This is a genomic window from Janibacter sp. A1S7 (genome assembly GCF_037198315.1).
Taxonomy (GTDB): Bacteria; Actinomycetota; Actinomycetes; order Actinomycetales; family Dermatophilaceae; genus Janibacter; species Janibacter alittae.
Map to the genome: position 1 here is coordinate 1,935,668 of NZ_CP144913.1, position 908,282 is coordinate 2,843,949.

The 908,282-nt window shown below is 70.0% G+C and carries 870 protein-coding genes, 19 tRNA genes, 6 rRNA genes, 3 other RNA genes, 6 pseudogenes and 5 riboswitches (1 of these 909 cut by a window edge); of the genes and pseudogenes, 343 read left to right on the forward strand and 561 right to left on the reverse strand.

The window, feature by feature from the left end; all coding sequences use genetic code 11:
• Positions 1 to 194: 194 nt before the first annotated feature.
• Positions 195 to 1,166 (reverse strand): helix-turn-helix transcriptional regulator, encoded by a 972-nt coding sequence (locus V1351_RS09215; protein ID WP_338747863.1) that lies wholly within the window; start codon positions 1,164 to 1,166, stop codon positions 195 to 197.
• A gap of 133 nt (positions 1,167 to 1,299) precedes the next feature.
• Here V1351_RS09215 and V1351_RS09220 point away from each other — a divergent pair, with 133 nt between their 5' ends.
• Both V1351_RS09220 and V1351_RS09225 read left to right on the forward strand, forming a co-directional pair.
• Positions 1,300 to 1,695: a RidA family protein gene (locus tag V1351_RS09220; protein WP_338752501.1), complete on the forward strand. Its 396-nt coding sequence runs from the start codon at positions 1,300 to 1,302 to the stop codon at positions 1,693 to 1,695.
• A gap of 118 nt (positions 1,696 to 1,813) precedes the next feature.
• Positions 1,814 to 1,972: pseudogene (locus tag V1351_RS09225) on the forward strand (IS630 family transposase); the annotation flags it as partial.
• Here V1351_RS09225 and V1351_RS09230 read toward each other — a convergent pair.
• From V1351_RS09230 to V1351_RS09240, 3 genes are all read right to left on the reverse strand, one after another.
• Entirely contained in the window at positions 1,952 to 2,353 is a 402-nt protein-coding gene (locus tag V1351_RS09230) for a transposase (RefSeq protein ID WP_338752503.1), read from the reverse strand. The pseudogene V1351_RS09225 and the gene V1351_RS09230 sit on opposite strands and share 21 nt — an antisense overlap.
• A 433-nt stretch (positions 2,354 to 2,786) precedes the next feature.
• Entirely contained in the window at positions 2,787 to 3,731 is a 945-nt protein-coding gene (locus V1351_RS09235; protein ID WP_338747864.1) for a hypothetical protein, read from the reverse strand.
• A gap of 183 nt (positions 3,732 to 3,914) precedes the next feature.
• Positions 3,915 to 4,256 carry an NAD(P)H-dependent oxidoreductase gene (locus V1351_RS09240; RefSeq protein WP_338747865.1) on the reverse strand — a complete coding sequence of 114 codons (342 nt, stop codon included), beginning with the start codon at positions 4,254 to 4,256 and terminating at the stop codon, positions 3,915 to 3,917.
• A 253-nt stretch (positions 4,257 to 4,509) separates the two neighbouring features.
• Between V1351_RS09240 and V1351_RS09245 the strand changes: the two genes are divergently transcribed.
• The 7 genes from V1351_RS09245 (at position 4,510) to V1351_RS09275 (ending at position 8,506) form a co-directional block, all read left to right on the forward strand.
• Positions 4,510 to 4,755 carry a hypothetical protein gene (locus tag V1351_RS09245; RefSeq protein WP_338747866.1) on the forward strand — a complete coding sequence of 82 codons (246 nt, stop codon included), beginning with the start codon at positions 4,510 to 4,512 and terminating at the stop codon, positions 4,753 to 4,755.
• On the forward strand, positions 4,752 to 5,081 hold the full coding sequence (locus V1351_RS09250) for a type II toxin-antitoxin system RelE/ParE family toxin (protein WP_338747867.1): 330 nt from the start codon (positions 4,752 to 4,754) through the stop codon (positions 5,079 to 5,081). The genes V1351_RS09245 and V1351_RS09250 overlap by 4 nt, the downstream gene beginning before the upstream one ends.
• Positions 5,082 to 5,434: 353 nt before the next feature.
• Complete coding sequence (locus tag V1351_RS09255; RefSeq protein WP_338747868.1) at positions 5,435 to 6,016, forward strand: hypothetical protein; 582 nt, start codon at positions 5,435 to 5,437, stop codon at positions 6,014 to 6,016.
• Between the two features lie 4 nt (positions 6,017 to 6,020).
• Positions 6,021 to 6,416 (forward strand): hypothetical protein, encoded by a 396-nt coding sequence (locus tag V1351_RS09260; protein ID WP_338747869.1) that lies wholly within the window; start codon positions 6,021 to 6,023, stop codon positions 6,414 to 6,416.
• A 65-nt stretch (positions 6,417 to 6,481) separates the two neighbouring features.
• Positions 6,482 to 7,573, forward strand: a complete 1,092-nt coding sequence (locus tag V1351_RS09265) for an IS630 family transposase (RefSeq protein ID WP_338747870.1) — start codon at positions 6,482 to 6,484, stop codon at positions 7,571 to 7,573.
• Positions 7,574 to 7,747: 174 nt separating this feature from the next.
• Positions 7,748 to 8,104 (forward strand): hypothetical protein, encoded by a 357-nt coding sequence (locus V1351_RS09270; protein WP_338747871.1) that lies wholly within the window; start codon positions 7,748 to 7,750, stop codon positions 8,102 to 8,104.
• A gap of 147 nt (positions 8,105 to 8,251) precedes the next feature.
• Positions 8,252 to 8,506 carry a hypothetical protein gene (locus tag V1351_RS09275; protein ID WP_338747872.1) on the forward strand — a complete coding sequence of 85 codons (255 nt, stop codon included), beginning with the start codon at positions 8,252 to 8,254 and terminating at the stop codon, positions 8,504 to 8,506.
• Here V1351_RS09275 and V1351_RS09280 read toward each other — a convergent pair.
• Positions 8,473 to 9,447, reverse strand: coding sequence for an IS481 family transposase (locus V1351_RS09280; RefSeq protein ID WP_338747873.1), 975 nt, complete (start codon positions 9,445 to 9,447; stop codon positions 8,473 to 8,475). The two genes, V1351_RS09275 and V1351_RS09280, sit on opposite strands and share 34 nt — an antisense overlap.
• A 466-nt stretch (positions 9,448 to 9,913) precedes the next feature.
• Here V1351_RS09280 and V1351_RS09285 point away from each other — a divergent pair, with 466 nt between their 5' ends.
• The 3 genes from V1351_RS09285 to V1351_RS09295 all read left to right on the forward strand — a co-directional run bounded on the left by V1351_RS09285 (position 9,914) and on the right by V1351_RS09295 (position 11,428).
• Positions 9,914 to 10,594 carry a GNAT family N-acetyltransferase gene (locus V1351_RS09285; RefSeq protein ID WP_338747874.1) on the forward strand — a complete coding sequence of 227 codons (681 nt, stop codon included), beginning with the start codon at positions 9,914 to 9,916 and terminating at the stop codon, positions 10,592 to 10,594.
• Between the two features lie 142 nt (positions 10,595 to 10,736).
• Positions 10,737 to 11,216 carry a DUF2975 domain-containing protein gene (locus tag V1351_RS09290; RefSeq protein ID WP_338747875.1) on the forward strand — a complete coding sequence of 160 codons (480 nt, stop codon included), beginning with the start codon at positions 10,737 to 10,739 and terminating at the stop codon, positions 11,214 to 11,216.
• Entirely contained in the window at positions 11,216 to 11,428 is a 213-nt protein-coding gene (locus V1351_RS09295; RefSeq protein ID WP_338747876.1) for a helix-turn-helix domain-containing protein, read from the forward strand. The genes V1351_RS09290 and V1351_RS09295 overlap by 1 nt, the downstream gene beginning before the upstream one ends.
• Positions 11,429 to 12,227: 799 nt before the next feature.
• Here the strand turns inward: V1351_RS09295 and V1351_RS09300 are convergent.
• The 6 genes and pseudogenes from V1351_RS09300 to V1351_RS16310 all read right to left on the reverse strand — a co-directional run bounded on the left by V1351_RS09300 (position 12,228) and on the right by V1351_RS16310 (position 18,342).
• Positions 12,228 to 13,271, reverse strand: coding sequence for a hypothetical protein (locus V1351_RS09300; protein WP_338747877.1), 1,044 nt, complete (start codon positions 13,269 to 13,271; stop codon positions 12,228 to 12,230).
• Positions 13,272 to 13,820: 549 nt separating this feature from the next.
• Positions 13,821 to 14,072 (reverse strand): annotated as a pseudogene (locus V1351_RS09305) (transposase); the annotation flags it as partial.
• Between the two features lie 15 nt (positions 14,073 to 14,087).
• A pseudogene (locus V1351_RS09310) lies at positions 14,088 to 15,121 on the reverse strand (IS1634 family transposase); the annotation flags it as partial.
• Between the two features lie 114 nt (positions 15,122 to 15,235).
• Positions 15,236 to 16,810: a group II intron reverse transcriptase/maturase gene (ltrA, locus tag V1351_RS09315; RefSeq protein WP_338747878.1), complete on the reverse strand. Its 1,575-nt coding sequence runs from the start codon at positions 16,808 to 16,810 to the stop codon at positions 15,236 to 15,238.
• Positions 16,811 to 17,295: 485 nt separating this feature from the next.
• Positions 17,296 to 17,829 (reverse strand): annotated as a pseudogene (locus tag V1351_RS09320) (IS1634 family transposase); the annotation flags it as partial.
• 177 nt (positions 17,830 to 18,006) lie between these two features.
• A complete protein-coding gene (locus V1351_RS16310) occupies positions 18,007 to 18,342 on the reverse strand; it encodes a transposase (RefSeq protein ID WP_422388962.1) in 336 nt (111 codons plus the stop codon).
• 60 nt (positions 18,343 to 18,402) lie between these two features.
• On the opposite strand from V1351_RS16310, the gene V1351_RS09325 reads away from it, so the two are divergent.
• From V1351_RS09325 to V1351_RS09345, 5 genes are all read left to right on the forward strand, one after another.
• Positions 18,403 to 18,912, forward strand: a complete 510-nt coding sequence (locus V1351_RS09325; RefSeq protein ID WP_338747880.1) for a GNAT family N-acetyltransferase — start codon at positions 18,403 to 18,405, stop codon at positions 18,910 to 18,912.
• Between the two features lie 168 nt (positions 18,913 to 19,080).
• On the forward strand, positions 19,081 to 19,626 hold the full coding sequence (locus V1351_RS09330) for a DUF6414 family protein (RefSeq protein WP_422388963.1): 546 nt from the start codon (positions 19,081 to 19,083) through the stop codon (positions 19,624 to 19,626).
• 9 nt (positions 19,627 to 19,635) lie between these two features.
• A complete protein-coding gene (locus V1351_RS09335) occupies positions 19,636 to 20,208 on the forward strand; it encodes a hypothetical protein (RefSeq protein WP_338747882.1) in 573 nt (190 codons plus the stop codon).
• Positions 20,209 to 20,451: 243 nt separating this feature from the next.
• On the forward strand, positions 20,452 to 20,685 hold the full coding sequence (locus tag V1351_RS09340; protein WP_338747883.1) for a ribbon-helix-helix protein, CopG family: 234 nt from the start codon (positions 20,452 to 20,454) through the stop codon (positions 20,683 to 20,685).
• Positions 20,682 to 20,924: a toxin gene (locus V1351_RS09345; protein ID WP_338747884.1), complete on the forward strand. Its 243-nt coding sequence runs from the start codon at positions 20,682 to 20,684 to the stop codon at positions 20,922 to 20,924. The genes V1351_RS09340 and V1351_RS09345 overlap by 4 nt, the downstream gene beginning before the upstream one ends.
• A 160-nt stretch (positions 20,925 to 21,084) precedes the next feature.
• On the opposite strand, the gene V1351_RS09350 is transcribed toward V1351_RS09345, so the two are convergent.
• The 3 genes from V1351_RS09350 to V1351_RS09360 all read right to left on the reverse strand — a co-directional run bounded on the left by V1351_RS09350 (position 21,085) and on the right by V1351_RS09360 (position 22,487).
• Positions 21,085 to 21,699, reverse strand: coding sequence for a recombinase family protein (locus V1351_RS09350; protein ID WP_338747885.1), 615 nt, complete (start codon positions 21,697 to 21,699; stop codon positions 21,085 to 21,087).
• Between the two features lie 159 nt (positions 21,700 to 21,858).
• Positions 21,859 to 22,170, reverse strand: coding sequence for a DUF86 domain-containing protein (locus tag V1351_RS09355; RefSeq protein ID WP_338747886.1), 312 nt, complete (start codon positions 22,168 to 22,170; stop codon positions 21,859 to 21,861).
• Entirely contained in the window at positions 22,167 to 22,487 is a 321-nt protein-coding gene (locus tag V1351_RS09360; RefSeq protein ID WP_338747887.1) for a nucleotidyltransferase family protein, read from the reverse strand. The genes V1351_RS09355 and V1351_RS09360 overlap by 4 nt, the downstream gene beginning before the upstream one ends.
• Before the next feature lie 260 nt (positions 22,488 to 22,747).
• Here V1351_RS09360 and V1351_RS09365 point away from each other — a divergent pair, with 260 nt between their 5' ends.
• The gene (locus V1351_RS09365; protein WP_338747888.1) at positions 22,748 to 23,350 is read left to right on the forward strand and encodes a GNAT family N-acetyltransferase; all 603 of its coding nucleotides are present in this window, start codon (positions 22,748 to 22,750) and stop codon (positions 23,348 to 23,350) included.
• Between the two features lie 41 nt (positions 23,351 to 23,391).
• A complete protein-coding gene (locus tag V1351_RS09370; protein WP_338747889.1) occupies positions 23,392 to 24,099 on the forward strand; it encodes a 4a-hydroxytetrahydrobiopterin dehydratase in 708 nt (235 codons plus the stop codon).
• Between the two features lie 155 nt (positions 24,100 to 24,254).
• On the opposite strand, the gene V1351_RS09375 is transcribed toward V1351_RS09370, so the two are convergent.
• The 16 genes from V1351_RS09375 to tyrS form a co-directional block, all read right to left on the reverse strand.
• Positions 24,255 to 24,650, reverse strand: coding sequence for a VOC family protein (locus V1351_RS09375; protein ID WP_338747890.1), 396 nt, complete (start codon positions 24,648 to 24,650; stop codon positions 24,255 to 24,257).
• Positions 24,651 to 24,812: 162 nt separating this feature from the next.
• Entirely contained in the window at positions 24,813 to 25,859 is a 1,047-nt protein-coding gene (locus tag V1351_RS09380; RefSeq protein ID WP_338747891.1) for a RelA/SpoT domain-containing protein, read from the reverse strand.
• Positions 25,860 to 26,348: 489 nt separating this feature from the next.
• A complete protein-coding gene (locus tag V1351_RS09385) occupies positions 26,349 to 26,993 on the reverse strand; it encodes an HAD family hydrolase (RefSeq protein WP_338747892.1) in 645 nt (214 codons plus the stop codon).
• On the reverse strand, positions 26,993 to 28,825 hold the full coding sequence (gene aspS, locus V1351_RS09390) for an aspartate--tRNA ligase (RefSeq protein WP_338747893.1): 1,833 nt from the start codon (positions 28,823 to 28,825) through the stop codon (positions 26,993 to 26,995). Before aspS ends, V1351_RS09385 begins: the two co-directional genes overlap by 1 nt.
• A 66-nt stretch (positions 28,826 to 28,891) precedes the next feature.
• Positions 28,892 to 29,536, reverse strand: coding sequence for an NUDIX hydrolase (locus tag V1351_RS09395; RefSeq protein WP_338747894.1), 645 nt, complete (start codon positions 29,534 to 29,536; stop codon positions 28,892 to 28,894).
• A gap of 1 nt (position 29,537) precedes the next feature.
• Positions 29,538 to 31,253 carry a CTP synthase gene (locus tag V1351_RS09400; protein ID WP_338747895.1) on the reverse strand — a complete coding sequence of 572 codons (1,716 nt, stop codon included), beginning with the start codon at positions 31,251 to 31,253 and terminating at the stop codon, positions 29,538 to 29,540.
• A gap of 79 nt (positions 31,254 to 31,332) precedes the next feature.
• Positions 31,333 to 33,081, reverse strand: a complete 1,749-nt coding sequence (gene recN / locus V1351_RS09405; protein WP_338747896.1) for a DNA repair protein RecN — start codon at positions 33,079 to 33,081, stop codon at positions 31,333 to 31,335.
• A gap of 3 nt (positions 33,082 to 33,084) precedes the next feature.
• The gene (locus tag V1351_RS09410; RefSeq protein ID WP_338747897.1) at positions 33,085 to 34,002 is read right to left on the reverse strand and encodes an NAD kinase; all 918 of its coding nucleotides are present in this window, start codon (positions 34,000 to 34,002) and stop codon (positions 33,085 to 33,087) included.
• Entirely contained in the window at positions 33,999 to 34,805 is an 807-nt protein-coding gene (locus V1351_RS09415) for a TlyA family RNA methyltransferase (RefSeq protein WP_338747898.1), read from the reverse strand. The genes V1351_RS09410 and V1351_RS09415 overlap by 4 nt, the downstream gene beginning before the upstream one ends.
• Positions 34,806 to 34,994 (reverse strand): hypothetical protein, encoded by a 189-nt coding sequence (locus tag V1351_RS09420; RefSeq protein WP_338747899.1) that lies wholly within the window; start codon positions 34,992 to 34,994, stop codon positions 34,806 to 34,808. It lies immediately after the preceding gene.
• Between the two features lie 718 nt (positions 34,995 to 35,712).
• The gene (locus tag V1351_RS09430) at positions 35,713 to 36,690 is read right to left on the reverse strand and encodes an HAD-IIA family hydrolase (protein WP_338747901.1); all 978 of its coding nucleotides are present in this window, start codon (positions 36,688 to 36,690) and stop codon (positions 35,713 to 35,715) included.
• Positions 36,687 to 37,313 (reverse strand): tetratricopeptide repeat protein, encoded by a 627-nt coding sequence (locus V1351_RS09435; RefSeq protein ID WP_338747902.1) that lies wholly within the window; start codon positions 37,311 to 37,313, stop codon positions 36,687 to 36,689. Before V1351_RS09435 ends, V1351_RS09430 begins: the two co-directional genes overlap by 4 nt.
• A gap of 479 nt (positions 37,314 to 37,792) precedes the next feature.
• Positions 37,793 to 37,909: ribosomal RNA gene (rrf, locus tag V1351_RS09440) — 5S ribosomal RNA — on the reverse strand.
• Between the two features lie 153 nt (positions 37,910 to 38,062).
• Positions 38,063 to 41,177 (reverse strand): 23S ribosomal RNA (locus V1351_RS09445).
• A gap of 428 nt (positions 41,178 to 41,605) precedes the next feature.
• A 16S ribosomal RNA gene (locus V1351_RS09450) occupies positions 41,606 to 43,132 on the reverse strand.
• The 16S, 23S and 5S rRNA genes sit together here, the layout of an rRNA operon.
• Positions 43,133 to 43,752: 620 nt before the next feature.
• Positions 43,753 to 45,012: a tyrosine--tRNA ligase gene (tyrS, locus tag V1351_RS09455; protein WP_338747903.1), complete on the reverse strand. Its 1,260-nt coding sequence runs from the start codon at positions 45,010 to 45,012 to the stop codon at positions 43,753 to 43,755.
• Between the two features lie 180 nt (positions 45,013 to 45,192).
• Between tyrS and V1351_RS09460 the strand changes: the two genes are divergently transcribed.
• Together V1351_RS09460 and bfr are read left to right on the forward strand one after the other, a co-directional pair.
• Entirely contained in the window at positions 45,193 to 45,414 is a 222-nt protein-coding gene (locus tag V1351_RS09460; protein ID WP_338747904.1) for a (2Fe-2S)-binding protein, read from the forward strand.
• The gene (bfr, locus tag V1351_RS09465) at positions 45,401 to 45,889 is read left to right on the forward strand and encodes a bacterioferritin (protein WP_338747905.1); all 489 of its coding nucleotides are present in this window, start codon (positions 45,401 to 45,403) and stop codon (positions 45,887 to 45,889) included. Before V1351_RS09460 ends, bfr begins: the two co-directional genes overlap by 14 nt.
• Before the next feature lies 1 nt (position 45,890).
• On the opposite strand, the gene V1351_RS09470 is transcribed toward bfr, so the two are convergent.
• From V1351_RS09470 to V1351_RS09525, 12 genes are read right to left on the reverse strand one after another with little or no spacing between them, the layout of a single operon-like run.
• Positions 45,891 to 46,565: a DNA-3-methyladenine glycosylase gene (locus V1351_RS09470; RefSeq protein ID WP_338752505.1), complete on the reverse strand. Its 675-nt coding sequence runs from the start codon at positions 46,563 to 46,565 to the stop codon at positions 45,891 to 45,893.
• Positions 46,535 to 48,010 (reverse strand): argininosuccinate lyase, encoded by a 1,476-nt coding sequence (gene argH / locus V1351_RS09475; RefSeq protein ID WP_422388965.1) that lies wholly within the window; start codon positions 48,008 to 48,010, stop codon positions 46,535 to 46,537. Before argH ends, V1351_RS09470 begins: the two co-directional genes overlap by 31 nt.
• Positions 48,007 to 48,522 carry an arginine repressor gene (locus V1351_RS09480; RefSeq protein ID WP_338747906.1) on the reverse strand — a complete coding sequence of 172 codons (516 nt, stop codon included), beginning with the start codon at positions 48,520 to 48,522 and terminating at the stop codon, positions 48,007 to 48,009. The genes argH and V1351_RS09480 overlap by 4 nt, the downstream gene beginning before the upstream one ends.
• Positions 48,519 to 49,457, reverse strand: a complete 939-nt coding sequence (gene argF / locus V1351_RS09485) for an ornithine carbamoyltransferase (protein ID WP_338747907.1) — start codon at positions 49,455 to 49,457, stop codon at positions 48,519 to 48,521. Before argF ends, V1351_RS09480 begins: the two co-directional genes overlap by 4 nt.
• A complete protein-coding gene (locus tag V1351_RS09490; RefSeq protein ID WP_338747908.1) occupies positions 49,454 to 50,671 on the reverse strand; it encodes an acetylornithine transaminase in 1,218 nt (405 codons plus the stop codon). Before V1351_RS09490 ends, argF begins: the two co-directional genes overlap by 4 nt.
• Positions 50,668 to 51,642, reverse strand: a complete 975-nt coding sequence (gene argB, locus V1351_RS09495; protein WP_338747909.1) for an acetylglutamate kinase — start codon at positions 51,640 to 51,642, stop codon at positions 50,668 to 50,670. Before argB ends, V1351_RS09490 begins: the two co-directional genes overlap by 4 nt.
• Positions 51,643 to 51,676: 34 nt before the next feature.
• On the reverse strand, positions 51,677 to 52,828 hold the full coding sequence (argJ, locus tag V1351_RS09500; protein ID WP_338747910.1) for a bifunctional glutamate N-acetyltransferase/amino-acid acetyltransferase ArgJ: 1,152 nt from the start codon (positions 52,826 to 52,828) through the stop codon (positions 51,677 to 51,679).
• On the reverse strand, positions 52,825 to 53,868 hold the full coding sequence (argC, locus tag V1351_RS09505) for an N-acetyl-gamma-glutamyl-phosphate reductase (RefSeq protein ID WP_338747911.1): 1,044 nt from the start codon (positions 53,866 to 53,868) through the stop codon (positions 52,825 to 52,827). Before argC ends, argJ begins: the two co-directional genes overlap by 4 nt.
• Positions 53,869 to 53,905: 37 nt before the next feature.
• On the reverse strand, positions 53,906 to 54,637 hold the full coding sequence (locus V1351_RS09510) for an SDR family oxidoreductase (protein ID WP_338747912.1): 732 nt from the start codon (positions 54,635 to 54,637) through the stop codon (positions 53,906 to 53,908).
• Positions 54,634 to 57,168, reverse strand: a complete 2,535-nt coding sequence (gene pheT / locus V1351_RS09515; RefSeq protein WP_338747913.1) for a phenylalanine--tRNA ligase subunit beta — start codon at positions 57,166 to 57,168, stop codon at positions 54,634 to 54,636. The genes V1351_RS09510 and pheT overlap by 4 nt, the downstream gene beginning before the upstream one ends.
• Complete coding sequence (gene pheS, locus V1351_RS09520; RefSeq protein WP_338747914.1) at positions 57,168 to 58,262, reverse strand: phenylalanine--tRNA ligase subunit alpha; 1,095 nt, start codon at positions 58,260 to 58,262, stop codon at positions 57,168 to 57,170. Before pheS ends, pheT begins: the two co-directional genes overlap by 1 nt.
• A gap of 11 nt (positions 58,263 to 58,273) precedes the next feature.
• The gene (locus tag V1351_RS09525; RefSeq protein ID WP_338747915.1) at positions 58,274 to 59,179 is read right to left on the reverse strand and encodes a hypothetical protein; all 906 of its coding nucleotides are present in this window, start codon (positions 59,177 to 59,179) and stop codon (positions 58,274 to 58,276) included.
• Between the two features lie 94 nt (positions 59,180 to 59,273).
• Between V1351_RS09525 and V1351_RS09530 the strand changes: the two genes are divergently transcribed.
• Both V1351_RS09530 and V1351_RS09535 read left to right on the forward strand, forming a co-directional pair.
• The gene (locus V1351_RS09530; RefSeq protein ID WP_338747916.1) at positions 59,274 to 59,720 is read left to right on the forward strand and encodes a Fur family transcriptional regulator; all 447 of its coding nucleotides are present in this window, start codon (positions 59,274 to 59,276) and stop codon (positions 59,718 to 59,720) included.
• 41 nt (positions 59,721 to 59,761) lie between these two features.
• Positions 59,762 to 61,306 (forward strand): catalase, encoded by a 1,545-nt coding sequence (locus tag V1351_RS09535; protein WP_338747917.1) that lies wholly within the window; start codon positions 59,762 to 59,764, stop codon positions 61,304 to 61,306.
• A 49-nt stretch (positions 61,307 to 61,355) separates the two neighbouring features.
• On the opposite strand, the gene V1351_RS09540 is transcribed toward V1351_RS09535, so the two are convergent.
• From V1351_RS09540 to V1351_RS09610, 15 genes are all read right to left on the reverse strand, one after another.
• The gene (locus V1351_RS09540; RefSeq protein WP_338747918.1) at positions 61,356 to 62,534 is read right to left on the reverse strand and encodes a low temperature requirement protein A; all 1,179 of its coding nucleotides are present in this window, start codon (positions 62,532 to 62,534) and stop codon (positions 61,356 to 61,358) included.
• 74 nt (positions 62,535 to 62,608) lie between these two features.
• Positions 62,609 to 63,376, reverse strand: coding sequence for a TrmH family RNA methyltransferase (locus V1351_RS09545; RefSeq protein WP_338747919.1), 768 nt, complete (start codon positions 63,374 to 63,376; stop codon positions 62,609 to 62,611).
• Between the two features lie 56 nt (positions 63,377 to 63,432).
• Positions 63,433 to 63,813 (reverse strand): 50S ribosomal protein L20, encoded by a 381-nt coding sequence (rplT, locus tag V1351_RS09550; RefSeq protein ID WP_338747920.1) that lies wholly within the window; start codon positions 63,811 to 63,813, stop codon positions 63,433 to 63,435.
• Between the two features lie 43 nt (positions 63,814 to 63,856).
• A complete protein-coding gene (gene rpmI, locus V1351_RS09555) occupies positions 63,857 to 64,051 on the reverse strand; it encodes a 50S ribosomal protein L35 (RefSeq protein WP_338747921.1) in 195 nt (64 codons plus the stop codon).
• A gap of 47 nt (positions 64,052 to 64,098) precedes the next feature.
• The gene (gene infC / locus V1351_RS09560; protein ID WP_422388966.1) at positions 64,099 to 64,662 is read right to left on the reverse strand and encodes a translation initiation factor IF-3; all 564 of its coding nucleotides are present in this window, start codon (positions 64,660 to 64,662) and stop codon (positions 64,099 to 64,101) included.
• Positions 64,663 to 64,962: 300 nt separating this feature from the next.
• Entirely contained in the window at positions 64,963 to 65,688 is a 726-nt protein-coding gene (locus V1351_RS09565) for an SseB family protein (protein ID WP_338747922.1), read from the reverse strand.
• Entirely contained in the window at positions 65,685 to 66,428 is a 744-nt protein-coding gene (gene priA, locus V1351_RS09570) for a bifunctional 1-(5-phosphoribosyl)-5-((5-phosphoribosylamino)methylideneamino)imidazole-4-carboxamide isomerase/phosphoribosylanthranilate isomerase PriA (protein WP_338747923.1), read from the reverse strand. Before priA ends, V1351_RS09565 begins: the two co-directional genes overlap by 4 nt.
• The gene (gene hisH, locus V1351_RS09575; protein WP_338747924.1) at positions 66,425 to 67,075 is read right to left on the reverse strand and encodes an imidazole glycerol phosphate synthase subunit HisH; all 651 of its coding nucleotides are present in this window, start codon (positions 67,073 to 67,075) and stop codon (positions 66,425 to 66,427) included. Before hisH ends, priA begins: the two co-directional genes overlap by 4 nt.
• Entirely contained in the window at positions 67,072 to 67,665 is a 594-nt protein-coding gene (locus tag V1351_RS09580; RefSeq protein ID WP_338747925.1) for a hypothetical protein, read from the reverse strand. The genes hisH and V1351_RS09580 overlap by 4 nt, the downstream gene beginning before the upstream one ends.
• Before the next feature lie 12 nt (positions 67,666 to 67,677).
• A complete protein-coding gene (hisB, locus tag V1351_RS09585) occupies positions 67,678 to 68,286 on the reverse strand; it encodes an imidazoleglycerol-phosphate dehydratase HisB (RefSeq protein ID WP_338747926.1) in 609 nt (202 codons plus the stop codon).
• Positions 68,283 to 69,401 carry a histidinol-phosphate transaminase gene (locus V1351_RS09590; RefSeq protein WP_338747927.1) on the reverse strand — a complete coding sequence of 373 codons (1,119 nt, stop codon included), beginning with the start codon at positions 69,399 to 69,401 and terminating at the stop codon, positions 68,283 to 68,285. The genes hisB and V1351_RS09590 overlap by 4 nt, the downstream gene beginning before the upstream one ends.
• Positions 69,398 to 70,741: a histidinol dehydrogenase gene (gene hisD / locus V1351_RS09595; protein ID WP_338747928.1), complete on the reverse strand. Its 1,344-nt coding sequence runs from the start codon at positions 70,739 to 70,741 to the stop codon at positions 69,398 to 69,400. The genes V1351_RS09590 and hisD overlap by 4 nt, the downstream gene beginning before the upstream one ends.
• Before the next feature lie 73 nt (positions 70,742 to 70,814).
• Positions 70,815 to 73,787 carry a bifunctional [glutamine synthetase] adenylyltransferase/[glutamine synthetase]-adenylyl-L-tyrosine phosphorylase gene (locus V1351_RS09600; RefSeq protein ID WP_338747929.1) on the reverse strand — a complete coding sequence of 991 codons (2,973 nt, stop codon included), beginning with the start codon at positions 73,785 to 73,787 and terminating at the stop codon, positions 70,815 to 70,817.
• Positions 73,788 to 73,794: 7 nt separating this feature from the next.
• The gene (gene glnA, locus V1351_RS09605; protein WP_338747930.1) at positions 73,795 to 75,132 is read right to left on the reverse strand and encodes a type I glutamate--ammonia ligase; all 1,338 of its coding nucleotides are present in this window, start codon (positions 75,130 to 75,132) and stop codon (positions 73,795 to 73,797) included.
• Positions 75,133 to 75,211: 79 nt separating this feature from the next.
• Positions 75,212 to 77,617, reverse strand: coding sequence for an immune inhibitor A domain-containing protein (locus V1351_RS09610; protein ID WP_338747931.1), 2,406 nt, complete (start codon positions 77,615 to 77,617; stop codon positions 75,212 to 75,214).
• Positions 77,618 to 77,814: 197 nt separating this feature from the next.
• Between V1351_RS09610 and panB the strand changes: the two genes are divergently transcribed.
• Positions 77,815 to 78,702 (forward strand): 3-methyl-2-oxobutanoate hydroxymethyltransferase, encoded by an 888-nt coding sequence (panB, locus tag V1351_RS09615; RefSeq protein WP_338747932.1) that lies wholly within the window; start codon positions 77,815 to 77,817, stop codon positions 78,700 to 78,702.
• A 23-nt stretch (positions 78,703 to 78,725) separates the two neighbouring features.
• On the opposite strand, the gene V1351_RS09620 is transcribed toward panB, so the two are convergent.
• Complete coding sequence (locus V1351_RS09620) at positions 78,726 to 78,917, reverse strand: methionine aminopeptidase (RefSeq protein WP_338747933.1); 192 nt, start codon at positions 78,915 to 78,917, stop codon at positions 78,726 to 78,728.
• A gap of 62 nt (positions 78,918 to 78,979) precedes the next feature.
• Here V1351_RS09620 and map point away from each other — a divergent pair, with 62 nt between their 5' ends.
• From map to rnpB, 4 genes are all read left to right on the forward strand, one after another.
• The gene (gene map, locus V1351_RS09625) at positions 78,980 to 79,873 is read left to right on the forward strand and encodes a type I methionyl aminopeptidase (RefSeq protein WP_422388967.1); all 894 of its coding nucleotides are present in this window, start codon (positions 78,980 to 78,982) and stop codon (positions 79,871 to 79,873) included.
• Positions 79,874 to 79,875: 2 nt separating this feature from the next.
• Positions 79,876 to 80,628: a polyphosphate--glucose phosphotransferase gene (gene ppgK, locus V1351_RS09630; protein WP_338747935.1), complete on the forward strand. Its 753-nt coding sequence runs from the start codon at positions 79,876 to 79,878 to the stop codon at positions 80,626 to 80,628.
• A 71-nt stretch (positions 80,629 to 80,699) separates the two neighbouring features.
• On the forward strand, positions 80,700 to 81,971 hold the full coding sequence (locus tag V1351_RS09635; protein ID WP_338747936.1) for an APC family permease: 1,272 nt from the start codon (positions 80,700 to 80,702) through the stop codon (positions 81,969 to 81,971).
• 12 nt (positions 81,972 to 81,983) lie between these two features.
• Positions 81,984 to 82,364, forward strand: an RNA gene (gene rnpB, locus V1351_RS09640) — RNase P RNA component class A.
• A 13-nt stretch (positions 82,365 to 82,377) separates the two neighbouring features.
• Here rnpB and ctaD read toward each other — a convergent pair.
• Positions 82,378 to 84,105, reverse strand: coding sequence for a cytochrome c oxidase subunit I (ctaD, locus tag V1351_RS09645; protein ID WP_422388968.1), 1,728 nt, complete (start codon positions 84,103 to 84,105; stop codon positions 82,378 to 82,380).
• Between the two features lie 74 nt (positions 84,106 to 84,179).
• Positions 84,180 to 84,761, reverse strand: a complete 582-nt coding sequence (locus tag V1351_RS09650; protein ID WP_338747938.1) for a TMEM165/GDT1 family protein — start codon at positions 84,759 to 84,761, stop codon at positions 84,180 to 84,182.
• A 156-nt stretch (positions 84,762 to 84,917) separates the two neighbouring features.
• On the opposite strand from V1351_RS09650, the gene V1351_RS09655 reads away from it, so the two are divergent.
• Entirely contained in the window at positions 84,918 to 85,664 is a 747-nt protein-coding gene (locus V1351_RS09655; protein WP_338747939.1) for a YaaA family protein, read from the forward strand.
• Positions 85,665 to 85,667: 3 nt separating this feature from the next.
• Here the strand turns inward: V1351_RS09655 and V1351_RS09660 are convergent, their stop codons facing one another.
• The 12 genes from V1351_RS09660 to V1351_RS09715 form a co-directional block, all read right to left on the reverse strand.
• On the reverse strand, positions 85,668 to 86,894 hold the full coding sequence (locus V1351_RS09660) for an O-succinylhomoserine sulfhydrylase (protein WP_422388969.1): 1,227 nt from the start codon (positions 86,892 to 86,894) through the stop codon (positions 85,668 to 85,670).
• Positions 86,891 to 87,301 (reverse strand): rhodanese-like domain-containing protein, encoded by a 411-nt coding sequence (locus tag V1351_RS09665; RefSeq protein ID WP_338747940.1) that lies wholly within the window; start codon positions 87,299 to 87,301, stop codon positions 86,891 to 86,893. Before V1351_RS09665 ends, V1351_RS09660 begins: the two co-directional genes overlap by 4 nt.
• Before the next feature lie 58 nt (positions 87,302 to 87,359).
• On the reverse strand, positions 87,360 to 87,872 hold the full coding sequence (locus tag V1351_RS09670; RefSeq protein ID WP_338747941.1) for a hypothetical protein: 513 nt from the start codon (positions 87,870 to 87,872) through the stop codon (positions 87,360 to 87,362).
• Positions 87,873 to 87,904: 32 nt separating this feature from the next.
• Positions 87,905 to 88,813 carry a reverse transcriptase-like protein gene (locus tag V1351_RS09675; RefSeq protein WP_338747942.1) on the reverse strand — a complete coding sequence of 303 codons (909 nt, stop codon included), beginning with the start codon at positions 88,811 to 88,813 and terminating at the stop codon, positions 87,905 to 87,907.
• Positions 88,813 to 89,556, reverse strand: a complete 744-nt coding sequence (locus V1351_RS09680; protein ID WP_338747943.1) for a zinc ribbon domain-containing protein — start codon at positions 89,554 to 89,556, stop codon at positions 88,813 to 88,815. The genes V1351_RS09675 and V1351_RS09680 overlap by 1 nt, the downstream gene beginning before the upstream one ends.
• Positions 89,553 to 90,413 (reverse strand): Nif3-like dinuclear metal center hexameric protein, encoded by an 861-nt coding sequence (locus V1351_RS09685; protein WP_338747944.1) that lies wholly within the window; start codon positions 90,411 to 90,413, stop codon positions 89,553 to 89,555. Before V1351_RS09685 ends, V1351_RS09680 begins: the two co-directional genes overlap by 4 nt.
• A 1-nt stretch (position 90,414) precedes the next feature.
• Positions 90,415 to 90,487: transfer RNA gene (locus V1351_RS09690), tRNA-Val, on the reverse strand.
• Positions 90,488 to 90,539: 52 nt separating this feature from the next.
• A complete protein-coding gene (locus V1351_RS09695) occupies positions 90,540 to 91,511 on the reverse strand; it encodes an isopenicillin N synthase family dioxygenase (protein WP_338747945.1) in 972 nt (323 codons plus the stop codon).
• An 11-nt stretch (positions 91,512 to 91,522) separates the two neighbouring features.
• A complete protein-coding gene (locus V1351_RS09700; protein ID WP_338747946.1) occupies positions 91,523 to 92,020 on the reverse strand; it encodes a peroxiredoxin in 498 nt (165 codons plus the stop codon).
• Between the two features lie 22 nt (positions 92,021 to 92,042).
• Entirely contained in the window at positions 92,043 to 92,513 is a 471-nt protein-coding gene (locus tag V1351_RS09705; RefSeq protein WP_338747947.1) for a DUF3052 domain-containing protein, read from the reverse strand.
• On the reverse strand, positions 92,513 to 94,036 hold the full coding sequence (locus V1351_RS09710; protein ID WP_338747948.1) for a PH domain-containing protein: 1,524 nt from the start codon (positions 94,034 to 94,036) through the stop codon (positions 92,513 to 92,515). Before V1351_RS09710 ends, V1351_RS09705 begins: the two co-directional genes overlap by 1 nt.
• Positions 94,036 to 94,560: a PH domain-containing protein gene (locus V1351_RS09715; protein ID WP_338747949.1), complete on the reverse strand. Its 525-nt coding sequence runs from the start codon at positions 94,558 to 94,560 to the stop codon at positions 94,036 to 94,038. Before V1351_RS09715 ends, V1351_RS09710 begins: the two co-directional genes overlap by 1 nt.
• Before the next feature lie 65 nt (positions 94,561 to 94,625).
• On the opposite strand from V1351_RS09715, the gene fdhD reads away from it, so the two are divergent.
• Both fdhD and aceE read left to right on the forward strand, forming a co-directional pair.
• The gene (fdhD, locus tag V1351_RS09720; RefSeq protein ID WP_338747950.1) at positions 94,626 to 95,504 is read left to right on the forward strand and encodes a formate dehydrogenase accessory sulfurtransferase FdhD; all 879 of its coding nucleotides are present in this window, start codon (positions 94,626 to 94,628) and stop codon (positions 95,502 to 95,504) included.
• A 120-nt stretch (positions 95,505 to 95,624) separates the two neighbouring features.
• Entirely contained in the window at positions 95,625 to 98,417 is a 2,793-nt protein-coding gene (aceE, locus tag V1351_RS09725; RefSeq protein WP_338747951.1) for a pyruvate dehydrogenase (acetyl-transferring), homodimeric type, read from the forward strand.
• 307 nt (positions 98,418 to 98,724) lie between these two features.
• Here aceE and V1351_RS09735 read toward each other — a convergent pair whose 3' ends face one another.
• Positions 98,725 to 99,798 (reverse strand): glycerophosphodiester phosphodiesterase family protein, encoded by a 1,074-nt coding sequence (locus tag V1351_RS09735; protein ID WP_338747952.1) that lies wholly within the window; start codon positions 99,796 to 99,798, stop codon positions 98,725 to 98,727.
• Positions 99,799 to 99,819: 21 nt separating this feature from the next.
• Here V1351_RS09735 and argG point away from each other — a divergent pair, with 21 nt between their 5' ends.
• From argG to V1351_RS09775, 8 genes are all read left to right on the forward strand, one after another.
• A complete protein-coding gene (gene argG, locus V1351_RS09740) occupies positions 99,820 to 101,247 on the forward strand; it encodes an argininosuccinate synthase (protein WP_338747953.1) in 1,428 nt (475 codons plus the stop codon).
• Between the two features lie 50 nt (positions 101,248 to 101,297).
• Positions 101,298 to 102,476 carry a PucR family transcriptional regulator gene (locus V1351_RS09745; RefSeq protein ID WP_338747954.1) on the forward strand — a complete coding sequence of 393 codons (1,179 nt, stop codon included), beginning with the start codon at positions 101,298 to 101,300 and terminating at the stop codon, positions 102,474 to 102,476.
• Between the two features lie 55 nt (positions 102,477 to 102,531).
• Entirely contained in the window at positions 102,532 to 103,713 is a 1,182-nt protein-coding gene (locus V1351_RS09750; protein ID WP_338747955.1) for an acyltransferase domain-containing protein, read from the forward strand.
• Positions 103,710 to 104,708: a beta-ketoacyl-ACP synthase III gene (locus V1351_RS09755; RefSeq protein WP_338747956.1), complete on the forward strand. Its 999-nt coding sequence runs from the start codon at positions 103,710 to 103,712 to the stop codon at positions 104,706 to 104,708. Before V1351_RS09750 ends, V1351_RS09755 begins: the two co-directional genes overlap by 4 nt.
• A gap of 70 nt (positions 104,709 to 104,778) precedes the next feature.
• Positions 104,779 to 105,030, forward strand: a complete 252-nt coding sequence (locus V1351_RS09760) for an acyl carrier protein (protein ID WP_185992152.1) — start codon at positions 104,779 to 104,781, stop codon at positions 105,028 to 105,030.
• A 78-nt stretch (positions 105,031 to 105,108) separates the two neighbouring features.
• Complete coding sequence (gene fabF, locus V1351_RS09765; RefSeq protein WP_338747957.1) at positions 105,109 to 106,356, forward strand: beta-ketoacyl-ACP synthase II; 1,248 nt, start codon at positions 105,109 to 105,111, stop codon at positions 106,354 to 106,356.
• Positions 106,356 to 107,795: an acyl-CoA carboxylase subunit beta gene (locus V1351_RS09770; RefSeq protein ID WP_338747958.1), complete on the forward strand. Its 1,440-nt coding sequence runs from the start codon at positions 106,356 to 106,358 to the stop codon at positions 107,793 to 107,795. Before fabF ends, V1351_RS09770 begins: the two co-directional genes overlap by 1 nt.
• Before the next feature lie 57 nt (positions 107,796 to 107,852).
• Positions 107,853 to 108,278, forward strand: a complete 426-nt coding sequence (locus tag V1351_RS09775) for a pyridoxamine 5'-phosphate oxidase family protein (RefSeq protein ID WP_338747959.1) — start codon at positions 107,853 to 107,855, stop codon at positions 108,276 to 108,278.
• Between the two features lie 71 nt (positions 108,279 to 108,349).
• Here the strand turns inward: V1351_RS09775 and V1351_RS09780 are convergent, their stop codons facing one another.
• Positions 108,350 to 108,862, reverse strand: coding sequence for a DUF3145 domain-containing protein (locus V1351_RS09780; RefSeq protein ID WP_338747960.1), 513 nt, complete (start codon positions 108,860 to 108,862; stop codon positions 108,350 to 108,352).
• Between the two features lie 275 nt (positions 108,863 to 109,137).
• Here V1351_RS09780 and V1351_RS09785 point away from each other — a divergent pair, with 275 nt between their 5' ends.
• From V1351_RS09785 to V1351_RS09795, 3 genes are all read left to right on the forward strand, one after another.
• The gene (locus tag V1351_RS09785; protein WP_338747961.1) at positions 109,138 to 110,037 is read left to right on the forward strand and encodes a sulfurtransferase; all 900 of its coding nucleotides are present in this window, start codon (positions 109,138 to 109,140) and stop codon (positions 110,035 to 110,037) included.
• Positions 110,034 to 110,525: a SufE family protein gene (locus tag V1351_RS09790; protein WP_338747962.1), complete on the forward strand. Its 492-nt coding sequence runs from the start codon at positions 110,034 to 110,036 to the stop codon at positions 110,523 to 110,525. The genes V1351_RS09785 and V1351_RS09790 overlap by 4 nt, the downstream gene beginning before the upstream one ends.
• 60 nt (positions 110,526 to 110,585) lie before the next feature.
• Positions 110,586 to 110,659: transfer RNA gene (locus tag V1351_RS09795), tRNA-Ile, on the forward strand.
• Positions 110,660 to 110,673: 14 nt separating this feature from the next.
• On the opposite strand, the gene V1351_RS09800 is transcribed toward V1351_RS09795, so the two are convergent.
• From V1351_RS09800 to V1351_RS09835, 8 genes are all read right to left on the reverse strand, one after another.
• The gene (locus V1351_RS09800) at positions 110,674 to 112,269 is read right to left on the reverse strand and encodes an asparagine synthetase B family protein (RefSeq protein WP_338747963.1); all 1,596 of its coding nucleotides are present in this window, start codon (positions 112,267 to 112,269) and stop codon (positions 110,674 to 110,676) included.
• 3 nt (positions 112,270 to 112,272) lie between these two features.
• Positions 112,273 to 113,169, reverse strand: coding sequence for a DUF5715 family protein (locus V1351_RS09805; protein WP_338747964.1), 897 nt, complete (start codon positions 113,167 to 113,169; stop codon positions 112,273 to 112,275).
• Between the two features lie 36 nt (positions 113,170 to 113,205).
• Positions 113,206 to 113,751 carry a hypothetical protein gene (locus tag V1351_RS09810; RefSeq protein ID WP_338747965.1) on the reverse strand — a complete coding sequence of 182 codons (546 nt, stop codon included), beginning with the start codon at positions 113,749 to 113,751 and terminating at the stop codon, positions 113,206 to 113,208.
• A 185-nt stretch (positions 113,752 to 113,936) separates the two neighbouring features.
• Entirely contained in the window at positions 113,937 to 114,974 is a 1,038-nt protein-coding gene (locus V1351_RS09815; RefSeq protein WP_338747966.1) for a phosphatase PAP2 family protein, read from the reverse strand.
• Positions 114,975 to 115,215: 241 nt separating this feature from the next.
• Positions 115,216 to 115,288 (reverse strand) — tRNA-Asn (locus V1351_RS09820).
• Positions 115,289 to 115,345: 57 nt separating this feature from the next.
• Positions 115,346 to 115,852, reverse strand: a complete 507-nt coding sequence (locus V1351_RS09825) for a hypothetical protein (RefSeq protein WP_338747967.1) — start codon at positions 115,850 to 115,852, stop codon at positions 115,346 to 115,348.
• Positions 115,852 to 117,774, reverse strand: a complete 1,923-nt coding sequence (gene dnaG / locus V1351_RS09830; protein ID WP_338752510.1) for a DNA primase — start codon at positions 117,772 to 117,774, stop codon at positions 115,852 to 115,854. Before dnaG ends, V1351_RS09825 begins: the two co-directional genes overlap by 1 nt.
• 94 nt (positions 117,775 to 117,868) lie before the next feature.
• Complete coding sequence (locus tag V1351_RS09835; RefSeq protein WP_338747968.1) at positions 117,869 to 119,107, reverse strand: deoxyguanosinetriphosphate triphosphohydrolase; 1,239 nt, start codon at positions 119,105 to 119,107, stop codon at positions 117,869 to 117,871.
• 131 nt (positions 119,108 to 119,238) lie between these two features.
• On the opposite strand from V1351_RS09835, the gene V1351_RS09840 reads away from it, so the two are divergent.
• The gene (locus tag V1351_RS09840; RefSeq protein ID WP_338747969.1) at positions 119,239 to 122,613 is read left to right on the forward strand and encodes a pyruvate carboxylase; all 3,375 of its coding nucleotides are present in this window, start codon (positions 119,239 to 119,241) and stop codon (positions 122,611 to 122,613) included.
• A gap of 6 nt (positions 122,614 to 122,619) precedes the next feature.
• On the opposite strand, the gene V1351_RS09845 is transcribed toward V1351_RS09840, so the two are convergent.
• Together V1351_RS09845 and dusB are read right to left on the reverse strand one after the other, a co-directional pair.
• Positions 122,620 to 122,916 carry an antitoxin gene (locus V1351_RS09845; RefSeq protein ID WP_338747970.1) on the reverse strand — a complete coding sequence of 99 codons (297 nt, stop codon included), beginning with the start codon at positions 122,914 to 122,916 and terminating at the stop codon, positions 122,620 to 122,622.
• 67 nt (positions 122,917 to 122,983) lie between these two features.
• A complete protein-coding gene (gene dusB, locus V1351_RS09850; RefSeq protein ID WP_338747971.1) occupies positions 122,984 to 124,231 on the reverse strand; it encodes a tRNA dihydrouridine synthase DusB in 1,248 nt (415 codons plus the stop codon).
• 49 nt (positions 124,232 to 124,280) lie between these two features.
• Here dusB and V1351_RS09855 point away from each other — a divergent pair, with 49 nt between their 5' ends.
• Genes V1351_RS09855 through V1351_RS09865 form a run of 3 tightly spaced genes read left to right on the forward strand, consistent with a single transcriptional unit; the run spans position 124,281 to position 126,750 of the window.
• Entirely contained in the window at positions 124,281 to 124,955 is a 675-nt protein-coding gene (locus V1351_RS09855; protein WP_338747972.1) for a DUF1648 domain-containing protein, read from the forward strand.
• A complete protein-coding gene (locus tag V1351_RS09860) occupies positions 124,952 to 125,920 on the forward strand; it encodes a cation diffusion facilitator family transporter (protein WP_338747973.1) in 969 nt (322 codons plus the stop codon). The genes V1351_RS09855 and V1351_RS09860 overlap by 4 nt, the downstream gene beginning before the upstream one ends.
• Positions 125,917 to 126,750 carry a sulfurtransferase gene (locus V1351_RS09865; RefSeq protein ID WP_338747974.1) on the forward strand — a complete coding sequence of 278 codons (834 nt, stop codon included), beginning with the start codon at positions 125,917 to 125,919 and terminating at the stop codon, positions 126,748 to 126,750. Before V1351_RS09860 ends, V1351_RS09865 begins: the two co-directional genes overlap by 4 nt.
• Positions 126,751 to 126,838: 88 nt before the next feature.
• On the opposite strand, the gene V1351_RS09870 is transcribed toward V1351_RS09865, so the two are convergent.
• The gene (locus V1351_RS09870) at positions 126,839 to 127,585 is read right to left on the reverse strand and encodes an alpha/beta fold hydrolase (RefSeq protein ID WP_338747975.1); all 747 of its coding nucleotides are present in this window, start codon (positions 127,583 to 127,585) and stop codon (positions 126,839 to 126,841) included.
• Between the two features lie 5 nt (positions 127,586 to 127,590).
• On the reverse strand, positions 127,591 to 129,006 hold the full coding sequence (locus tag V1351_RS09875) for a glycine--tRNA ligase (RefSeq protein ID WP_338747976.1): 1,416 nt from the start codon (positions 129,004 to 129,006) through the stop codon (positions 127,591 to 127,593).
• A 60-nt stretch (positions 129,007 to 129,066) separates the two neighbouring features.
• On the opposite strand from V1351_RS09875, the gene V1351_RS09880 reads away from it, so the two are divergent.
• The 5 genes from V1351_RS09880 (at position 129,067) to V1351_RS09900 (ending at position 132,560) form a co-directional block, all read left to right on the forward strand.
• Positions 129,067 to 129,375, forward strand: a complete 309-nt coding sequence (locus tag V1351_RS09880; RefSeq protein ID WP_338747977.1) for a DUF6703 family protein — start codon at positions 129,067 to 129,069, stop codon at positions 129,373 to 129,375.
• Positions 129,376 to 129,443: 68 nt separating this feature from the next.
• Complete coding sequence (locus V1351_RS09885) at positions 129,444 to 130,370, forward strand: metal ABC transporter substrate-binding protein (protein ID WP_338747978.1); 927 nt, start codon at positions 129,444 to 129,446, stop codon at positions 130,368 to 130,370.
• Entirely contained in the window at positions 130,367 to 131,161 is a 795-nt protein-coding gene (locus tag V1351_RS09890) for a metal ABC transporter ATP-binding protein (RefSeq protein WP_338747979.1), read from the forward strand. Before V1351_RS09885 ends, V1351_RS09890 begins: the two co-directional genes overlap by 4 nt.
• On the forward strand, positions 131,158 to 132,165 hold the full coding sequence (locus tag V1351_RS09895; protein WP_338747980.1) for a metal ABC transporter permease: 1,008 nt from the start codon (positions 131,158 to 131,160) through the stop codon (positions 132,163 to 132,165). Before V1351_RS09890 ends, V1351_RS09895 begins: the two co-directional genes overlap by 4 nt.
• Complete coding sequence (locus V1351_RS09900) at positions 132,162 to 132,560, forward strand: Fur family transcriptional regulator (RefSeq protein ID WP_338747981.1); 399 nt, start codon at positions 132,162 to 132,164, stop codon at positions 132,558 to 132,560. The genes V1351_RS09895 and V1351_RS09900 overlap by 4 nt, the downstream gene beginning before the upstream one ends.
• Before the next feature lie 10 nt (positions 132,561 to 132,570).
• Here V1351_RS09900 and V1351_RS09905 read toward each other — a convergent pair whose 3' ends face one another.
• Both V1351_RS09905 and recO read right to left on the reverse strand, forming a co-directional pair.
• A complete protein-coding gene (locus V1351_RS09905; RefSeq protein ID WP_338747982.1) occupies positions 132,571 to 133,353 on the reverse strand; it encodes an isoprenyl transferase in 783 nt (260 codons plus the stop codon).
• Positions 133,350 to 134,123, reverse strand: coding sequence for a DNA repair protein RecO (gene recO / locus V1351_RS09910; protein ID WP_338747983.1), 774 nt, complete (start codon positions 134,121 to 134,123; stop codon positions 133,350 to 133,352). Before recO ends, V1351_RS09905 begins: the two co-directional genes overlap by 4 nt.
• A gap of 94 nt (positions 134,124 to 134,217) precedes the next feature.
• Here recO and V1351_RS09915 point away from each other — a divergent pair, with 94 nt between their 5' ends.
• Complete coding sequence (locus V1351_RS09915; RefSeq protein WP_338747984.1) at positions 134,218 to 134,841, forward strand: alpha-ketoglutarate-dependent dioxygenase AlkB; 624 nt, start codon at positions 134,218 to 134,220, stop codon at positions 134,839 to 134,841.
• Positions 134,842 to 134,989: 148 nt separating this feature from the next.
• On the opposite strand, the gene leuA is transcribed toward V1351_RS09915, so the two are convergent.
• From leuA to hrcA, 12 genes are all read right to left on the reverse strand, one after another.
• Positions 134,990 to 136,741, reverse strand: coding sequence for a 2-isopropylmalate synthase (leuA, locus tag V1351_RS09920; RefSeq protein ID WP_338747985.1), 1,752 nt, complete (start codon positions 136,739 to 136,741; stop codon positions 134,990 to 134,992).
• A 129-nt stretch (positions 136,742 to 136,870) separates the two neighbouring features.
• Entirely contained in the window at positions 136,871 to 137,176 is a 306-nt protein-coding gene (locus V1351_RS09925; RefSeq protein ID WP_338752511.1) for an HNH endonuclease signature motif containing protein, read from the reverse strand.
• 927 nt (positions 137,177 to 138,103) lie between these two features.
• Positions 138,104 to 139,141 (reverse strand): aspartate-semialdehyde dehydrogenase, encoded by a 1,038-nt coding sequence (locus V1351_RS09930; protein ID WP_338747986.1) that lies wholly within the window; start codon positions 139,139 to 139,141, stop codon positions 138,104 to 138,106.
• 69 nt (positions 139,142 to 139,210) lie between these two features.
• Positions 139,211 to 140,908 carry a BCCT family transporter gene (locus V1351_RS09935; protein WP_338747987.1) on the reverse strand — a complete coding sequence of 566 codons (1,698 nt, stop codon included), beginning with the start codon at positions 140,906 to 140,908 and terminating at the stop codon, positions 139,211 to 139,213.
• A gap of 198 nt (positions 140,909 to 141,106) precedes the next feature.
• Positions 141,107 to 142,039, reverse strand: a complete 933-nt coding sequence (era, locus tag V1351_RS09940; RefSeq protein ID WP_338747988.1) for a GTPase Era — start codon at positions 142,037 to 142,039, stop codon at positions 141,107 to 141,109.
• Positions 142,036 to 143,322 (reverse strand): hemolysin family protein, encoded by a 1,287-nt coding sequence (locus V1351_RS09945; RefSeq protein ID WP_338747989.1) that lies wholly within the window; start codon positions 143,320 to 143,322, stop codon positions 142,036 to 142,038. The genes era and V1351_RS09945 overlap by 4 nt, the downstream gene beginning before the upstream one ends.
• Entirely contained in the window at positions 143,319 to 143,789 is a 471-nt protein-coding gene (gene ybeY / locus V1351_RS09950; protein ID WP_338747990.1) for an rRNA maturation RNase YbeY, read from the reverse strand. Before ybeY ends, V1351_RS09945 begins: the two co-directional genes overlap by 4 nt.
• Entirely contained in the window at positions 143,786 to 144,835 is a 1,050-nt protein-coding gene (locus V1351_RS09955) for a PhoH family protein (protein ID WP_338747991.1), read from the reverse strand. Before V1351_RS09955 ends, ybeY begins: the two co-directional genes overlap by 4 nt.
• 63 nt (positions 144,836 to 144,898) lie before the next feature.
• Positions 144,899 to 145,687: a hypothetical protein gene (locus V1351_RS09960; RefSeq protein ID WP_338747992.1), complete on the reverse strand. Its 789-nt coding sequence runs from the start codon at positions 145,685 to 145,687 to the stop codon at positions 144,899 to 144,901.
• Positions 145,688 to 145,751: 64 nt separating this feature from the next.
• Entirely contained in the window at positions 145,752 to 146,516 is a 765-nt protein-coding gene (locus V1351_RS09965) for a 16S rRNA (uracil(1498)-N(3))-methyltransferase (RefSeq protein WP_338747993.1), read from the reverse strand.
• 12 nt (positions 146,517 to 146,528) lie between these two features.
• Entirely contained in the window at positions 146,529 to 147,647 is a 1,119-nt protein-coding gene (gene dnaJ / locus V1351_RS09970) for a molecular chaperone DnaJ (protein WP_338747994.1), read from the reverse strand.
• A gap of 54 nt (positions 147,648 to 147,701) precedes the next feature.
• Positions 147,702 to 148,736 carry a heat-inducible transcriptional repressor HrcA gene (gene hrcA / locus V1351_RS09975; protein ID WP_338747995.1) on the reverse strand — a complete coding sequence of 345 codons (1,035 nt, stop codon included), beginning with the start codon at positions 148,734 to 148,736 and terminating at the stop codon, positions 147,702 to 147,704.
• A gap of 143 nt (positions 148,737 to 148,879) precedes the next feature.
• Here hrcA and V1351_RS09980 point away from each other — a divergent pair, with 143 nt between their 5' ends.
• Positions 148,880 to 149,755: a DUF3097 domain-containing protein gene (locus V1351_RS09980; protein WP_338747996.1), complete on the forward strand. Its 876-nt coding sequence runs from the start codon at positions 148,880 to 148,882 to the stop codon at positions 149,753 to 149,755.
• Between the two features lie 35 nt (positions 149,756 to 149,790).
• On the opposite strand, the gene fabG is transcribed toward V1351_RS09980, so the two are convergent.
• The 3 genes from fabG to hemW all read right to left on the reverse strand — a co-directional run bounded on the left by fabG (position 149,791) and on the right by hemW (position 152,537).
• A complete protein-coding gene (gene fabG / locus V1351_RS09985) occupies positions 149,791 to 150,546 on the reverse strand; it encodes a 3-oxoacyl-ACP reductase FabG (protein WP_338747997.1) in 756 nt (251 codons plus the stop codon).
• A gap of 85 nt (positions 150,547 to 150,631) precedes the next feature.
• Positions 150,632 to 151,282 carry a trimeric intracellular cation channel family protein gene (locus V1351_RS09990; protein WP_338747998.1) on the reverse strand — a complete coding sequence of 217 codons (651 nt, stop codon included), beginning with the start codon at positions 151,280 to 151,282 and terminating at the stop codon, positions 150,632 to 150,634.
• Positions 151,275 to 152,537 carry a radical SAM family heme chaperone HemW gene (hemW, locus tag V1351_RS09995; RefSeq protein ID WP_338747999.1) on the reverse strand — a complete coding sequence of 421 codons (1,263 nt, stop codon included), beginning with the start codon at positions 152,535 to 152,537 and terminating at the stop codon, positions 151,275 to 151,277. The genes V1351_RS09990 and hemW overlap by 8 nt, the downstream gene beginning before the upstream one ends.
• 82 nt (positions 152,538 to 152,619) lie before the next feature.
• Here hemW and V1351_RS10000 point away from each other — a divergent pair, with 82 nt between their 5' ends.
• Entirely contained in the window at positions 152,620 to 153,405 is a 786-nt protein-coding gene (locus V1351_RS10000; RefSeq protein WP_338748000.1) for a tyrosine-protein phosphatase, read from the forward strand.
• A 1-nt stretch (position 153,406) separates the two neighbouring features.
• Here V1351_RS10000 and V1351_RS10005 read toward each other — a convergent pair whose 3' ends face one another.
• From V1351_RS10005 to lepA, 6 genes are read right to left on the reverse strand one after another with little or no spacing between them, the layout of a single operon-like run.
• Positions 153,407 to 153,883, reverse strand: a complete 477-nt coding sequence (locus V1351_RS10005; protein WP_338748001.1) for a hotdog fold domain-containing protein — start codon at positions 153,881 to 153,883, stop codon at positions 153,407 to 153,409.
• A gap of 33 nt (positions 153,884 to 153,916) precedes the next feature.
• A complete protein-coding gene (locus tag V1351_RS10010) occupies positions 153,917 to 154,435 on the reverse strand; it encodes an SRPBCC family protein (RefSeq protein ID WP_338748002.1) in 519 nt (172 codons plus the stop codon).
• On the reverse strand, positions 154,432 to 155,160 hold the full coding sequence (locus V1351_RS10015; protein ID WP_338748003.1) for a hypothetical protein: 729 nt from the start codon (positions 155,158 to 155,160) through the stop codon (positions 154,432 to 154,434). The genes V1351_RS10010 and V1351_RS10015 overlap by 4 nt, the downstream gene beginning before the upstream one ends.
• Before the next feature lie 58 nt (positions 155,161 to 155,218).
• Positions 155,219 to 155,617, reverse strand: coding sequence for a VOC family protein (locus tag V1351_RS10020; protein ID WP_338748004.1), 399 nt, complete (start codon positions 155,615 to 155,617; stop codon positions 155,219 to 155,221).
• 4 nt (positions 155,618 to 155,621) lie between these two features.
• On the reverse strand, positions 155,622 to 156,440 hold the full coding sequence (locus V1351_RS10025) for an AraC family transcriptional regulator (RefSeq protein ID WP_338748005.1): 819 nt from the start codon (positions 156,438 to 156,440) through the stop codon (positions 155,622 to 155,624).
• Positions 156,441 to 156,464: 24 nt separating this feature from the next.
• The gene (gene lepA, locus V1351_RS10030) at positions 156,465 to 158,336 is read right to left on the reverse strand and encodes a translation elongation factor 4 (protein WP_338748006.1); all 1,872 of its coding nucleotides are present in this window, start codon (positions 158,334 to 158,336) and stop codon (positions 156,465 to 156,467) included.
• Between the two features lie 96 nt (positions 158,337 to 158,432).
• Between lepA and V1351_RS10035 the strand changes: the two genes are divergently transcribed.
• Positions 158,433 to 158,873: a type II toxin-antitoxin system PemK/MazF family toxin gene (locus V1351_RS10035; RefSeq protein ID WP_338748007.1), complete on the forward strand. Its 441-nt coding sequence runs from the start codon at positions 158,433 to 158,435 to the stop codon at positions 158,871 to 158,873.
• A 65-nt stretch (positions 158,874 to 158,938) separates the two neighbouring features.
• Here the strand turns inward: V1351_RS10035 and rpsT are convergent, their stop codons facing one another.
• The 6 genes from rpsT to V1351_RS10065 form a co-directional block, all read right to left on the reverse strand.
• Entirely contained in the window at positions 158,939 to 159,199 is a 261-nt protein-coding gene (rpsT, locus tag V1351_RS10040) for a 30S ribosomal protein S20 (RefSeq protein WP_338748008.1), read from the reverse strand.
• A 176-nt stretch (positions 159,200 to 159,375) separates the two neighbouring features.
• Positions 159,376 to 160,338 (reverse strand): DNA polymerase III subunit delta, encoded by a 963-nt coding sequence (gene holA, locus V1351_RS10045; protein ID WP_338748009.1) that lies wholly within the window; start codon positions 160,336 to 160,338, stop codon positions 159,376 to 159,378.
• Positions 160,335 to 161,309: an aldo/keto reductase gene (locus V1351_RS10050; protein WP_338748010.1), complete on the reverse strand. Its 975-nt coding sequence runs from the start codon at positions 161,307 to 161,309 to the stop codon at positions 160,335 to 160,337. Before V1351_RS10050 ends, holA begins: the two co-directional genes overlap by 4 nt.
• Positions 161,310 to 161,319: 10 nt before the next feature.
• Positions 161,320 to 163,548 (reverse strand): ATP-dependent DNA helicase, encoded by a 2,229-nt coding sequence (locus V1351_RS10055; RefSeq protein ID WP_338748011.1) that lies wholly within the window; start codon positions 163,546 to 163,548, stop codon positions 161,320 to 161,322.
• A 67-nt stretch (positions 163,549 to 163,615) separates the two neighbouring features.
• Complete coding sequence (locus V1351_RS10060; protein WP_338748012.1) at positions 163,616 to 163,915, reverse strand: thioredoxin family protein; 300 nt, start codon at positions 163,913 to 163,915, stop codon at positions 163,616 to 163,618.
• A gap of 123 nt (positions 163,916 to 164,038) precedes the next feature.
• Positions 164,039 to 164,743 carry a haloacid dehalogenase type II gene (locus V1351_RS10065; protein ID WP_338748013.1) on the reverse strand — a complete coding sequence of 235 codons (705 nt, stop codon included), beginning with the start codon at positions 164,741 to 164,743 and terminating at the stop codon, positions 164,039 to 164,041.
• 148 nt (positions 164,744 to 164,891) lie between these two features.
• On the opposite strand from V1351_RS10065, the gene V1351_RS10070 reads away from it, so the two are divergent.
• From V1351_RS10070 to V1351_RS10080, 3 genes are read left to right on the forward strand one after another with little or no spacing between them, the layout of a single operon-like run.
• A complete protein-coding gene (locus V1351_RS10070; protein ID WP_338748014.1) occupies positions 164,892 to 166,979 on the forward strand; it encodes an MMPL family transporter in 2,088 nt (695 codons plus the stop codon).
• A complete protein-coding gene (locus V1351_RS10075; RefSeq protein WP_338748015.1) occupies positions 166,976 to 168,268 on the forward strand; it encodes a sensor histidine kinase in 1,293 nt (430 codons plus the stop codon). Before V1351_RS10070 ends, V1351_RS10075 begins: the two co-directional genes overlap by 4 nt.
• The gene (locus V1351_RS10080) at positions 168,265 to 168,888 is read left to right on the forward strand and encodes a response regulator transcription factor (RefSeq protein WP_338748016.1); all 624 of its coding nucleotides are present in this window, start codon (positions 168,265 to 168,267) and stop codon (positions 168,886 to 168,888) included. The genes V1351_RS10075 and V1351_RS10080 overlap by 4 nt, the downstream gene beginning before the upstream one ends.
• A gap of 35 nt (positions 168,889 to 168,923) precedes the next feature.
• Here V1351_RS10080 and V1351_RS10085 read toward each other — a convergent pair whose 3' ends face one another.
• Positions 168,924 to 169,463, reverse strand: a complete 540-nt coding sequence (locus V1351_RS10085; RefSeq protein WP_338748017.1) for a hypothetical protein — start codon at positions 169,461 to 169,463, stop codon at positions 168,924 to 168,926.
• A complete protein-coding gene (locus tag V1351_RS10090) occupies positions 169,460 to 170,473 on the reverse strand; it encodes a GNAT family N-acetyltransferase (RefSeq protein WP_338748018.1) in 1,014 nt (337 codons plus the stop codon). Before V1351_RS10090 ends, V1351_RS10085 begins: the two co-directional genes overlap by 4 nt.
• 47 nt (positions 170,474 to 170,520) lie before the next feature.
• Here V1351_RS10090 and V1351_RS10095 point away from each other — a divergent pair, with 47 nt between their 5' ends.
• Both V1351_RS10095 and V1351_RS10100 read left to right on the forward strand, forming a co-directional pair.
• Positions 170,521 to 173,127 (forward strand): DEAD/DEAH box helicase, encoded by a 2,607-nt coding sequence (locus V1351_RS10095; RefSeq protein ID WP_338748019.1) that lies wholly within the window; start codon positions 170,521 to 170,523, stop codon positions 173,125 to 173,127.
• Positions 173,124 to 173,408, forward strand: coding sequence for a DUF4031 domain-containing protein (locus V1351_RS10100; protein ID WP_338748020.1), 285 nt, complete (start codon positions 173,124 to 173,126; stop codon positions 173,406 to 173,408). Before V1351_RS10095 ends, V1351_RS10100 begins: the two co-directional genes overlap by 4 nt.
• Here V1351_RS10100 and V1351_RS10105 read toward each other — a convergent pair.
• From V1351_RS10105 to V1351_RS10115, 3 genes are read right to left on the reverse strand one after another with little or no spacing between them, the layout of a single operon-like run.
• The gene (locus V1351_RS10105) at positions 173,365 to 174,024 is read right to left on the reverse strand and encodes a hypothetical protein (protein ID WP_338748021.1); all 660 of its coding nucleotides are present in this window, start codon (positions 174,022 to 174,024) and stop codon (positions 173,365 to 173,367) included. The genes V1351_RS10100 and V1351_RS10105 overlap by 44 nt on opposite strands.
• 12 nt (positions 174,025 to 174,036) lie before the next feature.
• The gene (locus V1351_RS10110) at positions 174,037 to 174,456 is read right to left on the reverse strand and encodes a VOC family protein (RefSeq protein ID WP_338748022.1); all 420 of its coding nucleotides are present in this window, start codon (positions 174,454 to 174,456) and stop codon (positions 174,037 to 174,039) included.
• A 54-nt stretch (positions 174,457 to 174,510) separates the two neighbouring features.
• Positions 174,511 to 175,422 (reverse strand): LysR family transcriptional regulator ArgP, encoded by a 912-nt coding sequence (locus V1351_RS10115; RefSeq protein WP_338748023.1) that lies wholly within the window; start codon positions 175,420 to 175,422, stop codon positions 174,511 to 174,513.
• A gap of 69 nt (positions 175,423 to 175,491) precedes the next feature.
• On the opposite strand from V1351_RS10115, the gene V1351_RS10120 reads away from it, so the two are divergent.
• A complete protein-coding gene (locus V1351_RS10120) occupies positions 175,492 to 176,088 on the forward strand; it encodes a LysE/ArgO family amino acid transporter (protein WP_338748024.1) in 597 nt (198 codons plus the stop codon).
• A 2-nt stretch (positions 176,089 to 176,090) separates the two neighbouring features.
• On the opposite strand, the gene hflX is transcribed toward V1351_RS10120, so the two are convergent.
• The 3 genes from hflX to V1351_RS10135 form a co-directional block, all read right to left on the reverse strand.
• A complete protein-coding gene (gene hflX, locus V1351_RS10125; protein WP_338748025.1) occupies positions 176,091 to 177,614 on the reverse strand; it encodes a GTPase HflX in 1,524 nt (507 codons plus the stop codon).
• Positions 177,615 to 177,784: 170 nt separating this feature from the next.
• On the reverse strand, positions 177,785 to 177,976 hold the full coding sequence (locus tag V1351_RS10130; protein ID WP_338748026.1) for a pyridoxine 5'-phosphate oxidase C-terminal domain-containing protein: 192 nt from the start codon (positions 177,974 to 177,976) through the stop codon (positions 177,785 to 177,787).
• A gap of 186 nt (positions 177,977 to 178,162) precedes the next feature.
• The gene (locus V1351_RS10135) at positions 178,163 to 179,869 is read right to left on the reverse strand and encodes a glycerol-3-phosphate dehydrogenase/oxidase (RefSeq protein WP_338748027.1); all 1,707 of its coding nucleotides are present in this window, start codon (positions 179,867 to 179,869) and stop codon (positions 178,163 to 178,165) included.
• A 101-nt stretch (positions 179,870 to 179,970) separates the two neighbouring features.
• Between V1351_RS10135 and glpK the strand changes: the two genes are divergently transcribed.
• On the forward strand, positions 179,971 to 181,503 hold the full coding sequence (gene glpK, locus V1351_RS10140; RefSeq protein WP_338748028.1) for a glycerol kinase GlpK: 1,533 nt from the start codon (positions 179,971 to 179,973) through the stop codon (positions 181,501 to 181,503).
• A 25-nt stretch (positions 181,504 to 181,528) separates the two neighbouring features.
• Here the strand turns inward: glpK and V1351_RS10145 are convergent, their stop codons facing one another.
• Positions 181,529 to 182,098: a dienelactone hydrolase family protein gene (locus V1351_RS10145; RefSeq protein WP_338748029.1), complete on the reverse strand. Its 570-nt coding sequence runs from the start codon at positions 182,096 to 182,098 to the stop codon at positions 181,529 to 181,531.
• Positions 182,059 to 182,553, reverse strand: coding sequence for a hypothetical protein (locus V1351_RS10150; RefSeq protein ID WP_338748030.1), 495 nt, complete (start codon positions 182,551 to 182,553; stop codon positions 182,059 to 182,061). The genes V1351_RS10145 and V1351_RS10150 overlap by 40 nt, the downstream gene beginning before the upstream one ends.
• Positions 182,554 to 182,651: 98 nt before the next feature.
• On the opposite strand from V1351_RS10150, the gene V1351_RS10155 reads away from it, so the two are divergent.
• Positions 182,652 to 183,272 carry a class I SAM-dependent methyltransferase gene (locus V1351_RS10155; protein WP_338748031.1) on the forward strand — a complete coding sequence of 207 codons (621 nt, stop codon included), beginning with the start codon at positions 182,652 to 182,654 and terminating at the stop codon, positions 183,270 to 183,272.
• Here V1351_RS10155 and V1351_RS10160 read toward each other — a convergent pair.
• From V1351_RS10160 to miaB, 6 genes are all read right to left on the reverse strand, one after another.
• Positions 183,250 to 184,134: a hypothetical protein gene (locus tag V1351_RS10160; protein WP_338748032.1), complete on the reverse strand. Its 885-nt coding sequence runs from the start codon at positions 184,132 to 184,134 to the stop codon at positions 183,250 to 183,252. The two genes, V1351_RS10155 and V1351_RS10160, sit on opposite strands and share 23 nt — an antisense overlap.
• 1 nt (position 184,135) lies before the next feature.
• Positions 184,136 to 185,005, reverse strand: a complete 870-nt coding sequence (gene dapF / locus V1351_RS10165) for a diaminopimelate epimerase (RefSeq protein ID WP_338748033.1) — start codon at positions 185,003 to 185,005, stop codon at positions 184,136 to 184,138.
• A complete protein-coding gene (gene miaA / locus V1351_RS10170; protein ID WP_338748034.1) occupies positions 185,002 to 185,940 on the reverse strand; it encodes a tRNA (adenosine(37)-N6)-dimethylallyltransferase MiaA in 939 nt (312 codons plus the stop codon). Before miaA ends, dapF begins: the two co-directional genes overlap by 4 nt.
• Complete coding sequence (def, locus tag V1351_RS10175) at positions 185,937 to 186,533, reverse strand: peptide deformylase (protein ID WP_338748035.1); 597 nt, start codon at positions 186,531 to 186,533, stop codon at positions 185,937 to 185,939. Before def ends, miaA begins: the two co-directional genes overlap by 4 nt.
• 88 nt (positions 186,534 to 186,621) lie before the next feature.
• A complete protein-coding gene (locus V1351_RS10180; RefSeq protein ID WP_338748036.1) occupies positions 186,622 to 187,182 on the reverse strand; it encodes a YceI family protein in 561 nt (186 codons plus the stop codon).
• 205 nt (positions 187,183 to 187,387) lie between these two features.
• On the reverse strand, positions 187,388 to 188,926 hold the full coding sequence (miaB, locus tag V1351_RS10185) for a tRNA (N6-isopentenyl adenosine(37)-C2)-methylthiotransferase MiaB (RefSeq protein WP_338748037.1): 1,539 nt from the start codon (positions 188,924 to 188,926) through the stop codon (positions 187,388 to 187,390).
• Between the two features lie 157 nt (positions 188,927 to 189,083).
• On the opposite strand from miaB, the gene V1351_RS10190 reads away from it, so the two are divergent.
• From V1351_RS10190 to V1351_RS10205, 4 genes are all read left to right on the forward strand, one after another.
• Positions 189,084 to 189,836 (forward strand): amino acid ABC transporter ATP-binding protein, encoded by a 753-nt coding sequence (locus V1351_RS10190; RefSeq protein ID WP_338752513.1) that lies wholly within the window; start codon positions 189,084 to 189,086, stop codon positions 189,834 to 189,836.
• A 62-nt stretch (positions 189,837 to 189,898) separates the two neighbouring features.
• Complete coding sequence (locus V1351_RS10195; RefSeq protein ID WP_338748038.1) at positions 189,899 to 190,777, forward strand: glutamate ABC transporter substrate-binding protein; 879 nt, start codon at positions 189,899 to 189,901, stop codon at positions 190,775 to 190,777.
• Positions 190,778 to 190,862: 85 nt separating this feature from the next.
• The gene (locus V1351_RS10200; protein WP_338748039.1) at positions 190,863 to 191,516 is read left to right on the forward strand and encodes an amino acid ABC transporter permease; all 654 of its coding nucleotides are present in this window, start codon (positions 190,863 to 190,865) and stop codon (positions 191,514 to 191,516) included.
• Positions 191,513 to 192,343 carry an amino acid ABC transporter permease gene (locus V1351_RS10205; protein ID WP_338748040.1) on the forward strand — a complete coding sequence of 277 codons (831 nt, stop codon included), beginning with the start codon at positions 191,513 to 191,515 and terminating at the stop codon, positions 192,341 to 192,343. Before V1351_RS10200 ends, V1351_RS10205 begins: the two co-directional genes overlap by 4 nt.
• A 32-nt stretch (positions 192,344 to 192,375) precedes the next feature.
• Here V1351_RS10205 and V1351_RS10210 read toward each other — a convergent pair whose 3' ends face one another.
• The 10 genes from V1351_RS10210 to V1351_RS10255 form a co-directional block, all read right to left on the reverse strand.
• Positions 192,376 to 193,224, reverse strand: coding sequence for a transglutaminase family protein (locus tag V1351_RS10210; RefSeq protein ID WP_338748041.1), 849 nt, complete (start codon positions 193,222 to 193,224; stop codon positions 192,376 to 192,378).
• A complete protein-coding gene (locus tag V1351_RS10215; RefSeq protein WP_422388970.1) occupies positions 193,221 to 194,144 on the reverse strand; it encodes an alpha-E domain-containing protein in 924 nt (307 codons plus the stop codon). Before V1351_RS10215 ends, V1351_RS10210 begins: the two co-directional genes overlap by 4 nt.
• Entirely contained in the window at positions 194,141 to 195,634 is a 1,494-nt protein-coding gene (locus tag V1351_RS10220; protein ID WP_338752516.1) for a circularly permuted type 2 ATP-grasp protein, read from the reverse strand. The genes V1351_RS10215 and V1351_RS10220 overlap by 4 nt, the downstream gene beginning before the upstream one ends.
• Before the next feature lie 93 nt (positions 195,635 to 195,727).
• Positions 195,728 to 196,369 (reverse strand): regulatory protein RecX, encoded by a 642-nt coding sequence (locus V1351_RS10225; protein ID WP_338748042.1) that lies wholly within the window; start codon positions 196,367 to 196,369, stop codon positions 195,728 to 195,730.
• Between the two features lie 7 nt (positions 196,370 to 196,376).
• A complete protein-coding gene (gene recA, locus V1351_RS10230; RefSeq protein ID WP_338748043.1) occupies positions 196,377 to 197,450 on the reverse strand; it encodes a recombinase RecA in 1,074 nt (357 codons plus the stop codon).
• Between the two features lie 242 nt (positions 197,451 to 197,692).
• Complete coding sequence (gene thpR / locus V1351_RS10235; RefSeq protein ID WP_338748044.1) at positions 197,693 to 198,250, reverse strand: RNA 2',3'-cyclic phosphodiesterase; 558 nt, start codon at positions 198,248 to 198,250, stop codon at positions 197,693 to 197,695.
• 31 nt (positions 198,251 to 198,281) lie between these two features.
• Positions 198,282 to 199,079 (reverse strand): ABC transporter permease, encoded by a 798-nt coding sequence (locus V1351_RS10240; protein ID WP_338748045.1) that lies wholly within the window; start codon positions 199,077 to 199,079, stop codon positions 198,282 to 198,284.
• A complete protein-coding gene (locus V1351_RS10245; protein WP_338748046.1) occupies positions 199,076 to 199,915 on the reverse strand; it encodes an ABC transporter permease in 840 nt (279 codons plus the stop codon). The genes V1351_RS10240 and V1351_RS10245 overlap by 4 nt, the downstream gene beginning before the upstream one ends.
• Positions 199,915 to 200,850 carry an ABC transporter ATP-binding protein gene (locus V1351_RS10250; protein ID WP_338748047.1) on the reverse strand — a complete coding sequence of 312 codons (936 nt, stop codon included), beginning with the start codon at positions 200,848 to 200,850 and terminating at the stop codon, positions 199,915 to 199,917. Before V1351_RS10250 ends, V1351_RS10245 begins: the two co-directional genes overlap by 1 nt.
• Positions 200,851 to 200,866: 16 nt before the next feature.
• Positions 200,867 to 201,121 carry a DUF3046 domain-containing protein gene (locus V1351_RS10255; protein ID WP_338748048.1) on the reverse strand — a complete coding sequence of 85 codons (255 nt, stop codon included), beginning with the start codon at positions 201,119 to 201,121 and terminating at the stop codon, positions 200,867 to 200,869.
• Between the two features lie 91 nt (positions 201,122 to 201,212).
• On the opposite strand from V1351_RS10255, the gene V1351_RS10260 reads away from it, so the two are divergent.
• The 8 genes from V1351_RS10260 to V1351_RS10295 are packed head-to-tail and all read left to right on the forward strand — an operon-like array spanning position 201,213 to position 210,841.
• Complete coding sequence (locus tag V1351_RS10260; protein WP_338748049.1) at positions 201,213 to 202,262, forward strand: agmatine deiminase family protein; 1,050 nt, start codon at positions 201,213 to 201,215, stop codon at positions 202,260 to 202,262.
• Positions 202,259 to 202,942, forward strand: coding sequence for a lysoplasmalogenase family protein (locus V1351_RS10265; RefSeq protein ID WP_338748050.1), 684 nt, complete (start codon positions 202,259 to 202,261; stop codon positions 202,940 to 202,942). The genes V1351_RS10260 and V1351_RS10265 overlap by 4 nt, the downstream gene beginning before the upstream one ends.
• 38 nt (positions 202,943 to 202,980) lie before the next feature.
• Positions 202,981 to 203,835 carry an SDR family NAD(P)-dependent oxidoreductase gene (locus V1351_RS10270; protein WP_338748051.1) on the forward strand — a complete coding sequence of 285 codons (855 nt, stop codon included), beginning with the start codon at positions 202,981 to 202,983 and terminating at the stop codon, positions 203,833 to 203,835.
• Entirely contained in the window at positions 203,832 to 204,368 is a 537-nt protein-coding gene (locus V1351_RS10275) for a carboxymuconolactone decarboxylase family protein (RefSeq protein WP_338748052.1), read from the forward strand. Before V1351_RS10270 ends, V1351_RS10275 begins: the two co-directional genes overlap by 4 nt.
• A gap of 52 nt (positions 204,369 to 204,420) precedes the next feature.
• Complete coding sequence (locus V1351_RS10280) at positions 204,421 to 204,837, forward strand: MarR family winged helix-turn-helix transcriptional regulator (RefSeq protein ID WP_338748053.1); 417 nt, start codon at positions 204,421 to 204,423, stop codon at positions 204,835 to 204,837.
• On the forward strand, positions 204,834 to 205,307 hold the full coding sequence (locus tag V1351_RS10285) for a DUF2306 domain-containing protein (protein ID WP_338748054.1): 474 nt from the start codon (positions 204,834 to 204,836) through the stop codon (positions 205,305 to 205,307). The genes V1351_RS10280 and V1351_RS10285 overlap by 4 nt, the downstream gene beginning before the upstream one ends.
• Before the next feature lie 36 nt (positions 205,308 to 205,343).
• Positions 205,344 to 209,987: an ATP-dependent helicase gene (locus V1351_RS10290; protein ID WP_338748055.1), complete on the forward strand. Its 4,644-nt coding sequence runs from the start codon at positions 205,344 to 205,346 to the stop codon at positions 209,985 to 209,987.
• A 2-nt stretch (positions 209,988 to 209,989) separates the two neighbouring features.
• A complete protein-coding gene (locus V1351_RS10295) occupies positions 209,990 to 210,841 on the forward strand; it encodes an Fpg/Nei family DNA glycosylase (protein WP_338748056.1) in 852 nt (283 codons plus the stop codon).
• Positions 210,842 to 210,869: 28 nt separating this feature from the next.
• Here the strand turns inward: V1351_RS10295 and V1351_RS10300 are convergent, their stop codons facing one another.
• From V1351_RS10300 to V1351_RS10320, 5 genes are read right to left on the reverse strand one after another with little or no spacing between them, the layout of a single operon-like run.
• Complete coding sequence (locus V1351_RS10300; RefSeq protein WP_338748057.1) at positions 210,870 to 211,169, reverse strand: helix-turn-helix domain-containing protein; 300 nt, start codon at positions 211,167 to 211,169, stop codon at positions 210,870 to 210,872.
• A gap of 25 nt (positions 211,170 to 211,194) precedes the next feature.
• Complete coding sequence (locus V1351_RS10305; protein WP_338748058.1) at positions 211,195 to 211,707, reverse strand: CinA family protein; 513 nt, start codon at positions 211,705 to 211,707, stop codon at positions 211,195 to 211,197.
• A complete protein-coding gene (gene pgsA, locus V1351_RS10310; RefSeq protein ID WP_338748059.1) occupies positions 211,697 to 212,353 on the reverse strand; it encodes a CDP-diacylglycerol--glycerol-3-phosphate 3-phosphatidyltransferase in 657 nt (218 codons plus the stop codon). The genes V1351_RS10305 and pgsA overlap by 11 nt, the downstream gene beginning before the upstream one ends.
• A complete protein-coding gene (gene rimO / locus V1351_RS10315) occupies positions 212,350 to 213,756 on the reverse strand; it encodes a 30S ribosomal protein S12 methylthiotransferase RimO (RefSeq protein WP_338748060.1) in 1,407 nt (468 codons plus the stop codon). The genes pgsA and rimO overlap by 4 nt, the downstream gene beginning before the upstream one ends.
• 49 nt (positions 213,757 to 213,805) lie before the next feature.
• Positions 213,806 to 214,513, reverse strand: a complete 708-nt coding sequence (locus V1351_RS10320) for a potassium channel family protein (RefSeq protein ID WP_338748061.1) — start codon at positions 214,511 to 214,513, stop codon at positions 213,806 to 213,808.
• A 42-nt stretch (positions 214,514 to 214,555) separates the two neighbouring features.
• Between V1351_RS10320 and V1351_RS10325 the strand changes: the two genes are divergently transcribed.
• The gene (locus tag V1351_RS10325) at positions 214,556 to 215,563 is read left to right on the forward strand and encodes a TlpA family protein disulfide reductase (RefSeq protein ID WP_338748062.1); all 1,008 of its coding nucleotides are present in this window, start codon (positions 214,556 to 214,558) and stop codon (positions 215,561 to 215,563) included.
• Here V1351_RS10325 and V1351_RS10330 read toward each other — a convergent pair whose 3' ends face one another.
• Entirely contained in the window at positions 215,564 to 218,341 is a 2,778-nt protein-coding gene (locus V1351_RS10330; RefSeq protein WP_338748063.1) for a DNA translocase FtsK, read from the reverse strand. It lies immediately after the preceding gene.
• Between the two features lie 69 nt (positions 218,342 to 218,410).
• Here V1351_RS10330 and V1351_RS10335 point away from each other — a divergent pair, with 69 nt between their 5' ends.
• Together V1351_RS10335 and V1351_RS10340 are read left to right on the forward strand one after the other, a co-directional pair.
• Positions 218,411 to 219,055, forward strand: coding sequence for an A24 family peptidase (locus V1351_RS10335; protein ID WP_338748064.1), 645 nt, complete (start codon positions 218,411 to 218,413; stop codon positions 219,053 to 219,055).
• 74 nt (positions 219,056 to 219,129) lie between these two features.
• Positions 219,130 to 219,245: riboswitch (SAM riboswitch) on the forward strand.
• Positions 219,246 to 219,285: 40 nt separating this feature from the next.
• Positions 219,286 to 220,509 carry an aminotransferase class V-fold PLP-dependent enzyme gene (locus V1351_RS10340; RefSeq protein ID WP_338748065.1) on the forward strand — a complete coding sequence of 408 codons (1,224 nt, stop codon included), beginning with the start codon at positions 219,286 to 219,288 and terminating at the stop codon, positions 220,507 to 220,509.
• A 158-nt stretch (positions 220,510 to 220,667) separates the two neighbouring features.
• Here V1351_RS10340 and V1351_RS10345 read toward each other — a convergent pair whose 3' ends face one another.
• Both V1351_RS10345 and dapA read right to left on the reverse strand, forming a co-directional pair.
• Positions 220,668 to 222,353 carry a ribonuclease J gene (locus V1351_RS10345; protein ID WP_338748066.1) on the reverse strand — a complete coding sequence of 562 codons (1,686 nt, stop codon included), beginning with the start codon at positions 222,351 to 222,353 and terminating at the stop codon, positions 220,668 to 220,670.
• On the reverse strand, positions 222,350 to 223,246 hold the full coding sequence (dapA, locus tag V1351_RS10350; RefSeq protein WP_338748067.1) for a 4-hydroxy-tetrahydrodipicolinate synthase: 897 nt from the start codon (positions 223,244 to 223,246) through the stop codon (positions 222,350 to 222,352). The genes V1351_RS10345 and dapA overlap by 4 nt, the downstream gene beginning before the upstream one ends.
• 42 nt (positions 223,247 to 223,288) lie before the next feature.
• Between dapA and V1351_RS10355 the strand changes: the two genes are divergently transcribed.
• From V1351_RS10355 to V1351_RS10370, 4 genes are read left to right on the forward strand one after another with little or no spacing between them, the layout of a single operon-like run.
• The gene (locus V1351_RS10355; RefSeq protein WP_338748068.1) at positions 223,289 to 224,098 is read left to right on the forward strand and encodes a thymidylate synthase; all 810 of its coding nucleotides are present in this window, start codon (positions 223,289 to 223,291) and stop codon (positions 224,096 to 224,098) included.
• On the forward strand, positions 224,095 to 225,060 hold the full coding sequence (locus tag V1351_RS10360) for a dihydrofolate reductase (RefSeq protein ID WP_338748069.1): 966 nt from the start codon (positions 224,095 to 224,097) through the stop codon (positions 225,058 to 225,060). Before V1351_RS10355 ends, V1351_RS10360 begins: the two co-directional genes overlap by 4 nt.
• Positions 225,061 to 225,114: 54 nt before the next feature.
• Positions 225,115 to 225,744: a SatD family protein gene (locus V1351_RS10365; protein ID WP_338748070.1), complete on the forward strand. Its 630-nt coding sequence runs from the start codon at positions 225,115 to 225,117 to the stop codon at positions 225,742 to 225,744.
• Positions 225,741 to 226,526, forward strand: a complete 786-nt coding sequence (locus V1351_RS10370; protein ID WP_338748071.1) for a hypothetical protein — start codon at positions 225,741 to 225,743, stop codon at positions 226,524 to 226,526. The genes V1351_RS10365 and V1351_RS10370 overlap by 4 nt, the downstream gene beginning before the upstream one ends.
• An 11-nt stretch (positions 226,527 to 226,537) precedes the next feature.
• Here the strand turns inward: V1351_RS10370 and V1351_RS10375 are convergent, their stop codons facing one another.
• Positions 226,538 to 227,563 carry an SMP-30/gluconolactonase/LRE family protein gene (locus V1351_RS10375; protein WP_338748072.1) on the reverse strand — a complete coding sequence of 342 codons (1,026 nt, stop codon included), beginning with the start codon at positions 227,561 to 227,563 and terminating at the stop codon, positions 226,538 to 226,540.
• Between the two features lie 29 nt (positions 227,564 to 227,592).
• Between V1351_RS10375 and V1351_RS10380 the strand changes: the two genes are divergently transcribed.
• From V1351_RS10380 to V1351_RS10395, 4 genes are read left to right on the forward strand one after another with little or no spacing between them, the layout of a single operon-like run.
• The gene (locus V1351_RS10380) at positions 227,593 to 228,315 is read left to right on the forward strand and encodes an enoyl-CoA hydratase-related protein (protein WP_338748073.1); all 723 of its coding nucleotides are present in this window, start codon (positions 227,593 to 227,595) and stop codon (positions 228,313 to 228,315) included.
• Positions 228,315 to 228,878, forward strand: a complete 564-nt coding sequence (locus V1351_RS10385) for a GNAT family N-acetyltransferase (RefSeq protein WP_338748074.1) — start codon at positions 228,315 to 228,317, stop codon at positions 228,876 to 228,878. Before V1351_RS10380 ends, V1351_RS10385 begins: the two co-directional genes overlap by 1 nt.
• Positions 228,875 to 229,594, forward strand: coding sequence for an AzlC family ABC transporter permease (locus tag V1351_RS10390; protein ID WP_338748075.1), 720 nt, complete (start codon positions 228,875 to 228,877; stop codon positions 229,592 to 229,594). Before V1351_RS10385 ends, V1351_RS10390 begins: the two co-directional genes overlap by 4 nt.
• Positions 229,591 to 229,911 (forward strand): AzlD domain-containing protein, encoded by a 321-nt coding sequence (locus V1351_RS10395; RefSeq protein WP_338748076.1) that lies wholly within the window; start codon positions 229,591 to 229,593, stop codon positions 229,909 to 229,911. The genes V1351_RS10390 and V1351_RS10395 overlap by 4 nt, the downstream gene beginning before the upstream one ends.
• Here V1351_RS10395 and V1351_RS10400 read toward each other — a convergent pair.
• Positions 229,908 to 230,810, reverse strand: coding sequence for a LysR family transcriptional regulator (locus V1351_RS10400; protein WP_338748077.1), 903 nt, complete (start codon positions 230,808 to 230,810; stop codon positions 229,908 to 229,910). The two genes, V1351_RS10395 and V1351_RS10400, sit on opposite strands and share 4 nt — an antisense overlap.
• Positions 230,811 to 230,927: 117 nt before the next feature.
• Here V1351_RS10400 and V1351_RS10405 point away from each other — a divergent pair, with 117 nt between their 5' ends.
• Entirely contained in the window at positions 230,928 to 231,785 is an 858-nt protein-coding gene (locus V1351_RS10405) for a phytanoyl-CoA dioxygenase family protein (RefSeq protein WP_338748078.1), read from the forward strand.
• A 13-nt stretch (positions 231,786 to 231,798) separates the two neighbouring features.
• Here the strand turns inward: V1351_RS10405 and dapB are convergent, their stop codons facing one another.
• From dapB to V1351_RS10420, 3 genes are all read right to left on the reverse strand, one after another.
• Complete coding sequence (gene dapB / locus V1351_RS10410) at positions 231,799 to 232,539, reverse strand: 4-hydroxy-tetrahydrodipicolinate reductase (protein ID WP_338748079.1); 741 nt, start codon at positions 232,537 to 232,539, stop codon at positions 231,799 to 231,801.
• Between the two features lie 328 nt (positions 232,540 to 232,867).
• Positions 232,868 to 234,715: an AMP-binding protein gene (locus tag V1351_RS10415; RefSeq protein WP_338748080.1), complete on the reverse strand. Its 1,848-nt coding sequence runs from the start codon at positions 234,713 to 234,715 to the stop codon at positions 232,868 to 232,870.
• Entirely contained in the window at positions 234,708 to 235,478 is a 771-nt protein-coding gene (locus V1351_RS10420) for an IclR family transcriptional regulator (RefSeq protein WP_338748081.1), read from the reverse strand. Before V1351_RS10420 ends, V1351_RS10415 begins: the two co-directional genes overlap by 8 nt.
• Before the next feature lie 151 nt (positions 235,479 to 235,629).
• Here V1351_RS10420 and V1351_RS10425 point away from each other — a divergent pair, with 151 nt between their 5' ends.
• The 7 genes from V1351_RS10425 to V1351_RS10455 all read left to right on the forward strand — a co-directional run bounded on the left by V1351_RS10425 (position 235,630) and on the right by V1351_RS10455 (position 243,892).
• On the forward strand, positions 235,630 to 236,511 hold the full coding sequence (locus V1351_RS10425) for an ABC transporter ATP-binding protein (RefSeq protein WP_338748082.1): 882 nt from the start codon (positions 235,630 to 235,632) through the stop codon (positions 236,509 to 236,511).
• Positions 236,504 to 238,531 (forward strand): AMP-binding protein, encoded by a 2,028-nt coding sequence (locus V1351_RS10430; protein ID WP_338748083.1) that lies wholly within the window; start codon positions 236,504 to 236,506, stop codon positions 238,529 to 238,531. The genes V1351_RS10425 and V1351_RS10430 overlap by 8 nt, the downstream gene beginning before the upstream one ends.
• A 70-nt stretch (positions 238,532 to 238,601) precedes the next feature.
• A complete protein-coding gene (locus V1351_RS10435; protein WP_338748084.1) occupies positions 238,602 to 239,474 on the forward strand; it encodes a branched-chain amino acid ABC transporter permease in 873 nt (290 codons plus the stop codon).
• A 7-nt stretch (positions 239,475 to 239,481) separates the two neighbouring features.
• Positions 239,482 to 240,546 carry a branched-chain amino acid ABC transporter permease gene (locus V1351_RS10440; protein ID WP_338748085.1) on the forward strand — a complete coding sequence of 355 codons (1,065 nt, stop codon included), beginning with the start codon at positions 239,482 to 239,484 and terminating at the stop codon, positions 240,544 to 240,546.
• 39 nt (positions 240,547 to 240,585) lie between these two features.
• The gene (locus V1351_RS10445) at positions 240,586 to 241,788 is read left to right on the forward strand and encodes an ABC transporter substrate-binding protein (RefSeq protein ID WP_338748086.1); all 1,203 of its coding nucleotides are present in this window, start codon (positions 240,586 to 240,588) and stop codon (positions 241,786 to 241,788) included.
• Between the two features lie 5 nt (positions 241,789 to 241,793).
• Positions 241,794 to 242,627 carry an ABC transporter ATP-binding protein gene (locus V1351_RS10450; RefSeq protein WP_422388971.1) on the forward strand — a complete coding sequence of 278 codons (834 nt, stop codon included), beginning with the start codon at positions 241,794 to 241,796 and terminating at the stop codon, positions 242,625 to 242,627.
• Positions 242,628 to 242,668: 41 nt separating this feature from the next.
• Entirely contained in the window at positions 242,669 to 243,892 is a 1,224-nt protein-coding gene (locus V1351_RS10455) for a phenylacetate--CoA ligase family protein (RefSeq protein ID WP_338748087.1), read from the forward strand.
• 83 nt (positions 243,893 to 243,975) lie between these two features.
• On the opposite strand, the gene V1351_RS10460 is transcribed toward V1351_RS10455, so the two are convergent.
• Together V1351_RS10460 and rpsO are read right to left on the reverse strand one after the other, a co-directional pair.
• Positions 243,976 to 246,321: a polyribonucleotide nucleotidyltransferase gene (locus V1351_RS10460; RefSeq protein ID WP_338748088.1), complete on the reverse strand. Its 2,346-nt coding sequence runs from the start codon at positions 246,319 to 246,321 to the stop codon at positions 243,976 to 243,978.
• Between the two features lie 145 nt (positions 246,322 to 246,466).
• A complete protein-coding gene (gene rpsO, locus V1351_RS10465) occupies positions 246,467 to 246,736 on the reverse strand; it encodes a 30S ribosomal protein S15 (protein WP_338748089.1) in 270 nt (89 codons plus the stop codon).
• Between the two features lie 176 nt (positions 246,737 to 246,912).
• Here rpsO and V1351_RS10470 point away from each other — a divergent pair, with 176 nt between their 5' ends.
• Positions 246,913 to 248,322, forward strand: a complete 1,410-nt coding sequence (locus V1351_RS10470) for a sugar porter family MFS transporter (protein WP_338748090.1) — start codon at positions 246,913 to 246,915, stop codon at positions 248,320 to 248,322.
• A 3-nt stretch (positions 248,323 to 248,325) separates the two neighbouring features.
• On the opposite strand, the gene lpdA is transcribed toward V1351_RS10470, so the two are convergent.
• From lpdA to V1351_RS10520, 10 genes are all read right to left on the reverse strand, one after another.
• The gene (gene lpdA, locus V1351_RS10475) at positions 248,326 to 249,723 is read right to left on the reverse strand and encodes a dihydrolipoyl dehydrogenase (RefSeq protein WP_338748091.1); all 1,398 of its coding nucleotides are present in this window, start codon (positions 249,721 to 249,723) and stop codon (positions 248,326 to 248,328) included.
• A gap of 69 nt (positions 249,724 to 249,792) precedes the next feature.
• The gene (mrdA, locus tag V1351_RS10480) at positions 249,793 to 251,799 is read right to left on the reverse strand and encodes a penicillin-binding protein 2 (protein ID WP_338748092.1); all 2,007 of its coding nucleotides are present in this window, start codon (positions 251,797 to 251,799) and stop codon (positions 249,793 to 249,795) included.
• Positions 251,796 to 252,284 (reverse strand): hypothetical protein, encoded by a 489-nt coding sequence (locus V1351_RS10485; RefSeq protein WP_338748093.1) that lies wholly within the window; start codon positions 252,282 to 252,284, stop codon positions 251,796 to 251,798. Before V1351_RS10485 ends, mrdA begins: the two co-directional genes overlap by 4 nt.
• Positions 252,281 to 253,042 carry a rod shape-determining protein MreC gene (gene mreC, locus V1351_RS10490; RefSeq protein ID WP_338748094.1) on the reverse strand — a complete coding sequence of 254 codons (762 nt, stop codon included), beginning with the start codon at positions 253,040 to 253,042 and terminating at the stop codon, positions 252,281 to 252,283. The genes V1351_RS10485 and mreC overlap by 4 nt, the downstream gene beginning before the upstream one ends.
• A complete protein-coding gene (locus V1351_RS10495; RefSeq protein ID WP_338748095.1) occupies positions 253,042 to 254,091 on the reverse strand; it encodes a rod shape-determining protein in 1,050 nt (349 codons plus the stop codon). Before V1351_RS10495 ends, mreC begins: the two co-directional genes overlap by 1 nt.
• 1 nt (position 254,092) lies before the next feature.
• Positions 254,093 to 254,527, reverse strand: coding sequence for a nucleoside-diphosphate kinase (gene ndk / locus V1351_RS10500; RefSeq protein WP_338748096.1), 435 nt, complete (start codon positions 254,525 to 254,527; stop codon positions 254,093 to 254,095).
• A gap of 14 nt (positions 254,528 to 254,541) precedes the next feature.
• On the reverse strand, positions 254,542 to 255,372 hold the full coding sequence (locus V1351_RS10505) for an undecaprenyl-diphosphate phosphatase (RefSeq protein ID WP_338748097.1): 831 nt from the start codon (positions 255,370 to 255,372) through the stop codon (positions 254,542 to 254,544).
• Positions 255,372 to 255,791, reverse strand: coding sequence for a DUF4233 domain-containing protein (locus V1351_RS10510; protein WP_338748098.1), 420 nt, complete (start codon positions 255,789 to 255,791; stop codon positions 255,372 to 255,374). The genes V1351_RS10505 and V1351_RS10510 overlap by 1 nt, the downstream gene beginning before the upstream one ends.
• A 41-nt stretch (positions 255,792 to 255,832) precedes the next feature.
• Complete coding sequence (locus V1351_RS10515) at positions 255,833 to 257,275, reverse strand: bifunctional folylpolyglutamate synthase/dihydrofolate synthase (RefSeq protein ID WP_338748099.1); 1,443 nt, start codon at positions 257,273 to 257,275, stop codon at positions 255,833 to 255,835.
• 31 nt (positions 257,276 to 257,306) lie between these two features.
• Positions 257,307 to 257,642 (reverse strand): cupin domain-containing protein, encoded by a 336-nt coding sequence (locus tag V1351_RS10520; protein WP_338748100.1) that lies wholly within the window; start codon positions 257,640 to 257,642, stop codon positions 257,307 to 257,309.
• Positions 257,643 to 257,697: 55 nt separating this feature from the next.
• Between V1351_RS10520 and V1351_RS10525 the strand changes: the two genes are divergently transcribed.
• A complete protein-coding gene (locus tag V1351_RS10525) occupies positions 257,698 to 258,030 on the forward strand; it encodes an ArsR/SmtB family transcription factor (RefSeq protein ID WP_338748101.1) in 333 nt (110 codons plus the stop codon).
• Complete coding sequence (locus tag V1351_RS10530; protein WP_338748102.1) at positions 258,027 to 258,509, forward strand: SRPBCC domain-containing protein; 483 nt, start codon at positions 258,027 to 258,029, stop codon at positions 258,507 to 258,509. The genes V1351_RS10525 and V1351_RS10530 overlap by 4 nt, the downstream gene beginning before the upstream one ends.
• Before the next feature lie 50 nt (positions 258,510 to 258,559).
• Here V1351_RS10530 and V1351_RS10535 read toward each other — a convergent pair whose 3' ends face one another.
• The 3 genes from V1351_RS10535 to ileS are packed head-to-tail and all read right to left on the reverse strand — an operon-like array spanning position 258,560 to position 262,981.
• Positions 258,560 to 259,264, reverse strand: coding sequence for an LrgB family protein (locus V1351_RS10535; RefSeq protein WP_338748103.1), 705 nt, complete (start codon positions 259,262 to 259,264; stop codon positions 258,560 to 258,562).
• Positions 259,261 to 259,638, reverse strand: coding sequence for a CidA/LrgA family protein (locus V1351_RS10540; RefSeq protein ID WP_338748104.1), 378 nt, complete (start codon positions 259,636 to 259,638; stop codon positions 259,261 to 259,263). The genes V1351_RS10535 and V1351_RS10540 overlap by 4 nt, the downstream gene beginning before the upstream one ends.
• 31 nt (positions 259,639 to 259,669) lie before the next feature.
• Positions 259,670 to 262,981 carry an isoleucine--tRNA ligase gene (gene ileS, locus V1351_RS10545; RefSeq protein ID WP_338748105.1) on the reverse strand — a complete coding sequence of 1,104 codons (3,312 nt, stop codon included), beginning with the start codon at positions 262,979 to 262,981 and terminating at the stop codon, positions 259,670 to 259,672.
• A gap of 266 nt (positions 262,982 to 263,247) precedes the next feature.
• A riboswitch (cobalamin riboswitch) is annotated at positions 263,248 to 263,382 on the forward strand.
• 86 nt (positions 263,383 to 263,468) lie between these two features.
• Here ileS and V1351_RS10550 point away from each other — a divergent pair.
• Genes V1351_RS10550 through V1351_RS10575 form a run of 6 tightly spaced genes read left to right on the forward strand, consistent with a single transcriptional unit; the run spans position 263,469 to position 269,887 of the window.
• Entirely contained in the window at positions 263,469 to 264,797 is a 1,329-nt protein-coding gene (locus V1351_RS10550) for a hypothetical protein (RefSeq protein ID WP_338748106.1), read from the forward strand.
• Positions 264,797 to 265,756, forward strand: a complete 960-nt coding sequence (locus V1351_RS10555) for a hypothetical protein (RefSeq protein WP_338748107.1) — start codon at positions 264,797 to 264,799, stop codon at positions 265,754 to 265,756. The genes V1351_RS10550 and V1351_RS10555 overlap by 1 nt, the downstream gene beginning before the upstream one ends.
• 9 nt (positions 265,757 to 265,765) lie before the next feature.
• Complete coding sequence (locus tag V1351_RS10560; RefSeq protein WP_338748108.1) at positions 265,766 to 266,914, forward strand: energy-coupling factor transporter transmembrane component T; 1,149 nt, start codon at positions 265,766 to 265,768, stop codon at positions 266,912 to 266,914.
• Positions 266,911 to 268,551, forward strand: coding sequence for an ABC transporter ATP-binding protein (locus V1351_RS10565; protein WP_338748109.1), 1,641 nt, complete (start codon positions 266,911 to 266,913; stop codon positions 268,549 to 268,551). Before V1351_RS10560 ends, V1351_RS10565 begins: the two co-directional genes overlap by 4 nt.
• The gene (locus V1351_RS10570) at positions 268,548 to 269,324 is read left to right on the forward strand and encodes an ECF transporter S component (protein ID WP_338748110.1); all 777 of its coding nucleotides are present in this window, start codon (positions 268,548 to 268,550) and stop codon (positions 269,322 to 269,324) included. The genes V1351_RS10565 and V1351_RS10570 overlap by 4 nt, the downstream gene beginning before the upstream one ends.
• Positions 269,325 to 269,347: 23 nt before the next feature.
• Entirely contained in the window at positions 269,348 to 269,887 is a 540-nt protein-coding gene (locus V1351_RS10575; protein ID WP_338748111.1) for an NUDIX hydrolase family protein, read from the forward strand.
• Positions 269,888 to 269,992: 105 nt separating this feature from the next.
• Here V1351_RS10575 and V1351_RS10580 read toward each other — a convergent pair whose 3' ends face one another.
• Positions 269,993 to 271,375 (reverse strand): NAD-dependent succinate-semialdehyde dehydrogenase, encoded by a 1,383-nt coding sequence (locus V1351_RS10580; RefSeq protein WP_338748112.1) that lies wholly within the window; start codon positions 271,373 to 271,375, stop codon positions 269,993 to 269,995.
• Between the two features lie 234 nt (positions 271,376 to 271,609).
• On the opposite strand from V1351_RS10580, the gene V1351_RS10585 reads away from it, so the two are divergent.
• Positions 271,610 to 272,077, forward strand: coding sequence for a MarR family winged helix-turn-helix transcriptional regulator (locus tag V1351_RS10585; protein ID WP_338748113.1), 468 nt, complete (start codon positions 271,610 to 271,612; stop codon positions 272,075 to 272,077).
• 65 nt (positions 272,078 to 272,142) lie between these two features.
• Here V1351_RS10585 and V1351_RS10590 read toward each other — a convergent pair whose 3' ends face one another.
• Positions 272,143 to 272,904, reverse strand: coding sequence for a lysophospholipid acyltransferase family protein (locus V1351_RS10590; protein ID WP_338748114.1), 762 nt, complete (start codon positions 272,902 to 272,904; stop codon positions 272,143 to 272,145).
• Between the two features lie 79 nt (positions 272,905 to 272,983).
• Here V1351_RS10590 and valS point away from each other — a divergent pair, with 79 nt between their 5' ends.
• The gene (valS, locus tag V1351_RS10595) at positions 272,984 to 275,623 is read left to right on the forward strand and encodes a valine--tRNA ligase (protein ID WP_338748115.1); all 2,640 of its coding nucleotides are present in this window, start codon (positions 272,984 to 272,986) and stop codon (positions 275,621 to 275,623) included.
• Here the strand turns inward: valS and V1351_RS10600 are convergent.
• From V1351_RS10600 to V1351_RS10645, 10 genes are all read right to left on the reverse strand, one after another.
• Positions 275,604 to 276,353, reverse strand: a complete 750-nt coding sequence (locus tag V1351_RS10600; RefSeq protein ID WP_338748116.1) for a hypothetical protein — start codon at positions 276,351 to 276,353, stop codon at positions 275,604 to 275,606. The genes valS and V1351_RS10600 overlap by 20 nt on opposite strands.
• A 21-nt stretch (positions 276,354 to 276,374) precedes the next feature.
• Positions 276,375 to 277,652: an ATP-dependent Clp protease ATP-binding subunit ClpX gene (clpX, locus tag V1351_RS10605; protein WP_338748117.1), complete on the reverse strand. Its 1,278-nt coding sequence runs from the start codon at positions 277,650 to 277,652 to the stop codon at positions 276,375 to 276,377.
• Between the two features lie 201 nt (positions 277,653 to 277,853).
• Positions 277,854 to 278,528: an ATP-dependent Clp protease proteolytic subunit gene (locus V1351_RS10610; protein ID WP_338748118.1), complete on the reverse strand. Its 675-nt coding sequence runs from the start codon at positions 278,526 to 278,528 to the stop codon at positions 277,854 to 277,856.
• 31 nt (positions 278,529 to 278,559) lie between these two features.
• Positions 278,560 to 279,141 (reverse strand): ATP-dependent Clp protease proteolytic subunit, encoded by a 582-nt coding sequence (locus tag V1351_RS10615; protein WP_185992615.1) that lies wholly within the window; start codon positions 279,139 to 279,141, stop codon positions 278,560 to 278,562.
• A 224-nt stretch (positions 279,142 to 279,365) separates the two neighbouring features.
• Positions 279,366 to 281,606 (reverse strand): maltose alpha-D-glucosyltransferase, encoded by a 2,241-nt coding sequence (gene treS, locus V1351_RS10620; RefSeq protein ID WP_338748119.1) that lies wholly within the window; start codon positions 281,604 to 281,606, stop codon positions 279,366 to 279,368.
• 9 nt (positions 281,607 to 281,615) lie between these two features.
• Positions 281,616 to 282,332: a PaaI family thioesterase gene (locus V1351_RS10625; protein WP_338748120.1), complete on the reverse strand. Its 717-nt coding sequence runs from the start codon at positions 282,330 to 282,332 to the stop codon at positions 281,616 to 281,618.
• Between the two features lie 67 nt (positions 282,333 to 282,399).
• Complete coding sequence (locus V1351_RS10630) at positions 282,400 to 283,551, reverse strand: MFS transporter (protein WP_338748121.1); 1,152 nt, start codon at positions 283,549 to 283,551, stop codon at positions 282,400 to 282,402.
• A 77-nt stretch (positions 283,552 to 283,628) separates the two neighbouring features.
• On the reverse strand, positions 283,629 to 285,002 hold the full coding sequence (gene tig / locus V1351_RS10635; RefSeq protein ID WP_422388972.1) for a trigger factor: 1,374 nt from the start codon (positions 285,000 to 285,002) through the stop codon (positions 283,629 to 283,631).
• A gap of 145 nt (positions 285,003 to 285,147) precedes the next feature.
• Positions 285,148 to 286,971, reverse strand: coding sequence for a cation:proton antiporter (locus V1351_RS10640; RefSeq protein ID WP_338748122.1), 1,824 nt, complete (start codon positions 286,969 to 286,971; stop codon positions 285,148 to 285,150).
• A 53-nt stretch (positions 286,972 to 287,024) separates the two neighbouring features.
• A tRNA-Pro gene (locus tag V1351_RS10645) sits at positions 287,025 to 287,101 on the reverse strand.
• A gap of 91 nt (positions 287,102 to 287,192) precedes the next feature.
• Here V1351_RS10645 and V1351_RS10650 point away from each other — a divergent pair.
• The 5 genes from V1351_RS10650 (at position 287,193) to V1351_RS10670 (ending at position 291,361) form a co-directional block, all read left to right on the forward strand.
• Positions 287,193 to 287,266: transfer RNA gene (locus V1351_RS10650), tRNA-Gly, on the forward strand.
• A gap of 65 nt (positions 287,267 to 287,331) precedes the next feature.
• A complete protein-coding gene (efeU, locus tag V1351_RS10655; protein WP_338748124.1) occupies positions 287,332 to 288,189 on the forward strand; it encodes an iron uptake transporter permease EfeU in 858 nt (285 codons plus the stop codon).
• Between the two features lie 16 nt (positions 288,190 to 288,205).
• Complete coding sequence (efeO, locus tag V1351_RS10660; protein WP_338748125.1) at positions 288,206 to 289,375, forward strand: iron uptake system protein EfeO; 1,170 nt, start codon at positions 288,206 to 288,208, stop codon at positions 289,373 to 289,375.
• Positions 289,372 to 290,682, forward strand: coding sequence for an iron uptake transporter deferrochelatase/peroxidase subunit (gene efeB, locus V1351_RS10665; RefSeq protein WP_338748126.1), 1,311 nt, complete (start codon positions 289,372 to 289,374; stop codon positions 290,680 to 290,682). Before efeO ends, efeB begins: the two co-directional genes overlap by 4 nt.
• A 109-nt stretch (positions 290,683 to 290,791) precedes the next feature.
• The gene (locus tag V1351_RS10670; RefSeq protein ID WP_338748127.1) at positions 290,792 to 291,361 is read left to right on the forward strand and encodes an AMIN-like domain-containing (lipo)protein; all 570 of its coding nucleotides are present in this window, start codon (positions 290,792 to 290,794) and stop codon (positions 291,359 to 291,361) included.
• 39 nt (positions 291,362 to 291,400) lie between these two features.
• Here the strand turns inward: V1351_RS10670 and V1351_RS10675 are convergent, their stop codons facing one another.
• From V1351_RS10675 to V1351_RS10705, 7 genes are all read right to left on the reverse strand, one after another.
• Entirely contained in the window at positions 291,401 to 291,631 is a 231-nt protein-coding gene (locus tag V1351_RS10675; RefSeq protein ID WP_338748128.1) for a hypothetical protein, read from the reverse strand.
• Positions 291,632 to 291,842: 211 nt separating this feature from the next.
• Positions 291,843 to 292,352, reverse strand: coding sequence for an HAD family hydrolase (locus V1351_RS10680; RefSeq protein WP_338748130.1), 510 nt, complete (start codon positions 292,350 to 292,352; stop codon positions 291,843 to 291,845).
• Positions 292,345 to 293,283, reverse strand: coding sequence for a formylglycine-generating enzyme family protein (locus tag V1351_RS10685; protein WP_338748131.1), 939 nt, complete (start codon positions 293,281 to 293,283; stop codon positions 292,345 to 292,347). The genes V1351_RS10680 and V1351_RS10685 overlap by 8 nt, the downstream gene beginning before the upstream one ends.
• A gap of 4 nt (positions 293,284 to 293,287) precedes the next feature.
• Positions 293,288 to 294,787 (reverse strand): arylsulfatase, encoded by a 1,500-nt coding sequence (locus V1351_RS10690; RefSeq protein WP_338748132.1) that lies wholly within the window; start codon positions 294,785 to 294,787, stop codon positions 293,288 to 293,290.
• Positions 294,788 to 294,849: 62 nt separating this feature from the next.
• Entirely contained in the window at positions 294,850 to 295,656 is an 807-nt protein-coding gene (locus tag V1351_RS10695; RefSeq protein WP_338748133.1) for a hypothetical protein, read from the reverse strand.
• Between the two features lie 30 nt (positions 295,657 to 295,686).
• A complete protein-coding gene (locus V1351_RS10700) occupies positions 295,687 to 295,785 on the reverse strand; it encodes an SHOCT domain-containing protein (protein ID WP_338752520.1) in 99 nt (32 codons plus the stop codon).
• A 70-nt stretch (positions 295,786 to 295,855) separates the two neighbouring features.
• Positions 295,856 to 296,473: a DUF6325 family protein gene (locus V1351_RS10705; RefSeq protein WP_338748134.1), complete on the reverse strand. Its 618-nt coding sequence runs from the start codon at positions 296,471 to 296,473 to the stop codon at positions 295,856 to 295,858.
• Positions 296,474 to 296,854: 381 nt separating this feature from the next.
• On the opposite strand from V1351_RS10705, the gene V1351_RS10710 reads away from it, so the two are divergent.
• A complete protein-coding gene (locus V1351_RS10710) occupies positions 296,855 to 297,907 on the forward strand; it encodes an AI-2E family transporter (RefSeq protein WP_338748135.1) in 1,053 nt (350 codons plus the stop codon).
• 77 nt (positions 297,908 to 297,984) lie between these two features.
• On the forward strand, positions 297,985 to 298,293 hold the full coding sequence (locus tag V1351_RS10715; RefSeq protein WP_338748136.1) for a carboxymuconolactone decarboxylase family protein: 309 nt from the start codon (positions 297,985 to 297,987) through the stop codon (positions 298,291 to 298,293).
• 11 nt (positions 298,294 to 298,304) lie between these two features.
• On the opposite strand, the gene V1351_RS10720 is transcribed toward V1351_RS10715, so the two are convergent.
• The 6 genes from V1351_RS10720 to V1351_RS10745 all read right to left on the reverse strand — a co-directional run bounded on the left by V1351_RS10720 (position 298,305) and on the right by V1351_RS10745 (position 305,317).
• Complete coding sequence (locus V1351_RS10720) at positions 298,305 to 300,509, reverse strand: helix-turn-helix transcriptional regulator (RefSeq protein WP_338748138.1); 2,205 nt, start codon at positions 300,507 to 300,509, stop codon at positions 298,305 to 298,307.
• A gap of 114 nt (positions 300,510 to 300,623) precedes the next feature.
• On the reverse strand, positions 300,624 to 302,087 hold the full coding sequence (cls, locus tag V1351_RS10725; RefSeq protein ID WP_338748139.1) for a cardiolipin synthase: 1,464 nt from the start codon (positions 302,085 to 302,087) through the stop codon (positions 300,624 to 300,626).
• Positions 302,088 to 302,242: 155 nt separating this feature from the next.
• Positions 302,243 to 302,962 carry a tRNA (guanosine(46)-N7)-methyltransferase TrmB gene (trmB, locus tag V1351_RS10730; protein ID WP_338748140.1) on the reverse strand — a complete coding sequence of 240 codons (720 nt, stop codon included), beginning with the start codon at positions 302,960 to 302,962 and terminating at the stop codon, positions 302,243 to 302,245.
• Positions 302,963 to 302,984: 22 nt separating this feature from the next.
• A complete protein-coding gene (locus tag V1351_RS10735; RefSeq protein WP_338748141.1) occupies positions 302,985 to 304,070 on the reverse strand; it encodes a PP2C family protein-serine/threonine phosphatase in 1,086 nt (361 codons plus the stop codon).
• A 139-nt stretch (positions 304,071 to 304,209) separates the two neighbouring features.
• Positions 304,210 to 304,677 (reverse strand): ribose-5-phosphate isomerase, encoded by a 468-nt coding sequence (locus V1351_RS10740; protein WP_338748143.1) that lies wholly within the window; start codon positions 304,675 to 304,677, stop codon positions 304,210 to 304,212.
• 34 nt (positions 304,678 to 304,711) lie between these two features.
• Positions 304,712 to 305,317, reverse strand: coding sequence for a DsbA family protein (locus V1351_RS10745; protein ID WP_338748144.1), 606 nt, complete (start codon positions 305,315 to 305,317; stop codon positions 304,712 to 304,714).
• Between the two features lie 91 nt (positions 305,318 to 305,408).
• On the opposite strand from V1351_RS10745, the gene pepN reads away from it, so the two are divergent.
• Genes pepN through V1351_RS10775 form a run of 6 tightly spaced genes read left to right on the forward strand, consistent with a single transcriptional unit; the run spans position 305,409 to position 312,415 of the window.
• Positions 305,409 to 307,964 (forward strand): aminopeptidase N, encoded by a 2,556-nt coding sequence (gene pepN, locus V1351_RS10750; protein ID WP_338748145.1) that lies wholly within the window; start codon positions 305,409 to 305,411, stop codon positions 307,962 to 307,964.
• Complete coding sequence (locus V1351_RS10755; RefSeq protein ID WP_338748146.1) at positions 307,964 to 308,911, forward strand: mechanosensitive ion channel family protein; 948 nt, start codon at positions 307,964 to 307,966, stop codon at positions 308,909 to 308,911. The genes pepN and V1351_RS10755 overlap by 1 nt, the downstream gene beginning before the upstream one ends.
• 15 nt (positions 308,912 to 308,926) lie before the next feature.
• Positions 308,927 to 309,331: a globin gene (locus V1351_RS10760; protein ID WP_338748147.1), complete on the forward strand. Its 405-nt coding sequence runs from the start codon at positions 308,927 to 308,929 to the stop codon at positions 309,329 to 309,331.
• Complete coding sequence (locus V1351_RS10765; protein WP_422388973.1) at positions 309,328 to 311,031, forward strand: glycoside hydrolase family 13 protein; 1,704 nt, start codon at positions 309,328 to 309,330, stop codon at positions 311,029 to 311,031. Before V1351_RS10760 ends, V1351_RS10765 begins: the two co-directional genes overlap by 4 nt.
• 17 nt (positions 311,032 to 311,048) lie before the next feature.
• Entirely contained in the window at positions 311,049 to 311,615 is a 567-nt protein-coding gene (locus tag V1351_RS10770) for a dienelactone hydrolase family protein (RefSeq protein WP_338748148.1), read from the forward strand.
• A complete protein-coding gene (locus tag V1351_RS10775; RefSeq protein WP_338748150.1) occupies positions 311,612 to 312,415 on the forward strand; it encodes a glycerophosphodiester phosphodiesterase in 804 nt (267 codons plus the stop codon). Before V1351_RS10770 ends, V1351_RS10775 begins: the two co-directional genes overlap by 4 nt.
• A 2-nt stretch (positions 312,416 to 312,417) precedes the next feature.
• On the opposite strand, the gene V1351_RS10780 is transcribed toward V1351_RS10775, so the two are convergent.
• Genes V1351_RS10780 through V1351_RS10790 form a run of 3 tightly spaced genes read right to left on the reverse strand, consistent with a single transcriptional unit; the run spans position 312,418 to position 314,321 of the window.
• Positions 312,418 to 313,209 (reverse strand): inositol monophosphatase family protein, encoded by a 792-nt coding sequence (locus V1351_RS10780; protein ID WP_338748151.1) that lies wholly within the window; start codon positions 313,207 to 313,209, stop codon positions 312,418 to 312,420.
• 21 nt (positions 313,210 to 313,230) lie between these two features.
• The gene (locus V1351_RS10785) at positions 313,231 to 313,857 is read right to left on the reverse strand and encodes a hypothetical protein (RefSeq protein WP_338748152.1); all 627 of its coding nucleotides are present in this window, start codon (positions 313,855 to 313,857) and stop codon (positions 313,231 to 313,233) included.
• Entirely contained in the window at positions 313,854 to 314,321 is a 468-nt protein-coding gene (locus V1351_RS10790; RefSeq protein ID WP_338748153.1) for an acyl-CoA thioesterase, read from the reverse strand. The genes V1351_RS10785 and V1351_RS10790 overlap by 4 nt, the downstream gene beginning before the upstream one ends.
• Before the next feature lie 86 nt (positions 314,322 to 314,407).
• Between V1351_RS10790 and V1351_RS10795 the strand changes: the two genes are divergently transcribed.
• From V1351_RS10795 to V1351_RS10855, 13 genes are all read left to right on the forward strand, one after another.
• Positions 314,408 to 316,528, forward strand: coding sequence for a RecQ family ATP-dependent DNA helicase (locus V1351_RS10795; RefSeq protein ID WP_338748154.1), 2,121 nt, complete (start codon positions 314,408 to 314,410; stop codon positions 316,526 to 316,528).
• Between the two features lie 53 nt (positions 316,529 to 316,581).
• Positions 316,582 to 317,529 (forward strand): acyl-CoA thioesterase, encoded by a 948-nt coding sequence (locus V1351_RS10800; RefSeq protein WP_338748156.1) that lies wholly within the window; start codon positions 316,582 to 316,584, stop codon positions 317,527 to 317,529.
• Between the two features lie 205 nt (positions 317,530 to 317,734).
• A complete protein-coding gene (locus V1351_RS10805; RefSeq protein WP_338748157.1) occupies positions 317,735 to 318,502 on the forward strand; it encodes a helix-turn-helix transcriptional regulator in 768 nt (255 codons plus the stop codon).
• Entirely contained in the window at positions 318,499 to 322,230 is a 3,732-nt protein-coding gene (locus V1351_RS10810; protein WP_338748159.1) for a nitrate reductase subunit alpha, read from the forward strand. Before V1351_RS10805 ends, V1351_RS10810 begins: the two co-directional genes overlap by 4 nt.
• A 25-nt stretch (positions 322,231 to 322,255) precedes the next feature.
• Positions 322,256 to 323,938: a nitrate reductase subunit beta gene (narH, locus tag V1351_RS10815; RefSeq protein WP_338748160.1), complete on the forward strand. Its 1,683-nt coding sequence runs from the start codon at positions 322,256 to 322,258 to the stop codon at positions 323,936 to 323,938.
• On the forward strand, positions 323,935 to 324,684 hold the full coding sequence (narJ, locus tag V1351_RS10820; protein ID WP_338748162.1) for a nitrate reductase molybdenum cofactor assembly chaperone: 750 nt from the start codon (positions 323,935 to 323,937) through the stop codon (positions 324,682 to 324,684). Before narH ends, narJ begins: the two co-directional genes overlap by 4 nt.
• Positions 324,681 to 325,433, forward strand: a complete 753-nt coding sequence (gene narI, locus V1351_RS10825; protein WP_338748164.1) for a respiratory nitrate reductase subunit gamma — start codon at positions 324,681 to 324,683, stop codon at positions 325,431 to 325,433. Before narJ ends, narI begins: the two co-directional genes overlap by 4 nt.
• 14 nt (positions 325,434 to 325,447) lie before the next feature.
• Positions 325,448 to 326,620, forward strand: coding sequence for a ThiF family adenylyltransferase (locus tag V1351_RS10830; protein ID WP_338748165.1), 1,173 nt, complete (start codon positions 325,448 to 325,450; stop codon positions 326,618 to 326,620).
• Positions 326,617 to 327,849: a gephyrin-like molybdotransferase Glp gene (gene glp / locus V1351_RS10835; RefSeq protein WP_338748166.1), complete on the forward strand. Its 1,233-nt coding sequence runs from the start codon at positions 326,617 to 326,619 to the stop codon at positions 327,847 to 327,849. The genes V1351_RS10830 and glp overlap by 4 nt, the downstream gene beginning before the upstream one ends.
• A complete protein-coding gene (gene moaC, locus V1351_RS10840; protein WP_338748167.1) occupies positions 327,850 to 328,329 on the forward strand; it encodes a cyclic pyranopterin monophosphate synthase MoaC in 480 nt (159 codons plus the stop codon).
• Positions 328,326 to 328,946, forward strand: coding sequence for a molybdenum cofactor guanylyltransferase (gene mobA / locus V1351_RS10845; protein ID WP_338748168.1), 621 nt, complete (start codon positions 328,326 to 328,328; stop codon positions 328,944 to 328,946). Before moaC ends, mobA begins: the two co-directional genes overlap by 4 nt.
• A complete protein-coding gene (locus V1351_RS10850; RefSeq protein ID WP_338748169.1) occupies positions 328,943 to 329,227 on the forward strand; it encodes a DUF6457 domain-containing protein in 285 nt (94 codons plus the stop codon). Before mobA ends, V1351_RS10850 begins: the two co-directional genes overlap by 4 nt.
• Positions 329,224 to 329,466 carry a MoaD/ThiS family protein gene (locus V1351_RS10855; protein ID WP_338748170.1) on the forward strand — a complete coding sequence of 81 codons (243 nt, stop codon included), beginning with the start codon at positions 329,224 to 329,226 and terminating at the stop codon, positions 329,464 to 329,466. Before V1351_RS10850 ends, V1351_RS10855 begins: the two co-directional genes overlap by 4 nt.
• Positions 329,467 to 329,490: 24 nt before the next feature.
• On the opposite strand, the gene moaA is transcribed toward V1351_RS10855, so the two are convergent.
• From moaA to V1351_RS10875, 4 genes are all read right to left on the reverse strand, one after another.
• Positions 329,491 to 330,489, reverse strand: coding sequence for a GTP 3',8-cyclase MoaA (gene moaA, locus V1351_RS10860; protein WP_338748171.1), 999 nt, complete (start codon positions 330,487 to 330,489; stop codon positions 329,491 to 329,493).
• The gene (locus tag V1351_RS10865; protein ID WP_338748172.1) at positions 330,489 to 330,923 is read right to left on the reverse strand and encodes a molybdenum cofactor biosynthesis protein MoaE; all 435 of its coding nucleotides are present in this window, start codon (positions 330,921 to 330,923) and stop codon (positions 330,489 to 330,491) included. Before V1351_RS10865 ends, moaA begins: the two co-directional genes overlap by 1 nt.
• Complete coding sequence (locus V1351_RS10870) at positions 330,923 to 331,414, reverse strand: MogA/MoaB family molybdenum cofactor biosynthesis protein (RefSeq protein ID WP_338748173.1); 492 nt, start codon at positions 331,412 to 331,414, stop codon at positions 330,923 to 330,925. The genes V1351_RS10865 and V1351_RS10870 overlap by 1 nt, the downstream gene beginning before the upstream one ends.
• A 98-nt stretch (positions 331,415 to 331,512) precedes the next feature.
• Entirely contained in the window at positions 331,513 to 332,667 is a 1,155-nt protein-coding gene (locus V1351_RS10875; RefSeq protein WP_338748174.1) for an acyl-CoA dehydrogenase family protein, read from the reverse strand.
• 83 nt (positions 332,668 to 332,750) lie between these two features.
• Here V1351_RS10875 and V1351_RS10880 point away from each other — a divergent pair, with 83 nt between their 5' ends.
• On the forward strand, positions 332,751 to 333,350 hold the full coding sequence (locus V1351_RS10880) for a TetR/AcrR family transcriptional regulator (RefSeq protein ID WP_338748175.1): 600 nt from the start codon (positions 332,751 to 332,753) through the stop codon (positions 333,348 to 333,350).
• Positions 333,350 to 334,288 carry a DUF1731 domain-containing protein gene (locus V1351_RS10885; protein ID WP_338752522.1) on the forward strand — a complete coding sequence of 313 codons (939 nt, stop codon included), beginning with the start codon at positions 333,350 to 333,352 and terminating at the stop codon, positions 334,286 to 334,288. Before V1351_RS10880 ends, V1351_RS10885 begins: the two co-directional genes overlap by 1 nt.
• Positions 334,289 to 334,300: 12 nt before the next feature.
• Here V1351_RS10885 and V1351_RS10890 read toward each other — a convergent pair whose 3' ends face one another.
• The 5 genes from V1351_RS10890 to V1351_RS10910 form a co-directional block, all read right to left on the reverse strand.
• The gene (locus V1351_RS10890; protein WP_338748176.1) at positions 334,301 to 334,906 is read right to left on the reverse strand and encodes a pentapeptide repeat-containing protein; all 606 of its coding nucleotides are present in this window, start codon (positions 334,904 to 334,906) and stop codon (positions 334,301 to 334,303) included.
• 6 nt (positions 334,907 to 334,912) lie between these two features.
• Positions 334,913 to 336,595 carry an energy-dependent translational throttle protein EttA gene (gene ettA / locus V1351_RS10895; RefSeq protein WP_338748177.1) on the reverse strand — a complete coding sequence of 561 codons (1,683 nt, stop codon included), beginning with the start codon at positions 336,593 to 336,595 and terminating at the stop codon, positions 334,913 to 334,915.
• Between the two features lie 48 nt (positions 336,596 to 336,643).
• The gene (locus V1351_RS10900; RefSeq protein ID WP_338752523.1) at positions 336,644 to 337,207 is read right to left on the reverse strand and encodes a single-stranded DNA-binding protein; all 564 of its coding nucleotides are present in this window, start codon (positions 337,205 to 337,207) and stop codon (positions 336,644 to 336,646) included.
• A 132-nt stretch (positions 337,208 to 337,339) separates the two neighbouring features.
• On the reverse strand, positions 337,340 to 338,995 hold the full coding sequence (locus V1351_RS10905) for a GTPase family protein (protein WP_338748178.1): 1,656 nt from the start codon (positions 338,993 to 338,995) through the stop codon (positions 337,340 to 337,342).
• A complete protein-coding gene (locus V1351_RS10910; RefSeq protein WP_338748179.1) occupies positions 338,992 to 340,710 on the reverse strand; it encodes an ABC transporter in 1,719 nt (572 codons plus the stop codon). The genes V1351_RS10905 and V1351_RS10910 overlap by 4 nt, the downstream gene beginning before the upstream one ends.
• A gap of 94 nt (positions 340,711 to 340,804) precedes the next feature.
• Between V1351_RS10910 and V1351_RS10915 the strand changes: the two genes are divergently transcribed.
• The 4 genes from V1351_RS10915 (at position 340,805) to V1351_RS10930 (ending at position 344,244) form a co-directional block, all read left to right on the forward strand.
• Positions 340,805 to 341,872: an NAD(P)/FAD-dependent oxidoreductase gene (locus V1351_RS10915; protein WP_338748180.1), complete on the forward strand. Its 1,068-nt coding sequence runs from the start codon at positions 340,805 to 340,807 to the stop codon at positions 341,870 to 341,872.
• Positions 341,873 to 341,942: 70 nt separating this feature from the next.
• Complete coding sequence (locus V1351_RS10920; RefSeq protein ID WP_338748181.1) at positions 341,943 to 342,506, forward strand: RNA polymerase sigma factor; 564 nt, start codon at positions 341,943 to 341,945, stop codon at positions 342,504 to 342,506.
• A complete protein-coding gene (locus tag V1351_RS10925) occupies positions 342,503 to 342,781 on the forward strand; it encodes a zf-HC2 domain-containing protein (RefSeq protein ID WP_338748182.1) in 279 nt (92 codons plus the stop codon). Before V1351_RS10920 ends, V1351_RS10925 begins: the two co-directional genes overlap by 4 nt.
• On the forward strand, positions 342,778 to 344,244 hold the full coding sequence (locus V1351_RS10930; RefSeq protein ID WP_338748183.1) for a dihydrolipoyl dehydrogenase family protein: 1,467 nt from the start codon (positions 342,778 to 342,780) through the stop codon (positions 344,242 to 344,244). The genes V1351_RS10925 and V1351_RS10930 overlap by 4 nt, the downstream gene beginning before the upstream one ends.
• Positions 344,245 to 344,275: 31 nt before the next feature.
• Here V1351_RS10930 and V1351_RS10935 read toward each other — a convergent pair whose 3' ends face one another.
• Together V1351_RS10935 and V1351_RS10940 are read right to left on the reverse strand one after the other, a co-directional pair.
• Positions 344,276 to 344,917, reverse strand: a complete 642-nt coding sequence (locus tag V1351_RS10935) for a CDP-alcohol phosphatidyltransferase family protein (protein WP_338748184.1) — start codon at positions 344,915 to 344,917, stop codon at positions 344,276 to 344,278.
• Positions 344,910 to 345,572, reverse strand: coding sequence for a TVP38/TMEM64 family protein (locus tag V1351_RS10940; protein WP_338748185.1), 663 nt, complete (start codon positions 345,570 to 345,572; stop codon positions 344,910 to 344,912). The genes V1351_RS10935 and V1351_RS10940 overlap by 8 nt, the downstream gene beginning before the upstream one ends.
• 100 nt (positions 345,573 to 345,672) lie before the next feature.
• On the opposite strand from V1351_RS10940, the gene V1351_RS10945 reads away from it, so the two are divergent.
• Genes V1351_RS10945 through V1351_RS10960 form a run of 4 tightly spaced genes read left to right on the forward strand, consistent with a single transcriptional unit; the run spans position 345,673 to position 349,689 of the window.
• On the forward strand, positions 345,673 to 346,914 hold the full coding sequence (locus V1351_RS10945) for an ABC transporter substrate-binding protein (protein ID WP_338748186.1): 1,242 nt from the start codon (positions 345,673 to 345,675) through the stop codon (positions 346,912 to 346,914).
• Positions 346,911 to 347,750, forward strand: a complete 840-nt coding sequence (locus V1351_RS10950; protein ID WP_338748187.1) for an ABC transporter permease subunit — start codon at positions 346,911 to 346,913, stop codon at positions 347,748 to 347,750. Before V1351_RS10945 ends, V1351_RS10950 begins: the two co-directional genes overlap by 4 nt.
• Complete coding sequence (locus tag V1351_RS10955) at positions 347,747 to 348,562, forward strand: ABC transporter permease (protein ID WP_338748188.1); 816 nt, start codon at positions 347,747 to 347,749, stop codon at positions 348,560 to 348,562. The genes V1351_RS10950 and V1351_RS10955 overlap by 4 nt, the downstream gene beginning before the upstream one ends.
• Complete coding sequence (locus V1351_RS10960; protein ID WP_338748189.1) at positions 348,559 to 349,689, forward strand: ABC transporter ATP-binding protein; 1,131 nt, start codon at positions 348,559 to 348,561, stop codon at positions 349,687 to 349,689. Before V1351_RS10955 ends, V1351_RS10960 begins: the two co-directional genes overlap by 4 nt.
• 31 nt (positions 349,690 to 349,720) lie before the next feature.
• Here V1351_RS10960 and V1351_RS10965 read toward each other — a convergent pair.
• Positions 349,721 to 349,794, reverse strand: a tRNA-Arg gene (locus V1351_RS10965).
• A gap of 78 nt (positions 349,795 to 349,872) precedes the next feature.
• Between V1351_RS10965 and V1351_RS10970 the strand changes: the two genes are divergently transcribed.
• Entirely contained in the window at positions 349,873 to 350,550 is a 678-nt protein-coding gene (locus V1351_RS10970) for a 4'-phosphopantetheinyl transferase family protein (RefSeq protein WP_338748190.1), read from the forward strand.
• Here the strand turns inward: V1351_RS10970 and V1351_RS10975 are convergent, their stop codons facing one another.
• Positions 350,551 to 351,771 carry a PrsW family intramembrane metalloprotease gene (locus V1351_RS10975; RefSeq protein ID WP_338748191.1) on the reverse strand — a complete coding sequence of 407 codons (1,221 nt, stop codon included), beginning with the start codon at positions 351,769 to 351,771 and terminating at the stop codon, positions 350,551 to 350,553. It abuts the gene before it with no gap.
• 83 nt (positions 351,772 to 351,854) lie between these two features.
• Between V1351_RS10975 and orn the strand changes: the two genes are divergently transcribed.
• Positions 351,855 to 352,481: an oligoribonuclease gene (orn, locus tag V1351_RS10980; protein ID WP_338748192.1), complete on the forward strand. Its 627-nt coding sequence runs from the start codon at positions 351,855 to 351,857 to the stop codon at positions 352,479 to 352,481.
• A 52-nt stretch (positions 352,482 to 352,533) separates the two neighbouring features.
• On the opposite strand, the gene V1351_RS10985 is transcribed toward orn, so the two are convergent.
• Positions 352,534 to 352,609, reverse strand: a tRNA-His gene (locus V1351_RS10985).
• A gap of 107 nt (positions 352,610 to 352,716) precedes the next feature.
• Here V1351_RS10985 and V1351_RS10990 point away from each other — a divergent pair.
• Complete coding sequence (locus V1351_RS10990; protein ID WP_338748193.1) at positions 352,717 to 353,475, forward strand: copper resistance CopC family protein; 759 nt, start codon at positions 352,717 to 352,719, stop codon at positions 353,473 to 353,475.
• 50 nt (positions 353,476 to 353,525) lie between these two features.
• On the opposite strand, the gene V1351_RS10995 is transcribed toward V1351_RS10990, so the two are convergent.
• The 3 genes from V1351_RS10995 to bcp form a co-directional block, all read right to left on the reverse strand.
• A tRNA-Lys gene (locus V1351_RS10995) sits at positions 353,526 to 353,601 on the reverse strand.
• A gap of 123 nt (positions 353,602 to 353,724) precedes the next feature.
• On the reverse strand, positions 353,725 to 354,027 hold the full coding sequence (locus V1351_RS11000) for a DUF3618 domain-containing protein (RefSeq protein ID WP_338748194.1): 303 nt from the start codon (positions 354,025 to 354,027) through the stop codon (positions 353,725 to 353,727).
• Between the two features lie 14 nt (positions 354,028 to 354,041).
• Positions 354,042 to 354,512, reverse strand: coding sequence for a thioredoxin-dependent thiol peroxidase (gene bcp, locus V1351_RS11005; protein WP_338748195.1), 471 nt, complete (start codon positions 354,510 to 354,512; stop codon positions 354,042 to 354,044).
• Positions 354,513 to 354,666: 154 nt separating this feature from the next.
• Between bcp and V1351_RS11010 the strand changes: the two genes are divergently transcribed.
• From V1351_RS11010 to V1351_RS11025, 4 genes are read left to right on the forward strand one after another with little or no spacing between them, the layout of a single operon-like run.
• Positions 354,667 to 355,356 carry an energy-coupling factor ABC transporter permease gene (locus tag V1351_RS11010; protein ID WP_338748196.1) on the forward strand — a complete coding sequence of 230 codons (690 nt, stop codon included), beginning with the start codon at positions 354,667 to 354,669 and terminating at the stop codon, positions 355,354 to 355,356.
• Entirely contained in the window at positions 355,353 to 355,673 is a 321-nt protein-coding gene (locus V1351_RS11015) for a PDGLE domain-containing protein (protein ID WP_338748197.1), read from the forward strand. The genes V1351_RS11010 and V1351_RS11015 overlap by 4 nt, the downstream gene beginning before the upstream one ends.
• Positions 355,674 to 356,447 (forward strand): cobalt ECF transporter T component CbiQ, encoded by a 774-nt coding sequence (gene cbiQ / locus V1351_RS11020; protein ID WP_338748198.1) that lies wholly within the window; start codon positions 355,674 to 355,676, stop codon positions 356,445 to 356,447.
• Positions 356,444 to 357,202, forward strand: coding sequence for an energy-coupling factor ABC transporter ATP-binding protein (locus V1351_RS11025; RefSeq protein ID WP_338748199.1), 759 nt, complete (start codon positions 356,444 to 356,446; stop codon positions 357,200 to 357,202). Before cbiQ ends, V1351_RS11025 begins: the two co-directional genes overlap by 4 nt.
• A 308-nt stretch (positions 357,203 to 357,510) precedes the next feature.
• Here the strand turns inward: V1351_RS11025 and V1351_RS11030 are convergent, their stop codons facing one another.
• Positions 357,511 to 357,969: an OsmC family protein gene (locus V1351_RS11030; protein WP_338748200.1), complete on the reverse strand. Its 459-nt coding sequence runs from the start codon at positions 357,967 to 357,969 to the stop codon at positions 357,511 to 357,513.
• A gap of 21 nt (positions 357,970 to 357,990) precedes the next feature.
• On the opposite strand from V1351_RS11030, the gene V1351_RS11035 reads away from it, so the two are divergent.
• Positions 357,991 to 358,073: transfer RNA gene (locus tag V1351_RS11035), tRNA-Leu, on the forward strand.
• A 1-nt stretch (position 358,074) separates the two neighbouring features.
• Here V1351_RS11035 and rdgB read toward each other — a convergent pair.
• Positions 358,075 to 358,710, reverse strand: a complete 636-nt coding sequence (gene rdgB / locus V1351_RS11040; protein ID WP_338748201.1) for an RdgB/HAM1 family non-canonical purine NTP pyrophosphatase — start codon at positions 358,708 to 358,710, stop codon at positions 358,075 to 358,077.
• Complete coding sequence (gene rph / locus V1351_RS11045; protein WP_338748202.1) at positions 358,707 to 359,465, reverse strand: ribonuclease PH; 759 nt, start codon at positions 359,463 to 359,465, stop codon at positions 358,707 to 358,709. The genes rdgB and rph overlap by 4 nt, the downstream gene beginning before the upstream one ends.
• Positions 359,466 to 359,506: 41 nt before the next feature.
• Between rph and V1351_RS11050 the strand changes: the two genes are divergently transcribed.
• Positions 359,507 to 360,367: an alpha/beta fold hydrolase gene (locus V1351_RS11050; RefSeq protein WP_338748203.1), complete on the forward strand. Its 861-nt coding sequence runs from the start codon at positions 359,507 to 359,509 to the stop codon at positions 360,365 to 360,367.
• Here the strand turns inward: V1351_RS11050 and V1351_RS11055 are convergent.
• Positions 360,345 to 361,373: a S66 family peptidase gene (locus tag V1351_RS11055; RefSeq protein WP_338748204.1), complete on the reverse strand. Its 1,029-nt coding sequence runs from the start codon at positions 361,371 to 361,373 to the stop codon at positions 360,345 to 360,347. The two genes, V1351_RS11050 and V1351_RS11055, sit on opposite strands and share 23 nt — an antisense overlap.
• Positions 361,374 to 361,651: 278 nt before the next feature.
• Between V1351_RS11055 and V1351_RS11060 the strand changes: the two genes are divergently transcribed.
• The 5 genes from V1351_RS11060 to V1351_RS11080 are packed head-to-tail and all read left to right on the forward strand — an operon-like array spanning position 361,652 to position 366,013.
• Positions 361,652 to 362,503: an ABC transporter substrate-binding protein gene (locus tag V1351_RS11060; RefSeq protein WP_338748205.1), complete on the forward strand. Its 852-nt coding sequence runs from the start codon at positions 361,652 to 361,654 to the stop codon at positions 362,501 to 362,503.
• Entirely contained in the window at positions 362,500 to 363,543 is a 1,044-nt protein-coding gene (locus V1351_RS11065) for a FecCD family ABC transporter permease (RefSeq protein ID WP_338748206.1), read from the forward strand. Before V1351_RS11060 ends, V1351_RS11065 begins: the two co-directional genes overlap by 4 nt.
• A complete protein-coding gene (locus tag V1351_RS11070; protein WP_338748207.1) occupies positions 363,540 to 364,541 on the forward strand; it encodes a FecCD family ABC transporter permease in 1,002 nt (333 codons plus the stop codon). Before V1351_RS11065 ends, V1351_RS11070 begins: the two co-directional genes overlap by 4 nt.
• Complete coding sequence (locus V1351_RS11075) at positions 364,538 to 365,344, forward strand: ABC transporter ATP-binding protein (RefSeq protein ID WP_338748208.1); 807 nt, start codon at positions 364,538 to 364,540, stop codon at positions 365,342 to 365,344. Before V1351_RS11070 ends, V1351_RS11075 begins: the two co-directional genes overlap by 4 nt.
• Before the next feature lie 36 nt (positions 365,345 to 365,380).
• On the forward strand, positions 365,381 to 366,013 hold the full coding sequence (locus V1351_RS11080; protein WP_338748209.1) for an HAD family hydrolase: 633 nt from the start codon (positions 365,381 to 365,383) through the stop codon (positions 366,011 to 366,013).
• 23 nt (positions 366,014 to 366,036) lie between these two features.
• On the opposite strand, the gene V1351_RS11085 is transcribed toward V1351_RS11080, so the two are convergent.
• The 4 genes from V1351_RS11085 to clpS are packed head-to-tail and all read right to left on the reverse strand — an operon-like array spanning position 366,037 to position 368,565.
• Positions 366,037 to 366,804 carry an MBL fold metallo-hydrolase gene (locus V1351_RS11085; protein WP_338748210.1) on the reverse strand — a complete coding sequence of 256 codons (768 nt, stop codon included), beginning with the start codon at positions 366,802 to 366,804 and terminating at the stop codon, positions 366,037 to 366,039.
• Entirely contained in the window at positions 366,801 to 367,628 is an 828-nt protein-coding gene (gene murI / locus V1351_RS11090; protein ID WP_338748211.1) for a glutamate racemase, read from the reverse strand. The genes V1351_RS11085 and murI overlap by 4 nt, the downstream gene beginning before the upstream one ends.
• The gene (locus V1351_RS11095) at positions 367,625 to 368,275 is read right to left on the reverse strand and encodes a DUF2017 domain-containing protein (RefSeq protein ID WP_338748212.1); all 651 of its coding nucleotides are present in this window, start codon (positions 368,273 to 368,275) and stop codon (positions 367,625 to 367,627) included. The genes murI and V1351_RS11095 overlap by 4 nt, the downstream gene beginning before the upstream one ends.
• The gene (gene clpS, locus V1351_RS11100) at positions 368,275 to 368,565 is read right to left on the reverse strand and encodes an ATP-dependent Clp protease adapter ClpS (protein WP_338748213.1); all 291 of its coding nucleotides are present in this window, start codon (positions 368,563 to 368,565) and stop codon (positions 368,275 to 368,277) included. Before clpS ends, V1351_RS11095 begins: the two co-directional genes overlap by 1 nt.
• A 15-nt stretch (positions 368,566 to 368,580) precedes the next feature.
• On the opposite strand from clpS, the gene V1351_RS11105 reads away from it, so the two are divergent.
• Genes V1351_RS11105 through V1351_RS11120 form a run of 4 tightly spaced genes read left to right on the forward strand, consistent with a single transcriptional unit; the run spans position 368,581 to position 372,398 of the window.
• Positions 368,581 to 369,903 (forward strand): nicotinate phosphoribosyltransferase, encoded by a 1,323-nt coding sequence (locus V1351_RS11105; RefSeq protein ID WP_338748214.1) that lies wholly within the window; start codon positions 368,581 to 368,583, stop codon positions 369,901 to 369,903.
• Positions 369,900 to 371,000 (forward strand): serine hydrolase domain-containing protein, encoded by a 1,101-nt coding sequence (locus V1351_RS11110; protein WP_338748215.1) that lies wholly within the window; start codon positions 369,900 to 369,902, stop codon positions 370,998 to 371,000. Before V1351_RS11105 ends, V1351_RS11110 begins: the two co-directional genes overlap by 4 nt.
• 19 nt (positions 371,001 to 371,019) lie before the next feature.
• Entirely contained in the window at positions 371,020 to 371,622 is a 603-nt protein-coding gene (locus tag V1351_RS11115) for an isochorismatase family protein (protein WP_338748217.1), read from the forward strand.
• Positions 371,619 to 372,398: a hypothetical protein gene (locus V1351_RS11120; protein WP_338748218.1), complete on the forward strand. Its 780-nt coding sequence runs from the start codon at positions 371,619 to 371,621 to the stop codon at positions 372,396 to 372,398. The genes V1351_RS11115 and V1351_RS11120 overlap by 4 nt, the downstream gene beginning before the upstream one ends.
• Positions 372,399 to 372,473: 75 nt before the next feature.
• On the opposite strand, the gene V1351_RS11125 is transcribed toward V1351_RS11120, so the two are convergent.
• The 4 genes from V1351_RS11125 to hppD all read right to left on the reverse strand — a co-directional run bounded on the left by V1351_RS11125 (position 372,474) and on the right by hppD (position 375,828).
• Positions 372,474 to 373,328 carry an RDD family protein gene (locus V1351_RS11125; RefSeq protein ID WP_338748219.1) on the reverse strand — a complete coding sequence of 285 codons (855 nt, stop codon included), beginning with the start codon at positions 373,326 to 373,328 and terminating at the stop codon, positions 372,474 to 372,476.
• Positions 373,329 to 373,332: 4 nt separating this feature from the next.
• A complete protein-coding gene (locus V1351_RS11130; protein WP_338748220.1) occupies positions 373,333 to 373,860 on the reverse strand; it encodes a DedA family protein in 528 nt (175 codons plus the stop codon).
• Positions 373,857 to 374,534, reverse strand: coding sequence for a heme oxygenase (biliverdin-producing) (locus V1351_RS11135; protein ID WP_338748221.1), 678 nt, complete (start codon positions 374,532 to 374,534; stop codon positions 373,857 to 373,859). Before V1351_RS11135 ends, V1351_RS11130 begins: the two co-directional genes overlap by 4 nt.
• A 73-nt stretch (positions 374,535 to 374,607) precedes the next feature.
• Positions 374,608 to 375,828 (reverse strand): 4-hydroxyphenylpyruvate dioxygenase, encoded by a 1,221-nt coding sequence (gene hppD, locus V1351_RS11140; RefSeq protein ID WP_338748222.1) that lies wholly within the window; start codon positions 375,826 to 375,828, stop codon positions 374,608 to 374,610.
• A gap of 107 nt (positions 375,829 to 375,935) precedes the next feature.
• On the opposite strand from hppD, the gene V1351_RS11145 reads away from it, so the two are divergent.
• Positions 375,936 to 376,436, forward strand: a complete 501-nt coding sequence (locus tag V1351_RS11145; RefSeq protein ID WP_338748223.1) for an Lrp/AsnC family transcriptional regulator — start codon at positions 375,936 to 375,938, stop codon at positions 376,434 to 376,436.
• Here V1351_RS11145 and V1351_RS11150 read toward each other — a convergent pair whose 3' ends face one another.
• From V1351_RS11150 to V1351_RS11180, 7 genes are all read right to left on the reverse strand, one after another.
• Positions 376,437 to 376,844 (reverse strand): hypothetical protein, encoded by a 408-nt coding sequence (locus V1351_RS11150; protein ID WP_338748224.1) that lies wholly within the window; start codon positions 376,842 to 376,844, stop codon positions 376,437 to 376,439. It lies immediately after the preceding gene.
• Positions 376,845 to 376,898: 54 nt separating this feature from the next.
• A complete protein-coding gene (locus V1351_RS11155; protein WP_338748226.1) occupies positions 376,899 to 378,659 on the reverse strand; it encodes a DEAD/DEAH box helicase in 1,761 nt (586 codons plus the stop codon).
• Between the two features lie 60 nt (positions 378,660 to 378,719).
• A complete protein-coding gene (locus tag V1351_RS11160; protein WP_338748228.1) occupies positions 378,720 to 379,517 on the reverse strand; it encodes a thioesterase family protein in 798 nt (265 codons plus the stop codon).
• 8 nt (positions 379,518 to 379,525) lie between these two features.
• On the reverse strand, positions 379,526 to 379,831 hold the full coding sequence (locus V1351_RS11165; protein WP_338748230.1) for a DUF3039 domain-containing protein: 306 nt from the start codon (positions 379,829 to 379,831) through the stop codon (positions 379,526 to 379,528).
• 49 nt (positions 379,832 to 379,880) lie between these two features.
• The gene (locus V1351_RS11170; RefSeq protein WP_338748232.1) at positions 379,881 to 380,438 is read right to left on the reverse strand and encodes a YqgE/AlgH family protein; all 558 of its coding nucleotides are present in this window, start codon (positions 380,436 to 380,438) and stop codon (positions 379,881 to 379,883) included.
• 9 nt (positions 380,439 to 380,447) lie between these two features.
• The gene (locus V1351_RS11175) at positions 380,448 to 382,235 is read right to left on the reverse strand and encodes a DEAD/DEAH box helicase (protein ID WP_338748233.1); all 1,788 of its coding nucleotides are present in this window, start codon (positions 382,233 to 382,235) and stop codon (positions 380,448 to 380,450) included.
• A gap of 86 nt (positions 382,236 to 382,321) precedes the next feature.
• Complete coding sequence (locus V1351_RS11180) at positions 382,322 to 382,693, reverse strand: VanZ family protein (RefSeq protein ID WP_338748234.1); 372 nt, start codon at positions 382,691 to 382,693, stop codon at positions 382,322 to 382,324.
• 61 nt (positions 382,694 to 382,754) lie between these two features.
• On the opposite strand from V1351_RS11180, the gene trxA reads away from it, so the two are divergent.
• Both trxA and V1351_RS11190 read left to right on the forward strand, forming a co-directional pair.
• Positions 382,755 to 383,129, forward strand: a complete 375-nt coding sequence (gene trxA, locus V1351_RS11185; protein ID WP_338748235.1) for a thioredoxin — start codon at positions 382,755 to 382,757, stop codon at positions 383,127 to 383,129.
• Positions 383,130 to 383,199: 70 nt separating this feature from the next.
• On the forward strand, positions 383,200 to 383,373 hold the full coding sequence (locus V1351_RS11190; protein WP_338748236.1) for a CsbD family protein: 174 nt from the start codon (positions 383,200 to 383,202) through the stop codon (positions 383,371 to 383,373).
• Positions 383,374 to 383,447: 74 nt separating this feature from the next.
• Here V1351_RS11190 and ssrA read toward each other — a convergent pair.
• From ssrA to V1351_RS11260, 14 genes are all read right to left on the reverse strand, one after another.
• Positions 383,448 to 383,813, reverse strand: a transfer-messenger RNA (tmRNA) gene (gene ssrA, locus V1351_RS11195).
• An 80-nt stretch (positions 383,814 to 383,893) separates the two neighbouring features.
• On the reverse strand, positions 383,894 to 384,379 hold the full coding sequence (smpB, locus tag V1351_RS11200; protein WP_338748237.1) for an SsrA-binding protein SmpB: 486 nt from the start codon (positions 384,377 to 384,379) through the stop codon (positions 383,894 to 383,896).
• Between the two features lie 90 nt (positions 384,380 to 384,469).
• The gene (locus V1351_RS11205; protein ID WP_338748238.1) at positions 384,470 to 385,828 is read right to left on the reverse strand and encodes a peptidoglycan DD-metalloendopeptidase family protein; all 1,359 of its coding nucleotides are present in this window, start codon (positions 385,826 to 385,828) and stop codon (positions 384,470 to 384,472) included.
• A gap of 148 nt (positions 385,829 to 385,976) precedes the next feature.
• Complete coding sequence (ftsX, locus tag V1351_RS11210) at positions 385,977 to 386,882, reverse strand: permease-like cell division protein FtsX (protein ID WP_338748239.1); 906 nt, start codon at positions 386,880 to 386,882, stop codon at positions 385,977 to 385,979.
• On the reverse strand, positions 386,879 to 387,709 hold the full coding sequence (gene ftsE, locus V1351_RS11215; protein WP_338748240.1) for a cell division ATP-binding protein FtsE: 831 nt from the start codon (positions 387,707 to 387,709) through the stop codon (positions 386,879 to 386,881). Before ftsE ends, ftsX begins: the two co-directional genes overlap by 4 nt.
• Positions 387,710 to 387,843: 134 nt before the next feature.
• Positions 387,844 to 388,956 (reverse strand): peptide chain release factor 2, encoded by a 1,113-nt coding sequence (gene prfB / locus V1351_RS11220; protein ID WP_338748241.1) that lies wholly within the window; start codon positions 388,954 to 388,956, stop codon positions 387,844 to 387,846.
• 33 nt (positions 388,957 to 388,989) lie between these two features.
• Positions 388,990 to 390,264, reverse strand: coding sequence for an AI-2E family transporter (locus V1351_RS11225; RefSeq protein WP_338748242.1), 1,275 nt, complete (start codon positions 390,262 to 390,264; stop codon positions 388,990 to 388,992).
• 70 nt (positions 390,265 to 390,334) lie between these two features.
• On the reverse strand, positions 390,335 to 390,850 hold the full coding sequence (locus V1351_RS11230; protein WP_338748243.1) for a pilus assembly protein TadG-related protein: 516 nt from the start codon (positions 390,848 to 390,850) through the stop codon (positions 390,335 to 390,337).
• Positions 390,847 to 391,290, reverse strand: a complete 444-nt coding sequence (locus V1351_RS11235) for a pilus assembly protein (protein ID WP_338748244.1) — start codon at positions 391,288 to 391,290, stop codon at positions 390,847 to 390,849. Before V1351_RS11235 ends, V1351_RS11230 begins: the two co-directional genes overlap by 4 nt.
• Positions 391,287 to 391,682 (reverse strand): TadE family protein, encoded by a 396-nt coding sequence (locus V1351_RS11240; RefSeq protein ID WP_338748245.1) that lies wholly within the window; start codon positions 391,680 to 391,682, stop codon positions 391,287 to 391,289. The genes V1351_RS11235 and V1351_RS11240 overlap by 4 nt, the downstream gene beginning before the upstream one ends.
• Positions 391,679 to 391,891, reverse strand: a complete 213-nt coding sequence (locus V1351_RS11245) for a hypothetical protein (RefSeq protein ID WP_338748246.1) — start codon at positions 391,889 to 391,891, stop codon at positions 391,679 to 391,681. Before V1351_RS11245 ends, V1351_RS11240 begins: the two co-directional genes overlap by 4 nt.
• A 33-nt stretch (positions 391,892 to 391,924) precedes the next feature.
• Positions 391,925 to 392,878 carry a type II secretion system F family protein gene (locus V1351_RS11250; protein ID WP_338748247.1) on the reverse strand — a complete coding sequence of 318 codons (954 nt, stop codon included), beginning with the start codon at positions 392,876 to 392,878 and terminating at the stop codon, positions 391,925 to 391,927.
• Positions 392,875 to 393,744 carry a type II secretion system F family protein gene (locus V1351_RS11255; RefSeq protein WP_338748248.1) on the reverse strand — a complete coding sequence of 290 codons (870 nt, stop codon included), beginning with the start codon at positions 393,742 to 393,744 and terminating at the stop codon, positions 392,875 to 392,877. The genes V1351_RS11250 and V1351_RS11255 overlap by 4 nt, the downstream gene beginning before the upstream one ends.
• On the reverse strand, positions 393,741 to 394,970 hold the full coding sequence (locus V1351_RS11260) for a CpaF family protein (RefSeq protein WP_338748249.1): 1,230 nt from the start codon (positions 394,968 to 394,970) through the stop codon (positions 393,741 to 393,743). Before V1351_RS11260 ends, V1351_RS11255 begins: the two co-directional genes overlap by 4 nt.
• 179 nt (positions 394,971 to 395,149) lie before the next feature.
• Here V1351_RS11260 and V1351_RS11265 point away from each other — a divergent pair, with 179 nt between their 5' ends.
• Entirely contained in the window at positions 395,150 to 399,337 is a 4,188-nt protein-coding gene (locus V1351_RS11265; RefSeq protein WP_338748250.1) for an FtsK/SpoIIIE domain-containing protein, read from the forward strand.
• A gap of 141 nt (positions 399,338 to 399,478) precedes the next feature.
• On the opposite strand, the gene V1351_RS11270 is transcribed toward V1351_RS11265, so the two are convergent.
• Both V1351_RS11270 and V1351_RS11275 read right to left on the reverse strand, forming a co-directional pair.
• The gene (locus V1351_RS11270; protein ID WP_338748251.1) at positions 399,479 to 401,188 is read right to left on the reverse strand and encodes an amidase; all 1,710 of its coding nucleotides are present in this window, start codon (positions 401,186 to 401,188) and stop codon (positions 399,479 to 399,481) included.
• Positions 401,185 to 401,583, reverse strand: coding sequence for a hypothetical protein (locus V1351_RS11275; protein WP_338748252.1), 399 nt, complete (start codon positions 401,581 to 401,583; stop codon positions 401,185 to 401,187). The genes V1351_RS11270 and V1351_RS11275 overlap by 4 nt, the downstream gene beginning before the upstream one ends.
• A 198-nt stretch (positions 401,584 to 401,781) precedes the next feature.
• Between V1351_RS11275 and V1351_RS11280 the strand changes: the two genes are divergently transcribed.
• On the forward strand, positions 401,782 to 402,030 hold the full coding sequence (locus tag V1351_RS11280; RefSeq protein WP_338748253.1) for a WhiB family transcriptional regulator: 249 nt from the start codon (positions 401,782 to 401,784) through the stop codon (positions 402,028 to 402,030).
• A 67-nt stretch (positions 402,031 to 402,097) separates the two neighbouring features.
• Here the strand turns inward: V1351_RS11280 and V1351_RS11285 are convergent, their stop codons facing one another.
• Complete coding sequence (locus V1351_RS11285) at positions 402,098 to 403,561, reverse strand: sensor histidine kinase (protein WP_338748254.1); 1,464 nt, start codon at positions 403,559 to 403,561, stop codon at positions 402,098 to 402,100.
• A 30-nt stretch (positions 403,562 to 403,591) separates the two neighbouring features.
• On the reverse strand, positions 403,592 to 408,415 hold the full coding sequence (locus tag V1351_RS11290; RefSeq protein WP_338748255.1) for an NAD-glutamate dehydrogenase: 4,824 nt from the start codon (positions 408,413 to 408,415) through the stop codon (positions 403,592 to 403,594).
• A 177-nt stretch (positions 408,416 to 408,592) separates the two neighbouring features.
• On the opposite strand from V1351_RS11290, the gene V1351_RS11295 reads away from it, so the two are divergent.
• Genes V1351_RS11295 through V1351_RS11305 form a run of 3 tightly spaced genes read left to right on the forward strand, consistent with a single transcriptional unit; the run spans position 408,593 to position 409,918 of the window.
• Complete coding sequence (locus tag V1351_RS11295) at positions 408,593 to 408,877, forward strand: hypothetical protein (protein ID WP_338748256.1); 285 nt, start codon at positions 408,593 to 408,595, stop codon at positions 408,875 to 408,877.
• Positions 408,874 to 409,395, forward strand: a complete 522-nt coding sequence (locus V1351_RS11300) for a hypothetical protein (RefSeq protein ID WP_338748257.1) — start codon at positions 408,874 to 408,876, stop codon at positions 409,393 to 409,395. Before V1351_RS11295 ends, V1351_RS11300 begins: the two co-directional genes overlap by 4 nt.
• Before the next feature lie 34 nt (positions 409,396 to 409,429).
• Positions 409,430 to 409,918 carry a DUF2505 domain-containing protein gene (locus tag V1351_RS11305; protein ID WP_338748258.1) on the forward strand — a complete coding sequence of 163 codons (489 nt, stop codon included), beginning with the start codon at positions 409,430 to 409,432 and terminating at the stop codon, positions 409,916 to 409,918.
• On the opposite strand, the gene V1351_RS11310 is transcribed toward V1351_RS11305, so the two are convergent.
• The 4 genes from V1351_RS11310 to V1351_RS11325 are packed head-to-tail and all read right to left on the reverse strand — an operon-like array spanning position 409,899 to position 413,772.
• A complete protein-coding gene (locus tag V1351_RS11310) occupies positions 409,899 to 410,294 on the reverse strand; it encodes a DUF6912 family protein (protein WP_338748259.1) in 396 nt (131 codons plus the stop codon). The genes V1351_RS11305 and V1351_RS11310 overlap by 20 nt on opposite strands.
• A complete protein-coding gene (locus V1351_RS11315) occupies positions 410,294 to 411,724 on the reverse strand; it encodes a WS/DGAT/MGAT family O-acyltransferase (protein ID WP_338748260.1) in 1,431 nt (476 codons plus the stop codon). Before V1351_RS11315 ends, V1351_RS11310 begins: the two co-directional genes overlap by 1 nt.
• A gap of 27 nt (positions 411,725 to 411,751) precedes the next feature.
• Positions 411,752 to 413,107, reverse strand: coding sequence for an AAA family ATPase (locus V1351_RS11320; protein ID WP_338748261.1), 1,356 nt, complete (start codon positions 413,105 to 413,107; stop codon positions 411,752 to 411,754).
• Positions 413,104 to 413,772 (reverse strand): hypothetical protein, encoded by a 669-nt coding sequence (locus tag V1351_RS11325; protein ID WP_338748262.1) that lies wholly within the window; start codon positions 413,770 to 413,772, stop codon positions 413,104 to 413,106. Before V1351_RS11325 ends, V1351_RS11320 begins: the two co-directional genes overlap by 4 nt.
• A 132-nt stretch (positions 413,773 to 413,904) precedes the next feature.
• On the opposite strand from V1351_RS11325, the gene V1351_RS11330 reads away from it, so the two are divergent.
• Positions 413,905 to 414,120 (forward strand): helix-turn-helix domain-containing protein, encoded by a 216-nt coding sequence (locus tag V1351_RS11330; protein WP_185991881.1) that lies wholly within the window; start codon positions 413,905 to 413,907, stop codon positions 414,118 to 414,120.
• Positions 414,121 to 414,128: 8 nt separating this feature from the next.
• Here V1351_RS11330 and V1351_RS11335 read toward each other — a convergent pair whose 3' ends face one another.
• A complete protein-coding gene (locus V1351_RS11335) occupies positions 414,129 to 414,668 on the reverse strand; it encodes a hypothetical protein (protein WP_338748263.1) in 540 nt (179 codons plus the stop codon).
• Between the two features lie 169 nt (positions 414,669 to 414,837).
• Between V1351_RS11335 and V1351_RS11340 the strand changes: the two genes are divergently transcribed.
• Positions 414,838 to 415,560: a LysM peptidoglycan-binding domain-containing protein gene (locus V1351_RS11340; RefSeq protein ID WP_338748264.1), complete on the forward strand. Its 723-nt coding sequence runs from the start codon at positions 414,838 to 414,840 to the stop codon at positions 415,558 to 415,560.
• 33 nt (positions 415,561 to 415,593) lie between these two features.
• Positions 415,594 to 416,139, forward strand: coding sequence for an Rv3235 family protein (locus tag V1351_RS11345; protein ID WP_338748265.1), 546 nt, complete (start codon positions 415,594 to 415,596; stop codon positions 416,137 to 416,139).
• A 55-nt stretch (positions 416,140 to 416,194) separates the two neighbouring features.
• On the opposite strand, the gene secA is transcribed toward V1351_RS11345, so the two are convergent.
• Complete coding sequence (secA, locus tag V1351_RS11350) at positions 416,195 to 418,975, reverse strand: preprotein translocase subunit SecA (protein WP_338748266.1); 2,781 nt, start codon at positions 418,973 to 418,975, stop codon at positions 416,195 to 416,197.
• A 115-nt stretch (positions 418,976 to 419,090) separates the two neighbouring features.
• Here secA and V1351_RS11355 point away from each other — a divergent pair, with 115 nt between their 5' ends.
• Both V1351_RS11355 and V1351_RS11360 read left to right on the forward strand, forming a co-directional pair.
• A complete protein-coding gene (locus V1351_RS11355) occupies positions 419,091 to 419,729 on the forward strand; it encodes a GNAT family N-acetyltransferase (RefSeq protein WP_338748267.1) in 639 nt (212 codons plus the stop codon).
• Positions 419,683 to 420,252: a GNAT family N-acetyltransferase gene (locus V1351_RS11360; protein ID WP_338748268.1), complete on the forward strand. Its 570-nt coding sequence runs from the start codon at positions 419,683 to 419,685 to the stop codon at positions 420,250 to 420,252. The genes V1351_RS11355 and V1351_RS11360 overlap by 47 nt, the downstream gene beginning before the upstream one ends.
• Here the strand turns inward: V1351_RS11360 and V1351_RS11365 are convergent, their stop codons facing one another.
• From V1351_RS11365 to mtrA, 6 genes are all read right to left on the reverse strand, one after another.
• Positions 420,253 to 421,452, reverse strand: coding sequence for a winged helix-turn-helix domain-containing protein (locus V1351_RS11365; protein WP_338748269.1), 1,200 nt, complete (start codon positions 421,450 to 421,452; stop codon positions 420,253 to 420,255).
• A gap of 127 nt (positions 421,453 to 421,579) precedes the next feature.
• Positions 421,580 to 422,254, reverse strand: a complete 675-nt coding sequence (hpf, locus tag V1351_RS11370; RefSeq protein ID WP_338748270.1) for a ribosome hibernation-promoting factor, HPF/YfiA family — start codon at positions 422,252 to 422,254, stop codon at positions 421,580 to 421,582.
• 169 nt (positions 422,255 to 422,423) lie between these two features.
• The gene (locus V1351_RS11375; protein ID WP_338748271.1) at positions 422,424 to 423,158 is read right to left on the reverse strand and encodes a ComF family protein; all 735 of its coding nucleotides are present in this window, start codon (positions 423,156 to 423,158) and stop codon (positions 422,424 to 422,426) included.
• Positions 423,159 to 423,260: 102 nt separating this feature from the next.
• Positions 423,261 to 425,030: a GerMN domain-containing protein gene (locus tag V1351_RS11380; RefSeq protein ID WP_338748273.1), complete on the reverse strand. Its 1,770-nt coding sequence runs from the start codon at positions 425,028 to 425,030 to the stop codon at positions 423,261 to 423,263.
• A complete protein-coding gene (gene mtrB / locus V1351_RS11385) occupies positions 425,027 to 426,742 on the reverse strand; it encodes an MtrAB system histidine kinase MtrB (RefSeq protein WP_338748274.1) in 1,716 nt (571 codons plus the stop codon). The genes V1351_RS11380 and mtrB overlap by 4 nt, the downstream gene beginning before the upstream one ends.
• A 2-nt stretch (positions 426,743 to 426,744) precedes the next feature.
• Entirely contained in the window at positions 426,745 to 427,422 is a 678-nt protein-coding gene (gene mtrA / locus V1351_RS11390; RefSeq protein ID WP_338748275.1) for an MtrAB system response regulator MtrA, read from the reverse strand.
• A gap of 91 nt (positions 427,423 to 427,513) precedes the next feature.
• Positions 427,514 to 427,579: riboswitch (guanidine-III (ykkC-III) riboswitch) on the forward strand.
• 10 nt (positions 427,580 to 427,589) lie between these two features.
• On the opposite strand from mtrA, the gene V1351_RS11395 reads away from it, so the two are divergent.
• Together V1351_RS11395 and V1351_RS11400 are read left to right on the forward strand one after the other, a co-directional pair.
• Positions 427,590 to 427,904 carry a DMT family transporter gene (locus V1351_RS11395; RefSeq protein ID WP_338748276.1) on the forward strand — a complete coding sequence of 105 codons (315 nt, stop codon included), beginning with the start codon at positions 427,590 to 427,592 and terminating at the stop codon, positions 427,902 to 427,904.
• Between the two features lies 1 nt (position 427,905).
• Positions 427,906 to 428,283, forward strand: coding sequence for a DMT family transporter (locus V1351_RS11400; protein ID WP_338748277.1), 378 nt, complete (start codon positions 427,906 to 427,908; stop codon positions 428,281 to 428,283).
• Positions 428,284 to 428,289: 6 nt separating this feature from the next.
• Here V1351_RS11400 and ahcY read toward each other — a convergent pair whose 3' ends face one another.
• From ahcY to V1351_RS11435, 7 genes are all read right to left on the reverse strand, one after another.
• Complete coding sequence (gene ahcY / locus V1351_RS11405) at positions 428,290 to 429,741, reverse strand: adenosylhomocysteinase (protein WP_338748278.1); 1,452 nt, start codon at positions 429,739 to 429,741, stop codon at positions 428,290 to 428,292.
• A 137-nt stretch (positions 429,742 to 429,878) separates the two neighbouring features.
• The gene (locus tag V1351_RS11410; RefSeq protein WP_338748279.1) at positions 429,879 to 430,856 is read right to left on the reverse strand and encodes a DUF808 domain-containing protein; all 978 of its coding nucleotides are present in this window, start codon (positions 430,854 to 430,856) and stop codon (positions 429,879 to 429,881) included.
• A 92-nt stretch (positions 430,857 to 430,948) separates the two neighbouring features.
• A complete protein-coding gene (locus tag V1351_RS11415; protein ID WP_338748280.1) occupies positions 430,949 to 432,376 on the reverse strand; it encodes a mycothione reductase in 1,428 nt (475 codons plus the stop codon).
• Between the two features lie 3 nt (positions 432,377 to 432,379).
• Complete coding sequence (locus tag V1351_RS11420) at positions 432,380 to 433,555, reverse strand: SIS domain-containing protein (RefSeq protein WP_338748281.1); 1,176 nt, start codon at positions 433,553 to 433,555, stop codon at positions 432,380 to 432,382.
• 5 nt (positions 433,556 to 433,560) lie between these two features.
• Positions 433,561 to 433,752 carry a Trm112 family protein gene (locus tag V1351_RS11425; protein WP_338748282.1) on the reverse strand — a complete coding sequence of 64 codons (192 nt, stop codon included), beginning with the start codon at positions 433,750 to 433,752 and terminating at the stop codon, positions 433,561 to 433,563.
• Positions 433,749 to 435,176, reverse strand: coding sequence for a phosphomannomutase/phosphoglucomutase (locus tag V1351_RS11430; RefSeq protein WP_338748283.1), 1,428 nt, complete (start codon positions 435,174 to 435,176; stop codon positions 433,749 to 433,751). The genes V1351_RS11425 and V1351_RS11430 overlap by 4 nt, the downstream gene beginning before the upstream one ends.
• 88 nt (positions 435,177 to 435,264) lie before the next feature.
• On the reverse strand, positions 435,265 to 435,648 hold the full coding sequence (locus V1351_RS11435) for a DUF3499 domain-containing protein (RefSeq protein ID WP_338748284.1): 384 nt from the start codon (positions 435,646 to 435,648) through the stop codon (positions 435,265 to 435,267).
• 70 nt (positions 435,649 to 435,718) lie between these two features.
• On the opposite strand from V1351_RS11435, the gene V1351_RS11440 reads away from it, so the two are divergent.
• On the forward strand, positions 435,719 to 436,117 hold the full coding sequence (locus V1351_RS11440) for a metallopeptidase family protein (RefSeq protein WP_338748285.1): 399 nt from the start codon (positions 435,719 to 435,721) through the stop codon (positions 436,115 to 436,117).
• 10 nt (positions 436,118 to 436,127) lie between these two features.
• Here the strand turns inward: V1351_RS11440 and V1351_RS11445 are convergent, their stop codons facing one another.
• Genes V1351_RS11445 through V1351_RS11455 form a run of 3 tightly spaced genes read right to left on the reverse strand, consistent with a single transcriptional unit; the run spans position 436,128 to position 440,946 of the window.
• On the reverse strand, positions 436,128 to 437,582 hold the full coding sequence (locus V1351_RS11445; protein ID WP_338748287.1) for a DUF5719 family protein: 1,455 nt from the start codon (positions 437,580 to 437,582) through the stop codon (positions 436,128 to 436,130).
• Positions 437,579 to 440,650 carry a glycosyltransferase gene (locus tag V1351_RS11450; protein ID WP_338748288.1) on the reverse strand — a complete coding sequence of 1,024 codons (3,072 nt, stop codon included), beginning with the start codon at positions 440,648 to 440,650 and terminating at the stop codon, positions 437,579 to 437,581. Before V1351_RS11450 ends, V1351_RS11445 begins: the two co-directional genes overlap by 4 nt.
• Before the next feature lie 14 nt (positions 440,651 to 440,664).
• Positions 440,665 to 440,946, reverse strand: coding sequence for a WhiB family transcriptional regulator (locus tag V1351_RS11455; protein ID WP_422388975.1), 282 nt, complete (start codon positions 440,944 to 440,946; stop codon positions 440,665 to 440,667).
• A gap of 177 nt (positions 440,947 to 441,123) precedes the next feature.
• Here V1351_RS11455 and V1351_RS11460 point away from each other — a divergent pair, with 177 nt between their 5' ends.
• Positions 441,124 to 442,074, forward strand: coding sequence for a 2-phospho-L-lactate transferase CofD family protein (locus V1351_RS11460; protein WP_338748289.1), 951 nt, complete (start codon positions 441,124 to 441,126; stop codon positions 442,072 to 442,074).
• Positions 442,075 to 442,083: 9 nt separating this feature from the next.
• Here the strand turns inward: V1351_RS11460 and V1351_RS11465 are convergent, their stop codons facing one another.
• A complete protein-coding gene (locus V1351_RS11465; RefSeq protein ID WP_338748290.1) occupies positions 442,084 to 442,989 on the reverse strand; it encodes a DNA-3-methyladenine glycosylase family protein in 906 nt (301 codons plus the stop codon).
• 29 nt (positions 442,990 to 443,018) lie between these two features.
• Here V1351_RS11465 and V1351_RS11470 point away from each other — a divergent pair, with 29 nt between their 5' ends.
• On the forward strand, positions 443,019 to 443,819 hold the full coding sequence (locus V1351_RS11470) for an aminoglycoside phosphotransferase (RefSeq protein WP_338748291.1): 801 nt from the start codon (positions 443,019 to 443,021) through the stop codon (positions 443,817 to 443,819).
• A gap of 17 nt (positions 443,820 to 443,836) precedes the next feature.
• Here V1351_RS11470 and V1351_RS11475 read toward each other — a convergent pair whose 3' ends face one another.
• Complete coding sequence (locus V1351_RS11475) at positions 443,837 to 444,802, reverse strand: lysylphosphatidylglycerol synthase domain-containing protein (RefSeq protein ID WP_338748293.1); 966 nt, start codon at positions 444,800 to 444,802, stop codon at positions 443,837 to 443,839.
• A gap of 68 nt (positions 444,803 to 444,870) precedes the next feature.
• On the opposite strand from V1351_RS11475, the gene V1351_RS11480 reads away from it, so the two are divergent.
• Entirely contained in the window at positions 444,871 to 445,587 is a 717-nt protein-coding gene (locus V1351_RS11480; protein ID WP_338748294.1) for a TIGR03089 family protein, read from the forward strand.
• 49 nt (positions 445,588 to 445,636) lie between these two features.
• Here the strand turns inward: V1351_RS11480 and V1351_RS11485 are convergent, their stop codons facing one another.
• Positions 445,637 to 448,453 carry a peptidoglycan-binding domain-containing protein gene (locus tag V1351_RS11485; RefSeq protein ID WP_338748296.1) on the reverse strand — a complete coding sequence of 939 codons (2,817 nt, stop codon included), beginning with the start codon at positions 448,451 to 448,453 and terminating at the stop codon, positions 445,637 to 445,639.
• A 272-nt stretch (positions 448,454 to 448,725) separates the two neighbouring features.
• Between V1351_RS11485 and V1351_RS11490 the strand changes: the two genes are divergently transcribed.
• Together V1351_RS11490 and V1351_RS11495 are read left to right on the forward strand one after the other, a co-directional pair.
• Positions 448,726 to 449,535 carry a CoA transferase subunit A gene (locus V1351_RS11490; protein WP_338748297.1) on the forward strand — a complete coding sequence of 270 codons (810 nt, stop codon included), beginning with the start codon at positions 448,726 to 448,728 and terminating at the stop codon, positions 449,533 to 449,535.
• A 1-nt stretch (position 449,536) separates the two neighbouring features.
• Positions 449,537 to 450,175, forward strand: a complete 639-nt coding sequence (locus tag V1351_RS11495) for a CoA transferase subunit B (protein WP_338748298.1) — start codon at positions 449,537 to 449,539, stop codon at positions 450,173 to 450,175.
• 265 nt (positions 450,176 to 450,440) lie between these two features.
• Here the strand turns inward: V1351_RS11495 and V1351_RS11500 are convergent, their stop codons facing one another.
• Positions 450,441 to 451,403, reverse strand: coding sequence for a glycosyltransferase family 2 protein (locus V1351_RS11500; protein WP_422389028.1), 963 nt, complete (start codon positions 451,401 to 451,403; stop codon positions 450,441 to 450,443).
• Between the two features lie 531 nt (positions 451,404 to 451,934).
• On the opposite strand from V1351_RS11500, the gene V1351_RS11505 reads away from it, so the two are divergent.
• Both V1351_RS11505 and V1351_RS11510 read left to right on the forward strand, forming a co-directional pair.
• Positions 451,935 to 452,846: an LCP family protein gene (locus V1351_RS11505; RefSeq protein ID WP_338748300.1), complete on the forward strand. Its 912-nt coding sequence runs from the start codon at positions 451,935 to 451,937 to the stop codon at positions 452,844 to 452,846.
• Positions 452,847 to 452,897: 51 nt separating this feature from the next.
• Complete coding sequence (locus V1351_RS11510) at positions 452,898 to 453,758, forward strand: 3-hydroxybutyryl-CoA dehydrogenase (protein ID WP_338748301.1); 861 nt, start codon at positions 452,898 to 452,900, stop codon at positions 453,756 to 453,758.
• Between the two features lie 50 nt (positions 453,759 to 453,808).
• Here V1351_RS11510 and V1351_RS11515 read toward each other — a convergent pair whose 3' ends face one another.
• Genes V1351_RS11515 through V1351_RS11550 form a run of 8 tightly spaced genes read right to left on the reverse strand, consistent with a single transcriptional unit; the run spans position 453,809 to position 461,963 of the window.
• The gene (locus V1351_RS11515) at positions 453,809 to 455,227 is read right to left on the reverse strand and encodes an NADH-quinone oxidoreductase subunit N (protein WP_338748302.1); all 1,419 of its coding nucleotides are present in this window, start codon (positions 455,225 to 455,227) and stop codon (positions 453,809 to 453,811) included.
• A gap of 2 nt (positions 455,228 to 455,229) precedes the next feature.
• The gene (locus V1351_RS11520) at positions 455,230 to 456,720 is read right to left on the reverse strand and encodes a complex I subunit 4 family protein (RefSeq protein ID WP_338748303.1); all 1,491 of its coding nucleotides are present in this window, start codon (positions 456,718 to 456,720) and stop codon (positions 455,230 to 455,232) included.
• Positions 456,721 to 456,722: 2 nt separating this feature from the next.
• Entirely contained in the window at positions 456,723 to 458,654 is a 1,932-nt protein-coding gene (locus tag V1351_RS11525) for an NADH-quinone oxidoreductase subunit L (protein WP_338748304.1), read from the reverse strand.
• Positions 458,651 to 458,953, reverse strand: coding sequence for an NADH-quinone oxidoreductase subunit NuoK (locus V1351_RS11530; protein WP_338748305.1), 303 nt, complete (start codon positions 458,951 to 458,953; stop codon positions 458,651 to 458,653). Before V1351_RS11530 ends, V1351_RS11525 begins: the two co-directional genes overlap by 4 nt.
• Positions 458,950 to 459,510, reverse strand: coding sequence for an NADH-quinone oxidoreductase subunit J (locus tag V1351_RS11535; RefSeq protein WP_338748306.1), 561 nt, complete (start codon positions 459,508 to 459,510; stop codon positions 458,950 to 458,952). Before V1351_RS11535 ends, V1351_RS11530 begins: the two co-directional genes overlap by 4 nt.
• The gene (locus V1351_RS11540; RefSeq protein WP_338748307.1) at positions 459,510 to 460,451 is read right to left on the reverse strand and encodes an NADH-quinone oxidoreductase subunit H; all 942 of its coding nucleotides are present in this window, start codon (positions 460,449 to 460,451) and stop codon (positions 459,510 to 459,512) included. Before V1351_RS11540 ends, V1351_RS11535 begins: the two co-directional genes overlap by 1 nt.
• Positions 460,444 to 461,628: a hypothetical protein gene (locus V1351_RS11545; RefSeq protein WP_338748308.1), complete on the reverse strand. Its 1,185-nt coding sequence runs from the start codon at positions 461,626 to 461,628 to the stop codon at positions 460,444 to 460,446. Before V1351_RS11545 ends, V1351_RS11540 begins: the two co-directional genes overlap by 8 nt.
• Positions 461,619 to 461,963 carry an NADH-quinone oxidoreductase subunit A gene (locus tag V1351_RS11550; RefSeq protein ID WP_338748309.1) on the reverse strand — a complete coding sequence of 115 codons (345 nt, stop codon included), beginning with the start codon at positions 461,961 to 461,963 and terminating at the stop codon, positions 461,619 to 461,621. Before V1351_RS11550 ends, V1351_RS11545 begins: the two co-directional genes overlap by 10 nt.
• Positions 461,964 to 462,045: 82 nt before the next feature.
• Here V1351_RS11550 and V1351_RS11555 point away from each other — a divergent pair, with 82 nt between their 5' ends.
• A complete protein-coding gene (locus tag V1351_RS11555) occupies positions 462,046 to 462,423 on the forward strand; it encodes an ArsR/SmtB family transcription factor (RefSeq protein ID WP_338748310.1) in 378 nt (125 codons plus the stop codon).
• Positions 462,424 to 462,497: 74 nt separating this feature from the next.
• Positions 462,498 to 463,070: a DUF411 domain-containing protein gene (locus V1351_RS11560; RefSeq protein WP_338748311.1), complete on the forward strand. Its 573-nt coding sequence runs from the start codon at positions 462,498 to 462,500 to the stop codon at positions 463,068 to 463,070.
• A 24-nt stretch (positions 463,071 to 463,094) separates the two neighbouring features.
• On the opposite strand, the gene V1351_RS11565 is transcribed toward V1351_RS11560, so the two are convergent.
• From V1351_RS11565 to V1351_RS11575, 3 genes are all read right to left on the reverse strand, one after another.
• Positions 463,095 to 464,630: a multicopper oxidase family protein gene (locus V1351_RS11565; protein ID WP_338748312.1), complete on the reverse strand. Its 1,536-nt coding sequence runs from the start codon at positions 464,628 to 464,630 to the stop codon at positions 463,095 to 463,097.
• A 298-nt stretch (positions 464,631 to 464,928) separates the two neighbouring features.
• Positions 464,929 to 466,401, reverse strand: a complete 1,473-nt coding sequence (locus V1351_RS11570) for a multicopper oxidase family protein (RefSeq protein ID WP_338748313.1) — start codon at positions 466,399 to 466,401, stop codon at positions 464,929 to 464,931.
• On the reverse strand, positions 466,398 to 466,664 hold the full coding sequence (locus tag V1351_RS11575; protein ID WP_338748314.1) for an SHOCT domain-containing protein: 267 nt from the start codon (positions 466,662 to 466,664) through the stop codon (positions 466,398 to 466,400). The genes V1351_RS11570 and V1351_RS11575 overlap by 4 nt, the downstream gene beginning before the upstream one ends.
• 162 nt (positions 466,665 to 466,826) lie before the next feature.
• Between V1351_RS11575 and V1351_RS11580 the strand changes: the two genes are divergently transcribed.
• Together V1351_RS11580 and V1351_RS11585 are read left to right on the forward strand one after the other, a co-directional pair.
• Complete coding sequence (locus tag V1351_RS11580) at positions 466,827 to 467,534, forward strand: response regulator transcription factor (protein WP_338748315.1); 708 nt, start codon at positions 466,827 to 466,829, stop codon at positions 467,532 to 467,534.
• Positions 467,531 to 468,649: a sensor histidine kinase gene (locus V1351_RS11585; RefSeq protein ID WP_338748316.1), complete on the forward strand. Its 1,119-nt coding sequence runs from the start codon at positions 467,531 to 467,533 to the stop codon at positions 468,647 to 468,649. The genes V1351_RS11580 and V1351_RS11585 overlap by 4 nt, the downstream gene beginning before the upstream one ends.
• Positions 468,650 to 468,682: 33 nt before the next feature.
• On the opposite strand, the gene V1351_RS11590 is transcribed toward V1351_RS11585, so the two are convergent.
• Both V1351_RS11590 and V1351_RS11595 read right to left on the reverse strand, forming a co-directional pair.
• Positions 468,683 to 469,861, reverse strand: a complete 1,179-nt coding sequence (locus tag V1351_RS11590; RefSeq protein ID WP_338748318.1) for an acyl-CoA dehydrogenase family protein — start codon at positions 469,859 to 469,861, stop codon at positions 468,683 to 468,685.
• Between the two features lie 33 nt (positions 469,862 to 469,894).
• Positions 469,895 to 471,070 (reverse strand): nucleotide sugar dehydrogenase, encoded by a 1,176-nt coding sequence (locus V1351_RS11595; protein ID WP_338748320.1) that lies wholly within the window; start codon positions 471,068 to 471,070, stop codon positions 469,895 to 469,897.
• A 127-nt stretch (positions 471,071 to 471,197) separates the two neighbouring features.
• Here V1351_RS11595 and V1351_RS11600 point away from each other — a divergent pair, with 127 nt between their 5' ends.
• Positions 471,198 to 471,659, forward strand: coding sequence for a CoA-binding protein (locus tag V1351_RS11600; protein WP_338748322.1), 462 nt, complete (start codon positions 471,198 to 471,200; stop codon positions 471,657 to 471,659).
• A gap of 1 nt (position 471,660) precedes the next feature.
• On the opposite strand, the gene purE is transcribed toward V1351_RS11600, so the two are convergent.
• Together purE and V1351_RS11610 are read right to left on the reverse strand one after the other, a co-directional pair.
• Positions 471,661 to 472,182 carry a 5-(carboxyamino)imidazole ribonucleotide mutase gene (gene purE / locus V1351_RS11605; protein WP_338748323.1) on the reverse strand — a complete coding sequence of 174 codons (522 nt, stop codon included), beginning with the start codon at positions 472,180 to 472,182 and terminating at the stop codon, positions 471,661 to 471,663.
• Positions 472,183 to 472,204: 22 nt separating this feature from the next.
• Positions 472,205 to 473,377 (reverse strand): 5-(carboxyamino)imidazole ribonucleotide synthase, encoded by a 1,173-nt coding sequence (locus V1351_RS11610; RefSeq protein ID WP_338748324.1) that lies wholly within the window; start codon positions 473,375 to 473,377, stop codon positions 472,205 to 472,207.
• Between the two features lie 54 nt (positions 473,378 to 473,431).
• Here V1351_RS11610 and V1351_RS11615 point away from each other — a divergent pair, with 54 nt between their 5' ends.
• Entirely contained in the window at positions 473,432 to 473,992 is a 561-nt protein-coding gene (locus V1351_RS11615) for a GtrA family protein (RefSeq protein ID WP_338748325.1), read from the forward strand.
• 7 nt (positions 473,993 to 473,999) lie between these two features.
• Here V1351_RS11615 and V1351_RS11620 read toward each other — a convergent pair whose 3' ends face one another.
• Genes V1351_RS11620 through V1351_RS11635 form a run of 4 tightly spaced genes read right to left on the reverse strand, consistent with a single transcriptional unit; the run spans position 474,000 to position 477,559 of the window.
• Complete coding sequence (locus V1351_RS11620) at positions 474,000 to 474,998, reverse strand: sensor histidine kinase (RefSeq protein WP_338748326.1); 999 nt, start codon at positions 474,996 to 474,998, stop codon at positions 474,000 to 474,002.
• Positions 474,995 to 475,663, reverse strand: coding sequence for a response regulator transcription factor (locus tag V1351_RS11625; protein WP_338748327.1), 669 nt, complete (start codon positions 475,661 to 475,663; stop codon positions 474,995 to 474,997). Before V1351_RS11625 ends, V1351_RS11620 begins: the two co-directional genes overlap by 4 nt.
• A gap of 23 nt (positions 475,664 to 475,686) precedes the next feature.
• Positions 475,687 to 476,754 (reverse strand): adenylate/guanylate cyclase domain-containing protein, encoded by a 1,068-nt coding sequence (locus tag V1351_RS11630; protein ID WP_338748328.1) that lies wholly within the window; start codon positions 476,752 to 476,754, stop codon positions 475,687 to 475,689.
• A 22-nt stretch (positions 476,755 to 476,776) separates the two neighbouring features.
• Positions 476,777 to 477,559 carry a biotin--[acetyl-CoA-carboxylase] ligase gene (locus tag V1351_RS11635; protein ID WP_338748329.1) on the reverse strand — a complete coding sequence of 261 codons (783 nt, stop codon included), beginning with the start codon at positions 477,557 to 477,559 and terminating at the stop codon, positions 476,777 to 476,779.
• Between the two features lie 24 nt (positions 477,560 to 477,583).
• On the opposite strand from V1351_RS11635, the gene V1351_RS11640 reads away from it, so the two are divergent.
• The 4 genes from V1351_RS11640 (at position 477,584) to V1351_RS11655 (ending at position 480,600) form a co-directional block, all read left to right on the forward strand.
• A complete protein-coding gene (locus V1351_RS11640; RefSeq protein WP_338748330.1) occupies positions 477,584 to 479,224 on the forward strand; it encodes an acyl-CoA carboxylase subunit beta in 1,641 nt (546 codons plus the stop codon).
• Between the two features lie 80 nt (positions 479,225 to 479,304).
• Positions 479,305 to 479,529, forward strand: a complete 225-nt coding sequence (locus V1351_RS11645) for an acyl-CoA carboxylase epsilon subunit (protein WP_338748332.1) — start codon at positions 479,305 to 479,307, stop codon at positions 479,527 to 479,529.
• A gap of 90 nt (positions 479,530 to 479,619) precedes the next feature.
• A complete protein-coding gene (locus tag V1351_RS11650; RefSeq protein WP_338748333.1) occupies positions 479,620 to 480,288 on the forward strand; it encodes an MOSC domain-containing protein in 669 nt (222 codons plus the stop codon).
• Between the two features lie 45 nt (positions 480,289 to 480,333).
• On the forward strand, positions 480,334 to 480,600 hold the full coding sequence (locus tag V1351_RS11655) for a hypothetical protein (RefSeq protein WP_338748334.1): 267 nt from the start codon (positions 480,334 to 480,336) through the stop codon (positions 480,598 to 480,600).
• A 74-nt stretch (positions 480,601 to 480,674) separates the two neighbouring features.
• On the opposite strand, the gene V1351_RS11660 is transcribed toward V1351_RS11655, so the two are convergent.
• Positions 480,675 to 481,214: a ribonuclease H family protein gene (locus V1351_RS11660; protein ID WP_338748335.1), complete on the reverse strand. Its 540-nt coding sequence runs from the start codon at positions 481,212 to 481,214 to the stop codon at positions 480,675 to 480,677.
• A 47-nt stretch (positions 481,215 to 481,261) separates the two neighbouring features.
• The gene (locus tag V1351_RS11665; protein WP_338748336.1) at positions 481,262 to 482,053 is read right to left on the reverse strand and encodes a methyltransferase domain-containing protein; all 792 of its coding nucleotides are present in this window, start codon (positions 482,051 to 482,053) and stop codon (positions 481,262 to 481,264) included.
• On the opposite strand from V1351_RS11665, the gene V1351_RS11670 reads away from it, so the two are divergent.
• Entirely contained in the window at positions 482,052 to 483,788 is a 1,737-nt protein-coding gene (locus V1351_RS11670; protein WP_338748337.1) for a DUF885 domain-containing protein, read from the forward strand. The two genes, V1351_RS11665 and V1351_RS11670, sit on opposite strands and share 2 nt — an antisense overlap.
• A gap of 57 nt (positions 483,789 to 483,845) precedes the next feature.
• Here V1351_RS11670 and V1351_RS11675 read toward each other — a convergent pair whose 3' ends face one another.
• Positions 483,846 to 485,117 (reverse strand): lipase family protein, encoded by a 1,272-nt coding sequence (locus tag V1351_RS11675; protein ID WP_338748338.1) that lies wholly within the window; start codon positions 485,115 to 485,117, stop codon positions 483,846 to 483,848.
• 135 nt (positions 485,118 to 485,252) lie between these two features.
• Here V1351_RS11675 and V1351_RS11680 point away from each other — a divergent pair, with 135 nt between their 5' ends.
• Positions 485,253 to 485,873, forward strand: coding sequence for a Maf family protein (locus V1351_RS11680; protein WP_338748339.1), 621 nt, complete (start codon positions 485,253 to 485,255; stop codon positions 485,871 to 485,873).
• A gap of 61 nt (positions 485,874 to 485,934) precedes the next feature.
• Here the strand turns inward: V1351_RS11680 and V1351_RS11685 are convergent, their stop codons facing one another.
• From V1351_RS11685 to V1351_RS11695, 3 genes are all read right to left on the reverse strand, one after another.
• Complete coding sequence (locus tag V1351_RS11685; RefSeq protein WP_338748340.1) at positions 485,935 to 487,017, reverse strand: S8 family serine peptidase; 1,083 nt, start codon at positions 487,015 to 487,017, stop codon at positions 485,935 to 485,937.
• Between the two features lie 120 nt (positions 487,018 to 487,137).
• Positions 487,138 to 488,703, reverse strand: a complete 1,566-nt coding sequence (locus V1351_RS11690; protein ID WP_338748342.1) for an acyl-CoA carboxylase subunit beta — start codon at positions 488,701 to 488,703, stop codon at positions 487,138 to 487,140.
• Positions 488,704 to 488,717: 14 nt separating this feature from the next.
• A complete protein-coding gene (locus V1351_RS11695) occupies positions 488,718 to 489,914 on the reverse strand; it encodes an acyl-CoA dehydrogenase family protein (RefSeq protein WP_338748343.1) in 1,197 nt (398 codons plus the stop codon).
• Between the two features lie 86 nt (positions 489,915 to 490,000).
• Here V1351_RS11695 and V1351_RS11700 point away from each other — a divergent pair, with 86 nt between their 5' ends.
• Positions 490,001 to 490,441, forward strand: a complete 441-nt coding sequence (locus V1351_RS11700; RefSeq protein WP_338748344.1) for a MerR family transcriptional regulator — start codon at positions 490,001 to 490,003, stop codon at positions 490,439 to 490,441.
• Positions 490,442 to 490,548: 107 nt separating this feature from the next.
• On the opposite strand, the gene V1351_RS11705 is transcribed toward V1351_RS11700, so the two are convergent.
• Genes V1351_RS11705 through V1351_RS11715 form a run of 3 tightly spaced genes read right to left on the reverse strand, consistent with a single transcriptional unit; the run spans position 490,549 to position 493,657 of the window.
• On the reverse strand, positions 490,549 to 491,391 hold the full coding sequence (locus V1351_RS11705; protein ID WP_338748345.1) for an SDR family oxidoreductase: 843 nt from the start codon (positions 491,389 to 491,391) through the stop codon (positions 490,549 to 490,551).
• The gene (locus V1351_RS11710) at positions 491,388 to 492,557 is read right to left on the reverse strand and encodes a hypothetical protein (RefSeq protein WP_338748346.1); all 1,170 of its coding nucleotides are present in this window, start codon (positions 492,555 to 492,557) and stop codon (positions 491,388 to 491,390) included. The genes V1351_RS11705 and V1351_RS11710 overlap by 4 nt, the downstream gene beginning before the upstream one ends.
• 47 nt (positions 492,558 to 492,604) lie before the next feature.
• Positions 492,605 to 493,657 carry an AraC family transcriptional regulator gene (locus V1351_RS11715; protein WP_338748347.1) on the reverse strand — a complete coding sequence of 351 codons (1,053 nt, stop codon included), beginning with the start codon at positions 493,655 to 493,657 and terminating at the stop codon, positions 492,605 to 492,607.
• Positions 493,658 to 493,768: 111 nt separating this feature from the next.
• Here V1351_RS11715 and V1351_RS11720 point away from each other — a divergent pair, with 111 nt between their 5' ends.
• The 6 genes from V1351_RS11720 (at position 493,769) to V1351_RS11745 (ending at position 503,477) form a co-directional block, all read left to right on the forward strand.
• Positions 493,769 to 494,677 carry an AAA family ATPase gene (locus V1351_RS11720; protein ID WP_338748348.1) on the forward strand — a complete coding sequence of 303 codons (909 nt, stop codon included), beginning with the start codon at positions 493,769 to 493,771 and terminating at the stop codon, positions 494,675 to 494,677.
• The gene (locus tag V1351_RS11725) at positions 494,664 to 496,136 is read left to right on the forward strand and encodes a VWA domain-containing protein (protein ID WP_338748349.1); all 1,473 of its coding nucleotides are present in this window, start codon (positions 494,664 to 494,666) and stop codon (positions 496,134 to 496,136) included. The genes V1351_RS11720 and V1351_RS11725 overlap by 14 nt, the downstream gene beginning before the upstream one ends.
• Positions 496,137 to 496,356: 220 nt before the next feature.
• Positions 496,357 to 497,049, forward strand: a complete 693-nt coding sequence (locus V1351_RS11730) for a response regulator transcription factor (RefSeq protein WP_338748350.1) — start codon at positions 496,357 to 496,359, stop codon at positions 497,047 to 497,049.
• Positions 497,046 to 499,619: a DUF4153 domain-containing protein gene (locus V1351_RS11735; protein WP_338748351.1), complete on the forward strand. Its 2,574-nt coding sequence runs from the start codon at positions 497,046 to 497,048 to the stop codon at positions 499,617 to 499,619. Before V1351_RS11730 ends, V1351_RS11735 begins: the two co-directional genes overlap by 4 nt.
• Before the next feature lie 76 nt (positions 499,620 to 499,695).
• Positions 499,696 to 501,459 (forward strand): acetyl/propionyl/methylcrotonyl-CoA carboxylase subunit alpha, encoded by a 1,764-nt coding sequence (locus V1351_RS11740; RefSeq protein WP_338748352.1) that lies wholly within the window; start codon positions 499,696 to 499,698, stop codon positions 501,457 to 501,459.
• 80 nt (positions 501,460 to 501,539) lie between these two features.
• The gene (locus V1351_RS11745; protein WP_338748354.1) at positions 501,540 to 503,477 is read left to right on the forward strand and encodes an MFS transporter; all 1,938 of its coding nucleotides are present in this window, start codon (positions 501,540 to 501,542) and stop codon (positions 503,475 to 503,477) included.
• On the opposite strand, the gene V1351_RS11750 is transcribed toward V1351_RS11745, so the two are convergent.
• On the reverse strand, positions 503,428 to 504,822 hold the full coding sequence (locus V1351_RS11750) for an NAD(P)H-quinone dehydrogenase (RefSeq protein WP_338748355.1): 1,395 nt from the start codon (positions 504,820 to 504,822) through the stop codon (positions 503,428 to 503,430). The two genes, V1351_RS11745 and V1351_RS11750, sit on opposite strands and share 50 nt — an antisense overlap.
• A 33-nt stretch (positions 504,823 to 504,855) precedes the next feature.
• On the opposite strand from V1351_RS11750, the gene V1351_RS11755 reads away from it, so the two are divergent.
• The 5 genes from V1351_RS11755 to deoC are packed head-to-tail and all read left to right on the forward strand — an operon-like array spanning position 504,856 to position 509,463.
• A complete protein-coding gene (locus V1351_RS11755; RefSeq protein ID WP_338748356.1) occupies positions 504,856 to 505,674 on the forward strand; it encodes a purine-nucleoside phosphorylase in 819 nt (272 codons plus the stop codon).
• A gap of 8 nt (positions 505,675 to 505,682) precedes the next feature.
• Positions 505,683 to 507,383, forward strand: a complete 1,701-nt coding sequence (locus V1351_RS11760) for a phospho-sugar mutase (protein ID WP_338748357.1) — start codon at positions 505,683 to 505,685, stop codon at positions 507,381 to 507,383.
• A gap of 21 nt (positions 507,384 to 507,404) precedes the next feature.
• Positions 507,405 to 508,022: a uridine kinase family protein gene (locus tag V1351_RS11765; RefSeq protein WP_338748358.1), complete on the forward strand. Its 618-nt coding sequence runs from the start codon at positions 507,405 to 507,407 to the stop codon at positions 508,020 to 508,022.
• A 10-nt stretch (positions 508,023 to 508,032) separates the two neighbouring features.
• On the forward strand, positions 508,033 to 508,677 hold the full coding sequence (locus V1351_RS11770) for a YigZ family protein (RefSeq protein WP_338748359.1): 645 nt from the start codon (positions 508,033 to 508,035) through the stop codon (positions 508,675 to 508,677).
• Between the two features lie 9 nt (positions 508,678 to 508,686).
• A complete protein-coding gene (gene deoC, locus V1351_RS11775; RefSeq protein WP_338748360.1) occupies positions 508,687 to 509,463 on the forward strand; it encodes a deoxyribose-phosphate aldolase in 777 nt (258 codons plus the stop codon).
• A gap of 97 nt (positions 509,464 to 509,560) precedes the next feature.
• Here deoC and V1351_RS11780 read toward each other — a convergent pair whose 3' ends face one another.
• The 17 genes from V1351_RS11780 to V1351_RS11860 all read right to left on the reverse strand — a co-directional run bounded on the left by V1351_RS11780 (position 509,561) and on the right by V1351_RS11860 (position 526,804).
• Positions 509,561 to 510,694 carry a radical SAM protein gene (locus tag V1351_RS11780; protein ID WP_338748361.1) on the reverse strand — a complete coding sequence of 378 codons (1,134 nt, stop codon included), beginning with the start codon at positions 510,692 to 510,694 and terminating at the stop codon, positions 509,561 to 509,563.
• A gap of 13 nt (positions 510,695 to 510,707) precedes the next feature.
• On the reverse strand, positions 510,708 to 511,067 hold the full coding sequence (locus V1351_RS11785; RefSeq protein ID WP_338748363.1) for a DsrE family protein: 360 nt from the start codon (positions 511,065 to 511,067) through the stop codon (positions 510,708 to 510,710).
• Positions 511,068 to 511,371: 304 nt separating this feature from the next.
• Positions 511,372 to 512,283 (reverse strand): Rv1678 family membrane protein, encoded by a 912-nt coding sequence (locus V1351_RS11790; RefSeq protein WP_338748364.1) that lies wholly within the window; start codon positions 512,281 to 512,283, stop codon positions 511,372 to 511,374.
• Between the two features lie 246 nt (positions 512,284 to 512,529).
• Positions 512,530 to 513,678 carry an adenosine deaminase gene (locus V1351_RS11795; RefSeq protein ID WP_338748365.1) on the reverse strand — a complete coding sequence of 383 codons (1,149 nt, stop codon included), beginning with the start codon at positions 513,676 to 513,678 and terminating at the stop codon, positions 512,530 to 512,532.
• Positions 513,675 to 514,040 carry a cupin domain-containing protein gene (locus V1351_RS11800; RefSeq protein WP_338748367.1) on the reverse strand — a complete coding sequence of 122 codons (366 nt, stop codon included), beginning with the start codon at positions 514,038 to 514,040 and terminating at the stop codon, positions 513,675 to 513,677. Before V1351_RS11800 ends, V1351_RS11795 begins: the two co-directional genes overlap by 4 nt.
• Positions 514,037 to 515,344 (reverse strand): thymidine phosphorylase, encoded by a 1,308-nt coding sequence (locus tag V1351_RS11805; protein ID WP_338748369.1) that lies wholly within the window; start codon positions 515,342 to 515,344, stop codon positions 514,037 to 514,039. The genes V1351_RS11800 and V1351_RS11805 overlap by 4 nt, the downstream gene beginning before the upstream one ends.
• Positions 515,341 to 515,742 carry a cytidine deaminase gene (locus V1351_RS11810; protein WP_338752525.1) on the reverse strand — a complete coding sequence of 134 codons (402 nt, stop codon included), beginning with the start codon at positions 515,740 to 515,742 and terminating at the stop codon, positions 515,341 to 515,343. The genes V1351_RS11805 and V1351_RS11810 overlap by 4 nt, the downstream gene beginning before the upstream one ends.
• 10 nt (positions 515,743 to 515,752) lie before the next feature.
• On the reverse strand, positions 515,753 to 517,018 hold the full coding sequence (locus V1351_RS11815) for an ABC transporter permease (RefSeq protein WP_338748370.1): 1,266 nt from the start codon (positions 517,016 to 517,018) through the stop codon (positions 515,753 to 515,755).
• A complete protein-coding gene (locus V1351_RS11820; protein WP_338752526.1) occupies positions 517,015 to 518,115 on the reverse strand; it encodes an ABC transporter permease in 1,101 nt (366 codons plus the stop codon). Before V1351_RS11820 ends, V1351_RS11815 begins: the two co-directional genes overlap by 4 nt.
• Positions 518,115 to 519,668, reverse strand: a complete 1,554-nt coding sequence (locus V1351_RS11825) for an ABC transporter ATP-binding protein (RefSeq protein WP_338748371.1) — start codon at positions 519,666 to 519,668, stop codon at positions 518,115 to 518,117. The genes V1351_RS11820 and V1351_RS11825 overlap by 1 nt, the downstream gene beginning before the upstream one ends.
• Before the next feature lie 118 nt (positions 519,669 to 519,786).
• Positions 519,787 to 520,794, reverse strand: a complete 1,008-nt coding sequence (locus tag V1351_RS11830; protein ID WP_338748372.1) for a BMP family lipoprotein — start codon at positions 520,792 to 520,794, stop codon at positions 519,787 to 519,789.
• A gap of 212 nt (positions 520,795 to 521,006) precedes the next feature.
• Positions 521,007 to 522,206: an amidohydrolase gene (locus V1351_RS11835; RefSeq protein ID WP_338748373.1), complete on the reverse strand. Its 1,200-nt coding sequence runs from the start codon at positions 522,204 to 522,206 to the stop codon at positions 521,007 to 521,009.
• Between the two features lie 66 nt (positions 522,207 to 522,272).
• The gene (locus V1351_RS11840) at positions 522,273 to 523,364 is read right to left on the reverse strand and encodes a mannose-1-phosphate guanylyltransferase (protein ID WP_338748374.1); all 1,092 of its coding nucleotides are present in this window, start codon (positions 523,362 to 523,364) and stop codon (positions 522,273 to 522,275) included.
• Positions 523,365 to 523,403: 39 nt separating this feature from the next.
• The gene (locus V1351_RS11845) at positions 523,404 to 523,937 is read right to left on the reverse strand and encodes a 2'-5' RNA ligase family protein (protein ID WP_338748375.1); all 534 of its coding nucleotides are present in this window, start codon (positions 523,935 to 523,937) and stop codon (positions 523,404 to 523,406) included.
• A gap of 2 nt (positions 523,938 to 523,939) precedes the next feature.
• A complete protein-coding gene (trpS, locus tag V1351_RS11850) occupies positions 523,940 to 524,977 on the reverse strand; it encodes a tryptophan--tRNA ligase (RefSeq protein ID WP_422388976.1) in 1,038 nt (345 codons plus the stop codon).
• A 53-nt stretch (positions 524,978 to 525,030) separates the two neighbouring features.
• Positions 525,031 to 526,518 (reverse strand): sugar transferase, encoded by a 1,488-nt coding sequence (locus V1351_RS11855; protein ID WP_338748377.1) that lies wholly within the window; start codon positions 526,516 to 526,518, stop codon positions 525,031 to 525,033.
• A 70-nt stretch (positions 526,519 to 526,588) separates the two neighbouring features.
• A complete protein-coding gene (locus tag V1351_RS11860; RefSeq protein ID WP_338748378.1) occupies positions 526,589 to 526,804 on the reverse strand; it encodes a hypothetical protein in 216 nt (71 codons plus the stop codon).
• Between the two features lie 221 nt (positions 526,805 to 527,025).
• On the opposite strand from V1351_RS11860, the gene V1351_RS11865 reads away from it, so the two are divergent.
• From V1351_RS11865 to V1351_RS11895, 7 genes are all read left to right on the forward strand, one after another.
• Positions 527,026 to 529,245 carry an NADP-dependent isocitrate dehydrogenase gene (locus V1351_RS11865; protein WP_338748379.1) on the forward strand — a complete coding sequence of 740 codons (2,220 nt, stop codon included), beginning with the start codon at positions 527,026 to 527,028 and terminating at the stop codon, positions 529,243 to 529,245.
• A gap of 169 nt (positions 529,246 to 529,414) precedes the next feature.
• Positions 529,415 to 530,164, forward strand: a complete 750-nt coding sequence (gene aqpZ, locus V1351_RS11870) for an aquaporin Z (RefSeq protein ID WP_338748381.1) — start codon at positions 529,415 to 529,417, stop codon at positions 530,162 to 530,164.
• 36 nt (positions 530,165 to 530,200) lie between these two features.
• Positions 530,201 to 531,721, forward strand: a complete 1,521-nt coding sequence (locus V1351_RS11875; RefSeq protein ID WP_338748382.1) for a molybdopterin-dependent oxidoreductase — start codon at positions 530,201 to 530,203, stop codon at positions 531,719 to 531,721.
• A 68-nt stretch (positions 531,722 to 531,789) separates the two neighbouring features.
• Entirely contained in the window at positions 531,790 to 532,434 is a 645-nt protein-coding gene (locus V1351_RS11880) for a fasciclin domain-containing protein (protein ID WP_338748384.1), read from the forward strand.
• A gap of 13 nt (positions 532,435 to 532,447) precedes the next feature.
• Positions 532,448 to 533,086, forward strand: coding sequence for an ECF RNA polymerase sigma factor SigK (sigK, locus tag V1351_RS11885; protein WP_422389029.1), 639 nt, complete (start codon positions 532,448 to 532,450; stop codon positions 533,084 to 533,086).
• Positions 533,083 to 533,820 (forward strand): anti-sigma factor, encoded by a 738-nt coding sequence (locus tag V1351_RS11890; RefSeq protein ID WP_338748387.1) that lies wholly within the window; start codon positions 533,083 to 533,085, stop codon positions 533,818 to 533,820. The genes sigK and V1351_RS11890 overlap by 4 nt, the downstream gene beginning before the upstream one ends.
• A gap of 88 nt (positions 533,821 to 533,908) precedes the next feature.
• On the forward strand, positions 533,909 to 534,904 hold the full coding sequence (locus tag V1351_RS11895; RefSeq protein WP_338748388.1) for a malate dehydrogenase: 996 nt from the start codon (positions 533,909 to 533,911) through the stop codon (positions 534,902 to 534,904).
• Between the two features lie 173 nt (positions 534,905 to 535,077).
• On the opposite strand, the gene V1351_RS11900 is transcribed toward V1351_RS11895, so the two are convergent.
• The 5 genes from V1351_RS11900 to V1351_RS11920 all read right to left on the reverse strand — a co-directional run bounded on the left by V1351_RS11900 (position 535,078) and on the right by V1351_RS11920 (position 539,909).
• Positions 535,078 to 535,425, reverse strand: coding sequence for a DUF3017 domain-containing protein (locus tag V1351_RS11900; protein WP_338748390.1), 348 nt, complete (start codon positions 535,423 to 535,425; stop codon positions 535,078 to 535,080).
• Positions 535,418 to 536,269, reverse strand: coding sequence for a bifunctional methylenetetrahydrofolate dehydrogenase/methenyltetrahydrofolate cyclohydrolase (locus V1351_RS11905; protein ID WP_338748391.1), 852 nt, complete (start codon positions 536,267 to 536,269; stop codon positions 535,418 to 535,420). Before V1351_RS11905 ends, V1351_RS11900 begins: the two co-directional genes overlap by 8 nt.
• Positions 536,270 to 536,298: 29 nt before the next feature.
• Positions 536,299 to 537,909 carry a bifunctional phosphoribosylaminoimidazolecarboxamide formyltransferase/IMP cyclohydrolase gene (gene purH / locus V1351_RS11910; protein ID WP_338748392.1) on the reverse strand — a complete coding sequence of 537 codons (1,611 nt, stop codon included), beginning with the start codon at positions 537,907 to 537,909 and terminating at the stop codon, positions 536,299 to 536,301.
• A 28-nt stretch (positions 537,910 to 537,937) separates the two neighbouring features.
• Positions 537,938 to 538,016: riboswitch (ZMP/ZTP riboswitch) on the reverse strand.
• A 60-nt stretch (positions 538,017 to 538,076) separates the two neighbouring features.
• The gene (gene purN, locus V1351_RS11915; RefSeq protein ID WP_338748393.1) at positions 538,077 to 538,682 is read right to left on the reverse strand and encodes a phosphoribosylglycinamide formyltransferase; all 606 of its coding nucleotides are present in this window, start codon (positions 538,680 to 538,682) and stop codon (positions 538,077 to 538,079) included.
• 69 nt (positions 538,683 to 538,751) lie between these two features.
• Positions 538,752 to 539,909 (reverse strand): DUF6350 family protein, encoded by a 1,158-nt coding sequence (locus V1351_RS11920; RefSeq protein WP_338748394.1) that lies wholly within the window; start codon positions 539,907 to 539,909, stop codon positions 538,752 to 538,754.
• Between the two features lie 113 nt (positions 539,910 to 540,022).
• On the opposite strand from V1351_RS11920, the gene V1351_RS11925 reads away from it, so the two are divergent.
• Both V1351_RS11925 and V1351_RS11930 read left to right on the forward strand, forming a co-directional pair.
• On the forward strand, positions 540,023 to 540,544 hold the full coding sequence (locus V1351_RS11925) for an RNA polymerase sigma factor (protein WP_338748396.1): 522 nt from the start codon (positions 540,023 to 540,025) through the stop codon (positions 540,542 to 540,544).
• Positions 540,531 to 542,006, forward strand: coding sequence for a hypothetical protein (locus V1351_RS11930; protein ID WP_338748397.1), 1,476 nt, complete (start codon positions 540,531 to 540,533; stop codon positions 542,004 to 542,006). The genes V1351_RS11925 and V1351_RS11930 overlap by 14 nt, the downstream gene beginning before the upstream one ends.
• Before the next feature lie 131 nt (positions 542,007 to 542,137).
• Here the strand turns inward: V1351_RS11930 and ribH are convergent, their stop codons facing one another.
• The 6 genes from ribH to sucC form a co-directional block, all read right to left on the reverse strand.
• On the reverse strand, positions 542,138 to 542,599 hold the full coding sequence (gene ribH, locus V1351_RS11935) for a 6,7-dimethyl-8-ribityllumazine synthase (RefSeq protein WP_338748398.1): 462 nt from the start codon (positions 542,597 to 542,599) through the stop codon (positions 542,138 to 542,140).
• Positions 542,596 to 543,843: a bifunctional 3,4-dihydroxy-2-butanone-4-phosphate synthase/GTP cyclohydrolase II gene (locus V1351_RS11940; RefSeq protein WP_338748399.1), complete on the reverse strand. Its 1,248-nt coding sequence runs from the start codon at positions 543,841 to 543,843 to the stop codon at positions 542,596 to 542,598. The genes ribH and V1351_RS11940 overlap by 4 nt, the downstream gene beginning before the upstream one ends.
• Positions 543,840 to 544,451, reverse strand: coding sequence for a riboflavin synthase (locus tag V1351_RS11945; RefSeq protein WP_338748400.1), 612 nt, complete (start codon positions 544,449 to 544,451; stop codon positions 543,840 to 543,842). Before V1351_RS11945 ends, V1351_RS11940 begins: the two co-directional genes overlap by 4 nt.
• Entirely contained in the window at positions 544,451 to 545,554 is a 1,104-nt protein-coding gene (ribD, locus tag V1351_RS11950; protein WP_338748401.1) for a bifunctional diaminohydroxyphosphoribosylaminopyrimidine deaminase/5-amino-6-(5-phosphoribosylamino)uracil reductase RibD, read from the reverse strand. Before ribD ends, V1351_RS11945 begins: the two co-directional genes overlap by 1 nt.
• Before the next feature lie 133 nt (positions 545,555 to 545,687).
• Positions 545,688 to 545,820, reverse strand: a riboswitch (FMN riboswitch).
• 194 nt (positions 545,821 to 546,014) lie between these two features.
• Positions 546,015 to 546,905: a succinate--CoA ligase subunit alpha gene (gene sucD, locus V1351_RS11955; RefSeq protein WP_338748403.1), complete on the reverse strand. Its 891-nt coding sequence runs from the start codon at positions 546,903 to 546,905 to the stop codon at positions 546,015 to 546,017.
• An 18-nt stretch (positions 546,906 to 546,923) separates the two neighbouring features.
• A complete protein-coding gene (gene sucC / locus V1351_RS11960; RefSeq protein WP_338748405.1) occupies positions 546,924 to 548,105 on the reverse strand; it encodes an ADP-forming succinate--CoA ligase subunit beta in 1,182 nt (393 codons plus the stop codon).
• 165 nt (positions 548,106 to 548,270) lie between these two features.
• Here sucC and V1351_RS11965 point away from each other — a divergent pair, with 165 nt between their 5' ends.
• Together V1351_RS11965 and V1351_RS11970 are read left to right on the forward strand one after the other, a co-directional pair.
• A complete protein-coding gene (locus V1351_RS11965; protein ID WP_338748406.1) occupies positions 548,271 to 549,188 on the forward strand; it encodes an esterase/lipase family protein in 918 nt (305 codons plus the stop codon).
• 126 nt (positions 549,189 to 549,314) lie between these two features.
• Positions 549,315 to 550,139: a M23 family metallopeptidase gene (locus V1351_RS11970; RefSeq protein WP_338748408.1), complete on the forward strand. Its 825-nt coding sequence runs from the start codon at positions 549,315 to 549,317 to the stop codon at positions 550,137 to 550,139.
• A gap of 50 nt (positions 550,140 to 550,189) precedes the next feature.
• On the opposite strand, the gene pcrA is transcribed toward V1351_RS11970, so the two are convergent.
• Both pcrA and V1351_RS11980 read right to left on the reverse strand, forming a co-directional pair.
• A complete protein-coding gene (gene pcrA / locus V1351_RS11975; RefSeq protein WP_338748410.1) occupies positions 550,190 to 552,667 on the reverse strand; it encodes a DNA helicase PcrA in 2,478 nt (825 codons plus the stop codon).
• A gap of 54 nt (positions 552,668 to 552,721) precedes the next feature.
• On the reverse strand, positions 552,722 to 553,357 hold the full coding sequence (locus V1351_RS11980; protein WP_338748412.1) for a class I SAM-dependent methyltransferase: 636 nt from the start codon (positions 553,355 to 553,357) through the stop codon (positions 552,722 to 552,724).
• 43 nt (positions 553,358 to 553,400) lie between these two features.
• Here V1351_RS11980 and V1351_RS11985 point away from each other — a divergent pair, with 43 nt between their 5' ends.
• Genes V1351_RS11985 through V1351_RS11995 form a run of 3 tightly spaced genes read left to right on the forward strand, consistent with a single transcriptional unit; the run spans position 553,401 to position 555,470 of the window.
• Entirely contained in the window at positions 553,401 to 553,991 is a 591-nt protein-coding gene (locus tag V1351_RS11985) for a GNAT family N-acetyltransferase (RefSeq protein WP_338748413.1), read from the forward strand.
• 18 nt (positions 553,992 to 554,009) lie between these two features.
• Positions 554,010 to 554,981 (forward strand): non-homologous end-joining DNA ligase, encoded by a 972-nt coding sequence (gene ligD / locus V1351_RS11990; RefSeq protein ID WP_338748414.1) that lies wholly within the window; start codon positions 554,010 to 554,012, stop codon positions 554,979 to 554,981.
• A gap of 9 nt (positions 554,982 to 554,990) precedes the next feature.
• The gene (locus tag V1351_RS11995; RefSeq protein ID WP_338748415.1) at positions 554,991 to 555,470 is read left to right on the forward strand and encodes a YbaK/EbsC family protein; all 480 of its coding nucleotides are present in this window, start codon (positions 554,991 to 554,993) and stop codon (positions 555,468 to 555,470) included.
• A gap of 7 nt (positions 555,471 to 555,477) precedes the next feature.
• Here V1351_RS11995 and V1351_RS12000 read toward each other — a convergent pair whose 3' ends face one another.
• Positions 555,478 to 555,804 (reverse strand): TfoX/Sxy family protein, encoded by a 327-nt coding sequence (locus V1351_RS12000; protein ID WP_338748416.1) that lies wholly within the window; start codon positions 555,802 to 555,804, stop codon positions 555,478 to 555,480.
• A gap of 9 nt (positions 555,805 to 555,813) precedes the next feature.
• Between V1351_RS12000 and V1351_RS12005 the strand changes: the two genes are divergently transcribed.
• Entirely contained in the window at positions 555,814 to 556,668 is an 855-nt protein-coding gene (locus tag V1351_RS12005; protein ID WP_422388977.1) for a uracil-DNA glycosylase, read from the forward strand.
• A 21-nt stretch (positions 556,669 to 556,689) separates the two neighbouring features.
• Positions 556,690 to 557,679 (forward strand): quinone oxidoreductase family protein, encoded by a 990-nt coding sequence (locus V1351_RS12010; RefSeq protein WP_338748418.1) that lies wholly within the window; start codon positions 556,690 to 556,692, stop codon positions 557,677 to 557,679.
• 148 nt (positions 557,680 to 557,827) lie between these two features.
• Here the strand turns inward: V1351_RS12010 and V1351_RS12015 are convergent, their stop codons facing one another.
• From V1351_RS12015 to V1351_RS12025, 3 genes are read right to left on the reverse strand one after another with little or no spacing between them, the layout of a single operon-like run.
• Positions 557,828 to 558,163 (reverse strand): hypothetical protein, encoded by a 336-nt coding sequence (locus tag V1351_RS12015; protein WP_338748419.1) that lies wholly within the window; start codon positions 558,161 to 558,163, stop codon positions 557,828 to 557,830.
• A 9-nt stretch (positions 558,164 to 558,172) separates the two neighbouring features.
• Positions 558,173 to 558,841, reverse strand: coding sequence for an NUDIX hydrolase (locus V1351_RS12020; protein WP_338748420.1), 669 nt, complete (start codon positions 558,839 to 558,841; stop codon positions 558,173 to 558,175).
• A complete protein-coding gene (locus tag V1351_RS12025) occupies positions 558,838 to 559,944 on the reverse strand; it encodes a glycosyltransferase family 4 protein (protein ID WP_338748421.1) in 1,107 nt (368 codons plus the stop codon). The genes V1351_RS12020 and V1351_RS12025 overlap by 4 nt, the downstream gene beginning before the upstream one ends.
• 42 nt (positions 559,945 to 559,986) lie before the next feature.
• On the opposite strand from V1351_RS12025, the gene V1351_RS12030 reads away from it, so the two are divergent.
• Together V1351_RS12030 and V1351_RS12035 are read left to right on the forward strand one after the other, a co-directional pair.
• The gene (locus tag V1351_RS12030; protein ID WP_338748422.1) at positions 559,987 to 560,838 is read left to right on the forward strand and encodes a PIG-L deacetylase family protein; all 852 of its coding nucleotides are present in this window, start codon (positions 559,987 to 559,989) and stop codon (positions 560,836 to 560,838) included.
• The gene (locus V1351_RS12035) at positions 560,835 to 561,893 is read left to right on the forward strand and encodes a lysylphosphatidylglycerol synthase transmembrane domain-containing protein (protein WP_338748423.1); all 1,059 of its coding nucleotides are present in this window, start codon (positions 560,835 to 560,837) and stop codon (positions 561,891 to 561,893) included. The genes V1351_RS12030 and V1351_RS12035 overlap by 4 nt, the downstream gene beginning before the upstream one ends.
• A gap of 3 nt (positions 561,894 to 561,896) precedes the next feature.
• Here the strand turns inward: V1351_RS12035 and V1351_RS12040 are convergent, their stop codons facing one another.
• The 9 genes from V1351_RS12040 to V1351_RS12080 all read right to left on the reverse strand — a co-directional run bounded on the left by V1351_RS12040 (position 561,897) and on the right by V1351_RS12080 (position 572,221).
• Positions 561,897 to 562,694, reverse strand: a complete 798-nt coding sequence (locus tag V1351_RS12040; RefSeq protein WP_338748425.1) for a type 1 glutamine amidotransferase — start codon at positions 562,692 to 562,694, stop codon at positions 561,897 to 561,899.
• Entirely contained in the window at positions 562,691 to 564,034 is a 1,344-nt protein-coding gene (locus V1351_RS12045) for a Mur ligase family protein (RefSeq protein ID WP_338748427.1), read from the reverse strand. Before V1351_RS12045 ends, V1351_RS12040 begins: the two co-directional genes overlap by 4 nt.
• A 4-nt stretch (positions 564,035 to 564,038) precedes the next feature.
• Positions 564,039 to 564,752, reverse strand: coding sequence for a lysophospholipid acyltransferase family protein (locus tag V1351_RS12050; protein ID WP_338748428.1), 714 nt, complete (start codon positions 564,750 to 564,752; stop codon positions 564,039 to 564,041).
• 51 nt (positions 564,753 to 564,803) lie between these two features.
• On the reverse strand, positions 564,804 to 566,378 hold the full coding sequence (gene guaA / locus V1351_RS12055; protein ID WP_338748429.1) for a glutamine-hydrolyzing GMP synthase: 1,575 nt from the start codon (positions 566,376 to 566,378) through the stop codon (positions 564,804 to 564,806).
• Positions 566,379 to 566,491: 113 nt separating this feature from the next.
• Positions 566,492 to 566,839, reverse strand: a complete 348-nt coding sequence (locus V1351_RS12060) for a DUF3817 domain-containing protein (RefSeq protein WP_338748430.1) — start codon at positions 566,837 to 566,839, stop codon at positions 566,492 to 566,494.
• The gene (locus V1351_RS12065; protein WP_338748431.1) at positions 566,836 to 567,588 is read right to left on the reverse strand and encodes an SURF1 family protein; all 753 of its coding nucleotides are present in this window, start codon (positions 567,586 to 567,588) and stop codon (positions 566,836 to 566,838) included. Before V1351_RS12065 ends, V1351_RS12060 begins: the two co-directional genes overlap by 4 nt.
• A gap of 76 nt (positions 567,589 to 567,664) precedes the next feature.
• Entirely contained in the window at positions 567,665 to 569,452 is a 1,788-nt protein-coding gene (locus V1351_RS12070) for a GMC family oxidoreductase (RefSeq protein WP_338748432.1), read from the reverse strand.
• Complete coding sequence (locus V1351_RS12075; protein WP_338748433.1) at positions 569,449 to 571,041, reverse strand: succinic semialdehyde dehydrogenase; 1,593 nt, start codon at positions 571,039 to 571,041, stop codon at positions 569,449 to 569,451. Before V1351_RS12075 ends, V1351_RS12070 begins: the two co-directional genes overlap by 4 nt.
• A gap of 58 nt (positions 571,042 to 571,099) precedes the next feature.
• Positions 571,100 to 572,221, reverse strand: a complete 1,122-nt coding sequence (locus V1351_RS12080; protein ID WP_338748434.1) for a GuaB3 family IMP dehydrogenase-related protein — start codon at positions 572,219 to 572,221, stop codon at positions 571,100 to 571,102.
• Positions 572,222 to 572,397: 176 nt separating this feature from the next.
• Between V1351_RS12080 and V1351_RS12085 the strand changes: the two genes are divergently transcribed.
• Positions 572,398 to 572,667 (forward strand): antitoxin, encoded by a 270-nt coding sequence (locus tag V1351_RS12085; RefSeq protein ID WP_338748435.1) that lies wholly within the window; start codon positions 572,398 to 572,400, stop codon positions 572,665 to 572,667.
• Between the two features lie 10 nt (positions 572,668 to 572,677).
• On the opposite strand, the gene V1351_RS12090 is transcribed toward V1351_RS12085, so the two are convergent.
• On the reverse strand, positions 572,678 to 573,700 hold the full coding sequence (locus V1351_RS12090) for a dipeptidase (RefSeq protein WP_338748436.1): 1,023 nt from the start codon (positions 573,698 to 573,700) through the stop codon (positions 572,678 to 572,680).
• Between the two features lie 82 nt (positions 573,701 to 573,782).
• Between V1351_RS12090 and V1351_RS12095 the strand changes: the two genes are divergently transcribed.
• Entirely contained in the window at positions 573,783 to 574,751 is a 969-nt protein-coding gene (locus tag V1351_RS12095) for an NAD-binding protein (RefSeq protein ID WP_338748438.1), read from the forward strand.
• Between the two features lie 78 nt (positions 574,752 to 574,829).
• Entirely contained in the window at positions 574,830 to 575,855 is a 1,026-nt protein-coding gene (locus V1351_RS12100; RefSeq protein WP_338748439.1) for a P1 family peptidase, read from the forward strand.
• 42 nt (positions 575,856 to 575,897) lie between these two features.
• On the opposite strand, the gene guaB is transcribed toward V1351_RS12100, so the two are convergent.
• Positions 575,898 to 577,436, reverse strand: a complete 1,539-nt coding sequence (guaB, locus tag V1351_RS12105; protein WP_338748440.1) for an IMP dehydrogenase — start codon at positions 577,434 to 577,436, stop codon at positions 575,898 to 575,900.
• 193 nt (positions 577,437 to 577,629) lie between these two features.
• Here guaB and V1351_RS12110 point away from each other — a divergent pair, with 193 nt between their 5' ends.
• Together V1351_RS12110 and V1351_RS12115 are read left to right on the forward strand one after the other, a co-directional pair.
• Positions 577,630 to 577,932 (forward strand): WhiB family transcriptional regulator, encoded by a 303-nt coding sequence (locus V1351_RS12110; RefSeq protein ID WP_338748441.1) that lies wholly within the window; start codon positions 577,630 to 577,632, stop codon positions 577,930 to 577,932.
• Between the two features lie 22 nt (positions 577,933 to 577,954).
• Positions 577,955 to 578,200, forward strand: coding sequence for an RNA-binding S4 domain-containing protein (locus V1351_RS12115; protein WP_338748442.1), 246 nt, complete (start codon positions 577,955 to 577,957; stop codon positions 578,198 to 578,200).
• A gap of 94 nt (positions 578,201 to 578,294) precedes the next feature.
• Here the strand turns inward: V1351_RS12115 and V1351_RS12120 are convergent, their stop codons facing one another.
• Complete coding sequence (locus tag V1351_RS12120) at positions 578,295 to 578,990, reverse strand: aspartate/glutamate racemase family protein (protein WP_338748443.1); 696 nt, start codon at positions 578,988 to 578,990, stop codon at positions 578,295 to 578,297.
• A gap of 98 nt (positions 578,991 to 579,088) precedes the next feature.
• Between V1351_RS12120 and serA the strand changes: the two genes are divergently transcribed.
• A complete protein-coding gene (serA, locus tag V1351_RS12125; RefSeq protein WP_338748444.1) occupies positions 579,089 to 580,291 on the forward strand; it encodes a phosphoglycerate dehydrogenase in 1,203 nt (400 codons plus the stop codon).
• A 102-nt stretch (positions 580,292 to 580,393) separates the two neighbouring features.
• On the opposite strand, the gene groL is transcribed toward serA, so the two are convergent.
• Both groL and groES read right to left on the reverse strand, forming a co-directional pair.
• Entirely contained in the window at positions 580,394 to 582,001 is a 1,608-nt protein-coding gene (gene groL / locus V1351_RS12130) for a chaperonin GroEL (RefSeq protein ID WP_338748445.1), read from the reverse strand.
• A 123-nt stretch (positions 582,002 to 582,124) separates the two neighbouring features.
• Positions 582,125 to 582,421 (reverse strand): co-chaperone GroES, encoded by a 297-nt coding sequence (gene groES, locus V1351_RS12135; protein WP_185991716.1) that lies wholly within the window; start codon positions 582,419 to 582,421, stop codon positions 582,125 to 582,127.
• A 240-nt stretch (positions 582,422 to 582,661) separates the two neighbouring features.
• On the opposite strand from groES, the gene V1351_RS12140 reads away from it, so the two are divergent.
• Both V1351_RS12140 and V1351_RS12145 read left to right on the forward strand, forming a co-directional pair.
• Positions 582,662 to 583,903, forward strand: coding sequence for a class I SAM-dependent methyltransferase (locus tag V1351_RS12140; RefSeq protein ID WP_338748446.1), 1,242 nt, complete (start codon positions 582,662 to 582,664; stop codon positions 583,901 to 583,903).
• A gap of 22 nt (positions 583,904 to 583,925) precedes the next feature.
• Entirely contained in the window at positions 583,926 to 585,182 is a 1,257-nt protein-coding gene (locus V1351_RS12145; protein ID WP_338748447.1) for a glycoside hydrolase family 3 N-terminal domain-containing protein, read from the forward strand.
• A gap of 69 nt (positions 585,183 to 585,251) precedes the next feature.
• Here V1351_RS12145 and V1351_RS12150 read toward each other — a convergent pair whose 3' ends face one another.
• The 9 genes from V1351_RS12150 to alr form a co-directional block, all read right to left on the reverse strand.
• The gene (locus V1351_RS12150; RefSeq protein WP_338748448.1) at positions 585,252 to 586,175 is read right to left on the reverse strand and encodes a glycine betaine ABC transporter substrate-binding protein; all 924 of its coding nucleotides are present in this window, start codon (positions 586,173 to 586,175) and stop codon (positions 585,252 to 585,254) included.
• Between the two features lie 72 nt (positions 586,176 to 586,247).
• Positions 586,248 to 587,138 carry an ABC transporter permease gene (locus tag V1351_RS12155; protein WP_338748449.1) on the reverse strand — a complete coding sequence of 297 codons (891 nt, stop codon included), beginning with the start codon at positions 587,136 to 587,138 and terminating at the stop codon, positions 586,248 to 586,250.
• Positions 587,138 to 588,367 carry a quaternary amine ABC transporter ATP-binding protein gene (locus V1351_RS12160; RefSeq protein WP_338748451.1) on the reverse strand — a complete coding sequence of 410 codons (1,230 nt, stop codon included), beginning with the start codon at positions 588,365 to 588,367 and terminating at the stop codon, positions 587,138 to 587,140. The genes V1351_RS12155 and V1351_RS12160 overlap by 1 nt, the downstream gene beginning before the upstream one ends.
• Positions 588,368 to 588,506: 139 nt before the next feature.
• The gene (gene tsaD, locus V1351_RS12165; protein ID WP_338748452.1) at positions 588,507 to 589,592 is read right to left on the reverse strand and encodes a tRNA (adenosine(37)-N6)-threonylcarbamoyltransferase complex transferase subunit TsaD; all 1,086 of its coding nucleotides are present in this window, start codon (positions 589,590 to 589,592) and stop codon (positions 588,507 to 588,509) included.
• Positions 589,589 to 590,059, reverse strand: a complete 471-nt coding sequence (rimI, locus tag V1351_RS12170) for a ribosomal protein S18-alanine N-acetyltransferase (protein WP_338748454.1) — start codon at positions 590,057 to 590,059, stop codon at positions 589,589 to 589,591. The genes tsaD and rimI overlap by 4 nt, the downstream gene beginning before the upstream one ends.
• Positions 590,056 to 590,787 (reverse strand): tRNA (adenosine(37)-N6)-threonylcarbamoyltransferase complex dimerization subunit type 1 TsaB, encoded by a 732-nt coding sequence (tsaB, locus tag V1351_RS12175; RefSeq protein ID WP_338748455.1) that lies wholly within the window; start codon positions 590,785 to 590,787, stop codon positions 590,056 to 590,058. Before tsaB ends, rimI begins: the two co-directional genes overlap by 4 nt.
• The gene (tsaE, locus tag V1351_RS12180; protein ID WP_422388978.1) at positions 590,784 to 591,269 is read right to left on the reverse strand and encodes a tRNA (adenosine(37)-N6)-threonylcarbamoyltransferase complex ATPase subunit type 1 TsaE; all 486 of its coding nucleotides are present in this window, start codon (positions 591,267 to 591,269) and stop codon (positions 590,784 to 590,786) included. The genes tsaB and tsaE overlap by 4 nt, the downstream gene beginning before the upstream one ends.
• Entirely contained in the window at positions 591,266 to 592,435 is a 1,170-nt protein-coding gene (locus V1351_RS12185) for an alpha/beta fold hydrolase (protein WP_338748456.1), read from the reverse strand. Before V1351_RS12185 ends, tsaE begins: the two co-directional genes overlap by 4 nt.
• Positions 592,435 to 593,643, reverse strand: a complete 1,209-nt coding sequence (gene alr / locus V1351_RS12190; RefSeq protein WP_338748457.1) for an alanine racemase — start codon at positions 593,641 to 593,643, stop codon at positions 592,435 to 592,437. Before alr ends, V1351_RS12185 begins: the two co-directional genes overlap by 1 nt.
• Positions 593,644 to 593,690: 47 nt before the next feature.
• On the opposite strand from alr, the gene mgrA reads away from it, so the two are divergent.
• Both mgrA and V1351_RS12200 read left to right on the forward strand, forming a co-directional pair.
• Positions 593,691 to 594,734 (forward strand): L-glyceraldehyde 3-phosphate reductase, encoded by a 1,044-nt coding sequence (mgrA, locus tag V1351_RS12195; protein ID WP_338748458.1) that lies wholly within the window; start codon positions 593,691 to 593,693, stop codon positions 594,732 to 594,734.
• A gap of 112 nt (positions 594,735 to 594,846) precedes the next feature.
• The gene (locus V1351_RS12200) at positions 594,847 to 595,404 is read left to right on the forward strand and encodes a glycine cleavage system protein R (protein WP_338748459.1); all 558 of its coding nucleotides are present in this window, start codon (positions 594,847 to 594,849) and stop codon (positions 595,402 to 595,404) included.
• A gap of 93 nt (positions 595,405 to 595,497) precedes the next feature.
• Here the strand turns inward: V1351_RS12200 and V1351_RS12205 are convergent, their stop codons facing one another.
• The 3 genes from V1351_RS12205 to glmS form a co-directional block, all read right to left on the reverse strand.
• The gene (locus V1351_RS12205) at positions 595,498 to 596,979 is read right to left on the reverse strand and encodes a bifunctional ADP-dependent NAD(P)H-hydrate dehydratase/NAD(P)H-hydrate epimerase (RefSeq protein ID WP_338748461.1); all 1,482 of its coding nucleotides are present in this window, start codon (positions 596,977 to 596,979) and stop codon (positions 595,498 to 595,500) included.
• Positions 596,980 to 597,099: 120 nt separating this feature from the next.
• Complete coding sequence (locus V1351_RS12210; RefSeq protein ID WP_338748463.1) at positions 597,100 to 597,462, reverse strand: holo-ACP synthase; 363 nt, start codon at positions 597,460 to 597,462, stop codon at positions 597,100 to 597,102.
• A 16-nt stretch (positions 597,463 to 597,478) separates the two neighbouring features.
• Complete coding sequence (glmS, locus tag V1351_RS12215) at positions 597,479 to 599,338, reverse strand: glutamine--fructose-6-phosphate transaminase (isomerizing) (protein ID WP_338748464.1); 1,860 nt, start codon at positions 599,336 to 599,338, stop codon at positions 597,479 to 597,481.
• A gap of 58 nt (positions 599,339 to 599,396) precedes the next feature.
• Between glmS and coaA the strand changes: the two genes are divergently transcribed.
• The gene (gene coaA, locus V1351_RS12220) at positions 599,397 to 600,353 is read left to right on the forward strand and encodes a type I pantothenate kinase (RefSeq protein WP_338748465.1); all 957 of its coding nucleotides are present in this window, start codon (positions 599,397 to 599,399) and stop codon (positions 600,351 to 600,353) included.
• 57 nt (positions 600,354 to 600,410) lie between these two features.
• On the opposite strand, the gene V1351_RS12225 is transcribed toward coaA, so the two are convergent.
• The 3 genes from V1351_RS12225 to V1351_RS12235 form a co-directional block, all read right to left on the reverse strand.
• The gene (locus tag V1351_RS12225) at positions 600,411 to 601,208 is read right to left on the reverse strand and encodes a hypothetical protein (RefSeq protein WP_338748466.1); all 798 of its coding nucleotides are present in this window, start codon (positions 601,206 to 601,208) and stop codon (positions 600,411 to 600,413) included.
• Positions 601,209 to 601,404: 196 nt separating this feature from the next.
• The gene (locus V1351_RS12230; RefSeq protein ID WP_422389030.1) at positions 601,405 to 602,799 is read right to left on the reverse strand and encodes a PhoH family protein; all 1,395 of its coding nucleotides are present in this window, start codon (positions 602,797 to 602,799) and stop codon (positions 601,405 to 601,407) included.
• 382 nt (positions 602,800 to 603,181) lie between these two features.
• Entirely contained in the window at positions 603,182 to 603,937 is a 756-nt protein-coding gene (locus V1351_RS12235) for an isoprenyl transferase (RefSeq protein WP_338748468.1), read from the reverse strand.
• A gap of 126 nt (positions 603,938 to 604,063) precedes the next feature.
• On the opposite strand from V1351_RS12235, the gene trhA reads away from it, so the two are divergent.
• A complete protein-coding gene (gene trhA / locus V1351_RS12240) occupies positions 604,064 to 604,810 on the forward strand; it encodes a PAQR family membrane homeostasis protein TrhA (protein WP_338748469.1) in 747 nt (248 codons plus the stop codon).
• Here the strand turns inward: trhA and V1351_RS12245 are convergent.
• Together V1351_RS12245 and mca are read right to left on the reverse strand one after the other, a co-directional pair.
• The gene (locus tag V1351_RS12245) at positions 604,757 to 605,035 is read right to left on the reverse strand and encodes a hypothetical protein (RefSeq protein WP_338748470.1); all 279 of its coding nucleotides are present in this window, start codon (positions 605,033 to 605,035) and stop codon (positions 604,757 to 604,759) included. The two genes, trhA and V1351_RS12245, sit on opposite strands and share 54 nt — an antisense overlap.
• A complete protein-coding gene (gene mca, locus V1351_RS12250) occupies positions 605,032 to 605,964 on the reverse strand; it encodes a mycothiol conjugate amidase Mca (protein WP_338752530.1) in 933 nt (310 codons plus the stop codon). The genes V1351_RS12245 and mca overlap by 4 nt, the downstream gene beginning before the upstream one ends.
• 164 nt (positions 605,965 to 606,128) lie before the next feature.
• Between mca and V1351_RS12255 the strand changes: the two genes are divergently transcribed.
• The 3 genes from V1351_RS12255 (at position 606,129) to msrA (ending at position 608,066) form a co-directional block, all read left to right on the forward strand.
• Positions 606,129 to 606,551: a DUF4307 domain-containing protein gene (locus V1351_RS12255; RefSeq protein ID WP_338748471.1), complete on the forward strand. Its 423-nt coding sequence runs from the start codon at positions 606,129 to 606,131 to the stop codon at positions 606,549 to 606,551.
• A gap of 166 nt (positions 606,552 to 606,717) precedes the next feature.
• Entirely contained in the window at positions 606,718 to 607,215 is a 498-nt protein-coding gene (greA, locus tag V1351_RS12260; protein WP_338748472.1) for a transcription elongation factor GreA, read from the forward strand.
• Between the two features lie 152 nt (positions 607,216 to 607,367).
• On the forward strand, positions 607,368 to 608,066 hold the full coding sequence (gene msrA, locus V1351_RS12265; RefSeq protein ID WP_338748473.1) for a peptide-methionine (S)-S-oxide reductase MsrA: 699 nt from the start codon (positions 607,368 to 607,370) through the stop codon (positions 608,064 to 608,066).
• Positions 608,067 to 608,069: 3 nt separating this feature from the next.
• Here the strand turns inward: msrA and V1351_RS12270 are convergent, their stop codons facing one another.
• Together V1351_RS12270 and V1351_RS12275 are read right to left on the reverse strand one after the other, a co-directional pair.
• Positions 608,070 to 608,555 (reverse strand): DUF1992 domain-containing protein, encoded by a 486-nt coding sequence (locus V1351_RS12270; RefSeq protein WP_338748474.1) that lies wholly within the window; start codon positions 608,553 to 608,555, stop codon positions 608,070 to 608,072.
• 30 nt (positions 608,556 to 608,585) lie between these two features.
• Positions 608,586 to 610,598: an NADPH-dependent 2,4-dienoyl-CoA reductase gene (locus V1351_RS12275; protein ID WP_338748475.1), complete on the reverse strand. Its 2,013-nt coding sequence runs from the start codon at positions 610,596 to 610,598 to the stop codon at positions 608,586 to 608,588.
• A gap of 136 nt (positions 610,599 to 610,734) precedes the next feature.
• Between V1351_RS12275 and V1351_RS12280 the strand changes: the two genes are divergently transcribed.
• The gene (locus tag V1351_RS12280; protein ID WP_338748476.1) at positions 610,735 to 611,730 is read left to right on the forward strand and encodes an SGNH/GDSL hydrolase family protein; all 996 of its coding nucleotides are present in this window, start codon (positions 610,735 to 610,737) and stop codon (positions 611,728 to 611,730) included.
• Between the two features lie 66 nt (positions 611,731 to 611,796).
• On the opposite strand, the gene V1351_RS12285 is transcribed toward V1351_RS12280, so the two are convergent.
• The 9 genes from V1351_RS12285 to V1351_RS12325 form a co-directional block, all read right to left on the reverse strand.
• Entirely contained in the window at positions 611,797 to 613,581 is a 1,785-nt protein-coding gene (locus V1351_RS12285; protein WP_338748477.1) for an S-layer homology domain-containing protein, read from the reverse strand.
• Positions 613,582 to 613,713: 132 nt separating this feature from the next.
• Positions 613,714 to 613,974, reverse strand: a complete 261-nt coding sequence (locus tag V1351_RS12290) for a hypothetical protein (protein WP_338748478.1) — start codon at positions 613,972 to 613,974, stop codon at positions 613,714 to 613,716.
• Positions 613,975 to 613,980: 6 nt separating this feature from the next.
• A complete protein-coding gene (locus V1351_RS12295; protein ID WP_338748479.1) occupies positions 613,981 to 614,883 on the reverse strand; it encodes a Bax inhibitor-1/YccA family protein in 903 nt (300 codons plus the stop codon).
• A 102-nt stretch (positions 614,884 to 614,985) separates the two neighbouring features.
• Positions 614,986 to 616,170, reverse strand: coding sequence for a cystathionine gamma-synthase (locus V1351_RS12300; protein ID WP_338748481.1), 1,185 nt, complete (start codon positions 616,168 to 616,170; stop codon positions 614,986 to 614,988).
• Between the two features lie 2 nt (positions 616,171 to 616,172).
• Positions 616,173 to 617,552, reverse strand: coding sequence for a cystathionine beta-synthase (locus V1351_RS12305; RefSeq protein ID WP_338748482.1), 1,380 nt, complete (start codon positions 617,550 to 617,552; stop codon positions 616,173 to 616,175).
• 73 nt (positions 617,553 to 617,625) lie between these two features.
• Positions 617,626 to 619,344: an ABC transporter ATP-binding protein gene (locus V1351_RS12310; RefSeq protein ID WP_338748484.1), complete on the reverse strand. Its 1,719-nt coding sequence runs from the start codon at positions 619,342 to 619,344 to the stop codon at positions 617,626 to 617,628.
• Positions 619,341 to 620,324: an ABC transporter permease gene (locus V1351_RS12315; protein WP_338748486.1), complete on the reverse strand. Its 984-nt coding sequence runs from the start codon at positions 620,322 to 620,324 to the stop codon at positions 619,341 to 619,343. The genes V1351_RS12310 and V1351_RS12315 overlap by 4 nt, the downstream gene beginning before the upstream one ends.
• Positions 620,325 to 620,326: 2 nt before the next feature.
• A complete protein-coding gene (locus tag V1351_RS12320; RefSeq protein WP_338748487.1) occupies positions 620,327 to 621,427 on the reverse strand; it encodes an ABC transporter permease in 1,101 nt (366 codons plus the stop codon).
• A gap of 125 nt (positions 621,428 to 621,552) precedes the next feature.
• Positions 621,553 to 623,184 carry an ABC transporter substrate-binding protein gene (locus V1351_RS12325; RefSeq protein WP_338748488.1) on the reverse strand — a complete coding sequence of 544 codons (1,632 nt, stop codon included), beginning with the start codon at positions 623,182 to 623,184 and terminating at the stop codon, positions 621,553 to 621,555.
• Between the two features lie 539 nt (positions 623,185 to 623,723).
• Here V1351_RS12325 and V1351_RS12330 point away from each other — a divergent pair.
• A tRNA-Leu gene (locus V1351_RS12330) sits at positions 623,724 to 623,803 on the forward strand.
• Between the two features lie 93 nt (positions 623,804 to 623,896).
• Here V1351_RS12330 and V1351_RS12335 read toward each other — a convergent pair.
• The 12 genes from V1351_RS12335 to V1351_RS12390 form a co-directional block, all read right to left on the reverse strand.
• The gene (locus tag V1351_RS12335; RefSeq protein ID WP_338748490.1) at positions 623,897 to 624,889 is read right to left on the reverse strand and encodes a Ppx/GppA phosphatase family protein; all 993 of its coding nucleotides are present in this window, start codon (positions 624,887 to 624,889) and stop codon (positions 623,897 to 623,899) included.
• Positions 624,889 to 625,422: a DUF501 domain-containing protein gene (locus V1351_RS12340; protein WP_338748491.1), complete on the reverse strand. Its 534-nt coding sequence runs from the start codon at positions 625,420 to 625,422 to the stop codon at positions 624,889 to 624,891. Before V1351_RS12340 ends, V1351_RS12335 begins: the two co-directional genes overlap by 1 nt.
• Complete coding sequence (locus tag V1351_RS12345; protein ID WP_338748492.1) at positions 625,419 to 625,802, reverse strand: FtsB family cell division protein; 384 nt, start codon at positions 625,800 to 625,802, stop codon at positions 625,419 to 625,421. Before V1351_RS12345 ends, V1351_RS12340 begins: the two co-directional genes overlap by 4 nt.
• Positions 625,803 to 625,972: 170 nt before the next feature.
• Complete coding sequence (gene eno, locus V1351_RS12350; protein ID WP_338748493.1) at positions 625,973 to 627,253, reverse strand: phosphopyruvate hydratase; 1,281 nt, start codon at positions 627,251 to 627,253, stop codon at positions 625,973 to 625,975.
• A 114-nt stretch (positions 627,254 to 627,367) separates the two neighbouring features.
• Positions 627,368 to 628,993, reverse strand: a complete 1,626-nt coding sequence (locus V1351_RS12355) for a polysaccharide pyruvyl transferase family protein (RefSeq protein ID WP_338748494.1) — start codon at positions 628,991 to 628,993, stop codon at positions 627,368 to 627,370.
• A 46-nt stretch (positions 628,994 to 629,039) separates the two neighbouring features.
• Complete coding sequence (locus V1351_RS12360; protein ID WP_338748495.1) at positions 629,040 to 629,765, reverse strand: GNAT family N-acetyltransferase; 726 nt, start codon at positions 629,763 to 629,765, stop codon at positions 629,040 to 629,042.
• Between the two features lie 157 nt (positions 629,766 to 629,922).
• Positions 629,923 to 630,687 carry a MazG nucleotide pyrophosphohydrolase domain-containing protein gene (locus V1351_RS12365; RefSeq protein WP_338748497.1) on the reverse strand — a complete coding sequence of 255 codons (765 nt, stop codon included), beginning with the start codon at positions 630,685 to 630,687 and terminating at the stop codon, positions 629,923 to 629,925.
• A 2-nt stretch (positions 630,688 to 630,689) separates the two neighbouring features.
• Entirely contained in the window at positions 630,690 to 631,241 is a 552-nt protein-coding gene (locus V1351_RS12370; RefSeq protein ID WP_338748499.1) for a hypothetical protein, read from the reverse strand.
• Between the two features lie 22 nt (positions 631,242 to 631,263).
• Positions 631,264 to 634,905: a transcription-repair coupling factor gene (gene mfd, locus V1351_RS12375; protein ID WP_338748502.1), complete on the reverse strand. Its 3,642-nt coding sequence runs from the start codon at positions 634,903 to 634,905 to the stop codon at positions 631,264 to 631,266.
• 103 nt (positions 634,906 to 635,008) lie between these two features.
• Entirely contained in the window at positions 635,009 to 635,599 is a 591-nt protein-coding gene (gene pth, locus V1351_RS12380) for an aminoacyl-tRNA hydrolase (RefSeq protein WP_338748504.1), read from the reverse strand.
• Positions 635,600 to 635,674: 75 nt separating this feature from the next.
• Entirely contained in the window at positions 635,675 to 636,364 is a 690-nt protein-coding gene (locus tag V1351_RS12385) for a 50S ribosomal protein L25/general stress protein Ctc (protein ID WP_338748506.1), read from the reverse strand.
• Between the two features lie 183 nt (positions 636,365 to 636,547).
• Positions 636,548 to 637,621 carry an EamA family transporter gene (locus V1351_RS12390; RefSeq protein WP_338748508.1) on the reverse strand — a complete coding sequence of 358 codons (1,074 nt, stop codon included), beginning with the start codon at positions 637,619 to 637,621 and terminating at the stop codon, positions 636,548 to 636,550.
• Between the two features lie 55 nt (positions 637,622 to 637,676).
• On the opposite strand from V1351_RS12390, the gene V1351_RS12395 reads away from it, so the two are divergent.
• Positions 637,677 to 638,219, forward strand: a complete 543-nt coding sequence (locus V1351_RS12395; RefSeq protein ID WP_338748509.1) for a CGNR zinc finger domain-containing protein — start codon at positions 637,677 to 637,679, stop codon at positions 638,217 to 638,219.
• Between the two features lie 32 nt (positions 638,220 to 638,251).
• Here the strand turns inward: V1351_RS12395 and V1351_RS12400 are convergent, their stop codons facing one another.
• Complete coding sequence (locus tag V1351_RS12400) at positions 638,252 to 639,223, reverse strand: ribose-phosphate diphosphokinase (RefSeq protein ID WP_338748510.1); 972 nt, start codon at positions 639,221 to 639,223, stop codon at positions 638,252 to 638,254.
• Positions 639,220 to 640,704 (reverse strand): bifunctional UDP-N-acetylglucosamine diphosphorylase/glucosamine-1-phosphate N-acetyltransferase GlmU, encoded by a 1,485-nt coding sequence (gene glmU / locus V1351_RS12405; protein ID WP_338748511.1) that lies wholly within the window; start codon positions 640,702 to 640,704, stop codon positions 639,220 to 639,222. The genes V1351_RS12400 and glmU overlap by 4 nt, the downstream gene beginning before the upstream one ends.
• A gap of 112 nt (positions 640,705 to 640,816) precedes the next feature.
• Here glmU and nagA point away from each other — a divergent pair, with 112 nt between their 5' ends.
• On the forward strand, positions 640,817 to 641,938 hold the full coding sequence (gene nagA / locus V1351_RS12410; protein WP_338748512.1) for an N-acetylglucosamine-6-phosphate deacetylase: 1,122 nt from the start codon (positions 640,817 to 640,819) through the stop codon (positions 641,936 to 641,938).
• Positions 641,939 to 641,954: 16 nt separating this feature from the next.
• Here nagA and V1351_RS12415 read toward each other — a convergent pair whose 3' ends face one another.
• Positions 641,955 to 642,515, reverse strand: coding sequence for a TOPRIM nucleotidyl transferase/hydrolase domain-containing protein (locus V1351_RS12415; protein ID WP_338748513.1), 561 nt, complete (start codon positions 642,513 to 642,515; stop codon positions 641,955 to 641,957).
• A gap of 91 nt (positions 642,516 to 642,606) precedes the next feature.
• Positions 642,607 to 642,688: transfer RNA gene (locus V1351_RS12420), tRNA-Gln, on the reverse strand.
• A 112-nt stretch (positions 642,689 to 642,800) separates the two neighbouring features.
• Between V1351_RS12420 and V1351_RS12425 the strand changes: the two genes are divergently transcribed.
• Positions 642,801 to 643,400, forward strand: coding sequence for a TetR/AcrR family transcriptional regulator (locus V1351_RS12425; RefSeq protein ID WP_338752532.1), 600 nt, complete (start codon positions 642,801 to 642,803; stop codon positions 643,398 to 643,400).
• 1 nt (position 643,401) lies between these two features.
• On the opposite strand, the gene V1351_RS12430 is transcribed toward V1351_RS12425, so the two are convergent.
• Both V1351_RS12430 and V1351_RS12435 read right to left on the reverse strand, forming a co-directional pair.
• Positions 643,402 to 643,761: a glyoxalase gene (locus V1351_RS12430; RefSeq protein ID WP_338748515.1), complete on the reverse strand. Its 360-nt coding sequence runs from the start codon at positions 643,759 to 643,761 to the stop codon at positions 643,402 to 643,404.
• Positions 643,758 to 644,558, reverse strand: a complete 801-nt coding sequence (locus V1351_RS12435; RefSeq protein WP_338748516.1) for a methyltransferase domain-containing protein — start codon at positions 644,556 to 644,558, stop codon at positions 643,758 to 643,760. The genes V1351_RS12430 and V1351_RS12435 overlap by 4 nt, the downstream gene beginning before the upstream one ends.
• Before the next feature lie 113 nt (positions 644,559 to 644,671).
• Between V1351_RS12435 and V1351_RS12440 the strand changes: the two genes are divergently transcribed.
• Positions 644,672 to 645,178 (forward strand): MarR family winged helix-turn-helix transcriptional regulator, encoded by a 507-nt coding sequence (locus tag V1351_RS12440; protein ID WP_338748517.1) that lies wholly within the window; start codon positions 644,672 to 644,674, stop codon positions 645,176 to 645,178.
• A 1-nt stretch (position 645,179) separates the two neighbouring features.
• Here V1351_RS12440 and V1351_RS12445 read toward each other — a convergent pair whose 3' ends face one another.
• The 7 genes from V1351_RS12445 to V1351_RS12475 all read right to left on the reverse strand — a co-directional run bounded on the left by V1351_RS12445 (position 645,180) and on the right by V1351_RS12475 (position 653,664).
• A complete protein-coding gene (locus V1351_RS12445) occupies positions 645,180 to 646,988 on the reverse strand; it encodes an ABC-F family ATP-binding cassette domain-containing protein (RefSeq protein WP_338748519.1) in 1,809 nt (602 codons plus the stop codon).
• Positions 646,988 to 647,923: a 4-(cytidine 5'-diphospho)-2-C-methyl-D-erythritol kinase gene (locus tag V1351_RS12450; protein ID WP_338748520.1), complete on the reverse strand. Its 936-nt coding sequence runs from the start codon at positions 647,921 to 647,923 to the stop codon at positions 646,988 to 646,990. Before V1351_RS12450 ends, V1351_RS12445 begins: the two co-directional genes overlap by 1 nt.
• Positions 647,920 to 648,810 (reverse strand): 16S rRNA (adenine(1518)-N(6)/adenine(1519)-N(6))-dimethyltransferase RsmA, encoded by an 891-nt coding sequence (gene rsmA, locus V1351_RS12455; RefSeq protein ID WP_338748522.1) that lies wholly within the window; start codon positions 648,808 to 648,810, stop codon positions 647,920 to 647,922. Before rsmA ends, V1351_RS12450 begins: the two co-directional genes overlap by 4 nt.
• A gap of 110 nt (positions 648,811 to 648,920) precedes the next feature.
• Complete coding sequence (locus V1351_RS12460; protein WP_338748523.1) at positions 648,921 to 650,135, reverse strand: ubiquitin-like domain-containing protein; 1,215 nt, start codon at positions 650,133 to 650,135, stop codon at positions 648,921 to 648,923.
• Positions 650,136 to 650,307: 172 nt separating this feature from the next.
• The gene (locus V1351_RS12465; protein ID WP_422388979.1) at positions 650,308 to 651,183 is read right to left on the reverse strand and encodes a TatD family hydrolase; all 876 of its coding nucleotides are present in this window, start codon (positions 651,181 to 651,183) and stop codon (positions 650,308 to 650,310) included.
• Entirely contained in the window at positions 651,183 to 652,982 is a 1,800-nt protein-coding gene (metG, locus tag V1351_RS12470) for a methionine--tRNA ligase (protein WP_338748526.1), read from the reverse strand. The genes V1351_RS12465 and metG overlap by 1 nt, the downstream gene beginning before the upstream one ends.
• A 91-nt stretch (positions 652,983 to 653,073) precedes the next feature.
• On the reverse strand, positions 653,074 to 653,664 hold the full coding sequence (locus tag V1351_RS12475; protein ID WP_338748527.1) for a TetR/AcrR family transcriptional regulator: 591 nt from the start codon (positions 653,662 to 653,664) through the stop codon (positions 653,074 to 653,076).
• 123 nt (positions 653,665 to 653,787) lie between these two features.
• On the opposite strand from V1351_RS12475, the gene V1351_RS12480 reads away from it, so the two are divergent.
• Both V1351_RS12480 and V1351_RS12485 read left to right on the forward strand, forming a co-directional pair.
• Positions 653,788 to 653,973, forward strand: a complete 186-nt coding sequence (locus V1351_RS12480) for a hypothetical protein (RefSeq protein WP_338748528.1) — start codon at positions 653,788 to 653,790, stop codon at positions 653,971 to 653,973.
• A gap of 77 nt (positions 653,974 to 654,050) precedes the next feature.
• Positions 654,051 to 654,848, forward strand: coding sequence for a CPBP family intramembrane glutamic endopeptidase (locus tag V1351_RS12485; protein ID WP_338748529.1), 798 nt, complete (start codon positions 654,051 to 654,053; stop codon positions 654,846 to 654,848).
• 75 nt (positions 654,849 to 654,923) lie between these two features.
• Here the strand turns inward: V1351_RS12485 and V1351_RS12490 are convergent, their stop codons facing one another.
• From V1351_RS12490 to V1351_RS12500, 3 genes are read right to left on the reverse strand one after another with little or no spacing between them, the layout of a single operon-like run.
• Positions 654,924 to 655,667: a succinate dehydrogenase/fumarate reductase iron-sulfur subunit gene (locus V1351_RS12490; RefSeq protein WP_338748530.1), complete on the reverse strand. Its 744-nt coding sequence runs from the start codon at positions 655,665 to 655,667 to the stop codon at positions 654,924 to 654,926.
• A 5-nt stretch (positions 655,668 to 655,672) separates the two neighbouring features.
• Positions 655,673 to 657,652 (reverse strand): fumarate reductase/succinate dehydrogenase flavoprotein subunit, encoded by a 1,980-nt coding sequence (locus V1351_RS12495; protein ID WP_338748531.1) that lies wholly within the window; start codon positions 657,650 to 657,652, stop codon positions 655,673 to 655,675.
• Between the two features lie 19 nt (positions 657,653 to 657,671).
• On the reverse strand, positions 657,672 to 658,388 hold the full coding sequence (locus V1351_RS12500) for a succinate dehydrogenase cytochrome b subunit (protein ID WP_338748533.1): 717 nt from the start codon (positions 658,386 to 658,388) through the stop codon (positions 657,672 to 657,674).
• A gap of 135 nt (positions 658,389 to 658,523) precedes the next feature.
• On the opposite strand from V1351_RS12500, the gene V1351_RS12505 reads away from it, so the two are divergent.
• Positions 658,524 to 659,201 carry a spermidine synthase gene (locus V1351_RS12505; protein WP_338748534.1) on the forward strand — a complete coding sequence of 226 codons (678 nt, stop codon included), beginning with the start codon at positions 658,524 to 658,526 and terminating at the stop codon, positions 659,199 to 659,201.
• Positions 659,202 to 659,316: 115 nt separating this feature from the next.
• Here V1351_RS12505 and hemL read toward each other — a convergent pair whose 3' ends face one another.
• The 13 genes from hemL to V1351_RS12570 form a co-directional block, all read right to left on the reverse strand.
• Positions 659,317 to 660,648: a glutamate-1-semialdehyde 2,1-aminomutase gene (hemL, locus tag V1351_RS12510; protein WP_338748535.1), complete on the reverse strand. Its 1,332-nt coding sequence runs from the start codon at positions 660,646 to 660,648 to the stop codon at positions 659,317 to 659,319.
• Between the two features lie 46 nt (positions 660,649 to 660,694).
• Positions 660,695 to 661,174 (reverse strand): MarR family winged helix-turn-helix transcriptional regulator, encoded by a 480-nt coding sequence (locus tag V1351_RS12515; protein ID WP_338748536.1) that lies wholly within the window; start codon positions 661,172 to 661,174, stop codon positions 660,695 to 660,697.
• Complete coding sequence (gene hemB / locus V1351_RS12520; RefSeq protein WP_338748537.1) at positions 661,171 to 662,175, reverse strand: porphobilinogen synthase; 1,005 nt, start codon at positions 662,173 to 662,175, stop codon at positions 661,171 to 661,173. The genes V1351_RS12515 and hemB overlap by 4 nt, the downstream gene beginning before the upstream one ends.
• Entirely contained in the window at positions 662,172 to 663,815 is a 1,644-nt protein-coding gene (locus V1351_RS12525; RefSeq protein ID WP_338748538.1) for a uroporphyrinogen-III synthase, read from the reverse strand. Before V1351_RS12525 ends, hemB begins: the two co-directional genes overlap by 4 nt.
• Entirely contained in the window at positions 663,812 to 664,771 is a 960-nt protein-coding gene (hemC, locus tag V1351_RS12530) for a hydroxymethylbilane synthase (protein WP_338748539.1), read from the reverse strand. The genes V1351_RS12525 and hemC overlap by 4 nt, the downstream gene beginning before the upstream one ends.
• Complete coding sequence (locus V1351_RS12535) at positions 664,768 to 666,042, reverse strand: glutamyl-tRNA reductase (RefSeq protein ID WP_338748540.1); 1,275 nt, start codon at positions 666,040 to 666,042, stop codon at positions 664,768 to 664,770. Before V1351_RS12535 ends, hemC begins: the two co-directional genes overlap by 4 nt.
• The gene (locus V1351_RS12540) at positions 666,039 to 666,722 is read right to left on the reverse strand and encodes a redox-sensing transcriptional repressor Rex (RefSeq protein ID WP_338748541.1); all 684 of its coding nucleotides are present in this window, start codon (positions 666,720 to 666,722) and stop codon (positions 666,039 to 666,041) included. The genes V1351_RS12535 and V1351_RS12540 overlap by 4 nt, the downstream gene beginning before the upstream one ends.
• A 131-nt stretch (positions 666,723 to 666,853) precedes the next feature.
• The gene (locus tag V1351_RS12545) at positions 666,854 to 667,099 is read right to left on the reverse strand and encodes a glutaredoxin family protein (protein ID WP_338748542.1); all 246 of its coding nucleotides are present in this window, start codon (positions 667,097 to 667,099) and stop codon (positions 666,854 to 666,856) included.
• A gap of 8 nt (positions 667,100 to 667,107) precedes the next feature.
• Complete coding sequence (locus tag V1351_RS12550) at positions 667,108 to 668,586, reverse strand: lysophospholipid acyltransferase family protein (RefSeq protein WP_338748543.1); 1,479 nt, start codon at positions 668,584 to 668,586, stop codon at positions 667,108 to 667,110.
• A complete protein-coding gene (locus V1351_RS12555; RefSeq protein ID WP_338748544.1) occupies positions 668,586 to 669,638 on the reverse strand; it encodes an NAD-dependent epimerase/dehydratase family protein in 1,053 nt (350 codons plus the stop codon). Before V1351_RS12555 ends, V1351_RS12550 begins: the two co-directional genes overlap by 1 nt.
• A 171-nt stretch (positions 669,639 to 669,809) precedes the next feature.
• Entirely contained in the window at positions 669,810 to 669,908 is a 99-nt protein-coding gene (locus tag V1351_RS12560) for a 30S ribosomal protein bS22 (protein ID WP_003792170.1), read from the reverse strand.
• A 199-nt stretch (positions 669,909 to 670,107) separates the two neighbouring features.
• A complete protein-coding gene (locus V1351_RS12565) occupies positions 670,108 to 670,305 on the reverse strand; it encodes a helix-turn-helix domain-containing protein (RefSeq protein WP_338748545.1) in 198 nt (65 codons plus the stop codon).
• Between the two features lie 166 nt (positions 670,306 to 670,471).
• The gene (locus tag V1351_RS12570; RefSeq protein WP_338748547.1) at positions 670,472 to 671,662 is read right to left on the reverse strand and encodes an acetoin utilization protein AcuC; all 1,191 of its coding nucleotides are present in this window, start codon (positions 671,660 to 671,662) and stop codon (positions 670,472 to 670,474) included.
• Positions 671,663 to 671,737: 75 nt separating this feature from the next.
• Here V1351_RS12570 and V1351_RS12575 point away from each other — a divergent pair, with 75 nt between their 5' ends.
• The gene (locus tag V1351_RS12575) at positions 671,738 to 672,406 is read left to right on the forward strand and encodes a potassium channel family protein (RefSeq protein ID WP_338752534.1); all 669 of its coding nucleotides are present in this window, start codon (positions 671,738 to 671,740) and stop codon (positions 672,404 to 672,406) included.
• A gap of 103 nt (positions 672,407 to 672,509) precedes the next feature.
• Here V1351_RS12575 and V1351_RS12580 read toward each other — a convergent pair whose 3' ends face one another.
• The 10 genes from V1351_RS12580 to V1351_RS12625 form a co-directional block, all read right to left on the reverse strand.
• Complete coding sequence (locus V1351_RS12580) at positions 672,510 to 673,028, reverse strand: GNAT family N-acetyltransferase (RefSeq protein WP_338748548.1); 519 nt, start codon at positions 673,026 to 673,028, stop codon at positions 672,510 to 672,512.
• Positions 673,029 to 673,091: 63 nt separating this feature from the next.
• On the reverse strand, positions 673,092 to 673,592 hold the full coding sequence (locus V1351_RS12585; protein ID WP_338748550.1) for a GNAT family N-acetyltransferase: 501 nt from the start codon (positions 673,590 to 673,592) through the stop codon (positions 673,092 to 673,094).
• Positions 673,589 to 674,383 (reverse strand): pyrroline-5-carboxylate reductase, encoded by a 795-nt coding sequence (gene proC, locus V1351_RS12590; RefSeq protein ID WP_338748551.1) that lies wholly within the window; start codon positions 674,381 to 674,383, stop codon positions 673,589 to 673,591. The genes V1351_RS12585 and proC overlap by 4 nt, the downstream gene beginning before the upstream one ends.
• A 41-nt stretch (positions 674,384 to 674,424) precedes the next feature.
• Entirely contained in the window at positions 674,425 to 675,369 is a 945-nt protein-coding gene (locus V1351_RS12595) for a hypothetical protein (protein WP_338748552.1), read from the reverse strand.
• Between the two features lie 5 nt (positions 675,370 to 675,374).
• Positions 675,375 to 676,280, reverse strand: coding sequence for a diacylglycerol/lipid kinase family protein (locus V1351_RS12600; protein WP_338748553.1), 906 nt, complete (start codon positions 676,278 to 676,280; stop codon positions 675,375 to 675,377).
• Between the two features lie 21 nt (positions 676,281 to 676,301).
• Positions 676,302 to 677,036, reverse strand: coding sequence for an ABC transporter permease (locus V1351_RS12605; protein ID WP_338748554.1), 735 nt, complete (start codon positions 677,034 to 677,036; stop codon positions 676,302 to 676,304).
• The gene (locus V1351_RS12610) at positions 677,033 to 677,755 is read right to left on the reverse strand and encodes an ABC transporter ATP-binding protein (protein ID WP_338748555.1); all 723 of its coding nucleotides are present in this window, start codon (positions 677,753 to 677,755) and stop codon (positions 677,033 to 677,035) included. Before V1351_RS12610 ends, V1351_RS12605 begins: the two co-directional genes overlap by 4 nt.
• 50 nt (positions 677,756 to 677,805) lie before the next feature.
• Positions 677,806 to 678,390 carry a TetR family transcriptional regulator gene (locus tag V1351_RS12615; protein WP_338748556.1) on the reverse strand — a complete coding sequence of 195 codons (585 nt, stop codon included), beginning with the start codon at positions 678,388 to 678,390 and terminating at the stop codon, positions 677,806 to 677,808.
• Complete coding sequence (locus V1351_RS12620; RefSeq protein ID WP_338748557.1) at positions 678,387 to 679,205, reverse strand: sugar phosphate isomerase/epimerase family protein; 819 nt, start codon at positions 679,203 to 679,205, stop codon at positions 678,387 to 678,389. Before V1351_RS12620 ends, V1351_RS12615 begins: the two co-directional genes overlap by 4 nt.
• 48 nt (positions 679,206 to 679,253) lie before the next feature.
• The gene (locus V1351_RS12625) at positions 679,254 to 680,180 is read right to left on the reverse strand and encodes a Ppx/GppA phosphatase family protein (protein ID WP_338748558.1); all 927 of its coding nucleotides are present in this window, start codon (positions 680,178 to 680,180) and stop codon (positions 679,254 to 679,256) included.
• A 68-nt stretch (positions 680,181 to 680,248) separates the two neighbouring features.
• Between V1351_RS12625 and V1351_RS12630 the strand changes: the two genes are divergently transcribed.
• The 6 genes from V1351_RS12630 (at position 680,249) to V1351_RS12655 (ending at position 687,247) form a co-directional block, all read left to right on the forward strand.
• Entirely contained in the window at positions 680,249 to 681,088 is an 840-nt protein-coding gene (locus tag V1351_RS12630; RefSeq protein WP_338748559.1) for a hypothetical protein, read from the forward strand.
• Positions 681,088 to 682,506, forward strand: a complete 1,419-nt coding sequence (locus V1351_RS12635; protein ID WP_338748560.1) for an FAD-binding oxidoreductase — start codon at positions 681,088 to 681,090, stop codon at positions 682,504 to 682,506. Before V1351_RS12630 ends, V1351_RS12635 begins: the two co-directional genes overlap by 1 nt.
• Before the next feature lie 102 nt (positions 682,507 to 682,608).
• Positions 682,609 to 683,994 (forward strand): DNA repair protein RadA, encoded by a 1,386-nt coding sequence (gene radA / locus V1351_RS12640; protein ID WP_338748561.1) that lies wholly within the window; start codon positions 682,609 to 682,611, stop codon positions 683,992 to 683,994.
• Between the two features lie 17 nt (positions 683,995 to 684,011).
• Positions 684,012 to 685,088 (forward strand): DNA integrity scanning diadenylate cyclase DisA, encoded by a 1,077-nt coding sequence (disA, locus tag V1351_RS12645; protein WP_338748562.1) that lies wholly within the window; start codon positions 684,012 to 684,014, stop codon positions 685,086 to 685,088.
• Positions 685,089 to 686,363, forward strand: a complete 1,275-nt coding sequence (locus tag V1351_RS12650; RefSeq protein WP_338748563.1) for a DUF4185 domain-containing protein — start codon at positions 685,089 to 685,091, stop codon at positions 686,361 to 686,363.
• A complete protein-coding gene (locus V1351_RS12655; protein WP_338748564.1) occupies positions 686,360 to 687,247 on the forward strand; it encodes an A/G-specific adenine glycosylase in 888 nt (295 codons plus the stop codon). The genes V1351_RS12650 and V1351_RS12655 overlap by 4 nt, the downstream gene beginning before the upstream one ends.
• Here V1351_RS12655 and V1351_RS12660 read toward each other — a convergent pair.
• From V1351_RS12660 to V1351_RS12680, 5 genes are all read right to left on the reverse strand, one after another.
• Positions 687,229 to 687,747: an amino-acid N-acetyltransferase gene (locus V1351_RS12660; protein WP_338748565.1), complete on the reverse strand. Its 519-nt coding sequence runs from the start codon at positions 687,745 to 687,747 to the stop codon at positions 687,229 to 687,231. The genes V1351_RS12655 and V1351_RS12660 overlap by 19 nt on opposite strands.
• Before the next feature lie 136 nt (positions 687,748 to 687,883).
• Positions 687,884 to 688,795 carry an endonuclease domain-containing protein gene (locus V1351_RS12665; RefSeq protein WP_338748566.1) on the reverse strand — a complete coding sequence of 304 codons (912 nt, stop codon included), beginning with the start codon at positions 688,793 to 688,795 and terminating at the stop codon, positions 687,884 to 687,886.
• Between the two features lie 250 nt (positions 688,796 to 689,045).
• Complete coding sequence (locus V1351_RS12670; RefSeq protein WP_338748567.1) at positions 689,046 to 691,571, reverse strand: ATP-dependent Clp protease ATP-binding subunit; 2,526 nt, start codon at positions 691,569 to 691,571, stop codon at positions 689,046 to 689,048.
• A 158-nt stretch (positions 691,572 to 691,729) separates the two neighbouring features.
• Positions 691,730 to 692,044 (reverse strand): antibiotic biosynthesis monooxygenase family protein, encoded by a 315-nt coding sequence (locus V1351_RS12675; protein ID WP_338748568.1) that lies wholly within the window; start codon positions 692,042 to 692,044, stop codon positions 691,730 to 691,732.
• Between the two features lie 63 nt (positions 692,045 to 692,107).
• The gene (locus V1351_RS12680) at positions 692,108 to 693,619 is read right to left on the reverse strand and encodes an MFS transporter (protein ID WP_338748569.1); all 1,512 of its coding nucleotides are present in this window, start codon (positions 693,617 to 693,619) and stop codon (positions 692,108 to 692,110) included.
• Positions 693,620 to 693,661: 42 nt separating this feature from the next.
• Between V1351_RS12680 and V1351_RS12685 the strand changes: the two genes are divergently transcribed.
• Positions 693,662 to 694,249 carry a flavin reductase family protein gene (locus V1351_RS12685; protein ID WP_338748570.1) on the forward strand — a complete coding sequence of 196 codons (588 nt, stop codon included), beginning with the start codon at positions 693,662 to 693,664 and terminating at the stop codon, positions 694,247 to 694,249.
• On the opposite strand, the gene V1351_RS12690 is transcribed toward V1351_RS12685, so the two are convergent.
• The 3 genes from V1351_RS12690 to V1351_RS16315 are packed head-to-tail and all read right to left on the reverse strand — an operon-like array spanning position 694,250 to position 696,270.
• Positions 694,250 to 695,074, reverse strand: coding sequence for an Fpg/Nei family DNA glycosylase (locus V1351_RS12690; protein ID WP_338748571.1), 825 nt, complete (start codon positions 695,072 to 695,074; stop codon positions 694,250 to 694,252). It lies immediately after the preceding gene.
• Positions 695,075 to 695,084: 10 nt separating this feature from the next.
• Positions 695,085 to 696,047 carry a Ku protein gene (locus tag V1351_RS12695; RefSeq protein ID WP_338748572.1) on the reverse strand — a complete coding sequence of 321 codons (963 nt, stop codon included), beginning with the start codon at positions 696,045 to 696,047 and terminating at the stop codon, positions 695,085 to 695,087.
• A 31-nt stretch (positions 696,048 to 696,078) separates the two neighbouring features.
• Positions 696,079 to 696,270 (reverse strand): hypothetical protein, encoded by a 192-nt coding sequence (locus tag V1351_RS16315; protein WP_422388980.1) that lies wholly within the window; start codon positions 696,268 to 696,270, stop codon positions 696,079 to 696,081.
• Positions 696,271 to 696,570: 300 nt separating this feature from the next.
• Between V1351_RS16315 and ligD (V1351_RS12705) the strand changes: the two genes are divergently transcribed.
• From ligD (V1351_RS12705) to V1351_RS12715, 3 genes are read left to right on the forward strand one after another with little or no spacing between them, the layout of a single operon-like run.
• Complete coding sequence (gene ligD, locus V1351_RS12705; RefSeq protein ID WP_338748573.1) at positions 696,571 to 697,503, forward strand: non-homologous end-joining DNA ligase; 933 nt, start codon at positions 696,571 to 696,573, stop codon at positions 697,501 to 697,503.
• On the forward strand, positions 697,496 to 698,389 hold the full coding sequence (gene ligD, locus V1351_RS12710; RefSeq protein WP_338748574.1) for a non-homologous end-joining DNA ligase: 894 nt from the start codon (positions 697,496 to 697,498) through the stop codon (positions 698,387 to 698,389). Before ligD (V1351_RS12705) ends, ligD (V1351_RS12710) begins: the two co-directional genes overlap by 8 nt.
• Positions 698,390 to 698,441: 52 nt before the next feature.
• The gene (locus V1351_RS12715; RefSeq protein WP_338748575.1) at positions 698,442 to 698,816 is read left to right on the forward strand and encodes a VOC family protein; all 375 of its coding nucleotides are present in this window, start codon (positions 698,442 to 698,444) and stop codon (positions 698,814 to 698,816) included.
• 72 nt (positions 698,817 to 698,888) lie between these two features.
• Here the strand turns inward: V1351_RS12715 and V1351_RS12720 are convergent, their stop codons facing one another.
• From V1351_RS12720 to V1351_RS12760, 9 genes are all read right to left on the reverse strand, one after another.
• Positions 698,889 to 699,599, reverse strand: coding sequence for a (2Fe-2S)-binding protein (locus V1351_RS12720; RefSeq protein ID WP_338748576.1), 711 nt, complete (start codon positions 699,597 to 699,599; stop codon positions 698,889 to 698,891).
• Positions 699,512 to 699,838 (reverse strand): histone-like nucleoid-structuring protein Lsr2, encoded by a 327-nt coding sequence (locus V1351_RS12725; RefSeq protein ID WP_338748577.1) that lies wholly within the window; start codon positions 699,836 to 699,838, stop codon positions 699,512 to 699,514. The genes V1351_RS12720 and V1351_RS12725 overlap by 88 nt, the downstream gene beginning before the upstream one ends.
• Before the next feature lie 74 nt (positions 699,839 to 699,912).
• On the reverse strand, positions 699,913 to 700,125 hold the full coding sequence (locus V1351_RS12730) for a lysyl-tRNA synthetase (RefSeq protein ID WP_338748578.1): 213 nt from the start codon (positions 700,123 to 700,125) through the stop codon (positions 699,913 to 699,915).
• A 2-nt stretch (positions 700,126 to 700,127) separates the two neighbouring features.
• Complete coding sequence (gene lysS, locus V1351_RS12735) at positions 700,128 to 701,585, reverse strand: lysine--tRNA ligase (RefSeq protein ID WP_338752536.1); 1,458 nt, start codon at positions 701,583 to 701,585, stop codon at positions 700,128 to 700,130.
• Positions 701,586 to 701,799: 214 nt separating this feature from the next.
• Positions 701,800 to 702,684, reverse strand: coding sequence for a carboxylating nicotinate-nucleotide diphosphorylase (nadC, locus tag V1351_RS12740; RefSeq protein ID WP_338748579.1), 885 nt, complete (start codon positions 702,682 to 702,684; stop codon positions 701,800 to 701,802).
• Positions 702,681 to 704,420, reverse strand: a complete 1,740-nt coding sequence (locus tag V1351_RS12745) for an L-aspartate oxidase (protein WP_338748580.1) — start codon at positions 704,418 to 704,420, stop codon at positions 702,681 to 702,683. Before V1351_RS12745 ends, nadC begins: the two co-directional genes overlap by 4 nt.
• Positions 704,413 to 704,859, reverse strand: coding sequence for an aspartate 1-decarboxylase (gene panD, locus V1351_RS12750; RefSeq protein ID WP_338748581.1), 447 nt, complete (start codon positions 704,857 to 704,859; stop codon positions 704,413 to 704,415). The genes V1351_RS12745 and panD overlap by 8 nt, the downstream gene beginning before the upstream one ends.
• A 164-nt stretch (positions 704,860 to 705,023) precedes the next feature.
• Positions 705,024 to 705,932, reverse strand: a complete 909-nt coding sequence (gene panC / locus V1351_RS12755) for a pantoate--beta-alanine ligase (protein WP_338748582.1) — start codon at positions 705,930 to 705,932, stop codon at positions 705,024 to 705,026.
• The gene (locus V1351_RS12760) at positions 705,929 to 706,861 is read right to left on the reverse strand and encodes a Rossmann-like and DUF2520 domain-containing protein (RefSeq protein ID WP_422388981.1); all 933 of its coding nucleotides are present in this window, start codon (positions 706,859 to 706,861) and stop codon (positions 705,929 to 705,931) included. Before V1351_RS12760 ends, panC begins: the two co-directional genes overlap by 4 nt.
• 63 nt (positions 706,862 to 706,924) lie before the next feature.
• Here V1351_RS12760 and V1351_RS12765 point away from each other — a divergent pair, with 63 nt between their 5' ends.
• Complete coding sequence (locus tag V1351_RS12765) at positions 706,925 to 707,947, forward strand: SAM-dependent methyltransferase (protein ID WP_338748584.1); 1,023 nt, start codon at positions 706,925 to 706,927, stop codon at positions 707,945 to 707,947.
• Here V1351_RS12765 and V1351_RS12770 read toward each other — a convergent pair.
• Positions 707,871 to 709,133 (reverse strand): SGNH/GDSL hydrolase family protein, encoded by a 1,263-nt coding sequence (locus tag V1351_RS12770; RefSeq protein ID WP_338748585.1) that lies wholly within the window; start codon positions 709,131 to 709,133, stop codon positions 707,871 to 707,873. The two genes, V1351_RS12765 and V1351_RS12770, sit on opposite strands and share 77 nt — an antisense overlap.
• A gap of 32 nt (positions 709,134 to 709,165) precedes the next feature.
• Between V1351_RS12770 and V1351_RS12775 the strand changes: the two genes are divergently transcribed.
• The 4 genes from V1351_RS12775 (at position 709,166) to V1351_RS12790 (ending at position 713,431) form a co-directional block, all read left to right on the forward strand.
• On the forward strand, positions 709,166 to 710,356 hold the full coding sequence (locus tag V1351_RS12775) for an NADH-quinone oxidoreductase subunit D (protein ID WP_338748586.1): 1,191 nt from the start codon (positions 709,166 to 709,168) through the stop codon (positions 710,354 to 710,356).
• A gap of 150 nt (positions 710,357 to 710,506) precedes the next feature.
• Positions 710,507 to 711,439, forward strand: coding sequence for a DUF6801 domain-containing protein (locus tag V1351_RS12780; RefSeq protein ID WP_338748587.1), 933 nt, complete (start codon positions 710,507 to 710,509; stop codon positions 711,437 to 711,439).
• Between the two features lie 246 nt (positions 711,440 to 711,685).
• Positions 711,686 to 712,522: a hypothetical protein gene (locus V1351_RS12785; protein WP_338748588.1), complete on the forward strand. Its 837-nt coding sequence runs from the start codon at positions 711,686 to 711,688 to the stop codon at positions 712,520 to 712,522.
• 141 nt (positions 712,523 to 712,663) lie between these two features.
• Positions 712,664 to 713,431, forward strand: coding sequence for a class F sortase (locus tag V1351_RS12790; protein WP_338748589.1), 768 nt, complete (start codon positions 712,664 to 712,666; stop codon positions 713,429 to 713,431).
• 160 nt (positions 713,432 to 713,591) lie between these two features.
• Here V1351_RS12790 and V1351_RS12795 read toward each other — a convergent pair whose 3' ends face one another.
• The 11 genes from V1351_RS12795 to dacB form a co-directional block, all read right to left on the reverse strand.
• Entirely contained in the window at positions 713,592 to 714,563 is a 972-nt protein-coding gene (locus tag V1351_RS12795) for an RNA polymerase subunit sigma-70 (RefSeq protein WP_338748590.1), read from the reverse strand.
• Between the two features lie 10 nt (positions 714,564 to 714,573).
• Positions 714,574 to 715,035, reverse strand: coding sequence for a VOC family protein (locus tag V1351_RS12800; protein ID WP_338748591.1), 462 nt, complete (start codon positions 715,033 to 715,035; stop codon positions 714,574 to 714,576).
• A 606-nt stretch (positions 715,036 to 715,641) separates the two neighbouring features.
• Complete coding sequence (locus tag V1351_RS12805) at positions 715,642 to 716,112, reverse strand: DUF3180 domain-containing protein (RefSeq protein WP_338748592.1); 471 nt, start codon at positions 716,110 to 716,112, stop codon at positions 715,642 to 715,644.
• Entirely contained in the window at positions 716,106 to 716,975 is an 870-nt protein-coding gene (gene folK, locus V1351_RS12810) for a 2-amino-4-hydroxy-6-hydroxymethyldihydropteridine diphosphokinase (protein ID WP_338748593.1), read from the reverse strand. Before folK ends, V1351_RS12805 begins: the two co-directional genes overlap by 7 nt.
• On the reverse strand, positions 716,968 to 717,831 hold the full coding sequence (gene folP / locus V1351_RS12815; RefSeq protein WP_338752538.1) for a dihydropteroate synthase: 864 nt from the start codon (positions 717,829 to 717,831) through the stop codon (positions 716,968 to 716,970). The genes folK and folP overlap by 8 nt, the downstream gene beginning before the upstream one ends.
• A 56-nt stretch (positions 717,832 to 717,887) precedes the next feature.
• Positions 717,888 to 718,466: a GTP cyclohydrolase I FolE gene (gene folE / locus V1351_RS12820; RefSeq protein ID WP_338748594.1), complete on the reverse strand. Its 579-nt coding sequence runs from the start codon at positions 718,464 to 718,466 to the stop codon at positions 717,888 to 717,890.
• Between the two features lie 3 nt (positions 718,467 to 718,469).
• On the reverse strand, positions 718,470 to 720,596 hold the full coding sequence (gene ftsH / locus V1351_RS12825; protein ID WP_338748595.1) for an ATP-dependent zinc metalloprotease FtsH: 2,127 nt from the start codon (positions 720,594 to 720,596) through the stop codon (positions 718,470 to 718,472).
• A gap of 205 nt (positions 720,597 to 720,801) precedes the next feature.
• Positions 720,802 to 721,353: a hypoxanthine phosphoribosyltransferase gene (gene hpt, locus V1351_RS12830; RefSeq protein ID WP_338748596.1), complete on the reverse strand. Its 552-nt coding sequence runs from the start codon at positions 721,351 to 721,353 to the stop codon at positions 720,802 to 720,804.
• 24 nt (positions 721,354 to 721,377) lie between these two features.
• A complete protein-coding gene (gene tilS, locus V1351_RS12835; RefSeq protein ID WP_338748597.1) occupies positions 721,378 to 722,394 on the reverse strand; it encodes a tRNA lysidine(34) synthetase TilS in 1,017 nt (338 codons plus the stop codon).
• A complete protein-coding gene (locus tag V1351_RS12840) occupies positions 722,394 to 723,437 on the reverse strand; it encodes a zinc-dependent metalloprotease (protein WP_338748598.1) in 1,044 nt (347 codons plus the stop codon). Before V1351_RS12840 ends, tilS begins: the two co-directional genes overlap by 1 nt.
• Positions 723,438 to 723,535: 98 nt before the next feature.
• Positions 723,536 to 724,933 carry a D-alanyl-D-alanine carboxypeptidase/D-alanyl-D-alanine endopeptidase gene (gene dacB, locus V1351_RS12845; RefSeq protein ID WP_338748599.1) on the reverse strand — a complete coding sequence of 466 codons (1,398 nt, stop codon included), beginning with the start codon at positions 724,931 to 724,933 and terminating at the stop codon, positions 723,536 to 723,538.
• A gap of 100 nt (positions 724,934 to 725,033) precedes the next feature.
• On the opposite strand from dacB, the gene V1351_RS12850 reads away from it, so the two are divergent.
• Entirely contained in the window at positions 725,034 to 725,666 is a 633-nt protein-coding gene (locus tag V1351_RS12850) for an inorganic diphosphatase (RefSeq protein WP_338748600.1), read from the forward strand.
• Here V1351_RS12850 and V1351_RS12855 read toward each other — a convergent pair.
• Positions 725,650 to 726,093 (reverse strand): SRPBCC family protein, encoded by a 444-nt coding sequence (locus V1351_RS12855; protein ID WP_338748601.1) that lies wholly within the window; start codon positions 726,091 to 726,093, stop codon positions 725,650 to 725,652. The two genes, V1351_RS12850 and V1351_RS12855, sit on opposite strands and share 17 nt — an antisense overlap.
• Before the next feature lie 98 nt (positions 726,094 to 726,191).
• Here V1351_RS12855 and V1351_RS12860 point away from each other — a divergent pair, with 98 nt between their 5' ends.
• Positions 726,192 to 727,088: an alpha/beta fold hydrolase gene (locus V1351_RS12860; protein WP_338748602.1), complete on the forward strand. Its 897-nt coding sequence runs from the start codon at positions 726,192 to 726,194 to the stop codon at positions 727,086 to 727,088.
• 45 nt (positions 727,089 to 727,133) lie between these two features.
• Here the strand turns inward: V1351_RS12860 and V1351_RS12865 are convergent, their stop codons facing one another.
• Genes V1351_RS12865 through V1351_RS12875 form a run of 3 tightly spaced genes read right to left on the reverse strand, consistent with a single transcriptional unit; the run spans position 727,134 to position 728,242 of the window.
• Positions 727,134 to 727,520 carry a hypothetical protein gene (locus V1351_RS12865; protein WP_338748603.1) on the reverse strand — a complete coding sequence of 129 codons (387 nt, stop codon included), beginning with the start codon at positions 727,518 to 727,520 and terminating at the stop codon, positions 727,134 to 727,136.
• 19 nt (positions 727,521 to 727,539) lie between these two features.
• Positions 727,540 to 727,980 (reverse strand): hypothetical protein, encoded by a 441-nt coding sequence (locus tag V1351_RS12870; protein ID WP_338748604.1) that lies wholly within the window; start codon positions 727,978 to 727,980, stop codon positions 727,540 to 727,542.
• Positions 727,967 to 728,242, reverse strand: coding sequence for a hypothetical protein (locus tag V1351_RS12875; RefSeq protein ID WP_338748605.1), 276 nt, complete (start codon positions 728,240 to 728,242; stop codon positions 727,967 to 727,969). Before V1351_RS12875 ends, V1351_RS12870 begins: the two co-directional genes overlap by 14 nt.
• A gap of 573 nt (positions 728,243 to 728,815) precedes the next feature.
• On the opposite strand from V1351_RS12875, the gene V1351_RS12880 reads away from it, so the two are divergent.
• The 3 genes from V1351_RS12880 (at position 728,816) to V1351_RS12890 (ending at position 732,434) form a co-directional block, all read left to right on the forward strand.
• On the forward strand, positions 728,816 to 730,369 hold the full coding sequence (locus tag V1351_RS12880) for a hypothetical protein (RefSeq protein WP_338748606.1): 1,554 nt from the start codon (positions 728,816 to 728,818) through the stop codon (positions 730,367 to 730,369).
• A 37-nt stretch (positions 730,370 to 730,406) separates the two neighbouring features.
• Positions 730,407 to 730,796: a hypothetical protein gene (locus V1351_RS12885; protein WP_338748607.1), complete on the forward strand. Its 390-nt coding sequence runs from the start codon at positions 730,407 to 730,409 to the stop codon at positions 730,794 to 730,796.
• Between the two features lie 147 nt (positions 730,797 to 730,943).
• Positions 730,944 to 732,434, forward strand: a complete 1,491-nt coding sequence (locus tag V1351_RS12890) for an LCP family protein (RefSeq protein WP_338748608.1) — start codon at positions 730,944 to 730,946, stop codon at positions 732,432 to 732,434.
• Between the two features lie 145 nt (positions 732,435 to 732,579).
• On the opposite strand, the gene V1351_RS12895 is transcribed toward V1351_RS12890, so the two are convergent.
• The gene (locus tag V1351_RS12895) at positions 732,580 to 733,503 is read right to left on the reverse strand and encodes a ketopantoate reductase family protein (protein ID WP_338748609.1); all 924 of its coding nucleotides are present in this window, start codon (positions 733,501 to 733,503) and stop codon (positions 732,580 to 732,582) included.
• Positions 733,504 to 733,712: 209 nt separating this feature from the next.
• Between V1351_RS12895 and V1351_RS12900 the strand changes: the two genes are divergently transcribed.
• On the forward strand, positions 733,713 to 734,030 hold the full coding sequence (locus tag V1351_RS12900) for a 2TM domain-containing protein (RefSeq protein WP_338748610.1): 318 nt from the start codon (positions 733,713 to 733,715) through the stop codon (positions 734,028 to 734,030).
• Positions 734,031 to 734,184: 154 nt separating this feature from the next.
• Here the strand turns inward: V1351_RS12900 and V1351_RS12905 are convergent, their stop codons facing one another.
• Entirely contained in the window at positions 734,185 to 735,054 is an 870-nt protein-coding gene (locus V1351_RS12905) for an alpha/beta fold hydrolase (protein WP_338748611.1), read from the reverse strand.
• Positions 735,055 to 736,777: 1,723 nt separating this feature from the next.
• Here V1351_RS12905 and V1351_RS12910 point away from each other — a divergent pair.
• A pseudogene (locus tag V1351_RS12910) lies at positions 736,778 to 737,119 on the forward strand (integrase core domain-containing protein); the annotation flags it as partial.
• A gap of 124 nt (positions 737,120 to 737,243) precedes the next feature.
• Here V1351_RS12910 and V1351_RS12915 read toward each other — a convergent pair.
• Positions 737,244 to 738,911, reverse strand: a pseudogene (locus V1351_RS12915) (Na+/H+ antiporter NhaA); the annotation flags it as partial.
• Between the two features lie 99 nt (positions 738,912 to 739,010).
• On the opposite strand from V1351_RS12915, the gene V1351_RS12920 reads away from it, so the two are divergent.
• A complete protein-coding gene (locus V1351_RS12920) occupies positions 739,011 to 739,985 on the forward strand; it encodes an IS481 family transposase (RefSeq protein ID WP_338748613.1) in 975 nt (324 codons plus the stop codon).
• Here V1351_RS12920 and V1351_RS12925 read toward each other — a convergent pair.
• From V1351_RS12925 to V1351_RS12955, 7 genes are all read right to left on the reverse strand, one after another.
• Complete coding sequence (locus V1351_RS12925; protein WP_338748614.1) at positions 739,952 to 740,188, reverse strand: Na+/H+ antiporter NhaA; 237 nt, start codon at positions 740,186 to 740,188, stop codon at positions 739,952 to 739,954. The two genes, V1351_RS12920 and V1351_RS12925, sit on opposite strands and share 34 nt — an antisense overlap.
• 262 nt (positions 740,189 to 740,450) lie before the next feature.
• A complete protein-coding gene (locus V1351_RS12930; RefSeq protein ID WP_338748615.1) occupies positions 740,451 to 740,705 on the reverse strand; it encodes a hypothetical protein in 255 nt (84 codons plus the stop codon).
• Between the two features lie 28 nt (positions 740,706 to 740,733).
• Entirely contained in the window at positions 740,734 to 741,720 is a 987-nt protein-coding gene (locus V1351_RS12935) for an IS481 family transposase (protein ID WP_338747709.1), read from the reverse strand.
• Between the two features lie 197 nt (positions 741,721 to 741,917).
• Positions 741,918 to 742,226 carry a putative quinol monooxygenase gene (locus V1351_RS12940; protein ID WP_338748616.1) on the reverse strand — a complete coding sequence of 103 codons (309 nt, stop codon included), beginning with the start codon at positions 742,224 to 742,226 and terminating at the stop codon, positions 741,918 to 741,920.
• 40 nt (positions 742,227 to 742,266) lie between these two features.
• Entirely contained in the window at positions 742,267 to 742,680 is a 414-nt protein-coding gene (locus tag V1351_RS12945) for a GlcG/HbpS family heme-binding protein (RefSeq protein ID WP_338748617.1), read from the reverse strand.
• A gap of 133 nt (positions 742,681 to 742,813) precedes the next feature.
• Positions 742,814 to 743,362, reverse strand: a complete 549-nt coding sequence (locus tag V1351_RS12950) for a type 1 glutamine amidotransferase domain-containing protein (protein WP_338748618.1) — start codon at positions 743,360 to 743,362, stop codon at positions 742,814 to 742,816.
• Between the two features lie 88 nt (positions 743,363 to 743,450).
• Positions 743,451 to 744,614 (reverse strand): glutathione-independent formaldehyde dehydrogenase, encoded by a 1,164-nt coding sequence (locus V1351_RS12955; protein ID WP_338748619.1) that lies wholly within the window; start codon positions 744,612 to 744,614, stop codon positions 743,451 to 743,453.
• 173 nt (positions 744,615 to 744,787) lie between these two features.
• Between V1351_RS12955 and V1351_RS12960 the strand changes: the two genes are divergently transcribed.
• The 4 genes from V1351_RS12960 to V1351_RS12975 all read left to right on the forward strand — a co-directional run bounded on the left by V1351_RS12960 (position 744,788) and on the right by V1351_RS12975 (position 750,094).
• Positions 744,788 to 745,678: a LysR family transcriptional regulator gene (locus V1351_RS12960; RefSeq protein ID WP_338748620.1), complete on the forward strand. Its 891-nt coding sequence runs from the start codon at positions 744,788 to 744,790 to the stop codon at positions 745,676 to 745,678.
• A 151-nt stretch (positions 745,679 to 745,829) separates the two neighbouring features.
• Positions 745,830 to 746,939 (forward strand): NAD(P)/FAD-dependent oxidoreductase, encoded by a 1,110-nt coding sequence (locus V1351_RS12965; RefSeq protein WP_338748621.1) that lies wholly within the window; start codon positions 745,830 to 745,832, stop codon positions 746,937 to 746,939.
• 506 nt (positions 746,940 to 747,445) lie between these two features.
• Positions 747,446 to 748,996, forward strand: coding sequence for a replication initiator (locus V1351_RS12970; protein ID WP_338748622.1), 1,551 nt, complete (start codon positions 747,446 to 747,448; stop codon positions 748,994 to 748,996).
• A gap of 24 nt (positions 748,997 to 749,020) precedes the next feature.
• Positions 749,021 to 750,094 (forward strand): tyrosine-type recombinase/integrase, encoded by a 1,074-nt coding sequence (locus V1351_RS12975; RefSeq protein WP_338748623.1) that lies wholly within the window; start codon positions 749,021 to 749,023, stop codon positions 750,092 to 750,094.
• Between the two features lie 159 nt (positions 750,095 to 750,253).
• On the opposite strand, the gene V1351_RS12980 is transcribed toward V1351_RS12975, so the two are convergent.
• From V1351_RS12980 to tmk, 4 genes are all read right to left on the reverse strand, one after another.
• Positions 750,254 to 750,327 (reverse strand) — tRNA-Thr (locus V1351_RS12980).
• Positions 750,328 to 750,431: 104 nt separating this feature from the next.
• Positions 750,432 to 751,967 carry an alpha/beta hydrolase gene (locus V1351_RS12985; RefSeq protein WP_338748624.1) on the reverse strand — a complete coding sequence of 512 codons (1,536 nt, stop codon included), beginning with the start codon at positions 751,965 to 751,967 and terminating at the stop codon, positions 750,432 to 750,434.
• Between the two features lie 10 nt (positions 751,968 to 751,977).
• Positions 751,978 to 753,138 carry a DNA polymerase III subunit delta' gene (locus V1351_RS12990; protein WP_338748625.1) on the reverse strand — a complete coding sequence of 387 codons (1,161 nt, stop codon included), beginning with the start codon at positions 753,136 to 753,138 and terminating at the stop codon, positions 751,978 to 751,980.
• Positions 753,135 to 753,755 (reverse strand): dTMP kinase, encoded by a 621-nt coding sequence (gene tmk, locus V1351_RS12995; RefSeq protein ID WP_338748626.1) that lies wholly within the window; start codon positions 753,753 to 753,755, stop codon positions 753,135 to 753,137. Before tmk ends, V1351_RS12990 begins: the two co-directional genes overlap by 4 nt.
• A 162-nt stretch (positions 753,756 to 753,917) precedes the next feature.
• On the opposite strand from tmk, the gene V1351_RS13000 reads away from it, so the two are divergent.
• The 5 genes from V1351_RS13000 to V1351_RS13020 are packed head-to-tail and all read left to right on the forward strand — an operon-like array spanning position 753,918 to position 758,925.
• A complete protein-coding gene (locus V1351_RS13000; RefSeq protein ID WP_338748627.1) occupies positions 753,918 to 754,559 on the forward strand; it encodes an ABC transporter permease in 642 nt (213 codons plus the stop codon).
• On the forward strand, positions 754,559 to 755,749 hold the full coding sequence (locus tag V1351_RS13005; protein ID WP_338748628.1) for an ABC transporter ATP-binding protein: 1,191 nt from the start codon (positions 754,559 to 754,561) through the stop codon (positions 755,747 to 755,749). Before V1351_RS13000 ends, V1351_RS13005 begins: the two co-directional genes overlap by 1 nt.
• Positions 755,746 to 756,537 carry an ABC transporter permease gene (locus V1351_RS13010; RefSeq protein WP_338748629.1) on the forward strand — a complete coding sequence of 264 codons (792 nt, stop codon included), beginning with the start codon at positions 755,746 to 755,748 and terminating at the stop codon, positions 756,535 to 756,537. The genes V1351_RS13005 and V1351_RS13010 overlap by 4 nt, the downstream gene beginning before the upstream one ends.
• Entirely contained in the window at positions 756,534 to 757,538 is a 1,005-nt protein-coding gene (locus tag V1351_RS13015) for a glycine betaine ABC transporter substrate-binding protein (protein WP_338748630.1), read from the forward strand. The genes V1351_RS13010 and V1351_RS13015 overlap by 4 nt, the downstream gene beginning before the upstream one ends.
• A gap of 46 nt (positions 757,539 to 757,584) precedes the next feature.
• The gene (locus tag V1351_RS13020; protein WP_338748631.1) at positions 757,585 to 758,925 is read left to right on the forward strand and encodes a serine hydrolase domain-containing protein; all 1,341 of its coding nucleotides are present in this window, start codon (positions 757,585 to 757,587) and stop codon (positions 758,923 to 758,925) included.
• Positions 758,926 to 758,931: 6 nt separating this feature from the next.
• Here V1351_RS13020 and V1351_RS13025 read toward each other — a convergent pair whose 3' ends face one another.
• From V1351_RS13025 to V1351_RS13035, 3 genes are all read right to left on the reverse strand, one after another.
• Positions 758,932 to 759,366 carry a pyrimidine dimer DNA glycosylase/endonuclease V gene (locus V1351_RS13025; RefSeq protein WP_338748632.1) on the reverse strand — a complete coding sequence of 145 codons (435 nt, stop codon included), beginning with the start codon at positions 759,364 to 759,366 and terminating at the stop codon, positions 758,932 to 758,934.
• A 102-nt stretch (positions 759,367 to 759,468) separates the two neighbouring features.
• Positions 759,469 to 761,046: an AMP-binding protein gene (locus tag V1351_RS13030; protein WP_338748633.1), complete on the reverse strand. Its 1,578-nt coding sequence runs from the start codon at positions 761,044 to 761,046 to the stop codon at positions 759,469 to 759,471.
• Between the two features lies 1 nt (position 761,047).
• Entirely contained in the window at positions 761,048 to 761,500 is a 453-nt protein-coding gene (locus V1351_RS13035) for an SCP2 sterol-binding domain-containing protein (protein ID WP_338748634.1), read from the reverse strand.
• A gap of 126 nt (positions 761,501 to 761,626) precedes the next feature.
• On the opposite strand from V1351_RS13035, the gene V1351_RS13040 reads away from it, so the two are divergent.
• Complete coding sequence (locus tag V1351_RS13040) at positions 761,627 to 762,385, forward strand: SDR family oxidoreductase (RefSeq protein WP_338748635.1); 759 nt, start codon at positions 761,627 to 761,629, stop codon at positions 762,383 to 762,385.
• Here V1351_RS13040 and topA read toward each other — a convergent pair.
• A complete protein-coding gene (gene topA, locus V1351_RS13045; RefSeq protein ID WP_338748636.1) occupies positions 762,382 to 765,219 on the reverse strand; it encodes a type I DNA topoisomerase in 2,838 nt (945 codons plus the stop codon). The two genes, V1351_RS13040 and topA, sit on opposite strands and share 4 nt — an antisense overlap.
• 215 nt (positions 765,220 to 765,434) lie before the next feature.
• Between topA and V1351_RS13050 the strand changes: the two genes are divergently transcribed.
• Positions 765,435 to 765,854, forward strand: coding sequence for a DUF4878 domain-containing protein (locus V1351_RS13050; RefSeq protein WP_338748637.1), 420 nt, complete (start codon positions 765,435 to 765,437; stop codon positions 765,852 to 765,854).
• Here the strand turns inward: V1351_RS13050 and V1351_RS13055 are convergent.
• The 3 genes from V1351_RS13055 to V1351_RS13065 form a co-directional block, all read right to left on the reverse strand.
• Positions 765,833 to 767,371, reverse strand: a complete 1,539-nt coding sequence (locus V1351_RS13055) for a class I SAM-dependent methyltransferase (protein WP_338748638.1) — start codon at positions 767,369 to 767,371, stop codon at positions 765,833 to 765,835. The genes V1351_RS13050 and V1351_RS13055 overlap by 22 nt on opposite strands.
• Positions 767,372 to 767,453: 82 nt before the next feature.
• Positions 767,454 to 769,781, reverse strand: a complete 2,328-nt coding sequence (locus V1351_RS13060) for a sodium-translocating pyrophosphatase (RefSeq protein WP_422389031.1) — start codon at positions 769,779 to 769,781, stop codon at positions 767,454 to 767,456.
• 174 nt (positions 769,782 to 769,955) lie between these two features.
• Positions 769,956 to 770,309, reverse strand: a complete 354-nt coding sequence (locus tag V1351_RS13065; protein WP_338748640.1) for an STAS domain-containing protein — start codon at positions 770,307 to 770,309, stop codon at positions 769,956 to 769,958.
• 18 nt (positions 770,310 to 770,327) lie between these two features.
• On the opposite strand from V1351_RS13065, the gene V1351_RS13070 reads away from it, so the two are divergent.
• Together V1351_RS13070 and V1351_RS13075 are read left to right on the forward strand one after the other, a co-directional pair.
• Positions 770,328 to 772,682 (forward strand): DEAD/DEAH box helicase, encoded by a 2,355-nt coding sequence (locus V1351_RS13070; RefSeq protein WP_338748641.1) that lies wholly within the window; start codon positions 770,328 to 770,330, stop codon positions 772,680 to 772,682.
• Entirely contained in the window at positions 772,682 to 773,230 is a 549-nt protein-coding gene (locus V1351_RS13075) for a hypothetical protein (RefSeq protein ID WP_338748642.1), read from the forward strand. Before V1351_RS13070 ends, V1351_RS13075 begins: the two co-directional genes overlap by 1 nt.
• Before the next feature lie 98 nt (positions 773,231 to 773,328).
• Here V1351_RS13075 and V1351_RS13080 read toward each other — a convergent pair whose 3' ends face one another.
• Genes V1351_RS13080 through V1351_RS13090 form a run of 3 tightly spaced genes read right to left on the reverse strand, consistent with a single transcriptional unit; the run spans position 773,329 to position 774,266 of the window.
• Positions 773,329 to 773,736, reverse strand: coding sequence for an Rv3654c family TadE-like protein (locus V1351_RS13080; RefSeq protein WP_338748643.1), 408 nt, complete (start codon positions 773,734 to 773,736; stop codon positions 773,329 to 773,331).
• Entirely contained in the window at positions 773,723 to 774,055 is a 333-nt protein-coding gene (locus tag V1351_RS13085; protein WP_338748644.1) for a TadE family type IV pilus minor pilin, read from the reverse strand. The genes V1351_RS13080 and V1351_RS13085 overlap by 14 nt, the downstream gene beginning before the upstream one ends.
• Positions 774,056 to 774,074: 19 nt before the next feature.
• A complete protein-coding gene (locus V1351_RS13090) occupies positions 774,075 to 774,266 on the reverse strand; it encodes a DUF4244 domain-containing protein (RefSeq protein WP_338748645.1) in 192 nt (63 codons plus the stop codon).
• 177 nt (positions 774,267 to 774,443) lie between these two features.
• Between V1351_RS13090 and V1351_RS13095 the strand changes: the two genes are divergently transcribed.
• Positions 774,444 to 775,895 carry an alanine/glycine:cation symporter family protein gene (locus V1351_RS13095; RefSeq protein WP_338748646.1) on the forward strand — a complete coding sequence of 484 codons (1,452 nt, stop codon included), beginning with the start codon at positions 774,444 to 774,446 and terminating at the stop codon, positions 775,893 to 775,895.
• Between the two features lie 24 nt (positions 775,896 to 775,919).
• Here the strand turns inward: V1351_RS13095 and V1351_RS13100 are convergent, their stop codons facing one another.
• The 5 genes from V1351_RS13100 to V1351_RS13120 all read right to left on the reverse strand — a co-directional run bounded on the left by V1351_RS13100 (position 775,920) and on the right by V1351_RS13120 (position 780,099).
• Positions 775,920 to 776,471, reverse strand: a complete 552-nt coding sequence (locus tag V1351_RS13100; RefSeq protein ID WP_338748647.1) for a type II secretion system F family protein — start codon at positions 776,469 to 776,471, stop codon at positions 775,920 to 775,922.
• Positions 776,468 to 777,145 carry a type II secretion system F family protein gene (locus V1351_RS13105; RefSeq protein ID WP_338748648.1) on the reverse strand — a complete coding sequence of 226 codons (678 nt, stop codon included), beginning with the start codon at positions 777,143 to 777,145 and terminating at the stop codon, positions 776,468 to 776,470. Before V1351_RS13105 ends, V1351_RS13100 begins: the two co-directional genes overlap by 4 nt.
• Positions 777,142 to 778,182, reverse strand: a complete 1,041-nt coding sequence (locus tag V1351_RS13110; protein WP_338748649.1) for a TadA family conjugal transfer-associated ATPase — start codon at positions 778,180 to 778,182, stop codon at positions 777,142 to 777,144. The genes V1351_RS13105 and V1351_RS13110 overlap by 4 nt, the downstream gene beginning before the upstream one ends.
• The gene (locus tag V1351_RS13115; RefSeq protein WP_338748650.1) at positions 778,179 to 778,904 is read right to left on the reverse strand and encodes a hypothetical protein; all 726 of its coding nucleotides are present in this window, start codon (positions 778,902 to 778,904) and stop codon (positions 778,179 to 778,181) included. Before V1351_RS13115 ends, V1351_RS13110 begins: the two co-directional genes overlap by 4 nt.
• A 340-nt stretch (positions 778,905 to 779,244) precedes the next feature.
• A complete protein-coding gene (locus V1351_RS13120) occupies positions 779,245 to 780,099 on the reverse strand; it encodes a Fic family protein (RefSeq protein WP_338748651.1) in 855 nt (284 codons plus the stop codon).
• Between the two features lie 32 nt (positions 780,100 to 780,131).
• On the opposite strand from V1351_RS13120, the gene V1351_RS13125 reads away from it, so the two are divergent.
• From V1351_RS13125 to V1351_RS13160, 8 genes are all read left to right on the forward strand, one after another.
• Entirely contained in the window at positions 780,132 to 781,331 is a 1,200-nt protein-coding gene (locus V1351_RS13125) for a sensor histidine kinase (protein WP_338748652.1), read from the forward strand.
• A 10-nt stretch (positions 781,332 to 781,341) separates the two neighbouring features.
• On the forward strand, positions 781,342 to 782,103 hold the full coding sequence (locus V1351_RS13130; protein WP_338748653.1) for a LytR/AlgR family response regulator transcription factor: 762 nt from the start codon (positions 781,342 to 781,344) through the stop codon (positions 782,101 to 782,103).
• Entirely contained in the window at positions 782,100 to 782,471 is a 372-nt protein-coding gene (locus V1351_RS13135) for a hypothetical protein (protein ID WP_338748654.1), read from the forward strand. Before V1351_RS13130 ends, V1351_RS13135 begins: the two co-directional genes overlap by 4 nt.
• Positions 782,468 to 783,991 carry a cation acetate symporter gene (locus V1351_RS13140; RefSeq protein WP_338748655.1) on the forward strand — a complete coding sequence of 508 codons (1,524 nt, stop codon included), beginning with the start codon at positions 782,468 to 782,470 and terminating at the stop codon, positions 783,989 to 783,991. Before V1351_RS13135 ends, V1351_RS13140 begins: the two co-directional genes overlap by 4 nt.
• A 174-nt stretch (positions 783,992 to 784,165) precedes the next feature.
• A complete protein-coding gene (locus V1351_RS13145; protein ID WP_338748656.1) occupies positions 784,166 to 784,513 on the forward strand; it encodes a DUF485 domain-containing protein in 348 nt (115 codons plus the stop codon).
• Complete coding sequence (locus V1351_RS13150; RefSeq protein ID WP_338748657.1) at positions 784,513 to 786,129, forward strand: solute symporter family protein; 1,617 nt, start codon at positions 784,513 to 784,515, stop codon at positions 786,127 to 786,129. Before V1351_RS13145 ends, V1351_RS13150 begins: the two co-directional genes overlap by 1 nt.
• 167 nt (positions 786,130 to 786,296) lie before the next feature.
• Positions 786,297 to 787,352: an FUSC family protein gene (locus V1351_RS13155; protein ID WP_338748658.1), complete on the forward strand. Its 1,056-nt coding sequence runs from the start codon at positions 786,297 to 786,299 to the stop codon at positions 787,350 to 787,352.
• 225 nt (positions 787,353 to 787,577) lie between these two features.
• Complete coding sequence (locus V1351_RS13160) at positions 787,578 to 788,153, forward strand: TetR/AcrR family transcriptional regulator C-terminal domain-containing protein (RefSeq protein ID WP_338748659.1); 576 nt, start codon at positions 787,578 to 787,580, stop codon at positions 788,151 to 788,153.
• Positions 788,154 to 788,165: 12 nt separating this feature from the next.
• Here the strand turns inward: V1351_RS13160 and V1351_RS13165 are convergent, their stop codons facing one another.
• Positions 788,166 to 789,089, reverse strand: a complete 924-nt coding sequence (locus V1351_RS13165; protein WP_338748660.1) for a phenylalanine 4-monooxygenase — start codon at positions 789,087 to 789,089, stop codon at positions 788,166 to 788,168.
• 261 nt (positions 789,090 to 789,350) lie between these two features.
• Here V1351_RS13165 and acs point away from each other — a divergent pair, with 261 nt between their 5' ends.
• A complete protein-coding gene (gene acs, locus V1351_RS13170) occupies positions 789,351 to 791,294 on the forward strand; it encodes an acetate--CoA ligase (protein WP_338748661.1) in 1,944 nt (647 codons plus the stop codon).
• 203 nt (positions 791,295 to 791,497) lie between these two features.
• Here the strand turns inward: acs and rrf (V1351_RS13175) are convergent.
• The 3 genes from rrf (V1351_RS13175) to V1351_RS13185 all read right to left on the reverse strand — a co-directional run bounded on the left by rrf (V1351_RS13175) (position 791,498) and on the right by V1351_RS13185 (position 796,837).
• Positions 791,498 to 791,614: ribosomal RNA gene (gene rrf, locus V1351_RS13175) — 5S ribosomal RNA — on the reverse strand.
• Positions 791,615 to 791,767: 153 nt separating this feature from the next.
• Positions 791,768 to 794,882, reverse strand: a 23S ribosomal RNA gene (locus V1351_RS13180).
• A 428-nt stretch (positions 794,883 to 795,310) separates the two neighbouring features.
• Positions 795,311 to 796,837 (reverse strand): 16S ribosomal RNA (locus V1351_RS13185).
• Positions 796,838 to 797,759: 922 nt separating this feature from the next.
• Between V1351_RS13185 and V1351_RS13190 the strand changes: the two genes are divergently transcribed.
• On the forward strand, positions 797,760 to 798,218 hold the full coding sequence (locus tag V1351_RS13190; RefSeq protein WP_338748662.1) for a phage holin family protein: 459 nt from the start codon (positions 797,760 to 797,762) through the stop codon (positions 798,216 to 798,218).
• Positions 798,219 to 798,347: 129 nt separating this feature from the next.
• On the opposite strand, the gene V1351_RS13195 is transcribed toward V1351_RS13190, so the two are convergent.
• Positions 798,348 to 799,037, reverse strand: a complete 690-nt coding sequence (locus tag V1351_RS13195; protein ID WP_338748663.1) for an NUDIX hydrolase — start codon at positions 799,035 to 799,037, stop codon at positions 798,348 to 798,350.
• The gene (gene nth, locus V1351_RS13200) at positions 799,034 to 799,711 is read right to left on the reverse strand and encodes an endonuclease III (protein WP_338752541.1); all 678 of its coding nucleotides are present in this window, start codon (positions 799,709 to 799,711) and stop codon (positions 799,034 to 799,036) included. Before nth ends, V1351_RS13195 begins: the two co-directional genes overlap by 4 nt.
• Positions 799,712 to 799,815: 104 nt before the next feature.
• Between nth and V1351_RS13205 the strand changes: the two genes are divergently transcribed.
• Complete coding sequence (locus V1351_RS13205) at positions 799,816 to 800,493, forward strand: Crp/Fnr family transcriptional regulator (protein WP_338748664.1); 678 nt, start codon at positions 799,816 to 799,818, stop codon at positions 800,491 to 800,493.
• Between the two features lie 73 nt (positions 800,494 to 800,566).
• Here the strand turns inward: V1351_RS13205 and V1351_RS13210 are convergent, their stop codons facing one another.
• The 4 genes from V1351_RS13210 to V1351_RS13225 are packed head-to-tail and all read right to left on the reverse strand — an operon-like array spanning position 800,567 to position 802,828.
• A complete protein-coding gene (locus tag V1351_RS13210; RefSeq protein ID WP_338748665.1) occupies positions 800,567 to 801,376 on the reverse strand; it encodes an MBL fold metallo-hydrolase in 810 nt (269 codons plus the stop codon).
• Positions 801,373 to 802,206 (reverse strand): NUDIX hydrolase, encoded by an 834-nt coding sequence (locus tag V1351_RS13215; protein ID WP_338748666.1) that lies wholly within the window; start codon positions 802,204 to 802,206, stop codon positions 801,373 to 801,375. The genes V1351_RS13210 and V1351_RS13215 overlap by 4 nt, the downstream gene beginning before the upstream one ends.
• Entirely contained in the window at positions 802,206 to 802,670 is a 465-nt protein-coding gene (locus V1351_RS13220; protein WP_338748667.1) for a RidA family protein, read from the reverse strand. The genes V1351_RS13215 and V1351_RS13220 overlap by 1 nt, the downstream gene beginning before the upstream one ends.
• Positions 802,670 to 802,828 (reverse strand): DUF4177 domain-containing protein, encoded by a 159-nt coding sequence (locus V1351_RS13225; RefSeq protein WP_338748668.1) that lies wholly within the window; start codon positions 802,826 to 802,828, stop codon positions 802,670 to 802,672. The genes V1351_RS13220 and V1351_RS13225 overlap by 1 nt, the downstream gene beginning before the upstream one ends.
• A gap of 29 nt (positions 802,829 to 802,857) precedes the next feature.
• Between V1351_RS13225 and V1351_RS13230 the strand changes: the two genes are divergently transcribed.
• The 3 genes from V1351_RS13230 (at position 802,858) to V1351_RS13240 (ending at position 807,594) form a co-directional block, all read left to right on the forward strand.
• Positions 802,858 to 803,853 carry an ArsA-related P-loop ATPase gene (locus V1351_RS13230; RefSeq protein WP_338748669.1) on the forward strand — a complete coding sequence of 332 codons (996 nt, stop codon included), beginning with the start codon at positions 802,858 to 802,860 and terminating at the stop codon, positions 803,851 to 803,853.
• Positions 803,853 to 805,010: an ArsA family ATPase gene (locus V1351_RS13235; protein ID WP_338748670.1), complete on the forward strand. Its 1,158-nt coding sequence runs from the start codon at positions 803,853 to 803,855 to the stop codon at positions 805,008 to 805,010. Before V1351_RS13230 ends, V1351_RS13235 begins: the two co-directional genes overlap by 1 nt.
• Positions 805,011 to 805,074: 64 nt before the next feature.
• Positions 805,075 to 807,594 carry a penicillin-binding protein gene (locus V1351_RS13240; protein ID WP_338748671.1) on the forward strand — a complete coding sequence of 840 codons (2,520 nt, stop codon included), beginning with the start codon at positions 805,075 to 805,077 and terminating at the stop codon, positions 807,592 to 807,594.
• A 61-nt stretch (positions 807,595 to 807,655) separates the two neighbouring features.
• On the opposite strand, the gene V1351_RS13245 is transcribed toward V1351_RS13240, so the two are convergent.
• On the reverse strand, positions 807,656 to 808,114 hold the full coding sequence (locus tag V1351_RS13245; RefSeq protein ID WP_338748672.1) for a GatB/YqeY domain-containing protein: 459 nt from the start codon (positions 808,112 to 808,114) through the stop codon (positions 807,656 to 807,658).
• Between the two features lie 57 nt (positions 808,115 to 808,171).
• Here V1351_RS13245 and V1351_RS13250 point away from each other — a divergent pair, with 57 nt between their 5' ends.
• The 6 genes from V1351_RS13250 to V1351_RS13275 all read left to right on the forward strand — a co-directional run bounded on the left by V1351_RS13250 (position 808,172) and on the right by V1351_RS13275 (position 811,740).
• Positions 808,172 to 809,113 (forward strand): metallophosphoesterase, encoded by a 942-nt coding sequence (locus V1351_RS13250; protein WP_338748673.1) that lies wholly within the window; start codon positions 808,172 to 808,174, stop codon positions 809,111 to 809,113.
• 87 nt (positions 809,114 to 809,200) lie between these two features.
• Positions 809,201 to 809,277, forward strand: a tRNA-Pro gene (locus tag V1351_RS13255).
• A gap of 119 nt (positions 809,278 to 809,396) precedes the next feature.
• Complete coding sequence (locus V1351_RS13260) at positions 809,397 to 809,822, forward strand: VOC family protein (RefSeq protein ID WP_338748674.1); 426 nt, start codon at positions 809,397 to 809,399, stop codon at positions 809,820 to 809,822.
• A 39-nt stretch (positions 809,823 to 809,861) separates the two neighbouring features.
• Positions 809,862 to 810,626, forward strand: coding sequence for a YoaK family protein (locus V1351_RS13265; RefSeq protein ID WP_338748675.1), 765 nt, complete (start codon positions 809,862 to 809,864; stop codon positions 810,624 to 810,626).
• A gap of 14 nt (positions 810,627 to 810,640) precedes the next feature.
• The gene (locus V1351_RS13270; protein WP_338748676.1) at positions 810,641 to 811,003 is read left to right on the forward strand and encodes a YchJ family protein; all 363 of its coding nucleotides are present in this window, start codon (positions 810,641 to 810,643) and stop codon (positions 811,001 to 811,003) included.
• Positions 811,003 to 811,740: an enoyl-CoA hydratase-related protein gene (locus V1351_RS13275; RefSeq protein ID WP_338748677.1), complete on the forward strand. Its 738-nt coding sequence runs from the start codon at positions 811,003 to 811,005 to the stop codon at positions 811,738 to 811,740. Before V1351_RS13270 ends, V1351_RS13275 begins: the two co-directional genes overlap by 1 nt.
• An 11-nt stretch (positions 811,741 to 811,751) precedes the next feature.
• On the opposite strand, the gene V1351_RS13280 is transcribed toward V1351_RS13275, so the two are convergent.
• The 11 genes from V1351_RS13280 to V1351_RS13330 form a co-directional block, all read right to left on the reverse strand.
• Entirely contained in the window at positions 811,752 to 812,951 is a 1,200-nt protein-coding gene (locus V1351_RS13280) for a pyrophosphate--fructose-6-phosphate 1-phosphotransferase (protein ID WP_338748678.1), read from the reverse strand.
• Positions 812,948 to 813,871, reverse strand: a complete 924-nt coding sequence (locus V1351_RS13285) for a LytR C-terminal domain-containing protein (protein WP_338748679.1) — start codon at positions 813,869 to 813,871, stop codon at positions 812,948 to 812,950. The genes V1351_RS13280 and V1351_RS13285 overlap by 4 nt, the downstream gene beginning before the upstream one ends.
• Before the next feature lie 183 nt (positions 813,872 to 814,054).
• A complete protein-coding gene (locus tag V1351_RS13290) occupies positions 814,055 to 815,146 on the reverse strand; it encodes an aspartate-semialdehyde dehydrogenase (protein ID WP_338748680.1) in 1,092 nt (363 codons plus the stop codon).
• Positions 815,143 to 816,417, reverse strand: a complete 1,275-nt coding sequence (locus V1351_RS13295) for an aspartate kinase (protein WP_338748681.1) — start codon at positions 816,415 to 816,417, stop codon at positions 815,143 to 815,145. Before V1351_RS13295 ends, V1351_RS13290 begins: the two co-directional genes overlap by 4 nt.
• Positions 816,418 to 816,618: 201 nt before the next feature.
• On the reverse strand, positions 816,619 to 817,173 hold the full coding sequence (locus V1351_RS13300) for a DUF5063 domain-containing protein (RefSeq protein ID WP_338748682.1): 555 nt from the start codon (positions 817,171 to 817,173) through the stop codon (positions 816,619 to 816,621).
• Positions 817,166 to 817,765, reverse strand: a complete 600-nt coding sequence (recR, locus tag V1351_RS13305) for a recombination mediator RecR (protein ID WP_338748683.1) — start codon at positions 817,763 to 817,765, stop codon at positions 817,166 to 817,168. The genes V1351_RS13300 and recR overlap by 8 nt, the downstream gene beginning before the upstream one ends.
• A 59-nt stretch (positions 817,766 to 817,824) precedes the next feature.
• A complete protein-coding gene (locus V1351_RS13310; protein ID WP_338748684.1) occupies positions 817,825 to 820,071 on the reverse strand; it encodes a DNA polymerase III subunit gamma and tau in 2,247 nt (748 codons plus the stop codon).
• A gap of 68 nt (positions 820,072 to 820,139) precedes the next feature.
• Positions 820,140 to 820,712, reverse strand: a complete 573-nt coding sequence (locus V1351_RS13315) for an NADPH-dependent FMN reductase (protein ID WP_338748685.1) — start codon at positions 820,710 to 820,712, stop codon at positions 820,140 to 820,142.
• A 74-nt stretch (positions 820,713 to 820,786) separates the two neighbouring features.
• Complete coding sequence (locus tag V1351_RS13320) at positions 820,787 to 821,815, reverse strand: hypothetical protein (RefSeq protein ID WP_338748686.1); 1,029 nt, start codon at positions 821,813 to 821,815, stop codon at positions 820,787 to 820,789.
• Between the two features lie 130 nt (positions 821,816 to 821,945).
• An RNA gene (ffs, locus tag V1351_RS13325) (signal recognition particle sRNA small type) lies at positions 821,946 to 822,042 on the reverse strand.
• Positions 822,043 to 822,180: 138 nt separating this feature from the next.
• Positions 822,181 to 822,268 (reverse strand) — tRNA-Ser (locus tag V1351_RS13330).
• Between the two features lie 83 nt (positions 822,269 to 822,351).
• On the opposite strand from V1351_RS13330, the gene V1351_RS13335 reads away from it, so the two are divergent.
• Complete coding sequence (locus tag V1351_RS13335) at positions 822,352 to 822,816, forward strand: DUF3817 domain-containing protein (protein WP_338748687.1); 465 nt, start codon at positions 822,352 to 822,354, stop codon at positions 822,814 to 822,816.
• Positions 822,817 to 822,971: 155 nt separating this feature from the next.
• A complete protein-coding gene (locus V1351_RS13340) occupies positions 822,972 to 823,472 on the forward strand; it encodes a LytR C-terminal domain-containing protein (protein ID WP_338748688.1) in 501 nt (166 codons plus the stop codon).
• 175 nt (positions 823,473 to 823,647) lie between these two features.
• Here V1351_RS13340 and V1351_RS13345 read toward each other — a convergent pair.
• From V1351_RS13345 to V1351_RS13360, 4 genes are all read right to left on the reverse strand, one after another.
• Positions 823,648 to 823,737: transfer RNA gene (locus tag V1351_RS13345), tRNA-Ser, on the reverse strand.
• Positions 823,738 to 823,793: 56 nt separating this feature from the next.
• A complete protein-coding gene (locus tag V1351_RS13350; RefSeq protein ID WP_338748689.1) occupies positions 823,794 to 826,169 on the reverse strand; it encodes an arylsulfatase in 2,376 nt (791 codons plus the stop codon).
• Between the two features lie 134 nt (positions 826,170 to 826,303).
• Entirely contained in the window at positions 826,304 to 827,218 is a 915-nt protein-coding gene (locus tag V1351_RS13355) for a formylglycine-generating enzyme family protein (protein ID WP_338752543.1), read from the reverse strand.
• Between the two features lie 126 nt (positions 827,219 to 827,344).
• A complete protein-coding gene (locus V1351_RS13360) occupies positions 827,345 to 827,785 on the reverse strand; it encodes a nucleoside deaminase (RefSeq protein WP_338752545.1) in 441 nt (146 codons plus the stop codon).
• An 81-nt stretch (positions 827,786 to 827,866) separates the two neighbouring features.
• Between V1351_RS13360 and upp the strand changes: the two genes are divergently transcribed.
• The 3 genes from upp (at position 827,867) to V1351_RS13375 (ending at position 829,550) form a co-directional block, all read left to right on the forward strand.
• The gene (gene upp / locus V1351_RS13365; RefSeq protein ID WP_338748690.1) at positions 827,867 to 828,505 is read left to right on the forward strand and encodes a uracil phosphoribosyltransferase; all 639 of its coding nucleotides are present in this window, start codon (positions 827,867 to 827,869) and stop codon (positions 828,503 to 828,505) included.
• A 180-nt stretch (positions 828,506 to 828,685) separates the two neighbouring features.
• Positions 828,686 to 828,859, forward strand: coding sequence for a hypothetical protein (locus V1351_RS13370; RefSeq protein ID WP_338748691.1), 174 nt, complete (start codon positions 828,686 to 828,688; stop codon positions 828,857 to 828,859).
• A 4-nt stretch (positions 828,860 to 828,863) separates the two neighbouring features.
• Positions 828,864 to 829,550 carry a PH domain-containing protein gene (locus V1351_RS13375; RefSeq protein ID WP_338748692.1) on the forward strand — a complete coding sequence of 229 codons (687 nt, stop codon included), beginning with the start codon at positions 828,864 to 828,866 and terminating at the stop codon, positions 829,548 to 829,550.
• Positions 829,551 to 829,749: 199 nt separating this feature from the next.
• Here V1351_RS13375 and pntB read toward each other — a convergent pair whose 3' ends face one another.
• The 3 genes from pntB to V1351_RS13390 all read right to left on the reverse strand — a co-directional run bounded on the left by pntB (position 829,750) and on the right by V1351_RS13390 (position 833,124).
• Positions 829,750 to 831,201 (reverse strand): Re/Si-specific NAD(P)(+) transhydrogenase subunit beta, encoded by a 1,452-nt coding sequence (gene pntB, locus V1351_RS13380; RefSeq protein ID WP_338748693.1) that lies wholly within the window; start codon positions 831,199 to 831,201, stop codon positions 829,750 to 829,752.
• A 3-nt stretch (positions 831,202 to 831,204) separates the two neighbouring features.
• A complete protein-coding gene (locus V1351_RS13385) occupies positions 831,205 to 832,737 on the reverse strand; it encodes a Re/Si-specific NAD(P)(+) transhydrogenase subunit alpha (protein WP_338748694.1) in 1,533 nt (510 codons plus the stop codon).
• Between the two features lie 165 nt (positions 832,738 to 832,902).
• Positions 832,903 to 833,124 carry a hypothetical protein gene (locus V1351_RS13390; RefSeq protein WP_338748695.1) on the reverse strand — a complete coding sequence of 74 codons (222 nt, stop codon included), beginning with the start codon at positions 833,122 to 833,124 and terminating at the stop codon, positions 832,903 to 832,905.
• 231 nt (positions 833,125 to 833,355) lie between these two features.
• Between V1351_RS13390 and V1351_RS13395 the strand changes: the two genes are divergently transcribed.
• On the forward strand, positions 833,356 to 833,883 hold the full coding sequence (locus V1351_RS13395; RefSeq protein ID WP_338748696.1) for a DUF421 domain-containing protein: 528 nt from the start codon (positions 833,356 to 833,358) through the stop codon (positions 833,881 to 833,883).
• A gap of 65 nt (positions 833,884 to 833,948) precedes the next feature.
• On the opposite strand, the gene V1351_RS13400 is transcribed toward V1351_RS13395, so the two are convergent.
• Positions 833,949 to 835,403, reverse strand: a complete 1,455-nt coding sequence (locus V1351_RS13400; protein WP_338748697.1) for a pyridoxal phosphate-dependent decarboxylase family protein — start codon at positions 835,401 to 835,403, stop codon at positions 833,949 to 833,951.
• Positions 835,400 to 836,740, reverse strand: coding sequence for an MFS transporter (locus V1351_RS13405; RefSeq protein ID WP_338748698.1), 1,341 nt, complete (start codon positions 836,738 to 836,740; stop codon positions 835,400 to 835,402). The genes V1351_RS13400 and V1351_RS13405 overlap by 4 nt, the downstream gene beginning before the upstream one ends.
• 79 nt (positions 836,741 to 836,819) lie before the next feature.
• Between V1351_RS13405 and V1351_RS13410 the strand changes: the two genes are divergently transcribed.
• Genes V1351_RS13410 through V1351_RS13420 form a run of 3 tightly spaced genes read left to right on the forward strand, consistent with a single transcriptional unit; the run spans position 836,820 to position 838,815 of the window.
• Entirely contained in the window at positions 836,820 to 838,037 is a 1,218-nt protein-coding gene (locus V1351_RS13410) for a pyridoxal phosphate-dependent aminotransferase (protein ID WP_338752547.1), read from the forward strand.
• Positions 838,034 to 838,462, forward strand: a complete 429-nt coding sequence (locus tag V1351_RS13415; RefSeq protein ID WP_338748699.1) for a fluoride efflux transporter FluC — start codon at positions 838,034 to 838,036, stop codon at positions 838,460 to 838,462. Before V1351_RS13410 ends, V1351_RS13415 begins: the two co-directional genes overlap by 4 nt.
• Complete coding sequence (locus V1351_RS13420; protein WP_338748700.1) at positions 838,459 to 838,815, forward strand: fluoride efflux transporter FluC; 357 nt, start codon at positions 838,459 to 838,461, stop codon at positions 838,813 to 838,815. Before V1351_RS13415 ends, V1351_RS13420 begins: the two co-directional genes overlap by 4 nt.
• Positions 838,816 to 838,855: 40 nt before the next feature.
• On the opposite strand, the gene V1351_RS13425 is transcribed toward V1351_RS13420, so the two are convergent.
• From V1351_RS13425 to gabT, 3 genes are read right to left on the reverse strand one after another with little or no spacing between them, the layout of a single operon-like run.
• Entirely contained in the window at positions 838,856 to 839,980 is a 1,125-nt protein-coding gene (locus tag V1351_RS13425) for a CaiB/BaiF CoA transferase family protein (protein WP_338748701.1), read from the reverse strand.
• A gap of 2 nt (positions 839,981 to 839,982) precedes the next feature.
• Positions 839,983 to 841,392, reverse strand: coding sequence for an APC family permease (locus V1351_RS13430; protein WP_338748702.1), 1,410 nt, complete (start codon positions 841,390 to 841,392; stop codon positions 839,983 to 839,985).
• A gap of 35 nt (positions 841,393 to 841,427) precedes the next feature.
• Positions 841,428 to 842,759, reverse strand: a complete 1,332-nt coding sequence (gene gabT, locus V1351_RS13435; RefSeq protein ID WP_338748703.1) for a 4-aminobutyrate--2-oxoglutarate transaminase — start codon at positions 842,757 to 842,759, stop codon at positions 841,428 to 841,430.
• An 83-nt stretch (positions 842,760 to 842,842) separates the two neighbouring features.
• On the opposite strand from gabT, the gene V1351_RS13440 reads away from it, so the two are divergent.
• From V1351_RS13440 to V1351_RS13470, 7 genes are all read left to right on the forward strand, one after another.
• Positions 842,843 to 844,333, forward strand: a complete 1,491-nt coding sequence (locus V1351_RS13440; protein WP_338748704.1) for a PucR family transcriptional regulator — start codon at positions 842,843 to 842,845, stop codon at positions 844,331 to 844,333.
• A gap of 60 nt (positions 844,334 to 844,393) precedes the next feature.
• Complete coding sequence (locus V1351_RS13445) at positions 844,394 to 845,827, forward strand: aldehyde dehydrogenase family protein (protein WP_338748705.1); 1,434 nt, start codon at positions 844,394 to 844,396, stop codon at positions 845,825 to 845,827.
• Between the two features lie 54 nt (positions 845,828 to 845,881).
• Positions 845,882 to 846,442: a MarR family winged helix-turn-helix transcriptional regulator gene (locus tag V1351_RS13450; RefSeq protein WP_338748706.1), complete on the forward strand. Its 561-nt coding sequence runs from the start codon at positions 845,882 to 845,884 to the stop codon at positions 846,440 to 846,442.
• 118 nt (positions 846,443 to 846,560) lie between these two features.
• Positions 846,561 to 849,830, forward strand: coding sequence for a fused isobutyryl-CoA mutase/GTPase IcmF (gene icmF / locus V1351_RS13455; RefSeq protein ID WP_338748707.1), 3,270 nt, complete (start codon positions 846,561 to 846,563; stop codon positions 849,828 to 849,830).
• A gap of 34 nt (positions 849,831 to 849,864) precedes the next feature.
• Entirely contained in the window at positions 849,865 to 850,230 is a 366-nt protein-coding gene (locus V1351_RS13460) for a YidH family protein (protein ID WP_338748708.1), read from the forward strand.
• A 16-nt stretch (positions 850,231 to 850,246) separates the two neighbouring features.
• Positions 850,247 to 850,573: a DUF202 domain-containing protein gene (locus tag V1351_RS13465; RefSeq protein WP_338748709.1), complete on the forward strand. Its 327-nt coding sequence runs from the start codon at positions 850,247 to 850,249 to the stop codon at positions 850,571 to 850,573.
• Position 850,574: 1 nt separating this feature from the next.
• Positions 850,575 to 851,333, forward strand: a complete 759-nt coding sequence (locus V1351_RS13470; RefSeq protein ID WP_338748710.1) for a helical backbone metal receptor — start codon at positions 850,575 to 850,577, stop codon at positions 851,331 to 851,333.
• Between the two features lie 67 nt (positions 851,334 to 851,400).
• Here V1351_RS13470 and V1351_RS13475 read toward each other — a convergent pair whose 3' ends face one another.
• The 3 genes from V1351_RS13475 to V1351_RS13485 form a co-directional block, all read right to left on the reverse strand.
• A complete protein-coding gene (locus tag V1351_RS13475) occupies positions 851,401 to 853,164 on the reverse strand; it encodes a S8 family serine peptidase (protein ID WP_338748711.1) in 1,764 nt (587 codons plus the stop codon).
• A 176-nt stretch (positions 853,165 to 853,340) separates the two neighbouring features.
• Complete coding sequence (locus tag V1351_RS13480) at positions 853,341 to 854,606, reverse strand: acyl-CoA dehydrogenase family protein (protein WP_338748712.1); 1,266 nt, start codon at positions 854,604 to 854,606, stop codon at positions 853,341 to 853,343.
• Positions 854,607 to 854,698: 92 nt separating this feature from the next.
• Positions 854,699 to 856,024 carry an acyl-CoA dehydrogenase family protein gene (locus V1351_RS13485; protein ID WP_338748713.1) on the reverse strand — a complete coding sequence of 442 codons (1,326 nt, stop codon included), beginning with the start codon at positions 856,022 to 856,024 and terminating at the stop codon, positions 854,699 to 854,701.
• 268 nt (positions 856,025 to 856,292) lie between these two features.
• Between V1351_RS13485 and V1351_RS13490 the strand changes: the two genes are divergently transcribed.
• The gene (locus V1351_RS13490) at positions 856,293 to 858,131 is read left to right on the forward strand and encodes a phosphoenolpyruvate carboxykinase (GTP) (protein WP_338748714.1); all 1,839 of its coding nucleotides are present in this window, start codon (positions 856,293 to 856,295) and stop codon (positions 858,129 to 858,131) included.
• A gap of 160 nt (positions 858,132 to 858,291) precedes the next feature.
• On the opposite strand, the gene V1351_RS13495 is transcribed toward V1351_RS13490, so the two are convergent.
• Positions 858,292 to 859,005, reverse strand: coding sequence for a TetR/AcrR family transcriptional regulator C-terminal domain-containing protein (locus tag V1351_RS13495; RefSeq protein WP_338748715.1), 714 nt, complete (start codon positions 859,003 to 859,005; stop codon positions 858,292 to 858,294).
• Between the two features lie 138 nt (positions 859,006 to 859,143).
• Here V1351_RS13495 and V1351_RS13500 point away from each other — a divergent pair, with 138 nt between their 5' ends.
• Positions 859,144 to 859,317, forward strand: a complete 174-nt coding sequence (locus V1351_RS13500) for a hypothetical protein (protein WP_338748716.1) — start codon at positions 859,144 to 859,146, stop codon at positions 859,315 to 859,317.
• Between the two features lie 120 nt (positions 859,318 to 859,437).
• Here V1351_RS13500 and V1351_RS13505 read toward each other — a convergent pair whose 3' ends face one another.
• Positions 859,438 to 859,710 (reverse strand): DUF4235 domain-containing protein, encoded by a 273-nt coding sequence (locus tag V1351_RS13505; protein WP_338748717.1) that lies wholly within the window; start codon positions 859,708 to 859,710, stop codon positions 859,438 to 859,440.
• Between the two features lie 167 nt (positions 859,711 to 859,877).
• Between V1351_RS13505 and V1351_RS13510 the strand changes: the two genes are divergently transcribed.
• From V1351_RS13510 to V1351_RS13525, 4 genes are read left to right on the forward strand one after another with little or no spacing between them, the layout of a single operon-like run.
• Positions 859,878 to 860,219 carry a hypothetical protein gene (locus V1351_RS13510; protein WP_338748718.1) on the forward strand — a complete coding sequence of 114 codons (342 nt, stop codon included), beginning with the start codon at positions 859,878 to 859,880 and terminating at the stop codon, positions 860,217 to 860,219.
• Positions 860,220 to 860,247: 28 nt separating this feature from the next.
• Positions 860,248 to 860,661, forward strand: coding sequence for a phage holin family protein (locus tag V1351_RS13515; protein ID WP_338748719.1), 414 nt, complete (start codon positions 860,248 to 860,250; stop codon positions 860,659 to 860,661).
• A complete protein-coding gene (locus tag V1351_RS13520) occupies positions 860,648 to 861,028 on the forward strand; it encodes a DUF3618 domain-containing protein (protein ID WP_338748720.1) in 381 nt (126 codons plus the stop codon). The genes V1351_RS13515 and V1351_RS13520 overlap by 14 nt, the downstream gene beginning before the upstream one ends.
• Positions 861,025 to 862,092, forward strand: a complete 1,068-nt coding sequence (locus V1351_RS13525; protein ID WP_338748721.1) for a YihY/virulence factor BrkB family protein — start codon at positions 861,025 to 861,027, stop codon at positions 862,090 to 862,092. Before V1351_RS13520 ends, V1351_RS13525 begins: the two co-directional genes overlap by 4 nt.
• Positions 862,093 to 862,316: 224 nt before the next feature.
• On the opposite strand, the gene V1351_RS13530 is transcribed toward V1351_RS13525, so the two are convergent.
• Positions 862,317 to 862,389 (reverse strand) — tRNA-Arg (locus V1351_RS13530).
• Positions 862,390 to 862,490: 101 nt separating this feature from the next.
• Here V1351_RS13530 and V1351_RS13535 point away from each other — a divergent pair.
• On the forward strand, positions 862,491 to 863,336 hold the full coding sequence (locus V1351_RS13535; RefSeq protein WP_338748722.1) for a class I SAM-dependent methyltransferase: 846 nt from the start codon (positions 862,491 to 862,493) through the stop codon (positions 863,334 to 863,336).
• Between the two features lie 84 nt (positions 863,337 to 863,420).
• On the opposite strand, the gene V1351_RS13540 is transcribed toward V1351_RS13535, so the two are convergent.
• The 7 genes from V1351_RS13540 to cysK form a co-directional block, all read right to left on the reverse strand.
• Positions 863,421 to 863,506 (reverse strand) — tRNA-Ser (locus tag V1351_RS13540).
• 62 nt (positions 863,507 to 863,568) lie between these two features.
• Entirely contained in the window at positions 863,569 to 865,035 is a 1,467-nt protein-coding gene (locus V1351_RS13545; protein ID WP_338748723.1) for an LCP family protein, read from the reverse strand.
• 109 nt (positions 865,036 to 865,144) lie between these two features.
• Positions 865,145 to 865,348, reverse strand: coding sequence for a cold-shock protein (locus V1351_RS13550; RefSeq protein WP_185991445.1), 204 nt, complete (start codon positions 865,346 to 865,348; stop codon positions 865,145 to 865,147).
• A gap of 201 nt (positions 865,349 to 865,549) precedes the next feature.
• Positions 865,550 to 865,981 carry a type II 3-dehydroquinate dehydratase gene (gene aroQ, locus V1351_RS13555; RefSeq protein ID WP_338752549.1) on the reverse strand — a complete coding sequence of 144 codons (432 nt, stop codon included), beginning with the start codon at positions 865,979 to 865,981 and terminating at the stop codon, positions 865,550 to 865,552.
• 41 nt (positions 865,982 to 866,022) lie between these two features.
• Positions 866,023 to 866,109 (reverse strand) — tRNA-Ser (locus V1351_RS13560).
• A 138-nt stretch (positions 866,110 to 866,247) separates the two neighbouring features.
• Positions 866,248 to 866,847 (reverse strand): serine O-acetyltransferase, encoded by a 600-nt coding sequence (gene cysE, locus V1351_RS13565; protein ID WP_338748724.1) that lies wholly within the window; start codon positions 866,845 to 866,847, stop codon positions 866,248 to 866,250.
• A 1-nt stretch (position 866,848) separates the two neighbouring features.
• Entirely contained in the window at positions 866,849 to 867,775 is a 927-nt protein-coding gene (cysK, locus tag V1351_RS13570) for a cysteine synthase A (RefSeq protein WP_338748725.1), read from the reverse strand.
• A 236-nt stretch (positions 867,776 to 868,011) separates the two neighbouring features.
• Here cysK and V1351_RS13575 point away from each other — a divergent pair, with 236 nt between their 5' ends.
• From V1351_RS13575 to V1351_RS13590, 4 genes are all read left to right on the forward strand, one after another.
• Entirely contained in the window at positions 868,012 to 871,800 is a 3,789-nt protein-coding gene (locus V1351_RS13575) for a heterodisulfide reductase-related iron-sulfur binding cluster (protein WP_338748726.1), read from the forward strand.
• 93 nt (positions 871,801 to 871,893) lie between these two features.
• Positions 871,894 to 872,466 carry a GNAT family N-acetyltransferase gene (locus tag V1351_RS13580; RefSeq protein WP_338748727.1) on the forward strand — a complete coding sequence of 191 codons (573 nt, stop codon included), beginning with the start codon at positions 871,894 to 871,896 and terminating at the stop codon, positions 872,464 to 872,466.
• 188 nt (positions 872,467 to 872,654) lie between these two features.
• Positions 872,655 to 873,017, forward strand: a complete 363-nt coding sequence (locus tag V1351_RS13585) for an SPW repeat protein (protein WP_338748728.1) — start codon at positions 872,655 to 872,657, stop codon at positions 873,015 to 873,017.
• Positions 873,018 to 873,025: 8 nt separating this feature from the next.
• Positions 873,026 to 873,595 (forward strand): TetR/AcrR family transcriptional regulator, encoded by a 570-nt coding sequence (locus V1351_RS13590; protein WP_338748729.1) that lies wholly within the window; start codon positions 873,026 to 873,028, stop codon positions 873,593 to 873,595.
• 18 nt (positions 873,596 to 873,613) lie between these two features.
• Here the strand turns inward: V1351_RS13590 and V1351_RS13595 are convergent, their stop codons facing one another.
• The 10 genes from V1351_RS13595 to V1351_RS13640 form a co-directional block, all read right to left on the reverse strand.
• The gene (locus V1351_RS13595; protein ID WP_338748730.1) at positions 873,614 to 874,543 is read right to left on the reverse strand and encodes an ABC transporter substrate-binding protein; all 930 of its coding nucleotides are present in this window, start codon (positions 874,541 to 874,543) and stop codon (positions 873,614 to 873,616) included.
• Entirely contained in the window at positions 874,540 to 875,301 is a 762-nt protein-coding gene (locus V1351_RS13600) for an ABC transporter permease (protein ID WP_338748731.1), read from the reverse strand. The genes V1351_RS13595 and V1351_RS13600 overlap by 4 nt, the downstream gene beginning before the upstream one ends.
• Positions 875,268 to 875,918: an ABC transporter permease gene (locus V1351_RS13605; protein WP_338748732.1), complete on the reverse strand. Its 651-nt coding sequence runs from the start codon at positions 875,916 to 875,918 to the stop codon at positions 875,268 to 875,270. Before V1351_RS13605 ends, V1351_RS13600 begins: the two co-directional genes overlap by 34 nt.
• Positions 875,918 to 877,033: an ABC transporter ATP-binding protein gene (locus V1351_RS13610; protein ID WP_338748733.1), complete on the reverse strand. Its 1,116-nt coding sequence runs from the start codon at positions 877,031 to 877,033 to the stop codon at positions 875,918 to 875,920. The genes V1351_RS13605 and V1351_RS13610 overlap by 1 nt, the downstream gene beginning before the upstream one ends.
• 32 nt (positions 877,034 to 877,065) lie before the next feature.
• Positions 877,066 to 878,118 carry an enoyl-CoA hydratase/isomerase family protein gene (locus V1351_RS13615; RefSeq protein WP_338748734.1) on the reverse strand — a complete coding sequence of 351 codons (1,053 nt, stop codon included), beginning with the start codon at positions 878,116 to 878,118 and terminating at the stop codon, positions 877,066 to 877,068.
• Positions 878,119 to 878,156: 38 nt separating this feature from the next.
• Positions 878,157 to 879,632 carry an amidase gene (locus V1351_RS13620; RefSeq protein ID WP_338748735.1) on the reverse strand — a complete coding sequence of 492 codons (1,476 nt, stop codon included), beginning with the start codon at positions 879,630 to 879,632 and terminating at the stop codon, positions 878,157 to 878,159.
• A 55-nt stretch (positions 879,633 to 879,687) separates the two neighbouring features.
• On the reverse strand, positions 879,688 to 881,325 hold the full coding sequence (locus V1351_RS13625; protein ID WP_338748736.1) for an SLC13 family permease: 1,638 nt from the start codon (positions 881,323 to 881,325) through the stop codon (positions 879,688 to 879,690).
• Positions 881,326 to 881,357: 32 nt separating this feature from the next.
• A complete protein-coding gene (locus V1351_RS13630) occupies positions 881,358 to 882,560 on the reverse strand; it encodes an MFS transporter (RefSeq protein ID WP_338748737.1) in 1,203 nt (400 codons plus the stop codon).
• A gap of 42 nt (positions 882,561 to 882,602) precedes the next feature.
• Positions 882,603 to 883,178: a dCTP deaminase gene (dcd, locus tag V1351_RS13635; RefSeq protein ID WP_338748738.1), complete on the reverse strand. Its 576-nt coding sequence runs from the start codon at positions 883,176 to 883,178 to the stop codon at positions 882,603 to 882,605.
• A gap of 116 nt (positions 883,179 to 883,294) precedes the next feature.
• Complete coding sequence (locus V1351_RS13640) at positions 883,295 to 884,761, reverse strand: peptide MFS transporter (RefSeq protein ID WP_338748739.1); 1,467 nt, start codon at positions 884,759 to 884,761, stop codon at positions 883,295 to 883,297.
• Positions 884,762 to 884,851: 90 nt separating this feature from the next.
• Between V1351_RS13640 and cls (V1351_RS13645) the strand changes: the two genes are divergently transcribed.
• The gene (cls, locus tag V1351_RS13645; protein ID WP_338748740.1) at positions 884,852 to 886,333 is read left to right on the forward strand and encodes a cardiolipin synthase; all 1,482 of its coding nucleotides are present in this window, start codon (positions 884,852 to 884,854) and stop codon (positions 886,331 to 886,333) included.
• Positions 886,334 to 886,421: 88 nt separating this feature from the next.
• On the opposite strand, the gene V1351_RS13650 is transcribed toward cls (V1351_RS13645), so the two are convergent.
• Positions 886,422 to 887,789, reverse strand: coding sequence for a polysaccharide deacetylase family protein (locus V1351_RS13650; protein ID WP_338748741.1), 1,368 nt, complete (start codon positions 887,787 to 887,789; stop codon positions 886,422 to 886,424).
• A gap of 334 nt (positions 887,790 to 888,123) precedes the next feature.
• Here V1351_RS13650 and V1351_RS13655 point away from each other — a divergent pair, with 334 nt between their 5' ends.
• Positions 888,124 to 888,711, forward strand: coding sequence for a hypothetical protein (locus tag V1351_RS13655; protein WP_338748742.1), 588 nt, complete (start codon positions 888,124 to 888,126; stop codon positions 888,709 to 888,711).
• 99 nt (positions 888,712 to 888,810) lie between these two features.
• Here V1351_RS13655 and V1351_RS13660 read toward each other — a convergent pair.
• Positions 888,811 to 888,881, reverse strand: a tRNA-Gly gene (locus tag V1351_RS13660).
• A gap of 312 nt (positions 888,882 to 889,193) precedes the next feature.
• Here V1351_RS13660 and V1351_RS13665 point away from each other — a divergent pair.
• Positions 889,194 to 891,065 carry an acyl-CoA dehydrogenase gene (locus tag V1351_RS13665; RefSeq protein WP_338748743.1) on the forward strand — a complete coding sequence of 624 codons (1,872 nt, stop codon included), beginning with the start codon at positions 889,194 to 889,196 and terminating at the stop codon, positions 891,063 to 891,065.
• Between the two features lie 69 nt (positions 891,066 to 891,134).
• On the opposite strand, the gene V1351_RS13670 is transcribed toward V1351_RS13665, so the two are convergent.
• Complete coding sequence (locus V1351_RS13670) at positions 891,135 to 891,332, reverse strand: DUF6458 family protein (RefSeq protein ID WP_338748744.1); 198 nt, start codon at positions 891,330 to 891,332, stop codon at positions 891,135 to 891,137.
• A gap of 130 nt (positions 891,333 to 891,462) precedes the next feature.
• A complete protein-coding gene (locus tag V1351_RS13675; RefSeq protein WP_338748745.1) occupies positions 891,463 to 893,490 on the reverse strand; it encodes a cytochrome c oxidase assembly protein in 2,028 nt (675 codons plus the stop codon).
• A gap of 83 nt (positions 893,491 to 893,573) precedes the next feature.
• Between V1351_RS13675 and V1351_RS13680 the strand changes: the two genes are divergently transcribed.
• Complete coding sequence (locus tag V1351_RS13680; protein WP_338748746.1) at positions 893,574 to 894,017, forward strand: MarR family winged helix-turn-helix transcriptional regulator; 444 nt, start codon at positions 893,574 to 893,576, stop codon at positions 894,015 to 894,017.
• A gap of 141 nt (positions 894,018 to 894,158) precedes the next feature.
• Here the strand turns inward: V1351_RS13680 and V1351_RS13685 are convergent, their stop codons facing one another.
• From V1351_RS13685 to V1351_RS13705, 5 genes are all read right to left on the reverse strand, one after another.
• A complete protein-coding gene (locus tag V1351_RS13685; protein ID WP_338748747.1) occupies positions 894,159 to 895,589 on the reverse strand; it encodes a dihydrolipoamide acetyltransferase family protein in 1,431 nt (476 codons plus the stop codon).
• A 14-nt stretch (positions 895,590 to 895,603) separates the two neighbouring features.
• A complete protein-coding gene (locus V1351_RS13690; protein ID WP_338748748.1) occupies positions 895,604 to 896,593 on the reverse strand; it encodes an alpha-ketoacid dehydrogenase subunit beta in 990 nt (329 codons plus the stop codon).
• Positions 896,590 to 897,825: a pyruvate dehydrogenase (acetyl-transferring) E1 component subunit alpha gene (gene pdhA / locus V1351_RS13695; RefSeq protein ID WP_338748749.1), complete on the reverse strand. Its 1,236-nt coding sequence runs from the start codon at positions 897,823 to 897,825 to the stop codon at positions 896,590 to 896,592. The genes V1351_RS13690 and pdhA overlap by 4 nt, the downstream gene beginning before the upstream one ends.
• Positions 897,826 to 898,042: 217 nt before the next feature.
• Positions 898,043 to 899,116 (reverse strand): histidinol-phosphate transaminase, encoded by a 1,074-nt coding sequence (hisC, locus tag V1351_RS13700; RefSeq protein ID WP_338748750.1) that lies wholly within the window; start codon positions 899,114 to 899,116, stop codon positions 898,043 to 898,045.
• A 110-nt stretch (positions 899,117 to 899,226) separates the two neighbouring features.
• Positions 899,227 to 899,619, reverse strand: coding sequence for a phage holin family protein (locus tag V1351_RS13705; RefSeq protein WP_338748751.1), 393 nt, complete (start codon positions 899,617 to 899,619; stop codon positions 899,227 to 899,229).
• Between the two features lie 139 nt (positions 899,620 to 899,758).
• Between V1351_RS13705 and V1351_RS13710 the strand changes: the two genes are divergently transcribed.
• The 6 genes from V1351_RS13710 to cydC form a co-directional block, all read left to right on the forward strand.
• The gene (locus tag V1351_RS13710; RefSeq protein WP_338748752.1) at positions 899,759 to 901,504 is read left to right on the forward strand and encodes a substrate-binding domain-containing protein; all 1,746 of its coding nucleotides are present in this window, start codon (positions 899,759 to 899,761) and stop codon (positions 901,502 to 901,504) included.
• Between the two features lie 35 nt (positions 901,505 to 901,539).
• Complete coding sequence (locus V1351_RS13715; RefSeq protein WP_338748753.1) at positions 901,540 to 902,814, forward strand: MFS transporter; 1,275 nt, start codon at positions 901,540 to 901,542, stop codon at positions 902,812 to 902,814.
• Positions 902,815 to 902,940: 126 nt separating this feature from the next.
• Positions 902,941 to 904,431, forward strand: a complete 1,491-nt coding sequence (locus V1351_RS13720) for a cytochrome ubiquinol oxidase subunit I (RefSeq protein WP_338748754.1) — start codon at positions 902,941 to 902,943, stop codon at positions 904,429 to 904,431.
• Positions 904,432 to 904,446: 15 nt separating this feature from the next.
• Positions 904,447 to 905,562: a cytochrome d ubiquinol oxidase subunit II gene (gene cydB, locus V1351_RS13725; RefSeq protein WP_338748755.1), complete on the forward strand. Its 1,116-nt coding sequence runs from the start codon at positions 904,447 to 904,449 to the stop codon at positions 905,560 to 905,562.
• A complete protein-coding gene (gene cydD, locus V1351_RS13730; RefSeq protein WP_338748756.1) occupies positions 905,559 to 907,193 on the forward strand; it encodes a thiol reductant ABC exporter subunit CydD in 1,635 nt (544 codons plus the stop codon). Before cydB ends, cydD begins: the two co-directional genes overlap by 4 nt.
• Positions 907,190 to 908,282 carry the 5' portion of a thiol reductant ABC exporter subunit CydC gene (gene cydC, locus V1351_RS13735; RefSeq protein ID WP_338748757.1) on the forward strand. It continues 581 nt past the right edge of the window, so the window shows 1,093 of its 1,674 coding nt (coding positions 1-1,093); its start codon is at positions 907,190 to 907,192; its stop codon lies off the right edge, out of view. The genes cydD and cydC overlap by 4 nt, the downstream gene beginning before the upstream one ends.

The following is a 908,282-nucleotide window of genomic DNA, read 5'->3' on the forward strand; positions in this document are numbered from 1 at the left end:
TCAAGCGGCGGTGAGCCATTGTCGGTAGCGGTGGGCGAAGGTGTCGTCGCGGCGTCGGCCGAGTTCGAGTCACCGACGCTTGACAACCCATAGGAGAGCATCAGTCCCCCATCTGGCGATCCCATCCGGTGCCCCCGGTGGGTGGTGTACCTGGTCCACTCCCGTGTCGTTGGGCCGCTGCCCTGGCCCCACTCTCAGGTTGAATTGGCGTAGCGGTTCGCCGTCGCGGCGGCGCGGTTGTGCAGTGCGGTGCGCAACGCCTGTGGGGCCAGGGCTTCGGCGTCCGTGCTGAACTGCCACAACGCCCATTCAGCGTGCCACAGGTCCTGGTAGGTCACCTCGAGACGCAACCAGCCATCGGTGTCGACTTCTTCGGCGCGCACGGCGACGGCGGTCTTCAACAGGTCGTCCCGCCTTGTCGGGTTCACCCGCACCGAGACCGTGATGTGTGCGTCGGACAGGAACCGAGCGCAGCGCTCTTTCCAGACCTGTTCCAAGTCCACCTGGTCTGATCGCTGCGCTGGTTCGCGGAGGTCCTCGGCGGCCAGCATGCGCGAGAGCCGGTAGGTGCGGTCCTGCCCAGACTGCGTGGCCAGCAGGTAGCGCCGATCCCGCACGGCGACCAGACCGATCGGGTCGACGATGCTCCACCGTGCCGGGTGGCCTCGAGACGCGTAATGCAGACGCAGCTTGTGTCCGGCGAGCACGGCGTCACGGACCGCGCGCATCGTTGCGTCGGGCACCTCCTCGGTGACCAGTCGGCGGGAGAGGAGATCGGTCTGCGGTTGGAACAGGAACCGCCGGGTCGCGTCGCTCGCGGTCGCCTGATGAGTATCGGGCAGCGCGTCCACCACTTTGCGCACGGCTGAAGCGAGAGCGGAGCCGAGGCCCAACACCTGCTCCCCGCGCCCCGAACCGGCGGTCAAAAGGGCAAGGGCCTCGTCGTGGTTGAGACCGGTCAGCTCCGTGCGGAAGCCGGGCAACAACGCGAACCCGCCGTGCCGTCCACGTTCGGCGTAAACCGGGATGCCGGCTGCGGAGAGCGCTTCGATGTCGCGAAGCACGGTGCGCGTCGAGATCTCCAGCTCGCGGGCCAACGTGTCTGCGGTCAACTGTCCGCGCTGCCGTAGCAACAAGACCAAGGAGACCAACCGGTCAGCACGCATGCGGCACTCTATCCAAATACCTGACCAAGGATGTCGTGATTCGTTGTCAGGCTCGCCTTCACGACGTCGAGGTGACGGCTACCGAGGCCGGCAGACGGCGAGATTCAACGGGATGATTGGAGTGGATGTGGCAATTCAACGAACGGCAGTCAACCCGGTGACCTGGTCGCTGGAGATGTGCTTTAACCAGGGCGAGATCGTCACCGGGGACACCCGGACGCTGTACTGCTCCGGACAGACCGCCATGAGCAGCGACGGCCAACCAATGTATGAGGGCGACATCGCCGCACAGTTGACGTTGAGCCTGCAGAACTTGGAAGCAGTGCTCAGCGAGGCAGGAATGTCCCTGGGCAACCTCGTTCGACTCAACGTCTACACCACCGACGTCGACCAGCTGTTCCCCCACTACGGGGTCCTGGCATCACGTTTGGGCGCTGCCAAGGTGGCACCAACCACCACCATGCTCGAAGTGGCACGGCTCGCGATCCCCGGCCAGATGGTCGAGCTCGAAGGTACCGCCGTCGAGTAGAGCGACTCGCCGCCCCCGCTGCTCATGCCAACTGACATGGCACGAGCAGCAGGGGGCCACGCCTCGCTGACCACAAGCCGATCGTCACGCGGCGTGACCAGTGCGGGATCCTTCGCCGGGCATCTTCGCCAGCGTCCCCGACCTGATCGCCAGCATCGAGGAGTACATGGAAGCCAACAACGAAGACCCCCGCCCCTACGCGTGGACCGCCACAGCCGAATCCATCCTCGCCAAAGTCGACCGCGCCCGCGCGGCCCTACCCCAACGGGTCAGCTGAAACTGAGACGGACCCACTAGAGAGCTTGTACAGAAGCCCTGACCGCGCAGTGGTCACCACTTTCACCTGATCGTGCCGCCGCAACTCCTTGACCTCACGCTCCAGCTCGATGATTCGCCTCGCCTCGTCGCTGGTGACGCCGGGCCGGTGACCCTCGTCAATCTCGGCCTGACCGACCCAATTGCGCAGCGTCTCGAGGTTGATCCCGAGTTGCTCACCGACCCGACGCAACGCGCCCGACCTAGCTGCTGGGTCACGACGCAGATCGACCGCCATCCGGATCGCCCGCTCCCGAAGCTCCGTGGGGTACCTCCTTGGTGCTGCCATGGCTCTCACTCCTTCCGTGGAATGAGAGCCTCCATCAGACCCGGCACGCGACATACCATTGACCAAGCCCGTGACCTCACTTCGTGACCATGACTGCGTTGACAACAGCCATGATCACCGAGGTCACGGGCCCCTCACGTCAACGACGCGGCCCCAACCGCTGCCCGGTAAACTTCGAAGAGCCGGATTGGCAGCCACACGCTGACTACTCCGCGTTTCGGGGGCTCAATTCCATGGTTCTATCAAACCGGACCATCAGTGCTTGACCAAACGCGAGTCGGGCGCTTCCCGGCCGCGTTCGGCACGTCTCGTTCGAAGCTCTCGTAACTTCGGCTCAACAAGATACAAGTGCCCAGCCATGATGGCTGCGGCCACGCCAGAGGCGACCCAAGCATTTCCACCGGCCGCACCGGCAGCCATCGCGCCTAGCGTCCACGACAATAGGACAGCGATACTGTTGGAAACCATGCCGATCATCCTTCCTAGCTCAACCTAGACAATTGCTCAGCGCCACGGTGTACCACCCGGTTGAGGTACCTACGATTCGTCGTTGGTAGCACGTGGAAGAAGATGCACTTCCTCCTGAACGCCAAAGTGAGACGATGGAGCTGTACACCGCCTTCAACGTAGGAGCACCGATGGCTGTACAAGCCAAGGCGGCAACTTTGGTAACCGCCGTTGGCAACTTCCCAAGGCCAGAACAGGTGGCCACAGCTGCAGCACCGCCAGCCCCAATGATAGCCGTCGCGATGGCCTTAGCCTCGGCACCGGTAATGTTCAGGTACACGCCCCACCCGTAAGTCAATCGTGGGTCGGCGGCGATTGGGAACTCGGCGCCGTCGGTGTCGACATGCTGGATCAGTTCCGATCCGGAAATGCTGTACCACGTGCGGAGGCGTTCGCCGTTCGCATCGATTGCCCACGGTGCATCGAGGCGGGCCGTCTGCGTCACTTTGCCCTCGTCGGGGGAGGCTCCACTAGTCGATTGACCCTGGCTCCGCTTCAGCAATACAGATCCGTCGTCCAGGACTTGAGCATTGCCCGTGGGAAGCCCGAATGAGGCAGTCGACTCTCCATCCTCAAGCACCGCAATGAGCGCATCCCTCGTCGCGAAAGTTTCACGGTTCGCAGGTGCTGTCACCGGGAGGGAGGCCTCCAACGATATCGTTTCGCCAGTGGCCTCAAAAAGCGGCGCATCATCTTGAGACTTCCCCATTTTCGGACTTACGCTCTCCGATTCCAGCGCCCTTTCAACCACTGCTCGGTGATCGGTCGGCTCAATCTCAACAGACGCAGCAGGCTGGGGTGCCACGGCTATTGTCATTGCTCCTGCCACCAGTACGGCAGATAGTCGGCGAGTTGTGGCGGACGCGCTGTGGAACACGATTCTCTCTCTAACTATTGTCAGGTCCGATATGGACCAGCGTGTCACGGGGAGAGCGAGTTCGCAGGACGAAAATGCCTGCCGCCCCATCGCGGTGTCTCGTCCATCGATCATGGTCGTCGGCGCGGACCATTGCTCGCCAACTCCATAGTTGGATCGCCGTCGCGGATGCGCTCGATCGGGGCGAGCGGATCAGACTGGAGCTGGCATGGTTCCCTCTGGTGTCCTTCGTCATGCGGTCAGCGGGGCAGCAAGGGTGCCGCCGAGCACCTCGAGGACGTCCGTCGCCTGCTTCCACTCCAGCGTCGCGACGATCGAGTTCACTGCCCGCACAGCACCGGTGACGTCGTAGCGCCCGTGCACCCACAGGCCGAAGGGCCGCTTGGACGTCGGGCCGACCTGCCCCTCGCCTGCCCCGCCGGAGTCGTCGAGCGCGCCGCCGATCTGCAGAAACGTCGAGTCGAAAAGGTGCTTGAGCGCCCCGGACATGTAGCCGAAGTTCGCCGGCGTGCCGAGCAGGTAGCCGTCGGCAGCGAGGACGGTGTCGGCGGAGGCCTCCAACGCAGGGATCACCTCCACACCCACCCTCACGATGTCGGCGTGCCGCGCGCCCTCGAGCGCCGCGTCGAGCAGCGCCCTGGTCGATCGAATCCGTTAACATATCCGGAGACCCACGAGTATGCGGGCTGTGCCAGTGACCGCACCTCGTGCGCCGCATCACCAACCTGTTGCGGCGACGCTGGCTGGTCCGTTGAAAGCTCTGGATGGCCGCAACGATGGCGTGTGGTCATAGCCGTATCAGCCCTACTCGGCGTAGAGTCGTGACGTGTCGTTGAGCGAATCGGACTTCTACGAGGCAGGGCTGTCCCTGCCTCCCGACGTGCGCAAGCACGTAGCTCTGCGGTTGCTCGAATCGGTCGACCCGGACGAGGCCTTCGGCGTGGCCTCTGAGTCGTGGCTGCGCACCGAAGCCGCTGCCGCGTACGACGCACTCAAGGCCGATCCGTCCCGAGCAGTTCCGGCCGGGGATGTCCGGGCTCGCTTCGAAGAGAAGTGGGCCGCCCGTTCATGACGGGACGGATCAACTTCACTCCCGAAGCCGAACGGCAACTCAACGAACTCGACGACTGGATTACCAAGGCGGCCTCCACTGACATCGCTCAGCGATTCGTTTCAGCGGTCCTCGACCACGTCAACGGCATCCTGGTCTTCCCATTCGCCGGCCGCGCTGGCGACGACGTTCGCGCGGGCATGCGAGTGACCACGTACAAGAAGAGGACCATCGTTGCTTACGAGGTTGATGAGTCGCCTGGTGACCTCGTGGTCAACATCCTCGGCGTCTTCCACGGCGGCCAGAACTGGGAGACTGCGTTCGCTGAAGAGCAGGTCGATCCTTAAGAGGGCTGATCGCACCGGGGCGCGCGGCAAATGCGTCGTAGAGGGATCCGTGACCGGAACAGGTTGGTTGGCTGGCCCAATTGCTCGCCGGCCTCGGCGACAATGGGAGAGTTGAACCAGCATCGACGGTAAGAGTAGAAGCCTTGGACGAAGCGATGTTAGGCAGAATCGTGGCGGGGACGCTGCAGCGTGAGAGCGCAATTCTAGTGGTCCGTCTCAGTTTTGAGTTTCTACTGCATCGAGGGCGGTTCGTGCCCAAACGAACTTCGTGAAGGATGGACTCAACGGTCAACGAGACACCCATCGAATCTCCTGCTACCTTCCTCGGTACATGACACTCAGGGGGAGAAACCATGAACCGCACCGCTGTCTCGGCGATCGCCGTCCTTGCCGCCATCGCTGCCTCGACACCGTCCGCCGTCGCGAGCGTCGCCGACGAGAGCAAGCCCAGCGCTTCGACGAGCTCACCCGAGTCCATCTCTGACCAGGACTTCGCGGGGTCCGAGGGCGTTGGCCGGTACGTCCTCGCTGACAGTCCGAGCGAGGCCAATCGCGTCCTAGATCGACTTGACTCCGGGCAGCTATCCGCGGCCAGCGTCAGGTACGGGCCCTGCACGCTGTACCCCTCCCCAATCCGCAAGAGGAATGGCTACGTACGGACGAAGCCGCACACCAAGTGCACGGTCTCGGTCACCAGCATTCGCCACTCCACAGACCTTCGATACAAGTCCTTCATCTGGTGGAAGCTGAAGGGCACGAAGACGGCCAGCAACCGTGGCGTCGCATCTCTGCAGCAGAAGAATGCACAGTTCAAATGCGTCAGTAGCGAGAAGTCGGGGTGGGGCAGCACCACGGCAGGAACGATCGTTTACCGGGGAAAGACGTACTATGCGCGCGTGTACCCCGCCCGCGTCTCGCTCTCCTGCGGAGGCTGACTCCGTGCGCAGCCGAACCCGCAGCGGCACCTGTTGGGTGGTTTACTTCGACCGTCCTGACACGCAAGCAACCGCATCCTCAGGGCTGGCACCCGTGGCCGTCACGTCCAGCGAGCAGGAGGCGCTGCAACTGCTCGAGCAGTTGCTGGCCTCGGCTCCCGGGCGCTCCAACCTGGTCGAGGACTACCCCTTCTGCGCCAGTGACCGCAAGGGGAAGAGCGCGGACGATACCCGGGACACGGTGCACCTAGTGGTCACCATCGAAAGCGACGACGGTCCGACCGTCAGCGAGGTTTTCGACTCGATCGACAGCGCTACCAAACACGCAGAGGAACTGCGACAGCATGGAGCGAACGGCGTATCTATCACCGACATGGTGATGAACGCCACCCCAACCTAATGGTCCGCCTCGTTCTAGTAGCGTGTCGCGCAAATAGATATCTGGTCTCCTTTTACCTTTGAGGTATGACCTCTACAGCAGCTGCCATGCCGATCTCGTCCACCCAGCGAGAGGTGCTGGAAGGGGTGGCTCGATCCAGCGCTGCGGCGCACCGGGAGGTGGTGCGCGCGGGTGTGCTGCTTGATGCTGCTGCCGGGGTGGCGAACACGGTGATCGCTGATCGTCATGGGGTGACGGCGGTGACGGTGCGTGCGTGGCGGAAGGCGTTCGAGGTCGATGGTCTGGCCAACTGGGGCAAGGTCGCGCCGGGGCGGGGACGGAAGCCGACGATCAGCGAGGAGAAGGTTGCCGAGATCCTCGAACTGACGACGAAGACGACTCCGGAGGGTATGACGCACTGGTCGTGCCGGGAGATGGCCAAGCGGGTCGGGGTCAGCAAGGACACCGTGCAGCGGATCTGGTCGGAGCTGGGGATCAAGCCGCATCGGGTCGATTCGTTCAAGGTCAGCAACGATCCGCAGTTCACCGAGAAGGTCATCGACGTCGTGGGGCTGTACCTTAATCCGCCCGAGCAGGCGGTGGTGCTGTGCATGGACGAGAAGTCCCAGATCCAAGCCTTGGACCGCACGCAGGCGAGCCTGCCGATGGTTCCCGGCCGGGCGGGAACGATGACCCATGATTACAAGCGCAACGGGACCACCACCCTCTTCGCCGCCTTGGATGTCCTCACCGGCAAGGTCATCGGTCAGTGCTTGCCCCGGCACCGGCACGAGGAGTTCCTGAAGTTCCTCAAGACCATCGACCGCGAGGTCCCCAAGGGGCTCGAAGTGCATCTGATCTTGGACAACTACTCCACCCACAAGCACGCCGCGATCAAGCACTGGTTGTCCAGCCACAAGCGGTTCCATCTGCACTTCACGCCGACGTCCTCCTCGTGGCTGAACCAGGTCGAACGCTGGTTCCGCGACCTGACCGAGAAGAACCTGCGTCGCGGGATCTTCGGGTCCGTGCCGGACCTGATCGCCAGCATCGAGGACTACCTCGAAGTGAACAACGAGGACCCCAAGCCATACACCTGGACCGCTACCGCCGAATCGATCCTGACGAAAGTCGCCCACGCCCGCGCCGCTCTGGACACAGTGCAAAGTCAAAACTGAGACGGACCACTAGTTGGCCTGTGCTCAGCTGTTCTGCTCACCGTGGGGTGCACCGCCGCGGATGAAACCACCGAGACTTCCCCCAAGGCAGCGACACCACCGACTGCGACTCCGAGTCCCGGAGCGGACGATTGCCGGGTGACTCCTCCGACAACGGAGGGGGTCCCGAGCGGAGTGCGCGAAACTCACGAGGGTCCCGTTTTCGGTCAGGGGGCACTGTGGGTGGGGGCTTGGTGGACCGACAAACCGGCACTCAAACAGGCCCGCGAGATCGGCGGCATGAAGTACCCGTCATTCACGATCCGGGAAGGGAATGTGACAGATGAGCTGGGACCGCCTCGGGTGCAGGCCGAACGGGTCGACGGCAAAGGCGAAGCCTCCGGCAGCACGGGTGGATATGCCAAAGCCGTAGATGACGCCGGCAAGACCTTCCACTGGTGGCCTACCGCGATCAGCTTCCCCAGTCCTGGCTGTTGGCAAGTCACCGAAACCGTCGGCAGGACCAGCATTACTTACGTCGTTTGGATCTGACCGCAGGAGGCTTCGGCTGGCTGCTGGTCATACGCGTGGCACGACGCAACCGGCGCATCGCTTCCTTCACCGCCCAGCGATCCCGCTGCAGGCAAGTGACGTCGTGGGGAGGCGTGCCTGCCTGGCGCGCCGTGTCATCGTGAGGTCATGACACTTCCTGCTTCTGTCCGTGAGCTGACCGACGACGAGTGGCAGCTCGTGAAGCTGGCCCGTTCCACAATCGACGCGAACACCGACGCGGGCCCGAACGAAGATGGCGTGCACACCATGGGAGCCGCTGTCCAAGCCGCCGACGGGCAGATGTTTGCCGGTGTGAACCTCTTCCACTTCACCGGTGGCCCGTGCGCAGAACTAGATGTACCCGGCCATCACGTTGGTGACAGTCGGCTGGTCGGGGTGTGACCGCCGAGTGCGGTGTGGCGGCGTTCAGTGTTGTAGTGCTCGAGCCAGGGCGCAAGGGCAGCGCAGCGTTGGTCGTTGCTGGTGAAGACTTCTCGGTAGGCCCATTCGGTCTGCAGGGTGCGGTTGAACCGCTCCACCTTGCCGTTCTGCCAGGGGCAGTGGGGCCGGATGAACTTGTGTGTGGCGCCCAGTTCCTCCATCGCCTCGCGCACGTCGTGGGAGTTGCGGTAGGAGAAGTGGTTGTCGGTCATCACCCGCTCGATCGTGGTGATGCCGTGGTCGGCGAAGTACGCGGCTGCGCGCTTGATGAACCCGGCGCAGGTGCGCCCTTTCTCGTCGGGCAGGATCTCGCTGTAGGCCAGCCGGCAGTGGTCATCGACCATCGAGTGGACGTAGTCGTAGCCGATGCGAGCCCTTTTCTTCGCCGCAGTGGAACCCATTGCCCGTCCGTGGGCCTTCCACCCACCACCGTGGGGGATCTTGCCGATCTTCTTCACATCGACGTGGGTCAACTCGCCCGGACGCTCGCGTTCATAGCGCACGGCAGTGGTCTTCGACGCGCGGATGACTTCCCCGGTCAGCGGGTCGCACTCGCGCAGGTAGGGCACGCCATGGCGTCGTAGGACCCGAGAGACGGTACGGGCCGGCACGTCGAGCTCGGGACCGAGCCAGTCCTGACCACGACGTTCCTGGCGGCGGGTGGCCACGATCTGCTCTTCGATTTCGACCGGGGTCTGGCGCGGGCAGTGGTGCGGACGCGAGGAACGCTCGTGCAGACCGGCCGGGCCTTCCTGACGGAACCGGTTGATCCACCGGTGGGCGCACTGGCGGGAAACGCCTTGGGCCTTGGCGGCGTGGGCCACAGCCCACCCCTGCTCGCAGACCCGCTCCACCAACAACTGATGACCACGCACGGTCAGTCGGGCATTACTGTGGGACACGAGGACCTCCGGTCGGTCGGCGACTTAGACATCACCCACCGCACCCGGGGGTCCTCCCTTACGTCAACGACCCAACCGGAGTGTCACCAACCTGTCGGCCGGGTACAACTAGTGGTCCTCGGTGCCGCACGTGCTGCAGGCGCCCGGGAGCTGACAGCCATCGTGGCCGTGGGCAATCACGGTCGTGGACCGGTAGGTCCGTGTGGCCGGGACCGGCAGGTGCTGTTCGACTACCACCGGAACATCCGCGTGATCCTGCCGACCGAGCACGGAGTACGCAGCGTCCTGATCTCCGATTTGATGCCTCTCGCGGCACTGTGGACCGTCGACGGGGGTACACAGCCCTACGATCCGGGACCGTCAACCGATCAGTGAGACTGCTCCATTCGTCGATGGGTGAACGTCACTCGAGGCATCGGAGCGAAAGTCGAGTGGCGGCATTTCAGAGATTGGAGAGACTGTGGGAATGCTCGCCGATCTGTGGCCGACCTACGGTCTGCGCATCTGCACGCCCCGACTGTGTCTTCGACTGCCTGACCTCGAGGAAATCGGCGCGCTCGCCGAACTGGCAGGCCGAGGCGTCCGTGAGCCCGACGAACGGCCGTTCCTGACTCCGTGGACTGAAGGGAGCTCGGCGCAGCGGGCGGAGGTCGTGCTGCGTGACCATTGGGCTCGACTCGCTAGTTGGCGTGTAGACAACTGGCGGCTGGGGCTTGGGGTCTTTCTTCGTGATGATCAGCCGGTAGGGATGGTGAACCTGCGGGCTCGCGACTACCCGGTCCTGCGTGAGGTCAGCACCTCGTCTTGGCTCGGTCAAGAACATCAGGGTCACGGCATCGGCACCGAAGCTCGCACCGCCGTGCTGTCGCTGGCGTTCGATCATCTAGGTGCCACAGACGCCACCACCGAAGTCTTTCCCGACAACCATGCTTCCCAAGGCGTCTCACGCAAGCTGGGATACCAGCCCGACGGGATCTCGCGTGATGCACGCGGATCCGAAGCTCTCGTCTCCGACCGCCTGCGACTCACCAACACCCGGTGGAACGCCAATGGACACGTTCCCATCACCGTAGAAGGACTCGACAAGGCGCTGCCGATGTTCTTTGGCCGAACTCTGCAGATGGAGACTGACCAACCGCCACTCTGAGGCGACAGGTCCCTCTGACTGCGAACGGGAACCGGAAGCGGATCGCTGACCGGTGAGGGCGCGGCATACGGGACGAGACCGAGCCGCACCCGGAGCCATGGGATCTATTGACATTCGATAGTTGGGCATTGAAACTCAATCCATGACGAACAGGTTGCCCATCCTGACACTGCGGGCCGTGCTCGGCATCGCACTAGCTTGCTGCCTCGCCTTGCAGGTGGTGGTACTGCCATGGATGTCGGGTTGGGTGGCTCATGAGAATCCTGAAGTGGCGTACATGCGCTGGCCCATCCTCACGCTGTCGATCCTTGGTTTGGTGTGTGTCGAGGTCGTCCTGGTGTGCATCTGGTGCCTTCTGAACGCGGTCCAGACGTCCCGGATCTTCGATCCTCAGCTGTTCGGCTGGGTCGACTGGATCGTGTGGGCCCTAGCCGCCGCAGCAGGCATCTCGTTCGTGACTCTCGTGTACCTCCTGGCTGCCGCAGTGGGGCCGATCACCGTGCCGGCTTTCGCGCTGTTCGCCACCATCGTCGCCCTGGGAATGATGTCGCTCATGGTCGTCATGCGGTCCCTGCTGCATCAGGCCACGGCCCTGCGAACCGAGATGGACGCTGTCATCTGATGGCCATCGTTGTGCGCATCGACGTCGAACTCGCTCGCCGCAAGATGTCCGTCTCCGAGTTCGCCTCCCGCGTGGGCATCACGCCCGCAAATGTGGCGGTCCTAAAGAACGGACGAGCCAAAGCGGTCCGCCTGTCCACACTCGAGGCCATGTGCGCAGTCCTGGACTGCCAACCCGGCGCCCTCCTCGAATGGATACCTGACACCGATTAGAGGCACCGCCAAGAAGGCGTCAACACCAGCCAGTGGTCCGTTAATCGATCGGTCACTGGTTCCGCGTGACGTTCAACGACCGGGACGTTCGAACATGCCTTATGCACGCAGATCGGGTCGATCGCCCACCGGCGTCATGGGTGGCAGTGGGCTTGAGCGGAATCGAAGTCCGGGTGGTCGACGCTTCGATCGAATAGCGCGAGGGTCATGTCTCCCTTGGTGTAACGGGCCCTGGGCCCGAGGGTGCAGAAACCCCGCGGTGCTGGAACTGGTGAGGCGATTCGGTGGCCCCACCGGGCTACGCGCCGCCGGCAAGCGTCGATTAGCCGGTTGGAGGAGATGCTCGCTGCGACCTCGATGCCCCTCCGTACAGCCACCATAGGCCCCCCCAAAAAAAGCCGGGGCCGAAGAACCAGCACCCCGGGCTTCATTCGCCTACGCGAGACTCCTCCATGTGCGTCCGGCAGCCCAGACGAGTAGCACTGCGCAAGCACCCACCCACCACAGCACTCCAAGTGCCCAAGTCCACCCGTCAAAGACATGCAGTGATTCATCCACCGCGCCTACCCGCATCAGCACCTTCGAGACTAGAGCAATGACGAGCACCATCATAAACGGCAGTAGCGTAATAAGAAGCCACTGAGGTACCCGCACTTTTAACATCCCGAACACGAACAGAAGCCCAGTTAACCAAAAGCAGATTGCCGATACCCATGTAATGAGAGGCGGCGGCCAGGCGACTGCGACAGGTACCAACCACGGCAGGCCAAGAGCCCAAAACCACTGCGTAAATCCACCGTCAGACCGTGACACAACTCGGCGCACTAACATCGGGGTTGAAATCCAAGGTTACGTCCGCATTGTTCACTGGCGTGTTACTTAGGTTTAGGAATCCTTGGTTCCTAAACCGGTACAAACACCCACTTGGTTTCGCGGGGTTGGACTCATCGTCCGCAGCAGCCCACAACACCTCGTGCATGGGAGCTTTGTCGTGCGACGCTTCGACACTAACCCACCCATTTGAAGTATGGCGGTAGTCGTAATCTACACTAATTGCGGGGGCGGGAGTAGGTGCATGGGGAGGGTTTGGGTTAGGTAGATTACACAGCGGGTTCGATGAATCCATTTTCACAATTCGGGTCGCCGCACCCAAATCCCCGAGATTTGGCGGCAGTATTTCCGAGAAGCCACTCTCCAAGGTGACATCATTTTGAGCGTTGGCCTGGGCAGTTTGCAAAAGCTGGCCGTTCTCGTCATATGCTGTAGTTATGCCAGTCTCTTTTGACACCAAATTGTCGTAGATGGTGGGATTCACCCACGCTGACCCTCGCCAATTACTGGCGACAGCTGACCCGACCCTGAATCGTCGAGTGTCAGTTGTGTATAGGTCAGGAATGGTATCAACAAAATCTCGGTTATCTCCACCATAGGAGTCATACCCGAGAGTCAGATATTCTGTACACGTAGGAACACCGAGCAGTTTGGCTTGGACCTTGTTCTCTTCAATAAAGGCAGCCCAGGCGACGGCCCTCCATTGATCTGAACCCTCTGCAGTTGCAGACGCGATCGTTGAACTGGCGGATGAAGCCTCAGGAATTGTTAGCACAAAACTCTCAATTCCGCCATCAGGATCCGATCCAGTGATCAGATATGTACCACTAGCTGCTGTGCTGTTGTCGACAAAGTAGTCTTTCGTTGTCTTTATCTTTTGCTTGTCCGGAGTGGATATCTCCCAATCTGATATATCTCTATTAGATGCCCATTCCAAGCCCACCGAATTCTTGGTTCGCGTCCATCCGACGCGCCTCTTCCTGTCTGAGGGCGCCTTGACCGTGCGATCCACGACCAGATCCTCGGTAACGCCGCTCTTGTTCTGGACTACGTAGTGGCGCATTTCCCCCGCGGTTGAGCCAGACCGGCTAGGAAGCTCTAGCCATGCTCCACCCCCACCACCCCGCTGGGTTGCACCCGTTCGTCGAATAGAGGAATCCGGTGCAACCACTGACAAGCCCGAGGCATCACCAACGATGTCCACATTTGAATTGCCTTTCGCGCCACTACTTGGCGGAGTGCTCCATGTTAGTAGCTGAGCACCGGCGAGTGCGAGGACGGTCGATGACCTGAGCATTTTCGACATATTCGGGCTCCCTAAGTGATTCTGTTCAGTTGAGAGTACTCTCTTCAGCGAGCGGTTTCCTGTCGAAAGGCGTTTACTCTCTCCGCGTGAAGTTTGCCGTGGAGCAGCCCGCGAGCCTCGACAACTGATGGCCTCGCCCTCTACGACAGCTGGCAGCAGGCTTTCCCGGGTGGATCCCCTATGGCGAGCGGTGGGAAGTGCCCCGCGCTACTGAGAGGATGAGGGCTCTTCAACTTTGAGCGTGGTGCTGGGTGTTCACGCCGCGATTGGTTGGGGCGCGTAGCCAATGATGCGGCATCGGTAGTTGTCGTGGTTGCGGTAGCCCCTGCCGATCCTTTTGAAGGTCTTCGCGGTCAGGTTCGCTGCCTCGGAACGGGCGTTGTTGACGCGGGTGCGCACGAAGGTGAGCGGCTCGCGACGCCACGCGGTGAGCGTCTTGAACAGCGCGAGGGGTTCGGGCAGTCGGGTGGCGCGCATGGCCTTGGCCAGCGCGGCCCACCTGACTTGTGCCACCGGGGTACGTCACTGAGGCGGGAGGTCCAGGTCGTCCAAGATGGCGACCGCGTCTGGGGTGAGGGGGTCCTCGGCATGGTGTTCGTGGCCGGCGATGCGCACGCGGATCTGCTGGATCGGGCGTAGCGCCTGCACGATCTTCTTGATGCTCACCCCGGTCGCGTCTTGCAGGTAGCGAGCGATGGCCAGGGCAGCGAACACGATGGTCAGGTGCGCCTCTATCGCTTCACGTGAGTGGCTGAATATTGGCCTCGCGCGCAGGTCGGTCTTGCTCATCCGGAAGGACGCTTCGACCTGCCACAACGAGTGGTAGCTGGCGATGACCTCGCCCGCAGGCATCAGGTCGACGGGGATGTTGGTGACGTACCCCTTCAGCCCGACCAGCCTGAAGGCACGCTCCAGGGAGGCCTGGTCCAGGACACGGTCGCCGCCGGTGGTCTTGACGAACCTGGGTGTGCGGGAGGCCTTCTCACCCGCGATGACAGCCTTCGCGCGGTTCTCCTGCAACGTCAACGTCTTCCGATCCCGCACCGCTCGTTTCCTGGAGTAGGCCCACACGCCCGCCACGACCCCAGAAACGTGGCTGGGTCCCAGACCGGCTCGGCGCGCTTGGCCGCATCGTTCTCGCCGCGGGCAGCGGCCGTGGCCCGCTTGGGGGTGATGGTGTCGATGAGCTCCCCGTCAGCGAACGCGTCCCCGTGCCAACGAAAGTGGGACGCCAGATCGCCCGGGGCCTTGACCGCGCGGGAGCCGACGATGAACCGCAGCCCGGCCTCATCCAAAGCGGTCAGGTTGCTCGTGGACAGCATCCCGGCGTCGGCGACGACGACCATGTCACTCAGGCCGTGCCGGGCCTGGAACTGCTGGACGATCGGGATGATCGTGGCTGTTTCGGCCTTGCTGCCCTCGTAGCAGCCGATTTCCAGCGGGAAGCCGTTGCGATCGACCAGCAGACCCACGACGACCTGCGGGTCGACCCTCCGCTCCTTCGAAAATCCGACCTTGCGCAGCTCGTCCTCATGCTCGGCCTCGAAGTACAGCGTGTTGGGTCGGTCCGGGGCGCGGTGGCGGCATTGCTGCTGCCCCGTTTCCCCGGACCGCCCGCCGAACCCGCCGTGCGCCTTTCAACGCAACGGGCTCTCCACGAGGTGATGCCGTCAGGCGGCCGTGGCCGGGTCGTAGGGACTGGGGATCCGATTCCCGCGGTACCGATAGCGTCGAACCCGCACTTTCGTGGGGTCGAAGACGGCCACGTCCGTAGTCGCGATGGGTTTCCAACTGCCGTCTGGGCGGCGGAGCCATCGTTTGACCTTGGACCAGTTCCAGCGGCGCTGCTCGCGCTGCCACGCGACAAAGCGTCTCCAGGTGAAGTACCGAAGGAAACTGAATCGTCGCCCGGCGATGGCGTGGCGGAAGTAGGACGTCCACCCGCGCAGCGCCGCGTTGACCTCAATGATCACGTCCATCATGGGCCGTGGTGACCGGCGAGGGGTCAGAGCGCGGATGGTCTGTTTGATCCTCGCGAACGCTTTGTTGCTGATGAAGACCATGCAGCACCACTTGCCGCCTCCTCTGCGTTTCCTCCACTGGATGTGGAAGCCGAGGAAGTCGATCCCTTCGCGTAGGTGCGTGACGCGGGTCTTGGCCTCGGAAAGCCGCAGCCCGATCCCGGCCAGCACCTCGGCGGCCTGTTCTTTCAGGGCCAGCGCGTCATCCTTGCTGCCGTTGGTCATGATGACGAAGTCGTCCGCGTAGCGCACGATCCGCCAGTTGCCCAACCCGTGGTAACGACGTTTGGCGCGTTCAGCCTGGCTTGACTGGTCACCACCTGGCTTCCACGGGGCCATGATCGCCTCGTCCAGCACGGACAAGGCGATGTTGGCCAACAGCGGCGAGATGATCCCGCCTTGTGGGGTTCCCTCACTGGTCGCGGCCTGCAGACCGAGCTCATCAAGAACTCCGGCCTTGAGGAACGCGCGGACCAGTGCCACGGTCTTCTTGTCCTTGATCCGTTCCCGCACCAAACCCAGCAGGGCAGTGTGGTCGATGTGGTCGAAACATCCTTCGATGTCTGCGTCCAGCACCCACCGGTACCCGCTGGTGGCGTAGTGGTGGATCTCGGCGACCGCGTCATGGGCGCGCCGCTTGGGCCGGAACCCGTAGGAGACCGGCTGGAAGTCGGCCTCGAAGATCGGTTCCAGCACCATCCTCAACGACTGCTGCACGACCCGGTCGGTCACGGTCGGGATCCCCAACGGGCGCGACTTGCCGCCCGGCTTGGGAAGGAGCACCCGCCGCACCGGCGAGGGCCGATACGTGCCGTCCTTCAGGCTCGCGGCGATCCCATTCAGGAAATCCCCGATCTCACCCCGCTGGGCGATCTGACGCACGGTCACGCCGTCGACCCCCGCGGTGCGAGCCCCTTTGTTTCGTGCCACGTGCTGCCAGGCCACCCGCAGGTAGTCCGGGTGTGACACGAGGTTGAACAAGTCCCCGAACCGCTGATCGCGGTCGGTCTTGGCCCACCGGTGATACTTGATCTGCGTCCGCGCTACCCGCTCCCTGACTTGCTCCATCAAGGCTCGAGCGTCGGAGTTCACCAACGCCTCTTGCGCCATCGCAGTACCTCCTATCCATCCTCGCTGCCGCCCTTCCCGATGTGTCCGGCTTTCCCGGACTCGCAGTACTACGGCGGCTCCGCCAGCCCCCGGGCCGATCGGCAGGCGACGCACCCAGCCACACCGACCCGCGCTGGCTGTACAGGCTCGGCGGGCAGGCCCCGGGGACCTTCCCGTGTTCACTTGCTGTCCGCTGACCGAAGGAGGCACCCGGCTATCTGCCTGCGGCACTCGTCGGCGACTACTCCGTAGTCCTTCACCGCCGACCCGACCCGGGACATGTAACTCGTGCCCCGGGCGGTCCACCGCCCATCACTCCGGCAGGTGGCTGGCCGCGCCCGCCCCATATCCACTGGGTTTGAGGCGGTAGTACGTCAAGACAGGTGATGACACCGGTTCCTCGCGTATACCTCTTCGGCTTGCTCGCCGCGCCCACGCCATCCAACGGTGCTGACGCGACACGGCTTTGTCGGGGCTGCTCCCGCCCTCCCGCACGTCCCTGCGATCAGGCTGCCCCCAGCTACGGACTCCCTGCTACGGCAGGGAATCAGGCAAAGGTCTCTCACCTCCACTCGAACAACAAGCGCCTCACGGCGCACCGTCACGTCATACAGGCACAAGGACACGTCCCCACTGCTGGCGGCATGGGTAAAGCACGCGGCAGCGACCTCGTCGCGATAGCCGCGCTCCTGGGCCCGCGCCAGGGAGCGGAACATCGTGCGCAGCGACGCGTGCTCGACCCCGACCTCTCCCAGCACCCGCAGCGAGTCCGCCTTCGACGTCGGCTCGATGATCCGAGCCAGCACCAACTCCTTGAACGCCTCATCGGCGACGACGTCGAACCCGAGCCGCTCGTACACGCTCGACAGCACGTGCCACAGCAGCGCGGACCGCTTGCTGGTGATCACTCCCGACCGGCCCGACTCCTGCCCGTCCTCGTCGTCGAGGTCGAGGTCCAGCGCTTCCTGACCGGGGCGCAGCCGACGACGTGCCTCGGCCATCAGCACCGCCAACTCGGCATCCGAGCGCGCGGTGCCCACGTGCTCGATGATGTGGTTACGCCCATCGCGCCGCTCGGCGATCTGCACTTTCGTCGCACCAGAACGACCAGCCGACTTGCGAACGAACACCACGACCTCGACCCTACCGAGGAGCGGGGTACGTCACTCAGCCCAACGACCCCTCGAGAAATGGCCGAAAAGTCGACCCCGAACGCCGATCACGCATCAGGTGGCACGAGTCAGGTCTTGAACAGCGCGAGGGGTTCGGGCAGTCGGGTGGCGCGCATGGCCTTGGCCAGCGCGGCCCACTCACGCTGGAAGGTGGCCGTGTCGCGGGCAGCGAGCAGTTGGCGCACGTGTTCTTTGATGCCCCACGCGACGGCCGGGTTCGATGTCCTCCTGCAGGAGCTGGTTCAGGCGCGTGCGTTGACGTACCGATAGCCGGTCGGCGGCGCAGGTGAGCAGCTTGCGGTACCGGTAGGCGGTGTCGATGTTGCGGCCCCGCCGCTGGTGCAGCTCCCAGATCCGCCGGCGGCGGACCTTGGTGACCATCTCGTTGGCCAGGCGGATGACGTGCCAGTGATCGGCGCTGATCTTCACCTTGGGCAGAGCCGTGCGGATCCTCCAACGGTAGGTTCTTTGCACGGGCAAGCGGCCATCTCGTTGGCGAGGCGGGCAAGCCTGCGCTGCGATGTAATGAGTGGCATGTCTAGTTTTGACTTTCTCGCTACTGAGCGACTTCTCCTTCCCCCGTTGTCGGTCGAGGACACGGATGCCTTGGTGGCGGTCTACAGCGATCCGCAGGTCCCTCGGTATGTCGGGGGCGATCGACTTACTCCAGAAGCGATCGGCCTTCAAGTGGCCGATTTCACCCACGAGTGGCAAGAACGCGGCTACGGGCAGAGCGCAGTCATTCGCCGCGAGAACGGGCGGTTTTTGGGTCGCATCGGACTGCACTTCTGGCCCAACTGGGGAGAGACCGAACTCGGTTACGTCCTCTCCCGCGAGGCCCAGGGTCAAGGACTCGCTACCGAAGGGTGTCGAGCCTGGATCGACTGGGCGAGAAGGGACCGCACCATCCGTTCGCTCATCGCCAACATTCACCCGGAGAACACGGCCTCGATTCACCTGGCCACCAAGCTGGGCTTCACCTTCGACAGGAACGATCAGACGCCGTCCGGCGTCCCGACCCTGATATTCCGGCTCGACGTGTGACCAGCAGGTCACAGGTGTACCACGAGTCTATGGACCTATCGATTAGCGGGATGATCTGAGAGCTGCTCAATGGCGCGGCGACTACCCCTACGGGACAGTTACCGTAGTCGCATAGTCTGCTCAGGCAGTCTTCTGTGTAAGTTCAGTCGCGCGAAGGTGAGGGACGTCATGAGACAGTCTAGACAACCGCGGGCTGACCCCAAGCCGTTGCCGCCCACAGTGTCCATTTACCAGAATCCTGACTACGTGGAAGGCATCCTCCAGCAGACGTATGGACAGCCGCTGCTGACGGAGTTCGCCAACGAGGCCCGCAGCGAGCACGGGAATTCGCAGGACACGACCGCGGGTGGGAAGGCCAAGGTGGGCCTGGCTGCGAAATTCCCTGGCTTGTTCGCTGGTGACGCAGCCGTGGAGGCCGACTATGAGAGACGGCTTGGAAGCCAGCAGTTGACAGGCAGCACGGCGACGTCAAGAGCTCACTACACCCAGCCGTACTACCTGCACGTCGTTCGGTCCGTGCTCGGCCAGACCGGCCTGATCCAAGATGTAAAAGGTAGAGCCGACGCAGCCAACTTGCGACCAGGTGAGTTTGTCGAGTTTTCAGCATCATTCACGCCGAGCCAGGTCGTCGCATTGCTCGACATCGTCACGCCGGACTTGGTGGAGCAGATCGTCCGAAGGAACGGGTTCACAGAGGGTATGCGCTCCTTCTAGGGCGGTACCGTGGAGAAGGTGCAGGAGTTCAAACTGCGCCTCGACGGGGACATGGACACTTGGGGTGCGATAGGACGATCGGCGACGGAGGCGGTGCGAGCCGATTTCCGCAGCGCGAAGACTCGTGAGTTCTACGGGCAGATCGGGGAAGGCGACGACCTGCTCACGTTTATCACTATGTGCGATGTCGAGCACTTCGTTGTGGAAGACGAGGATCGTATCCTTGACGGCCATTTCACTGTGCTCGGGAAGGTAGCTGGACCGCTGATGCAGGATGAACCGATCCTGTCGCGGAACAAGGTACTGGAGAGGATGCGTCCCGAGGCTGTGGATGAGCTGGTGCGGGTCATGAACGAGTCCGTGCAGGAGCAGACTGAGAAGATTAGCGCGCTGACTCAGGCCGATGATGAGGAGACGAGCGAATCGGCTGCAGCAGCCGATCGAGTGGACCTCGATGGCGACGGGGACGAGGGGCATGACGAGGACGACGGCATGGCTGCGGCCGACCTGTTCAACTTCACTCTCGACTCACGAGTTGCGGGGGCGTCCGTGCGGGTCATACCTGTTGCCGTCTACCTTTGATCGGAATGCACAGCTGACGGTTGTTGCGCAACCCCCCGTGCTGATTGCTGCGTGGTGAAGTCATGCTCGTCTCGGTTGAGGAACCTCTTGCGGGCGGTCAGATGGCCGGGGCCTCGCCTGGGGCATTTCCTCAGGCGAGGCCACTCCGACGTAGCGAGGAACCGACGGATCTTGCCCGCGCACTGATCCGCCATTCCGGACGGTGGTCTACCGCCGTCCCGATTTTCGTTATACGATATTCGTATGGTGAGCGAGGAGCAGATCCAGCGTTGGGCCGACGAAGCCGAGGCCGGGTACGACATCGAAGAGTTGAAGCGTCGCGGGCGTGGACGCCCGGGGCGTGGTGCCGAGCCGATGCAGGTTGTGGCGGTGCGGCTGACGGCTGAGGAGGTCGCTGCGCTGGATGCGGTGGCCGAGCGGGAGCACCTGTCGCGTTCCGAGGCGATCCGGCGGGCGCTGGGTAACTTCGCCGCGTGAAGGTTCATCACAGCGCGCTCAAACATGGGGTATTGAGCGAGGACGCGGTGCAGGCCGCCAACTGGTCGCAGTGGATCGAGCCGCTTGAGAATGACGACTGGCCGCATCGTGAACTGCGGCTCGGGTTCGACACGCAAGCGCGGCTGCTGGAGATCGTCGTGCTGACCTTCGACGACGGTGATGAGTTGGTGATCCACGCCATGCCAGCGCGCAAGCAGTACTGGGAGCTCCTACCGTGACGCCCCGCGCGCAGGCCAGGGCAGTCTGAGGAACTGACGCGAGTCGCGGAGGATCACCAGCAGCCGAACCCAGACCGGACGCCTTTAGTCGATGGGAACGTCCGCAGCGCCGGTGTCCCGGTGGGGTGTCGGATACGGGACGACCGGCGCTACGGCCGGATCAACGCCTCGAAGTCGCCTTCGTGGTCTGAGCCTTGGCTGCGATCCGTTGGCGTTCGATGGCCCGGTAGACGGTGGAGCGACCCACGCTAAACAGGTCGGCGACCTCGGCGGTGCTGTACTCGCCGCTGCTCACCAAGGACACCAGGTGGGCTTCCTGCTTTCGGGTGAGCTTCGGTTGCTTTCCACGCAGCCGTCCTTTGGCCTTGGCGACCTTCATGCCCTCGACGGTGCGAAGCCTGATGAGGTCAGACTCGAACTCAGCGACCATCGCGAGAACGTTGAACAGCAGCCGCCCGACAGCATCGGTGGGGTCATAGACCGACCCGCCGAGCGAGAGGCTGATCTGCCGGGAGGTGAGCTCATCAGCGATCGCCCGGGCATCCGGTAAGGACCTGGCCAAGCGGTCGAGCTTGGTGACGACCAGGGTGTCGCCGGCCCGGCAGGCAGCGAGTGCTTCGCGCAGCCCAGGGCGCTCTCGGTTGGTGCCGGTCAGGCCGTGGTCGACGTAGATCCGCTCGGTCTGGACCCCGAGGTTGCCCAGGGCGTCACGTTGAGCGGTGAGATCTTGTTGATCGGTGGAGCATCGGGCGTACCCGACAAGCAGTGCGCTCATGGCGCACCTCCAATGAGATGGATCAGGCCAGACCACAGGACGCAGCCGGCTCCGACATCGGACAACGTCCGACCTCATCAGCAGGCACCTCGATCCCGTCACCCGCAACATCGCCCGCCCCCACTAACCGATCCGACGAACGAGATCCCTGAGGGGCCCTCAGATGTCGTCCAGTAGCGGCGCCAGCTGATTGTCAACGATGTCGCGGATCAGATCCGGGTTGACCCGAAAGTACTCATGGACAACCACGTTGCGGAGACCGGCTATCGAGGCCCACGGCGTGTCGGGGTGTTCCTGCCTGAAGTCCTCGGGCAGGGACTTCACTGCCTCGCCGACAACGGCCAGGTTGCGGAGCACGGCGTCGTACGCCATCGAGCCCAACTCTGCCGAATCGAGATGGTCGCGGTAGGCGATGCATCGCGAGATTGCGGCCCGAATGTCTTCCAGGCGCTGCGCCTCCGAGCGGCTCACACTGCAACCGCGTCTGCGAGCGCAGTAGTGGAGACCTCGTCGCGCAAGAGCGTTGCCGCAACGACATCAACTCGGACGCCAAGCAGCTCACTCAGTTCCTCGGCGAGCCCGGCCACACGCAGCAGCTCGTTACCGTCCCCTGCGGTCAGGTCGACGAGAAGATCCAGATCGCTGTCCTCTTCGGCATCGCCGCGCGCCACCGACCCAAAGAGACGTGGGTTGGTGGCGCTGTACCGTTCCAGCACGTCAACAACGCGACTCTCATGCTGCGTGAGGGCAGCACGGAGTCTCAGCGACGCGGCGGTCAGTTCACTCATAGGTCAAGGGTACCGAGAGACACTTCATCCAGGTCTCTCTTGTCGAGGTACTGCCCCCTGGAGCGACGTCACCGACCTGTTCGCATGGGGATCGTCTCCCGGGACGCGCGCCCAACCGAGAACGACGGTTCTTCGGTGGGCTCTGTCGCCATTCGAGCACGGGGCCCACCGAGGAGTAGCTTGAGGCGGCGCTCGACTTGGTCTGACACGAGTCGCTGATCCGGACGCGGATCGTCCGGTAACGGTTCTACGGTGGGTCCATGAGTATCGAGACGAGCGCCGACGCGACGTTCGAGGTCATTCCTCTGACTGTCGAGACCTGGCCGGCTTTCGACGCCCTCGTGCAGCGCCACAACGGGATCTTCGGCGGCTGCTGGTGCATCTGGTTCCATCCAGACGGCCCCGAGCGCGGGCAGGGGGCCGAGGCCAACCGGGAGCTGAAGAAGCAGTACGTCGAGGCCGGCGCAGCCCACGCGGCGCTCGTCATGGACGGCGACGAGGCGATCGGGTGGGCGGAGTTCGGCACGCCGACCGAGCTGCCCACCCTCCACCATCGCAAGCAGTACGACGCCGAGAAGGACCAAGATCCCGACTACCGGATCACCTGTGTCTTCGTCGACCGGAGGTACCGCCGCCGAGGCGTCACCGAGATCGCGATCCGCGGCGCCCTCGACCTCATCGCGCAGGCCGGTGGCGGCGTGGTCGAGGCCTATCCGCACGACTTGACGCACCAGACGAAGAAGATGTCCTCGTCGTTCCTCTACAACGGCACCCGCCGGCTCTACGAACGCCTCGGCTTCAGCTACGTCCGACCCAAGGGATTGAAGAACTGCGTGATGTCGATCGAGGTGGCGAAGCGATGAGCACACGCGCTGCAGCGGGGTCGCCGATAGGGTCCCCGAGCATGGACATGCTGAAGAGTGACGAGATCGCCCAAGCCCGCCTGGCCGAGTGGCGCAAGCTGGCCCAGGGACTGCATGCCCGCTACCTGGTCGCCGATTTCGGCACCGGCGCGCGGTTCATCGCCGCGGTGGGCGAGGAGGGCGATGCGATCGGCCACTACCCCCGGGTGTCGCTGGGCCATGGGTACGTCGACCTCAAGCTGGTCACCGCGGATGCGATCTATCGCGACGACGAGGGCAACGAGCATGTCGTCGAATGGGTGACCCAGCAGGACGTCGACCTCGCTCGGCGAATCAGCGACATCGCCGCCAATCACAATCTCGATGCCGACCCGGCCTCGGTGAGCGTCGTCGAGCTCGGCCTCGACAGCACGCAATCCGCGACCATCGCACCGGTGTGGGCTGCCCTGCTGACAGGGAACGCCGACTCCCAGGGTCACGGGTCCCCGAGCGACGAGATCCGGGACGCCACGGGACGTGTGCCGAACCTGTGGTTCGGGGACGACGACGAGGGTGGGGCCCCGGGTCAGCGGTTCCACGTCGAGGTCTATGTGGCGCCCGAGGTGGCCGAGCAACGAATTGCCGCAGCCGTCGCCGCAGGTGGGATCGTCGTCGATGACAGCGACGCACCGTCGCTCACCGTCCTCGCTGACCAAGAGGGCAACAAGGGGATATTGTGCGTCGCCCAGCCCCCTGCGAAGACGGGCTGAACCACCAACCGCGGCACGCCGGGACGGAGTCCGGGGACGAGTCCAGCGCGTCGTAGACCCCATCCTGCACTGGCACGCTCCGCGAGCCGATCCTTCCACGGCACGGCAACCATGTGCAGCGCGCAGCCCCTCAATGCTCGGGAAAGTAGGCGCGTTCACCCAGACGCAACCGGCGCGAGGAGCTCGACACGGTTCCCCTGTCCATCGGCCGTATGGCAGCGCTCGTTTCCGGGGAAGTTGTGCCGTTGACTCCAGTCGACGCCGAACCCTAAGTCGACCAGTCGTTCGGCGACGGCCTCGAGTTCAGTCACACTGGCGAACTGCAGAGCGGGGTGCGCTTTGAGTGCGGGATAGAACGGATCCTCTACCCCGACATGGATTTCAGCGCTCACGCTCCCGCCTTCGTCGTATGCCCGAAACCACACTCCACCTTTCGGCTTCAGGTCTTCTGGCTTCTCCACCTCGCTCAGCCCAAGGCCCTCTGCGTAGAACCGCCGCGCCGTGCCCTCCGTCCCCGGAGGGCACGCAACCTGTACGTGGTGCAGTCTCATGGATTCTCCTTGCCAATCGTCGACACAAACACTCTATGCAGCATGGGCAGGTACTCCGATGAGCGATCCGCTTCCGGTTCCCGTTGGCAGTCAGAGGGACGTGTCACTCCAGGGTGATTGCTGGTCAGTCTCCATCTTCGGCGCTCAGCCAAGCCTCGCACCTCAGGCGGTCTGGAGTAGGTGGTCGTCGAGGCGCGACTCCACGAACTCGGTGAACATCGAGGTATCGGCGTAGTAGTTGGGGTAGGCGGCCTGCAGTTGGCTGATCCGCGCGATATTGACGAGCACGGCGTCGAGGTCGTCGTCGTTCAGCGCCTCCAACTCGGTCAGGCGCGCCTCCGCCTTGGCCATAGTCTCGTGAACGGTGACCGTCAACGCCCCGGCCGAGCGCCGCAGTTCCAGAGTCAGAGCGTTGCGGCGATCGCTGGTCGCGTGGTTCCCAGCGATGGCTGCGTAGCCGCGGAGGCGGCCAACGATGCCCAAGCGGTTCTCCAAGTCCGCCAACTCATCGAGCAACTCAGGGACGGAGGCCGCAGCACCCGGCACCGGAGCCGTGCCCTCCTCGTGGGCCATGAGCGAACTGACCAAGATGAAGAAGCGGATGACGTCCGCCTCGCCCTTGCTGTACTTCAACTCACTGCCGGAGAACAGGTCCATCGTCTCGACCGCGGTCGCCCAAGCGTGCTGCAACTGTGTGCGGACCTGGAGCTCGATCCGCAGGCCGTGGTACTCCTCCTTGGAGGCCCCGTACTCGTAGGCGAGGTGGACGCCTCGGTAGCCCGAACGTTTCGGGCCGGGGTCGTCGTGGAGGTAATCATAGACCCGGGTGACACGGTTGCGGGATCGGGGCAAGTCGCGCAAGTCCTCCACGAGGCGTTCGACCTCAGGCACCGACTCGAACACGACTCGGCAGCCCCCAAGGTCATGCATGGTGGTCACGCTCATGGTCGGGATGCGGGCCAACTTGTCGAGAATGGTCGGGAGGCGCTTGAGCCGCTGCGCGACGACCGCGTTGGGGTTCACGGCCAGCGCCTTCTGCCGGACCGTCACCGTCACGGCATTCAGCGGAAAGGCGTGCGCGCTGCGGAAGTTGCTCAGGACGGCGCGGGCTTCCGCTAGTTTCTCGGGCGTGCCCTTGCCCTTTCCAACCAATTTGCTGGCGCGACCAACCGCGCTCTTGGAGTGCTCCGGGACAACGCGGGTGACCATGCACGCGACCGTAACCGACGACACCGACACTCTGCCGAGAGTTCCTTCATGTACCTGGCCAAGCTGACTTGTTCCCTGCCGCGGCGACCCGCACCCGGACGAGTTCCGCTGTTCCTCGCCGCAGTAATGAAGACCCCGAAGACAACCTGCGGGTGGCGGGTCATAGTGGGCGGTTTGCGGCGGGCTTCGCCAGGGCAGGCCAGTCCCGAATGACGAACCCCCGTCGAATTCAAGCCATACCTGATCTGAATAACGACGGCCCGCGCATGGCATCGTCCCGCAAGACCCGTCCGGTGATCTGCCCGGTGACCGGGCCCTATACGACACGAAGCAGACAGCCTCCTCCCAACTCAGTGGCGCGCGATCGCCCGTCTGGACGACCCCGGCTTGAACAAAGGTCATTGGCAAACTGACGTGATCCGAAACAAGCGGTTCGCTGTATGAACTGCGCTTCTGCAGATGTCGCTGCTTCCGGGTCTCGTCAGCTGACTACGGATCCGGCTGGTGGAGGGTGCCCGCGAGCGCGGGCACGAGCGGGTGCAGTGCGCGCCTCAGCCCTGCCGCACCACTGGCCGGTACGTGGTGCACCCCCCGGATACCCAGCGACTGCGCCGACTCGACGTTCGCCCGTACGTCGTCGACGAAGCCGACCCGATCGGCCGGCACGGCCAGGTCGTCGAGGATGTGCTCGAAGAAGGCGGGGTCGGGTTTCATCGCCCCGACCTCGCTGGACCAGTAGGCGCCGTCGACGATGTCGTCGTACCCGTGGACCTCTCGCATGAAACGCACCCGGTGGTCCTGCTGGTTGGTGGCGAGCAGGCAGCGCACCCCCAGGCGTCGGACCTCCTCCACGAGCCCGATGGCCTGGAGGTCCAGATCGAACTGCTCCCAGATGCCCAACAGGTCCTCGATCGTGACCGGCAGTCGGCGCGATCGGTTCTCCTGCTCCAGCAGGTCACGCAACACCGCTCGCAGGCTGCGCTCACCGCGCAGCGCCGGCAGCTCTGCCTCGAAGACCTTGCGGGCGAAGCCCGGCCCCACCGTCCGGTCCAGACGCTCGCGCCAGTCGAAGAGCCCGTGCTGGAGGACGCCGTCGCAGTCCCACAGCATCACCTCCACGGCCACGTCGGGCATCAGCTCTGCCGGGGGTTGACCTCCGGTGCCCCCTGGGCTGCCGGGGTATCGCCCTTCGTCGTGGGCCGGGCGTCGATGCCGGCCTCCTTGCGCTGCTCCGGGGTGATCGGGGCGGGCGCGTCGGTCAGCGGATCGTAGCCGCCCCCGGACTTGGGGAAGGCGATGACGTCGCGGATGGAGTCCGCCCCCAGCAGGAGCATGACGATGCGGTCCCAGCCGAAGGCGATGCCGCCGTGCGGGGGCGCCCCGTACTTGAAGGCCTCGAGGAGGAAGCCGAACTTCTCCTGCGCCGCCTCCTCGTCCAGGCCCATGACCGAGAAGACCCGCTCCTGCACGTCCCTCTGGTGGATACGGATGGACCCGCCACCGATCTCGTTGCCGTTGCAGACGAGGTCGTAGGCGTAGGCCAGCGCGGAGCCGGGGTCGGTGTCGAAGGTGTCGAGGAACTCGGGCTTCGGGCTGGTGAAGGCGTGGTGCACCGCGGTCCAGGCGCCGGAGCCGACAGCGACGTCACCGGCGGCGACGGCCTCGCCCGTGGGCTCGAAGAGCGGGGCGTCGACGACCCAGACGAAGGACCACTCGGACTCGTCGATCAGGTCGCATCGCTGGGCGATCTCCGCTCGGGCAGCGCCCAGCAGCGCCCGCGCGGCCCGGGGCTGGTCCGCGGCGAAGAAGATGCAGTCGCCGGGGCGGGCGCCGACGTGCGCGGCGAGGCCGGCCCTCTCCTCCTCGGAGATGTTCTTGGCGACCGGTCCGCCCAGCTCGCCGTCCTCGCCGACGGTGACATAGGCCAAGCCCTTGGCGCCACGCTGCTTCGCCCACTCCTGCCAGGCGTCGAACTGCCGGCGGGGTTGGCCGGCGCCACCGGGCATGACGACGGCGCCGACGTAGTCGGCCGTGAAGACCCGGAAAGGGGTGTCGGCGAAGAACTCGGTGCAGTCCTGCAGCTCCACGCCGAACCGCAGGTCGGGCTTGTCGCTGCCGTACCGCTCCATCGCCTCGGCGTAGGTCATCCGGGGGAAGGGAGCGCTCAGGTCGATCCCGATGGTGCCCCAGACCGCCTTCGCGATGGACTCGCCGAGCTCGATGACGTCGTCCTGCTCGACGAAGGACATCTCGATGTCGAGCTGGGTGAACTCTGGCTGCCGGTCGGCGCGGAAGTCCTCGTCGCGGTAGCAGCGGGCGATCTGGTAGTACCGCTCCATCCCGGCGACCATGAGCAGCTGCTTGAACAGTTGTGGACTCTGCGGCAGGGCGTACCACTCACCCGGTGCGAGTCGCGCGGGGACGAGGAAGTCACGGGCACCCTCAGGGGTGGACCGGGTCAGGGTAGGGGTCTCGATCTCGACGAAGTCACGCTCGGCGAGGACGGACCGTGCGGCGGCGTTGACCTTGCTGCGCAACCGCAGACCCGCACCGGCGCCGGCCGCGCCGGGACGGCGCAGGTCGAGGTAGCGGTGCTTCAGACGCGCCTCCTCACCGACGGAGACGCGCTCGTCGATCTGGAAGGGCAGCGGGTCCGCCGTGCTGAGCACCTCGATCGAGGTGGCGACGACGTCGACCTCACCGGTCGGCAGGTTCGGGTTGACGTCCTTGGGGTCACGCGGGGCGACCTCGCCGACGACCGTGATGACGTACTCGTTGCGCAGGTCGTGGGCCGCGCCGGTGAGGACCTCGTCGCGGGCGACGACCTGGGCCACGCCGGAGGCATCGCGCAGATCGAGGAAGGCCACGCCACCGTGATCACGTCGCCGAGCCACCCATCCGCTGAGGGTGACGGTCTGGCCGGAGTGGTCGGCGCGCAGGGCGCCGGCGTCATGGGTGCGGAGCACGGGGAGTTCTTCCTTGTCCTCGTCGGGGCGCCCGGCGGTCGTCGGGCGTGGTCCATCCTACGGATGTCAGGAGTGGTCGCGGTTGCGCGGATGCTGCGGCCACGGACCGTCGGCCGGACGAAGGGAGGTCCAGCCGCGGTCGCGCATCCGCTGGGCCGCGAGGACGCCGATGACGAGCGTGGAGTTGTGCACGTGCCCGGCGAGCACGGCATCGACCACCTCGTCGAGGGGCACCCTGCGGTGGACGATGCGCGCCTCTTCGCCCGTGCGCGCATGCCGCTCCGCGTCGGGTACCTCGCTCAGGCCGCGCGCGAGGTAGACGCGCAGCGCTTCGTTCAATCCGCCGGGCGAGCTGAAGTAGTCCACCAGCACCGCCCAGTGCTCGGCGACGAGATCGGCCTCCTCGGCCAGCTCGCGCTGCGCCGCGAGAAGCGGGTCCTCACCGGCGATGTCGAGCAGTCCGGCAGGGATCTCCCACTCATGGGACGAGATCGGATGTCGGTACTGACGGATGAGCAGCGCCCGGTCCTCCTCGTCGAGCGCGAGCACGGCAACGGCGCCCGGGTGGTCGATGACCTCCCGCACCAGGCGCTCCCCCTCGAGGTCGAAGGCCTCCCGGCGCACGTCCCACACGACACCGTTGAAGACGATCTCGCTGTCGACCACCGGCGAGGGGACGATCTCGTCGCGCAGGGGCGGGTGCTCGATCACCTCAGGCCGTCTCGTCCGCGACGAGCGACGCCTCGGTCGGCGGCTCGACCTCGACGAGTCGGGAGTCGCGCTGGGCCTGCACGGCGGCGCCCACGAGGCCACTGAAGAGCGGGTGTGCCCTGTCCGGTCGCGATTTGAACTCGGGGTGTGCCTGGGTGGACACGTAGTACGGGTGCACTTGGCGGGGCAGCTCGACGAACTCGACGAGCCCCAGCTGCGGGTGCGTGCCGCTGACGACAAGGCCGGCCTCCTCGAGCTGGGCCCGGTAGCCGTTGTTGACCTCGTAGCGGTGGCGGTGGCGCTCGGTGACCGTGGTCGAGCCGTAGGCCTGCGCCGTCACCGAGCCCTCCCGCAGGTCGGCCGGGTAGGAGCCCAGACGCATGGTTCCGCCGAGGTCGCCCTCACCGTCGACGAAGGACTTCTGCTCCTCCATCGTCGCGATGACCGGTGCGACCGACGCGTTGTCGAACTCGGTCGAGCTCGCCCCCTCGATCCCGGCCACGTTGCGCGCGTACTCGATGACCATGCACTGCAGGCCGAGGCAGATGCCCAGGGTGGGCACCTGACGCTCACGGGCCCAGCGCAGCGCGCCGAGCTTGCCTTCGATCCCCCGGACACCGAAGCCGCCGGGGACGAGGATCGCGTCGACCCCGCCGAGGGCCCTGGTGGCCCCGGCCTCGGTCTCGCAGTCGTCCGAGGGGACCCAGCGGATACGCACCCTGGCGTCGTTGTGGAAGCCACCGGCGCGCAACGCCTCGGTGACCGACAGGTAGGCATCCGGGAGGTCGATGTACTTGCCGACGAGCGCGATCTCGACCTCGTGGGCGGGCTGGTGCACCCGGCGCAGCAGGGTGTCCCAGCTGTCCCAGTCGACGTCGGTGAAGTTCACGCCGAGACGGCGGATGACGAAGGTGTCCAGTCGCTCGCGGTGCAGCACCTTGGGGATGTCGTAGATGCTCGGGGCATCGACGCAGGCTGCCACCCCGTCCTTGTCGACGTCACAGCTCATCGAGATCTTGCGCTTGATGTCGGCGGAGATCTCCCGGTCCGCACGCAGGACGATGGCGTCCGGCTGGACGCCGACCTGGCGCAGCGCGGCGACGGAGTGCTGCGTCGGCTTCGTCTTCATCTCGCCGCTCGGGGCGATGAAGGGCACGAGCGAGACGTGCAGGAAGAAGCAGTTGTCCCGGCCGAGCTCGTGCCGCACCTGTCGGGCGGCCTCGAGGAAGGGCAGGGACTCGATGTCACCGACGGTGCCACCGATCTCGGTGATGATGATGTCCGGTGCGCTCACGTCCTCGACACCGGGGCTGCCCGCCGCGGGTGCGCGCATCCGCGAGATGATCTCGTTGGTGATGTGCGGGATGACCTGCACGGTGTCGCCGAGGTACTCCCCCTTGCGCTCCCGGGCGATGACCCGGCTGTAGACCTGGCCGGTCGTGACGTTGGCCGCGCCGTCGAGGTTCCGGTCGAGGAATCGCTCGTAGTGACCGATGTCGAGATCGGTCTCCGCCCCGTCCTCGGTGACGAAGACCTCCCCGTGCTGGAAGGGGTTCATCGTCCCCGGGTCCACGTTGAGGTACGGATCGAGCTTCTGCATCGTGACCGAGAGGCCACGCGCCCGAAGCAGGTGCCCCAGGCTGGACGCCGTCAGACCCTTGCCGAGTGAGGAGACAACTCCTCCGGTCACGAAGATGTGTTTCGTCAGTGCCACCACGGGCTTTCACTCTACGTCACGGGAGCGGTTCTTCGTACCTCGGGGCGCCACGAGTCGCTCGCCCACTCGTGACGTCACCTCAAGAGGGTCGGGAGAGCGTCCCGCGGCACTGCTCGAGCAGCTCGCGGGCGTGCGTGAGGCCGATCTCGGTGTCCCCACCGCCCATCATCCGGGAGAGCTCCCCCAGGCGGTCCTGTCCCTCGACGGCACGTACGTCGCTGGACGTGACCTGCTGGTCGTGGCTCTTGTGCACGACCAGGTGCCGGTCGGCATGGGCGGCCACCTGGGCCAGGTGGGTGACGACGATCACCTGGCTCGTGCGGGCCAGTGCGGCAAGACGGGCGCCGACGTCCAGGGCGGCACGTCCACCCACACCGGCATCGACCTCGTCGAACACGAAGGTGGGCACCTGCGCCCGGCCGGAGCCGGCCGTGGCGACCTCGATGGCCAACATGATCCGGGAGAGCTCACCGCCGGAGGCGGCCTTGCTCACCGAGCGTGGCGGGTCCCCTCGGTTGGCGGCGACCCGGATCTCGACCGAGTCGGCGCCATCCGCAGAGACGGTGCGCTCCCCCTCCGGCCCCGGAAGCCTGACGCCCCCGTCGTCGGTACGGGCCCCGACCACGATCTCCACGCGAGCACGGTCCATCCCCAGACGGGCCAGCTCACCCTCGACGGTCTCGGCCAGGGCAGCCGCGGCCGCAGCGCGCGCCGCCGTGAGCCGATCGAGGGCCGGGCCGAGGTCGCTGGCCAGGCCGTCGACGTGGCCGCTGAGCTCCTCGATGCGCGCGTCGGCTCCCTCGAGGGTCAGCAGGCGTTGCCGGGAGCCCTCGCGGTGGGCGAGGACGGCCGTGATGTCCTCGCCGTAGCGACGGGTCAGGTCGGTCAGGGCGGCCCGGCGCTCCTGTACGACACCCAGGCGTGCCGGGTCGGCCTCGATGTCGGCCGCATAGGCGGACAGCTCACCGGCGACGTCCGCGGCGAGCACGCCGAGCTCCCCGAGCCGGCCGTGGACCTCGGCCAACCGGGGATCGTGCCCGACGATCCTGGAGAGCTCGTCACCGGCCCGGGCGATCCGCCCCACGACGTCGTCGCCGCTGAAGCTGTCCGGGTCCGACAGCAGTCGGTGGGCCCGGTCGGCTCCCACCCGCAGGTCCTCGGCGTTACCGAGGAGCTCCGCCTCCCGGGCCAACTCCGTGTCCTCACCGGCCTGGGGGTCGACGGCGTCGATCTGCTCCAGTTGGTGGGTCAGCAGCTCGACCTCCTGCAGGCGGGCGCGTTCGCCCTCGACGAGCTCCGCCAGTTCCCCCTTCGCCTCCTGCCACGTCGTGTAGAGGTGGGCCACCTGCTGCAGTGGGCCGGCCACTGCCTCGCCGCCGAAGGTGTCGAGCAGCATCCGGTGCTGCGCCGGCCGACGCAGACGCCACTGGTCCGCCTGGCCATGGACGGCCACGAGCTGCTCCGCCAGGTCGCTCAACGTCGCGATCGGAGCCCGCCGACCACCGACGTGGGCCCGGGACCGCCCGGTCGCCGAGACCGTGCGAGCGAGCAGCAGCTCGTCCTCGTCCGCGGCGGCGCCGGCCTCCGCGGCCCGGGCGCGTGCCGGGTGCAGCGGATCCAGTTCGAGGGCCGCCTCGACGACCGCTTCGTCACGGCCGGCGCGGACCAGACCGGCATCGGCACGCCCGCCGAGGACGAGCCCGAGACCGGTGACGACCATGGTCTTGCCCGCGCCGGTCTCCCCCGTGACGACGGTGAGGCCGGGATCCAGTGGCAGCGTCGCGTCCTCGATGACGCCGAGATCGCGGATGTGCAGCTCACGCAGCATGCGTCACGCCTCCTGCTGGCTCTGGCGTCGCCCGCGCCAGCCGTGCACGGAAAGATCGAACTTCGCGACGAGGCGATCGGTGAACGGCGAGTCACTCAATCGGGCCAGGCGTACCGGCTCGGCAGAGCGACTGACCTCGACACGGGCGCCGGGCGGCAGGTCCACCGCCCGCCGACCATCGCACCACAGGACCCCGTGCCCTTCGGTCCCGGGGACCAGATCGACGGCCAGGTCCGACGTCGGGGCCACGACGAGCGGACGGGCGAAGAGCGCGTGCGCGCTGATCGGCACGACGAGCATGGCATCCACACCCGGCCACACGACCGGGCCGCCGGCCGAGAAGGCGTAGGCGGTGGATCCGGTCGGCGTGGCCATCACGACGCCGTCGCAGCCCCACGTCGACAGGGGCCGCCCGTCGATCTCCACGGTGAGGACGAGCACGCGTTCGCGCGAGGCCTTCTCGACCGTGGCCTCGTTCAGCGCCCAGGTGCGGGCGATCTCCTGACCGTCCAGCGTCGCCACGACGTCGAGGGCCATGCGCTCCTCGACACGGTAGGCGCGGTCGACGATGTGCTCGACGGTCGCGTCGACGTCCTCGCGCTCGGCCTCGGCGAGGAAGCCCACGTGACCGAGGTTGACCCCCAGGACCGGCACGCCGGCACCGCGGGCGGTCTCCGCGCCACGCAGGATCGTGCCGTCGCCGCCGAGGACGACGACGAGCTCGACACGGCCCGCCGGATCATCGCCATCGTGGACCACGGAGACGGGGTGCTGACCCAGGACGCTCTCGGCGATCTCCCCGGCGGGAACCCGGACCTCGATGCCGGCCTCGGCCAGACGCTCGGCAACCCCGATGGCCACCTCGAGCGCTTCCGGGCGACCGGGGTGGGTCATCAGGAGCACTCGTCGCTGGTCGCTCACGTGTCCTCCTCCTGCACCAGGTCGCTGATCCTCATCTGCTGAGCCTGCCACGTCAGACCGACGTCGGTGCGGCGGGTGAGGTGCGCGAGGTACTCATGATTTCCCTCTCCCCCGCGCACCGGGCTCGCCGTCAGACCCAGCACGGCCAGCTCGACCTCGGCTGCCCGACCCAGGACGGAGGCGATCGCCTCGGCGCGGGCCGCCGGGGACCGCACCACCCCTCGACGACCGATGCGTTCGCGGCCGACCTCGAACTGCGGCTTGATGAGCAGCACGGCCTCGCCGTCGTCGGTGAGCAGGCCTGCGACCTCGGCCAGCACGAGGCGAAGGGAGATGAAGCTCAGGTCACCGACGGCCACCTCGACGGGCCCGCCGATGTCGGTCGGGGTCAACCCGCGGATGGTCGTGCCGCTGCGGTCGTCGACCCTCGGGTCCGCCTCGAGCTCCGGCACGAGCTGGTCGTGGCCGACGTCGAGTGCCGTCACGTGGTCCGCACCGTGTTCGAGGAGAACCTGCGTGAAGCCGCCCGTCGAGGCTCCGATGTCCAGGCACCGTCGGCCCGCGACCTCCAGGTCGAAGTCCTCGAAGGCACCCACGAGCTTGAGTGCGGCCCGCCCGACCCACCGGTCGGCGCCGACGGAGACGATCACCTCGCTCGCGGAGGTGACGCGCACGGAGGCCTTGGTGACCGTGACCCCGTCGACCAGCACCTCACCCCCTGCGATGAGCGCGCGGGCCCGGGTGCGGCTGCGGGCGAGGCCACGCTCGACGAGGGCGACGTCCAGCCGGAGGTCCGCAGCCACTCAGGTGCCGAGGTCGGACAGGCGCGCAGTCAGCGTCGCGTGCACCGACTCCCCGGCGGCCAGCGTGGCCGGCAGGTCCGTGGCATCGACGGCAGCGAGGTCGCGCAAGGTCGCATCGACCACGATGTCCCCGGTCTCCGGCGGTCTCGTCGGGGCCCCGGGCAGGGGTGCGTTCTCGGAGGGGTCCATGGGCTCAGGCATCCGGGACGACGACGATGCCGGGTGACTCGGGACGTGCGGTGGCCTTCTTCACAGAGCTCTTGCTCGTGGCGGCCTTCGTCGCGGCCGTCTTCCTCCCAGCGCTCTTCTTCCTGGCGCTCTTCTTCCCAGCGCTCTTCGCCGGGGCCGCCTTCGTCGACGCCGTCGTTGCGGACGTCTTCTTCGCAGTCGACGTCCTGGCCGTCGTCGCTGCCGGGGTCTTCCTCGCAGCGCTCTTCTTCGTGGCGCTCTTCTTCGTGGCGCTCTTCTTCGTGGCGCTCTTCTTCGTGGCGCTCTTCTTCGTGGCGCTCTTCTTCGTGGCGCCCTTCTTCGTGCCGGTCGTCGTCGCCGGAGCCGTCTGCGTGGAGGACGTCTTCTTCCCTGCTGCTGCCGTCACTGGCTGCTTCGCGGCCGGAGCCGTCTTCTTCGCAGCCGTGGGCGTGTCAGCGCCGGACGCGGGCTCCTTGCGGGCCCGCAGGGTGGCACTCAGCACGTCGAGGTCCGCCTGCTCCTCCTCGGGCCACACGGGCTCGCGGTCATCGCCCGTCGACCCACGCTCGCGCGGAACGGCGGAGGCCACGAGCAGGGTGTCCACGAGGCGGACGACGTCCAAGGTCCGGTCCAGGGTCGTCTCGGCCATCTTCAGTCCAAGATGGATCGTTCGGCGTACGGGGTCCACGTCACTCCTCGTGTCGACTACCGGTCCACGCTACCTGTTGCCCATCAGCGAGCGAGCGTCCTGCGAGGTGATCCGTCCCGCGTCGACGGCGGCCCACAGAGCGTCCAGACCGGCCCGGACCGCGTTGATCCCGCGGCCCCGGACGTCGAGATCGTCCCCGCACCTGGCCCGGGCGTCCCCCCGGTGGTACCAGTCACCGTCCCTGACCCTCTCGGGGTAGTGCTCCACCAGATCACGCAGATCCGCCAACAGATACACCGGCCGGCTCTCCGGGGGTGCGCCGGCGGCATCCATCGGTCCGTGGACACCGGTGAGGACGAGCGCCCCGGGCATTCCGGCTGCAGCACCTCCCGCGATGTCGGTCTCGAGGCGGTCGCCGAGCGCCAGCATCCGGGTCGCCCGCACACCGACGAGGTCGGCGGCCATGGCGTACATCGTCGGCCCCGGCTTCCCGATGACCACGGGGTCGACCTCGACGGCTCCTCGAACGGCAGCCACGAGCGACCCGTTTCCGGGCAGGACGCCTCGCTCCGTCGGGAGGGTCAGGTCCGCATTCGTCGCGAACCATCGGGCGCCGGACCGGATCGCCACAGCTGCGGCTCCCAGGTCCGCAGCCGTGACCTGCGGTCCGTACCCCTGCACGACGGCCGAGACCTCCCCTTCGTCCTGCGGTGATCGGGGCTCGAGACCGACCGAGCGAAGGGAGGCGGCCACCCCCGGCCCCCCGATGGCCATGACCGCGGCCCCGGGGTGCACCAGGTTCGCGACCTCACGGGCAGCGGCCAGGGATGAGGTGAGGACACGCTCAGCACTGGTGTGGACACCGTGACCTCCCACCATCGCGGCGACCTCCGCCGGCGTTCGTGAGGCGTTGTTCGTCGCGAAGACGACCGGCGGCTCCAGGGAGTTCAACACCTCGACGGCGTGTCCGACCGCTGACGCCCCGGAGACGACGACGCCGTCCACGTCGCAGATGAGGGCATCGAAGCGGTCGACGAGTCGGGTCACTCCTGGGGCTCCTGCGCGTCGATCTCGTCGATGCGCTCAACCGCGTCGGTCTCGCCGTCCTGGTCGGCCACTGCGGCCCGGCTGAACCACTCGCGTGCCTCGTCGGTGCGGCCCACCTCGAGAAGTGCATCGGCATAGGCGTACCAGACCCGTGCGGCCCACGGCCTGTCCCTGACCTTGTCGACCTGGCCCTGCAGCGCGAGGACCGCAGCCTGCGGCTGGCCCATGTCGCGGCGGATACCGGAACCGACGATGAGCAGCTCGACCTGCTCCTCCTGGCCCAGGGACCGTGCTTCCGGCGACCCGAGCAGCTCCAGCGCTCGCTCCGCGCGCCCCAGGCCCCGCTCGCAGTCGACCATGAGCGGCAACAGGTGCGAGGACCCACTCAGACGGCGGACCGTGCGGAACTCGGTGAGTGCGCGGGCGTAGTCCCCCATGCGGTAGGCGACGAAGCCCAGGGCCTCACGCGCCGCAGGAACACGCCCAGCCCGACGCGTAGCGGTCTCGGCGTGGGCCAGGGCGCCGTCCATGTCCTCCGCCTCGAGGAGAAGGGCCACCATCACCAGGTGCTGGGCGACGCCGTCGGCGTTCTCCTTGCTCAGGGTCCGCAGCTGCTGGCGCACCCCCCGGTCCAGCTCCGCTCCCGTGACCTCGGGCGAGATCGCCGGCTCGGGCTTGCGACCCTCCTTGGGGACCAGACGCGACCCACCCCGGTCCTCCTCGCCCCTGCCGCCACCGGCCCGCTCGGGACGGGTTGATCGGGCGTCCCGCTCGTCCCGAGCCGCACCACCTCGCCGGTCGTCACGCCGACTCGCGGAACCGTCACGTCCCCCATGGCGGCCTCCGGACCGACCGCCCTGGGGGCGATCCCGTCCGCGTCCGCCACCGTCAGCTCGTCCACGCTGCGGTCCGCTGCGCTTCTCGTCCACTGTTCAACCCTCTCTCTGCCACGGGGTGGCCCTCATGCTCCACACTTGCCTGCCGCGCCGGCTGATGCAACAACGCGTCGGCCCGCGGGCTCTTCTCGCGTGCCGTGTTGTTTCCGGTCGTGTGGACGTACGAAAGCCCCCGACGGGTGGTCGGGGGCTTTCGTGGAATGGTTGTCCGGCTGCGTCCTACTCTCCCACACCGTCTCCAGTGCAGTACCATCGGCGCTGAAAGGCTTAGCTTCCGGGTTCGGAATGGGACCGGGCGTTTCCCTTTCGCTATGACAGCCGTAACTCTATGGAAATACGATTGCAGTCTCTCCCGTGGCCCCCTGGGTGAAGGGGGGTGGAAGACACGGTGGCTGACCGTATCTCGGGAACTGCACAGTGGACGCGTAGCACTACTTCTTTTACACAACCCCACCACCAAGTGGCGGGGTTGTGTGTGTATCAAGTCATCGGCTTATTAGTACCAGTCAGCTCCATGCATTGCTGCACTTCCACATCTGGCCTATCAACCCAGTCGTCTACTGGGAGCCTCTCGGACCGTAGTCCATGGAAACCTCATCTTGAGACATGCTTCCCGCTTAGATGCTTTCAGCGGTTATCACTCCCGAACGTAGCTAATGAGCGGTGCTCTTGGCAGAACAACTCACACACCAGAGGTTCGTCCAACCCGGTCCTCTCGTACTAGGGTCAGCCTCTCTCAAGTTTCCTACGCGCACAGCGGATAGGGACCGAACTGTCTCACGACGTTCTAAACCCAGCTCGCGTGCCGCTTTAATGGGCGAACAGCCCAACCCTTGGGAGATACTCCACCCCCAGGATGCGACGAGCCGACATCGAGGTGCCAAACCATCCCGTCGATATGGACTCTTGGGGAAGATCAGCCTGTTATCCCCGGGGTACCTTTTATCCGTTGAGCGACGGCGCTTCCACAAGCCACCGTCGGGTCACTAGTTCCGACTTTCGTCCCTGCTTGACATGTCTGTCTCGCAGTCAAGCTCCCTTGTACACTTGCACTCGCCACCTGATTGCCAACCAGGCTGAGGGAACCTTTGAGCGCCTCCGTTACATTTTAGGAGGCAACCGCCCCAGTTAAACTACCCACCAGGCAATGTCCCTGATCCGGATCACGGACCGAGGTTAGATGATCAGAACGACCAGAGTGGTATTTCAACGATGACTCCACACACACTGGCGTGCATGCTTCAACGTCTCCCACCTATCCTACACAAGCCGTCCCGATCACCAATACCAAGCTATAGTGAAGGTCCCGGGGTCTTTCCGTCCTGCTGCGCGTAACGAGCATCTTTACTCGTAATGCAATTTCGCCGAGTTCGTGGTTGAGACAGTGGAGAAGTCGTTACGCCATTCGTGCAGGTCGGAACTTACCCGACAAGGAATTTCGCTACCTTAGGATGGTTATAGTTACCACCGCCGTTTACTGGGGCTTAAATTCTCAGCTTCGCCCCCACAAGGGGAGCTAACCGGTCCTCTTAACCTTCCAGCACCGGGCAGGCGTCAGTCCGTATACATCGTCTTGCGACTTCGCACGGACCTGTGTTTTTAGTAAACAGTCGCTTCTCCCTGGTCTCTGCGGCCCTTTCCCCTAGCCCGTCAAGAGCTTCAGGGTCCGGGCCCCCCTTCTCCCGAAGTTACGGGGGCATTTTGCCGAATTCCTTAACCACGATTCACTCGATCGCCTTGGTATTCTCTACCCAACCACCTGAGTCGGTTTGGGGTACGGGCGGCTAGAACCTCGCTAGAGGATTTTCTCGACAGCATAGGATCACCCTACTTCCCGCAAAAGCGGTCACCATCAGATCTCAGGCACATGAGCTGCGGATTTACCTACAACTCGCCCTACATCCTTGGACGTGGACAACCATCGCCACGCGGAGGCTACCTTCCTGTGTCTCCCCATCGCTTGACTACTACCAGATCGGGTCACGCGTTCCATCCACCGGCGAAATCCGAAGATTCCTGTGGTGAACTTCAGGCGCTTAGCATCACTGGATTCGTCAGGGGCGGTTCTTCGCCGGTTCCGGAATATCAACCGGATGTCCATCGACTACGCCTGTCGGCCTCGCCTTAGGTCCCGACTTACCCAGGGCAGATTAGCTTGACCCTGGAACCCTTGGTTATTCGGCGGACGGGTTTCTCACCCGTCATTCGCTACTCATGCCTGCATTCTCACTCGTGTGGCATCCACGACTGGATCACTCCGCCGCTTCACTCGCCACACGACGCTCCCCTACCCATCAACACGCCTGGACACACACAAGGTGCATCAAGCAATGCGTCAATGCCACAGCTTCGGTGGTGTGCTTGAGCCCCGCTACATTGTCGGCGCGGAATCACTTGACCAGTGAGCTATTACGCACTCTTTCAAGGATGGCTGCTTCTAAGCCAACCTCCTGGTTGTCACGGCAACTCCACATCCTTTTCCACTTAGCACACGCTTAGGGACCTTAGCTGGTGATCTGGGCTGTTTCCCTCTCGACTACGGAGCTTATCCCCCGCAGTCTCACTGCCACGCTCTCACTTACCGGCATTCGGAGTTTGGCTAACGTCAGTAACCTGGTGAGGCCCATCAGCTATCCAGTAGCTCTACCTCCGGTAAGAAACACGTGACGCTGCACCTAAATGCATTTCGGGGAGAACCAGCTATCACGGAGTTTGATTGGCCTTTCACCCCTACCCACAGCTCATCCCCTCAGTTTTCAACCTAAGTGGGTTCGGTCCTCCACGACGTCTTACCGTCGCTTCAACCTGGCCATGGGTAGATCACTCCGCTTCGGGTCTAGACCCAGCGACTCAACGCCCTATTCGGACTCGCTTTCGCTACGGCTTCCCCACACGGGTTAACCTTGCCACTGAGCACTAACTCGCAGGCTCATTCTTCAAAAGGCACGCCGTCACCCCACACGGAGGCTCCGACGGATTGTAGGCACACGGTTTCAGGATCTATTTCACTCCCCTCCCGGGGTACTTTTCACCTTTCCCTCACGGTACTTGTCCGCTATCGGTCACCAGGGAATATTTAGGCTTATCGGGTGGTCCCGACAGATTCACACGGGATTTCTCGAGCCCCGTGCTACTTGGGAACACAACACAAGAGTCCACATCATTTCGTCTACGGGGGTCGCACCCTCTGTGCCGAGCCATTCAAGACTCTTCGACTATGACGCAGATTTATCACTCCCGCCCGGGATGTCAGTCCCGGGACGCTGGTCCCACAACCCCGTACGCGCAACGCCTGACAGCTATCACACACATACGGTTTGGCCTGATCCGATTTCGCTCGCCACTACTCACGGAATCACAATTGTTTTCTCTTCCTGCGGGTACTGAGATGTTTCACTTCCCCACGTTCCCTCTACCCGACCTATATATTCAGCCGGGAGTGACTGGACTTGCCTCCAGCCGGGTTTCCCCATTCGGAAATCCTCGGATCACAGTCTGGTTATCGACTCCCCGAGGCTTATCGCAGATTCCTACGTCCTTCTTCGGTTCCTGGTGCCAAGGCATCCACCGTGCGCCCTTAAAAACTTGAGCCACAAAGATGCTCGCGTCCACTGTGTAGTTCTCAACATACGGGCAGCACCCTGCACTGAACGCACACGCCCACCAACACCCACCACAGCAGATGCCGGCAGTTCGCCTGCCAGACAGGGCCCACAACCAACAACAACCCACCAAACAACAGCAAGCCGTCACGTTGGCCATCAGGAACAAGCTCACGCCCGAACCCTCAGGACCCAACAACGTGTCCGACACCCACACCACACCCGACCCATCCGTTCCACCACACCGACACACCCACACAGGGCGCGCACGACGCAGGTACCAGGACGCGACCAGGCACGGCCACGATGTCATGATCGATGTTCCACCCAGAGCACTCGGCTGCCGGACACTCGCCGACAAAACCAAGCACGACCACCCACCACGAACGTGGCCGGCGGCAATGTAAAGCTCCTTAGAAAGGAGGTGATCCAGCCGCACCTTCCGGTACGGCTACCTTGTTACGACTTAGTCCCAATCGCCAGTCCCACCTTCGACGGCTCCCCCCCACAAGGGGTTGGGCCACCGGCTTCGGGTGTTACCGACTTTCGTGACTTGACGGGCGGTGTGTACAAGGCCCGGGAACGTATTCACCGCAGCGTTGCTGATCTGCGATTACTAGCGACTCCGACTTCATGGGGTCGAGTTGCAGACCCCAATCCGAACTGAGACCGGTTTTTTGGGATTCGCTCCACCTTACGGTTTCGCAGCCCATTGTACCGGCCATTGTAGCATGCGTGAAGCCCAAGACATAAGGGGCATGATGATTTGACGTCATCCCCACCTTCCTCCGAGTTGACCCCGGCAGTCTTCCATGAGTCCCCACCATCACGTGCTGGCAACATAGAACGAGGGTTGCGCTCGTTGCGGGACTTAACCCAACATCTCACGACACGAGCTGACGACAACCATGCACCACCTGTATACCGACCAAAAAGGGGCACCCATCTCTGGGTGTTACCGGTATATGTCAAGCCTTGGTAAGGTTCTTCGCGTTGCATCGAATTAATCCGCATGCTCCGCCGCTTGTGCGGGCCCCCGTCAATTCCTTTGAGTTTTAGCCTTGCGGCCGTACTCCCCAGGCGGGGCGCTTAATGCGTTAGCTGCGGCACGGAACTCGTGGAATGAGTCCCACACCTAGCGCCCAACGTTTACGGCATGGACTACCAGGGTATCTAATCCTGTTCGCTCCCCATGCTTTCGCTTCTCAGCGTCAGTAGTGGCCCAGAGACCTGCCTTCGCCATCGGTGTTCCTCCTGATATCTGCGCATTTCACCGCTACACCAGGAATTCCAGTCTCCCCTACCACACTCTAGTCTGCCCGTACCCACTGCAAGTCCGAGGTTGAGCCTCGGATTTTCACAGCAGACGCGACAAACCGCCTACAAGCCCTTTACGCCCAATAATTCCGGACAACGCTCGCACCCTACGTATTACCGCGGCTGCTGGCACGTAGTTAGCCGGTGCTTCTTCTGCAGGTACCGTCACTTTCGCTTCTTCCCTGCTGAAAGAGGTTTACAACCCGAAGGCCGTCATCCCTCACGCGGCGTCGCTGCATCAGGCTTTCGCCCATTGTGCAATATTCCCCACTGCTGCCTCCCGTAGGAGTCTGGGCCGTGTCTCAGTCCCAGTGTGGCCGGTCGCCCTCTCAGGCCGGCTACCCGTCGTCGCCTTGGTGAGCCATTACCTCACCAACAAACTGATAGGCCGCGAGCCCATCCCAAACCGAAAAACTTTCCAGACCATACCCATGCGGGTTGATCTCATATCCAGTATTAGACGCCGTTTCCAGCGCTTATTCCAGAGTCTGGGGCAGGTTGCTCACGTGTTACTCACCCGTTCGCCACTGATCCACCCCAAGCAAGCTTGGAGCATCACCGTTCGACTTGCATGTGTTAAGCACGCCGCCAGCGTTCGTCCTGAGCCAGGATCAAACTCTCCGTTGATGATAAAAACCCCCAACCCCACAAAAAATGCAGAACCAGGAGCCAATCAATAACCCAACAAAGGGCCTAAAATCCCAGCTGAGCAAGAACAACTAGCAAAAAACTGCTAATCATCTCAATCAACCAAAGAAAATGCTCCCCGACCAACCATCACCAGCCACACACAGTGACCAACAACAATCAGCCAAGAAACGAGGTATTGGCATCGATCATTTGACACGCTGTTGAGTTCTCAAGATTCACACGCACACCCCACACAACCCACCAACCAGGCGAACCGCACAAGGGGCAACTTCTCCATCTTACTACTTGCCGTCACAGAGTCAAACTCGCTGTCCTCAACTGGATGCACTGAGAACAACCACTGTGCCTCTGGGGCGACTTCCCACCTTAGCAGCGTGGCTGCCTCGGATCCAACTCGGTTGTTCCGTTCACCCGGGGGTGCTCGGTCCGATCTGAAGGGAGTCAACTCGATGGGACCGGCCTGCTTGGTGTGACCCTGCCAAGGGCCACCGCGTGGTGTCCGTTCCTCCCTCTCGGGCTGACAGAAAGAACTCTAGAACACGGGTGCGTGGCACGCCAAATCGGGTGCCGGACAAGCGCTTTCGCGCTGCACCGGTTCAGGCCAGGCGTGCTGCGGCAAGGTTCTTGCGACCGCGCCGCAGGACGGCCACCCGGTTGTGCAGGTAATCCCCCGCGGCCAGCACGTAGCCCTCATCCCCCACCCTGTCACCGTTGATCGAGACCGCTCCGTCTCCGATGGCCCGGCGCGCGGCCTTCTTCGAGTCCACCAGACCCGTGGCGACGAGGGCATCGAGCAGTCCGGTGCCCGCCGGCACGTCGGCGCCGGGCAGCTCCCCGGTGGCGTCGACGAGGGTCTGCTCCTCGAGCGCCGTGATGTCGCCCTTGCCGAAGAGCGCCTCCGACGCCGCCTGGACCGATGCCGTGGCCTGCGCCCCGTGGACGAGCGTGGTCACCTCCGTCGCCAGGGTTCGCTGGGCCGTACGGCGATGCGGCTCGACCGCCACCTGGCGAGCGAGCTCGTCGAGCTCGCTCCGGGTCAGGTCGGTGAAGATCCTCAGGAGGTGGACCACCGAGTCGTCCTCGATGTTGAGCCAGTACTGGTAGAAGGAGTACGGGCTGGTCATGGACGGGTCCAGCCACACGGCATTGCCCTCGGACTTGCCGAACTTTCGTCCCTGCGAGTCGGTGATCAGCGGGGTGGTCAGGGCGTGGGCGGTCCCACCGTCGACGCGGTGGATCAACTCGCTGCCCGCCGTGATGTTGCCCCACTGGTCCTGGGCCCCCGTCTGGAGGGTGCAGCCGTACTCGCGGTACAGGTGCAGGTAGTCGAGGGCCTGGAGGATCTGGTAGCTGAACTCCGTGTAGCTGATCCCCTGCTCGGACTCCAGCCGCGCGGCCACGGCATCCTTCTTGATCATCTGGTTGACCCGGAAGTACTTGCCGTAGTCGCGCAGGAAGTCCAGCGCGGAGATGGGCTCGGTCCAGTCGAGGTTGTTGACGAACGTGGGGGGAGTCCCCCCGTCGACCGAGAGGATCTGGCGCACCTGGGCGGCGATTCGCTCGACATCCGTGGCCGTCTCGTGCTTCTCCTTCAGCCGTCGCTCACTCGTGGGCCGTGGATCGCCGATGAGGCCGGTCGAGCCGCCCACGAGGCCGATGATCCGGTGTCCCGCCCGTTGCAGGTGTCGCAGCAGGATCAGCTGCACGAGATTGCCGAAGTGGAGCGACGGAGCGGTGGGATCGAACCCGCAATACACCGTGATCGGTCCGTCGGCGAGGGCCTGGCGCAAGGCGGTCTCGTCAGTGGTCTGGGCAACCAGCCCGCGCCACTGCAGCTCGTCGAGGATGTCGGTCACGATCGTCTCGGTCCTTCCGGGTGTGAGTCGGACGCCCCCGATGGGCGTCCGGGCACAGCCTGCCATGCCTTCGTCCCCCGCCGTGGAGACGTCCCGGTCCGCCATGTGGAACACCCGGTGACATTCCCCAGCGAAAAGGGGGTAAGGTGTGCCTTGCCTCACCGTTGAAGGGAGATCCGCGTGATCGTGTGCAACTGCGCCGTCGTCGGCGACAAGCAGATCGCTGATGCCGCAGCGGCCGGCGCGACGACCCTCTCCCGGGTGTGCGCCAGCACCGGGGCGGGGCGCGATTGCGGTGCCTGCGTCTTCTCCGTGCGCCGAATTCTCTGCGACACTGTGGGGAACGAGAGTCCGCAGGACTCCTTCCCCACCGTCGCGGAGGTCGAACGTGCAGCCAGCTGATCCGAAGGTCATCACCCTCCTGAACGAGGCGCTCACCATCGAGCTGACCGTCGTCAACGGATACTTCCTCAACGCCCGCATGCTCGACAACTGGGGCATGCCCCGCCTCGGGAAGGTCTTCTACGACCTCTCGATCGGCGAGATGAAGGACGCCGACGAGCTCATCGAGCGCATCCTGATGTTCGACGGGCACCCCAACGTGCAGAAGCTGAACAACATCCAGGTCGGCGAGAACGCCGTCGAGATGCTCGAGTTGGCCTTGGCCAGCGAGTTGCACGCGATCAAGACCTTCAACGCCGCAGCCCACGAGTGTCACGGATTCGGGGACCACGCCACCGCCAACGTCTTCGAGGGCATGGCCCGCGACGAGGAGGCCCACGCGGACTGGTTCGAGGCCCAGCTCGACGCATGCAGTCGCGTCGGTATGGAGAACTACCTCGCCCAGCAGGTCGACGTCTCGGTCAACCCCGCCTGAGTCAACCCCGCCCGGCCCGCTCTCCCTTCCGGGGCTTGCCCGGGCGGTAGACCGACACCGACGGTTCCCCGTCGATCCAGTACCGCCACGGGAATGCGGTGCCATCTCCTCCCGGCCCGGAGACCCCGACACGCGGCCCGGTGCGTACGAGCGGGTCCGGCACCCGCTCGCTCGGCGCGTACAGGACGAAGGGGGCAGCCGCCCCAGTCAGGGGTGCACCGTTGTCCTCGCCGTCGATCGCCATCGCCCGGGTGAGCCGACCCGGTCCGCGCGCCCGGTCGCGGGTGACGACGTCCGGGCGACGGTCGGCCACCACGTCCTGGCCGGCCACGACCTCTCCGGCACGGACCAGGACCGCGGCGCACTCCCCCTTCGTCCCGCAGACGATGTTGCAGCACCAGTGGATGCCGTAGCTGCGGTAGACGTAGAGGTGGCCCGCCGGACCGAACATCACCCGGGTGCGCGGGGTCACCCCGCGGTACCCGTGCGAACCGGGATCCACCTCGCCGTGGTACGCCTCGACCTCCGTCAGTCGCAGGGTGACCCCCCGACCGACGAGGTAGGTGCCCAGCAGTGACCGGGCGACCTCGAGCGGGTCCCGCGCGAGATCACCAGCGGTCAGGCGCCGGCCACGAGCGGGTGCGATCAGCGCGCCTCGATCCGGGTGGTCGCCCAGGCGCCGAGCTCCTCGACCTGTGCCCGGGCGGTGCCGATCTGGTCCCGGACCCGATCGGGGGCGGTTCCGCCCTTCGCATCCCGGGAGGCCAGCGACCCGGCGACCGAGAGCACCTCGCGCACCCCGGGGGTCAGGTGCTCGCTGATCCGGGCGAGGTCCGCGTCGGTGAGGTCCCACAGCTCGATCTCGCGGTCCTCGCACTCGCGGACGCAGGCACCCGCGACCTCGTGCGCGGTCCGGAAGGGCACGCCTTGGCGGACGAGCCACTCGGCGACGTCGGTCGCCAGGGAGAAGCCCTGCGGCGCGAGGGCGGCCATCCGCTCCCCGTGGTAGGTCAACGTCCCGACCATCCCGGAGAACGCCGGCAGGAGCAGCTCGAGGGTGTCGACCGCGTCGAACACCGGCTCCTTGTCCTCCTGCAGGTCCCGGTTGTAGGCGAGCGGCAGGGCCTTCAGCGTGGTCATCAACCCGGTCAGGTCCCCGACGAGGCGACCGGCCTTGCCACGGGCGAGCTCGGCGACATCCGGGTTCTTCTTCTGCGGCATGATGCTCGACCCGGTCGAGAAGGCGTCATCGAGGGTGATGAAGGAGAACTCCTTCGTGGCCCAGAGGATGACCTCCTCGGCCAGCCGGGAGACGTCCACGGCGGACATCGCCGCGACGAAGCAGAACTCGGCGACGAAGTCGCGCGAGGCGGTGCCGTCGATGGAGTTCTCCACCGCGCCGGAGAAGCCGAGGTCGCGGGCGACCGCCTCGGGGTCGAGCCCGAGCGAGGACCCGGCCAGCGCACCGGACCCGTACGGGCTCAGCGAGGTGCGCTGGTCCCAGTCGACGAGGCGCTCGACGTCACGCAACAGGGCCCACGCGTGCGCCAGCAGGTGGTGGCTGAGCAGGACCGGCTGGGCGTGCTGAAGGTGGGTGCGTCCGGGCATGGGGACGTCGATGTGGGCCTCGGCCTGCTCCACGAGCGCTGTGACGACCTCGAGGAGCAACCCGGCGACGACCCGGGCGTGGTCACGCAGGTACATCCTGAAGAGGGTGGCCACCTGGTCGTTGCGCGAGCGACCCGCACGCAGCCGGCCGCCGACGTCGGCCCCGACCCGCTCGATGAGCCCGCGCTCCAACGCCGTGTGCACGTCCTCGTCATCCGGGGCGGGGACGAAGGCGCCCGTCTCGACGTCCTCGGACAGCCGGGCCAGACCCTGCAGCATCGCCGAGAGGTCCGCCTCCTCGAGCAGGCCGGCGGAGTGCAGCACGCGGGCGTGCGCCCGGGAGCCGGCGATGTCGTAGGGCGCCAGCCGCCAGTCGAAGTGGGTGGACTTGCTCAGCGCGGCCAGCGCGTCGCTCGGACCGCCGGCGAAGCGACCGCCCCACAGGCTGACCCGCTCCCCCGACGACGCGCGCGATGCGCTCGGTGCGGGCCGGTCCGGGCTGTCGGGCGTCACGGTGTCTCCTGGCTGTCGGGGGCGGTCTGGGTCAGGCCCAGCAGTCGGTCGGTCAGGGTTCGCCCCTCGTCGGGCGAGCCGGTGATCACCATGATGGTGTCATCCCCGGCGATCGTGCCGAGCACCTCCGGCCACCGCGCGTGGTCGATGGCCGAGGCGAGGTAGTTTGCGGCACCGGGCGGCGTGCGCACGACGACGAGCTGGGCGCTGGTGCGTGCGGTGACCAGCAGTTCCTCGCACAGTCGCCGCAGACGGTCGTCGATCTCGACCCGGCCCACGGCGGCCCGCGGGGTGCGATCACCCCCTTCGCCGGGAAGCGCATAGACGAGGTCCCGACCGATGCGCACCTTCTCGGCCCGCAGCTCGAGCAGGTCCCGCGACAGGGTCGCCTGGGTGACCTCGATGCCGTCGGCGGCGAGCAGCGCGAGCAGCTCGGTCTGGCTGCGCACGGCGTGCTCGCGCAGCAGCTCGGTGATGCGCGCCTGTCGTCCGGGTCGGGTCGCGGGGATCATGACGAGGCGGTCAGGAGGAAGGTCAGCAGGGCCTTCTGGGCGTGCAGGCGGTTCTCGGCCTCGTCCCAGACGACCGACTGGTCGCCATCGATGACCTCGGCCTCGATCTCCAGGCCGCGGTAGGCGGGCAGGCAGTGCAGGACGATCGCGTCGCCGGCGGCGTGCCCGAGCAGCTCCCGGGTCACGGCGAAGGGAGCGAACGGCGAGGTCTCGCCGGTGCGGTCGCCCTTCTCCCCCTCCTTGCCCATCGACACCCACGTGTCGGTCGCGACCACGTCGGCGCCGGTGACCGCCCCCACCGGGTCGTCGGTGATCCGGACGGAACCGCCCTGCCCCGCGGCGATCGTCCGGGCCCGGGCGAGGATCTCGCCGTCCGGCTGGTGGGAGCCGGGGGTCCCGATGCGCACGTGCATCCCGGCCGTGGCACACGCGAGCAGGTACGAGTGGGCCATGTTGTTCGCCCCGTCACCGACGTAGGCGAGCGTGCGTCCCGTGGTGCCGCCCTTGTGCTCACGGATCGTCAGCAGATCGGCGAGCAGCTGGCAGGGGTGGTACTCGTCGGTGAGCGCGTTGACGACCGGGACGTCGACGTGGGCAGCGAGCTCCTCGAGGCGGTCCTGACCGTGGGTACGCCACACGATGGCGCTCACCTGGCGACCGACGACCCTGGCGACGTCGGCGACGGACTCACGCGTCCCGATCTGGGCCAGGGCGCCGTCGACGGACACCGGGTGGCCCCCCAGCTCGGCCACACCCGCGGCGAAGGAGAGCTGGGTGCGCAACGTCGGCTTGTCGAAGATCAACGCGACGGCCTGAGGGCCGGCCAGGGGCTGCCGGGCGTGGCGCTCTGCCTTGAGTCGTTGCGCCAGGTCGAGCACACCGGACTGCTCGTGCGGGGTGAGGTCGTCGTCGGCGAGCAGGTGTCGGGTGGTCATGGCGTCTCCGGGGTCGGCTCGGCTGCCTCGTCGAGGATCGCCGGGAGGGCGTCGACGAAGGTGGCGAGCTGGTCGGTGGTGATGATCAGGGGCGGCGCCAGACGCAGCGTGTCGGGCGCGACGGGATTGACGATGAAGCCGCGGGAGCGACACGTGGCAGCGACGGCCGGGGCGATCGGCTCGGCCAGCCGGATCGCGCGCAGCAGGCCGGCTCCGCGCACGTCCGTGACCAGTGGGTGCCCGAGGGAGGTGACCCGCTCGGCGAGGAACTCCCCCGCCTGCACGGCGTGGTCGATCAGCCCCTCCGACTCGATCGTCGCGATGACGGCCAGGGCGGCACTGCAGGCCAGGGGGTTGCCGCCGAAGGTCGATCCGTGCTGGCCGGCGGTGAGCAGCCCGGTGACCTCGGGCCCGAAGGTGACCAGCCCCCCGATCGGCACCCCGCCCCCCAGCCCCTTGGCCACGGTCATCGCATCCGGGACGACACCCTCGAGCTGGTGGGCGAACCATGCTCCGGTGCGACCGACCCCGGTCTGGATCTCGTCGAGGACGAGCAGGGCTCCGGCCTCGCGGGTGATCTCGCGGGCTTCGGCCAGGTAGCCGGTCGGGGTCGGGACCACGCCCGCCTCGCCCTGGATCGGCTCGAGCAGCACCATCGCGGTCTCCGGTCCGACGGCGGCGCGCAACGCGTCGAGGTCTCCCGCAGGCACGTGCGTGACCCCGGGCAGGAGCGGCTCGAAGGGGGCACGGTAGGCCTCCTTGTGGGTCAGGCTCACCGCCCCCGTGGTGCGCCCGTGGAAGGCACCGGCCGCGGCGACGATGCCGGTGCGGCCCGTACGCCGGGAGAGCTTGATGGCCGTCTCGACCGCCTCGGAGCCGCTGTTGGCGAAGAAGACACCCGAGCCCTCGGGCGCCTGTGCGACGCGCAGCAGGGCCTCGGCCGCCCCGATCTGCGCGGGCGTGGTGAAGAAGTTGCTCACGTGCACGGCGGCACCGGCCTGCTGCGAGATCGCGGCCACCAGCTCCGGGTGGCCGTGCCCGAGGGCGTTGACGGCGATGCCGCCGAGAAGGTCGAGGTAACGGTTGCCGTCGATGTCCCACACGTAGGCACCGTCGCCGTGCGAGAGCACGAGGCCGGGCAGACCGAAGACGCCGATGTGGCTGGCACGGTACCGCTCCAGGAGTGCCTGCTGGTCCGGGGAGATGGTGGTCATGAGGGGCTGCCCTCTCCTTCTGCGTCGCCGCCGGTGTCCGTGGGGCGGGGCTCATCGGGCACGATCATCGTCCCGAATCCCTCCGAGGTGAAGATCTCGAGCAGCATCGAGTGCGGCTGGCGTCCGTCGACGACGTGAGCCTGCGGCACTCCCTTCGTCACGGCACGGATGCAGGCCTCGAGCTTGGGGATCATGCCGGTGTCGACCCGGTCGAGCAGGTCACGGGCACCGGAGACGCTCAGGTGGGACAGGAGCGAGTCGCGGTCGGGCCAGTGCGCGTAGATGCCCTCGACGTCGGTGAGGACGACGAGCTTCTGGGCCTGCAGGGCCACGGCCAACGCAGAGGCCGCGGTGTCCGCGTTGACGTTGAGCACCTGGCCGTCGACGTCGAGGTCAGGGGCGATCGTCGACACGACGGGGATGCGGCCGGCGTCGAGGATGTCGAGGACTGCCCCGGGATCGACGGACTCGACGTCACCGACGAGCCCGATGTCCACGCTCTCGCCGTCGACGTGGAGCTGGCGGCGGCGGCCGCCGAAGAGCCCGGCGTCCTCACCGGACATGCCCACCGCGACGGGGCCGTGCTGGTTGAGCAGGCCGACGAGCTCACGACCGACCTGGCCGGTGAGCACCATGCGCACGACATCCATCACCTCGGGGGTGGTGACGCGCAGCCCGCCCTTGAACTCGCTCGCCAGGCCGAGGCGGTCGAGCATCGTCTGGATCTGGGGACCACCGCCGTGGACGACCACCGGACGCAGACCGGCGTAGCGCAGGAAGACGATGTCCTTGGCGAAGGCCGCCTTGAGCGTCTCGTCGGTCATCGCGTTGCCGCCGTACTTGATCACGACGAGCGCCCCGCGGAACTGCTCGAGCCAGGGCAGCGCCTCGACGAGTGTCGTCGCCTTGCTCCGGGCCACGCGCAGTGCCGCGGCGTCGATGGCGCCGCGCAGGGTGGTGTCCGAGTGCATGTGGTGGTCTTCCTCGTGCGTCAGGTGGAGCGGGTCAGGTGGAGTAGGCCGAGTTCTCTTCGACGTAGTCATGGGTGAGGTCGTTGGTCCACACGGTGACGTCCTCGAAGCCGGCGTGCAGGTCGACCTCGACCCGCACCTCTCGCTGCTCGAGGTCGACGCGCGAGCGGTCCTCCCCGACCCCACCGGCCCGGCACACCTGCACGTCGTTGATCGAGACGTCCAACTGGTGGGGGTCGAAAACCGCTCGCGTGGTTCCCACGGCGGCCAGCACGCGCCCCCAGTTGGGGTCCCTGCCGAAGATGGCGCACTTGAAGAGGTTGTTGCGTGCGATGCTGCGGGCGACCTCGAGGCCGTCCTCCTGCGACGCCGCGTTGCGCACGACGATCTCGATGTCGTGGTGGGCGCCCTCGGCGTCCCCGATGAGCTGGCGCGCCAGGTCGGCACACACCTGGCGGATCGCCTCGGTCAGGTCCGCCCGGGCGACGGTCACGCCCGAGGCCCCGGAGGCCATGGTGAGGACCGTGTCGTTGGTGGACATGCAGCCATCGGAGTCGATCCGGTCGAACGTGGTGCGCGTCGCCTCCCGGAGTGCGGCATCGAGGTCCGCGGCGCTCGTCACGGCGTCGGTCGTGACGACCACGAGCATCGTGGCCAGCGCCGGGGCGAGCATCCCGGCCCCCTTCGCCATGCCGCCGACGCTCCACCCGTCCCGGGCTGCGACAGCGGTCTTGGCCACCGTGTCGGTCGTCATGATCGCCTCGGCCGCCGCCGCTCCCCCGTCGTCACCGAGGGCACCGGCGGCAGCGGTCACGCCGGCGGTGACCGCGTCCATCGGCAGGAGTTCCCCGATCAGGCCGGTGCTGCACACGACGACGTCACCGGCGGAGACGCCGAGCGCGGCAGCGGTGTGCTCGGCCGTCGTGTGGGTGTCGGTGAAGCCCTGGGTGCCGGTGCACGCGTTGGCGCCACCGGAGTTGAGCACGACGGCGTCGACGCGCCCGTCAGCAAGGACCTGGCGGGACCACGTCACGGGTGCCGCCTCGACACGGTTGCTGGTGAAGACCGCTGCCGCGTGGCGGTCGGGTCCGTCGTTGACGACGAGGGCGACATCCGGACGGCCGCTCGGCTTGAGGCCGGCGGTCACGCCCGAGGCGCGGAATCCTGCCGGGGTCGTCGCGCTCACGGCGCCACTCCGGTCATCGGCAGGCCGGTCGTCTCGGGGATGCCGAGCGCGAGGTTCATCGATTGCACGGCAGCGCCCGCGGTGCCCTTGGTCAGGTTGTCCTCGGCAGCGACGGCGACGACCCGACCGCTGCGCTCGTCGAGGGTGACCTGGACGTGGACGAGGTTGGACCCCACCACGCTGCCGGTGTGCGGCCACCGGCCCTCGGGCAGGAGGTGAACGAAGGGCTCGTCGGCGTACGCCTGCTCCCACACGGCGCGCACACCCGCCGCGTCCACGCCGTCGGCGGCACGGGCGGTCGTCGTGGCGAGGATGCCGCGTGGCATCGGAGCGAGGGTCGGGGTGAAGGAGACGCTGGCGGGCCGCCCGGCGGCCCGGGTGAAGTTGCGCTCGATCTCCGGGGTGTGCCGGTGCCCCCCGCCGACACCGTAGGGGCTCATCGCCCCCATGACCTCGGCACCGATGAGGTGGGGCTTGGTCGAGCGGCCGGCTCCGGAGCTGCCGGACGCGGCGACGACCACGATGTCCTGGGGCTCGATCACGCCGGCGGCCAGCCCGGGCGCCAGCGCGAGGCTGATCGCCGTCGGATAACAGCCGGGCACGGAGATGCGCCCGGCCCCGACGAGATCCGCGCGGTGCTTCTCCCCGCCGGCGCGCACGAGCTCGGGGAGACCGTACGGCCACGTCCCGGCGAAGGGGGTGTCGTAGTAGTCCGTCCAGTCCTGCTCGTCGTCGAGCCGGAAGTCGGCGCCGCAGTCGATGACCGTCACCTCGGGCGGCAGCTGCTCGGCGATGGCCGCCGAGTAACCGTGCGGGAGTGCGAGGAAGACGACGTCGTGGCCGGCCAGCGCCTCCGCGCTCGTCGGCTGCAGGACGGTGTCGGCGACCGGCTGCAGGTGTGGCGCCAGATCGCCGAACCGGGCGCCGGCGTTGCCCGAGGCGGTCAGGGCACCCACCTCCACGTCAGGATGGGCCAGGAGGAGGCGGACGATCTCGGCGCCGGCGTAGCCACTGGCGCCGGCAACGGCTGCGGTGATCATGATGAATGACTATACGTGACAATGACAGTGCATGCAATCAGCGGAGCGGATCGTCCTCGCCGTAGGGGATCAACCCCACGGTGCGGTGCTCCGGCCCCAGGGTCGGCGTCGCCGCCAGGAGTGCCTCGACGGTGTCCGCGCCGGCACGGACCATGCGACCGGACCAGGCGTCCAGACGCCCGTCGGCCAGGGCGAGGAAGAGCTCGACCACATCTCTCGGGTCGGTCCAGTCGGTGCGGCCGTCGTGACGCGGCATCGACCGCGTCATGTCGGTGTACACCACTCCGGGAGCGAAGTCGAAGGCCAGCACGCCCTTGGCCTGCCCCGACTGGTGCGTCGAGCCGGTGATCCGGCCGAGCGCGGACTTGCCGACGTTGTAGGCGGAGGCGACTTCACCCGACTTCGTACCGGAACCGGAGTTGAGGTTGATGATCCGACCGGAACCCTGCGCGAGCAGGGTCGGCAGCACCGCTCTGGTCATCAGGTAGGGACCCCGCACGTTGACCTCGATCGAGCGCCACCAGTCGTCCGGGTCGGACTCCTCGATCGGCACCTCGGCGTCGATGGTGCCGGCGTTGTTGACGAGCAGGTCGATCCGCTCGTGCCTGGCGAGCACGTCATCGACCCACCGACGCACGGACGCGACATCGGTGACGTCGGCGACGGCACTCGACCCGCGCTCGACGCTCCAGCCGGCACCCTCCAGGGCGTCGGCGAGCACCTGACCGATCCCCCGCGACGCTCCGGTGACGACCGCGACCCCGGTCATCGTTGCCGGGCCCCCGTGGCCGATGCGGCAGCATCGACCGCCTTGTCGCGCAGCACGCTGACCTCCTCCGTCTTCAGCGTGCGGTCGGTGCGGAAGGTCAAGCGGTACGCCAGGGACTTGCGCCCCTCGCCCACCTGGTCACCTCGGTAGACGTCGAAGAGCGTCAGCGTCTCGAGTGCCTCACCGGCTCCCGAGCGCAGGGCCGATCCGACCGTGCTCGCGGGCACCGCCTCGTCGACCACGAGTGCGACATCGGTGTTGGCGACCGGGTGGGTCGACAGCGGAGCCGGTCGAACCGGCTCCCCGGAGGCGTCGATGACCGCGTCGAGGTCGATCTCGGCCGCGACCGTGCGCTCGGGCAGCTCCAATCGGCCGACCGCCTTGGGGTGCAGCTCGCCGGCGTACCCCACGAGGGTCCCGTCGGACAGAGAGAGCGAGACGCACCGTCCGGGGTGGAAGGGCGTGCGCTCCGCGGCCGTCACCTGCAGGTCGAGACCGAGGCAGGACCCGACGATCCGGGCCCAGCGGACGACGTCGGCGGCATCGACGGCCCGCGCCTGGCCCCATGGACCGGCCGGTACGGCATTCCCGGCGGCCGCGATGGCGACGTGCCTGGGCTGGCGGGGCACTCCCTTCGTGATCTGCTCGAGGTCCCCGGCGGAGGGCAACGCGCCACCCGGCGGCAGCGGAAGCGGACGCACCCCCTCGGCGGTGACCAGGCCGATCTCGTACAGGGCGACATCGCGGTGACCCCGGGAGACGTTGCGGCGCAGCGTGTCGACGAGGGTGTCCAGGACGGAGGTGCGCATCAGGGGCACCTCGTCCTGGAGTGGGTTGGCCAGGCGGACCGTCTCGCGGCGGGGGTCGTCCGCGGCATGGCCGAACTCGTCGTGTCGTTCGGCCCCGATGAAGGGGTAGGACAGCACCTCGACGACGCCGCTGCCGGCCAGGGAGCGCGCGACGACACGGCGGGCGCGCTGCTCGTGGGTCAGGCCGCGACCGGCGGTGGCACGCGGCACGACCGACGGGATCTGGTCGTAGCCGCGCACCCGGGCGACCTCCTCGACGAGGTCGGGACCGTCGACGAGGTCAGGGCGCCAGGTCGGAGGCGTCACGGTGAGCATCCCGCCGGCATCCGCGACGGTGCACCCGATCGCGGTGAGGGTCGCCACGACCTCTTCCTGCGGGTACTCGAGGCCGATGTAGCGGCTGGGCAGCTGCGGGTCGACGGAGAAGGCTCGCGGGACGATCGGTGAGCCCTCGTCCGTACCGGTCGGGTCCGCGCTGCCGCCACCGTGCTCGACGAGCAGGTCGACGGCCAGCTGGGCCGCGGCGGCCGCGATCGCCGGGTCGACACCGCGCTCGAACCGCTTGGACGCCTCCGTGGCCAGTCGGTGGCGACGGGCGGACCGAGCGACCGTGACGGGGTCGAAGTGGGCGGACTCGACGAGCACGTTGGTCGTCGAGGCGGAGACCTCGCTCGTCTCACCGCCCATGACGCCGGCGATCGCCAGCGGGGTGGTGCCGCCGTCGGTGATGAGCAGGTCCGCGGGTGTGAGCTGACGCTCCACATCGTCCAGCGTCGTCAGCGTCTCGCCCGCTCGGGCCCGACGGACCTCGATCGCCCCGGAGAGCGAGTCGAGGTCGAAGGCGTGCAGCGGCTGGCCGAGGAGCATCATCACGTAGTTCGTGACGTCGACGGCCAGCGAGATGGGCCGCATGCCGACCTCGGTCAGGCGGCGACGCATCCACTCGGGGGAGGTCGCCGTCGCGTCGATGCCGCGGACCACCCGCGCGACGTAGCGGTCACAGCCGGGGACGCCGTCGATCGGTGCGTCGTCGGCCAGACGCACCTCGTAGCCGGGGCCGCTCGCGTCGGCGACCGCCAGGTCGGCCGGGTCACGGAAGGCGACTGCGGCGGAGAGGGCGTACTCCCGCGCGATCCCGCGCATGGAGAAGCAGTACCCGCGGTCCGGGGTGACGTTGACCTCCACCGTCTCCGCGTCGAGGCCGAGGACGGGGACGAGGTCCTCCCCCGGGGTGAGACCGGCGAGGACGTCCGGCCGCTCGGCCAGGTGGTCGGTGAGGACGATGATCCCGTCATGGTCCTCCCCCAGCCCGAGCTCGAGCAGGGAGCAGATCATGCCGTCACTGACGTGCCCGTAGGTCTTGCGGGCGGAGATCTCGATGTTCCCGGGCAGGACACCACCGGGCAGGATCACCGCGACGAGGTCACCGACGTCGAAGTTGTGCGCACCGCAGACGATGCCCACACCCTCGTCCGCGGATCCGTGCACGGCGTTCAACGACGCCCCGACGTCCACGTGACACCAGTTGATCGTCTTGCCGTTCTTCTGCTCCTCGGGCACGCGCGTGAGGACCCTGCCGACGACGAGGGGGCCGGTGACTCCGCCACCGTGGATCTCCTCCTCCTCGAGGCCGACGCGCACGAGGGTGGCGGCGACGTCCGCCCCCTTCGCACCGGGGTCGACGTCGGCCAGCTCACGCAGCCACTCGATGGGGGCCCGCATCAGATCTCCATCCCGAACGCGGCCGAGAAGCGCACGTCTCCCTCGATGATGTCCCGCATGTCGGCGACACCGTGGCGCAGCATGAGCGAACGCTCGATGCCCAGGCCGAAGGCGAAGCCGGTGTACTCGTCCGGGTCGACCCCGCTCGCAGCGAGCACGCGGCGGTTGACCATGCCGGAGCCGCCGAGCTCGATCCAGCCGGTGCCGCCGCAGGTGCGGCAGGCACTGTCCCGACCACGACAGACCCAGCACTGGCAGTCGATCTCAGCGCTGGGTTCGGTGAAGGGGAAGAAGTTCGGCCGCAGTCGGGTGACGACCCCCTCGCCGAAGAGCCCCTGGACGAAGGTGTCCAGGGCTCCGCGCAGGTGCGCCATGGTGACGTCCTTGTCCACGACGAGACCCTCGAACTGGTGGAAGACCGGGGTGTGCGTCGCGTCGAGGTCGTCGGTGCGGAAGACCTTGCCCGGGCACAGCACGTAGATCGGCGGCTCACGGTCGAGCATCGTGCGGATCTGCACCGGTGAGGTGTGCGTCCTCAGGACGACACCCGCGTCGGCCGGCTCGACGAAGAAGGTGTCCTGCTCGGCGCGGGCAGGGTGGTCCGGAGCGATGTTCAGGGCATCGAAGGTCAGCCACTCGGACTCGATCTCCGGCCCCTCGGCGATCTCCCAGCCCATCCCGACGAAGATGTCCTCGACGCGCTCGGTGACCAGGCTGATCGGGTGCCGGGCACCCAGGCGCGGGTGCGCCCGCTCCACCGTCAGGTCGAGGGTCTCCTCGACGAGAATCCGCTCGTCCCGCTCCGCCTCCAGCTCGGCCTGCCGCGCCTTGAGGGCCTGGGCGACCTGACCGCGTGCCCGACCGACGCGCTTGCCGGCGTCGGCCTTGGCGCTCGGTGGCAGCGCACCGATCTCTCGGTTGGCCAGCGCCAGCGGGGACTTGTCCCCCTGGTGGGTGGCGCGTGCTCGCTTCAGCTCGTCGAAGGTCGCAGCGTCCGCAACGGCAGCGAGGGCGGCCCGGACGGCCTCCTCGATCGTCTGCGGATCGAGCGCGGCGACCTCGACCGGGTCGTAGTTCGTGTTGGGTCCTGACACGGGGCCAGAGTCTACGGTGAGCCGCGCGTGCGGGTCCCGCGGGTTTGGCTCCCGCCCAGGTCGTGGACGGTCAGGCGTTCCCGCGGCGCCAGCGGACCCCGTAGAAGGGACATCGCCAGATCGGCGCGCCGGTGGCGCCGGTAGCGCAGCGCGCCCGACTCGTAGAGCTGGTGCAGCCGTCCGTCGACGACGACCGACCCCTCCGCCATCGGGGGAAGGGAGGTGTCCCGGCCGTTCTGCGCCGTCCAGCCACCGTCTTCGGCCAGGTCCGACGCTCCCACCCGGGTGAGGACCGAGCGTCGGGCCCTCCCCCAGCTGCGGGAGAAGTACACCGTCCCGTCCGGGGCGAAGGCCACCCCCTGGGTCTGCGGCGGCACCGTGAAGACCGCCCCGGTCTCGACGGGGGCCCCGTCCTCGTCGAGGTCGTAGCGGTACATGCGACCGGGGCGGTCGCGTCGGAACCCGGTCACGTAGAGGCCGTCGCGGTGGGAGGTCACCGTGGAGCCGGCCCGGACCCTCGTGGTCATCAGCGGCTCACCGACCCCCTGCCGCAGCCGCCGGGTGTCGTGGACCTGCACCGCCCCGGCACCGCAGACGTAGGTGCGCCCGCCGTGGAGGGTGATCCCCCCGTAGTGGACCAGTCCGCCCAGCCGGGTTCGTGCGCTGACCCTTCCGTCGCGATCGGCGAAGACGACCCAGCCGGTCGAGTGGTCGTCGGCGTCGTAGAACGTGTAGACGAACTCCTCGTGCGCCTCGTCCCAGGCCAGTCCCTGCGGCACGTCCGTGCTGTCCGGCCGAAGGGGGATGACCGCCCCCGGCTCGTGGGGATCGGTCGATGCCGACGTGCGTCGGCACAGCAGGCCGCGCAGTGCCCGGCCGAGATGGCGCAGGCGGTCGAGCCGGAGGCGCAGGTCCATGGTCGGCAACCTACGTCGGGACGCCTCGTCCCGGCGCTCGAGGACGTCGCCCGTTTCTTGACTCGTTCAAGTATTGGTGGGATTCTTGATCGTGATGGCCACCATGATCGATCCGGACGTCGCCGCCGGGCTGCTGCGTGAGCGCTCCATGCGCGTCACGGCCCCGCGGATCGCCGTGCTGCGCGAGTTGTCCGCGCATCCGCACGCCGACGTCGACACGCTCACCCGCGCCACGCGTGAGCGACTCGGATCGGTGAGCACCCAGGCCGTCTACGACATCCTCGCGGCCCTCGCCGGGATCGGGCTCGTACGCAAGTTCGAGCCGGCCGGCCACCCCGCCCGCTTCGAGATCGACCTCGGCGACAACCACCACCACCTCGTCTGTCGTACCTGCGGCTCGATGACCGATGTCGAGTGCGCCCCCGGCGCGGCCCCCTGCCTCGAGGCGGCCGACGACCACGGCTTCGCGATCGACGAGGCCGAGGTCATCTACTGGGGCATCTGCCCCGCCTGCGCCGCCACGGCGGTCGCCACCCGCTGACCTGCATTGCACCCCACCCCACAGAGAAAGAGGAGCAGCAGATGTCCACCACTCCCGCCACCCCAGAACCCAAGTCCGACGCCCGAGGGACGCTCGACGTGTCCGGACCCTCGACGCAGATCAACGGTTCCCCGACCGTCAACGACCGCCACAGTCTTTCCGTCGGGAGCAATGGGCCGCTGCTGCTGCACGACACCCATCTCGTCGACATGCTGGCCCACTTCAACCGGGAGAACATCCCCGAGCGGAAGCCACACGCCAAGGGTGCCGGCGCCTTCGGCCACTTCGAGACCACGGCTGACGTCTCGAAGTACACGAAGGCCGCGATGTTCCAGCAGGGTGCGACCACCCGCATGCTCGCCCGCTTCTCCACCGTCGCCGGTGAGCTCGGCTCCCCCGACACCTGGCGTGACGTGCGCGGCTTCGCCCTGCGCTTCTACACGTCCGAGGGCAACTTCGACCTCGTCGGCAACAACACGCCGATCTTCTTCCTGCGTGACCCGCTGAAGTTCCCCAACTTCATCCGCAGCCAGAAGCGTCTGCCCGACAGCGGTCTGCGCGACAACACGATGCAGTGGGACTTCTGGACCAACAACCCCGAGTCCGCCCACCAGGTCACCTACCTCATGGGCGACCGGGGGTTGCCGCGCTCGTGGCGGAACATGAACGGTTACGGCAGCCACACCTACATGTGGGTCAACGCCTCCGGCGAGAGGTTCTGGGTGAAGTACCACTTCCACACCAAGCAGGGTGTCGAGGGCATCACCAACGACGCTGCCGACCGCATCGCCGGTGAGGACGCGGAGTTCCACCGTCGGGACCTCTTCGAGGCCATCGAGCGCGGCGACGCCCCCCAGTGGACGCTGTCCGTGCAGGTCATGCCGTACGAGGACGCGAAGACGTACCGCTTCAACCCCTTCGACCTGACGAAGACGTGGTCGCACAAGGACTACCCCCTCATCGAGGTCGGCACGATGACCCTGGACGAGAACCCGGTGAACTTCTTCGCCCAGATCGACCAGGCGGCCTTCGCGCCGAGCAACACCGTCCCGGGGATCGGCTTCTCCCCGGACAAGATGCTCCTGGGACGGGTCTTCGCCTACGCCGACGCCCACCGGGCACGGATCGGTCCCAACTTCCACCAGCTGCCGGTCAACCGACCCGCGGTCGAGCAGGAGAACCACTACTCCTTCGACGGGCCGATGCGCTACGAGCACTCTGGCGCCGCCCCGACCTACATGCCCAACAGCTTCGGCCGCCCGCACGCCGACGAGCAGGGCCCGGTCGACGACGGTTGGGAGGCCGACGGCGAGATCGTGCGCTCCGCCTACGAGCTGCACGCCGAGGACGATGACTTCGGTCAGCCGGGGACGCTGGTGCGCGAGGTCTTCTCCGACGCCCAGCGCGACCGCCTCGTCGAGACGGTCATCGGGTCGCTCGGGGGCGTGCAGGATCCGGTGCTGTCACGGGTTTTCGAGTACTGGACGAACATCGACGCCGAGATCGGTCAGCGCATCCGCGAGGGCAAGGCCGCGGCCGACTCCGGTGGCGAGGTCGATCCCGGCGAGGTCCTGCGCGAGGGCTGAGTCGGACATGGCGAAGGGGTGGGGCCGGGTGGCCCCACCCCTTCGCTCGTCAGTGACGCGGCGCGCGGGCACGCAACTCGGCGAACACCGTGAGCACGAGCAGGAGGGCCACACTCGCGCCGAGCAGGGGAGCGGCCGGCACGACGGCGCTGGTGGGAACGAGCAGCAGGCTGCCCGCCACGGCGGGGATGGACCACGGCAGCACCGCACGAGTGGACTGCCCGTACCGCAGGGACACGATGGCGTTGGTCAGGTAGAACAGCGCGAGACCTCCGCCCAGCGTCGCGCCCGACCCGATCGGGAGCGGGGCGAAGGGGGCCCCGATGGCCGTGGCGATCGCCCCGGCCATCGCCGTGACACCCACCACCAGCAGAAAGGGCATGAACAGGGTGGTGAGCACGACCCCGCCGAAGTCCCGGCGCAGTGCCAGTCGGTGCAGCCCCTCGCTCAGGGTGCCCATCCCGTACTGGAAGAACGTCCAGCCCAGCAGGGCCACCATCACGAAGCCGAGAGCGCCCGTGAGCCGGGCCGCCGGGCCCCACAGTGCCGACACCCGGGTCACGATCGTGAAGACCGACTCGCCGAGGACGATGACGACGAACAGCCCCAGGCGTTCGGCGGCGTGCTCGACGTTGATGTCGGCGATGCCGGCCGCTGGTTGCCGCCGGGCGCTCACCGTCACCATGACCACCTCCACGAGGATCGCCACGGCCCACAGGATCGCGGCCGTCTCCAGCGGAAGGAATGCCGCCACCAGCCACAGCACGGCGGTCCCGCCGTTGTACAGCCAGATGCGCCACGATGGCGCGGCACCGAGGAGGTTTCGCTGTCGGTGCAGCCACAGCGTCAGCAGGACCAGACGCAGGGCGGCGTTGGCCACGGAGAAGGCCCAGGCCCGCTCACCGAAGGCCTCGGGTGCGGCTGCGGCCATGGCGCCGGCAGCCGCCATCGCCGTGAGCATGGCCACTCCCAGCCCGCGGGCGGTCAGGCCGGGCAGGAGATTGACGACGGAGACGATGTTCACCCATGCCCACCACGCCGGGAAGAACAGCAGGATGAAGGTCCCGATGTCACTCCAGCCGGGATCTCCGTGGATCCCGTGGGCCAGCTGGCCCACGAAGGCGACGAAGACGAGGTCGAAGAGCAGCTCCATCCAGTGCACGCGCCCCGCCTCGCGCGCGGGACCGCCGCCCGGCGCACGGCCGGGAACATCGTCCGACCTCGGCATGCCTCCCATGTCGTCCAGTCAAGCCCATTCAGGGACCGGAACCACCGGCACGGGCCGGACCCGTTGCCTGCCCCTCAGGTCGGGCGCTGGCTCCGGGCGGACGCGTAGAGACACAGTGTGCTCGCCATCGCGAGATTGAGCGACTCGGCGTGGCCGTGGATCGGGACGCGCACGACGTCGTCGCACGCCTCACGGGTGGCCGGCTCCAGGCCCCGGGCCTCGTTGCCCATGACCCAGGCGTGCGCGGTGGTCAGGTCGATCTCGTCGATGGTCTGCTCCCCCATCCCGTCCGCCGCGAGGCGGCGCACCCCGGCGTCGTCGAGCGCGGCCAGGGTCGCGGCGACGTCGAGGCCGGTGACGACCGGCAGATGGAAGATCGAGCCGGCCGTGGAGCGCACGACCTTGGGGCTGGTCACATCGACCGACCCCTCGCTGACGAGGACCGCGTCGGCACCGGCAGCGTCCGCACCGCGGATGACGGTGCCGAGGTTGCCGGGGTCGCGCACGTGGGTGAGCAGCACGAGCAGGCGGGGCTCCCGGGCGAGCACGGACTCCAGCGTGGAGGGCGTCCAGTCGACGACGGCTGCGGTGCCCTGGGGCGTGTCGGCGTCGCACATCGCGGCGAGGACCTCCTCGCTCGCCTCGTGGACGACAACGCCCCGGCCACGGGCCGGCTCGACGAAGTCGGCATACCGTCGCGCAGCCTCCGCCGTGACGTAGAGGTCACGGATCCGTTCGGGTGCGAAGCGCACCGCCTCGCGCACTCCCTGCGGCCCCTCGACGAGTACACGGCCGGTGCGCCGACGCACGGAACGCCGGGAGAACCCACGCACCTGCTTCACCCGCTCGGAGGCGGGATTGGTCAGGGGAGGGCGCTCCCGGCGTCCATCGTGATCGCTCAGGCCTGCGCCTTGGCGTCGGCGGCCGGAACGTTGGCCTTGGCCACCTCGACGAGAGCGGCGAAGGCGGCCTCGTCGTTGACGGCCAGCTCGGCGAGCATGCGACGGTCGACCTCGACCTCGGCGCCGCGCAGACCCTGGATGAACCGGTTGTAGGTCATCCCGTTGGCGCGGGCGCCCGCATTGATGCGCTGGATCCACAGGCGACGGAAGTCGCCCTTCCGGGCGCGACGGTCACGGTAGCTGTACTCCAGCGAGTGGGTGACCTGCTCCCGGGCCTTGCGGTAGAGGCGGGACCGCTGGCCCCGGTAGCCGCTCGCGCGCTCGAGAACGACCCGGCGCTTCTTGTGGGCGTTGACCGCCCGCTTCACGCGTGCCACGTGAGTACTCCTTCAGGTATGGGGGTGAAAATCAGGCTCAGGCTCAGCGACCGAGCAGCTTCTTGGCCTTCTTCTCGTCGGCCTTGGAGACCTGGACATCGTTCGCGAGTCGCCGCGCGTGCTGAGGGGTCTTCTCGTGGAACTTGTGGACGTGGTTGGCCCGCTCACGCATGATCTTGCCCGAGCCGGTGACCCGGAAGCGCTTCTTGGCACCACTGTGCGTCTTGTTCTTCGGCATGGTCGCCGATCTCCTTCGTGTTGCTGTGCTGGTCTTCGAGCCGGCGCTCAGGACTCGGCCGGGGCGTCGCTGTCGTTCTTCTCGGCTGCCTTGGCGGCGGCCTGGTCGTCCTTCTTGCGGCGCGCCTCGGCGCGGGCCTCGGACTTCTTCTTCGTCGGGCCGAGCACCATGACCATGTTGCGTCCGTCCTGCTTCGGGGCGGACTCGACGGTGCCCAGCTCCACCACGTCCTCCGCCAGACGCTGCAGCAGTCGGAACCCCAGCTCGGGGCGGGACTGCTCGCGTCCGCGGAACATGATCGTCACCTTGACCTTGTCGCCGGCACTGAGGAAGCGCTCGACGTGGCCCTTCTTGGTGCCGTAGTCGTGGCTGTCGATCTTCGGCCGGAGCTTGATCTCCTTGATGATCGTGTTGACCTGGTTCTTGCGCGCTTCACGCGCCTTCATGGCGGCTTCGTACTTGTACTTGCCGAAGTCCATGAGCTTGGCCACGGGCGGCTTGGCCGTCGGAGCGACCTCGACGAGGTCGAGGTCCGCCTCGGCAGCGAGCCTGAGAGCATCCTCCACGCGGACGATGCCGACCTGCTCCCCGTTGGGGCCGACCAACCGCACCTCTGGGACGCGGATTCGGTCATTGATGCGAGGCTCGCTGATGTGCTGCTCCTTAGCTCGGTGTGTCCACTCCCGCCACCGACGAAGAAAGGCTCCTCGTCGATCGCGAGGAGCCTCACCAGAGCACGATGCCCACGAGCACCTCGACGGGGACCGTCGGCGGCTCGTACCGCACCGAGACCTGAGACCCGGCAACCATGCGGTCGTCGCGGGTGGGAAGCGAGGCTCCTCTTGAGTCACCGTCGCACGACGATGACCGGTCAGTGACAACAATAGCAGCGGCACCCTCGAGGCAGGAAATCAGGTGATGGCGAAGCTCAACCCGTCGACCCGGGCACGCAGCTCGCCGTCGGTGGCCAACTCCTCGGCGATGGTGGTCACGAGCTGCTCGACCTCCTGCTGACCCAGACCGGGAACGAGGGTCAGCTCGACCTGGAGCACTCCTTGGCCATCCGGTGCCCCCTCGGAGAGGGCGTGGCCGGTGACCTCGTCATGCGTGCTGCACACCCGCGCGACGGAGGCCTCGACGAAGGGGTCCTCGTACGACGGCAACCACTCCCGCGCCTGGGCCAGCGCCCAGACCATCGAGGCACGTACCTCGAAGGCCTGCTCGCTCGCGCAGTCGAGCACCATGAGGTCGGCGCGCTCGCCCACCGCCGCCTGCGCCGCCTGTGCCGCCTCGACCGGTACCGGCCGCATCGTCGAGCTGAAGGCCGCAAGCGCTTCCACCGAAGTGAAGACGGGCAGGGCCGTGCGTCCGTCCGGGTGCTCCAGCAGGGCGACAGCCATGTCGGCCTCCGTGTCGGAGACGGTGCCGTCCACGCCCTCGCCGAGCTCCCCGGCGACCGCAGTGACGGGGACGATCAGACGGGCCTTCGCCAACCTCCGCATCACGTCCGTCTCCCCGCCGGTGGTCAGGGCCCGGATCAGCCCGGGATCGGCGGTGCCGGAGTCACCCTCGAACCCGCCCGTGGGCAGCTCCCGCCCCTGCCAGGGCACACCGGCCGAGTCACCGTGCGTGGTCATGGCCGACCCGCCGCATCGAGGGCCTCGGTGAGGGTCACCGTGCCCTTGTACAGCGCCGAGCCGATGATGGCGCCCTCGACCCCGACTGGTACCAGCTCACGCAGGGCGACGACGTCCTCACGGGTGGTCACCCCACCGGAGGCGACGACCTTGGCCGAGGTGGCCTCGCAGACGCTGCGCAGCAGCTCGAGGTTGGGCCCGGCGAGCATGCCGTCCTTCGCCACGTCGGTGACGACGTAGCGGGTACAGCCCTCGGAGTCGAGCCGGGCGAGCGTCTCCCAGAGATCGCCCCCCTCCCGGGTCCACCCTCGAGCCGCCAGCGTGGTTCCGCGCACGTCCAGGCCGACGGCGATCCGGTCACCGTGCTCGGCGATGGCCCGGGCCGTCCACTCGGGGTTCTCCAGCGCGGCGGTGCCGAGATTGACGCGGGCGCACCCGGAGTCGAGCGCGGCCGTGAGCGAGTCCTGGTCCCGGATCCCGCCGCTCAGCTCGACCTTGAGGTCGAGCTGGCCGACGATCCCGGCGAGGAGGTCGCGGTTGCTCCCTTCGCCGAAGGCGGCATCGAGGTCGACGAGGTGGATCCACTCGGCACCCTGCTCCTGCCAGGCCTGCGCGGCCTGCAACGGGTCGCCGAAGTCCCAGCCGGAACCGGAGATGCCCTGCTGCAGCTGCACGGCCCGCCCCTCACGCACGTCGACGGCGGGAAGCAGCTCCAGCCGTCGGGTCTCGGTCGTGGTCACAGTGACATCACCCAGTTCTTCAGAAGGTGCAGTCCCGCGTCCCCGGACTTCTCGGGGTGGAACTGCGTTGCGGACAACGGGCCGTTCTCGACGGCCGCGACGAAGGGGGACCCGTGCTCGCTCCACGTGACGCGGGGGGCGGCCACGGCCAGCCCTCCGGGCGCCACGCGCAGATCCCAGTCGGCCACCGCGTAGGAGTGGACGAAGTAGAAGCGCTCGGCCTCGACGCCGGCGAAGAGCACACTGTCCTCGGCAGGGGTGGTCGTCGACCACCCCATGTGCGGGACGACCGGCGCCCGGAGCCGGGTGACGGTCCCGGGCCACTGCCCCAGGCCCGCCCGGGCCGGGGCGCTCCCACTCGGCTCCTCGGACCCGTCGAACATCACCTGCATCCCGACACACACCCCGAGGACGGGGCGCCCCCCGGCCAGCCGGAGGTCGACGAGCGCCGCGCCGTCGACCGCCTCGAGGCCGCCCATGCAGGCATGGAAGTTACCGACCCCCGGGACGAGGAGGCCGTCCGCGGACAGGACGCGATCGCGGTCGGCCGTCAGCTCGACATCGGCGCCGACGTGGTCCAGGGCGCGCACGACGGAGTGCACGTTGCCGGAGCCGTGGTCGAGCACGACGACGTGGGGCGAGGTCATTGGTGCACATCCTTCACGACGGAGTCGAAGCCCGCGACCGATCGCGCATGGGGTGCGATGACCGGCCCGAGGTGGGTGTCGGTGCCGTCGAGGACCCGGCCGGCGGGGAGCCCCAGGACGGCGGTCACCTCGACCAGCCACTGGTCGTGGGCCAGATCCGTGCGCTGCCACAGCTCCCGGACCTGACGAATGGGCACCAGTCGGCTCGTGGCACCACCGGCGAGCGTGCGGTGCAGGTCCTCGGGTGTGAGTCGCGGTAGGTCGGGCCCCCCGACGACCCTGCCGTCGGAGTCGCGCAGTGCCCAGCGGGTCGGCGCCCGGCCGGCCGCACGGGCCGTCAGCACGGCGACGTCGTCGAAGTGGAAGAGTCCGATGGCCGGACCCAGCCGGGGTGCGATGTGCCGGGAGGCCAGCACGGTCAGGGCGTCGTCATAGGGGGCTGCGGCGGCCGAGGCCGTCCGTGCCGGGACGACGACCGACCACGAGGCGTGCTCGAGGACGTGGCACGGGACGACGCCGCGGCGCACCCAGTCGGCGGCGCTGGCCGCGGTCGCGGAGAGGCAGACCACTCCCCTGCCGGCTGTGCTCATCGCATGCCCGATCTACAGTGCGCCCTTGGCGCTCGGGATGCCGCTGACCCGAGGGTCATGGGCGACCGCGGACCGCAGGGCCCTGGCCAGGGCCTTGAACTGGGCCTCGACCACGTGGTGTGGGTCGCGGCCGGCCAGGACGCGCACGTGCAGGGCGATGCCGGCGTTGTGGGCGAAGGACTCCATCACGTGGCGGGTCAGCGACCCGACGAAGGTGCCGCCGATGATCACGTGCTCCTGCCCGGCGGGCTCGCCCGTGTGCACGACATAGGGTCGACCGGCGACATCGACGACCGCGTGCACGAGTGCCTCGTCGAGCGGGACGGTGGCATCACCGAACCGGCTGATCCCGCTCTTGTCGCCGAGAGCCTCCCGGACCGCCTGACCGAGAACGATCGCGACGTCCTCGACGGTGTGGTGGGCGTCGACGTCCACGTCACCGTCCGCGCGGACGGTGAGGTCGATGAGACTGTGCTTGGCCAGCGACAGCAGCATGTGGTCGTAGAAGCGCACCCCGGTCGAGACGTCGCCGATGCCGGAGCCGTCGAGGTCGACGCTCACCTCGACGCGGGACTCGGACGTACCTCGGCGCACCGTGGCGGTGCGGGACTGGCTGCTCACGGGTTCTCCTTCGTCATCATGTGGGCGGGGACGAGCCGGGACATCGCCGCCAGGAACCGGCTCGTCTCCTGCGGGGTACCGGCCGTGACGCGCAGGTGGTGCGCGATCCCGACGTCACGGACCAGCACCCCGTCGTCCAGCAGAGCCTGCCACGTCGCCGGGGCATCGGCGAGGCCGCCGAAGAGCACGAAGTTGGCGTCGCTCGGGACGGGAGCCAGGCCGAGCGCGGTCAGCTCCGCGACGATGCGGTCGCGCTGCGCCTTGATCGCCTCGACCGTCTCGAGGAGGAGGTCGGCGTGCTCGAGCGCGATGCGGGCGACCGTCTGCGTGGGCGTGGACAGGTGGTAGGGCAGGCGCACCAGGCGGAGTGCGTCGATGATGCCCGGGGCGGCCGCGAGGTATCCGAGACGACCACCGGCGAGGGTGAAGGCCTTGCTCATCGTGCGGGTGACGACGAGCCGCGGGTGGTCCGCGAGCAGCGACAGCGCGGTCGGCGTGCCGGGACGGGCGAACTCGGCGTACGCCTCGTCGACGACCACCAGCGCGCGGGGGGCCGCGTCGAGCATCGCCTCGATGACCTCGAAGGGCAGCGCCGACCCGGTCGGGTTGTTGGGTGAGCAGAGGAAGACGAGGTTCGGGTCGACCTCCCCGGCCTGTTCCACCGCGGACTCGACCGTGAGGTCGAAGGTCTGGGCGTCCCGCTGCCCGTCGACCCAACGGGTGCCGAGGGTCTCGGTGATGATCGGGTGCATCGAGTAGGCGGGCGTGAAGCCGAGCGCGGTCCGCTCGGGGCCACCGAAGGCCTGGACGAGGTGCTGGAGGACCTCGTTGCTGCCGTTGCCGGCCCACAGCTGCTCGGGATCAAAGGACACACCGGCCTGCGTCGCCAGGTAGTCCGCCAAGGCCGTGCGCAGGGCGGTGAATTCACGGTCCGGATAGCGGTTCAGGCCGCTGAGCTCGTCCGCCAGCTCCGCGGAGACCGCCCGCACGACCGCGTCCGGGACGGGGTACGAGGACTCGTTGGTGTTCAGCCGGACGTCGACGTCCAGCTGGGGGGCTCCGTAGGGCGTGCGTCCACGCAGCTCGGGACGCAGCAGCTGCTCGATCTCGCTCACCGCTGCCCCTCCCCCGTCGTGCGCGCCGACACGGCCTCGCCGTGTGCGGGCAGGTCCTCCGCCTCGGCGAGGGCGAGCACGTGCGCGGCGGTGGCCGCCAGCGCCGTACGGCTGTACTCGACGACGTGGATGCCCCTGAGGAAGGACTGCACCGACAGTCCGCTGCTGTGGGCAGCGCTGCCGCCGGTGGGCAGGACGTGGTTGGACCCGGCGGCGTAGTCGCCGAGACTCACCGGTGAGTACGGACCGACGAAGATCGCACCGGCGTTGCGCACCCGGGCGGCGACCTCCGCGGCGTCCTCGGTGATCACCTCGAGATGCTCGGCCGCGTACGCATCGACGACGCGCAGCCCGGCGTCGAGGTCGTCGACGAGGACGATGGCGGACTGGCGCCCCCCCAGCGCCTCGATGACCCGCTCGCTGTGCTTGGTCGCGGCGGCCCGGCGCTCCAGCACCGCGGCAACGGCATCGGCCAGCTCGCTCGAGTCGGTGACCAGGACGGACCCGGCCAGCGGGTCGTGCTCGGCCTGGCTGATCAGGTCGGCGGCCACGTACTCCGGGTCGGCACCGGCATCGGCGAGGACCGCGATCTCGGTCGGCCCGGCCTCGGCGTCGATACCGACGAGGCCCTTGAGCAGCCGCTTGGCTGCGGCGACGTAGATGTTGCCCGGGCCGGTGACCAGGCTGACCGGCTCGCACCGCCCCCCTTCGCCCTCGTCGACGAACCCGTGCACGAAGCCGGCCACGGCCTGGGCGCCGCCCATCGACCACACCTCGTCGACGCCGAGCAGGGCGCAGGCGGCGAGGATCGTCGGGTGCGGATAGCCGGCGAAAACCCCGGCATTCTCCTTCTGCGGCGGGCTGGCGACGGCGACGGACCCGACCTCGGCCAGCTGCGCCGGCACGACGTTCATCACGACCGACGAGGGGTAGACCGCACGGCCGCCGGGGACGTACAGACCGACCCGCTCGACGGGGACCCACCGCTCGGTGACGATGCCCCCGGGGACGACCTCGGTCGTCGTGTCGGTCCGGCGCTGGGCCGCGTGGACGGTGCGGGCCCGCTCGATCGAGACCTCCAGGGCCGCGCGTACGTCCTCATCGAGCGCCTCGAGGGCCAACTCGAGGACCTCCTGCGGGACGCGAAGGGAGGCCGGGCGCACCCCGTCGAAGCGCTCGGCGTAGTCGTAGAGCGCGTCGGCACCGCGGTCATGGACCTCGTCACAGATGGGCCGAACGGCCACGAGAGCGGCCTCGACGTCGTACTCGGCGCGCGGCAGGGCAGCACGCAGGTCCCGGGTACCAAGGGGCTGGGAACGCAGGTCGATCGTGGCGAGCATGGGGCCAGTCTAGGTTCGCCGCGAGTGGGCTCCGCCCGCCGTCTCACCCGCACGGTCCGTGGTGTGGACCGGATCACTCCTCGCCGTAGAAAACGCGGTCGACCACGTGTCGGGCGTGCCTGGCAGTGCGACGGTAGGACTCGGCGAGGGCGTGCCCGGCCTGGGGCTCCATCCCGGCGATCCGTCCGACACCGTCGGCCTCCAGCAGGTTCGAGGGGACGGAGTCGACCGGGCGCCCGCGGAAGAGCATCCCCGCGTTGCGCAGCAACGAGGCCATCGACCAGGCCTCGCGGAGTACGAGCTCGTCCGTCGGCGCGAGCAGGCCCGCCTCGACGGCAGCGGTCATGGCGGGCAGTGTGCGTGGCGTGCGCAGTGCGGGGTACTCGTGCGCGTGCTGGAGCTGGATCAGCTGGATGGACCACTCGACGTCCGAGAGTCCACCCATCCCGAGCTTGAAGTGGGCTCGCCGGTCGGCGCCGCGCGGCAGCCGCTCGGCCTCCATGCGTGCCTTGAGACGTCGCACCTCACGCACCTGGTGCTGGTCGAGGCCGCCGTCCGGCCAGCGGATGGCGTCGATGAGGGAAGTGAAGCGCTCCCCGAGGGCCGCGTCCCCGGCCACCGGCCGGGCCCGCAGGAGCGCCTGTGCCTCCCACGTGTGCGACCAGCGCTCGTAGTAGGCCGCGTACGAGGCCAGCGAACGGATCATCGGACCGCTCTTGCCCTCCGGCCGCAGGTCGGCGTCCAGCCCGAGCGGGGGGTCCGAGCCGGCGGCACCGAGGAGCCGCCGCAGCTCGGCGACGACGGCGAGCGCAGCGTCCTGCGCGGACTGCTCGTCCACGCCCGGGTGCGGCTCGTGGACGTAGAGGACGTCTGCGTCGGAGGAGTACCCGAGCTCGCGACCGCCGAGGCGTCCCATCCCGACGATGACGATGTCGGTCCCCAGTGCCTCGCCGCGCTCCGTGGCCACGTGGGCGGCAGTCACCTCGAGAGCGGCCTCGATGGTCGCCTCGCTGAGGTCGGTCAGCGCTTCGCCCACCCGGTCGAGCGCGAGTCGGCCCTCCAGGTCGGCGACGGTGATCCGGAAGATCTCCGCGCGGCGGATCGTGCGGATCGCCGCGACGGCGGTGTCCGGGGAGTCCTTGCGGCCGGCGGCCGAGCGCATCCGCCGCAGCAGCTCGCCACGGGTCCGGGGGCGCAACCCATCACTCTCCCCGAGCATCTGCACCGCTTCCGGACTGGCCAGGAGCAGGTCTCCGGCGAACCGGCTGGCCCCCAGGGTGTGCGCGAGAACCTGGGCGGCCTCCCCCTCGTCGCGGAGCAGGCGCAGGTACCAGTGGGTCGCCCCCAGTTCCTCGCTGACCTTGCGGAACGCGAGCAGGCCGGCGTCGGGGTCGGCCATCTCGGCGAACCACTCGAGCATCACCGGCAGCAGCTGACGTTGGATGGCCGCACGCCGGCTCATGCCGTCGGTGAGGACCTCGATGTGTCGCAGCGCGCCGGCCGGGTCGCGGTAACCGAGGGCGCTCAGTCGCTCCCGGGCGGCGTCCGGGGTCAGCCGGGCCTCGGCAGGGCTGAGCCGCGCGACGGCCGAGAGCAGCGGCCGGTAGAACAGTCGCTGGTGGAGGCGACGGACCTCGCGGGAGTGGCGGCTACGCAGTGCCACGACCTTCGTCTGCGGCTCGTCCCACAGCAGGAGCGAGCGTCCGAGACGGCGCAGGTCGGCCTCCGACGTCGGCATGAGATGGGTGCGCCGCAGGTGGTGCAGCTGGACCCGGTGCTCGATGGTGCGCAGCACCCGGTAGGCCTCATCGAGGACGACGGCGTCGTCGCGCCCGACGTAGCCGCCCGCGGACAGCGCCGCCAGGGCCTCCAGCGTGGTGCGCGAGCGGAGCGTCTCGTCGGTGCGACCGTGGACGAGCTGAAGGAGCTGGACGGAGAACTCGACATCCCGCAGTCCCCCGGGCCCGAGCTTGAGCTGCCGTTTCGCCTCCGCCCGCGGGATGTGCTCCTCGACGCGTCGGCGCATCGCCTGGACGTCGACGACGAAGTCCTCGCGCGAAGCCGCCTGCCACACGAGGGGGCCGACCGTCGAGAGGTACTCGGCGCCCAGGCTCGCGTCACCGGCGAGGTGCCGGGCCTTGAGCAGGGCCTGGAACTCCCAGGTCTTGGCCCACCTCTCGTAGTACGTCCGGTGGCTGGCGACGGTGCGCACGAGGGGACCCTGCTTGCCCTCGGGGCGCAGGGCCGCGTCGACCTGCCAGAGGCTGCCGTGCGCGGTCACGTCACTGCACACGTGCATCACCCGGGTGGCGATGCGCGCGGCGACCTCCAGGGCGGCGGGCTCGTCGGCGCCGTCGCACGGCTCGGCGACGAAGATCACGTCGACGTCGGAGATGTAGTTCAGCTCGCGGCCGCCGGCCTTGCCCATCCCGATGACGGCGAAGCGAACCTGATGGCCCTGCTCACCCTGTTCGTCCACGGCGATGCGCACGGCCGCCTCGAGGGCGGATCCGGCCAGGTCGGCCAGCGCAGCCGCCGCGTCCGGCAGGTCCGCGACGGGTTCCTCGCCGGTGACGTCGATCGCCGTGATCCCGAGGAGTTGGCGACGGTAGGCCACCCGCATCGCGTCCTGCGGCTCCAGGTCCCCGGGGTCGGCGACCTCCGCGAGCACCGCCTCGGTGCGCTCCTCGGGAGTCATCGGCTCCGCGTCGACCGCATCGCGCCAGTGCTCCGGATGAGCGACGAGATGGTCCACGAGAGCGGTGGACACACCGAGCACACCGACGACACGGTCACGTACCCGCTCGTCCTCGCGCAGGGCCTCGCGCAGCTCCTCCGCCCGGTCGCCGGCGGACTCGAGCACGCGGACCAGTCCGAGCAGCGCCCCGTCCGGGTCGGCTGCCCGGGTGAGCGCCCGGATCAGCCGATCCCGTTCGACCCCCTCGGGGAGGTCGAGCGCGGGGTCGGCGAGCAGGTGCTCGGCGCGGCGGGTGTCGGTGAACCCGTGGCGGGCGAGGGTGGGGCCGGGGCGTGGTGGCGGGGTCACGAGGGGCTCACAGGCGCGGCAGCAGTCGTTCCAGCTCGAAGGGGGTCACCTGGTGGCGGTAGTCCGCCCACTCCTGACGCTTGTTGCGCAGGAAGAAGTCGAAGACGTGCTCGCCGAGCGTCTCGGCGACCAACTCGCTCTCCTCCATCGCCTCGATGGCCTCGGACAGGCTCGCCGGCAGTGGACGGATACCCATCGCCCGACGCTCCCGGTCAGTCAGACCCCAGACGTCGTCCTCGGTCTCGACGGGCAGCTCGTACCCCTCCTCGATGCCCTTCAGCCCGGCGGCGAGCATCACGGCGAAGGCGAGGTAGGGGTTGCAGGCGGCGTCCAGGCTGCGCAGCTCGACCCGACTCGAGTTGCCCTTGTCCGGCTTGTACATCGGCACGCGGACCATCGCCGAGCGGTTGTTGTGGCCCCAGGTCAGGTGGGCGGGCGCCTCACCTCCGCCCCACAGCCGCTTGTAGCTGTTGACCCACTGGTTGGTCACGGCGGTGAACTCCCGCCCGTGGCGCAGCAGACCGGCGATGAACTGCCGACCGACCTTGCTCAGCTGGTACGGCGCCCCCGGCTCGTAGAAGGCATTCGTGTCCCCCTCGAAGAGCGACATGTGCGTGTGCATCCCGCTGCCGGGGTGCTCGGCGAAGACCTTGGGCATGAAGGTCGCGTAGACCCCCTGCTCGAGGGCGACCTCCTTGATCACGGTCCGGAAGGTCATGACGTTGTCCGCGGTGGAGAGCGCGTCGGCGTAGCGCAGGTCGATCTCGTTCTGGCCCGGCGCACCCTCGTGGTGGCTGAACTCCACGGAGATGCCCACGGACTCGAGCATCGTGATCGCCTGGCGACGGAAGTCGTGGGCCTCCCCCTTCGGCACATGGTCGAAGTAGCCACCATCGTCGACCGGCACCGGACGGCCGGTGCGAACGCTGTCCGGCTGGAGCAGGAAGAACTCGATCTCGGGGTGGATGTAGAACGTGAAGCCCATCTCGCCGGCCTTGTCGAGGGTGCGTCGCAGCACGTAGCGCGCATCCGACAGCGAGGGGGTGCCGTCGGGCAGGTGGATGTCGCAGAACATGCGGGCCGTCCCGGGGGACTCGCCGCGCCACGGCAGCACCTGGAATGTCGCAGGGTCCGGCTGGGCGAGCATGTCCGCCTCGTAGACACGGGTGAAGCCCTCGATCGCCGAGCCGTCGAAACCGATCCCCTCGGCGAAGGCCCCCTCGAGCTCCGCGGGAGCGATGGCCACGGACTTCAGGGTGCCCAGGACATCCGTGAACCAGAGCCGGACGAACCTGATGTCCCGCTCCTCGATGGTACGGAGGACGAACTCCTGCTGACGATCCATGCATCCATCCTGCCTCACGGGAGAGGGACCCCGCCGGGATGTGCTCCCGACGGGGTCCCTCGTGCGTGGGGTCAGTCGATCACTCGGCGGTGGTGCCACCCGTGACCTGGACGACCATGTGGCCCTTGCGACGCTGCTCCGCCCTGACCTTGATGGTCGTGCCCGAACCAGCGACCTTCGTCGAGGCCAGCGGGTTGTCCGCGTCCCAGTACCGGTCCGGGTCGGAGTCGTTGAAGACCGGGATCCCTCGACTCGACGGGACGGTCTCGGCGACCCCGTTGTTGTGGAAGGTCACCTCGTCCGTGCGCTGCTTGCCGAAGGTCGCGTCGAAGGGCGTGCGCCGGTTGCCCAGCGTCGCCCCGTTGTCGAAGACGATCGGCTCCGGTCGCGCGTCCACCGGGAGCACCTGGCCGGCACCGGGGTGCTGGCTGGTGTTGTTGTCCACGAACGCGTTGTTGACGTACCAGACGAGCAGGCCGTCCTGGTAGGGGAAGCGCTCGACCCAGTTCGGACGGGTGGAGCCCCAACCGAAGTTGTACGGCCCGGTCTTCAGGTACCGGTCGTATCCCGAGTAGGTGCGGTTCTCGGCCAGGTAGTAGTTCTGCACCGTCTCCGAGGTCGAACCGCTCATCCGGGTGAAGCCATCCGCGGTCCAGCCGTTCTCGCCCGACTCGACGTCGTCTGACAGGACCGTGGTGCCGTCGACCTCGACGGCGATGTCGTCGATGAAGGCACCGTCCATGGCGAGGCCACCGTCGGTCTGGTACCTCCAGCGGAACTGCACCGACTGCCCGACGAACGGGCTCAGGTCGTACTGCACCTGGTTCCAGCTGAGGTCGCCGCCATCGAGCTCGGCGATCTCGGTCCAGGACTGGCCGCCGTCGGTCGAGACCTCCGTGTACAGGAAGTCGTAGCCCTCCTCGATCTCGGAGGCGATGTACGCGGAGACCGTGGCACCCGAGGCGTCCGTCAGGTCGACCTCTCGGGTGAGCGTGTTGTTGAGGTTGTTCTCCGAACCGGACCACCACTCGTAGCTGCCTGAGTGCGGGGTGTTGTACTCGCTCGTCAGGGTCTGCTCGGGCAGCAGGACCGCGATGGCCTGGGACAGCTTGTTGTGGTCGCGGTCGGCCGGGCCGAGCCGCGTGGTGACCTTCTCACCGGGCCGGACCACGTCGTAGTCGAGCCAACCGAGCTGCAGCTTCGACCACGCCCCCATGTAGCCGGGCTTGTCGCCGATGCTGTCGGTGCCCTCGTTGAGCCACGACCCGGAGGACATCAGGGACCAGAAGGCAACGCTGTTGTCGCCACCGGCGGTGTCGTAGAGGTCGGGCAGGCCGAGGTCGTGGGAGAACTCGTGGGTGAAGACACCCAGACCACCGTTCTCCGGCTCCGTGGTGTAGTCACCGATCCAGATCCCGGAGTCGCCGAGCTGAATGCCACCCATCGGGTTGCCCTCGGGACCGTACTTGCCGATCCCGTCGGAGTGGACGTACCAGCGGTGGCTCCAGATGGCGTCCTCACCTTGCGCGCCGCCGCCGGCCTCCTCGCCCTCACCGGCGTGGATGGCCTGGAAGTGGTCGATGTACCCGTCGGGCTCGTTGAAGTCGCCGTCCCCGTCGTGGTCGTAACGGTCCCAGACGTCGAACTCGGTCAGGTACGCCTGGATCTCGGCCTCGGACTTGCCCTGGGCCTTCTGGTCCTCGTACCAGGCAGTGGCGGTGTCCTGGATGAAGCTCCAGTACCCCTCGGCCTCGGAGGTGCCGTCACCACGGGTCGGGTTGTGGCCGTACCGGGCCTCGTTGTACGGCACCTGCACCCAGTTGCTCACATCACCGTCGGCGAGGAAGCGTCCGTTGGACTGCTTGAGGAAGAAGTCGCGGAAGGACTCCTTGCCGTCCGCGAACATCAGGTCCATGTAGTGGTCGCGGTCGAAGTTCTCGTGCCAGATGGTCGAGTTGTCATCGGTCCGGTCGCCGTCCCAGTCACGGTCCGGCTTCTCGATCTGGTTGTGCACCGGCCCGGGCTCGCCACCCGCGGCGTCGAGCGTCTTGTCACCGAACTCGGCGAGGATCGTGAAGATCGAGGCCTCACGGTTGACGTCGTACTGGACGTACTTGTTCTTGCCCTTGCCCTTGCCCCTGCCGTTGCCGTCGGCCTGTCCGTCGTTCTTGTCCTTGGTCGTGCGGTCGGGTGCAGCCTGGTCCTCGGACGACTCGCTGGTCAGCGCGATGACGTTCGAGCCGTTCTTCTTCACGACCTCCGCTTCCCCGGTGAGCAGTTGGGTGACCGCGTCCTTGCGCAGCGCGCGCTGGGCGTCACCGAGGGGGTTGGGCAGGTCGTCGGGCCGGGCCGAGGACGAGGGGTTGTCCTCCTGGGGTGGCACGCCCCCACCCGTCTCCTGCGCACTCGCCGACAGGGGCATGAGCGCGAGCACGAGAGCGGATGCGGCGAGGCCGGACACGACATGGGTGTGGCGTCTCTTCACGGATCCTCCTGTTTTCGTGTGGCTGGTGGCCACAGCGGTGTCAGCACTCAACCAAGGTCTGACGGTCCACACGAGGGGTGACAGGAAATTCTGAACAAACTCTTACTGGATCACGCCCTTCCGTCCGCATTCCACCGTCGGGTACCGGACGTTGCCCGCCGGGACCACGGCGTGGGCCACCGCCATAGGGTGGGGCCATGAGCACGCCCTCGATGTCCTCGCCCGACCCGACCCCAGAGACCACGGCCCCGTACGCGGGCCAGGCGTCTGCTGCTCCTGCCCGGCGCAAGCGCACCCGCATCCCGCACCTGCGGGCCATGAAGGAGCGCGGCGAACGCTGGGCGATGCTCACCGCCTACGACGTGAACACCGCGCAGATCTTCGATGAGGCCGGCATCCCGGTGCTGCTCGTGGGCGACTCGGCCGGCAACACCGTCTTCGGCTACGACACCACCGTGCCGGTCACCCTCGACGAGATGATCGTGCTCACCCGGGCCGTCGCCACCGGCGCCACCAGCGCACTCGTCGTGGCGGACCTCCCTTTCGGCACCTACCAGTCATCGCCCGAGCAGGCGTACCTCTCCGCGGCCCGCCTGATGAAGGAAGGGCTGGCCCACGCCGTCAAGCTCGAGGGCGGCGCCGAGATGGCCCCGACCATCGAGCGGCTGACGAAGGGGGGCATCCCCGTCATGGCACACATCGGCTTCACCCCCCAGAGCGAGCACACGCTGGGTGGGTACCGGGTCCAGGGACGCGGCGATGCCGCGGCCCAGCTGCTCGAGAACGCGCGTGCGGTCCAGGCCGCAGGTGCCTTCTCCGTGGTGATCGAGATGGTCACGGCCGACGCGGCCGCCGCGGTCACCGGGCAGGTGGACATCCCCACCATCGGTATCGGCGCCGGCGTCGACTGCGACGCCCAGGTCCTCGTCTGGCAGGACATGGCGGGGCTGGGGTCAGGCCGCACGCCCCGCTTCGTCAAGCGCTACGCGGACGTACGCTCCGTGCTCTCCGACGCAGCCCGGGCCTACGCGGCGGACGTCGCCACGGGCTCGTTCCCGGCCGCGGAGCACTCCTTCGAGAGCTGATCGCGCTGCCGGACGCGACGGTCTCAGGACCAGCCGTCGTCCCACTCCTTCTCGCGGCGCTCCTCCTCGTCCCACCTCTGCGTGTTCTCCCGGGCGGTCTGCAGCGCCGCGGCGGCCTCGGCCTCGGTGTCATAGGGCCCCATGACGTCCGCATTCTGTGAGCGGTTCTCGTCGGTCTCGACCTGTCGGGTCTCGATGTTGAACCAGTACGCCATGTCTGTCGTCCTCTCCCGCGGGTCGGACGCCCGCACACCGGAGCGCATCGTGCCAGCGCTCGTTGCCTAGACTCCACAGCATGTCCGCGTCCACCGCAACCGTCCTCCCCGGCGTGGTGTCACCCCGCCGTGCCGTCCCTGCAGGCATCGCCAGACCCGAGTACGTCGGCAAGGCCGCTCCGACCCCCTTCGCCGGCTCCGAGATCAAGGACGCCGAGACCATCGAGCGGATGCGCACCGCCGGCCGGATCGCTGCGGGCGCGCTGGCCGAGGCCGGTCGCGCAGTCACCCCCGGAGCCACCACCGACGAGGTCGACCGGGTCGGCCACGAGTACCTGCTCGACCACGGGGCCTACCCCTCGACCCTCGGCTACCGGGGCTTCCCGAAGTCGCTGTGCACCTCGGTCAACGAGGTGATCTGCCACGGCATCCCGGACAGCCGACGCATCGAGGACGGAGACATCGTCAACATCGACATCACCGGCTACATCGGTGGCGTCCACGGCGACACCAACGCCACCTTCCTCGCCGGTGACGTCGACGAGGAGTCACGCCTGCTCGTCGAACGGACCCACGAGGCGACGATGCGCGGGATCAGGGCGGCGTTGCCCGGGCGACAGATCAACGTCATCGGCCGGGTCATCGAGAAGTACGCGAACCGATTCGGCTACGGGGTGGTGCGCGACTACACCGGCCACGGCATCGGCACCTCCTTCCACTCGGGTCTGGTCATCCCCCACTACGACTCGGCGCCCTCGTACGACACCGTGATCGAGCCGGGGATGACCTTCACGGTCGAACCGATGCTCAACCTCGGCACACCGCAGTGGACGCTGTGGGACGACGGCTGGACCGTCGTGACGACGGATCTGCGGCGGTCCGCCCAGTTCGAGCACACGATCCTCATCACCGAGGACGGCAACGAGATCCTCACTCTCCCTGCGGCCGGAAGGTAGCCATGGTCACGCATCACGCCCTGGGCATCGACATCGGCGGATCCGGGATCAAGGGAGCGCCGGTCGACCTGGACAAGGGGCGATTCGCCGAGGACCGACTGCGCATCGCCACCCCCGAGGAGGCAACGCCCGACGCGGTCTGCGACGTCGTCGAGCAGATCGCGCAGCACTTCTCGGTCGACACCGATGTCCCGCTGGGCATCACGCTCCCTGCCGTCGTCACCCACGGCGTCGTGCGCAGCGCGGCGAACATCGATCGCTCGTGGGTGGACCTGGACGCCGACACGCTCTTCAGCGAACGTCTGGGCCGACCCGTCCACCTCGTCAACGACGCGGACGCTGCGGGCGTCGCCGAGCTCCACCACGGAGCCGCCAGGGGGCACACGGGGCTGGTCGTCCTCACCACCCTGGGGACCGGGATCGGCTCGGCCCTGATCATGGACGGGCGGCTCGTGCCCAACACCGAGCTGGGGCACCTGGAGATCGACGGGTACGACGCCGAGACCCGCGCGGCCGAGTCGGTGCGCGAGCGCGAGGGGCTGAGCTGGCAGGAGTGGGCGCACCGTCTGCAGACCTACTACGCCCACCTGGAGTCGCTGCTGCGACCGGACCTGATCGTCGTCGGCGGTGGCGTCAGCAAGCAGGCCGACCAGTTCCTGCCCCTGCTCGACCTGCGCACCGACATCGTCCCGGCAAAGCTGCGCAACAAGGCCGGGATCATCGGCGCCGCCCACCTGGCCGCTCGAGGAAACTGAAACCGGACCGTGTCCCCCACGGGTGCGGATGTGGCGGACACCCAGGCACGCGATGCGGCAAGGTGGTGGCCATGACGAACTCCTCGGGTGCGCCGACTCGGCCCCTGGATCGACGTCAGGGGCTGTGGTACGCCGTCGCACTGGGCCTCGCCGCGATGATCGGGGCGGGCCTGTTCAGCACCTTCGCCCCGGCAGCGGCCAGTGCCGGCCGGTGGCTGGTCCTTGCCGTCGTCATCGCGGCCGGGGTGGCCGGCGTCAATGCCCACTCCGTGGCCCGGCTGACAGCCCGCTACCCCGACTCCGGCGGGGCCTACGTCTACGGCCGGGAGCGACTGGGGCTGGCGTGGGGCCACCTGGCCGGCTGGGCGATCGTCGTGGGCACAATCGCCGCGTGCGCCGCCATGGCCATGACCCTCGCCGTGCACGTGTGGCCCGGCTTCGCCAAACCGATCGCCGTCCTGGCCGTCGTCGCCGTGCTCGCGCTCAACGTGCAGGGTGTGCACCGCTCCGCCCGGATGGCCTTCGGCATCGTCGCGCTCGTGGTCACGCTGGTGGTCGTCTTCGGCATCGTCATGCTCCTGGCTCCTGCGGTCACGGTCGACACACCACCACCAGCCGTGCCCGGCTCGGGCAGCCCCCCGGGGGTGATCCGGGGGGCGGGCTTCATGTTCTTCGCCTTCGTCGGCTACGCCCAGGTGGCGACTCTCGGTGAGCAGATCACCGATCCGCGTCGAACGATCCCGCGAGCCATCGGCATCGCTCTGGCGATCGTGCTGGCCCTGTACGCCCTGGTCGCGGTGGCACTGACCAACTCCCTCGGGGCCGGCTGGGTGGCTGCCCGTGAGGCACCGCTGGCAGAGGCCGCGGAGATCTCCGCCTGGCCCTGGCTGGGTCCGGCACTGCGGGTGGCTGCCGTGCTGGCCGCCGGCGGTGCGCTGCTCGCGCTCGTCCTCGGCGCGTCTCGCGCTCTCCTGGCCATGGCGCGGGACCGTCACCTGCCGCCGGCGCTGGCCGTCGTCGACGGCCCACACGGAACGCCGCGCCGCGCGGAGGCGGTCATCGCCGCTCTGGTGATCGTGCTCATCGTGCTCATCGACCTGCGGGGGGCGATCGGGCTCTCCTCCTTCCTCGTGCTCACGTACTACGCGATCGCCAACGCCAGCGCGTGGACGCTGGAGCGTCGCCCGTCCGCCAAGATCGTGCCGACTCTCGGCCTCGTGGCCTGCGTCGTCGTCGCACTCCTCCTGCCCTGGCAGTCCGTGGTCGCCGGAGTGGTCATCCTCGCGGTCGGGGCATTCGTCGGTTGGGCGCGGTACACCACCCGCGAGGGACGCGACGCGTAGACTGTCCGTGGATGAGTCGGCCGGACGGCCGCGTCACCGCCTCGGCGGTGTCGAGGAAAGTCCGGGCTCCACAGGGCGTGGTGGTGGCCAACAGCCACCCGGGGCGACCCGCGGGACAGTGCCACAGAAAGCAGACCGCCGCGTCCACCTCGGTGGACGCGGTGAGGGTGAAAGGGTGGTGTAAGAGACCACCAGCGATCCGGGTGACCGGATCGGCTCGGTAAACCCCACCAGGAGCAAGTCCGGACAGTGCGCGCTCGAGGGCTGCCCGCCCGAGTGCACGGGTAGGACGCTGGAGGTCGTCGGCAACGGCGACCCGAGATGGATGGCCGTCACTCCGGCACCGGCAACGGTTCCGGAGAACAGAACCCGGCTTACAGGCCGGCTCATCCACCCACACCGTGGGCTACCGGGGGTTCGACGACCCCACAGGCAGCGGTGTCCTGCGTGCCCGCAGCGCCTTGGGTGCGTACTCGGGGTGGTTCATGTCGAAGGTCGGTCGCTCGGAGCGGATCGGCGGGATCGACGTGAAGTTGTGCCGCGGCGGCGGGCAGGAGGTCGCCCACTCGAGGCTTCCGCCGTAGCCCCACGGGTCGTCGACCTCGACCAGCGGTGCGCTCACCTGGGTCTTCCACACGTTGTAGAAGAAGGGCAGGAAGCTGACCGCCAGGATCAGCGAGCCGACCGTGGAGACCTGGTTCGCCAGCTGGAAGTTGTCCTCGGGCATGTAGTCCGCGTACCGGCGCGGCATGCCCTCCACCCCCAGCCAGTGCTGGATCAGGAACGTCGTGTGGAAGCCGACGAAGACCAACCAGAAGTGGACCTTGCCCAGGAAGTCGTCCAGGACCCTGCCGGTCCACTTCGGCCACCAGAAGTAGATCCCGCCGAACGTGGAGAAGACGATCGTGCCGAAGAGCACGTAGTGGAAGTGGGCGACGACGAAGTACGTGTCGTGGACGTGGAAGTCCATCGCCGGGCTGGCCAGGATGATGCCGGTCAGGCCACCGAAGAGGAAGGTGGCCAGGAAGCCCAGAGCCCACACCATGGGCGCCCTGAACTCGAGCGTGCCGCCCCACATCGTGCCGACCCAGTTGAAGAACTTCAGTCCTGTCGGGATGGAGATCGCCATCGTCATGACCGCGAAGAAGGGCAGGAAGACCTGACCGGTGGCATACATGTGGTGGGCCCAGACGGAGACCGACAGCCCCGCGATGGCGATCGTGGCGAAGACCATGGTCTTGTACCCGAAGAGTGGCTTGCGGGAGAAGACCGGGGTGATCTCGGAGACGATGCCGAAGAACGGCAGGGCGATGATGTAGACCTCCGGGTGGCCGAAGAACCAGAAGAGGTGCTGCCACAGCAGCGCGCCCCCGCTGTCGGCGGCGAAGACCAGCCCACCGAAGCGGCGGTCCACCCCCAGCGCGATGAGGGCCGAGGCCAGGACCGGGAAGGCCATCAGGATCATCACCGAGGTGATCAGGACGGTCCAGGTGAAGAGCGGCACCCGGAACATCGTCATGCCGGGTGCCCGCATGGTGATGACCGTGGTGATGAAGTTGACCGCACCGAGGATGGTGCCGAATCCGGCCAGGGCCAGACCCCAGACCCACAGGTCGCCACCGACGCCGGGGCTGTAGGTCGGATTCGACAACGGCGCGTACCCGGTCCAGCCGAAGGCCGCCGCACCACCGGGAGTGAGCAGACCGGCTGCGGCGATGATGCCGCCGAAGAGGTAGAGCCAGTAGGCGAACATGTTCAGCCGGGGGAAGGAGACGTCCGGAGCCCCGATCTGCAAGGGCATGACGGCATTGGCGAAGCCCGCGAAGACCGGGGTCGCGAACAGCAGCAGCATGATCGTGCCGTGCATCGTGAACATCTCGTTGAACTGCTCGGGGTTGTCCACCACCTGCAGCCCGGGTGCCCACAGCTCGAGCCGGATGACCAGCGCCATCAGTCCGCCGAGCAGGAACCACACGAAGCCGGTGACCAGATACATGTGACCGATGACCTTGTGGTCGGTCGAGGTGACCAGGCGGAAGAACTGGCTTCCGGCCCTCTCGCGGCGGGCGAGGGTCTTCTCGGAGACCTCCGTCTCGTTCACGTTCCGGGACAGTGGCCCGGAGATGGTCGACATCATTGCCTCCCTGGCGCGGCGATGCCTTTACCATACCCCCGCCGTCTTCAGCGAATCGACCGCCCTCGCTCTGGTCAGATCCAGCCCAGACCCTCCGCGATGAGGAGGACGCCGAAGATCGCGAAGGCGGCGGCGGCGCCGTAGGTGATGACCCTCTCGGGCAGCTTGCGCCCCAGGACTGCTCCGACCGCGATGGCCAGGGCATCGGCGGCGACCATGCCGATCGTCGAGCCGATCCAGGTGCCGAACCAGTCCTCACGCACGGCCAGTGTGATCGTGGCGAGCATCGTCTTGTCACCGAGCTCGGCGAGGAAGAAGGCGATACCGACGGCCAGCAGGGCGGAGCCGGTGGCCTTCTGCGCTCTCTGCTCCTCCTCCTCGGTCAGCTCGTCACCGCGCAGCGTCCACAGCGCGAAGCCGAGGAAGGCGATGCCGGCGGCGACGGCGATCGGGCCCTGGTACCTCTCGAAGCCGGCACCGATGACGTACCCGATCCCCACCGAGGCGAGGTGCACCAGCAGCGTCGCCGCGGTGATCCCGAGGATGACGTCGCGGGCCCGGTACCGGGTGGCGAAGGTCATCGCCATCAGCTGGCTCTTGTCGCCGAGCTCGGCGACGAAGATGACCACGGTGCTGAGCACCACTGCTTCGATCATGAGACGTTCCCTCTCCCCGGACGAGCACCTGTGTCACGACGGGTCCACACCGGTCTGACGCACGGAGAGTGTGTCACCGAGGTCGGCCTCCTGCTCGCCCGGGTGCTGACTGGCGGGTCGGTGCCTTCGTCGAGCCGCACCCCGTAGGGTTTCGGCGTGCTCGTGCTGCTGCCACCGTCGGAGTCCAAGACCGGTCGTACCCGGGGCAAGGCCCTCGACCTCGACTCGCTGTCCTTCCCTGCCCTGACCCCGGCGAGGCAGCGTGTACTCGCTGCACTGGCGGACGCCAGCTCTCGCGAGGACGCCCACGAGGTGCTGGGTGTCAGCCCCAACCTGGTGACCGAGGTCGCCCGCAACACCGCCCTGACCAGCGCACCGGCACCACCGGCATCGCACGTCTACGACGGCGTCCTCTACGACGCCCTCGACCTCGCGAGCCTGTCCCCCGGCGCCAAGCGCCGCGCCGGTCGCTGGCTGGTCATCGTCTCGGCGCTCTTCGGTGCGGTTCGTCCCGGTGATCGCATCCCGCCCTACCGGTTGTCCATGGCGGTCAACCTCCCGGGAGTCGGTCCGCTGGCCGGGCACTGGCGAGAGGTCCTCGACGCCGAGCTGACGGCGGCCGCCGGGACCGGCCTGGTGGTCGACTGCCGCTCGAGCACCTACGCGGCGGCGTGGCAGCCCACGGGCGGGGCCGCGAAGCGGTGGGTCCACGTGCGCGTCCCGGGGGCAACGCACATGGCCAAGCACACCCGCGGCCTCGTCGCCCGCCACCTGCTGGGCGTCGACCGGGAGCCGCGGACCCCCCGGGCGCTCGTGGCCGCCCTCGAGCCGGCCTTCGAGGTCGACCTGACGGCTCCGACGAAGGCAGACGGCCCCCTTCTCCTCGACGTCACCGCGAGGTAGGTCTCAGCCGAGCCCGTCGAGGGCCGCGGTGAGGTCGGCGACGAGGTCGGCGGCCCCCTCCAGGCCGACCGAGATGCGCAGCGTCGCGTCGGTGATCCCGATGGCTGCGCGCCCCTGCGGGCCCATCCGTCGGTGGGTCGTGGTCGCCGGGTGGGTGACCAGCGACTTCGAGTCGCCGAGGTTGTTGGAGATGTCGACCAGACGCAGCGCGTTCATCAGCGCGAACGCCTCGGGCTTGCCGCCGTCGATGGCGAAGGTGACCACCGTGCCGCCGCCACTCATCTGCGTCCGGGCGAGCTCGTGCTGCTCGTGGTCCGGCAGCCAGGGATGGACGACCTGCGTGACCCGCGCGTGTGCCTGCAGCTCCCGCGCGAGGACGAGCGAGGACTCGGCCATGCGCCGTACCCGCAGGTCCATGGTCTCCAGACCCTTGAGCAGCACCCAGGCGTTGAAGGGCGACATGGACGGCCCGGTGTGCCGGATGAGGTTGCGCACGGGGCCGTCGATGTAGTCGGCCGGACCGAGGATCGCCCCGCCGAGGACACGGCCCTGTCCGTCGATGTGCTTGGTCGCCGAGTAGACGACGACGTCGGCACCGTGGTCGAGCGGCCGGGAGAAGACGGGCGTGCCGAAGACGTTGTCGACGACCACCTGTGCCCCTGCTGCGTGGGCGAGCTCGCTCACGGCGGCGATGTCGACGAGCTCCTGCATCGGGTTGCTCGGCGTCTCGAAGAACACCGCTGTCGTCGGCTCGGACAGCGCTTCACGCCACTGATCGAGGTCGGTCCCGTCGACGAGCACGGTCTCCACACCCCATCGCGGCAGGATCTCGTCGACGACGACGAAGCAGCTGCCGAAGAGCGAGCGCGACGAGACCAGGCGGTCCCCCTCACCGACGAGCGCCGCGAGCGCGGTGAAGACCGCGGACATCCCGGACGAGGTGGCGAAGGCCGCCTCGGCGCCCTCGAGCACGCGCAGCCGCTCCTCGAGCATGCCGACCGTCGGGTTGCCGTAGCGCGAGTAGACGTACTTCTCGACACTCCCCGAGAACGCCGCCTCGGCCTCCTCGGCGCTGCCGTAGACGAAGCCCGAGGTCAGGTAGAGCGCCTCGGACGTCTCGTCGAAGGTGCTGCGAGCCTGACCGCCCCGCACGGCCAGCGTCTGCGGCGACAGGCCGGCCGGGTCCAGATACGGGGTGGGGTTGCCCGGCCCGAAGGGAGCGTTGCTCACCCCTGCCGCCAGGGCAGGCCATCGTTCTTCCACCCGGCGACGGCACGGTGTCCGCGCTCGTCGAGTGGGCCCTCGAAACCGTCGAGGACGTTGTGGGCCCTGGTCCAGCCGGCAGCGGTGGCGGCCTCGGCAGCAGCAGCGGACCGCCCGCCGGAGCGGCAGAGGAAGTACACGGCCGCGTCCTGTGGGACGGCCTCCTGCAGCTGCTCCAGGAATGCCCCGTTGGGCGCACCCGTCGGGAAGGAGGTCCACTCGATGGCGACCATCTGCTTGTCGATCGGGGTCAGGTCCGCCACGCCGACGAAGGACAGCTCCGCCCGGGTGCGCACATCGACCAGGACGGCCTCGGGGTCGTCGGTGAGGGCTTCCCACGTCTGCTGGGGGCTCAGGTCTGCGGCGTAGGTCATGCGCACAGGGTAGGCGCCGAGGGGAAGACCACCGCGGGCCGGTCGACACCCGAGACGGTCAGAGGCTCAACTCGATGCCCTGGACCACGAGCCAGGAGGTGATGAGGAATCGGGCCAGGCACCCGATCATCGTCACGGTGGTGAAGAGGACGAGCGAGATGCCCTTGATGCCCGCCGCGACCGTGACCACGGCCAGCGGGGGGAAGCCCACACCGGAGCTGGCCAGCATGACCAGCGGTCCCAACCGCGGACGGTCGAGCAGGTCGATCATCGCCTTGCTCCATCGCGCGAGACGCTCCCGGAAGGCACCCGGTGGCCGCCGCATCTTGGCGGCGGTGCGCGCGTCCTTCTCCTCGCGCCGCTTCATGACGGCCTCTGCGCCCTTCTCCGCGGCGATGAAGTGGGTCACCTTGCCGACGACCAGCCCGCCCGTCATGGCGGACACGTGGAGGACCCAGAGATCGGGGAAGAGCACGGGAGCGGCGACGGCGTAGATCTCGGCGTTCAGCGGCGGGAAGTACGCGGAGAGGAGCCCGAAGACGACCGCGCCGACGAGCCCGGACGCGGTCAACCAGGTGGGAAGGTCCTCGATCTCGGTACCCCTCAGGTCCGGTTGGTGAAGGCGACGACCGCCTCGCCGTCGGGCCAGGCCTCGATCACGGTCAGGGAGCCGGGCGCGCAGGCCAGCCGTCGCATCCGCTCGTGCGGCATGCCGAGGATGTGCACGAGGACGAGGAGGATCGGCGTGCGGGGGCAGGCGATGCCCACCGCACCCCCACCGGCAACGGCCCGCTGCCACGCGTCGATGACCCTCGTGGCCATGTGGTCGTGGGTCTCGCCGTCCGCTTGCTCGTCCCAGTCCACGTCGACCTCGGGCACGACCCCGAGCCGATCGGCGAGGACGGCGCCCGTCCGACCGGCCCGGGCCGGGTCGGAGGTGATGATGCGTACCTGCGTGTCGCCGACGAGCTCGGCCATCCGGGTGCTCGTCCGCTCCGCCTGCTCCGGGGCGCCGTGGCGCACGAGGACGACTCGCGTCGCCTCACCACGCTGCGCACGAGGCGGCAGGTCCGCGTGCCAGTTCTCGACGTCCGCACCGTCCATCCCGCGGTTGGACAGGGCGTCCGCGTCCGCGTTGGCGTTGCGTGGCACCCAGGTGAACTCGACCGATCCTCCGGCAGCGGCGAACTCGGCCACGAGGTCGCGTCCTTGCCGGGCCAGCTCACGCATGTCGGGGTGCTTGATCTTCCACCGACCCGACATCTGCTCGACGACCAACGTGGAGTCCATCGCGACCTCGACGTCGGCGCCGGGGTCGATCGTGCGGGCGGCCCGCAGGCCGGCGAGCATGCCGCGGTACTCGGCGACGTTGTTGCTGGCCTTCCCCAGTGGTGCGGCGAGCTCGACGAGCAGCTCACCGGTCCCGATGTCCCGGACCAGGGCCCCGTACCCGGCCACACCGGGGTTGCCGCGGGAGCCACCATCCGCCTCGACACGGAGGGAGCGCCCCATCAGCTCTGCGGAGCCGGGACGCGCACGAGGATGCGGTCGCACTCCTCGCAGCGCACCACCTCGTCGACGGCGGCCTTGTCGATCGCGGCGAGGTCGACCGGGTTGAGCTCGAGCTGGCACCCGCCGCACCGGCCGTGCTTCAGCTCCGCGGCGGCCAGGCCACCGGACTTCTCACGGATCCGGTCGTACAGCGTGATCAGGGGGTCGTCGATGCTCGCGACCAGCTCGGCGCGGGGCGCGGCGAGCTGGTCCTGCTCGGCGTCGAGCTCGGCCAGCGCGTCGTCCCGTTCCCGGGTCAGTCGCTCGACCTCGGCCTGCATGCCGGCCTGCTTCTCGGTCCCGGCGGCGACCCGCTCCTCCGCGGCCTCCTGGCGTTCCATCGCCTCGATCTCGACCTCTTCGAGGTCGCGCTGACGGCGCGCGAGCGACTCGACCTCGCTCTGCAGCGCCGTGAGGTCGCGAGAGGTCATGCCGGCTCCCGTCTCGAGGCGCTGCTGGTCGCGGGCGGCCCGGTCGCGCACCTGCTGCACATCGGCCTCGGCCCGGGTGACCTCGCGTCGGATGTCGCCGAGCGTCGTCTCGGCCCGTACGACGTCGCCCTGGGCTTGCTGCAACTCGGCGAGGGCCCGCTCGAGGGCGGCGATCTGCGGCACCCGCGTGCGGGCGTGGGCGATCTGCTGCAGCCGGGTGTCGAGCGCCTGCAGCTCGAGCAGCCGAGCCTGGACGAAGGGGTCTGCCTTCACTGGGGATCTCCTTGGGCTGTCTGTGCGCCGACGGTGAACGTCCACGGGTCGGTGCAGATCGTGCTCACGTGGCCGTCCCATCCCACCACGTCGGCGCCGGCGGCTGCGAGGCAGTTCCGCAGCCGGACCAGCAGGTGCTCCAGCCAGAGGGACTCGCTCGCCCAGTGGCCCGCATCGACGAGGAAGGGGGTCCCCCCACCCGCCCGGGCCTCCTCCCGCGCCTCGAGGGCCGGGTGGTGACGCAGGTCGGCGGTGACGTAGACGTCGGCACCCGCCGCGCGAGCGGCGTCGATGAGGCCGTCACCGGCCCCACCGAGCAGGGCGACCCGCCGCACCCGACCGTCGGCCGGACCGGAGACGCGGATGCCCCCCGGCGCGGGCGGTAGTGCGTCGGCGAGTCGCTCGGCGAATGTCGCGAGGGAGACCTCCACGGCCAGGTCACCGACGCGCCCCAGGGCGCCCTCCCCGGCGGTCAGTGGCTCCGTCCCGGTCAGACCGCACGCCTGCGCGAGAGCGGTGTTGACACCGGGATCGGCCACGTCGGCATTGGTGTGGGCGACGTACAGGGCGATGTCGGAGACGACGAGTGAGGTGACGCTCGCCCCCTTCGCGCTCGTCGTGGCGACCGAGTGCACACCGCGCAGCAGCAGGGGGTGGTGCGTGATGAGCAGGTCCGCGCCCGCCTCGCGGGCCTCCTCGATGACCTCGAGGGTGGGGTCGACCGCGGCGTGGACCCGACGCACGGGCTGGTCGGGGTCGCCGGTGACCAGACCGACCCGGTCCCACGGCTGGGCCGAGTCGATCGGGTACATCTCCTCGAGGGCAGCCAGCACGTCACGCAGGCGGAGTGTGCTCATGTGGGCCCGGCCGGGCTCGAACCGACGACAACCGCGGTGTAAACGCGGTGCTCTACCAACTGAGCTACAGGCCCCTCGGCGCACGGTGCGCCGCGGTCATTCTGACAGGCCGACCCCGCGGGGTCCTCAGCGGCGCGCGTCCTCGATGAGGTTGATCTCGTAGAGGACCAGATCGAGGGCGTCCGCCGCGCTGATCGGCGAGAAGCGCTGCGGCGTCTGCGGCGTCACCGTGCTCACCAGCGGGGTGAGCACCGTCCACGGCGTCGGGTGGCTGAACTGCACGACCGAGTAGCGATCACCCTGCTGCCCGGGGGCCGCGACGACCCGGTGGATGCCCGGCTCGATGACGCCGTTGGTCACGACCTCGAGCATCAGACCGGTGTTGATGATGGCGCCGCCCTCGGGGGCGACGGCATCGACCCACTCACCACTGTCCTTCAACCGCACCTGCAGGCCCGCGGCGGTCGCACGCGGCAGGGCGGTGACGAGGTTGATGTCGGCGTGCTCGGCGGCCCACACGTGCGGGGCGTCCGGCGCGGACTGCATCGGCGGGTAATGGATCGCCCGCGAGAGCGTGGGCCCGTCGACGAGCATCGTCTCGAAGTAGTCGGGGTGGGCACCCACCCCGGTGGCGATGATGCGCAGCACCCGGCGCTGCAGACCGGCGACCGCCTCGTGGAAGGCGGTCAGCGTCTCGGTGATGCCCGGCACGACCGACTCGGGCAGGACCGGGTCGTGGTAGCGGTGCGGGTAGCGCGTGCGAAGGGGGTGCCCGGCCGGGATCGAGGGGCCCCAGTTGAGCATCTCCTTCCAGTCCGCGACCCGAGAGGTGGCCGCGGTCTCGACCAGCAGGTCGGTGTAGCCGGTCTGACCGTGGGTCCCGGGCGCGACGAACTGCCGCTTGACCTCGCGCTCGGCGGTGAAGAACTCCTCGAGCATCCCGTAGGCGGTGTCGATGAGGTCCTCGGACAGGTCGTGGCGCACGTAGACGAAGCCGGTGTCCAGCGAGGTCATCAGACCGTCGACGACCGCTCGCGCGCGCTCACCATCCCCTGTCTCGAAGGCCAGCAGGTCCACCTCGAGGATGTCGTCGCCCATGGACGCGGAGACTACCCGTTGCCGACCGCCGCAGCGCCACCGAGCAGCTCCTGCAGGGCGCGGTCGTAGCCACCGAAGTCACGCCGCTCGCCCGCCGGGTTGACCAGCCGCCAGGCGACCCGTCCGTCCCGCCCGACGAGGAAGGTACCCCTCGCGGCCATGCCGGCGCCCTCGTCGAAGACGCCGTAGGCGGACGCGACGGCACCGTGGGGCCAGAAGTCGGAGAGCAGGGGGAAGAAGTACCCCTCGCGGTCCGCCCACGCGCGCAGGCTGAACATCGGGTCGCAGGAGATGGCCAGCGTGGTCACCTCCGCGGACTCGAAGCGCCCGAGATCGTCGCGGATCTCGCGCAACTCGCTCGTGCAGACCCCGGAGAAGGCGAAGGGGTAGAACACCAGCAGCACGGCGCGCCCGGCGGTCAGCTCGCCGAGCGTGACGTCCGCGCCGTTCTGGTCGCGGAGGGTGAAGCCCGGGGCGGTGTCGCCGACGTCGGGGATCTGCTGACTCATGCCGGCAGTGCGCCGGCCCGGCTCAGGCGACACCCTTGCGGGCCGCCAGTCGGGTGGCGACCCAGCCCTCGGAGCACATCACCGAGCCGGAGGTGTGCAGGCCGGCGGTCGTCGCCGCCTCGTCGACCTCGCTCGGGTCGACCTCGCCGTGCTGGCCCGGGCGCGGGGTGAGGAGGACGATCGAGGACCCCTCGGCGAGCGTGCCCAGGGTGTCGACGAGTGCGTCGGTGAGATCACCGTCGTCGTCGCGCCACCACATGATCACGGCGTCGACGACACCGGTGTAGTCCTCGTCCTCGAGCTCGATGCCGACCACCTCCTCGATGGCCGCCCGCAGGGCCTCGTCGACGTCGTCGTCCCAGTTGTACTCCTGGACGATCTGGTCGTGGGCGAAGCCCAACTTGTCCACGGCGCCGCGAGCCATCTGCTCTCCCCGGGCCGTCGAGTCCCCACTCAAGGTCGTGGTCCTTCCTTCGGTTCGGTCATCAGTCATCAGGGCCAGTCCACAGGGTCCGGCGTCGGATCGCAACCAACGGGCCCGCTCGAGCGCTGTCTGGCGTGGCTCGCCCGCTCCGCCGCGAGGCGTTCGAGACACTGCGCATCAGCCGTCGAGAGGTGCTTCGCGTCGGGTCGTACCGGGCCCACGGTACTGACGAAGTCGACGCTGGCGAGGTCGAGACGACGCGCCCACGGCCCCTGGTGGAGGGTCATCGACTGGATGCGACCCCACGGCACGACCTGCAGGACCCGGTCGAGCCACCCGGAGCGGATCAGCACGGCGCGCCTCCCGGGCAGGTAGCCCATCCGTCGGTGGGCGAAGGGGTGGAACCACCGGGCCGCACGAGGAAGCCCGACGAAGTCCTCGGGCGTGTCGTCGACGAGCGAGGCGATCTCCGCCGTCGTGCCGGGGTCGGCGGTCACCGCCTCGAGCAGGTGGAGCACCTCGGCGGTGGTCGCCGCCGGGACGAGGACGCTCTCGCCGGAGTCCCCGTCAGCGGAGGCGATCTTCGCGCCGGCCACGTTGACCTTCAGCGACCACCAGCCCGGACGGCGCCAGAGGACCGGCTGCCTGACCTCCAGGGCCTGCACCCGGTGCAGGGGGATCGAGGAGTGCCGGGTGTCGGTCAGTCCCCGCTGGCTGGTGAGCGTCGTGCCCCGCAGCGCGAGCGTCAGCCCGTACCACCGGGTGAGCTTGATGAAGCTGCGCATGCCGGTGACCAGGACGAGCGGCAGGAATCCGCCGATGACCACGCCGAGGTCGGCGACGGTCAGCACCAGCGCGAGGGTGAGCAGGACGACGAGGAAGATCGTGTCCCAGGAGAGCAGCACCGAACCCACGAGCCGGTGCGCGGGCATCTGCAGCAGCGGCCGGACGGGCTCGTCGACGTGGTCCGGTCGGACGGGACACACCGATCGGCCCGCGGACCCGGCCGACTCGGGCCCCGGGGCCGGCCAATCCGTCGCCTCGCCCGGGTCCGGTGGGGCGGAGGGGGCGGGCGCCCCCTTCGCGTGGGCCGCCAGGCCGAGCAGCCGCGCACGCACGGCCTCGGCCTCGGCGTGCCTGAGGTAGGCGATGGACACGTGCGAGTCCCCGCCACCGGCGGACTCCACCCGCACCTCGGACAGGCCGGTGACCCGGGCCAGGAGCGGCCGGACGAGGTCGACGGCCTGGATCCGGTCGTAGCGCACCTGACGGTGCTGGCGCATGATCGCGCCCTGGTGCATCTCCAGGTCGCTCTCCCCGAGCCGGTAGCGGGTGAACCACCAGGACAGCAGACCCAGGAGCACGGCCCCGACCACGGTCAGCCCCACGAGGACGGCCGGGACGAGCAGGGAGGACGAGCCCTCGCCGGGCGCCGGTGGCCCGGTCGCGCCGACGATCCGGTCGACCTGCTGGGAGAGGACGTAACCGAAGACGGCGATGACCACCAGACCACCACGGATGAACGGCGAGAGGGGATGCACGCGCGAGAAGCCGTCGTCACCCCCTTCGCCGCCGGGAGGATGATCGGGCATCACAGGCCGGCCCGCTGCGCCTCGCCGTGGGCGGCGAGCCGGACGCGCAGCTCCTCGGCCACGTCGACGGGCAGACCGGGGATGTCCCCGCTGCTCGCCGGGGAGGCGGTGTTGACGGTGATGTCGGCAAGACCCTTGGACCGCTTGTACGGCCCGGAGGAGATGTCGACGTACTGGATGCGGCCGTAGGGGATGGTCACCAGCGAGCGCCACATGCGGCCCCTGCGGATCGCCAGCTCCTCCGGCAGCTCCACCCAGCTGATCGCGGCGACCTGACGCGGGATCAGCCACATCAGCCACAACCAGACGATGACGAGGACACCGGTGGCCACCGCCAGCCACGGTGTGAGGAGGATGGCGGCCACGGCGGTGGCGAGGGCCGGCGGCACGAGCACCGCCGTGGCGCTCACCCGCCGCACGGTCGTCAGGTCGGGCGAGACCGGTCGCCACTGCGCGCCGTGGTCCCCCGTCAGCGGCAGCACCGCCGGTGCGGGCGAAGGGGGCCGGGGCTCGTGATCATCCACGGGCACCATCACACCAGACCTCGTCCGTAGGCTGGTCACATGGTCGGGCGAGGGAAGAGGTGCGCATGGGACGGATGACGCAGCGGTTGCGCGCCCAGCGGATGGGCGATCGCTCGGTCAGTCGCCTCGAGTCACTCGCCGTCGAGGAACCCCTGGAGATCCGGGTGGCCTCCCTGCCCGCCGCCGGGCTGGCCGCGGGTGGCGCACCGAGCGAGTTGCGGCCGCCGTCGACGACGGTGACCACGACGATGCGCCTGCCCGGTGACGACTTCGACCTCGCGTTGGGGCACTTGGTCACCGAGGGGCTCATCACGGACGCCGAGGACGTGGCCGCGATGATGCACTGCACCGACACCGACCCGGACGGCTCGCCGACCTTCAACGTCGTCGAGGTCACGCTCGCGGCGGGTGTCTCGCTGCGGCGCCCGGTGACGGCACGGACCGAGGTCGCCACGAGCGCCTGCGGCGTCTGCGGCTCCACCTCGGTCGACGACCTGCTGGCGGCCCTGCCCCACTCCCCCTCCGACGACCCGGCGCGACACACGTTGGAGCACATCCACCTCGGGATGGCCGCCATGCGCGAGCGCCAGAAGGTCTTCGAGGCCACCGGCGGAGTCCACGCCGCCGCCCTGCTCGCCCCCGACGGACGCCTCCTGGTGGTCCGGGAGGACATCGGTCGGCACAACGCCGTCGACAAGGTGATCGGGTGGGCCGCGCGCGAAGGGGGTCTCCCCCTTCGCGGTCACGTGCTGCTGGTCTCCTCCCGGGCCGGATTCGAGATCGCCCAGAAGGCCGCCGTCGCCGGCGCCCCGGTGCTCGCCTGCGTCTCCGCCGCGACCACCCTGGCCGTCGAGGTGGCGCAGCGCAGCGGACTGACCCTGCTCGGGTTCGTCCGGGGGCCGAGGGCCACCGCCTACGCCCATCCGGAACGCGTCGACGACTGAGCGAGGACAGCGCCCTCGCTCGTTCGGCGACCCCGGCTTGTGACGCGCGCCACGGGCGAGGGAAGATGAGTGTGTCCTCCGACACCCACCGGGGGACAGTTCTTCGGAAAGGACGACGACGTGCCCGGATCTGCCGATCACCTCAGCGACGGCCCCATCCTCAACGGCATCCCCACCCACCTGCCGGACATCGACTCCGAGGAGACGGCGGAGTGGCTCGAGTCGCTCGATGCCGTCATCGACGGAGCGGGGCGGGAGCGAGCCCGGTACGTGATGCTGCGGCTGCTCGAGCGGGCCCGGATGAAGAGCGTCGGCGTCCCGTCGTTGACCACGACCGACTACGTCAACACGATCTCCCCGACCAACGAGCCGTGGTACCCCGGCGACCAAGAGGTCGAGCGGCGCTACCGGGCGTGGATCAGGTGGAATGCCGCGATCCAGGTCCACCGCGCCCAGCGCCCGGACATCGGCGTGGGCGGTCACATCTCCTCGTACGCCTCGGCCGCGACGATGTACGAGGTCGGCTTCAACCACTTCTGGCGGGGCAAGGACCACCCCGACGGTGGTGACCAGATCTTCTTCCAGGGGCACGCCTCCCCCGGCATGTACGCGCGAGCCTTCCTCGAGGGACGGCTGACCGAGGAGCAGATGGACGGTTTCCGCCAGGAGGCCGCCACCCTGGCCGGTGACGCCGATAACGGCATGCCCTCCTACCCGCACCCGCGGCTGATGCCGCAGTTCTGGGAGTTCCCCACGGTCTCGATGGGGATCGGCCCGATGAACGCGATCTACCAGGCGCAGTTCAACAAGTACCTGCACAACCGCGGCATCAAGGACACCTCCGAGCAGCACGTGTGGGCCTTCCTCGGGGACGGCGAGATGGACGAGGCGGAGAGCCGGGGTCTGCTGCAGACCGCGGCCTTCGAGGAGCTGGACAACCTCACCTTCGTCATCAACTGCAACCTGCAGCGTCTCGACGGGCCGGTGCGTGGCAACGGCAAGATCATCCAGGAGCTCGAGGCCTTCTTCCGCGGCGCGGGCTGGAACGTCATCAAGGTCGTCTGGGGACGAGGCTGGGACCCGTTGCTGGCCGCCGACCACGACGGCGCCCTGGTCAACCTGATGAACCAGACGCCCGACGGGGACTACCAGACCTTCCGCGCCAACGACGGTGCCTACGTGCGTGAGCACTTCTTCGACCGTGACCCGCGCACCCGCAAGCTCGTGGCGGACTGGTCCGACGCGGACGTCTGGTGGAAGCTCAAGCGCGGTGGCCACGACTACAACAAGGTCTACGCCGCCTACCGTGCCGCGATGGAGCACACCGGTCAGCCGACGGTCATCCTCGCCAAGACGATCAAGGGATACGGCCTCGGTTCGAGCTTCGCCGGCCGCAACGCCACCCACCAGATGAAGAAGCTGACGATCGAGGACCTCAAGGGCCTGCGCGACGGACTGCGGATCCCGATCTCCGACGAGGAGCTGGAGAAGGATCCCTACCTGCCGCCCTACTACCACCCGGGCGAGGACGACGAGGCGATCCAGTACATGAAGGAGCGCCGCGCGAAGCTCGGGGGTGGCCTGCCGGAGCGCCGTGTGGACTACGAGCCGCTGAAGCTGCCGGCGAAGGAGAAGTACGGACAGCTGGCCAAGGGGTCGGGCAAGCAGGAGATCGCGACGACGATGGCCTGGGTGCGCCTGCTGAAGGACCTCATGCGCGAGAAGGGCTTCGGGGAGCGGATCGTGCCGATCATCCCCGACGAGGCGCGCACCTTCGGCATGGACTCCTTCTTCCCGACGAAGAAGATCTACAACCCGCACGGGCAGAACTACACCTCGGTCGATGCGGACCTCATGCTCGCCTACCGCGAGTCCGAGACCGGGCAGCTGCAGCACACGGGCATCAACGAGGCCGGCTCGGTGGCTGCCTTCACCGCGGCCGCGACGAGCTACGCCACGCACGGCGAGCCGATGGTGCCGGTCTACATCTTCTACTCGATGTTCGGCTTCCAGCGCACCGGCGACGGGATCTGGGCCGCGGGTGACCAGATGTCCCGCGGCTTCATGCTCGGCGCCACGGCCGGTCGCACCACGCTGACCGGTGAGGGGCTGCAGCACGCCGACGGGCACTCGCCACTGCTGGCCTCGACCAACCCTGCGGTCGTCTCCTGGGACCCGGCCTACGGCTTCGAGATCGCGCACATCATGCACCAGGGGCTGGAGCGGATGTACGGCGGCGACGCCCCGCAGGGCGACCCCAGCCGCAACGTCATCTACTACCTCACCCTCTACAACGAGCCCCTCGTCCAACCGCCCGAGCCGGAGGACCTGGACGTGGACGGACTGCTCAAGGGCATGTACCGCTACGCCGTTGCGGACGACTCCGGGCTCGGGGACACGCCGCCGCGCTGCCAGCTGCTCGCCAGCGGTGTCGGCCTGCCGTGGGCGCTGGAGGCGCAGGAGCTGCTGCGCGAGGACTGGGGCGTGGCCGCCGACGTGTGGTCGGTGACCAGCTGGACGGAGCTGCGCCGTGAGGCGATGCGGTGCGACGAGGAGCGCTTCCTCCACCCGGAGAACGAGCGGCGCACGCCGTACGTCACCCAAGCGCTGGAGGGCGCCGTCGGCCCGATCGTCGCCGTCTCGGACTACATGAAGCAGGTCCAGGACCAGATCCGCCCGTGGGTGCCGGAAGAGTTCTCGGCGCTCGGCACGGACGGGTTCGGGTTCTCCGACACCCGCGCGGCCGCACGCCGGTACTTCCACGTCGACGGTCCGTCGATGGCGGTGCGGGCACTGCAGATGCTCGCCGACCGCGGGTGGGTCGCCGAGGACATCCCGGCGAAGGCGGCCGAGAAGTACCGCCTCCTCGACGTCACCGCCGGCACCTCCGGCACCACCGGCGGCGACGCCTGAGCACACCCCGAAGGGGGCGCCCACAGCGTGGCAGGATCGCGGTGTGGGCGCCCCCTTCGTCGTGTCCGTGAGCCGGGACCCTCGTTCAGCACCGGTCGCGGGTGCGTCGCGAGCCCAACCGGCCCACCCTGCGCCAGGTCCACCTCATCCGGGCCGCCGGGCACGACATCGGCCCGGGATCCCTCGGCGAGAACGTACTCACTCGAACCGCACACTCCCCGGCACCCGTGCGAGTACGGCGGCTCGCTCGACGACGCATGGCCACGGGGACGTGCACGGTCTGGAGTCCTCCCTCGGCTGTGGCGGGTCAGTTCCCGCCCAGGAACTGCGCCCTGGCCTCGACGCACAGGTCGGGATGGTCGCAGAAGATGCCGTCGACACCGGCGTCGAGATGGGCCACGACCTCGTCGACCAGTCGCCCGTGAGCCGCCGGGTCGTCACCGATGCGGTGGTCGCGCGGGAGGAAGGCGTTCTCCGCGCGGAAGGTCCACGGGAAGACCGCCAGGCCCGCTGCGTGGGCGTCCGCGACGAGGCGGGTCGCCTCCCCCAGCCGCCCGTCCGTGGTCCACGGGATGACCTGCGTCTTCTGCGGACTGACCGCGTCGGCCCACCGGGCGACGTCCTGCAGGGCCGCCGGAGTGAGCAGGTCGGCGCAGGTCGTCCCCTGCGCACGCAGGTCGAAGGGGGCGCCGCCCACCTCGGTGAGCAGGAGCGAGTGACCGCGGTACCCGCAGGTGCGCAGGTTCTGCAGGGCGCTCGGCTCGAAGCACTGGACCCAGGCCGCGGCGCCCGGGTCGTTGAGGCCGTGCTCCTCCAACAGGCGGGTCACCTCGGCCTCGGGGTGGTGGCCGAGCTCGCGCAGGTAGCTCGGGTGCTTGATCTCCGGGATGATCCCGATGGGTCGTCCGTACTCTCGCGCCAGGTCCGCGCGTTGGCGCAGCACGTCCTCGAAGGTCATGACCGGGTACCGACCGTCGTAGCGGGCCGAACCGGGGCGCAGTTCGCCCAGGCGCTCCGTGGCCCGCAGCGTCCGCAGCTCCTCGAGGGTGAAGTCGTCGACGAACCAGCCGGTGACGACCGTGCCGTCGACCCCCTTCGTCCGCCGGCGGCCGGCGAACTCGGGGCGGTCGGCGACATCGGTCGTCTCGGAGATGTCCGGCTCGTGCCGGTCCACGAGCACCCCGTCGGCCGTCATGACCAGGTCGGGCTCGATGTAGTCGGCGCCCATCGCCACGGCCAGCTCGTACGCGGCTGCTGTGTGCTCGGGTCGGTATCCGCAGGCGCCGCGGTGCGCGAAGATCAGGGGTGCAGCACTCCTCTCGCGACGTGACCGCGCCCACGGGATGGCGCACGGGTCATGGCAGGTCGTCGGTTGCCGCACCAAGGTCCTAGGGTGGGGCTCGTGTCCAAGGTACTCACATCCCTCCCTGTTGGTGAACGTGTCGGCATCGCCTTCTCCGGTGGTCTCGACACCTCGGTGGCCGTCGCGTGGATGCGCGAGAAGGGGGCGGTGCCGTGCACGTACACCGCCGACCTCGGCCAGTACGACGAGGACGACATCGAGTCGATCCCCGGCCGAGCGGGCCAGTACGGCTCCGAGCTCTCCCGCCTCGTCGACTGCAAGGGACCACTGGTCGAGGAGGGACTGTCCGCGATCGCCTGCGGCGCCTTCCACATCCGCAGCGGTGGCCGCACCTACTTCAACACCACGCCCCTGGGCCGCGCCGTGACCGGCACGCTGCTCGTGCGCGCCATGAAGGAGGACGGCGTCTCCATCTGGGGTGACGGCTCGACGTTCAAGGGCAACGACATCGAGCGCTTCTACCGATACGGCCTCATGGCCAACCCCGGTCTGCGGATCTACAAGCCGTGGCTCGACGCCGACTTCGTCACCGAGCTCGGTGGCCGTCAGGAGATGTCCGAGTGGCTCACCGAGCGTGGGCTGCCCTACCGCGACAGCGCCGAGAAGGCCTACTCCACCGACGCCAACATCTGGGGTGCCACCCACGAGGCGAAGACCCTCGAGCACCTCGACGAGTCGATGGAGATCGTCACCCCGATCATGGGCGTGCCCTTCTGGGACCAGTCCGTGGCCATCGAGCCCGAGGACGTCACCGTCCGGTTCGAGCGCGGACGCCCGGTCGCCCTCAACGGCGACGACTTCGGCGGGGACGCCGTGGCCCTCGTGCGCGCGGCCAACGACATCGGTGGCCGCCACGGCCTGGGCATGTCCGACCAGATCGAGAATCGCATCATCGAGGCCAAGTCCCGCGGCATCTACGAGGGTCCGGCGATCGCGCTGCTGCACACCACCTACGAGCGCCTGGTCAACGCGATCCACAACGAGGACACGATCGCGAGCTACCACGCCGAGGGCCGCCGACTGGGTCGTCTGCTCTACGAGGGCCGCTGGTTCGATCCTCAGGCGCTCATGATCCGCGAGTCGCTGCAGCGCTGGGTCGCCTCCGTGGTCACCGGTGAGGTGACCATCCGGCTGCGTCGCGGCGAGGACTGGACCATCGTCAACACCACGGGAGAGCACTTCAGCTACCACCCGGACAAGTTGTCGATGGAGCGCACCGAGAACGCCGCCTTCGGCCCGGTCGACCGCATCGGTCAGCTGACGATGCGCAACCTCGACATCGCGGACAGCCGCAGCAAGCTCGAGGTCTACGCCGCGCAGGACCAGCTCAGTGGCGGCTACCTCGAGATCATGGGCGAGCTGGAGGCAGGCGGCGGCGACCGGATCGCGGCCAATCCCCTTGCCGCAGGTAGCGACGACGACGACGAGGCACTCGACCGGGCGGCCATGGAGTTCGGCACCGACTGATCCCTCCAACGCTCGTGGGTGATTGTGCTGTTCACACATAGACTGCCCACATGTCGCGTCGTGGCCTCGTCTCCCTGACCACTCGTCGCTCGGTGCGACGCAAGGGAGGTGAGCTCGCCACAGCGGCGACCAAGCGGCTCGAGGACAGGCACGACTGGTACGCCACACTCAGCGCTCGCGAGCGCTCATGGGTCGGCATGGTCGCGCAGGCCGGTATCGCCAACTTCATCAACTGGCTCAACGGCACCGGCCCCGCGGACACCCGCACCATCTTCGGCGCGGCTCCTCGGGAGCTGACCCGGACCATCAGCCTCGCCCAGACGCTCGAGCTCGCCCGGACGGTCGTCGAGGTCGTCGAGGAGCGCGTGGAGGACCTGGCCCGCCCCGGCGACGTGACCGACCTGCGCGTGGCGGTCCTGCGCTACTCCAGCGAGATCGCCTTCGGCGCGGCGCTGGTCTACGCACAGGCCGCCGAGCAGCGCGGCGCCTGGGACGCACGGCTGGAGTCACTCATCATCGACGCGGTGATGCGCGGTGAGGTCGACGAGTCGATCCGCACCCGCGCCGCGGCCCTCGGCTGGGACGGTGTAGCGGATATCGTTGTGCTGGTGGGCAATTCGCCGCACTCTCCCGAGGGAGACGATCCGGCGGGGGCGGTGAGCGCCGTCCACCGGGTCGCCCAGCGCCTCGACGTCCCGGTGCTCGCAGGAGTCCAGGGCGCCCGACTGGTGGTCGTGATCGGTGCGGTCACCGATCCTCGGGCGCGGGTGCGTGACCTCGCCGAGTGCTTCGCCGACGGTGACCTCGTCCACGGCCCTCTCGTCGAGGACCTCGCTGAGGGCGCCCTGTCCGCTCACGCCGCCGTGGCGGGCCACCTCGCCGCAGACGGTTGGCCCGGTCGGCCGCGCCCGGTCGCGGCCGACGACCTGATGGCGGAGCGCGCGGTCGCCGGCGACCCGCTGGCGCGGGCGACGCTCGTCGAGACCGTCGCCACTGCGCTGGCGGACCACCCGAGCCTGCTGGAGACGGCTCGCACGCACCTCGACTCCCCCGGCCTGGAGGCGACCGCCCGCGCGCTGTACGTCCACGTGAACACGGTGCGCTACCGACTCGGCCGGATCGCGGACATCGTCGGGTACGACCTGACCAACCCGCACGAGGCCTTCACGGTGCGGGTGGCGCTGACCCTGGGTTCGATTGTGGAGGATTCCTCCAAAATCGTGGGGTGATTCTCTGGTGGGGTCGACGTCGCGCGGGCCCCCCTTCGCCCGCGAGTCTGGAGACGTGCTCGCCATCACCTGTCCCGGCCAGGGCTCACAGACGCCCGGCTTCCTCGCCCCGTGGCTCGAACTCCCCGGAGTCCCCGACCGCCTCCACTGGCTCTCGGCCGTGGCCGGCATGGACCTCGAGGCCCACGGCACGACCTCCGACGAGGCGACCATCAAGGACACTGCAGTCGCCCAGCCACTGATCGTCGCGTCGGGTCTGCTCTCCCTCCTCGCGCTGTTCGAGCACCCGGCCGACGGCTTCCGCGTCGTCGGTGCCGGCGCCGGCCACAGCGTCGGGGAGATCACCGCGGCCTCTGCCGCCGGTGTGATCAGCGCGGAGCAGGCGATGGTCCTGGTCCGCGAGCGGGGCCGCGGCATGGCCACGGCGGCCACGGCCACCCCGACCGGCATGAGCGCCGTCCTCGGCGGCGACCCGGACGAGGTCACCGCGTCGCTGGAGTCGCACGGCCTCACCCCGGCCAACGTCAACGGCGCCGGGCAGATCGTCGCCGCGGGGACCCTCGAGCAGCTCGCCGCGCTGTCGGACAACCCGCCGGCCAAGGCCCGGGTCATGCCGCTGAAGGTCGCCGGAGCCTTCCACACCGAGCACATGGCGCCCGCCGTCGACGACCTCTCCCGCCTGGCTCGTGCCGTCTCCGTCCACGACGCCCGCGTCCCGCTCGTCTCGAACGTCGACGGTGAGGTGATCCACTCCGGCCGTGAGGCCCTGCGCCGTATCGTCAGTCAGGTGCGCAACCCGGTGCGATGGGATCTGTGCATGGAGACGATGCGCGACCTGGGCGTGACCGGCATCATCGAGATCCCGCCGGCCGGCGCCCTCACCGGTCTGGCCAAGCGCGGGCTCAAGGGCGTCGAGACCCTCGCGCTGAAGTCCCCGGACGACCTCGAGGCCGCCCACCGCATGGTGCGCGAGCACGGCTCGGCCCGCGACGCCTCCCAGCCCACCTGGCGACTGATCACCGCGCCGGTGAAGGGGACGGTGGAGATCACCGCCAGCACGCCGGGCACGGCCGTCCCGGCCGGTGACGTCGTCGCCCGGATCTCCTCGCTGCGCGACACCCGCGAGGTGCTGGCAGACCACTCGGGCACCGTCGTGGAGTGGCTCGTCGAGGACGGCGACCCCGTGTCCCCCGGCCAGCCGCTGTTGCGCCTGCACCCCGAGGGTGCGATCGCATGAGCCGCCTGACGGTCCCCACCGAGTTCCACCACGCCCGGATCACCGGCACCGGCAGCTACCGCCCGGCACGGGTCGTGCCCAACAGCGAGATCGTCGAGGCGATCGACTCCTCCGACGAGTGGATCCGCGAGCGCTCCGGCATCGAGTCACGTCACCGCGCCGCACCGGACGAGAGCGTCGTCGACATGTCCGAGCACGCCTCCCGGGCCGCGCTGGAGTACGCCGACATCGACGCGAGCGAGATCGACACCGTCATCGTCGCCACCGTGACTCATCCGTACCAGACCCCTGCTGCCGCACCGGAGCTCGCTGCCCGGTTGGGCTCGCGTGCCGCCGCATTCGACCTCTCGGCCGCGTGCGCCGGCTTCTGCCACGCGCTCTCCGTCGCCAACGACCAGGTCCGTGCCGGCACGGCCGAGAACGTCCTCGTCGTCGGCGTGGAGAAGATGCTCGACTTCACCGACCCGACGGACCGGGGATCGGCCTTCATCTTCGGCGACGGCGCCGGAGCCGCGGTCGTCTCGCGCAGCGAGACCCCGGGCATCGGTCCGACCGTGTGGGGCAGCGACGGCGACAAGAAGGCGCTGATCACCTCGCGCAACTCGTGGATGGAGCTGGCCGAGAACCGCGACCTGCCCTGGCCGGCGATCGTCATGGAGGGGCCGAGCGTCTTCCGCTGGGCCGTGTGGTCGATGGCCAAGGAGGCCCAGCGGGCCCTTGACGCCGCGGGGGTCCGGGCCGAGGACCTCGCCGCCTTCATCCCCCACCAGGCCAATGTGCGCATCATCGACCAGATGGCCAAGGAGCTCGGGCTGCCGAAGGACCTGCCCGTCGCCCGCGACATCCGCACCACCGCCAACACCTCCGGTGGCTCCGTCCCGCTGGCGATGGACCGGATGCTGCGCGAGGGTGAGGTCGCCCCGGGTGGCCTGGCCCTGCTGATCGGCTTCGGCGCCGGCCTCGTCTGGGCCGCGCAGGTCGTGTCCCTCCCCTAGTTCACCCGTCGGTCCGACGGGATCTCGGACCACCCACACCCCGCAACACCCCGACACAAGGAGTACCCACATGGCCCACACCGAGCAGGACATCCTCGCAGGCCTCGCCGACATCGTCTCGGAGGAGACGGGAGTCGACGCGTCCGAGGTCACCGCGGACAAGACCTTCACCGACGACCTCGACGTCGACTCGCTGTCGATGATGACCATCGCCGTCACCGCCGAGGAGAAGTTCGGGGCCAAGATCCCCGACGAGGAGGTCAAGAACCTCAAGACCGTCGGTGACGCCGTCAACTACATCAAGGCCAACCAGGCCGCCTGAGGCCGGTGACCTCCCCCCTTCGTCATCATCGAAGGGGGGAACCACCCCTCTTCCCACCCCGCAGCAACAGGAGTCCACATGACCTCTCCCCGGCCCACCGTCGTCGTCACCGGTCTTGGCGCGACCACCCCGCTCGGCGGCACCGCCGAGGAGACCTGGCAGGCCGCTCTCGCCGGCCGGTCGGGCGCCGGCCCGCTCGACGCCTCGTGGGTCGAGGACTACCAGCTCCCGGTGACCTTCGCCGCGCAGCTGGCCACCCCCGTCACCGAGGTACTGAAGAAGGTCGAGACGAAGCGCCTCGACCCCTTCGCCCAGTACGCGCTCGTCGCCGCCCGGGAGGCCTGGGCCGACGCCGGCGCCCCCGAGGTCGAGCCCGAGCGCCTCGCCAGCTCCGTCGGCACGGGCATCGGAGGCGTGCAGACCCTGCTGGCCGCGTGGGAGTCCCTGCGCACCAAGGGAGCCCGACGCGTCTACCCGCTGTCCATCCCGATGCTCATGCCCAACAGCGCCGCAGGAACCGTCTCCCTGGAGTTCGGTGCCCGCGCCGGCGCGCACACCCTCGTCTCCGCCTGCTCCTCCGGCGCGGAGTCCATCGCCTACGGGCTGCACCTCATCCGCGAGGGCCTGGCCGATGTCGTCATCGCCGGAGGCTCCGAGGCGTCGGTCCACCCCCTGCCGATCGCCGGGTTCACCCAGATGCAGGCGCTGTCCACCCGCAACGACTCCCCCGAGACCGCCTCACGCCCCTACGACACCGATCGGGACGGCTTCCTCCTGGGCGAGGGTGGCGCGATCCTCGTGCTGGAGTCCGAGGAGCACGCGAAGGCCCGCGGGGCGACCATCATCGCCACCCTCGCCGGAGCCGGCGTCAGCGCCGACTCGCACCACATCGCCGCCCCCGAACCCGAGGGCGCCGGAGCCTCACGAGCCATGGCCGATGCCGTCCGTGATGCCGGGGCGAACCCGAAGGACCTCAGCCACATCAACGCGCACGCCACCTCCACCCCCGTGGGTGACGTCGCCGAGGTCGCGGCCATCCGGCGGGCGTTCGGCGCGGATGCGGACCACATGGCCGTCAGCGGCACCAAGTCGATGACCGGCCACCTGCTCGGTGCCGCCGGCGCGCTGGAAGCGGTCTTCGCCGCGCAGTCGATTCGGGACCGCAAGGCCCCACCGACGATCAACATCGAGAACCTCGACCCGGCCGTCGACCTCGACGTCGTGCGCGACACCCCTCGCGACCTCCCCGAGGGCGACCTGCTCGTCCTCGACAACTCCTTCGGCTTCGGCGGGCACAACGTCGCCCTCGCCTTCGGGAGCTACTGATGGCGCGCCAGCCCAACGCCGCCTCGGCGAGCGTCTCGAAGAAGGTCAAGGTCCCCCGCGAGGAGGACCCCCGCAACCCGAACCATCGTCTGGCCGGCTTCCTCGACGACGACTCCCTCGTGCTGATCACCCCCGACGACGACTCCGGCATGCTCGCTGCGACGGGCACCGTCGACGGCCAGCCCGTCGTCGCCTTCTCCAGCGACGCCACCGTCATGGGCGGCGCGATGGGTGTCGCCGGCTGCAAGGTCGTCGTCGCCGCCTACGAGCGCGCCCTGGCCGACGGTGTCCCGGTCGTCGGGCTGTGGCACTCCGGCGGTGCCCGCCTGCCCGAGGGCGTGGTCTCCCTGCACGCCGTCGGTGAGGTCTTCGCCATCATGACCCGGGCCTCGGGCAGGATCCCGCAGATCTCCGTGGTCATCGGTGCTGCCGCCGGTGGCGCCGCCTACGGGCCGGCGCTGACCGACATCGTCATCCTCGCCCCGGAGGGACGGATCTTCGTCACCGGACCGGACGTCGTCCGCTCGGTCACCGGCGAGGACGTCGACGCCCTTCGCCTCGGCGGTCCCGAGCCCCACGGACGGCGCTCCGGTGTCGTCCACGTGCTCGCCGAGTCCATCGACGACGCCTACACCCGCGCGGGTGTGCTGTGCGAGCTGCTGTCCGACCAAGGTGCCTTCCGGCTCGGCGACGTCGCCGATGTTGATCTCGCCGAGCAGCTGCCCGAGTCGACCAAGCGCGCCTACGACGTGCACCCTCTCATCGAGATGCTGCTCGACACGGGCCCGGTGCAGGAGCTGCACGCGCGGTGGGCACCCAACATCGTCACCACGCTCGGCCGCCTCGGTGGCCGCACCGTCGGTGTCGTCGCCAACAACCCCATGCGCCTGGGTGGGTGCCTGGACTCCTCGTCCGCGGAGAAGGCGGCACGCTTCGTGCGGATGTGCGATGCCTTCGGGGTGCCGCTCGTCGTCCTCGTCGACGTCCCCGGGTACCTCCCGGGCGTCGGCCAGGAGTGGGACGGCGTCGTGCGCCGCGGTGCCAAGTTGCTGCACGCCTTCGCGGAGGCCGTCGTGCCGCGCGTGAGTGTCGTGACGCGCAAGACCTACGGCGGTGCGTACATCGCGATGAACTCGCGCTCCCTGGGCGCCACGAAGGTCTTCGCCTGGCCGGACGCGCAGGTCGCCGTCATGGGTTCGGTGGCTGCGATCCGCATCCTGCACCGCCGACGGCTGGCGGAGGTCGACGAGTCGGAGCGCGCCGCCGTCGAGCAGGAGCTCGCCGACGAGCACGAGCGTCTCTCCGGGGGCCTGCCGCGTGCCGTCGAGATCGGGGTCGTCGACGAGATCGTCGAGCCCACCCGAACCCGCTCGGCCGTCGCCACCGCACTGGCCGAGGCGCCCGCCCGACGTGGGGAGCACGGCAACATCCCGTTGTGATCGCGGTAGCCTCGCGGTGCCGGGCAATCCACCGGCACCGTCTTCGTGGAGGTTGCTGTGAACGACACCCCGCCCCGCACGATGTCCGCCGGGGAGTGCTGGCAGGCGCTGCGTGAGCACGAGTTCGGCCGGCTCGCCTACCGCCTGCTGGGCGACGTGCACATCACGCCGATCAACTACGCCGTCGACGGTGACGCGCTGCTCTTCCGGACCGCGCAGGGTAACAAGTTGCTCAGCGCCGTCATGCACGAGCCGGTGGCGCTGGAGATCGACGAGCTGGGCTCGGAGGATGCGTGGTCCGTTGTCGTGCGGGGCCGCGCCGAGGTTCTCGGGGAGACCGACGCCCAGCGGGCGGAGCAGGTCCCGCTGCGCCCCTGGGTCGCCGGGGACAAGGACAGCGTCGTGCGGATCGTTGCGGTGGAGGTCACCGGCCGCCGGTTTCGGCTGTCCAAGCCGTGGGAGCACATCGTGCCCACGTCCTGATGGTCCGGACATGACGAAGGGGGCTGCGCCAAGGAGGAAGCGCAGCCCCCTTCGTCATGGGGCGGTGGTTCCTAGCCCACCTTGTGCAACCACCGCACGGGGGCGCCGTCGCCGGCGTGGCGGAAGGGTTCCAGCTCGGCATCCCAGGCCTCACCCAGGAGCTCACCGATCATGTCCTCGACGGCGTCGCCGGCCCCCTGGGCGAGCGTGATGACCTCGCGCAGTCGGTTCTCGTGGAGGACCACGTCACCGGAGGCGGAGATCGTCGCGTGGTGAATGCCCAGGGTCGGGGTGTGGCTCCAACGGGAGCCGTCCAGGCCCGGGGTGGGCTCCTCGGTCACCTCGTAGCGAACGCCCTCCCAGCCGCGCAGCGCGGAGGCCAGAGTCGCTCCCGTGCCGGGGTCTCCCGTCCAGGAGAACTCGGCACGCTTGAGTGACCGGCCGAGCGGCTGCTCGATCCAGTCGAGGGCCACAGCTTGGTCCAACACGGACTCGAGGGCCCACGTGATGTGGGGACACAGGGCCGTGGGGGTACTGTGGATGAACACCACGCCGCGGGTACTGATGCGCTTTCCTGCAGACATCCTGATCCTCCTTGAGTGCGATGGACGTCTTCCCCAACGCCAGACACTCTGGATCGAACGGCTGCGACGCGTGTCGCGGTGTGCTGCTCGAGCAATATGTGCACCGAAGTGCTTGTGTCGCCATTGTGCCCCACGGATCACAAGAGCACCAGCCCTCACGGTCGTCACACCCGCATCACGGACCGGCAGGGCCCTCCCGTGCCTGCATCGGCGCCGTGTCGGTCCGCGGAGGATGAGACGATGAGGACCGGAGTTTCCCAGCTGGAGGTTGACCGATGGCCCTGCCCTTCGACGACGATGCACGCTTCACCGACTACGCCCACCCACACCGGCTGGTGAGCACGTCTTGGTTGGAACGCCACCTGGGCAGCGAAGGACTCGTGGTCGTGGAGTCCGACGAGGACGTGTTGCTCTACGAGGTGGGTCACATCCCGGGGGCCGTGAAGATCGACTGGCACCTGGATCTCAACGACCCGGTCACCCGCGACTACATCGATGGAGAGGCCTTCTCCCGGCTCATGAGCGCCACGGGGATCGCGCGCGACACGACGATCGTCGTCTACGGCGACAAGTCGAACTGGTGGGCCGCCTATGCGCTGTGGGTGTTCACCCTCTTCGGTCACGAGGACGTGCGGCTGCTCGACGGTGGACGCGCGCTGTGGGACGCCGAAGGTCGGGACATGACGCGCGCCGTGCCGAATCCGACGCCCAGCGACTACCCGGTCGTCGAGCGGGACGACTCGCTCGAGCGTGCCTACCGACCGGATGTGCTCGACTTCCTCGGCGGGCAGCTGGTCGACGTGCGCTCGGAGCCCGAGTACACCGGCGAGCGCACCCACATGCCCGACTATCCGCAGGAGGGTGCACTGCGCGGCGGGCACATCCCCGGGGCGGTGTCCGTGCCCTGGGCGAGAGCCGCGAACGATGACGGCACGTTCCGCTCACGCGCCGAGCTCGAGCAGATCTACCTCACCGAGCAGCGCCTCGACCCGAGCGAACCGGTCGTGGCGTACTGCCGCATCGGCGAGCGCTCGTCGCACACCTGGTTCGCGCTCAAGCACCTGTTGGGCTTTCCCGACGTGCGCAACTACGACGGCTCCTGGACGGAGTGGGGCAACCTCGTGCGGGCCCCCATCGTCACGGGTCCGGAGCCCGGGGAGGTCCCGCAGCGATGAGCGCGGAACCAGCACCCGATGGGCCGGCCCTGCCGGCGGCCCTGGCCCAGGTGATCGAGGACTTCAACGACCTCGAGATCCCCGACCGCCTGCAGCTGCTGCTGGAGTTCAGCGACGAGCTGCCGGCCCTGCCGACGCGCTACACCGAGCACCCCGAGCTGCTCGAGCCGGTACCGGAGTGCCAGTCACCGATCTTCCTGGTCACCGAGGTCGACGGCACCGACGGGAGCGCCGTGGTGCACCTGCACTTCTCCGCTCCGCCGCAGGCGCCGACGACCCGTGGTTTCGCGGGCATCCTGCACGAGGGGCTCGACGGGCTCAGCGCTGCCGAACTGCTCGCCGTGCCGATGGACGTCTCCGAACAGCTGGGGTTGCGCGAGGCCGTCTCGCCGCTGCGGCTGCGCGGCATGGCCGGCATGCTCGCGCGGATCAAGCGTCAGGTGCGGGAGAAGATCGGGCAGGACGGGCTGCCGGCGGACCCACCGTGATGTTCGGTCCGTGCCGCGGTGGGCCGACGTTGTAGGCTGTCGCGGGCCCTGCAGGGCCTCGGGGCGGTAGCTCAGTCGGTCAGAGCACCGGACTCATAATCCGTCGGTCCCGGGTTCAAGCCCCGGTCGCCCCACCGCACGCAGTCGGTCACCCGCTTCGCGACGTGCGTGCCCGAGCGCCACGCCGGGCGGCGCGTGCTGCACTGACGGCGTTCCATCGCACGGCACCCAGCAGATCTCTGCCGTGCTCGGCCGCCGTGTGGTCGGGACGGGCCGAGATCGCCGCGAGGGCTCGGTCCAGGTCGTGACCCTCCTGCCCGAGCACCACGGAGAAGTCACGACGCAGTGGCCCCAGCGCTTCGTACCCTGCCTTGCGGTAGTGACGCGCGAACCACGGCTTGTGGAGTCGGGCCCGCTCGTGCAGGCCGGATGAGTGCGACATGGGGTTCTTCGGCCGGTTGAGGACGTAGTCGGGCAGCAGGTCGGCGAAGGCGTGCCTGAGGATCCACTTCTCCCGACCATCGCGAACCTTGAGCTCCATCGGAACGCGCATGGCCGCCCTGATCAGGGTGGGGTCGAGGAAGGGCATGCGTACCTCGACCCCTTGCCCCATGCCGGTGCGGTCGACGCGCTGCAGCTCGGTCCGGGACAGGTTGCGGATCTTGTGCTCGAAGAGTCGCCGCGCCGCTTCCGGTGGCACCTGGTCGTACATGGCGTACCCACCGAAGAGCTCGTCCGAGCCGTCCCCCGCGAGGGCGATGTCGACGCCGGCCTCCCGCATCCGCGCGAACAACGGGACCGAGACGACGGCGTTGATGACGTCGCCGTACTCCGTGCACTCCGACATCCGGATCGCCCGACGCACATCGTGGCGGCTGATCCGCTCCGGAGGCACATCGATCACCTCGTGTCGTACCCCGAGGTCGGCGGTCAGCCGTCGCGCGTACCGGACGTCCTCGCTGTCCGGGCTGCCGATCGTGAACGCCACGCAGTCCGGGTGGCTCCTGCGCAGCAGGGCCAGGACGAGCGACGAGTCGAGGCCACCGGAGAGGACCACTCCCACGGGGACCTGTGTGCGGCACCGCGCCAGGACGCTCTCCTCGAGCGCCGCGCGCACCAGGGTGCAGGCCCGGTGGGTGTCGGTGACCGGCGTCGTGTCCACGGAGCGAAAGAGGTCGACGTACGGCTTCGCCTCCGGAGTGGACCCGGGCGCAGCCCAGGCGTGGTTTCCCGGCGGGACCTCGTGGATCGAGGTGCCTGTGGGGACCAGTGCCTTCACCTCCGAGCCGACGTGGAGGCAACCGTCGGCCCACGCCCAGTAGAGCGACCGGACGCCCACGGGATCCCGACCCAGGTAGGTCCGACCCGTGCCGACCTCGATGACCGCGAAGGCGAAGTCCCCCCGCAGCCGGGCGACGGCGGTCTCGCCCCAGCGGAGGACAGCCGCCACGAGGACGTCGAGGCTGTTTCCGCACCGAAGGGGGTGTCCCTCCTCACGGAGCTCGACGGCGAGCTCGGCACCGTTGTAGACCGTCCCGTCGAGACACACGATCCACTCACCGTCCCTCGACTGCCACGTACTCGTGGTGTCCTCCTGGCCACGGTCGCTGGTCCGCGTACTCACGAGCACACCCGCGGCCTCGGCGGTCTCCTCGACCTCTCCACGGCCGGCGACGGACTGCCGCATCAGGTCGAAGCGGGCACGATCTGCGTTCGGTCCGATGATGGCAGCGAAGCCGCCCATGGCTCAGTCCTCGGTCCCGGTCGCGCCGTGCGTGCGCAACCCTGCCAGTGCGTCGGGACTGATGCACACGTGCCAGGCCTGCCCCTCGTTGATGACATTGACCCGGCCCTCGTCCTGGTGGGCCCACAGCACCTCGGCGAGCACGTCGCCGACACCGAAGCGCTCGAACCACCGCATCTCGAGGTCGACGGCGTGCCCCGTGCAGTGTGCACTCGGCAGGACCGCCGAGTACCCCAGCGACCGCAGATGCTGCTGGTGCTCGATGCTGCGCGTCATGCTGGTCACCCACAGCGGCGGGGTCCCGGAGGGCACGATCCGGTGGAAGTCGGCGGAGATCTCGCCGAGCAACGTGTTTACCTCCGGGCGTGTCCGCGGGCTCACGACCCCAGCAGTGCGCGGTGTGCGATCCGGCACGATGCGGCGTTCGACGGCTCGGGCCAGCCGGTGCGTGCGGGTCCTGGGTTGCACGCGGCACCGCACCGGGGCCCGACCGTTCCTGCCGCTGCGCACGTCGACGAGTTCAGTGGTCGAGTCCACCGTCTCCGTCGTGCGGTAGGCCGGCACGTGTCCCCACCAGATGGCATCGATCTGGGCCAGCAGGAGGATCCGGACCAGGGACGGCAGGTCGTCCGCGGCGCTCCGGGCGTTCGGCTGGTAGTCGGTGATCTCACGACTCATCGAGTCCATGGCACGGCCGGCTCCACCGGGCGCGAACTCGAGCGCCCGGGCGATTTCCGGAGCGACCCGGCTCCGGTCGAGGAGCTGCGTCACCCGGTGCCGCTGTACCTCGAGGCCCCCGGCGCCCACGTCCGTGACCAACGCATCGACCGCCTCGCGATAGGCCGTGAGGTCGATCGCGAGTTGGGGGACGGAGCCACCGATGGAACCGTCCTGCGTCATCGTCGAGAACCCGTGGGAGGAGCGGAGCCGGTCAGATCACTGGTCCTCATCGGGCGTCATGACGGTGTAGTTGACCGCGGTCGCGTCGGCATCTGCGCTCACCGCGACATTGGCGTTCCAGTCGTCGTTGCTCATGGTGAAAGAGCGCAACTCGAAGTCGTCCCCGCCCATCGAGTTGGTCGACAGGATCTCGAAGCCAGCGGCCTCGGCGCGGGCCTTCAGGTCGTCATGGGTCTGCTTGACGTCGGCGTCCGGGCTGCTGAAGTGCACGGTGAACGACTGGTCGTCGTCACTGCCCATCGACATGGACGCCTGCACCTCGAAGTCATCCGGCAGCGGCACCTCGTCGGGGAAACCCGCGGGGAGCTCGTCACCACCGACCTCCAAGGACCCCTCGTCCGACTCGATGGTGACCTTGCCGTCATCGTCGCTGTCGATGTCGACGTCTCCACCCCCAGCGGCTTCCATCCCCTTCTCGGCGACCTTCTCCCCCGCCTTGTCGGCAATCGTCGAGCACCCTGTCACAAGGGTGGCGGCCAGCACGATGCCGCCGATCCTCCCGATGGTCGCGTGCATGTCCATGATGGCATCCCCGTTCGCGTGGCTTCGTCATCCTCGTGACGATGCGGAAGCAGCGCCGGACGATGAAGGCATGGTTCTCAGCAAACGCTCAGCATAGGGCAAACGGTCGCCGTTGTGTGGGGATCGGATCAGGCGCGGATGTGGTCACGTCGTTGACCGCGATCAGGGTGGGCCGTGAACCGGACTCAGATGGCTCCACCGGTCATCGAGGCGAGCTCCTTCTCCTGCGGGAGATCCAGCACGGACTCTTCACGCACCTTCTTCAGGTGCTCCTTGGTGCAGCCGGTCGCCCAGGCACTGATGGCCAGCGAACCCCAGCCGATGAGCATGCCACCGACGTTGTCCAGCACGTAGTGCCAGCCGAAGTAGAGCGTCGCCAGGAAGGTCAGGGCGAAGAAGACCCATGCAGCCGTGCGCACCATGGCGTTCTGTGCGGTCTTGTGGAGGAAGAGAGCGGCCGCAAAGGTCACCGACACGTGGAGCGAGGCGAAGGCCGCGACTCCGTGGATCGCGTCACTGGTGAGCGGGCTCGTCAGGAACTCCAGCCGATTGTCCAGCAGGGCCTGCTGCAGAGAACTGACGCCCGTGACGGGCAGGTCGGTGTACAGGTCGGGGCGAGAGTAGATCGGGCCGACGGCCGGGATGATGTAGTAGCTGACCACGCCGAAAACCCAGTTCAGGGACAGGGTGGTCGCGTACCAGGCGCCCACCCGCACATCCCGGCTGAGCACGAGGAAGACACCGAGGCTGATCGGCACCAGCGGCATGTACGAGAGGTAGACGAAGGAGAGCAACATCGCCGTGACATCGGTGCCGAGGACCGCGTGCAGAACCGTGGCGGGGTCGTGGCCGAGGAAGAACCACCGGTCGGTCTGCAGCAGGCCCCGGTCGTAGAGCGTGCCGTCCCGATAGAGCGGGAGGACGTTCTTGAGGTTCCGGTAGCCCACGTAACTGACGTAGAACGTCACCAGACCGGTCATGATGTAGAGGGCGCGGCGCAGGCTCCACTCGTGCTTGATCACCTCGGTCACACCGAGCGGGATGCTGCGCCAACCACGTCTGCGCGTGGCCGCGATGAGCACGCCGACTCCGGAGAGCATCAGCCCCAACAGCGGCAGACGGACGTAGGCAGGACCAAGGAAGCCCTCGGGGTCCTTCAACGGGATCCCGAGGACTTGGCTGCCGATGACCGAGGCGATCCCGACGAGGAGGGACACGCTCACCGCAACCGTATACGGCCACTTGCGAACGAGGTGCATCCCCCGATTATGACGGATGGGTGACCGAACTGTGAACTGACACCCGTGGTGGACGTCTCCCGATCAGTCCGGGAGAGCCTCTGCTGTGGGGCTGGTCGCACGCATCGTGGTGTGCGTCACATCTGCGCTCGTGAGGGGCTGCAGCGTGCCCGGACAAGAGAATGCCCCGTGACGTCCGCGTGTGCCGACGTCACGGGGCGATCCGCTCCCCCGGTTGGACTCGAACCAACAACCCTCCGGTTAACAGCCGAATGCTCTGCCAATTGAGCTACAGGGGATCGCGCCGAAGCGCTGCGCCACCATAGCAAGAAGGGGGCCTGTGTCGAAACCAGGACTCAGGGTTCCTGCCCCACCTGCTCCGCCAGGCGAGCGGCGACCTGCTCGGTCACCGCGACGAGCTCCGCGTCGTCGGGGTCGCAACCACGCGCGACGATCGTCTGGGCGAGCACCGCGTCGGTCGTGAGGTCCTTGCGCAGCACCACGCGCGCCCGCCGCGACCGATCCAGGCGCACGTGCTCGACGAGGAGCACGGACGCGTTGACTCGCTCGTGGAAGGCATCGGGGACACCACCCGGGTCGGTGAGGTGCCACTGCCCCCCGGTGCTTCCGTCGACCCACGAGACCACGAGCACCGACCCCTCCGGCTCCCACCGACCGCTGTCCACGAGGTGCCACGGCTTGCCCCCGGCAGCGCCCGCACCGGGAGCGATGAGCCGCCGTGAGGTGATCACGAGCGTCCCGTCATCCGTCGCAGCCGTCGCGAGCACCCGCTCCCCCGACTGGAGTTCGACGTCGGAGGGGACGGCGACCGCCTTGTTCTTCAGGACCTTCAACCAACCCATCAGATGATCTCCTCACGCAGCGCGGCACGTTGACGCTCCAGCGATTGCAGGGACAGCGAGAGCTCACGCAGGCTCTGCTGGTCGGTGGCCGGATCCGCAGCCATGCGTCGCATCCGCGACATCGCGTCCGAGATCCGACGGCCGACCGCCACCTCGCGCACACGGACGAGCAGGGATCGGGTGTAGCTCGCCGGAGGCAGGCCGGTCGACTGGTCGTGCAGGACAGGAAGGGGGGCGACCGACAGCTCGGCGACCAGTGAGGCGACCGCCAACGGCGTCGCCTCGTCGATGCGCCCGTGCCAGGCCCCGAGCGTCTCCCCCTCCCGCAGCGGACCGACCGTACGCACGGCGGCGAAGACCGCCTGGTGCGCCGGTGCGGAGAAACCCTCCGGCTCGACGGCATCCAGGTCCTGGGAGGTGAACAGCGAGGGGTGCTGGAGCATCGCCTGGAGGAGCTGGCGCTCGGCGCGAACGATCGGGTCACGCAGATCGGGTACCGGCACCCCGCTCCCCGCGTCGTCCGCGGTGGGCTCCGGTGTCTCGGGGTTGGCGCGGGTCTCCCCCTTCGCCTCCTCCTTGGCCCGGATCCGTCCGGCCCGGGCCACCTGGTCACGCATCTGCTCGACCTCGACGCCGACCCAGCCGGCGACCGTGCGCACGTACTCCGGTCGCAGCGAGGAGTCACGGATGCTGTTGATGATCGGCGCGACCGCCGACATACCGCGAACCCGCCCCTCGGCGGTGGACAGGTCGAAGCGCGCCAGCGTCGTGCGCACCGCGAACTCGAACATCGGCACCGCGTCGGCCACCAGCTCGCGCACCGCGGACTCGCCCTCCCGCAGTCGCAGGTCGCACGGGTCCATGCCCTCCTTGGCGACCGCGACGAAGCTCTGGCTGGCCCAGCGCTGGTCCTCGGAGTAGGCCTTCATCGCGGCCTTCTGCCCGGCGGCGTCACCATCGAAGGTGAACACCACCCGGGCGGGTGCGAGGTCGGCCTCGTCCCGCATGATCCGACGCAGGACCTTGATGTGGTCGATCCCGAAGGCGGTGCCGCACGTGGCGACCGCCCCCTCGACACCGGACAGGTGTGCCGCCATGACGTCGGTGTACCCCTCGACGACGACGGCCCGTCGGTCCTTGGTGATCGACTTCTTCGCCAGATCGAGTCCGTAGAGGACGCTCGACTTCTTGTAGATCGGCGTCTCGGTGGTGTTGAGGTACTTGGCAGCGATCCGGTCGTTGTCGTACAACCGGCGCGCGCCGAAGCCGACCGTCTCGCCGGTGATGTCGCGGATCGGCCACACGAGGCGACCCCGGAAGCGGTCGTAGAGGCCGCGCGAACCACTCCCGCACAGTCCGCCGACCGTCAGCTCCTCGGCCGTGAAGCCCTTGCCGCGCAGGTAGCGGGCGAGCTCCTCCCCGCCGCGGGGCGCGTAGCCGACCCCGAAGAGCTTCGCCTCCGGGCTGTGGAATCCGCGCTCGCGCAGGAAGTCCCGACCGATCCGTGCTTCCGGGGACTCCAGCAGTCGCTGGTGGTAGAACTCCGCCGCGGCACGGTGTGCCTCCAACAGGCGGGTGCGCCTGCCGAGCCCGACCCCGTCACGGGGGCCACCCCCTTCCTCGTAGCGCAGCTCCATCCCCAGCTTCGCGGCGAGGCGCTCGACGGCCTCCGCGAAGGTGAGGTGGTCCAGCTTCTGCACGAAGGAGATGACGTCGCCGCCCTCGCCGCAGCCGAAGCAGTGGTAGGCGCCGACGGCCTCACGGACGGTGAAACTCGGGGTCTTCTCGTCGTGGAAGGGGCACAGGCCCTTCATCGACCCGATCCCGGCGGGGCGCAACGAGACGTGGTCCCGGACGATGTCGGTGATCGAGGAGCGTTCCTTGACGGACTGCACGTCCTCGGCTCGGATCCGGCCCGCCACCATTCACCTCGTTCCCAGGTCGATTCACTTCTGTCCCCGAGTCTAGGACCAGCACCCCGGGTCCGGCCCCGGGACCATCCACGGGCGCGGGACCTCAACGGCAGTGGGCGCCATGCAGCTCCAGAGCCCGCAGGTCGGTCAGGCCGGCGACCTGGTCGATCACCACCCGCAGCCGGGCGTCCTCGCCCTGAGCGCCCGCCAGGTCGTGCCGCAGGTCGGGGTCGAGCCGCTGCTCGGGGTCCGCCGCGAACCACTGCGCCAGGTCGGCCACGACGTGGCGCTGATGGGCATACTCTTCGTCCCGCTCCCCGGAGAACATGACGAAGTGGGCCGCGACCGCCTTGAGCACCGCGACCTCCGCCAGGGAGTCGTCCGGCACCACGAGCCGGGCATCGTAGCGGCCGAGGTCTCCTGGCCCGTGCACCGACCGGGTCGCGGTCTCCGCCGCGTGCACGAAGCGCCCGATGATCCGTGAGGTCATGTCCTTCAACCCGGCGAGCGCCTGCCTGGACCCGTCGTAGGACTGCGGGACCGCTCCGGTCGCGAGCAGCCGCTCCAGCCCCTCGCCCATGGCGTCACGGCCCAGGTCGGCGGCGAAGTGACTGGCGGCGACGTCGAGCACGGCGTCGGTGTCGTGGGCGTCGCGCAGCTGTCGCAGGTCGAGCCGGCCCGAGGCGATCGCGTCCTCGACGTCGTGGACGCTGTAGGCGACGTCGTCGGACCAGTCCATGACGTCGGCCTCGAGGCAGCGCACGAAGCTGTCGGTGCCCGGACCGCCCGAGCGCAGCCACGCGAAGACGAGGAGGTCGTCCTCGTAGACCCCGAACTTCGGGGTCGGGGCCGGGCCCAGTCCCCGGCGCCACGGGTACTTGGTCGCCGCATCGAGACTGGCCCGAGTGAGGTTGAGACCGGCCGGCCGGCCGTCGGCGTGGACGCGCTTGGGCTCCAGACGGGTGAGGATCCGCAGCGTCTGCGCGTTGCCCTCGAAACCCCCGATGTCGGCGGCGATCGAGTTGAGGGCACTCTCGCCGTTGTGACCGAAGGGCGGATGCCCCAGGTCGTGCGCGAGAGCGGCCACCTCCACGACGTCGGCGGCGCACCCGAGCGCCCCGCCGAACTCGCGGCCGATCTGCGCCACCTCCAGGCTGTGCGTGAGGCGGTTGCGCACGAAGTCGTTGCTGCCCGGTCCGAGCACCTGGGTCTTGGCCGACAACCGTCGCAGGGCAGCGGAGTGGATCAGCCGCCCGCGATCACGTGCGAAGTCGTCCCGATCGGCGCGCTTGTGCACCGGGTCCTCGGAGACCCACCGCTCACGATCGCTCTGGCTGCTCACGTGCGTGAGCCTACGGCGCTCCGGCCGGTCCCCCTGGTCGCCGTCATCTCCCTCCGCGGAACCGGCCCCCGCGGCAGGCTGGTTCGCCAGTAGCCTCGCAGGTGACTGCCGCCACACCCTCGGAGGTACCCGTGTTCCGCAAGATCCTCGTCGCCAACCGAGGCGAGATCGCCATCCGCGCCTTTCGTGCGGCCACCGAGCTCGATGCGACCACCGTCGCCGTCTACCCCACGGAGGACCGCACCTCCGAGCACCGGATGAAGGCGGACGAGGCCTACCTCATCGGCGAGGAGGGCCACCCCGTCCGCGCCTACCTGGACCATGAGGACATCGTGCGGGTGGCCCGGGAGGCCGAGGTGGACGCGATCTACCCGGGGTACGGGTTCCTCTCGGAGAACCCTGCGCTGGCCGAGGAGTGCGCCCGCCACGGAATCACCTTCATCGGCCCCCCGGCCGAGGTGCTCGAGCTGACCGGCAACAAGGCGCGTGCCATCGCCGCTGCCGAGGCGGCCGGCCTGCCGACGCTGGAGGGTGCCGAGGCGACGAGGGACCTCGACGCTCTCGAGTCGGCGGCCGAGCGGATCGGCTTCCCCGTCTTCGTCAAGGCCGTCAGCGGTGGCGGTGGGCGAGGCATGCGCCGCGTCGAGCGGCGTGAGGACCTGCGTGATGCCCTGGAAGCCGCCCAGCGTGAGGCGGAGTCGGCCTTCGGCGACCCCACGCTCTACCTCGAGGAGGCCGTGGTCGATCCGCGGCACATCGAGGTCCAGGTGCTCGGCGACGCCAGCGGCGAGGTGATCCACTTCTGGGAGCGGGACTGCTCCGTGCAGCGCCGCCACCAGAAGGTCGTCGAGATCGCCCCCGCCCCGAACCTCGATCCGGACCTGCGCGAGCGGATGTGCACCGACGCCGTGCGCTTCGCCAAGTCCATCGACTACGTCAACGCGGGCACCGTGGAGTTCCTACTCGGCGAGGACGGACGGTACGTCTTCATCGAGATGAACCCACGCATCCAGGTCGAGCACACGGTCACCGAGGAGGTGACCGAGCGCGACCTGGTCGTCGCGCAGATGCAGATCGCGGCCGGCGCGACGTTCGCCGACATGGGCCTGCGGCAGGAGGACATCCGCACGCGCGGATTCGCGCTCCAGTGCCGGATCACCACCGAGGACCCCGCCAACGGCTTCCGTCCCGACTCGGGGACGATCTCGGCGTATCGTTCGGCCGGCGGGTCCGGGGTGCGTCTGGACGGCGGGACGACCTTCGTCGGCGCGGAGGTCAGCGCCCACTTCGACTCGATGCTCGTCAAGCTGACCTGCCGGGCCGCGACCTTCCCCCTGGCCGTGCGCCGCGCCCGCCGGGCGCTCGCGGAGTTCCGCGTGCGCGGGGTCGCGACGAATCTTCCGTTCCTCGACGCCGTCCTGTCCGACCCCACCTTCCGGGCCGGTGGGGCCACCACGAGCTTCATCGACGAACGCCCCCACCTGCTCGATGCACCCAGCGGCAAGGACCGCGCCACCAGGTTGCTGACCTACCTCGCCGATGTCACCGTCAACCAGCCGCACGGCCCGCGCACCACCGACCTGCGACCGGGGGAGAAGTTGCCCGCCCTGCCCGCCGGTGACCTGCCCGAGGGCAGCGCCGACCGGCTCCGCCGGCTGGGCCCGGCCGGCTTCGCGGCCGACCTGCGCTCACGCACCGACGTCGCGGTCACGGACACCACCTTCCGAGACGCCCACCAGTCGCTGCTCGCGACGCGCGTGCGCACGCGCGATCTCGTCACGGTCGCCGAACACGTCGCCCGGCTGACCCCACAGCTGTTGTCGGTCGAGGCATGGGGCGGGGCGACGTACGATGTCGCCCTGCGCTTCCTGCACGAGGACCCGTGGGAGCGGCTGGACGTCCTGCACGAGGCGATGCCCAACGTCCCCCTGCAGATGCTCCTGCGCGGTCGCAACACCGTCGGCTACACGCCCTACCCGACGACCGTGACCGATGCCTTCGTGGCAGAGGCGGCCCGTAGCGGGCTGTCCATCTTCCGCATCTTCGACTCGCTCAACGACGTCAGCCAGATGCGCCCGGCGGTCGAGTCCGTGCTGGCGACCGACACCGCCGTCGCCGAGGTCGCCCTGTGCTACACCGGCGACCTGCTCGACCCGGGCGAGAGGCTCTACACGCTCGACTACTACCTGCGACTGGCCGAGCAGATCGTCGAGACCGGCGCCCACGTCCTGGCGATCAAGGACATGGCCGGTCTGCTGCGCGCCCCCGCAGCAGGAACGCTGGTGCGCGCGCTACGCAGTCGCTTCGATCTCCCGGTGCACCTGCACACGCACGACACGGCCGGCGGCCAGATCGGCACCCTCCTGGCGGCCATCGACGCCGGGGTGGACGCCGTGGACGCCGCCAGCGCGACCATGGCCGGGACGACCTCACAGCCGTCGTTGTCGGCCCTCGTCGCCGGGACCGACGGGACCGAGCGGCCGACCGGTCTGGACATCCGGAACGTCTTCGCGCTCGAGCCCTACTGGGAAGCGGTGCGACGCACGTACGCCCCCTTCGAGTCCGGGCTCTCCTCGCCGACCGGACGTGTCTACCGCCACGAGATCCCCGGCGGGCAGCTGTCGAACCTGCGCCAGCAGGCGATCGCCCTGGGTCTCGGGGAGCGCTTCGAGGAGATCGAGGACATGTACGCCGCGGCCAACTCCATGCTCGGCAACATCGTCAAGGTGACCCCGAGCAGCAAGGTCGTCGGAGACCTCGCCCTCGCCCTCGTGGGCGCGGGCGCCGACCCGGCGGACTTCGAGGCCGAGCCCTCGCGCTTCGACATCCCCGACTCGGTCATCGGCTTCCTGCGCGGTGACCTCGGTGACCCGCCCGGCGGATGGCCGGAGCCCTTCCGGACCAAGGCCCTCGAGGGCCGGAAGGTGGACCCGCCCTTCGTCGACCTCACCGACGACCAGGAGCAGGCGCTGCGGGAGAGCCCCCGGGAGATGCTCAACGAGCTGCTCTTCCCCGGCCCCACGCAGGAGATGCGTCAGGCGCGGGAGACCTTCGGTGACACCTCCGTGCTCGACACCGGCATCTTCCTGCACGGCCTCGAGCACGGCGCGGACCACGACGTCGAGATCGAACCGGGCAAGACCCTGACGCTGGGCATCTCCACGGTCAGCGAGCCCGACGAGCACGGGATGCGCACCGTCATGGGCACGGTCAACGGCCAGCTGCGTCCCGTCCAGGTGCGCGACCGGTCCGTCGAGGCCGAGGTCGTCGCGGCGGAGAAGGCCGACCCGGACGACGACGGTCAGGTGCCGGCCCCCTTCGCCGGGGTGGTCACCCTGCAGGTCGAGGAGGACGCCCAGGTCGAGGCCGGGGACACCGTCGCGACGATCGAGGCGATGAAGATGGAGGCCTCGATCACCACCCCACGGGCCGGCACCGTCCGTCGGCTGGCGATCGGTGCACGCACGCAGGTCGAAGGGGGCGACCTCCTGGTCGTCGTGGAGTAGCCCCGGTCAGCCGCTCCGGCCCCCGGGAGGCGGTCCGCTCGGCGATGGAGGGGGAGGAGCAGCGCCGCCTGATGGGCCAGGATCGGCAGACCCACCCTGCTCACCGAGCTTGTCGACGCCGTCCTTGGCCGCGCCCTTGGCCTTGTCGAGCTGACCCTCGAAGCGGCCCTTGGTGGCCTTGTTGGCTGCCTCCTCCGCCTTGTCGAGGCCCTGGCCGATCGTGTCGCCGTGCTCGGAGGCGTACTGGCCGGCCTTGTCCTTCAGCTGTCTGCTCCTGCCGAGGAGCGTGTCGAGGAATCCCATGGTGCCCTCCAGATGAGTGCGGGTGTGGTGCCTGACCCTAGTCCCCCGCGGGCAGTCCCGACAGACCTCAGCCGCCGTCGACGACGGACCGCTCCGCCTGGGCGACCTGCTCCCGCTGGTCGGCGTCGAGCTCACGGCTGGCGAGCCAGTTCTCCGGGAGGGCGACCACGCGCGAGGAGCCCGCGCGGCCGCGCTGCCCCTCGGCGGCCTCCCCCGGCCACGGGGTGTCGGGGTCGAGGGTGGCGATGAGGTCGTCCAGCGCCGCGAGGGAGTCGACGAGCGCCAGCCGGTTGCGTACGGTGGAGCCGGCCGGGAACCCCTTGAGGTACCACGCGATGTGCTTGCGGATGTCGCGGCAGGCACGCAGCTCGTCGCCCGCGTAGAAGTCGGTGAGCAGCTCCGCGTGCCGACGCAGGGTCGCGGTGACCTCGCCGAGCGAGGGGCGGATGCGCACCTGCGTGCCGTTGAGTGCCGCTGCGAGGTCCGCGAAGAGCCAGGGCCGTCCCAGGCACCCGCGGCCGACGACGACGCCGTCGACGCCGGTCTCCTCGACCATCCTGACCGCGTCCTCGGCGGACCAGATGTCGCCGTTGCCCAGGACCGGCACGGAGGTGATGGTCTCCTTGAGCAGGCGGATCCTCGACCAGTCGGCGGTGCCGGAGTAGGCCTGGCTCGCGGTCCGGGCGTGCAGCGCGACGGCCGCGACCCCCTCCTCCACGGCGGCCGTGGCGGCCTCGAGGTAGGTGTGGTGCTCCTCGTCGATGCCGACACGCATCTTGACGGTGACGGGGACGTCCCCCTTCGCCCCCTCGGTGGCCGCCGCGGAGACGATCGCGCGGAAGAGGTCGCGCTTCCAGGGCAACGCCGCTCCCCCACCCTTGCGGGTGACCTTGGGGACCGGGCAGCCGAAGTTGAGGTCGATGTGGTCGGCCCGGTCCTCGGCCACGAGCATGCGCACCGCCCGGGCCGTGGTCGCCGGGTCGACGCTGTAGAGCTGCACGCTGCGCGGACTCTCGTCCGGGTCGTGCTCGATCAGGCGCATCGTCTCCGGGGTGCGCTCCACCAGGGCGCGGGAGGTGACCATCTCGTTGACGTAGAGGCTGTTCGCCCCCGTGGCCCCACTCGCGGCCAGGCCCGCGTCGCCCGCCTCGCGGCACAACCGTCGAAAGGCCCGGTTGGTGATCCCCGCCATCGGGGCGAGGACCACGGGCGAGTCGATGACGTGCCGACCGATGCGAAGGGGGGGCAGCACGCGCTCGCCGGCGGTCGGGGCGTCGTGCCGGGTCGGGCTCGTGGGCTGGGTCAGGGTGGTCATGACGCGGCCCAGTGTCTCACCGGGGCACGGGACAGGGACAATCGTGCGCATGGGCAGGCAGTCGAGGCAGGAGACGACCACGGACGGCAGCGAGCGCATCTCCCTCCGCCCGGCCGTGCCGTGGCTCCTGGGGACGCTCGCCCTGGGCGTGGCCGCCGTCATCATCGCGGTCGTGCGTCTGGACCAGCTGCCCGATCCGTACCCCGTCCACTTCGGTGTGCTGGGCGACCCGGACCGCTACACCGATCGTTCCCTCGGCAGCGTCCTGATGCCCACGCTCGTCGGGCAGGCGAGCGGACTCGCGGTCTTCGCCACGCTGCTGCTGATCCGCGCCCAGGGCCACGCCCGACTCGTCACGCCGCTCGCCGCGCTCGCCAGCGTCGTCGGCGGGGGCATCTCGTTGACCTCCATCAGCCAGTACCTCACCGACGATGCGGTCCCACCACCATGGACCTTCTGGGCGCTCCTCGCGGGCCTCACCGCGACCACGATCTGGGTCGTCATCGCCTCCGTCCGCGCCGGGCGCGAGAGCGGCGACGACCGTGCGGGCTGGCGCCTGGGCGGCCTCGTCTACGCCAACCCGGACGATCCGGACGTCCTCGTGTCCAAGCGTGCGGGAGTCGGGACCACCGTCAACCTCGGCAGACCGATGGGCTGGGCCGTCCTGGGGCTGCTCCTGCTCCCCGGCATCCTCGTCGTCGTGGCGGTGGTCCTGTGGACATGACGGCATCCACCGGCTCCCGGCAGCACCTGGAGAAGTTCGCCTGGCTGTCCATCGCGGCGGCCCTGGCCACGATCGCGCTCAAGACCGGAGCCTGGTGGATCACCGACTCGGTCGGTCTGCTCGCCGACGCGGCCGAGTCGATCGTCAACCTCGTCGCGGCGATCGCGGCCCTCATCGCTCTTCGGGTCGCCGGGCGCGCGGCCGACGACGACCACCACTTCGGTCACTCGAAGGCCGAGTACTTCTCGGCCGCGATCGAGGGCGCGATGATCTTCGTCGCCGCCGGCGTCATCATCTGGCAGGCGATCGGTCGGCTGCTCGACCCGCGACCCATCGACCAGGTCGGGCTCGGTGTGGCGATCTCCGTCGTGGCTGCGGTCCTCAACGGCGCCGTGGCCTTCGTCCTCCTGCGCGCCGGCCGGCGGCACCGCTCGATCACGTTGCGCGCCGATGGGCAGCACCTGCTCACCGATGTCTGGACCTCGGTGGGCGTCGTCGCCGGGATCGCGCTCGTCGCCGTGACCGGTATCGAGCTGCTCGACCCGATCGTCGCCCTGCTCGTCGGAGCCAACATCCTGTGGGCCGGGTGGCGCCTGCTCAACGAGTCGGGGACCGCGCTGATGGACGCGGCGCTGTCCCCCCAGGACAATGCCGATCTGGCGGACACCATCAACGCGCTGTGCAGCGACGAGGTCCACGTGCACGGGCTGCGCACCCGGATGGCGGGACACATCTCCTTCGCCGAGTTCCACGTGCTGGTCCCGGGTGCCTGGTCGGTACGTCGGGCGCACAACGTCGTGGAGGACATCGAGACCGCCATCGCCGAGGAGCACCCCGACCTGCGGGTGACCATCCACATCGAGCCCAGCGAGGACCCCCGGTCCTACGATGACTTCGGTGGCTACGAGATCCCCATCCAGCCGCTGCCGGACCGCGATGTCGCACCCAGCAAGGAGATCCCGTGAGCGCCCTCGTCGATCCCCGCACCCTGCAGTCGGAGCTCGCCGAGCCCGGCCCGTCGGGCCCCGTCGTCCTCGACGTGCAGTTCACCCTCACCGGCGACGGAGCGGACCTGTACGCCGGCGGGCACCTTCCCGACGCCCCCTTCGTCGATCTGGACGCCGTGCTGGCCGGCGAGCCGGGAGCGGGAGGCCGCCACCCCCTTCCCGATCCCGCGGTGCTGCAGGCGGGGCTGCGGGCAGCCGGCGTCGACGACGACTCGCACGTCGTCGTCTACGACCAGGCGTCATCCCTCGCCGCCGCCCGCGCCTGGTGGGTGCTTCGGTGGGCCGGGCTGACCGATGTGCGCGTCCTCGACGGCGGGCTCGCCGCTTGGCGGGACGCGGGAGGTGCGGTCTCCACCGGGGCAGTCTCCCCCACCCCGGGTTCGGTCACGGTCCGCCCGGGCTCGGTGCCGGTCCTGACCGCCGACGGCGCGGCCGACCTCACCGAGGCGGGCGTGCTCGTCGACGCGAGGGCCCCCGAGCGGTACCGCGGCGAGGTCGAGCCGATCGACCCGGTCGCGGGGCACGTCCCCGGTGCGGTCAACGTGCCGATGGGTGACCTCACGACCGACGAAGGGCGGCTGCGCTCCCCCCAGGAGCTCCGAGCACGCTTCGCGGCCGAGGGGATCGACGGGAGCACCGTGGTCGGTAGCTACTGCGGGTCGGGGGTCACCGCGGCCCACACCGCCCTGGCACTGCACGAGATCGGTATCGAGGCCGCCGTCTACGTCGGCAGCTGGAGCCACTGGGTCACCGACCCGGTCCGACCGGTCGCCACCGGCCGCCGCTGACACGAACTGCTGCAGGCTCTAGTTCGTATGGTCAGCCGCACCTCGACCTGCTGCTGACCATACGAACTAGAGCCTGCAGCACGTCGTATCAGGCGGGGAGGGAGTCGACGAAGGAACCGATGGCCGTGGCGACCGGGGCGGCATGGGTCATCGGCGCGAAGTGCGTGGCTCCGGGGATGTGCACGATCTCGAGGTCGTGGCGCAGCGCCCGTGCCGTGCCCTCCCCGACGCGGAACTGGTCGTACTCGCCGTTGATCGCCACGACCGGCACGTCGACCTCGGCGAGCGACCCGAGGTCCACCTCGTCGATGACCGCGTCCCACGCATCCGGGATCGCCTCGAGGCCCGGCCCTCGCTGCAGGACCGCGGCAGCGGTGCGGGCCCCGATGATCCGGCGCAGCGAGGCCGCATCGGTCTCCCGGAGGGACTCCGCCCTGCGCACGTCCCCCAGCCCCGCCCGCAGGGCGCTGCCGAAGGCCCGGTAGATCCCGGCCAGACGTGAGGAGGGCTGGGCCGTCGAGCCCATGAGGACGAGCCCGGAAAGCACGCCGTGGTGGCGCGCTGCCCACTCCATCGCCACGTACCCACCGAGGCTGTGCCCACCGAGGACGATCCGGTGTCGGCTCGGGTCGAGCGCCTCGACCGCATCGCCGACCGCAGCGATGCCGCCCTCCATGGTGAAGGGCACGTGCTGCTCCAGACCGTGACCGGGCAGGTCGAGGTGCTCGCAGACGATCCGGCCCAGGAGGGCCTCCTCCAAGGGGATCCACGCCGCGGCATTGAGCCGACTGCCGTGGACGAGCAGCAGCCGGATCGGCGCTCCCGATCGATCCATGACGGCTAGGAGCCGAGGAGGCGGGGAGCGAGCCAGGCCTCGACCTGGTCGATCGAGACACGCTCCTGACGCATCGAGTCGCGCTCACGGACGGTCACCGAGTTGTCCTCGAGCGTGTCGAAGTCCACGGTGATGCAGTACGGCGTCCCGATCTCGTCCTGGCGACGGTACCGCTTGCCGATGGCCTGGGCGTCGTCGAACTCGACGTTCCAGTTCCTGCGCAGCTGCGCGGCCAGGTCGCGGGCCTTCGGCGAGAGGTCGGCATTGCGCGAGAGCGGCAGCACGGCCGCCTTGACGGGAGCCAGCCGGTGGTCGAGGCGCAACACGGTCCGCTTGTCCACGCCCCCCTTCGCGTTGGGGGCCTCGTCCTCGGCGTACGCGTCGACGAGGAAGGTCATGATCGAACGGGACAGACCGGCCGCCGGCTCGATGACGTACGGCGTGTACTTCTCGTTGTTGGCCTGGTCGAAGAAGGACAGGTCCGTGCCCGAGTGCTTGCTGTGCGAGCTGAGGTCGAAGTCGGTGCGGTTGGCGATGCCCTCGAGCTCACCCCACTCGTTCCCGGCAAAGTTGAAGCGGTACTCGATGTCGACGGTGCGCTTGGCATAGTGGCTCAGCTTCTCGACCGGGTGCTCGAAGTGGCGCAGGTTGTCCGGGTCGATCCCCAGGTCCGTGTACCAGCGCGTGCGCTCCGCGATCCAGTACTCGTGCCACTGCTCGTCCTCACCCGGCTTGACGAAGAACTCCATCTCCATCTGCTCGAACTCGCGGGTTCGGAAGATGAAGTTGCCCGGCGTGATCTCGTTGCGGAAGGACTTGCCGGTCTGGGCGATGCCGAAGGGTGGCTTCTTCCGTGAGGTCTGCAGGACGTTGTTGAAGTTGATGAAGATGCCCTGGGCGGTCTCCGGACGCAGGTAGTGCAGCCCGGACTCGTCCTCGATGACCCCGAGATAGGTCTTGAGCATCATGTTGAACTCGCGCGGCTCGGTCCACTGACCGCGGGTACCGCAGTCGGGGCAGACGATCTCGCTGAGCGGCACCTGGTCCGGGTCGATGTCAGCGCCCGACTTGCCCTTCTTCTCCGCCTTGTCCGCGATCGCCTCCTGCAGGTGGTCCTGACGGTGGCGCCGGTGGCAGGTGAGGCACTCGATGAGCGGGTCGCTGAACGTGCCCACGTGGCCCGAGGCGACCCAGGTCTCGCGCGGCAGGATGATCGAGGAGTCCAGGCCGACGACGTCGTCGCGACCGGTGACCATCGAGCGCCACCACTGACGCTTGATGTTCTCCTTCAGCTCCACGCCGAGGGGCCCGTAGTCCCAGGCGGAGCGGGTCCCCCCGTAGATCTCTCCGCAGGGGAAGACGAAGCCACGGCGCTTGGCGAGGTTGACGACGGTGTCCACGGTGGAGATCGGCTTGGCCATGAGGGAGAGGCTATCCGGCACCCCGTCCGGTGACCGCATCGGGCCGCCTATCCTGTGGGCGTGCCCAGCAACGACACGCCCCGCCCCGAGCCCGTCGCGACCAACGCCTTCGAACGCGCGAGCCTCCCCGCGACGCGTTTCCTCGCCGGACTACCACCGTACGTCCCGGTGGTCGTCGTCTTCGTCCTCGTGATCCTCGGCGGCCTCCTCGGCCCCTGGGGCACCATCCCCCTCGGGCTCGTCGTGCTCTTCCTCGTCTGGATGCTCGCGCTCAGCTGGCCGCGGCTGCGCCCGAGCGAGCGCCTGATGCGCATCGCGGTCGTCGCCCTCGTGGTCGGGCTGACGATCATCAAGGTGGTCCCCCGCTGACCGGTGGAGCCAGCGGCCCGGCCGGTCGAGATTGACAATCGTTCTCACTACGAGTGAAAATCATTCTCATGTACCGGACCGCGGTCACCGTGACCACCTGTGCCCTGCTGCTGGCCCTCTCGGCCTGCGGGACCTCGGACGCGAGCGGCGGGGACGAGGACGCGGTCGCCGTCACCACGTCCTTCTACCCCCTCGAGTACGCCACCGAGCAGGTCGGCGGGGAGCACGTCTCCGTCAGCAACCTCACCCGACCCGGCGCCGAACCGCACGACCTCGAGCTGAGTCCCAAGCAGGTCCTTCAGGCCGGCCGTGCCGACCACCTGATCTACCTCTCGGGCTTCCAGCCCTCGGTCGACGACGCGGCCACGCAGACACCGGACACCGCCTTCGACGTCTCCGGGACGGCACGACTGGACGTCGCAACGGATGAGGACGAGCACGAGGACGCCGCGCACGACGACCACGACCACGGCGCGCGGGACCCCCACTTCTGGCTCGATCCGACCCGATACGCCGACGTCGCCGACGCGATCGCCGAGCTGCTCGCCGAGGACGACCCCGCGCACGCCGAGGACTACCGGGCCAATGCCAAGGCCTTCACGGCCGAGCTCACCGACCTGGACCAGGAACTGCAGCAGGACCTGTCCGACTGCACCCGGCGCGACCTGGTCACCGGGCACGCGGCCTTCGCGTACTTCGCCGACCGCTACGACTTCCACGAGGTCTCGCTGAGCGGGCTCAGCCCGGACGCACAACCCGGGGCAGCGGCGATGGCCGACCTCATCTCCTACATCAAGGAGGAGGACATCTCGACCGTGTACGCCGAGCCCCTCGTGCCGCGCGACCTCGCGGACACCATTGCCCGCGACTCCGGCGCAAGCGTCGCCGTGCTCGATCCGATCGAGGGCGTGACGAAGGAGTCCGCGGGCTCCGACTACTTCGAGATCATGCGCAGCAACCGCGACGCCGTGGTCGAGGGACAGGGCTGCCGATGAGCGACGAGCCCGTCATCGAGTTGCGCCGCGCGGCCTTCGGCTACGAGGACCGCGCGGTGGTCGGCGACATCGACCTGACCATCCGACGCGGTGAGGTCGTCGCCGTGCTGGGGCCGAACGGCTCCGGCAAGTCCACCCTCGTCAAGGGCCTCCTCGGACTCACCGAGCTGCAGGCCGGCACCGCCCGGGTGCTGGGGAACCCGATCGGCTCACGTCCCGCCCGCAACGGCATCGGCTACGTCCCGCAGCGCCACACCCTCGCCTCGGCGGTCAAGGCGACGGCCACCGAGATCGTCACGATGGGTCGCACGGTGCGCACGCCCTGGTGGGCGCCGTGGCGGATCCGCTCCGCGGGCAACCGGGCCCTCGTCCGGGAGGCCCTGGCCGTCGTCGGCCTGGGCACCCTGACCGATCACGACGTCGCCACCCTCTCCGGAGGGCAGCAGCGCCGCGTGCTCATCGCACGAGCGCTGGCCAGCCGGCCGGAGGTCTTCCTCATGGACGAGCCCACGGCGGGCGTCGACCGCGGGCACCAACAGGTGCTCGTCGCGGTGATGCGCCGTCTCGTCGAGCGCGGTGCCACCCTCGTCGTCGTCACCCACGAGCTGGACGCGCTGGCCGACCTGGTCACCCGAGCGATCGTCGTCAGCGGTGGTCGGATCAGCCACGACGGACCACCGCAGGACGTCGCCCCGCACGAGGTGGACCACATCCACCACGAGGGCGAGGACGCGCGACCCCGCTCCCCCGTCCCCACGACGTTCCTGCCGACGACGGGAGGGCCTCGATGATGGATCTGCTCAGCCTGGAGTTCATGCGCAACTCACTCATCGCGGCCGTTCTCGTCGGCGCGTCCGCCCCGCTGGTCGGTGTCTTCCTCGTCCAGCGCGGCATGTCCCTCATCGGCGACGGAATGGGGCACATGGCCCTGGCCGGGGTCGGTGTCGGGGTGCTCACGCAGACCTCCCCCGTCCTGGCCGCGCTCGTCGTCGTCATCGTCGCCGCGGTGGCGATCGAGTTGCTGCGGCACTTCGGCAGCACCAGCGGGGACCTCGCCCTGGCCGTGATGTTCTACGGCGGCATCGCCGCCGGCGTCGTCATCCTCGCCAGGGCTCCCCAGGGGTCGTCGACCAACCTGCAGGGCTATCTCTTCGGCGCACTGAACACCGTCTCCCGCAACGACCTCATCGCCTTCGCCGTCCTCGCCGGGGTCGTGCTCGTGACGGTGCTCCTGCTGCGCGAGCGGCTCTTCGCCGTCGCCCAGGACGAGGAGTACGCCAAGGCCTCGGGCCTGCCGGTCCTCGCGACGAACGTCCTGCTCGCGGTGCTCACCGGCGTCACCGTCGTGATCTCCATGCGCGTCATCGGACTGCTGCTCATCAGCGCGCTGATGATCCTGCCCAATGCCACCGGCCAGCGCCTCGGGCGCTCCTTCCGCAGCAGCCTCGTGTGGGCGGTCGCCGTCGGCCTGGCCACGAGCGTCGGGGGGGTGGTCACCAGCTTCTACGGCGACACCCCTTCCGGCGCGACGATCGTCCTGCTGGCGATCGCCGCCTTCATCACCTCCGCCGTCGGCGCCTGGCTCGTCCACCTCATCGGGCGCACGCAGCACACGAGCGCCGAGAACCACGAGCACGTGCACTGGGAGGACTGCGGACACGAGGCCGTGCTCCACGACGACCACGTCGACTACGTCCACGACGGTCACCGCCACGCCGAGCACGGGGACCACCGGGGCGAGCACGCGCCCGGGCGCGAGGACCCGCACTCGACCTTCGAAGGGAGCCATCGATGACCGACATCCGCACCCGCCGCCCGACGAAGCAGCGCATCGCCATCGAGGCGGACCTCGACCGATTCGAGGCGTTCCGCACCGCGCAGGAGATCCACGCCAGCCTGCACGCCGCCGGCGACAAGATCGGGCTGGCGACGGTCTACCGCACGCTGCAGACCATGGTCGAGGAGGACATCGTCGACCAGCTGCGCACGGATGACGGCGAGCAGATCTTCCGGCGCTGCAGCACGGGTCACCACCACCACCTGGTGTGCCGCGACTGCGGTCGCACCGTCGAGGTCGAGGGACCGACCGTGGAGCGGTGGGCCGATCGGGTGGCCGCCGAGCACGGCTTCACGCAGGTGGCCCACACCCTCGAGCTCTTCGGTCGCTGCGCGGACTGCCCCGGCGAGTGACCCCCTTCGCTCAGGCGCCGGTGGGCGTGTCCACCGCGCCGCCGTACCTCCGGTCCCGCGCGGCGTAGGTCTCGATCGCCTCCCACAGGTGACGGCGGTCGTAGTCCGGCCACAGCGTGTCCTGGAAGACCATCTCCGCGTAGGCGGACTGCCACAGCAGGAAGTTGCTGGTGCGCTGCTCGCCCGAGCTGCGCAGGAAGAGGTCGACGTCCGGCATGTCCGGCTCGGCGAGGTAGCGCGCGATCGTCCGCTCGTCGATGCGTGAGCCCTTCAGCCGACCGGCGGCCACGTCGGCAGCGATCCCCCGCACCGCGTCGGCGATCTCGGCCCGTCCGCCGTAGTTGACGCAGAAGTACAGCGTCATCGCGTCGTTGTCCCGGGTCATCTCCTGGGCGATCTCGAGCTCCTTGATCACCGAGCTCCACAGCTTCGGCCGACGCCCGACCCAGCGCATCCGCACTCCCCACGCGTGCAACTGGTCCCGCCGACGACGGATGACGTCGCGGTTGAAGCCCATGAGGAACCGCACCTCCTCGGGCGACCGTCGCCAGTTCTCCGTGGAGAAGGCATAGGTCGACAGGTGCTGCACGCCGATCTCCAGCGCACCGGCGACGACGTCGAGCAGCGCGCCCTCCCCCGCCTCGTGGCCCTTGGTCCGCGCCAGGCCGCGCTGGTTGGCCCACCGACCGTTGCCGTCCATGACGACGGCGACGTGGCCGGGCACGAGCTCGGCGGGCACCGGCGGTGGGGTGACTCCACTCGGGTGGGCGAAGGGGGTGGCGTAGCGACTCATCCGGTCCTCTGCGGTGGGGTGCGGTCGGCAGTGGTCCGCGCGACGCTGCGATCGACGTGGCGCAGGGAGAGCACCCCGCGCTCGAGGTGCCACTGGAGGAAGGCCGCCGCCAGGCCCGACCCCTCGCGACGGTGCCGGTCGAAGGACTGGTCGGCCGTGACCCAGTCGCCGGTGAGCAGGGCCGCGAGCAGGTCGAGGGTCTCGGGGGCGGGGGCCGAGGACCCCGGCACCCGGCAGAGACGGCACAGCACCCCACCTGAGGCGACGTGGAAGGCCCGGTGCGGCCCCCCGTCGCCGCATCGGGCGCAGTCGTGGAAGCTCGGTGCCCACCCGGCGACAGCGAGGGCCCGCAGCAGGTAGGCATCGAGCACCAGCTCGGGTGCGTGCTCGTCGTGGGCCAGGGAGCGCAGTGCCCCGGCGAGGAGGAGGTACTGCTGCACGGCCGGCTCGTGCTCCTCGGTGAGCCGGTCCGCGGTCTCGAGGATGGCGCTGGCATTGGTCCAGCGTCGGTAGTCGCGCGCGAGCGCATCGCCCCAGGCGTCGAGGGACTCGGTCTGCGTCACGGTGTCGAGGTTGCGCCCCTCGTAGCACTGGAGGTCGACATGCATCCCCGGCTCGAGGCGGGCGCCGAACTTCGACTTGGTCCGGCGCACTCCCTTCGCCACGGTCCGGATCTTGCCGCGGCCGCGGGTGAGCACGGTGATGATCCGGTCGGCCTCACCCAGCTTGTGGGTGCGCAGCACGACTCCGGATTCGCGGTAGAGGGGCACGCGCCCATTGTCCCCCTTCGTCCCGCGGCGACACGCACCCCCACGCCGACATGGTTGTCGAACACGCGTTCGACCGACTGCTACCCTCGATGACATGCAGGCGCTCCAGTCCTCGCTCTTCGACACCGCGGACGACCCGACCCTCGGGGACCTGCAGTCGCGTCATCGGCGCTACCTCGACGGCAGCGCCTGGATCGACCTGGTGCCCGGCTGGGCCTGCGGCGCCGACGAGGTTCTGGAAGCGCTGCTGCACGAGGTGCCGTGGCGCTCCGAGCGGCGCACCATGTACGACTCGGTCGTCGACGTACCGCGGCTGACCTGCTTCTACTCGGCGGGCGAGGCACTCCCCCACCCGATGCTGGTCGACATGCGCGAGCGGCTGACCGAGCACTACGCGCCCGAGCTCGGCGAGCCCTTCGTCACCGCCGGTCTGTGCCTCTACCGCACCGGCGCCGACTCCGTCGCCTGGCACGGCGATCGGATCGGGCGCAGTCGTACCGACGACACGATGGTCGCCATCGTCTCTCTCGGCTCGGCCCGTCACCTCGCCTTCCGGCCGCGCGACGGCGGTCGCTCCCAACGGCTGTCACTCGGGCACGGCGACCTGGCCGTCATGGGTGGCGCCTGTCAGCGCACCTGGGACCACGCGATCCCGAAGACGACTGCTGCCCTCGGGCCGCGCATCTCCATCCAGTACCGCGTCGCCGGGGTTCGCTGACCGGTCAGCCCGCTCGCCCTCTCCCCGAACGAACGCCGGCCCCCAACGAACTGCTGCAGGCAGCACTTCGTTGAACGTGCAGCACCACGTAGTGCTGCTGGCTCAACGAACTAGAGCCAGCAGCACTTCGTAGTCAGGGGACGAATGGTCAGGCCGCGTCGTCCACCTGGGCGTCGCGCTCGGCGCGGTTGACCGCGGAGAGGATCGCGCGCAGCGAGGCCTTGACGATCGAGTCGTGCAGGCCGACGCCCCACAGGACACGCTCGCCGACGGCGCACTCGACGTACGAGGCAGCCCGTGCGTCACCACCGGCGGAAAGAGCGTGCTCGGCGTAGTCGAGCACACGCACGTCGATACCCAGGGGCTCGATGGCATTGAGGAAGGCCGCGATCGGGCCGTTGCCGCTGCCGGAGATCGCGACCTCCTGGCCGCGGTCGAGGATGTGGCCCTCGATGCGGTCGAGACCGTCGTCCTCACCGGTGAGCGTGGTGCGCACCGGCTGGTAGCGACCCCAGCCGTCCGTGTCCTCACCGTGCAGGTACTCGTCGTTGAAGACATCCCACAAGGCCAGACCGCTCATCTCGCCGCCGTCGGAGTCGGTCTTGCGCTGGACGACCGCCGAGAACTCCATCTGCAGGCGCCGTGGCAGCTCCAGGCCGACCTCCGAGTGCAGCAGGTAGGCGACTCCGCCCTTGCCGGACTGGCTGTTGACGCGCACGACCGCCTCGTAGTCGCGACCGATGTCGTGCGGGTCGATCGGCAGGTAGGGCACACCCCAGTCGATGCCGTCGATGCTGGCCCCGGCCTCCTTCGCCCGGCGCTGCATGTCGTCGAAGCCCTTCTTGATCGCGTCCTGGTGCGATCCGGAGAAGGCCGTGTAGACGAGGTCACCGCCCCACGGGTGGCGTGGGTGGACCGGCAGCTGCGTGCAGTGCTCGACGGTGCGTCGCACCTCGTCCATGGCGGAGAAGTCGATCTGCGGGTCGATGCCCTGGCTGAAGAGGTTCATGCCCAGGGTGACCAGGTCGACGTTGCCGGTGCGCTCGCCGTTGCCGAAGAGGCAGCCCTCGATGCGGTCGGCACCGGCCAGGTACCCCAGCTCGGCTGCGGCGACGCCCTCACCGCGGTCGTTGTGCGGGTGCAGGGAGAGCATGATCGACTCACGCCTGTCCAGGTGACGGCTCATCCACTCGATGGAGTCGGCATAGACGTTGGGGCTGGCCATCTCCACGGTCGCCGGCAGGTTGATGATCATCTTGTGGTCCGGCGTCGGGTCGATGACCTCGATGACCTCGTTGCAGATGCGGGCGGCGAAGTCGAGCTCGGTGCCCGTGTAGGACTCCGGCGAGTACTGGTAGTAGACGGTGGTGGTGTCGGCGACCGTCTCCTCGAGCTTCTTGCACAGGCGCGCGCCCTGCAGGGCGATGTCGACGATGCCGTCCTGGTCGGAGTTGAAGACGACCCGCCGCTGGACGATCGACGTCGAGTTGTAGAAGTGCACGATCGCCTGCTTGCTCCCGGCGATGGCATCGAAGGTCTTCTCGATCAGGTGGTCGCGGCACTGGGTGAGTACCTGGATCGTCACGTCGTCGGGGATGTGTCCCCCGTCGATCAGCTGGCGACAGAAGTTGAAGTCGGTCTCGCTCGCGCTGGGGAAGCCGACCTCGATCTCCTTGTAGCCCATCTTCACCAGCAGCTGGAACATCGTCAGCTTGCGGTCGGCGTCCATCGGGTCGATGAGTGCCTGGTTTCCGTCGCGCAGGTCGACCGCGCACCAGCGCGGTGCCCTCGTCATGACCTGGTCGGGCCAGGTGCGGTCGGGCAGCTCGACGGAGATCTGGTCCTGGAAGGGGATGTACTTCTGGATCGGCATCCGGGTGGACTGCTGGGGGTGGATCATGCGTTGTCCTTCGTCACGTCGGTGGGTGGGGCGGCACCACGAACTCCGCGACGAGGTGGCCGTCTGTCAGGCCTCGCCGCGGCAGAGAAGGAGGAGATCCGTCCGCATGGCCACTGACCTTACTCCGTGTCACCGCCGGGTGGGATGCCGGTCACGATCTGGACGGGCGAAGGGGGCGTCGGCTGCGCCCCGTCGGGTGACCCACAGGGTCGGCCGCACCCGGCCATGCAGCGTCGCCCGGCCGGTGTGGCCGGGCACGGGGCGGGGTCGCCAGACGTGCCAGGTGGCACCGGTGCCGGTGATCGTCGCGGTCAGGTCGTGGGTGTGCACCCTCGTGTGGTGTCGCTGACAGAGCAGTGCCCCGTTGCTCACGTCGCTCCGGCCGCCGCGGGACCACCCGTCCACGTGGTGGGCATCGCACCATTGCGGAGGCAGAGGGGGCGAGCACCTCGCCGGTGGCCGTCACTCCCGCACCGTGCGTCCCCTCGGACAAGTCCTCCAGCCCGATGGCACGACCACCTGCGCCTCCTCGCACCTCGGCTCGGCCCCCGGCGCCGCGACCCCACGGCGGATGACCTCGACCAGCGCATCCGCAGGACGCTGCGCCGCGGGTCGATCGTCGTGCTCGCCGTTCGGTCCGTGACCGGACCGGACAGGGCGGCCAAGGCCGAATCGACCAGTGCGGCGCCCTCCGCGTCGAGCACGACACGGTAGGCCGACGTGCCTGCCGGCCCCTCGCTCTTGGACAGGGAGCGCCCGCGCTTCGCACGACGGTCATCATCCTCGGTCTCCTTCTCGGGCTTCAGGAGCCGACCGGTTCGCGTGATGGCCGTCCCCAGCTCCTTCTCGGAGAGACCTCGCACGCGCTCCCGGCGCCGCCCGTCGGGACCTGTGGCGACCTCATCGTCCGTGGCGCCCTGGACGAGGATGTGCATCTCGGTCTCGAGCATCTCTCGTCCGCGATCGGCGCCAGCTGCGTGTGGAACCGTACGAGCTGGTCGGCCTTGCCCAACGGGAGATCTCCCGCGCCGAAGGCGCTACGCAGGTCGTTGACTGCGTCCCCGGCCTTGAGTGCGTACGGTCCCGCCATCCGGCTGCCGGCCCGCGCCACCCGGACCACCGACGCGACGTGCCGCGCCCCCGGGTCACACGCCCGCTGCCCCTCAGCTCGCGTGACCCAGTCATGCGCCGACCACGCCGAATCCGATGGCAGGCCACGCTGCAGCCCCTCGCGCACCAAGTCGACCTCGCCAAACCATAAGGATCGGCGTCTTCTCCGCCGTCGACGCGGCTGCTGGGCACACGACGACGGGGCCGGTCACCACCAGGTGACCGGCCCCCTTCGTGCGTCCTGCCGTGGTGTCAGCCCTTGCGTGCGACGACCGCCTCGGCGATCTGGACGGCGTTGAGCGCGGCGCCCTTGCGCAGGTTGTCGCCGGCGACGAAGAGGGTGAGGCCCTTGCCCTCGGGAGCCGCCTGGTCGGCGCGGATGCGACCGACGAAGACGTCGTCCCTGCCCGCGGACTGGAGCGGGTTGGGTACATCGGTGACGACGACGTTCTGCGCGCCCTGCAGGACCTTCTCCGCCTGCTCCGGGGTGATCTCCCGGTCGAACTCGGCGTGGATGGCCAGCGCGTGGCCGGTGAAGACCGGGACGCGCACGCAGGTGCCGGAGACCCGCAGCTCGGGCACGTGCAGGATGCGGCGCGACTCGTTGCGCAGCTTCTGCTCCTCGTCGGTCTCGAGGCTGCCGTCGTCGACGACCGCACCCGCGACCGGGACGACGTTGAAGCCGATGTGCGCGTCGTAGACCTGCGGCTCGGGCAGCGTCAGCGCCTCGCCGTCGGTGGCAAGGTCCTTCGGGTCGCCGGAGGCATAGCCGGCGCGCAGCTGGCTGTCGAGCTCGTCGAGACCCTTGCCCCCTGAGCCGGAGACGGCTTGGTACGTGGCCACTCGAAGGGAGACCAGGCCCGCCTCGTCGTGGAGGGGCTTGAGCACCGGCATCGCCGCCATGGTCGTGCAGTTCGGGTTGGCGATGATCCCCTTGGGCAACTCGTCGATGTCCGCGGCGTTGACCTCGGAGACGACGAGCGGGACCTCCGGGTCCTTGCGCCAGGCGCTGGAGTTGTCGATGACGGTCGCGCCGGCGGCCGCGACCTTGGGCGCGTACTCCTTGCTGGAGGAGCCGCCGTTGGAGAACAGCGCGATGTCCAGACCGGAGAAGTCCGCGGTGGCGGTGTCCTCGACCGTCACCTCCTGGTCCTTCCACGGGAGGGTCGACCCGGCGGAGCGTGCAGAGGCGAAGTAGCGGATCGAGGTGACGGGGAAGTCCCGCTCCTCGAGCAGCCCGCGCATGACGGATCCGACCTGGCCGGTGGCACCAAATATTCCGATGTGCATGCGCTCCAGTCTAAACGCGCCGACGGCCCCTCCCGAATCCATCTCAGGAGGGGCCGTCGCGCCACTGCCTCAGCGCTTGCGTCGCGTGACCGAGTCGACGAGGTCCTTGACGTCCTCGCGCACCTCACGCTTGAGCGAGACGCGGAAGCGGCGCCGTCGTCCGTGCACGATCTCTCCGTACTCGGCGGTCAGCTCCTTCGCCGTGGCGAAGGCCATGAGGATCATCACGATGCTGAAGGGTGCAGCGACGAGGATGGCCATGGTCTGCAGGGCGGACAGTCCCGTCCCCCCGGCCCCGCCGACGAGGACGAGGGCGGCCGCGACGGCCCCCTCGAGGGTGGCCCACATGACACGACTCCACAGCGGCGGGTTGGCCATGCCACCGGAGGCGATCATGTCCACGACGAAGGACCCGGAGTCCGAGCTGGTGACGAAGAAGATGACCACGAGGATGATGGCCACGATGCTCAGCAGGGTCGAGGCGGGCAGGCCGTCGAGCATCTGGAACAGGGCCAGATCGGTCGAGACCGCCCCCTCCTCGTCGACCAGGCCGCCGTCGCCGAACATCTGGCGGTAGATGCCCGAGCCGCCGAAGATCGAGAACCAGAGCATGCCCACGACGGTCGGGACGAGCAGGACACCGGTGATGAACTCCCGGACGGTGCGGCCGCGGGAGATGCGGGCGATGAAGACCCCGACGAAGGGGGACCAGCTGATCCACCAGCCCCAGTAGAACGTCGTCCACCCGGACAGCCAGGACTTGCCGTCCTCGCCGGCGAAGGCGAAGGTCCGGAAGCTCAGGGACAGGAAGTTCTGCAGGTAGGAGCCGATCTGCTGCACGAAGTCGCTGAGGAGGAAGAAGGTCGGGCCCAGGAGCAGGACCACGAGCATGAGCAGGCCCGCGAGGGTCATGTTGGCGTTGGACAGGAAGCGGATGCCCTTGTCGACGCCGCTGGCCACCGACACGACCGCCACTGCCGTGATGGCGACGATCAGGATCACCAGCAGCGTGGTCGAGACCGTGCCCGTCTCGGGGTCGACGCCCGCGACCCCCAGGTGGCCCAGGCCGGCACCGACCTGCGAGACCCCCAGGCCGAGTGAGGTGGCCACACCGAAGAGGGTGCCGATGATGGCCAGGACGTCCACGGCGTCACCGAGGACTCCCTTGACCCGGTCGCCGAAGATCGGCTCGAGCGCCCACCGGATCGAGACCGGACGCCCCTTGCGGTGCACGGCGTAGGCCACCGAGAGGCCGACGACGACGTAGATCGCCCAGGCGTGCAGACCCCAGTGCAGGAAGGTCGTGTCCAGTGCCTCCCGCGCACGGGCCGCATCGCCAGAGGCGCCTCCCGGCGGCGGGTTGACATAGTGGTTGAGCGGCTCGGCCACTCCCCAGAAGACGAGCCCGATGCCCATGCCGGCAGCGAAGAGCATCGCGAACCACGACGGCAAGGAGTACTCCGGGTCCTCGTCCTTGTTCCCCAGGACGATGGACCCCATGGGCGTCAGCGCCAGCCAGATCGAGTAGAAGACGAACCCGGTGACGGTCAGGACGTAGAACCAGCCGAGGTCACCGACGACGGTGTCGTTGACCGACGACAGGATGCCGTCCAGCTGCGTCGGGAAGACCAGGGCCAACCCGACGAAGAGGACGAGCAGCACCGCTGCGGGCCAGAAGACCCGCGGGGCCGGGATCGTGGGTCCGGGCTCGGGGGCCTGCGGGAGATCGGAGTGTCCGCCTGCTGGCGGAGCCGCTTCTTCATTCACTGACGTGTGGTCGGTCATGACGGATCACGGCTGCCGAAGGGGGCCGTGCTCACCTCTCAGATTGTCGCGGCGTTCTCACGGTGGTCACGGTGTGCAGCACACCATGCTGCTGGGCCGGTGCACCAATACCAAACCGGGACTGCGCGGCGCGCAGTGACGACGCCGCGAGCGCCGCCCGTGAGCCTCGACGGCAGGGCGTCAGAACCCCAACCGCTGCATCTGCTTCGGGTCGCGCTGCCAGTCCTTGGCCACCTTGACGTGCAGGTCCAGGAAGACCCGCTGGCCGAGGATCTTCTCGATCCCCCGGCGGGCGGTCGTGCCGACCTCCCGCAGGCGGGAGCCGCCGCGGCCTATGATGATCGCCTTCTGGCTGTCACGCTCGACGAAGACGTGCACCCGCACGTCGAGCATCGGTGAGTCCTGCGGCCGTCCCTCGCGCGGCACGATCTCCTCGACGAGGACCGCGATGCTGTGCGGCAGCTCGTCGCGCACCCCCTCGAGCGCGGCCTCGCGCACGAGCTCGGCGATCATCCGCTCCTGCGGCTCGTCGGTCAGGGCGTCCTCGGGGTAGAGCGGCGCGGGCGAGGGTGGCAGGTACTCGGCCAGGACGCCCAGGACCTCGTCGACCTGGTCACCGCGCACGGCCGAGCAGGGCACGATCGCCGCCCAGTCCCCGAGCTGGTCGATCGCGATGAGGTGCTCGGCCAGCCGCTGCTTGTCCACGGCATCGGCCTTGGTCGCGATGGCCACGACCGGCACCTTCTTCGCGCGCTGCAGCTCGATCAGGTCGGTGGCGATGAAGCTGTCGCCCGGGCCGATCTTCTGGTCCGCCGGCAGGCAGAAGCCGATGACGTCGACCTCGAGCAGCGTCTCGCGGACGAGGTCGTTGAGGCGCTCCCCCAGCAGGGTGCGCGGCTTGTGCAGCCCGGGGGTGTCGACGAGGATCAGCTGCTCACGGTCGTCGGGGCGCGTGACGACCCCGCGGATGATGTGCCGGGTGGTCTGGGGCTTGCTCGAGGTGATCGCGACCTTGTCCCCGACGAGGGCATTGGTCAGCGTCGACTTGCCCGCGTTGGGGCGTCCGACGAGACAGACGAAGCCTGCCTTCCACTGCGCATCGTCCACGCTCATGCCCCGATCTCCTGGTCCGTCATCGCGTCCGACGACGCGACGCGTTCGACGATGACCGTCGCGACCCGGTGTCGTCGTCCGGACATCTTCTCAGCCGTCAGCGACAACCCTGCCACCTCGCAGTGCGCGCCGCTGATCGGCACCCGGCCGGTGACCTTGCCGAGCAGCCCCGCGACGGTGTCGACCTCCTCGTCCTCGAGGTCCACGTCGTAGAGCTCGGCCAGGTCGTCCACGCCGAAGGCGGCCGGGACGCGATGGCGACCGTCCCCGAGGTCCTCCACGCCGGGGCCCTCGCGGTCGTACTCGTCGGCGATCTCGCCGACGATCTCCTCGAGGATGTCCTCGATCGTCACCAGGCCCGCTGTCCCCCCGTACTCGTCGACGACGATCGCGGCGTGCGTCTGGTCGACCTGCATCTCGCGCAGCAGCTGGTCGACCGGCTTGCTCTCGGGGACGAAGGGTGCCGGCCGCATGAACGTCGAGACCGGCTTGTCCGCGGCGCCCTCGTCGGCCAGCAGGGAGCGCACGACGTCCTTGAGGTAGACCAGCCCGACGATGTCGTCGCTGGACTCGCCGACGACCGGCACCCGGGAGAACCCGGACCGGATGAAGAGGTTGAGTCCCTTGCGCGCCGGCTTGTCGGACTCGATGGTGATCATGTCGGTGCGCGGGACCATCACCTCGTGCGCGAGCGTGTCACCGAGCTCGAAGACCGAGTGGAGCATGTCGCGCTCCTCGTCCTCGATGAGCGCGTTCTCCCCCGCGAGGTCGAGCAGGTCGCGCAGCTCGGCCTCCGAGCGGAATGGCCCGTCCCGGTAGCCGCCTCCGGGCGTGAACGCGTTGCTGAGGGTCACCAGCAACCGGGCGAAGGGCCCGAGGATGCGGCGCAGCCAGATGACGAAGGGGGCCGTGGCCAGGGCGATCGTGGTGCTGTGCTGCTGGCCCAGGGTGCGTGGCGAGACGCCGACGAGCATGAAGGTGACCACGGCCATGATGGCCACGGAGATGATCAGTGCCAGCCAGGTGCGCTCGACCTGCTCGACGACGACGAGCGCGATGAGCACGGCGGCTGCGGCCTCGGCGATGGCCCGCAGGAACGCGATGACGGAGATCGGACCTGCGCTCTCGGCGAGGATGGCGCGCAACTCCCTGGCCCCGCGCCGCCCCTCGCTCTCGGCGTCCTCGGCGGCGACGCGAGAGGCGGAACCGATGGCCGCATCGATGAGCGTGAGCGCGAAGGCGACGATGATCGAGACGACGGCACCGACGATGAAGCCGGTCACCGTCCGGTCTCCCTCCCGCGTCCCGCGAGGAAGGTCAGCAGCAGCTGGCGCTGCAGCTCGAACATCTCCTTCTCCTCCTCGGCCTCGGCATGGTCGTAGCCCAGGAGGTGCAGGATGCCGTGCGTGGTCAGCAGGAGCATCTCCTCGATCGTCGCGTGACCGGCCTCGGCAGCCTGCTTGGCTGCGACGGAGGGGCACAGGACGATGTCACCGAGGATGCCCTCGACGGGCTGCTCGCCCTCGCGCGCGGGCTCGAGCTCGTCCATCGGGAAGCTCATGACGTCGGTCGGGCCGGGCAGGTCCATCCACTGCTCGTGCAGGACGGTCATCGTGTCCTCGTCGACCATGCGGATGCACAGCTCGGCCTGCGGGTGGACCCGCATCTCACCGAGGACGTAGCGGGAGATGTCGACGAACTCGCGTTCCGCGACCTCGTGGTCGGTCTCGTTGAGGACCTCGATGCTCACTGCTGCTGACCCTTCGTCGCGTCGTACCGGTCGTAGGCATTGACGATCTCCCCGACGAGGCGGTGCCGCACGACGTCCGTGGCGTCCAGGTGGGCGAAGTCGACCCCGTCGATGTCGGTCAGGATGCGCTGGACGACCTTCAGGCCGGACTGGACCCCGCCCGGCAGATCGACCTGGCTGGTGTCACCGGTGACGACCATCTTGGAGCCGAAGCCCAAGCGCGTGAGGAACATCTTCATCTGCTCGGGTGAGGTGTTCTGCGCCTCGTCGAGGATGATGAAGGAGTCGTTCAGCGTGCGCCCGCGCATGAAGGCCAGCGGGGCGACCTCGATGGTCCCGGCGGCCATCAGGCGCGGGATCGACTCCGGGTCGAGCATGTCGTGCAGGGCGTCGTAGAGCGGACGCAGGTAGGGGTCGATCTTGTCGCCCAGCGTGCCGGGCAGGAAGCCGAGCTTCTCCCCCGCCTCCACGGCCGGTCGGGTGAGGATGATCCGCTGAACCTGCTTGGCCTGCAGGGCGGCGACCGCCTTGGCCATCGCCAGGTACGTCTTGCCGGTACCGGCCGGCCCGATCCCGAAGATCACCGTGTGGTCCTCGATGGCATCGACGTAGTGCTTCTGTCCCAGCGTCTTGGGACGGATGGTGCGGCCGCGGCTGGAGACGATGTTGGTCGTCAGCACGTCGGCGGGGCGCTCTCGGAACTGTCCGCGCAGCATGGTGATCGAGCGCTCGACGGCGTCCCGGTTCAAGGGCTGCCCGGCCTCGATGATCTCCATCAGCTCGTCGAGCAGACGGTCGATGACCTCGAGGTCGTGCCGGGGGCCGTGCAGACGGAACTCGTTGCCACGCACGAGGATCTCCGCCTTGGGGAAGGCGCGTTCCATCGTCCGCAGCAGCTCGTCGGTGGGCCCCAGGAGGTTGACCATGGGCACGTTGTCGGGCAGGACGATCGTCTGCTGCACCGTCCGGGTGTCGGAGTCGTCACGTCGCGGGTCGTCTGAGATCGAGTCGAGGGCGCGCAGGTCGGGTTGGTCTGGTCGAGGCATCGTGCGCACCAGTCTACGTGGGGTGGCGGGTGCGTCACGAGTTGCGCCGGGTTCGCTGCGGCCTCAGTCACCGTCCGCGCGGACACCGATGACGGGATCGGTCAGGGCCCGGTCGAGCGCCGTGACCGGGTCCCGCCCGGCCGCGCGCAGCGTGGTCTCGCGAGAGAGGGCCCGGGACGCCATGCCGTCGGCGCGATAGCCCCGGGCCACCATCGCCGACTCCATGGCCACGAGCACGGCCACGGGGTCCGGGACCGCAATCTGCCACCAGCCGAAGGGCCCGTCCTCGGCAACCGGTCGGTGGCGCAGGACGTCGTTCACCCCGCCCGGGTCCTCCGGCCCACCTGCTCCGCGGACCGACCCGTTGACGACGACTGCCGGCGGCCGGATCGCCCGTTGCACCCAGGCGGTGACCGGTCGGGTGGCCGTCGCCGTGCTCGGGGCGATGAAGGTCCGGCCGGGGTCGATGCTCGCCCACGGGACGACCGAGGCCGGTGCATCGGCAGTGGCCCGCAACACGAGCCCACCGCTGTGCACGTCGTACCGGCGACGGCGCGCGGCCAGCCGCACGAGGAGCAGCGCGACCAGGACGAGCGCTGCGGCGCCGACGAAGATCACGAACACGTCACGCGGGAGGTCATCCCCAGGTCCGGTCATCGCCCGCAGGAGGCCGAACGCCAACCCCAGGTCCAGGGCGAGCAGCGCCCCCTTCGTCCACAGCCGCACGTGGACACCACCGCGGAAGCAGGCCACCCGCGGCCCCATGTCCCGCGGCGTGGCCGTGGCCCAGGACCCGAGCTCCGCGTGGTCCCGGTCGGTGCCACCGTGCCACTCGAAGAATCGGTTCGTCACGTCGTGACTCCTGACGGTCATCGAGTGCACTGCTCCAATCGCTGCGACGGTGCTTCCCGAGACCCTAGCGATGTCCGCCCGCTGACCTCCAGCGGGTACGGGTGCTGATGGCGGCAATCGCCGCCGGGCCCGCGGTGGACGCCCGCAGGATCTGCGGCCCGAGGCGGACCGCGCGCGCACCGGCGGCCACCAGCAGGTCTCTCTCGTCGGGTGAGATGCCCCCTTCGGGCCCCACGACGAGGAGGATCTCCCCGGTCTCGGGCAGGTCGACGCCGGCCAGTGCCGTCGTCGCGTCCTCGTGCAGGACGAAGGGGGTGGTCCCCGTCCTGCGGCACGTCTCGGCGAGCGTGGCGGTGGTGACGAGCTCGCCGAGGTCGGGCCACCGCCCACGTCGGGACTGCTTGGCCGCACGCTCGATCACGTTGGCCCACTTGCGCCGGCCCTTGTCGACCTTGGGGCCCTTCCACCGCACGATCGAGCGGTCCGCCTGCCACGGGATCACGCCGTCGACACCGAGCTCGGTGGCCGCCTCGACGGCATCCTCGTCGCGTCCGTCCTTGGCCAACGCCTGGACGAGCGTGAGACGCAGGGACGGTGCCGGCTCGTCCGCCCGTCCGGTCACGCGCAACGAGACGAGGTCGCTGGCCACCGACGCGGCGACGGTCCGCACACGCGCGCCTGCACGATCGGCGACGAGGACCTCCTCACCGGTCTGCAGCCGCACCACCGTCGCGGCGTGGTGCGCCTCGGAGCCGGTCAGCGCGACGTCGTCGTCGACTCCGAGGCCGTCGAGGACGCCGGGGTCGACGAGGAACAGTGGTGCGGTCACCGGATCGACGCGTCAGCGCTTGAAGGCGTGGCGCAGACGACCGACGAAACCGGCGTCGATGTCGTCGAGGTCGCCGTCGGGCTGCTCCTCGTCGCGGACGCTGGCGAGGTCGCGCAGCAGCTGCTCCTGCTCCCCGTCCAGACGGGTCGGAGTACGCACGTCCATGTGGATGATCAGGTCGCCGCGGCCCTCGTGGCGCAGGTGCGTCACGCCCAGACCGGGCAGGACGATCGTGTCGCCGGGTTGGGTGCCCCGCTTGATGGAGATCTCCTGCTCCCCGTCCAGCGTCATGAAGCTCATGTCGACACCGAGCGCGGCCGCTGTCATCGGCACCGGCACGGATGCGTGCAGGTCGTCACCCCGACGAGTGAAGGTGTCGTGCTCGGCGACCCGCAGCTCGACGTAGAGGTCGCCGGCCGGTCCGCCACCGGGTCCGACCTCCCCTTCGCCGGAGAGGTGGATGCGGGTGCCGGAATCGACGCCGGCGGGGATCTTGACCGTCATCGTGCGCCGGGTGCGTACCCGGCCCTGGCCGGAGCACTCGTGGCACGGGTTGGGGATGACTTCGCCGAAGCCCTGGCAGGTCGGGCACGGACGGCTGGTCATCACCTGCCCCAGGAAGGAGCGCTGCACCTGCTGGATCTCACCACGACCGGCGCAGGTGTCACAGGTGCGGCGGCCGGTGCCCGGCTGCGCGCCGTCGCCGTCGCACACCGAGCACGCGGTGGCGGTGTCGATGACCAGGTCCTCCTGACCGCCGAAGACGGCGGTCGCCAGGTCGACCTCGAGCCCGACCAGGCCGTCCTGCCCGCGCGAACGGCGCGAGCGCGGCCCCCGGCCGCCGCCCGACTGGGCGCCGAAGAACTGCTCCATGATGTCGCTGAAGCTGAAGCCCGCGCCGAAGCCGTCGTGCGCCCCGCCGTACGGGTCGCCGCCCATGTCGTACTGGCGACGCCTCGTCTCGTCGGAGAGCACGTCGTAGGCCTGCGAGACGCGCTTGAACTTCTCCTCGGCGTCCTCACCGGGGTTCACGTCCGGGTGCAGGGTACGGGCGAGCTTGCGGTAGGCCCGCTTGATCTCCTCGGGGCTGGCCTCTCGGCTGACGCCGAGGTCCTCGTAGTAGTCGTTCACGCGTTGACGTCCTCGTAGGTCGTGGGTCTGTCTGGTTGATGCGGACGGGAGCCGTCAGGCGTCCATGATCCGCGAGAGGTAGGTGGCGACGGCACGCACCTGTGCCATCGTCGCCGGGTAGTCCATGCGAGTGGGGCCGAGCACACCGACGGTCCCGACCTGCTCGTCACCCGAGCCGTAGCCCGAGGTGACCAACGAGGTCGTGTGCAGGCCGCTCACGGGGTTCTCCGAGCCGATGCGCACGGCGACACCCGCCTCGTCCTGGTCGGCCTCGACACCCAGGAGCTTCAGCAGCACGACGTGCTGCTCCAGTGCATCGAGGATGGGTTCCAGCGTCATCGGGAAGTCGCCGGGGCTGCGAGCGAGGTTGGCCGTCCCCGCGAGTGCGATCTTGGTCTCCCGCTCGTCGGCGAGCGCGTCGGCGAGCGCAGCCAATACCCCGGCGGTGAGAGCGTCCTCGGTGCCGGTGTCCTCGGAGTGCAGCGTGCCGAGGGCATCGAGCGCCTCGGCTAGGCGCCGGTCACGGGTCGCGGCGTTGACCCGGGAACGTGCCCGGGCCAGCGACTCGAGGCCGGGGCCGTCGGTGTAGTCGACGCCCGTGGGTACGACCCGCTGCTCGACCCGGCCGGTCCCCATGATGACGACCACCATGAGGCGGGTGTCGCTCATCGCCACCAGCTCGATGTGCTTGACGATGCTCCTGGTCAGCGACGGATACTGCACGACGGCGACCTGGCGGGTCAGCGTCGACAGGAGTCGCACGGTGCGGTCCAGGACGGCATCGAGCTCGTCGGCGCCCTCGAGGTAGTCGGTGATGGCGGCCCGCTCCCCCCGGGACATCGGCCGGATGGCCTGCAACCGGTCGACGAAGAGGCGGTACCCGGCATCCGTGGGGATCCGGCCGGCGGACGTGTGCGGGGCGACGATGAGGCCCTCGTCCTCGAGCGCGGCCATGTCGTTGCGCACGGTCGCGGCAGAGACGTTGAGCCGGTGCCGGTCCAGCAGCGCCCGCGAGCCCACGGGCTCCGACGTCTGGACGTAGTCCTCCACGATGGCGCTGAGTACCGCCATCCGACGCTCGTCACTCATGGAGTCCTCCTTCCGACATCACCGACCGCACCGCCTTGGCACTCGGTCCACCTGAGTGCCAAGTCTACGACCGACCGGTGCATTCCCCGGAATCCGGCGTGCCCTGCCGTCCGGAACGCCTCGCCCGGCCTAGCGTCGGCCTCGTGAACGACCGATACGGCAATGACGTGCTCTCCGGCGACTGGCGCTCCAGAGGCCGCCTCGCCCGTCCCACCTCGCGCCCGATCGAGGCGACCCACGGCACCGTCGTGGAGGACGTCGAGACCGGCTGGGTCGGCGCCGTGGTCGCCGTGGAGAAGGCCGGTGGTGTCCACGTCGTGCACCTGGAGGACCGGCACGGCACGGTCCGGGCCTTTCCGCTGGGTGCCGGGTTCCTGCAGGACGGCACACCGGTGGCGCTCACCGCGCCGAAGGGGGACCGGCGAGCGGCCCTGGCGAAGGCCGAGCGCGCCGCATCGCGCACGGCCAGCGGGTCGGTCGCCGTACACGACGCGAGGGCGAGGGTGGCCCGCGGGTCGCGCATCTTCGTGGAGGGCCGGCACGACGCCGAGCTCGTCGAGAAGGTCTGGGGCCATGACCTACGGATCGAGGGGGTCGTCGTCGAGATGCTCGACGGCGTGGACGACCTTGCCGGGGTCATCCGGGAGTTCTCCCCCGGCCCCGACCGTCGGATGGGCGTCCTCGTCGATCATCTCGTGCCCGGCACGAAGGAGTCACGCATCGTCGAGGAGGCCAACCGGGTCGCCCCCGAGCACGTCCTCGTCGTCGGCCACCCCTACGTCGACGTGTGGCAGTCGGTGCGTCCGCAGCGTCTGGGTATGCAGGCCTGGCCGCAGATCCCGCGCTCCGTGGAGTGGAAGCGCGGCGTCTGCGCGCACCTGGGCTGGGCGCACGACTCGCAGGCCGACATCGCCCGCGCCTGGAAGCAGATCCTGGGCACGGTGCGCAGCTATGCCGACCTCGAACCAGCCCTCCTCGGCCGGGTCGAGGAGCTGATCGACTTCGTCACCGCGGAGTGAACTCGCAGGAGCCCAAGCAGTTGCGGCGTCCCGGGTCAGTCCCGCGGGCCGCCCGCGACGTAGATGACCTGGCCGGAGACGAATCCCGCCTCCTCCGACAGCAGGAAGGACGCCGTCGCGGCGATGTCCTCGGGCTGACCGACGCGCTGGACCGGGGTCTCCTTGGCGGCGTGGGCGAGGAAGTCCTCGAAGGGCACCCCGATCCGCTCGGCCGTCGCGGCCGTCATGTCGGTCTGGATGAAGCCGGGGGCGATCGCATTGGCCGTCACCCCGAACTTGCCCAGCTCGATGGCCAGGGTCTTGGTGAAGCCCTGCATCCCGGCCTTCGCGGCCGAGTAGTTGACCTGGCCGCGGTTGCCCAGCGCCGACGTCGAGGAGAGGTTGACGATGCGGCCGTACTTCTCGGTCGTCATGTGCGCCTGGCAGGCCCTGGTCATCAGGAAGGCGCCACGCAGGTGCACCGACATCACGGCGTCCCAGTCCTCGACCGGCATCTTGAAGAGCATGTTGTCGCGGATGATGCCGGCATTGTTGACCAGCAGGGTCGGCGCGCCGAGCTCCTCGGCGACCCGGGCCACGCCGGCCTCGACCTGCTCGGGATCCGAGACGTCCACCCCCACGGCGAGGGCCGTGCCGCCGCCATCGGTGATCTCGTCGGCGACGACCTGGCAGGCCGACTCGTCGAGGTCGAGCACGGCGACGTGGTGGCCGTCGGTGGCCAGTCGGTGGGCGACGGCACGGCCGATGCCGCGGGCGGCTCCGGTGACGACGGCGGTGCGGGTGGTGCTCATGTGCAGCTCCTGATGATCGCGAAGGGGGTTCCCTCCCCATCGTCGTGCATCGTCCCGGCGCACGACACCCCGGTCGCCCGGACGCTCACTCCTTGGGACGCACCGCGATCCACCGCGGTTCCGTCGGCAGTCGCCACCCGCGCTTGCGGGCCAGCACGCAGATGCCACCACCCACGCCTGCGGCGACCAGGGAGTCCCCCGGGCCCGGGATGAAGGACGAGAAGACGACGAAGGTCGCGCCGGCGACGAAGGCTGCGCTGGCGTAGAGCTCGGACTGCTGCAGGATGACCGGCACCCGGCCCAGCATCATGTCCCGCACGGCACCGCCACCGCAGGCGGTGAGCACGCCGAGGAGGATCGCCGGCAGCCAGTGGATGTCGTACATCAGCGCCTTCTGCGTGCCGACGACCGCCCAGGTCCCGAGGGCGATCGCGTCGACCCACGGGAAGAGCTGGCGCCAGCGACGGCCCTCCAGAGGGACCATGAACGCGACGCCTGCAGCGACGAGCGCGACCGTCAGGTAGGCCAGGTCCGTCAGCGCGATCGGGGTGAGGTCGAGCAGCACGTCGCGGATCGCGCCGCCGCCCAGGGCCGAGACGATCGCCAACACGGCGAATCCGACCGGGTCGAGGTTGAAGCGGCGGGCCACGGCCCCGCCCAGCAACCCGTTGGCGAGCACTCCCAGCAGGTCGAGGAGCCGAATGATGTCCGGGACGGCGGCAGGTGTCTCAGTCATGGCCGGTGGACACCTGCCATGGCTCGACGGCCCCGGCGATGAGCTGGTGGACGACGGTGTCGGCGAGCAGACGACCGCGACGGGTGAGCACCACGCGCCCGCGGACGGCCGAACGACCGTCGACCAGACCGTCGGCGACGAGGCCGGCCACCGCCCTTCGTCCCTGCGGCGTCACCATGCCGGTCGGCAGTCCGTCACGCAACCGCACCCCCAGCAGGACGTCCTCGTCGTGGCGCTGCCCGGGGGTCAGGACCTCGCGGGCCGCTGCCGGGGACCCCCCGGCGAGGCGCTGCGCCCAGCCAGCGGGGTGCTTGACGTTCCACCACCGGACGCCGGCGACGTGGCTGTGGGCCCCGGGCCCGACGCCCCACCAGTCGTCGCCGCGCCAGTAGGCCTCGTTGTGCCGACACCGTCCGGCGGGCGTGCGCGACCAGTTGCTGATCTCGTACCAGTCGAATCCGGCCGGGGCGAGCAACTCGTCGGCGAGCTCGTACTTGTCGGCCTCGTCGTCATCGGTGGGTCGGGGCAGCTCACCGCGACGCACCCGGGCGGCCAGCTTGGTCCCGTCCTCGACGGTCAACGCGTAGGCGGACAGGTGGTCCGGTCGAAGTGCGATCGCCGTCTCGAGCGAGGTGCGCCACTGCTGCAGGCTCTCGCCCGGCGTGCCGTAGATCAGGTCGAGGCTGACGGCCAGGCCCACCTCGCGGGCGGCCGCGACCGCCCTGCTCACGTTGGCGGGGTCGTGGGTGCGGTCCAGTGTCGCCAGGACACCCGGCACGGCCGACTGCATACCCAGGCTCACCCGGGTGAACCCACCCTCGGCCAGGACGCGAAGGGAGTCGACGTCCACCGAGTCGGGGTTGGCCTCGGTGGTCACCTCGACGTCATCGGCCAGCCCCCAGCGCTCACGCACGGCCCCGAGGAAGCGCACGAGGTCCGCGGCGGGCAGGAGGGTCGGGGTGCCTCCGCCGACGAAGACGGTGGACACGGCCGGCGGGTCCCCCAGCACCTGCTGGGCGAGGTCGAGCTCGTCGATCGCCGCGTCGACGAAGGTGGCGACGCCCGCCCCCTTCGCTCCCCCGACGGGACCGAGCTCGGTGGCGGTGTAGGTGTTGAAGTCGCAGTAGCCGCACCGGACCGTGCAGAAGGGCACGTGCAGGTAGATCCCGAAGGGTCGCTGCCCGACCGCGTCACGGGCGGTGGCGGGCAGGGCGCCGTCCCGCGGCGCCTCGTCTCCATCGGGCAGGGCAGGCACCGCGCCATCCTCCCACCCGCGGGACGCAGCCCGACACCAGCCGGTCACCCTCCTGTCAGCATCGCTGGCTACGGTGAGGACCATGACCCACTGGATCGACCTCGACGGCGTCGTCAACATGCGCGACCTCGGCGGCCTGCCCACCCTCAGCGGCGGCCGCACCCGGGATGGTCGGCTCGTGCGCAGCGACAACCTGCAGGACCTCACGCGGGCGGACGTGCAGCGGCTCGTCGGCGAGGTGGGCGTCACCGACGTCATCGACCTGCGCACCGACGTCGAGCGTGATCTCACCGGACCCGGCCCCCTGACCCAGACGTCGTTGGCGCACCACCACCTCAGCTTCATCGCCGAGGACCGTCACCCGGGTGCGGCCCGGAGCACCGCCGACAGTGGCAAGGACGCCCTGCTGCTGTCCGAGGGTGACCCGGATCGGGGGTCCTCGGGCTTCTGGACGCGCCACTACCTCGGCTACCTGCACCAGCGTCCCGACTCCGTCGCGGGGGCACTCGACGTCATCGCGGACAGCCGCGGAGGCGCCGTGGTGCACTGCGCCGCGGGCAAGGACCGCACCGGGACGGTCACCGCGATGGCGCTGTCGGTCGCCGGGGTCCCCGACGAGGAGATCATCGCGGACTACGCCGCCAGCGGCGAGCGGATCCGGCAGATCATCGACCGGTTGGTCGACGTCGAGCCGTACAAGTGGGGTCTGCAGGGGCGCTCACTCGACGAGCAGACCCCGCAGCCGGAGACGATGGAGATGATCCTGCGCACCCTCGAGGACGAGCACGGCGGCGCCACCGGGTGGCTGCGCCAGCACGGGTGGGACGACGAGCGACTGGACCGACTTCGCGCACGCCTGACCGGTTAGGTCAGTCCCTCGTGCTCGGCTTCATCGACACGTAGACGGGGATGACGCCCTCGACGGCGACCACCCCGTCGGTGCGCACGGCCTTGACGCGGATGTCGACGTCACCGGGGCCGCGTGCCCAGTCGGACGCGTCGGTCTCGGCGATGCAGAGCAGGTCGGTGGTCGACTTCGCCAGGTAGTCCACCCGCAGACCCCGCGGCAACCACCGCATCCCACCGGGGCAGGTGGCTTCGGCGAGCAGACCCATCGCGGCCTCGAGACCGTTGCACACGGCGATCGCGTGCAGCGTGCCGATGTGGTTGTGCACCGCCTTGCGGTTGGCGATGGACAGCTCTGCGTAGTTGGGACGGACCTCGCGCACCTTCGGCCGCACGGTCGCGAAGTAGGGCGCCTTCCTGCTGTAGAACAGCGAGAAGATCTCCTTGCCTCGCGGGAGACGCGCGATGCGCTTGTACAGGGTGAAGGTCTGCTGTGCCACATGAGCACCCTAAGCGCGCGCCGAGGCGGGGCATCAGCCGGGCCCGGCAACCCCCTGCTGTCCCTCGACGACGCGCTTGATTGCCGCGAGCGTCTGCGTGATCCCGGTGTGGGCCTGCTCGATGCGCGCTCGGATCTGCGTCTCGGCGTCCGCTGCGTACTTCTCCCGGAACATCTGCAGGCCCGGCGGCAGGAACTGCCAGCTCTCGGTCAGCTCGGTCCGACCCCCCGCCGGAGCCAGGGCGAAGCCCCACCTGACGAAGCCGTCGCCCACGATCCACGCGAACTCACGGCCCCGCTCGGCCGCCACGACCTGTGAGCGGGTCTGCCAGGTCCGCTCGGGCAGCTCGTTCCGTCCGGTGAAGCGCGCCCCCACCTGCCCGGCCTCGCGGGGATCGTCCCACCAGCACGCGACGCAGATCGGGCTCCACTCGCCGGTGCGCGTGATGTCGGAGACCGTGTCGTAGACCACCTCCGGTGGCGCCGCGACCTCGATCGTCTCCTCGTGGCTGAATCGTCCTGGATCGTTGATGATGACCTCCGCGTCCGTCACTTGTGCTGGCGCCGGCTACCGCCGTGCCAGTCCTCCTGCACGCCCACCTCGCCCGGTTCGACGCCGAGCCCGGCCAGCTGCGGGAGCTCCCGAAGGCTGCGCTTGAGCTCGGCGAACCCGGGAAAGCCGGCCAGGCCGACCACGTGGTCCCACAGCTGCGCAGCAGAATCCTCATCCGGCAGCCGACTGATCACCGGCCCGAAGAACGCCACGCCCTCCGGGGGGCGGAAGTGCAGGATCGGTGTCCCGACGTCCTTGCCCACGAGGGAGAGCGCTTCGTCGGTCTCGGCCCGGACCTGCCGGTCCCAGGTGTCGTCGTCGAGCGCCCGGGCGAGCTCCGTCGGCAGACCGGCGTCGGCGAGGACCGGCTCGACGAAGGCCACGGTCCCGCGCAGCTCGGCGCGTTCCCGGTCCCCCGCGTCGTCGGGCGCGGTGTCGAAGATGCGCGTGCCGAGGGCGGCGTACAAGGCGTCCACGGCCTCGGCGCCGTGATCGGCCCGGGTACGCGCGGCCACCCGCAGCAGCCGCTGGCCGGCGGTGTGCCCGGCCTCGTAGCCAGCAGGGAACTGGGCGTCGTAGTCGACCTCGGCGTTGACCATGCGAAGGGAGATGAAGCGCCAGTCGACGGTCAGGCCCCGCTGGTCGCGGACCATGCGAACCCACTTGCTGGTCAGCCAGCAGAAGGGACACACGGGATCGAAGTAGAAGTGCAGGTCGGCATCCATCGCCTCACCCTAGATCGTGCCGACTGTACGCACGACCTCTCGACACCCAGGAGCCCACTCACCCGGCGTAGGTGCCGAAGCTCCAGGAGTTGCCCTCGGGATCGAGGATGCTGAACCCTCGCGACCCGTAGTCGGCGTCCTCCAGCGGCCGTGTGAACGTGGCCCCGGCTGCCTCGGCGCGGGAGTGCACGCCACCGGGGTCGTCGGTGACGACATAGAGCATCGCGCCGCCGACCGGGGTCGTGAAGTGCGGGTCATCGGGGCGGGCGCTCGAGATCATCACCCGGCCCCCTTCGGGCCAGAGCACCTCGCTGTGCTGCACGATGCCACCGTCCTCGACGACGATCCCCTCGGTGAAGCCCAGACCGACGAGCCAGTCGCGCAGGGCCGCAGGGTCACGGGCCGTCAGGCCGGGCCAGATGTTGTGGTCGGTGCGGGCGGTGTCGTTGCTGTCCATGCCCTCATGATCGCCCCGGAGAGGACGTCGTGTCTTGGACGAATGCGATGTCGTCCTCGCGCAACCACCGGGTCGGGGACGTGCCCGCGAAGGCGAGCCAGTCGCGGTTGAGGTGGCTCTGGTCGGCGTACCCTGCCCGTGCCGCAACCTCCGTGAGCGGGCGTCCCGCCGAGATCAACCGGTGGCTCTCCCGGAAACGCAGCACCCGCGCGGTCGTCTTGGGCGGGTAGCCGTACTCCTGGCGGAAACAGTGGGTCAGGTGTCGGCTCGACCACCCCACATCCTCCGCGAGGCCTGCGATCGGCGCCCGACCACGCGTGCGACTGAGCATGTTCCATGCATGCTCCACCTCCGCTCGCGGCTCCCACGAGGTGTCGCGATGGGTGAAGAGCGCCTCGACGACGAGAGCGAACCGCTCGCGCCATCCCGGCGTGTCGCAGAGCTGCTCGTGGAGGCGACGTGCGGACGGGCCGACGAACTCAGCGAGATCGACCGAGGTCCCCACGATCTCGCCGGGTGGCCCGCCGAGCAGCAGGGCAGCGCCCCGTGGGGTCAGCCCCAGCTGGACCCCGTGCTGGAATCCGTCGTGGAGGATGTGCGCCGGGGACGCGTGCAGCCCCGCGACCACGGTGTCGAAGCGCCCCCTTCGCCCGTCGGCACCGATGAGGTGGAGCGGCTGGTCGAGCGCGAGCACGAGGGTGATCGTGCCGGACGGCATGCCGATGTGGGTCCCCGGTGACGCCCCGTCGATGCGGTAGCCCACCATCGACTCGGCGTAGGGTCGCAGACCGGGCGGAATCGCTGCCTCGACGACGTCCGTCACCCGTCCAGCGTAGCGACGTCCGGGCTACTTCTTGGCCTTCTCCACGGCGTTGTCGTCGGAGGAGAGAGCGGCGATGAAGGCCTCCTGAGGCACCTCGACGGTGCCGATGTTCTTCATCCGCTTCTTGCCCTCCTTCTGCTTCTCGAGCAGTTTGCGCTTGCGGGAGATGTCACCGCCGTAGCACTTGGCGAGCACGTCCTTGCGGATGGCCCGGATCGTCTCGCGCGCAATGATCCGAGAGCCGATGGCGGCCTGGATCGGCACCTCGAACTGCTGGCGCGGGATGAGCTCGCGCAACTTGCCGGCCATCATCGTGCCGTACGCGTAGGCCTTGTCCTTGTGGACGACGGCGCTGAAGGCGTCCACGCCCTCGCCCTGCAACAGGATGTCGACCTTGACCAGGTCGGACGACTGCTCCCCGGCCTCCTGGTACTCCAGCGAGGCGTAGCCCCGCGTCCGGGACTTCAGCTGGTCGAAGAAGTCGAAGACGATCTCCGCGAGCGGCAGCGTGTAGCGCATCTCGACGCGCTCCTCGGACAGGTAGTCCATCCCGCCGAGCTGGCCGCGCTTGCCCTGGCACAGCTCCATGATCGGGCCGATGAACTCGCTCGGGGCGAGGATCGTGGCCTTGACGATCGGTTCGCGCACCTCGGCGACCTTGCCGTAGGGGAACTCGCTCGGGTTGGTCACCTCCACCGCGGTCCCGTCGTCCATCGTCACCTCGTAGATGACATTGGGCTGGGTGGAGATCAGGTCGAGGTTGAACTCCCGTTCGAGGCGCTCGCGCACGATCTCCAGGTGCAGCAGCCCGAGGAAGCCGCAGCGGAAACCGAAGCCGAGTGCGGCGGAGGTCTCCGGCTCGTAGGCCAGGGCGGCGTCGTTGAGCTTGAGCTTGTCCAGCGCGTCGCGCAGCGTCGGGTAGTCGCTGCCGTCCATCGGGTACAGACCCGAGTAGACCATCGGGCGGGGCTCCCGATAGCCCCCGATGGCCGTATCAGCCGGTGTGGCCGCGGCCGTGACGGTGTCGCCGACCTTGGACTGGCGCACATCCTTCACACCGGTGATCAGGTAGCCGACCTCGCCGACACCCAGGCCCTTGCTCGCGACCATGTCGGGTGCGATCACCCCGATCTCGAGGAGCTCGTGCGTCGCCCGCGTCGACATCATGACGATCTTCTCGCGGGGGTGGAGGGCGCCGTCGACGACGCGGACGTAGGTGACGACACCGCGGTAGTTGTCGTAGACGGAGTCGAAGATCATCGCGCGGGCCGGTCCGTCGGCGTCGCCCTCGGGCGGCGGGAGCTGGGTGACGATCTCGTCGAGGAGTTCCTCGACGCCTTCGCCCGTCTTGCCGCTGACCTTGAGCACGTCGGCCGGGTCGCATCCGATGAGACCGGCGATCTCCTCGGCGTACTTCTCCGGCTGGGCGGCCGGCAGGTCGATCTTGTTCAGCACCGGGATGATCGTCAGGTCGTTCTCCATGGCCAGGTACAGGTTGGCCAGGGTCTGCGCCTCGATGCCCTGGGCGGCGTCGACGAGCAGGACCGCGCCCTCGCAGGCGGCGAGCGAGCGGGAGACCTCGTAGGTGAAGTCGACGTGTCCCGGGGTGTCGATCATGTTGAGGCAGAAGACCTCGGACCCGCCCGCGGCGTAGTCCATCCCCCACGGCATCCGCACGGCCTGCGACTTGATGGTGATGCCGCGCTCACGCTCGATGTCCATCCGGTCCAGGAACTGGGCCCGCATCAGCCGTTCCTCGACCACCCCGGTGATCTGCAGCATCCGGTCGGCCAACGTGGACTTGCCGTGGTCGATGTGGGCGATGATGCAGAAGTTGCGGATCTGCGCCGGCGGGGTCGCGTTCGGCGGGAGGGCCTCACTGGCCTTGGGTGACACGGGTGGCGGACCTCGGGGTCGTCGGGACACGGACTCTGGCGTCCCATACTCCCACGGACCGGCCGCCGGGACGAACGACCCGGCTACGGTGCTCCCATGGACGGTTACCCCGGTGACTACGAGGCAGTCCCCCCGTTGGAGTGGGCTCCCACCCCGCAGGACCCGACCCCGTCACCCGGGGAGGTCGTGTGGGCCCACGTCCCCTACGAGGAGGACCACACCCGGGGCAAGGACCGCCCCGTCCTGCTCATCGGACGCGACGGGCCGTGGTTGCTCGGTCTGCAGCTGACGAGCGTGGACCACGATCTCGACGAGGCCCAGGAGGCGAGCGCGGGGCGACACTGGATCGACATCGGCGCCGGGCAGTGGGACCACCGCGGGCGGCGCAGCGAGGTACGCGTCAACCGCGTGATCCGGATCGATCCCTCCGCCGTACGACGTGACGGGGCGGTACTGCAGGAGGATCTCTTCGTCGCCGTCGCCACAGCGGTGCGGGCGGTGGCCGCGGGCCGGGCGTACGACGACGACCCGGTCTGAGCACACGAAGGGGGCCGGTCACCGCAGTGGTGACCGGCCCCCTTCGAGGTTCAGCGGTGCTCGGTTCAGAGCGAGTTGACCTTCTTCGCCATGGCCGACTTCTTGTTGGCGGCCTGGTTGGCGTGGATGGCGCCCTTGGTCACGGCCTTGTCGAGCTTGGTGCTCGCGGTCACGAGAGCCGACTTCGCGGTCTCGGCGTCGCCGGCCTCGACGGCCTTGCGGACCTTGCGGATCCAGGTGCGCAGCTCAGACTTGATCGCACGGTTGCGCTCGGTGCGCTCGTTGTTCGTCTTCACGCGCTTGATCTGGGACTTGATGTTTGCCACAGGTGTTCTTTCGTCGTCGGTCGATGATTGCCGTTAGAGGGCGGCAAGACGTCTCGGGACCGGCGTGGGGACACCGTGGGAGAGACGCCCTGGGTGGTGCTCGCTGTACGCACACGACCATGCGCGCACGCAAAAGCCAAATCTAGCAGCGCCGCTCACCGCCGCCAAACCGCCGGTCAGGAGCCGTTGCGTTCCCGGGAGATCGTCAGGATCGCCTTCTCGACGGCGTACACGGGATCGCGTCCCCCGCCCTTGACCTCGACGTCGGCCGCGGCGACGGCCTGGATGCTCCGGCCCAGCGCGTCGCCGCTCCATCCCTGGAGGGCCCGGCGAGCCTTGTCGATCTGCCAGGGCGCCATACCCAGGTCACGGGCGAGGTCGGCGCTGCGACCGCGGGCCGCTCCCCCGACCTTGGCCAGCTGCCGCAGCTGCATCGCGATGACGGCGACGATGGGCACCGGATCGACCCCGACGTCGACGGCGTGGCGCAGCAGCCGCAGGGCCTCCCCGGTGTGGCCGGCCACCGCGGCGTCGGCGACCTTGAAGCCGGTCGCCTCGACCCGCCCGCCGTGGTACCGCTCGACCACGTCCGCGTCGATGACCCCGGTGGTGTCGTCCACGAGCTGCTGGCAGGCGGAGGCCAGCTCGCGCACGTCCTTGCCGACGGCCTCGACGAGCGCCTGGACCGCGTCCGGGCTCGCCCTGCGCCGGGCCGTGCGGAACTCGTTGGTGACGAACTCCGCCTTGTCGCGGTCGCTCTTGATCGCCGGGGCAGGGATGACGTGTGCCTTGGCCTTCTTCAGCGTGTCGAGGACCCGCTTGCCCTTGGTGCCCGAGGCGTGGGTGACGACGAGGGTCACCGAGTCCGCCGGGTCGGCGAGGTAGGTCAGCAGGTCGAGCTGGAGCGCGTCGGGCGCTTGGTGCAGGTCGCGCACGATGATCACCTTGTCCTCGCCGAAGAGGGAGGGACTGGCCTGGACGGTCAGCTCGCCCTCCTCGTAGCCCTCGGCCGTGAGCGTGACGACGTCGACCTCGGGAGTGCTCACCCGCACGTCGGCGAGGACCTGCTCGACCGCCCGGTCCGCGAGGACGGTCTCCGGCCCGGAGACGAGCACGAAGGGGGGCGCGCCGGCGCTCAAAAGAGCGCCACCTTCGGCTCCGGGGGAAGGATCTGGTCGAGCGCGGCCTCGTCCTCGGCGGTCGGCGCCCAGCTGATCGCCTCGGCGTTCTGCCGGACCTGCTCGGCTCGGGTGGCTCCGGCGATGACGCTGCTGACGCTCGGGCGGGTGGCCAGCCAAGAGAAAGCGACCTCCAGCTCGCTCAGGTCGCGTTCCCGGGCGAAGTCGCCGAGAGCGCGCAGCTGGTCGAGATCGGCCCCGGCGACCAGGTGCCGCCCGGACTGGCTCAGCCGGCTGCCCTCGGGTGCCACCCCCGAGGAGTACTTGCCGGTGAGCAGACCGCTGGCGAGCGGGAAGTACGGCAGCACACCCAGCCCGTAGGCCTCCGCTGCCGGGGTGACCTCGAGCTCGGCGCGGCGGTCGAGGAGGTTGTAGTGGCTCTGGCTGGAGATGAACCGTGCTCCCCCGCGCGCTCGGGCGACGTACTCGGCCTCGGCGATCTGCCAGCCGGCGCGGTTGGAGTGGCCGATGTAGCGGACCTTGCCGGAGCGCACGAGGTCGTCGAGCGCGTCGAGCGTCTCCTCGATCGGTGTCAACGGGTCCGGGCTGTGGAACTGGTAGAGGTCGATGTGGTCGGTACCCAGTCGCCGCAGCGAGGCCTCGACCGCGGTCGTGATGTAGCGCCGCGAGCCTCGGGCGCCGAAGTCGGGGCCGTTCGTCCCTCGCACGTCCATGCCGAACTTCGTCGCGACGACCACGTCGTCGCGGCGGCTGCCCAGCGACGCGCCGAGCATCGCCTCGGACAGACCGGGCTCGGCGCCGTAGGTGTCGGCGGTGTCGAAGAGTGTGATGCCGGCGTCGAGCGCGGCGTGCACGACGGCGTCGCTGCCCTCCTGGTCCTGGGTGGCGGCACCACGCCGACCGAGGTTGTTGCACCCCAGACCGACAGCGGAGACGGTCAGGCCGGAGCGTCCGAGGCGGCGAAGTTCCATGGGCGACAGGCTAGCCCCGGGACGGGACCGCGAGTCCGAGCGCCTTCGCCCGGGCCGCGACCGCCGACTCACCACGAGCGAGCGAGACGGCGAGCTCTGCCAGCGGCAGCCCGAGGTCGACGCCGTCCCGCAGCTCGTCGTCGTCCTGGGTGGACCACCCCTCGCCCTGCGTGACTGCCGTGCGCGCCCCGTCGGCGGGTCCGGGGTCGCCGGCGACCGGCTGGCCGGTCATTCCCCGCTTCGCCGGGTCGGCGACGGCCTGGACCTCGGGGGCGATCTGGTCGAGGCGTCGCAGCGCGCCGAGGACGAGCTCACGGTCGGTCGTCGGCCAGAAGGGCGGCAGCGAACGCTGCAGGAAGCCGGCGTAGCGCGCCTTGATCATCCGGTTGTCGAGGAAGGCGACGACGCCGCGATCGTCACCCTTGCGGATGAGTCGGCCGGCGCCCTGCGCGAGCCGCAGGGCGGCGTGCGTGGCGGAGACCGCCATGAAGCCGTTACCGCCACGACGGGCGATCTCCTGGGTACGGGCCGACGAGAGCGGGTCGTCGGGCCGGGGGAAGGGAATGCGGTCGATGAGCACGAGCTGGCAGGCGCTGCCGGGGACGTCGACGCCCTGCCAGAGGGTGAGCGTCCCGAAGAGGATCGTCTTCGGGTCACGCGCGAAGTCGCGCACGAGGGTGCCGATCGTCTCCTCGCCCTGGCAGCGCACGGTGAACTCCTCGTCGAGTCGCTCGCGCATGGCCTCGCTCGCCTCCCTGGCGGCGCGCATGGAGGAGAAGAGCCCCAGGGTGCGACCGCCGGCGGCGCGCACGAGCGCCTCGATCTCGTCGAGGGTCTGTGGGGCGAGGCCATCACGCCCGGGGGCGGGCAGGTGCTCGGCGACGTAGGCGATGCCCTGCTGGGAGTAGTCGAAGGGTGACCCGACGTCGAGCCCCGTCCACTCCGGCGATCCGGGACCGCGCAGCCCGAGTGTCCCCGCGACGGCGTCGAAGGTGCCACCGAGCTCGAGGGTGGCCGAGGTGAGGATGACGGTGCGGTCCCGTACGGACTCGTCCTCATCGGTGGCGCCGCAGCCGAAGATCCGCTCCCGCATCCGCATGGCGACGCTCATCGGCGCCACCCGCAGCACCGGCCCGCGCCGTGTGTCGCGGCTGACCCAGATGACGTCGAGCTCGTGCTCCTCGAGCATCCGTCCGGCGGTCTCGTGCAGCTCGTCGACCGCGGCGAGGGCGATCTGGCGGGGACCGTCGACGTTCTCCCCCTTCGGCGGCTTCATCTGGGTGAGCAGGGTGCGGCCGACGTCGCGGCACCGACCGAGGATGCTCGCCAGGGAGTCGGGGATGCCGGCCGTGAGCCGCCCCTCGGGGGCCTGCTCCAGCACCGCCTCGAGGTCACCGGCCAGGTCGTCGAGCGCGTCGTCCGACTCGGCGTACTTGCGCGCCCGCTTGGCGGCGGCGCGGATCCCGCCCGGCGTCAGCTCGTCGGTGACGGTCGAGGTGACCCGGTCGACGAGCTCGTGGGCCTCGTCGATGACCAGGACGTCGTGCTCGGGCAGCATCGGTCGCCCCTCGAAGGCGTCGATGGCCATGAAGGAGTGGTTGGTGACGATGATGTCGACGTCCTTGGCGGCCTCGCGGGAGCGCTCGACGAAGCACTCGGCGACCATCGGGCACTTCGAGCCCAGGCACTCCTGGGCGGAGACCGACACCTGGCGCCACGCCTTCTCCGAGACGCCGGGGACGAGCTCGTCGCGGTCACCCGACTCGGTCTCGGCCGCCCACTCGCGCACCCGGACGACCTCCTTGCCCAGGCGGCCGGCAGCAGCATCCACCTCGCCGATGTCGAACATGCCCTCGTCCTCGTCGGGGAACCCGCCCTCGACCTTGTGCTTGCACACGTAGTTGCGTCGACCCTTGACGATCGCGTAGGTGGGGCGGCGCTTCACCTGACCGGCGAGTGAGTCGGCCAGCCGGGGCATGTCCCGGTCGACGATCTGTGCCTGCAGCGCCAGGGTCGCGGTGGCGACGACCGCCGGGCGTCCGGTGCGCTGCGCGTGCTCGACGGCAGGAACGAGGTAGGCGAGGGACTTACCGGTCCCGGTGCCCGCCTGCACGAGCAGATGCTCCTCGGTGTCGATGGCACGGGCCACGGCGGTGGCCATCTCGACCTGCCCGGGCCGGGTCGTGCCACCCACTCCCCCGACGGCCGCGGCGAGCAGGGACTCAACTGACGAGGACACCGCCCCACCCTAGGACGCCTCAGCGACATCCCGCAGCGTCATCCACAGGACGCCGATCGCGATGCGCTCACGCCTGGGCGATCACGGCCCGCAGCTGCGCCAGGGTGGGCACGCCGGAGGGTCCCTCCGGGGTGCGGTACACCCGACACGACAGGCCCACCGCCGTGTCGGGTGCGGCGAAGGGGTCCTCACCGTCCACGAGGATGCTGGGCGACCCGTGGAAACCCAGTCGCTGCGCCTCCTCGACCGACTCCACGAGTTGTCGGGTCACCGTCACGTCGCTCCGTTCAGCGGCGATCGCGGCGAGCCGTGCGTCGGCGACCTCCCAGTTCGGGCACCCCTGGAAGTACTGCAGTGTGACGTCCATGACGACGACCGTAGACCGTGGCACGTCCACCATCCCGGCGCGCGGGAAACGCGTGAGGACCCGGTTGACCGAGGCGCGCCCCTGCACCTCGGCTGCCCAGCGGGCTCGTCAGTCGGGCGCGAATCAGGCAGGGGGCCGAGCGAGCTGATCGGCCAGCTCGGTCAATGAGCCGACCCGCAGACCGGGAGCCCTGAAGTAGTCCGGGTAGGGACCGTCGGTCCGGTTGATCCACGCGGTGGTCAGGCCTGCCCGCGCGGCACCGTCGATGTCCCACGGATGGACGGCGACGAGCATCGCGTCCGCGGGGTCGACGTGGCTGCGGCCCAGCGCGTGGGCGTAGGCGTCCGCTGCCGGCTTCCACAGGCGGGCGTCCTCCACCGAGAGGACCACCTCGAAGTGGTCACGTACGCCGGCGCGCTCGAGTAGCGCCTCGGCGACCGACGGCGAGCCGTTGCTCAGGGTCACCATCCGGATGCCGCATGCCGCCAGTCCACGGATCCCCTCCCGGACATCGGCATGCATCGGCAGGTCGGCGAACCCGGCCATGATGTGCTCGGCCGCCTCCTGCACGCCACGGTCCAGCGGCTGTGCGTCGAGGACGACGCGCAGCGTCTGGAACGCAACGGTCGCAAAGGACTCGTTCACACCGACCGAGGTCAGGGCGAAACCGTCCCGAAGCACTCCCGCGAACCACGTCCGGGCCAGGTGTGCGGGCGCCCCGACATCCTCGAAGCGTTGACCCATCGCAGCCATGTCGGACAGCGTTTCGTTGACGTCGAAGATCACCAGGGCTGGTCGCCCGGGCCCGTCGTGGCGCTGGTTCGTCATCCCCCACCCTAATCACGGCCCCGGTCCCGGGGCCCCGACGAGCCTCCGGGGGACGTCGGATGCCCGTCCCCATCCACCGAAAGGTTGACCGGCGGACCAACCTCCAGCGCGATGTGCCGGCACCCCCTCAACGGCTGGAATGGGTGGCATGCCAACCACCCTGCATCCGCATCGTCCCGAGGCGCCGCCACAGCAGCGCACCGCCGGGCGCGCCCGCTGGCTCACCAGCCGCCGCGGGGCCCCCGCCGTCATCCTCCTGGCTCTCGTCCTGGCGGGCCTGGCCAACGCCTTCTTCGGCTCGGCCGAGCCACCGGCCCGCGGTGCGGGGTACCCGGCCAGCGCCGAGTCGGCCGTCGTCGCCCAGCAGCTCGAGACCTTCCCCGGCAGTGACCGCGCCCCCGCCATCCTCGTCGCGACGAAGGACGGCGAGCAGCTCTCCGCCTCGGACACCTCCGCCCTGGAAGACCTGGCGAGACAGGTGGCCCCGGGCTCGCAGCGGCCGTCACCGGTCACTCTCTCCGACGACGGCGAGGCCGCGGTCACGACCGTCTCCGTCGCGACCACGGGTGACGGCGACGAGACCGTCGAGCGCATCGACGCGCTGCGGGCCGACATCGCCGAGCACACCCCCGACGGGATGACGGTGCAGGTGACCGGCGGACCCGCCTTCGCAGCCGACATCACCTCCTCCTTCGACGGGGCGAACTTCACCCTGCTGGCGGTCACGATCGCCGTGGTCGCGGTGCTGCTCCTGCTCACCTACCGCTCCCCCGTGCTCTGGCTCGTCCCGCTGGCCGTCGTCGGCCTCGCGGACCGGGTCGCCGGATGGCTCACCGCAGCCGTCGGTGAGGCCAGTGGTCTCCCCTTCGACGCGGGTATCGTCTCGGTGCTCGTCTTCGGCGCCGGCACCAACTACGCCCTCCTGCTGATCTCCCGCTACCGCGAGGAGCTGCACCAGCACGAGAACCACCGCACGGCGATGGCCGTGGCCTGGCGGGCTACCGTCCCGGCGATCCTCGCGAGCAATGCCACGGTCGTGCTGGCGCTGGGCACGCTGCTGCTGGCGACCGTCCCGGGGACCCGCGGCCTGGGGCTGGCATCCGCCACCGGGCTGGTCGTCGCGCTGCTGGCCGTCGTGCTCGTCCTCCCGGCCGCGCTGGCCCTCCTCGGGCGACGGGTCTTCTGGCCCTTCATCCCCCGGCCGGGGCGGGCGCTGAGCCACGAGGGCATCTGGGCGACGGTCGCCCGCCGGGTGGTCGCCCGCCCGGGTGCGCACCTCGTCGGCGGACTCGCCCTGCTCGCGGTGCTCGCCTCCGGACTCGCCGGGGCGAGCGTGGGCCTGAGCCAGGCCGACTCCTTCCGTACCGCATCGCAGTCCGCTGACGGCCTCGTCACCGTCGGTGAGCACTTCCCCGCCGGGATGACCGCCCCCTTCGCCGTCACCACCGACGCGGCGCACGCCCCGGAGACGATCTCCGCGCTGGAGTCCGTCGACGGGGTCACCTCCGTGCGACCCGCCGGGGAGAACGGCGCCGGCCTGGCACGGATCAGTGTCACCGGCGAGCCGTCACCGGGGACCCCGGCCAGCCTCGACCTGGCCGAGGACCTGCGCTCCGCGGCGCACGGCGTGGACGGGGCCGACGCACTGGTGGGGGCCGGCTCGGCCGAGCTGCTGGACGCACGGGCAGCCGCCGACACGGATCTGGAGATCATCGTCCCGCTCGTGCTGCTCGTCAGCCTCGTCGTGCTCGGTCTGCTGCTGCGCGCCGTCATGGGACCGCTCGTGCTGCTCGCACTCAACGTCTCCAGCGCCCTGGCTGCCCTGGGACTGGGTGCCTGGCTGGACGAGCACCTGCTGGGGCACCCGGCGCTGGACGTGCAGGTGCCGCTGATCGCCTTCCTCTTCCTCGTGGCCCTGGGGATCGACTACACGATCTTCCTCATGCACCGGGCCCGGGCGGAGGCCGCCGAGCACGGTACCCGTGAGGGCGTCTCGCGTGCGGTGGCCCACACCGGTGGGGTTATCACGAGCGCCGGTGTCGTCCTCGCCGCGGTCTTCGCAGCGCTGGGTGTCCTGCCGCTGGTGGTCCTGGGTCAGCTGGGTCTGATCGTCGGGATCGGTGTCCTGCTCGACACCCTGGTCGTACGCACGATCGTCGTGCCGGCGGCCGCGGCCCTCCTCGGGGACCGCTTCTGGTGGCCTTCACGCCCCAGCCGGGTAGCGTCCCGTACGTGAGTGCTCCAGACGTCTCGGGACCGGGGGCCACCCCGCACGCCCGGCTCGCCGGCCCGGTCGGCGTCCCCGGCGAGGAGTCCGTCGCCGGCGGCACGGCCAGGTGGCTGCGGTGGGGTCAGCACGCGCTGCTCGCCGCGCTCGCCGCGATCTGCCTGACCCGTGCCGTCGCCGCAGGCGCCCACCCCGCCGCCGAGGTGGGCGCCCTGCTCGTCTTCGTGGCCTGGTACCTCGTCGGGATCCCGCTGGCCCGCCGTGGGGTGGGCGGGGCTGCTTGGTTCCTCGTCCTCTCCCTGCTGTGGGGCGTCCTCGTGCTCGTCTCCCCGGAGAACGTCTGGCTCGCCTTCCCGCTCTGGCTGCTCGCCGGCCACCTGCTGCCACTCGTCGGTGGGGTGCTGGTCTCCGTGCTCATCCTCGTGGTCGTCGTCGCCGAGCCGGTCCGGCAGGTGGGTGGGACCAGCTTCGCCGCGGTCATCGGACCGCTGATCGGGATGGTGGTCGCGCTCGGCATCTCCCGGGCCCAGATGGCCCTCGTGCGTGACGGCATCGAACGCCAGCGGCTGATCACCTCGCTCTACAGCGCCCAGGAGGAGACGGCCGCCCTGACCGACGAGCTGGCCCGCCTGCAGCGGGCCGCTGGCGCCACGAGCGAGCGCACCCGCCTGTCCCGCGACATCCACGACGGCATCGCCCAGGGCTTCTCCTCGATCCTGCTGCTCGCCCGCGCGGCGCGCGCGGAGGAGGACACGACCCGGGTGCGCGAGCTGCTCGCCCACCTCGAGACCAGCGCCGCCGAGGGGCTGGAGGAGTCCCGCCGCGTCGTCGGCGCCCTCGCTCCCGCCGATCTGGACGAAGGGGGTCTGGTCGCCGCCCTGCACCGCGTCACCGAGCGCTTCGAGGCGGAGAGCGGCGTGACCGCCCGGATCGTCACCACCGGCTCCGTCCCTCCGGTCCCGACCACGACGGAGGTGGCCCTCCTGCGGTACGTGCAGGGCGCGCTGGCCAATGTACGTACCCACGCCCGGGCCGAGTCGGTCGTCGTCAGCCTCGACGGGTCCACCGAGAGCATCCGGGTGGACGTCGTCGACGACGGGCAGGGCTTCGACACCACCGACTGGACCACCCGGACGCCACGCTCCCCGGGCGACGGTGGCTACGGACTGCGGGCCACGCGCACCCGCCTGCGCGAGCTCGGCGGTGGATTGGCGCTCGAGTCCGCACCGGGTGAGGGGACCGTTGTCTCGGCGTGGCTGCCCGTGCACGATCACGGCGCGGACGGAGACTCCCGGTGAGCGCCCGCGTCGTCGTCGTCGAGGACCACCCGGTCACCCGGATGGGGATCGTCGCCCTGCTCACGCAGGACGAGCGCATCACGGTCGTCGGCGAGGCCGGGACCGGCGAGGAGGCGATGACGGTCGTCGGACGGGAGAGCCCGGATGTCGTCGTCACGGACCTGCGTCTGGGCGAGGGGATGGACGGGGTCGGGGTGACCACCTCCCTTCGCGCCCGGGCGCCTGCTCCGGCGGTGCTCGTGCTCACGACCTACGACACCGACCGGGACATCGTCCGGGCGGTGGAGGCCGGCGCCGCAGGCTACCTGCTGAAGGACACCGATCCGGCCGAGATCACCTCCGCGGTGCTGCGTGCCGCCGCCGGCGAGACCGTCCTCTCCCCGGCGCTCGCGCAGCGGGTCGTCGCTCGGATCTCCCGCCCACGGGCCGTCCTCTCCCCGCGGGAGGTCGAGACCCTGGCCGCGGTGGCACGCGGTCTGTCCAACAAGGAGATCGCCCGCGAGCTGTTCATCTCCGAGGCGACGGTCAAGACGCACCTCGTGCACGTCTTCACCAAGTTCGACGTCGACTCACGCACCGCAGCGGTCGCCCGGGCCCGCGAGGAGGGACTGCTCAACTGACGTCGGGGATGCGCTCGGGCCCGGCGACGGCCATCTCAGCGACCGAGGATCCGCCCCCAGAACCCCCCACGCGGCGGGAGCTCCACCAGTCCGGGCTCGGTGTCCGGGGTCGGCGGCTCCGACCGCAGGGCGCCGACCAGCAGCGCCGGTCCGGGGGCGGGGCCGGACAGCGAGGTCGGGTCGATGCTCCACTCCCCCGCGACCCCAGGCAGGTCGTCCTCGGCGGCCTCGACCTCGCGCCACACGGCACCACGCTCCACGAGGAGGCAGCGGCGCGAGCCGTCCTCGGCCCGATGGAAGAGCTGCACCCCGGTGCCGAGCATGGCCGACAGCGTCGTGATCCGCGCCGCGGAGGGCCGTGCCACGTCCTCGCCGACGACGAGCGTCCACCGGCTCCCTGCTCCCGGGATCGGAGGCAGCACGGCGGTTGCGCTGCCGAGCGCCTCGCGGACGGCCTCGTCCACCTCGACGACCCGCCCGCCGGTGAGGCCGAGCGCCTCGACGACCACGGTCTGCGGCTGGCCACGGACGGCCAGCCAGGCCTGCTCGTGGCCGAAGGGCACCAGCTCGCTCACAGCGACCTCGCCATGATGACGCCGTCACGGTCGTCGCCGGCCGCCACGCGGAGCGCACCCGGCACCCGACCGACCTCGGTGTAGCCGTAGCGGGTGTAGAACTCACCCAGGCCGGTGCCGCCCCGGTAGTCCAGGGTCACCAGCTCCACACCCCGCTCGCGGGCGGCCCGGTGCAGGCCGGCCATGAGCAGGGCGCCGTGGTTGGTGCCCCGCGTGGCCGGGTCGGTCATGATCCGCTCGAGGGTGGCTCCGTGACGCGTCAGCGGCCCGGTGGAGCCGACGAGGAAACCGAAGCCGAGCAGGTCACCCACCGGGGAGTTCAGCGACACGCACGCCGTCCCGCCCGCCTGCATCCGGCTCGCGTAACCGTCGAGCACCGGCGCCACCTCCTCCGCGGAGGCTCCGGGCAGGAACCCGACCGCCCCGCCGGCGTCGTTGACCTCGACCCACATGGCGAGCATCGCCTCGCCGGCACGCGAGGGGATGCGCTCGGCGACACGCACGTACGGCAGCTCCAGCACCTGCCAGTCCCCCTCGTCGGTGGTGTGGTCGAGGTCCGCCACGTGTGCCATGCCGGCCGACTCGAGCGTCGATCGGGTGGCGGCATCCTCCGGGGCGACCCGCATGCGGATCGGGAGGTCGGGCAGCCACTCGATGGCATGGGCGCTCGCCAGGCGCAGGGCCCGGACCTCGAGGGCCTCGTTGGCGGCCCGCTCGGCGGTGCGCAGGGTGAGCCGGATGAACTCGGCATGGGCGCGCAGACCGACGAAGCCGACCGCGTCGCCCCCCGACTCCCGGATGATCCAGGTGCCGTAGCCGTGCTCGTCCCAGTGCTCCTGCCACACGGCGACGATCTGCGCCGGTCGCTCCGCCTCGGCGGGGACGCCCATCAGCTCGGCCACGAGCGAGGCGTCGGCATCGACGGGTGGGTGCATCGTGATCGCGTCGGTGATGATGGCACGAGGCGTGGAGCATCCGTGCCCGTCCGTGGTGAATCGGGGGTAACTCACAGGCCCATGGTGCACCACACGGGTCTCGCTGGGACGATGTGGACACGATGACGTCGACACACACCGCCCCCGCTCACCTGTCCGTCCCGATCGGGACGGACCCCGACGATGTCTTCGAGCGCTTCTCGCAGTGGTCGACCGGGCGGGGACTCACCCTGTACCCGCACCAGGAGGAGGCGTTGCTGGCGCTCCTGGGTGATGACCACGTCGTGCTCGCGACCCCCACGGGCTCCGGCAAGTCACTTGTGGCCACCGGCGCGATCGCGCACGCGCTCGCCAAGGACCAGGTCGCCTTCTACACCGCCCCGATCAAGGCGCTCGTCAGCGAGAAGTTCTTCGACCTGTGCGCCGTCTTCGGCGCGGACAACGTCGGCATGCTCACCGGCGACGCCTCGGTCAACGCCGATGCCCCGATCATCGTGTGCACCGCCGAGGTCCTGGCCAACCTCGCCCTGCGCGAGGGCAACACCGCAGACGTCGGACTCGTGGTCATGGACGAGTTCCACTACTACGCGGAGCCCGAGCGTGGGTGGGCGTGGCAGGTGCCGCTCCTCGAGTTGCCGCAGGCCCAGATGCTGCTGATGTCGGCGACCCTCGGTGACACCCGTGCCATCGAGCAGGACCTGGCCGAGCGCACCGGACGGGACGTGGTCGTGGTCGACGACGCCGAGCGCCCGGTGCCCCTGACCTTCTCGTGGGCGATGACCCCGCTGCAGGAGACGATCGAGGAGATCCTCGAGTGGCAGCGTGCGCCCGTGTACGTCGTCCACCAGACGCAGGCCAAGGCCGCGGAGCACGCCAGGCTGCTGCAGACCCTCAGGCTCCTCGCCCCGGCGGAAAAGCAGGCCATCGCCGACCGGCTCGCGGACTTCCGGTTCTCCGCCGGCTTCGGCCGCACCCTCTCGGCGATGCTGCGTCGCGGGGTCGGAGTGCACCACGCGGGCATGCTGCCCCGCTACCGGCGGCTCGTCGAGCAGCTCGCCCAGGCCGGTCTGCTCAAGGTCATCTGCGGGACCGACACCCTCGGCGTCGGCATCAACGTGCCGATCCGCACCGTGCTCTTCACCTCGCTGACGAAGTTCGACGGCACCCGCCACCGCGTGCTGCGGGTGCGCGAGTTCCTGCAGATCGCCGGGCGCGCCGGGCGGGCGGGGTACGACACCGAGGGTTACGTCGTCGTCCAGGCACCCGAGCACGTCATCGACAACCACCGCGCCCTGGCCAAGGCCGGGGACGACGAGAAGAAACGCAGGAAGGTCCAGCGCAAGAAGGCACCCGAGGGCTTCGTCGTGTGGACCGAGGACACCTTCACGAAGCTGACGACGGCGCAGCCGGAGACGTTGCGCTCCCGGATGAAGGTCGACAACGCGATGATCCTCAACGTCGTCGCCCGCCCCGGCGACGCGGTCGCCGCCCTCTCCCGCCTCACCAGGGACAACCACGAGGAGGCGAAGGGGAGGGCTCGCCTCGCCCGTCGCGCCATCCGTCTGGGGCGCAGCCTCCTCGACTCCGGTGTGCTCGAGCGCCTGGCCGAGCCGGACGGGACCGGCCGGACCGTGGACCTGACCGTCGACCTGCCCAGGGACTTCGCGCTCAACCAGCCCCTGGCCCCCTTCGCCCTGGCTGCCCTCGACCTGCTCGACCCGGACGACCCGGGGTACGCCCTCGACGTCGTCTCGACCATCGAGGCGGTCCTCGAGGCGCCGCGGGCCATCCTGATGGCCCAGCAGCACGCCGCCCGCGGCGAGGCGATCGGCGAGATGAAGGCGGACGGTATCGAGTACGACGAGCGGATGCGACTGCTCGACGAGATCACCTGGCCCCAGCCGCTCGCGGAGGAGCTCGCGGCCGCCTTCGAGACCTACCGGCAGACCCATCCCTGGCTGCCCGAGGAGGCACTCGTCCCCAAGTCGGTCGTGCGGCTGATGTGGCAGGAGGGGATGTCCTTCGCGGACTTCGTGCGTCGCTTCGAGCTCGGCCCGCGTGAGGGGCTCGTGCTGCGCTACCTCACCGACGCCTACCGGACCCTCACCCGCACCGTGCCCGAGGCCCACTCCTCCCCCGAGCTGGAGGAGATCATCGAATGGCTCGGCGAGACCGTGCGCCAGACGGACTCGTCGCTACTGGACGAGTGGGACGCCCTGGCCAACCCGGACGCGCACACCCCGGGTCTGGTGAGTCACCAGGAGGCTGCTCCTCCCCCGCGCCCGCTGAGCGCGCGCACGGGGCCCTTCCGTGCGATGGTCCGCGGCGCGATGTGGCAGCGGGTGGACCGGGCCTCGCGCGACGACCTCGGCGCCCTCTCCGGTATCGAGACGGCCGCAGCCGAACTCGCCGACGACGCTCGCTCCCCGGTGATGCGATACGAGGACTGGGACGTCGGTCTCGGTGACTACTGGGACGAGCACGACCGGATCGGGACCGACCAGGACGCCCGCGGACCGCACCACCTGCACATCGAGGAGGAGATCGGTCGACCGCCGGGACTCGACGACTCCGTCGACGCACCGGACGCGCGGCTGTGGCTGGTGCGGCAGACGCTGGCCGACCCCGCGGGGGACCACGACTGGGTCGTCGAGGCCACCGTCGACCTCGACGCGTCCGACCGGATCGGCGAGGCGGTCGTCCTGACGACCGCCCTGAAGCGGCTGTGATCCTCATCGACCCGGCCACGTGGCCGGGCTGGGGCCGCACGTGGAGCCATCTCGTCTCGGACTCCTCGATCGAGGAGCTGCACGACTTCGCCGGTCGGCTCGGCATCCCCCGTCGACTCTTCGACGAGGACCACTACGACGTGCCGGTCGAGCGCTACGACGAGGTCGTCGCCGCGGGGGCGGTCGAGGTCAGCGGTCGCGAGCTGATCCGCCGGCTGCTCGCCAGCGGGCTGCGGGTCACGCAGGCGCAGCGAGCCGGTCGATCTCACGAGCGAGGTTGACCCGGGCCCGCCCGGTCCAGTGCTCGTGCGCGTGGTCGGTCAGGTAGAGCCGATCGCGGGTGGCGAAGGGGGTCAGCACCGCGATCCGCCCTCTCGCGTAGTCCGCGGCGCGCACCTGCCGATACTCCAACCGGACCTGGTGGCAGTAGGCATCGAAGCGCTCGGCGGGTGCCGCGAGGATCCACAGGTCCGCGTCGTGGAAGGCCTTGGTCGCCGGGTCATCCGTCGACATCTCGTGGGTCGCGCTCTCGCGCACCAGCTGGGCGACCCGCGCGATGTCCTCCTCCTTTAGACCGAGCCGCCCCAGGTGGTCCTCGGCCAGCTGCGCCGAGGCCTCCTCGTTGGCCCCGGCCGCGACACCGGCGTCGTAGACCGCGTCGTGGAACCACGCCGCCAGTCCCGCCAGGTGACGGTCACGTCCGGGCAGCTCGCCCTCATCCGACAACTCGTCGAGCGCGGCGAGCACCTCCGCCAGGTGGACCGCGTCGTGGTAGCTGCGGTGGTCCTCCAACCAGCGGTCGAGCAGGTCGGTGGCCTCGGCGAGCAGGGCGTCACGCCCGACGTCGGCGCCCAGGGCGTCGACGTCGGTGAGCCACCGGCTACGGAGGGTCTCCATGTGGGTCGTCCCTCAGGCCTGCGTCGCGTCCCCGGCCACGTTGACCATCCACGGCGTGCCGAACCGGTCGGTGAGCATGCCGAACTCGTCCCCCCACATCTGCTTCTGCAGAGGCATGACGACCTCGGCCCCCTCGGACAGGCCCGCCCAGTACCGTCGCAGTCGTTCCGGCTCGTCACCGCTGAGGCTGATCGACATCCCGGCGCCCTCGTGCCGGGGAGCGCCCGGAGGTGAGTCACTGGCGAAGATCGTGTAGCCGGCATCGGTCTCGAGGCTGGCATGCATCACCTGGTTCGCGATGTCGCCGGCGCCGGGCATCGACTCACCGAACGTGTGCACGACGAGCTCACCGCCGAGGACTGACTGGTAGAACTCCATCGCCTCCCGGCAGGTGGAGTCGAAGTTCAGGTAGGGGTTCAGTCGCGTGGCCATGGGAACCATCCTCTGATACGTCCACGGGACGGGGCAGTCCCGGTGCGGTCAACGCTAGTCCGCTTGACCGACAGCCGGTGGACGTTCGCTGCGACGCGCGGGCCGCAGCTGCCGCGCGGCCTCGTGAACCGCCTCGCCCAAGCGGGTCATCCGCGGGGTCCCGAGGGTCCACACCTGCCAGTACAGGGGCACGTCCCGGTGGGCGCGGCGGCGCAGCAGGACGAGGGTGCCGGTCTGGAGGTCGTCGCCCAGCTGCGCCTCCGGCACCATCGCCCACCCGAGCCCGGCGCGCACCGCCGCGACGAAACCCTCGGACGAGGGCACCTGCGCCGAGGGTGGGTCGGTGGTGACGCCGAGGTCGCGGAGCACACCCCGCTGCAGCTGGTCCTTGGCGTTGAAGCGCAGCACCGGCAGCGACGCCCAGTCGACCCGCCTGCCCCGGGTGAACCGGCGCGCCAGTCGGGGGGAGGCCACGGGCAGGTACCGCATCGCGCCCAGCGACTCGGTGCGACAGCCGGCCACCGGGGCCGGGTCGGCCGTGACGGCACCGACGACGCTGCCGCGGCGCAGGTGCTCGGCGCTGTGCTCCTCGTCCTCGACCTCCAGCTGGATCCTCACGTCGTCCCACCCGGCGGCGACCCCGAGGACCGGCTCGAACCACGTGGCGAGCGAGTCGGCGTTGACGGCGACGGGAAGGTCGACGGCGGCGCCGCCCCCGTCGCCCAGGGCCGCGCGGGCGTCCTCCTCGAGGACGACCATCTGGCGGGCCGCCCGCATCAGTGCCTCCCCCGCGGCCGTGGCACGGCACGGCGTCGACCGCTCGACGAGAACCCGGCCGGCGTCCCGTTCCAGTGCCTTGATGCGTTGGCTGACCGCGGACGGGGTGATGTGGAGGGTGCAGGCCGCGGCGTCGAAGGTGCCGTGGTCGACGACGGCCAGGAGGGCGCGCAACTGGTCGATCTGCATGAAGCAATCCTAATGATCATGCAGAATCATTCATTGGGCTGCGCACACGAAGGGGCCTAGCGTGGACGCGTGCTCACCACCGCCCTCGCCGGGACGCTCACCGGGCTCGCCCTCATCGTCGCCATCGGCGCGCAGAACGCCTTCGTCATGCGACAGGGCCTGCGTCGGGAGCACCTGCTGCCGGTGGTGCTCGTCTGCATCGCAGCCGATGCCGCGTTGATCCTCCTGGGCACCGCGGGAGTGGGTGTCGTCGTGACGGCCCACCCCGACCTCGTGCGGGTGGTCACCTGGCTCGGGGCCGCCTACCTCGTCGGGTACGGCCTGCTTGCGCTGCGCCGGGCAACCAGGCCGCAGGGCCTGTCGATCGCCGATGCACCCGCCTCGCGGGGGTCGGTCGTGCTGACGACGCTCGCCCTGACCTTCCTCAACCCCCACGTGTACCTCGACACGGTGCTGATGCTGGGGTCGATCGCCAACGGGTTCGGTGAGCAGCGGTGGACCTTCGCCGGGGGCGCCGTCGTGGGGAGCACCCTGTGGTTCACCGGCCTGGCCCTGGGCGCCCGTGCTCTCGCCGGGCCCCTCGGCCGCCCCCGCACCTGGCGAGCGCTCGACGGCATCATCGGGGTGACGATGCTCGCCCTGGCGGTCCGACTGGTGACCGCCTGAGATCAGGCCGTCGTCGCGACGAAGGGGGCCAGCTCGGCGGCCAGATCGGGCATCACCTTCGCGTGCACGCGGGTGCCCTGACCGATGTGCTCCTCGGAGAGGAGGTCGGCCTCGTCGTGGAGCCGGCTGACGAGGTCCCCGCGCGAGTAGGGCAGGAGCACCTCGATGTCGATGTCCGGCTTGGGCAGCTCGTCGGCGATGAGCTCGAGCAGCTCGGGTACACCCTCACCGGTGCGCGCGGACACGGCGATCGAGTACTTCTCATGGTGCAGGATCCGGTCGACGACCTCGGGATCGGCCAGATCGGCCTTGTTGACGACGATGACCTCCTTGACATCGGTGGCATCGACGTCGGCCAGGACACCGCGGACCGCTGAGATCTGGCCCTCCGGGTCGGGGTGGGAGCCGTCGACGACGTGCAGCAGCAGGTCCGCGTCGGCCACCTCCTCGAGGGTGGATCGGAAGGCCTCGACGAGCTGGTGCGGCAGGGCGCGAACGAAGCCGACGGTGTCGGTGAGCGTGTACTCGCGCCCGTCCTCGGTCTCGGCGCGGCGGACGGTCGTGTCGAGGGTCGCGAAGAGCTGGTTGTCCACGAGGACACCGGCGTGGGTGAGCCGGTTGAGCAGCGTCGACTTGCCGGCGTTGGTGTAACCGGCGATGGCCACCGCGGGCACGCCGTGGCTGATCCGCTGGGAGCGGCGGGTGTCGCGGTGGGTCTTCATCCCCGCGAGGTCTCGCTTGAGCTTGGCGATGCGAGAGTTGATCCTCCGTCGGTCGAGCTCGATCTTGGTCTCACCGGGTCCACGCGAACCCATACCCAGGCCGCCGGCCGCCTGGCCACCGGCCTGACGGGACATCGACTCACCCCACCCACGCAGGCGCGGCAGGAGGTACTGCAGCTGGGCGAGCTCGACCTGCGCCTTGCCCTCACGGGACTTGGCGTGCTGGGCGAAGATGTCGAGGATCAGCGCGGTGCGGTCGATGACCTTGACCTTGACGACGTCCTCGAGGGCGCGCCGCTGGCTCGGGGCGAGCTCGGTGTCGCAGATGACGGTGTCGGCGCCCTCGGCGAGGACGATCTCGCGCAGCTCGGCGGCCTTGCCGGAGCCGAGGTAGGTGCTCGGGTCGGGGTTCTGGCGGCGCTGGAGGACCCCTTCGAGGACGTCCGAGCCGGCCGTCTCGGCGAGGGCGGCCAGTTCGCGCAGCGAGTTCTCGGCGTCCTCGGCGGTGCCGTCGGTCCACACGGCGGCCAGGACGACCCGCTCCAGCCGCAACTGGCGGTACTCGACCTCGGTGATGTCCTCGAGCTCGGTCGACAGCCCCGAGACCCGACGAAGGGCGGAGCGCTCCTCGCGGTCGAGCTGGTCACCGTCGACGCCGTCATACCCGGTGGGGTCGGCCGGTCGCTCGTCCCCGGCCGCGCGGTCGAGTGCCTCGGCCCGTCGCGAGAGGACCCGATCGATGGTCGGGTCGGCGTCGGTGGCATGGTCCTCGCCGTGCTGGTCGCTGCTCAGTGGTTCTGTCATGTTCTCCTCAGGGTCTCATCAGGGAACGCCATCCGGCCACCGATTAGTCCCGTCGGCCCCCTCGCCCACAGCTCGTGCTCGCCTCGTTCGCCCACGGGACCGGGCCGATGCACCGAGGCGACGGGACAGCCCCACTCGATCGTCACGTCCAGACCCAGCATGGTGGGGTGTCACTCCGAGCCGGTCGTGACCTCTCGCACCCAGTCGTCACCGTTGCGAACGTCGACGACCCGGGTGTGACGCCGGTCGGGTGATCCCTGCCAGTGCTCGACGCGGGTCGGCCGAAGGTGCCACAGGCGCCAGTCCCCCGCCCCGACTGCTGCTCGGGCGTCCGGGCTGCGCGCAGCCAGAGTCCGGCACACCGTCCGCGTCGACGGTGGACACCGTCATGGCGCGCGGCTCGGGCACTCCCACGGCCACGGCATCGTCGAGCCAGGCGAGGAAGAGGTCGACCGGGTCCGCGGGTAGGCGCTCCCGGTCGAGCTCCGGTGGTGTCCCCGTCAGGGACCTGATCGACGCCAGGCGCTCACGGACCGACCGGGCCGGGCTCATCCCTTCGCCATGGTCCGGATGTCCGTGGCCTCGGTGCGCTCGGCATCGGCCCGCTCGTCCTCGGTCATCTGCTGGCTGTCGATCTCGGCCTGCACGCGCCGCAGGTAGTGGTCGATCTCGGAGCGGGTGCGCTCCTCGTCCCAGTCGAGCTCGCGGGCCAGGAGACGACCGGCGGACTCGGCCGCCTCGACGCCCCGGTCCGTCGTCTCGATGGAGATGCGGGTGCGCCGGGTGAGGAGGTCGTTGAGGTGCATCGTGGCCTCGTTGCGGGCGGCGTGGATGACCTCGACCGTGAGGTACTCCTCGGCCCCGGGCAGGGGTGTCGCCAGGGAGCGGTCCTCGTCGATGAGCGAGAAGAGGTCGACGGCCAGCGACCCGTACCGATCCAGCAGGTGGGTGATGCGCCACGGCGGCAGGTCGTGACGCCGGCTGAGGGTGTCGAGCTGGTTGACCAGCGCCTGGTAGCCCTCGGCGCCCACCAGCGGGATGTGCTCCGTGACGCTGTCGGGCACGCCCGCGGACAGGTCCTCACGGGCGGCGTCGACGGCATCGGCGGCCATGACGCGGTAGGTCGTGTACTTGCCGCCGGCGATGGAGATCAGGCCCGGCTGCGGACGGGCGACGGCGTGCTCGCGGCTGAGCTGGGAGGTCTCCTCGCTCTCCCCCGCGAGCAGCGGACGCAGTCCGGCGTAGACGCCCTGGATGTCCTCGCGGGTCAGGGGGGTCAGCAGAACGCCATTGATCTGATCGAGGAGGTAGTCGATGTCGGCCGCGGTGGCGGCCGGATGGGCTCGCGAGAGGCTCCAGTCGGTGTCGGTCGTACCGATGATCCAGTGGGTGTTCCACGGGATGCAGAAGAGAACCGAGGACTCGGTACGCAGGATCAGCCCGGTCTCGGAGTTGATCCGGTCCCGGGCGACGACGAGGTGCACACCCTTGCTCGCGCGGACGTGGAACCGACCGCGTCCCCCGGCCATCCGCTGGATGTCATCGGTCCACACCCCCGTGCAGTTGATGACGACCGAGGCCCTGACCTCGGTCTCGTCCCCGGTCTCCACGTCCAGGACCGTCGCGCCGACCACCCGCTCACCGGCATGGAGCAGGCCGGTGACCTTCGCGGAGTTCAGGACGGTCGCGCCGTAGGCCGCGGCCGTGCGGACCACGGTCAACGTGTGGCGGGCATCGTCGCACTGCGCATCGTGGTACATCAGCCCACCGTGGTGCGCGGAGGGTTTGAGCCCTGGTGCGATCCGGCGCACTCCCCCCTTCGTCAACTGCTTGGTGCGCGGCACCGACCGTGCCCCGCCCATCGTGTCGTAGAGCGTCAGACCGGCCGTGACGTACGGACGCTCCCAGACCGGGTGGGACAGGGGGTAGAGGAAGGAGACCGGCTTGACCAGGTGCGGCGCGATCCGGGTGAGCATCAGCTCCCGCTCCTGCAGTGCCTCGCGGACGAGACCGAAGTTCAACTGCTCGAGGTAGCGCACGCCGCCGTGGAAGAGCTTGCTCGAGCGCGAAGAGGTCCCCGAGGCGAAGTCGCGCTGCTCCACCAGCGCCACCTTCAGACCGCGGGTGGCCGCGTCGAGAGCCACCCCGGCGCCGGTGACGCCGCCGCCCACGACCAGGACGTCGAGGTCGTCCTCGGCGATGCGGCGCCACGCGGATGCGCGCTGGGTAGCGTCCAAGGGGGCGGCGACGGGCATGGTTCCTCCGATGGTCTGGACGAGGGGAGCAACTCCCCTTGTCCGCCAACGGTACGTGCCGATTCGGCCGGCTCGCGATGGTGACCTGCGAAGATGCCGACATGAGCACCTCCACGTCATACGTGCTGGCCATCGACCAGGGCACCACGAGCACCCGCGCCATCGTCTTCGCCCGGGACGGCTCGGTGGTCGCGACCGACCAGATCGAGCACGAGCAGATCTTCCCCCGCGCCGGGTGGGTGGAGCACGACGCGCTGGAGATCTGGGAGAACACCCGCCGGGTCATCGGCGGGGCGCTCGGCAAGGGGAATCTCAACTCGGGCCACATCGAGTCCGTGGGGATCACCAACCAACGCGAGACGACGGTGGTGTGGGAGAAGGCCACCGGACAGCCGATCCACAATGCGGTCGTCTGGCAGGACACCCGGACACAGTCGCTCGTGGACTCACTGGCTCGTGATGGTGGGACCGAGCGCTTCAGGAAGGTCAGCGGGCTGCCGCTCGCGACGTACTTCGCCGGACCGAAGATCGCGTGGATCCTCGACCACGTCGACGGTGCCCGGGAACGGGCCGAGGCCGGGGAGCTGCTCGCAGGGACCATGGACACGTGGGTGCTGTGGAACCTCACCGGTGGGGCGGAGAACGAGGGCGTGCACGTCACCGACGTCACCAATGCGTCCCGGACCATGCTGATGGACCTGCGCACGCTTGCCTGGGACGAGGACATCTGCGAGGCCATCGGCGTGCCGATGCAGCTGCTGCCGCAGATCCGGTCGTCATCGGAGGTCTACGGGGACTGCCAGCCGGGTGTGCTCAACGGGACGCCCATCGCGGGAATCCTCGGCGACCAGCACGCGGCGACCTTCGGACAGGCCTGTCTGGAGCCGGGGACGGCGAAGAACACCTATGGCACGGGCAACTTCATGCTGCTCAACACCGGGACCGAGATCGTCAGCAGCGACAACGGCCTGCTGACGACGGTCTGCTACAAGCTCGGCGACGCCGACGCGGTCTACGCCCTCGAGGGGTCGATCGCGGTGACCGGCTCGCTCGTGCAGTGGTTGCGCGACAACCTCGGGCTGATCAACTCCTCTCCGGAGGTCGAGTCACTGGCCACGAGCGTGGACGACAACGGCGGGGTGTACTTCGTGCCCGCCTTCTCCGGGCTCTTCGCGCCACACTGGCGCCCGGACGCGCGGGGCGCGATCGTCGGACTGACGCGGTTCGCGAACAAGGGGCACATCGCCCGAGCCGCTCTGGAGTCGACCGCCTACCAGACCCGCGACGTGCTCGACGCGATGCAGGGGGACGCAGAGCGGGCCGGTGGGCGACTGACGGAGCTGAAGGTCGACGGCGGAATGGTCGCCAACGAGACGCTCATGCAGTTCCAGGCGGACATCCTGGGGGTGGACGTGGTGCGGCCGAAGATCTCCGAGACCACCGCTCTCGGGGCGGCCTATGCCGCGGGGCTCGCAGTCGGGTACTGGGAGTCGACCGACGAGATCGCGGCGAACTGGCAGGAAGACGTGCGCTGGAGCCCGCAGATGGACACCGACGAGGTGGAGCGGCTGATGCGCAACTGGACCAAGGCGATCACCAAGACCCTCGACTGGGTCGACGACGACGTGGTCTGAGGGCGAAGTCAGCGGGCCGGGTTCGTCACACAGAAGCGAGGAAGGCCTGCACCCGCTCCATGAGCAGCGCGGCCGCCTCCGGGTCGTGGGCGTCGAGCGATGAGTCCGCGAAGAGGTGCTGGTCGCCGGGGTAGGTGAACAGCTCGGCCGTGGGGGAGGACTCAACGAGCTCTCGTGCCGCCGGCAGGTCCTCCTCGAAGAACTCGTCACCCTCGGTGCCGTGGATCTGCACCGGCACCCCCTGCGGCCAGGACTCCCCGAACTCGCAGACCGGCACGCAGGAGTACATGAGCAGCGCTCCACGAGCGCCGGGACGGGTCTGTGCGAGCCGTTGGGCGATCATCACGCCGAAGGAGAACCCGGCGTAGACGAGATCCGACCCCAGCTCCCCGGCCGCAGCGGCGCCACGCTCCCGGATCGCCTCGAAGCCGGCGTCGCGCGCGAACCCGAAGCCCTCCTCGATGCCGGCGAAGGTGCGCCCGTCGAAGAGGTCGGGTGTGTGCACCGTGTGCCCTGCCCGACGCAGCTCGTCCGCGAACGCCCTCACTCCCTCGGTCAGGCCCTGGATGTGGTGGTAGAGCAGAACTTCGGCCATGTCAGGGACTCCTGGATCGGTGGTGGATCATGCTGCGGACAAGCGCTCGTCGTGGATCTCGAGAGCGGACTCGTCATCGTCCACCGCTGCTCGGCCATGGCCGAGCACCGGCCGACCGCGTCACGCAAGCGAAGCAGTGGGCGCAGCACGCCGGGCACGGCACCCCACCACGGGATCTCGACCTCGTCCGCCAGGGCATCGCAGCCACCCGACCAATCAGCGCTCGCACCCACCCCGGGCACGACCGGGTCCTCGCGCATGCCGAGTGCGACCTCGACCGGCTGCACCTGCCCCTCGTCACGACCCGACAACCGCGCCAACGACGCGCAGCAGGTCGGCCTCGGACACGCCGTCGACCGCTGCGCGCTCTGCGCCTCGAGGAGGTCATCGAGCCGGCCCAGCAGCCAGGCGGCACCCTTGGTCTCGGGTGCTGCCTCTACCGCCTGCCCGGTCATCACGCCTCCTGTGGCGTTCATTGTCGAACGTCTGTTCGAACAAATCAAGAGGTCGCAGGGAAGGATCTGTTGACCGACAACCGGCCTACAGTGTCCCCGTGACCGAGCCGACCGACCACTACTTCACGGACAGCCCCGCAGCGACCGACTCCGAGCGCCGCCAGCTGCACACCCATCTCGCCGGGCAGGACGTGACCGTGGAGACCGCTGGCAAGGTCTTCTCCCCCGGCGCCCTCGACCGGGCGACGGCGATCCTGCTCGACGAGGTGCCCGAGCCCCCTTCGTCCGGGGACCTGCTCGACCTCGGCTGCGGTTGGGGGCCGGTCGCCCTCACCCTGGCCATGCGCTCGCCCGAGGCGACCGTCTGGGCCGTCGACGTCACCGAGCGCGCCCTCGATCTCACCCGTCGCAACGCGCAGGCCCTCGGCCTCGACAACGTCCGCACCGCGCGACCGGACGAGGCCCCGGCCGACCTGACCTTCGCCGCCATCTGGTCCAACCCCCCGATCCGCATCGGCAAGCCCGCCGTCCACGACGTGCTGCGCAGGTGGCTGCCCCGGCTGGCGACGGGGGCAGACGCCCACCTGGTCATCGGCAAGAACCTCGGCGCCGACACCTTCCAGCGCTGGATCACCACCGAGCTCGGCCTGCCGACCGAGCGGGTCACGACAAGCAAGGGTTTCCGCGTGCTGCGGGTCAGTCGCCCCGCGGCGGGTTGACCGTGTCGCCCTCGTAGGTCAGGTCGTCCTCCTCGCCGACCTCGAAGGCCTCGAACCGCTCGTCGCCGAGAACGGCATCGACCAGCGAGCGGCTCCCCGCCACGATCGTGCTGTCCCAGTCGATCTCGCTCGCCACGACCCACGAGCGATCGGCCGGCCAGAGCAGCTGCGGGCTGGTCCCGGACCACCCCGGCTGCACTCCGATCCGGGCGCGCTCCGGCCAGGTCCGGTCGGCCAGCTCGTCGATCGACGTGGCGAAGAGGACCATCTTCCGGTCCGGCCACTCCAACCACGGACCCCCGGCAGCCACTGCGCGGATCTCCGGCGCGGCTCGCCGGTGGCTGCCGCCCACCTCGTTGCGCCACATCCGCCGAGCGAGCCAACCCCGCAGTCCACTGCCCTCCTCGACGTACGCGGACCATCTGTGGCCGCGCACCTCTCCCCAGCCGTTCCAGATCCCGGCCACGAGGTCGTGGGGTGTGGCCGTCGCCAACCCCAGGTGCTCGGTCAGGGCCGCCAGCAGGTCGAGGTCGAAGTACCCCTCCTGCGTCTGACCGACCCGCCAGCCGTCCGGGAAGTCCACGCCCTGGTGGAGGTCCGCCAACCGGTTGAACTGCACGAGCGGATGCATCGTCAGGTCCTGCCGCACCGCCACCTGCGACCAGCGCCATCGGGTCTCCTGCAGCACCGGGTGCAACCCCCACTCGTTCGCGACGGTGAGGTCCTCCAGCCACGCCGGGACGGGGTGCAGGACCCGTGCGTACGACTCGAAGCCCGTGCCGGCCACCCCACCGACCCGGGCCCCGTCACCCACCCGACCGAGCAGCCAGTCCCCGGACTCGACGTGCGTCAGCAGTTCCACGTCACACCAGCTCCGTCGTCCCGTCGGCCACGAGCTCGGCCGGCCCGGCCAGCTCCACCTCACGTCCGGGCAACAACCGCACCTGCAGCGTGCCGCCGGGCACCTCGACCGTCACCTGCCCGGCCGCATCGGCGTCACCGGTCCAGAACGCCATACCGATCGCGGCGGCGCAGACCCCGGTCCCGCAGGAGCGGGTCTCCCCCACCCCGCGCTCGTGCACGCGCATCGAGATGTGCCCCGGACCGAGCACGCGCACGAACTCGACGTTGCTCCCCTCCGGCGGCGTCGGGTTGACCACGGGTGGTGTGCGCAGCCGAAGACCGTTGAGCGAGACCGTCTCCGGCAACGCGACGACGGTGTGCGGATTGCCCAGGTCGAGCGAGAGCGCCGAGTACGGCTCGGTGACCGCCTCGGCCTCCTCGACGTGGACGAGCGCGTCGAAGCCGTCGGCGTGCGCGCTCGCCTCGTCGACGAAGCGCCACGTGCCCATGTGGGTGACGACGTGGTGGCCCTCGAACCGGATCCGCTTCGCCCCGGCCCTCGTGGCGATCGAGAACTCGTCCCCGACGAGCCCCTCCCGCCGCAGCCAGGTCGCGAGGACCCGGGTGCCGTTGCCGCACATCTGCGCACGTGATCCGTCGGCGTTGCGGTAGTCCATGAACCACTCGGCCTCGCCGGCCAGCGCCCGCACCGACTCCTCCGCGGCATCGGCGGTCGGCACGATCCGGATCACCCCGTCGCCACCGATGCCGGCGTGCCGGTTCGCCAGCAGGGCGACCTGCTCGGGAGTGAGCTCGAGCTCGGCGGACAGGTCGGGGACGAGGACGAAGTCGTTCTCGGTGCCGTGGCCCTTGGTGAAGCGCAGCGTCATGGGGTCCATTCTGACCGATGGTGGTGAGTCGGTCGTCGTGCACGGGCGGTGGCCGCCTCCGCCAGACCCGGATCCGCGGCGTCGAACCACTCGACCCGGTGGTCGGGGCGCCACCACGACTCCTGCCGCCGGGCGTAGCGTCGCGTCGCCTGCGCGGTCTGCGCGATCGCCTCCTCGCGGGTGGTCCGCCCGTCGATCTCGGCCAGCGCCTGCGAGTAGCCGATGGCCTGCGAGGCCGTGCGTCCGTCCCGCAGACCGGCAGCGTCGAGCGCGGCCACCTCGTCGAGCAGACCGTCGTCCCACATCGCCCGGGCACGGCGCTCGATCCGCGTGGTCAACGCGTCCCAGTCGTCGCGCAACCCGATGACCAACGAAGGGCGCCGGTACCGCTTCGTCGGTGCCGTTGCCGAGAAGGGCCGGCCGGTGATCTCCACGACCTCCAGCGCCCGGATGATCCGGCGCACGTTGTTCGGCTCGATCGCTTCGGCAGCGGACGGGTCCACGGACCGCAGCCGGTCACGCAGGGCCGCCACGCCCTCTTCGTCCTGCGCCTCGGCCTCGAGACGCGCCCGGACGGTCGGATCCGTCGGCGGGATCCGAAGGTGGTCCATCGCCGCGCGCACGTACAGGCCCGATCCTCCGGCCAGAACCGGCACGAGCCCACGGTCGAGGACGTCCGCGATGGCCGCCTCGGCACGGACCTGGTAGTCGGCCAGAGTCGACTCCTCGGTGACGTCGAGGACGTCGAGGACGTGGTGCGGGATGCCGCGTCGCTGCTCGGGAGGCAGCTTGTTGGTGCCGATGTCCATGCCCCGGTAGAGCTGCATGGCATCGGCATTGACCACCTCGCCGCCGAGTGCTTCGGCGAGGTCGAGCGCCAGGTCGGACTTGCCCGTGGCCGTGGCGCCGACGACGGCGATGACCTGCGCGATCACAGGCTCTCGTCGGACTCCTCGCCGTGGCCGAAGGGGTCCGGGTCGTCGCCGGGCAGCCAGGTCAGCCCGGGCACACCCCACTCCTCGGCACGCACCACCTTCTTCGCCTTCTTCTTCCACTTCTCGTTCAGCCGGTCGATGTAGAGGAAGCCGTTGAGGTGGTCGTACTCGTGCTGCATGCACCGCGCGAACCACCCGGTCGCGGTGAAGGCGATCTCGTTGCCGTCCACGTCGTAGCCGGTGACCTCGGCCCGCTCACCCCGGCGAAGGGGGAAGGAGTACCCGGGCACGGACAGGCAGCCCTCGGACTCGTGGTCGCGGTCGGGCTCCCCCACGGCCGGCTTGGTGGGCTTGACGTACGGGTTGATGAGGTGGCCGAGCGTCGGCACCCCGTCCTCGTTGTCCATGTTCCACGTGAACAAGCGCAGGCCGACCCCGATCTGGGGGGCGGCCAGGCCGACGCCGTGGGCGGCCTCCTGGGTGGCGTACATGTCCTGGACGAGGGTGCGCAACGAGTCGTCGTACTCGGTGATCGGCTCCGCTCGGGTGTGCAGGACCGGCTCACCGCAGATGGTGATCGGGTGGATGGTCATGAGCGGTATCTTCCCGCACCGCCCGCCCACGACGAAGCCGGGGCCGGCCCAGGGGTGCCGGCCCCGGCTTCGCGGGGGAGGTCGAGGCTCAGGCCTTGATGGCCGAGATCTCGACGTTGAGGGTGATCTTCTTCGACACGAGGACGCCACCGGTCTCCAGGGCGGCGTTCCAGCTCAGACCCCAGTCCTCACGGTCGACCGACGTGACGGCGGTGAAGCCGGCCCGGACGTTGCCGAACGGGTCCTGCGCCGTGCCGTCGTAGGTGGACTGGAGGGCGACCTCCTTGGTGACACCCTTGATGGTCAGGTCACCGACGAGGTCGAAGTTGCTGCCGTCGACGTCCTGGACGCGCTTGGCGACGAAGCTGATCTCCGGGTACTTCTCGACGTCGAAGAAGTCCTCCGACTTCAGGTGGCCGTCACGGTCCGCGGAGCCGGTGTCGACGGACGCGGTCTTCATCGTGGCGTTGGCCGTCGAGTCGGCGAAGTTCTCGGCGACCTCGATGGTGCCCTCGAGGTCACGGAAGTAGCCCCGGACCTTGGTGACCATCGCGTGGCGGGCGACGAAGCCGACCTCGGTGTGGCTCGGGTCGATCGTGTAGGTGCCTGCGGCGAGGTCCTGGAAGGTGCTGGTGGTGGTCTCGGTCATGGGGGAACTCCTTGTGGGGGATCGTGACGGAGGCGGTTGGCCTGTCGTTGTGAGTACGACACTAGTGGAACCCTTATTGAAATGTCAACTACTCCCCCTCGCGGATGCCGTGCGGCCCTCCGGTTGGGACCGGGACATGACGAAGGGGGTGGGTCACCTCGGCGGTGACCCACCCCCTTCGTCGTGGTCGGGTGGAGCGCTGCGGCTACGCGCCGCAGGCGGGCTCGCTGGCCGCGACGGACTCGGGCGCACCGATGCGCGGCATCCCGAGCGAGACGCTCGGCTTGGCGACGGCGCCCTCGGCGCCCTTGTCCTGCAGTGCCGCCCAGGCGTCGCCGCCCCTGGTCCGGCGCACGGAGAAGGCGCCACCCTCGAGCGCGGAGTCGGCGACGAGGTGGTGTGGAGCGCCGTAGGTGACCCCGACGGTGACCATGTCGCCCGGACGTGGGCGCTCGGCCTCGGGCAGCGCCTCCGGCAGGGCGAAGTGCACGAGTCGGTTGTCCCGGGCGCGACCACTCAGCCGTGCGGTCTGGCTGTCCTTGCGTCCCTCCCCCGTCGCGACGAGGACCTCGAGCTCGCGCCCCTGCAGCGCGCGGTTGCCGGCCCCGGAGATCTCCTCCTGCGCCGCGAGGAGGCGCTCGTAGCGCTCCTGGACGACCTCCTTGGGGACCTGGTCGGCCATCGTCGCCGCCGGGGTCCCCGGGCGGATCGAGTACTGGAAGGTGAACGCTGACGAGAAGCGCGACTCGCGCACCACCCGCAGGGTGTCCTCGAAGTCCTCCTCGGTCTCCCCCGGGAAGCCGACGATGATGTCGGTCGTGATCGCCGCGTCCGGGATCTGCTCGCGCACGCGCTCGAGGATGCCGAGGAACTTCGCCGAGCGGTAGCTGCGGCGCATCGCCTTCAGCACCCGGTCCGAGCCGGACTGCAACGGCATGTGCAGGCTCGGCATGACGTTGGGCGTGGCGGCCATCGCGTCGATGACGTCGTCGGTGAAGGCAGCCGGGTGCGGGCTGGTGAAGCGCACCCGCTCCAGCCCCTCGATCTCGCCGCAGGAGCGCAGCAACTTGCCGAAGGCGTACCTGTCACCGAACTCCACGCCGTAGCTGTTGACGTTCTGCCCCAGGAGGGTGACCTCGACGACGCCCTGGGCGACCAGCGCCTCGAGCTCGGCGAGGATCTCGCCCGGGCGGCGGTCCTTCTCCTTGCCGCGCAGGGCGGGCACGATGCAGAAGGTGCACGTGTTGTTGCAGCCCACCGAGATCGACGTCCAGCCCGAGTAGGCGGAGTCACGGCGGGTCGGCAGCGTCGAGGGGAAGGTCTCCAGGGACTCGAGGATCTCGACCTGCGCCTCCTCGTTGTGTCGCGCGCGGTCGAGCAGCGCCGGCAGGGAGCCGATGTTGTGGGTACCGAAGACGACATCGACCCACGGCGCCTTCTCCACGATCGTCGCGCGGTCCTTTTGTGCCATGCAACCGCCGACGGCGATCTGCAGGTCGGGGTTGCGCTGCTTCAGCGGGCGCAGCATGCCGAGGTTGCCGTAGAGCTTGTTGTCGGCGTTCTCCCGCACCGCGCAGGTGTTGAAGACGACGACGTCGGCGACCTCGCCGCGCTCCTGCTCGGGCAGGCTGGCGATGTCGGTGTACCCGGCGGTCTCGAGGAGACCGGCGAGACGTTCGGAGTCGTGGACGTTCATCTGGCACCCGTGGGTGCGCACATCGTAGGTCTTGGGCGTTGCAGTCATGGCAGATCAAGGGTACGTCGGGCGAAGGGGGCGACCACACCCCCTTCGGCAGAAGGGGGCTGAAGGAAAAGGATTCATCACGAAGACCCGGCAGCACCCCACGGGTGTGCTGCGTCAGGTTAGGTTTGCCCGCATGACCGTCACCTCTCCCGAGAGCATGACCGCTGCCCGAGGCCAACCCCTCGTGGTACTCGACGACGTGCAGAAGTGGTTCGGGGAGCTGCACGTCCTGCAGGACATCAACCTGACGATCAAGCGCGGCGAGGTCGTCGTCGTCATCGGCCCGTCGGGGTCGGGCAAGTCCACCCTGTGCCGCACGATCAACCGCCTCGAGCCGGTCGACGCCGGCACCATCTCCCTCGACGGCAAGGAGCTGCCCGAGGAGGGCAAGGCGCTCGCCCGGCTACGGGCCGAGGTCGGGATGGTCTTCCAGGGCTTCAACCTCTTCGCCCACAAGACGATCCTGCAGAACGTCACCCTGGGGCCGATCCAGGTCCTCGGGCAGGACAAGGCCACCGCGAACGAGCGCGCCCGTTCGCTGCTCACCCGCGTCGGCATCGCCGAGCAGGCCGACAAGTACCCGGCCCAGCTGTCCGGCGGTCAGCAGCAACGCGTCGCCATCGCCCGGGCGCTGGCGATGGATCCCAAGGTGATGCTCTTCGACGAGCCGACCTCCGCGCTGGACCCGGAGATGATCAAGGAGGTCCTCGACGTCATGGTCGACCTGGCACAGCAGGGCATGACCATGGTCGTCGTCACCCACGAGATGGGCTTCGCCCGCACCGCCGGTGACCGGGTCGTCTTCATGGCCGACGGCCGCATCGCGGAGGAGAACACGCCGACCGAGTTCTTCACCAACCCCCAGTCCGATCGCGCCAAGGACTTCCTCGGCAAGATCCTCGAGCACTGAGACACCGACCACCACAAGGCCGCACGGCTCGAGCACCGAGCCCGGAGGGAAAGAGGACACCCATGGCACTGCAGAAGACCAAGGCCTTCGCGACGATGGCCGCCCTGACGCTGACGTTGGCCGCCTGCGGCGGCGGGGGCGACAGCGATGTTGCCGTCGAGGACAGCCCGGACTTCGACTCGGGCACGACCATGGCCGAGCTCGCCGACGCCGGGAAGATCACCGTCGGCGTGAAGTTCGACCAGCCCGGGATCGGGTTCATGCCACCCGGCGCAGACGTCCCCGAGGGCTTCGACATCGAGATGGCCAAGATCGTGGCCGGCAAGCTCGGCATCGCACCGGAGGACATCACCTGGAAGGAGACGGTCTCCGACAACCGTGAGCCCTTCCTGCAGAACGGCACGGTCGACATCGTCGTCGCGTCGTACTCGATCACCGACGACCGCCGGGAAGTGGTCGGCCAGGCCGGCCCCTACTACGTGACCGGTCAACAGCTGCTCGTGCGCGAGGAGGACAAGGAGAAGATCGCCGGTCCCGATGACCTCGAGGGCGTCAAGACCTGCTCGGTGACCGGTTCGACGTCGATCGAGACGGTGGAGGAGAAGTTCGGGGCCAAGCCCGTTCCCTTCGACACCTACTCCGCCTGCGTGACCCAGCTGCAGAACGGCTCGGTCGACGCGGTCACCACCGACGGCGCGATCCTGCTCGGCTACGCGGCCGACGCACCCGACGAGCTCGAGGTCGTCGGTGACGCCTTCAGCGAGGAGCGCTACGGCATCGGCTTCAAGAAGGGTGACGCCGACATGTGCGAGTTCCTCACCACGACGATGAGTGACTCCTTCGACGACGGGGCGTACGACGAGGCCTTCCAGAGCACGCTCGGCCAGGCCGACGTCGACACGCCGGAGCCCCCGGCACTGGACGAGGGTTGCAAGGCCTGACCGATCGGTGGCGCGCCCCGGGTCATCCTGACCCGGGGCGCGCCACCACCGTCGCACCACGACCCCGGGACATGAGAGGACGCCTGTGGGCCCCGACTACCTGAGCGAGCTGGCCACCAGCCTCGCTGACGGCTTCCTGGTCACCCTCCAGCTGATCGGGTGGACGCTGCTGTTCTCGACCATCCTCGGCACCCTGCTCGGGGCGATGCGCGTCTCCCCCATCGCGCCGCTGCGCTTCGTCGGCACGAGCTATGTCAACATCTTCCGCAACACCCCGCTCGTCGTGGTCTTCCTCTTCGTCGTCGTCGGGTTGCCCGGTGTCGGGATCGGCCCGAGCTTCTTCTGGCGCGCGGTGATCTCGTTGTCGCTGTACACCGCGGCCTTCGTCTGCGAGTGCATCCGCTCCGGGGTCAACACCGTCGATCCCGGGCAGGCCGAGGCCGCCCGGTCGATCGGGATGGGTTTCGGTGCCTCCCTGCGGCACGTCGTCCTTCCCCAGGCCTTCCGCGCGATCATCCCGCCACTGGTCAGCGTCTACATCGCGATGGCCAAGAACACCTCCGTCGCCTACGCCTTCGGCATCACCGAGGCGACCTACCAGCTGAAGGCACTCATCGAGGACTTCCCCGGGTCGTTGTGGTTCAACTTCGCCGGGATCGTCGCCGGCTACATCCTCATCGTCGCCGTTCTCTCGGCGATCGCGAGCGGCTTCGAGCGTCGGACGGCGGTGGCCCGATGAGCACCGTCCTCTTCGACAACCCGGGTCCCGTGACCCGTGCCCGTCATCGCGTCTACACCGGCGTGGCTCTGCTGGCCTTCGGAGTGCTCCTCGGTTTCGCCCTCTGGCAGCTGTGGTCGACGGAGCAGATCACCCCGGACAAGTGGGAGGCCTTCACCGAGCCGCACATCATCCAGGCGCTCTTCGAGGGGCTGCTCGACACGCTGTCGGCTGCGGCCCTGGCCATCACTCTCGCCGTCACCTTCGGCGCCGTCTTCGCCACCGGACGACTGTCCGACCGGGCGTGGGTGCGCTGGCCGAGTTGGCTGGTCGTTGAGTTCTTCCGGGCCGTCCCGCTGCTGCTGCTCATCCTGGTGATCTTCCTCGGCTTCTCCTCACTCGGGCCCTACTGGTCGCTCGTCCTCGGCCTGATGCTCTACAACGGCTCGGTGCTCGCGGAGATCTTCCGCGCCGGCGTGCAGGCCGTCCCCAAGGGGCAGAGCGAGGCCGCCTACGCCATCGGGATGACGAAGTCCCAGGTCCTCGCGCAGATCCTCGCCCCCCAAGCAGTTCGGTCGATGCTGCCGGCGATCATCAGCCAGTGCATCGTCGCCCTGAAGGACACCGCCCTGGGTTACGTGATCGGCGCATCCGGCATTCTCAAGGTGGGGAAGCAGATCTACATCTCACCCTTGTACAACAACCCGTTCGCGACCGCAGTCGTGCTGGCTGTCGTCTTCATCATCGTCAACTACAGCCTCTCGAGGCTCGCGGTGTACGCGGAGCACAAGATGAGTCAACGAGGGGCGACGACCGTCGAGAACGTCGAGTCCACCACTGGTGCGTGAGTCGACAGACCATCCCCCCGTCCGGCGAGTGGTCAGCCCACGCGGGTGAAGGTGATCTCGAGGTCGAGCTCCTCCAGCGGGGGCCCGACGAACATGCCGCGGAAGGGCGAGACGTCGTCGTAGTCCCGGCCACGACCGAGGACGACGTGGTCGAGGCCCACGGAGCCGGGGTTGGTCGGGTCGATCGGGTGCCAGTCCCCGTCCCACACCTCGACCCAGGCGTGGTTGCGGGCGACGGCGCTCGTCCCCCGCGGGATCTCCCCGGGGTCATCGGTGACGTAGCCGCTGACGTACCGGGCCGGGATGCCGATGGAGCGCAGGCCGCCGAGAGTGATGTGGGCGAAGTCCTGGCAGACGCCGCGACGCGTCCCCCACACGTCGGCCGCCGTCGCCTGCCACCCGGTGATCCCCGGCTCGTAGGTGAGCGCCGAGTGGACCCGGTCGGCCAGCGCGAGGGCCGCTGCCTGCGGGGTGCGTTCGTCGGCGACCTGCGCGGCGAGCGCGGCCACCTCCTGCGGAGGTGCGGTGCGTGAGGTCTGCGCGAGGAACTCGCTGAGTCGGTCCTGGGTGTCCGCGGAGCGCACCACCTCCCAGCCGGTGTCCGGCGCCTCCACCGCCACCTCGGACCGCTCGACGAGGCTGATCGCCTCGATCTCGAGCACGTCGTGCGGGGACTGGGCCTCCATGGCCATGACCTGGGTGCCCCAGTGGTCCTCGTAGACGGTGCTCCATGTCAGGGGACGCACCCGGACCCGGGCCTCGAGGGTCGCTTGGCCCGGCTCGTCGACCGGGGTCATCCGCAGCTCGTTGTGCGAGGTGGCGACCTCTCCCTCGTAGCGCATCGTCGTGTGATGGACGATGCGGTAACGCCTGGTGCTCATACGATCTCTCCCGTCCACTCCTGGACCGGCGCCGACATGAAGTAGCGCGCGCCGACCGCATCCGAGGCCGCCCGGACCGCCTCCTGGACCTCCTGCATCCGCTCCGGCAGGTCGCGCAGGACCGCCTCCGGATTGCTGAACTCGAGCGACGTCCGGATGTGCCCGAGGAGGCGGCGGGCCTCATCGGAGAAACCGACCCGGTCCTTGTCCGGGGAGAGCACGATCAGCCGGTCCTCCGCCTCCTTCAGCGCTGCGATGACCGAGCGGGGGAAGCGTCGGTCGAGGGTGAGGAAGGCGGCGGCGGCGCGATCGCTGACCACACCTCGCATCGTGCGCATCATGGCCTGCTGGGCACCGCAGCTGGCCAGCACCGAGCCCCAGCCGGGGCCGAAGTCGCTGGCCCCGGTGGCGACCAGGCGGGCGGTCATGTCCGCGCGCTCGAGAGCCCGCCCGAGGACGAGGAAGTCCCAGGCGTCGTCGTGGCTCATCGTCGTGTCCGCGAGGCCTCCGACGAGGGCGGCCCGCTCACGCACCCAGCCGAGGTGGTGCTGGGTCGCGCGGCCCGGTGTGAAGACGTTCCAGCGGTGGTAGGTCGTGTTGATCGTCTCCCACATCTCGGTGGAGACCGTCTCGCGGGCACGGCGGGCATTCTCCCTGGCCGAGTGCCATGACCCGGAGATCGCGTTGGGGTTGGCGGCATCGAAGACGAGCATCCGGCTGGTCCCCGTGTAGTCGACCTCGCCGACGTCGTCATAGCCCATGATCCCGCGCAGCACCATCGTGCAGGCGGTCTGCTCGTCGGTCGCGGGATCGTCGACCAGCTGCAGACGCAGCGTGTCGACGATCCGGGCAGTGCCGTCGGCGCGTTCGACGTACCGGCCGATCCAGAAGAGGGCGTCGGCGATCCGGCTGAGCATCATGACCGGTCCTCCTGGGTCGATCGGGCCTCGCTGGGCGCACCGGAGCCGAGGAAGATGACCTCGCCCTCGTCGGACTCCTGCGGTAGGCGGTTGTAGCGACCGGCGAGCACCCAGGTGTCCTTCGACCCGCCGCCCTGGCTGGAGTTGACGACCAGCTGTCCCTCGGGGAGGGCGACACGGGTCAGGCCACCGGGTAGCACCGAGACCTCCTCGCCGTCGTTGACCGCGAAGGGCCGCAGGTCCACGTGCCGTGGCCGCAGCGCTCCGTCGATCAGCGTCGGGACCGTGGACAGCTGGACGACCGGCTGTGCGATCCACCCGCGCGGGTCGTCGAGCAACTTCGAGCGCAGCTCGTCCAGTTCCCCCGGCGCAGCGTCGGGGCCGACGACCAGGCCCTTCCCACCGGAGCCGTCGACCGGCTTGACCACCATCTCGTCGAGGCGGCCGATCACGTCCTGCAGCGCCTCGGGCTCGTTGAGCCGGTAGGTGTCGACGTTCGCCAGGATCGGCTCCTCCTCGAGGTAGTACCGCGTCAGGGCCGGGATGTAGGAGTAGACGAGTTTGTCGTCGGCCACGCCGTTGCCGATCGCATTGGCCAGGGTGACCCGGCCGGCCCGGATCGCGGAGACCAGCCCCGTGACCCCGAGCATCGAGTCGCGGCGGAAGTGCACCGGGTCGAGGAAGTCGTCGTCGATGCGGCGGTAGATCACGTCGACCCGCTCCTCGCCGTGGGTCGTGCGCATCCGCACCTCTCCCCCGCGCACCACGAGGTCACGGCCCTCGACGAGCTCGACGCCCATCATCCGGGCGAGGAGCGTGTGCTCGAAGTAGGCGCTGTTGTAGACGCCGGGAGTGAGGACGACGACCGTCGGCTCGGCCGTCCCTTCGGGCGCCGAGGCCCGCAACGCCTGCAGGAGCATCCGCGGGTAGTCGTGCACCGGGCGGATGCGCATCGTCGCGAAGGCCTCGGGGAAGACGTTGGTCATCGCCCGACGGTTGGCGATGACGTAGGAGACCCCGGACGGGACCCGGACGTTGTCCTCGAGCACCCGGAAGGTGCCCTCCTCGTCCCGGATGAGGTCGATGCCGCTGACGTGGGCACGCACACCGTTCGGCGGCCGCAGGCCGGCGACGGCGCGGTGGTAGTGCGCCGAGGTGGCGATGAGCTTCCACGGGATGATCCCGTCCTCCACGGCTCGGGGCAGGCCGTGCGGACGTGAGTAGATGTCGTCGAGGAACGCCTCGAGAACCTTCACCCGCTGGGCGACTCCCCGCTCCACGGTCTGCCAGGCGTCGGCGTCGATGACCCGCGGCACGGCGTCGAGTGGGAAGGGTCGCTCCTCCCCGGCGTGGTCGAAGGTCACGCCCTGCTCGAAGAACGTCCGGGCGAGCGCGTCGGCACGCTCCTTCAGCGCCCCCGGCTCCATCGATCGCAGCGTGTGGTGGATCGGCTTGTACGGCGCACGGGGCTCGCCCGACCCGTCGAGCATCTCGTCCCAGGCAGCGCCGGGGACGTAGTCGCCGAAGAGGGAGTCGCGATCAGTCACGTGCCCACACTAACCGCGAGAATGCCTCCCGCGGCGTCAGTCGCGCTGGTGCTCCGGCTCGGCGTCGAGGGCCTCGTTGATGACCAGGCGGGAGATCTCCGGCCCGTACCCCTTGCGGGCGAGCATGCCGGCCAGGCGTCGTGTCTGGACGGACCGGTCGAGGCCGTGCATCGAGCGCACCTTCTTCTCGACCAGCTCGTGGGCGCGGGCACGTTCGTCTTCCGGATCGACGTCGTCGAGAACGGCCCGGGTGATCTCGTCGTCGATCCCCTTCGCGCGCAGCTCGTGTGACAGGGCGCGGCGTGCCAGGCCCCGGCCGGCCTGCTTGGACCGGACGAAGGTGCGTGCGTAGGCCTCGTCGTCGACCAGACCGACTTCTTCGTAGCGGTCGAGCACCTGCGTGGCGACGTCATCAGGGCACCCCTTGCGGCGCAGGGCCTTCTCCAGCTCCGCGCGTGACTTCGGCGCCCCGGTGAGCAGACGCAGAACCACGGCGCGGGCGACCGCGTACGGGTCGGCGTCCTCGTCCGCGGAGGTCGGATCTGCCGGGGGGGCCGAAGGGGGCGGGGACTCACCTCGCACCTCGAGGGACGTGGGTGCCTGCTCAATGGCGGAGACCGCCTCGCGCAGCTGGTCCAGCGTGCGCGGGGCGGTCCCGTGGTGGTCGTGATCGCTCATGATCCGCTCAGAAGTCGACCGGGATCTCGGCCGGTTCCTTGACCTCGTCCTCGGTGGGTACGACTCCGATACCGAGCTTGTTCTTGATCTTGGCCTCGATCTCGTCGGAGAGCTGCGGGTTGTCCTTGAGGAACTTGCGCGCGTTCTCCTTGCCCTGCCCCAGCTGATCGCCCTCGTAGGTGTACCAGGCACCGGCCTTGCGGACGAAGCCGTGCTCGACGCCCATGTCGATCAGACCACCCTCGCGGGAGATGCCCTGTCCGTAGAGGATGTCGAACTCGGCCTGCTTGAACGGCGGCGAGACCTTGTTCTTCACGACCTTGCACCGGGTGCGGTTGCCCACCGGGTCGGTGCCGTCCTTGAGCGTCTCGATGCGCCGGACGTCCAGGCGCACCGACGCGTAGAACTTCAGCGCCTTGCCACCTGTGGTCGTCTCGGGCGAGCCGAACATCACGCCGATCTTCTCGCGCAGCTGGTTGATGAAGATCGCCGTCGTGCCGGAGGTGTTGAGGGCGCCGGCGATCTTGCGCAGCGCCTGGCTCATCAGACGGGCCTGCAGACCGACGTGACTGTCACCCATCTCGCCCTCGATCTCGGCGCGGGGCACGAGCGCGGCGACGGAGTCGACGACGATGATGTCGAGCGCACCGGAACGGATGAGCATGTCGGCGATCTCCAGGGCCTGCTCACCGGTGTCCGGCTGGCTGACCAGGAGGGCGTCGGTGTCGACGCCGAGATTCTTCGCGTACTCCGGGTCGAGGGCGTGCTCGGCGTCGATGAAGGCCGCGATGCCGCCCGCCTTCTGCGCGTTGGCCACGGCGTGCAGCGCCACGGTCGTCTTACCGGAGGACTCGGGGCCGTAGATCTCGACGACACGGCCGCGGGGCAGACCACCGATACCGAGGGCGACGTCGAGGGAGATCGAGCCCGTCGGGATGGTCGCGATCGGGGGACGCACGTCATCGCCGAGGCGCATGACCGCACCCTTGCCGTGCGCCTTCTCGATCTGCCCCATGACGCTGTCGAGGGACTTGAGCTTCTGCTCGTGCTGCTTGCTGTCGATGGTCGTGACCTCAGCCATGCCACACCTTCCTTGTCATCGTGTCGGGCGCGCCCACCGGCGACCGGATCCACACTGTCGGACGTCTCGTGCTGTCTGGTCAGACGCTAGGAGCCACCACCGACAACGGTCCGCAGCTGCCGTGGGGCTGTGGACGCCGGTGCTGTCGGATGAGCACCTGTGGACGAGGTTACCCGAACACGTGTTCGAGGTTGGTGTCCGACGCGCCGACGCGCCGCATCGGATGCCCGGGTGTGCGACTACTACCCCGACAGGGTCAGCCGGGCGACCGTCTCGTAGCGGGGCCGACGTCTCGGCCCCTCCCCCAGGTGGGAGGCCACGAGTTCGATCTCGCGCACCCGCCACCGCGACGAGGAGAACGTGTCCAGCACGCGCAGCCACGTCGTCGCCTCGATCGACCGCTTCAGCCGGGCCAGGGTCAGGTGGGGGACGAAGTTCTTGCCGTCGGGGGTTGCGCCCGAGACGTTCGCCGCTGCCCGGGCCCCCTTCGCCAGCCGCGTGAGCGACTCCCCCGCCACCTCGTCGACGCCCAGCCACAGCACCTTCGCCCGGGACGGATCGGGGAAGCACCCGGATCCCCCGAGCACCACGTCGAAGGGAGCGACGCGCGCCGCCGCCACGCCGAGACGCTCCACGAGATCGTCCGCACGTGCGTCCGGGACCGAGGCCAGGAAGGCCAGCGTCAGGTGCCACTGGGACGGATCGATCCAGGGCATCCCCTCCCGGGGGGTCAGGAAGTCGGCCAACTCCTCGACCACGTCCTGCGGCGGCACCACCGCGACGAACATCCGCTGTCCCATCGTCCCAGCCTGCCAGCGCCCCGGGCGGACGTCAGGCCCGCAGCAGCGTCTCGATCCGTCGGGAGGTCGCCCAGATCCCCACGACACCCAGCACGAGCAGGTAGCCGACGTGCCACAGCAGCCCCCAGCCGACCTCGCCGAGCATCAGCCCGCGTTCGAGCGCGACACCGTGGTAGAGCGGTGTCGCCATGACGATCGGCTGCGCCCAGCCCGGGTAGGTCGCGAGCGGGAAGAACGTCGCCGAGAGCAGGAAGAGCGGCTGGATGACGAGCATGATCCAGTCGAAGTCCACCCACGAGCGCATGAAGGTCGTCGCGAACATGCCGACGGCGGAGAAGGCCAGCCCGATGAAGATGGCCGCCGGGACCGCGAGCACCGACCACCACGACTCGACCACACCGACCGCCAGGGCCACCAGGTAGAAGACGAGTGCGTAGACCCCGCCCCGGATCAGCGACCAGGCCACCTCGCCGACGGCGATGTCCCGGGGTCCCAGCGGGGTCGCGAGCACGGCGTCGTAGATCTTGGCGTACTTCAGCTTGAAGAAGACGTTGAACGTGGAGTCCATGACCGCGCCGTTCATCGCCGAGGCGGCGAGCATCGCGGGCGCGACGAAGGCGGCATAGGTGACCCTCGACCCCCCGTCGGTCGTCACGAAGGGCACGAGCGAGCCGACCCCGATCCCGAGGGAGAGGAGGTAGAAGACGGGTTCGGCGAAGCCGGTGACGAAGGCCGCCCACTGCCGGCGGAAGGAGACGAGGTTCCGCTCGACGACGGAGCGCCACATCGCCAGGCCGGGTGTGAGGACACCGGGTGGCAGGGCGGTCATGACACCAGCTTCCGCGTCATGCCGGTGTGGGCGTACACCCAGCCGAAACCGATGAAGGTCAGCAGCACCGCCAGGTGGACGATGTCGACGGCGGCGAACTCGCCGGTGGCCGCCCCGCGCGTCAGCTCCACGCCGTGCCACAGCGGGGTGAGCCAGGCGAGCGCCTCCAGGACGAACGGCAACCGGTCCACCGGGAAGAAGACCCCGGAGAAGAGCATCAGCGGCGTGATGACCAGGCGGTAGACGACGTTGAAGGAGGAGTCCCCCTTCGCCCGTGCCGTGAATCCGAAGAGGGGGATGGCGAAGGCGAGCGTGACGAGGAGCCCGACCGGGACGGCGAGCACCACCCAGGCCGAGGAGAAGCTGGAGAAGATCGCGGCCACGAGCACGAAGGCGGCCGCAGCGATCGTGCCCTGGGCCGCGACGACCATGAGGTGGCCGAGGAGGAGGTCGCTGACGCGCAGGGGGGTCGCGAGCATCGTGTGGTACATCCGGTTCCACGTGAAGAGGCCGTAGACCGGGTAGGTGGACTCGCTGACGGCGGTCATCATCGCCTGCACGGCAACCATGCCCGGGGCGACGAAGGCCAGGTACGGGACGCCGTCGACCCCGCCGGACGCGGCGTCGACGAGCGAGCCCAGACCGAGACCCATGGCGAGCAGGAAGAGCAGTGGGGAGACGAACCGGCTGAACAGGGAGCCCTGCCAGGTCCGCTTGTAGACCACCGCGAAGTACCCGGCGACGGCGAGGACTCGCTCGATCGGACGAAGGGGGCTGCGGGCCCCGTGCAGGTGCCGCGCCCCGGCCCGTGGGGCGGTGGACGACGGGAGGGCCATCAGTCCACCAGCGTCCGTCCGGTGAGGTGGAGGAAGACGTCCTCCAGCGTCGATCGCCGCACGATCGAGCTGATCGGGTCGATGCCGCGGGAGTGGACCGCGTCCAGCGCGCAGTCACCCCGGTCGGTGTACAGCAGCAGCCGGTCCGGCAGTGCCTCGACGTGGCTGCCGATGCCCTCGACGAGGTACGACGCATCGGCGTGGTCGGCAGGCTCATCCAACGGCAGCCGCAGCTCGAGCACTTCACGCGTGGCGTGCTCCCGGATGAGCGAGCGGGGCGAGCCCTCGGCGACGATCCGGCCGTGGTCCATGACCACGAGCCGATCGCACAGCTGCTCGGCCTCGTCCATGTAGTGCGTGGTGATGATCAGGGTCACGCCCTGGCGCTTCAGACGGAAGAGCCGGTCCCACAGCACGTGTCGGGCCTGCGGGTCCAGACCGGTCGTCGGCTCGTCCAGCAGCAGGATCTCGGGGTTGTTCACCAGGCTGCGCGCGATGGTCAGACGCCGCTTCATGCCGCCCGACAGCGGCTCGACGGTGTCCTTGCGACGCTCGGTCAGCTGGGCGAAGTCGAGCAGCTCGTCGGTGCGCTCGCGGATGACCTTCCGGGGCAGCCCGAAGTATCGTCCGTAGACCTGCAGGTTCTCCTCGACGGTGATCTCCTCGTCGAGGTTGTCCTGCTGCGGGCAGTTGCCCAGACGCGCGCGGATGGCCGGGCCGTCGACGAGCGGGTCGAGACCGAAGATGCGCAGGTCCCCCCCGCTCGGCGGTGACGTCGCGGCGACCATCTTCATCGTCGAGGACTTGCCGGCGCCGTTGGGACCGAGGAAGCCGAAGGACTCCCCCTTCGTCACGTCGACGTCGATACCGTCGACGGCGGTGAAGCCGGCGAAGGTCTTGGTCAGACCCCGGGCGGACAGGAGGATCTCGTTCACGACGGGCGCAGCTGGTTCACTCGGGCCGCTCGAAGGCGATCTCGGGCGGGACCGCCATCGGCTCCCGGTCGATGCCCAGGCGCCGGTGCTCCGGTATCCCGAGGTCCTCGCACAGCGACTCCCAGACCAGACGCGGCGGGACCCCGTCCTCGAGAGCCGCGACAACGGTGCGCTCCCCGAGCGATTGCACGACGTGGCCCCGGGCGAGCGTGTCGGCGTACGCCTGACCGAACTCGTCCGTCATCAGGGTCCAAAAACGACTCAGACGCACCCGGACAGAGTAGTTCCTCCCGTTGGGCGTCGACTGCACGGGGCAGACGGCATACTGCAGCCACGACGACGACGAAGGAGGGGGTCGCCGCATGACACGCTCGACGACCCGGTGGCACATGCCCGCCGAGTGGCAGACGCACGAGCAGACGTGGATGGCCTGGCCCAGCCACGGCTACACGCTCGGCGACACCGAGGAGCAGGCCGACGAGGCACGACGCACCTGGGCGGCCGTCGCCCGTGCGGTGGCCGCCTTCGAGCCGGTGACCCTGGTCGTCCAGCCCCGCGACATCCACGGGTGCCGCGAGTACCTGCGCAACGACACCGCTCACCCGATCGACATCGTCCTGGCCGAGCTCGACGACGCCTGGATGCGCGACATCGGCCCGACCTTCGTCCTCGGCCCGCAGGGGGAGCTCGGCGCGGTCGACTGGGTCTTCAACGGCTGGGGTGCCCAGGCGTGGGCGGCGTGGGACCACGACGCCCGGGTCGCCGCGCAGGTGGCGGACGCCTCCGGCGCCCTCCACCTCCCTTCGCCCATCGTCAACGAAGGGGGTGGGCTGCACGTCGACGGGGAGGGCACGGTCCTGCTCACCGAGACCGTCCAACTCGATCCGGGCCGCAACCCCGGCGCGACGAAGGCGGACATCGAGGCGGAGGTCGGACCGCTCCTGGGCGTGGACACCTTCATCTGGTTGCCGCGCGGCCTGACGCGTGACTACGACGAGTTCGGGACGCGCGGACACGTCGACATCGTCACGTCCTTCACGGGGCCGGGGCGCGTCCTGCTGCACTGGCAGGAGGACGAGACGCACCCGGACCACGCGGTCTGCCGCGAGCTGGAGCAGGTGCTGCTCGCCGCGACGGACTCGGCCGGGCGCTCCCTCGAGGTCACCCGCATCCCGGCGCCCACCACGCTGTCCGACGAGGAGGGGCCGGTCGACTGGTCCTACGTCAACCACCTCGTGTGCAACGGGGGCGTCGTCGCGTGCGTCTTCGACGACCCGAACGACGAGCGCGCGCTGCAGGTGCTGCGCGAGGCCTATCCCGGCCGCGAGGTGGTCGGCGTCGACGCCCGACCCCTCTTCGACCGGGGTGGGGGCATCCACTGCATCACCCAGCAGGAACCGTTGTCGGCATGATCACCGCTGCCGTGCGCTCGCGCGCCGACCTGCTCGCCTACGTCCCCGCAGCGGTGACCACGACCGCGGCGGCGATGGCCGGCCGCAGCCGCATGCATCTGGTCAGCAAGCTGGCCCTCGCCCCGACGCTCGCGGCCGGTGTCGCTGCGACGCGCTCGACGCGCACCCCGGGGCGCACCACGACGTTGCTCGTCGCGCTCGGCGGTTCCCTCGTCGGCGACTGGTTCATGTACCGCTCCGACCGGGCCGAGGGGGCGATCTCTCGGCAGCAGATGCGGCTGGGCGCGAGCGCCTTCGCCGTCCAGCAGATCGGTCTGATCCGCACGTTGCTGCACGACGGCGCCCGTCCGCGCCCGGTCCCGTCGGCGGCGGCTGCCGGCGTGATGGGCGTGCTCGGGCTGCTCGACTCGGACGGGGGCCTCCCCGACCCGGTCCTGGCTGGCTACGGCGTGCTCCTCGGGTCGATGTCGGCGCTGGCCATGGGCGAAGGGGGACCCCCACGTGATCGTCGCGGGGTCGTCCTCGGTGGCGCCCTCTTCCTGCTCTCCGACGCAGCGATCATCGTCGGACAGCAGTGCGCGAGCACACCCGCGCGGCGGGCGGTCGCCGACGGCGTCATCCTCTCGACGTACACGGCTGCCCTGGCGCTGCTGGTGCACGGGCTACGCGACGACGTCTGACCGGTGGCCGAAAGCCGAGCCTGTTGTTACCGTCCAGTATGAGCCTCCACCCGCTGCCCAAGTACACCCCGGCCCTGCGCGGTCGTCGCGTCCTGATCACGGGCGCAGCCCGCGGCATCGGAGCCGGCACCGCAGACCTGCTGAGCGCCCACGGCGCGCGAGTGTCCCTGATGGGCCTCGAGCCCGACCTCCTCGCGGAGGTCGCCGCCCGCACCAACGCGCCGTGGCGTGAGTGCGACGTCGCCGACCCGGACGCCGTGGACCGGGCAGTCGAGGAGCTGGCGACCGAGCTCGGCGGCCTCGACGTCGTCATCGCCAATGCGGGCATCGCCCGGCAGCTGCCGATCATCGGTGGCCAGCCGGGGGTCATGGAGGCCCACCTGCGGGTCAACACCCTCGGGGTCTTCTACACCCTGCGCGCAGCCGGACCACACATCAGCCACCCGGGCGGCTACGCCCTGGCCACCGCCTCCCTGGCGGCCGCGGTCCACCTCCCGCTGCTGTCCGCCTACAGCGCGAGCAAGGCCGCCGTCGAGGCCATCGGCAACACCTTCCGTCAGGAGGTCAAGCCGGCCGGCGCCAAGGTCGGCGTCGCGTACTACGCCGAGCTGGAGACGGACATGACCCGCCGCGGCTTCGACACCCGGGCGGCCGACGCGCTCGGCGGCACCGTCAGCGGTCTCGCTCCGCTCGCGACCGGCCTGCGGGCCATCGAGCGCGGCATCGCGCGGCGCAGCCGCCGAGTCGTGGCACCCGGCTGGGCCAGGCCGGTGGTCCCCCTTCGCCACATCGCCCAGCGGGTCATCGAGCTCAAGCCCCTGCCCGACCTCGAGGAGTCCCTCGAGATCGCCCGCACGGAGCAGGTCGGCTACACCACCGAGCAGCCCTCATGACGGCACGGATCCCCCCGGGTGACCTGGCGTCCCTCGGTCCGATCCGGTGGGGCCTCTCCCGCGCAGCGGGCAAGGTCACCGGCACGCAGCCACCGGCCATCTTCACCACCCTCGGGCGCACCAAGGGCCTGTTCACCGGATGGCTGCACTTCGCCGCCCGACTGATGCCCTTCGGCTCCTTGGCACGCCGGGAGTCGGAGATGGTCATCCTCACCGTCGCCACCGAGCGGCAGTGCGAGTACGAGCGGGAGCACCACCGACTGCTCGGCAGTCGTGCGGGCCTGACCGGCACGGAGATCGAGGGGATCCTCGCCGACGAGGTCGTCGGGTCGCTGAGCCCGCGCGAGCGGGTGCTTCGCGAGAGCGCCCAAGTGCTCGTGCGGACCAAGGACCTCGACGACGAGCAGTGGGCGGCTCTGCGGCGCATGACCACCAAGCGCGAGGCCATCGAGCTGCTCCTGCTCGTGGGCCACTACGACATGCTGGCGACGACACTGACGACCCTGCGGATGGAGCCGGACCAGCGCCGTTGACCGCTCAGCACACATACTTGCGCCAGTAACTTACCGGTGAAAGTATGTACGCATGAGTTCCCTCGCGTACGACCTGCACGTCCTCGTCCGCACCCTCGACCGGTCCGCGGAGACGCGACTGGCCCCCTTCGGCATCAGCTACGCGCGGTACCTCGCCATGGTCATCGTGGCGGACCACGAGGGGCTCACCCAGCGCGACCTGGCGACCGCGCTCGGCCAGAGCGAGCCCACCGCCAGCCGCACCGCCTCGGCCCTCGCCGAGGCCGGCTGGCTCGAGGCGGAACGCATCCCCGGGGCCGGCAACCGCCGCGTCCTCACCCTCACCAGCGCCGGACACGAGCTGCTCCGGCGCTCCGGCACCGCGCTCGGGTCGGCCTTCGACGAGGTCGCCCGAGCCGTGGGCCACGACCCGGATGCCCTCGCCGCGGACGTGCGGCGCATGACAGCGATCATCGAGGACGCGCCATGACTCCACTGCTCGTCAGTCACCTGCTCGCCGCGCTCGTCGCGCTGCCGCTGGGCGGGTACCAGCTCTTCCGCCCGACGAAGGGGGATCCGCGCCACGTCCTCCTCGGTCGCCTCTGGGCGGGGCTCATGGTGTGGGTCGCGATCAGTTCCTTCGGGCTGCGTGATCTGAACCATGGCGAGTTCTCGCTGCTGCACATCCTGTCCACGGTCACCCTCGTCACCGTCACCCTCGGCGTGGTCGCGGCCCGACGGGGCAACCTCGCCGCGCACAAGGGCAACATGCGCGGCAGCTGGCTCGGACTGTGCGGAGCCTTCGTCGGAGCGGTCGCGGTCCCGGAGCGCACGATCCCGACCTTCGTCGTCACTCGGCCCGCCGACGCGGTCGTCGCAGCGGTTCTGCTCGTCGTGGTGACGATGCTGCTCGTGCACCTCGGGACCGTGCTCACCCGGGAGCCCGCGGGCCGGCAGTGAGCCGTTGTCGGCGGTGGGTGGCAGGCTGGGACCGACATGAGCGACGACGTCCTCGACCGCTTCTCTCCCGCCACGGCTGCGTGGTTCCGGAGCAACTTCGCCGCGCCCACCGCCGCGCAGGAGGGGGCGTGGCGGGCGGTCAGCGCCGGCGCCCACGCACTCGTCGTCGCCCCGACCGGCTCGGGCAAGACCCTCTCGGCCTTCTTGTGGGCCCTGGACCGGCTCGCCTCTCAGCCACGGCCGCAGGAGCCGCTGCAGCGCTGCCGCGTCCTCTACATCTCCCCGCTGAAGGCACTGGCCGTCGACGTCGAGCGCAACCTGCGCTCCCCGCTCGTCGGCATCGGCCACGCCGCCGACCGCCTCGGGCTGACCGCGCCCGAGGTCAGCGTCTCGGTGCGCTCCGGTGACACCCCGGCGAGCGAGCGTCGGGCCTTCGCCAAGGCGCCCAGCGACGTCCTCATCACGACCCCCGAGTCCCTCTTCCTCATGCTCACGTCCGGGGTGCGCGACGCCCTGCACGGCGTCGAGACGGTCATCGTGGACGAGATCCACGCCCTCGCCGGGACGAAGCGCGGCGCCCACCTGGCGCTCTCCCTCGAGCGGCTCGATGCCCTCCTGGAGCAGCCCGCCCAACGGATCGGCCTGTCGGCCACCGTGCGGCCCACGCAGGAGGTCGGCCGCTTCCTCACCGGCAACCGCCCCGTCGAGATCGTCGCCCCGACCTCGGACAAGCAGTGGCAGCTCGACGTCGTCGTCCCCGTCGCCGACCTCACCGAGCTCGGCGAGCCCACCGGGGACCTCAGCGGCGCTGCCGCGGGCGAGCCACCCCGCGCCTCGATCTGGCCGCACGTCGAGGAGCGCGTCGTCGACCTCGTCTCCCAGCACCGCACCACCCTCGTCTTCGTCAACTCGCGCCGGGTCGCCGAACGCCTCACCGGGCGGCTGAACGAGATCTGGCACGAACGCACGGCCCCGGCCGGGGAGTCGCCCGAACCGACCCGCCCGCCGGCCGAGGTGATGGCCCAGGCCGGGTCCGACTCCGGCGCGCCGGCCGTGCTCGCACGCGCCCACCACGGCTCGGTGAGCAAGGAGGCACGCGCCGACATCGAGGACGACCTGAAGTCCGGGCGCCTGCCCTGCGTCGTCGCCACCTCCAGCCTTGAGCTCGGCATCGACATGGGCGCGATCGACCTCGTCATCCAGATCGAGTCCCCGCCCTCCGTGGCCTCCGGCCTGCAGCGGGTCGGGCGCGCCGGGCACCAGGTCGGCGCCGTCAGCCACGGCGTCGTCGTACCGAAGTTCCGCGGCGACCTCGTCCAGTCCGCCGTCGTCGTCGAACGCATGCGCGAGGGCGCCATCGAGTCCCTCCACGTCCCGAGCAACCCGCTCGACGTCCTCGCCCAGCAGGTCGTGGCGATGTGCGCCCTCGACGACTGGCAGGTCGAGGAGGTGGGTGAGCTGGTGCGACGGGCCGCCCCCTTCGCCTCCCTGCCGGACAGCCTGCTGCACGCGACCCTCGACATGCTCGCCGGCCGCTACCCGTCCGAGGACTTCGCCGAGCTGCGCCCGCGAATCACGTGGGACCGCGTCGCCGGCACCCTCGTCGGTCGACGCGGTGCACAACGCCTGGCCGTGACCAGCGGCGGCACGATCCCCGACCGTGGGCTCTACGGAGTCTTCCTCGCCGGCGGCGACGGCCCGGGCCGTCGGGTGGGCGAGCTCGACGAGGAGATGGTCTACGAGTCGCGGGTCGGCGACGTCTTCACCCTCGGCACGAGCAGCTGGCGGATCGAGGACATCACCCACGACCAGGTCCTCGTCAGCCCCGCGCCCGGGCAGCCGGGCAAGCTGCCGTTCTGGCACGGCGACCAGATCGGGCGCCCAGCCGAGCTGGGCACCGCCGTGGGCGCCTTCGTCCGCGAGCTGTCCGGCCTGGATGCGAAGGGGGCGATCGCCCGCCTCGCCGAGGCCGGCCTCGACGCGTGGGCCGCGGACAACCTCCTGCAGTACCTGGCCGAGCAACGCGCAGCGACCGGCCGCCTGCCGGATGACCGCACCATCGTCGTCGAGCGCTTCCGCGACGAGATCGGCGACTGGCGTGTGGCGATCCACTCCCCCTTCGGTGCGCAGGTACATGCGCCGTGGGCCCTGGCGGTGTCCGCTCGGCTGCGCGAACGCTTCGGCGTCGACGTGCAGGCGATGCACGCGGACGACGGGATCGTGCTACGGCTGCCGGACGTGGAGCTGAGCGACTCGGTCGGGGGTGACACCGTCAGCAGCAGCGAGCTGCTCGACCTGATCACCATCGACCCGGGTGATGTCGACGCCCTGGTCACCGACGAGATCGGGGGCTCGGCGCTCTTCGCGGCGCGGTTCCGCGAGTGCGCTGCCCGTGCCCTGCTGCTCCCCCGCCGACGCCCCGACAAGAGGCAACCGCTGTGGCAGCAGCGCCAGCGCGCCGCCTCCCTGCTGCAGGTCGCCAGCGGCCACTCGGACTTCCCGATCGTGCTCGAGGCGGTCCGCGAGTGCGTCCAGGACGTCTTCGACGTGCCCTCGCTGACCGAGCTGATGACGGCCGTCGAGCGACGACGGGTCACGCTCGTGGACGTCGAGAGCCCGCGGCCCTCCCCCTTCGCTGCCTCGTTGATGTTCGGATACGTCGCGCAGTTCCTCTACGAGGGTGACTCGCCGTTGGCCGAGCGCCGCGCCGCCGCCCTCACCCTCGATCCGGCACTGCTGGCCGACCTCCTCGGTCGCGGTGAGCAGCTCTCTCTGGCGGACCTGCTCGACCCGCAGGCCGTGGAACGCACCGCCGCCGAGCTGCAGCACCTCGTGCCCACGCGGGCCGCACGGGACGCTGATGACATCGCCGACCTCGTCCGGGTCCTCGGGCCCCTGGGGGTCACGGCCCTGGTCGACCGCACTGTCCCCGAGCTCGACGAGTCGTGCGTGCGTTCTGCCCTGACCGCACTCGAGCGGGCGCGTCAGGTCATCCGTGTTCCCGTCGCGGGTGAGGAACGGTGGGCGAGCATCGACGACGCCGCGCGCCTGCGGGACGCGCTGGGCGTCTCCCTCCCCGCCGGTCTGCCGGACACCGCCCTCGAGCCCGTCGCCGATCCTCTCGGTGACCTCGTCACCCGCTACGCCCGCACGCACGTCCCCTTCGCAGCCACCGACCTCGCCGAGCACTACGGCATCGGTCGGGCCGTGGCCGTCGACGTGCTGCGCCGGCTCGTCCGGGCGGGGCGGCTCGCCGAGGGCGAGCTGCTGCCGGTCGAGTGCGGGGGCCGGGGTGGTGAGTTCTGCGAGGTCGAGGTGCTGCGGACCCTGCGTCGACGCTCGCTCGCCGCGCTCCGGCACGAGGTGGAGCCGGTGGCGCCTCGGCAGTACGCGCGCTTCCTCCCGACATGGCAGGGCGTGGGGCAGAAGATGCGCGGGCGCGACGGCATGCTGCGCGCCGTCGAGCAGCTCAGTGGTGTCCTGCTCCCGGCCAGTGCCCTCGAGACCCTCGTGCTGCCGGCGCGCGTCGACGACCCGGTCGCACCGCTGCTCGACGACCTCATGGGCACTGGTGAGGTGCTCTGGGCCGGGCACGGATCGCTGCCCGGTGACGATGCCTGGGTCAGCCTGCATCTCGCGGACGGGGCGTCGGCGACCCTGCCCGTCCCCGCAACAGACGACCTGACCCCCGTGGAGCGCGCCGCCCACGCGGCACTGGAGGGTGGCGGCGCGTACTTCTTCCGTGACATCGCCGACGCGGTCGCTCGGGACCGGATCGAGCACGGTCAGGGCCCACCCCGGGATGCGGCCACCGATGACGAGCTCGCCGACGCACTGTGGTCGCTCGTCCACCGTGGGCTGGTCACCGGTGACACCGTGGCCCCGCTGCGCGGTCTGCTCGCCGGTGGCCGCCCAGCCCACCGCACCCCGCGTCGCCCGACCAGCCGCAGCCGCTACGGGGGTCGCCCCCGCCTGGGCCGAGCGGGGGTCCCCAGCCGGACCGGTCCGCCGCGCGTGGCCGGCCGCTGGTCGCTCCTCCCCCGCGCCGAGACCGACCCGACGATCCGTGTCCACGCCGCCGCCGAGGGACTCCTCGACCGGCACGGCGTGGTCACCCGGGGAGCTGTCGTCGCCGAGGAGGTCGCCGGAGGTTTCGCCGCCGTGCATCGGGTGCTCGGGGCGGCGGAAGAGGCCGGGCAGGTCCGCCGCGGATACTTCGTCGAAGGGCTGGGCGCCTCCCAGTTCGCCGTGCCGGGCGCTGTGGACGAGGTCCGGTCAGCCCGCCCGGGCCCGGAGGCGCTCGTCCTGGCTGCCACCGACCCGGCCAATCCCTGGGGGGCTGCCCTGCGGTGGCCGGAGCGGTCTTCGGACCGATCGGGTCACCAGCCCGGACGCAAGGCCGGCGCCCTCGTCGTCGTCGTCGACGGACAGCTCGTCCTCTACGTCGAGCGCGGGGGCCACACCCTGCTGTCCTGGGATGATGACCCCGAGGTCCTGGCAGTCGCGGTCAGCGGACTCGCCGATGCCGTCCGTCGTGGTGCCCTCGGTCGGATCACGGTGCGTACGGTCGACGGCGCACCGGTCCTGGGGTCCACCGACCCGCTCGCGCTCGCGATGACCGACGCCGGCTTCACGATGACCCCGCGCGGGCTGCGCCTGCGACCGACCGGGAGTCGCTGACCGTGCCCGAGGGCGACACCGTCCGGCGCGCCGCCGAGCGTCTGGGAGCGGCGCTGGCCGGCGAGCGGCTGACCCTCGTCGACATCCGCTGGAGCACCATCGGGGAAGGTCCGGTTCGCGGGGCCCGGGTCGGGGAGGTCGTGGCCCGGGGCAAGCACCTGCTGCACCGCTTCGACAACGGGTGGACCCTGCACACGCACCTGCGGATGGAGGGGTCCTGGCGGATCGAGCGGGGTGACTCACCGGCAGCGGCGCGGGCCCTGCGCCGGACCGACCTGCGAATCGCCCTCGGGACCGCTGCGTGGACGACCCTCGGTGTGCGGCTCGGGGCGGTCGACCTGGTCCGTCGCGGGGACGAGGTCGACCTCGTCGGTCATCTCGGGCCCGACGTGCTCGGCCCGGACTGGGACCCGGCGACCGCCGTGGCGCGCCTGTCCGCGTCGGCAGGCGCGACCGTCGCGTCGGCACTGCTGGACCAGCGCAACCTGGCGGGGGTGGGGACGTTCTGGGCGAGCGAAGCCCTCTTCGTGCAGCGGTTGCACCCGTGGCGGCCCGTCGACGACCTCGACGAGGACGAGCTCACCGCACTCGTGGACAGGGTGCACACGATGATGGTGCGCGGTCACTCGCTCGCCGTGCAGTCCTCGACCGGCGAGCGGCGCGCCGATCGGCGATCCTTCGTCCACGCGCGCGTCGGCCACCCGTGTCGGCGGTGCGGCACCACCATTCGGGTGGCGGATCTGGGCGTGGGAGCGCACCAACGGGTGTTCTTCTCGTGCCCGAGCTGTCAGGGGGGCCTCGCACCGACTGACGACGGGCGGGAGCAGGCGCCCCTGGGGCACCGTCGTCGGTAAGGGCGGCGCCGGCCGGACGGTCAGACCGTCAGGCAGCCGAGACGACGGTCTCCTCGCGATTGGCCACGGGCAGCGCGACCGGGGCGCTCGCCCGCTCGGCTCGGTCGGCCCGGTGCGCGATCTCGGTGAAGACGACGGACATCGGCAGCTCCAGCGCCTGGCAGATGGAGGCCACGAGCTCCGAGCTCGCCTCCTTCTCACCGCGCTCGATCTCGCTGAGGTAGCCCAAGGAGACCGATGCCCTGGCGGAGACGTCCCGCAGGGTGCTTCCCCGGGCGCGCCGGGCACTGCGGAGCACGTCACCGAGCTCTTCCCTCAGCAGCACCATCCGGTCCACCTCCTCATGTCCTTCGTCACGCTCCACCGTACATCGGGCCCCCGTCAGCTGACAGAGCAACCTCGCAGCCGAGGACGAGCGAGGCCAGCACGGCGTCGCTGCGCACCTGCGGCCGGTCCCCCGTCAACGCGAGCAGGCGTGTGGATACTCCCGTCGGGGTCGCGCAGGCCAGCCACACGGTCCCGGCGGGGTGTCCCTCGCTCGGGCCCGGGCCGGCGACACCGGTCGTCGCCAACGCGACGTCGACGCCGAGCACCCGCCGCGCACCGCTGGCCAGCCGGGCAGCGACGGCCTCGTCGACCGTGCCGACGCGCTCGACGAGGTCCGCCGGGACACCCAGGAGGTCGATCTTCACCCGACGGTCATAGGCCACCACGCTGCCGTGGAAGACCCGCGAGGCGCCGGGGACCGCCACGACGGTCGCCGCGAGGAGGCCCCCGGTCAGCGACTCGGCAGTGCCGAGCGACCAGCCCCGGCCAGCCAGACCCACCAGCAGGCGTTCTGCCTCGGTGTGCGGCTCAGCGGCCACCGTTCACCTTGCGGTCGCGCTTCATCCGGGCCCGCTCGCTCGTCGTGCGCAGATCCAGCGCCTTGACGACGTAGTCGACACCCGTGGCGATCGTCACGATCAGCGCGGCGAGGAGCACACCTCCGGCCAGCAGCCGGAAGAAGTCCTCGGCGGGGAAGGTGTGCAGTGGCATCACGAACAGGCCGATCGCCACACCCTGCAGCACGGTCTTGATCTTGCCCCCACGGCTGGCCGGCATGACCCCGTGGCGGATGACCCAGAAGCGCAGGGCGGTGATGCCGAGCTCGCGGGCGAGGATGACGATGGTGATCCACCACGGGATCTCGTCGATCATCGCCAGGGTGATGAAGCCGGCTCCCGTGAGCGCCTTGTCGGCGATCGGGTCGGCAACCTTGCCGAAGGTGGTGACGAGTCCCCTGGCTCGGGCCAGGTCGCCGTCGATCCGGTCGGTGATGATCGCGACGGCGAAGACCCCCCACGCCCACCAGCGGGAGATCGTGTCGTCGCCGCCGTAGCGCAGCACCAGCCAGACGAAGACGGGCACCAGCAGAATGCGCAGGACCGTCAGTGCGTTGGGCAGGTTCCACGGGCTCGGCTCGGGCGCCGTGGTGCTCGCACCGGCCGACGGGGAGCGCTCGTTGCTCATGCCGTCACCTCCGCGATGAGGTCGATCCCCTCGGTACCGACGACCGTCGCGGTGACGAACGTGCCCGGGGTGGCAGCGTCGACCGCTCCGGTCAGCAGGGTCGCACCGTCGATGTCCGGGCCCTGGTGGTCAGCGCGCCCGGTGATCTCGCCGGTCTCCTCGTCGACCTCCTCGACGAGGACGGTGACGCTCTGCCCGATGCGCCCCTCGGCGCGCTGGGCGGTCAGCTCCTCCACGAGGCGGGTGATCCGCTCGACCCGCTCGGCGATGACCTCGGGGTCGACCTTGTCGGGCAGGCCCTCGCCCTCGGTGCCGTCCTCGTCGGAGTAGCCGAAGACACCGACGACGTCCAACCGCGCCTCGATGAGGAACCGCTCGAGCTCGGCCACGTCCTCGGGCGTCTCGCCCGGGAAGCCGAGGATGACGTTGGAGCGGATCCCGGCCTCCGGCTGGCGCTCGCGCACCGAGCGGATCAGCCCGAGGAAGGAGTCGGTCTCCCCGAACCGGCGCATCCTGCGCAGGAGCGGGCCCGAGGCGTGCTGGAAGGAGATGTCGTACCACGGCACCACTCCCGGTGTGGCCGCCATCGTGCGCAGCAACCCGGGACGGATCTCGGCGGGCTGCAGGTAGGACACGCGGACCCTCTCGATGCCCTCGATGGCGACGAGCTCGGGCAGCAACTGCTCCAGCAGGTCGAGGTCACCGAGGTCCTTGCCGTAGGACGTGGAGTTCTCGCTGACGAGGAAGAGCTCACGCACCCCTTGGGAGGCCAGCCACCGTCCCTCGGCCACGACGTCGGTCGGTCGGCGGGAGACGAAGGCCCCTCGGAAGGTCGGGATGGCGCAGAAGGAGCAGCGGCGGTCGCAGCCGGAGGCGATCTTCAGCGGCGCCCACGGGCGATCGTCAAGACGTGCTCGCGGCAGGTCGCTCGCACCGTGGCCGGGGACCGACACGTCCTGGGTGGCGGCTTCGCGCTCGACCGGTGAGATCGGCAGCAGCTTCCGGCGGTCGCCGGGCGTGTGTGCCTCCGGCGCGTGCCCGTCGAGCACGGCACGCAGGTGATTGGACATGTCGGCGTAGGAGTCGAAGCCGAGAACGGCGTCGGCCTCCGGCAGCTCGTCGGCGAGCTCCTTGCCGTAGCGCTCGGCGAGGCACCCGACGGCCACGACCTTCTGGGTCCGGCCGTGCTCGCGCAGGTCACCCGCCTCGAGGATCGCGTCGATCGAGTCCTTCTTCGCCTGCTCGATGAAACCGCAGGTGTTGACGACGGCAACGTCGGCCGCTGCGGCATCATCGACCAGGGTCCAGCCCTCGGCGGTGAGCCGCCCGGCGAGCTCTTCGGAATCGACGTCGTTGCGGGTGCACCCGAGGGTGACGAGGGCGACGCTACGGGACACGGGCATGCCCACCACTGTATGCGGCCGGGCGAGGGTGCTCGGGCCCGTACCCACCTCAGTTGCGCGACCGCATCACCGTCAGGGCCACCAGGCGGGAGATGACCATGGCCACGTAGAGCACACCGCTGAGCTGCTCGAGGATCGTGGCGGCACGCGCGTGGGGTTCGACCGGGACGATGTCCGAGAGGCCGACGCTCGTGAGGTTGGCACCGGAGAAGTAGAGGAGTTCCAGGAAGGAGCGCTGGGGCCCCCCGCCGTCCCCGGACACGAAGGAGCCGGGGGCCACCGTCTGGATGGCGACGTACAGGTAGGCGAAGGCGAAGAGCAGCACGGTGAACGCCGCCGCCACGGCAAAGAACTCGTCCTTGGTCACCCACGTGTCGGCGAACATGTACGCCACGAGCCCGTAGGCGACGTAGACGTAGAAGATCGCGAGCATCATGTGCGCGGAGAAGGTCACCGGGACGTTCGACGGGTCCACGACCGACCACACCTCCAGGAGGAAGGCAGGCAACCCGATGAGCAGGGCCAGCCAGGTCAGGGCGGGCGTGGAGCGCACCGTCCAGACCCCGAAGGTCACCGCGAACAACGACAGGCCGGCGATGGCAGCGCGACCCCAGGACTCCGACTCCACCCACGGCAGCAGCGCGATCGCCAGGAGCTGGACGGAGACAAGGACCGCCGATGGCTGCTTGCGGACGACTGCGGCCCAGTAGTGGGCGCCGGTCGGACGGCTGTCGAGCTCGTACCAGGCCTTCGTCATGCGTCCAACTGTAGGTGTCGGGCGGCGACCTAGACTGCCGACGTGCTCACCGGCCCGCTTCTGCTCCCGCCGCTCCTGCTCTCGGCTCTCCTCCTGGTCAGCGGAGCGGCCAAGGTGCACCACACCCCCGCCACCCGCAGCGCCTTCTTCCAGCTCGCCCTGCCGCGGGCACTGACCGACTCCCTCGTGCCCCGCGCGCTCCCCTGGGTCGAGATCGTCCTGGCGGTCGCGGTGCTGCTGTCCCCGCCTCCCTTCGCGTTGCCCGTGGCCGTGATCACCGCCCTGCTCTTCGTCGGCTACCTCGTCGTCATCGCCCGCGCGCTCACCTTCGACCACCCGGTCACGTGCAGCTGTTTCGGCGAGCTGGGGCTCGGGGAGGTGACCCCCCGGACAGCCGTGCGCAACGTCCTGCTCGTCGTCGTCGCCCTGCTGGGTGTCTGGTCCGCGACCGCTGACACCTCCGTGGCGAGCCGGCTCGTCGGGGCCTCCGGCGTCGAGTGGGTGTGGTTGGGGCTGGTCGTGCTCACCGGCGCAGTCCTCGTGACCACCTTCGGTGGGGCGAAGGGCGCCGCCACCTCCGCGGTGGGCGTCCCGGGCGCCGACGCCGAGGGCGAGCTGGACTACGTGCGCCAGCCCCTCCCCTTCGCCACCCTCGCGGACGCCGACGCAACCCTGCACAACCTCACCGAGTTGACCCGATCCGGCGCCGTGCTGCTCGTCTTCGTCTCACCCGCCTGTGGATCATGCCTCCCGGCGATCGAGAGCATCCCCCGGTGGGCCACCGATCTCGCCCCGGTGCGGGTCGTCGGCGTCGTTGCCCAGACGATCGAGGCCACCGTGGCCGTCGTCCCGGAGCTCGAGGGTCACCTCATGCACGACCCGCAGGGCGTGACCATTCGCATCTTCGGTGCCCGCACGCCGAGCGCGGTCCTCCTCGGCGGGGACGGGATGCTCGCCGGCGGACCGGTCGTGGGGGCCCACGACGTCACCGCCTTCGTCGAGGACGTGCGTGAGGAGCTGCTCACGGCAGGGGTCATCGACCCCGCCTGATCACCGGTAGTTGTCGGTGAGTGTCCAGGCGTCCTCGTCATCCTCCTCGGTCCACTCCTGGGCCGGCGGGTCGGTCCCGATCGGGTCCTCGGCGTACCGGCCACCCCGGGAGGGTACGGCCGTCGTGTCGACCATCTCGCCCTGCTCGACCTCGTCGGCGGAGTCCTGGTCGAAGGCCTCCTCGGTCCGGCCACCCTCGGGCTCCGGCGGGTCCTCGCCCTTCATCAGCGCCAGGGTGGTCGGCAGCTCCTCCGGTGTGACCAGCACGTCGCGTGCCTTCGATCCCTCGGACGGGCCGACGACGCCACGGGACTCGAGCAGATCCATCAGACGGCCGGCCTTGGCGAAGCCGACCCGCAGCTTCCGCTGCAGCATCGACGTCGAGCCGAACTGCGTCGTCACGACGAGTTCGGTCGCCTGCAGCAGGACGTCGAGGTCGTCGCCGATGTCCTCGTCGATCTGCTTCTTCGGCGCCTCCGGGGGCGCCACGTCCTCGCGGTAGGTGGGCTTGAGCTGGCCGGTGACGTGCTGGACGACGTCGTCGATCTCGGACTCGGTCACCCAGGCGCCCTGGACACGCATCGGCTTCGACTTGCCCATCGGCAGGAACAGCGCATCACCCTGGCCGAGGAGCTTCTCCGCGCCCTGCTGGTCGAGGACGACACGTGAGTCGGACAGCGACGACGTGGCGAAGGCCATCCGCGAGGGGACGTTGGCCTTGATCAGCCCGGTGACGACGTCGACGGAGGGCCGCTGCGTCGCCAGCACGAGATGAATGCCGGCGGCACGCGCCAGTTGGGTGATGCGCACGATCGAGTCCTCGACGTCGCGCGGGGCGACCATCATCAGGTCGGCCAGCTCGTCGACGATCACCAGGAGGTACGGGTAGGGCTCCAGGACCCGCTCGCTGCCGGGGACCGGCTCGACCTTGCCGGCCTTGACGGCCTTGTTGAAGTCGTCGAGGTGCTTGTAGCCGTAGGTCGCGAGGTCGTCATAGCGCATATCCATCTCGCGCACGACCCACTGGAGGGCCTCAGCCGCCTTCTTGGCGTTGGTGATGATCGGCGTGATCAGGTGCGGGATGCCCTCGTAGGCCGTCAGCTCCACACGCTTGGGGTCGACGAGCACCATCCGCACCTCGTCCGGGGTGGCCCGCATCAGGATCGAGGTGATCATCGAGTTGACGAAGGAGGACTTACCGGAGCCGGTGGCACCGGCGACCAGGATGTGTGGCATCTTCGCCAGATTGGCAATGACGTAGCCGCCCTCGACGTCCTTGCCGACGCCCATGACCATCGGGTGCTCGTTGTTGCGCGCGACGTCCGAGCGCAGCACGTCGCCGAGGCAGACCATCTCCTTGTCCGCGTTCGGGATCTCGATGCCGATGGCCGACTTGCCGGGGATCGGGCTGAGGATGCGCACGTCAGCGGACGCAACGGCGTAGGCGATGTTCTTGGAGAGGGCGGTGACGCGCTCGACCTTGACGCCCGGGCCGAGCTCGACGACGTACCGGGTCACGGTCGGGCCGCGGTGGAACCCGGTGATCTGGGCGTCGATGTTGAACTCGTCGAGGGTGTTGGTCAGCGCCTCGACGACCTGGTCGTTGGCCTCGGAGCGCTCCTTGTGCGGCGGGCCCGGCTTGAGATACGTGCTCTCCGGGAGGGTGTACGTGACATCCCCCGCGAGGGCGAGCTGCTCCACCCGTTGCGGCAGCTGCGCCGTGGGCGGCGCCTCGAGCACGGTCTTGCTCTCGGCCTTCACCGGGGCGACGACGGGGTTGGCGGTCGGGCGCTTCTCCCCCGGCCGCGGGCCGCCGGCCTCGGGCTGCTCGATCGGGGTCGTCGCCGCGGCGGCGCCCTTCTTCCTGCGGCTCTTGCCGTCGACCGGTTGGACGACGGCTGCCTGGTCGTAGGCGGTGTCGCCGTCGCGCTGGCCGGAGAGCGCGTCGTCCTCTGCCGACCGCCGCCGACGACGTGCCCGGTTGACGGCGGTACCGGGGGCATCATCGCCGGCCGGCGCCGCCTTCACGTGCGCGGGCACCTCACCGGTGAAGGCAGCGCGGACGTAGGCCAGCCGCTGCGGGACCTCGTGCAGCGGGGTCCCCGTCAGCAGCAGCAGGCTGAAGAGTCCGAGCAGGACCAGCAGGACCGTCGCGGGCCACTCGGTCACGGCCGTGGCGAGCGGGTCGGAGGCGAGGAAACCGACGATGCCTCCGGCGTCACGCATCGGGGTGGCCCCGTCCGGGGGTTGCGGGATGCCCTTGGCGATGTGGGTCAGCCCGGAGGCCGCGAAGAGGGCCATGACCGTGCCGAAGCCCAACCGGGCATCGGCCGCCTCGTTGCTCGGGGTGCGCAGCAGACGCACGCCCAGGAGCAGCAGCACGATGGGCAGGGCGTAGGCGACCCGCCCGAAGGTCCCTGCGAAGACCGCGTGCACGACGTCGCCGAAGGCCCCGGGCAGGCCCCACCACTCGCGCACTGCGACGACGAGGGCGAGGGCGAGGGCGAGGAAGCCGAGACCGTCACGACGGTGCTCCGGCTCGATCTGGCTGGCCCCGTGCCCCATCCGGCGCACTCCCGAACCCGTGGCGTGCGCGACGCCCATCCAGGTGCGTTGGACGACCGCGAGGGGCAGGGGCAGCCCGCCCCCGGACGCACCCTTTTTGCGGGAAGCGGGGGCCTTGCGCTTGGCAGCCGGCTTCCGCCCCGAGGGCCGCGTGCTGCCGCGGGGTCGCGAGGCGGCGCTCTTGCGAGCGGTGGTCGACGGACGAGTGGCCATGTTCGCAGGGTAGGGGAAAGACCCGCCTGACACACGCGTCACACGCGCAACAGGCGGTAGCCTCCCCCGGTGGACCCCCGCACGATCCTCGTCGTCCTGGTGATGGGCGCGCTCGGCATCGGCGTCCTCCTCGGCCTGCGCGGGGGCGCCTATCGCCGTTCCGACGAGACCGCCCCGCTCCCCGGCCACTGGTGGGTGGTGCCGCTCGCTCCCTTCGCCGGGGTGCTCGTCGATCACGCCCTCGCCGACCGCCCGTGGCCGGTGCTGCTGCCCTACCTTGCGCTCGTGCCCGCCGGGATCGCGCTCGCGGCCATCGACGCGGATGTCCACCGGCTGCCCAACGCGATCACCCTGCCGCTCGTACCGATCGAGTTCGTCCTGCTCACCGGGGCGAGCGCCACGACCGGCGACTGGGACTCCCTTCGCCGTGCCGGCCTGGCCGCGGTCCTCGTGGGGGGCGGCGTCCTCCTGCTGGCCCTCGTGCTCTTCGGACGCTCGATCGGCATGGGCGACGCCAAGCTCGTCGTCTCGCTCGCGGCCGCCCTCGGCTGGCTCTCGTGGGCCCACGTCCTGGCCGGGCTGTGGCTCGGCTTCGCCCTCGGCGGGGCGGTCGCCCTGGCGCTCCTGCTGACCCGTCGGGCGAGTCGGGGCACCCACCTGGCCTTCGGCCCCTACCTCGTCAGCGGTGCGCTGCTCGCCGTCCTGCTCTCCTGACGTCCCACGACCCGAGACGGGCACCATCCGAGTGGACCCGACGTACCCGACATCCGCTACTGTCTCGTCCCAAAGGTCACGAGTACCAGCGACAAGCCCCGGCTAGCTGGTCGGCAACCCTCCTTCCGCGGTGGGGTGCTCCGGGTGACGACCTGGCCGGCGGCGCGGTGTCGCCCGGCAAGCGCGGACTCACGGTCGACGCCTGGGTCCACGACCCGATGGAGTTCGCCATGACCCTGTCCGACCTGCGTCCCACCACCACGACCCTGCCCCGGCTGGTCTCGGCGGGCCTGAGCTACCGCGACCACGACGGCTCGACCGTCGAGTACGCCCACCTCGACCACGGCGCGACGACCCCCGCACTGGTCGCCGTCACCGAGGCGGTCGCGGCCGCCGCCGTCACCTACTCCTCCGTCCACCGTGGCGCAGGCTTCGCCTCCAGGGTGACCAGTTGCCGATACGAGGCGGCCCGTGAATCGGTGGCGGCCTTCGTCGGCGCCCGCGAGGACGACCAGGTCGTCTTCACCCGCAACACGACCGACTCCTTCAACCTGCTCGCCCGCGCGCTGCCGGCCGGTACGACGGTCTTCGTCTTCGCCTCCGAGCACCACGCCGCGCTCCTGCCGTGGGCCGACGCCGTGCGTCTGCCCATCCCGCACAGTCACGCCGAGGCGATCACCCTGCTCGACGAGGCACTGCGCACCCACCCCGGTGAGCACCGGCTCGTCGTCGCCACCGGGGCATCGAACGTCACCGGTGAGCACTGGCCCGTCGAGCGGCTCGCCGACCTGGCACGCGCACACGGGGCCCGCTTCGCGCTCGACGCCGCGCAGGTCGCCCCGCACCGCCGGGTCGACATCGCCGCTCTGGACATCGATTGGATCGCCTTCTCCGGCCACAAGATCTATGCGCCGTTCGGCGCCGGCGCCCTGGTGGGCCGCAGCGACTGGCTGGACGCGGCCGAGCCCTACCTGGCCGGAGGAGGCGCCACGGCCCGGGTCGGGGCGGGCACCGGTGCCGTCGAGTGGGCCGCCGGCCCGGCCCGCCACGAGGCGGGCAGCCCGAACGTCCTCGGCGCGGTCGCCCTGGCCACGGCCTGCGACGTCATCAGCGAGCACGAGGAGGCGATCGTCGCCCACGAGCACGCCCTGCGCATGCAGCTGCTCGGCGGCCTCGCGACCATCGACGGGGTACACGTGCACACCCTCTTCGGCGGTCGGGCGGGTGCACCGGTCGCGACGATCACCGTGGACGGGCACGACAGCGCCGAGGTCGCCCGCGTCCTCGGCGACGAGCACGGGATCGGCGTGCGCGAGGGGAGGTTCTGCGCACACCTGCTCGTCGACGAGCTCCTTGCCGATCGCCCGCAGACCACCGCGGTACGGATCAGCGCGGGGCTGGGAACGACGAGCGAGCACGTGGACCGGGTGCTTGCCGCCCTTCGCTCTCTCTGACGGCAGGACAGACGAAGGGGGCCGTGCCCGCGCTCCTCAGCCGCTACCCCTGGGCTTCACCCGAGTTCCTCCGGGTTCGCCGGAGTAGGTAACTCGGGCGGACCCGGGGAGTATCGGGTTACCCGATATTCGCGGGGCGAACGAGGCGGTCAGCAGGCTCAGGCCTCCACGACCACCGGGATGATCATCGGACGACGACGGATCTTGCCGCCGACCCAGCCGCCGACGGCGCGGCGCACGACCTGCTGCAGCTGGTGCGGGTCGGTCGTGCCCTTGCGGGTGGCCTCCTCGATCGCGGAGATGATCTTGGGTCGCACCTGGGTGAAGATCTCCTCGTCCTCGGCGAAGCCGCGCGCGGTGATCTCCGGGCCGGCGACGATCTTGCCGGTCGAGGAGTCGACGACGACCATGACCGAGATGAAGCCCTCGTCGCGCAGGATGCGACGGTCCTTGAGCAGCTCCTCGGTCGCGGCGCCGACGCTCGAACCGTCGACGTAGGTGTAACCGCAGGGCACCGCCCCGACGATGCGCGCGCGACCGTCGATCAGGTCGACGACGACGCCGTCCTCGGCGAGGACCACGTGCTCGGGGTCGACGCCGGTGTCGATGGCCAGCTCGGCGTTGGCCACGAGGTGACGCCACTCGCCGTGGACCGGCATCACGTTGCGCGGCTTGACGATGTTGTAGCAGTACAGGAGCTCGCCCGCGCTGGCGTGGCCGGAGACGTGCACCCGGGCGTTGCCCTTGTGCACGACGTCCGCGCCCAGACGCATCAGACCGTTGATGATCCGGTAGACGGCGTTCTCGTTGCCGGGGATCAGGCTCGAGGCGAGCAGGACGGTGTCGCCCTCGCCGACGTCGATACGGTGGTCGCGGTTGGCCATGCGCGACAGCGCGGCCATCGGCTCACCCTGACTACCGGTGCACACGAGAACGACCTCGTCGTCGGGCAGTTGGTCGAGCTTCTTGACGTCCACGAGCACGTTGTCGGGGACGTGCAGGTAGCCCAGGTCCGCGGCGATGCCCATGTTGCGCACCATCGAACGGCCGACCATCGCGACCTTGCGTCCGGAGCGCTCGGCGGCGTCGAGCACCTGCTGGACGCGGTGCACGTGGCTGGAGAAGCAGGCAACGATGACCCGGCGACGCGCCTTGCGGAAGACGTCGTCGATCGAGCTGGAGATGTCGCGCTCGGGCGTGGTGAAGCCCGGGACCTCGGCGTTGGTGGAGTCGGTGAGGAAGAGGTCGACCCCCTCCTCCCCCGCCCGGGCGAAGGCACGCAGGTCCGTCAGGCGTCGGTCGAGCGGCACCTGGTCCATCTTGAAGTCGCCGGTGTGCAGCAGGGTGCCGCCGGGCGTGCGGAGGAAGAGCGCCAGGGCGTCGGGGATCGAGTGGTTGACGGCGATGAACTCGCAGTCGAAGACGCCGAACTTCTCGCGACCGCCCTCCCGGACCCCCAGGGTGTAGGGCTTGATCCGGTGCTCCTTCAGCTTCGCCTCGATGAGCGCCAGCGTGAGGGTCGAGCCGACGAGCGGGATGTCCGGCTTGAGCTTCAGCAGGTACGGGACGGCACCGATGTGATCCTCGTGGCCGTGCGTGAGGACGATCGCCTGGATGTCGTCGAGGCGGTCGGCGATCGCGTCGAAGTCCGGCAGGATCAGGTCGACGCCGGGCTGGTGGTCCTCCGGGAAGAGGACACCGCAGTCAACGACGAGCAGCTGTCCGTCGTGCTCGATGACGGTCATGTTGCGGCCGACCTCACCGAGACCGCCGAGGGCAGTGACGCGCAGGGCGCCCTTCTTCAACGGCGGTGGCAGCTGCAGGTCGGGGTGGGGATGGCTCATGAGGCGGCTCCGATTCCGGATGCGTTGAGCCCGGCGCGCAGGATCTCGAGGTGCTCCTCAGGACCTTCCACGTAGGGCAGGCGGACAGTTGCGTTGTCGATGACCCCGAGCTCGACCAGGGCGGCCTTGGCCATGATGGCGCCCTGCGAGGTGCCCATGATCGCGTTGACCACGGGGATCAGGCGGTGGTGGACGGCGCGGGCGGCGACCAGGTCACCGGCGTCGACCGCAGTGACCATCTCGCGGTAGTGCTGACCGGCCACGTGGCCGACGACGGAGACGACACCGTGGGCGCCCTGGGCCAGGAGGGGGAGGTTCATCTCGTCGGCCCCGGAGTACCAGAGCAGGTCGGTCCGGGCCATGACCTGCGTCGAGGCCCACAGGTCCCCCTTCGCGTCCTTGACGGCGAGGATGCGCGGGTGCGTCGACAGCTCGATGAGAGTCTCCACGGCGAAGGGAGTGGCCGTGCGCCCCGGGATGTCGTAGAGCATGATCGGCAGCACCGCGGCGTCGGCGATCGCGCGGGTGTGCGCGAGCAGGCCTGCCTGGGTCGGCTTGTTGTAGTACGGCGAGACGACGAGCAGGGCGTCCGCCCCGGCCTCGGTCGCCTCCGCGGCCATCTGGATCGCATGGGCGGTGTTGTTCGACCCGATGCCGGCAGTGACCCTGAGCCGATCGCCCGCGGCGGCCTTGACCTCGCGGACCATGGTGATGCTCTCGCCGGCGGTCAGGGTCGGCGACTCGCCGGTCGTGCCGTTGACCACGACCCCGTCGTGCCCGGTGGCCACGAGGTGCTCGACGACGGCGGCGACGGCCTTCGTGTCCAGCGCACCGTCAGGAGTCATGGGGGTGACCATCGCCGTGATCACCCTGCCGAAGGGGGAAGTCGTCATGCGCTCAGGGTAGCCGTCGGTGCTCGCGTCTATCGTGGCGCCATGCGCCAGTACCTCGACCTGATCTCCCACGTGCGTGACCACGGTGTCGTCAAGGACGACCGGACCGGCACGGGCACCTGCAGCGTCTTCGGGTACCAGATGCGCTTCGACCTCGCCGAGGGCTTCCCGGTGCTGACGACCAAGAAGCTGCACCTGCGCTCGATCATCGGCGAGCTGCTGTGGTTCCTGCGCGGCGACACCAACGTCCGGTGGCTGCAGGAGCGCGGCATCTCCATCTGGGACGAGTGGGCGGACGAGGACGGCGACCTCGGGCCGGTCTACGGGCACCAGTGGCGCTCCTGGCCGGACCCGGAGGGCGGCACCATCGACCAGATCGCCGCCCTGGTCGAGGGGCTGCGCACCAACCCCGACAGCCGTCGGCACATCGTCTCCGCGTGGAACGTCGCCGAGGTCGGCGAGATGGCGCTGCCGCCGTGCCACACGATGTTCCAGTTCTACGTGACCCCGGGGCTCGACGGCGCCCGTCCACGCTTGTCCTGCCAGCTGTACCAGCGCAGTGCCGACATCTTCCTCGGCGTGCCCTTCAACATCGCCTCCTACGCGCTGCTGACGATGATGGTCGCCGCGCAGGTGGACATGGAGCCGGGCGAGTTCGTGCACACCCTCGGCGACGCACACCTCTACCTCAACCACCTCGAGCAGGCTGACCTGCAGCTGACCCGCACCCCCGGGCCGTTGCCGAGGATGGAGATCGCTCCCCGGGAGTCCATCGACGCCTACGAGATCGAGGACTTCACCCTCATCGGCTACGAGGCCGCGCCGAGCATCAAGGCGCCGATCGCCGTATGAGCCTGCCCCGCCCCCTTCCCACCTCGCTCCGGGGTCGCATCCCGCTCACCGCCGCTGCCTACGCGGTGATCACCCGTGCGGGCGACCACGGTCGGGAGGTGCTGCTGCAGCTGCGCCGCGGTACCGGCTACATGGACGGCTGGTGGGCCTGTGGCGCCGCCGGCCACCTCGAGGACGCCCAGTCCCCGAGCGAGGCGCTGGCCCAGGAGGCGCTCGAGGAGCTGGGCATCACGATCGAGGGCGCCGAGCCGCTGACGACGCTCCAGCGCTCGAACCCCGTCGGCCCGCTCGAGCAGCGCGCCGACTTCTTCTTCCACGTCACCCGGTGGTCCGGCGAGCCGAGGTTGCGCGAGCCGGACAAGGCCGCGGACCTGCGCTGGTTCCCCCTCGAGGAGCTTCCGGTCCAGGTCGTCCCCCACGAGCGGGTCGTCCTCGAGGCACTGCGGGAGGGTGAGGTCCCTCCCTTCGTCGAACGGGGCCACGACCAGCGGCTGACTCTCGTGGCAGCACTGGGCGCCAATGGCGCCATCGGTGTCGACGGGGGCATGCCGTGGCACCTGCCGGAGGACCTGGCCCACTTCAAGGCCGTGACCATGGGCGGGGTGATGATCATGGGCCGGCGCACCTGGGAGTCGATCGGCCGCGCGCTGCCCGGACGCACGACCATTGTCGTGACCTCCGACCACGGGTGGTCCGCTCCCGGCGCGCTCGTCGTCCACGCTGTGCACGAGGCGATCTCGGTGGCCGGCCCCGGTGAGATCTTCATCGCCGGTGGTGGCGAGATCTACCGGCAGACGATCGATCTGGCCTCCCGGCTCGAGCTGACCGAGGTCGCGGCCTCGCCCGAGGCCGAGGTCTTCTTCCCCGAGATCGACCCGGGCAGCTGGCGCGAGACCTCTCGTACGCCACGGGAGGGCTTCGACTTCGTCACCTATGAGCGTCAACCGCCGAAGTTCACCTGACGCAGAATGAACCTATACAGTTCATATATATTGAAATGAAGCTATGATGTTCACATGACAGCGGTGGTCACGCTCATCGGCGACGTCGTCTCCTCGCGCACCGCGCCGGACCGGCGGGAGCTCCACGCGCTCGTGCAGGAGACACTCGCCGCCGTCAACGCCGCGACGCGCCCTCTGCACCCTCTGCGGATCACCGTCGGCGACGAGTTCCAGGGCGCCTGGGAGCAGCGCGGTCAGGCGCTGCACGCCGCTCTTCTCCTGCGACTGACCCTCCTCCCCCGGGTCGAGACCCGCTACGGCCTCGGTCGGGGCGAGGTGACCGCACTCGAGCAGGACGGCACCGTGCAGGACGGACCGGGCTGGTGGAGCGCCCGAGAGGCCATCACTGCGGCGAAGGGGGCGGAGGCCGACGTGCGCTCCGACGGCCTCGTCGTGCGCACCCGCTGGCAGGAGGAGGGACCCACGGGCCTGGCCGTCGATGCTGCAGTCCGGCACCGCGACCTGCTCGTCGCCGGTCTGGACGAGCGATCGCTGCGGCTGCTGCGCGGACTCCTCCTCGGGCGGACCCAACGCGCCCTCGCCGAGGACGAGGGGATCAGCCCCACCGCGGTCTCCCGCCGGGTACACCGCGATGGGCTCGAGCAGCTGGTCGCGATCGATGCCGATCTGGCGGGGTTGCCATGAGTGTCCTCGCGCTCCTGCTCGTCGCCGTCGGTGTGGCCGACCTCGCACGCAGCATCGTCGAGCAGCGCAGCAGCCGCAACGACGCCGCCACGCGGCGGCGGCTCCACCGCGTCGGCACCGAGGCGGGCATCGTCTCCCTCTGGCTCGGCGCGGCCCTGACCGGCCTGCTGGCCACTCCGTCGGGATGGCTGCTCGTCGCCCTGGCGAGCGTCTCGCTCGCCGCGTGGCTGCTCGTCTCCGGATGGGCGCTGTCCCGCGAGCGCGGCCACGTCATCGCCCTGTCGACCTTGGCCGGTGGGCTCGTGCTCCAGCTCGTCCTCGCCGGGTGGGCACCGCAGGCCGGCGGCGCGTTGGCGCGATGGATCACCTGGGCGGACCTGCCCTGGACCCCCGAGCCGGACCGGGCGCTGCTCATCGCCGGCCTGGCGCTCGTCCAGCTGAGCACGGGCAACCTCATCGTGCGGCTCGTGCTCATCAGCACCGGAGCCATGATCCCCACGCAGGACCAGGACCAGCCGTCCGACACGCTCAAGGGCGGGCGTCTCCTCGGGCCGCTGGAGCGGATCTTCATCCTCGGCCTCGGTCTCGCGGGTCAGGTGACCGCTGCCGGGCTCGTCATCGCCGCCAAGGGCCTGATCCGCTGGCCGGAGCTGCGCTCCTACGCACGGCCCGGGTCCGAGGGTGGTCGCCGCTCGGACATCGACACCGTGACCGAGTACTTCCTCGTCGGCAGTTTCGTCAGCTGGCTCGTCGCGCTGTCTGCTCTCGCTCTCGCCGCCTGACGAGGCGCGTCTCAGCGCGGCAGCTCGAAGTGGGCGATCGCCGGCTCGACCAGACTGCCCAGCCACACCCGACCGTCCTGCTCGCGCACACCGGTGGCCATGTGCCAACCGGTGGCGTCTGCGGACAGGTCGTGCACGAGCGTGCCAGTGGCATCGTGCGCGATGACGCGCACGGTGCGCTTGGGCGTGGGCTTGATCGCCTCGGGCAACCGAAGGGCGAGGTCGCGCAGCCGCTGCGGCGACGCCTGGAGCACGTTCAGCACCGGGTCGGGCGGGGAGGCGATGGCCGACCAGATCAGCCCGTCCGACCCACGCGAGATGTTGTCCGGGTAGCCGGGCAGGCCGGCGACGAAGAGCTGCTCCGCGGACGGCTCGACGTCGCTCCCTTCGCTGCCGACGACGTGGCCGGCCACCGGCAGGCCACCACTGAGCTCGACCCGGCGAATGCGCCGGAGTGCGGTCTCCGCCACGAGGACGGCGCTCTCGTCCGGCAGCAGGGCAACACCGTTGGCGAAGGCCAGCCCGTCCAGGACCGTCGTGACGGTGCCGTCGACCGCGCGCCGCAGCAGTCGTCCGCTGCGGGTGTGCTCGATGAGGTCGGACTTCCACACCTCCACACCCCACTGCCGGGAGGAGTCGCTGAACCAGATCGTGCCGTCCGCGGCCACCGCGGCGTTGTTGGTGAAGACCATCGGGGACCCGTCGACCTCGGTGACGAGCTCCTCGATGGCACGCGACCCGTCCACATCCACCGCGAGGAGGCCGCGGCTCGCATCGCACACGAGCAACCGCCCGTCCGGCAGCCACTCCAGCCCGAGCGGCCGACCACCCGTCTCGACCACCCGCTCGCTCTGCCGGCCGTCGGGGGTGACGGCGATGACCGCGCCGTCCACCGTGCCGGTCCACACCCGCCCGTCGGGTCCGACGAGGACGTCCTCGGCGCCGGCGCCGGGGACCGGCATGATCGTCAGCGGCATCGTCGTCTCCATCACCCCACCGTAGGGCTCCGGCGGGAGCGAAGGGAGGGCTGGCGCCACCCCTTCGCTCCTTTCGTATGCTGGCGGGTGTGCCCATCCTCAGCGAGACCACCGATGCCGTCACGACCCTGACCATCGACCGCACCCACCGCCGCAATGCCCTCGACCTGACGACCCTCGAGGAGTTGGACGCGGCCGTCACCGCCGCCGTCGAGACCGGCTCGCGGGCACTCGTGCTCACCGGTGCCGACGGACACTTCTGTGCCGGTGCGGACCTGACCGAGCTCGAGGACGTCACCTTCACCGAGCGGCTCGCCGAGGTCCTCGAGCACCTCGCCGGCCTCCCGATCACGACGATCGCGGCGATCTCCGGCTCGTGCATGGGTCTGGGGATGCAGCTCGCCGTGGCCTGTGATGTCCGGGTCGTCGAGCACGGCGCCCGCTTCGCCATCCCCGTGGCCAAGCTCGGCCTGATGGTCAACAAGTGGACGCTGGAGCGCGCCGCCCGCTTCTGGGGTGAGGGCGCAGCCCGGCACATGGTGCTCACGGCCGCGGTCCTGGACCACGAGGACGCCTGGCGTCTCGGCTTCAGCCAACGCCAGGGCGACCTCGACCTCGCCCTGGACCTCGCGCGGGCAACCGTCCAGCTCGCCCCGCTGACCCAGCAGGGGTCGAAGGTCGGGATGGACTCCCCCACCGGCCCCGATGCGGCCTACGACAAGGCATTCGCGCGCGCTTGGGCGAGTTCCGACCTCGCCGAGGGCCAGCGCGCCTTCACGCAGCGCCGCTCCCCCGTCTTCGAGGGTCGCTGATGCCCACCGCCGACGCGAGCGTGCGTGCCGCCGGCACCAACGACGTCCCGGCCGTGGGCCAGGTCCAGGCCCTCGTCTGGCAGGAGGCCTACGACGGCATCGTCCCGCCGCAGGTGCACGCGGCCTTCGACCCCCAGTCCTTCGCCGCGGCCTGGCGCGACTCCCTGCGCACACCGCCCGAAGGGGTGCACCGCCTGCTCGTCGCCTGCGCCGGCGAGCAGGTGGTCGGCTTCGTGGCCATCGGACCCAGCCAGGACCCGGACACCGGCCAGACGACGGGTGAGGTCACCGCCCTCGGCGTCCACCCGATGCATCGGCGACAGGGGCATGGCTCCCGGCTGCTCAATGCCGCAGTCGACATCCTGCGCGACGCCGGCGCCGAGCACGTCGCAGTCTGGTGCCTCGTCCCGCACGAGGCAGTACGCGCCTTCCTCACCGCCTCCGGACTCGAGCCCGACGGCGCCTACCGCGACCGGGTGGTCTCCCCCGAGGACGACACGGCACGCGAGGTGCGGCTTGTCGCGACCCTCACCGACGACGTCACCCCGGAGGCTGGTGGGTGACGCCCCCGGCGGATGCGGCGCACGCTGACGCACGTCGACAGGGCCTGTCCGTTGGTGTGGCGACAGGGGTCTACGGAGTCAGTTTCGGTGCCCTAGGTGTCGCCGCCGGCCTCGATGTCTGGCAGACGATGGCCCTGTCGCTGCTGCTGTTCACCGGTGGTTCGCAGTTCGCCTTCATCGGCATCATCGGGTCCGGAGGCAACCCGGTCACGGCGGTGGCCACGTCCACCCTCCTGGGGATCCGCAACGGCCTGTACGGCCTGCAGCTGGCCCGCGTGCTGCGCCTGCGGGGATGGCGACGAGCGGCGGCCGCCCACCTGACCATCGACGAGTCCACCGCGGTGGCACTGGCACAGGAGGGCACACCGGCGCAGCGCACCGGTTTCTGGGCCGCAGGCCTGGGCGTGTTCACCTTCTGGAATCTGGCGACACTCGTGGGTGCACTCGTCGGCAATGCCATCGGAGACCCCCGCACGTGGGGTCTCGACGCCGCCGCTGCCGCCGCCTTCATCGGCCTCATCTGGCCCCGTCTGCGGGACCGCACCGGACGGGTCACCGCGGCGCTCGCCGCCGCCGTCGCCCTGATCAGCTTCGTGCCCACCCCCGCCGGCGTCCCGGTCCTGCTGGCCGCGACCGCCGCTGTCGTCGTCGGCCTCGTCGAGGCCGCACCCAGCCGGGCGCGCGACATCGAGCAGCCGGACGGTGATCTGCTGTGACGGGCACAGTCCTCTGGCTCGCCGTACTCGCGGCGTGCGCGCTCGGGTTCGCCGCGAAGTACGCCGGGTACCTCGTCCCCGAGTCCGTCGTCGACGGCCGACGTCGCTCCCGGATCATCGGCCTGCTCCCGGTCGCCCTCCTGGCCGGGCTGGTCGTCACCCAGACGGTCGGTGGCGAGGGCAGCATCGTCGTGGACGCCCGACTGGCAGCAGCCGCCCTCGCCGTGGTGCTGCTGTGGCTGCGGGCCAACTTCGTCGTCGTCGTCGTCGCGGCAGCGGCCCTGGCCGCCGGCCTGCGAGCACTCGGCTGGGGTTAGAGCCTCAGCTCCGCGGCCGCCGCGAGGGTGCGGTCGACGAAATCGATCGCAGTGGGTGGTGGGCGATCGGCGGTGTGCGCCACCGAGATGGTGCGTGCAGGCAGGGCGGGCGCGATGGGCAGCAGACGCACCCCCGGGTCCTGCGGGTCGACCGACAGTGCAGGCATCACGGCGGTACCGATACCTGCTCGCACCATGGCCTGCACCGCCGCGTTGTCGTTGCTTCGGAAGGCGAAGGACGGGAGGATGCCCGCGGCCGTGAAACCTCGCTCGACCAGCTCGTGGCAAGCGCACTGGTCATGTCCGACCAACGGGCGGCTCCCCAGGTCCCGGAGCGAGAGCGCGTCCCGTGCCGGGTCGTCGACGTCGACGACGGCGACGAAGGTGTCCCGCACGACCTCACGCACCGTCAGCCCGGGGGCATCGACCGGACCGACGAAGAAACTGACGTCCAACCGGGCGCTGCGCAATGCCCGGATCAGCACATCGTTGTCGGTGCTCTCCAGAACGGTCACCTCGACGGCCGGGCTGGCACGACGCAGCTCACCCAGGACGGCCGGGAGCAGTCGGGCCGACACCGACTGGAACGTCCCGATCGCCAATCGACCCCAGGTCCCGTCGCGCAACGACGCGATGCGCAGATCCAGCAGGTCGGCCGTGGCCAGGAGGTCACGGGCAGCCTCGAGCACTTCCTGGCCCACCGTGGTCAGGACCACCGGTCGGGGTCCTCCGGGCCGGTGGAAGACCGTGGCCCCCAACGTCTTCTCCAGGGCCGCGATCTGACTGGTCACGGCAGCTTGCGAGAAGCCGAGCCGTGCGGCCGCACGACGGTAGGACCCCTCCTCGTGGATCGCGACCACCGCAGCGAGGTGGCGCAGGCTCAAGTCGGTGGCAGGCATGCGCACACACTAGCCATCGATTGGGTTTTTCGATCACCATGACCGAAAGTGACCACTTTTATCGGTCAACCACTGCTGCCAGCATGGAGACGGTCCACGGATGATCAGGAGCCCGACATGTCCCCTACTGCCCTACGACCGGCCGCCGTCGTCGACGCGACCACGGTGCAGGAGTTCGCCTCGACCGGGGCCGTCATCGTGCGCGGCCTCTTCACCCCCGAGCAGGTTGCGACCATCGAGCAGGGCATCGAACGCACGCTGGCGGACCCCAGCCCTCGCCGGAAGGTGGCGAGCAGCGCCACGGACCCGGGCAGCTTCGTCGAGGACTTCTGCAACTGGCAGCGGATCGAGGAGTTCTGCCGGGTGGCGTACACCTCGCGCGCTGCGGACGTGGCCGCGGCCCTGACCGGCAGCGAACGCATTCGCCTGTACCACGACCACGTCCTGGTCAAGGAGCCCGGCACCCAGCAGGAGACTCCGTGGCACCAGGACCAGCCGTACTACAACGTCGACGGCCTCGACAACTGCTCGATGTGGGCGCCCGTCGACCCGGTGGCGGCGGAGTCGACGCTGGAGTTCCTTGCCGGGTCGCACCGACACGGATGGCTCATGCCCCGCACGTTCATGACGAACGAGGCCAAGTGGTTCCCGGAAGGCTCGCTCTCCGAGCTACCGGACATCGAGGCCCACCGCTCGGACCACGACATCCGTGGCTGGGCGATGCAGCCGGGCGACGCCGTCTTCTTCCACATGCTGACGCTCCACCACGCCTACGGCGTCCCGGGCCGCACGAGGCGCCGCGCCTTCTCGCTGCGCTTCCTCGGCGACGACATGGTGCATGCGCCACGCCGGTGGGTGACCTCGCCTCCCTTCGACGGACTCGAGGACGAACTGCCCGCCGGGGCCCCCATGCACCATGACCTGTTCCCCCTGCTGCGCGAAGGACGCGCCCCTGGAGCAGACCCGCTCGGCTAGGCGCACCCGCCCATCACAGACCGAGCACGTGCTCGAGCCCCACGGTCACACCCGGGTGCTTGCCGACCTCGCGCACGCCGGCGAGGACGCCGGGCATGAACGAGACCCGGTCGAAGGAGTCGTGCCGGATCGTGAGCATCTCACCCTCGTTGCCCAGGAGAACCTCCTGGTGGGCGACGAGTCCGCGCAGCCGGACCGCGTGCACCGGCACGCCCTCGACCGTGGCGCCACGGGCGCCGTCCGGGTCCTTGGTCGTCGCGTCGGGGACCGGACCGACGCCGGCCTCCTGACGCGCGGCACCGATGAGCTCGGCGGTACGCGTCGCGGTGCCGCTCGGAGCGTCGACCTTGCGCGGGTGGTGCAGTTCGATCACCTCGACCGACTCGTAGAAGCGAGCGGCCTGCTCGGCGAACTTCATCATCAGCACGGCGCCGATGGCGAAGTTCGGCGCGATGAGCACCCCGACGTCCCCCTTCGCCTCGACCTCGCTGCGCAGCTCCTCTGCCTTGGCATCCGTCCAACCTGAGGTGCCGACGACGACGTGCACCCCACGCTCGACGCACTGCCGAACGTTGCCCTCACTGGCGGCCAGGACGGTGAAGTCGATGGCAACATCCGCGCCCCCGAGGTCGCCGAGGTCGTCCCCGTCGTCATAGCGGCCGACCAGCTCGAGGTCAGCAGCCCCCTCCACCGCGTCGCACGCCGTCGAACCCATGCGCCCCGCGGCACCGATCACTGCCACCTTCGTCGTCATGGCCACAGCCTACGAGCGAGGGCCACCCCGCGTCGCACCACGTGGTGATCGCTACCGGAAGGCACACCGGACACGCAACGGACCGCTTCTGTTCACCTGCCGTTCATCTTCGTGCTAGTATGAAGGCGAACACACGATGAACAGGAGGTGTCCGACATGCCCGTCACCCCCTTGACGACGCCCCAGGCGCGTCCGTCTCAGCGTCTGAGTTGCACGTGGGTCCCCGTCCGTCGGCCGGACGGCCGGATCCGCATGGAGATGCGCTGGGTCGAGCAGACCGCTGAGCGCTCCACCCGATCTGCCGCCTGAGCCGCGACGTGCACATGGGTCAGTGACCGGCAGCAGCCACCACTTGCTCCCAGGTGACCTGCCGCGGGGCGCCCGCGCGGTCGGGCGTGGCCAGCAGGGCGATCGCCCGCAACTGGTCCAACTGCCCCAACCCCTCGCCGAACCGGTCGAGGACGAGGACCGCACGTGGCCGGGCGAGTCCGCCCATGACCTCGCGGACCGTGTCCATCAGCTCGACGGCGACGCCGTCCAGGTCCGGGTCGGCCCCGACCTCGACGCTGAGGCTGACCGCTGCGACGAGGGAGCGACCCAGATCGGGATCCTTGCGTGAGGTGACCGCAGCAGCCTCGACGAAGGGGTGGTCCGCCAGCACCTCACGGACCTCGCGGAGGGAGACCAGTTGCCCGGAGATCGAGACCACCTCGTCGGCGCGCCCGAGGAAGGCCATGCGCCCGTCCTCCCGGCGCACGGCCAGGTCACCCGTGGCGTAACTGCCGGGATGACGGGTCCAGTGCGTCTGCGCGACTGCTGCCTGCGGCCCCTCGACACCGACCATCGTGCCCGCCCACGGGAAGCGCAGGATGACCTCGCCGACCTCCCCCTCGGTCACCGGCTGACCGTCGGGATCGACGATGTCGACCCCGCAGTCCGGTACGGCGTGCCTGTCGTCTCTGTCACTGGGGGCCACCTGGACGATGCCCCCGAGCTCGAGCTGGCCCCAGGCGTCGACCACATCGACCGCCCGGGACGCGAAGGCCTGCCCCAACCAGGATCGCAGCTCGTCGTCGACCGCCTCGCCGGCCGTGGTGACCCGACGCAGCGAGGGCAGCTCGGAGACCTCGGGCAGCTCACGGGACCAGCCCCGCACGGTCCGCACGACGGACGGGGTCGTGACCATGCTGTCGACCCCGTACCGGGCGATGATGTCCCACGCCCGGGTCTGCGAGGGCTGGTCGAGCGTGCCCTCGTACATCACGACCGTGTCGCCGTGGGCCAGCGGACCGTATATTCCGTGGAACTGGGTCACCGTCCAGGCGATGTCCGCGGCGCACCAGAACACGCCACCGGTCCGCAGACGACGATGGACGGCCACCGCGCCGGCCAACATCGTCGCGGTGCCGTGCAGCACGGAGACGGTCTGACCGCCGCGGTGCGCCAAGGGGATGGCCGCGATCGGGTGGTCGGCGGGCAGTGAGGCGGCGGCGGACGGGTCACCCTCCGGCGACGTCGCGGCGCCGGGCCGCGAGGGGGCGACGAGGTCGTGGTACCAGCGGTCCCCCTCGAACCACGCGACGTCCATCCCGGTGCGACGCACGACGATGGTGTGCTCCACCGAGCCGCCGGCGAGGAGGGCATCGTCGGCGCGCGACTTCAGGGGCAGGACGGTGCCGTGACGCCACGCACCGTCCTGGGTGAACAGGACCTTCAGGTCGAGCAGCTCCAGCCGGTCCCCGAGCGGCTCGACCGGCAGCGGCGCCGGCAAGACGGTGTGGATCGCACCGATGCGGGCGCAGGCGAGCATGATGACCACGGTCTCGGGGAGCCAGCCCAGGTGCAGACCGACCCGATCACCCCGGTCGACGCCCATCCCCCGCAGGGCAGCGGTGAGCGCGAGCACCTCGTCGTGCAGCCGGGCGTAGGTCAGCGTGCGCCGGTCCCCGGGCTCCCCCTCCCAGTGGATGGCCGGCTGGTCGGAGCGGTCAGCCAGGTGGCGGTCGACGCAGTTGGTGGACAGGTTGAGGGCCCCACCGACGAACCAGCGGCCCGATCGTTCCCCGGGCAGCCACAGGTCGGCGAAGGGGGTGTCGAAGGAGATCAGGTCGGCGACCTCCTCCCACGAGGACGGCGGGACGGTCTCCCAGACGTCTGCGGCGTCCGACTCAGGCATGGCCGAGCGTCCTTCCTGCCGCGCGCGCGGCGCGACCGAGCCGGCCCGCGACGGCCCTCACGACGGAGTCGTCGTCGGGATCGTCGATGTTGGCCGCCAGGACGGCGACCGTCGCGCCCTGCCCGTCGACCACCGGGACAGCCACCTCCGGTGGCATCGTCGGGTCCTCGGGAGCCAGGGCGAGGTGGGCGGCCGCCGCCCACCGGGCGCGCGCCTCCTCGGTGGCCGCCTCCCGGTCGTGGTCCTCGGCCCGGTCCAGGGAGCGCTGCCACACGGCGTCGTCGTCCGCACGAGCGGCCAGCAGGCGGCCGCCGGCGCACGAGAGCGCCGCCGTCACCCGGTGCGCATCCCGGTAGGGACCGGGGCCGGTGCCGTCGACGCGGTCGACGTAGATGACCTCGCCGTGGACGAGGATCTCGACGTGGATGGTGTGCTCGAGCTGGTCGCGCAGCTGCGAGAGGTAGGGACTGAGCGCTCCGAGCAGCGGCAGCCGGGAGAGGTAGTGGTTCGACAGCCGGGTCAGCTCCGGCCCCAGCCCGTAGCGGGATGAGCGGGGGTCCTGGACGACGAGGTCGGCCAGGACGAGTGAGCGCAGCAGTCGGTGGACGGTCGGGACCGACAGCCCCGACCGCTCGGCCAGGTCGGTCAGCTGCTGGTACGCGGGCCCCTCGCCCAAGAGCTCGAGCAGGCGCACGGCATTGCGCACCGTCCCAAGACCCCCCCGACCGGCTGTCGCCGACTCGGGCGCGTGCGATGCGGTCACCACGACCCCCTTCCGACGTCACTGCGCGAACGTCATCGAGTCAATCATGCTCGGAGATAAATTTCTCAACAAGACCCTTGATTTTCACATAATGAAAATCTAGTGTCACGTCCATGCAGTTTCACCGTCGAAACCAGAAAAGGGAGGGTCAGTGCTGACCCGGGCCTACCAGCACTCGCTCCGCGGAAGCCACCTGGCTGCGGGCGAGACCCTGCTCGACGTCGATGACGTCACGCTCCGCTTCGGCGGGGTCACCGCCCTGCGCGACGTCTCGTTCTCCGTCACCGAGGGGCACATCCACTCGATCATCGGCCCCAACGGCGCCGGCAAGTCCTCCCTGCTCAACTGCATCAGCGGCCTCTACCGGCCGCAGGAGGGGCAGATCCGCCTGCAGACCGCCGCTGCCCCCGGCGCTGACGGCACCGCCGGGAAGGTCAGCACCCACCAGCTGACCACGCTTCCTCCGCACCGCATCGCGCGACTGGGTGTGGCCCGCTCCTTCCAGAACATCGAGCTCTTCCACGCGATGAGCGTTCTGGAGAACCTCATGCTCGGCCGGCACATCCACATGGACCACAGCGTCCTGAAGTCGTTGCTGTGGTTCGGTCCCGCCCGCCGACAGGAGATCCGCCACCGCCACCTCGTCGAGGAGGTCATCGACCTGCTCAACCTGCAGGCGGTGCGCAACAAGCCGGTCGGCTCCCTCGCCTACGGCATCCAGAAGCGCGTCGAGCTCGGACGCGCCCTGTGCCTCCAGCCGTCCCTGCTCCTGCTGGACGAGCCCATGGCCGGGATGAACGCCGAGGAGAAGGAGGACATGGCGCGCTTCATCCTCGACGTCCACGAGATGGCCAGCGTCTCCGTCGTCCTCATCGAGCACGACATGAACGTCGTCATGGACATCTCGCACCGGATCAGCGTCCTGGACTTCGGCGCTCTGATCGCCGACGGGACCCCGGCAGAGGTCATGGCCAACCCCGCGGTCATCGAGGCGTATCTCGGTGCCGAGGACGAGGAGGACTCCCGTGGCTGACACGAGAGCGGACGCATCCGCCCAGCAGACCCGCACCGCCGACCGGCCCGCCGACACCTTCCCGAAGCTGCTCGGTGACCTCGCCGCCACGCGGCCCACGGCAGTCGCCATGCAGGAGAAGCAGTACGGCATCTGGCAGCCCCTCACGTGGAGCGAGTACGAGCGCCGGGTGCACGACGCCGCCCACGGTCTCGCTGCCCTGGGGATCACCCGTGGTGAGATCATCGCGGTCCTCGGGGACAACCGACCCGAGTGGCTCATCGCCGAGCTTGCCGCCCAGAGCATGGGCGTTGCCGTCGTGGGCATCTACCCGACCTCGATCGGCGAGGAGCTGCGACACATCCTGACCACCTCCCGCGCGCGGATCGTCGTCGCCGAGGACCAGGAGCAGGTCGACAAGTTGCTGCGCCTGCTCGAGGAGGAGGCGCCCGCCGACGCCGATCCGCTGCACATCGAGACGATCGTCTACTACGATCCGCACGGCCTGGAGCAGTACCGGGACCGGGTCCTGATGGAGTTCACCGAGCTCGAGGAGCTGGGCCGGGGTCGGGCAGCCGAGCACCCGCGATGGTTCCAGGAGCAGGTGACTGCCGGGGCGGCCGACGACATCGCGGTCATCTGCACCACCTCCGGCACGACCTCACGACCGAAACTCGCCGAGCTCTCCCACCGCAACCTGCTGGCCATGGCCGACCACCTCACGAGCATCGACCCGATCGACCGGAAGGACCGCTACGTCTCCTTCCTCCCCTTCGCCTGGATCGGTGAGCAGATGCTCGCCGTCGCCTGCGGGCTGTCCCGGGGGCTGACGATCTCCTTCCCGGAGGACTCCTCCACCCAGCGCAGCGACATGCGCGAGATCGGTCCGGACGTGATGTTCTCGCCACCGCGCATCTGGGAGTCGATGCTCTCGGAGGTCCAGGTGCGCATCGATGAGGCCGGCTGGCTCAAGCGTCGCGTGTTCGGCTGGGGGTACTCCGTCGGCGACACGGTCGCGGAGATGCGGGTTACCGGCCAGAAGCCCGGACCGGCGCTCTCCGCCATGCACGCGCTCGCCGATGCGGTGTCCACCCGTCCGGTACGCGACCAGCTCGGCCTGACGCGCATCCGCCGGTGCTATACCGGTGGCGCACCCATGGGACCGGACGTGTTCCGCTTCTTCCACGCCATCGGCGTCAACCTCAAGCAGATCTACGGCCAGACCGAGATATGCGGCATCGCCGTCGTCCACCGCGACGACGACGTCCCCTTCAACACCGTCGGTACCCCCATCCCGGGGACCGACCTGCGCATCAGCGATGACGGAGAGGTCCTGCTGCGCTCGGACTCCGTCTTCCGTGGCTACCACCGCCAGCCGGAGGAGACGGCGAAGATCGTCGACGCCGACGGGTGGCTGCACACCGGGGACGCCGGATACCTCGACGACAACGACCACCTCGTGATCATCGACCGCGCCAAGGACGTGCTCACCGCACCGGACGGCACCCGCTACTCCAGCGCCTTCATCGAGAACAAGTTGAAGTTCTCCCCCTATGTCGAGGAGGCGGTCGTCTTCCCACCCGAGGACGAGGCGGAGGGCATGACGGCGATGGTCATCATCGACCCGGCCACCGTCGGGTCCTGGGCGGAGAACGAACGCCTGAGCTACACGACGTACACCGACCTCGCCGGCAAGCCGGAGGTCCAGGAACTCATCGCCGAGGAGGCCAGCCGGGCCAACGAGGACCTGCAGGACAGCATCCGAGTGCGTCGATTCGTCCTGCTGCACAAGCAGCTCGACCCCGACGACGACGAGATCACCCGCACCCGCAAGGTCCGCCGCAATGTCATCGCCGAGCGGTACGAGGACATCATCGCAGCCCTTGCTCGCGGCGACGACAGGGTCGACGTACGCAGCCGCATCACCTACCAGGACGGCTCGAGCACCGAGCGCGTCCTCGAGCTGGACATCTTCGACCTGACCACCTACTCGGTCCCCGAAGGCAGGGGCCGCCGACCCGTCTGGAGTGGCCGCCGATGAGTGACAGGAACGCGAGGACACGAGCGTGCGGGGCCCGCAGTGGTCCGCGGACCTCGTCGGGGAGGACCCGATGAGCACCTTCATCAACCAGCTCGCCTACGGCCTCGCCGACGGCTCCATCCTGGCGCTCGCTGCCCTGGGATTCGTCCTGATCTACAAGGCCACCGGCGTCATCAACTTCGCCCAGGGCGAGTTCCTCCTCGTGGGCGCCTACATGTTCTACACCGCCTTCGTCGTGTTGAATCTTCCGCTGGTCCTTGCCGTCGTCTTCGGCCTCGTGGTGGCCACCCTGATCGGTGTCCTCGTCGAGCGACTGATCCTGCGCCCGATGGTCGGTGAGAACCCGATCAGCATCATCATGGTGACCATCGGTCTGTCCTCGTTGCTCAACGCCCTGGTCCAGGCCTTCTACGGCACCTCCCCACGGCGGCAGCCGAACATCCTGCCGAGGGGATCGGTGGACATCCTCGGTGCCACCGTGCCCATCAACCGCCTGGCAGCGATCGCCATCGCGGCCGTCGTCCTGACGGCATTCACGTTGTTCTTCCGCAAGTCGCGCCACGGCATCGCGATGCGCGCTGTCGCCGACGACCAGCAGGCCGCCATGACGATGGGCATCTCGGTACGACGAATCTTCGCCCTGGCCTGGGCCCTGGCCGCCGTGAGTGCGCTCATCGCGGGTGTCCTCGTCGGTGACATCTCCGCCGTGGACCAGAACATCGCCGCGTTCGGCCTGCTCGTCTTCCCCGTGGTCATCCTCGGCGGACTCGATTCCGTGCCCGGCACGATCATCGGTGGGCTCACGATCGGCCTGCTGAAACAGTTCACCGCCGGTTACCTCGACCCAGGTCTGGCGACCGTCATCCCGTACATCGTTCTCGTCCTGATCCTGCTCGTGCGCCCGTACGGCATCTTCGGCGAGACCCGCATCGAGAGGGTGTGACCTGACGATGGCCGCCACGGCAACCGGAATCCACCACCGCAGCTACTCATCCGAGCTGCGACTACGGGCCACCCGCGCCGAGTACGTCCGGCTGGGTCTGCTGACTCTTCTTCTGCTCCTGCTGCCCTTCATCCTCGACAACTACTGGCTCTCCCAGGCCAACCTCATCCTCATCGCCGTCATCGGCGCCGTGGGCTTGAACATCCTCGTGGGCTACACGGGCCAGATCTCCCTCGGGCAGGGCGGTTTCCTCGCCGTCGGCGCCTACAGCTCGGCGATCCTCTCCGACCGGATGGGCCTGCCCACGCCGATCGCCATCCTGCTTGCCGTGCTGCTCACCGCGGCCGTGGGGACCTTCTTCGGGCTCCCGGGACTGCGCCTGAAGGGTCTCTACCTGGCGATCGCCACGCTCGCCAGCCAGATGATCATCGAGTTCGTCATCCGCCGGTGGGACTGGCTGACCCTGGGCCAGGGTTACCTCAACATCGACCGGTTGGACGTCTTCGGCTTCCAGATCGGCGGCCGGGCGGTCTTCGAGCAGCAGTGGTATTGGATCCTGCTCGTCCTTGCCAGCCTGTCGGTGATCACCGCCCGCAACCTCTTCCGTACGGGTCTGGGTCGCTCCTTCATGGCGGTGCGCGACCAGGACATCGCCGCCGAGGCGATCGGGGTCAACATTCCCCGCGCCAAGCTGATGGCCTTCGCCATCTCATCCGGTTTCGTCGGACTCGCCGGTGCGCTCACCGCCCACTACAGCGAGGTCCTGTCGTGGGAGAAGTTCACCCTCGACGTGTCGATCCTCTACCTGGCGATGATCATCGTCGGCGGCCTGGGCAGCATCGCGGGGGCGGTGTACGGCGCCATCTTCATGACGCTGCTTCCCGAGCTGATCCGCCAGCTCTCGCTCGGGCTCGGGGACAGCGTTCCGTTCATCGCCGACCAGCTCCCGGCCGTCCGCAACGCCGTCTTCGGACTGGTCATCATCCTCTTCCTCATCCTCGAACCACGCGGTCTGGATCGCATCTGGCACCGCATCAAGGACTACTTCGGCTTCTGGCCCTTCCGCTACTGACCGCCCACCGCACGGACCCCATCACACAAGGAGACAACGATGTCTGCACGAAACCGCACCCTCGCGGTGGCCATGGCCGCTGCATCCGCTCTCGCTCTCTCCGCCTGCGGAGGCGGTGGAGGAGGCGGCGGAGCCGACTCCGACGAGCCCATCCCGATCGGCATGATCGCCGACCTCACCGGTGCCACCGGTGACGTGGGCACCCCCTACAACGAGGGCATGCTCGCCTACGTCGACTGGCGCAACGAGGAGGGCGGCATCGACGGTCGCCAGATCGAGGCGCTGTCCAACGACTACGCCTACGAGGTCCCCAAGGCCGAGCAACTGTACAAGCAGTACATCAACGATGGTGTCGTGGCCGTCCAGGGGTGGGGCACCGGTGACACGGAGGCGCTCTCGGCCAGTGTCGGCAAGGACGAGCTGCCGTTCATGTCCGGCTCCTTCGCCGAGCCGCTGACCGACCCCGAAGAGGCGCCCTACAACTTCATCATCGCGCCGACCTACTCCGACCAGATGCGCATCGCCCTCAACTGGATCGAGGAGGACAGCGGCGGTGGTGGCGAAGTGGCCGTCTTCCACCACGACAGCCCCTTCGGTGAGGCCCCGGTCGGCGACGGCCAGACCTGGATCGACGAGGAGGGACTGGACCTGGGGTACGAGTCCTACGCCATGCCGAGCGGCTCGCAGAACTACGTCGGTCTGCTCTCCCAGGCCAAGGACCAGGGTGCCAAGTACGTCGTCATCCAGAACGTGGCATCGCCGGCCGCCCTGGTCGCCAAGGACATTGCCGCACAGAACCTCGACATGAAGATCGTCTGCCTCAACTGGTGCGGCAACGAGCTGTTCATCGACTCCGCAGGGGACAAGGCGGCCGAAGGGCACATCCTCATCCAGCCCTTCGCCCCGCTGAGCGCCGAGAAGGAGGGCCACGCCCCGATCAAGGAGTACGCCGAGGCCAACAACATCGACACGGCGGACATCGGTGCGGCCTGGGTGCAGGGCTGGTACGCGATGGACATCATGGCGCAGGGCATCGAGGAGGCCATGGCATCCGGTGACGAGCTCACCGGAGCCAGCATCCGAGAGGCCCTGGAGACCATGGGCGCCATCGACACCGGCGGCGTCGTCGGTGACGGAACGGTCGAGTTCAGCGCCGACAGCCACCGCGGCTCCACGGCCACGGGCATCTACGAGGCCCAGGACGGCGCGATGGTCGAGATCGACCCGGACGCCTCGCTGTGAACCAGGTGACCGACACCAGCACCCCGGGGGCAGCCACGGCTGCCCCCGGGGGCTCCCTGCTGTCCATGAACAACGTCGAGGTCATCTACGACGACGTCATCCTCGTGCTGCGCGGCCTCTCCCTGTTCGTCCCGGAGGGCGAGATCGTCGCCCTCCTCGGCTCCAACGGAGCCGGCAAGTCGACCACCCTCAAGGCGGTCTCGGGGCTGCTACCCAGTGAGCGCGGTGCTGTCACCGACGGCTCCGTGACCTTCGCGGGCACGGACATCACCGCGATGGATGCGCCCGACCGGGTCCGTGCAGGGATGAGCCTGTGCATGGAGGGGCGGCACGTCTTCGAGCACCTCACCATCACGGAAAACCTCACCGCCGGCGCCTACACCCAGAAGAACTCGGCTGACGACCTCGACCTGGTCTACGAGTTCTTCCCCAAGCTGGCCGACATGCGCAACCGCGTCGCCGGATACCTCTCCGGAGGTGAGCAGCAGATGCTGGCCATCGGTCGTGCCCTGATGGCCCGCCCCAAGCTGCTCATGCTCGACGAGCCGTCCCTGGGCCTGGCTCCCCTGCTCGTGCAGGAGATCTTCGGCTACATCAAGCGACTGAACCAGGAGCAGGGACTGACCGTGCTCGTCGTGGAGCAGAACGCCCGCCGGGCGCTCGAGGTGGCCGACCGCGGCTACATCATGGAGCAGGGACGCATCGTGCTCGAGGGCTCGGCAGCCGAGCTCCGGGAGAACCCCGACGTCAAGGAGTTCTACCTCGGCCTCGGCGAGGAGGGCGGGCGCAAGAGCTACCGCGACGTCAAGCACTACCGGCGCCGCAAGCGCTGGCTCTGAGCCCTCCACCGTCATCTCCACACCACTCACGAGGAGCTGGTATGTCCATCAAGGCTGCACTGCACGCTCATCTCGCGAACCACGATCTCGACGCTCGTGTCGCGACCCTGATCGCGCAGGCCGTCGGCGTCCCCGGCCTCGCCGACAGGTTCACCCGCGCCGGGGTGGATCCGCAGGGCATCCGCGGCGTCGCGGACCTCACCTGCCTCCCGGTCCTGCCCAAGGACGCGGTCATCGCCCAGCAGGCGCAGGCTCCCCCCTTCGGCGGTCTGCTGGCTCCCGATGCCCGGGTGGCGCGGGTCTTCCAGTCCCCGGGCCCGTTGTACGAGCCCCAGCTCGTCGGTGACGACTACTGGCGCTGGGGGCAGGTCTTCAACGACCTGGGCCTCGGCCCCGGCGACACCGTGCTCAACTGCTTCGGCTACCACCTCTCCCCCGCCGGGGCGATGATGGAGGCCGGCGTCCACGCAACCGGGGCGAGCGTGGTTCCCGGTGGCATCGGCAACCAGGACCTGCAGGTGCGCGCGATCGCCGACCTCGGCGTGAGCGCGTACTGCGGGCTGCCCAGCTACCTCAAGGTCCTCATCGAGCGCTTCGACGAGCAGGCGTTGCCCTCGCGGCGATGGCGCCTGGAGAGGGCCATGGTCACGGCCGAGCCCCTCCCCGATTCCCTGCGCGAGCTGCTCACCGAACGAGTGCCGACCGTACGGATGGCGTACGGCACCGGGGAGACCGGGCTGCTCGCCTACGAGACCGGCGACGGGCACGGACTCGCGCTCGCCGACGGGGTCCTCGTCCAGGTGTGCGACCCCACCGGCACCCCCGTCGAGGACGAGAGAGAGGGCGAGGTGGTCGTCACCGTGCTGCGCCCGCACTACCCACTCGTCCGCTTCGGCACGGGCGACCGCTCCGGCTGGATGGTGGCTCCCGACGGATCGCTGCGTCTGCGTGGGGTCCTCGGCCGCACCGGCGCCGCGGTGAAGGTCAAGGGGATGTTCCTCCACCCGAGTCAGGCCGCCACCCTCATGTCCGGCGTCGAGGGGGTGGAGGACTACCGCTTCGTCATCGGCCGGCAGGACCACGTGGACACCCTGCGCTGCGAGATCGTGGCCACCGACGGCGACGACCCCACCGCGCTGGCTGATCTGACCGGCCAGATCGCTCAGCGTGTGCGTGACGGGCTGCGCTTTCGTGCCGAGGTCGTCGCCGTCAGCCGACTCACTCCCGGCGAGGGCCCACTGCTGGACGTGCGCGAGTGGGACTGACCGGTCCGCAGAGCGTCACCCCATGACGAAGGGGGCGGACCCTCCCTTCGGGAAGGTCCGCCCCCAACGTGTGCGGGCTGACGTCAGTCGGCCGAAACCGACTCCGGCGCGTCAGCGGACTCGCCGTCGTTGTCGCGGCGACGACGACGGCGACCGCCACCGTCGCGACCGCCACGACCACCCTCGTCGTCACCCTTCGAGCCCGAGGAGAGCTCCTCCTCCTGCTCGGGGGTGAGAACCGCAGCGAGGCTGAGCTTGCCACGCGGGTCGATCTCCTTGAGCTCGACCTGGACCTTCTGGCCGACGCCGAGGATGTCCTCGACCGCGTCGATCCGCTTGCCGCCGACGAGCTTGCGCACCTCGGAGATGTGCAGCAGCCCGTCCTTGCCCGGGAGCAGGGAGACGAACGCACCGAAGGTCGTCGTCTTCACGACGGTCCCGAGGAAGCGCTCGCCGACCTCCGGCATCTGCGGGTTGGCGATCGCGTTGATCGCGTTGCGCGCAGCGTCGGCGGAGGGGCCGTCGACCGCACCGATGAAGACGGTGCCGTCGTCCTCGATGCTGATGTCGGCGCCGGTGTCGTCCTGGATCTGGTTGATCATCTTGCCCTTGGGCCCGATGACCTCACCGATCTTGTCGACGGGCACGTTGACCGTGATGATCCGCGGCGCGGTCGGCGCCATCTCATCAGGCGCGTCGATGGCCTCGTTCATCACGTCGAGGATGTGCATCCGCGCGTCCCGCGCCTGGGTGAGCGCGCCACCGAGCACCGATGCGGGGATGCCGTCGAGCTTGGTGTCGAGCTGGATGGCGGTGACGAACTCGCGCGTGCCGGCCACCTTGAAGTCCATGTCCCCGAAGGCGTCCTCCGCACCGAGGATGTCGGTCAGGGCCGCGTACTGCGTCTCCCCGTCGACGGTGTCCGAGACGAGGCCCATGGCGATACCGGCCACGGCTGCGCGCAGCGGCACGCCGGCGTTGAGCAACGACATCGTCGAGGCGCAGACCGAACCCATCGAGGTCGAACCGTTGGAGCCGAGGGCCTCGGAGACCTGGCGGATCGCGTACGGGAACTCCTCGCGCGTCGGCAGCACCGGCAGGAGCGCTCGCTCGGCGAGCGCTCCGTGGCCGATCTCGCGGCGCTTCGGGCTACCCACCCGACCGGTCTCACCGGTCGAGTAGGGCGGGAAGTTGTAGTTGTGCATGTAGCGCTTCTTGGTGACCGGGCTCAACGAGTCGATCGTCTGCTCGAGCTTGAGCATGTTCAGCGTGGTGACACCCATGATCTGGGTCTCGCCACGCTCGAAGAGCGCCGAACCGTGCACGCGCGGCAGGACCTCGACCTCCGCACCGAGGGCGCGGATGTCGGCCAGGCCACGGCCGTCGATGCGGACCTTGTCACGCAGGATGCGCTGGCGCACCTGGGCCTTCTGCACCGAGCGGAACGCCGCGGACAGCTCCTTCTCGCGACCGGCGAACTCGCCCGGGGCCTCCTCGGTCCCGGCGAGGGAGGCCTTCATGGCGTCCTTGATCTCGTCCAGACGGTCCTCACGCTCGGCCTTGCCCGCGATCGTCAGCGCGGTCGCGAGGTCACCCGAGGTGGCCTTCTCGACCGCCGCGTAGGCGTCGTCCTCGTAGTCGAGGAAGACCGGGAAGTCCTCGACGGGCTTCGCAGCACGGGTGGCCATGTCGGCCTGGGCCTCGCACAGCACCTTGATGAACTTCTTCGAGGCCTCGAGGCCCTCGGCCACGACCTCCTCGGTCGGGGCCTGCTTGCCCTGGTTCTTCACGAGGTCCCAGGTGGCGAGGGTGGACTCGGCCTCGACCATCATGACGGCGACGTCGCCGGTCTCGGTCAACCGACCGGCCACGACCATGTCGAAGGTCGAGCGCTCGATGTCGCTGAAGTTCGGGAAGGCGACCCACTGGCCGTCGATGAGCGACACGCGCACCGCACCGATCGGACCCGAGAAGGGCAGACCGGAGATCTGGGTGGACGCGGAGGCCGCGTTGATCGCGAGGACGTCGTACTGGTGGTCGGGGTGGACCGACAGGACGGAGATGACGACCTGGACCTCGTTGCGCAGACCCTTCTTGAAGGTCGGGCGCAGGGGGCGGTCGATCAGCCGGCAGGTGAGGATGGCGTCCGTGCTCGGACGGCCCTCACGTCGGAAGAAGCTCCCGGGGATGCGGCCCGCGGCGTACATCCGCTCCTCGACGTCCACCGTCAGGGGGAAGAACTCGAGGTGCTCCTTGGGGTTCTTGCTCGCGGTCGTGGTCGACAGGAGCATCGTCTCGCCATCCAGGTAGGCGCTGACTGCGCCACCGGCCTGCTGGGCGAGGCGCCCGGTCTCGAACCGGACGGTGCGGGTGCCGAAGGCGCCATTGTCGATGGTGGCTTCGGCGGCAGTGATCTCAGGACCCTCCATCGGGTCCTCCTTTTCTCTCTACGTACCGGGTGCATCGTCGTTGTGCCCCGGTGTTTCAGTTGTCGTGCTGTCCTCCGGGTGTCTGACCGACCCCGGATACGCGAAGAAGCGGCTCCCACTGGCGGGAACCGCTCTTCACGAGGTCTTATCGGCGCAGACCGAGGCGCTTGATCAGCGAGCGGTAACGCTCGATGTCGGTGCTCTCCAGGTAGCGCAGGAGGCGGCGGCGCTTGCCCACGAGGAGCAGCAGCCCGCGGCGGCTGTGGTGGTCGTGCTTGTGGTCACGCGAGTGCTCGGTGAGATCGGTGATGCGCTGGGTGAGCATCGCGATCTGGACCTCCGGGGAGCCGGTGTCGCCCTCGGCGGTGCCGTACTCGGTCATGATCTGCTTCTTGACGTCAGCGGTCAGCGGCATGCTGCGACACTGCTCCTTCTCTGGGGTTGTTGCGCGGCGCGCCCGGGCTGGTTCACCGGGGCTCTGTGGATCCGCGGCCGATCTAACGGCAACCCTTGGAGATTACCAGTGCGCCGCTACCCCGCCCTAATCGAGTGATGGCTACCGTGAATCCATCGGCCCATCGAAGGAGCGCCATGACGAACGCGGACACGCCCACGGCATCATCCAATGGATTCCACACCGTCAGGGTCATCCACCTGGCCACCGTCGCCGCCATCGGCGGTTTTCTCTTCGGCTTCGACACCGCCGTCATCAACGGCGCCGTCACGGCCATGCAGAGCGACTTCGGCATGGGCGGTACCCTCACCGGCTTCGTCGTCTCCTCCGCCCTCCTGGGGTGCATGGTCGGTGCCTACCTGGCCGGCCGCCTCGCCGACCGGATCGGACGAGTACGCGTGATGCTCCTCGCCGCGGTCATGTTCACGGTGTCCGCGATCGGTTCTGGTCTGGCCTTCGGTCCCGTGGACATGATCGTCTGGCGGGTCGTCGGCGGCCTGGGTGTGGGCGCGGCCTCGGTGATCGCCCCCGCCTACATCGCCGAGATCTCCCCCGCCGAGATCCGTGGCCGGATGGGCTCGCTGCAGCAGCTGGCCATCGTGACCGGCATCTTCGTCGCGCTGCTCTCGGACTTCGCGATCGCCGGGGCAGCCGGCGGTTCCGGGCAGGTCCTCGGTCTGGGACTCGAGGCGTGGCGCTGGATGTTCCTCACCGAGGTCGTGGCCGCTCTGGCCTACGGAACCCTGGCGGCGACCATCCCGGAGTCCCCGCGATATCTCGTGCGGATCGGTCAGGAGGGCCAGGCGCGCACGGTGCTCAGCACCATCCTGCGTACCGGCGTCGACACCCGCATCAGGGAGATCAAGCGCACCATCACCCAGGAAGCACGCGCCTCCTTCGCCGATCTGAAGAAGCCCGGCGGCGGGCTGCTGCCGATCGTGTGGATCGGTATCGCCCTGTCGGTCTTCCAGCAGTTCGTCGGGATCAACGTCATCTTCTACTACTCGTCACTGCTGTGGCAGTCGGTCGGCTTCACCGAGGAGGACGCCCTGCTGCAGACGGTGATCACCTCGGTGACCAACATCGTCGTCACGCTGGTCGCCATCGCCCTGGTGGACAAGATCGGGCGCCGGCTGCTCCTGCTCATCGGTTCGGCCGGCATGACCGTCAGCCTGGGTGTCATGGCCGTCGTCTTCTCCCAGGCCAGGATCGTCGACGGCGCCCCGGACCTGACCGACTCCGCGGGCCTGACCGCGCTGGTGGCGGCCAACTCCTTCGTTGTCTTCTTCGGCGCCACCTGGGGCCCCGTGGTGTGGGTGCTCCTGGGTGAGATGTTCAACAACACGATCCGGGGCACGGCACTCGGGCTCGCGGCCGCAGCGCAGTGGCTGGCCAACTTCGCCGTCTCCACCAGCTTCCCGGACATGGCTGACATCGGGTTGTGGTTCGCCTACGGCTTCTACACCCTGTGCGCCTTCCTCTCCCTGATCTTCGTGGTCAAGTTCGTACCCGAGACGAAGGGGGTCGAGCTGGAGGACATGGCCTGACGCTCAGAGGTGGGTCATGTGCCCGGCAATGCCCTCGACTGCCTCCTTGACCGCCTCGGAGAGCGTCGGGTGGGCGAAGATGTTGCGGGCGACCTCGTCCGCCGTGAGGTCCCACTGCTGCGCGAGCGTGAGTGCGGGCAGCAGTTCGGTGACGTCCGGGCCGATCATGTGCGCGCCGAGGAGCTCGTTGTACGTCGCGTCCGCGACGACCTTGACGAAGCCGGTCGGGTCGCCGAGCCCCACCGCCTTCCCGTTCGCGGAGAAGGGGAAGGTCGCGGTCTTGACGTCGTACCCCTTCTCCTTCGCCTGCTCCTCGCTGTAGCCGAAGGAGGCGATCTGCGGGTGGCAGTAGGTCGCCCGCGGAATGAAGTCGTAGGACACCGGCATCGTCTCGGCGCCGGACATGTGCTCGGCGGCGACGACCCCCTGGGCCTCCGCGGTGTGCGCGAGCATCAACTTCGCGGTGCAGTCACCCACGGAGTAGATGTTCTCGACGTTGGTACGGCAGTACTCGTCGATGGCGATGGCACCGCGCTCGGTCAGCTCGACCCCGGCCGCCTCCAGGCCGAAGCCCTCGACCCGTGGTGCGAAGCCGATCGCGGAGAGCAGCTTGTCCGCCTCGAGCACCTCGCTGTCCCCGCCGTCGGCGGGGGTGACGGTGACCTTGACTCCGGAACCGGTGTCCTCGACCGCTTCGACCTTGGTCTTGAGCATGACCTTCACACCGAGCTTCTTGTAGTGCTTGGCCAGCTCCTTGGAGATCGTCGGGTCCTCGGTGGGGACCATCCGGTCGAGGAACTCGACGATCGTGACGTCGACCCCGAAGTTCTTCATGACATAGGCAAACTCGACGCCGATGGCGCCGGAACCGGCGATGATCATCGAGCCCGGGAGGTCATCGTCGAGAATCTGCTCCTCGTAGGTGACGACGTTGTCGCTGAGCTCGACACCGGGGAGCATCTTCGTCGTGGCACCGCTGGCGATGATCAGCCTGTCGAAGGTCACCGACCTCGTCTCGCCGTCGTTCAGGGCGACGTCCATGGACGTCGCCGAGGTGAGGGTGCCCCAGCCGTCGATCTCGGTGATCTTGTTCTTCTTCATCAGGAAGTGGACACCCTTGACGATGCCCTCGCTCACCTGGCGGGAGCGCGCGTGCGTCGGCCCGTAGGACATCGTGGCGTCGCCCTCGATGCCGAACTTCTTCTTGTCGTGGGTGAGCATGTGGGCGATCTCGGCGTTCTTGATCAGCGCCTTGCTCGGGATGCACCCGACGTTGAGGCAGACACCGCCCCAGTACTGCTTCTCCACCACGGCAACGCTCTTGCCGAGCTGCGCCGCGCGGATCGCCGCGACGTATCCACCGGGTCCTGCACCGAGCACTACGAGGTCGAAGTCAGCCATGCGGGACAGCCTAACCACCAGAACGTGGCCTGCACCACGCAGGTGGTACGCGGCCCTGCGGGTGCCGGGTCACGGTGTGCGCTGGGCGAGCTCCTCGTGGATCTGCCGGGCGATCGGCGCCGATGTCGCTCCCCCGGTCCCGCCCTGGGCGACGACCACCCCGACGACGTACCGGGGATCCTCGACGGGTGCGTACGAGACGAACCAGGCGGTGTCCTGCTCGCCCTGGACCTCGGCGGTCCCGGTCTTGCCCGCGACCGGCCAGTCCTGCAGCGGGAAGCCGGCAAAGGCGGAGTGCGCGGTCCCGCCGGGCTCGGCCACGACGTCCTGCAGCGCCCGGCGCAGCAGGTCGCCGGACGTCCCCGGCAGATCGATGCTGTCGGCGTCATCGTCGCTGTCAGCAGCGAGGGCGGTGCGCGTGCCCTCGGCCGTGATGGCCGCACGGCCCAGGTGCGGACTCGGCACCCGTCCCTCCTGCGCGATCGTGCCGAAGACGGTCGCCATCTGCAGCAGGGTGGCGGTGACGTCGCCCTGACCGATCGAGAGGTTGGCCTCGTCACCGGGACGGAAGAGGTAGCCGCTCGTGCAGTTCTCCCGCGCCAGGGCCTCGAGGTAGCGCGCGTCGGCACGGTCCTCCATCTCGGGGTAGCCCGTCTGCGCACGGCGACAGGACTCCTCCTTCGTCGACTCCCACCACTGACGCTTCCACTCGCGGTCCGGGATGCGGCCCGCGGACTCGGCCGGCAGGTCGATACCCGTGGCCGAACCGAGACCGAACCGCCGGGCGGTCCGGATGAGCGGATCACCACCGTCGTCCTCGGCGGCCAGGCCGCCCTGGGCGCGCCACACCTCCTCGGCCACCCGGTAGAACACCGTGTCGCAGGAGACGGTGATCGCCCGGCGCCACGAGATCCAGCCGTAGGAGCGCGACTGGTAGTTGTTGAAGGTGCGGTTGCCGATCCGGTGGGACGAGGTGCAGTTGACCTCCTCGTCGAGGTCGACACCGGAGGCGGCCGCTCCCGGCAGGGAGACGACCTTGAAGGTCGACGCCGGTGGCTGGGCCACGCCGGTGACCCGGTCGATGAGTGGGCTGTCCGCCCCCTTCGTCAGGCGGTCGTACTCGTCCTGGGTGACGCCCCGCGACCAGGCCGTGGGGTCGTAGGTGGGCACGCTGGCCGAGGCGAGCACGCCACCATCGCGCAGGTCGAGGACGACGGCTCCGGCGGTGTCGGCCGTGTGGCCGCCGTCGCGGGCCGACTGCACACCGTCGACGAGCGCGGCCTGGGTCGCGCGCTGGATCCGTCGGTCGAGCGTCGTGACGAGGTCCTCGCCGGGGACCGGCTCGGTGCGGGCCACCTCGTCGACGGCCACGCCCCGGGCGTCGACGCGCACGGTGCGCTGACCCGCGCGTCCGCGCAGCAGGTCGTCGTACTGCAGCTCCAGACCGGCGGCCCCGACGAGCTCCTCGCCGGTGACCTCCCCGTCCGACTCGGCCACGGCCTCCGCCGTCGGTCGGGCCAGGTAGCCGATGGTCTGCGCGGCGCCACCGCGCGTCGGCCCGAGGTAGGAGCGCACCGGCTGGCTCGTCACGGCCACCCCCGGGTACCGCTCCGGTCGCTCGGTCAGGGCGGCGGCCAGCGCACGGTCCGCGTCCACCACCAGCGGTACCGGCACGAGCGGTGACCCGGGCCAGCACAGCGGGGGTTCGGCTGCCCCGGGGGCGCCGCAGAGAGTGGTCCTGCCCCACAGCCGGTCGAAGGGGAGGTCCAGCGCCTGCGCGACGCGGCGAACGGTCGCGCGGCCGCCGTCCTCGGCGTCGGCGAGCGCGGCCCGGTCGATCGTGACATCGGTGCGCACCGCGTTGTCGACGATGGGTCGTCCGTGCCGGTCGAGGATGCGGCCACGCAGGGCGGGCAGCGGCACGCTCGCCGTCACCGGCGTGTTCGCGCCGGCACCATCCCGGTGGTCGGTCAGCTGCAGCTGCCCGAGCCGTCCGAGCAGGACACCGGCAAGCAGGAGTAGAACGGCGAGGGAGGCCAGCATGCGCAGCTGCAGTCGCGGGGCGGTACGGCTCACGCCCACCGCCGCCTGGTCAGTCCTGCCTCCAGCCGCACGATGAGTGCGACGAGGACGAGGGAGAGGGTCGCGGTGGCGACCACCTCCCAGGCGAGGCCGGCCCAGGCGATCGGGCGGGCACCGGCCAGGTCGACGAGCACCGGCAGGGCACGGGCGACGAGCAGGGCGACGACGGTGACGGGCACGGGCCACCACCACGGGTGCCCGGCCCGGCGGTGGGCCCGTCCGGCGAGCCAGCCCGCAGCGGCGTAACCGAGGGCGGAGACCGCCAGCGGGTCGGCGACCGGCGGAGCGAGATCGAGCAGCCATCCGCCGACCAGACCGAGCAGGGCGCCGGCCGGCGACCCCGAGACGAGGGCGACCCCGACGACCACCACCAGGACGAGGTCCGGCGCGTTCACCACCCCCCGCGCCCCCAGCGCAAGCATCGCGACGAGCGCCGCGGCGAGGAGCAGCAGCCGCACGGGCCAACGCAGACCGCTCATCGGGCGGACCCGGTGCCGGTGACGACGGCGACGACGTCGAGCGAGGTCAGGTCGACGGCCGGGTCGACGAGGGCGGTGTCGGTGAGTGCTCCGGGAGGCCGCTCGACCTCCGTGACGTCACCGATCCTGAGGCCCGGCGGGTACGGACGAGCACCCGGGCTGCCGAGGGTGACGACCTCATCGCCCTCTCCCACCTCGTCGCGCCCGAGCAGGGTGACGACGAGCTCGTCCGCGTCGTGGGAGGTCGTGGGGTCGGACCCGGTGAGGGTGCCGATGACCCCCTTCGTTCCGGTGCGCACACCGACGACCGCCCGGGGCGAGCCGACGACCTCGACGTCGGCCGTCCACCGTCCGACCCGGACGACGCGGCCGACGAGGCCTCCCGGGGCGATGACGGCGCTGTCGGCCCGGATGCCGTCGTGTCGTCCGACGTCGATGGTGACCCGCTCGGGACCGGACGCACCTGCCCGCTCGAGGGCGACGACCCTGGCCGTGGTGGTCGTCATGTCGAGGACCGGCAGGTCACTCGCCTGTTCGGCGATCCGACGCTGCTCCTCCAGCCGGCGCACCTGTTCGGCCAGGCGCAGGTTGTCCTCCTCCAGGGCGTCGGCGTGGTCCCCTCCCGGCGCCACGAGGCGCTCGACCGGGCCGAGGACGGCGGCACCCGCGCCTCGCACGGCGCCCACCGGAGCACCGGCGAGGTCCGCGAGGAGAACGGCGAGGGTCAGCGCCAGCAGGGCGAGCAGCACGCGACGCATCAGAAGCGGTGCCCGTCGACGAGGACGGGTCGCAGAGCGGCGAAGTCGTCCACGCACCGGCCGGCGCCACGAGTGGCGGCGCGCAACGGTGCGGGGGCGACGGTGACCGGGACCCCCAGCTCGTGACGCATCCGCGCGTCGATCCCACGCAGCAGCGCGCCTCCTCCGGTGAGGGTGATCCCTCGCTCGAGGACGTCTCCGGCCAGCTCCGGTGGGCATCGGTCCAGCACCTCGCGCACGAGGCCGATGACCGTCCCGACGGGCGTCGCGATGGCCCGACGGATCTCCGCGGAGCCGACGTCGACCGTCTTGGGCAGACCGGTGACGAGGTCGCGTCCCCGCACCCGGGTGCTCACCTCTGTGGCCAGGGGGAAGGCGGACCCGACCGTGACCTTGATGTCCTCTGCGCTGCGCTCTCCCAGCAGCAGCGAGAGGTGGCGGCGCACGTGCTCGGCGATCGCCTCGTCCACCGCGTCACCGGCCGTGCGGGTGCTGCGGGAGGCGACGATGCCACCCAGTGCGATCACCGCCACGTCGGTCGAGCCGCCGCCGATGTCGACGACCATCGAGGCCCGGGTGTCGGTCACCGGCAGCCCGGCGCCGATGGCGGCCACCATCGGCTCCTCGACGAGGTACACCCGCCTGGCGCCCACGCGCAGCGCCGTCTCCTCGACCGCACGCCGCTCGACGCCGGTGATGTCGCTGGGGATGCACACCACGACCCGGGGTCGGAAGACGCTGGACATCCCGACGCTCTCGGTGAACCAGCGCAGCATCTGCTCGGCCGCGTCCGGCTCGCTGATGACACCGCCGCGCAGGGGACGCACGGACCGCAGTGCGCCGGGGGTGCGGCCGAGCATCTCCTTGGCGCGGCTCCCGGCAGCAACGAGCTCACCCGTCTCCACGCTCAGCGCGACGACGCTGGGCTCGTCGAGGACCACTCCCCGCTCCCGCGCGTGGATCAGGGTGTTCGCCGTCCCCAGATCGATCGCGAGGTCACGCGAGAGGCCCCGGAACGGGCGGCGCGCTCCTGGAGTCCGCGGGGTCACCTCAGAGGCCGGGGAACCAGATGCCGATCTCGCGCGCGGCCGACTCCGGGGAGTCCGAGCCGTGCACGATGTTCTCGTCGACCGTGCCGGACCACTTGCGGCCCAGATCGCCGCGAATCGTGCCGGGAGCCGCCTCGGTCGGCTTGGTCGCGCCGGCGAGGGAGCGGAATCCCTTGATGCACTCCTCCCCCTCGATGACGACCGCGGCTGCGGGGCCGGAGGACATGAACTCCAGCAGTGGCTCGTAGAAGGGCTTGCCCTCGTGCTCGGCGTAGTGGGCCGCGAGCTGCTCCCGCGTCGGGGTGACCACCGCGAGTGCGGTGAGGGTGTACCCCTTCGCCTCGATCCGGCGGATCACCTCGCCGGTGAGGCCACGGCGGAAGCCGTCGGGCTTGACGAGGATGAGGGAACGTTCGGTCTGCGCAGTCTCGGTCACGGGGCCCAGCGTAGTCACGCCGCGATCGTGCCCGTGCCCAGCAGGGCGAACAGCCCCAGCGCGAGCACGATCCGGTAGATCATGAAGGGGGTGAAGGTGTGCGTGGTGATGTACCGCATGAACCACGCGATGACCGCGTAACCGACGACGAAGGCGATGCCGGTCGCTGCCCAGATCGGGCCCCACGCGGTACCCGACCCCTCGGCCTGGCCGCGCAGGACCTCGACGACCTGGAGCCCACCGGAGGCGAGTACCGCGGGGATGGCCAGCAGGAAGGAGTAGCGGGCCGCGGCCTGACGGGTGTAGCCCATGAACAGGCCACCGGCGATCGTGCCCCCGCTGCGCGAGACACCGGGGACGAGGGCCAGTGCCTGCCACAGACCGTAGAAGATGCCGTGCTTCCAGGTCAGCTGCGTCAGCCGGCGCTCCTGCGTACCGACCCGCTCGGCAGCCATGATCACCAGGGCGAAGACGAGCAGCATCGTGGCGGTGATCCACAGGCTGCGCAGCCCGGTCTCGATCTGGTCCTTGAAGAGCAGGCCCAGCAGACCGATGGGGATGCTGCCGACGATGACCAACCACCCCATGCGCACGTCCGGGTCGCTCTGCGGGACCGTGCGCGCGAGGGCGAGGGTCCACTTGCGGATGATCGTGACGATGTCGCGCCAGAAGTAGATGAGCACGGCCGTCTCGGTCCCCAGCTGGGTGATCGCCGTGAAGGCGGCCCCGGGGTCGTCCTGCCCGATCAGCTGCCCGACGATCGAGATGTGGGCACTGGAGGAGATCGGGAGGAACTCGGTCAGCCCCTGCACGAGGCCGAGGATCACGGCGGTCAGGTAGTCCATCAGCGCTCCTGCTGCTCACCGAGGGCACGGGCGATCTGCTCCCGGTCGACCCGCCGACCCACGCGCTGGCAGTAGCCGTACAGCAGCGCGAAGAGGACGCCGACGGGGAACATCATCGTCACCCAGAACCCCGAGAGGATCGACAGGACCTGCACGACCCAGCCCAGGGCCGGGCCGAAGGGGCGCTTCATCAGACCGGCGGCGACGACGGCGAGGAGCGCGAGCGCGCTCATCAGGACGAAGGGGGTGAGGACCGGCAGACCGGCGACGACCGGCTCCTGGTCCGGGTTCAGCCCGCGGCCGGTCAGGGCGCCGAAGAAGATGACCAGCGCCTGGCCACCGAGGACGGCGGCCAGCATGCGCCACATGAACTTGCCCTGCGGGCGAGCCCGCTCGGGCGGGGTGCTGTCGGAAGTCACGGACGACAGGGTATGTCGCGCACCGTCGTCGGCCGCACCGGTCAGTCCTCGTCCGGGAGCTCGAGCGGCTGGACCTCCGGCTGCTTCACCGGCATCTCGACCTCGGTCAGCCCGAGGAGCAGGCGCACCTCACCGACCGTGACGATCGAACCGGTGGCGACGACGCCGCCGGACACGCCCCCTTCGTCCGCCAGCTGCGCGGCATGGTCCAAGGCGTCGGGCAGCTCGTCGATGACGGTGACGCGGTGGTCACCGAAGACCTCCGCGGCGAGCTCGCCGAGGCGGGAGGGGCGCATCGCCCGCGGTGACGTGCTGCGGGTGATGACGACCTCGTCCAGTGCCGGCTCGAGGGCCTCGAGGATCCCGACGACGTCCTTGTCGGTGAGGATCGAAAGCACACCGACGAGTCGACCGAAGGTGAAGGAGTCCTTCAGCGCCTCGGCGAGCACGGCCGCCCCGTGCGGGTTGTGGGCGGCGTCGACGATGACCGTGGGGCTGCGACGCACGATCTCCAGGCGACCGGGCGAGGTGGCTGCGGCAAGACCGGGGGCGAGCACCTCCTCGGCCAGCGGCTGCTCACCCCCGCCGAGGAAGGCCTCGACGGCCGCGACGGCGAGTGCGGCGTTGCCTGCCTGGTGCGCCCCGTGGAGGTGGAGCAGCAGGTCCCGGTGGTCGCCGGCGAGGCCTCGGAGGGAGACCATCTGCCCGCCGACGGCGACGTCGCGCTCGAGCACCCCGAAGTCGATGCCGGCGACGGCGAGCCGGGCGCCGACCTCCTCCGCCCGGTCGGCGAGGATCTCGGCGACGTCCGGGTCCTGCGGCGCCGAGACCGCGATGGCGTCGGGGTGGATGATCCCGGCCTTCTCGTGGGCGATGTCCTGGATCGAGTCGCCGAGGAAGTGCTGGTGGTCGATCCCGATGGGGGTGATGACGGCGACCTCGGCCTCGACGACGTTGGTCGCGTCCCAGGACCCGCCCATACCGACCTCGACGATCGCGACGTCGACCGGGGCATCCGCGAAGGCGGTGTAGGCAAGCGCGACGAGGACCTCGAAGTAGGTCATCCGTGGACCGTCCTCGGCGACGGAGCGGGTGTCCACGGCGTCGACGAAGGGGGCGATGTCCGACCACGCGTCGAGGAAGGCGGCACGGGTGATCAACTCGCCCCCGATGGTGATGCGCTCTCGGATGTCCTGCAGGTGCGGGGAGGTGAAACGGCCGGTCTTGAGGCCGGACTCGCGCAGGATCGACTCGATGATCCGCGCGGTCGAGGTCTTGCCGTTGGTGCCGGTGATGTGGATGGCGGGCAGCGCACGCTGCGGCTCCCCGAGCAGGTCCATCACCGCCCGGATGCGGTCGAGGCTGGGCTGGAGGTCGTGCTCGGGCGCGCGGGCGAGGATCCCGTCCTCGACCTCACGCATCCGCTTGCGCAGCTCGAGCTCGTCGGCGGCCTGTCGCTGCTGGGCATCGGGGGCTGGGCTCATGGGGATGATTGTCGCAGCCCTGCGGCAGGCGTCAGGGCGCGGCCGCCGGGTCGAGCATGACGAGCTGGAAGAGCGCGTCGGTCACGGCGCGCACCTCGTGCGGGACACGCGTGTCGAGGTTGGCGACCGCTCCCGGGGACAGCGCCACCGTCTGCTCCCCCGCGACGAACTCGACGGTGCCGGAGAGGCACTGGACGAGGATCGGGAAGGCAGCAGTGTGCTCGGCGAGCACCTGTCCGGCGGCGAAACGGAACATCACCACCCGGGCGCCGTGACCCACCAGCGCCTTCTTCACCCCGGGCCGGGTGCCCGTGCCTTCCGGCGGCAGGTCCAGCAGTCCGTCCACGTGGTGCAGCGTCGTGTCCATGGCCCCGAGAGTAGACCGTTGACACGTGACCTTATGGTCACCTATTGTTCCTGTCGTGACCGATGACGACCTCGTGTTCAAGGCGCTGGCGGATCCCACCCGCCGACTGCTGCTGGACGCGCTCTTCGAGCAGAACGGGCGCACCCAGTCCGAGCTCGAGGAGGTCGTGCGCGAGCACGCGGAGATGACGAGGTTCGGGGTGGCCAAGCACCTGAAGCTGCTCGAGGAAGCGAACCTCGTCCTTCCCCGCAAGCAGGGGCGGAGCAAGCGGCACTTCCTCAATGCCGTCCCCATCCAGGCGATCCATGACCGCTGGATCGACAAGTACACGGCAGTGCGGGCCTCCGCGCTGCTGGACCTCAAGAGAGCACTGGAGGACGAGTCATGAGCGAGACACAGATTCACCGCATCTTCATCGACGCCACCCCCGAGAGGGTCTGGGAGGCGATCACCACACCGGAGTTCAGCCGGCTCTACGGCTACACCGGCGACGTCTCCTACGACCTCGAGCGGGGCGGCCACTTCGAGCACCGAGCGAGCCAGGAGATGCTCTCCATGGGCATGCCCGAGGTCGTCGTCACCGGCGAGGTCCTCGAGTCCGACCCACCCCGCCGCCTCGTACAGACGTGGGGCCCGGTGTGGATCGAGGACGAGGAGCCGGGCACGCTCACCTGGGACATCGAGCCCACCGCTGACGGGGCCACCCGCCTCACGCTGACCCACGAGCTGACCGGTCGACCGCAAACCGCCGCTCAGGTCGCCGGCAACCCCGACCCGATGGGTGCCGGTGGCGGTGGCTGGCCGTGGGTCCTCTCCGGCCTCAAGTCGGTCCTCGAGACCGGCAGCCCCATGGAGCCCACTGCCTGAGCACCACGGCGAAGGGGGCCGGTTCAGTCGCCGGCCCCCTTCGCCTCCCGTCACAGCAGGGCGATGACCACGGGAACGAGCAGACTCGTGAGCAACGCCGTCAGCCCCATCGACAGTCCGGCGAAGGCACCCTCCGTGGGATGGTCGTGCAGGGCCCGCGACGTGCCGACCCCGTGCGAGACGGCGCCCAGGGCCAGCCCTCGCACGCGGTGGTCCCGAATGCGCAGCCGGTCGAGGAGGCCGGGCCCGACAACCGCACCGAGCAGCCCGGCGAGCATCGTGAAGACCGCGACCAGCGCCGGCACGCCACCGATCTGCTCGGCGATCCCGATCGCCACCGGGGTCGTCGCCGACTTCGGGGCCACGGTCAGCTCGAGCGCCCGGTCCCCGCCCAGCGCCCGGACCGTCAGCACCGCCGAGCCGATCGAGACGAGCGTGCCGACGGGCAGGGCCACCAGGAGCGGCACGAGCATCTCCTTGAGGTGGTGCGCCTGGCGGTGGAGCGGGACCGCCAGAGCCACCGTTGCCGGGCCGAGCAGCACGTGGATGAGCAGCCCACCCTCCATGTAGGTCTCGTAGTCGAGATCCACGGCGGCGAGCAGTGCCATGACGAGTCCGGCGGCGATGAAGACCGGCTGGGCCAGGGGGTGGCCGCCGGTGCGATCCCGCAGCCACACCCCGGCACGGTAGGTGAGGAGCGTGACGACGATCCACGTCAGCGGCGACGTCCGCAGGTACTCCAGGGCCGCGCTCACGACGCGTCCCCGGGTGCGGTCTCCCCGGATGTGCCGCGCCGGCGCACGAGCAGCGTCGCCAGGCCGGCCACGGTCGCCAGCCCGGCCGTCCACGAGAGGACCAGTCCACCGGTCACCGGGAGCCATTCCTGCCGGATCGTGCCCGCGTGCACCATGATCCCGACCGTCACCGGGACGAAGAGCAGCTGCAGGTGGCGCAGCAGACCGTCGGCCACGCGCAGGGTCCCCGACTGCGGACCGGGTCGGCGCACCGACAGCACCCCGAAGAGCAGCACCATGCCCAGCACCGGGCCGGGCACGGGCAGGCCGAGCCAACGGACCACCACCTCGCCCACGAGCTGGCACCCGAGCACCCACAACGCGCCGTTGATCATCCGGCCATTGTCACAAGTCGTGCCCGGCCACTCAGAGCGTGCTCACCTTGATCCGCACCCTCTCGCTGCCGGACAGGTCGGCCTCGACGACGTCGTCCGCCAGGGGCAGCGCCTCGAGGGTCGGCGCGGAGCCGAACTGGCTCGCGAGTGTCTCCTCGACGACGAGGTTCTGGTGCCTGGCCACCGCCTCCCACACCGGCTGGCTACCCGTGATCGTCAGGCTGATCCGGTCAGAGACCTCCAGGCCCGCGTCGCGGCGGGCCTGCTGGACGGCGCGGATGACGTCGCGGGCCAGGCCCTCGGCGGCCAGCTCGTCGGTGACCTCGGTGTCCAGGACGATGAAGCCACCGATGGAGCCGGGCAGCATCGCGGTGGCGCGCTGACTGCCTTCGTCATCGGCCGCGACGGTCTCGAGCGTGTACTCGCCCTCCACCAGCTCGATCCCGCCGGAGGTGACGGTGCCGTCCTCGGCGACCGACCAGTCCCCCGACTTCGAGCCCTTGATCGCCACCTGCACCTGTTTGCCCAAGCGCGGTCCGGCGGCCCGGGCGATGACGGTCAACCTCTGACTGACGCCGAACTCCTGCGCGGCCGGGTCGGTGATGTCCAGCAGGCTGACCTGGCGCACGTTGACCTCGTCGGCGACGATCGCACCGAAGTCGGCGAGCGCCGCCGCGTCCGGGACGACGACGGTCAGGTCGCGCAGGGGCAGGCGGTTGCGCAGCTTGTTCGACTTGCGCAGCGCGCTCGCCGACGAGCAGACCTCCCGCGCCGCGTCCATGGCCTGCACGAGTTCGTGGTCGGCGGGCAGCTGGTGGGCGTCCGGCCAGTCGGCGAGGTGCACCGAGCGCTCCCCCGTCAGGCCGCGCCAGATCTCCTCGGTCGTCAGCGGGAGAAGGGGGGCGGAGACCCGGCAGAGCACCTCCAGGGCCGTGTAGAGGGTGTCGCAGGCGCGCTGCGCGTCGGTGACGGCGTCCTCGCCGGACTCCCCGGTGGCCCAGAACCGCTCGCGGCTGCGCCGGATGTACCAGTTGGTCAGGACATCGGTGAAGGAGCGGGTGGTGTCACAGGCACCGGCGATGTCGTACTCGTCCAGGCGGGCCGTCGTCTCCTCGACGAACTCGCGCAGCTTCGCCAGCAGGTAGCGGTCCAAGGGATCTCTCGACTCGGTCGACCAGGCCGCCTCGTAGCCACCACCCAGGGCATTGGCGTAGAGGGAGAAGAACGAGTAGCTGTTCCACAGCGGGATCAGGACCTGGCGCACACCCTCGCGGATGCCCTGTTCCGTGACGACGAGGTTGCCGCCGCGCAGGATCGGGCTGGACATGAGGAACCAGCGCATCGCGTCGGCGCCGTCACGGTCGAAGACCTCATTGACGTCCGGGTAGTTCTGCAGCGACTTGGACATCTTCTGCCCGTCGTTGCCCAGGACGATGCCGTGGCTGACGACCGAGGAGAAGGCGGGCCGGTCGAAGATGGCGGTTGCCAAGATGTGCAGGGTGTAGAACCAGCCGCGGGTCTGGCCGATGTACTCGACGATGAAGTCGCCCGGGAAGTGGTGCTCGAACCACTCCGCGTTCTCGAAGGGGTAGTGCACCTGGGCGTAGCTCATCGAGCCCGAGTCGAACCACACGTCCAGCACGTCCTCGACGCGGCGCATCGTGCTCCTGCCGGTCGGGTCATCCGGGTTGGGACGCGTGAGGTCGTCGACGAAGGGCCGGTGCAGGTCGGGCTCGCCATCGGAGTCCACCGGCAGCCGGCCGAAGTCACGCTCGATCTCCTCGAACGAGCCGTAGACGTCCAGACGCGGGTACGCCGGGTCATCGGACTTCCACACCGGGACCGGGCTGCCCCAGAAGCGGTTGCGGGTGATCGACCAGTCGCGGGCGTTCTCCAGCCACCGGCCGAACTGACCGTGCTTGACGTGCTCGGGCACCCAGGTGATCTGCTCGTTGTTGACGAGCATCCTGTCCTTGATCGCCGTGACCTCGACGAACCAGGACTCGACCCCCTTGTAGATCAGGGGCTGGCGGCAGCGCCAGCAGTGCGGGTAGGAGTGCTCGTAGGACTCGCGGCGCAGCAGGATCGTGCCGGGGCTGACCGAGTCGGCCTGCTCCCCGCGCGTGGTCGCCTTGAGCGCATCGATGATCGGCCCGTTGGCGTCGAAGACGAGCAGGCCGGCGTAGTCGGTGACCGGTGCGGTGAAGGCGCCGTCCTTGCCCACGGGCATGACCGCCTCGATGCCCTCGCGATCGGTGACCTCCTTGTCGACCTCACCGAAGGCGCCGGCGGTGTGCACGAGCCCGGAGCCGTCCGTGGTCGTCACGGCGTCGTCGGCCGCAACGACCCGGAAGGCGTTCTCGTGACCGGCGTAGTACGACATCGGCGGGGTGTAGGTGCGACCGACGAGCTGGGCCCCGCAGTAGCGCCCGAGGACGGCGGGCTCCTCGCCGAGCTCTCGGGCGTAGGCGCCCAGCCGCGCCTCGGCCAGGACGTACTTCGCGCTCGCGCCCTCGGCGCCCGGGACCGGGGCCTCGACGACGACGTAGTCGATCTCGGAGCCGACCATGACCGCGAGGTGACTGGGCAGGGTCCACGGGGTCGTGGTCCACACCAGGAGACGGGCACCATCGAGCACCGGGTCCTCGCCGGTGGTGTCCATCGTCAGACCGACCGTGACCGAGGGGTCCTGGCGCTGCTGGTAGACCTCGTCGTCCATCCGCAGCTCGTGGTTGGACAGCGGGGTCTCGTCCTGCCAGCAGTACGGCAGCACGCGGAAGCCCTCGTAGACCAGGCCCTTGTCGTACATCGACTTGAAGGCCCAGATGACCGACTCCATGAAGCCGGGGTTGAGCGTCTTGTAGTCGTTGTCGAAGTCGACCCAGCGCGCCTGGCGGGTGACGTAGTCGCGCCACTCACCGGTGTACTTCAGGACCGACTCGCGGCAGGCCGCGTTGAACTTCTCGATGCCGAGCTCGCGGATCTCGTCCGTGGTCTTCAGGCCGAGTTGCTTCATCGCCTCGAGCTCGGCCGGCAGGCCGTGGGTGTCCCAGCCGAAGCGCCGCTCGACGCGCTTGCCGCGCATGGTCTGGTAGCGCGGGACGACGTCCTTGACGTAGCCGGTGAGCAGGTGGCCGTAGTGCGGCAGGCCGTTGGCGAAGGGGGGCCCGTCGTAGAAGACGAACTCGTTCGTCCCGTCCGTGCCGGGATCGCGCTGGTCGATCGAGGCCTGGAACGTGCCGTCGTCCTCCCAGTACCTGAGCACGTGCTGCTCGATGTCCGGGAAGGACGGGGAGGAGGCGACGGTGGTCGCGTCGGTGGTGGAGACCCTGGGGTAGGTCATCGCGGCGGCTCCGGGGTGCTCGTCGTGGTCAGTGCCACGAGGACGACGGCCTGTGCGTGCAGGCCACCGCGGTACCACCCCGCTTGTCCACCCCCTTCGGGCGAAGGGAGGAGACCGCTCTTGGTCGATCGGTCGTGACGTGACCACGCGTCCGGGTCTAGTGAAGTGCCGCCGGCACTCGTTCTTCCGGAAGGCTCGCCGCTGATGACGGCTCGAACGCCTGTGGGCACCCAGTGTAGGGCAGGCACGGGGACCGGTCGGCGGGTACCGGGTACCATGGTCACAGCACTGCCGGGAGGCAGTCGCGCGCGACTGGGGAAGCCGGTGTGATTCCGGCGCTGACCCGCAACCGTGAGCCACCATCGGCGAGCCGGACCACCTGTCGTGACGCGAGGCTCCACCACAACCCGTCGAGGACAGCGGGTCGAGCCCGACGCGCACCGCGTCCGGGTCCAGACCACCGGTCCGACCCGAAAGGTCGCCAATCATGCGTTCACTCCCCACCCTGGCCCTCACCGCCTCCCTCGGCGTCGTGGGTCTGGCCGTGGCTCCGGCGGCGTCCGCCGCCGCCCCGGACGACTCCGTCGCCTATCTCGCCGAGCGGCTCGCCGATGGCGGCGACCGACTCGTGACCGAGTCCGGCGGCCAGTCCTTCGACGACCTCGGCCTGACGATCGACGCCATCCTGGGGATGACCGCCGCCGGCTCCGGTGGCGACTCCGCTGCCGCGGCGAGCGACTACGTCCTCGCGAATTCCGCCACCTACATCGGCTCCGAGGACGAGGTGTACTCGGCTGCGACCGCCAAGCTGCTGACCTTCGCCACCGCTCGCGGTCTGGATCCGCGCACCGTCAACGGCGTCGACCTCGTCACCAAGCTCCAGTCGCTGGAGGAGGAGAACGGCCAGTTCGCCGACCAGTCGGAGTACGGCGACTACTCCAACACCCTCGGTCAGTCCTTCGCGCTCATCGGCCTCGAGCGCGCGGACGGCGTCAACCCCTCCACTGCCTCCGTGGGGTTCCTGCTCGAGCAGCAGTGCGACGACGGGGGCTTCCGGCTCACCTACGACAACCCCGACGAGACGGGCGACGAGGCGTGCACCTCCGACCCCGACGCGACCTCGATGGCGGTGCAGGCCCTGCACACCGTCGGTGGCCACGACACGGCGGTCCAGTCGGCCACTGACTACCTCGCGAGCCGCCAGGCGGCGACCGGTGGCGTCGGTGGCGGCGAGACCACCGAGGGCGCCAACGCCAACAGCACCGGGTTGGCTGCGGTCGCCTTCCGGCTCGCCGGGCGCGCCGATGCCCGTGCCCGAGCGCTGGACTACGTCGAGTCCGTGACCTTCGGCTGTGACACCCCGGCCGTGGTCGGGGGCATCGCTTACAACCGGGCCGACTTCGAGGCCGCCACGGCCAAGGGCGCCGACGCGCAGCCGGACGGGACCATCACCCGCACCACCGCCCAGGCGGTGCTCGGTCAGACAGACGAGTCCTACGCGACCGTCACCGCCGCGGGTCAGACGGGCGCCACGCCGACGCTCGAGTGCCGGTCCACCGAACCGGGCGACGAGACCACCGAGCCGGGCGACGGGGCGACCGAGCCCACGGACGAGGCGACCGGGCCCACCGACGACACGACCGGCACGGACACCAACGACGACGGGACCACGACGACCGGCCCGGAGCGACCCGAGGTCGTCCAGACCGACGGCGCCGTCGCGAGCACGCCCAACCTTCTGCTCGCGCTCGGCGCGGGTGGCCTGACCGCGGCCCTGGTCGTCCTCGTCCGACGCCGCACCGCCTCGCAGCACTGATGCAGCGCGCCATCGCCCGACTCGGCACGGCCGTCCTCCTCGCGGGGGGCGGCCTGGCCGCGGCCGCACCCGCCCAGGCGGCCGGATGCAGCGGCACGAGCGGGGTGACGGTCGTCGTCGACTTCGGTGGCTCCAGCCAGGTGCGGTGCGCCCCGGGCGATCCATCGTCGGCCGGGGCCGCGATCGAGCAGGCTGGCTTTGCCATCACCCGCGTGGCGCCTCCGAACAGTGCCGCCGTCTGCCAGATCAACGGCGCTCCGGAGACCTCGTGCCGACGGATGCCTCCGACGAACAACTACTGGTCCTTGCACCACGCGCCCGCTGGGGGGTCGTGGACCTACTCCAACCGGGGCTTCTACTCCTACGACCCCGCGCCGGGCAGCGTCGTCGGGGCGAGCCTCGGCGCCGGCGGTGCACCCGGCACCCCACCGCCCACGGTCGCCGCACCGACCGCGAAGCCCACACCGAAGCCGACGGCCAGCACGACGTCCTCGGCTCCGAGATCGAACTCGACCCCGCGAACCGGCGGCTCCGGCGCTACGACCGGGCAGGACAGTGCGGACACGACCCGAAAGAGCACGTCGACGGGTCGGTCCACGGCCGGATCGTCGGACGACGGGGACGCCACGAGCCCCGCCAAGGAGTCCTCGTCCGCCAACACGTCCGCCTCCGGCAACACGTCCGCGTCCGCCAAGGAGGCAGAGAAGGTCGAGAAGTCCAAGGAGAAGACCAGGCAGGACACGAAGGACGAGAAGAACAAGAAGTCCTCGACCTCCACCAGTTCGAGCAGCGCCTCCTCGCCGTCAGTGACCAGTTCGGATGACGGGGCCACGCCGACGGCCGCTGGCTCCGACTCCGACGACGGCAGCAGCGCGCTCGTCCCGACCGCCATCGGTGGTGGCCTGCTCGTCGCCCTCGGCGGTGGCGCCGTCGTCATGGCACGGCGTCGGCAGGACTGACCTGCCTTCGTGCTCTCCTCGACTCCGCGAGCGATCCACCCGGGGGCCTGGTGGCTCTGGGCCATCGGGCTCGCGGTGGCGGTCTCCCAGACGACCAACCCGCTCGTGCTGCTCATCGCGGCCGGCGCGGTGACCTTCGTCGTCGTCTCGCGCCGCAGCGACTCCCCCTGGGCGCGCGCCTTCAAGCTCTACGCCGTCCTCGGGGCCTTCATCATCGGCTTGCGGATCGTGCTGCACGTGCTCGTCGGCCTGAAGTGGGGGGAGGTCACGGTCCTGCCGCTGCCGCTCATCGAGCTGCCTGACTGGGCCGCCGGCATCAACCTGCTCGGCGACGTCAAGCTCGAGGGCCTGCTCGCGGCGATCTTCGAGGGCATGCGTCTGGCGACGATGATCCTGTGCATCGGAGCAGCCAACGCCCTGGCCGACCCCAAGCGTCTGCTGGCCTCCCTGCCGGGGGCGCTGCAGGAGATCGGCACCGCGATCGTCGTGGCGATCAGCGTCGCGCCCCAGCTGGTCGAGTCGGTGCGCCGTGTCCACCGGGCCCGGTTGCTGCGCGGCGACGGGGCACGGGGACTCAGGGCCTTCCGGCGGGTGGCCATGCCGGTCCTGGAGGACACCCTCGAGCGGTCCATGGCCCTCGCGGCCTCGATGGACTCGCGCGGGTACGGACGGCGCAACGCCACCTCGCCCGCACGCCACCGGGTCACCGGGAGCCTCGCTCTCGGGGGCCTGCTCGCCATGACCGTCGGCAGCTACGGCCTACTCGACGCGACGAGTCCCGGCTGGCTCGGTCTGCCCCTGCTCCTCGTCGGGGTGGCCCTCGGCGCCCTCGGACTGGCCAGCGGGTCCACCGCCGTGACACGCACGGTGTACCGGCCGTCCCCGTGGCGTGCCGCGGAGACCCTCACCGCCGCGTGCGGGGTCATCGCCGCGGTCGCGGCCTTCGCCAGCGCCAGCCTCGAGCCGGCTGCGCTGAGCATGCCGCTCACTCCCATCGCTCCTCCCCCGCTGCCGTGGATCCTCACCGTCGGGCTGCTCGTGGCGACGCTTCCCGGCATCCTCACCCCGCCTCCCCCGCTGGGCCGGCAGCGTGACCGCAGCCGACGTGCTGGTGCCGATCCGGTCCGCCACCGAGAGATCGAAGGGAGCCGACCATGAACTGGGCCCCCGACCCCGCCGTCGTCCTCGAGGACGTGACGCTCACCTACGACGGCAGCGCCACCCCGGCGCTCTCCCACGTCGACCTGACCATCGACGAGGGGGAACTCGCCCTCGTCGTCGGCCGCACCGGCTCGGGCAAGTCGTCCTTGCTCGGCGCGATCAACGGCCTCGTCCCCCACTTCACCGGCGGCCACCTGGCCGGCCGTGTGCTCGTCGCCGACCGGGACACCCGCACCCACCTCCCCCGTGACCTCGCCGACGTCGTCGGCGTCGTCGGGCAGGACCCGCTCGCCGGCTTCGTCACCGAGACCGTCGAGGCGGAGCTCGCGTACGGCATGGAGCAGCTCGGTCTGGCGCCGGCGACGATGCGACGCCGAGTCGAGGAGGCCCTGGACGTCATGGACATCGCCGACCTGCGCGACGTCCCGCTCCGCGATCTCTCCGGCGGTCAGCAGCAGCGTGTCGCCATCGGGTCCGTGCTCACCCAGCACCCCCGGGTCATCGTGCTCGACGAGCCGACCTCCGCGCTGGACCCGACCGCCGCCGAGGACGTCCTCGCCGCGATCTCCCGGCTCGTGCACGACCTGTCCACGACCGTGGTCGTGGCCGAGCACCGCATCGAGCGGGTCATCCACCACGCCGACTCGGTCATCCACGTCGCCGAGGGACGCGTCGAGCACGGCACGCCCGAGCAGATCATGATCACCTCGACCGTCGCCCCACCGGTCGTCGAGCTCGGCCGGTGGGCCGGGTGGGCCCCGCTGCCGCTGTCGGTGCGCGATGCCCGACGGGCGGCCGGCCCCCTTCGCCGACGGCTGACGCAGGCACCGACCCCGACGGCACCGACGCAGCGCCCCGGCGGCCTCGAGGCGACGGGGGTGAGCGTCCGCCACGGTCGACTGGTCGCCGTCGACGACGTCGACCTGGCCCTGCGGCCCGGCACGGTCACCGCCGTGATGGGACGCAACGGCGCCGGGAAGTCCTCGCTGCTGTGGGCGCTCCAGGGATCCGGCACGAGGTCCGCCGGAAGCGTCGCGGTCGCCACCCCTGAGGGGACCGTGGACCCGGCCGTCCTGGCACCCGCCGCCCGACGCACCGTCGTCGGCCTCGTGCCACAGACCCCGGGCGACCTGCTCTACCTCGAGACGGTCGGCGCGGAGTGTGCGCGGGCGGACGCCGACGCCGACATCGCGCCGGGTGGCTGCGCGGCCCTGCTGGCGGACATCGCTCCGGGCATCTCACCCGGGACGCACCCGCGTGACCTGTCCGAGGGCCAGCGACTCTCCCTGGTGCTCGCGGTGCAGCTGACGGCCGACCCACCGGTGCTCCTCCTCGACGAGCCCACCCGGGGTCTGGACTACTCCGCCAAGCGCGCACTGGACCGGGCCCTGCGTGCCCTCGTCGCCCGAGGACACACCGTCCTGCTGGCGACGCACGACGTCGAGTTCGTCGCCGAGGCGGCCAACCGGGTGGTCATCATGGCCGACGGGGAGGTCATCGCCGAGGGCCCCACGGCCGAGGTGATCGTCTCCTCCCCCGCCTTCGCGCCCCAGGTGGCCAAGGTCCTCGCCCCGACGTCCCTGCTGACCGTGGCGGCCGTCCGGGCCTCGCTCGCCCCCGGGGCGGCCCCGTGAGGGCGACCGCCGTCCAGCTGCGTCCCCGGGCGGTTGCCGCGATCGGAGTGACCAGCGTCGCCGGACTGTTCGCCTTCTTCTGGCCGCTGTTCATCTCCCCCGCAACCGGCCTGTCGCACTCCGGCGACGCCCCGCTCGTCTTCGCCGCGATCCTCATCGGCGTGCTCGCCGTCGTCCTCGCCGAGGTCAGTGACGGGGGGCTGGACACCAAGGCCGTGGCGATGCTCGGGGTGCTGTCCGCCGTGGGTGCGGCACTGCGACCGCTGGGGGCGGGTACCGCCGGTCTGGAGACGGTGTTCTTCCTGCTCATCCTCGCCGGCCGCGTCTTCGGCCCGGGCTTCGGCTTCGTCCTCGGCGCGACGACACTCGCCTCGAGCGCCCTGATCACCGCCGGCGTCGGCCCGTGGCTGCCCTTCCAGATGCTCGCGGCCGCCTGGGTCGGTCTCGGGGCCGGTCTGCTGCCGCGGGCGAAGGGGGTCACCGAGATCGCGCTGCTGTGCACCTACGGCGCGGTGACCGGTCTGCTCTACGGCGTCGCACTGAACTTCTCCTTCTGGCCGTTCACCGTCCAGGGCGAGGAGTCGCTGTCCTTCGTCGCGGGCGCCCCGGTCACCGAGAACCTCACCCGGTTCTTGACCTTCTCCCTCGCGACCTCCCTGGGCTGGGACATCGGCCGCTCCCTGACGAACGTCGCGCTCATCGCGCTCACCGGGCGTCCCGTGCTCGGTGCCCTGCGCCGGGCCGCCCGACGGGCCTCGTTCGCGGCTGACTGAGCAGCGTCTGCGAGGATGGCGCCATGCCGACGGACCTCGACCGACATGAAGCGTGGCTCAGCCGCGAGGACCTGGACAACATCCGCGGGCGGGTGCCGATCCTCTACGTGGCCGCCGTCCCCGTGCGGGTGGCGGACAACGGCTCGGTGACCCGCGTCGGACTGCTCCTGCGGGCCTCGGACACGGGGACGATGGATCGTGAGCTCATCGCCGGGCGGGTCAACTACCACGAGCGGGTGCGCGATGCCCTCGTGCGGCACCTGGAGAAGGACCTGGGTCCGATGGCACTGCCCTCCGTCCCGGCCTCACCCGTCCCCTTCACCGTCGCGGAGTTCTTCCCGACGCCGGGCATCACGCCCTTCCACGACCCACGGCAGCACGCGGTCGCGTTGAGCTTCATCGTGCCGGTGCGCGGTGACTGCGCCCCCCAGCAGGATGCCCTCGACCTCGCGTGGCTCACGCCGGAGGAGGCCGGCGAGACCGGTCTGCAGGCGGAGATGGCCGGGGGCCACGGCGCGCTGCTCCAGCAGGCGCTGGCGCACCTGGGGCACGGCGGCTTCTGAGCCGAGACCCCGGGCGACCCGGTCGGCCCCTGCGGTGGCGGCACGCGATGGCTGCGCGACGGCAGTGCGGGCCCCCGCGGTCGCGGGGGCCCGCACGTGCAGTTCCTACTTCTTGACCGTCGAGGTGCGGCGCAGCCGGGTGTTGACGAACTCTCCCATCCCCCAGCGGCCGAGCTCGCGTCCGAACCCGGACCGCTTGACACCACCGAAGGGCAACCCGGGAAGGGTCGTACCGTGCTCGTTCACGTAGGCCATCCCGACCTCGAGCCGGTCGGCGATCTCCTGGGCACGGGAGACGTCCGTGCCCCACACCGAGCCGGACAGGCCGAAACTCACGTCGTTGGCGAGCGTGACCGCGTCATCGGTCGAGTCGACGCCGTAGACGACGGCGACGGGTCCGAAGATCTCCTCGCCGTAGGCATCCATGTCCTTGGTGACTCCGGTCAGCACGGCCGGACGCATGAAGGCGCCGTCCCCGTCGATCGCGTCACCTCCGGTGTGCAGCGTTGCCCCCTGCTCGACCGCTCGCTGGACCTGCGCCACAACCGTGTCGCGGGCCGTGATCGAGGACAACGGCCCCACGGTCGTCTCCGGGTCGGTGGGGTCGGCGACCGTCGCGGACTCGAACTCCCGGACGATCGTCGCGACGAAGTCATCGACACGACCATTCGGGACGATCATCCGCTTGGGTGAGTTGCACGCCTGCCCCGCGTTGGACAGTCGGGCGGCCGCAGCGATCTGTGCGGTCGTCTCGAGGTCGCCGTCATCGAGCACGATCAGGGCATCTGAACCGCCCAGCTCGAGAACGGCCTTCTTCAGGTTCCTTCCGGCGGTCTCGGCGACGGACGCACCGGCGCGCTCGCTTCCGGTCAGGGAAATGCCCTGCACGCGGGGATCGGCAATCATGTCCGCGATCTGCTCGTTCGTGGCGAACACGTTGATGTAGGCGTCCTCGGGGACCCCGGCCGCGTGGACGATCTCGGCCATGACCTCCGCAGAGGCCGCGCAGATCGGGGCGTGCTTCAAGACGATGGTGTTCCCGGCCATCAGGTTCGGACCCACGAATCGGGCCACCTGGTAGTAGGGGTAGTTCCACGGCATGACCCCGACGAGCGGACCGACGGGGGTGGTCTCGACGAGCGACTCGTCGGAGCCCTGGGGGTCGAGGACCTCCGGTTCGAGCAGGGCAGGTCCATGGTCCGCGTACCAGCGGTAGATCGCCCCCGCGAGGTCGACCTCGCCCTGGGCTTCGGCCAGAGGCTTGCCCATCTCGGTGGAGATCACGGTCGCGAGCTCGTCCCGGCGCGCATCGTAGGCATCCGCGATGTGGGTCATCATCCGGGCGCGCTCGGCGGCAGGGGTCGTCCGCCACGACGCGAACGCCTGCGTCGATCGGGCGAGGACCTGCGGGACGTCGGCGTCGGTCAGCTCATCGAACTCGCGCACGACCTCACCGGTGGTCGGGTTTGCTGTCACGTACGTGGGCATGTGTGGTGCCTTTCATCGGGTGGAGGAGGCGGGCGATGTCGTCACGCCGTTCGGCGAGCACTCGAGGACGGTGTGGTTCCGGGGCTTGGCAGCAGGTCGTGGACAACGGCCACGGCCCGCGCACGGAACACGTCCTTCGCACTCCTCGGTGAACTCGACGATCCCGTCGAGTACTGTTCGATAATATCGTGCACGATCCAATCGCGCAATTGGAGGGCGCGGTAGGCTGTGTGGATGAGATCCACCCCCGCCCTTGATCTCGAGCTGGACCACCAGCTCTGCTTCGCCCTGTACGACGCGAGCCGCGCGATGATCAGGGCGTACGGGCCGTTGCTGAGCGAACTCGGGCTCACCTACCCGCAATACATCACGATGCTCGTGCTGTGGGAGGCGCCGGACGCCGTCCCGGTCGGAACGATCGGCACCCGCCTGCACCTCAGCACGAGCACACTGACCCCGCTTCTCAAGCGCCTCGAGAGCCTCGAGCTCCTGAGGCGGGATCGCGACCCGGAGGACGAGCGGCGAGTGCTCGTGACGTTGACCAGTGCGGGCGAGGAGCTGCGTGATCGCGCCACGACGATTCCGTGCGAGATCGGTGCGCGCCTCGGTCTGGACGTTGCCGAGGAGGAACGACTTCGCGACACCTTGCGCCTGGTCGCCCACTCCCTCGACGCCGACGCGCCGCCCGTCGACCCTGCATGACGCAGCCGGTGGCCGACGACAGGTGATGCACGCCTGGACCCCACGGGCCAGGACGTCGTGACTGCTTACCTGCTGAACTGGTCCTTCCTGCGGGTCATGTCCTTGCGGTCCTTGGTGTAGGCCTCCTCGTACGTCGGTGCCGTGCCGCCGAGGCGGGCCGGGTGGAAGCGCAGCTCGTCCCCCTTCGGCTCCGGGTAGGCCGCGATGGTCTCGTCGAGCATCCGCTTCATCACCTCGCGAAGGTGGGCGGTCACCTCGGCGACGTCGTCGTTGGGGCCGACGTGGATGGGCTCCCCGATCGTGATGTGGATCGGTGTGCTGGTCCGACCCAGCCGCTTGGGCACGTCCTTGGTCCAGATGCGGTGTGCGCCCCAGACGATCGTCGGCAGGATCGGCACGCCGGCGTCCTGGGCCATGCGTGCGGAGCCGGACTTCAACTCCTTGATCTCGAAGGAGCGGGACATCGTCGCCTCCGGGTAGACACCGACGATCTGTCCGTCGCGCAGCCGCTGGGTGGCCTCGACGAGGGCACCGGCGCCGGCACGACGATCGACCGGGATGTGCTTCAGGCCCCGCATGATCGGGCCCGCGACCCTGTGCTGCCAGATCGACTTCTTGGCCATGAAGCGCACCCAGCGCCTGCTCCTGCGGGCACCGAGCCCGGCGAAGACGAAGTCCATGTACCCGGTGTGGTTGATCGCCATCACGGCACCACCGCGGCGCGGGACGTGGGTCTCGCCCGTGATCGTGAAGCGGTATCCGTTGATGAGGAAGATGGCACGGGCGATGATGATGATCAGCCGGTAGAGGGGCTCGGGTGCACGCATGTCGACAGAGTACGACGTCCGCGCCCGAGCAGTGGCCCCGATTGGCAGGGCAGTCGGCGGGGATGGGAAGATTCGCCCCATGACCGAGCACTCCCTGGCCCCTGACGCTGCCCGCATCCCGGAGCGTCCCTCCCTCGACGGGCTCGAGGAGAAGTGGGCCGCGGTATGGCGCGAGCAGGAGACCTATGCCTTCGACCGGACCGGTGGGCGCGAGCAGGTCTTCTCCATCGACACCCCGCCGCCGACCGCGAGCGGCAGCCTGCACATGGGGCACGTCTTCAGCTACACCCACACCGACTGCATGGCCCGCTACAAGCGGATGCAGGGGTTCAACGTCTTCTACCCGATCGGCTGGGACGACAACGGCCTGCCGACCGAGAAGCGGGTGCAGAACTACTACGGCGTCCGCGGCGACTCCTCGCTGGCTCACGACCCGGACTTCACGCCCCCCTTCGCCGGGACGACGAAGACGGTCAAGGCCGCCGACCAGGTCCCGGTCAGCCGGCAGAACTTCATCGAGCTGTGCGACGAGCTGACGGTCAAGGACGAGCAGGCCTTCGAGTCCCTCTTCCGCCGGCTGGGCTTCAGCCTCGACTGGAACATCCAGTACCGCACGATCGACGAGCACTCCCGCGCGACGGCCCAGACGGCCTTCCTGCGCAACCTCGCCCGCGGTGAGGCGTACACGGCCGAGGCACCCGGCCTGTGGGACGTCACCTTCCAGACCGCGGTCGCCCAGGCCGAGCTCGAAGCCCGCGACTACCCCGGCGCCTACCACCGGGTGGCCTTCCACGGCCCGGACGGACCGGTGCACATCGAGACCACGCGCCCCGAGCTGCTGCCGGCGTGCGTGGCACTCATCGCGCACCCTGACGACGATCGCTACCAGAGCCTCTTCGGCTCGCGGGTCACGTCCCCGATCTTCGGGGTCGAGGTCCCGGTCGTCGCCCATCGCGGCGCGGAGATGGACAAGGGCGCGGGCATCGCGATGTGCTGCACCTTCGGTGATCTCACCGACGTCATCTGGTGGCGCGAGCTGCAGCTGCCGACCCGCTCGGTCGTCAACCGCGCCGGCCGGATCGTCACCGAGGTCCCCGGGTGGATCTCCGGATCCGCGACCGGGACGCAGGTCTTCGAGCAGATGTCCGGCAAGACCGTCCACTCCGCCCGCCAGGTCGTCGTGGACGCCCTGATCGAGTCCGGGGACCTCGTCGGCGAGCCGGAGAAGACCCAGCGCAAGGCGAACTTCTACGAGCGCGGCGAGAAGCCGTTGGAGATCGTCACCTCGCGCCAGTGGTACATCCGCAACGGCGGCAGGGACCACGAGTGGGAAGGGCGGTCGCTCAACTCCGCCCTCATCGACCGGGGCGACGAGATCGCCTTCCACCCGGAATTCATGAGGTCGCGCTACAAGAACTGGGTCGCCGGCCTCAACGGCGACTGGCTGATCTCGCGGCAGCGGTTCTTCGGCGTCCCGATCCCGGTCTGGTACGCCCTCGACAGGGACGGCGAGCCGCAGTACGAGTCGCCGCTCGTGCCCGAGGAGTCACAGCTGCCGATCGACCCCACCGCGAGCGTGCCGAGCGGGTACACCGAGGACCAGCGCGACCAGCCGGGCGGATTCACCGGTGACCCGGACGTCATGGACACCTGGGCCACCTCCTCCCTGTCGCCGCAGATCGCCGGTGACTGGCTGGGTCGAGAGCGCGGGGACAACGACCTCTTCGACCGGGTCTTCCCGATGGATGTGCGCCCGCAGGGACACGACATCATTCGCACGTGGCTCTTCGCCAGCGTCGTGCGCGCCCACTTCGAGCACGGGAGCGCCCCCTGGAAGAACGCGGCGATCTCCGGCTGGATCCTCGACCCCGACCGGAAGAAGATGAGCAAGTCCAAGGGCAACGTCGTCACTCCCGAGGACGTCGTCGTCGAGCACAGCGCCGATGCGGTGCGCTACTGGGCTGCCTCCGGACGTCTGGGTACCGACGCGGCCTACGACACCGGGCAGATGAAGATCGGTCGTCGACTGGCGATCAAGTTGCTCAACGCGAGCAAGTTCGCGTTGGGGTTCGGCACCGTCGAGGGTGACCTGGCGGCTGCCGTGACCAACCCGCTGGACCAGTCGATGCTCGCCGGGCTCGGCCGGGTGATCACCGACGCGACCGCCGGCTTCGAGGGCTGGGACTACACGCGCAGCCTCTCGGTGACCGAGACCTTCTTCTGGACCTTCTGCGACGACTACATCGAGCTGGTCAAGGACCGCGCCCACGGCGGGGACGGTCGGGACCCGGCGGGGACGGACTCCGCTCGCGCCGCACTTCGCCTGGCGCTCGACGCGCAGCTGCGCCTGCTGGCGCCGATCCTGCCCTACGCCACCGAGGAGGTCTGGTCCTGGTGGCACGAGGGCTCGGTGCACCGTGCCACCTGGCCGACGACGAACGAGCTGCCCTCCGGCGGCGACCCGGCCGTCCTCGGTGCCGTCGGCGAGGCCCTCGGCCAGATCCGAAAAGCCAAGTCCGACGCCAAGGTCGGCATGCGCAGTCAAGTCACCTCGGCCACGCTCGTCGCCCCGGCCGCGACGGCCGAACTCGTCCGGGTCGGCGAGGCAGACCTGCGCAGTGCAGGACGGCTGACCGGATCCTTCGGGCACGCCGAGGGCGAGGAGATCGAGCTGCGCGACGTCGAGCTGATCCCCTTCGTCAAGCCGAAGAAGAACTGAGCGTTCCCCCGTCCGACGCCCGGCGCAGCGCCTCCGGGGTCGGGTCGGGGTTCAGGTGCGGCACCCGCCACGGGGCCACGGCCGGCAACCCGCTGCCCACCCGACGGTGTCCGGTGGGCTGGACCAGGATCCACGGGACCGACCAGCCGCCCAGGTCGAGGCGTCGCGTGGCGAAGGCGACCTCGGTCAGGGGCAGCACCCGGCCGGAGCTCGGCTCGTACGCCAGTAGCTCACCGCTTCGTGTACCCGGGATGACGAGGACGATGTGGCGCGGCAGCAGGGTGTTGCCCACGTAGAGAGCAGCCGGTTCCCCGTCGACGACGAGATCGGTCAGCCGGCGGTACCGGGCGCGCAGCGACTCCTGCGAGTGGCCCCGGACCGAGACCAACCGATAGCGCGTCCCCACCCTCGAGGAGCCGCGCTCCAGCTCGTGCTTCAGGCCCCACGGCGGTGTCCCCATGGCCCTCGGCCACGCGATGGTCATCCCCCCGGCCGGCGTCGTCCAGCCGTTCGTGCGGGCCTGGACGGTGCGCTCCCAGGATGCGAAGCGTTCGGCCTGCGTCCTGCCCTCGGCGCCGGGGACCGGGTGGCCCTCACCGTGGACGACCCACCGGGAGAAGGGCGCGTCGACGAGCATCCGGGCCACGGTCGCGCACGCCGAACCGCAGGTCGTCGGACTCTGCTGTCGCGGGCCCGATGACCCGGTCGTCAACCGGAAGGGTGCGCTCACCCGACCATTGTCTCAGGTGGGTCAGGCGGAACGCTTGTGCTTGCGCTTGCCGCTCTCCTCGTGGCGCACGATCGTCGGCAGGACGTTGTCGCGCACGACTTCCTCCGTGACGACGATCTGCTTGATCCCTTCGTCGCTCGGGGCATCGAACATCACCGGGAGGAGCACCTCCTCGAGGATCGCCCGCAGACCACGCGCACCGGTCCCACGGGCGATCGCGGACTCGGCGATCGCCTCGAGAGCATCATCGGTGAACTCCAGGTCCACACCGTCGATGCCGAACATCTTGCGGTACTGCTTGACCAGTGCGTTCTTCGGCTCGGACAGGATCTCCACCAGCGCCTGGCGATCGAGCGGGCTGACGGTGGTGATGATCGGCAGACGGCCGATGAACTCCGGGATGAGACCGAACTTCATCAGGTCCTCGGGCATGACCTCGGTGATCGCCTCGGCCAGGTCGGTGGACTTGTGCAGCTCGGAGCCGAAGCCCAGCCCCTTCTTGCCCACGCGCGACTCGATGATCTTCTCCAGACCGGCAAAGGCGCCACCGACGACGAAGAGGACATTCGTCGTGTCGATCTGGATGAACTCCTGGTGCGGGTGCTTGCGTCCACCCTGCGGTGGGACCGAGGCGGTCGTGCCCTCGAGGATCTTCAGCAGCGCCTGCTGCACGCCCTCGCCGGAGACGTCACGGGTGATCGAAGGGTTCTCCGACTTGCGGGCGACCTTGTCGACCTCATCGATGTAGATGATCCCCTGCTCGGCCTTCTTGGTGTCGTAGTCGGCCGCCTGGATGAGCTTCAGCAGGATGTTCTCGACGTCCTCGCCGACGTAACCGGCCTCGGTCAGTGCCGTGGCGTCGGCGATGGCGAAGGGGACGTTGAGCATCCGCGCGAGCGTCTGGGCGAGGTAGGTCTTGCCGCATCCGGTCGGGCCGATGAGCAGGATGTTGGACTTGGCGATGTCGACATGGTCCTCGTCGCGCTTGGCGGCGGCACCGTCGTCGGCCTGGATGCGCTTGTAGTGGTTGTAGACCGCGACGGCCAGCGCCTTCTTCGCCTTGTCCTGACCCACGATGTACGTCTCGAGGAAGTCGAAGATCTCGCGCGGCTTGGGCAGCTCGTCGAGGCCGAGGTCACCGGTGTCGGTCAGCTCCTCCTCGATGATCTCGTTGCACAGGTCGATGCACTCGTCGCAGATGTACACGCCCGGACCGGCGATGAGCTTCTTGACCTGCTTCTGCGACTTGCCGCAGAAGGAACACTTGAGCAGGTCGCCACTCTCTCCGACTCGTGCCACGTCCGATCCTCTCTGCCTGGTGTGCCGACCCGTCCGGCCGCCTGTGTGTCGACGCTACCCAAAACGGGGTGTCTCGGACCCCATTCGACACCCCCGGACGGGCACGCGTCGCCCTTGTCCGCTATGAGCGGAACGGTAGCGGCTCCCCCGGGACAGCACGAAGGGCCCCGGAGGTCCGAGGCCCTTCGTCGTCGTGCCCGTTCAGTCCTCGAGGGAGGCCTTGCGCGGGCTGAGCACCTCGTCGATGAGGCCGTACTCCTTGGCCTCCTCGGCGGAGAGGATCTTGTCGCGCTCGATGTCCTCGCGCACCTCCTCGGCGGTCTTGCCCGAGTGGCTCGCCCAGGTCTCCTCGAGCCAGGTGCGCATCCGCAGCACCTCGTTGGCCTGGATCTCGATGTCGCTGGCCTGGCCGTACTCACCGCCGGCGAGTGCCGGCTGGTGGATGAGCACGCGGGCATTGGGCAGGGCGAAGCGCTTGCCCGGCGCGCCGGCACCCAGCAGCACCGCGGCCGCGGACGCCGCCTGGCCGATCACGAAGGTCTGGATGTCCGGCCGGATGTACTGCATCGTGTCGTAGATCGCGGTCATGGCCGTGAACGAGCCGCCGGGGCTGTTGATGTACATGAGGATGTCGCGCTCGGGCTCCATGGACTCGAGCACGAGCAGCTGGGCGATGACGTCGTCGGCCGAGGCGTCGTCCACCTGCACACCGAGGAAGATGATCCGGTCCTCGAAGAGCTTGGTGTACGGATCCGTGCGCTTCATGCCGTACGAGGTGCGCTCCTCGAACTGCGGCAGGACGTAGCGGTTCGACGGGCCGGGGCGCATCGGGGCGCCACCCGGCTGGTTGGTACGGAGCTGGGGGTCGAAGTTCATGGGGTCTCCTGATGGCTCGCGGGGAAGGGGCTCAGTCGCTGACGGGGTTGGCGTCCCCGCGACCGGCCTGGTCGGAGCGCTCGAAGACGTGGTCGACGAAGCCGTACTCCTTGGCCTCCTGCGCGCCGAACCACCGGTCACGGTCGGAGTCGATGTGGATCTGCTCCTGCGTCTGCCCGGTGTGCTCGGCGATGAGCTCGGCCATCTGGGTCTTGACGAAGAGCATCTGCTCGGCCTGGATCTTGATGTCGGAGGCCGTGCCACCGATGCCGCCCGACGGCTGGTGCATCATCACCCGTGCGTGCGGGGTCGCATACCGCTTGCCATGCGTACCGGCCGACAGGAGGAACTGGCCCATCGAGGCGGCCAGACCCATCGCGACGGTGGCGACGTCGTTGGGAATCCACTTCATCGTGTCGTAGATCGCCATGCCCGCGGAGATCGAACCGCCGGGGCTGTTGATGTAGAGCCAGATGTCCTGCTCGGGGTCCTCTGCGGCCAGGAGCAGCATCTGGGCGCAGATGGCGTTCGCGTTGTCGTCGCGCACGTCCGACCCGAGGAAGATGATGCGCTCCTTCAGGAGGCGCTGGTAGATGTGGTCGTCGAGTCCCATCCCGCCCTGCGGGCCGGCCGCGACGATCTCGCTGCTGTTGCTCACGCTCACTCGCTTCTCCGCCGTGACGGCGGTGCTCTGGTCAATGGCCTGTGGCTTGCTGTCCCTGTCACCGACCCTAACGCTCGCCGGCCCGGACTGTTTCCCGTCCCCGGCACGTGTTCGCCGTGAGCGCAACGCACACGCCGACGTGGGCAGCGGACCCGGCGCGCGGGCCCGTCCGTTCACGGCTCCTGCGTGGGCGGGCCGACCAGGAGGGCGAGACCGGCGAAGCCGTCGAGCTCGACGTGGAAGCCGTGCAGCTGGTCGACCTCGCCGAACGTCGACCCGTCCCCCAGGTCCATCAGACGCGACCCGGGCTCGAGGGACTCGCTGATCACCGTCCCGGCGACCGACTCGGCGGAGAAGTTGAGGACGGTCACCTGCAGCTGTCCGGGAACCTGCTCGTACTCGTGCACCAGGACGAGCATCGCCTCGTGGGCGACGTCGGGGACGTCCACCTGGCGGGTCGTGGCGATCGCGAAGTACCCGCGCAGGTGGAGGATCTCGCGCAGGCGGGTGACGAAGGAGTCGTGCTCCTGCAGCTGTCGGTCGACCGGCCCGTAGAGGCTGCGGGCGCGTGGCATGCCGGACGTCGACCTCTGCTCGCCCGGTGCGACGTCGAGCAGGTCGTAGGCCGGCCGGTGGATCCACCGCGTGTCACCCTCGTGCAGGAGGCCCTCGATCTGCGTCGCCGGAATCGGTAGCGCGCCGACGAGATCCCACCCCGACAGCGCGAAGACGCCGGGCTGGAGCGCGTTGAACATCACGAGCAGGAGGTGGGCACGACGCACCTGCTCGACCTGCTCGGCGGTGATCGCATCGAGATCGGTGATGCCCAGTGCCGCGGTGATCACGGAGGCGGTGGTCGAGGCGATGCCGTTGGTCGTGAAGACGAGGTTGTAGGGCGCGGCGTCCCCGGTCAGCGCGTCGGTCAGCTCCCCACGGATCGTCTCGGCCAGCTCGTCCCCCGTCACCTCTCCCCCGCGGAAGGTGAAGACGTCCTCACGGTGACGACTGGCGAAGTGGACGAACTCGTAGGTCAGCTCGTCGTGGTTCTGCAGCGCGTGCACCAGCCCGGCCGCATCGACGCCCAGTCGCTGTGCCTCGCGCAGGGTCAGGCGCAGGAACTCGGTGTCCCCCGTGGCGAGGGCGTGGTGGTAGGCGGGCCGGGTGATGAAGTCGTAGGACAGGTCGGCGCCGCCGGCGGCGGTGTCCCTGATGTCCTCGATCGAGAGGTTGAGCTCCTGGAAGGTGAAACCGCCGACCTTGCGCACCATCGAGCCGATGAGCTGGTTGGCGGCCTCCGAGAGCGGATGCCCCTCGGACCAGGCCGGTCCGACCTCGAGGGTGCGCTCCACCCCGAGGAAGCCGTTGGCGTCCAGCCGCAGACCCCCGGAGCCGAGGTCACCGATGCTGTGGAGGGCGTCACCGATGACCAGGCGCATCCCGGCGAAGGTGGGGTCGAGCCAGTTGATCGACGGCTGCCCCTCCTTGAAGTAGTGCAGGTAGACCCAGCGTCGGGTCACGCCGTCCGGTCCGGTGACCGGCGCCGTGGCCGACCAGTTGGTGTCCTTGACCCCCGGCACGTGGAAGATCACCCGCTGCAGCTCGCCGATGATGTGCCCGGCCTCGGTGAGGGCCATCTCGTCGACCTCGTCGAGGTTGGCCGAGTCCCTGCCCTCGGGGACCTCCGGGAGCAGGTGCCACTCATCGGGAGGGATGGCGATCATGTGGTAGATCCCCGGGTAGTCCTCCACCCCGAGCTCGGCGAGGCGGAAGTCGGGCCCCTTGCCGGTGTGTCCCGGCACGACGTCGTCGATGACGGTGCCCTCGTGCTCGGCGGCGACCCGGCACATCTGCCGAAAGTCCTCCTCGGAGCCGAAGAGGTCGTCGATGTGCGTCCCGATGCGATCGAAGTGCCCGTCGACGCTCGGGGTCGCGTTCCACCCGGACAGTCCTCCCGCGCGCTTGACCGGGCCGGTGTGCACGGCCTGGATGCCGATCCGCTCGAAGGCGGCCCACAGGTCCGGATCGGCCAGCGCGGCGAGGAACGACTCCCCCGGACGGGTGATCATCGAGATCGGGTAGGCGGTGAACCACACCGAGGCCGTCTGCACCGCCGCCCGTGGGTCGGGGCGCGCGTACGGGTTCTGCCACATGGAGCCCAGGCCGCTGAACTGGTTGGAGATGTCCTTGGCGTCCTGGAGCATCGACTGACCCCGCAGCCAGTCGACGTAGACGGGGTTGGACCCGACCGGGTCGCCCGCGCGCTCCTGCGCCGACGACGTCGCCGTCTGCGGGCGGAGCCGGGCCCTGGGTCGAAGGGCCTTGGGCCGCGCCGGGAAGAAGACCTGGGCGAAGTTGGGCTCGCCGGGGTCCTCGACCTCGAGCGCCTCGGGCGTCTCGTCGTCCAGCTCGCTCATGGCACCACGCTACGACGTGGCGGGCCCCTGCGTGGCCGTGTCCGCAGGATCGATCCCGGCGGCGTCCCCGGTCGGCGTCCCGAGATGCTCACGGGCCCACCTCGGGACCACGAACAGCGCGTCGGCCTCCGCCGTGACCCGACCCTGCGGATCGCGGATGTCGCCGCGAGCACGAACCTTCCACCCGTCCACCTCCTCGATCCAGCCGCGCACGACGTGCTCGGTCCCGAGCACCGTCGGACGTCGGTAGCTGGTGTTGAGGTAGGCGGTCAGTCCCGGGCGCCCGATCATCGCCGGTGCCGACCCGACGACCTGGTCGAGGACGGCCGCGACCATTCCCCCGTGGACGCACCCCGGCGGGCCCTCGTAGGCGGCACCCAGGCAGAGACTGGCGCTCATGGTGCCATCCGCGTCACCGGTGACCGCCAGGGGCGGGGCGATGGGGTTGCGCATACCGACCATCGGGTTGCCGTGGTCACGCAGGCGTCCGTCGCTCGTGGCCTCGATGCCCAGGGGGTCGCTCTGTGCCCGCGCGAGCAGCCGCTGTGTCAGCGTCCGGACCTCCTGCGCGACGGCCATCAGCGTGCCGTCGTCGACACGCGTGCGCACGCACGCATCGACCAGCTCCCGCAGGCTCTCGGCGAGGTCGCCCTGGGCCTGCTCGGTGACCGCGAGCGCGTCCGGGTCCTCGACGGCGGCGGGAGAGGCGAATGCGCCATCGGTCATGGGAGATCCTCCTGGTGGGCGGGTACTGAACGAGTGTGCAACGTCGCGCCCCCGGGTGCAACGACGGTCAACGAGGGCCGGGCGACCGCTCGCGCACTGCGGGCACCGCAGCGAGCGCCGGCAGGGCCAGCACACCGATGAGCAGCAGTGAGCGCAGCACACCGACGCGGTCCCCCAGCAGGCCGAGCAGGGGCGGCCCGACGATGAACGCGAGGTACCCGATCGTCGAGACGACCGACAACCGGGCCGCCGACCGCGCCGGGTCGTCCGCGGCGGCGCTCATGCCCACGGGGAAACCGAGGCTGGCCCCGACGCCCCACAGCACGACACCGACGAAGGCGAGCGGGGTCGACCCGAGCACCACGAGGAGGGACCCCACGCCGGCGAGGACGAAGAGCCCGCGCAGCACCGGCACCCGGCCGAAGCGGTCGAGGAGCAGGACCCCGACCACGCGTCCGCCGGTCATGGCGCCCAAGAAGGTGGCAAAGGCCAGGACGCCGACCCATCCCGACTGATCGTGCCCGTCGGTGACGGCGATGGCGATCCAGTCGTTGGCGGCGCCCTCCGTCAGTGCCGCGACGAGCACGACGAGGCCGATGACGAGGGTGCGCGGCTCCAGCCAGGCGCTCCCCCGCGCCGAGGTCGTGGTCGTCCCCGCGGTCGTGGTCGCCCCCCCGACCGGCTCCTGCGTGCGGGCGAGGAAGGCGCGCGCCGTGGGGAGCCCGAGCACGAGGACGAGGGCTGCGGCGCCGACGAGGTGCGCCAGGACGGGCACGTTCACGGCCACCAGCCCCGCTGCCACGAGGGCGCCGAGGACGGTCCCGGCCGAGAAGCACGCGTGGAAGAGCGGCATGACGGTCCGGCCGAGGTGCTGCTCGACGGCCGCGCCCTCGTGGTTCATCGCCACGTCCCACAGCGAGACCCCGACCGCGAAGACGAGGAGACCGAGCGCCGTCGCGACAGCGCTCCCGACGAGGTCGAGCCCTGCTCCGAGGGCCACGAGCCCGAGGGCTGCGACGACGATCCCGGTGGTCGTCGTCCGGGCGGCGCCCAGTGCGGTGATGACGCGACCGGCCATCGGCAACGCGAGCACGGTGCCGAGTGCCCCCGCGAGCAGCGTGCGACCCAACTCGCCCGGGGTGAGCGCGAGGTCGGTCCGGATGTCGGGGATGCGGGCCGCCCACGAGGCGAAGCCGAAACCGTTGACCGCGAAGGTCACGAAGACCGCGGCGCGGGCACGACGAAGGGGGTCACCGCCGGCCGGCGGTGACCCCCTTCGTCGTGGGGTGGTGGAGGTCAGGCCTTCTCGCCCTCGGTGACCTCGGCCGGCTCGGCGGTGTCGCCCTCGACGTCCTCGACAGCCTCGACGTCCTCGGCCGCGTCCTCCTCGTCCCCACCGGGGGTGATCTCGTCGAGGTCGACCGGGTTGCCGTCGGCGTCGACGATCGAGGCCTTGTCGAGCGCGGCGGCCAGGGCCTTGCGGCGGGCGACCTCACCGACCATGCCCTCGACCTGGCCCTGCTGGTCCAGCAGCTGGGCGAACTGGTTGGGCTCCATGCCGTACTGCTGGGCCTGCATCATCAGGTACTCGATGAGCTCGGGCTGCCCGACCTCGACCTCCTCGGCCTTGCCGATGGCGTCGAGGAGGAACTGGGTCTTCAGCGCCTTGCGGGTCTGCTCGTCGACCTCGGCGCGGTGCTCGTCGTCCTCCAGGCGGCTCTCCTGCTCGAGGTGGTTGTGCACCTCGGTCTCGACGATGCCCTCGGGGATGGCGATCTCGGTGGTCTCGAGAAGGTGCTCGAGGACCTTGTCGCGCGCCTGGATGCCCTGCTCGAACTTCTTCGCCTGCTCGGCCTGCTTCGCGACGTCCTCGCGCAGCTCGGCGGCGGTGTCGAACTCGCTGGCCATCTGGGCGAACTCGTCGTCGACCTCGGGGAGCTCACGGACCTTCACCGAGTGGACGGTCACGGTGCAGTCGGCGACGGTTCCGGCCTGGTCGCCGCCGGCGAGCGGGGCGGAGAAGTTCTTGGTCTCCCCCTTCGCCATGCCGATCAGCGCCTCGTCGATGCCCTCGAGCATGTTGCCGGAGCCGACCTCGTAGGAGACGCCCTCGACGGAGTCGATCTCCTCACCGTCGGCTTCGGCCTTGAGGTCGATGGAGACGAAGTCGCCGTTCTCGGCGGCGCGGTCGACGCCCACGAGGGTGCCGAAGCGCTCACGCAGCTCGGTGAGCTTCTCCTCGACGTCGGCGTCGGTGACCTCGAGGTTGTCGACCTCGATCTTCAGACCGTCGTAGTCCGGGAGGGTGACCTCCGGGCGCACGTCGACCTCGACGGTGAACGTGAGGTTCTCCTCGTCGGTCATCGGCACCTCGGTGATGTCCACCTGCGGCTGGCCGATCGGGTCGATCTCGGTCTCGTCGACGGCCTTGCCGAAGAACTCCGGGAGGGCCTCGTTGACGGCCTCCTGGATGACCGCGCCCTTGCCGACGCGCTGCTCGATGATCCGCGCGGGCACCTTGCCCTTGCGGAATCCGGGAACCTGGATCTGGTCACCGATCGACTTCAGGGCCGCGTCGACGTGCGGCTGGAGCTCCTCGCTCGGGACCTCGACGGTCAACTTGACCCGGGTCGGGCTGAGGTTCTCGACGGCACTCTTCACTGCAGGCACTCCACACGATCTTCGACGACGACAGGGTTGGGGCGCTGGCTCCCGGGTCGACTTCGACCGATGGGCACGCAGGCACCGTCCCGGCTGGCCGGGACACAACCAGCCACTGTATCGGCTTGGACCGCACAGGCCGAATGCGCGGATGTCAGTCGGTGCGGGGGACCAACGTGATGAGGGTGACGTTGCCCTCGATGCTGCTCTTCTCGGTGACGACGTCGACCTCGTCGCCACGCACGGTGAACAGGGCGATGGCCCGGCCGTCGTACATCTGCTGGAAGTCGGCGTAGGTGTACTTCTTCGTCAACGAAGTCCGTCGCACGTCCATGTGCTGGGCCCGCTCGGTGAGCTCCTTGTACTCCAGCGCGGGGGCGAAGGGGGTGCGCGCCGTCAGGTGCGACGCCGTCTCGGTGCGGTCGCTCCCGACGTGCTCGGTGGCGGCTGGCGCGAGCTGGAAGACGTGCTTGCGTCCCAGGACGTGGGAGAACTCGCGCGCGGCGATGGCATTGCGCTCGTCCTGGTCGGTGGCCGCGACGAAGGTCTTCAGTCCCGCCAGCTCCATGTCGCGCACGACGTAGTCGCTGAGCAGGTTGGCCATCTCGACCCGGATCCCGGCCATCCGGGCCCGGTTGAGCGCCACGCGGTAGACGGAGACCATCACGACGTCGACCCCGAGGTCGTCGAGCGCCTGGGCCACCCGGACGATCCACTCATCCCCTCCGGCGAGGATGACACCCTGCGGTGACGTCGTCGCCAGCCCGAGCCGTTCGGCCAGTCGCCCCACACCCAGTCCATAGATCGCGACCGTGGCGACGATGACCAGGAAGACCAGCGGAACCATCTGGCTCGCCTGCTCGCCGAGCTGGTCCAGACGGGCGGCGTGCGCGGGGTCGGACACCCGCTCCGCGGCGTGCGAGAGCTCGAGCGCGAAGATGCTCGTCACGGCGGCGGCGACGATGCCGCGAGGAGCCATGAACGCGAGCAGGCGACGCTCCTCCTTCGTCGAGCCCGTCCCCAGGAGCGCGAGCTGGATGCTCACCGGGCGGATCACCAGGACGAGGACGAGGACGAAGATCCCGGCCACCGGAGCAATGTCCACGACCGCGCCGGGGGCGACCCGGCCGGCGAGGACGACGAAGAGGATCCCGACCAGGAGCACCTGCAGGTGCTCCTGGAACGTGGCGACGTGCTCCAGGTGGAGGTTGGGCCGGTTGGCGAGGTAGATGCCCAGCAGCGTGACCGTGAGCAGACCGCTCTCGGACTCGATGGAGTTGGACAGGGCGAGCGCACCCACGGCGGCCGCGAGGAAGACCGCCCCGTGGAGGAAGTCGGGCACGAGGTGGCGTTTGATGGCCAGCTCGAGCAGGAGCCCCAGCACGAGGGCGATGACGACCGCCGTGAGGATCGTCGTACCGAGGGTGACCACAACCGCGCCGAAGGGGTCGGCCGAGGCGCCGGCGAGGACCGCCTGGAAGACGAGGACGGCCAGGATCGCGCCGATCGGGTCGACGAGGATGCCCTCCCAGCGCAGCAGCGCCGCGATCCGTCGGGTGGGTCGCAGCTGGCGCAGGATCGGTCCGATCACCGTGGGGCCGGTGACCACGAGGACGGCTCCGACCAGGAGGGCGAGCTCCACGGGGAAGCCGAGGAACCAGACCGTCAGGGTGATCAGCCCCCAGGCCACCGCGACGGTGACCGTGCACAGTCGCAGCGTCGTGCGCCCCAGGTCGCTGATGTCCTTGAATCGCAGCGACAGGCTGCCTTCGAAGAGGATCACGCCGACGGCGAGGCTCACCCCCCCGAAGAGCACGTCCCTGCCCAGGACCGCATCGGGGGTCACCAGCTGACCGAGGCCGAAGCCGACGATCAGCAGGATGAGGATCGAGGGGATGCGCACTGCCCACGCGACGACCTGACAGGCCACTGCGAGCGCGGTCACGAGAGCGAGGTAACTCGCCGGGTCGGTGATCACGGGCGACAGACTGCCATTCGGGCTGTGGCCCACACCAAAGATGCCCACCGTGGTGGTCGGGGTAGCCGGATTCGAACCGACGGCCTTCCGCTCCCAAAGCGGACGCGCTACCAAGCTGCGCCATACCCCGTCGACCCGATTGCGCTCGGGCCGCGTGCGGAGACTAGGCTAACCCCTGCTGCTCCGGCCGTTGTGCCGCAGGTCGACTCACGGGGCAGCGCGCGGGTGTAGCTCAATGGTAGAGCCCCAGTCTTCCAAACTGGCTACGCGGGTTCGATTCCCGTCACCCGCTCCACGGGCCCGACAGCGGCTGCCGGCGAGTTAGGCAAGGCTTCCCTTAATGGGTGTACCCTGCGTCTCGTGCTCGCCAACTACCTCATCGGACTGCGCGAAGGCCTCGAAGCCGCGCTCGTGGTCAGCATTCTGGTGGCCTACCTGGTCAAGTCCGGTCGTCGTCACCTGCTGCCGCGCATCTGGGCGGGAGTCGGGCTCGCCGTCGCGATCAGCCTCGCCTTCGGGGCCCTGCTCACCTTCGGGCCGCGGGGGCTGACCTTCCGGGCCCAGGAGCTCATCGGCGGCAGCCTGTCGATCATCGCGGTCGGCTTCGTCACCTGGATGATCTTCTGGATGGCCCGCACCGCGCGCGGACTGGCCGGCGAGTTGCGCGGCCGGATCGACCACGCCGCCGACGACGGCAGCGCCTGGGGCCTGGTCCTCATCGCCGTGCTCGCGGTGGGCCGCGAGGGTCTGGAGACCGCCCTCTTCCTCTGGGCCACCTCCCGCGCGGTCGGTTCCGGCGCCGGGTCGGCGTGGACACCGCTGCTGGGCGCCGCTGCGGGCCTGGGGACCGCCATCGCCCTGGGCTGGCTGATCTACCGCGGCGCGATCTCGATCAACCTCACCCGATTCTTCACCTGGACCGGTGTCCTGCTGGTCCTCGTCGCCGCGGGTGTCCTGTCCTACGGCATCCACGACCTGCAGGAGGCCCGATTCCTGCCCGGCCTGGACACCGTGGCCTTCGACGTCTCCGACGTCATCGACCCGAACACCTGGTACGCGACGCTGCTGAAGGGGATCTTCAACTTCACCCCGAGGACGACCGTCCTGCAGGCGGTCGCGTGGGTCCTCTACGTGGTCCCCGTCCTCACCCTCTTCGTCCTCGGCACCCGCCGACGGGCCCCCCGCCCTTCGCCCGCCACCCCCGTCACCACCGCCTAGAAAGCACCCTCGACAGATGAACCTGCGACACCTCACCACCGGCGCATCCGCTGCACTGCTCATCCCCGCCCTGGCTGCCTGCACCAGCAACTCGGCTCCGACCGGCGACAAAGGGGGCGACGCCCGGGCCATCTCCGTCACCTCCACGCAGGACGCCTGCGAGGTCTCCTCCACCCAGGTGCCGGCCGGCACGCTGACCTTCGACGTGACCAACGAGGGTTCTCAGGTCACGGAGTTCTACCTCCTCGGCGAGGACGGGCTGCGCATCGTCGGCGAGGTGGAGAACATCGGCCCGCAGCTCTCCCGCGAACTCGTGGTCAACGTGCCTGCCGGCACCTACACGACGGCTTGCAAGCCGGGCATGCGGGGCGAGGGCATCCGGGCGGACTTCACCGTCGCGACGTCCGACGACGCCGAGGTCCCGGTGTCCGACCAGGCCAGCGTCACGCAGGCGGAGGACAACTACGCCGCCTACGTGCAGGACCAGTCCGACCAGCTGCTGACCAGGACGCAGGAGTTCGTCGAGCTCTACAAGGCCGGCAAGGACGACGAGGCCAGGGAGCTGTACCCGCGGGCACGCGTGCACTGGGAGCGCATCGAGACCGTCGCCGAGTCCTTCGGTGACATCGACCCGAAGCTGGATGCCCGCGAGGCCGACCTCGAGGAGGGCCAGAAGTGGACCGGCTGGCACCGCATCGAGAAGGACCTGTGGCCGCAGGACGCGCAGGACTACACCCCGCTGACCGATGATGAGCGCGCCACCGTCGCCGACGACCTGCTGGAGACCACCACGATGCTGGACACCCGCCTGCAGGACATGACCTTCACCATCGACCAGATCTCCAACGGGTCGATCGGCCTGCTCGAGGAGGTGGCCATGGGCAAGATCACCGGCGAGGAGGAGATCTGGTCCCACACCGACCTGTGGGACTTCCAGGCGAATGTCGACGGGGCCCGCGTGGCCTACGAAGGGGTGCGGCCCGTTCTCCTGACCACGGACGAGCAGTTGGCCACCGAGCTGGACAGACGCTTCGAGGCACTGCAGGAGGAGCTCGACCGGCACCGCACGGGGAAGGACGGCTTCGTCTCCTACACCGAGCTGTCCGATTCCGATGTGCAGGCACTCGCTGACGACGTCAGCGCCCTGTCCGAGCCGCTGTCGAAGCTGACGGGGGCGATCCTGTGAGAGCTCGTCGCACACCCGACGACGAGACCGACGAGCCCCGGAGCACGGGACTTCGGCCCTCCCGTCGCGCCGCGCTCGTCGGTGGCGGCGGGCTGCTCGCCGGGGTGGGCCTGGCCGGTGGCTTCGCCGCAGGGCGGGCGGTCGCGGACGACAGCACCGGCGACGACCCGACGGTCTTCGACCTCCATGGCACCCACCAGCCGGGCATCGTGACGCCGGTGCAGGACCGGCTGCACTTCGCCGCCTTCGACGTGACCACCGAGTCCCGCGACGAGCTGGTCGAGATGCTCCGGGAGTGGACGAAGGCGGCCGATCGACTCATGCACGGCGACTCCGCGGGGCCCATCGGTCCCACCTCCGGTGACTACCGCACGCCCCCGGACGACACCGGCGAGGCAATCGGACTGCCCCCGTCCCGGTTGACGCTGACCTTCGGCTTCGGTCCGGGACTGTTCACCGACGCGGACGGCGTGGACCGCTTCGGTCTGGCCGATCGCCGCCCGGCGCTGCTCGAGCCACTGCCCCATTTCCCCGAGGACGCACTCGACCCCGAGCGCAGCAACGGCGACCTGTGCATCCAGGCGTGCGCGGATGACCCGCAGGTGGCCGTGCACGCCATCCGCAACCTCGCCAGGATCGGCTTCGGCACCGTCCGGATGCGCTGGTCCCAGCTCGGTTTCGGCAAGACGTCGAGCACGACCACCGGGGAGGAGACGCCACGCAACCTCTTCGGTTTCAAGGACGGGACCATGAACATCACCGCCGATGAGGACGCGGAGCTCGACGAGCACGTGTGGGTCGGTCCCGACGACGACCCCGACGCCGGCTGGCTGGTCGGCGGCTCCTACCTCGCGGTGCGCCGGATCAACATGCGCATCGAGACCTGGGACCGTCAGCCCCTGGGCGCCCAGGAGGAGTTCATCGGACGGACCAAGGGTGGCGGCGCACCGTTGTCCGGAGGCACGGAGCACAGCCAACCCGACTTCGACATGAAGGGATCCACCGGTCCGGTCATGCCCGAGGACTCCCACGTACGGCTGGTGCACCCGTCCCACAACGGCGGTTCGCGGATCCTGCGCCGCGGCTACAACTTCGTCGACGGGTCGACGGCTCTGGGCGATCTCGACGCCGGGCTGTTCTTCCTCGCCTACGTGCGCGACCCGGACCGGCAGTTCATCCCGATGCAGAACGCCATGGCCAAGAACGACGCGATGATGGAGTACCTGAAGTTCACCGGGTCAGCGCTGTTCGCCGTCCCGCCGGGCACCCGGAAGGGCGAGTACATCGGGCAGGCCCTCTTCACCTGATCCGACACGGGAGGCAACCCGCGTCCCCCCTCGTGCGTCTGGTTGTACATGACGTGGTGCACACGTCGTTCCGCGGGGCACCGCGCCCCCGGCCGAAGGGGAAGAGATCATGGACACTCGTCGTCAGTTCACTCGACTGGGCATCGCGGTCGTGGCCGCGGCTGCCACCGTCGCCGCCGTACCGGCGGCTGCGCCGGCCACGACCGCCGGTCCGTACTGCGGGATCTGGTGGGGGTCGACGGCCAAGTCCGCACCCACCCAGACGACCGGAACGCTGGCCGACGTGCGCTCCGGTCGGCACGCCTGCTTCGACCGGCTCGTCCTGGACGTCGACGACGTCCCGGGCGCCCCGGGGTACAGCGTGCGCTACGTCAACTCGGTGCGCACCGACGGCAGCGGCACCCGGGTCCCGCTGCGCGGAGGCGCCGACCTCCGGGTCGTGCTGCGGGCCCCGGCCCACACCAACCAGGGCGTGCCCACCTACCGGCCGACCCACCGCAGCAACCTGGTGGACGTGACGAACTACCGGACCTTCCGCCAGGTGGCGTGGGCGGGCAGCTTCGAGGGGCAGACGACCATCGGGGTGGGAGTGCGGGCACGGCTGCCGTTCCGCACCTTCGTTCTCGACGGCCCCGGTGACGGCGCCCGCCTGGTCATCGACGTCGCGCACCGCTGGTGAGCGGGGCCGCCATCGTCGGAAGGGTCGCTCCCCCGAGCGCTACCCGGTCGGATCCGACGAGCTGCCCGAGGTGCTCGACCCGAAGACGGTCCGCCAGTCGTGCGCGATGCTGACGATGGTCCACCCCTGGCGAGCACCCACGTGCGTGATCGGCTCCGAATCAGCCACGGTCTCGCCGGTGCTGACGTAGTCGAACTCACGATCTTTGTCGTCGTGGTCGACCAGGAGAGCCAGAGTGGGCCCATCGCCGGCCGCGGCCCACTCGAGCATCTCGCGGTCACCGGCCGAGTTGCCCGCCGCAAGGATCGGTCGGCGCCCCAGTTGCGTCTGGATGTTGGTGACCTTGTTCGCCCCCTCGTTCGCCCCGGCGAGCAGCCGAGCCGTGCGCCTGAGGCCGGGGCCCGTCCCGTCCGCCGACGTCGGGATGAAGTCGTAGGCGATGAGGCTGCCGACGACGTTCTGCGGCGGGACGCCGTAGACGTCATTGCTGACCGCTCGGAGGAACTCCGTGCCCCCCGCCGGTGACGATGCACACGGTGAACCCCCGGCGGCGCAGCTCCGACATGAGTTCGTGCATCGGCAGGTAGGTGTTCGATCGCAGCGGTCGTCCCAGACTCCGATGATGCGCACGGGCGAGGAACTCGCGGACCCGCGCAGTGAAGTCCTCGGGGCCCTGCCCCTCGAAGAGGCGAGTGAGCGCGTACGCGATCCGCTCCAGGCCCATCTCACCGATCGCCTCTCGGTCCTGGGCCAACAGCGCCGCGAACTCCGGCACCGTCGCCAGGCTCGGCTCCGAGAGCACAGCAGTCCTGAGCGCGTCGACGAAGAACTCGTACTGGACGTACGTCGGGCGCTCGCACCACAGCGTGCCGTCGTTGTCGAAGCAGGCGAGGCGCTGCTCACGCGGAACCGACTCGGCTGCGTCGAGGAAGGTCACGACGGCGTCGCGGGCAGGGCCGGGCCGCCACGAAGGCAGGATGTCATCACCCACGGTCGGATCCGTCCGGGGCGGACCTGCTGACGCACCGGAACCCGACGTGGCTCATGCCGGTGTCGATGGCTTGGGGCCGGCGTGCGGCCGGCCGATACCGCAGGCAGTACGAATCGGCGCACAGGTGGGAGCCGCCCTTGAGCACCTTGCGTCCGACGCGGAACTGCGGCTGCGCCGGGTCGTAGCTCGACTCGACATCGCTTCCCCGCGGGTCCTCGGGTGCACAACATGACGAGCCGGCGTCGTCGGGATGCGTCGTGCTCCACCAGTCGTCGGTCCACTCCCAGACGTTGCCGGCCGCGTCGTACAGGCCGAACCCGTTGGGCGGAAAGCTGCCGACCGGGGCAGTCCGCAGGAAGCCGCTCTCCCCGCTGCTGCGCCAGGGGAAGTCGGGGCCGTCCCAGATGTTCGCCATCAGTCGGCCCCCCGGTCGGGGCTCGTCTCCCCAGGTGTAGGCAGCGCCGTCGAGTCCGCCGCGGGCGGCGTACTCCCACTCGGCTTCTGTCGGGAGCGAAGTACCGGCCCATGCTGCATAGGCCGTGGCGTCCTCATGGGCGATGTGGACGACCGGATGGTCCAGCCGTAGGTCGATCGTGCTCTTCGGACCATTCGGGTGCTTCCAGCACGCGCCCGGCTTCCAGCGCCACCACTGGCTGAGGTGACGCAGGTCGACCGGCCCGGATGTCGGGGTGAACACCATCGACCCGGGGCGCAGGTTCGCTGCTGGAGCACCAGGGTAGTCGGCCGGGTCGAGCTCCCGCTCGGCGACGGTGACGTAGCCGGTGGCGTCCACGAACCGGGCGAACTCTGCATTGGTCACCTGGGTCGCGTCGATCGAGAACGCGCCGACGCGCACGTGGTGGACGGGGCCTTCTTCCGGGTAGTGGTCATCCGACCCCATCCGGAAGAGGCCCCCTGGCAGGTCGATCATCACGTCAACTGCTCGGGGCCCCGGCCTTGAGCTTCTCCATCACCTTGTCGATGTTGAAACTCGCCGGCTCCTGCCGGGCCGGGAACTCGGCCAGGCTGCTGATCATCTGCGCCACATAGGTCTGTGCCGGGACGAAGGTCCAGACGTGGTCGAGAACCCAGTCGTAGTAGGTGTTGGAGGTGATGTCGGCGCGCTCGTACGGATCCGTCTTGAGGTTGAACAGCTTGGGGAAGCGCAATTCGGTGAACGGCTCCGCCCAGATGCCGAGTGTCCCCGTCGCTCGTTGCTCGAGGAAGACGAACTTCCAGTTGTCGTAGCGCAAGGCCATGAGGTCGCCGTCGTCCGAGACGTAGAAGAAGTGCTGTCTCGGGCTCTGCTCCACCCGACCGGTGAGGTAGTCGAGCTGGTTGTGCCCATCGAGGTGGACCGTGTAGCTGCGCCCGGCCAGCTCGGTGCCTCGCGTGAGGCGCTCGGCGATGTCGGTGTCGCCAGCCGCGGCGAGTAGCGTGACGAACCAGTCATTGTGGCTGACGATCCCGTTGAGCACCTCCCCCGCCGGAATGTGCCCCGGCCACCGCACCATCGCCGGCACCCGGAAGGCACCCTCCCAGTTGGAGTTCTTCTCGTTGCGGAAGGGCGTCATGCCGGCGTCCGGCCAGCTGTTCATGTGCGGGCCGTTGTCGGTGGAGTACATGACGATGGTGTTCTCGGCCAAGCCGTTGTCGTCCAGGAAGTCGAGCACCGACCCGACGAGGTCGTCGTGGTCGCACATCGTGTCGTGGTACTCCGACTGCCACCTCCCGGCCCTGCCCCGGCTACCGTCCTTGATGTGCGTGCGGAAGTGCATGTGTGTCGTGTTGAGCCACAGGAAGAAGGGGGTGTCGCTGTCCTTTGCGTCGGTCATGAACCGCAGCGCCTCGGGCACGACCTCGTCGTCGATGGTCTTCATCCGCTCCCTGGTCAGGGGGCCGGTGTCCTCGACGCGCTGTGATCCGTCGGCGTTCGCCCAGGAATGGATGACGCCGCGAGGACCGAAGTTCTTCCGGAAGTTGGGGAACTCGTCCTCCGACGGGTAGTCGTCGAGTTCCGGCTCCTCCTCGGCGTTGAGGTGGTAGAGGTTGCCGAAGAACTCGTCGAAGCCATGGGCCGTCGGGAGGAACTCGTCCCGGTCGCCGAAGTGGTTCTTGCCGAACTGGCCGGTCGTGTAGCCCAACGACTTCAATGCCGTGGCGATCGTCGGGTCCTCCGCCCGCAACCCGATGTCCGCGCCCGGCATGCCGACCTTGGTCAGTCCTGTGCGATAGGGGTTCTGTCCGGTGATGAATGCCGCACGACCGGCCGTGCAACTCTGCTCTCCGTAGTAGTCGGTGAACCGCACGCCCTCGGTGGCCACTCGGTCGATGTTCGGCGTGCGATATCCCATGAGTCCGTCGGAGTAGCAACTGAGGTTGCTGATTCCGATGTCGTCGCCCCAGATGATCAGGATGTTCGGTTGATCGACCATGTTCGTCTCCGATGTCGGGTTCTGCGGTGATGGTGCCAGCGGGCGTGGAACGTTCCGGGAAGTCACTGATCGGTGTCACACGGTGCACTGATGGCCGGGCTGGCGGACGCGGTCATCGCATCCGCGGTCTCCTCGATGAGTTGTGGCGTCACGCGCCCGCCACCCGGGGCGAACGGATCCGCCAAGGTCACCACGATGAGCAGCAGGACCACCGTGAAGACGCTCGACATCGACACCAGAAAGGCCTGCGCGTGACGTCTCGCGGGCAGGGTCACGGCAAAGATGAGCATGACCACACTCGCTCCGCCTCCGATGAGCAGCACCCACAGCATCGGCGGAACCGTCGTCTCCGCTGCCACGAGTCGGATCTCCCGCGCGGTGGAGATGTTGCCGATCTGCGAGGCAAGGTTGGTCGCCGAGGCCGCGTGCAGTGCACCCGCCGCGGGCTCGTCCTCCTCGCCGAGGGAGAGGACGAGGGCGAGGTAGGTCGCATCCACCTTCGGCGACCCCACCGAGTCGTCCACCAACGAAGGCCAGTCGTGCGCCGGGACCGAGCGGGCATAGCAGATGAGCGCCCGTTGGATCCCGGGCTGCGCCTCGGGAAAGAGCTCTGCCTGGTTGTACGCCGTGCCGATCGAGGTTGCCTCGGCACCGACTGCCTGACGGGCATCGGCGAACTGCCCGAAGAGGAAGAGCACCGAGAAGCCGACGACGACACCGTAGGCGGTGGCGATGTAGGACAGGGTCGACGCCCACGAGTTGACGTGCACCTCCTTGTCGCCGAGACGCCGGCGCACGAGCAGGGACAGCCCGAAGGTCACGACGAACGCGACGAGCAGGATCAGCGCGTTGCCCGCGAAGGTGGCCATTCGCTCAGCACCCCTTTCGGATCCGGTTGCTCACGAGGCGAGGATCCGTGCCTTTTGTTCCGCGAACTCCTCGTCGGTGAGAATTCCCTGCGCCTTGAGGTTGGCCAGCTCGGTCAGCCGGTCGATGATCGCGTCTCCACTGCCCCCTGCCGACGCTGGCGGCGGCGCGGGTGACGCGGCGGCGGGAGGTGGGGCGTATTCACGCGGCCCGGCCGCCGGCGGGTAGGCCCGTGCGTCCTGGGGCGGCGAAGTGTGCCGCCTGCCGGCGCTGCACTCGTCCGTTGACTGCGCTGGCGGTCCCCGCGATGACCGCCGTGCGGGCAACGCCTCGAAGTAGTCCCGGCATGGTGTCCTCCTGGTGGATCGGTGGTGGTGGATCGATGGGCCGGTCAGCCTGCGGACTCCACTGCGTCCAGGGCGTCCAGGAGCAGCTGGGCTCGCTCGCGGCCACCCGGCCGCCCGCGGCGTCGACGGCGGTCACGAGTCCGCCGGCCCACGTGTTCTCGATGGCGATGAGCAGTCCGCTCATCCCCGGTGCGAGGGCCTCGCCCGCCTGGTCCAGGTCGGAGGTGTCGAAGAGACCACTCTGCGCGCCCGCGAAGGCCTCGAAGCCGTTGAGGCCCGGATTCACCTCGCTGAGGTCAGCCCGTGTCGCTCGTCCGGAGTCGTCCTTGCGCACGGCGGCCACGTCGAGCAACCGGATGAGGCCGCGATCGAGCACTGCGGACAACTCCGTGGCCACGTGGCTCGTGGCAGCGTGCTCGGGAAATTCGATGAGGAAGAAGTCGAGGGGCCCGAGGGCCGTTTCCTGCGTCATCGATTGCTCCTGGCGTCGTGGGCGAATGAAGGTCGAGCCTCGCACTGCACACGGTCGCCCGCATCATGCGAGATGGGTGATCACGTCGGCTGCCCCTCACGGGGGTCATGCGTGCCATCGGCTCGCCGGGCTCGTCGAACGGCCCCGGCATCAGCAGGAGCGTCCAGGTCGTCACGGACCTTCCGCCGCGGTGCTCGACCCTCATCATCGTCTGCCCCACCGAGACCGCGGGAGTCATGCTAAGTGGGTGACGTGCAGACGCTGGGCACGTGGTGGGATGTGGCGATGGATACCGATGGCGCGTCAGCAGCGGAGGTCTCGACGGTCCCCCCACCGGGAGGTCGACCGCCCGCGAGCACGCCTGCGGGGATGCTCGAGGGCGTGGCCAGCACGAGGACGCTGCGGCTCCTGCTCGGCGCCGCGGCGCTCGCCTTCCTCGCCGTCACGATCAAGGCGGCCAGCGACATCATCGGACCGTTGATGCTCGCGCTGGCGTTGACGATCGTCTTCCACCCGCTGCGCAAGCGTCTGACCCGGCGCGTGCCCGCGTGGTTGGCCTCGGTGAGTGTCGTCGTCGGCGTCTACCTGCTGCTCATCGTCCTGGGGCTGATGCTCCTCGTCTCGATCGCCCGGATGGCGCAACTGCTGCCCCAGTACCAGGCCCAGCTCAACGAACAGTTCGCCTTCATCGGCACCACCCTGAACTCGTGGGGGATCTCGCAGAGCCAGCTGGCGACGATGAAGGACTCCGTGGACACCGCCCGAGTGGCATCTGCCGCAGCCTCGGTGCTCGGCGAGTTGTTGGGCGTCCTGTCCAACTTCTTCTTCATCGTCGTCCTCCTGCTCTTCCTGGCCTTCGACGGCGCGCACACCGAGAAGCTCATGACCCATGCCCGGCGATTCCGGCCCAACGCCGTCGAGGCGATGTCCTCCTTCGCTCGGGGCACGCGGGCCTACCTGAGCGTGTCGGCCATCTTCGGGCTCATCGTCGCGGTGGTCGATACCGGCGCACTGTGGATCATGGGCGTGCCCGGCGCCTTCGTGTGGGGCGTCCTCGCCTTCGTCACCAACTTCGTCCCGAACATCGGATTCGTCATCGGTGTGGTCCCGCCGGCGCTCATCGCACTGCTCGACGGAGGGCCGACACTGATGCTGGCGGTCATCATCGTCTACAGCGTGATCAACTTCGTCATCCAGTCGATCATCCAACCGCGGGTCATCGGCAACTCGGTTGGCCTGTCGACGACGTTGACCTTCCTCTCGCTCGTCTTCTGGACCTTCATCCTCGGGCCGCTCGGGGCCATCCTCGCGGTGCCGATGAGCCTGTTGCTCCGTGCGGTGATCGTCGAGGCCGACCCCACGAGCCGGTGGGTCCTGCCGCTCGTCAGCGGTCGACTGGACCCGCCCGAGCCCGACGCGCCGGCCCCCGGCTGACGTCATCCCACCTGCATGACGCGCACACGCACGACCGGGCGTTGGCTGGCGATCAGTCACCCAGTGAGTGAGGATCCATGGACTATGCAGAGCAGCTCCGACACCTCGCCCTCGACAACCTCGACGCGGTGACCCCACTCGGGACACTCGACGCCAAGACGGGCTCGCTGGTGCGCCTGGGCGCGCTCGTCACGGTCCTGGCCGGAGTCCCCTCGATCCGGGTCGAGATCGACGCGGCCGTCGGTGCGGGGGCCACCGAGGCGGAGATCGTCGGTGTCCTCGACGCGCTGCTGCCGGTGGTGGGGCGGCCCAGGGTCGTGGCGGCCGCGCCGAAGGTGGCTCTGGCCCTGGGCTACGACGTGGACACGTTCCAGCTCCCGGGGTGAGTCGGGTCCGGTCAGTGACCGAGCAGACCGGTCTCGAGGGCCCGCTCGACCGCCGCGTTGCGAGTGGTGACGCCCAGCTTGCGGTAGATGGACCCGACCTCCGAGCTGACGGTGTTGCGTGAGATGAAGAGGCGTTCCCCGATGGCCGCCAGCGTGAGGTGTGTCTGCAGGTAGGGCAGCAACCGCAACTCCGCCGGGGTGAGGGGGACGGTCGCCACCCTCTCCACCGTGTCCACGAGCGTCGTGCGGAATCGCTGGACGTCCTCCACGAGACCACCCATGTCGGGCCGTCGCGACAGGATGTCGTCGACCTCGCGGAGGACGTGCGCCGCCGCCGTGCGGTTGCCGTTGTCGACGAAGGCCTGGGCGAGCTGTACTCGAAGACGGATCGCCACGAAGGGCAGCACGTGGGTGCTGTCGACGCGTGCACGCATCGCCCGCGACAGATATCCCTGCGCCGTCGACACGTCCTCCCGGTGTCGTGCGACTCGGGCAGCGACCGCGTAGACGAAGGCGGACAACGCGTAGCCCTCCAAGTGGTTCTCATCGACGAGGCGGACAGCCGCGTCCACTCGTGCCCGGGCCTGCGACCACGCTCCGTCCTCCATGGCCATGAGCGCCAGCTCGGACTCGCTCAACATGACGGACGTCGCCGACCCCACCTCGAGCGCGCACGTCGACGAGCGCGAGAACGCGTCTGCGGCCGCGTCCCGGTCCCCGACGAGCAGGGCTGTCGACCCGAGCGCATACAGGGCTGTGGCGCGCCACGGGCTCCACTCCCGGTCGTACGCCGCGGCGAACGCCGCGTCCTCGTGTGCTCGACGAGGACCGTGCCGACACATCACGGCACGAACGAGCGCACGGGCCGACGCGAACTCTGCTCGATCGCCGTCGGGGACCGTGTCCTCGTCGAGATCCTCGAGCAGGGCCGCCCATCGCTCCGACCCCGGAGACTTCCCCTGCAGGAGTGCAGTCCACGTCGCGATGACGAGCAGCGGCGGCGATGCCCGGATCACCGCGTCCTCGATGGTCGACAGCCACCGGGAGATCACCGTGAAGTCACCCTGTGCATAGGCAGGCACCGCCGTGGCCGCGATGAGGCTCGCCGCACGAGCCGACTTCCCGGCGGCAAGGAGGTGATCGACCGCCCAGTGCGGATGACCGTTCGCTTCGAACCACTCGGCGGCCCGCAGGTGCAGCTCGCCGACGATCTCCCCCTCGTCGCGGTGGGCCTGCGCGACCAGGAAGTCCCGGAACAGCGGATGGTAACGAATTCGGAGTCGACGACGGTCCAGTGGCACGAGGAAGAGGTTGAGCTCCTCGAGACGTCTCAGGTGCGCCGACGAGTTGGAGATCCCCACCACCGCGTCGCACACGGGAGCGGACAGCTCCTCAAGGATCGAGGTACGTCGCAGGAAGCTCTTCAGGTCGTCCGGCAAGCGGGCGAATGCCTCGAGGTGGAGGTAGTCGGAGATGGTCCGCTCATCACCGAAGAGCGACCGCGCATCTCCACCGGCGCGGACCGTCAACGCGTAGAGGAAGAGCCCGGCGGGCCACCCCTCGGAGCGAGCGACTGCCGAGGCGAGGTCGTCGTCGGACACGACGATCCCACTGTCGCTGAAGATCTGCCGAGCACCATCGGCATCGACTCGTAGGTCGTCGGTACCGATCTCGAACAGGTCCCCACACAACCGTCGCCGCGTGACGAAGGACTGCTCGTATCGACTGGTCAGGACGAGTTGGGAGCCTGCGGGCAGGTCTGCGAGAACGACCTCCAGGGCGTCCTGGCACTCATCCGAGCCCACGGCGTGCAGGTCGTCGATGAAGAACACGAAGGGTTCCGGGGCCTGACGGATCACGGCCGACAGCAAGGGCGCGGCCCCGCCCAGAACCGCGACATCGGTCCCCCGCATCTTCGGCACGACCTCTACAGCCAGTGGGCTGATGGACCTGCAGGCCATGGCCAGGACCGTCAGCAGCGAACCGGCCTCGTCGTCGTGACGATCAAGCGATGCCCACGCGACCCGACGGGTCTCCAGATGGGCCCACTCGGCAGCCATGGTGGACTTCCCGTACCCCGCCGGAGCAGTCACCGTCACGACGCGCCCCCCGCTTCGCCGCGCCGCCTCGATGAGCGGGCGTCGCGTGACCGTCCCCTGACGTGGCCGGTTGACCGTGACCTTGCTGTCGAGGGAGGCGGACTCAGGTGTCACCACTGACGACAGCGGACCCACGTGAGACATGGTCATGGCGTCCTTTTTACCACCGCAACTACCAATCCGGGCGTCGTGAACCGTGGAATCCGAGAGTCCCCAGCCGTGAACCGCTGGTCACTGCAAGGCGGAGGTCAGTCGGGCCAAGCCGTCCACCGCCGTACGCCTGGTTGGTTCCATCGCCCACTGCTCGGCCGTCAGCTCGGTGCTGAGGGTGCGGTACTCGTCCTCGACCCGGCGCATCTGCTGCACGTAGTGGCGTGATCGAACCATGAGGGAGACCTCGCAGTTCAGTCCGAACGAGCGCATGTCCATGTTGCTCGACCCGATCACCGCGACATCGTCGTCGATGCTGAAGTGCTTGGCGTGCAGGATGTACGGCGCCGGGTACTGGTAGATCCGCATACCGGCGTCGAGAAGCGGCGCATAGTACGAGCGTTGCGCGTGCCACACCAGGGCCTGGTCCCCGATCTCCGAGACGAACAGCTCCACGGTCACGCCGCGATCGATGGCGGCCATGATCCCGCGCAGCATGGACTCCTCGGGGACGAAGTACGGACTCGTGATCGCCACCCGCTCCTGCGCGGCGTAGAGCAGGCTCAGGAAGAGCTGGAGGTTGTTCTCCACGGGATAGCCGGGACCGCTGGGCACCACCTGGCACTCGAGGAGTTCGTCAGCCGAGGTCGTGGCGGTCACCGACGGCGAGTTCGTCACGGGCAGACGCTCGTCCGACTCCATGTACCAGTCGGTCGCGAACACAAGATCGACCGACGCGACGACCGGTCCCTCGATCCGGGTCATGAGGTCCTGCCACTGCAGCCCGCGCGAGAGGTTCTTCTTCTTGTTGTAGCTGCGGTCGATGAGGTTCTGGGACCCCAGGAAGGCAGTCCGTCCGTCGACCACGAGCAACTTGCGATGGTTGCGCAGATCCAGTCGCTGGTAGCGCCCCCTGAGCGGTTGTACCGGCAGCATGAGGTGCCACTGGGCTCCCATGGCGTCGAGACGGGCGATCGTCGCCGCGTAGTCACGACAGTGCGACGAGGCCCAGTGGTCCAAGAGCACACGGATGGTCACCCCACGCTCCGCGGCTGCCTCGAGCGCGTCGAAGAACGGGGCGGTGCTCTCGTCGAGCGACAGGATGTAGAACTCGACGTGCACGTAGGCCCGCGCACCGGCGATCTCCCGGGTCATCGTTGCCAGGGACTCGGCGTAGTCCCCGATGAGCGAGCCGCGGTTGCCGGCCCACAGGGGCATGGCGGTGTGCTCGTCGTTCATCCGCACCACACCGGCCCACCACGGCGGCCACCGCGAGGTGTCCGGCTCGGGCGACTGCGCGGCGTGCTCGGCGATGACCTCGTCCATCTCCTGCTGCTTCTGCAGCCGATGTCGCGGCAGCTTGGGATTGCCGATGAGCAGGAAGAGCAACCCTCCGACGACCGGGATGAAGAAGATCGCCAGGAGCCACGCCATCGCGGCCGTGGGGCGGCGGTTGGGCGGCACGTAGATCAACGCGAGGATCCGCAGGACCAGGTCCAGCAACACCAGCCCGCCGCCGAGGACGGCGATGTGGGGCACTGACATGTGTACCGCCCTTCGTCGGAGCCGGGTCCACCGCCGTGCCCGAGCGTTGGCCGTGCGCGTGGCCATTCACACTCGCACGAGCCGATCGTCCGCGCGTCCCCCAATGAGGGTGAATCGGTGGGGACGAGTGGCGACTGGTGTCGCGCGAGGCCGGGTCAGTGCGTGCTGGTGACCCGGAACTCGTGGATCGACCGGCCGGCGGCCCTGCCCTTGTCCTCGAACCCGGCACTCGGTCGCCAGTCCGGACGCTCCCCCTCGACGACCATGACGCCGCCGTGCTCCGCGAGCTGGCTGCGTACATGGTCGGCGTAGGCAGCGTGGTCGGTGGCGATGAGCAGGTGACCACCGGGGCGCAGTCGGTGCAGCAGCATGTCGAGGGTGTCCTGCTGGACGAAGCGACGCTTGGCGTGGCGCGCCTTCGGCCACGGGTCGGGGAAGAACAGGTGCACCGCCTCGAGCTGGTCCTCGCCGACGCACTGCACGAGGTACTCGATGGCGTCCCCCCGGTGCACCCGGACGTTGTCCAGCCCTTCCTCGTCGGCACGGACCATGAGCCGGGCGACCCCGGGCACGTGCACCTCGGCGGCGATGATCCCGTGGTCGGGCCGCTCGCGCGCGTAGGCGATCGTCGACTCCCCGTAGCCGGAGCCGATCTCGAGGACGACCGGCACGTCCCGACCGAAGGCCCGGGCGGGGTCGAGCGGCGTGGTCGGTACCGCGAAACGTGGCAGGAAGGTCTCCATCCGCTCCTGGGTCTGCGGGGACATCCGCCAGCGGGGGGTGAATGTGCGCACGGTCGCCCGGTGGCGCCCCTCGGCGGTCAGGGGGGTGTGCGTCAGGGGCGCCTTGTGCGGGTCGGGTTCGGAGGTGGTCACGGCCGCACAGGCTATCCCGAGCTCAGTCGCGCCAGATGATCACGGCGGCACGGTCGTCGTCGGCGCCCGCGCGACCTCCATCGACGAGGGCCTTGGCGAGCCCGGGGAAGCCCCGGGTGAGCCGGGCCTGAGCGGCACCGAGCATCCAGTCGATGCCGTCGTCGAGGTCACGACCGCGCGACTCGATGATGCCGTCGGTGTAGACGAGCAGGGCGTCCCCACGGTTGAGCACCGTGTGTGCCCGGGGGTACTCGGCCTCCGGGACGAGTCCGAGCGCCGGGCCGCGGTTGCCCTCGAGCGGGATCCAGCGGCCGGAGCCGGCGTCGTAGCGCATCGCGGGCGGGTGACCGGCCGAGGCGACCGACGCCTCCCCCGTGACCAGGTCGAGGCAGACGTGCACGGCGGTGGCGAATCCCTCGTCCCACATGTCGCGCTCGAGGAACTCGTTGGCCATCGGCAGCACCCGGTGCGGGGTGGCCGAGCCGATGACGCCCCCGAGGGCGCCGGCAAGGACGAGCGCACGGGTCCCGGCCGCCTGTCCCTTGCCGCTGACGTCGGCGAGGACCATCTCGAGCTGACGACCGCAGCGACTGCCCGAGGTGATGCTGAAGTCGCCCGCGAAGGCGTCCCCGTGGGCGGTCGCGAAGGAGCGCTCCGCGTGCCACCCGGCCGGCAGCCGTGGGATGTCGCCCATCGCACGCAGGCGGGAGCGCAGGTCCCCGAGCATCCGATCCCCCTCGAAGGTGGCTGCACCGTGGTGCGAGCGCGAGGTGGCGACGGCGTACATCAGCGCGAGGGAGACGATCAGTGGGAGGGTGCCGCCCATTCCGTCACCGGAGAAGGCGAGGGACCATGCGACACAGGCGAGGACGACACCGAAGACCATCCGGACCTGCTGCAGGGTGCACAGCGTGGTCGCCAGGAGGCACACGGGCACCAACGTCACGAGCGGGATGGTGGCGGTCCAGGTCTGGTGCGCGGCGGCGATCGCGAGAACGGTCATCAGGACCGTCAGCAGCAGGGCCGTCCCCTCGAGCCGTGGCAGCGACCGCGGCAACCACCGTCGCTCCGCCCACGCGGGAATGCGGCTCGGCAGGATCGCAGACACGCTCTACTCCCCCGGTCGTCCGGCGCCCCACCAAGTGGTGGGACCTGACCGCACCATAAGCGCCGACAGGCCGTCTGTGAAGTGGCCGTGACCGATCGGAAACCTCGCGAGCACCCGTGTCAGGAGTGCGATTTCGACCTCAGGGCAGCGGTGGGAGGGTGCCGTCCACCTCGAAGGCACTCACCATGTCGATGCGCCGCTGGTGACGGTCCTCGCCCGTGAAGTCGGTCGTGAGGAAGACCTGCACCATCTCCTTGGCCTCGGCGAGTGACTGCATCCGGCCGCCCATCGACAGCACCTGGGCATCGTTGTGCTCACGGGCCAGACGGGCCAGCTCCGCGTTGTAGCACAAGGCAGCCCGGATGCCGGAGACCTTGTTGGCGGCCATCTGCTCGCCGTTGCCGGAACCCCCCAGGACGATCCCGCGGCTGCCCGGGTCGTCAGCCACGGCCCGGGCGGTCCGCAGCACGAAGACGGGGTAGTCGTCGACGGCGTCGTACTCGAAGGGGCCGTGGTCGGTCACCTCGTGGCCCTCCGCCGCGAGGAAGGTGAGCAGCTCCTGGTGGAGGTCGAAGGCCGCGTGGTCGCCGCCGATGTGAACGCGCAAAGATCTCTCCGGTGTGGGAAGGGGGTGGACTCGGTCAGTCGAAGATCGGGCCGCGGGTGCGGGTGCGCTTCAGCTCGAAGAACCCCTCGGTACCGGCGACGAGGACGCAGCCGTCGAACAGTCGCCCGGCAGCCTCCCCCTTCGGAGCAGGCGAGACGACGGGACCGAAGAAGGCGACCTCACCGACGGAGATCACCGGCGTACCCACGTCGTCACCGACGAGGCCGATGGCGCGGTCGTGGCTCCGGCGCAGGAAATCGTCGTGCTCGTCGCTGTCCGCGGCCTCGACCAGCTCGGTCGGTAGGCCGACCTCGGCGAGCGCCTCGGCGGTGGCGGCACGGAAGTCCTGTTGCTCCCCCAGGTGCAGCCGGGTACCGATCGCGTCGTACAGCGGCTTGGTGACCTCGTCGCCGTGGGCCTTGCGCGCGGCCGCGATGACCCGCACCGGGGTCCAGCCCCGCTGCATCAGGTCGCGGTAGTCGTCGGACAGGTCGCGCCCCTCGTTGAGCACCGACAGACTCATCTGCGACCAGGTGATCTCGACGTCGCGGACCCGCTCGACCTCCATCAGCCACCGAGAGGTCATCCATGCCCACGGGCACAGGGGGTCGAACCACATTTCCACGGACTGCTTCGGCATGGGTTCATCGTCGCAGACCGACGGGGCAGATCCTGCGTCGGGCCCGGTGCGTGAAACCATGGGGGGAAATCGCCGACACGAAGGAGCCCACGTGCCCGGGAAGAACCTCACCCGCGAGGAGGCCGCGGAACGTGCGGCCGTCGTCGCGGTGGACGACCACGCGATCACGCTCGACCTGACGACCTCGGAGACGACGTTCGCGACGACCAGCACGATCCACTTCACGGCGAAGGAGGGATCGAGCACCTTCGTCGACTTCATCGGTGAGTCGGTGGACGAGGTCGTGCTCAACGGCACCTCCCTCGAGCCGGCCGAGGTCTTCGCCGACCACCGTGTGCGCCTGGACGAGCTCGCCGCGGACAACACGGTGACCATCCGCGCGACCGGCCGTTACATGAACACCGGCGAGGGCCTGCACCGGTTCGTCGACCCCGTCGACGGGGAGGTCTACCTCTACACGCAGTTCGAGGTGCCGGACAGCCGCCGGATGTACCCGGTCTTCGAGCAGCCCGACCTCAAGGCGAGCTTCACCCTCACCGTGACGGCCCCCGCGCACTGGCAGGTCATCGGCAACTCCCCCACCCCCGAGCCGACGCCGGTCCCCAACGGGGCAGGGCAGGGTGCCGCGGTCTGGGCGTTCGCCCCCACCGAGCGGATGAGCAGCTACATCACCGCCCTCGTCGCGGGCCCCTACGACGTCGTGCGCGACTCGCTGGTCTCGGGGGGCAAGGAGGTGCCGCTGGGCATCTTCTGCCGCAGGTCGCTGACGCAGTACCTCGACGCGGAGAACCTGTTCGCGCTGACCAAGGCCGGTTTCGCCTTCTACGAGGAGGAGTTCCGGCAGGGGTACCCGTTCACCAAGTACGACCAGGTCTTCACGCCGGAGTACAACATGGGCGCGATGGAGAACGCCGGCTGCGTGACCTTCCACGAGATGTACGTCTTCCGCTCCAAGGTCCCCGACGCGTTGGTCGAGCGTCGTGCCCTCACGGTCCTGCACGAACTGGCCCACATGTGGTTCGGCAATCTCGTGACGATGAAGTGGTGGAACGACCTGTGGCTGAACGAGTCCTTCGCGGAGTGGGCCTCGACGACCTGTCAGGCCGAGGCCACCGAGTGGACCGATGCCTGGACCACCTTCTGCACCCACGAGAAGGCCTGGGCCTACCGCCAGGACCAGCTGTCCTCGACGCACCCGATCGTCGCGCCGATCCGTGACCTCGAGGACGTCGAGGTCAACTTCGACGGCATCACCTACGCCAAGGGCGCCTCGGTCCTCAAGCAGCTCGTCGCCTACGTCGGCCGCGAGGCCTTCCGCGACGGCATCCGCGCCTACTTCGTCAAGCACGCGTGGGGCAACACGACCCTCGACGACCTGCTGGTCGAGCTGGAGGCCACCTCCGGTCGCGACCTGCGGTCCTGGTCGCGGCTGTGGCTGGAGACGGCCGGGGTCAACACCCTGCGTCCGCTCGTCGAGGTCGACGAGCGCGGCCACTACGTCGATGCGGTCATCGAGCAGACCCACGCCGAGGGCTTCGCGACGTTGCGCCCACACCGTCTGGCGGTCGGCCTGTACGACCTCGTCGACGGCGCCCTCGTGCGCCGCGAGCGCATCGAGGTGGACGTCGACGGCGCGAGCACGCCCCTGCCCCAGCTGGTCGGGCAGCGTCAGCCGGACCTGCTGCTGCTCAACGACGACGACCTGACCTATGCCAAGCTCCGTCTGGACGAGCGCTCCCTCGCGACACTGCTGGCGCACCCGACCGCGTTCGGTGAGTCGCTGCCGATGTCCTTGGCGCTCGCGTCGGCGTGGGACATGACCCGCGACGGCGAGATGGCCGCCCGCGAGTACGTCGACCTGGCCCTGCCGGTCCTCGAGGGTCTCGCCGACTCCACGCTGCTGCGCACCCTGCTGTCGCAGGTGTCGACGTGCGTGGGCGTCTACAGCGCACCCGGCCACCGGGAGGCGCTGCGCGAGGTGGTCGTCACCTCACTCCGCTCGCTGGCGGAGGCCGCAGCTCCCGGCAGCGACGCCCAGCTGCAGCTGGTCACCGCGCACGCGGGCATGCTGGCGCCCGGTGACGACGTCGGTCTGGTCGCAGGCCTGCTCGACGGCAGCGCCGCGCTCGAGGGCCTGGCCGTCGACACCGACATGCGGTGGACGCTGCTGACCGGGCTCGCCGCCGCCGGCGAGGCGGACGCCGACGCCATCGCGCGGGAGGCGAAGGGGGACAACACGGCCACCGGTCGTGAGCGCGCCGCGCGAGCCGCTGCGAGCATCCCGACCGCCGAGGCCAAGGAGGCCGCCTGGCAGGCCGGTGTGGTCGACACCGACACCCCCAACTCGGTCGTGGACGCGCACGCACTCGGTTTCGGGCGCACCCACGACCCGGCGCTGCTCACCCCCTTCGTCCAGCGGTACCACGACGTGCTGGAGCAGGTGTGGCAGCAGCGGACCCACGCCATCGCCGAAGGCATCGTCCTGGGGTTCTACCCGATGGCGCTGGCGGGGCCGGACCTCCTCGCGACGACCCAGGCGTGGCTCGACGAACACCCCCAGGCCCCCGACGGACTTCGTCGGCTGGTCGCGGAGAGCCGCGACACCGTCGCCCGCGCCGTGCGAGCACAGGAGCGTGACAGCCGTTGATGCCGGTCGGTATCCCGATCATCGACCTCCCCAAGGCCGCACAGTCGCCGCTGGACCCCCTCACCTGGGCCGGTGTCCTCGAGTGGCTGCTCGGCGCGCCCCTGAGGATCGTCCTCACCATCCTGCTGGCCTATGTGGCCCGGCGCCTGGTTCATCGGGCGATCGACAAGGCCATCGAGAAGTCGATCGCCCGCAGCGAGGCAGCCCAGGCCAAACGGGACCACAAGCGGTCCAAGGGAATGCCGGCGAGCACCGTGCGCGAGCGCTCCCGGCAACGGGCCCTGACCACCGGTTCCCTGCTGCGGAGCATCGCCACGATCGTCATCGGCACGATCACGGCGCTGACCGTCCTGGATCTGATGGGCATCCCGTTGGCACCGCTGCTCGCGTCCGCAGGTGTCGGAGGCATCGCGCTCGGTTTCGGTGCGCAGGCGCTGGTGAAGGACTACCTGTCGGGCATCTTCATGATCCTCGAGGACCAGTACGGCGTCGGTGACTACATCGACACCGGCGAGGCCGTCGGCACCGTCGAGGAGGTCTCGCTCCGGGTGACGCGGCTGCGCGACCTCGACGGCGTCGTCTGGTACGTGCGCAACGGCGAGATCCTGCGCATCGGCAACCGCAGCCAGGGCTGGTCGACGGTGATGGTCGACCTGCCCTTCTCCTACCGCGAGGACGTCGACCAGGTCATCGGCATCATCCGGGACGCGGTCTCGGTGATGGACACGGACGAGCACTGGGGCCCGAAGCTGCGCGAGGCGCCCAGCGTGCTCGGCGTCGAGACGATCACCGCCGGGACCGTGAGCGTGCGCGTCTTCGCCACCTGCGCACCGAACGAGAACTGGGGACTCCAGCGCGAGATCCGTCGCCGGGTCAAGGATGCCTTCGACCGTGAGGGCATCGCCGGTCCCCCGCTGCCGCCCGTCGGCGGCACCCACACGATCTGAGAGGCCTGACGAGACGTGGACGCACAACCTTCCGACACCTTCTACGAGCAGGTCGGGGGGCACGAGACCTTCGTGCGCCTGGTGCGCGCCTTCTACGAGGGGGTCGCCCACGACCCGACGCTGCGCGCGCTCTACCCCGAAGCCGACCTCGGGCCCGCCGAGGTGCGACTGCGGATGTTCCTCGAGCAGTACTTCGGCGGTCCGACGACCTACAGCCAGCAGCGTGGCCACCCACGCCTGCGGATGCGTCACGTCGGCTACGCGGTGACGCCGGACCAGCGCGACCGGTGGATGCGGCACATGCTGGCCGCGATGGACACCCTCGAGCTTCCCGAGCCCCACGACGCGGCCATGCGCGACTACTTCCGCCGGGCCGCAGACATGCTCATCAACGCCGACGACGAAGGAACCCCACTGTGACCGCCGCGGTCCCCGCCCCCCTTCCCACCCGCGCCCTGCACCCCGCGTCCACAGCGCACGCGCCCTGGTGGCGTGACGCCGTGATCTACCAGATCTACCCGCGCTCGTGGGCCGACAGCGGGGGTGACGGCGTCGGTGACCTGGCCGGCATCACCGCACGTCTGCCGTACCTGCGCGACCTCGGTGTCGACGCGGTGTGGCTCTCCCCCTTCTACCGCTCCCCCCAGCTCGACGGCGGCTACGACGTCTCCGACCACCGGGACGTCGACCCGCTCCTGGGGACCCTCGCCGACGCGGACGCGCTCGTCGCCCGCGCCCACGAGCTCGGCCTGCGGGTCGTCATCGACCTCGTGCCCAACCACACCTCATGGGAGCACGAGTGGTTCAGGGAGGCGCTGGCCGCCGCGCCCGGCAGTCCGGAGCGGGACCGCTACATGTTCCGCGACGGGCTCGGCGAGGACGGCGAGCTGCCACCGACCGACTGGCTGTCCAACTTCGGCGGGAAGGCGTGGACCCGGGTCACCGAGCCGGACGGCACGCCCGGCCAGTGGTACCTGCACCTGTTCGACCCGAGTCAGCCGGACCTGAACTGGCAGAACCCACAGGTGCGCGCCGACTTCGAGGGGATCCTGCGCTTCTGGCTCGACCGTGGCGTGGACGGCTTCCGGGTCGACGTCGCCCACGGCCTGGTCAAGAAGGAGGGACTGCCCAGCTACGACAAGCACCCCGGCGGCCTGCTCGAGGTCACGCACGAGGCGCCGTACTGGGACCAGGACGGCGTCCACGAGATCTACCGGGAGTGGCGCGAGCTGCTCGACTCCTACGGCGTGCCCGAGCGGATCATGTGCGCCGAGGCCTGGGTGGCGCCCGCGGACCGGTTGGCCCGCTACGTCCGGCCGGACGAGTACCACCAGGCCTTCAACTTCGACTTCCTCGAGGCCCCGTGGCTGGCCGAGCCGCTGCGTACCGTCATCGCCCAGTCCCTCGCCGAGAACGACGCCGTCGGTGCCCCTGCGACGTGGGTGCTCAGCAACCACGACGTGCTGCGCCACGCCAGCCGCTTCGGACTTCCCCAGGGGCTGCCCCGACCGAACGGGATCGGCGCCACCGACCCCCAGCCGGACGCCGAGCTCGGCCTGCGCCGCGCCCGAGCGGCGACCACCCTCATGCTCGCCCTGCCCGGGAGCGCCTACGTCTACCAGGGCGAGGAGCTCGGCCTGCCCGAGCACACGAGCCTGCCGGATGCCGTGCGTCAGGACCCGACGTTCATGCGGACCGGTGGTCTGGAGCGCGGCCGGGACGGGTGCCGGGTACCGATGCCGTGGACGAAGGGAGCCCGCGCCCTCGGGTTCAACGACACCGGTGCCGCGTGGTTGCCACAGCCGGAGAGCTACGCGGACCTGGCGGTCGACGTGCAGACCGGCGTGAGGGGATCGACGCTGGAGCTGTACCGGACCCTGCTGTCGCTGCGCCGGGAGCGGGCCATGGGCCGGGGCGCGCTCGCCGAGGTCGAGGGCCTGGGCGCGGACGTGCTCGGCTACGTCGTCACTGCTCCCGACGGCGAGCGAACGCTCATCATCGCCAACCTCTCGACCACCCCCGTCGAGCTGCCGGATGACGCCACCGTGCTCGTGGCCTCGGGCGCTCTCGACGGGCGGCAGGTGCCCACCGACACGGCGGTCTGGGCCACACTCGGCTGAACGACGAAGGAGTCCCCATGGCATCGATCCTGCTGCTCCACTCGGCCCTCGGCCTGCGCCCGGCCGTCCACGACTTCGCTGAGCGGTTGCGCCGCCACGGACACCGGGTGACGACCCCCGACTTCTACGAGGGGCACGTCTTCGACGACGAGGCCGAGGGGATCGCCCACCGGGACGCGCACCCGGAGTACTTCGAGCACGTACGCGCCGTCGCCGATGGGCTGCCCGACGACACGGTTCTCGCCGGATTCTCGCTCGGGTCCTTCTTCGCGCAGCGCCTGGCTGCCAAGCGGCCGCGCGCACGCGCGGCGGTCCTCATGCACTCGGTCACCGCGCCGCGGCCCCCGTGGTCGGGCGTACCGGTCCAGGTGCACCGGTACGCCACCGACCCGTGGATCTCCCCGGCCGATGTCGATGCCCTCGGCGAGGCGGTGCGGGCCAGCGGTGCTCCCTTCGAGGACTACGTCACCCGCGGACGGGGACACCTGTTCACCGATCCGCAGGGACCCGACTTCGACGAGGCGGCCAGGGACGCGACGATCGAGCGCATTCTCGGTTTCCTCGACAGGGGCGACGCAGCATGAGCCCCGTGCCGCCGGCCGAGTACTTTCCCTACTTCGCCGATGCGACGCCCATCGGGTTGGCCCACCGTGGCGGGTCGACCTACGAGCCCAACATCGGCAGGGAGAACACCGTCGCTGCCTTCCGCGAGGCCGTCGGGATGGGCTACCGCTATCTGGAGACCGATGTGCACGCGACGGCCGATGGTCGCCTCGTCGCCTTCCACGACGAGGTCCTCGACCGGGTCACCGACGGCCACGGTGCCATCGCGGAGCTGCCGTGGAGCGAGGTGTCCACCGCCCGCATCAACGGCGCCGACGCGGTGCCGCTGATGGACGAGTTGTTCGAGGCCTTCCCGCAGGCACGTTTCAACATCGACATCAAGGCGCCGGCAGCCGTGGCACCGCTGGCCGAGGCGATCCGCCGCCACGACGCACTCGACCGGGTGTGCATCGGCTCCTTCAGCGACTCCCGACTGCGGGCGGCACGCAAGGCACTCGGTCCCCGGCTGGCGACGTCCGCTGGCCCGACCGACGTCGCCACGATGCGGCTGCTGCCCTCGGCGCTCTCCCGGCTGCTGCGCTCTCCCGCCCAGGCCCTGCAGATCCCCGTGACCCACCGGATCGGACCGGTGACCCCCACCATCGTCACCCGTCGCCTGGTCGCGGCCGCCCACCGCCTCGGCAAGCACGTGCACGTGTGGACCATCGACGATGCCGACGAGATGCACCGCCTCCTCGACCTCGGGGTCGACGGGATCGTCTCCGACCGGATCGACACCCTCCGGGACGTGCTCGCGGAGCGGGGCCACCCCCTTCGCTGAGATCAGGCCGAGCGCAGGGCGGCGACGACCTCGTCCACTGCCGTGGGACGACCGGCGACACTCCAGGCCCGCCCGCGCACCTCGACCTGCTCGGCGTGGCCACCGGCCGCGCGCACCAGTGCCGCGCCGGGCAGCCAGTCCCAGTCGGCGACGGCCTGCTGGGCCCACACGCCGACGCGACCGGCGGCGACGGCGGCGAGGTCGCACGACGCGGAGCCGAACATCCGCACCGTCGCCGCCTGCGAGACCGCGGCCAGCCACGGGCCGCGCAGGTCATCGTCCGGGAGCAGCGTCGGGTGCAGATAGGTCGCCAGGCAGACCTCGGCCAGCGGCAGGTCGGCCAGGGGCACCAGCCCGGTGCCGTTGAGGCGCGCCGGCAGGTCACGACCGCCGACCCACGACTCATCGACCGCGTCCTGGTGGACCGCACCCAGGACCACCTCGCCCTCCTGCGTGAGGGCGAGAGCACTGCACCACGTGGCCAGCCCGGCGAGGAAGTTGTAGGTGCCGTCGACAGGGTCGATGACCCAGGTGCGGCCGGAGCGTGACTCGGCCTCGGCACCCTCCTCACCGACGATGCCGTCCTGTGGTCGCAAGCGCAGCAGAGCGGACTCGACGAGCTCCTCGGCCGCGTGGTCGGCGGCTGTGACGACGTCGGTGATCGAGGTCTTCCGGGCACCCTCGAGCCCCTCGGCTCGCATCCTCGTCGCCAGCCGGGCTGCTCGTCGGGTCAGCTCGAGGGCCAGGGTGACGTCGTCGACGTCGGCGGGGATGTCCGCGGTCAGGGTGTCCACGCGCCCCACCCTAGGACGCAGTCAGCGGGCGATGACGAAGCCCCGGTCGGTCGCCGTGCGCATCCACGGCCCGGTCGTGTGCACACTCACCTCGGACCGCTCGTCGGGTCTCAGGAAGCCCAGGACGTGCAACCCGAAGGCCGTGCCCGCGGGCACCGGCGGGACCGTGTCGGTGGAGCGCCCCCAGACGCGGGACCGCAGGTCCGCCACGGCCGCGCTCCCGGATCCCTCGGGTGCCCCCTGCGCGACCTCCTCGATGCCGCTGAGCGCCACGTCCCGCAGCCGGGCGTCCGGGACGGTGCCGACGGGCTCCCATCCGGAGCGGGGCGGGCTCAGTGCGCCCCACGCCGGCCGGGTGGTCATCGGCGGGTCGGGGATCTCGGTTCCGCTACGGGCCAGGCGGTCGGTGACGGCCCCGAGCGGGACGGTGCGGTCACTGGTCGTCGGCTCGGCGAGCGCAAAGGTTCGCAGACCGAGCACCAGGCCGCTACTGCCCAGCCCTCGTCCGGGGACCACGCAGGTCCACGCCGCCAGGACCCCACCGACGGCCTGCAGCCGCACATCACCGGAGTCGTCGACCCGTTTGGCCCGGGCCAGGTAGGTGGCCAGGTCCTGTGCGCTCGCCGCGTCGACCAGCCGGAGGGTCACCGACGCCTGCGCATCTGCGCCGGCCCACCGAGGTAGTCGGCCAGCGCCGCCCGCTCGTCCTCGCTGAGCCTCCTCGGTCGTTGGGCTGCCATGTCGAAGGCGACCACGGTGCTCTCGGCCCGGGCGTAGACCGTCTCTCCGTCGGGGCCCGGGTCACCGATCTCGTAGGCCATCTCCCAACTGGCTCCGCCGATGTGGGTGACCCACATCTCGATGCCCACCGGCTCGGGGCGGTAGACCAGCTGGCTGAGGAACTCGATCTCCTGACGGGCGAGCAGCACGCCGGACCTGCGCATCCGCTCGCTGCCGCTGGCATCGAACCAGTGGCTGAAGGCCCGGATGCGGGCCTCCTCGAGCAGCCGGTGGTACTGGACGTTGTTGACGTGCCCGAGGGAGTCCATGTCCCCCCACCGCAGGCCGACATCGGCCGTGAACCGTGGGGACGCCGACTGGTGCTCGTTCATGTCCACATCCTCGCACCACGGTCGCGTTCGTCCCCACCCCGTGCGGTGGGGACGGTGTCGTCAGCGGCCTCACCTACGGTGATCGCATGACCACTTCCCCCGCAGCCACCCCGCTCCTCGACGACGCGACCGCCGTCCTGCGACGGCTCGTCGGTCGGGACGACGTCACCTTCCGGGACGGCCAGTTCGAGGCGATCGACGCGCTCGTCGGCAGCGGGTCGCGGGTGCTCGTCGTGCAGCGCACCGGGTGGGGCAAGTCGGCGGTCTACTTCGTCGCCTCCCGGCTGCAGCGGGCGAAGGGGGCCGGGCCCGCCCTCATCGTCTCCCCACTCCTCGCGCTGATGCGGGACCAGATCGCGGCGGCCGAGCGGGCCGGCGTACGTGCCGTGTCGATGAACTCCGCGAACGCGCAGGAGTGGGACGAGGTCCGTGGCCAGCTCGCCCGGGACGAGGTCGACGTCCTGCTGGTCAGCCCCGAGCGGCTGAACAACCCGCGTTTCCGCGCCGAGCAGCTGCCGGACCTCACCCGCCGGTGCGGCCTGCTCGTCGTCGACGAGGCGCACTGCGTCAGCGACTGGGGTCACGACTTCCGCCCCGACTACCGCCGGATCAAGGACCTGCTCGGCGAGCTGCCGACGGGCACCCCCGTGCTCGCCACGACGGCGACCGCCAACGAGCGCGTCGTGCTCGACGTGGCCGAGCAGCTGGCCGCCGGAGCCGACAACGAGGTGCTGACGGTCCGCGGGCGGCTCGCCCGCGACAGTCTGCGGCTGGCGGTCCTGCCCCGCTGCGGGATGGACCACCACCTCGCGTGGCTCGCCACCCACCTGGGCCGGCTGGAGGGCAGCGGCATCGTCTACACCCTGACCGTCAGTGCTGCCGAGGACGTCGCAGCGGCGCTCACCGCCGCCGGCCACACCGTCGCCGCCTACACCGGTCGCTCCGACGCGGAGGATCGGGCGCGGATGGAGGAGGCGCTGCGTCACAACGAGGTCAAGGCCCTGGTCGCCACCAGCGCGCTGGGCATGGGTTTCGACAAGCCGGACCTCGGCTTCGTCGTCCACCTCGGCGCACCCTCGTCACCGGTTGCCTACTACCAGCAGGTGGGCCGTGCCGGTCGCGCCACCGAGCGCGCCGACGTCGTGCTCCTGCCCGGGCACGACGACGTCTCCATCTGGAAGCACTTCGCCTCCTCGTCGATGCCGCGCGAGGACCAGGCTGCTGCGGTGCTCACCGCCCTGGCCGAGGCCGCCAAGCCGCTCTCCACAGCCGCTCTCGAGACCATCGTCGACATCCGCCGGACCCGGCTGGAGCTGTTGCTGAAGGTCCTCGACGTCGACGGCGCCGTCCAGCGCGTCAGCGGTGGCTGGACCAGCACGGGAGTGCCGTGGATCTACGACGCACAGCGGTACGAGCGGGTCGCGGCCGCCCGGGAGACCGAGCAGCAGCACATGCTCGACTACATCGCCACCGACGGCTGCCGGATGGCCTTTCTCCAGCGCACCCTCGACGATCCGAGCGCGACGGACTGCGGCCGGTGCGACCGCTGCGCGGGTCCGTGGATCGACGCCGACGTCCCGGACGAGGCCCTGGGCTCGGCCCGCTCGACCCTCGACCGCGCCGGTGTCGACCTCGACCCCCGGGCCCAGTGGCCCACGGGCATGGACCGGCTCGGCGTGCCGGTCAGGGGCAGGATCCCCTCGGACGAAGGCATGTCCCCCGGGCGGGCACTGGCCCGTGTCACCGATCTGGGCTGGGGCCCTCGGGTGCGTGAGCTGCTCACGAGCGACCAGCCCGTACCGGAGACGACCGTGCGTGCCGTCGTCCGGGTTCTCGCCGAGTGGGGGTGGGGCACTCGCCCCGCGGGCATCGTCACCATCCCCTCCCGCAGTCGTCCCTCACTGGTCACCTCACTCGCCGAGCAGCTCGGTCAGATCGGGCGCCTGCCCGTCCTCGGCTCCCTCGACCTCGTCGACGGTGGTCCGGTCGGGGGACCCGGCGGCAACTCCGCCTACCGGCTCGCGGGAGTGTGGGAGCGTCTGGAGGTCGGGCCGGAGCTGGCCGCCTCGCTTCCCGGTCTGACCGGACCGGTCCTGCTCGTCGACGACGTCGCTCACTCCCGATGGACGCTCACCGTCGCGGCCCGGGCCCTCCGACGCGCCGGCGCGGCCGAGGTCCTCCCCTTCGTGCTGGGCATCGACGGCTGAGGACACCGACATCGCATAGCCTTCGTGCCTGACCCGATGAATGGAGACGGCTCGTGACCGACGACCTCACCCCCGCCGAGCGCCAGGCGCGCTCGCTGGCAGACCTGCTGTCCGTCCTCGAGCTGCAACGGCTGGGCACCGCGACCATCACCGTCGCGGGCGTCGACGACACCGAGAACGTCAGCAGCAGCGAGGCCGACGTCTACGTGGCCGACAGCCTCGTGCAGCCGCACCACCGGGTCTACGGCGGCCAGGTGCTGGCCCAGTCCCTCATGGCCGCCAGCCTCACGGTGCGCGACGTGCACCCGCAACGGCTCCCCCACTCCCTGCACGCCTACTTCATGCGGCCGGGAGACGACACCCAGCCGATCCGCTTCTCGGTGGAGCGCATGCGTGACGGTCGCTCCTTCTCCGCCCGTCGGGTCCACGCGATGCAGCACGGACGACCGATCCTGTCGTTGAGCGCATCCTTCGAGGACCCCGCCGGCGGTCTCGACCACCACGACGGGATCCCTGACGTCCCGCCGCCCGAGGACCTGCCCTCGATCACGGACACGCTCGCAACCATCGACCACCCACGAGCCCACCACCTCGTCGGCCGCCCCGTCGACCACCGCTACATCGATGGCGACATCACGATGCAGCCCGCCCAGACCCGGCAGTCCGGGCAGGACGTGTGGTTCCGTCTCCTCGGCGAGGTCGGCACCGATCCGTACCTCCAGGCCTCGGTACTGGCCTACATGTCCGACTACACGCTGCTGGAGTCGGTCCTGCGACGCCATGGACGCACGTGGATCGACCCGAGCCTGCGCGTGGCGAGCCTCGACCACTCGATGTGGTTCCACCGGATCGTCGACCCCTCGCAGTGGCTCCTGTACTCGCAGGAGTCACCCTCCGCCCAAGGCGGTCGTGGACTGGGGATCGGGAAGGTCTTCACCAGGGACGGACTGCTCACGACGACGATCACCCAGGAAGGCATGATCCGGGTCAAGGACGCCTGACCCGGGCCACTCCTTTTTATTCACATTTTCCACTACCTCCGGGAACGCCACGTCTCGGGCGGTTGCGCACCTCCGTCGGCCCCCGCCGTTCCGAGATCCCCATGAGATCAAGGGATTAGACCACCGTTCTGTTGCGTAATTCACCGCGACACGGTGAGCCGGGTCGTACTGGGTTAATTCCTCTTTATCTGGCACAGTATCGCTCGTGACCGTCTCCGAGGAGTCCACGCGAGGGAGTGCCGATCCCGGTAGCCCAGGTGAGTTGCTGCGGTCCGCCGTGCGGCGCGACATCGTCGACACCCTGGCCAACCTCCCGGAGCAGCGGCGCGGCCGGGGACTCAGTGCCCGCGAGCTGGGCGACCTCGTCGGTCTGCACGTGACGACGGTGCGCTTCCACCTGACCCGGCTCGTCGAGGCGGGAGTGCTCATCAGCCGATCAGAGCGCACTGCCGGCGCCGGTCGACCGACGAAGCGCTACCTCGTCGCCCCCGGCTCCCTGGACCGCCTGCCCCACGAGGCCTTCCGCCTGCTGGCCACCCTGCTGACCGAGACCTTCGGTGCCCGCGACCAGGACGGACGGCCCCTGAGCCCCGAGGAGGTCGGCATCGCCTGGGCGCAGCAGCACGTGACCCGTCCCGACGAGCCCGCACCGGCGCGCACGGCCGGCGAGTGGCTGAGCACCATCGGGCACCTCGTCGACACCCTGCAGGTGTGGGGATACACCCCCAACGTCCGGACCGAGGACACCGGCCGCACCGCCCGGATCGACCTCATCGACTGCCCCTTCATCGACCTCGCCAGGGCGCACCCCGAGGTCGCCTGCGGGATCCATCGCGGTCTGATCCGCGGCACGCTCGACGCGCTCGGCGAGCACGACACCGAGGTTTCCCTCGAACCCTTCGTCGGTCCGACCCACTGCTTGGCCCACGTCACCACCCGGGCGGACTTCGCCCCCAGAGGAGGCAACTCATGACCACCACCCCACGACCCGCCTCGAAGCTCCCCCGCTCCGCGGGCCTGGACGGCTCGCTCTCGTCCGCGCTCGTCGGCACCCGCCGCTTCTTCACCAAGGCGGGCATCTCCGAGGACCAGCGCTCGATGTTCGTCGAGGGTGGCCGCGAGGGTGATGTCTTCTACCGCGACCGGTGGAGCCACGACAAGGTGGTGCGCAGCACCCACGGCGTCAACTGCACCGGCTCCTGCTCCTGGAAGGTCTACGTCAAGGACGGGATCATCACCTGGGAGGCGCAGCAGACGGACTACCCGACCACGGGTGCCGACCGCCCGGAGTACGAGCCCCGCGGCTGCCCGCGTGGCGCGGCCTTCTCCTGGTACACCTACTCCCCCACCCGGGTGCGCTACCCGTACGTGCGCGGGGTGCTGCTCGACATGTACCGCAAGGCCAAGGCGACCTACGGCGACCCGGTCGTCGCATGGGGCTCGATCGTCCAGGACGAGGAGCTCGCGCGGACCTACAAGGCCGCCCGCGGCAAGGGCGGCCTCGTGCGTGCGTCGTGGGCGGAGGCCGTCGAGATGGTCGCCGCTGCGAAGGTCTACACGATCAAGCGCTGGGGACCGGACCGCATCGCCGGCTTCTCCCCCATCCCCGCGATGTCGCAGGTCAGCTACGCGTCCGGCGCCCGCTTCCACGAGCTCATCGGAGCCCCGATGCTCTCCTTCTACGACTGGTACGCCGACCTGCCCAATGCCTCGCCGCAGATGTTCGGCGACCAGACCGACGTGCCCGAGTCCGGTGACTGGTGGGACGCGGCGTACCTGATCATGTGGGGATCCAACGTCCCGCTGACCCGCACGCCCGACGCCCACTGGATGATCGAGGCCCGCTACCGAGGACAGAAGGTCATCGCCGTCTCGCCCGACTACGCCGAGAACGTGAAGTTCGCCGACGAGTGGGTCGCGGCGGCTCCCGGCACCGACGGTGCGCTGGCGATGGCCCTGGCCCACGTCGTGCTCAAGGAGTACTTCGTCGACCGACAGGTCGACTTCTTCACCGAGTACAACCAGACCTTCACCGACCTGCCGTACCTCATCAGTCTCGAGCGGTCCGAGGACGGGATCGCCTATCGACCGGGCAAGTTCCTCGTGGCCGGCGACCTCGACCACCCGGCCGCCGCGAGCGAGAACGCCATGTGGAAGCCGGCGGTCCTGGACGAGGTCACCGACGAGGTCGCGATCCCGCGTGGCTCGATCGGCCACCGCTTCGGCGAGGAGGGCGTCGGTCAGTGGAACCTCGACCTCGGTGACATCCGTCCTCGCCTGAGCCTCTACGGGTCCGACGAGTCCGTCGAGGTCGAGCTGCCACGTTTCGACAACCTCGACGGCAGGGCGGTCACGGAGCGGCGCGGGGTGCCGGTGCGGCACATCGGCGGCCACCTGGTCACGACGGTCCTCGACCTCATGCTCGCCCACTACGGCGTCGGCCGCGACGGCCTGCCGGGGACGTGGCCGAGCGGCTACACCGACACCAGCGTGCCGGCCACCCCCGCATGGGGGGCCGAGCTGACCGGGGTGCCCGCCGAGCAGATCGAGCGCCTGGCCCGGGAGTGGGCGCAGAGCGCCATCGACACCAACGGGCGCGGCATGATCATCATGGGCGCCGGAGTGAACCACTGGTACCACGCGGACCAGGCCTACCGGACGATGCTCGTCCTCTCAACGATCACCGGCTGCCAGGGTCGCAACGGCGGCGGCTGGGCGCACTACGTCGGCCAGGAGAAGGTCCGACCGCTCATGGGCTTCCAGCAGATGGCCTTCGCCCTGGACTGGGTCCGCCCGCCGCGGCACATGAACCAGACCGCGTACTGGTACGTCAACACCAGCCAGTACCGCTACGACACCTTCTCCGCCGAGGAGATCAACGGCAGCACCGGGGCCTTCGACGGTCGCACGACGATGGACCTGCTCGCGCAGTCGGCCCGGCTGGGCTGGGCCCCGTCCTACCCGCAGTTCGACCGCAGCAGCCTCACCGTGGCCGACGAGGCGGCAGCCGCCGGCGTCCCCGTCGGTGACTACGTCGCCTCCTCCCTCAAGGACGGCAGCCTGCAGTTCGCGATCGAGGACCCGGAGAACCCGGACAACTTCCCGCGCGTGCTCTCGCTGTGGCGCTCCAACCTCTTCGGCTCCTCCGCGAAGGGCAACGAGTACTTCCTCAAGCACCTCCTCGGGACGAGCAACGCGGTCAAGGCGACGCAGGCCCCGCAGGACCTGCGCCCGCAGGAGATCGCCTGGCCGGAGGAGCTGCCCGAGGGCAAGCTCGACATGCTCATGACCATCGACTTCCGGATGACCAGCTCGACACTGTTGTCGGACGTCGTGCTGCCCGCGGCCACGTGGTATGAGAAGCACGACCTCAACACCACGGACATGCATCCCTACGTCAACTCGTTCAACCCCGCGATCGCGCCACCGTGGCAGTCCAAGACCGACTGGGAGGCGTGGAAGGAGATCGCCAAGCGCTTCTCCGAGATGGCCGTCGACCACCTCGGGACGCGGACGGACGTCGTCGCGAAGCCGCTGTGGCACGACACTCCCGAGGCCATGTCCGCGGTCCACGGCCGTGTCCTGGACTGGAAGCACGGCGAGTGCGAACCCGTCCCGGGCAAGACGATGCCGACCATCGCCGCCGTCGAGCGGGACTTCACCGCGATCCACGCCAAGCTGACCGCCATCGGGCCACTGCTCGAGAACGTGGGCATGGTCACCAAGGGCGTGAAGTACGACCCCACGCGTGAGATCGACGAGCTGCGGCGGCTCAACGGCGAGGTCCGGGGCGGGCCCACCGCGGGCCGACCGACGCTGGAGACCGACATCAACGTCGCCGAGGCGATCCTGCGCCTGTCGGGCACGACGAACGGGCACCTTGCGACGGAAGGTTTCAAGGACCTGGAGAAGCGCACCGGGCAGTTGATGCACGACCTGTCCGCCGAGCACGAAGGTGCCCACGTCACCTTCGCCGACACCCAGGCCGGCCCGGCTCCGGTGATCACCTCACCGGAGTGGTCGGGCAGCGAGTCGGGTGGCCGCAGGTACGCCCCCTTCACGCAGAACATCGAACGACTCAAGCCCTTCCACACCCTCACGGGGCGCCAGCAGTTCTACCTCGACCACGACTGGATGCTCGCGATGGGTGAGGGCCTGCCGACCTACCGTCCACCGCTGAACATGACCCGCCTCTTCGGCGAGCGTCCCATCGGCGACACCCACCAGGCCGAGGGTGAGTCGGTCTCGGTCGCGGTGCGCTACCTGACGCCGCACAACAAGTGGTCCATCCACAGCGAGTACCAGGACAACCTCTTCATGCTCAGCCTGAGCCGCGGTGGCCAGGCAGTGTGGATGTCCGACCAGGACGCGGCCAAGATCGGGATCAGGGACAACGACTGGATCGAGGCGGTCAACCGCAACGGTGTCGTCGCCGCGCGTGCCATCGTCAGCCACCGGATGCCCGAGGGCACGGTCTTCATGCACCACGCCCAGGACCGGCTCATCGACGTCCCCCTGACGGAGACCGATCAGAAGCGAGGCGGCATCCACAACAGCCTGACGCGCATCCTCGTCAAGCCGAGCCACATCATCGGCGGGTACGCACAGCTGTCCTACTTCTTCAACTACATCGGTCCGACCGGCAACAACCGCGACGAGGTCACGATGATCCGCAAGCGAACCGCGCCGGTCGAGTACTGAGCCCGGGCGAAGGAAGGAAACACACATGCGCGTCATGGCCCAGATGTCGATGGTGATGAACCTCGACAAGTGCATCGGCTGCCACACCTGCTCGGTCACCTGCAAGCAGGCATGGACCAACCGGGCAGGCATGGAGTACGTCTGGTTCAACAACGTCGAGACCCGGCCGGGCCTGGGGTACCCGCGCGGGTACCAGGACCAGGAGGAGTGGAAGGGAGGCTGGGTCCGCTCCCCCAACGGACGCCTCAAGCTGCGAGCCGGTGGTCGGATCAACAAGCTGCTCAACATCTTCTCCAACCCGAAGATGCCCAGCATCAGCGACTACTACGAGCCGTGGACCTACGACTACGAGACGGTACTCAACGCGCCGGCCCAGAAGAACTTCCCGGTCTCCCGGGCGTACTCGTTGATCTCGGGCAAGCCGATGAACATCGAGTGGTCGGCCAACTGGGACGACGACCTCGCCGGCAGTGCGGAGCACGCCGCCAAGGACCCGATGCTCAAGGGCATCGAGGACAAGGTCACGTTCGAGTTCGACCAGACCTTCATGTTCTACCTGCCGCGGATCTGCGAGCACTGCCTCAACCCCAGCTGCGCGGCCTCCTGCCCCTCCGGCGCGATCTACAAGCGCGAGGAGGACGGCATCGTCCTGGTCGACCAGCACAAGTGCCGCGGCTGGCGCATGTGCGTCACCGGATGCCCGTACAAGAAGGTCTACTTCAACCACAAGACGGGCAAGGCGGAGAAGTGCACCTTCTGCTACCCCCGCATCGAGGTGGGTATCCCGACCGTCTGTGCCGAGACCTGCGTCGGGCGACTGCGCTACATCGGCCTGATGCTCTACGACGCCGACGCGGTGCTGGACGCGGCGTCGGTGGAGGACGACCACGATCTCTACGAGGCGCAGCGCTCGGTCTTCCTCGACCCCTACGACCCCGAGGTCCAGCGCGAGGCCGAGAAGGCCGGCATCCCCGGTGACTGGGTCGAGGCCGCGAAGAAGTCCCCGGTGCGCCGGTTGATCATGGACTACAAGGTCGCCCTCCCCCTCCACCCTGAGTACCGCACGATGCCGATGGTCTGGTACATCCCGCCGCTGTCCCCGGTCGTCGACGTCATCAAGGACACCGGGTACGACGGAGAGGATCACGACAACCTCTTTGCCGCGATCGACACCCTGCGCATCCCGGTCGAGTACCTGGCCAACCTCTTCACCGCCGGTGACGTCGAGCCCGTCGACCGGATCCTGCGCACGCTCGGCGCGATGCGCTCGTACATGCGTGACATCAACCTCGGCCGCGATCCCCAGGCGCACATCGCCGAGTCGGTCGGCATGGAGGAGGAGGACATGTACGACATGTACCGCCTGCTCGCGCTGGCCAAGTACGACGAGCGGTACGTCATCCCCACCGCTCACGGCGAGCAGGCCCACTCCCTCGAGGAGCTGGCCACCGACTGCGCCGTCTCGGGCTACGACACCCAGCCGGACGAGGGCTCGGGCCCCTTCGGCGAGGGGTCGGGCACGGGGTCGCTGACGCCCGTCGCGGTGGACAACTTCCACATGCTGCAGAACCGTCAGACCTCCGACGAGCTGGTCGGAGGCGGAGACAAGTCCGGCCGGGTCAACCTGCTCAACTGGGATGGCAAGGGCACCCCGGAGGGACTCTTCCCGGACAAGCACGCGTCGCAGACCGCGGGTGATCCCCGATGATGCCCTGGCGACGGCACCGACGAAGCGCACCGGCCCTCGGCCCGCAGGCGCAGGCCGACGCCTGGCAGCTGATCTCCCTGCTGCTGGACTACCCCGACGAGCGGCTGGACTCCCTTCGCCCGCTCCTGCGGGAGACCGCAACAGGTCTGCCCGAGCACGTCGGCGGCCCACTGCTCACCTTCCTCGACCGCTTGGACACCGTCCCGCTGCAGCAGGTGCAGAGCGAGTACGTCGACACCTTCGACGTCACCCGCAAGTGCTCGCTGCACCTGACCTTCTTCCTGCACGGCGACACCCGCAAGCGGGGAGCGGCCCTCGTGCAGTTCAAGCAGGCCTACCGCGCTGCGGGGGTCGAGATGGCCGACGAAGGGAGCGAGCTGCCGGACCACCTGTCCGTGATCCTGGAGTTCGGGGCCAGCGCCGACCCGACCAGCGCCTGGAAGCTGCTCAACGACCACCGGGTCGGGATCGAACTGCTCCACCGTGCCCTCACCGACCGCGAGTCACCGTGGCGTCCGGTCGTCGTCGCGCTGCGGGCGACGCTCCCGGCGCTCAAGGGCGACGACGAGCAGGCCCTGGCCCGTCTCATCGCCGAGGGCCCGCCACAGGAGGAGGTCGGCATCGACCAGTCCCCCTACGCCATGGACCCCGCGCTCGACGGGGCGAGCGCCGCCCACCCTCCCACTCCCCAGCCGTCCGCCCGGGCCGACCTCGGCCCGACCATCCCCGTAGGAGCCCCCCGTTGACTGACTTCCTCTGGGTCATCGTTCCCTACCTCTGTCTGGCGACCTTCGTCATCGGGCACGTCTGGCGCTGGCGCTACGACCAGTTCGGGTGGACCACCCGCTCGTCGCAGCTGTACGAGAGCAAGCTCCTGCGCATCGGCAGCCCGCTCTTCCACTTCGGCATGCTCGGGGTCCTCGCCGGGCACATCATCGGTCTGGTCATCCCGAAGATGTGGACCGACTTCCTGGGCATCAGCGACAGCGCGTACCACGTGCTGGCCCTCGCGGGCGGCATCCCGGCCGGTGTCGCCGCCCTCGTCGGGCTGGGCATCCTCGTCTACCGTCGGCGCATGACCGGTCCGGTCTTCTCCGCGACGACGGTCAACGACAAGGTGATGTACGTCTTCCTCGGCGCAGTCATCATCTTCGGGATGTGGAACACGATTGCCGGGTCGCTGCTGGAATTCGGCGGTCACTACAACTACCGCGAGGGTGTCTCCCCGTGGTGGCGCAGCATCTTCCTCTTCCAGCCGGAGCCACAGCTGATGGCTCAGGCGCCGTGGGGCTTCAAGGCGCACGCCATGAGCGCGATGATCCTCTTCGCGCTGTGGCCCTTCACCCGCCTCGTGCACGTCTTCAGTGCGCCGCTCGGCTACCTCACCCGGCCCTACATCGTCTACCGCAGCCGTGACCGCGTCCGCAGCGACGAGGCCGGGCTCAGCGGACCACAGCGCGGCTGGGACCACCCGGAGCTGCAGAAGCGCAAGTGAACTACGGTCGGGACATGACCCTGTCAGCCCTCGTCGACCCGGGTCCGGCGCTGACCAGCGAGCAGGTCAGCCGGTACTCGCGTCACCTGCTCATGCCGACCATCGGCGAGCTCGGACAACGCCGCCTGCTGGCGTCCCGGGTCGCCGTGGTCGGCGCCGGCGGGCTGGGCTCGCCGTCGCTGCTCTACCTCGCCGGCGCAGGCATCGGCTCGATCACCGTCATCGACGACGACCTCGTCGACGAGACGAACCTGCAGCGTCAGGTCATCCACGCGTCCGCGGACGTCGGGCGCGCGAAGGTCGACAGCGCGCTGGAGCGGGTGCGGGCGCTCAACCCGGACGTCGAGGTCACCGGCGTGCGCGACCACCTGGGTGCCGCCAATGCGGCACACATCCTGGCCGACCACGACCTCGTCCTGGACGGCAGCGACAACTTCGACACCCGGTACGCCGTGGCCGACGCCTGCGCCGAGCTCGGGGTCCCCCTGGTGTGGGCGGCGGTCTACCGGACCGAGGCGCACCTGACGGTCTTCTGGCCGAGTGCGCCCGAGGGCGTCGCGGCCCCCGGTCTGCGCGACCTGTTCCCGCAGCCACCCGCGCCGGGCACGGTCCCCGCCTGCGGCGACGCGGGAGTCGTCGGCCCCCTCGTCGGGCAGGTCGGCTCGATGATGGCGACCGAGGCGATCAAGCTGATCACCGGCGTCGGCCGATCGCTGCTCGGTCGGGTGCTCTTCATCGACGTCCTCGCCGCGACCCAGCGGGAGATCCCCCTGGCCGCGCGTACCGGGCGCACGCACGCGCCACCCCGGCCCCCCCGACCTGCGGGGCCGACTCCGGTGGCAGCGCCGGATGGTGGCGTCACCCCCTTCGTCTCCCCCACGGACCTGGCGAGCCGACTTGAGGGAGCCGATGCTCCCTTCGTCCTCGACGTACGGGACGCCCACGAGCTGGCCGACGGGGTCGTCCCGGGCGCCGCGCACATCCCCGTCTCGACGCTCACGGCCGATGCTGACTCGAGCGCGGCCGTCCCGACCGACCGGGACGTCGTGCTCGTGTGCCGCGCCGGTCCACGCGCCGAGCTGGCCGCCACCGCCCTGCGCGCCCGTGGCTACGAGCGGCTCTTCGTCCTCGAGGGCGGGATGCTCGCCTGGTCCACGCCCGTCCCCCACGAGGTGGAGACGCGATGACCACCACCCGACGCACCCTGCTCACGGTCGAGGAGTACCTCGACGAGCTGCTGGGCGACCTGCTCGACGGAGCGGGAGCGATCCCCGGGACGCAGGACGTCCCGCTGGCGCAGGCCCTCGGCCGGGTCCTCGCTCAGCCGGTGCATGCCGTCGGCGACGTGCCCGCCTTCGCCAACTCCGGAATGGACGGCTACGCCGTTCGACACGACGACCTGGGCGATCCACCGGTGCGCCTGCAGGTCGTCGCGGACGTCGCCGCCGGCTCCGGGGAGGACCCCCGACTCGAGCCCGGTCAGTGCGTGCGCATCATGACCGGAGCTCCCGTCCCCGGCTGCGCGGACACGATCGTTCCCGTCGAGCTCACCGACGCCGGGACCGAGCTCGTGACGATCACCGAGGCACCCGAGCGAGGGCGCCACGTACGCGGCGCCGGTGAGGACGTCAGTGCCGGCGATGTCATCGCCGACGCGGGGACCACCGTCACCGGTCGCGTCCTGGGCAGCATCGCCGCCGCTGGGACCGGGACGGTCACGGTGCGCCGGCGACCGGTGGTCGCCGTCGCGGCGACGGGGGACGAGCTGGTCGCCCCGGGTGGGAGCCTGCAACGGGGACAGATCTTCGAGTCGAACGGTACCCACCTCGCGGCCACCCTCACCGAGCTCGGTGCCGAGGTCAGCAGCGCGGTGGTGCTCGCCGACGACACCGACGGCTTCACCAGGGGTCTCGACGCGCTCACCGACGGAGCCGATCTCGTCCTGCTCACCGGCGGGGTCAGCGTCGGGGCCTTCGACGTCTCGCGCATCGTGCTGGAGCGCTCCGCCGGGGGCACCTTCCGGCACGTGCGCATGCAGCCGGGCAAGCCACAGGGGTGGGCCCGGTGGAACGGCGTGCCGGTCCTCGCCTTCCCCGGCAACCCCGTGAGCACCGCGATCTCCTTCGAGGTCTTCGGCCGGCCCGTCCTCGACCGGCTGCTGGGGCGACGTCGACCTGATGGTCCGACCACCGCCGTCGCCGCCACCGGATGGCACTCGCCCGCCGGCCGGCGCCAGTTCGTCCCGGTGGAGCTGACCAGCGACGAGACCGGACGCCTGCTCGCGACGCCGACCCATCGGCGCGGCTCCGCCTCGCACATGGTCACCTCCCTCGCCGGTGCCCACGCCATGGCGATCGTGCCCGAGGACACCGACGAGGTCACCGCCGGCGACCTCGTCCAGATCAGGAGCCTGTAGATGGACCATCCGCTGACCCACCTCGACCACCGGGGCAATGCCCGGATGGTCGACGTCACCGACAAGACGCCCACCGTGCGCGCCGCCACCGCCGCCGGACGCGTGGTCACCTCCCCCGAGACCGTGGCCCTCCTGCGCGACGGAGCCGTGCCGAAGGGGGACGTGCTGGCGGTCTCGCGCATCGCCGGCATCCAGGCGGCGAAGAAGACCCCGGAGCTGCTCCCGCTCGCGCACGTCATCGGTGTGCACGGGGCGGTCGTCGACCTCCGGGTCACCGACAGCGGTGTCGAGATCACCGCGACGGTGCGCACCGCAGACCGCACCGGGGTCGAGATGGAGGCGCTCACGAGCGTCACCGTCGCCGCCCTCTCGGTCATCGACATGGTCAAGGGTCGTGACCGCAGCGCGCACATCACCGATGTCCGTCTGCTGGAGAAGACGGGCGGCCGCAGCGGCACCTGGCGGCGCGAGGACGCGTGAGTACCGTGGATCCCTTCGATGCCGTGGTGCTCGCCGGCGGCGCCGCACGACGCCTCGGCGGTGTGAGCAAAGCCGATGTCGAGCTCGGCGGACGCCGACTCGTCGACACAGTCCTCGTCGCCGTCTCGGACGCCCGCGAGATCGTCGTCGTCGGCGACGTCGAGGTCCCCGACGGGGTGCACCGCACGGTCGAGGACCCGCCCCTCGGCGGACCGGTCGCCGGTGTCGCCGCAGGGCTGGACGTCCTGGCCACGACCAGCCCGACGGCCGACTGGACCGTACTGCTCGCCTGCGACCTCGCCGACCCGCTACCGGCACTCGGCCGCCTCATCGCCGCCTGGGCCCACGCCCAGCGCACGGCTGCCATCGACACCGACGAGCACGACGGCTGGTGCCTCGCCGACTCGACAGGACGCCCCCAGTGGCTCTTCGGCATCCACCGCACCGCCTCCCTGCAGCGGGCCCTCGCCCGCTTCGACAGTCCGCGCGACCGGTCGATGCGCAGCCTGTTCGCCGAGTCCACCCTCGTGACCGTCCCCGCCGGCGACGAGGACGTGGCCGACATCGACACCTGGACCGACCACGCCCGCTGGGTCGAGCACATGGAGGGGCGATGATGACCGACCTGGACGCCGAGGAGGCTCGCTGGGCGGACTGGATCGAGGACGCCTGCGCGGCGGTGGGCATCGAGCCCGAGTCGGTCGACGTCCCCGGGATCCACGTCCTCACCCGACAGATCGCGCACGGGTTCGAACGGCCGATGGCCCCCGTGGGCGCCTACATCCTCGGGGTCGCGGTCGGGTACCTCGAGGCCCAGGGTCGACCCGTGGACCTCGAGTCGATGCGGCGGGCCATCGCCGCGACGATCAAGGACCAACCACGCAAGGACGGTGCATGATGGCACGGGTTCGATACTTCGCCGGAGCGGCCGAGGCCGCCGGGACGGACGAGGAGCAGCTCGACGGGGCGACCGTCGGGGACATCCTCGCGGCCGCGGAACGCGCCCACGGCGACCGGCTCACCGAGGTGCTGCCGCGGTGCTCGGTCCTGCACGCAGGTCGCTACGTGGACGACCACTCCACTCCCGTGCAGGCGGGCGACACGATCGACGTGCTTCCCCCCTTCGCCGGAGGCTGATGACACGGTGCCGGGGGGTGAGGCTCAGCCGCCGATGGCACTCATCGGCCGCGGCGGCTGGAGGAAGCCGGGCTCGTTGATGCCGTGGCCGGGCCGCTTGCCGGCCAAGCAGGAGTGGATCAGGTCGACGATCTCGTCGGGGTCGTCGTTGCCGCGCAGCGGGGAGCGCAGATCGGTCTCACCCCGCGCGAACAGGCACGAGCGCAGCTGACCGTCCGCGGTCAGGCGCAGCCGGTCGCACGCCCCGCAGAAGGGCATCGTCACCGACGCGATGACCCCGACCCGCGCCGGGCCGCCGTCGACGTGGAACAACTCGGCGGGCGCAGCACCGCGACCGGGCACCTCGGTGAGGGTGAACTCGGTGCGCAGCTTCGCCAGGATCTGCGCGCCGGTGATCATGGTCGAGCGCTGCCACTCGTGCCCGCCGTCGAGCGGCATCTGCTCGATGAAGCGCAGCTCGAACCCCCGCCGCAACGCCCACCGCAGCAGCTCGACCGGCTCGTCGTCGTTGAAGCCCGGCATCAGGACGGTGTTGATCTTCACCGGGTGGAAGCCGGCCTCGTCCGCGGCGTCGATGCCGGCCATCGTGTCCTCGAACCGGTCCCGGCGGCTCATCTGCTTGAACCTGTCCGGATCCAGGGTGTCCAGGCTGATGTTGACGCGCGACAGGCCCGCCCGGCGCAGCGGCTCGGCCAGCTTCGGCAGACGGATGGCATTGGTCGTCATCGACACCTCGACCGGCCCGGCCCCACCCTCCATGGCGGAGATACCGGCGACGATGTCGACGACGTCGGGACGCAGCAGCGGTTCACCACCGGTCAGGCGTACCTCCTCGACCCCCGCGTCGACGGCGATGCCGACGACCCGCAGCAGCTCCTCGGTGGTCAGCAGCTCCTGCTTGGGGAGCAACGGCACGCCCTCAGCGGGCATGCAGTAGGTGCATCGCAGGTTGCACTTGTCGGTCAACGAGATCCGCAGATCTCGGTGCAGACGGCCGTGGGTGTCCATCAGTGGGCGGGTCATCAGCAACTCATTCCTGACCATACGTGGGAGCCGTCGACGTCGAACTGCTGCTTCCAGACCGGCAGCTCGTGCTTGATCGCCTCGACGACGGCGCGGCAGAGGGTGAAGGCGAGATCACGGTGGGCGCTGCCGACGACGACGACGAGCGCCAGGTCCCCGACGTCGAGGTCGCCGATGCGATGGGTGGCGGCGACGTCCGTCTCGTCCCCGCAGTCGTGCTCCGCGACGGTCCGCGCGACGACCTCCTCGATGAACCGTCCGGCGTCCGGGTGGCAGGTGTAGCGCAGGGCGACGACCTCTCCCGCGGCCTCGGGGTCGTGGTCGCGGACCTGCCCGACGAAACTCGCGACCGCACCGTGTGTGGGCCGGTCAACGCTCGCGAGCATGGCGGCCAGGTCGATCGCTTCGGTGGAGATCCACGCGGTACGGGTCATCAGTGCACCCCTCCGGACAACTGGTCGAGGATGTGACCCACGAGGGGCAGGAGGACGTCGAGCCCCTCGCTGACCCCCTTCGGGCTGCCGGGGAGGTTGATGACGAGGGCACCGGGACGGTCGGGACCGACGTCGACGACGCCCACGAGACCGCGGGAGAGGGAGGCGAAGGGGGTGTGCCGCGTTCCCTCGGCACGGACCAGCTCGGCCAGCCCCGGGACCTGACGATCGATGACCGGCACGGTGCCCTCGGGAGTCCGGTCGCGCGGAGACACCCCCGTGCCGCCCGAGGTGATGACCAGCTGAACCCCGGTCGCCAGGGTGGCGCGCAGGACCTGCTCGACCTCGTCAGCCCCGTCGGGGACGACACTGGCAGAGGTCTCGTAGCCGGCCTCGGTGAGGCGCTCGGTGGCGAGGTCGCCGGAGACGTCCTCCCGGGTTCCGCTCGCTACTCCGTCGGAGACGGTGACGACATGGGCCTTGGCGCTCACCAGGGCTCCCTTCGCTCGGGTCCCTCCAGTGTCTCAGGTGACTTCAAGCCCCGACCACGGGCTCGCCGCAGCGCGGGGGTGACTCCCCGACGAGGTTCTCAGAGCCCCAGGTCGCGGCCGATGAGCTCCTTCATGATCTCGTTCGTGCCGGCCCAGATCTTGTGGACGCGGGCGTCCTTCCACGCGCGGGCGACACGGTACTCGTTCATGAAGCCGTAGCCCCCGTGGAGCTGGACGCACTCGTCGAGCACGTCGCACTGGATCTCACCGGCCCACCACTTCGCCTTGGCGGCGTCGACCGCGGTGAGCGTTCCCTCGGAGTGCGCGACCACGCAGGCGTCGATGTAGGCCTCGGAGACCTCGATCTTGGTGACCAGCTCGGCGATCTTGAACTTGTTGTGCTGGAAGGTCCCGATCGGCTGGCCGAAGGCCTTGCGCTCCTTGGTGTACTCGATCGTCTCCTCGAGGATCTGGCGCGCATTGGCGATGTTGCCGACCGCATTGCCCAGGCGCTCCTGCGGCAGCTTCTGCATCATCGAGATGAAGCCCATGCCCTCGGGACCGAGCAGACGGTCGCCGGAGACCCGGACGTTGTCGAAGAACAGCTCCGAGGTGTCCGACTCGGGCTGGCCCACCTTGTCCAGCGGCTTGCCCTTGGTGAAGCCCGCGTCCTCCTTCTCCAGGACGAACAGCGAGATGCCCTTGGCCCCCTTGGCCGGGTCCGTGCGCACGGCGACGACGGCGAGGTCGCACTGGTAGCCGTTGGTGATGAAGGTCTTGGAGCCGTTGATGATCCAGTCGCCGGAGCCGTCGTCGGCCTTGACCGCCGTGCTCTTCAGGGCGGCGAGGTCCGAGCCGCCGGACGGCTCGGTCATGCCGATGGACAGGATCTTCTCACCGGTGACCACCTCGGGCAGCCACCGCTGCTTCTGCTCCGGCGTGCCCAGCGCGACGATGTACGGCGCGGTGATGTCGGAGTGGATGCCGAAGCAGGACGACGTCGCGGCGTTGAACTTCGCCAGCTCCTCGCCGAGGACGGCGTTGAATCGGTAGTCGTCGATGCCGGCACCGCCGTACTCCTCCGGGATGGTCAGCCCGAAGAAGCCCTGCCTGCCGGCCTCCAGCCACACCTCACGAGGAATGGTGTGCTCGGCGATCATCGTCTCGGCTCGGGGGACGAGCGTGCGCTCGACGAACTCCCGGACGGAGGAACGGAAGGACTCGTGGTCCTCCTCGTAGATGTTGCGGGGCATGAGCCCACCTCTCTGGCACTGACGTGCCGAAACTTGTGCTAAGCGCTTGCTTAGTCTTACTCCGGGCGGGCATGCTGTCAAACGTGACGGCGCCGACACCATCCCTGCCCGCGCACGACAACCCAACGGTCGTGCGCCTCTTCGAGGCGGCCGCCGACGCCTTCGCGGACAAGGGCTTCCACGCCACGACGACCCGCGACATCGCCTCGCGCGCCGGGCTGTCCCCCGCCGGGGTCTACGTGCACTTCGCGAGCAAGGAGGACCTGCTCTTCCAGCTCAGCCGGGTCGGACACGAGGGAGCGCGCGATGCCCTCGCGGCCGCTGCCGGTGAGGCGGGCTCTCCCACCGACGCCCTGCAGGAGGTCATCTCGGCCTTCGCCCGATGGCATGCCCAGCAGTACCAGGTCGCGCGGATCGTCCAGTACGAGTTCCGCCACCTCTCACCGGAGCACCAGCGTGAGGTCCTCACCCTGCGGCGGGAGATCGACGGCGTCGTCGAGGGGATCATCACCGATGGCGTCTCGTCCGGGGAGTTCAGCGTCGAGGACACCCGGGTCACGGCCCTGGCGGCACTGTCCCTGGTCGTGGACGTCGCGCGCTGGTACCACCCCGGGGTCAGGCGCACCCCGCAGGACATCGGCGCCGACTACGGGCGGCTCGTGCTGCGGCTCGTGGGGGCGTGATGACTCTGCCCCGCGTCGTCATCGCCGGCGGGTCCGGGTCCCTCGGGCGGCTGCTCGCGGCACGGCTCGTCGAACGCGGCCATGACGTGCGCGTCCTGACTCGCCGGGTGGACCCACGGCTGCCCTTCGGGCAGACCGTCTGGGACGGACGCACCCTCGGAGCCTGGACCGAGGCACTCAGCACGCCGGACCAGGCGGGCGTCGCCCTGGTCAACCTCGCCGGCACGCTCGTCGACGTGCGCCCGACTCCGACGAACATCGCCGAGCTGCGCCGCTCCCGCGTCGACTCCACCCGGGCGCTCGTCGCGGCCTCTCGCCAGCTCGAGCGTCCGCTCGTGGCGTGGGTGCAGGGTTCCACGACCGCGATCTGGTCCGACACCGCAGAGGAGCGCGTCACCGAGTCCACAGCCCTGCCTGACCCGGGTCTGCCGCAGATGACCGGCGTGGCCAGGCCCTGGGAGGAGGCGACCAACGGGGCGCAGGCCGACCGCCTCGTGCTGCTGCGCACCTCGATCGTGCTCGACCGGCACGCTCCTGCGCTGCGGATCCTCGCGCGGCTGACGCGCGCAGGCCTCGGCGGGCGGGTGGGCTCCGGCCGGCAGTGGTTCAGCTGGATCCATCACGAGGACTGGGTACGGGTGGCCATCGCCGCGCTCGGTCTCGATCCGCAGGTGAGCTTCCCCGACGGGCCTCTCGTTGCGGCGGCGCCCCACCCCCTTCGCAATGCCGACCTGATGGCCGCCCTGCGACGCCATCTGCGCAGACCCCCCGCACCGCCGACTCCCGCACCGCTGCTGCGCCTGGGCGCGCTCGCGCTGCGGAGCGACCCGGCCCTCGCACTCACCGGTCGGCACTGCACGTCGGCGCTCCTGGCGGACGCCGGGTTCATCTTCGAGCACCCGGACATCGACTCCGCCCTGACCCAGATCTACGGCTGATCCCGTCCGCTGTCACTCGACGGAGACGGCGAAGGGGGTGAGCAGCCCGAGCGCTCCGGTCCGGTCGACCCGGAGGCCCTCGACCCGGGTCTCACGCACGTCGATGACGTAGTCGCGCGCGCCGCGCAGGTCGGCGCCGCGCAGGTCGGCGCGCACGAAGCGGGCGCCGGCCAGCGAGCAGTCCTCGACCACGACGTCCGTCAGGGTCGCTCCGTCGAAGTCCGCGTCGGCGAGGACGCACCGTTCGAAGCGCGACCCGGCGAGGTCAAGGCCGCTGAAGCTGCCCATCGACAGCTGGCAGTCGAGCCACCCCGACGGCTCCGGCGAGATCACGGGCGCGCGCATCGTCGACCACGAGGTGGCCAGCGCCTTGCACCCGGTGAAGGTGCACGCGTCGATGACGCAGTCGGGCAAGGAGACCCGGGAGAGATCCACCCGCTCGACGGTGCAGCGCTCGAAGTGGACCCCGGCGAGGGTGGCTCCGGCCCAGCTCGCATCGCGCAGCGTGCACCCGACGAGCTCGACACCAGCGAGGCGCTCACCGTCGCCGAGATCTCCGGTGAGCACCTCGTCGACGACGCTCGAGCGGCCGTCGATCTGCTCGACCAAGGACCGCATGGACACTCAGTCGCGGGTGAGGCGGCGGTAGGTCACGCGGTGCGGCCGCGCGGCGTCCTCACCGAGGCGCTCGATCTTGTTGGCCTCGTAGCCCTCGAAGTTGCCCTCGAACCAGTACCACTTGGCCGGGTCGGCCTCGGTGCCCTCGTAGGCGAGGATGTGCGTCGCGACGCGGTCGAGGAACCACCGGTCGTGGGAGATGACCACGGCACAGCCCGGGAACTCGAGCAGGGCGTTCTCCAGCGAGCCGAGGGTCTCGACGTCCAGGTCATTGGTCGGCTCGTCGAGCAGCAGCACGTTGCCGCCCTGCTTGAGGGTCAACGCGAGGTTGAGGCGGTTGCGCTCACCACCGGAGAGCACACCGGCCTTCTTCTGCTGGTCGGGCCCCTTGAAGCCGAACTGGCTGACGTAGGCGCGCGAGGGGATCTCGACATTGCCGACCTGGATGAAGTCGAGCCCGTCGGAGACGACCTCCCAGACGTTCTTCTCCGGATCGATGCCCGCGCGGCTCTGGTCGACGTAGGACAGCTGGACCGAGTCACCGATGTCGACGGTGCCGGCGTCCGGCTCCTCGATGCCCACGATGGTCTTGAAGAGCGTGGTCTTGCCGACGCCGTTCGGGCCGATGATGCCGACGATGCCGTTGCGCGGCAGGCTGAAGGACAGGTCCTCGATGAGCACCCGCTCGTCGAAGCCCTTCTTCAGGCCCTCGACCTCGATGACCTTGCTGCCCAGACGCGGGCCCGGCGGGATCTGGATCTCCTCGAAGTCCAGCTTCTTGGTGCGCTCGGCCTCAGCGGCCATCTCCTCGTAACGCGCCAGACGCGACTTGGACTTCGTCTGCCGGGCCTTGGCGTTGGAGCGAACCCACTCGAGCTCGGACTGCAGACGCTTGGCGAGCTTCTGGTCCTTCTTGCCCTGGACCTGCAGACGCTCCTGCTTCTTCTCCAGGTAGGTGGAGTAGTTGCCCTCGTAGGGGTAGAGCCGACCGCGGTCGACCTCGGCGATCCACTGGGCGACGTTGTCCATGAAGTACCGGTCGTGCGTGACGGCGAGGACGGCGCCGGGGTAGTTCGCGAGGTGCTGCTCGAGCCACAGCACCGACTCGGCGTCCAGGTGGTTGGTGGGCTCGTCGAGGAGCAGCAGATCGGGCTTCTGCAGAAGGAGCTTGCACAGTGCGACACGGCGGCGCTCACCTCCGGAGAGGTGGGTGACCGGCTCGTTCGGCGGCGGGCAGCGCAGCGCGTCCATCGCCTGCTCGAGCTGGGAGTCCAGGTCCCACGCGTCGGCGTGGTCGATGTCCTCCTGGAGCTTGCCCATCTCCTCCATGAGCGCGTCGAAGTCCGCGTCGGGGTCGGCCATCTCCTCGGAGATCTCGTTGTAGCGGTCGAGCTTGGCCTTGATCTCGCCGGCGCCCTCCTCGACGTTGCCGAGGACGGTCTTCTCCTCGTTCAGCGGCGGCTCCTGCAGCAGGATGCCCACCGTGGCCCCCGGCTTGAGGCTCGCCTCGCCGTTGCTCGGCTGGTCGAGCCCGGCCATGATCTTCAGGATGGTCGACTTGCCGGCCCCGTTGGGCCCAACCATCCCGATCTTGGCTCCGGGGTAGAAGGACATCGAGACGTCATCGAGGATGACCTTCTCGTTGTGCGCCTTGCGCGCACGAACCATGGTGTAGATGTAGTCGGCCATGGGGGCAGGCTATCCACTCCTGCCTCCATGCCCGAATCGCGCCGCACCTCACGCAGGCAGTGCTTCCGTCTCCTCCGGCTCCTCGGACGAGGTCCCCGCGACGGTCCGGGACTCCCCCGTCTCCTCGGTCATCTCCCTCACCCCGGTCGGCACCGGGGGCAGCCCCCAGCTCTGGGCATCGCCCTCCTCGAGCCGCTCCTTCATCCGGGTGTACCCGCCCTCACCGGCCGCCTCCTTGGCAGGATCGCTGCCACGGCCCGACTTCGCGTACGCGGTCGTGCCGAAGGTCAGGTCGTGACCGACGCTGTAGGCGTCGATGTCGGCAGACGAGCCCCACGACTCGTCGGCCCGCTGGAAGTCGTTGATCGTCAGGCGGCCGCGGACGACGACCGGGTCACCCTTGTGCAGCGAGGTGTGCGAGTTCATGCCCAGCGACCGGTAGGTCGCGACGTTGTAGTAGCTCGTCGGGCCGTCGACGAAGACGCCCTCGCGATTGCGGCGACGAGCATTGGTGGCCAGCCGGAAGGTCGTGAACTGCACCCCTGCCCGGGTGGTGCGGTGCTCGGGGTCGGCGACGAGGCGCCCGGCGACGGTCAGCTCGGTCTCATTCATCACGTGGTCCTCTCTCCCGCCCACCTCGGCCGGTGGGCTCGTGGGAACCACCCTCGCGAGCCGGCGGAGACCGGACCATGCCTCGTGCGTGGCTGTGGACCGCGCCGGAGGATCAGGCGACCTTGTGGATCCTCAGCCGAGGACGCGGCGCAGGTCCGAGCGGGTGTCCGCGTGCTCGGCAAGCACCCGGTGCACCGGCTCCACGACGTGCTCGTCCGCCACCCGCCCGATGGACTCCCGCAGTCGCCCCCTGATCACGGCAGCGCGCCTGCGGGCTCCGACTCGGGCCAGCCACCGCGACAGGGCGGCGAGGAGCACACCGGCGAGCAACCCACCGACGAGCAGCAGAAAGGGGGTGGCGAAGGGGCCGACGTCGAGGGTCGGGATCTCGGGCAGCTGCAGCCACCCGGCCGCCCCGATCACGACGAGCCAGACCAGACCGACCACCGCGGCCAGGGCGAAGACGACCTGCAGCACCCCGAAGATCGGCCACCACATCGGCGTGCGCGCCCGCAGGGAGGTCGTGAGGACGGCCTGGTCGAGGGTGTCGGCGAGGTCGTGCTCGCCCGGTCGGGCGGCGTCGGCGACGGCATCCGCCCATCGGGTCGGAAGTCCCTCTCCCGCGCTGGTCCCGATGCGTCGTGCGGCGAGGTCGACCGCCGCCCGGGCAGCCGGTGCGGGTGGCGGGATCGAGGAGCGGCCCAGCACGGCACGCATGTCCTGCTCGGTGATCTCCGGCGCGTGCGCATCGTCATGGCCGAGTCGCAGCCGTTTCAACGGGGCCGGCCGGAAGGTTCGGACCCACCGGGTGAACGGCCAGCCCGTGCGCGCCCACGACTCGAGGCGGTAGTCACGGGCAACGGCATCCACGACGGTCGGGACGCCGGCGCTGCGGCACAAGGCGTCGATGAGCTCGTCGCGAGCGCGATCGGAGACTCCCTCCTGCGTGTCCGCGACGGAGTCGCCCAGGCCGTCGACCGCGGTACGCAGGTCGGCGGCCAGCCGGTACCGGACGGCGTCAGCGTGCTCCACGGCGCTCTGCAGGTGGGTACGCAACCCCTCGATCCCGGCTCCGGAGACGGTCGAGGTGCCGATGACCTCGTGGTGCTCCAGTCCGTCGCGCTCGAGCAACCGCGTGAGGTCGGCGGTGATCTGCTCCTGCCCACCCGGCGGCAGGCGGTCGACCTGGTTGAGGACGACGAGGGTGACCGCGCCGTACTCGCGCAGCACCCTGACGTAGTCGTCGTGCAGGACGGCGTCCGCGTACTTCTGCGGGTCCGTGACCCAGACGAAGACGTCGACGAGCTGCAGGACCCGGCGTGCCTCCAGCCGGTGCGACTCCTCGCGGGAGTCGAAGTCGGGCAGGTCGACGAGCACGAGACCGGCCAAGCCGCCGTCGTCGGACGTCGCGACCTGGTGGCGGGCGCCGACGGAGAGCCAGTCGAGCAGCTCGCCGGCCGGCTCGTCACCCCACACGGCAGCCGTCGGGGTGGAGGTCGTGGGGCGGCGCAGACCGACCGTGGCGGCCTCGGCGCCGGTCAGGGCGTTGAACAGGGAGGACTTGCCGGACCCGGTCGCCCCGGCAAGCGCGACCACGGTGTGTCCGCCCACGAGCGCGGACCGCTGGGAGACCTTCCCGACGACCTCACGTGCGTAAGCGGCGGGGCCGGGCTCGAGGCGCGCGCCCGCGGTGGCCAGGGCGCGGGCCAGCGCGTCGGCCCGGGCGGAGATCTCCTCCGCCGCGAGCGCGGAGGCATCCTTCCGGCGAAGGGAGGGCAGCGGACTCATCGCAGCCCCTCCTCGACGGCGGTGACGGCCTTCTGCAGGCGGCGGATCTGTGCCTCGCTGGCGGTCAGCTCACCCGTCACCTCGGTGTAGCGCCCGCGCTCTGCCGTGAAGAGGTCGTCGACGCGCTCGAGGAGCAGCGTGCGGGCCTTCGTGGCCATCTCACGCACGGCCTGGTCGCCGAAGATCGCCTCCAGCACCTTCTGCGCCAGGGCGGTGGTTCCGCCGGCGATCGCGACCTCGGGGGCGACGAGCACACCACCGGTGTGGGCAAAGGAGACGAGCATGAGGAACAGTCCGATGCCGTTGACGCCGTAGGCGGCGACCCTCGCGTTGGTGCGGCGGTTGCCCCCCTCTGACCGGACGATGTCGAGGACGTCATCCTGCCAGTTGCGCACCAGTCGCTCGACGTCCTCCTCGAGGCCCCGCGACGACCGGGCCAGCCCGGGGTGCTCATCGAGGACGACGGGGCCGGCCTCCGTGCCACGCCAGGTGCGCGCGATCGTCGCCGCCGCCGTGTCGGCCTCTGCCAACAGGAGGGCGGTGACGCCGGTCTGCAGTGCCTCGTCGAGCTCGGCGGTCGGCTCCGGGCCCCGCACGGAGGCGGTGACGCGGTCGCGGATCCTGGCGACCCCCTTCTCCACCTTGCGGAAGAACTCACCGGTGCCGACGAACTCCTGCCACCGGGCCAGGACCTCGCCACGCAGGAGTTGTCCGTCCTCCATCCCCTCGGTGACGCTCTCCTCGGCCCGGTCGTACGCGTCGTAGGCGACCTTGGCCAGAGCGCCGACCTCCTCGCGCTGGGCTCGGGTGGCAGCCACGAGTACGTCGAGCCGGCCCTCGAGGGAGTGCAGGGCACCCTCGAGCGTCTGACGGATGATGATGCTGCGGGCCCTCTGGTCACGGGCGAGCGCGGTGAGCCAACCGCGCACCCGAGCGATGTCCGCCTCCGGGACGAATCCCCGGGCGTCGAGGTCGGCCTCGGGCACGGTGAAGACCGGCGCGGTGCCCATCCCCTGCTCACGCAGCATCTCGACCAAGTGGGAACGCACCTCCTCCATCCCCGGGCGGTCGACGCGGTCCAGGACGAGCGCCACGGCGGTCCCCCGGTCACCTGCCTGGCGCAGCAGTCGCCACGGGATCGCGTCGGCGTAGCGCGCCGCCGTCGTGACGAAGAGCCACAGGTCGGCGGCTGCCAGCAGCTGGGAAGCCATCTCGCGGTTGGCCGACACGACGGAGTCGATGTCCGGCGCGTCGAGGATGGCCATCCCGACCGGGAGGTCCTGCGAGGCGACCAGGCGCACGGTGCCCGGCTGGGGCTCGGCATCGCCCCCGGTGACGCGGGCGAGCGAAGGGAGGATCCGCCCGTCGCGAAACCACGGCTCGTCATCGGGGTGGTGGATGAGGACGGGGCTGGTCGTCGTCGGTCGCAGCACGCCCGAGCGTGAGACCTCGCGGCGCAGGATGGAGTTGATCAGCGTCGACTTGCCGGCACCGGTCGATCCGCCGACGACGGCGAGCAGGGGCGCGTCGATCGACGACAGCCGCGGGATGACGTAGTCGTCGAGCTGGTCGAGGAGCGCGGCACGCTCCCGGCGCGCCTGGCGGGTGGACGCCAGGTCGAGGCGGAGGTCACTGCGCTCGACCTCGTCACGGAGCTCCGAGACCCGCGCGAGCATGTCGTCGAGGCCGACCTGCCCTGCCGTCGTGTCCGCCATGCGCCCACCTTATCCAGCACGGTGCGTCCCCCCGGAATCCGCTGCGCGCCTTCGGACGCGGGTGTCGGGGACCGAAGGTGTCAGGATCAGGAGCATGGCACCGACAAAGGCACTGCTGGTGGGAGCCGGCCATGCGCACCTTCACCTGATCAGGCACGCCGACGAGCTGACTGCCGCAGGGTACGAGGTCCGTCTCCTGGCACCGCGGTACCTCGACTACAGCGCGGTCGCCTCGGCGACGGCCGTCGGGGATCTGCCTCGTGGCGCGGGGCGGGTCGATGTGCGGGCCCTCGCCGTCGCTGGTGTGGACTTCCACGAGAGCACACTGGCCTCTCTCGATCCGCAGCGGCGGGTCGCCACCGGCGCGGATGGTGCCCGCTTCGACTATGACGTGCTCTCCCTCAACATCGGCAGCGTCGTCGCGCCACGCGGCATGCGGGTTCATCCGAGCGTCGTGCGGGTGAAACCCGTGGCCGCGCTGCTGGAGCTGGGCGCCCGACTGGCGGCGTCGCCCCGCTCTGCGGCCACCGTCACCGTCGTGGGCGGGGGCGCCACCGGTATCGAGCTGGCTGCCCACCTGGCGGTCCGGTGGGGCGTGGGACGGGTCCACCTCGTCGAGGCCGGCCCCGTCATCGGGGCGGACCTGCCGTCCGGCGCCCGCCACCGGGTGCTGCACCTCCTCGAGCGGCGGGGTGTGGCCCTCCACACCGGATCTGCCGTTCACGAGGTCGGCGAGCGAGGTCTGGTCTGTGGTGACGGGCGGGAGCTGGCACACGACGTCGCGGTCCTGGCCACAGGCCTGTCGGCGCCTCCCGTGCTCGACGCTCCGGGACTGGCAGACGAGCGCGGCGTCCCCCTCCAGCACACGCACCGGGACGGGATCTACGCCGCGGGAGACTGCGCTCGCTTCCTCCCCCACCCGCTGCCCCGGCTCGGAGTACACGGAGTGCGTCAGGGGCCGGTGCTGCACCACAGCCTGCTGGCACGGATCCATGGCCGCGAGCTGCCGGAGTACAGGCCACGACGTCGTCCGCTGTCGATCCTCGACCTCGGTGGCGGCGTGGGGCTCGCCGTCCGGGGACGCTGGTGGTGGTACGGCGCCGGCGCACTCCGGCTCAAGCGCCGCATCGATGACCGGTGGCTGACGGCCCATCGACGATGATGACCACGGCCGAGCAACACCGGTTCGACAGACCGGGAAGGAATGCGACTCTGCAGCGGGTTACCCAGTCGTGAGTGACTTCCAGCCCCAGGACAGCGCGCCTCGGAAGGCCCGCTTCCGGGAGTGGGTGGAGCCCGAGATCGAGATCCTCCTGCGGGTGGCGCAATCCATCACCGCGAACCCGGCCGATGCCGAGGACCTCGTCCAGGAGACCCTGCTGCGCGCGTACCGGGCGGTCGACCGTTTCGACGGTCGGCATCCACGGGCGTGGCTGCTGACGATCCTGCGTCACACGAACGCCAACATGCACCGTCGTCGACGGCCGGGCACCATCGGGGACTGGGAGCTCGTCCACGCCGCACAGCCGGCCTTCGGACGCTCGCAACTGCCCAGCGCCGAGGACGACGTCGTCGACCAGTGGCTGCACGAGGACCTGGCCGCCGCCATCCGCGCGCTCGACCCCCGCTTCCGGGCAACGCTCATCCTCGTCGACGTCCACGATCTCAGCTATGCCGAGACCGCCGCGATCCTGGGCACCCCCGTCGGCACGGTGATGTCACGTCTGAGCCGGGCGCGCCAGCGCGTGCGCAGGTCACTGAAGTCGAGTCCACTCGTTCGAGGAGGCCTGTCATGACAGGGACCCTGCGGCAGATGCTGACCTGTCACTGGTCCGCGCGCCGCATCCAGCGCTATCTCGATGCTGATCCCGCCGCCCCGCTCACGCCCGGGGAGATCTCGCGCCTGGAAGGGCACCTGGCCACCTGCGCACGGTGCACCCGGGTCGTCACCGAGCACCGTGCGCTGCACCGCGCGTTGTCCGTGTGGTCGGGCGGGATGAACGTCGACCCCCGGTCGGTCCAACGCATCCGGGACTTCTTGTCCACGATCAACACGGAGGACCACGCATGAGCACCGACCGCACCGGTACCGCACCCGCCGAGGACGATCCGTGGGACCTGCTCGTCGTGGGCGGTGGCACGGCCGGGATCGTCGGCGCGAAGACTGCCGCGCGTCTGGGTGCCCGCGTGCTCCTGGTGGAGCAGGAGCGCACCGGAGGAGACTGCCTGTGGACGGGCTGCGTCCCGTCCAAGGCACTCCTGGCGGCCGCGTCCGTCGCCGCCACGGCCCGCACCGCACAGCGGTTCGGCGTCGACGTGGGCGAGGTCCGCGTCGATTTCGCGCAGGTGATGGAACACGTGCGTGCGGCGATCCACCACATCGCCCCCGTCGACTCCGTCGAGGCACTGGAGAAGTCCTCGGTGGTGGTCAGGCAGGGCACGGCCCGTTTCACCGGAAGGAACTCTGCGGACATCGACGGGGCGAGTGTGGCCTTTCGCCAGGCCCTGGTGGCCACCGGCGCCGCCCCGGCGATCCCGGGCATCGCCGGCCTTGCCGACGTGGAGCACCTGACGAGCGAGACCGTCTGGGATCTGGATGAGCTCCCGGCCGACTTGGTGGTCCTCGGCGGCGGGAGCATCGGCTGCGAGCTGGGTCAGGCGTTCGCCCGTCTGGGCAGCCGGGTCTCCGTGGTCGAGGGTGCGTCCGGGATCCTTCCGCGGGAGGATCCTGCAGCCGCCGAGGCACTCGCTCGCGCCCTCGTCGGCGACGGGGTGGAGCTGCACACCGGGTCCGGCGTCGAGGTGGTCGAACCCACCGGCGGAGGGTCCGGGATCCTGCATCTCGGCAGCGGACGCAAGGTCCCCTTCACCCGTCTCCTCGTGGCCGTCGGACGAGCCCCCCGCACCAGCGACCTCGGGTTGGACGCTGCGGGGGTCGAGGTCGATGGGCACGGCTTCGTCGTCGTCGACGACCTCCTGCGCACCACCAATCACCACATCTGGGCCGCCGGGGACCTGACCGGTCATCCCCAGTTCACCCACACCGCCGGTGCGCACGCGAGCATGGCTACCTCGAACGCGGTCCTGGGGGTCCGCCGCAAGGTCAACCTGACTGCGGTGCCGAGGGTGACCTTCACCGATCCAGAGGTTGCCGCCGTCGGTCTCTCGACCGACACCCCTGCGGCCGGTCTGCGCCGCGTCGCCTGGTCCCACGACCACGTCGACCGAGCCGTGGCCGAGGGCTCGGTCGACGGCGTTTCCCGGCTCGTGGTCGACCGGCGCGGTCGCGTCCTCGGTGCCACCGTGGTCGGCCCGCGGGCGGGCGAGACCGTGGGTGAGCTGACCCTGGCGATCACCCGCGGGCTGACCACACGCGATCTCGCCGGGGTGACCCACCCTTATCCCACGTACAACGACGGGCCCTGGAATGCCGCGGTCTCCGACGTGCTGGACCAGCTCGCGCGACCCACCGCCCGCCGCGCCGTCGGGGTGCTCGCGCGGGCTCGTCGCTGGTGGGTGCAGCGGGCGGCCTGAACCGGGCCACGGCGACCGGAGACCCGTGCTCTCACCCCAGATCACGGAAGCCGCCCACGATGCGCTGGGCGGCACTGACCCCGACGACCACGGCCCACACCGTGGCGATGGTGCCGGCGTACGCCGGCAGGATCAGCCACAGCGCGTGCACGGCGATGGTCTCGGCGCCCTCGGCGAGACCCCCGAGGAAGCTGAGCGAGCGCCCGTCGTCGCGTTGACGCCCGGTCCGCTCAGCGATGGACGAGAAGGCCAAGAAGGCCGCGCCGTTGATGTAGTAGGCGAAGAGAACCAAGAGGAATGGCAACCAATCGACGTCGAACTGGCCGGTCGCGCCGATGGCCACTCCGATGACGGTGGCGCCGTACACCACGAAGTCAGCCGTGATGTCGAGGAAGCCACCGGCCTGCGAGGGTGGGCCCACCTGCGGGCGATCGGGGGCGGCCGCGTGACGCCGCCGCGCAAGGGGGCCGTCCAGACCATCCATCAGACGGGAGAACAACCACAGTCCCAACGCCCACCACCACAGGTGTCCGGCAGCGGTGACCGCACTGGCCAGACCGGTGGCCAGACCGAGCAGGGTCAGCCCGTTCGGGCTCACTCCCGGACGGTCGACGAGCCCGGCCACCCCGGACAAGGGCCGGTCCAGCAGTCGTCGGGCGGCTGCATCAAACACCGGCCCGCTCCTGCCCGACCGGCTCGACGGGCGCGTTGAACCGTCGTGCCCACCAGCCTCCTGCCGCGATGAGCAGGACCAACGCGGAGAGGGCAGCGCCCAGACCCCACGGGTCGGAGCCGTAGGCACCCAGGGCCGCGTAGGCCAAGCAGCCGGGAACCATCCCGACGGCGCTCCCCAGCACGTAGTGACGGACCCTGACCCCGGTGAGCCCGGCGGCGTAGTTGATGACGTCGAAGGGGACGAGGGGCACCAGCCGAACCAGCAGGACCGCCGACAACCCGTGGGCACTCAGGAGGGCATCGACCCGCTCGACCCGGCCACGTGTGAGCCGGTCCACCGCCTCCCGGCCGAGCGCCCTGCCCAGGCCGAAGGAGATGACGGCGCCGACCAGCGCGCCGGCCAGGGAGAGCGCGGCCCCGGACCACAGACCGAAGAGGGCTCCACCCGCTATCGTCAGCAAGGCCTTGGGGCTGGGAACCAGCGCCAGGACGACGTAGAGCGCGAAGAAGATCACAGGTCCCCAGGCACCGGCCGACGCGACCTGTGACCTGATGGCCGCGATGTCCGGGGTTCCCAGTACGAGCGCAAGGAGGACGAGGCCGAGCAGGATGACAACCAGCACCACGGCCTTGACCCGCGCGATGTTCCCCATGGGTGGTCCTGACTCGTGATGAACGGGTGTGCTACCCCGGGAAGTCCCCGAGCACCTCGAAGTGTTCCCGATGTGACGTGTTCCCTGCTCCGGAGGTCCGATGTACCCACGCCGTGCTCGACTGCTCTTGTCGGCCGCGCTGCTCGCCCTCGTGGTCTCCGCCTGCGCCGCGCCGGACGCCCCGGGCGGATCCACGTCGGGGAGCCGATCCTGGACGCAGATCCTGCAGCAGGCCGAGGGACAGACCGTCGACCTGTGGATGTACGGCGGGGACCCACAGGGCAATGCCTACGTCGACGACGCACTCGCGCCCGCCGCCGCCGAACTCGGTGTGACCCTCAGACGAGTCCCGGTGGCCGATACCACGGACGCCATCACCCGCATCCTGGCCGAGCGTCAGGCCGGCGAGGAGGACGGCACGGTGGATCTGGTCTGGGTCAACGGGGACAACTTCGCGACCGGCAAGCAGGCCGACGCCTGGCGCTGCGGCTGGTCCTCCGAGTTGCCGAACATGACATTCGTGGCCGAGAACGATGCCTTGGTCACCCGCGACTTCGGGACCGAGGTCGACGGGTGTGAGGCACCGTGGCACAAGGCCCAGTTCACCCTGGTCTACGACTCCGCCCGGGTCGCGGAACCTCCGACGACGCTGTCCGGCGTCCTGCAGTGGGCACAGGACCACCCGGGACGGTTCACCTACCCGGCCCCTCCCGACTTCACCGGTTCGGTCTTCCTGCGGCAGGCGCTCTACAGCATCTCGGGCGGCGTCGACGCGGTCCCCGCGCGATTCGATCAGGACGCCTTCGACGACCTCGCACCGACGCTGTACGAGACGTTGGCGGACGCGGCCCCGTCCCTGTGGCGCCAGGGCCGGACCTACCCGCGTGACTCGGTGGCCCTGGATCGGCTCTACGCGGACGGCCAGGTGGACATGACGATGACCTACGGTCCTGCCACGTTGACCAAGCTCGTCGAGGACGGCACCTTCCCGGAGAGCACCCGGGTGCTCCCCCTGGACGAGGGGACGATCGGCAACGCGAGCTTCCTGGCCATGCCGGCCACGGCGGGCGACGTCGAGGGTGCGATGGCGGTGGCCAACCTGGCGCTCTCGCCCGAGCAACAGGCGATCAAGGCCGATCCGGGTACGTGGGGTCAGTTCACCGTGCTCGACACGGATCTGCTGAACCCGTCCGACCGGGAACGGTTCGAGGACCTGCCCACCTCCCACGTCGTGCCGCCCTACGACGTCCTGGCACGAAATGCCCTGCCCGAGCTGGGGTCGGCCTGGGTGGCCGAGCTCGATGACGGCTGGCGTCGGGCGGTCCTCGGGGCCGGGTCATGACCGGCCGTGGCTCCGGGGCGCGGCTCGTGACGCCTGCCGTGGTCCTGGTCGTGGCGGTGACCGGTACGGCGCTCGTCGCCGTCCTCGCCACCAGCCTGGGGCTGTTGCCCCTCGTCGGCCGGCCCCGCCTGAGCGTGGACGGCTTCAGCGGTGTGGCGGGCGACCTGCGCGGTGCGGCGCAGGAGTCGCTCGTGACGGCCGTCGCCGCCACGGTGCTCGCCGCGATCATCGGCCTGACCATCGCCACGATCGTCGTGCGCGCCGGGCGCGGTGTCCGCCTCGTCATCGGGTGTGCCGTCGTGGCCCTGACCGTGCCGCACCTCGTCGGTGCGGCAGCCACTGGGCTGCTGCTCTCCGACGTGGGTCTGGCCCAGCGCTGGTCCGGGGTCCCGGCCTCCTCGTGGCCCGACCTGGTCGGGGGACGGTGGCCGTGGGCCACCGTGCTGGAGCTGGCGTGGAAGGAGTCGGCTTTCGTCGCCCTGGTGGTGGTCGCCTCCATCGGGCGCCCCTACGCGCAGTTGCGCGAAGCGGCGGCGGTCCTCGGCGCGACCCCGAGGGCGCAGTGGCAGCGGGTCCTGCTCCCCCTGGCCGCTCCGGCCCTCACTGCCTCCTCGCTCATCGTCTTCCTCTACTCACTCGGCACCTACGAGGTCGCGCGACTCCTCGGGCGTGCCTACCCCGAGCCGCTGCCGGTCATGGCCTATCGACTGTTCACCGACATCGACGTCACCGCGCGACCCCAGGCTGCGGCCACTGCGGTCGTCGCGACGGTGGTGGCGTTGACGGCCACCGGGATCACGCTGCCGATCCTGCGTCGGCTCGGGGCCGAACGATGAGACTTCGGCCAGCCAACCACCGCGCGCCCAGCCGGTTGCGCCGCGCGACGGTCACGGCCGTGCTCGTGCTCTGGCTGGTCATTCCCCTCGTCCCGCTGGTGATGTGGACCGGGGCCGCGCGCTGGTCGGGTACGGCTCGGGCACCGCAGGATCTCGGGCTGGACGCGTGGCACGAGGCGTTGGATGCAGGGGCCCTGACCGCCCTGGGCCGCTCCATGCTGCTGGGGGCTGTCGTGGCGCTGATCGCGACACCTCTCGGTGCCCTGGCGGGGCGGGCACTGGGATGGCGACTGCTGCGCAGGCCCATCCCCCCTTCGCTCGTGCTGCTCGGGCCGGTGGCCCTGGCCCCCTTCGCCGTCGCCATGGGGTTGGACGTCGTCATCCTTCGGCTGGGCATCCCCGGAGAAGTCGCCGTGCTGCTCGTCCTGAGCGTGTTCGCACTGCCGTACACCACGTTCACCCTGCGGGCGACCTACCAGTCCCTGGACCCGGCGCTGGAGGAGCAGGCCCGTGTCCTCGGCGCCACCCCGGCCGGGGCTCGACGGCGCGTCACGCTCCCGGCCGCCACCAACGGACTGGTCACCGCGGCGGGCCTGGCCTTCCTCGTCGGGTGGAGCGACTACGCCGTCACCCTGCTCATCGGGGGCGGCCAGATCATCACCGCACCCATGCTCATCGGCTCCGCGGCCGCCGGCTCGGGCAACGACGCCCTCACGGCGACCCTGGCCGTCCTGGCCAGCGTGCCACCGCTGGCCGCGCTCGCCGTCTACGCCACCGTGGTTGCCCGCACCACGGCGAAGGGGAACCGATGACGCTCGCACTGCGTCTGTCCGCCATCACCCACCGGCACCCGGGCACGACCGGGGCGACCCTGTCCGACGTCGGGCTCGACGTGCGAGCGGGCCAGATGGTCGCCGTCCTCGGCCCTTCCGGATCCGGCAAGACCACGCTGCTGAGGGTCGCAGCCGGTCTGGAGTCCCCCGAGTCCGGTGAGGTCCTCCTCGACGGGGTGGACGTGTCCGACGTGCCACCCGAGCGACGTGACCTGACCATGATGTTCCAGAAGCCGCACCTCTTCCCCCACCTGAACGTTGTGGACAACGTCGCCTTCGCCGACCGGCTGCGCAGCCGGGACCGCGCATCCAGTCGGGTCGCCGCACAGCGCTACCTCGACCTCGTCCACCTCGGGGACCTCGGCCGCCGTCGACCGCGGCAGCTGTCCGGTGGACAGGAACAGCGTGTCTCCCTGGCGCGGGCCCTCGCCGCACAGCGCCGGGTGATGCTCCTGGACGAACCCTTCAGCAGTCTGGACACCGGTTTGCGTACCTCGATGCACCGGCTGCTGGATGAGGTCCGCGCCACCCTGGAGCCCACGATCGTCATGGTGACCCACGACCTGGCCGAGGCCGAGCTCGCGGACCGTGTTGCCGTGCTCGTCGAGGGACGCATCCAGCAGTTCGACGTCCTCGGGGCGTTGTACACGGCGCCGCGCACACTCGCGGTCGCCCGACTGGTCGGTGGCTTCAACGAGGTGGCCGGCCGGGTCGACGGGGGCGTCCACCACTCGAGCCTGGGGTCCTTTTTCCTGCCCGGCGAGGTCGAGTCCACGGGCGCCTCGATCCTGGTGGTGCGCAAGGAGAGGCTGGAGCTGGCCCCCCTCGGCTCCCCCGGGTCGCTCACCGGTCTGGTCGTGCAGGTCCGCCAGTCCGGCGCCCATCAGGACGTGGTCGTGGCACTCGAGCAGCACGGCGTCGCAGCAGGACCCCGGGTCACGATCGAGGCACGGCTGGGCTCGGACCGCCGCCCGGGCGACCGCACCGGGGTCCGCATGCCCGGGGCGGACGGACTCTGGGCGGTCCCCGATCCGGCGAGGACCGGATCGGGGACGCCACCGCCGGAGCCACGGCTGCGTGACCGGGCCTCCCTGGGCAGCGCATGATGCTCCAGCACACGACCTCGGTGGTCGACCGCGCCCCCGGCGAGACTCGAACTCGCGACCTCGGGATTAGAAAGCCCTTGCTCTGTCCAGCTGAGCTACGGAGGCACGCCCACGACCGCGGTGGACCACGATCAGGGCGGGTTCAGTGTAGTGAGCCACCCCCGACCTGACATGATCGGGACCATGTCCGCGAGAGTCATCGTGCGTGAGGCGGAGGTCGGCGACGGCACTGCCGACCTCGCACTGCTCGACGACGGCGAGCGAGCCCGGGCCGGGCGCAAGCGCGACGCAGCCCCCTTCGTCACCGGCCACGCCCTCGTGCGCCGCACGCTGGGCGACCTGCTCGGCAGGGACCCCGCGAGCCTGTCCTTCGAGCGCCGGTGCACCACCTGCCGCAGCGAGCTGCACGGCAAGCCCAGCCTCGTCGACGCGCCCGGGTGGCACTTCTCGCTCTCCTACACCTCGTCGCTGGCCGTCGTGGCCGTCGCGGAGGGGACCGACGTCGGGGTCGACACCGAGGACCTCACGGATGCGGACTTCGAGGGTTTTGCGGACGCCACGCTGGCACGCGAGGAGATCCGTGGCTTCGAGGGGCTGGACGGGTGTGACCTCCTCATCGCCCGGGCCCGGGTCTGGGCCCGCAAGGAGGCCATCCTCAAGGCGACCGGCCACGGTCTGGTCGTCGACCCCTCCGAGGTCCTCGTCTCCAGCCCGCTCGATCCGCCGGAGCTGCTCGCCTGGCGCGCCGAGGAGCCCGCACCTCCGGCGGTGTCCCTGGTCGACCTCGACCTCACGACTGCCAACCACCGCGCGGCCGTCGCCGGCCTCACCGACCAGCCGCTCGAGATCCTCGGCACCTGATCAGGCGATGCCGGCGAACTCGCGTCGTCGGGCGGTCATCGAGTCGAGCAGCACCCGCTCCCGGTGCAGCGTCTGCGCGTCCACGGGGTGTTGGTGCATCCGTCGACGAAGCAGGGCCAGCTCCGAGGCGCAGTCCTGGAAGCTGCGCATGGACGTCGTCCCGACGCTCCCGCGGTGCTGCTTCGCCCACGAGCGCGCCTGTCGCCGGGCCTTCATCGACGAGAGCATCCCCACCTCGTCACTCGAGATCCACCCGGTCGCGGCGTACGGCATGAGGAACTCCCCGATGATCCGGCCCTCACGGCGTCGCGCCCACATGACGAAGGTCAGGAAGGCGACGAAGGTGACGAACCCGCCGGCCAGGCCCAGGAGCAGTCCGACGCCGGTGCCCGAGGCGGACAGGTTCCACAGCCCGTGCAGCAGCACGGCGGCGCACCACCCGAGGACGGGCGCGAGGACCTTCGTGGACCGTGAGTGCGAGACGGCGGCCAGGCCGACACCGATCCCGGTCATCGTCGTGAACATCGGGTGCAGGAACGGGCTGACGATCCCGCGCATGACGAAGGTCATGGCGAACCCACCGAGGCCGTGCTCGATCGCCGCACCGGCGAAGTACTGGATGTTCTCGGTGAACGCGAAGCCCGCGGCGACGACGCCTGCGTAGACGATGCCGTCGGTCAGTCCGTTGAACTCGTGACGCATGAACCACCACATGACGAGCAGGAAGAGACCCTTGAAGGTCTCCTCCGTGAACGGCGCGATGAGCACGGCGGTGAGCATGGTGGCCGACTCCTCGTCGGTGACACCCATCAGGAAGGCACCGCCGAGCGAGTTGACGACGATCGCCAGCGCCGTCGACCCGAGCGCTCCGTAGAGGAAGGCGGTCACGAGGTAGCGCCACGGCTCGGCCTCGAAGCGATCGAGCCACAGGAAGAGCGGCAGCACCACCGTCAACGGCAGCAGTGCCGCGAGGAGTCCCATGGCCGTCCACACCACGCCGAAGCTGTAGCCGTAGAGCAGGGCGAAGAGGGAGGCGAGCACCAGGGAGACGGCGACGATGAGGCCGCCCAGCAGCCACCTGCGCAGCGTCGGTCGGGGTGTCGGGTTCATCTGCGCCTGGGCCGCGACGTACTGCGGGCTGTACTGCTGGTACTGCAGCCACGCCGGCTGCTCGTTCGGCGGCAGGGCGGGGTGCCCGGGCCGAGGTGGAGATGAACTCATCCCCATACGCTAATCGAGCACGGGAGCAACGGACGCGACGATCAGATCCCGGTCGGTGTGGCTGACCGTCGGGGGTCGATAGGGTGATCGGCGTGACTGCACCAACCCACACCTCGTCCGAACGCATCGTCTGGATCGACTGCGAGATGACCGGCCTCTCCCTCGAGCACGATGCGCTCATCGAGGTCGCCGCGCTGGTCACCGACTACGAGCTGGAGCAGGTGGGTGAGGGCATCGACGTCGTCATCCGCCCGCCCGAGGCCGCCCTGACGCAGATGAACGACTTCGTGCGCGACATGCACATCACCTCCGGGCTCCTCGACGTCCTCGCCGAGGGCATGTCATTGGCCGACGCCGAGGAGGCCGTGCTCGCGCACATCAAGCAGATCGTGCCCGAGGCCGGCAAGGCCCCCCTCGGCGGGAACAGCGTCGCGACGGACCGCACCTTCCTGCAACGGGACATGCCCGACCTCGAGGGACACCTCCACTACCGGATGATCGACGTCTCCTCCATCAAGGAGCTCGCCCGTCGCTGGTACCCCCGCTCCTACTTCGCCTCACCGAAGAAGAACGGCGGCCACCGGGCCCTCGCCGACATCACCGAGTCGATCGCCGAGCTGCGGTACTACCGCGAAGCCGTCTTCCTGCCCCAGCCCGGCCTCGAGACGGCGGAGCTGAAGAAGATCTCGGCGAAGCACCAGGTCGGCTGACCCACCGACACGAGGAGGCCCCCGGACGATCTCGTCCGGGGGCCTCCTGCCGTGGGGTGAGTAACGGGACTTGAACCCGCGACCCTCGCGACCACAACGCGATGCTCTACCAGCTGAGCTATACCCACCATGCGCCCTGTCTTGGGCAGCGCGGACCATCGTACCTGCTCCGAAGCCGTGGTCATGACCACCCTGCCTCCAACGAGTTGCCGGCTCGATCAGGCACGATGGTCGGGTGACGACTTCCGCAAGCCCACAGCCCCCCTTCGCCCGCGTCCTGGGTGCGCTCCTCGCCCTGGCGGCCCTCATGGCCACCATGGTCCTCGCCGCCACCCCGGCGGACGCCCACGCCCGCCTGGAGGGCTCGAGCCCGCAGGACGGCGCCACGCTCGCCGCGGTCCCGCCCGAGATCATGCTGCGGTTCAACGAGCCCATCCAGGAGGGCCTGAACCAAGTCACCGTGAAGTCCGGCTCGACCGACGTCACCAAGGGTGACCCCCAGGTCGACGGCAGCAACGTCTACCAGCCGGTGGAGTACACGATGGATCCCGGCGAGTACACGGTCACGTACAAGGTCGTCAGCGCCGACGGTCACCCCGTGAGCGGATCCTTCACCTTCACCTACGCGCCCCCGGAGGGCGACGGCAAGGTCGAGCAGGACTCGCAGGCCACCCCCTTCTCCCCGTCGGAGAGCTCCTCGCCCACCACGCAGCCGAGCGAGACCACCGAGCCGAGCGAGTCCCCCAGCCCGAGCGAGACCACCGGTGGGGACGAGGGCGACTCGACTCCCGGCGAGAGTTCCACGAGCAGCGGCGAGTCCACGACGGCCCAGGACGACGCGAGCGTCGAGGACGCCGACGAGACGGCCCAGGAGAGCACCTCACCGTGGTGGTGGGCCCTCGCCGCGGGTGCACTCGTCGTGGTCATCGGTGGGCTCGTGATGCTGGTCCGTGGGCGCCGCGACTCAGAGGACGACGAGTCCCCCCGCGACTGACCCGTTCGACGCACGAAGGCCCCGGAGGGATCTCCGGGGCCTTCGTCATGTGGTGCGCCAACAGGGACTTGAACCCCGAACCCGCTGATTAAGAGTCAGCTGCTCTGCCGATTGAGCTATTGGCGCGCGAGGAGAGACATTAGCAGCATGCGGGGGTGTGGGCGAAATCGGCTGCCACGAGCCGATGCCGGGGATGGCGAAGGGGGTCGGTCCGGCCGGACCGACCCCCTTCGCCTCGTGCGTCCTGGCTCACCATGAGCGCTTTTCGCGCTGGCGCTCCCACTTCTTGCGCTTGCGGTTGCCCGAGACGATCTTCAGCACGACGACCGCGCCCACAGCCGCCGCGGCCATGGCCACACGATCCATGCGCAGCTCGCCGGAGTCGGTCCTGATCGCCTTGTCGAAGGACGCCTTCGCCGCCTCCTTCTGACGGGCGATGACGTTCTTGGGCGCGGCCCGCACGCTCAGCTCGTCGATCGTCTGGGCCAGTCGGTCACGGGTGGTGACGATGTCGTTCTCGAGCTTGGTGATGCTCGGGGTGTCGTTGCTCACGTGGTGTTCCGTCCTTACTCGATGCCGAGGTCGCGGCGGATGCGGGCAACGTGGCCCGTCGCCTTGACGTTGTAACGGGCGTGGGTGACCACACCGTCTTCTCCGACGACGACCGTCGAGCGAATGACTCCCTCGACGACCTTGCCGTACAACTTCTTCTCACCATATGCGCCCCACGCCGTCATCACGGACTTGTCGGCGTCGGAGAGCAGTGTGATCGTCAGCCCATCGCGCTCACGGAACCTCGCGAGCTTCTCGGGCTCGTCCGGGGAGATGCCCACGACCTCGGTGTCGACGGCGCGCAGTGCCTCCAGGGAGTCGCTGAAGTCGCAGGCCTGTGCGGTGCAGCCCGGCGTCATCGCCGCCGGGTAGAAGTAGACGATGACCCGCTTGCCGCGGAAGTCGCTCAACGACACGTCCGTGCCGGTGTCATCAGGGAGGGTGAAGTCCGGAGCGGGATCGCCCGGGGTGAGTCGCTCGCCCACGAATGCCTCGCAATCTGCCTGCGCGTCGGTGCCGGAGGACGTGATCAAACCTATCCCAGCGCAGCACCTCCCGGGCAGCCCGGGACTCGCCGACCAAGGTGCAAATGCTGTGCAATAGTGGATGTCCCACCCGACGACACGAGGAGATGCAGCGATGCACGTTCCGGACGGCTTCCTCGACGGGCCCACCTCCGTGGCCACCGCCGCCATCGCAGCCGCTGGGATCGGGGTGGCCCTGTGGCGCAGCCGGGGATCCCTCGACGACCGCAGCGCGCCGATGGCGGGGATGGCTGCCGTCTTCGTCTTCGCGGCCCAGATGCTCAACTTCCCCGTCGGCGCCGGTACCTCCGGCCACCTGCTCGGCGGGACACTCGCAGCCGTCCTCGTGGGCCCGTGGACGGCGACCCTGTGCATCACGGTGGTGCTCGTCGTCCAGGCGTTGCTCTTCGCCGACGGCGGCATCACCGCGCTCGGGACGAACGTCACCCTCATGGCGGTGGTCGGTGTCTGGGTCGGATGGGCCCTTTTCCGTGCTGTGGGGCTGGTCCTGCCACGTCGCACCGGATCGGTGCCGGTCGCTGCCGCGATCGCCGCCTTCCTCTCGGTACCGATCACCGCGCTGGCCTTCGTCGCGCTGTACGCGGTCGGTGGGCAGGCGCCGATCCCCCTCGAGACCCTGACCACCGCCATGCTCTCCTGGCACGCGCTGATCGGGATCGGCGAGGCCGTGATCACCTTCCTCGTCGTCGGATCCATCGTGGGCACGCGCCCGGACCTCGTTCGCGGCGCTGCCGGTCGACGACCGGCCGATCTCACCCGACGAGAAGCGCAGGTCCCGGCATGAAGCAACGCATCAGCACCCGTACCGTCGTCATCGGTGGCCTGGCCGTCGCACTGCTGCTCGCGGCGGTCGTGTCGTACTACGCATCGGGGTCGCCCGACGGCCTGGAGCGCGTCGCCGAGAACCTCGGATTCGCCGGGACGGCCGGTGAGCACGCGGCCGGCGACTCCCCGCTGGCCGACTACGGCGTCGGCGGTATCGGGGACGCCCGTCTGTCCGGCGGGCTGGCCGGCGTCATCGGTGTCCTCGTCGTCGGGATCGTCATGGTCGGCCTGACGCGGCTGCTGCGCCGCAGCAACTCCGACTCGACGGAGGACTGAGTGGGCGGCCCCCACGGCCGCACCCTGCACGTCGCCGGAGCATCCGCCGTGCACCGACTGCCCGCCCACCTGAAGGTCGTCGCGCTCCTCGTCTTCGTCGGCGCGGTCGTGGCGACCCCACGTGAGGCCTTCTGGGCCTACGGGCTGCACGTCCTCGTGCTGCTGGTGGCCATCGTCATCTCGACGGTCCCCTTCCGGGTGCTGCTGCCCCGGCTGGTGATCGAGCTGCCGTTCGTCGTCTTCGCGCTGCTCATGCCCTTCGTCGCGGTCGGGCCACAGACCCAGGTCGGTCCGCTGGCGTTGTCCGTCCCCGGCCTGTGGGGAGCGTGGGCGCTGCTGGCGAAGGGGACGTTGGGCGCCCTGGCGTCGCTCCTGCTGGCGGCCACGACCTCACCGACCGAGCTCGTGGGTGGGTTGGCCCGGCTGCGGCTGCCGCGACGGCTGGTGGAGATACTCGCCTTCATGATCCGTTACCTCGACGTCGTCACCGGGGAGTTGCGTCGCATGCGCATCGCTCGGGAGTCCCGCGGCTTCGCCGGGAGGTCTCTGGCCGCCTGGCCGGTGATCGCCGGGTCCGCGGGCGCCCTGTTCATCCGCTCCTTCGAGCGGGGCGAGAGGGTACACCTGGCGATGCTCTCCCGCCGCTACACCGGCGATCTGCACCTCGGGGCGGGTGCGGCTGCGTCCGAGGTCATCTGGGTGCGCGCGCTGGCGCTGCCCTCGGTCACGGTGCTGGTCGCGGCCGTCGCCCTCGGGATGGGGGCGTGGGCATGAGCACTCCGGTGGTGGAACTGCGGGGGCTCCGGCACGCCTACCCGGACGGGCACGAGGCGCTGCGCGGCGTTGACCTGCACGTGCACCCCGGCGAGCGGGTCGCGCTGCTCGGCCCGAACGGCGCCGGCAAGACCACTCTCGTGCTCCACCTCAACGGTGTGCTGCGCCCCGACTCGGGAACGGTGACGATCTCGGGTCTGACCGTCGCGGCGGACTCCTTGCTGGAGGTACGCCGACGGGTGGGGATCGTCTTCCAGGACCCGGATGACCAGTTGTTCATGCCGACGGTGCGTCAGGACGTCGCCTTCGGCCCGCGGAACCTCGGGCTGCGTGGTCAACAGCTCGACGCGCGCGTGGACGACGCGCTGGCGGCGGTCGAGGTCTCCGACCTGGCCGACCGGCCACCCCATCACCTGTCCTTCGGTCAACGCCGACGCGTCGCAGTCGCGACCGTGCTGGCGATGGAGCCGGAGATCCTCGTCCTCGACGAGCCGAGCAGCAACCTCGACCCGGCCGCACGCCGGGAGGTCGCGGACATCCTGCGGGGGCTGGACGTCACCGTCCTGATGGTCACGCACGACCTGCCCTACGCCCTCGAGCTGTGCGAGCGGTCCGTCCTGCTCTCTGACGGGCTGGTGGTCGGTGACGGCCCGACGGCGGACGTGCTCGGCGACCGCGAGCTCATGGCCACGCACCGGCTGGAGCTGCCCTATGGCTTCGACCCTGCGTCGGTACCGGCGCTGAAGCGGCACTGAGGCCGATGGAGCGCCGATCAGGCCGCATGGAGCAGGTCGGCGTAGACGACCTCGATGGTCGAGGGTTGTCGTAGCGCCGCACCGGTCACCGAGTGGACGTGCCCTCGGGTGGCGTCAGGCCTTCGTGGTCGGCAGCATGTCGGGCAGTCGCTCCTGCGACTCCGGCTGCTGTGTCGACTGTTCCATCACGATCCCTTCGCCCGGCCTGTTCGGACGCGTGTTCGAGAAGGACGTCCCCTCGTGCGGGCTCGATCTCGCCGGGTGCCGGTGCGAGCGGCCACCTGGGGGTGCCTGCCAACGCCGAGAGATCAGTCCGCCACCCCGACGAGCACCGGCTCGATCGCGATCTCACTCCGCAGGCTCGCGGCGATGAAGCACTCGCGGTGGGCGACCTCGATCAGTCGCTCCACCTTGGCGCGCGGCGCCGGCTCCCCGAGCGTGATGTGCGGGCGCAGCACGATACGGGCTACCCACATGGGGCGGTCTCCCTCGAGCAGGTGTCCCACGGCCTCGTCGCGGTAGTCCACGACATCCAGCCGAGCCCGCGCAGCCACGGCGAGGAAGGACAACAGCTGGCAGCTGCTCGCTGCGGCCACGAGCAGCTGCTCCGGGTTGGGCCGAAACGGGTCCCCCAGGAAGGCAGCCGCGCTGCTTGCTCGCACCACGTCCCCGGCCATCGCCAACTCGTGCTCGCGCGCGTAGACGTCGTAGCCGGTACCGGTCGAGCCGGTCCAGCTGAGGGACGTGACGAACGAGTGGTCGCTCACCCGCCTAGACTGCCTGATCGAGCCGAAGTGGTGGAACAGGCAGACACGCTTGGTTTAGGTCCAAGTGCCCTCTGGGTGTGCGGGTTCAAGTCCCGCCTTCGGCACTCACACCAGGTGTTCCCGCAGCAGCGGGACCATCCCCCGGAAGGCCCGGCCCCGGTGGCTGATCGCGTTCTTCTCCTCGTCGGTGTACTCGGCCAGGGAACGGGTACCACCGTCCGGGACGAAGATCGGGTCATAGCCGAAACCGTTCTCCCCCACCGGCGCCCGTGCGATGACGCCCGGGGCCAGCCCTTCGCTCACGACGGTGGCCCCACCGGGGACGGCGAGCACGGCCGCACACCGGAAGGCCGCCCGGCGGTGCTCGTCGGGGACGTCCGCGAGCTGGTCGAGGAGCAGCTGCAGGTTGCGACGGTCCTTCTCGGCACGGGGCAGGTCCTGGCCACCGTGCTGGCCGGACCACCGGGCGGAGAAGATCCCGGGCGCCCCACCGAGCACGTCCACGGCCAGACCGGAGTCGTCGGCGAGCGCCGGCGTCGCGGTCGTCCGCGCGACGTGCTCGGCCTTCAACCGCGCGTTGCCGGCAAAGGTCACCTCGGTCTCCGGGATCTCGCCGACCTCCGGGAAGGCCGCCATCGAGACGACCTCGAGATCCAGGTCGGCAGCCGCGCCGGCGAGGATCTGCTGGAGCTCGTGCACCTTGTGCTCGTTGTGCGTCGCGAGGACCACCCGTCGTGTCACCGCGCCCGCTCCCTCGGGGTCCCGGCGAGCGCGGCCTGCTGCTTCTCGGTCAGGTCCGCGCACCCCGTGGTCGCCAGGTCCAGCAGCTCACCCAGGAGCGCCCGGTCGAAGGGGGCACCCTCGGCCGTCCCCTGCACCTCGACGAACTCGCCGGTGCCGGTCATGACGACGTTCATGTCGGTCTCGGCCGTCGAGTCCTCCGGGTAGTCGAGGTCGCACACCGCGCGCCCGCCGACGACGCCGACGGAGACCGCAGCGAGGGAGCCGGTGAGCGGCTTCGCCGACGCGGCGACGAGGCCACGGGCGCGGGCGTCCTCGATCGCGTCGGCCAGGGCGACCCAGGCGCCGGTGATGGCCGCGGTCCGAGTACCTCCGTCGGCCTGGAGAACGTCGCAGTCGAGGACGATCGTGTTCTCCCCCAGTGCCTTCATGTCGATGACCGCCCGCAGGCAGCGACCGATGAGGCGGGAGATCTCGTGCGTGCGACCGCCGACCTTGCCCTTGCGGGACTCCCGCCCGCTGCGCGTGTTGGTGCTGCGCGGCAGCATCTCGTACTCGGCGGTGACCCACCCGGTGCCCTGGCCCTTGAGCCAGCGCGGCACGCCTGCCTCGAAGGACGCGGCGACGAGGACGCGGGTCTTGCCGAACTCGACGAGGACGGAGCCCTCCGCGTGGTCGAGCCAGTTGCGGGTGATGCGCACCTCGCGCAGCTGCTCGGGAGTGCGTCCGTCATGGCGGGGGGTCGTGTCAGTCATGCGCTCAGGTTAACGACCGGAGGGTTCCGTACTCTCGGGGCATGGACGCACGCACACGGATCGACCTCGCGGACGGGGGCAGCACCGTGCTGCACGTGGCGCAGGCCAAGGAGGTCGGCGGGCCGCTCGTCCTCGTCCTACCGGCCATGGGGGTCCCGGCCGGGTACTACGAACCCTTCGTCGACGACCTCGCCCGCACCGGGGTCACCGCTGCCGTCGCCGACTACCCCGGGCAGGGGGCGGCGACACCGCGCGTCGACCGCGATCTGGACCACGGGTACACCGAGGTCGCCCACGACTGGCTGCCGCGGGTCGTTGCGGCTGCGCGACGGGAGCACGACGGACCCCTCGTCGGGCTCGGCCACTCCCTCGGCGGGCACATCCTGCTGACCCATCTGGCAGGAGACGAGCCGCTGCCCGACGCCGCCGTCCTCATCGGCGCCGGCACGCCCTTCTGGCGCACGCACCACGGGGTCAAGACGCTGCTGCAGACGCAGTTCATGGGATTGCTGACCCGGATTCGGAGGTTCTGGCCGGGCGACCGCCTCGGTTTCGGTGGACGCCAGCCCCGCACCCTGATCCGGGAGTGGGCGGCCTTCGCGCGCACCGGGCGGCTCACCCCCGGCGGACGCCCGATCGAACCGGCGTTGCGGGACGTCCGCCTGCCGGTGCTCGTCGTCGACCTCGACGGTGACCACCTCGCACCGCCGGCCGCCGTCGACGCGCTCGTGGCCAAGCTCCCCTCGGCGCAGGTGGAGCGGTTCACCTTCGTCAAGGCCCCGGGGGACCCAGGGAAGCCGGTCAGCCACGTCTCCTTCGCCCGCTCCCCCGAGATCATCGGCGAACGGATCGCCGAGTGGGTCCTGAAGAATGCTCAGGTCAGCGCGTCAGGTCCTGAGTGATCCGCTGGACGTCACCGGCCACCTCGACCCGCGTGCCGGCGCCGAGGACCAACGGCATCATCGGCTGCTGGTGGCCGAAGTCCACATCCAGCACCACCGGGACGGCGAGGTCACCGAGGGCATCCCGCACCGCCTCGTGCTGCGTCAGGGTGGACCCGTCCGGCGCCGGGGTCCGGCCGATGAGGACACCAGCGCACCGGTCGAACCACCCGGCCAGCCGCAGCCCGTGCAGTGCGCGGGCGACCTCGAAGGCATTGCCCTCCGCCGCCTCGAGCAGGACCACCGGCGGGCTGGGCTGCTCCTGCGCCCACCCCGGCACGTCGGCGAAGGGGGTTCCGGCCAGGGGTGAGAGCACCTCGATGCATCCACCGACCAGCGGCCCGGCGAAGGCAGCAGAGGTACCGGAGATGAGCGCCCACCGCGTCGGCTCGGTGAGGGTCAGCTGGTCGACCCCGGGGTCGGCGACGTAGTCGTCCCAGCCGTCTGCGCGACGGTGCGTCGCAGCCGTCTGGGTGAGCTCACCCCCTTCGCTCATGGCCGTGTCCAACCAGTGCCGCAGGCCGGGGGCGGGCACGTAGGGCGTGTCCATGAGGTTCAGTCCGTGCAGGGTCGCCCAGCCCGATCGCAGGGTGAGCGGCAGCATCGTCGTGGTCGTGTCGGAGAAGCCCACGTACCAGCAGGGGTCGCACTCGGCGAGCAGCTCGAAGTCCAGGTACGGCAACAGGTCGATGCCGGTCTCACCGCCCCACGGTGGCACCACGGCGGCGACGTCCGGGTCGACGAGCAGCGCCATCAGCTCGTCCGCACGCGCCGCCTTCGAGGCGCTCACGTGGTGGTCCTCGCGATCGCGCAGGCACAGCCCCTCGATGACCTCGAACCCCTGTCGACGCAGGTAGGCGATCCCCGCGTCGAGACGCGGCCACAGCTCTGGCGCGACCCCCGAGCTGGGAGCGGTCACGGCGATCGAGTCACCGGGGCGAAGCGGGGCGGGCAGTCGGATGGGCATGGCGCCAGTCCATCAGGTGGTTGCGACGGCGTCGACCGACATCGCCATGACATCGGAGGCCTCGTGAGACACAACTTTGCTTAGGCTTACCTAACTATTAGTGTTCCTTCTGCCTTCGACCGACTCTCAACCCCCCGGGGCCCTCGTTCACCACACGACGCCGCGCGCTGGCGATCACCCCCGCGTTCACCCTTCCCCTGGCCGCCTGCGGCACGTCCGATGGCTCGGCCACCCCGGGCCAAGGCGACTCACGGGAGAGCGTGTCGGTCGAGCACGCCATGGGACGCACCGAGGTGCCCTGCACGCCGAAGAAGGTCGTCACGCTCGGCCAGGGGCAGACCGACTCCGTCCTCGCTCTGGGCGTCACCCCCGTCGGCGTGGTCGAGCCCTGGACCGACGACTGGTACGAGTACCTGCCCGACGAGGTCGAGGAGGCCCAGGTCGTCGGGACGGAGATCGAGCCGGACCTGGAGAAGGTCGCCTCCCTCCAGCCGGACCTCATCGTCGGCTCCAAACTTCGCCACGAGGCCATCTACGACACGCTCGCCACGATCGCTCCGACCGTCTTCTCCGAGACGATCGGCGTGACGTGGAAGGAGAACGTCTCGCTGTGGGCGCAGGCCCTCTGCACGCCGGAGAAGGGCGAGGAGATCGTCGCCGACTACGACGAGCGGGCCGAGCAGCTCGGCGAGGACCTGGCTGAGGCGGGCAAGGCCGACACCGAGGTGTCGATCATCCGTTTCATGCCGGACCAGGTGCGCATCTACCTCACCGGCTTCCCGGGATCCGTCATCCGCGACGCGGGCCTCAAGCGCCCCGGTGCCCAGCGCGTCGACGACTGGGAGGCATCCGAGCAGCTCGTCGAGATCTCCGAGGAGCGCATCCCCGACATGGACGGTGATGTCATCTTCCAGATGGTCTCGTCCGAGCACTACGCCCAGCAGGGCACCACCAGCGTCGACGAGCAGATGGAGCGGTGGACCTCCACGGACCTGTGGCAGAATTTGTCCGCCGTCACGCAGGACGACGTCGTGGTCGTCGACGAGAGCCACTGGAACCTCGGTGGAGGCATCGGCGCCGCCAACGCGATGCTCCGGGACCTCGAGGGCAACCTGCTCACCGACCAGTGAGCCTGACCGTCCGTACCGCCGGGGTGCGCGAGGCCACACGCGCACCCCGGTCGGGCGCCCGGGCCGTACTCGTCCCGGCAGCGCTCCTGATCGTTCTCGTGGTCACGGTGCTGGGCAGCTTCGCCATCGGGTCGGTTCGGCTGCCGACGGCCGAGGTCATCGAAGCCGTGGCCGGAGCACGGGCCACCGAGGCTCACCTCATCGTGCTGGACCTGCGACTGCCACGGACCATCGCCGGCGTCATCGCCGGGCTGTGCCTGGCACTCGCCGGCGTGCTCCTGCAGGGCGCGACCCGCAACCCGCTCGCTTCTCCGACCCTGCTCGGGATCACTGCGGGCGCCGGGTTCGCCGTGGTGGTGACCGTCGCACTGCTCGACGTCCCGCCCGGGTTCGCCGTCTGGGCGGCCTTCGTCGGCGGTGCCGTCGCCGCGGGCCTGGCGCTCGCGCTCGCCGGCACCGGTCGGGACGCCATGTCGCCGGTCCGACTGGCCCTGTCGGGCGCCATCATCTCGTTGCTGCTGTCGGCGTGGACCCAGGCCCTGCTCGCTCTCAACCAGGCCAACGCCGACGACGTGCGTCACTGGCTCGCGGGGTCCCTCGCCGGACGCGACGCCGCAGCCGTCACGCCCCTGCTGCCCGTCGTCGGGATCGGCCTGTTCGCCTGCGCCCTGCTGGCGCGCCCGCTGGACGCGCTGTCCCTCGGCGACGAGACCGCCGTCGGCCTGGGTCAGCACCCCGGACGCGTGCGCCTCCTCGCCGGCGCCGCGGCCGTCTGCCTCTCGGCCGTTGCCGTTGCGCTGGCGGGTCCGGTCGCCTTCCTCGGCCTGATCGTCCCGCACGTGGCCCGTGCCCTCGTGGGGTCCGCGCACCGCGACGTCCTCATCACCTCGGCCCTCCTTGGTCCGATCGTGCTCCTGGTGGCCGACATCATCGGCCGGGTCATCGCCCGACCGACCGAAGTCCAGGCGGGCGTGCTCACCGCCATCATCGGTGCGCCGGTGCTCATCCGGGTGGCCAGCCGGGTGAAGGGAGCCCTGTGACCACGTCGCCCCGCCGGGTTGGCCCCCGGTCACTCGTCCTCCCTTCGTCCCTCGCGCTGGCTGTGCTGTGCCTGATGGCGGTCGCCATCACCCTCGGCTCCAGCGACCTGTCGGTCAGGTCTGCCGTGCCCGCGGTCCTCGGTCTCGGCGACCCCGGAGAGATCTTCATCGTGCGAGAGCTGCGCCTGCCCCGGGTGCTCGTGGCGATCGGGGTCGGTGCCACTCTCGGCGCCTCCGGCACGCTGATGCAGAGCCTCCTGCGCAACCCGCTGGCCTCACCGGACATCATCGGGGTCACCGGCGGCGCCAGCCTGGCGACCGTGCTGGCGATCAGCGCCGCGGTAGGACCCGCCCTGCTACCCCTGGCAGCGGGTACCGGCGCACTGCTGGCCACGGCCGTGCTCCACGTGCTCGCGCACCGCAACAGCTCCGGTGCCCGTCTGGTCCTCATCGGCATCGGGCTGCATGCCATCGCCAGCGCCGGAGTGGCCCTGACCATCGCCCGTATCCCCACGGACCGACTCGGCGCGGCCGAGGTCTGGCTCGCGGGCAGCCTGCACGCCAGGACGTGGACCCACGTCATCACCATCCTCGTCGGTGCCGCACTCACCCTGCCGCTTGCGTACGGCCTGCTGCGCCACCTGAAGACACTCGAGCTCGGGGACGAGCTTGCCGTGGGTGCGGGTGTGCGGGTCACCAGGACCCGCCACCTGTTGCTGCTCTCGTCCGCACTCCTCGCCGGGGTGGCCGTGGCCGTCTCAGGACCGATCGCCTTCGTGGCCCTCGGCGCGCCCCACATCGCCCGGCGTCTGGTCGGACCGACCTCACCGGCGACGCTCACGACCGCCGCCCTGGTCGGCGCGCTGCTCGTGCTCGCAGCCGACCTCATCGGCAAGAACCTGCTCGCCCCCACCTCGCTCGCTGCGGGAGTGGTGACCGCGGCGCTGGGGGCCCCTTACCTCCTCTGGCTCCTCCATCGGATGGGACGCAACTCATGACGACGTCGATGACCTCCGCCCGACCCGGTCGGCCGCTCGTCCACGCGCAAGGCCTGCACGTCGGCTACGGCGACCGTGCCGTCCTCCGAGGACTGGACCTGCACCTGCCGGACCGCGCCGTCACCGCGATCGTCGGCCCCAACGGTTGCGGCAAGTCGACGCTCCTGCGATCCGTCGGTCGGGTCCTGCGACCGAGCAGCGGAGCCGTCCTCCTCGACGGCCGGCCCGTCCACGACCTGCCCACGCGCGACGTCGCCCGCAGCCTCGGTCTCCTCCCCCAGACCAACGTCGTCCCCGAGCAGCTGACCGTCCGCGACCTGGTGTCCCGTGGTCGCTTCCCGCACCGGGGCGCCTTCGGTCGGTGGTCGCGTCAGGACGAGGAGGCCGTCGTCGAGGCGATGGCAGCGACGGGCACGACCGAGCTGGCGGACCGGGCCGTCGACCAGCTCTCCGGCGGGCAGCGGCAGCGGGTCTGGGTCGCGCTCGTCCTCGCACAGCAGACTCCCGTGCTCCTGCTCGACGAGCCGACGACCTACCTCGACCTGGCCCACCGGCTGGAGATCCTCCATCTGCTGCGAGAGCTCAACGTCGAACGGGCGATCACCGTCGTCATGGTGCTGCACGACCTCAACGAGGCGTGCCGCTACGCCGACCACGTCATCGCCATGCGCGACGGCACCGTCGTCGCCGAGGGTGCACCGGTGGACGTCGTCACGCCCGACCTCGTGCGACAGGTCTTCGGGGTCGAGTGCCTCACCGTCCCCGACCCGGTTGCCGGGACGCCGATGGTCGTGCCCACCTGATCAGCACAGCGCGCGCCCCGAGCTAGCCTCCTCGTCATGACCCGACACGCCATCTGCTTCGACCTCGACGGGACTCTCGTGGACTCCCTGCCCGACATCATCGGGAGCATCCGCGACGCGCTGGCCGAGCACGGGCTCCGGGTACCCGACGCCGACGACGTCAGGCCCCTGATCGGTCTCCCCCTCGAGGACCTCTTCGGCGTCGTCGCCGAGACCGATGCCGTGCCGGGCCTGTGCGACACCTACCGACGGATCTATCCGCAGCGGTACACCGACAACTCCACCCCCTTCGCCGAGGTCGTGCAGGTACTCACCGCCCTGCGCGAGCGCGGGTACCTGCTCGCCGTGACGACGACCAAACGAAGCGCGATGGCGCGCGACGTCGTCACCGCACTCGGCTTGTCCGACCACCTCGACCACGTCCAGGGGACTGACGACTTCCCGGCCAAGCCGGCGCCGGACGTCATCGAGCACGCGCTACGGACCCTCGGGGCAGAGGGCGCGTGGATGGTTGGGGACACGACGCACGACATCGGCGCCGGGCAGGCAGCCGGTCTGTCCACCTTCGCCGTGTGCCGACCGGAGGCAACCCACGACCGCGCGACCCTCGCCGCGGCCTCACCCGACCGGCTGGAGGAATCGCTGCTGCCGCTGCTGGACGCCACCTGAGGCAGGACGAGGGGGCGACCGGTTCAGATCTCGTAGGTCGCGTCGGGGCGGGCCAGCTCGACCTCACCGGGCCAGACCTCGGCAGCCTGCGCCCGGCAGACCTCCGGGTCGTTCCACGCCGGGATGTGCGTGAGCATCAGCCGCCCGACTCCCCCGGCGTCCACGGCGGCCTGCGCGGCACGTCGGGCGGTGAGGTGGATGCCCCGCGCCTCATCACGCCCCTCGACGAAGGCCGAGTCGACGAGCACCAGGTCGGCACCGGCGAACAGCGGGACGAGGGAGTCGCAGGTGTCGGTGTCACCGCTGTAGGCCAGCACCCGGCCGCCTGCCTCCACCCGGAACCCGTAGGCCTCCACGGGGTGCTCGACGAGGAAGGGCCGCACCACGAAGGGTCCGATCTGCGTGGGCACGCTGGTGGCGAGGCGACGGAAGTCGAGGACGCCGGTCATCCCCCCTTCGTCGATGCCCTCGTAGGCCGCCGCAAGACGCTCGGCCGTCCCGGACGGCCCGTACACGGGCAGCAGTTGCGGCTGCCGGCCAGCCGGGTCATAGGTACGAGCGACGTAGAGACCGGTGACATCGATGCAGTGGTCCGGGTGCAGGTGGGAGAGGACGAGCGCATCAAGATCCGCGAGCGCCGTGTGTCGCTGCAGCGCACCGAGCGCACCATTGCCCAGATCGAGGACGAGACGCCACGTGCGCCCCTCGTGCTCGGCCGTGACGAGGTAGCACGACGCCGGTGAGTCGGGGCCGGCGAAGGAACCGGAGCAGCCGACGACGGTGAGCCTCATACCGCGTCCCCCGTGTTGCCGATGACGGTCGCCACCTCGGGTCCGAGGAAGCGACGGGCCAGCGACCTGAACTCGTCCGGGTCCGCTGTCGTGGTGAACCCGTGACCGGGTCCGGGCAGGGTGTCCGGACGAAGCAGGCCGCGGTCCGCAAGGACACGGTAGACGTCTTTGGCGGTCTCCTCGGCAGATGAGACGAGCGTGACACCGTCGCCCATGACGTAGGACAGGACCCCGGTCAGCAGCGGGTAGTGGGTGCAGCCGAGGACCAGGGTGTCCACGTCCAGCTCGCGGAGGGGATCGAGGTACTCGTGAGCCACCTGCAGGACCTGCGCGCCGGACGTCGTGCCCGCCTCCACGAGCTCGACGAACCGGGGGCACGGCTGGGAGAACAGCTGCGCCGCCGGAGCCGCCGCGAAGGCATCGAGGTAGGCGCGCGAACGGTGCGTGCCCTCGGTGGAGATCACGCCGATGCGGTGGTTGCGGGTGGCGAGAACGGCCCGCCGCACCGCCGGCCGGATGACCTCGACCACGGGCACGGAGTACCGCTCGCGTGCGTCGTGCAGGACCGCTGCCGAGGCGGTGTTGCAGGCGATGACGAGGATCTTGACGCCGTGGTCGACGAGCCGGTCGAGGCACTCGAGGGCGAACTCGCGGGTCTGCGCGATCGGCCGGGGCCCGTAGGGCGCCCGCGCGGTGTCGCCCAGGTAGGCGATCGACTCGTGCGGCAGCTGGTCGATGATCGAGCGGGCGACGGTCAGCCCGCCGAAGCCGGAGTCGAAGATCCCGATCGGCTGGTCCGCGACGTCCCAGGAGCCACCGCTCACGCCTCGTCCCCCGGACCGGCGTCGCTCGTGAGCGCCCCGGTGAGCGACTCCTGCAGCCAGGTGAGGAAGTCGTAGACGCTCAGGGCGAAGACCGCGGGGTCATCCGGAGCGAGGCCGTCCGCGACCTCCTCGAGCCGCTCGGAGTCCTCGTCCGTGCGCAGCCCGAGGCGCTCGCCCATGACCAGCCGCACGTCGGTCAGGGCGATCATCACCGCGGGGGCCTGCACCCGGGTGAGCACCCACTCGTCGTCGACGGCCCGGTCGAGCGTGCGCACCGTCGTCATGAGGTTGGCGTGCTTGCGGCTGCGCAACCCCTGCTCGGTGAAGCGACGGAATTCCGCCGCCTCCTGCTCGTCCTCGCGGTTCCCGGTGGGGAAGAGCCGGTCCAGGGCGGGGTCCCGGTCCGCCAGCGACCCGAAGGACCGGTCGGGGACCCCGGCGCCGCTCGCGCCCTCCTGCGTGTCGGTCGCGAGATCGCTCAGCCCCGCGACGATCGCGTCGAAGGGGTCGACCGACTCCCCCTTCGCCGGCATCGTGGGCTGCACGAGTGAGGCGACCTGTGCGCACAGACCGGCCACGACCGAGCGCTCGTGCTCGTCGAGGACGGCGACGAGACGGTCGCCCTCGGGACGGAAGGCGCGTGCCATCACTCGTCCTTCTGGAAGGTCGCCCACAGGCCGTAGCCCTGGAGCGCCTCGGTGTCGGCTTCCATCTGTTCCTTGGGGCCGTGCGCGACGACGGCGCGTCCCTTGAGGTGGACATCCATCATCAACTTCTCGGCCTGCTCCTTCGGGTAGCCGAAGTGGGTCCGGAAGACCCAGGTCACATAGCTCATGAGGTTGACCGGATCGTTCCAGACCAGGGTGATCCAGGGGACGTCGAGGGACTCGACGGCATCGGGTTCGACGGCTTGCTGCTCGACGGGAACGGTGGACACGCCCTCCACCCTAGAGTGGCTGGCGTGACGAACCGACCCAGCACCGCGCTGCTCACCGATCACTACGAGTTGACCATGCTCCAGGCCGCGCTGCACAGCGGAGCCGCGTCCCGTCAGTGCGTCTTCGAGACCTTCGCCCGCCGTCTGCCCTCCGGTCGGCGCTACGGCGTGCTCGCGGGCACCGGACGCGTCCTCGATGCGATCGAGGACTTCCGCTTCGGTGATGCCGAGCTGACCGACCTGCGCGAGCGGGGCGTGGTGGATGCCACCACCTTGGACTTCCTCGCCGACTACCGCTTCGAGGGTGATGTGTGGGGATACGCGGAGGGTGAGACCTACTTCCCCTACTCCCCCGTGCTCGTCGTCGAGTCCGACTTCGCTCACGGCGTGATCCTCGAGACGGTCATCCTGTCGATCCTCAACCACGACACGGCCGTCGCCTCCGCCGCCTCGCGCATGACCGGTGCGGCGGGCGCCCGCCCGGTGATCGAGATGGGCAGCCGGCGAACCCACGACGAGGCCGCGGTCTCGGCTGCACGGGCGGCCTACATCGCGGGCTTCGCCTCGTCGTCCAACCTCGAGGCAGGTCGTCGTCACGGGGTTCCCACCGGGGGGACCGCCGCACACGCCTTCACGCTGCTCCACGAGAGCGAGCGGGCGGCCTTCGAGGCCCAGGTGGCCTCCCTCGGAAGCGGCACCACGCTCCTGGTGGACACCTACGACGTGGGCGAAGGGGTGGACACGGCGATCGAGGTCGCCGGCCCCGGTCTGGGCGGGGTGCGCCTGGACTCGGGCGACCTGGTCGTGCAGGCGAGCGAGGTCCGTGAGCAGCTCGATGCACTCGGCGCGACGGAGACGACGATCGTGGTCACCTCCGACCTCGACGAGTACGCCATCGCTGCACTGGCTGCTGCCCCGGTGGACACCTATGGCGTGGGGACCCGGGTGGTCACCGGCTCGGGCCACCCGACCGCCTCGATGGTCTACAAGCTCGTCGCGCGCGAGGGTGATGACGGGGAGATGATCGGTGTCGCCAAGCAGAGCCAGGACAAGATCTCCGTCGGTGGCCGCAAGTACGCGCTGCGGCGACGCAACGAGCTCGGCGTGGCCGAGGCCGAGGTGCTGGGGATCGGCGAGCAGCCGGTCAGCGACGGTGACGACCGTGACCTGCTGGTCCCGCTCGTCACCGATGGCCGGATCGTCGGCCGTGCCCACTGCACCCTGGCGGCGGCCCGCGCACGGCACGAGGCCTCGATGGCCGAACTACCGCGGTCGGCGCACCAGCTGAGCGAGGGCCGTCCCGCCGTCGAGACCGTCTTCCTCACCGAGACGCCGTGAGCGAGGCCCTGCGGGGACTGGCCCCCACCCTCGATGCCCTCGTCGACGACGGCGCACTGGTCGGCTGGGTCGCCGGGGTGCAGGGCCCCGCGGGCGTCGAGGTCGCTGTCGGCGGGCGCCGTCGCGTGGACGGCCCGCCCATGGAGCCGCAGACGCTCTTCAGCATCGCCTCCTGCAGCAAGCCGGTCGGGGGCCTGCTCGCCCTGCGCCTGGTCGAGGAGGGCGTCCTGACCCCGGACGACCCGGTGGAGCGCTGGCTCCCGGAGCTGGCCGGGCTCCGGGTGCTGGCCCGCCCCGACGCCGACCTCGGCGACACCGTCCCCGCCGAACGGCCGATCACCGTGCGGCACCTGCTGACCATGACCCCTGGCTTCGGGTGGGTCTCCGACGGGCCGCTCGCCGTCGCGATGCACGACGTCGGGGTGGCGCCCGGCCCGTTCCCCCCACCGATGGGTCCGGACGAGTTCATGGACCGGCTGGCCTCCCTTCCGCTGGCGAACCAGCCGGGGTCCACGTGGCGGTACCACACGAGCAGCGACGTCCTCGGTGTGCTCCTCGCGCGAGCGACCGGCACATCGCTGGGCAACCTGCTCCAGGAGCACGTGTGTGACCCCCTGGGCCTCGTCGACACCGGGTTCACCGGCGACCCCGACCGGATGGCCGGAGTCCACACGGTTGCCCTGGCCGGCGGTCTCGTGGCCCTCCCCCTGCCCGAGGGGACCTTCACGACACCGCCGCAGTTCGAGTCCCTGGCAACCGGCCTCGTGGCCACGGTGCCCGACCAGCTCGCCGTCCTCGCATCCCTGGTGGGGACGGGTCCGACCCTTCTGTCCCGCGAGTCACGCGAGCAGATGCGCCGGCCCCACATCACCGCCGACCAGCGCTCCGCCACGGCGGGGCTGCTGGATCCGGACACCGGCTGGGGCCTGCACGTGGAGACCCGGCCCGACGGCCGCATCGGCTGGGCGGGTGGTCTGGGCACCATCGGTTACGCCGACCCCGCAACCGGACGCGCGGCCTTCCTCGCCACCCAGGTCACCGTCGATGCGCCCGGGACCGTCGCGGCCTTCGACGCCTTCTGGCCCTTGCTCGGCTGAGGGTGGCATGGTGGCGGGTATGGGACGCGCACTGCTGTTGGTCGACCTTCAGAACGACTTCTGCGAAGGGGGGTCCATGGGGGTCGAGGGCGGCGAGGCCGTCGCCGCCCGGGCCGCGGAGCGGGTCCTGGCGGATCGGCCCAGCAGCGAGTTCACCGACCACGAGTACGACGTCATCGCGCTCACCGCGGACTGGCACCACGACCCGGGGTCGCACTGGGCCACCGGGGGGAAGCCGGACTTCGTGACCAGCTGGCCGGTGCACTGTGCAGCCGGCACCCCCGGGGCCGACTTCCACGACTGCCTGCACCCCGTCCTCGACCGCGTCGACGAGGTCTTCCGCAAGGGTGCGCGCGAGGCCGCCTACAGCGGGTTCGAGGGATTCGCGGTCCGGGACGGACGGACCGGCCTGGCCGACTGGCTGCGCCAGCGCGGCATCACCGACCTCGACGTCGGCGGCATCGCCACCGACCACTGCGTGCGCGCGACCGTCCTCGACGCCCTGCACGAGGGGTTCGCAGTACGGCTCCTCGTCGACACCGTCGCCGGGGTCGCGCCCGGGACGACCGAGGCAGCGCTGACGGAGATGATCGACGCGGGCGCCGTGGAGTGGGCCGCGTGAGCCGCGCCGCCCACCGCGCCCTGTTCATCTCGCTCATCAACGACGCCGCACTCTTCCCACCGGCAGGGCTGCCGATGGGCCAGGCCCTGCGAGCCCACGCCGACCACCGCCGTGCCCGCTACGCCGACGTCGTCGGCCCCTTCCTCGTCTCAGCGCCCGCCGTGGGGGACCTGACCGCCGCGGTGGCCGACGGAGCGCCCGCCCCGTCCGCGATCGGTCTGGTCGCCCGCCCCGGGACCGCGGTCGCGGACATCGACGACTCCCTGGAGACGTTGCGAGCCCTCGAGTGGCCAAGGGTGGTCTCCTTGGACACGGCGTGGTCTCCTCAGTGGCGCAACCTGGACATCGGCGAGCTCGTCGTCAACCTCGAGATCGGCCGCGAGGGGCAGGGAGAGGCGCTCGACGACATCGCCTCGGCGAGCGACTTCGTCGACGTGCGCGCGACGTTCCGCACCGGCCCCACGCCCGACTGGTCCTGGCCGAGTGCAGCCGAGCTCGCCGACGTGATCCTCGGGTCCGGCCGACGCCACCTGCCCCTGACCCTGACCGGTGGGATGCACCACGTGGCCCGGGGTCAGCACCTCGTCGACGGGAACAGCCAGGAGCAGCACGGCCTGCTCAACGTGCTCGTGGCGGTCCACGCCAGCGCCGGCGGCGCCGACGGGGCCACGGTGCGGGACCTGCTGCAGATCCGGGACGCAGCGGCCCTCGCCGACATCGTCGCCGGCTGGTCGAGCCCTGACATCGCTGCCGTGCGCGCCGCCTTCACCGGCTAGGGATGCTGCGACGTCACCGACCCGATCGACGAACTGCAGGAGCTCGGCCTCCTCACCGTCGGCGAGGACTGACCCTCAGGAACGCTCGCGCGTCTGCTTCCCGACGACGACCTGCGTCCCGGCCACCTTGTCGTGCAGGGCCTGTCGACGCGTGTCCTTGAGAGGCCAGAGCAGATCCAGCGCACGGAAGACGACCTCGACCAGGCAGGTGAGGACCCACAACACGCGCAGGATCATCGGCAGGAGCATCCGCCTGAAGGCCGTGCCGAGGCCCAGCGGCCCCGGACGGTCCACGCGCCGCACGCAGATCCCGACCATCATCTTGCCGGGAGTCGCTGCGCTGACGACCAGGAACCCGATGCCGTAGGCCGCCTGGACGAGCACCATGATGGCGACGGCGACGAAGAGGTACTCGTAGTTCAGGTACTGCAGGTAGCCGGATGCCTCCTCGAGGGTCACGGGGTCGGGCGAACCACTCATCGTCCCCGCCATCGCCCGCCTCCAGTAGTCGGCCATGAAGAGGTACCAGGCCCAGCCGGAGGTCAGCAGGACGAGGACGCTCATGATCACGGTGTCGATGAGGTAGGCCGTGGCCCTGGAGCCGAAGCTCGCCAGCGGCTGGCCGTCAGCGGTCGTCGGTCCCGCCGGCGACGAGCCACCACCTGCAGACGGTGTGCCCCATCCGGGTTGGTGCGGACCCGGCGCACCGGTTGACCGTCCGAAGACGTCCCGGCCCGGGCCACCGTGCTGCGGGTGCGTCCCCGCACGCGATGCATACTGGCCACCCTGCTGGGACGCGGGGTCCACCGGCTCGGCCGATCGGGTCTGGCGTGGCACGCGGTGATCGCTCCAGATGACCCCGTCGAAGTACCGCAGCTGGGTGTCGTCCTCCGGGTCGTCGTACCAGCCGGCGCGCTCGGGGATGCTCATGTCCTCACGATCTCACGTCATCCGTCGTGGCCGGCACGGCCTCCCGGGCGGTCGGCGGGAGCGTGGCCACCCGGTTGGTCATGCTTCGGCGGCGACGCCAGATGACCACGCCGACCGCGAGGACCAGGAGCACCGCGAGGGCAGCCACCGTGCCCGGCCAGCGGGCGGCGGCGGCCAACCACGCGCGGGCCGCGGCGAGCCCGACCGTGGCGTACAGCGCGGCCCAGAGGATCGATCCGATGGTGACTGCGGGCAGGTAGCGACGCAGCGGCATGCGCGTGACCCCGGCGGTGCCGTTGACCGCGGTCTGGATGCCCACGGTGAGGAAACAGATCGCGACGGCGAGCGGTCCCCAGCTGTTGATGAGTTCACGCGCCTTCTGCCAGCGGGGCGAGTTCTCCCCTTCGCCCGTCCGCAGGTACCGCCGCGACCCTGCGGCCGCCCCTCGCCCGAGCCAGTACGTCGCATTGGCCCGGGCCATGACGACCAGGAAGAGGAGCCCGAAGGTCGGGAGGAAGGCGGACCAGGTCACGCCGGCCCACCCGCTGCGGCGTGCTCCGGGGCACGCGCAGCAGCCAGATCGGCGAAGACACGGCGGTTCAACTCGAAGCTGTCCACCGCGGCGGCGACGATCCGCCGGTGGGTGTCGTCGTCGATCTCAAGGGCGTCGAGCGCCGCCCGGTAGGCGTCCTTGTACGGCTTGGGCCTGGGAATCCGCGTGAAGCGGTAGAAGGCCAGCCCGGCCGGATCCACCTCGTAGTGGCGCTGGACCATCCGTGCGATGACCTGCCCCCCGGAGAGATCACCGAGGTAGCGCACGTAGTGGTTCGCGAGCATCATCTCGGGCGTGTGCTCGGTGCGCAGCCGCATCGCGTAGTCCGCCGCCGCCGGCACGATGGGCAGCGCGCCCGTCGCGAGCCGGACCTGGACGTCCTCACCGGCCAGGTGCACCAGGTCCTGCTCCAGAGCAAACACCCGGTCCAGCCGGTGGTCCAACACCGGCGCGAGCAGCGGATGGCTCGCGTAGTGGCCCCACAGGACCTCTTCGAGGGCTCGGTAGATCACCATCTGCTGTGCCGCCAGCGCCACGAAGGCGGGACGACATGCCTGCCCACCCATGAGCTGCTCGACGAAGGCCGACCCCTCGGCATCCGCGTGAGCCGTCGCGGTCTCGGTGCGTAGCGCCACGGACAGGGGCGTATCCATCGGAAACTCCTAGAGTGAGGTTTACCTAACCTTACCCGTAGCGGCGCTTCCGGAACAGATCACGTCCCCGGCGTCAGAGGTTGCCGCGCTTGTCCTGCTCCCGCTCGATCGACTCGAAGAGCGCCTTGAAGTTGCCCTTGCCGAAACCGAGCGAGCCGTGCCGCTCGATGATCTCGAAGAACACCGTCGGACGGTCCCCGAGGGGCTTGGTGAAGATCTGCAGCAGGTAGCCGTCCTCGTCACGGTCGACGAGGATGCCGCGGGCCTGCAGCTCCTCGATGGGCACGCGCACCTCTCCGACGCGCTCGCGGAACTCCGCCGCGTCGTAGTAGGCATCCGGCGTGCTCAGGAACTCCACGCCCTCCTTGCGCAGCTCGTCCACCGTGCGCAGGATGTCGTTCGTGGCCAGGGCGAGGTGCTGCGCGCCGGGCCCGGTGTAGAAGTCCAGGTACTCGTCGATTTGGCTGCGCTTCTTGGCAACCGCCGGCTCGTTGAGCGGGAACTTCACCCGGTGGTTGCCGCTGGCGACGACCTTGGACATCAGCGCGGAGTACTCGGTCGCGATGTCGTCACCGACGAACTCGGCCATGTTGGTGAAGCCCATGACGCGCTTGTAGAACTCCACCCACTCGTCCATCTTGCCCAGCTCGACGTTGCCGACGATGTGGTCGAGCGCCTGGAAGAGTCGCTTCGGGGCGCAGTCGCGCTTGACGAAGGTCGAGGTCTTGGCGACATAGCCGGGCAGGTACGGACCGTCGTAGGTCGTGCCGTCGACCTCACGCTGGATCAGGGTGTGGCGGGTCTCGCCGTAGGTGGCGATGGCCCCCATCCGGACGGTGCCGTGGTCATCGCTGACCTCGTACGGCTCCTCCAGGACGGTCGCCCCGGCAGAACGGGCCTGCTCGATGCACTTGTCGACGTCGGGCACCTCGAGGGAGATGTCGACGACACCGTCGCCGTGCTTGGCGTGGTGGGCGATGAGTGGGCTGTCAGGCTTCACCGCGCCCTTGATCACGAAGCGGATGGAGCCGGACCGCAGGACGAAGGACTTGTGGTCCATCTGTCCGTTCTCCGGCCCGGAGTAGGCGACGAGCTCCATGCCCCACGCGCTCTGGTAGTAGTGCGCGGTCTGGGTCGCGTTACCGACGACGAAGGTGATCGCGTCCCACCCGGTCACGGGGAAGGGATCGGCTGCCTCGTCGTACTCGACGAGCCCGACGAGCTGCTTGAGCTGGGCGAGGTCGAGCTCGGCCTCGAGCTCCTGCTGGGTGAGTTCTACGGAGGTGTTCGACATGGCGCCAGCATGGCGCCCGTCACAGCCGTGCGCAATCAATCCACTCCCGAATGGACACGGTGCGCAATCTGTTGCCAGCACAGCCGCGCTGCGGTGACAATCTGTCCATGAACAGTTCCCGAGCCCATGACGCCGTGATCGACGATCTGGACGCCCGCCTGATCGCCCTGCTCAGCGAGCAACCCGCCATCGGCGTGCTCGGCGCCTCCCGCGAGCTCGACGTCGCCCGGGGCACCGTGCAGGCCCGCCTCGACCGCCTCCGCACGAAGGGAGTGATCCGCACCCTCGCACCGACCATCGATCCGGCCGCCCTGGGCTACCCGGTGACGGCCCTGTGCACTCTGGAGATCCGCCAACGACTCGGCCATCAGGCGGTGGTCGACCACCTCAGCGCGATCCCCGAGGTCCTCGAGATCCACTCCACGACCGGAGCCGGGGACCTGATCATCCGCATCGTCGCCATGGACAACGCGGACCTGGGTCGGGTCATCGACGAGATCATCGATGACACGCACGTGCTGCGGGCCAGTACGTCGGTCTGCCTGGTGACGCACCAGACGATGCGCACCGGCCCCCTCGTCGAGGCAGCCGCCCGACGGCGCGGCTAGCTAGAAGCGGCCGCTGAGCATGCCCCACGCCAGGAACACCGTGCCGATCAGCATGCCGAAGTGCGCGATCTGGGAGAGCCACGGGCCGTTGGTCCAGCCGTCACCGCGCAGGTGTTCCGCGTGGCGCCCGCTCGGTCGGCGCCACCGGGCGAGGAAACTCAACCCGATGAGCGAGGCGATGGCCAGACCGACGATCGCCAGCCACATCGCCGTCCCCGAGGAGACGATGTCCAGCAGGCGCAGGACGACGAGCAGCAGCCCGGCGCCCCCGGCGACGGAGTGGACGTTGAGGATCCACGGAGCGATGTCGGGCATCCCGCGCTGAGCGCGGTACCTGCGCAGCCGCACCTGGGTGAGGACGAGCGCCAGCACCCCGAGTGCCACGAGGGTCCACGCGATGGCTGTCATGATTCCATGATGCCCACACAAGGCCCCTGACGGTGGGACGTCGTCCGACCGGGGTCAGCGGCGACCGACGAACCAGCGACGGATCCGCTCGATCCGCTCGGTGACCTGATCACTGCTCGCCTGCGCCAGCTCCGGTCCGCCACAGGCCCGTCGCAGGTCCATGTGGACGTTGGCGTGCGGCGAGCCCGACTTCTGCGCGTAGGCCGAGACGAGCTTGTTCAGCTCCTTGCGCTGCGAGGCCAGGGCGCGGTGCGCGGCAACGGGCGCGTCGTCCGCCGACTTCTTGGTGCCGGTGCGCTTGGACTGCTTCGTCTGGCGCTCGCTGAGCAGGGCGTGCACCTGGTCCGGCTCGAGCAGGCCGGGCAGACCAAGGTAATCCTGCTCGTCCTGGGAGCCGACCTCGGCGTGCAGCCCGAACTGCTGCGCGTCGTAGAGCACGTGGTCGAAGTGGGCGTCCGACTCCAGCGCCTCGAAGGCGCCCTGCAGCTCGTCGCTGGCGGACTCGCTGCGGTTGGCCGCGGCGAGCATGCCCTCCTCCTCGGACCACACGGGGGCCTCGTCGTCGGCCGACGCCGGACGGTCCAGGGCGTGGTCGCGCTGCTCCTCGAGCGCCCCCGCATGGGCGAGGATGATCGGCACGCTCGGCAGGAAGACGCAGGCGGTCTCGCCACGGCTGCGGGCGCGTACGAAGCGCCCCACGGCCTGGGCGAAGAACAACGGCGTCGAGGTGGAGGTGGCGTAGACCCCGACGCACAGGCGGGGCACGTCCACCCCTTCGCTGACCATGCGTACGGCAACGAGCCACCGGGAGGTGTCGGAGGCGAAGTCCTCGATCCGCTGCGAGGCGCCGGAGTCGTCGGACAGTACGACGGTCGGCGTCTCCCCCGTGATCCCGTGCAGGATGCGCGCGTAGGCGCGCGCCTGGGTCTGGTTGGACGCGATGACCATCGCCCCGGCGTCGGGGACACCCCTGCGGACCTCGGTCAGGCGCTTGTCCGCGGCCGCGAGGACCGAGGGGATCCATTCCCCCTTCGGATCCAGCGCGGTCCGCCAGGCCTGCGCGACGACGTCCTTGGTCATCGGCTCACCGAGCCGCGCGGCGACCTCGTCCCCGGCCCGGGTGCGCCACCTCATCGCCCCGCCGTAGGCCATGAAGAGCACCGGGCGCACGACGCCGTCGCGCAGGGCCTCGGCGTAGCCGTAGGTGTAGTCGCTGCTGGAGCGCAGGATCCCGTCGTCGCCGTACTCGTAACCGACGAAGGGGATCGGGTTGGTGTCGGAGCGGAAGGGGGTCCCGGTGAGGGAGAGCCGGCGCACCGCCGGCTCGAAGGCCTCCCGGATCCCGTCCCCCCAGGACTTGTTGTCGCCGCCGTGGTGGATCTCGTCGAGGATCACCAGGGTGGACTGCTCCCTGGTGCGCTGCTCGTGGATCGCAGGACGGGAGGCCACCTGCGCGTAGGTGACCGCGACGCCGTCGTAGTCGCTGGAGGTCACCGCGGTCGTGTTGGAGAACCGCGGATCCAGGTGGATCCCCACCCGACCGGCGGCATCGGCCCACTGGGTCTTCAGGTGCTCGGTAGGCGCGACGACGGTGATGTTGGTGACCTCGCCGGCCGACAACAACTCCGCGGCCACCCGCAGCGCGAAGGTCGTCTTGCCGGCGCCCGGGGTGGCGACCGCGAGGAAGTCCGAGCGACCGGAGTCGAGGTACTCCCGCAGGGCCTGCGCCTGCCAGGCCCGCAGCTTGCCGGCGGTACCCCACGCGGCCCGCCTGGGGAAGGCGGGTGACAGGTTGGAAGCGGCTGACTGACTCATCGCAGGGTCACCTTAGATCGCCGCGGGGACAGGACGCGAAACGCCCTCGGCCACGGGCGCTCAGGAACGCGCGTCGTGGGCCAGCATGGTCTGCCACCCGATCCCGAGCTCGCCGTGGACGTCGGCCAGCACCGTCTGGACCGTGCCACCGTGGCCGGGACTCGCGAGCGCCTGCGAGCTCATCCGGATCCACTCCCCCTCGGGGTCCCGATCGAGGGCGACGGTCAGGTTGCAGTTGATGTAGGTGTGCCTGCGCGGGTCGACCGTCATGGTCAGGCCACTGCCCGAGTCCGCGAGGACGAGCGCGCGCTGCCAGGGGGACGGCTCCTCGCCCTCGACGAGGGGGATGCACTGTCGCCCCCAGGACACCCCCGTCCCGCCCGTGCCGGGACCGCCGGCGAGGGTGCGCCACTCGACGTGGCTGAGGTAGCCGTCCCCGTGCATACCCGGCATCGCCAGGTCCAAGGGCACTCCCGGACCCTCCGGCACCGTCGCGCCGACCTCCTGCCGGTGACCGCGCAGTACGGGGAAGTCCTCCGGCGCGCGCACGATTCGCCAGCCGCGGGCGAGGACGACCGGCGTACCGCCTGCGCCCACGCTCGCCTCGAGCAGCTCCATCGAGCGGCCGCGCCGCAGGATCCGTACGTCGACGTCGAGGGGCGCCACCGGGATCGGACCGAGGATGTCCAGGCGCACGTCCGCCAGGCGCATCTGCCCCGGTGGCTCGTGCGTCTCCATCGCGCGCGCCACGAGCGCGGACGGCGGTCCGGCGTGCTGCGCGTGCGGGCTCCACGGCCCGGCGGTCGTCGGGAGCGACTCGAAACGCCCCTCGTCGACCTGACGGTAGAAGGAGTCCACCCGGCGGCTCAGTCCTCCCCGTCCTGCGGGTCGCGGAGCCCGTCGTAGATCTCCTTGCAGATCGGGCAGACAGGAAACTTCTCCGGGTCGCGCCCGGGAATCCACATCTTCCCGCACAAGGCCCTGACCGCCTCGCCGGAGAGTGCGCTCTCGAGGATCTTCTCCTTGCGCACGTAGTGGCTGAAGCGCTCGTGGTCACCCGGCTCGGCGACCTGGGGCTCCGGGTCGGTGCGTTCCAGGACCGCGGTGGACGTGGAGGGGCCCCCGGGCTCCGGGAGGGCACCGGGCTCGTTCGGGTCGGCAGGCGTGCTCATGGCCCCATCGTAGGCGGGCAGGACGAAGGGGGTCGCGCCCTGTCCCTGCTCAGTTGAGTGCGGGGTCGACCGGGTAGGTCGAGACCCACCCGATCGGCCCGGCCTGCCGACGAAGGACCCGCCGCCACAACGTGGAGGGGTCCCCGTCGAAGACGTCACCGACCTCGGCGTCGACGACGTACCAGCCGCCCCGCGCCCGCTCGTCGGCGAGCTGCTCAGCAGTCCACCCGGCGTAGCCGGCGAAGATGCGCAGCGCACTCACCTGTGGCCAGACGATTTCCTGGGGGGTGTCGAGATCGACCAGCGCGACCGCACCGAAGAGGCGCTTGAGTCCCGGGGGTGCCTCGACGTCGCCGGGCAGGCCGGCCAGGCCGATCGCGGAGTCCAGCTGGACCGGACCGCCCTGGAAGACGCGCCGGGGCTCGCTGGCCCCCTCCTGCCACCCGGGCAGGACGTCGTCGACCGGGGCGTCGAGAGGCTTGTTGAGCACCACGCCCTCAGCGGTCTCCTCGTCGTGCTGGAGCAGGAAGACGACGCTTCGGGTGAAGAGGTCGTCCCCGAGCTCGGGCGTGGCGACGAGCAGCTTGCCGGCCAACGAGGTCTGCATGGGACGACCTTAGGCCCGCCCCGAGCCCTGACGGCCCTTGACCCCACCGCCGCCGCTGCGACGGCCGGCGCCACCGTCCCGACGACGGTCGTCTCCCCGGTGGTTCCGCGCACCACGCGGCCCCCGGGTCCCGGGGTGGCGACGCGCCGGTCGCGGGTCGACGAGCTTGCGGAAGTCGGCCTCGGGGATCGGCTCGCCGCTCGGCTCGGTGGCCCCGATGTCGGTGAGGACCTGGTCCTCGGGTGCGGTCTTCGTCGGACGGGCCTCGAGTCCGGCGGCCGAGGCCATCCGGGTGACCTCACGGCGCTGGTGGGGCAGGACGAGGGTGACGACACTCCCTTCCTCCCCCGCACGGGCGGTGCGTCCGGCACGGTGGAGGTAGTCCTTGTGGTCGGCCGGCGGGTCGACCTGCATCACGAGGGAGACGTTGTCGACGTGGATGCCTCGGGCGGCGACGTCCGTGGCCACGAGCACCGGGATCGCACCGGTGCGGAAGGCGCCGATCACCTTGTTGCGCACGTTCTGGGCCAGGCCACCGTGCAGGGCGGCCGCCGCGACACCCTCCTCGCGCAGCTGGCCGGCAATGCGCTCGCACCCGAGCTTGGTCCGGGCGAAGATCACGGTGCGACCGGGACGGGAGGCCACCCGGGCGGTGATCTGCTTCTTGTGCTGCGGGTCGATGAGGAGCAGGTGGTGCTTCATCGTGTCCACGCTCGCGGCGACGTCGTTGGTGTTGTGCGTGACCGGGTCAACCAGGTACGCCTCGACGAGGTCGCCCACGCCGCGGTCGAGCGTCGCGGAGAAGAGCAGCCGCTGGCCTGAGGGGGCGCATTCGTCGAGGATGCGGGTCACCGACGGCAGGAAGCCCATGTCGGCCATGTGGTCCGCCTCGTCGAGGACGGCCACCTCGATCTCGTCGAGGGTGAGCGCACCGCGGTCGAGCAGGTCCACCAGGCGTCCCGGCGTCGCGACGAGTACGTCGACGCCGCGGTCGAGGGCCGCGGTCTGGCCGGTGTAGGACAACCCTCCGGCGACCAGCTTGATCCGCAGTCCGGCGACGTGCACGAGCGGCTCCAGGGAGTCACTGACCTGCATCGCCAGCTCACGGGTCGGCACGAGGATCAGGGCGCGGGGCTTGCGGCTGCGAGCACGACCGCCGGCGAGGCGGGCGAGTATCGGCAGCCCGAAGGCGAGCGTCTTGCCCGACCCCGTCTGACCACGGCCGAGCACGTCCTTGCCGACGAGGGCGTCCGGGATGGCCGCCTGCTGGATGGGGAAGGGAGCGGTGATGCCTTCGCGCGCCAGGCGCTCGACGAGCACGGGCGGCAGACCGAGACCGGCAAAGCCGTTGTCCCCGGCAACATCCACGGGTCCGCTGGTCGTGGTGCGAGCGGCGGACGTCCAGGTGTCGGCCTCCCGGCGCAGCGCCTCCGGGTCCTCGGCGCGATCGACGGGACGGCGGGCCTGCTCGCGCTCGTAACGCTGGGTGGGGCGGCGACGGTCGTCGTCACGACGGGGACGGCGATCGTGACCACCACCGCTGCGGTTGTCATCACGACGCTCCCGGGCCCACTGGCCCCGGTCCTCGGTGCCATCGCGACGCACGCGCGTGGGACGCTCACCCGAGGGCGCGCCGTCGCGCTCGCGCCAACGGTCCTTGGTCCGGGGTGCGCCGGCGGCGGGCTTGGTTCCCTGACCGCGGTGGGGACGCTTGGGTGCGCCCTGCGAGGCCGCCTTCTTCTTGGCGGCGGCGTTCTTCTGGGCAGTCGTCCAGCGTTGCTTCTTCTTGGGCGGCACGGCGGCAGCTCACACTTCTGTCGATGGATGGGTAAACCCGCAACTCTTCGCGGGCGACATCACGGTCGAAAGCGGCGTGCGAGTTCCTAGGGTCGACGACCACGCGGTCGCCGAAACCACAATGATACCGCGATCGACGCAGCGGCCACGCCGATCAGATCAGCGACGACGTCCCGGAGATCACCGGAGCGGCCCGGCAGGACGAGGTGCTGGACGACCTCGCTCACCGGGGCGTGGAGTGCACCGGCCACGGCGAGGAGGGACCACCACCCTCGTCGCGCCAGACCAGCGACGAGGACCGGCGCGGCGAAGACCAGGACGTGGACGACCTTGTCCGCGTGTGGGATCGGCGCGGGCGGGCCGGGAGCCGACGGGGTGTAGAGCACGACGAGCTGCAGCCCCAGGAGCAACCACACGCCAACGGGTGCCACCCAGCGCGCGGACCGTGGTTCGTTCACCGGAACAGCACAACACACCTGCTTTGGCCACCGTGCAGGCATGCGGCCTACCATGGAAGCCATGACCAAGATCACCGATCTCGATCTCGACCTCTTCCGCTCGACCGTCTCGGGTGAGGGGACCGTGATCGTCGACTTCTGGGCGAGCTGGTGCGGCCCGTGTCGGCAGTTCGCGCCCGTCTTCGAGGCCGCGGCGGAAGAGCGCTCCGACATCACCTTCGCGAAGGTCGACATCGACGACAACCCGCAGCTGGCTTCCTTGGCGAATGTCTCGTCCGTGCCGACGCTGATGGCCTTCCGCGATGGCATCCTGCTCCACCAGAGCGCCGGTGCCCTGCCCAAGGCCCAGTTCGAGCAGCTCCTCGATGCCGTGCAGAACGTCGACATGGACGATGTCAAGGCCCAGGTGGCCGCGGGTGAGAGCGCCTCGGACTGAGGCGAAGGGGTAGCCATCCCCTCGTGGATGTGGTTGCGTGGAGGAACATCCACCACAGGAGGCCACTCGCATGGGCATCGATGACAAGTTCGACAACGCGAAGGACGAGAACGTCGGCAAGGCGAAGGCCGCGGCCGGCAAGGCCACCGGGGACGACGAACTGCGGGCTGAGGGCGAGACCCAGGAGACCAAGGGCAGCCTCAAGTCGGCCGGCGAGAAGGTGAAGGACGCCTTCAAGAAGTGAGCCCACCACCGACAGGAAGGGCGGGACCGCAACGGTCCCGCCCTTCCTGTCGTTGTGCGTGATGTGGTCCACGATGGTGGAGGTGGCGGGAATCGAACCCGCGTCCACTGGAAGACGATCAGGGCTTCTCCGGGTGCAGTGCGCTATGGATTTTCTCGGCCCCGGGGCTCGCGCGCACACGTTCCCCGACAGGCCCAGTCGCGTAGGAGTCCCACAGTGTCCCGCGACGAAACACTGCAGCAAGATCTCTAGCTGACGCTGGGATCTAGGTCGAGATCGAACCTAGGCCAACGGACTTCGGGCTCGCTCAGGCAGCGAGGGCGAAGTCGGTGCGCTTGGAATCGGCACCTATTGGTTTGCACGGAGCGTTGACGAGATGACCGTGCATCCTCGACCCGCTTCCCCTGAAGGACCGGCCAGTGTCGAAACCGATCACCCCCATGGGGTGGACACATCACGCTGTTCAGTTGTTCGTTCCAGTATTGCCGACAACATCGGCGTCGGCCAAACGCATTCCCGCTCAGCCCCGCCTCTTCATCTGGTCGGACATCGCCCGGTCCGCCTCGCGGCGATCCTGCTGCTCGCGCAGGGTGTGCCGCTTGTCGTAGTCGCGCTTGCCCGTGGCCAGTGCGATCTCGACCTTGACGCGTCCATTGCTGAAGTACAGGGACAGCGGCACGATGGTGCGTCGACTGCCCTGGACCTTCACGGCCAGCTTGTCCAGCTCGGACCGGTGCAGCAGCAGCTTGCGGCGACGACGGGGTGTGTGGTTGGTCCACGTCCCCTGGACGTACTCGGGGATGTGCACTCCCTCGAGCCACAGCTCGTCACCGTAGAAGATCGCGAACCCGTCGATGAGGCTGGCGCGACCCATCCGCAGCGCCTTGACCTCGGTACCCATGAGCGCCAGGCCGGCCTCGTAGGTGTCCTCGATGAGGTAGTCGTGGCGCGCCTTGCGATTGCGGGCGACGACGAGCTCACCCGACTCCTTCTTCTTCGTGGCCACGGGACTCCCCCTTCGCTGCTCGATCCGTCCGGGGTCACCGTACCCGTTGCACCGGTCATCGGCGCCATCGGTTTGTCGCGGATCGGGTGATCAGAGCCAGCGACGCGGGTCGACCGGCGTGCCGTTCTCGCGGGTCTCGAAGTGCAGGTGACAGCCCGTCGAGGTACCCGTCGTGCCCACGTACCCGATGACCTGGCCGCGCTCGACGTGGCCGCCGGTGACGACGAACCTCTGCAGGTGGTTGTAGGTCGTGGCCAAGGAGACCCCGCGCTTGACGCCGTGGTCGATGACCAACTGGTTGCCGTACCCACCTGCGACGCCCGCACTGATGACCGAGCCGGAGGCGGCCGCACGGACGGCCGTCCCGCAGTTGGCGGCGTAGTCGCGACCGGCGTGCAGCCGGGAGTAGTTGAGGATCGGGTGGAAGCGGTACCCGAACTCAGAGCTCACGGGCGCACCGGACGGGGCGGAGAGGACACCGGAGCTGGGCGGGGGCTTCGCAGGTGCCGGCGGCGGTGGTGGAGGCTTCGGGGCAGGGGCGGACGGCGCGGACGGCGCGGACGGGGCACTCTCCCTCGAGGCACGCTCACGCTCCCGGCGCTCCTGCTCACGGCGCTCCTGCTCCGCACGCTCGCGCGCCTCGGCCTCGCGACGCTCCTGGGCCTTACGGGCCTTGCGGATCTCCGCCTCGCGGATGCGCGCCTGACGGGCCCGCTCCTCCAAGATCTCGGTCAGTTTGTCCGACTCGGCCTGCAGGCTCTCGACGCGCTTCGCGTCCTTCTTCTTCGCTCGCTCCAGCGCGGCTGCCTGGCTCGACTGGTCCTCCTCGAGGGACTCGAGATCGGCCTGGGCCGCGTCGGCGGCAGAGCTGGCCTCCTGGGCCGAGGCGAGCGCCCCCTCCTTGGTCTCCTTGGCCTGCTTCGTCTGCTCACGCAGCGCCTGGAGTCGGTCACCGCTGGAGACGAGATTGGCACGTGAGGTGCTCAGGTCCTGCAGTGCGGCACCCCGGGTCTCACCGACCGACTCGGCCATGATCATCTTGTCGATGAAGTCGCTCGGGTCCTCGCTGCCGACGGCCACCTCCATCGTGCCGACGCCCTGACGCTGGTAGACCTGTCCCGCGAAGCCGCCGACCTGCTTGCGGGCCCGGGAGATGCGGGTGCTCGTCGTGCGCAGCTCCTTCTCGGCCTTCTGCTCGTTGGCCTGGGCCACCTCATAGGCGGCCACCGCGTCGTCGTACTCGTTCTGCGCAGACACCTCGGCCGCTGCGGCCTCCTGTGCCTTGGACCGCGCTGCCGGCAACTTGCCTCGGGTCTTCTCCAGCGCCTCGTGCGCCTTGACCAGATCGGTCGACGTCTCCTTCAGGTCGCCCCGCGCGTCGGACAGCTGCTCCTCGACGCGCTCCTTCTGCTGCTTCGGATCCGGATCCGCGGAAGCGTAGGTGGCCACGCCACCGAGCAGGCACACCGACAGTGCCGCGCTGACGAGGGTACGGGCACGACGAGTAACCAGAGGCGGACGATCAGGGGACATCGAGGGCCACAATAGTCACATCCGCACCACCTGAACAGTCTTCGCCCGACTCCGGCGCGTCGGGCTACACACGCAGGTAGCGCCAGAGGGTGACCGTCGAGGTCCCGATGGCCAGCAGCACGACCCCGACGACGAGGAAGGGGGCGATGATCCACACGTCGTTGGAGGAGATGAACGCCGTCCCGGCGGTCTCCCGCAGCAGGTAGCGGTCGAAGAGGGCCCAGGCGGACACCCACAGCAGTCCGATGGACATCACCACACCGATGAGCCCGGAGAGCACCGTCTCGAGGATGAAGGGGGTGCGGATGGTGCCGTTGGAGGCTCCGACGAGCTTCATGATCGCGATCTCGCGACGCCGGGTGAAGGCTGCCTGACGGATGGTCGTGGCCATGAGCAGGACCGCGGAGACGAGGGTGAGGACGGCGAGGCCGACCATCACGCCGGTGATGATGTTGATCGCCCGGAAGAGCGGGGCGAAGACCTCGCGCAGGTTCGGCACACTGGCCACCCCCGGTGCTCCCTTGAAGGCGGAGGCCACCGTCGCGTACTCCTCCGGGTCGCTCAGCTGCACGCGATAACTCGCCGGGATGTCGCCGACCCGGATGTGGCTGGCGAGCGGGGAGTTCTTGTAGTCCTCCTTGAAACGCTCGAAGGCCTCCTGCTCGTCCTCGTAGTACACGTCCTTGACCAGGGGCTGCATCTCCTCCAGCTGCGAGGCGATGGACTCCTTCTGGTCCTCGGTCACGGCACCCGACGAGCAGTTCGGCTGGGACGAGGTCCCGGTGCACAGGTAGATCGAGACCTGGACACGGTCGTACCAGTACCCCTTCATCTGGTCGACCTGCTTCTGGGCGAGCAGGCCGATCCCGAGCAGGTACATCGAGATCATCGTCACGAGGATCACCGAGACGGCGATCGACTTGTTGCGCCGCAGCCCCTCCCAGGCGTCAGCGAGTACCGAGGGCTTCATCGCAGCAGGTCCTCCGCGTCGTCGTCCCAGTCGTCGAGGGCGTGCACCTCACCCAGCGGTCGGTCCTCGGGGGGTGCCGGCCGGTCCGGGTCCTCCTCGATCCGCTCGGCGTCGCGCTCCTGACGGTCCCGGGTGTCCACGACCTTGGGCACGTAGCTGCCGCCCAGCTCGTCGCGGACGATGTGGCCGTCCTCGAGCTCGACGACCCGCTGGCGCATCTGGTCGACGATGACGTTGTCGTGGGTGGCCATGACGATCGTGGTGCCCGAGTCGTGGATGCGACGCAGGAGCTTGACGATCTCCATGCTGGTGGCCGGGTCGAGGTTTCCGGTGGGCTCGTCGGCGAGCAGCACCGGAGGCCTGTTCACGAAGGCGCGGGCGATGGCGACCCGTTGCTGCTCACCGCCGGAGAGCTCGTGCGGCATCCGCTGGCCCATGTCGGCCAGGCCCACCATCTCGAGGGTCTCGGGCACGAGCGCACGGATCGCGCGGCGCGGCCGACCGATGACCTGCAGTGCGTACGCGACGTTCTGCTGGACCGTCTTGTTCGGCAGGAGGCGGAAGTCCTGGAAGACCGTGCCCACCTGCCGTCGCAGCTGCGGCACCTTGCGTTGGGGCATCGTGCGCAGATCGTGGCCCCCCACGAGCAGCCTGCCGCTGGTGACGATCTCCTCGCGAATCGCCAACCGCACGAGGGTCGACTTGCCGGAGCCGGACGCACCGACGAGGAAGACGAACTCCCCGCGCTCGACATTGAGATCGATCTCCTCCAGTGCCGGATGGCTCTGGCTGGGATACCTCTTGGTGACGTTCTCGAATCGGATCATCAGGTGCTCGGGGCCTCAGCGGTGCGAAGGGGGTAAACGGCCGCCTGAAGGATATGCCGCATCGCCGCGGGATCGTGACACCCGGGTGACCTCGGCGCGTTACCGGCGAACGGCCCGCTCGTGCCGGGATCCGGTCAGTCGTCTGACCTGGCCTGTTCGATGCGCCAGCGGATACCGGTCTCGATGAACTGGTCGATCTCCCCGTCGAAGACGGCCGAGGGGTTGCCCGTCTCGTGCTCGGTGCGCAGGTCCTTGACCATCTGGTACGGGTTGAGCACGTACGAGCGCATCTGGTCACCCCAGCTCGCCTTGACGTCGCCGGCGAGCTCCTTGCGCTCGGCGGCTTCCTCGGCCCGCTTGGCCAGCAGCAGCCGGGACTGCATGACCCGCAACGCGGCCGCACGGTTTTGGATCTGCGACTTCTCGTTCTGCATCGACACGACGATGCCGGTCGGGATGTGGGTCATCCGCACGGCGGAGTCGGTCGTGTTGACCGACTGTCCACCCGGACCCGAGGAGCGGAAGACATCGATCTTCAGGTCGTTGTCCGGGATCTCGATCGAGTCGGTGCCCTCGATGAGCGGGATGACCTCGACCGCAGCGAACGAGGTCTGGCGACGTCCCTGGTTGTCGAAGGGCGAGATCCGCACCAGCCGGTGGGTCCCCCCTTCGACGGACAGGGTGCCGTAGGCGTAGGGGACGTTGACCTCGAAGGTGGCCGACTTCAGGCCCGCCTCCTCCGCGTACGAGGTGTCCATGACCTTGGTCGGGTACCCGTGGCGCTCGGCCCAGCGCAGGTACATGCGCATGAGCATCTCGGCGAAGTCCGCGGCGTCCACGCCGCCCGCCCCGGCACGGATCGTCACGACCGCCGAACGCTCGTCGTACTCCCCCGACAGCAGGGTGCGCACCTCGAGCTGACTGACCGCCTTGGCGACCTTCCCCAGCTCGCCCTCGGCCTCGGCGAGCGTCTCGTCGTCGCCCTCCTCCTGACCGAGCTCGATCAGCGCCTCGAGGTCGTCGATGCGGGTGTCCATCGCCCGGATGCGATCACGCTCGTGGTTGGCCCGGGACAACGCGGAGGTGACGCCCTGTGCCGTGTCCGGGTCGTCCCACAGGTTGGGCTCGGCCGCCTGCTGCTCGAGGTCGGCGATCTGTGCCTCGAGGGCGTCCAGATCGGTCACCTCACGCACCGACGCCATGGTCGCGCGGAGGTGCTGGATCTCGGATGCGAAGTCAACTGCCACGATGAACCACCCTACGACAGGGCAGACCGTCGCTCATCCGCCCCGGGGGCTGCTGGAGATGAAGGGGTTGATCCAGCGCGTCTTCGGGTCGCGGTCGATGAGCATCGTCTTGACCAGGAGGGTGAAGGGGATGGCCAGCAGCGCACCGAGCGCACCGAAGACGTAGGCCCAGAAGACCAGCGACAGGAAGGCCGTGGTCGCGTTGATGCCGACGGCGTCACCGGTGAACTTCGGCTGCAGGATGCCCTGGATGACGAAGTTGACGACGCTGTAGATGACGATGACCCAGAGCATCGTCGACACCCCACCGGAGAGCAGCCCGATGAAGGCCGGCGGGATGAGACCGAGCACGAAGCCGACGTTCGGGATGTAGTTCGTGACGAAGGACAGCAGGGCGAAGGTCATCGCCAGGGGGACGCCGAGCCACACGAGGGCCGCGTAGTCGATGACCGCGACGATCAGGCCGAAGATCGTCGAGACGATCCAGTAGCGGCGCACCCGGTAGCCGAAGTCGACGAGCGCGTCGGCGACGTCGGGTTTGTGCCGGTGGATGGCCTCGAGCCGCAGGCCGAAGCCCCCGGAGTCCATGACCAGGAAGATCATCACCGTGAGCAGGAAGAGCATCGTCGTCGTCAGGCCGGTGACGGTGTTGGCCAAGGACGTGGCGATGCCGGTGAGGTTGCGCAGGTCGAAGTTGGCGATCGCCCGGTCGATCTCGTCGGCCTCGATCCCCCGCTCGGCCAGCATCAGACGCAGGTCGGTGATGACGGCGGTGAAGGTGCTCGTGTAGTCCGGCTTGCCCAGCTCGGTGGCGAATCGGCTGGCGGCCACGCCGATCGAGGCACCGAGTGCGGCGATGATGCCGTAGAGGATGGTGATGAGCAGCAGGCCCGAGACCGCCGACGGCAGGACCCGGCGCAGGGCCTTGTAGACCGGGTACACCGCGATGATCAGGGTGACCGCGAGGAAGGTCGGGGCGACGATCCCGGCGACCTGCTTCAGCCCGAAGATGGCGACGATCCCGGCCGCCGCACCCACCAGGAGGGTCAGCGTCGGCGGCAGGGAGATGACCGTGGTGGGGCGCAGGTCCGGGTGCTCGTGCCCACGATCAGGGTCGTCCAGCTCGTCGGCGGGGATCGTCGGCTGCTCGTCGACCGGGGTCGCCGGCTGCGCGTCGGCCCCCGGAGCAGTGACCTCCCCCTCCGTGGAGTGCACGACCTCGGGCTCGTCGGCCGTCGTGGACTGCGACGCGGTCGGCTCCTCCTGCGTGTCGGACACGGGGTCCGACGACTCCTGCTCCACGTACATGCCTCCTCCCGGTCGACCGGTGTCGTCCGCGGGGTCATCGTGTCAGGTCGAGGTGGGCGATGGGGCCAAGTCAGGGCGCGTCCACGACGACGTCCGCACGAGCGCGTGATTCCACGCCGACGGTGACCGAACCGCCCAATGAGCTGATCAGTCCCCCGACCATCGGCAGGTCGGCCTCCCCCACGAGGCGCACGACGGCGGTGCGTCCGTCCGGTGTCCCGGTGCCACCCGCCACCGACCAGCTCTCGAGGCCGTGGGGCCGCTCCCGCCCGGCGAGGTGCTCGGTGGCGGCCCGGCGCACGACGCCTTCGGTCAGCGGCAGCGCCCGGTCCGTCAACCCCGTGTCGTAGATCTGCTCGGCGCCCTCGTCGGTGGCTGCGAGTGCTGCGGCGTCCGCCGCGTCGAGCAGCCGCATCCGCGAGACCTGCACCGAGGTGACGGCCAGTCCCCCGATGATCACGGTCATGGCGATGACCGTCAGCCCGAGGACGAGGACGGTCAGCTGCCCGTCCTCCCTGCGAGCGCGGGTGCGCGCGAGCCGGACGAGTCCGGGCAGGCGCCTGCCGAGATGGCGAAGGGGGGTCATCGCGCCTCGTACTCCGGGACAGGAGCCACCTGGGTCGCCGAGACGGGGATCTCCAGCGGGACCACCCCGTCGAGGAAGGCCGGAGCCAGCGGCAACGGGACCGCCACCGCGGCGCGGGTGGTCACCAACGCGCCGGGTGAGAGACACGGACTGGCCGTGCACGACGACGACACCTCCCCCTGGCCCCCGAACCCTTGGTCGACGAAGGCGATGTCCGCCGCCACGTGCGAGCGGGCACGTGCGGACACGTCGTCAGGGGCCGTGACGAAGGCCCGGGCGGACTCCCGTGCGGCCTGGGTGACGGCGTACGAGCCGGCCTGCAGCCGGGCAAGACAAAGCACCAGGTAGACGAGCGGGACCAGCAGGAGGACCGCCAGCCAGGAGAACTCGATCACGGCGCTCCCCCCTTCGTCCACCAACCGGCTGCGCCACGTGCTCACTGGTCCTCCATGAAGGCTCGGCCACGCACCTCGAGACCGTCACCCGGGCCGAGCGGTCCGACGACGGGGATCGGAGCGGTGACGTCGACGACGAGGACCCGCATGTTCGCGCCCGTGGTCCGCACACTCGCGGAGACTTCTCCGGAGAACCGGCTGGAGAGCGAACGGGAGATCAGCTCGCGGGTTCGACCTGCGCCCTGCTCGGGCGTGACCCCCTCCCGTGCCCCGTACCGCGCTCCCTCCGCGGCGCAGCTGATCAGGGTGTTGCGTACGTGCAGTGCCAGGCCGAGCTGGAGGACCGCGAGGAAGACGAACATCAGCAGGGCCGAGGTCAGGACGAAGTCGACGACCGCGGCACCGTTCTCCCCGCGGAGCCGGTCGGCACCGATCACGGGCCGCCCGCGACGTCGTCGAGCGCCTGCTCGAACATCGACGTCAGTCGCTCCCCCGCGACGGCCCACAGGCCGGTGACCAGGGCGGCGGTCATGAGGGTGATGAGGACCCAGCCCGGCACGTCTCCGGTCTCGTCGTCGAGGCGAGCCAGCGCGCGACGTGTGACGTCGCGCAGCCGGACGTGGGCCCTGATCAGCTGGTCGGACATGTGTGTCTCCTTCGTGACGTGGTTGTATTCGATTCACATCTGGAACTGGAAGAACGAGAGCCCCGGGAAGAGCGCAAAGAGGACGGTCACGGGAAGCACACCGAAGACGACGGGGATCATCATCGTGATCTCCTTCTTGCCACCGACCTCCATGATCTGGCGCCGTCCTTCCTCACGGACGTCCTGTGCCTGTGCCCGCAGGACCTCGGCCAGGGGTGTACCCCGCTCCACGGCGACGACGATCCCGTCGACGAAACGGGCCAGCGAGATCAGGCCGGTTCGATCGGCGAGGCCCTGCAGCGCCTTCTGCAGGCTCGCTCCGGCACGGGCATCCGCCAGGCACCGGCCGAGCTCGTCCGACAGTTCCCCCTCGGACAGGCGCACGACCCGCTCGAGGGCGCCGGTGGTGCCTTCCCCGGCGCCGACGGCCAGAGCGAGCAGCTCGGCGACGGTCGGGAACTCGGCGAGCATCCGCTCCTCGCGTCGGTTCGCCTCACGAGTGAGCAGGGCGTCGCGTGCGACCACCCCGCAACCGAACCCCAGGGCGATGAGCAGGATGAGCAGCACCGGTGACCGTCCCTCGCTGGTGACGGCGAGCACTCCGAACACACCACCGAGGGCTGCACCGGCAAAGCCGTACAGGACCTGCTCGGCCCGGAAGTGATCGGTGTCCGGGGCACGGCCGGCGCGCTGCAACCGTCGGCCCACCGAGTGCGTCCCCCCGAGCACCGACTCGACCCGACCGGCGAGGTCGGTGACGAGCGGACGCAGGACGGTGGGGATGATCGCGGCCAGGGGCACCTGCTCGACCTCGAGCAGACGGGAGGGGCGGGGAGTGTCGCGCAGGTAGGGGGCCAACCGGTCATCCAACGTGGCCCGTCGGTTGCGTGGCAGCCCCTGCAGGACGAGCAGCACGCCCAGGGCGAGGACGAGTCCGAGGGCCGCACCACTGCGTCCCGGGCCGATGGAGTGGACGAGGTCGGTCATCGCAGTACCCGTTCTTCCTCGGGAAGACGACCGATACGGACCATGACCTGGTAGGCCAGCACGGAGGCGCCGGCGCCGAAGGCGAGCACGACCGCTCCGGCGGTGGTGTTGTAGGCCTGTACCGACTCCGGTCGAGTCGAGAGGAAGGCCAGGACGATCCACGGGGCGGCGACGGCCAGGCGCGCGGCACTGACCGTCCAGGACTGGCGGGTCTCCAGCTCACTGCGGGTGCGGGCGTCCTCGCGCAGGAACGCCGACAGCGTCCGCAGCAGTGACCCCAGATCGGACCCGCCGACCTCTCGTGCGATGCGCAGGGACTCCACGAGCCGGTCCCCGACAGGGTCGGACAACCGGTCCTTGAGACGATCCAGGCTGTCGTTGAAGCGTCCCGTCGTTCGGTAGTCACCGGCGAACTCCGCGAATGCCGGGCGCAGCTCCTGTGGACCCCGGACCGCCAGTTGGGCCAGGGCTTCCGGCAGTGCCAGTCCGGCCCGCACCGCCGATGTGACGTTGTCAACTGCATCGGGCCACAGCTCCCGCAGTTGTGAGCGCCGCGACCGGGCGCGCATCCGCACGACCGCCAGCGGAACCCAGCCGGCCATGACCGCGAAACACAGGGCGATGCTGGGGACCCGAGTCATCGCCGTGACCGTGACGAGGACGAGGACGAAGGCGATGACGCAGGCCGCGAGCAGGCCCACCGGTCCCACTCCCCGGTACCCGGCCTGCGCCAGCTCGTCACGCAGTCGACGCATGACGGGGTTCTCCCCGCGGCCGCGCCTGACCTCATCCTCACGGGGCCACATGGACCACCAGATGAGGAAGAGCCCTGTACCGAGCACGGCTCCCACCACGACCCCCGTCACGGACGACCACGCCCGAGGAGTGCCGCCAGGTCGTACCCGGCGTGCTCGAACCGCTCCCGGTGCGGGGGGTAGCCGTCGGCCCGCACCAAGGTGCCGTCGCGAGTGGTGAAAATGTCGGTCGTCTCCACGACATCGTTCTCGATGCGGCCCGGCAGCGCGACGATCTCGCGGACCCGGCGCGTACCGTCCCCCTCGACCGCGGCGTGGACCACCAGGTCGATCGAGCCGGCCACGGTCGGCACGACGAAACGTGACCCGACGTTCTCCCCGGCCAGGAGCGGAAGGGTGCACATCTTCGTCACGGCCTCCCTGGCGGAGTTGGCGTGGACGGTGCACATCCCGGGCAGGCCGGAGTTGAGGGCGATCAGCAGGTCGAGGCTCTCGGCCTGGCGCACCTCCCCGACGATGATTCGGGAGGGGCGCATCCGCAGAGCCTCCTTGACCAGGCGCCGCAACGGGATCTCCCCCGCACCCTCGAGGCTGGGCTGCCGGCACTGCATCGCGACCACGTCGCGCCGCGGGATCTTCAGCTCGAAGACCTCCTCGCAGGTGATCACCCGCTCGCGAGGTGGTAGCGCTGCGGACAGGCAGTTGAGCAGCGTCGTCTTGCCCGCCTGCGTTCCGCCCGAGACCAGGATGTTCAGACCGGCCCTCACCGCAGCCTGCAGGAAGGCCGATGCCTCCCGGGTCAGCGTCCCCAGACGTACCAGATCGTCGAGATGGTCGGCCTTGACGACGAACTTGCGGATGTTGACGGCCCAGTGCTCCCGGGTGATGTCCGGGATGACGACGTGCAGCCGGCTGCCGTCCGGCAGGGTCGCGTCGACGAATGGCGAGGAGAGATCGATGCGTCGCCCCGAGGACTTCAGCATCTTTTCGACGAGGTCACGCACCTCGTCTCCGGTGAGCACCGTCGTCGTCAGCTCGGCGACGCCGGTGCGCGCGACGAAGACCTGGCTCGGCGAGTTGATCCAGATCTCCTCCACGAGCGGGTCGTCGAAGTACTGCTGCAGCGGTCCGAAGCCCGCCACGGTGTCGAGGACGGCCTTGACCGCGGCCTCACGGTTGCCCAGGACGGGGAGCCCACCCTGAATGCTGCGGTCGTCGTAGTCACTGACGGCCTCACGCACGAGGTCGGCGACCTCTCCCGACTCGCGTACCGGGTCCAGACCGGTACGGCGGATCAGCTCCCGCACCTCTGTCTCGACCGTCTCGACCGCGTCCATGTTCCTGCCCCCGTGTGGCTCGTCTTCAGTGGCGAATCGCTCCCCCTCGCCCGGGAGACGCTAGCGATTTCTCGGGAGTTCGCATCTTGAAAATCCACAGGCCACCCGGAGCAGGCCCCTTTCCCCCCTCCTGTGGACAACCGGACGCCCGGTCGGATTCCAGTGCCTACCGTGCCCACATGCTCCTGCAGATGACCGTTGTCGATGCCCGACGTGGCGCCGAGCGACCCGTGGAGGTCCGTGCCGAGAGCGATGACACGGCCGTCGACCTGCTCGAGGCCCTGGGCTTCGGGCCGGAGACGGTCATCCACGTCGATGGCGCAAAGGTCCCACCTCAGGCGCCGATCGGACTACCTCCCCTGCTCGACGGGAGCGTCCTCGTTCTCGGCCACGACGAACCGGTGACGAGGCCAACAGGCCGTGCCCCCCTTCGTCTCACGACGACCACGGGGCCCGACGGCGGACGGATGCTGTCGCTGACGCCCGGCCGTCACGTGGTCGGCCGCGGGGAGATGGCCTCCTTCCGACTCGCCGATGACACTCTCTCGCGCGAGCACCTGGCCGTGTCGGTGGACCGCGACGGCGTCCTCGTGCACGAGCTGGATGCGACCAATGCCACCCACGTCGACGACGAGGCCGTGCCCGACCAGGGGGTACGCGCCCGGGTCGGTAGCCGCGTGCACGCCGGGAGCACGACCTTCGCCCTCGAGGCCCCGCGGTCACGCCCCTGCCGTCGGCGACCCAGCGGATCGGGGACGATCGTGGTCAACCCGACCCCGCACCTGCCCTCCGCGCACAGGCCGGCACGGATCACGATCCCGCAGGAGCCGAGTTCCCCGGCCCGACGGCGCATTCCCTGGGTGATGGTCCTCCTACCCCTCCCCTTCGCGGCACTGCTTGCCGTCTTCTTCGGACCGCGGATGCTCCTCTTCGGGCTGCTCACACCCGTCCTCGCCATCGGATCGACCCTTTCCGACCGTTCGTCCGCGCGCCGTGACCACCGGGACGCCCTGGCGAAGTGGGAGTGCGAGCGGGCGCGAACCGGCGAACAACTCACGAGCGCCCTGGCACGGGAACGTCGGCAACGTCTCCGGTCGGCCCCGAACGCGACGGCACTGCTCGACGCGGCCCGGGGCGACTCCACGCGGTTGTGGGAGCGCCGTTCCGGGCATCGGGAGCACCTCGACCTGCGCCTCGGGACGGGCCCGCTTCCGGCCCGGCTCGAGGTCGACCGTGGACACGGCGAGAAGGACCACCCCGTGCTCGAGGACGTCCCCCTCGTGGTCGACCTCGAGGAGGCATGTGTGCTGGGGGTCGCCGGTGGACGTGGGGAACGCGACCGGATCGCACGTCACCTCCTCGGGCAGTTGACGGTCCTGCACTCCCACCACGACGTGCAGATCTCGGTGGTGGCCTCGGCCGAGGGGTGGTGGTCCCCCTTCCGCTCCCTCGTGCACCTGCGGGAGCACGACGACGTGCCCTGGTCGAACCGGACCACGACCGACGAGGACGATGCGCTCACCCTCTTCGCCGGTCACGCCGCCACCGTCCGGGAGCGTGCTCGACAGCGCTCCGGTGCGGGAACGGAGGCTGCCCGCCCGACCGCGCTCGTGCTCGTCATCGACGACGTCGACCGGTGGCGCGGCGACCCGAACCTGCGCACCGTCCTCGAGCACGGACGCGCCAACCGCGTCCTGGTCGTTGCCCTCGCGGACACCGTCGAGAGGCTCCCGCACGAGTGCGGTGCCCTGGTACGGCTCGACGGCCACCGGATCGCGCTACAGGTCGCTGGTACGCAGGCCGCCCACGGTGTCGTCGACGGCGTCGGCCCGGCGTGGGCCCACCGTGTTGCCGCCGCGTTGGCCCCCCTTCGGGATGCCACCCCCGATGACTCGGGCGCCGGCCTGCCGGAGGCAACCCGACTGATCGACCTGCTCGACATCGATCCTGACGACCGGGAAGCGATCCGGACCGCCTGGTCGGGCGGGTCGACCGACCTGGACGTCGTCGTCGGGCTCGGACCCGACGGTGAGTTCCGCATCGACCTGCGCCGCGACGGCCCGCATGCGCTCGTCGCCGGCACCACGGGGTCGGGCAAGTCGGAGTTCCTGCAGAGCTGGGTGGCCTCACTCGCGGCGCGCTCGTCGCCGGACGAGATCACCTTCGTGCTCGTCGACTACAAGGGCGGCGCCGCGTTCGCCGAGTGCGCCCACCTGCCGCACACCGTCGGCGTCCTCACCGACCTCGAGCCGGCACAGGCCGAGCGCGCCCTGACCAGCCTTGATGCCGAGCTGACCCGGCGCGAGCGGATCCTGGCCGCATCCGGGGCCACGGACGTCGACGACCACAGGGGTTCTCCACTACCGCGTCTGATGATCGTCATCGACGAGTTCCGGATGCTCGCCGAGGAACAGCCGGAGGCCATGGCCCATCTGATGAGGATCGCCGCCGTCGGCCGGTCTCTCGGCGTGCACCTCGTGCTGGCCACGCAGCGTCCGGGAGGCATCGTGTCCGCCGACATCAAGGCCAACGTCAACCTGCGCATCAGCCTCCGGGTGCGCGATCGGGCCGACAGCGATGACGTGCTGGGTGTCCCGGATGCCGTCGACCTCCCCGAGTCCGCTCCGGGACGAGCCCTGGCGCGGACCGGAGGGTCGCCCGCCCGCAGCTTCCAGACCGGCCGAGTGGCCGGCCACGAGGCCCCGGGGCCCGGCGCCGTCCTCGTGCGCGACCCCGGGTCGCCATGGCCGGCGACGTCGCGACGCACGGACGTCGGCCCCACCGACCTGCAGCGACTGGCGGCCACGCTGACCTCCGTCGCAGGGGACCTCGGGATCGCCCAGCCGCACCGCCCGTGGTTGCCTCCCCTGGCCCAGGCCCTCGCCGTCGAGGAGCTGCCCGTGCCCCATGGTGACGACCACGGTGCCCCCTTCGCGCTCGTCGACCGTCCGGAGCACCAGGAGCAGGTGGCCTTGACCTGGTCGCCGGCCGGGGGTCACTGGATGGTCGTCGGCGGTCCGGGCACCGGGCGCACCACCAGCATCGCCGCGATCGTCACGGCGGCCGGCCGCCGGTGGGGGCCCGGCCGACTACAGGTGCAGGTCATCGGCGACGGGTCCTCCCTCCTGGGCGGCCTCGCCCGTCTACCGCATGTGGGCAGCGTGGTCGATGGCGAGGACCGACCGCTGACCCGCCGCTTCCTCACCCGTCTGGAGGACGACGTGGCGCAGCGCCGCGCGCGGCTGCGCACCAGCGGTCACTCGACACTCGACGCGTGGTGGGCAGCGTACGAGGCCGACCCTGTCGGTGATGCCCCCCCGCCACACCTGCTGCTGGCCGTCGACGGATGGGGACGCGTCACGCAGCCCCGTGGCGGGGCCGACCTCGGCGAAACCGCCGAGCTGCTCGAGGCCCTGCTGCGCGACGGCATGGCAGCGGGTGTGTGCGGCGTCATCACCGGTGGTCGCGAACTGCTCTCGGGGCGGATCTCCTCACTCGTCACTTCCCGGATCGTGCTGCACCTTCCCGACCGGGGAGACGCCTCCCTCGCCGGACTGACGCCGGCGGAGACCTCCGGGCCACGGATCCCGGGGCGGGGACGGTTCCAGCCCAATGGGCACCTGGTCCAGGTGGCGCAGCCTTCCGACGAATCATCCACCGGCACGGGGCGCGCGTTTCCCGGTCACGAGCATCCGCGCGCCTGGCGCGTCGAGCCACTGCCCGAGGAGGTTGCCGTCGACCGGCTCCCGGAACCGACCACCGAGCAGATACCGCTGGGCCTGGGTGGCTCGGGGATCGAACCGGTGACCTGGCGTGTTCCCGGCGCCCGCCGATTGCTCGTCTGCGGCCCCCCGGGAAGCGGCCGCACGAGCACCCTCGTCACGGTCGCCGGGCAGGCCCTGTCCACAGGTCGCCCGGTGGTGCTCATCGGCGAGGGTGACCTGACCGGACATCCCGACCTCGCCGGTGCCGAGGTCTGCGCGCCGGACGGTCGAGAGCACCTCATCGCCCTGCGTCGCAGGCATCCGGACCTCGTCGTCGTCATCGACGACGCCGACCGCGTCGAGGACGACCCCGTCGCCGACGTGCTCAAGGAGATCCTGCGTCGGGTCGACAGCGACCGGGGGCTGGTCGTCGTATCGACGGCCACGCAAACGGCTGCCACCCGGGTCCGTGGGCTCATCGCCGAGCTCGCACGCGCCCGCACCGGGATACTCCTGCAGCCGACGACCCGCAGCGACGGCGACGCCCTCGGTCTGCGCGTCCCACCGCTGCAGCGCATCCCCGGCCGCGGGTATCTGATCGCCCAGGGCCGGGCCGAGGAGGTCCAGGTGGCGAGAGGGACCACGCCGGGAGGGCAAGGGTGAGCGGATCGAAGGCGCAAGGTGGGATCGGCCCGACTCAACCCGCCGCCCGGGCCCGTATGACAAGGCGCGGGTCGAATACCAACGAGTCCGGGCGGTGCGGCAAGGGCAGATCCCACTCGTGTCGCGGCATACCCGAGAGGATCAGGCCAGCGGCGGCGTGCGCGGCGGCGAGGTGCGCCGTTCCCCCGTCGCCTCGAAGGCGGCAGCCATGGTCAGCAGCGCGGTGTCGTCCCAGCCGCGACCGGCGAAGGTCAACCCGACCGGCATCCCGATGTCGGCCATCGTGCCCATCGGGACGGTGACCGTCGGGATGCCCAGGTGGCGCGGCACGAGGTTGCCGTTGGCCACCCACACGCCGTTGCGCCACCCCAGGTCCGCCGAGGACTCGCTGACGTCCATGTCGGCGGGACCGACGTCGGCCACTGCGGGGAAGATCACGGCATCCAGGCCGAGGTCGTCCATCCACTCCTCGAGGTCCACCCGGCGGGTCTCCTCGAGGCCACGCAGACCCCCTTCGAGCAGCGGGAGCGAGGTGACGTCCTCGACGACCCCGACCTCACGGGCCCGCGTGACGTAATCGGCCAGGTCGAAGTCGAGCTCCCCGTAGCGGTCGGGCAGTGCGCCCTCCGGCTGCGGGAAGATCGCCGGACCGTCGACGTCCGCGAGCCGGTGCAGGCGGGGGTCGCCGTTGGCGCGCAGGAAGGTCTCCCAGCCCCACATCGCCTGCTGCCAGATCTCCTCCTCCAGATACCCCTGCGGCAGCAGGCCCCGGGTGGCGACCGTGGGGGCACCGGCACGGTCACCCTCGTAGTTCGACACGACCGGGAAGTCGGTCTCGACGACCTGCGCGCCGGCCGCCTCGAGGTCGGCGCGCGCCGCCTCGAAGAGAGTCAGGACGCTGGGTCGGGGCACGATCCGCTCCCCCGTCGGCCCACCGAAGCCGCTGCCGGTCCCGGCCTCCTCGTCGGTGCCCAGGTACATCCGTGGCACCCCCAGACGCAGTCCGCGAAGGGGGCCACCGTCCCCCGTGCGCAGGGCCGGGTAGGAGTCCGGCCGCACGCTCGAGGACGCAGGCACCTCGACCCACGGCTGGGTGCGCCACAGGTCACCCGTCGTGTCCGGGTCGTCGACGACGACGACGTCGAGCACCTCGAGCAGGTCGGCCATGCTGCGGGTCTGCGGGACGACGACGTCCATCGACGGCACGAGGGGCCAGTTCCCCCGCACCGAGATCACCCCTCGCGAGGGCGTGTAGGCGCACAGGGCGTTGTTGCTCGCCGGCGCCCGGCCGGAGGACCACGTCTCCTCGCCGAGCCCGAAGGCCGCGAAGCTCGCCGCCGTCGCCGTCCCCGACCCGTTGGACGAGCCGGAGGCGAAGGCCGCGGTGAGGAAGGCGGCGTTGTAGGGACTCTCGGCGCGGCCATAGACACCCCGCTGCATCCCGCCGTTGGCCATCGGCGGCATGTTCGTCAGGCCGATCAGGACCGCGCCGCCCGCGCGCAGGCGCGCGATGGTGAAGGCGTCGTGCTGGGCCACCAGGTCGGCGAAGGCCGGGGATCCGCTCGCACAGGTCAGCCCCCGGGCCAGGTAGGAGTCCTTGGCCGTGTACGGGATCCCGTCGAGCGGCCCGAGCGGACTCCCCTCGGCGCGTCGACGGTCGGCGGCCCGGGCCTCCGCGAGCGCCTGCGGGTTGGGCACGACGACGGCGTTGAGCCGGATCCCGTCGGAGTCGTAGGCGGCGAGCCGGTCCAGGTAGGTCCGGACCAGCTGCTCGCTCGTCGTCCTGCCCGAGGCCAGCGCGGCGCGCAGAGACGCGATGTCCGCCTCGACGACGTCGAAGCCGCCGGTCACAGTGCCCGGTCCTCGAGGTCGTGCGCCGGCGACAGCACGGCCGCGGCGATGCCCAGGAGCGCCAGGAGCGCCAGGCCCAGACCGAACCACAGCCCGGTGGACGTGCCCAGCGTCCACGCCGCGGGCAGGAGCAGCAGGTTCCACACGACCGTCGGGGTCCGGGGCCACAGCCGTCCGCGCAGCCAGGACATCCCGACCGCGAGGAGCAGGATGGCGAAGATCAGCGAGACCACGAGCGACATGGACGCCGTGTTCGCGTCGAAGGCCCGGTCGGCGAGCAGTTCCAGGGCGTACGACCCCGCGGTCACGAAGAGCAGGGCGGACTCGACGAGGCAGACGGCGCCGGCCACGCGCGGAGGCACGAGATGGTCAATGGGAAGCTGCGGAATGCTCACGCCAGCAGGGTAGGTGACGCGGCACACGTCAAGTGACACCTGAGTAAGCCTCGACACAACGGGTGGTCATCGCGGTATCTTGGACCTTCGTGTGCCTGACACAAGGAAATTTTTCCGGCCATCCGGATCGTTGACCCGCAGGCACCACCGACCCAGGCCACTGACGACCTCCCCCCGACACCAAGGAGCACATCCCCCATGGATTGGCGCGACCGCGCAGCCTGTCTGGACGAGGATCCAGAACTCTTCTTCCCCATCGGCAACACCGGCCCCGCGATCGCGCAGATCGAGGAGGCCAAGAAGGTCTGCCGCCGATGCGAGGTCATCGACGAGTGCCTCCAGTGGGCTCTTGAGACCGGTCAGGACGCCGGTGTCTGGGGTGGACTCTCCGAGGACGAGCGTCGCGCGCTCAAGCGCCGAAAGGCCCGCGCCCGCCGCGCCGGCTGACCTCCCACGCACGCTGACCACCGTCTCCGAGCACCTGCTCGGGGGCGGTTTCGTCGTGGGCGGGCCGTCAGGGATCCACACGGCGCAGGCGGGCGCTGAAGCGCACCCTCGTCCCCCTCGGCTCGGCATCGTCCCAGCGGATCTGACCACCGAGGTCCTGGACCATCGACGTGACGATCCGCGTCCCCAGCCCGGCGCGACTGGGTCGGAACCCCCTCGGCAGTCCGGCACCGTCGTCGACGACGGTGACCCGCAGGATGTCGCTCTCCCCCTCGTCGGAGCGGTGCGCGTCGACCTCGACGGTTCCACCATCCGGGATCCCGTGCTCGACGGCGTTCTGGATCAGCTCGGAGAGGATGAGCCCGATCGCGGTTGCGTCCTCGGCCTGCATCATGCCGAAGGAACCGGTGAAACCCGAGGTGATCGCGCCCGTCGTCCGCGCCACCTCCACGACCGCCCGGAGTCCCCGCACGGCGATGGTGTCGAAGTCGACCGTCTCCGCGAACCCGGTGCTGAGCGCCTCGTAGATCATCGCGATGACACCGACACGTCGCTCGGCCTCCGTCAGCGCGATCCGGGCGGACTCCTCCGGCATCCGCCGCGACTGCATCCGCAGCAGTGCAGCCACCGTCTGGAGGTTGTTCTTCACCCGGTGATGGATCTCGCGGATGGTCTGGTCCTTGGTCATCAGCTCCTCGCCGCGCCGCCGCAGCTCGGAGATGTCACGGACGAGGACGATCGCCCCGTGGCGGCGCCTCCCCGTCATCAGGGGGATCGCGCGCATCGCGAGCGCGGCCGCGTCCGTGGCGACGTCGGCGCGCCACGCCGCGCGTCCCATCGCGACCATGGCCAGGCTCTCGTCGACCTGCCCGACCTGCTCGGCGAGGCCGCTGACCACGTGGGCGAGGACCTCCGACTCGAGAGGCCCCTTGTGCCCCAACTGGCGGATGGCACTGACCGCATTGGGCGAGGCGTACTCGACGCTCCCCGATGCATTGAGCCGGATCACCCCGTCGCCCACCCGCGGCGCGCCCTGCCGCACACCGATCGGTGAGGACCCGGGCGTGGGCCAGCTGCCCTCGGGCACCATCGCGAAGAGGTCGTCCCCCATCGCTCCGTAGCTCTCCTGGAGCCGGGTGTCCGGTCGGCCGCTGTCGAGCAGGTCGTGGATGCTCAGCACGGCGATCGTCCGGCCGCCCCGGCGCACCGGCCGTGCCCGCTCGTGGATCAGGTCCTGCCCGCGGGTACGGACGTGCTCACTCATCCCCTGCTCGGCGGCATCGGTGACGAGCTCCCCGAAGACCGCGCTCGCGCCCAGGCCGACGGCGTCCTCGACGAAGACCATCGGTCCGGTCATCGGCCGGGTGTGGGCGGCGGCGACCCAGCCGTCGTCCTGGGCGAGCCACAGGACGAGGTCGCTGAAGGCGAGGTCAGCGAGCACCTGCCAGTCCTCGATGAGCAGGTGCAGTCGCTCCATGTCCCCCGCTTCGAGGCCGGGGGTGATCCGCAGGAAGTCCGCCAGTGTCTGCACGTCGCGATCCTAGCGACGGGCAGGCACCCGTCAGCGGGACACCGAGCGCAGCGTGCGCAGCGCGACCGACAGCGCGGCCACACCGGGGTCGCTCAGTCGGCGGATGCCGGTGAGCTGGGTGTCGACGCGCTCCACGGCCTCGTCGTGCTCGTGGCGCCACGCCGTGTAGCGCTCCTGCGCGTCGGCGCCGTCCTGGTCGAGGACCGAGCGGGTCAGTGCCTGCAGGGTCGCGTAGAGGTCGTCCCGGAGCGCGGCCCGCGCCAGCGAGTCCCACTGCTGCTCGCGGGGCAGGTGGGTGACCATCGTGAGCAACTCGTCGATGCCGAAGGACTCCGACAGCAGGAAGTACGTCTGGGCCACCTCGCGCGGCGTGCGACCGGAGTCGTGCGCCATGTCGATGATGTCCAGGAGGGCGAAGCTGTCCAGCAGCGAGGCCGTCGACCGGGCGAGGTCGTCGGGCACCCCGTCCTTGACGAGCTCATCGGCCTTGTGCCGTAGACGGTCCGCCTGCGACCCGTCGAGGAAGGTCGGGACCATCGGCGCGAGCCGTGAGACCTCCGCGAACCGTTCGATCTCCTCCGCCGGTTGCAGCCGTCCCGGACGGGAGGCGAGGAACCACCGCACCGAGCGATCCATGAGTCGACGGAACTCCAGGTACATGCGGGTCTGCACCTGGGTGGGCACCACCGTGTCGAGGGTCTCGACGCGGGCGACGAAGTCGTCGAGCCCGAAGACCTCGCGGCTGACGAGGTAGGCGCGGGCGATCTGGACCGGCGTCGCACTCGTCTCCTCGACGGCGCGCTGGACGAAGGTGATCCCACCACGGTTGACGATGTCGTTCGCCACGGCCGTGATCACGATCTCCCGGCGAAGGGGGTGCCCCGCCAGGTCCTCGGCGAACCTGTCGTCCCGCAGCGGGCTGGGGAAGTAGTTGCGCAGCTGGCGCCCGGTGGCCGGGTCGTCCGGCAGGTCCGAGTCGAGCAGGTCCTCCTTGAGGGCCATCTTGGAGTAGGCGAGCAGCACCGCCAGCTCCGGCGAGGTCAGACCCCGGCCCTCCTCGAGGAGGTCCTTCATCTCGGCGGTACTGGGCAGGAACTCCAACTCGCGGTCCAGATCGCCGCGATCGGTGAGCGAGGCCATGAGCCGCTCGTGCACGGTGATCATCGAGCCGCCCTGGGCACGCGCATTGCCCAGCAGGACGTTCTGCTCGTAGTTGTCGCGCAGCACCTGCTCGGCGACCTCGTCGGTCATCGACGCGAGCAGATCGACGCGGTCGTCATCGTCGAGGGCCCCCCGCCGGATGGCCTCACCGAGCAGGATCTTGATGTTGACCTCGCGGTCCGAGGTGTCCACACCGGCGGAGTTGTCCAGGGCGTCGGTGTTGATCCGCGCTCCTGCGTGGGCTGCCTCGATGCGACCGCGCTGGGTGGCCCCCAGATTGCCCCCTTCGCCGACCACCCGGGCACGAACCATGGAGCCGGTGATGCGGATGGCGTCGTTGGCCCGGTCACCGACCGCCGCATCGGACTCCTGCGCGGACTTGATGTACGTGCCGATCCCGCCGTTCCACAGCAGGTCGACCGGTGCCTGCAGCACCGCGTGGATGAGCTCACTGGGGGTGAGGTCTCCGGGGCCGTCCAGTCCGAGCGCGCGGGCGGCCTGCTCGCTCACCGGCACCGACTTGGCGTTGCGGGACCAGACGCCGCCACCCTCGCTGATCAGGGACCGGTCGTAGTCGTCCCAGGTGCTGCGCGGGAGGGCGAAGAGGCGCTCGCGCTCGGCGAAGGAGGATGCGGCCACCGGATCGGGGTCGATGAACACGTGCATGTGGTTGAAGGCGGCGACGAGTCGGATGTGCGGTGACAGCAGCATCCCGTTGCCGAAGACGTCGCCGGCCATGTCACCGACCCCGACGACGGTGAAGTCCTGCGTCTGGGTGTCGTGACCGAGCTCGCGGAAGTGTCGCTTGACCGACTCCCAGGCGCCGCGGGCGGTGATCCCCATCCCCTTGTGGTCGTAACCGACCGATCCGCCGGAGGCGAAGGCGTCGTCGAGCCAGAAGCCGTACTCACGGGCGATCGAGTTGGCGAGGTCGGAGAAGGATGCGGTCCCCTTGTCGGCCGCCACGACGAGGTAGGAGTCGTCGCCGTCGTGCCGGACCACCGCCTTCGGCGGGACGATCTCGCCGTGGACGCGGTTGTCGGTGACGTCGAGCAGACCCGAGATGAAGCTGCGGTACGCCGAACGACCGGCCGCCAGCCAGGCATCTCGGTCGAGCGCAGGGTCGGGCAGCGCCTTGGCGAAGAACCCGCCCTTGCTCCCCGTCGGCACGATGACCGCGTTCTTGACCATCTGCGCCTTGACGAGCCCGAGCACCTCCGTGCGGAAGTCGTCGCGCCGGTCGCTCCACCGCAGTCCTCCTCGGGCCACCGCGCCGAACCGCAGGTGCACGCCCTCGACCTGGGGGCTGTGCACCCAGATCTCGAAGGCCGGGTGCGGCTTGGGCATGTCCGGGACCCGGGCCGGCTCGAGCTTGAAGGACATCCGCGGCAGGGGCGCGCCGACCTCGTCGGTGCTGAAGTAGTTGGTGCGCAGCACTGCGCGGACGAAGCCGCGGAAGGAGCGGATGATGCGGTCGTGCTCGAGCGAGGACACGTCCTCCAGTGCCGCATCGATGCGGGTGCTGACCTCCGCCTCGGCTGCCTCGCGCTCATCTCCGGCGCTCGCGTCGAAGCGGCCCGGGTCGAACCGCGTCTCGAACAGCTCGACGAGATCCCGCGCGACCTCCTGGTGCTCGACGAGCGCGGACTCGAGCGTGCGTTGCCCCCAGGAACTGCCCATCTGGCGCAGGTAGCGGGCGATCGCCCGGATCAGCGCGACCTGGCGCCAGGTCAGGCCGGCACGGATGACCAGCGCATTGAATCCGTCGGAGTCCGCACTGCCCGACTGGACGGCAGCGACCGTGGACTCGACGAGGTCGCGCAGTCTGTCGTGGTCGTGCGCCTCCCACACCGCGGGGTCGTCGACGCGCAGCCTGAAGTCGTAGATGCCCGCGGTGACGCCGTCCTCGCGGGTGAGCTCATAGGGCTTCTCCTCGGTGACCTGGACGCCCAGGTCGCGGAAGATGGGCATGAGGTCATCCAGGATGAGCGCCTCGATGCTGAAGATCTTGAACCGGCGGACGGTGGGATCCGCGGCGTGCCCGTGGTTCGGGCGGGGGTTGTACAGCGCGCAGGCGAAGGGGGTCCCCCGCTCGAGCAGCGCGAGGTTCTTCAGGTCGGCCACGGCCTGGACGGAGTCGAAGTCCTCCTCGTAGTCGGCGGGAAAGCCGCCTGCCCACGGGGAGATCAACTGCTCGGCGACCTGTCGACCGACGAGCTCCTCCGCCTTGCGGGTGAGTCGCTCCTCCCACGTCAGGACTGCCCCGGTGATCGCCTCGTCCAGGTCGTCACGGGCCCGCCCCTCGGGCAGCCGGACCCCGTTGCTCCCCCGCAGGATGTAGTACAGCCGGGCCATCGGCTCCTCGGAGACGTGCGCGGTGAAGGTGACCTCGTCCGCGCCCGTGGCTTCGCACAGCCGCTCCTCGACCCGGTGGCGAACCACGGTGGTGTAGCGGTCACGGGGCAGGTAGATCATCGCCGTGACGAACTGACCACCGGAGTCCAGCCGCAGGAAGGCGGCCGTACGCATGCGGTGGACCATCTGCTGGATGCGGGTGACCACCCGCAGCAGGTGCTCCACGGGGGCCTGGAAGAGCTCGTCACGAGGGAAGGTCTCGAACAGCCGTCGGGCGAAACCACCGGAGTGGCTGTTGCGGGACCACCCGGAGCGGTCGAGGACCGCCTGCACCTTGTCGGCGATGAGCGGGATCGTCAGCACCGAGCTGGTGTAGGCGGTGGACGAGAAGAGGCCGGCCAGCCGACGCTCCACGAGCGTGCCGTCCTCGTCGTGGACCCGCACGGCGATGAGGTCGGGATGGGTCACCCGGTGCACCGGGAGGACCGACCGCGACTTGCCGATCGACAGGCACGTGCCGGCAGCGGCCTGCTCGAGGGAGCCGCCGCCGAGCGGGGTGATCGACTCGGCGGTGGAGTCCTCTCGGAGCATGCCCAGCCCACTGCCCGGGATGGCGGTGATCGCGACCGAGCCGTCGGCGGAGATCTCGACCTCGTGGTCGCGGACACCGATGAAGGTGAAGTGGTGGTCGACGAGCCATCGGAGGAATTCTGCGGCCGCCTGCTGCGATGCGCTCGACCCCGGCCCGCGGCCCGCCTCGAGATCGGCCGCCAGCTCCAGAGTCGCCTCCTGCATCGGCTGCCAGTCCTCGACCGCCATCGCGACGGCGTCGATGACCTCGCGGACGCGCTCCTCGACGACCGCGTGGTCGCACCGGTCGGCGAGCTCGATGCGGATCCACGACTCCTCGACCGCGTCGGCGCCGGCGTGGCCCCGTCTGGGATCCACGTCGAGGACCTCGACCAGCGTTCCCTGCTCGTCACGACGGACCGTGAACTGCGGATGGAGCAGCAGGGCGACACCGATGCCCTGCCCCGCGAGCTCGCCCAGGACGGAGTCGACGAGGAAGGGACGATCAGCGGTGACGATGTGCAGGACACCGTCTGCGGCGCGGACGACGGTCTCCTCGGGCCGGCGCCGCAGGGCAGCGTCACGGTGGGCGCGCGCCATGGCGACCAGAGCCTCGGCCCCCCTCCCCTGCAGCTCGGTGGTGTCCCCGTGTCGCAGGTACCGCTCCACGAAGACCGGGTCGACTCCGGCTGAGGTGGCGGCCCGGTCGAGTGCTGCAGGATCTCCGAGCACGGCGTCAGGGGCGGAAGTGGCAGGCAGTTGAGCCATGGATGGGCGTCCTCGTTCTGCGTCTCGCGGGTGATCGGGACGGCGTTGTCCCCAGGTCGAGCCTATCCCCAGCATGACGCGCGTCACAGCCGGCCCGCCGTGGCCGAGGTGCCGGCCGGCGAGCCTGTGGACATGCCACCGCGTGGCCCCCACCCACGCCGCTACGCTGGCCGGACCATGCCCCCTTCGCACCCGCGCCCGCAGGACGCCGCCACGCTCGTCGACGCGCTCACGGCGACCGGCGACCACTGCGCCGCCGACGGCGAGGAGCTGATCGACCACATGGTCACGGTCGGTGACCACACCACCCAGACCGCCCTGGAGACGACGATCGACGCCGCGGTCGACGTCCTGCGCGAGCTCTCCGCGACCTGCCGCGAGCTGGCACTGGCCCTGTCCGCCGATGCGGCGCCGGCCCACCGCCCGGGTCGGGACACCGAGCGGGTGCAGCGGCCGCGATGACCACCCCCTTGCTGGGCGACCCCGCCTCGATGAGCGCTTTGGGCGCCTCCCTGCGACGCACCGCGGGCCACCTGGCCGCCGACGGCGAGGCCCTCGCCGGCGCCGTGACCGGGGCGACCCCCGGCTGGCCCGGACCGCGCTCGGTCCGGCTACGTCGACGCACCTCGACCACAGCCGAGCAGACCACTGCCGTCGCGAGCGCCCTGGACGAGGTCGGACGCTCACTGCAGACCGCCGCGACCGACCTGGCCGCAGCGATCGCCCGCCTGCGCGAGCTCGAGGACGCCGCTGCCACGATGGGACTCGAGGTCCGCGAGGGCGCGGTGACCAGGGGATGGGGCATCACCGGGGTCGCGGACGCCGCAGCCGCCCGCGAGGAGGATGGGCGACGCCACCGCCTCCAGGAGCAGGTCCACCAGACCATCACCGCCCTGGGCCGCCACCGTGCCCGGCTGGCCAAGGACCTCGCCCGCGGACAGGGGTTGCTGGCCCGCGCCGCCGACGAGCTTCGCCGCTGACACCCGGCCACCCCGACGGCGCTAGCGTGTCGCCATGAGGATCTCGCGCACCACCCACTTCGACGCCACCGTCGACGACGTCTTCGCCGTCGTCGCCAGCGAGGACCACCAGCAGGCGAAGGTCGCGACCGAGCTGGGTCGCTCGAGCGCGGCGGTCACCGACCTGGGCGGTGGTCGTACCCGCGTGCGCACCGAGCGGGTGCTGCCCACGCGTGGCATGCCCGCGGCCGTCTCGTCCCTCGTCGGAGACACCCTGACGGTGACCGAGGAGCAGACGTGGCGACCGGTCGGTCCGGACGGCACCCGTAGTGCTGACCTCGGGATCCGGGTCGCCGGGGCACCGGTCCAGATGCGCGGCACGGTGACCCTCTCACCAGCGGGCGAAGGGAGCGACCTGGTCGTCACGGGCGACCTCACCTGCTCGGTGCCCATCCTGGGCAGGAAGATCGAGACCGCGGCGAAGCCGACGATCGAGGAGAGCTTCGACCACGAGGTGCGACTGCTCAGCGAGCGACTGCGCTGACCAGCCCGTCCAGCTCGGTGACGTCGTACCAGAGCAGGTCGTCGTACCCCGTCCCGATGTCGCCGCTGCCCTCCTCGACGTGGAACGAGACCACGTCACCCAGGCGCAACCGCTCGTCGCCGACCAGGAGCGCTCCGTCGCCGGCGTCCTCGCGCGGGCTCGCGTCCGCGGCGGCGACGACGCGACGGCCGGGTCCCAGGGCGCGGGCCGAATCCAACGCCTGGCACATGGCCTCGAACTCCAGGTCCTCCTCGTCGGCTGCCGGGTCGGCAGCGCGCAGGGCACTCGTCACGCCGTGCGCCTGCCGTGCCGGCAGATGAGCGGCCGCGCGGACCTCGGCGAGCTCGCCGACGAGCATCGGCAGGTAGACGCGCATCAGGAGGACCGTCCGGCTCCGGGAGTCGTGCGCAGCTCGGTCAGGGCGTCCTCGATGCACTGGGCGAGGAGCCCGAGGTCGGCCAGGGTCTCCCGATCGCCGTTGAGACCGAAGTACACCTTGCCGTCGTAGGACGTGAGGCCGACGGCCAGTCCCTGCTCACGGCCCAGCGGCATCACGGGGTAGGTCTCGCACAGCCGCGACCCCTCGACATGGAGCGCCTGCTGCGGGCCGGGGACGTTGGTGATGACGAGGTTGAAGAGACGACGCGACATGGCGCTGCCCAGGCGGGCACCCAGACTGTGCAGGGTCGGAGGGGCGAAACCGCCGATCGAGACGAGCGAGCCCGCGTCGACACCTTCGGCCGACGCCGACTCGATCTGCTGGCGCATCGCGAAGGAAATCTGGTGCAGCCGCATCGAGGGGGCGTTCTCCCCGATGGGCAGGTCGATGAAGCAGGCGGCCATGGCGGCATCGGTGAGCTGGTCACCGCTGCCGTCCACGATGCTCACCGGCACCATGGCGCGGACCGTGGCGGCGCCGGTCACGGGCAGACCACGTGTCTGCATCCAGGAGCGCAGCGCCCCGGTGACCGTGGCGAGGATGACGTCGTTGATCGTCACGTCGTCGACGTAGCGGCCTCGGGTCAGGCGGCTGCGCACCTGGCGGTAGTCGTCCAGATCGGTCTCGACCATCACGTACCGGCGGGCGGCTCCCACCGGGGCGTTGAGCGGGGAGCTCGGGGCGGGCCGGGCGCCGACCCTGGCCAGGGTCGAGACGACCCGACCGGTCGTCTCGACGGCCCGACGTCCGGTCTCGGTGACATCGCCCAGGCCCGAGCGCACCCCCTGCAGGACACGGGCGGGGTTGATGACCGAGCCGAGGACCGCATCGGCAACCAGTCGCAGGCCCGATGGCTCCGGATTCGGCTCCCCGGCGCGCTCGTCCACCGGCACCGCTTCGGGGTCGATGATCAGGTGGGCGAGGTCGACCGCGTGGATACCGTCGACCATCGCCTGGTGGGCCTTCGTGATGATGGCGAACGTGCCGTCGGCCATCCCCTCGACGAAGTACGCCTCCCACAGCGGCCGGTCCCGGTCGAGGGGACGGGCCATGATCCGGGCGACGAAGTCCTCGAGCTCGACCCGCGAGCCGGGAGCGGGCAGCGCCGACCGACGGACGTGGTAGGCCAGGTCGAAGTGGACGTCGTCGACCCACACGGGGTTGTCCAGCCGTGCGGGGACCGCTCGGATGCGCTGGCGGTATCGGGTGTGCCCCGCGATCCGGTCCCCGACCACTGCGATGAAACGGTCGTAGTCGAAACCCTCGGCCGGGGGCTGGAAGACCATGACGGAGCCGACGTGCATCGGCAGGGTCGGCTCCTCCACGTACAGGAAGGCCGCATCCAGGGCACCGAGTCTGTTCACCACGACGTCATGGTGACACGGACCGAACCATCAGGCACCCCTCTGCGGGTGTGACCTCATCCGTGGGACTCGGGCTGCACGGGGTCGACGCCACCATCGTCGTGCCGGGCGTCGGGTCGGGGTGCGCCCGGTGAGGTGAGCGGCGACCTGACCGATCGTCAGCCGCAGCTCACTCTCGGGTGCGCACTCCATCAGGGTCTGCCCGGACAGCAGTGCGGCGTCCGTCGCGGCCGGGTCGTCGGGGAGGAAGGTCACGTCGTCGAGGCCGGCGAAGCGCTGCAGCGACTCCGCGATGCGGCGACGAGGGTCCGGACCGACCGAAGAGGCTCGCACGCGGTTGACGACCGGTCGTGGTCGCGGTGCGGGCACCTGTCCCAGGGCCTCGACGGCCCGGACCATCCGCTGCAGACCGATCGGGTCGGCAGCCCCGACGAGCAGCAGCTCGTCGGACGCGGCCAGCGCCGTCAGGGTCGTCGCGTTGCGTCGGGGAGCGAGGGTGTCGTAGCTCAGCTCCTCGTCGTCCTCGATGTTGAAGCCACAGTCGAGGACGATGACGGCAGCCAGTGACCTCGCGAGCTCGATGATCTGCTCGATCGCCGCGGGACGCACCTCGGTCCAGCGGCTGGCTGTCGGGATCCCGGTGAGCACCCGCAGGCCGGGAGCGGCCTCGACGGCCAGCCGGGCCAGCGACGGCACGTCCAGGGTGCCCAGCTCCGAGGCCCGGGCCGCAGCCGCCAGCCCAGGAGCCTCGTCGAGCACGCTGAGCAGCTGCGCCACCGAGGCGCCATAGGTGTCCATGTCCACGAGCAGGGCGGATGTCCCGCCGGCGGCCACCTCGCTCGCGAGGTTGACCGCCAGCGTGCTCCGTCCGGGCGCCCCCGTCGGGCCCCACACGGCGACGACGGTCCCGGGACCCTCGTCCGGCGGGAGCGGGGCCTGCTCGTCCTCGACCTCCTGCTCGATACGCGAAGGCGTGTTCTCCCCGGCGACCGGCTCGCCCGGGTCGAGCGCGAGTCCGGGGATCGCGGTCATGATGGCGTCCGGGGACGTCAATGCCGCCACGAGCGCCTCCCGGGGCGTGCCGAGGTGGATGTGCTGCGGGATCCCCAGCTGTCGCAGCTGACGCTCCTGCTCCTCGCCCCCCTCGCGGCTCGCACCCACGACCCGGACCCCGTGGTCGGCCAGGTGGCTGAGCGCATCACGGTCCAGTCCGCGCAGCTCACCGGAGACGAGGGCGACATCGCCGTGACCGGCGGAGGCTGCGGCCAGCAGGTCGGCCAGATCGGCACAGCGCCGCCCCACCCCGACACCCGGGAGCCGGTCGACGATCTCGACCATGCGCCCTTCCCAGTCGGGATCCAGCGCCGTCAGGATCGTGGCACTCACGTGTCGTCCCCCTGCCCGCTGCTGGACTCCAGCACCAGCTTGACCGGGGTGTCCTTCTGGTCGTACGAGAGGATGTCGGCCACCCGTCCCTCCGGCACGACGATCACCGCGGCAGACCCGACGCCGCCGCCCATGACACCGCTCGACGTCTCCGGCAGGGAGGAGACGGTGACCCGCTCGACGAGCGGGGTGTAGGCGACCGGCTCATCCGACTCGTCCTCCCCCTTCGACGGCTGCGGGACGTAGACGGTCACCCTGGAGCCGACCGCGAGATTGCTCAGGTAGATCGGGTCCACCCGTACCGGGACCTCCCGGACCCGCCGGTCCGTCGGGTCGATGACGGCCGCCTTCGGAACGATCTCACCGGGCTGCAGGAGCCGGTCCATGATCGCGCCGTTGGGCAGCCGGTCGTCGACCCGGAGGTAGTCCGGGGCGGAGTCTCCGAGCTGGACGTCCACGCGCACGAAGTCCTCCTCGGTCACCGCGTGACCGGGAGTGAGGGTGTGCTTGGCGGCCCACATGCCGACCCGGTCGTCCGCTGCGCTGAACGCAGCGGAACCGATGACGACGGCCAACAGCACGAGGAGGACTCCGACGATGAGCCGGGCATCCTTCCACGAGGGTCTGACCAGGCGACGGGCGGTACGGGCGGGCAGGGCGCTCACGGGAGTCCTTCGGGTCGGGGTCGAGCCTGCCGCATCATCATGCATCGTCGGCGGCCTGCGTGCCGGTCGACCGTCCACAAGGGGCCGTGCCGGTGTGTCCGCCGACGCGACCGCCGATGGCAGACTGAGCGCATGGCCCGCAAGTTCATTCCGCTGACCGAGGTCTCCGAGGTGCTCGGCGTCTCCGCCGCGCAGGCCTATGCCCTGGTGCGCAGCGGTGAGCTCCCGGCGATCAAGGTCGGCGGGCGCGGCCAGTGGCGGGTCGAGGTCGACGAGCTCGACGCCTACATCGAGCGGATGTACGCCCAGACCCGGGAGTTCGTGAGCAAGGACACCGGTCGCAGCTAGACCAGCTGTCAGGTCGAGGCGATCATCGCCACCGCGGCGAAGGGGATGACCCGTTCGCCACGGACGTTCTCCGGGCGTCGCGGGGAGTCCAGCGGGTGCTCGGCGACGTCGAAGGCGTCGGCGCCGACCGCATCGATCGTGCCGTGCACAGCACCCCCGTCCACATCACGCACGACCACTGCCCGTCGGTCCCGACTGACGCCCCGCACCGCCGAGCCGAGTCCGAATCGTCGAGAACGGGTGTCATCACGGGGGCGCCCCAGGCCGGAGATGCCGAGCACCGCCGCCACCGGCACGAGTAGCTGACGTCCGCCGTCCTCGACGAGGAGCACCCAGCCGTCACCCGAGTCCTCGACCTGCCCCCGCACGACGGCGCCGCCCCTCAGTCGCAGCGCCACGCCGGCTCCCACTGCACCAGCGAGCCGTTCGCCCAGGGTGATCCGGGCACGCTCCAAGCGCGTCCGCTCGGCCACCTCGGCGTCCAGCTCGAGCCGGGACTGGGCAGCCATCCGGGCCTCGAGGTCATCGAAGAGTCGGTCCCAACGCACCGCCCCAATGTATCGGCCGGCCCCTCCTGTTGCGCATCATCAGATGACATGATTTGGTATCCAACAGCATCAAACATGATCAAATGACATCAAACAGCAGCGCACTGTTCCGACAGACTTCGGGGGGATATCCATGACAGGTTCACGCACAGCCCTGGCAGTGGTCTGCGTGCCCATCGGCGCTGGCCTGACGACCGCCTTGTCCCACACCACGCTCCGCCTGCTGACGATCGGGGCCTCCCGGGCCGGCGACCCTGCCGCCGCCGTCACCGGGCTGGCCGCAGCCGGCGTGACGCTCCTTGCCGGATGGCTCACCCTCTGCCTCGCTCTGACCCTGACCGGCCAGCTCCCGGGTGCCGTCGGCGGCGTGGCCCGTCGCTTGCGTGACCAGGTGACCCCGGCCGTCGTCCAGCGGTGGGCAGCGCTCGTCCTGGGCGCCTCGGTCGGGGCGACCATCGCGCCGGGGACGGCAGTGGCAGCCGTGCACGCGAGTGCGGCACCATCTCCCTCCGGCGTGCCGGGACCGGACTTCACGTCGACAGCTGACTCGATCCCGGAGCGCGCGCCAGCGGTGGCGCCCTCGGCCGGGTTGCCCGCAGTCGGACCCCTCTCGAATCCCGGGTGGGTTCCCAACCGTCCCCCGACCCGTCACCGCGCCGACCCGCACCTGCTCACCGGTACACGACGTTCCGCCACCGAGGGGGAGGCCGTCGTCGTCCGGCGCGGCGACACCCTGTGGTCCATCGCCGCCACCCGCCTCGGGCCGACCGCGACGGACCTCGAGATCGCCCGGGCCTGGCCCCGGTGGTACGAGGCCAACCGCGCGACGATCGGCGAAAACCCGCACTCCCTGCTCCCCGGCACGCAGCTCACTCCTCCACCCGCCGACTGACCACCTGACGCCACACCGATCGAGGAAGCCACCATGACCGCTCTGCAGCCGTTGCACGTCCTGCCGTCAGCACGCCACTGCCCGACAGGGATCCCGCTGCCGACGCACGCCCAGGGACTGGCAGAGCGAGCGCTGGCCGTGACGACCTCACCGCCGTACGTGCAGGATTCCCTCGCGGTCGACTTCGCCGCGGCCAGCGACGAGCAGCTCTTCGGCCCACAGCCGACCCGGACGTGCGACCTCCCCGACCCCCGGCAGTGGGCGGCACACATCGCCCAGGCCCTGGTCGAGGTGATGCACGGGGTCCGGCCCCCGAGCCAGGTGATGCGGTGGGCGACCCCCGAGATCTACACCGTCGTGGCCCGACGCGGCTCCCGGACCGCACGCCGCGCGACCCGAGCGCGTGGCCGACGTCGCGCGCACCGCACCCGAGTCACCCGGGTGCTCATCTGCGAGCCCGCCGACGACGTCGTCGAGGCGTCGGTCGTCCTCATCGACGGGGAGCGGGTGCGCGCGTTGGCGCTGCGTCTGGTCGGCCGCGACGGCCGCTGGGTCGTCGAGGCGCTGCAGATCGGCTGAGGGTCACCGGGACGTCCCGGTGACCCCCGCTCGTGGTGCCACGGGCTCGACGAACCTACTTCTTGGCTGCCTTCTTCGACTTCTTCGCGGCAGCGCGTCGCTGGGCGCGCGATGTGCCGGCGGAGGAGGAGCCCCCTTCCTCGCGCTCCTCCACACCGCCGTCCTCCGACGGTGACGAGTAGTGCAGGTGCCGGTTGCCGCGGGACCCGTCCTCCAGTCCCTTGGCGGAGATGGCCGGGCGCTGCTCACCACCACCACCCAGCAGCTCGTCGACCGTCTGGGGTCGCGTGGTCGACTCGGGGACCGTGGGCACCTCGACCTCGGTGTTGAAGAGGTATCCGACCGACTCCTCCTTGATGGCATCGTTCATCGCCTCGAAGAGCTGGAAACCCTCGCGCTGGTACTCCACGAGCGGATCGCGCTGGGCCATCGACCGCAGGCCGATGCCCTCCTTGAGGTAGTCCATCTCGTAGAGGTGCTCGCGCCACTTGCGGTCGAGGACCGAGAGGACGACCCGACGCTCGAGCTCGCGGGTGACCGCCTCCCCCAACTCGGCCTCACGACGATCGTAGGACTCGTGGATGTCGGTGATGATCTCCTCGCGCAGGTTCGCCGCGCTCAGCTGCGAGAGGCCACCGGATGCCTCCAGCAGGGCCTCCTTGTCCAGCCCCACCGGGTAGATCGCGCGCAGTGCGGTGAAGAGGCGATCGAGGTCCCAGTCCTCGGAGAAGCCGGTGTTGGTCTCGGCGTCGGCGTACCCGCCGACGACGTCGGTCATGAAGTGGCGGATCTGCTCCTCGAGGTCCTCACCCTTCAGGACGCGACGGCGCTCCTCGTAGACGACGGTGCGCTGACGGTTGAGGACGTCGTCGTACTTGAGGACGTTCTTGCGCATCTCGTAGTTCTGGCCCTCGAGCTGGCTCTGGGCGCCTTCGATCGACTTCGTGAGCATCCGACCAGCGATCGGCGTCTCGTCGTCGATCTTGGCCGTGGTCATCACCCGGTCGACGAAGCCTGCGTTGAACAGGCGCATGAGGTTGTCCTCGAGCGAGAGGTAGAAGCGCGACTCACCGGGGTCCCCCTGGCGGCCGGAGCGACCGCGCAGCTGGTTGTCGATGCGCCGCGACTCGTGACGCTCGGTCCCCAGCACGTACAGGCCACCGGCTTCGGTGACCTCGTCGTGCTCGGCCTCGACGGCCTTCTCGGCCTCGGCCAGCGCCTCGTCCCACGCTGCCTCGTACTCCTCGGGCGTCTCCTCAGGGTCGAGACCGCGCTGCCGCAGCTCGGCCACCGCGCGGAACTCCGGGTTCCCACCGAGCATGATGTCGGTACCGCGACCGGCCATGTTCGTCGCCACGGTGACGGCGCCCTTGCGGCCGGCGTCGGCGACGATCGAGGCCTCGCGCTCGTGGTGCTTGGCGTTGAGGACCTCGTGCTTGATCCCCCGCTTGCGCAGCATCTGGGAGAGCAGCTCGCTCTTGTCCACACTGGTCGTCCCGACGAGCACGGGCTGACCACTCGCGTGGCGCTCGGCGATGTCGTCGACGACGGCGCCGAACTTCGCCACCTCGGTGCGGTAGACGAGGTCGGCCCGGTCCTCGCGGATCATCGGCTTGTTGGTGCGGATCGGCACGACGCCGAGGCCGTAGATGGAGTTGAGCTCACCGGCCTCGGTCTGCGCGGTACCGGTCATGCCCGAGAGGGTCTCGTACATGCGGAAGTAGTTCTGGAGGGTGATTGTGGCGAGCGTCTGGTTCTCGTTCTTGATCTCCACCCCCTCCTTGGCCTCGATGGCCTGGTGCATTCCCTCGTTGTAGCGACGGCCCGCGAGCATGCGGCCGGTGTGCTCATCGACGATGAGGACCTCGCCGTCCATGACGACGTAGTCCTTGTCGCGGGTGAACAGCTCCTTGGCCTTGATGGCGTTGTTCAGGTAACCGATGAGCGGCGTGTTGACGCTCTCGTAGAGGTTGTCGATGCCGAGCAGGTCCTCGATCTTCTCGATACCGGGCTCGAGGATGCCGACAGTGCGCTTCTTCTCGTCGACCTCGTAGTCCCCCTCGGCCTCGATCCCGCGCATCAGGTCGGCGCCGTGGCCGCGTTCGAGCTTCCTGACCATCTTGGCGAACTCGACGTACCACTTGGTCGGCTGGTCGGCCGGGCCGGAGATGATCAGGGGGGTGCGGGCCTCGTCGATGAGGATCGAGTCGACCTCGTCGACGATGGCGAAGTTGTGGCCGCGCTGGACGAGTTCGTCGGTGTTCCACGCCATGTTGTCGCGCAGGTAGTCGAAGCCGAACTCGTTGTTGGTGCCGTAGGTGATGTCCTTGGCGTACTCCGCCCGCCGCTGGGCCGGGGTCATCGACGAGAGGATGACACCCGTCTCGAGCCCGAGGGCGCGGTGCACACGCCCCATCAGCTCGGCCTGGTACTCCGCGAGGTAGTCGTTGACCGTGATGATGTGCACGCCCTTGCCCGCGAGGGCGTTGAGGTAGGACGGCAGGGTCGCGACGAGGGTCTTGCCCTCACCGGTGCGCATCTCGGCGACGTTGCCCATGTGCAGGGCGGCACCGCCCATGATCTGCACGTCGAAGTGCCGCTTGCCGATCGTCCGACCGGCGGCCTCCCGCACGGCCGCGAAAGCCTCGGGAAGGATGTCGTCCAGGGTCTCCCCACCGTCGAGCCGCTCCCGGAAGCTGTCGGTCTCGGCCCGCAGGTCGGTGTCGGAGAGCTTCTGGAAGTCCTCCTCGATCGCGTTCACCTGGGCGGCGATGCCCTCGAGCCGCTTGACGGTGCGGCCCTCTCCGGCGCGAAGGATGCGCTCGACGATCTTCACGAACTGATCTCCTGACGTGGTCGATCCGGGCACGGCAGAACGCCACGGCCCGAAGCAGTCTGCCCTACAGGTTAATGGTTTGCGGACCCACAACCGAGCGGGCACCCTGACCGCCATGAACGACGGCCCGCCGCACGCAGTTCCCACCGGCACCTTCCCCGACGTGGTGCCGGTCCTCACCGACGGACGTGTGCGGCTGCGAGCGATGAGCGAGGAGGACCTGCCGGCCGTCGTCGAGCAGTCCAACGACCTGGAGACCGTCGAGTGGACGGGCCTTCCCCAGCCCTATGACCTCGGCAACGCTCGCGAGTTCCTCGCCGTGCACGCGTCCGACTGGGCGGACCCGAGGGGGGTCGCGCGCTGCGCGATCGAGCTGATCCCGCACGACGGGGCACCGGCGTCCCCCTTCGCCGGGATCATCGACCTGCGGCCGGGGACGAAGGGGGACGCCTGGGAGACCCGGTTCGTCCTCCACCCGGCCGCCCGCGAGCGTGGCGCGATGTCCGGTGCGCTTCGGCTCGCCGCTCGGTGGGCCTTCGACCACGGAGCTGCGAGCCTGTACTGGTGTGCCGCCCGCGGGCACTTCGCGTCGTGGCGGGTCGCCCATGCCTGCGGCTTCCCACCACGGGACGCTGCCGCAGCACACTGCCGACCGGGTGCGCGGCAGCACCGACGCATGGGCGGCTTCACTGCTTCCCGGACAGCCGATGGCGCCACGCACCCCGTGGGTCGTGCCGGCCGACCTGCACGGTGAGGGTGTGCGGCTGCGGCCGCTGCGCGACGACGACCTGGCGATCGCCGAGCCCCACGACCACCCGGCCCACCACCTGCCCGCCCACGCAGTGCCCACACCGGAGACCTTCGACGAGTGGGTGCTGCGCCGCCGAGAGTCCGTCGCCCTCGGGATGAGCATGGTCTGGTGCATCACCGACCCTGCCGATGACGAGCCGCTCGGCGAGGTGTTGGTCTTCGTCCGCTCGGGTCATCTGGCGGAGGGCGGCACCGCCGAGCTCGGGTACACGGTCCGGCCGAGCGCTCGTGGGCGGGGTCTGGCCCGCGAGGCGGCGCGATCGGCGGCAGCGCACGCCCTGCAGCCGACTGCCCGGGGCGGTCTGGGCTTGCGCCGCCTCGTCGCGGAGACCGCCGCCGACCACGCAGCGAGCAACAGGGTCCTCACCGCAGCCGGCTTCACCGTCTGGGGGCGCGAGAGAGCCGCCGACGCTCCCGACGGGAGCGTCGGCCCCGCCCTGCACTGGGAGCGTCTGGCCGAGGGATGATCAACCCTCGGTCACCCCGTCGGTCAGGCCGAGCCAGTCGGCCATGAGCACCAGCTCCTCGTCGAGCTCGGCCCGGTCGTCCCTGCCGCCACGGCCCGGCTCCCACGAGACCTGCCGCGCCCGCAACACCCGTGCACCGCGGTCCGCCTTGAGGTCGACCCGACCGACCAGCCGGTCGCCGAGGAGGAAGGGCAGCACGTAGTAACCGTGCACCCGCTTGTGGGCGGGCGTGTAGATCTCCAGCCGGTAGTGGAAGTCGAAGAGCTGCTCGACCCGCTGCCGGTGCCACACCAAACTGTCGAAGGGGGACAGCAGTGCGCGGGCACGGACGGCGCGGGGGCGGCGGGCCCGCTCGTGCAGATACCAGGGCCCGGGACTCCCCTCGACTTGGACCTCCTCCACCTCGCCCTCGGACACCAACCGGGAGAGCGCCGGACGCACGTGCTCGCGCGGGATCCGGAAGTAGTCGGCCAGGTCGGCCTGCGTGGACAGCCCGTGCGCCCGCGCGGCGATCCGCACGAGCTCGATGTAGGCCTCCTGCGGGGGGACCCGGCGGGCGCGGTCCAACCACGGGCCGCTCTCGGCCCTGGGAACGACCCGCGCCAGACCGGCGTAGCGCCGCTCGAACTGGCTCGTGCGGCCGGCCGAGGAGATCCGACCCGCCCAGAAGAGGTACTCCAGGGCGCTCTTGACCAGGGACCAGTTCCATCCCCAGTCCGCCGGACGCCCGGAACGCTCGTGCCCGAGGGCTGCCTCGATCTGGCGCGCGGTGCGTGGCTGCCCGGACTCGACCTCGACGAGCACGGCCGCGACCAGGTCGGGGTGGTCCCGGGCGATGCGTTGCATCCCACCCCAGGACCCGTCCTCGGCCCGCTGCATCCGCGGGTGGTCCATCAGCGGCCAGGTCGAGGGGTGCATCAGGCTCGCCTCGTGGGCCCAGTACTCGACCATCCGCCGCGGCGCACGGTCACGCATCCGGTCGAGCAGAGCGGTGTCGTACGGCCCCAGCCGGGAGAAGAAGGGCAGGTACTGACTACGCGCGAGCACGTTGACGCTGTCGATCTGGACGAGACCGACCGTGTCGAGCACCCGCTGCAGGTCGCGGGTGGTCACCGCCCGGTCAGGTCGAGGACGGGCCAGCCCCTGGGCAGCGATGGCGATCCGGCGGGCCTGATCAGGACGAAGGGTGCGAGCAGTCACGAACCCAGCCTGCCGTGGGGCACCGACAGCCGCTCCGGGACGAGATGACCAACGGGAGCGCGACCGGATGATGGGGCGACAGCGTCGGCCCACGCCCCATCGTCCGGTCGCGCAGCGACGAGAGAACTCAGACCCGGGCTCCGGCTCCCTGGTCGACGTCGACGGCTGCGGCGTCCAGGTCCGTCCCGTCCACGCCGTCCTGCACCTCGAGATGGATCACCCCGTAGGACCAGCCACGACGGCGGTAGACGACGCTCGGGCGGTCGTAGTCCACGTCGTGGAAGAGAAAGAAGTCGTGCCCGACGAGCTCCATGCGACGTACGGCCTCGGCCAGGTTCATCGGAGCGGACTCGTGCATCTTCTCGCGGACCTCGATCGGGCTGTCGCCGATCGTGCCGAACTGATCCGGCGCCTCCTGCTCCTGGGCGGGCTGGTCGAGCGCCGGCGGCGCGGTCAGGTCCGCGGTCGCTGCGGCCACCGAGGTACGGCGGCGGCCACGACGGACGTTGCGCTTGTCGTGGGCACGGCGCAGGCGCTCGAGAAGCTTGTCGGCGGCAAGATCCACCGCTGCTTGTCGGTCGTCGTGGCTGGCCTCGGCGCGGATCACGGGCCCCTTGGACCGGCAGGTGATCTCGACGCGCTCACTGACCTTCGCCTGGCGCGGGTTGGGCTCGTGACTCACCATGACCTCGATCCGCTGGACCCGCGGATCGAGCTGGGGAACCTTCGAGAGCTTGCTCTCGACGTAGTCCCTCAGTCGATCGGAGACGTTGACGTTGCGTCCGGTGATGGCAATTTCCACGGAGTCCTCCTGGGACATCGGTGCTGCATGAAGGCCGCCTGGCGAGGGCGTGTCAGCCGGGGCACCACCTCCGTTCCCGTGCCGGCGGGGCCGTTGGTACGGCAGAGGACGCGAGGGGCCGCTGCGACGTACCGGTTGTCCGGTCCACAACGGGGCCCATGACGACACGTTAGTCCGGACCCGGGCGGAACGGTAGAGCGGACGTCGGCGATCGGTGCGGCGTCACCATCGCCACCGCGAGATCGACCCGGGACGCGCCCGCCTCGAGAAGCGCGCGGCGCCCCTCGGTCAGGGTCGCTCCGGAGGTGAGCACGTCATCGACGAGCACGACGTGCCGCCCCCGGATCCGGTGTGGACGGCGGGTGGTCATCGCTCCGTCGAGATTCGCCAGCCGCGCGGCCCGGTCCAACCCGGCCTGGTCCGCGGTGCCCCGACCCAGATCCAGCCCCGCCTCGACGGCGACGTCCGAGCCGAGCAGGCGGGCAGCCCGACGCGCCAGCAGCAGCATGGGCCGGTCCCCGCGTCGTCGGATGGCGGCCGGAGAGGACGGGACGGGTACGACCAGGGCAGGGCCACCGGAGTCACCGGAACCGCCCTGCGGCACGGCCCTGCGGACGGCGTCGGCGAGCAGGCGCCCGAGCACGTCCACAAGATCTCGCCGGTCCTCGTCCTTGAAGGCCCGTGCCAGACTCGCCGCCACGCCCGCGTAGCGGAGGGTGGCGTAGCACCCGGGCCAGCCGGCGGGGACCGGGTACGGCGCGAGCGGACCGAGCACCGGCAGGGCGAGATCGCACAGCTGTGCACGGCACCCGGTGCACACCGTCACCCCCGGCCGGCCGCACCCGGCGCAGCTGTCCGGCAGGACGAGGTCCCCGGCTGCGGCCAGGACGCTGCCGAGACCCATGGTGACCACGTGCCCAGCCTGACGACCGCGACCGCGGCGGGCACCCCCCTTCGCCCGGCCGGGGACATCACCACGGCGCGGGGTCGGGTGTGGACGACGGCGTCAGACCCCGGCGGTGACGACGTCGTCGATGGCCTTCAGCTCCTGCCAACGGCCGCCGGCACGCTGGAAGATGCGGTCCTTCGTGGTCCGGATCACGACGTCCTGGTCGTCGCCGGTCGTGGTGATGGCGACGGCGCCCTTGCGCTGGGTCATGGCCCTGACCGGTCCACCGACCTCCACGAGGTACGGCTGCATGTCCTCCTGCTTGTCGCGGCGGCCGATGACGGCGAGCGTGGACTGACCGACCCACACCGCATCGAGCATCTCGACCAGTTCCGCCCCGATGCGAAAGCCCTGCGGGGAGGTCGAGGTCGGCAGCCCGTTCGCCTGGCGGACGATGCCGGAAACCTGCAGGGTGCTCCCGGTTCCGGGCTCGTCCTCGGAGATCACCGCGATCCGGCTGCCCTCGGGAGAGACCACCGCAGCACGGACGAATCGGGTGCCCAACCACTGGGCGGGCACGTGCTGCGGGGCGGAGTCGGCCCGGTTGTCGGGGTCGACGGTGGAGTTGATCGCCCACAGTCGATAGCCCTCCTCGCGGCCGAGCCCGGAGCCACCGACCCAGAGCACACCGCCGTAGTCGTAGCAGGGCCGGGTCAACGAGGCGGCAAAGCGACTCACGTGGACCTGCGTGCCGTCCTCGAGCACGCGGTGCAGGTTGTCCCGCTTGCCGTCGACGGCCGCCAACTCCTTGCCGTCGGGCCGCAGCGCCAGCAAGCGCCACTCCGGCTGCAGAGGAGGGAAGGGGGACTGCGCCCGGCGCACGTCAGCGGTCGAGACGGAGGTCAACCGGTCCTCGACCGGCACGACCTGGTTCCCATGACGGACCAGGACGGTCGGTGTGTTCGTCTGGGTGCGGTCGACGAAGCCGAGCTGCTCGGGCGAGGTCAGGGGAGCCGTCATACCGAGGTCCAGGGGCGCACCCGAGAGGGAGATCGCCACCTCCGTGACCCCCGGCAGGGACATCAGGGTGGCCACGAGCTGTGCCGCCAGTCGCTTGCGTGCGGTGGCGTCGTCGGCGACCGACTCGCTCTCGAGGTCGACGATCGCCGCGCCGCTGCGCACCGGGACGGCGTCCACCGCGAGCCGCGCCCCGATGTCGCTGGACACGGCCTCACGCAGATAGCTGGGGATGCTGCCCAACTGGGCACGGGTCAACCGCGTGGCCATCTGGTCCTGGGTCACCCACCGCTGGTCCACGACCAGCGCGTTCCACCCGACGGCCGGGTAGTGCACGGGGTACTCGCGGTAGATGTACTCGACCTCGGTCTCCTCGAGCATCCGACCGAATCCGTCCTGGAGCTCGTCGATGCGCCACTCGCCGTCGACGCGCCCGACGTGGAAGTCGAATGCGGCGCCGTCGTAGGGCGGCGAGACGAGATAACGACCATCGGCGTTGATGCGCGCGACGACGCGCGCATCAACCCGGTAGGCCCCGTCGCCGAGAGCCTTGATCTCGAGGTCCCCGGTGTAGATCACCGTCTGGCTGTCCGGGATCCAGCCCTGGGCCGTCGCCTGAGTGAGGTAGGCGCGGGTGACCTCCAGTCCCTCGCCGCTGGTGGTCCCGGCGCGAAGGAAGCCCCGGATGATCTCCTCGGCCGTGGCGCCGGGGGTGGGTCCGTTGGGCGTGCGCGACAGCGGCTGGGGGCGGGGGCCGTCGATCTGCAGCCCCGGACGGATCGTCGAGCTGGTGTTCAGCCCGCACCCGGCGAGGGTGCCCACCACCGCCAGACCGAGCGCGCTGCGCCGGGTGATCTCCGTGCCGGTCACGGGGACCCGACCTCCCCGGGCAGCCGTCCCTCTCGTGGCGTCAGGGGCAGCGGCGACGTCGTCAGCAGGGCACCGGCGGCGCGCGGGACGGTCAGTCGGAAGCGGGAGCCCTCCCCCGGCTCACCCCATGCCTGCAACCACCCGTGGTGCAGTCGGGCGTCCTCGAGCGCGATGGCCAGACCGAGTCCGGACCCTCCGGTGGTGCGGGTGCGGGCCGGGTCGGCACGCCAGAAGCGGTTGAACACGAGCGACGCCTCGCCGGCCTTCAGGCCCACGCCGTGGTCCTGGACCATCACGGCCGCGGCCTCGTCGTCGCTGCCGACCCAGATGTCGACGGGGCGACCTTCACCGTGCTCGATCGCGTTGACGACGAGGTTGCGCAGGACCCGCTCGATCCGTCGCGAGTCGACCTCTGCAACGGCGCTCCCAGCAGGTTCGCGGTGGACGATGACCTCGCTGCCACGGGCATCGGCGATCGACTCCGTCCCCAGCACCACGCGGTCGATGATCGCATGGAGGTCAACCGGGTCCTGCTCCAGGACCGCCGCGCCGGCGTCGTAGCGGGAGATCTCGAGCAGGTCGGCGAGCAGTTCCTCGAACCGGTCGAGCTCGTCGTGGAGAAGCTCGGCCGAGCGCGCGGTCACCGGGTCCATCTCGTCCCGGGAGGAGTGGAGCAGGTCGGCGGCCATCCGAATCGTCGTCAAGGGCGTGCGCAGCTCGTGCGAGACGTCGGAGACGAAGCGCTGCTGCACCCGCGACAGCCCCTCGAGCTGGCGGATCTGGGTCTGCAGGTTGTCGGCCATGTCGTTGAAGGACTGCCCCAGCAGCGCGAGGTCGTCCTGGCCGCGAGCGGACATCCGCTCGTTGAGGTGGCCCGACGAGAGCCGCTCGGCAGCCGAGGCGGCCCGACGCACCGGCGTGACGACCATGCTGGTCACGATGTAGGCGGTGCCGGAGACGAGGCCGATGAGGAAGAGCGCCCCCAGGAAGAAGGAACGCGAGATGGTCTGCAGGGTGGCCTGCTCCTGGTCCATCGGGTAGATGAAGTACAGATCGTGGTTACCGGCCGTCGGCACCTCGATCCGCGACCCGACCACGACGGCCGGGACCGAGTCGGTGTTGGTCGGCACACCCGTGATCGGCTCCGCGGCCCCGTCGACGTCGGAGCGCTGCAGCCCGATGGTCATCGTCTGTTGCCGGGCCGGGTCGGCAGCCACTGCCTGGCGAAGGGCGGCAGGGACCTGGTCCAGACCGACACCCTGCGGGTAGGCCACCGTCGAGATCGTCGAGGACTCGTTCTCCGCGCTCGGGGTCAGGATGACGTAGCGGCTGTCGTCGCCACTCGGCGGCGCGAGGGAGCGGGCCACGTAGTCCGAAGCGGACACATCCAACTCACCCGGCTCGACATCGGTGTTGTTGAAGTAGCTCTGCGCCCGGTCGGTCAGCTGCCTCGAGTCGAGCTGGGAGTGGTCGATCTTCTCCTCGACGAGGCCGTCGGCGATGGAGCGGTACATCGTCAGGCTGATGAGCGAGACGACGACGAGACCGAGGACGAGCGTGCTGGTGACCACCCGGAACTGCAGCGAGCGCCGCCACAGGTCGACGACGGACTGCACGACCCGCGCGGGGGCGTGCTTGCGCGGCGCACCCGAGTTCTCGGGGCTCGACGCGTCCGAGGCCTCGGACGCCTCGGAGGCGGGCGCCGAGGCCATGCTCAGGCCGACCCGGCCTTGTACCCGACGCCCCGGACGGTGACGACGATCTGGGGGTTCTCGGGGTCGTGCTCGATCTTGCTGCGCAGGCGCTGCACGTGCACGTTGACCAGTCGGGTGTCGCCGGCGTGCCGGTATCCCCAGACCTGCTCGAGGAGGACCTCACGGCTGAAGACCTGCCACGGCTTGCGCGCGAGGGCGACCAGCAGATCGAACTCGAGCGGCGTCAGGGCCAGCGACTCATGGCCCCGCGTGACCGAGTGCCCGGCGACGTCGATGGTCAGGTCGCCGATCGTCAACCGCTCCGGCTCCGGCTCGTCCCCGCGACGCAGGCGGGCGCGCAGCCGCGCGATGAGCTCCTGGGGCTTGAACGGCTTGACGATGTAGTCGTCGGCGCCCGACTCGAGACCGACGACCACGTCGACGGTGTCGGTCCTGGCGGTCAGCATGACGATCGGGACTCCCGACTCCTGCCGGATCCGTCGACAGATCTCGATCCCGTCCAGCCCGGGGAGCATGACGTCGAGGAGCACCAGGTCCGGACGGGCCTCGTGGAAGGCGTCGAGCGCCCGCGCTCCGTCGGCGACGTGCGCGACGTCGAGCCCTTCCTTCCGAAGGACGATCCCGAGCATCTCTGCCAGCGCCTGGTCGTCATCGACGACGAGGACACGTCCCTTCACGGTGATCCCTTTCGCACGTGCGGTCGGCTGCCCGCACATCATCACACAGGCACCCGCGTGCACCCGCCAGCCATCGCCGATATCCTCGGGATCAAGGTCCGGCGATCGGCCTGCGGACGAGGGAGCAGTACCCGCACCACGACAAGACTGACTCGTCAGGAGTTGTCATGGCTTGGCTCGTCCTCATCGCGTCGGGGATGCTCGAAGCGGTCTGGGCCACCGCACTGTCCGCGTCGCGGGGTCTGACCCGTCCCGGACCCACCATCCTCTTCGTCCTCTCCCTCACCGCGAGCATGCTCGGTCTGGCCCGGGCCATGACCGACATCCCCACCGGCACCGCCTATGCGGTGTGGGTCGGCATCGGGGCGACACTCACCGTCGGATGGTCCATGGCGAAGGGGGAGGAAGCCGCCTCCGCCGGCCGGTTGGCACTCCTGGTCCTGCTCGTCGGCTGCGTCGCCGGCCTGAAGGTGGTGGCCTGACGTGCCGTGGATCATCCTGCTGGCCAGTGCCGGTTTCGAGGCCGTCTGGGCGACCGCCCTGGGTCGTGCCGACAACTTCACCCACCCGGTGCCGAGCGCCGTCTTCGTCGTCGCCCTCGCGATCAGCATGGTCGGCCTCGGGGTCGCCGTGCGCACGATCCCGATCGGGACGGGCTACGCGATCTGGACCGGCGTCGGCGCCGCGCTCACCGTCATCTGGGCCATGGCCTCCGGCGAGGAGGCCTTCGCCCCGGTGAAGGCCCTGCTCATCGCCGGGATCATCGTCGCCGTCGTCGGGCTCACGCTCGCCCCCAGCCGTTCCGACGACCGGCAGGACGAAGGGGGAGGCGAGCGCCTCCCCCTTCGTCCTGCCGGCTGATCGATCTCAGTAGCGGTAGTGCTCCGGCTTGTACGGGCCCGCCACGTCCACGCCGAGGTACTCGGCCTGGTCCTTGGTCAGCTCGGTCAGCTCGACACCGAGGGCGTCGAGGTGCAGGCGCGCGACCTTCTCGTCGAGGTGCTTCGGCAGCGTGGTGACCGTGGGGTTGCCCTCCTCGTCGACGTACGCCTCGGCCTTCTCGAAGAGCTCGATCTGCGCGATCGTCTGGTTCGCGAAGGAGTTGCTCATGACGAAGCTCGGGTGACCGGTTGCATTGCCGAGGTTCATCAGGCGCCCCTCGGACAGCACGATGATCGAGCTGCCGTTGGTGAAGGTCCACTCGTGGACCTGCGGCTTGATCTCGGTCTTGGTGATGCCCGGTGTCCGGGCAAGGCCGGCGATGTCGATCTCGTTGTCGAAGTGGCCGATGTTGGAGACGATCGCCTTGTTCTTCATCGCGGCCATGTGGTCGGCGGTGATGACGTCGAAGCATCCGGTGGTCGTGACGAAGATGTCGCCGTACTCGGCGGCCTGGTCCATGGTCGTGACCTGGTAGCCGTCCATCGCGGCCTGCAGGGCGCAGATCGGGTCGACCTCGGTGACGACGACCCGGGCCCCCTGACCGGCGAGCGCGGCGGAGACACCCTTGCCGACGTCCCCGTAGCCGGCGACGACCGCGACCTTGCCGCCGACGAGCACGTCGGTGGCGCGGTTGAGGCCGTCGAGAACGGAGTGGCGGGTGCCGTACTTGTTGTCGAACTTGGACTTCGTGACCGCGTCGTTGACGTTGATCGCCGGGAAGAGCAGGTCGTGGGACTCGGCGAGCTGGTAGAGCCGCAGCACCCCGGTGGTGGTCTCCTCGGTGACTCCCTTGATGCCGGAGCCGACACTCTGCCACGTGGTGGGGTCCTCGGCCAGGGTGCGGCGCACGAGGGCCTTGAAGACGCTGAACTCCTCGGAGTCGTCCTCCGTGGTCGGCGGCACCTGGCCGGCCTTCTCCCACTCGGCGCCCTTGTGGACGAGCATCGTGGCGTCCCCGCCGTCGTCGAGGATCATGTTGGGGCCCTCGCCGTCGGCCCAGGTGAGGATCTGGTGGGTGCAGTCCCAGTACTCCTCGAGCGTCTCCCCCTTCCATGCGAAGACGGGGACGCCCTGGGGGTCCTGGGGGGTGCCGTTCGGACCGACGACGACCGCGGCGGCCGCCTCGTCCTGGGTGGAGTAGATGTTGCAGCTGGCCCACCGCACCTGCGCGCCGAGCGCGGTGAGGGTCTCGATGAGGACCGCGGTCTGCACGGTCATGTGCAGGGAGCCGGCGATCTTGGCCCCCTTGAGCGGCTGGGCGGCGGAGAATTCCTCGCGGATACTCATCAGGCCGGGCATCTCGTGCTCGGCGAGGCGAATCTGGTGACGGCCGGCCTCGGCGAGGCCCAGGTCGGCGACCGTGTAGTCGAAGGACACGTGAGAACTCCTGTGACGAATGGGGATCGGACCCGGCGCGACCCTTCTGGGCACTCGCGGGGCATCACCCACGCCGGCGGCTCCAGTGTAGACGTGTGCCCGTCCTCGTCCTCGTCCCGCTCGACGGAGGCGACGCCTCAGTGGGCGGCAGCGTCCGTCGCCTCGTGGCCGAGGGGCAGCACGTGCATGACCGCGACGACGACGGCACCGACGACGGCACCGAGGACCATCGAGCAGACGGTGTTGGTCACCCAGCCGAGGGCGCCGCCGAGCGCGCCGGTCGCCTCGGAGACGGTGACCTCGAGGTGATGGACGACGTCGTAGAGCGGCGGCCAGTTGATCGGGTCCTCGGCCAGCCCGACGAGGATGATGTGCCCGCCGACCCACAGCATCGCGAAGACACCCACGACCGACAGGACGGTGAGCAGCTTGGGCATGCCCTTGACCATGCCGCGACCGACCGTCTGCGTGACGCCCGAGTCGGACCGGCTCAGGTGCAGGCCGATGTCATCCATCTTCACGATGAGCCCGACGGTGCCGTAGACACCCGCGGTGATGACGACGGCGACGACGACCAGCACCGCCAGGAGGAACCAGAAGGAGGACCCGAGCCCCTCGTCGAGCACCGCCTTGAGGGAGATGACCATGATCTCCGCGGAGAGGATGAAGTCGGTCGTCACGGCGCTCCTGACGATCTGGTCCTCGTCGACCCTCGTCCGTTGCCCCGTGTCGCCGGCGACACTGGTCTGCGGGCCGTGGCCGGAGAGCTTCTCCCAGACCTTCTCCGCTCCCTCGAAGCACAGGTAGGTGCCACCGATCATGAGCAACGGCGACAGCGCCCACGGCAGGAAGGCGTTGAGCAGCAGGATGGCCGGGACGATGAAGACGAGCTTGTTGCGCAACGACCCGATGGTGATCCGCTTGATGATCGGCAGCTCGCGCCTGGGGTCGAGGCCCTCGACGTACTGCGGCGTCACGGCCGTGTCGTCCACGACGACTCCGGCGGCCTTGGCGCTCGCCCGCCCGGCGGCGGCGCCCACGTCGTCGACGGAGGCAGCAGCCATACGTGCGAGCACGGAGATGTCGTCGAGGAGTGCGACGAGACCTCCGCTCATCGGTTGCCTCCGGCAGGTCGGGTCGGGGTCGGCGTCAGCACGCGTTCAGGGTACCGACTCCCTGACGGCGGCGGGGGCGACGACGTCGCGGGTCAGTCGGGGTGTGGGTACTCGATGTGGTCCTCGACCGGGTTCAGGTCGAGACCCAGCAGCGCGTTCTCGACGACCTCGGTCAGCGCCGGGTGGATCCAGTACTGGCCGCGCACCATCTGCGACACCGGCTGGTCGAAGGCCATCATCTGGATCAGCGGCTGGACGAGCGTGGACGCCTCCGGGCCGACGAGGTGGCCACCCACGAGTCGTCCGGTGCGACGGTCCGCGACCACCTTGCACACGCTCGTCGTGTCCTCCATCGCCCACCCGTACGCGGTGTCCCCGTACTTCTGGACCTTCGTCACGACGTCCACCCCGGCCGCCACCGCCTGGCTCTCGGTCAGTCCGACGGTGGCGATCTGGGGGTGGGTGAAGACGGCCTCCGGGACGGACCCGTGGTCGAACGCCTGCAGGTCCTGCGGATGAGCGAGGTTGTGTGCGACGACGCGGGCCTCGTGGTTGGCCACGTGCTTGAGTTGGAACGGTGAGGACGCGTCGCCGAGGGACCACACACCGTCGGCGGTGGTGCGACCGTGGGCGTCGACGACCACCCGACCGTCCTCGTGCACATCCACCCCGGCGACATCGAGCCCGAGGTCCGAGGTGCTCGGCGCGCGACCGGTCGCGACGAGGACGACGTCCACCTCGGCATGGCTGCCGTCGGACAGAGTGGCGGTGATCCCCCCTTCGTCACGGTGCAGGTCGGTGACCGTCGTGGAGGTGCGTACGTCCCACTGCTCGCGGGCCCGGGCCGTGAAGACCTCGACGAGCTCGTCGTCGAGGTGGCGCAACAGCGCCCCACCGCGAGCCGCGATCGTCACCCGGGTCCCGAACGCGGAGAAGATGTGGGCCATCTCGGCGGCGATGAAACCCCCACCGACGACCAGCATCCGCGCGGGCTGCTCGGGCAGGCGCATCACCGTGTCCGAGGTGTGCAACGTGATGCCCTCGCGCCGTGCCGCCACGGCGATCTCCTCGGGGATGCTCGCCCGGGACCCGGTGGCGATGACGACCTGTCCGGCCCGGACCTCCTCGGTACCCCCGTCCCGCAGATCGACGCGCAGGGTGCGGGGTCCGGTGAACCGCGCGTGTCCGCGCAGGAGCTCAAGGCTCTCGTCGTCCCTGCGGTAGACCTCACCGGCAGCGGCGATCTGGTCGATGCGTCCGGCGAAGACCCGGTCGCGCACATCGGTGAAACGCACCCGGTCGAGGGTGGCGTCGACGCCGAGTCGGCCGCCCTCGCGCACCATGGTCGCGACCTCGGCGACGTGGACGTACATCTTCGTGGGGATGCAGCCGACGTTGAGGCACGTGCCACCGAAGACGTCACCGCCCTCGATGATGGCGAATCGGCGGTCGGCCAGCTCGTCCGTGACGAGGCTGTTGCCGGATCCGCTGCCGATCACGGCGATGTCGACGTCAATCACTCTTCAGGCCTTCCGTGGGAGATGGAGATCATCGATGCCCGGTGCGCTCGCCGGGTCGAAGCCGTGACCGACCGCGAGGTAGGTGCTCGCGAAATCGGTCAGGGCGATGTGCTCGGCCAGCCGCTCGAGGTCGTGCCCGGAACCGGCCACCTGCTCCAGGACGCGCACCCCGGAGCCCTCGGCCCGGTCGGCGACGGACTGGGCGGTGTTGTGCCGCTCGACCTCCCGCGGGTCGGGATCGCCGGTGGGCACCGGGTCGCGCAGCAGCACCAGCCCCAGGGCCGGCCGAGCGGGGCCGTCCAGGTAGGGATCGGCGAAGATGTCGCGGCCTCCGTCGGGTGCTGTCCCCGACCCGGCGAGGGGACCGGAGAGGCAGGCCACGACCTGGGACGCCGCATCCGGCAGCCGTCCCCACGTGGCCGGGACCCGACTGGTGCGCGCGAGCATGGCGCTCGTGCGGCTCGCGGCGACACCGGTGACGACCCCGTCCCCCAGGATGACCGGGGAGATCTCGCTCAGGTCGGTCGCGAGCGACTTGGCGGGGTTGACGAAGTGCTCGGCATCGGGGCGACAGGCCTCCGCCTGCGCATCCAACCGGTCGGCGACCGCGAGGAGCACGCTCGAGGACACGTCGATGACCCCACACGCCGAGGTGGCGAGCACTGCCGGCACCACGAGGCTCCACAGCGCCGTGCGGGAGTGCCCGGTGCCCGGGTCGATCGGCACGTGCACCCCCCGCGCAGCCGCTGCGGCACTCGCGAGCGGGCTGTCCGGCGCCCCGATGGTCAGCACGTGCGCGCCCCGGCGCCCGGCCTCGTGGGCCTGGCGGACGGGTCCCTCCGCACGGCCGGACAGGGAGACCGCGATCACCAGGTCGAGGGTCCCGACCCAACCGGGAAGGGGGCCGGACCCGTCCGCCGTCAGGAGCACCGGCGAGCGGTGGGAGACGAGCAGGTCGAGGACGGAGGCGACGGTCTCCGACCCGCCGACTGCCGCCACGTGCACCGCCCTGGGACGGGCCCCGTCCGCGACCCGTGCCAGGTCGCTCTCCTCGCTCAGGGTGACCGCGCGACGCACCTGGGCGCCGGCGCCGGCGAGGGCCCGGATCATGTCCGAGGAGTCGACGGCACGCCGGTGCTCCTCGTCGTCGAGCAGGGTCTCGTCGAAGGGCGACATCATCGACCTCAGACCGGCTTGCGGGCCTCGTCGACGAGTAGCACGGGGATGCCCCGGTCCACCCGGTAGGCCAGGGCGCATGCAGCGTCGGTGCACACCAGTTCAGGACCGCGGTCGCCGCTCTCGTCGCGCAACTCGGCGCGGCACGCGGGGCAACGCAGGATCTCGCGCAGCCAGGGCTCGATCGTGGACGTGGTCATCGTGTCTCCCGGATCATCATCAGCACATCGTCTCGCACCCGGGTCATCGTGTGGGTGTCGGCCGCCTCGACGTTCAGCCGCAGCAGGGGCTCGGTGTTGCTCGCGCGCAGGTTGAACCACCACATCGGCTGCTCCGGCCGGAGGACGGTCATGCCGTCGAGATGGTCGAGGACGACGTCATCGCGGTCGGCGTAGGCATGCCGCACGCGCTCGGTGACCGCGTCGGCGTCCTCGACCGTGGAGTTGACCTCCCCGGAGGAGACGTAGCGCTCGTAGGGCGCCATGACCTCGCTCAGCGGGGCGTCGGACTCCCCCAGCGCCGCGAGGACGTGCATCGCGGCGAGCATCCCCGTGTCGGCGAACCAGAAGTCCCGGAAGTAGTAGTGCGCGGAGTGCTCACCGCCGAAGACGGCGTCGTGCTCGCTCATGACCGCCTTGACGTAGGAGTGCCCCACCCGGGTGGGGACGGGTTGCGCGCCGCACTCGGCGATGATCTCGGGCACGGCGGCGGAGGTGATCGCGTTGTGGACGATCGCGACCTCCCCCGCCTCGCGGCCGTCGGCGACCTCCCGGGCCACCTCGCGGCGGGCGATCATCGCAGTGATCGCGCTCGGACTGATCGGGTCCCCCGCCTCGTCGACGACGAAGCACCGGTCTGCGTCACCGTCGAAGGCGATGCCGATGTCGGCCCCGTGGCTGCGCACCCGGTCCTGCAGGTCGACGAGGTTCGCGGGATCGAGCGGATTGGCCTCGTGGTTGGGGAAGGTCCCGTCGAGCTCGAAGTACATCGGGTCGATCGTCAGTGGCAGGTCCGCCAGGCCGGCCTCGGTCCCGAGGACGGCCGGGACGGTCAGGCCACCCATGCCGTTGGCGGCGTCGACGGTCACCCGCAGCGGTCGTGCCCCGCCCAGGTCGACGAGCCCGCGCAGGAAGGTGGCGTAGTCGGCCAGGACCCCACGGCGGGACACCCGACCGGGGGTGACGCCGTCGAAGGTGGTCACACCCGCATCGAGGTGCCTCTGGGCGAGGTCGCGGATGCTCACCAGGCCGGTGTCCTGCCCGACGGGCCGGGCTCCGGAGCGGCAGAACTTGATGCCGTTGTACCGCGCCGGGTTGTGACTGGCGGTGAACATGGCGCCCGGCAGGTCGAGGGCACCGCTGGCGTAGTAGAGCCCATCCGTGCTGGCCAGACCGATGAGGACCACGTCGACCCCTCGCGCGGTGACGCCGGCGGCAAACGCGTCGACGAGCTCCGGGGAGCTCGGCCGCATGTCGTGGCCGACGACGACCGCCGGCGCCTCGTCGGCGAGCGCGACGACCTCGGCGAAGGCGGCTGCGAGGGCGTGGACGACGTCGGCATCCAACTGGTCGGGGACGAGACCACGGACGTCATAGGCCTTGACGAGGTCGGCGAGGGCGGTCACGACGTCACCCTAGTTCGCCACCTGTCGGTGGCGGCGGCCGGGCGCAGGCGATGTCCCGGGATGACCGGGGGGACCCTTCGACGAGGGATCAGTCGAGGTCGCGCAGGACACGCAGATGGCCGCGGCGGCCGGTCTCGGTCACGCTGTCGGGCTCCGGGCGGGCGCCCGTGGGGACGTGCGCGGTGCGCTCGGAGTCGGTGCTCGGCGCGGGGCGGGTGCGCACCGCTTCCGCGATGGCGACGAGGTCGTCATGGGACGCGGGTGGCGGCTGGTCGGTGGCCAGTCGCACGACATCCCAGCCGCGGGGAGCCGTCAGGCGCGAGGCGTGCTGGTCGCACAGGTCGTAGGCGTGCGGCTCCGCGTAGGTGGCCAGCGGGCCCAGGACGACGGTCGAGTCGGAATAGACGTAGGTGAGCGTCCCGGCAGCCGGTCGCGGGCACGCCGCTCGGGAGCACTGTCGGGAAAGAGTCACCCGTGCACGATAGGCCACGCCTGCGTCAGCCTGCGGACCGGCGCGCCGCGGGGGACCTACGATCGTCGTGATGAGCCGCCATCGGGATCGACGAGGGCACGGGATGCGTGGGCCGTTGGCCCACCCGGGTGTCCCGGCGATGACCTCGCGCGCCCAGGCCTTCGACGACCTCGTCCTCGATGTCGCCCGCCGTTACGAGCCCGTGCTGGGACGGCGCTGGTCGCAGGTGGAGTTCGCGGTCGAGGAGGTCCCGCCCTCCGACCCCGCGTCATGGGAGGAGGGCGTCCCCCTCGCTCGGTTGTGGCCGGCCAGGGGGAGGCTGCCTGCCCGGATCGTCGTCTACCGTCGCCCGATCCTCACGGCGGCCAGGGGGCGCAACCACGCGGTCATCGTGCACGACGTGCTCGTGGAGCAGATCGCGCTGCTGCTGGGCGTCGCCCCGTGGGAGATCGACCCGGACCGTCGCTGAGTGTCCCCGCTCAGCGCTGGTGGACGACCTCGATGTCGCGTACGGCCACCCGTGAGGACTCGATGGGCACGGACGCCGCCCGGGCCCGGCTCGCGCCGTCGTCTCCCACGAGCAGTGCCGCAGCGTGGACCGAGCCGCTCGTGGGCCGCACCCACACTGCCTCGGCGGCCCCGACGGGCACGGCAGTGCTGTGACCGGCATCGAGCGAGACCTCCTGTGCGGTCACCGTCCCGTCACGCAGGGCGAGCACCTCGGCGGTGGACGTCTCGTCGGCGGTGATGCTGACGGATCGGGTGACCTGGCCACCCGTCTCGGTGGGCAGCGCGACCCCACCGAGCGAGCGGATGGCGGTGGTCGCGACCGACCAGGCCATGTCGCGGGTCCCGTCGGACGCCCGGGTGGTCAGGTGGGCTGCCGCCACGACCGGTTCGTCGGACTCGACGAGCCACCCGTGCACGCCGGGCTCCTGCTCGGGCAGGTCGAGGTCGACGGCGCTGCCGGCGGGGACGGTCTCGACGCTCGAGCTGCGCGGGCCGTCCTCGCCGAGGCTGCGCACCTGGACCACGGCGTCGCTCCCGCCGGGGGCTGCGAGGACGATCCCCTGGTCGTCACCGTCGACGCCCGCGGGGACGACCTGACGCTTGCTGGGAGAGGTCGTCGGGACGGAGGTCTCGACCCCTGCAGGAGTCAACCCGTCGAGGTGGTGGTCGACGATCGTCGGGACGATGAGCCCGTTGCTGCTGGTGACGTGCACCGCCTGCGGCGCGTCCGTCCCGCCGATCGCGTCGAGGAGGACGATCGAGCGGTCGCGCGGCGGGACGACGACGGACTCGTCCCCCTTCGCCCCGAGCGCGTCGACGGTCACGGAGACCGCATTGGCGCCGGGGTTGGTCAGCACGAGCTGCTCCTGGCGGCCGTCCTCGGCGCCACCGGAGACGAGCCATGCGTCGGCGGTCGGTGCCGTGCACGGTACGGCGGCCAGACCGGTCGCCCGCTCACCGCCGGCGACGAAGGACTGCGACATGACCGCCCCGGGAGCGTGGTGCCACCGGGCGCGGACCCGCATCGGCCCATCCAGCTCGTCCTCGACCACGTCGGGGCGGCCGCTCGTGGGCTTCTCGTCCTGGTCGGTGTCGCTGCTCCGGTCGGCGGCCAGGTCCCGGATGGAGATCTCTCCCGGCTCGTCGTCCGGGGTGACGACGCCGTCGAGCACCGTGCTCGGCGCGGCGTGCGCCGAGACCTGGCCGGTGACCTCGACCTCGGACCTGTCGGTGAACGGGTCACCCGGACAGTAGGCAGTGACGCTCGTCGCCGCGACCTGCTTCCCCGCCCCCTGCGGTGCCGCGTCGCCGGGTACCGCCCCGAGGCGATCGACTCCCAGGACGACCGCTGCGGACAACGCGCCGACGACGACGACGCGCACGACCGGGTGGGCCCAGTCGCGGCGGCCCGACCAGCGACTCATCGGGTCTCCTCCTCGTCCTCGAGGTCCGTGCGGCGCTCCATCGGCAGGGCCAGGTAGAACGCGAGCACGAGGGCGGTGATCTGGATGAGCTTCCACAGCGGGTGACCGGCACCGACGTCGATGCTGACCTGGCCGGTGCCCTCCGGCAGGTCGTAGGTCGGCACGGCGCTGTGGGTGAGCACCTCGAGGAGCTGCCCGTCGGCGCGCACCTCGGCCCGGTCACTCCAGTCGAGCGACTCGGCGATGCTCAGGTGCTGGCCCCGGGGCACCGGGACCGACCCGTCGGTGTCGGCGTGCGCTCCGGTGCCCTCGACGGGTGCGCTGGACCCCTCGCTCGTGACGCGAACCCGCGATGAGGTCGAGCCGTCGGTGACCGGCGAGCGCACGGCCCAGGTCACGTTCCCCGCGCTCGACCCGAGCCGGGACAGGCCCGGCGACGCATCGAGGAGGCGGCCCTCGGCCTCGGTCGCGTTCAGGACCACGAGGGTCGCGACTGCCTGCTCGGCCAGGACGTCCGCGGGAGCCCGCTCACCCTCGCCGTGGCCCAGCGACCGGGCCACGGCGGCGGCCACCTGCTCCTCGCCGGCGACCGGGGACAGCTGGTGCGGGAGATCGCGAACGAGGTCTCCCGGCTCGCTGCCGAGGAGGCGGTAGGTGAGCTGCTCCTCGCGCGGGTCCACGACGAGGGTTCGGGTGGCGGTCGGCCCCTCCGCGCCGGCGATCGCGACGAGCGGACGCGGCTCGCGCCAGGTCGACAGCTGGTCGCCGTAGGAGTGCGTGGCGACGACCACGCCGCTGCCGACGGCCGCCACGACCAGCCCGACCGCCGGCAGGGCCAGCAGGGAGCGTCGACCTGCGCCGCGAAGGGGGTCCGGCAGTACCTCCGAGGCGAGCAGCACGGCGACCAGGGCAGCGCCGAGGAGGACGAGCTGGCCGGTTCCGGCCCACGGGGTGATCGCCTCGCCGGCCCCCACCGCTCCGGCGGGCCGGTGACCGAGGACCAGGTGCGGGACGACGACGGCCCAGGCCAGCCCGAGGACGGCCATGGCCGCCGCGACCCAGGAGGCCCGGCGCGGCCCGGGGACGAGCAGCGCGAGGACACCGACGACCAGCACACCCGCGGTCCACCACGTGGTCATCGGCCCGTCGGGGAGCTGCCCGAGTGCGAGCTGCCAGGGCGGCAGATCGACGGGGGTGTCGGTCAGGCCCCACCCGGTGAGCAGGCGGGCGGGCTGGCTGCGCAACGTCAGCAACCACGGCCCCGCCAGGAGCAGCGGGGTGAGCACGAGGGTGACACCACGCCAACGACCGCGCGTCCCGCCGAGCAGCAGATGGCCGAGGCCGACGAGGACGACGACGATGCCGGCGAGAGGGGTCACCGCGGCGAGCAGCGCTCCCCACAGACCGGTGCGCACGACATCGCTGTAGGGCGTGCGCGCACGACCGACCCGGACGAGACCGGCGACCACGCGCGGCAGCAGCACCAGCGCGAGGAGTGCGCCGATCCTCCCTTCGCCGACCGCCACCGCCGCAGGCGCGGAGGTCACCCAGGCGAGCGCGACCCCGGCGCGCAGCCACCGACGGTGGGTGAAGGTGCGTGCGCTGCCCCAGGCGACCACGGCGGCCAGGGGCAGTGCGACGATGACGAGGAGTGCGAGGACGACCCCCGCGGGCGAGTCGGCGTCGCCGACGGCGGGGATCCAGCTCAGCACGGTGGTCATGCCGGCCAGCACGGCCACGGCGGGCGACTGCTCGAGCCCGTGTCCCCAGCCCTGCCCGTGCCACGCCATCCACCACGAGTCCCACAGCTGGCCCCCGGTGGCGCGACCACCGAGCAGCTCGCCTCCCACCAGTCCGGCGTCGAAGCGGTGACGTAGCTCGTCGGTGATGTGGCGTGCGGCCCAGCCCGACATCACGCTCGCCGCGACGACGACCCACAGCAGCGGGTGGAGCAGGACGCTCCGTCCTTCGGTCTCGAGGGAGCGCGCTGCGACGCCGTGGTCCCGGCCCCCGGAACCACGGGCCTCGTCGACGAGCCGACGCAGGGCCAGCGAGGGGGGGACGAAGAGGGAGGAGAGGTCGCCGCGGGCGACCTCGCGCGGTGCCCTGCCGCGCAGGCGCGATCGCAGGGTGCGCGGGTCGACTGCAGCGGGGAGGCTGGCCAGCTCGGCCGCGCCCATCCCCGGTCGTTTGAGGACGATGAGCGCCAGGCCACCGAGGAGGGAGCCGATGAGGATCCACAGTGCGAGGAAGGGCGCGACCAGGAGGTTCGCTCGCGTCAGCGCCACCCGCCTGGCCTGCCTGCGGTGGTCAACGGTCGCCCGCACCTCGGCCGCCGAGGGCTCGACCGCGACGGCAGCGCCCGGTGCGAGGACGACCCGGTGCCCGGCGCGCTGGGCACGCCAGCCGAGGTCGAGATCGCCGCCGAAGTCCCCCATGCCGGGGTCGTGTCCCCCGAGGTGCTCGAGGACCGAGCGGTCGATCAGCAGGCCCTCCAGCGGCGCGGATATCGCATCGACGACGCCGTTGTACTGGCCCTGGTCGGTGGTGCCGGCGACCGGGTCGGGGACGATCCGTCCGGTCCGCGTCACCTGCAGACCGAGCCGCACGATCCGGGAGGGGTCGTCCTCGTCGACGAGCTTGGGCGTGACCATGCCGACGGTGCGGCCGGCAGCGGAGACCAGTCGACGCAGGGCCTGTGGGTGGGGCCGCGAGCGGGAGGTCAGCACCCAGACCAGGTCTCGTCCGAGGTCGGCGCGCGGGAGGCTGTCGACCATCGAGGGCAGGATGCGGCGCAGACCACGTCGGGACCCGAGCGTGGTCGTCAGGACGTCGATCTCGGCGTCCTCCACGGCCGTCAGGAGATCGCTGGTGTCTCCGAGCCCGTCGAGGGCACCGTCGACGAGGAGGATGCGATCGGGAGCCTGCTCCTGCGCGAGGAGGGCGCGCAGGGTCTGGCCCGTCCCCTCCCGTGTACGCGCCACGACGACGGCCGTGACCGTCGCCACAGGCGCCGTCGTCCGCCGGGAGGGAGTGGCGGAGGACGTGGTGCTGGTCTGCTGCGTCACGGCCTCGACGGCAGTCAGACCGCGCGCTTCTTCAGCTTGCGACGCTCACGCTCGGAGAGTCCGCCCCAGATACCGAAGCGCTCGTCGTGCTCGAGGGCGTACTCAAGGCACTCCTTGCGCACCTCGCACCCCGTGCAGACCCTCTTCGCCTCGCGAGTTGAGCCACCCTTCTCCGGAAAGAAGGCCTCCGGATCGGTCTGCGCGCACAACGACCGCTCCTGCCAGGACAACTCGGTCAACTCGGTGGACTCTTCGTCGATTTCATCGGCGGTGATCAGGTGAAGCTCGTGCAACATGGTCCCTCCTCGACCTCGGCACTCGACCCGGACTTCATGTCTGTCACACCAAAAGTGTTACGACATGTCCGTAATTACATGCGTGTCATACGTGCGTCGTCAAGCCGGACGGGGTAAGGAGCGCTGAGCGGTCGGCCGGTGCAGGTCCGACGATCTGCGCCTGAGACGATGCACGCCATGCGCATCACCGTCATCTCCGGGGGCGAACCCGGTGCCCGATTCACCCGTGGGCTCCTCGACCACCTGGAGCGCAGCCCCGATCTCGCGGACGCAGACGTCACCATCATCGCCAACACCGGGGACGACATCTCCCTGTGGGGCCTACGGCTGTGCCCGGACCTCGACCTGCTCATCGACGCCCTCGGGACGGCGAAGGGGGCCGACCCCCGGCCCTCACGCGTGGTCGGTGACGAGCTGGCCGCCCTCGGCGTGGAGCCCCGGTGGTATCCCGTCACCGATCGCGAGATGGGCGTCCACGTGGCCCGCACCGCATGGCTGGGGCGGGGTGACTCGCTGACCGAGGTCGCCGCCCGCCTCGCCACGGCGCACGGCGTGCCGGACCACGTCCGGGTCCTGCCGATGTCCGACGTCCCGGTCGAGACGCACGCGGTGCTCGACGGGCCGGAGGACCAGCGTGCGGTGCACGTGCAGCAATGGCGTCACGAGCTCGGGCGGCCCGCTGCCGCTCGCTTCGTCGTCGCGGGCCTGGACCGCGCGACCCCCTCCCCCGGCGTCCTGGACGCCATCCGCGGCGCGGACGTCGTGCTGCTGCCCCCGAGCGACCCGGTGCTCGCGCTGGGCATCGCGATGGGCGTCCCGGGCCTGCGCGACGCCCTGCGCGGCACCTCCGCGCCCGTGGTCGGGGTCAGCCCCGTCGTCGATGCGGACCCGGCCCCGGAGCCGCTCGTGGCCTCCCTGACCACCGTCGGCGTGGACACCACCTCGGGCGGCGTCGCCGCGCTCTTCACGGACCTGCTCGACGGGTGGATCGTCGACCCGGCCGACGCCGCAGCTGCGCCGCCCGGTTCCCGGTGGTCCACCGCCGCGCACACGGGCCCGCTCGTGGACTCAGCCCCCACGGACGTGGCCGCGACCGCTCTGGCGCACGCACTCTCCCTTCGCTCCTGACGGATCGGGTCACCACCGGGTGGGCAGGTGCGCCGGCAGGCTGCGGCGCGGTCCCCGTCGCGGGCGCCGGCCGGCTGCGACGATCACGCGCTGGGCGCGGTAGCGCTGTCCCGAGTACGGCTGCAGGAGCTGGGCCATGCGTGCGTCGTCCCCGATGACGCCGTCCAGGGCGAGGGTCACGTCCTTGGCCACGTGGTAGTCCCCGAAGCTGGGTGAGTCCGCGTCGCCGAGCGCCCGCTGGGCCACCTCCGCGGCCGTCCACACCCCGACCCCCGGTAGCGACCGCAGTCGCCGGTGTGCCTCGTCCAGTGGCAGTGCGGCGCACTCGTCGAGCCGTCCCGCGACCCGCATGGCAGTGACGACCGTGCGCGCGCGAGATCCGTCGACCCCGGCGCGCACCCAGTCCCACGACGGGATGCGGGTCCACTCCGCGGGACTCGGCGGGGCGACCAACCCGCGCCCCTCCCCCGGCCCCGGCGCAGGAGTGCCGAACCGGCGCACCAGCTGGCGGAGGCTGCTGAAGGCCTCCCGGCCGGTGACCTTCTGCTCGACCACCGAGCACACCAGCATCTGGGCGACGAGGCCGTTGGCGGGCACACGCCAACCGGCCATGCGTGGCCACTCCCGTGCGACGAGGTCGTGGTGCGCGGTGAAGCCGCTCGGGTCGTCCCGCCCGCCGAGCAGGTCCGGGAGCCGGTCGAGCATCCAGTCCGTGCCCGGACCCCAGGCGCAGGCACGCACCTCGCTCCCGTCGCCGCCGAGGTGCAGGGTGACCGGTCCCTCCGCCGTGGTCCAGGCGAACCACCACCCGTCGCGCCCGTGCGCGCTCGTCGGGTCACCGGCGCCCCGGACGAAGGGGGCGAGCGTCCGGTCGACGTCGAGCGGCTCGGGCGGCCGGTGTCGTCGGGTCCTCACGGGACCAGCGTGGCGATAGATTGGCCGCGATGCGACCGACGGAGCACGTGCTGGACATGTTCGCCGTGCCCGGCGACACCGAGCCCGTGCCCGGCGGTCAGGGCCGCAGCGTCCGCGCCGGCGACCTCGTCCTCTCCCCCGACCGCGATGCGGCGACCGCGGAGGCGATCGCCCCGGTCCTCGCCCGACTGGCGGCGGACCTCGACACCCGAGCGGGGCGGGACCACCGCGACCTGCGGATCGCGATGCCGGTCCCGGCCCGGGACGGCTGCTGGGTCATCGACGGCTGGGCCGCGACCCGGTACGAACCGGGCGCCGTACCGCTGACCGACCTCGCGGCCACGCGCGCGGTCGGTGCGGTGCTGCACGCCGAGCTGGCCGTCCGGGTGCCCGCCGTCCGGTTGCCCCACCGCCGGGACCGCTGGGCGCGGGCCGAGCGGGTGGCCTTCGGCGAGGCCCCCGTGACCACCGGCACCCTCGGCTCCGACTGCGGGGCACTGGTGCGGACCCTCATCGAGCACGGCGACGACACGCCGCTCGGCCCCGACCAGCTCGTCCACGGCGACCTCGCGGGCAACGTCCTGCTCGACCCCCGAGGGGCCCCGATCGTCATCGACGTCTCTGCGTACCGGCGCCCGGTCCTGTGGGCCGAGGCGCTCCTCGTGCTCGACTCGGTGCTGTGGCACGGCGCGGACCCCGCGGTCATGCAGGAATGGGCCACCGGGGCTGCCGGCGGGGCGATGGCCCGGGCCGCGGCCTTCCGGCTGCTCAGCGACCGTCCCGCGGACGTGCCTGCATACACCCGCGCCCTGGACCCGCTGCTCACCTGACGGGGAGACCGACCGGATCATGGCTCGGGCAGGAGGTCGTGGCTGCGGCCCCACAGCCAGCCGGTGGCGGCCCACACGACATCACCGAGCACGGTGAGGAAGCGCGCGACGACCACCACCGCAGCAGCGGCGGAGACCGACAGCTGGGTGGCCAGGAGCAGGACCATGATGCCGTCGCGCACGCCGATCCCCGCCGGGACGACGACGCTGAACGTCCCGATGCCGGTGGCGAGCAGGTAGCCGGAGACCGCGACGAGAAGCAGTCGCGCAGGGTCGGCCCCCTCCGGAGCCAGATCCTTGGCCAGCACCCACACCGACATCCCCCCGACGAGCCAGGAGGCGGTGAACCATGCACTCGAGAGGGTGACCGCCGCCGGCCCGAGGTCGTGGTCCAGAGGGGGCCGGCGGAGCACACGCAGCGCCTGCCGGATGCCGAGGTTGAGCAGGGGCGGCCACAGCAGGGGCAGCAGCACGACGACCATCAGCAGCACGCTCCACCACGGGAGGGCGGCCTGACCGTGGGTGAGCAGCGCGGGCAGTGCCGGCAGCCCGGCGATCATCCCGGTCACGGCGGACAGCCCGATGCACAGCAGCCCGCCCACGGCGGTGCGGTGACGGGGCACGCCCAGCCGCGCGGCCATCTCGGTCTGCACCACGACCGACCACACCGACCCGGGCAGGTACTTGCCCAGCTGGCCGACGAAGAAGACGCTGCTCGCCGCGGCGATGTGCAACCGCGACCCGAGGTCGTCGAGGAGTACCCGCCAGCCCAGGACGGTGAGGAAGGGGGAGCACAACGCCAGCAGCGCCGCTGCGGCGAGCGACACGGGCCCCAGGCGGCCGAGGTCGGAGCGTACGGCCTCCCAGTTGGTCCACAGCGCGATACCCACCGCGAGCAGGACCAGGACGAGGAACCCGGCGCGCAGCAGGTCCACGACGCGCCGACGCGCAGTGCGCACCGTTGCCTGGTCGACCTCGCTCATCTCGGCTGCAGCCTATGCGACCGCAGGTCGGTGGGAGCGGAGGTTCCCCCCCTTCGTAGGCTGGAGCCATGCCCACCCCCGCATCGGTCCTGACCATGATCAACGGCCGGGACTCCACTTCTCCGCGGATCACCTGCTACGACGACGTCCCCGGCCCGACCGCCGGTGAGCGCATCGAGCTGTCCGGGCGCGTCCTGGGCACGTGGGTGAACAAGGCGGGCAATGCCCTGCAGGAGGAGTGGGACATCGAGCCGGGGTCGGTGGTCCGGCTGTCGATGCAGCCCCACTGGCGGCTGCTCTACTGGGCCTGGGCCGTGTGGTCCGTCGGGGCGCACGTCGACCTCGACGCCGACCTGACCGCGGACCTCGTGGTCACCGACGACGCCGCCTCGCTCCCCGACGACGGACCCGCCGTCCTCGTCACCCGTGGCGCGCTGGCCCGTTCGGCCGGGACCGACCTCACCGACTCCACGATGGACGAGGCCGCCGATCTGGCCTCCTTCGGTGACGACTTCATGGCCTGGCAGGAGCCGGACGAGGACGACCTCGCCCTCACCCTGGGGGGCACCTCACACACCCACGGCGCAGCAGTCGCCGACGCGGTCACGGCCATCCCGGTGACGAGAGGAACGCGCCTGCACCTGGTCGACCCGGCCGCCGGCGAGCTGGTGCGCACGGCGATGTCGGTCTGGGCCGGCGGAGGGTCCCTCGTGCTCCAGCTCGGCGCCGTCGACCCGCAGACACTGGCTCGTCGCGCGACGAGCGAGGGCGCCACCACCGGCTGATCCGTGGACCAGCGGGGTGACGCCCCGTTCCCGTGTGCCTCGCCGACGATCAGGCGGGGATGCGCACCTCGCGCTCGAGGGCCTGCCAGGTGACCGCTCCGACGTAGCCGGTCCGGGTCAGCCCGTTGCGCTCCTGGAGGGATCGCACCGCCTGCTCGGTGGCCGGGCCGTACACCCCGTCCGAGAACATGCCCAGCCGCGACTGCAGGGCCGTGACCGCGGGACCGGTCGAGCCCGGCTTGAGGACCGTCGTGCGGTAGGCGAGGAAGGGGTACTTCGTCGCCTCGAGGGCATCCCACGTCTGCTCGTCGACCACGCCGGTGACCGGCAAGCCGTGGGCGGTCTGGAAGCTGCGCACCGCCGTCGCCGTCGCCGCGCCGAAGACCCCGTCGACCGCGACGCCGCCGACGACCTGCTGGACCTGCTTCACTGCTGCGCTGCGCGTGCCCTCGGCGAGGACCATCGACTTCAGCCCGGCGAACTCGGTCGACGTGGCGACGGTGGCCACCCCGGCGGAGCCGAGGAAGGACGCCCGTGGGAGGGACTGGGCACCGCCGCTGCGGGACAGCAGCGCCTCCCACGTCTTCGCCCCGACGACACCATCGGCCGTCAGGGAGTTCCTGCGCTGGAAGGACCTGACCGCCGACGCCGTCTGCGAGCCGAAGACCCCATCGGCCTTCAGGTCCAGGATCCGCTGCAGCCTCTTCACCGCAGCCCCCCTCGACCCCTGACGCACCGTCTCCGGGACCTTCGTCGACGAGGACGAATCACCCTTCGACGAGTCACCCTTCGAGGAACTGTTGCCCTTGGAGCCACCCGACGTGGAGGAGCCCTTCCCCAGCAGCGCCTCCCACGTCTTCGCCCCGACGACACCATCGGCCGTCAGGGAGTTCCTGCGCTGGAAGGACCTGACCGCCGACGCCGTCTGCGAGCCGAAGACCCCATCGGCCTTCAGGTCCAGGATCCGCTGCAGCCTCTTCACCGCAGCCCCCCTCGACCCCTGACGCACCGTCTCCGGGACCTTCGTCGACGAGGACGAATCACCCTTCGACGAGTCACCCATCGAGGAACTGTTGCCCTTGGAGCCACCCGACGTGGAGGAGCCCTTCCCCAGCAGCGCCTCCCACGTCTTCGCCCCGACGACACCATCGGCCGTCAGGGAGTTCCTGCGCTGGAAGGACCTGACCGCCGACGCCGTCTGCGAGCCGAAGACCCCATCGGCCTTCAGGTCCAGGACCCGCTGCAGCTTCTTCACCGCAGCCCCCCTCGACCCCTGACGCACCGTCTCCGGGACCTTCGTCGACGAGGACGAGTCACCCGAGGTGCCCGTCTTCTTGTACGACATGCCCTTCAGTGCCTTCCAGACATTGCTGTCCACGACCCCGTTGACCTTCAACGACTTCTTGCGCTGGAAGGACCTGACCGCCGACGCCGTCTGCGACCCGAAGATGCCGTCCACACCGATGCCCAGCTCCCGCTGCAGCTCCTTGACCGCGGCACCCGTGGAACCCTGACGCACCGTGCTCGGGATCTTCGACGACGAGGACGAACCACCCGAGGCGCCCGTCTTCTTGTACGACATGCCCTTCAGTGCCTTCCAGACATTGCTGTCCACGACCCCGTTGACCTTCAACGACTTCTTGCGCTGGAAGGACCTGACCGCCGACGCCGTCTGCGACCCGAAGATGCCGTCCACACCGATACCCAGCTCCCGCTGCAGCTCCTTGACCGCGGCACCCGTGGAACCCTGACGCACCGTGCTCGGGATCTTCGACGACGAGGACGAACCACCCGAGGCGCCCGTCTTCTTGTAGCTCTTGCCGTTCAGTGCCTTCCAGACATTGCCGTCGACGACCCCGTTGACCTTCAGTGACTTGTCCTTCTGGAACTTGCGCACGGCGGCGTTGGTCTTCGACCCGAACACACCGTCGACGGACAGGCCGAGAATGCGCTGCAAGGCCTTCACGGACTCGCCGCGCGAGCCCAGGCGCACGGTGTCCTGGGCGCTCGGCGACGGCGTGCTGGACCCTCCGCGTGCCGGAACCTTGCCCAGCGCGACCATCTTGGCCCACGTCGCCGCGTCCAGGACGCCGGTCGCGCGGACGGAGTGGTTGCGCTGCCAGGAGATCAGCGCACTCTTGGTCGCGGGGCCGAAGACCCCGTCGGCGTCGGTGCCGATGACCTTCTGCGCCAGCTGCACATCCGGCCCGCGGGCCCCTTCGCTCAGGCGCGGGTAGGACGTCGGCGGGGTGAGCGGGACGGATGGGCCCGAGGGGGAGGTCGACACCCCGGTCCAGGCCTTGCCGGTCCACCAGGACGTGCGCTGCATCGCGCCGTCCCAGCTGAAGCTGAAGTGGATGTGGTCCGTGTGCGGGTTGGGCCCGTTGTACGGGCGCCAGCCGGCATCCATCTGGTACGTGCCCCAGATCCGGCGGTCCCAGATGACGTACATGATGCCGAACCGGCGGGCCATCGCTCCCTGCCGGCCCTGCGCGTCAGGGGCCATGAGCCAGGCCAGTACCGAGTCGGCGACGCCGCGCTCGTGGCTGTCGTAGGCATTGAGCATCCAGTCCAGGGCACGCCCCTCGGAGTGCTCGGTGACGCCGCTCGTGCACGCGCGCGAGATCCCGTAGTTGAACTCGCTGTAGTGGCTGGCCATCAGGCGAGCGAACGCGAGCACGCCGGGCTTCGCGACCGGGTCGCAGGTGTCCTGCGGGACGTACGGCGAGGCGACGTCCAGATCGCCGGGCAGGTTGTTGTTCGTCGGCGGGTTGGGAACGGCGGCACGAGCCACGTTCCCGGTGGCAAGGGGAAGGGCGAATGCCGGGATGAGGGCGGCACCAACCATGCGGACGGATCGTGACACGCGGATGCTCCTAGGACAGGGCACGGGCAGGGAAACCCGACCGGGACAGTGGCGAGCCCTTCTTCCTCACACCCGTCACAGGATGCTCAGAAGTCAGGCCAGTCACTCTTATTCCACGGGCCACGTTGGACACGCCAGCCCCACTGGGTAATTACAGACCTGTCATTCCGCCGCGGTGACGGGCCGTCACCAGCCTGTGACCACCCCCTTCGCCTGCAGCCATGTGCTCCCCGCCCACTACCCGCCGCCGAGCCTCTGGATAGGCTCGGGGCATGGACAAAGTTGTCACCTCACCGGCCGAGGCCGTCGCGGACATCCCCGACGGCGCCACGCTTGCGGTGGGCGGATTCGGGCTGTGCGGCATCCCGAGCGTGCTCATCGACTCCGTCCGGGCGTTGGGGGTGAAGGATCTCGAGTGCGTCTCCAACAACTGCGGAGTGGACGACTGGGGCCTGGGATTGTTGCTCGGCGGCGGTCAGATCCGCCGCATGGTCTCCTCCTACGTCGGGGAGAACAAGGAGTTCGCCCGCCAGTACCTCTCCGGTGAGCTCGAGGTCGAGCTCACTCCGCAGGGCACCCTCGCCGAGAAGCTGCGCGCCGGCGGGTCCGGCATCGCCGGCTTCTGGACCCGCACCGGGGTGGGCACCCAGATCGCCGAGGGCGGACTGCCGTGGCGCTACGACAGCGAGGGGAACGTCGCCGTCTCCTCCCCTGCCAAGGAGACCCGTACGTTCACGGTCAAGGAGCGCGGCGCCGACGGCTCGGTGGTCGACACCGAGCACGAGTTCGTCCTGGAGGAGGCCATCACCGCGGACTACGCGCTGGTGCGCGCCACCCGGGGTGACCGGCACGGCAACCTCGTCTTCGAGACGACCACCCGCAACTTCAACCCGCTGTGCGCGATGTCCGGCCAGGTGACGATCGCCGAGGTCGAGGAACTCGTCGAGCCCGGCGAGATCGACCCCGCCGAGGTGCACCTGCCGGGCATCTACGTCCACCGCGTCGTCCCCCTGACGCCGGAACAGGCCGCCGACAAGCGGATCGAGAAGCGCACCATCAGCGACGACAACAAGGAGGCCTGAGATGGCACTCACCCGTGAGCAGATGGCCGAGCGCGCGGCCAAGGAGCTCCAGGACGGTGACTACGTCAACCTCGGCATCGGCATGCCGACGCTGGTACCCAACTACGTACCCGACGACGTCGAGATCGTCCTGCAGTCCGAGAACGGCATCCTCGGCGTCGGCCCCTACCCGAGAGAAGCGGACATCGACGCCGACCTGATCAACGCCGGCAAGGAGACCGTCACGCTGCGCAAGGGCGCCTCGATCTTCGACTCGGCCACCAGTTTCGGGATGATCCGCGGCCGCAAGGTCGATGCCGCCATCCTCGGCGCCATGCAGGTCGCCGAGAACGGTGACATCGCCAACTGGATGATCCCCGGCAAGATGGTCAAGGGCATGGGCGGTGCGATGGACCTCGTCCACGGCGCCAAGAAGGTCATCATCCTCATGGACCACACCGCCAAGGACGGCACGCCGAAGATCCTCACGGCCTGCGAGCTGCCCCTGACCGGCAAGGGCGTCGTCCAGCGGATCATCACCGACCTGGCCGTCATCGACGTCACCGACGACGGGCTCGTCCTGCGCGAGCTCGCCCCCGGAGTGACCGAGGACGAGGTACGCGAGAAGACGGGGGCGAGCCTCACGGTCGATCTGGACTGACCTCCGAGCGTCCACAGGGCCGCACCACCGCTCCCGACGACGGGGTGGGGCGCGGCCCTTGGGCTGAGCGCCCGCGGTTCGATGGCCATCTGTCGCACCTGTGTCGGTGGTTGCGGGCGGCTCCGCCCTGAGTCGGGCCGCTGGATACCTCCGCCCATGACCGGCACACCTCGACGTGGCCGGGAAAACCCTCGGATGACCGCGTACAACGCGGTCGGGTCAAGGCCTCCCGGTCCCGTCAGGGCTTCCCGGGCGAAGGACCCCGTCAGTCCTTGGCGAGGTTCTTGGGGCTGGTGAGGAAGCCGATGCCCCAGGACCAGTGCATGGTGGCGATCGCGAGGGGAACGCGGGTGCGCACGGGGGGTGCCTCCCCCTTCGAGATGATCCAGCCGCCGATCCCGATGGCGACGGCATAGCCGGCGGGGACCGCCCACGCGGGCCGCCAGGCGAGACCCAGCAGGCTCGCGGCGACCGTGCCCATGACCATCGCCGGCGGCGCGAGGTAGCGGGCATTCGCGGTCCCGGGGTGCTGGCGGGCGACGACGCGGCGCCAGCGTCCGTAGTTGAAGTACTGATCCGCCAGCCGCCCCACGGTGGACCGGGGCCGGTAGGTGACGACGAGGTCTGGAGTGAACCACACCCGGCCACCACCGGCACGGATGCGGTGGTTCAGCTCCCAGTCCTGGGCACGCGCGAAGTGCGGGTCGTAGCCGCCGACCCGCTCGAGCGCCCCCCTGCGGAAGACTCCGAGGTAGACGGTGTCGGCCTCGCCGGCTCCCCCTCCGGTGTGGAACCGGGCCCCGCCGACCCCCAGGGGGGACTTCATCGCACAGGCGATCGCGCGCTCGAGATCGCTGACCCCGACCGCGTTCATGATCCCCCCGACGTTGTCAGCGTCCGTCTCCTCGAGAGTCGCGACGGCCGTGCTCAGGTAGTCCGCCGGGATCTCCGCGTGTGCGTCCACCCGCGCGATCACCTCACCGCTGGACGCCCCGATCGCGCAGTTGAGGGCGTCCGGAGTGCGCCCGGAGGGATTGGGCACGGTGCGCACGCGGGGATCGGCCGCCGCCAGCTCGGCCGCCACCTCGGCGGTCCGGTCGCTCGACGGCCCGACGGCGAGGACGACCTCCAGCTCGCCCGGCCAGTCCTGACGCAGGATCTGCCCGACCGAGTCCGCGAGGTGTCGCTCCTCGTTCAGCACGGGCATGATGACGCTCACTCGGGACAACACGGGCTCCAGTATGGACAAGGTCTCGACCACGGCTGTCGGGACTCGCCGCTCGCATCATGCCCGTTGCCAGTCTTTGCTCTTATCCTCGTTCGCATGCCTGACCGCCCCTCACGTCCCCGTCGACCCTCCGGCGACCCCCCGTCCGAAGGTCGGGACGGTGACGACGCGATCGTCTTCGACGCCCGACGCGGCCGCCGAGACGGTGACGACACCGCCCGAGCGATCCCGACCGGCCGGCGTGAGCGCCCGGGACGGCCGGCCGCAGGCGGCCAGCCGTCACAAGCACAACGTCCACCCGCTGCCCGACGTCGTCCGGAGCAGCGGGACGAACCGCACACCCGGGTCATGCCCACCGGCAGCCCTGCGTCGCGCCCCGCCGCCGACTATCCACGAGATGGTCGTCGCCAGAGCCCCCCTGACGGTCCCGGTCGCCCGGGCGGGCCCGGGGGCCCGGGCGGCCACGGCCCCGCTCGTCCTCGACGCCGACGGCCGGGTCGCAGGTTCGTCTCGGTCCTGCTCGTCCTCGTCATGGCTTGGGCCGTCGGCATGTTCTGGGCCGTCAGTGCCTCATGGGCGGAGGTCAACAAGGTCGACGCCACCCCGGACGGCGACCGCCCCTCCAGCGAGGGACGAAATGTCCTGCTCGTCGGCAGCGACTCCCGCGCCGGGTTGACCTCGAAGGAGCAGGAGCGGCTCGGCACCGGGAGCGACACCGGGGGCGCCCGCACGGACTCGATCCTCGTGCTGCACACCGGCAGCGGTCCCTCCACGTTGGTGTCCATCCCCCGCGACTCCTACGTCGAGATCCCCGGACACGGGATGAACAAGATCAACGCCTCCTTCAGCATCGGTGGCGCGGAGTTGCTGACCGAGACGATCGAGCACAACACCGGACTCGAGATGAACGGCTACATGGAGATCGGCTTCGGCGGTTTCGCCCACGTCGTCGATGCCGTCGACGGGGTCGAGATCTGCGTCGAGAACGCCATGGACGACGAGAAGGCACACATCAACCTCCAACCCGGGTGCCAGGTCCTCGACGGCAAGACCGCCCTGGGCTACGTGCGGGCGCGCTACTCCGACCCCAAGGGCGATCTGGGCCGCGCCCAGCGCCAGCGGGAGTTCCTCGGCGCACTCTCGGACAAGGTGATCTCCCCGGCCAACCTGCTGCTGCCGTGGCGGGTGCACTCCTTGGGCACGTCGAGTGCCGGCGCACTGACCGTCGGCGAGGACGACTCGATGATCAGCACGGCGCGCGCTCTGTGGGCGTTCCGCGGGATCTCCTCGGGTGACGGCAACTCCTTGGCCGTCCCCACCAGCAACACCAGCCTGCCGACGGCGGTCGGGACGGCCGTGGTGTGGGACGAGGCGCGGGCAGAGCAGCTCTTCGCCGACCTGCGCGCGGACGAGCCGCTGTCGATCACACCAGATGACAGCTGACTGCGCCCCCGGTGAGGTGAGCATGGTCACACGGACGTTAGTGTGACTGCCATGGAAAACAGCATGGACAAGGTCGGGGTCGTGGGATGCGGCCTCATGGGAGCGGGCATCGCCGAGGTGTGTGCTCGCGCCGGTTCTGACGTCGTCGTCGTGGAGTCGACCCCGGAGCGCGCCGACGCCGGCCGCAGTCGACTGGAGAAGTCACTTCGTAGGGCGGAGGAGCGCGGTCGCCTCGACAGCGCGGACACGGTCCTCGGGCGCATCCGGGTCGTGACCGACCTGAGCGAGCTCGCCGACCGGGACCTGGTCGTCGAGGCCATCGTGGAGGACGAGACGGCGAAGGTCGAGCTGTTCGAGCAGCTCGACGAGATCGTCGAGTCACCCGACGCGATCCTCGCCTCCAACACCAGCTCGATCCCGATCATGAAGCTCGCCACCGTGACGAAGCGTCCGGCCAACGTGCTCGGCGTGCACTTCTTCAACCCGGTGCCCGTCCTCAAGCTCGTCGAGCTCGTCCCCTCCCTGATGACGGCCGAGGAGACGACCGAGCGTGCCCGCGCCTACGTCGACGGCAGGCTCGGAAAGCACGCGATCACCTGCCAGGACCGAGCCGGGTTCGTCGTCAACTCCCTGCTCATCCCCTTCATCCTCAGCGCCATCCGCATGTACGAGTCGGGTTTCGCAACCGCCGAGGACATCGACCAGGGATTCGTGCTGGGCGCAGCACACCCGCAGGGCCCGCTCGCTCTGGCCGACCTGATCGGCCTGGACACGACGATGGCGGTCGCCCAATCGCTGTACGAGGAGTTCAAGGAGCCGCTCTACGCGCCCCCGCCCCTGCTCGCTCGCATGGTCGACGCAAACCTGCTCGGCCGCAAGGTCGGCCGCGGCTTCTACACCTACGACGCCTAGGAGCCACGGTCCGGGAGCAGCGCCCGCGGATCGCTCTCGTGGTACAGCACCTACATCGGCAGCATCGGACCGTCGACCAGCTGCCAGAGGACGCCACCTCCGACCCCCAGGGCCACGGTGAGGACCGCCGAGACCACAGCGGTCCGCGCCGACCACGGTCCGGGGTCCGCTGCACCACCGGCGGAAGGTCGGAAGGCCGGTGCCAGCCACCGTAGGTAGTAGAAGAGGCTGAGCACCGTGTTGACCAGCAGGACGATGACCAGCCAGGCATGTCCGCCGTCCCAGGCGGCGCTGGCCACGGTCAGCTTGCCGACGAAGACCGCCGTGGGTGGGGTCCCGACGAGTCCCAGCAGGGCGACCACAAGAGCGCCGGCCAGCCACGGGTGCGACGAGGACAGACCCCGGTAGGAGGTCAGGTCCCTTCGTTCGGGCAGCGCCGCAGTGACCGCGAACGCGGCGACATTGGTGACGGCGTAACCGGCCAGGTAGACCAGCAGCGCGGGCAGGGCCAGGTCGGAGCCGCGGACGACGACCACCGCCACGAGCAGGTAGCCGACCTGACTCACCGTGGACCAGCCGAGTAGTCGGCGGGGATCGTCCTGCCAGAAGGCCGCCAGATTGCCCACTGTCATCCCGGTCACCGCCAGCACAGCGACGAGCAGGGCCCAAGCCCGATCGGGTGGAAGTGCCTCGAGTAGACGGTAGAGGGCGACCAACGCCCCGACCTTGGGCACGGTGGTGAGGAAGGTCGCCGCAGTGGCGCTCGTGCCCTCGACGGCGTCGGGGATCCAGAAGTGTCCCGGCACCCCGCCGGCCTCGAACAGCAACCCGGCCGCGACCGCGACGACCCCCGCCACCATCGCCCCTGCGGAGACGGCAGCAAGCCGCTGTGCAAGGTCGATGTACCCGGTCGTCCCCGAGAGTCCGTAGAGCATGGTCACACCCAGCAGCAACAGGATGCCGAAGAGGGCACCCATGAGGTAGGCCTTCATCGCGGCCTCGGCGCTGCGTGCGCCACCGGCCATGCCGATGAGGCCGTAGATCGGGATGCTCGCCAGCAGGAACCCGACGACGAGCACCATGAGGTCCGTGGCACCACCGAGGAGACAGGCCCCCGTGGCGGAGAAGAGCAGCAGGGCATACGTCTCGCTCTCCCGCGGGGAGTCGGCGACCTCGTCGGCCGCGATCCCCACCACGAGCAGGGTGGCCAGGGCGACGACGACCCGGGTCACCGTGGTGGCGGAGTCGATGGCGAAGGTGCCATCGAACGCCCACTGCGCCCCCTTCGTCCCGATGACGACCGCCGTGGCAGCCGCACCGGCAAGAACGATCAGGGCGACCACACGGGTGACCCACTGCCGTGTGCGGGGCAGGAAGGAGCCACCGAGCAGCGCGACCAGACCACCCGCGAACAACAACATCTCGGGGACCAGCAGCAACGGGTTCATCCCCGTCATCGCGGAAGCCATCGTCACCGACCCACGAGGGAGACGACGACGTCCGCGGCAGGCTCGATGACCGCCAGGAGCGGTCCGGGCAGGACACCGATGAGCAGCGACAGCACCATCAGAGGAGCCACCGCCCAGACCTCTTCCGGTCGCAGGTCCGCGAATGCGGTCGAGTGGCCACGCGTCCCTCCGGTGAACACCCGTTGGAGTGCGCGCAGGAACAGCGCTGCGGTGATGATGATCCCCAGCAGGGCGAGCGCGGTGACCGGGGCCACGGCAATGCTGCCGGTGAAGATCTGGAACTCGGCGATGAACCCGGACAGCGCCGGCAGGCCCAGGGAGGCGAAGGCGGCCACGGCGAACAGCACCGTCAGGCGTGGGGCGGGTGCAGCGAGCCCGCCGTAGGAGTCCATGTCGCAGGTGTCGGCCCGATCGTGGAAGACGCCGGCGAGCAGGAACAACGCGCCGGTGACCAGACCGTGACTGACCATCTGGGTCACGGCGCCGGTGACGGCGATCCCCCGCGCCTGCGTGGTGTCCCCGGCGACCAGACCGGCCGCCCCGAGGGCGAGCACGACGTAGCCCATGTGGTTGACGGAGGTGTAGGCGATCATCCGTTTCAGGTCGGTCTGCGCCAGGGCGACGAGGGCGCCGTACAGCACGGAGACCACACCGATGACGATCAGCACCCAGGCCCAGGCCCGCCATGCCTCGGGCAGCATCGGCATGGCTATCCGCACGAAGCCGTAGGTGCCCATCTTCAGCAGTACCGCGGCCAGCACCGCGGATCCGACAGCAGGTGCGTCGGTGTGCGCCGCAGGGAGCCAGGTGTGGAAGGGCACGGTCGGGGTCTTGATCGCCAACCCGACGAGGATGCAGGCCAGGACCAACCCACCCCCGACGGAACTACCGGCCAGCGGGGTCTGCTCGGTCAGCTCGAGCATGTCGAACGTGTGCGGATCGGCCGCGACGTATAGACCGATGAACCCGGCGAGCAGGGCCAGGGAGCCCAAGAAGGTGTAGAGGAAGAACTTCAGCGCCGAGCGGGCCGCCTGGCCGTGCCCCCAGCCGGCGATGACGAAGTACATCCCCACGATCGACAGGTCGAAGAAGACGAAGAAGAGAATCAGGTCCGCAGAGACGAACAGTCCCAGGCTGACGGTCTGCAGGAACAGGAACAGCGCGGCGTGACTGCGAGGGCGGTCCACGCCGCGCAGTGAGTAGATCGCGCAGACCAGGAAGATGACGGCGGTCATCGCCACGAGTGGGAGGGAGAGGCCGTCGAGCCCGATGTGGTAGCTGCTGTCCACGCCCGGGATCCACGGCGCCTGCTCTTCGTGCGCCAACGCGCCCCGGCCGGGGTCCTCGTAGTCGAACCAGAGCCAACCGATCAGCACGAGGTCCACCGCGCTCACGATCAGCCACACCCAGGAGGCAGCAGTGCCGCCCCCTCGTGGCAGCACCACGAGCCCCAGGGCTGCGGCCAGAGGCAGGAAGACGACAAGAGAGAGCACGCTCACCTCACGAGGACGAGGACGAGGACACCGACCGTGAGAACCACGACCGCTTGCAGGTAGTACTGGTGGAGTTGTCCGGTCTGGGGCCGACGCGCGAGCGCACCGAGCCGGCCGATCAACCGCGCAGTGCGCTCGACGATGCCGTCGACGCGCACCGTGTCGACGTGGCCGGCGCGGACGGCCAGCGCGAATGTCGCCGACGAGACGCGCCCCACCCCTGCGTCGAGGGAGTGGTCGTCGGCCCGACCGACGCGACCGGCCAGCGTCATCGTCGCGACGGCGACGCGCTCCACCCCCGCGTCGAGCACGCGGTCGTCGAACCGAGCCAGCGCCCTTGCCAGCCGCAGGGTCGGGCGGACAACGCCTCCGTGCACGGCCCGCTCGAGCCGTAGCCAGTCCGCCGCCCACCGGGGTTCCGGGGCCCGCCAGAAGGCAGCCATTGCCACCACGACCAGCGCGATCATCGCCGACAGCACCATCTCCCACACGGACGGCTGCGCGGACATCCCGCCCATGGCCGCACCCAGCCGTCCGGCCAGTGGCGGGAGCGCAAGCACCCCGAGCCCGGTCGCACCGATGGCCAGGACGACCACAACGGCCTTCTCCCGACCCGTGACCTGACCGATGACCGGCCGATCCGTCTGCGTCCTCGTCATGCGCCCGTGGCGTGACGTCGCCCTGACCGGCCGGATGAGCCACAGCACCTTGGCGGCGTACCCCGCCGACAGGGCGGCAGCGGCAAGCCCGACCGCGTAGAGGCCCACCGACTCGCTCCGCGCGGCCACGAGTACGGCGTCCTTGGTGGCCCATAGAGACAGCGGCACCACGCCGGCCAGTGACAGCGCGCCGATGATCGCCGACCAGCCGACCACCGGCCACCGGCGCGCTACCCCGCGCAGGCCGTCCAGATGCTGCGTGCCCAGGACGGTCAGCCAGACCCCGGCGGAGAGGAACAGCAGAGCCTTCGTCGCTGCGTGGGCCACCAGGTGCGCCGCTCCCCCACTCACGGCTCCCAGGCCCGCGGCGAGGACGACGAATCCGAGCTGCGCCGAGGTGGAGGCCGCGAGCAGCTGCTTGAGGTCGCGCTGGGCCAGCGCGACCCCGCCGAGAACCACCGCGGTCAGTGCACCCATCCATGCCGTCGTCGGCCCCGCCCAGCCGGTCGCACCGATCGCCGGCTGGGCCCGCAGCAGCAGGTAGCCGCCCATGGCCACCATGGCGGCGGAGTGCAGCAGCGCGCTGACCGGACTCGGACCTGCCATCGCCCGCGAGAGCCAGAAGGAGAAGGGCAGCTGAGCCGCCTTGCCGAGCGCCGCCACGAGGATCCCGACGACGGCGAGGTCCCGCCACCCCGCCGACGCCTGCGGCAGGGCGGACAGCGTCAGGCCGGCGCCTCCGGCCACTGCGGCACCGGCGGCCACGTACAGGCCCAGGTCGGCGGCTCGGGTCGTCAGGAACGCGGTCAGTCCAGCCGAGACGCGGTGCTCCTCGCGCCACCAGAAACCGATCAGGGCGTAGGACGTCGCTCCCATCACCTCCCAGGCCAGGAGCAGGGTCGGCACCGTCGTCGCCGCAGCCGTGAGCAGTGCCGCCGCAGCGAAGAGCAGCATCAGCCCGTGAAAGCGGGCCTGCGACTCGTGGACCTGACCGGTGGAGAAGACCAGGACCAGCAGGGTCACCACCGTCACCATGGGCAACATCAGCGCGGTCAGGGCGTCCACGGCGAGACCGAAGTCGGCCCCGGCGACGAACGGCAGAGCGACCTGCGGACGCATGGCGGCGGCGACCAGGGACAGCGCGAGAACCAGAGATGCGGTTGCGAGCGATATCCGAGCGGCCAGCCGCTCCGCCCTCGGGGTGATCACCAGAGCAGCTCCGACCCCCGCCGGGACCACCGGAAGCAGCCAGAGCACCGACTCCGAGCCGGTCATCGTTTGAGCTCCCCGGCCATGTCGGTCATGTCCGCCCCGGCCTGCCGATGCAGCAGAGTGGCCACGGCGAAGCCCATGGCCATCTCCACGGTCATGACCGCGAGAATCACCAGGAGCAGCACCTGGCCGGAGGGGTCCGGCACGAGGAACCACCAGAAGCCCGCAGCCGCGAGGATGACTGCGTTGATCATCAACTCCAGACCCATCATCACCATGACGACGACCTGTTGGGAGAGCGCCCCGTACAGGCCGGTACTGAACAGGGCGGCTGCGACGAGCAGAACCGTCTCGAGGGTCATCGGCCAACACCTCCAGGTTGGGGATCGGAGGGTGGCCCCGTCAGGTCGTCGCCCATCCGGTCGTACCGGGTCCGGTGCGCCGCGAGCACGACCCCGGCGACGATCGTCGCCACCATCACCGGACTGACCACGGCCATCACGAGCATCTTCGGCCCCATGAGCTCCTCACCGAGCGCCCGAGTGAGGTCCCCCGCCGGAGAGCCGCGCCGAGCGGGCCATTCCACCAGGAGGATCCCCGCAGCGAGCAACCCGAAGGTGCCGATCGAGGCCACCAGCGCAGCGGCCCTGCCGTGCACCATGTCCATGGGCATCAGCGCCGGGTTCATCCCCATGAACATCACCATGTAGACAGCCATGATCGCCATCTCCATCACCATCATCAGGATCACGACGAGCCCGACATAGTTCTGCTGGAGCAGGAGGACGTGCAGCCCGACCGCCACGAAGGAGAGCGCCAGGGCGTAGGTCGCCCGAGCCATCGAGTCCACGATGAAGACGGCGGCGCCGGCAAGAACCGCGACCACTGCGAGCAACCAGAACAGGATCCCGACCAGCATCACGACCCCCACACGGCCACGACGGCCACGAGCAGGTCCTGTACCAGGACGGCCGGCAGCAGAACGAGCCAGCCGACCTCGACGAAGACATCGGGTCGCGCGGCCGGCAGACGCCGCCGTCCCCACACCAGGACCAGGAGCACCGTGGCCGCCTTCACCACGACCCACAGCCACCCCGGCAGCAGCGGGCCCGAGCCTCCGCCCAGGAACATCGGGACCGCGAAGGCAGCGCCGGCGGCCAGCAGCGCGTACCGCCCGCCCTCGAAGACCAGACGGTCCACGCTGGACAGTTCTGCGGCCACCCCACCAGCGATGTCACTGCCGAGAGCCGGAGCGAACGGTCCCCAGACCGAGAAGGCGGCGACGCCCATGAGGTAGACGACGAAGGCGATCGGCATCCACACGACGAACCACACCCCGTCCTGGGCTGCCGCGACCGTGCCGACGTTGAGGCTTTCCGCGGCGATCGCCGGGGCGACGAGAGCGAACATCAGCGGCAGCTCGTAGCCGAGCGCCAGCGCGAGGAATCGATATCCGCCGATCAGTCCGTGAGCGGAGTTCGCTCCCCACCCGGTCAGCCACAGCAACGCCCACACCAACACGTCCATCGCGTTGAACCACACGATGCCCACGTCAAGGTCGAGAATGGTCCAGTCGCCCAGCGGCACGACGGCAATCATCAACGCAGCAGTGACGAGGAGACCGCCCCCGCCAAGGCGCCACAGCAGGGAATCGGCAGCGACAGTCGTCCGGCGTCGCTGGCGCAGCAGCCGGGCACCCTCGTCCAGCGGCCGCATCGCGCCACCCAGAGCCGACGCCCCGGAGGCGCGCGCCCCCACCAGGCCATCCACCACTGCGGCGAGCAGCACCAGAAGCCCCAGAAGGACGAGACCAACCAGCGCCCATCCGGCACCGACCGTGACCACCGAGGAGTCAGACATGCTGGATCTGCGTCATACCGAGGGGGTCGAGGTCCAGGCTTGCGATCGCCAACCGGGCCGTCGCCACGTCGAGGCCGTGGACCACCTGGGGCAGGACCTCGGTCACGTCCACGGCAGGACCAGCCATCCCGGCTGACCCGTCGAGCGCCCCTCGGCGTCGCTCACTGGTGGCGAGCGAGGCAGAGGCACGATCCAGCGCACTCATCAGGCGGTCGTGGACATCTCCTTCCCACATCCGCGGCCACGTCCGCTCGGCCAGCTCGGCCGCATCGATGGGGCGGACCCGGCGCAGCGACCACCGCAGCAGCCGGTTGCGGGCCACCCGACGCCGGAGACGCTCGATCTCCGGACGAAGGGCATGCGGATCCTGCGCGCCGAGAACATCATCACGCAGACGCCACGCACTCGTCGCGGCGGCGACCCATCCGGCCAGAGCCAGGACCGTTGCGACGTTGTCCAGCCGGACGGCGCCGGCCGTCCCCGGACGGTACGCATCCGACTCGTGGGCACCGACGACGTCGCCGAGGATCCAGGCCGCCTTCGCGGCGACGACGACGTCGCCCTGGAGCGAGCAGTCCAGCACCAGACCCGCGGGCCAGTGCGGCAGGAGCGGCCCGAGCGAGACGTGCAGGACATCCATCTCCAGGCCGTCGCGGTCCTCGCTCCCCTCGGCCAGCGGTATCCCACCCGGCTTCATGTCCATGTCGCCGTGGTCCATGTCGCCGTGGTCCATGTCGCCGTGGTCCATGTCGCCGTGGTCCATGTCGCCGTGGTCCATCTCGCCGTGGTCCACGTCCCCGTGGCCCGTGTCCCCGTGCTCGACATCCGGTTCGATGGCCCGATCACGGGCGTCCTCCCATTGCCCCCGCTGATCAAGCAGGGCGGCCTGCGCACGCCCCAGGGCCGGGATGACCTCTGCGGGGGCGGTCACCGTCGCCTGCGCACGGGGGCCCGGCAGCTGCCCCCACACCCGTTCGACCAGAGGGGCCATCTGCGGACCCGGGGCGCCACAGACGATGAGCAGGTCCGCATCCGCCGGTGCGACCGCTGGGTGCCATCCCCACGCGCGCACCACTCGCTCGACGTGCACTCGCGTCGTCCAGTGGCCCGGCATCTCGACGATGAGCACGTGGGCAGAACGCACTGCCCGTCGAGTGATCCACGTGGTCAGACCCACCGGAGGGCTCCTTCACGCCAGGCCCAGGCAACGGCGACGAAGAGCGCACCGAGGAAGACAAACATCTCCACCACCGCCGTCACGCCGAGGGCGCCGACAACGACCGCCCACGGATACATGAAGAGCATCTCCACGTCGAAGGCGAGGAAGACCAGAGTCGCGAGGTACCACCGTGCGTGGTACCTCGACAGGGCGTGCTCCCGAGGCTCCCACCCGGACTGGTAGGGCAACGAGGTCAGCGGCGTCGAGGCATCGGCGAGCAGTCGCTGGAGCGCATACAACGCGCCGATGAGGCCGAGGACCACCACGACGAGGACGATCGCACCTGAGTACACGGCACCTCCTGACGTCGGCTCGGATCCCGCCGATCCGTATGTCGACAGCGTACACGGACGGACGTACGGGTATGGTTGTGCCGTGACCTCATCCGCCCACCACCCTGCTGGCCAGCCGCTCGCCGCCGATCGCGTGGCGGCCGCGCGCGACCGTTTGCCGGAGCTCGAGGCGACGGAGCGACTCGCGGGCGTTCTGGGCCTCTTGGCCGACCCGACCCGGCTGCGGATCGTCTACGCCCTGGACGTCGCGGAGGAGCTGTGCGTGGGGGACATCGCCATCGCCCTGGGTGCGAGCGCAGACAGCACGGGCTATGCCCTGCGGGTCCTACGCACCGCGGGCCTGGTGTCCCGGCGCAAGGCCGGACGCGTGGCCTACTACCGCCTCGCCGATGGATTCCCGGAACCACTGCGTCAGCACTGCCTCCTCCAGCTGATCGACCTCACCCGACATGGCACCTGACGATCGCGCCCGCCGCGACACAACAACTGACGCGAAACCCACACCGATCCACCGACACCCAAGGCACTGATCACATGTTTACCAGCTCCTCACCGGGGCCTGCCCGCTCCCTCAGCCGTCGCTCGCTGTTCCTCATCGCCGGCCTCGGGTCGACCACCGTGTTGACCGCGTGCAGCGTTGACGCACCTGCTCCCACGGCGCCGAGCTCCTCGCCATCGAAGGCCGCCGCCTTGGGAGTCGATGCCCGGCAGCTGGCCATGACCGTCTACAAGGACCCCGCCTGCGGTTGCTGCAGCGGCTGGATCGACCATGCAGAAGGCAACGGGTTCACCATCACGACCGAGCACCCCGAGGCTCTGCACCAGGTCTGGCAGGACCACGAGATCCCCCTGGAGCTCCAGTCCTGCCACTTGGCGAGCAATGCGGACGGACAGGTCTTCATCGGCCACGTCCCGGCCCGGTTCGTCGTGGAGTACCTGGCTGACCCGCCTCCTGGCGCGCGCGGCCTGAGCGTTCCAGCCATGCCCGTGGGGACGCCGGGCATGGAGCAGGGAGACCAGTTCGACCCCTACGAGGTCATGCTCATCACGGACAAGGGATCGAGCGTCTTCGCGGAAGTCACGAAGACGTCCCAACAGACTCTCTGACCCAGGTCCCCGGGAGGGCCCGGGTCAGGTGACGTACGAGAGCACGGTCATCATCCCCAACTCACCGTGGTAGATGTTGTGGCAGTGGACGAGCCACTGGCCCGGGTTGTCCGCCCGGACGTCGACCGACAGGCTCTCCATCGGTTTCACGTTGATCGTGTCCTTGCGAATCCCACGCCCGTTCTGGCCGACGAGCGCGAAGGTGTGGCCGTGCACGTGCATCGGATGAAACATCATCGACTCGTTGTGCATCACCAACCTGACGCGTTCGCCGGATCGGATCTCCAACGGGTCGTGGTCCCCGTACGCCGCCCCGTTGATGAACCACTGGCGGCCACCATCGACCATCTGCAGCCCGAGGCCGATCTCCCGGTCCGGTTGACGAGGCTCCAGCGCCGCCGACTCAGTGGCCCGCAGGTCGGCATAGCTGAGTAACCTGCCGGTCAACTCTGCGGGGAGCGAATTCGGGTCTGGAGTCGCACCCGAGGCGGTACGCAGCACAGCGAAGCCAGGTGGGGCGGCCTTGCCCTCGGGAACGGCGACCACCGCGAAGGCGCCGTCGTCGGTGGTCACCACCACGTCGTAGCGTTCGCCCATCCCGATGATGAGGGTGTCGACCTCGGTGGGGTCGACCTGATAGCCGTCGGTGTGCGTGACGTTCAGGCGGTGGCCGCTGATGGCGAACCGGTAGGGGGTGTCGCCGCCGGCGTTGATGATCCGTAGCCGGATTCTGCGGCCCGGAGCCGCGTTGATGACGAAGGGGTCCTCTGGCACACGCCCGTTGATCAGCTGTACGGGGTAGACGACATCACCCGTGTCCGCACCAAGAGGCTGGTCATCAGAGGGCATGGCTTCCTCCATGTCCATCTCCCCGTGGTCCGTCCCCGTCATCGACGTGCCCCCCATGCCCTCGCGGGCCAGGCGATCGAGGATGACGTCCGGGGAGTCTCCCCACCCGTCCGTCCAGTCGTCCAGCACCAGGACGACCTCCTCGTCGTAGTTCATCGGCTCCCTCGGGTCCTCCACGATCAGCGGCGCCTGCAGCCCACGATCGAGCTGAGCCCCGACGTGCGGATGGAACCAGTGCGTGCCCGGGTTGGGAACCACGAACTCGTAGTCGAAACTCGCGCCGGCACCCACCGGGTCCTGCGTCAGGCCGGGCACACCATCCATGTCGTTGCGCAGGGCGAGACCATGCCAGTGCACCGTCGTGTCCTCCGGCAGGTCATTGGCCAGTCGAACTCGCACGACGTCGCCCGCCGTGGCCCTGAGCTCCTTGCCGGGGACCACACCGTCGTATGCCCACGTCTGCACCGCCCGTCCCGCCAGATCCACGGTCGTCGGGGCAGCGCGCAACGTGCGGCGCACCACCTTTCCGGTGACGCGCCGAGCCGATTCGGTCTCGGCAACGACGGCCGCCCGTGGCCCCACCGGAGCAGAACTGCCGAGTAGCCTGCTCCCGGCGAACCCGGCGCCCCCGGCGACGACCAATCCGGCGGCGCCCCACTGCAGGAATCGACGTCGGTCCACGTTCGTGGCGAGCGCTGGTGGGAAAGGCACGGTACAACTCCTGCTTGATTGGGAACGGGGCGCGTCATCGACGCTCCAAGGCACCCTTCCCCAGCGGAACTGAGGTCCGATCACCCCACGATGAAGGTTCTGTGAACAGTGCCGGTCTTCGACTCCGCACCGGGTTCGCAGGTCAGGTCGTCGGCGAGTGTGGTCGCACTCGCAAGGGCTGTCCGGCCGATCCCCTGGCGCCGGCCACCACCGCGACGCGCTCCACCGGCGCGGTCCGGGCCGGCGCGCAGGTGGTCATCGCCGCCGGCGTGGAACACCACATGGCCAGTCGTGGTGGTCAGCCGGTGGCGACCGTTCCCATCATCCCCAGGTCCTCGTGGTCGAGGATGTGGCAGTGGTAGACGGTCCTACCCGTGAAGTCGTCGAAGGCGATGAGCACCTTCACGCTCCCGGACGCAGGAACGTTGACGACGTCTTGCCACCGCGGGTCGGTCACCTGCTCCTGTCCCTCCTCGATGACCTGCATCGGCCACACGTGCAGGTGGACGGGGTGGTCCATGGGGCTGGAGTTCGTCAGCGTCCACTCCTCGACCGTGCCAGCGGCGACAGCGGTGTCGGTGCGCTTCCCGTCGAAGGTCTCGCCGTTGATGGTGAAAGCCATCATGCTGCGATTCGAGCCGCCCATCATCGGGCCACCCCGCTCCATGCCCATCCCGAAGTCCAGGGTGCGGCGGCCCTCGACCCTCTCCTCGCGCAGGTCACGCGGGGCCGGTCCCTCGGGGATGGCCGCGGGCGCCTCGACCGGTCCCCCTGTCACCTCCAACAGCAGCAGGTCGAAGGGGTCTTCTCCACCGAGGACATCGCTGCCCATCATGCCGCCCATCCCACCGCGGTCGACCGGCGTCGCCACCAACGGTGTCGACCCCGCGCGGGTATCGATGACCAGCTCGACCCGATTACCCGGTGCGAGCACCGTCTCGGTGACCTTCTCGGGAGTCGGGAGCCGCCCGAGGTCACGGCTGAGGAGCCGCACGTCCTGCCCCTGCAGGCTCAGACGCAGGTATCGTGACGGGCAGGCGTTGACGATCCGCCACCTCTCACGCTCACCCGGGGCAGCGTTGATCTGTGGGCGCACCTGGCCGTTGACCAGCACGAGGTCACCCTCCCGACCCATCATCTGCTGCATCATCCCGCCGGGACCGGCGAGGTTCCCGTCCTCGTCAAGACTGACGTCGGACACAACGAGAATCCGCTCACGGGTCACCGGCAACGGCGCGGGGTCCTCGACGATGATCGCGCCGTAGAGTCCCGCGGCGACCTGGTCCGCAACGTTCCCGTGGTGGTGCGGGTGATACCAATAGGTCCCCGGCGGGTGATTCTCCGGCACCGCGATCTCGTAGTCGGCGCTCTCGCCGGGGGCAATGCTGCGGAAGGGATTGTCGCTCTTCCCCCGCGGGGAGACGTGCAGTCCGTGCACATGCAGATTCGTGGGGGCATCCAGGGCGTTGGTCATCCTGATGCGCATCGTGTCGCCCGGCGAGACCCGCAGGGTGGGCCCGGGCAGGGAACTGTTGAAGGCGTGCACGGAGGCTTCCCGGTCACCGATGCGAACACGGGCCGGGGCCGTCCTCAGCTCCGTTTCCAGGACACCGCCGCGGCTGGCGAGCACCTCGGGCTCGGTCAGCACGTCATTGCTGCCGCGTCCGGGCCGATCAGCGGTGACCCACCACAATCCCGCGCCACCGGTCGCCGCGGCCCCGGCACCGACAACTCCAGTGGCCAGCAACTGGCGACGCGTCAACGGCCTCACCGGGCGTCGTCCTCCAGGATGCGCCTCATCTCGCGATACTCCTCGGCGCTCAGTTCACCGCGCGCGTACCTCTCCTGCACGATCTCCAGACTTCGCCCTGACCGTGCACCTCGTCCGCCGACGGTGTCGGGCGAATCGGACCTCACCGAGTTTCCGGCGAACGCCTTCACCAGGACCACCACGAGGAGGCCAAGTCCCACGAGCAGCAACGCTCCGAAGAACCATCCCATCCACATGCCGCCCATCATCGAGTCGTCCATCATCGTCGAGCTCCTTCCTCGTTCGAGGGTCGTCGGCGACCTCGGCTATGACGATACGAGGAATGAGTGACGATGCGGCCGACGGATGGTTGAGGTTCGACGAAGATCCGCCACGCCGACTCCCCGGCCGGCTCGAGGGATGACTGCTGCGGCCACACTGGGGCTGTGAGCACCACTACATCACCCGATTCCACGGCGCGGGTGCTCGTCATCGAGGACGAGCGCGCCCTTGCCAGCATGATCGTCGCCTACCTCTCCCGGGCCGGATACGAGGCCACCGTCGCGCGCACCGGGCCGGAGGGCATACAGGCCGTGCACGAGCACGCACCCGACGTGGTGATCCTCGACCTGGGCCTGCCGGGGCTGGACGGCATCGAGGTGTGCCGGCGGATCCGCACCTTCACCGATTGCTACATCATCGTCGCCACCGCGCGCACGGATGAGATCGACACCCTCATCGGACTCTCCGTGGGTGCCGACGACTACGTCACCAAGCCGTTCAGCGTCCGCGAGTTGGTCGCTCGCGTCCAGACCGTGCTGCGCCGCCCTCGGACGGGCGCCCATCACGAGCCGGAGTGGGTCTTCGGCGACCTGCGCGTGGACTCGGCCGGCCAGCAGGTGCACCTCGGTCGGACCGCGGTGCCGTTGACCCCGACCGAGCGCGACCTGCTCATCACCCTTGCTTCACGCCCCGCCATGGCGTTCTCACGACGCCAACTCATCGACGAGATCTGGAGCGACAACTGGTTCGGCGACGAGCACCTCGTCGACGTGCACATCGCCCACCTGCGCAAAAAGCTCGGTGATGACCCCGAGACCGCGCGGTACATCGTCACCGTCCGCGGGGTCGGATACCGGATGGGCCCGGGATGAGCGGCCGCACCCGCGCCGGGTTGCCGAGTGGCCTTGCCGCGCGCCTCCTGACGGGCCAGGTCCTCGTGTTGTTCGCGGGCGCCCTGACTGCCGCCGGGGTCGCTGCCGCCATCGGCCCACGGATCTTCCACCAGCATCTCCTGCGGTCGGCCGGTCACATGGTGACCGCCTCGGAACGCGCTCACATCGAGATGGCTTACCGGGACGCGTCGCTGGCCTCCGTCGCGGTCGCGCTGATGATCTCCCTGCTCGCCGCAACAGTTGTGACGTGGTTGCTCACCCAGCGCATCCGTCGGCCACTCGACCAGGTCACCGACGCGGCCCGCGAACTCACGCGGGGGCACTTCACCACCCGGGTGCCCGACATCGCTTCAGGGACCGAGCTGGACACCCTCGCCGAGGCCTTCAACAGTATGGCGGCCCGTCTGCAGGGCGTCGAGGACACGAGGCGCCGCATGCTGGCCGACCTCGCGCACGAACTGCGCACCCCGATCTCCGTCCTGAGCGCCCACCACGAGGGGCTGCACGACGGGGTCACATCGCTCGGAACAGAGTCCCGGGCCATTCTGGCGGAGCAGACCGACAGGCTCGCTCGGCTGGCCGATGACATCGATGCCGTCTCCACCGCCGAGGAAGGGCGCCTGACGCTTGACCTGCGGAGCGAGTTGATCACCGATGTGATGTGGGCAGCGCACCGGGGAATGCGAGAGCGGTTTGCCGACAAGGGCGTCGACCTGGTTGTCGACCCCGTCGGTGCGGACGGGCTCACGGCGAGGATCGACCGGCGACGAATCGGGCAGGTCATGACGAACCTCCTCACCAACGCCCTGCGTCACACCTCCTCGGGCGGAGTCGTCACACTGACATCCGAGCACGTCGGCGACGAGATCGCCCTGATCGTGACCGACAGCGGCGAGGGCATGACCGGCGAGCACGTCGCGCACGCCTTCGAACGCTTCTACCGAGGAAGCTCCGCACGTACCCGTGACCAGACCGGGTCCGGCATCGGGCTGACCATCAGCAAGGTTCTCGTGGATGCCCACAGAGGCAGCCTCACCGCGGCGAGTGCTGGGCCCGGAGAGGGCGCCACCTTCACGATGACCCTGCCCTGCTGACCCGGTCGGCCGCTCGACTGGTGTGAGAGGACGTCAGCGCTGCTTGTTCAAGCCCTTGAGAAGTTGACGTGCCATCACGACCCGCTGGACCTGGTTGGTGCCCTCGTAGATCTGGGTGATCTTGGCATCGCGCATCATCCGCTCCAGCGGGAAGTCACGGGTGTACCCGGCTCCCCCGAGCAGCTGCACGGCATCGGTGGTGACCTTCATGGCGACGTCGGAGGCGAATGCCTTGGCCGCTGCGCCGAAGAAGGGCAGGTCGTCGTCGTGGCGCTCTGACTTGGCCGAGGCGACGTACACCATCTGCCTGGCGGCCTCGAGCTCCATCGCCATGTCAGCGAGCATGAACTGGATGCCCTGGAAGTCGGCGATGTGCTTGCCGAACTGCTTGCGCTCCTTGACGTAGGCGAGAGCCTCGTCCAGCGCACCCTGGGCGATGCCGACGGCCTGGGCGCCGATCGTCACGCGGGTGTGGTCCAGCGTGCGAAGCGCGATCTTCAGGCCCTCTCCCTCGGCACCGACGATACGGTCGCCGGGGATACGGCAGTTGTCGAAGTGCAGCTCGCGGGTGGGCGATCCCTTGATGCCGAGCTTGCGCTCCTTCTCCGAGAAGCCGAATCCCTCATCGGACTTCTCCACGACGAAGGCGGAGATGTTGTTGCCGCGCGGACCGTCGGGGTCGGTGACCGCCAGCACCGTGTAGAGCTCGGACTCGCCGGCATTGGTGATCCATGCCTTCTGCCCGTTGAGCACCCAGTCGTCGCCGTCCCTGGTCGCCTTGCACTTCATCCCGGCGGTGTCCGACCCGGCCTCGCGCTCGGAGAGGCCGTAGGAGAAGCCCTCCCCCTTCGCCAGTCGCGGCATGTACTTCGCGTTGAGCTCCTCGGACCCGGCGAGGATGACCGGCATGGAGCCGAGCTTGTTCACCGCGGGGATGAGCGAGGACGAGGCACAGACGCGCGCGACCTCCTCGATGATGATGGACACCGCGAGGGCGTCCGCACCCACCCCATCGTGCTCCTCCGCGACGTGGGCCGCGTGGAAGTCGGCGGCGATGAGGGCGCTGTTGGCCTCGGCAGGGAAGCGGGACTCCTCGTCGACAGCTGCGGCGAAGGGGGCGATCTTGTCCTCGGCGATCGCCCTCACCGCTTCGCGGATGGTCTCGTGGTCCTCGGAGGTGCGGAACAGGTCGAAGTCTGGATTGGCGCTCACGACTGGTGATGCTACCTGTGTCGACCTCCGGCGTCAGGAGTCGGTGCCGAAGAGGTCGCGGGTGTAGATTTTCTCGGCCACGTCCGCCAGGGCGGGGGTGCGGCGGTTGGCGATGATGACGTCGCAGGCGGCCTTGAACTCCTCGAGGTCGCGCACGACCCGCGAACCGAAGAAGGTCTCCTCCTGCATCACCGGCTCGTAGATGAGCACCTCGACGCCCTTGCCCTTCAGGCGCTTCATGATCCCCTGGATCGAGGAGGCCCGGAAGTTGTCCGAGCCGGACTTCATGATCAACCGGTGCACCCCGACCACCCGCGGCTCGCGCCGCAGGATGTCCTCGGCGACGAAGTCCTTGCGGGTGCGGTTGGAGTCGACGATGGCCTGCATCAGGTTCTGCGGGACCTCCCGGTAGTTGGCCAGGAGCTGCTTGGTGTCCTTGGGCAGGCAGTACCCGCCGTAGCCGAAGGACGGGTTGTTGTAGTGCGAGCCGATCCGCGGGTCGTGACCGACACCGTCGATGATCTGGCGGGTGTTCAGGCCATGGGTCGCGGCGAAGGTGTCCAGCTCGTTGAAGTAGGCCACCCGCATGGCCAGATAGGTGTTGGCGAAGAGCTTGATCGCCTCGGCCTCGTTGGCGTCGGTCAGCAGAACGGGAACGTCGCGATCCGCTGCCCCGCCGACGAGCAGGTCGGCGAAGCGACGGGCCCGCTCGCTGACCTCCCCGACGACGATCCGGCTGGGGTGCAGGTTGTCCCGCAGCGCCTGCCCCTCACGCAGGAACTCCGGACTGAAGATCAGGTTGTCGGTGCCCAACTTCTCCCGCAGCGCAGCCGTGAAACCGACAGGGATGGTCGACTTGACCACCATGACCGCCTCGGGGTTGATCGCCATGACATCGCTGATGACACCCTCGACCGAGCTGGTGTCGAAGTAGTTGGTCTGCGGGTCGTAGTCGGTCGGTGTGGCGATGACGACGAAGTCGGCCCCCGTGTACGCCCGCTCCTTCTCCAGCGTGAAGGTCAGGTCGAGGTCCCCGCCGGCGAGGAAGGCGTCGACCTCCTCGTCCTCGATCGGGCTGCGCCCCCGACCCAGCATCTCGACACGCCGGGCATCGACGTCGAAGCAGACGACCTCATTGTGCTGGGCGAGCAGGACGGCCAGGGACAGGCCGACGTAGCCCGTCCCGACGACGGCGATCTTGGTGGTCACGTGGTTCCTCACGGGGCTCGCGGATGACTGGGAAGGGCTCCCCCACGAGGGAATTGTCTCCTGCACGTCACACAAACTGCGACCCGGCTGGCCCGGGTCATTGATTCCCGCGTGCGGTGGGCGTTGGATGGGAGTCATGAGCCTGACGCACACGAACAACACCGAGACGATGCGACGCCTCATTGCCGACCCCGGGCGGTGGGTCGTCGTGGGTCTGAGCAACAACGACGACCGCGACGCCCTCCGGGTGGCGCAATGGCTCAAGAAGGAGATGGACAAGGCGATCATCCCCGTGCATCCGTCGGCGGAGACCGTCGACGGTGATACCGGCTACGCGTCGGTGTCCGACATCCCCGACACCGACATCAAGGTCGTGGACTGCTTCGTCAACTCCGAGCACGTCGGCGGGGTCGTCGACGAGGTCATCGCCAACAAGGACCGCCTGAAGATCGATGCCATCTGGATGCAGCTGGGCGTCGAGGACCCGGCCGCTGCCGACCGCGCCCGGGAGGCCGGGCTGATGGTCGTGATGAACACCTGCCCGAAGATCGAGTGGCGCCGTCTGCGGGGCGAGGGCGCGATCCGCTGAGCTAGTCCGCGGATCGACGCTCGCGCAGCCGCTCCCCCTTCGCCCGCGCCTGCGCGGACAGGTCTGCCGCGAAGTCCGCCAAGGCCGAGCGCAACCGGGCCGCTTCCTCGCCCTGACCGGCCCCGAGGATCCGCGCGGCCATGAGGCCCGCGTTGCGAGCGCCGCCGACAGCCATCGTCGCGACGGGGATGCCGGCCGGCATCTGCACGATCGACAGCAGGGAGTCCATCCCGTCGAGGTGCTTCAGGGGGACCGGGACGCCGACGACCGGAAGGGTCGTCACCGACGCCAGCATCCCCGGGAGATGGGCCGCTCCCCCGGCGCCGGCGATGATGACCCGCAATCCGCGCGCCTGGGCCTGCTGGCCGTACTCGATCATCTCCGTGGGCATCCGGTGCGCCGAGACCACGTCCGCCTCGTAGACGACGCCGAGGTCGTCGAGGACCTGGGCCGCCGGCTCCATGGTGGGCCAGTCGCTGTCACTGCCCATGACCAGACCGACCCGTGGGTTCGTGCTCGTCATCCTGCTCTCCTGTCCGTGCTGGTCACTGCGAGATCACTCCCCGGATGTAGTCGGCCGCGTGCTGCGCGCGCTCGCGCAGGCCGGCCAGGTCGTCGCCGCAGACGTTGACGTGCCCGATCTTGCGTCCCGGCCGCACGCCCTTGCCGTAGAGGTGCACCTTGAGCTCGGGGTCACGGGCCATGAGGTGACGGTAGGTGGGGTACAGGTCCGTGTGCTCGCCACCGAGCACGTTGGCCATCACCGTCCACGGGGCCCGCGGACGGGGGGAGCCGAGCGGTAGATCGAGCACCGCCCGCAGATGCTGCTCGAACTGCCCGGTGACCGCGCCGTCCATGCTCCAGTGGCCCGAGTTGTGCGGACGCATGGCCAGCTCGTTGACGAGCACGGAGCCGTCGGCGAGCTCGAAGAGCTCGACGGCCATCACCCCGGTGACGTCGACGGTCGCGGCGATGTCCAGGCCGACGAGGGTCGCAGTGCGGGCGGCCTCCTCGGACAGGCCCGGGGCCGGAGCGATGACCTCCGTGCAGATGCCGTCCGTCTGCACGGTCTCGACCACCGGCCACGCAGCTGCCTGACCGGAGGGACTGCGCGCGAGCAGGACCGCCAGCTCCCTGACGAAGGGGACCGCCTCCTCGAGGAGCAGCGGCTCACCGCGGCCGGCCGCGGTGGCCAACCAATCGTCGAGGTCCTCCACGCGGTCGGCGACGAGCACCCCCTTCCCGTCGTAGCCGCCCCGGGGAGTCTTGGCGACGACCGGCCACCCGACCTCCTCGGCGAAGGCGGTGACCTCCTCGACGGTGGAGGCCGCGGTCCAGCGGGGGCACGGCATCCCGGCCGCCGTCAGTGCCTCGCGCATGACGATCTTGTCCTGCGCGTGCCGCAACGCCGCGGGGGCGGGGTGCAGGATCACGCCGTCGTCGACCAGCGCCTGCAGGACGTGCGCGGGCACGTGCTCGTGGTCGAAGGTGACCACGTCGCACTCCCGGGCGAAGTCACGCACCGTCTCGACGTCGGTGTGCTCACCCACCGGTGACGAGGGGAAGACGAGCGCGGCGCTCGAGTGCGTGTCCTCGGCGAGCACGGAGACGGTCAGCCCCAGCTCCGCCGCGGGCCCGGCGCACATGCGGGCGAGCTGACCGCCGCCGATGATGCCGACGACGGGGAATCCTCCTGGGGCACGGTGGGGTGTCAACACGATGAGAACCCTACGATGCTCCGGTTCGGTCGTGCCGCGTCTACCCTGCGGTAGATGGCCGACTCCACGCAGCCGCCGCCAGGCGCCTCCACCGACGCGCCCCGCGATCGCGCGTCCGGGCGGCTGGCCGGCCTCATCGACACGCTCTGGCACGAGATGGCCAAGTTCGGCGTGATCGGCGCGTTGGCCTTCGTCATCGACATCGGCGGGATGAACCTTCTCACGCACACGATCCTCGAGGACAAGGTCACCACGGCCCGTGTCACCAGCGGGGTGGTGGCGACCCTCTTCGCCTGGCTCGGCAACCGCTCCTGGACGTTCGCCCACCGGCGCTCCCGCCCGGCGCACCACGAGGTGACGCTCTTCTTCCTCGTCAACGGCGTGGCGCTGGCCATCTCGACCCTGACGCTGGTCCTCTCCCACTACGGTCTGGGCCTGACCACGCGCCTGGCCGACAATCTGGCGACGATCTTCGGGATCGGTCTGGGCACCCTCTTTCGCTTCTGGGCCTACCGCCGCTTCGTCTTCGTCGACGAACCCATGGATGTCGACACCTCACCGCTGCACCACGAGGAGCCCGCGGACGACACCGGCGCCGGCGGCGACCCCCGCTGAGCCGGGCTCAGCGCTGCCCGGGTCCGGAGAGGAAGATCGCGAAGACCGCGGGCCGGGCCTGCACGAGCTCCAGGCGTCCGCCGTTGCGCTCGGCGAGTTGTCGCGCCAGCCCGAGGCCGAGGCCGGAGCCGCTCGAGGTCACCGACCGCTCGAAGATGTGTGGGGCGATCGCGGTGGGGACCCCTTCGCCCTCGTCCTGGACCTCGAGGACGATCGACCCGCTCGAGCCGCGCATGGTGATCGTCACGAGGCCGGCACCGTGGGCCAGGGAGTTCTCGATGAGGCCCTGCAGGATCTGCGCAAGGTCCATCGGCGCGCACCGCACCGACAGGCCGGGCGGCCCGTCCACGCGCATCGTGCGGTGCGCGGCGGTGAAGGCCGGCTGGTACTCCCTCTGCAGGCCGGCGAGCACGGAGTCCAAGGAGATCTCGGGGACCTCGCCCCCGTCCTGGGTGCGGGTGCGCAACGTGTCGACGACCCCGCTCAGGCGCTCGACCTGGGTCACGGCCACGGCGGCCTCGTCGCGGATGACATCGAGATCATCGGTCTCGGCGATCTCCTCGAGGCGCATCAGCAGAGCGGTCAGTGGCGTGCGCAGCTGGTGCGAGGCATCAGCGGCGAAGTCCCGGTCGAGCGAGCGCTGGCGTGCCAGCTCACCGGCCAGACGGGCAATCGCCTGCGTCGTCGCGTCGATGTCGGTCAGACCGACGTCGGAGCGGGGCAGAGCGCCGCCGCCCTCACGGATCGTCTCGATCTGGTGGGTGATGAAGGTCAGACCCCGCGACCGGCGCCCGTTGATCACCCGGAGAACGGCCAGGGCCCCGAGGCCGGCAAGCGCCGCACCCGTCGCCGGCGCGATGGCGACCCACACCGGGGTCTGCAGACCGAGGACGGCCTCGCCATCGGTGACGACGAAGAGGACGACGCCCAGCACGAGGGCGGTGACCACCGCGCCACCGACCGCCACCGCGACGAGCAGCCGACGAACCAGCGCGCCGTAGGTCACGAGTCGAATCGGAACCCGACACCGCGCACCGTCGCGATGTGCGTCGGGTCCGAGACGTCCTCACCGAGCTTGCGGCGCAGGACGGAGATGTGCATGTCGAGGGCCTTGGTCGAGCCGTACCACTCCGTCTCCCAGACCTCGGCCATCAGCTGCTCGCGGGTGACGACACGTCCTCGCTCACGCACCAGGACGCTGAGCACGGAGAACTCCTTGGCCGTCAGCGGCAACTCCTCGCCGTGGAACCACACGCGGCGGCTGTCGAGGTCCATGCGCAGCGGTCCGCTCGGCTCGATCGCCTCGTCGCCTCGCCGTCGCAGCAACGCACGCACGCGGGCCATCAGCTCCGCCAGGCGGAAGGGCTTGGTGACGTAGTCATCCGCCCCGGCGTCGAGCCCGACGACGGTGTCGACCTCGTCGGCGCGGGCGGTCAGGATCAGGACCGGCACGTCCGAACCCGTGGCTCGCATGCGACGGCACACCTCGAGTCCGTCGAGGGTCGGCAGACCGAGGTCGAGGACCAGCAGGTCCGGAGGGGCCCCGAGGGCGACGTCGAGGGCCTCGCGACCGTCGGAGTGCACCGTCACGTCGTAGCCCTCTCGCACGAGAGCACGTGCCAACGGGTCGGAGATGGCGGTGTCGTCTTCGGCCAGCAGCACTCGGGTCATGGTCGGATCATAGGAACTCATCCTCAGACGTGCGCGGTGACATCGGTGGTGCGGCGCGCCCCGGTGACCCGCACGAGGCGACTCGGGACGACCTCGCCGATCCCCCGGAGCGACCGACGCCGGGTCGCGACGGTGGCGAACCCGCTGAGCGGCTCGAGCAACCGCGTCAGGGCGTCGTCGACGTAGACGCCTCCGGGAGGGGCGACGGCAGTCAGGCGGCTGGCGCGGTTGACCGTCGTGCCGAAGACGTCGCCGAGCCGCCGCACCACCGGTCCGTGTGCCATTCCGATCCTGGCCTCCGGAAGCAGGTCGTCCTCGGTCATGGCCTCGACGAGATCGAGCGCGATGGCGGCCGCGGGGGCGACCTCGAAGGTCTGGAAGAGCACCTCGTCACCCACGGTCTTGACGACCCGTCCTCCGTGTGCGGTGACGATGTCGGTACACAGGTCCTCGAAGCGCTGGACCAACCGGGCCAGATCCCGCTCGGTGAGACGCCGCACCACGGAGGTGAAGTTGACCAGGTCGGCGAAGCCGATGACCGACATGCGGCCCGCGTCCTCCTCGACGGTCAACAGGCGCTGGATGGTCGCGGTGAGCTGTCGACGCCACACGTAGAGCAGCAGCGGCTCGAGCTCGTCGGCGAGCCCGGAGAGCCGGGCGGCGGCGACCTCGGAGTCCCCGACGGCCTCCTCCTCGGTCGGCTCGTCGTCGTGTCGCTGGCGGGCGACCTCCTCGAGGACGAGCTGGGCCTGCCACGCCGCGAGACGGTCCATGGTCCGGGCGAGGGCGCGGGTCATCGACAGCGCGAACTCCTCGGGGAACTCGCCGTCGCGGACCAACCGGGCGACCCGCGAGAGCGCCTCCAGATCGGCCTCGGTGAACATGTCATCGCCCTCCTGGACGATGGGAAAGCCCATCGCGTGCCAGAACTTGCGGGCGGAGCGCACCGAGACCCCGGCGCCGCGGGAGACCTGGCGTCGACCCATCGAGGCGGGTCGACCGAGCAGGACCCGCTCGAACTCCTCCGGGGCACCATCGTCCGGCAGGACCGGCTCATCGGGGTCGTGCCCGTGGGCTCCGGCGTGCGGCACGGCACCTCCGTGGATCGATGGTTCAGCTGGACGACGCGCCGGGCAGACGGATGTGCTGCACGTCACCTGCTGCAACGGTATCCGAGCCATGCGCCCCGGTGACACGTAGGCGGCCCTCGCGGTCCAGACCCGTGGTCTCGACCTCCTCCCGGGTGCCGTCGGGGCGGTGCAGGACGACGCGACGCCCCAGGGTCGCGCAGGCGGCCGCGTAGGCCGCCCGGACCTCCTCGGCCCGGTCCCCCCCTTCGGTCAGGGCGGTGTGCTGGCGGCGCAGGTGCCTGAGCACCGTCGCCGCCACCGTGGTCCGGTCCACGTGCGCACCGACGAGACGAAGGGAGGTGGCCGTCCCGACCGGGAGGTCACCTCGGTCATGACCGACGTTGATACCGATGCCCACCACCACACGGCCATCGGGTTGCGACTGGCACAGGATGCCGCAGACCTTGCGGTCCTCGTCCCCGGGCAGGAGCACGTCGTTCGGCCACTTCAGGTGGGCGTCCACCCCTTCGCTCACCAGCGCGGAACGCACGGCCAGTCCGGTCGCCAACGGCAGCCAGCCCGGGGGATCCACGGGGGGGACGAGGACGGACATCGCCAACGAGGCGCCGGGGGTGTCCTGCCACGGGCGCCCGAGCCGGCCCCGACCGGCCGTCTGGTGCTCGGTGACGACGGGTGACCACAGCACCCCCCGGGTGGCCGCAGCCGTGTTCGTCGAGCCGACCCGAGACAGGTGCACGACCTCTCCCCACCCCTCGGCGGGAGGCAGCAGGGTGGTCAGTCGTTGGACGTCCATCGTGGTCGGCACAGCGTCAAGGTTAGGCTGCGCACCATGTCCCAGAGCACCGAGACCACTGACGCTCAGTCGATCGGCGGCACCGACGTCCCCGTCGACATCAACATCCACACGACGGCCGGCAAGCTCGCCGACCTCAAGCGTCGTGTGGCCGAGGTCGCGAACGCAGGTTCGAGCCACGCCGTCGAGAAGCAGCACGACCGCGGCAAGCAGACTGCCCGCGAGCGCATCGCACTCCTCCTCGACGAGGGGAGCTTCGTCGAGATGGACAAGTACGCCCGTCACCGCTCCACCGCCTTCGGTCAGGACGCCAACCGACCCTATGGCGACGGCGTCGTCACCGGCTACGGCACGGTCGATGGTCGACAGGTCGCCGTCTTCGCCCAGGACTTCACGGTCTTCGGCGGCTCCCTCGGTGAGGTCTTCGGCGAGAAGATCACCAAGGTCATGGACTTCGCGATGAAGATCGGCTGCCCGGTGGTCGGGCTCAACGACTCCGGCGGCGCCCGCATCCAGGAGGGCGTGGTCTCGCTCGGCCTGTACGGCGAGATCTTCAAGCGCAACGTGCACGCCTCGGGTGTGATCCCGCAGATCTCCCTGATCATGGGGCCCTGCGCCGGCGGCGCCGTCTACTCCCCCGCGGTCACCGACTTCACCGTCATGGTCGACCAGACCTCGCACATGTTCATCACCGGCCCGGACGTCATCAAGACGGTCACCGGTGAGGACGTGGAGTTCGAGGAGCTCGGCGGCGCGCACACGCACAACAGCAAGTCCGGCGTCGCGCACTACATGGCGACCGACGAGGACGACGCAATCGACTACGTCAAGGCGCTGCTCGGCTACCTGCCGAGCAACAACCTCGAGGACCCGCCCGTCTTCGGCGAGGAACTCGACCTGGCGGTCACCGACGATGACCGGGTGCTCGACACGATCATCCCTGACTCGCCGAACATGCCCTACGACATGAAGCAGGTCATCGCCTCGGTCGTCGACGACGGCGACTTCCTCGAGGTCCACCCGCTCTTCGCGCCGAACATCATCTGCGGCTTCGCCCGGATCGAGGGCCGCTCGGTCGGCGTCGTCGCCAACAACCCGATGCAGCTCGCGGGCACGCTCGACATCGGTGCCTCGGAGAAGGCCGCGCGCTTCGTGCGCACCTGCGACGCCTTCAACGTCCCGGTCCTGACCTTCGTCGACGTGCCGGGCTTCCTGCCGGGAACCGACCAGGAGTGGAACGGCATCATCCGCCGCGGGGCGAAGCTGATCTTCGCCTACGCCGAGGCCACCGTCCCGCTGGTCACGGTCATCACCCGCAAGGCCTACGGCGGCGCGTACGACGTCATGGGCTCCAAGCACCTCGGCGCCGACATCAACCTCGCCTGGCCGACCGCCCAGATCGCCGTCATGGGAGCCCAGGGCGCGGTCAACATCCTCTACCGCAAGCAGCTCAAGGCCGCCGAGGACGAGGGGCGCGACGTCGAGGCGGCTCGCCAGGAGTTCATCTCCGCCTACGAGGACGCCTTGGCCAACCCGTACGTCGCCGCGGAGCGTGGCTACATCGACACGGTCATCACGCCGAGCAACACCCGGATGAACGTCAGCCGGGCGCTGCGCGCGCTGAAGACCAAGCGCGAGACACTGCCGCCGAAGAAGCACGGGAACATTCCGCTATGACCTCTTCACAGGCTCAGAGCTCAGATCGGCTCCACGCTATGACCTCTTCACAGGCTCAGAGCTCAGATCGGCTCCACGCTATGAGTTCCACCGACGAGTCCCCCACCGCCCCGCGCATCGAGGTCATCGGCGACGCCTCGCCGGAGCAGGTCGCCGCGCTCGTCGCGGTGCTCTCTGCGGCCGGTGGTGGTCAGGACGAGGGACCCTCGGGACCCGCGTCGCGTTGGGCCTCCCGCGAGCGCCTGGTGCGTGCGCCGCTCCACCCGGCACCCGGCGCCTGGCGAGCTGCGGCCTTCCCTCGGTGAGTCGGACGACACGTCGTGCGCCCGAGTGATCACCGTACCCGCGATTAACATCCCGTTCGGCGAGCGGACCCTCCCGGGTAGCCTCTCGTCGTGACCTCGCCCCTCCCCCGTGCCCTGTCGGTCAACGTCGCTCGGGCCCGCCCCCGCCGGGATCCGAAGGACGCACCGACCGGGATCGACAAGCGCCCCACCGACGTGATCTCGGTGGCGGACCCCGGGGCGCGACGGGTGGTCGACGGGCGCGGCGTCTCGGGCGTCGCGGCCGACCACGTCGGCGACGGCCGCTTCCACGGCGGATGGGATCGGGCCGTCTACGCCTACTCGCGCGCGGAGCTCGATCTGTGGGCAGCCGCCCTGGGTCGCGAACTGCCCAACGGGCACTTCGGCGAGAACCTCACGACGGACGATCTCGACGTCGACGCGGCCGAGGTCGGTGACCGCTGGCACGTGGGCGGCGCCGTCCTCGAGGTGCGCTGGACGCGGCAGCCGTGCGCGACCTTCGGGGAGTGGATGGGCGAACCCGGCTGGGTCAGGCGATTCATGGCTCACGGACGGACCGGCGCCCTGCTGAGCGTGGTCGAACCGGGTGAGATCCGGGCCAAGGACCAGATCGAGGTCGTGCGTTCCGGCTCGGGCATCGACCTGCCCACGGTGCTGCGCGCGAAACTCGGCGACGTCGATCTGGCCCGACGAGTCCTCGACGCCGATGTCTACACCGGGCACCGCCGTCAGCAGTTCCTCGACGTTCTCGACCGCTGACCGATCACCGCACGACGGCCACCCATCGGCCGTAACCTCTCACGGGTGCCCATCGATCTGCCCCACGTCCTGTCCGTCACCATCGGTCGCCCGGTGTGGCAGCGGATCCCCAGGGGTCAGCCCACCGGCATCGGAAAGCAGCCGGTCGAGGTCATCCATGTCAGCGGCCCCGGACCGAAGCGGGTCGCCTCCGGTGCGGGCGTCTCGGGTGTCGACGGTGACCACGTCGGCGACGGGCGCCACCACGGCGGCTCGGACCGTGGCTCGGGGACCGTGACGCCGCCCGTGCCGCGCTCGACTCTGGCGTCCTGACCGGTGACCGGCAGGCCGAGTTGGCGGAGGTCAGCGCTCGCCCGTGAGCCGTCGTCCGGGTGCCTGTGGATGCCTCAGAAGAGGGACAGCGGCTCGTCCTGCGCCGGCTCAGCAGCCCGCTCGACGACTGCCTCGGCCGTGCCCGACCGGGCGCCGGGGATGCCCGGCCCTGCCTCGGGCGCAGCCCCCTTCGCCCATGCCGTTGCCGCGCTGTTGGCGAGCCGATCCGCCTCCTCGTTGAGGTCATGACCGGCGTGGCCCTTGACCCACTCGAAGGTCACTCGTCGCCCGGCCATCGCCGCGTCGAGTGCCTGCATGAGCTCGACGTTGAGGACCGGGTTGCCGTCCTTCTTGCGCCAGCCCTTGCGCTTCCAGCCCGGCATCCACGCGGTGATCGAGTTGATGACGTACTTGCTGTCGCAGATGATGTGCAGCTCCGCGTCGAGGTGCGCGGTCTGCTGGAGCAGGTCCAGGACGGCCATGAGCTCGCCCATGTTGTTGGTCCCGTGCGCCCAACCACCACGATCCCACCGGTCCTCGTCGATGTACCAGCCCCAACCGGCAGGACCGGGGTTGCCGAGCGCGGATCCGTCGGCGGCAGCGGTGAGGGTCATGCGGTCACTCCGTGGGGGCGAAGGGAGAAAAGGCTGCGGTCTTCCTATCAGACGCGCGCCAGCACCTCACCATGGACGATGACGAACCACCCATCGGGTGAGGTCGTCCACGACCGCCACCCGGCGACGACCTCGGCGATCGTCTCCTCATCACCCAGCCCCTGGGCGAGCACCTCCTCGTGGAAGGTCGACTCCACGGCGCGCTGCTGCCACTGGCCGCCCCACCAGGCCCGGGCGTCGTCGTCGGCGTAGCACCAGAGCGAGGCGCCCGCAGTCACATCGGAGAGTCCCGCCTCGTGGCACCACCGCAGCAGGTGGCGCCCGGCGTCGGGCTCGCCGCCGGCACCGCGGGCAGCGGACCGGTAGAGGTCGAGCCAGCGGGTGAGCCCGGGATGGGCCGGAGCCCAGGTCATCGCCTCGTAGTCCGCGTCACGCACCGCAACGAGGCCCCCCGGGCGGGTCACGCGTGCCATCTCCCGCAGGACGGCCACCGGGTCGCCGACGTGCTGGAGCACCTGATGGGCATGGGCGACGTCGAAGGAGTCGTCCGCGAACGGCAGCGCCGACGCGTCGGCCACCTCGAAGACAGTGCGGTCGTCCCCCTTCGCCCCGGCCGTGGAGCGGGCCTGCTCGATGACCGCTGCGGAGGCGTCGACGCCGACCGCCTCCCCCACGCGCTCGGCGAGATCGAGGGTGATCGACCCCGGACCGCACCCGACGTCGAGGAGTCGCGTCCCGGGCTCGAGGTGCGGAAGCAGGTAGCCGGCCGAGTTCTCGGCCGTGCGGGCCCCGTGGGAGGCGACGACGGACGGGGTGTGGCCGTGCACGTATCGACTCATGAACCGATTCTGCGCGCGCGGACCCGCGCGGATCGGTACCGTCCGGGAGGTGAGCACACAGCAGAGTCGTCCGCGGACCGACATCGACCGCATCGCCGAGGCACATTTCGACGCCGAGGTCGCCCTCTCCCCCGTCGGGGCGACCTACCTCGGCGTCCCGGGCCACGACGCCGACCTGGACGACCTCTCCCCCGAGGGGTTCGCCGCCGCGTCCCGGTTGCGCCGGGACACCTTGGCGGCGCTCGAGGGAGCCACCCCGGTCGATGACGTCGACCGGGTGACGCTCGAGGCGATGCGTGAGCGGCTCGGGCTCGCCGAGGAGATGCACGAGGTCGGTCTGGACCAGAGCGAGATCAACGTCCTCGCCTCGCCGATGCAGTCGGTGCGCGACGTCTTCGACGTCATGCCGACGGTGACGGCCGATGACTGGGCAACGATCGCGACCCGCATGGCCAAGGTCCCGCGAGCACTCGAGCAGTGGACCGAGTCGCTCAGCTCATCGGCTGACGCGGGACGGATCGCCCCCCGTCGCCAGTACGAGCGGTGCATCGATCAGTGCGCCGACCTGACCGCCCCGGACGGCTACTACGCGTCCTTCCTCGCCGGCGCGAGGCTGGACGACGGACAGCCGCTGCCGGAGTCGGTCTCCGCGGACCTGCGCCGCTCGGTCGAGGCAGCCGCCGACGGCTACCGCGAGTTGGCCGAGCGGTTGAAGCCGTTGCGGGACAAGGCCCCCCAGGCAGATTCCTGCGGCAGAGAGGATTACCAGCTGCACTCCCGGGTCTTTCTCGGCGCCCGAGTCGACCTCGAGGAGACCTACGCGTGGGGCCAGGCGGAGCTCGCCCGGATCACCGGCGAGATGGCCGCTGTCGCCGAGCAGATCTCCCCGGGCGCGAGCACCAAGGAAGCCATCGACCTCCTCGATGCCGACCCGCGCTACCGGCTGCACGGCACGCACGCGCTGCAGGCGTGGATGCAGGAGAGGGCGGACGAGGCCATCGAGATGCTCGACCCGCACATGGACATCCCCGAGCCGGTGCGCACGATCGAGTGCATGATCGCGCCCACCGAGACCGGCGGCATCTACTACACCGGCCCGAGCGACGACTTCTCCCGCCCGGGGCGCATGTGGTGGTCGGTCCCCAAGGGCGTCACCGAGTTCGGCACGTGGCGCGAGCTGACGACCGTCTACCACGAGGGCGTGCCGGGTCACCACCTCCAGATCGGCCAGACCGTCCACCGCAAGGAGTTGCTCAACCGGTGGCGGCGACTGGCCTCGTGGACCTCGGGGCACGGTGAGGGCTGGGCCCTGTACGCCGAGTGGCTCATGGCCGAGCTGGGCCACATGGACGACCCGGGCAACCGGATGGGCCTCTTGGACGGCCAGTCGCTGCGGGCTGCGCGAGTGGTCCTCGACATCGGGGTGCACTGCGGATTCGAGGCGCCGGCCGAGGTCGGTGGTGGCGCGTGGTCCTACGACAAGGCGTGGCAGTTCCTCACCGCCCACGCCAACCAGGGTGAGGACTTCCTGCGCTTCGAGCTGGACCGGTATCTCGGGTGGCCGGGTCAGGCCCCGAGCTACAAGATCGGCGAGCGGCTGTGGCTGCAGCTGCGCGAGGAGACCGCTCGCCGCGAGGGCGAGGCCTTCGACCTCAGGGCCTTCCACCGTCGCGCCCTGGACATCGGCGGTGTCGGCCTGGACACCCTGCGCACGGCGGTCCTGGGGTCCGCCTGACCACACGACGAAGGGGGTGGGCCCACACCGGGCCCACCCCCTTCGCTCATCGCCGGCTCAGAGGCGCCAGCAGCTGTTGACCGTGGTGCGGCCGGCGAAGCGCTTCTCGAAGAAGTACATCGACTTCTCGACGTGCGGGATCATGCCGCCGATGTGTGTCGGGGTCAGACCGGGGTTGAGCGTCACCCGCGAGCCCCGGTCGCACCAGTCGCTGGCGAGCTGCTTGCCGACCTCGAAGGGGATGACGTCATCGCCCCAGGCGTGGTTGATCACGACCGGAGCGCTCGGCTGCATCGTGCCGATCCGCTGCTCCTCCACCGCTGAGGCGAAGGGCTCCGTGGCGAGCAGCTCGGTCAGGTCCAGGCCGCTCTCGGTGTACTGGCCGCTGTCCTTGAAGGCATGGCTGAAGAGGTCGAAGACGCAGTCGCCCTCGACGGCGGCGGCCACCTGCTCACCGGCGTCGTTGAGCAAGGGCGCCGGGTCGATGTGCTCGGCCGTGGCGACACCGAGCATGGCGAAGAGCGCGAAGGCGTTGTACAGGCCGCCGTCGATCGTCGCCCCGACCCTGGCGAGGTCCGCGGGTGGGGCGCCGATCGCGGACCCCCTGATGTCCAACTCGGGAGCGTAGGACGAGGCGAGCTCAGCGGCCGCGGCTGCGGCACCACCACCCTGCGAGTACCCCATCAGACCGATCGGGTTGTCCGCGTCCACGTCGTCGCCCGCCAGCTGCTGCGCGGCCCGGGCCATGTCGAGGGAGGCATGGCCCTGGGCGGCGCGGACCATGTAGGTGTGCGTCCCGGGAGTGCCCAGCCCCTGGTAGTCGGTCATGGCGACCGCGTAGCCGCGCGAGACGGCCCGGGCGATGCCGATCCCCTCGTACTCGACGAGCTCCTCCATCTGGCGTGAGGGCGCACACGTGTCGGCGATCCCCTGCGTGCCGGCCGTGTACGAGATCAACGGTCGCCCGGAGGAGCCCACGTAGTCACTCGTCGGCACGAAGACGGTGCCGGTCACGGCGATCGGCACCCCGTCGGCGTCGGTCGAGGAGTACATCATCCGGGTGGCGGTGACGACGCGGGAGGACAGACCCAACGGGTCGAGCAGGAAGCTGGCCGGCTCGGTGCGGATGACCGTCCCGGGCGTGCTCGGGATCTGCGCCGGCGGCTCGTAGAAGTCGGGACGCCCCGGCTCCGGCGTGTCGGTGAGGGTGCTGGCACCCGCCGTGCCGGGGACGTCTCCCGGGCCGGCCTGGGCTGTACCGGCCAGGGGCACGGTGATGGCGATCGCGAGCGTGGCCGCTGCGGCAGACCGCTTGGCGAGGGAACTCATGGACGTCCTGTCTGTGGCGGGAGCGAGATCCCCCGACCGGGCAGGGGGCTGACCCCGGACACGGGTGACCTCATCACTGGGTGGGGATAAGTTACCGACTGGTCACCTCGCCGGCAACCGGAGGATGATGTCCTCATGCACCCGCTCGTCCTCGCCTCCGCGTCCCCCGCCCGCCTCGGCCTGCTGCGCGCCAGTGGCCTCGACCCGCAGGTCGTGGTCAGCGAAGTCGACGAGGACGCGGTCGAGTCCCGGGCCCGGCAGCAGGACCCACGCCTCTCCCCCGCGGGTCTGGCCCAGGTGCTGGCGGAGGCGAAGGGGGCAGCCGTCCGGGACCGCCTGGCCGGGGACCACCGGCTCGTGCTCGCCTGCGACTCGGTGCTCGAGTTCGACGGCGCCGTCCACGGCAAGCCCGGCACGGTCGAGCTCGCCCGCCGTCGATGGCAGGAGGTGCGCGGCAGGACCGGCACACTGCACACCGGGCACTGGATCGTCGACCCGGTCAGCGGACGGACCGCGGGTGCCCCGGCACAGGCAACAGTGCACTTCGCCGACGTCACCGACGCCGAGCTCGAGGGGTACCTTGCCACCGGCGAGCCGCTGCACGTCGCCGGTGGCTTCACGCTCGACGGGCTGGGCGCCCCCTTCGTCGACTCGATCGAGGGGCACCCCAGCACCGTGGTCGGACTGTGCCTGCCGCTGCTGCGGCAGCTGCTGATCGACCTCGACGTCGCGTGGTGGGACATCGCCTCCGCCTGACCCGCCGAGGGGCGACGGTGTCCTCACCGGTCACCACCGCCCCTCGGCCTCGAGCAGCCCGTCAGGACACGGGTGTGCCCACGGCGGCCTCCGCGTCGACGATGCCCCTTCCGTACATGAGGGTCGCCCCACCGCGGGTCCCCAGCAAGGGGTGCCGCGCAGTGGTGAGCATCGCGTCCTCGACGCCGGCCATGGACCGCCCCTGGCCGTAGAGCAGGGCCGCGACCCCGGCGACGTGCGGGGTCGCCATCGAGGTACCCGCGTAGGCGTCGTAGTCCGCGCCGCCGCACTCCGGCGTGCCGGTACCGCGCGGGACGGTGGAGATGATGTTGTCCTCGCAGGGGCCACCGAGCGGATTGCCGGAGCCGCCCGGAGCGGCCACGGACTTGCCGCTGAGCTTGATCGGCAGCTCGGAGAAGTACGACTTGAGCTCGGTGCGATCCGTCGCCCCGACGCAGATCGAGTCGCTGTTGAAGGCAGGGTCGTTGCACAGCAGGGTCGAGGTGTTGCCGGCCGCCGCGACCGTCAGCGTCCCCCGGCCACGGGCGTACTCGATGGCGTCGATGGTCGTCGTGTCCAGGCCCAGTGCGCCGATCAGCTGCAGGCCCGGCAGGCTGCCGAGGCTGAGGTTGATGACGTCCGCGCCGTTGTCGGCCGCCCAGCGGATGCCCTCGGCGATGTCGGCGTTGGTGCCCGCGCCGTCCTCGAGCACCTTGATCGGCATGATCCTCGCGTCCGGGGCGACCCCTGCGATGCCCACCCGGTTGTCGGCGACGGCGGCGATCGTGCCGGCGACATGGGTGCCGTGGGAGTCGGTCGCCTGGCCGACACCGTCGACGCCCTTCCACCCCCCGTCACCGCAGGGACCCTCGTGACCGTCCTCGCAGACGAACGTCGCTCCGGGGACGAGCTGGCCGGCCAGGTCCGGGTGGCCCAGGTCGACGCCGGTGTCGACGACCGCGACGGTCGCCCCGCCACCGGTGGACTCGCTCCAGGACTGCTCGGCATGGATCTGGTCGAGCCCCCACAGCTCGGGGCGAAGGGGGTCGCTGGTCGCCGCGCTCGCGGCGCCGGCGGTGGCCACGAGACCGATCGCGCTGGTGGCGGCCGCCAGGGGCGCGGCCCATCGGATGCTGCGCTGCATGGGTGGAACCTCCGTCAGGGGTGCGACGAAGCAGGTCTCCGCCGCGTGCTACCCGAAGGTAACAATGGTGGGCCGACCTCGCAGTGCGAGATCGGCCCACCCCGGCAGGTGCGCGCAGGGTCACACCGGCGGGATGTCCCGACGACGGGTGGAGAAGGTGCGCTCCCGACCACGGGCATGCCGCAACCGCGCGAGGAGCTCGTCGCGCAGGTGCTCGGGCTCGGTCACCTGGTCGAGGACGAGATCGGCGGCCAGCCGCTCGAGGTCGACGTCCTCCTCGTACTCCGCCCGCTTCGCCGCGATGAACTCATCCCGCGCTGCTTCACCCTGCTCGGCCTCGACCTGCGCGATCTTGTTGGCGTAGACGGCGTTGACGGCGGCCTCGGGACCCATGACCGCGATCCGCGCCGTCGGCAGGGCGATCGTCGCGTCGGGCGCGAAACCGGGTCCGCCCATCGCGTACAGGCCGGCGCCGTAGGCCTTGCGGACCACGACGCAGAACTGGGGCACGGTGGCCGACGAGACGGCCGAGACCATCTTCGCACCGTGGCGGATGATGCCGCCGCGCTCGACCTCGGAGCCGATCATGAACCCCGGCACGTCGGCCAGGTAGATCAGCGGGATCGAGTAGGCGTCGCACAGCCAGATGAAGCGCGATGCCTTGTCCGCGCTGTCGGTGAACAGGACACCGCCCTTGGCCATCGAGTTGTTGGCGACGATGCCGACGGTCTCACCGTTCATCCGACCGAGACCGACGACGAGCTCCGGGGCGAAGAGCTCCTTGACCTCGAAGAAGGAGTCGTCGTCGACCAGTCCGTCGATGACGTCGTGGACGTCGAAGGGCTGCGACTCCCGCTCGGGGATGGTCTCCTGGGTCAGCTGCGCCGCCGGGGCCTCGGCCGCGTACGACGGCACCTCGCTGTGCCAGTTGAGCGGTAGGTAGCTCAGCCAGATCCGGGCCGTCTCGATGGCCTCGGTGTCGTCGGCGACGAGGACATCACCGACACCGCTGACGGTGCAGTGCATCCGGGCACCGCCCATCTCCTCCAGCGAGACCTTCTCCCCGACGACCATCTCGGCCATGCGCGGACTGCCCAGGTACATGGAGGCATTGCCCTCGACCATGATCACCAGGTCGGTGAAGGAGGGGATGTAGGCGCCCCCGGCCGCACTCGGACCGAAGAGGCAGCACACCTGGGGCACCTTCCCGGAGAGCGCCACCTGGTTGTGGAAGATGCGCCCGGCTCCCCGTCGTCCGGGGAACATCTCCACCTGGTCGGTGATCCGCGCACCGGCGGAGTCAACCATCCAGAAGACGGGCAGTTCCTCACGCAGGGCCGACTCCGTGGCCCGCACGATCTTCTCCACCGTGCGAGCGCCCCACGAACCGGCCTTGACCGTCGGGTCGTTCGCGATGATGATCACCGGTCGCTCGTCGACGAGACCGCGTCCGGTGATCACACCGTCGGCGGGCAGGTTCGAGGCAAGGGCGTTGGCGTAGCGCCCGTCCTCGACGAAGGAGCCCTCGTCGACGAGCAGCGCGATGCGGTCGCGGACGTAGAGCTTGTTCTGCGACTCGAGCTTGGCGGCGGCCTTCTCTGTCGGTCGCTCGGAGGCCTCGTGGGCCTGCGCCATCCGCTGACGGACGTCCTCGACCTTGGGGTCGAGTGGATACGGGGTGGACATGTCGCTCCCTTCGCTCAGACCGACAGACCGAGGTGACGGGCGATGACCATCCGCTGGACCTCGGAGGTGCCCTCGCCGATCTCGAGGATCTTGGCATCGCGGTAGAAGCGAGCCACGGGGTACTCCTCGATGAATCCGTTGCCACCGAAGATCTGCGTGGCGGTGCGCGTGGCGCTCACCGCCGCCTCGGAGGTGTAGAGCTTGGCGATGGCCGCGGCCTTGGCGACCTCCTTCGTCGAGCGACGACCCCGATCGGCCTCGTCCTTCAACCAGGCCGCCTTGTAGGTCAGCACGCGGGAGGTCTCGGCCATGACGGCCAGGTCGGAGATCTGGAAGGAGACGCCTTGGTTGGCCCCGATCGGGCGGCCGAAGGAGGTGCGGGTGTTCGCGTACTCCGTGGCGAGCTCGAGCATTCGCTGGGTCAGGCCGGCGGCGAGGGCGGAGATGGCGATCCGGCCGTCGTCGAGGGTCTTGAGGAACTGGCGGAAGCCCTTGCCCTCCTCCCCCACGAGGTTCCCCGAGGGAACCCGGCAGTCGGAGAAGCCCAGACCGTGCGTGTCGGAGATGTGCCAGCCGAGCTTGTCGTAGGGCTCCTCGACCGTGAAGCCGGGGGTGCCGCTCGGCACGATGATCGCCGAGATCTGCGCCCGGCCGTCCTCGCTCGTGCCGGTGCGGGCGGTCACGGTCACCAGGGAGGTGATGTCGGTCCCGGAGTTGGTGATGAAGGACTTGGCGCCGTTGATGACCCACTCGTCGCCCTCGCGCTTGGCGGTGGTGCGGGTGCCGCCCGCGTCGGACCCGGCGTCGGGCTCGGTCAGACCGAAGCCGGCGAGCGCACGACCCGCGACGAGGTCGGGCAACCACCGGTCCCGCTGCTCGTCGTCACCGAAGGACAGGATCGGGTTGATGCCCAGACCCACGCCCGCGGAGAGGGTGATGCCGATCGACTGGTCGACGCGCCCCAGCTCCTCGATCGCCACGCACAGTGCGGTGAAGTCGGACTGGACCACGCCGTCGACGGTCTCGGCGGAGCCACCCCAGCGCTCGGGGACGACGAGGCCGAAGAAGCCCATCTCCCCCATCTTGTGCACGACCTCCAGCGGCAGGTGGTGCTCCTTGTCCCACTGCGCGACGTGCGGCTCGACCTCGCTCTCGGCGAAGTCGCGCACCGCGGCGCGGAAGTCCTCGTGGTCCTGCGAGAGCTCGAACATGCCCGACCTTTCCCGGCGCCCCGGCGTCTTCGCCGACGTCGCGCCACTGCTTGACGTTGACGTCAACGTAAAGCATGATTCCCGACATGACAAGCCCGGCGAAGGGAGCAGCCCGCCCGGGGACCGGTGGGTCCCGGGGCGAGCGCGCGCCCGCGGGCCGGACCTGGACGATCCGGGAGATCGCCGACGAGTTCGGTATCACCACCCGCACGGTGCGCCACTACGAGGACATCGGCCTGCTCTCCCCCGAGCGGGTCGGCACGACCCGGGTCTTCCACCGGCGCGAGCGCACCCGGCTGTCGTTGATCCTGCGCGGTCGACGGCTCGGCTTCCCGCTGGACGAGATCGCCACGATCGTCAACCTCTACGACGTCCCGCGCGGCAAGCGCAGTCAGCTGGAGTACGTCCTCGCGCAGATCGACGAGCGCCGCGAGGACCTCGAGCAGCGCCGTCGCGACATCGAGGACGCCCTGACCGAGCTCGACGGATTCGAGCGCCGCTGCCGCGACGAGCTCGACGCCCTCTGAGCGAGACCCCGGGCCACCGATGACGTGGACATCGAGTGGGGGCGCGGCACAACCACGTCCTCACTCGATTTCTCCGTCCGGCGGCGGGGACGCCCTCCCCCGTCGCATCACCCGCGTCGCGCCTGCTGCTTGCGCATCTTCTTCTGCACCCGGCGGCCGTGGGAGACCATGAAGGGCACGGCAGCCAGCCCGAACCCCGGGAACGCGTCACCGAGGCGCACGAGCGCACCGCGCCACGCGGGGACGGCGGTGACCAGTCGGGGCCGGTCCAGCACGTGCTCGATGGCCTCGACGACGTCCTCGGGCTGCAGCAGCGTGCCGGAGAAGGACAGCGCCGCGCCCGGGTCGTCGAGCTTGTCGTGCAGCATCGGCGTCCAGATGCCGTCGGGGCAGATGCAGGAGATGTCGATGTCCTCGATCCCGGCAGCGCGCAGATCGGCCATGGCGCTCAGGCTGAAGCCCATGACCGCGTGCTTCGAGGCCGCGTAGACCCCCTCCCCCGGGACGGCGGTGATCCCCGCGAGCGAGGCGATGTTGACGATGTGTCCACCACCGGTGCCACGCATGGCGTCGATCGCGGCGAGGGTGCCGGTGATCGCGCCCAGGGCATTGACCTCCAGGGTGAGTCGACGCGTGGCGTCATCGTGCTCCCAGACCGGGCCGGTGAAGAGCACCCCGGCGTTGTTGACCCACAGGTCGAGCCGGCCGGCCAGCTCCACGACCCGGTCGCGGGCGGCCCGCACGGCGGCCTCATCGCGCACGTCCACGGCGAAGGGGTGCGCCCGGTCGCCGAGATCGGCCGCGGCTCCCTTCGCGGCCGACTCGTCGACGTCGGTGACCAGGACGGTGTATCCGCGCGCGATCAGCAGCGCCGCGACCTGCCGGCCCAGCCCTCCGGCCGCACCGGTGACGACGGCACCGGCGGGGCTCGGGTGCGGTGCGGTGCTCATCGGCGGCCCGGCGTGATGGTGCCGTACTCGATGCCACCGTGGTGGTGCGTCGGTACGACGGGCCAGAAGCGCTTCCACGGCGCGAGCTCGCTCGAGGGCAGGATCTGCAGCCAGCGCGGGTCGTCCCTGGACGGATCCGCGAGGGTCTTCTCCTTGATCATCGAGTCGTACTGGTCGAGCGAGTCCTCGAGCGTGTTGCCGTTCGGGCAGACCTCACGGCCGTACTGGCGGTGGTAGAGGCCCACCCCGGGGATCCTGGACAGCTCCGGCTGCCAGTTGTCCAGGGCGATCCCGTTCTCCGAGGAGACCCACACGCCGTCGGGGGTGTTGACGACGAGCGAGTGGTTGCCGTCGGTGTGACCGGGTGTCCACAGCAGCGCGATACCGGGCCCGAGCTCGATGTCCCCCTCGAAGGTGGCGAACTTGTCCATGTCCACACCGTCGAGGCCGTCCTCGACGTACCAGGCCCACTGCATCGGGTGCAGCGACTGCAGGGTGGCCAGCTCGCGGGTGTTCACCAGCATCTTCGCGTCCCCGAAGATCGGCTCACGGGTCCTGCTCTCGCCCGGCACGGGCGTGGAGGAGCCGAGGATCATCCGCGGGTCCTGCACGTGCAGGTGGTCGAAGGCACAGAAGTCGATGTCCCGGGCGGTCAGGCCGACCGTGGCCAGGACGTCCTGGGGCTCGTTGTAGTAGTTGACGATGACCTTCTCGCCCAGGTGGGCACCGGGGATCCTGCTCATCAGCGCCACCAGCTTGCTGAAGAACGGCGCCTCGGCCGAACCGTCGGGAACGGTCGGCTCGAAGACCAGGGTGCGCGCCCGCCCGTCCCAGTCCTCGTACTGCACGACGAGCATCCGGTTGATGATCGGGATGAGCGGCGAGTGCGGGACGGACACGGCCGTGTGGAAGCCGAATTTCACCGGGTAGGGCGCGGAGGCGATGTCCAAGGACTTCACCGCACTGACCTGGCCCTGGCCGGTGAACCGGGTCTTGTACTCGCGCGCGGCGGAGCGCACGGCCTCGAGCCGGTCGCCGCGCGGCCACACGTCGTGCACGCCCTCGAACTCCGGGATCGAGCGGGCCCCGATCGCTGCGAGTCTGTCCTCCAGCGACTGGTCGTGCGCCTGGGTCGTCATGGTGCGGTCCTCCTGTGGTGCGGGCACGGTTCCTCGGTCCCACTCTGACCCACGAGACCCGACCCGTACGTGACTCAGGACGACAGATTGCCGGATTCGCCCTGCCTCAGGCTCCGTGGGCTCGCGCCGAACCATCTGCGGACCGCCCGGCTCAGCGCGCTCTGCTCGCTGAAGCCGAGCATCGCCGCCACCTGCGCGACGGGGATGTCCGTCGTCGTGAGGTACCGCTCGGCTGCCGAGCGGCGCACGTCGTCCAGGACGAGGTCGAAACTCGTCCCCTCTGCCGCCAATCGCCGCTGCAGCGTTCGTGGGTGCACGGACAGCAGTCGCGCGACCTGCGGGAGCGACGGGGAAACCGTGCCGAGCCCGTCGGACAGGGCCCCACGGACCCGGACCGCCGTCGATCCGTGCGGGCTGGTGTAGTTCGCCGACAGGTGCGCCAGGGCGACCTCGCGGATCGACTCGTCGGCCGCGGAGAACCTCGCGTCCAGGACGCGCCGGTCGAGGCGGAGGGCGGCCACCGGTGCGTGGAAGCGGGTCGGCACGCCGAAGACCTCGGCGTAGTGCTCGATCGGCGAGATGGGCGCGTGCGGCACCTCGATCGACCGCAGGCCATCGATCCCGCCGAGCATGGCTGCGCAGATCCGTCGGAGCAGGGTGAGGCCGAGCTCCATGGCCTGGGGCGAGTACGGCGACTCCCTCAGGTCCTTGCGGTAGGTCACGGCGACGACACCGGTGGCCGCACGGGGATCGGCTTCGACGCCGATCCGCAGCGCCGGGCTGTGCACGAACATGAACCGCGTGGCGAACTCCAGAGCCTCGGCGACCGTCGAGGAGGACTCGATCGCCAGGGCCAGCGGGCCGAGGATGCCCAGATCCTGCCGCTGTGCCAGGCGCAGCCCGAGGTCCGGGCAGGCCAGCTCCTCGGCTGCGGTGTCGAGCATGAGGTCGTGGGCCGTGATCGAGATCAGTCCGTCGTCGTCATCGAGGACGGACTGCGGGATGCGGAACCGAGCGAGCAGGCGAAGGGGGTCCCCGCCCAGCTCCTCGACCAGCGGCACGAACCCGCGCAGGCTGGCGGCACGGATCAGTGCCGTGTCACCGGCGGCCGCTGCACGAGGCTTCATGCCCGCCAGTGTGCCCCTGCCCTCCCTTCGTCCCCGGCAGCCGGTGAGGTGCGGCCGGCGGCACACCCTGTGCGTACGAGGCCTGCCTGGCCGTCGGGCAGACTGGCGCCCATGACCCACACCCCCCGCTTCGCCTCCGTCGACGACGTCCGGGAGCGCCTGGCCGACCACGGCTACCTCGCCTCCGACGCGATCGCGACGACGGTCTACCTCGCGGACCAGCTGGGCAAGCCGCTGCTCGTCGAGGGCCCGGCAGGCGTCGGCAAGACCGCCCTCTCTGCGGCGGTGGCGTCCGCGACCGCGGGTGAGCTCGTCCGCCTGCAGTGCTACGAGGGCGTCGACGAGGCTCGCGCGCTCTACGAGTGGAACCACGCCAAGCAGCTGTTGCGGATCACCGCCGCCGGCGCCCATCACGACGCGAAGGGGGCGGACGAGGCCGACTGGTCCTCGGTCAAGGAGGACATCTTCACCGACGAGTTCCTCCTGGCCCGACCGCTGCTGACCGCCATCCGCAACGAGCACCGCACGGTGCTGCTCATCGACGAGCTGGACAAGGCGGACGTCGAGATCGAGGGGCTGCTGCTCGAGGTCCTCTCCGACTTCCAGGTGACCGTGCCCGAGCTCGGCACGATCCGGGCGCGGCAGACCCCCTTCGTCGTGCTCACCTCGAATGCCACCCGGGAGCTGTCCGAGGCGTTGCGGCGCCGCTGCCTCTACCTGTACATCGACTACCCGCCGGCCGATCTCGAGCGGCAGATCGTCGCGCTCACCGTGCCCGACCTCGACAAGGCACTCACCGACTCGATCGTCCGGCTCGTCGGCGCCCTGCGGGAGATGCGGCTGCGCAAGTCCCCCTCCGTCGCCGAGACGATCGACTGGGCGCGCACCCTGCTCAGCCTCGGGGCGGCCGGTGACCTCGACCCGGGGCTGGTCCGCGCCACCCTGGGCGTCGTCCTGAAGCACCAGGAGGACATCGACCTGGCCGCGGAGAAGCTGGACCTCGCCGGTGTCCTCACCTGATCCACTCGGCGCGCGGCTGGTCGACCTCGGCCGGTCGCTGCGCCGGCACGGGGTGAAGGTCGGCACCTCGGAGATCACCGATGCGGCGGCGGCTGCCCGCGTGCTCGGCCTGGCGGATCGCGAGCGGCTGCGTGCCGGGGCTGCGGCGGCGATGATGCGCCGCTCGTCCGACCGCGAGCTGTTCGACCAGCTCTTCGACATCCACTTCCCGGCCGCCGTGGGCGCCCGCACCGGCGAGGACGAGGCCCCGGAGGCGACGGACGCTGCCGGGGCCCGCGAGCGCGCCGCCGCCATCCGCGAGGACCTCGTCGAGGCGCTGGCCCGCGCCGACGACGAGGAGCTGGACCGGTTGGCCGCACGGGCGCTGGCCGAGCTCGGACGACTGTCCAACGAGGCGAGCACGGGCGGGTGGTCGGCACACCAGGCGATCGAGCGGCTTGCCCCGCAGACCGCGGTCGCCGCCGCCCTGCAGCGGGCCCGGGACGCCGGCGACGTCACCGGCGGATCCGGTGAGGGCTCGGGTGGCTCCGGGCAGGGCTCGGGCGGTGCCTCCGGCGGCGCCGGGGGCGAAGGGGGCCCACGCTTCAGTGACCGCTACGACCGGGATGAGATCCGCAGCCGGGTCGGTCACTTCCGTCGCAGGATCGAGACCGAGGCCGCCCGGCGCAATGCCGAGGTCCGCGGACGTGACCGGATCTCCCGCTACGGGGTACGGGACCCGTTGGAGCGCAAGGACTTCCTGCTCACCGGCACCACGGAGGCGGCCGAGCTGCAGGCCGCGATCGGGCCCCTCTCGCGCAAGCTCGCGGCCAAGCTCGCCGCACGGCAGCGTCGGCACTCCCGCGGGGCCATCGACATCCGACGCACGCTGCGGGCGGCGATGTCCACCGGCGGTGTCCCCATCCGCCCGGCCCACCGTCGTCGTCACCGCAGTCGCGCGGAGATCGTCCTGCTCTGCGACATGTCCGGGTCGGTCGCGGGGTTCTCCCGGTTCACGATGCTGCTGCTGCAGTCCCTGGCCGGTGTCTTCCGCCGCGTGCGCTTCATCGGCTTCATCAACACCTGCGACGACATCACCGAGCTGGTGCGCGACAGCCGCGTCGGCGAGGACATCCGCGAGCGGGTCTCGCGCGAGGCGACGATGACGCGATGGCACGGCTCGAGCGACTACGGCGCCGCCTTCGAGGACGCCGTCAGGAACCACATCGACGCCATCGGGCCGCGCTCGACCCTGCTGGTCCTCGGTGACGCCCGCACCAACGGCACCGACCCGCAGGTGGACGCGTTGCGCGAGCTCGTCACCCGCGCGAAGCACGCCGTCTGGCTCAACCCCGAGCCGGTGGGCCAGTGGGACACCGGCGACTCCGTGGCCGGTCGCTACGCGCAGGTCGTCGACATGCACGAGGTGCGCAACATCGACCAGCTGCGGCAGTTCGTCTCCCGCCTGCCGGTCACCTGAGCGGCGCACCCCTTCGCCCCTCCCCTCCACAACGGCCCCTCGCAACGAAGTGCTGCTGGCTCGAGTTCGTTGACCCAGCACCAGCTCGTGGTGCTGCTGGCCATACGAGGTGCAGCCAGCAGCACTTCGTAGGGGGAGGGGCGCGCTGGGTTGCCGATCTGCAGAGGAACTCCAGATGTCATCCCGGCGACCTCCCGGTCGGCGTCCATAGCCTGAGTGCATGACCGACACCGCACCCGCCCGCCTGCTCGTCGTCGAGGACGACCCGACGATCAACCAGGCGCTGGCCGACCGCTTCGCGGCCGAGGGCTTCACCGTGGACCGGGCCGGCGACGGGCCGGGGGCGGTGGCCGCCTTCGAGCAGCAATCCCCCGACCTGGTGGTCCTGGACCTGATGCTCCCCGGTTTCGACGGCCTCGAGGTCTGCCGACGCATCCAGGCGAAACGGCCGGTGCCGGTCCTGATGCTCACCGCCCGCGACGAGGAGAGCGACGTCCTCGTCGGCCTCGGTGTCGGGGCCGACGACTACCTGACCAAGCCCTTCCGGATGCGCGAGGTCGTCGCCCGGGTACGAGCACTGTTGCGCCGGGTGGAGCGCGCTGCCGAGCTCCAGCGGGACACCGGCGCACTCGAGCACGACGGGTTGACCCTGGACGGACGCACCCGCCGGTGCACGGTCGGCGGGGAGCCGGTCCACCTGACCCCCACCGAGTTCGACGTCCTCGTCCTGCTCGCCCGCGAGCCGGGCGTCGTGCTTCATCGTGAGCACCTCGCGACCGCGCTCTGGGGCTGGGACGACTCCAGCCGCACCCTCGACACCCACGTGAAGTCCCTGCGCACCAAGGTCGGGCACCAGCGCATCCGCACCGTCCACGGCGTCGGCTATGCGCTCGACGACGGGGCCGAACGATGAGTCGCACCGAGCCCCTCGTCGGTCTGTCCTCCATCCGCACCCGTCTGGCGGTCCTGGTCGGGGTGAGCGTGCTCGTCGCCGCGGTCGTCGGCGCCGTCGGTACCGACGCCGGGGTCCCCCTCGGGTTGGCGCTGCCCGCGACGATCGCCCTCGCCCTCGTGATCACCCGGTGGCTCGCGACCGGGATGACCACCCCCCTTCGGCAGATGACCGAGGCCGCCGACCGGATGGCTCGCGGTGACTACGGCGCCCGGATCACCACGAGCGGCCGGGACGAGGTCGGCGCGCTGGCGCGGGCCTTCGCCACGATGGCCCGGGACCTCGAGGAGGGCGAGGAGCGTCGGCGCCAGCTCGTCGCGACCGTCGCCCACGAGCTGCGCACGCCGTTGAGCGCCCAGCGCGCCCTCCTGGAGAACCTCGTCGACGGGGTCACCGCCCCCAGCGACGCCACGCTCGGCAGCGCCCTCGCCCAGTCCGAACGCCTCAGCTCCCTCGTCGCCGACCTGCTCGACCTCTCCCGCCCCGATGGCGGTGTCCCGCTCAACCCCAGCCGCGTCCTGGTCGCCGACCTCCTGACGTCCGCGCTCGACGAAGCCTCCCTCCAGGGTCGCGAGGTCACCCTGGTCACCGACGTCGAGCCGCCCGACCTCACCATCACCGGTGACCGGGCCCGCCTGGCGCAGGTCACCGCCAACCTCTTGGACAACGCCGTGCGCCACAGCCCCACCGGTGGGACCGTCACCGTGACCGCCCGGCGCTGCGACGACCAGTGGTCGCTCACCGTCACCGACGAGGGGCCAGGGTTGTCCCCGGAGCGTGCCGAGCGCCTTTTCCACCGCTTCGGTCAGGGAGCGGACGAAGGGGGTGGCACCGGCCTGGGTCTGGCGATCGTCGCGTGGGTCGCCGACCTGCACGGCGGTGGTGTCCAAGCGCTCGCTCCCGGCGACGCCGGGGCGAGGATGCGCATGACGCTGCCGATCGCTCCTCCCGCACCGGGCGACTCCGGGTCGTGGCCGCTCGCCTCGGCACGTGAGGTCGTTCCCTCTTCGCCCACCACCAGGTCCGCACCGGAGGAACAGATGACCCCCTCGACGGCGCCAACCACCACGACGACCACGGCTGCACCCCCTTCGACGGGGCTTGCGCGGTGGTGGCCGGAGCGGATCACCACACCCCGGCCGGACCTGCTGCTCGCCGCTCTCGGCGTCGGGATCGTCGCAGCGATCCTGCTGCCGGACCATGCGATCGGACTCGGGATGCTGGTCGTGCTCTCCTGCGGCGGGCTGGCCATCTGGCTCGCCTCACCCCGCCGGTCGGCCCGCTGGTCATGGTTCGCCGCAGCACTGTCGCTGCCGCTCGCCGCGACGACGGTGCTGCGTGACAACCCGGGCTTCACCTTCCTCGCCGTCGCGGTGGCCGGGGTCCTCGCGGCGACCTCCTGCACGGATGCCCGCACCGTCCCCGGCATCGTCGCCGCCGTCGCGGCGTGGCCGTTCTCGGCGCTGCGCGGTCTCCCCCTGCTCGACCGGACCATCAAGGCACTCGCCCGACGAGGGAAGACCTGGTCGGTGCTGCGGACCGCCGCCGTCAGCCTCGTGCTGCTCCTCGTCTTCGGAGGGCTGCTCGCCTCCGCCGATGCCGTCCTCGGGTCGTGGGCGTCCGCGCTCGTGCCACAGCCGAGCGAGATGATCGTCTTCCGGGCATTCACCCTCGTCTTCTTCACCGGTATCACCCTCAGCGGGCTGTACCTGGCCATCAACCCGCCCCGGGTCCACCAGGTGCGAGGGGGCACGGCACGGATCCCGATGTGGGAGTGGGCGGTCCCCCTGGGCGTCGTCATCGCGGTCTTCGTCGCCTTCATCGCGGCGCAGGCGGCTGCGATGTTCGGCGGGCACGAGTACGTCCTGCGCACCACCGGGCTCACCTACGCCGAGTCCGCGCGCGAGGGCTTCGGGCAGCTGACGGTCGCCACCGCCCTGGTGCTGCTGCTCATCGCCGGCGTGCGCGCCTGGGGTCGGGCCGACACCGTGCGCGACCGCCGGGTGATGACGGCGACGAGCGCGGCCCTGTGTGTGCTCACCCTCGTCGTCGTCGCCTCGGCGCTGCGCCGGATGGCGCTGTACCAGGACGCCTTCGGCTACACGGTCCTGCGGGTGAGCGTCGACCTCTTCGAGATCTGGCTCGGCGCCGTCGTGCTGTCCGTGCTCGTCTCGCTCCTCGCCCCGTCCCGCCGGTGGCTGGGTCGCACGGTGCTCGTCAGCGCGGCCATCGTGACGATCGTGTGGTCCGTGGGCAACACCAGCGCGTGGGTCGCCGAGCACAACATCGAACGGTGGGAGGCGACCGGGTCCCTGGACGAGTGGTACCTCGCGTCGCTGCCCGACGACGCGGTCCCGGCGATCGCCCGGAGCGCCCTGCCCGACGAGACGAAGGCGTGCATCCTGCAGGTGGGCGCCACTGCGACCGACGTCGACGACGGTCTACCGGGGTGGAACCTCGCCCGTGAGCGCGCCGCCGACATCCGGGCCGGGTACACCGCGAGCGACTCCTGCACGCTGCGTGGTCGTTGAGCGGTGGCGCCAGCGGGGCACGGCCACGATGCGGGCCGTGCGTCGCCGCGTCGCCACACGCAGTAGTCTGCCGCCCATGGCCATCAGCAAAGTCCTCATCGCTAATCGTGGCGAGATCGCCGTACGGGTTGCCCGCGCGTGCGGTGACGCCGGCATCTCCTCCGTCGCCGTGTACGCCGAGCCCGACCGAGACGCCCTGCACGTCAAGGTCGCCGACGAGGCGTACGCCCTCGGTGGTTCGACACCCGCTGACAGCTACCTCCTGCAGGACAAGCTGATCGCGGTCGCCCACGAGTCCGGCGCCGACGCAGTCCATCCCGGGTACGGCTTCCTCTCCGAGAACGCCGAGTTCGCCCAGGCGGTCATGGACGCGGGTTTGATCTGGATCGGTCCGCCGCCGAGCGCCATCGACGCCCTGGGCGACAAGGCCAAGGCCAAGCACATCGCCGTCACGGCGAACGCTCCGCTGGCCCCCGGCACCAAGGACCCGGTCAAGGACGCCGACGAGGTCACCGCACTCGCCGAGGAGTTCGGTCTGCCGATCGCCATCAAGGCGGTCTACGGCGGTGGCGGTCGCGGCCTGAAGGTCGTGCGCACCATGGAGGAGATCCCCGAGCTCTTCGACTCCGCCGTCCGTGAGGCCGTCGGCGCCTTCGGTCGCGGCGAGTGCCTCGTGGAGAAGTTCCTCGACAAGCCGCGTCACGTCGAGACCCAGTGCCTGGCCGACCAGCACGGCAACGTCGTCGTCGTCTCCACGCGCGACTGCTCGCTGCAGCGCCGCAACCAGAAGCTCGTGGAGGAGGCCCCGGCGCCCTTCCTGACCGACGAGCAGCACGCGGAGCTCGTCCGTGCGTCGAAGGCGATCCTCAAGGAGGCCGGCTACGTCGGCGCCGGCACCTGCGAGTACCTCGTCGCCCAGGACGGCACGATCTCCTTCCTCGAGGTCAACACCCGCCTGCAGGTCGAGCACCCCGTGAGCGAGGAGGTCACCGGTATCGACCTCGTCCGCGAGATGCTGCGCATCGCCGACGGCGAGGAGCTCGGCTACGACGACCCGGTCGAGCGCGGCCACTCCCTCGAGTTCCGCATCAACGGCGAGGACGCCGGCCGCAACTTCATGCCGGCCCCCGGCACGGTCACCACGATGCACGTGCCCCAGGGTCCGGGGGTGCGCTGGGACGCCGGCATCGAGGAGGGCGACACGGTCGCCGGGGCCTTCGACTCGATGATCGCCAAGCTCATCGTCACCGGTTCCAGCCGCGAGCAGGCACTCGAGCGCTCCCGCCGTGCGCTGGACGAGCTCGTGGTCGAGGGCATGCCGACGGTGGTGCCCTTCCACCGGACCATCGTCTCCGACCCGGCCTTCGCACCCGCCGATGGCGCCCCCTTCAGCGTCCACACCCGGTGGATCGAGACCGAGTTCGACAACCAGATCGCGCCCTACGGTGGTGAGATCGGCGAGGCCGCCGAGGACGGCGGCGAGCGCCAGAAGATCACCGTCGAGGTCGGCGGCAAGCGCCTCGAGGTCGTCCTCCCGGGCGACCTGGCCCTCGGTGGTGGCGGCGCCAAGAAGAAGAAGGCCCCGAAGCGCTCCGGTGGCGGCAGCGGCGCCGCTGCGGTCTCCGGCGACAGCCTCGCCGCCCCGATGCAGGGCACGGTCGTGAAGATCGCCGTCGAGGAGGGCCAGGAGGTCGCCGAGGGTGACCTGGTCGTCGTCATCGAGGCGATGAAGATGGAGCAGCCGCTCAACGCCCACAAGGCCGGCACCATCACCGGCCTGAAGGCTCAGGTCGGCGAGACGGTCAACAACGGCGCGGTCATCGCCGACATCAAGGACTGATCCCCTCGGCCGGCGACCACACCAGCGAGTCCGCCCCCGGCGCGCCCACCCGGCGCACCGGGGGCGGACTCGTCATCGCCGTGCTCGCTCTGTGCGGGACCGTCGTCTCGCTGCAGCAGACGATGGTGCTGCCGCTGCTGCCGGACCTGCCGGACCTCATCGGCACGAGCACGAGCAACGCCTCCTGGATCATCACCGCGACGCTGATCGCCGGGGCCGTGGCCACGCCGGTCATCTCCCGGATGGCCGACATGTACGGCAAGCGCCGGATGATCCTGCTGACCCTGGCGATCGTCGCCGTCGGCGCCCTCATCGGGGGCGTCTCCACCGCCCTCCCCCTCCTCATCCTCGCCCGGGTCCTGCAGGGCATCGGGATGGCTCTCGTGCCCGTCGGCATCGCCACGATGCGCGACGAGCTCGACCCCGACAAGGTCCCACTGGCCGTGGCCTTGATGAGCGCGACCCTCGCCATCGGCGCCGGCGTGGGGCTGCCGCTGGGCGGCTACCTGGCCGAGGCCTTCGACTGGCACGTCGTGCTCTGGCTCCCCGGGCTCCTCGCGGTCCTGCTGATCGGCCTGGTCCTGCGCACCGTCTCCGAGTCGCCGGTGCGCACCGCCGGTGCCTTCGACTTCCGTGGCGCGGCCCTGCTCAGCCTCGCCCTCGTCCTGCTGCTCCTGGCCGTGTCGAAGGGAGCGGACTGGGGCTGGACGGACGCCACCACCCTGGGGACGTTCGCCGCCGGCCTCGTCCTGCTCGCGATCTTCGTGCCGCTCGAGCTGCGCATCCCCAACCCGCTCGTCGACATCCGCACGGCCGCACAACCCGTCGTGGTGTCGGCGAACACGATCTCCGTCCTCATGGGCTTCGGCATGTTCCTCAACATGCTCGTCTCCACCCAGCTGCTGCAGACCCCGACGGACACCGGTTACGGGCTCGGCCTGGACGCGCTGCACGCCGGACTGTGGATGGCACCGTCCGCCGTGGCCTTCGGCGTGCTCGCGCCGGTGTCCGGGTGGGTGACGCGTCGCTTCGGTCCGGAGCTGGCGATCGGCATCGGCAGCGCGATCATGGCCGTGTCCTACCTGGCTCGCATCCCCTTCAGCGACTCGGTGGCGCTCGTCGTCATCGGCACGCTCGTCGTGACCGTCGGCACGGCGCTGGCCTACTCGGCGCTGCCGACGCTGATCATGCGCTCCGTGCCCGTCACCGAGACCGCTGCCGCCAACGGCCTGAACACCCTCCTGCGCTCGGTCGGCACCTCCACGGCCAGCGCGGTCACCGCCGCGGTCTTCGCCGCGACGATCACCTCCGGCACGGGCGGCTACCCGACCTTCGGCGCGATGACGCTGATGTTCGTCCTGGCCGGCGTGGGCTCGGGCATCAGCACCGTGCTCATCCTGCCCTTCCTGCGTCGTCGTGCGGCCGAGGGTGACGACCAGCCCACCGAGCGGCTCACCGCCGACCACGTCGTCCACGGCCGGGTCGAGGATGCGAAGGGGGTCGGGGTCTCGGGCGCGATCGTCACCGTCATGGGCGGTCGGGGCAGCCATGTCGACTGGGCGCGTACGGACTCGGCCGGTGACTTCAGCGTCGCCACCGCAGGCCCGATCCGCCACCTCTTCGTCGTCTCGGCGGAGGGATGGTCACCCGCGTCGATCTATGCCGACCTCTCCGACGACCGGGGGCTGGCTCCCTTCGTCCTGAGGAACCGACTGACCGTCCAAGGCCTGGTCACCGATCCGCAGGAGGTGCCCACCGCAGACGCCTCGGTCGTCATCACCAAGCGGACCGGCGGGTCGGTCTCGTGGGTGCGAACCGACGCGGAGGGCCGCTACGTCCTGCCCCTCCCCCACGAAGGGGTCTATGACCTCACGGCGGTGCACCGTGCGACGGGGGCGACCACCAGCCGTGTCCTCATGGTCGGCGGACGCTCGGTCGAGGTGGACCTCCGGCTGCAGGAAGCCGCGATCAGTGCGACGGGTGCAGCCGCCGGGCCGCCTCGGCGAGCGTCCCGGTGAGGGAGGGGTAGACGGTGGAGCTGGCGGCCACCTGGTCGACCGACAACCGGTTCTGCACCGCGATGGAGACCGGGAAGATCAGCTCCGAGGCGCGGGGCGCGACGACCACACCGCCGAGAACCGTCCCGGTGCCGCGGTAGGCGAAGAGCTTGACGAAACCCTCGCGGATGCCGAGCATCTTCGCCCGCGGGTTGCGCGAGAGCGGCATCATCACGGTCTCGATGTCCGGGTCGTCCGCCTCGGCGGCGCTGACCCCGACGGTCGCGATCTCCGGGTCGGTGAAGACGTTGCTGGCCACGGCCGACATCCGCAGCGGGGTCACCGCGTCCCCGAGGGCGTGCGCCATCGCCGTGCGACCCTGCACCGCGGCGACCGAGGCCAGGGCGAACACGCCGGTGCAGTCGCCCGCTGCGTAGATCCCGCGGACCGAGGTGCGCGAGACGCGGTCGGTGACGATGTGCCCCGAGTCGCTCAGCTCGACGCCGAGCTCGGCCAGACCGAGGTCGGCGGTCCGCGGGACGGCACCGACGGCGATGAGCACGTGGCTACCCCGGACCTCCCGACCGTCCTCGAGGGTGACGACGACGCCCTCGCCCTCACGCCGGGCGCCGGCCATCCGGGAGCGATTGAGGATCGTCATCCCGCGCCGGCGGAAGACGTCCTCGATGACCGCGGCCGCGTCCTGGTCCTCCTGGGGCAGCACCAGGTCGCGGGAGGAGACGAGGGTGACGTCGCTGCCGAGACCGAGGTAGGCCTGCGCGAGCTCGGCGCCGGTGACTCCCGATCCGACGACGATGAGCCTCTCCGGCAGCTCCGGCAACTGGTAGATCTGCTGCCAGGTGAGGATCCGCTCCCCGTCCGGCACGGCGGAGTCGAGTACCCGCGGAGTGGCGCCGGTGCTGACGAGGACGACGTCGGCGTCGATCACCTCGGTCGCGTCGTCGGTCTCGACGACGACCCGGCCGGGGGTCTCCAGCCGACCGCGCCCGGCGAGGACGCGCACGCCGACCTCGGCCAACCGGGTCGAGATGTCCGCCGACTGGGCGGCCGCCAGGCCCAGGACGCGCTGGTTGATGCTCGCGAGGTCGGCGACCGGGTCGGTGGCCGGGTCACCGTCCTCGTCCTCGAGGTGCACCCCGAGCTCGGAGGCGATCTCGATGCCGCCGAGGTAGTCGGCGGTCGCGATCAGCGTCTTGCTGGGGACCGCGTCGGTCAGCACCGCAGCGCCACCGATGCCGTCCCGGTCGATGACGGTGACGGTCGCACCGAGCTGGGCGGCCACCAGAGCCGCCTCGTAGCCGCCGGGGCCACCGCCGAGGATCACAACTGAGCTGCTACGTGTCACGCCCCCATCCAACCACCCTTGTACATTGCGGATGTGACCCAGCACAGCGCAGACCAGGACCCCTTCGCCCTCGCCCGCGACGCCGCGGCGGTCATCGCCGAACGCACCGGCGTCGGCACCCATGACGTCGCCCTCGTCCTCGGCTCCGGCTGGGGGCAGGCCGCCGACCTCGTCGGCGCGACCGAGGCCGCCTTCGACCAGACCGACGTGCCCGGGTTCGCCGCTGCCACCGTGGCGGGCCACTCCGGGCAGGTGCGCTCGGTGGACATCGCCGGGTCCGGTCGTCGGGCGCTCGTCTTCGGTACCCGCACGCACTTCTACGAGGGGCGGGGAGTGCGCGCCGTCGTCCACGCGGTGCGCACCGCTGCCGCTGCCGGGTGCCGCACGATCGTGCTGACCAACGGGTGCGGCGGACTGCGACCCGAGTGGGCCCCCGGCACCCCGGTCCTGATCAGCGACCACCTGAACCTCACCGCGAGCTCACCGGTCGAGGGCGCGAACTTCGTGGACCTCACCGATCTGTACAGCCCGCGCCTGCGGGACCTCGCCCGCGAGGTCGACCCCTCACTCGGCGAGGGCGTGTACGCGCAGTTCCGCGGCCCGCACTACGAGACGCCGGCCGAGGTGCGCATGGCAGGAGTCCTCGGTGCCGACCTGGTCGGGATGAGCACCACGCTCGAGGCCATCGCCGCCCGCGAAGCCGGGCTGGAGGTGCTCGGCGTCTCGCTGGTGACGAACCAGGCTGCCGGCATCAGTGAGACGCCGCTGGCGCACGAGGAGGTCGTTGCCGCCGGCCGGGCGGCCGCCGACCGGTGCGGTCGCCTGCTCGCCGACATCGTCGGCCGGATCTGAGGCCGCGCATGGAGCACCGCGGGCGGCACAGCACCCCTTCCCCCGTCGACGACCTGCGGCAAGCCGCTCACGAGTGGGCCGTCGACGACCCGGACCCGCAGACCCGTGCCGAGCTGGAGGCGGTCATCACTGCCGCCGAAGGGGGTGACCCCGCCGCGGTCGCCGACCTCACCGACCGCTTCACCGGCCTTCTGCAGTTCGGGACGGCCGGCCTGCGCGGCGCTCTCGGCGCCGGTCCGAACCGGATGAACCGTGCCGTCGTCATCCGGGCCGCTGCCGGCCTCGTCGCCCACCTGCGGCAGGGGACGGAGACCCCCTTCGTCGTCATCGGCCGGGACGCCCGGTACAAGTCCGACGCCTTTGCCATCGACACCGCCGCCGTGGTCACCGCAGCCGGTGGCCGCGCAGCGCTCCTGCCGGAGCCGTTGCCGACACCGGTGCTCGCGTTCGCCATCCGCCACCTCGGCGCGGACGCCGGGGTCATGGTCACGGCCAGCCACAACCCGCCCCAGGACAACGGCTACAAGGTCTACCTCGGCGACGGCAGCCAGATCGTGCCCCCGGTCGACGAGCAGATCGCTGACCGGATCACCCGGGTCGAGTCCGTCGCGTCCGTGGCGCGGGCCGAGTCCGGGTGGGAGGTGCTCGGGGACGAGATCGTCGAGGCCTACCTCACGGCGATCACTGCCGTCGTGGCCCCCGACACGCCTCGTGACGTGCGGATCCTGCACACCTCCCTGCACGGCGTCGGGGACGTCACGGTTCAGCGGGCCTTCGCCCGCGCCGGCTTCCCCGAACCGCGCCGGGTGCCCGGTCAGGCGGAGCCCGACCCCGACTTCCCCACCGTCAACTTCCCGAACCCGGAGGAGGACGGCGCTCTTGACCTCGCCCTCGCCGCGGCCCGGGAGGCCTCCCCCGACCTCGTCATCGCCAACGACCCCGACGCCGACCGGTGCGCCGTGGCGGTACCGGACGCCCAGGTCGACGGCGGGTGGCGGCTGCTGCGCGGCGACGAGCTCGGGGCCCTGCTCGCCTCGCACCTGATCATGCGTGGCGTCCCCGAAGGGCGCCGGATGGCCAACTCCATCGTCTCCTCACGCCTGCTCGCGGCGATGTGCGAGCTGGCGGGGGTGCCCCACGAGGAGACCCTGACCGGGTTCAAGTGGATCGCGCGCGTACCCGACCTGCACTACGGCTACGAGGAGGCGCTCGGCTACTGCGTCGCCCCGGACCTGGTCAAGGACAAGGACGGCATCTCGGCCGCCCTGCTCATCGCGGAGCTCACCGCCGTCCTCAAGGCCGAGGGGCGGTCGCTGCAGTCCGTCCTCGACGACCTGCACACCCGGCTCGGGGTCCACGCGACCGATGCCCTCTCCGTCCGGGTGAGCGACCTGACCGACCTCGGGGTGCTCATGGACCGCCTGCGGGCTGCCCCACCGGTGGAGCTCGCCGGTTCACCCGTCACCGACGCGGACGACCTCTCGCTCGGCGACGGCCGACTGCCACCCACGGACGGGTTGCGGTATCTCCTGGCGGACGCGACCCGGATCATCGTGCGGCCCTCGGGTACGGAGCCGAAGCTGAAGGTCTACCTCGAGGCGATCGAACCGGTCGACCGCCACGAGGATCTCGCTGCCGCACGCGAGCGTGCGGCGGCGCGTCTGGCCGCCGTGCGCGCCGCGATGGAGCGGCTCACCGCCCTCCCCTGACCGGTCGTAGACTCTCCCGCTGTGAGTGCGCCCGACCAGACCCCAGCCACCGGGCGGGTCGTCGTCCTCGCCGGCCCGAGTGGCTCGGGCAAGTCGCGCCTCGCCGACCGTCTGAGCCGAGCCCACGGGTGGCCGATCGTGCGTCTCGACGACTTCTACAAGAGCGCCGACGCCCCTGGACTGCCGCGAAGCGACGAGCTGGGGATGGTCGACTGGGACCACCCGGACAGCTGGGACCAGGATGCGTCCGTCTCGGCGCTCTCTCGACTGCTCGAGCAGGGCACGGCGTCCATGCCGATCTACGACATCAGCACCTCCAGCACTCTCGGAGAGCACACCGTGACGGCCCGTCCCGAGGACCTGGTCGTCGCCGAGGGGATCTTCGCGGCCGAGGCCGTCCCCGCACTGCGTGCGGCTGGACTGCTGCACTCCGCGTGGTGCATCCGCCACCACCGCTGGCACACCTTCGTGCTGCGCCTCGTGCGAGACCTTGCCGAGCGGCGGAAACCACCGCTGACGCTGATCCGACGGGGGCTGGTGCTCACGCGCGAGGAGCCTCGGGTCGTCGCGCGCCACGTCGCCCTCGGGGCCAGGGTCGCCTCTCCGAGGCAGGCCGAGCAGATCCTCTCCCGGATCTGAGGAGCGCCCGATGTCCCCGACGTCCTACCGCACCATCGCCCGCGACGGCGAGGCGGAGATCGAGGTGAAGCGCTCCCGCTTCCGCTGCACGCTCGCGCGGGTCGAGTCGCAGGACGCTGCACGCGCGGTCGTGCAGAGGGTGCGCAAGGAGCACTGGGACGCCCGACACCACTGCTCGGCCCTCGTGATCGGTCCTGGTGGCGAGCTGCACCGCTCCTTTGACGATGGCGAACCGTCCGGCAGTGCGGGGGCGCCGATGCTGGAGGTGCTGCGCGGGCGGGAGGTCAGCGACGTCGTCGCCGTCGTCACCCGGTGGTTCGGTGGGGTCCTGCTGGGTACCGGCGGGTTGGCCCGCGCCTATGGTGACGCGGTCAGAGTCGCTCTGGATTCGGTGGACACGATGCCACGGTCACTGGCCCTCGAGTACGAGCTGGCTGTCTCCCACTCCGAAGCGGGCCGCATCGAGAACGATCTGCGCTCGCGCGGGGTCCGGATCCTCGAGACCACCTACGCCACCGAGGTGACGCTGCGACTCGGCGTACCGGCCGACCGAGCAGGTGCGCTCGCTCCCACCGTGGCGGAGCTCACCGCGGGCTCCGGCCGCCTCGTCGAGGTCGGCTCGCGCTGGGTCGATCGGCCCTCGGGGCAACCGTAGGATCGAGGCATGACGCGTCCCCCCTTCACCCCCGGCAGCACCCTGACCGTCCAGGACGTCGCCGACCTCATCGACCACGCCCTGCTCAAGCCCGAGCTGACGCCCGACGAGGTCGCCGCCTCCGTCCGCGAGCTCGCCGGGCAGCACATCTGGAGCGTCTGCGTGCGACCCGGCGACGTGGTCCTGGCTGCCGCGACCATCGCCGAGGTCGCGGACAGCCCGACACGGGTGTGCACCGTGATCGGCTTCCCGCACGGGACGACGTCCACCGCCGCCAAGGTGGCCGAGTCCCGCCAGGCCCTCGCCGACGGTGCGACCGAGCTGGACATGGTGCTCAACATCGGCCGGTTGCGCGGCGGGGACCTCGCGTCGGTGCGCGACGACATCGCGGCGGTGGTCGAGGTCGGCCACGGGGCAGACGCGCTGGTCAAGGTCATCTTCGAGACCGCCCTGCTCGACGAGACCGCGAAGATCGACGCCTGCCGGGCCAGCGCTGAGGCGGGTGCCGACTTCACGAAGACCGCCACCGGCTTCGCGGGCGGTGGCGCCACACTCGCCGATGTCGCCCTCATGCGGGAGCACACCCCGGCGCGGATGGAGGTCAAGGCCTCCGGCGGGGTGCGCGACATCCCGACCCTGCTGGCGATGCTCGCGGAGGGAGTCACCCGCATCGGCACCTCGAGCACGGAGAAACTGCTCGCCGAGGCCGGCGATCCCGGGCCGGGCGGGCTCGTCGTCCCCGAGCCCGGTCGACGCGGAGGCCCCGCCACCCCCGACGGCTACTGAGACACTCGCGGCGGTGCTGGTCCACCTCCGGCATCCCGACGGGCGGCCGGGCACCGGATGTCCCTCGGCCTCCGTCCGGCGAGGTGAAGCAGAGTTCTCAGGTGCAGCGGAAGACGGCTCGCCCGTGAGAACCGTTGGCGGCCTGGACGGCGACGACGTCCCGGACCACATCGAAGACGTGCTTGAGTGGGAGCGGTGTGTCGGCCACCTGCAGGTGTCGGTTGGTGACTCCGACCGGGTGCCACCAGGCACCGTCCGCGGCCAGGGTGGGCTCGGGCTCGATGGAGTCGAGGGTGATCTCCACCCCCTTCGCCGCGTAGCCCTCTTGGGCAACGGGACGGACCAGGCGGTCCTCCTCCGCGACCCCGAGGGAGGCCAGGGTGCCCAGGAGGTCTCCGGCTGCGGGAGCGTCCTCGGGCAGGTACGTCGCGGCCACCCGGACACGGAACCCGAGTTCGCGGGCCAGCTGGATGCCCTCGAGGGCGCGCCGGTGCGAGCCGGCACCACGCTCCCGGTCGTGCAGCTGCGGACCGGCCGAGTCCAGACTGATCTGCAGCGTGACCCGGTCCCGGTCGAAGGACTCCAGGACCTCACGACGCCGGCCACGCCCGTAGACCATCGCATTGGTCAGCAGGGTTACCGGCACGTGCGCAGCGGTGCGGGCCACGAACGCGCCGAGGTCAGGATGCAGGAAGGGCTCACCACCGGTGATGAGCAGCTCCCGCCCTCCCTGCTGGGCGAACTCTGCTGCCGCACTCGCGGCGGTCTCGACCGGCATCAGGCGCTGGTCGGCACGCGGTGAGGACGCGGCACAGCAGTAGGTGCACGCCAGGTTGCAGTGGAAGTTCGAGTACAGCCACAGCCGGGTACCCACGGTTGCGGGCGCCGCGGAAGAGTACTCGACGTCCGACGCGACGGTGCGGTCGCCACCACCAGGGGCCGTCCGGCCACGCTCGATCCACAGACGCCAAGGGCCGGGGTCGGCGTCGGCTGTGTCATCGACGACCGCAAGCAGGTCGTGGCCCGCCAAGCGGGCCCACGCGGGCAGATCGGCGAGCACCGACCCCTCGTTGGTGTACAGGAGCAGCACGGCGCCCTCGTCGATGCGCCGCATGCGAGACGTGATGGCAAGCAGCAGACCGCTCCCGCAGTCCTGGTCACCGCCGTCGTACTCCAGGGCGACAGTCCGGGTGGGAGCATCCCGGGGCGGCAGCGCCGTGCGCTCTGGCATCAGACGCCTGGCCCTAGAAGGACAACGACGACGCGCCGTCGGCCAGCAACGCCACCAGCGAGGCCCCACCGACGATGGTCGCACCTTCGATGAGGTCCTCCTCGCCGATCCCACGCTTCTTGGCGCACGGACTGCAGACCAAGAAGGTGCCCCCAGCCTCGATGTAGCTGGAGACCAGCTCCGACATGGGTGCGAAGCCCTCCTCGTGCAGGGTGTCGGCGACTCCCGTGACGGCGAGTCGGGTGCCCTCGGACGACAGGAAGACCGTGGTTTCCTGCGATGAGGCGACGGAGGCGCCGGCGATGACGATGGCGACGCTGGTGCGGTCGACGTCGTCGACCGAGTGGGTCAGGTTGATGATGAGTCCGTTCATGGTGGTTCCTCTCGTGGGTGAGCCTGGGGCGGAGCCGGATCCGGACGCCGAAGTCGTGCCTGTGAAGTGCTGCGCGGCCGGTCGGAGAGCCGGATGTCGAAGTGGGCACGACCTCCGGCGGTGAGGCCCTGTCCGAGGTAGCGATGCCCCGTGAGGTGGCACCAGGCCGGCAGATCGATGGGCGCTGCTGGATCTGTGGCCAGGAGACGCAGCGTGCTGCCGGGAGCGAGCGTGCGGCTGCGTGCAGCCAGGACAAGCAGGAGTTCCCCGCAGCCGCGGTCGCCGCCGTCGACGACGTGGATGCTCATCGTGCAACCGACGGCGATGCGGGCTGCTGACGGCTGTGCGTGGTTGCCGCGGACGTCTGCCGTGTGACCGCGAGCGCCACGACGGCGAGGCAGAGCAGGAATCCCGCTGAGGTGGTCGTGCCGCCGAGCACCGGGTCGCTGAACCCCACCTGGATGTACAGCGACAGCGCCGCCACCGTCGCGGTGACCGCTGCCCCCATGGCCGTCGCACGACCGCCCGCACCTGAACCAGGTCTCGAGGCGGCGAGCAGCAGGACGCCGATGAGCAGGAGCACGAGGCCGCCCCCGAGGTTGTAGGCCCCCAGGCTGACGGACGGGTCGCTCGAGCCGACCTCGTAGCCGCTGGCCGCCAACGGGTCATCGAGCGACCCCACGACCGCAACCAGGCCGACGAGCATCGCCAGCACTCCCCACGACCGGAGCACGGGGATACCCCGGGACAGCCCCGCACGGATGGCATCCGTGGACAGCACCCTGCCGGCGGAGCTGAACAGGATCATCAGGTGGGCGCCGATCATCAACCAGTAGGACCAGGGCCACTCGGCAGGCGCGTAGGCGACCGAGAGCGCGATGGCGACCGATTGAGCGATTCCCACCGCAGCCGCCACTCGGACCCAGGTGCCGGTCAGGAGCATGACCGCCAGACCGGTCTCAACGACGAGCACGACCCATCCGAAGGCCTGGAAGTGGGGCAGGACGGCGTGCTCGACCACCCAGCTGAACGGAGGAAACACCGGGTCGCTGACGGCGTAGCCGGTGAATTTGAAGAGGCCGTTGCCCGCCTCTTGGCCGAAGTCAGGCGCCCGCTTCCACGCCACGTTGTACAACCACATCAGGCCGAGCAGCACCCGCAGGGCGGCCGCCGCCCGTGCGCTTCCGATGGGCGCCTTGTCGACTGCTGGGCTCACCAGCCACCGGAGTCCCGTGTGCGCCAACTTCCTCACCTGGTCCTGTCCGAGCGCCGGCCGAACGGCCCGTGGACCCGGACCCCCACGACGACGCGATGGAACGTGCAGTGTGTGGCATGACTCACACTACCGGTCCGTGCAAGGTCAACCAGAGGTCGGGGCCGGCGACGACATCTCGGGGAGCACGGCGCCCGACACCCGCGGACGTCTCCCCTCGCTGCGACCGTTCCCCTGAGCCCCTCGACGTCAGTCCGTCGGGGAAGCTGCGGCGTACCCGGGCTTGATGATGCCCTCGATCAGCTCGAGCCGTTCATCGAAGGGAAGGAAGGCGGACTTCATCGCGTTCGTCGTCACCCAGCGAAGGTCGGCAAGGTCCCAACCCGCATCGGTGACGAGGGCGTGCATCTCCGTGGTCATCGACGTGTCCGACATCAGTCGGTTGTCGGTGTTGAGGGTGACGCGATAGCGCAATCGGGTCAGCAACGTGATCGGGTGGGCCGCGATGGACGGTGCTGCTCCCGTCTGGACGTTGCTGTGCGGGCACATCTCCAGGGGAACCCGGGTGTCTCGCACGTACGCGGCCAGACGCCCCAGTCGCAGCTGTGACGGGTCCTCGAGCACCGCGGCGTTGGCTCCCAACGGGTCGTCGGTGACGGTGCCGCCGCCGAAACCGATGTCGTCGACGATGCGCACGCCGTGGCCGAGGCGGTCCGCACCGCACCACTGCAGGGCCTCCCAGATGCTCGGCAACCCGAAGGCCTCACCGGCGTGGATGGTGAAGTGTGCGTTCTCCCGCCTGAGGTACTCGAAGGCATCGAGGTGACGACTCGGCGGGTGTCCCGCCTCGGCGCCCGCGATGTCGAATCCGGCCACGCCCCGGTCCCGGTAGTTCACCGCGAGCTCGGCGATCTCGCGGGACTTGGCTGCGTGCCGCATCGCGGTCAGCAGGCCCCGCACGACGATCGGGTGCCCCTCGGCGGCAGCCTCCTCCTCGCCCTCGCGGAAACCGGCATCCACCTCCTCGACGACCTGTTCCAGGGTGAGACCGGCCTCGAGGTGCTGCTCCGGGGCGTAGCGCGACTCGGCGTACACGACGCCATCGCGAGCGAGGTCGAGGACCGACTCCCGGGCGACGCGACGCAGCGCCGGAGCGGTCTGCATGACCCCGACGGTGTGCGCGAAGGTCTCGAGGTAGCGCTCCAGCGAGCCGGAGTCCGCCGAGTCCCGGAACCAGCGGGCCAAGCCCTCCGCCGTGCGCTGCGCACCGTCGACCGGCAGGTCGTGGCCGACCTCGTCGGCAATCTCCAGGACGGTGGCCGGTCGGACTCCTCCGTCGAGGTGGTCGTGGAGGACGACCTTGGGAAGGGCGCGGATCACCCGCTCGTCGGGACTCACCCCTCGTCCTCGCGATTGACCGTGTCGGGAGCGAATGCCGGAGTGCAGATCGCGACGTACTCGGCACCGTCCGCGCCGGTCGAGTAGCGGACCCGCTCTCCCGCCGCGGTCACGACGCTCTGACCGGCCGTCACGGTGGTGGTGCCGCCATCGTGCTCGACGAGGACCGTCCCGGCGATGACGAGGGTGACCTCGTCGAACTGCGGGCGTTGGGCCGGCTCGGACCACCCCGCCGGTGCCTTCATGTGGGCGACGGACATCGCATCGGTGCCTGTCGCGATGCGACCGACGTGCTCGGCGATGACCTTGCCTCCCGGTACGTCGATGATCGAGGGAGTGTCGTTGAGCTCGGGCATCATCATCCTCCTGAACTGATCCGGTCGAGCACGACCGAGCGGGGCGCCGGGATCGTGCTGCTGATTCGCCAGGCACCGTCCAGCGCCTCGATCGCCCGGCCGAAGCGCTCCGGGGTGTCCGTGTGCAAGGTCAACAGCGGGTCGCCACGCCGGACCGGCTCCCCCGGCCGGGCATGCAGCTCCACACCGGCGGCAGCCTGTACCGGGTCCTCCTTGCGGGCCCGACCGGCGCCGAGGCGCCAGGCAGCGAGGCCGACGGCGAAGGCATCGACGTGCTCGAGGTGGCCGTCGGCGTCCGCGGTGATGGTCTCGGTCGACGCAGCGGTCGGCAGCGGCGCGTCCGGGTCCCCGCCCTGGGCGGAGATCATCCGGCGCCACACGTCCATCGCGCGGCCGTCGGCGAGCGCGGCCCGCAGCTCGTCGGGGCCCACCTCACGACCCGCAGCGCGGGTCATCTCGTCGGCGATGGCCACGGTCAGCTCGACGACGTCCTGCGGGCCGCCCCCGGCGAGGACCTCGAGCGACTCGCGGACCTCGAGGCCGTTGCCGGCGGTCAGTCCGAGCGGTACCGACATGTCGGTGATCAGCGCGACGGTGCGGACGCCGGCATCGGTGCCGAGGTCGACCATGGTGCGGGCCAGCTCGGTGGCGTCCTGCCGCGTCTTCATGAAGGCACCCGAGCCGACCTTGACGTCGAGCACGAGCGAGCCGGTGCCCTCGGCGATCTTCTTGCTCATGATGGAGCTGGCAATGAGCGGGATGGCCTCCACCGTGCCGGTGACGTCCCGAAGGGCGTAGAGCTTCTTGTCGGCCGGGGCGAGTCCGGCGCCGGCCGCGCAGATGACGGCACCGACGTCCTCGAGCTGCGCCAGCATCGCCTCGTTGGTGAGGTCCGCCTGCCAACCGGGGATCGCTTCGAGCTTGTCAAGGGTGCCTCCGGTGTGTCCGAGGCCTCGCCCGGAGAGCTGGGGCACCGCGACGTCGAAGACGGCGACCAGCGGCGCGAGCGGGAGGGTGATCTTGTCGCCCACTCCGCCCGTGGAGTGCTTGTCCGCGGTGGGCCGGCTGAGCGAGGCGAAGTCCATCCGCTCGCCGCTGTCGATCATCGCCGTGGTCCACCGGGAGATCTCCGGTCGGGTCATGCCGTTGAGCAGGATGGCCATGGCCAGCGAGGACATCTGCTCGTCGGCGACGACGCCGCGGGTGTAGGCGTCGACCACCCAGTCGATCTGGGAGTCGCTCAACTCACCCCGGTCACGCTTGGCGCGGATGACGTCGACGACGTCGTGGTTCTCGACCGGATCACTCACGGTGCTCCCTTCGTCAGGTCCTGCGCCCCGAAGGCCTGGGGCAGGATCTCGGTGAGGGAGAGATCTCCCTCCGGTGTGCGGATGAGGCACTCGGCTCCGCCGTGCTCCCACAGCAACTGGCGACACCGCCCGCACGGCATGAGCGTCTCGCCCCGTGCGTCGACGCACCAGACAGCGACGAGCCGACCCCCTCCCGTGCGGACCAGATCGCTGATCAGGCCGCACTCGGCACACAGACCCACCGCGTACGAGGCGTTCTCGACGTTGCACGCACTGAGCAGCCGTCCGTCGTCGGCGAATCCGGCGACCCCGACCGGGAAGTCGGAGTACGGGGCGTAGGCACGCTCCATGGCCTCGACGGCAGCGGCGTGCAGCTGCTGCCACCCGTCCTCGGTCAGGGTCGCCACGTCAGTGGCCCTCGCCCCGGCGGTAGACCTTGCCGTTGGCCGCCGGCATGCGTAGTCGTTGGCTGGCAAAGGCCAGCACGAGCAAGGTCGTCAGGTGCGGGGCGAAGCGGGTGAAGTCCCCCGGGATGGTGTCCGTGAGCAGCCACAGGACGACCACGCCGATGCCGGCGGCGATGGCCACGCTGCCCTGGACGAGTCGCTGGCGGCGCACGATCTGCCACCCACCGATGGCCAGGATCAGGACGCCGACGAGGAGCAGCAGCGCGTGGATGGCCTCGCCACCACCGCGCAGCTGGAGGGCGTCGATGTAGCCGAAGAGCCCGGAACCCATGAGGACACCGCCGGGGCGCCAGTTGCCGAAGATCATCGCTGCGAGACCGATGTAGCCGCGACCGCCGGTCTGGTCCTCGCGATAGGCGCTCGAGGCGACCATGGCCAGGAAGCCACCACCGAGACCGGCGAGGCCTCCTGACACGGTGACCGCGATGTACTTGTACAGGTAGACGTTGATGCCGAGGGTCTCGGCGGAGGCCGGCGACTCCCCGCAGCTGCGCACCCGCAGGCCGAAGGAGGTGTGCCACAGCACCCACCACGTGCCCAGGATGAGCAGCAGCGCGACGACGGTGAGCATGGACAGGTCGGTGGTCACTCCGCGCAGCAGCGCTGCGACGTCGGAGACGAAGAACCAGCCGCGGTCCTCGATCGACCCCAGCAGGTCGGAGACGCCGGGCAGGCTCACGCTCGGAAGCGACGGCAGTGGGGGCGACTGGACGTCGCTCCCGCCCTCGAGCTCACCGAAGAACCGTGCGGCGAGATAGCTGGCCACACCGAGCGCGACGATGTTCAACGCGACACCGGAGACGATGTGGTCCACGCCGAAGGTGACCGTGGCCAGCGCGTGCACGAGACCACCGAGTGCGCCGCAGACCACGGCGCCCAGGACGCCCATCCACGGCCCGCCGTGGATGGCGCCGAAGGCGGCCCCCCAGGTCCCGAGGATCATCATCCCCTCGAGCCCGATGTTGATCACCCCGGCCCGCTCGGACCACAGGCCGCCCAGACCGGCGAGCGCGAGCGGCATCGCCCAGGCCAGCGCGGCGCTGATCGTCCCCGAGGAGAAGATGTCGTCCTGGCCGGTGATCTCACGGACGATCGCGATGACCACGATCGCGACGGCCAGTCCGATGGGCCACGCCCAGAACGGGAAGCGGCGTCCCTTCGGCAGTGGCTCCGTCCGCGTCTCGGGGGCGCTCACGAGCGTGCTCATGCCGAGGCTCCTTCCGCTGTGGCACCGGCGTCGAGCTGCCGGGTGACCTGCTTCTGCTCCAGCCGTTGCTCGAACCGGTGGACGACCTCGTAGGCGATGACGACCGCCAGGAGGATCACGCCCTGGATGATGTAGACGAGGGCCGGAGATACACCGGCCTGCAGCTGCAGACCGTCGGACGCCTTCTCCAGCCAGGACCAGAGCAGGGCGGCGAAGGCCATCCCCACCGCGTGGTTGCGTCCCAGGAGTGCCACGCCGATACCGATGAAGCCGACGCCCTCCTGGAAGTTGAGTCCGTAGCTGTGGTCGGCGCCGAAGAAGGCCGGCATGCCGATGAGCCCGGCCACGGCACCCGAGCCGATCATCGCGAAGAGCACCATGCGCGGCACCTTCACGCCGCTGGCGAGGGCCACCGTCTCGGACTCGCCCGTGGCGCGCACGTCGAAGCCCAATCGGGTGCGGTTGATGACGAACCAGTAGACGACGCCGACGATGATCGCCAGGACGAGCAGCGTGTAGACGAGGTTGGGCGCGTCGGGGACGAGTGGCAGCCCCTCGAGCTGACTCGACTGCGGGATGGTCGTCGTGTTGCGGGTGTTGCTCCCCTCGGCACGGTGACCCCAGGTGCGCAGTCCCCAACCGACGAGTCCCGCCGAGATCATGTTGAGCATGATCGTCGAGATGACCTCGGACACCCCGCGCTTGACCTTCAGCCAGCCGGCGATCCCGGCCCAGAAGCCACCGACGGCCATGGCGACCAGCATCGCGAAGATGATGTTCAGTGGCCCCGGGAGGTATCCCTGCCCGGCGAAGACCGCCGCAGCGAACGTGGCCAGCCGGTACTGTCCGTCGACGCCGATGTTGAACAGCTTCATCTTGAAACCGATCGCGACGGCGACGGCGGCGATGTAGTAGGTGATCGCGCTGTTGAAGGTGTTGACGAGCGTGCGTGGTCGCGGCTCGGACAGCAGCGTCTGCCACACGAGCCCGACCGGGTCCCCCACCGCGACGAGCACGATCGAGGTGACGACGAAGGCCACGACCACGGCCAGGAGTGGTGCCGAGAGGTTCAGCGCCAACCGGCGCGGGGAGAGCATCACGAGGCGTCCTTCCCGGCTCCGGTCATCGCACTGCCCAGCTGCTGACTGGTCACGCTCTCCGGATCGAACTCGTCGGTGAGCCGTCCGCGCAGGATGACCCGGATCGTGTCGGAGAGCCCGATGAGCTCCTCGAGGTCGGCGCTGATGAGCAGCACGGCAAGCCCCTCCCGGCGGGCTCGGCGGATGAGATCCCAGATCGCCGCCTGCGCCCCGACGTCGACACCACGGGTCGGGTGGCTGGCGATGAGCACCTTGGGGCGGTGGCTCATCTCGCGACCGATGATCAGCTTCTGCTGGTTTCCGCCGGAGAGCGACCCGGCGGTGACGTGGATGCTCGGGGTACGCACGTCGTAGTCGGCCACGATGCGTTCGGTGTCGGCACGTGCGGCGGCGGGGGTGAGGATCCCCCTCCGGGAGGAGGGGGCCTCGGTCTGGTGCCCGAGCATGCGGTTCTCCCACAAGGGCGCGTCGAGGAGGAGGCCCTGGCGGTGCCGGTCCTCGGGGATGTACCCGACGCCGGCCTCGCGGATGCTGCGCACGTCCCAGTCGGAGATGTCGGTCCCCTCGAGCGAGATCCGCCCGGCAGAGGGCTCCCGTACACCCATGAGGACCTCGACCAGCTCCGCCTGGCCGTTGCCCTCGACGCCGGCGATGCCGAGGACCTCGCCGGCCCGGATGCGCAGCTCCACGTCCGTCAGGAGCGTGCGCCCGTCACCGTCAAGGGTGACGCCCGCGGCCTCGAGGACGGCGCGATCGGTGACTGTCGACGCCTCGCTCTCGGGTAGCGGAAGCTCGCTGCCGACCATGAGCTCGGCGAGCTGGCGGGCGGTGACGTCGCCGGGCAGGACGGTGTCGACAGTGGTCCCGCGGCGGACCACGGTGATGCGGTCGGCGACGGAGAGCACCTCGTCGAGCTTGTGGGAGATGAACAGGACGGTGATGCCCTCCCGCTTCAGCTCGCGCAGGTTGCCGAAGAGCTCGTCGACCTCCTGGGGCACGAGGACCGCGGTCGGCTCGTCGAGGATGATGGTGCGGGCACCGCGGTAGAGGACCTTGAGGATCTCCACGCGCTGGCGGGCCCCGACCCCCAGGTCGGCGACGAGGGCACCGGAGTCGATGTCGAGGCCGTACTCGTCGGAGATCCGGTCGATCTCCGCTCGGGCCGCCGTGCCGATGCCATGCAGCTTCTCCGCCCCGAGGACGACGTTCTCGGTGACGGTGAGGTTGTCGGCGAGCATGAAGTGCTGGAAGACCATGCCGACGCCGTGCTTGATCGCGTCCGCGGGAGAGTGCAGCGAGACCTGGTCGCCGTTGATGCGGATGGTGCCCTCATCGGGACGCTGGACACCGTAGAGGATCTTCATCAGCGTGGACTTGCCCGCGCCGTTCTCGCCGACGATCGCGTGCACCGTCCCCCGCGTCACAGCGAACGAGACGTCGTGGTTGGCGACGACCCCGGGGAAGCGCTTGGTGATCCCCTCGACTTCGACGGCCAGCTCGCCGCTGGGCGCGCCGGTGGACGAAGGGGGGACCGGGACGGTCGTGCTCATGGTGCCTCCGTGGTGCGTCTGCGACGTGCTGCCGCAGGCGAAGGATACTGCCGACACACCTCGGGTCCGGCCACGCGCACTGCACGCGTGACCGGACCCGAGGTTCAGTCGATCTGCGTCACTTGGACGGGACGGTGATCTCCCCGTCGATGATCTTCTGCTTGTACTCGTCGAGCTTGTCCGTGATGTCGTCGATCTTGCCGCCCGTGGTGGAGTACGAGACACCGCCGTCCTTGAGGTCGAACTCGACCAGGCCGGAGATGTCCTCGCCCTCGGTCGCCGCCTTGAGGTAGTCGAAGACCGCGACGTTCACGTTCTTGACCATCGAGGTGATGATGACGTCCTGCACGTCCTGCTCGGCCGTCTTGGCCTGGTCGGAGTCGACGCCGATGGCCATCTTCTTGTTCTCCTTGGCGGCCTCGAAGAGGCCGGCACCGGAGCCGCCGGCCGCGTGGTAGATCACGTCAGCGCCCTTGTCGTACATCCCCTCCGCGGCGGTCTTGCCCTTGGCCGGGTCGGCAAAGCCGGACCCGTCCTCGGCGAGGTACTTGGTCTGGATGTCGATGTCCTCGTCGACGGCCTTCGCGCCCGCCTTGAAACCGGCCTCGAACTTGTTGATCAGCGGCACGTCGGTGCCACCGATGAAGCCGACCTTGCCGCTCTTGGACTTCAGGGCCGCCGCGGACCCGACGAGGAAGGATCCCTCGTGCTCGGCGAAGACGAGCTGGGCGATGTTGTCGCCCTCGGAGGCCTCGGACGCGTCGTCGATGATCGCGAAGTTGACGTCCGGGTTGTCCTTGGCCGCGTTACCGATGGCCTTGGCGTAGATGTAGCCGACACCGACGATGTTGGTGCAGCCCACGTTGACCAGCTGGTTGAGACGGTCCTCGCGAGCGGCGTCGTTCTCGCCCTGGCTCGCCTCGACCTCCTCGGTCTCGATGCCCAGCTCGTCCTTGGCCTGGTCAAGACCCTTGGCGGCGGAGTCGTTGAACGACTGGTCGCCGCGCCCGCCGACGTCGTAGGCGAGGCACGCCTTGACGTCCGTCCCGGACCCGGACGCCGACGTCTCGTCCTCGGTGCTGCTGCTGCCGCCGCAGGCGGTCAGTGCCAGGGCGGCCACTGACATGATCGATGCAGCCTTCACGGTGTGACGCAAGGCGCTCTCCTTCTTCACAGGGGTTCTCGGGCACGCATGTGCCATCAGGGGATGCTACGTGCCGTTCTCTCGGGGCCTGCCACCAGTTGGCCCTCGTCCACCCAACTGTTATGAGACCGCGATGCAATCTCCTCGGATGAGTCGTGGACGCCGCCGGCAGCCCCGGTCGATCCCCTCGGCCCTCAGCCGTCCTGATCGAGCCGGGTCCACTCCCCAGCGGCAGCGAGGGTGAGCAACGCCGTCCCGTTGCGCACCGCGGCCTCGTCGATGACGAGGTCCCCCTGGTGCAGGTCGAAGACACGGCCGCCGGGGGCACGAGTACCCAGACGAGCCAGGGCGCCCTGCGACTCATGCAGCATCCAGGCGAAGTCCTCACCACCGAGGCTGTGGGGCGTGGGCACCGGACGCATCCCAGCGGCCATGGTGGCCCGGCCGAGCGCCGCGACGGCCGCGACGTCGTTGACGACGGGCGGCACTCCTCGGATGTGCTCGACGGTGGCATCGACCCCGTACGGCGCGACCACCCCGTCGACGACATCGTGCAGCAGCGGCCCGATCTCCTCCCACAGCCCGACGTCGAGCATGCGCACGGTGCCCTGGACCACGCCGGTGGAGGGGATGACGTTGATCGCCTCACCAGAGACGATGCGCCCCCAGACGATGACGAGTCCCGAGCGCGGGTCCACCCGCCGGCTCAACACGGCCGGAACATCGGTGATGACCTTGGCCAGGGCGTAGGTGAGGTCCTCGGTGAGGAAGGGGCGTGACGTGTGCCCACCCCGCCCGCGCAGGGTGACGGTCACCTGGTCGGCGGCCGCGGTCAGCGCCCCCTCGCGCAGCCCGATCTCCCCGACGTCCAGTGCGGGGTCGCAGTGCACCGCGTAGACGGTGTCGACGCCGGACATCACACCGGCCCGGACGTAGGCCAGGGCGCCCCCGGGCATGACCTCCTCCGCGGGCTGGAAGACCAGACGCACGGCGAGGTGCCGGGCCGTCAGCTCGTCGGCGACCTCCGCGAGGGCCAGACCGGCTCCGAGCAGGGCGGCGGTGTGGACATCGTGGCCGCAGGCGTGGCAGATGCCGTCACGCGTGGAGCTCCAGTCCAGTCCCGTGCGCTCCCGTACGGGGAGGGCGTCGATGTCACCGCGCAGGGCCACCCTCCGACGAGGCTCCTCGGCTCCCAGGTCGACGACCAGACCCGTCTCACCGACCGGGCGTGGTTGCAGACCGGCCAGCTCGAGGCGTTCGCGCAACCGCGCCGTCGTGCGATGCTCCTGCCACGAGAGCTCGGGGTGGGCGTGCAGGTCCCGCCGGAAGTCGATCAGCTCGGGCAGGAGCCGGTCGATGGCGCCGAGCAAGGCCGGGGCGAGAGGGACAGTCATGGCGAGATGACTCTACCGACCTGCGGTCACCGGCATGCGCAGACGCGACGTGGCCGGGCTCCGGTCTCAGACGAGATCGGTGCGCCCTTCGTCCTTGAGTGCCTGCACGATGAGCCTGACGTCCTGGGCGCGCGCCCGGCTGGTGACCAGGAGGGCGTCGTCGGTCTCGACGACGACGACGTCATCGAGCCCCACGACCGCGACCATGCGACCGGACTCCGAGACCACAAGGCCCGCGGAGTCGATGGCACGGACATCGGCAGCATCCCCGACGACCGTCATCGGCTCGTCCTCGTGGGCCAGAAGCCCGGTCAGTGCCTTGAAGTCACCGACGTCGTCCCAGTCGAAGGACCCCGGCACCATCGCCAGAAGCCCCTCGTCAGCGGCTGGTTCGGCCACCGCGTGGTCGATGGAGATCCTCTCCAGCCCGCCCCACAGTTCGCCGAGTCGGTCGGGTTCCTCGGCGATCTGCCGCAGCCCTGCGGCCAGCTGCGGGTGCCAGCGCTCGAGGAGGTCGAGCAGCACGCCCGCCCGGACGACGAACATGCCGGCGTTCCACCGGAACTCACCGGTCGCCAGGTACGAGGCAGCCCGACGCGCGTCGGGCTTCTCGACGAACTGGCGCACCCGTGCAGCGGTGGGGAAACTCTCCAGCGGCGGCCCCTGCTGGATGTAGCCGAAGCCAGTGGCCGGGTGGGTCGGCGTGATGCCGATGGTGACCAGCCGGTCGGCGCGGGCCGCGACGACGACGGCTTCCTCGACCGCGCGGTGGAAGCCGTCCACGTCGTTGATCGCGTGATCGGCGGCGAAGGACCCGATGATCGCGCCCGGGTCGCGGCGCTCGAGCACCGCAGCCGCCAGACCGATCGCGGCCATGGAGTCGCGGGGCGAGGGCTCGGCGAGCACGTGGTCGTCGGTCAGGTCCGGTACCTGCTCTCGCACCGCGTCGACGTGCGCGGCGCCGGTCACGACGAGCACGCGGTCGGCGGCCAGCCTCCGCAGGCGGTCGACCGTCGCCTGGATCAGGGTGCGGCCCGTGCCCGTGAGGTCGTGCAGGAACTTCGGCGAGCTCGCTCGCGACACCGGCCACAGGCGGGTGCCGGCACCTCCTGCGGGGACCACGGCCCAGAACCGCTCCAGCTCCTCGCTCGACGTCATGGTCCGCACGCTACCCGCCGGTCAGCACGGCACCGCCGGTCACGGGGACGGCAGCAGTCGTTCACCCGTGAGGTCGAAGTCGACCATGGGCCGCCAGACGCCGTCCGAGCCGTGGTCATAGAGGTGGAATCGGCTGACCTCGAAGCGCGCGTCGAAGCCCGCGAGGTCGTCGAAGGCGCGGTCGAGTCCGACCTCGTCGATGTCGTGGGCGATCGTCACGTGCGGGTGGTAGGGGAACTCCAGGTCCCGTGAGATGGGGCCACGGCGCACGGCCTGCTCCAGTCGCTCGCACATCGGGATGCCTTGGGAGACCTGCACGAAGACGACGCGGCTGACGGGCCGGAAGCTCCCGGTGCCGCGCAGGTGGATCGTGAAGGGTCCGTGGTGGGCCGCGACCTCATCGAGGTGCCGGACGAATCGCTCCATCTCGCTCGGAGCGATTTCCGTCGGCGGCATCAAGGTGATGTGCGGTGGGATCGCGTGGGCCATCGGGTCCCCGACGTCCTCACGCTGTTGCTGCAGCTGGTCGCACCACGGCTCGGGAACCGCGATCGAGACCCCGTGCACCGCCATGCTCAGCCTCGCGTGGCGGGGAGCAGGCCGACCCGGTCGTAGACCCGGTCACGGGTCGAGGCCGCGACCTCGCCGGCGCGGGAGGCCCCCTTCGCCAGGATCCGGTCGAGCTCGGCGGGATCGTCCATCAGCTCGGCCATCCGAGTCTGGTACGGCTCCACCGCGGTGACGACGACGTCGGCGACCTCGTGCTTCAGGTCCCCGTAGCCACGGCCCGAGAACTGCATCTCGAGGTCGGCGATCGACGTCCCGGACAGGGCCGAGTGGATCGAGAGCAGGTTGGACACGCCGGCCTTGGCCTCGGGGTCGTAGCGGACCTCACCGTCGACGTCGGTGACGGCCGAGCGGATCTTCTTGGCGATCCGCTCGGGCTCGTCGAGCAGGGAGATCAGCCCCTTGTCGGAGGAAGCCGACTTGCTCATCTTGCCGGTCGGGTCCTGCAGGTCCATGATCCGCGCCGACTCCTTGATGATGTGCGGCTCGGGCACGACCAGCGCATCGCCGAAGCGGGCGTTGAACCGCAGGGCCAGGTCGCGGGTGATCTCCAGGTGCTGGCGCTGATCGTCACCGACCGGTACGCGTGCCGCGTCGTAGATGAGGATGTCGGCGGCCATGAGGATCGGGTAGGTGAAGAGTCCGACGTTGGCGTTGCCGCCCCTGGCCGTCTTGTCCTTGAACTGCGTCATCCGCGAGGCCTCACCGAAGCCCATCTGGCAGGCGAGGACCCACATCAGCTCGGTGTGCTCGGGCACGTGGCTCTGGCAGAAGATCGCCGAGCGCTCCGGGTCGACACCAGCGGCGATGTACTGCGCGGCCGTGACGCGGCTGCGCCGGGTGATGTCGGCCGGATCCGTCGGCACGGTGAGCGCGTGCAGGTCGGCGACGAAGTAGTACGCGTCGAAGTCCTCCTGCAGTCCCACCCAGTTGACCAGCGCTCCCAGGTAGTTGCCGAGGTGGAGGGAGTCACTGGTGGGCTGCATCCCGGAGAGGATGCGGGGCCGCTGCGCGGCCGGGATGTTCGACGTGGACATGTGCGGCATTGTGTCAGCAGCGCCGGTATGAGCCGCGCGGGCCCGCACCGACGGGGGGCGAGTCAGTAGGCGCCGTCCTTGCCGAACACGGCGGAGAAGGTCCGCCAGAGAATGAGCAGATCCAGGGCGACCGACCAGTTCTCGACGTAGTACAGGTCCAGCCGCACGGACTCCTCCCAGGAGAGGTTGCTCCGTCCGTTGACCTGCCACAGCCCGGTCAGTCCCGGCTTGACCAGAAGCCGACGGTGCACGTCGTGCTCGTAGCGGGAGACCTCGTCGGGCAGCGGCGGGCGTGGGCCGACGAGACTCATCTTCCCGCTCAGCACATCGAACAGCTGGGGTAGCTCATCGATCGAGTAGCGACGGATGAAGCGCCCGACAGGGGTGATCCGCGGATCACGTTCCATCTTGAACAGGACGCCTCGATCGACCGGTGCCGTGCAGGTCTCCTGAGCGCTGGGTGAGGGGAGCGTGCCGGAAGGATGCACGCCATCGACTCCAGTGGACGCGCGCTCCGCCAGCTGTTGGCGTTTCAGCTCCTCCAGCTGGGCCTCCGCGTCGACCCGCATGGAACGCAGCTTGGTCATCTGGAACGGCTGCCCGTCCTGCCCCACCCGCTGCTGCCGGAAGAAGACCGGTCCCCCGTCCTGAAGCTTGATGAGGACGGCCACGACCAGCATCAGTGGCGACAGCGCGATCACCAGCGCCAGAGCCGCGAGCCAGTCCACCGTGGATTTGATGATGAGTGTCGGACCCGAGAACGTCGGAGTCTGGACGTGCAGGAGCGGAAGGCCGGACACGGGTCGGGTGATCACCCGAGACCCGGCGATCTCGGTGAGACCCGGGGACAGCAGAATTTCGACCCCGCTGCCCTCCAGAGCCCAACCGAGGCGCCGCAGCCCGGACGGGCCGAGCCGGTGCACAGCGCCGCACGCGACGACATCGACGCCGAGCTCGATGGCCAGCTGTGCGGCCTGGTGCTCGCTGCCGACGACGGGGACACCACCCACGCGATCTGCGTCCGTCGTGGAGGTGCAAACCCCCACGACGCCGTAACCCGCTTCCGGCATCTTGGCAAAAGCCTCGATCAGACCAAGGGCATGACCCGCTTCCCCGACGACGAGGACGTCGTGGTTGAGCCCTCCGGCCTTCCGCTCCGCCCCCAACCACCGTCGCCAGACCTGACGAGCCACGAAGAGCCCGATCAGACCGGCCGGGAGCGCCAGCAGGAAGTAACCGCGGGCCACCTCCACCTTGAACGCGTACGCAAGCAGGGCCGCCGCGGCGAAGACTCTCAGGGTGGCATGCATCAGCAAGCGGTACTCGGTTGCGCCACGACCGAGGATCTCTGCCTCGTAGACACCGTGCAGTCGCAGGGACAGCCACCAGGCCACGGCGAGCGCAGCACTGAAGGTCGGGTACCCGAGCGAGAACCGGTCGGTGCCGGCTGCGATGTCTGATCCGGCGTCGAATCCGAAGCGCACGATCAGGGATCCGAAGACCGCCCAGACGATCAGGACGAAGTCGGTCAGGGCGATCCGGATCTGCACCTGGCGCAGACCCGAATCGCGGTCGCCGCCTCGAGCCGCTGGCGCTCCCATCGGCGCAAAGACAGCCATGTCAAGGCTGCCGCGCCTCGGGAGCAGCCAGCGCGCCAGTCCCCTCCGCGAGCCTGAGCGCGTCCGTCATGCGGCCACGCGGAATGACGAGACCTGCGTCCCTCAGGTGCCGCAAGTGCGCCAGCCGTTCTTCCGCACCAACAGCCGGTTGGTTCTGTCGTCGACGCTCTGTCCGCGACAGCAGCAGCATCCCCCCGACGTAGGCGATCAGCGGCATGGAAGCCCACCCCAGAAACACCATGTTCTCCACATGCACGAGAACTCCCCTCCCCAGGTTCAATCGTTTTCAATCAGTCATTGAGAATGCGACCTTACCAATCGCTTACTTTCTTGACTAGACCCTGACCGTTGCTATTCACCGCCGACAGCCGTGTCGTGCGTCATACCCGCGCGTGGGAAGATCGGGGCAAAACACCCCACACCCACGGAGGGACACACATGACCGCGAAGATCATCTGGACCAAGATCGACGAAGCGCCGGCCCTGGCCACCTACTCGCTGCTGCCGATCGTCCAGGCCTTCACCTCGGGCACCGGTGTGGAGCTCGAGACGAGCGACATCTCCCTCGCGGCTCGCATCCTCGCCCAGTTCCCCGACCGCCTCACCCAGGACCAGCGTGTGCCGAACAACCTCGCCGCGCTCGGTGAGCTGACGCAGTCGCCCGAGGCGAACATCATCAAGCTGCCCAACATCTCCGCGTCCGTTCCCCAGCTGAAGGCGGCCATCGCCGAGCTGCGGGGTCAGGGCTACGACCTGCCGGACTACCCGGACTCCCCCAGCACCGATGAGGAGAAGGAGGTGGCCGCCGCCTACGCCAACGTACTCGGTTCCGCGGTCAACCCCGTTCTGCGAGAGGGCAACTCCGACCGTCGCGCCCCCCAGGCCGTGAAGAACTTCACGAAGAAGCACCCGCACCGCCTCGGCGAGTGGACGGCCGACAACAAGGCCCGCGTCGTCTCGATGGCCGGAGGCGACTTCTACGGCAACGAGAAGTCGGTCGTCATGCCCGCGGACGACACCCTGACGATCACGCTCACCACCACCGGCGGCGAGAGGGTCGTCCTGAAGGACTCCCTCGCGGTGACGAAGGGCGAGATCGTCGACGGGACCTTCATGTCCGCGACGGCTCTGCGCGCCTTCTACCGGGAGCAGATCGAGGTTGCCCGTCAGGAGGGCCTGCTGCTCTCCCTGCACCTCAAGGCCACGATGATGAAGGTCTCCGACCCCATCATCTTCGGCCATGCCGTCGCGGCATGGCTCGGCTCGGTCGTCGACACCCACGCCGAGGCCCTCGCCGAGGCCGGCGTCGACCTGCGCTACGGTCTGGCCTCCCTCTACACCCAGCTGGAGACCCTCCCGGAGGAGAAGGCCGCCGCGATCCGCGCGGACATCGACGCGTTGTCGACGGAGCGCCCCGGCCTTGCCATGGTCGACTCCGGCAAGGGCATCACCAATCTGCACGTGCCCAGCGACGTGATCATCGACGCCTCGATGCCCGTCGTCATCCGCGACTCGGGCCAGATGTGGAACGCCGACGACGGCCAGTCCGAGACGCTCGCGATGATCCCCGACCGGTCCTACGGAACGATGTACGCCGCTGTCATCGAGGAGCACAAGAAGAACGGCGCCCTCGACCCCGCGACGATCGGCACCGTGCCCAACGTCGGGCTCATGGCACAGAAGGCCGAGGAGTACGGCTCGCACCCGACGACCTTCGAGATCCCGCAGGACGGCAGTGTCACGGTGACCAATGCCGCCGGTGAGACCCTCATGGAGCACACCGTCGAGAAGGACGACATCTGGCGGATGAGCCGGGTGAAGGACATCCCCGTCCAGGACTGGGTCAAGCTCGCCGTCACGCGGGCCCGCGCCACCGGCGCGCCGGCCGTCTTCTTCCTCGACGAGCAGCGCGCCCACGACGCCCGGGTCATCGCCAAGGTCAACCAGTACCTCGGCGACCACGACACCGACGGCCTGGACATCCGCATCCTGCCGCCGCAGGAGGCCGTCGTCTTCTGCCTCGAGCAGATCCGCGCCGGCAAGGACGCCATCTCCGTCACCGGCAACGTCCTGCGCGATTACCTCACCGACCTCTTCCCGATCCTCGAGCTCGGCACGAGCGCGAAGATGCTGTCGATCGTCCCCCTGCTCAACGGCGGCGGTCTCTTCGAGACAGGTGCCGGTGGCTCCGCACCGAAGCACGTCCAGCAGTTCCTCAAGGAGAACTACCTGCGCTGGGACTCGCTCGGCGAGTTCTCCGCGCTGGGCGCCTCGCTGGAGCACCTGGCGCAGAACTTCGACAACCCGAAGGCCCAGGTCCTCGCGGACACCCTCGACACGGCGATCGCGACCTTCCTCGAGGAGAACAAGTCCCCGGCCCGCAAGCTCGGCCAGATCGACAACCGCGGCAGCCACTTCTACCTCGCCCTCTACTGGGCGCAGGCGCTGGCCGCCCAGGACGTCGACCCCGAGCTGAAGGAGCGGTTCACCTCGGTCGCCGAGCGCCTTGCGGCCGACGAGGAGACGATCGTCGGTGAGCTCATCGGCGCCCAGGGTTCGCCGGTCGACCTCGACGGGTACTACAAGCCCGACGCCGAGAAGGCCTCGGCCGCGATGCGTCCGAGCGCCACCTTCAACGCGGTGCTCGACTCCGTGTGACCAACGGCCACCTGCCACCTGACGAAGGGGGTGATCCACGCAGCCGGCGGGGTCGCCCCCTTCGTCCACGTCCAGGTGTCGCGGTGGACGAGAGCGAGGATGCGCGCCATGATGAACGCGACTCCATCGCGGGGGCATCCAGGCCAGCGCGCTAGGTTGAGGAGAAGCCGTGCCCCACGACCTGCCCCACCGTCTCGGCGCCGAGTTCCTCGGCACCTTCTGGCTGGTCTTCGGCGGCTGCGGCAGCGCGATCTTCGCCGCTCAGCACCTGAGCGACGGCCAGGACACCGGGCTCGGCATCGGCTTCGTGGGCGTCGCTCTCGCTTTCGGTCTGACCGTCCTGACCATGGTCTACGCCGTCGGCCACGTCTCGGGAGGCCACTTCAACCCCGCCGTCACGCTCGGCCTGGCCGCGGGTCGTCGCTTCGAGTGGAAGGACGTGCCGGCCTACATCTGCACCCAGGTCGTCGCTGGACTCGTCGCCGGTGGCGTGCTGTATGTCATCGCCAACGGCAAGGCCGGATTCGACGCATCCGCGGGCTTCGCGGCCAACGGTTACGCCGAGCACTCCCCGGGGGGCTACACCCTCGCCGCGGTCCTCATCGCCGAGGTTCTGCTCACCGCCTTCTTCCTGTACATCATCCTCGGCGCCACCGATGACCGCGCCCCGGTGGGCTTCGCCCCGCTCGCCATCGGCTTGGGCCTGACGCTCATCCACCTCATCTCCATCCCGATCAGCAACACCTCGGTCAACCCGGCCCGCTCGACGGGCGTCGCCTTCTTCCAGGACGGCGCCGCGGGCCAGTTGTGGGTCTTCTGGTTGGCTCCGATCGTCGGCGCACTCATCGCGGGTGTCACCTACGCTGCGATCACCGGCGTGGACCGACAGCACCTCGACGTGGACGGTACCGCCGTCTGACCCATCCGGGGCAGCGGTCGGCGCCGAACCCCCGGCATGAACGTCCGTAGGATCACCGCCGCCATGTGCGGGATCCTCGCGACCGCGCTCGGAGGCGCCGCGGCGCACCTGGTCGCGGCACTCGTCTCGGCGCCGTCATCACCCGTCCTCGCGGTCGGCAGCACCGTCATCGACGGCACCCCGACACCCGTGAAGGAGTGGGCGGTGGGGACCTTCGGCACGGCGGACAAGCCGATCCTCATCGGGTCGGTCATCGCCGTCACCCTCCTGCTGGCCGCGGTCGCCGGGGTCCTGCGACTGCGTTCCCGGGCCGCTGCGGTCGCCGTCCTGGTGCTGCTCACCGTCCTCGCCGGTGCCGCCGCGGTGCTGCGTCCGCAGGCCGGCTCCTTCGCCTGGCTGCCGGCCATCGTGGCGGCCGTCGTCGGCGTCGCCTGCCTGGAGTGGCTCGTCTCCCGGACCCGGTTGCTGCGCCCGGACCCCGACGTGCCGGGCGAGCCGACCCGACGCGGCGTCCTCGCACTCGGTGGCGCCGGCGTCGGCGCCGTCGCCCTCGGCGCCGGCGGTCAGGCACTCGCCCGCCGTCGCGCACCGGTCACGATCTCCCTGCCCACGGCTGCCGACCCGCTGCCACCACTGGCGAAGGGGGTCGATGTCGGCAAGGCAGGCATCTCCCCCTTCGTCACCCCCGTCAAGGACTTCTACCGGATCGACACCGCTCTGCTCGTACCCAAGGTCGATCCGGGCACCTGGTCGTTGACCATCGACGGTGACGTGCCGGACCCCTTCACGATCGACCTCGACGAGCTGCTCGCGATGCCCGCGGTCGAGCGGGACATCACCCTCAACTGCGTCTCCAACCCCGTCGGGGGCCCCTACGTCGGCAATGCCCGCTGGCTCGGGGTCCTCACCCGCGAGCTCTTCGCCCGGGCCGGCATCGACGCCGACCCACGCGACCCTGACCTGCAGGTGCTGTCCACCTCGACGGACGGGATGACGATCTCCACGCCGCTGTCCGCCCTGCTCGACGACCGGGACGCCCTCGTCGCGGTGGGCATGAACGGCGCTCCCCTGGCTGCCGAGCGAGGTTTCCCCGCCCGGCTCCTCACACCCCGGCTGTACGGCTTCGTCGGTGCCACCAAGTGGCTGACCCGGATGACCGTGACCCGCTACGACGAGCAACCCGCGTACTGGACGGAGCGGGGGTGGGCCACCGACGGCACCGTCAAGACCCAGTCGCGGATCGACACCCCCGCCCCCCTGGCCCGTCTGGATCCCGGACGCACGACCATCGGCGGCGTCGCCTGGGCCCAGGGCCGTGGGATCGCGAAGGTCGAGGTGCGTGTGGACGACGGACCGTGGCAGCGGGCCACCCTGGGCGTCGAGGCCGACATCGACTGCTGGCGACAGTGGTTCCTGCCCTGGGATGCCACCGACGGCCGCCATGATCTCACCGTGCGCGCGACGGACGGTACCGGCGAGATTCAGACGACCACGATGGCCAACCCCTTCCCCGCAGGCGCCTCGGGACTGCATTCGATCGCGGTCACCGTCGGTTGACCAATCCGGTCGGACACCCTACTACGAACTCCAGATGCACACTCCCACAACGTCTTTGGAGGCACACCATGAACCGCAGGACCACCACGCGCCTGGCTGCGACGTTCGCCGCAGTCGCCCTGCCCTTCGCCCTGACCGCCTGCGGTTCGGACGCGGACTCCAGCGGCGGCAGCAGTGCCTCCGAGTCCACCTCCGGGAGCTCGGAGAGCATGTCGGGCGACGACGCCATGACAGCATCCGCCCCCTTCGGTGACGGCTGCGCCGCCGTACCCGAGGACGGCAAGGGCTCCTTCGACGGCATGGCCGAGGACCCGGTGGCCACCGCCGCCGGCAACAACCCGGCGCTGAGCACCCTGGTCGGCGCGGTGAAGAAGGCCGAGCTCGCCTCGACGCTCAACTCCGCCGAGGACATCACCGTCTTCGCGCCGACCAACGACGCCTTCGATGCCATGGACCCGGCCACGCTCGACAAGGCCATGAACGACCCGAAGGGCCTGCTCTCCACGGTGCTGACCCACCACGTCGTCGAGGGTCGCCTCGCGCCGGAGGACCTGGCCGGCACCCACTCGACGCTCGCCGGCGACGAGGTCACCGTCGAGGGGTCGGACGAGGACTTCACCGTCGGTGAGGCGCAGGTCGTCTGCGGCAACGTGCAGACCGCCAACGCGACGGTCTACATCATCGACGGCGTGCTGATGCCCACCGCGAAGTGATCGATCACGCATGATGGGTTCCGTGACCCCTTTCCCCAGCAAGAACACCGGCGACGGCGCCAGCGGCGCCGCCTCCCGAAGTACGACGGCGTCAGGGGTCACGGAATCCGACCGGCTCGCGGCCACGCTCCGAGCCACGGCCAGGGGGGACGATGCCGCCTTCGCCCGTGTCTACGACGACACGTCCGCAAGGGTCCACGGCCTCGTGCTGCGGGTGCTGCGCAACCCGGCCCAGGCCGAGGAGGTCACCCAGGAGGTGTACCTCGAGGTCTGGCGTCGCGCCAGCTCCTTCGACCCGGCGAAGGGCTCTCCCTACGCCTGGTTGCTGACCCTGGCCCACCGACGGGCCGTCGACCGGGTCCGCAGCAGTCAGTCGGCCACCGCGCGGGACGAGACCTGGGAAGCGCGCACCCGCGACATCCACTACGACACGACAGCCGAGAAGGCGACCGAGAGACTGGAGGCCCACCGCGTGCGCGCAGCCCTCCACGAGCTCACGGACGCACAGCGGCAGGCCGTGAGCCTGGCCTACCTCGGTGGGTACACCCACCGCGAGGTGGCCAGCCTGCTCGATCTGCCCCTCGGCACCGCCAAGACCCGCATCCGCGACGGGTTGATCCGCCTACGAGACCAGTTGGGAGTGACCTCATGAGTGAGGATCTGCACAGCCTCTCCGGCGCCTACGTGCTCAACTCCCTCACCGAGCAGGAGCGTGCCGACTTCGAGATGCACCTGCGCCGCTGCCCGACCTGCCGGGACGAGATCGACTCGCTTCGCGAGGTGGTCCCCCTGCTCGCCGAGACCGTCGCGAGCGAGCCGCCCCCCTCGTTGCGGGAGAACATCCTCGCGCAAGCGGCCCGGACACGGCAGGACCCACCGGACTCCGTCCAGCAGGCAGAGGTGCCGCCCGCCCGCGTCCGCGAGCACCCTGCGCACGGCCGGGTGATCCCCCTTCGTCGTCGTCGGTGGGCGGCCGGCCTCGCCGCCGCAGCAGCCCTCGTCGTCGGCGGCGGCGTCACCTGGCAGGTCGTCGAGCAGACGACCACCGGCGTCACCGAGCAGGTCGCCTCGGCGCCGGACGCCCGCAGCTGGCAGGCCGAGACCACCAGCGGCGCCACGATCGTCGTCACCCGCAGTGAGCAGATGGGCGAGGCGGTGCTTCGTGTCAAGGGCCTGGACGACCCCGGCGAGGGTCACGCGTACCAGGCCTGGCTGCAGAACGAGGAGGGCAACATGGTCCCGGCCGGAGTGATGAGCGGGACCGACGGCGAGATGGTCCTCAAGGGTGACGTCAAGCAGGCGAAGGGGGTCGGTCTGACCGTCGAGCCGGCCGGTGGCTCGGAGCAGCCGACGACCGACCCGGTCGCCCTGGTCGTCCTGTCCTAGGGCGCGGTGTCCGTCCGAGCCGGCCCGGAGTAGGGTCGGACCGTCAATTGTTCGCCCCCAACACCCGCATGAAGGGGTACGAGTTCTCGTGAGCACCACTCCCGTCAAGGTCGCCGTCACCGGCGCCGCCGGCCAGATCGGCTACAGCCTCCTCTTCCGCATCGCCAGCGGATCCCTCTTCGGTCCCGACACGCCCGTCGAGCTGCGCCTGCTCGAGATCACGCCCGCGCTGAAGTCGCTCGAGGGTGTCGTCATGGAGCTCGACGACTGCGCCTTCCCGACGCTTGCCGGCGTGGAGATCGGCGACGACCCGGAGAAGGTCTTCGACGGCGTCAACCACGCCCTGCTCGTCGGTGCCCGCCCCCGCGGCCCCGGCATGGAGCGCGGCGACCTGCTCGAGGCCAACGGCGGCATCTTCGCCCCGCAGGGCGCTGCGCTGAACAAGGTCGCGGCCGACGACGTCCACGTGACGATCACCGGCAACCCGGCCAACACCAACGCGCTCATCGCGATGAACAACGCTCCGGACATCCCCAACGAGCAGTTCTCCGCGCTCACCCGCCTCGACCACAATCGCGCCATCAGTCAGCTGTCCTCGAAGCTGGACGTGCCGGTCACCGACATCACGAAGATGACCATCTGGGGCAACCACTCCGCGACCCAGTACCCGGACCTCTTCCACGCCGAGGTCGGTGGCAAGAACGCCGCCGAGGCCGTCGGCGACCAGGACTGGCTGGAGAACACCTTCATCCCGACCGTCGCCAAGCGCGGCGCGGCGATCATCGAGGCCCGGGGTGCCTCCTCGGCGGCCTCGGCCGCCTCCGCGACCGTCGACCACGCGCGCGACTGGGCGCTGGGCACCCCCGAGGGCAACTGGGTGTCGATGTCGGTCTGCTCCGACGGCTCCTACGGCGTGCCGGAGGGCCTGATCTCCTCCTTCCCGGTCACCGTCAAGGACGGCAGGTGGGAGATCGTCCAGGGCCTGCAGATCGACGACTTCAGCCGCGGCCGGATCGACGCCACCGTGGCCGAGCTCGCCGAGGAGCGCGACGCCGTGACCAAGCTCGGTCTCATCTCGGGCTGACCGGCCGAGCACGGACGAAGGGGGACCCGCGCCGGTTGGTGCGGGTCCCCCTTCGCTGTGCTCGCCCCATCACGATTATCGGGTCACCCGTGAATCACCGGCTGTGCCCGAGTATGAAACCCCGGCGAACCCGGGGAAAGTCGTGTGGAGTCAGACGTCGAGGACGAGGCCCGTCAGCGAGGCGTCATGTCGAGGGTGAAGCCGGAGACGACGATCAGCCCCGCGAGCACGACGAGGGTAAGGACGTCGAGGACCCGGCTGCGCACGACCAGCCCCCCGGCACGGTCCGTGGAGAGCACGATCCGCAGCACCGCCGCCAGCACGAGCGTGGCACCGAGGACCGCGGTCGCCCGCAGCACGTGGTCGGTGAGGACGAAGATCAGCCCCACCACGACCCCCGCAGCGATGACCCACCACGCCGCCAGGGGCGGCACGTCGAGCGCAGGGCGCGACTGCTCGGACAGGTCCTCGCTCGCGACCTCGTCCGGGTCGAGCTCACCATGGACGTCCTCGTCAGGCACTGGCGGCTCCGACGACGTTGGCCAGCAGCATCGCGCGGGTCATCGGACCCACCCCGCCGGGGTTGGGGCTGATCCAACCGGCCACCTCGGCGACGTCGTCGGCCACGTCGCCGGCGATCCGGCTCTTGCCGTCCTCGCCCTCGACCCGGCTGACTCCGACGTCCAGCACCGCGGCACCGGGCTTGACCATGTCCGCGGTGATGATGCCGGGCACCCCCGCGGCCGCGACGACGATGTCCGCCGTACGCACCTCTGCCGCAAGGTCCCTCGTCCCGGTGTGGCACAGCACCGGCGTGGCGTTCTCGCTGCGCCGGGTGAGGATCAGGCCCAGCGGCCGGCCGACGGTGATACCGCGTCCGACGACCGCGACCTTGGCTCCCTGGGTCGGCACGTCGTGCCGCCGAAGCAACTCGAGGCAGCCCATCGGCGTGCAGGGCAGCGGGCCCGGCTCCCCCAGCACCAGTCGACCGAGGTTGACCGGGTGCAGCCCGTCGACGTCCTTCGCCGGGTCGACCGCCGAGAGGATCGCGTTCTCGTCCAGACCGGTCGGTTGCTGCACGAGGAAGCCGGTACAGGCCGGGTCCTCGTTCAGCTCCCGGACCACTGCCAGGACCTCCTCCAGCGTCGAGTCGGCCGGCAGGTCGCGGCGGATGCTCGTGATCCCGATCTCGGCGCAGTCCCGGTGCTTGGCGCCGACGTACCAGCGGCTGCCGGGGTCGTCACCGACGAGGACGGTGCCCAGACCGGGGGTGATGCCCCGCTCCCTGAGCGCGGCCACCGTCGTCCTCAGCTCGTCCTTGATCGACGCGAGCGCCGCCTTGCCGTCGAGGATCTGTGCAGTCACGTGGTCATCCTTCCAGTGCGTGGCGCTGATCAGTGGGCGAAGTGCCGGGTACCGGTGAAGTACATCGTGATGCCGGCCGCCTTCGCGGCCTCGACGACCTCGTCGTCACGCACCGAGCCACCGGGGGCGACGACTGCGCGGACCCCGGCGTCGAGCAGGACCTGCAGACCGTCAGCGAAGGGGAAGAACGCGTCGGAGGCCGCCACGGCCCCCTTCGCCCGGTCCTCACCGGCACGTCCGACCGCGAGGTGGCAGGAGTCGACGCGGTTGACCTGCCCCATGCCGATACCGACGGAACCGCCGTCCCTGGCCAGCAAGATGGCATTGGACTTCGTCGCCCGTACCGCACGCCACGCGAAGGCGAGGTCGGCGAGGGTCGCGCCGTCCGCAGCCTCACCGGCCACCAGGGCCCACCGAGTCGGGTCGTCGCCCTGTCCGCCACGGCCCCGGCTGGAGTCCTCGCCACTCGTCGGCTCGACCACGGCGTCGATCGCGTCGCGGTCCTGGACGAGGACGCCACCGGAGATCGGACGCACCTCGACTCCGCCCGGTGTCGGTGTGGCGACCTTCAGCAGGCGACGGTTCTTCTTCTCCTTCAGGATCTCCAGCGCATCGGCGTCGAAGTCGGGCGCCAGGACGACCTCGGAGAACGTGTCATTGAGCGCCGTCGCCATCGTGGCGGTGATCGGGCGGTTGCTGGCGACGATGCCGCCGTAGGCCGACACCGGGTCGCAGGCCTGGGCACGCTCGTAGGCAGCCTCGATGGTCTCGCCCACGGCGATGCCGCAGGGATTGGCGTGCTTGATGATCGCCACGGTCGGCAGGTCACCGTGGTCGTGCGCGGCGCGCAGAGCAGCGTCGGCGTCGACGTAGTTGTTGTAGGACATCGCCTTGCCGTGCAGCTGCTCGGCCTGCGCGAGCCCCGCGCCACCGTCGGCGACGTAGAGGGCAGCGCGCTGGTGCGGGTTCTCGCCGTAGCGCAGCGTCTGCTCGCGGGTCCAGGTGCCACCGATCTGCGCGTCGAAGCCGGTGCCGTCGCCGGTGTCGGCCACCGTGTCGGCCATCCAGTCGGCGACCGCCACGTCGTAGCGGGCCGTGTGGGCGAAGGCCTCGGCAGCGAGTCGCTGGCGCTGCTCGAGGGAGAAGCCGCCACCGCGGACGGCGTCGAGGACACCGCCGTAGCCGTCGGGGTCGGTCACGATCGCGACGGACGCGTGGTTCTTCGCCGCGGCGCGCACCATCGTCGGCCCCCCGATGTCGATCTTCTCGATGCAGTCCTGCACGCCCGCGCCGGAGGCGACGGTGTCGGCGAAGGGGTAGAGGTTGACCACGACGAGGTCGAAGGGGGCGACCTGCAGCTCCTCGAGCTGGCGGACGTGGTCGCTCAGCCGGGTGTCGGCCAGGATCCCGGCGTGGACCCGTGGGTGCAGGGTCTTGACGCGGCCGTCGAGGCACTCGGGGAATCCGGTGAGGTCCTCGACCTTGGTCACGGGCAGGCCGAGCTTCTCGATCAGGGCGGCCGAGCCACCGGTGGAGACCAGCTCGACACCGGCGTCGGCGAGGCCCGAGACGAGGTCCTCCAGGCCGGTCTTGTCGAAGACCGAGACGAGGGCGCGGCGGACGGGGCGAGGATCGGACACGGATGCTCCTGGTGGGTCGGCTGCGTGGTGGGTGCACCCAGGCGGGCGATGCACCCCGACGTCCACTCCCCGGTGGTGATCCACCTTCGCCAGTCGTGTGTGTGGATGAGTTTACGTCTGCGGCCCGTGCCTGGCGAACCAACTGGCGATGTCTCCCGGTCCCGGGCTCAGCCCACGAGGCAGCGACGCCCCTCGACCCGCCAGCCACCGGTGGCCATGGCCGTGACGACGTCAACGAGCATCTCCCGCTCGACGACCTTGATCCGCTCGTGGAGTGACTCCTGCGTGTCCTCGTCGGTGATCTCGACGACACGCTGCTCGATGATCGGACCGGTGTCGACCCCGGCGTCGACGAGATGGGCGGTCGAGCCGGTGATGCGCACGCCGTGGGCGAGCGCATCACGCACCCCGTGGGCGCCCGGGAAGGAGGGCAGCAGCGCCGGGTGGGTGTTGACGACGGTGGCCGACCCGAGCGTGGCCGGGCCCAGGATCTTCATGAAGCCCGCGGTGACGACGAGGTCGGGGGCGTGTCCACGCACCCGCTCGGCCAGTGCCGCGTCCCACGCGATCCGGTCGACGTGGTCGGAGACCGCCTCGACGAAGGTCGGGACACCGGCTGCCTCGGCCCGCTCGAGGCCGGGGCAGCCAGCCCGGTCGGCACCGACGGCGACGACCTCCGCCGGGAGCGTGCCGGCCGCCTGCGCGTCCAGCAGTGCCTGCAGCAGGGAGCCGGATCCGGAGACGAGGACGAGGAGACGAAGGGGGTCGCTCACGCCGGGGAGTCTATCCGCGCTCGCGAGCCGAGCCCCTCCCCCTTCGCGACTGCGTGGGCTCGGGCGAGCTCAGCGGCGCAGGACCCACCACTCCCGTGCGAACACCGCGAGGGCACCCAGGCCGAGCTCGAGGACGAGCACGAGGCCGAGCCACTGGGCGGGCGCACCGAGGTGGGCGAGGTGCTCGGCACCCAGGGAGCCGCCGCCGAGCAGGTCGAGCCCGACCACACCGAGGGCAGCGACCCCGACGGAGACGGCGATGACCGCGAGCTTGGTCTGGGTCGCGGCGAGCCGCGGAACCCAGACGAGCGTCTCGCGACCCAGCCAGACGCCGATGAGCAGCGGGAGCAGGATCAGCAGGTGGGTGGCCCAGTGCAGGTCCCCCGGCTGCGGCTGAGCCGCGAGCGCCGGGACCATCGGCAGCAGGCCCGAGTCCGCAGCGGCCCATGTCGTGGTGGCTCCTCCGGTCGTGAAGCCGGGACCGGCGGCGAAAGAGGCGCCCCAGACGCCCAGGTTCGGCAGCAGACCCACTTGGAGCAGAACCAGCAGCAGCCCACCGAAGAAGCCCGCCCCCAGGTCGGCGTGGACCTGCATGACGCGGGCGATGTTGACCCCCACCGCCACGAGCACGAGCGCCGAACCGGCCGCGACGGTGGCCAGGGCCCCCTTCGCCCCGGGGACGAGCCCACGGTGCAGCGCGACCGGGGCCCGCCGCCACAGCGCGCGGATGCCCTCGGGCAGCCCGTGCGCCCAGGCCAGGGCCACGACCGGGAGCACGAGCAGCGGCAGGACGAGGGAGAGCACATCCGGACCGATCGGCGCGAGCAGACCGAGCAGGGCCGCGATCACGCCGACCGCGGCGTAGCCGCCGAGCCAGGAACCCTGCAGCCGCAGGTCGGGCTCCTCCGGCAGGCCGCGACGCGCGCCGTACCTGGCGAGCACGAGCAGGGCGAGGGTCCACACGAGCGGCGTGAGCGCCACGGTGCCCCCGTCCAGGGACAGTCGGGCGCCGCCGAGCACGAGCCAGAGGAGCGCACCGGAGCCGATCGACTCCCCCACGCCGGCAGCGGCGCGAGGGACGGCCAGCGCCGCGAGGAGGACGAGCGCGAGGGGTGCGAGCAACCCCGCGAGCGCCGTCAGCACGCCGGCCCCGGCAGCCCGCAGCTCGGGGCGCCGGCGGACATCGTCGGCGGTCGCCGCGGACCTGATGAGCTCCAGCACGGTCACAGCCCCATCGTGACCTACGAAGGGCCACTCGCGACGCAGACAAGCCGTAGCGTCAGAGGTGAATTGTCGGGTCCGGTGCAACCACGTGTCGCTCTCGCGCGTCTGGAGGGGTGATGAAGGGAGGGAAGGTGTCGGCGGCGGCCGAGTTCGACGAGTTCTACCGAGCCTGCGCGCAACGGGTCGTGCACGTCGTCTACGCCTCCACGGGTGACCTCGAGCTGGCCAGGGATGCCACGCAGGAGGCCTTCGCCCGGGCCTGGCAACGGTGGGACCAGGTCCGCTCGGCCGATGAACCACTGGCGTGGGTGCGCACCGTCGCGCGGCGTACCGCCATCTCCGCGTGGCGCAAGGACACCAACCGGACCAGGGCGATGGAACGACACGGACAGCCGGGCGGCCCTGCCGCCCCGAGCGAGGACCACGTGGCGGTGGTGGCCGCGCTACGCACCCTGGGGCCGGAGCTGCGCGAGACCGTGGCCCTGCACTACCTGGCCGACATGTCCGTCGACGAGATCTCCCGACAGACGGGGTCCCCGCCGGGAACGATCAAGGCGAGACTGCACCGCGGCCGTGCCCAGCTCGCCAAGGCCCTGACCGCACCCGACTCGGAAGAAGGTCCCGATGACCCGGCATGACGACCCGTCGTGGGGACCCGATGACGACGAGCTGGTCCGGGCCGCGCTGATGTCGCTCATGGACGACGTGTCGGACCAGCCGCTGCCCGAACCGGAGTCCATCCGCGTCCGGGCCGAGGGCGGCACGGACGAGGTGACCGACCTCGCCGTCCACCGCAGCCGTCGACGCTCCTTCGCCGTCCTCGCGGGGGCGGCTGCCGCAGCCGTCGTCGCGACGACCGCCGGCATCTACGTGGCCAACCAGTCCCCCGACCGTCCGGTCGCGACGTCGAGTACGCACGAGGAGACCACCAGCGGCTCGAGCACGGCCGCCTCGCGCCTGACCATGCTGAGTGCGGGCACCTGGTCCGCCGTCCTCGACCGCTCCGTCCGGGCGACGACCACGGACACTCCCGACGGGGGGAGCTGCTTCGAGACCACCGACGACGCATCGTGGACCCGCGGTGCACCCCGGCTCGCCGACGGCAGTGTGCCCGCCGTCCAGTGGATCGGTCTGCCCGAGTCGGGCTCGCAGCCGCCGACCCACGCGGTCGACGACGCCCTCGAGCGGTGCAGCGACCTGGCGATCACCGACACCACGCGCGGCACCCTCGGCGACGGCGCGGCCTACCGCGGCTGGCGTCTCGAGCCCGCCACCGGCGGGAGCGTCTGGTGGGTCGAGGTCACCGACGGTGGCGGGTTGTCACTCCTGACCGTCCCCGTGTCCGACGGCCTGCGTGACACCGGCGACGTGCGGGAGCTGGCCCGAGCCGTCGTCGGCGAGGCGGACCTGACACGGCAGACCTCGACGTCCACGACGTCGGACCCGACGGAGACGGACACGGTCACCGCCACCACGACCGCACCCTCACCGACGACGACCGTGATCCCACCGCCCGATCCCACCGGCACCAGCACCGGTGACACCGCGGGCACCGGCGCCACCGCGTCACCCTCATCGAGCTCGTCGTCAGACTCCCCGACCGACGTCATCGACAGCGCACGCTTCGTCCCGGCAGACCAGTGGGCCTCACCCGCCCTGACCGGAGGTGCGGCGACCACCTCCGGCCCGCTCCGCCTCGAGGGTGCCCCGCCGTACATCGAGGCCTGCATCACCAGCGAGCTCGAGGCCCCGGTGGCCGCCACGGGTATCCGCTCCGGACCCGGCGAGGACAACTACTTCGGCCGGCAGTACATCGCCCTCGCGTCGGACCCGGACGCCGTTCGCTCGGAGCTGCTCGCCGGCTACAGCAGCGGAGCGTGCCCGGGCCCGGCGATCGGCGGGACCTCGACCCAGCTCACCTCGAACATCTTCAGGCTGCAGCACGGCGACCTGACCAACTACATCGCGGTGGTGCGGATCCAGGGCCGGGGCGTCTCCGTGCTGGAGCTGGCCGAGGCGAAGACCGCGCCCCGCGCGCTGACCGATTCGGTCGCGGTGTCGGAGCTGACGAGGATGTCCGACCTGGCCGCCGTGCGCTGATCGTGCCACGGGCGACAGGGCAACGCCGACCCGGGAGCAGGGGGAATCGACCGGGTCGGCGCTGCGGTCTCAGGCTAACCCTGTCGCCGCGCGGAGGACACCCTCCTGAGGCGCGGGTCACGTCGACCGCGTCACCGGCGCAGCAGCAGGGCCGTCGCGACGGCCGCCTCGGCCGCCTCGCGCCCCTTGTCCTCGCTCGAGTCGGGCAGGCCCGCGCGGGCGAGCGCCTGGGCCTCGTCGTCGCAGGTGAGCAGGCCGAAGCCGACCGGCGTGCGGGTGTCGACCGCGACCCGGGAGAGACCGTCGGTCGCGGCGGCGCACACGTAGTCGAAGTGCGGTGTGCCGCCCCGGATCACCACACCCAGGGCGACGACCGCGTCGTGGCTGCCGGCCAGTGCCGACGCCACGACCGGTAGCTCGAAGCTGCCCGGCACGCGCACGACCTCGGCCGTGATCCCGGCGTCGCCGAGGGCGCGCTGGGCGCCGGCGACGAGACCGTCCATGATGACGGTGTGCCAGCTGGAGGCGACGATGACGACCTTCAGGTCCCCCGCGTCGGTGATGTCGATGCTCGGCGCTCCGTGCCCACTCATGTCGTGCTCCTGTCCTGGTTGTCGGCCGGCAGCCACGGTAGGTCGTGACCCATCCGGTCCCGCTTGGTGCGCAGGTAGCGCAGGTTGTCGTCGGTGACCCCTGCCGGCAGTGGCGTGCGGCCGACGGCCTCGACGCCCAGGGCGCGCAGCGCCTCGACCTTGGCCGGGTTGTTGCTCAGGAGCTGCAGGCGGGTGATCCCCAGCTCGCGCAGGACCTGCGCGGCGTGGGTGTAGTCGCGGGCGTCGACCGGCAGCCCCAGGTCGGAGTTGGCGTCGACGGTGTCGGCACCCGCGTCCTGGGCGGCGTACGCGCGCAGCTTGTCGACGAGGCCGATGCCCCGACCCTCGTGCCCGCGGACGTAGACGATCACCCCGGCGCCCGCATCGACGATGATCCGCTGGGCGGCCTCGAGCTGGGGTCCGCAGTCGCACCTGCGGGAGCCGAAGACGTCCCCGGTCAGGCACTCGCTGTGCACGCGCACCAGCGGGGTCCCGGTCGTGATGTCGCCGTGCACGAGCGCGATGTGCTCGCTGCCGTCGATCCCGGAGCGGAAGCCGTGCGCGATGAACTCGCCGGTGGCCGTGGGCAGCCGGGTCGTCACGACGGGCTCGATGAGCGCCTCGGTGCGCCGGCGGTGCTCGACGAGGTCGGCGATGCTGACCAGCGGCCAGCCGCGCTCGTCGGCCAGGCGGCGCAGGGAGGGCAGCCGGGACATGGACCCGTCCTCCTCGACGACCTCGCAGATGACACCGGCGGGCGCCCGGCCGCCGAGGCGGCACAGGTCGAGCGCGGCCTCGGTGTGGCCGCGCCGCACGAGCACACCGCCACTGCGGGCGCGAAGGGGGAAGACGTGGCCCGGTCGCGCGAGGTCACCGCGCACCGTGGTCGGGTCGGCGAGCAGCCGTGCGGTGCGGGCCCGGTCAGCAGCGCTGATGCCGGTGGTCACCCCTTGGGCGGCATCGACGGAGACGGAGTAGGCGGTGCCCTTGGCGTCCTCGTTGATCGCGGTCATCGGCGGCAGCGCGAGGCGGTCGAGTTCCTCCCCGGTCATCGCCACGCAGATCACGCCGCTGCCCAGGCGCACGGTCAGACCCATCAGCTCGGGGGTGGCGGCGTCGGCGGCGAAGATGATGTCGCCCTCGTTCTCCCGGTCGGCGTCGTCGACGACGAGCACCGGCTCACCCGCGGCGATCGCCTCGATCGCTCGCCCGACGTCGTCGAGCAGGTCGTCACGCCCAGTCATCGGTTCTCTCCCGTCTCGAGTGCGAGCATGCGGCCCACGTACTTGCCGAGGATGTCGACCTCGACGTTGACGCGGTCGCCGACCCCCTTGCGGCCCAGCGTGGTCAGCTCGAGGGTGGTGGGGATCAGGGCGACCTCGACGACGTCCGCGCCGACCGCGGAGAGGGTCAGGCTCACGCCGTCGAGGCAGATCGAGCCCTTCTCCACGACGAAGGGGGCCAGCCCCGGGTCGAGGGAGAGGCGCACCTCCTCCCACCGGTCGCCCGGTCGACGCTCGAGGATCGTCGCGGTGCCGTCGACGTGCCCCTGGACGAGGTGTCCGTCCAGACGCGCGCCCAGGACCATCGCCCGCTCGAGGTTGACGGCATCACCGACCAGGAGATCGCCCAGGCCGGTGCGGCGCAGGCTCTCGGCCATGACGTCGAAGGTGACCTCACCTCCCTTCGCCCGGGTGTCGGTGACGGTGAGGCAGGCGCCGTTGACGGCGATCGAGGCCCCGTGGGCGGGGTCGCTCGTGGTGACGTCGCCGCGGACGGTGATCCGGCTGGAGTCGGAGCCCGTCTCGATGGCGACCACCTCCCCGAGCTCCTCGATGATCCCGGTGAACATCAGCTGTCCCTTCTGACGGTGGCGGTGATGGCGACGTCGTCGCCCAGGCGGGTGACGTCCGTGGTGGTCAGGCGCAGCGCCTCGGTGATGGTGGTGATGCCGGCGCCCTGCAGGACGGGGCGACCGTCGCCGAGCAGGGCCGGAGCCAGGTGGGCGACGACCTCGTCGACGAGGTCGGCCGCGACGAAGGAGCCGGCGAGGTGGGCGCCGCCCTCGAGGAGGACGGAGCGGATGCCGCGCTCGTGCAGGGCCGCCAGGACCGCCGCGAGGTCGAGGCCGGCGTCCGTGCGCGGGACGGCCACGACGTCGATGTCGGCGGCGATCAGGTGGTCGGTGGTCGCGTCGTCCGCGACGACGACGAGGGTCGGGGCGGCCTCGTCGAGGACCCGTGCGGTCAGGGAGATCCCGGCCCCGGAGTCGAGGACGACGCGCAGCGGCTGGACCACGTCGGTGAGGTCGCGTGCGGCCAGGTGCGGGTCATCGGCTCGCAGCGTTGCGGCCCCGACCACGACCGCGTCGCACCGGGCGCGCAGCCGGTGGACCTCTGCGCGGGCCTGCGGACCGGTGATCCACCGGCTGGTGCCGTCCGCCGCGGCGGTGCGCCCATCGAGTGTGGCGGCGAGCTTCCAGGTGACGAAGGGCCGGTCGAGCGTCATGGCGTGCAACCACGCGCGGTTGACGTGGGCGGCCGCGTCACCGCCGACGCCGACGAGGACCTCCACCCCCGCCTCGCGCAGCTCCTGCGCACCTCCCCCGGCCACGGCGGTGGGGTCCGGCACGGCGATGACGACACGGGCCACGCCGGCGTCCAGCAGTGCCCGGGTGCACGGGCCGGTGCGGCCGGTGTGCCGGCACGGCTCGAGGGTGACGACTGCCGTTCCACCCCGAGCCGACTCCCCCGCCGCGCGCAGTGCGTTGACCTCGGCGTGCGGCCCACCGGCGGACTCGTGGAGGCCTTCGCCCACGACCCGGCCGTCAACGTCCAGCAGGACGCACCCGACGACGGGGTTGGGGCTGGTGCGGCCCAGGGCGCGGGCGGCCAGCCCGACGGCGCGCGACATGGCGGCGTCGACCTCGGCTGCGTGGCCGACCGGCTGGCTCATGGAACCCTCTCGTGCTCTGACGCGAGCAACGGGGCGAGGGAGACACGTCCTGCGACGTGACGGCGTGCACCGGAAGGTCGATCGCTCGACCTCGACCGTGCCGCTGGGAAGACCACGCGGCACGGCGGCGCCACCGCGTGCTGCCTCCCATCCGGACTTTCACCGTCGGTGCTGGAGTTCCACCAGCTCGGCTCCCCTCCGTGAGGACGAGGAGTTCGCGGACTGTCACCGCCGGCTCGGACTTTCACCGACCCCGGAGCACGCGTACGACGTTTGTTCGTACGCTCACGAGGATACCCGTCCGCTCGTGATCACGGCACGTGGGTCCGCTCACAGGCTCCAGCACCGCCACGTGGGTCGGGGCCGGATCCCGACAGCATCCCCAGCGATGTGCCGACACACGACGAAGGGGGCTGACGACCGCGTGGTCGTCGGCCCCCTTCGCCGGGAGGTGCCGGTCCTACTTGCTCAGGCCCTGCATGATCTCGCGCATGAGGTCCGCGGTCGCGGACGGCGTCTTGCCGACCTTGACGCCGGCGGCCTCGAGGGCCTCCTTCTTGGCGGCGGCCGTGCCCGAGGAGCCGGAGACGATGGCGCCGGCGTGGCCCATCGTCTTGCCCTCGGGTGCGGTGAAGCCCGCGACGTACCCGACGACGGGCTTGGTCACGTTGTCCTTGATGTAGGCCGCCGCGCGCTCCTCGGCGTCGCCACCGATCTCGCCGATCATGACGATCGCGTCGGTCTCGGGGTCGTTCTCGAAGGCCTCGAGGCAGTCGATGTGCGTGGTCCCGATGACCGGGTCGCCACCGATGCCGACGCCCGTGGAGAAGCCGAACTCACGCAGCTCGTACATCATCTGGTACGTGAGCGTGCCGGACTTGGACACCAGACCGATACGACCCGCGCCGGCGATGCTGGCCGGGATGATGCCCGCGTTGGACTGCCCGGGGCTGATCAGACCGGGGCAGTTCGGACCGATGATCCGGGTGGCCTTGCCCTTGCTGTAGTTGTAGAACTCTGCGGAGTCCTTGACCGCGATGCCCTCGGTGATGACGACGGCGAGCGGGATCTCGGCGTCGATCGCCTCGACGACGGCGGACTTGGCGAAGGCCGGCGGCACGAAGATGACCGACACGTCGGCGCCGGTCTCCTTCATCGCGTCGGCGACGGAGCCGAAGACGGGAACGGACTGCCCCGAGGGGAAGTCGACGCTCTGGCCGGCCTTCTTGGGGTTGACGCCGCCCACGACGTTCGTGCCGGCGGCAAGCATGAGCGTGGTGTGCTTCATGCCCTCGGAGCCGGTCATGCCCTGGACGATGACCTTGGAGTCAGCGGTGAGGAAGATTGCCATGTCTGTTCTCTACGTCCTTTACTTCGCGGCCAGCTCGGCGGCCTTGCGGGCAGCGCCGTCCATGGTGTCCTCGATGGACACCAACGGGTGGTTGAACTCGGCGAGGATGCGCCGGCCCTCCTCGACGTTGTTGCCGTCGAGGCGGACGACGAGGGGCTTGCTGGCCTCGTCACCCAAGGTCTTCAGGGCGCCGACGATGCCGTCCGCCACCGCGTCGCACGCGGTGATGCCACCGAAGACGTTGACGAAGACGGACTTGACCTGCTCGTCGTTCAGGATGACGTCCAGGCCGTTGGCCATGACCTCGGCCGAGGCGCCGCCACCGATGTCGAGGAAGTTGGCCGGCTTGGCCCGGCCCCCGGTGTGGTCCTCGCCCGCGTAGGCGACGACGTCCAGGGTGCTCATGACCAGGCCGGCGCCGTTGCCGATGATGCCGACGTTGCCGTCGAGCTTGACGTAGTTCAGACCCAGGTCCTTGGCCTTGGCCTCGAGCGGGTCGGCCGCGGCCGAGTCCTCGAGGGCGGCGTGGTCCGGCTGGCGGAAGTCGGCGTTGCCGTCGAGGGTGACCTTGCCGTCGAGGGCGATGATCTCGCCCTGCTCGGTCTTCACCAGCGGGTTGACCTCGACGAGGGTGGCGTCCTCGTCGCGGTAGACGACCCAGAGCTTCTTGATCGCGTCCGCGATCTTCGGCTGGTCGGCGGCCTCGAAGCCGGCCGCCTCGACGATCTCCTTCGCCTTGGCGTCGTCGATGCCGACATTGGGGTCGACCGCGATGCGTGCGAGCGCCTCGGGGCGCTCCACGGCGAGCTGCTCGATCTCCACCCCGCCCTCGACGGAACACATGGCCAGGTAGGTCCGGTTGGCCCGGTCGAGCAGGATCGAGAAGTAGTACTCCTCGGCGATCTGGGCGCCCTGGGCGATCATGACCTCGTGGACCGTGTGGCCCTTGATGTCCATGCCCAGGATGGCCTCGGCGTGCGCCTCGGCCTCGTCGGCCGTCTTGGCGACCTTGACGCCGCCGGCCTTGCCACGACCCCCGGTCTTGACCTGAGCCTTGACCACGGTGACGCCGCCGCTCTTGGCGCCGATGGTCTCGGCGGCGGCTCGCGCCTCCTGCGGGGTGGTGGCAACGGCGCCGGCAAGAACCGGGACGCCGTGCTTCTCGAACACGTCGCGTGCTTGGTACTCGAAGAGATCCACGAGGGTGATTCCGTCCTCTGCTGTGGTAACGGGGTGCGGGTCGAGAGTAGCGCCCGAGGGGTGGCGTCGGCACGTCCGGTCCATCCGGGACCATTGAATGGTCCATCACGGACCGGTCTCAACTATTGCCCCGACCAGTGAACGCGGGGTTACCGTGTGGTCACCATGGCTCTGCAGCAGGCACGCGACACCGCCGACGTGAGCAGCGATGCGGCACCGTCGCCCTCGCTGCGCAGCGGCGTGTGCCGGCAGCTGCGGCAGATGGCCACGCCCCGGTCGGCGGTCTTCGCCGCGGTCGAGGTCATCTGGGCGTCCACCCACGTGTCGCTCTACCCCTTCGGGGCCCGCCGGCCGCGCCGAGGGCCGGTCGGACAGGGGTACCGCATCGAGCACCTCTCGCCCATGCAGCGCGGGATGTTCGTCTCCGGGGTCGCCGAGCTCGGAACGCCGATCCTGCTGCTGCACGGCCTGGCCGACAACCACTCGATCTTCGCGCTGCTGCGCCGGGGTCTGCTGCGTCGCGGGTTCTCCCAGGTCTTCGCGATGAACTACTCGGCCCGCACCACGGACGTTCGCACGCTCGCCGTCCAGCTGGCCGAGGAGATCGAGGCAATCGCCCAGGAGACCGGGTACGAGAGGATCCACGTGGTGGCACACAGCCTCGGCGGGGTGATCGGCCGCTACTACGTCACCCGACTCGGCGGTGACGAGCGCGTGCACACCCTCGTCACACTGGGCTCCCCCCACACCGGGACGCTCTGGGCCCACGTCGCCCCGACCCCGCTGGCACGCCAGCTGCGTCCCGCCAGCCCGCTGATGCGGGAGCTGAATCAGCCGGCCCCGGGCTGCCGGACCCGCGTCGTCGCCTTCTGGTCCGACACCGACGAGGCGGTTGTGCCCGCCGTCAACGCGTCCCTGGAGCAGGAGGGGGTCGCCACGACGAACATCCGGCTGCGCGGGGTGGGGCACATCTCCCTGCCGATCCTGCCGAGCGTCGTCCACCGCATCGCCCGCAGCCTGACCCAGCTCGACAGCGACGGCGATCCCACCGCCTCGGTGACGCATCTCTCACCCGTGACCTGACCCGCGTGCGCGGTTTTCCGCCATCATGGCCGACGCCGAGGACCCCGGTTTTGCGTAACGAAATGGTCACGCTAGGGTTTCGGAGATTTGTCCTAGATATTCCCTGCCGAGGACGACGTCTTTTTCATGAGTGAGTATTCGGGTCGACACCGTCCTCCCACACGCGCAGAGCGCCGCGCCCTCGAACGCCGCTCCCGCCTCCCCAAGAGCTTCTCCGCCGCCTACGCACTGCCGACGGCTGCCGCCGTGACCTTGGCGCTCACCGCCGTCGGTGCCACCGCCGCCCAGTCCTCGCCCTTCTCGGGCGAGGTCGCCGAGCAGGCATCGGCCTCGCTGAACGCGACCGCGCTTCTCGAGGACCCGCAGCTGGCCAAGGACGTGCGCACCGAGGTCGCCACTGCCTCCCGCAACTCCTCAGGGCTCTCCGAGCGTCGCCGCGCTGTGGCCGACGACGTCGCCGAGAGCCAGGTCCGCGCCCAGGAGCGTGCCGACCGGGACAAGGAGCGCACGGACCTCGCCGCGAAGAAGAAGCCCGAGGACACGCAGGACGCCGAGACGACCGCCTCCGGTTGGGTCCGCCCGCTGGCCAGCGGGCCACTCACCTCCGGCTTCGGCGTCCGTTGGGGACGGCTGCACGCCGGGGTCGACTACGGCGCTTCCGTGGGTACCCCGCTGCGGGCCATGAGCGAGGGCACGGTCGTCGGGGCCGGCCCGATGAGCGGCTACGGGATCTACATCGACGTCGAGTACGCGGACGGAACCGTCTCCCGCTACGGACACCTGTCCTCCGTCGCCGCCTCGGTCGGCCAGCAGGTCGCCGCCGGTGAGACCGTCGCCTACTCCGGCAACACCGGTCGCTCGACCGGTCCGCACCTCCACCTGGAGATCCGCCCCGGCGGCGGCGAGCCGGTCGACCCGACGGGCTGGCTGACCGAGCGAGGCATCCTCTGACGTCCTGAGCACGACGAAGGGGGCCGGTCACCTCTCGGGCGTCGGGGCCCTCAGATCTTTTCGAGGGGCGCGTAGCGCAGCAGCAGACGCTTGACCCCGTCCTCTCCCCCGAAGTCGACGTGGGCCATCGCCTTGTCGCCCGCACCCTCGACGCGGATGACCGTGCCGAGACCGAAGCTGTCATGGGTGACCTTGTCCCCGTCGGCGAGCGCGATGATCGGACGGTTGCCCGGTGAGCGCACGCCGGGCCGGGCGGCCAGCCGCGCCACCGCGGGCTCGCGGCCGGGCCCGCTGGAGCCACCGGGGCCGCCGAGCGGCGGGCCGGTGCGCTCCCACTGCAGCAGGTGCTCCGGGATCTCGTCGAGGAAGCGCGAGGGCGGGTTGTACTGGGGCGTGCCGAACACATTGCGCACCGCGGCCCGGGACAGGTGCAGTCGCTCGCGGGCACGGGTGATCCCGACGTAGGCCAGTCGACGCTCTTCCTCCAGCTCCGTGGAGTCACCGAGGCTGCGGTTGTGCGGGAAGGTCCCGTCCTCCATGCCGGTGAGGAACACGACGGGAAACTCCAGGCCCTTGGCCGTGTGGAGGGTCATCAGGGTGACCACGCCCTGGTCGACGGCACCGTCCGGGCCCTCCTCGTCCTCGGGGATCTCGTCGGCGTCCGCGACAAGGCTCACCTGCTCGAGGAAGTCGTCGAGGCTGACCACCTCGCCCGTCACCTCGCGGGTCGCGTCGAACTCGCGGGCCACACCGACCAGCTCGGCGAGGTTCTCCAACCGGGTCTCGTCCTGCGGGTCCCGGCTCGCCTGCAGCTCGGCGACGTAGCCAGTACGCTCCAGGACGGCCTCGAGGAGGTCGCCGATCCCCCCTTCGCCCTCGTACTGCTCCCGCAGGCCCTCCAGGAGCGCGGTGAAACCGGCGATCGACGTCACCGAGCGGGTGGCGATGCCCGGCGCGTCCTCCGCCCGTCCGAGGGCGGCGATGAGCGGGATGCGCTCGCGCTCGGCGAGCTGCCCGATCGCGACCAGCGCGCGGTCGCCGATGCCGCGCTTGGGCACGTTGACGATGCGGCGCAGGTTGACCGTGTCGGCAGGGTTGGCGATGACGTGGAGGTAGGCCAACGCGTCCTTCACCTCACGCCGCTCGTAGAAACGGGTGCCGCCGACGACCTTGTACGGCAGGCCGACCCGGACGAAGACCTCCTCGATCGCACGCGACTGCGCATTGGTCCGGTAGAACACCGCGACATCGCCCGGTCGCACGCCGTGCTCGTCGTGCAGGTCGTCGATGGTCTGGGCGACGAAGGACGCCTCATCGTGCTCGTTGTCACCGACGTAGGCGACGACCGGCACTCCGTCGCCGGCCTCGGTCCACAGGTTCTTCTTGCGACGGGACTCGTTGCGCTCGATGACGGCATTGGCCGCGGTGAGGATCGTCTGCGTCGAGCGGTAGTTCTGCTCGAGCACGATCGTGCGCGCATGCGGGTAGTCCTGCTCGAACTCGATGATGTTGCGGATGGAGGCACCGCGGAAGGCGTAGATGGACTGGTCCGCATCACCGACGACGACGAGGTCGCTCGGTTCGACGGTCTTGGAGACGGTGGCCGAGCTGCGGTCGTGCGGGCGGCCCTCGGCGCCGCCACCCACGAGCTCACGCACCAGCTGGTACTGCGCGTGGTTGGTGTCCTGGTACTCGTCGACGAGCACGTAACGGAAGCGACGGCGATAGTGCTCGGCCACGTCCGGGAAGGCCTGCAGGATGTTGACCGTCGTCATGATGATGTCGTCGAAGTCCAGGGCGTTGGCCTGACGCAACCGGCGCTGGTACTCGCTGTAGACCTGCGCCAGCGTGCGGTCCTGAGGTGCTCCGCCGGTCTGCGCGTCCTCGTCGATCGAGACGCTGCGGGCGAACTCCTCCTCATCGACCAGCTCGTTCTTCAGGTTGCTGATCCGGTGACCGAAGGCTCGCGGCGGGAAACGCTTCGGGTCCAGGTCGAGGTCCCGCATCACGAGTGCGACCAGCCGCTGGCTGTCCGCGGCATCGTAGATGGAGAAGTTGCTCTTCATCCCGACCTTGGTCGCCTCGCGGCGCAGGATCCGCACGCACGCCGAGTGGAAGGTCATCACCCACATCGCCCGAGCCCGCGGGCCCACGAGCTCCTCGACCCGCTCACGCATCTCGGCAGCGGCCTTGTTGGTGAAGGTGATCGCCAGCACCTGGCCGGGCTGGGCGCCCCGGGCCGCCAGCAGGTGACCGATGCGGTGGGTGAGCACGCGGGTCTTGCCGGAGCCGGCGCCGGCGATGATCAGCAGCGGCCCACCCTGATGGACGACGGCCTCTCGCTGGGCGTCGTTGAGACCCGCCAGGAGTTCCTCGGGGTCGACCTCGTGGGGTGGGCGGTGGTGGGCGTGGGCGGCCCGGGTCGGGCCCTCGTCGGACATCGCCCAGGTCGGCACTCCGGAGTCGGTCACCTCCCGGGTCCAGTCACCGGGAAGGGCATCGGGAAGGTCGTCGAAGAGGCTGCTCATGTCGCACTCCAGCCTACGTGGGGCCGGTGACACCCCGACGCCTCGTCCCCGCCCTCAGGCGCGGGCCACCCCGAGCGAGAGGGCGCCCATCGGCCGGGGCGCCTCGGGCTGGTAGAAGTGCTCGACCTCACCGAGCGTGAAGCCGGCCGCCTCGAGCATCACCGCCGGCTCCCGCGTGAGGTGGCACCCGCCCGCCAGGCGTTTCTGGAGCGGCTCCAGGCGGTGCTGCCACCTGCGCACCGCCTCGTCGGGGGCGAGCCCGTGCTCGAGGAAGTGCAGGGCCCCGCCCGGCCGGAGCACGCGCCGCACCTCCGCCAGGGCAGCGACCGGATCAGGGATCGTGCACAGGGACCAGGTCACCAGCGCCGAGTCGAGGGCCTCGTCGGCGAAGGGCAGGCGTTGCCCGTCCGGACCCGCACGCTCCACCGGGACAGCGCTGGCCGCGACCCGGTCAGCGGCCAGACGCCAGGCCAGGTCCGCCGGCTCGACCGCCCGCACCCGCGTGACGGTCCGTGGGTAGAACGGCACGTTGAGCCCGGACCCGAAGCCGACCTCGACGACCTCACCGTCCAGGCCGGCACACGCCCGCCGTCGGTGCGGCTCCAGCGCCGCGAGACCACAGGTCCGGTCGACCAGCCGGGGCAGGATGTGGTCGCGGTAGATGCCCACAGGCACCCCTCCCTTCGTCACGACCCCAGTCTGGCACCACGCCACCACGACATACGATCGGCGGATGGCCCAGATCGTTCGCCCCGACACCCGCTACCAGCAGTCCTACCTCGCCGCGCACGACGAGTTCGACGGCGCACACCGCGATGGCGACGGCGAGTGGGAGCAGGCCGCGGACCCGGCAACAGGATTCGAGGGCTACTCCTTCACCCGTCGGGGACTGGAGGAGAAGGACGAGTTCATCCGCTTCGTCCGGGCCCGCCGTGCCGAGGAGCTACCCGGGAACCCCCGCCCCAGCGGTTACGTCCCGTGCACGTTCCTGTGGATCGTCGAGGGCGACGAGTACCTCGGCTCGATCGCGCTGCGGCACGAGCTGACGCACTTCCTGCTCGAGCAGGGCGGCCACATCGGCTACTCGATCCGCCCCACCGCCCGCCGGCAGGGCCACGCGAGCACCGCCCTGCGTCAGGTGTTGGAGCTGGCCGGCGAGATGGGGATGGGGCGGGTGCTGATCACCTGCGACGAGGACAACGCCGCTTCCCGAACGATGATCGAGCGCGCCGGCGGCCGGTACGAGGACTCCCGCGCCGGCAGGCGCCGCTACTGGGTGACCACGATCGCGACCGACCGACCGACTGGTGCCGTCATCGGCTGACTCCCCTACGCTCGGTCCATGGCGAAGGAGCACGGTTCGGACGTGCACCTGTCGGTCGGCGAGCGCGACGTGCGCATCTCCAGCCCCGAGAGGGTGTACTTCCCCGCCCGCGGCGAGACCAAGCTCGACCTGGCGCACTACTACCTGTCCGTCGGCGACGGGATCCTGCGCGCGCTGCGGGAGCGACCGACGATGCTGCACCGCTTCCCCACGGGCGTGGCCGGCGACAAGGTGCACCAGAAGCGCGTGCCCAGGGGGGCCCCGGACTGGGTCGGGACGGTGCGCCTGCACTTCCCCCGGTACGACCTGCACGCCGACGAGCTGTGCCCCACCGAGCTCGCCGAGATCATCTGGGCGGTGCAGATGTCGACCGTCGAGCTGCACCCGTGGAACGTCCGACGCGACGACGTCGACCGGCCCGACGAGTGGCGGATCGACCTCGACCCCATGCCGCGCACCCCCTTCTCCCGGGTGCGACGGGTGGCCGCCGTCGCGCACGAGATCCTTGACGAGCTGGGGATCGTCGGCTTCCCCAAGACCTCCGGCGGCTCCGGGCTGCACGTGTACGTGCGGATCGAGCCCCGGTGGGAGTTCGAGGACGTGCGAAGGGCGGCGCTCGCCTTCGCCCGCGAGGTGCAGCGCCGGGTTCCGCAGGAGGTGACGACGCAGTGGTGGCGCAAGGACCGTGACCCGGCGGCGGTCTTCGTCGACTACAACCAGAACGCGCGCGACCACACCATCGCGGCGGCGTACTCCGTGCGGGGCAACGAGCACGCGACGGTCTCGACGCCGATCACGTGGGAGGAGGTCGCCGACGTCGAGCCGGCCGACTGCACGATCGCGACCGTGCCGGAGCGCTTCGAGCGACTCGGCGACCTGCACGCGTCGATCGACGACGTCGCCCACGACCTCACGCCGCTGCTCGAGTGGGCGGAGCGGGACGACGCGGAGGGTGCGCAGCCGCCCGCCGACCCGCAGGATCCGCACTAGGCTCGCGGGATGAGACGCAGTCAGTCGCACCCCGCGGTCGACCGGGTCGTCACCGCACTCGCCGAGTACGACCTGCACCCCGAGGTCGTCTGGCTCGACGATGCCGTCACGACCGCGCCGTTGGCGGCCGCAGCCCTCGGCGTGGAGGTCGGGCAGATCGCGAACTCCCTCGTCTTCACCCTCGACGACGAGCCGCTGCTCGTGCTCACCTCCGGAGCGCATCGCGTCGACACCACGTGGCTCGGCCATCGGTTGGGCGGCACGATCACCCGCGCGAGCAAGGACACCGTCAGGGCCGCGACCGGGCAGGTCATCGGCGGCGTCGCTCCCATCGGCCACCCTGCGGCCCTGCGGACGGTCGTCGACACCGAGCTCGAGCGCTACGACCAGGTGTGGGCGGCCGCCGGCCACGCGAAGACGGTCTTCCCCACGAGTTGTGCCGAGCTGCTGCGGATCACGGGCGGGACGCCGAGCCCGGTCGAGCCCTGACCATTCCTCAGCGGCGCAGGGCCGCGTCCACCCAGTGGGTCAGGTCCACGTCGTCCTCGACCGCATCCCCAGAGACGTCGAGCCAGCTGGGCCCCATCTCCTTCTCACCCATCAACGCCTGCTGCGCGTACCAGGGGCCGGCGTCACGCAGCAGGGTCTCACCCTCGTGCGGGTCGACCCGGACGAGCAGGCCGCCCCCGCCGCGGACCCCGAGCGCGATGGCCCCGCCCACCAAGAAGATCAGCGAGCCGAACATGCGCTTCTCCTCCCACTCGACGCCCCGATCGGACAGGGATGAGCGCACGCGGTTCGCCAAGTCCTCGTCGATGGCCACGGATCCACCATGGCAGATGTCTATGGTGGGCAGGTGCCTGAGCCAGTCCCTCTCCCCCACCCGGTGACGGGTACGCCCTTCGCCTCGCCGGTGGAGCCGGGCACCGGCTGGCCGGACGACGTGGCCGACTGCGACACTCCCGTGGCCCGCACCAACGCACAGGTGCGCCGCCTGGCGAAGGGAGCGGTCGGCCCCACGGACCTGGACGCACGCATCTCCGTCTGCCGAGCGTGCCCGCGTCTGGTGGCCTGGCGGGAGGAGGTCGCGCTGACCAAGCGGGCCGCCTTCGCCGAGGAACCCTACTGGGGCCGATCGGTGCCCGCGTTCGGGCCGACAGACGCCCCGGTGGTCATCGTCGGTCTCGCCCCCGCGGCCCATGGAGCCAACCGCACGGGCCGCATGTTCACCGGTGACCGCTCCGGCGACTGGCTCTACGGCGCCCTGCACCGCGCCGGGTACGCGAGCCAGTCCGAGTCCTGGGCCGCCGGCGACGGGCTCGAGCTGGATGGGGTCCGGATCATCGCCCCCGTCAGGTGTGCGCCGCCGCAGAACAAGCCGACCACGCAGGAGAAGCGCACCTGCGCACCGTGGCTCGACGCCGACCTCGCGCTGAGCGCACCACACGTCCGCTCGATCCTGTGCCTCGGCTCGATCGGCTGGGACACGACGATCGCCGGTGTGCGCCATGCCGGGTGGGCGGTCCCCCGCCCGAAGCCGACGTTCGGCCACGGCGCCCGAGCCACCCTGCGCACTCCCGAGGGTCGGGAGGTCGCCCTCGTCGGGAGCTACCACGTCAGCCAGCAGAACACCTTCACCGGCAAGCTCACCCAGACGATGCTCGACGAGGTCATCGCCTCGCTGTGACTCACGTCCTATCGTGAGGACATGACCACCACCACTGCACTCGTCGTCACCCGCCACGGAGGGCCAGAGGTCCTCGAGGTCCAGGAACGGGAGGTGCCCACGCCCGGACCCGGGGAAGCGCTCGTCGAGGTGGCCGCCGGTGGGGTGAACTTCATCGACGCCTACCAGCGCGCGGGCATCTACCCGACCGAGCCGCCGTACGTGCCCGGCTTCGAGGCCGCCGGCACCGTGCGGGCCGTCGGTGACGACGCGGCTGTCTCCGTCGGCGACCGGGTCGCGTGGTCGATGACCATCGGCCTGCACGCCGGCATGGTGCTGGCGGACTCGCAGCGGCTGCTGCCCGTCCCGGACGGAGTGGACCTCGAGACCGCAGCGGCCGCCACGCTGCAGGGCATGACAGCCCACGCCCTGGTGACCGACGTGTACCGCGTCGCCGACGGCACCGTCGCACTGGTGCACGCTGCCGCCGGCGGGGTCGGACAACTGCTCACCCAGATGATCGTCAGCCGCGGCGGCCACGTCATCGCCACCGCCGGGTCCGCGGCGAAGCTGGAGATCGCCCGCTCACGCGGCGCCGCCGAGACGATCGACTACTCCGAGGTGGACGACCTGTCCGGGTCGGTGCGGGAGGCCGCCCAGCGCCTCGGTGCGACGAAGGGCGTCGACGTGGCCTACGACGGAGTCGGCCGGGCGACCTTCGACGACTCGCTCGCATCGTTGCGCCCGCGCGGGACCATGGTCCTCTTCGGGGGCGCGTCCGGCCAGGTCCCCCCCTTCGACCTGCAGCGGCTCAACTCGGGCGGGTCGCTGTACGTCACCCGGCCGAGCCTGGCGCACTTCATCGCCGAGCGGGAGGAACTTATCATGCGCGGGCGTGAGCTGTTCGCCGAGATCGACTCCGGGCGCCTGGACATCGCCATCGGCGGCCGCTACCCCTTCGCCGAGGCCGCCGAGGCCTACCGCGCGCTTGAGGGTCGGGAGACGACCGGCAAGCTGCTGCTCATCCCCTGACCGCGTGTCGAGGCGCGGTGGTGGAGGTCATCGCGTGGGTGGTGCGCCGGGGCGCGGTGTGTCGTACTGCAGTTCACGCTCGGCATGACGGGATCCGGCGGAGCCGACGACTGCCTCGGCATGGACTGCAGTACGACACACCCTCAGGTCACCAGAGGAAGGCGATGAGCGCGTTGACCACCGCAATCGCTGCGGCAGCGATCGCCAGTGGCATGCCGTTCTCGCCGCGCTTGTTCTTGCCGTTGCCGATCTCGGCGCAGGCCAGGACGGCGATCATGACCACGAGCTTGGTGCCGATCTTGGCGTGGTTGACCGGATCGTCCCCGGCCTCGGCGATGCCGGTGAGCCCGAGGCCCACGAGCAACTGGATGCGGGCACTCCAGATCTGGATGACGTGGACACGGCCGGCGACGGCAGGAGCGATGACGATCGCCACCATCGCCAGCATGTGCAGGATGTAGAGGACGAGTCGCAGGGTATCCATGGCCACACCCTAGGTCTCCCGGTCCCGGTCAGCGGCACCGGCTCGACCGACCTCCGCCGGGAGGTGCGGGAGCGCCGTCCCGATCATCGCCGTCTGCGGCAGGTCCGACAACCGGTCGAGCGAGACCCATGCCGCGGCCCCGGTCGAGCCATCGATCTCGACGACCCGGGCCGCCTGGGGCTGCGGGCAGTGGGCCAGGTAGACCAGACGCACCGCGTGGAAGTCCTCGTCCGCGTCCACGTGGTGCGTCGACTGCACCTGCACCAGGTCACCGACCTCGACGTGCTGGCCGGTCTCCTCGTGGACCTCGCGGACGACCGCATCCCGCGGTTCCTCGTACGGGTCCACGCCACCACCCGGCAGCGTCCACAGCCCACCGGCCCCGCCACCGACCCAGGCGGCCAGACGTGACACGAGCAGCTGGGCGCCATCGAGCACGAGCGCGTACGCCGCGACCCGCCGCAGCACGGTTGCTCCGCGGCCGGCCATCCCGAGCTCGGGCCCGGGTACGGCCTCGTCGAGCGCCTCGACCGCGTAGTGCACCTCGACGCAGCCGTCGGCACCGAGCACGGAGCGCACCGGCTGACCGGTCAGGCCCTGCTCGGCCAGCAGGTCCACCGGGTCCTGGCCGTGGCGCAGCGGCCAGCGCCGGCCCCCGGCCACGATGACGACGCTCATGCACCCGCCCGCAGGTACTCGCCGACCACGAGGTCCGCGATCTGCTCCCACGACTGGCTCGGTGGGGTGCTCGCGTTGTGCCCCGCGATGCGGGTGCGCAGGGTCGAGTCGGCGGTCAGTCGCACGAGGGCATCGGCGAGCCCCGCGTCATCAGCGGCGAGCAGACCGCTGACCCCGTCGGTGATCACCTCACCGACCCCCGAGTCGGCCCGGGCGATGACGGGCAGTCCGGTGGTGCGGGCCTCCAGGGCCGCGATCCCGAAGGCCTCCAACCTCGTCGTCGAGAGGTAGACGTCGCATTCCCGGTAGTGGCCGGCCAACTCGGATCGGGACACGCTCCCCCGCCACCGCACGACGTCGCCGAGTCCCAGTGCAGCACTGTGGGATTCGAGCAGGGCGCGCATCGCGCCGTCCCCGAAGACGTCGAGTACCAGAGCGCCCGGCCCCACGCGCGCGTGCGCGTCGGCCACCACCCGCAGCAGCGCACCGACGCGCTTGCGTGGCGCCAGCCGGGTGGCCGTGACGACGCGCAGCGGCCGCGCCGTGGACCGCACCGGTCCGGCCGGCCACTCCCCCGGGGCGATGCCGTTGGGTACGACGCCCACCGGCACCCCCGGCGCCGCGTGACGCACTCCGGCCGCCGCGAGGTCGGAGACCGCGGACAGCACTGCTCCCTGTCCGGTCCACGTCCGCAGCGCCGGTCGCAGGGTCAGCGCCGCCTTGTCCAGGACGCAGTGGAAGGTCAGCGCCGTCGGCATCCCCAGCCCCGTCGTCACCCGTGCCATGTCCCAGGCGAAGGGGGACACCACACCCAGGTGGACGTGCGCGACGTCGAACCCGCCGCCCTGCAACCGGGCGCGCACCATCGGTGGCGCCATCGGGTTGACCGGGATGTCACGGGGCAGCTGGAGCGCCATCCGGTGCACCGGGATGCCGTCGACGGTCTCGACCGTCCCGCCACGTTCCCCCTTCGCCCCACGCGTGGCGGTGAAGACCTCGACCTCGTGCCCGGCCGCCTGCAGGTGCACGGCGAGGTCGCTGACCTGTGACTCGATCCCACCGGTGCGCGGCGGGTAGCAGTCGGAGAGGAGGGCGACCTTCACACTCCCAGAGTGCCATGGGACTCGTGTGGAACAGTTGTCCCGATGGACCAGCCAGCCGCGCGCCGCACCCTCGTGGTCTTCCACGCCCACCCCGACGACGAGGCCCTGCTGACCGCGGGCACGATGGCCGGGGCGGCGGCCGAGGGACACCGCGTGGTCCTCGTGGTCGCCACGGACGGTGCGCTCGGACTGACCGACGAGACCACCCACGGCGCGAAGGGGGCGGCCCTCGCCGCGACCCGGGGCCGGGAGCTGGTGGCGAGCGCCGGCGCGCTCGGTGTCGCGCGCATCGTCCAGCTCGGCCACGCCGACAGCGGCAGCGACCCGGATCTCCTCCCCGACCCCCCGAGCGGCCGTCGCTTCGTGCGCGTACCACTCGACGAGGCGGCCGAAGCCCTCACCGCCGTCCTCCTGGAGGAGCGCGCCGATGTGCTCACGACGTACGACCCCCGCGGCGGGTACGGCCACCGCGACCACGTGCGCGTGCACGAGGTCGGGGCCCGGGCCGCTGAGCTCGCCCGCGAGAGAGGTCTACCGGTGACGGTGCTGTGGGCGACCGTGCCGCGCGAGCTGCTCTGCCGCGCCATCGACCTCGCCGCGAGGGTCTACCGCTTCCCCCCTCAGTTCGACCGGTCGAGCTTCGACCGGGCCTACTGCGCCGGTGCCGAGATCACCCACCGCGTCCCGGTGCGCCGGCACGCGAGGGCCAAGCGGGCCGCGATGCGCGCCCACGCCAGTCAGGCCGCGGGCCCCGCCGGCGCAGACCGCACGCTCGGGATGCTGGCACGCATCCCCCGCCCGCTCTTCGATCTCGTCTTCCGTCGTGAGTGGTTCCTCGACCCGGCGGCACCGCCGGGCACGAGCCGCACCGACCCCTTCGACGGGCTGGCATGAGCGGGGCATCCGACCGTCCGCGCACGCCACCTGCCCTGCGCGTCGTCCAGGTCGTCCTCGGTCTCGGGCTGGCGGGAGCCCTGCTGTGGTGGGGGCTGCCCTTCTTCGCGCAGACGACATGGGCCGAGGTCGGCGACGTGCTCGCCGGGGTGTCGCCCTGGAAGGCCGCGCTCTTCACGGGCTTCGTCGTCGCCGGTCTGTACTGCTACACCTTCGTCATGACCGGGGCCATGCCCGAGTTGAGCCACCCCCGGGCCCTGATCCTCAATGTCTGCGGCTCCTCGGTCTCCAACCTGCTGCCCGGCGGTGGTGCCGTCGGACTCGCCGCCACGTTCTACATCGCCAAGTCGTGGGGGTTCACCGTCTCGAGCGTGACGACGATGGCGGTCGTCACGGGGGTGTGGAACGTCCTCGCCCGTGCTGCACTGCCCGTCATCGCGATCATCGGCCTCTCCTGGGGCACGCAGGACCTCCCGTCGTCCATGCAGGACGCGGCCTGGGCGGCGATCATCACCGGCGCCGTCGTCGTGGGTCTCTTCGTCATCGCGATCGCCACCGATGCGGGAGCGCGGGCCCTCGGGCGGGGGCTGGACCGACTGGTTCGCCTGGTCCGTCGCCGGCACCGCGACGGGATCGAACGCGGCCTGACCGGACTGCGGGCGCAGATCGCGGGGACGGTGCGCACCGGGTGGCTGTCCATGACCCTGGGCATGGTCGGCTTCTTCGGCCTGTACTACGTGCTCTTCCTGCTGTGCATGTCCACCACTGGGGTGGAGCTGCCTTTCGGGCAGCTCTTCGCGGCGTACGCGATCGGCCGTCTGCTCACCGCGGTCGGGGTCACACCGGGTGGGTTGGGGGTGACCGAGGCCGGTACCGTCGCGGCCCTGGTCGCCTGGGGCGCCGATCCGGCCGCGGCCATGGCGGGGGTCGTGATCTTCACGATCTTCACCCACCTGCTCGAGGTGCCGCTCGGGGCGATCGGGTGGGTCGCGTGGAGCATCATGCCCCGGGCCGGTCGCGACGAGATCACCGCGGCCGCCGAGGCGGAGCGCTGAGCCTCAGCGCAACAGGCGCGCCACTTGCCGGGCGTGGGCCTGACGAGCCACCTCGTCGTCGAGCTCCTCGGGCGCGAAGGCCCGCCCGGTCGCCAGCTCCGCCGCCCACCCGATGAGTGCGTCGGCAAGGCGCGGGTTGGCCGGCAGGATCGGGCCGTGGAGGTAGGAGCCGATGACGTGCCCGGTGACGGCGCCCTCCGTGCCGTCGGCGTCGTTGTTGCCCTGCCCGTGCCTGACCCGACCGAAGGGATCCTGTCCCTGACCGAGCACCGTTGCCCCGGAGTGGTTCTCGTACCCGACGACGTCACCGAAGTCCGTGGAGAGCACCACCGGTCCGATCATCCGGGTCGCGTTGCCCTGCGTCGTCACGTCCAGGATGCCCAGACCGGGCACACGCGTGCCCTCGACGGTGACGAAGGACTGCCCGAACAGCTGGTACATGCCGCAGATCATCAGCATCGGCACACCCGCGACGGCCAGGGCCCGCAGTCGGTCGGCCCGGCGCTCGAGGTCCGCCTCGACGGTCACCTGCCCGGAGTCCTGACCGCCGCCCCCGACCATGAGGTGGATGGTCTCCGGCAGTGGCTGCCCGGGGTGGTGCTGGTGCACGACGGGCACGTAGCCGTGGCGCCGGATGCGCGCCGCGAGGCAGCGGGTGTTGCCCAGATCGCCGTAGATGCTCATCTCGCGCGGGTACATGTGCACGAGGTGGATCTCGCCCTTGCCCTCGTGGCCGGGGTCGGCGACACGGTCGGAGGCGGCCGGCTCCCCGAGGATCGTGACGTCACGGGGGTCGCTCATGCCGGGTCTCCGCTCGGGTCGGGGGCGTCCACGCCCATCTCGGGCAGGTCGTAGCGCTCGCCGAGCATCCGGCGCAGTGCGAGCATCGCCGTGTAGGAGGTGAAGATCCGCTTCGGCTGACCCGCGTGGTCGGCGAGGAAGCTCCTCAGGGCCTTCGCCAGATCGGTCTCGACCGCTGCGACGGGCACGTCGTCGTACTGCAGGCGCAGCGCCATGTCCCAGCCGCGCACCCCGGAGGTGAGGGCCACCCCCTTCGTCCGCAGGGACTCGAAGCTGACGTCGTAGAGCCAGGAGACGTCCCGACCGTCCGCGTAGTCGTCGTTGATGGCGATCATCGTCGCGGCCGGCGTACTCGCGTAGGTGCCCAGCGCCACGGTGAATCCGGCGGGGTTCTTGACCAGGACGAGCTCGAGCGGCCTCCCGTCGACATCGATGACCTCCCCCCGGCCGAAGGGGGGTGCGACCGTGCGCAGCGCCCGCTCGGTGGCGTCGTCGCGAAACCCGGCACCGAGCAGGTGCCTGGCGGTCGTCGCCGCCGCAGTGGCGTTGATCATCGCGGCCAGGCCCCGCTGGCGCAGCGTCACGGGCCCGAGGACGCCCCCTTCGCCGGCAGCCCCGAAGGTGATCCGCAGCGACTCCTCGTCGATCGGCGTCAGGAGTCCGTCCCGCTCACCGGCGGCCGGCGGGGCGAAGTCCTCCTGCTCCCGCGAGTCGTGCTCGGACAACTCGCCGATGCGGTCGGCGACCGATGCGTCGAGGCCGAACCAGCTGGTGTCGACGCCCGGCGCCAGAGTGGCGGCGATGCGGTTGACGAAGGGGTCGTCCCGGTTGAGCACGACCCCGTCCGTCGTCATCGCGGCCAGCTGGGTCAGCAGGCCCGCGGTGTGATCGATCTCGGCGAAACGGTCGAGCTGGTCGCGGGCGACGTTGAGCAGGAGCGCGTGGGTGGGTGCAACGGCCCGGCCGAAGTGGAGGGCGTGCGCCTCGTCGAGCTCGAGGACGGCGATGTCGGCCTCCAGCCCACCACGCAGCGGCATCTCGGCGAGCATCGCGGAGATGACCCCCCGGGTGAAGTTGCTACCGGTGGGGTTGGTGAAGACCCGCTTGCCGTGGGCACGCAGGATCGCGACGAGCATCTTGGTGGTCGTCGTCTTGCCGTTCGTCCCGGAGACGACGACGATGCCGCCCGGCACGTCGGCGAGGGTGTGCGCGAGGAAGGCCGGGTCGACTCTCTCCGCGACGAGGCCGGGCAGCGCCGAGCCCCCGGCGCCCCCGCCCTTCAGACGGGCCGCGTGTCGGGCTGTCTTGCCTGCGAGGGTGGCGATCGTCGTTCTCAGCACTGGATCACCCTAACGGCGCGCTGGTGCCGGGCCGCGGTGCGTACTCGCTGCTGCGGACCTGCCCCGACCGCTGCGCGATGGCGTCCATGGTCTCGTCCGTGATCGCCCGCAGCAGCTTGCCCTTGACCAGCTCGGCCTCGAGCGCGGCGACGTCGACCGGCGGGGCGAAGCGCACGGTGACCTTGCGCGGGCGGATGACCTTCGCGCCGGTGGGCTGTGCCCGGTCGGTTCCGATGAGCCCGCACGGGACGACCGGGGCCCGGGAGGCGACCGCGAGGCGACCGACGCCGGTGCGTCCCTTGTGCAGCATGCCGTCCCGGCTGCGCGTGCCCTCGGGGTAGATGGCGAAGGCTCCCCGGGCGGCCAGGTGCGCCTCGGCGAGCTCGAGCGAGCGCGCCGCAGCCTTCGCGTCGGAGCGGTCGACGGGGATCATCCCGCCGAACTCACCGAACCACAGCCGCTTGAACCATCCGAGCGGCCCGGTGCCCTGCAGGTACTCGGCCTTGCCGAGGAAACCGACCTTGCGACCCGCGGCCAGCGGGATGACCATCGAGTCGACGAAGCTGAGGTGGTTGCTGGCGATGATCACCGGACCCGTCGCGGGGACGTGCTCACGACCCTCGACCTCGAGCCGCAGCCAGGCGCGCAAGGGCGGACCGACGAGGACCCGACGCAGGAGCCACTCTGCGACCCTGATCGCGCCACTGCTGCTACTCACGACTGCCTCCTTCGTCGCAACTGCTTGGGCTCCTGCGAGATCGGGAGCGGGTCATTCCCACTCGATGGTGCCCGGCGGCTTGCTCGTCACGTCGAGGACGACGCGGTTGACCTCGGTGACCTCGTTGGTGATCCGGTTGGAGATCCGGGCGAGTACGTCACCGGGCACGCGGGTCCAGTCGGCGGTCATCGCGTCCTCGGAGGAGACCGGGCGCAGGACGATCGGGTGTCCGTACGTGCGACCGTCACCCTGGACACCGACCGAGCGCACGTCGGCGAGGAGGACGACCGGACACTGCCAGATCTCCCGATCGAGGCCGGCCGCGGTCAGCTCCTCCCGGGCGATGGCGTCGGCCCGGCGCAGGATGTCGAGGTTGTGCTCGGTGACCTCGCCGATGATCCGGATACCCAGACCGGGCCCCGGGAAGGGCTGGCGGTCGACGATCTCGTCGGGGACACCGAGCTCTCGGCCGACCTGGCGCACCTCGTCCTTGAAGAGGGCACGCAGCGGCTCGATCAGCTGGAACTGCAGGTCGTCAGGCAGGCCGCCCACGTTGTGGTGGGATTTGATGTTGGCCGCACCGGAGCCACCGCCGGACTCGACGACGTCCGGATACAGCGTGCCCTGCACGAGCCACTTGACGGGGTGCTCGTCGTCACCGCTGCCGACGACGTCCCGGGCCGCCTGCTCGAAGACGCGGATGAACTCGCGCCCGATGACCTTGCGCTTCTCCTCGGGGTCGGTCACTCCGGCGAGCGCCCCGAGGAACTGCTCCCTCGCGTCGACGACGACGAGCCGCACCCCGGTCGCCGTGACGAAGTCCTGCTCGACCTGCTCCGCCTCGCCCTGACGCAGCAGCCCGTGGTCGACGAAGACGCAGGTGAGCTGCTCGCCGACGGCGCGCTGCACGAGCGCGGCAGCCACGGAGGAGTCGACGCCCCCCGACAGGCCGCACAGCACCCGGTCCTGCCCGACGGTCTCGCGAATGATCGCGACCTGCTCGTCGACCACGTTGTCGGCCGTCCAGTCCGCCTCGAGTCCTGCACCACGGAGCAGGAAGTTCTCCAGGACACGCTGGCCGAAGGTGGAGTGCATGACCTCCGGGTGCCACTGCACGCCGTAGAGGCGCCGCTCGTCGTCCTCGAAGGCCGCCACGGGCGCCCCGGACGTGCTCGCCGTGACGCGCATGCCCCCGGGCGCCTCGGTCACGGAGTCTCCGTGGCTCATCCACACCGACTGCTCGGCGGGCTGCCCGGTGAAGAGGGTCGAGTCCAGGTCGCTGATCTCTGCCCGGGTCGAGCCGTACTCGCTCAGCCCGGTCCGCTCGACCGTCCCGCCGAGGGCCTTGACCATCGCCTGGAACCCGTAGCACATGCCGAAGACCGGGACCCCGGCCTCGAGCAGGGCGGCGTCCAGGCCGGGAGCGTCCTGGGCGTAGACGGAGGAGGGCCCGCCGGAGAGGATGACCGCAGCCGGGTCCTTGGCGAGGACGTCGGCCGCCGACATCGTGTGCGGCACGACCTCGCTGTAGATCTTGGCCTCACGCACTCGGCGGGCGATGAGCTGGGCGTACTGGGCGCCGTAGTCGACGACGAGGACCGGGGAGGTCTTGAGCGAATCGGTCACTCAGACAGGTTACCGGCCCCTCCGCTACGAACTGCAGCCAGCAGCACGTGGTTGAGTCAGCCGCAGCACGAGGTGCTGCCGGCCATACGAACTCGAGCCAGCAGCACTTCGTATCAGGGGTGGGTGAGCGGGGAGATCTCGCGGACGACGCGACGCTCCTCGACGAAGGCGACGAAGGGGATGCACGCGAGCAGCAGGATCGCGATCATCCGGCCGACCGACCAGGCGACCTTGAAACCGAGGTTGGCCGTGGCGACGGCGAAGACCATGAAGATCAGCCCGTGCACCGGCGACCACCAGGCGAGCACGTCGTTGTCGAAGCCGTACTTCAGGACCATCTCGACGATGAGGACGAACATCGCCAGACCCGCGACGATCGCGCTCACCCGGAAGAAGGTCAACCCGCCCGCGATCGCCCGCGGGTCGGCGCTGACTGCTGCCTGCTTGTCGTCCGTGCTCACGTCACGTGCTCCTTGCTCTCCACGGCCTCGACCGTCTCGTCCCGACGCGCCGCCTGGCGCACCATCTTCGTCCACATCCACAGCGGGAACGCCGCGAACAGCCACCACTGGAACGCGTACATGGCGTTGCGCCACTGCAGTGAGGTGTCCGGCAGCGGCGGTGGGACCCGCTCGAGGCCCTGCGCCTGCTCCCGGCCGTCCTCGCTCAACGCGAACGCGAACCCGTTGTAGATCTCGCCCGGCCAGACGTTGACCAACTTGGCGATGTCCACCGAGGTCATCTCGCCGTCGGCGAGTCCGACGCCCTCGTCGGGGGCCTCTTTGGGGGCCAACGAGCCGAGGAGCTCGATGGTGCCGGTGGGCGCCGGTGGCGGGTTCTCCCCCTTCGGGATCCACCCGCGCACGACGGCGAGGTTGGCTCCGGTCCCCGCCACGACGAAGCGGTCCACGACCCACGCGCCGAGCTCACCGTGGAGCAGGCGATCGACCACGAGGACCTGGTCACGGGCGTACTCACCGCTCGTGGTCACCCGCTGGCCGGACCCGCCGTCCGGGAATGCCTCAAGAGGTGTGATGACGTCGTCCAGGGCGACGACCGGGCGGTCCTGGATCTCCCGGACCGTGTCGGCCCTGGCCTCGTCGTGCGCGACCGACCACTGCCACCGTCCGGCGATGACGAAGACGACACCCATGACCAGCGCAAGCACGAGCAGCCCCAGAAAGCGGGGGCGAAGGGCGGTCCGGAGCACGTGGCCAAGGCTACGTCGACGATCTGGGTCACCCGGACGCCACCCTCCGCGCCCTCCGCTGTGACCGGGCCGGCGATCAGACGGTGACGCGCGGCATCCCGAGGTTGACCTTGGCACTGGAGTGGGTGAAGTCCTGCACCGCACGGGTGTGCGGCGCGACGGGCTCGAGCCGCTGGTAGGGCTCACCCTGCGCCGGACGCGGGTCCCTCTCGCCGACGTTGGGCCACAGCGAGAAGGCCCGCTCGGCCTGCGCGGTGATCGTCAACGACGGGTTGACCCCGAGGTTCGCCGAGACGGCGGAACCGTCGCTCACCGTGACCCCGGGGTGGCCCCAGAGGCGGTGATAGGGGTCGATGGCCCCCCCGGCCGGGGAGTCACTGATCGCGACGCCACCGAGGAAGTGGGCGGTGAGCGGGATGTCGAAGGCCTCCCCCCACGTCCCGCCGGCGAAGGTCTCGATACCGACGCGCTCGGCCAGCCGGTCGGCGATGGCCTTGATGCCCCGGTGCCCGGCCTCGATGTAGGTCGGATTCTCCTCACCGTGCCCCTGGCGCGAGGTCAGGCGACGGCCGCCGAGTGCGCTCGGGCGGAGTGAGGTCGTCAGTGAGTTGTCGAGGCTCTGCATGACCAGCCCGATGACCGTGCTGTCGGCGAAGTGGGTACCCGGTGGGAACCACGCCTTGAGGGCCGACAGCTGCGTCGGCAGGGACACGAGCAACCTGGCCCAGCGCGGGAGGCGTCCGGACCTCGGTGGGGCGAGGAGCGTGGTGAGCAGGCCCATCGCGTCCGAGCCCTTGCCGTAGCGCACGTTCTCGATGTGCGTGTCCTCGTCCGGGTGGAAGGAGGAGGTGATCGCGACTCCCCTGGTGAGGTCGTCCGCCCCGGTCGGGGGGCGCTGCGTCAGGGCGCCGACGAGGGCCTCGGAGTTGGTGCGGGTGAGCTCACCGAGGGTGTCGCTGATGCGCGGCAGCTCGCCGTCGTCCTTCATCCGGTGCAGGAGGTTCTGCGTACCCCAGGTACCCGCGGCGACGACGACGTGCCGCGCCGTGGTGACGCGGGCACTCCCGTCACCCGGCTTGTCGGTCGCCTCGTGGCGCACGCGGTGGATCTCCTGACCACCGACGGCGGTCCCGGGGACGATCCCCACCCGGGTGACGGTGCGCATCGGCACGATCTGGGTGCCGAGCTGCTCGGCGAGCGCCAGGTAGTTCTTCATCAGGGTGTTCTTGGCACCGACCCGACAACCGACCATGCAGTTGCCGCACTCGGTACACATCGTGCGCTCGGGACCGGCCCCGCCGAAGTACGGGTCCGCGACGGTCCGACCGGGGACGTGCCCCCCTTCGTCCGTCTCGAAGAAGACCCCGACCGGGGTCTTGACGAAGGTCTCGGGCACGCCCATGTCCTCGGCGGCCGCACGCATGACGTCCTCCACCGGCCCCTCGCAGGGATTGGTCACGACGCCGAGCATCGAGCTGGCCGTGTCGTAGTGCGGCTTCAGCTCCGACTGCCAGTCGGTGATGTGCGCCCACTGCCGGTCCTCGAAGAAGACCGCAGGCGGCACGTAGAGGGTGTTGGCGTAGTTGAGCGAGCCGCCGCCCACACCCGCTCCGGCGAGGATCATCACGTCCTTGAGCATGTGGATCCGCTGGATCCCGTAGCACCCCACCTTGGGTGCCCACAAGAAGTTCTTCAGGTCCCAGCTGGTCTTCGCGAAGTCCTCGTCCGCGAACCGGCGTCCGGCCTCGAGGACGGTGACCCGGTACCCCTTCTCGGCCAGGCGAAGGGCGGCGACGGAACCTCCGAAGCCGGAGCCGACCACGAGGACGTCGGTGTCGACCTGCCGGTCGGTGGTGGTGCTCACGTCAGCCCCATCATCTTCATGGCGCGCAGGCCGACGGTCATGACCTTGGCGTAGGTCTGGTGACTCATCCCGAATGCGGGCGCGATCGGCATGACGTACTGCGCGCTGACGGTCTGCGCCTCGGTGTACTTCAGGATCCCCTCGGCCCCGTGGCGCCGCCCCATACCGGAGTCCTTCATCCCGCCCATCGGAGCCCCCATGGACGCCCACGTCGCGGCGTAGCACTCGTTGATGTTGACCGTGCCGGTACGGATCCGCTCGGCGATGCGCCGGCCCCGGCGCACGTCCGTGGTCCACACGGACGAGTTGAGGCCGTACTCGGTGTCGTTGGCCAGTGCGATCGCGGCGTCGTCGTCGGGCACCCGGTAGATCGAGACCAGCGGACCGAAGGTCTCCTCGTCGCGGCAGTCCATCGCGGCGGTCACCTCATCGAGAACCGTCGGCTCGAAGACGTAGGGGCCGACGTCGGGGCGGTGCTTGCCACCGGTGAGGACGGTCGCTCCCTTCGCCACCGCGTCCTCGAGGTGCGCGGTCACCGTGTCGAGCTGGCCCTGGCTGACCAAGGAGCCCATGTCGTGGCCGTACTCGAGCGCCGTGCCCAACGTCATCGCCTTGACGGCGGCGACGAAGCGCGGGACGAACTCCCCCGCGATGCCCTCGTGGACGATGACCCGCTCGGTGGAGATGCACAGCTGGCCGGCGCTGGAGAAGCAGGCGCGCACTGCACCCGCGACGGCCTTGTCGAGGTCGGCGTCATCGGCGATGTAGACGGGGTTCTTGCCACCGAGCTCCATGCTGAAGGAGACGAGTCGGGCGGCCGCTGACTGCGCCACCGCTCGCCCGGTCGGCGTCGAGCCGGTGTAGCAGACGTAGTCGGCCGAGTCGACGACCGCCTGACCCGCCTCGGAGCCACGACCGAGGACGACCTGGAAGACACCCTCGGGCAGTCCGGCCCGCACGAGCAGCTCGACGGCGCCCAGCGCGGTGACCGAGCCCTGCTGGTCCGGGCGCAGCACGACGGCATTGCCGGCCATGAGCGCGGGCAGCGCATCAGTGATCGACAGGCTCAGCGGGTAGTTCCACGGCGAGACGACGCCCACGACGCCCTTGGGGTGGCGCTGCACCCGCGTCTGGGTGAGGACGGGGAGAGCACCCTGGACCCGCTGACGGCGCAGGTGCTTCCCCGCGGTGCGTGCGTAGTGGCGCGCGGCCATCGCGGTGTCGGCGACCTCCTCGAAGGCCTGGACGCGCGTCTTGCCGGACTCGAGCTGGATGAGGTCGAGCAACTCGACCTGCGTGTCGAGGACGAGGTCGTGGAACCGCAGCAGGATGCGGGCGCGCTCGTCGACGGAGGTCGCCGCCCAGCGCACCTGCGCGGCACGGGCGGCGTCCACGGCACGCGCGACGTCCTGCTCGGTCGACAGCGGCAGCACCGCGATGGGTCCGCCGGTCATCGGCGAGGTGCAGGTGAAGGTCTCTGCCGTGGGCGAGGCCACGACCCGGCCGGCGAGACGCCGGGCCCGGCTCGGGTCGACCGCGTACGTCGCGGTGGGGTCCAGCTCTGGGTCAGCGATGGTCTCCGAGGTCATTACCCAAGGGTAGGCCCGTGCCCGGGCGATGACCACAGGGCCCGGGTCGTGGCGGAACTCAGCTCGGCCGGTGCGGGGCGACGACGACCTCGATGCGCTGCAGCTCCTTGACCTCCGTGTAGCCGGTCGTGGCCATCGCGCGGCGCAGGGCACCGACGAGGTTGGTGGTGCCGTCGGCCGAGCGGCTGGGCCCGAAGAGGACCTCCTCCATCGGCGCCACGGAGCCCACCTCGACGCGGGCACCCCGCGGCAGCTCGGGGTGGTGCGCCTCCGCTCCCCAGTGGAAGCCCCTGCCGGGGGCCTCGGCGGAGCGGGCGAGCGTGGCGCCGAGCATGACGGCGTCGGCACCGCACGCGATGGCCTTGACGATGTCGCCACTCGTGCCCAGGCCGCCGTCGGCGATGACGTGGACGTAGCGTCCGCCCGACTCGTCGAGGTAGTCGCGCCGCGCGGCGGCGACGTCCGCGATGGAGGTCGCCATCGGGGCGTGGATGCCCAGGGCCTGGCGGGTGGTCGAGGCGGCTCCCCCGCCGAAGCCGACGAGCACGCCGGCCGCGCCGGTGCGCATCAGGTGCAGGGCGGCGGTGTAGGTCGCGGCGCCACCGACGATGACCGGCACGTCGAGCTCGTAGATGAAGCGCTTGAGGTTCAGCGGTTCGCTGCGGCTGCTCACGTGCTCGGCGGAGACCGTGGTGCCGCGGATGACGAAGAGGTCGACCCCGGCGTCGACGACGGTCTTCCAGTGCTGCTGGGTGTTCTGCGGGCTGAGGGCGCCGGCGACCGTGACCCCCGCCTGCCGGATCTCGTGCAGCCGCTCGGTGATCAGCTCGGGCACGATCGGTGCGGCGTAGATCTCCTGCATGCGGGCCGTCGCACGGGCGGGGTCGAGCGAGGCGATCTCCGCCAGCAGCGGCTCCGGGTCCGCGTAGCGCGTCCACAGGCCCTCGAGGTCGAGGACCGGCAGGCCGCCCGCCTCACCGAAGGCGATCGCCGTCGTCGGGGACATCACGGAGTCCATCGGGGCCGCGATGACGGGCATCTGGAAGTGGTAGGCATCGATCTGCCAGTCGAGGGAGACCTCCTGGGGATCGCGCGTGCGCCGGCTCGGCAGCACCGCGATGTCGTCGAAGGAGTATGCCCTGCGGCCGCTCTTGGCTCGCCCGATCTCGATCTCGTTCACCCTGCCACCCTAGATGGGGTCGGTATCGCCACGTACGAGGGCGCGTTCTTGCCTGACCGGGACACCCACTTTTCCTGTCCGGGGCAGTCGTGCGAAGGGGGTCCCCCGCCGGAATCGTGCGCCGCGCCCGGTCGTTTGGGATCATGGAGGGGACCACCACCACGGAAGGACCATGCATGCCGAAGTTCAGGGCGGCCGCTGTACTGACCGCCGTCGAGTCCGCTCGGCGGTGGGCGCACCAGAACCCCGACAAGGCCTCCGGGTACATCGACAGCGCCACCGGCTTCATCGACAAGCGCACCAAGGGCAGGTACCACAGCCAGATCGGTGGCATCTCGAGCCAGGCGAAGAAGGCCCTCACCGGCCAGCAGGGCGTCGCCGGGCCGACCGTGCCGGGCGAGACCACGAACCGCACCGACCGGCCCCACCCGGACATGCGTGCCTGAGCGAGCCCGATCAGACCTCCGTCGCCTCGAGCACCCGCAGGACGTTGCCGTGCGCCAGGGCGGTGAGGTCGGCGCGTGACCAGCCGCGCTCGGCGAGCGCGGCCAGGAGGACCGGGTAGGTCGAGACGTCCTCGAGACCGAGGGGCGTCTCGTCCACCCCGTCGTAGTCGGCGCCGATACCCACGTGCTCGATCCCGACGACCTCGCGCAGGTGCTCGAAGTGCGCGACGACGTGCTCGATCGTGGCCACCGGGTCCGGCACGACGTCGGTGCGGCCCAGGGACGCGTCGGCGCGCGCCTGGTTGACGAACTTCGGCACGACATTGGCCATCACGACCCCGCCGTTGCCGGGAACGCGCTCCAGGACGTCGTCCGGGACGTTGCGTGGGTGGTCACAGACGGCCCGCGCGCCGGAGTGGCTGAACATGACCGGCAACCGCGTGGTGTCGAGCGCATCGTGCATCGTCTCGGCGCTGACGTGGGAGAGGTCGACGACCATGCCGAGGTCGTTCATCTCGACGACGACCTCCCGGCCGAAGTCGGTCAGGCCACCGTGGACCCGCTCGTCCGTCGCCGAGTCCGCCCACTCGGTGTTGTCGTTGTGCGTCAACGTCATGTAGCGAACGCCCCTGCCCGCGAAGTCCGTCAGTGTCTGCAGCGACCCTGCGATCGAGTGCCCGCCCTCCATCCCGATCAGGGCGGCGTGCCGTCCCTCTCCCCACGCCGAACGCACGTCCGCGGCGGTGCGAGCCGGGACCATCACCTCGTACCGTGCGCACAGCGCCTCCACGAAGTCGATCTGCTCATGGGTGGCCACCACCGCCGCCTCACCGACGAAGGAGCACGGCACCCACACCGACCACAGCTGGCCGGCCAGACCCCCTGCACGCATCCGCCCCAGGTCCGTGTGCAGCTGCGGCTGCGAATGGGCGATGTCGCACGCATCCAGGTCGTAGCCGGCGAGCTCACGGTGGTGCCAGGGAAGGTCGTTGTGCCCGTCGAGGACACGGATCGTCGCACGGCTCGTCGTCATCGACCCAGTCAATCACCGCCGGGCGACGGGGGTCACCCTCCGTCCGTAGGACCCGTACCCGATCCCTGGGGTCGCGCTTCGCATGTGGTGGGTGATCCTGGCGCTGGCCCTGGCGGTGATCGCCATCAAGGTCGTCGGCTCGATGATCGCGCTGACCATCGTGCGGGTGGGGCTGCTCGCAGCCGTGTCGGGGTCGCTGCTCCTGGCCCAGATCGGAGAGCTCTCCTTCGTCCTGCAGCGTTCGGGCAGCGAGGCCGGTCTCCAGCCGGCCGGCCTCGGCAGCGCCGGCGAGCAGGTCCTCATCGCGGTGACGGTGGTGCTCATGGTGGCCACCCCCGCGCTCTCCGCCGCCGGCCAGCGGGTGGGTGACGCCGTGCTGGACGTGCGTGCCACCCGCCGACCCTCGCCGGCCCAGGGCTCGTCCACGCCGCAGATCGACCACGGTGGCGGGGTGCTGGTCTCGGGGTGGGGCCCGGTCGCGCGCTCGGTGGCCGCGATGCTCTCCACCCGCAGCGTGCCGGTCACCGTGACCACGCTCAATCCGGACCTCGCCGCCGAGGCGCACCAGGTCGGCCACGAGGTCGTCCGCGGCGATCCGGTGAGGGAGAACGTCCTGGTGGACGCCGGGCTGCACTCGGCCCGCCTGGTGGTGATCTGCGAGAACGACGAGATCCGGCAACTCGCTCCTGATGTCGGCATCGTCGCCCGCCCCCACGGCGTGATCGACCCCACATCCTGGGTCGACACCGGAACCGACCGCGTCGTCGACTTCCACCCCGACCCGAGGACGGCGTGCACCCACGTCACGCAGGCCCACCCGGCGCTGCCCTCCAGCGCTGGGTGCATCGACTGCCTGCGATCCGATCGTCGTGACTGGGTGCACCTGCGCACGTGCCTGCACTGCGGCCACGTCGGCTGCTGTGACTCCTCGCCCGAACGGCACGCGCGCGGCCACGCCGACGTGAGCGGCCACAGCATCATGGCCTCGGCCGAACCCACCGAGGCGTGGGCGTGGTGCTTCCTCGACGAGACACGGATCGAGCCCCGGTGAGGGGCGCGGCCGGGATGGCCGGGGCCGCCCGCCCGGTCACCTACTGACGTTGTACCCGGGGACCGGCATGCTGGAGGCATGCATCCCGGTCCCCACAACGCGATCACCGATGTCCCAGGCGTGCGTGTCGGCCACACCACCCGCGACGAGCCCGGGTGGCTGACCGGCACGACCGTCGTCGCGCCTCCGGTCGGGACCTGCGCCGGAGTGGACGTGCGCGGCGGCGGCCCCGGCACGCGCGAGACCGACGCCCTCGCCCCGAGCAACCTCGTCGACGCGATCGATGCCGTCGTCCTCTCCGGCGGCAGCGCCTTCGGCCTGTCCACCGCGGACGGGGTCATGTCTGCCCTGGCCGACGAGGGGCGGGGCTGGCCGACAGGCGGTCCGGGGCAGGTGGTGCCGATCGTGCCGGCCGCGATCCTCTTCGACCTCGGACGAGCGGGCACCTGGCGCAACCATCCCGACGCCGCGGACGGCCGGGAGGCCCACCTCGGCGCCACCTCCGGCCCGGTGGACGAAGGGGGCGTCGGCGCAGGCACGGGGGCGCGGGTCGGGGGCCTGCACGGCGGCATCGGCACCGCGAGCCTCGTCCTCGACTCCGGGGCGACCGTCGGCGCCCTGGTCGCAGTCAACGCCGTGGGATCCCCCCTTCGTCCCGACGGGCGGCTGTGTGCCGAGCACCTCCTCGTCCCCGGCGAGGTCGATGTCCCCGACCCGGACCCCGCTGCGGTGCAACGCCACTGGGCCGCTCAGCAGGCCGAGGTGGCGTCCCTGCGAGCGGGGACGGCGACGACTCTGGCCGTGGTCGCCACCGACGCCACACTCGACAAGGCGGGCTGCACCGGACTTGCTCGCGTCGGCCACGACGGCTTCGCCCGGGCGCTGTCCCCGGTCCACACCGCCTTCGACGGGGACACCGTCTTCGCGCTGTCGACGCGGGAGCAGCCAGCGCCTTCCGCCCTCGACCTCATGGCGCTGCAGGCCGCCGCCGCTGACTGCATCAGCCGGGCCATCGTGCGCGCCGTGCTCGCGGCCGGCAGCATCGACCGGACCGCCGCGGGCGGGGCCCACCTACCCGGGTACCGGGACACGATCGGGGCGTGACCACCCTGCGGTGGCCACGCCCCGATCGAGGAGGGCAACGCGTCAGACGGAGTAGTTCGGCGCCTCGACCATGCCCTGCAGGTGGTGCGGGTGGCTCTCCTTGAGGGAGGCCGAGGTGATCCGGACGAACGTGCCCTTCGTCTGCAGCTCGGGGACCGTCCCGGCGCCCACGTAGAACATCGACTGCCGCAGACCGCCCACCATCTGGTGCGCGACCTGGGAGAGCGTGCCGCGGTAGGCGACCCGGCCCTCGACGCCCTCGGGTACCAACTGGTCGTCGCTGGCGACCTCGGCCTGGAAGTAGCGGTCCTTGGAGAAGGAGGTCTTGCCGCGGGAGCTCATCGCACCGAGGCTGCCCATACCGCGATACGCCTTGAACTGCTTGCCGTTGACGAAGATCAGCTCGCCGGGACTCTCCTCGCAGCCGGCGAGCAGGGAACCGACCATCACGCCCTCGGCTCCGGCGACGATCGCCTTGGCGATGTCACCGGAGTGCTGCAGTCCACCGTCGGCGATGATCGGCACGCCGGCCGGGCGCGCGGCGAGGGACGCGTCGTGGACGGCCGTGATCTGCGGGGCTCCGACACCGGTGACGATGCGTGTGGTGCAGATCGACCCCGGCCCGACACCGACCTTGATGGCGTCGACCCCGGTGTCGATGAAGGCCTGGGCGCCCTCGCGGGTGGCGACATTGCCGCCGATGACCTGTACGTGCCTGGTCGCGGGGTCCTTCTTCAGGCGCGCACACATCTCGAGGAGGAGCTTGACGTGCCCGTGCGCGGTGTCTGCGACCAGGACGTCCACGCCGGCGTCGATGAGCGTGGTGGCCCGCTCCCAGGCATCACCGAAGTAGCCGATCGCGGCGCCGACGAGCAGGCGGCCGTGCGCGTCCTTGCTCGCATCGGGGAACTGCTCGCTCTTGACGAAGTCCTTGACGGTGATCAGGCCGGCGAGGCGGCCGCTGTCGTCGACGATCGGCAGCCGCTCGCGCTTGTGCTGGCGCAGCAGCAGCGTGGCGTCCTCGTGGGAGATGCCGACCGGGGCGGTGATCAGCGGCATCGGGGTCATGACCTCGTGGACCTTGGTCGTGGCCCACTCGGCCACGGGGGTGAAGCGCAGGTCGCGGTTGGTGATGATGCCGATGAGGACCTCGTCCTCGTCGACGACCGGCAGGCCGGAGACCCGGTACTCGCCGCAGATCGTGTCGAGCTCCTCGAGGGTGGCGCCCGGGCCGATGGTGATCGGGTTGGTGATCATGCCGGTCTGGGTCCGCTTGACGAGGTCGACCTGGTAGGCCTGGTCCTCGATCGACAGGTTCCGGTGCAGCACACCGATGCCGCCCTGCCGGGCCATGGCGATGGCCATCCGGGACTCGGTGACGGTGTCCATCGCCGCGGAGATCAACGGCGTGCGCAGGCTGATGCCACGGGTCAGTCGGCTGGTGGTGTCCAGGTCACCGGGAGCCAGCTCGCTGTAGCCGGGCAGCAGCAGCACGTCGTCATAGGTCAGACCAACCTTCGCGAAGGGGTCGTGGTCCGGGACCCCGGAGTTGCCACGGTCGATCGAGTCACGCACGTCCATTGCCCTATCGTATGGCACCGCCATCCCGCCTCCCGACGTGACCGTTCCCTGACGAAAGCCCATGGATCCGGGAGAAGGCCTTACCTTGCCCTCGCCCCCCACTGGCTGAAATCTCCTTAGGTTGAAGAGTGGAAATCGCCTGGGGCGTGCGGAGAGCGTGCGTCCTCGCACCAGTGTCAAGAGGAACAGAGCCATGGCCATTCACACGAACCCACGAGGTCCGGTCGCCGACCTGTGGGAGTGGCAGTTCGAGGGCGCGTGCCGTGAGACCGGCAGCGAGTCGTTCTACCACCCGGACGGTGAGCGCGGGGCCGCTCGTCGCCTGCGGGTCGCCGCCGCCAAGGAGATCTGCGGCACCTGTCCCGTCATCAACGCGTGCCGCGAGCACGCTCTGGCCATTCGCGAGCCCTTCGGGGTCTGGGGAGGCATGTCCGAGGAGGAGCGCGCTGCCCTGCTCGCGGAGCGGGACGTGCAGCGAGCGGGCCTCGCGGGCTGAATCCACGCCCTACGCTGGTGGCGTGACTTCCGCCGAGCCCGTCCACATCCGCGACGAGTCGATCCGCCTCGGTCAGCTGCTCAAGCTCGCCGGTGTGGTCGAGGACGGAGCGATGGCCCGAGCGGTCATCGCCGCCGGCGAGGTCAGCGTCGACGGCCAGCCGGAGACGCGGCGCGGAGCGCAGGTGCGTGCGGGCAGCATCGTCGAGTATGCCGGTCAGCAGATCGAAGTCGTCACCGGCGAGCCGGAGATCGACGTTCCCTGGTGAGCTCGGCCCGGCGGGAGCGGGGGCCCCGCGGCTGACCCGTGGTGACGGGTGAGGGCGAAGGGGGATCCCCCCTTCGCCCTCACGCGTGGCTGGCTCAGTGGCTGCCGAGCATCCACTCCAGCGCTCGCTCGACGTGGATCTCGGTGGTGTCGTGCATCGGTACCGGTGAGTCCTCGTCGTCGACGAGCAGGCTGATCTCGGTCCCGGCGAGGACGATGCCCTCGGCGCCGCGACCGGCCATGCCCTGCAGGACCTGCCGGAAGGTCTTGCGCGAGCTGTCCTTGATGATCCCGTGGACGAGCTCCTCGTAGATCACCCGGTCGACCTCGCCACGCTCCTCCTCCAGCGGCAGGATCACCTCGATGCCGCGCTCCTCGAAGGGGTCGGTGTAGAAGTCGTGGGACATCGTCGTCGCCGTGGCGACGAGCCCGACCGTGCGCTGGCGGGCGCCCTGCACCGCGGTGGCCGTGGCCTCGGCGATGTGCAGGAAGGGGATGTCGACGCTCGCGCTCACCTCGTCGGCGACGGCGTGCATGGTGTTGGCGGCGATCAGGACGGCCTCCGCTCCCCCGGCCTCCAGACTGCGGGCGCCCTCGACGAGGATCCGGGCCATCGCATCCCAGTCGCCGGCGTTCTCCGCATCGTCGATCGGCTGGAAGTCGAGGCTGTTGATCAGCACCCGCGCACCGTGCAGGCCACCGAGGCGGGCATCGACCCCCTCGTTGAGACGGCGGTAGTACTCCGCCGTCGCCGACCAGCCCATGCCGCCGAGAACTCCCAGAAGACGCATGACCCAACAGTAGGTCAGACGGCCTCGTGGCGGCGTGACAGGTTCCGCATGCCGAACCGGTGCGAGGTCACATCGGGGTCCCGCATACCCTGCACACCGTGAAGGTGCTGCTGCTCGAAAACATCCATGACGCCGCTCGCGAGGCCCTGGTCGATGCCGGGTTCGACGTCCGGACGCGATCCGGTGCGCTCGACGAGCCGGAGCTGATCGCTGCCCTCGAGGGGGTGGACATGCTCGGGATCCGCTCGAAGACCCAGGTGACGCGGGCCGTCCTCGAGGCGCGGCCGGAGGTGAAGGTCATCGGCGCCTTCTGCATCGGGACCAATCAGATCGATCTCGATGCGGCGGCCCGGGCCGGCACCGTCGTCTTCAACGCCCCCTTCTCCAACACGCGCAGCGTGGTGGAGCTGGCGATGGCTGAGATCATCTCGATGGCCCGCCACCTGACCGACAAGAACGCCGCGCTCCACGCCGGCGTCTGGGACAAGTCCGCGAAGGGCGCCCACGAGGTGCGCGGTCGGACCCTGGGCATCATCGGCTACGGCAACATCGGCAGCCAGCTGTCGGTCGTCGCCGAGGCCTTCGGCATGCACGTGTACTACTACGACCTCGACGACAAGCTGCCGCTCGGCAACGCCAAACGGTGCGGATCGCTCGAGGAGCTGCTCGAGCGGTGCGAGACGATCACGCTCCACGTCGACGGACGCTCCGGCAACGCGGGCAACTTCGGGGCCGCGGAGTTCGCCCGGATGCGGCCGCGCAGCCTCTTCCTCAACCTCTCGCGCGGCTTCGTCGTCGACGTGGACTCCCTGCGCGAGAACATCCTCTCCGGTCACCTCGCCGGCGCCGCCATCGACGTCTTCCCGAGCGAGCCGAAGAAGGCGGGCGACGCCTTCGAGTCGGTCCTGCAGGGCCTGCCCAACGTCATCCTCACCCCGCACGTCGGTGGCTCCACCGAGGAGGCGCAGCTGGACATCGGTCGCTACGTCTCCGGCAAGCTGCGCGACTGGGCCCGCACCGGTGCCACGACGATGTCGGTCAACGTGCCGGGCGTCACCGCCCCGCAGACCATCGGTGACACGCGCATCCTCCACCTGCACCAGAACGTCCCCGGCGTCCTGGCCCGCGTCAACGCAATCCTCGCCGAGGGCGGCGCGAACATCGACGGCCAGCAGCTGAGCACCAGGGGTGAGTACGGCTACGCCGTCACCGACCTCGCCGGCTCGCTCCCGGAGGACACCGAGCAGCGCCTGCGCGAGCTCGAGGAGACGGTCGAGGTGCGGGTCATCGTCGCCGACTGACGCGCCTCGGCCCGGTGGACGTGGTCCTCGATGGCCACCCCGGCACCATGACGAAGGGGGCTGCTCACCTCGCGGTGAGCAGCCCCCTTCCGGATCAGGAGATCAGTGGGAGTGACCGTGGCCGGCGGCCTCGGGCTCCTCCTCCTTCTTGTCCACGACGAGGGTCTCGGTGGTCAGCACCATCGAGGCGATCGACGCCGCGTTGACCAGCGCGGAGCGGGTCACCTTGACGGGGTCGATGATCCCGGCGGCCACGAGGTCGCCGTACTCACCGGAGGCGGCGTTGAGGCCGTTGCCCGGGGCGAGCTCCTGGACCTTCGCCACGCTGACGTAGCCCTCGAGGCCGGCGTTCTCGGCGATCCAACGCAGCGGCTCGACCGCGGCCTTGCGCACGATGTTGGCGCCGACGGCCTCGTCGCCCTCGAGGGTGAGCCCGTCGAGGACCGAGACGGCGTGGACGAGCGCGGAGCCACCACCGGCGATGATGCCCTCCTCGATCGCGGCACGCGTCGCGGAGATCGCATCCTCGATGCGGTGCTTCTTCTCCTTCAGCTCCACCTCGGTGTGGGCACCGACCTGGATGACGCAGACGCCCCCGGCGAGCTTCGCGAGGCGCTCCTGGAGCTTCTCGCGGTCCCAGTCGGAGTCGGTGCGCTCGATCTCGGCCTTGATCTGGTTCACGCGACCGGTGACCTCGTCGGCATTGCCCTGGCCGTCGATGATCGTCGTGTTGTCCTTGGTGACGACGACGCGACGGGCCTGGCCGAGGTCCTCGAGGCCGACCTGGTCGAGCTTGAGGCCGACCTCCTCGGCGACGACCTGGCCGCCGGTGAGGACGGCCATGTCCTGCAGCATCGCCTTGCGGCGGTCACCGAAACCGGGGGCCTTGACGGCCACGACGTTGAAGACACCCTTGAGCTTGTTGACCACGAGGGTGGACAGCGCCTCGCCGTCCACGTCCTCGGCGATGATCATCAGCGGCTTGCCGGACTGGACGACCTTCTCCAGCACCGGCAGGATCTCCTGGATGTTGGAGATCTTGCCCTGGTTGATCAGCACGTAGGCGTCCTCGAGGACGGCCTCCATGCGCTCGGGGTCGGTGACGAAGTACGGGCTGATGTAGCCCTTGTCGAACTGCATGCCCTCGGTGAACTCGAGAGCGGTCTCGGCGGTCGAGGACTCCTCGACGGTGATGACACCGTCCTTGCCGACCTTGTCGAAGGCGTCGGCGATGGTGGAGCCGATGACCTGGTCCTGCGCCGAGAGGGCAGCGACCTGGGCGATCTCGTCCTTGTCGCCCAGCTCGCTGGCGTTCTCCAGCAGGCGCTCGGACACGGCCTGGACGGCCTGGTCGATGCCGCGCTTGAGGCCGGAGGGGGCAGCACCCGCCGCGACGTTGCGCAGGCCCTCGCGGACCATTGCCTGGGCGAGGACGGTCGCGGTGGTCGTGCCGTCACCGGCGACGTCGTTGGTCTTGGTCGCAACCTCCTTCGCCAGCTGTGCGCCGAGGTCCTCGTAGGAGTCCTCGAGCTCGATCTCGCGGGCGATGGTCACGCCGTCGTTGGTGATGGTGGGGGCGCCCCACGCCTTGTCGATGACGACGTTGCGGCCCTTGGGGCCGAGCGTCACCTTGACGGCGTTGGCGAGCTGGTCGACGCCACGCAGGAGGGCGTCACGGGCGGAGTCGTTGAACTCCAGTTCCTTGGCCATGGATGTCCTTTGGTCTCAGGTGAGATGGGGGAAACGGCGACGCCCCGGTGGGACCCCGGGAGGGCCCGCACCCGGGGCGTCAGCAGTTGCGACCGGTGCCCGGTCGCGGGGTCTCGGGGATCGTCAGCCGACGATCGCGAGGACGTCGCGCGCGGAGAGGATCAGGTACTCCTCGCCACCGTGCTTGACCTCGGTGCCGCCGTACTTGGAGTAGATGACACGGTCGCCGATGGAGATGTCCATCGGGACGCGCTCGTCACCGTCGTCGTTGAAGCGGCCGGGGCCGACGGCAACGACCTCGCCCTCCTGCGGCTTCTCCTTGGCGGTGTCCGGGATGACGAGCCCGGACGCGGTGGTCTGCTCGGCCTCGACGGACTGGACGACGATGCGGTCCTCGAGCGGCTTGATGGAAACCGACACGCTGACTCCTTTGGGTGAGGGTCGTGGATGATGAGTTCTCGGTGGTGCCGGGCCGGACGCCGTCGCGGGGGTCGACCAGCCGTGGCCTTGGCACTCGCCAGTGGTGAGTGCCAAGTCCAAATCTAGGCGGGCGTTGGCACTCGGTCAACCTGAGTGCCAATTCTGCCGACCCGGGGCCCTGACGGCCCTCACCCGGCCCGTCCTCCTCGCCGAACTCGCGGAGAGGGGACAATGCCCCGTGTGGATCTGACGACCGTGCGCTGGCTGGCCTCCCCGGAGGGCCATGCCGCCCTGCACGATCTCCCGGACTACCGGGAGGCCGACGCCGTGGCACAGATCGGCGCGCTGCGGGCCCGGGGCCGCACCGCCGAGCAGGCCGCCGCGCTGATGACCCAGAAGCGCCTGCGGGCACGGGCGCAGGAGAAGTTCGGCGAGTTCGCCGAGGGCATGCTGTTCACCCCCGACGGGCTGGAGCAGGCCAGCCGTCTCGAGGTCGCCGCCACCCACGCCGGCCGGTACGCGGCCGCCAGCCTGGCGACCGTCCACGACCTCGGCTGCGGCATCGGCTCCGACGCGATGGCCATGAGCGCCCTGGGCGTGACCGTGCATGCCGTCGACGCCGACCCGCTCACCGCGGCCCTGGCCGACATCAACCTGCGTCCGTGGCCGGACAGTCGCGCCCGCACCGGGGTGGCGGAGGACTTCGACCCTCCGGTCGATCCGCTGCACGCCCGCGCCGGCGTCTGGCTCGACCCGGCTCGCCGCACACCCGGCGTCGCCGACCGTCATGGCCGTACCCGCCGCGTGTTCCGGCTTGACGAGATCTCGCCGTCCTGGGACTTCGTGCTCTCCGTCGCCCGTGACGTGCCGGCGACCGGCGCCAAGCTGAGCCCCTCCCTTCCCCATGACATCCCACCACTGGGGACCGAGGCGCAGTGGCTCTCCTGGCAGGGCACCGTGCTGGAGTGCACCGTCTGGTGGGGTCCCCTGGTGAAGGAGGCCGGCCGGAGTGCCCGCGTCCTGCGCCGGGGCATCCCCCCGGTCGAGGTCGACGAGCGCAGCTGCGAGGAGGACCCGCCTCGGGCGACCTCGCTGGCCGACACCGGTCGGTGGCTGTACGAGGCCGACCGGGCGGTCGTGCGGGCGGGCCTGATCGGGACCGTCACCGGTGCCGTGTCCGGCGCGGAACTCGAGCCGGGCCTGGGGTACGTCTCGAGCGATCTGGAGATCGACCTGGGGCACGCCCGCCGGTTCGAGGTGCTGGAAGCCATGCCCTTCTCCGTCAAGACCCTGCGTGCGTGGCTGCGGGAGCACGGCATCACCGGCCTGACGATCAAGAAGCGGGGGATCCGGCTCGACGAGGACCAGCTACGCCGCCAACTGAAGATCGGTCGGGGCGCCGGGGACGGTGCGAGCGCCACCATCGTGCTCACCCGCGTCGCCGGCGCCCAGACGGTGCTCGTCGTGTCCCCCGCCGGCTGAGTGCCGCGGGTAGCGTTCGGACATGCCCCGTCGTCACCACCTGCCCCGCGTCGCCGCCGGCGCGGCCGTGCTCGCCCTCCTCGGGTGCGGCGGGTCCGGCAACTCGAACCCGACCGGCACGAGTGGCTCATCCAGCGCGTCCGGGTCCTCCTCGGCCTCGTCCTCGGGCAGTTCGTCCTCGTCCGCGTCATCGGGCGGCACCTCTCCCTCCGCCTCATCCTCCGACCCCCGGACCAGCGCGTGCGTCGCCGACGTGCGGGAGGCGATGACGCCGACGCAACAGGCGGGTCAACTGCTCATGGCGGCGATGTACCCCGGCTCCGCGACGAGTCTGGACCCCTACATCGACGACCAGGGTCTGGGCTCGATGCTCTACCTCGGAGGGTGGCAGGGCTCGTCGGCCGTCGAGGCAGCGAGCAGTCACCTCCAGCAGGTCGCGCCCACCATCGATGGGACGACGGTCGGCATGCTCGTCTCCGCCGACCAGGAGGGCGGCCAGGTCCAGCAGTTCACCGGGGCCGGCTTCTCATCCATTCCCTCCGGCCTGGACCAGGCACGGCTGCCCGACCTGCGTTCCTCCGCGAAGGGGTGGGGAGCCGAGCTCGCCTCTGTCGGCGTCGACGTCAACCTCGCTCCTGTCGCCGACACCGTCCCCGCCTCCGTCGGCCGGGCCAACGAACCGATCGGCCAGTGGGGTCGGGAGTACGGCTCGACCCCGCAGGTGGCCGGGGCGGGAGCGCTCGCCTTCGCGCAGGGGATGCAGGACGCCGGCGTGGAGCCGACCGTCAAGCACTTCCCCGGCATCGGCCGGATCACCGGCAACCCCGATCTGACGGCGCAGGGCATCACCGACGACGAGATGACCACTGACGACCCACAGTTGGCCGCCTTCAAGACGGTCATCGACGGCGGCACGAACATCGTCATGGTCGGCTCCGCGCGCTACGCCAAGATCGACCCGGGCACCCCGGCGGTCTTCTCCGAACGGATCATCGAGGGGATGCTGCGCCGCGGCCTCGACTTCGACGGGGTGGTCATCACCGACGACGTGGGCGCCGCGGCGGCGGTCCAGGCCACGTCGGTCGCGCAGCGAGCGACGCGATTCATCGCCGCCGGGGGCGACATCGTGCTCACCGTCGAGCCGGACCAGGTGCCGACGATGACCTCCGCGATCGTGGAGGAGGCGAAGGGGGATCCCGCCTTCGCCGATCAGGTCCAGCGCTCGGTGACCCGCGTCCTGGCGCTCAAGGAGGACATGGGCCTGCTGATCTGCGGCTAACTGCCCCTGAACGAGAGCGAGCCCCGGTCCGATCGGACCGGGGCTCGCGCGTGCTGCGGGAAGAGGGTCCTACTTCTTCTCGGTCAGCTCGGTCTCGAAGGCCTCGGGGTACTCCTCGACGAACGCGTCGATGGCCTCGGTCTCCTTGCCCTCGCCGTACTCGTTGACGACCATGTCCTCGAGCGCGCCGTACTGCTCGTCGTCGAGCTTGATGCCCGCGATCAGCTCGGCCGCCTCGGGGAAGTCCTCGGAGAAGGTCTCCGAGCCGAGGAAGTGCAGGGCCTCGGGCTCACCGAGAGCGCCCTTGGGGTCCTTGAGGTCGCGCACCGGGAAGGCGCTGTTGGCCCAGAAGGGGCGCCACAGGGTGACGACGATCTCCTCCTCGGCGTCGGTGGCCTTCTTCAGCTCGGCGAGCATGCCCGTGGTCGAGGAGGTCACCAGCTCGAAGTCGCTCCCCAGGCCGTAGTCCGGGATGACGCTGTCCTTGGTGGCCTTGGTCAGGCCGGCGCCCGGTTCGATGCCGATGATCTTGCCGTCCAGCTCGTCGGCGTGGTCCGGCAGGTCGGCGATCGACTGCATCTCGCTGTACTCCGGCACCGCGAAGGTCAGCTTCGCGTTGTCGTAGTAGGCGCCGACGTCCTCGATCTTGTCGCCGTACTCCTCCATGTAGGAGGCGTGGGTCACCTCCGGCCATGCGGAGGGGTACATGTCCACATCACCCTTGGACAGGGCGGTGTACAGCGGGCCGGCCTCGGTGAGGGTCTGCATCTCGACCTCGTAACCGGCCTTGGTCAGCTGGTCCTCGAGGAGATAAGCGGTGGACAGTCCGTCGGTCCAGGAGGGGATGAAGCCCAGGGTGATGGTGCCCTTTGCCTCTCCCTCGCCCCCGGAGCCGGAGTCTCCGCTGTCGCTGTCGCCACAGGCGGCGAGCGTGAGCGCCAGGGTGGAGGCGGCCGTGGCGGCGAGGGCCCTGCGAGTGAATCGCGTGTTCATCGGTGTGTCCTTTCGTGTGACGCCACCGCAGAGGCGGTGAAGTCGGTGTCACCGGCACGGTGCCGGTCGGGGTCAGGAGCGGCTGAAGGTCTTGCGCAGCAGACGTCGGAGTGAGCCGGGGTACTCGCCCGGGTCACCGAGGGCGGCGGTCGTGCGGTCGAGGAAGATCGCCAGGATCACCACGCCCAGACCGGCCTCGACACCCTTGGGGATGTTCAGGGTCGAGATCGCGGAGACGACCTCCTTGCCCAGGCCGTCGGCGCCGACCATGCCGGCGATGACGACCATCGACAGGGCGAGCATGATCACCTGGTTGACCCCGGCCATGATGGTCGGCAGCGCCAGCGGCAACTGGATGCCGCGCAGGATCTGTCGTGGCGTGGCACCGAATGCGGCGCCGGCCTCGACCGTCTCCGAGTCGACCTGGCGGATGCCCAGCTCGGTCAACCGCACTCCCGGGGGGAGGGAGAAGATCACGGTGGCCACGACGCCGGGGACGGCGCCGACGCTGAAGAAGATGATCGCCGGGATCAGGTAGACGAAGGCGGGCATCGTCTGCATGAAGTCCAGCAGCGGCCGGATGGCGGTGCTCACACCGGGACTGCGGGCTGCGGCGATGCCGATGGGGATGGCGATGACGACCGCGACCAGCGTGGCGATGATCACCAGCGACAGCGTCAGCATCGCGTTGTTCCACTGCCCCATGGCGGCGATGAGCACGAATCCGATCGGCGTCGCGATGGCGAACTGCCAGGACCGCGCCAGCCAGGCGATGAGCGTGAAGACGAGGACCATCACCCATGCGGGTGGTGTCAGCAGGACCGTGTTCAGCGAGTCCACGAGCCACCCGACCACGAGGCTGATGAAGTCGAAGACGGCGGAGAAGTTCGTGGTCAGCCAGTCGATGATCGACTCGGCCCACTCGCCGACGTGCACGCGGGGGAACATCGTCTCGTCCTCCATCAGCGCACCCCCTCACCGATCGTGGATGGCACCGAGGACTGTCCACCGTTGTCCGTGGAGCTCGACGCGGCTGCCAGCAGGGTCACGTGGGGAATCGTGCCGAGGACCCGGTCGTGCTCGTCGACGACGACCACCGGGCTGTTGGCGTCGGAGGCGTCGCGGAACATGTCCGCCAGCAGGGTCGTCGGGGTCGCAGTGGCCACCTGGTCCCGTGGGATCACCGGCAACATGTCCCGGCGCTCACGGACGGCGGCTGCCACACCCGCTTCGTGGACCATGCCGACCAGGGTGCGGTCCCGTCCGACGACGACCAGCCACGAGGTCTGGGTCTCGCGCATGAGCTTCTGCGCCACGAGTGGCCCCTGCTCGGGGCCGATGATGACCGGCGGGCTCTCCATGATCCCGTCCGCGGTGATCACCCGGCTGCGATCGACGTCCTGGACGAACTGCGCGACGTAGTTGTTGGCGGGGTCGTTGAGGATCTGCTCGGCCGTACCGATCTGCTCGATCCGTCCGTCGCGCATCATCGCGATGCGGTCGCCCAGACGCATCGCCTCGTTGAGGTCGTGCGTGATGAACAGGACCGTCTTGTCCAGCCGGTTCTGCAGCTCGACGAGCTTGTCCTGCATCTCCCGACGGATCAGCGGGTCCAGGGCACTGAACGCCTCGTCCATCAGCATGATGTCGGTGCCGGCGGCCAGGGCGCGAGCGAGGCCGACGCGCTGGCGCATCCCCCCGGAGAGCTCGCCGGGCTTGTACCCGGCCCAGCCCCCGAGGTCGACCATGTCCAGGGCCTCTTCTGCCTTGGCCTGGCGGTCGGCGCGGTTGACTCCCTGCACCTCGAGTGCGTAGGCGGCGTTCTCCCCGACAGTGCGGTGGGGCATCAGCGCGAAGTGCTGGAAGACCATGCTGACGTTCTCCCGGCGCACGCGACGCAGGTGCTCGCCCTTGGCGCGGGTGACGTTGGTGTCACCGATGTGGACCTCGCCCGAGGTCGGCTGCAGCAGACCGTTGACCATGCGGATCAGGGTCGACTTGCCGGATCCGGACAGGCCCATGACGACGAAGATCTCTCCCGGGTCGACCGAGAAGGATGCGTCGATCACCGCCGCGGTCAGGCCCATCGAGCGCAATTCACCGCGGTCGGTCCCTTGCTGGAGCGCTTGCACTCCTCGTTCGGGTCTGCGCCCGAACACCTTGTACAGGTTGTTCGCCGTGATCGAAGCCACACGTCTCCTCAGTCATCCGTCTGCACACCGGGAGGGCTGACTCGCCCGTGAATCCGGTGTGACTACTTGCTTACGCAATCATCATTGATCGGTCAGGCGCACATCGAGAGGCCATTTGTGACCCGAATGGAATCCCGGGTCAGTGGTCGTGGTCGACCGCCACGGGCAGCCCGGTACGCACATCGGTGACCGGCAACGAGCTGTCCGCCGGCAACGAGGGATCGCTCGGCGCGCGTCCCTTGAGCATCAGCTGCGCCCCGAGGCTGGCAACCATGGCGCCGTTGTCCGTGCACAGGCTACGCCGTGGCACGCGAAGGGCGATCCCCGCCTCCTCGCACCGATGCCGGGCCATCTCCCGCAGTCGGGAGTTGGCGGCGACGCCGCCGCCGACCTGCAGTGCGGCGACGTCGTGCTCCCGGCACGCGAGCACCGCCTTGCGGGTGAGCACGTCGGTGACCGCCTCCTGGAAGGACGCGGCGACATCCGCGACCGAGATGTCCCGACCGGCGGCCCGCTCGGCCTCCACCCAACGGGTCACGGCGGTCTTGAGCCCGGAGAAGGAGAAGTCGAAGCGGTGGCGCTCCATGTCCTTGCGGCTGGTCAGTCCCCGCGGGAAGTCGATGGTGATCTGCCCGTCGCTCGAGGCCCGGTCGATGTGCGGTCCGCCGGGGAAGGGCAGACCGAGAACGCGGGCGACCTTGTCGAAGGCCTCGCCCGCCGCGTCGTCGATCGTCGACCCGAGGCTGCGGATGTCGTGCGTGACGTCCGGCACGAGCAGGAGGGAGGAGTGGCCGCCACTGACGAGCATGGCCATCGTCGGCTCCGGCAGCGGCCCGTGCTCGACGATGTCGACGGCGACGTGGCTGGCGAGGTGGTTGACCCCGTAGAGCGGGGCGCCCAGCGCCACCGACAGCGCCTTGGCGGAGGCGACGCCGACCATGAGTGCGCCGGCCAGGCCGGGCCCGGCCGTGACCGCGATGCCGTCGAGGTCCGACAGCGCGACACCCGCCTCGCGGCAGGCCTTCTCGATCATCGGGACCATGGCCTCGAGGTGTGCCCGTGAGGCGACCTCGGGCACGACCCCGCCGAACCGGGCGTGCTCGTCGACGCTCGAGGCGATGGCATCCACGAGCAGCTCGGTTCCGCGGACGATGCCCACGCCGGTCTCGTCGCACGAGGTCTCGATACCCAGGACGAGGGGCTGGTCGGTGGCCGGACTGCTCATGTCAACTCCTGGCTCAGGTCGAGGGCGAGGACCAGGGCGTCGACCCCGTCCGGGTAGTAACCGCGCCGGGTCGCCAGCAGCTCGAAGCCACGAGCCGAGTAGAGGCCACGGGCGGCCGCGTTGTCCGCACGGACCTCGAGCAGGAGGCGCTGCGCCCCCACGCGGACGGCGCGGTCGACGAGCTCGTCGAGGAGCCGGCGCCCCAGGCCGACGCCGCGGGCCCGGGGCAGCACGGCGATGGTCATGACGTCGCTGACCCCACCGCCGTGGTCGAGCCCGGCGTAGCCGGCCACTCCCCCTTCGTCCTCGGCGAGGAGGTACTCGCGGCGGGGGCGTCCGGCGAGCTCACCCCACCATGAGGCCGGGCTCCATGCCTCGGCGCCGAAGAGCTCGACCTCCAGGCCCGCGAGCTGCTCGAGGTCCTGCCAGCGGACCTCGCGCACGACCGCCGCCACAGCGGCGCTCACTGCTGTGCCTGCGCTTGCTGCCGGCCACCTCGGCGTCGCTGCTGCTGTGGTGGGGTGGCCGGCTTCGGGGCGGCCGGTGCGGCGGTGTCCGGACGCCGCAGGTAGAGCGGCTCGACGGGCATCTCCGCGCCGGCGGCGATGCGCCGGACCGCGAGCGCTGCGAGGGCGCCGGCGTCGACGTCGAGCAGGTCGGCTCCGGACAGCTCGACGGCCCGCGGGAACAGCTGCGGGTAGAGAAGGGGGCCCCGCCCGGCGGTGGGCAGGTCACGGGCCGCGTCGGGCAGGTCGGCGGGCTTGTCCACGGCGGGGCTGGTCAGTGGCTGCGCGTGCCCAGCGGTACAGCGGTAGCGGGCCCAGTAGACCTCCTTGCGACGGGCGTCCGTGGCGACGAGCAGGTCCCCGTCGTGACCGCCGGCGGCTGCTGCGTCCGCCAGGGCGTCCAACGAGCACACCCCGTGGACGGTGATGTCGCGGGCGTGGGCGAAGGTCTGGGCGGTCACGAGACCGACGCGCAGGCCGGTGAAGGGGCCCGGGCCGGTGCCGACGGCCACGTGGGTGATCTCGTCCGGGGCGGTGCCCGCGGTCGCCATGACCTCGATGAGCAGCGGCGCGAGGAGCTCGGTGTGCCGGCGGGCGTCGACGGCGCTGCGGGCGGCGAGGACCTGCTCACCGTCGTGGACGGCCGCGGTGATCGCCGAGGTGGCCGTGTCCATCGCGAGGACCCTCATTCCCTGCTCCCTTCGTCGGACGCCAGCAGCGCCGCGATCGCGATGCCGTCCCACCGGGGGCCGACGGCCTGCACCTCCATGGTGCGCGACTCCGTCACGGGGTCCGCGACGAGCGTGATCTCCAGCCGGTCCTCGGCCAGGCCCTCCGCCAGGCCGGCCCCCCACTCGACGACGGTCACGGCGTCGTCGAGGTCTGCGTCGAGGTCGAGGTCGTCCAGCTCGGCGATCCCGCCGAGGCGGTAGGCATCGGCGTGCACCAGCTCGGGTCCCCCGACGAGCGAGGGGTGGATCCGGGCGATGACGAAGGTCGGCGAGGTCACCGACCCGCGCACGCCCAGACCGTCGCCCAGGCCCCGGGTGAAGGTGGTCTTGCCGGCGCCGAGGCCACCGGAGAGCACCACGAGGTCACCGGCGCGCAGCAGCCCGGCCAGTCGTCGACCGGCGTCGATGGTCGCGTCCGCGTCGGGCAGCACCAGCATCATGCCGAGGCCTCCCGCACGGCCCCCTTCGCCCGCGCCGCGTCCTGCTCGGCGTCCTCGCCGAGCGGTCGCTCGAGCAGGCCGAAGATCGCATCGGTGACGGCACCGGGACGCTCCAGCTGGAGGATGTGGCCGACCCCGGGGACGACGACGAGCTCTGCCGCGGGCAGCGCCTCCGCGAGCCGGTCGCTGTGCGCCGGTGGAGTCAGGATGTCGCGGGACCCGGCGACGATGAGCACGGGCGTCTCCACGAGCGCGGGCAGAGCGTCACGGATGTCGAGGCCGTCCAGCTCGGGCAGGAAGGCGCCGATGGTGTCCAGCCGCGTGCCGAAGACCATCGTCGCCACCTGCCGCAGCAGGTCCTTGGGCATCTCCGTGCCGAAGGCGTACTTCTGCACCGCCCACGACTCGATGCCCCGCCCCGCTGCTCGGGCGCTGCCCCAGAGGCCGGCGCGGTTGGCGAGGTTACCCAGGATGCCGGGTCCCAGCGCGGCGATGATGCGGTCGAAGCGCTGGCCGAGACCGAGCTGGACGAGGCTGTCCCCACCGGCGCTCGTCGCGATGAGCGCTGCGCCGACGACGCGGTCACGAGTCAGCCGCTGGTACCGGCCGGCGAAGCTCATGATCGTCATGCCGCCCATGGAGTGGCCGACGAGGACGAGGTCGCCCTGCGGGCTCGTCGCGTCGACCACGGCCCGCAGGTCCTTGCCGAGCTGGTCGATGGTGCAGGCTGCGAGGTCGCCGTGCTCCGAGCGGCCGTGGTTGCGCTGGTCGTAGCTGACCACGCGGTACCCGGCGCCGACGAGCTCGCGGCGCTGGTGGATCCAGGAGCTGAGGTTGAGCACGAAGCCGTGGACGAGGACGACGGTCGGACGACCGCTGCCAGCCCACCCCTGCGGCTCGTCGACCTCCACGTGCAGCACGACGCCGTCGTTGGCGGGAACCGCGAGGGTCCTGTCGGCCGCGAAGGGAAAGACGTGCACCTTGTCGGGGGCGGTGACGGCGTGGGCCCGCGAGCGCTGCACCGCCGTACGGCCGGCGAGCCCGGCACCGGCGATGGCGGCACCGCCGACCACGGCGGCGGCGAGGCCCACACCGGTGGCGGCAGCCCGACCGGCGCGGTTGGACGTGGGGCCCTTGCCACTCGAGTTGGTCTCGGTCCGGCCCATCAGCATGCTCCCAGGTAGCGGCGCGGGACACGGGCCCCGAGCCGGGTGACGATCTCGTAGTTGATCGTGTCGATCGCGGCGGCCCAGTCCTGGGCCGTCGGCTCACCGTCGGCCTCACGCCCGATGAGGACGACCTCGTCGCCCGCGACGGCGGTGCTGTCGGGCCCGAGATCGAGGACGAACTGGTCCATGCACACCCGGCCGGCCACCGTGAGCCGCCGGCCGTCGGCGAGCACGGGCCCGACGTTGCCGGCGTGGCGCGGGATGCCGTCCGCGTAGCCGAGCGGGACGAGGCCCAGCCGGGTCTCCCCCTTCGTCGTGTACTGGTGGCCGTAGGAGACGCCCTGCCCGGCGGCGGACGCCTTGACGTTGATCAGGCGGGCGGTCACCCGCATCGCCTCGCGCAGCCCGAAGTGGGTGGGCCCGCCGATGTCGGGAACCGGTGACAGGCCGTAGATCGAAACGCCGGGGCGCACCATGTCGAACCGCGCGGAGGGGTTGGTCAGCGTGGCCGCGGAGTTGGACAGGTGGCGCAGTCGGGGACGCAGCCCGGCCCGCTGGGCGTCGGCCAGGACCGCGACGAAGGTGTCCTGCTGGGCCTGCACCGTGGGATGCCCCGGGGCGTCCGCGCAGGCGAAGTGGGAGAAGATCCCCTCGACGTCGACGACGCCCTCGGCCTCGAGCCGGGCCGCGTGCAGGAGGACCTCCGCGAGGTCGTCCGCCCATGCGCCCCCACGACCCAGACCGGTGTCGGCCTTGATGTGGATCCGGGCCGTCGAGCCGACCTCGCGGGCCGCCGCGGCGATCTCGGTCAGGGCCCACGGGGCGCCTGCGGAGAGGGTCAGGTCGGCACGGATCGCTGCCGAGAGGTCCGCCCCCGGCGGGAAGAGCCAGGTGAGCACGGGCGCGGTGATGCCCGCTGCCCGGGCGGCCAACGCCTCGGACAGCTGGGCGATCGCGAGGTAGGTGGCACCTCCCGCGAGAGCCGCTCGTGCGACGGGGGCGAGGCCGTGACCGTAGGCATCGCCCTTGATCACGGCCATGACGTCGGCGTCGCCGGCGAGGCGCGCGAGCTGGGCGACGTTGTCGCTGATCGCGTCGAGGTCGATGTCCGCCCACGCCGAGAGGCCCCGCGTGGAGGCATCGGTCGGCAGCACCGACGAGGTCGCGACGGAGGGAAGGGCTGGGTGCGGTGTCGAGGTGTCCATGAGCCGTCGGCCAGTCTAGGCCGCGGAAGGGGTGCAGGATGGCAGGCATGACCTATCGCACCGATGACTACCACGCCGCGGGCACCCGCTACGACACGATGGACTACCGCCGTTGCGGCCGGTCCGGGCTGGTCCTGCCGCCGATCTCCCTGGGTATGTGGCACAACTTCGGGGACGGCGAGTCGCTGGGGACGCAGCGCGCCGTCCTGCGTCGTGCCTTCGACCTGGGGGTGACGCACTTCGACCTCGCGAACAACTATGGCCCGCCCTACGGCTCGGCGGAGCGCAACTTCGGGACGATCTTCGCCGAGGACTTCCGCCCCTACCGCGACGAGATGATCATCTCGACCAAGGCCGGCTGGGACATGTGGCCCGGGCCCTACGGCCAGGGTGGCGGATCGCGCAAGTACCTCCTCGCCTCGCTGGACCAGTCGCTGCACCGGCTGGGGCTCGAGTACGTCGACATCTTCTACAGCCACCGCTTCGACCCGGACACTCCGCTCGAGGAGACGATGGGCGCGCTGGACGCGGCCGTGCGGGCCGGCAAGGCGCTCTACGTGGGCATCTCCTCCTACGGGTCGCAGCGCACGCGTGAGGCCTACGCGATCCTGCGTGAGCTGGGTACCCCGCTGCTCATCCACCAGCCGTCGTACTCGATGATCAACCGGTGGATCGAGGACGACCTCCTCGACACCCTCGAGGACCTCGGTGTCGGGTCGATTGCGTTCTCGCCACTGGCACAGGGTCTGCTGACCGGCAAGTACCTCGAGGGCATCCCCGGGGACTCGCGAGCCGCCCGGGACGGGACCGGGGTCGCCGACCAGCTGACCGAGGACAACCTGACGCGCATCCGCGGTCTGCACGCGATCGCGCAGGAGCGGGGTCAGTCCCTCGCCCAGATGGCACTCGCCTGGGCGCTGCGCGACCCCCGCGTGACCTCGGTGCTCGTCGGCGCACGGCACGTGGGCCAGCTGGAGAACAGTCTCGGGGCACTGGAGTCGACCGGCTTCACCGACGAGGAGCTGACCCGGATCGACCAGTACGCCGTCGAGGGCGGGATCAACTGGTGGGCCGAGTCGGCCCGGGGGTGACCCCTCGTCCGCTACGCACGGGCCGACCTGCCGCCCGCGGGCCCGAGGACCGCACCGGGACCGGTCGCGTCGAGAGCGGCCACGAGCGACGCGAGGGCGCTAACCTCGAGGCATGCGCACTGTCGTGGTCAGCCTGATTGCCGCGGACCGGCCCGGCCTGGTCGCCGAGCTCGCGGCCGCCGTCGCCGAGCAGGGTGGCAACTGGCTGGAGAGCCAGATGGGACGGCTCGGCGGCACCTTCGCCGGTGCCGTCCTGGTCGAGCTCGAGGAGGAGCGGGTCGAGGGGTTGACGAGCGCGGTGCGCGACCTGCGCGACGTCGACGTCGTGGAGGTGACGGCGGCGACCACCGCTGCGGACGCGGATGCGGGGCTCTCGCCGGTCCGAGTGGTCGTCATCGGCCAGGACCAGCCGGGCATCGTGCGCGAGGTGACCGTGGCGCTCGCCGACCGCGGCCTGGGCATCAGGGAGTTCCACACGTCCACCAGCGACGCCCCCATGAGCGGCGAACGGCTCTTCGAGGCCGTCGCGGTCGTCGGGGCGGCCCGGGACGTCGACCTCACCGACCTGCGCATCGCCCTGGACGAGGTGTCCGCGCAGCTGAGCCTGGACATCCGGCTCGATGACGGTGACGACAACCCCGCCTGGGGTGAGGTGCCCGAGCCGGCCTGACACCGCCGCCCTGGGGCCCGTGCCGACTGCCCGGGTCCTGCGCGGACCCCGAATGTGCCTGGGGTGGACTCGCGCCTGACCGGATGTGCCTGGTTACACCTGGGCAGACTCGGTGAGCAGGGCCGCGATGGTGGGCCCGATCGCATGAGCGACGGCGAGCGCCCGCACGGGTCCGCCGGGGTTGGCGTGCTCCGCGGCCCGTCCGTGGACGAGCACACCGAGGGAGGCGGCCGTCGTGGGGTCGAGGCCCGCAGCGAGCAGTGTCCCCACGAGCCCGGCGAGGACGTCACCCGACCCGGCCGTGGCGAGCCACGCGGGCGCCTCGTCGTGCACGTGCACCGGGCCGTCGGCATCGACGACGTGCGTGACCGCGCCCTTGAGCAGGACGGTGGCGCCGGTGAGCCGGGCGAGCATCCGGGCGTGCTCGAGCGGGTCGGCCTCGACCTCGGCCCGGGTGAGATCGCTCGTGCGGCCGCCCAACCGGGTGAGCGCGCGGGCGCACTCCCCCGCGTGCGGCGTGAGGAGGGTGGGCGCCCCACGGGGTCCGTCGAGGAGATCGAGGCCGCCCGCGTCGAGGAGGACCGGCAGGTCCGAGGCGAGGGCCGCACGGGCAGCAGCCAGCTGCTCGGCCGCCTCTTCGCCGGTGGCCTCCGGATCGAGACCGGAGCCGATGCACCAGGCCTGGACCCTCCCTTCGCCCGGGACGACCTCGGGGGCCGTCTGACGGACCAGGTCGGTCGGCGCCTGCGGGCCGACGTAGCGGACCATCCCGGCGCCCGCCGTCACCGCCGCGGTGCTCGCGAGCACCGCGGCTCCGGTGTACCGCTCGCCTCCGGCGACGATGCCGAGCACCCCTCGGGAGTACTTGTCGTCCTCGGTGGTCGGGACGGGCCAGAGAACCGGCACGTCGTCCGGGGTCAGCCGCACGACGGTCGGGGTGGCGTCGGTGAGGTCGAGACCGATGTCCAGGACGGTGAGGATCCCGCAGGTCGGCTCGGTCGACGGCAGCAGGTGGACGGCCTTGGGCGCCCCGAAGGTCACCGTCTCGTCCGCGAAGACCGCGTCCGCGACGACCTGCCTGCCCTCGACGGGCTGCCCGCTCGGGGTGTCGACGGCGATGACCCAGGTGCGGTCGCGGATGGCGTCCACCCACGGTCGGGCGAAGGGGGGAAGCCCCGGTCGACCACCGATGCCGGTGATGCCGTCGAGGACCACTTCGGCCCGGGCGATCGCGGTGAGCGCCTCGGCGCCGTCACCGGTGAGGACCCGAGCGCCCCGGGAGCGGGCCCGCTCGGCTGCCGCGGTGACGTTCGGCGAGGACTGCGGGTCCACGCACACGGCGGTGGCGTCGAATCCGCGACGAGCCAGACGCGCGATCGCGTAGAGGGTGTCGGCCCCGTTGTTGCCGGGGCCGATCAGCCCGGTGACCCGGCGGAAACCGCGGTCGCGCATGCGGGCGCTCGTCAGTCGGGCGACGCCTCTGGCGGCCCGACTCATCAGCTCCCCGCTCTCCAGGAGGTCGGGAAGAGCGGCCTCCGCCCGGCGGATCGTCTCGACTGAGTACCCGGTGATCACGTGTGCGACGTTACCGCCACCACGGAACGGACCCGACTGGGCACGACTTTCTCCCGGTTCGCCCGAGTTTCATACTCCTGCGAGGGCGGGGATTACCGGGTGACCCGATAATCGAGTGACTCAGGGAGCGCCGGCGGACTCGGCGATGACGATCGCGGTGGCGATGCCACCGTCGTGGCTGAGGGAGATGTGCAGTCGCGTCACTCCGAGCAGCTCGGCGCGGGCGGCGACGGCCCCGGTGATCACGAGGATCGGCTCGCCGTGCTCCCCCTTCGTCACCTCGGCCTCCTGCCACGGCAGGTCACCCGGGGTGCACAGCGCCTTGCCGGTGGCCTCCTTCGCCGCGAACCGTGCGGCGAGGGAGCGCAACGGCAGGTCACGCTCGGCCTCGGTGAAGACACGCTCGCGCAGTCCCGGCGTGCGGTCGAGCCGAGCGCCGAGGCGCGCCATGTCGACGACGTCGATCCCGACCCCGACGATCACCGCTTGCCCCTACCGCTCACTCGACCGTGACGGACTTGGCCAGGTTGCGCGGCTGGTCGACGTCCAGGCCCTTGGCCGTGGACAGGTGCAGTGCGAAGACCTGGAGCGGCACCACCGTCAGCAACGGCTGGAGCAGCGGCGAGGTGTGCGGCACCCTGATCACCTCGTCGGCGAAGGGGGTGACCTCCTCATCGCCCTCCTGCGCGACGACGAGCGTGCGGGCGCCGCGGGCGCGGATCTCCTGGATGTTGGAGACGACCTTCTTGTGCAGGTCGTTGGGGGTGTCCGGACCGGGCACGACGACGAAGACCGGCTGGCCGGGCTCGATGAGCGCGATCGGGCCGTGCTTGAGCTCACCGGCGGCGAAGCCCTCGGCGTGGATGTAGGCCAGCTCCTTGAGCTTCAGCGCACCCTCCATCGCGATCGGGAAGCCGACGTGGCGACCGAGGAAGAGCACCGCGCGGGTGTCCGACATGAAGCGGGCGATCTCCTCGACGCGGTCCATCGACGTCAGCAGCGAGGCGATCTTGTCCGGGACGGTGTGCAGCTCGGCCATGACCGACTTGGCGTCGTCGGCGAAGGTCTCTCCCCGCAGCTGCGCGAGGTAGAGCCCCAGGACGTAGCAGGCGGTGATCTGCGCGAGGAAGGCCTTGGTCGAGGCAACCGCGATCTCCGGGCCCGCGTGGGTGTAGAGCACCGCATCCGACTCGCGCGGGATCGTCGCACCGTGGGTGTTGCAGACCGAGACCGTCAGCGCGCCCAGCGAGCGAGCGTGGCGCACCGCCATCGCGGTGTCGGCGGTCTCGCCGGACTGGCTGATCGAGACCACGAGGGTGCGCTCGTCGACGATCGGGTCGCAGTAGCGGAATTCGTGGGCGAGGGCGACCTCCACCGGGATCCGGGTCCAGTGCTCGATGGCGTACTTGGCCACCGTGCCGGCGTAGGCGGCGGTGCCGCACGCGACGATCGTGATCCGGTCGACCGCCCGGAGCTTCTCCTCGTCGATGCGCAGCTCGTCCAGCATGAGCCGTCCCTCTGCGTCGGTGCGGCCGAGCAGGGTGTCCCCGACCGCCTGCGGCTGGTCGTGGATCTCCTTCTCCATGAAGGTGTCGAACCCGCCCTTCTCCGCAGCGGCCGCGTCCCAGGTGACCTCGTAGGGGCGACCGGCTCCCTCGGTGCCGTCGAAGTTGATCACCGAGTAGGTATCGGGCGTGATCGTGACGATCTGGTCCTGCTCCAACTCGACGGCCTGCTTCGTGTGGCCGATGAAGGCCGCCACGTCGGACCCGAGGAAGTTCTCCCCGTCGCCGAGTCCGACGACGAGTGGGCTGTTGCGCCGAGCGGCGACGACCACGTCGGGCTGGTCGGCGTGGACCACGAGCAAGGTGAACGCGCCCTCGAGGCGGCCCACCACCAGGCGCATCGCCTCGGTGAGGTCACCGGTCTCGGCGAAGGCCGCGGCCAGCATGTGTGCGGCCACCTCGGTGTCGGTCTCGGAGGTGAAGCTCACCCCCTGCTCGAGCAGTTCGCCCTTGAGGGCGTGGAAGTTCTCGACGATGCCGTTGTGGACGACCGCGATCTTGCCGTCCTGCCCGCCCCGGTGCGGGTGGGCGTTCTCGTCGGTCGGACCGCCGTGGGTGGCCCAGCGGGTGTGGCCGATGGCCGTCGCGGACACCGGGACCTCCTCCGACTCCAGGGCGGAACGCAGGTTGGCGAGCTTGCCGGCCCGCTTCTGCGCGAAGACCGTGTCGCCGGTGACCAGAGCGACACCCGCGGAGTCGTATCCGCGGTACTCGAGCCGCGAGAGGCCCTCCATGACGACGTCGAGGGAGCGGGCTCCGGCGTCGGGGCCGACGTATCCAACGATTCCACACATGCGGGACAGGCTAACCGCACCTGCATCGCCCACGGAGCACGTGCGACACAATGGGCCGGTGTCCTACGCCACCACGGCGACCGTGCCGTCCCCTTTCGTCGAGCTCGACCGCGATGCGTGGGCCCGCTTGCGGGAGAACCACCCCCTCAACCTCGACGAGGGCGACCTCGCCCGCCTGCGGGGCCTGAGCGACCCGATCGACCTCGACGAGGTGCAGGAGGTCTACCTCCCGCTCTCCCGGCTGCTGACCTTCTACGTGTCGGCCACGACGCGGCTGCACCGGATCACCTCGACCTTCCTCGGCGACCGTCCGCCGAAGGCGCCGTTCGTCATCGGCGTCGCCGGGTCCGTGGCGGTCGGCAAGTCCACGACCGCACGCATCCTGCGTGAGCTGATGCAGCGCTGGCCGGACACACCCAAGGTCGACCTCGTGACGACCGACGGGTTCCTCCTGCCGAACGCCGAGTTGGAACGCCGCGGGCTGCTGCAACGCAAGGGCTTCCCCGAGTCCTACGACCGTCGGGCGCTGCTGCGGTTCATGTCGGCCGTCAAGGCCGGCCAACCCGAGGTGCTGGCACCCGTCTACTCGCACCTGACCTACGACATCGTCCAGGGCGAGCAGATCGCCGTGCGCCAGCCCGACGTGCTCATCGTCGAGGGACTCAACGTCCTCCAGCCCCCCGGCGTACGGCAGGACGGGCGCTCGGGTCTTGCCGTCAGCGACTTCTTCGACTTCTCGGTCTACGTCGACGCCAAGGTGGACGACATCCGTCAGTGGTACGTCAACCGCTTCCTGCGGCTGCGGCAGACCTCCTTCGCCGACCCCCAGTCCTACTTCCACCGTTACGCGGACCTCACCGACGAGCAGGCCGAGGCCCGCGCACTGCACATCTTCGAGACGATCAACGAGCCCAACCTCGTCGACAACGTCCTGCCGACGCGGGGCCGGGCGACCCTCGTGCTGACGAAGGGGTCTGACCACCAGGTCCGCCGGATCCGGCTGCGCAAGCTCTGAAAAAACCCGGACGGTGCGACGCCTGACCCGGTTCGTCGCGGGCGGTGTCGTGCGGGCTCAGTACCAGTGCGGGTTCTGGTTGTTCCAGAAGTTCAGGGCGCCGCAGGGAGTGCCGTAGCTGAGCTTGATGTAGTTCAGACCCCAGTCGATCTGGGTGATCGGGTTGGTCTTCCAGTCACTGCCGTGGGAGGCCATCTTGTCCGCGGGCAGGGACTGCGGGATGCCATAGGCACCGGATGACGAGTTGGTCGCGTTCCACTCCCAGTCGCTCTCGCCGATCCACAGCTGCTCGAGACAGCCCCACTGGCCGTCGTCCCAGCCGTACTCGCGCATCAGCTCGATGGCGTAGGGCTTGGGATCCGCCTGGATCCCGGCGATCTGGGTGGAGGTGAAGTCGCGCTCGCTGATGGGCTTTGCGGCCTCCCTCTCCTCCTGCGCGGCCTTCTTCTTCCGTGCCTTCTTCTCGGCCTTCTCCTCCTTGGCCTTCTTCTGCTTCTCGGCCAGGCGGCGGGCCTCCTCACGGGAGGCGCTGCGGGAGACGTTGGTCGAGCGGCGGCTCTCGGCGAGCCGGGCGGTGTCCTGGTCGGTCGTGCCGACCGACCGGGTCGCCCGGTCCGCGTCTCCTCCGGCAGCGCTCTGCTGGGAGGTGACCAGGGCCGCGGACGAGATGCCCCCGGCGCCCATCGGATCACCGATGGCGACGGTGGCGCCGACCGAACCCAGCATCGCCACGGCGACCGCGCCACCGATGACGGGTCGTCGCGCGGCGGCTCGGATCGCCGCCGTTCCGCGACCGGGGCGCGACCGCGCCGCGTGCCGCGCTCCGTGCCGTGGCGTGTAGCTCGGCGAGCCCACGTCACCAGCTCCTTCCATGACGACAGCCACTCCGCGGGAGTGGCTGTTGAGGCAGGGACCGGCCGATGGCGCCACCCCGCTGTTACCGAGTCGAGACCTTAGTGGACCCCTGCCCTGCTGCCAACCCCGGGGTCCCCGCATGACGAAGGGGGTGCCCCGCCGGCTGCGGGGAACCCCCTTCGTCATGCGGCGCAGATCACATGTCGCTGCCCTCGAGCAGATCGGTCACCAACGCCGCGATCGGGCTGCGCTCGCTGCGGGTGAGGGTGACGTGCGAGAAGAGCGGGTGCCCCTTGAGCGTCTCGATGACCGCCGCGACCCCGTCGTGGCGACCGACGCGCAGGTTGTCGCGCTGGGCCACGTCGTGGGTGAGGACGATCTTGGAGTTCTGTCCGATGCGGGACATCACGGTCAGCAGGACATTGCGCTCCAGACTCTGTGCCTCGTCGACGATGACGAAGGCGTCGTGGAGGCTGCGGCCGCGGATGTGGGTCAGCGGCAGGACCTCGAGCATGTCGCGGTCGAGGATCTCCTCGACGACCTCCGTGGACACCACCGCGCCGAGGGTGTCGTGGACGGCCTGCGCCCACGGCCCCATCTTCTCGCTCTCGCTGCCCGGCAGGTAGCCCAGCTCCTGGCCACCGACGGCGTACAGCGGTCGGAAGACGATGACCTTGCGGTGCTGGCGCCGCTCCATGACCGCCTCGAGACCGGCGCACATCGCCAGCGCGCTCTTGCCCGTGCCGGCGCGCCCACCGAGGCTGACGATGCCGACGTCGGGGTCGAGCAGCAGGTCGAGGGCGATCCGCTGCTCGGCCGAGCGGCCGTGCAGGCCGAAGGCGTCCCGGTCGCCGCGTACCAGCCGCACCTGCTTGTCCGCGCCCACCCGGCCCAGGGCGTTGCCACGCTCGGAGATGATCTTCAACCCCGTGTGGCAGGGCATCTCCGCGGCGGCGAGATTCTCCACCCGCCCGGTCTGGTAGAGGTGGTCGACCTCCCCACCGCTCAGCTCCAGCTCGGCCATCCCGGTCCAGCCGGAATCCGCCCGGGTCTGCTCGTGGCGGTACTCCTGCGCGTCCAGACCCACGGCGGAGGCCTTGACCCGCATCGGCAGGTCCTTGGAGACGATCGTGACGTCGGCGCCCTCCAGGGAGAGGCTCGTGGCCACCGCGAGGATGCGGGTGTCGTTGTCGCCGAGCCTGAACCCCGAGGGCAGAACCTGCGGGTCGGTGTGGTTGAGCTCGACGCGCAGGGTCCCGCCGTCGCCGCCGACCTCGACCGGCGCGTCGAGGCGGCCGGCCTTGACCCGCAGGTCGTCGAGGAGACGCAACGCGGTGCGCGCGAAGTAGCCGAGCTCCGGGTGGTGTCGCTTGCCCTCGAGCTCGGTCACGACGACGACCGGCAGGACCACCTCGTGCTCCTTGAAGCGCAGCACCGCCCTCGGATCCGAGAGCAGGACCGAGGTGTCGACGACGTAGGTGCGACGTCCTTCGTCCCGGGGCGGGAGGGGCACTGGATCAACAGCAGCATCGGCCCCTGGGTCGAGCACGCTCCCGGCTTGCGTGCCTGAGGGGGTGACGGTCGGGGTCATCAGGTCGTCCACGTCTTCTCCTCGTCGGCGCCGCGCCGGGCAGGCGCGTGCGCGCCTACTCTCGGTACTGGTGCCGGGATGGAACCCGAGGCATGGGAAGGGGCCGCGATCGGCTCCTCCTGCGCAGCAGCAGCCCCATGTCGGCCTTCCCGTCAGGGCCGCGGGGTGCGACCCGTCAGGCATCACGCTAGGACCGATCCACAGCGGCACGCGGATGTGCCACGGCGTGTCCACCGATGCCACGAACGATTCACGTCGCGGTGACCTCATTCGCCACGCCTGTCACTCCTGCCCCACAGGCCCCTCCCCTTCGCACGAGCCCAAGCAGCTGCGAAGGGACGGGGGCCGGGCCGCGCAGGAGCCCACGCAGTCGCGAAGGGGGTCAGCCCCCGAAGCGCCGGTGCCGGTCGGCGTACGAGCGCAGGGCGCGCAGGAAGTCGACCCGACGGAACTCGGGCCAGTGGACCTCGCAGAAGTAGTACTCGCTGTGCGCGGACTGCCACAGCAGGAAGCCGGAGAGCCGTTGCTCGCCCGAGGTGCGGATGACGAGGTCGGGGTCGGGCTGGCCCTTGGTGTACAGGTGGTCACCGATGTCCTCGGACGTCAGCTCCGCGGCAACCTCGTCGAGAGTCGCCCCCTCCTCGGCCCGGGCGCGCAGCAGCGACCGCACCGCATCCGAGATCTCCTGCCGCCCCCCGTAGCCGACCGCGACGTTGACGACGAGCCCGTCGACCGCCGCCGTCTCCCCCTCGGCCCGGCGCAGCGCCGCTGCCGTCTGCTCGGGCAGCAGCTCCAGCGCCCCGGCCGGATGCAGCTGCCACCGACCGACCGACGCCAGGTCCGCCACGAGACCCTCGATGATCCGCAGCAGGTGGTCGAGTTCCTCCGGGGTGCGGGTCAGGTTGTCGGTCGAGAGCAGCCAGAGGGTGACCACCTCGACGCCCGCGTCCTCGCACCACTCCAGGAAGCTGGCGATGTTGGCCGCACCGGCCCGGTGCCCGTCATCGGCATTGCGTCCACGCGCCTTGGCGAACCGGCGGTTGCCGTCCACGATCATCCCCACGTGTCGCGGCACGGAGTCGCGGTTGAGCTGCCGGACGAGACGTCGCTCGTAGGCGCTGTAGAGCGGGTTGCGCACTCGCTGTCCTTCCCGTGGCGCGATGTCGACGCAGACAACCTACCGCCGTCGCCGGTGTCCGACCCCACACGGGACCCCACGGTCCGACGATGGCGAACCTACGCAGGCGTAAGTTACCGTGGACTGATGGAGTCCCCCCGCACCACGGAGTCGCGCCGCAGCGAGACCCGCCGCAGCGAGATCAAGGAGTTGGCCACCGACGTCGGTGAGCACGCCCACGCCTTCGTCGAAGCGGTCAAGCCCCATCTGCGCGGCTGGCTCCATCTGGTCATGGCGCCACTGGCGCTCATCGGAGGACTCATCCTCACCTCGACGGCCCCCACCCAAGGGGGCCGACTCGCGGCCATGATCTTCACCCTGACCGCCGGACTCCTCTTCGCGACCTCGGCGATCTACCATCGTGGCCACTGGGGCGCCCGCATGGGCGGGGCACTGCGACGGTGGGACCACGCGAACATCTTCCTGATCATCGCCGGCAGCTACACCCCCTTCGCGCTGATGCTCCCGCGTGAGCAGGCGGCCACGCTGCTCGGCACCGTCTGGACCGGCGCGATCCTGGGCGTGGTCTTCCGGGTGTTCTGGGTCGACGCGCCCCGCTGGCTGTACGTACCCGTCTACCTGGCGCTCGGATTCGTCGCCGTGTTCTACATCAAGCCGCTGCTCACCCACGGCGGGTGGACGATCCTCGCCTTCGTCATCGCCGGTGGAGCGCTCTACACCGCCGGCGCGGTCGTCTACGGGATCAAGCGACCCAACCCGTCACCGCGATGGTTCGGCTTCCACGAGATCTTCCACGCCCTGACCGTGCTGGCCTTCATCTCACACTTCGTCGCCGCGACGCTGGCCCTCTTCGGGCCCATCGCCCAGACCTGAGTCCCGCTCCCGGGTCGGCTGCCCGGCGGTCTCCCCCGGCCCCGGATTCGTCGGCGCGTCCCGGACCTGCCCCTGCTCCCGCTGCTCCTCCGCCCGCTCGGCGAGGTTCATCCGCCGCATCCGCGTGAACATGCTGCGCATCAGCAGCCACAGCGCGACGGCGAGGAAGAAGAACGCGACGAAGGCGAGGAACCCCGGCCCCACCTCGGTGCTCGGCGCGCTCATGACCACTCCTTCACTGTCGGGGCGACGCGGTCGTCACGCAGCAGTTCCAGGTCCGACCGGCCGGCGAGCGCGTCGGCCTCGGCCAGCGAGCTCGGGATGCCCGCGAAGAGGTCGTCCTCGTCGTCATCGGTCGCGACATGGCTCATCGCGAGCTCGTACTCCTCCGTCGGCCAGATCTCCGCCTGCAGGGAGTTGGGCACGGCGAAGAAGAACCCGTCCGGGTCGACCTGCGTCGCGTGCGCGCGCAGGGCGTCGTCACGCAGGTCGAAGTAGTCCGCCGCGTGCACCCGCGTGGTCACGTTGCGCTGCGGCCGCTTGCCGGCACGCTCGAGCCAGTCGACGAAGGGGGACTCCTTCCCCCGGGCGAGCAGCGCCTCGTGGAAGGCCTCGAAGCGGGCCCGGGTGAACCCGCCGTTGTAGTAGAGCTTCAACGGCTGCCACGGCTCACCCGCGTGCGGGAACCGATCCGGGTCACCGGCGGCCTCGAAGGCCGCGACGGAGACCCGGTGGGTCATCACGTGGTCAGGGTGGGGATAGCCGCCGTTCTCGTCGTACGTGGTGACCACGTGCGGACGGAAACGGCGGATCTCGCGCACGAGCGCCTCGGTCGCGACGTCCAGCGGCTCCAGGTAGAAGCAGCCGCGCGGCAGGGGCGGCAGGGGGTCCCCCTCGGGCAGGCCCGAGTCGACGAAGCCCAGCCAGGACTGCTGGACGCCGAGGACCTGGCGAGCGGCCTCCATCTCGTCACGACGCACCTGGGAGATGTCGCGCAGGATGTGCGGGTCGTCCTTGAGCTTGGGGTTGAGGACGTCGCCGCGTTCGCCGCCGGTGCACGTGACGACGAGGACCTCCGCGCCCTCACGGACGTACTTGGCCGTCGTCGCCGCTCCCTTGCTCGACTCGTCGTCGGGATGGGCGTGCACGGCCATGAGCCTGAGTGCTTCCACGGGTGTGTCCTCCCGGACAGGTGTGTGCCGCGCGGGCCGGTGTGCCGCCGCGGTCTGGTGTCACGGACAATGGAGGCATTGTCTCACCGAGCACCCGGCGCCCTCCACACGACTGGCGACCGGCCCCCTTCGCCCGCAGGAGAAGCATGAGCACCGACGCGCAGGAACCCCACCACTGGGACCCCGAGCGCGAGGAGGCCGCAGCGGAGGCCGACCCCGATCGCGGCAGTCGACGGTGGTGGGCCATCGGCACGGTCCTGGTCGCCGTGGCCGTGGCGTTGACGGTGTGGTTCGGCGTCTCGAGCACGCAGGACGCGGTCACCGCGACCGATGTCGGCTTCGAGCACACCGGTGAGCGGGAGATCACGATGATCTTCGACCTGACCCGCAAGCCGGGTACGACGGTCTCCTGCACGATCACCGCCATGGACGGGGACTACGGACGGGTCGGTACGGCCCAGCACGAGGTCCCGGCGAGCCGGGAGCGCACGACCCGCGTCAGGGCCGCTGTGCGCACCACGACTCCGGCCGTCACCGCGACCGTCCAGCAGTGCTCGGCTGTGGATTGATATCTGCATCCGACGGTTTTGGCGTTAGACTGGGGTCACACGCAACCGTGGGTCTGGACCGATTGGGTCCAGACCTTTGTGCATCATCACTCGATTCGATGGCGCGCCACGGTGACCATCCGCGCACGTCCACCCGGCGTCGCCGCGGCCAAGGCAAGGAGTACCCGTGACCCAGACCGCGTCCAACGCGACCTACCTGACCCAGGAGGCCTACGACCGACTGCAGACGGAGCTGCGCGAGCTCTCCGGTCCCGGTCGTGTGGAGATCGCCAAGCGCATCGAGGCCGCCCGGGAAGAAGGCGACCTCAAGGAGAACGGCGGATACCACGCGGCCAAGGAGGAGCAGGGCAAGATGGAGGCCCGCATCCGCCAGCTGACCCAGATCCTGCAGAACGCCTCCGTGGGGGAGGCACCGCCGGACGACGGGGTCGTCGAGCCGGGCATGGTCGTGACCGTCGAGCTCTTCGGTGACGAGGAGACCTTCCTCCTCGGCTCCCGCGAGATCGCTGACGGCGACGACGCCCTCGACGTCTACTCGGAGCAGTCCCCGATGGGCAAGGCCATCAACGGCCAGAAGGTCGGCGAGACCCACTCCTACCTCGCACCCACGGGCAAGACGATCGAGGTCAAGATCCTCAAGGCGAAGCCCTACTCGACGTCCTGAGGCACCTGACTGCATGGTCCGCGGGCGAGACGATCGTCCACGGCCACCGCCTCGAAGGGGGAGGTCCCGGCACCCCGCCGGAACCTCCCCCTTCGTCGTGCCGTCACTCCCCGACGACGCAGGCCCCTTGCGCGACCTGAGAGAATGGGGACATGTTCGGTCGTCAGCTCCCGCCCATGCCCACCGCCGAGACCGCCCTGCCCGGTCGCGCGGAGCGGGCCTTTTCCGTACCGGAGCGCCACCTCGTCCTCGACACCCCGCTCGAGGGACCGTGGCCGCAGGGCACCGAGGTCCTGTACGTCGCGATGGGCTGCTTCTGGGGTGCCGAGCGCATCTTCTGGCAGATGCCCGGCGTGATCACGACCGCGGCCGGGTACATGGGCGGGTTCACGACCCACCCGACCTACGAGGAGACGTGCAGCGGGCAGACCGGGCACACCGAGAGCGTCCTGATCGCCTACGACCCGGAGCGCACCCAGCCGGAGCTGCTGCTCAAGGCGTTCTGGGAGAACCATGACCCGACGACGCCCAACCGTCAGGGCAACGACGTCGGCACCCAGTACCGCTCGGCGATCTACTGGACGAGCGAGGAGCAGCGCCAGGCCGTCGAAGCGACGGCGGCGGCCTTCGAGCAGGAGCTGGCACGACACGACCTGCCGGCGATCAGCACCGAGATGCGCCCGGCCAGCGAGGTGGGGCAGTTCTGGTACGCGGAGGACTTCCACCAGCAGTACCTCCACCGCAACCCGGCCGGCTACTGCAACCACGGCCCCAACGGCCTCACCTGCCAGGTCGGGATCCTGCGCCAGGACGAGCTGCCCGCCCAGCAGGACATCGCCCCGCCGACGTAGCGGTCAACGACCCAGCAGGCGCCGCCACCACGACCGGCGCGACGGGGGTGCGACCGGCTCGGTCGGCGCGGTCATCGCGCCGGCGCGAGCCCGCTCGGTCCGCAGTTCTCGCCACCGGGCGACCATCTCCTCGACGTCCACGGTCGGAACGACCGGCGGGGAGTACCTGCCGAGCACCGGACGTCGACGCTCGTCGAGGACGCGCGCGTTGAAGTCGCGCAGCAACTCTCGGACATTGTCCTCGCGGGTCTGCCCGACGAGGGACTGCGGGTAGCCGGCACCCTCGCGGCGCAGCTGCATCACCGGCGGGAGTGCGTCAGCGGCATCCAGACCCTCGCGGTCCATCATCTTCTTCACCCACCAGTCCGGGTCGCGGTCCTCCAGACCGCGTAACGGCTTGCCGGCGCCGGGGAGGTTGTCGAACTCCCCTCGCTCGGTCGCCTCGCGGATCTGCTTGTCGACCCAGTCCCGGTGTGACGGCACGCTCATGACACTCCAGTGTGGCACTGCGTCCCGGGGTCAGAGCGCCGCGGCCAGCTCGGTTCCCTGACGGATCGCCCGCTTCGCATCCAGCTCGGCGGCGACATCCGCGCCACCGATGACGTGCGCGTCGACCCCCATCGCCCGCAGCGGCTCGACGAGGTCACGCACGGACTCCTGCCCGGTGCACACGACGACGGTGTCGACCGCCAACGTCTTCGGCTTGCCGTCGACGGTCAGGTGCAGGCCCTCGTCGTCGATGCGCTCGTACGAGGCGCCGGTGATCTGGTGCACGCCCTTGGCCCGGATCGCCATGCGATGCACCCAACCGGTGGTCTTGCCCAGGCCCGCGCCGATCTTGCTCTCCTTGCGTTGGACGAGGTGGACGGTGCGCGGTGAGGCCTGGGGGTGGGGCTCCTTCAGACCGCCCCGCTGGGCGGACGAGGGGTCCACCCCCCACTCGTCCTGCCACTCCTTGATGTCCAGCGTCGGCGACTCGATCGTCGTCAGCAGCTCGGTGACGTCGACGCCGATGCCGCCGGCCCCGATGACCGCGACCCGCTCCCCCACCTCGCGGGTGCCCAGCACGGCCTCCGGGTAGGACACGACCATCGGGTGATCGATCCCCTCGATCTGCGGGATGCGCGGCGTGACACCGGTGGCGACGATCACCTCGTCGAATCCCGCCAGGTCGCTCACGTCCGCCCGACGTTCCAGGTGGACGATGACGCCTCGGCGCTCCAGCTCGCCCTTGAAGTAACGAATCGTCTCGGCGAACTCCTCCTTGCCGGGGATGCGCATCGCGAGCGCGAACTGCCCGCCGATCTCCTCCCCCGCTTCGAAGAGCTCGACGTGGTGACCTCGCTCGGCCGCGGCGACGGCGGCCGACAGCCCGGCCGGACCGCCACCGACGACGGCGACGCGCTTGCGGCGAGCCGTCGGGGAGAGCACCAGTTCGGTCTCGTGGCCGGCGCGCGGGTTGACCAGGCACGAGGCGACCTTGCGTTGGAAGGTGTGGTCGAGGCAGGCCTGGTTGCAGGCGATGCAGGTGTTGATCTCCTCGCCACGCCCCTCGAGCGCCTTGGTGCCCCACTGCGGGTCGGCGAGCCACGGACGCGCCATCTGCACCAGGTCGGCCTGCCCCGCGGCAAGCGCCTGCTCGGCCTGGTCGGGCATGTTGATGCGGTTGCTCGTGACGACGGGGACGCTCACGTGCGGACGCAACCTCTCGGCGACCTCGGTGAAGGCCATCCGCGGCACCGAGGTGACGATCGTGGGTACTCGCGCCTCGTGCCAGCCGATTCCCGTGGAGATGATCGTCGCGCCGGCGGCCTCGATCTCCGTGGCCAGCGTCTGGATCTCCTCCCAGGTCTGTCCACCCTCGACGAGGTCGAGGATGGACAGTCGGTAGACGAGGATGAAGTCCTCGCCGACGGCAGCCCGCACCGCGCGCACGATCTCGGTGGCGACACGTCGTCGGTTCGCGGGGGTCCCACCCCACCCGTCCGTGCGCTGGTTCGTCCGGGGCGCGAGGAACTGGTTGATGAAGTAGCCCTCGGAACCCATCACCTCGACGCCGTCGTAGCCGGCTTCGCGCGCCAGCTCGGCTGCCCGGGCGAAGGCACGGATCTGGCGACGGACCCCCTTCTCGCTCAGCGCCCGGGCGGTGAACGGGTTGATCGGCGCCTTCGTCCGCGATGCCGAGACCGAGTACGGGTGGTAGCTGTACCGACCGGCGTGCAGGAGCTGCAGGGCGATCGTCCCGCCCTCACGGTGGACGGCGTCGGTCACCTGTCGGTGCCGTCGCGCCTCGCGGCTGGTGGTCATCTTCGAGGCGAAGGGGTAGAGCGTCCCCTCGATGTTCGGGGCGAAACCGCCGGTGATGATCAGCCCGGCGCCGCCCTTCGCCCGCTCTGCGTAGAAGGCCGCGAGCCGCTCGAAGTCCTTGGCCTTGTCCTCCAGCCCGGTGTGCATCGACCCCATGATCGTTCGGTTGCGCAGGGTGGTGAAGCCCAGGTCGAGCGGGGCGAAGAGGTTCGGGTACTCGGTCATGTCGTCCTCGGGTCCGGCAGCGGGTCTGTCTGCACCGAAGGATGCCAGATGCAGGCTTCTCGTCCGCCTTTCGTTGGCAATGTCACGTGGGGATGACAAGGTTGGCTGCGGGACGACCGTGACGACGAGGAGAGCCATGGCAGTGCTGGGCAGGATCGCCGGACGGGCACTCATCGGCGCTGCCGGCACCGCCCTCGCCGGGGCTGCGGCGGCGGGACTCGGCTACGGGCTGATCCAGGCCGAGGCGAAGATGACCCGCCGGATCGTCGGCAACCCCTTCGATGGCGCCCCCGACGACGACGGGGTCTACGGTGCTGCACCCGGGGAGCCGGTGCGCCTACTCGTCCTCGGCGACTCCACCGCTGCCGGGATGGGCGCCGACAACCGGTACCACACGATCGGCGCGATCCTAGCGACCGGGCTCGCGGCGATCATGGGACGCCCGGTGGAGCTGACCAACGAAGCGGTCGTCGGGGCGGAGTCATCCGATCTCAGCGCCCAGCTCTCCCGCGGGCTGGCCCGCATCGACCAGGCAGACGTCGCGGTCATCCTCATCGGCGCCAACGACGTCACCCACCGCATCGACCGATCGGTCTCGGTCAAGCACCTCCAGCGGACGGTGCGCTACCTGCGCATCCTCGACGTCCCGGTCGTGGTCGGCACCTGTCCGGACCTGGGGACGGTCGAGCCGGTGCCCTTCCCCCTGAACAAGCTGCTGCGCCAGTGGAGCCGCGAGCTCGCTGCCGCCCAGACGGTGGCAGCCGTCGAGGCCGGTGCTCGCACGGTGTCCCTGGCCGACCTGCTCGGGCCGGAGTTCGAGTCGAGCCCCTCGGTGATGTTCAGCCAGGACCGTTTCCACCCCTCGGCCGCCGGCTACGCGCGCGTCGCGTCGGCGCTGTTGCCGACCGTCGCCGCCGAGGTCGACGCGTGGCCGGAGAATGCGCTGGGCGACACCGCGCCGGAGCCGAGCCGCGGCGAGGGCATCGGCTCGCTCGACGACGCCGCCGAGCGAGCGGCAGCCTCCCCGGGCACGGAGGTGGGTCCGGCGGAGGTCAAGGGCCACCGCGCCGGCCCGCGCGGCCCGTGGGCGATGCTGCGGCGCCGTGGTGGGCACGAGGTCACCGACGTGTAGGAGGCACGCACCTGTCCCCGGTCGCCGTTTCGGTGGCGAGGAGGGCGGCCGGTCGGGACCGTCCGCTCAGACGCCCATCATCTCCCGCGAGCGGTACAGGAAGGCCGCCATGGCCTCGCGGGTGATTGTGCTCTTCGGGCGGAACGTCCCGTCGGCATGGCCCGTGGTCAGACCCTGATCCGCGATCCAGGCGATGTGGTCCTCGAACTGGGTCCCGGCGATGTCACTGAACTCGTAGGGCGCAGTGGCGTCGGGCACTCTCCCCTCGAGCAGGAACCTGGTCATGAAGGCCGCCATCGCCTCACGCGAGATCCGCTTCTTGGGACCGAACGTACCGTCCGCATAGCCCGTGGTGATGCGCTCGTCCTGGAGCCAGGCGATCTCCCTGGCGAACGCGCTCGACGAGTCGACGTCCGTGAAGTCGGGCGCACTCTCCACCGCGGGCCTGCCCGCCGCCCGGTACAAGAACGCCGCCATCGCCTCACGCGAGATGTCGTCCTTCGGCCCGAAGGTCCCGTCGGCGTAACCCATCGTGATCCGCTCGTCCTTCAGCCAACCGATCTCCTTGGTGAAGTCGGTCGTCGCCGCAGTCACGTCCGGGAACGGTGGTGGCTCCTGGTCGGGCAGCAGCGCGGCGGTGTCCCGGCGGATCGTCGGCAGCTGTGCGTAGAGGGCGCCTCCCGGGCAGGCCGTGGCGAAGGCGTCGCGGTGTCCGCTGATCGCGTTGAACCGATCGCCGTTGATGGTCACCGTTGAGGCGGGGTCCACCCCGTTCCGGCCCAGCTTCCACGCGAACAGCTCGGCGTAGGCCCTTAGCACCGCGGCATTCGCCGTCTTGCTCTGGTAGTTGCCCAGGACGCTCATGGCGAAGGACTGCGAGTTGTACCCGAGGGTGTGTGCGCCGATCACGGGCTCGGCCACTCCGCCGTAGCGGCCCTCGAAGATGCGCCCGAACTTGTCGACGAGGAAGTTGTAGCCGATGTCGTCCCAGCCACGACCCTGCACGTGGTACGTGTAGATCGAGCGAACGATCCCCGCGGCGTCACTGCGGGCGTAGGTGTTCGTCCCGGCCGTGTGGTGGACGAACGCGCCATTGATCTCGCCGTACGACGGATCCCTGCGGCGAATCGACTCGTCCGCTCCCCACTGCGCGCGGGTGATGATCCCCGGCTGGGTTCCTTCAGCGACGGCGCTGCCCGCCGACAGCGACTTCTGGTCGACCTGTGCATCCTGAGCAGCTGACTTCGGGTCGATGAGGTTGACCTTCATCCCCCGGGGTGCAGTGCCGTCCTCGGCCTCGACCCGGACCTGCACGCCATCAGACTCGGGGACGATCAGCGGGTCCGTTCCCGCCCGGGTCCCCTCCTGCGCCTCACCGGTCCCCGGGTCGGGCCCGTGGCCGTCGGCCGAGGGCACGTACTCCCAGTCGGACCACGTCTGGTCTGCGGTCCTCGTACGCACCCAGACGGTCACCGGCTCCTGCTCGCTCTCCCAGGTCAGTCCGAGGGCGGAGAATCTCTGGGTGTGGCGCTTCTTCGTGATGGCGACCAGCTCGTCATCGTCCGGCGCGACCGGCTCGTGGCCCGGCGCAGTCCGCAGGGCCCTGTTCTCGGGTCGATGCGCCGTCTCCGGGAGGTTGTACCCGACCCCGGCCGTGTCCTTGACGGCCTCCTGGCTGATGCCGGCGACCGGCACCGCCTCCATCGAGGTGGTGACCGGCTCGGCCCCGTCGCCACTGGCGTCAACGATGGCCGTCGGCCCGATGACCAGGGCCGCAGCGACCGCGGCCGCGAGCGGGAGCCGAAGGACGAGGACGCGGGTGACGGAGAGCCACGGGTGTGCGGTGCGCATGAGCAGTGGGACTTTCGGTGGGGGCGGATTCCCGCGTACGTTACCCCGGTCACACCGCCCATGTGAGATGAGGGCCGTTCCGACGCGGGCCTCCCGGCCCCGCCCGGTGCGTCCCGGCACCGGGATAGGCGGTCAACCGCTCCAGTGCAGGCGAAGGGAGGCGAGCCGATCCGCGAGACCGGCACCGCCCCCTTCGCCCCGGCAGGAATCGAAGACCACGACGCGCAACTGGTCCATGACCACGGCCGGGCCGAGGTCGGGCAGTTCCTCCCCGGCAACCTCCGCGAGGAAGTCGTGCACCTCCGGGAGCGCGTCGGCCGCGCGGTCCAGCGGCAGTTGACGCCACCTGCGGACCGCGCGGTCGAGTTCACGCTCGACGTCCGGCGGGAGCACGAGGTGTCAGTCGGAGCGCAGGCGACCCAGGAGGCGCAGGATCTCCAGGTACAGCCACACCAGGGTGATGAGCAGTCCGATGGCCAGCGTCCAGGCGAAGGTCGACGGCAGTCCGGCGTCGATCGCCTTGTCGATGTTGTCGAAGTCGAGCGTGAGCATGACGGCGGCCAGGCCGATCGCGAAGAGCGAGATGCCGATCCCCATCCAGCCGGTGCCACCGAAGCCGAACGGCGAACCGTCGAAGAAGAGCATGTAGCCCAGGTTGATCAGGGAGAAGACGAAGTAGCCCATGACCATCATCGAGACGATCGAGCGGAACTTGTCGGTCACCTTGATGACGCCGGTCTTGTACAGCAGCAGCATCGAGCCGAAGACGCACAGGGTCGCCAAGATCGCCTGCGTGACGATCGACTCGAAGATGCTGCCTCCCGAGGCGTCGAAGTACATGTGGTAGCTCTGGCTGATCGCACCGACGAAGACGCCCTCGACGACCGAGTAGATCATCGCGAGTGCCGCGCTGACCGGCTTGCGTCGGAAGCCGATGTACAGCCCCAGGCCCAAGGTGCCCACCAGGCCGACCATGAAGAGCACCCCGCCGATGGCGGGTGACATGGCCGAGGCGGTCCAGGCGACGGCGGCCACCGCCACGAGCACTGCGAAGAGCGCACCGGTGCGCGTGATCACGTCGTCGATCGTGATGGCCCGACCGCCACCACCGTCCCCGCCGAGCCCGGGGCCGGTGCCGGGCTCGCCGAAACCGGGCTGCGGTCGGCCGAGGTCCTGCTGGCCGTACCGTCCCGGCTGTCCGGGCGCGTACCCCTGCTGGCTGCGCGCGCCGGACTCGCGGAAGCCCGCGTAGCCGCCGCGCTGCGCGCCGTCGGCGACCCGGTTGAGTAGTGGGTTGCTCATGGGTGGGCCCTCCTGGGGACTCTGCGCGACCGGTGGCCGCAGTGTCTGTCGGGAACAGCCTACGGTGCCGCGGCCGCGGCACCGTAGGGACTGTCCACAGGGTCAGGCACGCAGGCCGTCGAGTGCCTGCTCGAGGTCGGCGAGCAGGTCGCCGGCCTCCTCGATGCCGACGGACAGGCGCACGAGGTCCTCAGGGACCTCGAGCATGGACCCGGCGGTCGAGGCGTGGGTCATCGCACCGGGGTGCTCGATGAGCGACTCGATGCCGCCGAGCGACTCGGCGAGGGTGAAGACCTCCACCCTCGAGCACAGCTGTTTGGCCGCCTCGACACCTCCGGCCATGCGTACCGAGAGCATCCCGCCGAACCGGCGCATCTGCCGCTGCGCCGCCTCCTGCCCGGGGTGGCCGGGCAGCCCCGGATAGAGCACCGAAGAGATCTCGGGGCGGGCGGAGAGCATGTCCACGACCGCTTCGGCATTGTCGCAGTGGCGCTCCATACGCACCCCGAGCGTCTTGATGCCACGCATCGTCAGGTACGCGTCGAACGGCCCGGGGACACCACCGGAACCGTTCTGCAGGAAGGCGATGTCGGCGTCCAGCTGCTCGTCGTCGGTGACCAGGAGCCCGCCGACCACATCGCTGTGCCCACCGAGGTACTTCGTGCTCGAGTGCAGCACGACGTCGGCGCCGAGGGCGAGCGGCTGCTGCAGATAGGGGCTGGCGAAGGTGTTGTCGACGACGAGCTTGGCGCCGGCGCCGTGGGCCACCTCGGCGATGGCTGCGATGTCGCCGATGTTCAGCAGCGGGTTGGTCGGCGTCTCCAGCCACACCAACTTGGTGTTGGGCCGGATGGCCGCGCGGATCGCCTCGACGTCGACGACTGGCGCCGGCGTGTACTCGATCCCCCAGTGGGTGAAGACCTTGTCGATGAGGCGGAAGGTCCCGCCGTAGGCGTCGTCCGGGATGACCAGATGGTCACCGGGGCGCAGGGCGGCGCGCAGCATCGCGTCCGTCGCCGCCATCCCGGAAGCGAAGGCGCGGCCGTAGGAGCCGCCCTCGATCGAGGCCGCGTTGGCCTCGAGCGCCTGCCGGGTCGGGTTTCCCGTCCGGGCGTACTCGAAGCCGCCCCGCATACCCCCGACGCCGTCCTGGGCGAAGGTGGAGCTGGCGTAGATCGGGACGTTGACCGCGCCCGTGAGCGGGTCCGGCTCGTAGCCGGCGTGGATCGCGCGGGTGGAGAACCCCTGGCTCGCGCGTGCGTCTGCAGCACTCTTCTGCTCGCCCATGATCAGCCCTTCGCTCGGTGGGACAGGTGACCCAGCAGGTCGTGCCGGGTGATGACGCCGGCCGGGTTGCCGCCCTCGACGACGAGCAATGCGTCGGAGTGCTCGAGTGCCTCGGTCGCCGCAGAGACCGGCTCGTTGGCGCCGATCTGCGGCAACTTGGCACCCATGTGCCGGCTCACCGGATCGGCGAGGGAGGCGTGCCCCTCGAAGACGGCGGTGAGCAGATCACGCTCGGTGACCGCACCGGCGACCTCGCCGATGACGACGGGCGGCTCGGCGCCGACGACCGGCATCTGCGAGACGCCGTACTCTCGCAGGATGTCGATCGCCTCGCGGATCGTCTCGTTGGGGTGCGTGTGCACCAGGGCCGGCAGCTCGCCACCCTTGCCTCGGAGCACGTCACCCACGCTGCCCTGGGTGGCGTCGTCGCCGGGGAGGAAGCCGTAGGAGGCCATCCACTCGTCGTCGAAGATCTTGCCGAGGTAGCCGCGACCCCCGTCGGGCAGGAGGACGACGATCTTGGCGTCCGGCTCACGCTGGGCGACCCGCAGGGCCGCGACGACGGCCATGCCGCTCGAGCCTCCGACGAGCAGGCCCTCCTCCCGCGCGAGTCGACGCGTCATCGCGAACGACTCGTCGTCGGTGACGGCGATCACCTCGTCCGGCACCGACGGGTCGTAGGCGCCGGGCCACATGTCCTCGCCGACACCCTCGACGAGGTAGGGGCGTCCGGTGCCGCCGGAGTAGACCGAGCCCTCGGGGTCGGCGCCGATGATCTTCACGTGCCCCTCGGAGATCTCCTTGAGGTAGCGGCCGGTACCGGTGATCGTGCCGCCGGTACCGATGCCCGCGACGAGGTGGGTGATCTCGCCCTCGGTCTGGGCCCAGATCTCGGAGCCGGTGCTCTCGTAGTGCGCCCGCGGTCCGTTGAGGTTGAAGAACTGGTTCGGCTGCCATGCCCCGTCGATCTCCTCGGTGAGGCGGTCGCTCACGGAGTAGTAGCTGTCGGGGTGGTCGGGTGGTACGGAGCTCGGGACGATCTGCACCTGCGCGCCGTATGCGCGCAGCACGTCGATCTTGTCCTTGCCGACCTTGTCGGGGCAGACGAAGATGCAACGGTAACCACGCTCTTGGGCGACCAGCGCGAGACCGACCCCGGTGTTCCCGGAGGTCGGCTCCACGATGGTGGCGCCGGGTCGCAGCTCCCCGGAGGCCTCCGCCTCGTCGATCAGCTTGCGGGCGATGCGGTCCTTCACGCTGCCACCGGGGTTGAGGTACTCGACCTTCGCCGCGACCAGACCCGATCCGGGCGGGACGACAGAGGAGAGCCTGACGAGCGGGGTGTCACCGATCAGGTCGGTGATGTGGTCTGCGATCTGCATGTGCAGCATCGTGGCACGGATCGGCGGAGCGCGGACACCTGCCCTCCTCCGGAGCACACCCCCACGCACTGCCTCAGGCGTGCGAGCTGCCCTCCTGCTCGAGGAGCTGCCGGTGCTTCTCCCGACGGACTTCCTGCTCCTGCGGGTCCGGCACCGGCAACGAGGCGATCAGTCGCTGGGTGTAGGGGTCCTGCGGGTCCTCGAGGACCTGCGTCCCGATGCCCTGCTCGACGAGCTCACCGCGGTAGAGCACACCGATGCGGTGCGCGAGCATGTCGACGACCGCCAGGTCATGGCTGATGAAGAGGCAGGCGAAGCCGAACTGGGCCTGCAGCTCCTTGAACAACTCGAGCACCCTCGCCTGCACGGAGACGTCCAGCGCACTGGTCGGCTCGTCGGCGACGAGCAACCTGGGGTCCAGCGCGAGGGCCCTGGCCAGGCTGGCGCGCTGGCGCTGCCCGCCAGACAGCTCGTGCGGGTAGCGGTCGGCGTGGGCGCGGGTGAGCTGCACGGCCTCCAACAGCTCCGCCACACGCGCGCGCCGCTCGGAGGACTTCTGGTCGCTGCGGTGGACCGCGAGGGGCTCGGCGACACATTCCCCCACCGTGAGGTGGGGGTTGAACGACGCCGCCGGGTCCTGGAAGACGAAGCCGATCTGCTCCCGCAACGGCATGAAGGCCCGCTCACGGAAGTTCAGCATCTCGTGGTCGAGGACGCTCAGCGACCCCCCGGAGATCCGGTTCAGCCCGGCGATGGCCCGACCGATGGTCGTCTTGCCGGACCCGGACTCCCCCACGAGTCCGAGCACCTCACCCTGGTGGATCTCGAAGGAGACACCGTCGACCGCGCGGAAGGCCTTCTGTCCCAGTCGCCCCGGGTACTCGATCACCAGATCCTTGGCCCGCACCACGATCGGCTCGCGCAGCTGGGCGGCCAGCTCGTCCTCGGTCAGGGAGGCCGACACCGAATGGCGTCCCAGGTGCGGGACCGCCGCCAGCAGCTCCTGGGTGTACTCCTCGCGGGGGTTGGCGAAGAGCTCCTGCGCAGGCGCCTCCTCGACCAGCTCTCCCCGGTACATGACGGCAACCCGGTCGGCGAGGTCGGCCACCACCCCCATGTTGTGGGTGATCAGGACGATGGACGAGCCGAAGCGGTCCCTCAGGTCGCGCAGCAGCTCGAGGATCTCCGCCTGCACCGTGACGTCCAGCGCGGTCGTCGGCTCGTCAGCGATGATCAGGCCGGGGTTGAGGGCCAGCGCCATGGCGATCATGATGCGCTGCTTCTGCCCGCCGGAGAACTGGTGCGGGTAGTAGTCGATGCGGTTCTGGGCGTCGGGGATCCCGACGTCCGTCAGCGCCTTGATCGTCCGGTCGCGCGCCTGCTGCTTGCTCAGCGTGCGATCGTGCGCCCGCAGTCCCTCGATGATCTGCCAGCCGATCTTGTACACCGGGTTCAGCGCTGTCGACGGCTCCTGGAAGATCATCGCGACATCCGTGCCGCGCAGCCGTCGCATCTCCTGCCGGGAGATGCTCAGCACGTCATGCCGGCCCACGAGGACCGCGCCCTCGCTGGTGGCTGTCTCGGCGAGCAGTCCGAGCACGCTGCGCGCTGTCACCGTCTTGCCCGAGCCCGACTCGCCGACGATCGCCAGCACCTCGCCGGGGGCCACGTCGAGGCTGACGTCCTTGACCGCCTCGACCGGCCCCTGGTCGGTCGCGAAGGTGACCTGCAGGTTCTCGATGCGCAGCACCGGCTCGTCGGTGCCCGTGCTCGCAGGTGTGGTGGCGCTCATGCGGTGACCTTCTCGGACGGCTCGGTCTTCTTGCGGATCTTGGCACGCCGGCGGCCACGCAGACGCGGGTCGTTCAGGTCGTTCATGCTCTCGCCGACGAGGGTCACCCCGAGGACGGTCCAGACGATGGCCAGGCCGGGGAAGACACCGGTCCACCAGATCCCACTCGTCGTGTCGGACAGTGCCTTGTTCAGGTCGTATCCCCACTCGGAGGCGGCAGTGGGCTCGATGCCGAAGCCGAGGAAGCCCAGACCGGCAAGCGTGAGGATCGCCTCCGACGAGTTCAGGGTGAAGATCAGCGGGAGGGTCCGGGTGGCGTTGCGGTAGATGTGACGGAACATCACCCGTGGGGCCGGGGTCCCGATCACCCTCGCCGCGTCGACGAAGGCCTCCCCCTTCAGTCGGGTGGTCTCGGCTCGGATCACCCGGAAGTACTGCGGGATGAACACGACGGTGATCGAGCCGGCCGCCGCGAAGATGCCTCCCCAGCGGCTGGACTGGCCGCCGCTGATCGTGATCGCCAGAACGATCGCCAGCAACAGGGACGGGAGCGCGTAGATCGCGTCCGCCACGACGACGAGCACGCGGTCGACCCAGCCGCCGACGTACCCGGACACCAACCCCAGGGCCACCCCGATGAAGATCGAGAGGACCACCGCCACGACGATCACCTCGACTGCGGTCTGGGCGCCCCAGATGGTCCGGGAAAGCACGTCGTACCCGCCCACGGTCGTCCCCCATGGGTGTTCCGCAGAGGGTGGCTGCTGGGCGCCGAAGGCCCGGCCGTCCTCCTTCATCTGGGAGAAGCCGTAGGGCGCGATCAGCGGCGCGAAGAGGGCACAGACCAGGGTCACGATGCTCATGACCAGACCGGCGACGAGCATGCCCCGCTGCAGGCCGACGCTCTTCTTCAGGTGGGAGAGAATGGGCAGACGCCACAGCAGCGGCGGTCGCGAGGGTGCGGTGGTGGGTGCACTCACGATCAGTACCTCACTCTCGGGTCGATCAGCGCCGCCAGGACGTCGACGATGAAGTTGGTCACGGCGACGATGACCGCGAGCATGACCACGATGCCCTGGACGGCCACGAAGTCACGGGCCTGCAGGTACTCCGCCAGCTTGAAGCCCAGCCCCTGCCACCCGAAGGTCGTCTCGGTCAGGATCGCCCCGCCCAGCATGAGCGCGATCTGCATGCCCATGACGGTGATGATCGGCACCAGCGCCGGGCGGTAGGCGTGCTTGGTCACCAGACGACGCTCGCTGACACCCCGCGATCGGCCGGACTCGATGTAGTCCTGCCCGAGGGTGCCGATCATGTTGGTGCGGACCAGCCGCAGGAAGACACCGCCGACGAGCAGCCCCAGGGCGATCGCCGGCAGGACTGCGTGGGTGAGCACGTCCGTGACGATGTCGAGGTTGCCCAGTCGGAGTGCGTCGATGATGTAGATGTGCGTGGGCGCGGACACGCCCTGCAGGATCAGCTGGTTGCTGGATGTGACCCGTCCGGAGACGGGCAGCCAGTCCAGCCACACCGAGAACACCAACTTGAGCAGCAGCCCGGCGAAGAAGACCGGGGTGGCGTAGCCGAGGATCGCCAGGACGCGCAGCCCGGCGTCCGTGCCGTGGTCACGACGGTAGGCGGCGAGCATCCCCAGAGGGATCCCGAGCACGAAGGCCACGATCAGTGCGTAGAAGACCAGCTCGAGCGTCGCCGTGCCGTACCGGGTCAGCAACTCGGTGACCTGGATGTTGTCACTGATCGTCGTGCCGAAGTCACCGCGCAGGATGCCGCCCAGGTAGTCGAGGTACTGGACGACGACCGGCCGGTCGTAGCCGGCCTCGTGGATGCGCTCGGCCAGCTGTTCCGGAGGGAGCCGCCCGCCGACCGAGGCCGTGATCGGGTCACCGGTCAGCCGCATCAGGATGAAGACGGTCGTGGTCAGGATGAACACCGTGGGGATGATCAGCAGGGCGCGGATCACGATGTACGTGCCGAGACCGATACCGGATTTCTTGGCCTTCGTCCCGCCGGTCGGCGGCGAGGGCTCACCCCGGGTCTCGACCTCGATGGATGCTGAAGTCATACCTGCCTATTCGGTGCGCTGGGTTCGGTCCGGGTCCACGGCACACGGGTGGGACGTGGACGAGCGAAGGGAGACGCCGACCGCCCCGGTGGCACTGCACGGTGCCACCGGGGCGGGGCAACGACCTACTTCTCGATGGTGGACATGTGCAACTTGAAGGACGGGTCGAGGATGATGCCCTTGACGTCCTTGCCCGCCACCGCAACCTGGGCACCCTGGAGGAACGGCAGGGTGGGTAGCTGTTCCGCCACCTTCGTCTGCAGCTCACCGAGCAGCTTGTTGCGCTTGGCCTCGTCGGGCTCCGAACGCTGCTCCTTGATCAACGAGTTGATCTCCTGGTCGTTGAAGTGCTGGGCGAGGAAGCTACCCGGGTTGAGGAAGAACGGCGTGAGGAAGTTGTCCGCGTCCGAGTAGTCGGGGTACCAGCCCAGCTGGTACACGGGGTACTCGTCATTGGTCCGGTCCTTGCCGTACTGGACCCACTCGGTCGACTGCAGGTCGACCTTGAACAGGTCGGTCCCCTCCAGCTGCGACTTGATCATCGCGTACTCCTCACCCGAGGACGAGCCGTAGTGGTCGGTGTTGTACTGCAGGTGAATCGTCACCGGGGTCTCGACCCCGGCATCCTTCAGGCGCTCTGCGGCACGCTCTGCGTCCGGACCGCCCTCACCGTCGCCGTACATCTTCTTCAACGGTTGGGTCTGCCCCTCGAAACCCTCCGGCACGAATGAGTACACCGGCTCGAAGGTGCCCTTGTAGACCTGCTTCGCAAGAGCCTCGCGGTCGAGCGAGTCGGCCATGGCCTGTCGCACGGCCAGGGCCTTCTGCGGGTCCGGGTCCTCGGTCTTCTTGCCGAACGGCATGGTGTTGAAGTTGTAGACCATGTACCGCAGCTCGCCGCCGGGACCCTTGTGGATCTTCACGTCGTCGTTCTTCGACAGGTCCTCGATGTCCGTGGGACCGAGGGTGCGGTAGGCCATGTCGATGTTGCCATTGCCGATGTCCAGCTTGAGGTTGTTCGCGTCCGAGTAGTACTTGACGTTGACGGTCTTGGTCTTCGCGGCCGGGAGGATGCCGTCGTAGTCGTCGAAGGCCTTGTAGGACACGAGGCTGTTCTTGTCGTAACTGTCGATCTGGTACGGCCCGGCGAAGGGGTTGGCGTCCACGATGTCGTTGTCCGACATGACCTCGGTCGGGGAGAAGACCTCCTCGTCGACGATGGGCGCCACCACGGATGTGAGCACTCCCGGCCAAGTCTGGTCGTAGGCGCCCTTCAGGTGGAAGACGACGGTCTGGTCGTCAGGCGCAGTCGTCTTGTTCAGGTTGCCCAGCAGCGAGGACGGCCCTTCGGGGTCGGCGATCTCGGTCTGCCGGTCGAAGGTGAACTTCACGTCCGAGGAGGTCAGGTCGTGACCGTTGGCGAAGGTCAGCCCCTCCTTCAGCTTGACGGTGAATTCCTTCGGCGAGGTGAACTCGGCGGAGGCGGCGATGTCCGGCTCGGGCACGGCCTCACCGGGTGCGGAGTTCATCAGGAAGGGGTACACCTGCTGCATCACGGCCGAGGAACCGTTGTCATAGGCCCCCGCGGGGTCCAGTGAGACGACCTTGTCGGTCGTGCCGATCGTGAGGGTGCCACCCGAGTCGCCGTCACCACCCGAGTCGCCATCGCCGCTCGTCGAGGAGGTGGTGCAGGCACTGATCGTCATGGCCGAGGCCGCGACTGTCGCCGCGGCAATGCGCCACGTACGTGAGGACATGGTGAACCTTTCTCTTCACTCCCTGACGGTGAGTGCGCCGTTGCGCCCGGTGCCGGAAAGGGCACCCGTCCGTCAGCGGGGCTGACCCTACCCCCGGAGCGGGGCCGATGTGGGAGAAGTCACCAAGGAATGATCAAGGTGTTATCTCGAGATGCCCCCGGCGGGGCTCGAACCCCCACCGAAGGCGCCTCTTGGTCTGATGGAACACCGCCCGTCTTCCGGACGGTGGACGCGATGGACTGCATGGTGATGGGCATGCCAGGACGAACGCGAAGGTGGACCGACCACGAGCTCGAGGCGGCCGTGTCCGCGTCGACTTCCTTGGCACGCTCCTACCGACTGAAGGTCCGGCTGATCCGCGAAGGGGTCTTCGACTGGAGCTGCAACACGTGCGGCGGGACGGAGTGGCTGGGCCAGCCCATCCCGCTCGAGCTCGAACGCCGGGATGGGAACCCCGGCAACGATCTGCTCGAGAGCCTGGAGCTACTCTGTCCCAACTGCCATGCTCGGACTCCGACGTATCGCAGTCGCAACCGCAAGCGGGCGTAGGCCAACTGGCGAGCCGGGGAACTTAAAATTCCTGTCGAACGTGTGGGTTCGAATCCCACCGCCCGCACCACGGTCCTTCCAGGATCTCGGCGCCGCGGACTACGCCACAGGCTGCAAGAGCCTGAGCAGTTGCGCACAATGCATCCGACGGGGCGTCAGCAGTTCAGCCGGTCGACTGCTGGTCCTCGGCCTCCGGCTCGTCCGGCACGACGATCGACAATGCGATGCCGTCGAGGATGTCCCGCTCGGATGTCGTGACGACCAGGTCGGGACCGTTTGCTCCACGAACTCGATCGAGGAGCTCGTACCAGATGAGCGCCCCGGCGCCGATGACGTCGACGCGGCCGGGGTGCATGAAGGGTTGTGCCGCGCGCTCGGCCCGGGTGCTGAGGATGAGGCGCTCGCAGGCTTCCATGTACTGCTCGACCGAGAGTTCGGCCAGATGGATGGCAGCCGGGTCGTAGGCGCTCAGGCCGAGCGCCTGCGCGGTGACGGTGGTGACCGATCCGGCCAGTCCGATGACGGTGTTGACTCCGCCGAATCCCACGGCGGCCTCGGCCTGATCAAGTGCCTCGGCGATGTCGAAACGCGCTGCGTCGATGACTTCCTGGGTCGGCGGGTCGGTGCGATGGTGACGCTCGGTCAGACGCACGCTCCCGATGTCCAGCGAGGTGCCCGCGACGACGTCCCGGGTCCCGCGCACGACCTCGGTGGAGCCCCCGCCGATGTCCACCACGAGGTAGGGCCCCTCGAAACCCTCGTCGGCCAGGGCGCCGGTCGCACCGATGAAGCCCAGCCGGGCCTCGTCCTCTCCGAGGATGACCTCGGGCGTGACGTCCAGCTCGCCGAACGCCTTTCGCACGCCGAGCACGAAGTCCTCGGAGTTGGTCGCGTCGCGGGTGGCCGACGTCGCGACGAGGCGTACGTTGCCCGCAGGAACCTGCTCGTGACGGCACTGTTCTGCGTACTCGCGGCACATGTCGAGGGTTCGGCCCAATGCCTGGTCATCCAGCCGGCCGGTGGTGTCGACGCCCTGACCGAGGCGGACGACCTCGACCCGACGGGCCACGTCGGTCAGGACATTCCGCTCCGTGTCGTGGTCGGCGATCAGCAGGCGGATCGAATTGGTCCCACAGTCGATTGCTGCGACTCTCATCAGTCGCTCCCTTCGTCCGTGCTGATGCACGGGCTGGCGCGCCACCACTCGGGCAGCAGGTCAAGTGCCTCGTCGCCGAGGGGGTTGATCCCGGGACCGGCAGCCAAAGAGTGTGCCACGAGAACATGCAGACACTTCACACGCGTGGGCATTCCGCCGGCGGAGACCCCGTCGATCTCGGGCACCTCACCGAGTTCGGCCCGACGTGCCAGGTAGTCCTCGTGGGCGGCGCGGTGGCGCGCGGCCAAGCCCTCGTCCTCGAGCAGTCGCTGTGACATCTGTGCCATGAGCCCGGAGGACTCGAGCGTCGAGATCGCCCCCGTCAACCGCGGGCACGTGGCATAGAAACTCGTGGGGAAAGGAGTTCCGCCCGGAAGGCGCGGAGCCGTACGGACCACGGTCGGCCCCCCGCACGGACACCGGTGGGCGATGTCGACGGCACTGCGTGCCGGACGCCCGAGCTGCTCGTGGATGGTCTTCAGGTCCTCGGGGAGGACCCGCGCGAGGTCATTGCCCTGCTCGTCGCTCGTCACTTGTCGTTCTCCGCCCTGTCGGCCGTGCTCGCCGAGTCGGCCATCTTCTCGTACCAGGGCTGGGTGTCGGACGACTGCACCGTCCCGGTCTCGGGGTCGATGTCCGCGATCGGCTTCTCGGGATCGACCACGGTGTAGGTCCGCTCGCCGGGGCGCACGAACTTCAGCCGCTTGCGGGCCTGGGCCTCGACGTACGCGTCCGTCTGCCACAGATCGCGTTCACGTTGCAGCTCGTCGACGTGGGCCTCCTGTGCCGCGACCTGCGAGTGCAGCTCGTCGAGACGTTGCTGCTGGTCGTACCAGGACTTACCCGTGGGCACGAGCATGAGGGCCAGCAGGGTCATCAACGACCCGAGGACCACCCATCGTCGGGTGGTCATCACCGGCCCACTGCGGGGCTCCCTGCGGGTGGGCCCGGAGCCGGAGCCACCGATGGGTCCACGAGCGGGGTACCGGCGCGGACTGGTGCGCGCCGGGGGTCGCCGCGTCGCGCTCTGCACACCGACGCGTGCAGAGCGGCGACGAGGAGTCCCGGCCATCATCAGCTGGGTCAGCCCACGAAGCGCGGGAAGGCACCCGCGCCTGCGTAGACGGCTGCGTCGTCGAGCTCCTCCTCGATGCGCAGCAGCTGGTTGTACTTCGCGACGCGCTCGGATCGAGCGGGGGCACCGGTCTTGATCTGGCCACAGTTGGTGGCGACGGCCAGGTCCGCGATCGTCACGTCCTCGGTCTCGCCGGAGCGATGACTCATCATCGAGCGAAATCCGTTGCGGTGGGCCAGGTCGACGGCGTCCATCGTCTCCGTGAGCGAGCCGATCTGGTTGACCTTGACGAGGAGCGCGTTGGCGGAGGACTCCGTGATGCCTCGCTGCAGCCGCTCGGGGTTGGTGACGAAGAGGTCGTCCCCGACCAGCTGGACGCGGTCACGCAACTGGGCGGTCAGCTCCTGCCACCCGTCCCAGTCGTCCTCGTTGAGCGGGTCCTCGATGGACACCAGCGGGTAGGCGTCGACGAGCTCGCCGTAGTAGTCGGCCATCTGCCGCGCGGTGCGCTGCTCCCCCTCGAACGTGTAGGTCCCGTCCGAGAAGAACTCGCTGGCCGCCACGTCGAGCGCGAGCGCGACCTGCGTGCCCGGGGTGTACCCGGCCGCCCGGATGGCGTCGATGATCAGGTCGAGCGCCTCGCGGTTGCTGCCGAGGTCGGGCGCGAAGCCGCCCTCGTCACCCAGACCGGTCGAGAGGCCCTTGTCCTTCAGCACGGCCTTGAGCGCGTGGTAGACCTCGGTACCCCAGCGCAGCGCCTCTCGGAAGGACGGGGCGCCGATCGGCGCGATCATGAACTCCTGGATGTCGACATTGGAGTCGGCGTGGGAGCCACCGTTGAGGATGTTCATCATCGGCACGGGCAGCACGTGGGCGTTGGGACCACCGACGTAGCGGAAGAGCGGGAGTCCCGCGGACTCGGCAGCCGCCTTGGCGACCGCGAGGGAGACACCGAGGATGGCGTTCGCGCCGATGGAGCCCTTGTTGGCGGTCCCGTCGGCCTCGATCATCTCGGCGTCGATGAGGCGCTGCTCGCTCGCCTCGAAACCGATGACCCGCGGCATCAGATCGTCCTCCACGGCCCGCACGGCATCCTCGACGCCCTTGCCCAGGTAGCGGCTCGGGTCACCGTCCCGGCGCTCGACCGCCTCGAAGGCACCGGTGGAGGCACCGCTCGGGACCGCGGCGCGGGCGATGACCCCGTCGTCGAGAGCCACTTCGACCTCGACCGTCGGGTTGCCGCGGGAGTCGAGGATCTCGCGCGCGCCTACTGCCTCAATGCTGGCCACTACCGGCTCCTTGGTGGTGCGTGATGACTGGTCCCCCGAGGGTATCCGCTCATCCGCAGGACCCCGATGAGCGACCCACCGCAGCCCGCTCGCGCTCCCAGCGCGGGTGGGCGGCTACGTGCCGGCGCGCCACCGGCGAAGCCTGCGCCGCGCCCCGTCCCTGATGGCTGCACCGGGCGGTCGTTGCTTGTAGCGGATCTCGTCGACCTGCCTCTGCAGGGAGCGCTGTGCCGTCGCCGCAGCCTCGGTGCTCTTGGCCAGTTCCTGCTCCAGGTGTCGACCCTCGTCCCTGAGCCGTTGACCATCCTTGCGGAGGCGCTCGACCTCCTGGGTCAGCTGACTGTGCTGCACGGCCTGCTCCTTGGCCGTTCGCCGCCGTTCCTGGGCGTGGAGCGCGAGTCGGTTCCTGGTCCGGTTGAGCGCCTCGTGCATGCCGGCGAACACCGCCAACGAGTCCTGATCCGCCGGCGTGCCCCATTCGTATGTCCGGGGTGTCGGCACATCGTCCGTCATCACCTCCCCGGTGCCACGGATACGGGCGGCGATGCCGTCCCACCAGGCGCGCTGGTACCGGATCGACGCCGCGCCCACCTCATCCAGGTGTGCCTTCAGTTCTTCGCGGTCCCGGGAGATCGCACTGACCACCTTGGGGCCGAACAAGCCGTTCCACGCCTCGTACGGGACGGCCAGTGTGCTCATGCCAACGTGCTCCAGGGCGCCGCGCATACGGATCATCGAGTAGTGACTCGTCACGAGCCCGACTGCCGGGACGCCAACCGCGGGGCCGAAGACGAGCGGATGATACCGAGTGGACACTGTGAACTGCGCTCCGGAGGTCACCGAGACGGCCTGCGCGGCGGAGATCATCGGCAACTGGTGCACCCGGTCACTCACCATGAACTCGGCAATGCGTGCATGGCCGAGGCGGTCCCGGTCGTTCGTGTCACCGGGACCGAGCACGCCCATGTGGGGAATCAGGACGATGTCGACATCGCAGGTGGACACGATGTGGTCCAGAGCCGCTGCCACCTCGTAGTAGTAATCTCTGGGCGGCAACTCGGTTGCTCCGGGATGGTATGTAAAGCTCCCCACGACAAAGGAGCGCGGCAGCGTGATCTTCGTCTCGGGCACGCTCGAAGCCGCCATCTGTGGGATGAGCAGGGCGTCGTCGAAGGTGAGCACGACCTTGTCGGGCTCCGCGCAGATCCCCTCCATCAGTTGGGCAGACGATCGTTCCCGGACACCGAACACCACAGAGTAGTCAGCGATTTCCCGGACGATCTCCCGGTCATCCTTCGACAGCTGCGGGCCGACGGATTGACTGGAGACGAAGAGTGGGACGTCGAAGAACTCAGCGATTCGAGTCAGGGCCAAACGCTCGAACAGGTGATGCTCACCGGTGGAGTTGAGGTTTCCACCCCCGGCGATGACCAGCGCGTCGGCTCGGCGTACCGCGTCGACGGCCGGCGCCATGGCCTTGGGAACCGTTGCCTCACCCGAGAGCGCGGACTCGAGCGTGGACAGCAGTGTGATCTTCTTGGGCCGGGGGACGTTACGGAAGCCGAGCCTCCTGATGGTGTCCACCTGGTAGTACTCGGCCGACAGCTCCGGGTCGCCGGCGACGAGGGTGATGTCGGCGCCGTGTCGCTTCAGCTGGTCGATGGCGGCCTCCGTCATGGCCTCGTCTCCCAGATGGTATTGCCCGGCCCAACTGACATCGCCGATGACGACGACCTTCATTGACTCCCCTGACGTCAGGACACTCGTTGACTGATTCGTTGGGAGCCTAACCCCCGGCCTCGGCGAGCAGGTCGACCAGGGGTCGCCGGTGCACGCCCGCGTGGAAGTTGTCCGGGGCCAGCCACGCGTCGTGCGCCGCCCGGATCCGCGGCCAGTCGTCGACGACCATGGCGAACCACGCGGTGTCGCGGGACCTCCCCTTCGTCACGACGTGCCTGCGGAAGGTGCCCTCGTAGGTGAAGCCCAGTCGCTCGGCGGCCCTGCGGGACGGCGCGTTGAGGGCGTCGCACTTCCACTCGCAGCGGCGGTAACCGAGGTCGAAGACGTGCCGGGCCAGCAGGGACATCGCCTCGGTCGCCGCAGTGGTGCGCTGCAGGCGCGGCCCGAGCAGGACGCTGCCGATCTCGACGCAGCCGTTGACCGGGTCGATCCGCATCAGGGAGAGGATCCCGCAGGCCACGCCATCGTCATCACGGACGACCACCTCGACGGTGTCGGCGTCCAGACGCCCGGCGACGTACTGCGCGAAGGGGGCCACCCGGGTGACGGGCTCCTGACCCAGCCAGGTCCACAGGGAGGCGTTGTGCTGACCGCCGACCTCGGTGAAGAGCTCGTCGGCGTGCGCACTCGTCAGCGGCTCGAGGGTGCAGTGGTCGCCGGTGATCGTGCCCGTCTCCGGGCGGGGCGGTGGGCCCCATCCGGGCACTGCGGGGCCGATCTGCTGATCGTGCTCGTTCGTGCGCGTCTCGTCCCGGCAGGAGGCCGGCAGCACGGTCTGACCGATGGGCCGACGCGGACCATGAGGACCTCGCCCGGGATGTCCAGCTCGGCGGTCCACCCCAGCCCGTCGAGGTAGAAGCGACGCGTGGCCGACAGGTCCGCGACGGCGAGGGTGACGACGCTGATCCCTTGGCCCATGGTTCGCCTCCTCAGGTCCCGCTGTTGCGGGCCGCCTTCTCCTGCGCCTTGATCGTCTGCCACTGCGCCTCGATCTCCTCGAGGGTCTCGGCGCTCGCGTTCCCGAAGACGTGCGGGTTGCGGCGCACGAGCTTGTCGACCAGCGCAGCCGCCACGTCGTCGACGTCGAAGGGCTGCTGCGTGTGGTCGGCGGCCACCCGGGCGTGGAAGAGCACCTGGAAGAGCAGGTCGCCCAGCTCGTCGGTCAGGTCCTCGCGGACCCTCGCGTCCCCGGGATCGGCGATCACGGCCTCGAGCGCCTCATGGACCTCCTGCGCCTCCTCCAGGACGAAGGGGGCCAGGCTCGCGTGGTCCTGCGCCGCCACCCAGGCGCACCCTCCGGGTGCACGCAGTCGGTCCATGACCGCGACGGCGTCGAGGAGTCGACCGCCGTCGACGTCCCAGGACCCGACGAGGACCTCGACCTCGGGCCCCTCGTCGAGGCGGGAGACCTCGGTGGCGATCGCGTCGCTCAGCCCGGGGTCGCCGTCGGCAGAGCCCAGCCAGATCGTCTCCTGCTGGCCGGCCAACTCCACGAGCACGCGCGCCCGCTCGGTCACTCGCTCGTGGCCGATCGGCGTCACCGCGATCCCGTCGTCAGCGAGGGCGAGGGGAAGGTCTTCCTCGACGTCCGCTGCCAGGACCAGGTCGGCGGCGTCGAGTGCACGCCAGGCATCCCGGCTGAGGAGCCCCGCCGGTACCCGCGGACTCGATGCCAGGAGGATCAGGTGCGGCACCGTCAGGGCATCTCCGGGGCCGTGGTCGGCGTCTTCAACCAGTTGGGGCTCTGGCTGTCCGGACGGTAGCGCGGGCTGATGGTGACGTCCAGATCCTGCACCTGCTGGGCCACCTGCTGCTGCTGCTTCTGGCTCAGCTGTGAGTAGACGGTGTTCGCTCGGAAGAAGTCCACCGTCGTCTCGGAGGGCGAGAGGACGGCGTCGCCCAGCTGCTTCTTGATCGTCGCGCCGGACGGGACGGCGATGCCGTGCTCCTGGCCGAAGGCGATCAACGTCGGCACCTGGATGAGGCTGCCGATCAGCTGGTCCGGACCCACCTCCTGCGGCGGCTGCCCGGAGGTCTGGGCCTGCGCGGCGACGACCTGCCCGACCTCGCGGCTGCTCTGCTGTGCCTGGCCGACCGTGATCTCGTGGCCCTCGACGATCGCGGCGGTCGCGGTCGAGCCGGTGTCCTCCTCCTGGCCCTCGTCGGCGCCGCAGGCCGCGAGGGCCAGGGATCCACCGAGCACGAGTGCTGCGATCCGGACGGAACGTCGTTGTCTGCTGCCGGGCACGGGCTGTCCTTTCATCACGTCCTCAGCGGGAGCGCGAGGTGTCGCGGGGCGGGTTCGCCCCAGTGTCCACGATGACATTGTCGAGCATGACCTGATCGACCAGGTCGGTGGCCCACTGCAGCACCTCGGTGTCGCGAAGGGGGCTACCCCCGATCCGCGCCGTCATCGGCTTCGGGACGAGCACCGTCTGGGTGCCCTCCTTGTAGCTCGACTTCGGGTACAGCCGGGCCAGACGCAGCTGCTGGCTCTCCTTGAGCCGTGCCGGGGCGAAGCGCACGTTCTTGCCCTGCACCACGACGTCGGTCAGGCCCGCGGCCCGCACCACGATGCGCAGTCGCGCGACGGCGACGAGGTTGCGCACCGGCTCCGGCGGCTCGCCGTAGCGGTCGGTGAGCTCCTCCACGATCTCGGTGAGGTCCTCCTCGGTCTCGGCGGCGGCGAGCTTGCGGTAGGCCTCGAGGCGCAACCGCTCCCCCGGCACGTACTCGTGCGGCAGGTGGGCGTCCACCGGCAGCTCGATCTTGACCTCGGCCGGCGCGGCCTCCCCTTCGCCCTTGAAGTCGGCGACGGCCTCGCCGACCATCCGCACGTACAGGTCGAAGCCGACTCCGGCGATGTGGCCGGACTGCTCGCCGCCGAGCAGATTGCCCGCACCGCGGATCTCGAGGTCCTTCATCGCGACCTGCATGCCGGAGCCGAGATCCGTGTTGCTCGCGATCGTGGTCAGCCGGTCGTGCGCGGTCTCGGTCAGCGGCTTGTCCGGCGGGTAGAGAAAGTAGGCGTAGGCGCGCTCGCGGCCACGCCCGACTCGACCTCGCAACTGGTGCAGCTGGCTCAGGCCGAACTTGTCCGCCCGGTCGAGGATGAGCGTGTTCGCATTGGAGATGTCCAGGCCGGTCTCGACGATCGTCGTGCACACGAGGACGTCGAAGCGCCGCTCCCAGAAGTCGAGGACGACCTGCTCCAGTCGGTGCTCGCCCATCTTGCCGTGAGCGGTCTCGACCCGGGCGTCGGGGACGAGCTCGCGGATCCGGGCAGCGGTGCGCTCGATCGTGCTGACGTTGTTGTGCACGAAGAAGACCTGCCCCTCGCGCATGAGCTCGCGGTGGATGGCCGCGGAGACCTGCTTCTCCTCGTAACCACCGACGAAGGTGAGGACCGGGTGGCGCTCCTCCGGCGGGGTCGCGAGCGTCGACATCTCCCGGATACCGGTGACCGCCATCTCGAGGGTGCGCGGGATCGGCGTCGCGGACATGGCCAGGACGTCGACGTTGGTGCGCAGGGCCTTCAGCTGCTCCTTGTGCTCGACACCGAAGCGCTGCTCCTCGTCGATGATGACCATCCCCAGGTCCTTGAACTTCACCTCGTTGCCGAGGATGCGGTGGGTACCGATGACCAGGTCGACGGATCCGTCCTGCAGGCCCGCCAGGACCTCTTTGGCCTCCGCGTCGGTCTGGAACCGGCTGAGCGCCTTGACCGTCACCGGGTAGCCGGCGTACCGCTCGGAGAAGGTGTTGAGGTGCTGCTGGACGAGCAGCGTCGTCGGGACGAGCGCGGCCACCTGCTTGCCGTCCTGGATGGCCTTGAAGGCCGCGCGCACAGCGATCTCGGTTTTGCCGTAGCCGACGTCACCGCAGATGAGCCGGTCCATGGGGAAGGACTTCTCCATGTCGGCCTTGACCTCGTCGATGGTGCTCAGCTGGTCCGGCGTCTCGATGTGCGCGAAGGCGTCCTCGAGCTCGCGCTGCCACGGCGTGTCCGGGCCGAAGGTGTGCCCCGGCGTGGCCATACGAGCGCTGTACAGGCGGATCAGCTCACCCGCGATCTGGCGGACGTGCCGCTTGGCCTTCGACTTCGTCTTCTGCCAGTCGCTGCCCCCCATCTTGTTCAACGCGGGCGCGTCACCGCCGACGTAGCGGGTGACCTGGTCCAGCTGGTCGGACGGCACGAAGAGCCGGTCGCCGGGGTGCCCTCGGCGGGAGGGCGCGTACTCGATGACGAGGTACTCGCGGGTCGCGCCGCCGATGGTGCGCTGGATCATCTCGACGAAGGACCCGACACCGTGCTGCTCGTGGACGACGTGGTCCCCCGGGCGCAGCTGGAGCGGGTCGACCTGCTTGCGCCGACGCGAGGGCATCCGGCGCATGTCGCGGGTACTGGCGCCGGCTCCGCTCGATCCCAGCAGGTCGGCCTCGGTGAGCACCGCGAGTCGGTGGTCGGCGGCGACGAATCCGGTGCCCAGGCTCGCGCGGGTGACGGTGACGACGCCCTCGGAGAGTTCCGTGAGGTCGTCCTCCTCGCCGACGACCCGCGTGGGGACGTCGGCGCCGCGCAGCACCTCGGCGACGCGGGTGACGAGGCCGGCGCCGTCGGTGGCGATGAGCACCCACCAGCCCGCGGTGGTCCACTCGGCGAGCTGGGCGACCGCGGCCTCGGTGTTGCCCCGGAACGTCGGCGGCTCGGCCGCCGGAACCCGCAGCGCGACGTGGTCGTGGGCGACGCGGTCGTCCATGTCCGCCGCGAGCGCATCCAGCTCCTCGTCCACGGCGAAGGGGGTGATGCTCCACCACGGCAGGCCGAGGTCGAGCGCGTGGTCCCGGGCCTGCGCAAGGGTCCAGTGGGAGGCGGTCCCGAGGACACCCTCCAGGTCGATCGGCACCACGTTGCCGGCGGCCGCGTTGGCCCAGCTGGCCTGCAGGAACTCCTCGCTCGTCGAGACGAGGTCGTGGGCGCGGGCCCGGACCTTCTCGTGGTCGAGGACGAGGACCCCGGCCTCCTTCGGCAGCACGTCGAGCAGGGACTCCATGCCGTCGACGAGGGCCGGCGCGAGTGACTCCATGCCCTCGACGGCGATCCCCTCGGCCACCTTGTGGAGCATGTCGGCGACACCGGGCAGATCCTCGGCGAGCGCCGCGGCCCGCTCCCGGACGGAGTCGGTCAGCAGGACCTCGCGGCACGGCGGGGCCCAGAGGACCTCGGTCGCGTCGAGACTGCGCTGGTCGGCGACCTTGAACCAGCGGATCTCGTCGACGGTGTCGCCGAAGAACTCCACCCGGATCGGGTGCTCCTCCGTCGGTGGGAAGACGTCGAGGATCCCACCGCGCACGGCGAACTCCCCTCGGCGGTCGACGAGGTCGGTGCGCACGTAGGCCGCGTCGGTCAGGGCCTGCGCGATATCGGTCAACGGGCGTTCGTCGCCGACGCGCAGCGTCACCGGCTCGAGGTCGCCGAGCCCCCTGGCGATCGGCTGGAGGACCGCGCGGACGGAGGCGATGACGTAGCCGAGGGGTCCGTGTCCGGCGCCCTGCTCCTGCGGGTGCGACAGGCGGCGCAGCACTGCGAGGCGGCGGCCGACCGTGTCGCTGCGGGGGCTGAGGCGCTCGTGCGGCAGGGTCTCCCAGCTGGGGAAGGTCGCGATGAGGTCGGGGTCGACGAACTCCCCCAGAGCGGTCGACAGGTCGTCGGCCTCGCGCGCGGTCGAGGTGATGATCAGCTGCGGTGCGTCACCGGGGGCGGCACCGCCGATCGTGGCGACCGTCGGCGCGCGCAGTCCCGTCGGCGCGACGATGTCGAGCTGGTCGGTTCCGGCGCGGTGTCGGGGGATGTCGGCGAGTCCGGGCAGGCCGGCGATCGCGCTCAGGAGCGGAGTGAGGGAGGAAGACATGCTGGTGTCGATTCTGCCGCATCCGGCCACGGTGCGTGACCCAGCCCGTGACCTCGCCGCATCAACGGTCGGGTCCGTGGGCCGTCGGCACCAAGGACCGGGGTCACGCCGGTGGCGCGTGCACGACCTGCTGGGCGCCGGTCAGCCCCCTCTCGATGACCAACTCGACCGCGTCGGCGGCGTCGTCGAGCAGGAAGGGCAGTTCCTTGCGCTCGGTGGACGAGAAGTCCTTGAGCACGTAGGCGGCCGCGTCCATCCGGCCCGGTGGGCGGTCGATCCCGACGCGCACCCGCACGTAGTCCTTCGTCCCGAAGGAGGCGGTGATCGAACGCAGACCGTTGTGTCCCCCTTCGCCCCCACCCTGCTTGAGGCGCACCTGGCCGAAGGGGATGTCCAGCTCGTCGTGGATGACGATCGTGCGCTCTGCAGGGACGGAGAAGAAGGTGGCCAGGCCCTTGGTCGCGCCACCGGAGAGGTTCATGTACGAGTGCGGGATACCGATGATCGTGCGGGTACCGGGCATCGGACCCAGACGCACGGACTCGGCGCTGGCACCGGCCTTGTGCGCCCGCAGGCGCGCCCCGGACCGCTGCGCCAGCAGCTCGACGACCATGGCCCCCACGTTGTGGCGGTTGCCCGCGTACTTCGGCCCCGGGTTGCCCAGGCCCACCACCAGCCACGTCTCGTCACTCACGGGGTCACTCTAGGCAATGACGCAGGGCGGGACCCCCGGGTGTGGGGATCCCGCCCTGCGTGACGGTCGGGTGGGTCACTCCTTGTCGGAGGACTCCTCGCCACCCTCGGCCGGGGCCTCGTCGGCGGCGGCCGCAGCCTCGGTCTCCGGCTCGTCGTGCTCGACGCCGGCCTCCTCCTCGGCCTCGGCGAGCTCGGCCTCGAGCGCCTCCTCGGAGATCTGCTGGGTGATGTTGACGACCAGGGTCTCCGGGTCGGAGACGAGGGTGACGCCGGCGGGCATGGTGAGATCGCTCGCGTGGATGAGGGTGCCGACCTGCTCGTCCTCGACGGAGACGACGAGGTTGTCCGGGAGCGTCATCGGGTCGGCCTCGATCTCGAGGGTCTGGGCGTCGAGGGTGACGACGGTCTCCGGAGCCGCCTCGCCCTCGATCTGGACCGGGACCTCGACGACGACCTTCTGGCCCTTCTTGACCATGATGAGGTCGACGTGCTCGATGATCGGCTTGATCGGGTCGCGCTGGATGTCCTTGGCCAGGGCGAGCTGGTCGTCCTCGCCCTCGACAGCGATCGTCAGCAGGGCGTTGGGGTTCTTCAGCGCCTGGAAGGTGTCGTGGAAGGGCAGGGCGAGGTGGATCGGGGCCTCGCCGTGGCCGTAGAGGACGGCGGGGACCTTGTCGGCGCGCCGCAGCTTGCGGGCCGCGCCCTTGCCGAACTCGGTGCGCTTGTCGGTGGCGAGACGGATCTCGTCGTGCTTGGGGGCCATGGGAGAACTCCTTGTGGGGGCGAGTGCCCGCGCAGGGAGCGGGCGTGTGTCGTGGGTGATGGCCTCGACGCGGGACGCGGCGCGGACGGATGTCGACGCGCGGGCGGACCCACGGGGCGGCACCGCGTCGATCACGGACTGCTGCGACCGTGCAGCGTCCCTCGCCGAGGCAACCCGTCGATCCTAGTGGACCCGAACAGGGTCGGCCAAACCCGTCCCGACACCGTCCGGGACGTCCCCGTCGCCGACGGGCAGCGCGACCTGCGCTGCGGTGTCGACGTCGTCGGCGGGCAGCGACCGGGTCACCCCGGCCGCGTCACCCAGCTTGACCATGACGACGCCGGCGAGGATCGCCACACCACCGAGCACCTGGCCGATCCCCAGGGCCTCGCCGACGAGCACCCACGCGAAGCCGATGGCGATGAGCACCTCACTCAGGCCGACGAAGGAGGCCACCGTCGAGCCGAGGATGCGCGTGGCCGCGATGCCCGAGGCGTAGGCGATGGCACCGGCCACGAGGGCCAGTTCGAGGACCGCGACCCACCAGGGCAGGGCCCACCCGGCAAGGGTGATGTCCGCCGTGTTGGTCGCCCAGGGGAGCAGCCCGACGGCGGCGGCACCGACGAGGCTCGCCGCGCCCACGGCCAGCCCCCCACCGGCGAGAGCGATCGGTGGCAGCGGATGCTCGCCCTCGTGCGCCGCGACCAGGAAGAAGACGACGAGACCGACGGCGGCCAGCACGCCCCACAGGACGCCGACGAGGTCGACCTCGGCGCCGGAGATCACGTCGAGGACGAGCACGAGCCCGACGATCGCGGCACCGACTCCCGCGGACGTCAGGCGGTTCGGCCGACGACCGTGGCGCGCCCACATCCACCCCACGATGAGCACGGGCGCGAGGTACTCGAGGAGGAGCGCGACACCCACGGAGAGGTGGTCGACCGCCATGAAGTACGCGAACTGGCAGGCCGCGACGGCCACGAAACCGTAGGTGATGACCGGCACGAGGTTGCTGCGGAAGAGGTGCCACCGTCCGCGCATCGCGACGGCCGTCGGGCCCGCAAGCAGGAGCGCGGCCCCGACGATCCGCAGGGTCACGACCGCTCCGGGGCTCCAGCCCTGCACCATCAGCGCCGAGCCGAAGGTCCCCGACGAGCCGAAGGTCGCCGCCGACAGGAGTGCGACCAGCAGACCGAGCAGGAAGGGCGTCTGCCGTGAGGCGGACGAGGTGGGTGACACGAGCGGTCCTTGCGTCATGGGTGAAGTAGGGTATTACCCATGACGCTAGACCTGTGGAGCATCAGGAGTCAACATGACTTTCGCTCATGACACGGACGTCGCGCTGCGAACCGCCGCGGCGCTGGTCAACACGGCCCGCACCGCCCACGGGGACACCCTGACCACGACGGACGGGCTGCGGGACTTCTACACGCAGTGGGGGTGGACCGGCCGGGTCACGGGGGACGCGCACGAGCTGGACCAGGTCCGCGAGCTGCGGCCACGGCTGCGCGCGGCCTGGGCGGCCACGTCCGACGAGGGGCTCGCCACGCTCGTCAACACGCTGCTGCGCGAGGGCCGCGCGCTCCCCCAGGTCGTCACCCACGACGACTACGGCTGGCACATCCACGCCACGCCCTCGGACGCGCCGCTCGCGCAACGCATGCAGGTCGAGGCAGCGATGGCCCTCGTCGACGTCGTCCGGGTCGGGGAACGCTCCCGCTTGCGGGTCTGCGCCGCCGACGACTGCGACAACGTCCTGGTCGACCTCTCCCGCAACCGCTCCCGGCGCTACTGCGAGGACGGCTGCGGCAACCGGCTCGCCGCCGCGGCCTACCGCTCCCGGCGCGACGGCTGAGGCGGACCCGGGAGCGGGCGGCGACCCAGGGGTCAGGTGAAGAGGCTGGTGACCGAGCCGTCCTCGAAGACCTCACGGATCGCCCGCGAGACGAGCGGGGCGATCGACAGCTCGGTCAGCCCCTCGAAGCGCTGCCCGTCGACGAGCGGAAGGGTGTCGGTGACGATGATCTCCTCGGCCGCGCAGGCCTGCAGCCGCTCGACGGCCGGACCGGACAGGATCGCGTGGGTCGCGGCGATGATCACCCCGGCAGCGCCGTCGGCCAGGAGGGCGTCAGCGGCCTTGGTGATCGTGCCCGCGGTGTCGATCATGTCGTCGACGAGCACGCACCACCGGCCCTCGACCTCACCGACGACGCGGTTGGCGACGCTCTCGTTCGGGCGGTCGATGTTGCGGGTCTTGTGGATGAAGGCCAGCGGCACCCCACCGAGCTTGCGCGACCACTGCTCGGCGACCTTGATGCGCCCGGCATCCGGGGAGACCACGGCGAGCTCGCGGTCGCCGTACTTCTCCTGGACGTACCTGGCCAGGATCGGACGGGCCATGAGGTGGTCGACCGGACCGTCGAAGAAGCCCTGGATCTGGTCGGTGTGCAGATCGACCGTGATCAGCCGGTCGGCACCTGCGGTCTTGAACATGTCCGCCATCAGGCGTGCGGAGATCGGCTCGCGACCGCGGTGCTTCTTGTCCTGGCGGGCGTACCCGTAGAAGGGCATGACCACGGTGACCCGTTTGGCACTGGCGCGCTTGAGGGCATCGACCATGAGCAGCTGCTCCATGATCGCCTCGTTGATGGGCGTGGAGTGGCTCTGCAGGACGAAGGCGTCACACCCGCGCACCGACTCCTCGTAGCGCACGTAGATCTCGCCGTTGGCGAAGTCGTACGCGCTGGTGGGCACCAGGTCGATGTCCAGCTCCGCGGCAACGGCGTCCGCCAGTGCCGGGTGGGTTCGTCCGGTGAAGACCATGAGGTTCTTCTCCGGGGTCTTGTGGATGCCGGTCACTGGGGGTCCTCGCTGCTGTCGGGGGTGGGTTCGGGCGAAGGGGGCTGGGCTGCGGCATGCGCAGCGGCTGCAGTGGGGGTGTCGCGCCGCTGCGTGGCGACCCACCCGTCGATGGTGCGCTGACGGCCACGAGCCACACCGAGTTGGCCGGGCCCGACCGTGTCGGTGATGGCTGATCCGGCGGCGACGTAGGCACCGTCGGCGATCTCGACCGGGGCGACGAGGACGCAGTTCGACCCGACGAAGGAGTGCCGGCCGACGGTCGTGCGGTGCTTGGTGACCCCGTCGTAGTTCGCGAAGATCGTACCGGCGCCGATGTTGGCCCCCGCCTTGATCTCCGCGTCACCCGCGTAGGTCAGGTGGGGCACCTTCGCGCCTGCGCCGATCGTCGTGTTCTTCGTCTCGACGAAGCCGCCGATCTTCCCCTTCGCGCCCAGGACGGTACCGGGGCGCAGGTACGAGTAGGGGCCGACGGTCGCGCCGGCACCGATGACGGCGAGGCTGCCCTCCGCGCGCTTGACCTCGGCGCCGTCCCCGACCTCGCAGTCGGTGAGGGTGACGTCCGGGCCGACGGTCGCCTCGGCGCCGATGGACGTGGCACCCAGCAGCTGGGTGCCGGGCAGGACCCTCGTGTCCTGACCGATGCTCACGTCCACGTCGATCCAGGTGGTGGCCGGATCGACGATGGTCACCCCGGCGCGCATGTGGCGCTCGCAGGTGCGGCGGTTGAGCTCCTTGCCGAGGCTGGCCAGCTGGACGCGGTCGTTGACGCCCTCGGTCTGGTCGCGGTCGGTCAGGACGTGGGCGCGGACCGTGCCGCCGGCGGCGCGGGCGAGCTGGACGACGTCGGTGAGGTACTTCTCACCCTGGGCGTTGTCGGGGGTCACGTTGGCCAGCTCGCGGCGCAGGACCGCGGCGTCGAAGGCGTAGATCCCGGAGTTGATCTCGGTGATCGCCCGCTCGTCCTCGGTCGCGTCCTTGAACTCCACGATCCGCTCGACGGTGCCGTCCGGGTCGCGCACGATCCGGCCGTAGGACTTGGCATCCGCCAGCACCGAGGTGACGACCGTGACGGCGGCCGACGCCTCGACGTGGACCCGGGTCAGGTCACTGATGGTCTCGGCCGACAGCAGTGGCACGTCACCCATGGTGACCACGACGGTGCCGGTGATGTCGTCGGGCAGGACGGCCAGACCGCACTCGACCGCGCGGCCGGTGCCCTTGACCTCGTCCTGGTCGGCGAGGGTGCACGACTGACCGTCCCGGGAGGCGAACTCCTCGACGAAGGCGGCGACCCGGTCGCGCTGGTGGCGGATGACGACCACGGTCTCCGCGGCCCCGGCGCCCGAGGCCGCGCGCATGGCGTGACCGAGGAGCGGAGCCCCGCCGATGGGATGGAGGACCTTCGGGAGGGTCGACTTCATCCGGGTTCCCTCGCCCGCGGCAAGGATGATGACTGCGTCGGGGCGGACGTCGTTCACGCGATGTTCTCCGGGAGGTCGGGTGTGCGGCTGGACGTCTGGGCCGCGCGGCCACTCTATCCGCCCCCGGGCGGGTGGTGCGCCGCGGGACGTCTGCGGAGAGGATGGGGACGTGATCCTCACCGCTGACCACCTCATCACACCGGCTCGGACCTGTGCCGCGGCGTGGGTACGCGTCGATGGCGACCGCATCCTCGAGGTGGGCGAAGGACGTCCCCCCTCTCCTGCCGACCGCCACCTGCCGGGGACGCTCGTCCCCGGTTTCGTCGACGTGCACTGCCACGGCGGTGGCGGCGCGTCGTTCACCACCGGGGACGCCAGCGATGCCCAGCAGGTCGTCGCCGCGCACCTGCGCCACGGCACGACGAGCCTCGTCGCCAGCCTGGTCACCGACGGGATCGACGAGCTGGAGCGGTCCGTACGCGCCCTCGGCCAGCTCGTCACGGACGGCCAGCTGGCCGGGGTCCACCTCGAGGGCCCGTGGCTGTCCCGCGACTACTGCGGCGCCCACGAGCCGACGCTGTTGCGGCCCCCTTCGCCCGAGGAGGTCGACCGACTGCTGGCGGCCGGTGACGCCGCCGTGACGATGGTGACGATCGCCCCCGAGCTCGACGGTGCGATCGACGCGGTGCGGCGCCTGGTCCGGGCCGGTGTCGTCGTCGGGGTCGGACACACCGACGCGACGTGGGAGCAGGCGCGCGAGGCGATCGACGCCGGAGCCACCGTCGCGACGCACCTGTTCAACCAGATCCGCCCGCTGCACCACCGGCGCCCCGGACCCATTGCCGCCCTGCTGGAGGACGAGCGGGTGTGGGTGGAGCTGGTCTCCGACGGCACCCACGTCCACCCGGCCATGCTGCGACTGGCGCGAACTGGCGCGCCCGAGCGGATCATGCTCGTCACCGACGCGATGGGTGCCGCCGCTGCCGAGGACGGCGACTACCGCCTCGGGCCGATCCACGTGCGGGTGCGTGACGGGATCGCCCGCACACCCACGGGCGCGATCGCCGGGTCGACGTTGACCATGGCGGGGGCGGTGCGGCACAGCGTCGCGAGCGGCTTCACGCTCGAGCAGGCCGTCGACGCCGCCACCCGCGCCCCGGCCGCGGCGCTCGGTCTGGCCGACGTCGGAGAGATCCGGCGCGGAGCCCGGGCTGACTTCGTGGTGCTGGACGGCGATCTCGGGGTCACGCACGTGATGCGCGCCGGCGTCTGGGTGACACGCCACCGGTGATCCCGGCGGCGCGCGCTCACCACTGCTCGAGCACGGCCATGAGCGGTGCGGGCGCCTCCCCGAGCTCCATGGCCTCGACGAAGACCTCGGCGTACCTGGCCTTCCGCCCCGACTGCGCCCCGAGGAATCGTCGAAGCACCGCCTCGGTGGGCCTTCCGCGGTGGGCCGGCATGTGCGCGAGACGACGCAGCGAGCGGCCATCGCCTGCCTGCTCGACCGCCGCCACGGCCCGTCCCGCGCCGAGGGTGCGGATGAGCTCGTCCTCCAGATCGACGACGCAGGCGTGGAAGCCGGTCGCCGCCAGGGCATCGATCTCACGCTCGCCCGTGACGCCGGCTGCCGCGAGCCCAACCCGCAGCTGCTGCTTCTCGCCGATGTCGTAGAGACCGGCGAGGCGGACGTCGAGTCCGCGTGGTCCGTACCTCGTCGCGAAGGCACGGACGTTGCCGATACCGCCCATGGGGACGATCTCGACCCCCTCGCCCGGCAGGTCCCGGCCGAGGCGCCGGGCGAGGGCGTGCAGGGCCACCCGGTCGCTGTTGCCCTCGACGAGGACGACGGCCTGCGGTGCACTCACCGAACCATTGGGCGGCCGTGCCCGGTCACGTGTCAATCGTTCGCCTCCGGCACGCCTGGCCGACGTGGAGCTCGCTGCGCGCGGTCACGGCTGGCTCCCCGGGTAGGAGTCGAACCTACGTCGCTAGTCCTGATTCAAAGTCAGGCGGGCCCTGCCGACAGACCAACCGGGGAACGCCGCCCATCGGCGGCACGGGACAGGGTAGTCCACGCGCGGGCGGCGCCCATCACGGACAATGGGTCCATGACCGATCACGAGGACGTCGAGCGCCCCCGGCGATCACGCATGACCGGCGCGGCCCGTCGCGAGCAGCTCGTGGCCGTGGGGCGGCGGGCCTTCGCCGCGAAGGGGGTGGACGGCACCTCGGTCGAGGAGGTGGCGGCTGCGGCAGAGGTGTCCAAGCCGGTCGTGTACGAGCACTTCGGCGGCAAGGAGGGCCTCTACGCCGTCGTCGTCGACCGTGAGCTGCGGGCCCTGACCGAGGCGGTCACCGCGACCCTGACCGCGGGCGGCACCGACCGCGAGACCCTGGAGCGGGCCGCGCTCGCTCTCCTGGACTACATCGAGGCCTCCCCCGACGGCTTCCGCATCCTCGTGCGTGACGTCTCCGGCACCGCACCGACCGGCACGTACGCGTCGCTGCTCTCCGACGTCGCCGGTCAGGTCTCGCACATCCTGAGGGAGGCCTTCGTCCGCCGCTCGATCGACCCGACGCACGCACCCATGTACGCGCAGATGCTCGTCGGGATGATGTCACTGACCGGTCAGTGGTGGCTCGAGACCCGCACGCCCACCAAGGAGGAGGTCGCCGCGCACGTGGTCAACCTCGCCTGGAACGGGCTCGCCGGGCTCGAGGAACCGCCCCGGCTCCGCAGCCACCGCTGACTCAGACCTGCTGCAGCTCCACCCGGTTGCCCACCGGGTCGTCGGTGTGGAAGCGCCGGAGCCCGGGGATGGACTCGTCCCACCGGACCGGATGGCCGGCGGCGGCCACCCCCTTCGCCACCGCATCGAGGTCATCGACGAGGAAGCACGGGTGCGCCGTGAGTGCCGGGCGGAAGTCCGCCTGCACACCACAGTGCAGCTGCCGGTCACCCGCCTGGAACCACGCACCACCGCGCGCGGCGAGGGCGGACGGCTTGGGGATCTCGGGCATCCCGAGCAGCTGCCCGTAGTACGCGCGCAACTCGTCCTCGCTGCCGGCCGGGCAGGCGATCTGCACGTGGTGCAGCCCGACGACGCTCACGGCGTGTGGCCCACCGCGAAGACCCGACGGAAGGGCAGGAGCACCCCCGCCGGCGTACGCGGGTAGGCCTGCTGGACCTTCTCGGCATAGGTGGCGATGAACTCCTCCCGCTCCTCGGCCTCGTCGAGGACGTCGAGCATCGGCTTCAGGCCCGTGCCGGTCACCCAGTCGAGGACCGGGTTGTCGCTCTCCCCCGCCGGATCGAGGACGTGCGTGTAGGTCGTCTCCCAGGCCTCGACGGCGAGGCCGTGCGCGCTGATGATCTGCAGGTAGGTCGCCGGCTCACCGGCGCCGTACCGGGTACTCGCCGCCTCCAGCTCACCACTGCGCGCGTGTGCGACGGCCGTCTCGCGCATGAGCGCATGCGTCGGGGCGTCGAAGTTGCCCGGCACCTGCATCGCGAACCAGCCGCCGGGGGCGAGCAGGTCGAGCCACCCCTCGATGAGGGGGAGGTGGCGCGGGACCCACTGCAGCGCAGCGTTGGTCACGATGACGTCAGGCGCGGCTCCCGTACCGGAGAGGTCCCACTCGGCCAGGTCGGCTTCGACCCACTCGACACGGCCCTCGGTGTCGAGTCGGCGGGCGGCCGCCAGCATCTCGACACTGTTGTCGACACCCACGACCCGGGCGTCGGGCCAGCGCTGGGCGAGGGAGAGCGTCGTCGGCCCGTGCCCGCAGCCGAGGTCGATGACGAGCCGGGGGTCCTCGGCGTCCACCCGGGCCATCAAGTCCTCGAACGGCCGGGTCCGCTCGCTCGAGAACTGGCCGTACCGACTGGGGTCCCACGTCACTGCCATGTCGCCTCCTCGTTGCTGGTGCCCGAGAGCCTAACCGTCGACACCCCGTCCCCGGTGGCTGAGCGCCGACATACTTCGACGTCAAGATTCACGATGGCAGGTACGGTTTGGGGATGACCAGCCGCCACGACCCCGCCGACGACGTCGACGCCATCGTCGAGGCCTGGCGTCGCGAGCGCCCCGATCTCGACATCGAGCCGCTGCACGTCTTCTCGCGCGTCACCCGGCTGGCGCGCCTGCTGGACCTCGACCGGATGAGCGCCTTCGAGCAGCACTCGCTCGAGGGCTGGGAGTTCGACGTGCTCTCCGCGCTGCGTCGCGCCGGCGACCCGTACCAGCTCTCCCCCGGACGCCTCGTGCAGGAGACGCTCGTGACCTCCGGGACGATGACCAACCGCATCGACCGCCTCGCGACGAAGGGCTGGGTGGCGCGCCTGCCCTCTCCCACCGACCGACGCGGGGTCATCGTGCACCTGACCTCGGACGGCCGGGAGCGCGTCGACGCCGCGATGGCCGACCTGCTCACCCGCGAGCGCGAGCTGCTCGCCTCGATGCCCGGCGATGAGCGCACCGCCCTGACCGCCGCGCTCCGGCGGCTGCTCGCCCCCTTCGAGGGCTGAGTCAGCCGACGAGCTCGGCGGCCTCCAGCCACTCCAGCTCGAGCATCTCCTTCTCCCGGGCCAGCTCCCCGAGCGTGGCGTTGAGATCGGCCAGCTTCTCGTGGTCGTGCACCGCGTCCGCCATCGCGTGCTGCAGCTTCTCCTCGCGCTCGCTGATCTTGGTCAGCTGCTTCTCCACGCGCGCCATCGTCTTGCGGGCCTCGCGCTGTGCGGCGGGGTCGACCTCCGGCTCCGCCCGCGCGGGCGAAGGGGGCGGTGCTCCCCCCGTCCCCGTGGTCGCCACCGGCATCTGCGAGCGCAGCCGGAGGTACTGCTCGACTCCCCCGGGCAGATCGCGGATGCGGCCGTCGCCCAGCAGGGCCACCTGGCGGTCGGAGAGCCGCTCGAGGAGGTAGCGGTCGTGACTGACGACGAGCAGGGTGCCGGCCCATCCGTCGAGGACGTCCTCGAGCTGGGTCAGGGTCTCGATGTCGAGGTCGTTCGTCGGCTCGTCGAGGAGCAGGACGTTGGGCTCGTCCATGAGCAGCCGCAGGATCTGCAGTCGACGCCGCTCGCCACCGGAGAGCTCGCGGACCCGGGTCTGCTGGCGTCCGCCGGAGAAGCCGAGCCGTTTGGCCAGGTGGGAGGCACTGACCTCCTTGTTGCCGAGCATCGTCACCTTGCGCACGTCCTCGACCGCCTCGATGACGGTGCGGTCGATGAAGCGCTCGAGCTCGCCGACCTCCTGGGTGAGGTGCCCGATGCGCACGGTCAGGCCCTGCTTGCGCTTGCCGGAGGTCAGCGGGATCTCCCCGGAGAGGACGCGCAGGAGCGTGGACTTGCCCGCGCCGTTGACGCCGACGACCCCGATCCGCTCGCCGGGACCGAGGTGCCACGTGACCCGGGAGAGCAGCTCGCGCTGCCCGAGCTCGAGGGATGCGTCGAGGAGGTCGATGACGTCCTTGCCCAGCCGGGTCGTGGCGAAGCGGACGAGCTCGACCCCATCGCGCGGCGGCGGCTCGTCCTCGATGAGGGCGTTGGCCGCGTCGATGCGGAACTTCGGCTTGCTCGTGCGCGCGGGCGGACCGCGCCGCAGCCAGGCCAACTCCTTGCGCAGGAGGTTGTTGCGCCGCTCTGCGGTGACGCGGGCGATCCGCTCGCGCTCGGCCTTCGCGAGCACGTAGGCCGCGTAGCCGCCGTCGTACTGCTCGACCCGGCCCTCGACGACCTCCCAGGTGCGCTCGGCGACGGCGTCGAGGAACCACCGGTCGTGGGTGATGGTCGCCAGCGACCGGTCCGGCCGCGCCCACCGGTTGACCAGGTGGTCGGCCAGCCAGGCCACGCCCTCGACGTCGAGGTGGTTCGTCGGCTCGTCGAGCAGGAGGACCTCCGGATCGTCGACGAGGACCTTGGCCAGGGCGAGGCGGCGGCGCTCGCCACCGGACATCGGGCCGACGTGGGCGTCGAGCCCACCGAGGGCCGGCGCACCGAGACCACCGAGGAGACCGGTGACGACGTCACGGATGCGCGCGTCGCCGGCCCACTCGTGCTCGGCCCGGTCACCGAGGACGACCTGCGCGACCGTGGCCCGCGGATCGAGCGTGTCGGCCTGTGTGAGCATCCCGACCCGGACGTGCCCGCCGAAGGTCACCCGTCCGTCGTCGACCGCGTGCTCACCGGCCAGGACCCTCAGCAGGGTGGACTTGCCGCCACCGTTGCGGCCGACGACGCCGACCCGGTCACCCTCGGCGAGGCCGAGCGAGACGTCGTCGAGGATGTGTGCGGTGCCGAGCGTCAGGCGGGCGCGCTCGACGGAGATCAGGTTGGCCATCAGACTCGTGTCGTCGGGATGATGTGGGCGCCGGCCACCGGGCCGGTCGCGCGCAGGATGTCGCCGGCCACGCCGGACGCGGTCAACGAGACGGCGAGGTCGATCGCGCCCTCGGTCGACTCGGCGAGGACGGCGACGGTCGGGCCGGACCCGGAGACGATCGCGGCCAGCGCGCCGAAGCCCATCGCGGCCTCGATGACCTCACCGATGTCAGGACGCAGGCCGATCGCGTCCGGCTGCAGGTCGTTGTCGAGCACCGGCGCCAGCGCCATCGGGTCGCCGGCACGCAGGGCGCTCATCAGCGCGGCGCTGGGGGTCGGGTCCTCGATGGCCATGCCGGCCATCCGCTCGTCGAAGGCGCGGTACACGGCGGGAGTGGACAACCCCGCATCGACGGACGGGACGAAGACCCAGTGGTACGCCCCCTTCGCCAGCACGGCGGTGACCACCTCGCCGCGGCCGGAGCCGACGGCAGTGCCACCGTGGAGCAGGAAGGGGACGTCACTGCCGATCTCCGCGGCGACCTCGTCGAGGTCGTCCTTGGACAGTCCGGTCCCCCACAGGGCGTCGCACGCGAGCAGCGCCGCGGCAGCATCGGCCGACCCGCCGGCCATCCCGCCGGCGACGGGGATCTCCTTGCGGATCGACAGGTGCACGGGGTCCTGGCCGCCGGTGCGCTCCGCGAGCATCCGGGCGGCCGTGAGCGCGAGGTTGCCCTCGCCGGTCGGCACGCGGTCGGCGTCGCGCCCGGAGACCGAGCAACCCCACTCGTTGTCGTACGCGGCGGTGACCTCGTCGTGGATCCCCACGGCCTGGTAGACGGTCGCCAGCGAGTGGTAGCCGTCCTCGCCGCGTGGCCCGACGAAGAGCTCGAGGTTGATCTTCGCCGGAACGCGCACGGTCACGCCCATGGGCGAATCGAGCGGAGAGGTCATGTCGTCACCCTAGCCATGAGCTCGGCGGCGATCCGGGCGAACCCGGCGACGTCGACCTGCTCACCGCGGGTGCGCGGGTCGAACCCGGCGGCCACGAGAGCGTCCTCGGCGGCCTCGCCGGAGCCGGCGAGGCCGCGCAGGGCCGCCCGCAGCGTCTTGCGCCGCTGGGCGAAGGCGGCGTCGATCACCGCGAAGACCTGCTCACGGGTGGCGCTCGTCTCCGGTGGCGCGTGCCGCACCAGCTCGACGAGACCGGAGTCGACATTGGGTACCGGCCAGAAGACGCTGCGCGGGACCTTGCCGGCCAGCCGCACCCGAGCCCACCACTCGGCCTTGACACTCGGCACCCCGTAGACCTTGCTCCCGGGGGTGGCGGCGAGTCGCTCGGCCACCTCGAGCTGGACCATCACCAGCACGCGCTCGATCGACGGGAAGACCTCGAGGAAGCGCAGCACGACCGGCACCGAGACGTTGTAGGGCAGGTTGGCCACGAGCGCCGTCGGTGGCGGTCCCGGCAGGTCGTTCACGCGCATCGCATCCGCGTGGACGACGTCGAGGCGGTCCGCGACGTCCGGCGCGAACTGCTCGACCGTGCCCGGCAGTGCCTCGGCGAGCACCGGATCGACCTCGACGGCGGTGACGCGTCCCGCGGTCCCGACGAGCGCCAGCGTCAGCGAGCCCAGCCCGGGGCCGATCTCGACGACGTGGTCCTGCTCGGTCACCCGACCGGCGCGCACGATGCGGCGCACGGTGTTGGCGTCGACGACGAAGTTCTGACCCCACTGCTTCGTCGGGCGCACCCCGAGCCGGTCGGCGAGCTCACGCACGGCACCCGCCCCGAGCAGGCCGTGGGCTCCCCCTTCGCCCGGGGTGGTGGGATCGGTCATGGGAGGGACTCTATTGGTGCCGGACGAGGTGCGTGCACGCGACACCGGACCCCCGGACCACATCATGTGGGTCCGGGGGTCCGGTGGTGGCGAAGGGAGTGGCCGACCGCCTACGCGCAGCCCCAGGGCGACGTGCCGCGGCTGGCGTAGACCCGGTTGGCGACGGTGATCTGCTCCGCACGCGAGGCCAGGTCGGCCCGCGGGGCGAAGTCACCGCCGCCGGCACCGAGCCAGGTGCCGCTGTCGAACTGCAGACCGCCGTAGTACCCGTTGCCGGTGTTGATCGACCAGTTGCCCGTCGACTCGCACTGGGCGATCCGGTCCCACATCCCGGATCGGGCCAGGTTCAGCCCGGCGCCGGACGAACTCGTGCTGCTGCTCGAGGAGCTCGACGGGGAGCTGCTGGAGGACGAACCACCGGAAGCTGAGCGGCTGGACGAGGAGCGGCTGCTCGACGAGGTCGACGCGGGCTCCGGCTTCGGCGCGGGCTCGGCCTTGGTGCCGACCACGACGATCTTCGAGACCGGCTTCGCGGTGACCGTGCTGCCGGTCTCCTTGGTCCTGACCTCGTCACCGTTCTTGTAGGTGACCTCGAGGGTGACGGACTCGGTGCCGTTCTTGCCTTCGCGCTCGACCTTCCGGGTTCCCTCGGTGAGCGAGGAGTCCTTCGTGGTCTCGGTCGTGAAGGGGAGCGACTGCTTCTTCGTCGTGGTCTTGCGCTCGATGCGGTCGAGTGTGACCTTCATGTCGTCGCGCAGGCGTGCATCCGCGCCGGGCTTGATCCTGTCGTTCGAGTCGAACGCGATCTTCGCCTCCTTCAGCGCGTCCTCGACCGTGCCCGCGGTGACGGTCTCGGTCGACTTCTTGCCCGCGACGACGAAGGTGATGTCCTTGGGGGTGTTGACCTTCAGGTCGAGCCCCTGGCGGCCGATCGTCTGGCTGCGGGAGGCGGACAGCTTCGCGTCCTCGCCGCCTCGGATGCCCAGTTCCTTCAGCGCCTGGCCGACGGTCGTGGCCGTGGTCCAGTAGGTGCGCTCCTGGCCGTCCACGGTCAGGCTCAGCTTGCGGCCGTACCGCACGACGATCGTCTGGTCGTTCTCGACGGGGGTCTCCACCGAGGGCGTGACGACATCGTGCTTCTTGATGTCGATGCCCTGCTTGTCGAGGACGTCACCGACGGTGCCTCCGAAGGCGTGCACGGTCGAGGTGTCCCCGTCGACGGACAGCGCCACGGACTTGTCCATGACGACGACGCCGGAGACGCCGATCGCCAGGGCGCCGACGACGCCGGCCTGGGTGATGCGGCGGATGGCGAGTGAACTCACTGTGCTCCGATTGATAGCTCTTCCCGGGCTCCGGTGTGCTCGCACAGGATCCCCCGGGAATGGCGGGTCCGGTGTCGGCGAGCATTCAGGGGAACCGGTCCCGGCCAACGGCGCACCACAATGCCTGACCGAAAACGCTCAGGTCAATTTTTGATAACGGAAGCGACGGACATCACCATGGTCCGTACACTCGCGCGGCGTTGTCCGAGACCGCCGCGCACATGGTCGCCACGTCCACTCCCCGGGCGCGCGCCATGCCACGGACGGTGTGCGGCAACAGGTATGGCGCATTCGCGTTGCCTCGCTCCGGGGACGGGGTGAGGTAGGGCGCGTCGGTCTCGGCGAGCATCTGGTCCAGCGGGGTGATCGCCAGGGCCTCGCGCACCTCATGGGCACTCTTGAAGGTCACCGTGCCGGCAAAGGAGAGCAGGTAACCCCGCTCGATGCACTCGCGCGCCATCGCGACGTCACCGCTGAAGCAGTGCAGGACGGTCACCTCGGGGGCGCCCTCCTGCGCGAGGACGCGCAGGACGTCGTCGTGGCTGTCCCGGTCGTGGATCTGCAGCGGCTTGCCCGTGCGCTTCGCCAGGTCGATGTGCCAGCGGAAGGACTCCTCCTGCACCGCGTGCCCCTCCGGCCCGGTACGGAAGTGGTCCAGGCCGCTCTCGCCGATCGCACGGATGCGTGGGTGGTCGGCCAGACGCTCGATCTCGTCCCACGCGGCCTGCAGCCGACCGGCACCGGCGAGTGCGGGGACCTCGTTGGGGTGCAGGGCGACCGCGCCGAGCATGCTCGGGTGTCGATCGACCTGGTCGACGGTGAAGCGGGCGCTGACGAGATCGCAACCGACCTGGACGACCCGATCGACACCGACGCTCGCGGCCTCGGCGAGGGCCGCTGCCACGTCCCGGGTCGTGCGCTCGTCCGGACCGTCGGGGGCGATGGCGTCCGGCACGTCCCGGCGCCGGATGTCCAGGTGGGTGTGGTTGTCGACCACGGCGATGGGAAGGGGGTCGGGTCGCGCCGGCACGACGCCTCGCCCACCCATCAGGCGTCTTCCGACAGGGCCGCGCGCTCGGTCCCGACGACGACCTCGGCGTCGAGCTTGGTGAAGACCGGCTTCGGCTTGGCGATGGTCCTGCCGATGGTCACCGGCGTGCTCTCCCAGGCGGGGAAACCGGAGTAGTCACCGGTGATGATCTCGTACCCGGGGCCACCGTCGAGGTCCTCGACGGCGTCGACCCGCGGCATCGGCACCAGCTCGCCGGCACCACCGAGCACCGCGTCGACCCGGTTGGCCGCGTGCGGGAGGAAGGGAGCGAGCAGCAGGTTGCAGTCGCTGACGCACTGGAGCAGCGTGTGCAGCACCGTCGCGAGCCGCTCGCGCTGGTCATCGCCCTTCAGCCGGAAGGGCTCGGTGGCGGTGACGTACTTGTTGACATCGCCGACGACGCGCATCGTCTCGGCCAGGGCCGCCTTCTGGCGGTGCCGACCGAGCAGGCCACCGACCTCGTCGAAGGCACCCCGCACCCGCGCGAGGACGGCCTCGTCGACGTCCTCGAGCGCCCCCGGCTGCGGGACCTCGCCGAAGTTCTTGGCGACCATCGACGCCGTGCGGTTGACGAGGTTGCCCCACCCGCCGACGAGCTCGGCGTTGTTGCGCTGGACGAAGTCCGGCCAGGTGAAGTCGGCGTCGTGGCTCTCCGGGCCGGCCGCGCAGATGTAGTAGCGCAGCGCGTCGGGCCCGTAGTCCTCGAGCACGTGCCGGACGTGGATCACGTGCCCGCGGCTGGAGGAGAAGGCCCGGCTCTCCATCGTGAGGAACTCGCTCGAGACGACTTCGGTCGGCAGGTTCAGCTCCCCGTACTCACCGGGGGTTCCCCCCTTCGCCCCCTTGCCGGCGTAGGCGAGCAGCTCCGCCGGCCAGATCTGGGAGTGGAAGGTGATGTTGTCCTTGCCCATGAAGTAGTAGGACAGGGCCTGCGGGTCGTTCCACCACTGGCGCCACAGGTCGGGGTCGCCCTGGCGACGGGCCCACTCGATGGACGCCGAGAGGTAGCCGATGACCGCGTCGAACCACACGTAGAAGCGCTTGGTCGGGTACTTCTCCCCGAGCTCACCCGGCAGCGGGATGCCCCAGTCGATGTCACGGGTCATCGCCCGCGGACGGATGTCGTCGAGGATGTTCATGCTGAAGCGGATGACGTTGGGCCGCCACGTCCCGGTCGCCTCACGACCCTCGAGGTACTCACGCAGGGCATCGGCCAGCGACGGCAGGTCGAGGAAGAAGTGCTCGGTCTCGCCGAACTGCGGGGTCGAGCCGTCGATCTTGCTGCGCGGATCCTTCAGGTCGCTCGGCTCGAGCTGGTTGCCGCAGTTGTCGCACTGGTCGCCACGGGCCTCGTCGTACCCGCAGATCGGGCAGGTGCCCTCGATGTAGCGGTCGGGCAGCGTGCGGCCGGTGCGCGGGTCGATCGCCACCGCCTGCGTCTGCTCGATGAAGTAGCCGTTGGCCCGGCACTGCTCGAACATGTGCTGCGCCACCCGGTAGTGGTTGCGTGCCGTCGTGCGCGTGTAGAGGTCGTAGGAGCAGCCCAGGTCGGCGAGCTCGTGGGTGATCGTCGAGTGGTGGACGTCGACGAGCTCGCGTGCGGTGGTCCCCTGCTTGTCGGCGAGGACGAGGATCGGCGTGCCGTGCTCGTCCGAGCCGCTGACCATGAGGACGTCGTTGCCCGCCATGCGCATGTACCGGCTGAAGACGTCCGAGGGCACCCCGAAGCCGGCGACGTGACCGAGGTGGCGGGGACCGTTCGCGTACGGCCAGGCGACGCAGGAGAGAACCTTCATGGTTGCTCATCCTAGGTTCCCGCCGTTGCGCCCTCGCCCAGCCGGGCCACGACGACGGGCGAAGGGGGTGGGTCACCCCGGCGGGAGTCGATCAGTCCTGCGGGATGAAGGCGGTGATGATGCGGTGGCCGATGTCGCGCACGAAGGCCTCGCGCTCGGGCTCCGGACGCAGGAGCGCCGCGCTGAGCACACCCTCCATCGCGGCGATGATCGCCTGCGCGGAGGTCTGGACGTCGTCGACCTCGGCGAGGGCGAGGATCTGCCCGACGATGCCCTCGATGCGCTCGCGGGCCGGCTCCATCGCCGCCGCGATCTCGGGCTCGCGGGCCACCTCCTGGGCCAGCTCGGCCTTGGCGATCAACGCATCCGGCTCGCGCAACCAGCCGGCAAAGAGGTCCAGGGCGCTCTGGATGAGTGCCTCATCGGTCTCGCCCGCCTGCTGCCGGCCGGCCAGGACCTCGACGTTGTCGATGAGACCGGCGGCGATGAACTCCGTCAGGGCGGTCACGAGGGCCATGCGGGTGCGCAGGTAGCCGGAGGTGCTCCCCTGGGGCAGTCCCGCCTCGGCGTCCACGGCGCGATGGGTCAGCCCACGCATGCCTCGCGCGGCCACGACCCGCGTCGCGGCCTCGAGGATCAGCTGCATCCTCGGGGACAGGCCCGAGGTCTCCTTGACGCCCATTGCGGTCACGGTACCCGGCGCACCGCGGCGCCGGCCCGGGTGTGCGACGTGGCACGACTTGACGCCGACCTTCTACAGGCGTAGATTCACCAACGTCTTCAACAGATGTAGAAAGGTCTGATCATGAGCATCTCCTCCGTCACCACGTTCCTCACCGCTTCACTGATCCTGGCGGGGATCGCGCTGGCCTTCCTCGTCCTGTCCGTCGCGGTCGTCGCCGTGCCGTACTTCGTCGCCAACCACCGCACCCGGGTCGCACGCCGCGAGCCCCTCATCGGGTACTACCGGCGCCAGATCATCCTGGGCTGACCACGGTTGGGACCGCCCCCCTTCGCCCCCGCACGGTGTGGCGAGGCTGCACGCAACCGGGTCCCTAGAGTGGGGACATGCCAGCAGCCAGTGCGCCCGTGGAGCGCGTCGGACCCCCGGAGCGCCTCGCCCCACGCACGGCGCTGACCGAGTCCGTACTCGTCCTCGGGGTCTCCCTCGGCGCCTCGGCCATCTGGTCGGTGCTGTCGCTCGTTCGCAAGTTCACCGCAGGCGAGTCCCTCTCCACCCAGGTGACCGCGATGAACCAGTCCGTCACACCTGACCGGCCCTGGCTCGATCTGACCCACCAGCTGGTCGGCATCGGTCTTGCGCTGGTCCCGGTCGTGCTGGCCCTGCACCTGCTGGCCCGCCAGCACCCCCACCCGCTCCGGCTCATCGGGCTCGACCGTCGGGCTCCCTTGCGCGACCTCGGCCAGGGCCTCGGTCTCGCCGCCGTGATCGGCATCCCCGGGCTGGGCCTCTACCTCGCCGCCCGCGCCCTGGACCTGAACACCACGGTGGCCGCCGCCGATCTGGGCACCGTCTGGTGGACCGTCCCCGTCCTGGTCCTCGCTGCCGGCAAGAACGCCGTGCTCGAGGAAGTCATCATGCTCGGCTACCTCTTCACCCGGTGGCGTGAGGCCGGCTGGTCGCCCCTGGCCATCGTCGTCGTCAGCGCCCTCGTCCGCGGCAGCTACCACCTCTACCAGGGTCTGGGTGGCTTCGTCGGGAACGTCGCGATGGGCCTGCTCCTCGGCGCGGTCTACCTCAGGATCCGGCGCACCGCGCCCATGATCATCGCCCACTGGGTCATCGACATCGTCGCCTTCGTCGGCTATGCGCTACTCGTCAGCCGAGTGGGTTGGCTCGGCTGAGCCCCGCGCCGGGACGCGGCCCGGACGAGCGAAGGGCCCGCGCCGAGGAATCGGTGCGGGCCCTTGCTGGTGCGCTCAGCGGTTGCTTCCGGCCGCGTTGCGCAAGTCGGCGTTGAGCTGGCTGATGACGTCCAGCGGGATCCCCTTCGGGCAGGCGTGGCTGCACTCGCCGATGTTGGTGCAGCCGCCGAAACCCTCTTCGTCGTGCTGGTCGACCATCGAGACCACACGCGCAGAACGCTCGGCCTGACCCTGCGGGAGCTCACCGAGGTGGGTGATCTTCGCGCCGAGGAAGAGCATGCCCGAGGCATTCGGGCACGCAGCCACGCACGCACCGCAGCCGATGCACTCGGCTGCCATGAAGGCGCGGTCGGCGTTCTGCTTCGGCACCGGGGTCGCATGGGCATCCGGGGCGGCACCGGTGTTGACCGAGATGTAGCCGCCGGACTCGATGATCCGGTCGAAGGAACCGCGGTCGACCACGAGGTCCTTGATGATCGGGAAGGCACTGGCCCGCCAGGGCTCGACGGTGATCACCTCGCCGTCGGTGAACGTGCGCATGTGCAGCTGGCACGTCGTCGTGCGCTCTGGGCCGTGCGCCTCACCGGAGATCATCAGGCCGCACATGCCGCAGATGCCCTCACGACAGTCGCTGTCGAAGGCGATCGGGTCCTCGCCCTCCGTCACGAGCCGCTCGTTGAGGACGTCGAGCATCTCCAAAAAGGACATGTCCGGGGAGACGTCGGTCATCTCGTAGGTCACGAGGTCACCCTTCGTGGCGGGTCCCTCCTGACGCCAGACCTTCAGGGTCAGATTCATTCCACTCACTTGTAGCTCCGCTGCTTGAGTTCGATGGCCTCGAACGTGAGGTCCTCCTTGTGCAGGACCGGCTTGCCGGGAAGGCCCGCCTCGTCGGGCTGGAACTCCCAAGCGGCGACGTAGGCGAAGTCCTCGTCGTCGCGCAGGGCCTCGCCGTCCTCGGTCTGGGACTCGGACCGGAAGTGGCACCCGCAGGACTCGCTCCGGTGGAGCGCGTCGATGCACATGAGCTCTCCGAGCTCGAGGAAGTCCGCGACGCGGCCCGCCTTCTCCAGACTCTGGTTGAGGGTGTCGGCCGAGCCGGGAACATTGACGTTGCGCCAGAACTCCTCACGCAGGCTCCGGATGAGGTCGATGGCCTTCAGCAGGCCCTCCTCGTTGCGCTCCATCCCGCAGTACTCCCACATGATGTGCCCGAGCTCCTTGTGGAAGGAGTCCACGGTCCGCTCACCATTGATGGACAGCAGCTTCTCGGTGCGGTCGGCGACGGCGGCCTTGACCTCTGCCACTGCTGGGGAGTTCTCGTCCACCTGCGGGTACGGGCCCTTGGACAGGTAGTCGCGGATGGTGTTGGGCAGGACGAAGTAGCCGTCCGCCAGGCCCTGCATCAGGGCCGAGGCGCCGAGGCGGTTGGCGCCGTGGTCGGAGAAGTTGGCCTCACCGGCCACGAAGAGCCCCGGGATGGAGCTCTGCAGGTCGTAGTCGACCCACAGACCGCCCATCACGTAGTGGACCGCGGGGTAGATGCGCATCGGGACCTTGTACGGGTCCTCGCCGGTGATGCGCATGTACATGTCGAAGAGGTTGCCGTACTTGTTCCGGATAGCGTCCTCGCCCAGTCGCTCGATCGCCGATGCGAAGTCGAGGTAGACGCCGCGACGGAAGTCGCCGACCTTGGGGCCGACGCCCCGTCCCTCGTCACACACGACCTTGGCCTGGCGTGACGCGATGTCGCGGGGCACGAGGTTGCCGAAGGAGGGGTACTTGCGCTCCAGGTAGTAGTCGCGATCCTCCTCGGCGATCTCCCGCGGGTCCTTGTCGCAGTGCTCCGCGCGCTTGGGTACCCAGATGCGACCGTCGTTGCGCAGCGACTCCGACATCAGGGTCAGCTTCGACTGGTAGTCGCCAGCGACCGGGATGCACGTCGGGTGGATCTGCGTGTAGCAGGGGTTGGCCATGTAGGCACCCTTGCGGTGCGCGCGCCAGCTGGCTGTGACGTTGGAGCCCATGGCGTTGGTCGAGAGGTAGAAGACGTTGCCGTACCCGCCGCTGGCCAGCACGACCGCGTCAGCGACGTGCGTCTCCAGCTCACCGGTGACCAGGTCACGGGCGACGATGCCGCGGGCGCGGCCGTCCTCGATGATCAGCTCGAGCATCTCGTGGCGGGTGTACTCGTCGACGGTGCCGGCCGCGATCTGCCGCTCGAGGGCCTGGTAGGCGCCGATGAGCAGCTGCTGACCGGTCTGGCCACGGGCGTAGAACGTCCTGGAGACCTGGACGCCACCGAAGGACCGGTTGTCCAGCAGACCCCCGTACTCACGGGCGAAGGGAACACCCTGGGCGACGCACTGGTCGATGATGTTCGCGCTGACCTCGGCCAGACGGTAGGTGTTGGTCTCACGGGAGCGGTAGTCGCCGCCCTTCTCCGTGTCGTAGAAGAGACGGTAGGTCGAGTCCCCGTCCTCCTTGTAGTTCTTCGCGGCGTTGATGCCGCCCTGGGCGGCGATGGAGTGGGCGCGACGCGGGGAGTCCTGGTAGCAGAAGGACTTCACGTGGTACCCGGCCTCGCCGAGCGTGGCAGCCGCAGCGCCTCCGGCCAGACCGGTGCCGACGACGATCACCGAGGACTTGCTCCGGTTGGTCGGCTGGACGAGGCCGGCGTCGAACTGGCGCTGCGTCCACATCTTGTCGATCGGCACCTTGGGCGCCTTGGTGTCGGCGATCGGTTCACCCTCGGTGAAGAACTCGCTGAGCGTGTCGGTCATGTGTGTCAGTGCTCCAGAATCAGGCGATGAGGTTGAAGAGGATCGCGAACGGCGGGATGAGGAAGCCGACGACGATGACGATCCCCAGGATCGCCCCGAGTGACTTCGCTCGCCTGCGCGCGACCGCGGTGGTCGTCAGGCCCATCGTCTGGGCCGCGCTCCAGATCCCGTGATACAGGTGCATGCCCAGGGCGATCATCGCCAGCGCGTAGATGAGAACCATCCACCACAGCTCGAAGCTCGCCTGGACCATGACGAAGGGGGACTCCTCCACCGCCTGCGCGCTCACCGAGCTGTTGATGGCCGGCTTGACGAGCGTGAAGTGGATCAGGTGCCAGATGACGAAGACCAGGATGGCCAGCCCACCCCACCGCATGGTGCGTGACGCGAGCGTGGATCCGAGGTTCTTCTTCACGGCGTACTTCTGCGGGCGTGCCGAACCGGCCCTGGCCCACAACGTCATCCCGGCGTACACGTGCGCGATGATCGAGAGGATCAGCACGACCCGCACGGTCCACAGCATGCCGCCGTACGGGAGCATCGGCTCACCGAACGTGCGCAGATGGTGCGCATAGGTGTCGAACGTCTCCTGGCCACCCAGTGCCATGAGGTTGCCGTACATGTGCAGGAGCACATACAGGAGGAAGATGACGCCGGAGCCCGCCATGAGGAATTTCAACCCGATGGAGGACGACGCCACTCCCTTCTTCTTCGCAGGGAGAGTCGTAGTAGCCACGGGCTCAAGGTACCCCCTCGTGACCGGGAGCACTGTGGCGGCCCGGCCGTTCGGAATGTGACTTTTACCCGGTTACCGTGACGTAATAGGCAACGCAGATGTCGCAAAAATACCCTCGCCGACCGGAAGCAGGTCATGGACAGCACTCCCGAGACGATCGCCACCGCTGAGACGCCCCGAGGAGAGATCGCGCTGCGTGAGCGTGCCTCCGCCGATGGCACCGTGGTGCACGAGTTGGTCGTTGCCGGCGTCTTCGCGATGGACTCGGCGGACACCGCGACCGAGACGGCCCTGGCGCAGCGTTCCCTGGAGCGGGTGGCGGCACCCACGCGAGTCCTCGTCGGCGGCCTGGGCCTCGGCTTCACCGCCTGGCAGGCACTCAAGGACCGGCGGGTGCGCGACCTGCACGTCGTCGAGATCGAGGAGGACCTCGTCCAGTGGGCCCGTCTGGGCCTGACCCCGACGCTCGGCGTGCTCGCCCGTCACCCACGAGTGACCCTGCACGTGCAGGACGCCGCCTCGGCCGTCGGTGACGGTGAGCCGGCGGGGCCGTGGGACCTGGTCCTGCTCGACGTGGACAACGGGCCGGGCTTCCTCGTGCACGAGGAGAACGAGCGCCTCTACTCGGCCACCGCACTGTCCGTCCTCCTGTCACAGGTGACGACGGGGGGCGTCCTGGCGATCTGGGCGGCCCAGCGCGAGCCGCAGCTGCTCGCGACGTTGACGGGACTGGCGCCGACCGAGGAGATCGTGCTTCCGGTCGAGCGTCAGGATCGTTGTCTGGAGTACGTGCTGTACCTCGCCCGCGCCTGAGGACGCCTGCCCACGCGCGAGCAAAGTGCTGCAGGCTCCACGTCGTATGGCCAGCAGCATCTCGTCGTGCTGCTGACCATACGAAGTGCTGCCGGCTCGCGTTCGCTTCGGGAGGTCAGACGGACGCCGCGGCCGCTGCGGCGGCGGGCAGGGCGGCCAGAATCGTCTCGAGTGCCTCGTCGTCGAGGGCCCCGGAGACGAACCATGCCTCGAAGGCACTCGGCGGCAGGTGCACTCCGCCCTCGAGCATCGCGTGGAAGAAGCGGCCGTAGGCACCCGTGTCCTGCTCCCGGGCGTCGGCGAAGGAGTGCACCTGCCCCTCGCGGAAGAAGATCGAGAACATCGAGCCGGCCCACTGCACGCGGTGGGCCACCCCCTCGGCGGACAGGGCGGCCGAGGCGGCGTCGGCGATGCGGGTGGCCGTGGCCTCCAGCCGCGGGTAGAGCTCGGGGGTGCAGGCGCGCAGCGTGGCGAGCCCGGCAGCGGTCGCCACGGGGTTACCCGACAGGGTCCCGGCCTGGTACACGGGTCCCTCCGGGGCGAGCCGGGCCATGAGGTCGGCGCGCCCGCCGAAGGCCGCAGCCGGAAAACCGCCGCCCATGACCTTGCCGAAGGTGAACAGGTCGGGCGCTCCCCCTTCGTAGCCCCCGGGGTGGGCACCCTCTGGACCGGTCTCGAGGCCGTACCACCCGGAACGGCTGGACCGGAAGCCGGTCATGACCTCGTCACTGATCAGGAGCGCGCCGTGGGCTGCGGTCACCCGGCGCAGGCCCTCTGTGAACCCCGGCGCGGGCGGGACGATGCCCATGTTGCCGGGCGCGGCCTCGGTGATGACCGCGGCGATCTCCTCCCCACGTGCGGCGAAGAGCTCCTCGACGGCGCCGAGGTCGTTGTACGGGAGCACGACCGTTTCCCCTGCGGCCGAGGCGGGGACACCGGCGGAGCCAGGCAGCGCAAAGGTCGCCACACCCGAGCCCGCCTCTGCGAGAAGGGCGTCCACGTGGCCGTGGTAGCAGCCAGCGAACTTCACGATGACCGAACGACCGGTCACCCCTCGCGCCAGGCGAAGGGCGGACATCGTCGCCTCGGTCCCGGAGGACACGAGGCGGACCTGCTCGAGCGGCTCGACCCGGTCGATCACCTCGGCGGCGAGCGCGACCTCGTTCTCGGTCGGGGTCCCGAAGGAGAAGCCCCTCGTGGCGGCATCGGTCACGGCGGCGAGGACGTCCGGGTGCGCGTGACCGAGGATCATCGGTCCCCATGAGCAGATGAGGTCGACGTACCGGTTGCCGTCGACGTCGGTCAGCCACGGCCCCTCGGCGCGCTCGATGAACCGCGGGACCCCACCGACCCCGCCGAAGGCGCGCACCGGGGAGTTCACTCCGGCGGGCGTCACGGCACGGGCACGGTCGAAGAGGGCCTCGGATCGGGTCGTGGATTGCGTCATGTCCCCAGTCTCCCCCACAGGGAGCAGTTCCCCGTGAGCGGGCGACCTAGTCGTCCAGCCCGATCTCGTGGTGCTCGGGCGCGAGCCGGTCACGCACTGTGGCCATCGCCTCACCCAGCGCGGTGAACTGCTCCGGGGTGAGGATGTCCACGAGGTGCTCGCGCACCGACTCGACGTGCGTCCCGGCGAGCTCGTCGAGGACCGTACGGCCCTCGTCGGTGAGCAGGATCTCGACGCCACGACCGTCGTCCGTGGCGCGGCAACGCTCGACCCAGCCGCGCTTCTCCAGTCGCGCGGCAGTGTGCGTCACCCGGGAGCGTGACTGCACGATGTCGTCGGCGAGACGGGACATGCGGGTGCGCTGCCCGGGCGACTCGGAGAGCATCGACAGCAGCTCGTACTCGGTCAGCTGCATCTTGTGGGGCGCCAGGTCGTCGACGAGCGCCTTCTCGAGCAGGCGCGTCCCGCGCAGGAAGGCGCGCCAGTGCTTCTGCTGCTGTGCATCCAGCCAGTTGGTGTCGCTCACAGTCGCTGCGCCACCTCGAGTGCGAAGTACGTGAGGATCATCTGCGCTCCCGCCCTCCTGATGTGGATGAGCGACTCGAGCACCGCTGCCTCACGGTCGATCCAGCCACGGTCGGCGGCAGCGACGATCTGCGCGTACTCGCCGGAGATCTGGTACGCCGCGACGGGCACGGTCGACACCTGCGCCGTGGCGGCGATGATGTCCAGGTGCGGCTGGGCCGGCTTGACCATGATGATGTCGGCTCCCTCCGCGAGGTCCAGCTCGACCTCGCGCAGGGCCTCGACGGCGTTGGCCGGATCCTGCTGGTAGGTCGCCCGGTCGCCGGTGAGCGAGGACTGCACGGCCTCGCGGAAGGGGCCGTACAAGGCTGAGGTGTACTTCGCGGCGTAGGCCAGCACGAGGGTGTCGGTGTAACCGGCACGATCCAGCGCCGCGCGCACGTGGGCGACCTGGCCATCCATCATCCCGGACAGCCCGAGCGCGTGCGCCCCGGCGGCCGCCTGCGCGAGCGCCATGTCGGCGTACCGCGTCAGGGTGGCGTCGTTGTCGACGACGGTCCGACCGGCGGGGTCGGTGGTGAGCACCCCGCAGTGCCCGTGGTCGGTGAACTCGTCGAGACACAGGTCGGTCATGACGACGAGTCCGTCACCGACCGCGTCGACGACGGCCCGGGTGGCGACGTTGAGGATCCCTTCCGGGTCGTCCGCTCCGGAGCCGCGCGCGTCCTTGGTCTGCGGCACGCCGAAGAGCATGATCCCTCCGATGCCGGCGGCGACGCAGGCACGCGCCTCCTCGACGAGCGAGTCGATCGTGTGCTGCACCGTGCCCGGCATGGAGGAGATCTCCACCGGCGCGTCGAGGCCCTCGCGGACGAAGACGGGCAGGACCAGATCCGCCGGGTGCACCCGGGTCTCCGCGACGAGACGACGAAGGGGGGCGCTGCCCCGCAGCCGCCGCGGACGCACCGCCGGTCCGGTCGGAGCAGAGGTCGTGGGACTCACCCCTTCGCCTTCGTGCGGCGGGTCGTCGCCTTCTTGCGGCGAGCACTCGGGCGCTGGGGCTCCTCACCCACTTCGATCGCTGCATCGGCCAGCTTGCGGCCGTGGTCGGCCAGTGCCTCGACGAGGCTCGCTCCGGTGGCTTCGGGGGCCATGACGTCGACCCGGAGGCCGGCCTCCTCCGCCGTCTTGACCGTGGCCGGACCGATGCAGGCGATGACCGTGGACGGGTGCGGCTTTCCGGCGATACCGACGAGGTTGCGCACCGTGGAGGACGAGGTGAAGACGACGGCGTCGAAGGCACCCTGCTTGATCGCGTCGCGCGTGGGCGCGGGCGGCGGGGTGGCCCGCACCGTGCGGTACGCGGTGACGTCGTCGACCTGCCAGCCCATCTCCTGCAGACCGGCCACGAGGGTGTCGGTCGCGATGTCGGCCCGGGGCAGGAAGACGCGGTCGATCGGGTCGAGGACCTCGTCGTAGGGCGGCCACTCCTCGAGCAGGCCGCGGGCGGACATCTCCCCGGTCGGCACGAGGTCGGGCTCGATGCCCCAGTCGCGCAGCGCGTCGGCAGTGACGCCACCGACCGCAGCGATCTTCAGCCCGGAGAAGGCCCGGGCGTCGAGGCCGAACTCCTCGAACTTCTCCCGGATGGCCTTGACGGCGTTGACCGAGGTGAAGCCGATCCACTGGTAGCGGCCGGTGACGAGGCCGCGCACGGCCCGCTCGACGGCCTGCGGCGTGCGGGGCGGCTCGACGCTGATGGTCGGGACGACCTCGCTCGTCGCGCCGTGGCCGAGCAGCTGCTTGGTCATCGGACCGGACTGGTCCTTCGTCCGCGGGATCAGGACGTTCCAGCCGTAGAGCGGTTTGGTCTCGAACCAGGACAGCGTGCTGCGCATGGTGACGGTCGGACCGACGATCGCCAGAGTCGGGACCTCGAGCCCGACGACGGCGTCGGCGGCCTCGGCGAGGGTGGTGCCGTGGGTGACCTGCGAGGTGGTCGTGCCGCCCCGCGTGAGAGCGACAGCGGTCTCGCCGTCACGGCCCTTGGCGAGCAGGTCGGCGAAGGCCGGGACGAGATGCTCGGGCAGGCCGAGCAGCACGAGTGTGACGTCGCTGCCGACCGAGGCCGACAGGTCCGGGCGCTTGGACCCGGAGACACTGACGACGTGGAGGGCACCGGTCGAGCGGCTGGTCAGCGGGACACCGGCATACGACGGCACGGCACTCACGGCAGAGACGCCCGGGACGACGTCGAAGTCGATGTCCGCCTTGGCCAGTGCGGTCGCCTCCTCGGCGAGCCCGTTGAAGGTCGCCGGGTCGCCGTCCATGAGGCGCACGACGAGTCCTCCCTTGTGCGCCTTGGCCGTCTTGACGACCAGCTTGGCGCGCGAGGCGTGGGTGAGTTGCTGGCCGTGCTCACCGTGGCTGGCATCGACGATCTCGACGTCCTCCCCGGTCATCGAGGCGATGATCTCCTCGTTGGTCAGCTGGTCGGTGATGACGGCGTCGGCCCGCGACAGCAGCTCGACGGAGGCGACGGTCATCAGTGATGCGTCACCCGGTCCGGCGCCGACGAAGGCGACTCGGGCCGGTCGGCGTGCTGCGGCGTTGGCGGATGCGGTCGAGCGCTGGGGGGTCACTGGGCATGCTCCGAAGCGGTCGTGGGGTGGGTGGCGGACAAGTCGGCGAGCGCGGGCGCGCCGTCGGCGATGAGGGTCCGGGCGAGGCGGCGACCGAGGTCCTCCGCCTCCCCGAGTGGGCCGGTCACGGACCGGCGCAGCTCCCCGGAGCCGTCCGTCGCGGCGACGACGGCTCGCAGGGAGAGGATGGGGCCGTCGACGTCGTCGACGACCTCGGCAAGGGCTCCGACGGGGGCGGCACAGCCGGCCCCGAGCTCGGCGAGGACACCACGCTCGGCGGTGACCGCCGCCCGGGTCTCGGCATCGTCGAGTGGACGAAGGGCGGCGAGCACCTGCTCGTCCCCCTCACGGCACTCGACGCCCAGGGCCCCCTGGCCGGGGGCGGAGAGCATCTGGATCGGCTCGAGCAGCTCGGTGACCCGTCCCTGCAGACCGGACCGGGTCAGGCCCGCGTGGGCCAGGACGATCGCGTCGAGCTGGCCCTCGCCGGGGCCGACCAGGTCGAGTCGGGTGCCGAGGTTGCCGCGGATGTCGCGGAACTCCAGCCCGAGACCGAGGCAGGCCAGCTGGGCCCGGCGACGGGGGGAGCCGGTCCCGATGACCGCTCCCTCGCCGAGCTCACCGAGGGTGAGTCCGTCGCGGGCGCACAGTGCGTCGCGGGGGTCGACCCGGGCCGGGATGGCGGCGACGACCAGACCGGTCTCCGGCGTGGTCGGCAGGTCCTTGAGGGAGTGCACGGCGATGTCGATCTCGCCGGCCAGGAGGGCCTCGCGCAGCGCGCTGGCGAAGACGCCGTGGCCGCCCATGCTGGCCAGCGAGGCGCGACTGGTGTCGCCCTCGGTGACGATCTCCACGATCTCCACGTCGTGTCCCTCGGCCCGCAAGGCGTCTGCGACGTGTCCGGACTGGGTCATGGCGAGCTTCGATCGGCGGGTGCCGAGACGGAGCGTGGTCACAGCGGGCCTCCTTCGGCATGCAGGTCGAACAACTGGCGCAGGGCGTCCTCGTACTCGCCGAAGCGCCCGTCGACCGCCAGCTCCTTGGCCCGCACGGTGGGCTGGTGCAGCAGCTTGTCGACGATGCGGTGCACGGCGCGGCCGACCTCCTCGCGATCGGCGGCGGACATGCCCGGGGCACGCTGGTCCATCCGGGCGAGCTCGGACTCGACGACCTGCTGCGCGGCCTCCCGCAGGGCACGGACGGTGGGCGCGGCGATGCTCGCCGCCCGGGCACCGAGGTGCCGGGTCACGGCATCGCCGACGATGGAGCGGGCCTGCTCGACCTCCGGCACGACGCCGTCGGCACCGAGCATGTCGCCCAGCTCACCCAGGCCGAGCAGCACGATCCCGCTCAGGTCGGCGACCTCGTGCGCGATGTCGTGCGGCAGGGCGAGGTCGATGAAGCCCTGCTTGCGGCCGGCCCGCTCGACCTGCGCATCGGCGACGTCGGCGAGGGTGACGGCCAGCCCGGTCGATCCGGTGCAGGAGATGACGACGTCGGCGTGCGCGAGGGCTTCACCGAGCTCGTCGGTGGGCAGGGCCCGGCCGCCGAGCCGCTCGGCCAGGGCGACGCCGCGCTCGTGGGTGCGGTTGACGACGGTCAGGCGCGCGACGCCGCGGCGCACTGCCGTGGTCGCCGCCAGCGCGCTCATGGATCCGGCACCGATGACGAGGACGTGGGTGTCCGAGAGCGGGCCGACGTGCTCCTCCACGGAATCCAGACCCGCAGTCACCAACGAGCGCGAGACCTCGTCCAAGCCGGTCTCGGAGTGCACCTGCTTCCCGGTGCGCAACGCCTGCTGGACGAGGGAGTTCAGGTGGCTGCCCACGTGCCCCTCGCTCTGACCGCGCGCGAGCGCGTCGCGCAGCTGGCCGAGGATCTGCGACTCACCCACCGCCATCGAGTCCAATCCAGCGGCGACGTTGAAGACGTGGGCGACGGCAGCATCCCCGTAGTGCAGGTCGAGGTGCTCCTTGAGGTCGTCGTGGGTGATCGACGTGCTCGACGTCAACGCTTCGGTGAGGTCGGCCACGGCGCCGTGGAACGCCGAGACCTCGGCGTACACCTCGGTGCGGTTGCAGGTGGCGATGACGAGGTGCTCGGAGATGTCCGGGCTGGCCTGCGCCGTCGCGATGACGGCCCCGATGCTGGCATCGTCCAGGGCGGCGCGCTCGAGGACGGAGATGGGTGTGCGGCGGTGGTTGAAGCCGAAGCTGAGCAGACTCATCGACCAGCTCCCTCCAACAACTCGTCGGGATCGATACCGACTCGTTGTTGCTCGTGGAAGGCCAGGATCTGCAGCTCGGTGGACAGATCGACCTTGCGCATGTGCACCCCTTCGGGGACCTGGATGACGGTGGCGGCGAAGTTGAGGATGGAGCTGACTCCTGCCGAGACCAGCAGATCGGCGACCTGCTGGGCCGACTCGGCGGGGGTGGCGATGACGCCGATGCAGGCCTCCCCCGGGGTGACGTGCACGTCGAGCGCGTCCATGGGCTGGATGACGAGCTCGTCGAGCATGTGCCCGACCACGGCCGGGTCCCGGTCGAGCAGTGCCACGACCTGGAATCCCTTGGTCGCGAAGCCGCCGTACGAGGCCAGGGCACGACCGAGGTTGCCCATGCCGACGATGATCACCGGCCAGTCGTGGGTCAGGCCCAGGGCACGGGAGATCTGGTAGCTCAGGTGGGTGACGTCGTAGCCGACTCCGCGCACCCCGTACGAGCCGAGGTGGCTGAGGTCCTTGCGCAGCTTGGCCGAGCTCACACCGGAGCTGTGGGCGAGCTCTTCCGAGGAGACGGAGAGCACGTCGACGGCGGCGAGCTGTCCGAGCGCGCGCAGATATCCCGGGAGCCGCGCGACCGTCGCATCAGGGATCTCCCGCTTGGCGGAATGCTCGACGGACACGGTTGCGCACGGCTCCTCTCCGCGGTCCCCGGCGGGCGGCGCCGAAGGACCGAACACATCGAGATTACGCTCTTGTGAACAAATGCACAAAGTCGCCGCCCACCGGTCGCGACGACGGCGCGTCGCACGGCTCAGCGGTCCAGAGCGGCCCGCAGGCGCCCTTCGTCCACACGCCAGTAGTCGTGCTGGCGCCCGTCGACGAAGGTCACCGGAATCTCCTCCGTGTACCGGACGAAGGCCGGATCGGAGTCGAGGAAGACCTCCTCGAAGGAGTCCCCGGTCTCCGCGACGACCCGCTCGATGACCGAGCGGGCCACCTCGCACAGGTGGCAGCCGGGCTTGCCGATCATCACCACGCGAGCGGTCGGGAGTGGCATGGCTGCTCCTAGAAGAAGACCGAACGGCGAGTCACCAGGACGGAGTAGAGCGTCTGCTGGATCGTCTCGCGCACCCGGTCGGTCAGCTCGAAGACGAGCATCGGGTCGTCCGCCGCCGCAGTTCCCAGGGAGGCGGTGTCGATGGGCTCACCGAACTCGATGATCCACTTGCTCGGCAGCGGGATCAGACCCAGTGGACCGAGCAGTGGGAAGAACGGCGTGATCGGTGCGTACGGCGCACCGACGAGGCGCGCCACCGTCTTCATGTTGCCGATCATCGGGTAGACCTCCTCGGCCCCGACCACCGAGCACGGGATGATCGGCACCTCCGAGCGGATCGCTGCCGAGACGAACCCACCCCGGCCGAAGCGCTGCAGCTTGTACCGCTCGCGGAAGGGCTTGCCGACACCCTTGAACCCCTCCGGCCAGACGCCGACGAGCTCGCCGCCACGCAGCAGACGCTCGGCATCGGCGTTGGAGGCCAGGGTCGCGCCGGTCTTGCGGGCGAAGTCCCCGACGATGGGCAGCTGGAAGACCAGGTCGGCACCGAGCATCCGCAGGGAGCGCTTCTTCCTGTGCGAGTCGTGGATGGCCAGCTGGGTGATGATCGAGTCGATCGCGACCGTGCCCGAGTGGTTCGAGACGAGGAGCGCGCCTCCCTCATCCGGGATGTTCTCGATCCCGCGCACCTCGACGCGAAACCACTTGTCCTTCAGCAGTCGCAGGACCGGGAAGATGGTGTGGACCGCGAAGTCCTCGTCGTACCCGAAGTCGTCGACGTCGTAGTCACCGCGCATCCGACGCTGCAGGAACTCGATCGTGTCGGCGAAACGACGCTCCCAGTCCTCCCCCGCGGCCGCACCAGCGGCCTGACCCAGCGTCCGCGAGGTCAGCTGCCCCGCCGACAGCAGCACCGAGAGCAGCTCGGCCAGGCCCGGAACGACGGCCTGCCCGGAGTCCGGCATCCCACTCGAGTCCTCGGACACGGCGGTGGATCCGCGCGACCCCGCCGGCACGGGCCGGCCGGCGGTCGAGGACGAGCGCCGCGCCGGTGGCTTGCGCCGGCCTGCAGATCGGGACGTCGAGAGGCGTTGGGCGGCAGGCGGGGAGCCGTCGGCCCCCTTGATGACGCGCAGCGCCGGCTTGCGGGTGGTCGTGGTCGACGGCGCCTCGCTGAGCAGCGGCGTGCTGCGGCGACGAGCGCGCTCGCCCCCTGCACGGTCAGCCGCGGCGGCCACGGCACTGGGCCGCTGCGTCGCCTGCTTCGCCGAGGCCGCGCCGCTCACCTTCGTCCCGGTCGTCTTCTTCGCGGGGGTCGCCTTCTTGGTCCCGGCCGCCTTCTTCGCGGGGGTCGTCTTTTTCGTCCCGGTCGTCTTCTTCGCGGGGGTCGCCTTCGTCGTGGGCGTCGCCCTCTTCGCGGTGGTCTTCCCGGTGGACGTGGCGGACGTCGCCTTCGTCGAGGGCGACCGTCGGGTGCTGTCGGCCATCACTTCTCGCTCTCGCTGGTGGGCGTACCCGCGCGGATGGCGGCCTCGGCCGCCTGCACGGCAGTCCAACCCGGCTGGGCGAAGGGCAGTCGGTCCATGATCCGCCCCTTCGTCGCCCGGGCAAAGTCCTCGTAGGCCGCGCGTGTGGAGTACCCGGGCTCGAAGCCGAGGTGGTCACGCATTCGCGTGGTGTCCAGACCGCGACCGAAGGTGAGCATGTCCAGCTGGTCGGAGCCGATGTCCACGAGCCCGAAGCGCTTCGCGAGGTCGGCGATCGTGCCGGTGGTCATCCGCGGCACGAGCACGAAGGGCCGCCCGGCGATGGTGGCCGCCTGGGATGCGGTGACGATCCCGTCCCCGGCGATGTTGACCGGGCCGAGGCCGGAGGTGTGCACGGCATGGGTCATCGCGGCGACGCAGTCGTCCTCGTGCACGAACTGCAACCGGGCGTCGAAGCCGAAGGGGATCGGGATGACCGGCAGGGAGAAGTGGTCGGTGAAGGCGGTGCGGACCCGCGGACCGATGACGTTGGCGAAGCGCAACGTCGTGACCTCGATGTCGGGGCGGCGGCGGGAGAGGCCGCGCACGTACCCCTCCACCTCGACGCTGTCCCGTGCCCAACCGGATCCGGGCATCTTCATCGCGGACATGTCCTCGGTGAACATCGCGGGGTCGCGAGGGCTGGAGCCGTAGACACCCGCCGTCGACTTCACCACGAGCCTCGTCACCGACTCCGCGCGCTGGCACGCAGCGAGCAGCTGCATCGTGCCGATGACGTTGATCTCCTTCTGCGTCGCGCGCCCACCGCCGGCACGAGGGGTTGCGATGACTCCCATGTGCACGACCGTGTCGACGTCGTTGCCGGAGATGATCCTGCTGACCAGGGGGCTGCGGATGTCGGCCCGCATGAACTCGGCGCGGCCGATGCCGTGCCGCGGGGGCACGACGTCGACGCCGATGATGCGGTCGATGCTCCCGTCACGGCTGAGGCGTCGGGCGAAGGCACCGCCGAGGTGGCGGGAGACACCCACCACGAGCACGGTCCTGGGCACGGAACACCTCCTGTCGGGGACGGCCGGATTGACCGCGTTGTCCGCAGCCTAACGAGCGGGGCGCCCGTGACGCAGGGAAAGGCCCTGTCGAGACAGGGATCACCCGCAGGCCCCCGGGGGACGGCGAAGGGGGCCGCACCGGATTTCCGGTGTGGCCCCCTTCGCACTGGGTCACTTCTTGTTGCGACGCTGGTGGCGCGTCTTGCGCAGCAGCTTGCGGTGCTTCTTCTTCGCCATGCGCTTGCGTCGCTTCTTGATGACAGAACCCATGCAGTCTTCCTTCGTGTCGTCTTCGGGACATCGGTGACGGCTCGAGCGATGCCGGCCCTGCGGCAGGCTCCACCGAATGCGAGTCAGGCCGGAAGTCTAACGCCTCGCCGACGATGCTCGTACCCGTGTGCAGGGGTTGCCGGCGTCGGGCTCGCCCGACCAGTCACCGGCAGTGCCCCCTGCGCGTCCGGAGTCCGGCTCAGGCCGTCTCGATGAAGGAGCTCTCGAGGTACGTGTGGACCGCGTCCTCGGGCACGCGGAAACTGCGGCCGACGCGGACGGCGGGGAGGTCACCGTTGTGCACCATCCGGTAGACCGTCATCTTCGAGACACGCATGATCGACGCGACCTCAGCCACGGTGAGGAAGCGCACCTCACCCAGAAGATCGTTCGACATGATCACCTCGATCTCTGCAGGGTCGCACCGCCGGCCGATGCCGGCAGTCCTGGACGAACCCTTGCAGATGTCCACCATAGGTGCAGATGTGACGACTGGGAAGACGAAGTGCGAGATCGATCACGCAAAGTCCATGCGACACGCCGTTTGGTGGGAAAAATTCGTCTCAGTCGTACCAGACGTCGAGACCGTGCAGGGGGAAGATGGCCTCGCGGGCGGCCATGATCGCCCGGTCGACTCCGTGGTGGGGGTTGTACCCCATGGCCCACGGCTGCACCCAGATCGGCAGGTCCTTCTCGGCCAGGTCCCCCATCGTGGCCGGCCCCTGCTGCCCCGCCACGAGCTCGCAGTGGTCGCGCCACTCCTGCGGGATCTGCGTCGCCGGAGGCACGGGCCGGTGGGCAGCGATGGCGGTGAGGTGGGTCCAGGCCCGCGGGACGGCGTTGATGACGTCGTAGCCACCACCGCCCAGGGCCACCCACCGACCGTCGGCGACCTCGTGGGCGAGGCGGTGCAGGTTGACCGCGGCCTGGCGCTGCGCGTCGAGCGAGATCGACAGGTGCGCCAACGGGTCCTCACGGTAGGTGTCGCAGCCGTGCTGGGTCACCAGCACCCGGGGCTCGAAGGCACGTACCACGGGCATCGCGACCGAGGTGATGGCCCGCAGCCACGGGCCGTCGGCGACACCGGGAGGCAGAGCGACGTTGACCGCAGTGCCCTCCGCGCCGGAGCCTCCCGTGTCCCCGGGCCACCCGGTCCCGGGAAAGAGGGTGCGGCCGGACTCGTGCACCGAGACGGTGAGCACGCGCGGGTCGTCGTAGAACATCGCCTCGACGCCGTCGCCGTGGTGCACGTCGACGTCGACGTAGGCGACCCGCTCGGCACCGTTGTCCAGCAGCCACTGGATCGCGGCGCCGATGTCGTTGTAGACGCAGAAGCCGGCCGCCCGGTCCGGCATGGCGTGATGCATGCCGCCGGTGAAGTTCACCCCGTGCTCGACCTGACCGGTCCACACCCGTCGCGCCACCTCGACGGAGCCGGAGACGATCCGGGCACTGGCCTCGTGGACACCGGCGAAGGCGGGCACGTCGTCCGTCCCGATCCCCCACTGTCCGTCGGCGGTCGTCGGGTCGCCCGAGATCGCCCTGACGGCGTCGATGTAGTCGCAGTCGTGGACCGTGCCCAGGACGTCGTCACCGGCAACGCCGACGTCGATGACGTCGACATGGTCGAAGACCCCGAGGGCCCGACACAGTCGCGCGGTGAGGTCCAGACGGACCGGCGCCATCGGGTGTCCGACCCCGAAGTCGTACTTCGTGAAGTCCTCGCCCCAGATGGCGCACGCCTGTGTGCTCATGCGAGTGACCGTACCCCGGCTAGGGTCGTGTCCGACGGACCACCCGACGACCACCCGACGACCGAAGGAATGCTCGTGGCTCGAAACCGCCTGCACAACGAGGACGTGCTCGTGATCGGCCTGGGGCGCTTCGGCGGCGCCGTGGCGACCGAGCTGCACCGCCTCGGCAACCGCGTGACCGCACTGGAGCTCGATCCGATGCTCGCGGAGACCTACCTGGGACGGGTCGGCCGGATCGTCCAGGGCGACGCGACGTCGGTGACGATGATCGAGGAGCTGAAACCACACACCTTCTCGGCGAGCGTGCTCGGGGTCGGTTCGTCGATCGAGGCCTCGGTGCTCGCGGCCGTCAACCTCATCGACAACGAGTCACCCAAGGTGTGGGCCAAGGCCGTCTCGCCGGCCCATGCGCGCATCCTCAACCGGATCGGCGTGCACCACGTCCTCTCCCCCGAGATCGAGTCGGGCCAGCGACTCGCCCATCTCATCGGCAGCCGACTGATGGACTACATCGAGTTCGACGACGGCTTCGCCATCGTGAAGATGACCCCTCCCCAGGAGGCCGTCGGCTTCACCCTCCAGCAGACCCAGATCCGCCAGAAGTACGGCGTGACCGTCGTCGGTGTGAAATCACCCGGTCAGGACTTCACCTATGCCAAGCCGGAGACGAAGGTCCGCAGCGGCGACCTGATCATCGTCAGCGGACCGACCACGCTCATCGAGCGGATGGCCGCCCGGCCCTGACCGTCACGGCGATCGCCACCCCAGGACGCAGACATCGGGTCAGGGCGTAGGAATGACTGCGTCTCGACTCGATTTCTGCGTCACGGACCGGGGGGGTCGTGCGTCAGGAGGCCCGGTCCTCGCCGAGGGCGAGCACGAGCGCGATCTCCTCCTCCGGGCCGCTCTCGCCGACGACGCGCATCGGGCGACGCTGGTCGGTGGGGCGGAAGCCGAAGCTCGAGGCGAAGGCCACCGCGCGACCGTTGTCCGAGCCGACCCAGTAGAACAGGCGGGCGAAGCCCTGCTCCTCGGCGATCCTGGCGCCCTGGCTGACGAGGTTCGCCGCGACGCCGGCACCACGCCACGTCGGATTCACCCAGAGACCGAAGAGCTGACCACCGTCCTCCGACTCGCTCTCGGTCGCGTCACCGATGCTGGCAACGCCCACGTACTCCCCCTCGGCCTCGCCGACGAGCCGCACGCTACGGCGCATCCGCGCCCGCCAGAAGTCCTCCGTCTGGTCGGCCTCGTCGGCGTGATCGGCAACGAATGCCTCGGGAGATTCCTGCAACGCTTCCAGCCGAAGGGTGCGGTAGATCTCCCACTCGTCCTCGGTCAGCGCGCGCACAGTGATCTCACTCATGGCAGCACTCTCTCATCCCCGAGGGCCGAATGCGGGGCCGGTCCCCGGAATCGTGATGACAATTCACGGATTCTCCGCCCTCATCGTCGCGGAATCGGCGCTCGGGCGCCACTGCATGGATGCACACCCGTCGACCTCGGCTCCCTCGTCGAAGTCGAACCCCAGGCGGGTGTAGCAGGCGACCGCACGCGGGTTGTCGAGCATGACGTGCATCCGCACGCGATCGGCACCATCGGCGACGGCCCGCTCGCGACAGGCGTCGACGAGGGCGTCGGCGATGCCACCGCCGCGAGCGTGCCCGGCAACCCACATCGCGACGATCTCCGGATCGTCCTTCGGGTCGAGGCGCAGCAGCGTCGCCACCCCGAGGGGCAGGCCGTCCGCACGATCTGCGAGGAAGACCGGCTGCTCGGTGCGTTCCTGCCAGATCTCCTCGGTGAAGGCTGCCTCGCGGGCGTAGGAGCTGCCGTACGCTCCCGGCGCGTCCAGGAGCATCGCCAGGCGCACCGCCCGCAACACCGCCCAGTCCTCCCGGGTCAGGACCCGGACCGACCAGCCACTCACCGGCCGGCGGACCGGTCCGCGCAGGCCCGCACGGCGTCGGCCAGGGCATGCCGCATCCCGTGGGCCTCGAGCCGGGCGAGGGCGGCCGCCGTCGATCCCCCCGGGGAGGTGACGTGAGTGCGCAGCAGAGCCGGGTCCTCGCCGGTCTCGACGAGCATCTCGCCGGCTCCCCGCACGGCCTGGGCGGCCATGGCCAGGGCCTGCGCACGCGGCAGCCCCTGGGCGACCCCGGCATCGACGAGGCCTTCGACGAAGAGGTAGACGTAGGCGGGCGCGGACCCGGAGACCGCCGTGGCGGCGTCCTGCTGCCACTCCGGAAGCACGATCGTGCGACCGGTCGGGGCCAACAGCTCACGCACCCGGGTGACCTGCTCGTCGGAGACGTCGTCGGCAGGACTGAGGACCGTCATGCCCTGACCGACCGTGGCCGGGGTGTTGGGCATCGCCCGGATCGCCGCCGTCCCCGTGGGCAGGTGGCCGGCCAGGTCGGCGAGGGAGACGCCGAGGGCCATGGAGACGACGATCGCGTCGGGGCGAAGGGAGGGGGAGATCACCTCGAGCAGGTCCGCCACGCCGTACGGCTTGACGAGGACGAGGTGGACGTCGGCGCGGGCAGCCGCATCCGTCGGCTCGACGACCTCGACTCCCGGGTGGTCCGCGTACTGCTCGCGCAGCCGGTCGGCCTGCTCGGCCCGGCGCACCACCGCGAGAACCCGTCCACCACCACCTGCCACGAGCCCGTCGAGGACGGCTCCGCCCATCGAGCCGACTCCGTAGATCGCCGTCGTCATCGCGCGCTCCTCGTTCTGGGGGTGTGGGTGGTCCAGCGTAGTCAGCCGCGTCCGGCGAGCATCGTGACCAGCCGGCGCACGCCGGAGGGGCGACAGGCCAGGTCGTGCAGGTACTCGAGCCACTGCGGCCCGTACGGCACGAGGACGCGCACCCGGTTCCCCGCATCAGCCGTCCGCATCTGCAGGTCGGGCTGGGCCCCGAGGAAGAACTGGTACTCCAGACCCTCCGGACCACGACCGGACTGGTCGGCCAGACCGTCCGCGAGGTCGAGGAGCAGCGGCTCGTGCGTGGCCACGACGGTGTGCACACCCGAGCCCAGGAGGTCGGCGAGGCAGCGCACGAAGGCCAGGTCCGCCTCGTGGGAGTCCTGCCAGGCCTCGGCGGCAGGATCGCCCGCTCCGCCGCGCACCAGGCGGACGCGCGTGCCCGTGGCCGCCAGCCTCGCGACATCGCTCTCGCTGCGATGGCGCCGGGCGACGACCGAGGCGGTCAGGCGTGGGTAGCGCTCACGGGTGCACTCCACGAGGCCCAGGACGGCATCGGCCACCGATGTGGTCCCCGAGCGCAGCGTGATGTCGACGCGGTGCTCGTCGCCGGCGGCGCAGACCTCGGCGAGGGCTCGCGAGGCGCGGCCGGCATCGGCACCGATGCCGAGCTGCTCGGGTGCCAGGTAGACCTCGGGCCGGTAGTCGCCACCGGCGGCGACAGGTGCGAGGCGCTCGATGGCGGTGACCGCCTCGGTGATCGTCGCATCGACCCCGGCGGCGTCCTCAGCCGGTGGCAGGAGTGGGTGGAGGGCCGCCAGCCGGTTGGTCCGCCGCAGTCGTTGCGCCTGGGTGACGGCGTCGTCGGTCGCCTCACCGGCGACGAAGCGTGCACGCGCGGCCGTGACCACACGGGAGGTCGTGACGCGGTCACGGGCATCGGGGGCGAGCAGCGCGTCCAGCGTGCGCGCTCGGAGTCGGTCGGTTCTCATCGGGCTCATGGGACTCACGCGGTGGGTTCGGGAGAGTGCAGTCGGTAGGCGCCGGGGACGACGTGCCAGGTGCGCTCGCGTGCCGGCTCGAGCGCCTCACCGTCGGCGTTGGCCGCGAACTCGTGGTTCACGCCGGTGACGGTCACCGTCCGGGCCCGCAGGGAGATGACGTCGTCGAGACGCGTGTGGCGGCCCGTGTTGACCGTGGCGGCATAGAGCAGGCGGCGCCTCCAGGAGATCGCCCGGGAGACGACGACCTCCGCCTTGCCGTCACCGGGAAGCGCATCGGGGGCGATGGGGGTGCCGCCGCCGACGCTCTGACCGATGGTCACGGCGACCTGGAGGCTGCGGTGCGTGCCGTCGACGACGACTTCGCCGTCCGCGACGACCTTCAGGTGCCGACCGGACCGACCGAAGCCTGCGGCGAGACCGCCGATGACGTAGCCGACCGGACCCAGCCGCTCCTTCCACGGAGCCGCGATGCGACCGGCCTCCTCCCCGACGCCGATGTGGACGGCATTGGCGACGAGCCGGTCCTCGTCGTCGAGGAGCACGTCCACGGGTCGTGGCGGGCTGTCGATGACGACCCGGGCGGCCTCGGCCGGGTCGGTGGGCATCTCGAGGGTGCGGGCGAAGTCGTTGCCCGTCCCCATCGGCAGCAGCCCGACGGTGGGCGGTTCCTCTCCGAGACTGCCTGCACGGCACAGGGCGGTGACGAAGGCATTGAGCGATCCGTCGCCGCCGGCGACGATGATCTCGCGGCCGTCCCTCCCGGCGATCGCCTCGGTCAGCTCCTCGATGGTGCTCGTGGTCACGACGTCGACGTCGCCGTGCTCGCGCAGCACTGCCAGGGCCGCATCCGTGCGCTCCTGGGCGCTGGTGCCGGCCGAGGAGTTCGCGATGAAGAGGAACCGTCTCACGCCGTCAGCCTACGGCTGCGCTCACGGGGTGCGACGCCGGAGGGTCAGGCTTCCCAGGGCGAGCGCGACGGCGATCCAGATGGCGATGACCAGCAGCGGGAGACCGAGGTCCCCGGCCGGCTCGGCACTGGATGCGACGGCGTTCGCCGCATCCACGACATAGGACAGGGGCAGCACGTCGGACACGAGCTCGAGTGCCCGCGGAAGCTGGTCACGGGGCACGAGCAGACCGCACAGCAGGAACTGCGGCAGGACCGTCGCCGGCATCAGCTGCACGGCCTGGAACTCCGTGCTGGCGAAGGCCGAGGCGAAGAGCCCGAGCACCGTCCCGAGCACCCCGCTGGCCACGACGACGAGGACGAGCCAGGCCAGGGCACCGGCGATGTCGAGCCCGAAGAGCCACACCGTGATGGCGGTGACGATCGCGCCCTGGACGACGGCCAGGAGGCCGAAGGCCAGGGCGTAGCCCACGACGAGGTCACCCTTGCCCAGGGGCGTGGTGAGCAGGCGCTCGAGGGTGCCGCTCGTGCGCTCGCGAAGGGTGGCGACGCTCGTGACGACGAACATGATCACGAACGGAAAGATCGTCACCAGGACGGGACCGATGCGGTCGAAGAGCGGGCCGTCGACGTAGATCCACGCGAGCAGGCCCATGAGCACGATCGGCATGACGATCAGCAGCGCGAGGGTGCGGTGGTCCCGTCCCACCTGCCGCAGCACCCGAGCAGCGGTGGCGAGGGTCAGACGCGGGTTCATGACGCCACCTCGTCGACGAGCGCGAGGAAGGCGCCCTCCGCGTCGGCGGCCCCGGTGCGTTCGAGGAGCCGGGCCGGGGTGTCGTCGGCGAGCACCACCCCTTCGCGCAGCAGCAGCAGGCGGTCGCACCGGCCGGCCTCGTCCATGACGTGGCTGGAGACGAGCAGCGTGACCCCGTCGTCCGCGAGGCGACGGAAGAGGGCCCACAGGTCTCGCCGCAGCACCGGGTCGAGACCGACGGTCGGCTCGTCGAGGACGAGCAGCTCGGGGTCGCCGACGAGTGCGGCGGCCAGCGAGGCCCGACCGCGCTGTCCACCCGAGAGCGCGTCGGTGCGGTCGTCCGCGTGGTCGACCAGGTCGACACGGGCCACTGCGGTCTCGGCCGCAGCCCGCGGATCGGCCACCCCGAGCAGTCGGGCGAAGTGGGTGACGTTCTCCCGGACGGTCAGGTCGCCGTAGACGCTCGGCGCCTGGGTGACGTACCCGACCCGCCTGCGGAGTCGACGGTGGCCGGCCGGCAGGGCGAGGACCTGCACGTCACCGGAGTCGATCCGCTGTACGCCGACGATCGCGCGCATCACCGTCGACTTGCCGCCGCCGCTGGGTCCGAGCAGCCCGACCACCTGTCCGGCGGGCACCCGCAGGTCCAGGTCGGGGATGACGAGCCGGCCACCGCGGGTGACCGTCAGTCCGGTGATCTCGACCGCGCAATTCACCATGTGGTGAATTCTCCTCCTCCTCGCCTCCTGTTCGCAACCCCCCGGCCACCTCAGGGGGTGAGAAGCGCCTGGATGGGTGGGGCCAGGACGGCGACGATCTCCTCCGGCTCGGCCTGGGCCATCGGTGGCACCTCGACCACGTAGCGCAGCAGGCCCATCCCCACCAGCTGCGCGCCGACGGCCGCCACCGTCAACTCCGGGAGGACGTCGTCATCGCCGACGATGTGCCTCAGGCTCGTCAGGACGCTGCGGGAGACGAAGTCGCGCAGCAGGTGCGCCGCCTCCTCGTGGGAGGCGACGGCGCCGACCATCGCCTGGAACCGGGCGCGGCCCCCGGGGCTGTCCCAGACGCGCAGGAAGGTGCGCACGATCCGTTCTCCCGCGCCCTCGGGCGGACCGGCGACGGCCGCGGCGATCTGGCCCTCGATCCCGGCGGGCACGCCGAGGACCTCGGCGAAGAGACCGGACTTGCCGTCGAAGTAGTGGTGCACGAGGGCCGGGTCCACCCCGCTCTCCCGGGCGATACCACGGACCGAGGTGCCGTCGTACCCCTTCGCCGCGAACAGCCCGCGGGCCACGTCGATGATCTGCGCCCTGGTGTCGCCTCCCCCGGACCGGCGACCGCGGGGGCTCATGACGGGGCGACGTCGGAGGCAGGCACGACCTGACCGAGGTGCTCACGCGCGAAGTCGAGCGACTCACGCAGGTCGAGCTCGCGCTCCTTCGGTCGTCTGCGGGTCCCGACCTCCAGGACGACCGCCCCGGCGAACCCGCTGCCGGCGACGTGCTCGAGGACCTGCGCGCACGGCTGGGTTCCCCGCCCCGGGACGAGGTGGTCGTCCTTGAGCGTCGTCAGCATCCCGTCCGCCAGGTGGATGTGGGCCAGTCGGTCGCCGAGGTCCCGGACCATCTGCATCGCGTCGCTGCGCGCCGTCGCCGTGTGCGACAGATCGATGGTCACGTGGTCGTAGGGCTGCGGCACCGGGTCCCAGTGCGGCAGGTAGGCCTGCACCGACTGCCCACGGGCCGCCCACGGGAACATGTTCTCCACCGCGATGACGATGTCCGCGTCGTTCTCGCGCTCGGCGACACCGTCGGCGAAGGCACGGGCGTACTCCCGCTGCCAGCGGAACGGTGGGTGCAGCACGACCGTCGGCGCGCCCACCGCACGGGCCAGCTCGACCGAGCGGTCGACCTTGCCCCACGGGTCCGTCCCCATCACGCGCTGGGTCAGCAGCAGCGTCGGCGCGTGGATCGAGACGATGTCCAGGCCGTGGTGCTCGGCGAGCGCGTTGAGCGCCGGGGCGTTCTGCGAGATCGGGTCGTTCCAGACCATGACCTCGACACCGTCGTAGCCGAGGTCGGCCGCGTACTCGAAGGCCGCCGCCGTCCCCGCGGGGTACACGGATGCCGTGGACAGGGCCACCGGGATCGTGCGTGCGTCAGCCATACCTCGAGCCTAGACCCGCTCGCGAGTCCGAACACGGCAACCGGGCCCTCACGTCATCAGGTCGAGGTAGCGCAGCAGCACGCCCTCGCGCATGGCCCAGGGGCAGATGCTCAGCTCATCGACGCCGAGCAGGTCCATCGACGCCTCGGCGATGATCCCGCCGGCGAGGATCTGTCGGGCTCGGGCGGATGAGACCCCGGCCAGTGTGGAGCGCTCCGCTCCGGTCATCGGGGCGATCCGGGCGATCGTCGCGCGCACGTCGTCCACGTGCAGCGTGCGCAGTACGTAGGGCCCCTCACCGCTGGGTGCGGCACCGGCGATGCGCGCCAGCGAGCGCATCGTCTTGCTGGTGCCGACGACGCTGTCCGGGGATGCCGCCTTGGCATAGGGGCGGATCTCCCTGGCCAGGGCCGCACGGACCGTGCGGCGGGCGGCCCTGATGTCCTCGGCGCTCGGCGGGTCCCCCGGCAGGTGGTCCAGGGTCACCCGGCCCGCCCCGAGGAGGAGGGACTTGGCGACGTCCGGCTCCTCGTCATCGCCGAGTGTCAGCTCGAGGGAGCCGCCGCCGATGTCGATGACGAGCAACCTCCCGGCGGACCACCCGACCCAGCGACGCGCCGCCAGGAAGGTCAGCCGTGCCTCGTCGGTGCCCTCGAGGACCTGCAGGTCCACCCCCGTCTCGCGACGTACGCGCTCGAGGACGGCGTCACCGTTGGGCGCCTCGCGGATGGCGCTCGTGGCGAAGGCGAGGATCTCCTCCACACCCTGGTCCTCGGCGATCCCGAGGCACTCGTGGACGAAGCGAGCGAGGTCCGCCGCCCCGGGCTCGTCGATGGCGCCGTCGGCGTCGACGTGCTCGGCGAGCCGGAGCACCATCTTGTGCTTGGTCGCCGGGATCGGGGCGGCACCGTGGTGGGCATCCACGACGAGCAGGTGGACGGTGTTCGATCCGATGTCGATGACCCCAAGACGCACGGGGGCCACAGTAGACCCCGAAGGAGATCGAGCGGTCGGGCGGCTGCGTCCCCACTAGGGTGTTGCTCGTGGAGCAGGAGAGCGAGCAGCACCCCGGTGAGACCGACCTGGCAACGGCGCGGACGTGGGTCGAGTTCGAGGATCCGGCGCAGGAGGGGCAGCGCTTCCGTTGCGACCTGACGTGGCTGACCTCGTCGTGGACGTGCATCTTCGGCAACGGGTGCCACGGCATCGACTCCGACGAGCCGGACTTCGGCTGCTGCGTGCTCGGGGCGCACTTCACCGACAAGGACGACGTCACCCGGGTGAAGGCGATCGCCGACGAGCTCGGCGAGGACGAGTGGCAGCTGCACCCGGGGACGACCCGCCGCTCGGCGTGGACGGAGAAGGAGGACGGCGCGCTGAAGACGAAGGTCGTCGACGGCGCCTGCATCTTCTTCAACCGGCCCGGTTTCCCCGCGGGGGCGGGCTGCGCGCTGCACCAGCACGCGATCCTCACCGGGGTCGAGCCGCACACCACCAAGCCGGACGTGTGCTGGCAGCTGCCGATCCGACGCACCTACCGCGACGTCGAGCTGCCCGACGGGACCAGCTACCTCGAGGTCAGCATCGGCGAGTACGACCGACGCGGGTGGGGCGCCGGCGGGCACGAGCTCGACTGGTACTGCTCCGGCAGTCCCGACGCCCACAGCGCACCCGACCCGGTCTACGTCAGCGAGGGTCCCGGACTCATCGAGCTCATGGGTGAGCAGGGGTACGCACAGCTCGCCGAGCGCTGCGCGGCGCACCTGGCCCTCGTGGCCGCGGCGACCGGGGCGAAGGGGGCAGCGGGCCCCCCTTCGCCCGCCGGCCGGGACCTGCTCCCGCTGCTCGTGCATCCCGCGACCCTGGCCGCCCGGGAGCGGTGATGGACCCGGCCGCCCTGCTGGCCCTGGTGCGTGACGAGCTCGCCCCGGATCTGGGCGACGGGGTGGTCACCACCGACGCCGACGTGGTCGCCGCGCACTCGCGGGACGAGGCGCTGTTCTGCCCGGACGACGGCGCCGTGGCCCTGGTGCGGGCGCGGACGGTGGCGGACGTGCAGGCGACGATGCGCTTCGCCTCCCGGCACGCAGTCCCGGTCGTCCCCCAAGGAGCCCGCACCGGCCTGTCCGGCGGCGCCAACGCCGTGCCCGGCTGCCTGCTGCTGTCCGTCGCATCGATGACGCGGGTCCTCGACCTCGACCCGGGCGAGCGCACCATCACCGTCGAGCCGGGGGTCATCAACGCCGACCTCAAGGAGGCCGTCGCCGAGCACGGCCTGTCCTACCCACCCGACCCGGGCTCGGTTGCGATCTCCTCCATCGGCGGCAATGTCGCCACCAACGCCGGGGGCCTGTGCTGCGTGAAGTACGGCGTCACCCGCGACTACGTGCGGGCACTGCAGGTGGTGCTCGCCGACGGCACCCTGACGACGATCGGTGCGCGGACGGCGAAGGGCGTGGCCGGGCTCGACGTGCGCTCTCTCTTCGTCGGGTCGGAGGGAACCCTCGGCATCATCGTCTCGATCACCCTGCGGCTCGTGCCGCTCGTGCCGCAACCACTGACGGCGGTGGCGACCTTCGCCGACGAGCGGGCCGGCGCGACGACCGTGTCGGCCTTCATGGCTGCGGGAGCGCAACCGTCGATGCTCGAGTCGCTGGACCGCACCAGCCTGCAGATGCTCAACGCCTACGGCGACTTCGGGCTGGACGCGCACGCCGGCGCGATGCTGCTCATCCAGTCCGACGGCGCGGGAAGCCGGGAGGCCGCGCTGGCGGAGGTCGAGACCTTCACCCGGCACGCCGAGGCACAGGGCGCGCTCGAGGTCGCCTTCTCCGACGACGCCGCCGACAGCGAGGCCCTCGTAGCGGCCCGCCGCCTGGCGCAGACGGCCTACGAGCACTACGCCCGCTCCCACGGCGGCGGTCAGCTGCTCGACGACGTGTGCGTGCCGCGCGAGCAGCTGCCGATCTTCTACGAGCGCCTCGACCGCATCCGCACCGCGACCGGCCTGACGATCGCGGCCGTGGCCCACGCCGGGGACGGCAACCTGCACCCGTCGATCTTCTTCTCCACCACCGACCCGGACGAGGTCGCCCGGGCCCGTCGGGCCTTCGACGAGATCATGCAGGTCGGGCTGGAGCTCGGCGGCACGATCACCGGCGAGCACGGGGTCGGTCACCTCAAGCGCGGGTGGCTCGCCCGTGAGCTCGACGAGGGCAATCGCGGCATCCACCGGGCCGTCAAGGCAGCGCTCGACCCGCTCGGGATCCTCAACCCCGGCACGATGTTCGCCGACCTGTGAGGTCGCCCGGGGCTCGCGGTCGCTGCGCGACGTGCGCGGCCCGTGGAGCTCCTGGTTCCACCAGCGGAGATCGCTGTCACCGGTGGCGCGTAGGTTGCCCCCATGGCAAGCAGGAAGGCACCCGTCCACCGGTGCAGCGAGTGCGGGTGGACGAGCGTGAAGTGGGTCGGTCGGTGCGGCGAGTGCCAGGCGTGGGGCACCGTCGAGGAGGTCGGCGGTGCGACGACGCGGACGCTCGCAGCCGCTCGCGTGGAGCGCCCGGCCGTACCGATCCGTGAGGTCGACGGCAACCACGCCGCCCACCGCAGCTGCGGTGTCCCCGAGTTCGACCGTGTCCTCGGGGGTGGGCTCGTGCCGGGGTCGGTGGTCCTCGTGGCCGGTGAGCCGGGCATCGGCAAGTCGACCCTGCTGCTCGACGTGGCCGCCCGCGTCGGGGAGGGCCGTCGCGTGCTCTACATCAGCGGCGAGGAGTCAGCGGCGCAGGTGCGTGGTCGGGCCGAGCGCATCGGCGCGATCACCGACGGGCTCTACCTCGCCTCCGAGACCGACCTGGCGACGGTCCTCACCCAGATCGACCAGGTGAAGCCGGACCTCGTCGTCATCGACTCGGTGCAGACCGTCGCCTCGGGTGAGGTCGACGGCGCAGCCGGCAACGTCGGCCAGGTGCGCGAGGTCGCCGGCTCGCTCATCCAGGCGGCCAAGTCGGCCGGCTTCGCGATGCTTCTCGTCGGCCACGTGACCAAGGACGGGTCGATCGCCGGCCCGCGGGTGCTCGAGCACCTCGTCGACGTCGTCGTGCAGTTCGACGGCGACCGCCACTCCCGGCTGCGGCTGGTCCGCGCGGTGAAGAACCGCTACGGCCCCACCGACGAGGTCGGGTGCTTCGACCTGCACGACACCGGCATCGTCGGGCTGAGCGACCCGAGCGGCCTTTTCCTGTCCAGCCGGCACATCACCGTCCCGGGCACCTGCGCGACCGTCACCCTCGAAGGCCGTCGACCGCTCGTCGTCGAGATCCAGGCACTGGTCACCCCGTCGCAGATCCCCACACCGCGTCGGGCCAACGTCGGTCTGGACTCCGGTCGCGTGGCGATGATCATTGCGGTGCTCGACAAGCGCGCGGGAGCACCGATCGTCAATGCCGACACCTATGTCTCGACCGTCGGCGGGGTGAAGATCACCGAGCCGTCGAGCGACCTGGCCGTCGCCGTGGCCATCGCGAGCGCCGTCCTCGAGCAACCGGTCGCCCACGACCTCCTCGCGCTCGGCGAGGTGGGACTCAGCGGCGAGGTGCGTCCGGCCGTCGGGGTGGCCCGTCGCCTGACCGAGGCCGCCCGGCTCGGATTCCGCACCGCGATGGTGCCCAAGGGGGCGCTGGCCGACACGCCCGCGCCCCGCGGCATGGAGGTCGTCGAGGTCGTCGACGTGGCCTCGGCGATCGAGCAGGTGCGGGCCCGCCCGCCCTCCAGCGGCCTTCGGTCCGTCTGACGACCTAGACTCGCCCCGTGACCGAAGCCGACGAGGACCTCTTCCGGGCGACCCTTGCTGCGGTCGCGCCCGGTACGCCGCTGCGCGACGGGCTATCCCGGATCATGCGCGGCAACACGGGCGCCCTCATCGTCATGGGCTACGACACGAGGGTCGATGCCCTGTGCACCGGCGGCTTCGACGTCAACATCGAGTTCTCGGCGACGCGACTGCGCGAGCTGGCGAAGATGGACGGCGCGATCATCATCGACGCCAACGTCAGCCGGATCCACAAGGCTGCCGTGCAGCTCGTACCCGACCCGATGATCGAGACGACCGAGAGCGGCACCCGCCACCGCACCGCAGAGCGGGTCGCCCGGCAGACCGGCAACCCCGTGCTGTCGGTGAGCCAGTCGATGCACATCATCGCGCTCTACGTCGACGGGCGTCGGCACGTGCTGCGCACCGCGTCCGAGCTGCTCTCGCAGGCCAACCAGGCGATGCAGACCCTCGAGCGGTACACGACCCGGCTGACGGAGGTCACCGGGGCGCTGTCCGCCCTGGAGATCGAGGACCTGGTCACCGTCCGCGACGTCGCCATCGTGCTCCAGCGCCTCGAGATGGTCCGGCGCATCCACGCCGAGATCGCCGAGTACGTCCTCGAGCTCGGGGTCGACGGGCGGCTGCTGAGCCTGCAGCTCGAGGAGCTGACGGCCGGGCTCGACGACAGCATGCGCACGGTGATCCTCGACTACCTCGAGCCCGACGGGGCGGTCGAGACGTACACCGACGTCCTGGACAACCTCGCGCAGCTCGACGCCGCAGAGCTGCTCGACCTCGGCCACGTGGCCAAGTCGCTCGGCTTCCCCATCGTCGGCGAGTCCCTCGACGCGAGCGTCGGTCCTCGCGGGCTGCGCATCCTGAGCAAGGTCCCGCGCCTCCCGGGCGCGATCACCGAGCGGCTGGTCGAGCACTTCGGCTCGCTGCAGCCCCTCCTCGCAGCCGGTCTGGACGACCTCATGGCGGTCGAGGGTGTCGGGGAGCTGCGCGCCCGGATGGTCCGAGAGGGTCTCTCCCGCCTCGCCGAGTCGTCGATCCTCGAGCGCTACGTCTAGATGGGGCGGTTCCTCGCCTCCTACCTCGCCGGCATCATCGTGATCGTCGGCGGTTGGCTCGGGTGGACGAGTGCCGATCGCGTCGACGAAGCCGTCAGCGCCTCGGCCGACCTGGTCGTGCCGGGCCCGTCGGGTGACGCACGCGCGCAGGGCCGCGTGGCCCCGCGCGCGGACAGCGACTCCTCGCGTGCGCTCTCGATCGGGGGCACCGAGCCGAGCCCACCCTGCGGGATCCGGACACCGTCGAGCGCCTCCGGCATGAACCGGGTCATGGCGCGACTCGACGACCAGCCCATGCTGCGAGGCGGTGACCATGGCGGCAGCGTGCAGCTCGCCGACGGTCGTCGGATGTTCTTCTACGGCGACACCGTCCGGGACCCGACGACCGTCTCGCCCTTCATGGTCCGCAACTCCGCCCTGGTCCTCGACCGCGGTTGCCTCCGACCGATGGACGGCCAGGACGGGGATGCCGTCATCCCGGACGATTCGGACAACACCGGGTACTGGCCGATGTCGATGCGCGCCGTCGAGGTCCCCGGCGGTACCCGTGTCCGGGTGATCACCAACCGGGTGCAGGCCGTCGGTCCGCTCGAAGGCGACACCCTCCCCGACTCACCGGACGCCTTCCGGACACTGGGGTCCTCCATGGCCACCTTCGAGGTCCCGACCGACCGCACGCCCCGCTTCGTCGGTCAGACCCCGCTGACCCCCGACACGACCGACCCCCGGGTCCCCGCGTGGGGTGCCGCCATGTGGGAGCACGACGGCACGCTCTACGTCTTCGGTACCGCGAGCAACGAGACGAAGACGACCGCCGGGTGGTCCCTCCACGTCGCCCGCACGAGCCCCGACGAGCTGGCCGACCCGGACGCGTGGGAGTACTGGGACGGCAACCGTTGGATCCCCGACGCGGCAGGGGCCGCTCGGACGGACAGCTCGCCACTGATCCCCGCGGAGATGGGTGTCTCGCACGTGCTGTCGGTCTTCGAGCGTGCGGGCTCCTGGTACGCCGTGAGCAAGGAGGGTGACTTCCACGGCACCTCCTTGGCGGTGTGGAAGGCGCCCGAGGTCACCGGCCCCTGGACCAAGCACCTGGTCCGACCGCTGAAGAACTCTGCGGGACTCCGGCGGTACACGCCCCTGGCGCACCCGCACTTCACCCTCCCATCGGGCCGGCTGCTCATCTCGTGGAGCGAGGCGCCCACCGACGCCGGCCTGTACTACACCAACCCGGAGCTGTACCGCTCGATGTTCGACGAGATCAGGCTGCCGTGACGGACGCCGCGGGACCGCTCCTCCACCACGCCGTCGCGTCCTGGTACGCCGACCACGGTCGCGACCTGCCGTGGCGCGAGCCCGACTGCTCTGCGTGGGGCGTCTACCTGTCCGAGGTGATGTCCCAGCAGACCCCCATCGCGCGGGTCCTCCCAATCTGGGAGCGCTGGATGGAGCGCTGGCCGACCCCCTTCGACCTCGCGTCGGACGCGCCGGGTGAGGCGGTGCGCATGTGGGATCGCCTCGGCTACCCGCGCCGCGCGCTGCGCCTGTGGGAGTCGGCCACGGTGATGGTCGAGCAGCATGACGGGCAGGTCCCGCGCGAGCACGCGGACCTGCTCGCGCTGCCGGGCGTCGGCGCCTACACGGCCGCGGCGGTCGCCTCCTTCGCCTTCGGTGACCCGCGTACCGTCGTCGACACCAACGTCCGACGGGTCCTCGCCCGCACCGTCACGGGTCAGCAGCACGCCGCGGCGTCGCTCACGGTCGCCGAGACCCGGCTCGCGGAGCGCTCGATGCCACGCACAACGGACGAGGCCAACACGTGGAATGCCGCGGTCATGGAGCTGGGTGCGCTCGTGTGCACGGCCCGCTCCCCCGCGTGCGGGCAGTGCCCCGTCGCGTACCTGTGCGCCTGGCAGCTCGCCGGACGTCCCGAGCACGAGGGACCGCCGCGACGCGGCCAGGCGTGGCAGGGCACGGACCGGCAGGTGCGCGGGCGGATCGTGCAGCTGTTGCGGGAGAGCACGGACCCGGTGACGCGCACGGCGATGGCTGCCGTGTGGCCCGACGACGAGTCGAAGGTCGAGCGCTGCCTCGCCGGTCTGCTCGAGGACGGGTTGGCCGAGCAGGACGCGGACGGGCGCTACTCGCTGCCCTCCTGAGTGGGCAGCTGGCGCAGCATGCGGGAGTTGCCGAGGGTGTTGGGCTTGACCCGCTCGAGGTCGAGGAACTCCGCCACGCCCTCGTCGTAGGAGTGCAGGAGCTCGACGTAGACCTCGGGGTCGACGGCCTGGCCGTCGATCTCCTCGAAGCCGTGACGGGTGAAGAACTCGGTCTCGAAGGTCAGGCAGAACAGGCGCCGCACACCCAGCGCGACGGCGTCCTCGGTGAGTGCCTGCAGCAGCCGGCCCCCGACGCCGTGGCCGAGGTGGGCGTCCGCGACGGCGAGCGTGCGGATCTCGGCGAGGTCCTCCCACATCACGTGCAGGGCGCCGCACCCGACCACGACGCCGTCGACCTCCGCCACGTGGAACTCCTGCAGCCCCTCGAAGTAGGCGACGGTGTCCTTGCTCACGAGTACCCGGCGCTCGGCCAGCGGGGCGACGAGGTCGCGGATGGCCCAGACGTCGTTGGTGCGGGCTCGACGGATGGTGGCGCTCATCCGGCCAACCTACGCCTGCCAACCTCCCCGACGAACTGCTGCAGGCTCGAGTTCGTATTGCCTGCAGCACGACGAGGTGCTGCTGACTCAACGAAGTGCTGCCAGGTCGTGACGGCTGCGCCGACGATGAAGGGAATCAGGCGACGGCGACGCGCAGGGCGGCCTCGATGAGTCCACGGACGCGGCGCGGATGGCGCAGGTCTGACCACATCAACCGCACCACGACGTAACCGCGCCGGCGCAGATCGTCCTCGCGGCGCTTCTCGGCGACGAGGTCACCGCGGTCGTCGTACTTCGCGGCCCCATCGAATTCGAGGATCACCCGCGTGCCCGTGATGAGGAAGTCCACCCGCCACGGGCCGACCCACACCTGCGGCTCGAGCTCGTACCCGAGATCGGTGCAGACCTGCCGGGTCAGGGTCTCCCCCGGCGACTCGTGGCGCCCATCGACCGTGGAGAGAGCACGCCGTACCGCACCGATCCCCTTCACACCCCGGGAGACCTCTGCCGTGGCGACCGCGATCTCGGCCGGGGTGACGAGCTGGCGTGCCACGGCGGCGTCGGCGGCCACGAGGGCGGTGTTCGGCGTGCCCACGAGACCCGCGTGCACGAGCGAGACCGCCACCGGGGCGCAGGGTACCGGCACCTCGATGCGCGGTGGCTTCTCGACCGGGACGAGGTTGCCGACCGGGCTCCACACGGTGAAGTCGCTGCCGCGTCGGGTGGTTCGCACGTCCCCACGCACGAGGTGCACGCGGCTGAGGTCCGCGTCGACGAGCGGGAGGCCCCGCAGCAGGATGGCCGAGTGGGCGGTCGCCCCGGACCTGTGAGCATGTCTGCGCGTGATCGCGATCGTGCGCAGCAGGTGGCGCTCCACCGGGTCCTCTGGCGTCTCGGTCGACCACCCGCCGCGGGTGAGGTGGGTCAGCGCTCGCTCCCTGGCGAGCTCGACCAGACGCAGTCTGGGCACCCCGGCCTGCTCTGCATCCTTGGTCATGAAGACCCTGTTGACCGACAACTCCCGCAGGATCTCGACTTCGTCATCCATGGCAGCAGTCTGCTCAGGACGAAGGGGGTGCCCCTCGACTTTTCCACAGGCTCCGCCCGCGGCAGCCACGCACCTGACATCTGCGCCGCACGTCGTTGAGTCAGCAGTATCACGAGGTGGTGCTGGCTATACGAAGTGCTGCCTGCAGCAGTTCGTTCGGGGAGGGCATGGCGAAGGGGAGGTGGCCAGCGATCTGGCCACCTCCCCTTCGCAACGGTCGCTGAGCGACCTCCTCAGGGACCGGTCACGGTCAGTCGGCGGAGGACCCGCCGACGCCCCCTTCGAGGAGCGGGACGTCGAGATCGCCGACGTTGGGCGTGCCGTGGAAGGTGAACTTCGCCGACTTGCCCTCGCCCTCGACGTCGACCGCGACGATCTCGCCGGCGGACAGTTCGCCGAAGAGGATCTTCTCGGAGAGCACGTCCTCGATCTCGCGCTGGATGGTGCGCTTGAGCGGACGGGCACCCAGCACCGGGTCGTAGCCGCGCTTGGCCAGCAGCTCCTTGGCCGCGGACGTGAGCTCCATGCCCATGTCCTTGTCCTTCAGACGCTTGTCCAGCTTGGCGACCTCGAGGTCGACGATCTGCACCAGCTCGTCCTGGCTCAGCTGCGGGAAGACGATCGTGTCGTCGACGCGGTTGAGGAACTCCGGACGGAAGTGGTTCTTCAGCTCGTCGATGACCTTGCCCTTCATCCGCTCGTAGTCGGTGCGGTCGTCCTTGTTGGCGACGAAGCCCATCGACCCCTTGGAGATGTCCCGGGTACCGAGGTTCGTCGTCATCAGGATGATGGTGTTCTTGAAGTCGACCATCCGGCCCTGCGAGTCGGTCAGACGGCCGTCCTCGAGCACCTGGAGCAGCGAGTTGAAGATCTCCGGGTGGGCCTTCTCGACCTCGTCGAAGAGGACCACCGAGAACGGCTTGCGGCGCACCTTCTCCGTCAGCTGGCCACCCTCGTCGTACCCGACGTAGCCGGGAGGCGAGCCGAAGAGACGGCTGACCGTGTGCTTCTCGGAGTACTCCGACATGTCGAGGGTGATCAGGCTGTCCTCGTCGCCGAAGAGGAACTCCGCCAAGGCCTTGGCCAGCTCGGTCTTACCGACCCCCGTCGGACCGGCGAAGATGAACGAGCCACCGGGGCGGTGCGGGTCCTTCAGACCGGCGCGGGTACGACGGATCGCTGCCGAGAGGCCGTTGATCGCGTCATCGTTACCGATGACCCGCTTGTGCAGCTCGGCCTCCATGTTGAGCAGCCGGGTCGACTCCTCCTCGGAGAGCTTGAAGACCGGGATACCGGTCGACGCGGCGAGCACCTCGGCGATCAGCTCTTCGTCGACCTCGGCCACGACGTCCATGTCGCCGGCCTTCCACTCCTCCTCGCGCTTGGCCTTGTCCGCGAGCAGGTTCTTCTCGTCGTCGCGCAGACCGGCGGCCTTCTCGAAGTCCTGGCCGTCGATGGCCGACTCCTTCTCCAGACGGACCTGGGCGATCCTGTCGTCGAACTCCTTCAGCTCCGGCGGAGCCGTCATCCGGCGGATGCGCAGACGTGCGCCGGCCTCGTCGATGAGGTCGATCGCCTTGTCCGGCAGGAAGCGGTCGTTGACGTACCGGTCGGCCATCGTGACCGCGGCCACGATCGCCGGGTCGGTGATGGTCACCTTGTGGTGCGCCTCGTAGCGGTCGCGCAGGCCCTTGAGCATCTCGATGGCGTGCGCCAGGGAGGGCTCGTCGACCTGGATCGGCTGGAAACGGCGCTCCAGCGCGGAGTCCTTCTCGATGTGCTTGCGGTACTCCTCGAGCGTGGTCGCACCGATCGTCTGCAACTCACCGCGGGCCAGCATCGGCTTCAGGATGCTGGCGGCGTCGATGGCGCCCTCTGCCGCCCCGGCACCGACGAGGGTGTGGATCTCGTCGATGAAGAGGATGATGTCGCCGCGGGTCTTGATCTCCTTGAGCACCTTCTTCAGGCGCTCCTCGAAGTCACCTCGGTAACGGCTACCGGCGACGAGCGAGCCGAGGTCGAGCGTGTAGAGCTGCTTGTCCTTCAGCGGCTCCGGGACGTTCTCGTCGACGATGTCCTGCGCCAGGCCCTCGACGACGGCGGACTTGCCGACGCCGGGCTCACCGATGAGCACCGGGTTGTTCTTCGTGCGACGCGAGAGCACCTGCATGATGCGCTCGATCTCCTTGGTGCGCCCGATGACCGGGTCGATCTGACCGTCACGGGCAGCCTGGGTCAGGTTGCGACCGAACTGGTCGAGCACGAGGGAGCCGGCCGGCTGGCCCTCCTGCTGGCCCGATCCGGCGCCGACACCCGCTGCCTGGCCCTCCTTGCCACCCTGGTAGCCGGAGATCAGCTGGATGACGGTCTGGCGCACCCGGCCGAGGTCCGCGCCGAGCTTGACGAGCACCTGGGCGGCCACCCCTTCGCCCTCGCGGATGAGGCCGAGCAGGATGTGCTCGGTGCCGATGTAGTTGTGACCGAGCTGCAAGGCCTCGCGCAGGGAGAGCTCGAGCACCTTCTTGGCGCGCGGGGTGAAGGGGATGTGCCCCGACGGCGCCTGCTGGCCCGGACCGATGATGTCCTGGACCTGCTCGCGGACGGCATCGAGGGAGACCCCGAGGGACTCGAGTGCCTTGCTCGCCACCCCTTCGCCCTCGTGGATGAGGCCGAGCAGGATGTGCTCGGTGCCGATGTAGTTGTGGTTGAGGAGGCGTGCCTCCTCCTGGGCCAGGACCACGACCCGGCGGGCCCGGTCGGTGAACCGTTCGAACATGGGATCTACCCCTTCAATGTGTCGCTCAGACCACGATGCTACGTGCCCGCCCCGTGTTCTTCGGGGTCGAGCCATGTCTTGGATGCCAACGCCGGCCAGGACGCGGCTGTTCCACCGCGGGGGCCGTACCGCCCGTGTTCGCTCTCAGCGCACAGGCGTCAGTCGGTGGCGGGCCGCGGTACGTCGATGACGACGTCGAAACCCATGAGGTCAGCACCGGAGGCGACCGGCTTCTTCCCCTCGCCCGCGTGCGCGGCCCGCGCGTCACCGTCGCGCCACGCGACGAAGGACTCCTCGTCGGCCCACCAGGTGATCACGAAGTAGCGGTCCTCCCCCTCCGTCGGTCGCAGCAGCTGGAAGCCCTCGAACCCCGGCGACTCGTCCACGGTGCCCTTGCGCTCGGCGAACCGACGCTCGAGCTCTTCGCGCGCCTGCTCGGGCACGGTGATCGTGTTGATCTTGACGATGCTCATGGCTCGACCGTATCGCCCCCCGAGTGGCGTGCCGGGCGGCGGGAGCCCGAGACGGTGTGGGCCTCAGCCGCCGCCACTGGTCGAGGTCAGCTCGCCGTCGACCGGACATGCGTGGCGCTGGACCGTCCGCCCCGCGGCGACGTCCTCTCGCGTGTCGTCCGCAGGTCCTGCCGCGAGGTCATCACTGCGCAACAGGAAGAGAGCCAGGACACCACCACCGGCGACGACGGCGGCCGAGACCCACATCGCGCGGTCGAATCCGGGATCGAGCAGCGCCGGGGTCGACAAGGCGTCGCCGGTCAGGCCCACGAGGCTCGGGATGGCCGCGACGGCAAGCAGCCCACCGGTGCGGGCGACGGCGTTGTTGGTTCCCGAGGCGGCACCGGCCCGTTCGTCCGGAGCCGCACCGAGTGCGGTGGTCGTCACCGGGGCGACGATGCTCGTCAGACCGAACCCGAAGACGGTCACCGCAGGGAGCACATCGGTGAGGAAGGAGGCGTCGGGGCCGGCCCGGGTCATCATCACCATGCCCACCGCCATCACGATCGGCCCGATCGTCAACGGCCACCGGGGACCGATCTTCTGCGACAGGTCCCCCGCACGGGAGGACAGGACCAGCATGATCAGGGTCACCGGCAGCAGCGCGGTCCCGGCCTCGAGCGCCGACCAGCCGGCGGTGACCTGCAGCTGGATCGACAGCAGGAAGAACATCACGCCCATCCCGCCGTAGATGACGAAGGTCAGCACGTTGGCCACCGCGAACGCACGCACGCCGAACAGGTCCAGCGGCAGCATCGGCTGCTCGTGCCGACGCTCGGCAACCCACAGGGCGACGACACCGAGCGCACCCACGACGACGGCGCCCTTCTCGACGATCGAGAATCCCCTCTCGGGGCCCTCGATGAAGGCATACGACACCGCCCCGAGCACGAGGGCGGACAGCGCCGCCCCGCGAAGATCCAATCTGGAGTGGCGGGCACGGGGGTCGATCGTCTCGGGCACCCACCGCGAGAGCACGACCACGGCGATGGCCACGGGCACGTTCACGACGAACACCCACCGCCACGAGATCTCCACCAGCAGACCGCCGAGCAGGGGGCCGATCGCCCCGGCCAGGCCGGTGATGCCCGACCACGCGCCGACGCCGCGGCCGCGATCGGCCCGGCGCAGCGACGACTCGATGATCGCCAGACTGCCCGGCGTCAGCAGCGCACCACCGACACCCTGCAGCAGTCGGAACCCGACAAGGGCCTCGGTGTTCCAGGCGAGGGCACACAGCAACGAAGCCACGGCGAACCACACCACGCCGACCCGATAGATGCGCAGCCTCCCGTACCGGTCCCCCAGGGACCCGCCGACGAGGATGAACGCGGCCAGGGTGAGCGTGTAGCCGTTGATGATCCACTTCTGGCCGGAGGAGTTCGCCCCCAGATCGGCGGCCAGCGCGGGAAGAGCGACGTTGACGACCGTGGCCGTCAACGAGGCCACTGCGGAGCCGAGGACCACGGTGGACAGCACGGTGCGGCCCTTCGGCGAGTCGAGCTCGATCCCCGGCTCGTCTCCGTTCACCGCCACGATGGCTCCTCCCGGTCGCGAGAATGCACCTACGCTGCCTCCATGCGCACGGTCTTCGACACCAGCGATCCTTCCACGGCCAGCTACGACCTGCTCACGAGCATCGTCGTCCCGAGGCCCATCGCCTGGATCACGACCGTGGGCGCCGACGGTGTCGGCAACCTCGCGCCGCACTCCTTCTTCACCGTCGCCTGCCAAGAACCGCCGATGGTCAGCTTCTCCTCGGTGGGGCGCAAGGACACCCTGCGCAACATCCTCGCGACCGGGTACTTCGTGGTGAACCTCGTCTCCGAGGGGATGGAGGACCTCGCCAACGCGAGCAGCGCTCCCTTCGCCGCCGGTGTGGACGAGGCCGACGCCCTGCACATCCCGCTCGAGCCGAGCGAGGTCGTGCCCGTCCCCCGCGTCGCCGACTCCGCCACCTCCATCGAGTGCCGGCTGCACTCGAGCCTCAAGCTCGGCAACTCCCACCTCGTCATCGGGGAGGTCAAGGCCATCACCGTGCGGGAGGACGCCCTCGAGGACGGGCGACCGACGATGGCTGCGCTGCGGCCCCTCTCCCGACTGGGGCGCGACGAGTGGGGCTGCTCTCCGGAGGTCATGCACCTCACCCGGCCCACGCGGCCGTGATCAGCTGCGCCGCTGGCAGTTCCCGCACCAGTAGAGGGTGCGCCCGGCGACGTCCTTGGCTCTGATCACCGAGCCGCACCGGTCGCACTGCTGGCCGGTCCGCTTGTAGACGTAGGAGGTCCGCTCGTCGAGGTGCACGTCCTCCCCCTCCAGCAGGGCGGACTCGATCTCCTGCACCTCGTGGGCGACCGTCACGATCCGACCCGTCGCCACCCCCAGCGGCAGCAGCCGACGCAGATCGGACCAGATCAGCTCCCAGGAGGTGCGCTTGAGCCGCTCCCCCGGTGTCATCGGGTTGATCCGGTGCCGGTGCAGCACCTCGCAGCGGTAGACGTTGCCGATCCCCGCCAACACGTCCTGCTCCATCAGCAGCGCCGCGACGGACTTGCGCGATCGGCGGATGCGCTCCCAGGCCGGGTCACCATCGATGTCCCGCAGCGGATCCGGGCCGAGCTTGTGGTGCACTGCCGACTCCTCGTCCGGGGTGATGACCCGGCAGGTGATCGGCCCACGCAGGTCGGCCGCGTGGTCGTCGGTGGCGATGCGGCACCGCACCTGGCCGACCACCGGGCGCTCCCCGACGTACGCCGTCGCGTCGATGGTGAAGGTCCCGATCAGCCCCAGGTGGACGTGCAGCACCCGCTCGCCGGCGAACTCGACGAAGAGGTGCTTGCCGTGGGCGCGCGCTTCGACCACCGCGTGCTCGTCGAGGAGCGCTGCGCCGGCGGCGAAGCGGCCCTGCGGGGAGGACACGGACACGACCCGGCCGGCAAAGGCGGCGTGGAGGTCGCGGGCGATCCGGTGGAGGGTGTGACCTTCAGGCATGGCGAAGGGGTCAGCCCGCCTTCTTCTTGGCGCTCGACTTCTTCGCCGGTGCCTTCGTCGACGACTTCTTCGAGGAAGCGGACTTCGCGGCCGTCGACTTCTTCGACGACTGCTTCGTGGCAGCGGCCTTCTTCGACGGCGTCTTCTTCGCGGTGGACTTCTGCGTCTCCTCGGTGGGGGCGCTCGTGCTCTCCCCACGGGACTTCTTGGCCTTGTCGACCGACTTCGCCAGCGCCGCGAGCAGGTCGACGACCTCGCCACCCTCATCCTCCTCGACCTCGGGCGCGCGGACCTCGCCCCCCTCGATCTTCGCCTTGACGAGGTTCTCGACGGCGATGGCGTAGTCGTCCTCGAACTCGTCGGCGTCGTAGTCACCGGCGAGCTCGTCGATGAGCAGCCGGGCCATCGACATCTCCTTCTCGCTGGCCTCCCCCGCCTCGTCGACGGCGGCGAAGTCGGCGCTGCGGATCTCGTCGGGCCACAGCATCGTCTGCATGACGATGACCCCGTCACGCACGCGCAGGACGGCCATCGTCATCCGGGTGCGGATGGAGACGGTGACGACCGCCATCCGACCCTGCGCCCGGAGTGCCTCGCGCAGCAGGACGTATGGCTTGGTGGCCGACCTGTCCGGCTCCAGGTAGTAGCTCTTGTCCAGGAGCATCGGGTCGATCTGGTCCTCGGGGACGAACTTCTCGACGCTGATCTCCTTGCTGGAGCGCGTCGGCAGACCGGCCATGTCCTCGTCGGTGAGCACGACCATCTCGCCGTCCTCGGTCTCGTAACCCTTGGCGATGTCGTCGTAGGAGACCTCCTCGCCGTCGATGCTGCAGAAACGCTTGTAGCGGATCCGCCCTCCGTCGGTGCGGTGCACCTGGCGGAACTGCACGTCGTGGTTCTCCGTCGCGGAGTACAACCGGACCGGGACGTTGACGAGACCGAAGGAGACGGCCCCCTTCCAGATTGCGCGCATGGTCCCAGCATGCCCGTTGTCGGTGCGCACGTCAGCCCCACGGCCGCCCAGGTGGCTGCGCCAGGGACATCCGCCGCGCCCCGGCGCCGGGAACCGCCACGACGACGGTGGGTGCGTCGTGACCGAGGTCGGCGAAGGCCCGGGCCACTGCCTCCTGCGTGTGCACCCGGGCATCCTGCTCGACGAGCGCGAGGACGCCGCCACCGAACCCGCCGCCGGTCATGCGGGCACCGTGCGCCCGCCGAGAGCGCTGCACGGACCGCAACGTCCACCTGGGGAACGGTGATCTCGACGTCATCGCGCATGGAGGCGTGCGAGGCCGCCAGCACCGGACCGATGACACGTGGATCGCAGCAGACGAAGACAGATCCGCCCCGGCAGGTATGGAGCTGGCGATCGCGACATCCAGCCCGGGGACGTCGTGGCCCTGCTGCTGCAGGGCCCAGCCCACACCCGCGAGGTAGCCGGAGCGGACCTGAGCCGCCACGACGCGGCAACCACCCCATGAGGGCAGGATGGAGGCATGCGCCCGATGCTCGCCACGCTCACCGAGTCGGTCCCTGCGGGGCCGCAGTGGGTGCACGAGGTCAAGTGGGACGGCATGCGCGTCCTCGTCGAGGCGAAGGGGGGCGCCCTCACCGTGACGAGTCGCACGGACCGCGACGTCACGGTCGCCTACCCCGAGCTCGTACCCCTGGCCGACCTGTACGACGACATGGTGCTCGACGGTGAGCTCGTCGCCCTCGTTGACGGGCGCCCGTCCTTCGCCGGTCTGGCCGAGCGGATGCACGTCGGCAACGCGCGTCGGGCAGCGGCGCTCGCCTCGAGCCGACCCGTGACGCTCATGGCCTTCGACCTGCTCCGCCTGCTCGGGCAGGACCTCACCTCCCAGCCGTGGGCGGCCCGGCGGCAGCTCCTCGAGCAGCTCGAGATCGACGGTCCACGCTGGCAGGTCCCCCCGACCTACGACGACGGCGAGGGCCTGCTCGACGCGACCGCCGACCAGGGCCTGGAGGGCATCGTCAGCAAGCGCCGCGCCTCCGCCTACGCCAGCGGGCGCCGCTCCCCCGACTGGCTCAAGCTGCCGCACCGGCACAGCGAGTCGGTCGTCATCGGTGGTTGGCGCAGGGAGGTCGGCGGCTCCCTCCTGGGCGCGGTGCTCGTCGGCGTGCCGGGCCCGGACGGGTGGGACTTCGTCGGTCGGGTCGGTGCCGGCCTCGCCGGCCGCGCGGGGGCCGCCGTGCTCCACCGGCTGCGCCCGATCGAGCGGGGGGGCTCCCCCTTCGCCTCGCACGTGCCACGGGAGGACGCGACCGGGACGACGTGGGTCGAGCCCGAGGTCGTCATCGACGTCGCGAGCCTCGGCCGGGCCAGCGGGCGGCTGCGCCAGCCGTCGTACCTGCGGGTGCGCACCGACCTCACCTCCGCCGACCTGTGGGAGACCACCGATGGCTGATGCACACGGGTCCGTCACCCGGGTCGAGGTGGCCGGTCGCACGTTACGGCTGACCTCGCTGGAGAAGGTCATGTACCCCGCCACCGAGACCACCAAGGGGGAACTGCTCTCCTACTACGCCCGCGCCGGCGAGACGATCCTGGCCCACCTGGCGCAGCGGCCGGTCACGCGCGTGCGGTGGCCGCACGGGACCGGGGAGCAGAGCTTCTTCGAGAAGAACCTGCCCTCGGGGGCCCCGAGCTGGTTGCCGCGGGTACAGGTCGAGGACGTCACCTATCCGCTCGTGGAGGACCTGGCGCAGCTGACCTACCTGGTCAACCTGAACAGCATCGAGCTGCACGTCCCGCAGTGGCGGGTCGACGACGACGGCTCGCGGCTCAACCCCGACCGGCTCGTCATCGACCTGGACCCCGGGAAGCCGGCCGGGCTGCACGAGTGTGCGACGGTGGCCCTCCTGCTGCGTGAGCGGCTCGAGGGGCTCGGGCTCGACCTGTACCCGGTGACCTCCGGCAGCAAGGGGATGCAGCTCTACGCGCGGCTGGGCGGCGACCTCACGAGCGAGCAGGTCCGCGACCTGGCGCAGCAGCTCGCCCAGGAGATGACCCGGAAGCACCCCGACCTCGTGCTGTGGAAGATGACGAAGTCGCTGCGCCCGGGCAAGATCTTCCTCGACTGGAGCCAGAACGTCGCCGCCAAGACGACCGTGTGCCCCTACTCGATGCGCGGGCGGGACGACCCGTGGGTGGCGGCTCCGCGCACGTGGGACGAGGTCGAGGCGGGCGCTCAGGACGCCGGCGCACTGCGGCAGCTGGACTTCGAGGAGGTCGTCTCCCGGCTTCAGGAGCACGGCGACCTGCTGGCGCCACTGTTGCCCACCGACCGCTGAGCGTCTCCGAAACGTCCAAGACACCACCGGTCGAGGACGACAGAGTGGGGCCATGAACGAGATCCAGGTGTCCCCGAAGCTCGTCGTCAGCGACGCGAGCGCCGCCATTGCCTTCCTGGTCGAGGTCTTCGACGCCACCGAGGGACCGGTCCACCGGCACGACGGGTCGATCCAGCACGCCACCGTGCACCTCGGGGGGCGCACCCTCAGCCTCAAGGACGCCGACGAGCACGACCCCGTCCCGACACCGGGCGCGATCATCGAGGTCGTCTGCGCCGACCCGGACACCACCGCCGAGCGCGCTGTCGCCCACGGCGCCGAGGTGATCTTCCCGGTGGACGACCAGTTCTACGGGGCTCGCGCCGGGCGACTCGTCGATCCGTGGGGCACGCAGTGGCTGGTGACGACCCCGGTGGCTTCGGCCTAGCGCCCGCGCCCCGTGGAGGTGATGCGACGACGGATCACCCGCCAGTCGCCGTCCGCCCACCGAGGTGAGGTCTTACACCTGCCGCGGGCAGCCTGCGCAGGGGGCGAGTCCCGGCAGGGCGTACATCAGACAGCACGACGTCCGCTCGGGTGGTGGCGCGCCGGCGAGCCGGGCGAGGGCGATCTCCCACATGTCCTCGACCATGCCCAGGCGCTGTCGGCTGCTCATCTTCGTCGGCGTCGGCAGCTGGGTGGCCAGGGCGGTTCCGGTCTCCCGATAGCCGGCCCAGGCCGTGTCCAGACGATCGATGTCGTCGCCGACCCGCCGGTGGCCACCCGGCCGGACCTGCACCGCGACCGGGTAGAGGTAGGTCGGGTCGAGGTCCAGCGACCAGAGCCGCGGGTCCGCGTCGAGGGCGAAGGGGGTGTGCACCGCAGCCGTCGCAATGACCGTCGCGAGCGGGTCGAGCAGGTACTGCAGGACGAACGCCGAGGGCATCCCGGCGGGGGCGGTCCCCGACTGGGCGACCGTCACCTCGCGGTAGGCCGCGATCCACTCGGGTGCGATCGTCGTCGCTCGGGCCAGGGGAATGCCACGGTCCGGGTCACCGTCGTCGGCGACCCGGACCGTGAGGAAGGCAAGGTGCCGGTCGAGCTGCGCGAGCGCGGCGCGCAGCTCACCGGTGCTGAGCTCGCTCAGCCCTTGGCCTTGGCGTAGGCGTCGCGCACCTTCTTGCTGATCCGCCCACGATCGGACACGTCGTAGCCGTTGGCGCGGGCCCACTCTCGGATCTTGGCCAGCTCGTTGCTGTTGGAGCGGGTGGAGGACGCACCGCTGCTGCGTCGACCGGCCACGCGGCGACCGGCGCCGACGTACCCGGCGAGCGCGTCGCGCAGGGCGGTCGCGTTCTTCTCGTTGAGGTCGATCTCGTAACTGACGCCATCGAGACCGAAGGTGACGGTCTCGGTCGCGTCGCCGCCGTCGATGTCGTCCTCGAGGATGATCTGGACACGCTGGGCCATGTCGGACTCCGTTTCACTTGAAGAATGTCTTTGGTTGCATTCCACGATAGTCAAGAATCCCATGAATCACCCAATCAGTCGTCCACAGGCCCGTCCTTCTTCGGAAGAGGCTGGCGATTTCCCTTCAGGTCATCACCATGCTCCGCATTCCATTTCGCAATTGCCTTTCGTTCACTGCGGTCCGCCTCGATCATGTACCGGATGACCCAGTAGAAGAGATATGCGACTCCGACGGTGGGCAACAGCGCGGCAAGATACGGCCAGAAGTCGGAAAGGAACTCGCCCATGGTCAGGCCTCCGGCTTGGTGTGCGGGAAGAGGATGGTCTCGCGGATCCCGACCCCGGTGAAGAGCATGATCAGGCGATCGATCCCCAGACCGAGGCCGCCCATCGGTGGGGCACCGAACTCCAGTGCCCGCAGGAAGTCCTCGTCCAGCTGCATCGCTTCGTCATCACCCGCGGCCGCCCGACGGGACTGGTCCTCCAGCACCTCGCGTTGGATCAGCGGGTCGATGAGCTCGGAGAATGCCGTGCCGCGCTCGACGCCACCGATGAAGAGGTCCCAGGCCTCGATGAGGCCCTCCTTCCCCTGCTCCCGGTGCGGGCGCGCCAGGGGTTGGGCGATGGCGGGGTAGTCGCAGATGAAGGTCGGCTGGACGCAGGTCGGCTCCACCAGCTCGGCGACCAGCTCCATGGCGACCTTGCCGGCGTCCCACGCCGGGTCGAGGGCCACTCCCTTCGCCTGCGCGATCGCACGCAGACGCTCGATCGGGGTGGTCACGTCGACGTCCTCACCGACTGCCTCGCTCAGGGCCGGGTAGAACGAGAGCCACCGCCACTCGCCGTCGAGGTCGACATCTCCCGCAGGAGTGGTCACCTGACGGGTCCCGGCCACATCGGCGGCGGCGAGGACGAGCGACTGGATCAGCTCGGCCATCGTGAACTGGTCACCCCAGGCCTCGTACACCTCGAGCGAGGTGAATTCCGGGGAGTGGGTGGAGTCCACACCCTCGTTGCGGAAAAGGCGCCCCATCTCGTAGACGCGGTCCACGCCCCCGACAACCGCCTTCTTCAGCGGCAGCTCGAGAGCAATACGCAATGACATCCCCTGGTCGAAGGCATTCATGTGCGTCTCGAACGGGCGCGCCGCCGCACCACCGTGAATGAGCTGCAGCACCGGCGTCTCGATCTCGATGAATTCGCGCGCGTGCAACGTCTCGCGAATGGCCCGCACGATCCCCGCGCGCAGGCGGACCATGTCTCGGGCGTCCTGACGCACCACGAGGTCCGCATAACGCTGGCGCACGCGCGCCTCCTCCGACAGCTCCTTGTGCAGGACGGGAAGGGGGCGCAGCGCCTTCGAGGCCATCACCCATGAGGAGGCCATGACCGACAGCTCCCCGCGACGGGAGCGGATGACGCGGCCGGTGACCGCGACGTGGTCCCCCAGGTCCACGTCGTGCTTCCACGCATCGAGGGACTCCTGCCCGACCTCGGCCAGGGAGAGCATGACCTGCAGCCGCGTTCCGATCCCCTCCTGCAGCGCAGCGAAGGCGAGCTTGCCGGTGTTGCGGATGAACATCACGCGGCCGGCGACGGTGACGACGTCCTGGGTCTCCTCGCCGGTCTCGAGATGCCCCCAGGTGTCGCCCACCTGCGCAAGCGTGTGGGTGCGGGAGGTCCCGGCCGGGTAGGCCTGCTTGCCGTCGGCGAGGATGCGGTCGCGCTTCTCGCGCCGGATGCGCATCTGCTCCGGCAGCTCGTCGTCGGCAGGGGGCTCGGTCGGCTCGTCACTCACGGGTCACCACGATATCCGCGGTCCCTCCCCCACTCGAATCGCCGTCAAGCCCTCCTCCTCCCACCCAGCGAACTGCTGCAGGCTCGAGTTCGTGTTGCCAGCAGCACGACGTGGTGCTGCTCGCTCAACCAAATAGAGCCAGCAGCACTTCGTCGGGGAGGGCTCAGACCAGGTCGAGCGCGAGGTCGACGATCGGCGAGGAGTGGGTGAGCCCACCGACGCTCAGGTAGTCGATGCCGGTCGCGCCGTACTCGGCCGCGTCGTCGAGGGTCAGTCCGCCGGTCGCCTCGATCTCGACGCTCTCACCGCGCCCGGCGACCCACTCCCGCGCCGCGACGACGGTCGCACGCAGCAGATCCACGGACATGTTGTCGCACATGAGGAACCGCGCCCCCGCCGCCAACGCCTCCAGCGCCTGCTCGGTGGACTCCACCTCGACCTCGATCGTGACGTCGGGGTATCGCTCCCGGATCGCGGTGTAGGCGGGCGCCACTCCCCCGGCGGCGACGACGTGGTTGTCCTTGACCATCGCGACGTCGTACAGGCCCATCCGCTTGTTCGTCCCGCCACCGGCGCGCACGGCGTACTTCTCCAGCTCACGCAGCCCGGGGGTCGTCTTGCGGGTGTCCAGGACGGTGCACCCGGTGCCGGCGAGCGCGTCGGCCCACCGGCGCGTGTGCGAGGCGATGCCGGTCAGGCGCGACATGACGTTGAGCAACGTGCGCTCGGCCATGAGCACCTGTTGCGTCGAGCCGCGGAGCAGGGCGATGACGTCACCGACACCCAGCCGGGCGCCGTCGGTGATCCGCACCTCGAGCGAAGGGGGCGTCCCCGACGTCAGCGAGGCCACGCCGTCGAGGACGAGCGCGATCACCGGCCCACCGGCGAGGACACCGGGCTCCCGGGCGACGACGTGGCCGGTCGTCACCTGGTCGAGGGGGATGGTCGCGGAGCTGGTGACGTCGAGCCCGTCGGGCCCGAGGTCCTCGGCGAGCGCGGTGGTCACGAGCCGTTGAGCGGCCTCGATCGGGAAGTCCGGGTCGGTCACGGCACACCCTCCAGCGCCTCGGTCTCGTCTGCGTCGCTCACGTCCTGCGGCCAGGCGAGGTCGACGTCCAGCCGGATCACCACGAGCTCGCCGTCACCCGGGTCGCGTACGTGGACGAGATGCGCGGACCAGTCCTCGTCGTCGCTGTCCGGGTGGTCGCGGCGCACGTGGCCGCCGCGGGTCTCCTCGCGCAGGTGCGCGGCGGTGGCCAGCGCCTGCCCGAGGTGGAGCAGGTTGGTCGTCTCCCAGCTGTGCGGTCCCGGCTCGGCATCGGACGTGGTCCCGGCCAGCTCCACCAAGGAGGCCAGCGCCGAGGACGTCGACTCGCGCGAGCGAAGGGGGCCGACCCCCTTCGTCATCGTCGCCTGCAGGACGTCACGCTGACCGGCGTCGAGCAGGCCGGCGCTCCCTTCGCCCGAAGCGCCCACGAGGGGCAGCTCACCGGCTGCCAGCCGCGCCACGAGGTCATCGGCAATCCGGTGGGCGAAGACGAGGCCCTCGAGCAGGGAGTTGCTCGCGAGCCGGTTGGCACCGTGCACGCCGGTGCACGAGGCCTCCCCGCAGGCGTAGAGGCCGGGCAGGTTGGTGCGTCCGCGCAGATCCGTGCGGACCCCGCCGGAGGCGTAGTGCTGCGCCGGGGCAACGGGGATGGGTTCGGTCGCGGGGTCGATGCCCAGCTCTCGGCACCGGGCGACGATCGTCGGGAAGCGCAGCTCGAGGAACTGACTGCCGAGGTGCCGCGCGTCGAGGAGGACGTGATCGGTCTCGGTCGCCTGCATCCGCTCGAGGATGGCGCGGGCGACGACATCACGCGGGGCGAGATCGGCCATCGGGTGCACATCGGCCATGAAGGCCCTGCCGGTCGAGTCGACCAGGACCGCGCCCTCGCCTCGCACCGCCTCGGAGATCAGCGGTTGCTGACCACTGGCCCCGGGGCCCAGGTGCAGGACGGTGGGGTGGAACTGCACGAATTCGACGTCCACGAGCGCCGCCCCGGCTCGCAGCGCGGCAGCCATACCGTCCCCGGTGGCGACGGAGGGGTTGGTGGTCGCGGAGTAGATCTGCCCCAGACCACCGGTGGCGAGGACGACAGCCCTCGCCCGTGCTGCCCCGACCCCGTCGATCTCGCCCTCGCCGATGACGTGGACGGTGGCACCACACACACTGCCCTCGTCCGAGGTGAGCAGGTCGACCACGAGCGCGTTCTCGATGATCTCGATCCCGGGGTCGGCCCGCACCGCCTCGAGCTGGGCGATGAGCGCCCGGGAGATCTCTGCCCCGGTGGCGTCACCGCCGGCGTGCGCGATCCGGTCGCGGCGGTGGCCACCCTCGCGGGTGAGGGTGATCGCGCCGGAGTCGTCGGTGTCGAAGCGAGCCCCGAGACCGATGAGCTCGCGCACCCGCGCCGGCCCCTCGGTGACGAGCACCTCGACGGCCGACTCGTCACACAGGCCGATGCCGGCGACGAGGGTGTCGTCGAGGTGCTCGTGCGGGGAGTCCTCGGGGGCGAGCGCGGCGGCGATCCCGCCCTGGGCCCACGCGGTCGACCCGGCGGACAGCTCGGTCTTGGTCACGAGCAGCACCCGAGCGACGTGCTCGCGCAGCCGCAGCGCGCAGGTCAGGCCGGCGATGCCGGAGCCGACGACGAGGACGTCGGCCTCGGCCGTCCAACCGGGCAGTGGGGAGGTCAGGAACCGCGGCAGGACGACCGGAGCCGCCCCCGCCGGCTCATGCACCGCTGGTTCCGCCACCCGGGTGCTCGCGGTGGGTGACCGCCGAGGTCATCAGCCCGTATCCCTCGGGTACGTCGCCGGCGTCGTGGTACTGCTGCACGATCCGATTGTCCTCGTCGACGAAGACGACCTGCGGCTCGAAAGTCCGTGCCTCGTGGTCGTCCATGGACGCATAGGCGATGATGATGATCGTGTCACCGGGCTGCACCAGACGCGCGGCGGCGCCGTTGATGCAGATGGTCCCGGAGCCGCGATCGCCCTCGATGGCGTAGGTGGTCAGCCGGCTGCCGTTGTCGACGTCGACGATGTCGACCTGCTGGCCGGGGAGCATGTCCGCGGCGTCCATGAGGTCGCGGTCGATCGTCAGCGACCCGACGTAGTGCAGATCTGCCTGGGTGACCGTGGCCCGGTGGATCTTGCTGTGGAGCATGTAGCGCTGCACGACGGTTTGTCCTTCGTCTCGGCGGTTGACCGTCGTCCAGTCTCTCAGAGGCGCGGGGGTGGAGTCACCGCCGCTCCGAGGAGATCTGCCCCACGACTGGATCGGACCGACCCCTGGTGGCCCGGAAATCGCCCCTGCCCCGGTCGCAGGCGCCTTCGCCCAGCTCAGGCGTGCAGGTCGGCGTGCGGGACGTCGGAGAAGACCTCGAGCGCCCCACCGCCCGGGCCGACGAGGACCGGGATGTTGTCGATGAGGCGGGTGGTGCCGACCCGCGCGGCGACGGCCAGCAGGGCCTCTCCGCGATACCACTCGGGCACCTCCGCCAGGCTCGACGGGTGGACGAGCACGAGGTAGTCCGAGAGCGCGAGCGGCTCGGTGACGAGCACCTCCCGGGCGGCCCGACGGATCGCCGAGGGCCCCTCCTCCGCGCGGTCCGCACCGGCCCGCAGGGCACGGGAGAGCACCAACGCGGCCTCCCGGTCGCTCCCGGAGAGATAGGTGTTGCGACTGCTCATGGCCAGGCCGTCCTCCTCGCGCACCGTCGGCACGGAGACCACCGTCGCGGGGAAGTCGATGTCGCGCACCATCCGCCGGATGAGCAGCAGCTGCTGGGCGTCCTTCTGCCCGTAGTAGAAGCGGTCACCACGGGTGAGGTGCATCAGCTTGGCGACGACCGTGAGCATCCCGTCGAAGTGGCCGGGGCGCGACTGACCCTCGAGGACGTCCCCGAGCGGACCGGCGGAGATGCGCACGCCGGGGTCCCCGTCCGGGTAGATCACGTCCGGGGTGGGCGCGAAGACGAGGTCGACGCCCTCGCGCCTGCAGATCGCCAGGTCGTCGTCGAAGGTCCGCGGGTACTTCGACAGGTCCTCCCCCACCCCGAACTGCAAGGGGTTGAGGAAGATCGTCACGAGCACGTGGCGAGCCCGCTCGCGAGCGGTGCGGATGAGCCGGGCGTGCCCCTCGTGGAGGGCGCCCATGGTCATCACGACGGCCACCTCGCCGTCGGCGAGGTCGGCCCGGGCGGCGGCGAGCTCGTCCCGACTGCGGGTGACGAGGGGTTCGGTGGTCATCGGGTCTCCTCGTGGAGGGTGTTCAGGATCGTCTCGGCCACGTCCCCACGCAGTCGACCTGCCCGGGTGGCACGCAGTGCGGTGGCCCTGGCCTGGGCGCGGTAGGCGGATCGGATGTCCTGCGGCAGGTCCGCCAGCTCGTCCAGGTGCGCGGCAACGGTGCCGGCATCACCTCGCGCGACCGGCCCGGTCAGGGCCGCATCACCGGAGGCCAGCGCGTTGTCCAGGCTGGCCTGCAGCAGCGGGCGCAACACCCGGTCCGCGGGGTCGATGTCGGCCGAGCGCAGGATCTCCATCGCCTGGGCGACGAGGGTGACCATGTGGTTGCTGCCGTGGGCGAGGGCGGCGTGGTAGCGACCGCGGGACTCCTCGGGCACCCACACCGGTTCGCCCCCCATCTCGACGACCAGGGTCTCGGCGACGGGCCGCATCGCCTCCGGCGCGGTGACCCCGAAGCAGCACTCGTGCAGCCGCGTCAGGTCGAGACTGGTCCCGGTGAAGGTCATCGCCGGATGGATCGCCATCGGCAGGACCTCGTCGGCGATCGGGGCGAAGGGGGCCAGTCCGTGCCGGCCCGAGGTGTGGGCCACGAGCTGTCCGGGGCGCCAGGTGCCGGTGGCGTGCAGGCCGGCGACGAGGTCGTCCAGGGCGTCGTCGGGCACGGCGAGGACCACCAGCTGGGCTGCGGTGACCACCTCGGGCACGGGCACCACCGGGACGCCGGGCAGGAGCAGCTCCGCACGGTCCCGGCTGGCCTCGGACACCGCCGACACACCGACGACCTCGTGGCCGGCCCCGCGGAGGGCGGCGCCGAGGACGGCGCCGACACGGCCGGATCCGACGACCCCGACGCGCAGGGTGGGCCGCTCGGGCACGTGTGGGGTGTTCACCGGCCCGACGCTACCGGCCGGGCCGCCCCCTTCGTCCATCCGCCCGGGCCGCGCCAGGAGTCGGCGCCCCCGAGCCCTCGAGGACTCCGCGACAATGCGGGGGTGCGGACATGGCAGGAGGCGTGGGCGGAGGCCCTCTACGGCGAAGGGGGGTTCTACCGTCGCGCGGAAGGGCCAGCCGGCCACTTCGCCACCGCCACGCACGGCCCTGACGGCGAACTCCTTGCGGACGCACTGCTGCGGCTGGTGGAGAAGGAAGGTCTGCGGACGGTCGTCGACGTGGGCTGCGGCCGGGGTGAGCTGCTGACCGCCCTCGCCGCTGTGTCGCGGCACACCCACCCGGACCTCGATCTCCTCGGCGTCGACGTCGTCGACCGCCCCGCCGACCTCGACCCGCGCATCGGCTGGCTGGTCGCCCCCGGCGGCCCCGAGCTGCCCGACCTCGGCACCCCGACCGAGGCACTCGTCCTCGCGCACGAGTGGCTCGACGTGGTGCCGTGCGGCATCACCCGCGCGGACGAGGCCGGGACTCTGCGCACGGTCCACGTCGACGAGGACGGCGCCGAGCACCTCGGCGAGCCACTGGACGAGGCGGACAGCGGCTGGGTGGGGCGGTGGTGGCCCGGGCCGCACCCTCCGGGCGCGGTCGTCGAGATCGGCCGCGCTCGAGACGAGGCATTCGAGCGCCTCGTGGCACGGACGGGGTCGGGCCTGGTCGTCGCCGTCGACTACGGCCACCGGGCGGGTAGGCGACCCATCGACGGGACGCTCATGGGCTATCGCGACGGAAGCGCCTGCCCACCGCTGCCGGACGGGTCGTGTGACCTGACCGCCCACGTGGCGATGGACTCCCTTCGCGCCGATCTCGTGCGCACCCAACGGGAGATGCTGCGGGGCCTGGGGGTCGACGGCGCCCGACCACCGCTCGACCGGGCGCACAGCGACCCCGCCGGCTATCTGGCGGCACTCTCCCGCGCCTCCCACGCCGCAGCGCTCACCGGGCCGGGACCCGGGGACTTCCTGTGGGCGATCCGGCGCGTCGACCGGATCACGGGGTCCGCGGCGCGTTCGTCCCCTCGAGGTCGGATCGCGGGGCCAGCGCCTCGAGGAGGCTCTCGGCGATGAGCACCTGCCCGCGCGGTCCGGGGTGCAGGCGGTCCAGGTACACCCCGTCGGGGGCGGTTGCCACCGGCGGCAGCACCGCGGACAGGTCGACGAAGCTGACGCCCTCGTGCTCGGTGCGCTCGGCCATCTGGTCGAGGTACTGGCTCCAGGGCGGGATCTCGTCGCGCCAGTCCGGCACGAACCAGCCGACGAGCAGCACCGGGCCCTCGTACCCCTGCTCACGCGTCTGCTCGATGAGCGAGTCGAGGACACGACCGAACTCCGCCGGGCCCACACCGCGCAACGCGTCGTTGAAGCCGAGCGGCACGAGCAACAGGTCCGGGTCGAGCGAGAGGCTGTCGGCGAGGTAGGTCGGAGTCCGCTCGATGAAGCTCGCCATGACCCCGGCACGGGAGGCATCGAGGACGTGTACGCAGCGATCGCGGTCACCGCGGTAGGGAGTGAGGTCCGTGACGGTCACGGGCGCCGCGCTGCCCGACTCGCTGGCGTTGGTCGCGGTGACCGTGTGCCGACCCCGGCCGAGCCCTTCGGAGGACCACACCCTGCGCTCACCGGTGCTGCGCGGGATCGGCTCCTCCGCGTCCGTGGCGCTGGGTGCCGTCGACCTCGTCGCCGTCGGGATGGCCAGGGCCGGGGTGGGAGCGACGCCGTCGATCTCGACGCGCAGGGTCCCGCCGTCGGGGCGGGTGCGGTAACCGACGTCGACGGAACGGGCATCGACCTGCCAGGTGATGCTGGCGCCGGGGCCGAGCTGGAGGGCGCGGCCGCCCGGCCCGACATCCGTCAGCGGCGTGACCTCACCCCGGGTCACCGGGTCGGGCAGGCTGTCGGCGCGGTATTCGGCGGGCACGACGGACGAGGTGCCGTGGTACCCGGCGGACCGCGTCGGGCAGTCCGGCGTCCCGACCCGCTCCCGCAGGCCCCGCTGCAGTCGGTCGACCCAGCGGTTGTCCATCTGGTCCGTCACGCCCGTGCCCTCGCTGACCGAGTCACCGAGCACGACGATGTTCGCAGCGTCCTCGCCGGCCCTCTGCACGGCCTGCGTCCACGGGTCGAGGACGGGGTAACCGTCGAAGGTGCGGGTCGAGGTGGGCTGCGGGCCGGTGGGTGCGCAGCCGGCCACCCCCAGCAGGGCGAGGCCGACGGCGGCAGCCCAGGCTGCCTTCCAGCGGGTCCGTGTCGACACCGTGCCATGGTGCCTGACGCATACTTGCGGGCATGACGAGCACACCGGGACCCGGCACTGGCCCCGGGACGCAGACGCTGGACGTCGGCGTCGGGGACGCGACCCTGGCCAGCGCGGACATGGTGCTGAACATCGGTCCGCAGCATCCCGCGACCCACGGCGTCCTACGGCTGCGGGTGGTCCTCGACGGCGAGCGGGTCATCTCGGCCGACCCGATCGTCGGGTACATGCACCGCGGGGCGGAGAAACTCTTCGAGGTCCGCGACTACCGGCAGATCACGATGCTGGCCAACCGCCACGACTGGCTCTCGGCCTTCGGCAACGAACTCGGGGTCGTCCTCGGGGTCGAGGCGATGCTCGGCATGGAGGTCCCGGAGCGTGCGACGTGGGCGCGCACCCTTCTGGCGGAGCTGAACCGCGTGCTCAATCACCTGATGTTCCTGGGGTCGTACCCGCTCGAGCTCGGTGCGATCACGCCGATCTTCTACTCCTTCCGGGAGCGCGAGGACATCCAGGCGGTCATGGAGGAGATCTCCGGCGGCCGGATGCACTTCATGTTCAACCGGGTCGGCGGCCTCAAGGAGGACCTGCCGGCGGGGTGGTTGGACCGCGTTGCGCGAGCCGTGGCGGACGTGCGCGCCCGGATGCCACAGCTGGAGGCGCTGATCATCGGCAACGAGATCCTCGAGGCGAGGACGAAGGGGGTCGGTCCCCTCTCCCACGACCTCGCCTGTGCCTACGGCGTCTCCGGGCCGATCGCCCGGGCCTCGGGGGTCGATGTGGACCTGCGTCGTGATGACCCGTACCTCGCGTACGGGGAACTCTTCGGCGAAGGGGGGCCCGGCCGGGTCGTCACCCGCACCGCCGGCGACAGCCTGGCGCGGCTGGAGGTGCTGCTGGAGCAGACGCACGTCAGCCTCGACCTCGCCGACGCGTGCGTGGAGCGGATGCGCTCCTTGGAGCGTGGTCCGGTCAACCAGCGCCTGCCCAAGGTCCTCAAGGTGCCCGAGGGTGACCGGTACACCGCGACGGAGAACCCGCTGGGCTTCAACGGCTACCACCTGGTCTCACGTGGGGAGAAGACACCGTGGCGGCTGAAGCTGCGGTCCGCGTCCTTCGGCAACGTCCAGGTGCTCTCGCAGGTGCTGCCCGGGTGTCTCGTGTCCGACCTCGTCGCGGTCCTGGGATCGATGTTCTTCGTGGTGGGGGACATCGACAAGTAGGACACCCTCGGACCGTGGCCCATGTCACTTCGGCAGAGCCAGGACGGGTCCGGGGATCTCTTGAGAACTCGTTCAACCCTCGGTACCTTTCCTTGTGGTACTTACCGACCGGTAGGCAACCAGGACTGAACCACAAGGGGAGTCACACACATGGCCAAGCGCCTCACATCCCGCCTGTCCGCGGGCGCCGCCCTCGTCACGGGCCTCGGCATGATGGGCATCGCCACCGCCGTCCCGGCCCAGGCCGCGATCGCCAGCGACCTCGAGTACTCGTGCGAGTTGACGAACGAGGGTCTAGCCAAGGAATTCACCGACCCGTGGAAGGTCAACCTGTCCGTCGACGCGCCCGATCAGGTTGACCCGAGCGCCGCGATCGACGCACCGGAGATCGTCGCCACGGTCGTGCCCGGCGCGGACGCCGCGGCGCAGCTGCGCAGCCTCAACGTCATGACCCTCGAGGGCACCTCCACCGCCAACTACACCTTCGGTGAGCAGGAGCGGGAGGTCGAGCTGACCATTCCGACGTCAGATGTCCCGGCCGAGGGTGACATCACGAACGTCGCCACCGGCACGGGTCAGGCCGAGACCGCCCCCGACGCAGACGGCACGATCGACATCACCGCCGGCGACTTCACTGCGGATCTGACCACCGACACCGGCTTCGTCCTCAACATCAGCTGCACTGCCCCACAGGACGCCACGGTCGGCAGCATCATCGTCGGCGCCGGCGACGGCGACGGCCAGGGCGGCGGAAACGGCGACGGCGACGGCGACGGCCAGGACGGCACCGACGGCCAGGACGGCCAGGACGGCCAGGACGGCCAGGACGGCACCGACGGCCAAGACGGCACCGACGGCCAAGACGGCACCGACGGCCAAGACGGCACGGACGGCACCGACGGGCAAGACGGCCAGGACGCCGGCTCTCCCGAGGTCCCGGCGGTCGTCCAGACTGACGGTCTGACCCCGGCGATGACCTCGCAGGAGGACAACACGGCCGCGCTCGCGCTCGGCGGCATGCTCCTCGCGGGCGCTGGCGCCGGCACCGTGCTGGTCGCGCGTCGCCGCGGGCAGCAGCACTGAGCAGTACGCCACCGACCTCGCGTCGGTGAGTGTGGCGACGGGCCGCCGACCACAGGGTCGGCGGCCCGTCGCCATGGTGCAGACGACCTCGACACGTGGGTCACGAACCCGTCGGCGCCTGGTCACCAACACATGACGATCCGGTCCTGACCCGGGCCCCGCGTTGAGCGTGACCCAACTCACCGGTACCTTCCTCTCAGGGCATCCGCGACCAGCGGGTGCTGTCGACGACTGGGGAGATTGACCATGGCTGCACGCCTGAAGACCCGCCTTTCGGCGGGTGCCGCACTCGTCACCGGCATCGGCCTGATGGGCGTCGCCACCGCCCTGCCGGCGCAGGCGGAGACGACCGTCAGCTACACGTGCACGGTTCCCGGCCCCGAGGTCCCGACGTCCGAGGACATCACCGTCACCTTCGATACCAACGCACCAGCGACCGTGGCACCCGGCAACACGTTGAGCGTCGACTCCGTCACCGGTGCCGCGACGATCCCGCTGCTGGGCGCCTCCACCCCGTCCGAGGGGGCCGAGGTCACGGTTCCCGTCACCGCGCCGGTGCGCACCGGCGGCACGACGATCGGCACCGTCGACACCACTCTCACCTCCGAGGGGTTCACCGTGGGTGAGAGCGAGGTGCAGGTCTCCATGGCGAGCCACGAGGCACGGTCCATCGTCGTTCCCGTCGAAGCTGCCGGTCAGACCTTCGAGGTCCTGGTGCCGGAATCCTTCGAGGCCACGCTTAGCGGCTTCAGCCAAGGGGGACCGGTCACTGTGCCGTGCAGCACTGACGAGACGGACAAGGTCATCGACACGGTCACCGTCACCTCCCCGGAGATGGCCGAGGAGCCCGATGACGCCGAGGACACCGCCGAGATCCACGATCCGGCCGACGCGCAGCCGCCCGCCGGAGACGTCCCCGCTGATCAGCCGACGGTCCCCCAGGTCGTCCAGACCGACGGCCTGACCCCGCAGATGCTGCGCCAGCAGGACAACACCCTCGGGTACGCCCTGGGTGGTCTGCTCCTCGCCGGAGCCGGCGCCGGGACGGTCCTCGTGGTCCGTCGCCGGTCCACCCAGCACTGAGGTCGTCCGACACCATCACGGCACGGGCCGTCGGCACCGGGAGCGTCCCGGCACCGGCGGCCCGTAGCCTTGCCCCGGGGGGAACTCCACGACGAGGACACACGTTCTCCCACGTGATGTTGAAGTGAGCAGGAGGAGTACGTGACGACACCACCCACGCGTGGCGAGAAGCGCCGTGAGGGCAAGCGCTACCGTCGCACGACTGCGATCATGGCGGCCTGTGCGGCGCTCCTCGTCGGCGCGGGCGCCGTGGGCATCTGGTGGGCGCAGCGCGACGAGCCGGCGATGAACGTCGACGTGGACGCCTACGTGCCACCGAGCGAGATCATGCCGTCCCCGCAGAATCCATCTCCACCGACGAGCGAGTCGACCACGAAGACGAAGCCGGCGGAGACCTCCACCTCGACGAAGTCCGCCACGCAGGGCAACGTCGTCCAGGGCGCTCCCGACGGCAACCCCACCCGGGTCCAGGTGACCTCCGGGGGCCGATCCATCGTCGACGCCTCACTCCAGGCCACGAAGCTCGACTCCGAGAACGTCCTGGCGCCCCCCTTCGGCACGGCCGGTTGGTATGCGGAGCCGGGCTGGCCCAAGCCGGGGTTCCAGGGTGCGAGCATCCTCGTCGGCCACATCAACCACGGCAGCAACCCGGACGTCTTCTGGAACCTGCCCCGGGTCGACCTCGGTGACGTCGTCACGGTCACCTACAGCTCCGGCGAGCAGGTGACCTTCGAGATCACCCGGTCCGAGCCGGCGACCAAGGACGGCGTCCCCCGGGACGACTCGATCTGGGACTACGACAACCCCGAGCCGGTGCTGCGCCTGATCACCTGTGATCCGCAGACGTCCTTCAGCAACGGGCACTACGACGGCAACTGGGTCGTCTGGGCGAAGAGGCTCTCGGCCTGAGTGGGTCGGCTTGAAGCCGGCCCACCATGGTCTGACGGCCTCAGCCCACCCCCTTCGCACGCCGAATCGGGTCCTGTCCGCACTGATCTGGTGCCGGACCGGCCGGGGGGCACCGGCTGGTCCCATGCGGTTTCGCCTGGGCGAGTGGCGCATCTGGCCGTCAGGCAGGTGTCCGGCCCTGGTGGACGGTGGTCGGTAGTCCGGCCAGACGGAACAGGTGGGGCTCGAACCAGCCGATGACGTCGTCAATGCGGCCATCGGCAGTGACGTGGAGTGCCTGCAGCTGGAAGGCCTCCCACTCCCGTCCCTTGCGCAGATACATGCCCACGGCAGGGCCGCTGTTGAGGCGTGCCCTGAGGAAACGCAGGTCGCCGGCCTGCGTGGCGGGGCAGTGAGTCCAGGAGAGCTCGGCGGCGGCGCGTGCACCGAAGTACCACTGGTCGAACGGCGGCATCTGCCACGTCACGTCGTCAGCGAGGATGTCGACGACGGCGTCGAAGTCGTGTCGTTCGAACGCCTCGACGAACGCCTCGACCGCGTCGTCCACGGTCGCGTCGCCGGTGACGGGGTCGGGAAGCCCGCTGCCGACCGTGGCCCGACTCCGCTGGAGTGCGGAATTCACCGCAGCGCTGGTGGTCTCCAGGGTCTCGGCGAGTTCCTCCGTGCTGAGTCCGAGCACCTCTCGCAGCAGCAGCGTGGCGCGTTGGTTGGGTGGGAGATTCTGCAGCGCCGCGGTCCATGCGAGCGTGACGTTCTCCCGAGCGAGCAACCTCTCCTCGGGCGTGGGACTGGCGCTGTGCCACAGCACCGCGTCAGGCAGCGGTTCCAGCCAAGGCACGTCCTGTCGGGGGTTGATCGGCCCCTTGGGGTCGCCGGGCGGACCGCCCAGACCGGTGGGGAGCACCCGCTTCGCAGACGACGACAGCGCGGACAGGCACGCGTTGGTGGCGATGCGATACATCCAGGTCCGAACCGAGGAGCGGCCGTCGAAGTCGTGGAACGCCCGCCAGGCGCGCAGGTATGTCTCCTGGACCTGGTCCTCGGCGTCGACGGCCGAACCCATCATCCGGTAGCAGTGCGCAACCAACTCGGGGCGCAGCGACGCGGTCGCCCCCTCGAAGTCGATGCTCACGAGATCCTCCTCAGGCGAAGGTGCCGGCGGCGCGCGCCTTGTCGACGTCCATCCACATGATCTCCCAGATGTGATCGTCGAGATCAGCGTAGGAGCGGCCGTACATGAAGTCCCCGAACTCGTCGGTACGTACATCACGCCCACCAGCCTCGAGGGCGCGATCGACCAGGTCGTCGACATCCTCGCGACTGTCGGCCGACAGACACGTCAGCACCTCATGGCGGCCCCGGCCGGCGACCCGGGCGTCGTGGAACGTGGCGAAGAACTCGGTCTGCAGCAGCATCGCGTAGTGATTCGGACCGAGCTCGAGGGCCAACGCGCCCTCGTTGCACATCTCCTCGTTGAACCCGTATCCCAGCGCGGTGAAGAAGTCACGGCTGCGCTGCGGGTCCGCCACCGGCAGGTTGACGAAAATCATCTGGTGGACGCGCGTTCCGACCGTGGTGTCCGACATGGTGGTCTGCTTGGCCATGCTGCTCTCCTCGAACGAAGGGGCACCCCGTCGGCACCCTGTCCAGTATCGACCCACCGGACGACCCGAAATCATCGCTCGACCCGGGACGATTTCCTCGATCGTCGACGATGACCAGTTGGCGGTCGGCACACGACGACTCATCCCCCGTCCGCTCATCCACTGCTGCCGCGCGGGACCGCACCTCGGCACGGGGATCCGGAGACGGGACGATCGTGCTCCCGGGCGAGGGGTCCAGCGGTCGTCGTGGGGTCCGCCGACCGGCAGGCTCGATCGGCCGAGTCGGGGCTCATGGTGGCGGATGGCTTGCAGGGTCCGCCACGCCAGGGACAGCCAGCAGCCCACCGCGACGGCCGCGAAGGCGGCCGGGACCCAGTGGTGGAGGAGAAGTGAGGCCGCCACGGCGCAGGAGAAGGCTGTCAGGTTCGCCACCACGTCGTAGATCGGAGCCACGAAACGTCGGTTCAGGACATGGATGCCGGCCACCGTCAGGCCGCATGCAAAGGTCACGGAGAGGAGGAAGCTCACCACAACGGCCAGTATCCTCCGCCGAGCACCGCAGACCCTCGGGCAGTCGACCTCGTGGATCGACGCCGGGCCCGGGCGTCAGGCGGCGCCGCCGTCCTCGCCCTCGTCGTCGTCGCGGTCGATCCGGCACCAGGACTGCACGAGCAGACCCGCGACGGCCATGAGCAGGCCGCCCAGCGCCGCCAGGCCGTGCTGGAGAGCCAGGACGCCCCGACCACCGAAGTCGTGGTCCGGCAGCAGGGCAAGCGCCTGCCCGAGGTAGAACCCGCCGGTGATCGCGCCGGTGAGGGCGCTGGCCTGGGCCAGACCGAGCAGGCGGGCTGCGACGACGGGCTCGACGTGGGTGCGGCCGCGCCGCATCCGCCACATCCGCGAGCCGGCCACGACGACCACGACCGCCATACCCACGAGCAGGACGCCGGCCACCCAACCGACGCGCAGCCCTGAGTGACCACCGGTGAGCCACCAGCGGCCGAAGCCCCAGCTGAGGACCATCACGGCGACGGTGACGAACGCCGTCGTCGAGATCTTCAGGCCGGTCCTCAGCACAGGCCGGCCTCGCCGTCGCGCAGGTCGCAGGTGTCGACGTCCGCGAGCAGCTCGTTCACGGCGACGACCGAGCCGCCGACACGCAGGACCGCCTGCGGGTCGATCCGGGCCCACGGGGCGAGCACGAAACCGCGCTCGTGCGCCCGTGGATGCGGCAGCGTCAGGTGCGGGTCGTCGCTGACGACGTCGGTCCCGGTCGCGGGGTCGCCGTACTGGATGAGGTCCAGGTCGAGGCTGCGTGCCCCCCAGCGCACCTCGCGCACCCGGCCGTGACGTGCCTCGACGGCGTGCAGCCGTGCGATCAGCACGGTCGGGCGCAGCGCCGTCGTGGCCAGCAGGACGGTGTTGGTGTAGCGCGGCTGGTCGGGACCGCCGACCGGGTCCGTCGTGACGAAGGGAGCTCGACGCACCTCGTCGAGATCACCGACGAGGTCGTCGATCGCGGCGTCGAGACGCCGCTCGGGGTCCCCGAGGTTGGCGCCCAGGGCGATCACCACGGGAACGGACCGACGGCGCTCGATGGTCACCGCGACGTCGCCGAAGGCCACCCCGACGGGTGCCTGGGGCTTGTGGACGGTCACCTCGACGGTCTGCACGTCCGCACGTGCGAGGGCATCCTCGGCGATCCGCTCGGCGAGCGACTCGATGAGGTCGAGCGAGGGCCCCTCGATCCGGGCGACGACGTCGGCACCGACCTCGGCGTAGTTGATCGTGCGGGCCAGGTCGTCGGTGGCCCCGGCGGGCGCCAGGTCGAGGTGCAGGACGACGTCGACGACGAACTCCTGACCGTCGCGCTTCTCCCGGGCCAGCACCCCGTGGTGACCGTGGGCACGCACGCCCAGCAGGCTGATCCGGTCAGCCACGCTCCGGCCCTCCGGCAGTTCGCAACTGCTTGGGCTCTTGCGACGGGTGGGGGGCGAGTCCGGCGGGCAGCTCACCCATCGCCGTGGTCACGTCGATCGCGTCGACCGTGGCGGTGACGTCGTGGACACGGACGCTCCACACCCCTGCTCGTGCGGCTCGGGCACTGGTGGTGGCCGTCGCCACCGCCCGGGCGTCGAGCGGGCGCTCGTCGCCCTCCCTTCGCCCCACCCTGCCCAGGAATCCCTTGCGGGAGGTCCCGAGCAGGACCGGGTGGCCGAGGCCGACGACCTCCTCCAGGCCCGCGAGGAGCTCCCAGTTGTGCTCGGCGGTCTTGCTGAAGCCGATGCCCGGATCGAGGACCAGCTGGTCGGCAGTGGCACCGGCCCCGCGGAGCGCGCCGACGCGCTCTCGCAGTTCGGCACACACCTCGGCGACGACGTCGTCGTAGACGGCCTTCGACTGCATGTCGTGCGAGTGCCCGCGCCAGTGCATCACGACGAAGGGGACACCGCTCTCGGCGACGAGGGCCGGCATCTGCGGGTCGGCCAGTCCCCCGCTCACGTCGTTGATGATGGCGCCGCCCGCCTCGAGGGCGGCGCGCGCCACGTCGGCACGCATGGTGTCCACGGAGACGACGACGCCCTCCTTCGCGAGGGCAGCGACGACGGGCACGACCCGGCGACGCTCCTCCTGAGCCGAGGGACGCTCGGCGCCGGGGCGGGTGGACTCACCGCCGACGTCGACGACGCCGGCACCGGCAGCGACGAGCTCACGGCCGTGGTCGACCGCCGCCCCGGTCTCGATCCACCGGCCGCCGTCGCTGAAGGAGTCGGGCGTGACGTTGACGACGCCCATGACCACCGGTCCGGGCCGGGTCGCCCGGCCCGCGAGGTGCTCGATGACGGCGTGGGTCACCGGGCGGCCCCGGACATCAGCGCCATGGCCTCGGCGCGCGTGGTCGCGTCCCGCAGCTGGCCCCGCACGGCGGAGGTGATGGTCTTGGCACCCGGCTTGCGCACGCCACGCATCGACATGCACAGGTGCTCCGCCTCGACCACGACGATCGCCCCGGCGACGTCGAGGTGCTCGACGAGTGCATCGGCGATCTGGCTGGTCAGGCGCTCCTGCACCTGCGGGCGCCTGGCGAACATGTCGACGAGGCGAGCGAGCTTCGACAAGCCGGTGACCTTGCCGGTCTTGCCGGGCAGGTAGCCCAGGTGCGCGACCCCGTGGAAGGGCACGAGGTGGTGCTCACAGGTGGAGTACAGCTCGATGTCGCGCACGATCACCAGCTCGTCGTGGTCGATGTCGAAGGTCGTCGCGAGCAGTTCCGCGGGGTCCGCGTGCAGCCCGGCGAAGACCTCCTGGTACGAGCGGGCGACGCGCGCGGGGGTCTCGGTGAGCCCGTCGCGGTCGGGGTCCTCCCCGACCGCGAGCAGGATCTCGCGCACGGCCGCCTCGATGCGAGCCCGATCGACGTCGCCGGCCATGGGTCAGGCGTGTCCGTCGCCGTCGACGGGCTCATTGGGGGGGACCTCGCGGACCTCGCTCGGCGGGTTCTCCTGCGGGTAGGTCGCGCCCTCCTCCGCGGCCCGGTCGATCTGCTCGGTGACCGTGGGCTCGTGCTGTCCCCCGGGGGCCGTCGGCGGTGGGGTCTGCGCCTGCTGCTGGGCGGCCTGCTCGCGCTGCTGCCGCGCGGTCTCCTCGGCCGGGGTGAGGACGGGGGGGATCTGCGAGATCGGGCGGTCCTCACTGCTCAGCCACGTCGGGCGGACCGGACGACGCTGGACGTCGGCGAAGATCACCGCGAGCTCCTTGGTGTTGAGCGTCTCGTGCTCGAGCAGCTCGAGGACCAGACGGTCGAGGACGTCGCGGTTGTCGTTGAGGGCGTACCAGGCCTCGTCGTGGGCCTCCTCGATGAAGCGGCGCACCTCCCGGTCGACCACGCCCGCGAGGTCCTCGGAGTAGTCGCGCTGGTGACCCATGTCCCGACCGAGGAAGGGCTCGCCCTGCGACTGGCCGAGCTTGACCGCGCCGATCTTCTCGCTCATGCCGTACTCGGTGACCATCTTGCGGGCCATCGACGTGGCCTTCTCGATGTCGTTGGCCGCGCCGGTGGAGGGGTCGTGGAAGATGATCTCCTCCGCGACACGACCGCCGAGCGCGTAGGCCAGCTGGTCGAGGATCTCGTTGCGCGTGGTCGAGTACTTGTCATCGGTCGGCATGACCATCGTGTAGCCGAGCGCACGACCACGCGGCAGGATCGTGATCTTGGTGACCGGGTCGGTGTGGTTCATCGCCGCGGCGACGAGCGCGTGCCCACCCTCGTGGTACGCGGTGATCTTGCGCTCCTGGGCGCTCATGATCCGGGTGCGCTTCTGCGGTCCGGCGATGACCCTGTCGATGGCCTCGTCGAGGATCGAGTCGTCGATGAACTGCTTGTCCAGGCGGGCGGTGAGCAGCGCCGCCTCGTTGAGCACGTTCGCCAGGTCCGCACCGGTCATGCCGGGAGTGCGGCGGGCGACCGCGAGCAGGTCGACCCCGGGAGCCATGGGCTTGCCCGCGGCGTGCACCTCGAGGATGCGGTGACGGCCGATCATGTCGGGGTTCTCGACGGCGATCTGCCGGTCGAAGCGGCCGGGGCGCAGCAGGGCCGGGTCGAGGATGTCGGGGCGGTTGGTCGCGGCGATGAGGATGACGTTGGTCTTGACGTCGAATCCGTCCATCTCGACGAGCAGCTGGTTGAGCGTCTGCTCGCGCTCGTCGTGGCCGCCGCCCATGCCGGCCCCGCGGTGGCGTCCGACGGCGTCGATCTCGTCGACGAAGACGATCGCCGGCGCGTTGGTCTTGGCCTGCTCGAAGAGGTCGCGCACACGGGAGGCACCGACACCGACGAACATCTCGACGAAGTCCGAGCCGGAGATGGAGAAGAAGGGCACTCCGGCCTCACCGGCGACGGCCCGTGCCAGCAGGGTCTTACCGGTTCCGGGAGCTCCGTACAGCAGGACGCCCTTGGGGATCTTGGCGCCGACCGCGAGGAACTTGCTCGGCTCGCGCAGGAAGTCGACGATCTCGTGCAGCTCCTCGACCGCCTCGTCCGCGCCGGCCACATCGGTGAAGGTCACCGTGGGGGTGTCCTTCGTCGCCAGCTTCGCCTTGGACTTGCCGAACTTCATCACCTGGGAGCCGCCGCCCTGGGCGCGGCTGAGGATGAACCAGAAGAGGGCGACGAGCAGGATCAGCGGCAGGATCGAGAGCAGGATGTTGCTCCACACGCTGGGCCGCTCGACCGTGTCGTTCTGCACGCCGTCGACGTTCTTCTCGACGATCGTGAGCATCTGGTCGGCGCGGGCGTCGATGAACTCGGTCTCGACCTTGTTCGCGTCCTCGACCCCGTCACCGTCGGAGTAGGTCTCGCCCTTCTTCAGCTCCAGCTGCAGGACGTTGTCCGTGGTGAAGTGGGCGTTCTCGACCTTCTTGTCGGTGATCAGCGTCTCGGCGGCCGAGGTGTCGACCCGGGCGTACTCCTCGTCGCCCTGGGTGAGGAACATCAGCCCGAAGACCGTGATCAGCAGCAGCGCCCAGAAGGCTGGGGAGCGGAAAAACTTCGTGGCGTTCATACGGGTACGGGGCTTCCCGGACTTCCTGACTCGACGACGTGGCAGCCTCCGGACAACCCGGGGCGAACAGAACGAAACTACCTGAACGCGGGTCGACCACGGCTATGAGGCCAACGAGCATCCTGTCACGGGTGTTCCCGCTCCCGGCAATTCACGCCCTCGGCAACTCACCCGTCGGTGGCGCCGGCATCAGCCGGTGGGCCGGTCAGCAGTAGACGTGGGGCGCGAGCGTCGCGACGTCGCGCAGGTTGCGGTAGCCCTCGGCGTAGTCGAGGCCGTAGCCGACGACGAACTCGTTGGCGATGTCGAAGCCGACCCAGCGGGTGTCGATCTCGACCTTGGCGGCGTCGGGCTTGCGCAACAGGGTGAGGATCTCGACGGAGGCCGGCGAGCGGGACTCGAGGTTGGCCCGGATCCACGACAGGGTCAGGCCGGAGTCGATGATGTCCTCGACGATGAGCACGTGCCGGTCGGTGATGTCCGCGTCGAGGTCCTTGAGGATGCGCACGACGCCGGAGGACTTGGTACCGGAGCCGTAGGAGCTGACCGCCATCCAGTCCATCGGGGCGGAGCCGGGCAGGTGCCTCATGAAGTCGGCCATCACCATGACGGCTCCCTTGAGGACACCGACGAGCAGCACGTCCTTGCCCTCGTAGTGCTCCCAGACCTCGGTGGCCAGCTCGGCCAGCCGCGTCTGGATCTGCTCCTCGGTGATGAGCACCTCGACGAGGTCATCCTGGATGTGAGTGGTGTCCACGGCTCTCCTTGGGGTCGGCGCTAGTCATTGTCCACCAGCTGCGGGGGCCAGGTGCACGCGCCCGTCGGCCCGGCTCGCGCGCAGGTCGCCGGGCAGGTGCAGCGGCCCCTGCCCGTGCCAGTCGGTGACGAGCCGGTCGCAGGCGGCGACGTGACCGGCGGTGAGCGCCCCGGCGGGCGCGCCGGCAGCCAGGAGCAGTCGGCGCCAGACCCGGGAGCGAAGGGCGGGTGCCAGGTCCGCGAGCTCGGTCACCGCGACACCCTCCGGGCCCTGGTCGGGCACCGCGTCGTCGGCGAGCGCGTCGAGGAGGTCGGCGTCGTCGCGCAGCAGGTCCGCGGTGCGGGTGAGCGCCTCACCGATCCCCGGCCCGAGGGCGCTCTCCAGCTCGGCCAGCGCGGTGCGGGCCCGCACCCGGGCGAAGGCCGCGTCGTCGTTCATCGGGTCGGTCCACGGCGTCAGGCCCCATGCGGCGCACGCCTCGTGGGTGGTCCGTCGCGACAGGTGCAGCAGCGGTCGGGCGAAGGGGGTGCCCTCCCGGACGGTGAGCACCGGCATCCCGGCGAGGGAACGGGCGCCGGAGCCGCGCGCGAGACCGAGGAGAACCTGCTCGGCCTGGTCGTCGCGGGTGTGCCCGAGGAGGACGAGCGTGAGCGGGTTCCCACCGTCGTTCGAGGAACCCATCGCTGCCGCCGTCTCCGCGAGGGCGGCGTAGCGGGCGTCGCGGGCGGCTGCCTCGAGGCCCTCCCCCGTCCCGACGACCTCGACGGGGACGACCGCCACCGGAGCGAGGCCGACGTCCGCGCACTGCTGTGCGGCGAGCAGGGCGACGTCCGTGGACTCCTCCTGCAGTCCGTGGTCGACGATGATCGCGCCGGCGGTCACGTCGTGGTTCGCGGCCTCGGCGGCCAACGCAGCGGCGAGCGCGAGGGAGTCCCCGCCGCCGCTCACCGCGGCGAGCGCCAGCGAGCCGGCGGGCAGCCCCTCGAGGGCCGCGCGGACCCCCCTTCGGCAGTCTGCTTGGGCGGGGTGACCGGCTCCCATCAGCCGTGCACCCGGCGCACCCACGCGGCCGGGTCGGTGATCTCGAGCGGGGTGGGCAGGGTCTGGGGGGAGGTCCACACGGCGTTGAACCCCTCGACGCCCACCTGCTCCTGGACGGAGCGCACGAAGACCGCGCCGTCGCGGTACTGGCGCATCTTCGCCTCGAGGCCGAGGAGGCGGCGCAGCAGACGGTCGACGGCCCCGGCCCCCTTCCGTCTCTCGGTGAAGCGGCGCCGGATCGCGCGGACGGTCGGCACGTGCGCGGGACCCACGTCGTCCATGACCACGTCCGCATGGCCCTCGAGCAGCGACATGACCGCGGTGACCTTGGCCATCTGTTCGCGCTGCTCGGGCGTGATGACCAGCTCGGCGAGGCCTTGGCTGTCCCCGCTGAAGACCTTGGGCAGCTGTGTGGCGATCTGCTCGACGCGCTCGCGCAACTCGGTCGTGTCGGGCACGAGGTCGACGGCGAGGGTGCGGGCGGAGTCGATGATGTGCTCGCGCAGCCACGGCACCGCGGTGAACTGCACGCGGTGGGTTTCCTCGTGCAGGCACACCCACAGCCGGAAGTCACGCGGGACGGCCTTGATCTCGCGCTCGGTGTGCACGATGTTCGGCGCGACGAGCAGCAGCGCCGGGGTGCCGCCGGGGGCGATGTCGTACTGGCCGAGGACCTTGGTGGACAGGAAGGCGAGCATCCCACCGGCCTCGGTGCCGGTGATCTTGCTGCCGACCGCCTGGGCCAGGCCCGAGGGCTCCTTGTCGCGCCGCTTGGCGACCGCCTCGAGCGCCGGGTCGAGCATCGCGGCCATCGAGTCGGCGTTGACGTCGATCCAGGTGGGGCGATCGATCACCAGTGGCGGTGGCGCGTCACCGGGGGCGGTCAGGCGGGAGGTGGCCGCGACGGGATCGACGGCCATGGCCGCCAGCTCGCGGATCTCCTCGACGACCTGGGTGGCCTCCTCCGGCGACACGTCGGGTCCGGGGGGCACGAGGCGGGCTCCGGCGCTCTTGGCGAATGTCCAGTCGACGTAGTTCGGCACGCCCCCACCATACGAAGTGCTGCTGGCTCTAGTTCGTTTCGTCAGCCGCACCTCGTGCTGAGGCCGGCTCGACGACGTGGTGCTGGCTCTGGTCCGCGTCACCGACAGCCGCAGTCGGTCAGGTCGGCGACCATGCGGTCGAGCACCGCGCGGGCACCGAGCGTGCCCGTGGTCGAGGGCACCCGGTCGGCGAGGAGCACGAAGGTGAGCAGCCGCCCGTCGGCGGTCGTCGTCGTGCCGGCGAGCGCGGAGGTGCCCGTCAGGGTGCCGGTCTTGGCGCGGGCGAGCCCGGCGGCACTGCGGCTGTCATCGGTGTCGAAGCGGTCGTGCAGCGTGCCGGTCAGGCCCGCGACGGGCAGCTCGGCCAGCATCGAGGTCAGCTCCTGCGCCGAGCCGGTGATGCCCAACTGCATGACATCGGAGATCACCCGCGCGGGCACCTTCTGCCCCGAGCTGAGCCCGCTGTTGTCCTTGAGTGTGACGCCGGTGAGGTCGACGCCGGCGCTGGTGAGGGTCTGTCTGACCCAGTCGGAGACCTCCGCGGTCGAGGTGCCGGCGCCGTGCGCGGCCGCGACCTGACGGGCGACGTTCTCGGTCAGGGCGTTGTCGCTCTCGTCGAGCGCCAGGGCGAGCACGTCCCCGATCGGGGCGGAGTCCACGGCACCGAGCACCTCGGCGTCCTCGGGCGCGGGCGTCTGCCACTGCTTCGTGGAGGTGTCCGTCTCGACGTCGATCCCGACGGCCTTCAGCTCCTTGGCCAGCGCCTTGAGCACCTCGCGCTCGGGGAACTTCGGCGCCGCGTCGAAGGGCTTGGGGCGTTGCCCCGCCAGACCGATCATCGTCACGCCCTGGGTGTACCCGGCCGCGACGTCCGCCATGTCCCACGTCGGCGGGTACCGCTCCCCGTGGGCATACGTCATGTCGAGGCGAAGGGAGTAGTCCGCCTCCCCCTTCGCCTCGACCGAGGCGGCCACCTGGCGGGCGAGGTCCGCGAGGCCGGCCCGGCCCTCGACGGACTTGGGGTCACCGTCGCCGCGGGCGAGCATCGTGTCACCGGCCGCGACGAGAACCAGTTCGCCGGGCTGGTCGCCGGCCACGACCTGCGTCGTCATGACCCGGGTGAGGTCGGCGGTCTCGGCCACCGCAGCGGCGGTGAGCAGCTTCGCGGTCGAGGCCGGGGTGATCGGCGCGTCGCTGTCGTGGGCGTAGAGGATCTCACCGGTGAGCGCGTCGCGCACCACGACACCGACACGTTTGCCGAGCGCCGTGGCCTCGGCGTCCTCCTCGAGGGCAGCAGTCAGACCGGCCGTCGTGGGCACGGGCGCCTCGGTCGACGCCGCGGGCAGGACGGGGGTCGTCGCAGGGGCCTTCCGGACCTGCTGGGTGGCCTCCTCGTCGATCGTCAGCACACCCGGGACGCGGTCGTACGCGTCTGCGGTGCCGTACCCGATGAGCAACGCTGCGAGGCAGATCACGGCGATGAGTGTGCGGCGCACGCGCTGCCCCCCTGCGTGAAATGGTCGACGGTGGTGGAACACTGACACCGAGACTAGATCACGGTCATCACATCACCGTCACCGAACAAAGGGGCACCTAGTGGAGTTCGACGTCACCATCGAGATCCCGAAGGGTCAGAAGAACAAGTACGAGGTCGACCACGAGACCGGCCGGATCCGCTTGGACCGGATGCTCTTCACCTCCATGGCCTACCCGAGCGACTACGGCTACGTCGAGGACAGCCTCGGCGAGGACGGGGACCCGCTGGACGCGCTCGTCCTGCTCGACGAGCCGACCTGGCCCGGCTGCCTCGTGCGGGCCCGGCCGATCGGCATGTTCCGGATGCGCGACGAGGCCGGCGGGGACGACAAGATCCTGTGCGTGCCGGCCGGCGACCCCCGCAAGGAGGGCATCAAGGAGCTCGAGGACATCAGCGAGTTCTGGCGCCTGGAGATCCAGCACTTCTTCGAGACGTACAAGGACCTCGAGCCCGGCAAGTCCGTCGAGGGCGCCCACTGGGTCGCCAGGGACGAGGCCGAGCAGACCGTGCTCGAGGCTCTCGAGCGGGCGAAGGCCAACGGCATGAGCACCGCTCGCTGGACGATGCCCTCCTCCGGCCACATTCCCGAGCCCGAGGACGTGACGCACTCCGAGGAGGACATCAAGGCGGCGGCCTCCCGTGCCCGTGAGCTGCTGGCCACCGAGGAGAGCCCCCTCAGCGACGACGAGTGATCTCCCGGGCCAACCCCCGGCGGCCCTGCCGCATCATCCACGCGTGGTTGGCCCGCAGCACGACCGAGGCGAGGGTCGCGGCACGTTCCAGCCGTGGCGCGACCCTCACCTCTTGCTCGAAGACGGCGACGGATCCCCCGTCGTGCGGATGCACCGTCCACCGGGCCCACCCGACGAGGTCACCGGACAGGCGCACCCGCAGCACACCCCCGTCGCGGTCCTCGACCTCCCGGGTGAGGACGACGTCCAGGGTGAGCGGGAGCAGACTGCGGATCCGCGCCCGACCGCTCGCGGCGTCGAGCCTCTCGACCGACCGCACCTGGGGCCACCACCGCGGATAGCCCTCGGCGTCGGCGAGCAGGCGGACCACCTCCTGTGGTGACTGCGCGAGTGGCCAGCGGTCATGGAAGACGAAGACGGGGGTCACCTCCCCATCCAACCCCACACCACCTCGTTGCCCTGTGACTCCACCCTGCGGGCGATCCCCGAAACCACGCCCGCCCCACGCCCGGATACCGTGTCACCGTGCGCTACTACTCCCGTGACGGGCTGACCTTCGACGTCGACGACAGCGGACCCCGGGGCGGTGAGGTCGTCGTCCTGCTCCACGGCTGGCCCCAGGACCGCACTGCCTGGGACAAGGTGGCCCCGCCTCTCGAGGCCGCTGGGCTGCGCGTGCTCGCGCCGGACCTGCGGGGCTACTCCCCCGGGGCCCGTCCGCCGCACCACCTCGACTACGAGATCTCCGAGCTCGTCGGCGACGTCATCGCCCTGCTCGACGAGGCGGGCGCCGCGCGGGCGCACATCGTCGGGCACGACTGGGGCGGCGCCCTCGCCTGGGCCGTGGCCGCCCGTCACCCCGACCGCGTGCAGACGCTGACCGTCCTGTCGACGCCGAGCCCCTCCGGGATGGCGTACGGCTTCCGTCGCGGTGACCAGCTCAAGGCCAGCTGGTACATGGGCTTCTTCGCGTTGCCGGTCCTGCCGGTGCTGTTCTTCCGGCTCTTCGCCCAGCAGGTCCTGGAGAAGGTCGGGATGCCTCACCAGCGCGCCGTGTACGACGCGAAGCGACTGAAGGCGAAGAGCTCGGCCCAGGGATCGCTCAACTGGTACCGCGCGGCACTGTCACCGACCCTGCTGTGGCGCAAGCGATCCCGCCCGGGACGGCCCCGCCGCAGCAAGCACCGGGAGATGCTCCCGACCGCCTTCGTCTGGGGCGCGAAGGACCCTGCCTTCGCGGACGCGTCGACCCGACACACGGTCAACCGGCTGCGCGAACGCGCCGGCGAGCAGGTCGACCTCGTGCACACCCTCGAGCTGGACACCGGCCACTGGCTGATGGAGACCCACCCCGACACGATCGCCGAGGTCATCATCGAGCGAGCGGGTCGGGCGGCTCCCGGCGAGCAGCGCGCCGGCTGATGACGGCGGGGGCCCTGCCTTCGCCGCGTCCTGCCTGGTGGTGGGTCAGCGTTGCGCGGCGGCCTCGAGCGCGGCCGACCAGCCGCCGAGAGCGTTGCGGACGGTGTTGGCCGACGGTGCGCCCTCCTGCTCGCGCAGCCAGGCGCCGAATCGCCCGTACGAGGGCTGCTCCTCCTCGATGAGGTAGCGCCGGACCCAGTCGACGAGATCCTCCTCGCTCCACGCGCGGCGGTAGGAGGACCGGGAGGCGCGGTTGGACTCGACGCCTGCGGCGGCGCACGCCTCCCGCCACGTGCCGTGCCGCTGGATGATCCGCGCCGAGGTGAGTGCACCCTCCGCGCGGTGCCCGTCGTAGAACGTCACGGACAGGGGCGAGCCTCCGGGCAGCCCCGCCACCCGGCGCATCTCCGTCATCACGGTCTCGTCGCCCACCGTGCCTCCTGTCAGTGCGTCAGTGGGCCGTCGAGCTGTGGAGGTCGTCGTGCGTGAGGACCCCGTGCTCGCGCAGGAACTGCACCCTGGGGATGAGGCGCTTGTCCTCGTCCGTGAGGGTGATGGCCTCGGCCGCACCGAGCGTCAGCGCCCGCACGGCGGGAATCATCACGAGGGCGACGGCCGCCAGCAGGAGCGCCTTTCCCGTACTCAGGTCGGAAGCGGTAAGAAGGAGCACGATGAAGGCGACATAGAACCCCAACGCCACGAGCCACACGAGTCGGGTGACCTTCCCTGCCTTGGCCAGGACGCCCTTGATGTCAGGGATCAGGTCCTCTCCACTGACGAAGTGCTCGCAGTCATCGACCCGGGCGTGGAAGTCCAGACTCGCATCCGACTGACTCGTGACGTGAGCATCACACCAGCCCATGGTCTTGTCCACGGGCTCAGACCGCCTCATCGAGCGTCTTGAGCAACTTCTCCCCTGCCTTCTGGTTCTTCCATCCGTCGAGCAGCGCCTTGGGGGTGTTGTCACCCGTGTGGACGTTCAGGGACACGTGTGTGCCCTCACCGCCCTGCGTCATCTCGGCCGCGAAGACGTAGTGCCCCATGGACGTGATGCCGCCGCCGCTCTCGAACTCCAGCTTCTTGCCGTCCGGGTCGGCGAGGTTGAGCGTGTAGGGCTTGTCGGTGACGATCCCCTTCAGCCTGTCGAAAACCACATCCGGAGACTGTGCGAACGACTTCTCCAAGGTCTTGAGTGCGCGCATCTTCTACCCCTTCATCAAGATCGCGAGCCATTGGTCGATGTGGACGGCGTCGCTCTCCCGTCAACGGTGGGCGACGCTACCAACATCTCGTTGACCTCGCCCGTCGACGGGCGACGGGACGTCGACGCAGCCACTCGGCCTGCGGCATCCGCCGTCGAAGGGTGGCGACGCACCCATCGGACACGGAACGCAATGCCTTTCGTCACGCGCGCGGAGAGGTGGCGCCGGCAGCATCGTGTGGTCGGCGACACCGGGCCGGCGAGTCCGACGGTGGCTGGCCCACGAACCGGGGGTGTCCTTGCACCGGCACGAGCAGGTGGGCTCGTAGCCTTGGGAGTTCCTGTTCTTCGTTTCGAGATGGGTTGCTGTGGAATGAACCGCTTTGCCCGGCGCAGGGTCGTCGCCGTCGTCTCGACCTGTGTGATGGCATCGGTACTGCTGGGCGCGTGCTCCGGCAGTGGCAGCGATGACGAGACAGCCTCCGATGGCAGTCGCGGCGGCTCTGACGAGCGGGCTGCTGTGGCGATGACCAAGCAGCCCCCTCGTGCCGTGAGCAAGGGCGCCTCGCAGATGTCGGTCAGCGCCAGTGCTGCCTTGTTCTCCTCGAGCCCGGTGGTCGTGCTCGTGGCGGGGTCGAAGGAGCAGGACATCGCCATGGCTTCGTCGGCGGGAGTGGCACTGGGCATCCCTGTTCTGGCGGCCGGTTCCCCGGAGCTGCAGGAGGAGATCGAGCGACTCGGCGCGACCACGTTCCTGACCTACGGCGATCTGAAGGGCGGGTGGGATCAGCTCGCCCAGAGCGATGATCGGCTCGCCGGCCCGCGAGACGTCGAGGAATTCGACGACATGCTCGACATCGACGCCGAGGTCTCCTCCGTTTCCGGCAGGAACCTGCTTGGCAAGGTCGCTGCACTCGACCCGATGGCTGACCCTGCGGTCCTCACGCACTCATCGGGCCGGGCCCCTTCATCGTCCGGGACCTCATCGACCTCGCCCTCGGCGGGCGGCTCGGGTGAGCTACCGCAGCTGAAGCATCCGCAGGATCGCTCCCCGGCGCTGGTGCTCGTCGACTCAGGCGATGCACACAGCGTGCCGGCGGTGGCGACCGCCCGCGCAGCAGGCGCCGAGGTCATCACCATGGACATCGCTGATCCACGCGCGAACGCCAAGAGCGTTGCTGCGGTGAAGAAGGCCGGGGACGCCACAGTCCTCGCGCTCGGCAGCGGCTTCGGCTCCTCCGACGTCTTCGCCGAGAACCTCTCGACCGCACGGACCGCTCCGCAGCTGCCGGGAGGAGGACAACTCGCCCTGCCCGGCAAGCTGTACGTCGCGCTGTACGGCAACGTGCTCACCGCTGACCTGGGCCTTCTCGGTGAACAGGACGCCCAGGCCAGCATCCACCGCGCCAAGGAGTACGCGACGAAGTACGCGGACATCAGTGAGGTCCCCGTCATCCCGACCTTCGAGATCATCGTCACGGTCGCCTCCGGCTCTGCGGGCGCAGACGGGTCCTACTCCTCGAAGGGCGATGTCGCCGACATCGAACCCTGGGTGAAGAAGGCGCAGGAGGAAGGCGTGTACGTCATCCTCGACCTGCAGTCAGGACGCGAGGACTCCCTCAGCCAAGCCAAGAGGTACGAGAAGCTGCTGACGTACCCCAACGTCGGTCTGGCCGTCGACCCGGAATGGCGCCTGGAACCGCACGAGCAACCGCTGCAGCAGATCGGCCACATCGACGCCGAGGAGATCAACCGGACCCAGGACTGGCTGGCAGACCTGGTGCAGGAGAACGACCTCCCGCAGAAGATCTTCACCCTCCACCAGTTCAAGTCGCACTCACTGCCCGACCGCTCCAAGATCAACTTCTCCACCCGTCCGGAAGTCGCAACGCTGCTGCACGCCGATGGCCAAGGCACTCAGGGACAAAAGCAGGACACCTGGCGCGTGCTGAAGCAGGACCTGCCCGAGAGCGCCTTCCTGGGCTGGAAGAACTTCATCGACGAGGACCAGCCCATGCTCACCCCTGAAGAGACGATGAACCAGGTCAACCCCATCCCGAACTTCATCTCCTACCAGTAGGCGACGAACACGATCGACACCGTGGACTCACCTCGGGGTGGGGCTCGGCGACGACACTCTCGCCGAGGGGCCCTACGACACTCCCTTCGGCAGCACGACCGTCGGCGGTGCCTTCGACCGGTTCTACGGCTTCGACCTGCTGGTCCACCGCTGGGACATCGGCCGGACCGCGGGCATCGACGTGGTCTTCAGCGACCGCGAGCTCGACCAGATCGAGGAGGCCATCGCCGGTTTCGGTGAGGCGATCCGGGGCGAAGGGGTGTGTGCGCCGGCGGTGGACCTCCCCGCCGACGCCTCCCGCCAGGAGCCGTCTCATCGGCCTCACCGGCCGCGACTCCCGCTGACTCGTCTGGCCCCCGCCTGTTTGCGCCCGTGCTCCCGGTGGTGGGGTGCGCGAGCGGTTTGCTGGGTTGGTCGAGGAGTGTGATGGGTGGTATGACCCGGATCCGGTGTGATGGGTGGGTCGGGGGTGGGACGTTACGTGCGGGGGTCGCGTTGTGCCACGATGTCGGGTGATATCTGCCCAGGGGCGCGTTGAGGACGTCCACGGGAGCGAGCGCGAAGGGTGGCACCTGTGGCTTCTCAGGACGAGACTGCCCGGGGTCATCGTGGGCCCGGGGTGCGTGGGGCGCATGCTCGGCGTGCGGCGCGTCAGGTCCGTCGGTACTACGCGCTGACTGCGGCCAGCACGATCGTTCCGGGTCTGGGGTTGATCCGCACCCGGCGCCGGGTGGGGCAGGGGCTGGTTGCCGTGTTCGTGGTCGCGTTCGTCGTCCTGGTTGGTTACCTGGTGGCCAGGGGGTTGATGGGTCTGATTCGTGTCGTGGTCAGTCGTAGCGCGTTGAGTGTGGTCATCTCGGTCCTGGTGGTCGTGGCGGTGGTGTGGATCGGGGCGATCCTGCTGACGGCCAGGGACAACATGCCCGAGGGCGCGCATGGTCGTCCGAAGGTCGCGATGGTGGTCTTTGCTGCGTTGGCTGCCGTGCTGGTCCTGGCGCCCGCGGCGCAGGCGGTGCGTTACGCGGTGATCCAGCACTCGTTGATCGGTAGTGTCTTCGACACGTTGCGTCCCGATGGTGCGGTGGGGCCCGGTGGTGGTCAGGACCCGTGGGCCGGTACCGATCGGGTCAACATGTTGTTGTTGGGGTCGGACGCCGGCAAGGGCCGGATCGGGACCCGGCCGGATGCGATCATGGTTGCGAGTATCGATCCGCAGTCCGGTGAGACGGTCTTGTTCGGGATCCCGCGCAACCTGCAGGACATTCCCTTCTCGCAGGACAATCCCCTCTCGCAGCTCTACCCGCAGGGGTACGACTGCGGTGACCAGTGCCTGATGGAGTTCGTCTGGACGCTGGGCAAGGACCACGCCGATCTCTTCCCTGATGACCCGAACCCGGGCCTGACGGTGACCAAGGACGCGGTCTCGCAGATCCTGGGTCTGGACGTGGACTACACGACGGTGGTCAACCTCGAGGGTTTCACCCAGCTGGTGGACGCGATGGGCGGCGTCGAGGTCGATGTGCAGGAGCGGGTCTGCATCGGGTGCAAGCTGGATGCGTACGGCAACGTGGTGGGGACCACGGGGTGGATCGAGCCCGGTGTGCAGCAGCTCGATGGCTTCCACGCGTTGTGGTACTCGCGTTCGCGGGCGGCTTCGCGTGATGGGGACTTCTCCCGGATGCGTCGACAGCGGTGCATGGTCGGAGCGCTGCTCAACCAGGTCAACCCGACGTCGATGCTCGTGCGCTACCCGGCGCTGGCCTCGACGCTGGAGGACAACGTGCGGGTGGACGTCCCCGAGCAGGACCTCGATGAGTGGGCCGAGCTGGTGCTGCGGATCCAGCACGGCGGCTCGATCAAGTCGCTGCCGCTGACCAACGACGTCATCGACGTCGTCAACCCCGACTACCCGAAGATCCACCAGATGGTCACCGACGCGATCACCCCGCCCGAGCCGACACCCCAACCCTCGACCTCCACCCCGACGACCCCGACCCCGTCGCAGACCCCATCGACCAGCGAGACCACCCAGGACACCCCCAGCGACATCGCCACCACCTGCTGAGCAGACCCGGCTGGCGGCCCCCGAAGTCGGGCTGCAGATGACACACGTCCCTGCACACCACCTCCGCGTCCCGTGTGCCCATCGGTTACCGGTGCTCTGACTTACGAGAGTGAGTCACCGTCATGGTCAGGTTGGTTTCGACGGTTCAGGTGTTGATATTCAGTAGCCGGTCCAGGTCCGGTGTGGCGCGATCGGTAGCGCGTAGGGCGGTGTGCAACTGCTGCGCCAGCGTGTGCATCTCGGCTTGGGCGTTCCGGCTGTGGGCTGCGAACCAGAGCTCTCCGCGGGGACCGGCAAAGACACGTCGCCAGTAGGCGGTGACGAAGACATTCGGTAATCGGTACAAGACGCGCAGATTCTTGGGGATCTCGGTGTTTCCGTGGGACTGCAAAGCCGTGAACCCCTGCCGGGTGGCGTTGACCATCAGGCGCATCGTCGCCTGGTCAGCGGCCAGTCTCCGAGCATCGACGTCGACGCGGTAGAGAGCGAAGGCGATCGGTACGACGAATGCGGCATGTCCCACCAACCAAGCGTCGATGTCGGCGCTGATCTGCGTGGTGAAGCCTGCCTCGTCGAGGAGTTCTTGCAGGCGCCGAGCCCGAGGGGTCCTGACTCCGCTCGGTTCGCCCAGCATCGTCTTCTGCTGAGCGATCAGGACGTACGTGACTGTGGGTCCCTCACACGACCCACCGACGGCTGGGAACCCGAACAGGGCACGCTGTCCGAGAGCCTCGAGCAGGTCCGTCTGACGGTTGGCTGTGTTGCCGAAGAACAGCACGTCCGAGCCATCGTTCATCGCGGTCAACATCGGCAGGGTGTCCGTGAACTGCTCGGCGCGCACCGACACGAGCACCAGGTCGAAGCGGTCGTCGGGGTCTGGCTGGCCGACGACAGTGACCGGAAGCCACGTGCGTTCCCCGGACTCGGCATTCTGAAGAATCACACCATGGGCTCGAAGATCGTCCAGACGTCTGCCGCGCGCCAGGAGAACCACCTCGTGGCCCGCCTCCAGCAGCCGGGCGGCGTAGACACTGCCGATGACACCGGCTCCGAGCACAAGGATCCGCACGCTGCACGCACCTCCTCAGACGTCCACTGTCAGTCAACCTACTGGACCGCCCCAAGCAACGACACCGACACCGATGAGTACGTCGACCGCCGTTATCCGGAGTTCGCGTCGCTGCAGACCGGTACCCTCATCAAACGGCGTCTCATGCCCATTAGTGACGTCCACCGAACTCCGCAACTTTCTTCATTGACGAGCTGAGAGTGACCACCATGGGCTCATCGAGTGACCAGTTCGACCCACGTCGGGAAGCGACGTCCGGCGAGAGCGAGGACGAGTTGCGCACACGGGCCCTCAACCGGCTCAAGGCCAAGAAGGCCCTAGCAGGACACGTCGTGCTCTACGTCGCCGTCAACCTCATGCTCGTCGTCATCTGGTGGGTCACCGGGGCCGGGTTCTTCTGGCCAGCCTTCCCTCTTCTGGGCTGGGGCATCGGGCTGGCATATAACGCGTGGGAGGTGATGTCGCCCCAGCCCGGCCCGGACGCCATCCGTGCCGAGATGGACCGGCTACGCAATCGGCAAAACTGAACCGGATCCTGCTCCGGTGGCCGCTGGGCTCGCGGAGCGTGCCGGTGCGGGATGGGCTCGCGGAGCGTGCCGGTGCGGGCTCGGCATTCGGTGATGGCGAGGGTCGCTGCGACGACCGCGTCAGTGCCAGGTGCGTGCGCCGTAGGCCGTCGCTCTACCGGGATTCTTCGATCAGGAACGGGGTGAGCTCTCTCGTGAGTTCCCTCGGTGCATGCTCAGCCATGTGGTGGCCGGAGTCGATGCCGCGTCCGCTGACCTTGTCAGCCCAGTCCTGCCAGATGATGAGCGGGTCGCCGTAGAGGTCTTCAAGGTCGTCCCGCATGGACCACAACACGAGGAGTGGCTGCTGCAGCCGTCGTCCCGCCGCCCGGTCTGCCCTCTCGTGATCGGCGTCGACGCTCAGGCCGGCCCGGTAGTCCTCCAACATCGCGCGGACGACTGTTGGGTCATGGATCGCGGCTCGCCATTCAGCGAAGTTCTCCGCGCCCATGACCTCACGGTCACCGTGGTACCACGCCTCGGGGTCGGCGTTGATCACCCGTTCGGGCACATCGGGTTGGGCGAAGAAGAACCAGTGCCACCAGGCGGTGGCGAATCGGGCATCCGCCCGATCCAGATGCTCGCTGATCGGTAGGCAGTCCAGCAGCGCGGCCCGTGTGACGCGTTCCGGGTAGTCCAGGGCCATGCGCAGGGCGTGGTAGCTGCCGCGGTCGTGACCCACGACAGCAAACGTCTCGTGCCCCAGCTCGTCCATCGCGGTGATCAGGGACCGGGCACCGGCTCGCTTGGAGTGGGGTGCATGATCCGCCGTCGGCTCCGGCTTGTCCGACCTGCCATAGCCCGGCAGGTCCGCGCAGACGACGGCCAGTCCCTGCTCGACCAGCAGGGGCGCCACCCAGTGCCACGTGCTCGAGGTTCGTGGGTGACCATGCAACAGCAGCACTGCCGGGCCGCTCCCCGCATGCCGAGTGAACAAGGACAGGTCACCAGCGTCGACCATCTCCTCGGTGAACCCGTCGAACATGTCCATGAGTGTGCCACCGAGCGCAGGGAACGAGGGACCATCCCGTTGAGGCTCCCGATCGCTCCACGAAACCGCCCCTGACCAGCAAAAACGCCCCCGACCGTGTCGAGGGCGTTCCGCTGAGCCGCCTATCGGAATCGAACCGATGACCTATTCATTACGAGAGGCGTCACCGCTAATTTCCGCCGTTCGTCAACCGCGAAAACCGCATGAAATGGGGACTATTCAAGTCAGTCGTGCCAAGCGTGGCGACTGTCATGTGCCCAACGTGTGCCCACGAATTCGGCCGCGGAGGGCCGTCGATCCGATAGCGGAGCAGCCTCGGCCGGAGGGTCGCCGGGTCAAGCGGCCCGCTGTCGCGAAGGGGTGGTGCACAGGTGCGGGAGCACCTTCCCGGACCGATGGTTCAAACTGCCACTTGAGGCGGTGGCCCGGAGGCCGGATCGTGTAGCGGCGGGTCGAAGGCACGAAGGGGGAGGCGTCTCGGCACTGGACCGGGGCGCTTTCGTCATGTCTGGCCGGGCGTGAGTGGGCGGCCGCGAGAACGGCCGCCAGGCCGCATGCGCAGCGGACGCCCGCGAAGCGGGCGGTCAGCGGCGACGGAGTCGCCGCCTTGAGTCAGTAGAGAAAGTTCTCACTGTTTGGGCCACTGCGGACTAGAAGTACGTCGACCCCGTACGGGGGACCAGTCACAGGAGTTGGGTACCGCTCCGCATGCCGTCCGACAGTGGACGTACCAATGGGCCGGGATAGCCGGCAGGCGACCTTGGTAGGCGTGGCAATTTCTGAGACTTGGAGGGGGCCCAGTGCCCTCGCTCCAGGCAGTCCTCGCCACGGCGCACGGTGAGAACTTGCCACTACGCGGACGCCTCGCACGGCTCGAAGTCTGACCGCCACTTCCGGGCTCCGGAGCCATCCGGCCCCATCCTGGGTAGCGCCCCGTCACCGGACAGATCACCGGACGGGCCTTACGGGACGCCCACAAGCCGTGCCGCCGTTTGTGCAAGTCAGCAGCGGGTGCGCCCCGAGAAGGTTCCGCCGATGGGACGGGTTCTGCGGCTCATCGTCGGCGTGTGTTTACGTCGGTCTGGAGTTCAACCACGGCTTATGGCCGGTGTCGAGCCTCCCATCCGATGCGGGCCGCACCGATGCCCATTAGCGCGGTGAGGGTGAGCCAAGCCGGGGTGAGCAGGGCGGGAGCGATGAGGGCAGCCGAGGCGGCGGCGGCGATGAGTCGATTGGTGGCTATCCGGTGGTGGTCGCGCCAGCGGTAGGCGACACATCCAGCTACCGCTGGCGGACATCACCGGTGGGAGCGACTGGAAAGACGCCCCACTGCTGAAGTCGCGCATGGCCGGCGGGTTCTGTCTGCGCGCACCCGCCCAAGGAGCGTGCAGCTACGCCAACATCTGCGAACACTGCCCCAGTAACCGCTCCGAGCCCTCCTCGCTGCCAATCCTGGCCGCACAACGAGTCGACGCCACCGCACTGGCCCAAGACGCACAGCGGCGAGGATGGGATCGACGAAGCCGAACGCCACCACCAGCTCATCGCCCGCCTCGATGCGCTGATCGCCGACACGGAGACACCCACCGGATGAACTGGAGTGAACACTCCACACCCTGGCCGACCAAGTCCGCCGCCACGAGCAGCAGCTCCGCAAGCTCCAAAACTGACTGCGTTAACCGGCCAATAGAGCAGCAGGAGCCGATTAGCCGGATAAAGCAACGACAACCCCTACAGCGAGGCCACGTTCAAGACCCTGAAGTACGTCCCGGTCTTCCCTGGCAACTTCGGATCGCTTCAAGACGCCCGGGCGTTCTGCGAGAGGTTCTTCTCCTACTACAACCACGAGCACCGCCATTCCGGGATCGGACTGCACACCCCGGCCTCGGTCCATCACGGCACCGCGAGCCAAGTCCGCGCCCAACGCCAGGCCACCCTCGACGCGGCCTACGCCACCAACCCCGAACGGTTCACCCGCAACCGACCCGAGGCGCCGAAACTGCCATCCGCGGCGTGGATCAACCAGCCCTCACAGGAGGCCCTCATACAGACCGCGTAACGAGACGTGTCTCATCGACCTTGACATCTTCCGGTCTGCCACTGGATCGAGCTCGAGAGCAAGGCAAGGGGCGGCGCTCACACCGTCCCCGCCCCCTACCTTGTTCTAGGCCTGGTGGTCGATCTCAGGCCGGAGCCTCCTGGGTGCGGGTCCCACGACGGCTGGACTCCAACATCGCGGTCACCGTGCGCGCGTCGTAGCTACCCACCATCCGACAACCATCGACGAAGAACGTCGGGGTCGCGTGGGCACCACTTGCCGCCGCGCTTTCGACATCTCGCTCGACCCTCGCTGCAACCTCCTCGCTGTCGAGGTCCTTGGTGAACGTCTCGACATCAAGGCCCAGCTCAGCCGCGTAGCTGATGAGATCCCCCCTCTCAAGCGCATGTTGCCGAGCGAAGACGAAGTCGAGCCACGGCCAGAACATGTTCTGCCTCGCGGCCGCCTCCGCGGCCCGCGCGGCGAGCGGACCGTGCGGATGGTGAGGGAGATGCCGCACGACGTAGCGCAGGTCATCACCGAACCGCTCGTGGAGGTCCTCCCATGAGCCAGTGGCGTGCGCGCAGAATGGACACTCGAAATCCACGAACTCCACCAGGGTGAGCTGCGCGTCCTCCGGACCGCGGATGTGATCCACCTCGGGATCCACCGGAGAGTCGAGCGTCATCGGCAGATCCGCAGTCTCCTCCCCCCACCGACGGGCCGCGACCTTGAAGATCGCCCAGCCCAGAAGGGTTGCGAGCACCATCGCCACAAGCACGCCCAGAGTCGCCTGGCGCCCCAGGTCCGAGGAGGAGTCGAAGGCGAGACCGATGATCAGCAGCGACACGGTGAAGCCGATGCCCGAAAGGGCCGCCCCGCCGAACACGCTGCCCATGCCCACCCCCTCGGGCAGTCGGCCTGCGCCCATCCGAACGGCGAGAAGCGTCGCGATCCCGATTCCGAGGACCTTGCCGAACACGAGCCCCGCGATGACGCCCCATGTCACCGGCGAGCCCAGCGAGTCGGCCAACACCCCACCGCGCAGGTCGATCCCGGCGTTGGCCAAGGCAAAGATCGGCACGATCAGCAGCGCCGTGGGGAGACGGAGATATTCGTGCAACCGTTCATTGACTGACACGCCCTTGGACAACCCCCGTCCGACGGCACGGGCAGACGACGCACTCGGGGACTGCCAGAAGTCGCGGAACAACTGCCGGGCGGCGACCACCTTGTGCCGTCGCGTCGGATAGGCCGGGATCAGAAGGCCAGCGATCATGCCCGCCAGCGATGCGTGTATGCCCGAGGACAGCGTCGCCAGCCACAGCACGCTGACAATCAGCACGTATGGAGCGGCGCTCCACTGCCGGGAACGGCCAAGCATCCACAGCGCGATGAGGCAGCCCAGAGCGACCAACAGAGGGGCGAGCCGGATCTCTTCGCTGTAGAACACCCCGATGATCGAGACCGCGAGGAAGTCGTCGACCACCGTGAGTGTCAGAAGGAAGACGCGCAGCTGCCCGGAAAGCCGGGGGCCGACAATCGCGAGAGCACCGAGCATGAACGCTGTGTCCGTTCCGACAACCGCTCCCCAACCCCGAAGCCCTTCGCCGCCCGAAGCACCGACGACCAAGACATACACCAGCGCGGGCACCGCCACGCCCGCAACACCGGCAATCGCCGCCAGGCGAGCCCGACTGCTGTCCCGCAAAGCCCCATGCGCAAACTCCTGGCGCACCTCGAGACCCACGACGAAGAAGAACACAACCATCAGCCCGTCGTTGATCCAGTGGTGCAGATCTAGGTGTACCCGGCCGACAGGTTGGTGACACTCCGGTTGGGTCGTTGACGTAAGGGAGGACCCCCGGGTGCGGTGGGTGATGTCTAAGTCGCCGACCGACCGGAGGTCCTCGTGTCCCACAGTAATGCCCGACTGACCGTGCGTGGTCGTCAGTTGTTGGTGGAGCGGGTCTGCGAGCAGGGGTGGGCTGTGGCCCACGCCGCCAAGGCCCAAGGCGTTTCCCGCCAGTGCGCCCACCGGTGGATCAACCGGTTCCGTCAGGAAGGCCCGGCCGGTCTGCACGAGCGTTCCTCGCGTCCGCACCACTGCCCGCGCCAGACCCCGGTCGAAATCGAAGAGCAGATCGTGGCCACCCGCCGCCAGGAACGTCGTGGCCAGGACTGGCTCGGTCCCGAGCTCGACGTGCCCGCCCGTACCGTCTCTCGGGTCCTACGACGCCATGGCGTGCCCTACCTGCGCGAGTGCGACCCGCTGACCGGGGAAGTCATCCGCGCGTCGAAGACCACTGCCGTGCGCTACGAACGCGAGCGTCCGGGCGAGTTGACCCACGTCGATGTGAAGAAGATCGGCAAGATCCCCCACGGTGGTGGGTGGAAGGCCCACGGACGGGCAATGGGTTCCACTGCGGCGAAGAAAAGGGCCCGCATCGGCTACGACTACGTCCACTCGATGGTCGATGACCACTGCCGGCTGGCCTACAGCGAGATCCTGCCCGACGAGAAAGGGCGCACCTGCGCCGGGTTCATCAAGCGCGCAGCCGCGTACTTCGCCGACCACGGCATCACCACGATCGAGCGGGTGATGACCGACAACCACTTCTCCTACCGCAACTCCCACGACGTGCGCGAGGCGATGGAGGAACTGGGCGCCACACACAAGTTCATCCGGCCCCACTGCCCCTGGCAGAACGGCAAGGTGGAGCGGTTCAACCGCACCCTGCAGACCGAATGGGCCTACCGAGAAGTCTTCACCAGCAACGACCAACGCTGCGCTGCCCTTGCGCCCTGGCTCGAGCACTACAACACTGAACGCCGCCACACCGCACTCGGCGGTCACACCCCGACCAGCCGACTGTCACCAACGTGATGGCCGGGTACATCTAGGTGCAACCCGAACGGACCGACATCGATCCCCACGCTCTGGTGCCACAGTTCGAAATAGGACGAGGACAGCGGCGAGTTCGCCCAGAGGAGCGCGAAGGTGGTGACGACGATGAGCAGCACGGCCGACCCGGACTCCGAGCGGAGCCATCGGCCAATGCCCAGCGGGGGCGAGCTTGAGCGAAACATAGTTGGATTCTGCCTGAACGTGCTGGCTAGTTGGTGCTGGCAGGACGTTCTTGACGCGTGTTCAGAAGTGTCACGAGGACAGTGCCTGGCGTGCGAAGGCAAGGACCTGGGCACGCATTACTTGGTGTCGCTCTTCGGCGCTGCCGCTCTCTATGAGGAAGCGTGCGAGTTGGGGCATGGTGTGCGGCCAGCAGGCGAGTCCGATCAGCACCATGAGCGTTGCCGCTGTGTCGTGGTCTGCTGGCCTGCCGAGCGCCTCGGCTTATGCCTCGACCTTCTTGCGGTAGCTCGGCCGGCGGGGATCGTCGTCGACTGGGCGGTCGCCGTAGTAAAGGGCCTCCCACAGCATCAGCCGAAGGAGGACCGGGTGCTGACGGTGGAAGTCGTACAGCCGCCCCACATAGTCAGCAAGGTCGCCTCCGGGCAGACCGATTCCATCAGCATGCTCAGCCTTCGCTTCGGTGACGACGGCCTGGAACAGGGCTTCCTTGCTGCCGACGTTTCCGTAAAGGGTCATGGTGCTGCCACAGCGAGGCGGTAGCCCTCTAGCTGTACTGACCCGACAGGTTGATCAAGCGGGTGATGGGCGGCTTGTTTCCGCAGGCGGTGTGGGGACGATGGTGGTTGTACTCGTGGAGCCATGCTGACAGAGCTTGGCGTCGCTGGGTCTCTGAGGTGTAGCAGCGGGCGTATCCCCACCCGTCGGCCATGGTTCGGTGGAAGCGCTCGATTTTGCCGTTGGTCTGCGGACGGCGGGGTCGGGTGCGGGAGTGCTGGATCCCGAGCTCGGCGCAGACATCGCGCCACAGGTGCGAGACGTAGGCCGATCCGTTGTCGGACAGCACCCTGTGGGTGGTGATGCCGCGGGCGGTGAACCAGGCGACGGCTCGGCGCAGGACAGCAGTGGCGGTGGCCGCGGTTTCGTTGTCGTGGACCTCTGCGTAGGCGACTCGGGAGTGGTCATCGATGACGGTGTGCACGAACGCGTGGCCCATCTTCGGGTTGCGGTGCTTGCTCTTCGGCTTGCCCGGGGTGGCTGCACGGTTCTTTCCGCCCTGGGCTCGGCCCACGAAGCGCCACCCGCCCCCGTCGGGGATGTTGCCGAACTTCTTGACGTCCACGTGCAGCATGTCGCCGGGACGCTCGTGCTCGTATCGGCGCACGGGTTCACCGGTAGCGCGATCGACGTGCGTCAACCGGTTGAGGTGGCACCGAGTGAGCACCCGGTGCACCGTCGAGGGCGCAACCCCCACGTGTGCGGCGAGCTGGACAGGGCCCAGGCGCTTGCGCAGCCGCAACGACACGATCCGCTTGGTCGTCGACGGGCACGTCTTGGCCGGCAGCGAGTGCGGCCGGCTCGAGCGGTCTCTCATCGACTCACCCGCTGAATACCGGTCGGCCCAGCGCTTGACCGTCGCCCAGGAGCACTGGAACCGGGCCGCGACCTCACTGATCGGCACTCCCTGATCGACGGCGAGCTGGGCGACCTTGAGCCGGTGACGCACCGTCAGAGCGGCATTAGCGTGGGACATGAGGGCCTCCTGTGAGTGGCAGTGATGACTTGGCAGTTCCACTCCACCGCAGGAGGTCCTTCCGCGCCACTGATCAGATCAGCGGATCGCAATCACTCAACCAACGTCCCGGGTCAGTACATCTAGCCTGGCGTCTGCGCACGCATGGCGAGCGCAAGTCCTGTGCGATCCACGCCGCCCCGCGGGCGCGGCCTGCTCTATGCGGGCTGCTTCTCCGCGACGACATCGAGCTGCTCGATCATGGGCTCCTCGAAGAGCTCACCCGTGTTGTCACCGAGCGCTTTCGCGACTTCACCCGACAGGTGCGCCTGGCGCCCGTCGTCGTCGGGAAAGGCGTCGAAGATCCCGAACGACGAGGGTCCGAACTGGATTCCGAACCACCTGACGGTCTTGGGCTCCCCTTCGACGATCGACAGCCCCTGGTTCAAGAAGTCGCGGACGTCGTCCTCCCTGCCGGGCAGTGCTTCGAGGCGTACCAGAAGCGCTTTGCTCACCTGTGTTGTCATCTTGGTTCTCTCCCTTGCTCGGTTCGCGTTGTCGCGATGATCAGAACGCCGCTACGGCCGCCTCGGCGACCGTCTGATCCTGCTCGCCGCTGCCGCCGCTCACGCCTACCGCCCCGACCACCTGACCGTCGCGACGGAGCGGGATACCGCCGGCGAAGGTCATCACCCTACCTTGGTTCGAGCCCTGGATGCCGTAGAACTGCTCGCCGGGCTGAGCATTCTCGGCCAGGTCCTTGGTGGCGATGTCGAAGGCGCGCGCCGTGAAGGCCTTGTTGATCGAGATGTCGACGCTGCCCACCCACGCGTTGTCCATGCGGATGTGGGAGACCAGGTTGCCACCCGCGTCGACCACCGCGACGTTGCTCGGCGGCCCGATCTTGCCCGCCTTACCTTGACCGTCGGCGATCACGCGCTGAGCGTCCTCGAGCGATACGGATTCGAGCTTGATGGTCACCTCCTGGTTGTGTGCCTGTTGAACCGAACTGCGTCGCCCGATCGGCTAACGCTGTCTCTCTTCAGTCGACGTCATTCTCCTTGCCGGGCTTGGCCTGCACGATCACCGACAGCGCAACCTCGATCATGTTCCCTCACCCGGCCCGGCTGAACAGTTCCACGATCGCGGAGTTGAAGGCCGGGAGATCGTCGGGCGAGCGGCTGGTGACCAGGTTCCCGTCGCGTGCCACCTCTTCGTCCACGACGTTCGCACCGGCATTGCGCAGGTCGGTGCGGATGCTCGGGTAGGAGGTCAACGTCCGGTCCGCTGCGACGCCGGCCTCGATCAGCGTCCACGGTCCGTGGCAGATCGAGGCAACCGGCTTGCCGGTGGCCATGAAATCGCGCACGAAGCCGACCGCGTCGGAGTCCACTCGCAGCTGGTCGGGGTTCACCGTGCCGCCGGGGAGCAACAGGGCGTCGTAGTCATCGACCGAGGCCGACTTGACCAGGGCATCGACTGGAAACGTTCCGGCCGCATCCAGGTCGTTGTTGCGGGCCTGGATCTCGCCGTCGTGCAGTGACAGCAGCTCGGTCGTGGCCCCGGCATCCTGCAGCGCCTGTCTTGGCTGTTCCAGCTCCACGCGCTCCACGCCGTCCGCCGCCAGGATCGCGACCCGCTTGCCGTTCAACTCGTCTGCCATGTTCTGCTCCGTTCTGTGAGAGGTGGCGGCCTGCCCGTGCGGGCAGGGCCTCCCGCTGGCCCTACCGGTCAGCGTGGGGAGGAAGGGGTCAGCGGCCCGCTGATCCGGCCTGCTGGGGCTTGAGGATGACCTTGGTCCAGCCGTCATTGCGCTCATCGAAGTTCTGGTAGGCGTCGGGGGCCTGGTCCAGGGACAGGTTGTGGGAAACGATGAAGGACGGGCTGGCCTTGCCGGCGGCGATGAGGTCCCGCAACTGGCGGTTGTACTTCTTCACCGGGGCCTGGCCGTTGCCCATGGTCTGGCCCTTGAACCAGTGCAGGCCGTAGTCGAAGGCGACCTTCCCCTGCTGGGCCATCTCGTCCGGGCCGCCGGGGTCCTGGGGCAGGAAGACGCCGACCACGCCGATGCCGCCGGTGAACCGCACCGACTGCACCAGACGGTTCAGGGTCATCACCGGGTCCTCGGTGCCCTGCGGGTCGTGAGCCTGATAGCCCACGCACTCACACCCACGGTCCGCGCCCAGGCCCATCGTCTGGTCGAGCACGAACTGCACGGGATCTGTCGTGGAGTCATCGACCGCGATCGCGCCGATCTGTTCAGCCAGCCGCAGCCGGTCCGGGTGGCGGTCGACCACCATCACCTTGGCCGCGCCCTTGATCGTGGCCGACAGGGCCGCCATCAGCCCCACCGGGCCGGCGCCGTAGATCACCACGGAGTCCCCGGGCACGACACCGGCCATCTCGGTGGCGTGGTAGCCGGTGGGGAAGATGTCGGAGAGCATGACGTAGTCGTTCTCCTTCTCCTGGGCGTCCTCGCCCAGGCGGAGGCAGTTGTGGTCGCCGTAGGGCACCCGCAGCATTTCCGCCTGCCCGCCCGCCCACGGGCCCATCGCCGCGAAGCCATAGGCCGCGCCGGCCGCTGCCGGATCGGGCTGGGTGGTCAGGCAGTAGTTGGTGAATCCGCGTTCGCAGTTCTTGCAGAACCCGCAAGAGATGTTGAACGGCAGGACCACCCGCTCACCGACCTTGACCTTGTCGACGCCGTCGCCGACCTCGATGACCTCGCCCATGTTCTCGTGCCCGAACGTGCGACCGGTCTCGAAATCGGTGCGCCCCTCGTACATGTGCAGGTCTGAGCCGCAGATATTGGTGGCGGTGATTCGCACGAGGACGTCGGTGGGTCGTTCGATCTTCGCGTCTGGGACGTCGTTGACACTGACGTCGCGCGGTCCGTTGTACACAACAGCTTTCATGGGAAACTCCTGATGAGGTGTGCTGGAAAGCCTGCGACCCCACGGGGTGCGAGGGCTGTGCGAGCTGCCTGGTTTCGACTACGGCCTTTCATGCCCAGTCTTGCGATAGCCATGCGCCCAATGCCATGACGTGTTTCCTCCGCCCCATCAGCCGGGGTCTAACATTGCTGGTCATGGAGCTCCGACAGCTCCGGTACTTCGTTGCCGTAGCCGAGGAACGGCACTTCGGGCGGGCCGCCCGCAGGCTGCGCATCGCCGCGCCCTCGCTGTCCCAACAGATCCAGGCCCTGGAACGGGACCTGCACATCACCCTGCTCGAGCGCAGCCCGCGCAGCGTGGTCCTCACCCCCGCCGGGGAGGTGCTGCTCGAGCACGCCCACGTCCTGCTGGCGCGGGCCGAACGTGCCCGCAACGAGGTCCAGTGCGCCGACGGGCGGCATCGGCACCTGGAGCTGCGCGTCGTCCCCGCCGTCGAGTACGTCTTGAATGGCTCCCTGCACCACCTGTCCGGGCCGGCCTCCGGCCTGGAGGTCACCACCGCGACCGCCACCGGCAAGGAAGCCATCAAGGCGGTCCGCGAGGAACACATCGACGCCGCCATCGTGTGGGTTCGCTCCACCCAGGACCAGGACCTCGCGGGGACCGCCCTGCGCGAAGTACCGGTGCACCTCGCCCTGCCAGCCGGACACCAGCTCGCCGCCAGGCAAACGATCCCGGTCGCCGACCTCGCCGCCGAGACAATCGTGATGTTCCCCCGCGACCTCTTCCTCGGCATCTGGGACCACGCCATCGGCCACCTGCTCCCCGCCGGCCTGTCTCACCCCGATCAGGTGCTCACCCAACCGGATCTGATCAACGCTCCAGAAGCCGTACTCCGCTCGGTCGCCGCCGGTCACGGAGTGGCACCGGTCGCCCCGGCGATGGCCGAGCACGTCCCGGTCCCCGGGATTGTCGTGCGGCCCCTCGTCCCGCCCCTGCTGGTACCCCTCGAACTCATCTGGCGCGAACCCGCCCACCCCGCACTCCAAGACGTCGTCGCGCTGCTCGCCGGCACCGAGGTGTAGGAGCCGGCAGGAGCGGCAGAAGTCGTCGAATGAGGCCCGGGCGCTCATCGGCACGGTCGAGACTGCCTGCGACAGATGAGTGCGTTGACGCCACGGACCTGTCCCGGGTCGCCCATGAATGAGATCGGCCGTTGTGGGTACCGCCCTCACGATGACTCCGAACTCTGACATCGCGGTGATCGGCGCCGGCATCGTCGGCCTGTCGACGGCGTACGCGGCCCAGCAGCAGGGCCTCTCGGTGACGGTCTACGACAGCGGCCCCCCGGGCGGTGGCCAATCCGCGGGCCAGGCGCGGGTCTTTCGGCACGCGCACGACGACCCACGACTGGTCGCCATGGCCGCAGACAGTCGTGAGACCTGGCGGGAGTGGGAGGAGGACTTCGGCGCCGAGTTGGTTTCCTCCGACGGAGCCGTCGCACTGGGCCCCGGCATCGACGACAAGCTCGACGTGCTGGCGGGATTCCCACAGCTCCCGGTGCGTCGCATCGGCCACGACGAGCTCGCCGAGGCAATGCCCCTCCTCGCGCCGTTCGACGGCCCGGCGATGCTCGACGAGACCGGCGGCTCGATCCGGACGCAGGCCGCGATCGGCGCGCTGGCCGATCGGCTGCGCGACTCGATGGTCACCGACCACGTCCTCACCCTCCGGCAGACCCGTAGAGAAACCGTGGAGGTGCGCACGGGCACCCGTTGCCAAGAGCACGGCCACGTCGTGGTCTGCGCCGGACGTGGGACGGCCCCACTCGCCCGCGGGGTCGGGCTCTCGCTTCCGGTCCGACTCGCCGCTCATGTCCGCGTGACCTTCGCCGCCACCGGCCCTCCGCCGCCGCGGGTGGCGACCCTGCAGGACAGCAGCGGGGAGTTCGGTGAGACCGGGATCTACGCGGCGGCCTACCCCGGCAACAGCCACTACGCAGTCGGGCTGAGCGAGACCGTCCAGGTCGGGGAGGACGGCAGCTTCGCCGAACCCTCCGAGCTTGCGCAGCTCGCCCAGCGCGCCGCCGCCTACACCAAACGGGCGCTGCCCGGGCTCACAGCGACCCCGGTGGAGTTCGTGCATTGCTGGGTCACCGAACTGCCCTGGAACGAGGACGCCGTTGCCGTGTGGCAGTCCCCCGCGGCCTCCTTTGTCGCGGGGCACAACCTTTTCAAGCAAGCCCCGGGCCTCGGGCGGGCCCTGGTCGAGAGCGTCACGGACGGCCGGTTGCCCACCCACCTCACACCCGAGGCCAGGCTCGGCGAGCCCCAGGCCACCTCGTAGAGAGGCAGCCTGGCGGAACGGTCGAACGCGTGTGCGCACACTGATGACCAGGAGTCTCCGCAACGGGTCTCCTTGCGGAGACGAGCTTCGCCGAGACGGCTGTCTTCGATAGCCGTTCCCGCCGGTTGGGGATCCGCTATCGGTGATCTCCTCTGGGCACGTCTGGCAAAAACTCTGGTCACGGCGCTCGATTTTCTGGAACAGCATCGTCGGGCACGGCATCGTGGGTGGTGCGGATCAACCACAGGCGCACACACATGGACGGGATTGTCCAGGGGGTCGGCTCCCCACCCGGGCCTGACGGCTCGCTCTCATCGACGGCCGTGACAGAGACTCACTGACTGGATCCGCATCCGCACCCACTTCCGGGTGTGCCCGGCGTTTGAGCGGCTCTGGAACGTCGGTGACCACGTATCGCCGCTCACCCCACAGTCTGGGTGTGCCGCGCGGATCCCAGAGCCGCACTCCGGTCCGCGTGGCACACCCTCTTTGGTTGGGAGGGGACCGTGGCCACCACAGACACGCCCGTCCCTGCCGCTGGCGAGGACCGCTTCCCCGGCTTCGGTGAGGACGCGCCGCTGGACATTCCCGATCTCAACCACCCCGAGAACGCGAAGCTGCTCGCCCAGCGGATGCGCGACGGGAGCATGGATGACTTCTCCCAGGCCCTGGCCGCCACGCGCAACTGCGCCCACCCCGTCCGGCTGGCCGGGTCCTCGGTCACCGTCGACACCACCACCGGCGAGGTCGTCTCGTCCTTCGATGCCAGTGACCTGCCCTTCGGGGTGCTGCACCGTCCGTGCGGCAACCGCCGTGCCTCGGTGTGCCCGGCCTGCTCACGCACCTACGCCCGCGACACCTACGCCCTCATCCATGCCGGCATCTCTGGCGGCAAGAGCGTCCCCGACCAGGTGCGGGACAACCCGCTGCTGTTCGTCACCCTCACCGCCCCCTCGTTCGGGCCCGTCCACGGCCACCGAAACGGGAGGACGTGTCGGCCCCGGCGACGCGACGACCGCACCCGCTGCCCCCACGGTCGGCCGTCATGGTGCACTCGGATCCACGACCGGGACGACGAGATCAACGGGGCGCCGTTGTGCTTCCAATGCCACGACACCGCGTCGGCAGTGATGTGGCAGTGGCACGCCCCCGAGCTGTGGCGGCGCTTCACCATCGCCCTGCGCCGCGCCGTCGCCCACCACCTGACCGTCCCCGACTCCCGCCTGGGTGAGCACGCGTCGATCCAGTACGCCAAGGTCGCCGAGCACCAGACCCGGGGCCTGATCCACTTTCACGCGCTGATCCGCCTCGACGGACCCGCCGCCGGCGGCACCGGTTCGCCCGCTCCCCCATCGCTGGACGGCGACGCTCTCGCCGCCCTCGTCCGACAGGTCGTCCCGACCGTGACGACCATCGCCGAGCCGGTCGACTTCGAGGACACCCCTCGGGTGCTGGCCTTCGGGACCCAGGTCGACGTGCGTACCGTTCGGGCCGGCTCGCGCACCGACGACCCGGTCGGCCCACTGACGCCCGATCAGGTCGCCGGCTACCTGGCCAAGTACTCCACCAAGGACTCCTCCGGTCTGCACGGACGCGGTCAAGGTCGCCCGCACATCCTCGCCCTGCGCCGGCAGTGCGCGGAGATGGCTGCCCGGGCGGCGGCCTTCCACGACCGGGACCACGACTACCAACGGATGGGCAAGTGGGTGCACTGCCTGGGCTTCCGTGGCCACTTCGGCACCAAATCGAGGCGTTACTCCCTCACCCTCGGCGCGCTGCGCCGTGCGCGCTCGCGATGGCAGGCACTGGCTGCCGAGTCCCGCCGCACCGGGCAACCCCTCGACACCCGCGACCTCGAAGCCCGGTTGCTCGCCGATGACGCAGAGGAGACCACTCAGGTCGTCGGCACCTGGACCTACGTCGGCACCGGCTGGCGCGACCACCTCGAACAAGCCCTCGCCCTCGCGGTCGCTGCCCGCGCCCGCGAGTACGACCTGTGGAAAGCGGAACGGCGAAGGGCTCGATCTGGGCTAGAGAGAGGAGATGGCGATGCATGAGCAGGACACGAGTGAGGTGCCGACATGATCGAGCGTCGAGTCCTGGACTCGGGGCGAGTGCGTTGGCGGGTTCGGTACCGGACACCGGAGCACCGTCAGCGCTCCCGGACGTTCGACCGGCGTGCGGATGCCGAGGCATTCGAGGACGAGCTGCGGGGTCGGATGCGCCGTGGGGAGTTCGTCGACCCTCGACGTGGACTGGTGACGCTGACGGCTCTGTGGTCGGAGTACGAGCAGGGCGGGATGACCCACCTGCGGGCGACGACACAGCAGAACTACCGCATGGCATTTCGACACGTGCTGAACCACTTCGGCACGTGGCCGGTCGCGAAGATCGAACACGCCGATGTCGCGGAGTGGGTGACCTCCCTCGGGAAAACCAAGGGCCCGGAGACGGTGCGCTACGCCCACCGAGTCTTCTGCCTCGTCCTTGACTTCGGCATGCGGACCCGGCGCCTGAGTCACAACGTCGCTCGTGGCGTGCGGTTGCCAACGAGGCCACCATCGCGCGAGCGGATCCTGACCATGGCCCAGGTCGAGGCCCTCGCGGCACGCCTCGGTCCTGAGGGCGACCTCGTGCTGGCGATGGCCCTGCTCGGTCTGCGGTGGTCGGAGCTGGCCGCCCTCAAGGTCTCGGACGTCGACCTCGAGCGGGGCCGGGTCCGGGTGGTCGAGCGAGCCACCGAAGTCGGCGGTCGGATGGATGTCTCTGCTCCGAAGTCGCGGGCCTCTGCGCGCTCGATCGGGCTCCCACCCTCGATGCGGGAGGTGCTCGAGGCCAGGACCGCGGGTCGGTCTGCGGATGCGTTGGTGTTCCCGGCTCCGGACGGTGGCTACCTGCGCAACGGGAACTGGCGGTACCGGTCAGGATGGACGGCCGCGCTGAAGGCAACGGGGCTCGAGGGGGTGACGCCGCACGACCTGCGGCGCACCTTCGGCAGCTTGGCGAGGAAGGCCGGCGCGGACCTCCGCTACATCCAACGGGCGATGGGCCACGAGTCGATCACCACCACGGCGCGAATCTACGCGCACCTCTACGACGACGAGCTGGACGAGATCGCGGCAGCGCTGGATGGCCTGCGGGGAGCCCAGCCATGAGCCCCCTTCGCCACCTGATGTGCCCAAAGTGTGCCCATTTCGGCCCCGCCGACCTGCTCTTGGCGGCACTTGCTGGTCTGGTCGCCGTCCTTGCCGGCTCGACGAAAACCGCCTCTGATCAGCAAAAACGCCCCCGACCGTGTCGAGGGCGTTCCGCTGAGCCGCCTATCGGAATCGAACCGATGACCTATTCATTACGAGTGAATCGCTCTAGCCGTCTGAGCTAAGGCGGCGTGCGCCGAGGCGCGCTGCACGAGTATACGTAAGCGGTCGGGCGGGGTGAAATCGCCGGCCGACCGGACCCGCAGAGCGTGACGGCGACCGCTGTCCACGCCGGTCATTCCTCGCAGGTCAACTCATCGCCCTCGGGCAGCTCGCCGGTGAGCCAGTACTCCTCGACAGCGGAGTCGACGCAGTCGTTCTGCCGCATGTAGGCCGTGTGACCGTCACCCTCGTGGGTGATCATCGCGGAGTTGTCGATCTGCTCGTGCAGCCGCACCGCCCACTCATAGGGTGTGGCCGGGTCCCGTGTGGTGCCGACGATGAGGACCGGATCGGCCCCCTTCGCCTCGATGGGGCCGAGACCGTCGACCGGCTCGAGGGGCCAGGTGGCGCAGACGAGACCCTCCCAGGCGAGGAAGGTGCCCCAGATGGGCGCCTTCGCCTCGACCTCGTCGGCGACCTGCTGCCACTCCTGCGGGTCCTCGTCGACGCCGTCGTCCAGACAGCTGACCGCGGGCAGCGCCTCCATGATGTTCGAGGTGTAGGCCCCGGACGAGTCGCGACCGGCGTACATCATCCCCAGTTGCATCAGCGCGCTGCCATCACCCTGCTCCGCGGCCACGAGCGCGTCGGTGAGCATCGACCACATGCCCTGGTCGTACATGGCCTGGGCGATGCCGACGGAGGCCCACCCCTCGGTCAGCTCGGGGCCACCACCGACGGGCACCGGGCGCTGGTCCAGGTCCTGCAGCAGGCCCTCGACCGAGCCGACGACCTCGTCCTGCGTCGACCCGAGCGGGCAGTCGTTGGCGACGCAGTCCGCCGCCCACGCGCGGGTGGCGGTGTCGAAGCCCTTGGCCTGCCCGATCGCCGCCTCCATGCCTGTCAGGTCGGTCGGGAAAACCCCGTCCAGGACCATCCGGCCGACCCGCTCCGGGAAGAGCTCGGCGTAGATCGCCCCGATGGCGGTCCCGTAGGACTTGCCGAGATAGGTCAGCTTCCCGTCGTCGAGGGCGGAGCGGAGCACGTCGAGATCCTTGGCGACGTCCTGGGTGGACACGTGCCCGATGAGCTCACCCGTCGTCTCCAGGCACGCCCGGCCGAAGTCCGCCGACTGCTCGACGGCCGCCGCACGCTCCGCCGCGTCGTCCGGCGACGGGTCGCTGCCCATCCACGCGTCGAGTCCGGCGTCACTGACGCAGTCGATCGGCTCCGAACGCTGGACACCCCGGGGGTCGAAGCCCACGACGTCGAAGTGCTCACGGATCGACGACCCGACGATCCGGTCGGCCGCCGCGGCGTAGTCCACACCCGAACCACCCGGACCGCCCGGATTGGCCACGAGCGATCCGGAGGCCTCCCCCTTCGCCGGCACGCGGTTGACCGCGATCTCGATGGTCCCGCCCTCCGGCGCGGACCAGTCGAGGGGCACCTCGAGGCCCGCGCACTCCCCCGCCGGGCAGTCCTGCCAGGCCAGCTCCTGCTCGTAGAAGCGCTCGAGACCCTCGGTGCCGGCTGGGGGCGAGTGGTCGCCGCTCGCCAGGCCGGTCGGCTCCGGGCCGGGCGTCAGGAGCGAGCAGCCGGCCACCGGGAGGACGAGGGCGGCGAGCGCCGCGGCGAGGCGAAGGGGGGCGCGGCCGGGCGAGAGCATGTCGCCGACGCTATCGCGGTAGCTGCAGCCCGACCGCCATGGCCTCCAGGGCGAGCAGCGGCGCGCCGTTGGCGCCGATGCGCTCGCGGGCAGTGGCGATCTCCTCGATCGCCAGGAGCAGCCCCTCGGCACTGAAGGCGCGGGCGACCTCCTCGATGACCGGGCGGGCATCCTCGTTGACCAGTTCGACCGGTGTACCGGCGTGCAGGACGAGCGCGTCGCGGTAGACGGACATCAGGTCGACGAGCGCGCGGTCGATCATGTCGCGGGTGAAGCGGGTGGCGCGGGTCTTCTGCTCCTTCTCCAGGGAGTTGAGCTGGGCGCGGATGTGGGGAGGTTGGGTACGGGCGCTCGGGTCGGCGCCGAGGGTCTCCAGCAGGCGCGCCTTCTCCTGGGCGGCCCGGGACTCGAGCGTGCGGTCACGCTCCTGCTCGGCGATCTGCAGCAGGTCGGCCGCAGCACCCACCGCATCGGAGACGCCGCGGATGCGCGAGGCCATCATGATCGTGTCCCGGCGCCGGATGCGGGCGCCCTCGTCGGTGGCCAGCCGCTTGGCCAGGCCGATGTGGCTCTGCGCGGCCCGGGCGGCGTACGTCGCCATCCCCGGGTCGATGCCGTCCCTGCGCTGCAGCAGCGCGGCGACCTCGGTCACGGGTGGGGTGCGCAGCCGCACGTGCCGCGAGCGCGAGCGGACCGTGATCAGCACGTCCTCCAGGCTCGGGGCGCACAGCAGCCACACGGTGCGCGGGGTGGGTTCCTCGAGTGCCTTGAGCAGTGCGTTGCCGGACTGCTCGGTCAATCGGTCGGCGTCCTCGACCAGGATCACCCGGTAGCGCCCCACGCTCGGCGAGCGGCCGGCGAGCTGGACGAGCGATCGGGTCTCGGCGACACCGATGGACAGCGCCTCGGTCGCGAGCACGTCGACGTCGGTGTGCGTGCCGTCCAGGGCGGTGCGGCACTCGTGGCAGTGACCACACCCACCGGTCGGGCACAGCAGTGCGCCGGCGAAGGCCCGGGCCGCGACCGAGCGGCCCGATCCGGGCGGCCCCGTGAAGAGCCACGCGTGCGTCATCGACGCCGGCTCGCTGACGGCTCGCTGGAGGGCGGCCACCGTCTGCGGCTGCCCGATGACGTCCCGCCAGATGCCCGGTGACACGGCGGTGGCGGTCATGCCAGACCGTCCTGCGTCACGCGCTGCCACACCAACCGGGCGACCTCGTCCGGCGCGGCGGCGCCGTCGACGACGAGGTAGCGACCGGGCGCCGACTCCGCCAGGGCGAGGAAGTGCCCACGCACCGCGGCGTGGAATCCGTCGGTCTCCGACTCCATCCGGTCGTGCACGGCGCCGCGGCGGCGTCGCCCTTCGCCCGGGTCGATGTCGACGACGACGGTCAGGTGCGGGACCAGCCCGTCCACCGCCCAGTCCTGCAGCTGCGCGACCTCGGCCGCGCCGAGGTCGCGGCCGGCGCCCTGATAGGCGATGGCGGAGTCGGTGTAGCGGTCGGTGATGACCACTGCGCCCTCCTCGAGCGAAGGGAGGATGACCTCCTCGACGTGTTGGGCCTTGTCGGCCGCGAAGACCAGCGCCTCGGCCCGCGGGGTGATCGCCCCACCGTGGAGGACGAGATCGCGCAACTCACCGCCGAGCGTGGTACCGCCCGGCTGGCGGGTGATCACGACCTCGCGACCGGCCTCCTCGAAGGCCTGCGCCAGTCGCCTGACCTGCGTGGACTTGCCGGCCCCGTCGCCCCCCTCGAAGGCGATGAAGGTCCCCTCTCGTGCAGCCACCCCGTGAGCCTATGACACGGCGAGGGCAGGGCACACGACGCCCGGACGCAGGCACCGGGGCCGAGGTCACGATCGGATCACGACATGCGGATGTCCTTGGCTGGGGACGTCGGGGCGCATAGGGGCAGTGCTACCCCGAGATTCGGGGACGAGAGGACGCGCATGGTCGAATTCTTCGCCGATCGTTGGCAGGACATCCTTTATCGCGCCTTCCAACACCTCTCGCTCGTCGTCCAGTCGGTTGCCCTGGCGGCCATCATCGCGATCCTGCTGGCGGTGCTCGTCACGCGCGTACCGGCCCTGAAGCCGCTGGCCAACTCGATCAGTGCGATCGGGTTGACCATCCCCTCGTTCGCCCTCCTCGGCCTGTTGCTGCCTCTGGTCGGGATCGGCGCCCTCCCCTCGATCATCGCGGTCGCCTTCTACGCGACCCTGCCGATCCTGCGCAACGCCGTCGTCGGCCTCTCGGAGGTCAGCCCCACCCTGCTGGAGTCGGCCCAAGGCATGGGGATGAGTTCGACGACACGATTCGTGCGGGTGCAACTGCCCCTGGCGTGGCCGGTGATCATGACCGGGCTGCGGGTCTCCGCGCAGATGTCGATGGGTGTGGCCGCCATTGCCGCCTACGCCCTGGGCCCCGGCCTGGGCGGATACATCTTCACCGGGCTGGCGCAGATCGGGGGCGCCAACGCCCTCAACTACGCGCTCATCGGAACATTCGGGGTCGTCGTCCTGGCGCTGGCCCTCGACGCAGCGTTGCTCCTCGTCAGCAACCTCACCACCTCGAAGGGGATCCGCGCCTGATGTCCACCACCACCAGCGACCACGCCGCACCCCGCGACGACGAGTCCCCGTCCACCGTCAGCGGGGCCGAGATCGTCTTCACCGACGTCGTCAAGACCTACCCCGGGATGAGCGCACCCGCCGTCGACCATCTCAGCCTGACCGTGCCGGCCGGCGAGATCGCCATGTTCGTCGGCCCCTCCGGATGCGGCAAGACGACGACCCTGAAGATGATCAATCGGCTCTACGAGCCGACCTCGGGCACGATCACCATCGGCGGCGAGGACATCCGCTCCAAGAACGCCACCGAGCTGCGCCGCACCATCGGGTACGTCATCCAGGGCGGATCCCTCTTCCCGCACATGACCGTCCGGCAGAACATCGCACTCGTACCGGGCCTGCTGAAGTGGGACAAGCAGCGCATCGCCCAGCGGGTCGAGGACCTGCTCGAGCTGGTCGGGCTCGACCCCGATCGCTACCGCGACCGCTTCCCGCGCGAGCTCTCGGGCGGCCAGCAGCAGCGTGTGGGCGTGGCCAGGGGCCTGGCCGCGGACCCGCCGGTGCTGCTCATGGACGAACCCTTCGGGGCGGTCGACCCGATCACCCGTCAGCGTCTCCAGGACGAGCTGATGAGCATCCAGGAGGAAGTGCAGAAGACCATCGTCTTCGTCACCCACGACATCGACGAGGCGATCAAGCTCGGCGACCGGGTCCTCGTGCTCCAGGAGGGCGCCGAGATCGCCCAGTACGACACCCCGACGAACATCCTCTCCGCCCCGGCCAACGAGTTCGTCGAGGACTTCGTCGGCTCGGGCTCCTCGCTCAAGCAGCTCAGCCTCGCCCGCGTCGACGAGCTCGACCTGCTCCACCCGCTCACCGCCTCCGTCGGCGACGACGGCGGCACGGCCGCCGAGGCCGCCCGGGCCGCCGGCCAGAAGGACGTCATCGTGTTGGACTCCCGGCGGCGTCCCGCCGGCTGGTACACCCTCGGTGAGGCCACGCGCCTCGGTCGCCTACCCGCGCAGTCCCCACGGGATGAGCCCACGCCCGTCGACCGCCGAGCGACGATCAACGACGCCCTCGACACGATGCTCGCAAGCACGCACGGCGGGGTACTCGTCACCGGACGTCGTGACGAGTTCGTCGGCGTCCTGACCTTCAGATCGGTCACCGAGTACATCCAGGCCACCGCCGAGGACGCATCCTCATGAGCCAGGCAACGGACGAGACCACGGACGGAGCACCCGCTGCGGACACGGGTGTCGAGGACCGACGCACGACCATCGGCCTGGTCATCGGTCTGCCACTCCTGTGCGCCGTCGTCCTCGGCGGATGGGCCATCTGGCGCGCGACCGCCGACCTGGACGACATCGAGGCACGCCAGCTCGCGTGGGGCACGATCCTCGACCTGACCCGTGAGCACATCGTGCTGACCCTCATCTCCACCGTCGTCGTCCTCGTCACCGCGATCCCGACGGGCATCCTGCTCACCCGCCCCCGACTGCGCCGCTTCGCCAGCCCGATCACCGCCTTCGCCAACGCCGGTCAGGCAGCCCCGGTCATCGGGGTCGTCGTCCTGCTCGCGATCTGGCTGGGCTTCGGCACGAGCACCGCAGTGCTCGCCCTTGCGATCTACGCCTTCCTCCCGGTACTGCGCAACACCATCGTCGGCCTCGAGCAGGTGGACCAGACCCTCGTCGAGGCCGCCCGTGGGATGGGCATGTCGGGAGCCGATGTGCTGCGCCGCGTCGAGCTGCCACTGGCACTACCGGTGATCATGGTCGGGGCACGCACGGCGCTGGTCCTCCTCGTCGGGGCAGCGAGCTTCGCCACCTTCATCAACGCGGGCGGGCTGGGCGCCCTCATCGTCACCGGCATCTCACTCTTCCGCTACCCGGTGCTCGTCAGCGGCGCGCTGATCATCGCCGTGCTCGCCCTGCTCATCGACTGGGCCGGCCGGGTGCTCGAGCTCCTGCTCACACCGAAGGGGATGTCATGAGCCCCCGTCCCCACCACCCGGGTCAGCCCACCCGGCGTGCGCTGCTCCTGACCGGCGCTGGCATCCTCGGTGCCGGCCTGACCGGCTGCGGGCTCGGCACGAGCGGTGGCTTCGTCCCGTCCGGGCAGGCCGCCGGACCCATCGCCGACATCGACCTGTCCGGGGCGAAGATCGCCGTGGGGTCGAAGGAGTTCACCGAACAGCTCATCCTCGGCAAGCTCGCCGTCATCGTGCTGCGTGCCGCGGGCGCCGATGTCACCGACCTGACCAACATCCCCGGCTCCTCCAGCGCACGCCAGGCGATGCTCGAGGGCCAGGTGCAGATGCAGTGGGAGTACACCGGCACCGCCTGGATCGCCTACATGGGCGCGAGCAAGCCGATCCCGGACGAGCAGAAGCAGTACGAGGCGGTGCGCGACCGGGACCTGAAGGAGAACGATCTCGTCTGGCTGCCCCCAGCCCCGATGAACAACACCTACGGCTTCGCCGGCCCCCGCAAGAAGCTCGAGGAACTCGGCGTCACCAAGCTCTCCGATCTGACGAAGGTGCCCAAGAAGGACCTGACCTTCTGCGTGGAGTCGGAGTTCAACAACCGCAACGACGGTTTCGACCCGATGCTCAAGACCTACGGCCTGACGAGGGGTCAGGACTTCCCCGAGAACAACGTCAAGGTGCTCGGCACCGGAGCGATCTACCAGGCCACCGACGACGGTCTGTGCACCTTCGGCGAGGTCTTCACCACCGACGGGCGGATCAAGGCCCTCGACCTGCTCGTTCTCGAGGACGACAAGGGCTTCTTCCCCAAGTACAACGTCGCACCCGTCCTGGCCAAGTCGGTGGTGGACGAGTTCCCGCAGGTCGCCGACCTCTTCGCCCCGGTGGCCGCCAAGCTCACCAGTGACACCCTCATCGACCTCAACGCGAGCGTGGACGTCGACGGCGAGGACGCGGCCGACGTGGCCTTCGACTGGCTCGTCAAGGAGGGCTTCATCAAGCCCTGAGCGGGCCCCCCTACGGCAGGACCACGTCGGGACTACGTTGGCCCACATGAGTTTCTCCGATCAGACCGCCCGCGCCCTGACCGCACGTGCCCTCACGGCCCAGACCGACGGGCGCGTGCCCGGGCTCTCGGCGGGCGTGGCCCGCAGGGGACGGCTCGAGTGGTTCCGCGGGATCGGGACGATCGACCTCGCCTCCCCCGGCGACGTCCCTGACGAGGACACCCAGTACGCCGTCGCGAGCAACTCCAAGACCTTCACCGCCGTCGTGATCATGGCGCTGCGTGATGAGGGCAGGCTCGGTCTCGACGACACCGTCGAGCTGCACCTGGCCGACAGCTCGCACGCGGGCGTGACGATCCGGCAGCTCCTCTCGCACACCTCCGGGATGCAGCGCGAGCCCGTCGGGGACGTCTTCGACACGATGGTCATGCCCACCCGGGAGGAGCTGCTCGCCGGCTGGTCGGACGCCGAGCGCATCGGCCGACCCCACGAGCGCTGGCACTACTCCAACCTCGGCTTCTCGGTGCTCGGCGAGATCATCTCCCGCCTCGACGGGGGCACGTGGGAGGAGTCCGTCCGCCGCCGCATCCTCGAGCCGCTGGAGATGACCCGCACCGGCACCGTCCCCGGCGGCCGGCGGGCGAAGGGGTACTACGTCCCGCCCTTCGCCGACGTCCCGATCGAGGAGCCGGTCTTCGAGGCCCGCGCCATGGATCCCGCCGGTGGGCTGCGGTCGACCCCCACCGACATGGCCCGCTGGGGTGGCTTCATCGCCGACCCCGTCGAGGAGGTCCTCTCCCCCGACACCCTCGAGGAGATGTGCCAGCCACAGGTCATGGCCGACGTCCGGGGCTGGACCTCCGCATGGGGTCTGGGGTTGCAGCTGGTCCGGCACGAGGGTCGCTTCTGGGTCGGGCACACCGGTGGCTGGCCGGGCTCGATCACCGGCGTCTTCACCGAGCGGCCCTCGGCGACGACGGGCCTGATCATGATGAACAACTCCGCCCCGGTCCCACCGGCCGCCGCTGCCATCGAGATGGGCACCACCGCGATCGAGCGCGAGCCGGTCGAGCCCGAGCCGTGGGAGCCCGGTGCCGAGCTGCCCACCGACCTCGTCCCGCTCCTGGGGCACTGGTACTCCGAGGGCACCCACTTCGTCCTCTCGGTCAGGCAGGGCGCCCTCGAGGCCCGCGTCGCCGGCCAGCCGAAGGAGCAGCCGCCCTCGGTCTTCGAGCGCGAGGGCACCGACCGCTTCCGCACGGTCTCGGGCCGGGAGCAGGGCGAGGTGCTGCGCGTGCAGCGGGACGCGAAGGGGGAGGTCAGCCACTTCAACTGGGCCACCTACCGATTCGACCGCCGGCCGATGGCCTTCGGCCAGTGGTTGTGAGCCCCCTCAGCTCGCGGCGCGCTCCCAGTCGGCGACCGGACCACTGACCACGTCGAAGACGGGGTGGGCGCGCGGTGGCCCGGCCCACAGGCCCGTCGCCCACTCCGGCGAGCGTTGCCGGCACTTGGCGAGCAGATGTCGCCACTCGAGCTCCAGCTGGCCGTCGGTGACGATCATCCGCAGTGCCGGGTCCGGCGTCGACACCACCCGGGCGCGGTCGAACCGGTAGCCACGCCGATCCGCCTCCTCGGCGAGCCCGAGGAGCCACGTGCCCACGCCGACGACCGGGTCGTCCAGCTCCCGGAACCGCACCAGCTGCGGATGACGGGTGTAGCCCTTCGTCCGGCCGAGCAGGACTGCCTGCGCCAGCAGTCCCTCCCGCCAGCCGGAGACCAGGGCGGCCCGGTCCAGCTGGGCAGGGTGAAGACTCCACAGCCGCATGCCTGCTCCTTCGGGATCGCGCGAACTCGCACAAGCCTAGGCAGGTGCACGTCCGGGCGTGCACCCACTCGCACAAGTCCACGCAGTTGCCCGTCCGGGCGATCAGGCGAAGTGTTTGCGCAGCTCCCGGGGCAGGATCTTGCCGGTGGCGTTGCGCGGCAGCTCGTCCACGAAGACGACCTCTCGCGGGATGCAGTGCCGGGCCCGATGGGCGCGCACGTGCTCCTTGAGCTCGTCCTCATCGAGGGAGTGCCCGTCGGTGAGGGCGATGAAGGCGGCCAGTCGCTGCCCGAAGTCGGGGTCCGGGACACCGATCACGGACACCTCGCGCACTGCGGGGTGCTCGGAGAGCAGCGATTCGACCTCGGTCGGATACACGTTCTCACCACCGCTGACGATCATGTCGTCGTCACGGCCGTCGACGAAGTACAGATCACCCTCGACGTGGCCCACGTCGCCGGTGGAGACCAGGCCGTCGACGAAGTCCTTGGCCTGGCCGTCATTGGTGTACCCGTCGAAGACGAGCTCGTTCCCCGCGAAGATGCGGCCCGTCTGGCCGACCGGGACCTCGCGGCCGTCCTCGTCAAGGATCTTCACGACCGTACCGAGCGGCGGGGTGCCGGCGGTGTTGGGGTCGCGGCGCATGTGCTCCGGCGTCGCGATGCACACCCATGATGCCTCGGTCGAGCCGTAGAGGTTGTAGAGCACGTCGCCGTAGGCATCCATGAACTTGGTGGTGAAACCGGAGGGGTAGGCCGACCCCGAGGTCGCGACGACCCGCAGGTGGCGGTGCGCTCCGGCTCCGGGGTCCTCGGGTAGCTCCATCATCCGCTGGAGCATCACCGGAATGGCGAACATCGCGTGCGGCTGTCGCTGCGCCAACGCGGTGCGGGCCGCCTCGGGCTCGAAGCGACGCTGCAGGATGATCGTGGCGCGCAACGCCATCGACAACTGCACCGCCGCGTAGCCCCAGGTGTGGAAGATCGGCGCGGAGATCAGGATCCGGTCGCCGGCGTGCAGGGGGATGCGGTCGATGACCGAGATCAGCGGACCGAAACCGCCCGGGGTCTTGCGGGCGGCACCCTTGGGCGTCCCCGTCGTCCCGGAGGTGAGGATGATCGTCCGGCCGCCGCGTGCGGGGACCTTCAGGTCGTGCGGGCGGGGCGCCTCCTCGACCCGGCGGGCCAGCTCGCCCTCGGTGACCTTCGGCATCCCCTCGGGGAGGTGGCCGACGACCTCGCCGAACTCGTCGTCGTGGATGAGCGCCTTGATCCCCTGCTGCTCGCAGACCTGGGCGAACTGCGGTCCGGAGAGCCCGGTGTTGCCCAGGACGAGGTCGATGCCGATCGCCGAGGCGGCACACATGACCTCGATCGCCTGCACGTGGTTGCGGGCGAGCAATCCGATGCGCTCGCCGGGCCGGAAACCCAGCTCGGTGAGGATGACGCCGACCTTCTCGGAGTTGGCCAGCAGTTCGGCGTAGGTGGTGGCGCCCCGGGTCTCGTCGACGACGGCGACGGCCTTCGGCGAGCGGTTGGCTGCCTGGCGGAGCTCACCGGCCAGGCCGAAGCCCCACCTCTTCAGTGCGGTCAGCTGTCTGACCTGGTTGGTGGGCGGCCCCGGGGCGAGCATGCCCCGCTTGGCCATGGTCTTGGCGACGGTCAGGGGACTGATGGACATGTCAGGCCTTCGGGATGTCGAGCATGGAGGGGAAGGTGGCGGCGAGCGCGAGATCACCCTTCACCGTGATCTTGCCGCGCATCACCATCATCGTCGGGTTGCCCCGACCGGTGCTCATCGTGAGGAGCTCCATCGGCGCCATCATCAGGGAGACGTCGAAGCTGCCGCCGGGCTCCGTGCTGACACTGCACCGACCGTCGTCGATGACGATCTCGTAGGTGTCGTGCGGGCGACCGTCGGGGCCGCCGGTGATCCGGAACTGGGTCGTGGCGCTGACCCCTTTGGCCCGATCGGGGCGGAAGAGGGTCGGGAAGCGGTCGAAGACCGCGTCGAGGACGGCGGTGCGGTGCTCGCCGCGCATGGTCTCGGAGATCTCCCGGTCGGACATCTCCTTGACCGTCCTCGCGAACTCCTGGGGACTCATGTCCTCGAAGGTCGAGGGGTCCGGATCCATCTGCGCAGCTCCTTCGGTGCGGTGTGCCGTGACCATACCCGCGGGTAACGAGCCCCGCCAATGGAGCGGGTCACGCCGGTGCGTGCGGTTGGTCACAGCCTCGCGGCAGGGCGTAGCGTCGATGGCATGGCTGGGTCAGGGCGCAGGCAACGGGTGGCGGTCGCTGGGGCGAGCGGGCTCATCGGGTCGCACGTGGTCGAGTTGGCCACCGCCGCGGGCCACGAGGTGGTGCCGCTCAGCCGAAACCACGGGGTGGACCTGACGCGGCCACAGGGTCTGTCCGACCGTCTGTCGGGGGTCGACGCCATCATCGACGTCACCCGTCCGGCGACGATGGACGAGGGGGCGGCCACCGACTTCTTCACCACCGTCGCCGTGAACCTCGGCCGGGCCGCCAGGCAGGCCGGCGTCCCACGCACCGTGGTGCTCTCCATCGTCGGGATCGAGCAGGGCCAGGACTTCCCGTGGTACCGCGTCACCCTCGCTCACGAGCGAGCGGTGCGCGAGCACGCACCGGGCGTGCGGGTGCTGCGCGCGACGCAGTTCCACGAGTTCCCCGGGCAGGTTCTGCAGCGCTCCGGGGACGGCGACACCGCACGGATCATGGACATGCCGACCCAACCGGTCGCCTCGGCCGAGGTGGCCGCCGTCCTGCTCGAGATGGCCACCGCGGACGAAGGGGGCGACCGCCAGATCGCCGGTCCCTCACCCGAGCAGCTGGTCGACCTCGTCACGCGGTGGTGCGAGCTGCGCGGCGACGACGTGCAGGTGCTGCCGGTCCCCGCGACCCCGCAGGTCGGCGCGGGATCGGCACTCCCCGGCCCCGACGTCGAGCGGCGCGGCCCCGACTGGTGGACCTGGGCGCAGGCCAGCGGGCGTCCCTAGGAGCTGGAGGCCCTCTTCGTCGCCGTCTTCTTCGTCGCGGTCTTCTTGGCCGTTGTCTTCTTGGCCGTTGTCCTCTTCGCGGTCGTCTTCTTCGCGGTCGACTTCGTGGCACTCTTCTTCGTCGACTTCTTGGCGCTCTTCTTTCGGGTGCTCGGGCCCTTGGCGCGCTTGTCGGCGAGCAGCTCGAAGGCCCGCTCCTGGGTGATCGTCTCCGGGTCGTCCTCGCGACGGAGCGTCGCGTTCGTCTCGCCGTCGGTGACGTACGGACCGAACCGGCCGTCCTTGACGATGACCTTCTTGCCGCTGGCCGGGTCCTCGTCGAACTCCTTCAGCGGGGGCTTGGCTGCGCGACCGCGCCGCTTCGGCTGCGCGTAGAGCTCCTGCGCCTCCTCGAGGGTGATCGTGAAGATCTGCTCCTCGGTCTCCATCGAGCGCGAGTCCGTGCCCTTCTTCAGGTACGGGCCGTAGCGACCGTTCTGTGCGGTGATGTCCACCTCGACCTGGCTCTCGGTACCGTCCTCGGCCGTCCTGGTCTCGGTGACGGTACCGACGACGCGGGGCAGCGAGAGCAGCGTCAACGCGGTCGGCAGCTCGACGGTCGCCGGGTCCATGGTCTTGAACAGTGAGGCCGTGCGCGGCTTGACCTTGGCCTTGCCCTTCTTGGGCTTGTCCTCGCCCTCCTCGAGCACCTCGGTGACGAAGGGCCCGTACCGGCCGGTCTTGACGATGATGTCGCGCCCGGTCTCGGGGTCCTGCCCGAGGACGCGACCGTCGTCGGCTGCCTGCGCGAGCAGCTCCCGGGCCATCGCGGGTGTCATCTCGTCGGGGGCGACGTCGTCGTTGATGGTGGCGCGCTTGGGCTTCTTCTCGACCGCCGTGTCGTCTGAGACCTCGCCGGTCTTCGGGTCGACACCGGTGGGGATGGTCTCTTCGACGTAGGGCCCGTAGCGGCCGACGCGCACGACGACCCCGTCACCGATGTCGATCGTCGAGATCGCGCGGGCGTCGATGTCGCCCAGGTCGGAGACGAGCGAGGCCAGTCCCTCGGTACCGCTGGCATCGCCGTAGTAGAAGCGCTGCAGCCACGCAGCGCGCTGCGCGGACCCGGAGGCGATCTCGTCGAGGTCCTCCTCCATCGAGGCGGTGAAGTCGTAGTCGACGAGGCGGGTGAAGTGGACCTCCATCAGCCGGGTGACGGCGAAGGCGAGCCACGTCGGGACGAGCGCGGACCCCTTCTTGCGCACGTACCCGCGGTCCTGGATCGTGCTGATCGTCGAGGCGTAGGTCGACGGGCGGCCGATCCCCTTCTCCTCCATGGTCTTCACGAGTGAGGCCTCGGTGTAGCGGGCCGGCGGCGAGGTCTCGTGACCGGAGGCGGTGGCGTCGACGACGTCGAGGTCCGCTCCCTCGGCGACCTTCGGCAGGCGGGCCTCGCCCCCCTTCGCCCCCTTGGCCTCGGGCTCGTCGGTGCCCTCCTCGTACGCGGCGAGGAATCCCTTGAAGGTGATGACGGTGCCGGAGGCGGTGTACTCGGCGGTCCTGGCGACCTCGCAGCCCCCGAGGTCGGCGGCGACCTTGATCGTCGCTGTCGAGCCCTTGGCGTCGGCCATCTGGGAGGCGATGGTGCGCTTCCAGATCAGCTCGTAGAGACGGAACTCGTCGCCCCGCAGCTCACCGGCGACCTGCGCCGGGGTGCGGAACCGGTCTCCTGCCGGGCGGATTGCCTCGTGCGCCTCCTGGGCGTTCTTGGCCTTCTTGCCATACATCCGCGGCGCCTGAGGGACGAAGTCCGCGCCGTACATGTCGCGTGCCTGTCCGCGGGCGGCGGAGACGGCCGAGCCCGACAGGTTGGTGCTGTCGGTACGCATGTAGGTGATGTAGCCGTTCTCGTACAGCCGCTGGGCGACGCGCATGGCGTCGCGGGAGCCCAGGCCGAGCTTCCGTCCGGCCTCCTGCTGCAGGGTCGAGGTGGTGAAGGGGGCGTACGGACGACGCGTGTAGGGCTTCTCGGCGACGGAGCCGACCGTGGCGGTGGCGGCGATCGTCGCCTCGGCGACGGCGGTGGCGGCGCGCTGGTCGAGGTGGCGGGCCGTGCCCTTGAGTGAGCCGGTGTCGTCGAAGTCGCGGCCGGCGGCGACCTTCGTCCCGTCCAGCGACGACAGCCGGGCAGCGAAGGGGGCAGCGCCGGCCGTGGATGTGCCGGCGGCGAACTTTCCTTCCACGTCCCAGTAGGAGGCCGCGGTGAACGCCATCCGCTCGCGCTCGCGCTCGACGACGATGCGGGTGGCCACGGACTGGACGCGACCGGCGGACAGGCCGGCCTTGACCTTGCGCCACAGGACCGGGGAGACCTCGTAGCCGTAGAGGCGGTCGAGGATGCGGCGCGACTCCTGCGCGTCGACGAGGTGGAGATCGAGCTCACGGGTGTCCTCGACGGCCCGCTCGATCGCTTCCTTGGTGATCTCGTGGAAGACCATCCGCTTGACCGGGACCTTGGGCTTGAGGGTCTCCAGGAGGTGCCAGGCGATCGCCTCGCCCTCGCGGTCCTCATCCGTGGCGAGGTAGAGGGTGTCGGCGTCCTTGAGCAGGCGCTTGAGCTCGGTGACCTTCTTCTTCTTGTCTGGATCGACGACGTAGTAGGGCTCGAAGCCCTCCTCGATGTTGATCCCGAAGCGACCGAAAGGCCCCTTCTTCATCTCCGCGGGCATCTCCGACGGGGTCGGGATGTCCCGGATGTGTCCCACCGATGCCTCGACGACGAAGTCGCCGCCGAGGTACCCCGCGATCGTCTTGGCCTTGGCTGGCGACTCGACGATGACGAGCTTGCTGGCCATGTGCGCCTCTTCTCCCGACCGCACGTGCAGCGGATTCGTCGCTGCCTCGACGTGCGGTCACTCTTGCGCAGACCGTACTACGCCCCACCCAGCCGTCTTGCCGCTCCCCACCCGCACGGATCGTCCCCGGTCGAGCGGGCCACCACCGTCGACGACCCCTCGATAGGCTCGGGGACCAACCCGCTCGACGGGTCGACCACCGGGGAGGACCCACGATGAAGAAGCTGGCCACTGCCGCGTCGATCGGCGTGCTCGCCCTCGGCCTGTCCGCCTGCGGTGCCGGCGACGGCCCGGAGCAGACGGTCGAGGACTTCCACCGGGCGCTGCAGGAGGAGGACTACCAGGTCTTCTGCGACACCCTCGCCCCGGACCTGATCGAGCCGCTCGAGCAGGCCGGTGACGCGAGCTGCGCGGAGGTCCTGGAGCAGAACGGCGCCGACCTCTTCAGCGATCTGGACCGGGACGCGGATCTCGAGATCGTCGAGAGCACGGTCTCCGAGGACGGTACCGCCGCCACCGTCTCCTTCACCGTCGGGGACAACCCGCAGGAGGAGCTGTCGCTGGTGCAGATCGACGGCGAGTGGAAGATCGGCTCGCTGGAGCCGGAGGAGGGTCAGGAACCCGAGGACTCCTGACCCCGTTCGAGGAATCCGTCCGCGACGAGCCCCCGCAGGAGCCCTGCGCCCGCGTCGAGCGCTTCGTGCGTGGGCCGGTCGAGCAGCCCGGAGATCGCGACGAGCGACTGTCGCGCGCTCAGCTCGCCGTCGCACACCGAGACCAGGGCGGCATCGAGCGTGTCGAGTCGGACGACGCGGCCCAGCCCTCCGCCCTGCCGCAGGAGGATCACGGTGGGGTCGGTGGCGCCGGGTTCCGCGTGCGTCTCCGTCGTGACGTCGTCGGCACAGCGCCAGGCGGTGTCGAGCACGTCGTCATCGCTCATGGCGGCCAGCCGGTCCCGGGCGACGAGACCCTTGGCGACGGCGGGTCCCATCGGCGTGGCCACCGGGCCGCTCGCCTCGACGAGGTCGACGAAGGGGGCGCGCTCACTCGTCGGACGGTGCAGCGTGATGATCCCGAAACCGATCTCGGTCACCCCCCGTGCCGCGAAGTCGTCCAGCCACGCCCCGACGAGCGCGTCGTGCTCGGGGGTGCCGGGACGGTGGCCTCCGTCGCGGGCCCACAGCTCGGCGTACTCCGCCGGGTCCTGCACGTCCCGCTGGACCACCCAGGCGTCCAGGCCGCTCTCGGCGACCCACTCCCCGACCCGTTCGCGCCAGTCCTGCCCGGCGACGGTCTCCCAGTTACCGAGCAGCTGTGCGACCCCGCCCGGCGCGAGGTGGGTACCGACCCCCTTCGTCAGGGCCGCGACGACGCCGTCGCCGGCGGCACCTCCGTCCCGGTACTCGTAGAGCGGCACGCCCTCGGCCCGTGGCGTGATGACGAAGGGGGGGTTGCTGACGATGAGGTCGAAGGTCTCGCCGGCGACGGGGTCGAGGAAGGAACCCGAGCGCAGGTCCCACTCGACGCCGTTGAGGACGGCGTTGAACTCGGCGTAGCGCAGCGCGCGCTGCGACAGGTCGGTGGCGACGACCGTCTCGGCGTGCCCGGACAGGTGCAGCGCCTGCACTCCTGAGCCGGTGCCCAGGTCGAGGGCCCGGGCCACCGGCGTGCGGGGTGTCCACGACGCCAGGGTCGTCGAGGCCCCGCCGACCCCGAGGACGTGGTCGACGGGCAGCGGCTCGCTGCGGGCGTGCTGGAAGAGCGCCGGGGGGTCGGACGCGATCCACCAGCAGTTCCCGAGATCGTCGCCGTAGGGCCGCAGATCGCAGGTGGCCACGAGGTGGGCACCCTGCGGCTCGACGATCCGCAGGGCGATCGCGCCGGTCACGCCCGTCCGTGGGAGCGCAGCCCCGAGGGTGTCTGCGGGGATGGGCAGTCCCAGCCCGAAGCAGCCGATGAGCACCCCGAGCGGGTCGTTCGCCCCGGCGACGGCCCGTCGCGCCGGGAGCGTCTGCTCCCGACCGAGCGCGTCCGCCGCGAGGGCACCGAGACGCCCGCGCACTGCGTCGACGCGGAAGTCGGCCTCGGCCAGGTCCTCCCGGAGGTGCTCGAGGAGGGCTGGATCGATACCGGGTTTCGCCGAGGAGGTCACGGCAGGAGCCTAGTCGGCCCCCACCGTCCGAGTTGGCCCAGGCACACTCGGATGACCGCGAATCGGTCCGGGCCGATTCGGCTCAGGCACGGTCTCCCACGGGCTCCTCCTGCGTGTCGGAGATCGCGACGTCATCGCGCTTGGCGACCACGAGGGCGATGACCAGGACGAGGAGCGCGACCAGGGCGATCGCCCACCGGATCGTCTGCGAGCCCCCGTCGCCGAGGTAGAGGGTGACGATGGCCGGTGCGATCAGCACGGCGACGAGGTTCATCACCTTGATCAGCGGGTTGATCGCCGGGCCGGCAGTGTCCTTGAAGGGGTCGCCGACCGTGTCGCCGATGACTGCTGCCTCGTGCGCCGGTGAACCCTTGCCACCATGGCGTCCGTCCTCGACGATCTTCTTCGCGTTGTCCCACGCGCCACCGGAGTTGGCGAGGAAGACGGCCATGAGGGCGCCGCAGGCGATCGCGCCGGCGAGGAATCCCGCGAGCGCGCCGATACCCAGACCGAACCCGACGACGACGGGGGTCAGTGCCGCGAGCAGGCCCGGCGTCGCCAGCTTGGTCAGTGAGTCGCGGGTGCAGATGTCGACGACGCGGGCGTAGTCCGGCTTCTCGGTGCCGGCCATGATCCCGGGGTGGTCGCGGAACTGGCGACGCACCTCGTGGACGATCGACCCCGCCGCGACGGTCACCGCGTTGATCGCGAGCCCGGAGAAGAGGAAGACGACCGCGGCGCCCAGGAGCAGACCGACCAGGACGCTCGGGGTGACGATCTGCGTGTTGACCATCTGCTCGAAGCCGGAGAGCCGGTCCTGCGAGACCGCGCCCTCCTCGATCGACCGGACGGTGGAGGTCCACGCATCGGTGTAGCTGCCGAAGAGCGCCGTGGCCGCGAGGACCGCCGTGGCGATGGCGATGCCCTTGGTGATCGCCTTGGTCGTGTTGCCGACGGCGTCGAGCTCGGTGAGGATCTGCGCGGCCTCCTCGTCGACGTCGCCGGACATCTCGGCGATGCCCTGGGCGTTGTCGGAGACCGGTCCGAAGGTGTCCATCGCGACGATGACCCCGACCGTGGTCAGCAGGCCGCAGCCGGCGAGAGCGATGAAGAACAGCCCGAGGGTCACCGAGGACCCTCCGAGCAGGAAGGCGAGGTAGATGACGACCGCGATCGTCGTCACCTTGTAGACCGCGGACTCCAGACCGAGGCTGATGCCCGAGAGGATGACGGTCGCCGCGCCGGTCTCGGTCGTGCGTGCGACGTCCTCGGTCGGGCGCTTGTCGGTACCGGTGTAGTGACCGGTCATCCGCAGGATGACGGCGGCCAGGACGATGCCGAGGATGACGGCCAGCAGCGCCGCCCGGCGCGGGTCGCCGACGAGGGCGGCGATGTCCTGGTCGGCGGTCCCCAGCTGCCCGTAGCTGCTCGGGAGGTAGAGGTAGGCGGCCGCCGTGCAGAGCACGGCGGAGATGACCGCCGAGATGTAGAAGCCCCGGTTGATCGCGTCGAGGGCCGACTCGCCGGCCCGTGCCCGCGTGATGAAGATGCCGATCATGGCGGTCACGGCGCCGATGGCCGGGATGAGCAGCGGGAAGACCAGACCGTAGGCGCCGAAGGCCGCCGAGCCGAGGATCAGCGCGGCGACGAGCATGACGGCGTAGGACTCGAAGAGATCGGCGGCCATGCCGGCGCAGTCGCCGACGTTGTCCCCGACGTTGTCGGCGATCGTGGCGGCATTGCGCGGGTCGTCCTCGGGGATGCCGGCCTCGACCTTGCCGACGAGGTCGGCGCCGACGTCGGCGGCCTTGGTGAAGATGCCGCCGCCGACGCGCATGAACATCGCGAGCAGGGCGGCTCCGAAGCCGAAGCCCTCCAGGACCCGGGGCGCGTCACCGCGGTAGGCGAGGACGACGATCGCGGCACCGAGCAGACCGAGCCCGACGGTGAACATGCCGACCGTGCCACCGGTGCGGAAGGCAATCTGCATGCCGTCGTCACGACCGGTCGTGCGGGCCGCCTCGGCGACGCGGACGTTGGCCTTGACCGCCAGGCTCATGCCCAGGTACCCGATGGCCGCGGAGAACACGGCGCCGAGGACGAAGAAGCCCGAGCGGCCCCATCGCACGCCCGCCGAGTCGGCCGGGAGGAACAGCAACAGGATGAACACGAGGACGACGAAGACGACGAGCGTCCTGAACTGCCGCCGCAGGTAGGCGTGGGCGCCCTCCTCGACCGCGCCGGCGATCTCCTGCATCCGCTCGGTGCCGGCTCCTGCCGCGATCACCTGGCGTCGCAGGCCGACACCCAGGACGAGGGCGACCAGCCCGATGACTGCGACTGCGCTGATGAGGGTCAGGTTGGCGCCGTCGAGCTCGAGCGACGACGCCGCGGTCAGGGACACCTGCATACCGGCCATGCCATCCTCCTTGATGGACGAGGGTCACGGCCGGGGCCACGTGTGACGGCGACCACAGCCGTGGCCACACCCTAGCCCCGTCGGGCTTCTCGCGTGGGTCCGACGACCGGGCGCCTTCCTCCCTCGCCCCTCCCCCGTCGGGACGAGTGCGCCGGCGTGGTCGCCTCAGGCGACCGGGGTCTGCGCCGCGCCGACGGCGGAGTCGAGGTCGGCCCGGATCACCAGGAGCCGATCGAGACCGGTGATGTTGAAGACGCGCAGCACCCGCTTGTGCGAGGCGGCGACGGTCATCGTCCCGCCGTGGCGCGCCAACCGCTTGAGACGACCCACGACGATCCCCAGCCCGGTCGAGTCGAGGAAGGTGACGTCGGTCAGGTCGAGGGTCAGCCGACGATGCCCGTCGGCGATGAGTGCCTCGAGGGCATCGCGCAGCACGGCGGCGGAGGTCACATCGATCTCACCGGCCACGTGGACGATGTGCACCTCGCCGGCTTCGCTGGTCGTGACGGAGATGGGCACCGGCCTACCGTAGGACACATGCCCACCCCCCGCCCAGAGGCCGACGAGCTGCTCGACCTGCTGACCCGCGGGCGCGAAGGGAGGCTGCGGCACGTCGAGCGCATACCGGCCCGGCCGGCCACCGATGTGCCGCTGCCCGACTGGGTCGCCCCACCCCTTCGCCAGTCGTTGGCCGGCGCGGGCATCGACCGGCTGTGGTCGCACCAGGCGGGAGCGGCGCAGGCGGCCCGGGACGGGCAGCACGTCGTGCTCTCGACGGGCACGGCCTCGGGCAAGTCGCTCGGTTATCTCCTGCCATCGCTCACCTCGGTGCTCGAGGGCCGGTCGGCGGCGAACGGGAGGGGTGCGACCGCCCTGTACCTCTCGCCCACCAAGGCGCTGGCCGCCGACCAGCTCGCCCGGCTGCAGTCCTGGGCGGTGCCGGGGATCCGTGCGGCGACGTACGACGGGGACACCCCCACCGACGAGCGCCGCTGGATCCGCGACCACGCCGACGTCATCCTCACCAACCCCGATCTGGTGCACCACTCGTTGCTGCCGGGCCACCGCGGCTGGGCGCACGTGCTGCGGCGACTGCGCTACGTCGTCATCGACGAGTGCCATGTCTACCGGGGGATCTTCGGCTCGCACGTCGCACTGCTGCTGCGCCGACTGCGCCGGGTGGCGCGACGCTATGGCGCCGACCCGACCTTCGTCCTGGCCTCCGCGACCGTCGGCGAGCCCGGCCGGCACGCATCCCGCCTCATCGGCGACGACGTGCTCGCCGTGACCGAGGACGGATCCCCCCGTGGCGCGCTGACCTTCGGATTGTGGCAGCCACCGGAGGACGACGAGGGCGCCCGTCGCTCCCCCACCACCGAAGCCGCCGAGCTGATGGCGCAGCTGGTCGGCCGAGACGTGCAGACACTGGCCTTCGCCCGGTCACGGGCCGGTGTGGAGGCGCTTGCCTCGTCCGCGGCACGCCAGGTCAGCATCGTCGACGAAGGGAGGATCGCGGCCTACCGCGGCGGGTACCTCCCCGAGGAGAGACGGATCATCGAGCGTCGGTTGCGCGAGCGGGAGCTGCTGGGCCTCGCGGCGACCAATGCGCTCGAGCTGGGCATCGACATCGCCGGGCTCGACGTCGTCCTCATGGCCGGCTGGCCGGGACGGCTCGCGTCGGTGTGGCAGCAGGCGGGGCGGGCCGGTCGTGACGGGCAGGACGCCCTGGCGGTGCTGCTCGCCGCGGACGACCCCCTGGACTCGTGGGTGGTCGAGCACCCGGAGGCGGTCTTCGACGCCCCGGTGGAGGCGAGCGTGCTCGACCCGCTGAACCTGCGCGTCCTCGTCCCGCACATCGCCTGCGCCGCCGCCGAGGTGCCGGTGACGCTCGCCGACGAGGCGTGGTTCGGTGAGCCCCTCGAGGCGGTGCTGTCGATGCTCGTGGAGCGCGGCATCCTGCGGGCCCGGCCGGGCGGATGGTTCTGGACGCGACCGGACCGTCCGGGCGAGCACGTCTCCCTGCGCGGTATCGGCGATGTGGTGAGCATCGTCGAAGGGAGGTCCGGCCGGGTCGTCGGGACCGTCGACGAGGCAGCGGCGCACGCCCAGGTGCACACCGGCGCGGTCCACGTGCACCGGGGGCAGACGTGGGTGGTCACCGATCTCGACCTCGAGGAAGCGACCGCGACCGTGGTGCGCGGCGACCCCGGCTGGACGACGCAGTCGCAGTCGGTGTCGGCCTTCGACATCGTCTCCGAGGAGAGCGGCGTCGACCTCGGTCCGGTGCGGGTGAGCTTCGGGCGGGTCGACGTGCGGCGGCAGGTCACCGGCTTCCTGCGACGGCTGCCCGGTGGGGAGGTCATCGGGACGCACCCGCTGGACCTGCCCGAGCGCACCCTGTCGACCCGGGCGGTGTGGTGGACGATGACGCCACAGGCACTGGCCGACATCGGGGTCGCCGAGGCGGACCTCTCGGGTGCGGCGCACGCGGCGGAACACGCCGCCATCGGGATGCTGCCGCTGATCGCGACCTGCGACCGGTGGGACATCGGTGGGGTGTCCACCGACTGTCACCCGGACACCGGGCTGCCGACGATCATGGTCTATGACGGCCACCCCGGGGGTGCGGGATTCGCGGCCCGGGCCCACGAGCGGATCGAGCAGTGGTTGACGATGACCCGCGAGACGATCGCGGGCTGCGGGTGCGGGGGTACCGGGTGCCCCGCCTGCGTCGTCTCCCCGAAGTGCGGCAACGGCAACGAGCCCCTCGACGCGCGCGCAGCCGTGGCGCTGCTCGACCTGATGATCGACGTCCTGCGTCCTAGAGTTGACCCATCAGGCACCGACGCCCATCCGGGCACCGCCACCCCGCCTGCGGAAAGGACCTCGTGATGGTCATCCTCGGACTCGTTCTCGTCCTGCTCGCCCTCCTGCTGGGGGCCGCGCTGATCATGGGGACCGCAGCCCCCGAGACCGTGGGGCAGGACATCGATCTCCACGTCCTCGACGCCGTCACGTTCACCCTCGACCCGCTGTCGCTCGTCATCGCCGGCATGGTCGTGATGTTCCTCCTGTGGCTCGGGCTGGTCATGATCAAGACGACACTCGCGCGCAACGCCCGCCTGCGGCGGGAGCGCAAGTCCGCCGAGCTCGCGGACCGCGAGCGCCGTGAGCGTGAGGAGGCCGCGGCCGCCGAGCAGGCTCGAGACGAGGAGGGCGAGCGCCAGCTCGAGGAGCGCCGCCTTGCGGAGGAACGCCGTCGAGCCGGCGAGGCGACCGCGACCCGCCCGCTCGGGGCTCCTGCCCCGGGCGCTCCCGCTGACCCGACCCGCCCGGTGCCCCGACGGGGCGCCGCCGACGAGACCACCGCCATCCCACGCGAGGACTCCCGCCCGGACGGCCGGGAGCCGGGAGGGCCCGGGGCGGCTCCGCACCGATAGGCGGGACCCGCCACGGACCGAGGGAGCCCACCCTCGCCGTCCCGTCGCCTCCCGCGGCCACGGGACGGCGAGGGTGGGGACGAGGTCCGCCGAGGGGTTCACCCCGGCCCCGCGAGGGCGTGTCCCTCGGCGACCTCCCGGCCGACCCCGGCCAACCGGTGGGAGATCGGCACCGACGTGGTCACGCGTGCCACTCCCCGCGCGTCGACCCCGCACTCGACGACCTGCGCAGAATGGCGTCGGGCGATCCGGCGGGCCTCGGTGCATGCCGCGACCGGGTCGGCATGCTGCTGGAAGTGCCCTGCGGCGGCGAGCGCAGCCAGGTCCGCTGACGAGCGGGCCACGTGCACTGCCCGCAGCGTGCCCAGGACCGCGAGAGCGCCGATCGTCACCGTGAGGACGACGACGATCATCCCCAGGGCCAGGACGGTGGCGGACCCGGACTCGCCATCGCCCCGTCGGACCACGCGACCCACTCGCGGGTCCTGCCGCTCAGGGCGCGTCATCGGGCGACTCCCTCCGCGCGGTGGAGGAACAGCGCGTCTCCTGCCCGACCCAGGCCAACCCGACCGGCGCCGGAGCCGTCACGGCAACCGTCACGTCGGCACCCGGGCGGGACACCTCGACCGTCGCCGACTCCGGGGCCGTCTGCTGCGCGTCCCGGACGGAGCGCGCCGTCGACTCGCCCCGGGCCAGCTCACGGACGGCGACCCTGGCCGCATCGACGCACCGCACCTGGTCGACACCCCACGCGAGGGCCGACAGGCAGGTCACGAGGACCACGATGACCGCGGGGATGGTGAGGGCGAGTTCCGCCGTCACCATCCCCGCGTCATCGCCTCCCCTACCGGATACCGAGCGCCTCGACGATGACACCGGTCAGTCCCGACTCGATCGAGCCTGACTTCACGACCGCCAGCAGGACGATCGCGAAGGTACAGGCTGCCAACGTACCCACCGCGTACTCGGCGGTGGTCATGCCGGCCTCGCCGGCCAGCCGTGCCCGGTGCCGCCATCGCACGATGCTTCTCCTCATGGGTGCTCCTCACCTCGGGCGGCGCGGGGTGCGCCGCGGTGAGGTCCACCCTTCGTCCTCGGACCGTCCTGCTGAAGGTGACCGGCGAACGTGTGGACGGTGGGCGCGAGATCCAGCCGGATGTGGACGATTCCGGCCCCCCGCTCGCAGCGGACGCGGCGTCCCTAGGGTGTACGGATGGACACCTTGGTTGAGGCAGTCGTCGGGATCAACGACATCTACTGGTACCTCGTGATCGCCCTGCTCGTCGTCGCCGGGCTGACGTTCACGATCTGGTCGGTGGTGGTCCAGGTCCGCTTCCTGCCGGAGATGTTCCGCGCGATCACCGAGAGACCGTCCGGCACGAAGGACGACCACGGCATCTCGGCCTTCCGGGCCTTCACGATCTCCGCGGCCTCCCGCGTGGGCACCGGCAATGTCGCCGGCGTCGCGGTCGCCATCACGCTCGGTGGCCCGGGCGCGGTGTTCTGGATGTGGATGCTCGCGCTCATCGGCGGCGCGACGGCCTTCGTCGAGTCCACGCTCGCCCAGCTGTACAAGGTCCGTGGCAGCGACAGCTACGTCGGCGGTCCCGCCTACTACATCCGCGACGGGCTGCGGCTGCCGTGGCTCGCCGGGATCTTCGCCGTGCTCATCACGGTCACCTACGGTTTCGTCTTCAACTCCGTGCAGGCCAACTCGATCTCCGCGTCCGTCCAGGGCTCCGTCGGCGGCAGCGAGACCCTGATCGCGTGGGTCGTGGGACTCGCACTCGCCGGCATCACGGCGGTGGTGATCTTCGGTGGTGTCCGCCGGGTCTCCGCGGTCACCGAGGTGATCGTGCCGGTCATGGCCGTCGCGTACATCGCCGTCGCGCTGTTCGTCGTCGCGGTCAACGTCGAGCACGTCCCCGCGATGTTCTCCCTCATCGTCGAGCACGCCCTCGGGTTCCGCGAGATCGCCGGTGCCGCCTTCGGTGCGGCCCTCATGCAGGGCATGCGGCGCGGGCTCTTCTCCAACGAGGCAGGCATGGGTTCGGTCCCCAACGCCGCCGCGACCGCGTCCGTCTCGCACCCCGTCAAGCAGGGGCTGGTGCAGACGCTCGGTGTCTACTTCGACACGATCGTCGTCTGCTCCGCGACCGCGTTCATCATCCTGCTGAGCAACCCCTCCTTCGGGATGGACGACCCCCAGGGCATCCAACTCACGCAGAACGCGCTGCAGGGTCAGGTCGGGGCCTGGGCCGGCCCCTTCCTGTCCGTCGTGATCTTCTTCCTCGCCTGGTCCTCGGTGCTGGGCAACACGTACTACGGGGAGGCCAACATCCGCTTCCTCAGCGGCTCCGAGCGCACGCTGACCGCCTTCCGGATCCTGGTCGTCCTCTGCGTCATCGGCGGGTCGCTCGGCTCGGTGGCGCTGGTGTGGAGCCTGGCCGATCTCTTCATGGGTTTCATGGCCACGATCAACCTCATCGCCATCCTGCCCCTCGCAGGCCTGACGATGGCCCTGCTCCGCAACTACAGCGAGCAGAAGGCCCAGGGGCGCAACCCGGTCTTCCACCGCAAGGACCTGCCGCAGGCACGCGGGGTGACGCTCTGGGACGACGAGGACGTCGAGGTCTGGGCCACCGCCGAGGAACCCGTCCGGTAGACCTTCACCACCAGCGCCGACCCGTCACGACAGCTGGGTCCCGACGAGCACGGCCACGATCGGGACGACGGCGGTCGCGACGAAGGCCGGCAGGAAGCACAACCCCAGCGGGAGCACGAGCATGACCGCAGCAGTGCCGCCGGCCTGCTCGAGTCGTCGCGCCTCGGTCTCGCGCAGCGTCGCCGCCGCATCGAGCAGGACCCGGGCCGACGGCGCGCCGACGGCATCGGCGACCACGAAGGCCGTCGCCGTCGGCCCCCACACGTCCCGGGCGTAACACCAGGCCTCGCCCATCGGGCGGCCCCAGCGAAGGGCGGCTCCCACCCTGATCAGGTCCTCCGCCGCTCCGGGGGCGGCCACCTGCGCGACCTCCTCGAGGGCCTGCACCAGACCGCGTCCGGACTGCAGGGCAAGGGCGAGCAGGACGCTGGCGTCGGCGACGTCCTCGACGGTGACACCGACCCGGGCAGGACCTCGCTCGGCATCCACGGCGGTCGACCACCACCGACGTCGAGCAGCCGCGGCGGGCCAGACCACGACGGCCGCGAGCACCAGGGCCACCACCACTGCGCTCACCGGTGCACCTCCGCGGCCACGGCGCGGGAGAGCACCCACCGGCAGACGATCCAGCCGATGGCGGTCAGGCCGAGCCCCACGCACGCACTGGCCATCGTCACCGGGCTGTGGCCGTAGACCTCCCACGGAGCGAGTCCGAAGGCCAGGCCCGCGAGCAGTCCGGCGAGAGGGAGCAGCGTGAGCATCCACATCGTGGCCCGCGCGCCCGAGGTGGAGGCGTCCAGGCGACGTCGCGCCTGGACCTGGGCGCGCAACACCTGCGCGCTCGTCGTCATCGACGGCGCCAGTGCCACGCCCAGGTCCTCGCTGAGCGTCCACGCCCCCGCCAGCGCGCCCAGCTCCGGATGCTGCTGCGCGTGCGCGAGCCACACCTGCCCTGCGGGGGCGCCCGACGAGAGCTGCCCGTGCACCTCGAAGAGCACACCCGCCCACGGCTGCGGGGCCTCTCCCGCCACCACCTCCACGGCCGTCACCGGGGTCGCCCCCGACCGCAGGGTCATCGCGATCAGGTCCGCCACCCGGGCCAGGCCCTCGAGGTCCGCCAGCGGGGAGCTGCGAGGACGCCACCAGGACCGCCCCGATCGGGCCCTGCCCCACGGCACACCGGTGGCGACCGGACGTCCCGGCCAGCACAGCACCGCGGTAAGGACGAGGGGGATGACGAGCGGGCTCACAACGCCCCTACCGAGAGCGTGCCGATGGAGTCCACGACCCGCCGACCGCCGACCCGGCGGAGGTGGATGACCACGTCGATGGCACTGGCCACCTGCGCACGAACGGCCTCACGGCTCATGTCGGCGAGGGACCCGAGCGCTTCCAGCCGGCTCATCACGTCCTCGGCGCGGTTGGCGTGCAGGGTGCCACACCCCCCTTCGTGCCCGGTGTTGAGCGCGAGCAGCAGGTCGCGCACCTCGGCTCCGCGCACCTCGCCGACGACCAGCCGGTCCGGCCGCATCCGCAGCGCTTGGCGGACGAGGTCGACCATCGTCACCTCCCCGGCGCCCTCGGTGTTGGCCGAGCGCGCCTGCAGGAGCACGACGTGCGGGTGGTCCACCTGGATCTCACCGACGTCCTCCACGACCACCAGCCGCTCGTCCTCGGCAACCTCCGCCAGGAGCGCGGCCAGCAGTGTCGTCTTGCCGGTGCCGGTCCCGCCGGTGATGACGTGGGCCCGACGCTCGGCGACGACCTCGCGCAGCTGGTCGGCCTGCGCCGCAGTCGCCATCCCGAGGTCGACCAGGCGGTCCAGCCCACCACCACGGTGCCGTGGGATGCGCAGGCTCACGTGGGGGCCGCCACTGGCCAGCGGCGGCAGGACGGCGTGCAGGCGGATCCCGCGGGGCAGCAACCCGTCGACCCAGGGCTGGGCATCATCCAGCCGTCGTGCGGCCATGGCCGCCAACCGGATCGCCAACCTGCGCACCGCAGCAGCGTCCCCGACCTCGACGTCGCCGGCCGGTGCGACACCCGCGCCGCGGTCGACCCACACGGACCCGTCTCCGTTGACGAGCACGTCCGTCACGCTCTCGTCGGCCACCAACGGCTCGAGCACCCCCAGCCCCATGAGCTCGGCCTGCAGCTCGTCGGTGCGCCGACGGGCTCCCACAGCGCCCAGCCGCACCGCTTCGGAGTGGGTCACGTCGGCGATCGCCGAGTCGTCCGGGGCCCGCCCCGCACGTACCTGCGCGTCGATGGCACTCGACCACCTCACGAGACCAGCCCCAGCACCCGGTCGTGGGCGGGGCCGCTGAGGACCGTGTCCGAGACGGGTAGTGCCTCGACCAGGGCGCGGGCCACCTCACCCACCGACCCGCGAGGGCGGGGCGCCCGACCGCGGGCCTCGTCGCGCGGCACCGCAGCATCGTCGGCGAGGTGCTCCAGCAGACGCAGGCCCAGGTGGTCCGCGGCCTGCACCGACACCCGCTCGGCGCGGCGCGGGCCACGGGTGACCACGAGGGTCCGCTCGGACAGCTCACCGAGCCCGAGGGCCCATCGTTCCCCGTCCCGCAGCCACCGTGGACGCAGCCCGACGAGGACGATGACGACGTCCGCGAGCCCGGCCAGCTCTGGGGGCAGCGGCCCGGCAGGGACGTCGAGGACGACCGGACCGACACGGGCCAGCGCCTCGACGACTGCTGTCATCGTCGGGCCCCCGGGTGTCGGCCCTCGCGCAGCGAGTACCGGCACCGGGCCCATGGGAAGTCGGCGACGCAACCCCTCCTCGTCGACGTGCCCCTCGTGATCGGCGAGATCACCCCACCGCAGTCCCTCGAGGTGCTCGATCGCCACGGTGACGTCCAGGCCCCCGCCCGAGAAGTCCGCGTCGACGAGTGTCGGCGCACGCCTCCGGCCAAGGACGGTGCCGGTGACCGCAGTGAGGGTCGAGGCGCCCAGCCCGCCGGAGGCGCCGGTAACGAGGATCACGGGATGCATGCCCCGGAGTCTGCTGATGTCGCGGCCCTCCCGGGACCGCTCCCGTCACCGCTGTGGATGGCCATGACGCACCGTGAGCACGTGTGGACAACCCGGGCGAAAATGACGACGGCCCCGGCGGGGGAGCACCGGGGCCGTCTACGCTCGGACTCCGGGGGGAGGGAGCCTCGCGTTGCCGCTCAACCCGTGGGGAGCGGCTGCATCCAACTTTATCGGTCTGTGGACACAACGCAATTCCTAACAACTGTCACATTTGCGACGGGCGTTCACACCGGACGGACGACCGCACCCGAGCGGTCCGGAGCGCCCCACGCACCGGCGGAACTGCCTCACCGCAGGATCAGCCGATGCGTCCGGCCCGCACCGAGTCAGCGATCCGCCACCCCTCCTCGGCGCCCGCCACGAGCGAATCCCCGCAGTGCCGGAGCCACAGGACCAGCCCCGGCTGCCCCCCGTGGACGTAGCCGTTCAGCGAACCCAGGTATGCCGGTCCTCCTTCGTGCCCGTGCCCCGCCTCGGGCACCGCGACACGCGTCGGGTCGAGCCCGGTCTCGGCGATGAGGGCGCGCTCCACGGCACGGGCGACCAGCCCGTTGCCCACGACGAAGGGGCGCACCGTGGCGATCTCTGCGTGGACGATCGATGCGACGACGAGGGCGGGGGCCTCGCTCGCTCCCTGCATGAGCGCGATGATGCCGTTCAGCCGGTCACGCAGCTCGGCCCCGGTGGGAGCGACCCCCAGATCGGCGAACTCCTCGCACCCCTCCCCCTCGCGACGCGGCCGACCCAACTGGTCCGGGTCGTCGACGAGCTGGGCCGCGGCGACGGTGTGCAACCGCGCCAAGGCCTGACCGGGTGACCTGGTGACGAGCTGACCCAGGTGCTCGGTCTCGGACGTCGCGGAGATCGCGCCGTGGATGACCCGCTCCGCGGGATCCGGCTCCGGGTTGCGCTCACGAGCGCCGCGCATGAGGTCGCGCACGATGGATGCGGTCGACCGCGCCCCGTCGAGCTCGGCACTCGCCCAGGCGCCGCGCACCCGCGACTCCGCAGCAGCCTCGGGGATGCGGCGCCGCAGGGCCTCGTGCCACCGCAGCTGCGTGCAGACCTCCCGGACGTGCGCGGACGCCGCCGACACCTCGGGGAGGGCCGCGATCGTGGTCAGGGCGGAGAGGAGAGGACTGGGGTTCGCCACCCGGACAGCGTAGGCCGCACTAGTCTGCGGCCATGACGGCCGGCCTGCACCTTCCCACTGTGGTGGTCGTCTCGGGCGCCTTCATCGCCTGCGGTCTGCTCATCGCGTTCCTGCGCTGGCGACGCCACCGTCCCGGATTCATCTCCGTCACCGACCAGGCGACCTACGAGACCCTGCACACCGCGTCGGTCGCGGCCCGTCACCTCGCCGACGGGTACACGGACGAGGGATGCGAGCGCGCAGCCCCCTTCCTCCGGGCGATGCTCGCCACGCCCGCCCTGGCACTCTGCGACCGCAGCAGCGTGCTCGTCTGGGACGGCGAAGGCAGGCATCACCTGCCGGCGGTCATGGACCAGGGGCAGTCGGTGCTCTCCTCGGGACGAACCCTCGTCCTCGGGCCGGAGTCGGTCACCTGCAGCTCGCTGGAGTGCCCGCTGCGAGCGGCCGTCCTCGCCCCGGTGTCCGTCGAGGGCCGGGTGATCGGACTGATCGCCGGGTTCGGGCCCGCCGCGTCCGCCGGCCTCGCGCGCGCTGCCGAGGAGGTCGCCTCGTGGGTGGCCACCCAGGTCGAGCTGGCCGAGCTCTCCCACCAGCGCACCCGCGCCATGGAGGCCGAGCTGCGCGCCCTGCGCGCCCAGATCTCCCCGCACTTCATCTACAACAGCCTCGCGGCGATCGCGTCGTTCGTGCGGACGGATCCGGCCCGGGCGCGTGAGCTGTTGCTCGAGTTCGCCGACTTCACCCGCTACGCCCTGCGGCGCGACGGCGCCTTCACGACCGTCAGCGAGGAGCTGCGCAATGTCGAGCGCTATCTCGTCCTCGAGCAGGCCCGCTTCGGCGAGCGCTTGGGTATCACCCTGAAGATCGCGCCCGAGGTGTTGCCGGTCCGGGTGCCGTATCTGGCCATCCAGCCCCTCGTGGAGAACGCCGTGCGCCACGGGCTCGCCCCGAAGGAGGGACCCGGTCAGATCACGCTGAGCGCGATCGACCACGGCACCGACGCCGAGTTCGCCGTCGATGACGACGGCGTCGGAGCCGACCCGGAGGTCATCCGCAAGGTCCTGGACGGACAGTCCCGAGCCGACTCCGTCGGCCTCGGCAACGTCGACGCCCGGTTGCGCCAGGTCTACGGTGAGGAGTTCGGTCTCGTCGTCGACACGGCACCGGAGGCGGGGATGCGGGTTTCCTTCCGGGTACCCAAGTACTCCCCGGCCCTCGAGGAACCCGCCTAGTGTGGTCCCCATGCCGCGCCCGTCGCTTCCTGCGTTGACCGTCCTCGTCGTCGATGACGAGGCCCCGGCCCGCAACGAGGTCGCCTGGCTCCTCGACCAGGACGACCGGGTCAGTCGTGTCCTCACCGCCTCGAGCGGCACGGTTGCCCTGGCCGCCCTCGAACGCGAGCAGATCGACGTCGTCTTCAGCGACATCGCCATGCCGGGGCTGGACGGGATGCAGCTCGCTCGCGTCATCCGGCGGTTCGCGGAGCGACCCCAGATCGTCTTCATCACCGCCTACGACACCCACGCAGTCGATGCCTTCGACCTGGATGCCGTCGACTACCTGATGAAGCCGGTGCGCCCGGAGCGGATCGGCGAGGCGGTGCGGCGCTGTCTCGCCTCGGCCGACCGGGAGACCGGCACGCCCGAGGCGGATGAGAGCGACGAGACGATCCCGGTCGAGCTCGGCGGAGTGATCCGTTTCATCCCCCGCAGCGAGATCCGGTGGGTCCAGGCCCAGGGTGACTACGCCCGGCTGCACACCCCTTCGGGCTCGCACCTGGTGCGCATCCCGCTGGCCACCCTCGAGGACCGGTGGGCCGAGGCGGGATTCGTCCGGATCCACCGCTCCACCCTGGTCGCGACCCGGCACATCAGCGAGGTCCACAACGACGGTGGACGCTGCACGGTCGTCGTCGACGGCAACGAGCTGCAGGTGAGTCGACGGCACACCCGGGCGTTGCGCACCACGCTGCTTCGGCCCCGCACCGACACCGACGACGGGTGAGCCCCCCACCGGAGCGGGTCCGCGTCACCCGGACCCGCAGGAACACCCAGAGCGACCACCCGCGCACGGTCCGGGAGGAGATCGCCGGGGACTCCCGGCTCGGCGCGACCTATGTCTCCTCCCTCATGCGCGCTCAGCTGCAGCTGACCCTCGGCGTGCTTGCCGCCGGTCTGCTGACCCTCGGTGCCCTGCCCCTGATCTACGCGCTCGTCCCTCCAGTCCGGTCGCTGTCCGTCCTCGGGCTCCCGATCCCGTGGCTCGTCCTCGGCGTGCTGGTCTACCCCGTCATCGTGCTCGTCGCCCGGTGGTACACCCGGTCCGGCGAGCGTCTCGAAGCGGAGTTCAACGACCTCGTGGGACGCCGGTGAGTGACCCGCTGAGCGTCGCCTCGATCGCGGTCGTCTGCCTGACCACGCTCACCCTGGGCGCTCTGGGACTGCGGCTGGCCAAGGGCACGAGTGACTTCTACGTCGCCGGTCGTGCCGTCACCCCGTGGCGCAACGCGAGCGCCATCGGGGGCGAGTACCTCTCCGCGGCGAGCTATCTGGGTGTTGCCGGACTCGTCTACGAGAACGGCGTCGACATGCTGTGGATGCCGGTCGGCTACACCGTCGGCTACCTCGTGCTGCTCATCCTCGTCGCCGCTCCCCTGCGCCGGTCCGGCGCGTACACGCTTCCGGACTTCGCCGAGGCCCGTCTGGAGTCGTCGACCCTGCGACGCGGCTGCGCCCTCCTCGTCGTCGGTATCGGGTGGCTCTACCTGCTGCCGCAGATGCAGGGCGCCGGCCTGGCGCTGCGGCACGTCTCGGGACTACCCACCTGGGTGGGGGTCACCCTCCTCACCGTCATCGTCACCCTCAACGTCGCCTCCGGCGGCATGCGGGCGGTCACCCTCGTGCAGTCGGTCCAGTACTGGATCAAGCTGTCCGCCATCGCCATCCCCGCCTTCGTCCTGCTCGCCGTCTGGGCCCAGTCGGGAGCACCGCCACCACAGGCCGACGACTCCTGGTGGCAGCCCCTCACCTCGACCGAGCCGGTCACCCGCTCGCTCTTCACCACGTACAGCACCCTCGCCGCCCTGTGCCTGGGAACCATGGGGCTGCCGCACATCGCCGTACGCTTCTACACCAACCCCGACGGCGTGGCGGCACGCCGCACGACAGTCGCCGTGCTGGCGCTGCTCGGGCTGTTCTACCTCTTCCCGCCGGTCTACGGCTTCCTCGGTCGGGCGTACCTCGACGCCCCCGATCTGCTCAACGACCCCGGCCGCACGGTCGTGCTCGCCCTTCCGGGCGCGATCCTGCCCGGGCTCGAGGGGCGGTTGCTGACGGCGCTGGTCGCCGGGGGCGCCTTCGCCGCCTTCCTCTCCACCGCCTCGGGCGTGACCATGTCCGTCGCGGGTGCGATCGACCAGGACGTCATCCGGCCCCTCATGGCCCGGTTGACCAAGGGCGATGCCACACCCGCCGGATCCTTCCGCCTCGCCGCCGTGATCGGGGTTCTCGCCCCCTTCGCCGTCGCAGCCTCGACCGGTCCGGTGGGGATCTCCTCCGCGGTCGGCCATGCCTTCGCCATCGCGGCGGCGACCTTCGCCCCCTTGCTGATCCTCGGCGTGTGGTGGCCCGGGCTGACGGCGAAGGGGGCCGCCGCAGGTGTGTCCGTCGGCGGCCTGACCACGGGAGCCGCCGCACTGGCCTCCGTCCTCGGGCTCGTCCCGGAGGGCTGGGTGGGGGCCCTCGTGGCTGCACCGACCGCGTGGGCGACCCCGCTCGCCTTCGCCGTGACGGTGCTCGTCTCGCTGGCGACCCCCGACTCGCGCCCCCGTCGCTGGGCGCGCACCATGGCCCGGCTGCACACGCCGGAGGACGTCTACGCCGACGCGGCCTGACCGCTCGTCGTCGCCCGCCGACCGCTCATCGCGCACCCCCTGCCCGCACGGCGACGCTCTGCGCACGTCGGTCGCGGGACCCGGCGCCCGAGCGTACGCGGGGCCCTCTCCTGCGTGAGTGTGGTTGCGTCCGGCCGACGCCGTCCGGACCCATCCACTACCCGGAGGTGTGTTGTGAGCAACGACGCTCCCACGCTCGGCGAGCGCTACATCGCCGTCCAGGAGTCCGAGGATTTCGGTGAGTTGCGCCGCAAGTTCCGAGGATTCGTCTTCCCCGTCACCGCGTTCTTCCTCACGTGGTACTTCCTCTACGTCCTGCTGTCGATGTTCGCCCCCGACTTCATGGGTACCAAGGTGTTCGGAAACGTCAACATCGGCCTGCTGCTCGGTCTGGGTCAGTTCGTGACGACGTTCGCGATCACGATCATCTACGTCCGGTGGGCCAACCGGGTCTTCGACCCGCGCGCTGAGGCACTCGCCACCAGCGTCGGCAGTGACGAGACCCCGGAGGTGGACAACTGATGGGCACCCTGGCCACGGTCGCCGCCGAGACCACCACCGGCTCCCCGGCCCTGAACATCACCATCTTCATCGTCTTCGTCGTCGCGACGCTGGCGATCGTCATCAAGGTGGCCTCGGGCCACAAGACCGCCAGCCAGATGTACACCGGTGGCGCGTCCTTCTCCGGCAGGCAGAACGGTCTGGCCATCGCCGGCGACTACCTCTCCGCCGCCAGCTTCCTCGGGATCGCCGGAGCCATCGCCCTGCAGGGTTACGACGGCTTCCTCTACTCCATCGGTTTCCTCGTGGCCTGGCTCGTCGCCCTGCTGCTCGTGGCCGAGCTCTTCCGCAACACCGGCCGCTTCACGCTGGCCGATGTGCTGTCCTACCGGCTGCGCCAGCGCCCGATGCGGATCGCCACGGCCAGCTCGGTCCTCGCGGTCTCCTTCTTCTACCTGCTGGCCCAGATGGCCGGCGCCGGGTCGCTCGTCTCGCTGCTCCTGGGGGTCGACGGGGCGGCGGCGCAGAACATCGTCATCGCCGTCGTCGGCATCGTCATGGTCACCTACGTCATGATCGGTGGCATGAAGGGCACCACCTGGGTGCAGATGATCAAGGCGGTCCTGCTGATCTTCGCCGTCGCGGTCATGACCGTGTGGGTCCTGGGCACCTACGGGTTCAACTTCTCCGGCCTCATGCAGGCCGCCGTCGACCAGAACCCCGAGGCGGGCGAGGAGCTGCTCCAGCCGGGCCTGAAGTACGGCGCCAGCCTGACGACGAAGATCGACTTCATCTCGCTGTCCCTGGCGCTCGTCCTCGGAACCGCGGGGCTCCCCCACGTGCTGCAGCGCTTCTACACCGTCCCGACGAGCAAGCAGGCCCGCAAGTCCGTCGAGTGGGCCATCTGGCTCATTGGTGGCTTCTACCTGCTGACGCTGGTCATCGGCTACGGCGCAGGCGCCCTCGTCGGTGCGGACGTGATCAACGCCGCCCCCGGCAAGGCGAACGCCGCCGCACCTCTGCTCGCCTTCGAGCTCGGTGGGTCGTGGCTGCTCGGCATCGTCTCGGGTATCGCCTTCGCGACGATCCTCGCCGTCGTGGCGGGCCTGACGATCACGGCGAGCGCAAGCGTCGCCCACGACCTGTACAACCAGGTCTTCCGCCATGGCAAGGCCTCGCAGGACGAAGAGGTCAGGGTCTCGCGCTACGCGGCGGTGGTCACCGGCGCGGTGGCGATCCTCGGCGGCATGCTCGCCAAGGACCAGAACATCGCCTTCCTGGTGGCCCTCGCCTTCGCCGTCGCGGCGAGCGCGAACCTCCCGACGATCCTCTACAGCCTCTTCTGGAAGCGGTTCAACACCCGCGGGGCGCTGTGGTCGATGTGGGGCGGCCTCACGGCGGCGATCGTCCTCATCGCCTTCTCGCCCGTGGTCTCCGGGTCGGAGACGGCGATGATCCCCGGTGCCGACTTCAGCATCTTCCCGTTGGCCAACCCCGGCCTGATCTCGATCCCGCTGGGCTTCATCCTCGGCTGGCTCGGCACGATCTCCAGCAAGGAGTTCAATCGGGCCAAGTACGCCGAGATGGAGGTGCGCAGCCTCACCGGTCACGGCGTGGCCGAGGTGGTCGAGCACTGAGCGACCGCAGCACGACGGGCGAAGGCGTCGCGTAGGAGCGACGCAGGAGCCTCGAAGGGGGAGAGCCGCGGCTCTCCCCCTTCGTCGTGCCAGCACACTGCCCCACCTGCTGGGTCGCTGCCTGGCTGGCCACGTGTGCCGGTGCTGTGGTAGCAACGGGTCGCACCATGACAGAAGAGTTCGCGGTGTCGAAGCCCGCCCTCCCCGTTGCTCGGCTTTCGGCCTTGGCCGCCCTGGTGATCGCGCCCGTGGTGGTGTTGAGTGCGTCCCCGTGGAGCGCCAACAGTTCGCTGTGGTACTTGGGAATGTTGCCGGCCGTGATGGGCCTGTTCAGCAGCCCGAGACTCGCCTTGGGTGCAGCCTTCCTGACCCCGACGTGGATGGGTCTGGGCCTGCTGCTTCAGGGTCTGCCCGTGGCGGGTGCCCTGTACATGGCGGCCATTGGCGCCGCAGTCGGGCTCTCTGCCCTTCGCGGGTGGCACGTCATGGGGGCATTCGCCGGCCCCCTTGCCGCGTACGCGCTGATCGGTGCTCCGGACGTCGCCGTGTCGTTCAGCGTCGTACCTGCGGGTTCGACGCTCGGGGCCGGACTCGCGCTGATGGGATTCGTCGCCGCGGGAGGACTGTGGACGACCGTGATCGGGCGCCAGGTCACCGCGATCATCCCCCTGAACCCGCCGCCTGACGTTCCTCTGCGCGCGGCCGGCTACTTTGCCGGCGCACTCGCCCTGCTGATCGGGATCGCCACGTACGTCGAGATGCAGTGGCTGGACGCGCCGAACGCGTGGCGGGTCGTCCTCACGTTCTTCGTCGTCGTCCAGCCCTACTACGCCGCGACGAGTCATCGAGTCGTGGCGCGGGTCGTGGGCACCCTGGCGGGCGCCGTGCTGGCCGTGATCGTCGCCGAGGCCCTCACGAACGAACCGGTGCTCATCACCATCGTTGCCCTGGCGCTCACCGCTGCCGCCCCGTGGGCGAACCTGACCCGACCGTATTGGGTGTTCGTGCTGTTCCTCACGCCGGCAATCGTGCTGCAGACGGCCGGAGGGACCGAGGCCATCGTCAGGGGTGCTTTCGAACGAGCCCTTTTCACGGTGGTCGGCGCCACCGCTGCGATCGTCGTGCTGACCATCGGCCATCAGCTGATCGCGCGTCGGTCCCGCAGGTCGCTCGGTCAGGTGCCGGACGCCGGCGGTGGACGGATGGGTGTCGGTCCCCCGTAGACCGGCTCCCCGGCAGGGTTCAGGCACCAGCCGTGAAGCCTGGCGCGCCTGAGCGAGGGGGGATCGACGTACTCGTCCCGCCGACCTGAACCTGATCCACGTCGGGCTGGGTCGCGGTGCCCGGCTCGATCGAGATCGGGTGCGCCAGCCTGCTCGGACGTTCGTCCCCCGGGACCGGCCGGTAAGGTCAACCTGGTCCATCGACACCACGACGAAGGGAGGGCCGTGCCGGCCCCAGGCAGCTCCCGCGCGCAGCCCCTCACCCGGGCGCATGTGGTGGACACGGCCCTGGCCATCCTCGCCGGGGTGGGCCTACCCGACCTGACCATGCGTGCAATCGGGACCGAGCTCGGGGTACAGCAGAGCGCCCTGTACCACCACTTCGCGAACAAGCAGGCACTGCTCGGCGCTGTCGCGGACGAGATCATCGCGCGTGGCCCGCGCCGCATCTCCCCTCCGGGCGACTGGCAGGACCGGGCACGCCAACGGTGCGGCGACATCCGCGACGCGGTGACCGCCTACCCGGACGGCGCCGACCTCGTCATGAGCATGTGGGCCTTCGGGATGGGCGGGAATGCCCCCTTCGTCGAGCTGTGCGACCTGCTCGTCGAGGCCGGCCTGACCGTCGAAGTGGCCCCCACTGCCGCCCGCACCCTCCTGCACTTCGTCTACGGGCACGCCTACGATGAGCAGTCCCACGACCACGCGGCCCGGTCGGGCATCACCTTCGGCCAGCGCGCACCGACGGACTTCGACACCGGGGTGGACATCGTGATCGCCGGCATCAAGGGATTGCTCTGACCAGCGCCCTCCTCAGCCGGCCATGGACGCGGACCGCAGCGCTGCGGCGGACTCATCAGTCACCGTGGCGAAGAAGCCTCCGACGACGTCCTCGAGGTGCCCCAGGCTCTGGGCGGCGAACAGCACCGGCTGGTACTTCGTGATGTCGTAGTTCAGCGTGCCCATGACCGCCAGATCGAGATCGCGGATCTCCATCGAGGAGTACTCCTGGATCTCCCCGAAGCTGGAGAGGATCCCGGCGCCGTAGGCCTTGAGGTCATCTCCGTCGTAGGCCACACCGAACTCGATCGAGAACCAGAAGACGTCGGCAACGAACTGCATCGCCTCGTCCGTCTCCAGGCGCAGTGATGCCTCTCCCGCGGCCTCGGTGATCGCGGCGAACCGCGGACTGGCCAACTGGTTCCCGTGCCCGATCACCTCGTGGATGATGTCCGGCTCGGGCGTGTAGAGCGGCTCGGCGCCGTGGCGAAGATACTGGGTGGAGTTGAAGGTCTGGTTGCCCAGATCGGCGTAGAAGTCCCGCAACGGGACCAGGCCCGGCGCGCACACGTACCGCCATCCGGTCAACGGGAGCAGCCGCTCGCTGACCTCCTGCAACTGCGGGACGTGGTCGACGGGCGGAGCCAGGCGCTCCTTGGCGGCGAGGTACTCGGGGTGGGCGTGGAGCTCGTGCAGAGGGGCGAGCTCGTCGCTGACCCGACGCCACACCTCGTGCTCGTCCTCGGTGTAGGTGATGGTCGGGACGGGCTCGTGGCCTCGGTCCCATCGCAACGCAGTCCCCGCGATCTCACCCCGGCGGCGCAGGTACTCCTGGTCGTCCCGACCCGGGTGGGTGTCCGCGAGGTGGACCTGCACGGTTCCGTCCTCGTGCTCGGTCACGGGTGAGTACAACTGTCCTTCGGTGAACACATCCACCACCTCCTTGTGGTCAGTCAAGGGTGGCAGATCATGCTCGATCAGGCCACGGACACGACGATCACTGGTCAGGATGTGCAGTGCGCCGTGAGCCCGGTCCCCCACTTCCTGCGCACAGTGCTCACCCTGGCCACGTGCTGCGTGAGTCCCTGCCGTTCGTCGCCCCGGGACGGACGTCCGGCGACGGTGAACGGACACCGATTGTGCTGATGACCACATCGGGGGAAGGTAGGGGAGGTACGCACCGTGCGGTGACGCACGACCACTCGACGAGGAGGACACGTGTCGGACTACGCCCCGAGCACCAAGTTCGCCGACCAGGCGGTCGGCAAGGCAGCCCTGTACGACGAGGCTGCGGCAGACCACGAGGGATTCTGGGCCGCACGTGCCCGCGAGTACGTCACCTGGAGCAAGGACTTCGACACCACGCTCGACTGGAGCGACGCGCCCTTCGCGAAGTGGTTCGTCGGCGGCGAGCTGAACGTCGCCTACAACTGCGTCGACCGCCACGTCGAGGCCGGCAACGGCGACCGCGTCGCGATCCACTTCGTCTCCGCGAACGACGACGACGACCGCGCCATCACCTACGCGGAGATGCAGCGCGAGGTCGCCAAGGCCGCCAACGGCTTGGCATCCCTCGGAGTGGAGAAGGGTGACCGCGTCGCCATCTACATGCAGATGATCCCGGAGACGATCTTCACGATGCTGGCCTGCGCCCGCATCGGCGCTCCGCACTCGCTTGTCTTCGCCGGCTTCTCCGCCGACGCGCTCCGGGCCCGCATCGACGACGCCGACGCGAAGATCGTCGTCACCAGCGACGGTCAGTTCCGCAAGGGGAAGGCCATGCCCCTGAAGAAGGCCGTCGACGATGCCGTTGCAGGCACCTCCGCGAAGAAGGTCCTCGTCGTCAAGCGCACCGGAATCGACGTCGCCTGGAACGACGACCGGGATGTCTGGTGGGACGACGTCGTCACCCCTGCCTCGGACACCCACGAGGCGGTCGCCCACGACAGCGAACACCCCCTCTTCCTTCTCTACACCTCCGGCACGACGGGCAAGCCCAAGGGCATCCTGCACACCACGGGCGGGTATCTCGTCCAGTGCGCCTACAGCAACGCCGTCGTCCACGACCTACACCCCGAGACCGACGTCTACTGGTGCACCGCCGACATCGGCTGGGTGACCGGGCACAGCTACATCGTCTACGGGCCGATGGCCAACGGCGCCACGCAGATCGTCTTCGAGGGCACCCCGGACAGTCCGCACAAGGGTGTCTTCTGGGAGATCGTGCAGAAGTACGGCGTCTCGATCCTCTACACCGCACCGACCGCGATCCGCACCTTCATGAAGTGGGGTCACGACATCCCTGAGGGGTACGACCTGTCCTCGCTGCGGGTCCTCGGCTCCGTCGGTGAGCCGATCAACCCTGAGGCCTGGCGCTGGTACCGCGAGCACATCGGCGGGGGTGACACCCCGATCGTCGACACCTGGTGGCAGACCGAGACCGGTGCGATCATGAACTCCCCGCTCCCGGGCGTCACCGAACTCGAGCCCGGCAGCTCCCAGGCGCCGATCCCCGGCATCCACGCCGAGGTGCTCGACGATGACGGCAACAAACTCACCGATCCGGACGCCGTCGGCTACCTCGTGCTGACCAAGCCGTGGCCGGCCATGCTCCGGGGGGTCTGGCGCGATCCGCAGCGATACAAGGACACCTACTGGAGTCGCTTCGGCCCCGACCTGTACTTCGCCGGCGACGGCGCCAAGTACGACGAGAAGGGCAACATCTGGATTCTCGGTCGTGTGGACGACGTCATGAACGTCTCCGGTCACCGTATGTCCACAGCCGAGATCGAGTCGGCCCTCGTCTCCCACGACAAGGTTGCCGAAGCCGCCGTCGTCGGGGCCACGGACCCGACGACCGGTCAGGCGATCGAGGCCTTCGTCATCCTCCGCCAGGACGCCGCTGACGCCGCCGACTCCGCGGACGAAGGCGGGGAACTCGTGACCGAGTTGCGCAACCACGTCGCCACGCAGATCGGCCCCATCGCGAAGCCACGAAGCATCATGATCGTCTCCGAGCTGCCCAAGACCCGCTCGGGCAAGATCATGCGCCGGCTTCTGAAGGACGTCGCCGAGAACCGTGAGGTCGGCGATGTCACCACGCTCGCCGACTCCTCCGTCATGTCGCTGATCCAGGACGGCATGAAGTCGTCCGGCGACTGAACCCTCGACCACGAAGGGGTCTACCCACCGCACGGTGGGTAGACCCCTTCGTGCTGCCAGGCGAACGTGCGACCGAACAATCACCGGCCGACGGGCGCGGGCCTGTCGGACACCCACTCGAAGGGCACCAAGGACAACACGAACACAGCGTGTGGACGTACGAAAGCCCCCGACGGGTGGTCGGGGGCTTTCGTGGAATGGTTGTCCGGCTGCGTCCTACTCTCCCACACCGTCTCCAGTGCAGTACCATCGGCGCTGAAAGGCTTAGCTTCCGGGTTCGGAATGGGACCGGGCGTTTCCCTTTCGCTATGACAGCCGTAACTCTATGGAAATACGATTGCAGTCTCTCCCGTGGCCCCCTGGGTGAAGGGGGGTGGAAGACACGGTGGCTGACCGTATCTCGGGAACTGCACAGTGGACGCGTAGCACTACTTCTTTTACACGTACCCACCACCAAGTGGCGGGGTTGTGTGTGTATCAAGTCATCGGCTTATTAGTACCAGTCAGCTCCATGCATTGCTGCACTTCCACATCTGGCCTATCAACCCAGTCGTCTACTGGGAGCCTCTCGGACCGTAGTCCATGGAAACCTCATCTTGAGACATGCTTCCCGCTTAGATGCTTTCAGCGGTTATCACTCCCGAACGTAGCTAATGAGCGGTGCTCTTGGCAGAACAACTCACACACCAGAGGTTCGTCCAACCCGGTCCTCTCGTACTAGGGTCAGCCTCTCTCAAGTTTCCTACGCGCACAGCGGATAGGGACCGAACTGTCTCACGACGTTCTAAACCCAGCTCGCGTGCCGCTTTAATGGGCGAACAGCCCAACCCTTGGGAGATACTCCACCCCCAGGATGCGACGAGCCGACATCGAGGTGCCAAACCATCCCGTCGATATGGACTCTTGGGGAAGATCAGCCTGTTATCCCCGGGGTACCTTTTATCCGTTGAGCGACGGCGCTTCCACAAGCCACCGTCGGGTCACTAGTTCCGACTTTCGTCCCTGCTTGACATGTCTGTCTCGCAGTCAAGCTCCCTTGTACACTTGCACTCGCCACCTGATTGCCAACCAGGCTGAGGGAACCTTTGAGCGCCTCCGTTACATTTTAGGAGGCAACCGCCCCAGTTAAACTACCCACCAGGCAATGTCCCTGATCCGGATCACGGACCGAGGTTAGATGATCAGAACGACCAGAGTGGTATTTCAACGATGACTCCACACACACTGGCGTGCATGCTTCAACGTCTCCCACCTATCCTACACAAGCCGTCCCGATCACCAATACCAAGCTATAGTGAAGGTCCCGGGGTCTTTCCGTCCTGCTGCGCGTAACGAGCATCTTTACTCGTAATGCAATTTCGCCGAGTTCGTGGTTGAGACAGTGGAGAAGTCGTTACGCCATTCGTGCAGGTCGGAACTTACCCGACAAGGAATTTCGCTACCTTAGGATGGTTATAGTTACCACCGCCGTTTACTGGGGCTTAAATTCTCAGCTTCGCCCCCACAAGGGGAGCTAACCGGTCCTCTTAACCTTCCAGCACCGGGCAGGCGTCAGTCCGTATACATCGTCTTGCGACTTCGCACGGACCTGTGTTTTTAGTAAACAGTCGCTTCTCCCTGGTCTCTGCGGCCCTTTCCCCTAGCCCGTCAAGAGCTTCAGGGTCCGGGCCCCCCTTCTCCCGAAGTTACGGGGGCATTTTGCCGAATTCCTTAACCACGATTCACTCGATCGCCTTGGTATTCTCTACCCAACCACCTGAGTCGGTTTGGGGTACGGGCGGCTAGAACCTCGCTAGAGGATTTTCTCGACAGCATAGGATCACCCTACTTCCCGCAAAAGCGGTCACCATCAGATCTCAGGCACATGAGCTGCGGATTTACCTACAACTCGCCCTACATCCTTGGACGTGGACAACCATCGCCACGCGGAGGCTACCTTCCTGTGTCTCCCCATCGCTTGACTACTACCAGATCGGGTCACGCGTTCCATCCACCGGCGAAATCCGAAGATTCCTGTGGTGAACTTCAGGCGCTTAGCATCACTGGATTCGTCAGGGGCGGTTCTTCGCCGGTTCCGGAATATCAACCGGATGTCCATCGACTACGCCTGTCGGCCTCGCCTTAGGTCCCGACTTACCCAGGGCAGATTAGCTTGACCCTGGAACCCTTGGTTATTCGGCGGACGGGTTTCTCACCCGTCATTCGCTACTCATGCCTGCATTCTCACTCGTGTGGCATCCACGACTGGATCACTCCGCCGCTTCACTCGCCACACGACGCTCCCCTACCCATCAACACGCCTGGACACACACAAGGTGCATCAAGCAATGCGTCAATGCCACAGCTTCGGTGGTGTGCTTGAGCCCCGCTACATTGTCGGCGCGGAATCACTTGACCAGTGAGCTATTACGCACTCTTTCAAGGATGGCTGCTTCTAAGCCAACCTCCTGGTTGTCACGGCAACTCCACATCCTTTTCCACTTAGCACACGCTTAGGGACCTTAGCTGGTGATCTGGGCTGTTTCCCTCTCGACTACGGAGCTTATCCCCCGCAGTCTCACTGCCACGCTCTCACTTACCGGCATTCGGAGTTTGGCTAACGTCAGTAACCTGGTGAGGCCCATCAGCTATCCAGTAGCTCTACCTCCGGTAAGAAACACGTGACGCTGCACCTAAATGCATTTCGGGGAGAACCAGCTATCACGGAGTTTGATTGGCCTTTCACCCCTACCCACAGCTCATCCCCTCAGTTTTCAACCTAAGTGGGTTCGGTCCTCCACGACGTCTTACCGTCGCTTCAACCTGGCCATGGGTAGATCACTCCGCTTCGGGTCTAGACCCAGCGACTCAACGCCCTATTCGGACTCGCTTTCGCTACGGCTTCCCCACACGGGTTAACCTTGCCACTGAGCACTAACTCGCAGGCTCATTCTTCAAAAGGCACGCCGTCACCCCACACGGAGGCTCCGACGGATTGTAGGCACACGGTTTCAGGATCTATTTCACTCCCCTCCCGGGGTACTTTTCACCTTTCCCTCACGGTACTTGTCCGCTATCGGTCACCAGGGAATATTTAGGCTTATCGGGTGGTCCCGACAGATTCACACGGGATTTCTCGAGCCCCGTGCTACTTGGGAACACAACACAAGAGTCCACATCATTTCGTCTACGGGGGTCGCACCCTCTGTGCCGAGCCATTCAAGACTCTTCGACTATGACGCAGATTTATCACTCCCGCCCGGGATGTCAGTCCCGGGACGCTGGTCCCACAACCCCGTACGCGCAACGCCTGACAGCTATCACACACATACGGTTTGGCCTGATCCGATTTCGCTCGCCACTACTCACGGAATCACAATTGTTTTCTCTTCCTGCGGGTACTGAGATGTTTCACTTCCCCACGTTCCCTCTACCCGACCTATATATTCAGCCGGGAGTGACTGGACTTGCCTCCAGCCGGGTTTCCCCATTCGGAAATCCTCGGATCACAGTCTGGTTATCGACTCCCCGAGGCTTATCGCAGATTCCTACGTCCTTCTTCGGTTCCTGGTGCCAAGGCATCCACCGTGCGCCCTTAAAAACTTGAGCCACAAAGATGCTCGCGTCCACTGTGTAGTTCTCAACATACGGGCAGCACCCTGCACTGAACGCACACGCCCACCAACACCCACCACAGCAGATGCCGGCAGTTCGCCTGCCAGACAGGGCCCACAACCAACAACAACCCACCAAACAACAGCAAGCCGTCACGTTGGCCATCAGGAACAAGCTCACGCCCGAACCCTCAGGACCCAACAACGTGTCCGACACCCACACCACACCCGACCCATCCGTTCCACCACACCGACACACCCACACAGGGCGCGCACGACGCAGGTACCAGGACGCGACCAGGCACGGCCACGATGTCATGATCGATGTTCCACCCAGAGCACTCGGCTGCCGGACACTCGCCGACAAAACCAAGCACGACCACCCACCACGAACGTGGCCGGCGGCAATGTAAAGCTCCTTAGAAAGGAGGTGATCCAGCCGCACCTTCCGGTACGGCTACCTTGTTACGACTTAGTCCCAATCGCCAGTCCCACCTTCGACGGCTCCCCCCCACAAGGGGTTGGGCCACCGGCTTCGGGTGTTACCGACTTTCGTGACTTGACGGGCGGTGTGTACAAGGCCCGGGAACGTATTCACCGCAGCGTTGCTGATCTGCGATTACTAGCGACTCCGACTTCATGGGGTCGAGTTGCAGACCCCAATCCGAACTGAGACCGGTTTTTTGGGATTCGCTCCACCTTACGGTTTCGCAGCCCATTGTACCGGCCATTGTAGCATGCGTGAAGCCCAAGACATAAGGGGCATGATGATTTGACGTCATCCCCACCTTCCTCCGAGTTGACCCCGGCAGTCTTCCATGAGTCCCCACCATCACGTGCTGGCAACATAGAACGAGGGTTGCGCTCGTTGCGGGACTTAACCCAACATCTCACGACACGAGCTGACGACAACCATGCACCACCTGTATACCGACCAAAAAGGGGCACCCATCTCTGGGTGTTACCGGTATATGTCAAGCCTTGGTAAGGTTCTTCGCGTTGCATCGAATTAATCCGCATGCTCCGCCGCTTGTGCGGGCCCCCGTCAATTCCTTTGAGTTTTAGCCTTGCGGCCGTACTCCCCAGGCGGGGCGCTTAATGCGTTAGCTGCGGCACGGAACTCGTGGAATGAGTCCCACACCTAGCGCCCAACGTTTACGGCATGGACTACCAGGGTATCTAATCCTGTTCGCTCCCCATGCTTTCGCTTCTCAGCGTCAGTAGTGGCCCAGAGACCTGCCTTCGCCATCGGTGTTCCTCCTGATATCTGCGCATTTCACCGCTACACCAGGAATTCCAGTCTCCCCTACCACACTCTAGTCTGCCCGTACCCACTGCAAGTCCGAGGTTGAGCCTCGGATTTTCACAGCAGACGCGACAAACCGCCTACAAGCCCTTTACGCCCAATAATTCCGGACAACGCTCGCACCCTACGTATTACCGCGGCTGCTGGCACGTAGTTAGCCGGTGCTTCTTCTGCAGGTACCGTCACTTTCGCTTCTTCCCTGCTGAAAGAGGTTTACAACCCGAAGGCCGTCATCCCTCACGCGGCGTCGCTGCATCAGGCTTTCGCCCATTGTGCAATATTCCCCACTGCTGCCTCCCGTAGGAGTCTGGGCCGTGTCTCAGTCCCAGTGTGGCCGGTCGCCCTCTCAGGCCGGCTACCCGTCGTCGCCTTGGTGAGCCATTACCTCACCAACAAACTGATAGGCCGCGAGCCCATCCCAAACCGAAAAACTTTCCAGACCATACCCATGCGGGTTGATCTCATATCCAGTATTAGACGCCGTTTCCAGCGCTTATTCCAGAGTCTGGGGCAGGTTGCTCACGTGTTACTCACCCGTTCGCCACTGATCCACCCCAAGCAAGCTTGGAGCATCACCGTTCGACTTGCATGTGTTAAGCACGCCGCCAGCGTTCGTCCTGAGCCAGGATCAAACTCTCCGTTGATGATAAAAACCCCCAACCCCACAAAAAATGCAGAACCAGGAGCCAATCAATAACCCAACAAAGGGCCTAAAATCCCAGCTGAGCAAGAACAACTAGCAAAAAACTGCTAATCATCTCAATCAACCAAAGAAAATGCTCCCCGACCAACCATCACCAGCCACACACAGTGACCAACAACAATCAGCCAAGAAACGAGGTATTGGCATCGATCATTTGACACGCTGTTGAGTTCTCAAGATTCACACGCACACCCCACACAACCCACCAACCAGGCGAACCGCACAAGGGGCAACTTCTCCATCTTGCCGCTGTCCACGCTTGGGCGTCAAATTCTCAGCCTGCTCCGAGGAGCGGTGAGATTGCTTGATCGCGCTTGGATCTTCAGCGGCGGTGACCCACCATAGCAGCGAGGCTGTACGGCTCCAAATCGCCTGCTTCATGGTCGTGCTGACCGTGGAAGCCTTCGATCTGGACGTTGGGGCTGTCAGCCCTGGGACCGGCCTACTTGGTGCGACCCTGCAAGGGCCGCCTCTTGGTGTCCGTTCCTCCCTCTCGGGCTGACAGAAAGAACAGTAGATCACCGGTCGGCCCGTCGCCAAATCCGCTCTCGTTCGGCCGGTCCCTCGCGGATGACGTCGCCCCTTCCGAGTCCAGCGAGCTCGTGCACCGGGCCCGGTGCGGTACGTCGACAGGCCGGGGCGGTGGCAACGCCGGGGCCGCCGGTGCGGTCTGCATGCCGCATGCCGGCGTCATCGGGACGAGCGCACCCGGTCAACGCCCGTGGTCATCGGCCGCAGTGGCGCCATGATCGAAGCGAGGTCCCGCGCCGTCGTTCCGTCGATTCCATCGACTCGTGGGTAGTCTTGGGGTTGCACAAGGCCCGGGCCGTCAGCGGTGGGCCCCCGTCGCGACCAGGAGCACCATGAGCAACGACAGCGCCACCAGCAACTCCGCCGAACGCGCCGCCAACCGCGTCGTCGGCCACCCGGCACCTGGTGAGACGGAGCGGACCGTCGGCCAGCTCGTCGCCGATGCCTCCCACGACCTTTCGGCGCTGATCCGGAACGAGATCCAACTCGCCAAGACGGAGGTCTCCCGGGGGATCTCCTTCGGCGGAAAGGGCGCGGCACTCCTCGGGGTCGCAGCGTTCCTCGGGCTGCTCGGACTGATCTTCCTCTTCCACACTCTCGCTCAGGTCGTCGCCGTGTGGCTGCCCGTGTGGGCCGGGTACCTGATCATCACGCTTGTCCTCTTCCTCATCGCGGCCGGGCTCGGCCTCCTCGGCATCAAGGCGGTCAAGAAGGCGAAGGCCAACGCGGTGCCGCAAAAGGCCATCCGCAACGCCCAGGAGTCCATCACCGCCATCAAGCCGGGGCGCTGAACCCTCCCGGCGCTGCCGGGGTATCCGCCGGGAGCCACCGGTAGCGCGAGAGTCCGCTGCAGGTCGACGAGGCCGCGGGCGTCCAGCACGTCCCGCCCGAGGAGGCTGCCGAGCAGAGGGGCTCACTGCTCAACGGTCGGCTCGATACCGTCCGGCCCGGACGGCGAGGTACTGGCGCACGAAGCGCCACGGCAGCCGGCGTCGGACCGTCTCGTCCCACGGTCGTGCCATGCCTGCGGCCTCGAGAACCACCGTGAGCAGTTGTGCGGTGAAACCCCAGACGAAGAGGTCCGCGACGTCGAAGCCCGGTCCGACATACCCCGAGGGGCCCTTGACCGTGAACCGGTTGGCCGGGTCGACGAGGTCTGCGACCGGCACCCATTCGACACTGGCCACCTCGCCCCGGTCGATGACACGTAGGGGATGCGACTCGCGCACCCAGCCCAGCACCGGAGTGACCGCGTTGCTGCTCGGGCCCAGCCACAGTTCGGGGAAGACGCCCATGATCTCGACAGCGGAGGGCTCGACCCCGACCTCCTCCCAGGTCTCCCGCAAGGCGGCCTGGACCGGGGTCTCACCCGCGTCCAGCTTGCCGCCCGGGAAGGAGACCTGGCTGGCATGGCTGCGCAGGGTCTCCGACCGCTCCGTGAGCACGACGCGGGGCCCCTTCTCGCCGGGGCCGAAGAGGATGAGGACGGCGGAGCGGCGCAGCGGGTTCTCCGGCGGCTCGAATCGGGTGAACCAGTCCGGCAGGTCTGCGTGGAGGTTCGCCTCGCACCGCACCAACCACCCGGGGGGTGACGACTCGACCTGGCTCATCCTCCCTTCGCCCCCGCCCCGGGTGCCAGCTCGAACCTCAGGAGCGCCGCCGCCTCCTCCGGGTCGGTCTCGCCGACACCGTACGAAGGACACCACCGGGCTACGGGGCAGGCGCCGCACGCCGGTCGTCGCGCGTGGCAGGTCCGGCGGCCGTGGAAGATCACGACGTGACTGAGCATCGTCCACTCCGTGCGCGGGATGAGCCGCCCGACCGCGTGCTCGACCTTGACAGGGTCCTCCTCGTCGGTCCAGCCCATGCGCCGTGACAACCGACCGAAGTGCGTGTCGACGGTGATCCCGGGGATACCGAAGGCATTGCCCAGGACCACGTTCGCGGTCTTGCGGCCCACGCCCGGCAGCTTCACCAGGTCCGCCAACCGCGGGGGCACCTGACCGTCGTGGTTCTCCACGAGGGCCGCACCGAGCTTGAGTACGGAGTTGGTCTTGGCCCGGTAGAAGCCGGTCGGACGCAGCACCTCCTCCATCTCCGTCCGATCGGCCGACGCGAGGTCGGCCGCACCGGGCCAGCGGGAGAACAGGGCTGGCGTGACCCGGTTGACCGTGACATCCGTCGTCTGCGCCGAGAGCACGGTCGCAACGAGCAGCTGCAACGGATTGTCGAAGTCGAGCTCGCAGTGCGCGTACGGGTACTGCTCGTGCAGCGTGCGATACATGCGGCGAGCTCGACGAGTCAGGGCGAGCGGGGACTCGACGTGATCAGCAGACACCCTTGCAGCCTAGGACCCACGAGAAACTCTCTCGTGGCACACTGCGCTGTGTGAACCTCGATGTCGTACGCCGCGCCCCGCTCTTCGCGACTCTTGACGACGCCGACGCCGCTGAGGTGATGGCGACGATGACCCCTGTGCGCATGGAGCGCGGGGACGTTCTCTTCAACGAGGGCGACCAAGGTGATCGTCTCTATGTCATCACCGAAGGCAAGATCAAGCTCGGCCGCTCCTCCACGGACGGCCGGGAAAATCTGCTGGCGATCCTCGGCCCGTCCGAGATGCTGGGCGAACTCAGTCTCTTCGACCCCGGCCCGCGCACGGCATCGGCGACCGCCGTGGCGGAGACGCAGCTGATCGGTCTGGGTCACGAACAGCTGGTGACACTGCTCGGCAGCCACCCCCGCATCGCCGGCACGTTGTTGGCCGCACTGGCCCGACGCCTGCGCCGCACCAACGAGAACCTCGCCGACCTCGTCTTCACCGACGTCCCCGGGCGCGTCGCCAAGGCCCTGCTCGAGTTGAGCCAGCGATTCGGTCGCCCCGTCGAGGAGGGTGTCATGGTCGCCCACGACCTCACCCAGGAGGAGCTCGCCCAGCTCGTCGGTGCCTCCCGCGAGACGGTCAACAAGGCCCTCGCCGATTTCGCGGGGCGTGGTTGGCTGCGCCTCGAGGCGCGAGCCGTGCTGCTCACCGACGTGGAGCGCCTCACCCGCCGCGCGCGCTGACCGCCTCGCACCGACGACGAAGGCCGCACACTCCGGGGAGCGTGCGGCCTTCGTCGTCGGTCTGCTGCGCAGCTCAGTGCTGGAGGTAGGCCATCTGCGCGAGGACGGACATCTTCGCGGCGGGCCACACGGACCGATCGACGGCCGCGTAGACCGTCGCCACGACGTCGTCGGCGGTCTCCGCACCACCGGCCAGCGCCGCGCGGACCTGGTCGAGGCGCTCACGCCGGTGCGTGCGGTAGAAGTCGACCATCGTCGCCGCGTCCGGGACCGTCGGTCCGTGGCCGGGGAGGATGGAGGCGACCTCTCCTCCGCCGGTGAGCGCCTTGATGCGCTCGAGCGAGTCGAGGTAGGCGGCCAACTCCCCGTCGGGATGGGCGACCACGGTGGTGCCGCGCCCGAGCACGGTGTCGCCGGTCAGCAGAGCGTGATCGGACGGGAGCGCGAAGGAGATCGAGTCGGCGGTGTGCCCGGGGGTGCTCACGACGCGGACCTCCAGGTCACCGACCCGCAGGACGTCGCCGTCGGACAGGTCGTCGTGCCCACGGCCGACGGCCTGAACGGGTGCCCCGGTGAGCCGCGCCAACCGTGGCGCCCCCTCGCTGTGGTCGTGGTGGCCGTGTGTGAGCACGATCCGACCAACGCGCGCGCCGCGCGCTGCGACGTGGTCGACGACGCGCTGCTGGTGGGCGGCCTCGTCCTCCCCCGGATCGATGACGATCGCATCGGTCCCACCGGGCGACATCAGCACCCATGTGTTGGTTCCGTCGAGCGTCATGGGGCCGGGGTTGCCCTGCAGGAGGCAGTGGGCGTGCGGGGTGACCTGACCGCCCCTCCACTCCCCGAAGGGGGCGGAGGGCTCGGGTGCGACGGCGGGACTCACGGCAGGCTCGCCCGCATGGCCGGTCCCGCGTCGGAGATGACGAACTCGGGCGTCACCGACGCGATCGGCAGGTCCTGCTCCAGAGCAGTTCGCACGGTGCTCACGTCGGCGAGTTGCTCGAGGCAGACGATCGTCGGGGGCATCAGCATGGCCTCCCCGTCGGCGAAGGCGTCGAGCAACGCCTGCGGTCGGGTCCAGCCCGACTGGTCCGCCTCGCTGGTGTCACCGTCGGGGTCCTGTCCGGCAGGGACGGCGGCGACGAAGAACCGGGTGTCGTAACGCCGTGGCTCGACGACGGGCGTGACCCAGTGCGCCCGGTAGCGCAGCAGGTCGCTGCGCAGGACCAGTTGACGGTCCAGCAGCACCTGGCCGAATCCGATCTCACGGGCCACCAGGGCCCGGCGAAGCTCACGCGCATCGTCGAGGTCGAGGTGTGGGAGCCCGTCCTCCGCATCGGCCGGGGAGGCCAGCAGGACGCCGGTCTCCTCGAAGACCTCGCGCACGGCAGCGGCGACGAGCATCCGCGCCACGGCCTCGTCGGTGCCGAGCAGTTCGGCCCACTCCTCGACCGCGGGCCCGGCCCAGGGCAGCTCGTCCTGGGCGTCGCGCTGGTCGGCCCCGCCACCGGGGAAGACGTGCATCGACGCAGCGAACTCCATCTGGGCGACCCGGCGGAGCATAAAGACCTCGAGCGGGCCCTCGTCATCGCGCAGCAGCATCACGGTCGACGCCAGCCGCGGCGTGACCGGCTCGGCGGGAGCGCGGCTGCTCCCCGCCACCGCGAGCGTTCGCTGGGCGTCGACGTCGAGCAGGAAGTCCCGCTCGGCCATCAGTCGCGCAACCTCACGGTCACCTCGACCTCGACCGGGGAGCCGAGCGGCAGGGCCGCCACCCCGACGGCCGAGCGAGCATGCATGCCGGCGTCGCCGAAGACCTCGCCGAGCAACTCGCTCGCGCCGTTGATGACACCGGGCTGCCCCGTGAAATCGGGCGCGCTGGACACGAAACCGACGACCTTGGTGACCTGCTCGACGCGGTCGAGGTCGCCGACGGCTGACTTGATCGCTGCGAGTGCGTTGATCGCGCACGTCCTCGCGAGCTCCTTGGCCCGGTCCGGAGTGACCTCGCCTCCGACGTGTCCGGCCTCGGGCAGCTGCCCGTCGACCATCGGCAGCTGTCCCGACGTGAGGACATGGTTGCCGTCCACGAGAGCCGGCACATAGGCACCTGCGGGCGCGGCCGGCTCGGCGAGCGTGATCGACAGCTCCGCCAGACGGTCGTCGATGCGTCCCATCAGGCGCTCTTGGGGCGCTTGAGGTAGGCCACCAAGTTGGTCCCGTCCGGGCCGGGGACGACCTGGACGAGCTCCCACCCGTCCTCACCCCACTGGTCGAGGATCTGCTTGGTCGCATGGACGATGAGCGGCACGGTTGCATACTCCCACTGGGTCATGTCGGCACCCTACTCGTAGGCTGACGGGTGTGGACTACCCCTCGGACCCCCGCGTGCGACTGCACGTCGTGACCGGCAAGGGCGGGACGGGCAAGACGACCGTCGCCGCCGCGATGGCACTGGCTCTGACCGCTCGGGGTCAGCGGGTACTGCTCGCCGAGGTCGAAGGCCGCCAGGGCATCTCCCAGGTGCTCGACGTGGCTCCCCTCGGGTCGAGCGAGCGGAGCATCGTCGGGGACCCGTCCGGCGGGGAGCTCTTCGGGCTGTCCGTGGACGCCAAGAGCGCGCTCCTGGAGTACCTGCAGAAGTTCTACAAGCTGGGTCGCGCCGGGGCAGCCCTGGAGAAGGTCGGTGCGGTGGACTTCGCCACGACGATCGCGCCGGGTGTGCGGGACGTGCTGCTCATCGGCAAGGTCTACGAGGCCGTCGGCCGGCAGACGAGGGGGGCGCGCAAGCGTCCCGTGTACGACGCCGTGGTCCTCGACGCCCCACCCACCGGACGGATCGGCCGGTTCCTCGCCGTCAACGAGGAGGTCTCGGAAGTGGCCCGGATGGGCCCGATCCACAAGCAGGCCGAGTCGATCACCCGAGTGCTGCAGAGCCCGACCACGTCGGTGCACGTCGTGACGCTCCTGGAGGAGATGTCGGTCCAGGAGACGCGGGACGCCATCGTCGAGCTCGGCGACCTGTCCTTGCGGGTGGGCTCGGTCATCGCCAACGGAGTCCGTCGGCCGCTCGTCGCGGACGAGCACGCCGCAGCAGTGGCCGAGAAGACACCGGAGGTGCGCGACGCCGTCACCGAGGCCCTCGGCGCGCTCGACATCAAGGCCGGACCGGCCATGGTCTCGGGCCTGCTCCACGAGGGCAGCGACCACGTGCTGCGGGCCCGGCTGCAGGTCGAGCAGCGGCAGGTGCTGGCCGACCTGCCGGTACCCGTGCGCTCGCTGCCGCACGTGGCCGACGGCGTGGAGTCGGGGGGGCTGCGGCTCCTGTCCGAGACGCTCGCCGAGCAGGGTGGCGTGTGATGGCCGCACGTACGGAGACCGACCTCGACCTCGACCCGGTCATCTCGGACCCCGCTCGTCGGATCATCGTGTGCTGCGGCTCCGGTGGCGTCGGCAAGACCACGACCGCTGCCGCGCTCGCCGTGCGCGCCGCGGAGCAGGGCCGTCGAGTCGTCGTGCTGACCATCGACCCGGCCCGACGGCTGGCCCAGTCCCTCGGACTCGACGAGCTGGACAACACGCCACGTCCGGTGGCCGGTCTGGACACCTCGGGTGGTGGCTCGCTGGACGCGATGATGCTCGACATGAAGCGGACCTTCGACGAGGTGGTCGAAGCCCATGCCACACCGGAAAAGGCCGCCCAGATCCTGGCCAACCCCTTCTACATCGCGGTATCCAGCTCATTCGCCGGGACGCAGGAGTACATGGCGATGGAGAAGCTGGGGCAGTTGCGCGGTCAGATCGCTGACGGTTCACGTGATTGGGACCTGATCATCGTCGACACCCCGCCGTCACGGTCGGCCCTGGACTTCCTCGACGCACCCAAGCGCCTGGGGTCCTTCCTCGACGGACGCTTCATCCGACTGCTCACGGCGCCGGCAAAGGTGGGCGGCCGCGCCTCCCTTCGCGTCTTCGGTGCCGGCGTCTCGTTGGCGAGCGGCATCATGGCGAAGCTGCTCGGCGGGGACATGCTGCGCGACGTCCAGACCTTCGTCGCCGCCATGGACACCATGTTCGGAGGCTTCCGCCAGCGGGCGGACCAGACGTACGCGCTGCTTGCCGACCCGGAGACGGCGTTCCTCGTCGTCGCCGCGCCGCAGCGCGACGCGATGCGCGAGGCCGGCTTCTTCATCGAGCGGTTGGCCAGCGAGCAGATGCCATTGGCCGGTCTCCTGGTCAACCGGGTGCGCGTCACCGCCGCCAAGCAGCTCAGTGCCGGGCGCGCCGAGGAGGCCGCCGACCGCCTCGAGGCACTCGGGGGCCACGCGCTCGCCGTCTCGCTGCTGCGGGTGCACACCGAGGCCGCCGAGAGCGCCGCTCGCCACCGGGCGATCATCACCCGGTTCCGTACCTCCCACCCCGGCGTGCCGGTCGGCACGGTCCCCGCGCACCCGGTGGACATCCATGACCTGACCGGGTTGCGTGAGATCGGGACGGCGCTCGCCGGCCGGCCCTGACGATGTGCCGAACCGCCGCGTAGGGTGCCGGGTCTGCTCAGGTTCGAGCGTTATCCTCTAGCCCATGTCTGCCTCCCCGATGCCACACCTTGCCCGGCTGCTCGGCGCCTTCGTCGCCGTGGCGGTCGGCATGGGCCTCGTCGGCGCCGGCCTCGTCATCCCCTTCGCCGCTGCCTCCGGGAATGCGGCCAAGGCCACGGCGCAGGGGTTCAACAGCCTCGATGACGAGTTCACGGCCAACCCACTCGCCGAGCAGTCGAAGATCTTCTCCGCGGACGACAAGCTCCTTGCCACCCCTTATGACGCAAACCGCATCGTCGTCCCCCTGGACCAGATCGCGCCGGTGATGCGCAAGGCACAGCTGGCCATCGAGGACAGCCGCTTCTACGAGCACGGCGGGATCGACGTCCGGGGCACCAGCCGCGCCCTCGTGTCGAACCTGACCTCCCAGGAGACGCAGGGTGGCTCCTCGATCACCCAGCAGTACGTGAAGATGATGCTGGTGGAGAAGGCCGCCCGCAACGACAATCGCGAGGGCGTCGCCGCGGCAACGGAGCAGACCTATGCCCGCAAGCTGCAGGAGCTGAAGTACGCGCTCAACGTCGAGAAGACGCACACCAAGAAGCAGATCTTGGCCAGCTACCTCAACCTCGCCTACTACGGCGACCAGGCCTACGGCGTCGAAGCGGCGTCGTTGCACTTCTTCAGCAAGCACGCCAAGGACCTCGATCTGGCCGAGGCAGCCACCCTCGCTGGTGTCGTCCAGTCACCCAGCCGCCTCAACGCCCGCACGAACACCGAAGAGGTCCAGGAGCGGCGTGACGTCGTCATCGACCGGATGGTCGAGCTGGGTTGGGCCACGCAGGAAGAGGGCGAGGAGGCCAAGGCCAAGGACCTGGCGGACCTGCTCACCATCCGCCAGAACGAGGGCGGCACCTGCTCCAAGGCGGCCGACCCGTACTTCTGCAACTACGTCATCTCGTACCTGAAGCAGATGCCGGAGCTGGGCCCGAACCCGGACGCGCGCATGCAGACGGTCAACACCGCCGGCCTGCGGATCGAGACGACCCTGCGCCGTGACTGGCAGAAGTCGCTCAAGGAGGACCTGACCGACAAGGTGCCCAACGGCAGCGACAGGTTCGGTGCGGCCGGTGCCGTCGTCGAGCCCGGTACCGGCAAGGTCCGCGCCATCGCGCAGACCTCCAAGTACAAGGTCGGCATGGAGCAGGCGACGACCCAGTACTCGGAGCAGGCGTGGAGCATCCCGGCGCAGTACGGGGGGACCAACGGATTCGCCATCGGGTCGACAGCCAAGATGTACGCGCTCGTCGCAGCCCTGGAGAAGGGCATGCCGATGACGGCGACCGTCGACGCCCCGTCGGCCGGCATCAAGAACCCGCACCACTTCGACCCGGATGACTTCCAGGACGGCTGCAGCACCAGCGCCCCGACGTGGGCCGTGTCCAACGACTACCAGGTCGGTGGGACGCTGACCCTGGCCGAGATCACCAAGAAGTCGATCAACACCGGCTTCGCCCAGCTCGCGTCCGAGGTCGGCTCGTGCAAGATCCCGAAGGTCATGGCCAAGATGGGCCTCACCGACGGCTACGGGCTCCCCTACGGCCTGGCTCGCGCCGGCGGCGAGAAGATCAAGGGCAAGTACGCGATCTCCAACCTCGTGCTCGGGTCCGACTCGACGTCGCCGCTGCAGCTGGCCTCCTCGTACGCCACCCTGGCAGCGGACGGGAAGTACTGCCCGCCGACCCCGATCGAGTCCATCACCCGCGCCGACGGCTCGAAGATGAAGATCGACCCGCCGAAGTGCAAGCAGGTCATCGACAAGGGCGTCGCCCGCGGCGTCACCGAGCTGCTGCGCGGTCCCCTCGAGGCCGGCGGCACCGCTGCCGGGCAGGACCTGGACGGCGGCCGCGACGCCGCCGGCAAGACGGGGACCACGGACAACCACAAGCAGTCCTGGTTCGCTGGCTACACCCCGCAGCTGTCAACCGCCATCTGGGTCGGCTCGCCGATCACCGAGTACGAGATGGACAACGTCACCATCGGTGGCCAGTTCTACAGCAGCGTCTTCGGCAGCACCATCGCCGCCCCGATCTGGAACGACATCATGAACACCGCGTCCAAGGGGATGAAGAAGAAGGAGTTCGCGAAGCCCGGCAAGCAGATCGTCAAGGGCGACGTGCGTGACATCCCGGATGTCGTGGGCAAGGGCCCCACCCAGGCGAAGGAGGCTCTCGAGGCCGCCGGCTTCAAGGCGAAGGAGGGCGGCTACGTCAACAGCAACCAGCAGGCCGGAGCGATCGCCTACACCGACCCCCGGGACGAGGCTCTCAAAGGGGCGACGGTGACCATGTACATCTCCAGCGGGGTTGCGCCGTACACGCCTCCGCCGCCGGAGCCGTCAACCCCGGCCCCAGCTCCGCCGCCACCGTCGACGACCTCGTCCCCGACCCCGGCGTCACCCCCGTCCGCGAGCCCTGCGACGAACGCGAATGCGAGCGCGAACGCCAACGCGGACAAGGACAAGGACAAGCCCAGCTCGACCGGCTCACCGTCCGAGGACTGACAGCACGACGAAGGGGGCCGGTCACCACGGTGACCGGCCCCCTTCGTCATTGGTCGGGCGGTCAGCCGGCGAGTCGGGCCCTGACCATGGCGGCGACGACGCCGCCGTCTGCACGGCCGGCGACCTTGGTCTGGACACGCTTCATGACCTGCCCCATCTGGGCCATCGAGGTCGCACCGACGTCGTCGATCGCCCGGTCGACGATCCCGGCCAGCTCGTCATCACCGAGCTGCGCGGGCAGGTAGACCTGCAGGACCTCCAGTTCGGCCTCCTCGCGCTCGGCGAGCTCGGGACGACCAGCGTCACGGTAGGCGGCGGCCGACTCCTTGCGCTTCTTGGCCTCCTTCGCCACGACCTTGAAGGTCTCGGCCTCGCTGAGCTCGCGGGCCTGCGAGCCGGAGACCTCTGCGTTGCTGATGCCGGTGAGGACCATCCGCAGGGTGGCCACACGGACGTGCTCTCGTGCACGCATCGCGGCGTGCAGGTCCGTTCGCAGGGTTGCCTTCAAGGAGTCGCTCATGGTCCTGATTGTCGCAGGGTCCTGACGTCGCTCGAGACGGTTTGGGATGATGACGCGGTGACCACTCCCCTGCCCGTACGTCTCGCGGCCTACGGCGCCACCACGGGCGCGGCCGCCCTCGCGTGGGCCACCCTCGTCGAGCCGCGCCTGTTCGCTCTGCGACGGTACGCCCTGCCGGTCCTCCCGCAGGGTTCGCGGCCGGTGCGGGTGCTCCAGGTCAGCGACATCCACATGGTCCCGGGCCAGCGGGCGAAGCAGGAGTGGATCCGCTCCCTCGCCGCACTCGAGCCCGACCTCGTGGTCAACACCGGCGACAACCTGAGCCACATGGATGCCGTACCCGCGGCCCTCGCGTCGATGGCCCCGCTGCTCGAACGCCCCGGGGTCTTCGTCCTGGGCTCCAACGACTACTACGCGCCGACGCCGAAGAACCCTGCGCGGTACCTCACCCGCGACTACGCGGCCGCGCCGCTCGGGCGGACCACGCTGCCGACCGAGGAGCTGCGCTCCGGGATGGCTGATCGGGGCTGGGTCGATCTGGACAACGCCCGCACCACGATGGCGATGGAGGCCAGCCGCATCGACCTCGTCGGCGTGGACGACCCGCACATCGCACGCGACGACTACGCGTCCGTGAGCGCGCCCGCGGACCCCGACGCGGCTCTGACGGTCGGGGTCCTCCACGCGCCCTACCAACGCGTCCTGGATGCCATGACCGCCGACGGGGCGGGCCTGATCCTCGCCGGCCACACGCACGGCGGGCAGTTGTGCGTGCCCGGCTTCGGGGCGATCGTCACCAACTGCGACCTCGACCGCGGACGGGCGAAGGGGGTCTCCCGCTGGTGGACGGGGGCGGGCTCCGGTCGACGACAACCGTCGGACGCTGCCTGGATGCACGTCTCCGCCGGACTGGGCGCCTCGCGGTTCGCGCCGGTTCGCTTCGCCTGCCGACCCGAGGCGACCCTGCTGACGTTGACCGCGGCCGAGGACCGTCGATGAGGGAGCAGCCCCGACCCCCGATTACGAGTCGAAGCAGTCTCTGGGTTATTCTTCCTTGTCGTTGCCCACAGCGGTGACGACACACCTCGGGGTGTGGCGCAGCTTGGTAGCGCGCGTCGTTCGGGACGACGAGGTCGCAGGTTCAAATCCTGTCACCCCGACCACCTGACACCGGTTCTGGTCCATGGATCAGGACCGGTGTTCTCGTCTCTGGTGATCCCGCCACCGACCCACGTCGACAGGTGAGGTCTACTGGAGGAGTCCACGTCCTCAGGAGATGCCCATGCCCCACCGTCCCTGCTTCCACCTGGCCATCCCGGTCGACGACATCGATGCCGCCCGGGAGTTCTACGGCGGGACCCTCGGGCTCGGGCAGGGCCGGTCGGACACCCTGTGGACCGACTGGAACTTCTACGGCCACCAGCTCGTCACCCACCAGACCCCGGGCGGATCGCCTGGCCCTGCGGGCCACAACCCGGTCGACGGCCACGAGGTACCCGTCCCCCACTTCGGGCTCGTGCTCGACCACGACGACTTCCACGACCTCGCCGAGAAGCTGGCGGCGGCACAGGTCGAGTTCGTCATCGAGCCCTACGTCCGGTTCGAGGGGCAGCAGGGCGAGCAGTGGACGATGTTCCTGCTCGACCCGGCCGGCAACGCCCTGGAGTTCAAGTCCTTCGCGGACGAGTCCCAGATCTTCGCCGGCTGAGCCCGTGATGGGCCCCGACCCAGCGCGCTCCCCCCGCAGATGACGCGCCCATCCCGAACGGGCGTTCCCGGCTACCTGCTGCGAGTCGCCGGACCTGAGCGCACGCCCGCCCTGAACCACCACCTCGCCTGCCTCCTGGCGTTGGTGGCCGGCGTGCTCAACTCGGTGGGCTTCGTCGCCGTCGCCTTCTACACCTCGCACATGACCGGGGTGACGGCCCTGATCGCCGATCAGATCGTCCTCGGCGGCTGGTACATCGTCGCAATCGGGGTGCTGTCGATCCTCTCCTTCGTCGTGGGGGCCATGATCTGCGCGATCATCTTCAACTGGGGTCGCCGTCGTGGGCTGCGCAGCCGATACGCCAACGTCCTGCTCCTCGAGGGCCTCCTGATGCTCGTCTTCGGGCTGCTCGCCGAGGAACTGACCCACGAGGACCGTGAGTTGCTCTTCGTGCCGGTCCTGTGCTTCACCATGGGGTTGCAGAACGCCGTCATCACCAAGATCTCCGGTGCCCGGATCCGCACCACCCACGTGACCGGGATGGTCACCGACATCGGGATCGAGCTGGGCAAGCTGGTCTATCGCAACCATCGTCCCGACACCGATCCGGTACGTGGCAACCGGAGCCAGATCCGGTTGCACGGCACACTCGTCTCGCTGTTCCTCATCGGCGGCATCATCGGCGCTGCCGGCTACCTGGTCATCGGCTTCGCCGTCCTGGTCCCGGGCGCCCTGCTGTTGCTGCTCGCCTCCTACCAACCGCTGCTGGCAGACCTCGGCGCACGTGCCGAGGGCCATCTCTGACTACGCTGACGGGCATGAGTGACGAGCCCTGTCCCTGCGGCACCGGTCGAGCACTGTCCCAGTGCTGCGGGCCGCTGCTGACGACCGAGCGTCTGGCCACGACGGCAGAGGAGCTCATGCGCAGCCGGTACACGGCACACGTCTTCGGCAATGCGGAGCACCTGTGGCGTACGTGGGACGGCCGCACCCGACCGACGGTGGTCAACCCCGGCGCGGCGCAGTGGACCGGACTGGAGATCACCGAGGTCATCGAGGGCGGACCGCAGGACACGACCGGGACGGTGGTCTTCACCGCCCGACACGTTGGGGGCGAGCTGACCGAACGCAGCCGGTTCACCCGGCGCGCAGGACGCTGGTTCTACACGGAGGGAAGCTGATGACCGAAGTCCGCTACGAGTTCGCCGAGGGCGTCGCGACGATCACCCTGACCGCGCCGGAGCGGCGCAACGCCTTGTCGGTGGAGATGTCGCGCGAGTTGACGGACGCCGCTCGCACGGCGGAGTCGGATCCCGGCGTGGGCGCGGTCGTCGTCACCGGGGGTGAGCACTTCTGCGCCGGAGCCGTTCGCTCGGTCCTCGCCGAAACCGGCCGGGACCCGGTCGAGGACACCGCATACCGCGATCTCGAGACCGTCTACGCAGCCTTCACGACGATCGGGTCCATCGACGTGCCGACGATCGCGGCAGTGCGGGGCGCTGCCGTGGGAGCAGGACTCAATCTTGCCCTGTCCGCCGACCTGCGGGTCGTCTCGCGCTCTGCCCGCTTCCTACCCGGCTTCGCCCAGATCGGCATCCACCCCGGCGGCGGCCACCTTCACCTGCTGCACCGGGTCGCGGGCCGGGAGGCCACTGCGGCGATGGGTCTCTTCGGCGAGGAGGTCGACGGTAGCCGGGCAGTCGACCTCGGGATCGCGTGGTCGGCCCACGAGGACGCGGATGTGGAGGATGCGGCCCGGGCTGTGGCCGCTCGTGCGGCGGCCGACCCGGATCTGGCCCGTCGGGTGCTGCGCAGCTTCCGTCGTGAGACCGCTCCCGGCGGCCTGCCCTGGGACTCCGCGGTCGAGGTCGAGCACTCTCCGCAGATGTGGTCCCTGCGCCGCAAGCACGGCGTCTGAGGCTGCTTCGGTCAGATCTGGCCGATGGCCTCACGCAGATCGACGAACCAGTCGACGGTCGGGTCGAAGGCGCCACCGCCTGCGATGCGGTCCAGTTCGATCGCCCGCAGCTCGTCGTCGTGCTCCACGTCCTGGCCGATGACACCCGAGCCGCCGGCGAGCGCAGTCCCGACCGCCAAGTCGGTGCAGCGGGCGATCAGCTCGCGGTCCTGGGCGTTCGGGGCGGCGGAGCGGGCGAAGTATCCCGACTTCCACACCTTGGCCTTGTCCGCACCGAGCCGCTCGGCGAAGTTCTTCGCGAAGTACTTGCCGGGATTGACCTCGTCGAGGGCCACGTGGCCGAACGCGTCCCGCGGTACCGCCTGCCCCGAGGCCTCGAGCGAGGCGACGATGTCGTCGACACCAGCACCTTCGGCGATGAAGACGTTGACACACCCGATCTCGTCCATGACCCGCCTGAGCCGCTCACCCTCCGCGTCGATGTCCACGGGCGCCTCCGGGACGTAGACGGCGTGCACGTCCCACCGACGCGGATCGTTGCCGATACCGGGCACGAACTCGCGCTCCAGCAGCTGCTCACGGTACCGGCGCGCCGTCTCGGCCGTGAGCCAGCCGCTGTGGCGCCCCATGACCTCGTGGACGATGAGCATCCGGGGGTTCGAGGAGTGCTCACCGATGATGTTGCGGGCGAAGACCGCGCCCTGCTCTGCTGCGGTCCACGCCCCCAGGCTCTGCCGGATCGGGACGATGTCGTTGTCGATCGTCTTGGGAAGCCCGATCACCCTCAGGTCGTGGCCGCTCTCCGCGAGGTGGCGCGCGAGGTCGGCGGCCGTGGTGTTGGTGTCGTCCCCGCCGATCGTGTGCAGGACGTCGACGCCGTCACGGACCAGCTGCTCGGCTGCGACGCGAAGGGGGTCCACCCCGTCGGCTACGAGACCACGCCGGACGAGGTCCCGGGCGTTGGTCAGCTTGACCCGGGAGTTGCCGAGAGGGGAGCCGCCGAAGAAGTGCAGTCGCTCTGCGGTGGCCCGGACCTCGTCGGTGACCTCGATGCTGCGGCCCTCGAGCACCCCGGCATAGCCGTCGAGGTACCCGATGAGACGTACCTGTGGTGAACGTCGGGTGTAGCCCTGGATGAGACCACCCACCGCGGACGAGAGGCACGGGGCGATCCCCCCGGCCGTCAGCATCGCGACGGTGCGAACGCTCACTTGCTCTCGCAGGGAAGTTGGATCGTCTCCGGCGGACGCTCGTAGGGCTTGACCTGCGGGACCTCTGCCTGCGACTTCAACCCGTCCCACTTGTTGCCGAGGACCAGGTCGAGCGTGCTGCCGCTGCGGTCGTCCTTCTGCAGTTGGACGTCCTCGACCTGCTCGGCCAGCCGCTTGGCGGCGCGCTCCCCCTCGGGACCGAATCGGATGACGCCGACCTCCTTCTCGTGGAAGGACTTCTGCGGGTCGTTGCCCGTCTTCTTGACCGTGAACTCGCGCTCCTCGAGCTCCTTGCTCACGTCAGCGGCCAGCCCCACGTGCCACGTCGTGTTGTAGACGTTGAGGGTGATCTCCGCAGGCGCAGGCAGCGGCGGGTCGGGCTCGTCGACGAGCTTTTCGTAGCCGTACCCGAGCACGAGCTGGACACTGTCCCCGGACCGGGCGTCGTTCCACAGCTGGGCGCCGGGGATCTGCTTCTGCACGAGCAGGGCGTTCTCCAACCCTTCGTCGCCGAAGTAGATCGTCGCGGGCCCCTCGACGTAGACCGAACTGTCCGCGTTCCCGATCGAGGCGATCTTGAAGTCACGCAGCTCCAGCTCACGCCCGACGTCGCTCGCCAGACCGGCGGTGTCGGCGCTGTTGAGGAGCTCGATCTTGAAGGAATCGCGCTCGGGTGCCGGCGCCGAGACCGGAGCACAGGCCACGGTCTCGTTCATGCCGAGCAGGCCGGTGCTGTAGGCCGCCGCGACGGTCGCAGTGCCCAGAATGAGGCCGGGGAGGGTGACGAAGAGAATGAGTCGACGTCGGCGCTGCCGACGGAAGTGCTTGGCCGCACCCCCCTCGAGCTCGTCGAAGCCCACGACGCGATACGACACGGGCCCCTCGTCGTGCGGGTCCGTGCCCTGATTCTGCTCGGTCATCTACACCCCTCCCCTGCCTCCATCATACGTGATGCCAATTTCCTCATGAGCCACACGAGTCACACAAGCACCACACGTCATCGTTCCCGTACCGACACCCATCGACCGCCCCTGAGCATCGACGTCCGAGGTGACGAACCGGTTGCGCCCCGGTGAGGATTCGGCAGCAATCCGCTCAGCCCCCTACGCGGACGGGACGCCCTCGCGTCGCTCGTCGCCGATCATCTCGGCGACGGCGAGCATCGCAGTCGCTCCCCGACGGATGGTGTCGGCGCTGACGAACATGTCGATGTGGTGCCCGGCCCCCTTCGGCTGTCGGATCCGACCCACGAAGCGCGGATCGACTCCCACGCTGTCCACAGGGGTGGGCACCTCCCCGCTCCGCTCGTCGAGGTGGACGAGGGACGGCGCAGCCATGTAGGCCGCTCGGACCTTGTCCGTGGACACCGGTCGCGCACACCGCGCGTGCAACGCCATGGAGTGGGCCAGGACGACCGGCACCTGGACGAGGGTGACCACGACGGGGACGGCATCCGGAAGGTCGAGGACCTTGCGCACCTCCTGGTCGACCGCCCGCTCGGTCGAGGTGAAGCCGTCGTCCGTCGGCTGCCCCACCCACGGGATGACGTTGAGAGCCAACGGCGCCGGGAAGGGGGAGACGACCGGCAGGTCGGACACGGCCGACCGCACATCGCCCGGGTGCTGCCCGATCAGCGGCTCGGAGGCGACGGTGTGCAGCTCCTCGCGCAGTCGGGCCACGCCGCGGTCGGACGCGGACACCGCCGCGATGAGCCCGGTGACGACAAGGTGCTGCAGCTCCCAGCCCTGGTGCAGGACGTGGACCGCGTCGATGAGTCCCCAGGTGACCGGCCCGGGCAGGGCCACGATCCCGCGGGGGCGGTGGGTGACCAGTTCGGAGTTGATGCCGGGGACGATCAACGGCACGTCGTCGTCCCCGCGGTGCCTGGAACTGGCATCGACGACGACCGCACCCGCGGAGACGGCTCGCGGGGCCCACTCCCCGGTCTGGTCCGGCGAAAGATTGAACAGCGCGACGTCGACTCCGTCGAAGGAGTCCTCCCGCAGGGTCTCCACCGGCTGCTCACGACCGCGCACGGTCAGGGTGCGGGTGGACATCCCCGGCTCGTAGAGCCGGATCTCACCCCACGGGTCACCCCGCAGCGCGAGTGCGGAGGCGACGGCCTCCGCGAAGCGTCCCGTCGCCCCCACCAGGGCCAGAGTCGGCCCGGTGGTCGGCGACGGGTACGCGGTCACCGTCCGGTGCCCGCGTAGACGACGGCCTCACCGTCGTCGGAGTCCAGGCCGAAGGCCGTGTGCAGCGCCTGGAGCGCGTCGTCGAGCTGGTCGGCGCGCGTGACCACGGAGATGCGGATCTCCGAGGTCGAGATCATCTCGATGTTGATGCCCGACTCGGCGAGCGCCTTGAAGAAGGTCGCCGAGACGCCCGGGTTGGTGCGCATGCCGGCACCGATCAACGACAGCTTGCCGATCTGGTCGTCGTACTGGATCGACTCGAAGCCGACCTCGTCCTTGGTCTTCATCAAGGCCTCGACGGCGACCTGCCCGTCGGCCATCGGCAGCGTGAAGGAGATGTCGGTGCGGGCGGTCTCCGACTCGGAGACGTTCTGCACGATCATGTCGATGTTGACCTGCGCGTCGGCCACGGTCGTGAAGATCTGCGCGGCACGGCCCGGCTCGTCCGGCACGCCGACGACGGTGATCTTGGCTTCGCTGGCGTCGTGCGCGACTCCGGCGATGATGGGCTCTTCCATGTCCTGGTTTCCTTCGGTCTCGGGGGGCAGGACCCACGTGCCCTCCTTCGGGGTGAAGGACGAACGCACGTGGATGGGCATCTCGGAGCGACGCGCGTACTCCACGCACCGCAGGTGGAGGATCTTGGCGCCGCTGGCGGCCATTTCCAGCATCTCGTCGTGGGAGATGCGGTCGATCTTGTGGGCCTTGGCGACGATCCGCGGATCGGCGGTGAAGATGCCGTCGACGTCGGTGTAGATCTCGCAGACATCGGCCTCGAGCGCGGATGCGAGCGCCACCGCGGTGGTGTCGGATCCACCTCGGCCGAGCGTGGTGATCTCCTTCGTCCCCTGGCTGACGCCCTGGAACCCGGCAACGATGACGATGTGCTTCTTGCCCAGCGCCTCGGTGATCCGGCCGGGGGTGACATCGATGATCTTCGCCTTGCCGTGCGAGGTGTCGGTGATGACTCCGGCCTGGCTACCGGTGAAGGAGCGCACGCTGTGGCCGAGGTCGGCGATGGCCATCGCGACGAGCGCCATCGAGATCCGCTCGCCGGCGGTGAGCAGCATGTCCATCTCCCGTGGGGGCGGGACCGGACTCACCTGCTCTGCCAGGTCGAGCAACTCGTCGGTGCTGTCACCCATGGCGGAGACGACGACACAGACGTCGTTGCCTGCCTTTTTCGTCTCGACGATGCGGTGTGCGACTCGCTTGATGCTCTCGGCATCACCGAGCGAGGAACCGCCGTACTTCTGGACAACCAGGCTCAAAGGAGAACTCCGTGATCTGCGGGTCCGGCCCGGGCACGGACCGGCGCGTCATCCCGAAGGATAACGACCCGGCGGGCCGGGTGCCGCATCCGTCCACCGGATCGTGATCATCCGGGGCGCCTCATGGGCGCCCGGCCGGCGGGCCACGGTCCCGGCCGTGAGGCTGGTCACCCACGCCGTGCGGAGCCGGCCGGCGGACGGTCAGGAATGCAGCGCGTCGAACTCGGCCTCACCGACGACGTCGTCGTCGGCATCCAACCGCAGGTGCCCGAGCAGTGTCTGCAGCACGCGCACGGCCATCGCCGCGCGGTCGCCCCAGTCGGCCAGGTAGCTGTACTGCCACCACCACAGCGCCTCGGTCGTCCGCCCGGCCTCGTGGTGGGCCAGGCCGTGCGTCAGGGCACCGGCGATGATCGCCAGATCGTTGCTCAACGAGCCGGCCGTCGGCTCGGGTGAGGTGACCGGGTCGGCCACGTCGCCGTACTCGTCGACCTCGCACAGCAGTTGCGCCAGTCCGGTACGCAACGGGTCGAGGTCGGTGTCGGGGCCCGCGTCGTCCTCGAAACGCTGCTCGAGGACGACGTCGTTGATGGCCCCCAACCGGGCACCGACGAGCTGGATCTGGCTCGTCGTGAGCAGCAGGAGCGGGATGGCGCTCTCGGGTGCGGCTCCCGAAGCGATCTCGGCAACCGTGGCCAGCCAGGCGCTGGCCTCCGCGGCGCACTCGTCCGCGAGCAGCGTGGTCTCGTCAGGCATCGAGCAACTTCCTCCCTTCGAACGCGCGACCGAGGGTCACCTCGTCGGCGTACTCGAGGTCCCCGCCCACGGGCAGCCCGGAGGCCAGACGGGTGACCTTGATCCCGAACGGGGAGAGCAACCGGGCCGTGTAGGACGCGGTGGCCTCCCCCTCGAGGTTCGGGTCGGTCGCGATGATCACCTCGGTGACACTGCCGTCCGACAGCCGCGACATCAGCTCGGTGAACCGCAGGTCGTCCGGCCCGACACCGTCCATCGGGGAGATCGCCCCACCGAGGACGTGGTAGCGGCCGCGGAACTCCCGGGTGCGCTCGATCGCGATGACGTCCTTGGGCTCCTCGACGACGCAGATGGCGCTGGGGTCCCGGCGGGTGTCGGCACAGATGCGGCACTGCGGTCCCTGGGCGACGTTCCCGCACGTCTCGCAGAAGGAGACCTTGTCCTTGACCTCGCTGAGGGTCCGGACGAGACGTTGGACGTCCTGCGGGTCGGCCTGCAGCAGGTGGAAGGCGATCCTCTGGGCACTCTTGGGGCCGACCCCGGGCAGTCGGCCGAGCTCGTCGATCAGGTCCTGGACCACACCTTCATACACGCCTCGACCCTACGCCCCACCGGTGACCACGTGGGGCAGCGCAGCGCCCTGCCGCGAGTTCACTCCTCACGGATGACCGTTCCCCCGAGGATCCGCTCGATCACGGCCGGGCCGGCGGCGCCGGCGTCGACGATGTCCTCGTCGTCGTCGCTGACCGACGCGTCGTCGGGCTCACGGGGTGGCTGCGGCTCGGGGACGGACGGCGAAGGGGGTTCGGCCGCCTGCTCGCCCGCGCCTGCCGCGTCCGTCCTGTCGACCGTGGCCCACGAGGGAGCGGACGAGTCGGCTGCTGGAGCCGATCCCCAGTCCGAGCCGGAGGGGCCTCCTGCCGGGTCAGGGACACCCACGTCACCCCCCGTGGAGGAGGCCCGTGAGGCACCGCCCGTCCCGGGGGCGCCCCCGTCGCCGGTGGCCGGGGGCACGGGCACGGCCTGCGGCGGTGGCGAGTACGTCGCCTGCCCTCCTCCGCCGGCCGGCGGCTGGCCACTCTGCTCGTAGTGGGGCACCCCCTCGACTCGGGCATCGACACCGAGGGCGTCGATCAGGGCCTGACGGACCACCTCGGCGTGGGAGCCGTTGCGGAAGGCGTTGGCCAGCCCGGTCGTCGCGATCCCGAGGACGAGCCGCTGCCCGTCGTAGGAAAGCACCTGTGCGTGCTCGGACAGGAAGGTCCACGTGGCCCGGCGCATCTGGTAGATCCGTCCGAGGACGTCCGGCCAGGCCCGACGCAACGCCTCGACGTCGATGTGGCTGCTCGATCCAGCAGGCGTCGCCTCGGCCGCGGGCTGCTCCGGCTGAGGTGACGCGGCTGCCGGCGCCTGCGCCGATGGGGCCGTCCGCCGGGATGGTTCGGGGGCCGGCCCACGGTCAGCTTCGGCCGCGGTTGGGGCCCCGTACGCCTGGTCCGGCAGGGCTACGGCTCGCTCGCCCCGGGCCGGAGCAGATGCAGACGTCGACGGCTCGGTCTCGGCTGCGGGCCGCGTCCGCTCGGCAGCCTGCCCAGCGGGCTCGTGCGAGGCGGGTTCGTGCACCGGCGCCGCAGGTGCGGCCCGCTGCCCGGGCATTACCTGCTGCGGGGCCGGCGCGGGACGCTGGGCCGCAGTGCCAGGACTCGGGGCTCCGCCCCCTTCGCCGGTGGGCACTCCCCCGACGTCGAGGCGACGCTCCAGGCGGTCCAGGCGGGCCGCATAGCCGGACTCCCCGGCCGCGGCCGGGAGGAGCACCCGCGCCGCGATGATCTCCAGCTGGACCCGTGGCGAGGTGGCCCCGGTCATCTCGGTCAGGCCGGCGTTGATGATGTCGGCCGCGCGGGAGAGTGACGCGGGGCCGAAGACGCCGGCCTGCTGACGCATGCGCTCGACCTGGTCACCGGGCAGGGCACGCAGGATCGCCGCCGCACCCTCGGGCGCGGCCGCGATGACGATGAGGTCGCGGAAGCGCTCGAGCAGGTCCTCGACGAAGCGTCGCGGGTCCAGACCGGTCTCGATGACCGAGTCGATGACGGTGAAGACGCCTCCGGCGTCACCGGCACCGAAGGCGGTGACCGCCCGGTCGAGCAACTCGTCGTCGGTGAACCCGAGGAGCGCGGCGGCTCCCTCGTAGGTCAGACCCCGCTCGTCGCTGCCGGAGATGAGCTGGTCGAGGACGGACAGGGAGTCCCGGACCGAGCCACCGCCGGCCCGCACGACGAAGGAGAGCACACCCGGCTCCAGGGACACGCCCTCGGCGGCGCAGAGCTGCTCCATGTAGTCCTGCAGTCGAGCCGGCGGGACGAGTCGGAAGGGGTAGTGGTGGGTGCGTGAGCGGATCGTGCCGATGACCTTCTCCGGCTCGGTCGTCGCGAAGACGAACTTCACGTGCTCCGGCGGCTCCTCGACGATCTTCAGCAGGGCGTTGAAGCCTTGTGGCGTCACCATGTGCGCCTCGTCGATGATGTAGATCTTGTAGCGGCTCTGCGCCGGGCCGAAGGAGGCCCGCTCGCGCAGGTCACGGGCGTCGTCGACACCACCGTGGCTGGCCGCGTCGATCTCGATGACGTCGACCGAGCCGGCGCCGCCGCGGGCCAGCGCCACGCATGGGTCGCACTCCCCGCACGGCGTGGGGGTCGGTCCCTGCTCGCAGTTGAGGCAGCGGGCGAGGATGCGCGCGCTCGTGGTCTTGCCGCAGCCCCGCGGCCCGGAGAAGAGGTACGCGTGGTTGACCCGCCCGGAGCGCAGAGCCTGCATCAGCGGCTCGGTGACGTGCTCCTGGCCGATCACGTCGGCGAAGGTCTCTGGCCGGTAACGGCGGTACAGGGCGGTGCTCACGGTGACGAGCCTACTTGCGGTACCCGACGGCCGGTCCCCTGCGTGGGGACCGGCCGTGGACGGTCACGTCAGGGGCGAAGGGAGGCGGTCGCCTCGGTGAGCTTCCTCAGCTGTGCAAGCAGGTTGCGCAGCTCCTTGGCGCGACGCTCGGCCGGGGCGAAGACCAGACTGCCGTCCTTCGCCTCCGTCGTCTCGAGCATGGTCGAGAAGGAGACCTGTGCGCGGGCGACGTGCATCTGCGGGTTCGCGAGAATGGTGCGCCACTGCTCGACCGCTCGCACACCACTGTCGGCGCCGTAGGAGACGAGGGCGGCTCCCTTGTGGACCCACTCCGGGAAGAGCACGTCGAAGGCGTTCTTCAGGGCAGCCGGCACGCCGTGGTTGTACTCCGGGGTGACGAAGACGAAGCCATCGAACTCGTCGATCTTCTTCCCCCAGCGCACGGTCTTGGGATTTTCGTACTGCCGCTTGGCCGCGCCCGGAACGACGGGCTCGCCCAGGAGATCGAGGTCGTAGTCCGCAAGGTCGACGAGCTCGTACTCGGCGTCGTCGCGGTCCTTCGTCTGCTCGAGGACCCAGTGGGCGACCTGTTCCCCGAACCGGCCGGGGCGGGTGCTGCCGAGGATGATGGCGATCTTCACGAAACTCCTTCGCGGTTGCGGAGCGAACGGGGCCCACCGCCCTGGGTGGGGCGGTGGGCCCGATCGTGGACGTATCAGGCGCGTGGCTCGTCGTTGTGGCCACGTCGCCCGTCGACCTTATCGCGGACCTTGTCCATGAGACTCTCGTGCTTCGCGTGCTGCGGGCCGGCCGGCCGCGACTCGGGGTCGAGGTGGTCCGAGTGCGCCCCATCGGGACGGTCCGAGCCGAAGCCGTCGTCACGACCCACCGAACGGTCCGAGCCGAAGCCCTCGTCACGACCCACCGGACGATCGGCCGCGGCGTCCTCGTCACGACCCACCGGACGATCAGCCGCGACGTCCTCGTCACGACCCACCGGACGATCAGCCGCGACGTCCTCGTCACGACCCACCGGACGATCAGCCGCGACGTCCTCGTCACGACCCACCGGACGATCAGCCGCGACGTCCTCGTCACGACCCACCGGACGATCAGCCGCGACGTCCTCGTCACGACCCACCGGACGATCAGCCGCGAAGTCCTCGTCACGACCCACCGAACGGTCCGAGCCGAAGTCCTCGCGCTGCTCGATCGGGCGGTCGGCGGAGTCGCGGTCCGACACCGCGTACGCAGCGCCTCCCGCGCCGGCGGCGGCCGCCCCGGCGCCACGACCGTGGCCGTCGCGCTCCGTACGACCCCCATCCAGCGAGGCGCCGTCCCGGGTCCGGATGTCGGGGTCCTTGGCATCCGCTGCGCGCAGTTGCTCCTCGTGGGCGAGCCGCTCGCGGTCGGCGTCCTGCGCCTTCACGCGGGATTCGTCACCGAGGCGTTCGGCCTCCACCTGACGACGCTCTGCCTCAGCAGCCCTCTGCTCGGCCTCCGCGGCGCTGCGGTCTGCCTCCGCGCGGGCGGCCCGGGCATCGGCATCAGTCGCCCTTGCGTCGGCCTCACGCGTGCGCACGTCACGTTCGCGCTCCACGGCCTGCGCGCGCAGCTGCTCGGCTTCTGCCCGGTCGCGCTCGATCTTCTTCTTCTTCGCATCTTTCGCCAGCATGCTCAGCAGGGCGATGAGCACCACGACGACGATGACAGCGACGATGATCCAAATCCACATGGTGTTCATGGGTTCTCCTCCACGGAGGCGACCGCGGTCACGGTCGCTCTGGGGTCCACGCTAGAGGGATCTGGGCCACACGCCACTCGAGACGCGGGGGCAAGTTGCGCCGGCTCGGGTTGCCGGTCCCGCAGGGCACACGAAGGACACCCCGCGCACCTGGAAGAGCTCGCCTACCCTTGCTGCATTCCTGCCCTGGGGGAGTTCGGTGAGGTACCACCACGCGGGGTGCCGATCGCAGAGTCTACGTGTCCGGGCACTGTCCGCGAAAGCCGGCACCGACATCCACCACCAAGCCGGCTCGGCAGTGGTCGGGACACCCCCTTCGTCCCGGTCACGAGAACGGCCCCGGTCCATGGACCGGGGCCGAGCAGTGGCGGAGGATAGGGGATTCGAACCCCTGAGAGCTTTCACTCAACGCGCTTTCCAAGCGCGCGCACTAGGCCACTATGCGAATCCTCCGCCGGAGAGATTACCTGAGCGCACCGCCTGCCCGAAATCGGGACGATTACCCACCCTCGACACCTGTGGGCGACCATGGATGCATGACCCTCCCCTCCCCCCGCCGCCTGTTCATGACGGTCGCGACCGCCGAGGCCGTGACCTGGTCCCTGCTGCTGATCGGGATGTTCCTCAAGTACGTCACGCAGACCACGGAGCTGGGCGTGCGCATCGGAGGGATGCTGCACGGGGTGGTCTTCATCGCGTATGTGCTCGTGACCGTCATCGCGTGGGTGGACCAGCAGTGGCCGGCCAAGCGCGGCGTCATCGCCCTGGCCACGGCGATCCCGCCGCTGGCGACACTCTGGACCGAGCGCTGGCTCGACCGTGACGGCCACCTCGGCACCACGTGGCGCCTTCGGACGAGGGGAGTGGCCGCGACCGCCCCCGAGAAGCTCGTCTCCGGGGCGCTCGTCCGCCCGGGCCTGGCCGCCCTCGCCCTCGTCGCGGCAGTCGCGGTCCTCACCGGAGCGGCCCTCTTCATCGGCCCACCCGTCCCGACCTCCTGACCGGAGGAGTCAAGAGTCGGTCACGGGCAGGCGGTCGGTGCGGCGATTCGACCTGACCCCTCATATCGTGTCCGGGTGATCTTCCAGGCCGTCGGCGACATCCGCCCCTCCCCGGGTCACGGTCGGAACACTCCCCGCGAGCGGGCAGACGGACCATGACCGACAGTGACCGCTACGGGGAGTCCAGCGAGGCCCGGGCGAGAAGCCGCAGGTCGGTCATCACCGTCAGTCTCGTCATCCTGATGCTCTTCTTCGCAGCGTGGTACGCGTTGTCCTACATGCGTGCCGCCGACACGCCCAACGCCTCCCCCACCCCGAGCTCGACGACGACCGCGTGCGACCTCGCGCCCGAGGACGTGGAGGTCAACGTCTACAACGCCACCAACCGAGCCGGGCTGGCCGCGCAGGTGGCCAAGGGCCTCCGCGAGCGTGGTTTCACCGTCAAGACCGTCGCCAACGACCCCAAGCGCGCCGAGCTGACCGGTCGGGGGGAACTGCGCTACGGGGACCCGGGCACGAGTGGCGCCGAGCTCGTCGACGGCACTGTCGGTGTCTTCGCCCGGAGGGTCGACGAGCGCACCCGAACCAGCGTGGACGTCGTCCTCGGACCGCAGTTCGACGGCCTCCTGGGCGGGGCTGCAGGACCTGACTGCTGACCCGGGCCGGTCACGAGGGACCCGGCACGAGCGACACCCTCCGGATTTCGCCGCTCCTGCGCAGGGAGTCCCTTCGTGCACGCCCTGTCATGACGAGCGGCGTGAGGACACCGGCGAGAGCACACGAGACACCTGAGCCGCGACACCGTTCAGACGGTGTCGCGGCTCAGGGCACTGGCGGTGGCGGTGGGATTTGAACCCACGGTCGGCGTCAACCGACAAACGCTTTCGAGGCGTTCTCCTTAGGCCGCTCGGACACGCCACCGCGAAGCACTGTACAAGAGAGCCACCCTCATCCCGAATCGCAGCCCGCACCGGACCTCATTGCTGCGCCATCGCGATGCGGAATCGTTCGTCGGGGTCGATGTAGTGGTCGTGGTCATCGAGTCCGAGGTCGATCTGGACCCAGTGGAGCCGTCCGGTGAAGTGACTCGTCCGGCTCGTGTAGTCGTCCCCCACCGTCGTCCCGGACTCGTACCCGATGTCGGTCGTCTCGTCGGCGGAGAAGACCATCGGCTGCGTCATCGCCACTCGTCCCGACCCCACCTTCGTACCGTCGTGGTAGAGGGTGACATCACCGCCCTTGGCGAGGCCGCCACCGTCATAGGCGAACTCCATCCGGATCTGGTGCGTGCCCGACGGGAGGGGCACCTCTGCCTCCACGGGGAAGATGTGGATCCCCAGGACGTTGTAGACGAACTTCACCCTCCCCTCCCTCGCGTAGACCGCCCATCCCCCGAAACGTCCGCCCTGGGCGATGACCACACCGTGTGCGGCCGTTCCCTCCGGCACGCTGACCTCAGCGGTCACCGAGAAGGACTTGTTCTTGATGCTCACGACGCTGTTCTCCGACAGCCGGCCCATGCCGGGAAAGAACAACTGGGAGGTGCCGTTGACCAAGGTCGGTCGACCGGCACTCTCCGGCTCGAGCCGCTCTGACGTGCGATCGTCCATCGGCAGGACGTTGTACTTCACCGCTTCGATGAGCCAGAGGCGCTGCAGCTTGGCAAGCAGGTCGGGGCGCTCGGCCGCCAGGTTTCGAGCCTGGCTGTAGTCCTCGGTGCCGTCGTACAGCTCCCAGACATCGTCGTCGAAGGCCGGCAGTTCGCCGCCAACCATCACCCACGGGGTGCGGTGCTTGGTAACCGCACTCCACCCCTTGTGGTAGATGCCGCGGTTGGCGAACATCTCGAAGTACTGCAGGTCATGGCGCTCCGCGTCGTCCGGGCCACGAAAGCTGTAGAGCATGCTCGTGCCCTCCATGGGCGACTGCTGCACGCCGTTGACCATCGTCGGCTCGGGCAGCCCCGCCGCCTCGAGGATCGTGGGCGCGATGTCAATGACGTGGGAGAACTGCGAGCGCAGACCACCGGGGTCGTCGATCCCCTCCGGCCAGTGCACGATCGTCCCGTTGCGCGTTCCGCCCCAGTGCGATGCGACCTGCTTGGTCCATTGGAAGGGCGTGTTCAGCGCCCACGCCCAACCCACCGCGTAGTGGTTGTAGGAACTCGGGGTGCCGAGCTCGTCCATCTTGGAGACCATGAACTCCGCAGTCTCCAAGTCAGCCATGCCGTTGAAATTGGCCATTTCGTTGAACGCGCCCTGCGTCGTGCCCTCGGCCGATGCCCCGTTGTCGCCCACGATGTAGTAGATGATCGTGTTGTCCAGGACCCCGAGATCCTCGATCGCCTCGACGACCCGGCCCACGTGGTGGTCGGTGTGCTCCAAGAACCCGGCGTACACCTCCATCTGCCGCTCCAGCACGGGCTTGAGCTCTTCCGGCATGTCGTCCCACGCCGGGATCTCGTCGTGCCTCGGTGTGAGCACCGCGTCCCGGGGGACCACGCCGAGGTCCTTCTGCCGGGCGATCGTCTGCTCCCGGAGGACGTCCCACCCCTGCGCGAACTGACCGGCGTACTTGTCGGCCCACTCCGGTGGAACGTGGTGCGGAGCGTGGGTCGCGCCGGGCGCGAAGTACATGAAGAACGGTCGGTCCGGCATCAACGCCTTCTGCTGACGCACCCAGGCACACGCACGGTCGGCCAGGTCCTCGGTGAGGTGGTACCCCTCGTCCTCGGTGGAGGGCGGCTCCACGGGAGTGGTACCGCTGTACAGAGCGGGGTCGTACTGGTTGTTCTCACCGCCGATGAAACCGTAGAAGGTCTCGAATCCGCCTCCGGCCGAAGGCCATCCGTCGAAGGGGCCCATCGGCGACGACTGCCATACGGGCACCTCGTGGCACTTGCCGAACTGCGCCGTGGAGTAGCCGTTGAGCTTCAACGTCATCGCCAGCGGTGCCTTCGTGTTCGGACGGACAGAACTGTTGCCAGGTGCCGAGGTCGCCGTTTCCGTGATGCTTCCCATCCCCACCGAGTGGTGGTTTCGGCCGGTGAGGAGCGCCTGCCGGGTGGGGGCGCACAGGGCCGTGGTGTGGAAGCGGTTGAAGCGGAGGCCGGCACCAGCGAGCCGGTCGGCGACCGGGGTGTGGCATGGTCCGCCGAACGCGCTGGACGCGCCGAATCCGACGTCGTCCAGCAGCACCACCAGCACATTGGGAGCACCCGCCGGTGGCAGCAACGGTTCGATGGGCGGGTAGGCGGTCTCCGGATCCTTGGCGTCATAGGTCGTGTGCCTCGTCGCGGGACGATCCGGTATCGGCAGGATCGATCGGGAGTGCTGGTCAACTGGGGAGGTCATGGCGGTCCTTTCGGCTCTTCCCGCGACGATGACACCGTGACCGCAGCCCGTCATCACCCGTCTTGCACGAGGTCGGGACAGCGCCGCGCACCGTCAGCCGATCTCAGCCGGTGGTGTGCACCGTGGATGGTGCGTCAGCGTGCACAGCGAAAGCCGATGTTCACCGTGGCCGTGTCCTCACTCTGCGACGAGCGCGCCGCCGGCCTGAAGCGATAGCAGTACTCGGGGGTGCACAGGAACGAGCCCCCCTTGATCGTCCGCAGCGGGACGGGAGACACGGCCGCGGCGGTGTGCGGCGCGCCGCCGTGACAGCACGTGCCGTCCTTCGTCGTCCTGCCCGGCTCGAAGTCGGTGCCTGCGGCGCCGCGGGGCACGGCATGACGAGCGGTGTAGACGTCACTCGTCCACTCCCACACGTTGCCGATCATGTCTGCCAGGCCGTATCCGTTGGGGGGGTACGAGCCCACCGGCGCGGTTCCACCACCGTGGTCGCCGACCCGCTCGTACGGGAAGCGGCCCAGCCAGGTGTGGGCGTGGGCCACTCCGCCCGGGTACGGCTCATTGCCCCACGCGAAGCGCTGGTCGCCACGACCGCCATGACTCGCGTACTCGAATTCGGCCTCGGAGGGCAGCCTCTTGCCGACCCACGTGGCGTAGGCGACCGCGTCCTCGAAGGCCACCTGCACGACCGGATGACGCGATCTGTCGTCCACCGTCGAGCCGGGCCCCTCGGGGGCCCGCCACGACGCCCCCGGCACCCACCGCCACCACTGGCGCCAGTCGTTGAGATCCACGGGCCCTGAGGTCGGGGTGAAGACGAGACCGCCGGGAGTGAGGTCCTCCACGGCGCCGGGGACGTCGTCGGGGTCGATCGCGCGCTCGGCGACGGTGACATACCCGGTGGCGGCAACGAACGCGGCGAAATCCGCGTTCGTCACAGCGTGGCGGTCGATGGCGAAGGCGGCCACGGTGCGCTCGTGCACCGGCCCCTCTTCGGGGTAGAACTCCTGCGAGCCCATCCGGAACGTCCCACCATCGAGTCGAACCATGTCGTCCACGAGCACGCGACACCACCCTTCGTCCCTGGGCGTGCGCCCACGTATCGACAGGAGCCCAGCGTGGCGGCACGCTGCGGACCCGTCAATGGGTGGAGACTGAACGCAACCGCGCGAAGGTCAGTGCGCTGCGCGCTGTCGAGCGAAGAAGTCGAGCAGCACCGCGGCGCACTCCTCCTCACGGACGCCGCCGACGACCTCGGCCCGATGGATCGACTGTCGATCGCGCACGATGTCCCACACCGAGCCGCAGGCGCCCATCTTCGGGTCCCACGCACCCAGGACGACCCGCGGCACCCGGGAGGCGACCACCGCGCCGGCGCACATCGGGCAGGGCTCGAGTGTGACGACGAGAGTGCACCCGGTCAGGCGCCACTCCCCCTTCGCCTCCGCTGCCGCGCGAAGGGCGACCACCTCGGCGTGGCCGGTGGGGTCCCCGTCGCGCTCGCGGGTGTTCCTCCCTTCGCCGATGATCGCTCCGTCCGCATCGACGACGAGGGCCCCGACCGGGATGTCCCCGTCGGCAACGGCCGACGTCCCGAGCTGGAGGGCACGGTCCATCCACGCCTCCTCGGCGGGTCGCTGCGGACGGGTCGGGTCGTGGCTCACCCCTACAGTCTCCCGCACGGTAGGTTCGGGCCCATGCGCGTCACCGTCCCCGACCACCCACTCATCGCCCACAAGCTGACCTACCTGCGGAAGAAGGACACCGACAGCCCGACCTTCCGCCGGCTCGCCGAGGAGCTGGTGACGCTCCTGGCGTACGAGGCGACCCGGGAGGTGCGCTGCGAGCCCTTCGACATCGAGACGCCCGTCGGTCCGACGACCGGGCTGAAGTTGTCGACACCGAAGCCGCTCGTGGTGCCGATCCTGCGTGCCGGGCTCGGGATGCTGGAGGGCATGGTCCGGTTGCTGCCGACCGCCGAGGTCGGGTTCCTCGGGATGCTGCGCAACGAGGAGACGCTCGAGGCGGTCACCTATGCCAACCGACTGCCCGACGACCTCTCGGGGCGGCAGTGCTATGTCATCGACCCGATGCTCGCCACCGGCGGCACCCTGGCGATGTCGATCCGGTACCTCGTCGAGCGGGGGGCCGACGACATCACGGCCGTCACGCTCATCGCGGCGCCCGAGGGCATCGACGCGCTCGAGCGGGATCTCGGTGAGCTGGACGTGCCGATCCGTCTGGTCACCGGCGCCGTCGACGAGAAGCTCGACGCGAACGGCTACATCGTCCCCGGACTCGGCGACGCCGGCGACCGCCTCTACGGCATCGTCTAGGTTGACTTCGAGACGTCCCGCCCCGAGGTCCGAGTCCGCGCAGTGGGCCAACCCGGCCGAGCCGGGCGCGGCGCGCCCACAGCGACTGCCTCACCTGTCCCACTGGACACATCTGCAACACTGGAACGTCCCCCTGCGCCCTCGCGGGCCCAGCCGCCCGAAGACGGAGTCGAACGACCCATGAACACGCCACCGATCAAGAAGATCGTCCTCTGGCTGGTCACGATCTTCCTCCTCTACGCGATCCTGACCTCCCCCACCGACGCCGCCGACATGGTCGGCACCGCCTGGGGGATCCTGGGCAACGGCGTGGAGAACATCGGTCGCTTCTTCGACTCACTGATCAGCAGGTAGACCCGTGTCGGCGCGCGTCGACGAGGGCGGTGTCCAGCGCTACCTGCTCCCCGGCGAGACACCGGCCGCGGAGATCCGCTACCACCCGATCGTCCTGCTCAAGCCGGCCCTGGTCGTCCTGGCGGCCACGGTCGTCGCGCTGTGGCTGGACCTGTCGGTCAGCATCGCCCACAGCGGGATGCTGAAGTACGTGTGGCTCCTGTGGATCATCGCCTGCCTCTGGGCCGCTTGGCAGTGGATCGAGTGGCGTCACACCCAGGTCGTGGCCACGGACAAGCGCATCGTCCTCTTCGAGGGGTGGATCAACCACAAGGTCTCGATGATGCCGCTGAAGAAGGTCACCGACATGGGGTACAAGCGCTCCCTGCTCGGCCGCGTCCTCGGCTACGGCACCTTCATCCTCGAGAGCGCCGGTCAGGACCAGGCGCTGTCGCAGATCTCCTTCGTCCCGAACCCGGACGACAACTACCGGGCGATCTGCGCCGTCGTCTTCGGTCTGACCGACCCGACCCGCGACGATGACGACGATCCGGCGTGGGAGACCTCGCAACAGGCGGGCGCGGGTGACGATGACGACTCCTGGCCGCAGATGAGGGGCCACGCCTCGATCTACCGCAGCCGCGACCTCGTGCAGCGGGACCGGGACGCCGACACCGGTGAGCTGCCGCCGTACGACCCGTACGGCTCCTGACCCGACTCGCGCCCGCGCACTGCGGACGAGCAGGACGCGACTGCCCCCGCAGTTGCGAGCGGGCGCCGCTGCGGGTCCGCGACTGTGGGTGGAGGCCGGGGCGTGGGGGGAGATGACGGGGTGGGGGACGAGAGAGACATGACGAGGGGCGGCGCCCACCCGATCGGGTGGGCGCCGCCCCTCGTGTGGTGTGCTCCGGTCAGAGCGACCTGAGGATGTCCCCGACGCGCTCCTTGGCATCACCGAAGAGCATCTGGGTGTTCTCCTTGAAGAACAGCGGGTTCTGCACCCCGGCGTAGCCGGTGGCCATCGACCGCTTGAAGACGATGACGTCCTTGGCGTTCCAGACCTCCAGGACCGGCATCCCGGCGATCGGGCTGCTGGGGTCCTCCGCCGCGGCCGGGTTGACGGTGTCGTTGGCGCCGATGACGAGCACGACGTCCGTCTGCGGGAAGTCGTCGTTGATCTCGTCCATCTCGAGCACGACGTCGTAGGGCACCTTCGCCTCCGCGAGGAGGACGTTCATGTGCCCCGGCAGACGACCGGCGACCGGGTGGATGCCGAACCGGACGTCGACTCCCTTCGCCCGCAGCCGCTCCGTGAGGTCGGCGACCGGGTACTGCGCCTGGGCCACGGCCATCCCGTACCCGGGTGCGATGACGACCGACGAGGCGTCGCCGAGCATCTCGGCGACCGCTTCGGCGTTGGTCTCCCGGTGCTCGCCGTAGTCCTCGTCCCCGCTGGAGGCCGGCGCGTCGGCACCGAATCCACCGGCGATGACGGAGATGAACGAGCGGTTCATCGCCTTGCACATGATGTAGGACAGGAAGGCACCCGAGGAACCCACGAGCGCACCGGTGACGATGAGCAGGTCGTTGGAGAGCATGAAGCCGGCCGCGGCCGCCGCCCAGCCCGAGTAGCTGTTGAGCATCGAGATGACGACCGGCATGTCGCCGCCTCCGATGGAGGCGACCAGGTGCCAACCGAAGAGCAACGCGATGACGGTCATGATCGCCAGCGGCACCAGCGACGGCGAGACCACGAACCACGCACCGAGCGCGACCGAGACCAGCACGGCCAGCAGGTTGAGCCAGTGGCGCATCGGGAGCACCAGCGGCGCGGACTTCATCTTCGCGCTCAGCTTGAGGTAGGCCACGATCGAGCCGGTGAAGGTCAGGGCACCGATGAAGACACCGACGAAGACCTCTCCGTTGTGGATGCCGACCATGTCGATGGCCTCGAGGGCCCGGTGCGCCTCGACCGCCTCCGGCGAGTCACCGTGCGCACCGAGGAAGGAGTTGTAGCCGACCAGCACGGCGGCCAGGCCGACGAAGGAGTGCATCATCGCGATGAGCTCCGGCATGCCGGTCATCTCGACGCGACGGGCGATCCGCACACCGATCGCCCCACCCAGGGCCATCGTGATCACCAGGACGCCGAGCCCCCACTTGCCGGAGTCGACGGCAGCACCGGGGCCGTCGTAGACGCCCTTGACGACGAGGGCGATGGTGGCCGCCAGCGCGATCACCATGCCCGCGATACCGAACCAGTTGCCGTGCTTGGCGGACTCGTGCTTGCTCAGCCCCGCGAGGCTGAGGATGAACAACAGGGCCGCGACGATGTAGGCGGCGGTGACGACTGTGGAAAGCACGACTCAGCCCTTCCGGAACATGTTGAGCATCCGCTGCGTCACGGTGAAGCCACCGAAGACGTTGATGCTGGCGAAGAAGATCGCGGCTGCGGCGACCACCTGGATGGCAAGGGTCGACGACGTCACCTGGAGCAGTGCGCCGACGACGATGATCCCGGAGATGGCGTTGGTGACCGACATCAGCGGCGTGTGCAGGGCATGGGCCACGTTGCCGATGACGTAGAAGCCGATGACGACGGCCAGCGCGAAGACGATGAAGTGCGACAGGAAGGCTGCCGGCATGAAGGCGGCCGCGATCAGGAACAGCGCGGCGGCGCCCCCGATGAGGGCGAACTTGCGGTTCGGGTTGACCGGCTTCTTCGGCTCGGGCTCCGGCGCGGGCTCCGTGGCCGCGGGCGCTGCCGGTGCGGCCGAGACCTGCACCGGCGGCGGCGGCCAGAGCGTCTCCTTCTCCCTCGTCACGGTCATGCCACGCACGACGGTGTCCTCCATGTCGAGGACGGCCTGGCCGTCCTTGCCGGGGGTGACCAGCTTCAGGAGGTTGACGACGTTGGTGCCGTACAGCTGGCTGGCCTGGGTGGGCAGCCGGCCGGCCAGGTCGGTGTAGCCGATGATGCGCACGCCGTTGTCGGTGACGACCCGCTCGTCCGCGACGGAGCCGGCGACGTTGCCACCGGTCCCGGCGGCCATGTCGATGATGACCGAGCCCGGCTTCATCGAGGCGACCATCTCCTCGGTGATCAGCCGCGGGGCGGGCTTGCCGGGGATCAGGGCCGTGGTGATGATGATGTCGACGTCCTGGGCCTGCTGCGCGTACAGCTCGGCGGCCTTGGCGTTGAAGTCCTCCGAGGCCTCCTTGGCATAGCCGTCGGCGGAGATCTCCTGCTGGACGTCGACCTCGAGGAAGTCGGCGCCCATCGACTCGACCTGCTCGGCGACCTCAGGGCGCACGTCGAACGCGCGCACGATCGCACCGAGGGAGCCGGCCGCACCGATCGCCGCGAGACCGGCCACGCCGGCACCGCAGACGAGGACCTTGGCCGGTGGGACCTTGCCCGCTGCCGTGACCTGCCCGGTGAACAGGCCACCGAACTCGTGCGCGGACTCGACGACCGCGCGGTAGCCGGCGATGTTGGCCATCGAGGAGAGCACGTCGAGGGACTGCGCACGCGAGATGCGCGGCACGGCGTCCATCGCCATCGCGGTCACGCCCTGCTCGCGCAGCGCCTCGACCTTCTCCGGGTTCAGGGCAGGTGCCAGCAGGGAGGTCAACACCGCTCCCGTACGCAGCCGGGGCACCTCGTCGTCGGTGGGGGCGTTGATCTTGGCGACGATGTCGCTGGCCCACACCTCCGCGCTCTCGCCGAGGGTCGCTCCGGCATCGACGTACCCCTGGTCGGGGTAGGCCGAAGCCTCTCCTGCGCCGGGCTCGACGATCACGTCGTAGCCCAGCTTGATCATCTGCGCGACGGTCTTGGGAGTCGCGGCAACACGGGTTTCCCCGGCCTTCGACTCCTTGGGTACGCCAATTCGCATCGTCACTCCAGTACTGGGGTGTGGTGGGTGTGGGTCGTTGCGCAACCTACGACAATGCGCGCGAGAACCCACGTCTTTGTGATGGGGATGATGATCACAGTGCCACGTGGTGAGACGACGATCCGTCTCACTGGACGGCACGGGCAGCGCCGCGTGCCGGGATGGTCAGTCGTCGGTCGACGGGCTCGCGGTGTCGTCGTGCTCTGCCGCCTCGGCGGCGGCCAAGGCCGCTTCGCGGGCCGCGTCCTCGTCGTCCCAGACGGTGTGCTCGACGTGCTCGCGCCCGCCGGCGGCGGACATCATGAGCAGCAGGACGAGCAGCCGGACCATCGTGACCTCCGAGGCGAAGGGGGCGTGCCCGGATCTCGATTCGGCACGCCTTCCCATCGTAGTGCCGACCGGGATGTCGGATGGCGATACTCTTTAGTAACCTTGAGGCCACGGCGGTTGGGCGGCCACGCCACATCGCGGGCCGGTCTTCCTCGACGTCCATCGTGACGGACCCGGCCCTCCCCTGCCCTCGGTCGACGAGCGGGATGTGAGGACCGGGCGCCCCGGTGCGGGCCATCGCGCACTCCTGGCATGCGCACACCCCTGCGGGTGTGCCACTGTGCCGGGATGACATCCCCCCTGTTCTGGAACGGCTGGACACCCTTGATCCAGGTGACGCTCATGGCGAGCGTCGGCTACCTCGCTCTGGTCCTGCTGCTGCGCACCACCGGGCCGCGCACGATGGCCAAGATGACCCCGCTGGACTTCGTCCTCGCCGTGACCCTCGGCTCGGCCTTCGGCCGCGTCCTGACGGCGGAGAAGTCGACGGTCAGCCAGCTGCTCTGGCTGCTGGTCTTCCTCATCGCCCTGCAGTGGATCCTGGCGTGGCTGCGGTCCCGGTCGACGTTCTTCCGCCGCCTGCTGGACCACCCGCCCGTGGTGCTCTACGAGGACGGTCGGATGCGCAATCGTGCACTTCGACGCCACCGGCTCATCGACGACGACGTGCACGAGGCCGTGCGCGGCTCGGGCAAGGGCTCCCTCGAGGACGTGCACACGGTGCTGCTGCTGCGCGAGGGGACGCTCGCAGTCATCGGCCGTGACGACATCGGGGACTCGTCGAGCGTGACCCCCTACGTGGCTCGCGAGGGCTGACGGGGCGCGACGCCCCCGGAGGCGCCGTCGGCCACGTGGTCGATGGCCGTGCCGGACCCGCCGAGTCAGGGTCGCACTCGGGTGAGCCGGTCGAGGACTGCCGTCAGCAGGGCCTCGCGCAGCGGCGGTGGGGCGATGTCCAGCAGGGCGTTGACCTCGGCCATGCGCTCGGGGACCTCGACGGCACCACCATCGCCGGCCAGCCCCGCCATGCCGAGGAGCCCGTCGAGGGTGGCGTCGTCGAGCCCGGCCGGGTCGAGGTCTGCGGCCGCTGCGGCGAGTTGCGGGTCGACCCGGACCGGCCCCCTTCGCTCCGCCTCGGCCGACGCCTGCGTCAGTGCCGAGACCAGCTCATCGGTCCGGGCTGCGGTGGCTGCGCACACGGAGAGGTGCAGCGTCGCCGGATGTCCGGCGAAGGACATCTGCGGCTGGACCAGCCAACCGCGCGACGCCATCTCGTCCGCGATGGTGAAGACGTCGCAGCGCTCGTCCGGCGCCAGCGCGAGCAGCGTGGCGTCGGGCGCGACGACGACGCGCAGCCCATCGATCCCGGCCACGGCGGCGGCCACCCGGAGGGTGGCGTCCCGGGCACTGTTGGCGAGCTCGCTGTACCCGTCACGCCCGATGGCGTGCACGACCGCCCAGGCGGCGGCGAGCGGCCCGCCGGACTTCGTCGACTGGAGGGTCGTGTTGAGCACCGTGTACCCGGGCCAGCCCGCGCAGGCAAAGAAGTGGTCGCGGCGGTGGGCGGGGTCCCGGTGCAGGAGCAGGGAGATGCCCTTGGGGGTGTACGCGTACTTGTGCAGGTCGACCGAGATGCTCGTGACACCCTCGGCGGCGAAGGTCCATGGCGGCAGGCCCCCGAGGAAGGGCAGCACCCAGCCGCCGATGCACGCATCGACGTGGCAGCGGATGCCGCGATCGGCAGCCACCGCCGCGATCTCCTCGACCGGGTCGATCACCCCGTGCGCGTAGGACGGGGCGGAGGCCACGAGCAGGATCGTCGAGTCGGTGACCGCCGCGGCCATGTCGGTCGGGTCGGGTCGGAAGGTGTGCGGGTCCACCGGCACGGTGACCACCTCGACGCCCAGAAGGTGCCCTGCCTTGTGCACGGCCGCGTGCACGGTCTCGGGGGCGACGACCTGCGGGCCGGTGATCTGCGGGTTGCCGTCCCGAGCGGCCAGCACGGCCAGGACGAGCGACTCGGTCCCGCCCGAGGTGGCCACGCCGACCGTGCTCTCCGGTCCGTGGAGCAGGTCACGGGCGAGGCCCACGAGGTCGGACTCCATGGCGGCGAGCGACGGGAAGGCGGTCGGGTCCAGTCCGTTCGACGCGGCGAAGGCGGTGAGCGCCTCCCGTCCGATCTCGTCGACGGCGGCGATCCCCGAGTCGTAGACATAGCTGAGGGTGCGGCCACCGTGGGTGGGCAGGTCCCCTGCGCGCAGGTCCGCGAGCGCGGCCCGCACGTCATCGGCTCCCGCCGGGCGGCTCCAGTCGAGGGGCATGGCGCCAGGACTCATGGCAGGTCCTTCCCGGCGGCGACCACGGCCGCCTCGTCGATGCGGTAATGACGCAGGATGAGCAGGGAGCAGAGGAAGAGCAGGGCCGGCAGCACGCTGAAACCGAGGATGATCGCGGTCAACGCCGAGTCGGGTTGGTCGGCGATGCCTCCCGTCGAGGAGACGTAGCCACCCCCCATGAGCACGAGCGCGTAGACCCCCGGGCCGAAGGCCAGCCCGAGGGTCTCGACGGCAGTCCACACCCCCGTGTAGACCCCGACTCGGTTCTCTCCCGTGCGGTCGGCGTCGACGGCTGCGGCATCGGGCAGCATCGCCAGCGGGAACATCTGGGCGCCCGCGTAGCCCACCCCGACGAGCGCGATCGCGCCGGCGATCGCGACGATGCCGTGGTCACGCACGACCCACACCAGCAGGGCGCCGCCGGCGAAGCACACCGTGGCGGCGACGAAACCCGGACGCTTGCCCGAACGCGCCCCCACCCGTTCCCACAGCGGGGTGACGACGATGGCAGGAGCGACGAAAGCGACGAAGAGGTAGGTGGAGGCGCCCGGGCTGCCGAGGACCCAGCGCGCGGTGTAGTCGACCCCCGCGAGCATGACGCCGGTGGCCAGGGCCTGGACGGCGTACGTCAGCATCAGCGCGCGGAAGTCCCGGGCACGGGCGACGATGCGCAACTGGTCCCGCAGGGACCCGCTGGCGGTGACGTGGACGACGGGGGCGGCCCCCTTCGTCGCCCACCACGCGCCCACGGCGCCCCCGAGGATGAGCAGGCCGACGAAGATCCCGACCGCGGGATAACCCCACCTCGGGCCCAGCGCGTCCCGCAGGGCCGGGGACAGCCCGCCGGAGACGAGGATCGCCAGGGCGAGCACGACCACCCGCCACGTCATCAGTCGGGTGCGCTCGCCGTAGTCCCTCGTCAGCTCGGAGGGCATCGCCACGTACGGCACCTGGAAGAACGCGTACGCACTCGCGCAGGCGAGGAAGAGCAGGACCACCCAGGTCGCGGCGAGCCCCTGCGGCGAGGTCGGTCCGGCGAAGAGAAGGGCGAAGAGCACCGCGAGGGCGATGCCCCCGCGCAGGAGGAAGGGGCGTCGGCGCCCGTCCGGGTGGGTGCTGCGGTCGGAGATGCGCCCGGCGACGGGGTTGAGCAGGACGTCCCAGGCCTTGGGCAGCAGGACGATCAGGCCGGCCAGTCCGGCGGCGATACCCAGACGGTCGGTCAGGTACGGCAGCAGCAGCAGGCCGGGGACGGTCGGGAAGGCTCCGGTGACCACCGACCCCAGACCGTACCCGCGCCGTACCCGCGTCGGCAGCGCTGCCGAAGATGCCTCCATGGCGCGATGCTACTCACCAGTCATCCGCATGTCGTCGACCCTGCGCGGCCCCTTCACCGGGAGTGAGAGGATCACGCACATGCGCCAGATCCGCCAGAGCCGAAAGCTGAAGAACGTGCGTTACGACGTGCGCGGCCCGATCCTCGTCGAGGCCCAGCGCCTTGAGGCGGAGGGACACAAGATCCTGAAGCTGAACATCGGCAACACCGCTCCCTTCGGCTTCGAAGCCCCCGAGGCGATCGTCGCCGACATGACCCGGCACCTGTCCGGCTCCCAGGGCTATGCCGACTCCAAGGGGATCTACTCTGCGCGGACCGCGGTGGCGCAGTACTACCAGTCGCACGGCCTGACGGGCACGACGGTCGAGGACGTCTACATCGGCAACGGCGTCTCCGAGCTGATCTCGATGGTCCTGCAGACCTTCGTCGACGACGGCAACGAGATCCTGGTGCCGGCGCCCGACTACCCGCTGTGGACCGGTGCCGTCTCGCTCTCCGGCGGCACCCCGGTGCACTATCGCTGCGACGAGGACGACGGGTGGAACCCCGACCTGGCCGACATCGAGGCCAAGATCACCGAGAACACGCACGCGCTGGTGATCATCAACCCGAACAACCCCACCGGAGCGGTCTACTCACCCGAGACCGTGCGCGGCATGGTCGACATCGCCCGCCGGCACGGTCTCGTCGTCATGGCCGACGAGATCTACGAGAAGATCGTCTTCGACGACGCGGTGCACCACCACGCCGCGGAGTACGCCGGCGACGACGTCCTCTGCCTGACCTTCTCCGGGTTGTCCAAGGCCTATCGGGTCTGCGGCTACCGCGCCGGCTGGGTGATGATCTCCGGCCCCAAGCACCTCGCCGCGGACTTCCTCGAGGGCCTGACCCTGCTGGCGAACATGCGGATGTGCTCCAACGTCCCCGCCCAGCACACGATCCAGACCGCCCTGGGCGGCTACCAGTCGATCGACGAGCTGATCGCCCCGGGCGGCCGGTACCACGACCAGATCAAGCTCGCCTCGCGGTTGCTGAACGAGATCCCCGGCGTCAGCTGCGTCGAGCCGCGCGGCGCCCTCTACTGCTTCCCCCGTCTGGACCCGCAGGTCTACCCGATCGAGGACGACGAGGCCTTCGTCATAGAACTGCTGCGCGCGAAGAAGATCCTCGTCACCCACGGCACCGGCTTCAACTGGCCGGAGCCGGACCACTTCCGGCTCGTCACCCTCCCCGACGAGGACGTGCTCACCGAGGCCATCGGCCGGATCGCGGACTTCCTCGAGACCAAACGGTCGTGAGCGAAGGGGGAGCCCGCCTCGCCGTGCTGGCCGGCGGCGGCCTCGGCAGCCTCGGTCGCTGGTGGATCGACGGCTCGCTGCCCGCGGCCGGACCCGGGTGGGGCTGGGCGACTCTCACCGTGAACGTCACCGGCGCCCTCGCCATGGGGATGCTCGTGGCCTGGCTGAGCGCGCGAGTGGCGCACCCCCTGGCGCGACCGTTCGCTGCCGTCGGCCTCCTCGGCGGGTGGACGACGTACTCGACGTTCGCGCTGGACGCGCACTCGGTCATCGGCGCAGACGGGGTCGTCCCGGCCCTCGGTTACGTCATCACCACCCTGGTCCTGGGCGTCGGTGCGAGCCTGACCGGACTGCTCGTCGGCGAGCGGTGGTTCGACGTCCGACCCGAGATGGCCGAGCACCTGATCGACGAGGAGGAGCTGTGACCTGGCTGCTCGTCGTCATCGGCGGGGCGCTGGGCGCGCTCGGCCGGCACGAGGTCACCACGCGGGCCCGACGCCGGGGCGCCACTGCCGCGGGAGCGACGATGCTCGTCAACCTGCCCGGGTCGCTCCTGCTCGGCCTCGTGGCCGGGACCGTCACCTCCGGCGGCCCCGACTGGCTGCTCGCTCTCCTCGGGGTCGGTTTCTGCGGCGGGTTCACGACCTTCGCCAGCCACGCGGTGGAGCTGGCAGCGGCGCTGCAGGAGAGGCGACTTCGACAGGCGCTGGCTGACCTGGCCATCAGCCTGGTGCTCGGGGTGGCGCTGGCGTCTCTCGGATGGTGGCTCACGGCCTGAGACGGCGGTCCGGGCCGCCTCGACATGACCACCCGGCCGATCATGGCAGGCGCGGCGGTGGCGTCCGATACGTGACCGGAGTGGCCGACATGCGCAGCGGACTCGCCGTCGTCCGCACCGCTCGCCGTGTGTCGACCACCTCTGCCACGGGCTGGAGGCCCAGCTGCTGAGCCTGATCGAAGGCGCCGGCCAGATCGTTGACCGCCCCTGCCGGCACTCCCGCTGCCAGCAAGCGCGCGACCAGTTCACCAACCGGTACACCGATCATCTCGTCCTCGAGCGCGGCCTTGAGCTCCTGCCGGTGCGTGACGCGCTGGCTGTTGGTCGCGAAGCGCTCATCCGTGGCGAGCTGGGGTCTCGACAACGCGTCCGCCAGAGACCGGAACTGACGGTCATTTCCCACCGCCAGCACGACGTCCCCATCGCCGCAGCGGAAGGTCTCGTACGGAGCGAGGCTGGGATGCGCGTTTCCCATGCGCTGGGGCACCTCGCCCGTGAGCAGGTAGGCCGACGACTGGTTGACCAGCGACGCCAGCGCGGTTCCCAGCAGCGAGACCTGCACGTGCTGCCCGTCCCCCGTCCGCTCGGCATGCCGCAGGGCAGCCAGGACACCGGAGGACGCGTGCAGTCCGGCCAGGACATCCACGACGGCGACACCTGCCTTTGTCGGTCCGGAATCCTGGGTTCCGGTCACGCTCATCATGCCGCCGACAGCCTGCACGAGCAGATCGTAGCCGGGGAGGGAGCGCGCTTGCGGGGCGTCACCGAACGCGGAGATGGAGCAGTAGACGACCGCGGGCGCGATCGCCCGGATGTCTGCGTAGCCCACTCCCAGGCGATCGGCGACCCCCGGGCGGAAGTTCTCCACCACGACATCGGCACGGCCGGCCAGCCGGAGCACTGCCTCCCGGTCCCGTTCCCGCCGCAGGTCGGCCACCAGCGTTCGCTTGTTCCGGTTCACGGCCAGGAAGTACGTTGCCTCCCCCTCGAAGTGGGGCGGCCCCCACCCACGGGTGTCATCCCCCTCGGGGCGCTCGACCTTGATGACGTCCGCGCCGAGGTCGCCGAGCATCATCGTCAGGTAGGGCCCGGCCAACACGCGGGAGAGATCGAGGACACGGACACCGTCCAGCGCACCTCCCTCGGAGGTGTGTTGCCACTCCATGCTCATCGCCCCCGGAGTTCGTACAGCACGCGCTCCTCGGCGTCGGCACCCGGGCCGACGCGGGGGACGCGGATGAGGAAAGCGAGGCCGACCAGCCACCACAGAGCGATGATCGCCCACTCATAGGGCCAGACGAGGGCCGCCGGCATCCCGGGCAGGAAGAGGACGCCCAGGGCCACGCCGAGCACGACGGCGATCACTCCCGTCACCTGCCCACCCGGAGCCCGGAAAGGTCGCTCCATCGCCGGCTCCCGGCGGCGCAGGACGACGAAGCTCAGCGCCACCACCACCCACGCGACGATGATGCTCAGGCCTCCGGCGTCGACCAGCCAGACCAAGGTCTTGCGGCCGAACAGCGGCGCCAGGACGGACAGCGCGCCGATGAAGATCAGCGCGTGCGAGGGCGTGCGGTACTTGGGGTGCAGTTCCCCGAACCACCACGGCAACATGCCCGACTGGGCCATCGCGTAGATCAGGCGGCTGGCGCCGATGAGGAAGCCGTTCCACGAGGTGAGGATGCCGGCGATCCCTCCGAGCACGAGGATCGTGCCCATCAGGTCGCTGCCCCACAGGGCGGCCATGCCGTCGGCGGCGGCCAGGTCGGACTCGGCCAGCACGGAGGCGGGCATCGACATGCCCACGGTGATCATGATCAGCACGTACCAGAAGACCGCCAGACCGATCGACACCAGCAGCAGCTGACCGATCTTGCGGAAGGGCAGGTTGATCTCCTCGGCGGACTGCGGGATCACGTCGAAGCCGACGAAGAGGAAGGGGGTGGCCACCAGGACCGAGATCAGCCCTGCGGCGCCGCCGGTGAAGATCGGACTCATGTGCTCGGCATCGCCCCCGACCGCACTGCCGAGCAGGAGGGCGACCCCGACCGCGCCCAGGAACAACACGGCCACTGTCTGGAACACCGCGGCCGGGCGGACCCCGATGTAGTTGATCAGGGTCATCACGATGGAGGCACCGACCCCCACGGCGACCCAGCTGAGGTACACCTCGTAGCCTGCGACGGTCCACAGCTTGCCGGCCAGCATGTCGGGGAAGAGGTAGAGCACCGTCTCCGGCAGGGCCACCGCCTCGAAGGCGACGACCGAGACGTAGCCCAGGACGAGCGCCCACGAGGTGACGAAGGCGGATCGGCTGCCCAGGGCGCGCATGACGTAGTTGTGCTCACCCCCGACCGCCGGCATCGCCGAGACGAGCTCCGCATAGGTCAGCCCGATGAAGGCGACGACGACGCCACCCAGGACGAAGGCGAGGGCGGCGCCGAGCGTCCCGGCGCTCTCCAGGAAGGTGCCGGTGAGCACGATCCAGCCGAAGCCGATCATCGCGCCGAAGGCCACCGCCAGGGTGTCCCGATGTCCAAGGACCCGGATCAGTTCTTTCTTGCTCTCACTTCCCATGGCACTCTCCTTTGAGTGGTCGGGTCATGCCGGTGTCACGCCGTCAGGTTCGCCAGAGCCTTGGTCAGCACGTCCAGTGCCTCCTCGAGCAGGTGCTCGGGCATGACGAGGGGCGGAAGGAACCGCAGGACGTTGCCGTAGGTGCCGCAGGTGAGTGTCAGGACTCCGTCCGCGTGGCAGGCAGCCGAGACCCGGGCCGCGATCGCAGGTGCCGGGGTGACCCCGTCCGGCTCGGTGATCTCGATCGCCACCATCGCGCCACGCCCCCGCACGTCGCCGATGGCCGGGCACTCCTGCTGCAGCTGGGTCAGGCGTCCGGTCAGGATCTCGCCCAAGCGAGCGGCCTTGGCCGGTAGGTCCTGCTCCCGCATGACGTCGATGGCGGCCAGGGCGGCCGCGCATGCGACGGGGTTGCCACCGTAGGTGCCGCCGAGGCCACCCGCGTGCACCGAGTCCATGATCTCGGCGCGGCCGGTGACCGCGGCCAGGGGCAAGCCGGCGGCGATACCCTTGGCGGTGGTGATCAGGTCGGGGACGACCCCTTCGTGCTCGCAGGCGAACCACGCCCCCGTGCGACAGAAGCCGGTCTGCACCTCGTCGGCCACGAAGACGATGCCGCGCTCACGGCACCAGTCGGCGATCGCGGGGAGGAAGCCCTCCGCGGGGGTGATGAAACCCCCTTCGCCCTGGATGGGCTCGATGACGACACAGGCGAGGTTGTCGCCGCCGACCTGGCTCTCGAGTTTGTCGATGGCGCGTTGGGCGGCCTGCTCGCCCGTCATCCCTCCCGGGTCACGGAAGGGGTAGGACATCGGCGCACGGTGGACCTCCCCGGCGAAGGGACCGAAGCCCTGCTTGTACGGAAGGTTCTTGGCGGTCATCGCCATCGTGAGGTTGGTGCGGCCGTGGTAGGCGTGGTCGAAGACCGCAACGGCATCACGCCCGGTGTGCGTGCGAGCGATCTTGACGGCGTTCTCCACCGCCTCGGAGCCGGTGCTGAAGAGGGCGCTGCGCTTCTCGTGGCTGCCGGGTGTCAGCTCGGCCAGCCGCTCGCACACCTCGACGTAGCCCTCGTAGGGAGCGACCATGAAGCAGGTATGGGTGAATCGCTGCGCCTGGTCGGCCACCCGACCGGCGACCTGCGGGTCGGAGCCTCCCACGTTGGTGACGGCGATTCCCGCCGCAAGGTCGATCAGGCAGTTGCCGTCGACGTCCTGGAGGATCCCGCCGTCCACCCGCGCGACGAAGACCGGCACGACCGTACCGACACCGGCGGACACGGCCGTGGACCGCCGATCCATGAGTGAGGTGGAGATGGGGCCGGGGATCTCGGTGACGAGCCGGCGCTGCTGCTCGAGTTGTGGCATGTGGGGAACGCTAGGGCTGGTCGCGTGACTTGGTCCGCAGCCACTGTGGACAAATTGCCGCTGCTGGACTGTACGTTGTGTCGATGGCCCCGACCCTGCGCCAACTCATCAGCGAGCCCGGACTGGGCATCACCCTCCTCACCGGCGAGGAGGGCCTCGACCACGAAGTGCGCTGGGTGGCGACCAACGAGCACCCCGACCCCACCCCCTTCCTCAAGGTCGGCGATCTCCTGCTGACCACCGGCATCAACCTGCCCTCGGCGACGCAGCACGTGCGCGCGTACACAGAGCGGCTCGTCGCCGGCGGTGCCGTGGCGCTCGGACTCGGAGTGGGCCTCGACCACCGGCGGACACCGCGACGGCTCATCAGCGCAGCAGAGCGGTCCGGCCTACCCCTGCTCGAGATCGATGAGCCGACTCCCTTCATCGCAGTGAGCAAGGCTCTCTCGGACCTCATCGCCGGCGAGGAGCACTCCGAGGCCCTTCGGACGGCCCAGGCCCAGCGGGACCTCACCCGGGCCGCCGTGCGGGACGGCACTGCCGGGGTCACCCGCACCACCGCGCGCCTGCTCGACGGGTGGGCCCTCGTCCTCGGCCGAACCACCGCCGTCCACCACGCCGAACCGGCGCAGGCGAAGGACCGTCTGGGTGACGTGACCGAGCAGCTCGAACGCGTCTCTTCGGGACGGGTCGCTGCCGCTTCGGTGATCATCGGCGACGAGCACGTCCTGGTGCACACGCTCACCGCCTTCGGCCGGACCCGCGGCTTCCTCGTCTGCGGCACCCGTCGCCGCCCTCGGGGCGCCGATCGGGCCGCACTCAGTCTCGCGACGGCCCTGCTGGCGATCGGGGACGACCAACAGGTCCTTGGCTCGCGCCGACGCGACGCCGCCGTGGTGCGGCTGGTGCAGGAGGGAGTCGTGGACGATCCCCGCACGCTGGTGGATCTCGGCGCGGCCGTGCTCGCCGGGACGTCGGTGGCGGGGCTGGCCACGACCGGCCCCGCCGACGAGCTTCGCGACCTCGTCGACGAACTCGACGACCTCCCGGCCGAGGACGTCCTCGCCGTGCACGAGGGTCACCGGGTCGTGGCCGTGGTGGACGCTGGTCACCTGTCCCATGTCCTGCACCGGACACGGTCTCGGGCGCGGTTGCGCACCGGGGTCAGCGACCCCGTCCCTCCGTCGGAGGTCGCCGCCGCCCTCCGACGGGCGGAGCACGCCGTGGACCTCGCAGTACGTCGCGACGTCAGCGTGCTCAGCAGCGCGGAGGTCATGTCCGGCTCGCTCGGCCTCGTCGCGCCCGCGGACGCTGCGGCGTTCGCCGACTCGTTGCTACGACCCCTGCGGGAGCACGGGGGGCGCGCGAACGTCGACCTCGTCGCGAGCCTCGAGGTCTGGCTGCGACACCACGGTCACTTCGAGCCCGCTGCCGCAGAACTCGGAGTGCACCGCCACACACTGCGTCACCGCATCCGTCGGGCGGAACAGCTGCTCGGTCGGTCGCTGGGGACGATGGACGCGCGGATGGATCTCTGGTTCGCCCTGCGGGCCTGCCAGTTCGGACAATCCTGATCGGCGGGGTGGACATTGTGTCCACCTCGCGTGACCGACCGGCCACATAGCGTTCCGCTCATGAGCGACGTCACCCCCTTCTGGATCGCCGGAACCCCGGCGCACGGCCAACAACCCCTCGAGGTCACGCACCCGCTCGACGGAACGTCCGTCGGTCGGACCACCTACGCCGAGCCCGAGCAGGTGGAGGCGGCCGTGGACGCCGCCCACTCGGCCCGGCACCAGACCGCTGCACTCCCGGTGCACGTGCGCTCCGGGGCGCTCGACCAGGTCGCTCGCCGGATCATCGCGAGGTCCGAGGAACTGGCCCGCCTGATCACGGCCGAGAACGGCAAGCCGATCCGGTGGGCCCGCGCCGAGGTCTCCCGGGCCGCGGCCGTCTTCCGCCTGGCCGGGGAGAACGCCCGCACCTGGTCGGGGGAGGTGCAGCGCTTGGACACCGAGTCAGCTGCCGAAGGTCGCCTGGCCTACACCGTCCGCGTGCCCCGCGGTCCGGTCCTGGCGATCACCCCGTTCAACTTCCCGCTCAACCTCGTGGCGCACAAGGTCGCCCCGGCCATCGCGGTCGGTGCGCCGGTCGTGATCAAGCCGGCACCCAAGACCCCGCTGTCGGCCCTGCTCCTCGGTGAGCTGTTGGCGCAGACGTCGCTCCCGCCCGGAGCGGTCAGCGTGATCAACGTCCCCGACGACACAGCGCCCGACCTCGTCGCCGACCCACGGCTTCCAGTTGTCTCTTTCACCGGCTCCGGGCCCGTAGGGGCGAGCATCCGGGCGGCGGTTCCACAAAAGCACGTGACTCTGGAGCTCGGCGGCAACGCAGCGGTGGTGGTGTGTGCGGACTGGTCGGACATCTCCTGTGCTGCGGATCGGATCGCGACCTTCGCCAACTACCAGGGGGGCCAGTCCTGCGTGGGTGTCCAACGCGTGTACGTCGAGCGTTCCCGCCTGCACGAACTGCGTTCGGCCATCGTCGCGGCCGTGGAGTCACTTGGCGTGGGCGACCCCGCGGACGAAGCGACCCACGTCGGTCCGTTGATCACCGTAGAGGCAGCACAGCGCGTGGAGTCCTGGGTGCAGGAGGCCGTGGACGCCGGCGCCCGCGTGCTCACGGGCGGGCGCCGTGACGGGAGCACCTACGCACCCACCGTCCTGGAGGACGTGCCGGTGGACGCCAAGGTCTCTTGCGAGGAGGTCTTCGGTCCGGTCCTGCTCATCCATCCGGTGGACTCGGTGGACGAGGCACTCGCCCTGGTCAACGACTCCCGCTACGGACTGCAGGCGGGCGTCTTCACTCATGACCTGCGCACCGCCTTCCGGGCGCACCGAGAACTCGAGGTGGGTGGTGTCGTGATCGGGGACGTGCCCTCCTACCGTGCGGACCAGATGCCCTACGGCGGCACGAAGGACTCCGGCGAGGGGCGCGAGGGAGTCCGGTACGCGATGAGCGACTTCACCTACGACCGCGTCATGGTGCTCACCGGACTGCCCCTGTGAGCGCCTGAGGCATCGTGCAGCCGCGAATATCCTTGGACGTCCTAGTATGTCCCCATGACCGACGCCGACCCCATCGCCGCCGCGCACGAGCAGTGGCTGGCGCACGGCTGGGCGGACGCCGCTGACGGCATGGCCCTGGTCACCTCCATCACGCGGGCGCAGCAACTGCTGGTCGAGCGCGTCGAGGATGTCCTGCGCCCCCACGGGTTGACCTTCGCCCGTTACGAGATCCTGCGACTGCTCGCCTTCAGCCGCCGCCGATCGATGCCGATGAGCCGACTCGGCTCGCTGCTGCAGGTGCACGCGACGAGCGTGACCAGCGCCGTCGCCCGCCTGGAGAAGCAGGGCCTCGTCGAGCGTCTGCGGCCCGAGCGTGACCGACGGGTGGTCCTCGCCTCCCTCACGACGAAGGGGGTCGAGGTCGTCAAGGCGGCCACGGCCGACCTGAACGCGCACGTCTTCACCTCCCCCGGCCTCGACCCGGACCAGGTGAGGGCCGCCACCGAGCTGCTCACCTCCCTTCGCCACGCCCACGGGGACACGGTGACGGACCCCGCGAGCGGGGGTTGGACTGTGGCGCAGGCCAACGGGGATGCAGCCCGCCTCAGGGAGTGAGGAACGAACGACCAAGGGCTGCGCGGCCGTTGGTCTGAGCCATCCCACGGACTCGCGCCGCGATACTTGGATGTCCTAGTATTGACCGGGTACCGACTACTCGATGACGAGGTTCACCATGTCTGCGCCTGCCAAGACCGCCAAGCCCGAGCTGCACTCCCCGACCAACCCGGTCCGCTTCGTGACCGCGTCCTCGCTCTTCGACGGCCACGACGCCTCGATCAACATCATGCGGCGGATCATGCAGAGTCAGGGCGCCGAGGTGATCCACCTCGGGCACAACCGCTCCGTCCAGGAGGTCGTCGATGCGGCGATCGACGAGGACGTGCAGGGGGTCGCCGTCTCGTCCTACCAGGGTGGGCACGTGGAGTACTTCGAGTACCTCACCCAGTTGCTGCGCGAGCAGGGCGCCGGGCACGTGCAGGTCTTCGGCGGGGGCGGCGGTGTCATCGTGCCGGAGGAGATCGATCGGCTCCGCAAGGCCGGCGTGACGATCTTCTCGCCCGAGGACGGTCAGCGTCTCGGCCTGCCGGGCATGATCAACACCCTCATCGCCGACTGTGACACCAACGTGTGGCAGGTCGGCCCGACGACACTCGACCAGGTGCTCGCCGGTGAGCGTGCTGCTGTCTCACGCGCGATCTCCGGCGCCGAGCTGGGTGAGCTGGACAGTGCCTTCCGCGACGGGATCGCCAGGGCCGCGGAGAAGTCCAGCGCCCCGGTGCTCGGCCTCACCGGCACCGGCGGCTCCGGCAAGTCCTCGCTCACCGACGAGCTCGTCCGTCGCTTCCGCGTGGACCAGCAGGACAAGCTGCGCGTCGCCGTCATCGCCGTGGACCCCACCCGGCGCAAGGGCGGTGGCGCACTGCTCGGCGACCGCATCCGGATGAATTCCCTCGGCGAGAGCTCCGCGGGCTCATCCCCCGTGTTCTTCCGGTCGCTCGCCACCCGCGGCGAGCGCGAGATCCCCGACGCGCTGCAGACCGTCATCGACATCACCAAGGCCGCCGGCTACGACCTCGTCATCGTCGAGACCCCGGGCATCGGCCAAGGTGATGCCGCGATCATCCCCTACGTCGACGTGCCGGTGTACGTCATGACACCGGAGTTCGGCGCGGCCAGCCAGCTGGAGAAGATCGACATGCTCGACTTCGCGGAGGTCGTCGCGATCAACAAGTTCGAGCGTCGCGGCGCCGCCGACGCACTGCGTGACGTCGCCCGTCAGCTGGTGCGCAACCGGGAGGCCTTCGGCACCAAGCCCGAGGACATGCCGGTCTTCGGCACCTCTGCGGCGACCTTCAACGATGACGGCGTCACGGGCCTCTACCAGCACCTGCGCGACCTGCTCGGCGAGCACGGCCTGGCGGTCGACCAGGGTCAGCTCGAGCGCGTCGACACGAAGTACTCCACCCGCTTCGGGCAGGTCGTCCCCGCCACCCGGGTGCGCTACCTCGCGGAGATCACCGAGACCGTCCGCGGATACCACGAGCAGACCCAGCAGCTCGCCGACAACGCCCGCCGCGTGCAGCGACTGGCCCTCGTCGACGACGAGCTGACCGCTGCCGGCAAGGACGGGCACGGCGTCGACGAGCTGCTCGACGCGGCCCGGGCGACGATGCCCACCGAGATCAGTGACCAGATCGAGGAGTGGCCCTCCGTCGTCGAGTCCTACGCGGGCGACGAGCAGGTCGTGACGATCCGCGGCAAGGAGCTGCACACCAAGCTGACCAAGGAGTCGCTCTCCGGCAACAAGATCTCCCGGGTCGCCCTGCCGAAGACCACCGACCATGGCGAGCTCGTCACCTACTGGCGTTCGGAGAACCTGCCCGGCCGCTTCCCCTTCACCGCCGGCGTCTTCCCGTTCAAGCGGGACAACGAGGACCCGGCGCGCATGTTCGCCGGCGAGGGTGACCCCTTCCGCACCAACCGCCGCTTCAAGATGCTCTCCCAGGGGCAGCCGGCGACCCGCCTGTCCACCGCCTTCGACTCGGTCACCCTCTACGGGCGCGACCCGGGCGAGCGGCCCGACATCTACGGCAAGGTCGGCACCTCCGGCGTCTCCGTCGCCACCCTCGACGACATGAAGGCGCTGTACTCCGGATTCGACCTCGTCTCGCCGACGACGAGCGTGTCGATGACGATCAACGGGCCGGCTCCGACGGTGCTCGCCTTCTTCCTCAACACGGCGATGGACCAGCAGGTCGACCTCTTCCGCGAGCGCGAGGGCCGCGAGCCGTCGGCTGCGGAGGCCGAGGAGCTGCGTACCCATGCGCTGCAGACCGTCCGCGGGACCGTCCAGGCGGACATCCTCAAGGAGGACCAGGGACAGAACACCTGCCTGTTCTCCACCGAGTTCTCGCTGCGGATGATGGCCGACATCCAGGAGTGGTTCATCGAGCAGGGAGTGCGCAACTTCTACTCGGTGAGCATCTCCGGATACCACATCGCCGAGGCCGGGGCGAACCCGATCAGCCAGCTCGCGTTCACCCTCGCCAACGGCTTCACCTACGTCGAGGCCTACCTCGCGCGCGGCATGGACATCAACGACTTCGCGCCGAACCTGTCCTTCTTCTTCTCCTCCGGCATGGACCCGGAGTACTCGGTCCTCGGCCGGGTCGCCCGTCGCATCTGGGCGGTGGCGATGAAGGAGAAGTACGGCGCGAACGAGCGCAGCCAGAAGCTGAAGTACCACATCCAGACCTCGGGCCGGTCGCTGCACGCCCAGGAGATGGACTTCAACGACATCCGCACGACGCTCCAGGCCCTCAACGCGTTGTACGACAACGCCAACAGCCTGCACACCAATGCCTACGACGAGGCCGTCACGACCCCGTCGACGGAGTCGGTGCGCCGGGCCCTGGCCATCCAGCTGATCATCAGCCGCGAGTGGGGCCTGTCCTACAACGAGAACCCGCTGCAGGGCAGCTACATCATCGACGAGCTGACCGAGCTGGTCGAGGAGGCCGTGCTGCTGGAGTTCGACCGGATCAACGACCGGGGCGGCGTCCTCGGCGCGATGGAGACGGGTTACCAGCGCGGCCGCATCCAGGACGAGTCCCTCGTCTACGAGCACGGCAAGCACGACGGGTCGGTCCCGATCGTCGGCGTCAACACCTTCCTCCGTGAGGACGGGGAGAAGGGGGAGCCCGACGAGATCGAGCTGGCCCGCGCCACGGAGTCCGAGAAGGTCTCGCAGCTGGAGCGAGTGGCCTCCTTCCAGGAGACCCACCGCGATGATGCGGCCGCGGCGATCGAACGCCTGAAGGAGGCGGCCACGAGTGATGCCAACGTGTTCGCCGTCCTCATGGACGCGGCGCGGGTGTGCTCCCTCCAGCAGGTGACCGAGGCCTTCTTCGAGGTGGGTGGCCAGTACCGCCGCAACGTGTGAGCCGGCTGGCACCCGCCTCGGTACCGTGGACGGCGTGAGCACCGATCGCTGGCCCGCGTGGGTCTACGCCGAGGGCGAGGAGCCGGACTACCGCTTCTCGCTGGCCAACGAGCGCACCTTCCTGGCGTGGCTGCGCACGACGCTCGCGCTGATCGCCGCCGGCGTCGCCGTGAACGTGATCGACCTCGGCGTCCCCGAGGGGGTGGCGCGCGGTCTGTCGACGCTCCTCCTCGGGCTGGGGGTGATCACCCCGGCCACGGCATTCGTGCGATGGGCCCGGGCCGAACGTGCCATGCGGCGCGAGACGGAGCTGCCGTCCATGGGCGCCCTGGCCGTAGTGCTCACCGCGGTCGTCCTGCTCGTCGCCACCGTCCTCGCGGTCGTCGCGGTGGTGCCCTGATGCGAGGTCACCGACCATGAGCGAGTTCGCGACCGCGTCTCCCCACGGCGCCCAGCCCGAGCGCACCGCCCTGTCCTGGCAGCGCACCGCGCTCGCCAGTGCCACCGGCGCCGCGGTCATCGCCCGGCACTCCTCCGAGACCCTCGGCGTGCTCGCCCTGCCCCTCTTCCTGGGGACCCTCGGCTTCGCCGCCGCGGCATTCTTCCTCGGGCGGCACCGCTACGACCTCTCCCCCGCCGAACCTGCCCGGCGCCGCGACGGTCGCGCGCCCTTCGTCCTCACCCTGGCCGTCGTCGCGATGGCCCTGACCGAACTGCTCGCTCTCGTCATCCCAGGAGGCTGAGATGCCCACCGACGACCTCGGAACCGCCCTCGCGTCGGGCCCTCCCCCACAGCGGGTCGTCTCCCTCGTCCCGAGCCTGACCGAGGCGATCTCGGCCACCTGCCCGGAGGCACTCGTCGGTGCCACGGACTGGTGCACCCACCCCGAGGACCTCGAGGTCACCCGGGTGCGCGGCACGAAGAACCCCAACCTGAAGGTGATCGCGGGCCTCGAGCCGGACCTCGTCGTGGTCAACAAGGAGGAGAACCGCGAGCTCGACGTGCGCCGGATGCGCGAGCGCGGGATCGCGGTCTGGGTCACCGACATCGAGGACGTCCCCTCAGCGCTGACGTCGATGCGTCGACTCGTCGTGGGGGCTCTGCAGCAGCCTGTCCCCGGATGGTTGGACCGCGCCGAGGAGCTCTGGCGCACACCCCCGCTCGCACCGCGTGGCCGCCTCGTCGTGCCGATCTGGCGGGATCCGTGGATGGTCGTCGGGCCGCGGACGTACACCACCGACCTGCTGTCCCGCCTCGGCTGGAGCAACGCCTTCGCCGGCCCGGACGCCGACCCCGACAAGCGGTACCCGCACGTCGACCTCGCCGACATCGATCGGGATGACGTCGACCTCGTGCTCCTGCCGGACGAGCCGTACGAGTTCACTGCGGACGACGGGCCGGAGGCCTTCGCGCAGGCACCCACCCAACTGGTCAGCGGACGGCTGCTCACCTGGTACGGACCGGCGATGGTCGAGGCGCACGAGGTGCTCGCCGGGGACTAGCCGGAGCAACGACGAAGGGGGCCGGTCACCGTGACCGGCCCCCCTCGAGCGTGATCCGTGCGCTGGGTCAGCGCCTCCTCGGGGCGATTGCCGCGGCGGCATCGATGATGCCGTCGCCGTAGAAGCCGTTGAAGTCGGCGTCACCGGCGCACTGCGCGTTGTACGACGCCGGGATGGGGGCCGGGTAGTCGAACAGGCGCGGCTCAGGGCACGGCGTGTTCCGGGCGGAGCTCATCAGGATGCTCTCCGTCCGGTCCGGGTCGAGACCGTAGCCGGCCCTGCCGTTCATCTTTCCGTAGCGGGAGACGATGAGCGCCGCGACACCCGCAGCGTGCGGGGAGGCCATCGACGTGCCCTGGTAGTACTCGTAGTACCCGCACAGCTCACCACGGTGACTGCCCCGGCGCGAGCGCTTCAGGCAGTCCTTGACGACCCACCCCTCACCGTCGGGGGTGATGTTGCCGTCCTCGTCCACCGATCCCTCGGCCTTGACGACGTTCTCCGGGACCGAGGAGAGGATCATGCTTTCCGGGTTCGGGCCGGTGGCGTTCGGCCAGTCGTAGGCGTCACCACCCGGCGCGGACACCTCGATCTGACCGGAGTCGACGTCCGTGGTGTAGTTCGAGTAGTAGGCCTTGCGCTCCGACGGTCCCACCGCGGAGACGCCGATGACGTCCTCGTGCTGCGTCGGCAGGTCGAGGCAGTTGGCCGGGTCGATGGTGCGCTCGTGCTCGTTGCCCTCGGGGTAGTTCGGGCTCGAGGCGTCCGTCAGCGGCTGGCCCAGGTCGTTGGCGGCGTTGCCGAGGGCGCCCACGAGCGTGACGTCCTTGTCGTGGGCATAGCTGAGGGCTCGCGAGACCGACTCGATGATCATGTCCTGCTCGGCGGCCTCCTCCGGGCTGTCCTCGGGAGCACCCCCGTTGCAGTAGTAGGCCCACGGGTCGACGTAGAAGCTCATGTTGACCACGTCGAGGCCGGCGTCGGCGGCGTAGGTGAGCGCGTTGACGGTGGGCCCGACGAAGAAGTACCCGGCGTCCTGGCCGGCGCGCACGTTGACGATGCCCACGCCCGGCGCGACGCCGGAGACACCCATCCCGTTCTTCACCGCGGCGACCGTGCCGGCCACGTGGGTGCCGTGGCCGCCGTTGTCGACATCCGCCGGGTCGACACAGCCGTCGTACTCGCACGGCCCGTCGATCGCCGGGATGTCCGTGACGAAGTTGCGCGAGAGCTTGTGGTCGAAGTTGGCCCCGATGTCCGGGTGGCTGGCGTCGACACCGGTGTCCATGATGCCGACCTTGACCCGGCGGTCACCGAATTCGATCCTCTGCGCCTCCGGCGCGTTGATCATGTCCATGCCCCACAACTTGTCGTCCAGAGGGTCGGGGGCGAACCTACCGGCCCGGTGACCCTTGTGGTGACCATGGCCCGTGCCGCTGGGGGGGCTGGTGTCTGTGCCCTCGCCGAAACCCGGTCCCCGGTTCGGGCGCTCGACCGCGTCCTTCTTGTGCAGTCGCGGCGAGCGTCCCACGACGCCCTCCGAGGCGGCCCCGAAGACGTCCTTCATCGACCTGGCCTTCTTGGCGAAGTTGGCATCCGTCGAGGTGACGATCACCATGCCGACCCGATCGTTGACCGAGGTGACGTTCGCCCCCTTCGCCTCGAGCTGCTCCGCGAGGGCGGCCGCGCTGCCGCCACGTTCGGCCAGCACGACGTATGACTCGGCGTCGCCGGCGCCGGTTGTGAAGGTGACTGAGGCGTTGGTGCCAGCAGGTGTTGCTGTGGCGCTGGTGGCCGCCGCTCCCGTCAGACCGAGCGACAGTGCGCCCACGATGGCGACCGTACGGTGTCGTCGCATGCAATTCCTCCCCGTGACTGCGGAGGCCTCGTTGCCACCGCCACCGAGCAGACTATGACGTCGACGGCGTGAGCGCGCGTCCAACGAGGAGAGGTCGCTGAACGGCCCCACCCCGCCGCGTGGCATGGAGGGTCGGTCGGGGCAGCGGCCTACTTCAGCTCCTTGCTGGAGTAGCCGAGGACGCGACGGGCAATGACGAGCAGCTGGATCTGCTGCGTGCCCTCGAAGATGTCGAGGATCTTGGAGTCGCGCGCCCACTTCTCGAGGAGCTCGGTCTCGGCGTAGCCGGTGGCACCGGCGAGCTCGACACAGGCCAGGGAGACGTCGACGCAGGTCCGGCCCGCCTTCGCCTTGGCCATCGACGCCTCCATCGAGTTCGGCTTGCCGTTGTCGGCCATCCAGGCGGCGCGCAGTGTCAGGAGGTAGGCGCTCTGGTAGTCCGCCTCCATCTCGATCAGCCGGGCGGCCGCGGCGGACTGGACCTGCGCGGGCCGGTCCCAGTCGACGACGACGCCGGCGTCGGCCAGCAGCGTCGCCGTCTTGTCGAGCGAGGCCCGGGTCAGGCCCAGCGCCATCGCCGCCACCAGCGGGCGGGTGTTGTCGAAGGTCTGCATCGCGCCACCGAAACCACCCGCGATCCGGATCTCCGGGTCACCGAGGAGGTCCTCGGCCGGCACACGACAGTCGTCGAGCACGAAGGCCGCGGTGTCGGAGGCCCGGATGCCGAGCTTGTGCTCCAGTCGCACCAGCTGCAGGCCCGGGTTGTCACGGCGCACGACGAAGGACTTGATGGCCTGCTTGCCGAGGCTGCGGTCGAGGGTCGCCCACACGACGACCAACTCGGCGCGCTCACCGGAGGTGACGAAGATCTTCTCTCCGTTGAGGACGTAGTGGTCGCCGTCCCTGGTGGCGGTGGTGCGGATGGCGCCGGAGTCGGATCCGGTGTCGGGTTCGGTGATCGCCATCGCGGCCCACTTGCCGGCGTAGCGTTCCTTCTGCTCGTCGCTGGCGACGGCGGCGATGGCCGCGTTGCCCAGGCCCTGACGCGGGATCGACAGGGTCAGACCGACGTCTCCGCGGCAGGTCTCCAGGATCGAGAGCACCGACGAGAGGTTGGATCCGTTCTTGTTCTCCCTCTCACCCCTGGCGCTCCTCCGGCCGGAGCCGACGGCCGCGACGTCGCCCTCCTGCGCCCCGTCGTCCGTGGCGCGGGTGGTGTTGGAGGCCCCGGCCCCCTGACCGGCGCCGCCATCGGCCATGCCGTCGATGACGGCGGAGACGAGGTCGAGCTCGGCGGGGTACTCGTGTTCGGCGCGGTCGTACTTCCGCGAGATCGGCCAGAAGACCTCCTCGGCCATGCCGCGGGCCTGGGAGACGAGCGGGCGGAACTTCTTCGGAACCTCGAGATCGATCATTTTGTCGTGTCCTTCGTGTCGTCGGTGGCTGCGAGGCGCGACCGGGGAGGGCCACGGGTCTCGGCCCACGGGAAGTTGAGTGGGAGGACCGCTCAGACGAGCAGCGTGCCCTCGAGTACCCCGGCGCCCCGCAGGTCGCGGTACCAGCGCTCGTTGTCGAACTCCTTGACGAAGCCGTGGCCCCCGAGCAGCTGGACGCCGCTCGAGCCGATCCAGGTGGCGTGCCGCGACACGAGGCTGCGGGCCTGGGCGATCTCGGCGCTCGCGTCCGCACCGCGGTCGAGGAGCGAGGCCGCCTTCCACACCACGAGGCGCAGACCGGCGAGCTCGATGGCGATGTCGGAGACGGTGAAGGCGACGGCCTGGCGATAGCCGATCGGCTCGCCGAAGGCCTTGCGCTCCTTGACGTACTCACTGACCTGGTCGAGGACCGCCTGCGAGGTGCCGACGGCAGCCGCAGCCCACGCCAGACGGGCGCGACGGACGGCGTCGCGGTGGTCCTCGGCGGTGCCGAGCACGTCGCTCTCCGACACGCGAACACCCTCGAGGTGCAGTCGGGCGGTCCGGGCGGCGCGCACGCCCATCGCGGGGTCGTCCTCGACCTGCAGGCCCTCGAGGCCGGCCGTGACGATGACGAGGCGGGCCTCGCCGTCGATCTCGGCGGAGACGATGAAGAGCTCGGCCTCCTCGGCGCCGGGCACGAGCGCCTTGACGCCGTCGAGGACGATGTCGCCACCCTCACGACGGCCCACGGTCCGCAGGGCGAAGGGGTCGAAGAGCACCTGCGACTCCTGCAGCGCCAGGGCGGCGGCCGGCGGGTTCTCCCCGGCGAACTCGGTCAGGTAGGTGGCCTGCTGCTCCGCGCTCCCGTAGCCGGCGAGCGCGGTGGCCACAGCCGAACGGGCCATGATCGCGGTGGCGATGCCCATGTCGCCACGGGCCAGCTCCTCCAGGACGAGGGCGCCGGTGACGGCAGAGCGCTCCTCGGCGATGCCCTCGAGCTCGGCCGGGACCCCGATGAGGTGCAGACCCATGTCGGCGGCGGCGGTGCGGACCTCGTCCGGAACGGACCGCTCGGTATCGGCAGTGGCGGCAGCGGGCCGGATGACCTCGTCGGCGAGCTCGCGAGCCACCCCCTGGATCATCTGCTGGTCCTCGGTGGGTGTGAGGTCGAAGGTCTTCTTCGGCTTCGTCGGGGCCGGACGGGCCGGGTCACCGGAGGCCTTCTTCCTGGCGAAGCCGCGCCCGGCGGCGGTCTGTGCCTTGAAGCCGGTCACGGCACCCTTGTACAGGTACTTCTCGACCCGAGCGCGCACTTCCTTGTCCTTCAGACCGGGCAGTCCCCCGGCCTTGGCGATGAGACGCAGGCCGATGCGCTGGCCCTTGTCGGCCAGGGTCATCGTTTCACTGGAAGCCATGGGACTACCCCTTCGTGTGCGGCAAACCGAAAGTGTTCGGTACAGACAGTACCCGCTACAGCGAGTATCGGTAAACCGGTGAGTCACTACGAGCCCGGGTGATCCGCGGCACAGCAGCCCGTCACCACGCATTCCGACTGCGCGGGTGATCTCACGCACAAGCGGCCCGTCGCGCCCGGTCCCACCCCTTCTACTGACGGTAGCCTGCCCACAACGGGAGCCCGAGAGGGAGCACCCGACACCAGAGCACGTGAGAGGGATACAGAGCATGGTCGACGTCGACGCCGCGCTGGATGCGTCAGGCCTCACGAACGAGGCTGTCCGCGAGTACGTGAAGCACTGGGCGCAGATCACCCAGCCGGACCGGATCGAGGTGATCGGCGCCGAGGACGACGACCGTCTCATCCAGGAATGCCTCGAGTCCGGCGAGTTCCAGCCCGCCGGTGAGGGGCGCTACTACTCCCGCTCCTACTCCAAGGACACGGCCCGCTCCGAGGAGCGCACCATCGTCGCGACCAATGACGAGAAGGACAAGGGCGTCTACAACAACTGGCGTCCGGCCTCCGAGATGAAGGAAAAGCTGACCGAGCTCATGCGCGGCCAGTCCAAGGGCAAGACGATGTACGTCCTGCCGTACCTGATGTCCCCGAAGGGCAACGAGCTGGCCCAGTGGGCAGCTGGAGTCGAGCTGACCGACAGCCGCCCGGTCGTGCTGCACATGATGCGGATGTCCCGCGTGGGCGTGGAGCACGTCAACGACCTCCCGGAGCAGGGCAACTTCGTGCGTGCCGTGCACGTCACCGGCGACCTGGAGAACCTCGGTCAGGGCACCCCCGACGACAAGCGCTACTTCGTCACCGTGGCCGATGAGCGGATGATCCTGCACTTCGGCTCCTCCTACGGTGGCAACGCGCTGCTCGGCAAGATCGCCCACGGTCTGCGCCAGGGCGCCTACGACGGCTGGGACACCAGGAAGTTCCTCGCCGAGCAGTACATGCTCATCGGGATCACCGACAAGGAGACCGGCAAGCGGTACCACATCACCGGTGGCTTCCCGAGCGCCTCGGGCAAGACCAACCTCGCCATGATGTTGCCGCCGGACGCCATGGGCGACCGCTACCAGGTCGACTTCTACGGCGACGACATCGCGTGGCTCTGGGTCGACGAGTCGACCGGCAAGCTGATGGGGATGAACCCGGAGTTCGGTGTCTTCGGTGTCGCCAAGGACACCAACGAGAAGACGAACCCGACCGCTCTGCACTCCACGGACCCGGGCACGAAGGTCATCTTCACCAACGTCGCCTACAACCCCAAGCTCGAAGAGGTCTGGTGGGAGGGCCGCACGCCCGAGCCGCCGGCCGACCTGGAGGGGTGGCTGGACTGGAAGGGTCACCCGATCGCCGACCGCGAGCCGGGCGACGACTCCCCCTGGGCGCACCCGAACAGCCGGTTCACCACGACCCTGGCCAACGTGCCGAACGCCGCCGATGACTTCGACGAGGCCGCCGGCGTGCCGATCGACGCGATCATCTTCGGTGGTCGCACCCGGGACCGTGAGCCGCTGATCCGCGCGATCCACGACGTCGCCGAGGGCGTCTACGACGGCCTGACCCTGGGCGCCGAGGCGACCTTCGCCGCCGAGGGCGTCGAGGGTCAGCTGCGCTACGACCCGATGTCCAACCGGCCCTTCATGGCCTACGGGGAGGGTGACTACGCGCGCCACTACCTGGACCTGCTGGCCCAGGTGAAGGACAAGCCGCTCTTCGCGCACGTCAACTGGTTCCAGAAGGACCCGGAGGACGGGCACTACGTGTGGCCGGGATTCCGCGAGAACCTGCGTCCGCTCCTGTGGCTGATGCGCCTGAAGGACGGTGAGGTCACCGGTCGCAGCACACCTGTCGGCATCATCCCGACCGAGGACGAGCTGGACCTCGAGGGCCTCGACCTGCCGCAGGCGGACCTCGACCGGATCCTGTCCATCGACGTGCCGCGCTGGCAGCAGGAGATGGGCTTCCGAGAGGAGCACCTGAAGCAGTTCGACCGGCTGCCCGAGGAGATCTGGGAGGCCCACCGCCGCGTGTCCGCCGACCTCGACAACGAGGTCTGATCTGCTTGACCCATGACGAAGGGGGCCGCCCGGGACGATCCCGGGCGGCCCCCTTCGTCATGCCCCTCGCGTCACACGCTCGCCGGAGCGGGCCAGGCCTCGCCCTCATGCGCTGTTGATTCGTGGTGGGTGTCGCGGGGGCCTTCCGCTGCGACCGGGGTCATTGGGAGACGGATCGTTCGATGCGGTCGATGAGCGATTCCAGGCCGATCTCGAATTCTTGCTCGCTGGTGTCCTGGCTGAGTCGGTCCTGCATCCGGCGCACGTGGGGTGACTCGCGCAGATCAAGGTGCCCGTCGCGCTCAGGGATGGCGGCATCGCCTTCATCGAGGGATTCATCGATCGTGACGATGTGGTGTGCGTGGGTAGCGACCTCCAGGAGCAGGGATCCGACCAGGAAGGTGGTGAAGACCTTGTAGGCGTCCACGGCCCTGACATCGTCAAAGCCCTTCTCGCTGAGCGTGGCCAGGAAGTGCTCGATCACCTCGAGGCTGCGCAGCGGTGGCCGCAGCCAGGGTGCTGCGGGATGACGAGTTGCCGCCAGCGGGAACGCGGCCGGGTGGGTCAGTGCGGCTGCGCGAACTTCGTGGGCCAGGGCCTGCAGGTATCCCTGCCAGGTGCTGAATCCTCTGGCGTCGACCCGGTCGGTGAGCCCGTCCGTCAACCGCTGCGCGACGGCCTCGAGGAGGTCCTCGCGCCCGGAGACGTACCGGTACAAGGACATCGCCTCGACCCCGAGGGCCTGCCCGGCTCGGCGCATCGTCAGGCCGGGCACCCCATGGGCGTCGATCAGTTCGAGCGCCGCGTCCACGATGCGTTCGCGGTCCAGCCGGGGGCGGGGTCCTGCAGCCGGCTCGGGTGCCGAGGGGGTCATCGTGGTCCTTTCCTGGGACGGTGCGGGCCCGCCCATTGTCCCGGGTCTGCCGGATCGTTGCCATACCGCAGTGCGTGTGTTTACATTGTAAACCCCCGGCGTGGGTTGCTGGATCCATCATTCAGAAGGAGATCGCTCATGCAGATCGACAAGCAGAAGATCATGGACCTGCTCACGGACCGGGGGGACGAGGCCAAGGCGAAGCAGGCGGACTCCGACCTGCCCGACCAGGTGGACACCGACGAGCACCGTGGCGCGCTGGAGAAGCTGGGGGTCAGCCCTGCTGATCTGGCCGGCAGATTCAGTCTCTGACCCCGAGACCCCCCGTGGTGGGCGAACCCAAGGACTGCGGGTTCGCCCACCACGGGTTTGAGGGTCGGCAACTCCGACCGAGCTCGAACCTGCGGTGGCAGGGTCGAGATGGGGGGCGGGTCAGGAAGTGGCGGACTCCGGCAGGCGCCCCTTGCGCTTGGCGTAGGCCTGGGTGGACTTGTGGTTGACCATGATCCTGGCCAGCTGCACGACCGCCCCGGAGACGAGGGCGAAGGCGATCGCCTCTGCCCAGTCGACCTCCGGGTCCTCCGGGTTGTTCGGGACGGTGCCGTCGGTGACCAGCGCCCACGCCTTCTCGATGACCTTTCTGGCCATGATCCCGCCGCCGATGGCGGCGGCGGTGGTGGCCAGGCTCCAGATCTTCTCGCTCATGATGACTGCCCTTCAGTGCTTCGGGTGCGGTTCGGGTGCAGACAACCGCAAAAAGGTACTTGCAGCGGAGCTGCCTTGCCTTGTAAGTTTACACAGTAAGCGCAGCGTGGCAATGCCGCGGACACCGCGTGACCCGCCTGTGAACAGCAATCAGTGAGGGATGGACGATGAGCAAAATCACGATGGCAGTGGCCTTCGGAACCGGGTATGTCCTGGGTGCGCGAGCGGGGCGCGGACGCTATGAGCAACTGCGTGATCGCGCGCAGGAGTGGTGGACGAACCCGAAGGTGCAACGGCAGGCGCGCAAGGTCCAGGAGCAGGCCAAGCAGGTGCCCGGACAGGCCAAGGAGCGCCTGCCCGAGTCGATGGGCGGGACCTCTTCGTCGCAGCAGGGCGCTGCGGGCCCGGGTGAGAGTGCGGCCGGGGGCTCGTGGTCCTCGGACACCACCGGTTCGGCCGATCCGGTCACGGGCGAGACGGACCTTGCCGGTGGGCAGCACCGTGGCTGAGCCGATGCAACCACGCACGGATGATGCCGTGACCAGGCAGCCGCGCACCGATGATGCCTCGACCGGGGAACTGATCTCCCGGCTGAGCGAGCAGACGAGCACGCTGATCCGCGACGAGATGCGTTTGGCGCAGGCCGAGCTCAGCGCCAAGGCCAAGCACGCCGGCGTCGGTGTGGGCATGTTCGGCGCGGGTGGGCTGCTGGCCTTCTTCGGCGGGGCGGTCCTGGTCGCGACCGCCATCCTGGCCCTGGCGCTGGTGTTGCCGGCATGGGCCGCGGCACTGATCGTTGGGGTGGTGCTCCTGGTGGCTGCCGCCCTCGTGTCGGTGCTGGGCAAGAAGCAGGTCGAGCAGGCCACGCCGCTGAAGCCCGAGCGGGCGATGGCAAGCGCCCAGCGTGATGTCACCGAGGTCAAGGAGGCGAGCAGCCGTGAGCACGACTGAACCCCACGAGTGGGCGACCGACGAACCCTCTGGTCACGAGTCGTCGCATGACGAGTTGAGCCAGGACCCGGGCGAGATCGAGACCGAGATCGCTCGGCACCGCGAGGATCTGGGCGCCACCGTCGATGAGCTGACCGAACGCCTGGACGTGAAGAAGCAGGCCAAGAACCAGATCGCCGACCTGAAGACCCAGGCCAAGAGCCGGGCAGCGGACCTCCAGGCCCAGGGGGCCAACCGGGCACAGAGCCTACGCCGGGGCTTCCAGCGCGCTGACCACGCTGAGTTGACCGCCTTGGGCGCACGAGCGCTCGCGGGCGTTGCCGCCGTGGGACTGCTGGTCGTGGTGGTCCGGCGGGTGCGCAGATGAGCGCCAGAGCCGACCAGGAGCGCACCCGACGAGGCGCGCCTCACCCCGAGCACGACGACAAACCGTCCACCCCGAGCAAGGTCACCGGCTCGGGGTGGAAGTACACCGGGCGCAAGGCCTTCCGGGAGTTCCTCGATGACCAGTGCACCGATCTGGCGGCTGCGCTGACCTACTACTCGGTGCTGGCGGCGTTCCCGGCGCTGATCGCGATCTTCTCGTTGCTGGGACTCGTCGGGCAGAGCCAGAGCACGGTCGATGCGGTCATGCCGGTGCTGGAGCAGGTCCTGGGCAGCTCGGCGACGCAGACGCTGGAGCCGGTGGTCAGCTCGTTGGCCAGTGCCCCGGGAGCCGGCCTGGCGCTGATCCTGGGTCTGGCCACCGCGCTGTGGTCGGCCTCGGGCTATGTCACCGCCTTCAGCCGGGCGATGAACCGGGTCTACGAGATCGGCGAGGGGCGCCCCATCTGGAAGCTGCGCCCGATCATGCTGCTGATCACCCTGGTCATGGTCGTGCTGGTGGTGCTCGTCGCGCTGATGCTCGTGCTCTCCGGCCCGGCCGCCCAGGCCGTCGGCGACCTCATCGGCCTGGGCTCGGCCGCGCTGAGCGTGTGGAGCATCGCCAAGTGGCCGCTCGTGCTGGTCCTGGTGATGCTGATCGTGGCGATGCTGTACTACACCACCCCGAACGTGAAGCAGCCGAAGTTCCGCTGGATCAGCGTCGGCGCCGCCATCGCGATCCTGGTGTGGATCCTCGTCTCGATCGCCTTCGGCATCTACATCGCCACCGTCGCCAGCTACGGCAGCACCTACGGCTCCTTCGCCGGAGTGATCATCTTCCTGCTGTGGCTGTGGATCACCAACCTGGCGCTGCTGTTCGGAGCCGAGGTCGACGCCGAGCTCGAACGCTCCCGCGAGCTGATCGCCGGCATCGAGGCCGAACGCGACATCCAACTCCCCCTCCGCGACGACACCAAGATCGTCAAGGACGCCGACAAGGACCAGCAGGACATCGACAAGGGCGCCGCCCTGCGCCGCAGCGCCGGACGCACCACCGACACGGAGTAACCAGTACGCCTCCGGTCGGGATTTCATCCCGGCGAGCGGACGGGCACCCATCGTGGGCAGACATCAGGAACGTCCGCGCGCACCTCGCGACCCCGACGGCTCCCAGTGTGGCTCCCACGGTGCCTCAGGAGCCTCTTGAGGTCCGGGCTCATGGAGAACCACGAAGGCCCCAGACGCTGCGTTTCCGCTGGTCTGGGGCCTTCGTTGTCTGTCTCAACACAGAGTGCGCCCGTAGGGATTCGAACCCCAAACCTTCTGATCCGTAGTCAGATGCTCTATCCGTTGAGCTACGGGCGCCCGTTGCCGATCACCTCGGCAACACGGAAGGACAATACCGGCTTGGCTGCCGAGCGCGAAATCGGGTGCTCCCTCGACACCCGGCACGCCACACTCGGCACATGGCCCACTACCTCGAGATCAATCGCGCGAACTGGGACGAGCGGACCGCGATCCACGTCGACTCCCCCGACTACGACCTCGCACGCCTGTGCACCGACCCGGGAGCGATCAGTGACGTCGTGCGCTTCGACCGATCGCGACTCGGGAACATCACCGGAGTCCGCGCCCTGCACCTCCAGTGCCACATCGGCACCGACACTCTCTCCCTGCACCGGCTCGGGGCCGACGTCACCGGACTCGACCTCTCCCCCGCGGCGATCGCTGCGGCACGCGCCCTGGCCGCAGAGACCGGCGCCCCGATCGACTACGTCGTCTCCGACGTCTACGGCGCACCCGAAGCACTGACCGGGGCCACCCCCTTCGACCTCGTGTACACGGGCGTGGGAGCCCTGAACTGGCTGCCGGACATCGAGCGTTGGGCCGGGGCGGTCACGAGCCTGCTGCGCCCCGGCGGACGTCTGCACCTGAGAGAGGGGCACCCGGTGCTGTGGAGCATCGACGACAACCGGCAGGACGGCTTGCTGGTCGTGGACCACCCGTACTTCCAGACCGAGGAGCCGACGGTCTGGGACGAGGCGACGACCTACGCGGCCCCAGCCGAAGGGAGCGACGCCCGGATCGGGGCAAGCGTCACCCACGAGTGGAACCACGGCATCGGCGAGATCGTGACCGCGCTGCTCGACCGCGGGATGCGGGTGGACGCACTCGAGGAACACGACTGCGTGCCCTGGCGTGCCCTCGGCGAACAGATGGAGCCGCACCCGGATCATCCCGGGGAGTTCCGCCTGGCCGACCGACCCGAACGTCTGGCCGCGAGCTACACACTGCGGGCGACGAAGGAGTAGTCCGCCCCGATCCTCCGCCGGCGGGGTGGGCACCGGAGAACGCGAAGGGCCCCGAGCCAATAGCTCGGGGCCCTTCCCTGTGCGCGGAGGCGGAGGGATTTGAACCCTCGACGGGGGTAACCCGAACCGCATTAGCAGTGCGGCGCCATAGGCCTCTAGGCGACGCCTCCAGACAACCCGCACAGACTATCCGCCAAGGCTCGCCACTCAAAGTCGGGCCCGGCCCTGCCGGTCAGCCGCAGATGTCCTGATCGGCTGTGCGGGTCTCGATCTGCGTGGGTGCCGGCGGGGCGTGCACCCTCGCCTCCGGGAGCGGCGCATCGCCTTCCCTGTTCGGCACCTCCTCGGCGTTCGGGGCGCCCAGCCCCAAGGAGACCTGGACGGTTCTGACGGGCAGCTCCTCGTCGACCTTCAGCCGGGCACCGTCGTAGGCGGCGGCAACGGTCCTCGCAGCGGCCGCCTCCCCCACCGCGTGGGTGACGGTGACCCCTGCGGTCTGGCCGGTCGGAGGCGCATTGACCACCGAGGCGCGGAAGCCCTGCGCATCGAGCGACACCGCCTCCTGCGCGGCCAGCCCCGCGGAGCGGGTGTCGTTGCGCACCTTGACGCTGATCTCTGACGGCGCCACGGTCAGCTCGGGCTCCGTCTGCCCACCCTGCTTCTCCTGACCGGGAAGGACGGTGTCGTCGCGCACCGCCGCCCAGAGGGCGTCGGCCGCGGGCTGGTCCCACTGGACCCGGTTGGGGTCGGCCACGTAGGGCTCGGTGGGCACGGTGATGAACGTGAGCTCGTCCATGCCCAGGTCCTTGACGCTCCTGGCGATCGAGAGCATCTTCTTCAGGCCCAGGTCCTCGTCGGCGGTCATCGACTTCGTCGCCGCGTCGAGGAAGGAGTACAGCCGATCCGGGCGCAGCAGCAGCGAGGTGCGCGTGGCCTCCTGTGCCATCGAGGACATGAAGGCCTGCTGTCGCTCGATGCGCTCCAGGTCCGATCCGTTCCCGAGCGTCTTGCGCATCCGCACGTAGCCGAGCGCGTCGTGGCCGTCGAGACGCTGCTCGCCGGCGGGCAGGTCGATCTGGGCGTCCGGGTCGTGGACCGGCCGCGGCAGGCAGACGTCGACCCCGCCCAGACCGTCGACCATCGACTGGAACCCGCTGAAGTCGATGACGGCGACGTGGTCGACGAAGACGCCCGTCAGGCCCTCGAGGGTCTTGACGACGCAGGCGGGCCCGCCCTGGTTGAAGTTGGCGTTCCACTGGCGCATCTCGCCGCTGACGACCGTCGAGCTCGGGTCGGCGCAGTCGCTGGGCGCCATGGTCATCGAGTCGCGCGGGATCGAGATGACGTAGGCGGACTCCCGGTCTGCGGAGATGTGCACGAGCAGGTTGGTGTCCGAGTTGGCCCCGTCCTCGGTGTAGGTCCCGTACTCGTCCGTCCCGATCCCCTCTCGGGTGTCGGATCCGATGACGAGGATGTTGAGGTCGTGGTCGATGTCCTCGGGACGGTCCTCGCTGCCGGAGGCGATGTCGACGCGACCGATGTTGCCGTCGAGGTGCAGGGCCGTGGCCACAGCGAGGGTGGCGACGAGGGCGACGACGAGGCCGGCCCCGACGAGGACCCGCCGGCGGTTGCGAGTGCGCCGTCGGAGGCGCTCTTCGCGCCTGACCGACCGGCTCGTCCCACGTCTGTCGTCTCGCATCGAAGGGACACAATAGCCCCTCGGCCCGCACCGGACGGACGAAGGCCCCCACCACGTGGTGGGGGCCTTCGTCGAAGCGGTGGAATCACCGCATCAGGTGAACGTCGTCTCAGACGGGACGAACGCCCTCGGCCTGCGGACCCTTGGGGCCCTGGGTGATCTCGAACTCGACACGCTGCGCCTCGTCCAGGGTGCGGTAACCCGTGGTGTCGATGGCGGAGTAGTGAACGAACACGTCGGGGCCCCCGCCGTCCTGGGCGATGAAACCAAAGCCCTTCTCAGCGTTGAACCACTTAACTGTGCCCTGTGCCATGGGGTGAATCTTCTTTCCTGTTGAACAATCCGGTTCCGCCGGTTGCGGTCCCTTGCGAGCTGCAACGCTCCCCTCAGCAGAGGAACACGCCTCCGGTAACACTCGGGACCCGACCGTGGCCGGGCCCATTCGCATCGTGCGAGAAGTTCTGTCATGCAACTACGGATGCGACGCTACCAGCAATACCGCTCCCATGACGCATCAGCGCACGAGAGCGTCGATGGCCTCCACGTAGCCCCTGACTCCGCGGCCGACGACCACGCTCGCTGCGACGGCACTGATGTAGGAGTAGCGGCGGAAATCCTCACGTGCATGGACATCCGAGATGTGCACCTCGACCACGGGTGCGGCGACCGCCGCGAGCGCGTCGCGGATGGCCACGGAGGTGTGCGTCCAGCCCCCCGCGTTGACCACAAGACCGGCAGCGGAGTGGCGCACCTCGTGGATCGCGTCGATGAAGACGCCCTCGTGGTTGGTCTGCCGGAAGTCCAGGTGCAGGCCGAGCTCGTCGGTTCGCGCCCGACACATCGCCTCGACGTCGGCGAGCGTCTCGGGACCGTAGATCTCCGGCTGACGCTCGCCCAGCAGGTTGAGGTTCGGGCCGTTGAGGACGACGACGGTGGGTCGGGGGATCACCTGCGCAGCGTAGCGAGGGCACGGCGGGGTGGAGCGAGCGGAGGGCGTGGGATTCGAACCCACGAGACGGTTGCCCGCCTAGCGGTTTTCAAGACCGCCGCACTAGGCCACTATGCGAGCCCTCCCGGCCGTCGCGAGGTGACGGCACGGTCAACGGTATGTCATGGCACACGCCGTCGCTGCGGCGCTCCCGTCGATCCGGACACACGAAGGGGGCACCCACCGGCACCTGGTGAGCGCACCCCTTCGTGCGGGTCGGGACCTCAGATGAAGAGGGCCGGGTCGGCGTAGAGCCGCTCCTCGGGGGTCATGGCAGGCATGTCGCCGAGCTGCGGGAAGCGGTACTGCGCCGGGATGCCCGTTGCGACCGCACCGGTCGGCACGTCCTTGACGACGACCGAGTTGGCGCCGACCTTGACCCGGTTGCCGACATGGACGTCACCCAGGATCTTCGCCCCGGCACCGACCATCACCTCGTCGCCGAGCGTCGGGTGCCGCTTGACCCTCCGACCGGAGGTGCCGCCGAGCGTGACGCCGTGGAAGAGCATCACGTCGTCGCCGATGACCGAGGTCTCGCCGATGACGACACCCATGCCGTGGTCGATGAAGAAGCGGCGGCCGATGCACGCGCCGGGGTGGATCTCGATCCCGGTGACGGACCGCGACACGTAGGCGAGCAGCCTCGCGGGCCAACGCAGGTGGCGCCGCTGCCACCACCGGTGTGCGATGCGGTGCAGCCAGATCGCGTGCAGACCGGCAGAAGTCAGCAGCACGACCCACCGCGAGGTCGCAGCGGGGTCGTGCTCCAGGGCCGCGGTCAGGTCCTCACGGATCGTCTCGCGGATCAGTAGGTGCGAAGTCACGTCAGTCGGTCAGACCTTCGAAGAGCGGGGTGGACAGGTAGCGCTCACCGTACGAGGGAATGATGACGACGACGGTCTTGCCGGCGTTCTCCGGGCGACGCGCGACCTGGTCGGCGGCGGCCAGGGCCGCCCCGGACGAGATGCCGACGAGCAGACCCTCGTCGGTGGCAGCCCTGCGGGCCCAGTCGAAGGAAGTCGGGGCATCGATGTCGATGACCTCGTCGTAGAGGTCGGTGTCCAGGACCTCCGGGACGAAGTTCGCCCCCAGACCCTGGATCTTGTGCGGGCCGGGCTCACCGCCGTTGAGGACCGGTGACTCCGCGGGCTCGACCGCGACGAGCCGGACATCGGGGTTCTGGGAGCGCAGGTAGCGACCGGCGCCGGTGATGGTGCCGCCGGTGCCGATGCCGGAGACGAGGATGTCGACCTTGCCGTCGGTGTCCTCCCAGATCTCCGGCCCCGTGGTCTTCTCGTGGATCGCGGGGTTGGCCTCGTTGGCGAACTGCTTCGCCTGCACGGCTCCGCGCTCGGCCGCGATCTCCGCAGCCTTGTCCACCGCCCCCTTCATACCCTTCGGGCCCTCGGTCAGGATGAGTTCGGCACCGTAGGCGCGCAGCAACGCCCGCCGCTCCTTGGACGCCGTCTCCGGCATGGCCAGGACCACCGTGTAGCCACGGGCCGCGCCGACCATCGCCAACGCGATGCCGGTGTTGCCCGACGTCGCCTCGACGATCGTGCCGCCCGGCTTCAGGTCACCGGAGGCCTCGGCCGCGTCGATGATCGCCGCCCCGATGCGGTCCTTGACCGAGCTGGCCGGACTGTAGAACTCCAGCTTCGCTGCGACGGTGGCCTCGGACTCGATGATGCGGTTGATCCGCACCAAGGGGGTCCGGCCGACGAGCTTCGTGGCGTCTTCGTAGATGGGCAACGCGGGTCCTTCCATCGGGGGTCGAGAAGATGCCGCTCCTGCACGGCCATCTCGCCCAGGAACGAACGAGACGTTATGTGTATTCCAACATTCCGTTATTCGCGCCCGCAAGAGCGTCTCGCCCCACGGGGACGAACCCTCCCTTCGCCTCGGGCGTGGGCGAGATCCGCACGAGGTGACGAGGGACGCACCACTGTCGATCACCACTGCGGCACATGCTCACTAGACTGCCCTGCATGTCTGCCCTCCAGATCGTCGCGATCATCCTCGGGGTCGGGATCACCATCGTCGGATGGGGCCTGCTCGCTCGAGCCGTCAAGCACTTCGTCACCCTCTTCAAGCTCGGCCAATCGACCCCGAGCGGCGAGCGGACAGCGGACCCGGGGGCACGCACGGCCACGCTGCTGCGAGAGTTCCTCGGCCACACCAGGATGTCCCGCCTGCCGGTCGTCGCCGTCGCCCACTGGGTGACGATGATCTCGTTCGGGGTCCTCTTCCTGACTCTGGTCCAGGCGACGGGGCAGTTGTTCGACCCGCACTTCGTCATCCCGTTCATCAGCACGTTCTTCCTCTACGAGTGGATCACCGAGCTGTTCGCGATGACCGGCATCATCACGATCCTCATGCTGATGGCCATCCGTCAGAAGCAGCACCCACGCTCCGCTGCCGGCGAGGACGGCCGTCGCTCCCGCTTCTTCGGCTCCACCTTCTGGCAGGCCTACTACGTCGAGCTGACGATCCTCGGCGTCGGCATCTGCATCGCCCTGCTGCGCGGCATGGAGTACGCGCTGATGAGCAACACCGGCGACACCGAGCACGCGTCGCTGCTCCACTTCCCGCTGACCGCGTGGCTCGGCTCGCTCTTCACCGGCATGTCCGTGGAGGCGCTCGAGACCGGGATCGTCGTCGTCGCGCTGATCAAGCTGATCATCTCCTACGCGTGGATGATCACCATCTCGCTCACCCCGACGATGGGTGTCGCCTGGCACCGTTTCCTCGCGTTCTTCAACATCTACTTCAAGCGCCACGCCGACGGGCGCACCTCGCTGGGTGAGCTGCAGCCGATGATGGTGGACGGCAAGCCGTTCACCATGGAGTCGATGGAGGAGATGGACGAGGACTCCACCTTCGGCGTCGGTCAGGTCGAGGACTTCACCTGGAAGGGCCTGCTCGACTTCAGCACCTGCACCGAGTGCGGCCGCTGCCAGGACCAGTGCCCGGCGTGGAACACGGAAAAGCCCCTGTCACCGAAGATGATGATGATGGCGCTGCGCGACCACGCGCACGCCAAGGCGCCCTACCTGGCTGCCGCCGAGGGCGTCTCCGGTGCACTGCCGTCCGCCGGCGGTGCCCGGTCGCAGACCAAGACCGGTGCTGTCGCGCTGGCGGACGCGCCGACCGAGGCCGACGGCTCCGTCGCGACCGCCGAGCCGGACGCGATCAACTGGGGCGAGATGGCCCTCATCGGACAGACCGGGTACGACCCGGAGCACCCGCTGACTGCGTACAACCCGCACGGTCCGGACGTGGTCATCGACGAGGACGCACTGTGGTCATGCACCACCTGTGGCGCCTGCGTCGAGCAGTGCCCGGTGGACATCGAGCACGTCGACCACTTCGTCGACATGCGCCGATACCAGACGCTCATCGCGTCGGCCTTCCCGAGCGAGCTGGGTGGCCTGTTCAAGAAGCTCGAGTCGAAGGGCAACCCGTGGGGCATGGGCGCCAAGGCGCGCATGGACTGGGCGAAGGACCTCCCCTTCTCCGTCAAGGTCTTCGGGGAGGACGTGGAGTCCGCGGACGAGGTCGACTACCTCTTCTGGGTCGGCTGCGCCGGCGCCTACGAGGACCGCGCGAAGAAGACGACCCGTGCGGTGGCCGAGCTCTTCGACCACGCCGGCGTGGACTTCGCGGTCCTCGGCAACGGCGAGACGTGCACCGGTGACTCCGCCCGCCGCGCGGGCAACGAGGTGCTGTTCCAGATGCTCGCGGAGCAGAACGTCGAGACCCTCAACGACGTCGGCGCGACGAAGATCGTCGTCACCTGCGCCCACTGCTTCAACACGATCAAGAACGAGTACCCGCAGCTGGGCGGCAAGTACGAGGTGGTGCACCACACGCAGCTGCTCAACCGCCTGGTCCGCGAGAAGAAGATCGCGCCGGTCAACCGTCCCGATGGCCCCCGCAAGTCCTCCCTCAAGGACGTGGCGTCGACCGGTCCATCGGTCACGTACCACGACCCCTGCTACCTGGGACGTCACAACAACGTCTACGCCCCGCCGCGCGAGCTCATCAGCGCCCTGCCGGGCGTCGAGCTGAAGGAGATGGAGCGCACCAAGGAGAAGTCCTTCTGCTGTGGCGCCGGTGGCGCCCGCATGTGGATGGAGGAGAAGCTCGGCTCGCGGATCAACCTCAACCGTACCGAGGAGGCCATCGCGACCGGCGCCGACCGGATCGCCGTGGGTTGCCCCTTCTGCCGCGTGATGCTCTCCGACGGGCTGACCGCCAAGCAGTCCGAGGGCGCATCGGATGACATCGAGGTCGTCGACGTCGCCCAGATGCTGCTCGCCTCCATCAAGAAGACCGAGGCCGGGAGCGACGGCCAGACCGAGTCCGAGGAGCAGTCCGAGGCCGAGCCCAAGACCGCCGTCCCCGCCCCGACCGAGGGCACGGAGGCGAAGGGGGCGACCCCCGCCCCGCCGAGTGGGACCGAGACCGCCAAGACCGCCGCCGCGGTCGAGGAGGCAGGCGAGGACCCGAAGTCCGTCGAGGGCCAGGAGACCGTCGCCGACAAGAACTCGGCTCCCTCCTGGGAGACCGACGCGTCGACTCCGGCTGAGTCCACGGCCCCGACCAACGACTCAGCCGCCGCCAAGAACGCCGCCCCCTCCTGGGAGACCGACGCTTCTGCTCCGGCGGCTCCGTCCGCCGAGACCCCGACGACGTCCGAAGACTCTGTCGCGGCCAAGAACGCCGCCCCCTCCTGGGAGACGGGTGGCACCGCTGCCGCAGGTACCGGTGCTGCCGGCGCTACGTCCTCCGAGGACGAGGCACCGGCCGAGGAGACCCAGGCCCCGCCGTCCGAGGCCACCGAGGCACCGGCGGCCGAGGAGACCGAGGAGGCGCCGTCCGTGGCCGCTCAGGCCGAGGAGACCGAGGAGGCGCCGTCCGTGGCCGCTCAGGCCGAGGAGACCGAGGAGGCGCCGTCCGTGGCCGCTCAGGCCGAGGCACCTGCGACCGCCACGGACGACAGCGACCTTGCCGCCAAGAACGCCGCTCCCTCCTGGGAGTCCGGCACTCCAGCACCTGCCGCTCCGGCGACCGAGTCACCGGCGCAGGAGTCGGCACCTGAGGCGCCAGTCGAGGAGGCACCCGTCGAGGAGGCACCGCAGGAGCAGACCGCCCCCGAGGCGGAAGCCCCGCAGGACGAGGACACCCCGGCCGACCAGCCGGAGGCCGAGACCCCGAAGGCGGAGGCACCCGCGGCCGAGAGCGACCTTGCCGCCAAGAACGCCGCTCCCTCCTGGGAGTCCGGTGGCGCCGCTGACACCGGTGGCACCGCTGACGCAGGTGCCGATGCTGGCGCTACGTCCTCTGAGGACGAGGCCGCCGAGGCACCGTCGGCCGAGGCTACCGAGGCACCGGCAGCCGAGCAGTCAGCTGCCCCGAGTGCTCCGGCCGCCGCGGACGAGAGCGACCTTGCCGCCAAGAACGCCGCTCCCTCCTGGGAGTCCGGCACTCCAGCACCTGCCGCTCCGGCGACCGAGTCACCGGCGCAGGAGTCGGCACCTGAGGCGCCAGTCGAGGAGGCACCCGTCGAGGAGGCACCGCAGGAGCAGACCGCCCCCGAGGCGGAAGCCCCGCAGGAGCAGACCGCCCCCGAGGCGGAAGCCCCGCAGGACGAGGACGCCCCGGCCGACCAGCCGGAGGCCGAGGCCCCGGCGGCCGAACCGGCGGCTCCCTCCTCGGACGACCCGCACCTGTCCGACCTGGCAAAGAAGAACGCCAAGCCGTCCTGGGAGTGATACCGGACCACCGACGGCGAAGGGGGCTGCGCACCACGGTGCGTGGCCCCCTTCGCCGTCCTCGGACCGACCCATCGGGTGCATGCTTGGGACATGGAATGGACCACGCACCCGGTCACACCCGACCGGTTCGAGGACTTCGGCGACGTCATCAACCCGCGTCGCCGCCAGAGCCACTGCTGGTGCCTGTCCCACCGCCTCGCCGCACCGCAGATCGAGGAGCTCGGCGAAGGCAGCCGAGAGCAAGCCGCGCGGCGACTGTGCGAGCGCGACGTCCCTCCGGGTGTCGTGACCTACCTCGACGGCACGCCCGTGGGGTGGTGCAACATCGGCGCCCGCACCGACATCCCGAGGCTGGTCCGTTCGACGAAGATCCACCCCGTCGACGACGTCCCGGTGTGGAGCATCATCTGCGTCGTCGTCCGCAGCGGGCACCGCAAGAAGGGGGTGACCCGCCACCTCATCGACGGCGCGGTCGAGTTCGCCGCGTCCCACGGCGCACCAGCAATCGAGGCCTACCCCGTTGACCCGCAGGGACGGATGGACCTGACGATGGCCTTCGTCGGGACGAGGTCGATGTTCGAGAGCGCCGGCTTCGAAGTCATCGGCAGCACGGACGCCGTCGCCTCGAAGATGCCGCGCCTGGTGATGCGCCGGACGCTCTAGCCATTCCGAGCGCCGGGATCAGCTGGGCAGCACGACCCGGTCGCCGGGGCCTGCGAACCCGACGTCGACCGGACAGCGGTCAGGTGCCTGTACGCCTTCTTGACCGACCGGTCAAACAGGACGATCATGGAAGGACACGATCCGCCTCAGGCGCGACGGATCCCAATCCATGAAGGTGGGATGCTGTGATGCACAAGTGGACTCGATGGCAGGACTGGGTGGCCCTCGTCGCCGGTGCGGTCGCGTTGCTCGCCCCTCTGGTCGCCACGACCGACACACGCACGACGTGGACGATGGTCATCCTCGGTGGACTGACCGTGCTCGCGTCGGCCTACTCCCTCTACACCCCCGGTGAGCGGGACACGATGAGCGAGGGGTCACACGCCGTCCTCGGGGTGCTGCTCTTCATCGCCCCATGGGTCATGGGCTTCGCCGCCATGAGCGGCCTCGCCTGGACCGCGTGGGTCACCGGTGTCGTCACGTTCATCGTCGGCGTGATGGCGCTCCCCCAGGTCAGCGCTCGCACACACCGCCCGGCCGCCTCGCACTAGGCGACGCGGTGGGCACGTCGGCCTCGCGCCGTGATCGCATCCTCGACGCGGCCGAGGAACAGTTCGCCGGTGACGGATTCGCCGCCACCGGCACCACCGCGATCGCGGACGGGGCCGGCGTGCCCAAAGGCCTGGTTTTCTACTACTTCCCGCGCAAGATCGACATCCTTCGAGCACTCCTGGCCGAGCGCCTCCCGTCCCATCCCCTCTGCGAGCCGACCGAGGTGACTCGGCACGGCGACCCCGTTGCCTCACTCGTCGGGCTCGCCCGCACGCTCGGGCTGGGACGGCACGAGTCGATCGTCCTGCGCACGATCATCTGGCGTGAGTCCGGGACCCACCCTGAGGTGCGTGAGCACCTGAAGGTCCTGCGCGAGAACGTCCTCGAGCTCACCGAGCAGGTCCTCGACGCCGCGATCGAGCACACGATCGACCCCGTGCTGCGCCGCCAGGCCGCCCAGACCTTCGTCGCCGTGGTGATGGACGAGGCAAACACGCAGCGCTTCGAGGGCACGGGCCCCGACGTCGCCGGCGCGGCTCGAGTCATCAGCAGCGCGCTCACCTCCGACCCGGCCTGACCGACCGACCGGCCCCGGTCAGTCGAGCCCCTCCGCCTCGAGGAAGTCCGCGGCAACCTGGTCCGGGTCCTTCTTCTCCACGTCGGTCTGCCGCAGCATCTCCTGCAGCTTCTCGGTGGTCAGCTTCGTCGAGACCTCGTCGAGGGTGTCGGCGACCTGGTCCTCGACCTCCGCGCGCACGAGCGGCACGACGTTCTGGCTGCCGTAGAGCTTCTTCGGGTCGTCGAGGACCACGAAGTCGTTCTCGACGATCGCGGGATCGGTGCTGAAGATGTTGGCCGCGTCGATCTGACCGTTGACCAGCGCGCCACTCATCGACTGCCCCGGCTTGAGCGCCCGGAAGTCACCGAAGGTCACCCCGTAGGTCTTCTCCAACCCCGGGATGCCCTGCGCGCGCTCCTTGAACTCGGCCGGGGCACCGAGCGTCATGTCGCCGGCCACGCCCTCGAGGTCACCGATGCTGGTGAGGTCATCGGACTCGGCCGTCTCCCGGGTGACGACGATCGAGTCCTTGTCCTCGGCCGCGGACTTCTCGAGCACGGCCATGTCCTCGGGCAGCAGCTCCTGCAGGGCCGCGTAGGTCTTGTCCGGGTCGACTTCGTCGAAGTCCTTGTCGTAGTACAGCGCCAGCGCACCCGTGTACTCGGGCATGACGTCGACCGAGCCCTCCTCGAGTGCCTTGAGGTACACCTCGCGGGAACCGATCCCGGTCTTGGTCGAGGCGTCGACGTCGTCGGCCTTGAGCGCGCCGGCGTAGATGTTCGCCAAGAGGATCGACTCGGAGAAGTCCGCGGAGCCGACGACGACCTGACCGCCGGACCCACCCCCTTCGTCGGAGGAGGACGAGGCGAGCGGGTCGCCGTCGCCACCACCACAGGCGGAGAGGCCGAGCGCGCCCGCGCAGGCGATCGCGATCAGTGCGGGGCGAAGGGAGCGGGACGGGATCATGCGGTGCCTCCTGCTGGAGTGGGGTCGGTTGTTGGGCGACGGACACGACGGGTGCGTCCCGTCAGTCCCGGAGAGACGATGTATCTCCCCAGGAGGGCGAAGGGGGCGTCCAGGGCCAGCGCCAGGAGCGCCACGAGGAGCGCGCCACCGGCCGTGCTCACGTAGTCGGAGATCGCCAGCCCGTCGATGAGGTAGCGGCCCAGCCCCCCGAGTCCGACGTAGGCGGCGATCGTGGCGGTGGCGACGACCTGCAGGACCGCGGCCCGGATCCCGGAGATCAGCAGCGGCAGGGCGATCGGCATCTCGACCGAGCGCAGCACCTGTCGACCGGTCATGCCGATGCCGTGGGCGGCATCCAGCGCTGCGGGATCGACCGCCTCCACACCGGAGTAGGTGCCGGACAGGATCGGGGGGACCGCGAGGAGCACGAGGACGGCGATGCTCGGCACGATGAAGGCGGAGGCTCCCGGCAGCAGCGGCAGCAGGACGAGGGTGAGCGCGAAGAGGAGACCGAGCGTGGGGATGGCCCGGAGCGCGTTGGCGACCGTGACCATCCATCGTCCCCGGCCGGTGTGCCCGATCCAGAGCCCGGCCGGGATGGCGATCAGACCGGCCAGGGCGATCACCAGGAGCGTGTACGCGATGTGCTCCAGAAGGCGCGCGAGGATGCCACCCTCACCGGACCACTCCTCGGGGCTGAGCAACCACTGCAGGATGTCGACGATCACGCGCTGGCCCCCTGCTGCACGCGCCGCCACGGGGTGAGCGTGTGCTCCGCCAACCGGATCAGCAGGTCGAAGGCGACCGCCAGCAGGACGGAGGCGAGGATGCCGGCGAGCAGTTCGCCGGCGATCTTGCGGTTGAAACCGTCGATGAGCAGGTCACCGAGCTGGTCGACGCCGATGAGCGAGGCGATCGAGACCATGCTGACACTGCTCACCGCCGCCACCCGCAGGCCGGCGGCGATCACCGGGACGGCCAGCGGCAGGTCCACCCCGAAGAACCGCCGCACGGAGGTGTATCCCATCGCCGTGGCCGAGCGCGCGACCTCATCCGGCACCGAGGTCAACCCGTCGACGACGGAGCGCACGAGCAGGGCGATCGTGTAGATCGTCATCGCCACGACGACGTTCAGCGGGTCGAGGATGCTGGTGCCCAGGACGAGCGGCATCAGCACGAAGAGCGCCAGCGACGGGATCGTGTAGAGCAGCCCCGACCCGGTGATGAGGATGCCGCGCAGCCATCGGGTCCGGGTGGCCAGCCAGCCGACCGGGATCGCGATGACCAGCCCGAGCAGCAGCGGCACCCCGGAGAGCCAGACGTGCTGCAGGCCCAGGGATTTGATGTCGTCCAGGTGGTCGAGGATCCACTCCATCAGGGCCTCGCGCCGCTCGGTGCCTGCTGCCGGTCCCTGGATTCGATGACCTCCAGCACCTCGGTCGCGAGGCAGGTGCCCACGAGGACGCCGTCGTCATCCACGACGACACCGCGCCGGCTGGGCGAGGACAGGGCTGCATCGAGTGCCCCGCGTAGCGGGCCGTCCACCGTGGCCAGAGTGCCACCGAGGGCGAGGTCCTCCTGGGTGACCGCGTCATCGGCGTCCTCGGGGCGGGCCCACCCGAGGGGATGACGCCCCTCGTCGGTGACCAGGACCCAGCCGTCCGAGTCCGCACTACTGCCCGCGGTGCCCACCGGGGTACCGATGACGACCGTCGCCTCCTCGTGCAGGGGGTACTCGGCCGCGTCGAAGCCCAGTGCGCGGTAGCCGCGGTCCTTGCCGAGGAAGTCGGCGACGAACGCATCCGCGGGCGAGGCCAGCAGGTCCCGTGGTGTGGCCATCTGGGCGAGCACTCCCCCGGTCCGCAGCACCGCCACGTGGTCGCCGAGCTTGATCGCCTCGTCGATGTCGTGCGTGACCATGACGATGGTCTTGCCGAGTTCGCCCTGCAGGCGCAGGAACTCGTCCTGCAGCTGCTCGCGCACGACCGGGTCCACGGCAGAAAACGGCTCGTCCATGAGCATCACGGGAGGGTCCGCGGCGAGCGCGCGGGCGACACCGACCCGCTGCTGCTGCCCCCCGGAGAGCTGGCTGGGGTAGCGGCTGCCGACTGCGGGATCCATACCGACCAGCTCGAGCAGCTCGCGCGCGCGGGCGATCGCCGTCCGGCTCTTCTCGCCGAGCAGCAGCGGCACCGCGGCGACGTTGCGCTCGACGGTGTGGTGCGGGAAGAGGCCGCCGTGCTGGATGACGTACCCGATCCCACGACGCAACTGCGCCGGATCCATCTCGTGGATGTCGGTGCCATCGATGCGGATGGTGCCGGAGGTGGGGTCGACCATCCGGTTGATCATCCGCAGGGTGGTCGTCTTGCCGCATCCGGACGGGCCGACGAGCACGGTGATGGCCTGGTCCGGTGCGCTCACGCTCAGGTCATCGACCGCGAGCGCCCCACCTGGGAACCGCTTGGTCACGCCCTTCAGCTCGATCATGCGCTGCTGCTTCCTGTCGGGTGGTCACCAACTTACTGGCTGAACAGCTCCAGGACGGCAGTACGCGGGACCGACGCCAGATCCGGGTGCTCCCACCGGGGCTGCTTGTCCTTGTCGACCAGTAGCGCGCGCACACCCTCGCTGAAGTCCGGGCGGCTCAGCAGGTTGGCGCTGACGATCGTGTCGGTCCGCAGCACCTCGCGCACCGAGGTGGCGTCGGCTGCGCGCCGTACCGCCTCGAGGGTGACGGCCACGGACAGCGGGGAGCGCACCGAGATCTCCTCGGCCGCCGCCTGCGCGTGCGGGCTCGGGTGGCCGCGGAGTCGTTGCAGGATCACGCCGGGGTCGTCCCCGGCGTAGCACTCGTCGATCCACTCCCGGGCCGAGGCGAGGGAGCCCTCGGTCGCGGAGCCGGGCACGCTCCCTTCGCCACCTGGGCCCGGGGCGGCCTCGATCGGTCCGCCGGCGGCCACGTCCGCAAGGAGGCCCGGGATCCGTGCGGAGTCGACGACACCGTCCGCCAAGCCGACGTGGACGGCGTCGGCACCGGTGATCGTCGCGCCGGTCATCGCCATGTGCGTGCCGAGCTCGCCGGGCGCACGGGACAGCAGGTAGGTCGCGGCGACGTCGGGGAAGAAGCCGATCATCGTCTCGGGCATCGCGATCCGGGAGCGCTCGGTCGCCCACCGGGCGTCGGCGAACATCGAGATCCCGAGGCCACCACCCATGACGACCCCGTCCATCACGGCGATGACCGGCTTGGGGAACTGCGCGATCTGCGCGTCCAACGCGTACTCGTCGGCCCAGAAGTCCACACCTCCGGGGCCCCCGGCCAAGTGCGCCTCGCGGACGGCGCGGACGTCGCCGCCGGCGCACAACCCCTTCTCCCCCGCGCCCTCGATCGAGACGGCTGCGATCGCGTCGTCGCTCTCCCAGGCCGTCAGCCGGGCCTGCATCGCGACGACCATCTCGCGGGTGAGTGAGTTGATCGCCTTCGGGCGGTTGAGCAGGATGCGGCCGAGCACGCCGTCACGGGCGAAGAGCACCTCATCGGTACCGGTGCTGCCGGGGGTGAAATCAGGCATGGGCGCAACCTTGGCACACGGGTGGGACAGCCCTGACGTCAGCCGTCGATGCGGGCGAAGGGTGCCGCGGCCTCCAGCTCGAAGGCCAGCTCGAGCAGCAACCGCTCCTGTCCGCGCCGGGCGGAGAACATGACCCCGACCGGCCGCCCGTCGTCGGTGTGCCCGAGCGGCAGGGAGATCGAGGGCTGGCCGCTGGCGTTGTGCAGCGGGGTGAAGCCGACGTACTGCGTCAGGCGCTCCATGTGCGTGTCGAAGTCGAGGTCACCGGCCAGGTACCCGATCCGCGGCGTGGTGTGGCACAGGACCGGAGTGAGCAGCAGGTCGAGCTGTCGGGGAAAGAGCCTCTCCGCGCCGATCCCGGTCGCGGCCAGTCGCGCCATGGCCAGGGGCAGGCGCGCCAGACGACGCTTGGCCTTCGCGGCGAGTCCGAGGGTGAGCTTGTCCAGACGCGCCGGGTCGAAGTCCGTGCCGTAGAGGCTTGTCCCCTGGACCTTGGACGCGAGGGCAAGCAGCCCCCAGTAGTCCTCGAAGTCGGTCTTGAAGAACTGCGGGATCGGGACCTCGACGTCCGCCTCGAGGTCGTGCCCCAGGCCGGCCAAGAGAGTGCCGACGCCTTCGACAGCGGCCCGGCTCTGCGGGTCGGAGGGGCCGATGAGCGGTGAGTCGAGCATCATGCCGATGCGCAGCCGGCGAGCGCCCGGGCCCTCCACGAGTCCGACCGGCGGAAGGTTACCGGCCGGCTGGTAGCGCTCGGCGGCAGCGATGAAGTGCGCGGTGTCGCGCACGGTCCGGGTCAGGGCGCCGTTGACGACGATCTTGATCGGGGCCTGGTCGGTCGTGGGGTCACCGAGGAGTCGGCCGCGACTGGACTTGAGCCCGACGAGACCGCAGGCCGCGGCGGGGATGCGGATCGAGCCGCCGCCGTCGTTGCCGTGGGCGATCGGCAGCGCGCCGGAGGCGACGAGGGCGGCCGAGCCGCCGGAGGACCCGCCCGAGGAGTATCCGGTGGCCCAAGGGTTTCGGGTCACGCGTCCGTGCGGTCGCTCGGTCGTCGCGGTCCAGCCGAAGGGAGGGCAGGTGGTGGTCGTCACCGGCACCACCCCGGTGGAGAGGAACTGCTTGACGAAGGGCCCGTCGACGTCGACGGGGCTCGTCGGGAGGGCGTCGGAGCCCATGGTCATCGGCAGGCCGGCTGCGTGGACGTTGTCCTTGATCGCAGTGGGCACCCCGGCGAAGGGGGCCGACGTCCCCGCCGGCACGTGGTCGGCGCGGCGGCGGGCCCGCTCGAAGTCGCGCGCCATCGTCGCGCCGAGCTCCGGGTCGACGGCCTCGACGCGGGAGATTGCGGCGCCGACGGCTTCCTGCGCGCTGATCCTGCCGGAGCGGATCTCCTGAGCGACCCCGGTGGCGTCGTGGGTCCCGAGGGCGTCGTCGGTGAAGGCCGAGACCCGGCGGGAGTCGTGCTCCTCCCTGATCTCGTCGTACGGGGCCGCAGCGGAGGTGTGGGAGCTCATGACGGCAGGCTACCCATGAGTCACCGACATGCGCCCCGAGGCGCATCGGCCGTCGTCAGTAGGTGATCGAGAAGACCCACACCGCCAGGGTCATGACGGTCACGGTCACCAGGGCCAGGCCGATGAGGTTCAGCCAGATTCCGCCCTTCATCATCTGCGGGATGGTCACGTATCCCGAGCCGAAGGCGATGGCGTTCGGCGGGGTGGCGACGGGAAGCATGAAGGCGCAGGTGGCGGCCAGGGCGACCGGGATGGCCAGCAGCATGGGGTCCAGGTCCAGCCCGAGCGCGACACCCCCGGCCACCGGCAGGAAGGTCGCGGCCGTCGCCGTGTTGCTGGTCAGCTCGGTGAGGAAGATGATCGCCGCGCCGAAGATCACCACCAGCAGGATCACCGGGACCCCGTCCAGACCCTTGGCCTGGTCACCGATCCACTCCGTCAGCCCGGAGGACTCGAACTGCCCGGAGAGTGCCAGCCCGCCACCGAAGAGCAGCAGGACGCCCCACGGCAGCTGCACCGCACTCTCCCAGTCCAGCAGCCGCACCCCCCGGGCAGCGCCTGCCGGCAGCAGGAAGAGGACCACGGCGACGACCATGGCGATGCCGGCGTCGCTGATCGGGGTGTTGTCCGGCCAGATCAGTGGCACCCCGACCCATGAGGCGGCCGCGAGCACGAAGATGGTCAGGACTCCCTTCTCCCCCGTCGACATCGGGCCGAGCTTGTCCAGCTCCCGGGACATCAGTGACCGTCCGCCGGGGATCTCGTCGATCTCGGGCCGGAAGATCACCTTGGTCAGCAGGAACCAGCAGATGACCATGAAGACCACGGACAACGGCACGCCGACGAGCATCCACTGCCCGAAGCCGATGTCGATGTCATGGTTCTTGGACAGGTACCCCACGAGCAGGGTGTTGGGCGGAGTGCCGATGATCGTGCCGAGGGAGCCGATGGATGCCGCGTAGGCGATGCCGAGCATGAGCGCGCTGCCGAAGTTGGTCTTCAGCACGGCCTGCTCCGGGGGGTTCTCTCCCTTCGCCTCCGTGGTGTCACCGCCCCCTGCCTCGGCCCGGGCAGCGTCAGCCAGGTCGGGTTCATCCTCCAGGCCGACGACGAGCATCAGCACCGAGACACCGATCGGCAGCATCATCACGGCGGTGGCGGTGTTGGACACCCACATCGACAGGAAGCCGGTGGCGACCATGAACCCGGCGATGACCATCGCCGGGTTGGTCCCCATGGCACGGACCGTGACCAGGGCGATGCGCCGGTGCAGGTTCCACCGTTGCATCGCCAGGGCGAGGATGAAGCCGCCCATGAAGAGGAAGATGATGTCGCTGCCGTAGGAGGCGCCCACGTCCGCGATGTCGGCCCCGCCCACAACGGGGAAGACGACCAGAGGGATGAGCGCGGTCGCGGGGATCGGGATGGCCTCGGTCATCCACCAGATGCCCATGAGCACGGCGGTCCCGGCAGTGACCCTCGCGGCGGCCGGTGCGTCGCCCGGCATCAGCCAGTAGACGAGCAGTGCGCCGACCACTCCCGCCAGCATGCCCCACCTGCGGGTGCGGGTGGCGCGCTGCGGTTGGTCCTCGGCACGCTCACCGGGCGAGCGCTGGTCGGGGTCCTCCCAGCTGTCGGCCTCGGGTGGATCGGTGTGCGTGCGGCCCTCCGGGACGGGCGGCGGCTGGCTCATGCTCTTCCCTCCTTCCGGTGATCCACAGGTCCTTACCCGGATCTGCGGACGCAAACCTCCAAGATGGTCAACGCGAGGACGACGGCAGCGGCGACGAATCCGACGACACCACCCCAGCCGGCCGCTTCCCAGGCAAGACCTCCGGCCCAGCCCAGGACGCTGGACCCACCGTAGTAGGCCAGGTTGTACAGCGCGGTGGACTGCGACCGCGAGTGGACCGCCCGGGCGCTGGCCCACCCCGAGGCGACCGAGTGCGCACCGAAGAATCCCGCGGTGAGGACGACCAGCCCGGCCAGCACCAGCCACAGCTGCTCGGCGAGCGTGATGCCGATGCCCGCGAGCATGACCAGCACCATCACGACGATCACCGGGTACCTGCCGTGGCGCGAGGCCAGGACGCCGGCGCGAGGGGCCGAGACCGTGCCCGCGAGGTAGGCGAGGAAGGCCAGCCCGACCAGCCAGCCGGGCAGGAGGTAGGGCGGCGCCACGAGGCGGAAGGAGATGTAGTTGTACATCGCGACGAAACCACCCATGAGGAGGAAGGCGGTGAGGTACAGCCCCACGAGGGCCGGGTCACGCAGGTTGCCACCCACCTTCCGCAGGACCTCCTGCGCCCCGCCCGCACGGCTGGCGACGTGGCCTCGCTCGGCCGGCGCCAGCAGCACGAAGGCGAGCGCCGCCACCGCCGCGATGATCGACACCACGGTCAGGCCCCACCGCCACGAGGTCTGCTCGGCCACCGGGGTCGCGACGATCCGGCCGGTCAGGCCACCGATCGTGGTGCCTCCGACGAACCAGCCCGCCGCCACGACCGCGGCCGTGGCCTCGACCTCGTCGTTGAGATAGGCCATCGCCAGCGCAGGCACCCCGGCGAGGAAGACCCCCTGCAGCAGCCGCGCGAGCAGGACCAGCTCGAGGGTCGGCAGCCACGCCGAGACCAGGCCCAGGCCCGTCGCCCCGACCACTGCGACGAGCATCGCGCTCCTGCGGCCGTACCGGTCCCCGACGAAGGACCACGGCAGCACCGCCACCGCCAGGCCCAATGTCGACGCGGAGATGGTCAGGGCGGCGGTGTCGGCACCGGTGCCGAGGTCGCGGGCGATCTCGGGCAGGACGCCCTGCGGCGAGTAGAGCTGCGCGAAGGTGGCCAGCGCCGCACACACGAGCGCGACGACCAGACGCGCCTGCCGCCTGGTGGTCACCTCGCCAACGGGCGGCCGGTCGGGGATGCGCACGCACTCGACCCTAGGTCGCTGCTGGGACGAAGGGGGCTGCGGTCAGAGGTCGGTGCGGTGGAAGTTGGCGAAGGAGCGGCTCGCGGTCGGGCCGCGCTGCCCCTGGTAGTGCGAGCCGTAGGCCGCCGAGCCGTACGGGTTCTCGGCCGGGCTGGACAGGCGGAAGAAGCACAGCTGACCGATCTTCATCCCCGGCCACAACCGGATCGGCAGGGTCGCGACGTTGCTCAGCTCGAGGGTGACGTGCCCGGAAAAACCGGGGTCGACGAAGCCGGCCGTTGCGTGGGTGAGCAGTCCGAGCCGGCCGAGCGAGGACTTGCCCTCCACGCGCGCCGCGAGGTCATCGGGCAGGGTGACCGCCTCCAGGGTGGAGCCGAGGACGAATTCCCCCGGGTGCAGCACGAAGCCCTCCGCGGGGTCGACCTCGATCAGGCGGGTGAGGTCCGACTGGTCCTGCGCCGGGTCGATGACCGGGTACTTGTGGTTGTCGAAGAGGCGGAACCACTTGTCCATGCGCACGTCGACACTGCTCGGCTGGACCATGCCGGCGTCCCAGGGGTCGAGCACGACCCGTCCACCATCGATCTCGGCACGGATGTCCCGGTCGGAGAGCAGCATGGGGCGACACTAGCGCCCACCCGGACATGGGGCGGCAGGACCCGCGCAGGAGCCGTGTCCCGCATGGCAGGACCCGCACACCCCGGCGCGATCCGGTTCACCTGGTGCAGACCGGGTCAGTGGACCCCGCTCATCAGCTTCTTGACCGACGGGGTCGCGGCGGCCAGCGCCAGGCCGAGCACGATGGCGGTGACTCCGCTGAAGGTGAAGTAGCCGACCTCGTCGTTCGGGTCGTAGTAGCCCGCGAGCACACCGGCCAGCGTCGTGCCCAGGGACACGGACAGGAAGAACAGGGCCACCATCTGCGCCCGGAAGGCTGCTGGAGCAAGCTTCGTCGCGACCGACAGACCAACAGGTGAGAGGGACAGCTCGGCCCAGGTGAAGAAGAGCAGCACGGTGACGATGCCGTAGAGCGGGGCGCTGTTCGGCGCGTCCGTCGAGAAGGGGATGAAGAGCAGGAAGGCGACGCCCATCAGCACCAGACCGATCGCGAACTTCAACGGCGAGCTCGGCTGGCGCGCCCCGAGTTTCGTCCACATCGCCGCGAAGACGGCCGCGAAGACGATGATGAAGATCGGGTTGATCGACTGCACGAAGCTCGGGGGCATGGTCCAGCCGAAGATCGTGCGGTCCAGTCGCTGCTCGGAGTAGATCGCGACGACGGTGAACTGTTGCTGGAAGAGCGCCCAGAACGCGGCCGAGGCGATGAAGAGCGGGATGAACGCCGTGACCCGACGACGCTCGATGGCGGTCACCCGGGGACTGGTCAGGAGCAGGGCGAAGTAGCCGATGGCGGCGACGATGGCGGACCCGGCGATGACCGTGTCGAGGTTGGTCGCGTTGACCAGGCCCGTGACCAGGAGGGCGACGATGACGACGAGCGCAGCGGCGCCGATGCCGAGCCACTTGCCGCGTTCGCTGCCCGGCAGGGGGTTGGGGATGTCGTGTGCCTCGGTCGGCAGATTCTTGCGGGTCAGCCCGTACTGGATCAGCCCGATGGCCATCCCGACGGCGGCAGCGGCGAAGCCGACGTGGAAGCCCCAGGACGTCTGGAGCCATCCGGTGACCAGCGGGCCGATGAGGCCACCGATGTTGATGCCCATGTAGAAGATCGAGAAGCCGGCGTCCCGCCTGTCGTCCCCCTCGGCGTAGAGCGTGCCGACGAGCGCAGTCGCAGTGGCCTTCAGCCCACCGGAGCCGACCGCCACGAGGACGAGCCCCACGGCGAGGCCGGCCGCGCCGGGCAGCACGGCGAGCGAGACGTGGCCGAACATGATCATGATCGCCGAGTAGAAGAGCACCCGCTCCGAGCCGAGGACCCGATCTGCCAGCCAGGCGCCGAGGATCGTCGACAGGTACACGGCGCCGCCGTAGGCACCCACCAGCCCGGTCGCGACTGCCTGGTCGATCCCCAGTCCTCCGTCGGCCACGGAGAAGTACATGTAGTAGAGCAGGATCCCCTGCATGCCGTAGAAGGAGAAGCGCTCCCACAGCTCCACGCTGAACAGGTTGGCCAGCATCCGAGGCTGACCCAGGAAAGATCGATCGTCTGGTCGCACGTCCACGTCGGAGGAAGAACTCATCCGACAATGGTCACACGGTCGAGGGGGATGGTCGCGCGGTCCCCGCTGCGGGGTCCCTCGCGGGCGGGTCGACTGTCCTAGGGTTCGACCATGGCGACACTCGACTGGGCGATGGTGGCGGCACTCGCCGGCTGGATCCTCGTCGCGACCAACCTCGCTCTGCGACTCGTCGCCCTCGGCGTCATCCCCGGCAACCGGAAGCCGTCCACGGGCGCCGCATGGCTGCTGCTCATCCTGATCGTGCCGATCCTCGGCTTCGTCATCTTCCTGCTCTTCGGGCGCACGGAGCTGGGCCGCAACCGCCACGAACGCCAGCTGCGGGCCAAGGCGAGGATCCGCGAACGCACGGGACGGCTCGCGGACGTGAAGCCGCCACCCGGCAGCCCTGACCTGGTGAGCTCGGTCGTCTCCCTCAACGACCGGCTGGGGTCGCTCCCCCTGGTCGCGGACAACGGCGTACAGGTCATCGACGACTACGACGAGGTGATCCGCCTGATGACCGAGGCGGTCACTGCAGCGCGGTCGTACATCTACGTCGAGTTCTACATCATGGCCTGGGACGACCTGACCGGGCCGTTGTTCTCCGCGATGGCTGATGCGTCCGAGCGCGGTGTGGACGTCAAGGTTCTCTTCGACCACATCGGCTCACGCGGCATCCCGGGATACAAGCAGATGCTCGCCGACCTGGATGACACCTCGATCCAGTGGCACCCGATGCTCCCGATCATGCCGCTGCGCGGTCGCTTCCGTCGGCCGGATCTGCGCAACCACCGCAAGATCGTGGTCGTGGACGGGACCGTCGGGTTCATGGGCTCGCTGAACCTCACCGAACGCGGGTACAACAAGCCCCGGAACCACAAGCTCGGTCGGCAGTGGGTCGAGTGCATGGTGCGCGTGCACGGACACGTCGTGGCGGAGCTCGAGTCCGTCTTCGCCATGGACTGGTACACCGAGACCGACCAGATCCTGGCGGTCGAGGCCCGGCAGGCCGTCCACACCACCGGACCCGACGTCGTCGACGGCGTTTCGTGCCAACTCGTGCCGAGCGGCCCCGGCTTCGTCGCGGAGAACAACCTGCGGCTGTTCACCACGCTCATCTACTCCGCGACGGAGCGCATCTCGATCACCAGCCCCTACTTCGTGCCGGACGAGTCGTTGCTGTACGCCGTCACGACGGCCGCCCAGCGGGGGATCGCCGTGGAGCTGTTCGTCAGCGAGCTGTCGGACCAGTTCATGGTCGGCCACGCCCAGGCGTCGTACTACCGCGCGCTCCTGGAGGCAGGAGTGCGGATCCACCTCTACCCGGCCCCCTACATCCTGCACTCGAAGCACTTCTCGATCGACGACACCGTCGCGGTCATCGGCTCGAGCAACATGGACATGCGCTCCTTCGCCCTCAACTACGAGGTCTCGCTGATGATGCTCGGACCGGAGATCGTTCAGCGGATGCGGCAGGTCGAGGACCACTACCGTGCCGTGTCCCGCGAGTTGTCCCTGCAGGAGTGGTTGCGTCGCAAGCCCGGACTCCGCTACGTCGACAACGTCATGCGGCTGACTGCTGCCCTGCAGTGATCCGGATGACTCCATCCCCGAGTGGACTCGACTCCAGGCCCCTGAGAAGCCGATAGGGCCGATATCGCCGCCCGACGGACAGGGTGACTCAGGGCCGGCTGGAGTACGTCGTGCCGGGCTCGGGGCTGCCGAGCAGATCGGTCACGCTGACCAAGGTGAACCCGCGGTCGCGCAGGCCATCGATGATCCTGCCGGCCCCGGCCACCGTGGTGTCGTGGATGTCGTGCATCAGGATGATCGACCCCGGGCGAGCCTGGTCGACGGCACGGTGCACGACCACGTCAGTGTCCCGGTCGCGCCAATCCTCGGTGTCGACCGACCACAGCGCCACCGCCAGATCATGTCGGCGGGCCTGCGCGCGAACAGCGTCGTCCGTGGCTCCGTAGGGCGGTCGCAGCAGAGTCGGTCGCACACCGGTGGTCGCCGTCATCTCGTCCGCTGTGCGAGTGATTTGGCGACCGACCTCCTCGGGAGCGAGCTGGGTCAGGTCCTTGTGGTCCCAGGTGTGCACGCCGATCTCGTGCCCGTCGTCGACGATCCGTCGCGCGGTCTCCGGGTAGGTCGCAACCTGCTGGCCGAGCACGAAGAACGTCGCCGTGGCGTCCTTGTCGCGATACGTGTCCAGCAGTTCCTCGGTACCGGCAGCGGGTCCATCGTCATAGGTGATCGCCACGCACTTGAGCTTGCGACAGTTCACGCGCTTCGCCGAGGGCTGGGGGGCGGGCCGGGTCGACTCCGTCGGCGGGCCCGGCGTCTCCGAGCCGGGCACCTCGGGTTCCAGTGCCGCCGCCCGCGCTCGCTCCCCGAAGTCGGACAGCAGCTGGTCGGGGTCGTCGAGGGAGATGACGACCGAGACCTGACCCGCCGACCCGGCGCCCACCTGGAGTTCGTCGAAGCCGACGAACAGGTCACCCTGTGGGGTGAAGCCGAGGACGGGAATGTCGTCGTCGGCGAGAGCAGCAGCGAGCTCGTCCTCGAAGACCCCTTGATGGCCGTCGAGCCCCTCGGTGATCTGCTCGCGCAGCTCCTCGCGATCGTCGATCAGGCCGATGTTGGCGACCACGGCGCCCGAGTCCCTGTCGTACCAGGTGGAGTGCCAGGACTGTGCTGCGCTGCCGCCTGCGTTCAGGTAGTCCTCGCTGAGCACCCCGAGAGCGTCGTCCGACGCGCCGACGAGACGCCAGGCGGCGTTGAGCTCGGGGGTGGCCACCTGGCCCGGCACGGGCGGCGCGTACTCGGAGCGGAAGTCATCGACGAGCCCGGACCGGCTCGTGGCAAGGTTGTCGTTGAGCGCCGCCGCCTCGGGGATCTGGGGCCAGGTCACGTGGATGTGGCGGTCCTCGTCGAGCACACTGCGGGTCCGGAATCCCTCGAGGGCGCCGAGCAGGCGGGAATCGACCGTCTGCAGCTCGTCGACGGCGGCGACGGTCGCCGTGGCCACGTTCTGCGGGCTCACCTCCTCGGGAGGCGCTCCTTGGCACGCGGCGACCACGGCCAACACCACGCCCACCCCGACGGCACGAAGTGATCGACCCATGGGCGTCGCGAGCCTCATTCCTGTACTGAGTGGGGGTGTGGTCGGAATGGGATTCATCCCGCCGCTTCGCGGCCCGGCCTGCGCTGGCTCCAGGTCGCCACATGAAGGTATCAACACCGTCGCACGGCGTGACGCCGACTGCCGGTGTGGGGTAGACAACCAGTACCGCAACGGCCGCATCCGCACGACCCAGCCGGTACAGCGGCATCCACTGAGCCACGTCCCGTGCGGGACGCAACGAGAGGAACTCGCGGTGCGCACAGTCTGGTTCGCCGACGCAGATTCGGTCCCTGCGTTCTGGGAGACCGTGCACGAGCCCACGGGTAGTGGTGTCAACCGCGCGGTGCAGGCGCCGGAGAAGGGCGTCAAGGGTGTTCGAGCGGTCGAGTTGTCCACCTTCTCGTTCCCGGCCGTCGACGAGGTCGAGGACGCACGGGCGACGCCCGGCATGCAGGCCGCCGGGCTGGTCGACACGCTCACCGAGTGCGGTGTCCGTCTGCCCAAACGGGTCGTGGACTTCGCGTACCCCGACGAGCCGGGTGAGGACGTCACCAGGCGTGCCCGCACGGACCTGCTGGTCATCGACGGAGGGACGTGCTATGCGAGCACGTGGCAGATGTGGGGATACCAGATCTCGGTCACTGTCATCGACGAGTCGTGGTTGACGGTCCTGCAGCCGGCGCGGACCGACGTGACCCGCCTGGTGACGATTCCACCAGAGGCGGCCCAGTTCACGGATGGGGACGTTCTGCGCCCCAGCGGTGCGGCCGCCGGGGAGGCAGACCTGTCCGGCGGCGACCCGGACGGGTCGACGCTGCACAGCCCCGGGCCGCACAGATGAAGGTGCGCCGCCACCGGGACCACCCGCCCGGCGAACTCAACGGGCGGGACCTCGACGACCGCTCCTGCCCGTATCGGACATCACCCCGGAAAGAGGGAGAGCCGGTGACGGGAATCGAACCCGCGTGTCCAGCTTGGGAAGCTGGCGCTCTACCATTGAGCTACACCGGCGCGCGTCCGTAGACGTGCAGCCGACATCGTAACCCACACGCAGACCGCCGCTCGCACGGTCCACCGCACTCCCTGCATCGTCGACGAGACCGGGACCGACCCCCTTCGACGTCCCGGCCGCAGGCGGCCTCCGCTCAACGCGGACCCAACCGGAAGCGCCCGCCGCGCGTGTGCGTCACGTCACCGCCGCTTTGCTTGCTACCGCAAGCAACTACAGGTGAAGATGGGAAGGAGCGTCGGTAAGCGACCGCTTACCGACACCCCGACGCCGGCCACACCGGCACTCGATCGACATGACCAGGAGCCGCCATCATGGGTCACTACAAGAGCAACCTCCGCGACCTGGAGTTCAACCTCTTCGAGGTCTTCGGGCGCGGTGAGGTCCTGGGCCAGGGCCCCTACGAAGCCGTGGACGCAGACACCGCGAGCGAGATGCTCAAGGAGTACGCGCGCCTGGCGGAGAACGAGCTCGGCGAGTCCTTCGCGGACGCCGACCGCAACCCGCCGGTCTACGACCCGCAGACCCACTCGGTCACCATGCCCGAGTCCTTCAAGAAGTCCTTCCAGGCCTACAAGGACTCCGGCTTCTGGTCGCTCGACGTCCCCGAGGAGCTCGACGGCACCGTCGCTCCCCCGTCGTTGCGCTGGGCGATGAACGAGCTCGTCCTCGGGGCCAACCCGGCCATCGGGATGTTCGGCGCCAGCTACTCCTTCGCCAACCTGCTCTACCTGCTCGGCACGCCCGAGCAGAAGAAGTTGGCCAAGTGGATCGTCGAGAACCACTGGCACTGCACCATGGTCCTCACCGAGCCCGACGCGGGCTCCGACGTGGGCGCCGGACGCACGAAGGCCACCGACAACGGTGACGGCACCTGGAACATCGAGGGCGTCAAGCGCTTCATCACCTCGGCCGAGTCGGACATGAGCGACAACATCATCCACTTCGTCCTCGCCCGCCCCGAGGGCGCGGGCCCGGGCACCAAGGGTCTGAGCCTCTACATCGTCTCCAAGTACGACGTCGACCTCGAGACCGGCGAGCTCGGCGAGCGCAACGGTGCCTACGTCACCAACGTCGAGCACAAGATGGGTCTGAAGGTCTCCACGACCTGCGAGGTCACCTTCGGTGAGACGCACGCCGCTGTCGGCACCCTCTTCGGCGGCGTCCACGACGGCATCGCGCAGATGTTCCGCGTCATCGAGAACGCACGCATGCTCGTCGGCACGAAGGCCATCGCCACTCTTTCGACCGGCTACCTCAACGCCCTCGAGTACGCCAAGGAGCGCGTCCAGGGCGCCGACCTGACCACCCCGGCCAAGGACGCCCCCCGCGTGACCATCACGCACCACCCGGACGTGCGCCGCTCCCTGATGCTGCAGAAGTCCTACGCCGAGGGACTGCGCGCGCTCGTGCTCTTCACCTCCACCCAGCAGGACACCGTCGACACCCAGCAGCGCGAGACCGGCTCGGAGGACATCGCCGACGAGAGCCCCGCCGCGATGGCCAACCGGGTCAACGACCTGCTGCTGCCGATCGTCAAGGGCCTGGGCTCCGAGCGCGCCTGGACGCTGCTCGGCACCGAGTCGCTGCAGACCTTCGGCGGCTCCGGCTTCCTGCAGGAGTACCCGATCGAGCAGTACGTCCGCGACGCGAAGATCGACACCCTCTACGAGGGCACGACCGCCATCCAGGGCCAGGACTTCTTCTTCCGCAAGATCGTGCGGGACAACGGCCAGGCCCTGGGGCACCTCGCGATGCAGATCCAGCAGTTCGCCCAGGACGTCGACGCGCAGGGCGGGGCCCTCAGGACCGAGCGGGAGCTGCTGGCCAAGGGGCTCGAGGACGTCCAGGGCATCCTGGGTGCGATGTTCCAGGCGCTGCAGTCCGCTGACCCCAAGGCCGAGGGCTCGGACCTCACCAACATCTACAAGGTCGGGCAGAACACCTCCCGCCTGCTGCTGGCCGCCGGTGACCTCGTCGTCGGCTGGTTGCTCCTGCGCCAGGCCGCCATCGCGACGACGGCACTGCAGGGCGAGGTCTCCGGGAAGGACCAGGACTTCTACACCGGCAAGATCGCCGCGGCGAGCTTCTTCGCCAAGAACGTCCTGCCCCGTCTGGCCTCCGAGAAGGCCATCGCCGAGGCGACCGACAACGCCCTCATGGACGTCCCCGAGGCGGCCTTCTGATCGAGCCGGCCCCACGGCGAAGGGGTGTCCTCACCGGCTGGTGAGGACACCCCTTCGTCGTGTGCGGACTCAGTAGCGGTCGCCGCGCACCACCGTGCGACGGCGACGGTCCATCACGAAGCTGAGGACGATCGCCAGCACGCCCAGCCCGATGGCGATCCACCCGATGGCCACCAGGTCGAGGCCTGCAATCATCATCTCGCCGTTGTAGGCGAAGATGATGACGAGGCCGACGAGCAGCAGGAAGATCCCGATTCCGATGTACATGCTCAACTCCGTTCTCCGACCTCGAGGCCGGTGCTCGGTCCTGGCGGGTTCTCCCCGCAGGAGGCTGTCGGCCCGGGAGCCGCACACCACAGCCTAGCGAGGAAGAACGCATCCACGGCCCTGCGGCGGACTACCGATCGTCGTGGCGCGCCAAGTCGGCCAGGTGCGCGTTGTAGGCCGCCAGCTCGGCGTCACCGTCGCGGTCCACCCGACGGTCACGGCGGGTGCTCTCCTTGGTGTCCGTCTTCATCCACTGCCAGGCCACGGTGACCGCGAGCACCAGGGTCGGCACCTCACCGACGCCCCAGGCGATGGCTCCACCCGTGCGCTGGTCGGCCACCGGATCGGTCATCCAGGGCAGGTCGAGCCGGCCGAAGTAGTTGGCCGCCAGCAGTTCGGTGGACTGCGTGATGAGCACACCGAAGAACGCGTGGAAGCTGATCGTGGCGAAGAGGACGACGAGCAACGCGATGGGCGACCAGCGCTTCGGCCCGGGGTCGACACCGATCAGCACCCACGTGAACATGTACCCGGTCGCAAGGAAGTGGACCATCATCAGCACGTGCCCGGTGTGCGTGCGCATGGCCAGCTCGAAGAGCGGGCTGTAGTAGAAGATCGCCAGGCTGAAGAAGAAGAACGAGGCCGCGATGACGGGGTTGGCGAGCACGCGCAGGTAGCTCGAGTGCACGGTCGCCAGGATGAACTCGCGCGGCCCCAGCGTCTTGTCCTTGCGCACCGGGAGCGCGCGCAGTGCCAGGGTGACCGGCGCCCCCGGCACGAGCAGCAGCGGCACGAGCATCGCCACGCCCATGTGATCGATCATGTGCCAGGAGAAGAGGATCCGGCCGTAGACCGCGACGCCACCGGATGTGAAGTAGACGAAGAGGGCCCAGCCGAGCACCCAGCTGATCGTGCGCAGGAGCGGCCAGTGGTCACCGCGGGCGCGCAGCCGCAGGGCCCAGCGCACGTAGACCAGGACCGCGATCACGGCCACCGGCGCCCACAGCCAGTCGGTCTGCCACGCGGTGATCCAGCTCATGGAGTCCGGCGCACCCGGGTCGAGGTAGCCGGACAGGTCGTAGACGATCGAGGTCTCCGGGCGCTCCTCGGCGGTGGGCGGCGTCGGGGTGCGTCCGACCGCGGCACCGAGACCGAAGGCCGCGGCCATGACCGCGACCTCACCGAGAGCGAGCCGGGTGAAGGCGCGGTCCCGTCCCACGGTCGGCCCGGCGCCCGACTCGCGAAGGGGGGCACCCCCCTTCGTCATGTCGCCCAGGGCGGCGATGGTGCGGCGACGGTGCCACCAGCCGGCGAACCCGAGGAGGACCGCAGCCACCGACTTGAGGATGAGCAGGACGCCGTAGCGGGAGGCCAGCCCGGACAGGGCACCGATGTTGATCCACGCCGCCAGCAGGCCGGAGCCCACGAGCAGCACGAAGCACCAGCCGGCGATGACCGAGTAGCGCTGCACCGTCACCTGGAGGTGCTTGCCCAGCGACGGGCGGATCACCACGAGTGCGACCAGGCCACCGACCCACAGCGTCGCCGAGACGAGGTGGAACGCGAGGGCGTTGACCCCACCCATGTGGTCCAGGCTGGCCGCGGAGTGGCCGGACAGGGCCAGAGGCAGCAGGGCGAAGAGGCTCGCCGCGGAGAGCCAACCGAGGCCGGCCTTCGACTCCACGACCGGGGCGCACAGGGCCACGATCGCGACGACGAACGCGGAGATGGCGGCCGTGCGAGTGGCGTCGAGCTGCCAGATGAACGCGGCCAGCTGGGTCAGGTAGTTCGGGTCGGTCAGTCGGATGCCGGCCAGGGAGGCGAAGTTGGTCAGCAGCCCACCGACCCCCGCGAGGAACCAGATGATGGCCGCTCCACCGGCCAGGTGCGACAACGTGCGTCGGCGGGTGGTGCGGGTGGTCTCCGGGACGATGAAGGCAGCCAGGACGAGCGCGCCGATGGTCACCGCGGCCGCGCCGTCGTGGATGGCGCGCAACGTCGGCAGGGACCAACGCACGAAGGGGCCGGGATCACCGAGCTCCAGGGGCGCCGCTCCCCCGCCGAAGGCGGTGGCGGCGACCACCACGACCACCGTCAGGAGCCCGAAGAGGACCAGGGGGCGCGAGGTGGTGCGGGGGGCGCTCGCGGAGGTGGACATGACGTCTAATCTAGGCAACGCATCTGAAGAGACCCACCCCGGTGCGGCTCCAGCACCGTCAACCAACCGTCAGGAGAGACCGCGTGTCCGCGTCTGCCGGCCAGCTCAGCGTCAGCGTCATCCGGATGCTGCGCATGCTGCACGCCACCCGCGCCCGTGCGCCTCGCGTGCACCCCGCCCTCGAGCCGAGCCACCACGCCGTCCTCCTCGCGCTCCGCGACGCCCCGGCCCGGGTCGGCGACATCGCCGAGCGCAACATCTCCGACGCCTCCACCGTCAGCCGACAGGTCAGCCACCTGACCGCGCTCGGGCTCGTCGAGAAGGTCCCGGACCCGCAGGACGGGCGCGCGCAGCTGGTGGCCCTGTCCGACCAGGGGCACGCCGTCCTCGACGAGCTGGTCGCCCGCCGCGAGGCGTGGTTCGTCGAGCTGCTCTCGGACTGGTCCGACGAGGACGTGGCCACCTTCATCCACTACCTCGACCGCTTCTGCGACACCGTGGCGGCCGACGAGCGCCACCACCCCTGAGACACGGCGCCTGCGAGTGGGCCGGGGGGTGCGGTGGCCCGACTCAGGCCGCAGTCCGCACCGTGCGCTCAGGCACGTCGAGCACCCGGCCGTGCGGACTGTGCGCCAAGGGCCGCTGCACCCCCGCCCATGCAGCCACGCTCACGCCCAGAGGAAGGCCGTTCCCGGGTCGTGCAGCAGCGCGGCGACGTCGGCGAGCAGCCTGCTGCCGAGCTCCCCGTCGACGAGCCGGTGGTCGAAGGACAGCGCGAGCTGGGTGACCCAGCGCGGCTCGATCGACTCGCTCCCGTCGGCAGCGGTCACCACCCACGGCATCCGCCGGACCGCACCGAAGGCGAGGATGACGGCCTCGCCCGGGTTGAGGATCGGGGTGCCCGTGTCGACGCCGAAGACGCCGACATTGGTGATCGTGGCGGTGCCACCACCCAGGTCGGCGGGCTGCGTCTTGCCGTCGCGCGCGGTGGCGACGAGGTCACCCAGCGCACCGGCGAGGTCGTGCAGGGAGAGCCGGTCGGCGGCCTTGATGTTGGGCACGAGCAGCCCGCGGGGAGTCGCCGCGGCGATGCCGAGGTTGACGTCACGGTGGTAGACGATCTCCTGTGCGGCGCCGTCCCAGCTGGCGTTGGCCTCCGCGTGCCGTCGCAGCGCCAGGGTGAACGCCTTGGCGACGACGAGCAGCGGCGTGACCTTGACGTCCTTGAAGGAGCGGTCGGCCTTGAGCCGCTCGACCATCTCCATCATCGCGGTGACGTCGACGGTGACGAACTCGCTCACGTGCGGCGCCGTGAACGCCGAGGAGACCATCGCCTCGGCCGTTGCCCTGCGCACGCCCTTGATCGGCACCCGGGTCTCCTCGGGACCGAAGGGGGCGCCCCCGCCGGTTGTCGGGGTGGCCGCGGCAGCGTCCGCACCGGCCGCTGCGGCACCGGCGGCACCGGCGCCGGATGACGCCGCCTCCACGTCGGCGCGGGTGACGACGCCCCCTTCGCCCGTGGGGGTGATCGACTGCAGGTCGACGCCGAGATCCTTGGCGAGCTTGCGCACCGGCGGCTTGGCCAGGGCGCGGGTCGCCTGTGGGCTCAGCGGCTGCGCCGGGGCCGCGGGCGCGGCCGGTGCCGGCGCAGCGGCGGGAGCCGAGGGCGCAGGCGCGGGTGGCGCGTCCGGGCCCGCAGTGGTGGGCACGTCCTTCGCCGGCGCGACCTTGCGGGCGCGGCGACGGGTGCTACCGGCCTTGGCGCCGTAGCCGACGAGGTTGGGTCCACTGGACTCATCGGCCTCGCCCTCCTCGGCCGCGGGCGCGTCCCCGGCCGGGGCGGCCTCGGGCTCGCTGCCCTCGACCTCGATGGCGATGATCGGCGCACCCACGTCGACGGTGTCTCCCTCGGCGACGAGCAGCTCGGTGATCGTGCCCGCGAAGGGGATCGGCAGCTCGACGAGGGACTTGGCGGTCTCGACCTCGATGACGATCTGGTTGACGGTGACGGTGTCACCCGGCTGGACCTTCCAGGAGACGACATCGGCCTCCGTCAGGCCCTCGCCGGGGTCGGGCAGGTTGAAGTTCTTGACGGCCACTTCGGTCCTCCTGGTCAGTGCGCGAGCGAGCGGTCGACGGCGTCGAGGACGCGGTCGAGGGTCGGGAGGAACTCCTCCTCGAAGCGGCTCGGCGGATACGGGAGGTTGTAGCCCCCGACCCTGAGCACCGGCGCCTCGAGGTGGTAGAAGCACTCCTCCTGGACTCGGGCCGCGATCTCCGCGCCGAGCCCGACGAAGGTCTGCGCCTCGTGGACGATGACCGCACGCCGGGTCTTCTGCACCGACTCCATGATGGTCGGCAGGTCCAGCGGGCTGAGGGTGCGCAGGTCGACGACCTCGAGGTTGCGACCTTCCTCCGCAGCGGCCTCGGCCGCCTGCAGGCAGGTCTTGACCATCGGGCCGTAGCACAGCAACGTCGCGTCCGTGCCCTCGCGGACCACGCGGGACTCGTACAGACCGAGCTCGGCGGTGCCCCCTTCGTCGATCTCGGTCTCGCCACGCTCGTGGTACCGGCGCTTGGGCTCGAAGAAGATCACCGGGTCGTCGGAGGCGATCGCCTGCTGGATCATCCAGTAGCCGTCGGCCGCGTTGCTGCAGGTGACCACCCGCAGGCCGGCGGTGTGCGCGAAGTAGGCCTCGTTGGACTCGCTGTGGTGCTCGACCGCGCCGATGCCGCCGCCGCACGGGATGCGGATGACCATCGGCAGCTTGAGGTGCCCGAGCGAGCGGGCGTGCATCTTGGCGACCTGGGAGACGATCTGGTCGAAGGCGGGGTAGACGAAGCCGTCGAACTGGATCTCCACCACCGGCCGGTACCCGCGCAGCGCCAGCCCGACCGCGGAGCCGACGATCCCTGACTCGGCGAGCGGGGTGTCGACGACCCGGTGCTCACCGAAGTCCTTCTGCAGACCCTCGGTGATGCGGAAGACTCCGCCGAGCGTGCCGACGTCCTCCCCCATGAGCACGACCTTGGGGTCCTTGTCCATCGCCGCGCGAATCCCGGCGTTCAGGCCCTTGGCAAGGCTGAGACGGGTGCCGCTCATGCCTGGCCCCCTTCCTCGGCGAAGCCGGCGTGGTAGGCGAGGAACTCCTCGCGCTCGGCCGCCACCAGGGGGTGGTGGTCGGTGTACTGGTGGTCGAACATCGTCGCCATCTCCGGGTCGGGCATCTCCTGGCAGGCCTTGCGCACCCGCACGGCGATCTCGTCGGCCTCGGCGTCGACGGCGGCGAAGAACTCCTCGTCCGCGTGGTTGCGCTCGGTCATGAAGCCGCGCATCCGCTTGATCGGGTCCTTCTCCTTCCAGATCTCGACCTCGGCGCTGCTGCGGTACTTGCTCGGGTCGTCGGAGGTCGTGTGCGCGCCCATCCGGTAGGTGTAGGCCTCGATCAGGGTCGGGCCCTGGCCGGAGCGAGCCTTGTCCAGGGCGTCCTTGGCGACCGCATAGGTGGCCAGCGGGTCGTTGCCGTCGACGAGCACGCCGGGGAATCCGAAGCCGCGGGCCCGCTGGTAGGGCGGGATGATGAACTGCGTCTCGTTCGGCTGCGAGATCGCCCACTGGTTGTTCTGCACGAAGAAGACGACCGGCGACTGCTTCACGGCCGCGAAGACGAGCGCCTCGTTGAAATCACCCTGGCTCGTGCCGCCGTCACCGGTGAAGGCCATCACGGCCGCGTCCCGGTCCGGGTCGCCGGTGGCCATGTCGCCGTCGGCGGCGATGCCCATCGCGTACCCGGTCGCGTGCAGCATCTGGTTGCCGATGACGATCGTGTAGAGGTGGAAGTTGTTCTCGTTGGAGTCCCACCCGCCGTGGTTGACCCCGCGGAACATCCCCAGCAGGTTCTCCGGCGGCACGCCGCGGCACCAGGCGACACCGTGCTCGCGGTAGCCGGGGAAGGCGTAGTCCTGCTCGCGCAGCGCACGACCGGCACCGACCTGGGCGGCCTCCTGGCCGAAGAGACTGGGCCACAGCCCGAGCTCTCCCTGGCGCTGGAGGGCGAAGCCCTCGGCGTCGATGCGGCGCACGAGGACCAGGTCGCGGTAGATGATCCGCGCGTCCTCGCTCGTCATCTCCTCGACGATCTTGGCGTAGGGGGCGTTGGTCTCGTTGGTCTCGAGCCGGTTGCCGTCCGCGTCGACGAACTGCACCATCTCCGGGTTCTCGTCGGAGAAGTGTCCGTAGATCTGCGAAGGGGGCGTGGGCCCCATCTCGGGTGAGGGCTGGAACGCCCCCTCCATGCGGGACCGGGCGTGCCCGGCGACCTCGTTGTCGCTCAACTGATGCTCCCTTCGCTCCACGTCCCGGGGGGTCGCCCCGTGCCGCGGCAGTGAGGTGCGCCGGAGTGGCGCATCGTCTGGCTGCGGCCGGCTTGTGACCGGGACCACAGATCATGGCGTCACCCAACTTAGCGTCTCGCTGGCTGGACACCCAAACGGCCTGCGGACCCCACCCGGTCCACGCAGGCGCAGTGGGAGCGCTGGGTTTCGCACGCGCCTAAGCAGTTGCGAAGGTCGTGGCCACCTCGATCAGGCGGTCGTTCGCCTCCGGCTCACCGATGGTCACGCGGACCCCGTCGGTCCCGTAGGGCCGCACGGACAGGCCGGCCGCGTCGCACGCCGCGACGAACTCCGCGGTGCGCTCCCCCAGCGGGAACCACACGAAGTTCGCCTGGCTCTGCGGTACGTCCCACCCGGCCGCGCGCAGTCCGTCGATCACCCGGGCACGCTCGGCGACGATCCGCCGAACGCGCTCGTCCAGCTCCCCCTTCGCCGCCAACGACGCCACCGCGGCAGCCTGGGCGAGGTGGTTGACGCCGAAGGGGGTCGCGGTCTTGCGCAGCGCCTGGGCCACCGGCTCGGCCGCCACCGCGTACCCGACCCGCAGGCCGGCCAGCCCGTAGGCCTTGGAGAAGGTCCGCAGGACGACGACATTGGGGTGCTCGCGGCGCAGCGCCAGCCCGTCGACCGCGTCCTGCCCGTCGACGAACTCCAGGTAGGCCTCGTCGACGACGACGAGCACGTGGGAGGGGACCGCGGCGATGAAGTCCTGCAGCTCGGTGTGGGTCACCGCCGGGCCGGTGGGGTTGTTCGGCGTGCAGACGAGGACGACCTTGGTGCGGTCGGTGATCGCGGCTGCCATGGCGTCGAGGTCGTGGCGGAAGTCCGCGGTCAGTGGCACCTGCACCGACCGGGCCCCGGCGACGGCCACCACGATGGGGTAGGCCTCGAAGGACCGCCATGCGAAGACGACCTCGTCCCCGGCGTCGCACGTGGCCTGGATGATCTGGCCCAGCACGCCGACGGATCCGGTGCCGGTCGCGACCTGCTCGCGGGGCACGTCGAGGAAGGCGGCGAGCGCATCCGTCAGCGCGGTGACGCCCATGTCCGGGTAGCGGTTGACCTCGGCGGCGCGCTCGCGGATGACGTCCAGGACGGAGGGCAGCGGTGGGTAGGGGTTCTCGTTCGAGGAGACCTTGTAGACCGTCTGCCCCTCACGAGGGGTCGGCGGTTGACCGGCGACGTAGGCCGGGACCTGGTCGAGGGCGGAGCGCAACCGAGGGGAGTCCATGGAGCGCACCTTAACCACTCACGGGAGGCACGCGTTGGGGCTTCTGCGCCCGTGTGTGCACCTGCCCGGGCTCCTGCGAAGGGGGACGGCCGGGGCGGCGAGGGGTGGGCTCAGCGGTCGTCCGGCTCGGGCAGGATCCAGTTGAGGACCATCGAGACGACGGTGACGATCAGGGCACCGATGACGGCATCCCACCAGAATTCCCTGATGACGAAGCTCAGGCCGAGCGGTGAGGAGATCCACTCCGTCAACTGCAGCAGGAAGGCGTTGACCACGAAGGTGAACAGCCCGAGCGTCAGCACGATGGCGGGGAAGGCAAGCAGTTGGGCGATGGGCTTGACGACCGCGTTGACCACCCCGAAGATCAGCGCCACGAGGACGATCGTGGTGAACTTCGAGGCGAAGGTGGTGCCGTCTTCGGCGAGGACGATGCCGTCGACGAGCCACGCGGCGACCCACAGGGCGACGGCGTTCACGGCCGTTCGGATGAGGAAATTCGTCATGGGGACAGCATGTCAGGTCACGGGCGCTGCGAGGTCCGGCGACGAACGGGTCACAACCGACCCCACCCGAGCCCCCTCGTCCGCCATACTTGCGCGCGGCTGGTGACGACGAGAGGCCGGCGACGAAGGAGAGCAACACATGAGTGCCGAGGACCGCCCCGGGCGGCGACGCGACCTCTGGGACGACGACACCACGTCGGCTGCACCGACGCCGGCCACGTCCGGGCGCTCGTCGCAGGACGGGCCCGTCGCCGAGGCCACGACCCGCCGCGGCCTGCATCGCGCCCGCCGCGGCCGGCGGCTGCCCTGGTGGATCGTGCTGGTCGCGCTCGTCCTCGTGGCACTGCTCTGCCTGGGCGGCGCCTGGGCCTTCCTCGGTGACGACGAGGGCACTGCGGCGTGTGGCGACCCGATCGCCGTGTCCGCTGCCCCGGAGATGGCCGCGCCCCTCGAGGACGCGCTGGACAAGGTCACGGGTGAGTGCACCGACTTCCGCGTCACTGCGGCCTCGGCGGCCACCGTGGCCACGAACATCAACGAGGGCATGGCCCCCGACGTATGGGTCCCGGACAGCTCCACGTGGGTCGACGCGATCGACCAGGACAACACGCCCGGCCAGTGGCTGGAGGGCCAGTCCATCGCCTCCTCCCCCATCGTCCTGGCGGCCGGGTCGCAGAGCGAGGACGCACCGACCGAGGCGTCGACGTGGACGCGGATCATCAACGACGAGGGTGACCTGCAGATGGCCAACCCCGACGTGGACACGGCCAGCCGCCTGGCCTTCCACGCCAGCCGCATCGGCCAGCCCGCGCGCATCGGTCTGCAGACCGGCGAGCGACTGATCTTCCTCTCGCGCTTCGCCGCGCCCTCGGTCAACAAGCTCCTCGAGGACTACGAGAGCGACCCGAAGGCGAACAAGCCCTTCCCCACGGCCGAGCAGGAGATCGCCTCCTTCAACGAGGAGCACGACGACCTGCCGCCGCTGCGCGCGGTGATGCCCGAGCAGGGCACGCTGTCGCTGGACTACCCGTGGATCACCAACCCGGAGCTGACGGGCGAGTCCCTCGACGCGGCCGACCGGGCACGCACCGAGCTCGGCAGCATCGACGTGCGCACGTCCCTGACCGCGGCCGGCTTCCGCGATGCCAGCGGCCGGGGCGGCCCGACGATCGCGGGCCAGGAGGCCGCGGAGGTCGAGGAGCTCGAGGCACCGGACCGCACCGAGCGGATCGCACTGGTCGAGCAGTGGGACATCATGCGCACGGACATGCGGATGTTGGCCGTCATCGACGTGTCCGGATCGATGGAGTGGTCCAGCCCCACCCCGGGCAGGACCCGCTGGGACGTCACCAAGGGCGCGCTCACCCAGGGCACCGGTCTGCTGCCCGCCGGCAGCGAGGTCGGCGCATGGGTCTTCAGCAGCGACCGCAAGGACGGCCAGGACTACGAGCAGGTTGCCCCGGTCGAGCCGATGAACTCCGAGCACGGCGACGGCACCCACCGTGACCACCTGACCCAGCTCGTCAAGGACGGCGACACGTGGCTCGGCGGGGACACCGCGCTGTACGACACGATCTGGGCCGCGCACCAGTCGATGGTCGAGGACTACGACCCCGAGTACGTGAACTCGATCGTCGTCTTCACCGACGGGGAGAACGACGACCCCAACGGCGGGCTGTCGCTGAAGCAGCTGCTGGACAAGCTCGACGACTCCTACGACGCCCAGCGCCCGGTCCGGATCATCACGATCGGCATGGGTGAGGCCGATCCGTCGGCGCTGCAGAAGATCGCCGACGAGACCGGCGGCACCTCCTACATCGCCGAGACGCCGGACGACATCGAGCGGGTCTTCGTGGAGGCGCTGCTCGCCCGCGGCTCGGGCTGATCCACCAGCGCGAAGGGGGCGGCTAGGGTGACGCGGTGCGTCGCCTGAGGGCCCTGCTGGCCGACACCCGCCCCCTGCGGGTCCCGGCGTACCGTCGACTGTTCAACGCGCAGATCATCACCGTCATCGGCGCCCAGCTGACCATCGTCACGGTACCGGCGCAGATCTACGCGATGACCGGGTCGAGCGCCTACGTCGGTCTGACCGGCCTCTTCGGGCTCGTGCCGCTGGTCGTCTTCGGTCTCTACGGCGGCTCGCTCGCCGACCACTTCGACCGTCGTCGGCTGCTCACCGCGACCACGACCGGTCTGATCGTCACCTCGGCGTTGCTCTTCCTGCAGGCGGCGATCGGCAACACCAACGTCTGGGTGCTGCTCGGCATCTTCTCCCTGCAGCAGGCCTGCTTCGCCGTCAACCAGCCGACCCGCTCGGCCGTGCTGCCGCGGATCATGCCCCACAACCTGCTCCCGGCGGCCAATGCCCTGAACATGACCGTCTTCACCGGCGGCGCGATCGCCGGACCCCTCGTCGGCGGTGCACTCATCCCGGTGCTCGGCTTCTCGTGGCTCTACCTCGTCGACACGGTCTTCCTCCTCGCGACCCTGCGCGCGGTGCTCCTCCTGCCGCCCCTGCCGGTGGAGGTCGTCGCCGGCTCCTCCCCCGGTCTGCGCTCGGTCATCGACGGGTTCGCCTACCTCGCGACCCAGCCGGTGCTGCTGATGTCCTTCGTCGTCGACCTCGTCGCGATGGTCTTCGGCATGCCGCGGGCACTGATCCCGGAGATGGCCGACATCAACTTCGGCGGGCCCGAAGGGGGTGGCCTCGCCTTCGCCGTCCTCTTCGCCGCGATGCCCGCGGGCGCCTTCCTCGGCGGGGTCCTCTCCGGTTGGGTCTCCCGGGTCGAGTTGCAGGGGCGCGCGGTCGTCGTGGCGATCCTGGTGTGGGGTGGCGCCATCGTCGGGTTCGGCGCGGCGGTCGGCCTGGCCGACGGCACCACCCGGCCGTGGCTGTGGGTCGCGGCGTTCTTCTTCGCCCTCGGCGGGGCCGCCGACGCGGCCTCGTCCGCGCTGCGCTCGACGATGCTCCAGTCCGCGGCCACCGACGCGATGCGGGGGCGGCTGCAGGGAGTCTTCATCGTCGTCGTGGCGGGCGGTCCGCGACTGGCCGACGTGCTCCACGGACTGGCTGCGGCCCCCTTCGGCGCGGTCGCCACCACGATCGCCGGCGGTGCGCTCGTCGTCGTCGGCACCCTGCTCGCCGCGATGCTCGTGCCCGCCTTCGTGCGCTACCGCGCGCCCCTCGCCGGCTGATCCGGGCCGACGGTCGCGGAGCCCGACTCGTGCCCGGGGCGGGACGTCAGGGGGCGAGGCCGGCGACGGAACACGGGCGGGTACCGTAAACTACAAAGCGTCGTACTCATTCCCGTAGGAGACAGCGTGGACGTGCTCGAGCTCGCACGGTGGCAGTTCGCCATCACCACCGTGTACCACTTCTTCTTCGTGCCGATCACGATCGGACTCTCCGCGATCGTCGCGTGGTACCACACCCGATGGGTGCGCACCCGCAACGAGGACCACCTGCGGATGGCGAAGTTCCTCGGCAAGCTCTTCACGATCAACTTCGCGCTCGGTCTCGTCACGGGCATCGTCCAGGAGTTCCAGTTCGGGATGAACTGGAGCTCCTACTCCCGCTTCGTCGGGGACATCTTCGGCGCGCCCCTGGCCCTGGAGGCACTGCTCGCCTTCTTCCTCGAGTCGACCTTCCTGGGCCTGTGGATCTTCGGGTGGGGCCGCATCCCGGAGCGGCTGCACGCCGCGACCATGTGGATCGTGCACATCGGCACCGTCCTGTCCGCGTACTTCATCCTCGCGGCGAACTCCTTCATGCAGAACCCCGTCGGCTACCGGATCAACGCCGAGACCGGTCGGGCCGAGATGGCCGACTTCCTCGCCGTGCTGACCAACAAGGTCCAGCTGACCGCCTTCCCGCACGTCATCACCGCCTGCTACATGGTCGGCGGCGCCCTGGTCCTGGCCGTCGGCCTGCACAAGATGCGCCAGAGCACGCGCCTGCTGCAGGACGCGCAGGCGGCGACCGCCGAGCCGGGGACGACGGCGGCCGGCCCCGACCACCACGCCGACCGTCGGATGTACCGCCACGCCGCACGGCTCGGCGCCGTCGTCACCCTCGTCGCCGGCCTGGGCGTCATCATCAGCGGCGACCTGCAGGGCAAGGTCATGACCGAGGTGCAACCGATGAAGATGGCCGCCGCGGAGGCCCTCTACGAGACCCCACCCGAGGGGCAGTGCGCCCCCTTCTCCGTCCTGACCGTCGCCGGGCTCGGCGGTGAGGACCCCACCCACGTCATCGAGGTTCCCTGCCTGCTGTCCTTCATGGGCACCGGCAGCTGGGACGGCGAGGTCCAGGGGATGACCGAGCTGGAGAACGAGTACCGGGCCCGCTTCGGTGACGGTGAGCTCACCGGCGCCGAGACCTACATCCCGCCGATCGCGATGAGCTACTGGAACTTCCGCCTGATGATGGGCGCGGGCTTCTTCGCCATGGCCGTCGCCGCGTGGGCCCTGGTCGCCACCCGCGCCAACCGGGTGCCCATGGCCCGATGGGTCGGTCCACTGCTCGTGGCCACCCCGTTGGCCACCGTCTTCGGTCACAGCTTCGGGTGGATCTTCACCGAGATGGGACGCCAGCCCTGGGTCGTCTTCGGGGAGATGGCGACGCACACGGCCGTCTCACCATCGGTCGGATCGGCGGACGTGTGGACGTCGATGATCGTCTTCACGCTGCTCTACGGAGGCTTGGCCGTCGTCGAGGTCAAGCTCCTGCTCGACTACATCCGCCGCGGCGCCGAGCCCTTCGAGACGCCACGTCTCGTCGAGGACGACGAGCCGCTCGAGTTCGCGTACTGACCGGGGAGCACTGACATGGATCTTGTGACCATCTGGTTCATCCTGCTGGCGGTCCTGTGGACCGGTTACCTCGTGACCGAGGGCTTCGACTTCGGGGTCGGCATGCTGCTGCCGGTCCTCGACCGGGGCCGCGGTCCGACGGGTGGCGCGGGGGCCGATCCCGAGGCTGCCTCGTCGCAGCGCCCACGCGCAGCGTGGGACCCCGACGAGCGAGACGTGCGCCGCCGCACGATGCTGACGACGATCGGCCCGCACTGGGACGGCAACGAGGTGTGGCTGCTCACCGCGGGCGGGGCGACCTTCGCGGCCTTCCCCCACTGGTACGCGACGATGTTCTCCGGCATGTACCTGGCGCTGCTGGTCCTGCTCGTCGTCCTCATCCTGCGCAACATGGGCCTGGAATACCGGCACAAGCGCCCCGACCGCGAGTGGGTGCGTCGCTGGGACCTCGCGATCATCGCCGGGTCCTTCATCGCCCCCTTCCTCGTCGGTGTGGCACTGACGAACCTCGTCGACGGCCTGCCGATGACCGAGCACCTCGCCGGCAGCACGCAGTACACCGAGTTCGACGGATCGCTGCTGAGCCTGCTCACCCCGGTGGCACTGCTCGGCGGGCTGACCCTGACCGTCCTGTGCCTGGCGCACGGGGCGCACTTCCTCGCGCTGAAGACCACCGGCGAGATCCGCGAGCAGGCCCGTGAGGTCGCGACCAAGGCCGGCGTCACCTCGGCCCTTCTCGCCGTGGTCCTCCTGGGTGCCCTCGGCCTGCAACGCGGCACCGCCGCCTCGTGGGTGGTCGCCGGTCTGGCTGCTCTCGCCCTGCTCGCCGCCATCGCCGCCAATGCGAAGGGGGCGGAGGGCCGGGCCTTCACCGGCACCTCCCTGACGATCGCCCTGACGGTCATCAGCTACTTCCTCATGCTCTTCCCCAATGCGATCAACGGCCGCGGGAGCAGCCCCGACCTCACCCTGGCGGCCGCAGCCAGCTCGCCGTTGACGTTGACCATCATGACCTGGGCTGCCGTGGTCTTCACGCCGATCATGCTCGGCTACACGGTGTGGACCTACTGGGTCTTCCGTCGGCGCCTGTCGGTCGAGCACATGCCGCAGTCGGTGGACGCACCGACGTGAGACCCTTCGACCCGCGCGTCCTGCGAGCGGTCCCGACCACCCGGGGACCGGTCGCTGCCCTCGCCGGGATCGGCGTGGCGCAGGGGCTGGCGACGATCGGCACGGCCTTCGCCCTGGCCCTGCTCGTCGTGGCCCTGGTGCGTGGCCAGGACCTGCTCACCCCGGCGCTGTGGACCGCTGGGCTCTTCGCGGCGCGTGCCCTGCTCGGCGCGGCCGCGGAGAGGGTCGCCGCACACGCCGGCACGCTCGTGGCCACCCACCTGCGCGAGCGCCTGCTGGATGCGTGGTCGCACCGCACCGCCGACGCCCGGCCCGCACGCGGCCGGGCGCTCACGCTCGCGACCCAGGGCACCAGCGCCGTCGAGCCGTACATCGCGAAGTACCTGCCGGCCCTCGTCTCGGCCGCTGCCGTCCCGCCACTGGCCGTCGCCTGCCTGCTGGTCGTGGACTGGCCGAGCGCGCTCGTGGTCATCCTCACCGTGCCGCTCCTGCCCCTCTTCGCCGCCCTCATCGGAGCGACGACGCAGGAGGACACCGACCGGCGGTGGTCCTCGCTGCGCGACCTCTCGGGGCACTTCCTCGACGTCATGCGCGGGTTGCCGACACTGGTTGGCTACGGCCGTGCCGAGCACCAGGTCGAGATCATCGGCGAGGTGAGCCAGCGCCACCGCCGGGCGACGATGCGCACGCTGCGGCTGGCCTTCCTGTCCGCCGCGGCGCTGGAGCTGCTCGCGACGATCTCCGTGGCGATCGTCGCCGTCCTCGTCGGCCTGCGGCTGACGAGCGGGTCGATGGACCTGCTCGTCGGCCTCACGGCGATCCTGATCGCGCCCGAGGCGTACTGGCCGATCCGTCGGGTGGGCACCGAGTTCCACTCCGCGGCGGACGGCGCCGTGGCCCTCGACGAGATCCTCACCGAGCTCGACCCTGCCGCCACCGAGCCGGTGGCCCCGGCCACGCCGGTCGATCACGGGGTGCGAGCTGCCGACGACCAGGACGCGCCACCTGGTCGTGCGCCCGCGCCGACGGTCACGGTCACCGGCGTCGGCTACTCCTACCCCGGCACCGAGCGCGCAGTCCTCGAGGACGTCGACCTCGTGGCCGGCCCCGGCCTGACCGTCATCACCGGCCCGTCGGGCTGCGGCAAGACGACTCTGCTCGAGATCATCGCGGGGATCCGCCGTCCCGATCGCGGCGCCGTCGGCGCGTCGCAGGTGCACCTGGTGACGCAGCGCCCCTTCCTCGGCGCCGGCACCCTGCGCGCCAACCTGACGATCAGCGGGCCCGCCGAGACGCACGACCAGTGGCGGGCACTGCGCGAGGTGGGCCTCGACGGAGTCGTCGCCGCCCTCCCCCACGGCCTCGACAGCCCCATCGGCGACGACGGCTTCGGTCTGTCCGCCGGACAGCGGGCCCGGCTCGTCCTCGGCCGGGCGCTGCTCTCCCCCGCGCCGGTCGTGCTGCTCGACGAACCGACCGCGCACGTCGACCCCGACTCCGCGGAGGCCGTCGGGCAGGCGATCGAGCGGCTCGCCCGCCGTCGCACCGTCATCGCGGTCAGCCACCAGCCCGACCTCGTGGCCCGGGCAGACCGCCACCTGGGTCTCGGTCAGCCGGCGGTGACCCGATGAGGCGGCTGAGCCCCCTTCGCCTCTCCCGGGGCCTCGTCATCGCCGGACTCCTCGGTGGTGTCGCCACCGCCTCGGGCATCGCCCTGACGACGACGTCCGGCTGGCTGATCGTGCGAGCCGACCAGCGCCCGCAGATCATGCTGTTGCTCACCACGATCGTGGCCGTGCGCACCTTCGGCCTGGCCCGTCCCGTCTTCCGCTACTGGGAGCGTCTGCGCAGTCACGACGTCGCCCTCGCCGACCTCGCGGAGCGACGCACGCGGACCTACGCCGCGCTCATCCCGCTCACCCCGGCCCGTCTGGGCACCCGCGGCCGGGCCGATGTCCTCACCGGGGTCGTCGATGACCTCACGGACGTCGCCGAGGCCTCCGTCCGGGTCACCGTCCCCGCCATCGGGGCACTCCTCGCCGGTGTCCTCGCGGCCGCCCTCACCGCGGTGGTCGACCCCCGTGTCGGGCTGGTCCTCGCCGGGATGCTCCTGGCGACCGCCATCACCGCCGGGGCCGCCGACCGCCTCGAGTCACGCGCCCAGGCCGAGGTGCTCGCCGCCCGCGCCGAGGTCGCCCGGGTCGCCCAGCTGACCGCCGACCACGCCGACGAGCTGCGCTCCATCGGAGGCACCGGCACGGCCGCCCAGTGGCTGCGGGACGCCCACGCCACCCTGCGCACCGCAGTCCAGCGGCAGTCGTCCGGCCGGTCCCTGTCCGCCGCGGCGGTGCTGATCATCACCGGCGCCGCCGCCCTCGCGGCCGCCGTCCTGGCGTCCTCCTCCGGCGCCGGCGCCCCCGTCAAGGCACTGCTCGTCCTGACCCCGGTCGCCACCGGCGAAGCCCTCGGTGTCCTCACCGACGCCACCCGCTCCCTCGCCCGAGCGCGGGCCTCCCAGCGGCGTCTGGACGAGCTGCTGGGCCAGGAGCCGGCCGTCGCCGACCACGGCGAGACCACCCCCCCACCGGGCCGCGCCCGGAGCCACCACCCCCGCCCACTCGACCCTCCGCGGCTGCAGCTGCGTGGCCTCACCGCCGGCTGGCTGCCCGGGCGCACCGACGTCGGCCCCCTCGACCTGACCATCGAGCCCGGCGAGCACA

What these genes read in the sequence shown, in the direction of transcription:
- V1351_RS09215 (WP_338747863.1), bottom strand. Translation starts at nt 1,166, where the DNA reads ATGCGTGCTGACCGGTTGGTCTCCTTGGTCTTGTTGCTACGGCAGCGC.
- V1351_RS09230 (WP_338752503.1), bottom strand. Translation starts at nt 2,353, where the DNA reads ATGTCGCGTGCCGGGTCTGATGGAGGCTCTCATTCCACGGAAGGAGTG.
- V1351_RS09250 (WP_338747867.1), top strand. Translation starts at nt 4,752, where the DNA reads ATGACGGGACGGATCAACTTCACTCCCGAAGCCGAACGGCAACTCAAC.
- V1351_RS09255 (WP_338747868.1), top strand. Translation starts at nt 5,435, where the DNA reads ATGAACCGCACCGCTGTCTCGGCGATCGCCGTCCTTGCCGCCATCGCT.
- V1351_RS09265 (WP_338747870.1), top strand. Translation starts at nt 6,482, where the DNA reads ATGACCTCTACAGCAGCTGCCATGCCGATCTCGTCCACCCAGCGAGAG.
- V1351_RS09275 (WP_338747872.1), top strand. Translation starts at nt 8,252, where the DNA reads ATGACACTTCCTGCTTCTGTCCGTGAGCTGACCGACGACGAGTGGCAG.
- V1351_RS09285 (WP_338747874.1), top strand. Translation starts at nt 9,914, where the DNA reads ATGCTCGCCGATCTGTGGCCGACCTACGGTCTGCGCATCTGCACGCCC.
- V1351_RS09290 (WP_338747875.1), top strand. Translation starts at nt 10,737, where the DNA reads ATGACGAACAGGTTGCCCATCCTGACACTGCGGGCCGTGCTCGGCATC.
- V1351_RS09295 (WP_338747876.1), top strand. Translation starts at nt 11,216, where the DNA reads ATGGCCATCGTTGTGCGCATCGACGTCGAACTCGCTCGCCGCAAGATG.
- V1351_RS09325 (WP_338747880.1), top strand. Translation starts at nt 18,403, where the DNA reads ATGTCTAGTTTTGACTTTCTCGCTACTGAGCGACTTCTCCTTCCCCCG.
- V1351_RS09330 (WP_422388963.1), top strand. Translation starts at nt 19,081, where the DNA reads ATGAGACAGTCTAGACAACCGCGGGCTGACCCCAAGCCGTTGCCGCCC.
- V1351_RS09340 (WP_338747883.1), top strand. Translation starts at nt 20,452, where the DNA reads ATGGTGAGCGAGGAGCAGATCCAGCGTTGGGCCGACGAAGCCGAGGCC.
- V1351_RS09350 (WP_338747885.1), bottom strand. Translation starts at nt 21,699, where the DNA reads ATGAGCGCACTGCTTGTCGGGTACGCCCGATGCTCCACCGATCAACAA.
- V1351_RS09360 (WP_338747887.1), bottom strand. Translation starts at nt 22,487, where the DNA reads ATGAGTGAACTGACCGCCGCGTCGCTGAGACTCCGTGCTGCCCTCACG.
- V1351_RS09365 (WP_338747888.1), top strand. Translation starts at nt 22,748, where the DNA reads ATGAGTATCGAGACGAGCGCCGACGCGACGTTCGAGGTCATTCCTCTG.
- V1351_RS09370 (WP_338747889.1), top strand. Translation starts at nt 23,392, where the DNA reads ATGGACATGCTGAAGAGTGACGAGATCGCCCAAGCCCGCCTGGCCGAG.
- V1351_RS09375 (WP_338747890.1), bottom strand. Translation starts at nt 24,650, where the DNA reads ATGAGACTGCACCACGTACAGGTTGCGTGCCCTCCGGGGACGGAGGGC.
- V1351_RS09380 (WP_338747891.1), bottom strand. Translation starts at nt 25,859, where the DNA reads ATGGTCACCCGCGTTGTCCCGGAGCACTCCAAGAGCGCGGTTGGTCGC.
- V1351_RS09385 (WP_338747892.1), bottom strand. Translation starts at nt 26,993, where the DNA reads ATGCCCGACGTGGCCGTGGAGGTGATGCTGTGGGACTGCGACGGCGTC.
- recN (WP_338747896.1), bottom strand. Translation starts at nt 33,081, where the DNA reads ATGCTGCGTGAGCTGCACATCCGCGATCTCGGCGTCATCGAGGACGCG.
- V1351_RS09420 (WP_338747899.1), bottom strand. Translation starts at nt 34,994, where the DNA reads ATGGACCCCTCCGAGAACGCACCCCTGCCCGGGGCCCCGACGAGACCG.
- V1351_RS09480 (WP_338747906.1), bottom strand. Translation starts at nt 48,522, where the DNA reads ATGATCCCCGCGACCCGACCCGGACGACAGGCGCGCATCACCGAGCTG.
- argF (WP_338747907.1), bottom strand. Translation starts at nt 49,457, where the DNA reads ATGACCACCCGACACCTGCTCGCCGACGACGACCTCACCCCGCACGAG.
- V1351_RS09490 (WP_338747908.1), bottom strand. Translation starts at nt 50,671, where the DNA reads ATGACCACCATCTCCCCGGACCAGCAGGCACTCCTGGAGCGGTACCGT.
- argB (WP_338747909.1), bottom strand. Translation starts at nt 51,642, where the DNA reads ATGCACTCGGACACCACCCTGCGCGGCGCCATCGACGCCGCGGCACTG.
- argC (WP_338747911.1), bottom strand. Translation starts at nt 53,868, where the DNA reads ATGATCACCGCAGCCGTTGCCGGCGCCAGTGGCTACGCCGGCGCCGAG.
- V1351_RS09510 (WP_338747912.1), bottom strand. Translation starts at nt 54,637, where the DNA reads ATGACCGGGGTCGCGGTCGTCACCGGAGCGTCGCGGGGGATCGGTCAG.
- pheT (WP_338747913.1), bottom strand. Translation starts at nt 57,168, where the DNA reads ATGCGGGCCCCCATCGAGTGGCTGCGTGAGCTGGCCGACGTCGACCCC.
- V1351_RS09525 (WP_338747915.1), bottom strand. Translation starts at nt 59,179, where the DNA reads ATGGACCTGCGCCTCCGGCTCGACCGCCTGCGCCATCTCGGCCGGGCA.
- V1351_RS09530 (WP_338747916.1), top strand. Translation starts at nt 59,274, where the DNA reads ATGGCCACCATGATCGATCCGGACGTCGCCGCCGGGCTGCTGCGTGAG.
- V1351_RS09535 (WP_338747917.1), top strand. Translation starts at nt 59,762, where the DNA reads ATGTCCACCACTCCCGCCACCCCAGAACCCAAGTCCGACGCCCGAGGG.
- V1351_RS09540 (WP_338747918.1), bottom strand. Translation starts at nt 62,534, where the DNA reads ATGCCGAGGTCGGACGATGTTCCCGGCCGTGCGCCGGGCGGCGGTCCC.
- rpmI (WP_338747921.1), bottom strand. Translation starts at nt 64,051, where the DNA reads ATGCCGAAGAACAAGACGCACAGTGGTGCCAAGAAGCGCTTCCGGGTC.
- V1351_RS09565 (WP_338747922.1), bottom strand. Translation starts at nt 65,688, where the DNA reads ATGACCACGCACGGTGACTCGGCCGGTGTGCCCTGGCAGGGGCGGGAG.
- hisH (WP_338747924.1), bottom strand. Translation starts at nt 67,075, where the DNA reads ATGACCTCGCCCCACGTCGTCGTGCTCGACCACGGCTCCGGCAACGTG.
- V1351_RS09580 (WP_338747925.1), bottom strand. Translation starts at nt 67,665, where the DNA reads ATGAGCACAGCCGGCAGGGGAGTGGTCTGCCTCTCCGCGACCGCGGCC.
- hisD (WP_338747928.1), bottom strand. Translation starts at nt 70,741, where the DNA reads ATGCTCGCCACGATCGACCTGCGTTCCCAGCCCCTTGGTACCCGGGAC.
- glnA (WP_338747930.1), bottom strand. Translation starts at nt 75,132, where the DNA reads ATGGATCGTCAGCAGGAGTTCGTCCTCCGTACCATCGAGGAGCGGGAC.
- panB (WP_338747932.1), top strand. Translation starts at nt 77,815, where the DNA reads ATGAGCACGCCCTCGATGTCCTCGCCCGACCCGACCCCAGAGACCACG.
- V1351_RS09620 (WP_338747933.1), bottom strand. Translation starts at nt 78,917, where the DNA reads ATGGCGTACTGGTTCAACATCGAGACCCGACAGGTCGAGACCGACGAG.
- ppgK (WP_338747935.1), top strand. Translation starts at nt 79,876, where the DNA reads ATGGTCACGCATCACGCCCTGGGCATCGACATCGGCGGATCCGGGATC.
- V1351_RS09635 (WP_338747936.1), top strand. Translation starts at nt 80,700, where the DNA reads ATGACGAACTCCTCGGGTGCGCCGACTCGGCCCCTGGATCGACGTCAG.
- ctaD (WP_422388968.1), bottom strand. Translation starts at nt 84,105, where the DNA reads ATGTCGACCATCTCCGGGCCACTGTCCCGGAACGTGAACGAGACGGAG.
- V1351_RS09650 (WP_338747938.1), bottom strand. Translation starts at nt 84,761, where the DNA reads ATGATCGAAGCAGTGGTGCTCAGCACCGTGGTCATCTTCGTCGCCGAG.
- V1351_RS09665 (WP_338747940.1), bottom strand. Translation starts at nt 87,301, where the DNA reads ATGACCTACGCCGCAGACCTGAGCCCCCAGCAGACGTGGGAAGCCCTC.
- V1351_RS09675 (WP_338747942.1), bottom strand. Translation starts at nt 88,813, where the DNA reads ATGGGGCGCTCCCTCCGTGTCGAGGCGGATGGTGGCTCCCGCGGCAAC.
- V1351_RS09685 (WP_338747944.1), bottom strand. Translation starts at nt 90,413, where the DNA reads ATGAGCACACTCCGCCTGCGTGACGTGCTGGCTGCCCTCGAGGAGATG.
- V1351_RS09695 (WP_338747945.1), bottom strand. Translation starts at nt 91,511, where the DNA reads ATGGGCGACGACATCCTCGAGGTGGACCTGCTGGCCTTCGAGACAGGG.
- V1351_RS09700 (WP_338747946.1), bottom strand. Translation starts at nt 92,020, where the DNA reads ATGAGTCAGCAGATCCCCGACGTCGGCGACACCGCCCCGGGCTTCACC.
- V1351_RS09705 (WP_338747947.1), bottom strand. Translation starts at nt 92,513, where the DNA reads ATGACTGATGACCGAACCGAAGGAAGGACCACGACCTTGAGTGGGGAC.
- V1351_RS09710 (WP_338747948.1), bottom strand. Translation starts at nt 94,036, where the DNA reads ATGCCCGATCATCCTCCCGGCGGCGAAGGGGGTGACGACGGCTTCTCG.
- fdhD (WP_338747950.1), top strand. Translation starts at nt 94,626, where the DNA reads ATGGGACGGATGACGCAGCGGTTGCGCGCCCAGCGGATGGGCGATCGC.
- V1351_RS09745 (WP_338747954.1), top strand. Translation starts at nt 101,298, where the DNA reads ATGTCGCGTCGTGGCCTCGTCTCCCTGACCACTCGTCGCTCGGTGCGA.
- V1351_RS09755 (WP_338747956.1), top strand. Translation starts at nt 103,710, where the DNA reads ATGAGCCGCCTGACGGTCCCCACCGAGTTCCACCACGCCCGGATCACC.
- V1351_RS09760 (WP_185992152.1), top strand. Translation starts at nt 104,779, where the DNA reads ATGGCCCACACCGAGCAGGACATCCTCGCAGGCCTCGCCGACATCGTC.
- fabF (WP_338747957.1), top strand. Translation starts at nt 105,109, where the DNA reads ATGACCTCTCCCCGGCCCACCGTCGTCGTCACCGGTCTTGGCGCGACC.
- V1351_RS09770 (WP_338747958.1), top strand. Translation starts at nt 106,356, where the DNA reads ATGGCGCGCCAGCCCAACGCCGCCTCGGCGAGCGTCTCGAAGAAGGTC.
- V1351_RS09780 (WP_338747960.1), bottom strand. Translation starts at nt 108,862, where the DNA reads ATGTCTGCAGGAAAGCGCATCAGTACCCGCGGCGTGGTGTTCATCCAC.
- V1351_RS09785 (WP_338747961.1), top strand. Translation starts at nt 109,138, where the DNA reads ATGGCCCTGCCCTTCGACGACGATGCACGCTTCACCGACTACGCCCAC.
- V1351_RS09790 (WP_338747962.1), top strand. Translation starts at nt 110,034, where the DNA reads ATGAGCGCGGAACCAGCACCCGATGGGCCGGCCCTGCCGGCGGCCCTG.
- V1351_RS09800 (WP_338747963.1), bottom strand. Translation starts at nt 112,269, where the DNA reads ATGGGCGGCTTCGCTGCCATCATCGGACCGAACGCAGATCGTGCCCGC.
- V1351_RS09805 (WP_338747964.1), bottom strand. Translation starts at nt 113,169, where the DNA reads ATGACGCAGGACGGTTCCATCGGTGGCTCCGTCCCCCAACTCGCGATC.
- V1351_RS09810 (WP_338747965.1), bottom strand. Translation starts at nt 113,751, where the DNA reads ATGGACATGCACGCGACCATCGGGAGGATCGGCGGCATCGTGCTGGCC.
- V1351_RS09825 (WP_338747967.1), bottom strand. Translation starts at nt 115,852, where the DNA reads ATGGGTTGGTTGAAGGTCCTGAAGAACAAGGCGGTCGCCGTCCCCTCC.
- V1351_RS09845 (WP_338747970.1), bottom strand. Translation starts at nt 122,916, where the DNA reads ATGGGATTCCTCGACACGCTCCTCGGCAGGAGCAGACAGCTGAAGGAC.
- dusB (WP_338747971.1), bottom strand. Translation starts at nt 124,231, where the DNA reads ATGACCACCCTGACCCAGCCCACGAGCCCGACCCGGCACGACGCCCCG.
- V1351_RS09855 (WP_338747972.1), top strand. Translation starts at nt 124,281, where the DNA reads ATGGGCAGGCAGTCGAGGCAGGAGACGACCACGGACGGCAGCGAGCGC.
- V1351_RS09860 (WP_338747973.1), top strand. Translation starts at nt 124,952, where the DNA reads ATGACGGCATCCACCGGCTCCCGGCAGCACCTGGAGAAGTTCGCCTGG.
- V1351_RS09870 (WP_338747975.1), bottom strand. Translation starts at nt 127,585, where the DNA reads ATGGATCGATCGGGAGCGCCGATCCGGCTGCTGCTCGTCCACGGCAGT.
- V1351_RS09875 (WP_338747976.1), bottom strand. Translation starts at nt 129,006, where the DNA reads ATGGCCAAGCCGATCTCCACCGTGGACACCGTCGTCAACCTCGCCAAG.
- V1351_RS09885 (WP_338747978.1), top strand. Translation starts at nt 129,444, where the DNA reads ATGTACCGGACCGCGGTCACCGTGACCACCTGTGCCCTGCTGCTGGCC.
- V1351_RS09890 (WP_338747979.1), top strand. Translation starts at nt 130,367, where the DNA reads ATGAGCGACGAGCCCGTCATCGAGTTGCGCCGCGCGGCCTTCGGCTAC.
- V1351_RS09895 (WP_338747980.1), top strand. Translation starts at nt 131,158, where the DNA reads ATGATGGATCTGCTCAGCCTGGAGTTCATGCGCAACTCACTCATCGCG.
- V1351_RS09900 (WP_338747981.1), top strand. Translation starts at nt 132,162, where the DNA reads ATGACCGACATCCGCACCCGCCGCCCGACGAAGCAGCGCATCGCCATC.
- V1351_RS09905 (WP_338747982.1), bottom strand. Translation starts at nt 133,353, where the DNA reads ATGAGTCGCTACGCCACCCCCTTCGCCCACCCGAGTGGAGTCACCCCA.
- V1351_RS09915 (WP_338747984.1), top strand. Translation starts at nt 134,218, where the DNA reads ATGCAGGCGCTCCAGTCCTCGCTCTTCGACACCGCGGACGACCCGACC.
- leuA (WP_338747985.1), bottom strand. Translation starts at nt 136,741, where the DNA reads ATGATCCACCCCCAGCAGTCCACCCGGATGCCGATCCAGAAGTACATC.
- V1351_RS09930 (WP_338747986.1), bottom strand. Translation starts at nt 139,141, where the DNA reads ATGCACATCGGAATATTTGGTGCCACCGGCCAGGTCGGATCCGTCATG.
- era (WP_338747988.1), bottom strand. Translation starts at nt 142,039, where the DNA reads ATGAGCGTGGACGATGCGCAGTGGAAGGCAGGCTTCGTCTGTCTCGTC.
- V1351_RS09955 (WP_338747991.1), bottom strand. Translation starts at nt 144,835, where the DNA reads ATGCCTCGACCAGACCAACCCGACCTGCGCGCCCTCGACTCGATCTCA.
- hrcA (WP_338747995.1), bottom strand. Translation starts at nt 148,736, where the DNA reads ATGAGTGACGAGCGTCGGATGGCGGTACTCAGCGCCATCGTGGAGGAC.
- fabG (WP_338747997.1), bottom strand. Translation starts at nt 150,546, where the DNA reads ATGAGCACCACCCGCACCGCCGTCGTCACCGGAGCCGCCCGCGGCATC.
- V1351_RS09990 (WP_338747998.1), bottom strand. Translation starts at nt 151,282, where the DNA reads ATGACTGAGACACCTGCCGCCGTCCCGGACATCATTCGGCTCCTCGAC.
- V1351_RS10000 (WP_338748000.1), top strand. Translation starts at nt 152,620, where the DNA reads ATGACCCACTGGATCGACCTCGACGGCGTCGTCAACATGCGCGACCTC.
- V1351_RS10015 (WP_338748003.1), bottom strand. Translation starts at nt 155,160, where the DNA reads ATGGATGCCGACCTGCACTTCTACTTCGATCCCGTGTGTCCCTTCTGC.
- V1351_RS10020 (WP_338748004.1), bottom strand. Translation starts at nt 155,617, where the DNA reads ATGGACAGCAACGACACCGCCCGCACCGACCACAACATCTGGCCCGGC.
- V1351_RS10035 (WP_338748007.1), top strand. Translation starts at nt 158,433, where the DNA reads ATGGACGGTTACCCCGGTGACTACGAGGCAGTCCCCCCGTTGGAGTGG.
- V1351_RS10050 (WP_338748010.1), bottom strand. Translation starts at nt 161,309, where the DNA reads ATGGAACTTCGCCGCCTCGGACGCTCCGGCCTGACCGTCTCCGCTGTC.
- V1351_RS10060 (WP_338748012.1), bottom strand. Translation starts at nt 163,915, where the DNA reads ATGGACGTCACACTGCAGTACTTCCAGGGGTGCCCGAACTGGGAGGTC.
- V1351_RS10065 (WP_338748013.1), bottom strand. Translation starts at nt 164,743, where the DNA reads ATGACGAACCAGCGCCACGACGGGCCCGGGCGACCAGCCCTGGTGATC.
- V1351_RS10070 (WP_338748014.1), top strand. Translation starts at nt 164,892, where the DNA reads ATGCCAACCACCCTGCATCCGCATCGTCCCGAGGCGCCGCCACAGCAG.
- V1351_RS10095 (WP_338748019.1), top strand. Translation starts at nt 170,521, where the DNA reads ATGACGTCGACACACACCGCCCCCGCTCACCTGTCCGTCCCGATCGGG.
- V1351_RS10105 (WP_338748021.1), bottom strand. Translation starts at nt 174,024, where the DNA reads ATGGAGACCCTCCGTAGCCGGTGGCTCACCGACGTCGACGCCCTGGGC.
- V1351_RS10110 (WP_338748022.1), bottom strand. Translation starts at nt 174,456, where the DNA reads ATGGCCACGCGACTGAACCCCTACCTGAACTTCGACTCCACCTGCCGG.
- V1351_RS10115 (WP_338748023.1), bottom strand. Translation starts at nt 175,422, where the DNA reads ATGCAGATCGACCAGTTGCGCGCCCTCCTGGCCGTCGTCGACCACGGC.
- hflX (WP_338748025.1), bottom strand. Translation starts at nt 177,614, where the DNA reads ATGACAGAACCACTGAGCAGCGACCAGCACGGCGAGGACCATGCCACC.
- V1351_RS10135 (WP_338748027.1), bottom strand. Translation starts at nt 179,869, where the DNA reads ATGCCCGTCGCCGCCCCCTTGGACGCTACCCAGCGCGCATCCGCGTGG.
- glpK (WP_338748028.1), top strand. Translation starts at nt 179,971, where the DNA reads ATGAGCACCTCCACGTCATACGTGCTGGCCATCGACCAGGGCACCACG.
- V1351_RS10145 (WP_338748029.1), bottom strand. Translation starts at nt 182,098, where the DNA reads ATGGCCGAAGTTCTGCTCTACCACCACATCCAGGGCCTGACCGAGGGA.
- V1351_RS10150 (WP_338748030.1), bottom strand. Translation starts at nt 182,553, where the DNA reads ATGACCGGGCAGGCGGTAGAGGCAGCACCCGAGACCAAGGGTGCCGCC.
- dapF (WP_338748033.1), bottom strand. Translation starts at nt 185,005, where the DNA reads ATGACGCTGCGCTTCACCAAGGGCCACGGCACCGAGAACGACTTCGTC.
- def (WP_338748035.1), bottom strand. Translation starts at nt 186,533, where the DNA reads ATGACCATCCACCCGATCACCATCTGCGGTGAGCCGGTCCTGCACACC.
- V1351_RS10180 (WP_338748036.1), bottom strand. Translation starts at nt 187,182, where the DNA reads ATGACCGAGACCACCACCAGCACCTTCCAGGACCTCGCCGCAGGCACC.
- miaB (WP_338748037.1), bottom strand. Translation starts at nt 188,926, where the DNA reads ATGACTGCAACGCCCAAGACCTACGATGTGCGCACCCACGGGTGCCAG.
- V1351_RS10190 (WP_338752513.1), top strand. Translation starts at nt 189,084, where the DNA reads ATGACCGCTGCCCGAGGCCAACCCCTCGTGGTACTCGACGACGTGCAG.
- V1351_RS10195 (WP_338748038.1), top strand. Translation starts at nt 189,899, where the DNA reads ATGGCACTGCAGAAGACCAAGGCCTTCGCGACGATGGCCGCCCTGACG.
- V1351_RS10205 (WP_338748040.1), top strand. Translation starts at nt 191,513, where the DNA reads ATGAGCACCGTCCTCTTCGACAACCCGGGTCCCGTGACCCGTGCCCGT.
- V1351_RS10210 (WP_338748041.1), bottom strand. Translation starts at nt 193,224, where the DNA reads ATGAGCACCAGGCGTTACCGCATCGTCCATCACACGACGATGCGCTAC.
- V1351_RS10215 (WP_422388970.1), bottom strand. Translation starts at nt 194,144, where the DNA reads ATGATGCTCAGCCGGATCGCCGACGCCCTCTTCTGGATCGGCCGGTAC.
- V1351_RS10220 (WP_338752516.1), bottom strand. Translation starts at nt 195,634, where the DNA reads ATGCTCGACGGGTCGGGCGAGCCCCGTGCGCCGTACAAGCCGATCCAC.
- V1351_RS10225 (WP_338748042.1), bottom strand. Translation starts at nt 196,369, where the DNA reads ATGAGCGATCACGACCACCACGGGACCGCCCCGCGCACGCTGGACCAG.
- recA (WP_338748043.1), bottom strand. Translation starts at nt 197,450, where the DNA reads ATGGCTGAGGTCACGACCATCGACAGCAAGCAGCACGAGCAGAAGCTC.
- thpR (WP_338748044.1), bottom strand. Translation starts at nt 198,250, where the DNA reads ATGGGACAGCGGATGTTCGTCGCGGTGGTGCCGCCGCAGGACGTGGTC.
- V1351_RS10240 (WP_338748045.1), bottom strand. Translation starts at nt 199,079, where the DNA reads ATGACCGCCCTGCCACCCGGTGTCCTCACACCCGGCCTGGCGATGTGG.
- V1351_RS10245 (WP_338748046.1), bottom strand. Translation starts at nt 199,915, where the DNA reads ATGGCCCTCCCGTCGTCCACCGCCCCACGGGCCGGGGCGCGGCACCTG.
- V1351_RS10260 (WP_338748049.1), top strand. Translation starts at nt 201,213, where the DNA reads ATGACACGCTCGACGACCCGGTGGCACATGCCCGCCGAGTGGCAGACG.
- V1351_RS10265 (WP_338748050.1), top strand. Translation starts at nt 202,259, where the DNA reads ATGATCACCGCTGCCGTGCGCTCGCGCGCCGACCTGCTCGCCTACGTC.
- V1351_RS10270 (WP_338748051.1), top strand. Translation starts at nt 202,981, where the DNA reads ATGAGCCTCCACCCGCTGCCCAAGTACACCCCGGCCCTGCGCGGTCGT.
- V1351_RS10275 (WP_338748052.1), top strand. Translation starts at nt 203,832, where the DNA reads ATGACGGCACGGATCCCCCCGGGTGACCTGGCGTCCCTCGGTCCGATC.
- V1351_RS10280 (WP_338748053.1), top strand. Translation starts at nt 204,421, where the DNA reads ATGAGTTCCCTCGCGTACGACCTGCACGTCCTCGTCCGCACCCTCGAC.
- V1351_RS10285 (WP_338748054.1), top strand. Translation starts at nt 204,834, where the DNA reads ATGACTCCACTGCTCGTCAGTCACCTGCTCGCCGCGCTCGTCGCGCTG.
- V1351_RS10290 (WP_338748055.1), top strand. Translation starts at nt 205,344, where the DNA reads ATGAGCGACGACGTCCTCGACCGCTTCTCTCCCGCCACGGCTGCGTGG.
- V1351_RS10300 (WP_338748057.1), bottom strand. Translation starts at nt 211,169, where the DNA reads ATGGTGCTGCTGAGGGAAGAGCTCGGTGACGTGCTCCGCAGTGCCCGG.
- pgsA (WP_338748059.1), bottom strand. Translation starts at nt 212,353, where the DNA reads ATGAGCAACGAGCGCTCCCCGTCGGCCGGTGCGAGCACCACGGCGCCC.
- rimO (WP_338748060.1), bottom strand. Translation starts at nt 213,756, where the DNA reads ATGCCCGTGTCCCGTAGCGTCGCCCTCGTCACCCTCGGGTGCACCCGC.
- V1351_RS10320 (WP_338748061.1), bottom strand. Translation starts at nt 214,513, where the DNA reads ATGACGAAGGCCTGGTACGAGCTCGACAGCCGTCCGACCGGCGCCCAC.
- V1351_RS10330 (WP_338748063.1), bottom strand. Translation starts at nt 218,341, where the DNA reads ATGGCCACTCGTCCGTCGACCACCGCTCGCAAGAGCGCCGCCTCGCGA.
- V1351_RS10340 (WP_338748065.1), top strand. Translation starts at nt 219,286, where the DNA reads ATGACCCTGTCCGACCTGCGTCCCACCACCACGACCCTGCCCCGGCTG.
- V1351_RS10345 (WP_338748066.1), bottom strand. Translation starts at nt 222,353, where the DNA reads ATGAGCCATCCCCACCCCGACCTGCAGCTGCCACCGCCGTTGAAGAAG.
- dapA (WP_338748067.1), bottom strand. Translation starts at nt 223,246, where the DNA reads ATGACGACTTCCCCCTTCGGCAGGGTGATCACGGCGATGGTCACCCCC.
- V1351_RS10355 (WP_338748068.1), top strand. Translation starts at nt 223,289, where the DNA reads ATGCGCCAGTACCTCGACCTGATCTCCCACGTGCGTGACCACGGTGTC.
- V1351_RS10360 (WP_338748069.1), top strand. Translation starts at nt 224,095, where the DNA reads ATGAGCCTGCCCCGCCCCCTTCCCACCTCGCTCCGGGGTCGCATCCCG.
- V1351_RS10365 (WP_338748070.1), top strand. Translation starts at nt 225,115, where the DNA reads ATGACAGCGGTGGTCACGCTCATCGGCGACGTCGTCTCCTCGCGCACC.
- V1351_RS10370 (WP_338748071.1), top strand. Translation starts at nt 225,741, where the DNA reads ATGAGTGTCCTCGCGCTCCTGCTCGTCGCCGTCGGTGTGGCCGACCTC.
- V1351_RS10385 (WP_338748074.1), top strand. Translation starts at nt 228,315, where the DNA reads ATGCCCACCGCCGACGCGAGCGTGCGTGCCGCCGGCACCAACGACGTC.
- V1351_RS10400 (WP_338748077.1), bottom strand. Translation starts at nt 230,810, where the DNA reads ATGCCTGCCACCGACTTGAGCCTGCGCCACCTCGCTGCGGTGGTCGCG.
- V1351_RS10405 (WP_338748078.1), top strand. Translation starts at nt 230,928, where the DNA reads ATGTCCCCTACTGCCCTACGACCGGCCGCCGTCGTCGACGCGACCACG.
- dapB (WP_338748079.1), bottom strand. Translation starts at nt 232,539, where the DNA reads ATGACGACGAAGGTGGCAGTGATCGGTGCCGCGGGGCGCATGGGTTCG.
- V1351_RS10415 (WP_338748080.1), bottom strand. Translation starts at nt 234,715, where the DNA reads ATGCCTGAGTCGGACGCCGCAGACGTCTGGGAGACCGTCCCGCCGTCC.
- V1351_RS10435 (WP_338748084.1), top strand. Translation starts at nt 238,602, where the DNA reads ATGAGCACCTTCATCAACCAGCTCGCCTACGGCCTCGCCGACGGCTCC.
- V1351_RS10440 (WP_338748085.1), top strand. Translation starts at nt 239,482, where the DNA reads ATGGCCGCCACGGCAACCGGAATCCACCACCGCAGCTACTCATCCGAG.
- V1351_RS10445 (WP_338748086.1), top strand. Translation starts at nt 240,586, where the DNA reads ATGTCTGCACGAAACCGCACCCTCGCGGTGGCCATGGCCGCTGCATCC.
- V1351_RS10455 (WP_338748087.1), top strand. Translation starts at nt 242,669, where the DNA reads ATGTCCATCAAGGCTGCACTGCACGCTCATCTCGCGAACCACGATCTC.
- V1351_RS10460 (WP_338748088.1), bottom strand. Translation starts at nt 246,321, where the DNA reads ATGGAGGGTCCTGAGATCACTGCCGCCGAAGCCACCATCGACAATGGC.
- rpsO (WP_338748089.1), bottom strand. Translation starts at nt 246,736, where the DNA reads ATGCCGCTGACCGCTGACGTCAAGAAGCAGATCATGACCGAGTACGGC.
- V1351_RS10470 (WP_338748090.1), top strand. Translation starts at nt 246,913, where the DNA reads ATGACGAACGCGGACACGCCCACGGCATCATCCAATGGATTCCACACC.
- lpdA (WP_338748091.1), bottom strand. Translation starts at nt 249,723, where the DNA reads ATGGCTGACTTCGACCTCGTAGTGCTCGGTGCAGGACCCGGTGGATAC.
- V1351_RS10485 (WP_338748093.1), bottom strand. Translation starts at nt 252,284, where the DNA reads ATGAGCGGTCTGCGTTGGCCCGTGCGGCTGCTGCTCCTCGCCGCGGCG.
- mreC (WP_338748094.1), bottom strand. Translation starts at nt 253,042, where the DNA reads ATGCGTCGCGTGCTGCTCGCCCTGCTGGCGCTGACCCTCGCCGTTCTC.
- V1351_RS10505 (WP_338748097.1), bottom strand. Translation starts at nt 255,372, where the DNA reads ATGGACTACCTGACCGCCGTGATCCTCGGCCTCGTGCAGGGGCTGACC.
- V1351_RS10515 (WP_338748099.1), bottom strand. Translation starts at nt 257,275, where the DNA reads ATGAGCCCAGCCCCCGATGCCCAGCAGCGACAGGCCGCCGACGAGCTC.
- V1351_RS10520 (WP_338748100.1), bottom strand. Translation starts at nt 257,642, where the DNA reads ATGGACACGACGCTGCACCACGTGGACGGACTGCTGGACCTGCCGCCG.
- V1351_RS10530 (WP_338748102.1), top strand. Translation starts at nt 258,027, where the DNA reads ATGAGCGAGACACAGATTCACCGCATCTTCATCGACGCCACCCCCGAG.
- V1351_RS10540 (WP_338748104.1), bottom strand. Translation starts at nt 259,638, where the DNA reads ATGATCAACGGCGCGTTGTGGGTGCTCGGGTGCCAGCTCGTGGGCGAG.
- ileS (WP_338748105.1), bottom strand. Translation starts at nt 262,981, where the DNA reads ATGACCTACCCCAGGGTCTCCACCACCGACGCGACCACCGTCGCCTCC.
- V1351_RS10550 (WP_338748106.1), top strand. Translation starts at nt 263,469, where the DNA reads ATGCGTTCACTCCCCACCCTGGCCCTCACCGCCTCCCTCGGCGTCGTG.
- V1351_RS10555 (WP_338748107.1), top strand. Translation starts at nt 264,797, where the DNA reads ATGCAGCGCGCCATCGCCCGACTCGGCACGGCCGTCCTCCTCGCGGGG.
- V1351_RS10565 (WP_338748109.1), top strand. Translation starts at nt 266,911, where the DNA reads ATGAACTGGGCCCCCGACCCCGCCGTCGTCCTCGAGGACGTGACGCTC.
- V1351_RS10575 (WP_338748111.1), top strand. Translation starts at nt 269,348, where the DNA reads ATGCCGACGGACCTCGACCGACATGAAGCGTGGCTCAGCCGCGAGGAC.
- V1351_RS10580 (WP_338748112.1), bottom strand. Translation starts at nt 271,375, where the DNA reads ATGCCCACGTACGTGACAGCAAACCCGACCACCGGTGAGGTCGTGCGC.
- V1351_RS10585 (WP_338748113.1), top strand. Translation starts at nt 271,610, where the DNA reads ATGAGATCCACCCCCGCCCTTGATCTCGAGCTGGACCACCAGCTCTGC.
- V1351_RS10590 (WP_338748114.1), bottom strand. Translation starts at nt 272,904, where the DNA reads ATGCGTGCACCCGAGCCCCTCTACCGGCTGATCATCATCATCGCCCGT.
- valS (WP_338748115.1), top strand. Translation starts at nt 272,984, where the DNA reads ATGACCGAGCACTCCCTGGCCCCTGACGCTGCCCGCATCCCGGAGCGT.
- V1351_RS10610 (WP_338748118.1), bottom strand. Translation starts at nt 278,528, where the DNA reads ATGAACTTCGACCCCCAGCTCCGTACCAACCAGCCGGGTGGCGCCCCG.
- V1351_RS10615 (WP_185992615.1), bottom strand. Translation starts at nt 279,141, where the DNA reads ATGGGACTCGACGACCACATCTACCAGCGCCTCCTGAAGGAGCGCATC.
- treS (WP_338748119.1), bottom strand. Translation starts at nt 281,606, where the DNA reads ATGAGCGAGCTGGACGACGAGACGCCCGAGGCGCTCGAGGTCGAGGAC.
- V1351_RS10625 (WP_338748120.1), bottom strand. Translation starts at nt 282,332, where the DNA reads ATGACCGATGGCGCATTCGCCTCTCCCGCCGCCGTCGAGGACCCGGAC.
- efeO (WP_338748125.1), top strand. Translation starts at nt 288,206, where the DNA reads ATGAACCTGCGACACCTCACCACCGGCGCATCCGCTGCACTGCTCATC.
- V1351_RS10670 (WP_338748127.1), top strand. Translation starts at nt 290,792, where the DNA reads ATGGACACTCGTCGTCAGTTCACTCGACTGGGCATCGCGGTCGTGGCC.
- V1351_RS10675 (WP_338748128.1), bottom strand. Translation starts at nt 291,631, where the DNA reads ATGCTCGAGTGGGCCGCGGCCGGCGATGGGCCCACTCTGGCTCTCCTG.
- V1351_RS10685 (WP_338748131.1), bottom strand. Translation starts at nt 293,283, where the DNA reads ATGATCGACCTGCCAGGGGGCCTCTTCCGGATGGGGTCGGATGACCAC.
- V1351_RS10690 (WP_338748132.1), bottom strand. Translation starts at nt 294,787, where the DNA reads ATGGTCGATCAACCGAACATCCTGATCATCTGGGGCGACGACATCGGA.
- V1351_RS10695 (WP_338748133.1), bottom strand. Translation starts at nt 295,656, where the DNA reads ATGGCCACCTTCGCGGGCAACGCGCTGATCCTGCTCGTCGCGTTCGTC.
- V1351_RS10705 (WP_338748134.1), bottom strand. Translation starts at nt 296,473, where the DNA reads ATGACGCAGGAAACGGCCCTCGGGCCCCTCGACTTCTTCCTCATCGAA.
- V1351_RS10715 (WP_338748136.1), top strand. Translation starts at nt 297,985, where the DNA reads ATGGACTATGCAGAGCAGCTCCGACACCTCGCCCTCGACAACCTCGAC.
- cls (WP_338748139.1), bottom strand. Translation starts at nt 302,087, where the DNA reads ATGTCAGTGCCCCACATCGCCGTCCTCGGCGGCGGGCTGGTGTTGCTG.
- V1351_RS10745 (WP_338748144.1), bottom strand. Translation starts at nt 305,317, where the DNA reads ATGCCGAAGCAGTCCGTGGAAATGTGGTTCGACCCCCTGTGCCCGTGG.
- V1351_RS10755 (WP_338748146.1), top strand. Translation starts at nt 307,964, where the DNA reads ATGCCGGTCGGTATCCCGATCATCGACCTCCCCAAGGCCGCACAGTCG.
- V1351_RS10770 (WP_338748148.1), top strand. Translation starts at nt 311,049, where the DNA reads ATGGCATCGATCCTGCTGCTCCACTCGGCCCTCGGCCTGCGCCCGGCC.
- V1351_RS10775 (WP_338748150.1), top strand. Translation starts at nt 311,612, where the DNA reads ATGAGCCCCGTGCCGCCGGCCGAGTACTTTCCCTACTTCGCCGATGCG.
- V1351_RS10790 (WP_338748153.1), bottom strand. Translation starts at nt 314,321, where the DNA reads ATGAACGAGCACCAGTCGGCGTCCCCACGGTTCACGGCCGATGTCGGC.
- V1351_RS10795 (WP_338748154.1), top strand. Translation starts at nt 314,408, where the DNA reads ATGACCACTTCCCCCGCAGCCACCCCGCTCCTCGACGACGCGACCGCC.
- V1351_RS10810 (WP_338748159.1), top strand. Translation starts at nt 318,499, where the DNA reads ATGACCACCACCCCACGACCCGCCTCGAAGCTCCCCCGCTCCGCGGGC.
- narH (WP_338748160.1), top strand. Translation starts at nt 322,256, where the DNA reads ATGCGCGTCATGGCCCAGATGTCGATGGTGATGAACCTCGACAAGTGC.
- narJ (WP_338748162.1), top strand. Translation starts at nt 323,935, where the DNA reads ATGATGCCCTGGCGACGGCACCGACGAAGCGCACCGGCCCTCGGCCCG.
- V1351_RS10830 (WP_338748165.1), top strand. Translation starts at nt 325,448, where the DNA reads ATGACCCTGTCAGCCCTCGTCGACCCGGGTCCGGCGCTGACCAGCGAG.
- glp (WP_338748166.1), top strand. Translation starts at nt 326,617, where the DNA reads ATGACCACCACCCGACGCACCCTGCTCACGGTCGAGGAGTACCTCGAC.
- moaC (WP_338748167.1), top strand. Translation starts at nt 327,850, where the DNA reads ATGGACCATCCGCTGACCCACCTCGACCACCGGGGCAATGCCCGGATG.
- V1351_RS10850 (WP_338748169.1), top strand. Translation starts at nt 328,943, where the DNA reads ATGATGACCGACCTGGACGCCGAGGAGGCTCGCTGGGCGGACTGGATC.
- V1351_RS10855 (WP_338748170.1), top strand. Translation starts at nt 329,224, where the DNA reads ATGATGGCACGGGTTCGATACTTCGCCGGAGCGGCCGAGGCCGCCGGG.
- moaA (WP_338748171.1), bottom strand. Translation starts at nt 330,489, where the DNA reads ATGACCCGCCCACTGATGGACACCCACGGCCGTCTGCACCGAGATCTG.
- V1351_RS10865 (WP_338748172.1), bottom strand. Translation starts at nt 330,923, where the DNA reads ATGACCCGTACCGCGTGGATCTCCACCGAAGCGATCGACCTGGCCGCC.
- V1351_RS10875 (WP_338748174.1), bottom strand. Translation starts at nt 332,667, where the DNA reads ATGCCCCGCAACATCTACGAGGAGGACCACGAGTCCTTCCGTTCCTCC.
- V1351_RS10885 (WP_338752522.1), top strand. Translation starts at nt 333,350, where the DNA reads ATGACTCTGCCCCGCGTCGTCATCGCCGGCGGGTCCGGGTCCCTCGGG.
- V1351_RS10890 (WP_338748176.1), bottom strand. Translation starts at nt 334,906, where the DNA reads ATGCGGTCCTTGGTCGAGCAGATCGACGGCCGCTCGAGCGTCGTCGAC.
- ettA (WP_338748177.1), bottom strand. Translation starts at nt 336,595, where the DNA reads ATGGCCGACTACATCTACACCATGGTTCGTGCGCGCAAGGCGCACAAC.
- V1351_RS10900 (WP_338752523.1), bottom strand. Translation starts at nt 337,207, where the DNA reads ATGAATGAGACCGAGCTGACCGTCGCCGGGCGCCTCGTCGCCGACCCC.
- V1351_RS10905 (WP_338748178.1), bottom strand. Translation starts at nt 338,995, where the DNA reads ATGAGTCCGCTGCCCTCCCTTCGCCGGAAGGATGCCTCCGCGCTCGCG.
- V1351_RS10910 (WP_338748179.1), bottom strand. Translation starts at nt 340,710, where the DNA reads ATGGCGGACACGACGGCAGGGCAGGTCGGCCTCGACGACATGCTCGCG.
- V1351_RS10915 (WP_338748180.1), top strand. Translation starts at nt 340,805, where the DNA reads ATGGCACCGACAAAGGCACTGCTGGTGGGAGCCGGCCATGCGCACCTT.
- V1351_RS10925 (WP_338748182.1), top strand. Translation starts at nt 342,503, where the DNA reads ATGACAGGGACCCTGCGGCAGATGCTGACCTGTCACTGGTCCGCGCGC.
- V1351_RS10930 (WP_338748183.1), top strand. Translation starts at nt 342,778, where the DNA reads ATGAGCACCGACCGCACCGGTACCGCACCCGCCGAGGACGATCCGTGG.
- V1351_RS10940 (WP_338748185.1), bottom strand. Translation starts at nt 345,572, where the DNA reads ATGGGGAACATCGCGCGGGTCAAGGCCGTGGTGCTGGTTGTCATCCTG.
- V1351_RS10945 (WP_338748186.1), top strand. Translation starts at nt 345,673, where the DNA reads ATGTACCCACGCCGTGCTCGACTGCTCTTGTCGGCCGCGCTGCTCGCC.
- V1351_RS10950 (WP_338748187.1), top strand. Translation starts at nt 346,911, where the DNA reads ATGACCGGCCGTGGCTCCGGGGCGCGGCTCGTGACGCCTGCCGTGGTC.
- V1351_RS10955 (WP_338748188.1), top strand. Translation starts at nt 347,747, where the DNA reads ATGAGACTTCGGCCAGCCAACCACCGCGCGCCCAGCCGGTTGCGCCGC.
- V1351_RS10960 (WP_338748189.1), top strand. Translation starts at nt 348,559, where the DNA reads ATGACGCTCGCACTGCGTCTGTCCGCCATCACCCACCGGCACCCGGGC.
- V1351_RS10970 (WP_338748190.1), top strand. Translation starts at nt 349,873, where the DNA reads ATGTCCGCGAGAGTCATCGTGCGTGAGGCGGAGGTCGGCGACGGCACT.
- V1351_RS10975 (WP_338748191.1), bottom strand. Translation starts at nt 351,771, where the DNA reads ATGAGTTCATCTCCACCTCGGCCCGGGCACCCCGCCCTGCCGCCGAAC.
- V1351_RS11010 (WP_338748196.1), top strand. Translation starts at nt 354,667, where the DNA reads ATGCACGTTCCGGACGGCTTCCTCGACGGGCCCACCTCCGTGGCCACC.
- V1351_RS11015 (WP_338748197.1), top strand. Translation starts at nt 355,353, where the DNA reads ATGAAGCAACGCATCAGCACCCGTACCGTCGTCATCGGTGGCCTGGCC.
- V1351_RS11025 (WP_338748199.1), top strand. Translation starts at nt 356,444, where the DNA reads ATGAGCACTCCGGTGGTGGAACTGCGGGGGCTCCGGCACGCCTACCCG.
- rph (WP_338748202.1), bottom strand. Translation starts at nt 359,465, where the DNA reads ATGACTGACACGACCCCCCGCCATGACGGACGCACTCCCGAGCAGCTG.
- V1351_RS11050 (WP_338748203.1), top strand. Translation starts at nt 359,507, where the DNA reads ATGGACGCACGCACACGGATCGACCTCGCGGACGGGGGCAGCACCGTG.
- V1351_RS11055 (WP_338748204.1), bottom strand. Translation starts at nt 361,373, where the DNA reads ATGCCCATCCGACTGCCCGCCCCGCTTCGCCCCGGTGACTCGATCGCC.
- V1351_RS11060 (WP_338748205.1), top strand. Translation starts at nt 361,652, where the DNA reads ATGGGACGCACCGAGGTGCCCTGCACGCCGAAGAAGGTCGTCACGCTC.
- V1351_RS11075 (WP_338748208.1), top strand. Translation starts at nt 364,538, where the DNA reads ATGACGACGTCGATGACCTCCGCCCGACCCGGTCGGCCGCTCGTCCAC.
- V1351_RS11080 (WP_338748209.1), top strand. Translation starts at nt 365,381, where the DNA reads ATGACCCGACACGCCATCTGCTTCGACCTCGACGGGACTCTCGTGGAC.
- V1351_RS11085 (WP_338748210.1), bottom strand. Translation starts at nt 366,804, where the DNA reads ATGAGGCTCACCGTCGTCGGCTGCTCCGGTTCCTTCGCCGGCCCCGAC.
- V1351_RS11095 (WP_338748212.1), bottom strand. Translation starts at nt 368,275, where the DNA reads ATGGCACGCGCCTTCCGTCCCGAGGGCGACCGTCTCGTCGCCGTCCTC.
- V1351_RS11115 (WP_338748217.1), top strand. Translation starts at nt 371,020, where the DNA reads ATGGGACGCGCACTGCTGTTGGTCGACCTTCAGAACGACTTCTGCGAA.
- V1351_RS11125 (WP_338748219.1), bottom strand. Translation starts at nt 373,328, where the DNA reads ATGAGCATCCCCGAGCGCGCCGGCTGGTACGACGACCCGGAGGACGAC.
- V1351_RS11135 (WP_338748221.1), bottom strand. Translation starts at nt 374,534, where the DNA reads ATGGATACGCCCCTGTCCGTGGCGCTACGCACCGAGACCGCGACGGCT.
- hppD (WP_338748222.1), bottom strand. Translation starts at nt 375,828, where the DNA reads ATGTCGAACACCTCCGTAGAACTCACCCAGCAGGAGCTCGAGGCCGAG.
- V1351_RS11145 (WP_338748223.1), top strand. Translation starts at nt 375,936, where the DNA reads ATGAACAGTTCCCGAGCCCATGACGCCGTGATCGACGATCTGGACGCC.
- V1351_RS11150 (WP_338748224.1), bottom strand. Translation starts at nt 376,844, where the DNA reads ATGACAGCCATCGCGTGGACCCTCGTGGCACTCGGGGTGCTGGCGCTC.
- V1351_RS11155 (WP_338748226.1), bottom strand. Translation starts at nt 378,659, where the DNA reads ATGAGTCAGTCAGCCGCTTCCAACCTGTCACCCGCCTTCCCCAGGCGG.
- V1351_RS11165 (WP_338748230.1), bottom strand. Translation starts at nt 379,831, where the DNA reads ATGAGCACGCCTGCCGACCCGAACGAGCCCGGTGCCCTCCCGGAGCCC.
- V1351_RS11170 (WP_338748232.1), bottom strand. Translation starts at nt 380,438, where the DNA reads ATGCAGACCTCGTTGGCCGGCAAGCTGCTCGTCGCCACGCCCGAGCTC.
- trxA (WP_338748235.1), top strand. Translation starts at nt 382,755, where the DNA reads ATGACCAAGATCACCGATCTCGATCTCGACCTCTTCCGCTCGACCGTC.
- V1351_RS11190 (WP_338748236.1), top strand. Translation starts at nt 383,200, where the DNA reads ATGGGCATCGATGACAAGTTCGACAACGCGAAGGACGAGAACGTCGGC.
- ftsX (WP_338748239.1), bottom strand. Translation starts at nt 386,882, where the DNA reads ATGAAGCCCTCGGTACTCGCTGACGCCTGGGAGGGGCTGCGGCGCAAC.
- ftsE (WP_338748240.1), bottom strand. Translation starts at nt 387,709, where the DNA reads ATGATCCGATTCGAGAACGTCACCAAGAGGTATCCCAGCCAGAGCCAT.
- V1351_RS11225 (WP_338748242.1), bottom strand. Translation starts at nt 390,264, where the DNA reads ATGTACGTGGAGCAGGAGTCGTCGGACCCCGTGTCCGACACGCAGGAG.
- V1351_RS11230 (WP_338748243.1), bottom strand. Translation starts at nt 390,850, where the DNA reads ATGACCCCCCTTCGCCATCTCGGCAGGCGCCTGCCCGGACTCGTCCGG.
- V1351_RS11245 (WP_338748246.1), bottom strand. Translation starts at nt 391,891, where the DNA reads ATGTCCGACCAGCTGATCAGGGCCCACGTCCGGCTGCGCGACGTCACA.
- V1351_RS11250 (WP_338748247.1), bottom strand. Translation starts at nt 392,878, where the DNA reads ATGACCGACCTCGTCCACTCCATCGGCCCGGGACGCAGTGGTGCGGCC.
- V1351_RS11260 (WP_338748249.1), bottom strand. Translation starts at nt 394,970, where the DNA reads ATGGACGCGGTCGAGACGGTCGAGACAGAGGTGCGGGAGCTGATCCGC.
- V1351_RS11265 (WP_338748250.1), top strand. Translation starts at nt 395,150, where the DNA reads ATGCTCCTGCAGATGACCGTTGTCGATGCCCGACGTGGCGCCGAGCGA.
- V1351_RS11280 (WP_338748253.1), top strand. Translation starts at nt 401,782, where the DNA reads ATGGATTGGCGCGACCGCGCAGCCTGTCTGGACGAGGATCCAGAACTC.
- V1351_RS11290 (WP_338748255.1), bottom strand. Translation starts at nt 408,415, where the DNA reads ATGGCTCAACTGCCTGCCACTTCCGCCCCTGACGCCGTGCTCGGAGAT.
- V1351_RS11295 (WP_338748256.1), top strand. Translation starts at nt 408,593, where the DNA reads ATGCCCCCTTCGCACCCGCGCCCGCAGGACGCCGCCACGCTCGTCGAC.
- V1351_RS11300 (WP_338748257.1), top strand. Translation starts at nt 408,874, where the DNA reads ATGACCACCCCCTTGCTGGGCGACCCCGCCTCGATGAGCGCTTTGGGC.
- V1351_RS11305 (WP_338748258.1), top strand. Translation starts at nt 409,430, where the DNA reads ATGAGGATCTCGCGCACCACCCACTTCGACGCCACCGTCGACGACGTC.
- V1351_RS11310 (WP_338748259.1), bottom strand. Translation starts at nt 410,294, where the DNA reads ATGCGCGTCTACCTGCCGATGCTCGTCGGCGAGCTCGCCGAGGTCCGC.
- V1351_RS11330 (WP_185991881.1), top strand. Translation starts at nt 413,905, where the DNA reads ATGGCCCGCAAGTTCATTCCGCTGACCGAGGTCTCCGAGGTGCTCGGC.
- V1351_RS11345 (WP_338748265.1), top strand. Translation starts at nt 415,594, where the DNA reads ATGACCGCTCTGCAGCCGTTGCACGTCCTGCCGTCAGCACGCCACTGC.
- V1351_RS11355 (WP_338748267.1), top strand. Translation starts at nt 419,091, where the DNA reads ATGAACGACGGCCCGCCGCACGCAGTTCCCACCGGCACCTTCCCCGAC.
- V1351_RS11360 (WP_338748268.1), top strand. Translation starts at nt 419,683, where the DNA reads ATGGCGCCACGCACCCCGTGGGTCGTGCCGGCCGACCTGCACGGTGAG.
- V1351_RS11375 (WP_338748271.1), bottom strand. Translation starts at nt 423,158, where the DNA reads ATGGGTCTCGGCAGCGTCCTGGCCGCAGCCGGGGACCTCGTCCTGCCG.
- mtrB (WP_338748274.1), bottom strand. Translation starts at nt 426,742, where the DNA reads ATGGCCTCGGCGCCCGCCTCCGAGGCGTCCGAGGCCTCGGACGCGTCG.
- V1351_RS11395 (WP_338748276.1), top strand. Translation starts at nt 427,590, where the DNA reads ATGGCTTGGCTCGTCCTCATCGCGTCGGGGATGCTCGAAGCGGTCTGG.
- V1351_RS11410 (WP_338748279.1), bottom strand. Translation starts at nt 430,856, where the DNA reads ATGAGCGGAGGTCTCGTCGCACTCCTCGACGACATCTCCGTGCTCGCA.
- V1351_RS11420 (WP_338748281.1), bottom strand. Translation starts at nt 433,555, where the DNA reads ATGATGTCGCCCTTCGACGAGACCCTGCTCGACGACGAGGAGCACCGG.
- V1351_RS11425 (WP_338748282.1), bottom strand. Translation starts at nt 433,752, where the DNA reads ATGACCACGTCCACGATCGAGCCCTGGCTGCGCGAGATCCTGCGTTGC.
- V1351_RS11440 (WP_338748285.1), top strand. Translation starts at nt 435,719, where the DNA reads ATGAGCCGCCATCGGGATCGACGAGGGCACGGGATGCGTGGGCCGTTG.
- V1351_RS11445 (WP_338748287.1), bottom strand. Translation starts at nt 437,582, where the DNA reads ATGAGTCGCTGGTCGGGCCGCCGCGACTGGGCCCACCCGGTCGTGCGC.
- V1351_RS11455 (WP_422388975.1), bottom strand. Translation starts at nt 440,946, where the DNA reads ATGTTGCACGAGCTTCACCTGATCACCGCCGATGAAATCGACGAAGAG.
- V1351_RS11460 (WP_338748289.1), top strand. Translation starts at nt 441,124, where the DNA reads ATGCGCATCACCGTCATCTCCGGGGGCGAACCCGGTGCCCGATTCACC.
- V1351_RS11470 (WP_338748291.1), top strand. Translation starts at nt 443,019, where the DNA reads ATGCGACCGACGGAGCACGTGCTGGACATGTTCGCCGTGCCCGGCGAC.
- V1351_RS11475 (WP_338748293.1), bottom strand. Translation starts at nt 444,802, where the DNA reads ATGAGCGAGGTCGACCAGGCAACGGTGCGCACTGCGCGTCGGCGCGTC.
- V1351_RS11480 (WP_338748294.1), top strand. Translation starts at nt 444,871, where the DNA reads ATGCCCACCCCCGCATCGGTCCTGACCATGATCAACGGCCGGGACTCC.
- V1351_RS11490 (WP_338748297.1), top strand. Translation starts at nt 448,726, where the DNA reads ATGGACAAAGTTGTCACCTCACCGGCCGAGGCCGTCGCGGACATCCCC.
- V1351_RS11495 (WP_338748298.1), top strand. Translation starts at nt 449,537, where the DNA reads ATGGCACTCACCCGTGAGCAGATGGCCGAGCGCGCGGCCAAGGAGCTC.
- V1351_RS11505 (WP_338748300.1), top strand. Translation starts at nt 451,935, where the DNA reads ATGGCTTGGGCCGTCGGCATGTTCTGGGCCGTCAGTGCCTCATGGGCG.
- V1351_RS11510 (WP_338748301.1), top strand. Translation starts at nt 452,898, where the DNA reads ATGGAAAACAGCATGGACAAGGTCGGGGTCGTGGGATGCGGCCTCATG.
- V1351_RS11515 (WP_338748302.1), bottom strand. Translation starts at nt 455,227, where the DNA reads ATGGCTTCCGCGATGACGGGGATGAACCCGTTGCTGCTGGTCCCCGAG.
- V1351_RS11525 (WP_338748304.1), bottom strand. Translation starts at nt 458,654, where the DNA reads ATGACCGGCTCGGAGTCGGTGCTCTGGCTGCTTCCGGTGGTCCCGGCG.
- V1351_RS11530 (WP_338748305.1), bottom strand. Translation starts at nt 458,953, where the DNA reads ATGACCCTCGAGACGGTTCTGCTCGTCGCAGCCGCCCTGTTCAGTACC.
- V1351_RS11535 (WP_338748306.1), bottom strand. Translation starts at nt 459,510, where the DNA reads ATGCTGGTCGGGATCCTGTTCTGGTTGCTCGCAGTGGTCGCGGTTCTT.
- V1351_RS11540 (WP_338748307.1), bottom strand. Translation starts at nt 460,451, where the DNA reads ATGTCTGACTCCTCGGTGGTCACGGTCGGTGCCGGATGGGCGCTGGTT.
- V1351_RS11560 (WP_338748311.1), top strand. Translation starts at nt 462,498, where the DNA reads ATGTTTACCAGCTCCTCACCGGGGCCTGCCCGCTCCCTCAGCCGTCGC.
- V1351_RS11575 (WP_338748314.1), bottom strand. Translation starts at nt 466,664, where the DNA reads ATGATGGACGACTCGATGATGGGCGGCATGTGGATGGGATGGTTCTTC.
- V1351_RS11585 (WP_338748316.1), top strand. Translation starts at nt 467,531, where the DNA reads ATGAGCGGCCGCACCCGCGCCGGGTTGCCGAGTGGCCTTGCCGCGCGC.
- V1351_RS11600 (WP_338748322.1), top strand. Translation starts at nt 471,198, where the DNA reads ATGGGAGTCATGAGCCTGACGCACACGAACAACACCGAGACGATGCGA.
- purE (WP_338748323.1), bottom strand. Translation starts at nt 472,182, where the DNA reads ATGACGAGCACGAACCCACGGGTCGGTCTGGTCATGGGCAGTGACAGC.
- V1351_RS11615 (WP_338748325.1), top strand. Translation starts at nt 473,432, where the DNA reads ATGGCCGACTCCACGCAGCCGCCGCCAGGCGCCTCCACCGACGCGCCC.
- V1351_RS11625 (WP_338748327.1), bottom strand. Translation starts at nt 475,663, where the DNA reads ATGACCCGAGTGCTGCTGGCCGAAGACGACACCGCCATCTCCGACCCG.
- V1351_RS11640 (WP_338748330.1), top strand. Translation starts at nt 477,584, where the DNA reads ATGTCCCAGAGCACCGAGACCACTGACGCTCAGTCGATCGGCGGCACC.
- V1351_RS11645 (WP_338748332.1), top strand. Translation starts at nt 479,305, where the DNA reads ATGAGTTCCACCGACGAGTCCCCCACCGCCCCGCGCATCGAGGTCATC.
- V1351_RS11660 (WP_338748335.1), bottom strand. Translation starts at nt 481,214, where the DNA reads ATGACCCTCACCGCTGCCGCCGACGGATCCGCGCTCGGCAACCCCGGT.
- V1351_RS11670 (WP_338748337.1), top strand. Translation starts at nt 482,052, where the DNA reads ATGAACCGATTCTGCGCGCGCGGACCCGCGCGGATCGGTACCGTCCGG.
- V1351_RS11665 (WP_338748336.1), bottom strand. Translation starts at nt 482,053, where the DNA reads ATGAGTCGATACGTGCACGGCCACACCCCGTCCGTCGTCGCCTCCCAC.
- V1351_RS11675 (WP_338748338.1), bottom strand. Translation starts at nt 485,117, where the DNA reads ATGAGTTCCCTCGCCAAGCGGTCTGCCGCAGCGGCCACGCTCGCGATC.
- V1351_RS11680 (WP_338748339.1), top strand. Translation starts at nt 485,253, where the DNA reads ATGCACCCGCTCGTCCTCGCCTCCGCGTCCCCCGCCCGCCTCGGCCTG.
- V1351_RS11685 (WP_338748340.1), bottom strand. Translation starts at nt 487,017, where the DNA reads ATGCAGCGCAGCATCCGATGGGCCGCGCCCCTGGCGGCCGCCACCAGC.
- V1351_RS11690 (WP_338748342.1), bottom strand. Translation starts at nt 488,703, where the DNA reads ATGTCCACCCCGTATCCACTCGACCCCAAGGTCGAGGACGTCCGTCAG.
- V1351_RS11695 (WP_338748343.1), bottom strand. Translation starts at nt 489,914, where the DNA reads ATGTTCGAGCTCTCGCAGGACCACGAGGACTTCCGCGCCGCGGTGCGC.
- V1351_RS11700 (WP_338748344.1), top strand. Translation starts at nt 490,001, where the DNA reads ATGACAAGCCCGGCGAAGGGAGCAGCCCGCCCGGGGACCGGTGGGTCC.
- V1351_RS11705 (WP_338748345.1), bottom strand. Translation starts at nt 491,391, where the DNA reads ATGAGCACCGCACCGCACCCGAGCCCCGCCGGTGCCGTCGTCACCGGT.
- V1351_RS11715 (WP_338748347.1), bottom strand. Translation starts at nt 493,657, where the DNA reads ATGAAGCCTCGTGCAGCGGCCGCCGGTGACACGGCACTGATCCGTGCC.
- V1351_RS11720 (WP_338748348.1), top strand. Translation starts at nt 493,769, where the DNA reads ATGACCCACACCCCCCGCTTCGCCTCCGTCGACGACGTCCGGGAGCGC.
- V1351_RS11730 (WP_338748350.1), top strand. Translation starts at nt 496,357, where the DNA reads ATGACCGACACCGCACCCGCCCGCCTGCTCGTCGTCGAGGACGACCCG.
- V1351_RS11735 (WP_338748351.1), top strand. Translation starts at nt 497,046, where the DNA reads ATGAGTCGCACCGAGCCCCTCGTCGGTCTGTCCTCCATCCGCACCCGT.
- V1351_RS11740 (WP_338748352.1), top strand. Translation starts at nt 499,696, where the DNA reads ATGGCCATCAGCAAAGTCCTCATCGCTAATCGTGGCGAGATCGCCGTA.
- V1351_RS11760 (WP_338748357.1), top strand. Translation starts at nt 505,683, where the DNA reads ATGGAGCACCGCGGGCGGCACAGCACCCCTTCCCCCGTCGACGACCTG.
- V1351_RS11770 (WP_338748359.1), top strand. Translation starts at nt 508,033, where the DNA reads ATGTCCCCGACGTCCTACCGCACCATCGCCCGCGACGGCGAGGCGGAG.
- deoC (WP_338748360.1), top strand. Translation starts at nt 508,687, where the DNA reads ATGACGCGTCCCCCCTTCACCCCCGGCAGCACCCTGACCGTCCAGGAC.
- V1351_RS11780 (WP_338748361.1), bottom strand. Translation starts at nt 510,694, where the DNA reads ATGCCAGAGCGCACGGCGCTGCCGCCCCGGGATGCTCCCACCCGGACT.
- V1351_RS11785 (WP_338748363.1), bottom strand. Translation starts at nt 511,067, where the DNA reads ATGAACGGACTCATCATCAACCTGACCCACTCGGTCGACGACGTCGAC.
- V1351_RS11800 (WP_338748367.1), bottom strand. Translation starts at nt 514,040, where the DNA reads ATGATGATGCCCGAGCTCAACGACACTCCCTCGATCATCGACGTACCG.
- V1351_RS11815 (WP_338748370.1), bottom strand. Translation starts at nt 517,018, where the DNA reads ATGAGCACGCTCGTGAGCGCCCCCGAGACGCGGACGGAGCCACTGCCG.
- V1351_RS11820 (WP_338752526.1), bottom strand. Translation starts at nt 518,115, where the DNA reads ATGCTCTCCCCGCGCCGGTTGGCGCTGAACCTCTCGGCACCACTCCTG.
- V1351_RS11825 (WP_338748371.1), bottom strand. Translation starts at nt 519,668, where the DNA reads ATGAGCACGACCGTCCCGGTCCCCCCTTCGTCCACCGGCGCGCCCAGC.
- V1351_RS11830 (WP_338748372.1), bottom strand. Translation starts at nt 520,794, where the DNA reads ATGTCAGTGGCCGCCCTGGCACTGACCGCCTGCGGCGGCAGCAGCAGC.
- V1351_RS11835 (WP_338748373.1), bottom strand. Translation starts at nt 522,206, where the DNA reads ATGACTGTCCCTCTCGCCCCGGCCTTGCTCGGCGCCATCGACCGGCTC.
- V1351_RS11840 (WP_338748374.1), bottom strand. Translation starts at nt 523,364, where the DNA reads ATGACGTCGAGCGAGGAGCTGGAGCGGTTCTGGGCCGTGGTCCCCGCA.
- V1351_RS11845 (WP_338748375.1), bottom strand. Translation starts at nt 523,937, where the DNA reads ATGGCGGTGCACGGGGTCTCGATCGCGGTTCCCGAGCCGTGGTGCGAC.
- trpS (WP_422388976.1), bottom strand. Translation starts at nt 524,977, where the DNA reads ATGCCGCACATGTCCACGTCGAACATCCCGGCCGCGCAGCGGCCCCGC.
- V1351_RS11860 (WP_338748378.1), bottom strand. Translation starts at nt 526,804, where the DNA reads ATGCCGCTGATCGCCTACGTCGGGGGGATGCTGCTGCTGTCGCGGACA.
- V1351_RS11865 (WP_338748379.1), top strand. Translation starts at nt 527,026, where the DNA reads ATGACCGCGAAGATCATCTGGACCAAGATCGACGAAGCGCCGGCCCTG.
- V1351_RS11875 (WP_338748382.1), top strand. Translation starts at nt 530,201, where the DNA reads ATGAACGTCCGTAGGATCACCGCCGCCATGTGCGGGATCCTCGCGACC.
- V1351_RS11880 (WP_338748384.1), top strand. Translation starts at nt 531,790, where the DNA reads ATGAACCGCAGGACCACCACGCGCCTGGCTGCGACGTTCGCCGCAGTC.
- sigK (WP_422389029.1), top strand. Translation starts at nt 532,448, where the DNA reads ATGGGTTCCGTGACCCCTTTCCCCAGCAAGAACACCGGCGACGGCGCC.
- V1351_RS11890 (WP_338748387.1), top strand. Translation starts at nt 533,083, where the DNA reads ATGAGTGAGGATCTGCACAGCCTCTCCGGCGCCTACGTGCTCAACTCC.
- V1351_RS11925 (WP_338748396.1), top strand. Translation starts at nt 540,023, where the DNA reads ATGAAGGGAGGGAAGGTGTCGGCGGCGGCCGAGTTCGACGAGTTCTAC.
- V1351_RS11930 (WP_338748397.1), top strand. Translation starts at nt 540,531, where the DNA reads ATGACCCGGCATGACGACCCGTCGTGGGGACCCGATGACGACGAGCTG.
- ribH (WP_338748398.1), bottom strand. Translation starts at nt 542,599, where the DNA reads ATGAGTGGGCACGGAGCGCCGAGCATCGACATCACCGACGCGGGGGAC.
- V1351_RS11940 (WP_338748399.1), bottom strand. Translation starts at nt 543,843, where the DNA reads ATGACTGGGCGTGACGACCTGCTCGACGACGTCGGGCGAGCGATCGAG.
- V1351_RS11945 (WP_338748400.1), bottom strand. Translation starts at nt 544,451, where the DNA reads ATGTTCACCGGGATCATCGAGGAGCTCGGGGAGGTGGTCGCCATCGAG.
- ribD (WP_338748401.1), bottom strand. Translation starts at nt 545,554, where the DNA reads ATGAGCCAGCCGGTCGGCCACGCAGCCGAGGTCGACGCCGCCATGTCG.
- sucD (WP_338748403.1), bottom strand. Translation starts at nt 546,905, where the DNA reads ATGGCAATCTTCCTCACCGCTGACTCCAAGGTCATCGTCCAGGGCATG.
- V1351_RS11965 (WP_338748406.1), top strand. Translation starts at nt 548,271, where the DNA reads ATGGCTCTGCAGCAGGCACGCGACACCGCCGACGTGAGCAGCGATGCG.
- V1351_RS11970 (WP_338748408.1), top strand. Translation starts at nt 549,315, where the DNA reads ATGAGTGAGTATTCGGGTCGACACCGTCCTCCCACACGCGCAGAGCGC.
- pcrA (WP_338748410.1), bottom strand. Translation starts at nt 552,667, where the DNA reads ATGAGCAGCCTCTTCGACGACCTTCCCGATGCCCTTCCCGGTGACTGG.
- V1351_RS11985 (WP_338748413.1), top strand. Translation starts at nt 553,401, where the DNA reads ATGGCCCAGATCGTTCGCCCCGACACCCGCTACCAGCAGTCCTACCTC.
- ligD (WP_338748414.1), top strand. Translation starts at nt 554,010, where the DNA reads ATGGCGAAGGAGCACGGTTCGGACGTGCACCTGTCGGTCGGCGAGCGC.
- V1351_RS11995 (WP_338748415.1), top strand. Translation starts at nt 554,991, where the DNA reads ATGAGACGCAGTCAGTCGCACCCCGCGGTCGACCGGGTCGTCACCGCA.
- V1351_RS12005 (WP_422388977.1), top strand. Translation starts at nt 555,814, where the DNA reads ATGGCAGATGTCTATGGTGGGCAGGTGCCTGAGCCAGTCCCTCTCCCC.
- V1351_RS12010 (WP_338748418.1), top strand. Translation starts at nt 556,690, where the DNA reads ATGACCACCACCACTGCACTCGTCGTCACCCGCCACGGAGGGCCAGAG.
- V1351_RS12015 (WP_338748419.1), bottom strand. Translation starts at nt 558,163, where the DNA reads ATGGATACCCTGCGACTCGTCCTCTACATCCTGCACATGCTGGCGATG.
- V1351_RS12020 (WP_338748420.1), bottom strand. Translation starts at nt 558,841, where the DNA reads ATGAGCGTCGTCATCGTGGCCGGGGGCCGGCGCTGGCCGCTGCGCCAC.
- V1351_RS12030 (WP_338748422.1), top strand. Translation starts at nt 559,987, where the DNA reads ATGGACCAGCCAGCCGCGCGCCGCACCCTCGTGGTCTTCCACGCCCAC.
- V1351_RS12035 (WP_338748423.1), top strand. Translation starts at nt 560,835, where the DNA reads ATGAGCGGGGCATCCGACCGTCCGCGCACGCCACCTGCCCTGCGCGTC.
- V1351_RS12040 (WP_338748425.1), bottom strand. Translation starts at nt 562,694, where the DNA reads ATGAGCGACCCCCGTGACGTCACGATCCTCGGGGAGCCGGCCGCCTCC.
- V1351_RS12075 (WP_338748433.1), bottom strand. Translation starts at nt 571,041, where the DNA reads ATGACCTCGGAGACCATCGCTGACCCAGAGCTGGACCCCACCGCGACG.
- V1351_RS12085 (WP_338748435.1), top strand. Translation starts at nt 572,398, where the DNA reads ATGCCGAAGTTCAGGGCGGCCGCTGTACTGACCGCCGTCGAGTCCGCT.
- V1351_RS12090 (WP_338748436.1), bottom strand. Translation starts at nt 573,700, where the DNA reads ATGACGACGAGCCGTGCGACGATCCGTGTCCTCGACGGGCACAACGAC.
- V1351_RS12095 (WP_338748438.1), top strand. Translation starts at nt 573,783, where the DNA reads ATGTGGTGGGTGATCCTGGCGCTGGCCCTGGCGGTGATCGCCATCAAG.
- V1351_RS12100 (WP_338748439.1), top strand. Translation starts at nt 574,830, where the DNA reads ATGCATCCCGGTCCCCACAACGCGATCACCGATGTCCCAGGCGTGCGT.
- guaB (WP_338748440.1), bottom strand. Translation starts at nt 577,436, where the DNA reads ATGGACGTGCGTGACTCGATCGACCGTGGCAACTCCGGGGTCCCGGAC.
- V1351_RS12110 (WP_338748441.1), top strand. Translation starts at nt 577,630, where the DNA reads ATGGCCATTCACACGAACCCACGAGGTCCGGTCGCCGACCTGTGGGAG.
- V1351_RS12120 (WP_338748443.1), bottom strand. Translation starts at nt 578,990, where the DNA reads ATGCGTCTTCTGGGAGTTCTCGGCGGCATGGGCTGGTCGGCGACGGCG.
- groL (WP_338748445.1), bottom strand. Translation starts at nt 582,001, where the DNA reads ATGGCCAAGGAACTGGAGTTCAACGACTCCGCCCGTGACGCCCTCCTG.
- V1351_RS12145 (WP_338748447.1), top strand. Translation starts at nt 583,926, where the DNA reads ATGCCCCGTCGTCACCACCTGCCCCGCGTCGCCGCCGGCGCGGCCGTG.
- V1351_RS12150 (WP_338748448.1), bottom strand. Translation starts at nt 586,175, where the DNA reads ATGAACACGCGATTCACTCGCAGGGCCCTCGCCGCCACGGCCGCCTCC.
- V1351_RS12155 (WP_338748449.1), bottom strand. Translation starts at nt 587,138, where the DNA reads ATGGAGGACGAGACGATGTTCCCCCGCGTGCACGTCGGCGAGTGGGCC.
- tsaD (WP_338748452.1), bottom strand. Translation starts at nt 589,592, where the DNA reads ATGAGCAGTCCGGCCACCGACCAGCCCCTCGTCCTGGGTATCGAGACC.
- tsaB (WP_338748455.1), bottom strand. Translation starts at nt 590,787, where the DNA reads ATGAGGGTCCTCGCGATGGACACGGCCACCTCGGCGATCACCGCGGCC.
- tsaE (WP_422388978.1), bottom strand. Translation starts at nt 591,269, where the DNA reads ATGATGCTGGTGCTGCCCGACGCGGACGCGACCATCGACGCCGGTCGA.
- V1351_RS12185 (WP_338748456.1), bottom strand. Translation starts at nt 592,435, where the DNA reads ATGGGCCGGACCGAGACCAACTCGAGTGGCAAGGGCCCCACGTCCAAC.
- alr (WP_338748457.1), bottom strand. Translation starts at nt 593,643, where the DNA reads ATGGACACCTCGACACCGCACCCAGCCCTTCCCTCCGTCGCGACCTCG.
- mgrA (WP_338748458.1), top strand. Translation starts at nt 593,691, where the DNA reads ATGACCTATCGCACCGATGACTACCACGCCGCGGGCACCCGCTACGAC.
- V1351_RS12200 (WP_338748459.1), top strand. Translation starts at nt 594,847, where the DNA reads ATGCGCACTGTCGTGGTCAGCCTGATTGCCGCGGACCGGCCCGGCCTG.
- glmS (WP_338748464.1), bottom strand. Translation starts at nt 599,338, where the DNA reads ATGTGTGGAATCGTTGGATACGTCGGCCCCGACGCCGGAGCCCGCTCC.
- V1351_RS12230 (WP_422389030.1), bottom strand. Translation starts at nt 602,799, where the DNA reads ATGACCCCGACCGTCACCCCCTCAGGCACGCAAGCCGGGAGCGTGCTC.
- trhA (WP_338748469.1), top strand. Translation starts at nt 604,064, where the DNA reads ATGGAGTCCCCCCGCACCACGGAGTCGCGCCGCAGCGAGACCCGCCGC.
- V1351_RS12245 (WP_338748470.1), bottom strand. Translation starts at nt 605,035, where the DNA reads ATGAGCGCGCCGAGCACCGAGGTGGGGCCGGGGTTCCTCGCCTTCGTC.
- mca (WP_338752530.1), bottom strand. Translation starts at nt 605,964, where the DNA reads ATGGCCGTGCACGCCCATCCCGACGACGAGTCGAGCAAGGGAGCGGCG.
- V1351_RS12255 (WP_338748471.1), top strand. Translation starts at nt 606,129, where the DNA reads ATGAGCACCGACGCGCAGGAACCCCACCACTGGGACCCCGAGCGCGAG.
- msrA (WP_338748473.1), top strand. Translation starts at nt 607,368, where the DNA reads ATGTTCGGTCGTCAGCTCCCGCCCATGCCCACCGCCGAGACCGCCCTG.
- V1351_RS12270 (WP_338748474.1), bottom strand. Translation starts at nt 608,555, where the DNA reads ATGAGCGTGCCGTCACACCGGGACTGGGTCGACAAGCAGATCCGCGAG.
- V1351_RS12275 (WP_338748475.1), bottom strand. Translation starts at nt 610,598, where the DNA reads ATGACCGAGTACCCGAACCTCTTCGCCCCGCTCGACCTGGGCTTCACC.
- V1351_RS12280 (WP_338748476.1), top strand. Translation starts at nt 610,735, where the DNA reads ATGGCAGTGCTGGGCAGGATCGCCGGACGGGCACTCATCGGCGCTGCC.
- V1351_RS12285 (WP_338748477.1), bottom strand. Translation starts at nt 613,581, where the DNA reads ATGCGCACCGCACACCCGTGGCTCTCCGTCACCCGCGTCCTCGTCCTT.
- V1351_RS12295 (WP_338748479.1), bottom strand. Translation starts at nt 614,883, where the DNA reads ATGAGCAACCCACTACTCAACCGGGTCGCCGACGGCGCGCAGCGCGGC.
- V1351_RS12300 (WP_338748481.1), bottom strand. Translation starts at nt 616,170, where the DNA reads ATGGGCGAGCAGAAGAGTGCTGCAGACGCACGCGCGAGCCAGGGGTTC.
- V1351_RS12305 (WP_338748482.1), bottom strand. Translation starts at nt 617,552, where the DNA reads ATGCAGATCGCAGACCACATCACCGACCTGATCGGTGACACCCCGCTC.
- V1351_RS12310 (WP_338748484.1), bottom strand. Translation starts at nt 619,344, where the DNA reads ATGAGCGCCACCACACCTGCGAGCACGGGCACCGACGAGCCGGTGCTG.
- V1351_RS12320 (WP_338748487.1), bottom strand. Translation starts at nt 621,427, where the DNA reads ATGACTTCAGCATCCATCGAGGTCGAGACCCGGGGTGAGCCCTCGCCG.
- V1351_RS12325 (WP_338748488.1), bottom strand. Translation starts at nt 623,184, where the DNA reads ATGTCCTCACGTACGTGGCGCATTGCCGCGGCGACAGTCGCGGCCTCG.
- V1351_RS12335 (WP_338748490.1), bottom strand. Translation starts at nt 624,889, where the DNA reads ATGAGAGTCGCAGCAATCGACTGTGGGACCAATTCGATCCGCCTGCTG.
- V1351_RS12345 (WP_338748492.1), bottom strand. Translation starts at nt 625,802, where the DNA reads ATGACCACCCGACGATGGGTGGTCCTCGGGTCGTTGATGACCCTGCTG.
- V1351_RS12355 (WP_338748494.1), bottom strand. Translation starts at nt 628,993, where the DNA reads ATGAAGGTCGTCGTCATCGGCGATGTCAGTTGGGCCGGGCAATACCAT.
- mfd (WP_338748502.1), bottom strand. Translation starts at nt 634,905, where the DNA reads ATGTCTTCCTCCCTCACTCCGCTCCTGAGCGCGATCGCCGGCCTGCCC.
- V1351_RS12385 (WP_338748506.1), bottom strand. Translation starts at nt 636,364, where the DNA reads ATGGCCCCCAAGCACGACGAGATCCGTCTCGCCACCGACAAGCGCACC.
- V1351_RS12390 (WP_338748508.1), bottom strand. Translation starts at nt 637,621, where the DNA reads ATGACGCAAGGACCGCTCGTGTCACCCACCTCGTCCGCCTCACGGCAG.
- V1351_RS12395 (WP_338748509.1), top strand. Translation starts at nt 637,677, where the DNA reads ATGACTTTCGCTCATGACACGGACGTCGCGCTGCGAACCGCCGCGGCG.
- V1351_RS12425 (WP_338752532.1), top strand. Translation starts at nt 642,801, where the DNA reads ATGACCGGCGCGGCCCGTCGCGAGCAGCTCGTGGCCGTGGGGCGGCGG.
- V1351_RS12435 (WP_338748516.1), bottom strand. Translation starts at nt 644,558, where the DNA reads ATGGCAGTGACGTGGGACCCCAGTCGGTACGGCCAGTTCTCGAGCGAG.
- V1351_RS12440 (WP_338748517.1), top strand. Translation starts at nt 644,672, where the DNA reads ATGACCAGCCGCCACGACCCCGCCGACGACGTCGACGCCATCGTCGAG.
- V1351_RS12445 (WP_338748519.1), bottom strand. Translation starts at nt 646,988, where the DNA reads ATGGCCAACCTGATCTCCGTCGAGCGCGCCCGCCTGACGCTCGGCACC.
- V1351_RS12450 (WP_338748520.1), bottom strand. Translation starts at nt 647,923, where the DNA reads ATGACCTCTCCGCTCGATTCGCCCATGGGCGTGACCGTGCGCGTTCCG.
- rsmA (WP_338748522.1), bottom strand. Translation starts at nt 648,810, where the DNA reads ATGACCGATCCCACCACCCCGGGCGAAGGGGGAGCCCACGGCCTGCTC.
- V1351_RS12465 (WP_422388979.1), bottom strand. Translation starts at nt 651,183, where the DNA reads ATGGGTGGGCGAGGCGTCGTGCCGGCGCGACCCGACCCCCTTCCCATC.
- metG (WP_338748526.1), bottom strand. Translation starts at nt 652,982, where the DNA reads ATGAAGGTTCTCTCCTGCGTCGCCTGGCCGTACGCGAACGGTCCCCGC.
- V1351_RS12475 (WP_338748527.1), bottom strand. Translation starts at nt 653,664, where the DNA reads ATGGGCGTCAAGGAGACCTCGGGCCTGTCCCCGAGGATGCAGCTGATC.
- V1351_RS12480 (WP_338748528.1), top strand. Translation starts at nt 653,788, where the DNA reads ATGAGCATCTCCTCCGTCACCACGTTCCTCACCGCTTCACTGATCCTG.
- V1351_RS12485 (WP_338748529.1), top strand. Translation starts at nt 654,051, where the DNA reads ATGCCAGCAGCCAGTGCGCCCGTGGAGCGCGTCGGACCCCCGGAGCGC.
- V1351_RS12490 (WP_338748530.1), bottom strand. Translation starts at nt 655,667, where the DNA reads ATGAATCTGACCCTGAAGGTCTGGCGTCAGGAGGGACCCGCCACGAAG.
- V1351_RS12495 (WP_338748531.1), bottom strand. Translation starts at nt 657,652, where the DNA reads ATGACCGACACGCTCAGCGAGTTCTTCACCGAGGGTGAACCGATCGCC.
- V1351_RS12505 (WP_338748534.1), top strand. Translation starts at nt 658,524, where the DNA reads ATGGACAGCACTCCCGAGACGATCGCCACCGCTGAGACGCCCCGAGGA.
- hemL (WP_338748535.1), bottom strand. Translation starts at nt 660,648, where the DNA reads ATGACGCAATCCACGACCCGATCCGAGGCCCTCTTCGACCGTGCCCGT.
- V1351_RS12535 (WP_338748540.1), bottom strand. Translation starts at nt 666,042, where the DNA reads ATGAGTCTGCTCAGCTTCGGCTTCAACCACCGCCGCACACCCATCTCC.
- V1351_RS12545 (WP_338748542.1), bottom strand. Translation starts at nt 667,099, where the DNA reads ATGCCACTCCCGACCGCTCGCGTGGTGATGATCGGCAAGCCCGGCTGC.
- V1351_RS12550 (WP_338748543.1), bottom strand. Translation starts at nt 668,586, where the DNA reads ATGGCCGACAGCACCCGACGGTCGCCCTCGACGAAGGCGACGTCCGCC.
- V1351_RS12560 (WP_003792170.1), bottom strand. Translation starts at nt 669,908, where the DNA reads ATGGGTTCTGTCATCAAGAAGCGACGCAAGCGCATGGCGAAGAAGAAG.
- V1351_RS12565 (WP_338748545.1), bottom strand. Translation starts at nt 670,305, where the DNA reads ATGTCGAACGATCTTCTGGGTGAGGTGCGCTTCCTCACCGTGGCTGAG.
- V1351_RS12570 (WP_338748547.1), bottom strand. Translation starts at nt 671,662, where the DNA reads ATGAGCACACAGGCGTGCGCCATCTGGGGCGAGGACTTCACGAAGTAC.
- V1351_RS12580 (WP_338748548.1), bottom strand. Translation starts at nt 673,028, where the DNA reads ATGAGTGAGATCACTGTGCGCGCGCTGACCGAGGACGAGTGGGAGATC.
- proC (WP_338748551.1), bottom strand. Translation starts at nt 674,383, where the DNA reads ATGACGACGGCGATCTACGGAGTCGGCTCGATGGGCGGAGCCGTCCTC.
- V1351_RS12595 (WP_338748552.1), bottom strand. Translation starts at nt 675,369, where the DNA reads ATGAGCCCGATGAGAACCGACCGACTCCGAGCGCGCACGCTGGACGCG.
- V1351_RS12605 (WP_338748554.1), bottom strand. Translation starts at nt 677,036, where the DNA reads ATGAACCCGCGTCTGACCCTCGCCACCGCTGCTCGGGTGCTGCGGCAG.
- V1351_RS12610 (WP_338748555.1), bottom strand. Translation starts at nt 677,755, where the DNA reads ATGGTGAATTGCGCGGTCGAGATCACCGGACTGACGGTCACCCGCGGT.
- V1351_RS12615 (WP_338748556.1), bottom strand. Translation starts at nt 678,390, where the DNA reads ATGAGCCCCCGCGGTCGCCGGTCCGGGGGAGGCGACACCAGGGCGCAG.
- V1351_RS12620 (WP_338748557.1), bottom strand. Translation starts at nt 679,205, where the DNA reads ATGGCTGACGCACGCACGATCCCGGTGGCCCTGTCCACGGCATCCGTG.
- V1351_RS12635 (WP_338748560.1), top strand. Translation starts at nt 681,088, where the DNA reads ATGGACCCGGCCGCCCTGCTGGCCCTGGTGCGTGACGAGCTCGCCCCG.
- radA (WP_338748561.1), top strand. Translation starts at nt 682,609, where the DNA reads ATGGCAAGCAGGAAGGCACCCGTCCACCGGTGCAGCGAGTGCGGGTGG.
- V1351_RS12650 (WP_338748563.1), top strand. Translation starts at nt 685,089, where the DNA reads ATGGGGCGGTTCCTCGCCTCCTACCTCGCCGGCATCATCGTGATCGTC.
- V1351_RS12660 (WP_338748565.1), bottom strand. Translation starts at nt 687,747, where the DNA reads ATGAGCGCCACCATCCGTCGAGCCCGCACCAACGACGTCTGGGCCATC.
- V1351_RS12665 (WP_338748566.1), bottom strand. Translation starts at nt 688,795, where the DNA reads ATGGATGACGAAGTCGAGATCCTGCGGGAGTTGTCGGTCAACAGGGTC.
- V1351_RS12670 (WP_338748567.1), bottom strand. Translation starts at nt 691,571, where the DNA reads ATGTTCGAACGGTTCACCGACCGGGCCCGCCGGGTCGTGGTCCTGGCC.
- V1351_RS12675 (WP_338748568.1), bottom strand. Translation starts at nt 692,044, where the DNA reads ATGAGCATCGTCAAGATCAACACGATCACCGTGCCCGAGCAGGCGCGC.
- V1351_RS12685 (WP_338748570.1), top strand. Translation starts at nt 693,662, where the DNA reads ATGCGCACGGTCTTCGACACCAGCGATCCTTCCACGGCCAGCTACGAC.
- V1351_RS12690 (WP_338748571.1), bottom strand. Translation starts at nt 695,074, where the DNA reads ATGCCTGAAGGTCACACCCTCCACCGGATCGCCCGCGACCTCCACGCC.
- V1351_RS12695 (WP_338748572.1), bottom strand. Translation starts at nt 696,047, where the DNA reads ATGCGCGCAATCTGGAAGGGGGCCGTCTCCTTCGGTCTCGTCAACGTC.
- V1351_RS16315 (WP_422388980.1), bottom strand. Translation starts at nt 696,270, where the DNA reads ATGACCGGCGGCGGGTTCGGTGGCGGCGTCCTCGCGCTCGTCGAGCAG.
- ligD (WP_338748573.1), top strand. Translation starts at nt 696,571, where the DNA reads ATGCGCCCGATGCTCGCCACGCTCACCGAGTCGGTCCCTGCGGGGCCG.
- ligD (WP_338748574.1), top strand. Translation starts at nt 697,496, where the DNA reads ATGGCTGATGCACACGGGTCCGTCACCCGGGTCGAGGTGGCCGGTCGC.
- V1351_RS12715 (WP_338748575.1), top strand. Translation starts at nt 698,442, where the DNA reads ATGAACGAGATCCAGGTGTCCCCGAAGCTCGTCGTCAGCGACGCGAGC.
- V1351_RS12725 (WP_338748577.1), bottom strand. Translation starts at nt 699,838, where the DNA reads ATGGCCCAGCGTGTCCAGATCATCCTCGAGGACGACATCGACGGCGGC.
- V1351_RS12730 (WP_338748578.1), bottom strand. Translation starts at nt 700,125, where the DNA reads ATGGGCGAGTTCCTTTCCGACTTCTGGCCGTATCTTGCCGCGCTGTTG.
- lysS (WP_338752536.1), bottom strand. Translation starts at nt 701,585, where the DNA reads ATGCGCATCCGGCGCGAGAAGCGCGACCGCATCCTCGCCGACGGCAAG.
- panC (WP_338748582.1), bottom strand. Translation starts at nt 705,932, where the DNA reads ATGACCACCGAACCCCTCGTCACCCGCAGTCGGGACGAGCTCGCCGCC.
- V1351_RS12760 (WP_422388981.1), bottom strand. Translation starts at nt 706,861, where the DNA reads ATGGACGAAGGGGGCGGCCCGGCCGGTAGCGTCGGGCCGGTGAACACC.
- V1351_RS12775 (WP_338748586.1), top strand. Translation starts at nt 709,166, where the DNA reads ATGACGAGCACACCGGGACCCGGCACTGGCCCCGGGACGCAGACGCTG.
- V1351_RS12780 (WP_338748587.1), top strand. Translation starts at nt 710,507, where the DNA reads ATGGCCAAGCGCCTCACATCCCGCCTGTCCGCGGGCGCCGCCCTCGTC.
- V1351_RS12785 (WP_338748588.1), top strand. Translation starts at nt 711,686, where the DNA reads ATGGCTGCACGCCTGAAGACCCGCCTTTCGGCGGGTGCCGCACTCGTC.
- V1351_RS12800 (WP_338748591.1), bottom strand. Translation starts at nt 715,035, where the DNA reads ATGGCCAAGCAGACCACCATGTCGGACACCACGGTCGGAACGCGCGTC.
- folP (WP_338752538.1), bottom strand. Translation starts at nt 717,831, where the DNA reads ATGGGCGTCGTCAACGTCACGCCCGACTCCTTCAGCGACGGCGGCCGG.
- folE (WP_338748594.1), bottom strand. Translation starts at nt 718,466, where the DNA reads ATGGCCGGCGACGTCGATCGGGCTCGCATCGAGGCGGCCGTGCGCGAG.
- ftsH (WP_338748595.1), bottom strand. Translation starts at nt 720,596, where the DNA reads ATGAACGCCACGAAGTTTTTCCGCTCCCCAGCCTTCTGGGCGCTGCTG.
- tilS (WP_338748597.1), bottom strand. Translation starts at nt 722,394, where the DNA reads ATGGGAGCCGGTCACCCCGCCCAAGCAGACTGCCGAAGGGGGGTCCGC.
- V1351_RS12870 (WP_338748604.1), bottom strand. Translation starts at nt 727,980, where the DNA reads ATGAGGCGGTCTGAGCCCGTGGACAAGACCATGGGCTGGTGTGATGCT.
- V1351_RS12880 (WP_338748606.1), top strand. Translation starts at nt 728,816, where the DNA reads ATGACCAAGCAGCCCCCTCGTGCCGTGAGCAAGGGCGCCTCGCAGATG.
- V1351_RS12900 (WP_338748610.1), top strand. Translation starts at nt 733,713, where the DNA reads ATGGGCTCATCGAGTGACCAGTTCGACCCACGTCGGGAAGCGACGTCC.
- V1351_RS12905 (WP_338748611.1), bottom strand. Translation starts at nt 735,054, where the DNA reads ATGTTCGACGGGTTCACCGAGGAGATGGTCGACGCTGGTGACCTGTCC.
- V1351_RS12925 (WP_338748614.1), bottom strand. Translation starts at nt 740,188, where the DNA reads ATGTTTCGCTCAAGCTCGCCCCCGCTGGGCATTGGCCGATGGCTCCGC.
- V1351_RS12930 (WP_338748615.1), bottom strand. Translation starts at nt 740,705, where the DNA reads ATGACCCTTTACGGAAACGTCGGCAGCAAGGAAGCCCTGTTCCAGGCC.
- V1351_RS12935 (WP_338747709.1), bottom strand. Translation starts at nt 741,720, where the DNA reads ATGTCCCACGCTAATGCCGCTCTGACGGTGCGTCACCGGCTCAAGGTC.
- V1351_RS12940 (WP_338748616.1), bottom strand. Translation starts at nt 742,226, where the DNA reads ATGACAACACAGGTGAGCAAAGCGCTTCTGGTACGCCTCGAAGCACTG.
- V1351_RS12950 (WP_338748618.1), bottom strand. Translation starts at nt 743,362, where the DNA reads ATGGCAGACGAGTTGAACGGCAAGCGGGTCGCGATCCTGGCGGCGGAC.
- V1351_RS12955 (WP_338748619.1), bottom strand. Translation starts at nt 744,614, where the DNA reads ATGAAAGCTGTTGTGTACAACGGACCGCGCGACGTCAGTGTCAACGAC.
- V1351_RS12960 (WP_338748620.1), top strand. Translation starts at nt 744,788, where the DNA reads ATGGAGCTCCGACAGCTCCGGTACTTCGTTGCCGTAGCCGAGGAACGG.
- V1351_RS12965 (WP_338748621.1), top strand. Translation starts at nt 745,830, where the DNA reads ATGACTCCGAACTCTGACATCGCGGTGATCGGCGCCGGCATCGTCGGC.
- V1351_RS12975 (WP_338748623.1), top strand. Translation starts at nt 749,021, where the DNA reads ATGATCGAGCGTCGAGTCCTGGACTCGGGGCGAGTGCGTTGGCGGGTT.
- V1351_RS12985 (WP_338748624.1), bottom strand. Translation starts at nt 751,967, where the DNA reads ATGCTCTCGCCCGGCCGCGCCCCCCTTCGCCTCGCCGCGGCGCTCGCC.
- V1351_RS12990 (WP_338748625.1), bottom strand. Translation starts at nt 753,138, where the DNA reads ATGACCGCCACCGCCGTGTCACCGGGCATCTGGCGGGACGTCATCGGG.
- V1351_RS13000 (WP_338748627.1), top strand. Translation starts at nt 753,918, where the DNA reads ATGGTCGAATTCTTCGCCGATCGTTGGCAGGACATCCTTTATCGCGCC.
- V1351_RS13005 (WP_338748628.1), top strand. Translation starts at nt 754,559, where the DNA reads ATGTCCACCACCACCAGCGACCACGCCGCACCCCGCGACGACGAGTCC.
- V1351_RS13010 (WP_338748629.1), top strand. Translation starts at nt 755,746, where the DNA reads ATGAGCCAGGCAACGGACGAGACCACGGACGGAGCACCCGCTGCGGAC.
- V1351_RS13015 (WP_338748630.1), top strand. Translation starts at nt 756,534, where the DNA reads ATGAGCCCCCGTCCCCACCACCCGGGTCAGCCCACCCGGCGTGCGCTG.
- V1351_RS13020 (WP_338748631.1), top strand. Translation starts at nt 757,585, where the DNA reads ATGAGTTTCTCCGATCAGACCGCCCGCGCCCTGACCGCACGTGCCCTC.
- V1351_RS13025 (WP_338748632.1), bottom strand. Translation starts at nt 759,366, where the DNA reads ATGCGGCTGTGGAGTCTTCACCCTGCCCAGCTGGACCGGGCCGCCCTG.
- V1351_RS13030 (WP_338748633.1), bottom strand. Translation starts at nt 761,046, where the DNA reads ATGTCCATCAGTCCCCTGACCGTCGCCAAGACCATGGCCAAGCGGGGC.
- V1351_RS13035 (WP_338748634.1), bottom strand. Translation starts at nt 761,500, where the DNA reads ATGGATCCGGACCCCTCGACCTTCGAGGACATGAGTCCCCAGGAGTTC.
- V1351_RS13040 (WP_338748635.1), top strand. Translation starts at nt 761,627, where the DNA reads ATGGCTGGGTCAGGGCGCAGGCAACGGGTGGCGGTCGCTGGGGCGAGC.
- topA (WP_338748636.1), bottom strand. Translation starts at nt 765,219, where the DNA reads ATGGCCAGCAAGCTCGTCATCGTCGAGTCGCCAGCCAAGGCCAAGACG.
- V1351_RS13050 (WP_338748637.1), top strand. Translation starts at nt 765,435, where the DNA reads ATGAAGAAGCTGGCCACTGCCGCGTCGATCGGCGTGCTCGCCCTCGGC.
- V1351_RS13060 (WP_422389031.1), bottom strand. Translation starts at nt 769,781, where the DNA reads ATGCAGGTGTCCCTGACCGCGGCGTCGTCGCTCGAGCTCGACGGCGCC.
- V1351_RS13070 (WP_338748641.1), top strand. Translation starts at nt 770,328, where the DNA reads ATGCCCACCCCCCGCCCAGAGGCCGACGAGCTGCTCGACCTGCTGACC.
- V1351_RS13075 (WP_338748642.1), top strand. Translation starts at nt 772,682, where the DNA reads ATGGTCATCCTCGGACTCGTTCTCGTCCTGCTCGCCCTCCTGCTGGGG.
- V1351_RS13080 (WP_338748643.1), bottom strand. Translation starts at nt 773,736, where the DNA reads ATGACGCGCCCTGAGCGGCAGGACCCGCGAGTGGGTCGCGTGGTCCGA.
- V1351_RS13085 (WP_338748644.1), bottom strand. Translation starts at nt 774,055, where the DNA reads ATGGTGACGGCGGAACTCGCCCTCACCATCCCCGCGGTCATCGTGGTC.
- V1351_RS13090 (WP_338748645.1), bottom strand. Translation starts at nt 774,266, where the DNA reads ATGAGGAGAAGCATCGTGCGATGGCGGCACCGGGCACGGCTGGCCGGC.
- V1351_RS13095 (WP_338748646.1), top strand. Translation starts at nt 774,444, where the DNA reads ATGGACACCTTGGTTGAGGCAGTCGTCGGGATCAACGACATCTACTGG.
- V1351_RS13115 (WP_338748650.1), bottom strand. Translation starts at nt 778,904, where the DNA reads ATGCATCCCGTGATCCTCGTTACCGGCGCCTCCGGCGGGCTGGGCGCC.
- V1351_RS13125 (WP_338748652.1), top strand. Translation starts at nt 780,132, where the DNA reads ATGACGGCCGGCCTGCACCTTCCCACTGTGGTGGTCGTCTCGGGCGCC.
- V1351_RS13130 (WP_338748653.1), top strand. Translation starts at nt 781,342, where the DNA reads ATGCCGCGCCCGTCGCTTCCTGCGTTGACCGTCCTCGTCGTCGATGAC.
- V1351_RS13150 (WP_338748657.1), top strand. Translation starts at nt 784,513, where the DNA reads ATGGGCACCCTGGCCACGGTCGCCGCCGAGACCACCACCGGCTCCCCG.
- V1351_RS13155 (WP_338748658.1), top strand. Translation starts at nt 786,297, where the DNA reads ATGACAGAAGAGTTCGCGGTGTCGAAGCCCGCCCTCCCCGTTGCTCGG.
- V1351_RS13190 (WP_338748662.1), top strand. Translation starts at nt 797,760, where the DNA reads ATGAGCAACGACAGCGCCACCAGCAACTCCGCCGAACGCGCCGCCAAC.
- V1351_RS13195 (WP_338748663.1), bottom strand. Translation starts at nt 799,037, where the DNA reads ATGAGCCAGGTCGAGTCGTCACCCCCCGGGTGGTTGGTGCGGTGCGAG.
- nth (WP_338752541.1), bottom strand. Translation starts at nt 799,711, where the DNA reads ATGTATCGCACGCTGCACGAGCAGTACCCGTACGCGCACTGCGAGCTC.
- V1351_RS13215 (WP_338748666.1), bottom strand. Translation starts at nt 802,206, where the DNA reads ATGGCCGAGCGGGACTTCCTGCTCGACGTCGACGCCCAGCGAACGCTC.
- V1351_RS13220 (WP_338748667.1), bottom strand. Translation starts at nt 802,670, where the DNA reads ATGGGACGCATCGACGACCGTCTGGCGGAGCTGTCGATCACGCTCGCC.
- V1351_RS13225 (WP_338748668.1), bottom strand. Translation starts at nt 802,828, where the DNA reads ATGACCCAGTGGGAGTATGCAACCGTGCCGCTCATCGTCCATGCGACC.
- V1351_RS13235 (WP_338748670.1), top strand. Translation starts at nt 803,853, where the DNA reads ATGGCCGCACGTACGGAGACCGACCTCGACCTCGACCCGGTCATCTCG.
- V1351_RS13240 (WP_338748671.1), top strand. Translation starts at nt 805,075, where the DNA reads ATGTCTGCCTCCCCGATGCCACACCTTGCCCGGCTGCTCGGCGCCTTC.
- V1351_RS13245 (WP_338748672.1), bottom strand. Translation starts at nt 808,114, where the DNA reads ATGAGCGACTCCTTGAAGGCAACCCTGCGAACGGACCTGCACGCCGCG.
- V1351_RS13260 (WP_338748674.1), top strand. Translation starts at nt 809,397, where the DNA reads ATGCCCCACCGTCCCTGCTTCCACCTGGCCATCCCGGTCGACGACATC.
- V1351_RS13265 (WP_338748675.1), top strand. Translation starts at nt 809,862, where the DNA reads ATGACGCGCCCATCCCGAACGGGCGTTCCCGGCTACCTGCTGCGAGTC.
- V1351_RS13270 (WP_338748676.1), top strand. Translation starts at nt 810,641, where the DNA reads ATGAGTGACGAGCCCTGTCCCTGCGGCACCGGTCGAGCACTGTCCCAG.
- V1351_RS13275 (WP_338748677.1), top strand. Translation starts at nt 811,003, where the DNA reads ATGACCGAAGTCCGCTACGAGTTCGCCGAGGGCGTCGCGACGATCACC.
- V1351_RS13285 (WP_338748679.1), bottom strand. Translation starts at nt 813,871, where the DNA reads ATGACCGAGCAGAATCAGGGCACGGACCCGCACGACGAGGGGCCCGTG.
- V1351_RS13300 (WP_338748682.1), bottom strand. Translation starts at nt 817,173, where the DNA reads ATGCCTGACGAGACCACGCTGCTCGCGGACGAGTGCGCCGCGGAGGCC.
- V1351_RS13320 (WP_338748686.1), bottom strand. Translation starts at nt 821,815, where the DNA reads ATGAACACCATGTGGATTTGGATCATCGTCGCTGTCATCGTCGTCGTG.
- V1351_RS13335 (WP_338748687.1), top strand. Translation starts at nt 822,352, where the DNA reads ATGACCCTCCCCTCCCCCCGCCGCCTGTTCATGACGGTCGCGACCGCC.
- V1351_RS13340 (WP_338748688.1), top strand. Translation starts at nt 822,972, where the DNA reads ATGACCGACAGTGACCGCTACGGGGAGTCCAGCGAGGCCCGGGCGAGA.
- V1351_RS13350 (WP_338748689.1), bottom strand. Translation starts at nt 826,169, where the DNA reads ATGACCTCCCCAGTTGACCAGCACTCCCGATCGATCCTGCCGATACCG.
- V1351_RS13355 (WP_338752543.1), bottom strand. Translation starts at nt 827,218, where the DNA reads ATGGTTCGACTCGATGGTGGGACGTTCCGGATGGGCTCGCAGGAGTTC.
- V1351_RS13360 (WP_338752545.1), bottom strand. Translation starts at nt 827,785, where the DNA reads ATGGACCGTGCCCTCCAGCTCGGGACGTCGGCCGTTGCCGACGGGGAC.
- upp (WP_338748690.1), top strand. Translation starts at nt 827,867, where the DNA reads ATGCGCGTCACCGTCCCCGACCACCCACTCATCGCCCACAAGCTGACC.
- V1351_RS13370 (WP_338748691.1), top strand. Translation starts at nt 828,686, where the DNA reads ATGAACACGCCACCGATCAAGAAGATCGTCCTCTGGCTGGTCACGATC.
- V1351_RS13385 (WP_338748694.1), bottom strand. Translation starts at nt 832,737, where the DNA reads ATGCGAATTGGCGTACCCAAGGAGTCGAAGGCCGGGGAAACCCGTGTT.
- V1351_RS13390 (WP_338748695.1), bottom strand. Translation starts at nt 833,124, where the DNA reads ATGGGAAGGCGTGCCGAATCGAGATCCGGGCACGCCCCCTTCGCCTCG.
- V1351_RS13395 (WP_338748696.1), top strand. Translation starts at nt 833,356, where the DNA reads ATGACATCCCCCCTGTTCTGGAACGGCTGGACACCCTTGATCCAGGTG.
- V1351_RS13400 (WP_338748697.1), bottom strand. Translation starts at nt 835,403, where the DNA reads ATGAGTCCTGGCGCCATGCCCCTCGACTGGAGCCGCCCGGCGGGAGCC.
- V1351_RS13405 (WP_338748698.1), bottom strand. Translation starts at nt 836,740, where the DNA reads ATGGAGGCATCTTCGGCAGCGCTGCCGACGCGGGTACGGCGCGGGTAC.
- V1351_RS13410 (WP_338752547.1), top strand. Translation starts at nt 836,820, where the DNA reads ATGCGCCAGATCCGCCAGAGCCGAAAGCTGAAGAACGTGCGTTACGAC.
- V1351_RS13425 (WP_338748701.1), bottom strand. Translation starts at nt 839,980, where the DNA reads ATGGAGTGGCAACACACCTCCGAGGGAGGTGCGCTGGACGGTGTCCGT.
- V1351_RS13430 (WP_338748702.1), bottom strand. Translation starts at nt 841,392, where the DNA reads ATGGGAAGTGAGAGCAAGAAAGAACTGATCCGGGTCCTTGGACATCGG.
- gabT (WP_338748703.1), bottom strand. Translation starts at nt 842,759, where the DNA reads ATGCCACAACTCGAGCAGCAGCGCCGGCTCGTCACCGAGATCCCCGGC.
- V1351_RS13440 (WP_338748704.1), top strand. Translation starts at nt 842,843, where the DNA reads ATGGCCCCGACCCTGCGCCAACTCATCAGCGAGCCCGGACTGGGCATC.
- V1351_RS13445 (WP_338748705.1), top strand. Translation starts at nt 844,394, where the DNA reads ATGAGCGACGTCACCCCCTTCTGGATCGCCGGAACCCCGGCGCACGGC.
- V1351_RS13450 (WP_338748706.1), top strand. Translation starts at nt 845,882, where the DNA reads ATGACCGACGCCGACCCCATCGCCGCCGCGCACGAGCAGTGGCTGGCG.
- icmF (WP_338748707.1), top strand. Translation starts at nt 846,561, where the DNA reads ATGTCTGCGCCTGCCAAGACCGCCAAGCCCGAGCTGCACTCCCCGACC.
- V1351_RS13465 (WP_338748709.1), top strand. Translation starts at nt 850,247, where the DNA reads ATGAGCGAGTTCGCGACCGCGTCTCCCCACGGCGCCCAGCCCGAGCGC.
- V1351_RS13470 (WP_338748710.1), top strand. Translation starts at nt 850,575, where the DNA reads ATGCCCACCGACGACCTCGGAACCGCCCTCGCGTCGGGCCCTCCCCCA.
- V1351_RS13480 (WP_338748712.1), bottom strand. Translation starts at nt 854,606, where the DNA reads ATGATCGATCTCGAGGTTCCGAAGAAGTTCCGCCCGCTCGTCTCCCAG.
- V1351_RS13485 (WP_338748713.1), bottom strand. Translation starts at nt 856,024, where the DNA reads ATGGCTTCCAGTGAAACGATGACCCTGGCCGACAAGGGCCAGCGCATC.
- V1351_RS13490 (WP_338748714.1), top strand. Translation starts at nt 856,293, where the DNA reads ATGGTCGACGTCGACGCCGCGCTGGATGCGTCAGGCCTCACGAACGAG.
- V1351_RS13495 (WP_338748715.1), bottom strand. Translation starts at nt 859,005, where the DNA reads ATGACCCCCTCGGCACCCGAGCCGGCTGCAGGACCCCGCCCCCGGCTG.
- V1351_RS13500 (WP_338748716.1), top strand. Translation starts at nt 859,144, where the DNA reads ATGCAGATCGACAAGCAGAAGATCATGGACCTGCTCACGGACCGGGGG.
- V1351_RS13505 (WP_338748717.1), bottom strand. Translation starts at nt 859,710, where the DNA reads ATGAGCGAGAAGATCTGGAGCCTGGCCACCACCGCCGCCGCCATCGGC.
- V1351_RS13510 (WP_338748718.1), top strand. Translation starts at nt 859,878, where the DNA reads ATGAGCAAAATCACGATGGCAGTGGCCTTCGGAACCGGGTATGTCCTG.
- V1351_RS13525 (WP_338748721.1), top strand. Translation starts at nt 861,025, where the DNA reads ATGAGCGCCAGAGCCGACCAGGAGCGCACCCGACGAGGCGCGCCTCAC.
- V1351_RS13535 (WP_338748722.1), top strand. Translation starts at nt 862,491, where the DNA reads ATGGCCCACTACCTCGAGATCAATCGCGCGAACTGGGACGAGCGGACC.
- V1351_RS13545 (WP_338748723.1), bottom strand. Translation starts at nt 865,035, where the DNA reads ATGCGAGACGACAGACGTGGGACGAGCCGGTCGGTCAGGCGCGAAGAG.
- V1351_RS13550 (WP_185991445.1), bottom strand. Translation starts at nt 865,348, where the DNA reads ATGGCACAGGGCACAGTTAAGTGGTTCAACGCTGAGAAGGGCTTTGGT.
- V1351_RS13575 (WP_338748726.1), top strand. Translation starts at nt 868,012, where the DNA reads ATGTCTGCCCTCCAGATCGTCGCGATCATCCTCGGGGTCGGGATCACC.
- V1351_RS13580 (WP_338748727.1), top strand. Translation starts at nt 871,894, where the DNA reads ATGGAATGGACCACGCACCCGGTCACACCCGACCGGTTCGAGGACTTC.
- V1351_RS13585 (WP_338748728.1), top strand. Translation starts at nt 872,655, where the DNA reads ATGCACAAGTGGACTCGATGGCAGGACTGGGTGGCCCTCGTCGCCGGT.
- V1351_RS13595 (WP_338748730.1), bottom strand. Translation starts at nt 874,543, where the DNA reads ATGATCCCGTCCCGCTCCCTTCGCCCCGCACTGATCGCGATCGCCTGC.
- V1351_RS13605 (WP_338748732.1), bottom strand. Translation starts at nt 875,918, where the DNA reads ATGGAGTGGATCCTCGACCACCTGGACGACATCAAATCCCTGGGCCTG.
- V1351_RS13610 (WP_338748733.1), bottom strand. Translation starts at nt 877,033, where the DNA reads ATGATCGAGCTGAAGGGCGTGACCAAGCGGTTCCCAGGTGGGGCGCTC.
- V1351_RS13615 (WP_338748734.1), bottom strand. Translation starts at nt 878,118, where the DNA reads ATGCCTGATTTCACCCCCGGCAGCACCGGTACCGATGAGGTGCTCTTC.
- V1351_RS13620 (WP_338748735.1), bottom strand. Translation starts at nt 879,632, where the DNA reads ATGAGCTCCCACACCTCCGCTGCGGCCCCGTACGACGAGATCAGGGAG.
- V1351_RS13625 (WP_338748736.1), bottom strand. Translation starts at nt 881,325, where the DNA reads ATGAGCCAGCCGCCGCCCGTCCCGGAGGGCCGCACGCACACCGATCCA.
- dcd (WP_338748738.1), bottom strand. Translation starts at nt 883,178, where the DNA reads ATGCTGCTCTCCGACCGGGACATCCGTGCCGAGATCGATGGTGGACGG.
- V1351_RS13640 (WP_338748739.1), bottom strand. Translation starts at nt 884,761, where the DNA reads ATGAGTTCTTCCTCCGACGTGGACGTGCGACCAGACGATCGATCTTTC.
- cls (WP_338748740.1), top strand. Translation starts at nt 884,852, where the DNA reads ATGGCGACACTCGACTGGGCGATGGTGGCGGCACTCGCCGGCTGGATC.
- V1351_RS13665 (WP_338748743.1), top strand. Translation starts at nt 889,194, where the DNA reads ATGGGTCACTACAAGAGCAACCTCCGCGACCTGGAGTTCAACCTCTTC.
- V1351_RS13670 (WP_338748744.1), bottom strand. Translation starts at nt 891,332, where the DNA reads ATGTACATCGGAATCGGGATCTTCCTGCTGCTCGTCGGCCTCGTCATC.
- V1351_RS13675 (WP_338748745.1), bottom strand. Translation starts at nt 893,490, where the DNA reads ATGTCCACCTCCGCGAGCGCCCCCCGCACCACCTCGCGCCCCCTGGTC.
- V1351_RS13690 (WP_338748748.1), bottom strand. Translation starts at nt 896,593, where the DNA reads ATGAGCGGCACCCGTCTCAGCCTTGCCAAGGGCCTGAACGCCGGGATT.
- hisC (WP_338748750.1), bottom strand. Translation starts at nt 899,116, where the DNA reads ATGGACTCCCCTCGGTTGCGCTCCGCCCTCGACCAGGTCCCGGCCTAC.
- V1351_RS13705 (WP_338748751.1), bottom strand. Translation starts at nt 899,619, where the DNA reads ATGACGAATTTCCTCATCCGAACGGCCGTGAACGCCGTCGCCCTGTGG.
- V1351_RS13710 (WP_338748752.1), top strand. Translation starts at nt 899,759, where the DNA reads ATGAGTGCCGAGGACCGCCCCGGGCGGCGACGCGACCTCTGGGACGAC.
- cydB (WP_338748755.1), top strand. Translation starts at nt 904,447, where the DNA reads ATGGATCTTGTGACCATCTGGTTCATCCTGCTGGCGGTCCTGTGGACC.